We start from the raw sequence: 901,957 nt of genomic DNA on the forward strand, positions 1-901,957 counted from the left end.
ACGCGGCGCCGGCGGCGCGGCTCTGCCATCCGCCGCGTGCCGAGGAGCACCTGCTGCCGCTCATGGTGGTCGCCGGCGCGGCGGCCGACGGAAGCGGCCGGCGGGTGTTCTCCGACCGGGTGCTGGAAACCACCCTGTCCGCCTTCCGTTTCGACTAATCACAACACAAGGAGATTGCCCATGATCATCGACCTGTCCGGCAAGACTGCCCTCGTCACCGGCTCCACTGGCGGCATCGGCCTGGCCATCGCCCGCGGGCTGGCCGAGGCCGGCGCCACCGTCATCGTCAACGGCCGCGAGCAGTCCCGGGTCGACGCGGCGCTGGCGCAGCTGCGCGATACGAAGGGCGGCGCCTCGGCCCGCGGCGTGGCCTGCGACCTGGGCACGGCCGCCGGCTGCCAGGCGCTGATCGCCGCCGAGCCGGAAGCCGACATCCTGGTCAACAACCTCGGCATCTACAGTGCCCGTGACTTCTTCGAGATCGGCGACGAGGAGTGGGAGGAGATCTTCCAGGTCAACGTGATGAGCGGCATCCGCCTGTCGCGCCATTACGCCAGGGGCATGCAGGCCCGCGGCTGGGGGCGCATCCAGTTCATCTCCAGCGAGTCGGCGCTGAACATCCCCAGCGAGATGGTCCACTACGGGGTCAGCAAGGCGGCGCTGCAGGGCGTCTCGCGCGGCCTGGCCAAGGTGCTGGCCGGCAGCGGGGTGACCGTCAACAGCATCCTGCCGGGGCCGACGCGCACCGAGGGAGTGATCGCCTTCATCGGCGAGATGGCCCGCCAGGAGGGCGTCACCCCCGAGGAAATGGAGCGGCTGTTCATCCAGCGCCATCGTCCGTCGAGCCTGCTGCGGCGCTTCGCCGAGCCCGCGGAGGTCGCCCACCTCTGCGTCTACGCCGCCTCGCCGCAGGCCAGCGCCACCACCGGCGCGGCGCTGCGGGTGGAGGGCGGGATCGTCGAGAGCATCGCCTGAACAGGTTCCGAGCCAAGGCGCCGGAGGATTGCCACCAGGGGCGGGGAAGTGCCATGGTTCGCGGCTTTCCCATTCCCCGGACGACGGACCGCCATGCGCCTGCTGCACACTTCCGACTGGCATCTCGGCCAGCATTTCATGGGCAAGACCCGCCAGGCCGAGCACCAGGCCTTCTGCGCCTGGCTGATCGAACAGGTGCACGAGCACGCGGTCGACGCGCTGATCGTCGCCGGCGACGTGTTCGACAGCGGCGCGCCGCCCAGCTACGCCCGCGAGCAGTACAACCGCTTCATCGTCGCGCTGCGCGAGACCGGCGCGCGGCTGGTGGTGCTCGGCGGCAACCACGATTCGGTGGCCACGCTCGGCGAGTCGCGCGACCTGCTGGCCTGCCTGGACACCTGGGTGATCCCGGGGGTGGCGGCGGACCCGGCCGAGCAGCTCCTGCTGCTGCCGCGGCGCGACGGCACGCCGGGGGCGCTGCTCTGCGCCATCCCCTTCGTCCGCCCGCGCGACGTGCTGAAGAGCGAGGCCGGGCAGAGCGCCGAGGACAAGCAGCAGGCGCTGCAGGCGGCGATCCACGAACATTACCGGGCGCTGTTCGCCCTCGCCGAGGCGCGCCGTGCGGAGCTGGGCGGCAGGCTGCCGATCGTCGCCAGCGGGCACCTGACCACCGTCGGCGCCAGCGCCAGCGAGTCGGTGCGGGAGATCTACGTCGGCAGCCTCGAGGCCTTCCCCTCCGACGCCTTCCCGCCGGCGGCCTACATCGCCCTCGGCCACATCCACCGCCCGCAGAAGGTCGGCGGGCTGGAGCATATCCGCTACAGCGGCTCGCCGATCCCGCTGTCCTTCGACGAGGCGCGCCAGCAGAAGGAGGTGCTGCTGGTCGACCTGCACGAGGACGGCCTCGAGGCGGTGACGCCGCTGCCGGTGCCCTGTTTCCAGCCGCTGGTCACGCTGCGCGGCTCCCTCGCCGAGCTGGCCGGCGCCATCGCCGAAGCGGCCGCGCAGGGCAGCGCCGAGCGGCCGGTGTGGCTGGAGGTGCAGGTGAGCGCGGACGACTACCTGAGCGACCTGCAGAAGCGCGTCAGCGTCCTGTGCGAAGGGCTGCCGGTCGAGGTGCTGCGTGTCCGTCGAGAACGCGGCAGCGCCAGTGCCGGCCAGCTGGCCGAGGCACGCGAGACGCTGGACGAGCTTACCGCCGAGGAGGTGTTCGCCCGTCGCCTGCAGCAGGAGGCGCTGGAGCAGAGCGATGTGGAGCGCTTGCAGGCGCTGTATCGCGGTGTGCTGGAAAGCCTGCGGGCCGAGCAGGGCTGAATGGCAGGTCAGGATATGGCTAACACTACGCTTCGAGGGACGTGCCGCCAGTGGCACGCCCTCGGACTTTTCGACATCAGGCATCACACAGGGCACCACCGATGCTCTTGTACGTCCTCGATCTGCTAGGCGTTGCCGTCTTTGCCGCCAGCGGCGCCCTTGCCGGCCTGCTCGCCCGGCTCGACCTGTTCGGCGTGCTCGTCCTCGCCTCGATTACCGCCGTGGGGGGTGGCACGATCCGCGACGTCCTGCTCGGCCACTACCCGGTCTTCTGGATCAAGGACTCCGGTCCCCTTCTCACCATCCTGGCGGCAACGGCGTTCACCGTGGTTTGGGTTCAGTATCTTCCTGTCCCTCGGGATGCCCTGGTTGTTGCCGATGCGTTCGGCCTGGCCTTGTTCGCGATCTCGGGGGCCCAGGTCGCCGAGCGGGCGAGCTGCCATCCCCTGGTCACCATTCTCATGGGGACATTGACCGGCGCGGGTGGTGGCGTCGTTCGCGACGTGCTCAGCGCCAAGGTGCCGCTGATACTGCGTCAGGACATCTACGCAACTGCAGCGATAGCAGGCATCCTGCTCTACTTGGTGCTCCGGGCATTGAAAGTGCCGACCGCGGGCGCGTTTGTCGCCGGCGTCGTGACCGTCGCCGCAACACGCCTTGCCTCGATCGCCTACGACCTGCAGCTCCCGGTTGTAGGCGTCGGGTTCCGAGGGTGATGTCCAACCCAAGTGACGAAATGAAGCAGCGCTTCGTTTTCGGACATGAGTTCGTTGGGGCGCCCGACAATGCCAGAATGGCCGCCCCTCTGCGGCAACGCGGTTCACGCCAAAACGTCAACAGCCCCTAGCTCCCTCATGAAAATTCTCAGCCTGCGCCTGAAGAACCTCAACTCCCTCAAGGGCGAGTGGAAGATCGATTTCCGCGAGGCGCCGTTTTGCGACAACGGCCTGTTCGCCATCACCGGGCCGACCGGCGCCGGCAAGACCACCCTGCTCGACGCCATCTGCCTGGCCCTCTACCACCGCACGCCGCGCATGGACCGCCTGTCCAAGGAGTCCAACGAGCTGATGACCCGGCATACCGCCGAGTGCCTGGCCGAGGTGGAGTTCGAGGTCAAGGGGCAGGGCTACCGGGCCTTCTGGAGCCAGCGCCGCGCCCGCGACAAGGCCGACGGCGCGCTGCAGATGCCCCGGGTCGAGCTGGCCGCGGCGGACGGGACCATCCTTGCCGACAAGGTTGGCGACAAGCTCGCGCGGATCGAGGCGCTCACCGGCCTGGACTTCGCGCGCTTCACCCGCTCCATGCTGCTCGCCCAGGGCGGTTTCGCCGCCTTCCTCGAGGCCGACGCGAAAAGCCGCGCCGAGCTGCTCGAGCAGCTCACCGGCACCGAGATCTACGGGCAGATCTCCCGGCGGGTGTTCGAGCGCTGCCGCGGGGCGAAGAGCGCCCTCGAGCAGTTGCAGGCCAGGGCTTCCGGGGTCGAGCTCTTGAGTGACGAGCAGCGCCAGGCCCTGGAGGAGCAGGCCGCCGGCCTGGCCGCCGAGGAGGCGCCGCTGCTGGCGCAGCAAGGCGAGCTGCAGGCCCAGCGCCAGTGGCGCGAGGATCTGAGCAGGGCGGAGCAGCGCTGCCAGGGCGCGGCGCAGTCGCGCCAGCAGGCCGAACGGGCATTGGCCGAGGCCACGCCGCAACTGGCGCGGCTGGCGGCGAGCGAGCCGGCTGCCCGCCTGCTGCCGGCCCATCGGGCCTGGCTGCAGGCCCGGCTGCAGCAGGAGCAGGGCGAGCGGAGCCTGGCGCAGACCCGCATCGACCGGCAGCAGGCGGCCGACGCGGTCGGCCTGCGCCTGTGGCAGGCCAGCCAGCTCGCCCGGCAGGTCGCCGAAGCGGCGCAGGGGCATGCCCGGCAGTTGCAGCTGCAACATAGGCAACTGGTGCAGCAGCTGGCCGAACAGCCGCGGCATGCCGAGCTGGGCGAGCGCCTCGGCGCCTGGCGCGGGCAGTTCGAGCGTCGCCAGCAGTGGCAAGGCGAAATCGCTGCGCTCCAGCGCAGGCAGCAGGGCGAGCGGGCCGCGCTCGCCGGGCAGGCCGAGCAGCAACGGCAGGTGCAGACGCGCCTGCAGAGCCAGCAGGCCGAGCTGGCCGCTGCCCGCTCGGCCGAGCAGCAGGCCCAAGACGCCCTGGCCGCGCTGCTGCAGGGGCAGTCCGAAGGCGCGCTGCGCGAACACTGGCAGCAGCTGCATGCCCGGCAGAACCTGCTGCAGCAACTGGAGCAGAACGCCGAGCAGCGCAGCCGCAGCGCGGCGCGCCTGGCCGGGAGCGCCGCCGAGCTGGCTGATAAACAGCTGCGCCAGAGCGAGCAGCAGACCCAGCGGGAACTCCTGCGCCTGCGCTACAAGGACCTGCAGGCCCTGGTCGCGGCCAGGAGGAAACTGCTGGAGCAGGAGCAGCGCATCCTCAAGCTGGAGGCCTATCGCAGTCAGCTGCAACCTGGCGAAGCCTGCCCGCTGTGCGGCTCCCACGAGCATCCGGCCGTCGAGACCTATCAGGCGCTGGACGTTTCCGCCAGCGAGCGCGCCTTGCAGGCCGGCGAGGCGGAGCTGGAAGCGGTGCGCGGGCAGGGGGAGGCGGCGAGGGATGCACTGGCCGTCCTCGAGGCCGAACTCAAGGCCCTGCAGCAGCGCCGCGAACAGGACGAGGCCGAGCTGCTGCAGCAGCGCGAGCACTGGCGGCAGCTGTGCCGGGAGCTGGGCGCGGAGGTGGCCGACGAGGCGGCGCTGGCCATGCGCCGGAGCGAGCTGGGCGAGCAGCTGGAGGCCCTCGAACTGCGTCTGCGGCGACTCGAGCGGAGCAAGCAGGCCGTGGAGCAGGCCGGCAACCTCCGCCTGCAGGCGGAGCGCGGCTGCGAGCAGGGCAGCCAGCAGCTGCAACTGCTCGAAGAACGCCTGCGCAGCGGCCAGGGCCAGCTGCAGGAGCTGGACGATCAGTTGCAGCAGCGCCAAGCGCAGTTGCAGCAGTGCGAGCAGGCCCTGGCCGAAGATCTCGCCCCCTTCGGCCATCCGCTGCCGACTGATGGCGCGGCCTGGCTCGAACAGCGTCAGGCCGACTGGCAGGCCTGGCAGCAGGGGCAGAGCCGCCTGCAGCAACTGGAGCGCGAGCAGCTGGCGCACAACGCCGCCGTCGAGGCCGCGGAGCAGCAGGCCGCGCTCTGGCAGCAACGCTGGAGCGCCCTGGGCGAGCCCGGGCGGGCCGCCCTGGCGGAGAGCGCCGATGCCCACGTCGCCCTCGGCAACGCGGAAGCCGAGGCGGACGCCGCCCGGCGCCGGGTCAACGAACTGGACGGGCGTCTGCTTTCGCTGGAGGAGCAGCTGCAGCAGCAGCGCCGGCAACTCGAGGCCTGCACCGGCGACTGGCAGGCGCAGCTGGCGCAAAGCCCCTTCGCCGACGAGGCGGCGTTCCAGGCCGCGCTGCTCGACGATTCGCAGCGCACCGCTCTGCAGGACCTCAGGGCGCGTCTGGAGCAGGCGCGGACCGAGGCCCTGGCGCTGCTCGCCGCCACCGAGCAGCAGCTCGCCCAGCTACTGGCCGAACCCGGGACCACGGCCAGCGGCGAGGAGCTGGAGCAGCAGCTGCAGGCCCTGGCCGAGCAGCTCAGGGGCCTGGCCCAGCGCCAGGGTGAAATCCGCGCCACGCTGTCCGCCGACGAGCAGCGCCGGCAAAGCCAGCAGGCGCTGTTCGCCGAGATCGCTGCGCGTCAGGGCGAGTACGACCTCTGGCAGCACCTCAACGGACTGATCGGCGCGGCCGACGGCGCCAAGTACCGCAAGTTCGCCCAGGGCCTGACCCTCGATCACCTGATCTGGCTGGCCAACCGCCAGCTGGTGCGCCTGCACGGCCGCTACCAGCTGGCGCGGCGCTCCGGCGGCGAGCTGGAGCTGGAGATCGTGGACACCTGGCAGGGCGATGCGGCCCGCGACACCCGCACCCTGTCCGGCGGCGAGAGCTTCCTGGTCAGCCTGGCGCTGGCTTTGGCGCTGTCCGATCTGGTCAGCCACAAGACCAGCATCGACTCGCTGTTTCTCGACGAAGGCTTCGGCACCCTCGACGGCGAGACCCTGGAGGTCGCCCTGGATGCGCTGGACAGCCTCAACGCCAGCGGCAAGACCATCGGGGTGATCAGCCACGTCGAGGCGCTGAAGGAGCGCATTCCGGTGCAACTCAGGGTGAGCAAGGGCGTGGGCCTGGGCTACAGCAGCCTGGAAAGGCGCTTCGCCCTGTCCTGAGTCAGCTTCTGCAGAAATGGCGTGAAATATGCTTGAGGCCGGCCCGGCTCCGCGAATCCGCAGGGCCGGCCGGCTTTCCGCACCAGCAGCGGGCACTGGTCGCCCTGTCGCGGAACCGTAACCAATCTTCTGTAAATAGCTGCCATCGCCATGCGGAGCCCTGTGGTATGTCCACCCTGACCGAACTCGTCCAACAGATCGCCCAACTCTATCCCCTCGAGGACAAGCGGGTCGGCAAGCGCTATCGCGTGGTCGACGAGCTGGCGGGCATGACCGAGCTGGAGGAGGTCGGCGGCGCGCCGCGCTATATCCGCACCGCCGAGCTGAAGGACCGCCGGCTCTGGGCGCATGCCGCCGACAGCTGGCCCAGGCACCACCGGCGCGGCGGCCAGCGCTGATCGGTCAGGCCGGGCGCGGCGGCTGCAGCAGCATGCGGGTGATCCGCCGCTCCTTCACTTCGCTGACCTGCAGGCGCCAGCCGCGATAGGCCAGCTCGTCACCGGTCGCCGGCAGGCGGTCGAGCAGGCTCATGGCCAGCCCCGCCAGCGTCTGGTAGTCGTCGGTGGCCTGAGCCTGGAAGCCCAGGCGCTGGCCGAGCAGCGCCAGGCCGATGGCGCCGCTGACCTCGTAGACCCCCTCGCGCTCGATCACATCCGGCCCTTCCATCTCGCTGGCATCCGGCAGTTCGCCGGCGATCGCCTCGAGGATGTCGGTGAGGGTCAGCAGGCCCTCGAAATGACCGAATTCGTTGACCACGAAGGCCACGTGGGTGGAGGCCTGGCGCATCTGTTCGAGGGCGTTGAGCACCGAACAGCCGTCCGGCAGGTTGAGCGGCTGGCGCACCAGTTGCTCGATGTCCGGATGCTCGCCCTGCAGCAGCGCGCGCAGCAGTTCCTTCTTGTGCACGTAGCCGAGGGGCTCGTCGATGGCCGAGGTGCGCGCCACCACCAGACGCGAATGGGGCGAATCGAGCAGTTGCTGGCGGATCTGCGCCTCGTCGGCGTCGAGGGCGATGTGGTCCACCTGCATGCGGTCGGTCATGGCGCTGGCGATGGGCCGCTCGGCCAGATGCAGCACGCCGCTGATCATCACCCGTTCGCGGCGGCCGAACAGGGCGCTGCCGGCCTCGTTGCCCTTGAGCATGTCGGCGATCTCCTCGCCGACCTCCTCGGCCTCCATCTGGTGCCCGCCGAGCAGGCGCAGCACCGCGTGGGCGGTACGCTCGCGCCGCGTGTGGCGGCCCTGCAAGTGTTTCTTGCGGCGCCAGCGGGCCAGCTGGTTGAACACTTCGATGAGAATCGAGAAGCCGATCGCCGCGTACAGGTAGCCCTTGGGAATGTGGAAGCCAAAGCCCTCCGCGGTGAGGCTGAAGCCGATCATCATCAAAAAGCCCAGGCACAGCATGATCACCGTCGGGTGGGCGTTGACGAAGGCGGTCAGCGGCTTGCTGGCGACGATCATCAGGCCGATGGAGATCACCACGGCGAGCATCATGATCTCGAGCTGCTCGACCATGCCGACGGCGGTGATCACCGCGTCCAGGGAGAACACCGCGTCGAGCACGACGATCTGCGCCACCACCGGCCAGAAGCGGGCGTAGGCGCGGCTGCCGGACTGGGCGTGGCTGTGGCCTTCGAGGCGCTCGTGCAACTCCATGGTGGCCTTGAACAGCAGGAACACGCCGCCGAACAGCATGATCAGGTCGCGCCCGGAAAAGCTCTTGCCGAGGATCGAGAGCAGCGGCTCGGTCAGGGTCACCAGCCAGGAGATGCTGGCCAAAAGGCCCAGGCGCATGACCAGGGCCAGCGACAGGCCGATGATCCGCGCGCGGTCGCGCTGCTCGGGCGGCAGCTTGTCAGCGAGGATGGCGATGAATACCAGGTTGTCGATGCCGAGCACGATCTCCAGCACGATCAGGGTCAGCAGACCCAGCCAGGCCGTGGGGTCAGCCAGCCATTCCATGAGCGGTTACCTTTTTGGTTGTGATACGGAAAGAAGATGGGGCTGCGGTCTTCCGGCATGAAAAACGCGCGCGTGCGGGCCGCGACGGGGCGAAGAGCCGAGACAGGTCCGGCGGGAAAGTGTGCCGCCCGGCGAGGTGGCCGGGCGGCTGGCGACACGCGTGGTCCATGGGCGACCGAGGGAGGGGAAGAAGCGCGTCATGCTACGCCATCGGCGCGGCGGCGCTAAGCGCGCAAAGGTAACCGTTTTTTAGCGCGGCGCCTTCCAGCGCGCTTCCCGCCAGCGGTGCCGGGCGTCAAGGTCGAGGAAGGTCCAGGCGATGAAGCGGCTCTGCTTCTGCCCCTGGGCCATGGGCACGACGCGCACCTCGCAGGCGCCGGCCCTTTTCAGCGCGGCCTGGGCGGCGGGCAGGTTGGAGGCCCTGGAGATCAGGCTGCTGAACCAGTACACCTGCGCGGCGTACTGCACGCTTTCCGCGATCATCCGCCCGACGAAGGCGGCCTCGCCGCCGGGACAGTAGAGCTCGGCGCCCTGGCCGCCGAAGTTCAGCAGCGGCAGCGTGCGCTTGGGGTCGAGCTTGCCGAGGTTGCGCCACTTGCGCCGGCTGCCGCGCGTGGCGTCCTCTGCCGTGGCGTGGAAGGGCGGGTTGCAGAGCGTCAGGTCGAAGCGCTCGTCGGCCTGCAGCAGGCCCTGGAAGATGTGCGCGGGATCGGCCTGGCGGCGCAGCCGGATGGTTCCCTCCAGGGCATTGGCGCGGACGATCGTTTCCGCCGAGGCCAGGGCGGTCGGGTCGATGTCGGCGCCGAGGAAGCGCCAGCCGTACTCGCGCTGGCCGATCAGCGGGTAGATGCAGTTGGCGCCGACGCCGATGTCCAGCACCTGCAGGGCCGCGCCGCGCGGGATTACGCCGCTGTGGTCGGCAGCCAGCAGATCGGCCAGGCCGTGCAGGTAATCGGCGCGGCCGGGAATCGGCGGGCACAGGTAGCCGGGCGGGATGTCCCAGTGGCAGATGCCGTAGTGCTCGGCGAGCAGCGCGCGGTTGAGGGTCTTCACCGCGTCCGGATTGGCGAAGTCGATGCTCTTCTTGCCATAGGGGTTGAGGATGACGAAGGCGGCGAGCGCCGGGTGGCGGCGGATCAGCGCGGGAAAGTCGTAGCGGCCCTGGTGGCGGTTGCGCGGGTGCAGCGGGCTCGGGCGTTCCGGCGGCTGCGCGGGGGGCGACGGGGGGCGGGGCTTGCTCGGCATTGCGGGAGGCTGGCGGTGGGCTGGGCGGCGGATTGTCCCACAAGTCGGGCCGGCGCGCCGCCCGGCGCCGCTATTCGGCGGGCTGGCGCTCTTTCAGCCAGGCGGCCAGCTGTTCGGCGGACAGCGGTCGCGAGAGCAGGAAACCCTGTGCCACCTGATAGCCCCGGTGGGTGAGCAGGCGCCGCTGCTCCTCGTTCTCCACCCCCTCGGCGAACACCGCGATCCGCAGGCTGTCGCCGATGCGCATGGCCGCTTCGGTCAGGGCGCGGATGATCTCGTCGTGTTCCAGGTCGCGGACGAAGCTGCGGTCCAGCTTCAGGGCGCGGACCGGCAGGTGGCGCAGGTAGCCGAGGCAGGAGTAGCCGGTGCCGAAGTCGTCGACGGTCAGGCCGATGTCCATGGCCTGCACGGCATGCAGGGTTTTCAGGCTGTTCGGGTTGCCGCTGCGCAGCACGTCCTGGGTGATCTCCAGGTTGAGGTCGGCCGGCTGCAGGGCATGGCGCTGCAGGGTGTCGGTGATCTGCCGGGGCAGTTCGATGTTGTGGAAGCTGTTCGGCGACAGGTTCACCGAGACGGTCGCCACCTCGAGCCCGGCGCTGCGCCAGGCGGCGAGTTGCCGGCAGGCCTCGTCCAGCGCCCAGCGGTCCAGCTCGCCGGCCAGCCCGCATTCCGCCGCCAGCGGAATGAAGCGGCTCGGCGGGATGCTGCCGAGCTGCGGGTGGGCCCAGCGGGCCAGGGCCTCGACGCCGCACAGGCGGCCGCTCTTGAGGTCGACCTGCGGCTGGTAGTGGAGCTGCAGCAGCTGCTGCTGCAGCGCCTCGCGCAGGGCGACCTCGAGGGTCCGGCGTTCCTGGGCCTGGCGGTTCAGCTCCTCGCTGAAGAAGCTGAACTGGCCGCGTCCGTTGCCCTTGGCCTGGTACATGGCGAGATCGGCGTAGTGCAGCAGGGTTTCCATGTCCTCGCCGTTGTCCGGGAACTGGCTGATGCCGATGCTGGCCGAGGGCGTGAGGGTCGCCCCGGCGATCTGGCAGGGCGCCGACAGCTGCTTCTGGATGCGCTTGACGGTCTCGGTCGTCTGCCGGGGGTCGCAGTCGGTGAGGACCACGACGAACTCGTCACCGGACAGCCGGCCGACGATGTCGGTGGCGCGCAGCTCGCCGCGCAGGCGCTGGGCGACGATGCGCAGCAGGGCATCGCCGGCCGGATGGCCGAGGGTGTCGTTGACCTGCTTGAAGCGGTCCAGGTCGAAGAACAGGACGTTCAGCGCCGTGCGGCTGCGCCTGGCCCGGGCGATCGCCTGGCCGGCCTGGACCAGCAGCAGGCTGCGGTTGGGCAGGCCGGTGAGGGCGTCGTAGAAGGCCATCTGGCGAATCCGGTTGTGGCTTTCCTCGCGCTCCAGGGTCAGCAGGCGGCAGCGTTGTCGCTCGGCTTCCTCGCGTTCGGCCTGGGCGCTGACGTCGGTGGCGATCTGCACGATGCGCTTCAGCTGCCCGTCGGCGCCGAGAATGGGGAGATAGGTCGCTTCCAGCCAGAGGCGCCGGCCATCGGCGCGGGTGTAGGGGTAGCGGCCGTTTGCCGACTGGCCGCGCCCCAGCCCTGCCCAGAGACCATCGAAGTCGTGGCGGTTGGCCGGATCGGGTGCGCAGAGTTGCTGGTGCCGGCGTTTGACAATGGCTTCCGCGGTGTAGCCGAAGAGCTGCCGGTACTTGCCGTTGGCGCGCAGGGCGCGGCCGTCAGGGGTGAACTCGGCGATCGCCATGGCCTGCTCGAGGGCAGCAAGCAGTTCCATCCGCTCGGCGGACGCTTGGGAGGAGGGGGAGGACTGCTGCTTCATTCTTTTTCTGTGCGACTCCGGGCAGCCGTCGCTGATCGGTCGGAGGGGCCTCCTGGGCGATTCAAGCGTCGGGCAGGTCGGTGCGGTTTTCGGGAGCGACCGGAGGAATGATGCCATGGGGCAAGAGGCATGCGTCACACGGATTGATAGCGTATTGCCATCATTGGGCCGTGCTGCTTGAAGATGTGAACCATGCACGCTTTTCGATGCCCGAGCCGGGGCTCGGGAAACGGGCATGCAGGAAGGAGCCCAGCCGGGAACGTTGGCGGCGAGGCCGGATGGACGGAGGGCGGGAGTGGCGGGGTCGGAAGGGCAGACCTGCCAGCGGGAGGGGCCAGGCTCGGCGTTCCGCTGGAGGGAGGGCCGGCACACCTTGCGTGTGCCGGCCGGGGACTTCAGAGGTTGGCGATGCGCGCGCGCTGCTCGCCCAGCCTGGCCATGGCCTGTTCGGCTTCGGTCAGCTTGGCGCGCTCCTTGGCGATCACCTCGGCGGGGGCCTTGTCGACGAAGCTGGCGTTGCCCAGCTTGCCGCCGACGCGCTTGACCTCGCCCTCCAGACGCTGGATTTCCTTGTCCAGGCGGGCCAGTTCGGCGTCCTTGTCTATCAGCCCGGCCATCGGCACCAGTACCTGCATCTCGCCGACCAGCGCGGTGGCCGCCAGCGGCGCTTCCTCACCGGCTTCCAGAATGCGGATGGATTCCAGCTTGGCCAGCTTGGCCAGCAGCGGCTCGCTCGCGGTTAGGCTGCGGCGGTCGCTGTCCGAGGCGTTGTTGAGCACCACGTCGATGCGCCTGGCCATGGAGATGTTCATCTCGCCGCGGATCTGCCGCACGCCGAGCATCAGCGCCTTGACCCATTCGATGTATTCTTCGGCGGCTTCGTCGATGCGCGCCTCGTCGGCCACCGGCCAGGGTTGCAGCATCAGGGTCGGGCCGGACTTGCCGGCCAGCGGCGCCAGGCGCTGCCAGATTTCCTCGGTGATGAAGGGCATGAAGGGGTGCGCCAGTCGCAGCGCGGTTTCCAGCACCCGCACCAGGGTGCGGCGGGTGCCACGCTGGCGCTCGATGCTGGCGTTCTCGTCCCAGAGCACCGGCTTGACCAGCTCCAGGTACCAGGCGCAGTACTGGTCCCAGACGAACTCGTAGAGCGCCTGGGCGGCGAGGTCGAAGCGGAAGGCGTCGAGCTGGCGGGTCACCTCGAGTTCGGTGCGCTGCAGCTGGGAAACGATCCAGCGGTCCACCGGGGACAGCTCGACCGGCTCGCCGGCGGCGCCGCAGTCCTTGCCCTCGGTGTTCTCGAAGACGAAGTTGGCGGCGTTCCACAGCTTGTTGCAGAAGTTGCGGTAACCCTCGACGCGGCCCATGTCGAACTTGATGTCGCGGCCGGTGGAGGCCAGCGAGCAGAAGGTGAAGCGCAGCGCGTCGGTGCCGTAGCTGGCGATGCCCTCGGGGAATTCGGCGCGGGTCTGCTTGGCGATCTTCTCGGCCAGCTTGGGCTGCATCATGCCGCTGGTGCGCTTGGTCAGCAGGGTGTCGAGGTCGATGCCGTCGACGATGTCCAGCGGGTCGAGTACGTTGCCCTTGGACTTGGACATCTTCTGGCCCTGGGCGTCACGCACCAGGCCGTGGACGTAGACGGTCTTGAAGGGGATCTGCCCGGTCAGGTGCAGGGACATCATGATCATCCGGGCGACCCAGAAGAAGATGATGTCGAAGCCGGTGACCAGCACGTCGGTGGGGTGGAAGGTCTTGAGGAACTCGGTCTGCTGCGGCCAGCCGAGGGTGGAGAAGGTCCACAGGCCGGAGCTGAACCAGGTGTCCAGCACGTCCTCGTCCTGACGCAGCGGCTCGTCGTTGCGGATCGCGTACTTGTTGCGCACTTCCGCCTCGTCGCGGCCGACGTAGGCGTTGCCGGCCTCGTCGTACCACGCCGGGATGCGGTGGCCCCACCAGAGCTGACGGCTGATGCACCAGTCCTGGATGTCGCGCATCCAGGAGAAATACATGTTCTCGTACTGCCTGGGCACGAACTGGATGGAACCGTCCTCGACGGCGGCGATGGCCTTCTCGGCCAGCGGCTTGGTGGAGACGTACCACTGGTCGGTCAGCCAGGGCTCGATGATGGTGCCCGAGCGGTCGCCGCGCGGCACCTTCAGCGCGTGGTCGTCGATCTTCTCGAGCAGGCCCATGCCGTCGAAGTCGGCGACGATGGCCTTGCGCGCGTCGAAGCGGTCCATGCTGGCATAGCTGTCCGGCAGGCTGGGGTCGATGCGCGTGTTCGGCGTGCCGTCGATGTCGAACACCTGGGCCTGGGCCAGAACGCTGGCGTTCTTGTCGAAGATGTTGATCAGCGGCAGGTGGTGGCGCTTGCCGACCTCGTAGTCGTTGAAGTCGTGGGCCGGGGTGATCTTCACGCAGCCGGTGCCGAACTCGCGGTCGACGTACTCATCGGCGACGATCGGGATCAGGCGGTTGACCAGCGGCAGCAGCACGTGGCGGCCGATCAGGTCCTTGTAGCGCTCGTCCTCCGGATGCACGGCGACGGCGGCATCGCCCAGCATGGTTTCCGGACGGGTGGTGGCGACCACCAGGTAGGCCTTGCCCTCGGCGGTGCGGGCGTCGTCGGCCAGCGGGTAGCGCAGGTGCCAGAGGTGGCCCTTCTCGTCGTGGTTTTCCACTTCGAGGTCGGAGATCGCGGTGTGCAGCTTGGTGTCCCAGTTGACCAGGCGCTTGCCGCGGTAGATCAGGCCGTCCTCGTGGAGGCGCACGAAGGCTTCCTTGACCGCTTCGGAGAGGCCCTCGTCCATGGTGAATCGCTCCCGCGACCAGTCCACCGAACTGCCCAGGCGGCGGATCTGCCGGGTGATGGTGCCGCCGGACTCCTCCTTCCACTCCCAGACCTTGTCGAGGAACTTCTCGCGGCCGAGGTCGTGGCGGCTGACGCCCTGGGCGGCCAGCTGGCGCTCCACCACCATCTGGGTGGCGATGCCGGCATGGTCGGTGCCCGGCTGCCACAGGGTATTGCGGCCCTGCATGCGGCGGAAGCGGATCAGCGCGTCCATGATCGCGTTGTTGAAGCCGTGGCCCATGTGCAGGCTGCCGGTGACGTTCGGCGGCGGGATCATGATGGTGTAGGGCTCGCCGCTGCCCTGCGGGGCGAAGTAGTTCTTCGACTCCCATTCGGCGTACCAACGGGATTCAATGGCGTGCGGCTGGTAGGTCTTGTCCATGCGGAGGAAACCCTTATAAGACGGCTGATCTGGGAAGCCGGGGAGTATAAAGGCAAACCCGTACCCGTGGGCTGCATCCCTGCAAGTCTAGGCGGAATGTCTCGAGGGTCGGGCAGCGGAGCCGCAGGTGAGCGGTTAGGGCTTGTGCAGGGCGAGCAGCCGCTCTAGGCGGGCTTCGAGGCGGCGCTTCAGTTCGGCCTCGATCTGCGGCACGAAGTCGTCGACGACCTCCTGAAGGATCAGCTGGGCTTCGGTGTGCAGGCTCTGCTTCAGGCGCAGCGGCAGGGCGGCCGGGTACGGCCCGTCCTCCTCCTCATCCAGGGGGACGATCTCCGAGAGCAGCGGGATGTCGTCGGCGGAGAGGGTTTCGGTGAGCAGGGGCGGCAGCAGGTCTTCCTCCAGCAGGTCGCGGATCGACTGCAGGTCGTCCAGCAGGTGGGCGGTTTCCGGCTTGGGTTTCAGGCTGTCCATGGCGCGTCAGATGCGTGGCAGGCGGTGATCCTGCAAAGGATAGCCGCGCTCGCGGTAGAAGCGGTAGCTGGCGCGCGTGGCCTGACGGATGGCCGGCTCGCTCACCACCAGCTCGGCGATCCGCGCGAAGCGCTCGCAGAAGGGGGGGGCGGCCAGCGCCAGATTGATCAGCAGGTCGTGGTGATTGCCGGGAGCGTCGTCCAGGCCGAGGGCGATCGGCGTGTCGGCATCCTCCTCGATCAGGTCGTGGGGCAGGAAGGCCTCGCTTTTGTAGCTCCACAGCCGGGCGTCCAGCGCATCGCGCTGGGCCGCGTCCTGGCAGTACAGATAGATACGGTGCCCCAGGCGCCAGGCCTTTTCCGTCAGCTTGCAGGCGAAGTCCAGGCGTGCCGCCGGGTCGGCGGAGGGCAGGATGTAGAAGTCGACCTGGGGCATGGAGTCCTCGGCTGTGCGGGGGCGGAGCTCGCCCCCGCGTCCGCTCACGGGGCGCTGCGGTCCAGCAGGAACTGGGTCAGCAGCGGGACCGGGCGGCCGGTGGCGCCCTTTTCCTTGCCGCCGCTGATCCAGGCGGTGCCGGCGATGTCCAGGTGTGCCCAGTGGTAGTTCTTGGCGAAGCGCGAGAGGAAGCAGCCGGCGGTGATGCTGCCGGCCTTGGGGCCGCCGATGTTGGCCATGTCGGCGAACGGGCTGTCGAGCTGTTCCTGGTATTCCTCGAACAGCGGCAGCTGCCAGGCACGGTCGGCGGCATGTTCGCCGGCCTTGAGGATCTGGCGGATCAGGGCGTCGTGGTTGCCCATCAGGCCCGAAGCCTGGGTGCCCAGGGCGGTGATGCAGGCGCCGGTGAGGGTGGCGACGTCGATCACCGCCTGCGGCTTGAAGCGTTCGGCGTAGGTGAGGGTGTCGCACAGCACCAGGCGGCCTTCGGCGTCGGTGTTGAGGATCTCCACGGTCTGCCCGCTCATGCTGGTGACGATGTCGCCGGGGCGGGTGGCGCCGCCGCTGGGCATGTTCTCGGCGCAGGCCAGGAGACCCACGACGTTGATCGGCAGGGCCAGTTCGAGCAGGGCGCGGAAGGTGCCGAGCACGCTGGCGGCGCCGCACATGTCGTACTTCATCTCGTCCATGCTCGGGCCGGGCTTGAGGCTGATGCCGCCGGTGTCGAAGGTGATGCCCTTGCCGACCAGCACAAAGGGCTGCTCGTCCTTCTTGCCGCCCTGGTAGTTGAGCACGACCAGCCGCGGCGGCTGGTCGCTGCCCTGGGCGACGGCGAGGAAGGCGCCCATGCCGAGTTCCTTGAGCTTCTTCTCGTCGAGGACCTCGACCTTCAGCGCGTCGTGCGCCTTGGCCAGCGCCTTGGCCTCGTCGGCCAGGTGGCTCGGGTAGCAGAGGTTCGGCGGCAGGTTGCCGAGGTCGCGGGTCAGGGCCATGCCGCTGGCGATCGCCCGGGCATGGCCGGCGGCGCGCTCCACGTCAGCCTGACTGGCCTTGTCGCAGACCAGGACCAGCTTCTTCAGGGTCGGCGCGGTGGCTTTCTCGCTCTTGAAGTGGTCGAACACGTAGGTGGCGTCGAGCAGCGTCTCGGCCAGCAGGCGGGCCTTGCCGTAGGCGTCGCGCCCCTTGACGTGGAGTTCGCCCAGGGTCAGGGCGGCGTCGCTGCCGCCCAGACCTTTCAGCACGCTATGGGCTGCCGCGACGATCTTGCGGAACTGGCGGTCGCCCAGCTCGCTCTCCTTGCCGGTACCGACCAGCAGCACGCGCTCGGCCTTGAGATTCGGCAGATGGTGCAGCAGCAGGGTCTGTCCGACCTTGCCGGCGAGGTCGCCGCGCTTGAGGGCCGCCGACAGGGCGCCGTCGGTGGCCTGGTCGACGGCCTTGGCGGTGGCGCCCAGTTTGCGGCCTTCGCCGACGGCAACCACCAGCGTGGCGGTTTTCAGGGTTTGCGGGCTGGCACTTTTGACAACGAGTTGCATGGCGTGATGTCCCCAAGACAAAGGGTCTGGTTTGCAGGATAATGCCGGTCTTTTTTGTGGCGCGTTGCAGGCTGCTGAGAATGCTGCGTTCGGCTATCGGTGTGGGATCGGGTTCGGAGTCCTTTCACGTCAGGGACACTGCACAGCCTTGCCTGATCTTGCCCTGTCCGGCCTCGCTCGCGGCCTTTTCGACGGCCTGTGGGGCGGTGGGTCGGCAACAAGGCGGCTAGTTTGAGCACAGCGGCCTGAGCCTGACAACCCTGGAGTGTCTGGTTTGATCATCCCTCGCTATCTTTCCCGTGAGCTGCTGATGACGCTGAGCGCGGTCAGTGCCGTGCTGCTGGCGATCATCATGAGCGGCCGCTTCATCAAATATCTGGCGCAGGCCGCCCAGGGCCAGCTCGATCCGGGCGTGCTGCTGCAGATCATGCTCTACCGGATGCCCAGTTTCCTCGAGCTGATCCTGCCACTGGGGCTGTTCCTCGGCATCCTGCTCGCCTATGGCCGGCTGTACCTCGACAGCGAGATGACCGTGCTGGCGGCGACCGGGATGAGTCCGCGGCGCCTGGTCGTCTACACCCTAATTCCGGCCATCCCGGTCGCCGCGCTGGTCGCCTGGATGAGCCTGGGGCTGGCGCCCCAGGGAGTTCGGATGGTCGAGCAACTGCTCAACGAGCAGAAGGCCCTGACCGAGTTCGATACCTTGGTGCCGGGGCGTTTCCAGGCCATGAAGGACGGCTCGCGGGTGACCTATGTCGAGGATCTGACTGACGACCGCACCGAGCTTTCCAGCGTGTTCATCAGCGAGAAGCGGATGTCCCGCGATGGCGGAAAGGAGCGCGGCATCGCCGTGCTGGTGGCGGAGGGCGGCCGCCAGGAGGTGCAGGCGGACGGCAGTCGCTACCTGATCCTGCAGAACGGCTATCGCTATGACGGCAATCCCGGGCAGGCCGACTACCGGGTGATCCGCTACGACACCTATGGCGTTTTGCTGGGCAAGCCGGCGGTGAGCGGCGAGATCAACGAGCGCGAGGCGACTCCCACCCGCGAGCTGGTCGGCAGCGAGCAGCCGCGCCATCAGGCCGAACTGCAGTGGCGCCTTTCACTGCCCCTCCTGGTGTTCGTGGTCGCCGTGCTGGCGGTGCCGCTGGCCAAGGTCAATCCCCGCCAGGGACGCTTTCTCAAGCTGTTGCCGGCGATCCTTCTCTACATGGCCTATCTGGCCACGCTGATCGCCGTGCGCGGCGAGCTGGACAAGGGCAGGATTCCGATGCTGATCGGCCTCTGGTGGGTCCACGGGCTCTTCCTGCTGATCGGCCTGGGGCTGCTGTTCTGGGAGCCCCTGCGCCTGCACCTGGCGAGCCGTCGTGCCGCGCGGAGTCTGAAGCATGGGTAAGCTGGACAGATACATCGGCATCAGTGTGTTGCTCGCCATCCTGGCGGTGCTCGGGGTGATCGTCGGTCTAACCCTGCTGTTCGCCTTCGTCGACGAGCTGGGCGATGTCCGGGGCAATTACGATCTGGCCGCGGCGGCCTGGTATGTCTTTCTGACCGTGCCGCAGCGCACCTATGAAATGCTGCCGATGGCGGCGCTGATCGGCTGCCTGATCGGTCTCGGCACTCTGGCCAGCAGCTGCGAGTTGACGGTCATGCGGGCCGCCGGGGTATCGCTCGGGCGCATCGTCTGGGCAGTGATGAAGCCCATGCTGGTGCTGATGCTGCTCGGCGGGCTGCTCGGCGAGTACCTGGCGCCCTGGGCGGAAAACAAGGCCGAGGCCCATCGCTCCCTGGCCCAGGGTGGCGGCGAGGCGCAGACGGCCAAGCACGGCCTCTGGCATCGCCAGGGCGAGGAGTTCGTGCACATCAACGCGGTGCAGCCTGGGGGCGTGCTGTACGGGGTGACCCGCTACCGTTTCGATGATCAGCGCCATATGTTGTCCTCCAGCTTCGCCAGGAGGGCGCACTACCGGGACGGATACTGGCAGCTGGAGGAGGTGACGACCACCCGTTTCCTCGAGCGCCGCACCGAGATCGTCAATGCGCCCGGCGAGCGCTGGGATGTCCAGTTGACTCCCCAGTTGCTGGGGACCGTGGTGATGGATCCGGAAGCCCTGTCGATGACCGGGTTGTGGCGCTACATCCATTATCTGGCCGAGCAGGGGCTGAACAATACGCGCTACTGGCTGGCCTTCTGGAGCAAGGTGCTGCAGCCCATGGTGACCGCGGCACTGGTGCTGATGGCGATTTCCTTCATCTTCGGCCCGCTGCGCTCGGTCACCCTCGGCCAGCGGCTCTTCACGGGGGTGCTGGTCGGCTTCGTCTTCCGCATCTTCCAGGACCTGCTCGGTCCTTCGAGTCAGGTGTTCGGCTTCTCGCCCCTGCTGGCGGTGGCTCTGCCGGCAGGGCTTTGTGCGCTGCTGGGGCTGCACCTGTTGCGCCGGGCAGGGTAGGGCGGGAACGCCGCCCGCCTGCCGGTGGCGGGGAATGCTACTTCTTGTGGATGTTCTTCGGCAGCCGGATCACCCGGCTGTTGGAGTACAGGTCCTGCCAGGTGCGCCCTTGCTTGTCCCAGAGCATCCAGAGGTGGCCCAGGCCAAGGCACAGCCAGGAGACGATGGCGATCAGAAAGCGCAGCAGGGCCTGCCAGAGATCGATGGCGGTGCCGTCGCTGTTCTGGATGCGCAATCCCCAGACCTGCATGCCGAGGGTCTGGCCGTTATGCGTCCAGAATTTCGCGAAGAAGCCGAACAGGCAGAAGAGCAGCAGGGTGGAGAGCAGCGGGTCGCCATCCAGTGCGCCGGCGTCGGACAGTTGCCTGAGCCGCTCGCTGCCGACGATGGCCATCTGGATCAATTTGTAGAGAAAGGTGACGACGATCAGCAGGGCAGCGCAGAGCAGAAAGTCGTAGAACATCGCTGCCAGGCGGCGGGGCAGTCCTGCGGCAGGGAAATCCCCTTGGGGGATCAGGGCGGGTTTGGGCATGGCGGGCTCGCGGTAAGGCAAAGGCCGTCATTCTACGGAATATCGGGCACAAAAAAGCCCCTGATGGCGACATCAGGGGCTTTCCGCAAGCCTAGAATCAGCCCAGGATCTGAACTTTGTCAGCCTGCATGCCTTTCTGGCCTTGTACCGCTTCGAAGGTGACCTTCTGGCCTTCTTTCAGGCTCTTGAAGCCGGTGCCTTCGATTGCGCGAAAGTGGACGAACAGATCCGGACCGCTCTCGGGGGTGATGAAGCCAAAGCCCTTCTCGTCGTTGAACCACTTGACGGTGCCGGTTTGACGATTCGACATGTCTTATTTCCTTGAAACTGGAGTTGATGGCAGTCCCTGTGACAACAGAGAGCTGGAACTGGTTGCAGAGAGTAAGAGAAGTCGAGCGGGATGTAGCGGACCTGTAGGACCTACTGCCACCAAGTCAAGATTCAACAGCGACCCACGCAAACACAGTTTAGATACTGTACGCCAAGTCCGCGGAAAAAGCCAAGCCCCAGAGCGGAAGGTTTTTGCGAGTGGTTATATTGTGGGGAAATTGCAGATATTTTCTCTAAAAATGATAATTTTTGCAGGAAATTACCGCTCTTGTAGGGTGGGTGGTCGCCTCTTCCTCGGCTGGCAATGGAGGGAACGCCGTCGATGGGCCGGCACTGCTTCGGCGGCAGTTCGTCGCACCTGTGGGCAGGTCTTGCCGACAGGCAGGGGGACAGCCAGAGGCTTTTCCATGTCTGGGCCTGGTCGGGTTCATGGGTAATTTCCTTGCCTGACTGAGTGGTGGCTGGAATCTCTGCTGGCATGGCTTGTTGCAGTTTTGATGCTCTGGGTGTGTTGGGCTTATATTTTTATTTCATTTTATGGGGGCCACTCTTTTTAAGAGATGTTTGCTTCTAAATGGTTGCCTGGAAATATCCCTATCCAATAAGTGCCGCCTTGACCCTGGTGCCTGCAGGATCTTTTCTTGTAATGGGTTGCGGTAAATACAGGTTTTCTCGGGGCTGAAAATATGGCAGGGCATCTCGAATGCCAAGGCCGGATGTCGCATGAGCATGAGTATGGGATGTATCAGGCGGTCGTGTGCTTTCGCCTAAACCCGAGCGCCGGGCTGTCGAGGATGGCAAGGGCTCTAACAGGGAGACGTTATCCGGACCACCGCGGTTTCGCTGGTTGGGAGGACAGCCGGGCCGGTCACTTTGGCCAGCACTGCTTTTTATGACTGCCTGAGGGGTGCGAGCGAGTCAGTGCTCTGTGTCGCACGCTTCCTATTCTTCTCCTGTGGGAGGGATATTCCATGACAGTGTTCAGTATGAAACCCATAACGCTGATTTTCACCGTAGCGCTACTTTTGCCGGCGTCCTTGGCCTTGGCAGAGACTGATAGCCGACCTGCCGCAGGTCCGACAGAGCTGGAGGAGATGGTTGTTTATTCGCAGATGCCCCAGGTCCGGGACTATAGCTATGGCATGCGCCTGGATATTGCCGAAGTGGTGGCCATGGAGTATTTCCCCCCCGAGCCGGATTTTTGCGGGGTCATTCCGGCGCAGATGACCTACGAGGACTCCATGGGCGAGCTCAACACCATTCGCTATCTATATCCGGAAACCGCAGGCTGCCACGACAACTAGAAAAAACGGAAGGCAAAGCACGGGGCAAGCGTCACGGCGTAGGGTGAGGCAAGGCGGACGAGGATGCATTCGTCATGCCGGTGCTCTAACCGCGATCTTTCTCGTGCATTCGCCCTCGGTCGCGGTGTGGCAGTCCCTCCTTCGAGGCGGGGTGGGGCGTGTAAGCATGCTGGTTGAGCGAGGGCGCGCGGATTGCACTTTGCGGGCGTCGTGCTGTCACAACGGCACCTACCTAACCTTGTATGAGCTGCGACGCCAGGAAGGGCAACTAATGACCATCAATCCGATTCTTTCTCTTATGCTTGCATGCTGCGGTCTGTTCGCGAGCGGACTGTATCTGGGAAGCTGGCTGCGCTCCTCGCCGAAACCGGAAGCGGATCTGGAGGAGCCGGTGGACGATGCCGGTCTGTTCTGTGGCTGGGACGGGCTCTCGGCTGTTGAGCGCAAGAAGCGGCTGGCTCTGTATCAGCGGCGTGTGCGCGCACGAATCGCCGAGCAGGAGCGGGTCTGGCTCCAAGCTCGTCTGAGGGAGTGTGCAAAGGTGTAAGGCATGACTGGTGACACACAAAAAGGGAGGCCTCGGCCTAATGCCAGTCAGTTAAGGCCGTCGCCTTGACCTTTGGTGGGCTGAAAGCAAAATCCGATGCCTGTTTTAGGCATCGGATTTTTTATGCGTCTCTCGCGTGCACTGGCCATCACTCACGATATTGCTGCTACGTCCCATGCACTCGATGGGCTGGGCGAGTTGCTTGACGCGAGGTCACCCATCGAACCGCCATTGCCTCGGTCCCATGCACTCGATGGGCTGGGCGAGTTGCTTGACCCCGACCTGGTCAAATCTGCCTTCGAGACCGCTGGTGTAGCTACCCTGCGCAAGCGCCGCTTGCCTCTGGAGTCCATGATCTGGTGCGTGATCGGCATGGCGCTGTTTCGCCGAATGTCGGCCTGGGATGTCGTCAACCAGATGGACATCATGCTGCCCGGGCAGCGCCCCTTGGTGGCCCCCAGCGCTGTGGTTCAAGGGCGTCAGCGCTTGGGTAGCCAGGCTGTACGTGAAGTCTTCGCGCTGACGCAGCAGCGCTGGCATGCCTCGGCCAACCATCCGACCTGGATGGGGCTACGCCTGCTCAGTGTCGATGGGGTGGTCTGGCGCACGCCCGATACGCAGGAGAACCGTGAGCACTACGGCAGCTCCACCAACCAGCATGGCGATACCGGTTTTCCACAGGTACGCATGGTGTGCCAGATGGAGCTGACCAGTCACCTATTGGTCAGCAGCAGCTTCGCCGGTTACCACAGCAATGAGATGAAACTGGCCGAGCAACTGGTTGTCACTACGCCCGATCACTCGCTGACCCTGTTCGACCGTGGCTTCTACTCACTGGGCTTGTTGCACCATTGGCAGCAGGCCGGCACCCAGCGTCACTGGCTGATTCCGCTGCGCAAGGGGGCCCGCCATGAAGTCATTCACCGACTGGGGCGCCAGGATGCCATCGTCAGTCTGCCGACCTCGCCGCAAGCGCGAAAGCAATGGCCGGGCCTGCCGGAAACCCTGCAGGCGCGCCTCCTGAGCAAGACGGTCAAGGGCAAGGTGCGCCAGATCCTGACCTCGATGACCGATCCCCTGCGCTTCCCTTCAGATGAGATCGTCGATTTGTACAGTCAGCGCTGGGAAATCGAGCTGGGCTACCGGGAGATGAAGCAGAGCATGCTGGACAGCCGCTACACGCTGCGTAGCAAGACGCCGGAGATGATCGAGCAGGAGCTATGGGAGTACTGCTGGGCTACAACCTGCTGCGCTACCAGATGCTGGAGATGAGTCGCCACTGCCCGGGGATCTACCCCTGCGAGATGAGCTTCACCGCCTGTACCTGGGCGATCTTGGGGTTACTGAATGGCCTTTCCCTGCGGCATCCGGGCAATATCCCCAAATACTTGGCAGAGCTACATGCGTCAGCCATGCACTACGTACTGCCGCATCGGCGGAAAGATCGTTGCTACCCTCGCGCGGTCAGACCAAAGCCATCCAAGTATCAATCCAGAAATAAAAATGCCAGTCAGCTTAACTGACTGGCATTAGGCCTCGGCCTCCCTTTTTGGTTCGCTATCTGCCTTGACTTCAGTCGAGCAGGCGGAGGGGGTTCCACCAGGCGCGCTTGGGCTTGCGATCGGCGGCCTCGACGTTTTCCGGAGTTTCCTCGCCCTGTTTGAGGTCGAGGCGGATTTCCTGGCGAGCCTCTTCGTACATGCGGCGAACATCCTGGTTGGCGCGGGTTTCGCCCGGAGGCAGCGGAGGCTTGCTCTCGATCAGGCCGAGGGTGTACTTGCCCAGCCAGGAGCGGTTGTCGTCCTCCTCCTCCAGCGGCACGAACTGGCCGTTCTGCAGGCTCGGGTGATCCGGGTAGTTCAGCTTCAGGGTTTCCAGGCTGGTGGCGGCCAGTTCGTCCAGGGTCAGGCGCTGGTAGGACTCGACCATCACCGCCAGGCCATCGCCTACCGCGGGCGTTTCCTGAAGGTTCTCCACCACGTAGCGGCCGCGATTGGCGGCGGCTACGTAGGCCTCGCGCTTCAGATAGTAGTGGGCGACGTGGATCTCGTAGGCGGCCAGCAGGTTGCGCAGGTAGACCATGCGCGCCTTGGCGTCCGGCGCATAGCGGCTGTTCGGGAAGCGGCTGGTGAGCTGGGCGAACTCGTTGAAGGAGTCGCGGGCCGCGCCGGGGTCGCGCTTGGTCATGTCCAGCGGCAGGAAGCGTGACAGCAGGCCGCGATCCTGGTCGAAGGAGGCCAGCCCCTTGAGGTAGTAGGCGTAGTCGACGTTCGGGTGCTGCGGATGCAGGCGGATGAAGCGTTCGGCAGCCGAGCGCGAGGCTTCTGTCTCCTGACTCTTGTAATAGGCGTAGATCAGTTCGAGCTGCGCCTGTTCCGCGTAGCGACCGAACGGATAGCGCGACTCCAGGGCCTTCAGCTTGCTGGTCGCGGCGCTGTAGTTCTCGTTGTTGAGATCGGTCTGGGCCTGCTGGTACAGCTCGGTTTCGCTCAGGTTCTCGTCGACGACATCCTCCTTCTCCTTCTTCGATCCGCAGGCGGCGATGAGAACGAGCGTGGCGATCAGCAGCAGGTGTTTCAGGTGCATGGATGCTGTGCGTCCCTGTGACGGCGGCTGTCGGGGGGCGGGCCGTCCTGTTATGATGGGCGCCCCGCGTGAGCCGGGGCAGAGGGGTCGTATTTAACCACAAGCGCATGGCCGAAACCAAAGGCCGTGCCCCGCCGTTGCCGAGCATGTCAATACACAACGATCAGGCCATCCGACTTCGCGCCGAAGTCCCCTTCGAACTGGGCGGTCAGCGCCTCGACCAGGTCGCCGCACAGCTTTTCGCCGAACATTCGCGCTCGCGTCTGGCCGCCTGGATCAAGGACGGGCGCCTGACCGTGGACGGCGCCGTATTGCGCCCCCGCGACATCGTGCATGGCGGCGCCCTGCTCGAACTGGATGCCGAGCAGCAGGCGCAGGGCGAGTGGATCGCCCAAGCCATCGAGCTGGACATCGTCCATGAGGACGAGCAGATACTGGTGCTGAACAAGCCTGCCGGACTGGTTGTGCATCCGGCCGCGGGGCATGCCGATGGCACCCTGCTCAACGCGTTGCTGCACCATGTGCCGGGGCTGGTCAATGTGCCGCGCGCCGGCATCGTCCATCGCCTGGACAAGGACACCACTGGGCTGATGGTGGTGGCCAAGACCCTGCAGGCGCAGACTCGGTTGGTCGAGCAGTTGCAGATGCGCAGTGTCAGCCGCATCTACGAGGCCATCGTGGTCGGCGTGATCACCGCCGGTGGCAGCGTCGACGCGCCCATCGGTCGTCATGGCCAGCAGCGCCAGCGCATGGCGGTGGTCGAGGGCGGCAAGCCGGCGGTCAGCCACTATCGCGTGCTCGAGCGTTTCCGCGCGCATACCCATAGCCGCATCAAGCTGGAAACCGGGCGCACCCACCAGATCCGCGTGCACATGGCGCACATCGGCTACCCGCTGGTGGGTGACCCGGTCTATGGCGGGCGCTTTCGCATCCCGCCAGCGGCCAGTCCGACCCTGGTGCAGGCGCTCCGGGAGTTTCCGCGCCAGGCGCTGCACGCGCGTTTCCTCGAGCTGGACCACCCCGCCAGCGGCGAACGTCTCAAATGGGAGGCGCCGCTGCCGGACGATTTCGTCTGGTTGCTGACGCTGCTGCGCCAGGACAGCGAGGCGTTCGTCTGATGGATGTCTGGCTGGTGCCGGACTGGCCTGCACCAGCACGAGTGCGCGCCTGCGTGACGACTCGCGAGGGTGGCATCAGTGCTGCGCCCTTCGACGGTCTCAATCTCGGCGACCATGTCGGGGACGAGCCGGGGGCGGTGGCCGAGAATCGCCGGCGCCTGCAGGCCGGTCTCGGCTGCGAGCCGGCCTGGCTGCGTCAGGTGCATGGCGTGACGGTGGTGCCGGCCGATCCGGCGCTGATATCCGAGGCCGATGCCAGCTGGACGGGCCGCTCCGGTATCGCCTGCGCCATCCTTACCGCCGACTGCCTGCCGGTGCTGTTCTGCGACCGCGCCGGCACGCGGGTGGCGGCGGCCCATGCCGGCTGGCGCGGGCTGGCCGGCGGGGTGCTGGAGGCGACCCTGGATGCCTTGGCCGTGGCGCCGGAGGAGCTGCTGGTCTGGCTCGGCCCGGCCATCGGCCCGGCGGCCTTCGAGGTCGGCCCCGAGGTGCGCGAGGCCTTTCTCGAACGCCATCCGCGGGCGGCAGAGGCCTTCGTGGCGAGCCGCAATCCGGGTCGCTTCATGGCCGACCTCTATCAGCTGGCGCGCATCCGTCTGGCTGCTCGGGGTGTCGTGGCTGTCTATGGCGGTGGCTTCTGCACCTACAGCGACCCGCGCTTCTACTCCTACCGCCGCGCCCCGCACACCGGGCGCTTCGCCAGTCTGGTCTGGCTGGCGATCCCCTGATCGCCTTTTCTCGCCACGGGGCGCATTAAGCCCACGGTCTGCGCTCATCGGTCCGGCTGCTGACGTGGATCAATCCTGCGGCCTTGAATCCCCGCCGATCATCCTTATCTATGCTTCAACTCGGCAGGCCTCCAGCGCGCCAGCCCGCTCCTCATAGGAAGGATGACTCCATGCGAATCGACCGATTGACCAGCAAACTGCAACTTGCCCTGTCCGATGCCCAGTCCGTGGCGGTCGGTCTCGACCATGCCGCCATCGAGCCGCTGCACCTGATGCAGGCGCTGCTCGATCAGCAGGGGGGCTCGATCAAGCCGCTGCTGATGCAGGTCGGCTTCGACATCAATGGCCTGCGCCAGGCGCTGGCCAAGGAGCTCGAGCAGCTGCCCAAGCTGCAGAACCCCACCGGCGACATGAACCTGTCCCAGGACTTGGCGCGCCTGCTCAATCAGGCCGATCGCCTGGCCCAGCAGAAGGGTGATCAGTTCATCTCCAGCGAGCTGGTGCTGCTCGCCGCGCTGGATGGCGATACCCGTCTGGGCAAGGTCCTTTTGGGGCAGGGCGTATCGAAGAAGGCCATCGAAAACGCCGTCAACAACCTGCGCGGCGGCCAGACGGTGAACGACCCGAACGCCGAGGAGTCCCGTCAGGCCTTGGACAAGTACTGCGTCGACATGACCGCACGGGCCGAGGAGGGCAGGCTCGACCCGGTGATCGGGCGCGACGACGAGATCCGTCGCACCATCCAGGTACTGCAGCGGCGCACCAAGAACAATCCGGTGCTGATCGGCGAGCCGGGCGTCGGCAAGACTGCCATCGTCGAGGGGCTGGCCCAGCGCATCGTCAATGGCGAGGTGCCGGACGGCCTCAAGGACAAGCGCCTGCTGGCCCTCGACATGGGCTCGCTGATTGCCGGCGCCAAGTTCCGCGGCGAGTTCGAGGAGCGCCTGAAGGCGGTGCTCAACGAGCTGGGCAAGCAGGAGGGGCGGGTCATCCTGTTCATCGATGAATTGCATACCATGGTCGGTGCCGGCAAGGCCGAGGGTGCCATGGATGCCGGCAACATGCTGAAGCCCGCCCTGGCGCGCGGCGAGCTGCACTGCGTCGGTGCCACCACCCTCGACGAGTATCGCCAGTACGTCGAGAAGGACGCCGCCCTGGAGCGGCGCTTCCAGAAGGTGCTGGTGGACGAGCCGAGCGAGGAGGACACCATCGCCATCCTCCGTGGCCTCAAGGAGCGCTACGAGGTGCACCACGGGGTGACCATCACCGACGGCGCGATCATCGCCGCGGCCAAGCTGTCGCACCGCTACATCACCGACCGCCAGCTGCCGGACAAGGCCATCGACCTGATCGACGAGGCTGCCAGCCGCATCCGCATGGAGATCGACTCCAAGCCTGAGGCGCTGGACCGTCTGGATCGCCGTCTGATCCAGCTGAAGATCGAGCGCGAGGCGCTGAAGAAGGAAACCGACGAGGCGACCAAAAAGCGTCTGGTCAAGCTCGAGGAAGACATCGCCAAGCTGGAGCGCGAGTACGCCGACCTCGAGGAGATCTGGAAGTCGGAGAAGGCCGAGGTGCAGGGCTCGGCGCAGCTCCAGCAGCAGCTGGAGCAGGCCAAGCTGGACCTGGAGGCGGCACGGCGCAAGGGCGACCTGAACCGCATGGCCGAGCTGCAATACGGCTCGATTCCCGAGCTGGAGCGCAAGCTGGCCGCCGCCGACAGCGGCGAGCCACGGGAGAACCAGCTGCTGCGCAACCGTGTCACCGACGAGGAGATCGCCGAGGTGGTGTCCAAGTGGACCGGCATCCCGGTGGCCAAGATGCTCGAGGGGGAGCGCGAGAAGCTGCTGAAGATGGAGGAACTGCTGCACCAGCGGGTGATCGGTCAGCACGAGGCGGTGGTCGCCGTGGCCAACGCGGTGCGTCGCTCCCGCGCCGGCCTCGCCGACCCGAACCGGCCGAGCGGCTCCTTCCTGTTCCTCGGCCCGACCGGGGTGGGCAAGACCGAGCTGTGCAAGGCGCTGGCCGAGTTCCTCTTCGATACCGAGGAGGCGCTGGTGCGCATCGACATGTCCGAGTTCATGGAGAAGCACTCGGTGGCCCGGCTGATCGGCGCCCCTCCCGGCTATGTCGGCTACGAGGAGGGCGGTTATCTGACCGAGGCGGTGCGCCGCAAGCCCTACTCGGTGGTGCTGATGGACGAGGTGGAGAAGGCCCACCCCGACGTGTTCAACATCCTCCTGCAGGTGCTGGAAGATGGTCGTCTGACTGACAGCCACGGGCGCACTGTGGACTTCAAGAACACCGTGGTGGTGATGACCTCCAACCTCGGCTCGATGCAGATCCAGGAACTGGTCGGCGATCGCGAGGCCCAGCGGGCGGCGGTGATGGATGCGGTGAGCCATCACTTCCGGCCGGAGTTCATCAACCGTATCGACGAGGTGGTGGTATTCGACCCGCTGGCCCGCGAGCAGATTGCCGGCATCGCCGAAATCCAGCTCAAGCGCCTGCGTCGACGCCTGGCCGAACGCGAGCTGAGCCTCGAGCTCTCTGCCGAGGCCCTGGACAAGCTGATTGCCGTCGGCTACGACCCGGTCTACGGGGCGCGACCGCTGAAGCGGGCGATCCAGCGCTGGATCGAGAACCCACTGGCGCAGCTGATCCTCGCCGGCCAGTTCGCCCCCGGCACGAAGATCTCTGCTCGGGTGGAAGGCGACGAGATCGTCTTCGGCTGATGCCGCTCCTCGACCCTCTCTCCATGGGGGAGAGGGCGAAGAAAATAAGTGATTGCTACAAAAAGCATTTTCAAGGGTTGACAGGGGCGCCGGGAGCCGTAAAATGCGCGCCACTGCAACGGAGACGGTATTCCTTGATCTGTTGTAGGTAGAAGTGATGAAAGTTCCGCGATAGCTCAGTCGGTAGAGCAAATGACTGTTAATCATTGGGTCCCTGGTTCGAGTCCAGGTCGCGGAGCCAGCTTTCAGACGGGGTATAGCGCAGTCCGGTAGCGCGCCTGCTTTGGGAGCAGGATGTCGGGAGTTCGAATCTCTCTACCCCGACCATCTCTTCATGTGTTTGGGTCGTTAGCTCAGTCGGTAGAGCAGTTGGCTTTTAACCAATTGGTCGTAGGTTCGAATCCTACACGACCCACCATTTCTCTCCTTGCACGCCCGTGCATGTCAAAATCATTCTTTTCATAGTTCATTGCAGTAATTCTGCGCGCTCAATCTTTTCGCCAGTCGTCCGGGGTTTCCCTGTGGCGTGTTTCGGTGCGTCCGGACGTTGGGCTTGGCGCGTTTGCGCAACAAGGCGTAGCAGCGCTCTGCCGTGCGAGCGGCCGCAATGAGGCGGTGAGGGTGCCCCGGGCGAGCGGCTGGCGCTGCGCCGGGGCGGGGGGATCAGTGGAGCTTGAGGCGGGGTTCGGTACTGCTGCGGAAGCGGTCGCCCACCATCATCATCAGGGTGCGGAAGGTGCCGTACAGCGCCATCTGGTGCATCCGGTAGAGCGAGATGTAGAACTTGCGGGCCAGCCAGCCCTCCAGGGTTACAGTGCCGGTCAGGTTGCCCATCAGGTTGCCGATCGCCGAGAAGCTCGACAGCGAAATCAGCGAGCCGTGATCGCTGTAGCGGTACTCCAGCAGGGGCTTGTCTTCCTGAAGCTTGCGATAGAGCGACTTGGCCAGCAGGGTGGCCTGCTGGTGAGCGGCCTGGGCGCGCGGCGGCACGGTGCGGTCGGTGCCCGGCTGCGGGCAGGCGGCGCAGTCGCCGAAGGCGAAGATGTCGTCGTCGAGGCTGGTCTGCAGGGTTGGGCGCACCACCAGCTGGTTGATGCGGTTGGTTTCCAGGCCGTCCAACTCCTTGAGGAAGGCGGGGGCGCGAACGCCTGCCGCCCAGACCATGAGATCGGCGGAGATGAACTGACCATCCTTGGTGTTCAGGCCTTTGGCGGTGACTTCGCTGACGGCGGTGCTGGTGTGGACGCGAACGCCGAGGCTTTCCAGGGTGGCATGTGCCGAGCGGCTGATGCGTTCGGGCAGGGCGGCCAGTACGCGCGGGCTGGATTCGATCAGCGTGATGCTGAGGTTTTCCGGCGGAATGCGCTCCAGTCCGTAGGCGACCAGTTCTTCGGAAGCGTGGCGCAGCTCGGCGGCCAGTTCGACCCCGGTGGCGCCGGCGCCGACGATGGCGACATTCACCTGATGGCCGTCATCGTCGCTGGCATGGGCGCGCAGGTAATGGCTGAGCAGCAGGCGGCGGAAGCGTTCGGCTTGTTCGCGACTTTCCAGGAAGATGCAGTTCTCGGCGGCGCCCGGGGTGCCGAAGTCGTTGGTGGTGCTGCCGACGGAGAGGATCAGGGTGTCGTAGCTCAGTTCGCGTTCGGGCAGCGGGGCGCGGTCCTCCAGAGCCGGCTGGGCGGCCAGGCGGATGCGCTTGTTGGCCCGATCCAGCCCGCACATGCGGCCAAACTGGAATTCGAAGTTGTTCCACTTGGCCTGGGCCACGTAGTTCAGTTCGTCGCCGGTCGAGTTCAGCGAGCCGGCGGCGACTTCGTGGAGCAGCGGTTTCCACAGGTGGGTCATGTTAGCATCGACCAGGGTGATCTTCGCCTGGAAGTTCCTGCCCATGGTCTTGCCGAGGCGAGTGGCAAGTTCCAGGCCGCCGGCGCCGCCGCCTACAATTACGATGCGATGAGTCATAGCTAGAGCCTCACAAGGTTGAAATGAAAAGGTTGGAAAGGCAGAGCAGGGACGTCGGGGCGAGCGCAAGGCAGCTCATAGCACCAGGCGACCCAGAATACGGCTCAGCAGGCCCAGGCAGACGACCACGGTCAGCACGATCAGTGCGAGGCGCCAAGGGCGGAACGGCTGGCGTTCCACCTGATGCTGCGGGGCGCTCAGGTACTCGTCGACTCGTTGCTGATCCTCGGGTTTCAGGCGGCTTGCCATGCAGGACTCGCATTCTGCAAAAATCGTTCGCTGAGCAATCCGGCTACCCGGAAAGCCCATGCTTTGTTGATGTGAATCATAACTCCTTGTGCCTCTCGGCTGGCAAGATGTCTTTTGGCTAAAATTTTCAATGTGGCGAAAGTTCGCACTCTAAAAATGATGCCGAGCTCAAGGGAGGCCTCAAGACCAGCCTCTAGGAGGCGCATCCGGATGGGCCCGTTCGTCTGGCCGGACTGCTACCTGCCGCAAGCTGGCTTTCCGCTGGCTGGGCAGCATGCGGTGTAGAATTTGCCGCCCGCTCCCCGGAGTTCCCATGTCCGTTCGCCCCATCACTCCTGCCGATCATCCGGCCTTGCTGGCGTTGTGGCTGCGCACACCGGGTCTGCAGCTGCGCGCCGAAGATGATTTCGAGCCCTTCTGCACCTATCTGGCGCGCAATCCCGGGCTGAGCCTGCTGGTCGAACTCGATGGCCGGATCGTCGCATCGTTGTTGGTCGGCCATGATGGACGGCGCGGTTATCTGCAACATCTGGCGGTCGACGAACCCTGTCGCGGCCGCGGCTTCGCCCGGGCGCTGCTGAACGAGGCGTTGGCCAGGCTCGCGCAGCTGGGAGTCGACAAGTCCCATGTCTTCGTCCTGCGGGACGCTCCGCAGGCCCTGGCCTTCTGGGAAGCCCAGGCCGGCTGGGAGGGCCGCAGCGATATTCAGGTCTATTCCACGCGGAGGAGCAGCGAGTGAGATTCTTCGCTGGCATCGCGCTTGCCTTGGCGCCGTTCTGGGTGCAGGCGCTCGAGGTGGGCGAGCGGCTCGCGCCCTGGACCCTGCTGGACCAGCATGACCAGGCCTGCAGCCTGAGCGAGGAAACCCGCATCCTGTTGGTCGCACGCAGCATGGACGGCGCCCGGCTGGTCGAGAGCGCGCTCAAGACGCGACCGCAGGGCTACCTGGAGGCGCGCCGGGCCGTGTTCGTTGCCGACATCAGTCGCATGCCCTCGCTGATCGCCCGTCTGTTCGCCGTTCCGGCGATGCGCGACTATCCCTATCGCGTGCTGCTCGACCGCGATGCCCGGGTCGCTTCCCGTTATCCGGGCGATCCGGCCAAGGTGTTGTGGCTCGATCTGGAGCAGGGGCAGCTGCGCGCCCGGCGCGAGTTCGGTGATGCCGGTGCCTTGGCTGCGGCCCTCGAGCAGGTGACGCCATGATCGCCGCCGATCTGCTGGCGCCCGATACCCAGCTGATCGGCAGCGGCTTCTATCTGGGACTTCTGCTCTATGCCGCCTGGCGGGCGCCCTGGCTCGAGCTGTTCAGCGACAGCCGGCGCCAGCATCTGCTGTTCGGCACTGTCCTGGCGCTATTTCTGCTCTGGCTGGTGCGGCGCGATTTCGTTTCCGGGCTGTCCTTCCACTTCATCGGCATGACCGCGGTGACCCTGTTGCTCGACTGGCCGCTGGCCATGCTCGCCGGACTGGCCGCGCAGATCGGGCTGCTGCTTCTGGGGCGTCAGGACCTGGCGGCGCTGGGCGTCAATGGCCTGCTGTTGGTGGCCATTCCCGTGTCGATCACCGAAGGCTGTGCTCTCTTGGTCGAGCGCGCTCAGCCGCGCAACCTGTTCGTCTACATCTTCTGCTCGGGCTTCTTTCCGGCTGCGCTGAGCGCCCTGGCCTGCCTGCTGGCGGGGTTCGGTGTGCTGTGGATGGATGGTCGCTACGAAATGCCGCCGTGGCTGCTCGATTACCTCGGCTACCTGTGGCTGGTGATGTTCCCCGAGGCGTTCATCAACGGCGCGGTGGTCAGCGGGCTGGTGGTGTACTGCCCGGAATGGCTGGAAACCTTCAACCGCAGCCGCTACCTGGCGGCGCCCTGGAAGGACGACGAGCCGAGCTGATCTTTTTCCTTCCGTGCACTTCAATGCCCGCGTGGCGGCAGTTCTCCGGAAAACAGCTCATCCTCGAGATTTTCGCCGGGAATTGCATGTTCCTCGGCTGCCCAGGCGCCCAGGTCGATCAGCTTGCAGCGTTCGCTGCAGAACGGCCGGTGCGGGCTTTGCGGGCCCCACTCGACTGGTGCCCGGCAGGTAGGGCAGGTGACCGTCAACGGTTGTTTCATGGCTGGCCTCCACGCAGGGTCAGGTAGAACCGGTGCAGGCGCTCGACCTCGCCCTGCAGCCAGGACAGGTCACGGTCGTTCACCAGCACGTCGTCGGCATGGCGCAGGCGCTCCTCGCGACTGGCCTGGGCCTTGATGATCGCTTCGACCTGCTTGCGGTCGGCCTGGTCGCGCTGCATGGCCCGTTCGAGCTGCAGGGGTTCGGGCACATCGATGACCAGGATGCGCTGGGTCATCTTGTGCTGATCGGTTTCCACCAGCAGGGGGGAAACCAGAATGGCATAGGGCGAGCTGGCGCGCTCGAGATAGCTGCGGATTTCCTGGCGGATCAGCGGATGCAGCAGCCGCTCCAGCCAGCGACGCTCCTCGGCGTTCTCGAACACCCGGGCGCGCAGCGCGGCGCGGTCCAGGCGTCCGTCGGGCTGGAGGACTTCCACGCCGAAATGCGCGGCGATCTCCGCCAATGCCGGGCGGCCGGGCTCGACCACCCAGCGCGCCGCGTCGTCGGCGTCCACCAGGTGCACGCCGAGCGCTCTGAAATGCTGGGCAGCGGCGCTCTTGCCGCTGCCGATGCCGCCGGTCAGACCGAGAATCCAGGGTTTCATGACTGCCCTCAACGCCGAAGTGCCGTGTAGATACCGCTTTGCCGGCGGATATGCAATGGCTTGCGGACAATGGGGCTCCTTGCGCAGGGCGGGGGCAACCCGCCGCCGATGGCACGGGGCCGATCCGCAACGGCGGGCTGTGCCCGCCCTACAAACCGGCGAACTGCAGGTAGCTGCCGGTGATCCGCTCGCCCCAGAGCAGGGCGATCCAGCCGGCGAGGGCGAGGAAGGGGCCGAAGGGGATTGGCGTGCCGCTTTCGGCCTTGCGCAGGCGCAGGATGACGATTCCCAGCACGGCGCCGACCAGCGAGGAGAGCAGGATGGTCAGCGGCAGGATCTGCCAGCCGCCCCAGGCGCCGAGCATCGCCAGCAGCTTGAAGTCGCCGTAGCCCATGCCTTCCTTGCCGGTGAGCAGCTTGAACAGCCAGTACACCGACCACAGGCTGAGATAGCCGGCTACCGCGCCCCACAGGGCATCCTCCAGGGAAACGAACAGCCCGAAGTTGTTGAGGATCAGCCCTAGCCAGAGCAGCGGCAGCACCAGCGAGTCCGGCAGCAGCTGATGATCGTAGTCGATCAGGCTCATGGCCAAGAGGCCCCAGCCGAGCAGCAGCATGGCGCCGGCCTGCCAACCAAAGCCGTAATGCCAGGCGACATGAGCCGAGAGTAGTCCGCAAGCCAGCTCCACCAGCGGATAGCGTGCGCCGATCGGCGCCTTGCAGGCCGAGCAGCGGCCGCGCAGGGCCAGCCAGCCGAGCAGCGGGATGTTCTCCCAGGGGCGGATCTGGTATCCGCAGTGCGGGCAATGCGAGTGGGGCAGCAGCAGGTTGAAGGGCTCACCCGGTGCCTCGCCGGGCAGTTCCAGCACTTCCCGCGCCTGCGCCTGCCAGTCGCGCAGCATCATCTTCGGCAGGCGATGGATCACCACGTTGAGAAAGCTGCCGACCACCAAGCCCAGCAGCCCCGCCCAGAAAGCGAAGGCCGGCCCGGGACCGGCGAGAAGATCGTGAATGGACATGCTCAAACCACCGCGCCCAGCTGGAAGATCGGTAGGTACATGGCGATGATCAGACCGCCGACCAGCACACCGAGCACCGCCATGATCATCGGCTCCATCAGGCTGGTCAGGCCGTCCACCATGTTGTCCACTTCGGCCTCGTAGAAGCTCGCCACCTTGTCGAGCATCTCGTCGAGCGCGCCGGACTCCTCGCCGATGGCGGTCATCTGGATCGCCATGGTCGGAAAGGTGCCGGTGGTGCGCATGGAGAAGTTCAGCTGCATGCCGGTGGTGACATCGGCCTTGACCTTCTCGGTGGCGGTGCGGAACACCACGTTGCCGGTGGCGCCGGACACCGAGTCCAGCGCCTCGACCAGCGGCACGCCGGCGGCGAAGGTGGTGGCCAGGGTGCGGGCGAAACGGGCCACCGCCGACTTGTAGAGGATCTCGCCGACGATCGGCAGCTTGAGCAGGGTGCGGTCCGTCCAGTTGCGGAACTTCTCCGAGCGCTGGTGCGCCTGCTTGAGGGTGAAGGCTATGGCGAATAGCCCCAACAACCCGTAGAACCAGTATGCCTGCATGACCTCGGACATGCGGATGACCATGCGGGTGAAGGCCGGCAGCTCGGCGCCGAAATTGGCGAACACCGATTCGAACTGCGGCACCACCTTGATCAGCAGGATCGCCGAGACGATGATCGCCACCACGATCACCGCGATGGGGTAGTTCATCGCCTTCTTGATCTTGGCCTTCAGCGCCTCGGTCTTCTCCTTGTAGGTGGCGACCCGGTCCAGCAGGTTTTCCAGGGCGCCGGACTGCTCGCCGGAGTCCACTAGGTTGCAGTAGAGGTCGTCGAAGTACTGCGGCTTCTTGCGCAGGGCGCTGGCGAAGCTGTTGCCGGCCGCCACTCCCTGCTTCACTTCATCCACCAGCGTGCGCATGTTCGGGTTGTCGAAACCCTCGGAGATGATGTCGAAGGCCTGCAGCAGCGGCACGCCGGCTTTCATCATGGTGGCCATCTGCCGGGTGAACAGGGCGATGTCCAGCGGCTTGATCTTCTTGCCGGCGCCGAACAGCGAGGCGGCCTTCTTGCGCACCCTGGTCGGGTTGATGCCCTGCTTGCGCAGCTGCGCCTTGACCAGCGCCGGATTCTGCCCGCTCAGCTCGCCCTTGACCTTGGCGCCGCGCCGGTCGGTGCCCTCCCAGGTGAACAAACTGGTCTTTAACGCTTTTTCCGCCATGTTGGGGTCTGCCATCGAATTATCTGGATTTGCGAGCTGCTTCGCGTAGGGCGGGTGCAACCCGCCGATTTTGGCGTGGGGCCTTTGTCGTGCTTGGCGGGTTTCACCCGCCCTGCAAATCGGGCATTCCATGTACCGCCATGCTGGGCCTGCCATCGAATTATCTGGACTTGCGAACCGCTTCGCGTAGGGCGGGTGAAACCCGCCGTTTTTCGGCGTGGGGCCTTTGCCGTGTTTGGCGGGGTTCTCCCGCCCTACAAATCGGGCATTCCATGTACCGCCATGCTGGGCCTGCCATCGAATTATCTGGACTTGCGAACCGCTTCGCGTAGGGCGGGTGCAACCCGCCGATTTTCGGCGTGGGGCCTTTGCCGTGCTTGGCGGGGTTCTCCCGCCCTACAAATAGGGTATTCCATGTACTCCCTAGTCCTTGGTGACGCGGTTGACTTCTTCCAGGCTGGTGACACCCTGCATGGCTTTCAGCAGGGCGGATGTGCGCAGGTCGTTGAAGCCGTCGGCGCGCATCTGCCGGGCAATTTCGATGGAGTTGCCGTCTTCCATGATAATGCGCTGCAGGGCCGGGGTGATTTTAACCACTTCATAAATGCCGACCCGGCCCTTGTAGCCGCCGTTGCAGTTCTCGCAACCGACCGGGGTGTAGACCTTGAAGGTGCCGATGCGCGCCTCCGGAAAGCCCTCCTCGAGCAGCGCCTCGCGGGGAATGTCCACCGCCTTCTTGCAGGCGCACAGCTTGCGCGCCAGGCGCTGGGCGATGATCAGGTTCACCGAGGTGGCGATGTTGAACGAGGGCACGCCCATGTTGCGCAGGCGGGTCAGAGTTTCCGCGGCGCTGTTGGTGTGCAGGGTGGACATCACCATGTGCCCGGTCTGTGCGGCCTTGATGGCGATCTCGGCGGTTTCCAGGTCGCGGATCTCGCCGACCATGATGATGTCCGGGTCCTGGCGCAGGAAGGCGCGCAGCGCCTGGGAGAAGTCCATGCCCTGGCGCGGATTGACGTTGACCTGGTTGATGCCCTCCAGGTTGATCTCCACCGGGTCCTCCGCGGTGGAGATGTTCACCTCCGGGGTGTTGAGGATGTTCAGGCCGGTATACAGGGACACCGTCTTGCCCGAGCCGGTCGGGCCGGTCACCAGGATCATCCCCTGCGGCTGGCTCAGCGCTGCCAGGTAGAGCGCCTTCTGTTCCGCCTCGTAGCCCAGGGCGTCGATGCCCATCTGCGCGCTGGACGGGTCGAGAATCCGCATCACCGTCTTCTCGCCCCACAGGGTCGGCAGGGTGTTGACCCGGAAGTCGATGGCCTTGGTCTTCGACAGTTTCATCTTGATCCGGCCGTCCTGTGGCTTGCGCCGCTCGGAGATGTCCAGTCCGGCCATCACCTTCAGGCGCGCGGCGATCTTCGGCGCCAGCTGGATCGGCGGCCGGGCCGCCTCATGCAGGATGCCATCGGTGCGGAAGCGCACCCGGTAGCTCTTCTCGTAGGGCTCGAAGTGCAGGTCCGAGGAGCCGCGGCGGATCGCATCCAGCAGCATCTTGTTGATGAAACGCACCACCGGCGCATCCTCGGCATCGCCGGCCGGGTTGACTTCGTCGTCCTGCTGGCCGCTTGCCTCGACGTCGAGCCCTTCCAGATCGGCATCGGCGAGGTCGTCCAGGCCGGTGCCGGCGCCCTCGAAGTATTTCTCGATGGCCTCGCCCAGCCGGTCGTCCTCGACGAGGATGGCCTCGGTGTTCAAGCCGGTGCCGAAGCGGATTTCGCGGATCGCCTCGTGGTTGGTCGGGTCGGAAATCGCCACGAACAGCCGGTTGCCGCGCCGCCACAGCGGCAGGGCGCGGTGCTGGCGGATCAGCTTCTCGCTGAGCAGATCCCGGGGCTGGCTCTCCCGGTCCAGCGTCTTGAGGTCGAACAGGGCGATGCCGAACTGCTCGGCAGCCAGCTCTGCCAGCGCCCGGCTCTTGACCAGCTTGTTCTGCACCAGCCAGGTGACCAAGGGAGTCTGGTTGCGCTGTGCCTGCTGTTGGGCCTGCTGGGCGGTCTTCTCGTCGATCAGCCCGGCCAGCACCATCTGCCGTGCCAGGCCGGGGAGGGAAATATCGTTGGTCATCGGATGGGCAACTCTCTACGTAATGTAAGGGGCAGGGCGCTGGTAGTGCCTTTCACCAGCCTTCTCATTTCTCCTCAGGAGATGAGGTGGGGTTGAGGAGCTTTTGAGGGCGGAGAAGAAAGGAAAAGTTTTCAATCGATGCAGGCAATCTGCTATTTGCACAATGGTCCGCCTTATAACCCAGTTACCAGCCTCTGCCAAAGGCAGGAAAAGTGGGTGACAAAAAGTGTCAGGAACTGGCGGGTTTGCGGTTGGTGTTTTGGCGCAGAGCTGTCATTTGGAAAAGTGGATGGGCTAAAAGGCTCGGGCGCTTTGTCGCACGGCTCTATCGGATTCTGTGATGAACTCCTGATCTTGCGAAGTTGCTATGGCGTTGTCCGTACATGCGGCCGATGCGGGGTTAGCCCAGTAATGACGAGGCTTACAGCTGTTCTTTAAGGGTTGCCAAGTGCTCTGAAGGCAAACTTTCTCAGGCTCTTTCCATGAGAGGCTGGCATATCGCCTGCACTTGTTTTGGCAGGCACGAAATAAAGCCTGACCACTTCAAGGAGATGTTTGATGAAAGCTCAACTGCAGAAAGGTTTTACCCTGATTGAACTGATGATCGTCGTAGCGATCATCGGCATTCTGGCCGCCGTCGCCCTGCCGGCCTATCAGGACTACACCATCCGTGCCCGTGTGACCGAAGGCGTAGGTCTGGCCTCCAGTGCCAAGCAGATGATTGGTGAAAGCAATACTGCTGTCGAGCTGACTGCTACTGCTAATACCTGGAACGCCCAAGCTAACAACACTGGTGCCTCTAGTAAGTATGTGACTTCCGTGCAGATTGCTCCTGCTACCGGTGAAGTGACCGTGACCTTCAACCAGGCCAACGTCGGCAATATCCCGGCTGGTTCCACTCTGGTCTACACCCCCTATGTGCAAACCGGTACTGGCACTCCGGTCCAACTGGCCGCCAACTTCGGCAGCGGCAACACCGGCTCTGTTGACTGGGGTTGCGCCTCTGAACTCAACGCAGTGTCGGCCGCCCGTGGCCTGCCGGCTCTGGCAGTCGGTACCCTGCCGGCCGAGTTTGCACCGAGCGAGTGCCGTTAAGCAGAGTGCGGCGGCGCGGGATGTTCCAAGTAACCTGAGCGGTCACTTCTGAAACGAACGGAAAACCCCTTTGATGAAGGGGTTTTCTGCTTTTTGGGGTTCTGGTCTTTCAAATTCTCTGGAGTTGTCGGAATGCTGATGAGTATGCCGCTGAACCGCTGGAGTGCCGGCGCGCTACATCTTCTGGCCAGTCTGGCGATCCTTGCCATGCTGACGTCCATCGCCCTGTTCTGGCTCTTTCCCGGCGGGCTGTTCCAGGCCGCCGGCGGCTGGGAGGGGCTGAAAATCGTCGTTGCGGTCGATCTGGTGCTCGGCCCCTGCCTGACCCTGATCGTGTTCAACCTGCGCAAGCCCCGGTCGGAACTGGTCCGCGATCTGTCGTTGATCGCCCTCATGCAGGTGCTCGCACTGGGTGCAGGTGTCTGGCAAGTGCTCAAGGCTCGGCCACTGGCCTTGGTGCAGGTGTTCGATACCTTCTATGCGTTCAACCGCGAGGATTTCCGTCAGCTCAATGTCGCGGAGGATGAACTGGATCGACTGTCGGGTTGGGCGCCAAAGTATTTCTACGTCGAGGTTCCGGAGAACAGTGAGAAGTTTCTGGTCCAGCACACCAAGGCTTTGCTCAACGGCGAGAAACCACTCCAGCAGCGCATAGACCTGTACCGCGAGCTGACGACCGACCGACAGGCCCTGGAGAAGATCCTCCATGGCGCCGTTTGGGAGGCGGAGGGCGGTTGCTTCCGGGTGGATATCGAGTCTTCCTACCGGAGCGGTTCGATCTGCTTCGACCCGCAAACGCAGCGGATGTCGGATTTCGTGCCGGAGCATTCGTAGCAAGGCAGCCTTGTAGGGCGGGTGAAACCCGCGCTGCTCCGGCAATGCCATCGGCATAACGGCGGGTTTCTCCCGCCCTACGAACGCTCTGCCTTTGTGCGGGGCGTTTGCGTTTTGGTTTTCTCGTTGCGGATATCCTGGCGGGCCGACATTGGACGATGCCGCGTTTCACCCGCCGTTAATCCGCTGCCCGTATTGTCCGCACAACAAGGATGTTGTCATGTCGCGTTATCGCCGCGCCCGTGTTCCCGGTGGCACCTACTTCTTCACGGTGGTCACCGAGCGGCGGCAGCCGATCCTGATCCATACGGATGTTCGCCTGGCCTTGCACGAGGCCATCGTTCTCGTGCGGGAAACGCTGCCGTTTCGTATCGATGGCTGGGTGCTGCTGCCGGATCATCTGCACGCCATCTGGACCCTGCCCGAGGGCGATGCCGATTTCTCCGCACGCTGGCGGTTGATCAAGCGGCATGTCACCCGCACCTGCGGGTCTGCCCATGGCCGTTCCGACTATTTGACCGGGCGGCGTACCGCGAAGCAATGCGGCACGCTCTGGCAGCACCGTTTCTGGGAGCACCTGATTCGTGACGAGCACGACTTTCGCCGGCATCTCGACTACCTGCACGGCAATCCGCTGAAGCACGGCTTGGTCGAGCGGGTCGTAGACTGGCCTTGGTCCAGCTTTCATCGTTGGGCGAGGCAAGGAGCCTATCCTGCTGAGTGGGTCGGTGTTGGGAACGATGGGTTGGTTGTGGAGGGGGAGGGCGGGTGAAGCCCGCCGTTTCGGGGTGGGCCTTGGGCATTTTCGGCGGGTTTCACCCGCCCTACGGAGCGCTGGCAAGCTGTTGATCGCCAGCAAGCTGGCTCCTACGCGGTGGGGGAGGCGTTCTCCTTCACAACTGCAAGCGCATCGACAGGTCCACCGCCTTGATGTCCTTGGTCAGGGTGCCGAGGGAGATGTAGTCCACCCCCGTCTCGGCGATCCGGCGCAGGTTGTCGCCGTTGATGCCGCCGGAGGCTTCCAGCTTGGCGCGGCCGGCGGTGAGGCGCACGGCGGTGTACATGTCCTCGAGGCTGAGTTCGTCGAGCATGACGATGTCGGCGCCGGCGCTCAGGGCCTGGTCGAGCTCCTCCAGGTCCTCGACTTCGACTTCCACCGGCTTGCCGGGGGCGATGCGCCGGGCGGCGGCGACCGCCTCGGCGATGCCGCCGCAGGCGGCGATGTGGTTTTCCTTGATCAGGAAGGCGTCGAACAGGCCGATGCGATGGTTGTGGCAGCCGCCGCAGGTGACCGCGTATTTCTGCGCCAGGCGCAGGCCGGGGAGGGTCTTGCGGGTGTCCAGCAGGCGCACCGGCGTGCCCTCGACCAGGTCGGCGTAGTGGCGGCAGCGGGTGGCCACGGCGGAGAGGGTCTGGAGGAAGTTCAGGGCGCTGCGTTCGCCGCTGAGCAGGGCACGGGCCGGGCCTTCCAGGCTGAACAGCAGCTTGTCGGCGTCGACCCGCTCGCCGTCGGCGACCTCCCAGTGCACGGCGACGCGCGGGTCTATCTGGCGGAACACCTCGTCGACCCAGGCGCGGCCGGCGATCACCGCCGCCTCGCGGGTGATGACGCGGGCGCGGGCCAGGCGCTCTTCGGGAATCAGCTGCGCGGTGAGATCGCCGCTGCCGATGTCCTCGGCCAGGGCGCGGCGGACGTTCGCCGCGATTTCGGCGCTCAGGTCGGCAAGGATGAGGTCAGGCATGGGGGACTCCGGCAGGTGGGGTGCGCCGGATTATAGGACGCATGCCGCTTCCCGTGCAGTCGGGATCTTGCCCGCCGGCCATGGTGTGGCGGGCGTCACTTGGCCCGGCGGCCCGGCTGCTCTAGAGTGTCGGCTGTTTTCAGGAGAGACGCATGCGGTTCGACCCCTCCACCGGCTGGTGCCAAGGCATTCGCCATTGCCCGTCGCCGAATTTCAATGCCCGTCCGCAAGGTGAGATTTCCCTGTTGGTGATCCACAACATCAGCCTGCCGCCGGGCTGCTTCGGCACCGGCAAGGTGCAGCAGTTGTTCCGCAACTGCCTGCCGGCGGACGAACATCCCTATTTCGCCTCCATCGCCGCGCTGCAGGTGTCGGCGCATTTCTTCATCGAGCGCGACGGTGCGATCACCCAGTTCGTCTCCTGCCTGGATCGTGCCTGGCACGCCGGGCAGTCGTGCTTCGAGGGACGCGAGAACTGCAACGACTTTTCCCTGGGCATCGAACTGGAGGGCACCGACGCGCTGCCCTACAGCGACGCCCAGTACGCCAGCCTGACGTCTCTCACCCGGCTGCTGCAGCAGGCCTATCCGGCGCTCGACGTCCGGCGCATCTGCGGCCATGCCGATATCGCCCCCCAGCGCAAGACCGATCCGGGGCCGGCCTTCGACTGGGCGCGCTATCGCACGGCGCTGTCCGACTCTGGAGATATGCAATGACCTTTCTGGTGCTTCTGCTGGCGCTGCTGGTGGAACGGTTTTCCCGCTGGCGCCTGCGTCTCCAGCAGGACATCTTCTGGCTGCGCCTGCTGGATCGGGTCGAGCTGGACCCGGACCTGGCCGGCGATCCGCGGCGGGCGCTGTTCCGTCTGGTGCTGCTGCCGGTGCTGGTGGTGGGCGTGCTGCTGGCGCTGCTGTCGCTGCCGCTCTACGGCTGGCTGGCGTTGCCGCTGCATCTCTTCGTGCTGATCTACAGTCTGGGGCGCGGCGATGTGCTGACCGAGCTGCGGCCGTTCCGCGAGGCCTGGCGGCGCGGCGACAGCGAGGCCGCCTGCCTGGTGGCCGAGCGCGACCTGGCGGTGGAAGCCGAGGAAAGCCTGTCGCTGTTGCGCCGGGTGCAGGGCTACCTGCTGTGGCAGGCCTACCAGAGCTTCTTCGCGGTGATCTTCTGGTACGCCCTGCTCGGCCCCGTGGCGGCGCTGGCCTACCGCCTGCTGGCGCTGACCGGCGAGCACACGACCCTGCCGGTTCTGCGCGAGCGCTCGGTGCGCCTGCGCCACCTGTTCGACTGGCTGCCGGCGCGTGCCCTGGCCCTGAGCTTCGCCCTGGTCGGCAATTTCGCTGCGGTATTCCGCGTGCTGCTGAGCTACCTGTCGGATCGCGAGGTGCCGGCGGCGAAGCTGGTGATCGAGGCCGGGCGCGCGGCCAACGAGGGGCAGGAGGCGGAGGTGCTGGTCGGCGAGGCGGGGCTGATGACCCTGGACGAGCTGTGGCAGCTCTTGGTGCGTGCCGGGATGCTCTGGTATGTGGTGCTGGCGCTGGCGATCCTGTTCCTCTGACCGTCAGATCCATGATCTGCTGCGTTCGGCCATGCGGCGTTGAACTTTCGTAGGGCGGGTGAAACCCGCCGTTGTCCGAGGCAGCGATAATGTCGAAACGTGGCGGGTTGCACCCGTCCTACAGGTTTGAGATCGGCCTCAGTCGGCCCAGCCGAACAGTTCGCAGGCGTTGCGCGTGCTGGCTTCGGCCAGGGCTTCCGGCTCGATGCCCATGAGCGCGGCGATGGCCGCGCAGATTTCCGGCAGGTACTCGGGACTGTTGCGTCCGCCCGGATGCATCGCCGGCGCCATGTCCGGGGCGTCGGTCTCCAGCACCACGGCCTCCAGCGGCAGCCCGGCGACGACCTGGCGCAGGCGGTTGGCCTGGGGCCAGGTCGGCGCGCCGCCGAGGCCGAGGCGAAAACCCAGTTTCAGGTACTCCCGCGCTTCCTCGCGACTGCCGGCAAAGGCATGGACGATGCCGGCGCGGGGCAGGCGCAGGCGCAGGCGCTTGAGGGTGGCGATGGTCGCGGCATGGGCGCGGCGCACGTGCAGCAGCACCGGCAGCCCCAGCTCCGCCGCCAGCCGCAGCTGGGCCTCGAACAGTGTCTGCTGGCGCTCGCGGTCCAGCTCCGCCAGGTAGTAGTCGAGACCGAACTCGCCGACCGCGCAGAGCCGGTCGGCGCCGCGCAGGCGCTGCAGCCAGGCGCCGAGGTCGTCCAGATCGGCCGCGCGGTGCTGCTCCAGATAGACCGGGTGCAGGCCGAAGGCGGCGTACAGGCCGGGCTCGGCGCAGGCCAGATCCCACACCCGCTGCCAGTTCGCGCGGTACACCCCGGCCAGCACCTGGCGGTCGACGCCGAGCGCCCGGCAGCGGGCCAGCACGGCGGCGCGGTCGGCGTCGAAGTCGGGGAAGTCGAGATGATTGTGGGTGTCGATCAGGCGCACCGGCGGCGGACTCCTCGGGAAAAGCGGGCCTCTCCCAAGGATATCCCGTCGGCGCATCCGTGGCTCAGGCCGAGCGCTGCAGACTTTCCACCTGCGGGCTGCCCAGCGCCGGCAGGCACTCGCCGCGGCCGATGGCGAAGTAGCGGATGCCCTGGCGGGCCAGGCGCTCGGGGTCGAACAGGTTGCGCCCGTCGAAGATCAGCGGGGCGGCCAGCTTGCGGGCGATCAGCGCAAAGTCCGGGGCCTTGAACTGCTGCCATTCGGTGCAGATCAGCAAGGCGTCGGCACCGCCCAGCGCGGCCTCCGGGGTGCCCATCAGCTGCAGCCTGTCGTCGTCGCCGTAGAGGCGCTGGGCCTCGTGCATGGCCTCCGGGTCATAGGCGCGCACCCGCGCTCCGGCGGCCCACAGCGCTTCCAGCAGGTCGCGGCTGGGCGCCTCGCGCATGTCGTCGGTGTTCGGCTTGAAGGCCAGCCCCCAGAGGGCGAAGGTCCGTCCGCGCAGGTCGTCGCCGAAGTAGCGGCGCAGCAGCTCGAACAGCTTGCCCTTCTGTCGCGCGTTGACCGCCTCGACCGCCTGCAGCAGGTCACTGGCGCAGCCGGCCTCGCCGGCGCTGTGGATCAGCGCCCGCAGGTCCTTGGGAAAGCACGAGCCGCCGTAGCCGCAGCCGGGGTAGATGAAGTGGTAGCCGATGCGCGGGTCGGCGCCGATGCCCTGGCGCACCGCCTCGATGTCGGCGCCCAGGTGTTCGGCCAGCTCGGCCATCTGGTTGATGAAGCTGATCTTGGTGGCCAGCATGCCGTTGGCCGCGTACTTGGCCAGCTCGGCGCTGCGCAGGTCCATGAACAGCATGCGGTCGTGGTTGCGGTTGAACGGCTCGTAGAGCTCGCGCATGGTCTCGCGGGCCGCTGCCGAGGCGCTGCCGACGATGATCCGGTCCGGCCGCCGGCAGTCGGCCAGGGCCGAGCCTTCCTTGAGGAATTCCGGGTTGGAGACGATCTCGAACTCCAGTCGCCGCCCGGCATCCTTCGCGGCCTGGGCGATGCGCGCCCGCAGGCGGTCGCCAGTGCCGACCGGCACGGTGGACTTCTCGACGATCACCAGCGGCTCGCGGCGGTAGCGGGCGATGGCGTCGCTGACCGCCAGCACGCCGGCGAGGTTGGCCGAGCCGTCCGTCTGCGAGTCGGTGCCGACGGCGATGAACAGCACCCGGCCATGCTCGACGGCCGCCCGCTCGTCGGTGGTGAAGCGCAGCCGCCCGGCCTCCAGGTTCTCCCGCACCAGTTCGGCAAGGCCCGGCTCGTAGAGGCGCACCTGGCCGCGCTGCAACTGGGCGATCTTGACCGCGTCGATGTCCATGCAGAGCACGTCGTGGCCGACTTCCGCCATGACCGCGGCCTGCACCAGACCCACGTAACCGATGCCGAAGACGCTGATTTTCAAGATGGCTTCCCCCGAGTGCGCAAGCGATGAACCGATGCTGGGGGAGGGATGTGTCAGGGATTTTACGCTTGTGTGGCAGATGGGTTGATCCCGCTGTCGATAGTGGCCGAATGCCCACGCTGCACCGTCATGCTCCGGTCAACGGGATGGCTTAAACCCGTACTTCCTCAACGTCCGTATGGGAAGACGCGCATGAGCGATATCGATACCAACCGCCGCCGCCTGCTGCAGGGCATGGGGGCCGGTCTGCTGCTGCCGGGGATGGGCGTTGCCCCGGCGCTGATCGCCGCACCTGGCGCGCGGCCGCAACTCACCGACGGCGTGCAGTCCGGCGACCTGCAGGGCGATCGCGCGGTGATCTGGAGCCGCTGCGATCGGGCGGCGCGGATGATCGTCGAGTGGGACACCCGCAGCGTGTTCGGCGCGCCGCGGCGGCTGGTCGGGGAGGTGAGCGACGCCAGCCAGGACTTCACCGCGCGCCTCGACCTGAGCGGGCTGCCGGCGGACCAGTCGATCTTCTACCGGGTGCGCTTCGAGGATGCCCGCGACGGCACCCTCAGCGAGCCCTGGTTCGGCCACCTGCGCAGCGCCCCGGCGCAGGCGCGGGACATCCGTTCCGTGTGGGGCGGCGATGTCGCCGGACAGGGCTTCGGCATCAACCTGGAGATCGGCGGCATGCGCATCTACGAGGCCATGCGCCGGCGCCAGCCGGACTTCTTCCTGCACAGCGGCGATTGCGTGTACGCCGACGGGCCGATCAGCGCGCAGATCCAGACCGCCGACGGCCAGCTGTGGAAGAACCTGGTCACCGAGGCCAAGAGCAAGGTGGCCGAGAGCCTCGACGAGTTCCGCGGCAACTACCGCTACAACCTGCTCGACGACAACCTGCGCCGCTTCAACGCCGAGGTGCCACAGATCTGGCAGTGGGACGACCACGAGGTGACCAACAACTGGTCGCCGGGCAAGGAGCTGGACGACCGCTACCAGGTCCGCGACATCGGCCTGCTCGCCGCCCGCGGCCGCCAGGCTTTCCTCGAGTACTCGCCGATGCGCCTGTTGCGCCCCGACGGCGCCGGGCGCATCTACCGCAAGCTTGGCTACGGTCCGCAGCTGGACGTGTTCGTGCTGGACATGCGCAGCTACCGCGACGCCAACAGCGACAACCTGCAGCCGCGCCAGGGGCCGGGCACCGCCTTCCTCGGCCATCCCCAGCTGAACTGGCTGAAGCGCGAGCTGCGCGCCTCGAAGGCGCTGTGGAAGGTGATCGCCGCGGATATGCCGATCGGCCTGCTCATCCCCGACGGCCAGGACGCCCAGGGCCAGCGGCGCTGGGAGGCGATCGCCAACGGCAACGACGGCCCGGCCCTCGGCCGCGAACTGGAGATCGCCGAGCTGCTGGCCTTCATCCGCCAGCAGGAGATCCGCAACACCCTCTGGTTGACCGCCGACGTACACTACTGCGCGGCCCACCACTACAGCCCGGAGCGGGCGGTCTTCCAGGATTTCGAGCCGTTCTGGGAGTTCGTCGCCGGTCCGCTCAACGCCGGCAGCTTCGGCCCCAACCCACTGGACGGCACCTTCGGGCCCCAGGTGGTGTTCCAGAAGGCGCCGCCGGTGGCCAACAGCTCGCCGCTGGCCGGCTACCAGTTCTTCGGCGAGGTGGAGATCGAGGCGCAGAGCGGCCTGCTGCGGGTGTCGCTGCGCGATATCGACGGCCTGGCGGTGTACAGCCAGGAGCTGCAACCCGCCTGAGCCGCTGCCGCCGGGGGCAGGCCTACGGCTGCCCCCGGCGGACCTTCAGGGTGCGCGGGATGGCCTCGATGCCGGGCTGGTAGTCGCCCTCGATGGCGCGCAGGGTCCGGTCGAGCACCCGCTCGGCGATGCGGTCGTACTGCTGGGCGATGGTGTTGACCCTGAGCGGCACGAAGTCCAGCAGCTGGGCATCGCCGAAGGTGGCCAGGCGCAGTTCGGCGAAGGTTTCCGCGGGGTAGTCGCGCAGGGCCTCGAAGACGCCCTCCAGCAGCACGTAGGAGGTGGTCACCACGGCGTCCGGCCGCTCCGCGCTGTCCAGCAGGGCGCGCATCTGCTCGCAACCGCAGGCCCGGCTGAATTGCTCGGCGTGGTGCACGCTGATGATCCCGTCGAATCCCTCCAGTGCCTGGTGGAAGCCGCGCTCGCGCGCCTGGCTGATCGGCAGGGCGCTGTAGGCGTCGATCAGCGCGATGTGCCGCGGCGGCGGGTCGAGCAGGCTGGCGGTGAGCTGGGCGCCTGCCAGCTGATCATCGCTGACCACCGAGCGGATGTGCGCGGAGTCGAGGGCGCGGTCGACGGCGATCACCGGCAGCCCGCCCTCGACCAGGTTGCGGTACAGCGGGTCGTCCTGCGGCAGGCAGCTGGCGACGATCAGCGCGTCGCAGCGCCGCGAGCGGAACAGCTCGAGCAGCTGGCGCTCGCTGGCCGGATCGTCGTCGGAGCTGGCGATCAGCAATTGGTAGCCGGCGGCGCGGGCGCCCTCTTCGAGCAGCTTGGCCAGGCGTGCGTAGCTGGGGTTCTCCAGATCGGGAAGGATGAAACCCAGGCAGCGGCTCTGCCCGCGGCGCAGGCCGGCGGCCTGCTGGTCGGGGAGATAGCCATGCTGTTCGACCACCGCCAGCACGCGCTCCACGGTGGCCGGACTGATGCGCCGCTGGGCGGCCTGGCCGTTGATCACATAACTGGCGGTGGTGACGGAAACCTGGGCCAGGCGGGCGATGTCGCTGAGTTTCAAGGTCGGGTCCTGAATGGATGACGGCAGGGCTTCAAGGATCGCCCATTATGGGGTAACGTGCCAGTCCATGATGAAACGATTCAGCAGGCGATCCGGTGGACTATTCTTACAAGGATGACCGGACTCGCCCGCGCTCGACGGTGGCTCTTGCCAGAACAGAACAATTAGGAGATTTCCATGCTCGAGTTGAATGCCGCGCAGATTCGCATGGGCCGCAGCGCGCCGGACAAGCAGGCGGCGCTGGCGCTGCTCGCCGAGGGCCTGATCGACGACGGGCTGGTCGAGCCCGGCTACCTCGTCGGCATGCAGGCCCGCGAGGCCCAGGGCTCGACCTTCCTCGGCCAGGGCATCGCGATTCCCCACGGCACGCCGGAAACCCGCGACCAGGTGCGGCGCACCGGCGTGCGCCTGATCCAGTTTCCCGAGGGCGTGGACTGGGGCAACGGCCAGCAGGTCTACCTGGCGATCGCCATCGCCGCCCGCTCTGACGAGCACCTGCACCTGCTGCAGCTGCTGACCCGGGCGCTCGGCGAGGGCGATCTCAGCCAGGCGCTGCGCGAGGCCCGAGAGGCCGAGCAGCTCGTCGCGCTGCTGCAGGGCGCGCCGCGCGAGTTGGCCCTGGACAGCCAGCTGATCGGCCTGGGCGTGGCCGCCGAGGAGTTCGACGAACTGGTCTGGCACGGCGCGCGCCTCCTGAGGCGGGCCGGCTGCGTGGCCTCCGGCTTCGCCGGCAGCCTGCTGCAGGGCCAGCCGCTGCCGCTGGGCGAGGGGCTCTGGTGGCTGCACAGCGAGCAGGCGGTGGAGCAGCCCGGACTGGCCTTCGTCACCCCGGGGCAGCCGCTCAGCCTGCACGGCCAGCCGCTGGCCGGGCTGTTCTGCCTGGCCAGCCTGGGCGAGGCGCACAGCCAACTGCTCGAGCGGCTCTGCGACCTGCTGATCGAGGGGCGCGGCGCGACCTTCAGCCAGGCCACCTGCAGCCGCGCCGTGCTGGAGGCCCTGGGCGCCGAGCTGCCGGACGACTGGCCGAGCCTGCGTGTGGTCCTGGCCAATGCCCACGGCCTGCACGCGCGACCGGCCAAGGCGCTGGTCGAGGTCGCCCAGGCCTTCGACGGCGAGATCCGCATCCGCCTGGCCGGCGAAACCGGCCGCGGGGTGTCGGCCAAGAGCCTGAGCAAGCTGCTGGCCCTCGGCGCGCGGCGCGGCCAGGAGCTGGAGTTCAGCGCCGAGCCGACGATTGCCGCCGATGCCCTGACGGCCATCGAGGCGGCCGTGCTGGCCGGCCTCGGCGAGAGTATCGAGCCCCTGGCGGTGCACGGCGAGACGCCATCGCCCGAGGCGGCGCCGAGTAGCTCCACCTTCATCCGGCCGCAGGCGCCGGCGGCGGGAGCGCGCCTGCAGGCGGTCGCCGCGGCGCCGGGCATCGCCATCGGCCCGGCGCTGGTGCGCACGCCGCTGGAGCTCGACTATCCGCAACGCGGCCAGGGCATGCTGGTCGAGCTGCAGCGCCTGGACAGCGCCTTGGCGCAGGTCACCGCGGACATCCAGCGGCTGATCGACAACAGCACGGAAGCCAACATCCGCGACATCTTCATCACCCACCAGGCGATGCTGCGCGACCCGGCGCTGCGCGAGGACGTCAATGCGCGCCTGGCCGACGGCTTCAGCGCCGAGGCCGCCTGGAGCGTGGAAACCGAGGCGGCGGCGCAGCAGCAGGAGGCCCTGCACGATGCGCTGCTCGCCGAGCGCGCCGCCGACCTGCGCGACATCGGCCGGCGGGTGCTGGCGCACCTGTGTGGCGTCGAGGCGCCGCGCGAGCCGGACGAGCCCTACATCCTGGTGATGGACGAGGTGGCGCCCTCCGACGTGGCCAGCCTCAATCGCCAGCGGGTGGCCGGCATCCTCACCGCCCGCGGCGGCGCCACCGCACACAGCGCGATCATCGCCCGCGCCCTGGGGATTCCCGCCATCGTCGGCGCTGGCGAGGGGGTGCTGGCGCTGGCCCAGGGTACCCCGCTGCTGCTCGACGGCGACCACGGCGTGCTGCGCGTCGCGCCGGATGCGCAGACCCTGGAACAGGCCCGGCGCGAGCGTGAGGCCAACCGGCTGCGCCGCGAGCGCGCCCATGCCGAGCGCATGCTGCCGGCGGTGACCCGCGACGGCCACGGGGTGGAAGTGGCGGCGAACATCGGCGCCAGCGCCGAGAGCGCCGAGGCGGTCGAGCTGGGCGCCGAGGGCGTCGGCCTGCTGCGCACCGAGCTGGTGTTCATGGACCATGCCCAGGCGCCGGATCAGCACGCCCAGGAAGCCGAATACCGCCGCGTGCTCGACGGGCTGGCCGGCCGGCCGCTGGTGGTGCGCACCCTGGACGTCGGCGGCGACAAGCCGTTGCCCTACTGGCCGATGCCGGCGGAGGAGAACCCCTTCCTCGGCGTGCGCGGCATCCGCCTCAGCCTGCAGCGCCCGGACATCCTGGAAACCCAGCTGCGTGCGCTGCTGGCCTCGGCCGACGGCCGGCCGCTGCGGATCATGTTCCCGATGGTCGGCGGCGTCGAGGAGTGGCGCATCGCCCGCGACCTGACCCTGAGCCTGCGCGAGGAGATCCCGATCGCCGACCTGCAGCTCGGCATCATGGTCGAGGTGCCCTCGGCGGCGCTGCTGGCCCCGGTGCTGGCCCGCGAGGTGGATTTCTTCAGTATCGGCACCAACGACCTGACCCAGTACACCATGGCCATCGACCGCGGCCATCCGACCCTGTCGGCCCAGGCCGACGGCCTGCATCCCTCGGTGCTGCGGCTGATCGGCCTGACCGTCGAGGCGGCCCATGCCGAAGGCAAGTGGGTCGGCGTGTGCGGCGAGCTGGCCAGCGACATGCTCGCCGTGCCCCTGCTGGTCGGCCTCGGGGTGGACGAGCTGAGCGTCTCGGCGCGCGCCATCGCCCTGGTCAAGGCGCGGGTGCGCGAGCTGGACTTCGCCCACAGCCGGGCGCTGGCGCAACAGGCGCTGGCTCTGGAAAGCGCCGGCGCGGTGCGCGACCTGGTCGGGGAGACGCATTGATGGCGCGCGTCCTGACCCTGACCCTGAATCCGGCGCTGGATCTGACCCTGCGCCTCGACAGCCTGCAGCCGGGGGCGGTCAACCGCAGCCAGGCGCTGGTCAGCCATGCCGCCGGCAAGGGCCTGAACGTCGCCCAGGTGCTCGCCGACCTGGGCCACCGGGTGACCGTCGGCGGCTTTCTCGGCAGCGCCAATGCGGCGCCCTTCGAAGCGCTGTTCCACCGCCGCGGCTTCCTCGACGCCTTCGTCCGGGTGCCCGGGGAAACCCGCAGCAACATCAAGCTGAGCGAGCACAGTGGACGGATCACCGATATCAACGGGCCGGGGCCGCTGGTCGAGGCCGAGCATCGCGAGGCGCTGCTCGAGCGCCTCGAGCAGATCATCGCCGGGCACGATGCCGTGGTGGTCGCCGGCAGTCTGCCGCAGGGCGTCGAGCCGGAGTGGTTCGCCCTGCTGCTGCGCCGGCTCAAGGCCTGCGGCGTGCCGCTGGTGCTGGACAGCAGCGGCGCGGCCCTGCGTGCCGGCCTGGCGGTGGCGCCCTGGCTGGTCAAACCGAACGAGGAGGAACTGGCCGAGGCCCTCGGCGTTGCCTCGACCGAGCTGCTGACCGCGGCGCTGCACCTGCGCGCCCAGGGCGTCGAGCACGTGCTGCTGTCGCGCGGCGCCGCCGGGGTCAGCTGGTTCGGCCCGGACATCGCGCTGGAGGCGCGGCCGCCGCGGGTCGAGGTGGTCAGCACAGTGGGCGCCGGCGATTCGCTGCTCGCCGCAACCCTGCACGGCCTGCTCGAAGGCTGGCCGGCCGAGCGCACCCTGCGCCAGGCCACCGCCATCGCTGCCCAGGCGGTCACCCAGCTGGGCTTCGGCATTCACGACCGGGAACAGCTGGCGCGCCTGGAAGCGGGCGTCACGGTCACCTCGCTGGCTTGATACGACACAACAAGAAAAGAGGTCTCTTTTTCATGAATCTGCTGATCGTCACTGCCTGTCCGAACGGCATGGTCACCAGCGTGCTCTGCGCACGCCTGCTGGAGGCGGCCGCCCTGCGTCTGGGCTGGACCACCCGCGTCGAGGTGCATGATCCCAAGGCGATCGGCTCGCCGCTTTCCGAAGGCGACATCGCCGCTGCCGACCTGGTCGTCGTGGTCAAGACCGGCGAGCTGGCGCTCGAGCGCTTCGTCGGCAAGCGCCTGGTGCAGTCCACCCCGGCCGAGGCGCTGCAGGAGCCGCAACGCTTCCTCAGCGAGGCCGCCGAACATGCCGAGGTGCTCCAGGCCGGGGCGGCCGCGCCGGCTGCGGCGGCCTCGGCCCAGCCGCGGCTGGTGGCGGTGACTGCCTGCCCGACCGGGGTAGCCCACACCTTCATGGCCGCCGAGGCCCTGCAGCAGGCCGCCAAACAGCTCGGCTACGCGCTGCAGGTGGAAACCCGCGGCTCGGTGGGCGCGCGCAACCTGCTCGACGAGGCGGCCATCGCCGCCGCCGACGTAGTGCTGCTGGCCGCCGACATCGAGGTCGACACCAGCCGCTTCGCCGGCAAGAAGATCTACCGCTGCGGCACCGGCGTGGCCCTCAAGCAGCCGCAGCAGACCCTGCGCCGCGCCCTGGAGGAGGCGGTGCCGCAGGCTGGCGCAAGCGCAGCCGCGGCCGCCGCGCCGGGCAAGGCAGCGACCAAAAGCGGCCCCTACAAGCACCTGCTGACCGGGGTGTCCTACATGCTGCCGATGGTGGTGGCCGGCGGCCTGTTGATTGCCCTGTCGTTCGTCTTCGGCATCGAGGCGTTCAAGGAGGAGGGCAGCCTGGCCGCGGCGCTGATGCAGATCGGCGGCGACACCGCGTTCAAGCTGATGGTGCCGGTGCTGGCCGGCTACATTGCCTATTCCATTGCCGACCGCCCCGGCCTGGCGCCAGGGATGATCGGCGGCCTCTTGGCCGGCAGCCTGGGGGCGGGCTTCATCGGCGGCATCATCGCCGGCTTCCTCGCCGGCTATTGCGCCAGCGCGCTCAGCCGCTGGCTGCGCCTGCCGCAGAGCCTCGAGTCGCTCAAGCCGATCCTGCTCATCCCGCTGCTGGCCAGCCTGTTCACCGGTCTGGTGATGATCTACGTGGTCGGCACGCCGGTGGCCGGCATGCTCGCCGGGCTGACCGATTTCCTCAACGGCATGGGCAGCACCAACGCCGTGCTGCTCGGCCTGCTGCTCGGCGGGATGATGTGCGTCGACCTCGGCGGGCCGGTCAACAAGGCGGCCTATGCCTTTTCGGTGGGACTGCTGGCCTCGCAGACCTACGCGCCGATGGCGGCGACCATGGCTGCGGGCATGGTGCCGCCGCTCGGCATGGCCATCGCCACCGTGCTGGCCCGCTACAAGTTCGCCAAGGCCGAGCGCGAGGCCGGCAAGGCGGCTGGTGTGCTGGGACTGTGCTTCATCTCCGAGGGGGCGATTCCCTTCGCCGCCAAGGACCCGCTGCGGGTGATCCCGGCCAGCATCGCCGGCGGCGCCCTGACCGGCGCGCTGTCGATGTTCTTCGGCTGCAAGCTGATGGCGCCCCACGGCGGACTGTTCGTGCTGCTGATTCCCAACGCGATCAACCATGCGCTCGCCTACCTGCTGGCGATCGTCGCCGGCAGCCTGGTGACCGGGGTGCTGTATGCCGTGCTCAAGCGCGGGGAGGCGGTGGAGGCGATGCCGGTGCCGGCAGTGGAGCAGGGGTGAGGCCGATCGCCAGCTTGCTGGCGATCGGCCCGTAGGGCGGGTGCAACCCGCCGGACTTGGCGCGGGGCCGAGCCGGAATTGGCGGGTTTCACCCGCCCTACGGTTTTACCGGGTAATGCGAGGGCTCAGTGATGCTCGCGGGTGGCTCGGAATTTCACCTCCGGCCAGCGCTCTTCCATCACGCTGAGGTTGACCCGGGTCGGCGCCAGGTAGGTGAGGTGGCCGCCGCCGTCGATGGCGATGTTCTCGAAGGCCTTGATCTTGAAGTCCTCGAGCTTCTTCTTGTCATCGCACTCGATCCAGCGCGCCGACCAGACGTTGATCGCCTCGTAGGCGCACTCGACCTTGTATTCCTCCTTCAGCCGGCTGGCCACCACGTCGAACTGCAGCACGCCGACCGCGCCGAGGATGATGTCGTTGCTGCGCTCGGGGAAGAACACCTGGGTGGCGCCTTCCTCGGCCAGCTCCTGCAGGCCCTGGCGCAGCTGCTTGGACTTCAGCGGGTCCTTCAGGCGCACGCGGCGGAACAGCTCCGGGGCGAAGTGCGGGATGCCGGTGAAGCCGAGCACCTCACCCTCGCTGAAGGTGTCGCCGATCTGAATGGTGCCGTGGTTGTGCAGGCCGATGATGTCGCCGGCATACGCCTCTTCCAGCTGCTCGCGCTCGCTGGAGAAGAAGGTCAGCGCGTCGGCGATCTTCAGGTCCTTCTTGATCCGCACGTGGCGCATTTTCATGCCCTTCTCGTACTTGCCCGAGCAGATGCGCATGAAGGCGATGCGGTCGCGGTGTTTCGGGTCCATGTTCGCCTGGATCTTGAACACGAAGCCGCTGAACTTCTCCTCGGTCGGCTCCACCACCCGCTCGTGGGCGGCGCGCGACAGCGGCTGCGGCGCCCAGTCGACGATGCAGTCGAGCACCTGGTCGACGCCGAAGTTGCCCAGCGCGGTGCCGAAGAACACCGGAGTCATCTCGCCCTTGAGGAAGGCCACGCGGTCGAACGCGTGGCACGCGCCCTGGACCAGCTCCAGCTGCTCGACGAAGCCGTCGTAGAGGTCGCCCAAGTGGACGCGCGCCTCGTCGGAGTCCAGTTTCTCGATGACCTTGGTCTCGATGCGCTCGTGGCCGTGCCCCGGGGTGTAGACAAAAATCTTGTCTTCGGTGAGGTGATAGACGCCCTTGAAGTCGCGGTACGAACCGATCGGCCAGGTGATCGGCGCGGCCTTGATCTTCAGCACCGCCTCGATCTCGTCGAGCAGCTCGATCGGGTCGCGGATGTCGCGGTCGAGCTTGTTGATGAAGCTGACGATCGGCGTGTCGCGCAGCCGGCAGACGTCCATCAGGGCGATGGTCCGCGGCTCGACGCCCTTGCCGCCGTCGAGAACCATCAGCGCGCTGTCCACCGCGGTCAGGGTGCGGTAGGTGTCTTCCGAGAAGTCCTCGTGGCCGGGGGTGTCGAGCAGGTTGATCATGTGCTCGCGGTAGGGGAACTGCATCACCGAGGTGGTGATGGAGATGCCGCGCTGCTTCTCCATCTCCATCCAGTCGGAGGTGGCGTGGCGGTCGGACTTGCGCGACTTCACCGTGCCGGCCACGGCGATCGCCTGGCCCATCAGCAGCAGCTTCTCGGTGATGGTGGTCTTGCCCGCGTCGGGGTGGGAGATGATGGCGAAGGTACGGCGCTTCGCGACTTCGGCGGCCTGGGTGGTCATGAATTCGTGCCTGGGAGGATGCGGTGGCGGGCGGGAAGGGCCCGGAAAAGCGCGCAATTATACCTGAAACCGGACGCCGGCCAGCCCGCGCCGACGCCAGGCCGGCGGCTTGCCGGGCAGGAACATCGCGCTGTCATCTCGGTCTGTCAGAACGGGGGCGAGCGCGAGAGGGCGCTCGCTGCCGTGCGTTTCTCCGCTCGCCGGGCTGTTCGAGATTCTGAATGCTTTCGTTGCCGATACTGGACGTTCGCGGATTGGACCATCGAGGGGGCGCAAAGCGGCAATTTAGGGTTGATCTTGACCCCCCATGGTCCTAAAGTTCGCGCCCGAACGTCCATGCTGGAAACGATCCATCCGGCTCAAGTACTGACGACGAGACAGCAAGGTCAACCCGTGTCCCCGGTTGACCTTTTTTGCTTTCGGCGACATGCCTTGGGAAGTAGGCGAACCAAAGTGGGGAAACTGATCAGGCGTTCGCGTAACCCCTTTTTCCATCCTTTCCGCGTTTTGCCATTGGAGTCCGTGCATGTCGATCAAGATCGAAGACTACTACCCGCCCGCCACCTTCCAGCGCATGAAGGCCTTTGCCGACAAGCAGGAAACCCCCTTCGTCGTCATCGACACCGAGACCATCGCCAACGCCTATGACGAGCTGGGCGACTGCTTCCCCTTCGCCCGCATCTACTACGCGGTGAAGGCCAATCCGGCGGTGGAGATCATCCGCCTGCTGCGCGACAAGGGCTCGAACTTCGACATCGCCTCGATCTACGAACTGGACAAGGTGCTGAACGAGGGTGTCGGCGCCGAGCGCATCAGCTACGGCAACACCATCAAGAAGTCCCGCGACATCCGCTATTTCTACGAGAAGGGCGTGCGCCTGTTCGCCACCGACTCCGAGGCCGACCTGCGCAACATCGCCAAGGCCGCGCCGGGCTCGCGGATCTACGTGCGCATCCTCTCCGAGGGTTCCACCACCGCCGACTGGCCGCTGTCGCGCAAGTTCGGCTGCCAGCCGGACATGGCCCTGGACCTGCTGATCCTCGCCCGCGAACTGGGCCTGGTGCCCTATGGCGTGTCCTTCCACGTCGGCTCGCAGCAGCGCGACATCGACGTCTGGGACGCGGTGATCGCCAAGGTCAAGGTGATCTTCGAGCGCCTCAGGGAAGAGGACGGCATCGAGCTGAAGATGATCAACATGGGCGGCGGCTTCCCGGCCAACTACATCACCAAGACCAACAGCCTGGAGACCTATGCCGAGGAGATCATCCGCTTCCTCAAGGAAGACTTCGGCGACGAGCTGCCGGAGATTATCCTCGAGCCGGGCCGCTCGCTGATCGCCAACGCCGGCATCCTGGTCAGCGAAGTGGTGCTGGTCTCGCGCAAGTCGCGCACCGCCGTGGAGCGCTGGGTGTACACCGACGTGGGCAAGTTCTCCGGGCTGATCGAGACCATGGACGAGGCCATCAAGTACCCGATTTGGACCGAGAAGAAGGGCGAGATGGAGGAGGTGGTGATCGCCGGTCCGACCTGCGACAGCGCCGACATCATGTACGAGAACTACAAGTACGGCCTGCCGCTCAACCTGGCCAGCGGCGACCGCCTGTACTGGCTGTCCACCGGCGCCTACACCACCAGCTACAGCGCCGTGGAGTTCAACGGCTTCCCGCCGCTGAAGGCCTTCTACATATAAGATCCGCCTGCCAGCGAAACAACGCCGCGCCTGTCGCGGCGTTTTTCATTGCGAATCCCGATAGCCGAGGAGCAGACGCCATGCACAGCCCCCTGCCCACGCTGCAGCAGATCCCCGCGAGCATCGCCGCGGTCGCCGACTACGAGCCCTTCGCCCGCGAGCGGATGAGCGAGCAGGCCTGGGCCTACATGGCCGGCGGCGCGGCGGACGAGCTGACCCTGCGCGACAACTGCGCGGCGTTCCAGCGCCTGCGCCTGCGCAGCCGGGCGCTGCCGGACCTGAGCGGTGGGCACACCCGCCTGGAGCTGTTCGGCCAGCGCTTCGAGCAGCCGATCCTGCTGGCGCCGGTGGCCTACCAGAAGCTGGTCCACCCGGACGGCGAGCTGGCCACGGTGCTGGCGGCCTCGGCGGTGCGCGCCGGGATGGTGGTCAGCACCCAGGCCAGCCTGGCGCTGGAGGAGATCGCCCGCCAGGCGCAGACCCCCTTGTGGTTCCAGCTCTACGTGCAGCCCGACCGCGAGTTCACCCGCGAGCTGGTGCGGCGCGCCGAGGCGGCCGGCTACCAGGCGCTGGTGGTGACCGTGGATGCGCCGGTCAACGGCCTGCGCAACCGCGAGCAGCGCGCCGGCTTCGTGCTGCCCGCGGGCGTGGAGGCGGTCAACCTGCGCGGCATGCGCACGCTGCCGCCGGCCGCCAGCCGGATCGGCGACAGCCCGCTGTTCGGCGGCCCGCTGCTGGCCGCCGCGCCGACCTGGCGGGATCTCGCCTGGCTGCGCTCGCTGACCCGCCTGCCGCTGCTGGTCAAGGGCGTGATGCACCCTGAGGACGCTTGCCGCGCTCTGGCCGAGGGCATCGACGGGATCGTCGTCTCCAACCACGGCGGGCGCACCCTGGACACCCAGCCGGCGACCATCGAGGTCTTGGCGGAAATCGCCCGGGCCGTCGAGGGACGGGTTCCGCTGCTGCTGGATGGCGGCATCCGCCGCGGCACCGACGTGTTCAAGGCCCTGGCCCTGGGCGCCAGTGCGGTGCTGGTGGGGCGGCCCTACGTCTTCGGCCTGGCCGCGGCGGGCGCGCCGGGGGTCTGCCATGTGGTGCAGCTGCTGCGCGCCGAGCTGGAGGTGGCCATGGCCCTGACCGGCTGCCGGACCCTGGCCGATATAGGGCCGGGACTGGTGGACCGCTGAGCGCCTTTCAGCCGGCGAGAGCGCCGGCTTCCTGCTCGGCGCAGCGCCGCGCGTAGGCCTCGGCGATGTCGGCGACTTCCGCGATGGCGGCCCGCCGCAGTTCGGCGCAGGCCTTGCGCAGGAATTTCGGATGGCCGAGGGCGAGGGCTTCGCGCAGCCAGTGGCGAGCCTCGTCCCAGCGGCCGAGGCCCATCAGCACCGAGGCATAGCTGAACTGGCCGCGGAAGTCGCCGGCTTCGGCGGAGCGCCGGTAGCAGTCGAAGGCGGCCTGCGGGTCGGCGCGGACCACCCGGCCTTCCTCGTAGTAGCGGCCGACCAGGTTCATCGACTTGGCGTGCCCCAGCGCGGCGGCACGCTGGTACCAGGTGAAGGCCTGTTCCTCGTTGCGCGCCACCCCGCGGCCGGTGGCGAGCAGGTTGGCGTAGTTGTACATGCCCCAGTCGAGGCTGCGCTCGGCCGCCGTGCGGTAGTGCCGGGCGGCGGCCGCTTCGTCGACGGGGCCGCCCCAGCCCAGTTCGCAGCAGCGGCCCAGCATGTTGCTGGCCATGGCATGGCCGCGCTGGGCGGCGATCTCGAACCAGTCGCGGGCCAGCGCCGCATCGCGCTGGATGCCGAGGCCATCGAGCAGAAGCTGGCCGAGCAGGGCCTGGGCCTCCGCTTCGCCGGCGCTCGCCGCGGCGAGCGTCCAGCGTGCCGCCTGGCGCGGATCTTCGGCCAGGCTGCGGCCCAGTTGCGCGAGGTCGGGCGTTTCGCTGCGGTGCAGGATGAAGCTCATGGTCGTCCGCTCACACCTCGCCCCAGCGGCGCAGCAGGTTGTGGTAGTTGCCGGTCAGCTGGACCAGCGCCGGATGGTCCGGCACGTCGCGCGACAGGCTCTGGATCGCCTGGTCCATCTCGTACAGCAGGCTGCGCTGGGGGTCCTCGCGGACCAGGCTCTGGGTCCAGAAGAACGAGGCGTAGCGCGCCCCGCGGGTGACCGGCGTGACCTGGTGGATGCTGGTGGCCGGGTAGAGCACCAGGTCGCCGGCCGGCAGCTTGACCCGCTGCATGCCGTAGGTGTCCTGGATCACCAGCTCGCCGCCGTCGTACTCGTCCGGGTCGCTGAAGAACAGCGTGGAGGAGAGGTCGGTGCGCACCCGCTCGGCGGAGCCGCGCACCTGGCGCACGGCGTTGTCGATGTGGAAGCCGAAGGTGCCGCCGTCGGTGTAGCAGTTGAACAGCGGCGGATAGACCTTGTGCGGCAGCGCGGCGGACATGAACTGCGGGTTCTGCCAGAGGCGCTCGAGCATGGCGGTGGCGATCTCCTGGGCCAGCGGGTCGTCCTCGGCCAGTTGCAGGTTGTGCTTGGTGCGCGCCGACTGATAACCGGCGGTCACCTTGCCGTCGAGCCACTGCGCCTGCTCCAGTGCCTGGCGAATGCGCCGGACCTCGTCGCGGGAAAACACCCCGGGAATGTGTAGCAGCATGATGGCTGGCTCCTGTTAATCGAGAATATATCTCAAATGTTATTTCCTTTTATTTGTCGAGTAAATGGAGCGCCAAAGCAAAAAAATAATAATTCGTGTATGTAAATTTGTATCTGTTGATTACGAGAATCGTTCTTGATTAGAGTGCGCGCCATTCGTTTGTCAGGGGGAAACAATCATGTCGCGTATCAACGAGCGTCCTGCCACCAAGCCGTGCGTGCTGGCTTCCGCCTTGGGAGTCGTCACCGCAGTGACCGCGGTCGGTGGGTTGCGTGCCGAGGAGGCGGCACAGAAGGAAACCGCTCGCAAGGACGCGGAGAAGAAGGAGGTTCTGTCGCTGGAGGCGGATAGCGTCATCGGCCAGCGCGAGGACGACTACAAGGTCGAGTCGGCGTCGAAGAAGTTCACCGCGCCGCTGCGCGAGACGCCCAAGTCGGTCACCATCATTTCCCAGCAGGTCATCGAGGACACCGGCTCGCTGACCCTGGTCGACGCCCTGCGCACCACCTCCGGCATCACCTTCGGCGCCGGCGAGGGCGGCAATCCGGCGGGCGACCGGCCGATCATCCGCGGCTTCAACGCCGAGAGCGACACCTTCATCGACGGCCTGCGCGACGTCGCCTCGCAGACCCGCGAGATCTTCAACATCGAGCAGATCGAGGTGAGCAAGGGCCCCGGCTCGGCCTATACCGGCGCCGGCTCCACCGGCGGCAGCATCAACATGATCACCAAGACCGCCAAGCGCAACGATTTCCTCGACCTCAGCCAGACCTTCGGTTCGGACCAGACCCGTCGCTCGACCCTGGACTTCAACCGGATGCTGACCGACCAGGTCGGCTTCCGTCTGAACCTGATGAAGCACGACGCCAACGTCGCCGGCCGCGAGGGGGTGGACGTCAGCCGCTGGGGCGTGGCGCCGAGCATCACCTTCGGCTTCGACACCCCGACCCGCGCGACCTTCTCCTACTATCACCTGGAAGCCGACGACATGCCGGACTACGGCATTCCGCTGAGCCCGTCCGGTATCGGCGTGAAACGCCGTCCGGTGGGCGACAAGGACGCCTTCTACGGCCTGAGCGGCCGCGACTACCGGGAAAGCAGCACCGACTCCGGCACCTTCCGGATCGAGCACGACCTCAACGAGAACGTGACGATCTCCAACACCTTCCGCCAGGTGCGCACCACCCTCGACTACATCGCCACCAACCCGGACGACACCCGGGGCAACGTCAGCCGTGGCCTGGTCTGGCGCTCGCCGAAGAGCCGCAACTCCACCTCGGAGGGCTGGGTCAACCAGACCGACTTCCAGGCCAAGTTCAACACCGGCTCCATCGAGCACACCATGGTGGGCGGCATCGAGATCACCGACCAGGACGTGCACAACCGCCCCTATGCCTTCTACACCGCAAGCGGCGCCGCCATCTCCACCACATCCAGCTGCAACGCCGCCTCGCAGTCCTCGGGCAACTGCACCTCCCTGGGCAACCCCGGCTACAAGGACGACTGGACCGGCTCCTACAAGGACGGCCTGGCCTACACCGACACCGATACCCAGACCAAGTCCGCCTACCTGTTCGACACCCTCAAGTTCAACGACAAGTGGTCGCTGAACCTCGGCCTGCGCTACGACGACTTCGAAACCACGTCCTCGGGCTACAGCACCACCGCGGGCAATTTCAAGTACGAGAACAACAACAACTTCTGGAGCCATCAGCTGGGCGTGGTGTTCAACCCGCTGCCCAACGGCAGCATCTACGTGGCCTGGTCGACCTCGCGCAACCCGGTCGGCGAGACCTCCGGCGAAGGCGCCGACAGCATGACGACTGCCACCCAGGATCTCGAGCCGGAGCGCAACCGCAACATCGAGCTGGGCACCAAGTGGGAGTTCTTCGACGGCCGCCTGGCGCTGGACTCGGCGATCTTCAAGACCAAGAAGTCCAACGCGCGGGTCACCGACGAGGACGGCCGGACGCAGAACATGGGCGAGGTGGAAATCAAGGGCTTCGAGATCGGCGTCAACGGCCGGATCACCCCCGAATGGCAGGTCTTCGCCAACTACACCTACCTCGACAGCGAGATCGTCAACGGCGGCGTGGTGGACATCGACCCGAGTTCGGCCGTCGTGCGCGTCGACGGCGCCAACGACGGCAACGAGAACCCCAGCACCCCGGAGAACAGCTTCAGCTTCTGGAGCACCTACCAGCTGTTCCCCTTCCTGAGCGTCGGTGGTGGCGCCAACTACGTGGACTCGCGCTACGGCGATGCCGCCAACACGGCCCGGGTGTCCAGCTACTGGCGCTACGACGCCATGGCCAACCTGAAGGTGAGCAAGAACCTCGACCTGCAGCTGAACGTGCAGAACCTGACCGACAAGCGCTACTTCGACCAGATCTATCCGACCCACATGGCCCATGTGGCGCCGGGACGTACCGTGCTGCTGGCCACCAACTTCCACTTCTGATCCGGTTGTGAAGCCGTCGAAGGCCGTCTGCGGGCGGCCTTCGCGTGTCTGCCGGCCGACGGGTAAAAGTTGGGTAAAGCCGGTTTGTTGCAAAATATTCTCGAATAGAATCTCTGCGTACTGTCGCGATGACGGTGCGGCGTGGCGGGCGACCGCGTTTCGATTCCAAGTGTGCCGCCGAGAGCGGCACCGATCAGGTGACATCAGGTGCTGAAGAAGATCCTTTTCCAGCTGCACTGGCTGTTCGGCATCAGTGCCGGGCTGGTGCTGGCGGTGATGGGCGTGACCGGCGCGACCCTGTCCTACCAGGGCGAGCTGCTGCGCTTTCTCAATCCCGGGGTGATGACCGTCGAGGCGCCGCCGGGCGCCCGGGCGCTGAGTCCGGACGAACTGTTCGAGCGCCTGCGCGGCCAGGTGGGGCAGCGCCAGGTGCTGGGGCTGACCCTGTCGAGCGCACCGGAGGAGGCCGCCCAGGTGATCGTCAGCGGCGGCGGTCCGCGCGGCGAGACCCTCTACGCCGATCCCTACAGCGGCGACCTGCTTGGCGCGGCGCGGGGGCTGGGCTTCTTCCGCTTCATGATGCAGGTGCACCGCTGGCTGGCCATCGGCGACACCGGCAAGGCGATCACCGGCGCCTCGACCCTGATCCTGGTGTTCCTCTGCCTGTCCGGCCTCTACCTGCGCTGGCCGCGGCGGGCCGGCGACTGGCGCGCCTGGCTGAGCCTCGACTGGTCGCGCCGGGGACGGGCGTTCCTCTGGAGCCTGCATGCGGTGGCCGGCACCTGGGTGCTGCTGCTCTACCTGCTGGCCGCGCTGACCGGCCTGAGCTGGTCCTACGACTGGTACCGCCAGGGCCTCTTCGCCCTCGCCGGCGAAACCGCCCCGCAGCACGGCGGTCCCGGCGGGCGCCGCGGCCCGCCGCCGGGCGGCGAGCAGGTCCGTCCCGCGGCGCCGGCGATCGGCCTCGATCCGCTGTTCCAGGCCTTCCGCCGCGAGGTGGGGGATGCCTACCGGCAGGTCAACCTGACGCTGCCCGAGCGGCCCGGCCAGCCGCTGCAGGTCATGTATGTCGCGCCCGACGCCGACCATCCCCGGGCGATCAACCGCCTGAGCCTCGATGTCGCCAGCGGCGCACCGCTCAAGCACGAGCGCTATGCCGACAAGAGCCTGCCCCAGCGCCTGCTCGCCAGCCTCTATCCGCTGCATACCGGCGAATACTTCGGCCAGCCCGGCCGCGTGCTGATGCTGCTCGCCAGCCTGGGCATGCCGCTGTTCTTCATCACCGGCTGGCAGCTCTACCTCGAGCGTCGGCGCAGCCGCCGCGCCGCCCGCGAGGCGCAGCAGGCGCTGGCGGACTCGACCGGCGGCCAGCCGTGGCTGGTCGGTTTCGCCAGCCAGAACGGCTTCGCCGAGCGCCTGGCCTGGCAGGCCGCCGGCCAGCTGCAGGCGGGCGGCGCCGCGGTGCAGGTGCGCTCGCTGGCGCAGCTCGAGGCGAGCGACCTGCGCGGCACCGAACGCGCGCTGTTCGTGGTCAGCACCTTCGGCGACGGCGAGGCGCCGGACAGCGCCCGCGGCTTCGTGCGCCGGGTGCTCGGCGGCGACTGCGAACTGGACCATCTGCAGTACGCCCTGCTCGGGCTCGGCGACCGCCAGTACCAGCGCTTCTGCGCCTTCGCCCGGCAGCTCGACGAATGGCTGCAGGATCAGGGCGCCCGCAGGCTGTTCGCCCCGGTGGAGGTGGACAGCGGCGATGCCGCGGCCCTGCAAAGCTGGCGCGAGCAGCTCGGCCGGCTGTCCGGCAGCGAGCCGCCGGTCGCGCTGGAGGAGGAGGGCTTCACCGACTGGACGCTGCTGGCCCGCGAATGCCTCAACCCCGGCAGCCCGGCCGAGCCGGTCTGGCGCCTGGTCCTGCAGATCCCGGACGGACAGCGCTGGGAAGCCGGCGACCTGGTGGAGATCCGCCCGCCGCAGGCCGGCGCGCTGCCGCGCTGCTACTCGGTCGCCTCGCTGAAGGGAGATGGCGTGCTGGAGCTGCTGGTGCGCCGGCAGCGGCGCCCCGACGGCACGCCGGGATTGTGTTCCGGCTGGCTGTGCGAGCTGGCGCCGGGCGCCCGCGTGCCGCTGCGCCTGCGCGCCAACAGTGGCTTCCGCCTGCCGGCGGACGACCGGCCGCTGCTGCTGATCGGCAACGGCGCCGGCCTCGCCGGTTTGCGCGGCCTGCTGCGCGAGCGCATCCGCCGCGGGCAGAACCGCAACTGGCTGATCTTCGGCGAGCGCAGCGAGGCCCACGACTTTCTCTGCCGCGAGGAGCTGCTGGCCTGGCAGGCGGAGGGCCGGCTGGCCCGTCTCGACCTGGCCTTCTCCACCAACGAGGGGCGCAAGGTCTACGTGCAGGACCGCCTGCGCGAGTCCGCCGATGTCCTGCGTGGCTGGCTGGCCGAGGGCGCGGTCATCTACCTGTGCGGCAGCCGCGGCATGGCGTCCGGCGTCGAGGCGGTGCTCATCGAGCTGCTCGGCAGCGCCGAGGTCGAGCGCCTGCGCGACGCGCAGCGCCTGCGCCGCGATCTCTTCTGAGGCGGGCTTGCGGCCGCCCGGTGGAGGCCGCAAGCTAGTTCCATGAAGACCATCATCCTCCTCAACTGCGATATGGGCGAGAGCTTCGGCGCCTGGAAAATGGGCAACGACGCGCTCGCCATGCCGCTGATCGACCAGGCCAACCTGGCCTGCGGCTTCCACGCCGCCGACCCCCTGACCATGCAGCGCAGCGTGGCCCTGGCGGTGCGCCACGGGGCGAGCATCGGCGCCCATCCGGCCTACCCGGACCTGGTCGGGTTCGGTCGTCGCCATCTGGACTGCTCGCCCGACGAGGTGCGCGCCCAGGTGCTCTACCAGCTCGGCGCGCTGGACGCCTTCTGCCGCGCTGCCGGCACCGCCATCGACTACGTCAAGCCGCACGGCGCGCTGTACAACGACCTGGTGCGTGACGACGCGCTGCTCGCTGCCGTGCTGGAGGCCTGCGCGGCCTTCCGCCCGGGGCTGCCGCTGATGGTCCTGGCGCTGGCCGACAACACCCGCGAGGTGCGTCTGGCCGGGGCCGCCGGGGTGCCGCTGCTGTTCGAGGCCTTTGCCGACCGCGCCTACCTCTCCGACGGCCGCCTGGCGCCGCGCCGGCTGAGCGGGGCGGTGCACCAGGACCCCGAGCGCATCCTCGCCCAGGCGCTGGCCATCGCCCGCGGCGCGCCCTTCCCGGACCTCGACGGCAAACCGCTGCGCCTGCGCGCCGACAGCCTCTGCGTGCACGGCGACAACGCCGAGTCGCTGGCCGTGCTGCGCCGCCTGCGCGCGGCCCTCGACGCGCTCTGATGCGTCTCGAACCGGCCGGCGCCGAGGCCCTGCTGCTGGTCCTGGCCGAGCGCCCGGACGCCGGGCTGCCGCTGCGCATCGCCGCCCTGGCCGACCGGATCCATCTCGAGCTGGGGCCCTTGCTCATCGACCTGGTGCCGGGCTGGACTACCCTGTTGCTGCACTACGACCTGCTGCGCACCGATCACCTGCAGCTCGGCAAACGCCTGCTGCCGTTGCTCGAGGACTGGCATGCCGAGCCAGAGTCCCCGCGGCTCGGGCGCCTGCATGAGCTTCCTGTCTGGTACGCCGGCGAGGACCTGGCCGAGGTCGCCCGTGCCTGCGCCCTGAGCGAGGCCGAGGTGATCGCCCTGCACAGTGGTACCGAGTACCGGGTCGGCGCCATCGGCTTCGCGCCGGGTTTTGCCTATCTCGGCGAGCTGGACGCGCGCCTGGCCCTGCCGCGCCGGGCCAGTCCGCGCACCCGGGTGCCGGCCGGCAGCCTGGCCATCGCCGAGCGGCAGACGGCGATCTACCCGCAGGCTTCGCCGGGCGGCTGGCACCTGCTCGGGCGCTGCCCGCGGCGCCTGTTCGACGCCCGCGCCGAGCCGCCCTGTCCGCTGGCGGTGGGCGACCGGGTGCGCTTCTGCGCCATCGACGAGGCGGCCTTCCGCGCCGAAGGCGGCGTGCCGTGACGGGCCTTGCGGTGCTCCGCCCCGGCCCGCTCAGCCTGCTGCAGGATGCCGGCCGTTTCGGCTGGCAGCACCTCGGTGTGTCCCCCGCCGGCCCGCTGGATGTCCAGGCGGCGGCCTGGGCCAACCGTCTGCTGGACAATCCCTGGGGCACGCCGCTCGTCGAGATCGCCCTCGGCGGCGTCGAGCTGGAAAGCCGGCTCGACACCTGGGTGGCGCTCTGCGGTGCCGAGTTGGATATAACGCTGGACGGGGCGCCGCGGCCGAACTGGTCGCGCTTTCCCCTGCGCGCCGGCCAGTGCCTGTGCCTGGGCTTCGCCCGCAGCGGCCAGCGCAGCTACCTGGCGGTGGCGGGGGGCTTTCGCGCCGGGACGCTGCTCGGCAGCGTGGCGACCCAGACCCGCGAAGGCCTCGGCGGCCTGCACGGCGACGGCCAGCCCCTGCGCGCCGGGGACCTGCTGCCCTGCGCGCCGACCAGCCTGCCCGGCGCAGCCAGCGTGCCCTCGCGCTTCGTGGCGGACTACCGGGCCGAACCCTGCCTGCGGGTGATGCTCGGCGGCGATGCCGGGGACTTTTCCGTGGCCGAGCGCCGGCGCTTCTTCGCCCAGCCCTGGCGGTTGAGCCCCCAGTCCGACCGCATGGGCGCGCGCCTTCTGGGCGAGCCGTTGCGGGCGCCGGCGCGGCAGTGGTCGCTGGGGGTGACCACCGGGGCCATCCAGGTGCCGCCGGACGGCCAGCCGATCGTGCTGCTGGCCGACCGGCAGAGCATGGGCGGCTATCCCATCCTCGGCTGGGTGCATCCGCTGGACCTGGGGTTGCTGGCGCAGTGTCCGGCGCACCGGACGGTGCGCTTCGAGCGGGTGAAGGTGGAGGCGGTGCAGGGGGAGATGCGGGAGTTCTATCGGTTCTTCGGGCGCTGAGCGTTTCGCTGGTTTTCTTCGGCCCAACCTCCGTGCTTGCGCGCGACACTTTCCTCGGCTGGACCGACAGGTTTCGCCTTGCACGGCGACTCACTTTTTTCAGTCGCGAAAAAAGTAAGCAAAAACGCTTGCCCCTGTCATCCGGCCCCGCCTGCGGCGGGGTTCCCTCCCTCCGTCGTCGCTCCAGGGGCTCGCTACGAAGGGCCATCCATGGCCCTCGCAGCTCTCGCGGCATCCATGCCGCTCGACCCTTTGCGCAACGACTTCGCTCGGCCTCCTGAAAGGGGCGTTCGGCGCTGCCTGATGGCTTGGGCGTCAAAGCCGAGGCGGAGCCCTCCAGCTTTTCTCTCGACTGTCTGCCAACTCCCCGGTCCCGTACAGGAGGCCGAGTGCAGGCGCTGCGGAGGGGGATGCGAGGCAGGACGCCGAGCAAGACACGAAGGGACAGGGACGTCCCTTCGTGGCGTGCCCCCGGAGCAGTGCCGGAGCGAGGGAACCCGTAACGGAGCGCAGCGCAGTGAAGGGCCGGATGTCGGGTGCCCTTCTTCTTTGGTTCCTTTCTTCTTGGGCAAGCAAGAAGAAAGGAACTCGCCGTACAAGGCGAAACCTGTCGCTCGGGCCGAGGAAAGCGCGACGTCATGACCGCGGAGAAGGGGCCGGCACCCCCTGCACACCGGCGGGTTACGCTGCGCTAACCCGCCCTACACGAACCGCTCCGCATAATGACAAGCCACCTCCCGCCCATCCACCTCCCTGAGCACCGGCACTTCCCCCCGGCAGCGCTCCGTCGCATACGGACAGCGCGGATGGAACACGCAACCGGTCGGCGGCTCCAGCGGGTTGGGCGGCTCGCCGGCGAGGCGGATGCGCTGGCGGCCCGGCTCGGGATGCAGGCTCGGCGTGGCGGCCAGCAGCGCCTGGGTGTAGGGATGCAGCGGTTTGCGGTAGATCCGCTCGGCGGGGCCGAGTTCCATGGGCCGGCCGAGGTACATCACCAGCAGGCGGTCGGCGATGTGGCGGACCACCGCCAGGTTGTGGGAGATGAACAGATAGGCGGTGCCGAACGCTTCCTGCAGTTCGAGGAACAGGTTGAGCACCTGGGCCTGCACCGACACGTCGAGCGCCGAGGTCGGCTCGTCGGCGACCAGCACCTTGGGGTGCAGGATCATCGCCCGGGCGATGGCGATGCGCTGGCGCTGGCCGCCGGAGAACATGTGCGGATAGCGCGCATAGTGCTCGGCGCGCAGACCGACCCGTTCGAGCATCGCCAGCACCCGGGCGCGGCGTTCGGCGGCGGAGAGGGCGGTGTTGATGGCCAGCGGCTCGGCTAGCTGGTCGCCGATCCGCCGCCGCGGGTTGAGCGAGGCGTAGGGGTTCTGGAAGACCATCTGCACGTCACGGCGCAACTGCCGGTGATCGGCGCCGGCGGTGTCCTGCCCGGCGATCTGCAGCGAGCCGGCGGTCGGCGCCTCGATCAGGGTCAGGGCGCGGGCCAGGGTCGACTTGCCGCAGCCGGATTCGCCGACCACCGCCAGGGTCTCGCCGGCCTCAAGCTCGAAGGACAGGCCGTTCAGCGCCTGGACGCTGGCCGCTGAGCGGAACAGGCCGCGGGAGACGCGGTAGTGGCGGGTCAGGTCGCGGGCGATCAGCACCGGGCTCATGGGCTCTCCTGGTTGCGCGGGTGATAGCAGCGCGCCTGGCTCTGCCGCTTGGCCTCCAGCGGCGGACGGCGGGCGCGGCAGTCGTCCTGCACGTAGGCGCAGCGCGGCGCCAGCAGGCAGCCCACGGGACGGTCGTGGCGGCCGGGGACGCTGCCCGGCAGGCCGTGCAGCGGGCGGCGCGCGGTGCCGGCCTCGGGCAGCGCGGCGAGCAGCGCCTCGGTGTAGGGGTGGGCCGGGCCGTCGAACAGGCCGGGCAGGGTGCCGACTTCCACCACCTGGCCGGCGTACATCACGCAGACCCGGCTGGCGCATTCGGCGACCACGGCGAGGTCGTGGCTGATCAGCAGCAGGGCCATGCCGCGCTCGCGCTGCAGGTTCAGCAGCAGCTCGAGGATCTGCGCTTGGATGGTCACGTCGAGGGCGGTGGTCGGCTCGTCGGCGATCAGGAGAAGCGGTTCGGCGGCGATCGCCAGGGCGATGGCCACGCGCTGGGCCATGCCGCCGGAGAGCTGGTGCGGGTAGGCGTCCAGGCGGCTGGCGGCGGCCGGGATCTCCACCTGCTCGAGCAGCTCCAGGGCGCGCCGGCGGGCTTCGCGACCGCGCAGGCCGAGGTGCTGGCGCAGCACTTCCTCGAGCTGGAAGCCGACCCGGTAGCTGGGGTCGAGGGCGGCCAGCGGGTCCTGGAAGACCATCGCCAGCTCCCTGCCGAGCAGCCTGCGCCGCTGGCGCTCGCCGAGGGCGAGCAGGTCGTGGCCGGCGAACTGCAGGCGCCCGGCGGCGACCTGGCCGGGCGGGTCGATCAGGCCGAGCAGGGCTAGCATGGCCTGCGACTTGCCGGAGCCGGACTCGCCGACGATGGCCAGCACCTCGCCGGCCTCCAGGCGCAGGTCGAGGCCGTCGACCACCGGCGGGGCGTCGGCAGGCCCGTAGCGCACGCTGAGGTTGTCGATTTCCAGCAGGCTCATGGCGCGTTCCTCAGTCCGGGTTCTTCAGCTTCGGGTCCAGTGCGTCGCGCAGGCCGTCGCCCAGCAGGTTGATCGCCAGCACGCTCGTGAGGATGGCGAGGCCCGGCAGGGTCACCACCCACCAGGCGCGCTCGATGTAGTCGCGCGCCGAGGCCAGCATGGTGCCCCATTCGGGGGTCGGCGGCTGCACGCCGAGGCCGAGAAAACCCAGCGCGGCGGCATCCAGGATGGCTGCGGAAAAGCCCAGGGTGGCCTGGACGATCAGGGGCGCCAGGCAGTTCGGCAGCACCGCGACGAACATCAGGCGCAGCCGCCCGGCGCCGGCCAGCCGCGCGGCGGTGACGTAGTCGCGGTGGATCTCGCCGAGCACCGCGGCGCGGGTCAGGCGCACGTAGGCGGGCAGCGAGACGATGGCGATCGCCAGCACGGTGTTGAGCAGCCCCGGGCCGAGCACGGCGACCACCGCCACCGCCAGCAGCAGGGCGGGCAGTGCCAGCATGATGTCCATCAGGCGCATGATCGACGGACCCAGAAGGCGGGGGAAGAAACCGGCGCAGAGGCCGAGCAGCACGCCGGGCGCGAGCGACAGCGCCACCGAGGCCAGGCCGATCAGGAGCGACAGGCGCGCGCCGAAGATCAGCCGGGAGAGCAGGTCGCGGCCCAGTTCGTCGGTGCCGAGCAGGAACCGGGCTTGACCGCCTTCCAGCCAGGCCGGCGGGGTGAGCAGGAAGTCGCGGTGCTGGGCGGCGGGATCGAAGGGCGCGAGCCAGGAGGCCAGCAGCGCGCAGGCGACGAGTAGGGCGAGGAACAGCAGGGCGGCGAGGGCGCCGCGGTTGCGCGCGAAGGCCTGGCAGAACTCGCGCAAGGGCGAGGGCCAGGCCGGTTCGGCAGTGAAGGGGAGGGGGGTGTTCATCGGTATGTCCTCATTGCCGGTGACGGATGCGAGGATTGGCCAGGCCATAGAGGATGTCCACGACGAAGTTGACCAGGATGACCAGCGCGGCGATCAGCAGGATGCCGTTCTGCACCACCGGGTAGTCGCGGGCGCCGATCGCCTCGATCAGCCACTTGCCGATACCCGGCCAGGAGAACAGGGTCTCGGTGAGCACCGCGCCGGAGAGCAGCGAGCCGACCTGCAGGCCGAATACCGTGAGCACCGGGACCAGGGCGTTGCGCAGGGCGTGCACGAACACCAGCCGCGCCGGCGACAGGCCGCGGGCGCGGGCGGCGCGGATGTAGTCCTCGCGCAGCACCTCGAGCATCGCCGAGCGGGTCATGCGGGCGATCACTGCCAGCGGGATGGTGCCGAGCACGATGGCCGGCAGGATCAGGTGGCGCAGGGCGTCGAGGAAGGCGCCCTGTTCTTCGCTGAGCAGGGTGTCGATCAGCATGAGGCCGGTCACCGGCTCCACGTCGTAGAGCAGGTCGAGGCGCCCGGACACCGGGGTCCAGCCGAGTTCCACGGAGAAGAACATGATCAGGATCAGCGCCCACCAGAAGATCGGCATCGAGTAGCCGGTCAGCGCCAGGCCCATGGTGCCGTGATCGAGGAGCGAGCCGCGCTTCAGCGCCGCGAGGGTGCCGGCGAGCAGGCCGAGCACGCCGGCCAGCAGCAGGGCGGCGAAGGCCAGCTCGACGGTGGCCGGGAACAGGCTGGCGAACTCGCTCCAGACGCTCTCGCGGGTGCGCAGCGACTGGCCGAGATCACCCTGCGCCAGCTGGCCGAGGTAGCTCAGGTACTGCTCGTGCAGCGGCCGGTCGAGGCCGAGGCGCTGCATGGCTTCGGCATGCATCTGCGGGTCGAGGCGCCGCTCGCCCATCATCACCTCCACCGGGTCGCCCGGGATCAGGCGGATCAGCGCGAAGGTCAGCAGGGTCACGCCGAGGAAGGTGGGGATCAGCAGCCCGAGGCGGCGAGCGAGAAAGGACAACATGCGTGGGGCTCACTCCGGATCGCTGGCCGAAGTGCGGCGCACTCCGGCGAAGTTGTTGGTGCTCAGCGGGCTGATCACGAAGCCCTCGACGTCGCGGCGCACGGCGGCGAACTCGCGGGGATGGGCCAGGGGAATCCACGGCGCCTGTTCGTGGAAGATCGCCAGGGCCTGGCGGTAGAGCGCGGCGCGCTGCGTCTGGTCGGTGGCGCGGCGGGCCTCGCGCAGCAGGGCGTCGAAGCGCTCGTCGCACCAGCCGGCCTGGTTCTCTCCCGAGGTGGCGGCGGCGCAGGACAGGTTGGGGGTGAGGAAGTTGTCCGGGTCGCCGTTGTCGCCGGCCCAGCCCATGAACACCAGGTCGTGCTCGCCGTTCTTCGCCCGCTTGATCAGCTCGCCCCATTCCAGCACGCGGATTTCCGCCTGGATGCCGATGGCGGCCAGGTCGGCCTGCAGCAGCTGGGCGCCGATGCCCGGGTTGGGATTGGTCGGCCCGCCGCCGGGGCGGGTCCAGATGGCCAGCTTCAGGCCGCTGGCATGGCCGGCTTCGGCCAGCAGCGCCCGCGCCCGCGCCGGATCGTGGGGCCAGCCTTCGAGGCTCGGGTCCGAGCCCCACAGGCTCGGCGGGTAAGGCGCCACCGCCGGGCTGGCGCCGTCCTCGCCGTACTGGGTGCGCAGGTAGGCGGTCTTGTCGAAGGCAAGGTTGAGGGCCTGGCGCACCCGCACGTCGTCGAGCGGCGGGTGGCGGGTGTTGATGCCGATGTAGGCGGTCAAGAGCGGCTCGTCCTCCAGCACTTCGATGCGTGGGTCCCTGCGCAGTCCGGGCAGGTCCACCGGGCGCGGGTAGAGGGCGATCTGGCAGTCGCCGGCCTTGAGCTTCTGCACCCGCACGTTGGGCTCGGGGGTGATGGCGAAGATCAGCCGTTCGATGGCCGGCGCGCCGTCCCAGTAGTCCGGATTGCGCCGAAAGCGCACCTGGGCGTCCTTCTCGTAGCGCTCGAAGACGAAGGGGCCGCTGCCCACCGGCTGGCTGTTGAGGCGCTCCGGGGTGCCGGCCGCGAGCAGCCGGTCGGCGTATTCGGCCGGATAGATGGAGGCGAAGCCCATCGCCAGGTTGGCCAGGAAGGGCGCCTCCGGGTGGTGCAGGACGAAGCGCACGCGATGGTCGTCGAGCCGCTCGATGCGCCGGACCAGTTCGCCGACGGCCATCGACTCGGCATAGGGGAAGCCGCGCGGCGACAGCCTGTGCCAGGGGTGCCCGGGGTCGATCTGGCGCTGGAAGCTCCAGATCACGTCGTCGGCGTTGAATTCCCGGCTCGGGGTGAACCAGGGCGTGCGCTGGAAGCGCACGCCGCGGCGCAGCTGGAAGGTGTATTCGAGGCCGTCGGCGGACACCTCCCAGCGCTCGGCGAGGGCGGGGAGCAGCTCGGTGCCGCCGGGGGCGAAGCGCAGCAGGCGGTCGAACACCGTCTCCGCCGAGGCATCGGCGCTGACGGCGGCGGTGTACTGGACGATGTCGAAGCCTTCCGGGCTGCCTTCGGTGCACACCACCAGGCTGCTCGGCGCGGCCTGGACGGCGCCGGCGAGCAGGCCGGCGAGGAGGAGGGCTTTCGGGCGTCGGGGCATGGGGCGATCCGCTCGGCGGGCTCGGGACGTCACGCTGGACGGCACCTCAGGGCATCTGCACTTCGATCACGCCATCGGCGCGGATGCTCACCTGGCTGCTGCCGGCTTCGATCTCCTGGGCCGGCGCACCCGCCTCGCGATCCATGCTCTTCATCATCGCGACGCGCGGGAAGGGCGGCGGGACTATCCCGGCGCTGTTCAGGCTCAGGCTGACCAGCTTGTAGCCGCTGCCGCCGAGCGCCCGGGTAGCGAGCTGGGCGCGCTCGCCGAAGGCTTTCACGGCGTCCTGCAGCAGGGTGTCCTCGTTCTTCTTGCGGGTCGCGTCGGCGATGGCGAAGCGCATGTCGCCGATCTTCAGCTCGCCGAGCAGTTCGGCGCTCAGCTGGGAGAGGGCGGCGAAATCGGCGCTTTCCAGGCGCAGCTCGGCGCGCTCGCGCCAGGCGACGATCCGGCGTCCCTGGTCGTCGTAGACCGGATGGCTGTTGCGGTTGCCGAGGCTGACCTTCACCCCCGCCACCTGGCGCGCCCGCTCCACCGCGGCATTCAGGCTGCGGGTGATGTCGCCGGCCAACTGGGCCGGGTCCTTGTGCTGGGCTTCGCTGTAGAGGGTCACCAGCATCAGGTCGTGGGCGATCTCCCGGCTGGCCTCGGCCTGCAGGCTGATCTGGTTGTAGCGGGGCGCTTCCTCGGCCAGGGCCGGCAGGCTGGCCAGGGCGGCGAGGACGAGGGGCGTGGCGAGGCGGAAAAGGCGAGGCATGGGCGGTCCTTGTGTGAGGTGTGGGCATGTCCGTTGGATGATTGGAGCCAGACTCTAGCGGGGTAGTCCAGTTTTTGCAGCCCTGCCTGCGTCCGGTTGACGCATTCGGGCCGGTCGCTGGCAGGCTTTTGGGTATACTGGCGGGCGCATCCGAGGAATACCATGCTCGCACCCGTTCAAATGCTGTCGGCCAGCCGCCACAATCTCCGCCGGCTCATCCTGATCCGTGTCCTCGTGCTGGCCGCCCAGGCCGGTTCGGTCGGACTCGCCTATCTCACCGATCTGCTGCTGCTGCCCTGGCTGGCGCTCGCCTTCACCCTCAGCCTGTCGGCGATGCTCTGCCTCGGCGCCGCCCTGCGCCTGAACATGTCGTGGCCGGTGACCGACCTGGAGTACGCCGGCCACCTGGCCTGCGATCTGGTCATCCACAGCCTGCTGCTGTATTTCACCGGCGGTCCGACCAACCCCTTCGTCTCCTATTACCTGGTGCCGCTGACCATCGCCGCGGCGACCCTGCCCAGGCTGCACACGGTGATGCTCGCCGGCCTGGCGCTGGTGGCCTACACCCTGCTGGTGTTCTGGTACAACCCGACCACCCTGCCGCCAGAGCATCGCGTCACCCTGCTGGTCTACGGCATGTGGCTGAGCTTCGCCCTGGCGGCGGCGCTGATCACCTTCTTTGTCGGGCGCATGGCCGGCGAACTGCGCCGCCAGGAGGAATTCCAGGCCACGCGCCGCGAGGAGAGCATGCGCGATCAGCAACTGCTGGCGGTGGCCACCCAGGCGGCCGGCGCGGCCCACGAGCTGGGCACGCCGCTGGCGACCATGAGCGTGCTGATCACCGAACTGCGCCAGGAGCACGACGATCCGCTGCTGCAGGAGGATCTGGCGGTGCTGCAGGAGCAGGTGAGGCTGTGCAAGGACACCCTGCAGCAGCTGGTGCGTGCCGCTGAGGCCGACCGCATGCAGTCGGTGAAGGAGCAGAGCGCGGCGGCCTGGCTGGAGGCCACGCTCAATCGCTGGCACCTGATGCGCCCGGAGGCGAACTACCGCTACGAGATCCTCGGCACGGGCTCGATGCCGCGGCTGGCGCCGGCGCCGGACCTGACCCAGTCGCTGCTCAACCTGCTCAACAACGCCGCCGACGCCTGCCCGGAGGACCTGGACATCTGCCTCGACTGGGATGTCGAGGAGCTGTGCATCAGCATCCGCAACCATGGCGAAGGCGTGCCGCTGGCGATCGCCGAGCAACTGGGCAAGCCTTTCTTTACCACCAAGGGCAAGGGCTTCGGCCTCGGCCTGTTCCTGAGCCAGGCCAGCGTGACCCGCGCCGGCGGCTCGGTGAAACTCTACAACCACGAGGAGGGCGGCACGCTGACCGAGTTGCGTCTGCCGCGCCTGGGCCCAGGAGACTACTATGAGTGAGCATCCGATCGAGGGAGAAGAGCAGCAGCCGCACCTGCTGCTGGTGGACGACGACACGACCTTCACCCGGGTCATGATGCGGGCCATGACCCGCCGTGGCTTCCGGGTGAGCTGCGCCAGTTCGGCGGAGGAGGGGTTGGAGCTGGCGACCCAGGACGTGCCCGACTATGCCGTGCTCGACCTCAAGATGGAGGGCGACTCGGGGCTGGTGCTGCTGCCCAAGCTGCTCGAGCTGGACAGCGAGATGCGCGTGCTGATCCTCACCGGCTATTCGAGCATCGCCACCGCGGTGGAGGCGATCAAGCGCGGCGCCTGCAACTACCTGTGCAAGCCGGCCGATGCCGACGACGTGCTCACCGCGCTGCTCTCCGAGCACGTCGATCTGAACAGCCTGGTGCCGGACAACCCGATGTCGGTGGACCGCCTGCAGTGGGAGCACATCCAGCGCGTGCTCACCGAGAACGACGGCAACATCTCCGCCACCGCCCGCGCCCTGGGCATGCACCGGCGCACCCTGCAGCGCAAGCTGCAGAAGCGCCCGGTCCGCCGCTGAGGCGACACGCTCCGGCCTGTCCGCCGCAGGCCGTCACGACGGCGTCCCGGAGTACGGGATGCCGGCCGTGTCCGGGCAGGCCGTACCGCTTGTCTTCCGGCGGGAGAGATGCGCTTATGATAGGCGCCTATCGTTTTCCGGACCTTCCCCATGCTCGCGCTGTTCTCGCAAACCCTGGCCATTACCGCGCCGGTGTTCGCCATGCTGTTTCTCGGCGTCCTGCTGCGGCGCCTTGGCTGGATCGACGTCGCCTTCATCAATACGGCTTCGGCGCTGGTGTTCAAGGGCACCATGCCGACCATGCTGTTCCTCGCGATCCTCCATGCGGATCTGGAAACGGCGCTGCAGCCGGCGCTGCTCGGCTATTTCGCCCTGGCTTCCGTCGCCGGTTTCCTGCTCGCCTGGGCCTGGTCGCTGTGGCGCTGTCCGCGCGCCGATCGCGGCGTCTATGTCCAGGGAGCGTTCCGCGGCAACAACGGCATCGTCGGCCTGGCCCTGGCCACCAGCATGTACGGCGACTACGGGCTGTCCCTCGGCGGGGTGCTGGCCGGCGCGGTGATCCTGGTCTACAACACGCTCGCCTCGGTGGTGCTGGCGTTCTACAGCCCGCATGTGCGGACCGACCCCTGGAGCATCGCCAAGAGCATTCTCGGCAACCCGCTGATCATCGGCGTGCTGGTGGCGCTGCCGTTCGCCTACTGGCATGTCGGCCTGCCGGCCTGGCTGCTCACCTCCGGCGACTACTTCGCGCAGATGACCCTGCCACTGGCGCTGATCTGCATCGGCGCCACCATCTCCCTCGCCGCCCTGCGCGAAAGCGGCAGGCTGGCGCTCAGCGCCAGTCTGCTGAAGATGGTCTGGCTGCCGCTGCCGGCGACCCTGGGCGCCTGGCTGTGCGGTTTCCGCGGGGCCGATCTGGGCGTGCTGTTTCTCTATTTCGCCAGCCCGACCGCTGCGGCCAGCTTCGTCATGGCCAAGGCGGTGGGCGGCAATCACCAGCTGGCGGGCGGAATCGTGGTGATCACCACGCTGCTGGCGGCGGTGACCACCAATATCGGCATCTTCGTCCTGCAGTGGCTCGGCTGGATCTGAGGCGCGCCCTCAGCTTCGCCGTTGCCACTCGCGGGCGGCGATGACCAGCAGGGTCAGGGCGGTCAGCGGCAGGGCGTACCAGACCAACGCGGTGTGCAGCAGGGCGACGGCCGAGGCGCCGGTGGCGAACAGCACCTGGTAGGCGGCGTAGGCCAGGTAGTAGCCGAAGAACAGCAGGCCCTCCCAGCGGTTGATGCGGTAGCCGGTGAAGAAGATCGGCAGGCAGGCCACCGCCACCGCGACCATCACCGGGTAGTCGAAGGCCAGGGCATTGGGCGAGACACTGATCGGAGCGGGGGTGACCAGCGCGGCCAGGCCGAGGACGGCGAGCAGGTTGAAGAGGTTGCTGCCGACGATGTTGCCCACGGCGATGTCGCGCTCGCCCTTGAGGGCGGCCATCACCGAGGTGGCCAGCTCCGGCAGCGAGGTGCCGGCGGCGACGATGGTCAGGCCGATCACCAGCTCCGACAGGCCGAGGGCGCGGGCCAGGGTCACCGCGGCGTCGACCAGCAGGCTGGAGCCCCAGACCAGCAGGGCCAGGCCGAGGACGACGAACCCCAGGTGGCCGAGCAGGGCCAGGCGTCCCTCGGGCCTTCCGCCGTACTCCACCTCGAACTCGTTGCTTTCGCCGTTGGCCTTGGCGTTCAGACCGCTACGCACCTGGAAGGCGGTATAGGCGATGATGCCGGCGAACAGCAGAAGACCGTCGAGGCGGCCATAGTGCTGGTCGATGGCCAGCAGCCAGGCCAGCAGGCTGGCGCCGATCATGAGCGGTACGTCGAGGCGGATCAGCTGGCGCGATACCGTCAGGGGAATGACCAGCGCGGACAGGCCGAGGATCATCAGCACGTTGAAGATGTTGCTGCCGAGGACGTTGCCCACCGCGATGTCGCCCTGTCCATTGCTGGCCGACTGCACGCTGACCGCCATTTCCGGGGCGCTGGTGCCGAAGGCGACCACGGTCAGGCCGATGACCAGCGGCGGGATGCCGAAACGGGCGGCCAGGCGCGCAGCGCCGCGGACCAGAGCCTCGGCGCCGGCGACCAGCAGGGCCAGGCCGGCGATCAGGTAGACGAATGTCATCAGGGTCATCAATGCTCCTTATGGCGCCGCTTTCCGGCACCGATCCTTCAGTTATCGAGGAGTTCCAGACGCACCATGGCCACGCCGGCATTCAGCATTTCCAGCTGGCGGGCGGCCTTGTAGGACAGGTCGATGATCCGGCCGCGGGAGTGGGGGCCGCGGTCGTTGATGCGCACCACCACGCTGCGGCGCGTCTGCAGGCTGGTCACCCGCACCCGGCTACCGAGCGGCAGGCTGCGGTGAGCGGCGGTGAGGGCATTGCGGTCTACGCGCTCGCCGCTGGCGGTGCGTTTGCCGTGGTGCCGGGCGGCATAGTAGGAGGCCATGCCCTTGGTGGCGTAAGTGCCCGCCTCGAGCTGCGGCGAGGGATAGCCGGCGAGCAGGGCGAGGAGGAGGGCGAGGGATAGTGTTCGCAGCATGATCGAGGCTCCGGAAAGTGCAACGCCGGGCGGACCCGGCGTTGTCGCTGGCTCAGCCTTCGAGCTTCTTCTTCAGCAGTTCGTTCACCTGGCCGGGGTTGGCCTTGCCCTTGGAGGCCTTCATCGCCTGGCCGACGAAGAAGCCGAACATCTTGGCGCGCTTGGCCTCGTCGCTGGCGCGGTACTGTTCGACCTGCGCGGCGTTGGCGGTCAGCACTTCGTCGAGCACGGCCTCGATGGCGCCGCTGTCGGTGACCTGCTTGAGGCCCTTGGTCTCGATGATCGCGTCGGCGGAGGCGCCTTCGCCGGCGGCCAGGGCCTCGAAGACCATCTTGGCGATCTTGCCGGAGATAGTGTTGTCCTTGATGCGCAGGATCAGCCCGCCGAGCTGCGCGGCGGAGACCGGAGACTGCTCGATCTCGAGGTTGTCCTTGTTGAGCAGGCTGGACAGCTCGCCCATCACCCAGTTGGCCGCCAGCTTGGCGTCGCCGCAGACGGTCTGCACTTGCTCGAAGTAGTCGGCCAGCTCGCGGCTGGCGGACAGCACGCTGGCGTCGTAGGCGGACAGGCCGAACTGGCTCTCGAAGCGCGCGCGCTTCTCGCCGGGCAGCTCCGGCAGGCCGGCGCGCACCTCGTCGAGGAAGTCCGGCTCGATCACCACCGGCAGCAGGTCGGGGCAGGGGAAGTAGCGGTAGTCGTTGGCCTCCTCCTTGCTGCGCATGGAGCGGGTCTCGTCCTTGTTCGGGTCGTACAGGCGGGTCTCCTGGACGACCTTGCCGCCGTCCTCGATCAGCTCGATCTGCCGCTGCACCTCATGGTTGATCGCGCGTTCGATGAAGCGGAAGGAGTTGACGTTCTTGATCTCGGCGCGGGTGCCGAAGGCTTCCTGGCCCTTGGGCCGCACCGAGACGTTGCAGTCGCAGCGCAGCGAGCCTTCGGCCATGTTGCCGTCGCAGATGCCCAGGTAGCGGACCAGCGCGTGGATCGCCTTGACGTAGGCCACCGCCTCCTTGGCCGAGCGGATGTCTGGCTCGGAGACGATCTCCAGGAGCGGCGTGCCGGCGCGGTTGAGGTCGATGCCGGTCATGCCGTGGAAGTCCTCGTGCAGGCTCTTGCCGGCGTCCTCTTCCAGGTGCGCGCGGGTGATGCCGATGCGCTTGACCGTGCCGTCTTCCAGGGTGATGTCCAGATGGCCCTTGCCGACGATGGGCTTGTCCATCTGGCTGGTCTGGTAGCCCTTGGGCAGGTCGGGGTAGAAGTAGTTCTTGCGGGCGAAGACGTTGCTGCGGCCCAGTTCGGCATCGATCGCCAGGCCGAACTTCACCGCCATGCGCACGGCTTCCTGGTTGAGCACTGGCAGGGTGCCGGGCATGCCGAGGTCGATCAGGCTGGCCTGGGTGTTGGGCTCGGCGCCGAAGGTGGTGGCGCTGCCGGAGAAGATCTTCGAGCGGGTGGCGAGCTGCGCGTGGATTTCCAGCCCGATCACGGTTTCCCATTGCATGTGCGTATTCCTCAGAAGCCTTCCGGTGCCCGTTGATGCCAGTCGGTCGCCTGCTGGTACTGGTGGGCGACGTTGAGCAGGCGGCCTTCCTGGAAGTAGGGCGCGAGCAGTTGCACGCCCACCGGCAGGCCGTCGACGAAGCCGGCCGGCATGGACAGGCCGGGAATGCCGGCGAGGTTGGCGGTGATGGTGTAGATGTCCTCGAGATAGGCGGCGACCGGGTCGCTGCTCTTCTCGCCGAGCTTCCAGGCCGGGTTCGGCGTGGTCGGGCCGAGGATCAGGTCCACCTCCTGGAAGGCGGCGATGAAGTCGCTGCGGATCAGCCGGCGGATCTTCTGCGCCTTGAGGTAGTAGGCGTCGTAGTAGCCGGCGGAGAGGGCGTAGGTGCCGACCATGATGCGGCGCTTCACTTCCGCGCCGAAGCCCTCGCCGCGCGAGCGCTTGTACAGGTCCTCGAGGTTCTGCGGGGTCTCGCAACGGTAGCCGAAGCGCACGCCGTCGAAGCGCGACAGGTTGGAGGAGGCCTCGGCAGGCGCGATCACGTAGTAGGCGGGAATCGCATGCTGCATGTTGGGCAGGCCGATTTCCTTGATCGTGGCGCCGAGCTTCTTCAGCTCCTCGACGCAGGCCATCACCGCATCGGACAGGCGCGGGTCGAGGCCGGCGCCGAAGTATTCGCGCGGCAGGCCGATGCGCAGGCCGGCCAGCGGCCGGTTCAGCGCGGCCAGGTAGTCGTCCAGCGGCTGATCGACGCAGGTGGAGTCCTTCGGGTCGAAGCCGGCCATGGCGCCGAGCAGCAGGGCGCAGTCCTCGGCGCTGCGCGCCAGCGGGCCGCCCTGGTCGAGGCTGGAGGCGTAGGCGATCATGCCCCAGCGCGAGACGCGGCCGTAGGTGGGCTTGAGGCCGGTGAGGTTGGTCAGCGCCGCCGGCTGGCGGATCGAGCCGCCGGTGTCGCTGCCGGTGGCCGCCGGGATCAGCCGCGCCGCCACCGCCGCGGCCGAGCCGCCGCTGGAGCCGCCGGGCACGCATTCGGTGTTCCAGGGGTTCTTCACCGGGCCGTAGTGGCTGGATTCGTTGGCCGAGCCCATGGCGAACTCGTCCATGTTCAGCTTGCCGAGGCTCACGCAGCCGGCGGCGGCGAGCTTTTCCACCACGGTGGCGTCGTAGGGCGAGATGAAATTGTCGAGGATCTTCGAGGCGCAGCTGGTGCGCACGCCCTTGGTGCAGAATAGGTCCTTGTGGGCGATCGGCGCGCCGAGCAGGGCGCCGCTCTCGCCGGCGGCGCGGCGCGCGTCGGCGGCCTGGGCCTGGGCGCGGGCCTGCTCGGCGGTGACGGTGATAAAGCTGTTGAGCTGCGGGTCGAGCGCGCCGATGCGGGTCAGCAGGGCCTCGGTCAGCTCGACGGAGGAGAAGTCCTTGGCGGCCAGGCCGCGGGCGATTTGCGCCAGAGTCAGTCGATGCATCACTCGATCACCTTGGGAACCAGATACAGGCCGTTCTCCACGGCCGGGGCGATGGCCTGGTAGGCGTCGCGGTGGTCGCACTCGGTGACCTCGTCCGGGCGCAGGCGCTGGGTGGCCTCCAGGGGGTGGGCCAGGGGCTCGATGCCGTGGGTGTCGACCGCCTGCATCCGGTCGATCAGACCGAGGATGTCGTTCAAGGTCTGGGTGGTGCGTGGGATCTCGGCGTCATCCAGCCCCAGGCGGGCCAGGTGGGCGATCTTTTCCACGTCGGAGCGTTCAAGCGCCATCGGGATTCTCCAGGAAAAACGGGCAGCCGGCCGCTGGTCGAAAGCCGCGTTTGACGGCCTTGCGGGCTGCTGAAAACGGGGAATTTAGCACAGTGGGCGCCTTGCCCAAAATCCCTGCCATTGTTAGAGTCTGCGCTCTTTTTTACCCATGCTTCGCCTCAGGGTTCCTGTCAATGTTCAAGAAACTCCGTGGCATGTTTTCCAGCGATCTGTCGATCGATCTGGGGACTGCCAACACCCTCATCTATGTGCGCGAGCGCGGCATCGTTCTGAACGAGCCGTCCGTGGTCGCCATCCGCACGCACGGCAATCAGAAGAGCGTCGTGGCGGTTGGGACCGAAGCCAAGCGCATGTTGGGACGAACCCCGGGTAACATCACCGCGATCCGCCCGATGAAGGACGGTGTGATCGCCGACTTCAGCGTCTGCGAGAAGATGCTGCAGTACTTCATCAACAAGGTGCACGAAAGCAGCTTCCTGCAGCCCAGTCCGCGTGTGCTGATCTGCGTGCCCTGCAAGTCGACCCAGGTCGAGCGTCGCGCCATCCGCGAATCGGCCCTGGGCGCCGGCGCCCGCGAGGTGTTTCTGATCGAGGAACCGATGGCGGCGGCCATCGGCGCCGGCCTGCCGGTGGACGAGGCGCATGGCTCGATGGTGGTGGATATCGGCGGCGGCACCACCGAGATTGCCCTGATCTCCCTGAACGGCGTGGTCTACGCCGAGTCGGTGCGGGTCGGCGGCGACCGCTTCGACGAAGCCATCGTCACCTACGTGCGGCGCAACTACGGCAGCCTGATCGGCGAGGCCACCGCCGAGCGCATCAAGCAGGAAATCGGTATCGCCTGGCCGGGCAGCGAAGTGCGCGAGATCGATGTGCGCGGGCGCAACCTGGCCGAGGGCGTGCCGCGCAGCTTCACCCTCAACTCCAACGAGGTGCTGGATGCGATCCAGGAGTCGCTGGCGACCATCGTCCAGTCGGTGAAGAGCGCGCTGGAGCAGTCCCCGCCGGAGTTGGCCGCGGACATCGCCGAGCGCGGTCTGGTGCTGACCGGTGGTGGCGCCCTGCTGCGCGACCTGGACAAGCTGCTGGCCCAGGAAACCGGGCTGCCGGTGATCGTCGCCGAGGATCCGCTGACCTGCGTGGCGCGCGGCTGTGGCCGGGCACTGGAGATGATCGACAGCCACCGCATGGATCTGCTCTCCACCGAGTGAGCCACAGGGGCAGGCTTCGGGTTGTACGCCGAAAGCGACGCCTGGCGCCGTTTTCGGCGCGTGGCTGACGGTCGAGGCTTGTAGTAGTCGCGAGGAACCCGCTATCAAACTGCTCTTCAGCAAAGGGCCTTCGCTCGTGATGCGCCTGTTGGTGCTGGCGGTGCTTGCCGCCACGCTGATGGTGGTGGATGCCCGTTTCGATACCCTCAAGCCGGTGCGCAGCCAGCTGGGGCTGGTGCTGACCCCCTTCTACGGGCTGGCCGATCTGCCGGTGCGTATCTGGGATGGCATCAACCAGCAGTTCAGCAGCCGCAGCGAACTGCTCGCGGAGAACGAGAAGCTCAAGGCCGAGGCCCTGCTGATGCAGCGCCGCCTGCAGAAACTGGCGGCGCTGACCGAGCAGAACGTGCGCCTGCGCGAACTGCTCAATTCCGCGGCGCTGGTCGACGAGAAGGTGCTGGTCGGCGAGCTGATCGGCGTCGATCCCAATCCCTTCACCCATCGCATCCTGATCGACAAGGGAGAGCGCGACGGCGTGTTTCTCGGTCAGCCGGTGCTCGACGCCCGCGGCCTGATGGGCCAGGTGGTGGAGGTCATGCCCTACACGGCGCGGGTCCTCCTGCTCACCGACACCACCCACAGCATCCCGGTGCAGGTCAACCGCAACGGCCTGCGCGCCATCGCCGTCGGTACCGGCAATCCGGAGCGCCTGGAGCTGCGCCATGTCGCCGATACCGCCGACATCAAGGAGGGCGACCTGCTGGTCAGCTCCGGCATGGGCCAGCGCTTTCCCGCCGGCTATCCGGTGGCCGTGGTGAGCGAGGTGATCCACGACTCCGGGCAGCCGTTCGCCATCGTCCGCGCCGTGCCCACGGCGGCCCTCAACCGCACCCGCTACATGCTGATGGTGTTCAGCGATCCGCGTTCGCCGGAGCAGCGCGCCAGCGAGGCGGCCCAGGCCCAGGAGGCGCATGACCGCCAGCTCGCCGAGCAGGCCGGAAGCCAGGCGCCTGTGCCCGCCGCGCCAGCCGCGCCGGCGCCTGCAGCGGCCGCTCCCGCACCGGCCCCGCCGTCGCGGCCGGCCCCGGCGGGCACAGGCGGGGCGCGCTGATGGGCGAGCACAACGGTTGGCTGATCTGGGCCAGCTACCTGATGGGCCTGCTGCTCAGCGTGGCGCCCATGCCGGGCTTCATGGAGGTTGGCCGGCCGCTGTGGCTGGCGATGTTCATCACCTACTGGATTCTGGCCGTGCCGCAGCGGGTCAGCATGACGGTGACCTGGCTGCTGGGGCTGGCGATGGATGTGCTCTACGGCGTTCTGCTCGGGCAGCATGCGCTGACCCTGACGCTGATTGCCTTCCTGATGCTGACGCTGCAGCAGCGTGTCCGCATGTTTCCGTTGTGGCAACAGAGCCTGGTCCTGCTGGTAGTCTTCGGTCTGGCCCAGCTGGTGCAGCTCTGGCTCAATGCGCTGGCCGGCAACCGCCCGCCGACCCTCGCCTTCCTGCTGCCGGCCCTGGTCAGTGCCTTGCTCTGGCCCTGGGTGTTCACCGCCCTGCGTAGCCTACGACTGCGCTTCAATGTCAATTAACCCCCCGTCCCCGGCGAGACGGCGGGCGGGGCTTCGGACAGAGGGAAATCGCATGGCTGCCACGCTTTACCTGGCTTCCGGTTCGCCCCGCCGGCGCGAGCTGCTGACGCAGATCGGCGTGCCCTTCGTTCCGCTCAGCGTGGCCATCGACGAAACGCCCGCGCCGGACGAGACGCCGGCCGCCTATGTGGAGCGCCTGGCGCGCGGCAAGGCGGCGGCCGGTCTGGCCAGCCTCTCCGACCGGCAGGCGGTGGTGCTCGGCGCGGACACCACGGTGGTACTGGACGGGCGCATCCTCGGCAAGCCGGGCGAGCGTGCCGAGGCGCTGGCCATGCTGCAGGCGCTCGGCGGGCGCGAGCACGAGGTGCTGACCGCGGTGGTCCTGGCCGCGGTCGGGCGCAGCGCGGTGCGGGTGGTACGCAGCCGGGTGGCCTTCCGTCCGCTCACCAGCGCCGAGGCCGAGGCCTACTGGGCCACCGGCGAGCCGCTGGACAAGGCCGGCGGCTATGCCATCCAGGGCTTTGCCGCGGTGTTTGTCAGCGGCCTCGAGGGCAGCTATTCGGCGGTGGTCGGCCTGCCACTCTGTGAAACCGCGCAACTGCTGGCCGAGTTCGGCATTCCGTGCTGGCAACAACAATGACAAGGCGCCTGAGCAGACAAGCTGCGCCCAGCTTCGGGACTATGCAATGAGCGAAGAGATTCTGATCAATATCACGCCGATGGAGTCGCGCGTGGCGGTGGTGGAGAATGGTGTGCTGCAGGAGGTGCACGTCGAGCGCACCCAGCGCCGCGGCATCGTCGGCAACATCTACAAGGGCCGGGTGGTGCGGGTGCTGCCGGGCATGCAGGCGGCCTTCGTCGATATCGGCCTGGAGCGCGCCGCGTTCATCCATGCCGCGGAGATTTCCAGCCGCGAGGGCAGTGCGGTGGAGAACATCGCGGCCCTGGTGCACGAGGGGCAGGGCCTGGTGGTGCAGGTCACCAAGGATCCGATCGGCAGCAAGGGGGCCCGGCTGACCACCCATCTGTCGATTCCCTCGCGCTACCTGGTCTACATGCCGCGCACCCGCCATGTCGGCATCTCCCTGAAGATCGAGGATGAGGCCGAGCGCGAGCGCCTGAAGAAGGTGGTCGCCGACTGCGTGGCCAGCGAAGGGATCGAGCACGAGGGCGGCTTCATCCTGCGCACCGCTGCCGAAGGCGCCGGGGCCGACGAGATCCTCGCGGACATCCGCTACCTGCGGCGCCTGTGGGACCAGATCGCCGGGCAGATGCAGACCGCCAGCGCGCCGACGGTGATCTACGAGGATCTCAGCCTGGCCCTGCGCACCCTGCGCGATCTGGTCAGCCCGCGTATCGAGAAGATCCGCATCGACTCGCGGGAAACCTTCCAAAAGGTTTCGCATTTCGTCGCCGAACTGATGCCGGAGATCGCCGACCGTCTCGAGCACTATCCCGGCGAGCGGCCGATCTTCGACCTGTACGGGGTCGAGGACGAGGTCCAGCGGGCCCTGGAGCGCAAGGTGATGCTCAAGTCCGGTGGCTACCTGATCATCGATCCGGCCGAGGCGATGACCACCATCGACGTCAATACCGGCGCCTTCGTCGGCCATCGCACCCTGGAAGAGACCATCTTCAAGACCAACCTCGAGGCGGCCACCGCGATCGCCCGGCAGCTGCGCCTGCGCAACCTGGGCGGGATCATCATCATCGACTTCATCGACATGGAGGACGAGGAGCATCAGCGCCAGGTGCTGCGTACCCTGGAGAAGCAGCTGGAGCGCGACCACGCCAAGACCAACATCATCGGCATCACCGTGCTCGGGCTGGTGCAGATGACCCGCAAGCGTACCCGGGAAAGCCTCGAGCAGGTGCTCTGCGAGCCCTGCAACTGTTGCCAGGGACGCGGCAAGCTGAAGACGGCGGAAACCATCTGCTACGAGATCTTCCGCGAGATCCTCCGGGAGGCCCGCGCCTACCAGGCCGAGGGCTACCTGGTGCTGGCCAACCAGAAGGTGGTCGACCGGCTGCTCGACGAGGAGTCGGGCAACGTCGCCGATCTCGAGGCCTTCATCGGCCGGCCCATCAAGTTCCAGGTCGAGGGCACCTACTCCCAGGAGCAGTACGATGTTGTCCTGCTGTAAGCCCTGACCATGCCGCGATCCTCCCGTCTGCCCGCGGTTGTCCTGCGCATCCTGCTGGGGCTCGGCTTTCTCGGCCTGATGCTGCTGGCGCTGGGCGTCAGCCTGGGCCGCCAGCTGGCGCCGCTGGTCGCCGATACCCGTCTCGAGGTGCAGGCGCGGGTCCGCGACGTGCTGGGCATGCCGGTCGCCATCCGCGCTCTGGAGGGACGCTGGAGCGCCCTGGCACCACGGTTGCTGGCGCGCGACGTGACGATCGGCGAGGGCGAGGATGCGCTGCATCTGGAGCGGGTCCAGGTGCGCCTCGATCTGCTGCGCACCCTGCTGGCCCGCGAGTTGCGCGTCGCCGCGCTGGAGGTCGAGGGGGTGAGTTTCACCCTGGCGCAGGATGCCGAGGGGCGCTGGGCCCTGGAGGGGGCGCCGCAGCGCGGCCGGCAGCGGCCGTTCAATCCGGACGAGTCCCTGCGCGCGCTCGAGCGGATCGACCATCTGTCGCTGCTGGACAGCCAGATCACCTTCGCGCCGCACGGACAGGAGCCTTTCTCCTTCCAGAACGTCGACCTCACGCTGCGCAGCGACGGCTGGCAGCAGCGCCTCGATGGTCGCCTGAGCCTGCCCGACGGTCAGCCGCTGCAGTGGAGCCTGCACGGCCAACTGGCCGACGAGGGCTGGCGGCAGAGTCCTGCCGAGCTGTACGTCAGTCTGCCGCAGAGCGACTGGGCGGGCTGGGTGCCGCGCAGTCTGACCGGCGACTGGCGGATCGAGCGGCTGCGTGCCGGTGGGGAGTTCTGGCTGTCCTGGGCCGAGGGCCGCCTGCAGCGCGCGGCGACCCGCCTGCAGGCGCCCGAGTTGCGCGTCCACCGCGCCGGGCAGGTGCCAGCCGAAGTGCGCGATCTGGCGTTGAGCGGGCATTTCCTGCGCGATGGCGAGGATTTCCGTGCGCTGCTCGACTCCCTGGCGGTCGATTTTGGCACGTCCCGCTGGGACGGTGTGCAGGTCGCCCTCGAACACCGGGTGGCGGCCGATGCGCCAGACGCCTGGACGCTGACCGCCAATCAGCTCGACCTGACCCCGCTGATGCCGCTGGTGCAGTCGCTGGCGCCGCTGCCGCAGGCAGCCGAGACCGCCCTGGCGGCCTTGCGGCCGCGCGGCACTCTGCGCAATCTGCGGCTGGATTACCGGCCGCAGGCCGAGGGCGGCCAGCGACTCGCCTATGCGGCCAATCTCCAGGGGGTGGCCTTCGACGCCTGGCATGGCGCGCCGGCGGCGGGCAACGTCGGTGGCAGCGTCAGCGGCGATCTGGCTGGTGGCGAGCTGCGGCTCAACGGCAACGATGTCTCGCTGCATCTCGCGCGCCTGTTCCCCCGCCCCTGGCGTTACCGGCATGTCGCCGGGCGACTGTTCTGGCAGATCGACGAGCAGGGCGTGACCCTGCGCAGCCCCTATGTGCAGACGGACGGGGAGGAGGGTCGCGCCGCCGGCGATTTCCTGATCCGTCTGCGTAGCGATCCCGCCGAAGAGGACTACATGGACCTGCGTGTCGGCCTGCGCGACGGCGATGCCCGTTACGCCGAGAAATATCTGCCGACGCTGGCGCCCGGATTGTCGCCGCAGCTGGCCGAATGGCTGAAGACCTCGATCCATGCCGGTCGCGTGGAGGAGGGCTATTTCCTCTATCAGGGTTCGCTGAACAAGGGGGCCGAGGATGCGGCGCGCAGCCTCGGCCTGTTCTTCAAGGTGCGCGACGCCGAGCTGGCCTATCAGCCGGGCTGGCCTGAGCTGCGCGAGGCACAGGGCCAGGTGTTCGTCGAGGACAGCGGCGTGCGTGTGGTCCTGGATGAAGGGCGGGTGCTCGACACCCGGCTGACGTCGGCCACGGCCGAGATTCCCTCGGCCAGGGACGGCGTGCCGCGGCTGCTGCTCAAGGGCGAGCTGGAGGGCAGCGTCGGCGACGGCCTGCGCATTCTCCAGGAGGCGCCGCTGGAAACCCGGGAGATTTTCGCCGGCTGGACCGGCGAGGGGCCGTTGCAGGGCCAGCTCACGCTGGACATCCCGCTGCGCCGGGAGGCGGAGCGGCCGGCGCGCGTGGTGGCCGAGCTGCGCACCGAGGGCGCGCGGCTGCAGATGGCCCAGCCGAACCTGCAGCTGACCCGCCTGCAGGGCGCCTTCACCTACGACACGGCGAAGGGGCTCAGCGCGCCGGAGATCCGCGCCCAGGTGTTCGGCCGGCCGGTGCGCGGTCGGGCGCTCGCCGAGGGGCGCAACGGCAAGGCGCGGACCCGTATCCTGGCCGACGGGCAGGTGGCGGCGGCCTCCCTGCTCGGCTGGCTGCAGGTGTCCCAGCGCCTGCCGCTCTCCGGCGAACTGCCCTATCGCCTCGAGCTGCTGCTGGATGGCGCGAACAGCTGGCTGCAGGCCGACTCCAGCTTGCGCGGCCTGCGCATCGACCTGCCGGAGCCGTTCGGCAAGGTGGCCCAGGAATCCCGTGACACGCGCTGGCACATGACCCTGGACGGCGCCGAGCGCCGCTATCGGCTGGACTATGCCGACCTGGCCAGCCTGGCTCTGGCTGCGCCGCCGGAGCGTTTTCAGAAGGCCCGCGGCGAGCTGCTGCTCGGCTCCGGTCAGGCCCGGCTGCCTGCGACGCAGGGGTTGTGGGTGCGCGGCCGCGTCGCTCACCTGGACTGGGATGCCTGGCAGGCAGCCTTGGGCGCCATGGTCTCCCAGGGGGGGCAGGATCGCCTGCTGAGCGGCGCCGAGCTGGATATCGGCCGCTTCCAGGGCTTCGGCACTACCCTGAGTCCGCTCAGCGTCCGGATGACCCCCAGTCGGGCCGGCTGGAGCCTGCTGCTCGACGGTCCGCAGATCCGGGGACGCGTCGCTGTCCCGACGGCGGCCCAGGCGCCGATCGTCGTCGATCTGTCCCATCTGCAGCTGCCGGCCAGCACGCCGGGCACGGCCGGTGCGCCGACGACCGCGGCAGCCGCGGCGGATCCTCTGCGGGCGGTCGACCCGCGGAAGATTCCGGCGCTGGATGTGCGCATTGCCCGCCTGCAGCAGGGCGCCGAGCTGCTCGGGTCCTGGTCGCTGAAGGCGCGGCCGCGTTCCGATGGGGTGCAGTTCAGCGACCTGAATCTGGACCTCAAGGGCCTGCGGGTGCTTGGCAGCGCCGGCTGGCAGGGGCCGCCCGGCGCCACCCGCAGCTGGTTCCGCGGGCATCTGCAGGGCGGCGATCTCGCCGATGTGCTGCTGGCCTGGGGGTTTGCGCCGAGCGCGAGCAGCGAAGAGTTCCGCGTGGACATCGATGGCAACTGGCCGGGATCGCCGGCGGCCCTGGCCCTGCAGCGCTACACCGGCAGCTTCGACATCAGCCTGAGCCGGGGGCAGTTCCGCGAGGTGGAAGGAGCTGCTTCGGCCTTGCGGATGTTCGGCGTACTCAATTTCAACGCCATCGGCCGCCGGCTGCGCCTGGATTTTTCAGACCTATTCGGCAAGGGACTGAGCTACGACAAGGTCACGGGTCTGGTCGAGGGGCGCAACGGGATCTTCAGGACGGAAATCCCGCTGACCCTGAGCGGACCGTCGAGCAACCTCGAGCTGGATGGCATCCTCAACCTGCCCGGCGACAGCATCGATGCCAAGCTGCTGGTCACCCTGCCGATCAGCAACAACCTGCCGCTCGCCGCCCTGCTGGTCGGCGCGCCGGCGGTCGGCGGGGCGCTGTTCGTCGTCGACAAGCTGCTCGGCAATCACGTGGCGCGTTTCGCCAGCGTGCAGTACCGCGTCCAAGGTCCCTGGCGAGAGCCTAGAATTACCTTCGAGAAGCCCTTCGAGAAGCCGCGCTGACGGGAAAGAGGGTTGCAGTGGGCGGCGAAGTGCGAGAGCGTGGGCGGGCGAAACCGGGAAACAGCGGAGAAGGCCAATGAGCGTGGCGGTACTGCAGATGGTCAGCCAGGACGATGTGCCGGCCAACCTGGCGACTGCGCGCCGCCTGCTCGAACAGGCCGTCGCCGGCGGAGCGCGCCTTGCCGTCCTGCCGGAGAACTTCGCCGCCATGGGCCGGCGCGACGGCGCCGCCCTGGGCCGCGCCGAAGCCGAGGGCCGCGGTCCGGTGCTGCCCTGCTTGCGCCAGGCGGCCCGCGACTTCGGCCTGTGGATCGTCGCCGGCACCCTGCCGTTGCCGCCGGCCGGCCGGCCACAGGCCAAGGCCCACGCCTGTTCGCTGTTGTTCGACGATCATGGCGAAATAGTGGCTCGCTACGACAAGCTGCACCTGTTCGATGTGGACGTGGCGGACCAGCGCGGGCGCTACCGCGAGTCGGACGACTACGCCCACGGCGAGCGGCTGGTGGTGGCGAACACCCCGGTCGGCCGCCTCGGCCTGACGGTCTGCTACGACCTGCGCTTTCCCGAGCTCTACGGCGCCCTGCGCGACGCCGGAGCCGAGCTGATCAGCGCCCCCTCGGCCTTCACCGCGGTGACCGGCGCCGCCCACTGGCACGTGCTGGTGCGCGCACGGGCGCTGGAGACCCAGTGCTATGTGCTGGCGGCCGGCCAGGGCGGTCGGCATCCCGGCCCCCGGGAAACCTATGGCCATTCGGCCATCGTCGACCCCTGGGGACGGCTGCTGGCCGAACAGGCGCAGGGCGAGGGGGTGCTGCTGGCCAGCCGTGATGCCGAGGAGCAGGCGGCGATCCGTCAGCGTATGCCGATGCACCGCCATCGGCGATTTTCAGTGTCGGCCGTGCCGCGGCCGGTCGAAATGGAGTGAATATGAGCGAGTTGTTGTTACCCGTCAGTCAGCAGCTGCTGAGCCCCGGCGGCCTGGATCTCGATGCCTTGCCGGCCCTGCTCGGCGAGCTGGCCGGTCCCGGCATCGACGCGGCCGACCTGTACTTCCAGAGCCAGGTGTCCGAGTCCTGGGTGCTGGAGGACGGCATCGTCAAGGAGGGCAGCTTCCATCTCGACCAGGGTGTCGGCGTGCGCGCCCAGTCCGGCGAGAAGACCGGCTTCGCCTACAGCAATGCGATCACCGGCGAGGCGCTGCGCCAGGCGGCCCAGGCGGCCCGCTCGATCGCCCGTGCCGGGCAGCAGGGTCGCGTGCAGGCCTTCGCCGCGGCCCCGGTGACGCGTCTCTATGCGCCGGGCAATCCGCTGGAGGTGATCGACCGGGCGGAGAAGGTCGAGCTGCTCAAGCGCATCGATGTCGCCACCCGGGCATTGGATCCGCGCATCAAGCAGGTCACGGTGAGCCTGGCCGGAGTCTGGGAGCACATCCTGATCGCCGCCAGCGATGGCAGCCTGGGGGCCGACGTGCGGCCGCTGGTGCGCTTCAACGTCAGTGTCATCGTCGAGCAGAACGGCCGCCGCGAGCGCGGCGGGCAGGGCGGCGGCGGACGCACCGACTACCGCTTCTTCCTCGACGAGGATCGCGCCATGGAGTATGCCCGCGAGGCGGTGCGTCAGGCGCTGGTCAACCTCGAGACGATTCCGGCACCGGCTGGCACGCTGCCGGTGGTGCTCGGCCCGGGCTGGTCCGGCGTGCTCCTGCACGAGGCGGTCGGTCACGGTCTGGAGGGCGACTTCAACCGCAAGGGCAGCTCGGCCTACAGCGGGAGGGTCGGTGAGCGGGTGGCTTCCAGTCTGTGCACCATCGTCGACGACGGTACCCTGGCCGGCCGGCGCGGTTCGCTCAGCGTGGACGACGAGGGTACGCCGACCCAGTGCACCACGCTGATCGAGAACGGCATCCTGCGCGGCTACATGCAGGACAAGCTGAACGCCCGCCTGATGGGCGTGGCGCCGACCGGCAACGGCCGCCGCGAGTCATACTCGCACCTGCCGATGCCGCGGATGACCAACACCTACATGCTGGCCGGGCAGAGCGAGCCCGAGGAGATCATCGCCTCGGTGAAGAGGGGGATCTACTGTGCCAGCCTGGGCGGCGGTCAGGTGGACATCACCAGCGGCAAGTTCGTCTTCTCCACCAGCGAGGCCTATCTGATCGAGGATGGCCGGATCACCACGCCGGTCAAGGGCGCGACCCTGATCGGCAACGGTCCGGAGGTGATGACGCGGGTTTCCATGGTCGGCAACGACCTGGCGCTGGACAGCGGCGTCGGCACCTGCGGCAAGGATGGCCAGTCGGTGCCGGTTGGCGTCGGCCAGCCGACCCTGAAGATCGATGCGATCACCGTGGGCGGTACCGGTGCCTGAGGCGGGGCAGGATGGCCGGGCCGCCCTGTGCCGTCAGCGCAGCCCGCGTTTGCTTTCGTCGAGATCACGGATGTACTTGAAGATCTTGCGGCTGGCGGCCGGCGGCTTGTTCTGCTCCGTTTCGTGGCGGGCCTGGCGGATCAGGCCGCGCAGGTGCTGGCGGTCGGTGTCCGGGTAGTCGCCGACGAAGGCTTCGAGCGCGTCGTCGCCGCCTGCGAGCAGCCGGTCGCGCCAGCGTTCGAGGGCGTGGAAGCGTTCGTTGTACTGGCGGCTGGAGGCATCCAGCTGCTCGAAGAGGGCGAGAATGGCGTCGACGTCCTGGTCACGCATCAGCTTGCCGATGTACTGGAGGTGCCGCTTGCGGGCAATGTGCGCGGTGTGTTTCGAGGCATCCAGCAGGGCACGGTGCAGGGCGTCGGTCAGCGGCAGGCGATCGAGTTGCTCGGGCCTGAGGGTGGTCAGGCGCTCGCCGAGCTCCTGCAGGGCATGCAGTTCGCGCTTGACCTGGGATTTGCTCTTCTCCTCGGAGAAGTCTTGGTGAAATTCAGACATGGTGGTGGTCCAGAGATATACGCCGCCATGATAACAGCAGCTCCGGAGCGACTGGCCCGGACCTGACAGGAGTAGTTATGAATTCAGCAGAAATGGTCGGTCCGCAGGCGCTGCCGGAGTTGCAGGCCAAGGTCGAGCGGATACTCGCCGAGAGCGCGCGTCAGGGTGCCACGGCCTGCGAGGTGTCCGTATCCATCGAGCAGGGCCTGTCCACCACGGTGCGCCAGGGCGAGGTGGAAACCGTCGAGTTCAATCGCGACCAAGGGTTCGGCATCACCCTCTATCTCGGCCAGCGCAAGGGTTCGGCGAGCACCTCGGCGACCGGCGAGGCGGCGATCCGGGAAACCGTGGCGGCCGCGCTGGCGATCGCCCGGCATGCCTCCGAGGACGACTGCGCCGGCCTGCCGGACGCTGCGCTGATGCCCGGCGAACTCCCGGAGCTGGATCTCTTCCACCCTTGGGCGATCAGCCCCGAGCAGGCCATCGAGCGGGCACTGGAGTGCGAGGCGGCGGCCTTCGCCGCCGATCCGCGGATTCGCAATGCCGACGGCACCTCGCTCAACTCCCATCAGGGCTGCCGGGTCTACGGCAACAGCCACGGCTTCATCGGCGGCTATGCCAGCACCCGGCACAGCCTCAGCTGCGTGATGATCGCCGAAGGCGAAGGCCAGATGCAGCGCGACTACTGGTATGACGTCAACCGGCGCGGCGAGGCGCTGGCCGATCCGCAGGCGATCGGCCGGCGGGCGGCGGAGCGGGCGGCACGGCGTCTCGGCGCGCGGCCGGTGCCGACCTGCGAGGTGCCGGTGCTGTTCTCCGCCGAACTGGCCACCGGGCTGTTCGGCCATTTCATCGGCGCCATCACCGGCGGCAATCTCTATCGGCACGCCTCCTTCCTCGAGGGCGCCCTGGGGGAGCAGTTATTCCCCGAATGGCTGAACCTGGACGAGCGTCCGCACATTCCCAGGGCTCTAGGCAGTGCGGCCTTCGATGCCGACGGGCTGCCGACCCGCGCCAAGCATTTCGTCGAGCAGGGCCGTCTGGCCAGCTATGCCCTGGGCACCTATTCGGGACGCAAGCTGGGCATGCCGAGCACGGCCAATGCCGGCGGGGTGCACAACCTGTTCGTCAGCCATGGCGAGGAGGATCAGGCCGCACTGATCCGCCGGATGGGGCGCGGACTGCTGCTGACCGAACTGATGGGGCAGGGGCTCAATCTGGTGACCGGCGATTATTCCCGTGGTGCCGGCGGCTTCTGGGTGGAGAATGGCGAGATCCAGTACCCGGTGCAGGAGGTGACCATCGCCGGCAATCTGCGCGACATGTTCCGGCAGATCGTTGCAGTGGGTAACGATCTGGAACACCGCAGCAACATTTGCACCGGTTCGGTGCTTATCGAGCGAATGACCCTGGCAGGAAGCTGAGCGAAGTGATGCCGGCTGAGGCGTCTGCCGCCGGACGGCCCGGTGGCAGAGGCGTCGCGTATTTATTCGTCTTCGTCGAAGCGATTGTTGATCAGCTCGACCAGTGCCTCCAGCGCCTCGCAGTCCTGTTCGCCTTCGGTATGCAGGTGAATGGGCGTTCCCTTGCCGGCGGCCAGCATCATGACCGCCATGATGCTCTTGCCGTCGACCAGGCTCTCCGGCGCTCGGCCGATGCGCACCGCACAGGCGTAGCGCCCGGCGACCCCGACGAACTTGGCCGCTGCCCGGGCATGCAGCCCAAGCTTGTTGATGATGGTGATTTCGCAGGCGGGCATCGCGTTATCCATCCTTCAGCAGAGGTCGCGGTGGCGAACCTGAACGTTCTTGAGTGACTGTTTCAATGTTCGGCCCAGCCGCTCGGCCAGGTAGACCGAGCGGTGATGGCCACCGGTACAGCCGATCGCGATGGTGACATAGGCACGGTTGCTGGCAGCGAAGCGGGGCAGCCATTTATGCAGATAGGCCTGGATGTCCTGATACATCTCCTCGACGTCCGGCTGGGCGGCGAGATAGTCTGCGACCGGTCGATCCAGGCCGGAAAAGTTGCGCAGGTCCGGTTTCCAGTAGGGGTTGGGCAGGCAGCGCACATCGAACACCAGATCCGCATCCACCGGCATTCCCCGCTTGAAGCCGAAGGATTCGATCAGAAAAGCCGTGCCCGGTTCCGGCTTGTCCAGCAGGCGCAGCTTGAGCGTGTCGCGTAGCTGATGGAGGTTGAGGTGGCTGGTGTCGATCTTGAGGTCGGCCAGATCCTTGATCGGCGCGAGCAGCCGGCTCTCGTCGCGAATCGCTTCGGCCAGCGAGCGGTTCTCGTTGGTCAGCGGATGGCGTCGACGGGTTTCCGAGAAACGCTTGAGCAGGGTTTCGTCGTCGGCGTCCAGATAGAGCAGGTCGCAGAGGATGTAGCGGGTGCGCACCTCGGCCAGCAACTCGGGGAAGCGTTTCAGCTGGCTGGGCAGGTTGCGTGCATCGATGGATACCGCGACTTGGGGTTGGATAAGTTCGGTATGCAGCAGCGCCCGTTCGGCCAGCTCTGGAAGCAGGACGGCCGGCAGGTTGTCGATGCAGAAGAAACCGTTGTCTTCCAGTACGTCGAGGGCGGTGCTTTTGCCGGAGCCGGAGCGGCCGCTGACGATGATCACGCGCATGATGGGGGTTTTCCGTCGTCAGGAGTGGTTGCCGAAAGCTGGGCTGCCAATTGCTCGTTCACAGTCGACGAACCTCCGCACTCCCGGACGCGGAACCCTACTGGCCCTTCTGCGCGTCCGCCACGACCTGGTAAAGGGCTTCGCTGTTCTCGACCTGGCGCAGACGTTCGCGTATCTCGCCGCGATCGAGCATGCTGGCGATCTGACGAAGCAGTTGCAGATGTTCGTCGGTGGCGGCCTCCGGCACCAGTAGGACGAACAGCAGGTCGACCGGTGCGCCATCGATGGCATCGAAATCGATCGGAGCCTCCAGACGAAGCAGGACACTGATCGGGGCAGGACAGCCGGGCAGACGGCAATGGGGAATGGCAATGCCATTGCCAAAACCGGTCGAACCCAGTTTTTCACGGGCAATCAGGCTCTCGAAAATGGTCTGCTGATCCAGGTCGGGCATCTCGCGGGCGACCAGATTGGCGATGTATTCGAGAGCGCGCTTCTTGCTTCCCCCCGGCACGTTCACCAGGGAACGGCCGGGAGTCAGGATGTCTTCGAGTCTGATCATGGGACGGAGGAGTCAGCGGGCCGTAGCGCCCTGCTGGCGTTCGATCTGCTTTTCCTTGTACTTGATCAGTTGACGGTCGAGCTTGTCGACGAGGAGGTCGATGGCCGCATACATGTCCTCATGTTCGGCGTTGGCGACCACTTCGGCACCGGAGACATGCAGGGTCGCTTCGATCTTCTGCTTGAGCTTTTCGACGGACATGATCACCTGCACATTGGTGATGCGATCGAAATGGCGCTCGAGTCGGTTGATTTTCTCCTCAACATAGTCGCGTAGGGCGTCGGTCACATCCAGCTGATGTCCACTGATGTTGACTTGCATACCGCTTTCTCCTTGTTTCTGTTTTGACGCAGGCTGACGGGCCTGTCACCGGTATACGCTGCTTCGACTGCCGCTGATAAGGCTGCTGCCCTTTCAACGGCCGGCTCGATCCTGTTACATGAGTCGCTTGCGTTCGCTGGAAGGCGCAATACTGAGCGATTCCCGGTATTTGGCGACTGTGCGGCGAGCCACCTGTATGCCCTGTTCTTCCAGTAAACCAGCGATCTTGCTGTCGCTCAATGGCTTTTTCGGATTTTCCGCCGCAACCAGCTTCTTGATGATGGCGCGGATCGCCGTGGAGGAGCACTCGCCACCCTCGGCGGTGCTGACGTGGCTGGAGAAGAAATATTTCAGCTCGTAGATGCCGCGTGGGGTGTGCATGTACTTCTGGGTGGTGACCCGCGAAATGGTCGACTCGTGCATGCCGACAGCCTCGGCGATGTCATGCAGTACCAGAGGTTTCATGGCTTCCTCACCATAGTCGAGGAAGCCGCGCTGGTGCTCGACGATCTGCGTGGATACCTTCATCAGCGTCTCGTTGCGGCTCTGCAGGCTCTTGATGAACCAGCGCGCCTCCTGCAGCTGGTTGCGCATGAAGGTGTTGTCGGCGCTGGCATCGGCACGTCTGATGAAGCCGGCGTAGTGGGGGTTGATGCGCAGGCGCGGTACGGCCTCCTGGTTGAGCTCCACCAGCCAGCGATCGTTGTGCTTGCGCACGATGACGTCGGGCACCACGTACTCGGGTTCGCTGGCCTCGATCTGTGAGCCAGGGCGTGGGTTGAGGCTCTGGATCAATTCGATCACCGGACGCAGCTCTTCCTCCTTGAGCTTCATGCGCCTCATCAGCTGGGTGAAGTCGCGGTTGCCGAGCAGGTCGAGGTAATCCTTGGCCAGCCGTTGCGCCTCTTCCAGCCAGGGCGTATCGGTCGGTAGCTGGCGCAGCTGCAGCAGCAGCGATTCGCTGAGGTCGCGGGCGGCGACCCCTGCCGGCTCGAACTGCTGGATGCGGCGCAGCACCATTTCCAGTTCGTCGAGTTCGATACCCAGCTCCGGGTCCAGGGAGGCGAGGATTTCCTCCAGAGAGGCTTCCAGATAGCCGTCGCTGCTGATGCTGTCGATCAGGGTGACGGCGATCAGGCGGTCGGTATCAGACATCGGCGCCAGGTTGAGCTGCCAGAGCAGATGGCTCTGCAGGCTCTCGCCCGTGGAGGTGCGGGTGGTGAAGTCCCACTCGTCGTCGTCGCTGCTCGGCAGGCTGCTGGCGCTGGTCTGGTAGATGTCCTCCCAGGCAGTATCCACCGGCAGCTCGCTGGGAATGCGCTCATGCCAGTCACCATCCTCCAGACTGCCACCTTCTTCGTTGGCGGACGCACGGTCGTAGCTCTCCTGATAGGAGTCAGACGAGGCATTGGTCGCCGACTGGTCGCCATGTTCGGCCAGCGTATCCGGGCTGTCGTAGTCCTCAGCGTCTTCCTGACGTTCCAGCATGGGGTTGGAGTCGAGGGCCTCCTGGATTTCCTGCTGAAGATCCAGGGTCGACAGTTGAAGCAGACGGATGGCTTGTTGCAGCTGCGGGGTCATTGTCAGCTGCTGGCCCATCTTAAGGACTAGCGATGGTTTCATATTGTAGGAAGCACCATATTTGCCGAAGCATTCGCGTCAATCACTACGAGGCGACGATGCGCCTTCCTAAAGCAAATTACATGCCTGATTATAACGGAATTTGATTGGTCTATCCCATCGAATGGGGTGTCTCATAGTCGGAATTCATGGCCGAGATAGACCTCCTGCACCAGTTTGTTGGTGAGGACGGCCTCGGCATTGCCTTCGGCTATCAGTTGCCCATCGTTGACAATGTAGGCGGTTTCGCAGATATCCAGCGTCTCGCGCACGTTGTGGTCGGTGATCAGGACGCCGATGCCCTTGTTTTTCAGGTGATGGATGATCTGCTTGATGTCGTTGACCGAGATCGGGTCGACACCGGCAAAGGGCTCGTCGAGCAGGATGAACTTCGGTGTGGTGGCCAGGGCGCGGGCGATTTCGACCCGGCGCCGTTCGCCGCCCGAGAGGCTCATGCCGAGGCTGTCGCGGATATGGCTGATGTGGAACTCCTGCAGCAGGGCTTCCAGAGCCTGGCGGCGGCCTTCTCCGTCGAGATCCTTGCGGGTTTCGAGGATCGCCATGATGTTGTCGGCTACCGTGAGTTTGCGGAAGATCGAGGCCTCCTGGGGCAGGTAGCCGATGCCGACCCGGGCGCGGCCGTGCATGGGCAGATGGGTGACATCGTCCTGATCGATCAGGATGCGGCCCTGGTCGGCACGCACCAGGCCGACGATCATGTAGAAGCAGGTGGTTTTGCCGGCTCCGTTGGGGCCGAGCAGGCCGACGATCTGGCCGCTTTCGATGGAGAGGCTGACGTCGCGGACGACCTGGCGGCCCTTGTAGCTCTTGGCCAGATGCTGGGCTTTGAGGGTGGCCATTACTGTGTCTGCCCTGGCTGCTGTTTCTTTTTCGGCTGGATGACCATGTCGATCCGCGGTTTCGGGCTGGATATCTTGGTTCCCGTGGCGCGGCCGGCATTGACGATCTGTCGCTGGGTGTCGTAGACGATCTTCTCGCCCTCGAAGGTGTTGCCGTCCTGAATTACCCGGGCTTTATCGATCAGCACGATGCGTTCGTTTTCGGCGAAGTACTGGATGGTCTGGCCGTAGGCTTGGACGATGCTCTTGTCAGGCGCCGGCTTCTGCTCGTAATAGGCGGGATTGCCGACCGAAGTGAAGACCTTGATGTCACCATTGTCATCCTGGGTGATGGTGACCTTGTTGCCGGTGATCTTCAGCGTGCCCTGGGTGATGACCACGTCGCCATGGTAGACCGCAACCCCTTGCTTGTCGTCGAGTTCGGCGCTGTCGGCCTGGACGCGGATCGGCTGGTCGCGGTCGGAAGGGAGAGCCCAGGCACTCGCTGCGCCCAGTGCGGAGCACAGACTGAACAGGAGAGGGAGGGCCCGGTGGGAGAAACGGTTAGCGAACCTCATGCTGGCCTCTTACACTGGACAGCAGGTGCATCCTGCTGTCATCCAAATACGCTTTCATCCCGACAGCCGTGGTGACTCCGTTGGCTGCCTCGATTTTAACGGGTTGCTGGGTTTCGGCATATTCCCGTTCCGGGAACACGCTCAGGCGGCTGGTGGTGAGGACGGTAGGACGGCCTTGGGTATCGGTGCGCTCGACCCGTACCGCATCGATCAATTCAACCTGCTCGCCCTGGGGGCTGACCTCGCCGCGCTCGCTGCGTACATGCCAGGGAGTGGGGGTGCCGCGAAAAATCAGCAGGTCGGGCTGGGTGAGCAGGGTGATCTCGCTGCTCTTCAGGTGTTCCACCTTGTCGGCGGTCATCTCGTAGTGCAGCGCGCCTTCCGCCTGATATTGCAGTGTATGGGCATTGGTGACGTAGAAGTCGATGGCGCTGTCGTCTGGGGAGATGCCGGGTTTGTCCATGAAGCTCGCCGGGCGGATATTCCAATAGCCCACTGCCACCAGCACGGCGGCCAGGGCGGCCAGGGTCAGGGGGAAGCGGAGTTTGCGCAGCATGATCGCCTCTATAGATAAGCGGCCTGAGCGTTTTCGAGGTTGCCCTGGGCCTGCAGGATCAGTTCGCAGAATTCGCGGGCCGCGCCTTCGCCGCCGCGTGCCAGGGTGACGCCATGGGCATGCCGGCGAACGAAGCTGTCGGCGCTGGCCACAGCCATGCCCAGGCCGACGCGACGGATAACCGGCAGGTCGGGCAGGTCGTCGCCGAGGTAGGCGACCTGCTCGTAGTCGAGTCCCAGTTCGGCCAGCAGTTCGTCCAGTACGACCAGTTTGTCCTCGCGCCCCTGATAGAGGTGCTGGATGCCCAGATTCCGGGCGCGGCGCTCGACGACCGGTGTGGTGCGGCCGCTGATGATGGCGGTACGTACGCCGGAATTGATCAGCATCTTGATACCGTGACCGTCAAGGGTGTTGAAAGTCTTGAATTCACTGCCATCGGCCAGAAAATACAGGCGCCCGTCGGTAAGAACACCGTCGACATCGAAGATCGCCAGGCGGATGCCCCTGGCCCGCTGCAGCAGTTCGTCGTTCATTCTATAGAACTCCCGCCCGCAGCAGGTCGTGCATGTTCAGGGCGCCGATCGGCCGGTCGGCACCATCGACCACCACCAGAGCGTTGATCTTGTGGTCCTCCATGATCTTCAGGGCTTGGGCGGCGAGCATCTCGGCGCGGGCAGTCTTGCCGTGGGGTGTCATCACCTCGTCGATAGTTGCCTGGCGCACGTCGATATTGCGATCCAGGGTACGGCGCAGATCGCCGTCGGTGAAGATGCCGGCCAGGCGCCCATCGGTCTCGAGTACCACGGTCATGCCGAGGCCCTTGCGGGTCATTTCCAGCAGCGCGTCGCGCAGCGTGGTGCCGCGCTGCACGCAGGGCAGGCTGTCGCCGGCGTGCATGATGTGTTCCACCTTCAGCAGCAGGCGACGACCGAGTGCTCCTCCGGGGTGGGAGAAGGCGAAGTCCTCGGCGGTGAATCCGCGTGCCTCGAGCAGGGCGATGGCCAGTGCGTCGCCGAGCACGAGGGCGGTGGTGGTGGAGGAGGTGGGCGCCAGGTTGAGCGGGCAGGCTTCCTGGCTGACGCCGGCGTCGAGATTGACCGCGGCCGCTTCCGCCAGGGGTGAGTCAGGCTTGCCGGTCATGCTGATCAGGGTGATGCCGAGGCGCTGGATCAGGGGCAGTAGGGTGATGATTTCTGCCGTGGAGCCGGAGTTGGACAGGGCCAGTACCAAGTCGTCGCGGGTGATCATGCCCATGTCGCCGTGGCTGGCCTCGCCAGGATGAACGAAGAAGGCCGGCGTACCGGTGCTTGCCAAGGTGGCGGCGATCTTGCGCCCGATGTGCCCGGACTTGCCCATGCCGACGACCACTACCCGTCCCTTGCAGTCCAGGATCAGCTTGCAGGCTGTAGCAAAGTCATCGTCGATGCGCGCAAGAAGTGCCTCGATGGCCTCGATTTCCAGGCGTATGGTCCGTTGGGCTGACTGGATCGGGTTGCTCGAGTGAGGCATGGTGGCGGCTCGTCGCTTGAAAAAGGCGCCGATTATAGCGGTAAAGTCATATTCGCTCATGCTTTCGCGGCGCGATTGCGACCAAAGCGGTCTATGGCGCCTGTATGCTTGGGACGCCGGTGCTGGCAGTGTTATAGTGCCCGCCAGTTCGGTCAAGCGGTACGGCGCCCTCCTGTCCTGGGGGCAGCGGCGTTTAGCCGAGGGGGTATTCACAAGGAGTCTAGATGAGCGACTCAAACGACTACGCAGTCATGCTGAAGGGGGTCTCCTTCAAGCGAGGCTCGCGCAGCATCTTCAATAATGTAGACATCCGCATACCGCGCGGCAAAGTCACTGGCATCATGGGGCCCTCGGGGTGTGGCAAGACCACTCTGTTGCGTCTGATAGCCGCCCAGCTCAAGCCGGAAAGCGGCGAAGTCTGGGTCAATGGGCATAACCTTCCGCATCTGTCGCGCAGCGAGCTGTTCGATGTGCGCAAGGAGATGGGGGTGCTGTTCCAGAGCGGTGCGCTGTTCACTGATCTGGATGTGTTCGAGAACGTTGCCTTTCCACTGCGTGTCCATACCAAGCTGCCGAATGAAATGATCCGCGACATCGTGCTGATGAAGCTGCAGGCGGTCGGCTTGCGTGGTGCCATCGACCTGATGCCCGACGAGCTTTCCGGCGGCATGAAGCGTCGTGTGGCGCTGGCTCGGGCAATTGCTCTCGATCCGCAGATTCTCATGTATGACGAACCCTTCGTCGGTCAGGACCCGATCGCCATGGGCGTACTGGTGCGGCTGATTCGCCTACTCAATGATGCCTTGGGCATTACTAGTATAGTGGTTTCCCACGATTTGGCCGAAACGGCCAGCATCGCCGATTATCTCTATGTGGTGGGCGATGGTCAGGTGCTGGGAGAGGGGACTCCCCAGGACTTGATGAACTCCAAGAATCCGCGCGTCACCCAGTTCATGAAGGGTTTGCCGGATGGCCCGGTGCCTTTTCATTTTCCGGCGCCCGATTATCACAACGACCTTCTGGGGAGGCGCTGATGCACAGGAGATCCCTCCTCGAACAGATCGCTCTGCTGGGTCGCTCCGCCATCGACGTGGTCGAGGCAATGGGGCGTTCCGCTCTGTTCCTGCTGCATACCATGCTCGGTCGGGGTGGTGCTGGCAGCAGTTTCCAGTTGCTGATGAGGCAGATTCACTCGATTGGTGTGCTGTCGTTGCCGATCATCGTCGTTTCTGGCCTCTTCATTGGCATGGTGCTGGCGCTGCAAGGCTATAACATCCTGGTCAGCTATGGCTCGGAGCAGGCGGTCGGCCAGTTGGTCGCCCTGACCCTGTTGCGCGAACTGGGGCCGGTCGTCACCGGCCTGTTGTTCGCTGGGCGTGCCGGTTCGGCGCTCACTGCGGAAATCGGCAACATGAAGTCCACCGAGCAGCTTTCCAGTCTGGAAACGATCGGCGTCGATCCACTCAAGTACATCATTGCGCCGCGCCTGTGGGCCGGCTTCATTTCCATGCCGCTGCTGGCCGCGATCTTCAACGTGGTCGGCATCTGGGGCAGTGCCATGGTCGCGGTGGACTGGCTGGGGGTCTACGAGGGTTCGTTCTGGGCCAGCATGCAGAGCAGCGTGGATCTTTACGACGACGTGATCAATGGTGCGATCAAGGGCGTTGTCTTTGCCTTCGTGGTGACCTGGATCGCCGTGTTCCAGGGTTACGACTGCGAGCCGACTTCGGAAGGAATCGGCCGCGCTACTACAAGAACAGTGGTCTATGCCTCGCTGGCCGTGCTGGGACTGGACTTCATTCTGACAGCCTTGATGTTTGGAGATAACTGATGCAAACCCGCACCCTGGAAACCGGTGTCGGCCTGTTCATCCTGGCAGGTATGCTGGCCCTCCTGTTGCTGGCACTGCGTGTCAGCGGCCTGACGGTCAGCACCAATGGCGATACCTACAAGCTCTATGCGTATTTCGATAACATCGCCGGCCTGACGGTCCGGGCGAAAGTGACCATGGCGGGCGTCGCTATCGGCAAGGTCACGGCCATCGACCTGGATCGCAACAGCTATACCGGTCGCGTGACTATGGAGTTGGAGAGGCGCGTCGACAATCTGCCGAGCGACTCCACGGCTTCCATCCTGACTGCGGGCCTGCTGGGCGAGAAGTATGTCGGTATCAGTGTCGGGGGCGAGGAGGAGTTGCTGAAGGATGGTGACTCCATCCAAGATACTCAGTCGGCATTGGTGCTCGAGGATCTGATCGGCAAGTTCCTGATGAACTCCGTCAACAAGGACAAAGAAGAATAGGTCACAGAGGATATCCCTATGCTTACTGTTTTGCGTCGTGGTTTTCTGGTGCTGCTGGCTCTCATGCCGCTGTTTGCAGCTGCATCGACCACCCCTCATCAGGTGGTGCAGCAGACCACCGATAACCTGCTTGGCGATCTGAAAAAGAACAAGGCCGCCTACAAAAGCAACCCGCAGGCTTTTTACGATGCGCTGGACCGGATTCTCGGGCCTGTGGTGGATGCCGACGGAATTTCCCGTAGCATCATGACCGTCAAGTATTCGCGCAAGGCGACTCCGGAACAGATGACCCGCTTTCAGGAGAATTTCAAGCGCAGCCTGATGCAGTTCTATGGCAACGCTCTCCTGGAGTACAACAATCAGGATATTCGTGTTCTGCCTTCCTCCGTGCCGGTCGAAGGTGACCGAGCCAGTGTCGGCATGGAGGTTCGCGATACTCAGGGTACCGTCTATCCGGTCTCCTACACCATGGTGAATAAGCAGGGCCAGTGGATGCTGCGCAATGTCATCATCAATGGCATCAACATCGGCAAACTGTTCCGTGATCAGTTCGCCGAGAGCATGCAGCGCAATGGCCAGAATCTGGACAAGACCATCGATGGCTGGGCTGATGTGGTAGCCAAGGCCAAGGATAGTGAAGAAGGCAAGAAGGCTGCGGGGCAATGAGCGAGGCCTCGATTCGCCAGGACGAACCTGGCGTGCTCGCCCTTGTCGGCGTGCTCGACTACAGCACTGGCCCGGCCCTGCGTCAGCAGGGGCGGGTACTGATCGGTGCAGCCGAGGCCAAGGACCTGGTGCTCGACTGTGCGGGCGTGGAAAAGTCCAGCAGTGTCGGGCCCTCCCTGCTGCTGGCCTATCTGCGTGACGCCAAGGCCGCTGGCAAGCGCCTGCGGATACGTGCACTGCCTCAGGACATGCGCGAGATTGCCCAGGTCTGCGGCCTGCTCGAGTTGCTGCCGCTGGATGCTTGATGGCTCGCACAGGGCTCTCCGTCGGGGCCGCTATTTGCAGGGTTCGCAGTAGGCGGGCTTTTTTGTAAGATGGGCGGCTTTCCGGGCGTCCAGGAAGCCGTGATCTCTCGATTCCGTTTGCTTTGCGCCGACATCCACCGCAGGAGTAATTCATGACAGCTTCCGAGGTATGCATGCAGCCCACCGAAGTCAAAAGCTTTCTGGAGAGTAGGCTGGCCGGCACCCAGGTCGAGGTGCAGGGGCAGGGTTGCGATTTTCAGCTCAACCTGATCAGCGATGAACTGGCCGGCATGAGTCCGGTAAAGCGCCAGCAACTGGTCTATGCCCAGCTGAACGACTGGATCGTCGATGGCCGCATTCATGCCATTACCATGAAATTCTTCAGTCGCGCCGCTTGGGCCGAGCGTTCCTGAGCCTGCCTGCGCGAGAGAACATGGACAAACTGATCATTACCGGCGGCCAGCGCCTCGATGGCGAGATCCGTATTTCCGGAGCAAAGAACGCGGCGCTGCCGATTCTGGCTGCGACCCTGCTGGCCGATACGCCGGTCACCGTCTGCAATCTACCGCACCTACACGACATCACGACGATGATCGAACTGTTCGGGCGCATGGGTGTGCAGCCGGTGATTGACGAGAAGCTCAGCGTGGAAGTGGATGCCAACAGCATCAAGACGCTGGTAGCCCCCTACGAGCTGGTCAAGACCATGCGCGCCTCGATTCTGGTGCTCGGTCCGATGCTTGCCCGTTTCGGCGAGGCCGAGGTGGCTCTGCCGGGAGGTTGCGCCATCGGTTCGCGGCCGGTCGACCTGCACATCCGTGGTCTCGAGGCGCTGGGTGCACAGATCGAAATGGAAGGTGGCTATATCAAGGCCAAGGCTCCGGCCGGCGGTCTGCGTGGCGGACACTTCTTTTTCGATATCGTCAGCGTGACCGGCACCGAAAACATCATGATGGCCGCCGCGCTGGCCAATGGGCGTACCGTGCTGGAGAATGCGGCCCGCGAGCCGGAGGTAGTCGATCTGGCCAACTTCCTGAACGGCATGGGTGCGCAGATCAAGGGGGCCGGTACTGACACCATCGTCATTGAGGGCGTCAAGCGTCTGGGCGGCGGTCGTTACAGCGTGATGCCCGATCGCATCGAGACCGGTACCTATCTGGTGGCTGCGGCCGCTACCCGGGGGCGGGTCAAGCTCAAGGATACCGATCCCACTATCCTCGAGGCGGTACTGCTCAAGCTGGAAGAGGCGGGTGCGCAGATCGATACCGGCAACAACTGGATCTCGCTGGACATGAAGGGCAACCGACCCAAGGCGGTGAACGTACGCACTGCGCCGTACCCGGCGTTCCCCACCGACATGCAGGCCCAGTTCATTTCCCTGAATGCCATTGCCGAGGGCACGGGAACGGTCATCGAAACCGTGTTCGAAAACCGCTTCATGCATGTCTACGAGATGAATCGCATGGGCGCGCGCATTCTGGTGGAGGGCAATACCGCTATCGTCACCGGCGTGCCGTGTCTGAAGGGCGCTCCGGTCATGGCCACCGACCTGCGAGCCTCCGCCAGCCTGGTGATCGCCGGGCTGGTAGCCGAGGGGGATACCCTGATCGATCGCATCTACCATATCGATCGTGGCTACGAGTGCATCGAGGAAAAGCTGCAGCTGCTCGGCGCCAAGATCCGCCGCATCCCCGGTTAGGACCGGCGCCTGGCATGGCGCCGATCTCGGCCCGCGATGGGGTCAATATCTAAGGACATCTGTTTCATGCTTACCATTGCCCTGTCCAAAGGCCGGATTCTCGACGACACCCTGCCGTTGCTCGCCGAAGCCGGTATCGTGCCGATCGAGAATCCGGACAAGAGCCGCAAGCTCATCATTCCGACCAGCCAGGATGATGTACGCTTGCTGATCGTCCGCGCCACCGATGTACCGACCTATGTCGAGAACGGTGCTGCCGACCTGGGGGTGGCCGGCAAGGATGTGCTGATGGAGTATGGCGGTCAGGGGCTGTACGAGCCGCTCGACCTGAAGATTGCCAATTGCAAGCTGATGACCGCGGGCAAGGTCGGTGCCGGGGCGCCCAGCGGGCGTCTGCGGGTGGCCACCAAGTTCGTCAGCGTGGCCAAGCGCTACTATGCCGAGCAGGGGCGCCAGGTAGACATCATCAAGCTCTATGGTTCCATGGAGCTGGCGCCGCTGGTGGGCTTGGCCGACAAGATCATCGACGTGGTCGACACCGGCAACACCCTGCGTGCCAACGGTCTGGAACCCCAGGAGCTGATCGCCACCATCAGCTCGCGGTTGATCGTCAACAAGGCCTCGATGAAGATGCAGCATGCGCGCATCCAGGCTCTGATCGATACCCTGCGCGAAGCCGTCGAGAGTCGACACCCGGCCTGATCCCGACCCGCCAACGCCTATCCGTGTCATAGCGAAATTTCTCGGGTGCCCGCGCGGAAGGCTTGCTAGGCTAGCGGCGCCCGAGTTCCAGCCATTCAAGAGGCCCGTTATGACCGCACCCATCGCCCTTCGCCGACTCGATGCCGCCGATCCGGATTTCCCGCGCCATCTGGATCATCTGCTGAGCTGGGAAAGCGTTTCCGATGAGGCCGTCAACCAGCGTGTGCTGGACATCATCCAGGCCGTGCGCGAGCGTGGCGATGCTGCCGTGGTCGAGTTTACCCGGCGCTTCGATGGCGTCGAGGCCGGCTCCATGGCTGAGCTGATCCTGCCGCGCGAGCGCCTGGAGCTGGCTCTGACGCGTATCTCTCCGGAGCAGCGCGAGGCCCTGGAAAAGGCTGCCGAGCGTGTGCGGCTCTATCATGAAAGGCAGAAGCAGGACTCTTGGACCTATACCGAGGTTGACGGCACCGTACTCGGCCAGCAGGTCACGCCTCTGGATCGCGCCGGGCTGTATGTGCCGGGCGGCAAGGCGGCGTATCCATCCTCGGTGCTGATGAACGCCATTCCAGCCAAGGTGGCCGGTGTTGCCGAAGTGGTTATGGTAGTGCCGACCCCGCGTGGCGAGCTCAACGAACTGGTGCTGGCCGCTGCCTGCGTGGCCGGCGTTGATCGGGTGTTCACCATCGGTGGTGCCCAGGCCGTGGCCGCGCTGGCCTACGGTACCGAGAGCGTGCCGCAGGTGGACAAGATCGTCGGCCCGGGCAATATCTACGTGGCCACGGCCAAGCGTCATGTATTTGGCCAGGTCGGCATCGACATGATCGCAGGCCCTTCGGAAATCCTCGTGGTCTGCGACGGTCAGACCGAGCCGGACTGGATCGCCATGGACCTGTTCTCCCAGGCCGAGCATGACGAGGACGCCCAGTCGATCCTGGTCAGCCCGGACGCCACTTTCCTCGGGCGGGTGGCTGAGAGCATCGCCCGCCTGCTGCCGACCATGGAGCGCGCCGAGATCATCCGTACCTCGCTGGAGGGGCGCGGCGCGCTGATCCAGGTCGCCGACATGGAGCAGGCCATCGCCGTGGCCAACCGCATCGCTCCCGAGCACCTCGAGCTGTCGGTAGCCGAGCCGCAGCAGTGGCTGCCGAAGATCCGCCATGCCGGCGCCATCTTCATGGGCCGCTACACCGCCGAGGCGCTGGGCGACTACTGCGCCGGCCCCAACCACGTGCTGCCGACTTCCGGTACCGCACGCTTTTCTTCGCCGCTGGGCGTGTATGACTTCCAGAAGCGCTCATCGATCATCTTCTGCTCGGCGGACGGGGCTTCTGCGCTGGGCAGGACCGCCTCGGTGCTGGCCCGTGGCGAATCGCTGACCGCCCATGCGCGCAGCGCCGAGTACCGGATCAAGGGCTGAGGCCGCCCCCGAACTCGTAGGAGCCGGCTTGCTGGCGATTCATGTCCGAGAAGATCGCCAGAGAGCTGGCTCCTACGCAAAGCAGACCGAACCGCATTCGAGGAGAGAAGGGCGTGAGCAAATTCTGGAGCCCCTTCGTCAAGAACCTGGTGCCCTACGTACCGGGCGAGCAGCCGAAGCTGAGCAAGCTGGTCAAGCTCAATACCAACGAAAATCCCTACGGGCCGTCGCCTCGGGCGATTGCCGCCATGCAGGCCGAGCTGAACGACAGCCTGCGCCTGTACCCGGACCCCAATGGCGAGCGCCTGAAGCAGGCAATTGCCGACTACTATGGTGTGCAGGGCAGTCAGGTATTTGTCGGCAATGGCTCCGACGAAGTGCTGGCGCACATCTTCCATGGACTGTTTCAGCATGGCCGGCCGCTGCTGTTCCCCGACGTGACCTACAGCTTCTATCCGGTGTACTGCGGTTTGTACGGGATCCCCTTCGAAACCGTGGCGCTGGACGAGCAGTTTCGCATCCGCGTCGAGGACTATGCGCGGCCCAACGGCGGGATCATCTTCCCCAATCCCAATGCGCCGACCGGATGTCTGCTGTCGCTCGAGGCCATCGAGCGGCTGCTCGAGGCCAACCCGGACTCGGTGGTGGTGGTGGATGAGGCCTACGTGGATTTCGGCGGCGAGACGGCGATCGCGCTTGTCGACCGCCATGCCAACCTGCTGGTCACCCAGACCCTGTCCAAGTCGCGTTCCCTGGCCGGGCTACGGGTCGGTCTGGCGGTCGGCCACCCCGAGCTGATCGAGGCATTGGAGCGGATCAAGAACAGCTTCAACTCCTACCCGCTGGACCGCATGGCCATCGTTGGGGCGGCTGCGGCCTTCGAGGATCGCGCCTACTTCGAGCAGACCTGCCGCCAAGTGATCGCCAGCCGCGAACAGCTGGTTGGTGAGCTGCAGCGCTTGGGCTTCGAGGTGCTGCCGTCGGCAGCCAACTTCGTCTTCGCCCGACATCCCGGGCGCGATGCCGAGGGGTTGGCGGCAGGGCTGCGCGAGCAGGGGGTTATCGTCCGTCACTTCAAGCAGGAGCGGATTCGCCAGTTCCTGCGCATCACCATCGGTGCCCCCGAGCAGAATCAGGCGTTGATCGATGCGCTGGCAGGCCTCTGCTGAGTCGTAGGTGGCACTTCTCTTGTCCGTTTCCGGGCAGGGTGCTTTACGGCTGTACGGCGGTGGGCGGTGGGCGCAGGCCAATCTCGGCGGTCAGGGTCAGGGCTTGGCCGTTGCGCAGGATCTCGATCTCGATGGTCTCTCCCGGTCGAGTCTGGGCGACCTGATTCATTGCATGGCGCCCGTCGGCGGCTGGCTGGCCGTCGATGCTGACGATCAGATCGCCCGGTTGCAGACCGGCCCGCTGGGCAGGGCCGTCCCGGTAGATGCCGGCAATGACGATGCCCGGCCGGCCCTCGAGGCCGAAGGATTCGGCCAATTCCTTGGTCAGTGGCTGCACTTCGAGACCGAGCCAGCCACGAATCACCTGGCCATGCTTGATGATTTCCTCCATCACCTCCAGAGCCAGCTTCGCCGGAATTGCGAAGCCGATGCCCTGGGAACCGCCTGATTTGGAAAAGATGGCGGTATTGATGCCAATCAGGTTGCCATTAGCATCGATCAACGCGCCTCCCGAGTTGCCCGGATTGATCGCCGCATCGGTCTGGATGAAGTCCTCGTAAGTGTTAAGCCCCAGCTGGTTGCGCCCGGTGGCACTGATGATGCCCATGGTCACGGTCTGGCCGACGCCGAAGGGGTTGCCGATGGCCAGGGCGATATCGCCGATGCGGATACTGTCGGAGCGCCCCAGATGCATGACCGGCAATTCGTCCAGATCGATCTTGAGCACGGCCAGGTCAGTTTCCGGGTCGTTGCCGATCACCCGGGCAAGGACTTCCCGGCCGTCCCTCAGGGCGACGACGATCTGGTCGGCACCGGCGGTGACGTGGTTGTTGGTCAGCAGATAGCCCTCCTGGCTCATGATTACCGCGGAACCCAGACTGGACTCCAAGCGCCGCTGGCTGGGCAGAGAGTTGCCGAAGTACTGCTGCAGCAGTGGGTCATCGAACAGCGGCTGGCTCGGTTTCTTGACGACCTTGGTGGTATACAGGTTGGCTACCGCCGGCGCGGCGCTGCTGACGGCGTTGGCATAGGATGCGGGGCTTTGTGGGGAAAGGATGGGCAGGGGGGGCTGCTGTCCGTTGCCGTTGCGTTGCGGCAGGCCGACCCACTCCGGATAACGCTGGATGATCAGCAGGGCCAGCAGCACTCCGACCGCCAGGGGCCAGCCGAGAAAACGCAGGGCCTTTAGCATGGAGCGGGAGTCCTTGGGGTTGCGAGGGCTAAGGGGGGACCGTAAGGTGCGCCATTATACGAGTGAGCCGCCGACTGGCTAGCGGCTCGCAAACCTTTCATGGAGACATCGATGGCCATTGCCCTGTCCGAGCTGGTGAAGGAAACCGATCGCTATCTGGCGGCGTCCGGCATGACCGATTATTGCCCGAACGGCTTGCAAGTCGAGGGCCGGGCCTGGGTCGCCAGAATCGTCAGCGGCGTGACGGCCAGCCAGGCGCTGCTGGATGCCGCAGTCGAGGCAGAGGCGGATCTGGTGCTGGTGCATCATGGCTATTTCTGGCGCAACGAGAACCCCTGCGTCGTCGGCAGCAAGCGCCGCCGGCTGCAGACCCTGCTGAGCAACGACATCAGCCTGCTGGCCTATCATCTGCCACTGGACGTGCACCCCGAGGTGGGCAACAACGTGCAACTGGGCGAGCGCCTCGGGCTGCGCGTGGAGGGGCCGCTGGAGCCGGGCAATCCTCGCTCGGTCGGTCTGGTCGGCAATCTGCCCGAGCCACTCGCGCCACAGGAGTTCGCCCGCCGAGTGCGGCAGACGCTGGATCGCCAGCCCCTGCTGATCGAGGCCGACCGGCCGATCCGGCGCATTGCCTGGTGCACCGGGGCGGCGCAGGGGTATATCGAGCAGGCGATCGCCGCCGGCGTGGACGCCTACCTGACTGGCGAGGTTTCCGAAGCCACCGTGCACAGTGCGCGGGAGAGCGGCATCAGCTTCCTGGCGGCAGGGCACCATGCCACCGAGCGCTACGGCGTGCAGGCCCTCGGCGAATACCTGGCACGGACCTTCGGCATCGAACACCTGTTCGTCGATTGTCCCAACCCGGTCTGAGCGGTAGCTATATCTCTAGATCGTTTTGATCTAAGCGGTGAACCTATTAGAAGAATGGACTGTGCTAGAGTGCGCCAACGTCCCACGGCCCGCAGGCCGTAACCCATCCGCAATCCGTGAGTAGCCATGGTCGACAAACTGACGCATCTGAAACAGCTGGAGGCGGAAAGCATCCACATCATCCGTGAGGTGGCCGCCGAGTTCGACAACCCGGTGATGCTGTATTCCATCGGCAAGGATTCTGCCGTCATGCTGCATCTGGCGCGCAAGGCCTTTTTTCCGGGCAAGCTGCCATTCCCGGTGATGCATGTCGATACCCAGTGGAAGTTCCAGGAAATGTACAAGTTTCGCGACAAGATGGTCGCGGAGATGGGCCTGGAGCTGATTACCCATGTCAATCCCGAAGGGGTGGCGCAGGGTATCAACCCCTTTACCCACGGCAGTGCCAAGCACACCGATATCATGAAGACCGAAGGTCTCAAGCAGGCCCTCGACAAGTACGGCTTCGACGCTGCCTTTGGTGGTGCCCGGCGCGACGAGGAGAAGTCCCGCGCCAAGGAGCGCGTCTACTCCTTCCGCGACAGCAAGCACCGCTGGGACCCGAAGAACCAGCGCCCCGAGCTGTGGAACGTCTACAACGGCAAGGTGAAGAAGGGCGAGTCGATCCGCGTGTTCCCGCTGTCCAACTGGACCGAGCTGGACATCTGGCAGTATATCTACCTGGAACAGATTCCCATCGTGCCGCTGTACTTCGCCGCCGAGCGCGAGGTCATCGAGAAGAACGGCACCCTGATCATGATCGACGACGAGCGTATCCTCGAGCATCTCTCCGACGAGGAGAAGGCGCGCATCCAGAAGAAGATGGTGCGCTTCCGCACCCTCGGCTGCTACCCGCTGACCGGCGCCGTGGAGTCCACCGCCGCCACCCTGCCGGACATCATCCAGGAGATGCTCCTGACCCGCACCTCCGAACGCCAGGGCCGGGTCATCGACCATGATGGTGCCGGTTCGATGGAAGAAAAGAAACGTCAGGGCTACTTCTAAGGTCTTCGCCTCATGTCGCATCAATCCGAACTGATCAGCGAGGACATCCTCGCCTACCTGGCCCAGCACGAACGCAAGGAACTGCTGCGCTTCCTCACCTGCGGCAATGTCGACGACGGCAAGAGCACCCTGATCGGCCGCCTGCTGCACGACTCCAAGATGATCTACGAGGATCACCTGGAAGCCATCACCCGCGACTCCAAGAAGGTCGGCACCACCGGTGACGAGGTCGACCTGGCGCTGCTGGTCGACGGCTTGCAGGCCGAGCGCGAGCAGGGCATCACCATCGACGTGGCCTACCGTTATTTCTCGACCGCCAAGCGCAAGTTCATCATCGCCGACACGCCCGGACACGAGCAGTACACCCGCAACATGGCCACCGGGGCGTCCACCTGCGACCTGGCGATCATCCTGATCGACGCCCGCTACGGCGTGCAGACCCAGACCCGCCGGCACAGCTTCATCGCCTCGCTGCTGGGCATCCGGCACATCGTGGTCGCCATCAACAAGATGGACCTGATGGATTTCGATCAGGGCGTCTTCGAGCGCATCCAGGCCGACTACCTGCAGTTTGCCGAGCGTCTCGGCCTCAAGCCAAGCTCGCTGCACTTCGTGCCGATGTCCGCCCTCAAGGGCGACAATGTGGTCAACCGGAGCGAGCGCGCGCCTTGGTATCAGGGCCCGTCGCTAATGGAAATCCTCGAGACCGTCGAGATCGCCGCCGACCGCAACCTGGCCGACATGCGCTTTCCGGTGCAGTACGTCAACCGGCCGAACCTGAACTTCCGCGGCTTCGCCGGTACCCTGGCCAGCGGCATCGTGCACAAGGGCGACGAAGTCGCCGTGCTGCCCTCGGGCAAGACCAGCAAGGTGCGCTCCATCGTCACCTACGACGGCGAGTTGGAGCAGGCGATTCCCGGCCAGGCGATCACCCTGACCCTGGAGGACGAGATCGACGTGTCGCGCGGCGACATGCTGGTGCATGCCGATAACCGCCCGCAGGTCACCGACGGCTTCGAGGCCATGCTGGTGTGGATGGCCGAGGAGCCGATGCTGCCGGGCAAGAAGTACGATATCAAGCGCGCCACCAGCTATGTGCCGGGCAACATCGTCGGTATCGAGCACCGTATCGACGTCAACACCCTCGAGCACGCGCCGGCCAGCGAGCTGAAGCTCAACGAGATCGCCCGCGTGCGGATCAGTCTGGACGCGCCCATCGCCCTCGACGGCTATGAGTACAACCGCACCAGCGGCGCCTTCATCGTCATCGACCGCCTGACCAACGGCACCGTTGGCGCCGGCATGATCGTCGCCGAGCCGCTGTCCGGGCAGAACGCCGGGAATCACCACGGCCGGCTTGCCCATGTCAGCGCCGGGGAGCGCGCCGCCCGCTTCGGCCAGCAGCCGGCCACGGTGCTGTTCACCGGCCTGTCCGGTGCCGGCAAGAGCACCCTGGCCTATGCCTTGGAGCGCAAGCTGTTCGACATGGGCCGAGCGGTCTATGTGCTGGACGGGCAGAACCTGCGCCACGACCTGAACAAGGGCCTGCCGCTGGATCGCGTCGGGCGTGCCGAGAACTGGCGGCGCGCCGCTCAGGTGGCCCGGCAGTTCAACGAGGCTGGCCTCTTGACCTTGGCCGCCTTTGTCGCCCCGGATGCCGAGGGGCGCGCCCAGGCCCAGGCGCTGATCGGCGCCGAGCGGCTGATCACCGTCTATGTACAGGCCTCGCCGTTGGCCTGCCGCGAGCGCGATCCGCAAGGGCTGTATGCTTCCGGCAGCGACAACATTCCCGGCGAGTCCTTCCCCTACGACATACCGCTGGATGCCGATCTGGTGATCGATACCCAGCATCACTCGGTGGAGGAGGGGGTGAAGCAGGTGCTCGAACTGCTGCGCAGCCGCGGCGCCCTCTAAGACGACCTGCCGTCTCGACAAGGCCCTCGCAGCCCCCGGCTGCGAGGGTTTTGGGGGCTCAGATGCATCATCTTCTAGAAGAAGGCTGTCTTGGTGTTCAGGGGGTAGTCCGCTCCCTCTGGCAGGCTGGCGTGCATTCGGGCGCAGACACAAGCACTCCCCGGGCATGCACAGCCAGGTTCGTCAGCGCCGCTCGTCGGCCAGGCTTCAGTGCTTGCCTTTCAGGCCGAATTGCTCGTCCAGCATGCCGGGGGCGTTGGCGATCTTGGGGGCATAATCCTTGGGCGCTTCGGGTGCCGTTGCGCCGGACAGGCGCTCATGATCGCCGAGGCTCTCTTGGTTCTGCAGCGTGGCGAGCAGGCGCTGGCGGGTCAACTCGTCGAGCGCGAGACGGCTGGCACCCTCGGACAGGTGTTCCTGAATTTCCGCATAGCTCTGGGTGAGCTTCTTCACCAGGCTGGCGGTGGTGTTGAAGTGGGTGATCACCTCATTTTGATAGGTGTCGAAGCGCTCCTGCAACTCGTCCAGCTGGCGTTGTGTCCGGCCGGGTGCCGCATTGGGCAATAGACGAGCGGCAACGAAGCCGATGGTGATGCCGACAAGCAGGGTGAGGGCCGGTAGCAACCAGGCCATGAGCGTCTGTTCCACGATCCTTCCTCTATAGGCTTCTTTGTTTTACGTTAGCGGCTCCAGTCTGCCCTGTATAGCCGGTCTAGACGCATGCAGCGATTCGTGCCGTCATTGCGCAAGCCTAGTCATGGTCCGGCACGAATGCCGCTGCAGCACATCTTTGTGCTGGGCGGTCTTTCCGCGGGGGGCGTGGCGATCCAACCATCCAAGACGAGCCGGCCCCAGGCGGGCTCACGGAGATACAGTTTGTCGAATCGTGAAAGTTCCCTGTTCATCGATGGGCCCTGCGGTCCGCTCGAAGCGCTCTACCTCGAATTGCCGCAGGCCCGTGGCCTGGCTCTGCTCTGTCATCCCAATCCGGTGAAGGGTGGAACCATGCTGAACAAGGTCGTCTCCACCCTGCAGCGCACCGCCCGGGATGCCGGTTACAGCACGCTGCGCTTCAACTACCGTGGCGTCGGCGCCAGCGCAGGCAGTCACGACATGGGCAGCGGCGAGGTGGATGATGCCGAAGCCGTCGTTCAGTGGGTACGCGAGCAGTGGCCGCAGCTGCCCTTGAGTCTGTTCGGCTTTTCCTTCGGCGGCTACGTCGCGCTCAATCTCGCGGAGCGCCTGGCTGCACAGGGGCAGGTGCCGGAGCGGATATTCCTGGTCGCGCCGGCGGTGATGCGCTTGGAGAGCGAGACAATGGTGCCGCCACAGGGCAGCAGTCTGACGGTCATCCAGCCGGAGCAGGACGAGGTGGTCAGTCCGCAACTGGTCTACGACTGGTCGGCAGCCCTGCAGCGTCCCCACGAGTTGCTGAAAGTGGCAGAATGCGGGCATTTCTTCCATGGCAAGCTGGGCGAGTTGAAGGACTTGGTCAGTTCACGCCTTTGAGCATAGACAAGCGCACACCATGACCACTCGAATCCTCACCGGTATCACCACCACCGGCACTCCGCATCTCGGCAACTACGCTGGCGCCATCCGCCCGGCGATCGTTGCCAGTCGCGACCCCCATGCCGACTCGTTCTATTTCCTCGCCGACTACCATGCGTTGATCAAGTGCGACGACCCGGAGCGCATTCAGCGCTCGCGTCTGGAAATCGCCGCCACCTGGTTAGCCTGCGGGCTGGACGCGGAGAAGACGACCTTCTACCGCCAGTCGGACATTCCCGAGATAACCGAGCTGACCTGGCTGCTCACCTGCGTGACGGCCAAGGGTCTGCTCAACCGTGCGCATGCCTACAAGGCCTCGGTGGACAAGAATCTTGAGGTCGGCGAGGATCCCGATGCCGGGGTGACCATGGGGCTGTTCAGCTATCCGGTGCTGATGGCGGCAGATATCCTGATGTTCAACGCGAACAAGGTGCCGGTCGGTCGCGACCAGATCCAGCACGTGGAGATGGCGCGTGATATCGGGCAGCGCTTCAATCATCTGTTTGGCCGGGGTAGTGAGTTCTTCACCCTTCCGGAGGCGGTGGTCGAGGCGGAGGTTGCCACCCTGCCGGGGCTCGACGGCCGTAAGATGTCGAAGAGCTATGACAATACCATTCCTCTGTTCGGCTCGGCCCGTCAGTTGAAGGATGCCATCGCTCGCATCATCACCGATTCGCGAGAGCCGGGTGAGCCGAAGGATCCGGACAGCTCGCATCTGTTCACGCTCTACCAGGCGTTCGCCGCGCCCGAGCAACTCGCCGGATTCCGTGCCGATCTGCTTGCCGGTCTGGCCTGGGGGGAGGCCAAGCAGCGCCTGCTCCAGTTGCTGGAAAACGAATTGGGTGAAGCTCGCGAGCGCTACCAAACGCTGATTGCGAGACCACTTGACTTGGAGGACATTCTCCAGGCTGGTGCGGCCAAAGCGCGCAGGATCGCTACCCCCTTCCTCGGCGAGCTGCGCGAAGCGGTTGGATTGCGCTCGTTCCGTAGCGACGTGCGTAGTCAGGCTGCCAGCGGCAAGAAGAAAGCGGCAAAAGCCGCGCGTTTCGTCAGTTTCCGCGAATCCGATGGAAGGTTTCGTTTCCGTTTCCTGGCTGCCGATGGCGAGGAGTTGCTGTTGTCGCGGCCGTTTGACGATCCCAAGGCGGTGGGGCGGATCAGCCAGCGGTTGATTGCTCTGGGGCCGGATGCGCTCGAATTGCGTGCCGATGAGGGCGCCCAGTTCAGTCTCTGGCTGGACGGCGAATGCATGGCCGACAGTCCGGTGTATGCCGATCCGGATGCCTTGGAGGCAGCCATGCTGCGCCTGCGGGAAGCGATTGCAGGGCTTGCCGACTGATTGCCGTGCGACCCTGTGCCGGATTTTCAGCCTTCGGCTCGGATGGTCGCGAACCTTTGAACTCTTGATGAGGGTGGCCCGTTTTGAACGACTTGACGACATTCCCAACAGCCGAGGGCGCCGCCAAGGCGGCCTCCCCACGACTCGATGCCGATTCTGCCATGACTCCCCTTGAGCGCTATCAAGCCGACCTGAAACGCCCGGATTTCTTCCACGATGCCGCTCAGGAAAACGCTGTGCGTCACCTGCAGCGCCTCTACGACGAGTTGATCAGCGCCGGTCCGCAGGGGCCGGCTGCGGGCAGCAAGCTTGGATTGTTCGACAGGCTGCTCGGCAAGAAGCCGCAGAGTTTGCAAAAGGGCCCGGTCAAGGGCATCTACTTCTGGGGGGGCGTGGGGCGCGGCAAGACCTATCTAGTCGACACCTTCTACGATGCTCTGCCCTTCGAGCAGAAGATGCGCACCCATTTCCATCGCTTCATGAAGCGGGTGCACGAGGAAATGAAGACCCTCAAGGGTGAGAAGAACCCGCTGACCATCATTGCCCAGCGCTTTGCCAGTGAGGCTCGGGTCATTTGCTTCGACGAATTCTTCGTGTCCGATATCACTGATGCGATGATTCTCGCCACCCTCCTGGAGGAGCTGTTCAAGAACGGCGTGAGCCTGGTGGCCACCTCCAACATCGTGCCGGACGGCCTCTACAAGGACGGCCTGCAGCGTGCCCGTTTCCTGCCGGCGATCGCCTTGCTCAAGGAGCACACGGAGATCGTCAACGTCGACAGTGGCATCGATTACCGCCTGCGCGCCCTGGAGCAGGCCGAGTTGTACCACTGGCCGCTGGATGCCGAAGCGGAGAGGAGCCTGGAGCGCAGTTTCAACAGCCTGCTCACCGAGCACTGTGCGGTGAAGGACAACGATGTCCTGCTGATCGAGAGCCGCGAGATTCGCGCACGTAAAACCGCCAACGACGTGGCCTGGTTCGAGTTCCGCGAGTTGTGCGACGGTCCGCGCAGCCAGAACGACTACATCGAGCTGGGCAAGATCTTCGAGGCAGTATTGCTGTCGAATGTTGAACAGATGAATGTTTCCAAGGACGATATGGCGCGGCGTTTCATCAACTTGGTCGACGAGTTCTACGACCGCAATGTCAAGTTGATCATTTCTGCCGAGGTCGAGCTCAAGGATCTCTATGCTGGCGGTCGTCTGGAGTTCGAATTCCAGCGCACCCTTAGCCGCCTGCTGGAGATGCAGTCCCACGAGTTCCTCGCGCGGCCGCACAAGCCGTGATCGATAGGGCCGCCACTGGGGCGGCCCTTGCCGTTGTAAAGTGTCGTCTGGAGATTTCTGCTTGCCGGCCAAGCCGTGCTGGAGGGCATTGAAGACATGTCTGCACCCTTGGTTGTGCCCGACTCGCCTTTCGGTGATTGGGACGGTACGCCTGCCGGAGCCCGCCTTCTGCAGCAGGAGCTGGCCGAGCGGGTCGTGCTGCAGGACGATTTTCCAGCCCTGCGCCTGATTGCCGGTGTGGATGTCGGCTTCGAAGAAGGCGGGAGCATCACCCGGGCGGCGGCGGTATTGCTCGATGCTGATACCCTGGAGCTGCTTGCCGAGCGACTGGTGCGCATTCCGACCTCCATGCCCTACATCCCGGGTCTGCTGTCCTTTCGCGAGCTTCCGGCCGTCTTGTGTGCCCTGGCGGAGCTGCCTCGGGTTCCGGATCTGGTCTTCTGCGATGGACAGGGGATCGCCCATCCGCGCAGGTTGGGCATTGCGGCCCATCTGGGTGTGGCCAGCGGCCTGCCGACCATTGGCGTGGCCAAAAAGATTCTCGTCGGTACCCATGCCGAGCTGGGATCCAAGCGCGGCGACCAGGTCCCTTTGATGTATCGGGGCGATGTGCTGGGGACGGTGCTGCGGAGCAAGGACGGGGTGCGGCCGCTGATCGTTTCGCCAGGGCATCGGGTCAGTCTGGCCAGTGCGCCAGGGCTGGTCATGGCCTGCGTCACGCGCTATCGCTTGCCCGAGCCGACCCGGCTGGCCGATCGGCTCGCCTCGCGAAGGGCAGGATATTCACCGCCTGCCTGAGGTGGGGCCTGGTTGGCTGGGGTGGCTTTCGGTGCCCTCGGGGAGGGTGCTTCTTGTTAGGCGTGGCTTCTGTTCTCTGCCTTGGCAGATAGACGGTTGCTATTTTTCCTGCAGTCGGTATGATTTTAAGGATTTTCTGGTGAGGATGCCTAGCTCGCTGGAAATCAGGTAGGGGATGCCTAGCCTACCGACCCTGCCGTTGCGGACGCGCTGACCCGAGCCCCCGATAGCGTCTGTTTCCGGCCGCCTCGACCTTGTCAAGGCAAGCACTATTCAGTAAGATTTGCCGCCTTATTTTCAGGGTGGCCCCTGAGGCTATAACGAATGAAAACTTTTACTGCGAAACCGGAAACCGTTAAGCGCGACTGGTACGTCGTCGACGCTGCCGGCCAGACTCTGGGTCGTCTGGCTACTGAAATCGCCAGCCGTCTGCGTGGCAAGCACAAGCCCGAATATACTCCGCATGTCGATACCGGTGATTACATCGTTGTGATCAATGCCGAGCAGGTGCGGGTTACCGGTGCCAAGAGCAGCGACAAGATGTACTACTCCCACTCCGGCTTCCCGGGCGGTATCAAGTCCATCAGTTTCGAAAAGCTGATCGCCAGGGCTCCCGAGCGTGTGATCGAGACCGCGGTCAAGGGCATGCTGCCGAAGAACCCGCTGGGTCGTGACATGTACCGCAAGCTGAAGGTGTACAAGGGTGCCGTTCACCCGCACACCGCTCAGCAGCCTCAAGAACTGAAGATTTAAGGGGATAGCTCATCATGTCGGCGACTCAAAACTACGGCACCGGCCGTCGTAAGACTGCTACCGCTCGCGTCTTCCTGCGACCGGGTACTGGCAAGATTTCCATCAACAATCGCTCCCTCGAGCAGTTCTTCGGTCGTGAAACTGCTCGCATGGTTGTGCGTCAGCCGCTCGAGCTGACCGAAACCGTGGAGAAGTTCGACGTCTATGTCACCGTTATCGGTGGTGGCGTCAGTGGTCAGGCTGGTGCTATTCGTCATGGCATTACCCGTGCCTTGATCGAGTACGACGAGACTTTCCGTAGTTCGCTGCGCCGTGCTGGCTACGTGACTCGCGATGCTCGCGAAGTCGAGCGTAAGAAGGTTGGTCTGCGCAAGGCACGCAAGCGTCCGCAATACTCGAAGCGCTAATCTCGGCGTGTTCAAGGAACGCCCGGCATTCGCAAGAATGCCGGGCGTTTTTTTATGCTTGGAGATTATCTCTGCGACAGCTTGTCGCAAATTTAATGCCGTCCTTTCCGGGGGCTTCGGTATTATTGTATCCGGCTATTACCTTGTCAGGCTTAAGGGTTTTCTTTAACATTTTGCCGATTTTTTCGCGCGCCTCGTTTTTTTATTACAGGTCCGGATAACGGGCCGCAAAGTTGATGGGAGACAACTGAATGAGCAATGACGGCGTGAATGTCGGCCGGCGTCGCTTTCTGGTTGCAGCCACCTCAGTGGTGGGTGCGGCAGGAGCGGTGGGGGCTGCGGTCCCGTTCGTGGGATCCTGGTTCCCAAGTGCCAAGGCCAAGGCCGCAGGTGCACCGGTAAAGGTGAATGTCAGCAAAATCGGGCCGGGGCAACAAATAGTGGCTGAATGGCGTGGCCAGCCGGTGTTTATCGTCCGCCGTACCGAGGAGACGCTCGCCAACTTGAAGAAGGTCGAATCTGCAGTGGCGGACCCCGACTCGGCCGCCTCGGTTCAGCCAGCCTATGTTGACCGGAAGCTGCGCTCGATCAAGCCGGAAATCCTGGTTCTGGTCGGCCTCTGTACCCATCTGGGTTGTGCCCCTTCCTTCCGGCCAGAACTCGCTCCTGCGGATCTGGGAGCCGACTGGATGGGGGGCTACTTCTGTCCCTGCCATGGTTCCAAGTACGATTTGGCCGGTCGCGTCTACAAGGCACAACCTGCTCCCTTGAACCTGCCGGTACCTCCGCATACCTATGAATCGGATGATGTGATCATTGTCGGCGTGGACCAGGAGAAGGCCTGATGAGCAAGTTCATGGAGTGGATCGATGCCCGCTTCCCCGCCACCTCGATGTGGGAAGACCATCTGTCCAAATACTACGCACCGAAGAACTTCAACTTCTTCTACTTTTTCGGCTCTCTGGCGCTACTGGTGCTGGTCAACCAGATCCTCACCGGCATCTGGCTGACCATGAGCTTCACCCCGTCCGCCGAGGAGGCCTTCGCCTCCGTCGAATACATCATGCGTGATGTCGAATACGGCTGGATCATTCGCTATCTGCACTCCACCGGCGCTTCGGCATTCTTCGTCGTGGTCTATCTGCACATGTTCCGCGGCCTGCTTTATGGTTCCTACCAGAAGCCGCGCGAACTGGTGTGGATCTTCGGCATGCTGATCTATCTGTGCCTGATGGCTGAGGCCTTCATGGGCTATCTGCTGCCCTGGGGACAGATGTCCTACTGGGGTGCCCAGGTGATCATCTCCCTGTTCGGCGCTATCCCGGTAGTCGGCGAGGACCTGACCCAGTGGATCCGTGGTGACTACCTGATCTCCGGCATCACCCTGAACCGCTTCTTCGCCCTGCATGTCATTGCGCTGCCGATCGTCCTGCTTGGCCTGGTCGTGCTGCACATCCTGGCGCTGCACGAAGTTGGCTCGAACAACCCGGACGGCATCGAGATCAAGAAGAACAAGGACGCCAACGGCAAGCCGCTGGACGGCATCCCCTTCCATCCCTATTACACCGTAAAAGATATCGTTGGCGTGGTGGTGTTCCTCTTCGTCTTCTGTGCCGTGGTGTTCTTCTTCCCGGAAATGGGAGGTTATTTCCTCGAGAAGCCGAACTTCGAACAGGCCAATGCCTTCAAGACGCCCGCGCACATTGCGCCGGTGTGGTACTTCACGCCGTTCTACGCAATCCTGCGGGCTGTGCCGGACAAGCTGCTTGGTGTCATCGCCATGGGGGCAGCCATCGCCGTGCTGTTCGTTCTGCCCTGGCTGGATCGTAGCCCGGTCAAGTCGATGCGTTACAAGGGCTGGCTGAGCAAGCTGTGGCTGCTTGTATTCTGCATCGCCTTCCTGACCCTTGGTGTGCTCGGTGTGCTCTCGCCGACTCCCGCTCGCACGCTGTTGTCGCAGGTGTGCACGGCGCTGTACTTCGCGTTCTTCATCCTGATGCCGTTCTACACCAGGATGGAAAAGACCAAACCGGTTCCGGAAAGGGTGACTGGCTGATGAAAAAGCAATTTGCTGCAATGATTTTCGCGATTCTGCCGGCTTTTTCATTTGCCGCGGGAGTTGAGCCCGAACTGGACAAAGTCGACATCGATCTGACCGACAAGGCGGCCATGCAGGATGGTTTGCGGACCTTCACCAACTACTGCATGGGCTGCCATAGTGCCCAGTTCCAGCGCTACGAGCGGGTAGCCAAGGATCTTGGCATTCCGGAAGAGGTGATGCTGGAAAATGTCGTCTTCACTGGCGCCAAGATTGGCGATCACATGAAGATCGGCATGCGTCCCGAGGACGCCAAGGTCTGGTTCGGTGCGGCGCCGCCGGATCTGACGCTGGTCGCCCGGGTGCGTGGCAACGACTGGCTGTACAGCTATCTGCGCAGCTTCTATGAGGATCCGTCGCGCCCGTTGGGAGTGAACAACACCATATTCCCGAATGTGGGCATGCCCAACGTGCTGGCTGGCCTGCAGGGGCGTCAGGTCTTCGGTTGCAAGCAGGTACAGGTGGTTGAGGATGGCAAGAAGCAGTACGACCCGCTCACTGGGGCGGAGATCACTCATGAGGCTTGTGAGCAGCTGACCGTCCTGCCGAAGACCGGCACTCTGGCCGCGGATCAGTTTGACGAGAAAGTCAAGAATCTGGTGACCTTCCTGGCTTACTCGGCCAATCCGGTCAAGCTGGAAAGCCAGCGTATCGGTAGCTACGTGCTCCTGTTCCTGGCGGTCTTCTTCGTGTTCGCCTATCTGCTCAAGCGCGAATACTGGAAAGACGTGCACTGATCCATTGCACTTGTAGTTATAAACACACGCGCCCCTAAGGGCGCGTGTGTTTTTTTATTCTGGAAATATGACCTGCGAGCGAGGAGTTCGCTATGGGTATGGCCAATCGTTTGATCTGCTACTCCGATCCGGCTGACCACTATTCCCATCGTGTGAGGATGGTACTTGCCGAAAAGGGGATTGCTGTGCAGGTCTTCGACATCAATCCGGAGCAGGGCTCGGGCAAGCTTGCCGAGATCAATCCCTATGGTTCGCTACCCACCCTAATCGATCGTGATCTGCTTCTGTACGAGCCGGGGGTGATCATGGAATACCTTGAGGAGCGTTATCCGCATCCGCCGCTGCTGCCGGTGTATCCTGTGGCTCGCGCCAACAGCCGTCTGCTGATGCACCGCATCCAGAGCGACTGGTGTGTGCTGGCTGATCGGATCCTCGATCGGTGCAGTGGGGAAAGTGTTTGCAACCAGTTGCGTAGGGAGCTGCTGAAGAGCTTGCTTGATGTGTCGCCCTTGTTCGCCGAAAAGCCTTATTTCCTCAGTGAGGAGCCAAGTTTGGTGGACTGCTGCCTCTTGCCGCTGCTCTGGCGGTTGCCGTTGCTGGGTATAGAAATGCCACGCAGTGCGAAGCCGCTGCTCGAATACATGGAGCGCCAGTTCGCTCGCCAGGCCTTTCAGGCCAGCCTGTCCGCTGTCGAACGCGATATGCGGCCAATATGAAGGAGGTTGCTATGAACTCCAGTCGTCCCTATCTGCTCCGCGCGCTCTACGAGTGGATTGTCGACAATGACTGTACGCCCCATCTGCTGGTCAATGCCGAGATGCCGAACGTGCAGGTTCCGGCAGGTTATGTGAACGATGGGCAGATCGTTCTCAATGTTTCCCCCAGCGCTGTGCGGAATCTGCACATGGATAATCAGGGGGTGAGTTTCGAAGGCCGCTTCGGTGGTGTTGCCCATAGTCTGTACATACCTTCCGACGCTGTCATGGCCATCTATGCGCGGGAGAATGGTCAGGGCATGGTCTTCGAGATCGAGCCGCCGGCTGCGGAGGGCAGTGCCGGTCCGGATGACGATGGCCCTTCGGGTGGCGAGCCGCCGCGGCCGGCCGGGCGGCCCAGCCTGAAGGTGGTCAAATAGTGGTTCATAAAAAGGCGATCCAGGGATCGCCTTTTTATTCCGTTCATATCTTCAATCGGTGTACTGAAACAGCTTGACAATTTTCTGTACGCCGGAAACGCTCTGGACCAAATTGGCGGCCCGACCCGCTTCCTGGCGGGTGATCAGGCCCAGCAGGTAAACGATACCGTTCTCGGTGACCACCTTGATTTTCGAGCCAGGCACTGTGCTGTCGGCAAGCATCTGGGTTTTGATCTTGGTAGTCAGTAGTGAGTCGTTGCTGCGGACCACTAGTGAGGTGGGCAGGAGTATCTGCAATTCATTGTGTACTCTGGTCACGCCGGGGACCGAGCGGGCAGCTTGCTCGGCTAGTTGTTTGAGTTCGGCGCGGGGCGTCTGGCCGGCGAGCAGGGTGACGCCGTTGTAAGTAGTGACCACGATATGCGAGCTGTTGCTGCCCAGGTCGGCATGGGCTTGGCGGATTTTCTCGGCGACTTTGGGTTCGATGAATTGATCGTCGATCGAATGGCCGATGCTGCGATTGCTGCAGCCGCCCAAGGCAAGGCCTGCTGCCAGAGCGGCAGCCATCAGCAGTAGTGAGCGCTTCATTCTTCGCTTCCAAACAGTTGGTTGTCGATCAGGTCGCACAGGCAGTGGATTATCAGTAGATGCACTTCCTGGATGCGTGCTGTGACCTTGGCGGGCACCCGGATCTCGACGTCCTCGGGGAGCAGCAGTGCGGCCATGCCGCCGCCGTCACGGCCGGTCAGGGCAACTACCAGCATTTCCCTGTCATGAGCCGCCTGGATAGCTTGGATCACGTTGGCAGAGTTGCCGCTGGTGGAGATGGCCAGCAGAACGTCACCGGGCTGGCCAAGGGCGCGGATCTGCTTGGAAAAGACTTCGTTGTAGCTATAGTCGTTGGCAATCGAGGTAAGCGTGGAACTGTCGGTGGTCAGTGCCATGGCCGGTAGGCTGGGGCGCTCGCGCTCGAAGCGATTGAGCAGCTCCGAGGAAAAATGCTGCGCATCGCCGGCCGAGCCGCCATTTCCGCAGGAAAGGATCTTGCCCTCGTTGAGCAGCGCCTGGACCATGAGTTCGCTGGCCTGGGCGATGTGGGGGAGGACAACTTCCATGGCCTGCTGCTTGGTTTCGATGCTGGCCTGGAAGAGTTGGCTGATGCGGGAGAGCATGTCCATCGGCGATAACCTTCAAAGTCGGGTGTCCGCTGTGGCCAGGAGGTGTCCCTGGCTCAGGGGGAGGTGGGGCTACTGGGTGCCAGGGGCTCTTGCTGGCGCGAGACCGATGCGGTTGCAGGGTCAGGCATCAAAGGCGTTTCGAATCCAATTCAGCTGGCTGGATACGCCCTTGTCAGCGTTGATGGCAATGACGTCGAAGCGGCAGGGGTGCCTGGCCCAGCGTGGCTCTTTCTGCAGGAAGTAGTGAGCTGTACGGACGAGCTTCATGCGCTTGCGCGCATCGACGCTCTCCAGTGCGCCTCCCCAGGCAAGATGCTGCCGATAGCGTACTTCGACAAATACTACTGTATCGCCGTCGAGCATGACCAGATCGAGCTCGCCACATCGGCAGCGCCAGTTCTGCGCCAAGAGGCGCATCCCCTGCGCTGTGAGATGTCGGTGAGCGAGGGCCTCGGCATCGCGTCCGCTGCGTTGCCTGTCCATGTCAGTAGCTGGCCGGCAGGCGCTGTACCTGGCCGTCGCGGAACGCGGCCCAGGGCAGCTGGCGCTGGATGCGTTGATCGGGGCTCAGACTGAGGCTGCCGGAAAAGCCATCGATGCGGGTTTCGGGCATGGCCTTGAGTTGTGCCAGACGAGGAGCGAGTCGGTAGGCGTCGACTCCCATGGCGTAGAGGCGTCCCAAGCTGCTGCTGGCTTGTGGCCATTGGCTGCCAATCACTTGCGGGAGATTGTCGCTCGGGTTGGCATTGAGCAGCCAGGGGGTCTCGCAGAACTGGATGCCTTCGAGGTCGAGGTAATAGTTCTGCTCCTCCTTCGGGCTGTAGAGATGCGAGGTGGCATACACTGGTACATCGCCAGCGTACTGGAAGGCAAGGGTCGGCTTGATCTGTTGGGCCTGCTGCGGAGTGGCTGCGAGAAAAATGAAGTCAATGTCCCTGCGTCGTGAGGGTTGGGCCGCCACCTCGCCGCCAAGCACGCTCTGCAGGCGCTTGCCACGTGCCTCGCTCTGGCGCAGTTGGAACAGCTCGGCGATCTGCTGGGCCAGGCGAGCGGGCTGGTCGATGCGCACGACGGCGATCAAACCGCCGCCGGCGGCTTGCCAGTTCTGCTGGAAGGCTTGAAGTACGCGGTCACCCCATTCGCCGGAGGGCACCATGACGACGCCCCGGCGCATGCCGTCGGCCCAGGCGCGGCGGGCGGCTTCGCGAGCCTCGTCTTCAGCCGCCAGGCCGAACTGGAAGAGTTGCGGCGGGCTTTCCTGGCCGGCATTGCCATAGTTCAGTGCAAGGGTGGTGATCGGCAGTTGCTCGCGATCGCCGAGCTGCTTGACCAAGGGCTTTTCCAAGGGGCCGACGACCAGTTGCACGCCGGCGGCCTGGGCCTGGCGATAGAAGTCGTCGAGGGAGGTCAGTCGGCTGCTGTCGTAGACTTCGATGCTGGGCGGCCGCTGACCGCTTTGCTGTGCCTGGTAGTGGGCTGCCATGAAGCCGTTGCGCAGGGCGCGGGACACCGAGGCGAGCTGGCCTTCCTCCGGAAGCAGCAGGGCGATCTTGTTTAGGGGCTGGCTGGCCAGTTCCCGCAGCTTGCGCAACGGTGCCGGCAATTGCAGGGCTGCCGGATGTTGCGGGTTTGCCGTACGCCATTTATCGATGGCTGCCTGTTGCAGCTCCAGGGTACCAGCGCTTTTCGTCGCGCGTGCCAGGGCCAGCCAGCCGCCCAGTTCGGTGTTCTCCTCTCCGGGCACGTTCAGAGCGTCCTGCGGCAGAGCCTGGATCAGGCGCCAGATGCTTTCATGATTCTCGCTGGCCGTCGATTCGCTCAGCAGGGGAGCAATGAATACCCGCTCGCGGGCGGCGTTCAGGTGCTGGCCGTCCGCCTCCAAGGCGCGGGCGCGAGTCAGTTGGGTGCGGGTCTGCTGTTGGACGGGCAGTTCGCCCAGGTGCTGCATGCTGGGGTGGTTCAAGGCCTTGAGCGCCGCCTTGGCATTGTTGCGGGCCAAGGCAATCTCTGCGCTGAGGGTGCTGGCAAAGATCTGCTGGGCGGGTTTGAGGCTATCCAGAGGCGTCTGTTCGAGAATACGCACGGCCTGGGCTAGATCCTTCTGCCGGTAGGCCTGGTCGGCGGCTGTCAGGCGTAGGAGTGCGGCCTTTTCTGGCCTGCTTTCGCTGGCCTGTTGTAGCAGTTGCTGGACGCTGGTTTGTGTGGGGGTAGGCAGCTCGCCCAGCCTGGATGACGGCGAGCTGGCACAGGCCGCCAGAAGGCCGGCAAGGAAAAGGGCGGGAAGAGGGCGCAGGCAGGCGATCATTGAGGCGTTCCTGATGCTCAAGACAATTGGAGAATTGTACCCAAGCCTTGTCCCGGGTGCGATGTCGTGCTCGGGAAACCGGCTACAATGCGCGTTTCGACTGTTCTGGGTGAATTGCCGTGAGTACGTCCGCTGCTCTGAGTCCAATGCCGGGCATGCTTTATGTCGTTGCTACCCCGATTGGCAATCTTGACGACATCACTGCGCGAGCGCTGAGGGTGTTGCATGAGGTGGCCGTGATCGCGGCCGAAGATACGCGCCATTCGGCGCGTCTGTTGCAGCATTTTGGCATAACGACACCCTTGGTGGCTTGTCATGAGCACAATGAGCGTGATCAAGGTGGACGCTTTCTGGCACGCCTGCAGGGCGGTGAGGATGTAGCACTGATTTCCGATGCCGGTACCCCACTGATTTCCGATCCGGGCTTTCATCTGGTGCGCCAGGCGCGTGCTGCCGGCATAAGAGTGGTGCCGGTGCCTGGGCCCTGTGCTCTGATTGCCGCCTTGTCCGCTGCGGGTCTGCCTTCTGATCGTTTCGTCTTCGAAGGCTTTCTGCCGGCCAAGACGGCTGGGCGGCTGGCACGTCTGGAGCACTTGAAGGAAGAGCCTCGCACGCTGATCTTCTACGAGGCGCCGCATCGATTGCTGGACTGTCTGGCGGACCTCGAGCGGATCATGGGGGCTGATCGTTTGGCGGTTATGGCGCGGGAGCTGACCAAGGCGTTCGAGACTTTCCAGGGACTGCCGCTCGGCGAGTTGCGCGCCTGGGTTGCTGCCGATGGCAATCAGCAGCGCGGTGAGTGCGTGTTGCTGGTTGCAGGCTGGCAGGCGCCTGCCGAAAACTCGGTACCGGCGGCGGCGCTCCGTATCCTCGAGCTTCTGCTCAAGGAGATGCCCTTGAAGCGGGCCGCAGCACTGGCGGCCGAAATCACCGGAGTACGCAAGAATCTGCTCTATCAGGCGGCTTTGGAGCGCCAGGGGTGAGATTGGCCTGGCCACTGCGTCTGGGAGTGCTTGCGGATGGTCTCCGTGATCATTACTCTTGTCGACGGAGAGTCGATCGGACAGTCGCTGTTCCATATTGTTCCCCAATATGGAAGGGAGGAAAGTCCGGGCTCCATAGGGCAGAGTGCCAGGTAACGCCTGGGAGGCGTGAGCCTACGGAAAGTGCCACAGAAAACAACCGCCTAAGCGCGCAAGCGCCGGTAAGGGTGAAAAGGTGCGGTAAGAGCGCACCGCACGGCTGGCAACAGTCCGTGGCTAGGTAAACCCCACTCGGAGCAAGACCAAATAGGGATCCGTTGGCGTGGCCCGCGCTGGATCCGGGTAGGTTGCTAGAGGCGGCCAGCGATGGTCGTCGTAGAGGAATGACTGTCCTCGACAGAACCCGGCTTATAGATCGACTCTCCCCCTCTTTTTTCTTCTCCACCCTTTGCAAAGCCTTCCCAAGAGTGGCAAAAAGCCCCTTCATCTCATGGTCAGCTTTAAGTGCTGGCTTCAGCTTGTTGATTTTCTTGAACTTGTTCCTCATTAGTTGCGATTTCCCTCTCTCATATTCAGCTAAATCGCCGTCCCATAAGGATTTTTTCATTTTGCCCTGCCTTGACGGTGGGGTAGGGCATTCCTATAGTGTGCGTAGGGTGGTACGAAGTGGCATAAAGTGGGTTTTAGTGGGCAGGGAAGCTTGCAGTCAGGGGAAGCGCGACCGTGTTTCGCGGAGCAAATGCCGTCAGTCTCGACGCCAAGGGGCGGATCTCGATGCCTGCCCGGTATCGTGACGAGCTTGTTGCGCGCTCTGCAGGTCAGCTCATTGTCACCATCGATGCGATGGATCCCTGTCTATGCATATATCCCCTGCCAGAGTGGGAACTCATCGAGGCCAAATTGCGCGAGCTTCCCTCGTTACGTGAGGAAAGTCGCCGTTTGCAGCGTCTCCTGATTGGTAATGCCGTGGATCTTGAGCTGGATGGCAGTGGACGTTTTTTGATCCCGCCACGTCTGCGGGAGCATGCGAATCTGGACAAGCACGCAATGCTGGTCGGCCAACTGAACAAGTTTCAGCTGTGGAACGAGGCAGCCTGGATCGCGATTGCAGATGCAGATCTGGCGGCTATCAAACAACAACCCGGTGATCTGCCGGGAGAATTGCGCGACTTGATCCTGTGACTATGAATAGCGGCTTCAGCCATATCACCGTGCTGCTCGAAGAGGCGGTCGATGCCCTGTCCGTCCGCGCAGACGGCTGCTACTTGGATGGTACCTTCGGGCGGGGCGGGCATAGCCGGCTGATCCTCGGGCGTCTCGGGCCGGATGGCGTCTTGCTGGGGTTCGACAAGGATCCTCAGGCGATCGCCACCGGGCAGGCACTGGCTGCCGAGGATGGGCGATTTGTCGTTGTGCAGCGCAGTTTCGCCGAACTGGCGGACGAACTGGAAGTGCGCGGGCTGATCGGCAAGGTCGGTGGTGTGCTGTTCGATCTGGGGGTGTCATCGCCGCAGCTGGATGATCCTGAGCGTGGTTTCAGCTTTCTCAACGATGGTCCGCTGGACATGCGCATGGACCCGGGACGTGGCGTGAGCGCAGCCGAATGGCTGGCCAAGGCCTCTGTCGAGGAAATTGCCCGCGTGTTCAAGGATTATGGTGAAGAGCGCTTCGCCAGACGCATGGCGCAGGCCGTGGTGCAACGTCGCCAGGAAAGGCCGTTCGAGCGCACTGCCGACCTGGCGCAAGTGCTGGCAGTCGCCAACCCTGCCTGGGAGAAGGGCAAGAATCCGGCGACTCGCGCTTTCCAGGGCTTGCGTATCCACATCAACAATGAGCTTGGCGATCTTGAGCAGGGGCTCGAGGCAGCGCTGGAGGCGCTCGAGGTCGGCGGCCGTCTGGTGGTGATCAGCTTCCATTCGCTGGAGGACCGCATCGTCAAGCAGTTCATGCGTCGTCAAGCCAAGGGCGAGGCTGACAAGCTGCCGCGCGATCTGCCGATTCGTCCGGCTGCCTTCGAGCCGCGCTTCAAGCTGATCGGCAAGCCCCAATACGCTTCCGAGTCCGAAATCAAGGCCAATCCGCGTGCCCGCAGTGCGGTCATGCGTGTGGCGGAGAAGCTTCGATGACGCGCATATCGGACAAGGCCATGCCAGCCGGCAGTGTGCTGATGCTGGTGCTCTTCATTGCCGCCCTGTTCTCTGCCATCGCGGTGTCCTACAGCGCCTACTGGAACCGTCAACTGCTCAATGCCCTGTATGGCGAGTTGAGCGAGCGTGACAAGCTGCAAGCCGAGTGGGGGCGGCTGATTCTCGAGCAGAGCACCTGGACCGCGCACGGCCGGGTCGAGGCCCTGGCCAGCGAAACCTTGAAGATGCGTATTCCCGACCCGGCAGAAGTGCGGCTGGTGTCCCCATGATGAAGCTTGAGGGCGCACTCTATCCTTGGCGTTTCCGTCTGGTGCTGATTCTTCTGGCGCTGATGGTGGCTGCCATCGCCTGGCGCATCGTCGACCTGCACGTCTTCGACCATGATTTCCTCAAGGGGCAGGGCGATGCGCGCAGCATGCGGCACATCCCCATTCCTGCGCATCGCGGGCTGATCACCGATCGCAACGGCGAGCCGCTGGCAGTCAGTACTCCAGTCACCACCCTGTGGGGTAATCCGAAGGAGTTGATCGGTGCGCGCGATCAGTGGGCCGCTCTGGCCAAGGCTCTGGGCCAGGATGCGAAAGCGCTGATCGAGCGTCTGGAGCAACTGGCTGGGCGCGAGTTTACTTATCTGGCTCGGGGGCTGACCCCCGAGCAGGGGCAGGCCGTACTGGATCTGAAGATCCCGGGCGTCTATGCACTGGAAGAGTTCCGGCGATTCTACCCGGCGGGCGAGGTCACTGCCCATGTGCTTGGTTTTACCGATATCGACGATCGCGGTCGCGAGGGCATGGAGTTGGCCTTCGACGAGTGGCTGGCCGGCGTGCCTGGCAAGCGGCAGGTGCTCAAGGACCGTCGTGGCCGTCTGATCCGGGATGTGCAGGTGGTGCAGAATGCCAAGGCCGGCAAGACACTGGAACTGTCCATTGATTTGCGTCTGCAGTACCTGGCACATCGCGAGTTGCGCAACGCCATCACCGAGGTCGGCGCCAAGGCCGGTACTCTGGTGATGCTCGATGTGAAAACTGGCGAAGTGCTGGCGATGGTCAACCAGCCGACCTACAACCCGAACAACAAACGCAACCTCAACCCCGCGGCCATGCGCAATCGTGCCCTGGTCGATGTGTTCGAGCCCGGTTCGACGATGAAGCCGCTGTCCATGAGCGCCGCGCTGGAGACCGGACGCTGGAAGCCGGAAGATAGGGTGGAGGTGGCTCCGGGCAGGTTGCAGATCGGACGTTATACCATTCGCGATGTTTCACGCGCCGAGGGCGGTGTGCTGGACCTGACCGGCATCCTGATCAAGTCAAGCAATGTCGGCATGAGCAAGGTGGCCTTCGATATCGGTGGTGCATCCATCTACTCGCTTATGCAGCGCGTCGGCTTTGGCCAGGATACCGGCCTGGGCTTTCCCGGCGAGCGGGTGGGCAACCTGCCCAACCACCGCGAATGGCGTAAGGCGGAGACCGCCACCCTGTCCTACGGCTACGGTCTTTCGGTGACTGCCGTGCAGTTGGCCCATGCCTATGCCACCTTGGCCAACGATGGACGCTCGGTACCGTTGGCACTGGCTCGGCAGGAGCATCAGCCGGAGGGCGTCCAGGTCATTTCCCCGAGTGTCGCCAAGAGCATTCAGGGCATGCTGCAACAGGTCGTCGAGGCGCCGGGCGGTGCGTTCCGCGCCAAGGTGCCGGGTTATCACGTCGCAGGCAAGAGTGGTACCGCGCGCAAGACCAGCGTGGGCGCCAAGGGCTACAAGGAAAAGTCGTATCGCTCGCTATTCGCCGGCTTCGCTCCGACCAGCAACCCGCGCATCGCCATGGCCGTGGTGATCGACGAGCCGAGCAACGGCACCTATTTTGGTGGCCTTGTTTCGGCGCCGGTGTTCGGCAGGGTCATGGCCGGCGCGCTGCGTTTGATGAACGTAGCGCCGGACAACCTGCCGCCACCGGTCGAGACGAAGACGGCCGACAAGGAAGCACTTGGCCCAGGAGAGCGTATCTGATGCCCATGCCCCTCAATCAACTGCTGCCCCAGGCCGAGAGCGCGGTGCTGATCCGTGAGCTGACCCTGGACAGCCGCCAGGTGCGTCCGGGTGATCTGTTCCTCGCGGTTCCCGGCGGGCGGCAGGATGGCCGCAGCCATATCGGCGATGCGCTCGCCCGGGGCGCGGCTGCCGTGGCCTATGAGGCCGAGGGTGCAGCGGTGCCCGCCGGCAGTGGCGTGCCGCTGGTGCCGATCAGGGGGCTGGCGGGGCAGTTGTCAGCGATCGCCGGACGCTTCTATGGCGAGCCAAGCCGAGCCCTGTGCCTGATCGGTGTGACCGGCACCAACGGCAAGACCAGTGTCAGCCAGTTGCTGGCCCAGGCTCTGGACCTGCTCGGCGAGCGTTGTGGCATCATCGGTACTCTGGGAAATGGTTTTCACGGTGATCTGCAAAGTGGCCGGTATACCACCCCCGATCCGCTTGGCGTGCAAGCGACCCTGGCCAGGCTGAAGCAGGCCGGTGCCCGTGCTGTTTCCATGGAGGTGTCCTCCCACGGTCTCGAACAGGGGCGGGTGGCGGCGCTGGATTTCGATGTGGCGGTCTTCACCAACCTGTCGCGTGACCATCTGGACTACCACGGCACCATGGACGCCTATGGCGCGGCCAAGGCCCAGTTGTTCGCCTGGCCCGGCCTGCGTTGCCGGGTGCTCAACTTAGATGACGCCTTTGGTCGCCGGCTGGCGCAAGAGACGCAGTCCTCCCGTCTGATCGGCTACAGCCTGGAGGATCGCTCCGCCCAGCTGCACTGCCGTCGAGTGCATTTCGACGAGCGGGGCGTGCGAGCCGAGGTGGTGACTCCTCAGGGAGAAGGGTTGCTGCACAGCCCGCTGCTGGGCCGCTTCAACCTGAGCAACCTGCTGGCCATGGTCGGTGCGCTGCTGGGACTGGATTACGCGCTGGACGAGATTCTGCGCGTCATACCGCAGCTGCAGGCGCCGGTCGGGCGCATGCAGCGCCTGGGTGGCGGCGCCAGGCCGCTGGTGGTGGTGGACTATGCCCATACCCCGGATGCCCTTGAGAAGGTGCTGGAGGCGCTGCGCCCGCATGTCCGCGGGCGGCTGCTGTGCCTGTTCGGCTGCGGTGGCGATCGCGACCGCGGCAAGCGTTCGCTGATGGCGACGGTTGCCGTGCGCCTGGCCGACGCGGTGCTGGTTACCGACGACAATCCGCGCAGCGAATCTCCCGAACAGATTTTTGCCGATATCCGCAGCGGCATTGACGCACCGGAAAAGGTCGCCTACCTGCATGGGCGCGGCCAGGCCATCGCCCACCTGATCGCCAATGCCGAGGCGAGCGACGTGCTGTTGCTGGCCGGCAAGGGACACGAGGACTACCAGGAGATCAATGGCGTGCGCCAGCCTTTTTCCGACATCGAAGAGGCCGCCAAGGCTCTGAGCGCCTGGGAGGCGGCCCATGCTTAAGGCTCTGCATCTGAGCGAAGTCGCCGGTCTGTTGCAGGGGGGCCTGGCAGGGGGCGATGTGGCTTTCGATTCGGTCGGTACCGACAGCCGAGCGATTTGCCCGGGGCAATTGTTCGTCGCGCTGGTCGGGCCGCGTTTCGATGGTCATGCCTTTCTTGCCGAGGTTGCTGCCAGGGGGGCAGTGGCCGCTCTGGTTCAGCGCACGATGCCAGAAGCGGGACTGCCGCAGTTGCAGGTGGCCGATACCCGGCTTGCCCTCGGCCAGTTGGGAGGCTTCAACCGCCAGGCCTACAGCGGCCCGCTGGCCGCGGTGACCGGCTCCAGCGGCAAGACCACGGTCAAGGAAATGCTCGCCAGCATCCTGCGCACCCGTGGCCCGGTGCTGGCTACCCGCGGCAACCTGAACAACGACCTGGGTGTGCCGTTGACATTGCTGGAGCTGGCGCCCGAGCATGTCGGTGCGGTGATCGAGCTGGGCGCTTCGCGGGTCGGTGAGATCGCCTACACCGTCGGCCTGACCCGTCCGCAGGTGGCGATCATCACCAATGCTGGCACGGCCCACGTCGGTGAGTTCGGCGGACCGGTAAGGATCGTCGAAGCCAAGGGTGAGATCCTCGAAGGACTGCCGGCCGGCGGTATCGCCGTGCTCAACCGCGACGATCGGGCGTTCGCTACCTGGCAGCGGCGTGCTGGCGAGCGGCGCGTGCTGAGTTTTGCTCTGGACGATGGCGATGCCGATTTTCGGGCCAGGGATATCCAGCCCGACGCTCGTGGCTGCCCGGCTTTCACCTTGCAGGGGCCCGCCGGTGAGGCGCGTATCCAGCTCAATCTGCTCGGCCGGCACAATGTGGCCAATGCCTTGGCGGCCGCTGCTGCGGCTCATGCCCTGGGTATGCCGCTGGTCGGAATCCAGGCCGGGCTCGAGAGCCTGCAACCGGTCAAGGGGCGCGCCGTGGCGCAGCTTGCGCCGAACGGCATGCGGGTGATCGACGACAGCTACAATGCAAACCCCGCGTCAATGTGCGCGGCTATCGATATACTCGCCGGCTTTTCCGGACGCACCGTCCTGGCCTTGGGTGACATGGGCGAACTGGGCGCCTGGGCGGAGGAGGGCCACCGTCAGGTGGGCGCCTATGCCGCCGGCAAGGTCGATGCCCTGTATGCCGTCGGGCCGCTGATGGCCCATGCGGTCGCGGCGTTCGGAGACAACGGCCGGCATTTCGCCAGCCAGGCCAGCCTGCTCGAGGCCCTGCGCGGCGAGCAGCACCCCAATACCACCATTCTGATCAAGGGTTCGCGAAGTGCGGCGATGGACAAGATCGTCTCGGCTCTCTGCGGTTCCAGCGAGGAGATTCACTAAATGCTGCTGCTGCTGGCAGAGTATCTGCAACAGTTCCATACCGGTTTCGCGGTCGTCCAGTACCTGACACTGCGCGGGATTCTCGGGGTGCTGACCGCCCTGATCCTGGCTCTGTGCCTTGGCCCCTGGATGATCCGGACCCTGCAGATTCGCCAGATCGGTCAGGCGGTGCGCGACGACGGTCCACAATCGCACCTGTCGAAGAAGGGTACGCCGACCATGGGCGGCGCGCTGATCCTGTCCGCTATCGCTATCAGCACCCTGCTCTGGGCGGATTTGTCCAACCGCTACGTCTGGGTCGTGCTGGCTGTGACCCTGCTGTTCGGCGCCATCGGCTGGGTCGACGATTACCGCAAGGTGATTGAGAAAAACTCCCGCGGCCTGCCGAGCCGCTGGAAGTACTTCTGGCAGTCGGTTTTCGGCCTTGGCGCTGCGCTCTTCCTTTATATGACTGCACAAACCCCGGTCGAAACCACCCTGATCCTGCCGCTGATCAAGACCATCGAGATTCCCCTTGGGGCTGCGTTCATCGTGCTGACCTATTTTGTCATCGTCGGCTCGAGCAATGCGGTGAACCTGACCGACGGCCTCGATGGCTTGGCGATCATGCCCACGGTGATGGTCGGTGGCGCCCTGGGAATCTTCTGCTACCTGTCCGGCAATGTGAATTTTGCCGAATACCTGCTGATTCCCAGCGTGGCAGGGGCCGGTGAGCTGATCGTGTTCTGTGGTGCGCTGATTGGCGCCGGCCTCGGCTTTCTCTGGTTCAACACCTATCCGGCGCAGGTCTTCATGGGCGACGTCGGCGCGCTGGCCTTGGGAGCGGCGCTCGGCACCATCGCAGTGATCGTCCGCCAGGAAGTGGTGCTGTTCATCATGGGCGGGGTGTTCGTCATGGAAACCCTGTCGGTGATGATCCAGGTCGCCTCCTTCAAACTCACCGGCAAGCGCGTGTTCCGCATGGCGCCGATCCACCACCACTTTGAGCTGAAAGGCTGGCCGGAGCCGCGGGTGATCGTGCGTTTCTGGATCATCACCGTGGTACTGGTGCTGATCGGCTTGGCGACCCTGAAGCTGCGCTGAGGACCGGGACATGAGCCTGATCGCTTCCGACCAGTTTCGCATCGTCGTCGGTCTCGGCAAGAGCGGCATGTCCCTGGTGCGCTTCCTGGCCCGCCAGGGTGCACACTTTGCCGTGGTCGACACCCGCGCCAATCCCCCGGAGCTGGCTGCGCTGCGGCGCGACTACCCGCAGGTCGAGGTGCACTGCGGCCCGCTGGACGTGGACTTTCTCTGCCGAGCCAGCGAGCTCTACGTCAGTCCGGGGCTGGCACTGGCCACGCCGGCGCTGCAGACTGCGGCGGCGCATGGGGTGAAGTTGTCCGGCGACATTGAGCTGTTCGCCCGGCATGCCCGGGCGCCGATCGTCGCCATCACCGGCTCCAACGCGAAGAGTACTGTGACCACCCTGGTCGGCGAGATGGCCCGTGCGGCCGGCCGGCGCGTGGCGGTGGGCGGCAATCTGGGCACGCCGGCCCTCGACCTGCTGGACGACAGCGTCGAGCTGTACGTGCTGGAACTCTCCAGCTTCCAGCTGGAGACGACCGAGCGGTTGAATGCCGAGGTGGCCACCTGCCTCAACGTCAGCGAAGACCACATGGATCGCTATGCCGATCTGCAGGCCTATCACCTGGCCAAGCATCGCATCTTTCGTGGTGCCCACCAGGTGGTGGTGAACCGCGACGACGCGCTGTCCCGCCCGCTGGTCGCCGACCAACTGCCGTGCTGGACCTTCGGCCTCGGCAAGCCGGACTTCAAGGGCTTCGGCCTGCTCGAGGAAAGCGGCGAGAAGCACCTGGCCTTCCAGTTCGAGGCGCTGCTGCCGGTCCGCGAGCTGAAGATCCGCGGTGCCCACAACCAGGCCAATGCCTTGGCGGCACTGGCGCTGGGCCATGCGGCCGGCTTGCCGTTCGCGCCGATGCTGGACTCCCTGAAGGGCTTTGCCGGGTTGCCGCACCGCTGCCAGTGGCTGCGGGAATTGCGGGGGGTCGGCTATTACGACGACTCCAAGGCCACCAATGTCGGTGCCGCGCTGGCCGCAATCGAGGGGTTGGGCGCGGACATCGTCGGCAAGCTGGTGCTGATCGCCGGTGGCGACGGCAAGGGCGCGGATTTCTCCAGCCTGCGCCAGCCAGTCGCCGAACACTGCCGCGCGGTGATTCTGCTCGGCCGCGACGCCGAGCGTATTGCCGCAGTGCTGGAGGGTGTCGTGCCGCTGGTCCGGGTGAGGACGCTGGAGGAGGCGGTCGAGCGCGCGGCTGCCCTGGCCGAGGCCGGTGACGCCGTGCTGCTGTCGCCAGCCTGTGCCAGCCTGGACATGTTCCGAAACTTCGAAGAGCGCGGACAGCTGTTCGCCCGGGCGGTGGAGGCGCTCTCCTGATGCTTGCCTTGCTGCGTCCCTATCCGTCGCCGCTGTTCAACCGGCGCGGCTTCGATGTCGATTTCCCGATGCTGGCGGGCTGTCTGGCGCTGCTCGGTCTGGGGCTGGTGATGATCACCTCGGCATCTTCCGAAGTGGCGGCGGTGCAGGCCGGCAACACCTTCTACTACATGGTCCGTCACCTGGTGTATCTGCTGATTGGCATCATCGCCGGCGGCGTGGTGATGCTGGTACCGCTGGAAGCCTGGCAGAGCATGGGCGGCAAGCTGCTGTTGGCCGCCTTCGGTGTGCTGATCCTCGTGCTTGTTCCGGGCATCGGTCGCGAGGTGAACGGCTCGATGCGCTGGATCGGTTTCGGCGCCTTCAACGTCCAGCCCTCGGAGATCGCCAAGCTGTTCGTGGTGATCTACCTCGCCGGCTATCTGGTACGCCGCGAGGATGAGGTGCGCCGGCGCTGGATCGGCTTCATCAAGCCGATCATCGTGCTGATTCCGTTGGCTGGACTGTTGCTGCTGGAGCCGGACTTCGGCGCCACCGTGGTGATGCTGGGCTCTGCTGCGGCCATGCTGTTCCTCGGTGGGGTCGGCCTGTTCCGCTTCATCCTGCTGGCCGCCGCCGCCATCGCGGCGGTGTTCGTGCTGGTGCAGACCCAGGAATACCGCCTGCAACGACTGATCACCTTCACCGATCCCTGGGCCGACCAATTCGGCGCCGGCTACCAGCTGACCCAGGCGCTGATCGCCTTCGGGCGCGGGGAATGGCTGGGCGTCGGGCTCGGCAACAGTGTGCAGAAACAGTTCTACCTGCCGGAAGCGCATACCGACTTCGTCTTCTCCGTGCTGGCCGAGGAGCTGGGTATGTTCGGTGCGCTGGCCACCCTCGGCCTGTTCACCTTCGTCTGCGTGCGTGCTCTCTATCTCGGACTGTGGGCGGAGAAGGCCCGGCACTACTTCTCGGCCTATGTGGCCTATGGACTGGCTTTCCTGTGGATCGGCCAGTTCCTCATCAATATCGGGGTGAACGTCGGTCTTCTGCCGACCAAGGGCCTGACCTTGCCCTTCCTCAGCTATGGCGGCAGTTCGCTGGTGATCTGCTGCGTCAGCCTGGGCCTGCTGTTGCGTCTGGACTGGGAGCGTCGCACCCAGCTGGGCAACGAGAATGCGCGGTTCAGCGAGGAGGATTTCGCCGAGGACCACGAGGAGCAAGCCGATGGGCGCTAACGTATTGATCATGGCCGGCGGTACCGGGGGGCATGTGTTCCCGGCGCTGGCCTGTGCCCGCGAATTCCAGGCCCGTGGCTATGCCGTGCACTGGCTGGGCACACCGCGGGGAATCGAGAACGAGCTGGTGCCTTCGGCCGGGCTGCCGCTGCATCGGATCCAGATTGGCGGGCTGCGTGGCAAGGGGCTGGCAACTCTGCTCAAGGCCCCCTTCCAGCTGCTGAAGTCTCTGTTCCAGGCACGTCGGGTCATGCGTGAGCTGCGCCCGGTGTGCGTGCTGGGCATGGGGGGCTTCGTCACCGGCCCTGGCGGTGTGGCGGCGAAGCTGGCTGGCGTGCCTCTGATCATCCACGAGCAGAATGCCGTGGCCGGCACTTCCAACCGGGCACTGGCGCCACTCGCCAGCCGGGTCTGCGAAGCCTTCCCGGATACCTTCGGCGTCACCGACAAGCGGCGTACCACTGGCAATCCGGTGCGCCCCGAGCTGTTTCTGGAGTCGCCGCGCCAGCCTCTGGAGGGGCGCAGACTGCGTCTGCTGGTCCTGGGCGGCAGCCTGGGCGCCGAGCCCCTGAACAAATTGCTGCCCGCGGCATTGGCACTGATCCCTGCCGGGCAGCGGCCGGAGATCTTCCATCAGGCTGGCCGGCAGCACCACGAGATCACCGCCGAGCGTTACCGCGAGGCCGGACTCGAGGCCGAAGTCGTGCCCTTCGTCGAGGACATGGCCCGCGTCTATGCTTGGGCCGACCTGGTGGTCTGTCGTGCCGGCGCCTTGACCGTGAGCGAGCTGGCGGCCGCCGGACTGCCGGCGCTGCTGGTGCCGCTGCCCCATGCCATCGACGACCACCAGACCCGCAATGCCGATTATCTGGCGCGGGAAGGCGCGGCCTTCCTGCTGCCGCAAGCCTTTACGGCGGCTGCCGATCTGGCCGCGCGTCTGACCGAGGTATCGATGCACCCCGAACGACTCGAAAGCATGGCTACCAGTGCCCGCCGCCTGGCCAAACCCGATGCAACCCGCACGGTCGTGGATATCTGTCTGGAGGTGGCGCGTGGTTAAGTCCAAGGACGCGATTCAGGCCGAAATCCGCCGCATGCGCCGCATCGGGCGCATTCACTTCGTCGGTATCGGCGGGGTCGGCATGTGCGGCATTGCCGAGGTATTGCTGAACCTCGGTTACGAAGTCTCCGGCTCCGACCTCAAGGCTTCGCCAGTCACCGCGCGCTTGGAAAGCTTCGGCGCGCAGATTTACATCGGTCATCGCGCCGAGAATGCCGCCAGCGCCGACGTGCTGGTGGTTTCCAGTGCGGTGAACAGCTCCAACCCGGAAGTGGCGACTGCCCTGGAGCGGCGCATTCCGGTGGTGCCTCGGGCGGAAATGCTCGCCGAGCTGATGCGCTACCGGCATGGCATCGCCGTGGCCGGTACCCATGGCAAGACCACCACCACCAGCCTGATCGCCTCGGTGTTCGCTGCCGGCGGGCTGGACCCGACCTTCGTCATCGGTGGCCGGCTGAATGCCGCCGGCACCAATGCTCAGCTCGGCAGCAGCCGCTACCTGATTGCCGAGGCCGACGAGAGTGATGCCAGTTTCCTGCACCTGCAGCCCCTGGTGGCGGTAGTCACCAATATCGACGCCGACCACATGGATACCTATGAGGGTGACTTCAGCCGGCTGAAGAAGACCTTCGTGGATTTCCTGCACAACCTGCCGTTCTACGGTCTGGCGGTGCTCTGCGTGGACGACCCGGTGGTGCGCGAGACTCTGCCGCAGGTCGCGCGCCCGACGATCACCTACGGCCTCAGCGAGGATGCCGACGTGCGCGCCATCGACATCCGCCAGGAGGGGATGCGTACCTACTTCACCGTGCTGCGCCAGGGGCGCGCGCCGCTCGAGGTGTCGGTCAACATGCCTGGGGTGCACAACGTGCTGAATGCCCTGGCCACCATCGCCATCGCCTGCGACGAGGGTATCGAGGATACCGCCATCGTCCAGGGGCTGTCGGGCTTCCAGGGCGTCGGCCGGCGCTTTCAGGTGTATGGCGAACTGCAGGTCGACGGCGGCGACGTGATGCTGGTCGATGACTATGGTCATCATCCGCGCGAGGTCGCCGCGGTGATCAAGGCGGTCCGCGGCGGCTGGCCGGAGCGTCGCCTGGTGATGGTCTATCAGCCGCATCGCTTCACCCGGACGCGCGACCTCTACGAGGATTTCGTTCAGGTCCTGTCCGATGCCAACGTGCTGCTGCTGATGGAGGTCTACCCGGCTGGCGAGGAGCCGATACCCGGTGCCGACAGCCGCAACCTGTGCCGCAGCATCCGCCAGCGTGGCCAGCTGGACCCGATCTACGTCGAGCGTGGTGCGGATATCGCGCCGCTGCTCAAGCCACTGCTGCGCCCCGGTGACATCCTGCTCTGCCAGGGAGCCGGCGACATCGGCGGCCTGGCGCCGCAACTGCTCCAGAATCCGTTGTTCGGCGGCTCGCCCGAAGCGGTCGCCCAGAGGGACATGCCATGACTCACGCCCTGCAATCCACATTGGCCCCGCAAGCCTTCGGTCGTGTCGCCGTGCTGTTCGGTGGCAAGAGCGCCGAGCGCGCTGTTTCCCTGAAGTCCGGCCAGGCCGTGCTGGAAGCGCTGCAGAGCGCCGGGGTGGATGCCTTCGGCATCGACGTCGGCGATGATCTGCTCGAGCGGCTGAGCCGCGAGCGGATCGACCGCGCCTTCATCGTCCTGCATGGCCGCGGTGGCGAGGATGGCAGCATGCAGGGCCTGCTCGAGTGCGCCGGCATTCCCTACACCGGCAGTGGCGTCCTCGCCTCGGCCCTGGCGATGGACAAGCTGCGCACCAAGCAGGTCTGGCAGAGTCTGGGGCTGCCGACGCCGCGCCATGCGGTACTGGCCAGCGAGGCCGACTGCCGGGCGGCCGCGCAGGCTCTCGGCTTCCCGCTGATCGTCAAGCCGGCCCACGAGGGTTCCAGCATCGGCATGGCCAAGGTGAACGGCATCGATGAGCTGATCGCCGCCTGGCAGGCCGCCCGCGCCTACGATCCCCAGGTGTTGGTCGAGCAGTGGATCCAGGGGCCGGAATTCACCGTGGCCCTGCTGCGCGGCCAGGTGCTGCCCCCGATCGGTTTGGGCACGCCGCACAGCTTCTACGACTACGACGCCAAGTACATGGCTTCGGATACCCAGTACCGGATTCCCTGCGGACTTGATTCCGGCAAGGAAGAGGAGCTGAAGGGACTGTGCGCTCGCGCCTGCGAGGCTGTGGGCGTACAGGGCTGGGCCCGGGTCGATGTGATGCAGGACGCCGAAGGCCGCTTCTGGCTGCTCGAGGTCAATACGGTGCCGGGCATGACCGACCACAGTCTGGTGCCAATGGCGGCACGCGCTGCCGGACTGGATTTCCAGCAGCTGGTGCTGGCGGTCTTGGCCGACAGCGGCGCGGCAAGGGGGTAAGCCATGTACGGCACCATGCTTCGTCATCGGCAGCCGGGCTCGGGGCGCATGCCGGCGCGTCGGGGGGCTAGCCGCATGGTGGCCAAGCCGCCCGTGTCGGCACGTCTGTCGAAGCTGGGCATGAGCCTGTTGAAAAAGCTGGGTGGTTTGCTGTTGCTGGCAGCCCTCGGGGCCGGTAGCTATTTCCTGGGGCTGCGTCTGATGCCCTATGCGGACCAGCCGATCGCCGACGTCAAGCTCGAGGGGCATCTGAGTTATGTCAGCAGCCAGGCGGTCCTCGATCGCATCGCGCCCTTCCGCCAGGCCAGCTTCTTCAGTGTCGATCTGGCCGGCATCCGCAGCGAGCTCGAGAGCATGTCCTGGATCGCCAAGGCCGAAGTGCGGCGTGTATGGCCGGATCGGCTGGTGGTCCATTTGGAGGAGCAGCTGCCGATAGCGCGTTGGGGCGACGAGGCGTTGCTGAGCAACCAGGGCGAGGCCTTCGCTCCGAGCGAGGTGTCTCACTACGAGCACCTGCCGCAGCTGGCCGGTCCCCAGCATGCGCAGGAAAAGGTGATGCAGCAATACCATGTGCTCAACCAGATGCTCAGGCCGCTGGGGTTCTCCATCGCCCGTCTGGAGCTGCGCGAGCGTGGCAGCTGGTACGTCACCACCACCCAGGGCATCGAGCTGTTGCTCGGGCGTGATCATCTGCTCGCCAAGATGCGCCGCTTCAGCGCCATCTACGAGCGGGCCCTGAAAGAGCAGAACGCGAATATCGCACGTATCGATCTGCGCTATGCCAACGGCCTTGCCGTGGCGTGGCGAGAGCCGGTCGCGCCCACGGTGGGGGCCGAACCCGCCGCCGTGCACTGAGTTGAGGAGCAGATAGACAATATGGCAAGCGCGCAGAGTGGCAAGATGATCGTTGGTCTCGACATCGGTACCTCCAAGGTGGTGGCCTTGGTAGGCGAGGTGGCGGCCGATGGCCGGCTGGAAATCGTCGGAATCGGTTCCCATCCTTCGCGGGGCTTGAAGAAGGGTGTGGTGGTGAATATCGAATCCACCGTACAGTCCATCCAGCGGGCGGTGGAGGAGGCCCAGCTGATGGCTGGCTGCCAGATTCACTCGGCCTTCGTCGGCCTGGCGGGGAACCATATCCGCAGTCTGAACTCACACGGGATTGTCGCCATCCGTGATCGCGAGGTCAGTCAGGCCGACCTGGAGCGCGTCCTGGATGCGGCCCAGGCGGTGGCCATTCCCTCGGACCAGCGGGTGCTGCATACCCTGCCGCAGGACTACGTGATCGACAACCAGGAGGGCGTGCGCGAGCCCTTGGGCATGTCCGGCGTGCGCCTGGAGGCCAAGGTGCACGTGGTGACCTGCGCGGTGAACGCGGCGCAGAACGTCGAGAAGTGCGTGCGCCGCTGCGATCTGGAGGTGGACGACATCATCCTCGAGCAGCTGGCTTCGGCCCATGCGGTGCTCACCGAGGATGAGAAGGAGTTGGGCGTATGCCTGGTGGACATCGGTGGCGGTACCACCGATATCGCCATCTTTACCGAGGGGGCGATCCGCCATACCGCGGTGATTCCGATCGCTGGCGATCAGGTCACCAACGACATTGCTATGGCGTTGCGCACCCCGACCCAGTATGCCGAGGAAATCAAGATCCGCTACGCCTGCGCCCTGGCCAAGCTGGCTGGTGCCGGTGAAACCATCAATGTTCCCAGCGTTGGCGAGCGTCCCTCGCGGGAACTCTCCCGCCAGGCTCTGGCCGAGGTGGTCGAACCCCGTTACGACGAGCTTTTCAGCCTGATTCATGCCGAGCTGCGGCGTAGTGGCTACGAGGATCTGATCCCTGCCGGCGTCGTTCTCACCGGGGGCTCGGCGAAGATGGAGGGGGCCGTCGAGCTGGCCGAGGAGATTTTCCACATGCCGGTACGTCTGGGCGTGCCGCACAGCGTCAGGGGAATGGACGATGTGATCAGCAATCCGATCTATTCCACCGGGGTGGGGCTGCTGCTCTACGGACTGCAGAAACAGGCCGATGGCGTGCCTCTGTCCGGTTCCGGCAGTTACAGCGAAGACACCAAGCCATCTGTCCTGGAGCGACTCAAGCGCTGGTTCCAGGGCAACTTCTGACAACGGCAGTAGGCAGTAAAAAAGAAAAGGAAAGGAGAGGGAATATGTTCGAGCTCGTAGACAACGTTCCGCAAAGTGCAGTGATCAAGGTTATCGGTGTCGGTGGTGGTGGCGGCAACGCCGTGAATCACATGGCAGCCACCAACATCGAGGGCGTTGAGTTCATCTGCGCCAATACCGATGCCCAGGCACTGAAGAACATTACCGCACGAACTGTATTGCAGCTGGGTTCGGGAGTGACCAAGGGCTTGGGCGCCGGCGCCAATCCCGAGGTCGGCCGCGAAGCTGCCATGGAAGACCGCGAGCGTATCGCCGAGGTGCTGCAGGGCACCGACATGGTGTTCATCACCACCGGCATGGGCGGTGGTACCGGTACCGGCGCGGCACCGGTCATCGCCGAAGTGGCGAAGGGGCTGGGCATCCTGACCGTGGCCGTGGTGACCCGTCCGTTCCCGTTCGAAGGGCGCAAGCGCATGCAGGTTGCCGAGGAGGGCATCCGCCTGCTGGCCGAGCACGTCGATTCGCTGATCACCATTCCCAATGAGAAGCTGCTGACCATCCTCGGCAAGGATGCCAGTCTGCTGTCCGCCTTCGCCAAGGCCGATGACGTGCTGGCCGGCGCAGTCCGCGGCATCTCCGACATCATCAAGCGCCCCGGGATGATCAACGTCGACTTTGCCGACGTGAAGACCGTGATGAGCGAGATGGGCATGGCCATGATGGGGACCGGTTGTGCCAGCGGCCCGAACCGTGCCCGCGAAGCCACCGAGGCGGCGATCCGCAACCCGCTGCTGGAAGACGTCCACCTGCAGGGCGCTCGCGGCATTCTGGTGAACATCACCGCCGGCCCCGATTTGTCCTTGGGCGAGTACTCCGATGTGGGCAACATCATCGAGCAGTTCGCATCCGATCAGGCCATGGTGAAGGTGGGTACCGTGATCGATCCGGATATGCGCGACGAACTGCATGTGACCGTGGTCGCCACTGGTCTGGGGGCGCGTACCGAAAAGCCGATGAAGGTGGTCGACAACACCCTGCAGCCGGCCAGCGCTACCAGTGCCCCCGCCGTGCCGCGTGGAGATCAGACGGTGAATTACAAGGACTACGAGCGTCCCACCGTACAGCGCCAGAGCCATGCCGCCAGTGCCACGGCTGCCAAGCTCAACCCGCAGGACGATCTGGACTATCTGGACATTCCGGCCTTCCTGCGTCGCCAGGCTGATTGACTATATTTATCAGGGGTATTGCTTTGATTGGTGTCCAGCAAAGATCGGTTCTGCTATTATTTCTGCTGTTTATTGAAAAAGATTCGCAACTGCTAGCGGCCAAGCCATGATCAAACAACGCACCCTGAAGAACATTATCCGTGCCACGGGAGTGGGTTTGCACTCGGGGGAAAAGGTTTACCTGACCCTGAAGCCCGCCCCCGTCGACACAGGGATCGTGTTCCGGCGTATCGATCTCGATCCGGTGGTGGACATCCCCGCAAGGGCCGAAAACGTCGGTGAAACCACCATGTCCACTACGCTGGTCAAGGGTGAAGTCAAGGTAGATACAGTGGAGCATCTGCTGTCGGCCATGGCTGGTCTGGGGATCGATAATGCCTACGTCGAACTCTCAGCGTCCGAAGTGCCGATCATGGATGGCAGTGCCGGTCCCTTCGTCTTTCTGATCCAGTCGGCAGGTTTGCAGGAGCAGGAAGCCTGCAAGAGGTTCATTCGCATCAAGCGTGAGGTAGCGGTGGAGGAAGACGACAAACGTGCCGTCTTCCTGCCGTTCGACGGTTTCAAGGTGAGCTTCGAAATCGATTTCGATCACCCGGTGTTCCGCGGTCGCACCCAGACGGCGAGCGTCGACTTCTCCAGCACCTCGTTCGTCAAAGAAGTCAGTCGTGCACGAACCTTCGGTTTCATGCGCGACATCGAATACCTGCGTTCGCACAATCTGGCGCTCGGTGGCAGCGTGGATAACGCCATCGTGGTCGACGAGAATCGTGTGCTGAACGAAGATGGCCTGCGCTACGAGGACGAGTTCGTCAAGCACAAGATCCTCGACGCTATTGGCGATCTCTACCTGTTGGGCAACAGCCTGATCGGCGAATTTCGTGGCTACAAGTCGGGGCATGCCCTGAACAACCGTCTGCTGCGCACCCTGCTCGAACAGAAGGATGCCTGGGAGGTTGTCACCTTCGAAGACTCTTCGACTGCTCCCATCTCCTACATGCGTCCTGTGGCGGCTGTCTGAACCTGGCGTTTTTCCCTTTTTCCTTTTCCTTATCAAGGCCACCTGCCGGTGGCCTTTTTCTTTTTGGCTACTCGGGCTGGGCATGCCGGGCCAGCCGCTCCAGGGCGGCGCGAAGCCTGGGGTCGTCGATGCCTTCGGCGGCAGTCTGGATGCTTTCAGCAGCGGCCGGGGACAGCTTGATCGTGCGGCTGGATGAGGGCCCCGTCTGCATGGGCGGCTGCACCTTGAAGAGAATCCTGGTCAGCCCCCGGAACGCTTCCAGGGTCAGCAGCTGACGCTGCAGGCGGCGTTGCTGGTAGCGCAGCCGGGTGGCCCACTGGCTGTCGGTGACGATCAGCAGCAGGCAGCCTTCGCGCCACGAGGCCACATGGCAATGCCCGCGTGCGGCAGGTTGCAGCTGGCTGTCGAGCAGCCGCTGCAACTGGGCCAGCTGTTGTGCCTGACTGAATAGTGACTTGAGTGGCTTGGCCTCGCGCAACAGCGCGGCAGGGGCCTGGGCCGGCAAGGGGCGAAAGGTCATGGTGGTTGGCCTGAGGCTGCGGATGCCCATGGTAGCAGACCCCATACCTCCTCCGGTCCGGCTCCGGGAGTTGATGGTCACGCTTGCGCCCAGCATGCGGCCCTTGGCATTTTTGGCGCGTGGCCGATCCTATGCTGCATGATGCCGCTTTTCTTGCCGGGCGGGTTTACGAGTAGAATGGCCCTTTTCCCATTGCGGCCGTCTTCGGCTGCCGGGTCGGCCCCGTGCCCGCTCTCCATTCATATGTGAGGAAGAACCTGTCGATATGTTTGCGCCTTTGTTGAGAGTGCTCTTTGGAAGCAAGAACGATCGTGAAGTCAAACGCATGCGTCGAGCCGTGCGGGCGATCAATGCCCTCGAAGAGCAGATGGTGGCGCTGACGGACGAGCAGCTGCGCACCAGGACCGAGGAGTTCAGGGAGCGTCTCGGCAAGGGCGAAACCCTCGACCAGCTGTTGCCGGAGGCCTTCGCCGTCGCCCGCGAAGCGGGCAAGCGGGTGATGGGTATGCGCCACTTCGATGTGCAGCTGATCGGTGCCATGGTTCTGCACGAAGGCAAGATCGCCGAGATGCGCACCGGCGAAGGCAAGACCCTGGTGGCGACCCTGGCCGTCTATCTCAATGCTCTGGCCGGCAAGGGCGTGCACGTGGTGACGGTGAACGACTACCTGGCCCGCCGCGACGCCAACTGGATGCGCCCGCTGTACGAGTTTCTCGGTCTTTCCGTCGGCGTGGTCACGCCCTTCCAGCCGCCGGAGGAGAAGCGCGCCGCCTACGCTGCCGACATCACCTACGGCACCAACAACGAGTTCGGCTTCGACTACCTGCGCGACAACATGGCCTTCAGCCTGGAGGACAAGTTCCAGCGCGAACTCAACTATGCGGTGATCGACGAGGTCGACTCCATCCTGATCGACGAGGCGCGCACGCCGTTGATCATTTCCGGCCAGGCCGAGGACAGCTCCCAGCTGTACCTGCAGATCAACGCCCTGATTCCGCAGCTGAAGCGCCACATCGAGGAAGAGGAGGGTGTGGTCACCCAGGAGGGGCACTACAGCGTCGACGAGAAGACCCGGCAGATCGAGCTGAACGAGCAGGGCCACCAGTTCATCGAGGAGCTGCTGACCCGCGTCGGCCTGCTGCCCGAGGGCGACAACCTCTACTCCGCTCACAACCTGCCGCTGCTGACCCATGTCTATGCAGGCCTGCGCGCGCACGTCCTGTTCCATCGCAACGTCGAGTACATCGTGCAGGGCAACCAGGTGCTGCTGATCGACGAGCACACCGGCCGGACCATGCCCGGCCGCCGCCTCTCCGAGGGGCTGCACCAGGCCATTGAGGCCAAGGAGGGGTTGCCGATCCAGGCGGAAAGCCAGACTCTGGCCTCGACCACCTTCCAGAACTACTTCCGCCTCTACCACAAGCTCGCCGGCATGACCGGCACCGCCGACACCGAGGCCTTCGAGTTCCGCCAGATCTATGGTCTCGACGTGGTGGTGATCCCGACCCACCGGCCGATCGCGCGCAAGGACTTCAACGACCTGGTCTACCTGACCCAGGAAGAGAAGTACGCGGCGATTATCGCCGACATCAAGGAGTGCCAGGCCCAGGGGCGCCCGGTTCTGGTTGGGACCGCCTCGATCGAGAGTTCCGAATACGTTTCCCTGCTGCTGAAGAAGGAAGGTATCGCGCACCAGGTGCTCAACGCCAAGTATCACGAGAAGGAAGCCGAGATCATCGCCCAGGCCGGTCGTCCCGGTGCGGTGACCATCGCCACCAACATGGCCGGCCGGGGTACGGACATCCTCCTCGGCGGCAACTGGGAGGTCGAGGTCGCGTCGCTGGGCGAGCCGGGCGAAGAGCAGGTCGCGCAGATCAAGGCCGACTGGCAGAAGCGCCACCAGCAGGTGATCGAGTCCGGCGGACTGCATGTGATCGCCTCCGAGCGCCATGAGTCCCGGCGCATCGACAACCAGCTGCGCGGCCGGTCCGGCCGTCAGGGCGACCCGGGCTCCAGCCGCTTCTACCTGTCCCTGGAAGACAATCTGATGCGCATCTTCGCCTCCGACCGGGTGAAGAACTTCATGAAGGCGCTCGGCATGCAGTCCGGTGAGGCCATCGAGCACCGCATGGTGACCAATGCCATCGAGAAGGCCCAGCGCAAGGTCGAGGGCCGCAACTTCGACATGCGCAAGCAGCTGCTCGAATTCGACGACGTGGCCAACGAGCAGCGCAAGGTGATCTACCATATGCGCAACAACCTGCTGGTGGCCGAGGACATCGGCGAAACCATCGCCGAATTCCGCGAGGAGGTGCTGGGCGCCGCCATCGACCAGCACATTCCGCCGCAGTCGCTGCCCGAGCAGTGGGACATCGCCGGTCTGGAAGCCGCCCTGCAGGGTGATTTCGGCGTGCAGCTGCCGTTGCAGCAATGGCTCGACGAGGACGACAGGCTCCATGAGGAGGCGTTGCGCGAGCGCATCCTCGAGGCGCTGCTGGCGGCCTACCGGGAGAAGGAGGAGATCGCTGGCGCCGAAGCCTTGCGCACCTTCGAGAAGCAGATCCTGCTGCGCGTGCTGGACGACCTGTGGAAGGATCATCTGTCGACCATGGATCACCTGCGCCACGGCATCCACCTGCGCGGCTACGCGCAGAAGAATCCCAAGCAGGAATACAAGCGCGAGTCCTTCGAGCTGTTCCAGTCCCTGCTTGAATCGATCAAGCGCGATGCCATCCGCGTGCTCTCCCATGTGCAGGTCCGCCGCGAGGATCCGGCCGAGGAAGAGGAGCGTCTGCGCCGCGAGGCCGAGGCCCTGGCCCGGCGCATGCAGTTCCAGCATGCCACTGCTTCGGCCCTGGCCCCGCAGACGGAGGACGGCGACCTCGAGGTCGTCGAGGGGCCCCAGGCGGGAGCCGTGCCGGTGCGCCCCGAGCCGAAGATCGGGCGCAACGAGCCCTGTCCCTGCGGGTCCGGCAAGAAGTACAAGCACTGCCACGGGCAGCTCAACTAGAGTTGTCAGGCTGCGTTTCGGCGCAGCAGGTTCGGAATGCGCGAAGCCGCATCCGCAGCGCCGCGCCCGGTCGGACCGGGCGCGGCGTTTTTCCGCCCGTTCCCCGTACCCCCGGTACGCTCACTCAACAGAATCTATACGAAGGAGCCCTTCATGGCTGTCGGTCTTGGCCCTCTGCCCATCCTGCACCCGGTCCCCGGTTTCGAACTCGGCATCGCCTCCGCCGGCATCAAGCGCCCCGGGCGCAAGGATGTGGTGGTGATGCGCTGTGCCGAAGGCTCCACGGTTGCCGGGGTGTTCACCCTCAATGCCTTCTGCGCGGCGCCGGTGATCCTCGCCAAACAGCGCGTGCAGGGCACCGTGCGCTACCTGCTGACCAATACCGGCAACGCCAACGCCGGCACCGGCGAACCGGGCCTGCAGGCTGCCGCACATACCTGTGCCCGCCTGGCCGAGCTGGCCGGGGTCGATGGAGGGGCGGTGCTGCCGTTTTCCACCGGGGTGATTGGCGAGCCGCTGCCGGTGGAGAAGATCGAGGCCGCGCTACCGGCCGCTCTGGCCGATCTCAAGGTCGACAACTGGGCGGTCGCCGCCGAAGGCATCATGACCACCGACACCCTGCCCAAGGGCGCCAGCCGGCAGTTCGTGCATGACGGGGTGACCGTCACCGTCACCGGCATCTCCAAGGGCGCCGGGATGATCCGTCCGAACATGGCCACCATGCTCGGCTACATCGCCACCGACGCCAGGGTCGCCCAGCCGGTTCTGCAGGACCTGTTGCGCGATGCGGCGAACAAGTCCTTCAACCGCATCACCATCGACGGCGATACCTCTACCAACGACTGCTGCATGCTGGTCGCCACCGGCCAGGCGGCACTGCCGGAAATCCGCGAAGCGAAGGGCGAGCTGTTCGCCAAGCTGAAGCAGGCGGTGTTCGAGGTGAGCATGGAGGTGGCCCAGGCCATCGTCCGCGACGGCGAAGGCGCGACCAAGTTCGTCACCGTGCAGGTCAACGGCGGCGCCACCCATCAGGAGTGTCTGGACGTCGGCTACGCCGTGGCTCACTCGCCGCTGATCAAGACTGCGCTGTTCGCCTCCGACCCGAACTGGGGGCGCATCCTCGCCGCCGTCGGCCGCGCCGGCGTGCCGCAGCTCGACGTGAGCCGGATCGACGTCTTCCTCGGCGAGGTCTGCATCGCCAGGCAGGGCGGCCGTGCACCGACCTACACCGAGGAGCAGGGCGCCGCGGTGATGGCCGAGGCGGAGATCGGCATCCGCATCGAGCTGGGCCGGGGCGACTGCAGCGAAACCATCTGGACCACCGACCTGTCCCACGAGTACGTGAAAATCAACGCCGAGTACCGGACGTAAGCGCCGCCTCGCGCCACCGGCTGCGGGCTTCCGGCGGCATTCGCACCGCGAGCGGCCCGCAGCCAAGGAGACTGCCATGTCCCTGAGCCTGATCATCGGTAACAAGAACTACTCCTCCTGGTCGATGCGCGCCGCCCTGGTGCTGGAGCTGACCGAGGAGCCCTATGCGGAGGTGCGGATTCCCCTGTATCAGCAGGCGAGTCGTGCCCGCCTGCTGAGCCACTCGCCGACCGGCAAGGTGCCGGTGCTGCTGACCGAGGAGGGACCAATCTGGGACTCCCTGGCAATCGCCGAGTACCTGGCCGAAACCTACGGCGAGTGCCATCTCTGGCCACGCGGCGAATACGCGCGGGCAGTGGCGCGCTCGGTGTGTGCCGAGATGCACAGCGGCTTTGCCGCGCTGCGCAGCCACCTGCCGATGGACCTCAGGCGCCGCCCGAAACCGCTGGCACTGCCGCTGCCGGCTACCGTGCAGGAGGATATCGGCCGCATCTGCGCGCTCTGGGCCGATTGCCGGCAGCGCTTCGGTGCGGACGGAGCCTTCCTGTTCGGCCATGCCGGCATCGCCGACGCCTTCTATGCGCCGGTGGCGGCGCGGCTGCGCGGCTATGCGGTGGCCCTGCCGGAGCCGGCGGCGGCCTACGTGGAAACCCTCTACCAGTGGCCAGCCTTCCAGCGCTGGTACCAGGCGGCCCTGCAGGAAACGGAGACGATCGAATGAAGCGTGTGCATGTCGCGGCGGCAGTGATCCGCGGTGCCAACGGCCGGATCCTGCTCGCCAGGCGCCCCGAGGACAAGCATCAGGGCGGCCTCTGGGAGTTCCCCGGCGGCAAGGTCGAGGCGGGGGAGGCGGTCGAGACCGCCCTGGCCCGCGAGCTGGAGGAGGAGCTGGGCATCCGCGTGGCCGCTGCCAGGCCGCTGATCCAGATACGCCACGACTACCCCGACCAGCGCGTGCTGCTGGATGTCTGGGAGGTCGGCGCTTTCGCCGGCGAGCCCCACGGTGCCGAAGGCCAGGCGCTGGCCTGGGTCGCCCCGCGGCAGCTGCCGGAATATGAGTTTCCTGCCGCCAACTATCCGATCGTCGCCGCTGCCCGGCTGCCCGAGCGCTACCTGATCACGCCGGACAATCTTCCTTCGCAGGTGCTGCTGCAGGGCCTGCGAACCGCCCTCGAAGGAGGGGTCCGCCTGGTCCAGCTGCGCGCGCCGAACATGTACGATCCCGAATACCGCGATCTGGCGGTCGATGTGCAGGGGCTTTGCGCCGGACGGGCACAGCTGATGCTCAAGGGGCCGCTGGAGTGGCTCGGCGATTTCCCGGCCGCCGGCTGGCACCTGACCGCCCGCCAGCTGCGCGAATACGCCGCCAACGGCCGCCCCTTCCCGGCCGAGCGCTGGCTGGCGGCCTCCTGCCACGATGCCGAGGAGCTGGCCTTGGCCGCGCGGATGGGCGTGGACTTCGTCACCCTGTCGCCGGTCGAGGCCACCCGCAGCCATCCCGAAGCCCGGCCCCTGGGCTGGGAGCAGGCAGCCGAACTGCTGCAGGACTTCGACCGCCCGGCCTTTCTGCTCGGTGGACTCGACAGCCAGCATCTGATGCGTGCCTGGCAGGCCGGTGCCCAGGGCATCGCCGGCATCCGTGGGCTCTGGCCGGAATGATCAGGCGGGCGGATTGGCTGCCCGCCAGAGGATCTCCGCCCGGTCCTGGCGGCGTGCGAGCAGCCGCGCGGCGACGAACAGCAGGTCGGAGAGCCGGTTGAGATAGGCGAGGAGTTCCGGGCGCAGCGCCTCGACGGTATTCAGCTGCTGGCAGCGCCGCTCGGCGTTGCGGGCCTGGCTGCGGCAGACATGGGCCTGAGCGATCAACCGCGAGCCCCCGGGCAGGATGAAGTCCTGCAGGGGCCCCAGCTCGGCGTTCCAGCGGTCGATGGCGGCCTCCAGGCGAGCGATCTCGCGCGCCTCGAGCGCCTGGTAGGCGGGCATCGCCAGTTCGCCGCCGAGATCGAACAGGCGGTGCTGGCAGGGCGCCAGGATTTCGCTCAGCTCACCAAGGCCCGGCCAACGCCCCTGCTGCTCGTCCAGCTCGGCGAGCAGCAGGCCGAGCTGGCTGTTCAGGCTGTCGACCTCGCCCATGGCCTCTATCCGGGGATGATCCTTGGGTACCCGGCGGCCATCGGCCAGGCCGGTTTCACCGGCATCGCCGGTGCGCGTGTAGATCTTCGAGAGTCGGTTGCCCATGTCTGTCTCTGTCTGGCGGGCTCAGAGCTCGGCACCTTCCGGCGTTTCGGCCAGTTGCAGGCGCAGGGTGAAGCTGCTGCCCTGGCCGGGCCGCGACTGCACCTCCATCCGTCCCTTGTGGTTGTTGGTGATGATGAAATAGGACACCGACAGGCCGAGACCGGTGCCCTGGCCGACTTCCTTGGTGGTGAAGAACGGCTCGAATATGCGCTTGCGCACGGTTTCGGGGATACCGACGCCGTTGTCCTCGATGATGATCTCCGCCCAGGGCGAATTGAGTCGGGTGCGCAGGACGATGCGCCCGGGTGGGCCGCTCTGGCGCTGATGGATCGACTGGGCGGCGTTCTTCAGCAGGTTGAGCAGCACCTGTTCCAGTTCGTTGGCGATGACCAGCGCCGGACCGAGGTTCGGGTCGAAATCGCGCTGGATGCGGATGTTCTTGAAGTCGAAGCTCTCCGCCGGAGCGAAGTCGTTGCCGGCGATTTCCAGGACCTGGTCGATCAGCGGCGGGAGCAGGGTGGGGGTCAGTTGCCGGTCGCTGCGCCGGCTGAAGCTGAGCATGTGGCTGACGATCTTCGCCGCGCGGGTTCCGGCCTGCTGGATGCCGTCGAGCAACTGCGGCACCTCGCGCCGCTCCAGGTAGTCGTTCACTGCAGCCAGCGAAAGGCCGCATTCCTCGGCCTGTTCGAGGTTTTTCGGCAGCTCCGCTGACAGGCGCCGGCGGATGTTCTGCACATTGTGCAGGATGGCCCCCAGCGGATTGTTGATCTCATGGGCCATGCCGGCGGCGAGGCCGCCGACCGACAGCATCTTCTCCGACTGCACCATCAGCTCCTCCATGGACAGGCGCTGGGTGATGTCGTCGATGCGGATCACCACGCCGCGCCCGCCGCCGCCCATCAGCGGGTAGAAAGTCAGTGCGTAGTGGCGGGGCTCGTCGTTGCGCATCCAGGTGACGCGCTCGATCTTCTCCACGTGGTGCCGCTCGACAGTGTGGCGGAGCTGGTTGAGGAACGGCTGCAGCGGCGGGAAGGCGAGGAAGATCGGCTGGTTCAGGGCCTCGTGCAGGGGCGTTCCCGACAGGCTGCTGGCCTCCTGGTTCCACTGGGTGACGTAGAGCTGTTCGTCGAGGGCGATCAGCGCCGAGGGCATGGAGTCGATGATGCTGTTGAGGTAGTTCTGGAAGCCGGTGAGCTTTTTCTCGATCTTGCTGCGCACCTGGACTTCCAGCTCCAGCTTGCGGTTGAAGCGGCGGGTTTCCTCGGTCAGGCTCTGAGCCTGGTCGAAGGCGCTCTGCGCCTCGTCGCGGGCACGCTTGAGCTGATGCTCGCGAGCCTCGATGCGCGACAGCATGGTGTTGAAGGCGTCGGCCAGGCTGCCGATCTCGTCCTGGTTGCCGCGCTTGGCGCGCAGCGCATAGTTCTCCTCGAGGGTGACCCGACGCGATAGTTCCTCCAGCTTGCGGATCGGTCGGGTGACCAGTCGGCGAATCTGCCGGGCCACCAGCATCCACAGCAGCACGCTGAAGGCGAGGATCAGCAGGCTGGCGCTGAGAGTGCCGGTATAGAAGGCTCCCGGCAACTCGCTGGAGGCGACCAGCAGCAGATGGCCGGGGGGCTGTCCCGGTTGCGGCAGCTCGATCAGCTGGGTGACGCGGAATTCGAGCAGCCGCCAGGCCCGCACTTTGTCGACATGCTCCGGCAGCTGCAGCCTGTCGCCCCGCTGCAGCTGGGCGAGCAGCCGTCCGTCGTGGCCATACAGGGCGGCGCTGCGCAGCGGTGCATAGGACTCCAGGCGTTGCAGCACCTCCCGGGCCGCCTCCGGCGAGGCGAGGGCCTGGTGGGCAAGCGGCGGGCTGGCGATCAGTTGGCCGAGGCTGCCGAGTGCCTGGGGCGTCATGCTCTGCTGGGAGATCCAGTAGGCGGCGCTGATGAAGGCCAGGTTGGCCAGCAGCAGCACGGCGGCGAGCAGGACCACCAGAGCCGCCAGGAGCTTGCGGCCGACCGGCAGATTTTCGAGGCGCTGGCGCAGACCCATGGGCATCACGCGGCGGGGGAAGGAGTGGGCAGGGTAGCGCGGGCCTCAGTCGACCGGCAATCCGCGCTCGGCCAGATGCCGCTGCAGTCGCTCCTGCAGCGCCCGCAGGCGTGGCAGGTGCAGTTCCCGGCGTTCGGCCTCGCGGCAGGCATGGCCGAGCAGGTAGGTGATCTCGCTGCGCCGGCCGCGGGCCACGTCCTGATGCATCGACGAATAGTTCGCCGCTGTGGCCTGGATCACCCGCTCGACCTCTTCCTGCAGGTCCTCGGCGGCGGCCGGCTGGTCGCAATGGCGCAGCAGCTCGGCCAGCTCGGCACAGAGCGCGGCGACTTCCCCGGCATGCGCCTGCAGGCCGCCGTTACGGCAGTCGTGCAGGACGCTGAGCGGGTTGATCGCGCAGTTGAGGGCGAGCTTGCGCCACAGCCGGCCGTGGATCGCCTCGCTCCAGGTGTGGGGAATGCCGGCTGCGGCCAGTGCGTCCAGCCAGGCCGGCGGCCGACCTGTATCGCCGAGCCAGGTATGCCCCTGGCCGGCGAACACCACCCGGAAGTCGCCGTCGCGGAAGGCGCCCTCGGTGGTCGAGGCGGGCAGGCAGCGGCGCCCGGGCAGCCGGGCGGCAACCGCCTCCTGGCTACCGAGGCCGTTTTGCAGCAGGACCAGTTCGGCGCCCGGTCCCAGCCGGGGCGCCAGGCACTCGGCCGCCGCTGCCGCGTCATAGGCCTTGCAGGCCAGCAGCAGGCGGCGGATGGGCGTAGCGGCGCCGAGGCTTTCGGCCGGAATCGGATACAGCCGTTCCGTCCCGTCTTCCACCAGCCGCAGGCCGCCGGCGGCCCGGTAGGCGGCCAGCCGCTCTGGATTGCGCAGGATCAGCCGCACCGGCAGGCCGGCGCGGGACAGGCGCACGGCCCAGAGGCTGCCCAGGCTGCCGGCGCCGAGCACGTGCCAGGTCGTCTCGCTGGCAGGAAACTGGGATGCATCGAGCGGGGGCAGGGACATGGCTGGACTCGCTGGTGGGCTCTGGGGCGGGCAAGGGCGGCGGTCGTTGTGCAGTGCACCCTAGTCGAGCCGTTATAATGACTGGTCATTTCAACCGTCAAGCCAGGCGCCCGCTGCGATGCCGCCCGCGCCCCCAAATGGAGGAATCCCATGCCCTCGTTCGACGTGGTGTCCGAACTGGACAAGCACGAAGTCACCAATGCCATCGACAATGCGATCAAGGAGCTGGACCGGCGCTACGACCTGCGCGGCAAAGGCAGCTTCGAGTTCAAGGAGAAGACGGTCACCCTGACCGCCGAGGCCGACTTCCTGCTCGAGCAGATGATCGAGATCCTCAAGCTGGCCCTGATCAAGCGCAAGATCGATATCCAGTGCCTGGAATACAAGGACCCCTACGCCTCTGGCAAGGTGGTCAAGCAGGAGGTGGTCCTGCGCGAAGGCATCGACAAGGAGCTGGCGAAGAAGATCGTCGCGCTGATCAAGGACGCCAAGCTCAAGGTGCAGGCGGCAATCCAGGGCGAACAGGTGCGCGTCACCGGCAAGAAGCGCGACGACCTGCAGGAGGCCATCGCTCTGCTGCGCACCCAGGAGCTGGGCATGCCGCTGCAGTTCAACAACTTCCGCGACTGACCCGCTCCGCGCCTCGGGCCGCTGTGTCCGGTATGCAATCGCCCCGGTCAGGCCGGGGCGATTGCATTGTGGGGCGCGCCACGGGTCAGGTGCGTTCGGTCACCGCATCGCCGTCTTCCGAGGGCTCTGGGGCGAGAGGCTGCTGCCTCGACTGCCAGAGAATCAGCAGCAGGGTCGGCACGCCGAGCAGGGCGGTGAACAGGAAGAACTGGCCGTAACCGTGCTTTTCCACCAGCACGCCGGAATAGCCGCCGATCAGCCGCGGCAGCAGCAGCATGATCGAGCTGAGCAGGGCGTACTGGGTGGCGGAGAACTTCAGGCTGGTCAGGCTCGACAGGTAGGCGACGAAGGCCGAGGTCGCCAGGCCGGAGCTGAAGTTGTCGCAGGATATGGTCACTACCAGCATTTCCAGGTTGGCACCCATGCTGGTCAGCATCAGGAACAGCAGGTTGGTGGCGGCGGAGGCCACACCGCCGATGAAGAGGATCGGCAGGATGCCGAAGCGGACGATCAGCAGGCCGCCGAAGCCGGCGCCGAGCAGGGTCATGATCAGGCCGAACAGCTTGCTGACGCTGGCGATCTGCTCCTTGCTGAAGCCCTGGTCGATGTAGAACACGTTGGCCATCACGCCGAGCACCGTATCCGACAGGCGGTAGGTGGCGATCAGGCCGAGCAGCAGCAGAGCCTGCCAGCGGTAGCGCTGGATGAAGTCGCTGATCGGCGTCAGCACCGGCGCCAGGCTGCGCCGACCCATGGCCGACAGGCACAGGGTGGTGAGGATGAGGTAGAGCAGAAAGCGCAGGAAGGCGCGATCTTCGCCGATCAGCTCGACCACGCCCATGCGGCCCTGCAGCACCAGCAGGATGTCGCTGCTGTAGAGCTGGGTGAAGGTCGCCGGCACCGAGACCATCAGCACGATCAATACCAGGATCGAGAGCATCTGGTGGTTGAAGCTGAAGCGCGCCGCCTCCTGCTGGGTCTGCTGGGGGACCGCAGGTTCGCGCATCAGCAGGGTGGTGGTCAGGCCGGGCAGCATCAGCAGCGCGAACATCAGGTAGGTGGAACCCCAGGCGGAAGCCTTGTAGAGCCCGCTGGTGGAGCCGAACCAGTCGGCAAAGTACAGGGCCCCGGCGGTGGCCAGCAGGGCGGATACCCGGTAGCCGGCCATGTAGCTGGCCGCCAGGGCGGCCTGGCGGGTGCCTTCGGCAATCTCCAGACGATAGGCATCCACCGCGATGTCCTGGGTGGCCGAGGCGAAGGCGACCAGCACGGCTAGGGCAATCAGCCAGGGCAGGGAGTTCTGCGGATCGCACAGCGCCATCCCGGCCAGCCCCAGGGCGACCAGTACCTGCGACAGCAACAGCCAGGATCGCCGCCGGCCGAGGCGGCCGAGCAGCGGAAGGCGCCACTGGTCGAGCAGGGGGGCCCACATCCACTTGAAGGCGTAGGCCAGGCCGATCAGGCTGGCATATCCGATGGTCTCGCGGGCGACCCCGGCTTCGCGTAGCCACACCGACAGGGTGGAAAACACCAGCATGTACGGCAGACCGGCAGCAAAGCCAAGCAGCAGCAGGGCCAAGGTAGCAGGGCTGGCATAGGCGGCAAGGGCATCGCGCCAGGATTTATGGGACATGGGACTTCGTGGTGGCGGGCAAAGGGCGCACTCTAACCGCAGCGTCATCCGGATTCCAGCTATGTCGGCGAATATCCACGCGATTGCCGTGCACGGTCAGTCCCTCGGCGCGCAGGCGGGCGCGTTGCTCGTCGCCGGCGGGGCTGCCCGGCGCCAGGCTGAGCCGGCCGTCGGCGGCGACCACGCGGTGCCAGGGCAGGCGGGTGTCTTCCGGCAACTGTGCCAGGATACGACCGACCCAGCGGGCAGCCCGGCCGAGTCCGGCCAGTTCGGCGAGGCGTCCGTAGCTGATCACCTGCCCGGCCGGCACCCGGGCTAGGGTCTGGTACAGGGCCTGCCGACGGCTGGCGGCATTCTCCGCTGCGGGCTCGTGGGCTTGGTTGAGGTGGTTTGCGGGATGCATGGGAGAAACGGCTCCAGGCTTTTGCCCGGAGCCTGCCGTCCTTATAGACGCAGACCGCCATCCAGTTCGATGACGCGACCGGTGAAGTAGTCGTTTTCGAAGATGAAGGCGGCGGCATGGGCGATTTCCGCGGGCGTGCCCATGCGCTTGAGCGGGATGCCGGCGGTCATCTTTTCCAGCGCCTCGGGGCGCATGCTGGCGGTCATCTCGGTCTCGATGAAGCCGGGGGCGATGGCCGCCACGCGAATGCCGTAGCGCGCCAGCTCCTTGGCCCAGACCACGGTATCGGCCGCCACCCCGGCCTTGGCCGCCGAATAGTTGGCCTGGCCAATGTTGCCGGCCCGGGAAATGGAGGAGATGTTGACGATCGCGCCCTGGCTGCCCAATTCGACCATCTTCGCCGCCACCTCCCGTGTGCAGAGGAATACGCCGGTCAGGTTGACGTCGATCACCGCCTGCCATTGGGCCAGACTCAGGGTGGTCAGTTCGCCATCCTTGAGCTTGACGGTGAGTCCGTCGCGAAGGATGCCAGCGTTGTTCACCAGACCGTTGATCGCTCCGAAGTCCTTCGCCACCTGGTCGACCATCCGCATGACTTCTTCTTCCCGGGCGACATTGCACAGGTAGGCGCGGGCCTCGCCGCCGGCCGCCCGGCAGGCAGTGACGGCGGCGTCGAGCTTTTCCGCGTTGAGATCGACAAGCGCGAGCCTTGCGCCCCTGGCTGCCAGATATTCGGCCATGGCCCGCCCCAGCCCCTGACAACCCCCGGTGATGATGATGACCTTATCGTTCAGTTGCATCTGCTATCCCTCTTTGGGATGGATTCACTGTTGCCTTGCCGGTGCCGTTACTCGTTATGCTGGGCACTCGTCCGTTGCAACGGATCTTCGACGAGGAGTCATAAGGTGAGCGTGAAGGTGAAGGACCTAAAAGATGCCCGACAATTATTACTCAAAGAGTACCGCGGAGCGCTAGCAACCCTGTCCCAGAGCCTCCCTGGCTTTCCTTTCGGATCGGCGGTGCCCTACTGCCTGGATGCGGCGGGCCGCCCGCTGCTCCTGATCAGCCGGATCGCCCAGCACACCCGCAACCTTCAGGCCGACGGCAAGTGTTCGCTGCTGGTCGGTGAGCGCGGCGCGCTCGACGTGCAGGCCGCCGGACGCCTGACCCTCGTAGCCGAAGCCCGACAACTGCGGGACGAGATCCTGATCGAGACGGCCGCTGCGCGCTACTACCGCTATTTCCCGGCCGCGCGTAACTATCACCGCGCCCACGACTTCGATTTCTGGGTGCTGGAGCCGGTGCGCTGGCGCTTCATCGGCGGCTTCGGCTCGATCCACTGGCTGGAGGGCGTGGAACTGGCCAACCCCTTCGCCGGTGAGGTCGAAGCCGGTATGATCGAACACATGAATCGCGACCATGCCGAGGCCATTGCCCATTATGTCGAGCTGGCCGGGCTGCCGGCCGACGAGCCGGCGGAAATGGTCGGCATCGACAGTGAAGGCTTTCATCTGCGCATCGCTCAGGTGCTGTACTGGCTGCCCTTCCCAATACCCTGTAACAATCCCGCCATGGTGCGCCAGGCCTTGGTACAGCTGGCCCACGCCGCGGTCTGGCCGGCCGCCGGGCAGGAACAGGCTTGAATTGGCGGCGCAATGGGCCCATTTAGTAGTAGTCAGTCAACCGGAAGACATCTTCCGTCCGGGAAATCATTGATGCGTGCTTTTCTACTGCTGTTTCTGCTGTTCCCCCTGCTCGAACTGGCCGTGATGATCAAGGTCGGCTCCGCGATCGGTGTCCTGCCGACGCTGCTGCTGATCGTCCTCGGCGTGCTGGTGGGGGGACTGGTCCTGCGACTCGCCGGCGTGGCGACCGCCTGGCGGGCCCGCGAGCGGCTGGCCCGCGGCGAGTTGCCGGAGCTGGAAATGCTCGACGGGCTGCTGGTCGCCATCGGTGGCGGCCTGCTGCTGCTGCCAGGCTTCGTCAGCGATCTGCTTGCCATACCTTGCCTGCTGCCCTTCACCCGGCACCTCTTGCTGGAGCGGCTGCGCCGCCGCACCGAGGAGCAGGCCTTGCGCCAGCGGGCCTTCTTCGACGATCTAGCCGCCCGCTCCGGGCCGTCCCGCCCGGATGCCTCCCGGCCCAACGTCATCGAGGGCGAGTACGAGCGCCGGGACGACTAGCCGTTTCCCTTCCTTCTGATCCACAGGCTTTCACTTGGCCTCCGGATTTTGGGCCGCACTGTCGGTCCTTCGGTCGCGCTGAGCCTTTACTCGCCCTTGGCCGATCGGCGGACGGAAAATTTTTCTCCGCCACCCTTGAAATGCCCTTGAGCGCCCACATTTAGCGGACACCGCAAGGTTCCTGTCGGACGACAGGCTATCTTCCGCGGTCCCGCGTTGCGGGCCGCAACCGGCAGTGCCGGCTTTTACTAATGGGCCGATGAAGGCATCGGTTGCTGAAACGATAGAAAAACTAGGAGAGATCGACAATGAAGCTTCGTCCTCTGCATGACCGCGTCGTGATTCGCCGTAGCGAAGAAGAAACCAAGACCGCTGGTGGCATCGTGCTGCCGGGTTCCGCTGCCGAGAAGCCGAACCGTGGCGAAGTCGTCGCTGTCGGCACCGGTCGCGTGCTGGACAACGGCGAAGTCCGTCCGCTGGCCGTGAAGGTCGGTGACAAGGTGGTGTTTGGCCCCTATTCCGGCAACAACACCATTAAGGTCGATGGCGAAGATCTGCTGGTGATGGGCGAGAACGAAATCCTCGCCGTCGTCGAAGCCTGATTCCCGCGAGTCTCCGTAGAAAATCCAAGATTGAGGAACGATCAAAATGGCTGCAAAAGAAGTCAAGTTCGGTGATTCCGCCCGCAAGAAAATGCTGGTAGGCGTGAATGTCCTGGCTGATGCCGTCAAGGCCACCCTCGGCCCGAAAGGCCGCAACGTGGTCCTGGACAAGAGCTTCGGCGCACCGACCATCACCAAGGACGGCGTGTCCGTGGCCAAGGAAATCGAACTCAAGGACAAGTTCGAGAACATGGGCGCCCAACTGGTGAAAGACGTGGCTTCCAAGGCCAACGACGAAGCGGGCGACGGCACTACCACCGCCACCGTGCTGGCCCAGGCGATCGTCAACGAAGGTCTGAAGGCCGTTGCCGCCGGCATGAACCCGATGGACCTGAAGCGTGGCATCGACAAGGCCACCCATGCCATCGTCGCCGAGCTGAAGTCGCTGGCCAAGCCGTGCGCCGACGCCAAGGCAATCGCCCAGGTGGGCACCATTTCCGCCAACTCCGATGAGTCCATCGGCAACATCATTGCCGAGGCCATGAACAAGGTCGGCAAGGAAGGCGTGATCACCGTCGAGGAAGGTTCGGGTCTGGAGAACGAGCTGTCCGTCGTCGAAGGCATGCAGTTCGATCGCGGCTACCTGTCGCCGTACTTCATCAACAAGCCCGACACCATGGTCGCCGAGCTGGACAACCCGCTGCTGCTGCTGGTCGACAAGAAGATCTCCAACATCCGCGAACTGCTGCCGGTGCTGGAAGCCGTGGCCAAATCCGGCCGTCCGCTGCTGATCGTCGCCGAAGATGTCGAGGGCGAAGCCCTGGCCACCCTGGTGGTCAACAACATGCGCGGCATCGTCAAGGTCGCCGCCGTGAAGGCTCCGGGCTTCGGCGATCGCCGCAAGGCCATGCTGCAGGACATCGCCATCCTGACCGGCGCCACCGTAATTTCCGAGGAAGTCGGTCTGAGCCTGGAAGGCGCCACCCTGGAGCACCTGGGCAACGCCAAGCGCGTCGTGCTGAACAAGGAAAACACCACCATCATCGACGGTGCCGGTGCCCAGGCCGACATCGAAGCCCGCGTTGCGCAGATCCGCAAGCAGATCGAGGAAACCTCCTCCGACTACGATCGCGAGAAGCTGCAGGAGCGTCTGGCCAAGCTGGCCGGTGGTGTTGCCGTGATCAAGGTCGGCGCCGCCACCGAAGTCGAGATGAAGGAGAAGAAGGCCCGCGTCGAAGACGCCCTGCACGCGACCCGTGCGGCGGTGGAAGAGGGCGTGGTCCCCGGCGGCGGCGTGGCTCTGGTGCGTGCACTGCAGGCCATCGAAGGCCTGAAGGGCGACAACGAAGACCAGAACGTCGGTATCGCTCTGCTGCGTCGTGCCGTCGAAGCGCCGCTGCGCCAGATCGTCGCCAACGCCGGCGGTGAGCCGAGCGTGGTGGTCGACAAGGTCAAGCAAGGTTCCGGCAACTTCGGCTTCAACGCCGCGACCGATACCTATGGCGACATGATCGAGATGGGCATCCTCGACCCGGCCAAGGTCACCCGTTCCGCGCTGCAGGCCGCTTCCTCCATCGGCAGTCTGATGATCACCACCGAAGCCATGGTCGCCGACATCGTCGAAGACAAGCCGGCTCCGGCCATGCCGGATATGGGCGGCATGGGCGGCATGGGCGGCATGATGTAGTGCGACGAGAGTCGCTATAGGTAGGAGTACCTAGCGGGCTACATCTTAGGCGGTCACCACATGGTTGGTGGCCGCTTTTCCCGCAAAACAGCTCTAAAAACCCGAGATCCGGGCGACAAAAGCCCGGATTCAGGGTGCCGTCAAGGCGCTAAGGATTCGACAATTCGTTGCCTAAATATCCGGTCTTCCACTGTGGGGACCATAAAAACGGTATTCGTACTGAGTCTGTATTTCGCGTTTTGAGTACAGGGGAGGTATGGGAGATCGTGTCCAAAAGCTGGCTGCTCCTATCCGTAGGGCGCAAGCCATAGCTGTCATTGTCTCACCCGAAAACCGCGAGGTGGCCGGGACACGAGACCTTCTGTTCAGCCAGAAAGTAGCCTAGGGGCAGTGCGTCGCCGGTAACGGCGGGGTGCGAAGCGTCCTGACAATGTAGTCCCACAATGTCTGTGGTGTGTGGTCGCCGCGAGGCGCCATGCAGACCCTGCGAGCAACACGCGGGCGAGGCGCTAGGCTGGGTGGTACGGCCAACGTAAGTGAACTGCTGATAAACACCGTCAACCGCATGGAGCCAAAGTTGCTGACAGGCTTCGACCAAAAGGTGCGTGACTGGTTGTCCTTTTTACATCTGGGGACACGCTGACATCGAGTCACCGGTGAACAGGCAGGGCCTAACCCACTCTTGTGATGGTTATGGAACTCGGTAAGCCCGTATTTTCGCCACTGGCTGGTAGAGCAGGGGCAGGTCGACCGCAAGGAAGGCTGTTGAAAGTGCGGGTAAAGGAGGTCGGAAAAAGCGAATGCCACCCTGTAACGGGGCTGGATAGGGGCCGTTGCCCCGACCCGAAAGGGTGCCCACTTCCGACTGGTCTTTGATCGCGAAAAGGCTTGTAAAGCCATAAAAAGCTGGCGTCGTTCGGTCCGACCGGCGGCGTCTGAACAGAAATCCCTTGCGGGGTAGTGAACTCACTCCCCGCAAGGGCGACGTGCGTCCGCTGCTCCTCCGGGGAAATCTTCTTTGGAGGAAAGCAAGATGAGTGCGTCTGAAAAGGAAGTGCCTGCGTCCTCCCTCCCGGCCAGCAGTTGGCACACGATCGACTGGGCAACCAGTCATCGGCGGGTGAGAGGGCTACAGGTACGGATCGCGAAGGCAGCCAAGAACCGGCAATGGCGGCAGGTGAAAACCTTGCAGCGCATGCTGGTCCGCTCGTTCGCCGCCAAGGCATTGGCGGTCAAACGGGTCACTGAAAACCGGGGTCGCAGGACTCCGGGCGTCGACGGGGAAACCTGGAGCACGCCTGAAAGCAAATGGAAGGCTATTTTTCGGTTACAGCGCACGGGCTACCAGCCCAGGCCGTTGCGGCGGGTGTACATCCCCAAAGCCAACGGCCAGCGCCGACCGCTGGGAATACCGACGATGCTGGATCGGGCCATGCAGGCGTTATACCTGCTGGCGCTCGAACCGGTGTCCGAGACCACGGCGGACCGGAATTCCTATGGCTTTCGTCCCCACCGTTCCACGGCGGATGCAATCGAGCAATTGTTCGTCAACCTCGGTCGCAAGCACTCCGCGCAGTGGGTCATGGAAGGGGACATCAAAGGCTGTTTCGACAACATCAGTCACGACTGGCTGATCGCCAACGTCCCGATGGACAAGGCGGTCTTACGGAAATGGCTGAAGGCGGGATACCTGGAATCTGGCCAATTGAACCCCACCGGGGCGGGAACTCCGCAAGGAGGCATTATCTCGCCGGTGCTGGCCAATCTGGCGCTTGATGGTCTGGAAAAGGCGCTCGAATCGCGATTCGGGCAACGCAACACCAAAGCCAGCTACAAGACCAAGGTCAACTATGTGCGGTATGCGGACGATTTCGTCATCACCGGCATCTCGAAAGAGCTGCTGGAAAACGAGGTCAAACCTGTCGTCGAAGCCTTCATGGCGGAGCGCGGGTTGAGCCTCGCGGCGGAAAAGACGCTGTTCACGCATGTGTCGGAGGGGTTCGATTTCCTCGGCCAGAATGTCCGCAAGTACGGTGACAAGCTGCTGATCAAGCCAGCCCACCGGAACGTCAAGGCATTCCTGGCCAAGGTCAAGGCACTGATCGAAGGGAACAAGACGGCTCCGGCCAGCCTGTTGATAGACAAGCTCAATCCGGTCATCCGGGGCTGGGCCAACTATCATCGGCCGATAGTCGCCAAGCAGACCTTCAATTACGTGGATTACCGGATATGGAAGTTGTTGTGGCGGTGGTGCAGGCGGCGACATGGAAATCGCTGCAAACGCTGGATCAAGGAGAAATACTTCAAGCGCATCGGTACGCGCAGTTGGGTATTCTCCGGGCAGTATCCCAGCGGCAAACTGGCCACATTGCTGTACGCCGACGACACGACCATACAGCGGCACAAGAAAATCAGAGCGGAGGCCAATCCGTACGACCCGAAAGACGAGATGTACTTCGAGGAAAGGCTGGAATACGCCTGGCGGAGATCGGACGAGGGGAAACGGAGAACGCTGAGGCTGTGGCTTGGCCAGAACAAGCGCTGCCCGATGTGCAAGCAGTTGATCACGTTCGAGACGGGGTGGAACATCCACCACATCATCGAGCGGCACATGGGCGGAGGCGACGAGCTGGACAATCTGGTGCTGTTGCATCCCAACTGTCATCGACAGCTACACAGTGCGGCACCGGCTCTTTCGATTGAGAAAGGGCTTACAAAGGCTTGAGCTGTATGCGGGGAAACTCGCACGTACAGTTCTTAGGGGAGGGGTGGCCAGCAATGGTCGCCCCTTACCCGACAGGCGAGCCGTTCAGCTCCCGGCCTGAAGCTCTGCCTGGCAGGGTGAAAGGCTTCCCAGACGCCCCGACTTGTTCGGGGCGTTTGCTTTTCAGGTGGCCCCCGGCTTGGGCTGGACTCCGCTTGCCTGTCTTTTCCCATCCATCGTTTTTCCGCGGTCAGCCTTTCCCTTCAGATCAGCCGGATCTCCTCTGGCGTCAGTGGGCGGTACTGGCCGGGCATCAGCCCTGGTTCCAGCCGCAAGGGGCCCATGCTTTCCCGGTGTAGGCGCAGCACGCGGTTGCGAAAGTGCCCGAACATCCGCTTGACCTGATGGTAACGTCCCTCGAACAGGGTCAGCCGGGCGCTGCGGCTGTCGAGAATCTCCAGGTGGGCCGGCTGGGTGACAAGATCCTCGAAGGCGAAATAGAGGCCGCGGGCGAAGGTTTCGATGTACTCCTCGCCGATGGGGTCGGCGGTTTCCACGTAATACACCTTGGCCAGCTTGTGCTGCGGATGGGTGATGCGGCGTGACCATTGTCCATCGTTGGTGATCAGCAGCAGGCCGGTGGTGCCGAGGTCGAGACGTCCGGCCAGATGCAATTCCTGCCTGTCCGGCTCGTCCAGCAGGTCGAGCACGGTACGGTGCTGTTCATGGCAGGTGGCGCTGACTACCCCTGCAGGCTTGTGCAGCATGAAATAGCGCGCTGCCCTGCCGGCTTGCAGAACACTGTCGTCCAGTTCGATCCGGCTGAATTCGCGGATCTCGAAGCATCCGTCGCTAATCACCTGGCCGTCGACGCGCACCCGTCCGCCGGCCAGAAGCAGACGGGCGTCCCGGCGGTTGAGGTGAGGCTGATTGCCTAGAAAGCGGTCAAGGCGCATTGGGTGTCGTCTCGTCATGCAGTTGCTGCAGGCAGCGGGGGCACAGGCAGGCCTGGTTGCGGAGGTCCGCTGGCAGGCGCTTCAGCGCGTCGGGATTGGCCGGTCTGGAAAAGCACCAGCACGTGCCCTGGCTCGGCGGAGAGGTCGTCAAGCCGCAGGCGTTGTCGTTGCCGCACAGGGGGCAGCGCTGGGAATCTGCATTCAGGATCATGGCAAAAATTGCACTAATATGGTGCGATAAGAATGTGGCTCACCGAACCAGTGCGCAAGTCCGCCGAAGGGTAATGGCGAAGAGAAAGCGCCCATGCTTAGAATAACCACAGAAAGTTTGCGATTTTGCTCTCTGTTTGGCTGTAAATTATTGTTTTTTATTATTTTTAATGCATTGAGGAAATGCGAGGAGTATTCGATGCGTGGCTTTTCTGTGTGTCTTTTGGGTGCGGTTTTGCTGTTGAGTGGTTGCAGTATTAGTGCACCGGGTGTTCGCGCCGAACTCGGAGACGGCGTTCATCTCGATCTGGGCGGCGGTGGTCACGGAGGGCATGGCGGACATTTTTGCCCGCCGGGACAGGCCAAGAAGGGGAACTGTTGAACGAGCGTATCCATTCGATGACAAAAGGATGTCATCTAGCGGAGGTCAGCACATGCTGGCCTTCGTCGTGTTAGGAGAGCATCCATCATGCTGCGCCGATCTCTACTGGTTGCCCTGCTGGGCCTGTTTCTGCACGGATGCGCCGTCTACGACTATGACGACGACCATGATGGTCATCGCTATTACTCCCACCATGATGATGGCGAATACCGCCATCGGTCTTATGACAATACTTATTGGTATCGCCACCACGATGATCGCAGGCATGGGGATCGTCATTATCACGGGGACTGGCGTGCAGAGCGCAAGGCGGTTCCGCATTACAACGGGCGCTGGGAAGACCGGCATGAGCGTCGCTATGAGGGCCGCAAGGCGCCCGCCCACAAGGACGAGCGCCGCGGCGGTTATTCGCGCATAGTGGAGAGCAAGCGGAAGCAGCATCCGGAGCGTGACCGGCACTCCGATTGGGACCGACATCGTTCCTCGGATCATGATCGTTCCCGTGAGTGGCATGATCGCCGTGACCGGGACGACTGGAGCGACTGATTCCCAGGGGTTCCTGGATATATCGGAAGCGACATGCCGCGTGGGACAGTCGGCATCCCGGCGCTGCGTGCGGAGCCTTCGGGAGCTGCCCTACCGGTTGCGCCACTGTGGCGCGCGCTTCTCGAGAAAGGCGTTGACGCCCTCGTGGGTATCTTCGGCCTCGAAGAGGTCGACGAAGCGTTCGCGCTCCTCTGCCAGCCAGCCGTTGGGCCCGCGCTCACGTGCGCCCTGGATCAGTGGCTTGATCGTGCGAACCGCGACCGGGCTTTGCTGCGCCACCTTGGCCGCCAGCAGCAGGGCCTGCCCGCGGGACTCTCCGGGCTCGACGACCTCCTCGACGAGTCCGATGCGCCGGGCCGTTTCGGCATCCACCCGCTCACCGCAGAGAATCATGCGTTTGGCCCAGCCTTCGCCGACCAGCCAGGGCAGCAGCTGGGTACCGCCAGCGCAGGGCAGCAGGCCCACCGCGGCCTCCGGCAGGGCCAGCAGGGCCTGACGTTCGGCGATGCGGATGTCACAGGCCAGTGCGCACTCCAGGCCGCCGCCCATGGCATAGCCGTTGATCGCGGCGATGGAGACGCCGCGGAAGTCGCGCAATGCCTCGAAGGCCTCGCCGAAGCGTCGGGCCATCTCGCGGGAGCGGGCCTTGTCGCCGTCGGCAAACAGCTTGAGGTCGGCGCCGGCACTGAAGAATTTTTCGCCCTGACCGGTCACCACCAGGGCATAGATGTCGTCGTCGCGGTTGAGGTGTTCGAGCAGCAGGCGCAGGCCGATCAGCGAGTCGCGGTCCCAGGTATTGGCTGGTGGATGGTTGATGGTGATCAGCGCAGTATGCCCGTGCTTTTCCACTGTCAGTTTGTGGGTCAGATCGAGCAGGCCGGGATGATAGGTTTCTACGGCATGACTCATGGCGGTTTCCTTGGTTGGCAGGCCGATGACCGCGGGCGGACTACAGCAGCCGCTCCAGCGTGCCGCCTTTCTCCAGAAGGTGGCGGGCGATGATCACTCGCATGATTTGGTTGGTACCTTCGAGGATCTGGTGTGCGCGACTATGGTGTGCTCAGCGCTCCAGCGGATAGTCGTTCAGATAGCCGTAGCCGCCGTGAAGTTGCAGGGCCTCGTTGCAGGTCTCGAAGCACTGGTCGGTGGCGAAACGCTTGGCCATCGCACAGTAAAGGCTAGCCTGCGGATGGCTGCGGTCCAGTCAGTCGGCGGCCAGCAGCACCATCTGCCGGCTGGCGGTGAGCTGGGTGAGCATGTCGGCGAGCTTGAACTGCAGGGCCTGGAACTCGGCCAGCGGCTTGCCGAACTGCCGGCGCTCCCCCGACGTAGCCCTGCGACTGCTCCAGGGCTGCCCGTGCCGCACCGAGGGAGCAACTGGCGATTCCATCCAGGGCCCGCATCGCATAGACGAACCCCTGGCCCTCCGGGCCGACGCGATTGGTCGCGGGAGTGCATATCTCCTCGAAGGTGACGGTGCGGGTCGGCTGGGCGCGCCAGCCCATCTTCAGTTCGTTGCGTCCGTAGCGGATGCCTGCGGCATCGGCTGGTACCAGAAAGCAGGAGATGCCCTTGGCACCATCTTCTCCGGTGCGGGCCATGACGATCAGCACATCGGTGCTGCCGGCGCCGGAGATGAAGCATTTGCTACCCTGCAGTACATAGACGTCGCCATCGCGACGGGTCCGGGTGCACAGGTGGGCGGCGTCGGAGCCGGCATCCGGTTCGGTCAGGCAGTAGGAGGCAGGCAGCTCGCCCGCAATCATGCGCGGCAGCCAGGTCGTCTTCAGTGCGTCGTCGGCAAAGCGGGCGAGTATCCAGCAGGCCCTGTTGTGGATGGTCAGGTCGGCGGTGGTGGCGACGCAACCGGCGGCATGCGGTGCCCGTTCGCGGCTGGCGAAGGTCTGGGCACTGTCGACAGCAAGCGTTGTTCCTCGGTGAGTTCGAAATCCACCGGCACTACCCGCGCCTATCGTTGTTGTAGCACCGCTACCGAGAGGTTGGGCATCGGCGCTCTTGGCCGGCTGAACAGGTTTTCCAGTGGCTGAGATGGATGGGGCTCTTATGTTGTTATAGCGGCATTGGGGAGAGTTTTCATGGCAAGCCCATGCCCTTGACTTGGCGGCAGGGCTTCTCTAGCGTGCCGCAGTCATTTGCGAGAGGGAAAGGAATGGGCAGCGCCGAGGAGCGTATCAAGCTGGAGGCTTCCTGGAAGGAAGCGCTCCATGACGAGTTCGAAAAGCCCTATATGCAGGAGCTGGGCGATTTCCTGCGGCGGGAAAAGGCTGCCGGCAAGGAGATCTATCCACCGGGAGCACTGATCTTCAATGCGCTCGACTCGACGCCCCTGGACCGGGTCAAGGTGGTGATCATCGGCCAGGACCCCTACCATGGCCCTGGCCAGGCCCATGGCCTGTGCTTCTCGGTGCAGCCGGGCGTGCCGGTGCCGCCGTCGCTGCAGAACATCTTCAAGGAGCTCAAGCGCGATCTGAACATCGACATGCCGAAGCATGGTCATCTGCAGCGCTGGGCCGAGCAGGGCGTGCTGTTGCTCAACACCTCGCTGACGGTGGAGCGGGGCAATGCCGGGTCGCATGCCAGCATGGGCTGGCAGCGCTTCACCGATCGGGTGATCGAGGTGATCAGTCAGCGGCGGGAGCATGTGGTGTTCATGCTCTGGGGTGCCCATGCGCAGAGCAAGCGGCGTCTGATCGATCCGGGCAAGCACTTGATCCTCTGCTCGGCGCATCCCTCGCCGTTGTCGGCCCATCGCGGCTTCATCGGCAATGGCCATTTCAGCCATGCCAACCAGTTTCTCGAGCAGCATGGCCTGTCGCCGATCGACTGGCGCCTGCCGGAGGAGCCCTGAGCGCGGAGCCGCCCTAGCGTTGGGTTTCCAACTCGTGGTTCAGCTCGTAGGGAAGGTCAAGCAGGTGCAGGGCGGGACCCTCGGGGGCGCCCAAGGTGATGCGGCCATCCTCGACGGCATCTTCCTGCAGCACGGCGAGCAGTTCGACACCCTTTTCCGCCGGGACGGCCAGAACCACTTCGCCGACACTGGTGCGGTGCACCGGGGAGAACAGCTCGGTGGCGGGCGCCGGTGCTTCGTCGCCCTCCAGCGCCAACCGATAGAGACGGCGCTTGAGCTTGCCCAGGTACTGCATGCGCGCAACGATTTCCTGGCCACTGTAGCAGCCCTTCTTAAAGCTCACTCCGCCAACCGCCTGCAGGTTGATCATCTGCGGAATGAACAGCTCGCGGGTCGCACCGAAGACCTGGCCGACCCCGGCGCGGATCTGCGCCAGCAGCCAGTGCTCCAGCGGGGCTTCGGGCAAGTGGCTGGCCAGTCGGGCGCGCAGTGTCTCAGTCTGCTCTGCCGGCGCCCAGAGCTCGGCGCGCTCGCCCTCCAGGCGGATGGCGATGAGTTCCCCGTTGCGGACGACCCGGCCGGCCTCCCGGGGGAGATCCAGGCCCAGGCGGACGAGGGCGGCATCGCCGCCCATGAGACCGAAGCGGCTCCAGGCACCGCTTTCATCGCTCAGTTGGGACTTGGAGAAGGCCGCGAACTTCTTCAGCTCGGTCTGCTGTGGCTCGATCAGTTCGCTGGCCATGGCCAGGAGAAAGCCGTCCCGGTCGGGGAGGAGGCGAAAGCTCGACACCATGCGCCCCTTCGGTGTGCAGCGGGCGCCGAGACTGGAGCTGCCATCCTTCAGGTAATTGAGGTTGCAGGTCACCTGTCCCTGAAGAAATTTATCGGCATCCGGGCCGCGAACGGCAAGCACACCTTCGTGAGCCAGCGGACAGAAGAAAGCGGAATCAGCCATGATCGTCACTGCAGTTGATAAAGAATGGCTGTCATCATAGAGACCGGTCCATGCCTTGTCAGCGGTGTCGTCGCGTTGCGACGCCGCTATAATGCAGCCTTCTGTGCGACACGTATGTTCGTGTCGTGCTTGGTTGGGGTAGCTCCCTGTGGCACCTAGCTTCTTGATATTCAAGAAGTTGAAGCCCGAATAAGCCTAAAAAAACACCTGGCTTGCCCAGACTAAAAGACCCGCCTGCGGGGAGGCATGTCCCCCGTCTGACGGGAAAAATGCGTCTCAAGATTTGGTCGGAAACGATCAAAACTTGATCTAGGCGTCTGAAAAAGAACGATCCGAGTCGCTCGGATTGTTTCAAAATATTTCGAGAGCCCCCGAGGGTGAATTACGCCCTCCGGGGCAGAATTCACCTTCGGAGCGACTCGGCTGTTTTGGCCCTCGCCCCCGTCGTGAGACGCCGGAGGTGTTTTTATCCAAGCACGGAGCGACAGCTCCGGATCGCATTGCTCAGCTCTGCTGGTTCAGGGAGTACCGAGCCTGGCGTGTACCCGCCAGTTCACTAAATCGGCATGCGTCGGGGGCCAACCCCGGGGTGTGAAGCCCGATCGACAATGTCCCCTCTCGTCAGAGAAGCGCAATCCGGTAACGGAGCGTGCGATGTGTCCGAATTGCACGGGCACAGGGGGGCTAGTGACCCAACCCGCATGGCTAACGCATGTGAATCGTCGACTGAACCCTCGTAAGCATTGACGGGCCTACGGCAATTATTGGCCCCAGCCAAAACGGCAAAGCAGTTGGTTGTCACGGTAGAAGGTCGTGATGCGGTATCACTACGACTGCCGGGGGAAAGACGGAGCCTAAACGGGGAATCGATGCGTTCCGGGGAACGTGGCAATCCCGACCACCCGCCAACGGCCAGCAATGGCACGGGCAGGCGCCCCACAAGGGGCGCTGAGGGGTGTGGGGAATAGGACGGTGCAAGAAGCGAAGGGCGACCTGTAATGGGTCGTATACCGGTTGAAAAAGTATCGGCAGGGGATAACCCTGGCTGACGTGCACCTGGTCTACAGGCGCAACGGAAACCGCTGATTCCAGCATGAAAACGACCCGAGGGGCGGACTCCACCCCTTGGGGGCAGTCCGCCTCGAGAGTTCGCGACCTTGAGGAGGACTGTATGAAAACGCAGCCAGCAACACCGGCCAAGTCTGCGTCCTTCGACGGGGTGACGGGTTGGCACAGTCTCGACTGGGCCAAGATCCAGACCTCCGTTCGGAAGACGCAGTTGAAGATTGCGCAGGCAACAGGGGAAGGCAACTGGCGCAGAGTTAAACGATTGCAACGGATGCTGACCCACTCGTTTCACGGCCGCTGTCTGGCCGTGCGGCGAGTCACGGAGAATCGGGGTCGCAAGACTCCGGGCGTGGATGGAGAGAAATGGGCAACGCCCCGCTCGAAGTTCCAGGCCGTGATGCGTCTGTCAGAAAAGAGAGGGTATCGGCCGCAACCGCTTCGGCGGGTGTGGATACCGAAACCCGGCAAGCAGGAAAACGCCCGCTGGGTATCCCGACGATGTTGGATCGGGCCATGCAGGCGCTCTACCTGCTTGCCTTGGAGCCTGTCATAGAAAGCACCAGCGATCCGAAAAGTTATGGGTTCCGCCCAGACCGCTCGACCGCCGATGCGATGACTGAACTCTTCCACCTGCTGGCACCCGAAGTGGCGCCGGTATGGGTTCTGGAAGGGGATATCAAAGGTTTCTTTGACAACATCAACCACGACTGGCTATGCCGGAACGTCCCCATGGACCGGACGGTGCTGCGCAAGTGGTTGAGGGCCGGGGTGATCGACCGGCGACAAATCATGGCCACGGAAGCCGGGACGCCACAGGGAGGCATCATCTCTCCCTGTCTGGCGAACGCCACCCTGAATGGCCTGGAAACCCAGTTGAAGCGCCATCTGGCGAAGAAGCTGGGCGTCAAGAAAGCCGGGAGGACGAAAGTCCAGGTGGTGCGTTATGCGGATGATTTCGTGATTACGGCAGCCTCCAAGGAGCTGCTGGAAAATGAGGTCAGGCCCTGGGTCGAGCAATTCCTGTCGGTACGAGGGGTCGAGCTATCCCGGGAGAAAACGCAGATCACGCATATCCACCAGGGCTTCGATTTTCTGGGGTGGAACTTCAGGAAATACGTGCCGAAATCGCCCTACAGAAAGGACAAGTTGCTGATCAAACCCTCGAAGAAGAACATCTCGGCGTTCTATCGGAAGATGCGGGAGATCGTCAAAGGCAGCGGCACCCTGACGCAGGAAGCGTTGATCGGCCAACTGAACCCGGTGCTACGGGGATGGGCGCACTACCATGCCCCGGTCGTAGCAAAAGCAACCTTCAGTACGCTGGATCACCTGATCCACTGGCGACTCTGGAGGTGGGCGAAACGCAGGCATCCGAAGAAGTCCGCGGCATGGATTCGGAAGAAATACTTCCACTCCATAAACGGACGGAACTGGCTGTTCGCGTTCCCATACAGAAACAGCAAGACAGAGGTGAAGTACCGTCGGCTATATGCGCTGGCCGACACCACAATCGTGCGCCACAAGCGTCTTCCGGGAGACTACCAGCCCTACGACGCGGCGCAGGAGCTGAAGTGGGAGAAACTGAGAGTCCAACGGATGTAGCACAAGCTGCGTTATCGGGGACAGATTTTCGGGCTTTTCCGGCGGCAGCAGGGCAAGTGCGCCCTGTGTAGGCATGCGATCAGCAAGGAGACCGGTTGGCACGACCACCACGTCGTCAGACGGGTGGACGGCGGGCCGGATACCCTGAGCAATCGCGTGCTGCTTCACCCGAACTGCCATGCACTGGTCCACAGCCAGAGACAAGCGGTAGCACTGCTCCACAGCGGCTTATAGTGGTATAGTCGCCCGCAACACTCCGTGCGTTGTCGGCCAAGCTTTGGCTTCATGTAGGCTTGAGCCGTGTGCGGTGAAAGCCGCACGCACGGTTCTTAGGGGGGGATAGGCCAGTAATGGCCCATCCCTACCCGACTTCAAGGAACCCATCCCATGGCCGACGATATCGAACTCAACCGACTTTACTGGCACAGCCGGCGCGGCATGCTGGAGCTGGACGTGCTGCTGGTGCCTTTCGTGAGGGAGGCCTATTCCGCGCTGGATGCCGAGGATCAGGCCCGTTTCCGCAAGCTGCTGACCTGCGAGGATCAGGACATGTTCGGCTGGTTCATGCGCCGGGAAGAGCCGGGCGATCCCGATTTGCGCCGCATGGTGAACATGATCCTGGATCGTGTCCAACCCAAGTGATGTCTTCGAGTGCCACTGGCAGCCTTCGCGGCAGTTGCTGGCGGCCTATCTGATTGCCCAGGCACTTGCCCTGGGCTCCCTGGCGCTGGTTGATATACCTTCCTGGGAGGGCCTGCTCAGCGGCTCGTTGTGTCTGGCGCATGCGGCCTGGTGCCTGCCCAGGCAGATCCTGCTGTCCCATTCCACGGCCTTCCGTGGCGTGCGCCGCACTGCCGAAGGCTGGCAGCTGTGGAGTGTGCGCAAGGGCTGGCAGCCAGTGCAGTTGCGGCCAGACAGTCTAGCCCTGCCAATGGTGGTCGTTTTTCGTTTTCGTCTGCCCGGGGAGCGGCGGGTGAGGGGTGTGTGCATCCCGCGCGATGCACTGGCGCGGGATATCCATCGTCGATTGCGGGTACGGCTGAAGTTCAGCCGGCGTAGGTGGTCGGCACCAGAATAGTGTCGCAGGCTTCGGGCTGCATGTCCGGATAGTCGAGGGTGTAGTGCAGCCCGCGGCTTTCATGGCGCCGCATGGCCGAGCGAATCATTAGGTCGGCAACCAGGGCCAGGTTGCGCAGCTCGATCAGGTCGCGGCTGACCTTGTAGTTGCTGTAGAACTCGTCGATTTCGCCGAGCAGCAGCCTGACCCGATGCTGGGCGCGCTGCAGGCGTTTGCTGGTGCGCACGATGCCGACATAGTCCCACATGAAGCGTCGCAGTTCGTCCCAGTTGTGCGCGATGATCACGTCCTCATCGGAGTCGGTGACCTGGCTGGCATCCCAGCTTGGCAGATTGCTCGGCAGACTGGTGTCCGTCATTTGTTCTTGCATGTCGAGTGCTGCGGAGCGGGCATAGACGAAGCACTCGAGCAGGGAGTTGCTGGCCATGCGGTTGGCGCCATGCAGGCCGGTGAAGCTGGTTTCGCCGATGGCATAGAGGCCGGGGATGTCGGTCCGCCCATGATTGTCGACGACGACACCGCCACAAGTGTAATGGGCGGCGGGTACCACCGGGATTGGTTCGCGGGTAATGTCGATACCGAAATCCAGGCAGCGCTCATAGACGGTCGGGAAGTGGGACTGGATGAAATCCGCCGGTTTGTGGCTGATGTCCAGATACACACAGTCGATCCCGAGGCGTTTCATTTCATGGTCGATGGCGCGGGCCACGACATCCCGCGGGGCCAGTTCGGCGCGGGAGTCGAAGCGTGGCATGAAGCGTTCGCCATTGGGCAGCTTGAGCAGTCCGCCTTCGCCGCGCAGGGCTTCGGTGATCAGGAAGTTCTTGGCCTGCGGATGGTACAGGCAGGTGGGGTGGAACTGGTTGAATTCCAGGTTGCCCACCCGGCAGCCGGCTCGCCAGGCCATGGCAATGCCATCGCCACAGGCACTGTCGGGATTGCTGGTATAAAGGTAGACCTTGGCGGCTCCGCCGCAGGCGAGGGTGGTAAAGCATGCGCTGTAGGTATCGACTTCGCCGCTCTGGCGATTGAGCACGTAGGCTCCCAGGCAGCGCTTGCCCGGCAGGCCGAGTTTGCTTTCGGTAATCAGATCGATGGCAACGTGTTGTTCGAGCAGTTCGATGTTCGGCCGCTTCTGTACCTGGGCCAGCAGGGTTTTGAAGATGGCGGCGCCGGTGGCATCTGCGGCATGGATAATGCGCCGGTGGCTGTGGCCGCCTTCGCGGGTCAGGTGAAATGCAAAACCACCGTCATCGCGCATCGTGGGATCTTCGCGGGTGAAGGGGACGCCTTGTTCGATCAGCCACTGGATGGCTTCCCGGCTATGCTCCACTGTAAAGCGCACGGCTTCTTTTCTGCAGAGGCCGGCACCGGCAATCAAGGTGTCTTCGACATGGGATTCGACGGTATCGGTATCATCCAGCACGGCAGCAACGCCGCCTTGAGCCCAGAAGGTCGAGCCGTTGGACAATTCTCCCTTGCTCAGAATCGCGATGCGCAGGTGAGGTGGCAGATTGAGCGCCAGGGTCAGGCCGGCCGCACCGCTGCCAATGATCAGGACATCATGCTGAAAGTGTTGGCTCATGTCGAAAAAATCCGGGAAAACAAGGACTGGTAGAAGAAAGTCGGGCTTGGCACAATCGCCGACTTGGCTGCAGGGCTGTGAGGGGAACTTTGCACCCTTTCATGAGTCGAAAACCGGCTGCAACAGGATGGCACACCGGTTGGCGACAGTGAAAGCTCAGAGAAGAGCAAGGCTCGCCCAGTGAGTGACTATTCCCATGGCGGGTAGTTCAGGTTGCTTGATCCGTTCGGAGTTGTTCGCTTTCTACGGGAGGCCTCGTTTGAGGGGGGAACTTTTGCTTAATACCCGTGTCAATAGAGGCAAGGTGATCCGCAGCCTGATACTATGCCCCCTAGGGTTTAACGAGGTGTATTCATGTTAAACCAGGAGCAAGATCAGCAATTGGTCGAGCGGGTGCAGCGTGGTGATAGGCGGGCCTTCGATTTACTGGTGCTGAAATACCAGCACAAGATTCTCGGTTTGATCGTGCGTTTTGTGCATGATACCCATGAGGCTCAGGATGTTGCCCAGGAGGCTTTTATAAAAGCCTATCGTGCGCTTGGCAACTTTCGCGGTGACAGCGCCTTTTATACGTGGCTGTACCGGATTGCTATCAATACTGCGAAAAATCATCTGGTGGCCCGTGGGCGCCGCCCTCCAGATAGTGATGTGAGTGCAGGCGACGCCGAGTTTTATGAGGGCGACCATGCCCTCAAGGATATCGAGTCGCCGGAGCGCTCTCTGCTGCGAGATGAAATCGAGGCCACCGTGCATCGAACCATCCAGCAATTACCGGAAGATTTGCGTACGGCGCTGACGCTGCGCGAGTTCGATGGCCTGAGTTATGAAGATATTGCCAGCGTCATGCAATGTCCGGTTGGAACTGTGCGTTCACGCATCTTTCGAGCGCGTGAGGCGATTGATAAAGCGCTGCAGCCATTACTGCAGGAAACCTGAGACTGCGGCCGTCAGCCGAGAGAGGTATCGTCATGAGTCGTGAAGCCCTGTATGAATCGCTATCCGCGGTGATGGATGACGAGGCGGACGAGATGGAGTTGCATCGTGTGCTCGCTGCCGGTAAGGATGATGCCGAGTTTCGGGCTGCTTGGTCGCGCTATCAGTTGGCGCGCGCTGCCATGCACAAGGAGCTGTTGGAGCCGCGTCTGGATATTGCTGCATCGGTTTCGGCTGCCTTGTCTGCCGAAGCTGCTCCCAAAGCCAGATTCTTCTCCTGGGGAATCGTTGGGCGCGTGGCGGTGGCGGCTTCGGTGACCGTCGCAGTGCTGGCGGGCGTTCGCCTGTACAATCAAGGCGAGATGGCGGGTGCCGAAGTGGCCCAGCGGGTGCCTCAGTCGTCTCTTTCGGTACCGCAGGTGCAGGGAATGCCGGTTTTGGCTGGATACACCGAGGGTGCCGAGCAGTCACAGGAGTCTGTGGCCAAGGAAGCCGGGAAGGAGTCGGAGTGGCATGAAAAAAGACTTCCGATCTACCTTCGCCAACATGTGCAGCAGTCGGCTGTGAGTGGGGCAGAGAGTGCCTTACCTTATGCCCGAGCGGCCAGTCTGGAAAATCGCTGAGGAGGAGCATGCGTTTTTTTTCTCTGCTTTTGCTCGGCGGCAGCCTGGTGATGCCCGTACATGCTGCCGACGCGCAAAACTGGCTGAATCGCCTGCTGAAGGCGGAGAAACAGCAAAGTTTTCAAGGCACTTTTGTCTACGAGCGTAATGGCAGTTTTTCCACGCATGCCATCTGGCATCAGGCCGGCCAAGATGGGGAGTCGAGAGAGCGTCTCTTGAAATTGGATGGCGCACCCGTGGAAGTGGTGCGCGTTGGCGGGCGTCTGCAATGTGGCAGTAACGCTTTAGCCGATCAATTGTTCGAAGGTGAACCTTGGCCACCGCGACCGCTGGATCCGCAGAAACTGGCCGAATGGTATGAGGTTCGGATGGCTGGCGAATCCAGGGTCGCTGGCCGTGCTGCAGTGGTGCTGACTATTTTGCCGCGCGATCAGTATCGCTATGGTTTCGAACTGCATCTCGACCGCGAAACCGCCCTTCCACTCAAGTTCCTCCTTCTGAATGAGAAAGGCCAGTTGCTCGAGCGTTTCCAGTTCACTCGGCTGGATACGTCTGCAACGCTTGCCAAGGATGAGCTGGAGCCGGGACCATCCTGCCGCCCGGTCGAAATCCTGCAGGCCGCAGAGCCGGAGCCGGGAGCCTGGCGCTCCGAATGGCTGCCTCCGGGTTTCACTCTGCGCGGTATGCATGCTCAGCCCAGCCCCATCTCAGGTGAAACCATTACCTATTTGATGTACGGTGATGGCTTGGCGCGCTTTTCGGTGTTCATCGAACCCTTGCATGGTGCTCTTGTCGAGGATGCGCGCAGTCAATTGGGGCCGACCGTTGCGGTATCCAAGCGTATGTCGACGGCAGATGGCGATATGATGGTTACTGTGATTGGCGAGATCCCCTTGGGAACGGCCGAGCGCATAGCGCTATCGATGCGTGCAGGTGAGGCACAGGCTGATCGATGATCGAGGAGCAGGGCCGGGTGGTGGCGATCGAGCATGGGGCTGTATGGATTGAGGTCCTAGGCAAAACTGCCTGCTCCGGCTGTACCGCAAGCGTTGGCTGTGGTCAGGGGCTGCTCGAGGGGCTGGGGGCAGGAAGGCAGCGCAAGCGCATTCGCGCCTTGTCGGTCATGCCGCTGAAGGTTGGCGACTCCGTAGTGGTCGGCATCCGGGAAGATTTCCTGCTGCGCAGCACCCTTGCAGTCTACCTGTTACCCTTGCTGAGTCTGTTTATCTCCGCCATTGTCACCCAATGGTTTGGCTTCGGGGAGCCTCTGGTGATTTTTGCCGCCTTCCTGGGGTTTGCCTCTGTTTGGGCTGTGGTGCGCAGTGCAAGTCGACGCCAAATGAGGGATCCGGCATTGCAGCCAGTGGTGTTGCGTGCCTTGCCTGGCGTTCCGGATGCGTATGCCAGGCGTACGGCTTTTTGAGTGGAGGAGCAGTATGTCGAAATTTGGTTTTAAGTCCTTCGCCTCCGTCCTGGCAGGTGCCTTGTTGCTTGGACAGTCGTTGTGCGCGCAGGCGCAATTGCCGGAGTTCACCGAGCTGGTGGAGGCGACCTCTCCGGCGGTAGTCAATATCAGTACCCGGCAGAAGCTTCCTGAGCGTGCCCTGGTACAGGGCATGCCTGATCTCGAAGGTCTTCCACCGCTCTTCCGGGAGTTCCTGGAGCGCAATCTTCCGCAGGTCCCGCGCACGCCGAATAATGGCCAGCAGCGTGAAGCCCATTCCTTGGGGTCGGGTTTTATCATCTCCGCGGATGGTTATGTATTGACCAATAACCATGTGGTTGCCGATGCCGATGAAATCATCGTTCGACTGTCTGACCGCAGCGAGCTTGAGGCTGAGCTGGTCGGTGCCGATCCGCTTACCGATGTGGCCTTGTTGAAGGTCAAAGGCACAAATCTCCCCAGCGTCAAGCTGGGTCGCACCGATGAGTTGAAAGTGGGCGAGTGGGTTCTGGCCATCGGTTCGCCCTTCGGGTTCGACCATTCGGTGACGGCCGGCATCATCAGCGCCACAGGGCGGAGCTTGCCGAACGAGAGTTACGTGCCGTTCATTCAAACCGATGTGGCAATCAATCCCGGCAACTCTGGCGGACCGCTCTTTGACCTGGAAGGGCGGGTGATTGGTATCAATTCGCAGATCTTTACTCGGTCGGGTGGGTTCATGGGATTATCCTTCGCCATCCCCATCGAGGTTGCCATGGGCGTGGCCGACCAGCTGAAAGCGACTGGCAAGGTTGCCCGCGGCTGGCTGGGCGTGGTCATTCAGGAAGTCAACAAGGATCTGGCCGAGTCCTTCGGCCTGGACAAGCCAGCGGGAGCGCTGGTTGCCCAGGTGCTGGACGGCGGTCCGGCGGACAAGGGGGGCTTGCAGGTCGGCGATGTCATTCTCAGCCTGGATAGTCATCCGATCGTGATGTCGGCCGATCTGCCGCACCTGGTCGGCGGGCTGAAGCCTGGCACCAAAGCCAATCTGGAGGTTGTTCGTGATGGGGGGCGGAAAAGCATCGCCATCACGGTGGGTGCTTTACCCGAGGAGGGAAGCGGGGTTCAGCCGAGCATTGCTGGTGTGGAGCAGAGCAGCAATCGTCTGGGGGTGACTGTCACCGAGCTGACTCCCGAGCAGAAGAAATCCCTTGATCTCAAGGGGGGGGTGGTCATTCGCGAGGTGCTGAACGGTCCGGCTGCCCTGATCGGCCTGCGGCCTGGCGATGTGATCACTCACCTGAACAATCAGGCGATCGACTCGGCGAAGACCTTTGCCGAGGTGGCCGGTGCGCTGCCGGAAAGCCGCTCGGTGTCCATGCGGGTGCTACGTCAGGGACGGGCCAGTTTCATTACTTTCAAGCTTGCCGAATAAAGCCTCGCGGACATGAAAAAGGGCGGTTTCACCGCCCTTTTTCATGGTTGTCAAGAGAGGGTAATGCGTGACGTTGGTAATATTGATCAGTTAAACTCCCCGGCTATTTTCGACGGCTAGTCCGCCCGAGCCTTTTCGAGTGCTGAACTGTGAGTGACCTCAGTCATATCCGCAATTTTTCCATCATCGCCCATATCGATCACGGCAAGTCGACACTGGCGGACCGATTCATTCAAATCTGCGGTGGCCTTTCCGAGCGTGAAATGGAGGCTCAGGTTCTGGACTCCATGGACCTCGAGCGCGAGCGTGGGATCACCATCAAGGCGCACAGCGTGACCCTGCACTACAAGGCGCAGGACGGCAAGACCTACCAGCTGAACTTCATCGATACTCCCGGCCATGTCGATTTCACCTACGAAGTCAGCCGCTCCTTGGCTGCCTGTGAGGGCGCCTTGCTGGTGGTGGATGCCGGTCAGGGCGTGGAGGCACAATCGGTCGCCAACTGCTATACCGCCATCGAGCAGGGCCTGGAAGTGATGCCCGTGCTGAACAAGATGGATCTGCCCCAGGCGGAGCCGGAGCGGGTCAAGGACGAGATCGAGCACATCATCGGCATCGATGCCAGTGATGCCGTTCCGTGCAGCGCCAAGAGCGGGATGGGCGTCCTCGATGTGCTGGAGCGCTTGGTCCAGGTCATCCCGGCTCCCGAGGGCGAGATCGAGGCGCCGTTGCAAGCGTTGATCATCGACTCCTGGTTCGACAACTACCTGGGGGTGGTTTCGCTGGTGCGGGTCAAGCACGGCCGGGTGAGGAAGGGCGACAAGATTCTGGTGAAGTCCACCGGCAAGGTCCATCAGGTGGACAGCGTCGGCGTCTTCACTCCGAAGCACACCGAGATGCCCGATCTTAAAGCGGGCGAGGTGGGCTTCATCATCGCCGGTATCAAGGACATCCACGGCGCGCCGGTAGGCGATACCCTGACGCTTGCCAGCACTCCTGACGTCGACATGCTGCCGGGCTTCCAGCGGATCAAGCCGCAGGTATATGCCGGCTTGTTTCCGGTCAGCTCGGATGATTTCGAGGATTTCCGCGAGGCGCTGCAGAAACTGACGCTGAACGACGCCGCGCTGCAATACGAGCCGGAAAGCTCGGATGCACTCGGTTTCGGCTTCCGCATCGGCTTCCTCGGCATGCTGCACATGGAGATCATCCAAGAGCGCCTGGAGCGCGAATACGACCTGGATCTGATCACCACGGCACCGACGGTGGTCTTTGAGGTCCTGCTGAAGAACGGCGATACGGTGTATGTCGACAACCCGTCGAAGCTGCCGGACCTGGCCTCCATTGCCGAAATGCGCGAGCCGATCGTGCGCGCCAACATCCTGGTGCCGCAGGAGCATCTGGGCAATGTCATCAACCTGTGCATCGAGAAGCGTGGTGTCCAGCGCGACATGCAGTTCCTCAGCAGCCAGGTGCAGATCAGTTATGACCTGCCGATGAACGAGGTGGTACTGGACTTCTTCGACCGGCTGAAGTCGGTAAGCCGCGGCTATGCCTCGCTGGATTACAGTTTCGATCGCTTCCAGCCTGCCAATCTGGTCAAGCTGGATGTTCTGATCAATGGCGACAAGGTGGATGCCCTGGCGCTCATCGTGCATCGCGACAAGTCCCACCAGAAGGGGCGGGCACTCACTGAGAAGATGAAGGAGCTGATTCCCCGGCAGATGTTCGATGTGGCCATCCAGGCCGCCATCGGCGGGCAGGTCGTGGCGCGTACCACGGTGAAGGCGCTGAGAAAGAATGTGCTGGCAAAGTGTTATGGCGGTGATGTGACCCGCAAGCGCAAGTTGCTGGAAAAGCAGAAGGCCGGCAAGAAACGGATGAAGCAGGTTGGCAGTGTGGAGATTCCTCAGGAAGCTTTCCTCGCTGTGCTCAAGGTAGATAGTTAGCCCTATGTCAATCAATTTCCCCCTGTTGCTGGTGCTGGCGGTGCTGGTCAGCGGTGCATTGGCCCTGCTGGATCTGATCGTGCTGGCGCCGCGCCGGCGGGCGGCGGTTGCCTCCTACGAGGGCAGTGTCGGCCAACCCGACCAGAGCGTGCTGGATCGCCTGAACAAGGAGCCGCTGCTGGTCGAGTATGGCAAGTCGTTCTTCCCGGTCCTGGCGATAGTGCTGGTACTGCGCTCCTTTCTCGTGGAGCCCTTCCAGATTCCCTCGGGTTCGATGAAACCCACCCTGGAGGTGGGGGATTTCATTCTGGTGAACAAGTTCGCCTATGGCATCCGCCTGCCCGTGCTGGACACCAAGGTCATCGAGGTAGGTGAGCCGCAGCGTGGCGATGTCATGGTATTTCGCTACCCGAGTGATCCGAGCATCAACTACATCAAGCGGGTGGTCGGCCTGCCCGGTGACCATATCCGCTATGGCAGCGACAAGCGCCTGTTCGTCAATGGAGCACCGGTTGCCGAACAGTTGCTGGGCAAGGCGTCGGGGGTTCTGGGCAGTGCAGTGCTGTACAAGGAGCAGCTCGGCGATGTCGAGCATCTGATCCGCAAGGAAACGAGACGCCATGCCGAGCCCTCGCGCGAATGGGTCGTGCCGGAAGGCCACTATTTCATGATGGGCGACAACCGCGACAACTCCAACGACAGTCGCTACTGGAATGACCCCCAGCTTACTGACGAGATGCAGGGCATGGTTCCGGACGAGAACATCGTTGGCAAGGCCTTCGCCGTCTGGATGAGCTGGCCGGAACCCAAGCTGCAGAATCTGCCGAACTTCTCCCGTGTTGGCCTGATCCACTGAGCCTATCGACAAATGTGCGGTATTCGCCAACACGTTGGGGCACCCCCCTATAGGCTTTGTCCGCCGTCAATGGCTGGATGAAAGAGATCGAGCATGAAATTCCCGCATTCTCAGAAAGGCCTTTCGATACTGAGTTGGCTGGTGGTGTTGGCTGTAGTGGCATTTTTCGCCAGTACGGCATTCAAGGTGATGCCGCATTATTTCGACTATATGTCCATGGAGAAGATCATCACCTCCATCGAAACGGAGCGAGCAGCGGATATCCGTAGCATCGGAGACTTCTATGCCCATGTCAGCAAGGGCATGCAGGTCAACAACCTCAGGGACCTGAGTCTGCAAGAGGTGCTGAAAGTGACCTTGGAAAACAACGAGTTCCGTGCTCATCTAAAATACGAGAAGCGCGAGCCGCTGATCGAGAATCTCGATCTGGTGGTGAATTTTGACAAAGAATTCCGTGTGCCCATGCCGTGAGCTCATCCCAGAATCGCCTAGAGCGCAAGCTCGGTCATACCTTCAAGAACCAGGACCTGATGCTCCTGGCGTTGACCCATCGCAGTTTTGCCAGTCGCAACAACGAGCGGCTGGAGTTTCTCGGCGATGCCATTCTCAACTTCGTCGCCGGTGAGGCGCTGTTCGAGCGCTTTCCCCAGGCCCGGGAAGGCCAGCTGTCGCGCCTGCGGGCACGGCTGGTCAAGGGCGAGACGCTGGCCCTGCTGGCCCGTGGCTTCGAGTTGGGCGACCACCTGCGTCTCGGCTCCGGCGAGCTGAAGAGCGGCGGCTTCCGTCGCGAGTCCATCCTTGCCGATGCTCTCGAGGCGCTGATCGGCGCCATTTATCTCGATGCCGGCATGGAAACTGTGCGCGAGCGCGTCCTGGACTGGCTGGCCGGCGAGCTGGAAAGTCTGACCCTGGTCGACACCAACAAGGACCCCAAGACCCGTCTGCAGGAGTTCCTGCAGTCCCGGGCCTGTGAGCTGCCCCGCTACGAAGTGGTGGATATCCAGGGCGAACCCCACTGCCGGACGTTCTTCGTCGAGTGCCAGGTTGCCCTTCTGAACGACAAGACCTACGGCCAGGGTGCCAGTCGCCGGATTGCCGAGCAGGTGGCAGCGGCTGCGGCACTGGTGGCCCTCGGGGTGGAGAATGGCAATGACTGAAGCAAGCCCGCTGCGCTGCGGATATGTGGCCATCGTTGGCCGGCCCAACGTGGGCAAGTCCACGCTGCTCAACCACATTCTCGGTCAGAAGCTGGCGATCACCTCGCGCAAGCCGCAGACCACCCGGCACAACATGCTGGGGATCAAGACCGAGGACAACGTGCAGGCGATCTACGTCGATACCCCCGGCCTGCACAAGCAGAACGACAAGGCGCTCAACCGCTACATGAACAAGACTGCCTCGGCAGCGCTGAAGGATGTCGATGTGGTGGTCTTCGTGGTCGACCGCACGCGCTGGACCGAAGAGGACCAGCTGGTGCTCGAGCGTCTCCAGTACGTGCAGGGGCCGCTGCTGATCGCGGTGAACAAGGCCGACCGCCTCGAGGACAAGACCGAGCTGCTGCCGCATCTGGAATGGCTGGCGCAGCAGTTGCCCAACGCCGAGGTCGTGCCCATCTCCGCATTGCATGGACAGAACCTGGATACCCTGGAGCGGCTGGTCGCCGAGCGCCTGCCGGAGAGCGAGCATTTCTTCCCGGAAGACCAGATCACCGACCGCTCCAGTCGCTTCCTCGCCGCCGAACTGGTGCGGGAGAAGATCATGCGCCAGCTGGGCGCCGAACTGCCCTACCAGGTCACGGTGGAAATCGAGGATTTCACGCAGGAAGGACGGATTCTGCACATCCATGCATTGATTCTGGTCGAGCGCGAGGGGCAGAAGAAGATCATCATCGGCGAGAAGGGCGAGCGGATCAAACGCATCGGCCAGGAGGCGCGCCAGGACATGGAGGTGCTGTTCGACTCCAAGGTCATGCTCAACCTGTGGGTCAAGGTGAAGGGTGGCTGGTCCGACGACGAGCGGGCCCTGCATTCGCTCGGCTACCGGGAGAGCTGAGACGCGCAGGCGCGGACAGGATTCCCCCACGACTGGCCGCTGGCCACGTACATGCCATGACCAGCCAAGCTGCCTTCATCCTGCATAGTCGTCCCTACAAGGAAAGCAGCGCGCTGGTGGATTTCCTCACCCCCCAAGGCAGGCTGCGTGCCGTGCTACGGGCGGCGCGCGGCAAGACCGGCAGTCTGGCGCGTCCCTTCGTGCCGCTCGAGCTGGAGCTGCGCGGGCGCGGCGAGCTGAAGACCGTCGCCAGCCTGGAAAGCCGCGGCGTTTCCTACTGGCTGACCGGCGCGAGCCTGTTCGCCGCACTCTACCTGAACGAACTGCTGATCCGCCTGCTGCCGGCCGAGGATCCCCATCCGCAGCTGTTCGAGCATTACGCCCTGAGCCTCGATGCCCTGGCCTGCGGACGCCCGCTGGAGCCGCTGTTGCGTGCCTTCGAATGGCGCCTGCTGGCGGAGCTGGGCTATGGTTTTTCTCTGGATCGCGATCTGCACGGTCGGCCGGTGCTTGCCGACAGCCGCTACCGGCTGCTGCCCGACGCGGGCCTGGAGTCGGTGGAGCAGCTGCAGCCGGGCCTGTTCCGCGGACGCGAGCTGCTCGCCATGGCCGAAGCCGACTGGCAGGTCGCCGGTGCCCTGGCGGCGGCCAAGCGCCTGATGCGTCAGGCCCTGGCGCCCCATCTCGGCGGCCGGCCGCTGGTCAGCCGCGAACTCTTCATGAATCCCAAGGAGCCCCCCCGTGACTGAAGCCAACCGCATTCTGCTCGGCGTGAACATCGACCATGTGGCAACCCTGCGCCAGGTCCGCGGCACCCGCTACCCGGATCCGGTCAAGGCTGCGCTGGATGCCGAGGAGGCCGGTGCCGACGGCATCACCGTGCATTTGCGCGAGGACCGCCGGCACATCCAGGAGCGTGATGTGCAGGTGCTCAAGGAGGTGCTGCAGACGCGGATGAACTTCGAGATGGGGGTTACCGAGGAAATGCTCGCCTTTGCCGAGCAGATCCGCCCGGCGCACGCCTGCTTCGTCCCGGAAACCCGGCAGGAGCTGACCACCGAGGGGGGGCTGGACGTCGCCGGCCAGGAGGCGCGCATCCGCGCCGCAGTGGAGCGTCTGGCGCGGCTGGGTTGTGAGGTATCGCTGTTCATCGACGCCGAGCCGCAGCAGATCGAGGCCGCCGCGCGCATTGGCGCACCGGCCATCGAGCTGCACACCGGGCGCTACGCCGATGCCCATACGCCGGCGGAAGCGGCCCGCGAGCTGGCGCGCATCCGCGACGGCGTGGAGTACGGACTGAGTCACGGGCTGATCGTCAATGCCGGTCACGGTCTGCACTACCAAAATGTCGAGCCGGTGGCGGCGATTCCGGGGATGCATGAACTGAACATCGGCCACGCTATCGTCGCGCATGCCCTGTTCGTCGGCTTCAAGGAGGCGGTACGGGAGATGAAAGGGTTGATGATGGGTGCTGCAGCGCGCCGTTAACGGCGGAACAGGTTGAGCAGCAGGCTCGCCACCAGGCTGACCAGCAGCATCGAGGTGAAGGGGATGAAGAGCCTGCCGCGCGCCGTTTCGATGCGAATGTCGCCCGGCAGGCGGCCGAACCAGCCGAACAGCCAGGGCGCGTAGTGCAGGGCGATGCCGAGCAGCAGCAGGGCCGCGCCGAGGATCATCAACCCGCGGGCCATCCAGTCACCTTCTTCGGGCAAGGGGCGGGACGGGCTCAGGGCTTGCGGGCCAGCAGCGTTGCGCGGGTCGGCGCAGGCAGACCCTCGACCGTCCTGCCGTGGTCGGTTGGATCGAGAAAGTCTGGCAGAGACTGGAAGGTCATCCATTCGGTGGCGCGCTGCTCCTCGACGGACGTGACGGCTACATCCACGCAGCGCACCTCGACGAAGCCGGCACGGCGCAGCCACAGCTCCAGGGCCGCTACCGAGGGCAGGAACCAGACGTTGCGCATCTGCGCATAGCGGTCCTCCGGCACCAGCACAGTGCTGGCGTCGCCATCCACCACCAGGGTTTCCAGCAGCAGCTCGCCGCCCCGGCGCAGGCAGTCCTTGAGCGCCAGCAGGTGATCGATGGGCGAGCGGCGGTGATAGAGCACGCCCATGGAGAATACCGTGTCGAAGCCCTCCAGCTTCTCCGGCAGGTCCTCGAGGGCGAGGGGCAGGTGCCAGGCGGGCAGCTCCGGCAGGTAGCGCCGGAGCGCGAGGAACTGGCAGAAGAACAGCCAGTTGGGATCGATGCCGACCACGCAGTCGGCACCCGCGCCGAGCATGCGCCACATGTAGTAGCCGTTGCCGCAGCCGACATCGAGGATGCGCCGGCCACGCAGTTCCAGATGCGGGGCGACCCGCTGCCACTTCCAGTCCGAGCGCCACTCGGTATCGACATGCACGCCGAACAGATCGAAGGGCCCCTTGCGCCAGGGCGACAGGCCGAGCAGGGCCTGACGCAGGGCGGCGCGGTTGGTGTCGTCGCAGGCGCCGGCAAGCTGTAGCTGTTCGCCCAGCTCGATGTGCTCGGCGGTCAGCATGGGCAGGGCCTGCAGGGCCGCCTGCCAGCGCTGCAGGTCGCCATGGCTGCGGGTCAGCCGGTCATCCAGCTGCGCCGGGAGGCTGTCGGCCCAGGCGGCCAGGGGGGTGCCGGCGAGGCGGCGGACGAGCGGGGACAGGTCGATCATGGCAGGGCAATCAGCGAGACGAAGTTGAGACACTGGAACCAGGGCAGCACCTTGCGGAAGCCGGCGGCCTGCAGGCGCTGGCGGTGTTCATCGAGGCTGTCCGGCTTCATCACGTTCTCGATGGCGCTGCGCTTCTGGGCGATCTCCAGTTCGCTGTAGCCGTTGGCGCGCTTGAAGGCGACGTGCAGGTCGCCGAGCAGGGCCTGCTCCTCGGCATCTGCGAAGCGCAGCTTCTCCGAGAGGATCAGTGCCCCGCCCGGCAGCAGGACCTGACGGATGCGACCGAGCAGTTCCAGGCGCCGTTCGGGCGGAATGAATTGCAGGGTGAAGTTCATCGCCACCAGGGACGCCGGCTCGAGCTCCAGGGCGAGAATGTCCGCCTCGATGGTTTCCACCCGCAGCAGCTCCTGGAACATGGCGTCCTGGGCATGCAGGTATTCGCGGCAGCGTTCGAGCATGGCCGGCGAGTTGTCCACCGCGATCACCCGGCAACCCTCGGCCCGCACATGGCGGCGCAGCGCCTGGCTGACGGCGCCGAGGGAACAGCCGAGGTCGTAGAGGCGGGTACCGGGCTGGGCGAACTGCGCGGCGAGCACGCCGATGTTTTCGACGATGGTCGGGTAGCCCGGCACCGAGCGCTTGATCATGTCCGGGAACACCCGGGCCACGTCCTCGTTGAAGGTGAAGTCCGGCACTTCTGCGAGGGGCTGGGCGAAGAGGCGGTCGGGGGAGTGTTTCACGTGGCTTCCGCGGCGGAGGGCAGGGCGCGGCATTTTAGCCAAGACTGCCCCGCCCATACAGCGGCGCCGAGCGGCTCGCGCTAGACGGTCATTCGACGCTGATGGCGCAGTCGAAGACCTTCTCCGGCTCCTTGCCGACCTCCCAGGGCCGTTGGTAGACCAGCAGCAGGCTGTCCTGGCCGCTCTGCACGGCCTGGAAGCGCCAGGTCGACTGCCCGGCGCTGCCGACCACGCCGGACTCTTCCGCTTCGCTGTAGACTTCCGGGCCCAGGCTGCGCAGCACCCGCGAGGCGGATTCGCGCACCTGCCAGCGGTAGCCGGTGGAGGGGTTGCTGGGCAGCGTCAGCACCAGGTGCTGGCGGCTTTCCAGCTGCAGCGGGCAGTCGTCGTCCTCCTCGAGGGTGACGGTGGGGCTGCCGCCGTTGTGCGCGCAGCCCGCCAGCCAGAGGAGGCCGAGGGGCAGCAGGTATGGCGGGGAAAGGCGCATGCAGGGGCCTCCTGGCGAGGGTGATGGGGGGAGCATAGCCGGAACCTCGGCTGCCTGCCGGGCTGCCTGGTGCGGGAGCGGCGGGCGAGGTTGGTCGCCCGCCTGGATAATCAGAGCTTGTCGGGGAACAGCACCCTGGCCACGTCGGCGAAACGCTTGGCGAAGTGCACGGTCAGGCCTTCCTTGAGATAGTCCGGCAGTTCCTCGAAATCGCCGCGGTTAGCTTCCGGCAGGATCAGTTCGAAGAGCTTTTGCCGGCGGGCGGCGATCACCTTCTCGCGAACCCCGCCGATGGCCAGCACCTGGCCGGTGAGGGTCAGTTCGCCGGTCATCGCCACATCCTGCTTCGGCGCCTGGTTGCGCGCCAGCGACAGCAGGGCGCTGGCCATGCTGATGCCGGCGCTCGGGCCGTCCTTGGGCGTGGCGCCTTCCGGCACGTGCAGGTGGACGAAGGCCTGGTCGAAGAAGGTCGGATCGCCCTTGTACTGCTTGAGGTGCGAGCTGATGTAGCTGTAGGCGATCTCTGCCGACTCCTTCATCACCTCGCCGAGCTTGCCGGTCAGCTTGAAGCCGCGGTTGAGGGTATGGATGCGTGTCGCCTCGATCGGCAGGGTGGCGCCGCCCATGCTGGTCCAGGCCAGGCCGGTGATGATGCCGACGCCCTGCAGATGGCGCTCCTTGCGAAACGGCGGCATGCCCAGGTAGTCCTCGAGGTCCCTGGGCCCGACCTTCAGCGTGGCTTCGGGGGTCTCCAGCAGCCGGACCACCGCCTTGCGCACGATCTTGCCCAGCTGCTTCTCCAGCTGGCGCACGCCGGCTTCGCGGGCATAGCCGTCGATCACCGTCTTCAGCGCACTGTCGCTGATCGACAGGCGCTTCTTCGGCACCCCGGCCCTCTCCAGCTGGCGCGGCCACAGGTGGCGCTTGGCGATGGCGAACTTCTCCTCGGCGATGTAGCCGGACAGGCGGATCACCTCCATGCGGTCGAGCAACGCGCCGGGAATCGAGTCCAGGGTGTTCGCCGTGCAGACGAACAGCACCTTGGACAGGTCCAGGCGCAGGTCCAGGTAGTGGTCGAGGAAGGCCACGTTCTGCTCGGGATCGAGCGTCTCGAGCAGCGCCGAAGCCGGGTCGCCGTGATGGCTGGCGCCCAGCTTGTCGATCTCGTCGAGCATGATCACCGGGTTCATCACCTCGACGTCCTTCAGCGCCTGCACCAGTTTTCCCGGCAGGGCGCCGATGTAGGTGCGCCGGTGGCCCTTGATCTCCGCCTCGTCGCGCATGCCGCCGACGGAAAAGCGGTAGAACGGCCGGCCGAGGGATTCGGCGATCGACTTGCCGATGCTGGTCTTGCCGACGCCGGGCGGGCCGATCAGCAGGACGATGGAGCCGGCGATCTCGCCCTTGAAGGCGCCGACGGCAAGGAACTCGATGATCCGTGCCTTGATGTCGTCCATCCCGGCATGATGCTGGTCGAGCACCTTGCGGGCATGGCCCAGATCGAGCCGGTCCTTACCGTAGATACCCCACGGGATGCTGGTCGCCCAGTCCAGATAGTTGCGGGTGACCGCGTATTCCGGCGAGCCGGTCTCGAGGATCGACAGCTTGTTGAGCTCCTCGTCGATGCGCTTCTGCGCCGCCGGCGGCACTGTCTTGCCTTCCAGGCGGGCGCGGAACTCGTCGGCGTCGGCGCTCTTGTCGTCCTTGGTGATGCCCAGCTCGCGCTGGATGATCTTCAGCTGTTCCTTGAGGAAGAACTCGCGCTGGCGCTCGCCGATCTTGCGGTTGACCTCGGCGGACAGCTCGTTCTGCAGGCGCGCGACCTCCACCTCCTTGCGCAGCAGCGGCAGGACCTTCTCCATGCGCTTGAGCACCGGCACGGTGTCCAGCACCTCCTGCAGCTCATCGCCCGGCGCGGTGGTCAGCGCGGCGGCGAAGTCGGTCAGCGGCGAGGGATCGTTGGGGCTGAAGCGGTTCAGGTAGTTCTTCAGCTCCTCGCTGTACAGCGGGTTGAGCGGCAAGAGCTCCTTGATCGCGTTTATCAGCGCCATGCCGTAGGCCTTGACCTCGTCGCGCGGGTCCTGGGCGCTCTTCGGATAGTCCACCTCGACCAGATACGGTGGCTTGCGGCTCAGCCAGCCTCGGATGCGCACCCGCGCCAGGCCCTGGGCGACGAACTGCAGCTTGCCGCCCTCCTGGCTGGCGTGGTGGATGCGCACCAGGGTGCCGTGCGCGGGCAGCTTGTCCGGATCGAAATCCTCGGCGTCCTCCGGCGGCGGGTCCATGTAGAACAGCGCCAAGCTGCGGTGCGGCGTCTTGGCCACGCGCTTGAGGGTTTCCGCCCAGGGGTCGGGATTGACCACCACCGGCAGCACCTGGGCCGGGAAGAACGGGCGGTTGTGGATCGGAATGACGTACACCTGGTCGGGCAGGGTCTGTTCGGGCAGGGCGAGACTGTTGGTCGCGGTTTCTTCCTCGACGATCTCGGGCGCGATTTCCTGGTCGTTCATGACTCACCTGGTCTGGCAGCTTTGCCGACTAGATGGGGCGCAGGGGCGGTTTTTTCAATCCGCAGGGAGCCTCCGAAAGGGGCTTAATTGTTATGATATAACATGATAGATTCGCCGCCCCGACGCGGCCCGGCTCCTGCCCGGCCTTCCGCTATCTGCACTCTGGAGACAAGCATGAAGCGCCATCCCCTCGCCTGGACCCTCGGACTGAGCCTGGTCCCGGCCGTCTGGGCGAGCGAGCCGGTGGAACTGCAGTCCACCGTGGTCAGCGCCAGCGCCCTGGCCAAGAAGCCTCACGAAATGACCACTCCGGCCGAGGTGCTGGAGGGCGACGAGCTGATCCGGCGCCGCGAGGCGACCCTCGGCGAAACCCTGGAAGGCCTACCCGGCGTGCGTTCGGCGAGCTTCGGCGCGGGCGTCGGGCGGCCGCTGATCCGTGGCCAGCAGGGCGCGCGGGTGAAGATGCTGAACGACGGCGTGGACACGCTCGACGCCTCGAGCGTCAGCCCGGACCACGCGGTGACCAGCGAGCCGCTGCTGGCCGAGCGCATCGAGGTGCTCAAGGGGCCGGCGACCCTGCTCTACGGCGGCGGCGCGATCGGCGGGGTGGTCAACACGATCGACAAGAGGGTGCCCACCTATGTCCCGGAGAACGGCTACGAGGGCGAGCTGGAGCTGCGCGCCAACAGCGTGGCCAACGAGGGCTCGGGTGTCTTCGGCATCACTGCCGGCAGCGGCAATTTCGCGGTGCGCGTGGAGGGGGTCAAGCGCCAGGCCGACGACTACGAGATCCACGGCTCGCCGAGCAAGCAGGAAGGCTCCTACAACGACACCGACACCTTCAGCCTGGGCGCCAGCTTCGTCAGCGAGCGCGGTTATCTCGGCGTGGCCTACAGCGAGCAGGACAACCGCTACGGGCTGCTCGGTCACCAGCATGCCGACTGTCACCTCGACGGGGCGGCCTGGCATTGCGGCGACGAGCACGAGCACGAGGACGAGGACGAGGAGCACGCAGGTGAAGAGCACGAAGGCGAGGAACACGACGAGCATGAGGGAGAGGGCGTGCCCTACGTGGATCTGCGCCAGTACCGCTGGGACCTGCGTGGCGAGCTCGCCGACCCGCTGCCCGGCTTCGAGCTGGCGCGCCTGCGCGTCGCCCACAGCGACTACCGCCACGAGGAAATCGAGGGCGGCAAGGTCGACACCCGCTTCGACAACGACGCCAGCGATGCCCGTCTGGAGCTGACCCACCAGCCGCTGTTCGGCTGGCGCGGCGTGCTCGGCGGGCAGACCCTGCGCCGCGACTTCGAGGCCACCGGCGAGGAGGCCTACGTGCCGCCGACCATCACCCGCAACCACGCGCTGTTCCTGCTCGAGGAATACACCGCCGGCGCCTGGCGCTACGAGCTGGGCCTGCGCCACGAGTGGCAGGACATCGAGGCCGAGGGCCGGCCGGACAAGAGCCATCGCGGCACCTCGTTCTCCGCCGGCGCGGTGTGGACCTTCGCCCCCGAGTACTCGCTCGGCTTTTCGCTGAGCCGCTCGCAGCGTCTGCCGAGCGCCGAGGAGCTGTATGCCGATGGCCCGCACGCAGCGACCCGCACCGTCGAGCTGGGCGATCCCGGGCTGGACGAGGAAACCTCGCACAATGCCGAGCTGACCCTGCGCAAGTTCGCCGGGCGCACCACCTTCAGTCTGACCCTGTACCGCAACCAGGTGGACGACTACATCTACGCCGCCGACACCGGCCGCGACATCGGCTCCAGCTACCGGGAGATCGAGTACCGCCAGGAGGACGCGCTGTTCACCGGCGCCGAGGGCGAGGTGCGCTTCCAGGCCAGCGACGCCACGGCCGTGACCCTGTTCGGCGACCGGGTGCGCGGCAAGCTGCTGGATGGCGGCGGCGACCTGCCGCGGATTCCCGCCGGGCGTCTCGGCGTGCGTCTGGATCACGGCTTCACGCCCAGCCTCGACGGCCAGCTGGAGTTCTACCGGGTGAACCATCAGCAGCGGCTGGCCGATTTCGAGACCGAAACCTCCGGCTACAGCATGCTCGGCACCAGCCTTACCTACCACGGCGCGCTCCGGCATGCCGACTACCAGATCTACCTCAAGGGCGACAACCTGCTGGACCAGAAGATCCGCGACCACAGCTCCTTCATCAAGGATGATGTCGTGCAGCCGGGACGCAACCTGACCCTGGGAATGCGGATGACCTTCTGAGTCGGGGGCGACTGGCCTGCCTGCCACTTGCTATCGTCTAATCGGGTTTGGCGAAAGGAGGTGGGTGATGTTCAAAGCCAGTCGGGTCCTGCAGGACGATGTGCTCGACACCAGCGCCGGGGAGTTCTTCCCGGTCATCAGCGCCAACTATTGCGTCGACGAGGCAGCGTGGCTGAACGAGCTGCTGCCGCTGGCCGATCCCGGCGAGGCCGGCATCGCGGCGATCCGCGAGAGTGCCCGGGCATTGATCGAAGCGGTGCGCCGGCGCGGCAACGCGGAGGACACCCTGGATGCCCTGCTGCGCGAGTACAGCCTGGATACCCAGGAGGGGCTGATGCTCATGTGCCTGGCCGAAGCGCTGCTGCGGGTGCCCGACCCGGCCACCGCCGAGGCGCTGATCCGCGACAAGCTGAGCGCGGCCCAGTGGGCGCAGCACCTCGGCCACAGCGACAACCTGCTGGTCAACTTCGCCGCCTGGGGGCTGCTGATGACCGGCCGGCTGGTCAGTCCGGAAAGCCCCGACGGTCGGCCGAAGAAGGTGATCGGCCGGCTCCTGCAGCGCTCCGGCGAGCCGGTGATCCGCGCCGCGCTGAGCCAGGCGATGAAGCTGATGGGCAGCCAGTTCGTGCTCGGCCGCAACATCGCCGAGGCGCTGCGCAACGCGCGCCGGGCCCGCGAGCGCGGCTACAGCCACTCCTTCGACATGCTCGGCGAAGCCGCCCTGACCGAGGGAGCCGCCGACCGCTTCCTGACCGACTACCGCCTGGCCATCGAGGCCCTCGGCCGCGAGCCGCAGGTCGGCAGCGGGCCGCGGCCGTCGATCTCGATCAAGCTCTCGGCGCTGCATCCGCGCTACGAGGCGGCGCAGCGCCAGCGGGTGCTCGCCGAGCTGTTCGCCAGCGTGCGCGAACTGGCCGAGCTGGCCCGCTCGGTGAACGTCGGCATTACCATCGACGCCGAGGAGGCCGACCGCCTGGAGCTGTCCCTGGAGCTGTTCGAGAAACTGCTCTGCGACCCGGCGATCCGCGGCTGGGGCGAGTTCGGCCTGGTGGTGCAGGCCTACTCCAAGCGGGCGCTGCCGGTTCTGGTCTGGCTGACCCTGCTCGGCCGCGAGCTGGACACGCGCATCCCGGTGCGTCTGGTCAAGGGCGCCTACTGGGACAGCGAGATCAAGCAGTGCCAGGTGCAGGGGCTGGACGGCTATCCGGTGTTCACCCGCAAGGAGGGCACCGACACCTCGTACCTGGCCTGCGCCCGCTACCTGCTCGGCAAGCATACCCGCGGGGTGCTCTATCCGCAGTTCGCCACCCACAACGCGCATACCGTCGCCTGCATCCTGGCCATGGCCGGCGAAGCCCGCCCGCCGCGCGACTTCGAGTTCCAACGCCTGCACGGCATGGGCGATGCGCTGTACGACTGCATTCTCGCGCAGCATGGCGCCCGGGTGCGCATCTACGCGCCGGTGGGGGAGTACCGCGAGCTGCTGCCCTATCTGGTCCGCCGCCTGCTGGAGAACGGCGCCAACTCCTCGTTCGTGCACCGGCTGGTCGATCCGCGGATTCCGGTGGAGACCTTGATCGAGCATCCGCTGGAGCAGCTGCGCCGCTGCAGCAGCCTGGCCAACCCGCGCATCCCGCTGCCGGCGGATATCCACGGCGCGGAGCGGAAGAACTCGCGGGGCATCAACCTGAACGTGCGCAGCCAGTGGGAGCCGTTCGAGCGGGCCCTGCGGGTGCAGCTGGAGCACCGCTGGCAGGCGACGCCGCTGGTCGACGGGCAGGTCCTCGCCGGCGAGGTGCACGAGGTGTGCTCTCCCCAGGACCTCGACCGGGTGGTCGGTACCGTCTGGTTCGCCGGAGTGGAGCTGGTCGGCCAGGCCATGGAGCGGCTTGCCGCGGCCTGGCCGCGCTGGAACGCCACACCGGTGGAGCAGCGCGCCGCGATTCTCGAACGGCTCGCCGACCTGCTCGAGGAGCATCGCGCCGAACTGGTGGCGCTGTGCATCCTGGAGGCCGGCAAGACCATCCAGGATAGTCTTGACGAGGTGCGCGAGGCGGTGGATTTCTGCCGCTACTACGCCCGCCAGGCGCGCCTGAGCCTGGGGCGCACGGAGCTGCGGGGGCCGACCGGCGAGCGCAACGAGCTGTTTTATGAAGGGCGCGGGCTGTTCGTCTGCATCAGTCCGTGGAACTTTCCCCTGGCGATCTACCTGGGGCAGATCGCCGCCGCGCTGGTCGCCGGCAACTGCGTGCTGGCCAAGCCGGCCGAGCAGACCAGCCTGATCGCCGCCCGCGCCCTGGATCTGCTGTTCGCCGCCGGCCTGCCGAAGGAGGCGATCGCCTTCCTGCCCGGCGACGGCCCCGCGCTTGGCGCCGCCTGCTGTGCCGATCCGCACCTGGCCGGGGTCTGCTTCACCGGCTCCACCGACACCGCGCGGCTGATCAACCGCCGTCTGGCCTGGCGCGACGGGCCGCTGGTCACGTTGATCGCCGAGACCGGCGGGCAGAACGTGATGATCGTCGACTCCACCGCGTTGCCCGAGCAGGTGGTCAAGGATGCCCTGCATTCGGCCTTCACCAGTGCCGGGCAGCGCTGCTCGGCGCTGCGCGTGCTGTATCTGCAGAACGAGATCGCCGGGGCGGCGATCGGCCTGCTCCGCGGCGCGATGGCCGAGCTGCGGGTCGGTCTGCCGCAGCGCCGCGACAGCGATGTCGGGCCATTGATCGATGCACAGGCCCGCCAGGCGCTACTAGAGCATGTCGATACGCTCAAGGGCGAGGGGCGACTGCTCGCCGAGGCGAGCCTGCCGGCCGGCCTGAGCGGCCATTTCCTGGCCCCGGTAGCATTCGAGATCGGCGGCATCGGCGAGCTCAGGAAGGAGCATTTCGGTCCCATCCTGCATGTGGTGCGCTATGCCGCGGAGGAGCTCGAGCAGGTGGTCGCGGCGATCAATGCCAGCGGCTACGGCCTGACCCTCGGCGTGCACAGCCGCAACGAGGCGACCGCCCGGCGCATCGAGGCCCTGGCGCGGGTCGGCAATCTCTACATCAACCGCAACCAGATCGGCGCGGTGGTCGGTGTGCAGCCCTTCGGCGGCTGCGGCCTGTCCGGCACCGGGCCGAAGGCCGGCGGGCCGAACTATCTGCTGCGCTTCGTCCATGAGCGCTCCACCGCGATCAACACTGCTGCGGTGGGCGGCAATGCCTCGCTGCTGTCGCTGACCGAAGAGGAGTGAGCGCGCCGTTCCGCTGATCGCCTGCGCTCCCTGCCAGGGCAGGGGCGCGGCGAGTGGTTCTAGTTGCGCGCGGTCGCCGGCGCTGCCTGGCAGAGGCTGTTCGGCCCCTGCAGGTAGGGCTGGAGAATCGGCGCCATGCCCTTGAGGACCTGCACCGGTAGCGCCGAGGTGAACTGGAACTTCTCCGCGGCGCGGCCGGGAACGTAGGCGGTGAGGGTGCCGAAGTGGTTCGGCCCGAGGTAGAAGACGAAGGTGGCGGTGCGGTTTAGTGCCTGCGAGCTGACCACGTAGCCGCCGCGGGTAAAGCGCTGGATGCGGTTGTCGCCGGTGCCGGTCTTGCCGCCCACGGTCAGCACCGTGCCGTCAGCCTGGCGGAAGCTGCCATGCAGGCGCCGGGCGGTGCCGTTCTCCACCACCTGGGCGAGGGCGCCGCGCAGGGCCGCGGCGACCTCCGGGGCGAGCACCCGGTGGGCGCGGTCCGGCGCGAGGCCGAGACGGGTTTCGTAGGGTGTGTCGACGGCGAACTCCAGGCTGTCGATGCGCACCACCGGCAGGCGCACGCCATCGTTGAGGATGATGCCGATCAGCTCGGCGAGCGCCGCCGGGCGATCGCCCGAGCTGCCCAGGGCGGTGGCCAGCGAGGGCACCAGATGGGGGAAGGGATAGCCCAGCCGCTGCCAGCGCTGATGGATGTCGAGGAAGGCCTCCACTTCCACCATGGTGCGGATGCGGCTGTCCCGGGCGCTGCGGTGCCGGCTCTTGAACAGCCAGCCGTAGACCTCCTGGCGCTCGTCGCGGCTGGCCTCCACCACCTCCTCGTAGCCGGCTGCCGGGTGCTGGATCAGGTACCCCAGCAGCCACAGGTCAAGGGGATGGACGCGGGCGATGTAGCCCTGGTCGGGCAGGTTGAAGGCGCCGGGACCGTAGGTCCGGTAGAGGCTGTCGAGGCGCTTCTCGGTAAGGGTGCGGTCGTTCGGCAGCTGGGCGCGCAGGAAGGTGTCGAAGCTGGCGCGGTCGCTCTGCGGCAGCAGGTAGCGGTGCACCGCGGCGAGCCGCACCGGGGTGACGCGCAGGCCCTCGAGGAAGGTGGCGAGGCGCTCGTCGCTGCTCTTGCCGCGGTACTTGTTCCAGAAGCGGCGCAGGTACACCGTGCCCTCGCGGTCGGCGAAGCGGGTCAGGTACTCTAGGCGGCGCGGGTCCTGGTCGTCCTTGAGCAGGGCGACGCTGTTGTTCGGCGACTGGTAGATGGTGTAGCGGACGATGTCGCGCAACAGGCGCACGAAGGGCAGGTTGATCGACTCGCGCAGCGACTCGCGCATGGTCGGCCGGCGGCCGTTGTCCTCCTTGCGGAAGTTGGCGAAGGTGTGCAGGCCACCGCCGGTGAAGAAGCTCTCGCCCGGGCTCGCCGAGTAGCGACGCTCGAGGGCGGCGTCAAGCATGGCCGGCAGACTGCCGTCCGGATTCATCATCAGCCATTCGAGCGCCCAGCGGGTCAGGAAGTCCAGCGGCTCCGTCTGCGTCTCCGCTGCCTGCAGCGCAGCCCGGTCCTGTCCGGCGAAGCGCGCGTGCAGCTCGGCGACGATCTCCAGGTAGGTGGCCAGCACCCGCAGCTTGGCGGTCGAGCCCAGCTCCAGCTTGCTGCCCTCGTTGATGTCGAAGGGCTGCGCGGTGCTGTCGGTCTGCACCCGCACCAGGAAGCTGTCGCCGCTGCGTTCGAACAGCGTGAAGCTGTAGCGCACCTCGGCGGTCTTCTCCGGCGACAGCAGGCGTTCGCCGAACAGGCCGACGCGTTCGGCGAAGGCCGGGTCGGCCAGCTGGCCCAGATACTGGGTGACGGCGTCCTGCAGCTCGCCCTGCAGGGGCGTGCTGGCGGACAGGTCGAAGCGGTCGAGGTCGTACAGCGAACGCTGCAGCAGGGTAGCCAGACGGCTGCGGGCGACGCTGATGCCCTTGGTGGTTTCGATGGGCTGGACCGCCGGCTCCTGCATCCAGTCGCGGAACGTGACGCGCTGGGCCAGGGCGGCCTCGGCTAGGCCGGCATCGAGCAGCCCGCCGCTGCGCAGCAGGCGGATGTGGCTGTCGGTGAGGGCGGCCAGCTCGTCGCGGCCGGCGATCAGGTAGTGGGAGGGCCGGCGCTGGGCGATCAGCAGCGAAAGCACCTGGCGCAGCGCCAGGCCGCGTTCGGCGGGGCTGGCGTCCGCCGAGGCGAGCAGCTGGTTGACCCGGGCGAAGTCGGCGCCGTACCAGACCCGCAGGCCGTCGGCCAGGCCGTGCACCTCGCCGTAGCCCGGCGCGGCGGCGAGCGGCACACTGTTCAGGTAGTCGCGCACCACGTCCTGCCGCGCCTCCATGGTCTGCGGGCCGTCCTGGTAGGCGCGCACGCTGGCGGAGAACATCTGCCGCAGCTTTTCCATGGCCGAGTCGGTCAGGCCGTCCGGCGAGTGGCGGTATTTCTCGATCTGCGTGGCCAGGGTGCTGCCGCCGGCCGTCTGGCCGGCAAAGCCGAACAGCTCGCGGACCTGGGAGAGCGCGGCCTTGGCGAAGCGCGGCCAGTCCACCGCGGGGTTGGCCAGCGGCTGCGCCGGGTCGAGCAGATAGCGGTTTTCGATGAACAGCAGGCTGCTTACCACCAGCGGCGGGATGCCGGCGTAGTCGGGATAGAACTCCTTCGGCAGGCGGTAGCTGTAGAGCGGCAGGCCGCGGCAGTCGCTGATGGTCAGCCCGGCCTGGGGCTTTTCCGCATAGGGCGGAAACAGGCCGTGGCGGCTGTAGTCCAGCAACGGCTGGGAGAAGCGCGCCTGGCGAGTGATCTCGAAGCCCCGCTGTTCGAGCCGCGGCAGCCATTCGGGCAGCGCCGTGTAGCCGAGGCGGCGGTCGTAGGGGCCGTATTCGGGAAAATGGATCGCCGGGCTCGGGCCGTCACCCACCGAATAGCCGAGGGTGGCGGCGTAGCGGCTGATCTCCCGGGATTGCAGGCGCGAGGTCTGCATTTCGGAGTAGAGCAGCATGCCGAGCACGGTGGCAGCGGCCAGCACGAGCAGCCATAACAGCAGGCGCCAGCGCAGCCGGCGGGGCGGAGGAGGAGCGGTGGCCGGCAGATCGTGCTCGGGGAGCTCGGATTGCTGTTTATCGGTCTGCCAAATTGCACCCATATCAACCTGTACCTGGCGGTTTACGCCTGTCTGCCTGTCCTGTCGGACATTAGCTTAGCCGTTGCCTGCAGCCCCCGGGGAGCCTCTTTCAGCGCTCTTTTGCGCACTGTTTCGCTTGCCGGGCGAGTGGGGCGGCTCAGCGGCTTTTCTGCGCCGCGCTGACGCCTTCCAGAGTGGCGAAGGAGGTGTCCTTGGCAGTCAGCAGGAAGTCGCGCATGAAGGGCGCGTCCAGCATGTCGGCGCGGATCGCCGCGTGCAGGGTGGCGTATAGGCCTTTCTCGCCGAGCCGCCTCGCGGTGACGTAGCCGCGCGAGCTGTACTCGTGCAGCGCCCAGTTCGGCAGGCAGCAGACCCCGCGCCCGGAGGCCACCAGCTGCAGCATCATCACCGTCAGCTCGGCGGTGCGCACGCCGGCCGGTTCAACGTCGGCCGGATCGAGAAAGCGGGTGAAGATGTCCAGGCGATCGCGCTCCACCGGGTAGTGGATCAGCACCTCCCCGGCCAGGTCGGCGGGGCGGACGTAGGGTCTGGCGGCCAGCGGGTGCTGGTTGGCCACGGCGAGCAGCGCCTCGTAGGTGAACAGCGGCACGTAGGCGATGCCGGGCATCTCCAGCGGGTCGGAGGTCACCACCAGGTCGAGATCGCCGCGGGCCAGCGCCGGCAGGGGCGCGAAGGGGAAACCGGAGGCGAGATCCAGCTCGACCTCCGGCCAGGCGTCGCGGAACTGGTCGATGGTCGGCATCAGCCACTGGAAGCAGCTGTGGCACTCGATGGCCATGTGCAGGCGGCCGGCGGTGCCGCCGGCCAGGCGCGCCAGGTCGCGTTCGGCGCTGCGCAGCTGGGGCAGCAGGGCGTCGGCCAGCTGCAGCAGGCGCAGCCCGGCGCTGGTGAAGCGCAGCGGCTTGGTCTTGCGGATGAAGAGTTGCAGGCCGAGGCGATCTTCCAGTTCCTTGAACTGGTGGGACAGCGCCGACTGGGTCAGGTGCAGGCGCTCGGCGGCCTCCACCAGGCTGTCGGCCTCGCGCAGGGCGTGCAGGGTACGCAGGTGGCGCAGTTCGAGCATGGCGGCCTCTCATGAAAATTTATAAAGACAATCAAGAATAAGTTGAGTTTGTCTCATGTCATGGGCCTTGTCGACAATGCCGCCTTCACTGACATGGAGAACAGCGCATGGCCCTGGCCCACACCCTCGGATTCCCCCGCATCGGTCGCAATCGTGAATTGAAACAGGCCCTCGAAGCCTACTGGCAGGGCCGGCTGGACGAAGCCGGCCTGCGTGCGCTCGGCCGTTCGCTGCGCGCCGCCCACTGGCGGACGCAGCGGGATGCCGGCATCGAACTGCTGCCGGTCGGCGACTTCGCCTGGTACGACCAGGTCCTCGCCCATTCGCTGCTGGTCGGCGCGATTCCCCGGCGCTTTCGCCCGGCCGACGGGAAGGTCACCCTGGACACCCTGTTCGCCATGGCGCGCGGCACCGGCACCCGGGCGCTGGGGATGACCAAGTGGTTCGATACCAACTATCACTATCTAGTCCCCGAGTTCAGCGCCGACCAGCAGTTCCGCCTGAGCTGGGAGCAGCTGTTCGAGGAGGTAGCCGAGGCCCGGCAGCTGGGGTACAGGGTCAAGCCGGTGCTGCTCGGCCCGCTGACCTACCTCTGGCTGGGCAAGGCAAGAGGCGACGCGTTCGACCGGCTGGAACTGCTCGAACGGCTGCTGCCGGTCTATGGCGAGATCCTCGGCCGGCTCGCCGCGCTGGGCGTGGAGTGGGTGCAGATCGACGAGCCGATCCTGGTGCTGGATCTGCCCCAGGCTTGGAAAAGTGCCTTCGAGCAGGCCTATCACCTGCTGCAGCAGGCGCCGCTGAAGAAACTGCTGGCGACCTATTTCGGCGCGCTGGATGACAACCTCGGCCTGGCGGCGAACCTGCCGGTCGACGGCCTGCACATCGACCTGGTCCGCGCTCCGCAGCAGCTGGCCGGCGTGCTCGACCGCCTGCCGCCGTACAAGGTGCTGTCCCTCGGCGTGGTCAACGGCCGCAACGTCTGGCGCTGCGATCTGGAGCAGGCCCTGCAGCCGCTGCGGATGGCCGCCGAGCGCTTCGCCGAGCGGCTGTGGGTAGCGCCGTCCTGCTCGCTGCTGCACAGCCCGCTGGATCTGGCCCAGGAAGACGGGCTCGATGCGGAGTTGAAAGGGTGGCTGGCCTTCGCCGTGCAGAAATGCCGGGAGGTGGCGCTCCTGGCCCGCGCCGTCGAGGAGCCCGGGGCGCCCGAAGTGCGCGTGGCGCTGGCCGAGAGTCGGAGCGCCCAAGAGACGCGCCGGCAGTCCCCGCGCATCCACAAGCCAGCCGTGCAGGCCCGCCTGCAGGGCCTCGCTGCGAGCGACTGGCAACGACCGACGGCATTCAGCGAGCGCATCGGCCAGCAGCATGCGCAGCTCGAGCTGCCGGCATTCCCGACCACCACCATCGGCTCCTTTCCGCAGACCGCAGACATCCGCCAGGCGCGCCAGGCCTTCCGGCGCGGAGAGCTGGACGAGGCCGGCTATCGCGCGGCGATGCAGGCGCAGATCCGTCGGGCGGTCGAGGTGCAGGAGCGCCTCGGGCTGGATGTGCTGGTGCACGGCGAGGCCGAGCGCAACGACATGGTCGAGTACTTCGCCGAACAGCTGGACGGCTATGCCTTCACCCGCTTCGGCTGGGTGCAGAGTTACGGCTCGCGCTGCGTCAAGCCGGCGCTGATCGTCGGCGACATCCAGCGGCCGCGGCCGATGACGGTGGAGTGGATTCGCTATGCCCAGGGCCTTACCGGCAAGCCGATGAAGGGCATGCTTACGGGCCCGGTGACCATGCTGATGTGGTCCTTCCCGCGTGAGGACCTGCCGCGCGAGCAGCAGGCGCTGCAACTGGCCCTGGCGATCCGCGACGAGGTGCAGGACCTGGAGGCCGCCGGTATCCGCATCGTGCAGGTCGACGAGGCGGCTTTCCGCGAGGGGCTGCCGCTGCGCCAGGCCGAGCGCGGGCACTACCTGGACTGGGCGGTGCGGGCCTTCCGCCTGTGCAGCGCGGGGGTGCGTGACGAGACCCAGATCCATACCCATATGTGCTACAGCGAGTTCAACGACCTGATCGAGGCCATCGCGGCACTGGATGCCGACGTCCTCTCCATCGAGGCCTCGCGCTCGCAGATGGAGCTGCTCGAAGCCTTCGAGGCATTCGCCTATCCCGGCGAGATCGGCCCCGGCATCTACGACATCCACTCGCCGCGGGTGCCGGACCGGGAGGAAATGCTCGCGCTGCTGCACCAGGCCGCCGAGCGCATCCCGCCGGAGCGCCTGTGGGTGAACCCGGACTGCGGCCTGAAGACCCGCGGCTGGGCGGAAACCGAGGCGGCGCTGGCCAACATGGTGGCAGCGGCGCAGGCGCTGCGCGCGTCCCGGGCGCAGGCGGATGAGGGTAGCGCCTGAGCCGGCGGAAAGATCGATCCGGTGTCTACCGTTCGGCAGCCTTCATCAAACTGTCACTGTTATGTGGTAACGCGCTCGAACGAACATCCGCACAATCCTGTTTCAATGGAGTTCTGTTTTTCGGGTGTTTGCGATGCGTACTTTCGTCCTTCTAGCCGCCCTGCTGTGCGGCCTGCCAAGCCTGGCGGCCTCCCGCTGCGATCTCCAGGCGCCGACCGCGCAGGCCGACACGGGCGCAGTGCGGCTGACCTACCAGAGCATCGGGCGGGATTCCGATCCGGCGCTGCTGCTGATCATGGGGCTAGGCGGCCAGCTGATCGACTGGCCCGACGAGGTGTTGCTCGGACTGTGCCGGCAGGGCTTCCGGGTGATCCGCTTCGACAACCGTGACGTCGGCCTTTCCAGCTGGGACGAGGAGGTGCCGCAGGCCAGCCTGACCTACGGGGTGCTGCGCCATCGGCTCGGGCTGTCGGTGCCTGCCCCCTATGCCCTGCGTGACATGGCCCGGGATACGCTGGCGCTGATGGAAAGGCTGCAGGTGCCGCGCTTTCATGTGCTCGGTGTCAGCATGGGCGGGATGATCGCCCAGCACATGGCCGATCTGGCTCCGGAGCGGGTGCAGAGCCTGACCCTGGTGATGACCAGCTCCGGTGCCCTGGGTCTGCCGGGGCCCAGCGAGGCGCTGCTGAAGCTGCTGGCGCGGCGCGGGGCAGACAGTCGCGAGATGGCGATCGAGCGTCAGGTCGAGCTGCTCGCCGCACTCGGCAGTCCGCAGGTCGATGCCGACCGCGAGCAGCTCCGGCGGCAGGCGGCGGCGGCATACGACCGTGCCTTCAATCCGGAAGGCGTCAAGCGGCAGATCCTGGCCCTGCTCGCCGAGCCCAGTCGCGTCGAACTGCTCAGGCGTCTCCGCCTGCCGACCCTGGTGGTGCACGGGACTGCCGATCCCCTGCTGCCGGCGATGCACGGCGTGCATGTCGCCGCGCATGTGCAGGGCAGCGAACTGCGGCTGATCCCTGGCCTGGCCCACCGTTTCCAGGAGGCCTTCAAGGAGCCGCTGCTGGCGGCAGTGCTTCCGTATCTGCGCAGCCAGCGTCGGGAGAGAGCCCTGGCCCGGCTGTAGTCGTGCGCTGTCTGATGGCCGGCCGTTCGCTCAGATACTCGGCGAGCCGTCGCTGTGCGGCCGGCGGCAGCAGCAGGCCGAGCTTGGTGCGCCGCCAGAGGATGTCCTCGGCCTGCTCGGCCCATTCCTCGCGGCACAGGTAGTCCACTTCCCGGCCGTACAGCCCGCCGCCCAGGTGTTCGCCGAGATGGGCAGGCTGGCTGGCGCCTTCGAGCAGGCGATAGGAGCGGCTGCCGTAGGTATGGGCCCAGCGCTGGGCGAGTCCGTCGGGCAACCAGGTGAACTCCTGCAGCAGGTCGCCGGCCAGCACATCCGGATCGTCCAGCTCTTCGCCGCCGGGCAGTGCCGTGCCGGCGGTCCAGCTCGGCTTCATCGGTGGCAGGAAGGGCGCCAACTGCTCGAGTGCCGCTTCGGCGAGCCGGCGGTAGGTGGTCAGCTTGCCGCCGAACACCGACAGCAGCGCGGCCTGACCCTGCTCGGCGGAGAGGCTGAGGCTGTAGTCGCGGGTAATGGCGGCCGGGTCATGCGATTCATCGTCGAGCAGCGGACGCACGCCGGAGAAGCTGTGGCGGATATCGCTGCGCTGCAGCGGCCGCTTGAAGTGGGCGTTGACCGCCCGCAGCAGGTAGTCGATCTCCGTCTCGCCGATGGCCACCTGGGCCGGGTCGCCGGCGAACTCCCGGTCGGTGGTGCCGATCAGGCTGTAGCGCTGCAAATAGGGAATGACGAAGACGATGCGTCGATCCTCGTTCTGCAGGATGTAGGCCTCGTCGCCCTCATAAAGGCGTGGCGCGATCAGGTGGCTGCCCTGGACCAGGCGGATGTGATGGGGCGGGCGCTGGTGCAGGGCATCCTCGATGAAGCGGGTCACCCAGGGGCCGGTGGCATTCACCAGCGCCCGGGCGCGAACGCTGGAGCGCTGGCCATCGGCCCGCTGCAGCTCGATCTGCCAGAGGCCCTGCTGGCGTTGTGCGGACAGGCAGCGGGTGCGGGGGCAAATGGTCGCGCCCCTTTCCCGTGCGGCCATGGCGTTGAGCAGCACCAGGCGGGCATCGTCCACCTGGCAGTCGGCGTACTCGAAGCCGCGGCGGATTTCCGGCTTGAGCGGACTGTCCGCCGTGAAGCGCACGGCATGCGAGGCGGGCAGCTGCCCGCGAGCGCTCAGGCGGTCGTAGAGGAACAGGCCGGCACGGATCAGCCAGGCCGGTCGCAGCTGTGGGCGCAGGGGCAGGACGAAGCGCAGCGGTCGGACGATATGCGGTGCCTTGGCGAGCAATATCTCGCGTTCGGCCAGCGCCTCGCGTACCAGGCGGAACTCGCCCTGTTCGAGATAGCGCAGGCCGCCATGGATCAGCTTGCTGCTGGCCGAGGAGGTGTGTGCGGCCAGGTCGTGCTGTTCGCACAGCAGTACGCGCAGGCCGCGTCCGGCGGCATCGGCAGCAATGCCGACGCCGTTGATGCCGCCGCCGACCACGACCAGGTCGTAGAGCGGGGCATCGGAAGTTGCGGGAGAGGCTGGGGAGTTGTTGTCCATTTCGGCTAAGGTAACGGTTCTATGGTCCCATTTTCCACTTTCGAACATGACTCCCGCCATCGATCTGCTGAAAAAAGCCCGCGCCGAGTTCCGTGTGCACAGTTACACCCATGATCCCAAGTCCGCCTCCTATGGTTTGGAGGCGGCCGAGAAGCTGGGGTTGCCGCCGGAGCAAGTCTACAAGACGCTGCTGGCCTCGACCGAGAAGGGCGAGCTGCTGGTGGCGGTGGTGCCGGTCGCCGGCAGTCTGGACCTGAAGGCCCTGGCCAGCGCCGCCGGAGTCAAGAAGGTCGATATGGCCGACCTTGGCGTCGCCCAGCGCAGTACCGGCTATCTGGTGGGCGGCATCAGTCCGCTGGGACAGAAGAAGCGCCTGCGTACTTTCATCGACGAGTCGGCCCGCACCTTCCCGAGCATCTTCGTCAGCGCCGGCCGGCGCGGACTGGAGGTGGAGCTGGCGGCGCAGGTGCTGGCTGAGCACACCCGGGCGAGTTTCGCAGCCATCGGGCGCTGAGTCGCGCAGCCGCTGGCCGGCGGTTGCGATCAGCTCGCCTCGCTATAGCGGCGCACGCCGGAACTGGCCGGCTCGGGTTCGAGGGAACTGTTGTCCGCAGTGGGGAAGATCACCAGATGTTCGGCCGCCACGCTGATGCCGACTTGTTCCCCTGGCAGATGGTCGATGTGGCTGGGGAAGATGGCCTCCAGCGGACTGCCGGTGGGCAGTTGCAGGCGGTAGAAGGTGGAGGCGCCGAGGAAGGTCTTGCCGGTGATGGTGGCCTTCAATTCGCTGGCGGGTGTGTAGACGATGTCATCCGGACGCAGCAGGACCTCCACGGAACTGCCGGTGGGGCAGGTGTAGGCACGGTTGCCCTGGATCACGCCGAGCTCGGTCTGCACCGTCTCCGGGGTCAGCAGCTGGCCGCGGATGAAGTAGCCCTGGCCGACGAAGCTGGCGACGAAGGGGGTGAGCGGTTCGTGGTAGAGGTTGTAGGGGGTGTCCCACTGTTCCAGGTGGCCATTCCTGAAGACCCCGACGTGATCGCTGACCGCGAAGGCCTCTTCCTGGTCATGAGTCACCAGTACCGCGCTGGTACCGCGAGCCTTGAGGATGTCGCGCACCTCGTGGCTGAGCTTGCGGCGCAGCTCCACATCCAGGTTGGAGAAGGGCTCGTCGAGCAGCAGCAGTTGCGGTTCCGGTGCCAGGGCACGGGCGAGCGCCACCCGCTGCTGCTGGCCGCCGGAAAGCTCGTGGGGATAGCGCTGTGCCAGATGGGAGAGCTTGACCAGTTCCAGCAGTTCGGCGGTGATGCGTTCGCGCTGCGGGTGCTTGCGGATGCCGAAGGCGACGTTCTCCGCCACCGTGAGGTGCGGGAACAGCGCATAGTCCTGGAACACCATGCCGATGCGGCGCTTCTCGGGTGCCAGGGTGAAGCCGGCGCAGGAGATCACCTCGCCGGCCAACTGGATCTCGCCTTCCTGCACCGGCTCGAAACCGGCGATGGCGCGAAGGGTGGTGGTCTTGCCGCAGCCGGAGGGACCGAGCAGGCAACCGATATCGCCGGCATTCAGGTGTAGGCTGATCTGCTGGACGACCCTGTGACCCTGGTAGCCACAGACGAGATTGCGCAGGTTGAGCAGTAAGGAATGGGTCATGCGTGGTGGTAGGCCGGTTCGATGAGAAATTCCAGCAGCGCCTTCTGCGCATGCAGGCGGTTTTCCGCCTGGTCCCAGACCACCGAGCGTGGGTCGTCGAGCAGGTCGAGGCTGATCTCCTCGCCGCGATGAGCCGGCAGGCAATGCATGAACAGGACGTCGCCGGCTGCGAGGTCAAGCAGTTCGCCGGTCACCTGGTAGGGCTTGAAGAGCGCCAGCCGGTCTTCGGCTTCCGTTTCCTGGCCCATGGAGGTCCACACGTCGGTGCTGACCAGATGGGCACCGGCAACCGCTTCACGCGGATCGCGGACGATTTCTACGTGGTCGGGTGCGATGGCGACAAATTCTGGCTTGGGTTCGAAACCCTGCGGGCAGGCGATCCTGAGCTGGAAATCGAATTGCCGGGCAGCTTCGATATAGGTGTTGCACATATTGTTGCCATCGCCGACCCAGGCCACGGTCTTGCCTTGGACCGAACCCCTGTGCTCGAAAAAGGTCTGCATGTCGGCCAGCACCTGACAGGGATGCAGGTCATCGGACAGACCATTGATGATGGGGATCTGGGAGTTCTCGGCGAAAGTCATCAGGGTGTTGTGGGCGAAGGTGCGAATCATCACGGCGTCGAGCATGCGCGACATGACGATGGCCGTATCGCTGATGGGTTCGCCGCGATTTAGCTGGCTGTCCCGCGGCGAGAGGAAGATGGCCTGGCCACCGAGCTGGATCATCCCCGCTTCGAAGGACAGTCGGGTACGGGTCGAGGCCTTCTCGAAAATCATGCCCAGCACGCGATTCTTCAGCGGTTCGAACAGGGCACCGCGGTTGCGCAGATCCTTCAGCTCGATGCCGCGACGAATCAGGTTGGCCAGCTCCTGGGGCGTGCAGTCCATCAGTGAGAGAAAGTGCCTTGCGCTCATCATCGGTTCCTTTCTTATATCGGTACGAGTTGTCGGTCGGGCGAGGATCTCCACCCGAAATAACCGTACCTGCAGCAGCCACGCAAAGGGTGGCGAAAATGGGAAAGCGGCGATCTTATAGGGAAAAGGCAAAATCGCGCAAACTGCCCCTCCCAGCAGTGAAAGCAAAGTCCATGCCTGTATCCGGCAGGAAAGGCTTGCTTCTGAAGGGGCTGGTGAAGGCTGAGCGCGGAGCTTGGTTTTCCGTTACAATGCGGCCATCGTGCCGACTTCGTCGGAAAGCCCAGCCGAGGTAACTCCCATGGATATCATCGAAACCATCAAAGAGCAGATCGCCAGCAATACTGTGCTGCTATATATGAAAGGCTCGCCGAACGCCCCGCAGTGCGGCTTCTCCGCTCGTGCCGCGCAAGCCCTGATGGCCTGTGGCGAGCGTTTTGCCTATGTCGACATTCTGCAGAACCCGGACATTCGCGCCAGCCTCCCGAAGTACGCCAACTGGCCGACCTTTCCGCAACTGTGGGTCAATGGTGAGTTGATTGGCGGTAGCGACATTATTCTCGAGCTGTTTGAAAAGGGTGAGTTGCAGCAGGTCGTCAAGGGAGCAGCCGGTAAAGCCGACTCTTGATTGATATGCAAGGGCAATCGCAAAGGTTCTGGCCCGAATATAGCCTGTGAAAATCGGACAGCCTGAAAGAGTGGTCAGGGAAATGCCCATATATAATATATGGGCATTTTCGTTAGTGCATGCATTTGGGTTCAAGTCAGGCGAGGCGGTCTGTTTCCTTGCTTTTATTCCGGGTAGTCATCTGCCTGGATTGTTCCATGGCTGTGCGGCTTCGCTATTGTCCTGCCCTTTGACAGTGCGCATCTAAAAAGCAAACGCCCCGAGTGGTTCGGGGCGTGCTGTAGCTCCTATAGAGTGCCTTGCTTGCAGTCACTCGGACGAGGCTCTTTCCGTTCATTCATCCATTTGCGACTGCAGATAGTTCTCCAGGCCGATCTTGTTGATCAGGTCCAGTTGGGTTTCCAGCCAGTCGATGTGTTCTTCTTCGGACTCGAGAATATCTTCCAGCAGTTCACGGCTGGCATAGTCCCCAACGCTTTCACAGTAGGCAATGGCGGCCTTCAGATCTGGCAGCCCTGCTTGCTCGAGCTTCAGATCGCACTCAAGCATTTCCTTGGTGTGTTCACCGATGAGGAGCTTGCCAAGTTCCTGCAGGTTAGGCAGGCCTTCGAGAAACAGAATGCGCTTGATCAGCTTGTCGGCATGTTTCATCTCGTCAATGGACTCGTGATACTCATGTTTGCCGAGTTTCTCCAAGCCCCAGTCCTCGTACATGCGAGCATGCAGGAAATACTGATTGATTGCGATCAGCTCATTGCCGAGGATTTTGTTGAGGTGCTGGATGACTATCTTGTCGCCTTTCATATCCATTCCTTTTGAATCGGGATGTTGATAAGGCAGTTTGGTCTTTCGGGCTGGATATGTCAAAAGCTAAGTGATTGAGTCTAATAGAGAATAAGTCTCTAGTGCGACTGTTTGCGCGAGGAGTTCAGCGAGGCTGGAGAGGGTGGAGCGGAGGAAACCGGATTCTGTGGAGGCCGGTTTCCATCAAGCGTCAAGAGGCCGCCAGCACTGCTGGGCAGAAGGTTGCATCCTGGGTGTTTTGCGCCTCTTCGCCGAGAGTCTCTCGTGCGATCTGCTTGGCTACACATGCGCATTTGCCGCACTGCGTGCCAACGCCAAGGGCAATACGTACATCACGATAGGTACAGCAGCCGCCTTGGACTGCATTGCGGATTTGACCATCGGTGATACCTTGGCAAAGACATACGTACATAGGCGCCTCTGTTCGGCAGGTAATGACGTGATGAAGAGATCCTAATCTTAGTGAGAATGATTGTCAAAGCTTCAGCTGGCCGCTGGTCAGATCTGAAATCTTCAGGTCTGAAGACTTTGATGTGGCTTCTGGCGGTAAGAATCTCGGTGCTTCTTCCTGGGGCAGTCTCAAGTGGCGGGGCTTGAGCAGGAGGAGGGGACTTCCGTTGCCCACTGAGTTGGCTCGGGAGCGAGGCTGTCCTCGGAGTGCCCGCGCCTCGCTCGAGTGAGCCTTGGGAGTGTTCGTCAGCTTGGCTGGCGAGAAGAGAGGGAGCTTGTGATCGAGGGGGCAATCCGCTCGCTCAGGCGAAATCTACCCAGCCGCCCATCTCTTTCCAGCGGTTGACGATCCCGCAAAATAATTCTGCAGTTTTTTCCGTGTCGTAGCGTGCTGAATGAGCTTCGCGCCCGTCAAATTCTATACCGGCGCTCTGGCATGCCTTGGCGAGTACGGTCTGGCCGTAGGCAAGGCCGGCCAGGGTGGCCGTGTCGAAGCTGGAGAAGGGATGAAAGGGGTTGCGCTTAATGTCGCAACGGGTCACGGCGGCATTGAGGAAGGCTAGGTCGAAGCTGCTGTTATGGCCGACTAGAATGGCGCGCTTGCAGCCATTGGCTTTCACTGCCTTGCGTACGCCGCGAAAGATCTCGTGCAGAGCGTGTTCCTCGCTGACTGCCATGCGTAGAGGATGATCAAGTTTAATGCCGGTGAACTCCAAGGCTGCCGCTTCGATATTGGCGCCTTCAAAAGGCTCGACTCGAAAGAAGTGGCTATGTTCAGGGAACAGAAAGCCATGTTCATCCATGCCGATGGTGGTGGCTGCAATTTCCAGCAGGGCATCGGTCGCGCTATTGAATCCGCCGGTCTCAACATCCACAACGACTGGCAGGTAGCCTCGAAAGCGGTGTGCCAAGGGGTGGCGTGACGTGTTGGTGGCGCTAGGTGTTTCGAGGATGTCGTCGAAGCGTTCTTCGGTCACGTGTTTTCCTCCAGCAGACGCCAGCGCAATTTCTCTCCTGCACGCAATGGGACCAAGCTGTGCTCGCCGAGCGTCAGGCTGGCCGGCACCGTCCATTCTTCGCGGATCAACGTAATGTACTCAGTATTTCGCGGTAGGCCGTAGAAATCGGCGCCATGATGGCTGGCAAAGGCTTCTAGCCGGTCTAGGGCATTGCGCTGTTCGAAGGCTTCGGCATACAGCTCGATGGCCGCGTAGGCTGTGTAGCAACCAGCGCAGCCGCAGGCGGCCTCCTTGGCGTGGCGGGCATGCGGCGCCGAGTCGGTGCCGAGAAAGAACTTTGGGTTGCCGCTGGTGGCGGCGGCCAGTAGGGCTTCCTGGTGAGTGTGGCGCTTGAGGACCGGCAAGCAATAGAAGTGCGGGCGGATGCCGCCGACCAGCATATGGTTGCGGTTGTACAAAAGGTGGTGAGCGGTAATGGTGGCGCCAACATTACTGCCGCTGGCCTCTACAAACTGTACGGCATCATGGGTGGTAATGTGCTCAAACACTACCTTGAGAGTAGGAAAGCGCTCGACTATGCGGGTTAGGTTGTCATCTATAAAGCGCTTTTCGCGATCGAATACATCGATTTCGCTGTGAGTCACCTCGCCGTGTACTAGCACCGGTAGGTCTACTTCAGCCATCGTTTCCAGCACCGGGAAGATGTTGTCGATGCTGGTGACTCCGGCGTCAGAGTTAGTCGTGGCTCCTGCAGGATATAGCTTGGCTGCATGCACAACGCCATGAGCTTTGGCAGCCCGGATGTCCTCTGGGCTGGTTCGATCCGTAAGATAGAGAGTCATCAAAGGCTCGAAACGGCTGGTCGCGGGGCACGCGGCCAAGATGCGCTGCCGGTAGTCGATCGCTTCAACAGCATTGCGCACGGGGGGAACCAGATTGGGCATAACAATGACGCGGCCAAAAGCACGTGCTGCATCGGGCACTGTTCGGGCCAGGGCGGCGCCGTCGCGAAGATGAATGTGCCAGTCGTCGGGGCGTAGCAGAGTCAGGCGGTCGGACATTGAAGCTTCCAGAAAATTGAGGCTGCCGTGCATCCTACCGGAAAAGGTTCCAGGCAGCACCTTGCTGCTTGTGGTCAGAAGGAGGGTGGCGCCTCTGTAAAAGGTTGGGTGTCGTCGCTACAATCGGCGCCTTTTCGTAAAACCCGTGGAGCTGATGGCATGGCGGACGTGAAAAAGGTAGTTCTGGCCTATTCCGGTGGCCTGGACACCTCGGTGATCCTCAAGTGGCTGCAGGATACCTACAACTGCGAAGTGGTGACCTTCACCGCTGACCTGGGGCAGGGCGAGGAAGTGGAGCCTGCGCGTGCCAAGGCCCAGGCCCTGGGCGTCAAGGAAATCTTCATCGACGACCTGCGCGAAGAATTCGTGCGCGACTTCGTGTTCCCGATGTTCCGCGCCAACACTGTGTACGAAGGCGAGTACCTATTGGGTACCTCCATCGCCCGTCCGCTGATTGCCAAGCGCTTGATCGAGATCGCCAACGAAACCGGCGCCGACGCCATCTCCCACGGTGCCACCGGCAAGGGCAACGACCAGGTGCGTTTCGAACTGGGCGCCTATGCGCTGAAGCCGGGCGTCAAGGTGATCGCGCCTTGGCGCGAGTGGGACCTGCTGTCCCGCGAGAAGCTGATGGACTACGCAGCCAAGCACGAGATCCCGATCGAGCGTCACGGCAAGAAGAAGTCGCCGTATTCCATGGATGCCAACCTGCTGCACATCTCCTATGAAGGTGGCGTGCTGGAAGATACCTGGACCGAGCACGAAGAAGATATGTGGCGCTGGACCAAGTCCCCGGAGATGGCTCCGGACGTGCCGACCTACATCGAGCTGACCTACCGCAACGGTGACATCGTTGCCATCGACGGCGTCGAGATGACCCCGGCTCAGGTGCTGACCCAGTTGAACAAGGTCGGTGGCGAGAACGGCATCGGCCGTCTGGACATCGTCGAGAACCGCTACGTCGGCATGAAGTCGCGGGGCTGCTACGAGACCCCTGGCGGCACCATCATGCTCAAGGCCCATCGCGCCATCGAGTCGATCACCCTCGATCGCGAAGTGGCCCACCTGAAAGACGAGCTGATGCCGAAATACGCCAGCCTGATCTACAACGGCTACTGGTGGAGCCCGGAGCGTCTGATGCTGCAGCAGATGATCGACGCCTCCCAGGCCAATGTGAACGGCGTGGTGCGCCTGAAGCTATATAAGGGCAACGTCATCGTGGTCGGCCGCAAGTCCGACGACTCGCTGTTCGATGCCAACATCGCCACCTTCGAGGATGATGCTGGCGCCTACAACCAATCTGATGCCGCGGGCTTCATTAAACTCAATGCGCTGCGCATGCGTATTGCGGCCAACAAAGGGCGTAACACGTTGGTTTGAGTTAAGGGTTGCGGGGTGAGATTTCTCGCTTTTTTGGAGGGCTTGTCCCGCTTTCCTTTCTTTCCTTTCGTCGCCTGTTTCAGTTGGGCATGAGGTGGTGTGGCGTCCTTCTGCTATTTTGAAAAGGCATGGTCATAATGTTGAGTAAAAATGGCTTAAGGTTTTTGTTTTTTCTGCTTGACAGGTTCGAAGGCTGCTGTAGAATGCGCGGCCTCGGTTGAGACGAAAGGCTCAAACGAAACGCTCTTTAACAAGTTGAATCAAGCAATTCGTGTGGGTGCTTGTGGATAAGACTGGTGATCGAAAGATTGTCAGCAACACAGGTAACACTCGTGAATTCATGAGTTTATTTGCGATTGCTGAGCCGAAATATGGATCCTTGGATCCTGTGGATTTGAACTGAAGAGTTTGATCATGGCTCAGATTGAACGCTGGCGGCAGGCCTAACACATGCAAGTCGAGCGGATGAGGGGTGCTTGCATCCCGATTCAGCGGCGGACGGGTGAGTAATGCCTAGGAATCTGCCCGATAGTGGGGGACAACGTTTCGAAAGGAACGCTAATACCGCATACGTCCTACGGGAGAAAGTGGGGGCTCTTCGGACCTCACGCTATCGGATGAGCCTAGGTCGGATTAGCTAGTTGGTGGGGTAAAGGCTCACCAAGGCGACGATCCGTAACTGGTCTGAGAGGATGATCAGTCACACTGGAACTGAGACACGGTCCAGACTCCTACGGGAGGCAGCAGTGGGGAATATTGGACAATGGGCGAAAGCCTGATCCAGCCATGCCGCGTGTGTGAAGAAGGTCTTCGGATTGTAAAGCACTTTAAGTTGGGAGGAAGGGCTGTAAGCGAATACCTTGCAGTTTTGACGTTACCGACAGAATAAGCACCGGCTAACTTCGTGCCAGCAGCCGCGGTAATACGAAGGGTGCAAGCGTTAATCGGAATTACTGGGCGTAAAGCGCGCGTAGGTGGTTTGGTAAGTTGGATGTGAAAGCCCCGGGCTCAACCTGGGAACTGCATCCAAAACTGCCTGACTAGAGTACGGTAGAGGGTGGTGGAATTTCCTGTGTAGCGGTGAAATGCGTAGATATAGGAAGGAACACCGGTGGCGAAGGCGACCACCTGGACTGATACTGACACTGAGGTGCGAAAGCGTGGGGAGCAAACAGGATTAGATACCCTGGTAGTCCACGCCGTAAACGATGTCGACTAGCCGTTGGGCTCCTTGAGAGCTTAGTGGCGCAGCTAACGCATTAAGTCGACCGCCTGGGGAGTACGGCCGCAAGGTTAAAACTCAAATGAATTGACGGGGGCCCGCACAAGCGGTGGAGCATGTGGTTTAATTCGAAGCAACGCGAAGAACCTTACCTGGCCTTGACATGCTGAGAACTTTCCAGAGATGGATTGGTGCCTTCGGGAACTCAGACACAGGTGCTGCATGGCTGTCGTCAGCTCGTGTCGTGAGATGTTGGGTTAAGTCCCGTAACGAGCGCAACCCTTGTCCTTAGTTACCAGCACCTCGGGTGGGCACTCTAAGGAGACTGCCGGTGACAAACCGGAGGAAGGTGGGGATGACGTCAAGTCATCATGGCCCTTACGGCCAGGGCTACACACGTGCTACAATGGTCGGTACAGAGGGTTGCCAAGTCGCGAGGCGGAGCTAATCCCAGAAAACCGATCGTAGTCCGGATCGCAGTCTGCAACTCGACTGCGTGAAGTCGGAATCGCTAGTAATCGCGAATCAGAATGTCGCGGTGAATACGTTCCCGGGCCTTGTACACACCGCCCGTCACACCATGGGAGTGGGTTGCTCCAGAAGTAGCTAGTCTAACCTTCGGGAGGACGGTTACCACGGAGTGATTCATGACTGGGGTGAAGTCGTAACAAGGTAGCCGTAGGGGAACCTGCGGCTGGATCACCTCCTTAATCGAAGATCCCGGCTTTTCATAAGCTCCCACACGAATTGCTTGATTCACTAGCGAAAAGCGATTGGGTCTAGACCCGAGAGTGAGACGATTGGGTCTGTAGCTCAGTTGGTTAGAGCGCACCCCTGATAAGGGTGAGGTCGGCAGTTCGAATCTGCCCAGACCCACCAATTGTCAAGGGGCGTGGCCGGTCATGACCTCGAGAGAGGGTAGAGGGGCCATAGCTCAGCTGGGAGAGCGCCTGCTTTGCACGCAGGAGGTCAGGAGTTCGATCCTCCTTGGCTCCACCAACCACTCATCAATCGCTGAAAGCTCAGAAACGAGCATTTCCTGAAGGCAACGGCCCCAGTGAATGCTGATTTCTGGTCTTTGCGCCAGATTCGTTCTTTAAAAATTCGGGTATGTGATAGAAGTAGACTGATCGATTGTTTCACTGCAATCGATGAGGTCAAGGTAAATTTGCGAGTTCAAGCGCGAATTTTCGGCGAATGTCGTCTTCACCCCATCCAGGCAAGGCCGCGAGGCCGCAGATTGCTTGGGGTTATATGGTCAAGTGAAGAAGCGCATACGGTGGATGCCTTGGCAGTCAGAGGCGATGAAAGACGTGGTAGCCTGCGATAAGCTTCGGGGAGTCGGCAAACAGACTGTGATCCGGAGATCTCTGAATGGGGAAACCCACCCAGCACAAGCTGGGTATCTTGTACTGAATCCATAGGTGCAAGAGGCGAACCAGGGGAACTGAAACATCTAAGTACCCTGAGGAAAAGAAATCAACCGAGATTCCCTTAGTAGTGGCGAGCGAACGGGGACTAGCCCTTAAGCTTGCCTGATTCTAGTAGAAGGCTCTGGAAAGTGCCGCCGTAGTGGGTGATAGCCCCGTATACGAAAGGATCTGGCAAGTGAAATCGAGTAGGACGGCGCACGTGAAACGTTGTCTGAACATGGGGGGACCATCCTCCAAGGCTAAATACTCCTGACTGACCGATAGTGAACCAGTACCGTGAGGGAAAGGCGAAAAGAACCCCGGAGAGGGGAGTGAAATAGAACCTGAAACCGTATGCGTACAAGCAGTGGGAGCCCACTTTGTTGGGTGACTGCGTACCTTTTGTATAATGGGTCAGCGACTTATATTCAGTGGCAAGCTTAACCGAATAGGGGAGGCGTAGCGAAAGCGAGTCTTAATAGGGCGTTTAGTCGCTGGGTATAGACCCGAAACCGGGCGATCTATCCATGAGCAGGTTGAAGGTTAGGTAACACTGACTGGAGGACCGAACCGACTCCCGTTGAAAAGGTAGCGGATGACTTGTGGATCGGAGTGAAAGGCTAATCAAGCTCGGAGATAGCTGGTTCTCCTCGAAAGCTATTTAGGTAGCGCCTCGTGTATCACTGCTGGGGGTAGAGCACTGTTTCGGCTAGGGGGTCATCCCGACTTACCAAACCGATGCAAACTCCGAATACCGGCAAGTGTCAGCACGGGAGACACACGGCGGGTGCTAACGTCCGTCGTGAAAAGGGAAACAACCCAGACCGTCAGCTAAGGTCCCAAAGTCCTGGTTAAGTGGGAAACGATGTGGGAAGGCTTAGACAGCTAGGAGGTTGGCTTAGAAGCAGCCACCCTTTAAAGAAAGCGTAATAGCTCACTAGTCGAGTCGGCCTGCGCGGAAGATGTAACGGGGCTCAAACCAGGCACCGAAGCTACGGGTTCATCTTCGGATGAGCGGTAGAGGAGCGTTCTGTAAGCCTGTGAAGGTGAGTCGAGAGGCTTGCTGGAGGTATCAGAAGTGCGAATGCTGACATGAGTAACGACAATGGGTGTGAAAAACACCCACGCCGAAAGACCAAGGGTTCCTGCGCAACGTTAATCGACGCAGGGTGAGTCGGTCCCTAAGGCGAGGCTGAAGAGCGTAGTCGATGGGAAACGGGTTAATATTCCCGTACTTCTGGTTACTGCGATGGGGGGACGGAGAAGGCTAGGCCAGCTTGGCGTTGGTTGTCCAAGTTTAAGGTGGTAGGCCGAACACTTAGGCAAATCCGGGTGTTCAAGGCCGAGAGCTGATGACGAGCCTTCTTTTACGAAGGCGAAGTGGTTGATGCCCTGCTTCCAGGAAAAGCCTCTAAGCTTCAGGTAATCAGGAACCGTACCCCAAACCGACACAGGTGGTTGGGTAGAGAATACCAAGGCGCTTGAGAGAACTCGGGTGAAGGAACTAGGCAAAATGGCACCGTAACTTCGGGAGAAGGTGCGCCGGTGAGGGTGAAGGATTTACTCCATAAGCCCATGCCGGTCGAAGATACCAGGCCGCTGCGACTGTTTATTAAAAACACAGCACTCTGCAAACACGAAAGTGGACGTATAGGGTGTGACGCCTGCCCGGTGCCGGAAGGTTAATTGATGGGGTTAGCGCAAGCGAAGCTCTTGATCGAAGCCCCGGTAAACGGCGGCCGTAACTATAACGGTCCTAAGGTAGCGAAATTCCTTGTCGGGTAAGTTCCGACCTGCACGAATGGCGTAACGATGGCGGCGCTGTCTCCACCCGAGACTCAGTGAAATTGAAATCGCTGTGAAGATGCAGTGTATCCGCGGCTAGACGGAAAGACCCCGTGAACCTTTACTGTAGCTTTGCACTGGACTTTGAGCCTGCTTGTGTAGGATAGGTGGGAGGCTTTGAAGTGGGGACGCCAGTTCCCATGGAGCCATCCTTGAAATACCACCCTGGCATGCTTGAGGTTCTAACTCTGGTCCGTCATCCGGATCGAGGACAGTGTATGGTGGGCAGTTTGACTGGGGCGGTCTCCTCCCAAAGAGTAACGGAGGAGTACGAAGGTGCGCTCAGACCGGTCGGAAATCGGTCGCAGAGTATAAAGGCAAAAGCGCGCTTGACTGCGAGACAGACACGTCGAGCAGGTACGAAAGTAGGTCTTAGTGATCCGGTGGTTCTGTATGGAAGGGCCATCGCTCAACGGATAAAAGGTACTCCGGGGATAACAGGCTGATACCGCCCAAGAGTTCATATCGACGGCGGTGTTTGGCACCTCGATGTCGGCTCATCACATCCTGGGGCTGAAGCCGGTCCCAAGGGTATGGCTGTTCGCCATTTAAAGTGGTACGCGAGCTGGGTTTAGAACGTCGTGAGACAGTTCGGTCCCTATCTGCCGTGGACGTTTGAGATTTGAGAGGGGCTGACCTTAGTACGAGAGGACCGGGTTGGACGAACCTCTGGTGTTCCGGTTGTCACGCCAGTGGCACTGCCGGGTAGCTATGTTCGGAAAAGATAACCGCTGAAAGCATCTAAGCGGGAAACTTGCCTCAAGATGAGATCTCACTGGAGCCTCGAGCTCCCTGAAGGGCCGTCGAAGACTACGACGTTGATAGGTGGGGTGTGTAAGCGTTGTGAGGCGTTGAGCTAACCCATACTAATTGCCCGTGAGGCTTGACCATATAACACCCAAACAATCTGGCCGACCGGAAGGATCGGCACAGCGGGTGAGGTCGAAGCCGACTAAACCGAAAATCCGGCTGAACCGCAAAGCCACCGAGACACAGACATCACATGCCCGATTCGGGATGGCGCCGCAACGCGACATCCCAACCGAATTGCTTGACGACCATAGAGCGTTGGAACCACCTGATCCCATCCCGAACTCAGCAGTGAAACGACGCATCGCCGATGGTAGTGTGGGGTTTCTCCATGCGAGAGTAGGTCATCGTCAAGCGCCTATTGCAAACCCCCGAGCCAGCCATGGCTCGGGGGTTTTCTATTTGGCCCGCCTTCGGGCATCGCCTGACGTTTTTCATAGTGGCGCCGTCGGAGTGCAGTTCCACGGCAGCAGCCCTTCGTCGTCTTCGACGCTTTTCGCTGCCGGCAGGCGCTTGAGGACGTAACTGGACGAGCCCCCTAAAATACAGGATACCGATTCCCCTTTACTATAAGGGATAGGCAAACGACTGTGTTTATGACTACCAGCAAAGACAAATCCATCGAAATTCCCGGCCAGGAGCGGCGCCGCCGCTGGAGCGTCGAGGAGAAACTGGCCATGGTGTGCGAGTGCATGGAGCCGGGACAAAGCGTCTCGCTCGTAGCCCGGCGCAGCGGTATTCCTCTGGCGCAAGTTTTATCAGGACGGCCGCCTGTCGGCGGTCAGTGAAAGTCTCGGTGTAGCGCGCTCGCAGTTGACCGCTCGCATCAAACAATCGTCTGACGCAGCGAAGCCCCGTCGTGGCAGAGCGCTCAACGATGCCGCCCTGGTCGCCAGGATCCAGAAAGCCATCAGCGAACTACCCAGCTATGGCTGTCGCCGGGTATGGGGATTCGTGCGTCGACAGAGCGAGCAGCGGGCGCAACCTGTGGTCAACGCGAAACGCGTCTATCGGTCATGCGCGATCACGTCCTGCTGCTGGAGCGCCGGCACAAGCAGTCCGGCGTGGCGCGACGTCACGAAGGTCGGGTGGCCATGGCAATGAGCAATACCCGCTGGTGCTCGGATGGCTTCGAATTTCGCTGTAAGGATGGCGCCAGGCTGTGCGTGACCTTTGCTCTGGACTGCTGCGACCGCGAGGCCCTCAGTTGGGTGGCCAGTCCGAACGGCTATAGCGGTGATGATGTCCGCGACGTCATGCCTGGAGGCCGTGGAGAAGCGTTTCGAGCAGCAATCGCCCACGTCGCCTATCGCCCTCGACGGCAAGGCCCTGCGCGGCTTGTGCCCGAACGGCAGCGCCGTGCATCTGATGAGCGCCTTCGCGACGCAGGCCCGACGGATGCTGGTCCAGCAGGGAGTGCCCGACAAGGCCAACGAAATCACCAGCCCTGCTGGAGTTGATGAAGCAGGTGGACCCGCGTGGCGCGGTAGTCAGCATCGACGCCATCGGCTGCCAGAAGGGAAGGCCTTGGCCGCACAGATCGTCGCGGCCAAGGCACGACTACGTGTTGACCCTGAAGGACAACCATTCGACGCTGTACGAGGAGGTCGCGCTCTGGTTGGACGAGCAAGTCTGCGAGAGGGCGCTCTGCTGGCCCTGGAAACGATCGACAAGGACCATGGCGCCTTGAGGTGCGTTGTTACAGCCTAAGCCGCGATCCTGGGGACTGACTGGAGCCTGGAAGGGCTGACGGCTCAGGGGCGAGTGGAGTCGATTCGCCATCTGGGCGGCCAGAAACGCGTGAGTGCTGCTATTTCCTGAGTTCGATCGGCGATCTGGATCTGGAGTGGTTTGTCGACATGGTGCGCGACCAGTGAGCGATCGAGAACAGCCCGTACTCGGCCAGCAACCTGGGCGTGATACGCCGGGCAGCGTACAGCAGAGCAACAGTAGCCAGCTGGGCATCGGCAGGCAGGCGCATCCGGGCCTGCGCCACTGCGCAGTACCGAACTCAGCTGTTGTTTGGCCCGGAGGGCTCATCGCGATTACCCCTGGTACTGGCATCCGAGAAAGTCCAATGGGTCTGCCTTTCCCCGCGGCCCGGTGCGCAGTAGAGATAGATATTGCTGCCGATCAGTATTGTCAGATGCTGGTCGCCACCTTTTCAGTGCCCGAAATTTATTCAGGCAGCAATTCAAAATGCATAAAAATTTTTATCTAACCCCTTGTGCATAAAAAGTTTTTCTGTAGAATGCGCGCCATCTTCGGAGCGTAGCGCAGCTTGGTAGCGCGTCTCGTTCGGGACGAGAAGGTCGCTGGTTCGAATCCAGTCGCTCCGACCATACCCGAGAACCCCAGCCTTCGGCCGGGGTGTCTACAAGAAGCCCGCCTAGTGCGGGCTTTTTCGTCTCTGGCCTGACCCTGTACAGGTTTGCATGTCTAAATTCTTTTGAGTCGGATGCCGGGCTGTGTCAGATCATTTGTGGTGATCTACGTTGTTCTCCGCTTCGGCCAGCAATTGCGGTGTGTTCAGGTTGGCTAGCCGCGGATCTCCCGGTGGGCATTGCAGGACTGTGGCTGAGTGGCTCAGAAAGACTCGGCGCGGACTGCGCTCGCCGCCCTGCCAGGCCCGTTCAAGGGCTGGTTTCAGGCTCTTGGGTACCAGGCAGAACAGGGGCTCCCATTGTTGCCCTTGGCGTAACAGCAGAGGCTGTCCGGGATGGGGGCTGGCGTTTTGACGCATACTGTTCAGCAGTGCAGCGTCGAGCAGGGGAGCATCGCAGGGCAGTACCAGCAGCCATGCGTGGTGGGCAACTGCCAGTCCGGCGCGAATGCCGGCCAGGGGGCCAGGGAAGTCCGGACTGTCGTCATGCACCACACGGTCGGCATAGGCTGCATAACGTTCGGTATTGCGGTTGCAGGAGATGATCAGGTCATCGGTGAGTGGTCGGGTCAAGGCATGCAGGTGGGCGATCAACGGCTTGCCTCCCCATTCCAGCAGCCCCTTGTCGCGCCCTCCCATGCGTTGCCCGCGACCGCCAGCCAGCAGCAGTACAGAACAGGGGGGCAAGGGCGTACCGGGGAGGCTCATCGGATGGCTCCAGTGATGGCTTGTGGTATAACTCCGGCCCGACTTCTCCACAACCCTGGAAGGCAGCATGAGTCACAAGGTTGAAGCGGCCTTCGTGCCGTTGAACATCGCGGTCTTGACCGTCAGCGACACCCGCACTCTGGGTACCGACACCTCCGGCCAACTGCTTGTCGAACGCCTGAGCGCGGCCGGGCACAAGCTGGCGGCGCGCCTGCTGCTCAAGGATGACTTGTACCATATTCGTGCCGTGGTCGCCGCCTGGATCGCCGACAAGGACGTACAGGTCGTATTGATCACCGGTGGAACCGGCTTTACTGGCCGCGACAGCACGCCCGAAGCCGTAGCCTGTCTTTTGGACAAGCAGGTCGATGGTTTCGGTGAGCTGTTCCGGCATATTTCCATGAAAGAGATCGGCACTTCCACTGTACAGTCCCGCGCGCTGGCCGGTCTGGCCAATGGCACCCTGGTCTGTTGCCTGCCGGGGTCGACCGGGGCTTGCGCCACTGCCTGGGATGGCATCCTCGCCGAGCAACTGGATGCCCGTCATCGCCCCTGCAGTTTCGTGCCCCATCTGAAGCCGGTGGCGTCCTGCGAGACTCGCGGGTAAGGCAATGAAAAAAAACGCATTGATGTCCGTCGAGGCGGCTCTCGAATGCCTGTTGCAACTGGCCGAGAAAGAACCGGTCGGTGATTCCGAACAGGTGGCACTGGATGATGCCGAAGGGCGCGTGCTGGCCGAGCCCCTGATCGCTCCCCTGGATCTGCCGCCCTGGCCGAACAGCGCCATGGACGGTTATGCCCTGCGTCTGGCCGGCTGGACGGGCGAGCCGCTGACAGTCAGTCAGACGGTCTTCGCCGGGCAGGCCCCGGAGCCCCTGCAGTTGGGTACCTGCGCGCGCATCTTTACCGGAGCGCCGGTGCCGGAGGGGGCGGATTGCGTTGAGCTGCAGGAAAATGTCGAGTTGCTCGAGGACGGGCGAGTACGCTTCACTCAGGCTTTGCGCCCGCGACAGAACATCCGCGAGCAGGGCCAGGAAACTCGTCGCGGTGAGACCGTGCTGGCCGCTGGCACCCGCCTGGGGCCTGCGCAACTGGGCCTGGCCGCTTCCCTGGGGGCTGCCGGGCTGTTGGTGCGGCGACGCCTTCGGGTGGCAGTGCTTTCCACTGGGGATGAGCTGGTCGGGCCTGGACAGCCACTGGGGCCGGGGCAGATCTACAACAGCAACCGCACCCTGCTGCTCAGCTGGCTGAAGCGGCTGGGTTGCAGCGTACTGGATGCCGGCATCCTGCCCGATGATCCGCAGCTGACCCGCGTCCGACTTGGCGAGCTGGGAGCCGTCGATCTGATCCTTTCGACCGGTGGGGTATCGGTCGGTGAGGCGGACTGCCTCGGTCAGGTTCTGCGCGAGGAAGGCGAGCTGGCCCTGTGGAAACTGGCGATCAAGCCGGGCAAGCCACTGACCGTCGGCCGTTACTGTGGCATTCCCGTGGTCGGCCTGCCGGGCAATCCGGCATCCTCGCTGGTCACCTTCGCCCTGCTGGCCCGGCCTTATCTGTTGCGCCGTCTCGGGGTGCAGGCCGTGATGCCGCTGACTTTCCCGGTGCCGGCCGGCTTCGTCTGGAGCAAGCCCGGCAAACGCCGCGAGTATCTACGTGCGCGCTTGGAGGATGGGCGCGCGGTGCTCTATCCGAACCAGAGCCCTGGCGTACTGCTCAGCGCTGCCTGGGCCAACGGCCTGGTCGAGATACTCGAGGACACCACCCTGGCCGAAGGCGACCCGGTGCGCTTCATCCCGCTGAGCGAAGTGCTGGGCTGAGGGGAGTGCTGGAGGGCGTTGGCCATCCTCCTGTCGTCCATACTTGGCTGGAAAGTTTTCCGAGGTGAACGATGGGCGAGCACAAGGCATGGCTGGTGCTGCATGGTCGACAGGCCGCGAACGAGGAACTGCGTGCCGCTATCCTTGCCCAGCGCAAGGCTGGCTGGGACATTGCCGTGCGCCTGACCTGGGAGGCCGGCGATGCCCGCCGCTTGGTCGAGGAGGGGCTGGCGGCGGGTTATCCGACGCTCATCGCCGGTGGTGGCGACGGCACCTTGCGCGAAGTGGCGGAAGCCATGGTCCTGGCTGGCGGCGACGCCAGTCTGGCGATCCTGCCGCTGGGCACGGCCAACGACTTCGCGCGTGCGGCAGGCGTGCCCTTGCCGCCGGCAGAGGCCTTGGCCCTGCTGGATGTCGCACCCAGCCCGGTGGATCTTGGCGAGGTGGATGGCCAGCTGTTTCTCAACATGGCCACCGGCGGCTTCGGCTCGAAGGTCACTGCCAATACTCCCGAGGAGTTGAAGAAGGCGCTCGGCGGGGCAGCCTATCTTCTTACCGGACTGACCCGTTTCAATGAGCTGCATGCTTCCTTCGGACGTTTTCGCGGACCGGATTTCTGCTGGGAAGGCGAGTTTCTCGCGCTGGGCATCGGCAACGGACGTCAGGCCGGGGGCGGCAATCTGCTCTGTCCCGGAGCGCTGGTGGACGACGGTCTGCTCGACCTCTGCATCGTGCCGGCGCCGGAGAATGCGGAAAGCCCGCTCAGCACCTTGGGGACGCTGATTTCCCTGCGCATTCTCGGTGCGGAGACCATCTCCATCGGGGCGCGCCTACCGTGGATCGAGGTCGAGGCGCCAGGGGGACTGGACCTGAACCTGGACGGCGAGCCGGCAAACAGCCAGACCTTGCGCTTCACCACCCGCGCAGCGGCCCTGCGGATGCATCTGCCACCCGACTCGCCGCTGCTGAGCAGCAATTCCGGGCCGGCACTTGCCGCGGCCGATGCAACGCAGCCCGTGGCTTGACGTTTACTGATCGTCGAAATAGCGCTCGTGCCACTCCACCAGGGGTTGCGGAGCATTGAGCTTGTGCCCGTAGATCACCGAGTAGGACAGCACGTTCTGCACGTACTGGCGGGTTTCGTCGAAGGGGATGCTTTCCACCCAGACGTCGAAGGCCAGGTGGTCGGCGCCGCGCAGCCACTGGCGTACGCGCCCGGGACCGGCGTTGTAGGCGGCGGAGGCGAGCACCCGGTTGCCGCCGAACTGGGCATGCACCTGGCTGAGGTAGGCGGCGCCGAGCTGGATGTTGGTGTCAGGATCGTAGACCTGGCGCGGCGAGCTCAGCGGGATGCCGAACTTGCGCGCGGTTTCCTGGGCGGTGGCCGGCATCAGCTGCATCAGGCCGCCGGCGCCGGCGCCGGAGCGGGCATCGTTCATGAAGGCGCTTTCCTGGCGGGTGATGGCGAACACCCAGCTCGAGTGCAGGCCGCGATTCCTGGCGGCGCGGGTCAGGCTGCCCTGGTGGGCCATCGGGAAGCGGATGTCCAGATCATCCCAGTACTGGGCCTGGCTGATGGTGCGGATGGCCGGGAAATACCAGCCCATGTCATAGGCCAGCCTGGCCTGGGCGACCATTTCCTCGCGACTGAACAGGCGGCTGACGTGATACCACTCGCGGCGCGCGTCGACGACCTGTCCGCGGGCGTGGAATTCCAGGGCCCGGCGGATGCCGGCGGTGTTGCGCACCTTCTGCATCACTCGGGGATCGAGTGCCATCGGCTTGTGGTTCAGCTGGTAGGGAGCCTGGATGCGGTCGGCGGCGAGAAATCCGTAGAAATCCCGTTCGCGGGCGACCGGCTGGTAGAGCCCGGTCGCCTGCTGGCTCTGCGGCTGGGCCAGTTGCAGGCTGCGCGCCTGCCAGTAGCGCCAGCGGTTGCTGCTGGCGAGCTCCTGCGGCATTCGGCTGGTCAGGCGGTGGGCTTCGTCCCAGCGGCCGAGGCGCAGCAGCAGGCGGGTACGCCATTCGGCCACGGTCTTGTCGCGCAGTTCCGGATCGTATTCGGCCATCACCGCGAGGGCCCGGCTGTCGAAGCGCTTGGCCAGGGTCAGGCCGATCTCCCGGGCGATTGCCACCTTCTCCTCGCTGGAGAACCGCATGCGCCGGGCGTAGTCGTCGAGCAGGGCCAGGGCCTTGTCCGGCTCCTGGCGGGCCAGGCGGCGCAGGCCGAGCCCGACCACGTCGGCCATGCGCTCGCTGGCCGGGGCGAAGCGCGAACTCTGGCTCAGCAGCATCTGTGGCTTCTGCGCCACCTCCACCATCAGCAGGCCTTCGCGCTCGAGGCTGGGGGTGCTCTTCGCCAGATGGGTGGCCAGGCCATAGTTGCGTGCGTCGGCGGCCAGGCGCAGGCGCTGCCAGCGCTTCTGCTCGCTCAGCTGGCCGTCGGCGGCCCAGAGTCCGAACAGTGTGTCGCAGGCCTCGGGCTGCGACTTGCCGACCAGCCAGAGCTTCTCGGCGCTGACATGGCCTTCGGCCTTGCGTCCGTGGGTGAGCTGATACTGGCCGTACAGGCAGTCGAGTTCGGTGAAGTTCAGCGCCGGATCGTAGTAGTCGACGAAGGTCCGCCAGTCGCCGCGCTCGGCCAGCCAGCGCAGCCAGCGCAGCTTCATCCAGCCGATCTGCGGCAGGTCGCCATGTTCGGCGAGGAACTCCTCGATTTCCCTGTTGCTGGCGCTCTTCAGGCGGGCGGTCAGCTCGTCGTAGGCCAGGTGGGGCTCCAGCGGATAGTCGCGCAGGGCCTGGCGGTTGCGCAGGTAGGGGCCGGCATCGCCCTTGGCCAGCGCCCGCTTGGCCTGGTCGTAGAGGATGCGCTGCTCGCCGAGCGAAGCCGCCTCGGCGGGCGGAATGGCCAGGGGGATCAGGGACAGGCAGAAAAACAGGCTGAGGAATCGACTGCGCATGACTCTTCTCGGGGGAAGGAGTGGCGACGGAACTTCGAGGTAATGGAACTCCTGTCTAGTTTAGCTGTAGCTCCACCTGTATTGACAGCGTACTGAAAAGCCCGACGAGGAGGCGTGCGCGCATGGCCGGCGCCCGGGCCTGATAGAATGTGCGCCGATTTTCTTCGAGATTTTGCCCATGACGCTGCTCAAGTTCACCGATGTTTCCCTCGCCTATGGCGCCATGCCGTTGCTCGACAAGGTGTCCTGGCAGATTGCCCGCGGCGAGCGCGTCTGCATCATCGGCCGCAACGGCACCGGCAAGTCCAGCATGCTGCGCCTGGTCAAGGGCGAGCAGAACGCCGACGACGGCGAGATCTGGCGCGCGCCGGGGCTGAAGATCGGCGAACTGCCGCAGGAGCTGCCGCGCGCCGACGAGCGCACCGTGTTCGATGTGGTCGCCGAGGGCCTGACCGGGGTCGGCGAGCTGCTCGCCCAGTATCACCACCTGAGCCAGAACATTCACAGCGACGCCGATCTGGACAAGCTCATGCACGTCCAGCAGGAACTGGAGGCGAAGGATGGCTGGCGCCTGCAGCAGCTGGTCGACAGCACCCTGAGCCGCCTGCAGCTGCCGGCCGACAAGACCCTCGCCGAGCTGTCCGGCGGCTGGCGCCGGCGTGTGCTGCTGGCCCAGGCGCTGGTTTCCGAACCCGACCTGCTGCTGCTCGACGAGCCGACCAACCACCTCGACATCGGCGCCATCGCCTGGCTGGAAGAGGCCCTGAGCGGCTTCAACGGTGCCGTGCTGTTCATCACCCACGACCGTGCCTTCCTGCAGAACCTGGCCACCCGCATCCTCGAGCTGGACCGCGGCCACCTGATCGACTGGAACGGCGACTACGCCAGCTTCCTGGTGCACAAGGAGCAGCAGCTGGCGGCGGAGGAGACCGCCAACGCGCTGTTCGACAAGCGTCTGGCCCAGGAGGAGGTGTGGATTCGCCAGGGCATCAAGGCCCGCCGCACCCGCAACGAGGGCCGCGTGCGCGCGCTCAAGGCGATGCGCGCCGAGCGCTCCGAGCGCCGCGAGCGCCAGGGCAAGGCCAGTTTCCAGGTGGAGACGGCGGAGAAGTCCGGCAAGCAGGTGATCGTCGCCGAGCACGTTGGCTTCGCCCACCCCGGTGGCGAGTCGTTGATTCGCGACTTCTCCATGGTCCTGCAGCGTGGCGACCGCATCGGTCTGCTCGGCGCCAACGGTACCGGCAAGACCACCCTGCTCAAGCTGCTGCTCGGCGAACTGCAGCCCACCAGCGGCCGCATCGACGTCGGCACCAAGCTGGAGGTGGCCTATTTCGACCAGCTGCGCCACCAGCTGGAACCGGAAAGGACGGTGATCGACAACATCGCCGAAGGCCGCGAGTTCATCACCATCAACGGTCAGAACCGCCATGTACTGAGCTATCTCGGCGATTTCCTGTTCAGTCCGCAGCGCGCCCGCACCCCGGTCAAGGCACTGTCCGGCGGTGAGCGCGCGCGCCTGCTGCTGGCCAAGCTGTTCAGCAAGCCGGCCAACCTGCTAGTGCTCGACGAGCCGACCAACGACCTGGACGTGGAAACCCTGGAACTGCTGGAAGAGATCCTGCTGGACTTCCCCGGCACCGTGTTGATGGTCAGCCACGACCGGGCCTTCCTCGATAACGTGGTGACCAGCACCCTGGTGTTCGAGGGCGAAGGCCGGGTCCGCGAATACGTTGGCGGTTACCAGGACTGGCTGCGCCAGGGCGGCTCGCCGCGCCTCTTGGGCGTCGGCGAACGCCCGGGCCGGGACGAGGCGCCGAAAAGGGAGGCGCCGGCTGCCGCCGCGGCGGAAACTGCCAGCCCGTCGACCGTTCCCAGGAAAAAGCTGAGCTATAAACTGCAGCGCGAGCTGGAGGCGATTCCCGGCCAGATCGACGCCGTGGAGACGGAACTGGCCGAGCTGCAGGAGCGCATCGCCGATCCGGCCTTCTATCAGCAGCCGGCAGAACAGAGCAGCGCGGCCCTGGCCCGCCTGGAAGGCCTGCAACAGGAGCTCGACCGTCTGCTCGAGCGCTGGGCGGAGCTGGAAGAGAGCTGACCGGCTCGCCGCAGCGGGCGCACGGCGAGGTAGCCGGGCGCCACGGCTTTTTCTCAGCGACCGGCCGGAAGACACCTATGGCAATCGACTACCGCATCACCCTGGATGACTGGCACGCCTTCAGCTATCGCATCGAGCTGGAGCGAGGCTACGACCGCACGCACGCCGAGGCCGCGCCCGGCTGGACGCGCCTGGGCTACCAGCAGTGCAGCAACTGCCCGCTGAGTCCGGAACAGTACAGCCACTGTCCGGCGGCGCTGGACCTGCAGGGGGTGATCGAGGACTTCCAGGGGCTGCCGGCATTCCAGAAGGCGCAGGTCTGGGTGCGCACGCCGGAGCGGGAATACCGCAAGCAGGTCAGTCTGGAGGAGGGCGTGCGCTCGCTGCTCGGGGTGATCATGGCCACCAGCGCCTGTCCCCGCCTGGCCCGCCTGCGGCCGATGGCGCAGCAGCATCTGCCGTTCGCCAGCCAGCAGGAGTTCGCCCTGCGCGCAGTATCCCTCTATCTGGCACGGCAGTACTTCAACGCCCGGGAAAGGCGCCATGCCGACTGGGAGCTGAAGGGCCTGGTGCGTCTGTTCCAGCAATTGCAGCTGGTCAACCAGGCCTTCTGGCAGCGCATCCATGGCACCTGTGGCGGCGACTCGAACCTCAAGGCCTTCCTGACCTTTTTCTCCATGGCGTCCAGCATGAGCTATTCGCTGGAAACCCAGCTCGCGAAGATCCGTCCGCTGGTGATGAGCGACGGCGAGGACTGAGCCTGTCCCTTCACCCGCAGGGAGGAGGGACGCCGGGGTCATTCGGGCTTCTTCAGACGCACCGCCAGCACGTCGCAGGGCGCACCGTGCAACAGGTCGTTGGCGGTCGAGCCGAGCAGCAGGGCGAGGCCGTGGCGGCCATGGCTGCCGACCACGATCAGATCGCAGCCCTTCTCCAGTGCCAGCTGGTGGATCTCCTGGCGCGGCTGACCGAAGAGGATATGCCGCCGCTCGGGCAGCAGCTCGGGATACTGGCTGGCGAAGGCTTCGACCCGCTCGCGGGCCTGGTCGGTCTGCTGCTGCTGCAGCGTCGACAGGTCCATCGGCACGTCTCCGCCGAAGGCCATGGCCATCGGCTCGACGATGTGCACCAGCGACAGCTGGGCCTGGAAGCAGTTGGCCAGGGCAATGGCCTGGCGGATGACCGGATGGCATTCGTCGGTGAGATCGACGGCGGTCATGATGTGTTGGTAAGGCATGGTCGTGTCCTGTGCGGTGAACCTGCAACAAGTATGACCTGCCCGCGTGAACAGAAAAGCCTCCGGCAGGGCCTGATGCGCGATTCCTTGAGCCACGGCAAGGCTGCGCGGGGCGGCGGGCGGTGCTGCTGTTTTTATTGTTATGTTTTTTAACTATTAGCCTTCTGCTTCCTATAATTTCATGGTCGTTGACGGTGAAAAAAACCTTTGCTGAAATGCCAGCGCTTCATTATTAAGTTGATTAACTAATGAGGCTTCCGGATAACAATCGATAAGAAAGGAAACGAACATGATGAAGCTGGCTCCGCTCGCCTGGCGCCTCTCGTGCGCCGCACCCTTCTCCCCCTGCCTCGCCGGCATTGCCCGACCCCGGACAACGTCTCCCTCTTTCCCGACAGCCAGGCCATAACCCGGCGGATACGCCTCGCGATAGCGGCGGTCGATGCAGTAACCCCACGATGCGCCTGGCGCCGGCATGGGCCGGGGCGCGCGGCCGCCTGTCCGAATCCTGCAAAAGGTGGTTTTCGATGAATAGGGTAGGGAAAGAGTCTCGTCGTACTTACACGACCATCGGCCTGTGTTTTGTCGTTGCGCTCCTCGAAGGCATGGACCTGCAATCCGCCGGCATCGCCGCGCCGGGCATGGCCGCCCAGTTCGGCCTGAGTTCGACGATGATGGGCGCGGTGTTCAGCGCCAGCATCCTCGGCCTGCTGCCCGGCGCCCTGGGCGGCGGCTGGCTGGCCGACCGGATCGGTCGCAAGCGGGTACTGATCGGTGCGGTGGTGCTGTTCGGCCTGTTCTCCATCGCCACCGCGCTGGTCTGGGACCTGAACAGCCTGCTGGCAGCGCGCTTTCTGACCGGCGTCGGCCTGGGCGCCGCGCTGCCCAACCTGATCGCCCTGTCCTCGGAGGCGGCGGATGCGCGCTCCCGCGGCACTGCGGTCAGCCTGATGTACTGCGGCGTGCCGCTGGGCGGGGCGCTGGCGGCGCTGGTCGGCATGGCCGGCTTCGCCAGTGGCTGGAAGGCGGTGTTCTACGTCGGCGGGGTGGCGCCGCTCCTGGTCGCGCCGCTGCTGGTCCTGTGCCTGCCCGAGTCGGCGGCCTTCCGCGCGCAGCAGAACGCCCGGGGCGGGCCACGCGCCTCCCTCTGGCAGGGGCTGTTCCAGGAGGGCGCGGCCATGCCGACCCTGCTGCTGTGGATCAGCTACTTCTTCACCCTGATGGTCGTCTACATGCTGCTCAACTGGCTGCCGTCGCTGCTGGTCGGCCAGGGCTTCACGCGTCCCCAGGCCGGCATGGTGCAGATTCTCTTCAACCTCGGCGGGGCCACCGGCTCGCTGCTGCTCGGGCTGCTGCTGGATCGCTGGCGTCCGCTGGCGCTGGTGGCGCTGACCTACGCCGGCATCCTCGCTGCCCTCGCCGGACTGGGCCTGTCCACGGCGTTCGTCAGCATGCTGCTGGCCGGTTTCGCCGCCGGCTTCTTCGCCATCGGCGGGCAGTTGGTGCTCTACGCGCTGGCGCCGCTGTTCTATCCCACCGCGGTACGGGCCACCGGCGTCGGCGCCGCCGTGGCGGTCGGCCGCCTGGGCTCGATGAGCGGGCCGCTGGTGGCCGGGCAGATGCTGGCGATGGGCACCGGCGCGACCGGCCTGCTGCTGGCTTCCGCGCCCGGCGTCGTGGTGGCTGCGGCGGCGGTGTTCTACCTGCTCGGCCAGCGCCGCGCCGAGGGCGTGACCGCCTGAGCGGGACGGCGGGCCGCTCAGGCCCGCCAATCCCACTGCTTTTCAATGCCGCCGCTCCGGCCGAAGCGGCAAGGCCCGGTCGTGCAGCGGCAATAGATAACAAAAACAATAAAGGTAACCGACATGCTCGACACACGACGGGGCGCGGCCGGCGCAGCCCTGCTGCTGCTTGCCCAGGGAACGGCACAGGCAGGCGGCTTCATCGAGGACAGCCAGGGCAGCCTGACCCTGCGCAACTTCTACTTCGACCGCGACTACAAGGGCGAGTCCAACATCTCCGCGCGCCGCGAGTGGGCGCAGGGTTTCATCCTCAACATCAAGTCCGGCTTCACCGAGGGCCCGGTCGGCTTCGGCCTCGACCTGCAGGGCATGCTCGGCGTCCAGCTCGACTCCTCGCGCGACCGGGTCGGCACCGGCCTGCTGCCGGTCCAGCGCGGCAGCGGCGAAGCCGCAGAGGAGTATTCCGAGCTGGGCATCACCGGCAAGGTCCGCTACTCGAAGACCGAACTGCACGTCGGCACCGTGATGCCGCGCCTGCCGATCCTGATCAGCAGCCCGGCCCGGCTGCTCTGGCAGACCTTCAAGGGCGGCCACCTGCGCTCCCAGGACATCCAGGGCCTGAGCCTGCAGGGCGGCTACCTGAGCCGCATGAACCAGCGCGACTCCACCGACTACCAGAAGATCACCATCGCCGCGCCCAACGGCCGCTTCGACGGCACCGCCGAGTCCGACGAGTTCATCTTCCTCGGCGGCGACTACGCGCTGACCAAGGCGCTGACCCTGAGCTACTACCACGCCCGGCTCGACGAGATCTACCAGCAGAACTACCTGGGCGCGATCCACCAGTTCAGGCTCGGTCCGGGCGAGTTCAAGACCGATTTGCGCTGGTTTCTCAGCGACGAGGAGGGCGACGGCAAGGCCGGTTCGGTGGACAACCAATACGTCGGGGTGGCCTTCGGCTACAAGCTGGGCGGGCACCGCCTGACGGTGGGCGGCGCGCTGTCCAGCGGCGACTCGGCGATGCCCTACATCGCCGGTTCGGAGCCGCACCTGATCTCCGAGTATGCGCTCAGCTCGGAATTCCTCAACGCCGACGAGCACTACTGGAACGTCCGCTACGACTACGACTTCGCCGCGCTCGGCATCCCCGGGCTGACCGGCATGCTGCGCTTCATGCGGGGCACCAACGTCGAGCTGCCGGAGCGCCTCGGCGGCAGCGGGCAGAGCGAGAGCGAGCGGGATCTGGAGCTGTCCTACGTGGTCCAGTCCGGGCCTTTGAAGAACGTGGCGCTGCGCGTGCGCAACGCGCGCTACCAGAACAGCTTCGCGGCCAACGCGACGATGCGCGACGACAACGAGACGCGGGTCAACGTCGATTACACCTGGAAGCTCTGGTAGGTCCGGGGCCGAAAGCGCGAAAATAATTAATTGACATAACTAATTTTCAGGCGCTAGTTTAGACCACACACCAACAACAACTCGAAGGTGATCCGACATGAACAAGTACGAAGGCCGCTGGAAAACCGTGACCGTGGAGATCGAGGGCGGCATCGCCTGGGTCACCCTGAATCGTCCGGAAAAGCGCAACGCCATGAGCCCGACGCTCAACCGCGAGATGCGCGACGTGCTGGAAACCGTGGAGCAGGACGCCGAGGCCAGGGTGCTGGTGCTGACCGGCGCCGGTTCGGCCTGGACCGCCGGCATGGACCTCAAGGAGTACTTCCGCGAAGTCGACGCCGGTCCCGAGATCCTCCAGGAGAAGATCCGCCGCGAGGCTTCCGAGTGGCAGTGGAAGCTGCTGCGCATGTACAGCAAGCCGACCATCGCCATGGTCAACGGCTGGTGCTTCGGCGGCGGCTTCAGCCCGCTGGTGGCCTGCGACCTGGCGGTCTGCGCCGACGAAGCGACCTTTGGTCTCTCGGAGATCAACTGGGGCATCCCGCCCGGCAACCTGGTCAGCAAGGCCATGGCCGACACCGTCGGCCACCGCCAGTCGCTCTACTACATCATGACCGGCAAGACCTTCGACGGCCGCAAGGCGGCGGAAATGGGCCTGGTCAACCAGAGCGTGCCGCTGGCCCAGCTGCGCGAGACGGTGGTCACCCTCTGCCAGGACCTGCTGGACAAGAACCCGGTGGTGCTGCGCGCGGCGAAGAACGGCTTCAAGCGTTGCCGCGAGCTGACCTGGGAGCAGAACGAGGACTACCTGTACGCCAAGCTCGACCAGTCGCGCCTGCTCGACGAGGAGGGCGGCCGCGAGGAAGGCATGAAGCAGTTCCTCGACGAGAAGAGCATCAAGCCGGGCCTGCAGGCCTACAAGCGCTGACCGCGACAGGACGGGAAGGGCGCCTGCCGCCCGCCCGCCCGTTCGGGTCCTGTGAAGAACAATGACAAGACAAGGATTCCTCCATGCTTGACGTGCCCTTGCTGATCGACGGGCTGGCCAGGCCGGCCGGCGACGGACGCACCTTCGTGCGGCGCAACCCGCTGAATGGCGAGATCGTCTCGACCGCCGCCGCGGCTACCGCGGAAGACGCCGATGCCGCGGTCGCCGCGGCGCAGCGGGCCTTTCCGGGCTGGGCCGCGCTGGCGCCGAACGAGCGCCGGGCGCGCCTGGCGAAGGCCGCGGACCTGCTGGAAAGCCGCGCCGCCGAGTTCGTCGGCCTCGCCGCGGAAACTGGCGCGATGGCCAACTGGTACGGCTTCAACGTGAAGCTGGCCGCCGGCGTCCTGCGCGAAGCCGCGGCGATGACCACGCAGATCACCGGCGAGGTCATCCCTTCCGACATCCCCGGCAGCTTCGCCATGGCGCTGCGCCAGCCCTGCGGCGTGGTGCTCGGCATCGCGCCGTGGAACGCGCCGATCATCCTCGCCGCGCGTGCCGTGGCGATGCCGCTGGCCTGCGGCAACACCGTGGTGCTCAAGTCCTCCGAACAGAGTCCCGCCGTGCATCGCCTGCTCGGTCAGGTGTTGCAGGACGCCGGACTCGGTGACGGGGTGGTCAACGTGCTCGGCAACGCGCCGGAGGATGCCCCGGCCATCGTCGAGCGGCTGATCGCCAACCCGGCGGTGCGCCGGGTCAACTTCACCGGCTCGACCCACGTCGGGCGGATCGTCGGCGAACTGGCGGCGCGCCACCTCAAGCCGGCGGTGCTCGAGCTGGGCGGCAAGGCGCCGTTCCTGGTGCTGGACGACGCCGACCTGGACGCCGCGGTCGAGGCGGCGGCCTTCGGCGCCTTCTTCAACCAGGGGCAGATCTGCATGTCCACCGAGCGGCTGATCGTCGACGAGCGGGTGGCCGATGCTTTCGTCGAGAAGCTGGCGAACAAGGCCGCCTCGCTGCGGGTCGGCGATCCGGACGACCCGGCGTCGGTGCTCGGCTCGCTGATCGACGCCGGCGCCGCGCGGCGCATCCAGGCCCTGGTCAACGACGCCCTGGCCAAGGGCGCGACACTGCTGTGCGGCGGCCACAGCGACGGCAGCCTGATGCAGGCCACCCTGCTCGACGGCGTTACCGAGGACATGCGCCTGTACCGCGAGGAGTCCTTCGGCCCCGTGGCGGTGGTGCTGCGCGCCGCAGGCGACGAGGCGCTGCTGCGCCTGGCCAACGATTCCGAGTTCGGCCTGTCCGCGGCGATCTTCAGTCGCGACGTTTCCCGCGCCCTGGCGCTGGCGCAGCGCATCGACTCGGGGATCTGCCACATCAACGGGCCGACCGTGCAGGACGAGCCGCAGATGCCCTTCGGTGGCGTGAAGTCGAGCGGCTACGGCAGCTTCGGCGCGCGCGCCTCGATCGAGCAGTTCACCCAGCTGCGCTGGGTCACCCTGCAGAACGGGCCGCGCCACTACCCGATCTGAGCATCATCCCCGGCCGGCGTGCGCCGGGGCGAGCGATCTTCCGCAACAACAAGAACAACACAGGGCCGGCCGATGGCCGGTCCGCATAGGCAGGCGCCTCCGCGCCCCGCGCGTGCGGGGGCGTCCTGCGGGAGGAATGCAATGAACAGCAAGGCTTGCGAGTCCCCTTTCCCCGCGGCGCAGCCGCGCCTGCGTCCGGTGGCGATCGGCCAGCCGGGCGTCGCCTTCGAGGAGGCGAACGGCTGCCTCTACCTGCGTCCCCTGGAGCCCCTGGCGCCGCTGCCGACGCGGCTGCTCGACCGCCTGCGGCACTGGGCGCGGCTGACCCCGGAGCAGACCCTGGTCGCCCGCCGCGGTGACGACGGCCAATGGCAGCGCCTCAGCTACGCGCAGATGCTGGACAGCGCGCGGACCATCGGCCAGCATCTGCTGGAGTACGGCTTGAGCGCCGAGCGGCCGCTGCTGATCCTCTCCGGCAACGGCCTGGATCATCTGAAGCTGGCCACCGCCTGCCTCTACGTGGGCATTCCCTACTGCCCGGTGTCGCCGGCCTATTCCACCCTGTCCCAGGATCTCGCCAAGCTGCGCCACATCGTCGAACGCCTGCAGCCCGGCCTGGTCTTTGCCGCGGACAGCGCGACCTACGCCCGCGCCATCGACACCGTGATCCCGGCACAGGTGCCGCTGCTGTTCAGCGAGGGGGCGCTGCCCGGACGGCCCAGCCGCACCTTCGCCGCGCTGGAGCGGCCGACCGATAGCGCCGGGGCGGAGGCCGCCTTCGCGCGGGTCGGGCCGGACAGTATCGCCAAGTTCCTCTTCACCTCGGGCTCGACCAAGCTGCCCAAGGCGGTGCCGACCACCCAGCGCATGCTCTGCGCCAACCAGCAGATGCTGCTGCAGACCTTCCCGGTGTTCGCCGAGGAGCCGCCGGTGCTGGTCGACTGGCTGCCGTGGAACCACACCTTCGGCGGCAGCCACAACGTCGGCATCGCCCTCTACAACGGCGGCACCCTCTACATCGACGACGGCAAGCCGACCCCGCAGGGCTTCGCCGAGACCCTGCGCAACCTGCGCGAGATCTCGCCGACCGCCTACCTGACCGTGCCCAAGGGCTGGGAGGAGCTGGCCGGCGCCCTGGAACAGGACGCCGGGCTGCGCGAGCGCTTCTTCGCCCGGGTCCGGCTGTTCTTCTTCGCCGGCGCCGGCCTGTCGCATTCGGTGCGCGAGCGGCTGGACCGGGTGGCCGAGGCGCATTGCGGCGAGCGCATCCGCACGGTGGCCGGGCTCGGCATGACCGAGACGGCGCCGTCCTGCACCTTCAGCACCGGGCCGGTGGACCTGCCCGGCTACGTCGGCGTGCCGGCGCCGGGCTGCGAGCTCAAGCTGGTACCGGTGGACGGCAAGCTGGAGGCGCGCTTTCGCGGCCCGCACGTGATGGCCGGCTACTGGCGCGAGCCGGAGCTCAGCGCCGAGGCCTTCGACGCGGAGGGCTACTACCGCTCCGGCGACGCCCTCAAGCTGGTCGACCCGGAACGTCCCGAGCTGGGCCTGCTGTTCGACGGGCGCATCGCCGAGGACTTCAAGCTGTCCTCCGGGGTCTTCGTCAGCGTCGGCCCGCTGCGCGCCCGGATCATCCTGGCCGGCGCGCCCTATATCCAGGACGTGGTGGTGACCGGGCCGAACCGCCCTGAACTGGGCCTGCTGATCTTCCCGCGGCTGCCCGAGTGCCGGGCTCTGGCCGGCCTGCCCGAATCGGCATCGGTCGCCGAAGTGCTGGCGACGCCGGCGGTGCGTGGCTGGCTGCGGAATCTGCTGGACGAGCTGAACCGCACGGCGACCGGCAACGCCAGCCGGCTGGCCTGGGCCTGCCTGCTCGCCGAGCCGCCGTGCATCGACCGCGGCGAGGTGACCGACAAAGGCTCGATCAACCAGCGCGCGGTGCTGCAGTTCCGCGCGGCGCAGATCGACGCCCTGTACGCCGGCGAGGATGCCGGGCGGGTGCTGGCATGAGTCGCGCGGCCGGGCTGTACTCGGCCTTCGACGAAGTCTGCCTGGTGGATGCCCTGCGCACCCCCTGGGTCGACCTCGGTGGTGCGCTGGCGCAGGTCTCGCCCATCGACCTGGGCATCGCGGTGGCCCGCGGGCTGTTCGCGCGCAGCGGCATCGACGCGGCGGCGGTGGATTCGGTGATCGCCGGCTCGATGGCCCAGGCCAGCTTCGACGCCTATTTCCTGCCGCGCCACATCGGCCTCTACAGCGGCGTGGCGCAGGCGGTGCCGGCGCTGGCGGTGCAGCGCATCTGCGGCACCGGCTTCGAGATCCTCCGCCAGGCCGGCGAGCAGATCGAACATGGCCGCGCGGGGCTGGTGCTCTGCGCAGCCAGCGAGTCGATGTCGCGCAACCCGATCGCCGCCTACACGCATCGCGGCGGTTTCCGCTTCGGCGCCCCGGTGGAATTCAAGGACTTTCTCTGGGAAGCGCTGTTCGATCCGGCAGCCGGCGTCGACATGCTGCAGACCGCGGAAAGCCTCGCGCACATTTACGGACTCGACCGGGAGACGGTCGACCGCTTCGCTGCGCAGAGCTTCGTGCGGGCCCTGGCCGCGCAGGAGTCCGGCTGGTTCGCCGGCGAGATCCTGGCGCTCGAGCGCGCGCGCTTCGCCCTGGTGGGCGGCTGCGAGCGCAGCCTGGAACTGCCGCGCGGCATCGACACGGTCGAGCGCGACAGCCATGTGCGCGCCTCCTCGTTCGAGGCCCTGCAGCGTCTGCGGGCGGTGCATGCCGGCGGCGTGCAGACCGCCGGCAACAGCTGCGCGGTGGTGGACGGTGCCGCCGCCGCGCTGGTCGGCGCCTGCCGCGACTTCCCCGGCGCCCGCCCGCTGGCCTGGCTGCGTGCGGCCAGCGCCTGCGGGGTGGCCCCGGAGTTCATGGGCATCGGTCCGGTGCCGGCCATCCGCCTGTTGCTCGAGCGCAGCGCTCTGACCCTGGCGGACATCGGCCGCTTCGAGATCAACGAGGCGCAGGGCGCGCAGATCCTCGCCGTGCAGCGCGAGCTGGAGATCGATGCGGCGCGGCTGAACGTCCACGGCGGGGCCATCGCCCTCGGCCATCCGCTGGCCGCCACCGGCCTGCGCCTGAGCCTGACCCTGGCGCGCCAGCTGCGCGCCGCCAACCTGCGCTACGGCGTGGCCGCGGCCTGCATCGGCGGCGGCCAGGGCATGGCCGTGCTGATCGAGAACCCCGACTACCGGGGCTGAGAATTCACTGGAGGATTTCCCATGTGGCACTACCAGGCTCCGCTGCGCGACATGCGCTTCGTCATCGAGGAATGGTTGGCGGCGCCGGCCGACTGGCAACGGATGCCGGCCTTCGCCGCCCTGGACGTTGAGCTGGCCGCGCAGGTGGTCGAGGAGGCGGGACGCTTCGCCGGCGGCGTGCTGGCACCCTTGAACGCATCCGGCGACCGCCAGGGCTGCCGCTTCGACAACGGCCGGGTGACCACCCCGGACGGCTTCCCGGCCGCCTACCAGGCCTTCGTCGACGGCGGCTGGGCGGCGCTGGCCTGCGCCGAGGAGGACGGCGGCCAGGGCCTGCCGCAACTGCTCAACGCCGCGCTGCTGGAGATGATCTACTCGACCAACCATGCCTGGGCGATGTACCCCGGCATCGCCCACGGCGCCTACGAATGCCTGCGCGCCCACGGCACGCCCGAGCTGCGCGAGCGCTACCTGGCGGCCATCGTCAGTGGCGAGATCCTGCCGACCATGTGCCTGACCGAGCCGCAGGCCGGCAGCGACGTCGGCCTGCTGCGCACCCGCGCCGAGCCGGCTGCGGACGGCAGCTACCGGATCACGGGCGGCAAGATCTTCGCCTCCGGCGGTGAGCACGACCTGACCGAAAACATCCTTCACCTGGTGCTCGCCCGCCTGCCCGACGCGCCGCCCGGCAGCCGCGGCATCTCGCTGTTCCTGGTGCCCAAGCTGCTGCCCGACGGCCGCCACAACGCGGTGCGCTGCGACGGCATCGAGCACAAGCTGGGCATCTGCGGCAGCGCCACCTGCACCCTGAGCTTCGAGCAGGCCGAAGGCTGGCTGCTCGGCGAGCCGCACCGGGGCCTGGCGGCGATGTTCGTGATGATGAACTCGGCGCGCCTGCACGTCGGCCTGCAGGGTTTGGGGCATGCCGAGGCGGCCTGGCAGAGCGCCGCGGCCTATGCCGCCGAGCGCCGCCAGATGCGTGCCGTGCGCCGTCCCGAAGGCCGCGCCGAGGCGCCGGCCGACCCGATCCACTACCACCCGGCGATGCGCCGCACCCTGCTCGAACTGCGCACCCTCACCGAGGGCATGCGCGCCCTCGGCTACTGGACGGCGCACCTGCTCGATGAGGCCGAGCAGGGCGCCGATCCGGCGCTGCGCGCCCGGGCGGAAAGCCGGGCGCAGCTGCTCACCCCGCTGGTCAAGGCCTTCTTCACCGAGCAGGGCTTTCGCCTGGCCAGTTCGGCGCTGCAGGTGTTCGGCGGCTACGGCTACGTGCAGGACTACCCCATCGAGCAGACCCTGCGCGACAGCCGCATCGCGATGATCTACGAGGGCAGCAACGAGATTCAGGCCAACGACCTGCTGCTGCGCAAGGTGCTCGGCGACGGCGGTACCGCGCTGCGCGGCCTGCTGGAGACCTTCCGCGCGGAAGCGGAGGCCGCCTCGGCCCTGCCGGAGTGCAGCGCCTTCGCCACTGCTCTGGAGCACTACTGCGACCGCCTGGCGACCGCCGCCGAAGGGCTGGCCGCCGCCGCGGCTCAGGACCCGGAGCGGCCCTACCGGGCGGCGGGCGATTTCCTGCGCCTGCTCGGCCTGGTCGCCCTGGCCTTCGCCTGGGCGCGCAGTGCGCGCCTGTCCCAGGGGCGTGCGGCTGACCCGTTCCATGCCGGCAAGCTGGAGTCGGCGGCCTTCTTCTTCGCCTACCTGCTGCCGGAGGCGGACCAGCGCCTGGCGCTGATCGAGGCCAGCCGCCAGCCGCTGCCGTTCCTCCCCGAATGACCGAACAAGGAAAATCCCGATGAAGATCCTGACCGCCCTCAAGCGCGTGGTGGACTACAACGTCAAGGTCCGCGTCAAGGCCGATGGCTCCGGCGTCGACCTGGCCAACGTCAAGATGTCGATGAACCCCTTCTGCGAGATCGCCGTGGAAGAAGCGGTGCGCCTGAAGGAGCGCGGCATCGCCACGGAGATCGTCGCCGTGTCCGTCGGCCCGGCCCAGGCTCAGGAGCAGCTGCGCACCGCCCTGGCCCTCGGCGCCGACCGCGCCATCCTGATCGAGACCGACGAGGAGCTGGGCTCCCTGGCGGTGGCCAAGCTGCTCAAGGCGGTGGTCGACAAGGAGCAGCCGCAGCTGGTGATCACCGGCAAGCAGGCCATCGACAGCGACAACAACCAGACCGGGCAGATGCTCGCCGCGCTGACCGGCTACGCTCAGGGCACCTTCGCCTCGAAGGTCGAGTTCTCCGGCGACAGGCTCAAGGTCACCCGCGAGATCGACGGCGGCCTGCAGACGATCGAGCTGAAGCTGCCGGCCATCGTCACCACCGACCTGCGCCTCAACGAGCCGCGCTACGCCTCGCTGCCGAACATCATGAAGGCCAAGAAGAAGCCGCTGGAGACGGTCAAGCCGGCGGATCTGGGCGTATCCGTCGCTTCCACCCTGAAGACCCTCAAGGTCGAGGCCCCGGCCGAGCGCCAGGCCGGCATCAAGGTGGGCTCGGTGGCCGAGCTGGTGGAGAAGCTGAAGAACGAGGCGAAGGTGATCTGAGATGGCAATCCTGGTAATCGCTGAACACGACAACGCGGTACTGGCGGCCGCAACCCTGAACACCGTCACCGCGGCCCAGGCCATCGGCGGGGATATCCATGTGCTGGTGGCCGGCAGCGGCTGCGCCGCGGTGGCCGAGAGCGCCGCGAAGATCGCCGGGGTGGCCAAGGTGCTGGTCGCCGACGACGCGGCCTACGGCCACCTGCTGGCGGAGAACGTCGCGCCGCTGATCGCCGGCCTGGCGAAGAACTACAGCCATGTGCTGGCGCCGGCCTCGACCAACGGCAAGAACTACCTGCCGCGCGTGGCGGCGCTCTTGGATGTCGACCAGATCTCCGAGATCGTCGCGGTGGAAAGCGCCGACACCTTCAAGCGGCCGATCTACGCCGGCAACGCCATCGCCACCGTGCAGTCCAGCGCGCCGATCAAGGTGATCAGCGTGCGTGCCACCGCCTTCGACGCGGCGGCGGGCGAGGGCGGCTCGGCCTCGATCGAGGCGCTGGCCGGTGCGGGCGAGGCGGGTAAATCGAGCTTCGTCGGCGAGGAGCTGGCCAAGTCCGACCGTCCGGAGCTGACCTCGGCGCGGGTGGTGGTCTCCGGCGGGCGCGGCCTGCAGAGCGGCGAGAACTTCCAGCTGCTCTATGCCCTGGCGGACAAGCTGGGCGCGGCGGTGGGCGCCTCGCGCGCCGCGGTGGATGCGGGATTCGCGCCGAACGACATGCAGGTCGGGCAGACCGGCAAGATCGTCGCGCCGGACCTGTACATCGCGGTGGGGATTTCCGGTGCGATCCAGCACCTGGCGGGGATGAAGGACTCGAAGGTGATCGTGGCGATCAACAAGGACGCCGAGGCGCCGATCTTCCAGGTGGCTGACTACGGGCTGGTGGCGGATCTGTTCGAGGTGCTGCCGGAGCTGGAGCGGACTCTCTGAACCGGCTCCCGCGGGGTGGGTTGGGCTGCAGGCCGCAACCTACCGACCGGCCGCCAGGCCGGCAATGGGATACCTGTCGGTATCCTTGACGGGTTACGCCGCTGCGCGGCTAACCCGCCCTACGAAAAATCCCTCGTCGACAATGGCTTGCAAGCGGCAGGCTGGGAAGCGCACGCAGCAGTTGGCGGTGTGCTGAGGGTCTTCGCGCCATTCCCCGCCGATTGCAGGGGTAACCGGATAGGCCTTGTCGTTGACAATTTCGCCGCGATCCATCGAATGCTCTACGGTTAGTCTGTCGGGCCAAGGGAATGGGCGACAGGGACGATCGACGGATGGTTCTGATTGGGGAACACTAGCCCGCGTGGCTGACGGCTCCTTCCTCCTGATGGCGAACGATTCATGACGGCGATGATCCTGATGAATACGTGGCGCAGACGGATGCTCTGTTGCGTCCTGGCCGGCCTGCTCCCGGCATGCACATCGGTGGGGCCGGGGCCGGGCGAGCGTCAATCCGAGCGTCCGAAACAGGCCGCCTCCCTGGCGCCGTGGGAGGCCGAGATGCTTCCGGTGGTTTCCTGGAGCCTGTCGCCCGGTCCGGTCGAGAGCCGTGCGATCGATGCTCCAGGCCTGCGGCCGGTGTTCCTGGTCGGCGATGACAGCCTGTCCAAGAGCTGGCTGAGGCTGCGGCGGGACCGGTTGCGGCGTCTGAACGCGCTCGGTCTGGTGGTGAACGTCGCTTCGCCTGCGGGCCTTGCGGAATTGCGCCGGCTGGCGGAGGGACTGCGGCTGATCCCGGTGACCGGCGACGACCTGGCGGCTCTGCTGGGGTTTTCCCATTACCCGGTGCTGGTCACCTCCACCTACATCGAACAATGACCATGGTCTCCGATGCCCTGGCCGGCTGAACGGCGAATCGCCCCGCCCGGCAGGGGGCTTTCCCTGTCGAGCGGGGCGGCTTCTTCGATGTGCCGGACTCAGGCGACCTCTTCGTAGGGCAGGCCGACGTAGTTCTCTGCGATGGTCACGCGGCCCGCTTCGGAGTTGAGAAAGTACTCGCGGTCGGCCAGCTGCATGCGCCTGTCGAAGGCGTCGCTGCCGGCGAAGTCGTGCAGCAGGTTGGTCATGAACCAGCTGAAGCGCTCGCCCTTCCAGACCCGGCGCAGGGCCAGCTCGGAATACTTCTCCAGCAGGTCGGTGCGGCCTTCCCGGTAGACCTTGTCCAGGATGCGGAACAGGTAGCAGACGTCGCTGCCGGCCAGGTTCAGGCCCTTGGCGCCGGTCGGCGGGACGATGTGCGCCGCATCGCCGACCAGGAACAGCCGGCCGTACTGCATGGGCTCGACCACGTAGCTGCGCAGCGGCGCGATGCTCTTCTCCAGCGACGGCCCGGTGACCAGCCTGTTCGCCACGTCGCCCGGCAGGCGGCGCTTGAGTTCGTTCCAGAAGCGCTCGTCGGACCAGTCCTCGACCTTCTCGCTCAGCGGCACCTGCAGGTAGTAGCGGCTGCGCGTCGTCGAGCGCTGGCTGCAGAGCACGAAGCCCAGGTCGGTGTGCGCATAGATCAGCTCCTCGTGGACCGGCGGCGTGTCGGACAGCAGGCCGAGCCAGCCGAACGGATAGACGCGCTCGTAATGCGACAGCACCTCGGCCGGGATGGTCTTGCGCGACACGCCGTGGAAGCCGTCGCAGCCGGCGATGTAGTCGCAGTCGATGCGCTGGGTCTGGCCGTCCTTCTCATAGGTGACGTAGGGCGTTCCGTCCTTGAGGCCGTACAACTGCACGTTCTCCGCCTCGTAGACGATCGGCGCGCCGCTGGCCTGGCGTGCGTCCATCAGGTCGCGGGTGACTTCGGTCTGGCCGTAGACCATCACCGTCTTGCCGCCGGACAGCCCCTTGAGGTCCAGGCGGATGCGCCGGCCCGAGCAGACCAGCTCGATGCCTTCGTGGACCAGGCCTTCGCGGTCTATGCGCTCGGCCACGCCGGCCTCGCGCAGCAGGTCGACCACGCCCTGCTCGAGCACGCCGGCACGGATGCGGCCGAGTACGTAGTCGGGGGTGTGACGTTCGAGGATCACGTTGTCGATGCCGGCCTTGTGCAGCAGCTGGCCGAGGAGCAGGCCGGACGGACCGGCGCCGATGATTGCCACTTGAGTCTTCATTCTTATTGTCTCTCTGGTTGGGGCCGGCCAGCCTGTGCAGGGCCGGCTTCGCTGAAGGCCTCTGCATTTTTGTTCAATGGATTCGCGAAAATAAGGTGATTTAGGCAGTATTACCGGTACTTTTGGATTATCCGTTCGGTTATCGAGCGAGAGGAGTTCGCGCCCCATGAAGTCGATCGCGCCCGATATCCCGGTGTTCAAGCTGTACGGGGAAGCGCTGGCCTGGCCGACGCCGGACCTGCTGCACTGCGAGTCGATTGCGCAACGCAGCAGCCTGCATCACTGGGAGATCAAGCCGCACCGCCATGCCGACCTGTTCCAGCTGCTCTACGTCCAGGAGGGCGAGGCGCTGGCTGAGGTGGAGAACCAGCGCCTGCGCCTGGCCGAGGCGGCGATCCAGGTGGTGCCGCCGCTCTGCGTGCACGGCTTCCGCTTCTCCGAGGACATCCAGGGCTACGTGCTGACCCTGGCCGCTCCTCTGGTGGCGCATCTGGAGGAGCTGCTGGGGCACAGCCTCGGAGTTCAGGGTGGCTTCGCCTGCCATCCGGCTGGCACGGACCGCGCCTGGCTCGATCTGCTGTTCGAGACGCTCTTTCGCGAGTACCGGGGGCACGAGCCGGGGCGCGAGCTGCAGCTGCAGTCGCTGGTCAACCTGCTGATGGTCTGGCTCGGCCGCCGCGAGCGTCGCCGCGCCGCCCCGCTCGGCGCCAGCGAGCGCAGTCGCCAGTACCTGGCGCGCTTCATGCGGCTGGTCGAGCAGCACTACCGCGAGCACCTGCCGGTGGACGAGTTCGCGCACCGCGTCGGGCTCTCCGGCGTCCACCTCAACAGCCTGTGCCGCCAGCTGGTCGGGCAGAGCGCCCTGCAGGTGATCCACCAGCGCCTGCTCTTGGAGGCCAAGCGCAACCTGATCTACACCGCCATGACCGTCAACGAGCTTTCCGATGCGCTCGGCTTCAACGATCCGGCGTACTTCTCGCGGTTCTTTCGCCGCCTCGCCGGACAGTCGCCGAAGGCCTTCCGCCAGACGGCGGTTGCCGGCAGTACGTCGTTGCCGAATCAGGACGATGAAGGGTGAGGAGGGAGCAAGACGGCGCGGCGCTTCCAGGCTGCGCCGGGCGGATTCAGCGGTAGATCTTGTGCAGCAGCCCGATCAGTTGCTGGCGCTCCTCGGCGCTGAGCGCCGCGGTGGCGTCCAGGTCGCTCTGCGCGGCCACCTCGCGCAGCTGTTTGAGCAGCGTTTCGCCGGCCTTGCTGAGAAAGATGCCGTAGGAGCGCTTGTCCGGCTTGCAGCGCACCCGCACCGCCAGTCCGCGGCTTTCCAGCTTGTTCAACAGGACCACCGCCTGCGGTGGCTCGATGGCCAGCGCGCGGGCCAGGTCGGCCTGCATCAGGCCGGCGTTCTGCTGGATGATCGCCAGGGCGGTGAACTGCGCCGGACGCAGGTCGAAGGCGCCGAGGCGGCTGACCAGATGCTGGAAGACCTTGAGCTGGGCGCGGCGCAGGGCATAGCCGATCAGCTCGTCGAGGGAGGCGTCCAGCGGGCCGTCAGCGGGCTGGGCGGCGGCCTGCGGATCGGCGGCCGGGGTGGGGCTGGACTTGCGGGGCATGGGGATGTGCGGTTCCGATTAGTTAATCTGCATAAAAATTCTGCAATGCCCGGCGGAAACTATCCAGAGGCAATCTTTCCCGCGTGCCACCTCTTGCCCAAAGGGGCGCTCGGGTGCTGAATGCAGCCATGGCCCGCCGTCGACGGTTCGTTGTCGTAAGAATGTCCGATGGCCGGCTCCCGGGCCGCGCAACTATCCTGAAACCAGCGCCGGGCAACGCTGTCCGCAAGCGATCCGGCTGCGGCGGTTCGCGTGATGCGCGGCCGGCCGACGTGGCCAGTGCAGCTTCTATTGGGAGAATCAGTCGATGATCTATAAAGGGAAAGCCATCCGGGTCCAGGCCCTGGGGGATGGCATCGTCGAGATGCAGTTCGACCTCGAGGGCGACTCCGTCAACAAGTTCAACCGCCTCACCCTGAACGAGTTCCGCCAGGCGGTGGACGCGCTGCGGGCGGAGGCCTCGCTCAAGGGCGTGCTGGTCACCAGCGCCAAGAGCATGTTCATCGTCGGCGCCGACGTCACCGAATTCCTCGAGCTGTTCCGCGCGCCCGAGGAGGAGCTGCGCGGCTGGTGCCTGGAGATCAACCGGATCTTCTCGGACTTCGAGGACCTGCCGGTGCCGACCGTGGTCGCGATCAACGGCATGGCCCTCGGCGGCGGCTTCGAGATGTGTCTGGCCTGCGACTTCCGGGTGATGGCCGAGTCGGCCAGGGTGGGCCTGCCGGAGGTCAAGCTGGGAATCAACCCGGGCTTCGGCGGCACCGTTCGCCTGCCGCGGCTGATCGGCAGCGACAACGCCATCGAGTGGATCGCCGCCGGCAAGGAGAACGGCGCCGCCGAGGCACTGAAGGTCGGCGCGGTGGATGCCGTGGTCGCCGACGAGCGGCTGCGCGAGGCGGCCCTCGACCTGGTGCGCCGGGCCGCCGCCGGCGAGCTGGATTTCCAGAGCCGCCGCCAGCCGAAGCTGGAGCCGCTCAAGCTCGGCAACATCGAGCAGATGATGGCCTTCGAGAGCGCCAAGGCCTACGTGGCCGCCCAGGCCGGCCCGCACTACCCGGCGCCCCTGGCCGCGGTGAAGACCATCCAGAAGGCCGCCAACTCCGGCCGCGAGGCCGCCCTGGAGATCGAGGTCGGCGGCTTCGTCAAGCTGGCCGCCACCTCGGTGGCGCAGAGCCTGGTCGGGTTGTTCCTCAACGAGCAGGAGCTCAAGCGCAGGGCCAGGAAATACGACAAGAACGCCCGCGAGGTGAAGCTGGCGGCGGTGCTCGGTGCGGGCATCATGGGTGGCGGCATCGCCTACCAGTCGGCGCTCAAGGGCACGCCGATCCTGATGAAGGACATCCGCGAGGAGTCCATCCGCCTGGGCCTGGCCGAGGCCGACAAGCAGCTCGGCAAGCGGGTGGAGAAGGGACGGATGACGGTGCGGCAGATGGCCGAGGTGCTCAATGGCATCCGCCCGACCCTGTCCTACGGCGATTTCGGCCAGGTCGACCTGGTCATCGAGGCGGTGGTCGAGAAGCTCGAGGTCAAGCAGGCGGTGCTTGCCGAGGTGGAGGCCCAGGTGAGGGAGGATTCGGTGATCGCCTCCAACACCTCGACCATCTCCATCAGCCGGCTGGCCGGCTCGCTCGAGCATCCGGAGCGCTTCTGCGGCATGCACTTCTTCAACCCGGTGCCGCTGATGCCGCTGGTCGAGGTGATCCGCGGCGAGCGCACCAGCGAGCAGACCATCGCCACCACCGTCGCCTACGCGCGCAAGATGGGCAAGACCCCGATCGTGGTCAACGACTGCCCGGGCTTCCTGGTCAACCGCGTGCTCTTTCCCTACCTCTCCGGGTTCACCCGGCTGTTGGCCGCCGGCATCGACTTCCAGCGCATCGACCGGGTGATGGAGGCGTTCGGCTGGCCGATGGGGCCGGCCTACCTGCTCGACGTGGTCGGCATCGACACGGCGGTGCATGCGCGCAACGTGCTCGCCGAGGGCTATCCCGAGCGGATGAAGGAGGAGGGCGACACCGCCATCGACGTGCTGCTGCGCGCCGGGCGCCTGGGCCAGAAGAGCGGCGCCGGCTTCTACGCCTACGAGCGCGACGGCAGTCCCAAGCCGAAGAAGCTGGAGGACCCGCAGGTGGCCGAGCTGCTCCGCCCGCTGGTGCGCGAGACGCGCGAGCTGGACGACGAGGAGATCATCAACCGCCTGATGCTGCCGCTGTGCCTGGAGACGGTGCGCTGCCTGGAGGAGGGCGTCGTCGAGTCGGCCGCCGAGGCGGACATGGGCCTGATCTACGGCATCGGCTTCCCGCCCTTCCGCGGCGGTGCGCTGCGCTACCTCGACGCCCTGGGCGTCGCCCGTTTCGTCGAGCTGGCTGACCGCCACGCCGACCTGGGGCCGCTCTACCAACCGACCGAAAAACTGCGCGACATGGCCCGTCAGGGCCAGACGTTCTTTGCCTGAGGGGGAGCCGAGTCATGAGTCTGAATCCGAAAGACGCGGTCATCGTCGACTTCGCCCGTACCCCGATGGGTCGTTCCAAGGGCGGCATGCACCGCCACACCCGCGCCGAGAACCTTTCGGCGCATCTCATCACCCAACTGCTCGAGCGCAACCCGCAGATCGACCCGGCGGAAGTCGAGGATGTGATCTGGGGCTGCGTCAACCAGACCCTGGAGCAGGGCTGGAACATCGCGCGCATGGCCGCGCTGCTGACCCCGATTCCGCACAGCAGCGGCGCGCAGACCGTCAACCGCCTGTGCGGCTCTTCGATGAGCGCGCTGCACAGCGCGGTGCAGGCGATCCAGACCGGCAACGGCGAGGTGTTCGTGGTCGGTGGCGTCGAGCACATGGGGCACCTGCCGATGACCCACGGGGTCGATCCGAATCCGCGGCTGTCCTTGCAGGTGGCCAAGGCTGCCGGGATGATGGGCCTGACCGCCGAGATGCTGGCCATGATGCACGGCGTGAGCCGCGAGCAGCAGGACACCTTCGCCCTGCGCTCGCACCAGCGGGCGCATCGCGCCACGCTCGAGGGCCACTTCGCCGAGGAGATCGTGCCGACCGAGGGCCACGACGAGCACGGCCTGCTGCGGGTCTTCGAGCAGGACGAGACGATTCGCCCGGACACCACCCTGGAGGGGCTGGCCAAGCTCAAGCCGGTGTTCAACCCGAAGAGCGGCACCGTCACCGCGGGCAGCTCCTCGCAGATCACCGACGGCGCCTCCTGCATGATCGTCATGTCCGGCCAGCGCGCCCGCGACCTGGGCCTCCAGCCGCTGGCCGTGGTGCGCGCCATGGCAGTGGTCGGGGTCGATCCGTCGATCATGGGCTACGGTCCGGTGCCGGCCACCCAGAAGGCGCTGGCGCGGGCCGGGCTCTCCATGGCCGACATCGACTTCGTCGAGCTCAACGAAGCCTTCGCCGCCCAGGCCATTCCGGTGCTCAAGGACCTCAAGCTGCTCGATGCGCTGGACGACAAGGTCAACCTGCACGGCGGTGCGATCGCCCTGGGCCATCCCTTCGGCTGCTCCGGGGTGCGGATTTCCGGCACTCTGCTGAACATCATGCGCCAGAAGGGCGGCACCCTGGGGCTGGCGACCATGTGCATCGGTCTCGGCCAGGGCATCGCCACCGTCTTCGAGCGGGTCTGACGCCCTGCGTGGCACTTGCGGGGACGGGGCCTTGTGCCCCGCTCCCGCTGTCCCGCGTCTCTTCGGTGCATCCACCCTACCTGGAGAACGCCATGACCGTGCAACCTGGTCTCTACCGGCATTACAAGGGCGCCGAATACCGTGTGCTCGGCGTGGTCCGGCACTCCGAGACCGAGGAGGAGCTGGTGCTCTACCAGGCCCTGTACGGCGATTTCGGGCTGTGGGTCCGGCCGCTGGCGATGTTCGCCGACAACGTCGAAGTTGACGGTCGCCAGATGCCGCGCTTTGCTTTGATTCGAGCGGAAAGCGCGACTTTTCCGGCCATGTAGGCCACAAGTACGGCCGTGCCGCCCTTGACCGCACATCGGCGGCCACTATATATAGCGCCGAGCTAGAGCCTTGCGGTCGGTTGGTTGAATCACTTTCGGCATCCGAGGCCCTGATACTGCGTTGCCGCTCCTCGCCATAGCCTGGCTATGACCCGTCACAGCGCCTTGTCTCGGAATCTCCCTCGGCCGGACTTGCTCAAGCACCGGCTCGGCGGGCCGATAGACGCTCCCCGCTTTCATCTCTCGAATTAGGAATACTCCGATCCATGGGTAAATCGCTGGTCATCGTGGAATCCCCGGCCAAGGCCAAGACCATCAACAAGTACCTGGGCAGCCAGTACGTGGTGAAGTCGAGCATCGGCCATATCCGTGACCTGCCCACCAGCGGCTCGGCCAGTACCGCCAGGGAGCCGGCCAAGCGTGGCAAGAGCACGGCCGAGGCGCCGGCGCTGTCGCCCAAGGAGAAGGCCAAGCGACAGCTGTTCGCGCGCATGGGGGTCGATCCCGAACACGGCTGGAAGGCCCACTACGAGATCCTGCCGGGCAAGGAGAAGGTGGTCGACGAACTGCGCCGCCTGGCCCAGGAAGCCGACACCATCTATCTGGCCACCGACCTGGACCGCGAGGGGGAGGCCATCGCCTGGCACCTGCGCGAGTCCATCGGCGGCGACGACAGCCGCTACAAGCGCGTGGTGTTCAACGAGATCACCAAGAAGGCGATCCAGGAGGCCTTCGCCCAGCCGGGCGAGCTGGACATCAACCGGGTCAATGCGCAGCAGGCGCGGCGCTTCCTCGACCGGGTGGTCGGCTACATGGTTTCGCCGCTGCTCTGGCAGAAGATCGCCCGCGGGCTGTCCGCCGGCCGCGTGCAATCGGTGGCGGTGAAGCTGATCGCCGAGCGCGAGCGGGAGATCCGCGCCTTCATCCCCGAGGAGTTCTGGGAGATCCATGCCGACCTGGGCACCGCCAAGGGCGCCCAGGTGCGCTTCGAGATGGCCAGGGAGAACGGCGAGGGCTTCCGCCCGCTCAACGAGGCCCAGGCGCTGGCCGCGCTGGAGAAGCTCAAGGCCTCCAGCTACCGGGTGGCCAAGCGCGAGGACAAGCCGACCCGCAGCAAGCCCTCGGCGCCCTTCATCACCTCGACCCTGCAGCAGGCGGCGAGCAACCGTCTGGGCTTCTCGGTGAAGAAGACCATGATGATGGCCCAGCGCCTGTACGAGGCCGGCTACATCACCTACATGCGGACCGACTCGACCAACCTCTCGGCCGATGCCCTGGAGATGGCGCGCGGTTTCATCGAAGGCGAGTTCGGCGCGCAGTACCTGCCCGCACAGCCCAATCTCTACACCAGCAAGGAGGGCGCCCAGGAGGCCCACGAGGCGATCCGCCCCTCCGACGTCAACCTGCAGCCGACCCAGCTGTCCGGCATGGAGCGCGACGCCGAGCGGCTCTACGAGCTGATCTGGCGCCAGTTCGTCGCCTGCCAGATGCCGCCGGCCGAATATCTGTCGACCAGCGTCAGCGTCCAGGCCGGCGCCTTCGAGCTGCGCGCCAAGGGCCGCATCCTCAAGTTCGACGGCTACACCCGCGTGCTGCCGCAGCTGGCCAAGCCCGGTGAAGACGACGTACTGCCGGACATGGCCGAGGGCGAGGGCCTCGACCTGCTCAAGCTCGACCCCAGCCAGCACTTCACCAAGCCGCCGGCGCGCTACAGCGAGGCCAGCCTGGTCAAGGAGATGGAAAAGCGCGGGATCGGCCGGCCCTCCACCTACGCGGCGATCATCTCCACCATCCAGGAGCGCGGCTACGTGACCCTGCAGAACCGCCGCTTCCATTCCGAGAAGATGGGCGACATCGTCACCGAGCGCCTCGCCGAGAGTTTCGCCAACCTGATGGACTACGGCTTCACCGCCAGCATGGAGGAGCATCTGGACGACGTGGCTCAGGGCGAGCGCGACTGGAAGCACCTGCTCGACGAGTTCTACGGCGACTTCAGGAAGAAGCTGGACATCGCCGAGTCCAGCGAGGCGGGCATGCGCGCCAACCAGCCGACCCTGACCGACATTCCCTGCCGTGAATGCGGCCGGCCGATGATGATCCGCACTGCCTCGACCGGCGTGTTCCTCGGTTGCTCGGGCTACAGCCTGCCGCCCAAGGAGCGCTGCAAGTCGACCATCAACCTGATCCCGGGCGACGAGATCGCCGCGGACGACGAGGGCGAGTCCGAGTCGCTGCTGCTGCGCAACAAGCGCCGCTGTCCGAAGTGCGGCACGGCGATGGACGCCTATCTGCTCGACGAGCAGCACAAGCTGCACATCTGCGGCAACAATCCGGACTGCTCCGGGTACGAGATCGAGGAAGGCCAGTACCGGATCAAGGGCTACGAGGGCCCGAGCCTGGAGTGCGACAAGTGTGGCAGCCAGATGCAGCTCAAGACCGGCCGCTTCGGCAAGTTCTTCGGCTGTACCAACGCCGCCTGCAAGAACACCCGCAAGCTGCTGAAGAGCGGCGAGCCGGCGCCGCCGAAGATGGATGCGGTGAAGATGCCGGAGCTGCGCTGCGAGAAGGTCGACGACGTCTATGTGCTGCGCGACGGCGCCTCCGGCCTGTTCCTCGCCGCCAGCCAGTTCCCGAAGAACCGCGAGACCCGCGCGCCGCTGGTCCTGGAGCTGCTCCCGCACCGGGACGAGATCGACCCGAAGTACCACTTCCTGCTGGATGCTCCGGCCAAGGACCCGGAAGGCCGCCCGGCGGTGATCCGCTACAGCCGCAAGAGCAAGGAGCAGTACGTGCAGAGCGAGGTCGAGGGCAAGCCCAGCGGCTGGCGCGCCTTCTACCAGGACGGCCGCTGGGTGGTCGAGGACAAGCGCTGATCCACGCCGTTCGCCGCGTTTTCCCGCCTGCAGGGCACCCGCCGTCGGAGACGAAGGGTGCCGTCCGTGCGGCGGGTCCATACTTGCACCCCGGCCCGGTATAGTGGCTGTCTCGAACCGGAGGGCGCCGTCATGGCCCACGAGCTGTATACCCGTACCAACCAGAAGCTCTATTTCGCCGGCCTGGCGCTGACCTCCCTGCGCCAGGCGGAGGAAGGCCGGGCGCTGAATGCCCAGGCGCAGGCCATGGCGGAGCGCGAGGCGGCGCTCTTCCACCTGCATGGCGCCCTGCTGGGGCTGTGCCATGAGATCGCCGGTTTCTATCGCCTGCCCGAGGCCGGAGCGCCGCAGGTCGGGCGCTTCCTGAATGCCGAGCTGTTGAGCGCGGCGCCCAGTCCGGAATTGGCGGAGCTGGTGGAGCTGGCCGGCCAGCCGGAAACCTGGCTGGCGCAGCTGCTGGCCGAATACGCCCGGCTGTTCCAGCCGCCGCAGGCAGCGAAGAAGGTCAAGGTCGATCCTCGGCTGCCGCTGATCGAGGCGGTCAGCCTGGACGAGGAGGAAGAGGCGCCGGCCTTGAGCGCCGCGCAGCTGGAGCAGTGGCGGCAGTCGCTCAAGGAACTGGCGCTGCGCTTTCGCGAGTCCCTGACCGAGTGCTGACCCGGCAGGGGAGGGGCGAGGCGGCCCATCCAGGGGTGCCCGGGGCCGACTGTTACATTACAATGTCCGGCCTTCCCCAAGAGCAGAACCCCATGCCTACGTCCTTTCTCGAAATTGTCGAACTGCCCGACGGGCGCATCGCCTTGCGTCGCGCCGATGACGAAGAGGAGCTGGTCATCCTCGACTTTTCCGAAAGCGCGAAGAGCTTTCTGCAGGGCCATCACATCGAGGTGGCCAAGGCCATGCTGAATGTGGGGGTGCAGATGGCCGGACGCCTGGCCGAGGGCGACTTCGAGAGCGATGAGCTGCCGCGGGTTCTGCACTGAATCCGGCTTCATCCGGGGAAATGGGCGACCATCTGGCCGGGTCCCGGGCTTGTTGCTTCAGCCCAGGCGGATGTTCAGGCTCTGTGCCTGGCCGGTCCGGGCAGCCTGGAGCAGGCGCTGCCGGGTCGACCGGTTCACCGGGCTCAGCCAGCTGACCACCGTGTGGCTGCGTCCCAGGCGCAAGGCTTCGCAGACCAGCTCGCTGGCCTCCTGTTCCCGCGCGGGTTGCAGCAGGAGAATCCGCTCGCGGTTCAGGCCGGCCTCGCGCAGCCAGCCGTGGCTCAGATTGGCGGGGGGCGCCACCAGGGTCAGCCAGCGCCCGTCATTCCCCTGACTCAGCTCGCGCAGCATGGGCGCGAGCAGGAACAGGCACTGGTCGGCACCACCACGCAGGCTGACTTCGCTGAAGGGCTCCGCTTCCCGGGCCGGGGGCGATCCGGGCATGTCCTTCGTGCAGCGGAACGGTGGCCGGGCCGGGGCCGCCTCGAACAGCATCAGCTGCGAGGGTTTCAGCGGCTGCGGGAGCGGGAGCTGCATGGTTCCTCCTAGCGGCGTATCACGCCGACACTCAATCCTTCGATGATCAGGTCCTGCTCGTTCAGATCGATCTCGAGCGGGGCGAATTCAGGGTTTTCGGCGATCAGCCAGACCTTGTCTCCTTCGCGCTTGAAGCGCTTGACCGTGACCTCGTCGTTGAGGCGCGCTACCACGATCTGGCCGTTGCGCGCCTCGCGACAGGTATGCACGGCCAGCAGGTCGCCATCGTAGATGCCGACATCCTTCATGCTCATGCCGCGCACCCTCAGCAGGTAATCGGCGCGGGGATGGAAGAAGTCGGGATTGATCCGGCAGGTTTCCTCGATGTGCTGTTGGGCGAGGATCGGTGCGCCGGCCGCGACCCGGCCGACGACGGGCAGGCTGCCCGGTTCGCTGTCGGCTTCGCCGCCAGGGATGCGGATGCCGCGGGAGGCGCCCGGAGTCATTTCGATCGCCCCCTTGCGCGCCATCGCCTTGAGATGCTCTTCCGCCGCATTGGGCGACTTGAAGCCGAGCTCGCGGGCGATCTCCGCCCGGGTCGGTGGATAGCCGTTCTCCTCCAGACAACGCTTGATGAAGGCGAGGATTTCGACTTGGCGAGGCGTCAGTTTGGACATGGAGGCTGCTCTGTCTTTTTATCCAGGTCCTGGGATTATATACAGTGCCGTTTCACTGGCAACCTCTCGATACGGCAACGTCGGCAATCCCTGCTCAGTCCGGCGTTCGAATTGAAATACAATGGCGGCTAAAAATGACAGGGTTGTCAACCGCCGGAGGAAGCATGCCCCACTCGGAAACTGTCGAGCGCATCCTGGATGCTGCGGAGCAGCTGTTTGCGGAACGGGGGTTCGCGGAAACCTCGCTGCGGCTGATCACCAGCAAGGCCGATGTCAATCTGGCGGCGGTGAACTATCACTTTGGCTCGAAGAATGCGCTCATCGAGGCGGTCTTTTCCCGGGTCCTCGGCCCTTTCTGTGCCTGTCTGGAGCGCGAGCTGGACCGCCGTCAGGCCGCTCCGGAGCCCTGCCTGAGCCTCGAGGAGCTGCTGGAGATCACCATCACGCAGGTGCAGTCGGCGCGCCCGCGCAGCGGCAGCGACCTGGCCATCTTCATGCGTCTGCTCGGCCTAGCCCTGAGCCAGGGGCAGGGACACCTGCGGCGCTACCTCGAGGACACCTACGGCAAGCTCTTCCGGCGCTACCTGCTGCTGCTGCAGGTGGCGGTGCCGCGGATTCCGCCGCTGGAGCTGTTCTGGCGCACCCACTTCATGCTCGGCGCGGCGACCTTCAGCCTGTCCGGGATGGATACGCTGCGGGCCTTCGCCGAGGAGCGCTTCGGGGTGCAGACCTCCAGCGAGCAGGCATTGCGTCTGCTGGTGCCCTTTCTCGCCGCCGGCATGCGCGCGCAGAGCGTCCTGCATGATCCGCAGCTGGCCAGTGCCCAGCCCAGGCCGCGTGGCAAGGCGGCGCTGCCTGCCAGGAGTGTGGCCCGCCCCGCTCCGAGCGATGCGGACGACTAGGGCCTGTTAACGCCAGCCCTTTCAAGATGTTTGCGTAAACTCTCCCGAGGATCAAGCGGGAGGGTAAGACGATGTGGGATGCAGTTCTGGCGCGCTTCGAGAGGCAGGCACCGGCCAGCGTCATGGCACGTCTGGCGCTGGAACGGGCGATGCCGGCCGCCTGGATCGACGAAGTGTTCGAGACTCACCGGCAACGCCAGTATCCACGCGAGCTGCTGTTTTCCACGGTGGTCGAGCTGATGTCGCTGGTTTCCCTGGGATTGCGCCCTTCGCTGCATGCCGCCGCGCGCCAGATGGACCACCTGCCCGTATCGCTGGCGGCGCTGTACGACAAGGTCAGGCGTACCGAGCCGCCCTTGCTGCGGGCCCTGGTCCAGGGCAGCGCCCAGCGCCTGGAGCCGGTCGTCTCGGCCCTGGGCACAGCGCCCTGCCTGCCCGGCTGGCAGGTGCGCATCATCGACGGCAATCATCTGCCGGCCTCGGAGAAACGCCTGGCGCCGCTGCGCAACCAGCGCGCCGCCGCTCTGCCGGGGCATTCGCTGGTGGTCTACGACCCCGACCTAGACCTGGTGACCGATCTGGCGGTCTGCGAGGACGCCTATGAAAGCGAACGCACCGGCGTCCTGCCGCTACTGGGCAGTGCCCGGCCGGGACAGCTGTGGATGGCCGACCGGCATTTCTGCACCCGCACGATTCTCCAGTCGCTCCAGCAGGGCCGGGCCGATTTCATCGTGCGCCAGGATGCCAGGCATCCGCGCATCGTTCACGAGGGACCCTGGCACGACCGAGGCAGGGTGGAAACCGGGCAGGTGCTTGAGCAGGACATCCGGCTGGACGAGGGCCAGGGGCCCTGGCGGCGCATCGAGTTGCGCCTGGATCGGCCGACGGAGTCGGGCGAGTCCGTCCTTTGGCTGTGGAGCAACCTGCCCGCGACGATCGACGCCCGGCAGATTGCCGACCTGTACCGTCGGCGCTGGCGTATCGAGGGGATGTTCCAGCGCCTGGAGTCGGTCTTGCAGAGCGAGATCCGCAGCCTGGGCCATCCCCGGGCAGCGTTGCTGGGGTTTGCCGTGGCGGTGCTGGCCTGCAACCTCCTGGCCGTGCTCAAGCGCAGTGTCGAACAGGCCCATCGCGAACAGTTTCCCGAGGGCTGGGAGGCGTCCCCCTACCACCTGGCAGTCCAGGTCAGAAGCCGTTACGAGGGGATGCTCGTCGCACTGCCGGTGGAGCACTGGCCCACGTGGGCCGACGGTTCGGCCAGCACACTGGCGCAGCGCCTGCTGGAGTTGGCACGGCACATCAAGCCCGGCCAGGTGGCCACCAGCAAGCGTGGCCCCAAGGTGAAGAAGACCCGGGAGTGGGTCGATAGCGCCGCAGCCCGCGCTCATGTCTCTACGGCCCGTGTAATCGAGGCCTCGAAAGGTAAGAGACCTTGAAAGGGCTGGCCCTAACGGGGCGGTGGGCGGCACCGTTCCGATCGGCTAAGCTAGCCGCCCATGCAAACTCTCGATCTTCTCCATATCTCCCTGGCCGATCAGGCGCTGTACGGCTTTGCCGGCGGCCAACTGGTCCTGCGCCTGGCGGTTTCCACTGCCCTGAACGGTCCCGGCGAGCAGTCCGGTTCCGGCTGCACGCCGCGCGGGCTGCATCAGGTACGGGCGAGGATCGGCGAGGGGTTGCCGGCGGGCGCGGTGCTGCGCGGGCGGCGCTGGACCGGCGAGGTCTGGACGCCCGAGCTGCACGAGGCCTTTCCCGGCCGCGACTGGATCCTCACCCGGATCCTCTGGCTGAGCGGCTGCGAGGTCGGGCACAACCGGCTGGGGGCGGTCGACACCTTCCGCCGCTACATCTATCTCCATGGCATGCCGGACAGCGAGCCCATGGGGGTGCCGCGCTCCCACGGCTGCGTGCGCTTGCGCAACGCCGACCTGCTGGAGCTCTACCCGCGCGTGCCCCCGCACTGCCGCGTGCGGATCGAAGAAGCGCCGTGCCCCGTGTGGGCGGCGGCCGATCTCACTTAAGGATTTTCCATGCAAGGCTCTTTGATGCTGGACATCGCCGGCACCTGGCTGACCGCCGAGGATCGCCGCCTGCTGCGCCAGCCGGAAGTGGGCGGCCTGATCCTGTTCGCCCGCAATATCGAGCACCCCGCCCAGGTCCGCGAGCTCTGTGCGGCGATTCGCGCCGTGCGTCCCGACCTGCTGCTCGCCGTGGATCAGGAGGGCGGCCGCGTGCAGCGCCTGCGCCAGGGCTTCGTCCGCCTGCCGGCGATGGGCGCGCTGGCCGGCCACGACGAGGCCGAGCGGCTGGCCGAGGCGTGCGGCTGGCTGATGGCGACCGAGGTGCTGGCGGCGGGGCTGGACTTCAGTTTCGCTCCGGTGCTGGACCTCAACCACGGGCGCAGCGCGGTGATCGGCTCGCGCGGTTTCGCCGGCGATCCGCAGGCGGTCATCCGCCTGGCCGGGGCCTTCATCCGCGGCATGCATGCCGCCGGTATGGCCGCCACCGGCAAGCATTTTCCGGGACATGGCTGGGCGGAGGCCGACTCCCATGTGGCCATCCCCACCGACGAGCGCAGTCTCGAGGCGATCCGCACCCGGGACCTGCTGCCCTTCCAGCAGCTCCGCGGGCAGCTGGATGCCGTGATGCCGGCACACGTCATCTTTCCGCAGGTGGATGTGCAACCGGCCGGCTTCTCCCGCCGCTGGCTGCAGGACATCCTGCGCGGCGAGCTGGGCTTCGACGGGGTGGTGTTCAGCGACGACCTGTCGATGGCCGGTGCCCATGTGGCCGGCGACGCGGCGGCGCGGGTCGGGGCGGCACTCGCCGCAGGCTGCGACATGGGGCTGGTGTGCAACGACCGGGCGGCGGCCGAGCTGGCCCTGTCCGCCCTGCAGCGCCTTGGCGTGCAGCCGGCACCCCGCCTGGCACGCATGCGTCGGCGGGCCTTCCCGGGGATCGACTACAAGCAGAACCCACGCTGGCTGCGCGCGCTCGAGCGTCTGCGCGAGGCCCGGCTGATCGATTGAGGAGATGAAATGACGGTCCATGCGATCATCGGCGGCACCGGTCTGACCCAGCTGGAGGGATTGAGCATCCAGCAGGCCCTGTCGCTGGAAACGCCCTACGGCGCCCCCTCGGCGGACATCCTGCGCGGCGAGTACGCCGGCCGCGAAGTGCTGTTCCTGGCGCGCCACGGCCATCCGCATCGCATCCCGCCGCACCAGGTCAACTACCGGGCCAATCTCTGGGCGCTGCGCCAGGCCGGGGCCGAGGCGATCCTGGCGGTCAATGCGGTCGGCGGCATCCATGCGGCCATGGGCACCGGGCACTTCTGCGTGCCGCACCAGCTGGTCGACTACACCTACGGCCGCGCCCACACCTACTTCGAGGGCGAGCTGGAGGCGGTCACCCACGTGGACTTCAGCCATCCCTACGACGAGGGCCTGCGCCAGCGGCTGATCGCGGCGCTGCTGGCCGAGGGCTGTGCCTTCAGCGGGCACGGGGTCTACGCATGCACCCAGGGGCCGCGCCTGGAGACCGCCGCGGAAATCGTCCGTCTGGAGCGGGACGGTTGCGACATCGTCGGCATGACCGGCATGCCCGAGGCGGTGCTGGCCCGCGAGCTGGGGCTGCCCTACGCCTGTCTGGCGCTGGTGGTGAATCCGGCGGCGGGCAAGAGCAGCGCGCTGATCACCATGGCCGACATCGAGCGCGCCCTCGGCGAGGGCATGGGCAAGGCCAAGGCGGTGCTCGGGCGGGTGCTGGCAGCCTGACCCGCAGAGCCTGGAAACGAAAAGGACCGCTGCGCGCGGTCCTTTTCGTTTATGGCATGGGTCAGAGCGGCGTGACCAGGATCAGCAGACCCAGGTTGCCGTGGTCGAGGAAGGTGAGCTGGCCAGCGGACAGGCGGCTCTTCTGTTTCAGGCGCTCGCTGCCGGCGAGGAAGCCGGTGTTGTCGAAACGGTTGATCCAGAACTCCGCCGCGACGTCCAGGTAGCGGCCCTGAGTCAGGCTCAGCGTGCCCTGGATGGGGTAGTGGCCGTGGCTTCCCTTGCCGCTGCTCAGCGCCATCCGGCTCGGTGCGCCGCCCAGTTGCTGCTGCCAGGCCCGGTGCAGCAGCACCTTGTAGCCCTCGGCCTTGGCCAGCTTGGCCGCCTGCTCCTCCAGCGCCGGGGTCCGGCGGTTCGTGTCGTTGAGGGACTGCGCGCCGGCGGCCCAGTTTTCCGCCGGCGGCTGGCCGGCCGGCAGCGGATCGCCGGGTTGGCGGAACAGGATCAGTTCGATCTGGTACAGCCCCTCGGCGAGCGCGGCCGGGGCGAGCAGGGCGAACAGCAGGGGAAGCAGGCGTAGCGCACGCATGGGTCTGTCCTTAAGCGGATGGCGGAGTCAGGCGCTCGAGCAGCGCCTCGAGGGTGTTGAAGCGTTCTTCCGGGCGCTCCATGGGGATCTGGAACTTGAGCAGGGTGGCGCCTTCGAACTTGTAGCGGTTCGGCTGGCTCTGGATCAGCTTGATCAGCACCAGCGGGTCGACGCAGGTATGGGCAGCGAACTCGATGCGCCCGCCCTGGGGCCCGGCGTCGATCTTGGCGATGCCGAGCTTGTCCGCCTGCAGCTTCAGCCGGGTCAGGCGCACCAGGTGCTTGGCCGGCTCGGGCAGCAGGCCGAAGCGGTCGATCATCTCCACCTGCAGCTCCTTGAGCTCGTCCTCGTCGGCCGCCGAGGCGATGCGCTTGTAGAGGATCAGGCGGGCGTGCACGTCCGGCAGGTAGTCCTCGGGAATCAGCGCCGGCACCCGCAGGTTGATGTCCGGGCCGCCGCCCAGCGGCTGCTCGAGGTTCGGCTGCTCGCCCTTGCGGATGGCCTTGACCGCGCGCTCCAGCATTTCCATGTAGAGGCTGAAGCCGACCGCCTGGATCTGCCCGCTCTGGCCCTCGCCGAGCAGCTCGCCGGCGCCGCGGATCTCCAGGTCGTGGGTAGCCAGGACGAAGCCGGCGCCGAGGTCCTGGGCGCCGGCGATGGCTTCCAGGCGCTTCTGCGCGTCCTCGGTCATCTGCTTGCGCGGCGGGGTGAGCAGGTAGGCGTAGGCCTGGTGGTGGCTGCGTCCGACCCGTCCGCGCAACTGGTGCAGCTGGGCCAGGCCGAACTTGTCGGCGCGCTCGATGACGATGGTGTTGGCGCTGGGCACGTCGATGCCGGTCTCGATGATGGTCGAGGCCACCAGCACGTTGAAGCGCTTGTGGTAGAAGTCGCTCATCACCTGTTCCAGCTCGCGCTCGCGCATCTGTCCGTGGCCGATGGCGATGCGTGCTTCCGGCACCAGCTCGGCCAGCTCGCGGGCGCATTTGTCGATGGTCTTAACCTCGTTGTGCAGGTAGTAGACCTGGCCGCCGCGCAACAATTCGCGCAGCAGCGCCTCGCGGATCAGGGTGTTCTGCTGCTCCATGACGAAGGTGCGCACCGACAGCCGGCGCGCCGGCGGGGTGGCGATGATCGACAGGTCGCGCATGCCGGCGACGGCCATGTTCAGGGTGCGCGGGATCGGCGTGGCGGTCAGGGTGAGGATGTCCACCTCGCTGCGCAGGGCCTTGAACTGTTCCTTCTGGCGCACGCCGAAGCGGTGTTCCTCGTCAATGATCACCAGGCCCAGGTTCTTGAACTTGACGTCGTCCTGAAGGAGCTTGTGGGTGCCGATGACGATGTCGATCTTGCCCTCGGCCAGGGCGGCGATGGCGCCCTCGACGTCCTTGGCCGACTTGAAGCGACTCATCACCTCGACCCTCACCGGCCAGTCGGCGAAGCGGTCGCGGAAGCTGTTGTAGTGCTGCTGGGCGAGCAGGGTGGTGGGCACCAGTACGGCCACCTGGCGGCTGCTGTGCACGGCGATGAAGGCGGCACGCATGGCCACCTCGGTCTTGCCGAAGCCGACGTCGCCGCAGACCAGGCGGTCCATCGGCCTGGGCGCCAGCATGTCGGCGTGCACCGCGTCGATGGCGGCCTGCTGGTCCGGGGTTTCCTCGAAGGGAAAGCTGGCGCTGAAGGTCGCGTAGTCGGCGGCCGGATCCCTGAAGGCGAAGCCTGTGCGGGCGGCGCGCCGGGCATAGATGTCGAGCAGTTCGGCGGCGACGTCGCGAACCTGCTCGGCGGCCTTGCGCTTGGCCTTCTGCCATTGCTCCGAGCCCAGCCGGTGCAGCGGCGCCAGGGCGTCGTCGCTGCCGGTGTAGCGGGCGATCAGGTGCAGGTTGGCCACCGGCACGTAGAGCTTGGCTTCCTCGGCGTATTCCAGCATGAGGAACTCGGCGGCCTGGCCTTCGACCTCCAGGGTGAACAGACCGCGGTAGCGACCGACGCCATGGTCGATGTGCACCACCGGCGCGCCCTCGCGCAGCTCGGTGAGGTGCTTGATGACGTTGTCGCCGCCGTCGCGGGCCTTTTCCCGCCGGCGGCGCTGCATCACCCGCTGGCCGAACAGCTGGCTTTCGGGAACCAGCGCCAGGGCCGGCGCCTCGAGCAGCAGGCCCTCGTCCAGCGGGGCGATGGCAATGGCCAGGCGCTCCGTGGCAGCGAGAAAGCCTGGCCAGCCGTCGACGCTCTGCGGGCGCAGGTTCAGGCGCGCGAGCAGCTCCAGCAGGACCTCGCGGCGTCCGGCCGATTCGGCGGCAAACAGCACGCGGCCGGGGAACTCGCCGAGGAAATCGGCCAGGGCCGCCAGCGGCTGGCTGGCCTTGGCGTCGAGGGCCAGCGGCGGCAGATGGCGCGCGGGCAGGCGCTCGCGGCCGACGCCGGGCTCGAGCTCTTCGGTCGAGACGACCACCCGCGGCCAGTCCTTCAGGCGGGCGAAGCAGTCCTCCACCGGCAGGAACAGCTCGGCGGGCGGCAGCAGCGGACGCTCGGGGTCGAGGCGGCGCTCCTCGTAGCGGTTGCGCACGTCGCTCCAGAAGCTCTCGGCGGCCTGTTCGATGCCGGGCAGGGAGAATACCTGGGTGGCGGGCGGCAGGTAGTCGAGGAGGGTGGCGGTTTCCTCGAAGAACAGCGGCAGGTAGTACTCGATGCCGGCCGGGGTGATGCCGCTGGCGAGGTCCTGATAGATCGGGCAGCGGCGGAAGTCGACGTCGAAGCGCTCGCGGAAGCGGGCGCGGAAGGTGGCGACCGCTTCCTTCCGCAGCGGGAATTCGCGGGCCGGCAACAGGCGGATCGAGTCGACCTTGTCGATCGAGCGCTGGGTTTCCGGGTCGAAGGTGCGCAGGGTCTCGATCTCGTCGTCGAGCAGGTCGATGCGGTAGGGCCGCTCGCTGCCCATCGGAAAGAGATCGATCAGCGCGCCGCGCACGGCGAATTCGCCGTGTTCGTAGACGGTTTCCACGCAGCGGTAGCCGGCTGCCTCCAGGCGCTGGCGCATCTGCTCCACGTCGAGCCGCTGGCCGACGTCCAGCACCAGGCTGCTGCCCAGCAGGAAGGGCTTCGGCGCCAGGCGGTACAGGGCGGTGGTGATCGGCACCACCAGCACGCCATGGCTCAGTTCGGGCAGGCGGTAGAGACTGGCGATGCGCTGCGAGACGATGTCCTGGTGGGGCGAGAAGAGGTCGTAGGGCAGGGTTTCCCAGTCCGGAAACTGCAGCACCGGAAGTGTCGGGGCGAAGAAGCGCAGCTCCTGTTCCAGGCGTTCGGCGCTCAGGCTGTCGGCGGTGAGGAGCAGGGTGAAGCGCTTGGCGGCGCTGGCGGCCTCGGCGATCGCCAGGGAGAGCGCCGTGCCTGGCAGGTTGCCCCAGTGTTGTTTGCCGGCGGCGGCCGGCAGGCTCGGAAGACGCAGTACAGACACGGGGAGGCCTGGCTCCGGTGGGTAATTGATATCCGGTCGATTGTAACTATCCGCATGCTTTGCTGTCAGTGTTTCGTCCACTGCAGATTGCCGGCCTGTACTGGCGTGGTCATAATGTAGTCATTTTTATCAGCCCCTACATGTAAGAAGGTGTCGCCCGTGAATCAGAAGCCCGACCAGTGTCTTGGTGAATGGATTGACCGTGAAGCGCTCGCTGAAGCGATGATCCCGCTGATTGGCCAGCTCTACCGCAATAATAATGTGGTGACCTCGATCTTCGGCCGCAGCCTGATCAACCGCTCCGTCATCGCGATCCTCAAGGCCCATCGTTTCGCCCGCCATCGCCAGAGCGATGAAGCCGAGCTCTCGGTGCACGATACCTTCCCGATCCTCAAGGCCATGAGCGAGCTGAAGCTCGGTGCCGCCTCGGTCGACCTGGGCAAGATGGTCGGCAAGTACAAGGAGGCCGGCGCCGGTCGTTCCGTCGAGCAGTTCGTCCGCGACGAACTGGCCGAAGTTGCCGGCAAGCAGAACACCGTGCAGCACAAGGGCACCGACGTGGTGCTGTACGGCTTCGGCCGCATCGGTCGCCTGCTGGCGCGCATCCTGATCCAGAAGACCGGCGGCGGCGACGGCCTGCGCCTGCGTGCCATCGTCGTGCGCAAGGGGGCCGACAACGATCTGGCCAAGCGTGCCAGCCTGCTGCGTCGCGACTCGGTGCATGGCCCGTTCGATGGCACCATCACCGTGGACGAGGAAAACAACACCATCCTCGCCAACGGCAATCTGATCCAGGTGATCTACTCCAACGATCCGACCAGCGTCGACTACACCCAGTACGGCATCAAGGATGCCATCGTGGTGGACAACACCGGCAAGTGGCGCGATGCCGAGGGCCTCGGCCAGCACCTGAAGTGCCCGGGTGCCGCCCGCGTGGTGCTGACCGCTCCGGGCAAGGGGGCGCTGAAGAACATCGTGCACGGCATCAACCACCGCGACATCACCGACGAGGACAAGATCGTCTCCGCGGCCTCCTGCACCACCAACGCCATCGTGCCGGTGCTGAAGGCAGTGAACGACCGGTTCGGCATCGTCAACGGTCACGTGGAAACCGTGCACTCCTACACCAACGACCAGAACCTGATCGATAACTTCCACAAGGGCAGTCGTCGCGGTCGCAGCGCCCCGCTGAACATGGTGATCACCGAGACCGGTGCGGCCACCGCGGCGGCCAAGGCCCTGCCGGAGTTGAAGGACAAGCTGACCGGCAACGCGATCCGCGTGCCGACGCCGAACGTCTCCATGGCGATCCTCAATCTGAATCTGGAGAAGTCCACCAGCCGCGACGAGATCAACGAGTATCTGCGCCAGGTGGCGATGTTCTCCGACCTGCACAAGCAGATCGACTTCGTCAACTCGTCCGAGGTGGTATCCACCGACTTCGTCGGTTCCCGCCATGCAGGCGTGGTGGATGCCGAGGCCACCATCTGCACCGACAACCGTGTCGTGCTCTATGTCTGGTACGACAACGAGTTCGGCTACAGCTGCCAGGTGGTGCGCGTTCTGGAGGACATGGCCGGAGTCAATCCGCTGGCCTTCCCGCGCTGATCGCTGCGTCAGCTGCAAAAGCGGGAGCCCATGGCTCCCGCTTTGCTTATCTGCTTGCCATGCCGTCCTGCCGCCGCCTCGAGGGCTGAAGCAGAAAAATTTCCTTTCAAGAAACCATAAAAAACAAGCCCTTGGGTGGCCATTACCGCATGGGCATCTTTATAATCGGGCGGATTTTTTTCCTGGATTCTGAGATTGCAAAGTGCAGGAACAGTCGCGGCTTGCCGTTTACTGTCCCTTCTCTGTGCTTTTTTGAGTCTTGCAATGTTTTTTGAAATCAGTGGGTTAGGCCTAGAACCTATGATCAGAATCAAAAGAGGGCTCGACTTGCCCATAACGGGTGAGCCGACGCAGCGCATAGAAGCTGCGAGACCGGTTCGCAGCGTGGCCGTGGTAGGTTTCGACTACCACGGCATGAAGCCAACCATGAATGTGCAGGTTGGCGATCGGGTCAAGCTCGGTCAGGTCCTGTTCAGCGACAAGAAGACCCCGGGTGTCCAGTACACCGCGCCGGGGGCAGGTGTCGTCAGTGCCATCCATCGTGGCGCGCAGCGCGTCCTGCAGTCGGTGGTCATCGACCTGGACGGCGACGAAGAGGAAACCTTCGTCCAGTACGCGCCGGAGCAGCTGGAAAGCCTGAGCAGCGAGCAGGTGCGCGAGAACCTGCTGCGCTCCGGCCTTTGGACCGCGCTGCGTACCCGTCCGTTCAGTCGCGTGCCGGCCGTCGATGCGACGCCCAGCTCGATCTTTGTCAACGCGGTCGATACCCATCCGCTGGCGGCGGATCCTGTGGTGATCATCGCCGAGCAGGCAGCGGACTTCGAGAACGGCCTCAAGGTGCTCGGCAATCTGGCCAAGCTCTACCTGTGCAAGGCCGAGCGTGTCGCCCTGCCCGGCGAGCAGCTGGCCAAGGTGCAGGCCGAGTCCTTCGCCGGTCCGCATCCGGCCGGTCTGGCCGGCACCCACATCCATTTCCTCGATCCGGTCAGCGCCAGCAAGAGCGTCTGGACCATCAACTACCAGGACGTGATCGCTGTCGGCAAGCTGTTCACCAGCGGCCGGCTGTCGGTCGAGCGCGTCGTCGCCCTGGGCGGCCCGGTGGTCGAGCGTCCGCGCCTGCTGCGTACCCGCCTGGGCGCCAGTCTCGACGAGCTGACCGCCGGCGAGCTGCAGCCTGGCTACAACCGCGTGGTATCCGGCTCGCTGTTCGGCGGCCGCAGCGCTCATGGCGCCTTCGCCTACCTCGGTCGCTACCACCTGCAGGTGTCCTGCCTGAAGGAAGGCGACGAGCGGGAAATGCTGCACTACCTGCGTGCCGGCACGGAAAAGCATTCGCTGCTCAACGTCTTCGTCTCCAAGCTGGCGGAAGACAAGCGCTTCGCCCTCTCCACCACCACCAACGGCAGCCCGCGCGCCATGGTGCCGGTCGGCAACTACGAAGAGGTGATGCCGCTGGACATCCTGCCGACGCAGCTGCTGCGCAGCCTGATCGTCGGTGATACCGAGATGGCGCAGAAGCTCGGCGTGCTGGAGCTGGACGAAGAGGATCTGGCCCTGTGCAGCTATGTCTGTGCCGGCAAGTACGAGTACGGCCCGATTCTCCGGGACAACCTCACCCGTATCGAGAAGGAGGGTTGATTGATGGGAGTCCGAGCGTTTCTCGACAAGATCGAGCACAATTTCGAGAAGGGCGGCAAGCTCGAGAAGTGGTACGCCCTCTACGAGGCCGTCGACACCTTCCTCTACCGTCCGGCCAGCGTGACCAAGACCACCGCCCATGTGCGCGACGGCATCGACCTCAAGCGGATGATGATTCTGGTCTGGCTCTGCACCTTTCCGGCAATGTTCTTCGGCATGTGGAACACCGGCTACCAGGCCAACCTGATCTTCGCCAAGAGCCCCGAGCTGCTGGCGGCCCAGGACAGCTGGCGCTTCGCCCTGACCGGCGCCCTGGCCGGGTTCGACCCGAACAGCCTGTGGGACTGCTTCGTTCAGGGGGCAGCCTACTTCCTGCCGATCTACGCGGTGACCTTCATCGTCGGCGGCTTCTGGGAAGTGCTGTTCGCCTCGGTACGCAAGCATGAGGTCAACGAGGGCTTCTTCGTCACCTCGGTGCTGTTCTCCCTCATCCTGCCGCCGAGCATTCCCCTCTGGCAGGTGGCGCTGGGCATCAGCTTCGGCGTGGTGATCGGCAAGGAAGTGTTCGGTGGTACCGGCAAGAACTTCCTCAACCCGGCACTGGTCGGCCGTGCCTTCCTGTTTTTCGCCTACCCGGCACAGCTGTCCGGCGACGGCGTGTGGACCGCCGTCGACGGTTATGCCGGCGCTACCGCCCTGAGCCTGGCGGCTGCCGGCGGCATCGAGAGCGTGGTTGCTGCAGGCGCCAGCTGGATGGACGCCTTCCTCGGCACCGTGCATGGTTCCATCGGCGAGACCAGCACCCTGGCCATTTTCATCGGCGGGGCCGTACTGCTGATGACCAAGATCGCCGCCTGGCGCATCGTCGCCGGCGTAATGGTGGGCATGGTGGTCCTGAGCACCCTGTTCAACCTGATCGGCTCCGACACCAACCCCATGTTCGCCATGCCCTGGTACTGGCATCTGGTCGTCGGCGGCTTCGCCTTCGGCATGCTGTTCATGGCCACCGACCCGGTTTCGGCGTCCATGACCAATACCGGCAAGTGGGCGTTCGGCATCCTCATCGGGCTGATGGTCGTACTGATCCGGGTGGTCAACCCGGCCTTCCCCGAGGGCATGATGCTGGCGATCCTGTTCGGCAACCTGTGCGCACCGCTGATCGACCACTTCGTCGTTCAGGCCAACATCAAGCGGAGGCTGGCACGCAATGTCTAATCAGAAAGAGTCCACCGTCCGCACGCTGGCGGTGGCCATCGTGGTCTGCCTGGTGTGTTCGGTGTTCGTCGCCGGCGCCGCCGTGGCGCTGAAGTCGACCCAGGTCGAGAACAAGGAACTGGACAAGCAGCGCAGCATCCTGGCGATTGCCGGGCTGGGCGATGCGGACCTGTCCGGCAAGCAGGTCAAGGCGCTGTACAAGGAGCGCATCGTCGCCAAGGTGGTGGACCTGGAGTCCGGCACCTTCAGTGATGCGCAGGACGTAAATACCTTCGATCCGCTCAAGGCGGCCAAGGACCCCAAACTGTCCGACGCCCTGCCGGGCGAGCAGGACATCGCCTCGATCAAGCGTCGCGAGCGCTTCGCCACCGTCTATCTGGTGGAAAAGGATGGCCAGCTCGACACCCTGATCCTGCCGGTGCGCGGCTACGGTCTGTGGTCGACCCTGTACGGCTTCATGGCGCTCAAGGGCGACCTGAACACCGTGGTCGGCATGGGCTTCTACCAGCACGCCGAGACTCCCGGTCTGGGCGGCGAAGTGGACAACCCGAAATGGAAGGCCCTGTGGCCGGGCAAGGCCCTGTTCGACGAGGACGGCAAGCTGGCTGTGGATATCGTCAAGGGCAACGTCGATTCGCAAAGTCCGAAAGCAATCCATCAGGTCGATGGCCTGGCTGGCGCGACCCTGACCAGCAACGGCGTCGAGAACCTGCTGCGCTTCTGGCTCGGCCAGAAGGGCTTCGGTCCGTTTATCGCTAACCTGCGCAATGGGGGGGCCTGAGCATGGCGCAACCGACCATCAAGGAAGTCCTGTTAAATCCGGTCTTCAACAACAACCCTATCGGCCTGCAGATCCTCGGTATCTGTTCGGCGCTGGCAGTCACCTCGAACCTGAAGACCGCGCTGGTGATGTCCATCGGGCTGACCCTGGTGACGGCCTGTTCGAGCATGTTCATCTCGATGATCCGCAGCCAGATTCCCAGTTCGATCCGCATGATCGTGCAGATGGTGATCATCGCCTCGCTGGTGATCGTGGTCGACCAGTTGCTCAAGGCCTTCGCCTACGGGCTGTCCAAGCAGCTCTCGGTGTTCGTCGGTCTGATCATCACCAACTGCATCGTGATGGGTCGTGCCGAAGCCTTTGCCATGCAGAACCCGCCGGTCCTGTCGTTCTACGACGGCATCGGCAACGGTCTGGGCTACAGCGTCATGCTGATCGTGCTGGGCGTTTTTCGCGAGTTGTTCGGCGCCGGCAAGCTGTTCGGCTTCACCATCATTCCGGTGGTCAACGACGGCGGCTGGTATCTGCCCAACGGTCTGCTGCTGCTGCCGCCCTCGGCGTTCTTCCTCATCGGCCTGATCATCTGGGGCCTGCGCAGCTGGAAGAAAGACCAGGTCGAGAAGCCGGCCTACCGCCTGGCCCCGCAGGTCTCGAACAAGGAGGCTTACTAATGGAGCACTACATCAGCCTGTTCGTGAAGGCCGTGTTCGTGGAGAACATGGCACTGGCCTTCTTCCTCGGCATGTGCACCTTCATCGCCATCTCCAAGAAGGTGGAGACCGCCATCGGTCTCGGCATCGCGGTCGTGGTGGTCCAAGCCATCACCGTGCCGGCCAACAACCTGCTCTATACCTATCTGCTCAAGGAAGGGGCGCTGGCCTGGGCCGGCCTGCCCGATATCGATCTCAGCTTCCTCGGCTTTCTGAGCTACATCGGGGTGATCGCTGCCATCGTGCAGATCCTCGAGATGCTGCTGGACAAGTACGTACCCTCGCTCTACAACGCGCTGGGCGTGTACCTGCCGCTGATCACGGTGAACTGCGCCATCATGGCCGGCTCGCTGTTCATGGTCGAGCGCGACTACAACTTCCCGGAAAGCGTGGTCTACGGCGTCGGCTCGGGTTTCTCCTGGGCGCTGGCCATCGCCTTGCTCGCCGGTATCCGCGAGAAGCTGAAATACAGCGACGTGCCCGAAGGGCTGCAGGGGCTGGGGATCACCTTCATCACCATTGGCCTGATGTCCCTGGGCTTCATGTCTTTCTCCGGCGTACAGCTGTAAGGACGGGATGAGCAGATGAGTTACGAAATATTCCTCGCCATCGGCATGTTCACCGCCATCGTGCTGGCGCTGGTGGTGATGATTCTCGCCGCCCGCGCCAGGCTGGTATCCAGCGGCGACGTGAGCATCGAGATCAACGGCGAGCGCACCATTACCGTGCCGGCCGGCGGCAAGCTGCTGCAGACCCTGGCGTCCAACAACATCTTCCTGTCCTCCGCCTGCGGTGGCGGCGGCACCTGCGCGCAGTGCAAGTGCGTCGTCGAGTCCGGCGGCGGCGAGATGCTGCCCACCGAGGAGTCGCACTTCACCCGCCGCCAGGCCAAGGAAGGCTGGCGCCTGTCCTGCCAGACTCCGGTCAAGCAGGACATGAAGATCGAGGTGCCGGAAGAGGTCTTCGGCGTGAAGAAGTGGGAATGCACGGTGGAGTCCAACCCCAACGTCGCCACCTTCATCAAGGAGCTGACCCTGCGCCTGCCGGAAGGTGAGAGCGTGGACTTCCGCGCGGGCGGCTACGTCCAGCTGGAGTGCCCGCCGCACGTGGTCAACTACAAGGACTTCGACATCCAGGAGGAGTACCGCGGCGACTGGGACAAGTTCAACATGTGGCGCTTCGTGTCCAAGGTGGACGAGACGACGATCCGCGCCTACTCCATGGCGAACTACCCGGAAGAGAAGGGCCTCGTCAAGTTCAACATCCGCATCGCCTCGCCGCCGCCGAACCGCGACGATATCCCGCCGGGCAAGATGTCCTCCTTCGTGTTCAACCTCAAGCCGGGCGACAAGGTCACGGTGTACGGTCCCTTTGGCGAGTTCTTCGCAAAGGATACCGACAACGAGATGGTGTTCATCGGCGGTGGTGCCGGCATGGCGCCGATGCGCTCGCACATCTTCGACCAGCTCAAGCGTCTGAAGTCCACGCGCAAGATGAGCTTCTGGTACGGCGCGCGCTCCATGCGCGAGGCCTTCTACGTCGAGGAGTATGATCAGCTGCAGGCGGAGAACCCGAACTTCCAGTGGCACCTGGCGCTGTCCGATCCGCAGCCCGAGGACAACTGGACCGGACTGACCGGCTTCATCCACAACGTGCTGTACGAGAACTACCTGAAGGACCATCCGGCTCCCGAGGATTGCGAGTTCTACATGTGCGGCCCGCCGATGATGAACGCAGCGGTGATCAAGATGCTGCTTGAGCTGGGCGTCGAGCGGGAAAACATCCTGCTTGACGACTTCGGCGGCTAGTGTGGTCGCTGCAATGCTGAAGCCCGCTATCGTGGTCGCCTTGGCGGCCGCGATAGCGGGCTGCATGTTTTCTGATCAGGTGGAAAGTTTTGCCGGCCCGACCATGGGCAGCACCTATTCGGTGAAATACGTGCAGCGCCGGGGCACTCCTGCCAAGGAGGATCTGCAACGCGAGAGCGAGGCGATCCTGGCGGAGCTCGATCGGCAGCTTTCCACCTACCGTGCCGACTCCGATATCGAGCGCTTCAATGCCCTGCCGGCAGGTAGCTGTGCGCCGGTGCCCGCCACCGTGCGCGAGCTGGTGGCCGCTGGCGAGCGGCTTTCCGTGGAGAGCGGCGGGGCGCTGGATCTGACCGTCGGTCCCCTGCTCGATCTCTGGGGCTTCGGTTCGCACAGTCACGGCGAGCAGGTGCCGGACGCCGGAGCGATCGCCGCAGCACGCCAGCGCGTGGGGCACCAGCATCTGCGCATCGATGGCGAGCAGCTGTGCAAGGACGCTCCGGTGCAGGTGGATTTCAACAGCATCGCCGCCGGCCACGCAGTCGATCGGGTCGTCGCCCGTCTCGAGGCGCTGGGTGTGGACAGCTACCTGGTGGAAATCACCGGCGAGCTCAAGGCCAAGGGACGCAAGCCCGACGGTACGCCCTGGCGGGTCGCCATCGAGGCACCCCACGACAACGAGCGGGTCGCGCAGAGGATCATCGCCCTCGACGGCTATGGGGTCTCGACCTCGGGCGACTATCGCAATTTCTTCGAGCAGGACGGCAAACGCTATTCCCATACGGTGGATCCCCAGAGCGGTGCTCCGGTCGTGCATCGGCTGGCGGCGGTGACGGTCGTGGATCCTTCGGCGCTCAGGGCGGATGGTTTGTCCACCATACTGATGGTGCTCGGCGACGAGCGTGGCCTGGTCTTCGCGGAGCGGCAGGGGATCGCCGCCTTTCTGGTGATTCGCGAGGATCAGGGATTCATCACCAAGAGCACTGCGGCCTTCGATCGGCTGTTCGGTGCGGGAGACAAGCAATGACCTGGGTACTGGTTTTTCTCGTCATGTTGCTGGTGGTGCTGGGCATGTCCATCGGCGTGATCATGGGGCGCAAGCCCATCGCCGGCTCCTGTGGTGGCATCGCCAACCTGGGGATCGAAAAGGATGAGTGCCCCATCTGCGGCGGCGATCAGGACAAGTGCGAGGAAGCGAATGCCGGGGGTGACAAGGCGGCCAGGCCCAGTCTGGGTTACGACGCCAACAGGGATTAGCCGCTCCGTGATGGGGCGGAGATACCCAAAAGGTCTATAGCGGCAGGACTGGTGTTGAAGTATTCAGTCAGGTTCTGAGCGAATTCGTCAACCGCGCCGGGGGGCGCCCCGCCGCGTTTTCAGGAGTAAGTATGGCTGTATATAACTACGATGTGGTGGTAATCGGCACCGGCCCCGCTGGCGAAGGGGCGGCGATGAATGCCGTGAAGGCCGGGCGCAAGGTGGCGGTGGTGGATGACCGTCCCCAGGTCGGCGGCAACTGCACCCACCTCGGAACCATTCCCTCCAAGGCGCTGCGCCACTCGGTGCGGCAGATCATGCAGTACAACAACAACCCGCTGTTCCGCCAGATCGGCGAGCCGCGCTGGTTCTCCTTCGCCGATGTCCTGAAGAGCGCCGAGCAGGTTATCGCCAAGCAGGTTTCCTCGCGGACCGGCTACTATGCACGCAACCGCATCGATACCTTCTTCGGGACCGCGAGCTTCTGCGACGAGCACACCATCGAGGTCGTCCATCTCAACGGCATGGTCGAGAAGCTGGTGGCCAAGCAGTTCGTCATCGCCACCGGCTCGCGCCCCTACCGTCCGGCCGATGTCGATTTCAGCCATCCGCGCATCTACGACAGCGACACCATCCTCAGCCTCGGGCACACGCCGCGCCGGCTGATCATCTACGGGGCGGGGGTCATCGGCTGCGAGTACGCCTCCATCTTCAGCGGCCTCGGCGTGCTGGTCGACCTCATCGACAACCGCGACCAGCTGCTCAGCTTCCTGGATGACGAAATCTCCGACTCGCTCAGCTACCACCTGCGCAACAACAACGTGCTGATCCGCCACAACGAGGAGTACGAGCGCGTCGAAGGTCTGGACAACGGGGTGATTCTGCATCTCAAGTCCGGCAAGAAGATCAAGGCCGATGCCTTCCTGTGGAGCAACGGCCGTACCGGCAACACCGACAAGCTGGGTCTGGAGAACATCGGCCTCAAGGCCAACAGCCGCGGGCAGATCCAGGTCGACGAGCATTACCGCACCGACGTCGGCAACATCTATGCGGCTGGCGACGTGATCGGCTGGCCGAGTCTGGCCAGTGCCGCCTATGACCAGGGCCGCTCGGCCGCGGGCAGCATCACCGAGAACGACAGCTGGCGCTTCGTCGACGACGTGCCGACCGGTATCTACACCATCCCGGAGATCAGTTCGGTCGGCAAGACCGAGCGCGAGCTGACCCAGGCGAAGGTGCCCTACGAGGTCGGCAAGGCTTTCTTCAAGGGCATGGCCCGGGCGCAGATCGCCGTCGAGAAGGCCGGCATGCTGAAGATTCTCTTCCACCGCGAGACCCTGGAAATCCTCGGCGTGCACTGCTTCGGCTATCAGGCCTCGGAGATCGTCCACATCGGCCAGGCGATCATGAACCAGAAGGGCGAGGCGAATACCCTCAAGTACTTCATCAACACCACCTTCAACTACCCGACCATGGCCGAAGCCTATCGGGTGGCGGCGTACGACGGCCTCAACCGGCTTTTTTGAGAGGCTCCGACCGGTGGCCTGAGCCGGTCGGAGGAGGCGACTTCAGCCTTTCCCAAGGGTGGCAATGGCCAAACCGGGAAAGTCTGTGATCAGGCTGTCCACCTCGAAATCGGCGAGCCGGCGCATCAGCGCCGGTTCGTTCACCGTCCATACCGATACCTGCAACCCCGTCTGCCGGGCCTTTTTCAAGCGTTCCGGGGTGCACAGCGTCCAGTTCAGGGCGAGCAGCTCGCAGCCGTGGTTGCTGGCGACCTTCACCGGATCGAGCCAGGCGTATTCGGCGACCAGGCCGCGCGACAGACGAGGCGTCAGTCGCCGCAGGGCGCGCAGGACTTCCCGCGAGCTCGAGGTCACGGTGACCCGATCGAGCAGTTCGTAGCGCTCCACCAGATCCTGGATGGCCGTCACGGTGCGTGCCGCGCGGACCCGCGAGGCGCTTTTCACTTCCAGTTGCCAGTGCTCGAAGTTGCACTTCTCGAAGAGTTCGGCGAGGCGCGGAATGGGGCAGGGCTGTATCCAGCCCGGGCCGCCCAGGCGGGCGTCGATGCTCGCCAGTTCGGCGGCATCCTGTTCGCTGACCTTGCCGCGGCGCCCGGTGGTGCGCTTCAGGGTCGGATCATGGATGACCATCAGCTCGCCGTCGCGAGACAGGTGCAGATCGAGTTCGCAGCGTCGCACGCCATGTTCGAGGCAGCGCTGGAAGCTGACCAGGGTATTTTCCGGGGCTTCGCCCTTGGCGCCGCGATGGCCGTAGATGAGGGTCACGATTGTTCCTTCCGGAGCGATTCCGCTCTGCGTGGTTGAGGGGGCGAAAGCTTGTCGGGAGCACGCCCGCAGCTCGCTGCGCGATGCTCTGCCGGGGGGCGGAAAGGGCGCCTGCCGGCTCTGGCTCCTGGGGGCGGTCGGGCAATTTCCGGTGCCATCCGTCACTACGATACGGTAGTATGCGCGGCGATTTCCTGTCGACATGGCGTCTCCCATGGCCAACTGCCGGTCCTGAGTGTAACAGCTAGGGTCGGCCCTCAGCCCCGCCAGGGGGCGCTTCTCTTTCGCCGGCGATAATGACTCTCCGCTATGTTCAGACCGCTGTCCGTCTTCATCGGCATGCGTTACACGGGTGCCAAGCGTCGCAACCATTTCGTCTCCTTCATTTCGCTGACCTCGATGACCGGACTGGCGCTCGGCGTGCTGGTGATGATCCTGGTGCTCTCGGTGATGAATGGCTTCGATCACGAGATGCGCACCCGGGTGCTCGGCATGGTTCCCCACGCGACCATCGAAAGTCCGGTGCCGATCGATGACTGGCGCAGCCTGGCGGCGCGGGCGCAGGCCCATCCCCAGGTCGTCGCGGTGGCGCCCTTCAGCCAGATGCAGGGGCTCCTGACCCACAACGGGCAGGTGCAGAAGGTGCTGATCAACGCCATTGATCCGGCGCTTGAGCCGCGGGTGTCGATCATCGGCGACTTTTTTCGCCAGGGTAGCCTGGCGGCGCTGCGGCCGGGCGAGTTCGGCATCCTCATCGGCGACAAGGCGGCCGCCAAGCTGGGCGTCGGCCTCGGCGACCGGCTCACCTTCGTCGCCCCCGAGGTGACGGTCACCCCGGCCGGCATGTTCCCGCGGATGAAGCGCTTCACCGTGCAGGGGATCTTCCATGTCGGCGCCGGCGAGCTGGATGGCTACGTGGCCATGGCCCATCTCGACGACCTCGGCCGGCTGCAGCGCTGGAGGCCCGGCCAGGTCCAGGGGCTGCGGCTCAAGCTCGCCGACCTGTTCCAGGCCCCACGCACCGCTTGGGCGATTGCCGCGAATCTGGACGGCGAGGACTTCTACGCCCGCGACTGGACGCGCAGCCACGGCAACCTGTATCAGGCGATCCGCATGGAAAAGACCATGATCGGCCTGCTGCTGCTGCTGATCGTCGCGGTGGCGGCGTTCAACATCATTTCCACACTGGTCATGGTGGTCACCGACAAGAAGGGCGACATTGCTATCCTGCGCACGCTCGGTGCCACGCCGGGGCAGATCATGGCCACCTTCATGGTCCAGGGCACGGTGATCGGTGTGATCGGTACCCTGATCGGCGGCGTCCTGGGGATTCTCGCCGCACTCAATATCGGCAGCTGGATCGCCGCCCTCGAAAAGCTGCTGGGCCACAAGTTCCTCAGCGCGGACGTCTATTTCATCGATTACCTGCCTTCGCAGCTGATGGGCGAGGATGTGGTGCTGGTCTGCGGCGCGGCCCTGCTGCTGAGTTTCCTCGCCACCCTGTATCCGGCCTGGCGCGCCGCGCGCACCCAGCCTGCGGAGGCCTTGCGTTATGAGTGACCCTGCCATGAAAGATCGAGCCGTTCTCAGTTGCCGCAATTTGGGCAAGCGCTACGAGGAGGGCCCGCAGTCGGTGGTGGTGCTTTCCGGCCTGGAGCTGGAGTTGCACCCGGGCGAGCGGGTGGCCATCGTCGGTAGCTCGGGCTCCGGCAAGAGCACCCTGCTCAATCTGCTCGGTGGCCTGGACACGCCCAGCGAGGGCAGTGTTTGGCTGGCCGGCGAGGAGCTTTCGGCGCTCAACGAGAAGGCACGGGGCCTGCTGCGCAACCGCGCGCTGGGCTTCGTCTACCAGTTCCATCATCTGCTGCCGGAATTCACCGCCCTGGAGAACGTTTGCATGCCCCTGCTGATCGCCCGCGTGGCGATTCCCGAGGCGCGCCAGCGGGCCGCCGCGCTGCTCGAGCGGGTTGGCCTGGGGCGCCGCCTCAAGCACAAGCCGGCGGAGCTTTCCGGCGGCGAGCGCCAGCGCGTGGCGATCGCCCGCGCCTTGGCCAACCAGCCGGGCCTGGTGCTGCTCGACGAGCCGACCGGCAACCTCGACCAGCACACCGCCCAGAGCATTCAGGAGCTGATGCTGGAGCTCAGCACCTCCCTGCGCACGGCCTTCCTGGTGGTGACCCATGATCCCCAGCTGGCCCGGCAGATGGACCGGGTTCTGCGTCTCGAAGACGGTCGACTGGTCGCGGAGTGAGCATGTTTCGTCCCCTGGCGGTTTTCATCGGTGCCCGCTATACCCGGGCCAAGCGGCGCAACCACTACATCTCCTTCATTTCGCTGACCTCGATGATCGGCCTCGCCCTCGGCGTTCTGGCGATGATCGTGGTGCTGTCGGTGATGAACGGCTTCCAGAAGGAGATGAGCGCGCGGGTCCTCGGTATGGTGCCGCATGCCGCGATTGCCGGTGTGCAGCCGCTGGACGACTGGCGCAGCCTGGCCAGGACGGCACTGGACCATCCGCAGGTGCAGTCTGCGGCGCCGCTCACCGAGCTGGAGGGCATGCTGTCCTACAAGGGAGCGATGCAGCCGATCCAGGTTCAGGGCATCGATCCGCACGAGGAGCCGAAGGTCTCCATCGTCGCCGGACACATGGAGCAGGGTCGTCTGGCGGATCTGGTGCCCGGCGAGTTCGGCGTGGTCATCGGCGAGATCACCGCGCGGCGCTTCGGTCTGCAGGTCGGCGACAAGCTAACCCTGATCGTTCCCGAGCTGAGCGATACCACGGGTGGCATCACCCCGCGCATGCAGCGTCTCACCGTGGTCGGGCTGTTCAAGGTCGGCGCCGAGCTGGACGGCTCGCTGGGGCTGATCCATGTCGCCGATGCGGCGCAGCTGATGCGCTGGCAGCCCGGCCAGGTGCAGAGCGTGCGCCTGGCGCTGAAGGATCTGTATCAGGCGCCGCAGGTGGCGGCGGGGATCGTCGGCGAACTCGGCGCAGCCTATCGCGCCGTCGACTGGACGCAGACCCAGGGCAGCCTGTTCAGCGCCATGCAGATGGAAAAGACCATGATCGGCCTGCTGCTGCTGCTGATCGTCGCGGTGGCGGCGTTCAACATCGTCGCCACACTGATCATGGTGGTCGCCGACAAGGGCGCGGATATCGCCATCCTGCGCACCCTGGGCGCCACGCCGGGACAGATCATGGCGATCTTCATGGTTCAGGGCACGGTGATCGGCGCGCTGGGCACCCTGGCCGGGGGCGTGCTGGGGGTGGTCGCGGCCTTGAACGTCAGCGAACTGATCGCCTGGCTGGAGTCGGTCAGCGGCCGGCAGATTCTCAGTTCGGACATCTATTTCGTCAGCTATCTGCCGTCCGATCTGCAGATGCTGGATGTGCTGCTGGTCTGTACGGCGGCCTTCATCCTGAGCTTTCTCGCCACCCTCTATCCGTCTTGGCGTGCCGCCTGCATCCAGCCTGCCGAGGCCCTGCGCTACGAGTGAAGGGCCGGCGCCGCGCGGCCGTTTCAGCGTTGCGGATTGTGCCGTCTTTCCTGGCGTTTCCGCCAGTTGTGGCGGACCCACCCGCGCCAGAACAGCATGGTCGCGAAGTAGCCGGTGATGCCAAACACGATCCCGGTGATGAGCGAGCCGACCAGAATCGGCTCCCACAGGGTGGCTATCCGTTCGCTGATCCAGGCCATGCTCAGTTCGCTGGGCAGGGCCTGCGGCGGGGTGTCGAGGACCCAGCTGCCGACCTTGTAGGTGCAGTAGAACACCGGCGGCATGGTGATGGGGTTGGTCAGCCAGACCAGGCCGATGGAGATCGGCAGGTTGGCCCGCAGCGGGATGGCCAGGCCGGCGGCGAGGAGCATCTGCATCGGGATCGGGATGAAGGCGCTGAACAGACCGACGAGCATGGCTCGTGATACCGAGTGGCGGTTCAGGTGCCAGAGGTTGGCGTCATGGATCAAGGTGCCCAAAAAGCGCAGGGACTTGTGTTCCCTGATGCTATCCGGATGCGGCATGTAGCGCTTAAAGATGCGACGGGGCATGGCGACACTCGGCAGTTCGAAGCGCCAGTATTATGCACAGATTGATGACGGCCTGCTGCTGGTATTGTGACAGCCAATTCCGCCGATCATCCCGATGAAATGCACGAACTGCGGAGTCGTTTCGAATGTTGCGCACAGGGATGTTGGCGCTCGCGGCAGGCCTGCTCGTCCTGCGTTTTCTCCCGGCCCTGCCGCCCTGGTGGCTGTGGTCGCTGTTGCTGCTGGGCGGGTGCGGCTGCCTGGCGTTGCGTCGCTATCGGCCGGCGCTGTTTCTGCTCGGCCTGGGCTGGGCCTGCCTGTCGGCGCACTGGGCGCTGGAGGGGCGTCTGCCCGCCGAACTCGACAGCCGCACCCTGTGGCTGGAAGGGCAGGTGGTCGGCCTGCCGGAGCGGGTCGACGGCACGTTGCGCTTCCAGCTGGAGGGTGCGCTGTCCCGGCGTGCCGAACTGCCCCGGCGCCTGCGCCTGGCCTGGCATGCCGGGCCGGAGGTCCGCGCCGGCGAGCGCTGGCGCCTGGCGGTTGCCCTCAAGCGCCCGCGCGGCCTGGTCAATCCGCAGGGGTTCGATGCCGAGGCCTGGCTGCTGGCCCGGCGCATCGGTGCCACTGGTACGGTGAAGGCCGGGGAGCGTCTTGGATCACCAGGCACGGCCGACGGCTGGCGCGACGGCCTGCGCCAGCGCCTGCAGCAGGTCGATGCCCATGGCCGTGAAGGCGCTATCGCCGCACTGGTGATGGGCGATGCCTCGGGGCTGAGCGCGGCGGACTGGCACCTTCTGCAGGACACCGGCACCGTGCATCTGATGGTGATTTCCGGTCAGCATGTCGCCCTGCTCGCCGGCCTGGTCTACGGACTGGTCGCCCTGCTGGCGCGTCACGGCCTGTGGCCGCGGCGCCTGCCCTGGCTGCCCTGGGCGTGCGCGCTGGCCCTGGTCGCGGCCTTGGGCTACGGCTGGCTGGCCGGTTTCGGGGTGCCGGTGCAGCGGGCCTGCGTCATGGTCGCCGTGGTACTGCTCTGGCGCCTGCGCTTTCGCCACCTGGGGTTCTGGCTGCCCCTGCTGCTGGCGCTGGTCGGGGTGCTGCTGCTCGAGCCGCTGGCCAGCCTGCAGCCGGGGTTCTGGCTGTCGTTCGGCGCGGTGGCGATTCTCGCCCTGGCCTTTGGCGGTCGGCTGGGCGTCTGGTCGTGGCGACAGACCCTGTGGCGGGCCCAGTGGACCAGCGCGCTGGGGCTGTTGCCGCTGCTGCTGGTCCTGGGATTGCCGATCAGTCTCAGCGGCCCGCTGGCCAATCTGATTGCGGTGCCCTGGGTCGGTTTCGCGGTGGTCCCGCTGGCCTTGCTCGGAACCCTGTTGCTGCCCCTGCCGGTGCTGGGCGAGGGCCTGCTCTGGATGGCCGGCGCCTTGCTGGCGGCGCTGTTCTGGCTGCTCGGCGAGATCGCCGGCGCCGTGCCGGCCTGGCTGCCCCATGATGTGCCGTTCTGGGCCTGGCTGCTGGCGACGCTCGGGAGCGTGCTGATCCTGTTGCCGGCCGGGGTGCCGCTGCGCGCCCTGGGGCTGGCGCTGCTGCTGCCCCTGGCATTTCCACCCGGGGTGCGGATTCCGCCCGGCCGGGCCGATGTCTGGGTGCTGGATGTCGGTCAGGGGCTCGCCGTGCTCCTGCGCACCCGCGGGCATGCCCTGCTCTATGACGCGGGGCCGCGCTTCGGCGGTTTCGACCTGGGCGAGCGGGTAGTCCTGCCTTCGCTGCGCAGTCTTGGCGTGACCCGCCTGGACGGTCTGCTGCTCAGCCATGCCGACGGCGACCACGCCGGGGGTGCCCTGGCCGTGCAGCGCGGCCTGCCGCTGGGCGAGGTCATCGCCGGCGAGGCACGGGCGCTGCCGGCGGCGCTCGCCGCCCAGCCTTGCGCCGGCCGGGAATGGCAATGGGATGGCGTGCGTTTCTCCACCTGGCGCTGGGGCGCTGCGCAGGACGGCAATCAGGCGTCCTGCGTGCTGCTGGTGGAGGCCGGCGGCGAGCGTCTGCTGCTGACCGGCGATATCGATGCCGCGGCCGAGCGGGCGCTGCTCGACAGCCATCCGGAGTGGCGCGCCGACTGGCTGCTGGCGCCGCACCATGGCAGTCGCAGCTCGTCCTCGCGAGCGCTGCTCGAGGCCCTGGCGCCGCGCGCCGTGCTGATCTCCCGCAGCTGGAACAACGCCTTCGGCCACCCGCATCCGGAGGCCATCGCACGCTATCGAAACCTGCCGGCGGCGATCTACGATACCGCCCGTCAGGGCGCCCTGCAGTTCCGCCTGGGGGACTGGGGCAGGGCGCAGGGGCTGCGCGAAGAGCCCCGCTTCTGGCGGGAAAAATGAGAACGGCGGCCGTCGGCGAGCGGGTACGCCTGTGCTAGAGTTGCGGCACTTTTTTCAAGGGGATTTGCCACCGTGTGGGAGCTTGTCAAAGCGGGCGGCTGGATGATGCTGCCGATCGTGCTCTGTTCCGTCGTTGCCCTCGCCATCATTGCCGAGCGTCTTTGGACCTTGCGGCCGAGCCGGGTGACCCCGCCGCACCTGCTCGGGCAGGTCTGGCGCTGGATCCAGGACAAGCAGCTGAACAGCGACAAGCTCAAGGAGCTGCGTGCGGAGTCGCCGCTGGGACAGATTCTCGCGGCGGGCCTGGCCAATTCCAAGCATGGCCGGGAGGTCATGAAGGAATGCATCGAGGAGGCAGCTGCCCGGGTCATTCATGAGCTGGAGCGCTACCTCAACGCTCTTGGCACCATCGCCGGCATCGCGCCGCTGCTGGGCCTGCTCGGTACTGTACTGGGCATGATCGAGATCTTCAGCAGTTTCATGGGCTCCGGCATGGCCAATGCCTCGCAGCTCGCCGGCGGTATCTCCACGGCGCTGATCACCACCGCTGCCGGTCTGTTCGTGGCGATTCCCGCGCTGTTTTTCCATCGCTACCTGCAGCGGCGCATCGACGAGCTGGTGGTCGGCATGGAGCAGGAGGCGATCAAGCTGGTGGAGGTGCTGCAGGGGGATCGCGAAGTCGATCTCAACGGGGGCAAGGCGTGAAGTTCCGGCGCAAACCGCGGGAGAATGTCGAGATCAATCTGGCCTCGCTGATCGATGTCGTGTTCATCCTGCTGCTGTTCTTCGTGGTCACCACGACCTTCACCCGCGAGACCCAGCTCAAGGTCGACCTGCCCGAGGCAGTCAACGGCACGCCGCCCGAGACGGTCGAGCCGAAGCAGCTGGAGGTGCTGATCGATGCCGGCGGCAGCTACTCGCTGAACGGCCAGGCGCTGATCAGCAGCGACCTGGACAGCCTGATGCGGGCCCTGCAGAAGGAGTCGGGCGGCGACAACAGCCTGCCGCTGGTCATCAGTGCCGACGGCAAGACTCCCCATCAGGCAGTCATCACCGCCATGGATGCCGCCGGCAAGCTCGGCTTCGCCCGCCTGCGCATCACCACGGTCGAGGCCCAGGCAGCGCCCTGATGGCCGGCGCCGACCGTCTGCTCGAGGCCTGGTACCGTGGCCATCCCGCCCTGGTCCTGCTGCGCCCGCTGGAGGCGTTGTTCCGTTGCGTGGTGCGGCGTCGCCGCGAGCGCTTTCTGCGCGGCGAGGGCGACATCTACCGGGCGCCGGTGCCGGTCGTGGTGGTCGGCAACATCACCGTCGGCGGCACCGGCAAGACTCCGCTGATTCTCTGGCTGATCGAGGCCTGCCGACGCCGCGGCCTGCGGGTCGGGGTGGTCAGTCGCGGTTATGGCGCCAAACCGCCGCACCTGCCCTGGCGGGTCACCGCTGATCAGTCGGCCGAGCAGGCCGGTGATGAGCCATTGCTGATCGTCCAGCGCACGGGGGTGCCGCTGGCGATCGATCCGGATCGCCCGCGGGCCGTGCGGGCGCTGCTCGAGGCGCAGCCTCTCGACCTCATCCTCTGCGACGACGGCCTGCAGCACTACCGGCTGGCCCGCGATCTGGAGCTGGTCCTGATCGATGCCGCCCGCGGCCTCGGCAATGGCCGCTGCCTGCCGGCAGGGCCCCTGCGCGAGCCAGCCGAGCGGCTGGCCAGCGTGGATGCGCTGCTCCACAACGGTGCCGGCGAGGATCCGCCGGGCGGCTACGCCTTCCGTCTCCAGCCCAGCGCCCTGGTGCATCTGGGCACGGGCGAGCGCCGGCCGCTGGGCCACTTCCTGCCCGGAACGGTCGTGCATGCCCTGGCCGGCATCGGCAATCCCCGGCGTTTCTTCGCCACGCTCGAGGCGCTACACTGGCGTCCGATTCCGCACGCCTTCGCCGACCACGCCCGCTACCGCGCCGAACAGCTCCGTTTCTCTCCGGTGCTGCCGGTGGTGATGACGGAAAAGGATGCGGTGAAATGCCGGGCTTTCGCCCCGGCCGACTGCTGGTATCTGGCCGTCGATGCCGTGCCTTCGCCGGCCTTCGTCGACTGGTTCGACGCGGCCCTCGACCGTCTGCTGGCATCGCGCTGAGCGTTCGGCTCCTGCCGGGCGCGCGCCATCAGCTTTCCATTGCCCTCCCAGGATTTCACCATGGACCCGAAACTACTCGACATTCTCGCCTGCCCGATCTGCAAGGGGCCGCTGAAGCTGGCCGACGACAAGTCCGAGCTGATCTGCAAGGCCGATGCCTTGGCCTTCCCGGTGCGCGACGGCATCCCGGTGATGCTGGAAAGCGAGGCTCGTACCCTCAACGTCGACGAGCGCCTGGATAAATGAGCAGCGCCTTCACCGTGGTGATTCCTGCCCGCTACGCCTCCAGCCGTCTGCCGGGCAAGCCACTGCAGGACATCGCCGGCAAGCCGATGATCCGGCAGGTCTGGGAGCAGGCCCGGTGCAGCGGGGCAGAGCGGGTGGTGGTGGCCACCGACGATGCGCGCATCGAGGCAGCCTGCCAGGCCTTCGGCGCCGAGGTGCTGCTGACCCGCGTCGAGCACAACTCCGGGACCGACCGGCTGGCCGAGGTGGCCGACCGGCTCGGGCTGGCCGACGATGCCATCGTGGTCAACGTGCAGGGCGATGAGCCGCTGATTCCACCGGCAATCATCGATCAGGTGGCGGAAAACCTGGCGGCCCATCCAGAGGCAGCCATCGCCACCCTGGCCGAGCCGATCGACAGCACCGAGGCCCTGTTCAATCCCAACGTGGTGAAGGTCGCCAGCGACGTCCACGGCCTGGCCCTGACCTTCAGCCGCGCGCCGCTGCCCTGGGCACGGGACGCCTTCGCCGTCAGCCGCGAACAGCTGCCGGCCGGCGTGCCCTACCGCCGGCACATCGGCATCTATGCCTATCGTGCGGGTTTTCTCCGCGATTTCGTCGCCTGGGGCCCATGCTGGCTGGAAAACGTCGAAAGCCTGGAGCAGCTGCGTGCGCTCTGGCATGGCGTGCGCATCCATGTGGCCGACGCCCTGGAGGCGCCGCCGGCCGGCGTGGACACCCCGGAAGACCTGGAGCGCGTGCGGCGCCTGCTGGGGGCCTGATGCGCATCCTGTTCGTCTGTCTCGGCAATATCTGCCGCTCGCCCACTGCCGAGGGGGTGTTCCGCGACCGGGTGCGTGCAGCCGGGCTGGAAGAGCGTATTCGCATCGACTCGGCCGGTACCGGTGACTGGCATGTGGGCAAGGCGCCGGATATCCGTACCCGCCAGGCGGCCCGCCTGCGTGGCTACGATCTGGATGCCCTGCGCGCCCGCCAGGTCTGTCGGGAGGACTTCTCCCGCTTCGACCTGATCCTCGCCATGGACTGCGCTAACCTGCAGGATTTGCAGGCCATGCGCCCGGGAAATTCCCAGGCCGAGCTGGACCTTTACCTGCGCCGCTACGCGCTGGAGGAGGATGAGGTACCGGATCCCTATTACGGTGGCGAAGAGGGCTTCGAGCGGGTGCTCGATCTGCTCGAGCGCGCCAGTGACGAACTGCTCGCCGAGATCCGGAGGCGCCTGTGAGCCTGCAGGTACAGGAAAACCTTTCCCTCAAGCCATTCAACACCTTCGCTCTCGAGGCGCGGGCGCGCCTGTTCGCCGAGGCCCATGATGAAGCCGAGGTGCGTGAGGCGCTGGCATTGGCCGCCGCGCGCGGCCTGCCGCTGCTGGTGCTGGGCGGCGGCAGCAACCTGCTGCTGACCCGCGATGTCGAGGCGCTGGTGCTGCGCATGGCCAGCCGTGGCGTGCGAGTGCTGGCCGATGACGGCGAGCAGGTGCTGATCGAGGCAGAGGCGGGCGAGCCCTGGCATCCCTTCGTGCAGCATACGTTGGCGCTGGGGCTGGCAGGCTTGGAGAACCTCAGTCTGATCCCCGGTACCGTGGGCGCCGCGCCGATGCAGAACATCGGAGCCTACGGCGTGGAGATCAAGGATGTGTTTGCCAGTCTGGTCGCCCTCGACCGGCAGAGCGGTGAGCGGTGCGAGTTCAGTCGCGAGGAGTGTGCCTTCGGCTACCGCGATAGCCTGTTCAAGCGTCAGGCCGGGCGCTGGCTGATCCTGCGTGTGCGTTTCGCGTTGCAGCGCACGCCGCAGTTGCATCTGGACTACGGTCCGGTGCGCCAGTGGCTGGCAGAGCAGGGCGTGGTATCGCCGACGCCTCTGGACGTCAGCCGGGCGATCTGCTCCATCCGCCGGGAAAGGCTGCCCGACCCCGCCGTGCTGGGCAATGCCGGCAGCTTCTTCAAGAATCCGCTGGTCTCCGCCGAACAGGCCGAGCGCCTGCGCGTCGAATATCCGGATCTGATTGCCTATCCGCAGGGCAATGGCACGGTGAAGCTGGCAGCCGGCTGGCTGCTCGAGCGGGCCGGCTGGAAAGGGTATCGCGACGGCGATGCCGGCGTACATCGCTTGCAGGCGCTGGTGCTGGTCAACCATGGGCGGGCCACGGGCAAGCAGGTGCTGGCACTGGCCCGGCGTATTCGTGAAGACATCGAAAGGCGTTTTGGCGTCTCTCTGGAAGTCGAGCCCAGCGTGATCTGAGCGCGGGCTCGGGACAACACTGGCAGAAATGCAAAAGGGGATGCAGTTGCATCCCCTTTTGCATGCGGGGCCGGCAAGGAGGCCGGCCCCGGGTTTCCAGCTTCAGCCGGCCGTCTGGTCCTGCTTGTCGGCCAGTTTCGCCTCGGCGGTTTCATCCTTGCTCTCGGCTTCTTGGCGTTGCGGCTCGGCAGCCCCTGCGCTTTCCTCCGTGGATGCGCTCTTCTCTTCGCTGGAGATGTCTTCCGGTTGCTCTGCGACCGGCTGGAGATCGAGCGTCTGCTGCTCTTTCCGGATCTCGGACAATTCGTCCGCCGCCGGGGTCGGCTGCTCGGGCAATGGCTCGATCGGCTCCTCCGCCGCGGCGAAGGTCTGGATCTCCGGCTGGATCAGCTCGAACGGGGCCTCGACCGGCTCCGGGGCTGCGCTGGGCGCTTCAGGCTCGGGATGAATCGGCTCGCTCGGCGCCTCGACCGACTCTGCACTCACAAAGGGTGTCTCGCCTACAGCCTGAGGCTGCTCGAGCGGGAGTTCGACCTTTTCCTGCTCCGCTTCCTGCTCGGCGCTGATGGCAACGGGTTCAACCTCGGGTTGCTCCTCGGCTACTGGCGTCTCCTCGGCAGCGACGGCGACGGCTTCCGCAGCCTTCGCAGCCTCGGCGGCCTGCCTGGCCTGTGCTTCGGCAGCCTCGCGCTTGCGGCGCCGGACCTCGCGCGGATCGTTGGCGGCGCGGGCGGTGCTGCGTGGCGCTTCGGCTGACGCCGCAGCGACCGGTGCGGGCTCTTCGGCTGGCGGCGGGGACACTTGCGCTGCCTCGCTCACGCTGGCGGCCGGCTCCTCGACGCTGGCAGGTTGCGGCTGCTCGAGCCGGGTGGCGAGATCCGCTGTCTCTGCGATGCCGGGCTCGATGACCGGGGTGGCCGTGATGGCCTCGACGGGGGCCTGGATTTCCTCGGCAGCGGCCTGCTCGGCGAGCGGGGCACTGCTGGCGGACTCTTCCATTGCGGTCTCGTCCGCCTGAGGCTGCGCGGCGATCACGGCAGCAGCCGTGGCAACTGCCGCGGCAGTTGCGGCTTCGCCTTCTTCGCCGCCCTCGATCTCGTTGCCCTGGCTGTCGCGCTGGCGTTCGCGACGATTGCTGCGGCGCCGCTGGCCGCGGGAGCGCCGGCGGGGGCGCTCCTCGCCGCTGGCCTCAAGCTCTTCCTCCTGAGTTTCCTCGTGGGGCAGGGCTTCTTCCTCGGGCACCTTCAGCTCGCTCGCCGGGCGCTCTTCCTGCGGCCGACGCTCTTCCCGCACCAGGGGCTGCTCCTCGCGCGGCAGGCGCTCGCGGCGACTTTCCCGCGGTTCGCGCTGCTCTCGCGGCTCATGGGCTTCCACGGCTTCGGCGGGCTGGCGCTCTTCGCGCGGACTTTCCTGGGCATCGAGCGGCTCGCGCAGTTCGCGGCGGCGCTCTTCGCGCGGCGGGCGTTCGCGGCGGCTTTCCCGCGGTTCGCGCTGCTCTCGCGGCTCCCGGGCTTCCACGGTTTCGGCGGGCTGGCGCTCTTCGCGCGGAGCACGTTCTTCGCGAGGCGGGCGCTCGCGGCGGGGTTCCCGCTGTTCCCGTGGCTCGCGTGCCTCCACGAGTTCGACGGGCTGGCGCTCTTCGCGCGCAGGACGCTCCTCACGGGGCGGGCGCGGCGCGCGTTCTTCGCGGAGTTCGCGAACCTGACGCTCTTCGCGCGGCTTGCGCTCCTCGTCGCGACCGTGGCGGCCCTCGCGGCGACGGTTCTGCTGGCGGCTGCTGCGGCGCTCCTCGCTGCTGCGCGTCAGGCGTTCCTCGACCAGCCGCTCGGCGGCAACGGGCTTGGCGGTTTCCTTGCCTGCGAACAGGCTGACCAGCGATTTCACCAGGCCCTTGAACAGGTTGAGCTCGAGAGCGGGGTGCGGGGCTGCTGCCGGTGCCGTTGCTGCCGGCGGTTCGGCCGGGACCGGTACCAGGGCGTTGCGCGGCGGCGCGGTCTTGACCGCGGCTTCCTGACGTACCAGGGTGCGGGTGGAGCTGACCAGTTGGACTTCCTCCACTTCCGCCGGGGTCATTTCGTAGCTCGACTGGGCACTCTGCACTTCCGGACTGTCATCACGCAGGCGCTGCACTTCGAAGTGCGGCGTTTCCAGGTGATCGCTCGGCAGGATGACGATGCGCACGCGGGTACGCAGCTCGATCTTGGTGATGGAGTTGCGCTTCTCGTTGAGCAGGAAGGCGGCGACCGGAATCGGCACCTGGGCGCGCACCTCGGCGGTGCGGTCCTTCAGGGCCTCTTCCTCGATCAGGCGCAGGATCGCCAGGGACAGCGACTCGACGTCGCGGATGATGCCCTGGCCGTTGCAGCGCGGGCAGACGATGCCGCTGGTCTCGCCAAGGGACGGGCGCAGGCGCTGGCGGGACATTTCCAGCAGGCCGAAGCGCGAGATGCGGCCGATCTGCACGCGCGCGCGGTCGGCTTCCAGAGCTTCGCGCATCTTGTCTTCGACGGCACGCTGGTTCTTCGCCGGCGTCATGTCGATGAAGTCGATGACGATCAGACCGCCGATGTCGCGCAGACGCAGCTGGCGGGCAATCTCCTCGGCCGCCTCCAGGTTGGTCTGCAGTGCGGTTTCCTCGATGTCGCCGCCCTTGGTGGCGCGCGCCGAGTTGATGTCGATGGACACCAGGGCCTCGGTCGGGTCGATGACGATGGAGCCGCCGGACGGCAGCTTCACTTCGCGCTGGAAGGCGGTTTCGATCTGACTCTCGATCTGGAAGCGGTTGAACAGCGGCACGCTGTCTTCGTAGAGCTTGATCTTGCTCTGGTACTGCGGCATCACCTGGCGGATGAAGCTCAGGGCCTCTTCCTGGGCTTCCACGCTGTCGATCAGCACTTCACCGATGTCCTGGCGCAGATAGTCGCGGATCGCCCGGATGATGACATTGGATTCCTGGTAGATCAGGAAGGGGGGCGAGCGGTCCAGCGAAGCTTCCTTGATCGCGGTCCACAACTGGACCAGGTAGTCGAGGTCCCACTGCAGCTCTTCGCTGGAGCGACCGAGGCCGGCGGTGCGCACGATCAGTCCCATGTCGGTGGGGACGTCGAGGCCGTTCAGGGCTTCGCGCAATTCGTTGCGCTCTTCGCCCTCGATGCGCCGGGAGATGCCGCCGGCTCGCGGATTGTTCGGCATCAGCACCAGGTAGCGACCGGCGAGGCTGATGAAGGTGGTCAGGGCAGCACCCTTGTTGCCGCGCTCCTCCTTCTCGACCTGAACGATGATTTCCTGGCCTTCGGAGAGCACTTCCTTGATGTTGATGCGGCCTTCGGGAGCCCTCTTGAAGTACTCGCGGGAAATTTCCTTGAGGGGAAGAAATCCATGGCGCTCGGCGCCAAAGTCGACAAAAGCCGCCTCAAGGCTCGGCTCAACCCGTGTGATGCGGCCTTTGTAAATGTTGGCTTTCTTCTGCTCGCGGGCACCCGATTCGATGTCCAGGTCGTAGAGACGTTGGCCATCGACCAGGGCAACACGCAACTCCTCGGGCTGAGTTGCGTTAATCAGCATTCTTTTCATGTAGTACCGTTCGGTTTCCGGGCTGCCGGAAACGGCGTTCGGCACACACGACTCTCGCGGTCGGTGACAGGGGCGTTCAGGAAAGGTTGTCGTCCGTTCCCGTGTCAAGCAACATTTGGCTGGTGGCCAGAGTCGCGACTACGTCTCCTGCTTACTGTTGTGGCAGAAAGCAATCAATCAGGAGGAGGAATCAAGCATCGGCAGCGGACGCCATGTGCGTCTGGATGAAAGCTTGCAGCTACGCAATCCGATGGTTGTGCATCTCCACCCTGCACGTATCCTTTGAAAATCGGGTGCCGTCCGCAGAATCTGCAGCGAGTTGGCGATTATTGCGACCTCCTGTGGATGGAGGTCGCCATCATGTAGCTAAGGCATTTGTTTCCGAGGCTTCGCGATGTTCGGGTGAAGTCCCGTCGGACGGCCTTACGTCCTCGATGGGTAGCATGCGGATGGGTAACTGTTTGATTTTGCGCCCATCTGCTGGCTTGGCCGTAAAAGGCGGCACCTGTGACTATAGCAGCTATTAATAAGTGCTTCAATTCTCTAAAAATTGATATGATATCGCAATGATAAATCCTTCCCATGCGAATTCTGGCGTCCAGCTGCTTGAGATCGGGCCGGAAGCGGCCGGTCAGCGAATCGACAATTTTCTCCGTACCCGGCTCAAAGGGGTTCCCAAAACCTTGATCTATCGCATCCTGCGCAAGGGCGAAGTGCGAGTGAACAAGGGGCGGATCAAGCCCGAGTACAAGCTGCAGGCTGGCGATCTGGTGCGCGTACCGCCGCTGCGTCTGGCCGAGCGTGACGAACCGGCCCCGTTGGCGCAGGGGCTGCTCGAGCGGCTCGAGGCAGCCATCGTTCATGAAGACAAGGCATTGATACTGCTGAACAAGCCGGCCGGGATCGCCGTGCATGGCGGTAGCGGCCTCAGTCACGGTGTGATCGAGGCGTTGCGCCAGTTGCGCCCGGAAGCCAAGGATCTGGAGCTGGTCCACCGGCTCGACCGGGACACCTCGGGTCTGTTGATGATTGCCAAGAAGCGCAGCATGTTGCGCCATCTGCACGAGGCGTTGCGTGGCGACGGAGTGGACAAGCGTTATCTGGCGCTGGTACGCGGATTCTGGCCCGCCGCCCGGAAGCAGGTCAGTGCCCCGCTGCAGAAGAATACCCTGCGCTCCGGCGAGCGGATGGTGGAGGTGGACGAGGAGGGGCGGGAGGCGCTGACCCTCTTTCGCGTGCTGCGGCGTTTCGGCGACTTCGCCACGCTGGTGGAGGCCAAGCCGGTTACCGGGCGAACCCATCAGATCCGGGTACATGCCCGGCATGCCGGGCACCCGATCGCGGGTGATGCCAAATATGGGGACGAGGAGTTCACCCGCGAGATTAGGGCGCTCGGTGGCAAGCGTCTGTTTCTGCATGCGTACTCGCTGGTGGTGCCATTGCCGGAAGGGGGCGGACTGCGCCTGGAGGCGCCGGTGGATGAGATGTGGGCGCAGACTCTGGAGCGTTTGAGTGACTGATTATCGGCTGTTGATCTTCGATTGGGATGGCACGCTGGTTGATTCCATCGGACGCATCGTCGAGTCCATGCGCGTCGCGGCGGCGGCTTGTGATCTCGAGCCGCTCGGCGATGCGACAATAAAAGGCATCATCGGGCTGGGCTTGCCCGAGGCAATCCGTACGCTCTATCCGGATCAGCACGATGCCGGGCTGCAGGAGCGGTTCCGTCATCTCTACAGCGAGCATTACCTGGCTCTGGAGAGCGAGCCGTCGCCGCTGTACGCTGGAGTGGCCGAGGCGCTGGAAGCATTCCGGGGGGCGGGTTACCTCCTGGCGGTGGCTACCGGCAAGACACGTCAGGGGCTCGACCGGGTTCTGGCGGGGCATGGTTGGCAGGAGTATTTCGATGTCAGCCGCTGCGCAGACGAAACCGCCAGCAAGCCGGATCCGCGCATGCTGCACGAGATCCTCGCGCACTGTCGGGTATCGCCCGAGCAGGCGCTGATGGTGGGGGATTCCTTGTTCGATCTGCAGATGGCGCTACATGCCGGGATGGATGCGGTGGCGGTGAGCTATGGGGCGCAGTCCCCTGAAACGCTGCGTTTGCACGGGCCGCAATTGGTTATCGACGAATTTGGCGAATTGTGTACGTGGCTGGGTGTTCGGTCGACGCGGAATGTCGTTGTTGAGGGGTAAGCATGGCAGATGAATGGAAGGCGCCGCCGGAGGGCGGCGACGAGAAGAGCTGGAAGCTGCTGGAAAAGACCTTGCTGGCCACCGTGGAGGAGCGGCGACGGGCGCGTCGCTGGGGCATCTTCTTCAAGTTGCTGGGGTTTACCTATCTGCTGGTGCTCCTGGCAATGTTTTCTCCGGCGCTGAGCCTCAAGGAGGCGGCGCGTACCGGTGATCATACGGCGCTGGTCGAAGTGCGCGGCATGATCGCCGACGACGAGTCGGCCAGTGCCGACAACATCGTCGGCAGTTTGCGGGCGGCCTTCAAGGACAAGCACACCAAGGGTGTGGTGCTGCGCATCAACAGTCCGGGCGGCAGTCCTGTGCAGTCCGGCTATATCTACGATGAGATTCGCCGGCTGCGCGCCGCGCATCCCGACACCAAGCTCTATGCGGTCATTACCGATCTTGGGGCTTCAGGTGCCTACTATATCGCCAGTGCCGCCGATGCCATCTATGCGGACAAGGCCAGTCTGGTCGGCTCGATCGGGGTGACGGCGGCGAGCTTTGGTTTCGTCGAGGCAATGGAGCGGCTTGGTGTCGAGCGCAGGGTCTATACGGCTGGCGAGCACAAGGCTTTCCTCGATCCGTTCCAGCCGCAGAAGGAGGGCGAGGTGCGTTTCTGGCGGGAGGTGCTTGAGGTCACTCATCGGCAGTTCATCGACAGCGTCAAGCAGGGGCGCGGCGAGCGGCTGAGAGACAAGGATCATCCCGAGTTGTTCTCCGGCCTGGTCTGGTCCGGCGAGCAGGCCTTGCAGTTGGGGTTGGTCGATGCGCTGGGCAGCGCCAGTCACGTGGCTCGCGAAGTGGTGGGTGCGGAAAATCTGGTCGACTTCACGGTGCGGGAAACCCCCTTCGATCGTTTCGCCAAGAAGTTGGGAAGCGGCGTGGCGGAGCGTCTGGGCATGTGGATGGGCTTGCAGGCTCCGGTGTTGCGCTGAGGTGCCATGGTCCGGCCTGGCGCCGGACCTTTTTCGAGGGGGCTCAGGGAATCTGCACGCCTTCGGCCAGCAGCATGTCGACCAGGCGAATCAGTGGCAGGCCGATCAGGCTGGTGGCGTCTTCGCCTTCGGTGGAGCGGAACAGGCTCACGCCAAGCCCTTCGGACTTGAAGCTGCCGGCGCAGTCGAAGGGTTGCTCGGCTTCCAGGTAGCGTTCGATTCGGGCGATGTCCAGGAGGCGGAAGTGTACCGTGAAGGGAATGCAGTCGATCTGCAATGCTCCGCTGGATGTGTTGAGCAGGGCCAGTCCGGTCAGAAAGGTCACGCTATTGCCGCTGGCGCTTTGCAGTTGGAGGTGCGCGCGCGGAAGGTCGTGAGGCTTGCCGAGGATTTGCCCGTTCAGCACGGCGACCTGGTCCGAGCCGATGATCAGGTGGTGCGGGTGCTCTTTGGCGAGGGCGCCGGTCTTTTCGGCAGCCAGGCGTCTGACCAGGCTGTCGGCGCCCTCTCCGGGGTGGGGCGTTTCGTCGATGGATGGTGCGGCCCAGGTGAAGGGCAGTCGCAGGCGGCTCAGCAGTTCACGACGATAGAGGGAGCTTGAAGCGAGCACGAGCGGCAGCATGGCGTTCTCCTGGAGGGTGGCGCGATTCTAGCGGCGCTGCCGGTTGGCGGACAGGGCGGAATTCCCTTTGACAGCGCTTCGGCCCATCCCTAGAATGCCGCCCCTATGTTGAATGGGCCGATTCCACCTCACGTTGATCCGCGCAAGCTGGCTGATCGCAGCGCAACCCTCGAGGGTGAGCTGCCGCTGGCCAGTCTGCCGCGTCTTTGCGATCCACTTGCCGAAGATTCGGGAGTGGTGCATGCAAAACTCCATTTTGGCCGTGACGAGCGCAAGGCTGTGATCATCCACAGCGAGCTCGATGTCGAGGTCAAGATGGTTTGCCAGCGTTGTCTGGAGCTGGTCGCCCTGCCGATCCACAGCGAATGTCGCTATGCGGTGGTCAAGGAGGGGGCGAACACTCAGTCGTTGCCCAAGGACTATGACGTGCTGGAGGTTGGGGAGGATCCCTTGGATCTGCTGGCGCTGGTCGAGGACGAGCTGCTGCTTGCCTTGCCCATCGTTCCGCTCCATGACCCTGATGTTTGCCAGCCGCCGGCCGGACTTGAAGAGCCCGAGCCGAGCGAGGACGAGGTATCGCGGTCCAACCCGTTCAGCGTACTGGCGCAGTTAAAGCGCGACCCAAACGTTTAGGAGTTAATCAGTTATGGCTGTTCAGCAGAACAAAAAATCCCGTTCCGCTCGCGATATGCGTCGTTCCCATGATGCGCTTGAGGCGAATGCCCTGTCCGTCGAGAAGAGCACCGGTGAGGTACACCTGCGCCACCACGTCTCCCCGGACGGTTTCTACCGTGGCCGCAAAGTGATCGACAAGGGCTCCGACGAGTAACTCTTGTCCGCTTCGCTCATCGCTGTCGATGCAATGAGTGGGGACTCCGGTCCCCGCTGTATTGTTCCGGCCTGTCTTGCCTGCCTGGGTGAGACCTCCTCGCTGCATCTGGTCCTCGTCGGCCAGGCTCCCCTTCTCGAAGACTTGATTGCTCGCCACCCCCGGGTCGATCGTGCGCGCCTGAGCGTCGTGCATGCCGGGGACGTGATTGCCATGGACGAGCGTCCGGCCCATGCCTTGCGCAGCAAGGCCGATTCCTCCATGCGTGTGGCCCTGGATCTGCTGCGCGAAGGCAGGGTCCAGGCCTGCGTCAGTGCCGGCAATACGGGGGCCTTGATGGCGCTGTCCCGGCATGTCTTGAAGACGCTGCCGGGTATTGACCGGCCGGCGATGTTCGCGGCCCTTCCCACCGAGCAGGGGGTTTGCCATCTGCTCGATCTGGGGGCCAACATCGATTGCACTGCCGAGCATCTGTATCAGTTTGCCGCGATGGGCTCGATCGCTGCGGAAGCGCTCGGTGTGGAGCGCCCGCGGGTAGCGCTGTTGAATGTCGGTACCGAAGAGGTCAAGGGCAATCAGCAGGTCAAGCAGGCTGCCGTCCTGCTGCAGCAGGCCAGGGAAATCAATTATGTCGGATTCATCGAGGGCGATGGTCTCTACCGTGGAGAGGCTGACGTGGTGGTCTGCGACGGTTTCGTCGGCAATATCCTGCTGAAGGCCAGCGAAGGCCTCGCCGCGATGATCGCCGGAGAGGTCAAGGCGCAATTCAGGCGCAGTCTCGCTTCGCGGCTGGTCGGAGTTCTGGCCTTGCCCTTCCTGCGCCGGCTGCAGGCTCGCCTGGCGCCGGCGCGGTATAACGGAGCCAGTTTTCTGGGGTTGCAGGGGATTGTGGTGAAAAGCCATGGTGCGGCAGGCGCCGAAGGATTTCGCAGTGCGATACTCCGTGCCCAGGCGGAAATTCGCGAAAACCTGCCACAACATCTGCATGACCGGCTGCAAACCTTGATGGCGGGGCGCTGATGTGACTGCAGCCCATGGCCTGTCATCCAACTGATTAACATGCATCCGGCATGGCCGGATGCTCCCCGAAGAAAGATCATCAGGGATCTGTTCCTATGTCTGTTTCCCCCGCATTCGTCTTTCCCGGCCAGGGTTCGCAGTCGCTCGGCATGCTGGCCGAGCAGGGTGCCCGGCACCCGCTGATTGGCGCCACCTTTGCCGAGGCGTCCGAATCCCTCGGCTACGATCTCTGGGCGCTGGTCCAGCAGGGGCCGGAAGAGCTGCTCAATCAGACCGACAAGACCCAGCCGGCGATCCTGACCGCTTCGATTGCCCTGTGGCGGCTTTGGCTGGCCGAGGGCGGGGCGACCCCCGCTTTCGTTGCCGGTCACAGCCTTGGCGAGTATTCCGCGCTGGTGGCGGCTGGCAGTTTGCCTTTTGCCGAGGCGGTGAAGCTGGTCGAGTGTCGGGGGCAATTGATGCAGCAGGCCGTACCCGCCGGCCAGGGGGGCATGGCGGCGATTCTCGGTCTGGACGATGTCGATGTGCTGGCAGCCTGCGCCGAGGCCGAGCAGGGCGAGGTGGTCAGTGCCGTGAACTTCAATGCGCCGGGACAGGTGGTGATCGCCGGTTCCGCCGCCGCGGTCGGGCGGGCCATCGAGGCTTGCAAGGCGCGTGGTGCCAAGCGTGCGATGGCCTTGCCGGTCAGCGTGCCGTCGCACTGTGCCTTGATGCGTCCGGCGGCAGAGCGCTTCGCCGAGGCAGTGGAGGCGATCGCCTGGCAGGCGCCGGGTATTCCTCTGGTGCAGAATGTCAGCGCTGCCGTGGTGAGCGATCTGGATAGTCTCAAGCGTGATCTGCTGGCGCAGCTCTACAGCCCGGTGCGCTGGGTCGAGTCGATGGTCTGCCTGGCCGGTCGGGGTGTCACCGATCTGGTCGAATGTGGTCCGGGCAAGGTGCTTTCCGGATTGAACAAGCGCTGCGTCAAGGGCATCAATACCCACAACCTGGATACCCCCGAGGCCTTCGCCGCGGCTCGCGCTGCGCTGGCCTGAACAAGGAGATGACAATGAGTCTGCAAGGCAAAGTGGCACTGGTGACCGGCGCCAGCCGTGGCATCGGCCAGGCGATCGCGTTGGAGCTGGGCCGGCAGGGCGCCGTGGTGATCGGCACGGCCACTTCCTCGAACGGTGCCGAAAGCATCGCTGAAACCCTGAAAAGCAACGGCATCCAGGGTGCCGGTCTGGTGCTGGACGTATCCAGCGACGAGTCCGTCGCCACGACCCTGGAGCATATCCAGCAGCACCTCGGCCAGCCGGCGATCCTGGTCAACAACGCCGGCATCACCCGCGACAACCTGATGCTGCGGATGAAGGACGAGGAGTGGCATGACGTCATCAATACCAACCTCAACAGCCTCTATCGCCTGTCCAAGGCGGTCCTCCGCGGCATGACCAAGGCCCGCTGGGGACGGATCATCAATATCGGTTCGGTGGTGGGAGCCATGGGCAACGCCGGCCAGGTCAACTATGCCGCGGCCAAGGCTGGGCTGGAAGGGTTCAGTCGTGCCCTGGCCCGTGAGGTCGGCTCGCGGGGGATCACCGTCAATGCGGTTGCCCCCGGCTTCATCGACACAGACATGACCCGCGAACTGCCCGAGGCGCAGCGCAATGCGCTGCTGGCACAGATTCCGCTGGGGCGTCTCGGTCAGGCCGAGGAAATTGCCCAGGTTGTCGCCTTCCTCGCCTCCGATGGTGCATCCTATGTCACCGGAGCTACCATTCCGGTCAACGGTGGAATGTACATGAGTTGATGTGACGAGCGCCTCGGGACAGCAGTCAAAGAGCAATCCGAAATCTCATCGAGCTGCCAAACTGAAAAAGGCAGATCGTCGGGGGCGTCCGGAAGGGCAGGGCTTCAGCTTGAAATGCTGAAATCCCTTTCTATAAACTTACTCGCATTCCATCTGCCTGGTTTGTCCATAGGAGTGAAAATAAGGTATGAGCACCATCGAAGAACGCGTCAAGAAGATCGTTGCTGAGCAACTTGGCGTCAAAGAAGAGGAAGTAACCAATAGCGCTTCCTTTGTCGAAGACCTGGGCGCCGACTCTCTTGACACCGTTGAGCTGGTGATGGCTCTCGAAGAGGAATTCGAGACCGAAATTCCGGACGAACAGGCCGAGAAAATCACCACTGTTCAGGAAGCCATCGATTACATCAATGCCCACGCACAATAAGTAATCGTCGCTCCCGACTTGGAAGAGCCGCACTGCCCAAAAGGCGTGCGGTTTTTCTTTGACGGAAACAGCAAAAGTTTTACCGGATATTTGTCGGCCCTGCCGGTTCGGCAGGCTGACTGCGGGGTGTGTGTCCGCATGGGGGCGCAGCTCCCCTGCAGGCAGATTGCCTGCCCTGCCTTGTGCAGTCATGAAGAAAGAGGAAATTGCTTTGTCACGTAGACGCGTCGTGGTCACTGGACTGGGGATGTTGTCGCCGCTGGGTGCCGATGTGCCGAGCAGCTGGCAGGGGGTCCTGGCTGGTCGCAGTGGCATCGCTCCGCTCGAGCACATGGATCTTTCCGCCTATTCCACCCGTTTCGGCGGTGCGGTGAAAGGATTCGACGTCGAGCAATACCTGTCGCTCAAGGAGGCCCGCAAGCTCGACCTGTTCATCCAGTATGGTCTAGCGGCCAGCTTCCAGGCCGTGCGCGATTCCGGCCTGGAAATCACGGATGCCAATCGCGAACGCATCGGCGTGGCCATGGGTTCCGGCATCGGTGGTCTCACCAATATCGAGAACAACTGCAAGTCCCTCATCGAACAGGGGCCGCGGCGGATCTCGCCATTCTTCGTGCCGGGTTCGATCATCAACATGATTTCCGGCTTCCTGTCGATTCATCTGGGCATCCAGGGACCGAACTATGCCCTGGCAACGGCCTGCACCACCGGCACCCACTGCATCGGCATGGCCGCGCGTAACATCGCCTACGGCGAGGCCGATGCGATGGTCGCCGGCGGCGCCGAGATGGCGGCCTGCGGTCTGGGCATCGGCGGCTTCGGTGCGGCCCGGGCACTGTCCACCCGCAACGACGATCCGGCGCGTGCCAGCCGTCCCTGGGACAAGGGACGCGACGGCTTCGTGCTCTCCGACGGCGCCGGCGCGCTGGTGCTGGAAGAGCTGGAGCACGCCAAGGCGCGGGGCGCGACCATCTATGCCGAGCTGGTCGGCTTCGGCATGAGCGGCGATGCCTTCCACATGACGTCGCCGCCGGAAAATGGCGCCGGCGCGGCTCGCTGCATGCAGAACGCCCTGCGCGACGCCGGCCTGAACGTCGATCAGGTGCAGTACATCAATGCCCATGGCACCTCGACGCCGACTGGCGATCTGGCCGAGGTGGCCGCGCTCAAGTCGGTGTTCGGCGACAGCGCCTACCGCCTGTCGGTCAGCTCGACCAAATCCATGACCGGCCATCTGCTGGGCGCTGCCGGTGCGGTCGAGGCGATCTTCAGTGTGTTGGCGATCCGCGATCAGGTCGCCCCGCCGACCATCAACCTGGACGAGCCTGACGTGGGCTGCGACCTGGATTTCGTGGCCCACGAGGCCAGGAGTCTGCCGATCGACGTGGTGCTGTCCAATTCCTTCGGTTTCGGCGGCACCAACGGCTCGTTGGTGTTCCGCCGATTCGCTGGCTGATGCCCTGCTGGGTCGATGGCCAGCCCGGCGAGTCGCTGCCCGTGGTCGACCGTGGGCTGGCCTATGGCGACGGTCTGTTCGAGACCATTGCCGTGCGCCGTGGCCGACCGCTACTGCTGGAGCGGCATCTGGCGCGTCTGGCCGAAGGCTGCGTCCGGCTGGCCATCCCCGGCGACCTGGCGCTGATCCGCAGCGAGCTGCTGGCCTTCTCGGCCGAGCTGGGGGAGGGCGTGGCCAAGCTGCTGCTGACCCGCGGCGACGGCCAGCGCGGTTATGCCGTCTCCCAGCCGCTGCAGCCGCGGCGCATCCTCCTGGGCAGCCCACCACCGCAGTATCCGCCGGCCCATGCCGAGCAGGGCGTGCGTCTCCATCCTTGCCGCACCCGCCTGGCCGAGCAGCCACTGCTGGCCGGGCTCAAGCATCTCAATCGCCTGGAGCAGGTGCTCGCCCGCGCCGAGTGGCAGGATGCCGAGCATGCCGAGGGGCTGATGCGCGACCTGTCCGGCCGGGTGATCGAGGGGGTTTTCAGCAATCTGTTCCTGGTCAGGGATGGCCGCCTGCTGACTGCCGACCTGTGTCGCTGTGGCGTCGCCGGGGTGATGCGTGCGGAAATCCTCGACCTGGCGGAGCGTATGGGCATCCCTGTGCAGGTGCGTGACATCGCCCTTGCCGAGTTGCTGGCGGCGGACGAGGTTTTTCTCTGCAACAGCCTCTATGGCATCTGGCCTGTGCGCGGGTTCGAAGGGCACGGCTGGCCGGTCGGCACGCTCACCCGTAAACTGCAGGCCCCGATCCGCAAGCTACTGGATTCCTGATACGTGATGCGAAAATGGCTGCTGCTGCTGGAAAGCGGCCTGCTGGTGGGCGGACTGGCGCTGGCGTTCGCCGTCTGGCAGCAGAAGGCCGCGCTCGAACAGCCCCTGATACTCACCGAGGAGCGTCTGCTGGAGGTTCCGAGCGGCGCTACGCCCGGTGGCCTGCTCAACCGTCTGCAGGGCGACGGTCTGCTGCGCGGGAGCTTCTGGCTGCGCCTGTACTGGCGCTTCAATCTGTCCGAGCAGGGCCTGCGCAGCGGTGAGTATCGCCTGGCGCCGGGCATGACCGCCGTCGAGCTGCTCGACCTCTGGCAGCGCGGCGAGGTGGTGCAGTACAACCTCACGCTGGTCGAGGGCTGGAGTTTCCGCCAGGTGCGGGCCGCCCTGGCCCGGGCAGACAAGCTGGATCAGTCCCTGGCGGGGGTTTCCGACGCCGAGCTGATGACCCGGCTCGGCCTGTCGGACGCTCATCCCGAAGGACGCTTCTTTCCCGATACCTACCGTTATGTGCGCGGCATGAGCGATTTCGAGCTGCTCAAGCAGGCCCATGCGCGCCTGCAGCAGGTGCTCGCCGAGGAGTGGGCCGAACGCTCGCCGAACCTGCCCTATGCAACCCCCTACGAGGCGCTGATCATGGCCTCGATCATCGAGAAGGAAACCGGCGTGCCCCACGAGCGCCATCAGATCGCCGGGGTGTTCGTGCGTCGGCTGGAGCAGGGCATGCTGCTGCAGACCGATCCGACGGTCATCTATGGCCTGGGCGAGCGCTACAACGGCAAGCTCGGGCGTGCCGATCTGCTCGCGGCGACGCCCTACAACACCTACCTCCGGCCCGGGTTGCCGCCGACCCCGATCGCCCTGCCGGGGCGCGAGGCGATCCATGCGGCACTGCATCCGGCGGATGGCCGCGAGCTGTATTTCGTCGCCCGCGGCGACGGCAGCCACGTCTTTTCCGAAACCCTCGAGGCCCACAACCAGGCGGTTCGCGAATACCAGCTCAAGCGGCGCGCCGACTATCGCTCCAGCCCATCGCCCGAGGCGCTGGAGCGCTCCGTGCAACAGGACACTGAGGAGAACCCGTGAGCGGCCTGTTCATCACCCTCGAAGGCCCGGAAGGGGCCGGCAAGACCACCAATCGCGACTACCTCGCCGCGGGCCTGCGCGCGGCCGGCCGCGAGGTGGTGCTGACCCGCGAGCCGGGCGGAACGCCGCTGGCCGAGCGCATCCGCGAACTGCTGCTGGCGCCCAGCAGCGAGCCGATGGCGGTGGACACCGAGTTGCTGCTGGTCTTCGCCGCCCGCGCCCAGCATCTGGCCGAAGTGATCCGTCCGGCGCTGGCGCGCGGCGCCGTGGTGCTCTGCGACCGCTTCACCGATGCCTCCTACGCCTACCAGGGCGGCGGCCGCGGGGTGCCCGAGGCGCGCATCGCGACCCTGGAAAACTTCGTGCAGGGCGACCTGCGTCCCGATCTGACCCTGGTCTTCGACCTGCCGGTCGAGGTGGGGCTGGCCCGCGCCGCCGCCCGCGGACGCCTGGACCGTTTCGAGCTGGAGGGCCGTGCCTTCTTCGTGGCGGTGCGCCAGGCCTACCTGCGCCGGGCGGCAGGCGATCCGGCGCGCTACCGGGTGGTGGACGCCGGGCGGCCCCTGGCGGAGGTCCAGCGCAGCCTGGATGACCTGCTCCCGCAGCTGCTGGCGCCGCGCGGTGTCTGAGGCCTATCCCTGGCAGCAGGAGCTGTGGCAGCGGCTGGCCGGGCGCAGCCGGCACGCCCATGCCTATCTGCTGCAGGGGCCGGCCGGCATCGGCAAGCGGGCGCTGGCCGAGCGCCTGAGCGCCCGCCTGCTGTGCCAGAGCCCGGGCGGCCTGGAGGCCTGCGGCCACTGCAAGTCCTGTCGCCTGCTGCAGGCCGGCAGCCATCCGGACCATTTCCTGCTGGAGCCGGAAGAGGCGGACAAGGCGATCCGCGTCGACCAGGTGCGCGAGCTGGTGGAGTTCGTCGGGCAGACGGCGCAGCTCGGCGGACGCAAGGTCGTCCTGCTGGAGCCGGCCGAGGCGATGAACCCGAATGCCGCCAATGCCCTGCTGAAAAGCCTCGAGGAGCCGTCCGGGGAGAGCGTGCTGCTGCTGGTCAGCCACCAGCCAAGCCGGCTGCTGCCGACCATCAGGAGCCGCTGCGTGCAGCAGGCCTGTCCGCTGCCGGGTGCCGCCGACAGCCTGGCCTGGCTGCGTGGGGCCTTGCCGGAGCAGACCGACGAGGAACTGGGCGAACTGCTCGTCCTGGCCGGCGGCTCGCCGCTTTCCGCCCTGCGCCTGCACGGCGAGGGCGTGCGCGAGCAGCGCGCGCGGGTGGTCGAAGGGGTCAAGCAGCTGCTCAAGCAGCAGGCCGGCGCCAGCCAGCTGGCCGAGGCCTGGAACGGTGTGCCGCTGCTGCTGCTGTTCGACTGGTTCTGCGACTGGAGCCTCTTGATCCTGCGCTATCAGCTGACTGGCGACGAACGGGGGTTGGGCCTGGACGACATGGCCAGGGTCGTCCGCTACCTGGCGGAGAAGAGCACGCAGCCCCGGGTGCTGGCCATGCAGGGCTGGCTGCTGGCGCAGCGCCAGAAGGTGCTCGCCAAGGCCAATCTCAACCGTGCCCTGCTTCTCGAGGCGCTGCTCGTGCAGTGGGCAAGCCTGCCCGGGCCGGGCTAGAATCGGCGCCTGAGTCAGCCGCCGGGAAATCTGCATGAGCATGCCATCTGGTCTGGGGTCGCGTAATGGCATCCTGTCCCTGTCGATCAAGGACAAGTCAGTCCTCTACGCCTCCTACATGCCCTTCCTGAAGAACGGCGGCCTGTTCATCCCCACCAACAAGAGCTACAAGCTCGGCGACGAGATCTTCCTGCTGCTCAGCCTGATGGACGAGCCGGAAAAGCTCCCGGTGGCCGGCAAGGTCGTCTGGATCACCCCGCCCGGCGCCCAGGGCAACCGCGCTGCCGGTGTCGGCGTGCAGTTCGCCGACGGCGACAACGCGGCCCGCAACAAGATCGAAACCTATCTGGCCGGTGCCCTGAAGTCGGACCGCCCCACCCACACGATGTAACCCTCATGCTGGTCGATTCCCACTGCCATCTCGATCGTCTCGATCTTGCCGCCCACGGCGGTTCTCTGGAGGCCGCGCTGGACGCCGCCCGCGCCCGGGGCGTCGGGCATTTCCTGTGCATCGGCGTGAGTGCAGACAACGCGGCCGCGGTGCAGGCGCTGGCCGAGCATCATGCCGACGTGGACTGCTCGGTCGGGGTGCACCCGCTGGACGTCGAGCCCGATGCCGTGCCCGCCCTCGACTGGCTGCTCGGCGAGCTCGCCCATCCGCGGGTGGTTGCCATCGGCGAGACCGGGCTGGACTATCACTACCAGCCGGAAGCCGCCGCCCTGCAGCAGCAGGCCTTCCGCCTGCATCTGGAGGCGGCGCGCCTCACCGGCAAGCCGCTCGTCGTGCACACCCGCGCGGCGCGGGCCGATACCCTGGATCTGCTGCGCGAGGCGGCGCTGCCGCAGGCCGGCGTGCTGCACTGCTTCACCGAGGACTGGGAAATGGCCCGGGCGGCGCTGGATCTCGGCTTCTACATCTCGCTGTCCGGCATCGTCACCTTCCGCAATGCCGAGGCCCTGCGCGAGGTGGCCCGGCGGGTGCCGGCGGACCGTCTGCTGGTGGAAACCGACGCCCCCTGGCTGGCTCCCGTCCCCCATCGCGGCAAGCCCAACCTGCCGCAATACGTGCGCGAGGTGGCGGAGTTTCTCGCCGAGCTGCGCGGCGTTCCCTTCGAGACCCTGGCCGAGCAGACCACCGGCAACTTCCGCCGGCTGTTCCCGCTGGCCCGGGTCGGGCGCTGAGTTTTCTGCTGCGCAAAAAAAACCCGGAGTCTGGGGGAGGAAACCGGGTCAAAAGCATTTAGGAGTAAGCGAAGGCAGGCGTTCCACGGATGCCTTCGGCTGGCCTGGCATCGGGGGAAATGCCATGTCAGTAGGGGAAGTATCGCCCCGGATCGGCGTCAGTCCAGTACGGGCTGTTCATTTTTTAAACGCTTTTGGAATACCTGCGCCGCTGCTGAGTACCTAGCCAGCTGCCAGCTGGCGTAGGACCGCCAGGGTTTCGTCGAGCACCAGGGTCGGTGTATAGAAGTGCGGCGACAGGCGGATTCCGCCGCCGCGCTGGGCGCAGACGATCTGCTCGTGCTTGAGGCGCTCGAACAGCTGCTGGTTGTCCCAGGCATCCAGCGAGAAGGTCAGGATGCCGGCGCGCCGTGCGGGATCGCTCGGGCTGTGCAGGCGCAGGCCGGGAATCTGCCGGAGGCCCTCCTCGAGCCAGGCCATCCGCTCGTGCAGCCCCTGGGCGACGTTGAGCATGCCCACCTGCTCGAGCAGCGACAGGCTGCTCTCCAGCGCCACGGCGCCGAGCATGTTCGGACTGCCGCACTCGAAGCGCCGGGCGGTGCGTGCCGGCGCCCACTCCAGGCGGTCGTAGTCGCCGGCGTTCTCCAGCATGTGCCAGCCGTACTCGTGCAGCTTGAGCTGCTCGCGCAGGTCGCTGCGGCAGTAGAACACCCCGAGCCCCTCCGGGCCGAGCATCCACTTGTGCCCGTCGGCCATGGCGAAGGCGCAGTCGCAGGCGCGCACGTCGAAGGGCAGGGCGCCGAGCTGCTGGATGGCGTCGACGCAGAGCAGCACGCCGAGCTGCCGGCAGCCCTGGCCGAGGCGCTCCAGATCCAGGCGCAGGCCGCTGGCGTACTGCACGGCGCTGATCGACAGCAGGCGCGTGCGGGGACTGCAGGCGGCCAAGAGGTCGGCTTCCGGATCGGCACCTTTGAGGCTGACCGCCACCACCTCGACGCCCAGCGGCTTGAGCGCTTCCCAGACGATGCGGTTGGAGGGGAATTCCTCGTCGCTGATGACGATCTGCTCGCCGGCCTGCCAGTCCAGGCCGAAAGCGACGAAGGACAGCGCCTCCGAAGTGTTCTTGACCAGCGCGATGTCCGCCGTGCTCGGCGCGTTGAGCAGGCGCATCAGGCGCTCGCGCAGGCGCCGTTCGATGCCCAGCCACTGGGGATAGTCGCGCGCGCCGATGTGCACGTTCTGCTCGGCGAAGGCGCTCACTGCCTTGCCGGCGCGCTTCGGCCAGGGGGCGACGGCCGCGTGGTTGAGGTAGCGCAGCCCGGCCAGCTGCGGAAATTCGTCGTGGATGGCATGCATGGGCTTGCTCCTTGCGGTCTTGCAATCGTGGTGTCAGGCATCATATTCGACTTCGAGTCACTGTCCGCCCGTCCGAGGAGGGGTCATGAGCGATCCAGGCAAGGCCGACGACCTGTTGGCGCAGATTCCCGAAGGCGGTCGCAAGGGGCCGCCTCCCGTACACCTGTGGAACCCGCCGTTCTGCGGCGACATCGACATGCGCATCGCCCGCGACGGCAGCTGGTTCTACATGGGCACCCCGATCGGGCGCAAGGCTCTGGTGCGGCTGTTTTCCGGCATCCTGCGGCGCGACGGCGACCAGTACTTCCTGGTGACCCCGGTGGAGAAGGTCGGCATCCGGGTCGACGATGCGCCCTTCGTGGCGGTTTCCCTGCAGGTCGAGGGCCGCGGCGAGGCCCAGGTGCTGCGCTTCGTCACCCAGGTCGGCGACGAGGTCGAGGCCGGCGCCGAGCATCCGCTGCGGGTCGCGCTCGACCCTGATACCCAGGAGCCGGCGCCCTACCTGCATGTGCGCGCCAACCTGGAGGCGCTGGTCCACCGCAACGTATTCTACCAACTGGTCGAGCTGGCCGAGCCGCGGCGGATCGACGGCCGCGACTGGCTGGGCGTGTGGAGCCACGGCACCTTCTTCCCCCTCGGTCCGCAGGACTGAGTCGCGCCGGGGCTGCGCTGCGGCCCTGCTTCCGGCGGCCCGCCCGCTCCGGTGTCTTCCGATCGCCCCTCGGTGTTCTTCATCCCATCGCCTTCAGCGCTCGTTCGAAGGCCTCGGAGTGCTTCTCCGAGCCGCCAGAAATATAAAAAATCCTTTTAAAACAATTAGGTGCACATAGTGCACGGCAGGGCAGATAGCCTTTGGGGCTGTCGCTTGCCCGCTCCTAGAATGGCCAGGCCCGAAACGAACAAAAAACAGCCAAGAGGCGAACCCCACCTGGCAACCCGCTGAATGACGGCGCCCGAACGGGGCGATACCGGCGATTCGCTGCGGATTCCGGCCATGCGGCCGGCAGGAGGCTGTTCGCCCCAAGGCTCCAGGAGGCTTGATGACCATCAAACTGAAATGCCTGTCGCATACGCCCTTGCGCGGCCTGAACGATCCGGGGGCCGACGTCGTCGCCGAAGTCGATGCGGCTCTCGCCAAGGCGCGCGCCGAGGTCGAGGCCTTCGACCCCGAGCTGATCGTGATCTTCGCACCCGACCATTACAACGGCCTGTTCTACGACCTGATGCCGCCGTTCGTGATCGCCACCGCCGCCGAGTCGGTCGCCGACTACCAGACCCTGCCCGGTCCGCTGTCGATTCCCCGGGAGCTGGCGCTCGACATGGCGCGCTTCATCCTCGACAGCGACGTCGACATCGCTCTGTCGCATCGCCTGCAGGTCGATCACGGCTGCACCCAGACCCTCGAGGAGCTGACCGGCAGCCTGACCCGCTACCCGGTGATCCCGATCATCATCAACTCGGTGGCACCGCCCTTCGCGCCCTATCGGCGCATCCGCAAGCTGGGCGAGGCGGTCGGCCGCTTCGCCGCCACGCTGAACAAGCGCGTGCTGATCCTCGGCACCGGCGGCCTGTCCCACGAACCGCCGGTGCCGCTGCTGTCGGGCGCTCCCGAAGAAATCGCCAACTTCCTGATCGCCGGGCGCAATCCGACCCCGGAGGCGCGCGCCGCCCGCCAGGCGCGCACCATCGCCGCCGGCCAGATCTACGGCACTGCGGACTGCCCGCTGACGCCGCTGAACACCGACTGGGACCTGGCCTTCATCGACCTGCTGGTGCAGGGCCGCCTCGACGAGGTCGACGACTTCAGGGTCGAGGAGATTTCCAGGGCCGCCGGCCGTTCGACCCACGAGATCCGTACCTGGGTCGCCGCCTTCGCCGCGCTGGCGGCCACCGGCGCCTACCGTGCCCGGCAGGACTACTACCGGCCGATCAACGAATGGATCGCCGGCTATGGCGTGGTGAGCGCCGAGCAACGCTGAGCCCTTTTCCGGGCAGCAGCCCTCCACAACAACAATGCGTCACCCGCGGAGAGAACAATGAGCCATATCGATACCTCCATTCCCGGCGAAGCCGAAATCGTCGCGCGCGCCGAGGCCATGATCCCCTGGCTGCGCGAGAAGGCCGACGCCACCGAGAAGGCGCGCATGGTGTCGCGCGAGACCATCCAGGCCTTCCAGGAGGCCGGCTTCTTCAAGATCCTGCAGCCCAGGCGCTGGGGCGGCTACGAAATGAACCCCAACGTGCTGAACAAGGTGCTGATGGAGCTGGCCCGCGGCTGTCCGTCCAGCGCCTGGAACGTGATGGTGCTGGGCGTGCACCCCTTCGAGGTCGGCCTGCTCGACCCGCGCTGCGGCGACGAGCTGTGGGGCGAGGACAACAGCCGCCTGGTGTCTTCTTCCTATGCGCCGTTCGGCACCGTCAGCGCGGTCGACGGCGGCTACCTGCTCAACGGCGAATGGCTGACCTCCAGCGGTTGCGACCATGCCGCCGGCGGCGCCTTCCTTGGCGGCCGTGTCGCCGAGAACGGCGAAACGGTGTTCCGCTCCTTCTGGGTCCAGTCTAGTGACTTCGAGATCGTCGACGACTGGCATGTGGTCGGCCTGGCCGGCACCGGCAGCAAGAAGCTGATCGTCAGGGAGGTCTTCGTGCCGGCCTACCGCAGCCACGTGATCGGCGCCTACGACCAGGACTCCCACGGCCAGGTGAACGACCTGTACAAGATGCCGTTCTTCTACGTGTTCTACGCCGCCGTGTCCTCGGTGATCATCGGCATGGCGCGCGGCATGGTCGATCTCTACATCGAGCACATAGTGCCGCGGCAGAACCTCAACCAGGCCGTCGGCGCCGCGGTCAACGACCCCTTCATCAGGGGCAGGCTGGGCGAGGCGTCGGCCAAGATCCTGGCCTGCAGTGCCCGCGTGCTGCACAACACCGAGGAAGCCTGGGGTTACGCTTCGCAGGGCAGGCTGGTGCCGCTGGACGTGCGCGTGCGCCACTTCGCCACCAACCAGTTCACCGGCGGCGAGTGCTTCGAGGCGGCGCACATGATCTTCAAGAAGACCTCGACCCGCGGCGTCTGGCTGAACAACCCGATGCAGCGCCAGCTGCGCGACATCCTGGTCGGCGCCAACCACATCACCCAGAACCAGGACAACATCGGCGACCTGCTTGGCGCCCAGCTGCTCGGCAATCCCATGCCGGCCGCCAATCCCTTCGGCGTCAAGGCCTGAGTCGAACCGCCGGCGAGGCCCGGCGCGTCCGCCGGGCCTTTCCCCATCAGCCCGCTGTGCGAGAGCGAATGTCATGAACAAAGAGATCAACCAACTGCTCGACTGGACCCCGAACACCGAACTGGCCGGACTGCCGCTGGTCAGCGCCGACGACCACCGCTACGGCATGCGCAACCTGGCCGCCGCCGTCACCCTCATCACCACCCGCGACGGCGACGTCCGCCTCGGCCTCACCGCCACTGCGGTCTGCTCGGTGACCGCCGACCCGCCGCGCCTGGTGGTTTTCGTCAACAAGAAGGTCGCCGCCTGCGAGGCGATCCTCAACAGCGGCGCGCTGTGTATCAACGTGCTGTCCGGCGATCAGGAGCACGAGGCCAAGGTGTTCGCCGGCATGGTCGAGGGCGTGCATGGCGAGGCGCGCTTCGAGCATGGCCAGTGGCACGAGCTGATCACCGGCATGCCGGCCCTGGAGGGCGCGCTGGCCAACTTCGACTGCCGGGTGGTCAAGGTCTTCGACGAGAGCACCCACCACGCCTTCCTCTGCGAAGTGCTGGCCACCCGCGGCCAGCAGGGCGGCGAGCCGCTCCTGTACCTGAACGGCGCTTTCCGCCGTCTCGCCCCCTGAACCGAACCGAGGTAAACGCGACATGACGGCAACTACCCAGGCCCTGACCGAAGCCTCCACCAGCCAGTTCGTCCGCATTAGGGAAGGCGATCTCGACCTGCAACTGCACTACAACGACTGTGGCGCGGGCGCCGAGACCGTGGTGATGCTGCACGGCTCCGGCCCCGGCGCCAGCGGCTGGGCCAACTTCAACCGCAACGTCGAACCCTTGGTCGCCGCTGGTTACCGGGTGATCCTCATGGACTGCCCGGGCTGGAGCAAGAGCGATCCCATCGTCTGCAGCGGCTCGCGCTCGGACCTCAACGCCCGCGCGCTGAAGGGCCTGCTCGACGCCATCGGCATCGACCGCGCGCACCTTATCGGCAACTCCATGGGTGGGCACAGCGCAGTGGCCTTCGCCCTGGCCAACCCCGAGCGGGTCGGCAAGCTGGTGCTGATGGGCGGTGGCACCGGCGGCGCCAGCCCCTTCGCGCCGATGCCGACCGAGGGCATCAAGCTGCTGCAGGGGCTGTATCGCGAGCCGACCATCGACAACCTGAAGAAGATGATGAGCGTCTTCGTCTACGACACCAGCGAGCTGACCGAGGAGCTGTTCCAGACCCGCCTCGACAACATGCTGAGCCGCCGCGACCACTTGGAGAACTTCGTCGCGAGCCTGGCGGCCAACCCCAGGCAGTTCCCCGACTTCGCTCCGCGCCTTGCCGAGATCACCGCGCAGACCCTGATCGTCTGGGGCAGCAACGACCGCTTCGTGCCTATGGACACCGGCCTGCGCCTGCTCGCCGGCCTGCCCAACGCCGAACTGCACGTGTTCAACCGCTGCGGCCACTGGGCACAGTGGGAACACGCCGACAAGTTCAACCGCATGGTGCTGGACTTCCTGACCCACTGAGCGGGTGGCTCGACCCTCCGTAGGAGCCAGCAAGCTGGCTCCTACGGACTGTCCGTGCCGGCCGGCTCAGTTGCCGGCCAGCGCCGGTCCGGCCTGCTCGCGTTCGCGGATGCCCTGTTCGACGGTGGCCGCGAAGCGCTGCAAGGCCGGCAGGTAACGCTTCGCCGCCTGCTCGATGGTCATCGCCTTGGCCACGTAGACCAGATTGATGCAGCCGTAGACCCGCTGTTCCCCACAGATCGGCACAGCGATGGCGGCGATCCTTTCCTCGCTGTTCCAGCTGCCGTAGTTCTCGCCGTAGCCGCGATGGCGCGTGCGCCGCAGCAGGTTGTCCAGGCCGGGCCGGTCGCGCGCCAGGCGCCCCTGCTCGTCGTCGCGGCTGGCCAGGAGCTCGACGATGCGTTCGCGTTCGGCGTCCGGACAGAAGGCCAGATAGGCGAGGCCGGTGGCGGTGAGCAGCATCGGCAGGCGGCGGCCGACCATCGAGCGATGGAACGACAGCCGGCTGAAGCGGTGGGTGGTCTCGCGCACCACCATGGCGTCCACGTCCAGGGTGCACAGGTCGGTCGGCCAGACCACCTCCTGCAGCAGCTCGGCCAGGAGCGGCGCGGCCAGCGCGGAAATCCACTGCTCGTCGCGAAAGCCCTCGCTCAGTTCGCGCACCTTCAAGCCCAAGCGGAAGCTGTCGTCCGATTCGCTGCGCCGCACGTAGCCCTCGTCCTGCAGGGTCTCCAGCAGGCGCCGCACCGTGGTGCGGTGCAGCCCGGTCAGCTCGGCCAGCTTCGCCGGACTGGCGCCGCCGTCCACCCGGTTGAGGGCGTTGAGGATCTGCAGGCCGCGGGTCAGGCCGCGCACGGTCTTGTATTCGGTATCGCGCTCGCTGCTCATGTCTGCTTGAAAACCCTTTTAAAAACAATCGAGTGCACTTAGTGCACGCATGGCTGGTTTTTCATTGTAGGGGTTTTGGCGGCGTTCCTATACTCGCCCCCGATGGCGGAAAGCCCCCCTGCGGGAAACAACAATGAGCCCAAGCGTATACCCGCCAGCCTACGAAACGGCGTCGCCGGCTTCGGCTCGATCAGCCCGCACCCTGCGAGGTACTCCATGAGCGTGACCCAACAGACCCTGGAACAACTGGCCGCTGCCCTGCGCGGGGCCGAGGCGAGCGGGGTGGCCGTCGAGCCGCTGCGCGGACTGATCGGCGAGGACAACGGCGCGGCCGCCTACGCCATCCAGCGCCTCAACGTCGCCCAGGCCGTGGCCGCCGGCCGCCGCGTGGTCGGCCGCAAGATCGGTCTGACCAATCCCAAGGTGCAGGCCCAGCTCGGCGTCGACCAGCCGGACTTCGGCACCCTGTTCGCCGACATGGGCTACGGCGACAACGAGGTGGTGCCGTTCGGCCGCGTGCTGCAGCCGAAGATCGAGGCGGAGATCGCCCTGATCCTGGAAAAGGACCTGCCGCGCGCCGACACCACCTTCGCCGAACTGGTCGAGGCCACCGGCTGGGTGCTGCCGGCGCTGGAAATCGTCGGTAGCCGCGTGCAGGACTGGAACATCCGCTTCGTCGACACCGTGGCCGACAACGCCTCCAGCGGCTGCTTCGTGCTCGGCGGGCCGGCGCGCCGGCTGGCCGACGTCGACCTGCGCCAGGCGGCGATGCGCATGACCCGCAACGGCGAGGAAGTCTCCAGCGGCAGCGGCGCCGAATGCCTCGGCCATCCGCTGAACGCCGCGGTGTGGCTGGCGCGCACCATGGCCCGCCTGGGCGAACCGCTCAAGGCCGGCGACCTGATCCTCACCGGCGCCCTCGGGCCGATGGTGGGTGTCGCCGCCGGCGACCGTTTCGAGGCGGTGATCGACGGCCTTGGCCAGGTCGCCGTCAGCTTCGGCGCCGAATGAGTCCGTCCCCGTCCCGACTGCAGCAGAGAAAACAATCATGAAGAAACTCAAAGTCGCCATCGTCGGCTCCGGCAACATCGGCACCGACCTGATGATCAAGATCCTCCGTCATGGCCGGCACCTGGAAATGGGCGCCCTGGTCGGCATCGACCCCGCCTCCGATGGCCTGGCCCGCGCCGCACGCCTCGGCGTGGCCACCACCTTTGAGGGCGTCGAAGGCCTGACCCGCCTACCGGTGTTCGCCGACATCGATTTCGTCTTCGATGCCACCTCGGCCGGCGCCCACGTGAAGAACGACGTGTTCCTCCGTGGTTTGAAACCCGGCCTGCGCATGATCGACCTGACCCCGGCAGCCATCGGTCCCTACTGCGTGCCGGTGGTGAATCTGGAGCAGAACCTCCACGAGACCAACGTCAACATGGTCACCTGCGGCGGCCAGGCGACCATCCCGATGGTCGCCGCGGTGTCCCGCGTGGCCAGGGTCCACTACGCCGAGATCGTCGCCTCGATCGCCAGCAAGTCGGCCGGCCCGGGTACCCGCGCCAACATCGACGAGTTCACCGAGACCACCTCGAAGGCCATCGAGGTGATCGGCGGGGCGCAGAAGGGCAAGGCGATCATCGTCCTCAACCCGGCCGAGCCGCCCTTGATCATGCGCGACACCGTCTACGTGCTGTCGGATCTCGCCGACCAGGCGCAGGTGGAGGCGTCCATCGCGGAAATGGCCCAGGCGGTGCAGTCCTACGTGCCGGGCTATCGCCTGAAGCAGCGGGTGCAGTTCGACGTGATTCCCGACGCCGCGCCGCTGAACATTCCCGGCCTCGGGCATCTCTCCGGGCTGAAGACCTCGGTGTTCCTCGAGGTGGAGGGCGCCGCCCACTACCTGCCGGCCTACGCCGGCAACCTCGACATCATGACCTCCGCTGCGCTGGCTACCGCCGAGCGCATGGCGCAATCCATGTTGTCCCAGCCGATGCTGAACGCGTAAGGAGCGCCGCCATGACCTTCAACCCCGGCAAGAAGCTGTACATCTCCGACGTGACCCTGCGCGACGGCAGCCACGCGATCCGCCACCAGTATTCGATCGCCAGCGTGCAGGCCATCGCCCGCGCGCTGGACCAGGCGAAGGTCGACTCCATCGAGGTCGCCCACGGCGACGGCCTGCAGGGTTCGAGCTTCAACTACGGCTTCGGCGCCCACACCGACCTGGAATGGATCGAGGCGGTGGCCGAGGTGGTGACGCACGCGAAAATCGCCACCCTGCTGCTGCCCGGCATCGGCACCGTCCATGACCTCGACAACGCCTATAAAGCGGGCGCGCGCATCGTCCGGGTGGCCACCCACTGCACCGAGGCAGATGTCTCCAGGCAGCACATCGAGCACGCGCGAAAGCTCGGCATGGACACCGTGGGCTTCCTGATGATGAGCCACATGACCAGCCCGCAGAACCTCGCCGTCGAGGCCAGGAAGATGGAAAGCTACGGCGCCACCTGCATCTACGTGGTCGACTCCGGCGGCGCCATGGGCATGCAGGACATCCGCGAGCGCTTTCGCGCGGTCAAGGACCTGCTCGACCCTTCGACCCAGACCGGCATCCACGCCCACCACAACCTGAGCCTCGGGGTGGCCAACTCCATCGTCGCGGTGGAGGAGGGCTGCGACCGCATCGACGCCTCGCTGGCCGGCATGGGCGCCGGTGCGGGGAACGCGCCCTTGGAAGTGTTCATCGCCGCGGCCGAGCGCCTCGGCTGGAACCACGGCACCGACCTCTACACCCTGATGGACGCCGCCGACGAGATCGTCCGCCCGCTGCAGGACCGCCCGGTGCGGGTCGACCGCGAGACCCTGGCCCTCGGTTATGCCGGCGTCTACTCGAGCTTCCTGCGCCATGCCGAGGTGGCGGCGCAGAAATACGGCCTGAGCACCGTGGACATCCTCGTCGAGCTGGGCAAGCGGCGGATGGTCGGCGGCCAGGAGGACATGATCGTCGACGTGGCGCTGGATCTGCTCAAGCGCTGACCCCGAAAAGCCGAGATTGCGCCGGCGGCCTCCGGGCCGCCGGCCGGTTGCGTACGTCCCCCACAAACCATAGGTACAACAATAATGACGACCTACACCTCGCAACATCTGGCGTCCGCGGACGCGGAACAGGACGCCCGGCGAACCTGGCTGACCATCGCCCTGTGCTTTTCCGTCGCGGTGCTGGAGGGCATCGACTTCCAGGCGCCGGGCATCGCGGCGCCCGGCATGGCCGCCGCCTTCGGTCTGGACAGGCTGCACATGGGTTGGGTGTTCAGCGCCGGCATCCTCGGCCTGCTGCCCGGCGCCCTGGTCGGCGGCTGGCTGGCCGACCGCATCGGCCGCAAGTGGGTGCTGATCGGTTCGGTGGCGCTGTTCGGCCTGTTCTCCATCGCCACCGCCCATGCCTGGGAGCTCTACAGCCTGCTGGCGGCGCGCCTGCTGACCGGAGTCGGTCTCGGCGCGGCGCTGCCCAACCTGATCGCGCTGTGCTCGGAGGCGGCCGGCGAGCGCCTGCGCGGCACCGCGGTGAGCCTGATGTACTGCGGCGTGCCGCTGGGGGCGGCGCTGGCGGCCGCCATCGGCATCGCCGGCTTTTCCGCCGACTGGACGCTGGTGTACTACGTCGGCGGCGTGCTGCCGCTGCTGGTGCTGCCGCTGCTGGCCTTCTGGCTGCCCGAGTCGGCGGCCTTCCGCGCCCGCCAGCAGTCGGCAACCCGGGCCGCTCCTGTCCCGGTCGTCGAGGGCCTGTTCCGCAACGGCAGTGCGCTGCCGACCTTGCTGCTGTGGGGCGCCTACTTCTTCACCCTGATGGTCGTCTACATGCTGATCAGCTGGCTGCCGAGCCTGCTGGTGGGCCAGGGCTTCACCGGCAGAGAGGCCAGCTGGGTGATGTTCTCCCTGCAGATCGGCGCGGCGGTCGGCACCCTGATGCTCGGCGTGCTGATGGAGCGTCTGCGGCCGCTGGCGATGGCCGGGCTGATCTATCTCGGCCTGCTCGCCGCACTGGCGGCGCTCGGGCTGTCCGAGGCATTCGCCAGCATGCTGATGGCCGGCTTCGCCGCCGGCATGTTCGCCACCGGCGGGCAGGGCGTGCTCTATGCCCTGGCGCCGCTGTTCTACCGCACCGAGGTGCGCGCCACCGGCGTCGGCAGCGCCGTGGCGGTCGGCCGCCTGGGGGCCATGAGCGGCCCGCTGGTGGCCGGCAAGATGCTGGCGCTGGGCTTCGGCAGCGCCGGGGTGATGCTGGCCTCGGCACCGGGCCTGGTGCTGGCCGGCGTGGCGGTGTTCTACCTGCTTGGCCGGCGTCGCGAGCAGGGCGCGGGGGCCTGATCCGAACAGCGCGACCCGGCGGGAGGGCGCGCCTCATTCCATTGCGTTTTATCTCGCCACCGTCCCGCTGCGGGGCGGCGGCGGACAACAAGAACAAAAAAGGTATCCGACATGCTCGACACAAGACGGGGCGCGGCCGGCGCAGCCCTGCTGCTGCTCGCCCAGGGAACGGCACAGGCAGGCGGCTTCATCGAGGACAGCCAGGGCAGCCTGACCCTGCGCAACTTCTACTTCGACCGCGACTACAAGGGCGAAAGCAACATCTCCGCGCGCCGCGAGTGGGCGCAGGGCTTCATCCTCAACATCAAGTCCGGCTTCACCGAGGGCCCGGTCGGCTTCGGCCTCGACCTGCAGGGCATGCTCGGCGTCCAGCTCGACTCCTCGCGCGACCGGGTCGGCACCGGCCTGCTGCCGGTCCAGCGCGGCAGCGGCGAGGCCGCAGAGGAGTATTCCGAGCTGGGCATCACCGGCAAGATGCGCTACTCGAAGACCGAACTGCACGTCGGCACCGTGATGCCGCGTCTGCCGATCCTGATCAGCAGCCCGGCCCGGCTGCTCTGGCAGACCTTCCGCGGCGGCCACCTGCGCTCCCAGGACATCCAGGGCCTGAGCTTCCAGGGCGGCTACCTGAACCGGATGAACCAGCGCGACTCCACCGACTACCAGAAGATCACCATCGCCGCGCCCAACGGCCGCTTCGACGGCACCGCCGAGTCCGACGAGTTCATCTTCCTCGGCGGTGACTACGCGCTGACCAAGGAACTGAGCGTGAGCTACTACCACGCCCGTCTCGACGAGATCTACCAGCAGAACTACCTGGGCGCGATCCACCAGTTCAAGCTCGGGCCGGGGGAGTTCAAGACCGACTTCCGCTGGTTCCTCAGCGACGAGGAGGGCGACGGCAAGGCCGGCTCGGTCGACAACCAGTACGTCGGGGTGGCCTTCGGCTACAAGCTGGGCGGGCACCGGCTGACGGTGGGCGGCGCGCTGTCCAGCGGCGACTCGGCGATGCCCTACATCGCCGGCTCGGAGCCGCACCTGATTTCCGAATACGCGATCAGCTCGGAATTCCTCAATGCCGACGAGCACTTCTGGCACGTGCGCTACGAATACGACTTCGCCGCGGCGGGGCTGCCCGGGCTGATCGGGGTGGCGCGCTTCATGAAGGGCACCAACGCCGAGCTGCCGGAGCGCCTCGGCGGCCGGGACCGGGAAGAGACCGAGCGCTACCTGGAGCTGTCCTACGTGGTGCAGTCGGGGCCGATTAAGGGCGTGGCGCTGCGTGTGCGCAACTCGCGCTACCAGAACAGCTTCGCGCCCAACGCCTCGATGCGCGACGACAACGAGACGCGGGTCAACGTCGACTACACCTGGAAGCTCTGGTAGGGGAGAAACGTTCGAGGCTCCCGCAGGAGCCTCGATGGTTTCGCTTACATGTTGGGATAGTTCGGCCCGCCGGCGCCTTCCGGGGCCACCCAGGTGATGTTCTGGGCCGGGTCCTTGATGTCGCAGGTCTTGCAGTGCACGCAGTTCTGCGCGTTGATCTGGAAGCGCGGGCTGCCGTCGTCCTGCTTCACCACCTCGTAGACGCCGGCCGGGCAGTAGCGCTGCGCCGGCTCGTCGTACAGCGGCAGGTTGCGGGTGATCGGGATGCTCGGGTCGGTCAGCCGCAGGTGGCAGGGCTGGTCTTCCTCGTGGTTGGTGTTGGAGAGGAACACCGAGCTGAGCTTGTCGAAGCTGAGCTTGCCGTCCGGCTTGGGATACTCGATCCGCTTCGCCTCGGAGGCCAGCTTCAGGCAGCTGTGGTCCGGCTTGTCGTCGTGCAGGGTGAGCGGGATCTTGCCGCCGAACAGGTTCTGGTCGATGAAGTTGAAGGCCCCGCCGGCCAGCGCGCCGAACTTGTGGATGGCGGCGCCGAAGTTGCGGCTGCGGAACAGCTCCTCGTACAGCCAGCTGGACTTGAACGACGCGACGTAGCCGTTCAGCTCGTCGCCGCCCTGGCTGCCGCCGGCAAGGGCGGCGAGGACGGCGTCGGCGGCCAGCATGCCGGACTTCATCGCGGTGTGGCTGCCCTTGATCTTGGCGAAGTTCAGAGTGCCCAGGTCGCAGCCGATCAGCGCGCCGCCGGGGAAGACCATCTTCGGCAGCGAGTTCAGACCGCCCTTGCAGATGGCGCGGGCGCCGTAGGACACCCGCTTGCCGCCTTGCAGGTACTGGGCGATCACCGGGTGGTGCTTGTAGCGCTGGAACTCGTCGAAGGGCGACAGGAAGGGGTTGCTGTAGGACAGGTCGACGATCAGGCCGACCACCACCTGGCCGTTCTCCAGATGATAGAGGAAGGAGCCGCCCGGGTTCTCGTCGTCCAGCGGCCAGCCGGCGGTGTGCACCACCAGGCCCTGCTCGTGGCGGGTCGGTTCGACGTCCCAGATTTCCTTGATGCCGATGCCGTAGTGCTGGGCGTCGGCCTCTTCGTCCAGCTGGAAGCGGGCGATCAGCTGCTTGCCGATGTGGCCGCGGCAGCCCTCGGCGAACAGGGTGTACTTGCCGCGCAACTCCATGCCGGGGGTGTAGTAGCCGTCCTTCGGCTTGCCTTCGCGGTCGACGCCCAGGTCGCCGGTGACGATGCCGCGCACCACGCCCGCGTCGTCGATCAGCGCCTCCTGGGCGGCGAAGCCCGGGTAGATCTCGACGCCCATGGCTTCGGCCTGCTGCGCCAGCCAGCGGCACAGGTTGCCCAGGGAGATGATGTAGTTGCCCTCGTTGTGCATGGTCTTGGGCACTAGGGCGTTCGGCAGCCTGGTGGCCTTCTCGGCGCTCCTGAACAGGTAGATGTCGTCGCGTTTGACCGGGGTGTTCAGCGGGGCGCCCAGTTCCTTCCAGTTCGGGAAGAGTTCGTTCAGGGCGCGCGGCTCGAAGACGGCACCGGAGAGGATGTGGGCGCCGACTTCGGAACCCTTCTCGACCACGCACACGCTGATCTCCTGACCAGCCTCGGCGGCCTGCTGCTTCAGCCGACAGGCGGCGGACAGACCGGCCGGACCGGCGCCGACGATGACGACGTCGAATTCCATGTATTCGCGTTCCACAAATATCTCCTGCTCGGGGCTCTCTTCGCGTGTTCCCTGGTGAGGGTCGGCCATTATATATCCGAGCCCTCGGGGCGGACCAATGCAAAGACGGCGGCGAACTGCCCCGAAGGCGGCTGCCGGAGCCCCGGAAAGCCAGGCCGCTCTCGGTTGACCGGGCGGTGCCCTGCGGTCAAGATACGGCCCGTTTCATGCTCGCCGCAGGGGGCTGACGTCGGCTCCGGCCGTCAACCACAGGCCATTGCTTGCCTTGGCGACATTCCATCTACCGGAGAGAACGAGGAATCCATGAAGGTTCTTGTAGCTGTCAAACGAGTGGTCGACTACAACGTCAAGGTCCGCGTCAAGGCCGATGGCTCCGGCGTCGATCTGGCCAACGTCAAGATGTCGATGAACCCCTTCTGCGAGATCGCCGTGGAAGAAGCGGTGCGCCTGAAGGAGCGCGGCATCGCCACGGAGATCGTCGCCGTGTCCGTCGGCCCGGCCCAGGCTCAGGAGCAGCTGCGCACCGCCCTGGCCCTCGGCGCCGACCGCGCCATCCTGATCGAGACCGACGAGGAGCTGGGTTCCCTGGCGGTGGCCAAGCTGCTCAAGGCGGTGGTCGACAAGGAGCAGCCGCAGCTGGTGATCACCGGCAAGCAGGCCATCGACAGCGACAACAACCAGACCGGGCAGATGCTCGCCGCGCTGACCGGCTACGCCCAGGGCACCTTCGCCTCGAAGGTCGAGGTCGCAGGCGACAAGCTCAAGGTCACCCGCGAGATCGACGGCGGCCTGCAGACGATCGAGCTGAAGCTGCCGGCCATCGTCACCACCGACCTGCGCCTCAACGAGCCGCGCTACGCCTCGCTGCCGAACATCATGAAGGCCAAGAAGAAGCCGCTGGAGACGGTCAAGCCGGCGGAGCTGGGCGTATCGGTCGCTTCCACCCTGAAGACCCTCAAGGTCGAGGCCCCGGCCGAGCGCCAGGCGGGCATCAAGGTGGGCTCGGTGGCCGAGCTGGTGGAGAAGCTGAAGAACGAGGCGAAGGTGATCTGAGATGGCAATCCTGGTAATCGCTGAACACGACAACGCGGTACTGGCGGCCGCAACCCTGAACACCGTCACCGCGGCCCGGGCCATCGGCGGGGATATCCATGTGCTGGTGGCCGGCAGCGGCTGCGCCGCGGTGGCCGAGAGCGCCGCGAAGATCGCCGGGGTGGCCAAGGTGCTGGTCGCCGACGACGCGGCCTACGGCCACCTGCTGGCGGAGAACGTCGCGCCGCTGATCGCCGGTCTGGCGAAGAACTACAGCCATGTGCTGGCGCCGGCCTCGACCAACGGCAAGAACTACCTGCCGCGCGTGGCGGCGCTCTTGGATGTCGACCAGATCTCCGAGATCGTCGCGGTGGAAAGCGCCGACACCTTCAAGCGGCCGATCTACGCCGGCAACGCCATCGCCACCGTGCAGTCCAGCGCGCCGATCAAGGTGATCAGCGTGCGTGCCACCGCCTTCGACGCGGCGGCGGGCGAGGGCGGCTCGGCCTCGATCGAGGCGCTGGCCGGTGCGGGCGAGGCGGGTAAATCGAGCTTCGTCGGCGAGGAGCTGGCCAAGTCCGACCGTCCGGAGCTGACCTCGGCGCGGGTGGTGGTCTCCGGCGGGCGCGGCCTGCAGAGCGGCGAGAACTTCCAGCTGCTCTATGCCCTGGCGGACAAGCTGGGCGCGGCGGTGGGCGCCTCGCGCGCCGCGGTGGATGCGGGATTCGCGCCGAACGACATGCAGGTCGGGCAGACCGGCAAGATCGTCGCGCCGGACCTGTACATCGCGGTGGGGATTTCCGGTGCGATCCAGCACCTGGCGGGGATGAAGGACTCGAAGGTGATCGTGGCGATCAACAAGGACGCCGAGGCGCCGATCTTCCAGGTGGCCGACTACGGGCTGGTGGCGGATCTGTTCGAAGTCGTGCCGGAGCTGGAAAAGCAGCTCTGATCGCTCGCCGGCCGGATCCGAAGCCCGCTCACCGAGCGGGCTTCTTGCAACTGGGGCCGGCAACTCTCCAACCACGCCCCTGCGGAAATTCCATGCAGAACCGTTTCCTTGCCGCGCTGCTGGCGCTGGCCGGCCTGCTGTCGCCCATGGCGGTCACGGCCGGCACCTGCGAGCGGCTGGTCGCCACCGGCGACCCCGACCAGCCGCCCTATCTCTGGCGCGATCCGCAGAATCCCGGGCAACTGATCGGCGCCAGCGCCGACCTGCTCGAGCTGCTGGCCAAGGCGCTGGAGCTCAGGATCGACCTGATCCGCTCCCGTTCCCGGGAGCGTGCCGAGGCGAACGTGGCGAGCGGCCGCATCGACCTGCTGCTCGGCAGCTTCCCCAGCGCCGCCCGCCTGGAGTCGCTGGACTTCATCGAGCCGGCGCTCTTCGTGCAGTCCACGCTGGTCTGGGTGCACAGGGACCGGGTCTTCCCCTATGAAGGCTGGAGCGACCTGTACACTCACCAGGGCGCGGCCCTGGCCGATGGCCGCTTGGCCCGCGAGTTCGAGCCGCTGTCCGGCACCTCCCTGCCGCTCGAGGAGCTGCCGAGCCTGGCCGAAGCCCTGAAGAAGCTGCAGCGGGGCGAGGTCGCCTATTTGCTCGGGGAGCCGTATGCCGTTCGGGCCGCCGCCGAGGCGCTGGGTATGCAGGCGGAGATCCAGCCGCTGCTGCCGCCGCTGGTCAGCGAAGGGCTGTATCTGGCCGTGGGACGCGACTCCGCCTGCAACGAGCCGGCGCTGCGCGCCCGGCTGGCGGCCCGGCTGGCCGAGCTGAACGCCGCCGGGCTGGTGGAAAGCCTGTTGCAACGCAATGCCGCGCGCTGGAAGGCGCAGGGCTTGCCGTCTTCACCCGCTGCCAAGTAGGAATCCATTCGTGAATAGCGCAAGTTTTTCCGTTGCCCTGCTTTTCCTCGTCGTGGCCGGCTGCGCCAGTGATCCCGCGCCGCACGAGCAGCTGCGCCTGAGCGAGCAGGCGCTGGTGCAGGCCCGCGCCGTCGGCGCCGACGCGGAGCAGACCGAGCTGGCCCTGGCGCAGGGCAAGTTCGAGCAGGCCGGGGCCGCGCTGGCCGCCGGTCATCACAAGCAGGCGCGCATGCTGGCCGAACAGGCCGAGCTGGATGCGCGTCTGGCCGAGGCGCAGCTGCTGACCCGCAAGAGCAACAAGCAGGTGAGCGAAGTCGAGCAGCAGATCGGCGTGCTGCGCCAGCAGCTGGGGGAACTCTGATGAAGGGGCCGCATGCTTTCCCGTTCGGCCTACTGGCCCTGGCGCTGCTGGGCGGTTGCGCCACCACCTCGCCGGAGACGCGGCGAACCCTGGACGAGGCGCACGCCGAGCTGCTGGCTATCCGCACCGATCCGGCGGTGCGGCTCAGCGCCGAGAAGGACCTGGCGCGGGCCGAGGAGTCGCTGGAGCGGGCCGAGCGCTTCTCCAGCTACCTGGGCAGCGAGGAGGATGTCCTCCACTACGCCTATCTGAGCCGGCGCTACGGCCAGATCGCCCGCGAGCATGGCGCGCAGCGCCAGGCCGCCGAGCGCGTCGCCCAGCTGGAAAAGGAGCGCGATCGCCTGCAGCTGGCCCTGAGCGAGGCCCGCCTGCTGAATGCCGAACAACAGGGGCAATGGCTCGAGGAACAACTGCTCGGCCAGGCCACCACCGAAACCGAGCGCGGTCTGGTTATGACCCTGGGCGATGTGCTGTTCGATACCGGGCAGGTGGAGCTGCGCTCGGCGGCGACGCGCACCGTGCTGCAGGTGGCCAGGTTCCTGCGCCTCAACCAGCGCCGCGTGGTGCGCATCGAGGGCTATACCGACACCCAGGGCGACGACCGGCTCAACCTCGAACTGTCCCGCGGTCGCGCCCAGTCGGTCCACGACATGCTGGTGGATCTGGGCGTCGACGGCAAACGCATCCAGGTCGCCGGCTATGGCGAGGCCTACCCGGTCGCCGAGAACGCCTCCAACCAGGGCCGCGCGCGCAACCGCCGGGTGGAGATTGTGTTCTCCGATGAAGAGGGCAAGCTGGGCGCGGAGCGCTGATTGCCGTGCCCGCCGCCCGGCGGGCACGATCCGCTGCCTACCTTTCCTTTTCCCGCTGCTCCCTGGCATCCAGCTCGGCGTTGCGCTGGCGGATGCGCTCGAGCTGCTCCTTGGTCAGGGGCAGCTTCTTCGCCGCGTCGCGCAGCGCCAGCAGGCTGCCGATCACCGAGCCAAACACCAGTATCAGTATCAGCCAGACGTACCAGGGCATATCGTTTTCCCTCGCAGGGCCCCCGCGGGCTGCAGGGGGTATCAGGTGGCGTGACGGCGGCGGGACGTGCCGGGCGGAACGGGCGTGACAGCTGTCACATGATGGCAACTTGATACTGCTTGAATGGCGCCGCCCGTCAATACGGAGAGTTCCGATGTCCTCCAGTGCCCTTGCCCCTCTGCTCAGGCCCGTCGTGGCGCTGCCCGCCACCATGAGCATAAGCGATGTGGCAGACCGCCTGCTCACGGCCGAGCACAAGGCCTTTCTTTCCCTGCCGGTGGTCGACGACGCTGGCCGGCCGCTCGGGCTGGTCAGCCGTTACAGGCTGCAGGACATCTTCATGCAGCGTTTCGGCCGCGATCTCTGGGGACGCCGCCCGGTCGTCGACGTGATGAACCCGGAGCCCCTGATCGTCAGCCTGGAGACCAGCCTGGAGGAGGCCGCCCGGCAGATCACCGGCCAGCTGCAGTATCCGATCACCGAGGACTTCGTGCTGGTCGACGGGGCGGGCCGCTACCAGGGCCTGGGCACGGTGCTCGACCTGCTGAAGGCCATGGAGGTCCGCGTAGCCCAGCGCAACCGCGTGCTGCGCCGGGCGCTGACCGAGCTGCGCGAGTCGCAGACCCAGCTGGTGCAGGCGGAGAAGATGGCCTCGCTCGGCCAGATGGTCGCCGGCGTCGCCCACGAGCTGAACACCCCGCTGGGCTATGTGAAGAACAATGTGGAGCTGCTGCGCGAGCTGATCGCGCCGCTGTTCGAACTGGCCGAGGCGCAGGCCGCGCTGGGCGACTGCCTGAGCGCCGCCGACAGCGACGAGGAGGCCCTGGCCCGCGCCTTGGAGAACGCCAGCCGGGCCCGCGATCTGGCCGCTCCGGAGCTGCTCGCCGGCGACCTCGAGCAGCTCTTCGCCGACACCCGCTACGGCCTCGGGCAGATCGGCGAGCTGGTGGTCGGCCTGAAGGACTTCGCCCGCCTGGACCGCGCCATGAGCGAGGAGGTCGATCTCAACGACTGCGTGCGCAGCACCCTGGTCATCGCCCGCAACGGCATCAAGGACAAGGTCGAGGTGCTGACCCGGCTCGGCGAGCTGCCGCGCATCGCCTGCGCGCCCTCGCAGATCAACCAGGTGCTGCTCAACCTGTTCAACAACGCCGCCCAGGCGATGGAGCGCTTCGGCCGCATCCTGGTCAAGACCTGGGCCGAGCCGGATGCGCTGTGCCTGTCGGTGCAGGACGACGGCTGCGGCATGCCGCCGGAGGTCCTCAAGCGCATCTTCGATCCCTTCTACACCACCAAGCCGGTCGGCCAGGGCACCGGTCTCGGCCTGTCGATCAGCTTCAAGATCATCCAGGACCATGGCGGCAGCATCCAGGTCGCCTCCGAAGTCGGACGGGGCACGCGCTTCCTGATCCGCCTGCCCCTCACCCAAGCCGCCAGCCTGCAACGGAGCGCCTGACATGACGCCGCCCATCCGCATTCTCTTCATCGACGACGAGGAGCGCATCCTGCGCAGCCTCGCCATGCAGTTCCGCCGGCACTACGAGGTGCTCACCGAGAGCGACCCGCAGCGCGCCCTGCAGCGCCTGCAGGACGAGCCGGTGCACATCGTCGTCTGCGACCAGCGCATGCCGAAGATGAACGGCGCGGAACTGCTCACCCGGGCACGGGAGATCGCCCCGCAGACCCTGCGCATCCTGCTCACCGGCTATTCGGACCTGGACGCGGCGATCGAGGCGCTGAACGGCGGCGGCATCTTCCGCTACCTGACCAAGCCCTGGGACCCGCAGGAAATGGCCGCGACCCTGCGCCAGGCCGCGGAGATCGCCGCGCGCCAGGGCCAGCTCGCCAGCCGGCCGGCGCCGCCTTGCCCGGCCGCCGCGCTCAACGTGCTGCTGCTCGACGAGGCGGCCGATACCCTGGCCTGCGTCGAGGCGTTCTGCGCGGCCGGCGGCCACCGCCTGCTGCGCGCATACAGCCTCGACGAGGCGCTGGCGCAGTTGAACGCCGAGCCGGTCGACCTGCTGGTCAGCGATCTCAGGCTGGCCGGCGAGGACACCGCACCGCTGCTCAAGAGCCTGGCCCAGGCCCATCCGCGGCTGCTCAGCCTGGTGGTCACGCCGTTCTGCGACACCCAGGCGCTGCTCAGGCTGATCAACGAGGCGCAGATCTTCCGCTACCTGCCCAAGCCGGTCCGCCGCGGGCTGTTCGACAAGGGCCTGCAGGCCGCCGCCGAGCAGGTGGCCCAGTGGCGGGCGCAGCCTTCGGCCGCGCCGGCGCGCCTGGCCGAGGCGCCGAAGGAGGCCCGCGAGCGGGAGAAGGTCGGCAGCCTGCTGGGGCTGCTGGGTCGCCTGCGCCAGCGCCTGAGCGCCTGACGAGGGCGCTGGCGGCCCGCTGGGGGAAATGGGTAGCCTTGCCCCGCCAAGGGAGGGGAAGGCATGCCGGAATCGCTGATACTGCAGGCGGGACTCTGGGGCTGGCTGGCGGCGAGCACATTGTTGCTCGGCGCCTGGCTGGGCTTCGGGGCACGGCTGTCGGACAGGTTCGTCGCCGCGGTGATGGCCTTCGGCAGCGGCGTGCTGATCGCCGCCCTGTGCTTCGAGCAATTGCCCCAGGCCGAACGGCTCGGCGGACTCTGGCCGACCCTGGCCGGTCTGCTGGCCGGCGGCGTGGCCTTCGTCCTGGCCAACGAGGGACTCGACCGCCTGGAGGCGCAGCATCGCGCCAGGAACGCCGGCGAGGGTTCGCTGGTCGGCCTGCTGATCGCTGCCGGGGCCTTTCTCGACGGCATTCCCGAATCTCTGGCGCTGGGGCTCGGGCTGCTCGGCGACGGCCGGCCGAGCCTGGTGCTGCTGGTCGCCGTGCTGCTCGCCAACCTGCCGGAAGGGCTGGCCAGCGCGGCCAGCCTGCGCGCCGAGGGGCGCAGCGGGCGCCAGGTGTTCGCCCTGTGGGGCGCCATCGTCGCCCTGTCGGGCCTCGCCGCGATGCTCGCCCCGGCCCTGCTGGCGGGCCTCTCGCCGGGCTGGCTGGCCTTCGCCCTGGGCTTCTCCGCCGGCGCGGTGCTCTGCATGCTGGTGGACACCCTGATTCCCGAGGCCTTCAAGGCCACCCACGCGCTGACCGGGCTGATCACCCTGGCCGGCTTCATGCTGGCCTTCGCCCTGGAGCATTTGGCCTAGGGCGTCCGCTACAATGCCCGCCATAGCGATTTGCCTGGAGCCCGCACCATGTCCTGCCCGACCCCGATCATCGTCGCCCTCGACTTCCCCAGCCGCGAGGCCGCCCTGGACCTCGCCGCCCGGCTGGACCCCGCGCAGTGCCGGGTGAAGGTCGGCAAGGAGCTGTTCACCCGCTGCGGCCCGGAGATCGTCGAGACCCTCCAGGCGCAGGGTTTCGAGGTGTTCCTCGACCTGAAATTCCACGACATCCCGAACACCACGGCGATGGCGGTGAGGGCCGCTGCTGAGCTGGGCGTGTGGATGGTCAACGTGCACTGCTCCGGCGGCCTGCGCATGATGCGCGCCTGCCGCGAGACCTTGGACGGCATCGCTGGCCGCCGGCCGCTGCTGATCGGCGTGACCGTGCTGACCAGCATGGAGCGCGAGGACCTGGCCGGGATCGGCCTGGATGTCGAGCCGCAGCAGCAGGTCCTGCGCCTGGCCGCGCTGGCCGAGCAGGCCGGGCTGGACGGGCTGGTCTGCTCGGCCCAGGAGGCGCCGGCGCTGAAGGCCGCCCAGCCGCGGCTGAAACTGGTGACCCCGGGCATCCGCCCGGCCGGCAGCGCCCAGGACGACCAGCGGCGCATCCTCACCCCGCGCCAGGCGCTGGAGGCCGGCTCCGACTACCTGGTGATCGGCCGGCCGATCAGCCAGGCCGCCGACCCGGCCCAGGCGCTGGCGTCGCTGGTCGCCGAGCTGCGCTGACGGCGTTCAGGCCGGCCTGCGCCATTCGAGGATCGCCAGTGTCAGCACGCCGCCGAGCAGGCCCCAGAAGGCCGCGCCGATCGACAGCAGGGTCATCCCCGAGGCGCTGATCATGAAGGTGACCAGCGCCGCCTCGCGTTCGCGGGGCCCGGCCATGGCGCTGCTCAGGCCGCCGCCGATCGAGCCGAACAGCGCCAGGGCGGCGATCGACAGCACCAGCTCGCCCGGCAGGGCGGCGAACAGCGCGGCGAGGGTGGCGGCGAAGGTGCCGGCGACGGCGTAGAACAGTCCGCACCAGAGCGCCGCGGTGTAGCGCCGCTGCGGGTCCTCGTGGGCGGCGCGGCCGGTGCAGATCGCCGCGCTGATGGCGGCCAGATTGAGGCCGTGGGCGCCGAAGGGCGCCAGCAGCAGCGAGGCGAGGCCGGTCGTGGCGATCAGCGGCGAGGCCGGCACCTGGTAGCCGTCGGCGCGCAGCACCACGAGGCCGGGGATGTTCTGCGAGGCCATGGCCACCACGAACAGCGGAATGCCGATGCTCACCATGGCCTGCAGGGAGAAGCCCGGCGTGGTCCACAGCGGCAGCGCCGGCTCGATCGCGACGCCGCGAAAATCCAGCAGGCCGAGCAGGGCGGCGAGCAGGCTGCCGATCAGCAGCGCGGCGAGGACCGCATAGCGCGGGTTCAGGCGCTTGGCCAGCAGGTAGCCGAAGAACATCGCACCGACCAGCAGGGGCGCCGCTCGGCGGCGAGGAAGATCTCGCTGCCGATGTCGAACAGGATGCCGGCGAGCAGGGCGGCGGCGAGCGGGGCGGGCAGGCGGCGCATCAGGCGTTCGCAGCCGCCGCTCAGGCCGACCGCGGTGAGCAGCGCGGCGCACAGCAGGTAGGCGCCGATCGCCTCGGCGTAGCCGACGCCGGGCAGGCTGCCGACCAGCAGGGCCGCGCCGGGTGTCGACCAGGCGACCACGATGGGCGCACGATAGCGCAGCGACAGGCCGATGGTGCAGACCGCCATGCCGATCGACAGCGCCCAGATCCACGAGGCGATCTGCGCGCCGCTCAGGCCGGCGGCCTGGCCGGCCTGGAACATCAGCACCAGGGAACTGGTATAGGCGGTGAGCATGGCGACGAAACCGGCGACGATCGCCGAGGGGGACGAATCGGCCAGCGGGCGAAGGGCTGCCCTCGGGGCTGCGGTCACTATCGAGGCTCCTTGCAAGGCCGGGTTGTCGGTGGGGGGCGGGGATTGTGGATACCGCCTGGGCCGGGCATCCGCCCTGGCGGCGGAGGAGTCGGCCCGTGCGCGATGATCCGGCCGGCCTGCGCGACGATAACCCCTATGCGCCGCCCCGGGGAGCCCTGCTGGATGCGCCGGGGCGCCGCCGATGCCCGGCTGGTCGTCCGCCCAGCTGCGGGTGCTCGGCTGGCTCGCCCTGGCCACGGTGCTCGGCACCCTGGTGATCGTGCTGCTGTCCTTCAGCGGCCTCACCCGGGTGCGCGGGGTGGCTGCGTATGCCAACTGGCTCGGCCTGATCCTGGTGCTGCTCGGCAATTACCTGCTGCTGCGCCTGAAGAGCTTCGCCGAGGCGCGTTTCGCCGCCCGCGGCCTGGGCTGGCCGGTGTGGCTGAGTGTCGCACTGGGGTTGCTGCTGGAGGCCGCCGCACTGCTCTTCGAGCCCGCTCCGCTCGCGGCCTGGCAGGCCTGGCTGTATGCCGCCGCGCTGATCGGCTATGGCGGTCTGCTGGTCTGGCTCGGCGTGCGTCTGCTCGCCGCACCGGGGGCCTTCAAGGCCTTGCGCGGCATGGGCTGGCTGGCGATCGCCGGCGGACTCATGCTGGCCTCCCTGGTGCTCGCGGCGCAGGCCGTGCTGCCCCTGCTGGGTGCCCATCTGGCGCTGGCGCTGGTGTTCTTCAGGGGGGCTTCGGAGCTGTACGGACGCCCGTGATGCCCGCCGCGGCGGTTTGTCGGGGATTGATCTGGCTCAACGCCATCATGATTGCCTCCCTCTACCCTGCGCGCCATCGGCATCCATGCCGCTCGAGATGGGGAGTACCGAAGTGGCTTATCTGACCTGGCGCAACGATCTGAACACCGGCATCGAGGTGATCGACGCGCAGCACCGGCAAATCGTCGAGATGATCAACCAGCTGCACGAAACCCAGGGTCAGGACCGGGCGGCGGTCGGGGTGGTGATCGAGGCGCTGGTCGACTACACGGTGTCGCATTTCGCCTTCGAGGAGTCGCTGATGGAGGACGCCGGCTACCAGTTCAGCCGTGCCCACAAGCGCATCCATGACCTCTTCATCAAGCGGGTGTCCGACTACCGCGGGCGCTACGCGGCCGGCGAGGACGTCGCCGAGGAGTTGCAGGAACTGCTGTCGCGCTGGCTGTTCAGCCACATCAAGGAAGAGGACGCCAGCTATGTCGGTGCGGTCCGCGCACAGATGCAGAGCCTGGCCAGTGACCGCAGCTCCGGCGGCTGGCTGTCGCGCTCGATGAAACGCTTCTTCGGCAGGAGCGAGGCCGCCTGACGGCCTGGTTACGCCACTTCCCGCTCGCCCACTGCTGTTCCCCCTTCGCGCCGGCCGCCCCGGTGCGGCCCTCCGCTTGACCCATCCCCCTCGGCCCACTGGCATAATCCGTTCCCCCTTGTGTTCCGGAGAGAGGAGCGGACATGCAGGCCTCCTGGGAGATCTTCTGCAGCGTCGTCGACAACTACGGCGACGCCGGCGTGACCTGGCGTCTGGCCCGCCAGCTGGCGGCCGAGCACGGCCTGCGGGTCAGGCTGTGGATCGACGATCCGGCGGCGCTGGTGCGCCTCTGTCCCGAGGTGGACGCCAGTGCCTCCCGGCAGTGGCAGGCGGGGGTGGAGATATGCCGCTGGCCGGCGGACTGGCAGCCGGTCGAACCCGCCGACGTGGTCATCGAGGCCTTCGCCTGCCAGCTGCCCGAGGCGCACGTCGTGGCCATGGCGAACTGCGGGCGCCGGGTGCTGTGGCTGAACCTGGAATACCTCAGCGCCGAGGACTGGGTCTGCGGCTGCCACGGCCTGCCGTCCCTGCAACCGGAAGGCCTGCAGAAGTTCTTCTTCTTTCCCGGCTTTGCCGAAAATACCGGCGGGCTGCTCCGCGAGCATGACCTGATCGAGCGGCGCCGGGCCTTCCAGGCCGATGCCGCGGTGCGCGCGGCGTTTCTCCAGTCGCTCGGCGTGCAGGCACGCCCCGGCGAGCGGCTGGTCTCGCTGTTTGCCTATGAGAATGCGGCCTTGCCGGGCTGGCTGGACGCTCTGGCACAGCACACCAGCCCCACGCTGCTGCTGGTGCCGGAGGGGCGCATCCTCGGCGATCTGCAGCGCTGGCTGGAGGTGCCGGCGCTGGCCGCCGGCGACGGGCAGCGGCGCGGCGCGCTGCGCATCCAGGTGCTGCCCTTCGTCCGCCAGGACGATTACGACCGCCTGCTCTGGTGCTGCGACTTCAACGCGGTGCGCGGCGAGGACTCCTTCCTGCGCGCCCAGTGGGCCGGGCGGCCGCTGCTCTGGCAGATCTACCCGCAGGCGGAGGGGGCGCACTGGGACAAGCTGGAGGCCTTCCTCGCCCTGTACCTCGAGGGCTTGTCGCCGAGTGGCGCGGACGCCCTGCAGGCGCTGTGGCGAGCCTGGAACGCCGGCGAGGAGATGGGCGCGGCCTGGACGGCGCTGCAGGACGAGTGGCCGGAACTGTGCGGCCATGCCGAGCGCTGGTGCGCGCGGCAGGCCGCGAGGCCTGATCTGGCCGCGGCACTGGTGCAATTTTATACAGATTGGCTATGATACGCGGCCTGCTTTTCGTTATTCATCCAAACGGATACACCGCATGAAAACCGCTCAAGAATTCCGTGCTGGCCAGGTCGCCAACATCAACGGCTCGCCCTGGGTCATCCAGAAGGCCGAGTTCAACAAGTCCGGCCGCAACGCCGCCGTGGTCAAGATGAAGCTGAAGAACCTGCTCACCGGCGCCGGCACCGAAACCGTGTACCGCGCGGATGACAAGCTCGAGCCGATCATCCTGGATCGCAAGGAAGTGACCTACTCCTACTTCGCCGACCCGCTGTACGTGTTCATGGACGGCGAGTTCAACCAGTACGAGATCGAGAAGGCCGACCTGGAAGGCGTCATGGCCTTCATCGAAGACGGCATGACCGACGTCTGCGAAGCCGTGTTCTACGGCGAGAAGGTGATCTCCGTCGAACTGCCGACCACCATCGTGCGCCAGATCTCCTACACCGAGCCGGCCGTGCGCGGCGACACCTCGGGCAAGGTGATGAAGACCGCCCGTCTGAACAACGGTGCCGAGCTGCAGGTTTCCGCCTTCTGCGAAATCGGCGACTTCATCGAGATCGACACCCGCACCGGCGAGTACAAGTCCCGCGTCAAGGCCTGATCTCCCCGCTGCACCCCAAAAGCCCGGCCCTGCGCCGGGCTTTTTCGTTTCCGGCATCCGCCTGCCGCAGGCTCAGACGGCGACGTTCAGGCGCACCTCGATGTTGCCGCGGGTGGCGTTGGAGTAGGGGCAGACCTGGTGGGCGGCGGCGACCAGCTCCTCGGCCACGGCGCGCTCCAGGCCCGGCAGGTGGATGTCGAGTTCCACTTCCAGGCCGAAGCCGCCGGGGATCTGGCCGATGCCGACCTTGCCGGTGATCGAGGCGTCGGCGGGAATCTGCCGCTGGCTCTGGCTGGCGACGAACTTCAACGCGCCGATGAAGCAGGCCGAGTAGCCGGCCGCGAAGAGCTGCTCCGGGTTGGTGGCCTCGCCACCCTGGCCGCCCAGTTCCCGCGGGGTGGTCAGCTTCACGTCGAGGACGCCGTCCGAGGAGACGGCACGGCCGTCACGGCCGCCGGTAGCGGTTGCGGTGGCGGTGTAGAGGGCTTGGATGCGTTGCATGGCGGTATCTCCAGTCTATTTGCTCGATAAAATTTTGCGCACTAACTAAGTGCATGAGATGAAAGTTAGAGCGTATTTATCTTGTGCGCAAGTTAATTTTTGGAAAATTTCGAGATAACGATCAGGACGATCTGGAATAAGCCGGTCAGAGGGCCTTTTGCAGACTGTTGCGCAGGCTGACCAGTTCTTCCTTGAGAGCGGCGAGCGAGGCGGGTGTTTGCTCGCTGGCGGCGACGATGCAGGCGGGAATCTTCCTGGCCCTGTCGTGCAGGGCCCGGCCGCGTTCGCTGAGATGGAGTTCCACCACGCGCTCGTCCTTGCTGCTGCGGGTGCGGTTCAGCAGCCCTTCGGCCTCCAGGCGCTTGAGCAGGGGGGTGAGCGAGCCGGGATCGCTGAGCAGGCGCGCGCTGATCTCGCCGACGGTGATGCCGTCACGCTCCCAGAGCACCAGCATGGCCAGGTATTGCGGGTAGGTCAGGCCAAGCTCCTGCAGCAGCGGCTTGTAGACCTTGGTCATCAGCAGCGAGGTGGAGTAGAGGGCGAAGCACAGCTGGTTGTCGAGCAGCAGCTCCTGGCAGGTTTCGTCGGCGGACATGGCGATCTCCCGGTAATGGTCAACTAATTTAGCGCGCAAGCCTTTCGTGGGCAAAATGCAACCGGCCCAGCGGCTGGCGAATCAGGAGCGGCTCAGGCTGTTGAGCAGGGCCAGGTCCCAGGGCGGCACCGGACCGAAGCGGTTCTTCAGAAATTCCAGCAGCAGGCGCATGCGCGAGGCGCCGGCCGGGTGCTGGCGCAGGGCATAGACGCCGCTGGACTCGGGCGGCGGCAGGCCGTTCTCGCAGAACAGCGGCAGCAGTTCGCCGCGCAGCAGGTGTTCGCTGATCAGCCAGGTCGGCAGGTGGGCGATGCCGAGTCCGGCGAGGGCGCCGAACAACAGGGTTTCCGCGTTGTTGGCGGTCATCCGCCGGCGGCCGGGGCGGATGGTGCGGACCTGGCCGTCGATGGTGAAGCGCCAGGCATGCGGCGGAGCCAGGGCGTCCCAGTCGAGGCCGTCGTGCTCCGGCAGCTCGCGCGGATCGCCGGGGGTGCCGCGGCGCTGCAGGTAGTCAGGACTGGCGCAGGCGATGCGCCGCATCGGCGCCAGCGGCGTGGCGACCAGGCGGCTGTCGGTCAGCGGACCGATGCGCAGGACCAGGTCGACCTGACCCAGATGCTCGCCCTGCAGATCGACGAAGCTGTCGATCAGGCGCAACTGCACGTCCAGCCGCGGATAGGCGACGAGGAATTCGGCGATGACCGGGGCCAGCCGGCGACGGCCGAAGGGCGCCGGGGCGTCGACGCGGATCAGCCCCTCCGGGGCGCTGTCCAGGGAGACCACCTCGGCCCGCGCCAAGCGCAGCTCGTCGAGGATGCGCCGGGCGCGTTCGGCGAAGGCCAGGCCGGCGGGGGTGGCGCGCACCTCATGGGTGCTGCGCTGGAACAGCAGGCTGCCGAGCGCCTGCTCCAGACCGTCGATGCGCCGCGCCACCGCCGAGGGCGTCAGCTGCCGGCGCCGGGCCGCGGCGGAGAAGCTGCCGCACTCCAGCACCTCGAGAAACAGTTCCAGCTGGCCGCTGAGGGCATCGGGATTCATGGGTGCCTGCTGTGCGAATCATGCAAAGCCATTTTGCGCTGCTTTGCGTTTCCCGGCTAGCCATGTCTGTCTAGCATGTGCCTTTTCCCGGAGGTGCGATGAGTCTGCTGCAGTTTTTCCTCGATATCGGCCTGGGGCTCGTGCTGGGTTGCCTGGGGGGGCTGTTCGGCATCGGCGGCGGGCTGATCGCCATTCCGGTGCTCGGCCTGCTGTTCGGTCTCGACCAGCATCTGGCCCAGGGGTCGGCCCTGGTCATGGTGGTGCCCAACGTGCTGCTGGCGCTGCGCCGCTACCACCAGCACAACCGTATCGATCCGCGCCATGCGCTGGTGATGGCCGGCACCGGCTTCTGCGCCGCCTGGCTCGGCGCCCAGGCGGCGAACCTGCTGGACGCCGAGCACATGCGCCTGGCCTTCGGCGGCTTTCTCCTGGCGCTGGCGCTGTGGAGCGGCCTGCGTCTGTTCCTGCGCAGTGCGCCTGGCGGCGAGCTGCGCCGCTCCTGGCCCTGGCTGGTGCCGCTGGGCATAGGTTCGGGCACCCTGGGCGGGCTGTTCGGCGTGGGCGGAGCGCTGGTGGCGACGCCGCTGCTGATCACCCTGTTCGGTACCAGCCAGGTCGTCGCCCAGGGCCTCTCGCTGGCGCTGGCGGCGCCCAGCACGCTGGTCAGCCTGGTCACCTATGCCCTGCACGGGCGGGTCGACTGGCTGCTGGGCATTTCCCTGGCGATCGGCGGCCTGTTCGGTGTCGGCTGGGGCGTGCGGATGGCCCATGCGCTGCCGGAGCGGGCATTGGGTCTGCTGTTCTGCGGCCTCATGTCGTGCTGCGCGCTGCTTCTGTTGCTCAAATAGTGCAGCCGGTACGACGGCGTTTCCGTGATTCCTGCACCCCGCGTCCCTGTGGGGGCAGGGGCTGCGCATCAGGTCTTCAGGAGGCAGCCGGCGGACAGCTTGCGATAGGTGACGACCCTGGTTTCGCCGGCCGAGTCCAGGTAGGTCATCCTGGCGTCGATGATCTCGCAGACGTAGGGATCGTACGGAGCGTCGATGGAAATGACCTTGGCGATGTCCAGGGGCAGGCCATAGTGGTACTGCTGGACGGGCGGTTCGGCGGCCTGGGCGAGGGAGGCCGCGCAGCAGAAGGGCAACACCAGATACGAGAGTTTCATGTCGATCACCTCGGGAACGAGATTTTTCCAACCCCCCTCAGATATCAGGGCCGATGGTTCGGCATTGTTGTTGTTCGGACTGCTCCAGTTTCTGAAGGCTAGGCCACTTTCGATGGCCGGAGAGCCCATGCAAGTTCATTGCCGCCGATGAGCGGTCCCCGCCGTTCGCGGCCTGCCGCCGGGCAGGCCGCCCGCAGGGGCATCAGGGATGCCCCCGCTGCACCTCAGCGGCGCACCTGCTTCAGGGTCTCGGCGATGAGGAAGGCCAGCTCCAGCGACTGGTCGGCGTTCATCCGCGGGTCGCACTGGGTGTGGTAGCGATCGGAAAGGCTGTCGGCGGTGACCGCGCGGCTGCCGCCGATGCATTCGGTGACGTTCTGCCCGGTCATCTCGATATGGATGCCGCCGGCATGGCTGCCCTCGGCCTGGTGCACGGCGAAGAACTGCCGCACCTCGCGCAGGATGCTCTCGAACGCGCGGGTCTTGTAGCTGCCGGCCTTGATGGTGTTGCCGTGCATCGGGTCGGAACTCCAGAGTACCTGGCGGCCTTCGCGCTGCACCGCGCGGATCAGCGCCGGCAGATGCTCTTCCACCCTGTCCGCGCCCATCCGCGCGATCAGGTTGAGGCGGCCCGGATCGTTGTCCGGGTTGAGGAGGTCGATCAGCCGGAGCAGCCCCTCGGGGTCGGTGGTCGGCCCGACCTTGACCCCGATCGGGTTGCCGACCCCGCGCAGGAACTCCACATGGGCGCCATCCGGCTGGCGGGTGCGGTCGCCGATCCACAGCATGTGCGCCGAGCAGTCGTACCACTCGCCGGTCAGGCTGTCCTGGCGGGTCAGGGCCTGCTCGTAGTTCAACAGCAGCGCTTCGTGGGCGGTGAAGAAGCTGGTCTCGTGCAGCTGCGGCGCGTTCTCCAGGCCGCAGGCGCGGATGAAGGCGAGGGTCTCGTCAATGCGGTCGGCCAGCTGGCTGTACTTCTCCGACAGCGCCGCGTCGGCGATGAAGTCGAGGTTCCACTGGTGGACCTGGTGCAGGTCGGCGAAGCCGCCCTGGGCGAAGGCGCGCAGCAGGTTGAGGGTGGCGGTGGACTGGTGATAGGCCTGCAGCAGGCGCTGCGGGTCCGGCACCCGGCTTTTCGCGTCGAAGTCGATGCCGTTGACGATGTCGCCGCGGTAGGCAGGCAGGGTGACGCCGTCCACCGTCTCGCTGCCCGCCGAGCGCGGCTTGGCGAACTGGCCGGCCATGCGTCCGACCTTCACCACCGGGCAGCCGGCGGCGAAGGTCATGGCGATCGCCATCTGCAGCAGCACCTTGAAGGTGTCGCGGATCTTGGTCGCCGAGAACTCGGCGAAGCTCTCCGCGCAATCGCCGCCCTGCAGCAGGAAGGCGCGTCCCTGGCTGACCTCGCCGAACAGCCGGCGCAGCTCGCGCGCCTCGCCGGCGAAGACCAGCGGCGGATAGCCGGCCAGGGTTTCCTCGACCTGGGCGAGGTGGGCGGCATCGGGGTATTCGGGTTGCTGCTGGATGGGCTTGGCCCTCCAGCTGGCGGGACTCCAGTTCTGCTTCATCGGCTGCTCGGATCGGCTGGTTTTGGCATGACCGTGCATGTTAACCGATCGCCGCCCGCGCCGGCTGGTAACATAGCCGGCTCATCGCAGGGGGATGACAATGGAAAAAGAGGAGCGCCTGCTCGCCGAGGTGCGTGACGAATTCGGCCTGATCCGCGTGCTGGAGGTCGGCGACTACCGCTTTCTCGAATTCGGCGAGGCGGTGGAGCAGAGCTGCGTGTTCACCGCCGATCCGAGCTGGCTGGAATACGACTACACCCGCGCCATGCTGATCGGCGCGCTCTGCCACGCCGCGCCGGAGAGCGCGCTGTTTCTCGGCCTGGGCGGCGGCAACCTGACCCAGGCCTGCCTCGCCTTCCTGCCGCTGGAGGACGTCGAGGTCATCGAGCTGCGCCCGGAGGTGCCGCGCCTGGCCATGGAGTACCTGGGGCTGGCCGACGACCCGCGGCTGACCATCCGCATCGGCGACGCCCTGGAGCTGCTGTCCAGCGCGGAAAGCGCTGACCTGATCTTCGTCGACCTGTACACGGACACCGGGCCGAACGTGGCCCATCTGGCGTGGAACTTCCTGGGCGACTGCCAGAAGCGCCTCAACCCGGGCGGCTGGCTGGTCATCAACCAGTGGGCCAGCGACGACGGCAAGCCCCTCGGCGCCGCATTGCTGCGCGGGCTCTACCACCGCCACTACTGGGAGTGCCCGGTGAAGGAGGGCAACGTGATCCTGCTGGTGCCCGCCGACCTCGACCAGTCCCTCGACCGCGACGGCCTGCTGGCGCGCGCCGAGGCCCTGGCGCCGCAGCTGGGCTATTCGCTGCGGCCGCTGCTCGAGGTCCTGCGGCCGGCGAGCTGAGCCCGTCCCTTTCCCGGGCACGGGCCTGGGAGGGCACCCGTATGGCACAGTGACGGCCCGATGACTGTCGTACGGAGGACGCAAGTCCATGTGGAGTGTCGATCCGGTTTCATTGCGGCTGTTCGTGGCGGTCTGCGAGGAGGGCGCGATCGCCCGCGCCAGCGAGCGCGAGTTCATCGCGCCCTCGGCGCTGAGCAAGCGCATCGCCGACATCGAGGCGACCTTCAAGACCCCGCTGCTGGTGCGCAGCAAGCGCGGCGTGGTGCCGACCCCGGCCGGGCAGGCCCTGCTGCGTCATGCCCGGCAGCTGATGCGCGACATGGAACGCCTGCAGGGCGAGCTGAGCGAGTACGCGGAAGGGGCGCGCGGGCATGTGCGCATCCTCGCCAACGTGTCCTCGATCATGGAGTTCCTGCCCGAGGAGATCTCCGAGTTCCTGCTCGCCAACGAACATATCCAGGTGGACATCGAGGAGCGTTTCAGCCCGGACGTGGTGCGCGGCGTGGCCGAGGGCAATGCCGATCTCGGCATCTGCCGCAAATCCATGGCCAGCGGCGATCTGGAGTTCATTCCCTACCGCCAGGACCACCTGGCCGTGCTGGTCAACGACAAGCATCCGCTGGCCAGACGGACCAGCATCGCCTTCGCCGAGACGCTCGACTACGAGCACCTCGGCCTGTCTGCCTACGCCACGCTGAATGCCTTCATGCAGCGCTCGGATGATCACCCCGCCGCTGGGGATGAATCTGTTCACCATCAAGGGTGTCGTGCCCAATGCCTCGATGGGCGAGATCATCCGCGGCTCGCTGCCCTTCGTCGTGCTGATGACCCTGGGGATGCTCCTCGTCCTGCTGTTTCCGCAGATCGCCCTGGTATTGCCGGAGAGCATGATCAACGCTCAGTGAAAGCCCCCAGGGCCGGGGCGGTGTATCCCGGGCGCCTGGAGGGCACCCGGGAGCCTTTCCGGCGCGGGCAGGAATTGGCTGGACAAAGCCGGGAGGTTTGCCATGCGCTGCGCATATGTGTCCCGATACCTTCTTCGTCCCGCCAGGGACATCATCCTTTACGGGAGGCCGGCCATGGGCGGGCGGCCTGGAGTCGCAGCGTTGAGCCAGGCAGCGGCCGCCTCCATGCCCTTCGTCCCCCTCTGTCTCCTGATGGACGGAGGCTGGCCAGACGCTTCTCCGCTGCCTGGCAAACGCCGTCCGGTTGCCGCCGGGGCCGCTGGGGGCGATCTGCGCCCGTACTGGCTTCGCCTGTTCGGGAGAACGGGTCTCCGGTACTGGAGGCAGGTGTTCGTCGCCGCTCCGGGGCCGGGCCGATGACGCCTTGCCTCAGGGCGGCGCGGCGCTGTGCGGCGGCGCTTCGGGCAGATGGACATGGGTCTTGACGAGAACCCTTTCCGGAGCATCGAGGCCCTGCGCCAGGCGTTTTATCATCCAGTAGCTCTGCCGGCCGATCTCGCGGGTTTCCATGCTCAGATAGGCCTGGACCAGGCCCTCGTCGAGCAGGGCGCGCTGCGCGCCGTCGAGCTCGATGGTGGGGAGGATGATGACCGGGCGCGCGCCCCTGGCGTCCAGCCCGGCGAGCAGCGGGCCGAGCTGCCGGTGGAACTCGCCGGCCCGGTGTACCGGCCAGCTGCCGAGGCCGACGAGGGTGTCGGCCTGGCCGGAGTTCAGCAGGGTGGTGAGCTGGAACAGCGCGCTCTGCTGATCGCCGCTGCCGTACAGCGGGCAGCGTTTCAATTCGCTCCAGCCATTCTCTCCGTCCAGTCGTTCGGCTTCGGCGGGTTCCAGGCCGCGGAGTTGCTGGCGGATGCCCTGCAGGCGTTCCCGGAGGTTGGTGTCCTGCGGACTGGCGCTGAGGATGCACAGCCGGCCGAGCTGTCGACCGAAGGCCAGGTTGTCGAGCCCGACATAGCCGCGACGCAGGTGCCGTTCGCCGGGGCCCAGGTCCGAGTCGAAGGTGATCAGCGGTGTCTGGCCCAGCCGCTGCAGGGCGTGCCCGGCCAGCCACTGCGAATGGGTGACCGACAGGGCGATGCCATCGAAGCTCCGCTCGAGTGCCTGCTCGAGGGCTTCGTTCTGCCGACGGAAATGGCGCGACCCCGCGGGGCCGAGCAACAGGCAGGTATCGCCCTGGACCCGGGCGGCCTCGGCGCAGCCTTCGAGGGCCACGATGAAAAAGGGATGGTCGACTCGCTTGGCGAGCAGGGCGAACCGCAGGGGCTCGGCGGCGGCGAGAGGGGCGAGCGCCAGTCCGCAGAGCAGGGCTGCGACGGAAAGGCGGTGGGAAGAAAGCGGATGTTTCCCGGCCAACCCTGGGAGGGACCGGCCGCCGCCGGATTGGTTCGATCCGGCATGCTCGACGTTGCGCATGGCGTTGTGCTCTGGACGCTTCCTATTGTTCTTGTTCCGTGATGCTGTGCGGCAGCGCCTGGGGCAGATAGACATGGCTGTCGACGAGGACCTTCTCGGGGACGGCAATGCCCTGCGCCAGACGCTTCATCATCCAGTAGCTCTGGCGACCGATGTCGCGGCTTTCCATGCTCAGGTAGGCCTGTACCAGACCGTCCTCGAGCAGGGCGAGCTGCGCCGCGTCGGGCTCGGGGGTGGCGATGACGATGGACGGGCGCGCGCCCCTGGCGTCCAGCCCGGCGAGCAGTGGGGCGAGCTGGCGGCGGAACTCGTCGGGCTGGTGGATGGGCCAGCTGCCGAGGCTGACGATGATGTCGACCGGGCTGGTGTTCAGCAGGCTGGTGAGCTGGAGCAACACGCTCTGCTGGTTGTCGGCGTTGTACAGCGGGCAGCGCTTCAGTTCCTGCCAGCCATTCTCCCCTTCCAGGTGCCCGGCATCTTCCGCGTCGCCGCCCTCGCTGCCACGCAGCTGCTGGCGAAGGCCCCGGAGGCGCTCCTGGAGGTTGGTGTCCAGCGAAGTGGCGCTCAGGACGCACAGCCTGCCGCCGTGCGGCCGGAAATGCTGGGCGAGCTGGCCGAGCTGCCGGCCGAAGGCCAGGTTGTCGAGCCCGACATACCCTTGGCGCAGATGCCGGTCGCCGGGGCCCAGGTCCGAGTCGAAGGTGATCAGCGGGGTCTTGCCCAGTCGCTGCAGGGCGTGCTCGGCCAGCCACTGCGAATGGATGACCGACAGGGCGATGCCGTCCAGGTTCCGCTCGAGCGCCTGCTCCAGCTCCCGGTTCTGCAGGCGGAAATGGGCCGGCCCCGAGGAGCCGAGCAGCAGGCAGGTGTCGCCCTCGGCCCGCGCGGCCTCGGCGCAGCCTTCGCCGGCGAGGATGAAGAAGCGGTGGTCCACCCGCTTGGCGACCATGGCGAACTGCTGGGGTTCGGTATGGCCGAGAGGGGCAAGTAGCAGTCCGCAGAGCAGGACGGCTATGCAACGGATGCGGGAGGTATTCATGGCGCACTACTGCAGGCTCTGGCATTCCAGCCGGCATGATAGGTCCAAATATCCGTTGTGCGTGCGACGCCGCCTTCAGCTGAAGCCGTTGTACCGCGAGGACTTGAAATTGAAGATCATCAGGAAATTGACCAGGAAGGCGTCCAGCAGCGAGTAGAGCACCGCGCTCCAGGGGATCAGAAAACAGGCTGCCAGCAGAATGCCGGAGTCGATGGCCAGCTGCACCTTGCCGGCGCTGATGCCGTGTTTCTTCTGCAGGTAGAGGACCAGGATGTTGATGCCGCCCAGGCTGGAGCCATGCCGGAAGATGATGAAGCCGACGCCGATCAGGCAGTCGCCGAGGAAAGAGGCGAACAGCGGGTCCAGCCGGTTGAAGCCGGCCAGCCGGGGCGTCAGGTCGCTGAGCAGCGACAGGCAGGCGATGGCCGCGATCGTGCGGAGGATGAAGGCCAGCCCCAGCTGGCGATAGCCGAGGTAGTAGAACGGCAGGTTGATGACGAAGAAGCAGGTGCCCACCGACAGGCCGCTCAGGTAGTGGCCGATGAGCGCCAGGCCGGCGGCGCCGCCGGCCAGCAGCTGGCTGTGGGCGAACAGGTTGAGGGCGAAGGCGATCATCACCGTGCCGAAGAGGATGGCCTGGGCATCCTCCAGCAGGCTGTGGCGCTCTTGCTGGGCATCGGACATAGGTAGCTCTCCTGGTGAGCGATGCCCCTACGCTTTCACGCAGAGGCGATCGGCCCTCAGCGCTCGATGGCCAGCGCCACGCCCTGGCCGCCGCCGATGCACAGGGTGGCCAGGCCCTTTTTCGCATCGCGGCGGAGCATCTCGTGCAGCAGGCTGACCAGGATGCGGCAGCCGGAGGCGCCGATCGGGTGGCCGAGGGCGATGGCGCCGCCGTTGACGTTGACCTTGCCGGCATCCCAGCCCAGTTCCCGACCCACCGCCAGCGCCTGGGCGGCGAAGGCCTCGTTGGCCTCGATCAGGTCGAGCTGCTCCAGCGTCCAGCCGGCCTTCTCCAGGCAGCGGCGGCTGGCCGAGACCGGGCCGATGCCCATGATCGCCGGGTCGACGCTGGCGTTGGCCCAGGCGGCGATGCGCGCCAGCACCGGCAGGCCGAGGGCCTTGGCCTTCCCGGTGCTCATCAGCAGCACCGCGGCGGCGCCGTCGTTGAGGGTCGAGGCGTTGCCGGCGGTGACGCTGCCGTCCTTCCTGAACGCCGGCTTGAGCGTGCCCAGCGACTCGGCGCTGGTGCCGGCGCGCGGCTGCTCGTCGCTGGCGAAGCTCAGCGGCTCGCCCTTGCGCTGGGGAATCGAGACGGGGGTGATCTCGTCCTTGAAGCGGCCCGCTTCGAGGGCGGCGCAGGCCTTCTGCTGGGAGGCGGCGGCGAAGGCGTCCTGTTCCGCGCGGCTGATGGCGTACTTGTCCACCAGGTTCTCCGCGGTGATGCCCATGTGGTAGTCGTGGAAGGCATCCCACAGGCCGTCCTCGATCATGCTGTCGACCAGCTGCGCGTGGCCCATGCGCAGGCCGGTGCGCGCCTTGGGCAACACGTAGGGCGCCAGGCTCATGTTCTCCATGCCGCCGGCGATCACCACCTCGGCGTCGCCGCAGCGGATCGCCGTGCGGGGCATGGGTGGATAAGGCTGTGCCGCTATCCACCCGGCGGGCTGCACGGTGGCTGCGGGTTGAGGGCCGGTCTTGTTCATCGCTTCAGTCTCGGGGTGCAGGTCGTTCCGAGAGCGGACAGCCGGGCGCCGTGGCGCTCGCCGCCCGCGTCGAGGCCTATTTGCGCTGTGGATCGAAGGTCCTGGCCAGGCCCGACCAGCAGCCGTCGTAGTCGGTCTGCCGCTCCCGGCAGTCGAGGGCGAGGCGGCTCGGGCGCAGGACCTGGCCGGTTTCGAACATGAAGGCCAGGGTGTTCTCGATCTTCTGCGGCTTGAGGTCGGCGGCGATCGCCTGGCGGGTGGTCGCCGCGTCGGGGCCGTGGGCGCTCATGCGGTTGTGCAGCGAGGCGCCGCCGGGCAAAAAGCCCCCGGCCTTGGCGTCGTAGACGCCTTGGATCAGGCCCATGAATTCGTTCATCAGGTTGCGGTGGAACCACGGCGGGCGGAAGGTGTGCTCGGCGACCATCCAGCGCGGCGGGAAGATCACGAAGTCGACGTTGGCCTGGCCGGGCACGCCGCCGGGCGAGGTCAGCACGGTGAAGATCGACGGGTCCGGATGGTCGAAGCTGACCGTGCCGAGGGTGTTGAAGCGGCGCAGGTCGTAGCTGTAGGGCACGTGGTTGCCGTGCCAGGCGACCACGTCCAGCGGCGAGTGGTCCAGCTCGCAGGCCCACAGCTCGCCGAGGAACTTCTGCACCAGCCGCACCGGCCCGCCGCGATCCTCGTAGCGGGCGAGCGGGGCGAGGAAGTCGCGGGGGTTGGCCAGGCCGTTGCTGCCGATCGGTCCCAGTTCGGGCAGGCGCAGCGGGCAGCCGTGGTTCTCGCAGAGGTAGCCGCGCGCCGTGGCGTCGAGCAGCTCGACGCGAAAGCGCATCCCGCGCGGCACCACGGCGATCTGCAGCGGGCCGATCTCCAGCCGCCCCAGCTCGGTGTCGATGCCCAGGCGCCCGGACTCGGGGACGATCAGGAGTTCGCCGTCGCTGTCGAAGAACACCGATTCCATCGAGGCGTTGGCGCGGTAGACGTAGACGCTCACCCCGCTGGCCTGCTCCGCCGGGGCGGTGGCCGCCAGGCAGATCAGGCCGTCGAGAAAGTCGGTGTGTTCCGCCGGCACCTCGAAAGGCGACCAGCGCAGCCGGTTGGGAGTGACCGGCCCCTGCTCGATGCCGTTGATCTGCGCACCCAGGCGTCGGAATTCCGGATGGCTGGCCGAGGGGCGGATGCGGTACAGCCAGGTGCGCCGTACTTCGCTGCGCGGCACGGTGAAGGCGGTGCCGGAGAGCTGCTCGGCGTACAGGTCGTAGGGAAGGCGCTGCGGCGAGTTCTGCCCGATCGGCAGGGCGCCCGGCAGGGCCTCGCTGCTGAAGGTGTTGCCGAAGCCTGTCTGGTAGTTCAGGTCCGAGGGTGCGGGTGTGTGCATGGCGACTTTCCTCGCTCTTGTTGTCAGGCGGTGGTGTTCATCAGGCGAAGTCCGGCTGCCGCTCCCACTGGGCAGCGGCGAAGGCGGGCAGGGCCATGCATTCGTCGAAGATGCCCATCAGCAGCGGTACATGGTCGAGCCGGGCGTCGAAGCGCCGGGCGTTGAAGATCTGCGGCACCAGGCAGAGGTCGGCCAGGCCCGGCCGGTCGCCCTCGATGAAGCGGCCGTGGGCGCCGCCGGCGCGCACCTGCGCCTCGAGCTGGGCCAGGCCGTCGACCACCCAGTGACGGTACCAGGCGTTGCGGGCCGCCTCGTCGGCTGCCAGTTCGCGGCCGAGGTAGCCGAGCACGCGCAGGTTGTTGAGCGGGTGGATGTCGCAGGCGACGGCCAGGGCGGCGGCCCGCACCCGTGCCCGCGCCGCCGGCTCGCGGGGCAGCAGGGGCGGCTCGGGGCGGGTTTCCTCCAGGTACTCGAGGATGGCCAGCGACTGCACCAGGCGCTGGCCGTCGATCTCCAGCACCGGCACCAGGGCGGCCGGGTTGACGGCGCGGAAGGCCTCGCCTAGCTGCTCGCCGCCGCGCAGGTCGACCGCCACGTACTCGTAGTCCAGGCCCTTGAGGTTGAGCGCGATGCGCACGCGGAACGAGGCCGAGGAGCGGGCGGCGCTGTAGAGGCGGATCATGCGCGCACCTCGCGGGCCGGCAGCACGCTGCCGGCGCAGTCGCCGAAGCCGATGCGCCGGGCGCCCTCGCGCTCGCAGTGGCCGCGCAGGATCACCGTGTCGCCGTCCGCCAGGAAGGCGCGGGTCTCGCCGCCCGGCAAGGTGATCGGCTGCTTGCCGCCGAGGGTCAGCTCCAGCAGCGAACCGCCCTCGCCGGGCGCCGGTCCCGATTGCGTGCCGCTGCCGAGCAGGTCGCCCGGCTGCAGGTTGCAACCGCCCGCGGTGTGGTGGGCGAGCATCTGCGCCATGGTCCAGTAGGCGTCGCGGAAGTTGCTCTCCATGAGCTTGTGCGGCGCCTCGCCGCGTTCGCGCATGGCCGCGGTCTGCAGCAGCACCTCGAAGCGCAGGTCGAGGGCGCCGGAGTCGCGGTTGAAGGCGCTGTCGAGGTAGGGCAGCGGCTGCGGATCGCCGGCGGGGCGCAGGAAGGGCGCGCGGAAGGGCGCCAGGGCGTCCAGGGTCACCACCCAGGGGGAAATGGTGCTGGCGAAGTTCTTGGCCAGGAATGGGCCGAGCGGCTGATATTCCCAGGCCTGGATGTCGCGCGCCGACCAGTCGTTGAGCAGCACGGCGCCGAACAGGTGGTCCTCGGCCGCATCCATCGGCACCGGCTCGCCGAGGGCGTTGGCGCTGCCGACCAGCAGGCCCAGCTCCAGCTCGTAGTCGAGGCGGCGGCAGGGCACGAACTCGGGACGCTCGGCGTCGGGCGCCTTCACCTGGCCGCACGGGCGGCGAAAGCTCTGGCCGGAGACGCCGATCGACGAGCTGCGGCCGTGGTAGCCGATCGGTATCCACTTGTAGTTGGGCAGCAGCGGGTTGTCCGGGCGGAACAGGCTGCCGACCGTGGTCGCGTGATGGATGCCGGTGTAGAAGTCGGTGTAGTCGCCGATCCGGCAGGGCAGGTCGTATTCGGCAGCGGCCTGGGGCAGCAGGGCGCCGGCGAGGTCGGCCTGGCGCGGGCTGCCGGCGCTCAGCGCCGCCGACAGCGCGGCGCGCACACGGCGGCGCAGCGCGGGGCCTTGCGCCATGAAGGCGTTGAGGTCGCCCGCGGCTAGCGGCGCGAGCGCGGCCTGTACCTCGCCGCTCCAGCCGCCGGCAGCCGCCGCGCGGGCGAGGTCGAGAATCTGGTCGCCGATGGCTACGCCGATCCGCCAGGGCTCGTCGCTGCCGGCGCGGCGGAAGCGGCCGTAGGGCAGGTTCTGGATCGGGAAGTCGGTCGCGGCGTCATTGGCCGAGGCGACCCAGCTTTGCAGCGCCGGGTCGTGGGTGGCATCGAGCAGCGGAGCGTTGTTCATGTGGTCTTCCTGTTTTTCCTGTGGGCCCGGCCGGCGAGCGCCGCGCTCGGTGTCGGGGGACGCAAGGGCGCGCCGCTCGCGGAGCCTGGCCCTGGCAAAGGCCGGCGCTGGGAAGCCACCGGCATTCGACAAGTCAAGTGGTTGCGGCGCGGGCCTGCCAGTCAGTGTCCGGCGGAGAATTCCTTCTCGTGCAGGAAGGCGGCATGGCGGACGGTGCTGCGGGTGCGGCTCCATTCCTCGACCATCGGGCCGGCCAGTCCGTGCAGTTTCTCCAGCACGCCGGGTTCCACGGTATATCGGCCGCCAGCTCGATGCGGTGGCCGTTCGGGTCGACGAAGTAGATCGACTGGAACATTTCATGGTTGGTCGGCCCGAGCACCTCGATGCCCAGCGACTTCAGCCGCTCCCTGGTCGCCAGCAGGGTGTCCATGTCGGCCACCCGGAAGGCGATGTGCTGGACCCAGGCCGGGGTGTTCTCGTCGCGGCCCATCGGCGGCGAGTTGGGGATCTCGAAGAAGGCCAGCACGTTGCCGGCGCCTGCGTCGAGGAAGATGTGCATGTAGGGATCGGGCTCCTTGGTCGAGGGCACCCGGTCCTCGGAAATCGCCAGCATCAGATCCATGCCGAGCGCTTCACGGTAGAACTCGATGGTCTGCTTTGCGTCGCGGCAGCGATAGGCTGCGTGATGGATACCTTGCAACAGGCTCATGGAATGTCTCTTGGTCAACGGTTCAGATTACGCCGCGGCGTTCCTGGTCCTTCTCAATCGAGCGGAACAGGGCGCCGAAGTTGCCTTCGCCGAAGCTCAGGTTGTTCTCGCGCTGGATGATCTCGATGAAGATCGGGCCGATGATGTTCTTGGTGAAGATCTGCAGCAGGTAGCCGTCCTCGTCGCCGTCGACCAGCACCTGGTGGCCGCGGATGCGTGCCTTGTCCTCGCGCACGTTGGGCAGGCGCTGGAACACGTCGTCGTAGTAGTTCGCGTCGATGTCGAGCATCTCGATCGGGCCGCCCTTCATGGCGTCCAGCGAGGCGAGGATGTCGTTGGTGCTGAAGGCCAGGTGCTGCACGCCCGGACCGTTGTACTCGGTCAGGTACTCGGAGATCTGGTCCTTGTCGTCCTTCGGCTGGTTGATCGGGATGCAGAAGCTGCCATCCGGCGAGCGCAGCGCGTAGCTGGTCAAGCCGGTCTTCACGCCCTTGATGTCGAAGTAGCGCACTTCGGTGAAACCGAAGATTTCCTTGTAGAAGGCGCCCCACTTTTCCATCTGGCCCTGCGGCACGTTGTTGGTCAGGTGGTCGATCTCCAGGAAGCCCTTGTCCGGCTGGATTTTCGGCTGGTCGAGCGGGACGAAGTCGGTGTCGTAGATCGAGCCCTTGGTGCCGAAACGATCGATGAAATAGATCAGGCTGTCGCCGATGCCGTAGATGGCCGGGTAGGGCAGGTCGCAATCCTTCGGATCGGCTGCGCGTGCGCCGCGACGCACGGCTTCCTGCCGGGCGAACTCGGCGTCGTCGACGCGCCAGCCCATGGAACTGATCGACGGGCCGTGCAGCTTGGCGAAGTGGCCGGAGAAACCGTTGCGCTCGCCGTTCAGCAGGAAGTTGATGCCGTTCTGGTTGTAGCAGGTGATGTCGAGCGTCGGGTGGCGGTGCTTCTTCGAGAAGCCGAAGGCCCAGAACAGGGCGTCGAGCTGTTCGAGCGCCTCGCCGGTGAATTCGGTGAACTCGATGCCGCGCAGGCCGATGGGATTCTTGTCGTTCATGTCGCATCTCCTTGGATGTTGGACTACCGCCGAAAGGGAGTGGGCAGCGCACGATTGCGACTTTAGGTATTGATCTATATCTAAAAAAGCGGAAATATCCGTCTTTGTTGATCTGAAATATAGATGGTGTTGGCTGGGAGGGTTGCCCTGTGTCCATCGATCTCGAATCCCTGGTCGCGCTCGACGCGGTGGTGCGCCACGGCGGCTTCGGCCGCGCCGCCCAGCACCTGCACAAGGTGCAGTCGGCGGTCAGCTACCAGGTGCGCAAGCTGGAGGAGCAGCTCGGCCTGGCGTTGCTCGACCGCGAGGGCTACCGGGTGCGCCTGACCCCGGCCGGCGAGGCGCTGCTCGCCGAGGGCCGCCGCCTGCTCGGGCAGGCCGACCGCTTCGAGGCGCTGGCCCGCCAGTTCATCGACGGCTGGGAGCCGCGCCTGCTGCTGGTGGCCGACGGCATCCTGCCGCTCGATGCGGTGTTTCTGGCGCTCAAGACCCTCGCCGACGAGCACGTGCCGACCCGCGTGCAGGTGAAGATCGAGTTCATGTTCGGCGTGCAGTACCGCTTCGAGAAGGAGCGCGCCGACCTGATGATCGTCAAGGACTACGAACCCGACCGCCTGCTGCATGCCGAGCCGCTGCCGGAGATCGAATGCGTGCTCTGCACGGCGCCCGGGCATCCGCTGGCCGCCGCCGGCGAGGTGGATCTGGCCATGCTGCACGAGCATGTGGAGCTGACGGTGCAGGATTCCAGCGACCGCGGCGACGACCGCCACATGTTCGGCGGCGACCGGGTGTACTACCTCTCGGGCTTTTCCGCCAAGCAGCAGGCGCTGCACATGGGCCTGGGCTTCGGCTGGATGCCGCTGTACCTGGTGGCCGACGAGCTGGCGCGCGGCGAGCTGGTGGAGGTGCGCTACCGGGGCGGCTCGCGCTACCGCTTCACGCCGGTGCTGGTGCAGCGGCTGGACAAGCCGCTGGGGCGGGCGGGACAGCGCCTGGCGGAGCTGCTGCGGGCCGGTGCGCGGCAGGAGGAGGCGGGCGGCAGGCTCGGCTGAGGCCACCCCCCTCCGACCAATGGTGGTGTGACCTGTCCGGCAAAGAGCGCACACCGGTCGGCTTTTTGCTGTATAGTAGGCACCGGCCCAAGCGGCCGCGTTCAGGTAGCACCCTCCCCGAAGCTCCGCCTTCGGCTGCAGGCCAGTCCTGCGGACTATCCTTGACGATTCATCCCATCCATCACGCGTTCTCGCAAATTCCTGCCGACCGGGCTGCCAGGGTGACCTTCGGGTCTTTGCATGGCATGCGCGCAGCCTTGGGCCTTGGGTTTGCGGATGCACATGAGGCAGATCCCATGACCCAGGAGACCGGCGGCTTCGCCGCACTCGGCATTCATCCCGCTGTACTCGCCGCCATCACCGCGGTGGGCTACGAAGAGCCATCCCCCATCCAGGCCCAGGCGATCCCGGTGATCCTTGCCGGCCACGACATGATCGGCCAGGCCCAGACCGGCACCGGCAAGACCGCCGCCTTCGCCCTGCCGATGCTGTCGCGCATCGACCCGGCGCGCCGCGAGCCGCAGCTGCTGATCCTCGCGCCGACCCGCGAGCTGGCCCTGCAGGTGGCCACCGCCTTCGAGACCTATGCCAGCCAGCTGCCCGGTGTCGGCGTGGTGGCGGTCTACGGCGGCGCGCCGATGGGGCCGCAGCTGAAGGCGCTGCGCCAGGGCGCGCAGATCGTGGTAGCCACCCCCGGCCGCCTGTGCGACCACCTGCGTCGCGACGAGCAGCTGCTCTCCACCGTGAAGCACCTGGTGCTCGACGAGGCCGACGAGATGCTCAAGCTCGGCTTCATGGACGATCTCGAGGTGATCTTCGCCGCCCTGCCGGAAAGCCGCCAGACCGTGCTGTTCTCCGCGACCCTGCCGCACTCGATCCGCGAGATTGCCGAGAAGCACCTGCGCGAGCCGCAGCACGTCAAGATCGCCGCCAAGACCCAGACCGTGGCGCGCATCGACCAGGCCCACCTGATGGTCCACGCCGACCAGAAGACCGCCGCCGTGCTGCGCCTGCTGGAGGTCGAGGAGTTCGACGCGCTGATTGCCTTCGTGCGCACCAAGCAGGCCACTCTGGACCTGGCCAGCGCCCTCGAGGCCAAGGGCTACAAGGCCGCCGCGCTGAACGGCGACATCGCCCAGAACCAGCGCGAGCGGGTCATCGAATCGCTCAAGGACGGCCGTCTGGACATCGTCGTCGCCACCGACGTGGCCGCCCGCGGCATCGACGTGCCGCGCATCACCCACGTGTTCAACGTCGACATGCCCTACGACCCGGAGTCCTACGTGCACCGCATCGGCCGTACCGGCCGGGCCGGTCGCGACGGCCGTGCCCTGCTGCTGGTGACGCCGCGCGAGCGGCGCATGCTGCAGGTGATCGAGCGGGTCACCGGGCAGAAGGTCGCCGAGGTGCACCTGCCCAACGCCCAGCAGGTGCTGGACGCGCGCATCCGCAAGCTGACCGCCAGTCTGCAGCCGCTGCTGGCCGAGGCCGAAGCCAGCCACGGCGAGCTGCTCGACCGCCTGACCGCCGAGCTTGACTGCAGCCCGCGCGCCCTGGCGTCGGCCCTGCTGCGCAAGGCCACCAACGGCCAGGGGCTGACCCTGGCCGAGGTCGAGCGCGAGCAGCCGCTGGTGCCGGGCGTGGCGGTGCCGCGCGAGCGCCGTGAGCGCAGCGAGCGTGCCCCCGAGCGTGGCGAGCGCAGCAGCGTGCACCGCGAACGGCGCGCGCCGATGCCCCTGCCGGAAGGCCGGGTCCGCTGCCGTGCTGCGCTGGGCGCACGCGACGGGATCGCCGCGAAGAACCTGCTGGGTGCGATCCTCAACGAAGGCGGTCTGGCCCGCGACTCCATCGGCCGCATCCAGGTCCGTGACAGCTTCAGCCTGATCGAGCTGCCGGAAGATGGCCTCGAGCGCCTGCTCGGCAAGCTGCGCGACACTCGCGTCGCCGGCAAGCAGCTGAAGCTGCGCCGCTATCGCGAGGACTGAGTCCTCGTCGACCGGAAAAAGCCCTGCCAATGAGGCAGGGCTTTTTTGTTTCTGCAGCCTGGCCGGCTGTTTCGCGTGTAGAGTCTTCGGCGCAACATCGACTTTGCAGGAGAAACAGGTGCACGAGGACTTCTGGCAGGCGCGCTGGACGCGCAACGAGATCGGCTTCCAGCAGACGGAGGTCAACCCCTACCTGAGCCGCCACTGGCCGACGCTGGGGCTGGCGCCCGGGAGCCGGGTGCTGGTGCCGCTGTGCGGCAAGACCCTCGATCTGGCCTGGCTGGCCGGAGAGGGCTTTGCGGTGCTCGGCGTCGAACTGGCGGAGAAGGCGGTGCGCGACTTCTTCGCCGAGCACCAGCTGTCGCCGCAGATCGCCCGGCAGGGCGCTTTCACGGTCTATCGGGCCGGCCCGGTGGAGATCCGCTGCGGCGATTTCTTCGCCCTGACGGCCACCGATGTCGCCGATTGCCGGGGGCTCTACGACCGCGCGGCGCTGATCGCCCTGCCGCCGGAGATGCGCGAGCGCTATGTCGCCCACCTGTCGGCGATCCTGCCGCCGGGTTGCCGGGGACTGCTGGTCACCCTGGACTACGACCAGGCACGGATGGACGGCCCGCCCTTCGCCGTCCCCGACCATGAGGTGCAGCGCCTGCTGGCGGCGGACTGGCAACTGCACTTGCTGGAGGCGCCCGACGTGCTCAGGGAGAACTGGAAATTCCTCCAGCGTGGTCTCGACCGGCTGGAGGAGCGCGTCTACCGCCTGGAGCGTCGCTAGCTCAGTCGAGCGGCGCCTGCAGGCGGTGCACGAAGTTGTCGGCCTCGTCGATGGAGCGCTGCATGTCGCGCAGCAGCTGGTCGACGTTGCCCTGCAGGCTGCGGTACTCGCCCTGCAGCGCGCCGATGGCGCGGGCGTTGAGGTTGTGCTTGAGGAACAGCACCTGGTCGCGCAGCACGCTGAGCACCGGCTCGATGCGCTTCTCGGCGGCCTGCATGCGGGTCAGCAGGGTCTTGTACTGCTTGCGGGTGCGTTCCAGTTCCTTGGCGCTGGCCCGGCGCAGGGTGGCGTTGCTGTACTGGTCGAGTTCGCCTTCCCACTCCTCGAACAGCGCTCCGGCCACGTCCTCGACGGCGGCAATGCGCTGGCGCACCGCCTTGGCGCTGGCCTCGCTGGCCCGGTATTCACGCTCGAGGGCGACGTAGCGCGCTTCTAGGTCGCCGCCCTGGATCTGCACCACGCTGCGGTAGCGCTCGAGGGCGTCCTTGAACTGCTCCTTGGCTGCCTGCTGGCTGTCGCGTGCGGCCTCGACACGCTCGGCGAGGATGTCGCGCTTGTGGACGCCAGCCTTTTCCATCATCGAGTAGTAGGCGCTCTGGCAGCCGCCGAGGGCGAGCAGGGTGCAGTAGGCGAGAATCAATCGGCGCATGGGGTCTCCCGTTTCCGGCACAAACGAAAGGGGCGACCCGCGGTCGCCCCTTTTCCTGTCGCCATCTTAACAGGCCGCCGCCTCCGCGGCTGCCGTCAGCCGCGCCGGTACAGCGCCTCGATGCGCTCCTCCAGCGGCGGGTGGCTCATCAGCAGGCCCGCCAGGCCGTGCTTGAGGCCGCCGTTGATGCCGAAGGCGGTCAGGCTGTCCGGCATGTGCACGGGGACATCCTGCTCGGCCTGCAGGCGCTGCAGGGCGCCGATCATCGCGGGGGTGCCGGCCAGCTGGGCGCCGGCCTCGTCGGCGCGGAATTCGCGGCGACGGGAGAACCACATGACGATGATGCTGGCGAGGATGCCGAGCACTAGTTCGGCGGCGATGGTCGCGACGAAGTAGCCGATGCCCGGGCCTTCCTCGTTCTTCAACACCACCTTGTCGACGAAGTTGCCGAAGATCCGCGCGAAGAACATCACGAAGGTGTTCACCACGCCCTGGATCAGCGCCAGGGTGACCATGTCGCCGTTGGCCACGTGACCGATCTCGTGGGCCAGCACGGCACGCACCTCGTCCGGCGAGAAGCGCTCCAGCAGGCCCTGGCTGACGGCGACCAGCGCGTCGTTGCGGTTCCAGCCGGTGGCGAAGGCGTTGGCCTCGTAGGCGGGGAAGATGCCGACTTCCGGCATCTTGATGCCGGCTTCGCGAGACAGTTGCTCGACGGTCTGCAGCAGCCACTGCTCATGGCGGGTGCGCGGCTGGCTGATGATCTCGGTGCCGGTGCTCATCTTCGCCATCCATTTGGAGATGAACAGCGATACCAGCGAGCCGGCGAAGCCGAACACGGCGCAGTAGATCAGCAGATTACCGTAGTTCTGGCCGGTGAAGCGGTCGACCCCGAGCAGTTTCAGGGTGATGCTGGCGATGATCAGCACCGCCAGGTTGGTGGCCAGGAACAGCAGGATGCGCATCATGGAATCAGGTTCTCCTCACAGAGGCATGGGTTTCATGCCGGGCTATATAAGGTCGCGTCCACAGGGGCTTCAACCAGGCGACTATTTCAAACTGTGTCCCCCGGGTGGAGCGGCGTGGCCTCGAAGATCAGGCGACCGAGGTGCACCAGGCGTTCGCTGTCGCCCTCCACCAGCGCCTCGCGCAGCTGCCAGGCTAGGGTGGCCCGCACCCGCCGCACGCTGGCCGGCAGCGCAGGGTCCGCCGGCGCCGCGCCGGAGACCGCGCGGGACAGGCGCAGGAAGCCCTTTTCGCTGAGCACGGCCTGGTCCAGGGCCTCGTGGCGGATGGTCGAGTCGAAGCGCAGATAGCCTTCCTCGGCCAGCCAGAGCAGGGCGCTCAGGCAGCTCTGGTGGCGTGTGCTCGGCAGGCCGAACTCGTCCGGCTCCTCGCGACCGATCAGGTCTTCCACGTACAGCGCGATCTTGCGCGGGAAGGCCTGATGCAGCCGCAGCAGGCCGGCGGCGGCGTCCTTGTGGAAGTCGTCGATCTGCAGGTCCATCATCACTTCTTATTGACGGTAGGTCCTGAGGAAGTTGCCGATGCGGCCGATGGCCTGCTCGAGGTCGTCGACCCGCGGCAGGGTGACCACCCGGAAGTGGTCCGGCCACGGCCAGTTGAAGGCGGTGCCCTGGACGATCAAGAGCTTTTCCTGCAGCAGCAGGTCGAGGACGAACTTCTCGTCGTTGTGGATCGGGCAGACCTTGGGGTCGATCTTCGGGAAGGCGTAGAGCGCGCCCATCGGCTTGACGCAGCTGACGCCGGGGATGTCGTTGAGCAGCTCCCAGGTGCGGTTGCGCTGCTCCAGCAGGCGCCCGCTGGGCAGGATCAGGTCGTTGATGCTCTGGTAGCCGCCGAGGGCGGTCTGGATCGCGTGCTGGGCCGGCACGTTGGCGCACAGGCGCATGTTGGCGAGGATGTCGAGTCCCTCGATGTAGCTCTGCGCCTTGTGCTTGGGACCGGAAATGGCCACCCAGCCGGAGCGGAAGCCGGCCACCCGGTAGGCCTTGGACAGGCCGTTGAAGGTCAGGCAGAGCACGTCCGGCGCCAGCGAGGCGGTGGAGATGTGCTGGGCGTCGTCGTAGAGGATCTTGTCGTAGATCTCGTCGGAGAAGAGCACCAGGTTGTGCTGCCGGGCGACCTCGACGATCTCCTCCAGCACCTCCTTCGGATAGACCGCGCCGGTGGGGTTGTTCGGGTTGATCAGCAGCAGCGCCCTGGTGTTGCGGGTGATCTTGGCCTTGATGTCGGCGATGTCGGGATACCAGTTCGACTGCTCGTCGCACAGGTAGTGCACCGCCTTGCCGCCGGCCAGGCTGGTGGCCGCGGTCCACAGCGGGTAGTCGGGGGCCGGGATCAGCACCTCGTCGCCGTTGTTGAGCAGGGCCTGCAGGACCATGACGATCAGCTCGGAGACGCCGTTGCCGAGGTAGATGTCCTCGATGCCGACGCCTTCGACCTTCTTCTGCTGGTAGTACTGCATCACCGCCTTGCGCGCGCTGAACAGCCCCTTGGAGTCGCTGTAGCCCTGGGCGGTGGGCAGGTTGCGGATCACGTCCTGGAGGATTTCCTCGGGAGCCTCGAAACCGAACGGCGCCGGGTTGCCGATGTTCAGCTTGAGGATGCGGTGGCCTTCCTCCTCCAGGCGCTTGGCGTGCTTGAGCACCGGCCCGCGGATGTCGTAGCAGACGTTGGCGAGCTTGTTCGATTTACTAACCTGCATGTGTGTGATCCCGAAGAAGAAGCGCAGGGGCCGGAACCGGGGAGGGAAGGAGGACGCTGGTGCGGCCGGTAGGCCGGGCGCGGACGCCGGGGCAGCGAACGCAGCCATCCTTCGCCGCCGGACCGATTCGGGCCTTGCGGCCTTGGCTATGGATGACGCGGATGACAAACTGGTTGCGAATCATACGTCGCGGCCCGATTCGCTGGAAAGGTACCGGTCGGGCTTTTTTCCAATCGAACGAGGTACACGCATGGACAAGCTCGAAAAATCCCTTGATGCCTGGCGGGAACTCCTGTCCGAGGAGCGTTTCCGCGTCTGCCGCCTGGGCGGCACGGAGCGGGCCTTCAGCGGCGAGTACTACGCCACCAGCGTGCCGGGGGTCTATCACTGCGTCTGCTGCGATGCGCCGCTGTTCGATTCCGACGCCAAGTACGACGCCGGCTGTGGCTGGCCCAGCTACTTCCAGCCGGTGGCCGCCGGCGCGCTGTCCAGCCGCGACGACTACAGCCACGGCATGCACCGCATCGAGGTGCTCTGCGCCCGCTGCGACGCCCATCTGGGCCATGTGTTTCCCGACGGGCCACCGCCGACCGGGCTGCGCTACTGCATCAACTCCGCCTCGCTGCGCCTGCAGCCGCGCGGCGAGGGCTGAGCCGGCCGGCCTCATTCCTGCCGGGTTCCGGGCAGTGCCGGGACCCGGCCCGAGCCTTGCAGGAGGGCTTCGGCATGCACGATCCTCTGTTCGACATTCCCCTCGATGATCAGCCGCGGACGCTGGCCGATTTTCCCGGCCGCGCCTGGCTGGTGGTGAACACGGCCAGCCGCTGCGGTTTCACGCCCCAGTACGAAGGCCTGCAGATGCTCTGGCAGCGTTATCGGGAACGGGGCCTGGTGGTGCTCGGCTTCCCCTGCAATCAGTTCGGTCATCAGGAGCCAGGCGATGAACTCGAAATCGCCGAGTTCTGCCAGCTTAACTATGGTGTCGGTTTTCCGCTGTTTCAGAAGGTCGAGGTCAATGGGCCCCAGGCGCACCCCCTGTTCGCGGAGCTGAAGCAGCGTGCGCCAGGCCTGCTCGGCACCCAGAGCGTGAAGTGGAACTTCACCAAGTTCCTGATCGGCCGGGAGGGCCGGGTGGTCAGGCGTTTCGCTCCCGCGACCGACCCGGGTCAGCTCTGCGGCGAAATCGAAGCCTTGCTTGAATAGGACCTGGCCGACGGCCAGTATCAGGCAGGCCTCGCGCAGTGCTGTTTCCTCGTTTGCCGCAGGGTCGTCGAGCCTGTCGTCGGCTCCGCTCATGTAGCGCTTGCCCCACCCGGCAGCCAGGTGTGCAGCATGTTGGCCAGGTCCTCGCGGCGCAGGGGCTTGGCCAGGTAGTCGTTCATGCCGGCGGTGCGGCAGCGTTCACGTTCCTCCGGCAGAACGTTGGCGGTCAGGGCGATGATCGGCAGCTCCGACCAGCGGCCGTCCTGGCGAATCCGCCGGCTGGTCTCGTAGCCGTCCATCACCGGCATGTTGCAGTCCATCAGGATCAGATCGACCGGGCCCTGTTCCAGATAGGACAGCGCTTCGGCGCCATGCGGGGCGATGGCGACCTCGTAGCCGAGCTTGGCCAGCATGCCCTTGGCGACCATCTGGTTGACCGGGTTGTCCTCGACCAGCAGGACCTGGCGTTGCCGGGGCGCCGCCTGCACGGGCTCGACCTCCCCGGGCGGAGGCTCCTCGATGGCCTGCAGGGCGCGCGTCACCGCCAGGTACAGGGCAGCGCGGGAGAGTGGCCGGGCCAGTTGCTGGAGGGGCGCCAGGGCATGCGCCTCTTCCTTTGGCAGGAAGCTGCCGTAGGCGGCCACCACCAGGAACGGCGCAGTGACGGCCGGGCGCATGCCCAGCAGGCATTGCGGGCAGTCGGTGATCAGCAGGTCGGTCTCGATTCCAGCCAGGCCGCTGTCGACATCCAGCCGCCGATACTCCAGCCCCCAGCCCGGCAGGTGCATTTCCAGCAGTTCCGCCAGTCCGCTGCTGCCGGGCGTCATGCCGATGACGCAGCCGTGCAGGGCGCCGCGGGGCATGGCCGGGGTGTGGCAGGGCAGCGGCAGCTCGACGCTGAAGGTGCTGCCCAGGCCTTCCTTGGAGGTGAAGGCGAGACGGCCCTGCATGGCCTCGCAGAGCTTGCGGGTCAGGGCCAGGCCGAGGCCGGTTCCGCCGTACTGGCGGGTAATGGTGGCGGTGGCCTGGGCGAAGGGCTGGAAGATGCGCGCCTGGGCTTCGCGGGAGATGCCGATGCCGGTGTCGCGGATGACCAGCCGTATGCCGTCGCCGCTGGTCTGCAGGCAGACGTCGACCCGCCCGAAGCGGGTGAACTTGAGCGCGTTGGAGATCAGGTTGCTGGCGATCTGCCTGACCCGCGTCGGGTCGCCGATCACCTGAGTGGGCAGCCCGGGGTCGATCAGGCAGGTCAGTTCGACGCCGGGCGCCGCGCTCTGCGAGAGCAGGGCGGTGGCGTCCTCGATCAGCGCGCCGATATCGAAGGGAATCCGTTCTAGCTCCATCTGGCCGGACTCGAACTTGGACAGGTCGAGCACGTCGTTGAGCAGGCGGACCAGCACCTTGCCCGAGGCATGGGCGACGGAAAGCTGCTGACGCTGTTCGCTGCTGAGCGGGCCGTCGAGGGATAGGGACAGCATGCCGAGCAGGCCGTTCAGCGGCGTGCGGATCTCATGGCTCATGTTGGCGAGAAAGGCCGAGCGTGCCTGGGCCATCTCCAGGGCGGTGCTCCGGGCGGTTTCCAGGTCGCGGTTGCTCTGCGTCAGGCGGGCGTTGGCCGCCTCCAGTTCGGCGGTACGCGCCGAAACCATGTTCTCCAGTTCGCCGAGGTATTCGGTCAGGCGGTTCTCGGCCTCGCGACGCTGCTCGATCTCCTGGCTGGTCTTGCGCAGCAGCTGGTTGATGGCCTGGACCAGGATGCCGATTTCATCGCTCTCGTGGCGTGGCGTGGCGGGCAGGGCAGCGGGCGGTTCTCGTTGGGGTTGTGTTCGCTCAGTTGCTGGATGATGCCGACCAGCGGCCGGGTCAGCATCCGGTTGAACACCACTAGCAGGAGCAGGGCGAGCAGCAGGCTGCTGGCGAAGCCGGTCAGCAGGGTGAGTCCGGAGCGTTCGAGAAAGGTGCTGCCGAAGGCGTAGGTGTCGATCTCCAGGCGCAGGAAGCCTAGGGCTTCGTCGGGTGCGTGGGCGATGCTCAGCGGCGCCTCGAAGTAGCGCCGGGGCTTGAACAGCATGTCGCTGAACACCCGGTATTCGCTGTTCATCGCCGGGCGGCTGACCGCGGCCAGGGGGCGATGGTCGCTGCCGACGATTTCCGCGCTGATCACCGCCGGCGAGCGCAACAGGCCGAGCAGCAGCTCCTGGGCCAGTTCGGCATCGATGTTGTAGGCGATGCGCGCCGCCGGGTTGAGACTGATTTGCTGCAGGCTGGTGATTTCACGTTCGATGGACGCGCTCTGGCTGGCATAATCCAGGCTGATCTTCGCCAGACTGAGCAGGGTACCGAGCACGAACGCCGCCAGTACCGCCAGGGAGGCCTGCTTGTAGGAGAGGCGGTTGGTTGGCGCTATGTTCATGCAGTGGCTGGAGTCCAAATGCTAGCCGCGTAGGATAACCCAAGCCTGCCTCGGGCTGGCAGAACCCTTCATGCATTCTGACCATCGTATTAAGGAAGGATTGTGAACGGCCGATTGAACGAGTTTCTTGACCAGGCGCAGGTTTTGCTGGAGCGTCTCGAACCCCTGCTGCCGGCGGCCCAGCCCCCGCTGGACTGGACCTGCAGCCTGGCGGCGCGCTGGCAGCGCGTGGGGCGCGACGGGGTGCTGCTGCCGCTGCAGGTGAGCCTGGACATGCAGCTGGCCGACCTGATCGGGGTGGACAGCCAGCGCGACCAGCTGTCGCGCAACACCCGCCAGTTCGTCGCCGGCCTGCCCGCCAACCATGCCCTGCTGTGGGGCGCCCGCGGCACCGGCAAGTCCTCCCTGGTCCGCGCGCTGCTGGCCGAGCATGCCGCGGCCGGCCTGCGCCTGATCGAGATCGAGCGCAACCACCTGGCCGACCTGCCGCGGGTGGTCGAGCGGCTGGCCGGTCTGCCGCAGCGCTTCGTGCTGTTCTGCGACGACCTGTCCTTCGAGGCCGGCGACGACGGCTACCGGGTGCTGAAAAGCGTGCTGGACGGCTCCCTGGAGCGCGCCCCGGACAACGTGCTGCTCTACGCCACCTCCAATCGTCGCCATCTGGTGCCGGAGCGGCAGAGCGACAACGACAACTGGCAGCTGGTCGACGGCGAGGTGCATCCGAACGAGGCCGTGGAGGACAAGATCGCCCTGTCCGACCGGTTCGGCCTGTGGCTATCCTTCTATCCCTTCACCCAGGATCACTATCTGTCCGTGGTGCGCCACTGGATCGCGGTGCTGGCGGGGCAGTGCGAACTGGCCTGGGACTGGGACGAGGCCCTGGAGAGGACGGCGATCCGCTGGGCCCAGGGGCGCGGCAACCGCAATGGCCGCTGCGCCTATCAGTTCGCCCGCCACTGGGTCGGCCTGCGGCTTCTCGGCTAGCCGTGCAGTGTCGGGAAGTCGTTGATTTGAAAAATCTTTATTCGGGTGTTGACGATTTTCGAAAGGCTCCCTAGAATGCGCCCCACTTCCAGCGCCGAAGCAAAAGTCAGGCGTTGGAGGCCGGAAGAAAAGCTGTTGTAAGTTCCGGGCCGCGTCCCCTTCGTCTAGTGGCCTAGGACACCGCCCTTTCACGGCGGTAACAGGGGTTCGAGTCCCCTAGGGGACGCCAATGCGGGAATAGCTCAGTTGGTAGAGCACGACCTTGCCAAGGTCGGGGTCGCGAGTTCGAGTCTCGTTTCCCGCTCCAGTTTCTCGAAGGCGTCGACATTGCTTGGTCGTCATCTTCGGCGCAAGACCTCGGATGAGGTCGGTGTGCCGGGCCCGCGAGGCGGGCCGTTGGAAAGGTCCCTCGGGACAAGCACAATGCGGGAATAGCTCAGTTGGTAGAGCACGACCTTGCCAAGGTCGGGGTCGCGAGTTCGAGTCTCGTTTCCCGCTCCAAACTCACGAAAACGCCACTCATCGAGTGGCGTTTTCGTTTTTCCGCTTTCGAAGGAATTTCCCGGCCCGCCGCTCGGCGGGCCTTTCGCATTCAGTGCCGGCTGCTGTCGTCCGGCAGGGCGAGCAACTGCTTCTCCCGGTTCCACTCGAAGGGCTCGCCGCGGGCTTCGGCTTCGAAGCGACGCTCGTCGAGCTCCTGGTACAGGGCGATTTCCTCGTCCGGCATGAAGTGCAGGCAGTCCCCGCCGAAGAACCAGAGCAGATCGCGTGGCACCAGGTGGGCAATCTGCGGATAGCGCTGGAACACCTGGCAGATCAGCTCCTGGCCCAGGTGGCGCTCCTCCGGACTGTCCCTCAGGGCAGCCAGCAGCTCGTCGAAGCGCTCCATGAACAGCGCATGGCTTTCGTCCGAGACTTGTTCGGTCTCGCCGAGGGCGACGAGGATGCCGCGCAGGTGGGCGAGCAGGGCGAGATGATGATCGAGATAGGAAATGGCCATGGAATACCTGTCATGAAAAGGGCGCGGAGTATAGCAGGCCGGCACAGGAGGCTCCCTGTCCCTCAGCGGACCTGGCCTTCGGACAGCTGCAGCGCTTCCGGGGCGAAGTCGTCGACGTCGATGACCCGGCGTCGCGCTTCTTCCGCGGCCTGCAGGGCGGTGGCCTCGCTGTCGTCCAGCACGCCGGCTGCCAGCGCCGCTTCGATCGGGTCGCTGCCGGGCGCCGGGTGCAACTGGCCGTCGCGGAGTGCCGCGCGCAGTTTCCTGGCGCTGGTCTGGCTGGCGGTGAGTCGCTGGAAGGCCTGGCGGAGGGCGCCGAGCGGCTGGTCGGGGGATTGCGGGCGGTAACAGCCGTCGAGCAGGGACGCCAGGGCCGGGTCGTCCTCGGGGCGGCCGAGGATGTCGGCGACATCCGCATCCAGCCGGTCGGAGGGGCCCCGGTGGCGGCGGCCGAGGGGGAACACCAGGACACGCAGCAGCACGCCGAGGGGGCGGCTGGGGAAGTTGGCGAGAATGCCGGCCAGGGCTTCCTCGGCCCGCGCCAGGGACTCCTCCAGGGCCCAGGCGAGCAGCGCCTGCTGTTCCCGGGGATGGCCGAGGTCGTGATAGCGCTTGAGCGCGGCCGAGCCGAGATAGAGGTGGCTCAGCACGTCGGCCAGGCGTGCCGAGAGCCGCTCGCGGCGCTTCAGGTCGCCACCGAGCCGCAGCAGGCTGAAGTCGGCGAGCAGGGCGAAGGCCGCCGCCAGGCGATTGAGGGCGCGGAAATGGCGGCGGCTCGCGGCATCGCCCGGAACCCGGTCGAGCCAGCCGCCGCCGAGGCCGAGCAGCAAGGTGCTGGCGGCATTGCCGATGACGTGGCCCAGGTGCCCGCACAGCACGGCATCGAATTCGTCCAGCGTCCCGGCCTGGCCCGCGCGACCGGCGAGGGTCATTTCCTGCAGCAGATAGGGATGGCCACGGACGGCGCCCTGGCCGAAGATCATCAGGTTGCGGGTGAGGATGTTGGCGCCTTCCACGGTGATGAAGATCGGCGTGATCTGCCAGAGGCGCGCCAGGTAGTTGCGCGGGCCGAGGATGATGCCCTTGCCGCCGTGGATGTCCATGGCGTGGCTGATGCATTCGCGGGCGCGCTCGGTCAGCTGGTACTTGAGGATGGCCGAGAGCACCGCGGGCTTCTCGCCGAGATCCACCGCCTGGGCGGTGAGCAGGCGCGCGCTGTCCATCAGCCAGGCATTGCCGCCGATGCGCGCCAAGACCTCCTGGATGCCCTCGAAGCTGGCCAGCGGCACGCCGAACTGTTCACGGACGCGTGCATAGCGCCCGCTGACGTAGCTGCAGCTTTTGGCCACGCTGGCGCCGACCGCCGGCAGGGAGATCGAGCGGCCCACCGACAGGCACTCCATGAGCATCGACCAGCCCTTGCCGATCATCGCCTGGCCGCCGATGAGAAAGTCCAGCGGCACGAACACGTCCTTGCCGGCGTTCGGCCCGTTCATGAAGGCGGCGCCGAGCGGCAGGTGGCGACGGCCGATCTCGACGCCCGGCGTATCGGTGGGGATCAGTGCCAGGCTGATGCCCAGCTCTTTCCGGTCGCCGAGCAGGTGCTCGGGGTCGTAGGTCTTGAAGGCCAGGCCGAGCAGGGTCGCCACCGGGCCGAGGGTGATGTAGCGCTTCTCCCAGTTCAGGCGCAGGCCGAGCACCTCCTCGCCCTGCCACAGGCCGCGGCAGACCACGCCGCTGTCGGGCATGGCGCCGGCATCGGAGCCGGCGTATGGGCCGGTCAGGGCGAAGCAGGGAATCTCGCTGCCGTCGGCCAGGCGCGGCAGATAGTGGCGGCGTTGCGCCTCGCTGCCATAGCGCAGCAGCAGTTCCGCCGGGCCGAGGGAGTTGGGCACCATCACCGTCGAGGCCAGATCGCCGCTGCGGGTGGCCAGCTTCATCACGATCTGCGAATGGGCATGGGCGGAGAAACCCTTGCCGCCGTACTCCCTGGGGATGATCAGGGCGAAGAAGCCCTGCGCCTTGATGAACGCCCAGGCCTCGGGGGGCAGGTCGAGACGCTGGCCGATCTCCCAGTCGCTGACCATGGCGCACAGTTCCTCGACGGGGCCTTCGAGAAAGGCCTGCTCTTCCGCCGTGAGGCTGGGTTTCGGGTAACTCAGCAGTTTGTTCCAGTCCGGCCGGCCGCCGAACAGCTCGCCATCCCACCACACGCTGCCGGCCTCGATGGCTTCGCGCTCGGTGTCGGAGAGCGGCGGCAGGGCCTTGCCCAGCCAGGCGAGCGCTGGGGCGCTGAAGTAGCGCCGGCGCAGGCCTGGCAGGAGCGTCGGCACGGCGAGCGCCAGCCAGGGCAGCCAGAGCAGGATCAGCAGCCAGCCGGGCGCGTCGCCGGACAGGCCCATGGCGATCAGGTACAGGGCGAGCAGGGCCAGGACGGGCAGCGCCGGCGTGCGCAGGTGGGCCAGCACGACCAGGCCGACGGCTAGAAGCAGAAGCCAGGCGAGCAGCATGGGCATCCTTCCTGAGTGGGCGCAGGCCGGCGCCAGGGCCTGCCGGAAAGCGCGACTCCATGAGGATAGCCGAGTGCGGACGGGCGACATTGCAGCGGACCGGCGCGGGCCTTGCCGGGACGGCGGTTGCAATCGGGGCGCCATGCCCCAATATGCCGCTTTCCCGATCAGATCCGTGCGCCTATTCCCATGAGTTCCGCTCTGTCCATCCGGCAGCTGACCAAGACCTACGCCAACGGCTTCCAGGCCCTGAAGGGCATCGACCTGGAGGTGGCCGAGGGCGACTTCTTCGCCCTGCTCGGCCCCAGCGGGGCCGGCAAGTCCACCACCATCGGCATTCTCTCGACCCTGGTGAACAAGACCGGCGGCAGCGTGCAGGTGTTCGGCCACGACCTCGACCGCGACCCGGCCGGCCTCAAGCGCTGCCTCGGCGTGGTGCCCCAGGAGTTCAACTTCAACCAGTTCGAGAAGACCCTCGACATCGTCGTCACCCAGGCCGGCTACTACGGCATCCCGGCGCGCATCGCCAAAGCCCGCGCCGAGCAGTACCTGACCCAGCTGGGGCTGTGGGAGAAGCGCGACGTGCCGTCGCGGATGCTCTCCGGCGGCATGAAGCGGCGCCTGATGATCGCCCGGGCGCTGGTCCACCAGCCGCGCCTGCTGATCCTCGACGAGCCTACCGCCGGGGTGGACATCGAGCTGCGCCGCTCGATGTGGAGCTTTCTCACCGAGCTCAACCGCCAGGGCATCACCATCATCCTCACCACCCACTACCTGGAAGAGGCCGAGCAGCTCTGCCGCCACATCGGCATCATCGATCACGGACGGATCGTCGAGCACACCAGCATGCGCGAGCTGCTGAAGAAGCTGCACGTGGAGACCTTCCTGATCGACCTCAAGGAGCCGCAGCTGGTCGAGCCCCAGCTGTCGGGCTATCCGGCGCGGCTGGTGGACGACCATACCCTGGAGGTGCAGGTGGAGAAGAGCCGCGGCATGAACACGCTGTTCTCCCAACTGGAGCAGCAGGGCATCGAGGTGCTCAGCCTGCGCAACAAGACCAATCGCCTGGAGGAGCTGTTCGTGTCCCTGGTGGAAAGGAATCTCGACGGAGTGGCACCATGAGCCTGGATCTGCGTGCCAATCTGGTCGCCCTGCAGACCATCGTCGCCCGCGAGGTGAACCGCTTCCTGCGCATCTGGCCGCAGACCCTGCTGCCGCCGGCGATCACCATGGTGCTCTACTTCGTGATCTTCGGGAACCTGATCGGCGGGCGCATCGGCGAGATGGGCGGCTTTCCCTACATGGACTACATCGTCCCCGGGCTGATCATGATGGCGGTGATCACCAACTCCTATGGCAACGTGGTGTCGAGCTTCTTCGGCAGCAAGTTCCACCGCTCGGTGGAGGAGCTGATGGTGGCGCCGGTCTCGCCGCACATCATTCTCCTCGGCTACACCATGGGCGGCGTGCTGCGCGGCCTGGCGGTGGGGACGATCGTCACCCTGCTGTCGCTGTTCTTCGCCGACCTGCAGGTGCATCATCTGGGACTGATCGTGCTGGTGGTGCTGCTGACCTCCACCATCTTCTCCCTCGGCGGCTTCATCAATGCGGTGTTCGCGCGCAACTTCGACGACATCTCGATCATCCCGACCTTCGTCCTGACGCCTTTGACCTACCTCGGCGGGGTGTTCTACTCGATCGACCTGCTGCCGCCGTTCTGGCAGGCCGTATCGCTGGGCAATCCGATCCTGCATATGGTCAACGCCTTCCGCTACGGCATTCTCGGCGTCTCCGACATCCATATCGGCATCGCCATCGGCTTCATGCTGCTGGCCACCGCACTGCTGTACGCCTACTGCCTGCGTCTGCTGGTGAGCGGGCGCGGCATGCGCCAGTAGGGTCGGTTGGAGCGCAGCTGGTAACCCACCGCACGGCCTGCTTCAGGCATTACGCGGGAAACTCGAGGATGAAGCGCGTCCAGCCCGCGCTGGACTCGCAGTGGATCTCCCCGCCGTGGGCGCGGACGATCGAGCGGGTCAGCGCCAGGCCCAGGCCGGCATGTTCGCCGCTGCCCTCGCGGCGCGCCGGATCGGCCCGGTAGAAGCGGTCGAACAGCCGCGGCAGCTGTTCGGCGGGAATCGCCGGACCGCTGTTGCCGACCTCGAGGCGCAGGCGGCCTGCGGCGCTCGTCAGCTCCAGGCGGATCTCGCCACCGGCCGGGGTGAAGCGCAGGGCGTTGTCCAGCAGGTTGGACAGCGCCCGCCGCAGCATGCCGCGATCGGCCACCAGCCGGGCTTCGCCACGACGCTCCAGGCGCACTCCGGCGTCCTCGGCGAGCGCTGCGAAGTAGTCGAGCAGGGCGTCGATCTCCGCCTCGAGCTGCAGCGGCTCACGGTTCGGCAGCAGCAGGCCGTGGTCCGCCTTGGCCAGCAGCAGCATGTCGGCGACCATCTGCGCCAGCCGCTGCAACTCCTCCAGATTGGAATGCAGGGCCTCGCGGTAGTCCTCCAGGGCGCGCGGGCGGGAGAGGATCACCTGGGTCTGGGTCAGCAGGTTGGACAGCGGCGTGCGCAGCTCGTGGGCGATGTCCCCGGAAAACGCCGAAAGCCTCGCGAAGGCATCCTCCAGGCGGGCCAGCATGGCGTTGAAGGCCTGCGCCAGCTCGGCCAGCTCGGCAGGCTGGCGAGTCTCCTCCAGGCGGGTGGTCAGCGAGCTGGCCGAGATGCCCGCCGCCACCTCGCCCATCCGCTGCAGCGGGCGCAGGCTGCGGCGCGCCACCCAGGCGCCGAGCAGGGCGGTGGCCAGGGCGGATAGCCCGACGCCGAGCCAGATCAGCCGCTGCATGTCCTGGAGAAAATGCCGGTGGTGGGCGATGTTGAGATGCAGGGTCAGTCGTGTGCCACCGGCGTCCCGCGGCTCCAGGGGCGCCTCCAGGCTGCGGTAGGCCGCCGGGTCGTGGCGCCCGGGGAGGCTGTCGAACCAGATGAGCCCGTCGCTGCCGACGATGCGCAGGGCCAGCTCCGGATGCAGGGCCAGTTCTTCCCGCACGGCGGGCAGGCGTTCCGGCAGGTCCGCCTCCGTTTCGACCCCGGCAAGCAGGCCGCGCAGCACCGCCAGCTCGCCCTCCAGCTGCTGGTGGTCGAGTTCGACGAAATGCCCCTCGCTGGCCTGGTTGAAGAGGATGCCGGCGAGCAGCGAGACGGCCGCGCTGCAGGCGGCGAACAGCAGGCTCAGGCGGGTGCCGAGGGACAGCGGCCTCATGGCGCGGCAGGCACTTCGAGGACATAGCCCAGGCCGCGCACCGTATGGATCAGCGGCGGGGCGAAGCCGTCGTCGATCTTCGCGCGCAGGCGGCGGATGGCCACCTCGACGATGTTGGTTCCGCTGTCGAAGTGCATGTCCCAGACCTCGGCGGCGATCAGCGACTTGGGCAGCACCTCGCCCTGGCGGCGCAGCAGCAGTTCGAGCAGGGCGAACTCCTGGGGCGTCAGCTCGATGCGCTGCCCGCTGCGGCGGACCTGCCGGCGCAGCAGGTCGAGTTCCAGGTCGGCGGCCTGCAGGCGGGTCTCCGGGATCGCGCCCTGGCCGCGGCGCAGCAGGGTGCGCACCCGTGCCAGCAGTTCGGCGAAGGCGAAGGGCTTGACCAGGTAGTCGTCGGCGCCCAGCTCCAGGCCGCGCACCCGGTCCGCCACCGCATCGCGGGCGGTGAGGAACAGCACCGGCGTCTCCCGGCCCGCCCGGCGCAGCGCCTGCAAAATCTGCCAGCCATCGCGGCCGGGCAGCATCACGTCGAGGATCACCAGGTCGTGGTCGCCCTCCAGCGCCAGGCGCTCGCCGGTCGCGCCGTCGACGGCCAGGTCGACGGCGAAGCCGGCCTCGCCGAGGCCCTGCTGCAGGGCGCGGCCGGTCTTGGGTTCGTCTTCGACGATCAGCAGTTTCATCGCAGTGTCCGCCAGGCAGGGAAGCCCTTTATACCGGCTGCGGCCCCGCCCGTCCTGCGGCATGAAAGCCCGCCGGGAAGCCGGTACACTGGTCGCGCTCGATCACTCTCAGGTTCTTGTGCCATGTATCCCGCCGCCGAACACTCCCCGCTGGGCAAGTCCAGCGAATACCTCGACACCTACACGCCGTCCCTGCTGTTCCCGATTCCGCGCGCGCCCAAGTGGGCCGAGCTGGGGCTGACGGCGGCGAGCCTGCCGTACCGCGGGGTGGACGTGTGGAACTGCTACGAGCTGTCCTGGCTGCTGCCTTCCGGCAAGCCGGTGGTGGCCATCGGCGAGTTCGTGATCCCCGCCGACTCGCCGAACATCGTCGAGTCGAAATCCTTCAAGCTCTATCTCAACTCGCTCAACCAGACCGTCTTCGCCGACCGCGAGACGCTGCGCCAGACCCTCGCCGCGGATCTTTCCGGCGTGGCCGGAGTGCCGGTGGCGGTGCGCCTGCGCAGCCTGGCCGAGGTGCAGGAGGAGGGCGTCGCGGCGCTGCCGGGGCAGTGCATCGACGAGCTGGACGTGGGCATTTCCCGCTATGGGCTGCCGTCGGGCGAACTGCTGCGCTGCGATCGGGGGCGCCGGGTGGAGGAGGTACTGCACAGCCACCTGCTCAAGTCCAACTGCCCGGTGACCGGCCAGCCGGACTGGGGCAGCGTGGTGGTGGACTATCGCGGCCCGGCGCTGGCCCCCGCCAGCCTGCTGGCCTATCTGGTGAGCTTCCGCCAGCATGCGGACTTCCACGAGCAGTGCGTCGAGCGCATCTTCCTCGACCTGCAGCGCCTGCTCGAGCCGGAGCGGCTGAGCGTCTACGCCCGCTACGTGCGCCGCGGCGGGCTGGACATCAACCCCTTCCGCAGCACCGAGGCGCTGGTCCCGGACAACCGGCGGCTGGTGCGGCAGTGACGGAAGGCGGGCGGGCGCAACGCCCGCTCAGTGCTTCCAGAAGCTCGGAGTCAGCAGCACCAGCACGGTGATGATCTCCAGGCGGCCGAGCAGCATGCCGATCGACAACAGCCACTTGGCGGCATCCGGCAGGCTGGAGAAGTTGCCGGCCGGGCCGATGATCGGGCCGAGCCCGACGCCGACGTTGCACACCGCGGTGGCGGCGCCGCTCAGCGCGGTGATCATGTCGAGGCCGAGCAGGCTCAGGCCGAGGGCGATCGCGCCAATGGTGACGGTGAAGAAGAACGAGAAGGTGAGGATCGAGCGGACGATCTCCTCGTCGAGGTTGTGGCCGTTGTACTGCTGCTTGAGCACCGCGCGGGGATGGATCAGCTGGCGCATGCTGGCCTTGAGCAGCACGTAGGCGACCTGGAAGCGGAAGATCTTCAGCCCGCCGCTGGTGGAGCCCGAGCAGCCGCCGACGAAGGTCAGGTAGAAGAACACCATCACCGCGAAACCGCCCCACTGGCTGTAGTCGCCCAGCACGAGGCCGGTGGTGGTGACCACCGATACCACGTTCAGCGTGACGATGCGCAGGGCGTCGAGGAGGGCGTGATCGGAGTGCTGCCAGTACCAGAGGCCGAACAGCAGGCAGGTGAGGGTCAGCATCCCCATGAAGCCGCGCACCTGGTGGTCGCGAAGCAGGGCCTGGTGGTTGCCGCGCAGGGTGGACACGTAGAGGGTGAACGGCAGGCCGCCGAGCAGCATGAGAACGATGGCGGTCCAGTGCGTGGCCGGACCGAACTTGGCCATCGAGGCATCCGAGGTGGAGAAGCCGCCGGTGGAAATCGCCGACATGGAATGGTTGATGGCGTCGAACCAGCCCATCCCGGCCAGATGGAAGGCCAGGATGCCGAGCAGGGTGAAGCCGACGTAGATGGCGACGATGTACTTGGCCACCATGTGCGAGCGCGGCATCACCTTTTCCGACCAGTCCGAGGATTCGGTCTGGAACAGCCGCATGCCGCCGACGCGCAGCAGCGGCAGGATCGCCACCGCCATGCCGATGAAGCCGATGCCGCCCAGCCAGTGCAGCATGGAGCGCCACATCAAGAGGCCCGGCGAGGCGCTGTCCAGGCCGGACAGCACGGTCGAGCCGGTGGTGGTGATGCCGGACATGGCCTCGAAGAAGGCGTCGGTGTAGCTGATGTTCTGCAGCAGGTTCAGCGGCAGGGCGGCGAACAGGCAGACTACCAGCCAGCTGGCGGTGGTCAGCAGGTACATGTCGCGCGGGCGCAGCTGCACCTGTTCCGGGCGGCCGGGGAGGATCAGGGCAACCCCGGCGCTGAGGGTGATCATGCTCGCCCAGACGAAGGGCTCGATCTCATGGCTGTGTTCGTAGATCACCAGGGTCAGTATCGGCAGAACCATGCCAGCGGCGAGGGTGATCAAAAAAAGGCCGAGAATGAAGCCGATGGTGCGCAGGGTCGGCAAAGCCATGGAAAGATGCCTGGGCTGAAAGTTCAAGGCGGGCCATTCTACCTGCGCCGGTTGCTCTGTAAACCGCCGGGCTGACTCGCCGGGTGCGCGGCCCTCTTCACAAGTGCAGGGCGGCGAATAGAATAGCGCCGCTTGTCAGGGGCAGGCTGGCGAGGGTGTCTGCCGAACCTTCGTGCAGCCTGGGTGCCGGCCCGTGCCGGTTTCTTGTCAGTTTCCCATCATGTCCGATCAGAATCCTTGTTTGACGTGCGGCGCCTGCTGCGCGCATTTTCGTGTGTCCTTCTATTGGGGCGAATGTCGCTCCGCCGGCGGGCTCGTGCCGGATGATCTGGTGCTGCCGGTCGGCCCGCACCGGGCGGCGATGTGTGGTACCGAAAGCAAGCCGGTGCGCTGCATCGGCCTGCTCGGCGAGGTCGGCGGCGCGGTGCGCTGCACCCTCTACGAGCAGCGCTCCAGCACCTGCCGGGAGTTCGAGGCGGCCTGGAGCAACGGCCTGGCCAATCCCCACTGCGACAAGGCGCGTGCCGCCTATGGCCTGCCGCCGCTGACGCCGCCTCTGCAGCCGGATCTGGCGCCGGAGCGGGTCGCTTGAAGGGGGCGCCTGAACGGGGCGAAGCCCGACGGCGCGGCGTAGACTCTTCCCACCACAACCAAGGAGGTGCCCATGGAGGCTCTCGATGCCCTGCTCAACCGCGTTTCCGTCGCTCGCCTGCATGATCCGGCACCGAGCGCCGAGCAGCGCGAGCGTCTGTTTGCCGCTGCCCTGCGTGCGCCGGATCACGCCCAGCTGCGTCCCTGGCGCTTTCTGACCGTGGAGGGCGAGGGCCGGGAGCGCCTCGGCGAGCTGTTCGCCAGCGCCATCGCCGCCAGCCAGCCGGAGGCCCGCGAGGAAGTCCTGCAGAAGGCCCGCAGCGCGCCCCTGCGCGCGCCCCTGCTGGTGGTGGTGATCGCCAGCCTGAAGGAGCACCCGCGGGTGCCGGACGTGGAGCAGCTGCTCAGCGCCGGCTGTGCCGCCCATGCCCTGTTGCTGGCCGCCCATGCCCAGGGGCTCGGGGCGATGTGGCGCACCGGCGATGCCGCCTACGACCCGCGGGTGGCGGCCGGCCTGGGGCTGGCCGGCAACGAGCGGATCGTCGGCTTTCTCTATCTGGGGACGCCGGAGGGCGGGTTGCGGGTGCCGCAGCGGCTGGCGCCGGCCGATTTCGTCAGCGCCTGGCCGGGCTGAGCCGGCGGCTCAGCGGGGCGTGCTCAGCGGCAGGTCCAGGGTGGCGACGAAACCACCGTCCGGATGGTTGGCGAGGAGCAGCTGGCCGTTGTGGCGTTCCGCGGCGCGCCGGGCGATGGCCAGGCCCAGTCCGTGGCCGGCCGCGCTCTGGCCGGGCGCGCGGTAGAAGGGTTCGCCCAGGCGGGCCAGGTGCTCCGGTGCTACGCCCGGACCGTGATCGCGCACGCTGAGCAGCAGATGCTCGCCCTGGCGTTCGGCGCGGATTTCCACCGGCTGGTCCGCCGGACTGAAGCGCAGGGCATTGCGCAGCAGGTTGTCCAGCGCCCGTTCGAGCATGTCCGGCCAGCCCGACAGGTCGAGTCCGGGCGCCAGTTCGCTGCGGATTTCCCGTCCCTTGGCGCTGAGGGCATAGTCATTGCGCAGGCGTGCGAGCAGTTCGGCCAGGTCGAACGGGCGCGCCGTGCCGGAGTCGGCATCGAGGCGCGCCAGGGTGAGGATCTCGCCGATCAGCGCCTCCAGGCGGTCGCATTCCTGGATCAGGCGCGGCCACAGGCGGGCGCGCTCTTCGGCGTCGGCGCGCTCGGCCAGGGCCAGGGCGATGCGCAGCCGCGCCAGCGGCGAGCGCAGTTCGTGGGAGACGTCGCGCAGCAGCTGGCGCTGGCTGCCGATCAGGCTCTGCAGGCGCGCGCCCATGCGGTTGAAGTCGCGGGCCAGCACGCCCAGTTCGTCGCGCCGGTTGGCCAGGCGCGCCAGGCTGTTCTGCTGGTAGCTGGTCTGCCCGAGGTCATGTACGGCGCGGCGCAGGCGGTTCAGCGGACGGGTGATCGAGACGGTCAGCAGCAGGCTGAACAGGGTCAGCACCACCAGGGCGATGAGCAGGGCGCTGAGCGGCCAGAGCAGGCTGTCGTGGCGCCAGGCCTTCAGCTCCTCGTGGGGAATCCGGTAGATGAAGAAGTAGGTCTGCCCGCTCTCCGGGCTGGTGTATTCCTGGCTCAGCTGGCGCCAGGGAAAGCGCGGCAGGGGCGGGGGGCCGCCGAACTCGGGCGGTGGCGGCGGCCGACGGTGCCGGGCGAGGTCGCGGCTGGACAGGTGGCGGCCGGTCTCGTCCAGCACCTGGACGGAGACGCGGTACTGCTCGCGGTTCTCGTCCAGCAGGGGCTGTGCGGCCAGCGCCCCCTGAGCCTCGTAGCGCTCCGTCCAGCGCCTGGCGAGATCCTGCATGCCGGGATGGCGGGCGATGATCCAGGCATCGTTGTTCAGTGCCCGGCCGAGCAGCATGGACAGGCCGGCGACCAGCGCCAGGGCCAGCCAGAATGCCGCGAGGACTCGCCAGAAGAGTGAACGCATGGGAAACCCGGTGCTGCGGAGGGCGAAAGCCGAACCGCCTGGCCGGCGGTTCGGCGGGGAAAGGCTTACTGCGGCTTGCCTTCCTTCTCGGCCTTCCACTTGCGGAATTCTTCCCACTCGGCGCGGCGTTTTTCCTGCTCGGCCTTGCGCTCGTCGAAGGCCTTCAGCTGCTCCGGCGTCAGCTGGTCGCGGAAGGTCTTGTCGGCCTTGTCGCGGCTGGCCTGCAGTTCTTTCTGCATGGCCTCCTTGTCGGCCTCGGACAGCTTGTCCAGGTAGCGCTGGGTGATCTCGCGCTTCTCCTGGGCGGCTTCCTGGTAGGCCTTGTGCATGGTCTTGCGCTGTTCGGGGTTCAGGTTGAACCCGTGCATGCCGCCCATCTTCCCGGGCATTCCGGCCATGCCGTCCGCCCCTTTATGGTAATAGTCGGAGCCCATGTCGCAGGCCGGCCCCCGCTCGCCGTGTTCGGCGGCGATCGCGGCGGCGGGCAGGGCGGCGGCGAGCAGCAGCATGGAAAGAGTCTTGCGCATGGTGTGTCTCCTCAGTAGTGCGGGATCGGCTGTGTGCCGGACGATTTCAGTCTAGAGAGTGCAGGGTCAGGTGCGGTCAGGCGAGGGTAAAGGCTAGGTAAAGGCGCCTTCAGAGACTGTAGTAGTAGCCGCGGCTGCGCAGGGCGAGGATGCGCGGACTGCCGTCCGGGTGGGGGCCGAGCTTCTTGCGCAGGTTGCTGACATGCATGTCCAGGCTGCGGTCGTAGAGGGTCAGTTTGCGGCCGAGGGCCAGTTGCGCCAGGCTCTGCTTGTCCACCGGCTCGCCGGGCTGGCGCAGCAGGGCTTCGAGCAGGCGGCTCTCGGAGGCGGTGAGGGCGATCTCGTGGCCGCCGATGTCGACCACCCCGCGCGCCGTGCTGAAGCACAGGTCGCCCAGCTCCAGCTGGCTGGAAGCCGCCGGCGGCTGGCTGCGGCGCAGCACGGCGCGCAGGCGGGCGGTCAGTTCGCGCGGATCGCAGGGCTTGGCCAGGTAGTCGTCGGCGCCGAGCTCCAGGCCGAGGATGCGGTCCAGCGGCTCGCCGCGGGCGGAGAGCATCAGCACCGGCAGGTCCGGATAGTCGCCGCGCAGCTGCTTGAGCAGCTCGAGGCCGGAGCCGTCGGGCAGCATGACGTCCAGCACCACGGCATCTGGGGTCTTTTCGGCGAGGGCGATGCGGGCGTCGTGGCCGTCATGGCTGGCGCGCACCTGGAAGCCTTCCTGGCCCAGCCAACTGGCCAGCAGCTCGCACAGCTCGCGGTCGTCGTCAATCAGCAGCAGTTCGCTCATGGCGGCGCCGGGTCAGGGCAGGACCTTGTTGAAGGGCTTGACCTTGACGTCGGCATACACGCCGGCGGCGCAGTAGGGGTCAGCCTCGGCCCAGCTGCGGGCGGCCTCCAGGGAGTCGAACTCGGCGACCACCAGGCTGCCGCTGAAGCCGGCCGGGCCGGGGGCGGGGCTGTCCACCGCCGGGTGCGGGCCGGCCAGCACCAGGCGGCCTTCTTCCTTCAGTTGCTGCAGGCGGGCGAGGTGGGCGGGACGAGCGCCCCGGCGCTTGTCCAGGGAGTTTGCCGCGTCGGTGGCGATGATGGCGTAGAGCATGTCAGTCCTTGGATTTGGCGGCGGATTCGGTGTTGTGTTCATGCATGTGGCGGGCGAGGAAGATCCCCTGGCCGACCAGGAACAGGACGGTCATGCCCAGGCTGCCGAATACTTTGAAGTCGACCCAGAAGTCGTGGAAGGTGAAAGCGACGAACAGGTTGGCGCAGCCGCTGAACACGAAGAACGCCACCCAGGCGAGGTTCAGGCGCGTCCACAGCGGCGCCGGCAGGCTGACCGCGTGACCCATGATGCGCTGGATCAGCGGGCGGTCGCCGATGAAGTGGCTGGCGGCGAAGCCCAGGGCGAACAGCCAGTTGACCACCGGCGCCTTCCACTTGAGGAAGGTCTCGCTGTGGAAGGTCAGGGTCATGCCGCCGAACACCAGGCAGGCGAGCAGGGTGATCCACTGGCCCTTTTCCAGGCGGCGCTGGGCCAGGAACAGGGCGCCATAGACCAGCAGCGAGGCGAGGATCAGTACCGCGGTGGCGCTGAAGATGCCGCCGAGGGTGAAGGTGTGGCCGGCCAGTTCGACGGCGCGGGGCTCCAGCTTGTAGACGATGAAAAAGAGAATCAGCGGGATGAAATCGATGAATTGTTTCACTGTGGCAGCCAGACGCGGGATGTGGCGGCATAATAACAAACCTCGACAGACGCGAAAGCCAGCCCCATGAAGGTCGATCTGCACTGCCACAGTACCGCTTCCGACGGCGCCCTGAGCCCCGCCGAGGTGGTTCGCCGCGCCCACGGACGCGGCGTCCGGCTGCTGGCGCTGACCGACCACGACACCCTGGACGGCCTCCCCGAGGCGCAGGCCGCCAGCGCCGGGCTGGACATCGAGCTGATCAACGGCATCGAGTTGTCCGCCCTGTGGGGCGGGGCCACCGTGCACGTGCTCGGCTACGCCTTCGCCAGCGATGCACCGGCGTTGCGCCAGGCCCTCGCCGGGCTGCAGGAGGGCCGCTGGCAGCGGGCTTCGGAGATCGCCCGGCGGCTGGCCGGCAAGGGCATGGACGGGGCCCTGGAGGGCGCCCGGGCGGTGCAGCGCGAGCTGGGTGACAGCGACAACGCGCCGGCGCGCCCGCACTTCGCCGAGTTCCTGGTGCGTGCCGGGCATGCCCGGGACCGCGCGGAGGCCTTCCACAAGTGGCTGGGCGCGGGCAAGCTGGGCGACATCAAGCAGTATTGGCCGAGCCTCGAGCAGGCGGTCGACACCCTGCGCGCGGCCGGCGCCTGGATCAGCCTGGCGCATCCCTGGCACTACGACTTCACCCGCAGCAAGCGGCGCCGTCTGGTCGGCGACTTCATCCACGCCGGCGGCCATGCGCTGGAGGTCAGCAACGGTCTGCAGCCGGCCGAGCAGACCGGCAGTCTGGCCATCCTGGTTCGCGAATTCGGTCTGCTGGCCAGCGCCGGCAGTGATTTCCATGCCCCCGACACCTGGTCCGAGCTGGGGCTGTACCGCCCGCTGCCGGACGATCTGCCGCTTCTCTGGACGCGTTTCCCCCATGTCCATCGCTGCGCCGCCCTCTGAACAGGGAATCCATGTGAGTCAGTACTTCCAGATCCATCCGGAAAACCCCCAGCTGCGCCTGATTCGCCAGGCCGTGGAAATCGTCCGCGGCGGCGGGGTGATCGCCTATCCCACCGATGCCTCCTACGCGCTCGGCTGCCTGCTCGGCAACAAGGCCGGCCTGGAGCGCATCCGCCGCCTGCGCCAGCTGGACGACCGGCACAACTTCACCCTGGTGTGCAGCGACCTCTCGCAGCTGAGCCTGTTCGCCCGGGTCGACACCGGCGCCTTCCGCCTGCTCAAGACCTGGACCCCGGGACCCTACACCTTCATCCTCAGCGCCAGCCGCGAGGTGCCGCGGATCATGCTGCATCCCAAGCGGCGCACCGTCGGCCTGCGCATCCCGGCCAATCCGATCGCCCAGGCCCTGCTGGCGGAGCTCGGCGAACCGTTGATGAGCGCCAGCCTGATCCTGCCCGGCGAAACGCTTCCGCTGAGCGACCCGGCGGAGATGCGCCGGCGCCTCGAACACCACGTCGACCTGATCATCGACGGCGGCGCCGGCACGCTGGAAGCCTCCACCGTGGTCAGCCTGCTCGACAGCGAGCCCGAGGTGCTGCGCGTCGGCTGCGGCGACCCGGCGCCCTTCGCCGGCGAAGCCTGAGTCTTGCGCCGCCCAGTGCCGGCCGGCGAGTCCATGCCGGACGAAGCCAGCGCCGCCCCTGAAGCCGACGCAAGCGAGGAGCCGCCCTTCGCGTTGATCTACGGACAGGCGCTGACCGAGCTGCCGCAGGATCTGTACATCCCGCCGGATGCCCTGGAGGTGTTCCTCGAGGCCTTCGAGGGGCCGCTCGATCTGCTGCTCTACCTGATCCGTCGGCAGAACATCGACATCCTCGACATTCCGGTGGCCGAGATCACCCGCCAGTACATGGGCTACGTCGAGCTGATGAAGGTCGCGCGCCTGGAGCTGGCCGCCGAATACCTGGTGATGGCCGCCATGCTCGCCGAGATCAAGTCGCGCATGCTGCTGCCGCGCCCGGCGCAGGCCGAGGAGGACGAGGAGGACCCGCGCGCCGAGCTGATCCGCCGCCTGCAGGAGTACGAGCGCTTCAAGAGCGCCGCCGAGGAACTCGACGGCCTGCCGCGGGTCGGTCGTGAACTGCACCCGGCGCAGCTGGAGGCGCCGCAGGCGCGGGTGCGCCGCCTGCTGCCGACGGTCGGCCTGGACGAGCTGCTGCTGGCCATGGCCGAGGTGCTGCGTCGCGCCGACCTGTTCGAGAGTCACCAGATCACCCGCGAGGTGCTGTCCACCCGCGAGCGCATGAGCGAGGTGCTGGAACGTCTGCGCGATGGCCATTTCGTGCCCTTCGTGCAGCTGTTCCGCGCCGAGGAGGGGCGCCTGGGGGTGGTGGTGACCTTCATGGCGGTGCTCGAGCTGATCAAGGAGTCGCTGGTCGAGCTGGTGCAGACCGAACCCTTCGCGCCCATCCATGTGCGCCTGCGCGGCGACGAGCCTTCGGGAGAGACGGCATGAACCTGAACGATCCGGCCGAACTGGCCGTGCTGCTGGAAGCCTGGCTGCTCGCCGCCGGCCGGCCGTTGTCGCTGGAGCACCTCGGCGAGCTGTTCGAGGAGGCCGAGCGCCCCGAGCCGGCCCGCCTGCGCGACGCCCTGGCGATCCTCGCGGGCTCCTGCCGGGGCCGCGCCTTCGAGCTGAAGGAGGTGGCCTCCGGCTATCGCCTGCAGGTTCGCGAGCGCTTTGCGCCCTGGGTCGGGCGTCTCTGGGAGGAGCGGCCGCAGCGCTACTCGCGGGCCTTGCTGGAAACCCTGGCGCTGATCGCCTACCGCCAGCCGATCAGCCGCGGCGAGATCGAGGAGGTGCGCGGCGTGGCGGTGAGCAGCAGCATCATCAAGACCCTGCAGGAGCGCGAGTGGATACGGGTGGTCGGCTACCGCGAGGTGCCCGGCCGGCCGGCACTGTTCGCCACCACCCGCGCCTTCCTCGACCATTTCAACCTGAAGAGCCTCGACGAGCTGCCGCCGATGGCGGTCCTGCGCAGCCTGGAGCCCGGGCCGGACGCTACTGCGGTAGACGACGAGCCCTCGCCGGCCGGCCTGCCGGTGCGCGGTGACCCGGCCGGGCAGACCAGCTTCCGCAGCCTGCTGGCCGAGCTGGATGCCATGGAGCAGGGCCTCAAGAGCGACTTCGACGACCTGCCGGAGGCGGATGCCGCGGGCGATGCCGGTCTGGAGCGGACGGCGGACGACTCCTGAGCGGGGCGGCGGCGCAGCCGCCTGTGGCTTGTTCATTTTCCGGCCCTGGGCCTAAATGAATGGTGACCAGCCAGAGGGCGTCCGCTATGCATCCCCGAGTTCTCGAAGTCACCCGGCGGCTGACCGAGCGCAGCCGCGCCACCCGCGAGCGCTATCTCGAGCAGATGCGCCGTGCCGCCGCCGAGGGGCCGTCGCGCACCAAGCTGCCTTGCGCCAACTTCGCCCACGGCGTGGCCGCCTGCGGCGAGGACGACAAGCAGCGTCTGCGTCTGGCTGATCAGGTCGACGTGGCCATCGTCTCGGCCTACAACGACATGCTCTCGGCGCACCAGCCCTATCAGCATTTTCCGCCGATCATCAAGGCCGCCCTGCAGGAGATCGGCGCGGTCGGCCAGTTCGCCGGCGGGGTGCCGGCGATGTGCGACGGCGTCACCCAGGGCGAGGCGGGGATGGAGCTGAGCCTGGCCAGCCGCGACGTGATCGCCATGGCCACCGCGGTGGCATTGTCCCACAACCTGTTCGATGCGGCGCTGTGCCTGGGGATCTGCGACAAAATCGTCCCCGGCCTGGTGATCGGCGCGCTGCGCTTCGGCCATCTGCCGTTCCTCTTCGTGCCCGGCGGGCCGATGACCTCGGGCCTCTCCAACAAGGAGAAGGCCGAGACCCGCCAGCGCTACGCCGAGGGCAAGGCCAGCCGCGCCGAGCTGCTCGATTCGGAGATGAAGTCCTATCACGGCCCCGGAACCTGCACCTTCTACGGCACCGCCAACACCAACCAGGTGCTGATGGACGTGATCGGCCTGCACCTGCCGGGCGCCGCCTTCGTCAACCCGTATACGCCGCTGCGCGACGAGCTGACCCGCGAGGCGGCCCGCCAGGTGACGCGGCTGACCCGGCAGGCCGGCGACTACCTGCCGCTCTGCGAGGTCTTTGACGAGAAAGCGGTGGTCAACGCGGTGGTGGCGCTGCTCGCCACCGGCGGCTCGACCAACCACAGCCTGCACCTGCCGGCCATGGCCCAGGCTGCCGGCATCCGCCTGACCTGGCAGGACATGGCCGAGCTGTCCGAGGTAGTGCCGCTGATCGCCAGGGTCTATCCCAACGGCCAGGCCGACGTGAACCACTTCCATGCCGCCGGCGGCACGCCCTTCCTGATCCGCGAGCTGCTCGGCGCCGGGCTCTTGCACGAGGACGTCAACACCGTGCTGGGCCGCGGGCTTTCCCGCTACAGCCAGGAGCCGTTCCTCGAGGAGGGCCGGCTGGTCTGGCGCGAAGGCCCGCAGCAGAGCCTCGACGAAGACGTCCTGCGCCCGGCGGCCCGGCCGTTCTCCGTCGAAGGCGGCCTGCGCGTGCTGCAGGGCAATCTCGGCCGCGGGGTGATCAAGGTCTCCGCGGTGGCGCCGGAGCACCGGGTGGTCGAGGCGCCCGCGCGGGTATTCGCCGACCAGGCCGAGCTGGCCGCGGCCTTCCAGGCCGGCGAGCTGGAGCGCGATCTGGTGGCGGTGGTGCGCTTCCAGGGCCCGAAGGCCAACGGCATGCCCGAGCTGCACAAGCTCACCCCCTACCTCGGGGTGCTGCAGGACCGCGGCTACCGCGTCGCGCTGGTCACCGACGGGCGCATGTCCGGGGCCTCCGGCAAGATTCCGGCGGCCATCCACGTCTGTCCCGAGGCGCAGGAGGGCGGACCGCTGGCCCGGCTGCGCGACGGCGACCCGATTCGCCTGGACGGCGAGCGCGGCACGCTGGACGTGCTGCTGCCGGCGGAGGAATGGGCGGCGCGGGAGACGCTCGCGCCGCCGGAGGATGCCGGCGTGGGCTGCGGCCGCGAGCTGTTCGCCTTCATGCGCGCGGCCTTCAGTTCGGCCGAGGAGGGCGCCTGCGTGTTCACCGGGCGTCTCGGGACCCTCGAATGAGGCTGGCCCTGATCGCCGACATCGGTGGCACCCATGTGCGCTTCGCCCTCTGGCGGGATGGCCGGCCGCAGGCGCTGCGGGTGCTGGCCACGGGCGACTATCCCGGCCCGGAAGAGGCGATCCGCGCCTATCTCGCCGAACGGGGGCTGCCGCCGGATGCACTGGAGACGGCCTGCCTGGCCTGCGCCGGTCCGGTGCAGGGCGACCGGTTCCGCCTGACCAACAACCACTGGCAGTTCGGCCGCCTGGCGCTCACCCATGCGCTGGGCCTGCGCCAGCTGCTGGTGATCAACGACTTCGCCGCCATGGCCCTGGGCATGACCGCCCTGGCCGACCACGAGCGGCTGACCATCCGCCCCGGTCAGGCCGCGACCGGCTGCCCCCGGCTGGTGCTGGGGCCGGGCACCGGGCTCGGCGTCAGCGCCCTGCTGCCGGACGGCGCGGGCGGCTGGCGGGTGCTGCCGGGCGAGGGCGGGCATGTCGACCTGCCGCTCGGCAGCGCCCGCGAGGTGGCGCTGTGGCAGGTGATGCAGCGCGAACTCGGCCACGTTTCCGCGGAAAGCGTGCTCAGCGGCGGCGGCCTGCTGCGGCTGTACCGCGCCAGCTGCGTCCTCGATGGACGGGCGCCGCAGTTCGATTCGGCCGCCGCGGTGAGCGCCGCGGCACTGGCCGGGGAGGCCGGCGCGGCGGCGATGCTGGAGCAGTTCTGCTGCTGGCTGGGACGGGTCGCCGGCAACCACGCGCTGACCCTGGGCGCGCGCGGCGGGGTCTATCTGGCCGGCGGCATGCTGCCGCATTTCGCCGGCTTCCTGCAGGGCAGCGGCTTCGCCCGCTGCTTCGTCGACAAGGGGGTGATGAGCGACTACCTGGAGGACATCCCGGTCTGGCTGGCGACGGCCGAGCAGCCCGGCCTGCTGGGCGCCGGGCTGGCCCTGCAGGCGTGGCTGGAGCGCTCGCCTGCTTGACCCCCTGCGTCCTGGGCGGTCACTCCTCGGTCACTTCGTCGTCGGTCGGGTAGCGGGTCTGCGCCAGGCTTTCCTTGATCTTGCGCAGGTGCGTCTGGAAGTCGGTGCCGCGGCGCAGGGTCACGCCGGCGGCCAGCACGTCGAGCACGGTGAGCTGGATGATCCGCGAGGACATCGGCATGTAGATGTCGGTGTTTTCCTGGAGTGGAACGTCCAGGCTGTGGCTGCAGGCCCTGGCCAGCGGCGAGCCGGCAGCGGTCAGGCCGAGCACCGAGGCGCCGTTGCTGCGAGCCAGGTGCGCCACCTCGACCAGCTCTCGGGTGCGCCCGGTGTAGGAGATGACCACGAAGAGGTCGCCGGTATGGGCCACCGAGGCGAGCATGCGCTGCATCAGCACGTCGCTCTGCGCCGCTACGGCCAGATTGAAGCGGAAGAACTTGTACTGCGCGTCCAGGGCCACCGAGGCGGAGGCGCCGAGGCCGAAGAAGTGGATCTGCCGGGCCTGGATCAGCAGGTCGACGGCCCGGTCGACGCTCTGCGGGTCGAGTCCCTGGCAGGCGTTGTCGAGGGCAGCGATGGTGCTGCCGAAGATCTTGCGCGTGTAGGTGGCGGGACCGTCGTCCGCCGCCACCGCCTGGCTGACATAGGCGGCGCCGCTGGCCAGGCTCTGCGCCAACTGGATCTTCAGCGCCGGGTAGCCACTGGCGTCGAGGGAGCGGCAGAAGCGGTTGACGGTCGGTTCGCTGACGCCGGCCGCCTGGGCCAGGGCGGCGATGCTCAGACCCATGACCTGTTGCGGGTCCTGCAGAATGACCTCGGCGACCTTGCGCTCGGCCTTGTTCAGATCGTCGAGGCGCCCCTGGATCTGTTCGAGGAAATTTCTCATGACGTTTCCCTGTCCTTAATCTGGAGGGCTTTTCTGCGTTTTACAAGACTTGGTAGTTTTATTACAACAGAGGCCGGGGAAATTCCCGCTGAAGGGGGGATTTTCTTTTCTAAGCTGGTAAAAAGTACATTCAATGCAACGGGCACTCACCGAGAGGGCCGATACGGGGATTTTCTATGTCTATTCATGCAGTTGGGTTGCCCCCGGGAATAGCCACCCATGAGCTGGCCGATGCCGAAGGGTTGGCGGCGGCCATGGCCCGGCAGGTGGCGGACGCCCTGCGGGCGGCCATCGACACGCAGAGGCGGGCGACCCTGGTGGTGTCCGGCGGACGCAGCCCGGTCGCCTTCTTCGAGCGGCTGGCCGAGCAGGCGCTGGACTGGCAGCGGGTGACGATCGGTCTGGCCGACGAGCGCTGGGTGCCGCTCGGCCATCCGGATAACAATGCCGGTCTGGTGGAGCGCCATCTGCTGCGTGGCCAGGCGGCGCAGGCGCAGTTTGTCGGGCTCTACCGGCCGGCCGAGTCCCTGGAGGCGGCGGCGCAGCTGGCCGACGCGGCGCTGGCCGGGCTGCCCCAGCCGATCGACGTGCTGGTGCTGGGCATGGGCGAGGACGGCCACACCGCGTCGCTGTTCCCCGGCAGCCCGAACCTGGCCGCGGCGCTCGATCCCGGCTGTCCGCGCCGCTGCCTGCCGATGCTGGCGCCGAGCGTGCCGCACCAGCGCCTGACGCTGAGCCTGCCGCTGCTGGCCGCGGCCCGGCTGACCCTGCTGCAGATCCAGGGCGGGGCCAAGCTGGCCACCCTGCGCGCCGCGCTGGCCGGCGAGGATGTCCTGCAGATGCCGATCCGCGCCTTCCTGCATTCTCCCCTCGAGGTCTACTGGTGCCCCTGAGCGCCGAGGAGCGTCGCATGTCCGTCCCGATGGCCGAGAAGATCGCCCGCCTCGACACTCTCTGCGCCCAGGCGCGGATCCTGCCGGTGGTCACCGTGCGCCAGGCGGCGCACATCCTGCCGCTGGCCGATGCCCTGGCCGCCGGCGGCCTGCGCACCCTGGAGATCACCCTGCGCTCGGAGCACGGGTTGACGGCCATCCGTACCCTGCGCCGGGAGCGGCCGCAGCTATGCGTCGGCGTCGGCACCGTGCTCGATGCGCGGATGCTGGCCGAGGCCGAAGCCGCCGGGGCGCAGTTCGTGGTCAGCCCCGGCTGCACCGCGGAGCTGCTCCAGGCCGGCCTGGAAAGCCCGCTGCCGCTGTTGCCCGGGGCCAGCAGCGCCTCCGACCTGATGCTCGGCCACAGCCTGGGCTACCGGCGCTTCAAGCTGTTCCCGGCGGAGGTCTGCGGCGGCGTGGCGGCCTTGAAGGCCTTCTTCGCGCCCTTTCCCGGCATCCGTTTCTGCCCCACAGGCGGCATCCGTCCAGGCAACCTCCGGGAATACATGGCGCAGCCCAACGTGATCTGCGTGGGCGGCTCCTGGATGCTCGACGGCGAGGCCATGGCGCGCGGCGACTGGGCGAGCATCGAGCGTCTGGCCGCCGAGGCCGTGGCCCTGCTCGACTGAGCCCGGCGGGCGGATGCGCCCCGCCGGCGATGCGCGTATGATGCGCGCCCCCATTCAAGCGGAACCGATACACCGGGAGGTGCCCAGATGAGCGAACATAAAGAGAATTCCCTGCCTGCCGCCCAGGGCGAGAAGCTGCAGAAGGTGCTGGCGCGCATGGGACTCGGCTCCCGGCGCGAGGTCGAGACGCGGATCACCGAGGGCCGGGTGCTGGTCAACGGGGTGGTCGCCACGCTCGGCCAGCGCGTTGGCCGCAACGACGCCATCGCCCTCGACGGTCGTCTGCTCAGGCGCGAGGAAGCCGCCGAAGCGCTGCGCCGCGTGCTGATCTATAACAAGCCCGAGGGCGAGATCTGCACCCGCAACGACCCGGAAGGCCGGCCGACCGTGTTCGACCGCCTGCCGCGCCTGAAGGACGGCCGCTGGATCAACATCGGCCGGCTCGACATCAACACCACCGGCCTGCTGCTGTTCACCACCGACGGCGAGCTAGCCAACCGGCTGATGCATCCCTCCTACGAAATGGACCGCGAGTATGCGGTGCGCGTGCGCGGCGAGGTCACCGAGGAAATGCTCGAAACCCTCAAGCGCGGGGTGATGCTGGAGGACGGTCCGGCGCGCTTCACCGACATCAAGGAGGCGCCTGGCGGCGAGGGCCTCAACCGCTGGTTCCACTGCGTGGTGATGGAAGGCCGCAACCGCGAGGTGCGCCGCCTGTGGGAGTCGCAAGGGGTGGTGGTGAGCCGGCTGAAGCGGGTGCGTTTCGGTCCGGTGTTCATGACCGCCGACCTGTCCGTGGGTCGCTGGCGGGAGATGACCCAGGGCGAGGTGGACGTCCTCGGCAGCGAGGTGGGTCTGGAGCCGGTGGCGCTGCCGGAAATGAAGCCGAAGTTCCGCGAGAAGATCGAGCGCCTGCAGCGCAAGTCGGCCAAGCCGGTCGGCCGCAGCGGGTCGCGCGAGCGGGTGCTGCGTCCGGCCCATGAGGGCGCAGAGGCACAGGAGCGCCGCGCCCCGCGCCGGCCGAAGGAGGAGCAGGCACCGCGCGGCCGCGGCACGCCGGTCGCCGAGCGTCCGGCCGAATCGGCGCGCAAGCGGCCGGGGCGGCCGGCCGGAGAGCGCCCGTCCACCGAGCCCGCTCGCAAGCGTCCGGGCAAGCCGTCCGGCGAGCGGCCGCCCGTCGAGCTGGCCGAGCGGCCGGCGCGCAAGCCCAGGCCGGCACCGGCGCCGACCAAGCGCCGCAGTCCGCCGGCCGGCGAGGGCCAGCGTCCGGGCTTCGGCCGCAAGCGTCCCTGAGGGACGCCGCGCGACGGATCAGGGCATGTTCGACGTCTGCTGGGCGTCGAACGCCTGGCCGTTGACGCCCTTGCTGTCCGGTCCCATCAGGTACAGGTAGACCGGCATGATCTCTTCCGGCCCCGGCCGGCTCATCGGGTTTTCCCCGGGGTAGGCCTGGGCGCGCATGTCGGTGCGGGTGCCGCCGGGGTTGACGCTGTTGGCGCGCACCGCGCAGGTGCCTTCGACCTCGTCGGCAAGCACCTGCATCAGGCCCTCGGTGGCGAACTTCGACACCGCGTAGGCGCCCCAGTAGGCGCGTCCCTTGCGGCCGACGCTGCTGGACGTGAACAGCACCGAGGCGTCCTCGGAAAGCTTGAGCAGCGGCAGCAGGGTGCTGGTGAGCATGAACTCGGCGTTCACGTTGATCTGCATGACGCGCATGAAGTGGTCGCCGGAAAGCTGCTCCAGCGGCGTGCGCGGGCCGAGGATCGAGGCGTTGTGAAGCAGGCCGTCGAGGTGGCCGAATTCGCGCTCGATGGTCGCCGCCAGTTCGTCGTACTGGTGCGGCAGGGCGGTTTCCAGGTTGAGGGGAATCACCACCGGCTGCGGATATCCGGCGGCCTCGATCTCGTCGTAGACCCGGTTGAGGTGCTCTTCGGTCTTGCCCAGCAGCAGCACGGTGGCGCCGTGGGCGGCGAAGGTCCTGGCGGCAGCCGCGCCGATGCCGCGTCCGGCGCCGGTGACCAGGATGATGCGGTCCTTCAGCAGGTCGGGACGGGCGGTGTATTGGAACATGGGAATCTCCTATGGAGAACGGCAGATTCGTGGAGGACTGGCGAGGCGCAGCCTGCCGGGCGGTCCCTCGCGGTGCCGCGGGCGGGCTACCTCGCCGTGCGGTCGGCGCAGCCTGTGGACTGGCGGCTCAGCATGAACAGAGCGCGCGATCGAGGACTGTGCGCAGGTCGAGCGGATGGTCCACCACCACGTCGGCGCCCCAGTGGCCGGGGTTGTCGTCCGGATGGATGTAACCGTAGCGCACCGCGGCGGTGCGGGTGCCGGCGGCGCGGCCCGACTCGATGTCGCGCAGGTCGTCGCCGACGAACAGGACGCTGGCCGGCTCCAGGCCGAGCCGGCTGCAGGCGAGGATCATGGGCTCCGGGTCGGGCTTGCTGTTCTTCACGTGGTCCGGACAGATCAGCAGGGCCGAGCGTTCGGCCAGTCCCAGGCGCTGCATGATCGGCTCGGCGAAGCGCAGCGGCTTGTTGGTCACCACGCCCCACAGCAGCCGGGCCCGCTCGATGTCGGCCAGCAGCTCCTCCATGCCCGGATAGGGGCGGGTGAACACCGCGCAGTGCTCCTGATAGCGTTCGAGGAACTCCAGGCGCAGGGGCTCGAATTCGGCGGCGGACGGGTCCAGAGCGAAGGCCGCCATGATCATCGCCCGGGCGCCGCCGGAGACGACGTGGCGGATGGCGCGCTCGTCGGCCGGCGGCAGGCCGCGGTCGGCGCGCATGGCCTGGATGATGGCGATGAAGTCCGGCGCCGTGTCGAGCAGGGTGCCGTCCATGTCGAAGAGGACCGCTCGTAGAGTCATTGCAGGTTCATTCCTCGCGCAGGGTCTGGATCATGTAGTTGACGTCGACGTCCGTGCCCAGCTTGTAGTGGCGGGTCAGCGGGTTGTAGGTCAGGCCGACGATGTCCTCGACCGCCAGGCCGCTGGCGCGGCACCAGGCGCCCAGTTCGGAGGGGCGGATGAATTTCTTGAAGTCGTGGGTGCCGCGTGGCAGCAGCTTGAGCAGGTACTCGGCGCCGACGATCGCCAGCAGGTAGGCCTTGGGATTGCGGTTGATGGTCGAGAAGAACACCTGGCCGCCGGGCTTGACCAGGGTGTGGCAGGCATGGATCACCGAGGCCGGATCGGGCACGTGCTCGAGCATCTCCAGGCAGGTGACCACGTCGAACTGGCCGGGCATCTCCGCCGCCAGCGCCTCGACGGTGCTCTGCCGGTAATCCACCTCGACGCCGGACTCCAGCTGGTGCAGGCGGGCCACGGCGAGCGGTGCCTCGCCCATGTCGATGGCGGTCACCGTGGCGCCGCGCAGGGCCATGGCCTCGCTGAGGATGCCGCCGCCGCAACCGACGTCGAGCACCTTCTTGCCGGCCAGGCGGACGTGCTCCTCGATCCAGTTGACCCGCAGCGGATTGATCTCGTGCAGCGGCTTGAACTCGCTCTCGCGGTCCCACCAGCGGTGAGCCAGGGCTTCGAATTTGGCGATTTCGGCGTGGTCGACGTTGCTCATCAGTTATTCCGTGGTTGTCGGGCGGTAACACTGTGCCAGCTTTGCCGGAGACATGGAGTGCGTGCCCAGTGTCGGTTTGTCGCGGGCGGGGTCAGCGGGCGCTGTCCGCGGCGCTGATGCGCCGACCCCATTCGCGGGCCTTGTCCTTCAGTCGCTCCTCGTCCAGGCGGGTCAGGCGGCCATCCTCGAGCAGCTGCCGGCCGCCGACCCAGAGGTGCCGCACGCAGTCCCGGCCGCTGGCGTAGATCAGTTGCGACACCGGATCGTAGATCGGCTGCTGGGCCAGTCCGGAGAGGTCGAAGGCGACCAGGTCGGCAGACTTGCCGGGCTCCAGGGAGCCGGTCTCGGCGTCGAGGCCGAGGGCGCGGGCGCCGTTCAGGGTGGCCATGCGCAACGCGCGATGAGCGTCCAAGGCGGTGGCCGAGCCGGCGACCCCCTTGGCCAGCAGGGCGGCGGTGCGGATTTCGCCGAGCAGGTCGAGGTCGTTGTTGCTTGCCGCACCATCGGTGCCGATGGCCACGTTCACGCCGGCCAGCCAGAGGCGCTCCACCGGGCAGAAGCCGCTGGCCAGCTTGAGGTTGGACTCCGGGCAGTGGATCACGCTGCTGTTGCTCTCCACCAGCAGGGCCAGGTCCTCGTCGTCGAGCTGGGTCACATGCACCGCCTGGAAACGCGGGCCGAGCAGGCCGCGACGGGCCAGGCGGGTCAAGGGGCGCACGCCGTCGCGCTCGATGGCCCGGGCGATCTCGTGGGAGGTCTCGTGGACGTGCATGTGGATCGCCGCATCCAACTCCTCGGCGAGTATGCGCACGCTCTCCAGCGTTTCGTCGCTCACCGAATAGGGCGCGTGAGGACCGAAGGCGACGCGGATCCGCGGATGATGGCGGAGGTCGTCGAACAGCGCGACGCCCTTGCGCAGCGCCTCGCCGGCATCGCGGGCGCCGGGGGTCGGAAAGTCCAGCACCGGGATGCACAGCTGTGCGCGGATGCCGCTCTGATGGATGGGGTCGCTGGCGATTTCCGGGTGGAAGTACATGTCCGAGAAGCAGCCGATGCCGCCCTTGAGCTGTTCGGCGATGGCCAGTTCGGTGCCGTCGCGGACGAAGTCCTCGTTCACCCAGCGGGCCTCGGCCGGCCAGATATGCTTTTCCAGCCAGGTCATCAGCGGCAGGTCGTCGGCCAGGCCGCGGAACAGGGTCATCGCCGCATGGCCGTGGGCGTTCACCAGGCTGGGGGCGAGCAGCATGCCGGGCAGCTCGCGGACTTCCCGGGCGGCATGGCGCAGCGCGATGTCGCGGGGCGCGAGCAGGGCGATGCGCCCGTCGCGGATGCCCAGTGCGTGATCGTGCAGCACGACGCCGGCGGGCTCGACCGGCACCAGCCAGGTCGGCAGGAGCAGCAGGTCGAGCGGGGCTGTGGCGTCAGGCATGGCGGGGGTCCTTCAATCAGTTATTTCAATAGGATGCAGTATACCCGAGCGCTGTTTTGGGGCGCTCGTTATAATCCGCACCTTTTTCGTTTCCTGAACTGCGAGGTGTCCCATGCGCGAGCGATTGCTGGCTGCGGAGAAAATCAAGGCCATCGAATGGCGGGACGGCACTTTGCATCTGCTCGACCAGCGCCTGCTGCCGCTGGAGGAAACCTGGCGCACCTACGATTCCGCGGTCGGGGTGGCCGGGGCGATCCGCGACATGGTGGTGCGCGGCGCGCCGGCGATCGGCATCAGCGCCGCCTACGGCGTGGTGCTGGGCGCGCGCCAGCGGCTGGCGGCTGGCAGCGACTGGCGCGCGGCCTTGGAGGAGGATTTCCGGGTACTGGCCGAGTCGCGGCCGACCGCGGTCAACCTGTTCTGGGCGCTGGACCGCATGCGCGAGCGCCTGGCGCGGCTGAAGGAGGGCGAGGACGTGCTGGCGGCGCTGGAGGCCGAGGCGGTGGGCATCCATGAAAGCGATCGCGAGGCCAACCTGACCATGGCCCAGCTCGGCGTCGAACTGATCCGCAAGCACAGCGGCAAACCCCAGGCGCTCTTGACCCACTGCAATACCGGCGCGCTGGCCACCGGCGGCTTCGGCACCGCCCTCGGCGTGATCCGTGCGGCCCATCTGGATGGACTGGTCGAGCGGGTCTATGCCGACGAGACCCGGCCCTGGCTGCAGGGTTCGCGCCTGACCGCCTGGGAACTGGCCGAGGAGGGCGTGCCGGTGAGTCTGAACGTGGACGGCGCGGCGGCCCATCTGATGAAGACCAGGGGCATCACCTGGGTGATCGTCGGTGCCGACCGGATCACCGCCGAGGGCGATGTGGCCAACAAGATCGGCACCTACCAGCTGGCGGTGGTGGCCATGCACCACGGCGTGCGCTTCATGGTGGTGGCGCCCAGCTCGACCATCGACATGTCGCTGCAGGGTGGCGAGGAGATTCCCATCGAGGAGCGCGACGGGCGCGAGCTGCTGGAGGTCGGCGGCAAGCGCGTGGCCGCCGCGGTGGAGGCGGTCAATCCGGTGTTCGACGTTACCCCGGCCGATCTGATCGACGCCATCGTCACCGAGCGGGGCGTGGTCGAGCGGCCGAACGCGGCCAAGATGGCCGAGCTCATGAGCCGCAAGCGGCTGCACTGAGTGCCGGCGGCAGGCGGACGCCCGCTGCGGCGTTCCGGCTTCCGTCTGCCGCGCATGGCGTGCAGCCTGCGCCCCCTCCCCTGTGTTACCATTCCGCGCTTAAACGCAGGACATTGCTGACGTAAAAGGAACCCGGCTTCCATGGGCGAACTGGCCAAAGAAATCCTCCCGGTCAATATCGAAGACGAGCTGAAACAGTCTTACCTCGACTACGCGATGAGCGTGATCGTCGGGCGGGCCCTGCCGGATGCGCGCGACGGCCTGAAGCCTGTACACCGGCGCGTGCTGTTCGCGATGAGCGAGCTGGGCAACGACTGGAACAAGCCGTACAAGAAATCTGCCCGCGTGGTCGGCGATGTCATCGGTAAGTACCACCCGCATGGCGACACCGCGGTATACGACACCATCGTGCGCATGGCTCAGCCGTTCTCCCTGCGCTACATGCTGGTCGACGGCCAGGGCAACTTCGGCTCGGTGGACGGCGACAACGCCGCCGCCATGCGTTACACCGAAGTGCGCATGGCCAGGCTGGCCCACGAGCTGCTCGCCGACCTGGACAAGGAAACCGTCGACTGGGTGCCCAACTACGACGGCACCGAGCAGATTCCGGCGGTCATGCCGACCAGGATCCCCAACCTGCTGGTCAACGGCTCCAGCGGCATCGCCGTGGGCATGGCCACCAACATCCCGCCGCACAACCTTTCCGAGGTGATCGACGGCTGTCTGGCGCTGATCGACAACCCCGAGCTGACCGTCGACGAGCTGATGCAGTACATCCCCGGGCCGGACTTTCCCACCGCAGGGATCATCAACGGCCGTGCCGGGATCATCGAGGCCTACCGGACGGGTAGGGGGCGTATCTACATCCGCGCCCGCGCCGACATCGAGGATATCGACAAGGCCGGCGGCCGCCAGCAGATCGTCATCACCGAGCTGCCCTACCAGCTGAACAAGGCACGGCTGATCGAGAAGATCGCCGAGCTGGTGAAAGAGAAGAAGATCGAGGGCATCACCGAGCTGCGCGACGAGTCCGACAAGGACGGCATGCGCGTGGTCATCGAGCTGCGCCGCGGCGAGGTGCCCGAGGTGGTGCTCAACAACCTCTACGCCCAGACCCAGCTGCAGAGCGTGTTCGGCATCAACGTCGTGGCGCTGGTCGACGGCCAGCCGCGCACCCTGAACCTCAAGGACATGCTCGAGGTGTTCGTCCGCCACCGCCGCGAGGTGGTGACCCGGCGCACCGTCTACGAGCTGCGCAAGGCTCGCGAGCGCGGCCACATCCTCGAGGGCCAGGCGGTCGCGCTGTCCAACATCGACCCGGTGATCGAGCTGATCAAGCGCTCGCCGACCCCGGCCGAGGCCAAGGAGCGACTGGTCGCCACCGGCTGGGAGTCCAGCGCCGTGGAGGCGATGGTCGAGCGGGCCGGCGCCGACGCCTGCCGTCCGGCGGACCTCGATCCGCAGTACGGCCTGCGCGACGGCAAGTACTACCTGTCGCCGGAGCAGGCCCAGGCCATTCTGGATCTGCGCCTGCACCGCCTGACCGGCCTGGAGCACGAGAAGCTGCTCGCCGAGTACCAGGAGATCCTCGCCCAGATCGGCGAGCTGATCCGCATCCTGACCAGCCCCGAACGGCTGCTGGAGGTTATCCGCGAGGAGCTGGAGAAGGTCAGGGCCGAGTTCGGCGACGTGCGGCGCACCGAGATCGTCGCCTCCCAGGTCGACCTGACCATCGCCGACCTGATCACCGAGGAAGAGCGGGTGGTGACCATCTCCCACGGCGGCTATGCGAAGACCCAGCCGCTGGCCGCCTACCAGGCGCAGCGCCGTGGCGGCCGGGGCAAGGCGGCTTCTGGGGTGAAGGAGGAGGACTACATCGAGCACCTCCTGGTAGCCAACAGCCATACCACCCTCCTGCTGTTCTCCAGCAAGGGCAAGGTCTACTGGCTGCGCACCTTCGAGATTCCCGAGGCCTCGCGCACCGCGCGCGGCCGCCCGCTGGTCAACCTGCTGCCGCTGGGCGAGGGCGAGCGGATCACCGCCATGCTGCAGGTCGATCTGGAGGCGCTGCAGCAGAGCGCTGCCGACGAGGAGCTGGAAGACGGCGAGAGCCCGGTGATCGAGGGGGAAGTGGTCGAGGCCGAAGCCGGCGAGGAAGTCGAGGGCCAGACCGCCGAGCTGAACGACGAGCCGACCGGTGCCTACATCTTCATGGCCACCGCCTTCGGCACGGTGAAGAAGGTGCCGCTGGTGCAGTTCAGCCGCCCGCGCAAGGCCGGCCTGATCGCCCTGGATCTGGTCGAGGGCGACACCCTGATCGCCGCCGCCATCACCGACGGCGCCAAGGAGGTCATGCTGTTCTCCGACGCCGGCAAGGTGATCCGTTTCCGCGAGCGCGACGTGCGCACCATGGGCCGCAACGCCCGCGGCGTGCGCGGCATGAGGCTGGGCGAGGGCCAGCAGCTGATTTCCATGCTGATCCCCGAGCGCGGCGCGCAGATCCTCACCGCCTCCGAGCGTGGTTACGGCAAGCGCACTCCGCTGGCCGACTACCCGCGTCGTGGACGCGGTGGCCAGGGGGTGATCGCCATGGTCACCAACGAGCGCAACGGCAGGCTGGTCGGCGCCATCCAGGTGCAGGACGGCGAGGAGATCATGCTGATCTCCGACCAGGGCACCCTGGTGCGCACCCGGGTCGACGAGGTCTCCTCGCTGTCGCGCAACACCCAGGGCGTGACCCTGATCAAGCTGGCCAACGGCGAGCAGCTGGTGGGCCTGGAGCGTGTTCAGGAGCCCTCCGAGGAGGAGGGGCCGGAAGAGGGCGAGGCGTCGCCCGACGAGCAGGCGGCGGAGGTCGAGGCCGCGGCGGGCGACGGCGAGGATTGAGCCGGGGCGGCCTGCCCCGGCGACCGGAAGCTCCGAGGGCGGCGCTTCCGTACAGAGCGTGGGAACGATCAACAACCTGTAGTGCTTGAGAGAGAACGACGTGAGCAAACGCGCCTATAACTTCTGCGCCGGCCCGGCCGCGCTTCCCGAAGCTGTCCTGCTCCGCGCCCAGGCGGAACTCCTCGACTGGCACGGCAAGGGCCTGTCGGTGATGGAGATGAGCCATCGCAGCGACGAGTACGTGGCCATCGCCGAGAAGGCCGAGCAGGACCTGCGCGATCTGCTGGCGATCCCCTCGAACTACAAGGTGTTGTTCCTGCAGGGCGGTGCCAGCCAGCAGTTCGCCGAGATCCCGCTGAACCTGCTGCCCGAGGGCGGCGTCGCCGACTACGTCGACACCGGCATCTGGTCGCGCAAGGCCATGGAGGAGGCCCGCCGCTTCGGCACCGTCAACGTCGCCGCCAGCGCCGAGGCCTACGACTACTTCGCCATCCCCGGGCAGAACGAGTGGCGGCTGTCGAAGAACGCCGCCTACCTGCACTACGCCAGCAACGAGACCATCGGCGGCCTGCAGTTCGACTGGGTGCCGGAGCTCGGCGACGTGCCACTGGTGGTGGACATGTCCTCGGACATCCTCTCCCGGCCGATCGACGTGTCGCAGTTCGGGCTGATCTACGCCGGCGCGCAGAAGAACATCGGCCCCAGCGGCCTGGTGGTGGTGATCGTCCGCGAGGATCTGCTCGGCCGCGCCCGCAGCGCCTGTCCGACCATGCTCGACTACAAGGTCGCCGCCGACAACGGCTCCATGTACAACACCCCGGCGACCTTTTCCTGGTATCTGTCCGGGCTGGTCTTCGAGTGGCTGAAGGAGCAGGGTGGCGTCGAGGTCATGGCGCAGTGCAACCATGCCAAGAAGGAGCTGCTCTACGGCTTCATCGACGCCAGCGATTTCTACACCAACCCGATTTCCACCAACGCCCGCTCCTGGATGAACGTGCCGTTCCGCCTGGCCGACGAGAAGCTGGACAAGGCCTTCCTTGCCGGCGCCGAGGCGCGCGGCCTGCTCAACCTCAAGGGGCACCGCTCGGTCGGCGGCATGCGCGCCTCGATCTACAACGCGCTCGGCCTGGGCGCGGTCGAGGCCTTGGTGGCCTACATGGCCGAATTCGAGAAGGAGCACGGCTGATGGGCGATCAGGATCAGCTCAAGGCCCTGCGCGTGCGCATCGACAACCTCGACGAGAAGCTCCTCGAGCTGATCAGCGAGCGCGCGCGCTGCGCCGAAGAGGTGGCGCGGGTGAAGATGGCGGCGCTCAAGCCCGGCGAGGCGGCGGTGTTCTACCGGCCCGAGCGCGAGGCCTGGGTGCTCAGGCACATCATGGAGATCAACAAGGGGCCGCTGGGCAACGAGGAGGTCGCCCGGCTGTTCCGCGAGATCATGTCGTCCTGCCTGGCCCTCGAGCATCCGCTCAAGGTTGCCTACCTCGGCCCGGAAGGCACCTTCACCCAGGCTGCCGCACTCAAGCACTTCGGCCACGCGGTGATCAGCACGCCGATGGCGGCGATCGACGAGGTGTTCCGCGAGGTGGTCGCCGGGGCGGTCAACTTCGGCGTGGTGCCGGTGGAAAACTCCACCGAGGGCGCGGTCAACCACACCCTGGACAGCTTCCTCGAGCACGATCTGGTGATCTGCGGCGAGGTGGAGCTGCGCATCCATCACCATCTGCTGGTCGGCGAGAATACCCGGACCGACGGCATCACCCGCATCTACTCCCATGCCCAGTCGCTGGCCCAGTGCCGCAAGTGGCTGGATGCGCACTACCCGAACGTCGAGCGCGTGGCGGTGGCCAGCAATGCCGACGCCGCCCGGCGGGTGAAGAGCGAGTGGAATTCGGCGGCCATCGCCGGCGACATGGCGGCCCAGCTCTACGGCCTGAGCAGGCTCGCCGAGAAGATCGAGGACCGTCCGGACAACTCCACGCGCTTTCTCATCATCGGCAACCAGGAAGTGCCGCCGACCGGCGACGACAAGACCTCGATCATCGTCTCGATGAGCAACAAGCCCGGGGCCCTGCACGAACTCCTGGTGCCCTTCCACGAGAACGGCATCGACCTGACCCGCATCGAGACCCGTCCGTCGCGCAGCGGCAAATGGACCTACGTGTTCTTCATCGACTTCGTCGGCCACCGCCACGACCCGCTGGTCAAGAGCGTGCTGGAGCGGCTCAGCCAGGAGGCCGTGGCGCTCAAGGTGCTCGGCTCCTATCCCAAGGCAGTACTGTGATTGCGGCGGCTGCACGCGACCGGAGGCAAGCCGCCAGCGCAGCGCTGCCCGGCCTGCCCGGTGGCTTGCAGCTTCACGCTTGAGGCTTGATTCATGACCTGTGATTTCCTCGCCCTGGCCGTGCCGGGCGTGCAGAAGCTGTCTCCCTATGTGCCGGGCAAGCCGGTGGACGAGCTGGCGCGCGAGCTGAACCTCGACCCGGCCGGCATCGTCAAGCTGGCCAGCAACGAGAACCCGCTCGGGCCGAGCCCCAGGGTACTGGAGGCGATCCGTGGCGAGCTAGCGGAGCTGACCCGCTATCCCGACGGCAGCGGCTTCGAGCTCAAGGCCAGGCTGGTCGAGCGCTGCGGCGTGACGCCGGCACAGATCACCCTGGGCAACGGCTCCAACGACATTCTCGACCTGGTCGCCCGCGCCTGGCTGGCGCCGGGGCTCAATGCGGTGTTCAGCGAGCACGCCTTCGCCGTCTACCCGATCGCCACCCAGGCGGTGGGCGCCGAGGGGCGGGTGGTGCCGGCGAAGGACTACGGCCATGACCTGGAGGCGATGCTCGCCGCCATCGATGCCGACACCCGCGTGGTGTTCCTCGCCAACCCGAACAACCCGACCGGCACCTGGTTCGGTCCGGACGCCCTGGAGCGCTTCCTTGCCCGGGTGCCGGAGCGCGTGCTGGTGGTCCTCGACGAGGCCTACATCGAATACGCCTCGGGCGACGACTTGCCCGACGGGCTCCAATATCTGGCCCGTTACCCGAACCTGCTGGTTTCGCGCACCTTCTCCAAGGCTTACGGCCTGGCCGCCCTGCGTGTCGGCTATGCGCTGTCCACGCCGGAGGTGGCGGCCGTGCTGAACCGCGTGCGCCAGCCGTTCAACGTCAACAGCCTGGCCCTGGCCGCCGCCTGCGCCGCGCTGGAGGATGCCGAGTATCTGGCCGAAGGCCGGCGCATCAACGATGCGGGCATGGCCCAGCTGGAGACGGGGCTGGGCGAGCTCGGCCTGTCCTGGATTCCCAGCAGGGGCAACTTCGTCGCCGTCGACTTCGGCCGCGACGCTGCGCCGATCAACGCGGCGCTGCTGCGCGAGGGCGTCATCGTGCGCCCGGTGGCCGGCTACGGGATGCCGACCTTTCTGCGGGTGTCCATCGGGCTACCGGAAGAGAATGCCTGCTTCCTGGCAGCGCTGAAGAAGGTCCTCGCCAGTGTCTGAGCATGCATTCACGCCTGTCACCACGCTGCAACGGGGAGAGCCCAGGATTGGCCGTCTGGTCGTGGTGGGGCTGGGGCTGATCGGTGGCTCCTTCGCCAAGGGCGTCCGCGAGCGCGGCCTGTGCCGCGAGGTGGTCGGGGTGGATCTCGACCCGCAAGCCCGCCAGTTGGCCGTCGAGCAGGGCGTCGTCGACCGCTGCGAGGAGGACCTGGCGGCTGCCTGTCGCGATGCCCAGGTGATCCAACTGGCCGTCCCCATTCTGGCCATGGAGAAGCTGCTCGGCATGCTCGCCGGGCTCGACCTAGGCAGCGTCATCATTACCGACGTCGGCAGCGCCAAGGGGCATGTGTTGCGGGCGGCGCGGCGGGCCTTCGCCGGCCGGCCGCTGTGCTTCGTGCCCGGCCATCCGATCGCCGGCTCCGAGCGCAGCGGCGTGGAGGCGGCCGACAGCGAACTGTTCCGTCACCACAAGGTCATCCTGACACCGGTGCAGGAAAGCGATCCCGAGGCGCTGGCGCTGGTTGGCGGGCTCTGGCGGGAACTCGGTGCGGTGGTCGAACACATGGCCGTCGAGCGCCACGACGAGGTGCTCGCCGCCACCAGCCATCTGCCGCACCTGCTGGCCTTCGGCCTGGTGGACTCGCTGGCCAAGCGCAGCGAGAACCTGGAGATCTTTCGCTATGCCGCCGGCGGTTTCCGCGATTTCACGCGGATCGCCGGCAGCGATCCGGTGATGTGGCACGACATCTTCCTCGCCAACCGCGAGGCGGTGCTGCGCACCCTCGATGTCTTTCGCAGCGACCTCGACGCCCTGCGCGCCGCGGTCGATGCAGGGGACGGGCATCAACTGCTGGGCGTGTTCACCCGCGCCCGCGTCGCCCGTGAGCATTTCAGCAAGATACTGGCCCGCCGGGCCTATGTGGATGCCATGCACGATAACGACCTGATCTACCTGGCCCTGCCGGGCGGTCATGCCCGCGGACACATCCGTGTTCCCGGCGACAAATCCATCTCCCACCGCTCGATCATGCTCGGCTCGCTGGCCGAAGGCACGACCGAAGTGGAAGGTTTTCTCGAGGGCGAGGACGCCCTCGCCACCCTCCAGGCGTTCCGCGACATGGGCGTGGTTATCGAGGGACCGCACCATGGCCGGGTGACCATCCATGGGGTCGGCCTGCACGGTCTGAAGGCGCCGCCCGGACCGCTGTACCTGGGCAACTCGGGCACCTCCATGCGCCTGCTGTCGGGCCTGCTCGCCGCCCAGCCGTTCGACACCGTGCTGACCGGCGATACCTCGCTCTCCAAGCGGCCGATGAATCGTGTGGCCAAACCCCTGCGCGAGATGGGCGCGGAGATCGAGACCGGGCCGGAAGGCCGTCCGCCGATGACCATCAAGGGCGGCCGCAAGCTCACCGGCATGCATTACCAGATGCCCATGGCCAGCGCCCAGGTGAAGTCCTGCCTGCTGCTCGCCGGCCTCTATGCCGGCGGCGAAACCTCGGTCGGCGAGCCGGCACCGACCCGCGACCATACCGAGCGCATGCTGCGCGGCTTCGGTTATCCGGTAAAGGTCGAGGGCAGCAAGGTCACCGTCGAGTCCGGCCACAAGCTGAAGGCGACCCAGATCGAGGTACCGGCGGACATTTCCTCGGCGACCTTCTTCCTGGTGGCGGCGAGCATTGCCGAAGACTCCGAACTGCTGCTCGAGCACGTCGGCATCAACCCGACCCGCACCGGGGCGATCGAGATCCTCAAGCTGATGGGCGCCGACATCGTTCTGGAGAACCCGCGCGAGGTGGGCGGCGAGCCGGTCGCCGACATTCGCGTGCGTTCGGCCCGCCTCAAGGGCATCGAGATCCCCCTGGAACTGGTGCCGCTGGCGATCGACGAGTTCCCCGTGCTGTTCGTCGCCGCGGCCTGCGCCGAAGGGCGCACCGTGCTGCGCGGCGCCGAGGAGCTGCGGGTCAAGGAATCCGACCGCATCCAGGTGATGGCCGACGGCTTGCAGGCGCTCGGCGTCAAGGCCGAGCCGACTCCGGACGGCATCGCCATCGAGGGTGGCCCGATCGGCGGGGGAGAGGTCTACAGTCACGGCGACCATCGCATCGCCATGTCCTTCGGCATCGCCTCGCTGCGCGCCAGCGCGCCGATCCGCATCCACGACTGCGCCAATGTGGCCACCTCCTTCCCCAATTTCGTCGCCCTGGCCAAGCACGTCGGCATTCGCGTGGACGAGGAGGGTGAGTCATGAGCGCTCGCCCGGTCGTGATCACCATCGACGGTCCCAGCGGCTCCGGCAAGGGGACTGTGGCCGGCCTGCTGGCCAGGAAGCTCGGCTGGAACCTGCTCGACTCGGGAGCGCTCTACCGCCTGCTCGCCTTCGCTGCGCGCAACCATGGCGTGGACCTGACCAACGAGGAGGCGCTCAAGGTGCTGGCCGCCCACCTGGACGTGCAGTTCGTCACCTCCACCGAGCAGCGGCCGCAGCAGATCATTCTCGAGGGCGAAGACGTCACCGACGCCATCCGCAACGAGCAGGTCGGCGCCGGGGCTTCCCAGGTCGCCTCGCTGCCGGCCGTGCGCGAGGCCCTGCTGCAGCGCCAGCACGCCTTCCTCGAGCCGCCGGGCCTGGTGGCCGACGGTCGGGACATGGGCACCGTGGTCTTTCCGGGCGCGCCGCTGAAGGTCTTCCTCACCGCCAGGCCCGAGGAGCGGGCGCGTCGCCGCTACCAGCAGTTGAAGGACAGTGGTGTCGATGCTAATCTGTCTAGTCTACTGGGCGAGATCAGCAAGCGTGACGAGCGCGACAGCAAGCGTAGCGTTGCCCCGCTCAAGGCTGCGCCAGACGCGATCTGTCTGGACTCCACCGAACTCTCGATCGAGCAGGTGGTGGAACGCATCATGGGTGAAATCGCCGCGCGTGATCTCGCCGGATGATGATACAGAAGGACCGCAGAAAACCAGGCCTTGTACTGCGGCCTCTTTAAAAAAACGAACCCACATTGTCTGGAATGTGGAGATGGGCGGTTAACCGCCCCAATCGACAGGAATCAACATGAGCGAAAGCTTTGCAGAACTTTTTGAAGAAAGCCTGAAATCCCTCGACATGCAACCCGGTGCCATCATCACCGGCATCGTGGTCGACATCGACGGTGACTGGGTTACCGTGCATGCCGGCCTGAAGTCCGAGGGCGTCATCCCGGTCGAACAGTTCTACAACGAGCAGGGCGAGCTGACCATCAAGGTGGGTGACGAGGTCCACGTCGCGCTGGACGCAGTGGAAGACGGCTTCGGTGAAACCAAGCTGTCCCGCGAAAAAGCCAAGCGCGCCGAGTGCTGGATTGTTCTGGAAGCGGCTTTCGCGGCAGAAGAAGTTGTCAAAGGCGTCATCAACGGCAAGGTCAAGGGCGGCTTCACCGTCGACATCAACGGCATCCGTGCGTTCCTGCCGGGTTCCTTGGTCGACGTCCGTCCGGTGCGCGACACCACCCACCTGGAAGGCAAAGAGCTCGAGTTCAAGGTCATCAAGCTTGACCAGAAGCGCAACAACGTTGTCGTTTCCCGTCGCAGCGTGCTGGAAGCCGAGAACAGTGCCGAGCGCGAAGCCCTGCTGGAATCCCTGCAGGAAGGCCAGCAGGTCAAGGGTATCGTCAAGAACCTCACCGACTACGGCGCGTTCGTCGACCTGGGCGGGGTGGACGGCCTGTTGCACATCACCGACATGGCCTGGAAGCGCATCAAGCATCCGTCCGAGATCGTCAACGTCGGCGACGAGATCGAAGTCAAGGTGCTCAAGTTCGACCGCGAGCGCAACCGCGTCTCCCTGGGTCTGAAGCAACTGGGCGAGGACCCGTGGGTCGCCATCAAGGCCCGTTATCCGGAAAGCACCCGCGTCATGGCCCGCGTTACCAACCTCACCGACTACGGCTGCTTCGCCGAGCTGGAAGAGGGTGTGGAAGGCCTGGTGCACGTTTCCGAGATGGACTGGACCAACAAGAACATCCACCCGTCGAAGGTCGTTCAGGTCGGCGACGAAGTGGAAGTCATGGTGCTGGACATCGACGAGGAACGTCGCCGTATCTCCTTGGGCATCAAGCAGTGCAAGTCCAATCCCTGGGAAGATTTCTCCAGCCACTACAACAAGGGCGACCGCATCTCCGGCACCATCAAGTCGATCACCGATTTCGGTATCTTCATCGGTCTGGAAGGCGGCATCGACGGTCTGGTCCACCTGTCCGACATCTCCTGGAACGAGCAGGGCGAGGAAGCCGTGCGCCGCTTCAAGAAGGGCGACGAGCTGGAAACCGTCATCCTCTCCGTCGATCCGGAGCGCGAGCGCATCTCCCTGGGCATCAAGCAGCTGGCTGACGATCCGTTCTCCAACTATGCCTCCCTCAACGAGAAGGGCAGCATCGTGCGCGGCACCGTGAAGGAAGTCGACGCCAAGGGCGCGGTCATCGACCTGGGCAACGACATCGAAGCCGTGCTGAAGGCCTCCGAAGTCAGCCGCGATCGCGTCGAAGACGCCCGCAACGTGCTGAAGGAAGGCGACGAGGTCGAAGCCAAGATCATCAGCATCGACCGCAAGAGCCGTGTCATCAGCCTGTCGATCAAGGCCAAGGATGTGGACGACGAGAAGGACGCCATCAAGGAACTGCGCAAGCAGGAAACCGAGGCGCCCGGTCCGACCACCATTGGCGACCTGATCCGCGCTCAGATGGGCAACCAGAGCTGAGTTCGGTGACGCGTTGAACAAAAAAGGGCGACTTCGGTCGCCCTTTTTCGTTATGGGCCGCAGGCCTGCTGGGAAACGTCCCGGACTGTAGGAGCGAATTTATTCGCGATCGGAAATGCACAGAGTAGCGGCCAATCGCGGATAAATCCGCTCCTACAAGATTCACCAATTCCAGACGAGGCACCGGAATGCCAAACACCACAGCCCCTCACGCCACCAATCTGCGGCGCGGGCGCTTTTCCGAGTTTGGGCGTACCTACCTGATTACCACCGCCACCCATGGACGGAGGCCGATCTTCCGTAACTTCAGAGCCGGCCGCTTGCTGGTCAACGAAATGCGTTTAAGCGAGCAGAATAACCTGGTCGAATCGCTTGCCTGGGGGATCATGCCGGACCATCTGCACTGGCTGCTGGTGCTGCGCGATGGCTCGTTGGCCAACCTGCTGAAGCGGATCAAGGCTCGTAGTACCCAGGCTATCAACCGGGAACTCCATTGGCGCGGCCAGCTCTGGCAGCGTGGCTACCATGATCGTGCCATGCGCAGGAATGACGATCTGCAGGCCATGGCCCGCTACATCGTCGCCAACCCGCTGCGTGCCCGAATAAGCTCAAGACTGGTGGATTACCCCTTATGGGATGCCGTGTGGCTTTGACACGGCTCCTGTAAGAGCAGATATATCTGCGGCCATCGGCAAGTACCAGAGCATCGCGAATAAATTCGCTCCTACACGCCAACGGCAACCGCGCTGCCGTCCAGACTCCTTCCTTAATTTGCCGGCTCGCTGCCGCTTCAGGCTGTTCAAACTCTGTTCAGCATGCTAAAAACCAAGCAATCCATTTTGATCTAGCCGCTTGAAAACGAAGGGAAAACCATGACCAAGTCGGAGTTGATCGAGCGCATCGTCACCCAGCAGGGCCAGCTTTCTGCAAAGGATGTGGAGTTGGCCATCAAGACCATGCTGGAGCAGATGTCGCAGGCTCTGGCCACCGGGGATCGTATCGAAATTCGCGGTTTCGGCAGCTTCTCGCTGCACTACCGGGCGCCGCGTGTCGGGCGCAACCCGAAAACCGGGCAGACCGTTCGCCTCGATGGCAAGTTCGTGCCGCATTTCAAGCCCGGCAAGGAACTGCGCGATCGCGTCAATGAATGAAATGACTATGTCCTGCTCGAATGTCGGGACGGTACACTGAGCGCCTTCGGAGCTGGCTCGTCCGCACGGCGGACCTTTGTATTGCCCCTTGCAATGGCCCGTCCGGATAGAGCGAACGAAAGTGTAGTCATCACGAGAGAATTGCTTAATGCGCCACTTCAAACGAATCTTGCTGGGACTGATCCTGCTGCTGGTAGCCGCCGCCACGCTGGTGTTCGTACTGGAAAATCGCCAGGTCGCGACGCTGGTGCTCTTTGGCTGGACTACGCCGCAACTGCCGATGGCCGTCTTCGTTTCCGCCGCCCTGCTGCTGGGCCTGCTGGCCTCGCCGCTGCTGGGAATGATGTTCTACGGTCGCCTGAGGATGCAGCTGGCTTCTCGTCAGCGCCAACTGGTGGAGTGCCAGAAAGAGCTGGCTCGCTTGACCAAGCAGCCGGCGGCGGAATAGCCGAAATAACCTTTCCTTTCCGGCTACCTCGAGCGAGATGGCAGGGTTTGTGACGTACTTCCGGTATTTGAGTTCATGGCCTTCCGGTCGACTACCGTTACGCCCTGTCAAGGCTTGTAATCCTCTTTCCGCTCGGCACAATTCGCGCCCCTGACTTCTTTGTCCCGTGGGGATGGATGAGTCCCTATACTTCTTTCTTTTTCCGAACCACCGGTGGATCAGCTCAAATGGACGAGCCCCTTGTACGCCGCGCTCCGCAGAGTGATGAAATCGATCTGATCGAACTCTTCCGGGCGCTCTGGAGCCAGAAATGGCTCATTGTCTTGGTAACTGTCTTGGTGACTGCCTGTGCGGCTGCCTACGCTTTTCTGGCCAAGCCTGTCTATCAGGCAAGGGTGGCTGTGTTTCCGCCCTCGCTCAGCGATATTGCGCCGTTCAACTTTGTGCGCAATGCCGAGATCGGCCTCGAGCCCCTCACCACCGAGGGCGTTTATGCGGTCTTCACCCGCAACCTGCAATCCGACGAGGCCCGCCGCAGTTTCTTCTACGAGGTCTACCTGCCCTCCCTGCCTGAGGATGAGCGCAACGACTCCCAGGACGATCTTTATGAGCGTTTCTCCGAAGACCTGAGCATCAAGACGCCAGGCAAGGATCAACCCGACCGCTACGAGCTCTTCGTCGAGCGCAAGGATCCGGCGCAGGCCGCCGACTGGGCCAGGCTGTATCTCGAGCGGGTGGCTCGGGAATCGCTGCAGCAGATGCGGGAAAATGCCCGCAGCGAGATTCTCGTGAGGGGGCGGACCGTTCAACAGCAGATCGATACCCTGCGCGAAGCGGCCCGCAATCGCCGGGACGACCGCATCGTTCGGCTCAAGGAGGCCCTGGCCGTGGCCGATGCCTTGAAGCTGGAGGATCCGCCGGTCGTTACCGGTCAGGAGGCAGGGCAGCTTTCCTCCATCATGGACGGCAGCCTGATGTACATGCGCGGTGCCAAGGCGCTGCGGGCGGAAATTCAATCTTTGGAAACCCGCGAGTCGGACGATCCCTTCATCGGCGAGCTGCGCAACCTCCAGGAAAAATACAACCTCTACGCCGGCTTGAAGATCGATGCGGAGAGGGGCGCGGTATTCCGCCAGGATGGCAGCATCGTGACACCGGATGAACCGATCAAGCCCAAGAAGCTTCTGATTCTGGCTCTGGGTGTGGTGCTGGGTGGCATGCTGGGCCTCTTCATCGCCCTGGTTCGCGCCATGCTGAAGAAACGATCTGCCAACTGAGTCGGACCAGTCCTGTTGCGCCCGGACGCAGGCGGCCGGGAACCTAGAGCTGAAGAGTCGAGCGATGCCCTACCCGGAGATTCTCCATCACGGTGCCACCCACGGCGTCACCGGCTCCTGCCATCAGCTGCTCATGGATGCGCAGCACAGCCTGCTGATCGATTGCGGCCTGTTCCAGGGAGCGGAGACCTCCGCCGATGGACGAGGCGGGGCAGCCAGTCTTCCCATCGGTTTTCCGCTGGATACCGTCAAGGCATTGATTGCGACCCATGTGCACATCGACCATGTCGGGCGGATTCCCTATCTGCTGGCGGCCGGCTTCAAGGGGCCGATCCTCTGCAGCGAGCCTTCGGCCAGGCTGCTGCCCATCGTCCTGGAGGATGCCTTCAAACTGGGTGTGAGCGGCGACCAGCAGCAGGTGGAGCGCTATCTCAGGCTGATCGGGCAACGCCTGGTCGCCTTGCCCTACAGGCACTGGTTTACCCTGGCGGACACTCCGGCGCTGCTTTGCAAGGTTCGCCTGCAGCGAGCCGGGCACATTCTCGGCTCGGCCTATGTGGAGGTCGATCTCCATTACCGCCATACCGGCCAGAAGCGCCGTATCCTGTTCTCCGGCGATCTGGGCGCCCCCCATGCGCCGCTGCTGCCGGCGCCCCAGCCGCCTTACCGGGCCGATACCCTGGTTATCGAGAGCACCTACGGCGACCGTCTGCACGAAGATCGCCGCAGTCGCCGGCAGCGCCTCGAGGCGGTCATCGAACAGGCCCTGGCCGACCGGGGAAGCGTGCTGATTCCGGCCTTCAGCGTCGGCCGCACCCAGGAACTGCTCTACGAGCTGGAAGACATCATCCACCGCAAGACTCGGTCTCGTCCGGCGGGAAACAGTGGGGGATACCCCCTTCCCGGAAACGCCTCCGGGCAGACCGACTGGCCGCAGCTGCCCATCATCCTCGATTCTCCACTGGCCAGCCGTTTCACCCAGGCCTATCGCGAATTGCAGCCTTTCTGTGACCAGGAAGCCATCAAGCGGGTAAAGTCCGGGCGCTGGCCGCTGGGCTTCGAGCAACTGATCACCGTGGAGAGCCATGCCGACCACCTGCGCATGGTCGGGCATCTGGCAAGCACGGCACGCCCGGCCATCGTTGTCGCCGGCAGTGGCATGTGTACCAGTGGACGCATCGTCAACTACCTGAAGGCCATGCTGGGGGATCGTCGGCACAATGTGCTCTTCGTCGGCTACCAGGCCATGGGTACGCCCGGACATGCTATCCAGAAATATGGGCCGCGGGGCGGCTACGTCGATCTGGAGGGCGAGCGCTTCGAGATACGGGCCGGTATTGCCACCCTGGGCGGCTATTCGGCCCATGCCGATCGGCAGGGGCTGGTGAGTTTCATCACCCGCATGCGCGAATGGCCGGACGAGATACGTCTTGTCCATGGCGAGGCCGACGCCAAGCGTGTGCTGGCTGCCGAATTGCAGCGGAGATATGAGCAAAGACAGAAGAGGGTGAACATCATCACCCCGTGAAGGCGATGGTAAAGGATAGAGCGATCGACAAATCAATCGCAGGACGGACGTAGGAGCGAATTCATTCGCGATGGTCTTGGGCGGCGGCACTGCCCCGAAACCCGTCAGCAGATCCGCTTGGTATCGGAAGTGTTGCCAGACGTGCAAACGAAGTCCATTGGCGCGTAACCAGGGACGTTGAGTAAATCGGAAAAGCTTCCTGCGATGGCCGTGGCCAAGTCAGGAGCAAGGTGACACGGAAATGAACATCCGCACTGCGAACGACGCATCCGGCATGCGCAAGGGCAAGGCGTGGTATCTCGTGCAGTGCAAACCTCGCCAGGACGAACGGGCCGAAGAAAATCTGGACCGCCAAGGATACGAATACTTTCGTCCGCTGTGCCGGCGAGAGCGTCTGGTGCGTGGCACCCTGCAGGTCCAGAGCGAGTCGCTGTTTCCAGGCTATCTGTTCATTCGGCTGGCAGCCGATGCCAACTGGGCCCCGCTGCGCTCGACGCGCGGTGTCAGTCGTCTGGTCGGCTTTGGCGGCATGCCGTTGTCCATCGCCGACGAACTGATTGCCGAACTGCAGCGGCGTGTCCAGCCGGCACCGCAACCGGTTCTGCAACCCGGCGACAGGGTCTGTATCACCACGGGAAGCTTCGCGGAGCTGGATGCCATCTTCCTGGCGATGGATGGCGAAGAGCGCGTCGTCCTGCTGATGAGCCTGCTTCACCGCGAACACCGGCTGAGCCTGCCGCTGGAAAGCATACGCAAATACTGACAATCCTCACGCCCGGGCGCAGCGATGCTGTGCCCGGGCGTGTCTACATCATGGCTTTCGCGTTCTCAGGAAACCGACGGTAAATCCTGGGGCGGTAGCGTGTTTAAAGAAAAAGAGAAAAGACGGTGGAGGTTCCAGCGCTTCCGTTGAGGCATGATGCGGAGCCCAAGCCGTTTGAAGGGGAACTAGTGAAGAAGAAAATGGTGTGGGTTTTTGCAAGCAATTTTCTACCGCTTGCGATTGGGGTTTATTCGATACCGTTGATGGTAGATCAGTTCGGCAATGAGCTTTTTGGCTTTCTGACCATATTGTGGGTATTTGTTGGCTACTTTTCATTATTCGATTTCGGCATTGGCAGAGCTTTGACTCAAAGTATAGCTCATGCAAATTTTGCTGGGGATGAAGTTGCTCTGAATAAGCTGTATTCGACTGGTATGACTCTGGTCGTTATTGCGGGAGTTGTTGCCGGTGTTGTTGTATATTTTTCTGCCGGGTATCTGAGTTATGATGTTTTCAAGTTGGACAAGAGCCTTCAGGGCATAGCGGAATCATCACTTGAAGTCACTGGGGTGGCTGTTGTTTTTACGGTATGGGCTACGGGTCTGAGAGGAGTCCTGGAAGGGTTTGAGCGATTTAAGATTGTATCGGTAGGGAGAATTCCTCTTGGGGTCTGGATGTTTGTCGGGCCTTTGATTTTCTTTCATGTTTGGGGTGACTTCGTCTATGCGGTCGCCTCTCTCGCCTTGGCCAGATTGCTGCTCTGTCTTTATTATTTTTTGTATGCAGGCAGGATGGTTTCCTATTCGCTCGGAAGTTTTTGCAAGGCCACTATGTCCAGGTTGCTGAGGTTTGGAGGCTGGATGACCCTCTCCAACGCAATCAGTCCGGTAATGGTCTATTTCGACCGGTTTTTCATCGGTTCGCTCATTTCAGTAGGAGTTGTTTCTTTTTATACAACGCCATACGAAATGGCCACCAAACTGCTCCTGGTGCCGGCCTCCATCGGGACGGTGCTCTTTCCTAGAATCAGTGCATTGTTAGGCAAGTCTGATTTTTCAGAGGTTTCCAGGCTTCAAGGACTGTCTTATTTGCTTAATGCTGCGCTGATTGTTCCGGCGCTGCTCGTTATCTATTTCTTCGGCGAGGCCATTTTGGATGTTTGGCTAGGGGCGGAGTATGCTCGAAAAAGCTATGTTGTTTTCTGGGTCATTGTGCTGGGCGTGCTTGCCAATTCTTTGGCTAGTGTGCCTTACAATATTATACAAGCGGCGGGTGGGTCAAAGGTTACTGCAATATTGCATGTTGTAGAAGCTCCTTTCTATCTGGGGCTTATATTTTATGTAATGGAGCATGGTTTTGGTATTGAGGGAGTTGCTTGGGTTTGGGTGGCGAGGTGTGTCATGGATTGGTTGGCACTCGAAATTTTGCGAAGGAAGTTTGTGAGATACAGTAAATGAATAGTGTGCTTGCTCGGCCGTGGTTTGCTTTCTTCTTGGGATTCGTTTTTCCTTATCTTTTGACCAAAATTGATTTTGTTTCTACGGTTGGGGGTATGTCTGAGGAAACGGAGGCGTTAATACATCTCTCTATTTTTGCTTATTCTTTGGGGTTGCTGTTTTGTCTTGGTTTACGCTCTTGTTTGGCTGGCTTCGTGCTGCGTAAGTCCTTGGTGGTCAATGTTTATATTCGGCAATTGACCTTTCTTTATGTTTTTTTATTTGCATGGTTTGCTTTGGGGGTTTTGTGTCTTTTTTATGAGTTTTATTCAATGGGAGCGATACCGCTATTTTCAGGGGATGTAGAAGAGCTTCGGTTTAAGCTGCAGGTTAGTGGGGCTGTTCACCTTATTGCAATATCTTTGGGGATTGTTTCGACTTTGTTTCTGGTTTCTACCTCATTTCTGGTTGGTTGGCGGAAGCTGGTTTTTATATTTTTTGGTCTGATGGGTTTTGGTTTCTTGGCTCTAACGGGGAATCGATCGGACTCAATGCTGTGCATGGTTGTTACCTTTTTGTATTTTTTGTTTTCCAGAAAGAGTGTCTTTGGGGTTAAGTTTTTTGTTATTGCCTTCTTGATGTTGTCAGGATTTGTATTGGTAAAGTTTTACAGGGAGGTTTCTTATGGTGTCGATTATTTGGAAATGATAGAGGAGCAGTTAACTGGAGAGTCGTCCTTTTTAAAGTTTCTGCTGTATCCGCTATATATGACTTTGACCTATGGATATATGATTCTTGATCGGTTGGTTAATGCGGGGGTTGAGGCTGTCGAAGGAGGGCGTTATACGTTTTATGCTTTCTATTCATTGCTGCCTGGTGCTCAGGTTGATTTTGGGACATTTAAAAATGAGGTGCTTGGAATAGATTTCTATGCGGAGCTAACGTCTACGGTTGTGTCGAACTTTTATGTGGACTTTGGGTCTGCAGGTGTATTTGTTGGCGTCTTTCTTTTGGCTGTGCTTTTAGGGTGGGCTTATGGGAAGGCCAAGCAAGATAGAAGGTTTATATTGCTTTATGCGCTTTTGTATTTTCATACTTTGATTTATTTTTACATGTATATATATGTTTTGTTTATTGCCTTTATTCATGTGCTTGTCTACTTTTTTTATTGTAAGTTTTTTCTCGGAGTTGAGGTGCTGGGTGAGAGATTATCAAGTGATGTTTGTTGCTCTGCTGGGTTAGTGCAAGGTGAGTAAGTAATTGAATTGGTACTCATGCTGGGAATTGTTCAAAAAACATTAATGTCCGGAAAGGAAGGTGACTTGATCGAGGCGGGCCACGAGGTTTGGCTTTTGCGAAAATCTTAAAGTTACACTCCAAGATTCGTGTGAGTTGCAGGTTCTATACTAGGTTTTTGCGTTGATTTTCAGCGTGCGCTTGATTTTCAAGTCTTTTCTTGGTCAAGCCAATGGTGGTTGTGAGTGTTTTTTGTACAGGCTCTGGTATGGTTGGTTATTATTTTGTGAGGAAATATGAAGTTTCTTCTTTTGTATAAAGGAGATTACGGCTCGAGCCTGCGTGGACCGGAAATGCGGTACGCATCATTGGCAGTCGAATTGCTGTCTTTGGGGCATCAAGTCATTTTGTGCGGACGTACTGGTAATAAGCATGGGATTCCAGCGGGGGCTGAATTTGTTTCTGTTTCCAGGGGTTATGATTTATTACGGGCATTTTTCTCTGCAAATGTTGTCGTGCTGCATGGGGGCGGGCCATTAATACTTCTCTTTGCCATGTTGGTGAGTTTTTGGGGTAAGAGGTTGGTCCTTGATAGCTATGTTCCGCACTGGATCGAGTTGGACGAGGTCGTTGGAAAAAGCTCGAAGAAAGATATTCCCAAGTTGTTGATCAAGGCTTATTTCAATGTTGCAAGAAGCCTGCTGGGTGGACTGGTGTTCGACAAGGTCATTGTCGCCAATAAGCGCCAGCTGGATCTTTTTAGAGGTATAACAGCCCCCTTTTTGTTGACGCATGATTTTTCGCGAATCTCCGTGATCCCTTTTGGGTGCGAAAGGCATGGGGGGCATGACAAGGCAAACGGCCGGCTTCTTCTGGCAAGGCTCAGTGAGGGCCGGATCTGCGAAGAGGATTTCTTGATCGGATGGCTGGGAGGAACTTATGGCTGGTTCGATCTTGAATCGGTGCTGTCGGCAATTTCCAAAGCTATTTTGAAAAACAAAAATATAAAGCTCGTGTTTTTCGGGGCTGATGGAAGGCGGCAATCTGAGTTGCTGAGTTTTGTAGACGAGGCCGTCAAGGGCAATATCATATTTTTACCTTGGGTGGAGTTCGGGCGGCGTTTCGAATACTGGGCTGGATTCGATATTTCTCTCGTCTGGGGAGGGGAGGGATATGAAAATGACTATGCATCGAGGACGCGTAATTTTGATTGCCTGACATTGGGTTTGCCTGTCGTTCAGAACGAAGATGATGAGTGGGGCGAACGCCTGGAAAAAAGTGGCGCAGGCGTCGTGACGAATCTATCCTCTTTGCCTGATGTGGTTTACGAGCTGAGTGGGGCTCCGGGGCGAATAGCTGAAATGCATCACTCCATGCTCAATCTTGCGTCTGACTTTTACTGGTCTCGCTTTGCGACTGCTCTTGAAGCCATTTCCGTCGATTCGATGAGCCGGGGGCGGCGGTTGATAGGCATAGTCGGTTGTTTGCTTCTATTTCCGGCGTTGCTGTTCTTTTTGGTTTGCTCCGTATTTATAATGATTTTTCGGGGAAAATAGGTTTGTCGTGCTTAAATTAAATATTCTAGGTATCCGTGGTGTGCCTGCCCAGCATGGAGGGTTCGAGTCTTTTGCAGAAAAATTGGCTTTGTACCTTGTGGGCCAAGGCTGGCAGGTCACGGTTTACTGTCAGGAAAGTGGAATGGGGCCGATTTACGAAAGCACTTGGGAGGGCATTCGGCGCATTCATATACCCATCGGTCGTGATGGCGCATCTGGGACAGTGCTTTTTGACTGGAAGGCCATCTGTCACGCTCTCTCCCAAGAGGGGTTGTTTCTAACACTTGGCTACAATACAGCTATTTTTAATGTGCTCCAGCGAGTCAAGGGTCAAACCAATATCATTAATATGGATGGCATCGAGTGGCATCGTGATAAGTGGGGAGTTTTAGCCAAGGCTTGGTTCTGGTTGAATGAGCGTGTCGGATGCTGGGTGGGAAATCATCTGGTAGCAGACCATCCAAATATCAAGGAGCATTTGGCTACCCGCATCAATGACAGCAAAATAACCATGATTCCCTATGGTGGCGTTGAGGTCTTGAAGGCAAACGCCAGCTTGCTTGCCCCTTATAAGCTCAAGCCCGATGGCTTTTCTATAATCGTGGCACGCCCCGAGCCGGAAAACTCCATTTACGAGATGGTGCATGCCTTTAGCCGTAAGTCTCGTGCCCATAAACTGGTTGTGCTTGGTGATTTCAAGCCCAAAGCCAACCCCTATCATCTTCGTGTCATGGACGCTGCCAGCGACGAGGTGATCTTCCCTGGCGCTATCTACGAGGCTCCACTTGTCCAGGCCTTGCGTTTCTTCAGTCGTTTTTACCTGCATGGTCATCGTGTCGGCGGTACCAATCCATCGCTGGTTGAGGCTTTGGGCGCAGGCTGTGCCGTCATCGCTCAGGACAATCATTTCAACCGCTGGGTTGCTGGTTCCGGGGCAGCGTATTTCAAGGATGAACCGGCTTGCGCAGGATTGTTCGATCGGCTTCTGGGCGACGTCGCCGCTGTCGAGCACATGAAGGCAGCCAGTAGAGCCCGCTTCCAGGAGCGATTCACCTGGCCTCAGGTACTGCACGAGTACGAAGAGCTGCTAACCCGTTGGTATCCCTCCAAGTAATCAAGAGATTCCCATGATTTCTCGCATCCTCGTCACCGGCGGTGCCGGCTTCATTGGCTCTGCTGTGGTACGCCACCTGATCCAGAACACCCCCCACGAAGTTGCCAACCTCGACAAGCTGACCTATGCCGGCAACCTCGAATCACTGGCGTCGATTTCGGACTCGCCGCGCTATCGCTTTTATCGGGTCGACATCTGCGATGGAACTGCGTTGGATACAGTGTTCGCCGAGTTCAAACCAACGGCGGTGATGCATCTGGCCGCCGAGTCCCATGTGGACCGCTCCATCGACGGACCGGCCGAGTTCATCCAGACCAATGTCGTCGGCACCTATAGCCTGCTCGAGGCGGCCCGGCGCTACTGGAATGGCTTGCCGGCAGACGAGAAGAGCGCCTTTCGCTTTCACCATATATCCACCGACGAGGTGTATGGCGATCTGGAAGGTACGGATGACTTGTTCACCGAAACCACCCCCTATGCGCCCAGCTCGCCCTACTCGGCGTCGAAGGCCAGCTCCGATCATCTGGTTCGTGCCTGGCATCGCACCTACGGTCTGCCGGTACTGATCACCAATTGTTCGAACAACTATGGTCCCTATCACTTCCCCGAGAAGCTGATTCCTCACATGATCCTCAACGCCCTGGCCGGCAAGCCGCTGCCGGTGTATGGCGACGGCTCGCAGATCCGCGACTGGCTGTTCGTCGAGGACCACGCCCGGGCGTTGGTCGAGGTTGTCACCAGGGGAAAGGTAGGCGAGACCTACAACATCGGCGGGCATAACGAGAAGCGCAATCTCGAAGTGGTACAAGCTCTCTGCGACCTGCTGGAAGAGTTGGCGCCAACCAAGCCTGAGGGTGTCGAGCGCTATCGCGACCTGATCACTTTCGTCAAGGATCGTCCCGGCCACGACCTGCGTTATGCCATCGATGCGAGCAAGATCGAACGTGAGCTTGGATGGAAGCCCCAGGAAACCTTCGAGAGCGGTATCCGCAAGACCGTGCAGTGGTATCTGGACAATCGCCTGTGGTGGCAGCGGGTACTGAATGGTGATTATCGGTTGGGTAGGCTGGGAGAGGCAGATTGATTGCCTCGGCTATTCCGTAAAATTACCTTGTCGTTATATCAAGAGGACTCCGAATGGCATTCTTTCCCGTCTTTCTTTCAGTTGTGTTTGTTGTGCGTAACCAAGCTGAACATATCGAAAAAATCTTATCAGACGCTGCCGCCGACATTTCCTCGCTTGTGAGCGACTATGAACTCATCATCGTCGACAATGCGTCGGATGACGACAGTATTTCTACGTTAAAAGTACTGACGGAAGAGGATGGGCAACCTAATTTGCAGGTATTTGCACTGACCAAAGAGGTGGATGCCGATACCGCATCATGGGTTGGCCTGGAAAATGCTTTGGGTGACTTTGTCGCTGTGATCGACCCTCTGGTAGACGACATAGCCTTTCTGCCTGATATGCTCGACAAGGCTGTCAGCGGTGCTGACGTAGTTTTTGCCAACAATAGCCAGAAACCTAAGCAGAGCCTCGCCTATACAGGCGCTTATGCCATTTTTCATGGGGCCTACAAATGGTTCAATGGTATTCATCTGGCAACAGAGGCTCCGCAGTATCGAATTTTGAGCAAGAGGATTGTTAACTTCATCCTTCAACATCCGCAACCTGCGATCACCTATCGCCATCTTCCTGCGACCGGGGGATTTGCTCGCATTAATCTCAACTACAGTGCAATCCCAAAAATCTCGCACACCAAGCGGTTGGGCGAGAGTATAGACCGAGGTATGCGGTTGCTGGTTTCAACCACGCGCGCACCTATGCGTCTCGTCACCTCACTCTCTTTGTTTGGGGCTATTGCCAATCTCGTGTATTCGGTTTATGTCCTCGCTATCGGACTTCTGAAGACAGACATAGCGCCCGGCTGGGTTAGTCTGTCTTTACAGCAATCTGGTATGTTTTTCTTGATTTCTCTCGTTCTTCTTGTCCTTGGCGAATACATTCTGCATATGGCCAGTTTGTCGAACGAGGGGCCGCTTTATCATGTCGCCCAGGAATTTACCAGTGCCCGCATGACCCGTCATGAAAAATTGAACATTGAGACGGTAGCATCAAGGCCAACCTATATGCCTGACTCCGGTGCCGAGCGAGTTTCCTGATGTCAGCCACTGAGATGGATCAAGAGGCTGTCATTGTTGGAGGTGGTTTTTACGGCGCCGCAATTGCCATTTATCTCGCCAGGCAGCGTGGCTTCAAGCGTGTCGTTCTTGTAGAGCGAGAGCCGGCTCTTCTTATGCGAGCCTCCTATAGCAATCAGGCTCGTGTACACAACGGCTATCATTATCCACGCAGCTTTACGACGGCTTATCGAAGTCGAGTGAATCTACCCAGATTTGTACGTGACTGGCCGAATGCGGTGAAGCAAGATTTCACCAAACTATATGCCATTGCACGTCGTAATTCAAAAGTCACTGCCAAGCAGTTTGAGCGATTCTGTCGGGAGATTGGAGCCAAGATTCAACCTGCAGAGCCAGCTTTAAGAGCGTTATTTGAACCACGATTGATCGAAGACGTTTTTCTGGTCGAAGAGTATTCGTTCGACACGACAAAGCTAGCTAGCTGGGCTGAGCACGAGCTCAAAGAGGCTGGTGTGCGAGTCCGTTTTGACACACGCGTCATCGGTATGTCAAAGAGGGCTAATGGAGCACTAGCTGTTGCCATGCAGCACAGCGAGGGTAGCAAGGAGTTGATCTCCAGCCTCTACGTATTCAACTGTACCTATAGCGGGCTAAACCAGTTTGAGAGGGACTTTCCTGGCACACATACAGCTCTCAAGCATGAAATCACGGAAATGGCTCTTATGCAGATGCCGCCTGAACTCCAGGAACTAGGCATTACAGTGATGGATGGTCCATTTTTTTCCATAATGCCATTCCCAGCACGTGGGCTGCATACACTCTCCCACGTCCGCTACACCCCGCACCTGCACTGGAGTGATAGGCAAGGCATTGACCCTTACCAGAAACTCAAGCAATACGAATGCGTAACCCGTGTAGACCGTATGCTGAGGGACACTGGGCGGTATATCCCCTCAGTGCGTGGTGCCAGGCACATTGATTCCTTGTTCGAGGTAAAAACCGTTCTGATGAAGAATGAGGCCGATGATGGAAGGCCGATTCTATTTGAAAAGCATCCTGAATTGCCCGGATGTTATTCAGTGCTAGGCGGAAAAATTGACAATATTTATGATGTTCTTGAGAAACTGGATGCGGAGCCGTTTCAGGCTATAGCGAATCAAGGGCAGGGTGAATCTGGAGCGACACATGTCTAATGCTTTAATTGGGTTCTCGGGCTTTGTGGGAAGTACACTTCTCAAGCAGGGAAATTTTGAGTCGATTTATCGCTCAACCACTATCGATGGTATTGACGGCCAAACGTTCGATACCGTTGTCTGTGCTGGTGCTCCCGCTCAAAAGTGGATCGCCAACCAGGAGCCTGAGGCAGATCGGCAAAAAATAGATGGCCTGATTGCACATCTGAGAAGCATCCAGTGCAAAACCTTCATCCTTGTTAGTACGGTCGATGTATTCAAGAGCCCTGTAGACGTTGATGAAGAGGCACCTGTAGACGAGTCGGGACTGCATGCTTATGGCTTGCATCGCCGTCTGCTGGAGAAGTTCGTCGAAAGCCATTTTACCAACTATCTGATCGTTCGCCTTCCCGGCCTGGTTGGGCCGGGCTTACGAAAGAATGTGATTTTCGACTTCCTCAATGAAAACAATGTACATGTGATCGATAGTCGTGGTGTTTTTCAGTTTTATCCGATGGTCAATCTCTGGTATGACATTCAAACTTCACTCAATGCTGGCTTGAGGTTGGTACACTTGACGGCAGCGCCGATCAGTGTGAGGGAGATTTCCGAGCAAGGTTTTGGAAAGCCCTTTGATCATACCTTGGCCACCCTACCGGCTACATACAATATGCGTACCCGTCATGCCGGCATTTTCGGTGCCTCGGGGCATTACCAATACAGCAAGCGCGAAACCATCCAGGCCATCAGGGCCTATGCCCAATCTGAGCCAGTGACAATAAAGTCCGATTCGGGAGCGAAGGCATGAGGCTGGCCATTTCAAATATTGCCTGGGATACCAGCGAGGATGAAGCAATAGCGACGCTGCTTCAACGCTTTGGCATCGATGCGATTGATATCGCGCCTGGCAAGTATTTCTCCGAGCCTGCCAAGGCGGCAGACGAAGACATTCTCCGTGTCAAGAACTGGTGGGCCGAGCGTGGTATCGAAATTACCGGTATGCAGGCACTGTTGTTTGGCACAACTGGCTTGAACGTCTTTGGTTCACTCGAAGCCCAAGAGGCAATGCTGCAGCATCTCACCGCCGTGTGCCGTATCGGAGCCGGTTTGGGAGCGACGCGTCTGGTCTTCGGGTCGCCGAAGAATCGAGATTGCAGCGGGTTGAGCGATGAGGAAAGCATGGATATCGCTGTCGATTTTTTTCGACGGCTTGGAAATATCGCCCAATCGTACAACGTGCTTATTTGCCTCGAACCTAACCCATCCTGCTATGGCGCCAACTTCATGACCAGCAGTGCCGAGACTGCACGAGTGGTGAGGGAGGTCGCCCACCCATTCATCAGGATGCAGTTGGACACGGGCGCGCTCAGCATCAATGGAGAAGATCCAGAGGCCGTGTTGCGCGACTCTTCATCGCTTATTGGACACATTCATGCCAGTGAGCCTGACCTGCTCCCTTTAGGAGACGGAGGAGCCGAGCACAGCCGAATGTCCGCGGTGCTGAGGCCGCTTTTGCCTGATCATGTTGTTTCCATCGAGATGCTGGCAACCAAAAAAGAACCACACGAGGTATCGATTGAGCGAGCCCTTAAGGTAGCAATTCGGTATTACCGCGGTGATGGAACTGGAGCCCGCCTATGAAATGGTTCATCCTGATTCTTGGCATTGCCTCCAATGCTTCTGCGAGCGTTCTGGTCAAGATAGCCATGATGCCGCCGCGAAAGTTTCCATCCCTCAGTGACCCCATGGCCGCGTTGAACAACTGGCCGTTCTGGTTGGGGCTCGGGCTTTATGGCGCTGCTTTCCTACTCTATGCCGCCGCCTTGGCTCGACTTCCTCTCAATGTGGCGCATCCTGTTCTGACCGCCGGAGCCGTGGCGACTGTTGCCCTGTTTTCAGTGCTGATTTTCCGGGAGTCCTTCCACTGGACGATGGGGGCGGGGATCGTATTGGTGATCGCCGGCGTAGTACTAATTACGGCCCGAGTGGCCTGATGATAAGAATATACAATGATTACTTCTGATATTGCTCCTGACGTTCGTGACAGCTGGCAAGTACCCACCTTCGATACGCCTCTGTGGCTTGGACGGCTGCACCAATGGTGTGTCGTGATTCCAGTCATCAATGAAGGAGAACGAATCAAGAGCCTGCTAGCCAGAATGGCCACCCTGAAAATTGGGGACATTGCCGATATCATCATTATCGATGGCGGCAGCACAGATGATTCGCTGTCACTGGAGTCGCTGCAGCAGAATGCCGTCCGTGGACTGCTGGTCAAGACTGGGCCGGGTAAGTTGAGTGCGCAGCTCCGCTGTGCCTACGCTTTTGCGCTCGACCAAGGCTATGAAGGGATTGTCACTATTGATGGCAATGACAAGGACGATCCGGAAGCTATACCCCGTTTTATTGATGCCCTGAAGCAGGGAGTGGATTTCGTGCAGGCCTCCCGTTTCATTGCGGGAGGAGTGGCGGAGAACACGCCAAAGTCTCGAGACTTTGCCATTCGTTTCATTCATGCGCCCATGTTAAGCCTATTTTCCGGCTTCAAATGGACTGATACGACCCAGGGCTTTCGTGCCTATAGTCGGAAAATGTTGCTAGATCAAAGAGTTGCGCCGTTTCGTGATGTGTTCATGACCTACGAGTTGCTTGCCTATCTTTCCTGTCGTGTCCCTAAGCTTGACTATCGCTGCATCGAATTGCCGACTGTTCGGCGCTATCCGAAAGGAGAGGTTCCAACAAAAATCAGCAGTTTCAAAGGGAATCTATCTGTGTTGCTGGTGCTTTTTCGTGCTTGTTTCGGTAAATACGATTCGCCGATGGACGTCGAAAAATGTCGGTAGAAGAAAAGGTCTCGAAAAAAATAATCAGTTGCTGTCCGGCGATTGTTTTGTTTTTTATTGGGATGGTTTTGCTTTTTGTGCGTAATCCAGATCCAATCTTGAACCCCATTGTTTATGCGGAAGATGGAATGTGGACTGGGCTTGGGTTGTCGAGCGGCTGGGGCTATGCTCTCGTTCACGCTAGGGAAGATTATTTTGTATTTTTAAACATCCTGCTTTTGTTTATTTCTACTAAGCTCAGTTCATGGATTGCAGGAAATCCAATCGTCTTGTTGCCCGAGTTGATTACATTAGTGTCTTTTGGTTTTTTTTCTGCAGTCGCGACGGGTGCATTTTTAATAACCAGAGGATTTATGCCGGCAGCATTCAGGGGGGGGCTCTACTTGTTGCTGCTCCTTCTACCGCTTGGCATGTCCCAGAATGAAATAATTGGGCGCGTTCTGCAGGTCGGCTTCTATATTCCGCTGATCTCTGTGATGTTGTTGTTCTGGCGTGACCAAACAGCAACATATGTAAGGATAGTGATTGATGCTGTTTTATTTCTGTGTGCGGCTACCAATCCGGTTGTGTTTGCTATAGTTTTTCTATACTTGATTTTTGATTTTTTTAAGGATTTCGATCTTCAGGCCTCTCTCAAGAGAAATCTGACCCTTGTCATTCCTTTTGCGATTCTCCTGGCGTTTCTTTTGCCGCGGATGGGCGGCAAGGGAGGGATTCCTGGGGAGTTTGTAAGTGAAGGCTTTGTTGAGGCTTTTATTGGCAGGGCAATTATCTATCCTTTTGCATTCCCTTGGTATGAGACTTTGTCCGATAAGATTGTGTTTGGGCTTTTCGGATTGTGGGTCTTTCTTGTCGGGTTTTCATTTTGGATTGCAAAAAGCCAGGCGGCCAGAAAAATAATGTTTTTTTTGGCTGTCGCTTTGGCTCTTTATGATGTGGCAACTATTGCAATGCGCCCAGGTTTGACAGGCCTTTTGTCGAACTACCAGATTACGTTCCCAGATAGATATTTTATGGGAATAAATGTTTTGGTTGTATTTCTTACCATGGTTTCGCTGTCTCAGATTTCTATTTCTAGAAATTTGGGTGCTAGGCTCCTGGGGGTGGTGGCGCTATCCGCTATGGTATGGATATATGGCTGGAATTCGTCGTATTTTCTCGAAACAAACGGCACAAAAATGGCGATCAAAGGGCAGTTCGATTTTCGCGATCAGGTGTGTCTGAGCAAAAGCTCCATGGATAAATCTTCTTCATTTATACAGATTTATCCAGATATGCCGGGTTGGCAAATGACTGTTCCGAATGATGTTATTGATAAGTCTCGTTGCGGGTATAGTGGGCTGAAGCAAGCTCCGGTTGCCGACGGGACATATAGGATGAAGCCCAGTCAACAGCTTGGGGCGGATAGCCCAATTAAGCTTTTTATGGGCAGCTATCATCAGGATGCGGGTGTGGCTATCAAGCGGCTGTGGGTAATGTTCGGAACACATGTTCGAGAAAATCCAGGTGTTGCCGAGTTACATTTGCGACGGGATGACGGATCAGTGTTTGTTCAGCGATTTTCCTTGCCTGACCTGGCAGATAATAGATATCGCTATTTTGATCTCGACTCGCACCACTATGTGTTAGGCGAAATTGTGTCTGTTACAGGTGGTGGCGTAAGTACTTGGGAGAGCCATGATGAGCATGGTGATATCAAGACTTGCATCGTCTACGAGTACAGTGATGGAAAAAGGCAGTTCACGCCGGGTTGTCCTTTGTTGTGATGACAGTCGTTCCGATGAAATAAAAAAGATTTTATAAATAATATTCTTGAGGTATCCAATGAAGGGCATCATCCTCGCCGGCGGCTCCGGCACTCGTCTACACCCCATCACCCGCGGCGTCTCCAAGCAGCTGCTGCCGATCTACGACAAGCCGATGATCTATTACCCGCTGTCGGTGCTGATGCTGGCGGGTATTCGCGAGATCCTGGTGATTTCCACGCCGGACGATCTGCCCAACTTCCGCAAGCTGCTGGGCGACGGTTCCGACTTCGGTATCCAGTTGAGCTATGCCGAGCAGCCTTCCCCGGACGGCCTGGCCCAGGCTTTCCTGATTGGCGAGGAGTTCATCGGCGACAGCAGCGTGTGCCTGATCCTCGGCGACAACATCTTCTACGGCTATGGTTTCAGCGCCATGCTGCGCGAGGCAGCGAGCCGCGAGCAGGGTGCCACGGTATTCGGTTACCACGTCTCCGATCCCGAGCGTTTCGGTGTGGTGGAGTTCGATGCGTCGGGCAAGGCGGTTTCCATCGAGGAGAAGCCCAAAGCGCCGAAATCCAGCTACGCGGTGACCGGCCTGTATTTCTACGACAACGACGTGGTGGAGATCGCCAGGCAGGTGAAACCTTCCTCCCGTGGCGAGCTGGAGATCACCGATGTGAACAATGCCTACCTGCAGCGCGGCGATCTGCATGTGAGCCTGCTCGGCCGCGGCTTCGCCTGGCTGGATACCGGCACCCACGATTCGCTGATGGAGGCCAGCCATTTCGTGCAGACCATCGAGGCGCGCCAAGGACTGAAGGTTGCCTGCCTGGAAGAGATCGCCTTCAATCAGGGCTGGCTGTCCGCCGAGCAACTGCGCCGTCAAGCCGATGCGCTGAGCAAGACCGGCTATGGTCAATACCTCAAGCGCCTGCTGACTCAGGAGGCTGTGCAATGAAGGTCATCGAAACGGCACTGCCCGGCGTATTGATCATCGAGCCCAAGGTTTTCGGCGATCACCGTGGCTTCTTCCTGGAAACCTTCCAGGTCGAGCGTTACCGCGAGGCCGGTATCAACCTACCGTTCGTCCAGGACAACCATTCGCGCTCGCAGCGTGGCGTGCTGCGCGGGTTGCATTTCCAGCGCAGCCGGCCGCAGGGCAAGCTGGTCAGCGTCGGCCGCGGCGCTGTGTATGACGTGGCGGTGGATATAAATCCGCAGTCGCCGACCTGTGGCCGGTTCGTCGGCGTCGAGCTGAACGACGAGAACCACCGCCAGCTGTGGATTCCGCCGGGCTACGCCCATGGCTTCTGCGTGCTCAGCGAGGTGGCGGACTTCCAGTACAAGTGCACCGAGCTGTATTTTCCAGCGGATGAGGGCGGACTGATCTGGAACGATCCGGACGTGAACATTCCCTGGCCGCTGGAAGCGCCGCAGCTCTCGGCGAAGGATCAGGCCAATCCGACGTTGCGCGAGCTGCTGGGCAAGAGCTGAGGGGGGATTCACATGCGTGTATTGATTACCGGCGCCCGCGGCCAGGTCGGCCACGAACTGATGCGCCTGGCGCCCGAAGGCTTCGAAGCAGTAGGCATGGGCTCGGCGGAGCTGGACATCGCCAATGCCGACCGGATGGCGGCGATGGTGGAGCAGGTGCGGCCGCAACTGATCGTCAATGCCGCGGCCTATACCACAGTGGACAAGGCCGAGAGCGAGCCGGAGCGCGCCTTTGCGGTGAACCGCGACGGTGTGGCCAATCTCGCCGCGGCGGCGGAGCGACTGGGCATCCCGCTTCTGCACATCTCCACCGACTACGTGTTCGCCGGGGATGCCAGCGAGCCTTACCGGGAGCAGGACGCCACCGGGCCGACCGGGGTCTACGGGGCGAGCAAGCTGGCCGGGGAGCAGGCGCTGCTGGCAGGCTGCTCCCGTCCCATGATCCTGCGCACCAGCTGGGTGTTCGGCGCCCACGGCAATAATTTTGTGAAGACTATGCTGCGGCTCGGGCGCGAGCGCGAGGAGTTGTCGGTGGTGGCCGACCAGCGGGGCTGCCCGACCTCGGCGGCGAGCATCGCCCGGGCACTCTGGTCGCTGGCCCGGCAATACCGGGAGCAGGGTTCGTTGCACTGGGGGCTCTATCACTACAGCGGCACGCCGGCCTGCACCTGGCACGACTTTGCCCAGGAGATCTTCAGGCAGGCGCACGAGCTGGGATTGTTGCCGCGGCTGCCCGTAGTGCATGCCATCGCCACGGCGCAGTATCCCACTCCGGCCAGGCGGCCGGCCTGGTCGGTGCTGGATTGCAGCAAGCTGCGCGAAGCCCATGGCATTGCGCCGAGCGACTGGCGGGATGAGTTGCGGGCCGTGCTGATGGAGCTGGGGAAATAGTAGGGAGGGGGACGACTCACACTTTTATTATCAAGGGATTAGTATGCGCAGCGCGTCGTCCCGTCCCGTTGGAGTTTTCAGTAAGGATATGCCTTCCATCCCCCATTACCAGCCCACCTTTGCCGAGCGTTATCCGGTCGCCCTGTTCGTGGCACTGCTGGATCTGTCGATCATCGTCGGTGCGGGTTTTCTGGCCCACTATTTCCGTTTCGGCGATTTCGACATGCCGGGGCGCTACAACACGGCGACCTTTCTGAGCGGTATCGTCATCCTGTTCTGCCTGGGGCTGGGAGGCGTCTACGGGTCCCAGCGCGGCCAGCCGTTCCGCCGCCAGTGCGGTGTGCTGTCCGCCGCTTGGCTCGCAGGGGTCGGCATCCTGTTTTCGCTGTCCTTCCTGCTCAAGGTGTCCGAAGACTATTCGCGCATCTGGTTCGTCAGCATGCTGCTGGGCAGCTGGACCTTGTGCGTGTTGTTGCGCCTTTCCGTCTTCCTGTTACTGCGGCGCCTGCGGGGCTCCGGCAGGAATCTGAAAACCGTGCTACTCGTGGATGCGGGAGGCGGCTGTGCGAGGCAACTGAGCAATACCCTGGCGCTAGGGGAGTACGGTTACAAGGTGGCCTACAGCCTGCCGCTGGGTCATGACGAGGACTGGCTGGACACCCTGGCCTCCCAGGTGAAGTCGCTTGGGGTGCACGAAGTCTGGCTCTGCCTGCCGTTGAGCGAGGGAGGCGCGGTCCGTTCGGTTCTCTATGCGTTGCGCCACCACACGGTGGCCGTGCGCTTCATTCCCGAATGGGGCGACATCCGTCTGCTCAACCACAAGATCAGTCATATCGCCGGCCTCTATACTCTGGACCTGAGCTGCAGCCCCATGGACGGCCCGGCGCGGGTGATCAAGCGACTGGAGGACCTGCTGGTCGGCATCCCGATCATGGCGCTGATCCTGCCTCTTTGCGTGCTGATCGGCCTGGCCGTCAAGCTCACCTCGCGGGGGCCGATGCTGTTCAAGCAGTACCGCACCGGCATCAACGGCAAGCGCTTCAAGGTCTACAAGTTCCGCTCGATGGTGGTGCACCGGGAGGAGAGTGGTGAGGTGACCCAGGCCACGCGCCAGGATGCCCGTATCACGCGGCTGGGCGCCTTCCTGCGCCGTACCAGCCTCGACGAGCTGCCGCAGTTCTTCAACGTGCTGCAGGGGCGCATGTCCATCGTCGGCCCGCGCCCCCATGCGCTGGCGCACAACGAGTACTACAAGGACCTGGTCGAGTCCTACATGCAGCGTCACAAGGTCAAGCCGGGTATCACCGGCTGGGCGCAGGTCAGCGGCTATCGCGGCGAGACGGATACCCTGGAGAAGATGCAGAAGCGGGTGGAGTTCGACCTCTGGTACATCGACAACTGGTCGCTGTGGCTGGACCTGAAAATCATCTTCCTGACTGTGTTCAAGGGGTTCGTTAACAAGAATGCCTATTGATGATTGGATGTCAGCTAGGGAAACGACCGCCGCAGGAGGTACGTCTACAAGGCGAGGCAGATCCGAGCTGGGTACTTTGAGCTGATCAATGCGGCCTGGCCGCGTGATCTATAGTCGACGAAATTAGCTCTAGGGCTAAAGTATATTTAATATCTTGATTTCATAATTGGTTTTGCTGCGCTTTAAGCGCAGCAAAACCAATGCAGCAATAAAAAATGCCTATCTGTTTTTTGATAGGTCTTCTATCGAGGCGATGCTGCGTAATGATTTGTTTATTCCAAGCTTAACATTTTTGATTGATACGGATTGGCATGCTATAGGGTACCCAAGGTCAATTCGAATTTCTGTGATTGCATCAGAGTGAATCCATCCACGAATATCTGCGGTATTTACTGAGACATGACCTTGGCCTGCTGCGAAGTGGTAACTGTTGGCTTCGCTGAAGCCTGAAAATTCGTCTCTCCAGAATATTTGAATTGGAATATTATCAGGTGTATCTGGGCACGAAAGATCAAATGTCATTAGGTCTATGCTCTCTGGGCGTACAGGCTTGGTTAGATTGAATACAATGTAAGGGTCTCCATCCGATACACGGTAGTAATCAGTCTCTCCTATAAGGTTTAGATGATTAACTGCATATTGTGATCCGTTGGCAATAGGAGTAAACAAGTATTTGTTTTCTGAATGCAGTGATAGTCCGCAGTTTACCTTTAAAAGCTGGGTATTCATTGATGAGTAAGCAGTGTTATAAAGGCATCCATTCTCATTAAATGCGGTAAGCACATTATCAGCACTGTTCTTCAGCACCGGGACAAGGTTTTCAGTTGTCAACGATGGCTGATGAGAAACGATAAGGTAGAAATCTTTAATACCTTTGTCTGACATGCATTTTCTGAAGTCGGCATACTCTATGCATTCAAATCGGTGTTTTTTGATTCTTTCATCAATGTCAAGGTATGCCTCTGCTGAATACTTTGATACATGGTATACAGCAAATAACGAAGGGGGCATTCCGGCTATGTAACCATAAAGGCCGTTATTGTCTGTCTCCTCTACTTTTCTTTGCTTTAAAATTTCATAAGAAACGCCTGCGAATTCATAAATAATAAATGAAAAAATAAGCACTCCTGTCAGTTTTAAATGCCGCATGAGGCTTAGCGTATAGATGACTGTTAATGCATTTATTGTTGCACTGATAGGTGTCAGCCAAACTATATGACGAGCTGATGTAATAGGGTAGAAACCTAAAATCTTTCCTGCAAATACGGTTGATATTGTTGTCAAAAAGAAAATATTCAAATAAAACAGGAAGCTGTCTCTTTTTGCGAATAATGCAATAACATTGCAGCATGCTGAGATGATAAGTAGTCCAATGCCGTACACCTGCAGTAGCAGTATTTTAAAAATCTCAGCATCAGCAATGATGCCTTTGCTTTCGTACACGTCAGGGAATCCATTTATTTGCTGTGAAGATATTGCCTTCATGTTGGTAAATGAAATTAGAATTATGATTCCAGACAGCAGTGCAGTGATCGAGTTCTTTTTTGGTGACGCAAAAAACGATTTATCTGTGATTGCGCTTACGGCAATCATTGCCATTGTTATTGCGCAAGGTATTATTGTTGAAAAGCCAAGAAAGCTTGCGATGGCAATTATTGGTAATATGTATATATTTTTGTGGGATCGGTATGAGTGCATCAGGTATATTGTAAAAAATACTGCAGATATCTCAAATGCATAGTGCTTTATTTCGGTAAGGAAGTAGCCAACTTGAAAGAAAAAGCAAGATATAGATGCAAGGAATATTGTATTTCCAGCTCTGTATTTATCAAAAATAATTAATATTGGGGTGGCTATAAGTATTGAGAAAAACAAAATAGAAAAACGCATGAACTCAACTTCTTTTGAGAAAGAAGAAGATATCCACATTAGCACGGACACTATTCCAGGTTGAGCTTGGTTGTAATGGGGCAGAGGTCCAAAAAAATCTAAAATTGATTCAATGTGAAATATGTTTTTAATTAGAGCTGCTTCGTCAAGCCATACCGACCTTCCCAGTAAATATGAGAATCCATAAAAAAGAACGGTAAGAATCAGAGCTGTAACGCATTTATTTGCAAAATTCATATATGAATTCATCTGTTTGTTTCTACAGGTATATATGTTCCTTGGTGCGTTTATTGTAACAAGCAATAAATTTTTTTAGGAGGGTCTGAATTAGCCCCGACATTTCCTGCCTAAGCGCTCGATTGCTCAAAAAAACGGCAGCTTCGTGGGAGTTCAGGCCGATACCTCTTTGCAAATCCAGGTTTTACCCTTGAAGGGGCGCTTTGCCGGGGAGATTCCCCACATTACGGACGTACTTCCCCTGTAACCAGCAGATGTTTTCGTGCCATCCACAGGTACGACAGCGCAAACAATGTGACTGAGAATCTCAGGGTTTGTCCGCTGGCGAGCCGCTTGCGCTGGATGAGGTGAGAATCCTTCATCCTGTTCTCCATCCGCCGCACCGTTTCGGGCGATGTCCAGGACGCTCCGGCGGAGAAGCCGGGGGCCGACTCACGGCGTTCTGCCATCGTGGGATGCTCGAATCGTATGTGATAACGTGCGGCCTTTGTTTTGGCATCCCCCGGGCGACGCAGTATGCGCAATGTACGTGAGAACAGCCTGCAGGCTGCCCTCAAGCTCTGCAGAGGCAGCTTCCTTTCGGTCGGCTTCTTCAGTTTCTTCGTCAATGCGCTGATGCTGGTCCCTTCCTTTTACATGCTCCAGGTCTATGGCCGGGTCCTGACCAGCGGGAGCACAACCACGCTGCTGATGCTCACCCTGATCATGAGCGCTCTCATGCTGGCCATGGGGGGGCTGGAGTGGACACGCTCGCGCCTCATGGTCCGTATCAGCGGCAGGCTCGATGCGCTGCTGGGACCCGATGTCTATCGGGCGAGCTTCAAGCGGGCGCTCGACAGTGGCGGAATGGATGCCTCCGCACAGCCGCTCAGCGATCTGACCGGCCTGCGTCAATTTCTGACCGGAAGCGGCCTCTTCGCGTTTTTCGATGCCCCCTGGTTGCCGGTCTATATCGGGGTCATGTTCTTCTTCCATCCCTGGTACGGCTGGATCGCGATTGCCAGTGCGATCGTGCTGCTTTGCCTGGCGCTGTTGAACGAACGGCTCACCGGCAAGGCCCTGGCGGAGGCCAACCGGCAGAATATCGCCACCAGCCTTCATACCACCAAGAGCCTGCGCAACGCCGAAGTGATCCAGTCCATGGGTATGCTCCACAACCTCATGGCCCGTTGGAGCGTGCGCCAGAAAGAGGCTCTTCGCTTGCAGTCGGTCGCCAGCGACAAGGGCGGCCTCATCACCTCCCTCTCGAAAACCTTCCGAATGCTTGTCCAGTCGCTGATTCTCGGCGCGGGCGCCTATCTGGCCATTCAACAGGAAATCAATCCGGGGGCCATGATTGCCGGCTCTCTTCTCCTGGGGCGGGCGCTGGCGCCGATCGACATGATGATCGGCGGCTGGAAGGGTTTCGTCAGCGCCCGCTCGCAGTATGCCCGTCTCAACGAGATCCTCGATTGGCAGAAGTCCGAACAGGCGCGCATGTCGCTACCGGCGCCCGAGGGGCATGTCCAGGTGGAAAACCTGATCGTCAGTGCGCCCGGCTCGAAGACGCCGATTCTCAAGAACATCGGCTTTGTCGTGCCGGCCGGCGCGGTCGTCGGCATCATCGGCCCGAGCGCCTCGGGCAAGTCCACCCTGGCCAGGGCGCTGCTCGGTGTCTGGGCTCCCCAGCATGGCGTGGTGCGCCTGGACGGCGCCGACATCAACAACTGGGACAAGCGGGAGCTTGGGCCGCATATCGGCTATCTGCCCCAGGATATCGAGCTCTTCGAGGGCAGCATCAGCGAGAACATTGCCCGCTTCGGCGAAGTCGAGCCGGACAAGGTGATCCAGGCTGCCAGAGCGGCCGGCGTGCACGAGATGATCCTGCAGCTGCCGGAGGGCTACGACACCGTGATCGGCAGCGAGGGGGTCAATCTCTCCGGCGGTCAGCGCCAGCGCATCGGGCTCGCCCGCGCCCTCTACGGTCAGCCACGCCTGCTGGTCCTCGACGAGCCGAACTCCAATCTGGACGACGTGGGCGAGCGCGCCCTGGCCAATGCCCTCCGGCAGGTCAAGGCGAGCGGCGCGACCATTTTCGTCATTACCCACCGGACCAGCATTCTGGCCCAGCTGGACTCTCTGCTGGTGATGCATGAGGGTGCCGTCTCGCTGTACGGTCCGCGCGACAAGGTACTCGCCAAGCTCGCTGCCCAGCAGCAGGCCGATCCGGCCAGGCAGCCCGCCAAGTCGGTGCCCGATGCCGTCCAGGCCGGTCAGGCTTGAGCAGGGAGACGCACATGACCGATGCAAGTATTGGCCGCGAGGCTCCCGCACTGTCCGATCTGCCGACCTCCGACCATGCTGTACGGGCCGTGGGCTTTCTGATCGTTTTCGTCACCTTCGGCATCTTCGGCACCTGGGCCGCCGTCGCGCCTCTGGACAGTGCGGCCCTGGCCCCGGGGGTGGTGACCGTACAGACCTACCGCAAGACCGTGCAGCACCTCGAAGGCGGGATCGTCAAGGAACTGCGTGCGCGCGATGGCGATATGGTCAAGGTCGGCGATCCGCTGATCATTCTCGACGAAACCCAGATTCGCGCCGAAAGCGAGGTGACCCGCAGCCAGCTGATCGCGGCGCAGGCCATGGAGGCCCGGCTGCGTGCCGAACGCGACGATCGGGAAAGCATCGACTTCTCCAGCATGCTCGAAGTGGACAGTCCGCGCGCCCGCGAGGCTCGCAATGGCGAAACCCAGGTCTTCACGGCCCGCCGCAATTCCCGTCTGGGGGAGGTCGCGGTGCTGGAGAAACGCATCGGCCAGTTGCACGAGCAGATCAATGGCCTGAAGGGAATGATCCATACCAAAGGCCGGCTGGAAAACTCCTTCGCCAAGGAAATCGGCGAACTGAGGGAGCTGCTTGCCGAAGGCTTCGTCGACAAGCAGCGCCTGCTGGAGCAGGAGCGCAATCTCGACAAGATACGTGCCGAGGTGGCCGACCATCGCTCGGAAATCACCAGGATCCATCTGCAGATCAATGAAACCGAGCTGCAGATTCTGCAGCTCAACAAGGACTTCAACGCCGAAGTCGTCGGCCAGCTGGCCGAGGTGCAGACCAAGGTCTTCGACTTGCAGGAAAAGAAATCCGCCCTTGAGGATCGTCTGGGCCGCGTGGTGATCCGCGCCCCCGAGGACGGCATGATCCTGGGCATGACGGTGCATACCATCGGCGGTGTGATCAGTCCGGGCACGCCCTTGCTGGACATCGTGCCGTCCATTTCCGACCTGGTCATCGAGGCCCAGGTTTCGCCCAGCGATATCGACCGGGTCGAGGCCGGCAAGTCCGCCGATATTCGCTTCAGCGGTTTCAACAGCAGCACGACCCCGGTGGTCGAGGGCACGGTCCTCCAGGTTTCCGCCGACCGTTTCGTTGATGAAAAGACCGGCATGCCCTATTACCTGACCCGTATCGGCCTGACCGAAGAGGGCGCGCGGCGTCTGGGCGGTCTCAAGCTGCAGCCGGGCATGCCGGCCGAGGTCTACATCAACACTGGCAAGCGCACCATGCTGCAGTACCTGATCCAGCCGGCCACCGATGTGTTCGCCAGATCGCTGATCGAGGAGTGACCGTGCGCCGTGCGACTTGTGTGTTTCTGGCGCTGTTGAGCGTGTCGGTACAGGCCGAAACCCCACGGGCCGATTCGGCGTCGGCCCTGTCGCCTGCGCCACGCAAGCAGGGCATCCGGGCCTCGGAATACGCTACCGATCTGCTGCAGTTGTACCGGGAGGCGCGCCTCGAGGATCCGCGTGTGCTGGCCGCCCATGCACGTGCCCAGTCCGGCAGGGAACGGCAGCGCGAGGCGCTGGGCGAACTGTTGCCGCAAGTCTCGGCAAGCACGGTCTTCAGCCGCGCCACCCGTGACGACGATGCGGACCGCTCCTCCTACGATACGGAGCGCTACTCCCTCACCTTGAGCCAGCACCTCTACAACAAGGCCGCCTGGGAGAGCTATCAGAAATTCAAGAGCCTTGCCCGACAAGGCGACTCCGAAGCCGAGGAGGCCCAGGCGGAGGCGGCCATCGATCTTGCGCAGCGCTACTTCGTTGCCCTGGCCTCGGACGACGAACTCGAGCTGGTCATGGCCGAGCGTCGTGCGACCCAGAAGAATCTGGACCGTATCAATGCGCTGTATGAAAGGCAGATGGCAGTGGTCACCGACGTCCTCGACCTCAGGGCGCGTGTCGATTCGCTGGCTGCCGATGAGGTCGAGGCACGCAACCAGGTACGCCTCAGCCGCGAGGAGCTTGCCGAAGTCATCGGGCGCCCCGTGCAGGAAAGGCTCAGTCGCATCCGGGAAGACATCGAGCTCCAGGCGCCCCGGGAAACCCTGGAGGTCTGGATCGAGCGCGCCATTGCCGCCAACCCGGGGCTCAAGGCCAAGGAAGACGCTCTCGCGGCGGCCGATGCCGCGATCCGGGAAGGCAAGGGCGGGCATTATCCCTCCCTCAGCCTCAACCTGTCGGCACTGCGCAGCGATGCCGGCTACGACAACAGCCTGACATCGCGCTATGACAACTACACGGCCGGCATTGCCGTGCAGGTACCCATCTACAGCGGCGGCTCCACCTCCGCGCGGGTCAGGGCATTGCACAGTGACCGGACTTCGGCCGAGCAGGAGCTCGAGGCGATGCGCCGTCAGCTGCTCAAGGAAACCACCAGTGCCTACCTCACCACCCAGTCCAGCGTGGACAGGATACGTGCCACGCGCAATGCGCTCGAGTCGGCAAGAAAATCCACGGAGGCCGCCGAGAAGGGTTTCCGCTTCGGCGTCGTGAATGCAGTCGACGTATTGACCAACGTGCAGAACGAGTACAAAGCGCGGCGCGACCTGTTGAAGGCCCAGTACGACTTCATCACCAATCTCCTGGTCCTGAATCGCTGGGCCGGCAAGCTGTCCGGGCAAACCATCGAGAGCGTCAACGTCTGGCTTGCCCGGAGCAACGCGTCGGAGGATGCCAAGCGCAGCGCCGCGCGCTGAGCGCGGACCCCTGGCGTCCCTGCCAGAACCTCATACGCCTACGGCCCGCCGGCGAAATCTGCGACAATCGCGGCCTTTTCCCGCAATCGCCCACGGCTGTCCATGACCGACGCAACGCCCGCCTTCGACCAGCTGCTGCACAACCTCGATCACGCCCTGATCGCCGACCGCCACCGCCTGCGCCACCAAGTCCACGAGCTGCGCAAGAAGCCGGATGAGGCCAGGCAGGCGCAGTGGCTGGAGCGTTTCCAGGCCTCCTGCGCCAAGGTCGAGGCGCGGCGGGCCAGCGTGCCGGCGCTGCGCTACGACGACAGCCTGCCCATCGCCACCAAGCGCGAGGAGATCAAGGCGGCGCTGGAGAAGCACCAGGTGCTGGTGATCGCCGGCGAGACCGGCTCGGGCAAGACCACCCAGTTGCCGAAGATCTGCCTGGAGATCGGCCGCGGCGTGCACGGGCTGATCGGCCACACCCAGCCGCGGCGCCTGGCCGCGCGCAGCGTGGCCACCCGAGTGGCGGAGGAGATCGGTTCGCCCTTGGGCGAGCTGGTCGGCTACCAGGTGCGCTTCGAGGACCAGTCCAACGAGCGCAGCCTGATCAAGCTGATGACCGACGGCATCCTGCTCGCCGAGACCCAGCACGACCGCTATCTGGAGCGCTACGACACGATCATCGTCGACGAGGCCCACGAGCGCAGCCTGAACATCGACTTCCTGCTCGGCTACCTGAAGACCCTGCTGCCGCGTCGGCCCGACCTCAAGGTCATCATCACCTCGGCGACCATCGACCTGGAGCGCTTCTCGAAGCACTTCAATGACGCGCCGATCGTCGAAGTGTCCGGGCGCACCTACCCGGTGGACACCTGGTACCGCCCGCTGGCCGCCGAAGTGGACGAGGAGGGCAACCGGGTCGAGGACGACCTGACCGTCGACCAGGGCATCCTCGCTGCCCTCGACGAGATCGCCGCCCACGAGCGCAGTGTCGGCAAGCGCCCCGGCGACGTGCTGGTGTTCCTCCCCGGCGAGCGCGAGATCCGCGATGCCGCCGAGGTGCTGCGCAAGGCCAACCTGAAACACACCGAAGTCCTGCCGCTCTACGCCCGGCTGACCCCGGCCGAGCAGCAGAAGATCTTCCGCCCGGCGGCCGGGCGCAAGATCGTGCTGGCGACCAACGTCGCGGAAACCTCGCTCACCGTGCCGGGCATCCGCTATGTGATCGACAGCGGCACCGCACGGATCAGCCGCTACAGCTACCGCGCCAAGGTCCAGCGCCTGCCGATCGAGGCCGTCTCCCAGGCCAGCGCCAACCAGCGCAAGGGTCGCTGCGGGCGGGTCGAGCCGGGCATCTGCGTGCGTCTCTACAGCGAGGAGGACTTCCTCGCCCGCCCGGAATTCACCGACCCCGAGATCCTGCGCACCAACCTCGCCGCAGTGATCCTGCAGATGCTCCACCTGCGCCTGGGCAGCATCGAGGACTTTCCCTTCATCGAGCCGCCGGACGGCAAGGCGATCAGCGACGGCTTCAACCTGCTGCAGGAGCTCTCGGCGGTCAGCCGCGAGGGCCAGCTCACCCCGCTCGGTCGCCAGCTGGCGCGCCTGCCGGTGGACCCGCGCCTCGGCCGCATGCTGCTGGAGGCCACCCAGCAGGGCAGCCTGGAGGAGGTGCTGGTCGTCGCCAGCGCGCTGTCGGTACAGGACGTGCGCGAACGCCCGGTGGAGCGCCAGCAGGCCGCCGACCAGGCCCACGCCCAGTGGAAGGACCCGGACTCCGACTTCGCCGCGCTGATCAACCTCTGGCGCGGCTTCGAGGAACAGCGCCAGGCGCTGGGCGCCAACGCGCTGCGTTCCTGGTGCCGGAAGAATTTCCTGAACTACCTGCGCCTGCGCGAATGGCGCGACGCCCACCGCCAGCTCGCGCTGATCGTGCGTGAACTCAAGCTCGGCCTGGGCAAAGCGGTGGATGGCTCCGACCATCCACCCTACGCAAAATCCGACTCCCGTAGGGTGGAAAACGCCGAAGGCTTTTCCACCGGACAGATTGCCCCGACCAAGGACAACAAGGTCAACGCCATCGTCCGCCAGCAGGTCGAGGTCAGCGAAGCCGCTCAGAAGGCCAGGAACTATGCCGCCGTGCACAAGGCGATCCTCTCCGGCCTGCTCAGCCAGATCGGCCAGAAGACCGAGGAGGGCGACTACCTCGGCGCGCGCCAGCGGCGCTTCTGGATCCATCCTTCCAGCGTGATTGGCCGCAAGAAGCCGGTCTGGGTAATGGCCGCCGAGCTGGTCGAGACCACCAAGCTGTTCGCCCGCATGGTGGCGAAGATCGACCCGGAGTGGATCGAGCCGCTGGCCGGTCATCTGGTCAAGAAGAACCACCTGGAGCCGCACTGGGAGAAGAAGCGCGGCCAGGTCGTCGCCTTCGAGCAGGTCACCCTCTACGGGCTGATCGTGGTCGGCCGCCGCCCGGTGCACTACGGCCCCGTCGACCCGCTGGTTTCCCGCGAGCTGTTCATCCGCGAGGCTCTGGTGCGTGGCGAGATCGCCAGCCGCGCCAAATGCCTGACCGCCAACCGCGAGTTGCTCGAGCTGCTCGACGAGCTGGAGGCCAAGGCGCGCCGTCGCGACATCCTCGCCGACGAGGAAACCCTGTTCGCCTACTACGAGGCGCGCCTGCCGGCGGACATCTACCAGACCGCCAGCTTCGACAGCTGGTACAAGCGCGAGAGCGCCAGGGACCCGCAGCTGCTGATCATGCGCGAGGAGGACGTGCTGGCCCGCGAGGCCAGCGAGGTCACCGCCGCGCAGTACCCGGACAGCCTGCGCCTCGGCGAGCTGCAGCTGCCCTTGACCTATCACTTCGAGCCCGGCCATCCGCGCGACGGCGTGACCGTCCGCGTGCCGGCGCCGCTGTTGCCGCAACTGCCGGCCGAACGCCTCGACTGGCTGGTGCCGGGCCTGCTGGAGGCCAAGTGCGTGGCCCTGGTGCGCAACCTGCCCAAGGCGATCCGCAAGAACTTCGTGCCGGTGCCGGACTTCGTCCGGGCGGCGCTGGCCAAGCTGGCCTTCGCCGAAGGCGCATTGCCCGAGGCGCTGGGCCGCGAGCTTACGCGCATGACCGGCGCCCGCGTGCCCGAGGAGGCCTGGGTCGAGGCCGCCGCGCAGCTCGAAAGCCACCTGAAGATGAACCTCGAGGTGGTCGATGCGCGCGGCAGGTTCCTCGGCGAGGGCCGCGACCTGGCCGAGCTGACCGCCCGTTTCGCCGAAGCCAGCCAGGCGGCCCTGGCCATTCCGCAGCAGAAGGCCGCGGCCGCTCCGGTCGAGGCCAGGGCTTTCGCCCCGGTGGCGGAAAAGACCCAGCAGAAGATCGCCGGCCTGTCCATGACCGTGTTCCCGGCGCTGCTGGAGGAGGGCGGCACGGTGAAGGAGAACCGCTTCTCCACCCAGGTCGAGGCCGACTTCCAGCACCGTCGCGCCCTGCAGCGCCTGCTCCTGCAGCAGCTCGCCGAGCCGGCCAGGCAACTGCGCGGCAAGCTGCCCGGCCTCACCGAACTCAGCCTGCTGTATCGCGACATGGGCAAGCCGGATGCCCTGGTCGAGGAGATCCTGCTGGCCAGCCTCGATGCCTGCATCCTCGACGGCGAGCCGCAGCTGCCCCGCGACGGCGCCGCGCTGGCCGCGCTGGCCGAGCGCAAGCGCGGCGCCTGGGCCGAGCAGGCCGGGCGCCTGGCGAAGCTGGTGCTGGAAATCCTCAAGCTGCGCCACGACCTGCAGAAACGCTTCAAGGGCCGCATCGACCTGGCCCAGGCCGTCGCCCTCAACGACATCAAGGCCCAGCTCGCCCGGCTGATCCAGCCCGGCTTCGTCCGCGACACCCCGGCCGAGTGGCTGCGCGAATACCCGCGCTACCTCAAGGCCATCGAACAGCGCCTCGACAAGGTCGGCGGCCAGCTGCAGCGCGACCGCGTCTGGAGCGGCGAACTCGCCGGCCTCTGGGAGCAGTACCAGGCGCGTGCCGCCAAGCACGCCCAGGAAGGCAAGCGCGACCCCAACCTGACCCTGTATCGCTGGATGCTGGAGGAGTACCGGGTGTCGCTGTTCGCCCAGCAGCTGGGAACGAAGATGGCGGTGTCGGACAAGCGGCTTTCCAAGCAGTGGAGTCTGGTGGAAGCCTGATGCCATCCAGGGTGGGCAAGCGGAGCCTTGCCCACCCTGCGGAGCCGGCTGGTTTGGGTAGGGTGGAAAGCCCGCGCAGCGGTTTTCCACCGGGGCAGCGGATTGTTTCCCGCCTGCCGCCTGTCAACACTACGGTTGACGTTCTGCCTGCTACGGGTATATACCCTTATCCCATGCTTCCGACCCTCTGCCTCTGCACCAAACTCCGCCGGGCCACGCGCAGCGTGAACCGGCTGTACGACGACGCCCTTGCCGGCGTCGGGGTCAATGCCGCGCAGTATTCGCTGCTGCGCAACCTCGAGCGACTGGGGCGGCCGAGCATCACGGAGCTGGCCGAGGCGCTGGGGCTGGATCGCAGCACCCTCGGGCGCAATCTGCGGGTGCTGGAGGGCAAGGGGTTGCTGGCGCTGGAAGGCGGCGAGGATCAGCGCAACCGGCTGGTGTCCCTGACGGCGGCGGGCCGGGCCTGTCTCGACCAGGCGAAGGGGGCCTGGGCGCAGGTGCAGGAGCAACTGGGCCAGCGCCTCGGGCCGGAGAAGCGGGCGACCTTGATGGCGCTGCTGGATGAACTGGAAGGGCTCGACTGATTTTTCGCGGATAAGCGGGTATATACCCGTAAAAGGACGACTCATGACTTCGATATGGCGCACGAGTGGCTGGGTTCTATTGGGCGCTTCGCTGATTCTGGCGCTGTCGCTGGGCATCCGCCACGGCTTCGGCCTGTTTCTGGCGCCGATGAGCACCGAGTTCGGCTGGGGGCGGGAGGTGTTCGCCTTCGCCATCGCCCTGCAGAACCTGATCTGGGGGCTGGCGCAGCCTTTCACCGGAGCGCTGGCCGACCGCTACGGCGCGGCGCGGACGGTGGTCGTCGGCGGTGTGCTCTATGCCGTGGGCCTGGCGCTGATGGCCCTGGCCGACTCGCTCTGGACGCTGTCGCTGAGCGCGGGCCTGCTGATCGGCATCGGCCTGTCCGGCACCTCCTTCTCGGTGATTCTCGGCGTGGTCGGCCGCGCCGTACCGGCGGAGAAACGCAGCATGGCGATGGGCATCGCCGCGGCCGCCGGCTCCTTCGGCCAGTTCGCCATGCTGCCCGGCACCCTCGGGCTGATCGGCTGGCTCGGCTGGTCGTCGGCACTGCTGGCGCTGGGGCTCCTGGTCGCGCTGATCGTGCCGCTGGTGGGCCTGCTCAGGGACAGTCCGCAGCCGCCGCAGGCCGACGAGCAGAGCCTGGGCGAGGCGCTGCGCGAGGCGGCGGCGCACTCCGGTTTCTGGCTGCTGGCGCTGGGTTTCTTCGTCTGCGGCTTCCAGGTGGTGTTCATCGGCGTGCACCTGCCGGCCTATCTGGTCGACCAGCAGCTGCCGGTCCGGGTCGGCACCACGGTGCTGGCGCTGGTCGGGCTGTTCAACGTGTTCGGCACCTATATCGCCGGCTGGCTCGGCGGGCGCCACCCCAAGCCGCAACTGCTGACCGCGCTCTACCTGCTGCGCGCCGTGGTGATCGTCGCCTTCGTCTATCTGCCGCTCAGCCAGTGGAGCGCCTACGCCTTCGGCATGGCCATGGGCCTCTTGTGGCTGTCCACGGTGCCGCTGACCAACGGCACGGTGGCGACCCTGTTCGGCGTGCGCAACCTGTCGATGCTCGGCGGCATCGTGTTCCTCTTCCACCAGCTCGGCGCCTTTCTCGGCGGCTGGCTGGGCGGCTGGCTCTACGACCGCACGGGCAGCTACGAGCTGGTCTGGCAGCTTTCCATCGCCCTCAGCCTGATGGCCGCACTGCTCAACTGGCCGGTGCGTGAACGGCCGGTGGCGCGCCTGCAGGCAGCCGGGGCGGCATGAGCGGCGGGCTGGCCCGGCTGCTCGGCGCCGCGCTGCTCGGCCTGCTGCTGGCACTCGCCTGGTGGGGCTGGCGGCAGGGCGGGCTGGCCCTGCTGCAGCTGGGGATGGGCGTTTGCTGAGGGCGGCGTTCTTTCGCTGCGGCGGGCATGGCGGGCTGCGGGCCATGCTGGATTGTCGATATGTACGCATTTCTGTACATTTCGATATCCAAGGCATCGAGGAGAGCGCCATGCAGACCATCAACTACACCACGGCACGCCAGCACCTGGCGGAAACCATGGATCGGGTGAACAACGACCGCACGCCCATCCTGGTCACCCGGCAGAAGGGCGAGCCGGTGGTGATGATTTCCCTGGCCGACTACAACGCTCTCGAGGAGACGGCCTATCTGCTGCGCTCGCCGGCCAATGCGGAGCGTCTGATCCGCTCGATCGCCAGCCTGCGCGCCGGCAAGGCGGAGCCGCGGTCGCTCGTCGACGAAGACTGAGCCTTGAACATTCTCTTCACGCCCGAGGCCTGGGACGACTACCTGTGGTTCCAGCAAAACGACAAGGCCGGGCTCAAGCGGATCAACCTGCTGATCCAGGATGCGCAACGCGATCCGTTCGGCGGTCTTGGCAAGCCGGAGCCCTTGAAGCACAACCTCAGCGGTTTCTGGTCGCGCCGCATCGGCGAGGAACATCGGCTGGTCTACAGGGTGGACGGAGATGCTCTGCAGATCGTGATGTGCCGTTATCACTACTGAACCTTGAACCCCCTCCAGCCCAGCGCCACCCAGGCCAGTGCCGGATAGCAGGCGTAGTGCAGGCCGAACAGCAGCAGCCCGACCGGGCCGTGTTCGTACTGCTGTTCCATCATGCCGAGCAGGCCGAGGTAGAGCACGCCGAGGCCCAGTCCGTAGCGCAGGACGATGCCCCGGCGCTCTTCGGGCCAGGGCGCACGGTGCGTCCGCCAGGCGAAGACCAGCGCCAGGCCGGCGGCGACCAGGCCGGCGATCAGCAGGGTGGCGAGCAGGCCGCCGACCTTGACGAAGGTGCGCAGCAACAGGTTGAGCAGGATGCTCGCGAGAATGCCGCCGAGGGCATAGTGGCCGAGCCGGGGGGAGGGGATGGACATGCGCGGGAGGCTGCCTGCGGGGGAACGGAGTGGCTGCACCATATCCAGCGGCAAAGCCGCCGACAAGCGCCCGCCGCGGCCGTGGGGCGGCGCTGGCGGCTTGCGTGGCATGGGCTAGCCTGTTCGGGGATTCCCGGGAGGATGGCGATGGAAAACACGGTACGTATCGGATGGATTCCCGCCCTGATCATCGGCGTGGCCCTGGCCTTCGCCGGCTGGGCGGTGGGACGGGGCGTGGAGCGCTTTCGCATGGGCGACCGCGCGGTGACGGTGAAGGGGCTGGCCGAACTGGACGTGAAGAGTGATTTCGCGATCTGGACGCTGTCCTTCCGCCGTGCTGGCGACGAATTCGGCGGCGTGCAGCGGCTGTTGAGCGAGGACCGCGAGCGGATTCTGGCCTTCCTCGGCGAGCAGGGCTTCGAGGCCGGGGAGATCGAGATCCGTCCGCTGCAGGTCCAGGACCTGCTGGCCCGCGAATGGTCGCCGCGGGAGGTGGGGCTGCGCTTCAACGGCCAGGGACAGGTGCTGGTGAAGTCGCCGCGGGTCGATGCGCTGGCGCAGGCGGTCAACCGGGTCGATCCGTTGATCCAGGCCGGCGTCCAGCTCGAGTCCGAGCAGCAGGGCCAGCCCGGCCTGCGCTATCAGCTGCGCGGCTTCAACGAGGTCAAACCGAAGCTGCTGGAGGAGGCCACCCTCAATGCCCGGGCGCAGGCGGCGAAGTTCGCCGCGGATGCCGGGGCGACCCTCGGCCGGCTGAAGAATGCCAACCAGGGGGTGATCCGCGTGCTCGACAGCGACGGCGGCGAGGAGGACAGCGGCCGCACCATCGGCAAGCGCCTGCGGGTGGTCAGCACCTTCGAGTACGCGCTGGAGTAGGGCGGGAGCCGGCCGGCTCCCGCTCAGCCGCGGGGCTCAGCCCTCCGCCACGGCCTGCCCGGCCGGTGCCGCCGTTTGCGCAGGGCCGCTCTGCAGCTTCCAGGCCTGGAGGAAGATCAGCAGGCCGAGGACCGCGGTGATCGCGCCGACGTAGCCGGTGACGGTCCAGCCGAGGCCGGCGCTGATCGCCAGGCCGCCGAGCCACGGGCCGAGGGCATTGGCGATGTTGAAGGCGGCGTGGTTGGAGGCGGCGGCCAGGGTCTGCGCCTCGGCGGCCACGTCCATCAGGTGCGTCTGCAGCGGCGGCGCCAGCGCGACCATGGTGCCCACCGCGAAGACCGCCGGCAGGACGCTCCAGATCGAATGGACCGACAGCGGGAAGAGCAGCAGCACGGCGGTGCTCCACAGCAGCACCAGGGCGACGGACTTGAACTTCAGGCGGTCGAACAGCCAGCCGCCCGCCATGTTGCCGACGATGGTGCCGAGCCCGAAGGCGGCCAGGCCGAACGGAATCCAGGCCTCGTGCACCCGGGTCACTTGCAGCAGGGTCGGCGCCAGATAGCTGAACACGCAGAACATGCCGGCGAAGCCGATCGAGCTGATGGCCAGCGCCAGCCACACCTGGGGCTGGTTGAAGGCGCGGATCTCGCGCATCGGGTTGCTGGGCTCCTCCTGGCGGCTCGCCGGCAGGTGGATGAACACCAGGGCCATGGTCAGCAGGGCAATGGCGCCGACCAGGGCGAAGGCGGCGCGCCAGCTCAGCCACTGGCCGAGCCAGGTGGCCAGCGGGTTGCCGATCAGGATGGCGACGGTCAGGCCCAGCATCACCCGGCTGACCGCGTTGGCGCGCTTGTCCGGCGCCACCATGGAGGCGGCCACCAGCGAGGCGACGCCGAAGTAGGCGCCGTGGGGCAGGCCGGCGATGAAACGATTAAGCATCAGGGCGTGATAATCCGTCGCCAGGGCGCTGGCGAAGTTGCCGGCGGCGAAGAACAGCATCAGCAGCATCAGCAGGATGCGCCGCGGCAGGCGGGCGCCGAGAATCGCCAGCAGCGGCGCGCCGACCACCACGCCGAGGGCGTAGGCGCTGATCACATGCCCGACCTGGGGCTCGCTGACGTTCAGGTCCTGGGCCACGTTCGGCATCAGGCCCATGATGGCGAATTCGCCGGTGCCGATACCGAAACCGCCCATCGCCAGGGCCAGTTCGATCAATAAGACAGCGCGAGCGGAAAGCTGCGGCGCGCCCGCTGGAGCGTGCTCCGTCATGGTGAACCTCGAGTAGGTAATAGGTGGGAACGCAGGCAAGGGAGGGGGGAGAAGCGTCTTCATTATTCTCCTATCGGGAGCCCGAGAAAACCGCTGTAGCCGCTCAAGAACGCGGTTTCAGAGAAATGGCCGGTTTGTCGCGGAGCAGGCGCGCCCCGCTCTGCCGTCAGCGGGCCGGGAAGAGACTGCGCATCCCTCCGGGCTGAACTGGCGGACGCCAGCGGAGCCGGCGCCAGCCGTGCCCTGGGCGGCGTTCGGCCGGCATGCCAGGGCTGCCATGGGACCCCACTCGAAAACGCCGGGTGGCCGCGCAGGCCGTCTGCACAAGCGGCCGATTGCCGCCCTGAAGCCCTGAATCAGGTAGTCCCGGCGGTCGGGCGCTCCATGGCGATGGAGCAATATTTCTGTTCAATTTTGTTTTGGAATCAGTGGATTGGGTGAATTCCAGTGGCCGGATTCGCCGGGCCGGAGCGGGGGAGGAAAGGCCCGCGAAGGTCAATCGTCATGAAAAGTTACATTTTCCGCGCCGCATCCCGATAGGTCTTCGGCAGCTCGCCCGTCCACTGCTTGAACGCCCGGGTGAACGCCGAGGGTTCGGAAAAGCCCAGCTGGCGGGCGACCTGGCTAATCGGCAGGGAGGGCTGGGTCAGGTAGTGGATGGCCATGTCGCGGCGCATGCCGTCCTTGAGGGCCTGGAAACTGCTGCCCTCGGCGCACAGGCGGCGGCGCAGGGTGCGCTCGGTGAGGTGCAGGGCGGCGGCAGTGCTCTGGATGGTCGCGCCGGCCAGGTCGCCGGACCTTTCCAGATGGTCCAGCACCCGCCGGGTGTACACCGGGTAGTAGGCCGGCCGGGTGAACCAGTCGATCGGCGCCCGCCGCAGGTGGTTGGCCAGGGCCTCGGGGGTCTGCACCACCGGGGCTTCGAGCATCCGCGCCTCGAACACCAGGCAGTTGGTCGGCTGCTCGAACTTCGCCGGGCAGGGGAACATCAGCCGGTATTCGGCCAGATGCTCGGGCGCCGCATGATCGAAGGCGACGTACTTCAGCGGAATCCGCTGGCCGATCAGCCAGCTGGGAAAGCGGTGCCAGAGCAGCAGCAGGAACTCCCGCAGCAGGTAGTCCGGGTCCTGGGAAGGATCGCTCAGCGCCATCGAGAAGATGGCCTCCTCGCCTTCGACCTTCAGGTCCAGGCGCAGCGAGTCGTTCACCAGGTTGTAGAAGTGGCCGAGCTTGTAATAGACCGAGTGCAGGCTGCGCGAGCGGACCACCTGCTTGGCCATCAGCGCGAAGAGGCCCTGGCGGCAGCGCTGCGAGCCCATGCCGAGGAACTCGTCGTCGCCCAGGCGCCAGACCCCGCGCATCAGCCGGCTGAACTGATCGGGGGTGATGCGCAGGTGGGGGTTGTCGAGCAGCCGGCGGCTGATGCCGGCCTCGGCGAGCAGCACGTCCTCGTCGAGGCCTCGCCGGCGCGCGGCGTTCATCAGCACCCGCGGGAAATGCATGGAGATGGAGTAGCGCTCGATGCTCATGGCCTGTCCCGGAGAGGCGTATTCCTGCGACGGGAGTCTACCGGAACGGCCAGATCGTTGCTGTCCGTTAATGTCAATTTTGAGGCTGGTTTCGTTATTGCCGACTCCCCGCTCGCGGATGGAAGCTAACGGCCATTCGCGGACTCTCGTCCGATCTGCTCGGAAGGCTGTCCGCTCCCGGCACTCTCCAAGGAAAACCATCCATGCGTGTACAAGTACAAGAAGTGGTCATCGTCAGCGGAGTACGCACGGCCATCGGCGGTTACGGCGGCAGCCTGAAGAGTCACCGGCCCAGCGAGCTGGCCGGCCTGATGGTCGCCGAGGCGGTGCGCCGGGCGGGGATCGACGCGGCCAGCGTCGGCCAGTGCGTGTTCGGCAACGTCATCCACAGCGAGCCGCTGGACATGTACCTGAGCCGGGTGGCGGCGCTCAAGGGCGGGCTGTCCGAGCAGACCCCGGCGCTGACCGTCAACCGCCTGTGCGGCAGCGGCCTGCAGGCGGTGATCGGCGCGGCCCAGCAGATCCAGCTCGGTCTGTGCGACACGGCGGTGGCCGGCGGCGCCGAGTCGATGAGTCTTGCGCCCTACCACCTGCCCACGGCGCGCTTCGGCCAGCGGATGGGCGATGGCGTGACCGTCGATCCGATGGTCGGCGCCCTGACCTGTCCGATCAACCACTACCACATGGGCGTGACCGCGGAGAACGTTGCCGAGAAGTACGGCATCACCCGCGAGCAGCAGGATGTGCTGGCCGTCGAGAGCCACAACCGCGCCCAGCGCGCCGTCGAGCAGGGTTGCTTCAGGGAGCAGATCCTGCCCATCGAGCTGAAGAGCCGCAAGGGCACGACCCTGTTCGACACCGACGAGCACATCCGCCACGACTGCACCCTCGACGACCTCAAGGGGCTGAAGCCGGTGTTCAAGCAGGGCGGCACGGTCACCGCCGGCAACGCCTCCGGACTCAACGACGGCGCCGCCGCCCTGGTGCTGATGGAGCGCCGCAAGGCCGAGGCCGAAGGCCGGCCGGTCATGGCCAGATTGGTCGATTATGCGGTGGTCGGCGTCGACCCCAGCCTCATGGGCATCGGCCCGGCCCCGGCCATCCGCCAGCTGCTCGAGCGCAACGGCCTGGGCGTCGGCGACATCGACGTCTACGAGGTCAACGAGGCCTTCGCCGCCCAGGCGCTGGCCGTCGCCCAGGAGCTCGACCTGCCGCGCGAGCGCCTCAACCCCAATGGCAGCGGCATCTCCATGGGCCATCCGATCGGCGCCACCGGCGCCATCGTCACGGTGAAGGCGATCCACGAGCTGGCCCGCGTCCAGGGCCGCTACGCCATCGTCAGCCTGTGCATCGGCGGCGGCCAGGGCATCGCGGTGCTGCTGCAGCGCGACTGACCGGCAGCCAGCTCCCGGCGGTGGAAAACGCTGCGCGGTTTTCCACCCTGCGGCAAAACCTTTTTTCGATCCGGCCGTCGCCGCGGGCGACGGTGCGGAGGCGTGCGGCCCGAGAGGCCCCGAGCCAAGAACAACAAGGAGTTTCACGGCATGTACAACGGCAAGGCGATGCGCCTCAAGGCACTGGAAGCGGGACTGGTCGAGCTGACCCTCGACCTGCAGGATTCCTCCGTCAACAAGCTGGACAGCCTGACCCTGGGCGAGCTGGCCGAGGTCGTCCGGCTGCTCGAGCGCCACGGCCACGAGATCGAGGGCCTGCTGATCTCCAGCGCCAAGCCGGCATTCGTGGTCGGCGCCGACATCACCGAATTCACCGCGGCCTTCGCCCGCAGCGAAGGCGAGCTGGTGGAGTGGATTCGCCAGGGGCAGCTGCTGTTCGGCGCCCTGGAGGCCCTGCCGTTCCCGACCGTGGCCGCGGTGAACGGCCTGGCCCTGGGCGGCGGCTGCGAGCTGGCGCTGGCCGCCGATTTCCGGGTCCTGGCGGCGGACGCCCGGATCGGCCTGCCGGAAGTGACCCTGGGCCTCTGCCCGGGCTGGGGCGGCACCGTGCGCCTGAGCCGGCTGATCGGCGCCGAGGCGGCGCTCGACTGGATGCTCGCCGGCAAGCCCCAGGCCGCGGCCAGGGCGCTGGAGCTGGGCGCGGTCGACCGGGTGGTCGCTGCCGGGGAGCTGCGTGATTCCGCGCTGAACCTGCTGCGCCTGGCCGCCAGCGGCGAGCCGTCGCTCGCCGCCCACCGCGCCCACAAGCAACAGCCCCTCGCCGACACCCCGGAGACGCGCGAGCGGCTGGCCGAGCTGCAGCGCCAGCACGCCGGCAAGCTCGATCGCCACTATCCGGCGCCGGCGGCGATCCTCAATGCGCTCGTCCGGCATGCCACACTGCCGCTGGACGAGGCGCTGCAGATCGAGGCGTGCACCTTCGCGGTTCTGGCCAAATCCGACGTCGCCCGCGCCCTGATCGGCCTGTTCCTCGGCGACCAGCTGGTCAGGAAGAAGGCCCGGGCCTGGAGCGGCAAGGCCGCGCCGGTCCGCCGCAGCGCGGTGCTCGGCGCCGGCATCATGGGCGGCGGGGTGGCCTTCCAGTCGGCGTCCTCGGGCGTTCCCATCGTCATGAAGGACATCCGCGGCGAGGCGCTCGAACTGGGCCTGAAGACCGCCAGCCAACTGCTCGACCGGCAGATCGACAAGGGCCGGCTGGATGCGGCCGGCAAGCAGCGGGTGCTGGAGAACATCCAGCCGGCGCTGGACTACCAGGATTTCGCCGGGGTCGATCTGGTGGTCGAGGCCGTGGTCGAGAATCCCAGGATCAAGGCTGCCGTGCTGGCCGAGGTGGAGGACCAGGTGCCGGCGGACACGGTGCTGACCTCCAACACCTCGACCATCTCCATCGACCTGCTGGCGCAGGGCCTCAAGCGGCCGGAGTCCTTCTGCGGCATGCACTTCTTCAACCCGGTGCAACTGATGCAATTGGTGGAGGTGATCCGCGGCAGCCGCAGCAGCGAGGCGACCATCGCCCGCACCGTGGCCTACGCCAGCGCCATGGGCAAGACCCCCATCGTGGTCGGCGATTGCCCGGGCTTTCTGGTCAACCGCGTGCTCTTTCCCTATTTCAACGGCTTCAACCGCCTGCTCAGGGACGGCGTCGACTTCGAGCGGATCGACCGGGTCATGGAGGACTTCGGCTGGCCGATGGGGCCGGCCTACCTGGCCGACGTGATCGGCATCGACACCATGGTCCACGCCGACCATGTGCTGCAGGAGGGGTTCCCCGAGCGCATGGGCCACGACGGCGAGCCGATCATGGACGTGCTGCTGGCCAGTGGCGCGCTCGGCCAGAAGAACGGCAAGGGCTTCTACGAGTACGCCAAGGACGCTTCCGGCCGGCGCAGCCGGCAGCCGGCGGAAGCCGCCCGCGCGCTGATCGCCGGGCGGGTGCTGGAGCGGGTCGAGGTTTCCGACGAGGAGATCGTCGACCGTCTGATGATCCCCTTGTGCCTGGAGGCGGTGCGCTGCCTGGAGGACGGCATCGTCGAGACGGCCGAGGAGATCGACATGGGGCTGCTGCTCGGCATCGGCTTCCCGCGCTTTCGCGGCGGCGCCCTGCGCTACCTCGACACCCAGGGCCTGGCGGTCTTCGCCCGCAAGGCCGAGGCCCATGCCCGGCATGGCGGGCTCTATCAATTGACGGACGATTTCCGCGCCCGCCTGGCCGCCGGCCGGGGCTACTTCTGAGTCTTTGCGTCGATGGCGGCAGCTGTGCTGCCGTTGGTGGGTTACGGCCTGTGGCCTGACCCACCCTACGAAAGTGCCGGGTGCCGGCTCACCGAACAATAAAGAGGAAAGAATCAATGAGTGACTATGTCCATCCCTACCGCGACACGGAATTCGTGCTGGGCGAGCTGGTCGAGCTGGAGCGCTTCTGCGCCGAAGCCGGCCTGCACGACGTCAACGGCGAGCTGGTCTCCGCCATCCTGGCCGAGGCCGGCCGGCTCGGCTCCGAGGTGCTGGCGCCGCTGAATGCCGTTGGCGACACCCAGGGCGCTCGCCTGGGCGAGCGGGGCGTCGAGGAAACCCCCGGCTTCGCCGCCGCCTACCGGCAGTTCCAGGAAAGCGGCTGGCCGTCGCTGACCGCCGCCGAGACCTGGGGCGGGCAGAACCTGCCGAACGTGGTGGGCACCGCCGTCAACGAGATCTGGCACTCGGCGAACATGGCCTTCGCCCTCTGCCCAATGCTCACCCAGGGGGCCATCGAGGCCCTCGCCCACCACGGCTCGGCCGAGCTGCAGGCCGCCTACCTGCCCAAGCTGGTTAGCGGCGAGTGGACCGGCACCATGAACCTCACCGAGCCGGACGCCGGCTCGGACCTGGCGGCGATCAAGGCCAGGGCCGTGCCCAACGGCGACCACTACCTGATCAGCGGGCAGAAGATCTTCATCACCTGGGGCGACCACCAGATGACTGACAACGTCGTCCATCTGGTGCTGGCGCGGCTGCCGGATGCGCCCGCCGGGGTCAAGGGCATCTCGCTGTTCATCGTGCCCAAGTTCCTGCTCGACGCCCAGGGCAGGCCGGGCGCGCGCAACGACGCCCAGTGCGTCTCCCTGGAGCACAAGCTGGGCATCCACGGCAGCCCGACCTGCGTGATGAGCTTCGGCGACACCGAAGGCGCCGTCGGCTACCTGGTCGGCGAGCCGCACAAGGGCCTGGCCTGCATGTTCACCATGATGAACCACGCCCGCCAGAGCGTCGGCCTGCAGGGCCTGGCGATCTCCGAGCGCGCCTACCAGCAGGCCCGCCAGTACGCCAGGGAGCGCCTGCAGGGAACCCGCAAGGACGGCAGCCGCTTCCCGATCATCGAGTTCCCCGACGTGCGCCGCATGCTGCTGCAGATGAAGGCCTCCATCGAGGCGATGCGCGCCCTGGCGCTGGTCGCCGCCACCGAGGTCGACCGCGCCGCCCATGCGCCGGACCCGGCCGCTGCCGCGCATCACCAGGGCCGCGTGGACCTGCTGACGCCGATCGTCAAGGGCTGGCTGACCGAGCTGGCCCAGGAGGTGACCTCCCTCGGCGTGCAGATCCACGGCGGCATGGGCTTCATCGAGGAGACCGGCGCCGCCCGTCACTACCGCGATGCGCGCATCCTGACCATCTACGAGGGCACCACCGGCATCCAGGCGCTCGACCTGGTGGGGCGCAAGACCCTCTTGAACAAGGGCGAGCTGCTCGGCGGCCTGCTCGACGAGATCGGCGAAACCGTCGCCCGGCTGGAGAGCGCCGGTCCCTTCGCCGCCCAGGCCCGGGCGCTCGGCGAGGCTCTGGCCGCCGGCCGCGAGGCGCGCCGCCTGCTGCTGGAAGGCGCCGAGGCCGATGCGGCGCTGGCCGGCAGCGTCAGCGTGAACTTCCTGATGCTGTCCGGCTACCTGTGCGGCGGCTGGCTGATGGCCCGTTCGGCGCTGCGCGCCCAGGCACTGCTGGAGGCCGGCGACGGCGACCGCGCGTTCCTCGAGAGCAAGCTGGTCACCGCGCGCTTCTATTGCGAGCAACTGCTGCCGCGCACCCAGGCCCTGCTGGCGGCGATCCGCGCCGGCAGCGGCAGCATCATGGCGCTGGCCGACGAGCAGTTCTGATTCCGCGCCACGGGAACGGCGTCCCGCCGGGACGCCGCTGACAAGCACCACAACAAGAGCGGACGGCCCACGGAGGCCGCCCCAGCGGGGACTTGCGCAATGAAAATACTGGTAACCGTCAAACGGGTGATCGACTACAACGTCAAGGTGCGGGTGAAGGCCGACCAGAGCGACGTCGATCTGGCCAACGTCAAGATGGCCATGAACCCCTTCTGCGAGATCGCCGTGGAAGCGGCCGTGCGCCTCAAGGAAGCCGGCATCGCGACCGAGATCGTCGCCGTCTCGGTCGGCCCCACCGCCTGCCAGGAGCAGATCCGCACCGCCCTGGCCCTCGGCGCCGACCGCGGCATCCAGATCGACACCGCCGAGCCACCCGAATCCCTGGTGGTCGCCAAGCTGCTCGCCGCGGTGGTCGCGGCGGAGCAGCCCGAGCTGGTGATCCTCGGCAAGCAGTCCATCGACGCCGACAACAACCAGACCGGGCAGATGCTCGCCGCGCTGCTGGACTGGCCGCAGGCCACCTTCGCCTCGGCGCTCGCCCTGCAGGAGGGCCGCCTCGAGGTCACCCGCGAGATCGACGGCGGCCTGCAGACCCTGTCGCTGGCCCTGCCGGCCATCGTCACCACCGACCTGCGCCTCAACGAGCCGCGCTACGCCTCCTTGCCCAACATCATGAAGGCCAAGAAGAAGCCGCTGGAGGTCAAGACCCCCGCCGAACTCGGCGTGGCGCTGAAGGCCCACACCCGCCTGCTCAAGGTCGAGGCGCCGGCCGAGCGCCAGGGCGGGATCAAGGTCGGCAGCGTGAGCGAGCTGGTGGAAAAACTGAAGAGCGAAGCGAAGGTGATCTGATGGCCATTCTTGTCATTGCCGAACACGACAACCGCACCCTCAAGGGCGCCACCCTGAACACCCTGGGCGCCGCGGCGCTGCTGGGCGGCGAGGTGCATCTGCTGGTCGCCGGCCGCTCCTGCGGGGCCGTCGCCGCCCAGGCCGCCGCCATCCCCGGGGTGAGCAAGGTGCTGGTCGCCGATGCCGCTGTCTACGAGCACCAGCTGGCGGAAAACCTCGCCCGGCTGGTCGTCGGGCCCGGGAAAGCCTATTCGCACCTGCTCGCGCCGGCCGGCTCGGCCGGCAAGAACCTGATGCCGCGGGTCGCCGCGCTGCTCGACGTGGCCCAGCTCTCCGACATCGTCGGCGTCGTCTCGCCGAACACCTTCCGCCGGCCGATCTATGCCGGCAATGCCATCGCCACCGTGCAGTCGCTGGACCCGGTGGTCGTCGCCACGGTGCGCGCCAGCGCCTTTGACCCGGTGCCGGCCGAGGGCGGCAGCGCCGCCGTCGAGAGTCTCGATGCCGCGCACGATGCCGGCACCTCGCGCTTCGTCGGCGAGGAACTGGCCAAGTCCGACCGCCCGGAACTGGGCAGCGCGCGCATCGTGGTGTCGGGCGGCCGCGGGCTGGGCAGCGGCGAGAACTTCGCCCTGCTGGAGACGCTCGCCGACAAGCTGGGCGCGGCGGTCGGCGCCTCGCGGGCGGCGGTGGACGCCGGCTTCGTCGCCAACGACATGCAGGTCGGGCAGACCGGCAAGATCGTCGCGCCGGAGCTGTACATCGCGGTGGGCATCTCCGGCGCCATCCAGCATCTGGCGGGGATGAAGGATTCCAAGGTGATCGTGGCGATCAACAAGGACCCCGAGGCGCCGATCTTCCAGGTCGCCGACTACGGCCTGGTGGCGGATCTGTTCGAGGCGGTGCCCGAGCTGGAAAAGGCCCTCTGAACCCCGGAGTGGAGGTGTAGGGCGGGTGCAACCCGCCGACTCCGGTGCGGCTCCGCGCCATGTCCGGCGGGTTTCACCCGCCCTACCACGACAACAACAAGCCTTTTGGCCTTTGATGTGGAGGAACGCGCCATGCGCGAAGCCATGGAATTCGACGTGGTCATCGTCGGCGCCGGTCCGGCGGGACTGTCCGCCGCCTGCCGGCTGATGCAGCTGGCCGCCGAACGGAACCGGCCGCTGGAAGTCTGCGTGGTGGAGAAGGGCTCCGAAGTCGGAGCGCACATTCTCTCCGGCGCGGTGTTCGAGTCGCGCGCCCTCGACGAGCTGTTTCCCGACTGGAAGGCACTTGGCGCCCCGCTGCACACGCCGGTCAGCGCGGATGAAGTCTACCTGCTGAAGAACGCCGAGCAGGCCGTGAAGCTGCCCGACGCGCTGCTGCCGAAAAGCCTGCACAACGCCGGCAACCACATCGTCAGCCTCGGCAACCTGGTGCGCTGGCTGGGCGAGCAGGCCGAGGCGCTGGGCGTGCAGGTCTTCCCGGGCTTCGCCGCCGCGGAAGTGCTCTACGACGAGAACGGCCGGGTCAGGGGCGTGGCCACCGGCGACATGGGCGTGGCCGCCGACGGCTCGGCCAAGGACGGCTTCATGCCGGGCATGGAACTGCACGCCCGCTACACCCTGTTCGCCGAGGGCTGCCGGGGCCATCTGGGCAAGCAGCTCGCCGCGCGCTTCGACCTGGCCCGTAACGCCGACCCGCAGCACTACGGCCTCGGCATCAAGGAGCTGTGGGACATCGACCCGGCCCGCCACCGGCCCGGGCTGGTGATCCACGGCGCCGGCTGGCCGCTGGACAAAGACACCGGCGGCGGCTTCTTCCTCTACCACGCGGAGAACCACCAGGTCGTGGTCGGCCTGATCGTCGACCTGAACTACGCCAACCCCTGGCTCAGCCCCTTCGACGAGTTCCAGCGGCTCAAGCACCACCCGGTGCTGAAGCAGTACCTGGACGGCGGCAAGCGGGTGTCCTACGGCGCGCGGGCCATCGCCAAGGGCGGCTTCAATGCCCTGCCGGAGATGGCCTTCCCCGGCGGCCTGTTGCTCGGCTGCGACGCCGGCACCCTGAACGTATCCAAGATCAAGGGCAGCCACACGGCGATGAAGTCGGGGTTGCTGGCGGCGGAGACGGTATTCGCCGCGCTCGCCGAGGAACTGCCCGACAGCGCCTGGGCGCCGCGCTGGAAGGCGGCCTTCGAGGCCTCCTGGCTGCATGAGGAGCTGTACCGCTCGCGCAACTTCGGCCCGGCGCTGCACCGGCTCGGGCCGTTGGCCGGCGGCGCCTTCAACTTCGTCGAGCAGAATGTCTTCGCCGGCCGGCTGCCGATCACCCTGCACGACCGCGAGGCCGACCATGCCCGGCTGCGCCCCGCGGCGGACTGCTCGCCCATCGTCTATCCGAAGCCGGACGGTGTGCTGAGCTTCGACAAGCCTGCTTCGGTGTTCCTCTCCAACACCAATCACGAAGAGAACCAGCCCTGCCATCTGGTTCTCAAGGACGGCGCGCTGCCGCTGAGCGAGAACCTGCCGCGCTACGCCGAGCCGGCGCAGCGCTACTGCCCGGCCGGGGTGTACGAGGTGCTGGGCGCCGAGCAGGGCGAGCCACGTTTGCAGGTCAACGCGCAGAACTGCCTGCACTGCAAGACCTGCGACATCAAGGACCCGTCGCAGAACATCGTCTGGGTGGCGCCCGAGGGAGGCGGCGGACCCAATTACCCGAACATGTAGGGCGCCTCGCCGGCTTGCATGATCGTTTCCACAAGGCCGTCCGGGCCGGACCCGGTACGGCCAAGGCCCCCCTTCGAATAATTACAATCCTCCGAGGTTTCCCATGTATTCCGAGCGTATTCGTCTGGCTTCCCTGCATGACCGAATCATGAGTGCCGCGCAGGCGGCGGCCCTGATCGAGGACGGCATGACCGTCGGCATGAGCGGCTTCGGCGGGGCGGGCGACGCCAAGGCCATTCCCCTGGCGCTGGTCGAGCGGGCGGGAGGCGCGCCCCTCAGGATCAACCTGATCACCGGCGCCAGTCTCGGCAGGGGGCTGGACGGCCTGATGGCCGAGGCCGGACTGCTCGCCCGGCGCATGCCCTTCCAGGGCGATCCCCTCCTGCGCCGGGCCATCAATGCCGGCGACGTCATGTTCATCGACCAGCATCTTTCGGAGGTCGTCGAGCAGATACGTGACGGCCACATCCCGACACCGGATATCGCCGTGATCGAGGCGGTGGCCATTACCGAGCAGGGGCATATCGTGCCGACCTCCTCGGTGGGCAATTCGGCCAGCCTGGCCCTGATGGCCAGGCAGGTGATCGTCGAACTCAACCTCGGCTGCAACCCGCTGCTGGAAGGGCTGCACGATATCCACATTCCGGAAGATCGCCCGGATCGCCAGCCGATTCCCCTGGTCCGGGTCGACGAGCGCATCGGTACGCCGGCCATCGAGATCGATCCGGCGAAAATCGCCGCCATCGTCATCTGCGACACCCCCGAGACGGCCTACCCGATGCTGCCGCCGGACAACGAGACCCAGGCCATCGCCAACCACCTGATCGGCTTCTTCGAGCGGGAGGTGGCGAGCGGGCGGCTGGCCGGCAATCTGGCGCCGCTGCAGGTCGGTGTCGGCTCCATCGCCAACGCGGTGATGCATGGCCTGATCGAGTCGTCGTTCAGCGATCTGACGTTGTATTCCGAGGTACTGCAGGATTCGGCCTTCGCGCTGTTCGACGCCGGCCGGCTCGGGTTCGCCTCCGGCTGCTCGATCACCCTGTCGGAAGACTGCGGCCGGCGCGTCTTCGCCGATCTGGGCAAGTACCGCGACCGCCTGGTCCTGCGCCCGCAGGAAATCTCCAACCATCCTGAAGTGGCCCGCCGGCTCGGCATCATCGGCATCAACACCGCGCTGGAGTTCGACCTCTACGGCAACGTCAACTCCACCCACGTCGGCGGCACGCGGATGATGAACGGCATCGGCGGCTCCGGCGACTTCACCCGCAACGCGCGCCTGGCGATCTTCGTCACCAAGTCCGTCGCCAAGGACGGGGCCATCTCCAGCGTGGTGCCGATGGTCGGCCACGTCGACCACACCGAGCACGACGTCGACATCCTGGTCACCGAGCAGGGCCTGGCCGACCTGCGCGGCCTGGCGCCGCGCGAGCGGGCGCGGGCGATCATCGACAACTGCGTGCACCCGGACTACCGCGCGGCGCTGGAGGATTACTTCGCGCGCGCCTGCGAGCGCGGCGGGCAGACCCCGCACCTGCTGGGCGAGGCGCTGTCCTGGCACCTCAACCTGGAGGAGCGCGGCCACATGCTGAAGGCCGGCTGAGCCGAGCAAGACTTTCCTCGCAATACCGACCCGGCCGCAGCCCGTGGATCCCTCCAGGCTGCGCTCGACGTCGGTGCCTTGGCCGGATCGGGAGCCTTCCCGGTCCGGCCTTTTTTGTCGCCGCGCTTCGTTGCGCCGGTTTGCCGTGCAAGAGGCATGACAGTGCCGGCGTCTTTCGCGGCAGGCGGCGGTCGAGAAGGCGGGCAGGCCCGTTCCTGACTGGCCGGTGGCCCCTTCATGCTTTGGTCTAGTGGGGAGGGGGGGCGAAACTTTGTATAAGCCCCAGCGACGGTAAGTGCTTCACCCGCATTCCTCTTACTAATAACTACAATCTTCGAGGTTTCCCCGCATGTACTCCGAGCGTATCCGCTTGGCTTCCCTGCATGACAAGGTCATGAGCGCAGCCGAAGCCGCTTCCCTGATCAAGGATGGCATGACTGTCGGCATGAGCGGTTTCGCCTGCGCCGGCGACGCCAAGGCCGTGCCCTTCGCCCTGGTCGAGCGCACCAGCCACGAGCCCCTGAGCATCAGCCTGATCACCGGCGCCAGCATCGGCAACGGCCTCGACAAGCTGATGGCCGAGGCCGGCCTGCTGGCCCGGCGCATGCCGTTCCAGGCCGACCCGGCCCTGCGCAAGGCGATCAACGAGGGCAAGGTCATGTTCATCGACCAGCACCTCTCCGAAACCGTCGAGCAGATGCGCAGCAATCAGCTCAAGCGGCCGGACGTCACCGTGGTCGAGGCGGTGGCGATCACCGAGGACGGCCATATCGTGCCGACCGCCTCGGTGGGCAACTCGGCCAACCTGGCGCTGTTCGCCGACCAGGTGATCGTCGAGATCAGCCTGCGCTACGGCACCAACCTGGAAGGGCTGCACGACATCTACATCCCGCCGGAGCGTCCGGAGCGCTCGCCGATTCCGCTGGTCAGGCCGGACCAGCGTATCGGCGCCACGGCAATCCCGATCGATCCGGCGAAGATCGCCGCCATCGTCATCAGCGAGTACAGCGACTCGCCGTCCAACGTGCTGCCGCCGGACGGGGAGACCCAGGCGATCGCCGACCACCTGATCGGCTTCTTCGCCAACGAGGTGGAAGCAGGGCGCCTGCCGCGCAACCTGGGGCCGCTGCAGGTCGGTGTCGGCTCCATCGCCAACGCGGTGATGGCCGGCCTGGTCGATGCGCCCTTCGAGAACCTCAGCATGTACTCGGAGGTGCTGCAGGACTCCACCTTCGAGCTGTTCGACGCCGGCAAGCTGGACTTCGCCTCGGGCAGCTCGATCGTTCTCTCCGCGGCCCGCGGCACCCAGGTGTTCGGCGACTTCGAGCGCTACAAGGAGCGCCTGGTGCTGCGCCCGCAGGAGATCTCCAATCATCCGGAAGTGGCCCGCCGGCTCGGCATCATCGGCATCAACACCGCCTTGGAGTTCGACCTCTACGGCAACGTCAACTCCACCCACGTCGGCGGCACGCGGATGATGAACGGCATCGGCGGCTCCGGCGACTTCGCCCGCAACGCCCAGCTGGCGATCTTCGTCACCAAGTCGATCGCCAAGGACGGGGCCATCTCCAGCGTGGTGCCGATGGTCAGCCACGTCGACCACACCGAGCATGACGTGGACATCCTGGTCACCGAGCAGGGCCTGGCCGACCTGCGCGGCCTGGCACCGCGCGAGCGGGCGCGGGCGATCATCGACAACTGCGTGCACCCCGAGTACCGCGCGGCGCTGGAGGACTACTTCGCACGCGCCTGCGAGCGCGGCGGGCAGACCCCGCATGTGCTGGAGGAAGCCCTGTCCTGGCACATCAACCAGGAACGGCGCGGCCACATGCTGACGACCGCTTGAAGAGGCAGGTCCGCCGGCGACGGCGGGCCGGCTGCCGGCCCGCTCAGTTCCGGCGCACCGGCGAGGCGGGCGCGAGCGGGGCAACGCTCATCGAGCGGATGACGGCGAGCCCGTCGAACGCCTCGGCGGTGATGCCGTTCGCGTCGTTCGCGTCGTTCGCGCCGTACACGACCGCGCTCAGCGCGTGCTCGTCGCCGTTCACGAACATTTCGACCGAAGTGCGGTCGACGATGACGTCGAGATCGACGGCGCCATCCCGTGGCCGGACGCGGATCGTGCGCCCGTGCTGGTACACCTCGGTCAGCTGGTCGGCGATCGCATCGTGGTCGCGGACGATGAATGCCGTTTCAGTGGTGAAGTCGTAGCCAATGGTCGTGAAGTGCGTGCCGTCGGTCTTGAGCTTCAATCGCATCTCCCGGGCCGGCTGGAGCGGGTCCTGCGCAATCGAGGCGCGCAACCGGTACGCGGCACTCGTTGGCTGCGGCACCTCCCGGGTCTCGCCATGGCCGATCTGCAACTGCTCGATGCGGGCCTGTTCGCCCTCGAGCGTGCCGAGCGTGTCGATCGGGCGCGAGCTGAGCGCGAGCCGGCCGTCGATGTTCTTCAGGTGCAGCTCGCGCACGAGCGAAAGGTGGCTGCCGCCCCATTCGCCGGCGGGAAGCCGGCGGGCATAGTCCCAGTTGTTTGCCCAGCCGACGGCGTACCGGGTACGCAGTTGCTCTTCGGCGGTCTGCCGTGGGTCGGTCCAGGTGACGGCGGCGTAGAAGTCCGACCCGTTGTCGAGCCACTGGGGTTCGGCCTGATCGGGGTGGAAGTTCGTTCCGTCCCACTCGCCGGTCCAGTAGGCATACCCGGAATTCATGCCGTAGTTGAAGCCGTTCGCGCCGGTCGCCAGCACCCAGGTCGTGCGCGACGGGTCGCCTTCGACCGACATGCGAAACAGCTCCGGGCACTCCATGATGCCCAGGTCGTTGCGCTCGAACCCCGACAGGTAGGTCCATTCCTTCAGGTTCGCGGAGGTGTAGAAACCGATCTTGTGCGGCTCGGAGATGAGCATCAGCCAGCGCGAATGCTCCGCGTCCCAGGTGATTTTCGGGTCGCGAAAGTCCCCGCTGCCCGCCGGATTGCGCATGATGGGGTTGCCTTCATACTGCTCGAAGGTGTAGCCGCCGTCGGTGGAGTAGAACAGCGACTGGGTCTGCACGGCATCCAGTTGCTGTGTCGCGACGACAACGATCGCGCCGGCACCGAACCCGGCCGTATCGTTCACGTCGATGACAGCACTGCCGGACTGGATGTCGCCGTCGCCGCGCGTGTACTTGTGGATCGCCACGCCCTCGTCGGACCAGTGCACCAGGTCGGTCGAGGTGACGTGGTACCACTCGGTACCGTTCCCGTTCGGGTAATCCTCATTGTAGAGGTAGTACAGGTGCCAGCGACCATCGAGGAAAAAGGGCCGCTGCGGATCGTTCATCCAGCCGCTCGCTGACGTCAGATGCACCTCGGGGCGCAGTTCGCCGAGCCCCTCGGCGCTCACCCGTGAGGCGACGACGGAGTCGCTCTCTTCAGCGGCAACGAGTGGGGCGATGCCGGTGGTGAGCATGGTTGCGACGGCTGCCACGACGATGCGCAGCCATCCTCGGGGCACGGTAGGCCGGAATCGCTTGGAGATCATGGGGAGTGCTCCTTTCGCTCCTTCGTGTGTCGTTGTGCCCGTGCTCGTCATGTCGAACGGTGAGTGGGAACTGGAACGAACGTCTCTGGGGCGCCCGCATCGTACCGCGCATCGAAAAGGCCCGGCCACAATGGATGCAGGGTTGAGGCTTGTTTCGCATCGTGCGAGCGTGGGATGTCCGCCTGCGCAGCCGGGACCTTTGGCCGATTTGTGATACCGTTTCGCAGCCCGTCAAGCGGTCGAGCGAGAGAGGAAGCCATGGACAATCGGGCCGGCGAGATGCAGGTATTCGTCCGCGTGGTGGAGACCGGCAGCTTTTCCGAGGCCGCCCGCCAGCTGCTGGCCAGCCCCTCGACCATCAGCAAGCTGGTCCTGCGCATCGAGCAGCGCCTCGGCGTGCGTCTGTTCGAGCGTTCCACCCGCCGGCTGGCGCTGACCGACGAGGGACGCCTGTACTACGAGCGCAGCCAGGCGCTGCTCGCCGAACTCGACGACATTGAGCAGGCGCTCGCCAGGGGCGCGCGCCACGCCCGCGGCACGGTGCGGGTGAATGCCTCGGTGGGCTTCGGCACCTGGGGCATCGAGCCGCTGCTGCCGGTCTTCTGGGAGGCCCACCCGGACATCCTGGTGGACCTGTCGTTGTCCGACGATCTCGTCGATCTCTATCTGGAACGCACCGACATCGCCTTTCGCATCGGCGCGCTGGGGGATTCGAGCCTGCGCGCGCGCAGGATCGGCGTCGCCCGGCGGCGGATGGTTGCCGCCCCGGCCTATCTTGAGCGGCACGGCGTGCCTGAAAGCATCGAGGATCTCGACCGGCACAACTGCCTGGGTTTCAACTTCCGCCGTGCCAGCCCGGTCTGGCCGCTGCGCCAGGGCGGGCGCATCGTCGACCGCATGGTGCGCGGCAACCTCCTGGCCAACAATGGCGAGACGGTGCGCCGCCTGGCCATCGCCGGGGCCGGCATCGCCCGGCTGGCCGACTTCCACATCGACCGCGACATCGCCGCCGGCCTGCTGGTCGAGGTGCTCGCCGAGAGCGGCCACGACTGCGAAGAGGTCCATGCGCTCTACCCGGGCGGGCGGCATGTGCCCCAGCGGGTGCGGGTGTTCCTCGACTTCATGGTTCCGCGCCTGCAGGCGTTCATGAAGCGCCCGTGAGCAGTCAGCGCTCCTCGACCAGCGCCTTCAGCCGCTCCAGACCGGCGTGATAGAAGCCCTCGAAGTCCGCGGCGATCTCCACCGCGTCGACCCCATGGCTGCGGAAGCGGCTGGACCAGACCGCCTGCACGCCGCCGGCGCCATCGTCGCGGACCGCCACCTGGCCGACGTACTCGGACACCGGGAAGGGGCTTTCGAGCAGCGCGTAGCTGTATTGCCGCTCGCTGTCGCTGAATTCCAGCAGGCGCTCGACGATGACCTCGCCGTCGATCGTCTCCAGGCGGCGCACGCGACCGCCGTCCTCGAGCCGGCTGCTGGCGATCGGCCCGACCCAGCGCGGCAGGAAATCGAACCCGCCGAGGATCGACCAGACCTCGGCGGCCGGACGGGCGATGCTTACGGAGACGCTTATTTCGATCATGTCTTTCGATTCCTTCTTCATGGGGCGAGGATCATGCAGCGCTGGGCGGCATCCCTGCAGCCTGGCGGCGGTACGAATGGCCTGGCGTGCCGGTCCGTTGATCATAGCGGGCGGCACAGGCCGCCGACAGCCGAACGTGGGACGGTAGTATCTCCTGGAGGCTGGCCGGGAGCAGGGCGCTCGCCGGTTGCTGGCCGTCCGGCCGGCCACCTGGCCGCTGGCTATGCTGGGAGTCAGGCGTGGCCGCCACGCCCACGGCGTCGGGACGGGCGCAGGATGGCCTGGCCGTGTCGCCGCCGCCTTCACTCAGCGGAGCGGGAAGAGCCGATGACTTCTCTCGAGACCATGGTGCTTCTGATCGCCGCCGGCTTCCTGCTGCTCGGCGTCGGCTTCGCCAACCGTGCCGAGGGCTGGGGCGTCGCGCTGATCGCCCTCGGCTGGCTGTGCATGCTGTCGACCGTGGCCTACAAGATGTACATCACCTTCGGCTGAGCGGATTCAATCGGCATCGCGGATGCTCAGGATGGCGTCCTCGCTGACCCGCATCCGCCGGCCGTAGCGCTCGAACCGGTAGAAGCCGGTTTCCTCTTCGTATTCCGGGCTGTCCGTGGTCTTGAGTTCGCGGCCGTCCTTGAGGGTGACGATGGCGGGGCCGGAGCAGCCGATCAGCGGGATGGCGGACAACAGCAGGGCGGCGCCGAGGACGTTGCGTGTTTTCATGACGGTGCACCTTGGGCAGGGACGTATGAAAGGGGGGCGATGAACCCCCGGTGGGTTGCTGTCCTGCCTCCAGTCTATCCACGAATGTCGTCCCAGCCATGGGAAACTGTTGTTCGCTATTGCAGCGATTTGCGCAGGCGCGCCAGGGCGCCGACGAAGAAGATCCCGCCGATCGTCGCCAGCGCCAGCAGCGACGGCCAGACGATGGCCAGTTCCGCGCCGCGGAAGAAGACCGCCTGGGCCAGCTGGATGAAGTGGGTGGTGGGGGCGACCAGCATGATGTCCTGCACGAACTCGGGCATGCTCTCCCGCGGGGTCTTGCCGCCGGAGAGGATCTGCAGCGGCATCAGCGTGAGGATGATCAGCAGCCCCAGCTGTGGCATGGAGCGGGCCAGGGTGCCGAAGAAGATGCCCATCGAGGTGACGGCGAACAGGTGCAGCACGGTGCCGGCGAGGAACAGCGTCATCGAGCCCTGCAGCGGTACCTCCAGCCATCTCTCGACGACCAGGCGCAGCGACAGGATCGCGGCGGCCAGCACCACCACGCCCATCGACCAGACCTTGGCCAGCATGATCTCCAGCGGGGTGACCGGCATCGCCAGCAGGTGCTCGATGGTGCCGTGCTCGCGCTCGCGGATCAGCGCCGCGCCGGTGAGGATGATCGCCAGCATGGTGATCTGGTTGGCCACCTCGTTCAGCGCGCCGAACCAGGCGCTCACCAGATTGGGGTTGTATTCCATGCGCACCAGCGCATCCACCACCGGGATCTCGACGCTGCGGTAGCGGCGGACGAACTCGGCGACTTCCTCGGTGACGATCCGCTGGATGTGCCCGGCGCCGGTGAAGGCCTGGCTGACCTGGGTGGCGTCGACGTTGAGCTGGATGGTCGGCGTGCGTCCGGCCAGCAGGTCCTGCTGGAAGTTCGGCGGGATGTCCAGGGTGAAGGTGTAGAGCCCGGCGTCCATGCCGCTGTCCATGGCGGCGGTGTCGATGTACTGCGGCGGCAGGAAATAGGGCTCCTGGAAGGCGTCGACGATGCGCCGGGAGGCCTGCGAGCGGTCCTCGTCGACCACCGCCAGGGTGGCGCGGTAGGGGGTTTCCGGCAGGCTGGTGGCGCTGGCGTAGATGCCCAGGGTGAAGGAGTAGAGGATCAGCAGCAGCAGCGCCGGGTCGCGATACAGGCTGCGCAGCTCCTTGAGGCCGAGTTGCAGGATGTTGGAGAGCTTGCGGGCGAGCCTGCGCATCTCAGCGCTCCTGTTTGCGCAGTCCCGCGACGCTGGCCAGGGTCAGCAGCGGAACGGCCAGCAGCAGCGGGACGAAGTAGGGCCAGAGCTCGATCAGGCCCAGGGCCTTGTTGAACACGCCGCGGCAGATGGTGAGGAAATGGCTGGTCGGGTAGAGCTGGCCGACCAGTGCCCCCATCCCTTCCATGGCCGACACCGGCTGGAGCAGCCCGGAGAACTGGATGGCCGGCAGCAGGGTGGCGATGGCGGTGCCGAAGATGGCGGCGATCTGGCTCCTGAGCACCGAGGAGATCAGGAGGCCCAGGCCGGTCGAGCAGGCCACGTAGAGCAGCGCGCCGATGCTCAGGGCCGGCAGGCTGCCCTTGAGCGGCACGCCGAAGAACAGCACGGCGAGCGCCACCAGCATGGCGAAGTTGGCCATGCCGAGCCCGATGTAGGTCAGCTGCTTGCCGAGCAGGAACTCCAGGCGGGTCACCGGGGTGACGTAGAAGTTGACGATCGAGCCCATCTCCTTCTCGCGCACCACGCCGAGGGCGGTGAGCATCGCCGGAATCATCATCAGGAGGATCGGGATCATCGCCGGCACCATGGCCGGCAGGCTCTGCACGTCGGGGTTGTAGCGGTAGCGTACGGCGACCTGCGCCTGGGGGCTGGCGACGGCCTGGGACGACTCCCGGGCCAGGTGCTCCAGGAAGCTCTCGTGGATGCCCTGCACGTAGCCCTTGATGGTGTCGGCGCGGGTCGGCATGGCGCCGTCGATCCAGAAGGCCACCTGCGGCCGGGCGCCGCGCTTGAGGTCGCGGGCGAAGTTCGGCGGAATCTCGATCGCCAGGCTGATCTCGCCGCTGCGCATGCGCCGCTCGAGATCCTCGTGGCCGCCCAGCGGCGGCTTCTCGATGAAGTAGCGCGAGCCGGACACGTCCAGGCTGTAGCCCTGGCTGGTGGTGGTCTGGTCGTGGTCGAGCACGGCGAAGGTCAGCCGCTCCACGTCCATGTTGATCCCGTAGCCCATGATGAACATCAAGAGCGCCGTGCCGAGCAGGGCGAGGGTGGCGCGGATCGGGTCGCGGCGCAGCTCCATGGCCTCGCGGCGGCTGTAGCTGAGCAGGCGGCGCAGGCTGAAAGGGGGGTTGCCGGCGGCGCCGGCGCTCTCTGCCGGGGCCGCCGCGGGGCTGACTGGCGGCGCCGGCGCGGCGCTGTCGCCGGCGTCCTCGAGGTAGGCGATGAAGGTTTCCTCGAGGCTCGGTAGGCTGCGTTTCGCCATCAGTGCCTGCGGGGTGTCGCTGTCCAGCACCTTGCCGGCGTGCATCAGCGAGATGCGGTCGCAGCGCAGTGCCTCGTTCATGAAGTGGGTGGAGATGAAGATGGTCACCCCTTCCTCGCGCGACAACTGGATCAAGAGCTCCCAGATGCCGTCGCGGGCGATCGGGTCGACTCCCGAGGTGGGTTCGTCGAGGATCAGCAGCTCGGGCCGGTGGATCACCGCCACGGCCAGCGACAGGCGCTGGCGGATGCCCATCGGCAGATCGCCCGGCAGGCTGTCGAGCTCGCCGGCGAGGCCGAAGCGCTCGACCATCGCGGCGATCCGCGCCTGGCGCTCGGCGGCCGGGACGTGGAACAGGCGGGCGTGCAGGTCGAGGTTCTGCCGCACCGAGAGCTCGCCGTAGAGCGAGAAGGCCTGCGACATGTAGCCGACCCGCTGGCGCACCCGCAGATCCCTGGCGTCCACCGGCTGGCCGAACAGCAGCGCCTGGCCCTCGCTGGCCGGCAGCAGGCCGGTGAGCATCTTCATGGTGGTGGTCTTGCCGCAGCCGTTGGAGCCGAGGAAGCCGAAGATTTCCCCGCGCTCGATGCGGAAGTTCACGTGATCGACCGCGACGAAGTCGCCGAAGCGCATGGTCAGCCCGTGGGCCTCGATGGCCACGCCGTCGCTGCGGGTGTGCGGCGGAATGACCAGCGCACGGTGGCCGCGGCGCCGCTCTTCCGGCAGCAGGGCGATGAAGGCTTCCTCCAGGCTGGCGCTCCCGGTGCGCGCCAGCAGCTCCGCCGGTGCGCCGCAGGCCAGCACCCGGCCGCCGTCCATCGCGGCCAGCCAGTCGAAGCGCTGCGCCTCGTCCATGTAGGCGGTGGCGACCAGCACGCTCATCCCCGGGCGGTTGCGGCGGATGCGCTCGATCAGCTCCCAGAACTGGTTGCGCGACAGCGGATCGACGCCGGTGGTCGGCTCGTCGAGGATCAACAGGTCGGGGTCGTGGAGCAGCGCGCAGCACAGCCCGAGCTTCTGCTTCATGCCGCCGGAGAGCTTGCCCGCCGTCCGTTCGGCGAAGGGCGCAAGTCCGGTGCTGGCCAGCAGGTCGGCGATGCGCCCGTGGCGTTCGGCGGCTGCCTGGCCGAACAGGCGGCCGAAGAACTCCAGGTTCTCGAACACGGTCAGGGTGGGGTAGAGGTTCTTGCCCAGGCCCTGGGGCATGTAGGCGATGCGCGGGCAGACCGCGCGGCGGTGGGCCGGGTCGGCCATGTCGCCGCCCAGCACCTGCACGCTGCCGGTCTGGATCTGCCGGGCGCCGGCGAGCAGCGCCAGCAGGCTGGACTTGCCGACCCCGTCCGGGCCGATCAGCCCGGCCATGCAGCCGGCCGGGATGCTCAGGTCGAGGTCGTCCAGGGCGCGGGTCCGGCCATAGCGCAGGCCGACCCCGGCAAGCTGCGCGACACCGTTCATGGGCTCAGGTTGACCTGCAGGTGGGCGGGCCATTCGAGCACGGGGTCGAGCTTGACGTAGGCCCGGCCGGGCAGGCCGGTCTTCACCTGTTCGAGGTGTTTTTCCAGGAGTTTCGGGTCGATGCGCGCCTTGATGCGGAACATCAGCTTCTCCCGCTCGCTCTCGGTTTCCACGGTCTTCGGCGTGAACTGGGCGACGCTGGCCACATAGCTCACCTTGGCCGGGATCACGTAGCCCGGCGCGGCGTCCACCACCAGGTGGGCATCGCTGCCCAGGGCTACCCGGCCGGCCTCGCGGGTGGGCAGAAAGAAGGTCATGTAGACGTCGGTCAGGTCGACCAGGTTGAGCACCTTGCCGCCGGCGGCGAGCACCTCGCCCGGCTCGGCCACCCGGTACTGCACGCGGGCCAGGCGGTCGGTCTTCAGCTGGCTGTCGTCGATGTCCGCCTGCAGGCGCCTCACCGTCGCCCTGGTGGCCTCCAGGGAGGACTCGGCCTCGATCACCTCGGATTCGGCCGCCTTGATCGCGGCTTCGGCCGAGAGCACCTGGGCGCGCGCCGTGGCCAGCGCCGCCTGGGCGCTCAGCATGCCGGCGCGGTCGTCGTCGAGCTGCTGGCGCGACACGGCGTTGCGTCTGACCAGGGCATCGGTGCGCTGGAAGTGCTTCTCCGCCGCGACCAGTTCGGCCTGCCGCTGGCGCACCACGGACTCGGCGGCGGCCTGTTCGCTCTGGCGCTGGGCGACCCGCGCGCGGGCGGTCAGGATGGCGCTCTCGGCCTTGCTCACCTGGGCCAGGGCCTCGCCCAGCTGGGCCTCCAGCACTTGGGTGTCCATGCGGGCGAGGATCTGGCCCGGCTGGACGAACTCGCCTTCGTCGACGTTGATTTCGGCGATGCGGCCGGACAGTTTGGTCGCCACGTCGATTTCGGTCGCCTCGATGCGTCCGTTGCCGCTGGCGAACCCCTCGCCGAGGCCCGTCGGACGCAGCTCCAGCCAGGCCAGGCCGGCTGCGCCAGCCAGCAGAACGACGGCCAGCAGGCCGCGGACGAGACGTTTCTTGCCTTCCTGTTTCATGGGATGCATTCCTGACCGCATGGGAGGCGCCCGTGGGCCTGGCCGACCGGCGGGCGGGCGCGTGCCTGCCGCGAGTATAGCGACCGGTTGGTTCGCAGCCTATTGATCTGCGCCGGCGCCTGGGGCGCTCTGGGCTGCCGCCTTGCGCCTCCGCCGTCCGGGCCGGGTCACTTCGGCTGCGGGCCGCCGTAGGTCTCCAGCAGGTGCATGTAGTTGGCGCGCACGTAGTTGTCGTGCTTCTGCAGCCGCGTCCAGCTCATCTGTCCGCGGATCTGCTCCAGCGACCGGCTGCGATGGCTCAGCAGCCAGGCTTCCAGGCCGGAGAGCAGGGTGCGCACGTAGCCGGGGCCGTGGCGCAGGATGGCGGCGGTGGTCATCACCGTGTCGGCGCCGGCCAGCATGTACTTCACCAGCTGCTCGACGTCCTCCACGCCGCCGGAGGCGGCCAGCGAGCCTCTGATCCGCCCGGCCAGCAGGGCGATCCACAGGAGCGGCAGGCGCATTTCCCGGGCGTCGCTCAGTTCCAGGGTGCTGAACAGCTCCAGGCGCTGCAGGTCGATGTCCGGCTGCAGGTAGCGGTTGAAGATCACCAGACCGTCGGCGCCGCCCTCGACCAGACGGCTGGCCATGTTGCCGATGGAGCTGAAGTAGGGCGGCATCTTCACCGCCAGCGGGATCTTCACCGCCTGCCGCACGGCAGCCAGCACGTCGAGGTAGCGCTGCTCGACCGCCGCACCGGACTCCAGTGGGTCGACCGGCACGAAATACAGGTTGAGTTCCAGGGCATCGGCGCCGGCCTCCTCCAGCAGGGCGGCGTAACGGGTCCAGTGGCTGGCCGAGGCACCGTTGAGACTGGCGATGACCGGCACCGACAGTTCGGCCTTGGCGCGCATGATCAGCGCCAGATGGCTCTCCGGGATCAGGCCGTAGGGACCGCCGTCGACCGGCGCGAGGAATTCCGGCACGTCGGCGCAGGCGGCGCCGATGCTGGCGTAGTCGTTGGCGCCGGCTTCCAGCTGTTCCTGGAACACCGAGGGCAGCACGACCGCACCGATCCCGGCATCGTCGAGCCGGCGCAGGTGATCGAGCTCGGCGTTCTGCGGCGAGGCCGAGGCGATCAGCGGATTGCGCAGGGACAGGCCCAGATAGGGGGTGGTCAGGTTCAAGGCTCGGCTCCCGGGGTCAATGGCTCATCCTGTTCAGGCTCTCAGATATCCAGGCAGATCTTCCCGAAATGCCGCCCGCTTTCCTCGTGCCGAAAGGCTTCGACCATCTCCGCCAGGGAAAAGTGGCAATCGATGACCGGCCGCATGCCCGTCGCCTCGATGGCCCGGATCATGTCCTTCTGCTGGCGGCGGCTGCCGACGATCAGCCCCTGCAGGCGCAGCTGACGGGTCAGCGCGATGGCCAGCGGCAGGTGGGCGGAGAGTCCGGACAGGATGCCGATCACCGCGATGTGCCCGCCGATGCGCGCGGCGGTCATCGATTGTTCCAGCGTAGCCGGTCCGCCCACCTCGATGACATGGTCGACGCCGCGGCCGCCGGTCAGGCGGCGCACCCTGTCGCCCCACTGCGGGTCCTGGCGGTAGTTGATCAGATGGTCCGCGCCCAGGGCCTCCAGGCGGGCGAGCTTGTCGTCGCTGGAGGAGGTGGCGATGACCGTCGCCCCGGCCAGCTTGGCGAACTGCAGGGCGAACACCGAAACCCCGCCGCTGCCCTGCACCAGCACGGTCTCGCCGGGCTTGAGGTTGCCGTCGGCCATCAGCGCGCGCCAGGCGGTCAGCCCGGCGGTGGTCAGGGTCGCCGCCTCGGCGTGGCTCCAGCCGCGCGGCGCATGGGTGAAGGCGCTCGCCGGCATGGTCACCTGCTCGCGGGCGAAGCCGTCGATGCCGTCGCCCGGCACCGTGGCGAAGCCCTCGACCTCGGCTTCGCCGTCCAGCCAGGTGGGGAAGAAGGTGCTGACCACCCGGTCGCCCGGCTTGAACTCGTCGACGCCGCTGCCCACCGCGAGGACTTCGCCGGCGCCGTCCGAGAGGGGGATGCGCGGCTCGACCGGACCCCAGGCGCCGCTGACCACCAGGTAGTCGTGATAGTTGAGCGAACTGGCGCGGACGCGCACGACGATCTCGCCGGCCTGCGGCTCGAGCGGCTCGCTGGTTTCCAGGACGACGCGCTCGAAGCCGCCGCCGGGCTGTACACGGAGGGTGCGGATGCTCATCAGTCTTTCCTCTCAGGCTGGGTGGGGGAACGCTATACCGCCCTCGGCGGGGCCGTGTTGTCGGAGAGCAGTGTAAGGAAAGGTAGTGCAGGCCCCATCCAGCCGGGTAGGCGCGCGCGGGCGGATCTACGCTGCCGGCTGTTTTTGCGCGACCGCCTTGACCGCGGCGCGATGCCTCACCTTACTTGTCTGTGGGGTAGGGCAGGCCGATGGTCGTTCCTCTTTTGTCCAGTGCTTCGCAAGAAGGGCTGGAGAGGCCTTTGCAGCTCGGCAGGCCGCTGGCTGGGAAGCTGAAAGAAGAACGAGGACCTTGCGCATGCAGCATGTCAACGAGGGCGATTCCTGCCTTGAGACAAGGGAAGAGAAAGAGACGGATAAACGCAGCCGTTGGGAGGCGGTTTTCACCCGCTGTCTCGAGGTGGGGATGGTTCTGGCGTACGGCGCGGCTTTTCTGGGGCTGCTCTTCTGAGGTCCCGTCCCGGTCACCTGTTCGACCATGGCCGGATGGCCTGACTGCGCCGCGGGACGCTATATGAAAGCCCGGCTCCACCCGGGCTGGCCTGCAGCCTTGCGGCTGTTCGCCAGAGCCGTTCCATCACATCGCCACGGAGGGCGATCCTATGTCGATCGACAACATCTTTCTTCTCGCGCTGGCAGGTTGTGCGCTGTTCGCGGCCGGTCTCTATGTGGAGCGTCTGACGCGACCGCATGCCATCGAGGCCAAGGCAAAGCCCGGAGTGCGCCGGATGTCGGGCTGACGGCGTTCAGCGCCATGCGCTGCGCTGTGACGGCCGGCGCGCCGCTTTCCGACCGACGGCCTTTGCCATGCAGGACAGGCGGGACGTTCGTTTGCCGGATGGCCCGGCGCTGGCGTCCCTCGCATACTCCCCCGCTGGAAAGCGCTTCGATTGCGCTGCGCTGTGTAAGCCGTTGCCTACACGTCTTGTAGGTCGGGTGGCTGTCAGGCATGAAAGCAAAATGCCATCAATTGCGCAAATTATTGAAAAATAAGAATTTCCAACCGTGTTCCTGGCTCGGCCGCGCTGCAGGGGGCAGCACGTCGCCCTCTTGTCCAGCCCGGGCTGCGCGTTAACATCTCCCCGTGTCGACGGACTGACGCAGGCTGCCACGGAGGACGGCCAGGGACTTCGCAGGATGGCGAATCATCAGGACGATGAGCCAGGAAAAAAGGGAAAGGGAATGAAAGAGTAGGCGAGGCTATCCTCGCCTCTTTTTTTGCGCGCAGAAAAAGTAGACTACCTGTCTACGGCTCGTGCTCGGGTAGTCAGTCGATGTCGATACGAATATTCCTGATGGTCTGGACGCTTCTGCTGTCCTGGCCGGGCAAAGCCACGGAGCTGCGCTTCGTGACCGGTGAATTCCTGTCTTTCGACTTTTCCAGCAAGGAGTCCGACAGCGGGGCGAAGCCGCCGGTTGCCCGCGGTCCCTTCGTCGAGACGGTGCAGGCGGTCTGCGCCCGCATCCACTTCGATTGCCCGATCGGTCTGGTGCCCTGGCGCCGTTCCCTGGCGATGCTCGAGCAGGGGCAGACCGATGCCGTCTTCGCCGTCATTCCCACCCACGAGCGGGCGATCGATTTACGCTTCGGTCCGGTGCTGATCGACTCCAGCCTCAACCTCTATGCCCATCGCTCCAATTCTGCGCAGGGCTGGCGCCCGCAGCCCGGGGAGCGCCGCGACCTCTACACGCTGGGGCCCTCCGGCACGGCCAATGTGGTACGCCAGCATATCCAGGGGGTTCCCTCGGCCCATGTCTACCTGGAGAGCGACAACCTGCGGCTGATGCGCAAGCTCGATGCGGGGCGTTTCGGCAATGGCATGGTGGTCATGAATCCCAGCATCGCCCGCCGCCTGATCGAGCAGCACCAGCTGCGCAACGTCCGCGAGGTCGGCCTGTTCAAGGAGGTGGGTTACGCCATCGCCTTCTCCCGGGCGCGGGTTTCGCCGGAAAAGTTCGAGGCCTTCGAGCGGGGCCTGGACGAGCTGATCGCCGACGGCACGATCGGCGCCATCTTCCAGCGCTACCAGCTGGAGCTGTCCGCCTCCGCGCGCAAGCGGGCCGTCCGCAAGGAAAGCGCCGTGCCGCACGAGGCGTGCCCGCACCACGGCCACTCAGAGGAACACGGCGGCGATGTCCACCGAGGAACGCCGTCCCACTGCCCGGTAATGGCTTTCCAGCCAGGCGATGGCCTGTAAGCGGCCCTGGTCGCGGAGCATTTCCAGAAAGGGCTGGCTGGTGGTCATCTTCGACTCCGCGGCGAGCCGGCCCATCAGCGCGTCGTCGGCGATCATGTGCAGGTGGGTCTGGTTCAGGCGCCGCTCCAGGCGGCCCAGGGGTAGCAGCGTGCGGGCGGCGTGTTCGCGGGCCTGGGCGAGGCTGTGCATCTCGCGCAGGAAGGTGGACTTGAACGCCAGCTCCTGCGCGCGGCGGCGGATCTCCTCGACGCTCTGCGGCGTCCGGCCGTGGGCCATGGGCGTGAGCAGGACGAGCAGGATGTCGCTCGCGCTGCACTCGTAGACCAGCGGAAACACCGCCGGATTCGCCGAGAAGGCGCCGTCCCAGTACGGCTCGCCGTCGATCTCCACGGTGTGGTGGTAGGTCGGCAGGCAGGCCGAGGCCAGTACGCAGTCCTCGCTCAGCTCATGGCTGCGGAACAGCCGCAGGCGGCCGGTGTTGGCATTGGTCGCGGCGATGAACAGCTCGACCGGGCAGGCCGCGCGCAGGCGCTCGAAATCGACCAGCGAGACGAGGATGTCGCGCAGCGGATTGACGTTCATCGGATTGAGCTGGCGCGGCGAAAGTACCTGGGTCCAGTAGAGCATCATCTTCAGGCTGGTCGCCGGATAGCCGCTGCGGATGTTGGCGCCGGCGTTGAGCAGGGGCGCGCTGCTGGCCACCGCCTGCCAGAAGCTGGCCAGCGCCTCGCGCGCGCCGTCGCGCCCGCCCTGCAGCAGGCCGTGGGCCAGCACGGTCGCGTTCATCGCTCCGGCGCTGGTGCCGCTGACGCCCGCGAAGTCGAGTCTGCCGTCCTCCAGCAGCGCGTCCAGGACGCCCCAGGTGAAGGCGCCGTGGGCGCCGCCGCCCTGCAGGGCGAGGCCCACGGATGGGCGGTTGTTGCGCGAACGAAAGAACATGGTGCCTCCCTGCGCTTGAAAAAAGGTATCCGCTTCAGACAGGCAAAATCCGCTTCTTTCACCCGGCAGCAGACCAACAGCGTACCTTAAGGTCTGTTGACGCTTTGGCGTGAGCCGCGTTGCCGCGCAACCCGAAGGGACGGGACCCGTTTGGCGCAGCACGGCGTCGCTCGTCGTTCATTTGGAATGACCAAACTTCTCTCCTCGCTCCTTGTTCTGCGCCAAACGGGCCTCCGTCGCAGCCTACGCCAAAACGCCAACAGACCCTAGGCCGGCGGGGCGTCCAGCAGGGGGGCCAGCAGCACGCGCATGCTGCGCCAGTGCGAACCCTCCCAGTAAAGACGCTGGCAGGCATCGCAGGCGAAAAAGCGTGAGTAGAGGGCAGCGATCCGCGGCGGCAAACGCGGCCTGGCCTGTTCCGCGGCGATCTCGTGCAGCGGCAGGTTGCAGTGCAGGCACAGGCTGAACGGCCGTGCGCTGCGCGCGAGGTCCAGCCGCTCGAACAGCTCGCGCAGCTGCAGGGCCGGCTTCAGGGCGTGCACGTAGCAGCCGTGGTCGACGATGCGCCGCTTGAGCAGTTCGCGGTCGCGGCTCAGCACGATGCGCCGCTGCTCGGCGGCGAGGGTGGCGATCTGGCTGTCCTCGTAATGGTTGTCGTAGAGGGTGTCGAAGCCGCACATGCGCAGCAGGTTGGCCAGCCCGCCGAGGTGGGCGTCGGCGATGAAGCGCAGCTCCCGCAGCGGATGGGGTCGCACCTTGAGCAGGGGGGTGATGTCCAGCGCCTCGAAGCGGGGGTAGACCGCTACCCGGTCGCCGTCGCGCAGCTGCCGGGCGAAGTCCACCGACTCGCCGTTGACCAGCACCAGCTCCACCTCGGTGTGCGGCACGCCGAGCGCCTCGATCATGTGTTTGACCGTCGCCGCCCGCGCACAGCCGCAGGTGAACGCCTGCCGCCGCCGCTCGGACGGCAGGAAATCGTTGAGCTCCTCGTAGAAGCGGAAAGTGGCGCTGACCATGCCGACAGTATGGCAGCCGGGTGCAGATCCGCCGGCAAGCGTAGCGGATCGCCAAGAGGTAATATGACTGTGCGAGCGGCCCGTCCGGGGCCTTGTCGATGCCGGCTGCGCCGGTGTTTTCCACGAGAACGAAGAGGTTCAGGAATGAGCGACATTGTCTTCATCACGGGGGCGACCTCCGGCTTCGGCCGCGCCGCCGCCCGCCGTTTCGCCCAGGCCGGCTGGTCGCTGGTGCTGGCGGGCCGGCGCCTGGAGCGTCTGCAGGCCCTGCAGGAAGAGCTGAAGGAGCAGGTTCCGGTGCACATCGCCGCCCTCGACGTGCGCGATGCCGAGGCCGTCCGCCAGGTGGTCGCGGCGCTGCCCGAGGGCTTCCGCCAGGTCAAGGCGCTGCTCAACAACGCCGGCCTGGCCCTGGCCCCGGAGGCGGCGCAGAAGGTGGCGCTGGAAGACTGGCACACCATGATCGACACCAACATCACCGGCCTGGTGAACGTCACCCATGCGCTGCTGCCGACCCTGATCGCCACCGGCCAGGGCGCCAGCATCGTCAACATCGGCTCGGTCGCCGGCCACTGGCCCTATCCGGGCGGCCACGTCTACGGCGCGACCAAGGCCTTCGTCCAGCAGTTCTCCTACAACCTGCGCTGCGACCTGCTCGGCACCGGCGTGCGGGTCACCGACATCGCTCCGGGGCTGGCGGAAACCGAGTTCACCCTGGTGCGCACCAAGGGCGACCAGGCGGCCTCCGACCGGCTGTACCGCGGCACCACGCCGCTGGTCGCCGAGGACATCGCCGAGCAGATCTTCCACGTCGCCAGCCTGCCGGCGCACATCAACATCAACCGCCTGGAAATCATGCCGGTGCGCCAGGCCTGGTCGGCCTTCGCCGTCGACCGCGACCCGCAGTGAGCGGTCGCGCCGCGATGGCTCAGAAGCGCTCGCGCTCGCCCAGGTAGCGCCACTGTCCCGCCGGCAGCCTGGCCATCGCCAGGCGGCCGATGCGGATGCGCCTGAGGGCCAGCAGCTCGAGCCCGACGCTCCGGCACATGTGCGCGATCTGCCCGGCCTGCGGCGCCTTGAGGGCGAAGCGCAGGTGCCGTTCGCTCTGCCAGCTGACCTTGCACGGCGGCAGCGCCCGGCCCCGGTAGTCGAGGCCGTGGCTGAGCCGCTCCAGGCCGCCGGCGGCCAGCTCGCCGGCGACCTCGACGACGAACTCCTGCTCCAGCGTGTCGGCCTCCTCGCCCAGCTTGCGCAGCACGCCGCGCTGCTGGCTGAACACCTGCAGGCCGCTGGCGGCGGGTTCCAGCGGCAGCAGCGCGGTGATCTTGCGGAAGTGTCGGGAAAGTGGGCGCTGCGCGCCGTGATCGCTTTCCGCCCAGGTTGCCGGGCCGAGGCGCTGCAGCGCCTGCTCGAGCGTCTCGCCGGCCGGCTTGTGCAGCAGCAGGGTCACCGGTTCGACCGGCGCGGCCACGGCATCCGGATGCAGGACGACCGCCTCGTCGCCGACCTTGAACTGCGGCTCATCGACGACCCGCCCGTCGACGCTGACCCAGCCGCCCTCGATATACAGCTCGGCTTCCCGGCGCGAGCAGTGGGTCAGCTCGACCAGGCGTTTGGACAGGCGGATGGGATCGGTCATGGCGAAGGCACTCGGAATCGGGCAGGCATTGTACTCGCCTGCGTGGCCGCAGAGCCCGCCCCGTAGGCGCCAGCGTGCTGGCGATTCGTCGCCGCGAAAAGGCATCGCCCGCAAGCGGGCTCCTACAGTTGTAGTGGCTGCGCCCCTCTTTCACGAAAGGAACTCGACCATGCCTCGTCTTTGCCTCCTCGCCCTGCTCTGCACCGTCCTGCTGACCCCGGCCGTCCAGGCGGCCCAATATTCCAGCGAAAAGGGCCCGCTGCAGGTCGACCAGATGGCCGGCGGTCTGGAGCATCCCTGGGCGCTGGCCTTCCTGCCGGACGGGCAGGGGATGCTGATCACCGAGCGCCCCGGCCGCCTGCGGCTGTTCGCCGACGGCCAATTGTCCGGGCCGCTGGGCGGGCTGCCGAAGGTCTTTGCCCGCGGACAGGGCGGGCTGCTCGACGTGGCGCTGTCGCCGCAGTTCGCCGCGGACCGGCTGGTCTACCTCTCCTATGCCGAAGCGGGGGACGACGGTCAGGCCGGCACCGCCGTGGGCCGCGGCCGGCTGTCCGCGGACCTGCGCCGGCTGGAGGATTTCCGGGTGATCTTCCGCCAGCAGCCGAAGCTCTCCACCGGCATCCACTTCGGCTCGCGGCTGGTGTTCGACCGCGATGGCCACCTGTTCATCGCTCTCGGCGAGAACAACCAGCGGCCGACCGCGCAGGATCTCGACAAGCTGCAGGGCAAGCTGGTGCGCCTGTATCCGGACGGCCGCGTGCCCGAGGACAACCCCTTCGTCGGCCGCCAGGGCGCGCGGCCGGAAATCTGGTCCTACGGCCACCGCAACCAGCAGGGCGCCGCGCTCAATCCCTGGACCGGCCGGCTCTGGACCCACGAGCACGGCCCGCGCGGCGGCGACGAGATCAACATCCCCGAGCCCGGCAGGAACTACGGCTGGCCGCTGGCCACCCACGGCATCAACTACTCCTTCCTGCCGATCCCCGAAGCCCGCGGCAAGACCGTCGCGGGCACCGAGCCGCCGCACTACGTCTGGGAGAAGTCGCCGGCGATCAGCGGCATGGCCTTCTACGATGCCGGGCGCTTCCCGGCCTGGCAGCACAGCCTGTTCATCGGCGCCCTGGTCGACCGCTGCCTGATCCGCCTGGAGCTGGACGGCGACCGCATCGTCCACGAGGAACGCCTGCTGGAAGACCTCGACACCCGCATCCGCGACGTCCGCCAGGGCCCGGACGGCTACCTCTACCTGCTGACCGACGAGACGAGCGGCAAATTGTTGCGCCTCGGCCTGGCGCCTCGCGAGTAGAATGCCACCCCCGGCAAGCAAGGTATTCAAGATGGCACTCATTGGGCGGTTCAATTCCCTGCAGGTGGTCAAGCACACCGACTTCGGCCTCTATCTCGACGGCGGTGCGGACGGCGAGATCCTCCTGCCCCGGCGCTACGTGCCCAAGGATTCGCCGAGCGAGGTCGGCGACTGGCTGAACGTCTTCGTCTACCTGGACAGCGACGACCGGCTCATCGCCACCACGCTGCGGCCGAAGATCCAGGTCGGCGGCTTCGCCAGTCTCAAGGTGGTGCAGATCAACCGCGTCGGCCTGTTCCTCGACTGGGGCCTGCCCAAGGACCTGCTGCTGCCCCATTCCGAAGAGAAGCGCCCGCTGCAGGTCGGCGACTACTGCGTGGTCCACGCCTACCTCGACCCGCGCACCCGGCGCATCGTCGCCACCGCGCGGCTCGACCGCTACCTGGACAAGACCCCGGCCCACTACCTGCCCGGCCAGGCGGTGGACCTGCTGGTGGTCGAGCCCACCCCGCTGGGCTTCAAGGCGATCATCGACGGCCAGCACTGGGGGCTGATCCACAAGAACGAGGTATTCAAGTTCCTGCGCGGCGGCATGCGCGAGCAGGGCTACATCAAGGAAGTGCGCGACGACGGCAAGATCAGCCTGACCTTGCAACCGGTCGGCCAGGCCGCCCGCGACGAGCTGGCCGACAGCATCCTCGCCCGCCTGGACGAGGAGGGCGGCGTGCTGCCGCTCGGCGACAAGAGCCCGCCGGAACTCATCGCCCGGCTGTTCGGCGTCAGCAAGGGCAGCTTCAAGAAGGCCATCGGCGGCCTCTACAAGCAGGGCCTGATCGCCATCCACGACGAGCGCATCGAACGGCTCTGACGCCGCCGGATGCCGCAACTGCCTGAAACGCGGAAAAAATTTTACGGATTCGCCGCTGCGGGGCTTGAGCTCAAGCGGCCGAATTTGAATAATGTGCGCCGTCTTACGCCGGTGTAGCTCAGTCGGTAGAGCGGCTCATTCGTAATGAGAAGGTCGAGGGTTCGATTCCTTTCACCGGCACCAATCAGATCAAGGCTCGCAGCGATGCGGGCCTTTTTCGTTTTTGAGGCGGTCTATCGCTGGGTTGACACCAGAACCGAAATGCCCCCCCTCAATACAGCCCACTCGGCCAGGCGCTCGGTGGTTTCCGCGTCGGTAGCAACGAGCCGATCGTCCGGGTTCCGTGCGTACCAGCGATTGACCCCTGCAGCGCCGCAAGCCTGCGGCTCTGTTCGAGTACTCCCGGGTGCCATCTGTCTGGCATCATCCTCCCCACGACACAACCATCTCCGGATAGCCGGGGGACGATTTCAAGGGATAGAGCATGGCAGAGAGCAGTAACTTCGCTTTCCTCAAGGAGCACGACCCAGTCTTCTTCCAGCTCGCCAGCACGGCCGAGCGCGTGTTCGCCAGCGACCCCAACTCCACGCTGATCAAGCTGCGCCAGCTCGGCGAGGCGCTGGCTCAGGATCTGGCCGTGCGCGCCGGCATCGAGTTCGACGCCACCCTCAGTCAGGCTGATCTGCTGTACCGCCTGAGCCGCGAGATCCAGCTCGACGGCAACATCCGCAACCTGTTCCACACCCTGCGCATCGAGGGCAACAAGGCCACCCACGAATTCCGCACCCAGCACCGCGAGGCGCTGGATGGCCTCAAGGTCGCCCGTGCCCTGGCCATCTGGTATCACCAGTCGTTCGGCAAGGCCGGCAGCGCCTTCAAGCCCGGCCCCTTCGTCACCCCCACCGACCCCAGCGCCCCGCTGCGCGAGCTGCAGGAGCAGATCGAGCAATTGCGTGCCGAGCTGGGCGACAGCCGTCAGCAGTTGGAGAGCAACCAGCAACTGGCCGAGCTGCTGGCCCGCGAGAAGGACGAGTACTCCACCCTGGCCGGGCAGATGGACAAGGAGGCGCGCACCTACGAGCAGCTCGCCCTGGAGCACGAGGCCGCGCTGGCCAGGACCCGCGCCGAGTTCGAGGAGCGTCTGCAGGCGCTGCACAAGCAGCTGGAGAGCCAGCCGCAGGTCGCCCAGCAGGTCATGCACAAGACCCAGCAGGCCAGCAGCCAGTTCGACCTCAACGAAGACCTGACCCGCATCCTCATCGACCAACAGCTCACCGATGCCGGCTGGGAAGCCGACTCGCTCGACCTCACCTGGCGCAAGGGTGCCCGCCCGGAAAAGAGCAAGAACAAGGCCATCGCCGAATGGCCGACCAGCAAGCCGGGCGAAGCGGCCGACTACGTGCTGTTCGCCGGGCTCACCCCGGTGGCCATCGTCGAGGCCAAGCGCAAACGCATCAACATCGCCGACCGCATCCCGCAGGCCGAGCGCTACTCCCGCCAGTTCGTGCTCCAGGGCGAGCTGCAGCCGGCCTGGCAGCTGAGCGCCGAGAGTGCCGGCTGGGCGGACGGGCAGGGCGGTCAGTTCCGCGTGCCGTTCGCCTTCGCCTGCAACGGCCGCCCGTACATCAAGCAGCTCGCCGAACAGTCCGGCATCTGGTTCCGCGACCTGCGCAGCCCGGCCAATCTGCGCCGCCCGCTGCAGGACTTCCACACGCCCGAGGGCCTGCTCGACCTGCTCAAGCGCAGCCGCGTGGAGGCCGAGGCCAGGCTCCAGCAGGAAGGCTTCGCCTACCTCCGGCTGCGCGACTACCAGGAAAACGCCATCCGCGCCGTGGAACAGGCGCTGGCCGCCAACCGCCGCCAGTGCCTGCTGGCCATGGCTACCGGCACCGGCAAGACACGCACCATCATCGGCCTGATGTACCGCCTGCTGAAAGCCGAGCGCTTCCGCCGCATCCTGTTCCTGGTCGACCGCAGCGCCCTCGGCCAGCAGGCCCTCGACGCTTTCAACGAGGCGGCCCTCGAGCAGAACCACACCCTGGCGCAGATCTACGACATCAAGCAGCTCGGCGACATGGCCGCCGAGGCCGAAACGCGCATCCAGGTCGCCACTGTGCAGGCGATGGTGCGGCGCATCTTCCAGTCCGACCAGCCGCCGCCCATCGACGCCTTCGACTGCATCATCGTCGACGAGGCGCACCGCGGTTACACCCTCGACCAGGAGATGACCGAGGGCGAGCTGGCCGTGCGCGACCACAGCCAGTACCTGTCCCAGTACCGCCGCGTGCTGGAGTACTTCGACGCCTGCCGCATCGGCCTCACCGCCACCCCGGCCAAGCACACCAGCGAGATCTTCGGCGCCCCGGTGTTCACCTACAGCTACCGCGAGGCGGTGGCCGACGACTGGCTGATCGACCACGAACCGCCGATCCGCTACCAGACCCTGCTCAGCCAGAACGGCATCCACTTCGCCAGGGGCGAGAGCGTCAGCGTCATCAACACCGCCACCGGCGAGGTGGACGTCGCCGAGCTGGAAGACGAACTCGACTTCGAGATCGAATCCTTCAACCGCCGGGTCATCACCCCCGGCTTCGACCAGGTGATCTGCGAACAGCTGGCCCAGGAGCTCGACCCGCTGGGCGACGAGAAGGCGATGATCTTCTGCGTCAACCAGGCCCACGCCGAGCGAGTCAAGAACCTGCTCGACGACGCCTTCAAGGAAGTCCACGGCGAGCAGTACAACCAGGCCGCCGTGCAGATCATCACCGGGCAGAGCGACAAGGTCGAACAGCTGATCCGCCAGTACAAGAACGAGCGCTACCCGAGCATCGCCATCACCGTCGACCTGCTCACCACCGGCATCGACGTGCCGCGCATCTGCCATCTGGTGTTCATGCGCCGGGTGCGCTCGCGCATCCTCTACGAACAGATGAAGGGCCGCGCCACCCGCCGCTGCGACGAGATCGGCAAGACCGTGTTCCGCATCTACGATCCGGTCGACCTCTACGCCAGCCTCGAGCCGGTGGACACCATGAAGCCGCTGGTCAAGGACCCCGGCGTCACCCTCGAGCAACTGGTCAACGAGCTGAGCAACCCGGCCAGCCTCGACGCCCCCGGCAGCCAGCCGCAAACCAGCCATGCCCACGATGTGCTCGACCAGCTCAGCCAGCGGGTCATGCGCATCCTGCGCAAGGCCAGCCACAAGGCCGAGGACAAGCCGACCCTCAAGCACAAGCTCGCCGAACTGGAAGACGCCTGGGGCGTGGCGCCGGACAAGCTGCACCAGCACCTGCACCAGCTCGGTCCGCAGCAGGCCGCGCAGTTCGTCCGCCAGCACACCCGCCTGCTGGAACAGCTCGATGCGGTGAGGGCGCTGCTCGGCTCGGAAAACTACCCGGTCATTTCTACCCACAGCGACGAGCTGCGGGTCAGGGAGCAGAACTACGGTGCCAACCAGAAGCCGGCCGACTACCTGGAAAGCTTCAACGACTTCATCCGCAACCAGCTCAACCAGTCGGTGGCCCTCGGCGTGGTGGTCAACCGCCCGCAGGACCTGACCCGCGAACAGCTGCGCGAAGTACGCCTGCTGCTCGACCAGCACGGCTTCAGCGAAGCCAGCCTGCAGAGCGCCTGGCGCAACCAGACCAACCAGGAAATCGCCGCCAGCATCGTCGGCTTCATCCGCCGCGCCGCCCTCGGCGAAGCCCTGCTGCCGTTCGAGCAGCGGGTGGCCAACGCCATGCAGACGATCTACGCCCTGCAGCCGTGGACGCCGGTACAGCGCAAGTGGCTGGAGCGCCTCGCCAAGCAGCTGGTGCATGAGGTGGTGATCGACGACAAGCAGATCGGCGAAGCCTTCAAGAACGACGGCGGCAGCAAGCAGCTCGACAAGCGCCTTGGCGGCCACCTTGCCGTGGTGCTGGAGGAGCTCAACGACAACCTGTGGACGAAGGTGGGCTGACCGATGGAGCAGGGCACATGCCTGAACCATGGAGACGCTTGAAGAAGCTGGCACAAAAGAACAAAATCAACAAAATTTTGTTGAATCTGAAAAAATATGATCAAGTTGCTGCGGTTCTCCAATTTCTACAGCTTCGCCGAGGAAACGCAGGTCGACTTCTCTCTCGGCAAGAAACCCACCCCCTCCGGCTTCGATATCGAACTGGCGGACTGTCGCCTGAACAAGGTGATTGCCGTGGTGGGTGCCAATGGCTCGGGCAAGACCCAGCTCATCAAGCCGCTGGCCTTCCTCAAATGGTTCATCTGCGACTCCTTCCTGCAGGGCGACCCGGATACCGGCATCGCCTATTCCCCGCACATGCTTCACGCGGAGGAGGACACCTGCCTGGAAGTCGACTTCTTCCTGCAAGGGGTCGAACACCGCTATCAGTTGGTGATGAATGCCGGGCGAGTGGTGAGCGAGGTCCTGCTTGCCAGAACCAGCACCCAGTTCAGCTACCTGTTCCGCCGCGAGCGATCAGGGGACGGCTTCACCTTCAAGCAGAAAGGCTTTCCCTTCCCGAAATCCCAGGCCCAGGGGCTGCGCAGCAATGCGTCGTTGCTGGCTGCCGCGCACAGCTACGACATCAAGGAAGCCCGCCCCTTCATCGAGTATTTCCGTCGCGTGGTGAGCAACGTCGCCAGCACGGGCCGTCATCACTTCCAGCACGGGGCGCTGTTCAGTTCGGCCGAGAACTATGAAAGGTCTCCGACCATCAAGGCGCGCATGGTCGAGGCCATGCCCGGGTTGGACCTGGGGCTTTCCGGCGTCGACATCCGCCCGCTGGATATCACGACAGAGGATGGCAAGAGCGCCCGGGTATACATGCCTTTCGGCCAGCACCGGAGCAGCGATGGCCGGACGTTCGAGCTGAGTTTCTTCGAGGAATCCAGCGGCACCCAGTCGGCCTTTGTGCTGCTCGAGCGCCTGTTGACTGCGCTGGAGTACGGTGGTCTGGCGGTGATCGACGAGATCGACAACGACCTGCATCCCCACCTGATGCCCAGGATTCTCGACTGGTTCCGCTTCGAACACAGCAACCCCCATCAGGCCCAGTTGATCTTCACCTGTCATACCCCGGAAGTGCTCAACCGCCTGCAGAAGCATCAGGTCTACCTGTGCGAGAAGGAGGATCAGTGCTCGACGGCCTGGCGTCTGGATGAAGTGGTCGGCCTGCGTGCCGACGACAACCTCTACGCCAAGTACATGGCCGGCGCGCTGGGCGGTGTGCCCGAACTATGAGAAAGCTCCAGCGCAAGCCCCGGCATGCCGTCCTTACCACCCTGCTGGTGGTGGGCGAGGGCGCCGACGACAGGGCTTTCATCATTCACATGAAACAGCTGTTCTGCCCGCGCGGCAGCGGGCTGAAAGTCCAGATCGAAGCCGGTGACGGCGGCTCGGCCGGCAATATCATCAGCAACTCCATCCGCAGCTACAGGGGCGCCGCCTATGACCGTCGCATCCTGCTGCTGGATGCCGACCTTCCGCCAACCGAGGCGGAAAGGAAACGTGCCGAACAGGCCGGTTATGAAATCATCCTGTGGCAGCCGCAATGCCTCGAAGGTGTCCTGCTCGAGGCGCTGGACGAGCCCGTCCGGGCGCATGAAACCAGCCAGCAACTGAAGCAACGCCTGCACCCCCGGCTCGCCGGACGGCACACCGATCCTGCCGCCTATGCCGAACTGTTCACGGCTGATCTGCTGCAAAAAGCCAGCAATCCGGCCCTTTCACAACTGCGCCGCGCGCTGCTGAATCAGCCCGCCGAGTAACCCGACATGACCAACTCCGACATAGTCCAGAAACTCTGGAACCTTTGCGACGTCCTCCGCGACGACGGCATCAACTACAGCGACTACGTCACCGAACTGGTCCTGTTGCTGTTCATCAAGATGGAATACGAGCAGGTACAGAACAACGACGACTTCGGCCACAAGCTGCCCGCGGGCGCGCGCTGGCCGGATCTGGCCGGCAAGTCCGGGCTCAACCTGCTCAACCACTACCGGCAGATGCTCCTCGACCTCGGCCAGAACAGCGACCCGCTGATCGCCGCCATCTACGCCGACGCGCAGACCCGCCTCAAGGAGCCGCGCCACCTCGAACAACTGATCAAAAGCCTCGACGGCATCGACTGGTTCAGCGCCCGCGAGGACGGCCTCGGCGATCTCTACGAAGGCCTGCTGGAGAAGAACGCCAACGAGACCAAGTCCGGCGCCGGCCAGTACTTCACCCCGCGCCCGCTGATCGACAGCATCATCCGCTGCATCCGCCCGCAGCCGGGCGAGACCATCCAGGACCCGGCCGCCGGCACCGCGGGCTTCCTGATCGCCGCCGATGCCTACATCAAGCAGCACACCGACGACTTCTACGACCTCGACGACAAGGCCCGCCGCTTCCAGCGCACCCAGGCCTACGTCGGCATCGAGCTGGTGCCCGGCACGCGCCGGCTGGCGCTGATGAACTGCCTGCTGCACGGCATGGAAGGGGACGCCGAGGGCGTGGTGCACCTGGGCAACGCCCTCGGCCAGACCGGCGCTGGGCTGCCCAAGGTCGACGTGATCCTCTCCAATCCGCCCTTCGGCACCGCCAAGGGCGGCGGCGGGCCGACCCGCGACGACCTCACCTACCGCACCAGCAACAAGCAGCTCGCCTTCCTCCAGCACATCTACCGCGGCCTCAAGCCGGGCGGCCGCGCCGCCGTGGTGCTGCCGGACAACGTGCTGTTCGAGGCCGGCGTCGGCACCGAGGTGCGCCGCGACCTGATGGACAAGTGCAACCTGCACACCATCCTGCGCCTGCCCACCGGCATCTTCTACGCCCAGGGGGTGAAGACCAACGTGCTGTTCTTCCAGAAGGGCGCGGCGGACGATCCCCGGCAGGAAGAAGGCTGCACCAGGCGGGTGTGGATTTTCGACCTGCGCAGCAACATGCCCAGCTTCGGCAAGCGCACCCCCTTCGGTGACAAGCATCTCGAACCCTTCGAGAAGGCTTATGGCGAAGACCCCAACGGCAACAGCCCGCGCGCCGAGAACGTCGAGGGCATCGGCGAGCTGAGCCGCTTCCGCGTGTTCACCCGCGAGCAGATCCGCGAACGCGGCGATTCGCTGGACATCAGCTGGCTGAAGGACGAAGACAGCATCGACGCGGCTGACCTGCCCGCCCCGGAAGTGCTGGCCGGAGAGGCCATGGCCGAACTGACCGAAGCGCTGCGCGAGCTGGATGCGCTGATGCAGGCGCTGGGCGCGGGGGACGAGGCCGAGCAGCAGAAACGGATGCTGGCGGAGGTGATGGGGTTGGAAGTGGCGGAGGCCCGGGAATGAGTGGTGAACTGCCAGACAACTGGATAACAGCAAAGCTGGATGAGCTGGCTGCAGACATTAATTATGGCTACACAGCATCCTCAACGCAGGAGGAGGTTGGCCCGCGCCTGCTTCGCATAACCGATATTCAAGAAAATAAAGTTTCTTGGGAAACGGTGCCATATTGCGAGATTGGCGAAGCACAAAAAGAGAAATACTTGCTTAAAGATCGCGATCTTGTATTCGCCAGAACTGGAGCAACAGTTGGAAAGAGCTTTTTGATAAAAGGAGAGATTCCAGAATCTGTTTTTGCGTCCTACCTTATCAGGGTTCGTTGTCTGCAAAAGGAGATTTCTGATTACCTTGTTCATTTCTTTAAGTCGCCCGCTTACTGGGGCCAGATTACGGAGTTCAGTGCTGGGATTGGTCAGCCAAATGTGAATGGCTCAAAGCTTAAAGAGCTTAGTATTCCTTTGCCACCGCTTGCCGAGCAAACCCGCATCGCCGCCAAACTCGACGAACTGCTGGCCCAGGTCGATACCCTGAAAGCCCGCATCGACGGCATCCCCGCGCTGCTCAAACGCTTCCGCCAGTCCGTCCTCGCCGCCGCCGTTTCCGGGCGGTTGACGGAGGAGTGGCGTGAGAAAAACACCAGATGCTTGGATGTTGTAGTGAGCCCCAAGGCGAATAAGCTCAGCATGGAAGAGTTGGCTGCGGCTGAGGAAATCTTGGGAGAGCCACTTCCTGCTTTCTGGAAAAAATACGCTTTGGAACAGCTTGTTGAGCCGGGACGAGGGGTTCCGTACGGGATTGTTCAGACTGGTGCTGCTGTTGAAAAGGGTATCCCTACTGTTAGGTGTGGGGACGTAAAAAATCTATTTATCGATACCTCAAACCTGAAGACCGTGTCTGCTGAAGTCGAGCAGGAGTACAAAAGGACTCGGCTCAAAGGTGGCGAAGTATTGCTTGCGATTCGTGGCTCCGTGGGTAATGTTGGCGTTGCTCCCGAATCGTTGCGCGACTGCAATATTAGTCGTGAAGTTGCGATGATCCCGACGCTTCCAGCGGTTGTGCCCTTCTATCTTGCTTGTATTCTTCAGAGCCCTCTTGGGCAGCGTTTACTGGTCGGTAAGGTTCGTGGTGTGGCGCAAAAAGGCATCAATTTAGCCGATGTAAGGAGGCTGCCAGTCGCCTTGCCGACGTTTGAAGAGCAAACCGAAATCGTCCGCCGCGTCGAGCAACTGTTCGCCTTCGCCGACCAGCTGGAAGCCAAGGTCAACGAGGCAAAAACACGCATCGACCGCCTGACCCAGAGCATCCTCGCCAAGGCCTTCCGCGGCGAACTGGTGCCCCAGAACCCCGACGACGAAGCGGCCAGCGTACTGCTGGAGCGCATCCAGGCCCAGCGCGCCGCTGCGCCCAAGGCCAAACGCAAGCGCCGCGTAGGAGCGGATTGATCCGCGACCGACCCGCCAAGCGGGTCGCCGGCTGCCGGATTGCCGCGCCGTTGGCGCAGGTCGCGAATGAATTCGCTCCTACAGCCGCAGGCCTCAACGACGAACCGGTCAGTGACGTAGGGTGGAAAACTCGCGTAGCGATTTTCCACCACAACCCCTTCGTCGCTGCCACGGTGGAAAAGCCTGCGGCGTTTTCCACCCTACCAGGATGTTTCTTTTGCTCACCCGGCGCAGGTGCCGGGGCCGCTACCACAGGAAGTCATTTATGCCCATTCCGGATTTTCAGAGCGTGATGCGGCCGGTGCTGGCCGCCGTCGCCGATGGCGACCCGCTGGTGCTGAGCGAGCTGCGCGAACGTATCGCCAATGAGTTCCAGCTCAGCGAGGAGGAACGCAACGAGCGCTTGCCTTCCGGCAAGCAGACGGTGATCAACAACCGGGTCGGCTGGGCGCGCACCTACCTGAACAAGGCGGGGCTGCTGAGCATTCCAGCCAAGGGGCTGGTGCAGATCACCGAGCGTGGCCGCGAGGCACTGGACAACGGCCCGGTGCGCATCACCGTGAGCTGGCTCAAGCGCTACCCGGAGTTCGCCGACTTCCACACCGCACGCCCGGCCGATACTGCAGCCCCCGCCGTGCAGGCCGAGCCGGTCGAAGAGACCACCCCCGACGAGCAACTGGCCGACGCGCACCAGGCGCTGATGCAGTCGCTGGCCGACGAGCTGCTGGCGCAGGTGCGTGCTGCTTCGCCGACCTTCTTCGAGCAACTGGTGGTGGACCTGATGATCGCCATGGGCTACGGCGGCTCCCGCAAGGAAGCCGGCCGCGCCACCCAGGCGACCGGCGACGATGGCATCGACGGCATCATCAAGGAGGACAAGCTCGGCCTGGACGTGATCTACCTGCAGGCCAAGCGCTGGACCAACACCGTGCACCGCCCGGAGATCGACAAGTTCATCGGCGCCCTGACCCGCCAGCGCGCCCGCAAGGGCGTGTTCATCACCACCTCCGACTTCTCCACCGGCGCCCGCGAGGCGGCACTGGGCCTGGACATCAAGGTGGTGCTGATCGACGGCAGCGAACTGGCCCGGCTGATGGTGGAGAACAACCTCGGCTGCAGCGTGAAGCAGATCTACGAGGTCAAGCATCTCGATAGCGATTACTTCAGCGAAGACTGAAACTGCCCTGAACGCATCTGCAACGGAGTGCCTCGCAATGCCCCTGCAAAACCGCGTCGATCCCCGCAGTCAACTGCATGCCGTCTCCGCGCGCGGCACCTTCATGGGCAACCGCGGTCGCCTGCACAATGCCGAGCGGCAGATCGTCAGCCAGTGGAAGATCCGGCCGTGGATCACCTGCGCGCTGTCCTTCAAGGAGCGCAAGCGCGAGCTGATGACGCCGAACAGCTACACCGAGCTGTTCTTCCTCGACGAGCCGACCGCCTACGCCGCCGGCCACCGCCCCTGCGCCGAATGCCGCCGCCCGGACTACAAGCGGTTCAAGGCGGCCTGGGCCAGGGCCTTCCCGGAGCAGCAGGACCTGTCGGCCAAGGCCATCGACAACCTGCTGCACGCCGTCCGCCTCAATGATGACGGCAGCCAGCGTACCTGGACCGCGAAGCTCGCCGAGCTTCCGGACGGCAGCATGATCGAGCACGACGGCGAGTGCGTGCTGCTCTGGAAGGGCCACCAGTGGCGTTGGTCGTTCGCCGGCTATTCGCCGCTGCAGCCGATCATCCCGGCCGGGCAGGAGGTCGCGGTGCTGACTCCGGAGCCCATCGTCCGCCTGTTCGCCGCTGGGCTGGCCGGGGCGCTTGCCGTGCATCCGTCGCTCGACTCTTGCGACTGATCGACCGAGCCTCATCAGCACTCATTCAAGGACGAAGTGACCAGCCATGCTGTATCAGCAAGACCTGTTCGAGTCAGAGGCTGCCCGCTCACTGCTGGATCAACTTTCCGCAAAACTCGCACCGGCATTCGTCGGCTCGGCCGTATAGGGCAGATCCCGGATCCCCGGCCCGAGCAGCCTTGTCTATCAGTATTGCTGAATCGATTTACCAATCTCAGTTCCGTTGCTTGAATCTTCGGCGTAGAAGCTAATGGTGATCGCTCAGTAGCGTTGCTGGAGGTCTGCAATGGACGTGGAGCTTGAATTTTGGGCACTGTTGTCGGTGGTAGCCATTGCTGGTGTGATCTGGGAGGTCAGGGCGGGGTAATGTCGGTTTTAAGGGGCAGCCCTTTCAAGGCCTTCGGCTGAAGGCCAATCGGCTGCTTGCCAGCAGGGCTGTAGGAGCAGATTTATCTGCGATCATTGGCAAAACCAGAAGCATCGCGAATAAATTCACTCCTGCCGAAGCGCTATCGACCTCACTTCCCGGATTACCCCCAATGGGAAAGTGCAAGACCCTGAAAGGGCAGCTCCTCAAAACTGCACCGACAGCCGCACCGGCTGCGGGCCGTGCTGCTGTTCGATGAAGGCCACCACGCGCTGGCCCAGCCGCTGGAAGTTCAGGTCGACGCGCTGTTTGCCGACGTGCAGGTGGCGGACCTGCAGGCAGTCGATTTCGGTCGGCAGGCGCGGTTGTTCCACGAGGATGGTCAGGCGGCGGGCGTCGATGCGCAGGCCGAGGCAGGCCTGCAGCAGCATGAACACCGAGCCGGCGGCCCAGGCCTGGGGCAGGCAGGCGACCGGGTAGGCGATCGGCGCCTCGCCGGAGGCGCGCTCGAAGCCGCAGAACAGTTCCGGCAGGCGCATGCCGAACTGCGTGGCGGCCTCGAACAGGCCGCTCATCAGATGCACGATGCCCTCGCGCTCTCCGTAGCGCGCCATTCCGGCGGCGCACAGGACGACATCGTGCGGCCAGACCGAGCCGTTGTGATAGGACATGGGATTGAAGCGCACGGCCTCGGGCGGCAGGGTGCGGATACCCCAGCCGGAATTGAACGCGCTCGACAGCAGCTGGCGCACCAGCGCCTGCCCGCGCTCCGGACAGGGCAGGCCCACGTACAGCAGATGGCCGGCATTCGAGGCGCGCACGCGGCACGGCCGACCGGTCCCGTCCAGGGCGAGCGCGTAGAAGCGCAGGTCGTCCTGCCAGAAGTGCCGCTCGACCGCTGTGCGCAGTTCCTGCGCGCGCTGCCGCCAGTGCGAGGCCGCGTCGGCGGCGCCGCGCCATTCGGCGAGTTTGGCCATGCTCAGGTAGGCCCGGTAGGCATAGCCCTGGACCTCGATGAGCGCGATCGGCCCTTCCGGCGTGCTGCCGTTCTGGTGGAACACCGAGTCGTGGCTGTCTTTCCAGCCCTGGTTGGCCAGGCCGCTGGCTTCGCCGCGCGCATAGCTGAGGAAGCCGGAATCGTTGGCGGAGCTGTGCTCTATCCAGCGGACGGCGGCCTCCAGGGCCGGCCAGAAGGGATCGAGCGTCTGCACGTCGCCCATGCGGTCGGCGTAGGCCCCGGCCAGCACGATGAACAGGGGCGTGGTGTCGACGCCGCCGTAGTACTGGGCGAAGGGCAGCTCGTTGACCGCGGCCATCTCGCCCTTGCGCATCTCGTGCATGATCTTGCCCGGCTCGGAGTCGCGGAAGGTCGAAGTCTGCTCGGCCTGGTGCCGGGCCAGAAAAGCCAGCACGCCGTACGCCAGGGACGGATCGAGCCACAGGGTCTGCAGGGCGGTGACGATGGCGTCGCGGCCGAAGGGGGTCGAGAACCAGGGAATGCCGGCATAGGGATAGGGGCCGGTCGGCAGGTCGGTGGTCAGCAGCGCCAGGTCGGCCCGCGACTTGTCCAGCCACGTCTGGAACAGGCGCGCGGAGGACTGCAGCCGCGCGCCCCGGCGCTGGCGGGCGCGCATGCTGCGCCGCGCCGCGGCCGCCGCCGTCCGGTAGCGGATGCTGCCGGGCTCCGCCGCCACGTCGGTGCCGATTTCCACATGCAGCGTCCACGACGAGCGCTCCCGGATGTCGACCAGGAATTCGGCATGCTTTTCGTCCAGCTGCCCGGGGACTTCCGAGAACTCGATGCAGACGGTGCGCAGCAGCTGGTCCAGCCCGGTGTAGCTCAATTGCACGACTCGCTCGCTGACCTGCGACGGATGCTGCTGGCCGCGCTGCAGGCGCTTCTCGCCGCGCACCTCGAACATGTCGTGGAAATCGGCGGCGAACTGCAGCGTCAGCGGCGCCTGCAGTGGCTGATCGCCGTAGTTGAAGAGGCTGATGCGCTCGAAGATCCGGCCCGCCCAGAGAAAGCGCTTGCGCTCCAGGTGAATGACACCCTTGGGCGTGGCAGCGCTTTCCATCGGCGACAGCGGATGATTGGTCATGTGGGCGGTGAAGAACACATTGTCCTGGCTCACCATGCCCGACAGCAGCGACGGCTTCTGGCCACCGAAGCGCAAGCGGAACGTCGAGAGGATGCGGGTATCGTTGTGGAACAGTCCGTCGGCCTCGCCGGTCACGTCGCCGTAGGTGTCGGCCACCAGGAAGGTATCGCCCTCCTTGAGCACGAGCAGGCGCTGCGGGGTGCGCTCCAGTACTTCCTCGATATCGAGCTCGGCGAGTGCCGGTTCCCGGGTCATCCCCTGGGTCATGGGTTCGGGCCTCCTGGCGGGAGAGCGGCGGGCGCCGGGCCGCGGCTGCCGAAGGCGGGCAACCGCTGGTAGAGCTCGAGGTAGGTGCTCGCCATGATCTTCGAAGAAAAGCGCCGTTCGAAGGCGGCGCGCACGCGTCCTCTGTCGAGCGTCAGCGCTTCGTGGATCGCCGCCACGGCCTGCTCGTCGCTGTCGACGATGAGCCCGGTCACGCCCTGTTCGACCACTTCCGGCACGGACCCACAGCGCCAGGCGACGACCGGCGTGCCGCAGGCCATCGCCTCGATCATCACCAGCCCGAAGGGCTCCGGCCAGTCGATGGGGAACAGCAGCACGCTCGCATTGCCGAGGAATTCCGCCTTGTCGTCGTCCCCGATCTCGCCGAGGAACTCGATCAGCGGATGGTCGAGCAACGGGCGGATGCGCTGCTCGAAATACTCGCGGTCCGCCGCATCGACCTTGGCAGCGATCCTGAGCGGCATGCCGGCGCGGATCGCGATGGCGATGGCGCGGTCGGGCCGTTTTTCCGGCGAGATGCGTCCGAGAAAGGCCAGGTAGCCGTTGTCGGAGGCCTCGTGGTAGCGGAAGTGCTCGCCGTCGGTGCCGTGATGTACTGTCCCGTGCCAGTGGGCGAACGGCAGGGGGCGGCGCTGATCCTCGGAGATCGAGACGAGCGGGAAGGCGCTCCAGCGCCGGTAGGCCTCGGGCAGGTCCTTCATGTCGAGCCGTCCATGCACGGTGGTCAGCGTCCGCCCGGCCATGTCCTCGAAGAACGGGAAGTGCAGAAGGTCGGTGTGGAAGTGCAGGACATCGAACTCGTCGGCATGGCGCCGGACTTCATGCAGCAGGACGAGGTGGCTCGCCAGGTCCGATTTCAGCGGTGCGGGGTCCAGCCGCAGCGCCTGCTTGCGCATCGCCACCAGCCGGGCGCTGGTGCAGGAATCCGCCGAGGCGAACAGGGTCACCTCGTGACCCTGTTCGACCAGCGCCTGGGTCAGGTGCGCGACCACCCGTTCAGTGCCGCCGTACAGCCGTGGCGGTACGGATTCGTAGAGCGGAACGACCTGGGCAATCTTCAATCGCGGAAATCTCCTGGCCCCCTTGGATCCGGCCGCTCCCGGCCAGATGAAGAGAGTCGTGCTTTGGGAAGGACCCCGCGTTCCAGCGGAATGGGACAAGTATGGCCCTTCTGTGACGCCCGTCCTGTCTCCCGACGTGTGGAGCAGCGTGGCGGTCGGGTGTGTCGCTGGTGTGTTCTTGTGGCTATGTGCTACTGCAGGCTGCGGCCCAGCTCCCGTAGACTGCGCGCCAGTCATCCGATTGCGCGCCTTGCCAGAGTGCACAGCCGAAGGAACGCCCATGGCCGAAAGCGGTAATTTCGCCTTTCTCGAGGAACACGACCCGGTCTTTCTCCAGCTCGCCAGCAGCGCCGAACGGGCGTTCGCCGGCGATCTCAAACCTCAACGCTTGGCCGGGATGTCCGGCAACGATTGGGGCAAATAGGCACGACTTCCGACGAGAACCTTCTCGGAGACGGGCTCACCCTGCGCCAGGCGCCTGAGCGTCCGGTAAATCTGGCGACCGATCTCGCGGCTTTCCGTGCTCAGATAGGCCTGCACCAGGCCCTCGTCGAGCAGCGCGCGTCGTGCCGCATCGTCAGGCTCGGGGGTGATGATGATGATGGCCGGCTGCGCACCCTTTTTATCGAGTTCGGCAAGCAGCGGGCCGAGTTGCCGGCGATAGAGGTCGGCTCGATAAACCAGCCAGGGGCTGAGGCTGATGATGGTATCGACCTCGCTGCCGGAGCTCAGCAGGGTGGTGAGCTGGAACAGCGCTTTCTGTTGAGTGTCGGCGCCAAAGACTGGGCAGCGGTCCGGCTCGCTCCAGCCATTCCCCCCGCTCAGCCGATCCGCCCCCTCATGGCTTGGGACACCGCCGAGCTGCTGGCGGATGCCCTTGAGGTGCTCCTGGTAGCTGATGTCGTGTGGGCCGCCGGCACTCAGGATGCACAACCTTCCGCCCTGCGGCCTGAAGCGCTGGGCGAGCGTGCCCAGCCGCTGGCCGAAAGCCAGGCTGTCGAGCCCGACGAAGCCGCGGCGCAAATGCCGCTCGGCGGGTTCCAGGTCCGAATCGAAAGTGATCAGCGGCGTCTGGCCCAGCCGTTTCAGCGCGTGATCGGCCAGCCACTTCGAATGGGTTACGGACAGGGCGATACCGTCCAGGTTCCTGGCGAGGGCCTGCTCCAGGACAGCGTTCTGCAGACGAAAATGCGCCGGTCCCGGAGGGCCCAGCAACAGACAGGTGTCGCCCTGGGCCCGGGCCGCCTCGGCGCAGCCCTCACCAATCAGAATGAAGTAGCGATGGTCGACCCGCTTGGCGACCACCGCGAACTGCAGGGGCTCGGCACGGGCAAGAGAAGCGGACAGCAGTCCGAGAAACAGGCTGACAACGGCAAGAAAGCGGCACAGCGGCGATCTTTTCACAGCGAACACTTGCGAATCGCGGAATGCACGCAGAAATGATAGATCTTTGGCATCCGTTACACGCAGCCAGTCATGGACAATCTGCAATTGGCAGGAAGCCCCCTTCATGATCATGCCCACACCACCCGCGTGGATACGCAGTCCGGGGCGCCCAGCGCCGGGTTCCCGCGCAGGAGCGGGGAACCATCAGATAATCAAGCCAGCCACCGCCCCCGTCATCAGGGTTGCCAGTGTTCCGGCATAGAGGGCGCGCAGCCCGAGCGCCACGATTTCGCCGCGACGTTCCGGCGCCAGCGCGCCGAGGCCGCCGATCAGGATGCCGATGTTGGCAAATCCGCACAGGGAATAGGTCATGATCAGGCGGCTGCGTTCGCTCAGCGCGCCTTCCGGCAGGCCGGCGAGCTGCAGGTAGGCGATGAACTCGTTCAGTACCGTCTTGACGCCCATCAGCGCCCCGGCGGTCATGGCCTCGGCCCAGGGAATGCCGGTCAGCCAGACGATGGGGGCCATCGCCCAGCCCAGCAGGCGCTCCAGCGTCAGCGGCGCGCCATCGACCGCCGGCAGCCAGGCCAGTCCCAGATTGGCCAGATGCACCAGCGCGACCAGCACCAGCAGCATGGCGATGATGTTGAGCCAGAGCTGCAGGCCATCCAGGGTGCCCCGGGTCACGGCATCCATGGCGCTGTGGTAACGGAGCTGCTCCGGCGCTGGCAGGGGAGCGGCTTGCGGTTCTGCCGGGTCCTGCCCGGGAGGAATCATCACATGGGCGATCAACAGGGCCGCCGGCGCGCTGATCAGCGAGGCGATCAGCAGATGGCGGACCGGATCGGGAATGCTGCCTTCGAGAAAGGTGGCGTAAAGCGCCATCACGGTGCCGGCGATGGTGGCCATGCCGGTGACCATCACGGCGAACAGTTCGCTGCGCGACATGCCTGCCAGATAGGGGCGAATCAGCAGGGGCGCCTCGGTCATGCCGACGAAGACATTGGCGGCGCTGGCGAAGCCCACGGGGCCGCTGATGCCAAAGGCCTTCTGCAGCAGCCAGGAGAATGCCCTGACGACCAGCGGCAGGATCCGCCAGTGGAACAGCAGCGCCGACAGGGCGCTGATCACCAGCACCAGCGGCAGCGCCTGGAAGGCCAGCACGAAACCGTTGGACGGGCTGGTGACGGCATAGGGCGCCGCGCCGCCGCCGATGAAGCCGAAGACGAAGGCGCTGCCGGCGGCGCTGGCCTGTTGCAGAGCCTGCACCAGCGCGGTCAGGGGCTCGAACAGCCGGCTGGTGCCGGGAAACTTCAGCAACACGGCCGCCAGTCCGAACTGGCACAACAGCCCGGCGACGATCACCCGGGGCCGCACCCGCGTGCGCCGTTCACTGATCATCCAGGCCAGCAGAACCATCACGGCCAGCCCCAAAAGTCCCTGAAATAGGGTGAACATGCGCTCGCACTCCCGGTGATCGATTCCCGCTTGTCTGTGGGGGCGCCAGTGTACCTGTCGTGCGGGCCTTGCTGTTCGCCCGGCCTTGCGCTGCGCCTGGGACCGCGTGAACCGATTCCGGGGCTGCTCTGCCTTCGCCAAGTGCAGGACAATGCAGAACCAGGGCTTGCGCCCGTCACGACAACGGAGATACCCATGAAACAGAACGATCAGGCGGACGCGGTATGGATGCAGATGTGCCGGGCCGCCGGACTGGACCCGCAGCGGCGGCTGGCGGCGCGGCAGGCGATCCTGCAAGGCGAGGCGGCGCAGGACTGCACGGTCTACCGGCCGGACGAGCGCGACCCGGACGCCGAGGAGGAGGACCTGGGCGACGCCAGAGTCCTCTTCACCGGGCTGTTCCAGGCGCCTGAGGAATGGGACGAGCAGATGCGCGCCGACTATTTCGACGAGAACGATCCGGTGCTGTTCGTCACCGCCTTGATCGAGTGCGAGGCCGCGCCGGCGTCGCGCGGTTTCTTCATGGTTGAAGCCGGCGATTACGTCGCCGCCACGCTGGAAACGGGCGAGGTGGTGATGTTCTACGTGTACGACTGCAGCGAGGACGAGCAGGGCCGGCGCTGCGTGCTGATCCGCGACGACGAGGTGCTGCTCTGAGCGGCTGCCGTGCGCTGTCGATCCTTTCGGGAGAATCCATGCACGACCACGACCACGACCATGAAAAAACCTCCCGCGCCGACTACCACCGCTCCCACCGGGCGCGCGCCGTGGCCGAGGCCGAGCGGCTCCTGGCCGAGCGGCTCCTGGCCGAGCGCGAGCGACTCGGCGGGCGCTGGCTGGGCTGGGTAGCGGGGGAGCTGTATGCGCTGAGCCCGCCGCAGTACGCCAGCATGGTGCGGCGGGAGCTGCAGCGTCTGCAGGGGGGCGGTTAGAGCAGTTTCACCCTATTCAGATGATGGTGCCCACGCTCCCGCGTGGGCACCGCCGAGCCCGCCTCACTCCGCCAGTTCCACCACCTCGCCGCTGCTTTCGCTGAGGCCGAAGCGGCCCTTGGCGTCGCGGATCAGGCGGCCCATGGCGATCTTCGGATCATGGGTGAAGACCAGGCGGCCGCCGCGGGCCAGCAGGTCTTCGAGCAGGGCGGTCTTTTCCTCGATCAGGCCTTCGGGGAAGCGGTCGTAGCCCATGGTGATCGGCAGGTGCACCCAGGGCGCGCCGGGGACCAGATCGCCGGCGAACAGCACCGGGCCGCCGGGCATCGCCACCTCGGGCAGCAGCTGGCCGGGGGTGTGGCCGTCGCTGACGTGGAAGCGCCAGTCCGGGCCGAGGGTCTGCGAGGTCTGGCCGTCGTCGAGCAGTTCCAGGCGGCCGCTGGCTTCGAGCAGCTCCAGCAGCTCGGGAATGTAGGAGGCGCGGTCGCGGGCGTGCGGCTGGCAGGCGCGCAGCCACTGGCGGCGGCCGCTGACGAAGCGCGCGTTGGGGAACAGCAGGCGCGGCGGCTGGCCCTCCTCCCAGGCGGCGAGCAGGCCGCCAGCATGGTCGAAGTGCAGGTGGGTGAGCACCACCACGTCGATGTCGGCGTCGGACAGGCCCTGCGCGGCGAGGTTGTCGAGCAGCACGTGGCGGCTTTCCTGCACGCCGTAGCGCTCCTTCAGCTCGGGGCTGAAGAAGGCGCCGATGCCGGTTTCCACCAGGACGTTGCGGCCGTCCTCGCGCACCAGCAGGGCGCGGCAGCCGAGGTCGATGCGGTGCAGCGCGTCGGCCGGCATCCAGCGCTCCCACATGGCGCGCGGGGCGTTGCCGAACATGGCGCCGCCGTCGAGTTTCTGGCTGTTGCCGGGCAGGGTGGTCAGGGTACGCATGGGATGGATCCTTCCTTGTTGTTGTGATCGCCTGGTCAAGGCTAACCCCTGGGCCGTGTCGCTGCACAGGAGCGCCTGCCCGGAATAAAAAAGCGCGGCGCCCGAAGGCAGCCGCGCAAGAGGCATGGGGCATGGGTCGGGTCACCACACAGCCACACCTGAAGGGAACGGGACAGGCAGGCCGTCAGCGCCGGATCGGGCAGCCGGTGGCCTCCTGCAGTTGCTCGAAGCTCACCCCCTCGGCCAGCTCGACCAGCTTCAGGCCCGCGTCGGTGACGTCGAGCACCGCCAGGTCGGTGATGATCCGGTCGACCACGCCGACGCCGGTCAAGGGCAGGGCGCAGCGCGCGAGGATCTTGTGCGCGCCGCCCTTGGCGCAGTGCTCCATCAGCACCACCACGCGCTTGACCCCGGCGACCAGGTCCATGGCGCCGCCCATGCCCTTGACCATCTTGCCGGGGATCATCCAGTTGGCCAGGTCGCCGTGCTCGGAAACCTGCATGGCGCCGAGGATCGACAGGTTGATGTGCCCGCCGCGGATCATGGCGAAGGAGGCGGCGCTGTCGAAGAAGCTGCTGCCGGGCAGGGTGGTGACGGTCTGCTTGCCGGCGTTGATCAGGTCCGGGTCGACCTCGGCCTCGGTGGGGAAGGGGCCGATGCCGAGCAGGCCGTTCTCGCTCTGCAGCCAGACCTCCATGCCTTCGGGGATGTAGTTGGCGACCAGGGTCGGCAGGCCGATGCCGAGGTTGACGTAGAAGCCGTCCTGCAGCTCCCGGGCGGCGCGCTGCGCCATCTGTTCACGAGTCCAGGCCATGTCAGGCACTCCGCAGGGTACGTTGTTCGATGCGTTTTTCCGGGCTGGGGTTGAGCACCAGGCGCTGCACGTAGATGCCCGGCAGGTGGATCTGGTCGGGGTCCAGCTCGCCGGTTTCGACGATCTCCTCGACCTCGGCCACGCAGACCTTGCCGGCCATCGCCGCCAGCGGGTTGAAGTTGCGCGCGGTCTTGTTGAACAGCAGGTTGCCGGCCCTGTCGGCCTTCCAGGCCTTGACCAGCGCCACGTCGGCGGTCAGCGACTTCTCCAGCACGTACCACTCGCCGTCGAACTGGCGGGTTTCCTTGCCCTCGGCGACCAGGGTGCCGTAGCCGGTCTTCGTGTAGAAGGCGGGGATGCCGGCGCCGCCGGCGCGCAGCTTCTCGGCCAGGGTGCCCTGCGGGGTGAACTCCAGCTCGAGTTCGCCGGCCAGGTACTGGCGCTCGAACTCCTTGTTCTCGCCGACGTAGGAGGAAATCATCTTGCGGATCTGCCGGGTCTCCAGCAGCAGGCCGAGGCCGAAGCCGTCGACGCCGGCATTGTTGCTGATCGCGGTGAGGTGCTTCTTGCCGGACTCGCGCAGGGCGGCGATCAGCGCCTCGGGGATGCCGCACAGGCCGAAGCCGCCGACGGCGAGGGTCATGCCGTCCTCGACCAGCCCGTCGAGGGCGGCGTGGGCGCTGGGGTAGAGCTTGTTCATGGAATACCTCTCTGCTTGCGTCCGGGGGCCGGGCGCCGATCAGGTCAGGAAATAGAAGGCCGCGCAGATCACCGCTCCGGAATAGAGCAGCATGATCAAGCAATAGCCCATGATGTCGCGGGCGCCCAGGCCGACGATGCCGAGCAGCGGCAGGGCCCAGAACGGCTGGATCATGTTGGTCCAGGCGTCGCCCCAGGCGATGGCCATGGCGGTGACTTCCGGGGCGACGCCGAGGGCCTGGCCGGCCGGCAGCATGATCGGCCCCTGCACCGCCCACTGGCCGCCGCCGGAGGGCACGAAGATGTTGACCACCCCGGCGCTGAGGAAGGCCAGCAGCGGGAAGGTCTCGGCGCTGGACCAGGCGACGAAGGCCTCGCTGATCTGCCGGCCGAGGGACATGCCCTCGCCGTTGGCGCCCATCATCATGCCCATGATCCCGGCGTAGAACGGGAACAGCAGGACGATGCCGCCGATGCCGCGCACGCTCTCGTCCATGGCGCGCATGTAGCGTTCCGGGGTGCCGTGCAGCAGCAGGCCGGCGAATAGGAACAGGGCGATCACCACGTTCAGGCCGAGGGCGAAGCCCTGGCTGGCGAAGTGGCCGACGAGATACACCAGCGCCATGCCGACCAGGGCGAGGGCGAGCAGGCGGCTGTCGTCCAGGCGCTGCGCCGGGGTGTCGCGGCGCGGCGGCTCGGGACGTACCTGGGCGAGCAGGGAGGGATCGGCGATCCGGGCGCCGTCGTGCGGGTGCATGGCGCGGTTGAGCAGCGGCAGGCCGATCACCAGGCCGGCGACGATGGCGAGGTTGAGCGGGGTGAACAGGCTGCGCTGGATGCCGATGGCCTCGCTGAGCACGCCGCCGGAGACGCGCGCGAGGTCGGCGCCGCCGCTGGCCAGGGCCAGCGGGATGGAGCCGGACAGCCCGCCGTGCCAGACCAGGAAGCCCGAGTAGGCGGCCGCCACCAGCAGCGGATAGTCCACTCCCGCGACCCGGCGCGCCAGTGCCTGGGCGAACACCGCGCCGACCACCAGGCCGAAGCCCCAGTTGAGCCAGCAGCCGGCCAGCGCCACCAGGGTGACCAGCACCACCGCCTGGCCGGGAGTGTGCGCCAGGCCGGCCAGGCGGTCGAGCTGGCGGCTGACCGCCGGCGCGTTGGCCAGGGCGTGGCCGGTGACGAAGATCAGCGCCATCTGCATGGCGAAGGCCAGCAGGGTCCAGAAGCCGCCGTTCCAGTGCCCGACCATGGCCGGCAGGCTCTGCCCGGTGAAGAGCATGCCGGCGGCCAGCACCAGCAGGGTGAGCAGGGCGGAGAACACGAAGGGCGAGGGCAGGTAGCGTTGCACCAGCAGGACACAGAGGTGGGTGATCCTGGCGAACATCGCGTGCTTCCTTGTTGTTTTTATTGCCGTTGTCGTGGCCATTGTCGTTGCACCCTTGTGGTTGTGCCGGTCGTCATCGCTCGTCGGCAGGGAGGCGCGTCACTGCGCCGCCCAGCCGCCGTCCATGTTCCAGGCCGCGCCGCGCACCTGGCTGGCCGACTCGCTGCAGAGGAACAGCACCAGCGCGCCGAGCTGCTCGGGGGTGACGAATTCCAGCGACGGCTGCTTCTCGGCCAGGAGGTCGTGGCGGGCGCCGACGGGATCGCCGCTGGCCAGGGCGCGGGCGTCGATCTGCTGCTGCACCAGCGGGGTCAGCACCCAGCCGGGGCAGATCGCGTTGCAGGTGATGGGGGTCTGCGCGGTTTCCAGGGCGACCACCTTGGTCAGGCCGAGCAGGCCATGCTTGGCGGCGACGTAGGCGGACTTCTGCGCCGAGCCGACCAGACCGTGCACCGAGGCGATGTTGACGATCCGTCCCCAGTTGCGCCGGCGCATGCCCGGCAGCGCCAGGCGGATGGTGTGGAAGGCCGAGGACAGGTTGATGGCGAGGATGCTGTCCCAGCGCTCCGGCGGGAACTCCTCGACCGGCGCCACGTGCTGGATGCCGGCGTTGTTGACGAGGATGTCGACGCCGCCGAACTCGCCCTCGGCGAAGGCCATCAGCGCGGCGATTTCCTCCGGCTTGCTCATGTCCGCCGGGTGGTGGCGCACTTGGCCGCCGTGCTGGCGCACCGCCTCCAGTGCCTGCTGCGCGTCGCCAAAGCCGTTGAGCACCAGATTGGCGCCGGCGGCGGCCAGGCAGTGGGCGACGCCGAGGCCGATGCCGCTGGTGGAGCCGGTGACCAGGGCGGTCTTGCCGCTGAGGATCGTCATGGGATTGTCTCCGTTGTTGTCAGACCAGGCCGGTGGCGTAGAACACGCCGATCACCACGAACACGGCCAGGGTCTTGATCAGTGTGATGCCGAAGATGTCCTTGTAGGCTTCCCGGTGGGTCAGGCCGGTGACTGCCAGCAGGGTGATCACCGCGCCGTTGTGCGGCAGGGTGTCCATCCCGCCGCTGGCCATGGCGGCGACCCGGTGCAGCACCTCCAGGGGAATCTGTGCGGCATTGGCGGCGGCGATGAAGGTGTCGGACATGGCCGCCAGGGCGATGCTCATGCCGCCCGAGGCGGAGCCGGTGATGCCGGCCAGCAGGGTGACGGTGATCGCCTCGTTGATCAGTGGATTGGGGATGCTCTTCAGCGTGTCGGCCAGCACCAGGAAGCCCGGCAGCGCGGCGATTACCGCGCCGAAGCCGTATTCCGAGGCGGTGTTCATCGCCGCCAGCAGCGAGCCGCCGACGGCGGTCCGGGTGCCTTCGGCGAGCCGGCTGCGCACCACGCGGAAACTGCTGACCAGCACCAGCAGGATGCCCAGCAGCAGCGCTGCCTCCACCGCCCAGATGGCGGTGATCTTGCCCACCTCGGTCTGCACCGGCGCGGCCATGCCGGCCAGCTGCAGGCTGTGGGTCTTGCCGTACAGCCCGGGAATCCAGCGGGTGAACACCAGGTTGGCGGCGCCCACCAGCAACAGCGGGGAGAGCGCCAGCCAGGGATTGGGCAGAACGATGTCCTCGGCGGTTTCCGGTTCGTTGCGCAGGTTGCTGCCGTAGCCTTCGCCGGCGGCGTGGGCCCTGCGCCGCTGGCGCTGCAGGTAGAGCAGGCCGACGGTGATGACGAACAGTGCGCCGATCAGCCCCAGCCAGGGGGCGGCCCAGGCGTTGGTGCCGAAGAAGGCGCTGGGGATGATGTTCTGGATCTGCGGCGTACCGGGCAGCGCATCCATGGTGAAGCTGAAGGCGCCGAGGGCGATGGTCGCCGGGATCAGCCGCTTGGGGATGTCGCTCTGGCGGAACATCTCGGCGGCGAACGGATAGACCGCGAACACCACCACGAACAGCGACACCCCGCCGTAGGTGAGCAGGGCACAGACCAGCACGATCACCAGCATGGCCTGGCGGGTGCCGAGCAGGCTGATCGCCGCGCTGACGATGGAGCGCGAGAAGCCGGACAGCTCGATCAGCTTGCCGAACACCGCACCGAGCAGGAACACCGGGAAGTACAGCTTGATGAAGCCGACCATCTTTTCCATGAACACCCCGCTGAAGGCCGGGGCCACCGCGCCGGGGTCGGTCAGCAGTACCGCGCCGAGGGCGGCGAGGGGGGCGAAGAGGATCACGCTGTAGCCGCGATAGGCGGCCAGCATGAGCAGGGCCAGGGCCGCGAGGGCGACGATGACGCTCATCGAAAATCTCCTTGAGCCTGCCGGTGGCGAGCGGCAAGCCGTCAATGGCTTGCGCTGAGGATGGTCACGGCAGGGATATTGTTGTTATCGGCTGCGGCAGGCCGCGCAGTTCTTAGATGGCGAATTCCGTGCCATCTGCGTTGGTCATTGATTTGCAAGGATTTTTTCGTGGTGTTCGGGCGTGTTTTCCCAGATTTGGGAAGGATGGGCGCGCGGGGCGGGCTGAATGGCCGATTGGTAGCGAAGTTGGGCGATTCCCATTTATGGGATTTTTCCCGTTATCGGGACGAGATACCCAGTGCGGCCAGCCGGCGGTACAGGGTGGAGCGGCTCAGGCCCAGACGCCGCGCGGCCTCCAGGGCATTGCCGGCGCTCGCCAGGGCGTTCTCCAGCAGCTCGCGCTCGAAGCGCTGCATGGCCTGCCGGTAGCTTTCGCCGGCGGCGGACGGGGGCGGCGGGGCGGCCATGGCGAGGGGCGGCTGCGGCCCCAGGGCGGCGGCGAGCATGGCCGCGTCCAGCAGCGGGCCGTCGTTGAGCAGGGTGGCGCGCTCCAGCAGGTTGCGCAGCTCGCGGATGTTGCCCGGCCAGCCGTGGCGGGCAAGCAGGGCGAGGGCGTCGGGGGTCAGCCGGTAGCCGCCGCCGAGCTGCGCGAGTAGGGCCTCGCACAGCGCCGGCAGGTCGTCCGGGCGCTCGCGCAGCGGCGGCAGGCGGATCGGCAGCACGTTCAGGCGGTAGTAGAGGTCGGCGCGGAAGCTGCCCTGGCGCACCGCCGCCTCCAGGTCGCAGGAGGTGGCGGCGATCAGACGCACGTCGCTGAACAGGATCTGGTTGGAGCCGACCGGCTCGAACTCCTTCTCCTGCAGCACGCGCAGCAGCTTGCCCTGCAGGTGCAGGGGCATGTCGCCGATCTCGTCGAGGAACAGGGTGCCGCCCTGGGCGATCTGGAACTTGCCGGGCCGCGCCTTGCGGCTGGCTCCGGTGAAGGCGCCCGGCGCGGTGCCGAAGAATTCGGCCTCCAGCAGGCTTTCCGGGATGGCCGCCATGTTCAGGCTGACGAAGGGCTTGTGGGCGCGCGGCGAGGCGGCGTGGATGGCGTGGGCCAAGAGCTCCTTGCCGGTGCCGGTCTCGCCGAGCAGCAGGATCGGCGCCTCGCTGGCCGCGCCGCGGCGGGCGCGGTGCTTGACCTCCAGGGCCGGGGCGCTGGTGCCGATGAACTGCGCGAAGCCGTAGCGGGCCTGGCGTGCCTGCAGCAGCGAGCGGGTCGAGGCCAGCTCCTCCTGCATGCTCAGGTAGTGGCTGACCAGCGGCGAGAGGTTCTTCAGCTCGTCGAACAGGGCGAAGCCGATGGCGCCGATCAGCTGGCCGTGCTCGTCGCGGATCGGCAGGCGCATGACCACCAGCGGCTCCTTCGACGTGTCGAGCATGTCCAGCAGGATCGGCTGGCCGCTGTGCGCCACCTCGCGCAGCAGGCTGCCGGGGATGACGTTCTCCACCGGCTGGCCGAGGGCCTCGGCCGGATCGGCGAGGCCGAAGCGCCGGGCGTAGCGCTCGTTGATCCAGACGATGCGCGCCTCGCGGTCGACGATCACCGTGCCCTCGCTGGACTGCTCGACGATCTCGAACAGCGAGCGCATCGCCTGCAGACGGGTGACCTGGTAGTCCTTGAGGCGGTCGGCGGAATTCATGGGCGCTCCTGTACGTGCGGTGGTCCTGCTGCGGACGTTCGCTCAAGAGCGGCTCCGCGGCAAGCCGGACGGTCGCTGGGGGGCGACCATCGGCGGCTTGAGACCGGCGCGGGGCGGCTCGAAAATGGCGGATCGATCGGTTCGGTCAGGAGTGACTCATGAGTGGCAGCATCCCTTCCCTGGAGATTTCCGGCGCCCTGGCGACCCTGCGCCTGCAGCGGCCGGACAAGGCCAACCGCCTGGAGGAGGCGGACCTGACGGCGCTGCTGGAGTGCCTGGCGCGCATCGAGGCGGCGCCGCAGGTGCGGGTGGTGCTGCTGCGCGCCTCGGGCAGGCATTTCTGCGCCGGCTACAGCTTCGACGACCTGGCCGCGGCCGGCGACGGCGGGCGCTTCGAGGCGGTGGCCGACGCCCTGGAGAACCTGCGCCCCCTGACCATCGCCGAGGTGCAGGGCGGAGTCTTCGGCGGCGCCACCGACATCCTGCTGGCCTGCGACTTCCGCCTCGGCGGCCCGGCGGCGCAGATGCTCATGCCGGCGGCGCGCTTCGGCCTGCACCTCTACGCCGGGCTGTTCGAGCGCTACGTGTCGCGCCTCGGGCTGAACGCCGCCAAGCGGCTGATCCTCGCCTGCGAGAAGCTCGACGCACAGGGCATGCTGGAGACCGGCCTGCTCACCCACCTGTACGACAGCCCCGAACGCCTGGCCGAGGCGAGCGAGGCGCTGGCCGCGAACCTGGCGGAGCTGGCGCCGCTGGCGGTGGCCGGCATGAAGCGTCACCTGAACGCGGTCGCCCGCGGCGCGCTGGACCCTGTGGCGGTGGAGGAGGACGTGCGGCGCTGCTCGGCCTCGGCGGATTTCCAGGAAGGGTTGCGCGCGCTCGGGGAAAAGCGCCCGCCGCGTTTCGAGGGGCGCTGAGGGCGGTTGCCAGTGGGAAAGGCCTGCGGCCGTTCCTACTTGATGGCTCCCACGCTCCGGCGTGGGAGCCCGGGGCCGGGCGCTCCGGCGCCCTGGGGTGCCGAAGCGTCCACTGCAACGTGCCCACGCAGGAGCGTGGGCACGATCAAGAAACTCGCGTAGCGATTTTCCACGCAGATCCTGGAAGGAAAGGCCTGCGACTGCGTTCAGCCCTGGCGCGAATAGGCCGCGGCCTGGCCGACCTGCTCCGGCGTCGGGCGCCGGCCGGTGTAGAGCACGAACTGCTCGAGCGCCTGCAGGGTGGCCACTTCCGCCCCGCTGATGACCGTCTTGCCCAGCGCGCGGGCATGGCGGATCAGCGGCGTTTCCGCTGGCAGCGCCACCACGTCGAAGACCACTTCCGCCTGCGCGATGGCGTCCTCCGGGAAGGCCAGGTCCTGCGCCTCGGGGCCGCCGGCCATGCCGATCGGGGTCACGTTGATCAGCAGCTGCGGGCGCAGCGCGCCCAGCTCCGCTGCCCAGCCAAAGCCGATGGAGCGGGCCAGCGCCTGCCCGCTGGCCGGGTTGCGGGCGATGATGTGTCCCTGGCGGAAGCCGGCCTGGCGCAGGGCGAAGGCCACCGCCTTGGCCATTCCGCCGCTGCCGCGCAGGGCGAAGCTCAGTTCGGGCGAGATCCGGTGGCTGTCGAGCAACTGGGCGATGGCCAGGAAGTCGGTGTTGTAGCCGGTGAGCCAGCCCTGGTCGTTGACGATGGTGTTCACCGACTCGATGGTCGTCGCCGACGGATCGAGCGCGTCGAGCAGCGGGATGCAGGCTTCCTTGAACGGCATCGAGATGGCGCAGCCGCGGATGCCGAGGGCGCGGATGCCGCCGATGGCGGCGCGCAGGTCCTGGGTGATGAAGGCCTTGTAGGCGTAGTTCAGGCCGAGGGCCTCGTAGAGGTAGTTGTGGAAGCGCGTGCCGGTGTTGCCGGGGCGTCCGGCGAGGGACATGCAGATCTGGGTGTCCTTGTCGATGGCATGGGGCATCCGGAAGTCCTCCGAAAGTGGGCGCTGACAGCCGGCAGGCCCGATCCGATAGGGTGTCTTTCTACTATAAAATTTGTTTTTATAACAACATTTACTGTTGATGAATCGATTCAATGGTGGTTTTATTGCGCCTTCTTTTACAAAAAGAACAAGCGCCATGGCTACTACCAATACTATCGAGCCTTGCACCTTCGCCCTCTTCGGAGCCCTGGGTGACCTGGCCTTGCGCAAGCTGTTTCCCGCCCTCTACCAGCTGGACCGTGCCGGCCTGCTGTGTCCCGACACGCGGCTGCTGGCCCTGGCCCTCGACGCCGGCGAGCAGACCCGGGCCACCGTCGCCGAGCATCTGCGCCGCCACGTGCCGGGCGCGGAGCTGGAGGAGGACGTCCTGCAGCGCTTCCTGGCGCGGCTGGACTACCTGTCGATGGATTTCCTCAGCGCGGGCGACTACGCCGCGCTGGCCGACCGGGTCGGCGACGCCGAGCGGCTGATCGCCTACTTCGCCACCCCGGCGGCGCTCTACGAGCCGATCTGCGCCGGGCTGGCCGAGGTCGGCCTGGCCGAGCGCACCCGGGTGGTGCTGGAGAAGCCGATCGGCCATGACCTGGCGTCCTCGCGCAAGGTCAACGACGCGGTGGCGCGGCACTTCCCGGAAGACCGCACCTACCGGATCGACCACTACCTGGGCAAGGAGACGGTGCAGAACCTGATCGCCCTGCGCTTCGCCAACAGCCTGTTCGAGACCCAGTGGAACCAGAACCACATCTCCCACGTGGAAATCACCGTGGCCGAGCAGGTGGGCATCGAGGGCCGCTGGGGCTACTTCGACAAGGCCGGCCAGCTGCGCGACATGATCCAGAACCACCTGCTGCAGCTGCTCTGCCTGATCGCCATGGACCCGCCGAGCGACCTGTCGGCCGATAGCATCCGCGACGAGAAGGTCAAGGTGCTCAAGGCGCTGGCGCCGATCGACGCCGCCCAGCTGAGCCAGCAGGTGGTGCGCGGCCAGTACGTGGCTGGCAGCATCCTCGGCAAGCCGGTACCCGGCTACCTGGAAGAGGACAACGCCAACCCCAGCAGCGACACCGAGACCTTCGTCGCCCTGCGCGCGGAGATCCGCAACTGGCGCTGGGCGGGGGTGCCGTTCTACCTGCGCACCGGCAAGCGCATGCCGCAGAAGCTGTCGCAGATCGTCATCCACTTCAAGGAGGCGCCGCACTACATCTTCGCCGCGGAGCAGCGCCCGCTGATCGGCAACAAGCTGATCATCCGCCTGCAGCCGAACGAGAGCATCGCCCTGCAGGTGATGACCAAGGAGCAGGGGCTGGACAAGGGCATGCAGCTGCGCAGCGGTCCGCTGCAGCTGAATTTCTCCGACACCTACCGCAGCGCGCGGATCCCCGACGCCTACGAGCGGCTGCTGCTGGAAGTGATGAAGGGCAACCAGAACCTGTTCGTGCGCAAGGACGAGATCGAGCACGCCTGGCTGTGGTGCGACCGGCTGATCGCCGGCTGGCGCCTGCAGGGCGAGGCGCCCAGGCCCTACGCGGCGGGCAGCTGGGGGCCGCTGTCTTCGATTGCACTGATCACCCGTGACGGGAGGAGCTGGTATGGCGATTTCTGAACTCGATCTGCCCGCCGGGGTGCTGGCCCGGACCCTGGCCGACGGCACGGCCCTGGCCGAGGGACTGGCCGACCGCGTGGCCGAGGTGCTGCGCCAGGCCATCGAGGCCGACGGCCAGGCCAGCCTGCTGGTGTCGGGCGGGCGCAGCCCGATCCCCTTCTTCGAGGCGCTGTCCGCGCGTGAGCTGGACTGGCAGCGGGTGCAGGTCGGTCTGGTCGACGAGCGCTGGGTGGCGCCGGACCAGGACGGCAGCAACGAGGCGCTGGTGCGCCGCCATCTGCTGCAAGGCCCGGCCGCCGCGGCGACCTTCCTCGGCCTCTACCAGCCGGCGGCCAGCCTGGAAGAGGCCGCACGCCTGGCCGGCCGGGCGCTGGCGGCGCTCAAGCGGCCGATCGATGCGGTGGTGCTGGGCATGGGCGAGGACGGCCACACGGCTTCGCTGTTCCCCGGCAGCCCGAACCTCGCCCTGGCGCTGGCCGGCACCTGCGCCGAGCCGTGCATGGCGATGCTCGCGCCGGTCGCCCCGCACCCGCGGATCAGCCTGACCTGGCCGCTGCTGGCCCGGGCGCGCCTGCGCTGCCTGGCCATCCAGGGCCCGGCCAAGCTGGAGACCCTGCGCCAGGCCCTGCGTGCCGATCCGCTGCGCATGCCGATCCGCGCCTTCCTCGGCGACGGGCTGGAAATCCACTGGAGCCCCTGAAGGGGCTCGCGAGCAAGACAGACTGACACGAAGGAACGCCCCGCTCCGGACGCGGACTGCCAATCGGGATGGCCCAATTAGCCGCATTACAAGATCAAGACAGACTAAGGAGGCCGTAACTCCATGAGCTACTACCAGCAAGCGTTCGACGTCACCAGCCTGCCTGCCTGGAAGGCGCTGCAGGAGCATCGCCTGGCCATGCAGGACTTCCACATGCGCGAGGCATTCCTGGCCAATCCGGGACGTTTCGACGATTTCTCCACCGCCAGCTGCGGCCTCTTCCTCGACTACTCGAAGAACCTCGTCACCCAGGAAACCCGCGACCTGCTGGTCAACCTGGCCCGCGAGGCAGGCCTCGCCGAGGCCACCCGGGCGATGTTCGCCGGCGAGCGGATCAACGCCTCGGAGGGCCGCCCGGTCCTGCACACCGCGCTGCGCCGCCCGATGGGCGACAGTCTGGTCATCGACGGCCACAACATCATGCGCGACGTGCACGCCGCCCTGGCGCAGATGACCGACATCGTCGGGCGCATCCACAACAAGCTGTGGCGCGGCTACAACGACAAGGCCATCACCGACGTGGTGAACATCGGCATCGGCGGCTCCTACCTCGGCCCCGAGCTGGTCTCCGAGGCGCTTCTGCCCTACACCCAGCAGTCCGGCGTGCGCTGCCACTACCTGGCGAACATCGACGGCAGCGAGTTCCGCGAGCTGACCGCGCGGCTGAACGCCGAGACCACCCTGTTCATCATCTCCAGCAAGACCTTCGGCACCCTGGAAACCCTGAAGAACGCCCAGGCCGCGCGCACCTGGTACCTGGCCAAGGGGGGCACCGAGGAAAAGCTCTATCGCCACTTCATCGCGGTGAGCAGCAACAAGCAGGCGGCGATCGAGTTCGGCATCCGCGAGAAGAACATCTTCCCGATGTGGGACTGGGTCGGCGGGCGCTATTCGCTGTGGTCGGCGATCGGCCTGCCGATCGCCCTGGCCATCGGCATGGCCAACTTCAAGGATCTGCTCTCCGGCGCCTACGCCATGGACTGCCATTTCCGCAACGAGCCGTTCGAGAACAACATGCCGGTGCTGCTGGCCATGCTCGGCATCTGGTACCACAACTTCTGGGGCGCGCAGACCCACGCCTTCCTGCCCTACGACCACTACCTGCGCAACTTCGTCAAGCACCTGCAGCAGATGGACATGGAGTCCAATGGCAAGAGCGTGCGCCAAGACGGCAGCTCGGTGTCCTGCGGCACTGGCCCGGTGATCTGGGGCGGCGTCGGCTGCAACGGCCAGCACGCCTATCACCAGCTGCTGCACCAGGGCACCCCGCTGATCCCGGCGGACTTCATCGTGCCGGTGGTCAGCCACAACCCGGTGGCCGACCACCACCAGTGGCTGTATGCCAACTGCCTGTCGCAGAGCCAGGCGCTGATGTGCGGCAAGAGCCGCGAGGAGGCCGAGGCCGAACTGCGTGCCAAGGGCCTGCCGGAAGCGGAAGTGAAGCGCCTGGCGCCGCACAAGGTGATCCCCGGCAACCGGCCGAGCAACACCCTGGTGGTGGAAACCCTCAACCCCAGCCGCCTCGGCGCGCTGATCGCCCTGTACGAGCACAAGGTGTTCGTCCAGGGGGTGGTCTGGGGCATCAACTCCTTCGACCAGTGGGGCGTCGAGCTGGGCAAGGAGCTCGGCAAGAACGTCTACGGCCGCCTGACCAGCTACGAGGCACCGCCGGCCGAGGACTCCTCGACCCAGGGCCTGATCGACTACTTCCGCGGCCGTCACCGCGGCTGATCCCGACGGGGTGTTGCACCCGGCAGGCCTGCGCCGCAGGGCGCGGGCCTGTCCGTACCTGAACAATAACTCCAAGAGGAAAGGTTAGATGAACATCGAAGTCAGTCTGCAGGAGCGCTCGCAAGCCACGGCCGGAAAGACCGCTCCCATTTCCACGACCTTCGCCTTTGCCCTGGTGACGGCGCTGTTCTTCATGTGGGGGCTGTCCCATGGCCTGCTGGACGTCCTGAACCACCACTTCCAGGAAACCCTGAACATCTCCCGGGCCAAGTCCGGCCTGATCCAGACCGCCTACTTCGGCGCCTACTTCATCATGGCGCTGCCGGTCGGCCTGTTCATGGAGCGCTGCGGCTACAAGGCCGGCATCCTGCTCGGCCTGGCCCTGTTCGCGATCGGCGCGCTGCTGTTCGTGCCGGCGTCCATGGCCGCGACCTTCGGCGCCTTCCTGATCGCGCTGTTCGTGCTCGCCTGCGGCCTGGCCTGCCTGGAAGTGTCCGCCAACCTCTACGCCGCCGCGCTGGGCAATCCGGACAAGACCGTGCAGCGCCTGAACTTCGCCCAGTCCTTCAACGGCCTGGGGGTGTTCCTCGGGCCGATGATCGGCGGTGCGGTGCTCTACGCGCCGCCGTTCGAGCTCGCCGGCAGCACCATCGCGCCGACCTCGCTGATCTACGTGTCGCTCGCCGTGCTGGTGGTGGGGCTGATGGTGGTCTTCGCCCGCACCGCCTTCCCCGAGGTCGGCAGCGAGGTCGAGGGCGACGAGGCTGCCGAGGCGTCGGCCGGAGAGGGCGTCTCGCTGTGGCGCCAGAAGAACTTCACCTTCGCCCTGCTGGCGCAGTTCTGCAACATCGGCGCCTATGTCGGCGTCGGTGCCTATTTCATCAACTTCGCCCTGGAGCACTGGCAGGGCAGCACGCCCCAGTTCTGTTCCTTCCTGCTCTCGGTGGCGATGATCGGCTACATGATCGGCCGCTTCTCCGGCACCTGGCTGATGCGCCGCATCCCGGCGCGCAACCTGCTGGTGTTCAACGCCATCGCCTGCGCCTTCCTGAGCGTGGTCGCCATGCTGGCGGTGGAGAAGGTTTCGGTCATCGCGATGATCGCCATGTACTTCTTCATGTCGATCATGTACCCGACTATCTTCGGCATGGGCGTGCAGGGCCTGGGCCGGCAGACCAACCGGGGCGGCTCGATCCTGGTGATGGCCCTGGTCGGCGCCGCGATCCTGCCGCTGGTCATGGGCGCGATCGCCGATGCTTCGGGCATGGCGACGTCCTTCATCGTGCCGTTCGCCTGCTGTGTGGTGGTGGCGCTGTACGGGCTTTCCCAGAAGCCGGCCGAATCTTCCGCGTCCAGTCTGGCCGCCGAGGCCGAATAAGCCGGCAGGCGCCGGGAAAACGGGTTTTCCGGCGCCGTCGAAATCCGAGAACAAGAGGTGCGCAATGTTTCTAGTATGCGGCGAAGCGCTGTTCGACCTGTTCGTCGAGCCAGCGCACAGTGAATTGCCCCGCCAGGTAGGCTTCAAGGCGATTGCCGGCGGCTCCCCCTTCAACGTGGCGGTAGGGCTCAGCCGGCTGGGGGTGGACTCCGCCCTGCTGACCGGGATCTCCACCGATTTTCTCGGCCTGCAGTTGCGTCAGGTGCTGGAGGACGAGGGCGTGTCGACCCGCTACCTCGTCCCGCTCGATGCGGCCACCACGACCCTGAGTCTGGTCGCCGTGGATGCGCAGGGCGTGCCCCACTACAGCTTCTACGGGCATTCCGGGGCGGATCGCCAGCTGCGTCCGGAGCAGGTGCCGGCGCTGGACGGCGAGGTGCGCGGCATCCATGTCGGCTCCTACTCGCTGGTCGTGCAGCCGACCGCGGACACCCTCTACGGGGTGGTGGAGAAGGCTTCGCAGGAACTGCTGATCACCCTCGATCCGAATGTGCGCCTCAACGTCGAGCCCGACCTTGACGTCTGGCGCGAGCGGATCGGCGCCTTCGCCCGGCATGCCCACCTGGTCAAGGTCAGCGAGGAGGACCTGGAACTGCTCTATCCGGGCGAGGACCCGGCGGCGATGGCCGAGCGTTTCCTGCAGCACCAGTGCCGTCTGGTGTTCCTCACCCGCGGCGAGAACGGCGTGACCGTGTTCAGCCGCGCCCACGGCAGCTGGTCGCGCCCGGCCAACGCGATCACCATGGTGGATACCGTGGGCGCTGGCGACACCTTCCAGGCGGCCTTGATCACCTACCTGGCCGAGCAGGGCTTCGACCGCCCGGCCGCGCTCGACGGCCTGGATAAGTCCCACCTCGAGCAGATGCTCGCCTTCGCCCAGGCGGCGGCGGCGCTGACCTGCCAGCGCCGCGGTCCGGACCTGCCGCGCCGCCACGAGCTGGCGGCCTCGGCCGGCCAGCCGGAGCCGGTCGTCTAGAGTAACTTCAGGCGGCCCGCGTCTCCCTCTCCCCGCCGGGGAGAGGGTCGGGGTGAGCGACGGCGCCGGAGGCGCGCCGCCTTCACCCGTTCGCCGTCCGGCCGACAACCCGATCAAACGCAAGGGATTCATCATGAAGAAGCATTCCGGCCTCGCCGGCCCGGGCGCCATTGCCAGCGCCACGCCCGCGCCGGTCCATGAGTTTGTCCTGCTCGACAGCGACAAGGCCCCGCAGAACTGGAGCATCGACAGCCGGCAGCTGGGCATCGAGACCGACCGGCCGTTCTCGGTCAGCCTGCGCACCCTGCACGGCGGCCGCCAGGAAGGCGTCTGCCTGGTCGACATCGACACCGGCGCGATGACCATCACCGTGGTGCCGACCCGCGGCATGAACGTGCTGCGCGCGGTCGCCGGCGACGTCCGCCTGGGCTGGGACTCGCCGGTCGGCGAGGTGGTCAACCCGGCCTTCATCGAACTCGGCGGCCGTGGCGGCCTCGGCTGGCTGGAGGGTTTCAACGAGCTGGTCACCCGCTGCGGCTACGAGTGGGTCGGCCATCCCGGCGTGGACAATGGCGAGCTGCTCAGCCTGCACGGGCGGCTGTCGAACATCCCGGCGTCGCGGGTGGTGTTGAGCATCGACGCGAAGCCGCCGTACGGCATCCGTCTGCGCGGCGAGCTGAAGGAGCAGGCGTTCAAGAAGATCGACTTCGCCATCGTCAGCGAGCTGAGCACCGAGCCGGGCGCGCAGAGCTTCACCCTCGACGACAGCCTGACCAACCGCGGTGACTATCCCAGGGAATACCAGGCGCTCTACCACAACAACTTCGGCACGCCGCTGCTGGAGCAGGGCGCGCGCTTCGCCGCCCCGGTCAAGCAGGTGTCGCCGTTCAACGAGCGGGCCCGCGGCGAGCTCGACGAGTGGCAGAGCTACCGCGGTCCGACCGAGGGCTACGACGAGACCGTCTACAACCTGATTCCCTACGGCGACGCGCTGGGCGACAGCTTGGCCGTGCTGCACAACCGCGCCGGCGACCGCGGCGTGGCGGTCGGCTTCAATATCGGCCAGCTGCCGGTGTTCTCCCTGTGGAAGAACACCGATACCGAGCGCCAGGGCTACGTCACCGGCCTGGAACCTGGCACCAGCTTCTCCTACAACCGGCGCTACCAGCGCCCGCTGGGCCTGGTGCCGACCATAGGTCCCAGGGAGCAGCGCCACTTCCAGCTCAGCTTCACGCTGCTCGCCGGCAAGGCGGACGTGGAACAGGCCCTGCAGCGGATCGACGAGATCCAGGACGGGCGTCCGACCGAGGTGCGTGAAACGCCGCTGGTCGATCTGAGCGGGGCATGATTCCGCGGCGCATTTTCGTGCGATGTGACCGCCGGCTACTGGGCTCCGGGCCAGGGAGGGCCTGAGCCGGGTAGCCTGTCCGGAATCGGCAAGGGATGTATTTCACCTGACGGGAGGCGCCCTTTTCAGGCTGTGCCGAGTTTCGGGCGATGCTCCAGCGTCTATCTGAAAAAAATCGCTTTTAGCCTCGTAACTACGAAAGCGTGCTGTGCAAGTAGGCCCGGAAGGGGACGAGGGCTGGCATTTATCCACGGAGCGATAACTCCGTGGATAAATGCCACAGGTTGTTCAACCGGTGGGCTGTCGCTCCGTACTACGGTTCAGGCCGGTCTTTGCTGAATTTGCTCCATCTGTTCCTGAATCGCTTTCAGTGCCGGATGGTTCTGAAAGTGCTCCATCTCCTCCTGAATCGTTTTCAGCGCCGGATTGTTCTGAAGGTGCTCTATCTGGTCCTGGAACGTTTTCAGCGCCGGGTTGTTCTGAAAGTGCTCCATCTCCTCCTGGATCGCTTTCAGTGCCGCAGTATTCTGGAATTGCTCTATTTCCTCCTGGATCGCTTTCAGCGCCGGATTGTTCTGCAAGTGTTCCATCTCCTCCTGGAACGCTTTCATTACTGGATTGTTTTGAAGTTTCTCCATTTCTTCCTGGATCGTTTTCAGCTCCCTATTGTTCTGAAAGTACTCCATCTGCTCCTGATATCCCTTCAGCACCGGATTGTTTCGAAGTTGCTCCATCTGCTCCTGAAGCGCTTTCAGCTCCGGGTCGTTCTGAAATTGCTCCATCTGCTCCTGAAACTCCTTCAGCACCGGATTGTTCTGAAATTTTTCCATCTGCTCCTGAAATCCCTTCAGTGCCGGATTGTTCTGAAGGTGCTCTAGCTGATCCTGGAGCGTTTTTAGCATCGAATTTTTCTGCAGATGCTCCATCTGCTGCTGGATCGCCCTCAGTGCTCCATTCGTCTGAAAGTTCTCCATCTGCTCCTGGAGCGCTTTCAGCGCCGCATTGTTCTGAAGGTGCTCCAGCTGCTCCTGGAGTCCCTTCAGGCATTGGTTGATGTTTTCCATGATTGTCTCCTCAGTGCCATCTCGATAGTTGTGTGGAGCCCTCGCTAAACTACCCCTTGCTCTTCAACTGACATGCATTTGCTACCACGATATTTTTATCTGCACACATCAACGAAAGCACAAAGTGGCGCATGAGCAACGAAATTCTACGAACGGCCAAGTTATGGCCTGTTGACGTTTTGGCGTAGGCCGCGACGGAGGCGCCGTTTGGCGCAGAACAAAGAAAGAACGAGGAGAGAAGTCTGGTCATTCCAAATGAGCGACGAGAGACGCCGTGCTGCGCCAAACGGGCCCCGCCCCTGAGGGTTGCGCGGCAAATGCCGCCATGCTTCGACCCCCGAAGTACCGGCACGCAGCATCATCGAGCGGATATTCGGCTGGCTGAAGGAGAGCCGCAGGATTGGCACGCGCTACGACAGGCTGGCAAGAGGTTTTGCTGCGATGGTCTCGCTGGCTTGCGCGCTGCGATGTCTACGCTAGTACTTTTCGTGCAAAACCTAATCCGTACAGCCAGTCGTATCCGGATACAAATATTCAATGACCCCGATAGCACCGCTCGAGTCCTTGTAAGTCATCCTGGCCGGAATGACGCCGCAATGGGCGGGCGCGGAGCGGAGATATTCGACCTTTATCAGTTCGGCAATGTCCAGATTCATGGAGTATCTATAGGGTTTGACTTCGGAGGTTTCGGCGTTATTGGTTTCGGCCATGGCGGTAGCGGCGCTCGCGAATACAGTCATGGCAAGGATCAGCTTCATGGTTTTCATGTTCACGTTCATATCGAATGATTTTCGCAGGCAATAAGCGTCCGAAGATGCAGAGCTTTTGAACTCGGCATCGACCTCTGCAAGGTTGATGGAACCACTCCGGGCTGATCGGCGCCCTGTGTCAGATAGGGCTTATATGTTAGCGAGCCACGCCATGGACGGGCGCTTCCGATGGGCAGGGGCATTCGCCCCGCGCATATAAGTCTCGGCTTTTGCGCGCGGCACGCACTGTTCTGGAGTGCGGGTTGTTCATGTAGTCCTCCTGAGCAATCAAGCGTCTGGCAAGGGTTGATCTTCCAGTGGCTGTTTGCTCAATGCATGGTCAAGTGTGGTGTACGACTACAAGGTAATGAAGTTGAAATGTTGAGTCCATTGGGTAAATGAAACTGAATGCAACCGACGTGTTACTTCTTTCCAGTCAGTTGCTGCGGGCTATTTTCGATTGGATAAGTTTCGGCGCTCAAATATTTATTTACACTTGGCGCATTGCTCGAGAGGCCGAGTGTGCCGGTTGCCGGCAAAAGGGGTGGCAGGGCGGGAGGAGAAACGGGAGGGCGCATCCGTTTCAGGTGCCGACGTAGCCTTTCAGGCCGACAGGGAGGCCGGCAGCGAAGGATACGGCCAGGTGGGGCCAGGTATTCGTACCGGGGATCAGGGAGGGGTGCAGCGGGCGCCTGGAGCAGAGGTGGGGGGCCGCCTTCAGAGGAAGAGAGGAGAGGGCTGGCGCCCTCTCCCGCATGCTCAGGCGCCTGCGGCCGGGGCGGCCAGGGCCTTGTCGTAGACGCTCTTGAAGAACTCCCACTCGGCCGGCGACATCGCCGGGCAGTGGCGGTGCAGCTGGTCCAGGTCACGGCGCGAGGCGCTGGCGACGCGCAGGCGCTGGCGGCTCTTCTCCAGGTCGATCAGGGCGATCTCCACCTGCGGGCGGCCGGCGGTTTCCTCGACCTTGACGAAGATGTGCTTGGGATAGCAGCAACCGTGCTGCCAGTGGCCCTGGTGCAGGCGGCTGAGGGTCAGGGCCAGCTGTTCGAGCATCTGCCGCTGGACCGCTTCGCCCCAGCGCTGGCGCGCCTCACCGCGATACCAGTCGTCCAGGCTGACGAAGCCTTCCAGCGACTCGGTGACCAGCAGGGCCTGCCACTTGCCGTCGGTCTTGCGCGCCGAGCAGAAGACGATCTTCGGCACCCGCACGCCGAGGCGTTCGATGGCCTCGAGGGCATCCTGCTCGCGTAATACGGTGGGCCGGCCGAGGGGATAGCGCAGCGAGTGATAGAGGTGCCCGGTCTGGCGCTTGCTGTAGAGCGGCACGCTGGTCGCGCTCAGACGCTGCACGCCGCTTTCCCCGGCCCGGCGGACGTTGGGCTCCTCGACCCATTCCCCCTGGCGGTTCCACCAGCACTGGAAGGTTTCGGCGAAGGAGTCCAACGGCTGCAAGGCAATCGATTCGTTCACGCGGAGGTCCTCTTGTGCAACACGTAGATGCGACGCATGGCATAGCCGGGCAGGGCGTCGTGATGGCCGGCGATGTCGAAGCCGACTTCGCGGAATTCGGCCTCGATGGTGGCCCGCTCGATGACGAAGCGGTTGCGCTTCTCCTCGCGGCCTTCCTGCGCCGCGCGCAGCCGCGCCAGATAGCGGCGCCGCCAGGCCTTGAAGTTTCCGTCCACCCACAGGGAGACGATCAGACTGTCGCGGCTGACCCGGTGGAACTCGCGGAGCACGGCCAGGCGGCTTTCGCGGTCGGCGACGTGATGCAGCAGGCGCATGCAGAAGATGCTGTCGACCGCGTTGTCGGGCAGGTCGATGGCGACGGGAGAGGTCTGGAAGGTCCGCACCCGGGCCAGCACCTCGTCGGAGTGGTTGGCCTTGACCATCGACAGGATTTCTTCCGAGCTGTCGGCGGCGAGCACCACCCGGTTGGGCTGTTCGGTCAGCAGGGGCCAGAAGCGGCCGGCACCGCACGGCAGGTCCAGGACCAGGTTGGGATTGCCGGCCTGCTGCAGGGCTCGCCGAGCCAGCTGTCCGTCGCGCCAGTGGGAAAGCTGCCGGACAAGACGGTCGCAATGCCTGGCCAGGCATTGGGCGGCCTGGGATTGGCCAAATTGGCGCGGCAGTTCCAGTCCGCTGATGCGTGTTCTCGACATGGCAAGGATTTCGTTGGGGCTGGGAATGATGGCGATAGTATCGCGAAATGTAACGACTAGTTGTCAAAAACATGTTGATAAAAAGTCAAGGGTGCCGCCGGCGGCGTCCCGTTCGTCGGAACGGCACGCCACCACCGGTTACTTGAGGCGGACCCGGAAGCAGCTGCCGCCCGATTCCAGATTGCTCACCCGGACCTGCCAGCCCTGATGGGCGCAGATCCGCTTGACCAGCGAAAGTCCGAGGCCGAGGCCCTCGCCGCGAGCCTGCTCGCCGCGCACGAAGGGCTGGAAGATACGCTCGCGCTGGTCGGCGGGGATGCCCGCGCCGCTGTCCTCGACACGGAAGCCGCCGTTCTCCAGGATCAGCCGTACCGTGCCGTTCTCGGTGTAGTGCAGGGCGTTGCGCAGCAGGTTGGAGAGGACCGTGCGCAGGAAGGTGAGGTTGTAGGAGGCGCTGTCGGTGTCCTCCACGACCAGCTCGAAGTCCAGGCCCTTGGCGCGGATCGGCGCTCCCCAGCGCTGGCTCTGCTCCTCCGCCACGCTGGCCAGGCTGGCGCTGCCGCCGATGGCGGCTTCCTCCCGCCGGGCACGGGCGAGGATCAGGAAGGTCTGTACCAGCTCGTGCATCTCCTGGGCGGCCCGGCCGATCCGTGCCACCTGCCGGTGAGCCTGGGGCGGCAGGTCGGCTTCGTCGAGCAGCTCGCAGGCACCCTGGATGACCATCAGCGGGGTGCGCAGCTCGTGGCTGACGTCGCTGGTGAACAGGCGCTCGCGCTCCAGGCTCTGGCGCAGCTGGCCGAGGGTGCTGTCGAAGGCCGCCGCCAGGTGGCCGACCTCGTCGTCGGGGTATTCCGGCGCCAGCGGCGGCGCCAGCGGCAGCAGCTGGTCGCGGTGGCGGACCTGGCGGGCCAGGCGGGTCACCGGCGCGATCACCTTGCGCGCCAGCAGCAGGCCGAGCAGCCAGGCGCCCATCACGCTCAGCAGGAAGCAGAACAGGATCACGTTGAAGAGCAGCTGCTCGCGCTCCTCGAATTCGCTCTGGTCCTCCACCAGCATGTAGGTCTGGCCGTCGCTCCTGATCGCGTAGACGTAGTAGGCGCGGTCGTCCTCGCGCAGCTCGCTGAAGCCTTTCTCGACCTGCTGCAGCGACTCGGGAATGGCGTATTGCGGCAGGTCCGAGGCGAAGAAGCGGGTGGTGGCATCCAGCCGCGGGGCGAGGCCCTGGCGGATGTCCTTGTTCACCACGATGTCCAGCTCGCTCTTGAGCTCCTGGGAAACCAGGTGTTTCTCGACGAAGTGGACGATGGCGACGATGCTCAGGGAGAAGAACCCGCTGACCACCAGGGTCATCAGCGTGAAGGCAATGACGATGCGGCGGGCGAAGGGTTGCTTAAGCAGCATCCGGGTGCTCCGTCAGGCGGTAGCCGACGCCATGGATGGTGTGCAGGAGGGGTTTGTCGAAGGGTTTGTCGAGTGCCTGGCGCAGCTGGTGGATGTGGCTGCGCAGGCTGTCGCTCTCCGGCAGGTCGTCGCCCCACAGGGCGTTTTCCAGGAATTCGCGGCGCACCACGGCCGGGCTCTTCTGCATCAGGATGGCCAGCAGCTTGTAGCCGATCGGGTTCAGCCGCAGCGGCTTGCCGGCCCGGCTGACGCCCAGGGTATCGAGGTCGTAGATCAGGTCGCCGACCTGCAGCTGGCGCTTGCGGCTGCCCTGGGTGCGGCGCAGCACCGCCTCGATGCGCGCCACCAGCTCGGACAGGGCGAAGGGCTTGAGCAGGTAGTCGTCGGCGCCGCTGTTGAGGCCCTGCAGGCGGTCGTCCAGCGAGTCGCGGGCGGTCAGCATGATGATCGGCGTCTCGCTGCCGGCACCGCGGCGCAGGCGCTCGCAGACCTGGTAGCCGTCGATCCCCGGCAGCATGATGTCCAGCACGATCAGGTCGTACTGCCCGCTGGCCGCCAGGTGCAGCCCGCTCAGCCCGTCCTGGGCGCAGTCGACCGTGTAGCCCTTGAGCTCCAGGTAGTCGAGCACGTTGGCGAGGATGTCGCGGTTGTCTTCGATGACCAGAATGCGCATGGTCGGGGGCTCTCGGCGAAGGGGGGCCGATACTGTAGCAAGTCGTCGGGCGGGGGGCATGCGAGAGTGGGCGCTCCGCCGGCGCTGGTGCGCGCCCAGCGTGGCGGGTCCGGGGCTGGCGCTGTTACCGGGAAGCGCCGTCGCGCTGAAAGACGTAGAACAGATTCGGCTCGCTCACCACGTAGAGGTTGTCTTCGGCATCCATCGTCACGCCTTCGGGCTGCGGCGCGCTTTCCCCGAGATCCGAGATCGGGCCGCGCAGCGAGCGGAAACTCACGAAGTCGCCCTCGCCATCCAGTTCGACGAGCAATTTCGATTCGTCGCTGAGCAGCACCAGGTGGCCGGTTTGCGGGTCGTAGTGGACGTCGGACAGGTCGCGGGCCGACACGCTGCGCTCGAGCCAGGCGCTCAGGTCGCGCACGTGCAGCTGCAACCTGCCCTCGAGGGCGGCGCCTGCGCCGCGGATCTCGTAGAGCCGGAGCGGGTCGCGCTCCTTGACCACGAACAGGCGATCGCCGTCCGCAGCGTAGGCGATGCCCTCGAGCCCCTTGTTCTGCCGGCTCGGATCGATCTCCAGGGTCAGGGTCCGGGCCTGTGTGGCCTTGATGGTTTCCCCCGCGGCCGGCAGGTCGATGAAGCTCAGCCGCTGGTCGATTTCCTCGGCCAGCACCAGCCGCCCATTGCCCAGGTAGGCCAGGCCTTCGATGTCGACGAAACCTTCGAGCCGGTAGCGCTCGAGCACCTCGCCGTTCCTGTCGAGCGCCAGAATTTCCGCTGCCCCTCCGTTGCTGACGGTCAGCAGGCGATTGCGGTCGTGGTCGTAGGTGATTCCCGACAGATTTTCGATCCCGGCAATGGGCTTGGCATCGATCCGTACCCGGTAGTTCGGCAGCCAGAGGCTGTCGCCGGTCGCCGGTTTCCCGGACCAATGATCGAAGAGGTGCAGGTGGAGCAGTTCGTAGCCGGGGAGCCTGGCGCCGATCAGGCCCGCCAGGGCCAGCACGGCGATCGCCAGCAGCAGGTACAGGCGGTGATGGCGAGGCATGAGCCGCCGGGGAGAGGTCGTCTGGACAGGCATTCCGGTGTTTTCCTTGGGTGCGGGAAGGCAAGGGTTGGCGCCCACCGGCAGGGGGAGGCCAGGACGTCGCGCCCGCGATCTGCCCTGGCAGGATAGGGGTGTGGCGTTACCGCCGCGAGTCAGCGGACGTTTGGCCGGGGTAGGACTGGACGCGGCGGTGTCGGCCGGGCCTTCAGCGGGCCGCGTTGCTCCGGGCGCACTTGGGGTCGACGGTGAAGGTCCGGGAAACGTCCACCAGGCCGAGACGCCCCAGGGTCCGCCGGCCGATCAGCACGGGGTAGTTCATCTTGCTGCGGTTCTTCAGCGAGAACTCCTCGTCGTAGATCCGCTTGCCGATGCAGATCTGCATCATCACCACCGGCCGGCGTTCCGCGCCGCCGGCGCCGCGGAGCTTCACGTTGCGCACCACCCGGCGTTCGAACGGCGAGTCGACCAGCTTGCCGGTGTCACCGTCGGTCAGCTCGACCTTGAAGCGCACCCACTCGTCGCCGTCGCGCTCGAAGCGCTGCAGATCCTTGGCATCCAGGGAGGAGGTCAGGGCACCGGTATCCAGCTTCATCTTCACCGGAATGTTTTCCGGCTGGATCAGCCCCTTCTCGATCCAGCCGAAGACCGGTTCGGACGTCTCGGCAACGGCGGCGGGGAGGGCGGTAGCGCTCAGCAGCAGCGCCAGGGGGAGGGACTTGAGCAAATGCATCGGGGAACAGGCTCCTGGGAAAGATCGGTCAACCATAGTAGGCCGCCGTTGAAAAGAATATCGGCCGCTCTTCACGACGGGCCGGGCAAGCGCCCCTTGCTGGTCGGTCCGCGCAGGCGCCACGCCCGAGGAGGCGCCGCTCCGAAAGCTTGTTTTTACCGTACTTCATCGGAGGGCCTTGGCAAAGATTCTCCGGCCTGCCTTTTTGATTGGCCATGAGCCATGACAGTGCTGGGCATGTGCGTCCCCGGAGGGTGGCGTTTTGATATTGATCCCGCTCTTTCTGGTGGTTGTCGAAAGTGATTGGCTGAATGGAATAGTTCAATGACGTTTTTTCACTTCATGAATGGTTAATTTATTTTTAAATAAAGTCTTCACATGGTTGTCTTGCTATCGATTGGCATGCAATGTGCCTCTGTTGAATGGTCGATAATTTCCTGTAATATCTTGAAATACTTTTCAGGGGCTTTGGAATGCCCATTGGAAGACCCCGGAAGAAAACATTTTTTTCACAAATGAGGTGAAGGCAAGCTCGTTGGAAGTGCCATGCGCGCTCTTTGGCGTGCGCAGCGTTATTTCCCGGGCAGGCAGCAAGACGCATGTCATCAGCCTAGAGATTCTCCTTAACGGGATTCGCCGGTAACGGCATCAAAGTGGATCAGGTAGAGAAATGGCCTGTCTTGACCGGACACGTCATTCGGGGGGCTTTTGTTTTCGAATGACCGGCAAGGCGTGGCTTTGTTCCATCTTTCTACAGGCCATTTGAAGTATGCCGATGGCCTCTGGAGATAAATCGATGTCCGCTAGAGCAGAAAATCCAGTGCAGTCCGGTAGTTTTGATGAGACGGCCGTATTGCACGAGCTTGAACATTATCTTCCGAAACAAGCTCCCTTGAAGGATTTCGTTCACCACAATACCTTGCATGCATTTCAGGGTTCGAAGTTTCACGACGCGGCGCGCAATGCCTCGGGTATCTTCGGATACAGTGTGTCTTTGAAGTTGGATAAATACCGCCGTCTTTATCTCGAGGGAGAAATAAATCCGGACATCCTGGATGGAATAATTGCCGCGCGCAAAGGCGCTCAGTTCGAACTCTGGAAGAACAAGGTCATTGGGGAAAGCTTCGCTCCGCCGCCGCTACCCCGCATCGGTTCCGTGCGGGCGAACTGGAAGAAGAGCCAGCGGATCGACCTGGATTCGCTGGTGCATCCGCTGCTGTTCCGCATCCTCTGCAGCTATCTCGACCAGGGCATCTCGATCTGGACCTTCCCCTCCAGCGGCGAGGGTTTCCTGAGCGCCATCCGTGAGCTGGAGCGCCACAGCTTCACCAGTTTCTTCCGCCGCGAGCGGGCGCGCCGGCTGCTGCTCGAACAGGACTGCTCCATCGCCGACCTGCTGAAGATCCTGGTGCGCGACGAGGCGCTGTTCGCGCATTACCTGTTCGACCAGCAGTTCGCCCATCCGGGCTGGTCGGGCATGGTCACGGTGATCGAGGCGCAGCCCGGCACCCTGATCGACAGCCGCAGGATCACCCTGCGCGAGCTGATCGTCTTCGAGTTGCTCCTTGAGATCGACGCGCTCGACGAGCATTTCGACGAGGCCTGGAGTCCGCTGACGGCGGAGCTGGCCGGCGAGCCGGCGGCCATTCTCGCGGACGTGCCGAAGACCGAGCTGCACGAGGTTCTGGCGATCTGGCAGGAGGCGCTGGAGTGGAGCTTCTACGATCCCGTGTTGAGCGCCATCCAGCGCCAGCCCGCGGAAAGCCCGGCGCTGCCGGCGACGCAGAGTTTCCAGGGCCTGTTCTGCATCGACGACCGCATCTGCTCGTTCCGCCGGCACCTCGAAAGCCTCGATCCGCACTGCGAAACCTACGGGACGCCGGGCTTCTTCGGGGTGGAGTTCTATTTCAAGCCGGAGAACGCGAAATCCTATTCCAAGGTCTGTCCGGGACCGATCGAGCCAAAATATCTGATCAAGGAAACCGGCAGCCAGGACAGGCGCAAGGCCGAGCCGCATTTCAGCAAGCACTCGCACGATCTCTTCGGCGGCTGGGTGATTTCGCAGACCCTCGGCTTCTGGTCGGCCGTCAAGCTCTTCGACAGCATCTTCAAGCCCTCTGCGAGCCCCCTCGGCGCCTCGTCCTTCCGGCACATGGATCGTACGTCCAGCCTGAGCATCCTGAATCGCTCGGCGGACGACCGCGAGGATGGCCTGCAGATCGGCTTCACCCTCGAGGAGATGGCCCAGCGCGCGGAGAACCTGCTGGGCAGCATCGGTCTGACCCGCGATTTCGCGCCCATCGTCTACGTGGTCGGGCACGGGGCGAGCAACACCAACAACCCGCACTACGCCGCCTACGACTGTGGTGCCTGCTCGGGCCGGCCGGGGTCGGTGAACGCGCGGGTGATCTGCTTCATGCTCAACCATCCGGAGGTGCGGCGGATACTGGCCGGCAAGGGGATCGAGATTCCCGAAGGCACGCAGTTCGTCGGCGCGCTGCACGACACCACCCGCGACGAAATCGCCTTCTACGACGAGTCTTCGCTCAGCCCCGACAACCACGCCCGGCACCAGGCCAATACGGCGGTCTTCGACAAGGCCCTGGCGCTCAACGCCAAGGAGCGCTCGCGGCGCTTCGCGCTGACCGACAGCCAGCAGCCGCCGGAGCGGGTCCACGAGGCGGTCAAGGCGCGTTCTGTATCGCTGTTCGAGCCGCGTCCCGAGCTGAACCACGCGACCAACGCGCTGTGCATCGTCGGACGCCGGGCCTTGAGCCGCAAGCTGTTCCTCGACCGGCGCTCGTTCCTCAACTCCTACGACTACCGCATCGACCCGGACGGCAAGTTCCTGCTTGGCATCCTGCGCGCTGCGGCGCCGGTCTGCGGCGGCATCAACCTGGAGTACTTCTTCTCCCACGTGGACAACCAGAAGCTGGGGGCGGGCAGCAAGCTGCCGCACAACGTGATGGGCCTGATCGGGGTGGCCAACGGCAACGACGGCGACCTGCGCCCCGGCCTGCCGAGCCAGATGATCGAGGTGCACCACCCGGTGCGGATGATGATCGTCGTCGAGCAGTTCCCCGAGGTGGTCCTCAAGTCCATCCAGCAGCAGCCAGCCACCTACGAATGGTTCGCCAACGAATGGCTGAACCTCACGGTCGTCCATCCCGAGACCCATGAGCTGTTTCGCTTCAAGGACGGCGGCTTCGCGCCGTATCGCCCGCTGACCGAGCGGATCGAGGCTGCTACCGATCTCGAGAAGCTTTTCGAAACCCAGGCGGACAACCTGCCTGTCCTCGCGCTGAGCTAGGGGAGTCGCCATGGCCGCCATACTGCAGATCTTCATCTTTCTACCGCTGCTCGGGTTCCTGATCAGCCTGACCCATCCGGAACGGGACGAGACGCGGATTTCCCGCACCGCCCTCATCACGGTCGGCGCTCATCTGGCCGGCTTCAACCTGTTTTTGCTGTATTGGGCGTTCCGCGGCTTTCCCACCCTGGAGCTGAAGGATTTCGTCCTGTTCCAGACAGAAAGCTACGAGTTCTACATCGACTTCCTGTTCGACCGGATCACCGCGACCTACATGTTCGTCGGCGCCTTCCTGACCTTCATGGTGCTGCTCTACAGCCGTCACTACATGCACCGCGAGGCGGGCTACAAGCGCTTCTTCAGCACGGTGCTGTTCTTCTATGTCGGCTACAACATGGTGGTTTTCTCCGGAAACATGGAAACCATGTTCACCGGCTGGGAAGTGCTGGGGATCACCTCGTTCCTGCTGATCGCCTTCTACCGGGACCGCTACCTGCCGGTGAAGAACGCGGTCAAGGTGTTCTCCATCTACCGGATCGGCGATGTCGGCCTGCTGCTGGCCATGTGGATGATGCATAACCTCTTCCACGAGAACGTCAGCTTCCACATGCTCGAAGACCAGGCCTTCGTGCTCGAACATCTGCAGCCGCATGCCTTCGTTGGCGCCGCCATCGGGCTGATGATCCTGGTGGCCGCCGCCGCCAAGTCGGCGCAGCTGCCGTTCTCCAGCTGGTTGCCGCGGGCCATGGAGGGACCGACGCCATCGAGCGCGATCTTCTACGGCTCCCTGTCGGTGCACATCGGGGTCTTCCTGCTGCTGCGCACCGCGCCGCTCTGGCGTGACCAGCTGTTCGTCTGCCTGGTCATCGGCCTGCTGGGCTTTACCACCAGCGTCGTCGCGACGGTGATCGCCCGCTCGCAATCGGCGATCAAGAGCCAGATCGCCTATGCCTCCATCGCCCAGATCGGCCTGATCTTCATCGAGATCGCCGCCGGCTTCGACACCCTGGCCCTGGTGCACTTCGCCGGGAACGCCTTCCTGCGCACCTATCAGCTGCTGGTTTCGCCGTCGGTGGTGACCTACCTGATCCGCGAGCAGTTCTACAACTTCGTGCCGCGGGAACACCATGCCAGATGGGTGCTGCCCAAGAAGTTCGTGTATTCCCTCTACATGCTTTCGGTGCGGGAGTTCGATCTGGATGCCTTCATGTACCGCAAGTTGTGGAATCCCATGAAGAGCCTGGGGCGGCGTTTGAACTTTCTGACCTTCTGGCGGGCCGTCGGTATTTTCGTGCCGGTCTATCTGCTGGGTTTGTATGGGGTCTATAACCGCGAAGTATTGCCTGTCGCGGTCACGGAAGTGCTGCCGGTGATCTTCGCGTCGATGGCGGCGGTATTGGTGCTCAAGTCCTTTACCGAGCGCAAGCGCGCCCGCATGACCTGGCTGCTGGCGATCATGACGCACTTCTGGATCGCCCTGGCCACGTCTTTCAATGCCAACTTCGACTTCAGCGAAAGTTATATCTACCTGAGCGGCGTCGCCCTGGCGGGGATCGTCGGATTTCTGTGCCTGCGGCGACTCAAGCATCTCGAAGGCGATATCGATCTCGACCGCTTTCATGGCCATTCCCGCCAGCATCCGAAGATCGCCTTCGTGTTTCTGCTCTGTTGTCTGTGTGCCACCGGTTTTCCGATCAGCCCGACGTTCATCGGCGAGGATCTGATGTTCGCGCATATCAAGGAAGGGCAGGTCGGATTGGCCTTCCTGACCAGTTTGAGCTTCATCCTGGTCGGTTTGTCGATCATTCGTATCTACGCGCGGGTATTTCTCGGGCCGCATGCCAAGTCGGTCTATGAGGTGGCGTACAAGTCTTCCTGATTCGTTGAAAAGTTTGGCGAGAGATATCCATCACGAGCATTTGAAAGTGCATGTAAATATCCAAGGAGTCATTGCCTTATGAAAGCGTGTGCAATTCCAGAAGACGGCCTGAAAGGCCTCAAGCAAAATTGGCGCAGCGATGTGGTATCGGGATTCCTGGTATTCCTGCTGGCGCTTCCCTTGAGTCTCGGCATCGCCAAGGCCAGCGAATTCCCGCCGGCCATGGGCGTGTTGACCGCCATGATCGGCGGCCTGTTCGTCAGCCTGTTCGCCGGCTCGCGGCTCACCATCAAGGGACCGGCCGCCGGCCTGATCACCATCTGCGCCGGTGCCGTGGTCGAGTTCGGCGGTGGCGCCGAGGGCTGGCACCTGGCGCTCGGGGCGATCTTCGTGGCGGCCGTGCTGCAGATGCTGTTCGGCTTCCTGCGCTTCGGCGCCCTGAGCGACTTCTTCCCGCACTCGGTGGTGCACGGCATGCTGGCGGCGATCGGCCTGATCATCTTCGCCAAGCAGATCCACGTGCTGCTCGGCATCGATCCGGCCACCCTCAAGGGGCTCGAACTGGTCGAGTTGTTCGGGCGGATTCCTTCCTCGATCATGCACGCCGACTCCCACGTGGCCCTGGTGGGGGTCGTCAGCCTGGCGATCATCTTCGGCATGCCCTTGCTGAAGATTCCGGGTCTGAAGAAGGTCCCGGCGCCGATGCTGGTCCTGCTGGTGGCCGTGCCCATGGCCCTGATCATGGATTTCAGGCACACCGAGCCGGTGTTCGACATGGTGACCATCGGCAGCTTCTGGTCCAACGTCGGGCTGAACGTGGACTTTTCCCTGATCGGCACCGCGGTGTTCTGGAAGTACGTGCTGATGTTCCTCTTCATCGGCAGCCTGGAGTCCCTGCTGACGGTCAAGGCCGTCGATGGACTGGACCCCTGGAAGCGGGCGTCGAATTTCAACCGGGACCTGGTCGCAGTAGGCGCGGGTAACGCCCTGTCCGGGCTGCTGGGCGGCCTGCCGATGATTTCCGAGGTGGCGCGCAGCTCGGCTAACGTCAGCTTCGGCGCCCGCAGCCGCTGGAGCAATTTCTTCCACGGCCTGTGCCTGTTCATCGCCATGCTGCTGTTCATCCCGGTCATCGAGATGATCCCCAATGCGGCCCTGGCGGCGCTGCTGATCGCCGTGGGCTACCGGCTGGCCTCGCCCCATGAGTTCTTCAAGGTCTACCGCATCGGCGCCGAGCAGCTGGTCATCTTCGTCGTGACCGTGCTGGTGACGCTGTCCACCGACCTGCTGATCGGCGTCGGGGCCGGCATCGCCACGGAGCTGGCGTTCAACCTGGTGCACCGGGTGCCGTTCGGCAACTTCTTCAAGGCCCGCTACGCGCGCTCCCGGCAGGCCGGCGAACAGCGGATCAAGGTCCGCGGGGCGGCGATCTTCTCCAACCTGCTGGGCTTCAAGAAGCTGTTCAGCCAGATCGACCGCAGCACCAGGGTGACCCTGGATTTCTCCGAGGCCCATCTGGTGGACCACACCTTCATGGAGTTCCTGAGCCACCTCAGGGAGGAGTTCGAACATGCCGGCGGGGCGCTGATCGTCACCGGCTTCGAGCGCTTCAAGCCGTTCTCGGACCATCCGCTGGCGGCCCGCAAGCGCCTGCCCGGCAATGTCCAGCTGGCCTGAGCGGGCCTTTCTGCCGACGATGAAGGCGCTCTGCGCCTCGCCCGGCCACGACTGCTGATCCATCGGCCAGGGATGGCCTTTTCCCTATCTGTTGCTGCATACGGCAGCTTTCCCAACGCCTTCCGGTGCCGATGCGTGCACGCTCGAGGAAACTCCAGGGCGTTCCGCTCGGTCTACCCCGGTGTTCCCTGGTTCACGGCAGCGCCCGGGCAGGCCGTTCGTTCGGCTTGGCCGGAAAGCAATTTCCTGACGCTGAAACGGGCACAGACTATCTTTTTGCTACAGCACTGCGGTTTTCATGGCGGGACCGCTTGTGGGTGGGCGGGGCGTCCCGCCGCAGCCGCGGCGGTTCGCTCCGAAGGCCTTCGGACGGAGGAAGCTTGTGCACATTGCCGATATGACCATGTTCTATGCCCCCGCCAGCGGTGGCGTACGCACCTATCTGGAGGCCAAGCACCGTCGCCTGCGGCTGTACTCCGGGGTGCGTCACAGCGTGCTGGTGCCTGGTGCCGGCTACCGCGAGCAGGCCGGCGTCTACGAGGTGCCTTCGCCGCTGCTGCCGTTCGGCAAGGGCTATCGCTTTCCCCTGCGCCGCGCGCCCTGGCGCCATCAGTTGCAGCGCCTGCAGCCCGATCTGATCGAGGTCGGCGATCCCTACCTGACCGCCTGGGCGGCGCTGGATGCCGGCCGGCGTCTGGACATCCCGGTGATCGGCTTCTACCACTCGGACCTGCCGCGGCTGGCGACCAAGCGTGTCGGCGCCTGGTGCGGCGGCCGGGTGAACGATTACGTGGCGCACCTCTACGGCCAGTTCGACCGGGTGCTGGCGCCCAGCCGGATCATGGCGGAGAAACTCTTGCGCCTGGGCGTGCAGGACGTGTTCGTGCAGCCCCTGGGGGTCGATCTGGAGGTCTTCCAGCCGGCGCGGCGCGATCCGGGCCTCAAGCGCGAGCTGGGTCTTGCCGAGGAGACCCGGCTGCTGGTCTTCGCCGGTCGCGGGGCGCGCGAGAAGAACCTGCACATCCTGCTGGAGACCGTCCGGCGCCTCGGCCCGCCTTACCATCTGCTGCTGGTTGGCGCCGACATGCCGCGGCGGGTGCCGGACAACGTCACGGTGATCAACCAGTTCCAGCCGGCCGCCGCGGTGGCCCGGCTGATGGCCAGCAGCGACGTGCTGCTGCACGCCGGCGACCAGGAAACCTTCGGCCTGGTGGTGCTGGAGGCGATGGCCTGCGGCATTCCGGTGATCGCCGCGCGTGCCGGGGCATTGGCCGAGATCGTGCCGTTCAGTGCCGGCCGCCTGTGTCGGCCCAACGACGCGCGGGCCATGGCCGCGACCGTGCGCGAGCTGTTCGAGGGCGATGTCGCGCGGCTGGGACGTCAGGCGCGTCAGCACGTCGAGGCCCACCATGCCTGGGATGCCGTGGTCGCCGGCCTGCTTGCCCATTACCATGCCGTGCTGGGCACGGCCAAGCTGCCGGTCGCCGTGAATGTCTGAACGCCATCTGTTGCTGGTATTGCACGATGTCGCCCCGCAAACCTGGGCCGACTATCAGCGTTTCGTCGAGATGGTGGATGCCCTGGGCAATGTGCCCGTCACCTGGCTGGTGGTACCGGATTTTCATCGCCGCCAGCCGCTGACCGCCCACGCCGAGCTGTGCCGGCAGCTCGATGCACGGCTGGCGCGCGGCGACGAGCTGGCCCTGCACGGCTACCACCACGACGACGACGCACCGCCGCCGCACACGCCGCGGGACTGGCTGATGCGCCGCGTCTACACCCGCGAAGGCGAGTTCTACCGGCTCGACCAGGCGCAGGCGCGGCAGCGTCTGGAGCAGGGCATGGAGGTGTTCCGCCGCTGCGGCTGGCCGCTGCACGGCTTCGTTCCCCCCGCCTGGCTGATGAGCGAGGGCACCCGCCTGGCCCTGCGGGAAACCCCGCTGCGCTATACCAGCGACCTGCGCCATCTCTACCGGTTGCCGGATTTCCAGGCCATCGACGCCCCCGGCCTGACCTGGAGCGCCCGCAGCCGCTGGCGCCGCGGGCTGTCCCGGCTGGTCTGCGCGGGGCTCGCCGCCTGTCATCGGCGGGCACCGCTGCTGCGCCTGGGGCTGCATCCGGTGGACATGCGCCACGACTTCTCCCGCCGCTACTGGGTGGAGCTGCTCGTGCGCCTGCTGGAGGAGGGGCGCCAGCCGCTGACCAAGATCGGCTGGCTGGATCGCCAGTCGCCGCAGCTGCCGGGTGCTGGCGCATGAGCCGTGGACTGTGGCTGCTGCTGGGCGGTCTGCTGGCAGCCCTGCTGATCCCCCTGCTGCTCGGCGGCAGCGGGCTGTGGCGGCAGCTGCAGAGCTTTCCGGCCAACCTGCTGCTGGCCATGCTCGGCATCATCGTGATCTGCTGGAATCTCAACGCGCTACGCCTGCGTCTGCTGCTGCCCGGCTACCGGCTTCATCAGAAGGACGCTCTGGGCATCATCATGGCCACCGAGTTTGCCATCTGCGCGACGCCGGGCGGCGCCGGCGGTCCCCTGACCCTGATGGCGCTGCTGATGCGCCGCGGGGTGTCGGCGGCGCAGGGCACCGCCACCTATGCGGTGGAGCAGCTCACCGACTTGCTGGTGTTCGCCTGCGCGCTGCTCGGCATCCTGGTCTATGCCCTGTCCCATGCCCTGAGCCCGCACCTCGCCTGGCTGCTTGGCGCCAGTGCCAGCCTGTTGCTCGGGGTGTTCGTCCTGCTGTTCCTGCTCGGCCGCTTCCATCGCCAGATGTTCCGCCTCAACGGCCGGCTGCTGCAGCGCCTGGGGGTGAGTGTGCGCCGACGGCTGCAGTATGCCCGCAAGGTGATGCGCTTTCGCAATGCCCTGCGCCAGAGCCTGAGCCTGCCGCGCCCGGTGCTGCTCGGGGTGTTCCTGCTCAGCGTCGCGCACTGGGTGCTGCGCTACAGCGTGCTCTACCTGACCCTGCGCGGCCTGGGCAGCGAGCTGTCCTGGGCTTGGACCTTCCTGGTGCAGATGCTGGCGCTCAGCGCCGGACAGGCCAGCCTGCTGCCGGGCGGGGCCGGCGGGGCGGAGCTGGCCTCGGCGGCGTTGCTCGCCCCGCTGGTCGGCAAGTCGACCAGCGGAGCGGCGATCCTGATCTGGCGCGCCGTCACCTACTACTTCTACCTGGTCGCCGGTGCGCCGGTGTTCCTGCACCTCGCGGGGCGGCCGCTGCTGCGGCGGCTGGTGCGCTATCGGCAGTCCTGAGCGGGCGTGCCGACTATTGCTTCTTGCCAATCTTGATATGCCGGCTGGGCGGCATGGCGGTCTGGCCGCTGACGCCATTGGCGATCTGCCGAATCTCGCCGCCGCCCCGGAGAAAGGCGGAAACCAGGGCGTCTAGGGATTCATGGGTTTCCTGAGCCGGTTCCGGCTTGGCCTTCCGATTCGATCCTGCAACCCGCGTGATCATGCTGGTTTCTCCTCTGGCAGGGTGGATGCCCAAAATGAAAAAACCGGCCCGAAGGCCGGTTTCCTGGACAGCGCAGGCGATTAGACGACCTGTACTTCGTCCGCTTGCATGCCTTTCTGGCCTTTCACTGCCACGAAGGAGACCTGCTGGCCTTCCTGGAGGCTCTTGAAGCCGGTGCTCTGGATGGAGCGGTAGTGAACGAACAGGTCGGGGCCGCTTTCCGGAGTAATGAAGCCGAAGCCTTTTTCATCGTTGAACCATTTGACGGTGCCGGTTTGACGATTGGACATGAGTTGTCTCCTTGGACAAAGTTGAAAGCTGGGCCTTTGGGCCCGGGCGTTGACTGAGTGCAAAGAGCAGTCGAAAAAGGATCGGACAGCAGTTACGCAGATCGTTTCGCGGTGACGCATGCAACACAGTGAAGCCACTTTACTCCCTCGACGCTGGATCACCTAGTCTTTTCTCCACCACTCGATGGATGGGCGCCGCAGGCGTCGACGGTGCAGGGCAAAAGCTGCCCTGGATCAAGCGGTCGCCGATGGATTTTCCGCTATGGTTAGAAGAAGCGATACGCGCTTCCCACAAACGCAACAGAGGAGGAAGGAAAGATGGAAATGCCCATCCACAAACTGTCCACGCTGTTCGATCAGCTGGGGCTGAAGTCCGATCCGGCCAGCATCGATGCCTTCATCGGCAGCCACATGCTGCCCAACGGGATCAAGGTGTCGGAGGCGCCCTTCTGGTCGCCTTCCCAGGCGGCCTTGCTGAAGGAGGAGCTGCTCGACGACGCCGACTGGGCGCCGATCGTCGACGAACTCAACGAGCGCCTGCATCCCCGGCACTGAGCGGGATTCGCAGGTGCGCCAGGCCCCTCGGGGCCTTTCCGTCCACCAGGCACAATGAGTGTGCAGGCCATGAAGAAAGTACTTGTTCCGTTCGACGGTTCCGAAAGCGCCAAGCGCGCCTTGCTCTACCTCGTGGAGTTCGTGAAGCAGGTGCCGGACCTGGAGATCCATCTGCTGAACGTGCAGGGGCATCCAATCATGTACGGCGACTATGTCGCCGGTCCCATGCTGGAAACCCTGGTCAACGCGGCCCGCGAGCATGGACGCAAGATCAATGCGAAGGGGCTCGAACTCCTGCGGGCACATGGCCTCGAGGCCAGCGCCCACGAGGAACTGGGCGAGACGGTGGGAGAGATCGCCAAGGCGGTCAGCCTGTTCGGCTGCGACACCGTGGTCATGGGCACCCGGGGAATGAGCAACTTCTCCAACCTGGTCATGGGCTCGGTCGCCACCCGTGTGGTGCACGAGGTGACGGTGCCCGTGCTGCTCGTCAAGTAGGCCGGAGCGCGTCGGGCCGCTGGGGAGGGGATTTCCTTTCCCCGTTGCCCGGAGCCGTCAGAGCCTGTTCCTGAAGCGGTGCCATTTCTTCTCCCCGTTCATGATCCAGTGCGGCATGGCGGCGCCGGTTCCGGCGATTTCCAGTTTCGGGTGGTGGCTGACGACCTGCTCCAGCAGCGGCTCCTGGGCCGGCTCCACATCCACGAAGAACACATGCTTGCCCTGGCGCAGCTTGTCCTGCAGGGGGCGGAAGGCGCGGTTGCTCTTCTGGAAGCCGAAGAAGCCGCCCTCCCAGATGCTGAAGCCGAACAGCACCAGGGCCAGGAAGATGAAGGGTATCCAGCCGACGCGGGTCTGCGTCCAGCCGCCGAAGTAGGCGACGACCAGCACCAGGGCGGCCAGTGCCAGGCCGATGTACAGGCCGCGCGTGCCGGCGTCGACCACGTTGGTCTTCATCATCGAAGGTACGCTGTGCAGGCGATGCCGTTCGAGTTCGGCATCCTGCTCGCTCAGCACATGGATCTGCTCGGTATCGATGCCCTTGGCTTCGAGTTCCTGCTCGACCCGTTCCAGATCGTCCAGATCGTCGCTGACGTAGTAGTGCCGGTTCATGTTCACCTCCCGCTGCATTGCATAAAGGTTCCGGCGAATGGTCGATCGAGACCCGCGGCAGAGGCGCCGGGGCTGGGGGATGACCCCCCTTGGAGTCTAGCAGCAGGGCTTTGCCGGGTTGCCGGCGGGCGCCGGGCGTGCCCGGGCGGCGGACGAGAGGTCGGGACGGACGGCAACCGCCGCGGGCGCTGCGAGCAGGCGCGGCGGTTGCGGCGGCGGGGGTCAGTCCTGCTTGCCCTTGAGCAGGTCGCCGAGGTTGGCGAAGGCCTTGAAGGTGGTCTTCGGCCCCAGGTCGGCGCCGGGACGGGGGGCGGTCTGGTACTGGCTGTCGGTATAGCGCGAATGCTCGTTGTCGTGGCAGTACAGGCAGAGCAGTTCCCAGTTCGAGCCGTCCTCGGGATTGTTGTCGTGGTTGTGGTCCTTGTGGTGGACCGTCAGCTCGCTGAGGCGCTTGCCGGAAAACTCCCGGGCGCAACGGCCGCAGACCCAGGGGTACATCTTCAGGGCCTTTTCCCGGTAACCCTGTTCGCGCTGGGCATAGGGAATGTTGCTCTTGTTGTTCGTGCTCATGGTGGCTTGCCTGACTGCTGGTTCCGATCATGGGGTGGAGGAAAGATCTGTTCGCCGAGACTACGGGTATCCGGGCCTGCGCGGCAACCGTGCGGTTGTCCGCAGGAATGGCGGGTGCTTCACCATGCCGCTGTTGGCCTCTCGCCAGCTGAATGAGTTAGCTTGCTAAGATTCTGTCAGTCCTTTGCTTTGTCGCTTTCGGGGTGCCCATGTCCAGCTCAGCCGCCCGCTCGACCCTCGCCAGTCTGCCCGATGCCTACAAGGCGCTGCTTTACGTCCTGTTCCTGGCCACCCCGCGGAACAAGACCGCGCTGCTCGAGCAGCTCAAACGTCTCGGCGTGCGCGCCACCAACAGCCGCGCCATGGACGGCGTGCTGCTCGGCGAGATGCTGGAAACCCTGGAGCGCCTGAACTGGCTGGAGCGCGGCGACGAGCGCAGCTTCTTCAGGCTGAACCCGGTGGCCTGCAATCAGGTGCTGCTGCTGCTGCAGAGCGAGCCGCACTGGTGGCCGAAGCTGCGCGGCGGGCTGATCGAGCACGTCGCCGCCGCGCCGGGCAGCCTGCCGCTGAGCCTGTGGCGCGGCCTCTGGCTGGCCCTGCTGGCGGGCGAGGTGCCGGAGCTGACCCAGCTGCTGCTCGGCATGGAGCAGGAGCGGGGCGAGCTGCCGCATCCCTGCGGCCAGCTGTTGGCCGACGAAACCGGCCGGCAGCTGTTCGCCCGGCTCGTCCCGGGCGTTCGCGAGGTGTTGCTGGAGGACTACCTGACCCGCGCCAACAGCGGGCTGGTGGCCGCCGGGGAGGCCTACCGGCAGGGCCTGGCCCTGCTCGACGGCGGTCAGGCGAAGTCCGCCGAGCTGGTTTTCCAGCTGTTTCTGCAGGCGCTCTGGCGCGGTGACTGGCCGCGCTTCGAAGCCCTGGGCCGGGACGAACGGGCGGCGTTCGGCAGGGCTCTCCGGAGCCTGCTGCACGGAGAGTCTGCCGAGGCATTGGAGTTCATTCAGGAGTACATCCGCATCCAGCGCGGCAGCCGCAAGCGCCGGGTCGAGCTGCCGGCCACGCTCAACGCCTGCTACTGCCTGCTCCTGCTGATCGATGGCGACAGCCAGCAGCATGCGGCGCTGCGCCAGGCGCTCGGGCTGGGACTGAAGAAGGGCCTGGGCAGCGCCTACGACGTCTTCGAGAAGCTCTTCGAGCAGTTCCAGGGCAAGGGCGGGCGCTGCCCCGATCCGGCCTACCGGATGCAGCAGCTGCAGGGTTTCGACGGTTTGCTGACGGCGATCGCGCTGTACTGGATGGACGCCCCGGCGTCCTCCGCCTGGCAGCGGCGCCTGCAGCAGTTCCGCGCGGAGCTGGCCGGCGAGGGCTACGCCTGGCTGGTGGCCGAACTGGACGTGCTGCTCGAGCGGCAGTTCGGCACGCCCCCCGCGGAGGCAGACTGGCACCGGCGTCAGGGGCTGCAGCCGCTGGTCGAGCTGTACCGCCGCCAGGAGCTCTGGGAGCATGCCCTCGCCGCGCTGGCCGCGCTGCGTCCCGGCTCCCGCGCCAGCGTCCCGGCACAGCCGCAGAGCAGCCAGCGCCTGGCCTGGATGATCGGCAGCGCCACGGCGCAGGTGCCGAGCGTCGAGCCGCGCGAGCAGAAGCTCGGCGCCAAGGGCCAGTGGAGCCGGGGCAGGGTGGTGTCGCTCAAGCGCCTGCTCGAGGAGACCGACAGCTTCGACTACCTGCTGGAGCAGGACCGCCGGGCCATCCAGCAGATCCAGATGCACAGCGATTACTACGGCATCCGCTACCAGCTCGACGGCGAGCGCGCCCTGCCGCACCTGGTCGGCCATCCGGCGCTGTTCTGGAGCGACGCGCCGGAGGTGCGCATCGACCTGCTGGCCGGCAGCGTGGCCCTGGAGTTGCAGCAGCGCGGCACGCAGATCCACCTGGCGCTGATCCCCGAGGGGATCGCCGCGTGCGACGGGCTGTTCGTCGAGCGGGAAACCCCGACCCGCCTGGTGATCTATCCGCTCGGCCGCGAGGCCCGGCAGATCGCCGACATCGTCGGCGGCGGGCTGGGCGTGCCGCAGGCGGCCAAGGCGCAGCTGATGGAAACCATCGGCAGCATCGCGCCGCTGTTGCCGATCCACTCGGACCTGCCGGAGCTGGCGGTGAACATCGACAAGGTGGCCGCCGACGACAGGCTGTACGCCCACCTGCTGCCCCTGCAGGACGGCCTGCGCCTGCAGCTGCTGGTGCGGCCGCTGGCCGGCGGCAACTGGTTCCGCCCTGGCCAGGGCGCGGAGAGCGTGCTTGGCGAGCAGGAGGGCAGGCCGCTGCAGGCGGTCCGCGACCTGCCGGCCGAGCGCCAGCGGCTCGAGCAGGTGCTGCAGGCCTGTCCGGCGCTGGCCGAGGCCGACAGCGACGGCCACGAATGGCAGCTGGCCGAGCCGCAGGCCGCGCTGCAGGTGCTGAGCGAGCTGCAGGGACTGGACGCCGGCCTGCTCGAGTGCGTCTGGCCGGAGGGCGAGCGCATGCGCATCAAGGCCCGGCCCGGTCTGCGCCAGCTGCAGCTGCGCCTGCGCCAGAGCGGCGACTGGTTCGAGCTGGACGGCGAGGTGGTGGTCGACGACGGCCGCGTGCTGCATCTGCGCCAGCTGCTCGAGCTGTTGCAGAGCAGTCCCGGGCGCTTCGTCCGCCTCGGTGACCAGGACTGGCTGGCCCTCGGCAGCAACCTGCGCCGGCGCCTGGACGAACTGGGCCGGCTGGCCGAGCGCAATGGCGATGCCGGCCTGCGCCTCAATCCGCTGACCGCGCCCTTGCTCGCCGAGCTGGCCGAGGAGGTGGGCGGCTTCGAGGCCGATGCCGCCTGGCAGGAACACCTGGCCCGCCTGGAATCGCTGCGCGACTACCGGCCGCGGGTGCCGAGCACCCTGCAGGCCGAGCTGCGCGACTACCAGCTGGAGGGCTTCGACTGGATGGCGCGGCTGGCCAAGTGGGGCGTCGGCGCCTGCCTGGCCGACGACATGGGCCTGGGCAAGACCCTGCAGACGCTCACCCTGCTGCTGCACCGTTCCGCCGCCGGCCCGCAGCTGGTGGTGGCGCCGACCTCGGTGACGCCCAACTGGCTGGCCGAGACCACCCGCTTCGCGCCGACCCTGCGCCTGCACGCCTATCGCGAGAGCCGCAGCCTGGACGGGCTGGGCCCGCGCGACCTGGTGGTCGCCAGCTACGGCCTGCTGCAGCTGGATGCCGAGGCCTTCGCCGCCCGGCACTGGACCACCGTGGTGCTCGACGAGGCGCAGGCGATCAAGAACGCCGCCAGCAAGCGCTCCCAGGCGGCCATGGCGCTGCAGGCGGATTTCCGCCTGGTCGCCACCGGCACGCCGCTGGAGAACCACCTGGGCGAGCTGTGGAACCTGTTCCGCTTCATCAACCCCGGCCTGCTCGGCAGCCGCGAACACTTCGCCCAGCGCTTCGCCGGACCCATCGAGCGCGGCGACCAGGGCGCGCGCAAGGCGCTCAAGGCGCTGATCCAGCCGTTCATCCTGCGCCGCCTGAAGAGCCAGGTGCTCGACGAGCTGCCGGCGCGCACCGAGGTGGTCTACCGGGTGCCGCTCTCCGACGCCGAGCTGCACCTCTACGAGGCCATGCGCCAGCAGGCGCTGGATTCCCTCAGCCAGGGCGGCGAGGAGGGCAGCCAGTCGCCGCTGCGGGTGCTCACCGAAATCACCCGGCTGCGGCGCTTCTGCTGCCATCCGAGCCTGGTAGTGCCCGACAGCGACCTGCCCGGCAGCAAGCTGGCGGCCTTCGCCGAGATCGTCGAGGAACTGCTCGACAGCCGCCACAAGGCGCTGGTGTTCAGCCAGTTCGTCGATCACCTGAGCATCGTCCGCAAGTGGCTGGAGGAGCGCGGCATCCGCTACCAGTACCTCGACGGCTCGACCCCGGCCAGGGAGCGCATGGCGCGGGTGGAGGCCTTCCAGGGCGGCGACGGCGACATCTTCCTGATCAGCCTCAAGGCCGGCGGCACCGGCCTCAACCTGACCGCCGCCGACTACGTGATCCACCTCGACCCCTGGTGGAACCCGGCGGTGGAGGACCAGGCCAGCGACCGCGCGCACCGCATGGGCCAACAGCGCCCGGTGACCATCTACCGGCTGGTGGCGGAGAACACCATCGAGGAGCGCATCCTCGCCCTGCACGGGCAGAAGCGCGACCTCGCCGACAGCCTGCTGGAGGGCGGCGAGGTCAGCGCCAAGCTCGACGCCGAGGCGCTGCTGCGCCTGCTGCGCGGCGGGTAGGGCCTGTCGACGTTTGGGCGTAGGCCGCGACGGAGGCCCGTTTGGCGCAGAACAAGGAGCGAGGAGAGAAGTTTGGTCATTCCAAATGAACGACGAGCGACGCCGTGCTGCGCCAAACGGGCCCCGTCCCTTCGGGTTGCGCGGCAAATGCCGCCATGCGGCGTTGCGGGTCTTGGCAAGGGAATGACCATTGCCGGCGACCCGCGCCTTGCCTGGCGGCATTTGACGCGGCAACGCGGCTCACGCCCAAACGTCGACAGGCCCTAAGCCGTGGCGTTTCTCTCCGCCCGCCGGCGCATGCTGCTGGTCGTCCTGGCGATCCTCGCCGGGCTGCTGGCCAGCGTCTGGCTGGCCGGGCGCTACGCCGAGCGGCGCCACTGGAGCGAGACCGCCGTCGAGGCCCGCGGCCAGCTGGAGCTGTACGCCCAGTCGCTGCGCATCCTCGTCGAGCGCTTTCGCGCATTGCCGGCGATCCTTGCCCTGGACAGCGAGATCCAGTCGCTGCTGCGCGACGCCGCCGATCCGCTGGCGCGCGAGCGGCTCAGCCGGCGCCTGCAGCGTCTCAATCGGGAGGCGGGAGCCGGGGTGATCTTCGTGCTCGACCTGCAGGGCAAGGCCATCGCCGCCAGCAACTGGCAGGAGCCGGGCAACTTCGTCGGCGGCAACTATGCCTTCCGCCCGTATTTCCAGGGCGCCCTGCGCGAGGGCAGTGCCCGCTACTTCAGCGTCGGCGTGACCACCGGGGTGCCCGGCTATTTCCTCTCCCGGGCGGTGCGCGACGCCGATGGCCGCATCCTCGGCGTGCTGGCGCTCAAGCTGGTGATGGAGGACCTGCAGCGCGACTGGGCGCGGCAGACGGGCATCCTGCTGGTGACCGACCAGCACGAGGTGGCCATCCTCGCCAGCCGGCCGGCCTGGCGTTTCCGCACCCTGCAGGGGCTGTCGCCGGAGTTGCGCGCCCGTCTGGTCGATACCCGTCGCTATGGCGACCGGCAACTGCAGCCCCTGGCGGTGCGGCCGCTGCGTCAGCTCGACGGCGACGCCGAGCTGCTGGGCATCGACGGCCCGGATGGCCGGCGCGACTACCTGCGCCTGCGCCAGCCGCTGGCCGACGAGGGCTGGACCCTGCAGCTGCTGCGCGAGGCGCGCGTGCCGGGCGGCGCGGTGCGCGGCTACGGCCTGGCGGCGGCCGGCATCTGGCTGGCGCTGGCGTTCCTCTTCCTGTTCCTCGGCCAGCGGCAGAAAAACCGCCGCCTGCTGCTGCGCCGCCGGGCCGAGCTGGAACAGCTGGTCGAGGAGCGCACCGCGGCGCTGCGCCAGGCCCAGGACGAGCTGGTGCAGGCGGCGAAGATGGCTGCCCTGGGACAGATGTCGGCGGCCCTGGCCCACGAGATCAACCAGCCCCTGACCGCCATGCGCATGCAGCTCGGCAGCCTCGGCCTGCTGCTGGCGAAGAACGATCCGGCGGCGATGCGCACCTGTCTGGAGCGCATCGACGGCCTGCTCACCCGCATGGCGGCGCTCACCGGGCATCTCAAGACCTTCGCCCGCGACACCCCGGGCGGCCTGCGCGAGCGCCTGCAGCCGGATACCGTGGTCGATCATGCGCTGCTTCTGCTCGAGGCGCGCATCCGCCAGGACGCCGTGCAGGTGCTGCGCCGGCGCGCGCCGCAGGCCTGGGTCGAGGGCAATGCGATCCGCCTCGAGCAGGTGCTGGTCAACCTCTTGCACAACGCCCTGGACGCCATGGCCGGCAAGGCGCTGCGCGAGCTGCGCATCGAACTGTGCCGGGACGCCGGCGACTGGCTGCTGAGCGTCGCCGACAGCGGCGGCGGCATCGCCGCCGAGCATCTGTCGCGGGTCTTCGAGCCGTTCTTCACCACCAAGCCGGTGGGCGAGGGGCTCGGCCTGGGACTGGCCGTGTCCTATGGCATCGTCCGCGAGTCGGGCGGCCAGCTGGAGGTGCGCAACGCCGGCGACGGGGCGCAGTTCGTCATCCGGCTGCCGGCAGCCTTGCCGCCGGATACACTGCAGGCCGGTTCGCAGGAGCAGTGAGATGACGCAGCAAATTCTCTTCATCGACGACGAAGCGCCGATCCGCGAGGCGGTGCAGCAGTGGCTGGAGCTGTCCGGCCTTTCGGTGCGCACCTGCGCCCGCGCCGAGGAGGCGCTGGCGCTGCTCGACGCCGACTTCCCCGGGGTGGTGGTCAGCGATGTGCGGATGCCCGGGATGGACGGCCTGGCCCTGCTCGAACGCCTCAAGGCGCTGGACGCCGAGCTGCCGGTGATCATGGTCACCGGGCATGGCGACGTGCCCATGGCGGTGACGGCGATGCAGCAGGGCGCCTACGACTTCATCGAGAAACCCTTCACCCCCGAGCGTCTGCTCGGCAGCCTGCAGCGCGCCCTCGACAAGCGCCGGCTGGTCTGCGAGAACCGCGCGCTGCGCCGCCAGGTGACGCAGCAGGGGCGCATCGAGAGCCGCCTGCTCGGCGTGTCGCCGGCGATCCAGCAACTGCGCCGGCAGATCCTCGAACTGGCCGACACCTCGGTCAACGTGCTGATCCGCGGCGAAACCGGCAGCGGCAAGGAATGCGTGGCGCGCTGCCTGCACGCCTTCGGTCCGCGCGCCGACAAGGCCTTCGTCGCGCTCAACTGCGCGGCGATTCCCGAGCAGCTGTTCGAGAGCGAGCTGTTCGGCCACGAGAGCGGCGCCTTCACCGGCGCCCAGGGCAAGCGCATCGGCAAGATCGAGCATGCCGCCGGCGGCACTCTGTTTCTCGACGAGGTGGAGAGCCTGCCGCTGGCGCAACAGGCCAAGCTGTTGCGCGTGCTGCAGGAGAAGAGTCTGGAGCGCCTCGGCTCCAACCGCAGCATCGCCGTCGACCTGCGGGTGATCGGCGCGGTCAAGCCGGACCTCGCCGTCGAAGTGCGCGCCGGGCGCTTTCGCGAGGACCTGCTGTACCGCCTCAATGTCGCCGAGCTGCACATTCCGCCGCTGCGCGAGCGGCGCGAGGACATTCCCCTGCTGTTCGAGCACTTCGCCCACGCCGCGGCCGAGCGCCATGGCCGCGAGCCGCGCCCGCTCGGCTCCGCCGAACTGGCCCGGCTGCTGGCCCACGACTGGCCGGGCAACGTGCGCGAACTGGCCAACGCCGCCGAACGTCACGCCCTCGGTCTGGGCGGCGGCGCCGGTGCGGCGGCACCGCAGTCGCTGGCCGCGCAGCTGGAGACCTTCGAGGCGCAGTGTCTGCGCCAGGCCCTGCAGCAGTGTCGCGGCAACATCGCCGAGGTCATGGAGCTGCTGCAGCTGCCGCGGCGCACCCTCAACGAGAAGATGCAGCGCCACGGACTGACGCGCAGCGAGTTCCTGCCGGCCGACGATCAGGACTGAGCCGCCGTCGGCGGATTCTTGCCGATTTGCCCGCTGGCGTCGGCGGCAGTCTGCCGACCGCCGCCGGCCATTCTGTCGCAAAGCCGCAATCCAGAGCCTTCCCGTGTCTTGGCCTGGTTCATGCTAAAGCACCCTCCGTTGCCCTGGCACCCGGCGTGACGACTGTCCGCTCCGCTGTCCAGAGGCTCCTTGCCGGCTGCGCGGCGACTGCCGCGCAGCAAGGAACTCCCAGAAGAAACGGAGAAATACAATGACAATCCCCAGCAGTCCCGACCTGTGCGTCCCTGCAAACCTTGCCGCCGACCGCCCCGACGAAACCCCGCGCATGACCGCACGGGATACCGAGTACACGGCTGCCGAGCGTCGCCAGCGAATCTTCGCCATCGTCGGCGCGTCTTCCGGCAACCTGGTGGAATGGTTCGACTTCTACGTCTACGCCTTCTGTGCCATCTACTTCGCCCCGGCCTTTTTCCCCACAGCCAATCCCACCGTCCAGCTGCTCAACACCGCCGGGGTGTTCGCGGCGGGCTTTTTGATGCGCCCGATCGGCGGCTGGCTGTTCGGCCGGATCGCCGACAAGCACGGTCGCAAGACCTCGATGCTTATCTCGGTGCTGATGATGTGCGCCGGCTCGCTGGTGATCGCCTTCCTGCCGACCTACGAGAGCATCGGCGTGGCCGCGCCGGCCCTGCTGCTGCTCTGCCGCCTGTTCCAGGGCCTGTCGGTCGGTGGCGAATACGGCACCACCGCGACTTACATGAGCGAGGTGGCGCTCAAGGGCAAGCGCGGCTTCTACTCCTCGTTCCAGTACGTCACCCTGATCGGCGGCCAGTTGCTGGCGGTGCTGGTGGTGGTGATCCTGCAGCAGCTGCTCAGCACCGATGAGCTGAAGGCCTGGGGCTGGCGCATCCCGTTCGTGATCGGCGCCATCGCCGCGGTGATCGCCCTGTTGCTGCGCCGTTCCCTGGAGGAAACCACCACCGCGGAAAGCCGTGCCAACAAGGAAGCGGGCAGCATGGCCAGCCTCTTCAAGCACCACAAGGCCGCCTTCATCACCGTGCTCGGCTACACCGCCGGCGGCTCGCTGATGTTTTACACCTTCACCACCTACATGCAGAAGTATCTGGTCAACTCGGCGGGTATGGACGCCAAGACTGCCAGCGGCATCATGACCTTCGCACTGTTCTGCTACATGCTGATGCAGCCGCTGTTCGGCGCCCTGTCCGACCGCATTGGCCGGCGCGCCTCGATGCTCTGCTTCGCCTCCCTGGGGACGCTGTGCACCCTGCCGATCCTGATGACCCTCAAGACCGCCGGCAGCCCGGTGCTGGCCTGTCTGCTGATCATCCTGGGCATGGCCGTCATCAGCTTCTACACCTCGATCGGCGGCATCGTGAAGGCCGAGATGTTCCCGCCGGAGGTGCGTGCGCTGGGCGTCGGCCTGTCCTATGCCATCGCCAACGCCATGTTCGGCGGCACCGCCGAATACGTGGCGCTCGGCCTGAAGTCGATCGGCCATGAGGAAGTCTTCTACTGGTACGTGACGGGCATGCTGGCGATCGCCTTCTGCTTCAGCCTGCGCCTGCCGAAGCAGGCGGCCTACCTGCACCACGACCGCTGACCGTCGTCCCGCCCGCCGGCCCCGGCGGGCGTTCCCGCTGCTCTTCCAGTCCCGTCTTCCGGGACGGCCTTCCGCAGATCAGCGGATTTTTGCCGACGTATGCTCCTGCCTCGACAAAATCCGCTTACCATCCTCCGGCTTTCCGGCGCAAACCCGCATTCCAGAGCTATCGCATGCTGGTGGCACTATGGTTGCGGTATGCTGGTGAGGTTATGCCGGCCGAATCCAAGAACAGCGTTAGGGCGAGTTTCCATCCTCCGCATGCCCGTTGTTTCTCCGTCAGCCGTATAGCTCTACCTTTTGCCGCCTGCGGGCGGCGAACGCAGTATCCATGGAAGAAATCTGGAGAACAAAAATGAAACTGAGCAAGCGTTTTGGCCTGTTCGCTGCTGCCGCGGCCTTCACTGCCAGCACCGCGGTCCTGGCCGCGCCCACCTTCATCAACATCCTCACCGGGGGCACCAGCGGGGTCTACTACCCGGTCGGCGTCGCCCTGTCGCAGCTGTACGGCAAGAACATCGAGGGCGCCAAGACCTCGGTGCAGGCGACCAAGGCCTCGGTGGAGAACCTCAACCTGCTGCAGGCCGGCCGCGGCGAGCTGGCCTTCGCCCTCGGCGATTCGGTGGCCGACGCCTGGAACGGGGTGGAGGATGCCGGCTTCAAGGCGCCGCTGAAGAGCCTGCGGGCCATCGCCGGCACCTACCACAACTACATCCAGGTGGTCGCCAGCGCCGATTCCGGCATCAAGTCCCTGGCCGACCTCAAGGGCAAGCGCATCTCGGTCGGCGCGCCGAAGTCGGGCACCGAGCTGAACGCCCGGGCCATCTTCAAGGCCGCCGGGATGACCTACGAGGACCTGGGCAAGGTGGAGTTCCTACCCTATGCCGAATCGGTGGAGCTGATCAAGAACCGCCAGCTCGACGCCACCCTGCAGTCCTCGGGCCTGGGCATGGCGGCGATCCGCGACCTGGCGACCACCATGCCGGTGACCTTCGTCGCCATTCCTGCCGAGGTGGTGGCGAAGATCGGCAGTCCGGCCTACCAGGCCGGCGTGATTCCGGCCGGCACCTACGAGGGGCAGACCGCCGACGTACCCACCGTGGCCATCACCAACATCCTGGTCAGCCACGCCAAGGTGTCCGACGAGGTCGCCTACCAGATGACCAAACTGATGTTCGACAACCTGCCGGCCCTGGGCAACGCCCACTCCGCGGCCAAGGACATCAAGCTGGAAAACGCCACCAGCAACCTGCCGATCCCGCTGCACCCCGGTGCCGAGCGCTTCTACAAGGAAGCCGGCGTGCTGAAGTAAGCCGTCCGGTTTGCGGCGGCGGCGCTCCGGCGCGGCCCGCCGCACCTGCCGGTGGGGCCTGTGCGTGCAGGTTCTGCCGGTGGCTCTCGTCCTCTTCCCGATTTTCGTCCCGAGGTGTCCCATGAGCGAAAGCCAAGGCATGCACGCCAGTCCCAGCGAGTGGCCGAAGGCGCTGTTCGCCGTCGCCCTGCTGTTCTCCGTTTACCAGATCATCACCGCCGCCTTCCATCCGGTGAGTACCCAGATCCTGCGCGCCGGCCACGTCGGCTTCCTGCTGCTGCTGGTGTTCCTCTGCTACCCGACACGCGGTACCGACCGCCCGTTCCAGCCGCTGGCCTGGCTGCTCGGCCTTGCCGGCATGAGCACCTTCGCCTACCAGTGGGTGTTCGAGGCCGACCTGATCCAGCGCTCCGGCGAGCTGACCGACGCCGACATGGCCATCGGCATCGTCCTCATCGTGCTGGTGTTCGAGGCGGCGCGGCGGGTGATGGGCATTGCCCTGCCGCTGATCTGCGCGCTGTTCCTCGCCTACGGCCTGTTCGGCGAATATCTGCCGGGCGACCTGGCGCACCGCGGCTACGGTTTCGACCAGATCGTCAACCAGCTGGCCTTCGGCACCGAGGGCCTGTACGGCACGCCGACCTACGTCTCGGCCACCTACATCTTCCTGTTCATCCTGTTCGGCTCCTTCCTCGAGCAGGCCGGGATGATCAAGCTGTTCACCGACTTCTCCATGGGCCTGTTCGGCCACAAGCTGGGCGGTCCGGCCAAGGTGTCGGTGGTCTCCTCGGCGCTGATGGGCACCATCACCGGCTCCGGGGTCGCCAACGTGGTGACCACCGGCCAGTTCACCATCCCGCTGATGAAGCGCTTCGGCTACAAGGCGGCCTTCGCTGGCGCCGTGGAGGCCACCGCCAGCATGGGCAGTCAGATCATGCCGCCGGTGATGGGTGCGGTGGCCTTCATCATGGCCGAGACCATCAACGTGCCCTACGCCGAGGTGGCCAAGGCCGCCCTGCTGCCGGCGCTGCTGTATTTCGGCTCGACCTTCTGGATGGTCCATCTGGAGGCCAAGCGCGCCGGGCTCAAGGGCCTGCCCAAGGAGCAGTGCCCGGACGCCTGGGCGGCGGTGAAGCAAAACTGGTACCTGCTGATCCCGCTGGGCGTGCTGGTCTACCTGCTGTTCTCCGGGCGCACGCCGATGTTCTCCGGCACCGTGGGCCTGGCGCTGACCGCCATGGTCATCCTCGGCTCGGCGATCATCCTCAAGGTGTCGTCCAATGCCCTGCGCATCGCCTTCTGGATCGCCCTCGGCATCCTCTGCGCCGGCTTCTTCCAGCTTGGCATCGGCGTGGTGTTCGGCGTCATCGGCGTGCTGGTGGCGATCTGCTGGTTCGTCAAGGGCGGCCGCGACACCCTCACCGTGTGTCTGCACGCGCTGGTCGAGGGCGCGCGCCATGCGGTGCCGGTAGGCATCGCCTGCGCCCTGGTCGGGGTGATCATCGGCGTGGTGTCGCTGACCGGGGTGGCCTCGACCTTCGCCGGCTATATCCTCGCCATCGGCCAGGACAACCTGTTCCTCTCGCTGGTGCTGACCATGCTTACCTGCCTGGTGCTGGGCATGGGCATTCCGACCATCCCCAACTACATCATCACCAGCTCGATCGCCGCGCCCGCGCTGCTCGACCTCGGCGTGCCGCTGATCGTCTCGCACATGTTCGTCTTCTACTTCGGCATCATGGCCGACCTGACGCCGCCGGTGGCCCTGGCCGCCTTCGCCGCGGCGCCGATCGCCCGCGAGAGCGGACTGAAGATCGGCCTGTGGGCGGTGCGCATCGCCGTGGCCGGTTTCGTGGTGCCGTTCATGGCGGTCTACGATCCGGCGCTGATGCTGCAGAGCGACAGCTGGCTGGCGATCCTCTACGTGCTGTTCAAGGCGGCCTTCGCCATCGCTCTGTGGGGCGCGGGGTTCACCGGCCACCTGCAGCGCGACCTGAGCTGGTGGGAGCGCCTGCTGGCCTTCGCCGCCGGGGTGTCGATGGTCATGGCCATGCCGGTGACCGACGAGATCGGCTTCGCCCTCGGCGCGCTGTTCCTCGCCCAGCACTTCTGGCGTGCCCGCCGTGCCGAGGTGGCGACGGCGTGATCGGCCTGTGCCTGGGGCTGGCCGGCACGCTGTGGGCGCAACTGCCCGTGCCGGCTTTCACCCTGGCCTGGAGCCACACGATCGAGAAGGTCCGCTGGGAGGAGGACTACCGCGTCGCGCCGGAGGGCTTGCTGCTCGGCGAGGCGCGGGTCAGGGGCAGCGGCGCCGGCATGGAGATCCCGGACGGCGCCGTGCTGCGCGGCGGCAGCTGGCACTACCGCCGCCAGCTGCCGCCGCTGCAGCCCCTGCGCCTGGGGCGCACGCCCGAGGCGGGGGACTACCAATTGTGCCTCGATGGCGCCTGCCACGCCCTGGCCGAATGGCTCGGCCCGCCGCGGGCGGAGCGACCGGCGGTCGAGCTGTGGAGCTGCGTGCAGTGACCTGACCGTCGTCGGGGCAGGCGGTGGAAAATCGCTGCGCGAGTTTTCCACCCTACGGCTACGGCAAGCCTTCAGGTGTCGGCTTCCGCAGGGTGGGTAATGGCGCAGCCTTACCCACCGATGGAGACTGTGAAGGTTTCGCCCTCAATCCGAGGTTGCGCGGTTGCGCAGGTGATCGGCGAAGGCGTAGATCGGCGCCTTGATCAGCCCCTTGGCCGTCTCGCTGGCGCCGATGTCGTCCAGTGCCTTGTTCAGGCAGAGCATCCACTGGTCGCGCTCCTTCGGGCCGATGGCGAAGGGCTGGTGCGCCGGGCCCATGGCCACGGTGCCGTATTTCTCCAAGTACAGCTTCGGACCGCCGAGCCAGCCGGAGAGGTACTCGAAGAGCTTCTCGCGCACCGGACCGGTGTCCGCGCCGTGCATGCGGCGGATGGTCTTCGCCTCGGGCAGGCGCTCCATGTTGTCGTAGAAGGCGTTGCACAGCCGGCGCACACCTTCCGCGCCGCCGAGCAGTTGATAGGGGGTGAGGACGTTGATCATGCAGAACGCTCCGTGGATTTTCCGATTGCCGCCCTGCTGCTGGCCGGCAGCAGGGTGGCCTTGACCTGAATTACGGACGCCGTTCAGGCGTGCCCGCCCATGTCCATGCCGCGGAAGATGCTGCAGCGCTCGAACACCGCGAGGGTCGGCGCCACCGACTTGTGGTGGCAGTACTTGGCCACCAGCTTGGCCAGGCCCTTGATGTCGCGGCCGCTGGCGTCGGGGAAGAGGGCGGCCAAGCGCTCGCAGAGTTCCGGGGCGACGCTCAGGCCGAACTGCTCGGTCATCACCTGCCAGATCCGCCGGCGATCCTCCAGGCCGGGCGGGTGGTATTTGATCAGCGCGATGCAGCGCGACACCACCGCCTCGTCGATGTCGTCGACCCGGTTGGTGGTGAGGAACAGCAGCCCGTTGAAGTACTCCAGCACGCGCAGGAACACGCCGACCACCGCGTTGGCGGTGATGTTGTCGTCGCGCCGCTTGATGTATACGTCGGCCTCGTCGATCAGCATCACCGCGCCCCAGCGCTGGGCGCGGGTCAGGGTGGCCTTGAGGGTCTTCTCCATCTCCGCGACGTTCAGGCCGAGCTGGCCGGAGTGCACGCGGTACAGCGGGCGCTTGATGATCTCCGAGTAGACCTCGGCGGTGAGCGTCTTGCCCACCCCGGGCGGGCCGGCGCAGAGCACCGTGGTGCCGCCGGACTTGCCCTCGACGATGTCGTCCATCAGCACGTCCATCTCGGCGGTGAGGATGTCGATCAGGTCGGTCTGCTCCGGCGGCAGGATCAGCTTGTCCTTGAGTTCCGGCTGGTAGACGTAGGGCTGCATGTCGTCGACGTGCACCCACAGGTGGTGGTGCAGGTCGAGGTGGAACATCAGGATGTAGCCGTGCACCGGCAGCTCGGCGAACACCCCCTTGGGGATGTCGCTGCGCACCGCTTCGGTGGCCTTTTCCACGCGCTCGTCGTACTTCACGCTGCGCCCGGCCTTGCGCAGGTACTTGCCGAGCACGTCGCCGCTGGCGTCGAGCACCAGGGCGCGGTCCTTGAGGATCTCCTCGTCGTTGACCAGCCGCGCGCTGCCGCCGCTGGAGGAGAGCACCACCCGCTCCTTGCGGGTCCAGTCGGTGTTGCGGTGGGTGGCGGTCGGGTCCTCGGCGAAGATCCCGGTGCCGCTCGCCGCGAACTGCCGGCCGTAGTCGGCGCGGTGCTCGAAGAAGCGCGCCGTGGAGTGGTCGTAGGCGGCGATCAGCTCCGGGGTTTCGCGGAGGAAGCCCTTGGCGATGAGGATTTCCGCGATGGTCCGGCCGACGATGTCGCGCTCGAGGATAGTCAGGGTCTGCGAGGTGACCCGCGCCATGGAGTTGGCCTTCAGCTCGATCAGGATGCGCCCGCTTTCCTCCTCGCCCGGCGGGGTGAAGTCGATGCGCGACACCAGGTAGGCGAGCGGCTTGCCGGCCATGTTGATCTTGAACAGCCAGCCGCGGAGCGCGCCGCGGATCAGGAACTCGGCGACCGCCGGGACCATCCGCTCCAGGTCGCGCTCGCCGTAGCGCTCGCCGCCGTCGCTGACCGCCCGGCGCAGGGTGGCGATCTGCGCCGCGCGCAGCTCCATGCCCGGCCCGGCGGCGAGGTACAGCCGGTGCAGGTGGTCGAGCTGCGCCAGCGTCAGCTGCTCGAAGACCACCTCGGCCCGATTGCCGAATTTCAGTTGATGGGTCAGCGCCGACAGCTCGGGGAATGCGCTGACCAACGCCTCGACGTAGGGTCGATCGATGAGAAGTTTCATGCCGGACCAGCCTTGGTAACCACGGAACAAGCCTTCCAGCAAGCTCCATGCCACTAGCTAAGTCTTTGATTCTACAGGGACGTTTCCGGTTTTCTGTACGCTTCTCTACATAGCGAGAGGCGTCTGTTGTGGGGGAGGGGACAACGCGTCGGGACGGAATTTCGCTCCTCCGGCCGGGGAGCGCGTCTGCGCGGAGAGGGACGGGTGGAAAACGCCGAACGGTTTTCCACCCGGGGGACGGCGAGGGCGTCGGGGCTCAGCGGCCGCCGTAGACCTGGTCGAACACGCCGCCGTCGTTGAAATGGGTCTTCTGGATGGCCGGCCAGTCGCCGAAGGTCTTCACCACGTTGAGCAGCTCGACCCTGGGGAAGCGGTCGGCGAATTCGGCGAGGATCTTCGGGTTGCGCGGGCGCAGATAGTTGTTGGCGGCGATGCGCTGGGCCTCGTCGGACCACAGGTATTTCAGGTAGGCCTCGGCCTCCTTGCGGGTGCCCTTCCTGTCGACCACCTTGTCGACCACCGTCACCGGCGGCTCGGCTTCGGCGGAAACGCTGGGATAGACCACCTCGAAGCCGCCGCGGCCGAATTCGCGGGCGATCATTTCCGCCTCGTTCTCGAAGGTCACCAGCACGTCGCCGATCTGGTTCTGCATGAAGGTGGTGGTGGCGGCGCGGCCGCCGGTATCGAGCACCGGCGCCTGGCGGAACAGCTTGCCGACGAAGTCGCGGGCGGCCTGTTCGTCGCCGCCGTTCTTCAGCACGTAGCTCCAGGCCGAGAGGTAGGTGTAGCGGCCGTTGCCCGAGGTCTTGGGATTGGGCACCACCACCTGCACGCCGTCCTTGAGCAGGTCGGGCCAGTCCTTGAGCTGCTTCGGGTTGCCCTTGCGGACGATGAACACGGTCGCCGAGGTGAAGGGCGCGCTGTTGTCCGGCAGGCGTTCGGCCCAGTTCTCCGGAATCAGCTTGCCGTGTTCGTGCAGGGCGTTGATGTCGGTGGCCATGTTCATGGTGATGACGTCGGCCGGCAGGCCGTCGATCACCGCGCGGGCCTGCTTGCTGGAGCCGCCGTGGGACATCTGGATCTGCAGCGGCGGGTTGCCTTCGGCCTGCCAGTGCTTCTGGAAGGCCGGGTTGTATTCCTTGTAGAAGTCGCGCATCACGTCGTAGGAGACGTTGAGCAGGGGGGCCGCCTGGCTGGCGACGGAGGCCAGGGCCACGCCGGCCGCCAGCAGGGAAGAGGTCAGCAGTCGCTTCATGGAGACGATCCAAGGTTGTCGGACGTAAAGAGTGCAGAACTATAGAAGAATCTTTCTTATTCCATAAAAGAATATTTAGTTACTTGGATATTCTGCAACAGGAACTTTCTTCTTATTTTTTTTAGTTATTAATAAATCAATATTTATTCTTTTTGTTTTATTTTCGTCCTGCTCATAGTGGCCTCCTGTTCAGGACCACACTGCAGGAGCAGACCATGAGCATCCGTCTCGGCGACATCGCCCCCGACTTCGAACAGGATTCCAGCACCGGCCGCATTCGTTTCCATGAGTGGCTGGGCGACAGCTGGGGAATCCTGTTTTCCCACCCGGCCGACTTCACCCCGGTGTGCACCACCGAACTGGGCTTCACCGCCAAGCTCAAGGACGAGTTCGCCAGGCGCAACGTCAAGGCCATCGCCCTGTCGGTGGACCCGGTGGACTCCCACCTGAAGTGGATCGGCGACATCGAGGAAACCCAGGACGCCCAGGTCAACTTCCCGATCCTCGCCGATGCCGATCGCAAGGTCTCCGGGCTCTACGACCTGATCCATCCGAACGCCAGCGACACCCTGACCGTGCGTTCGCTGTTCATCATCGACCCGAACAGGAAGGTGCGGCTGATCATCACCTATCCGGCGAGCACCGGGCGCAACTTCCACGAGATCCTGCGGGTGATCGACTCGCTGCAGCTGACCGACCACTACAAGGTCGCCACCCCGGCCAACTGGCAGGACGGCGAGGAAGTGGTGATCGTGCCTTCGCTGCAGGACCCTGACGAGCTCAAGCAGCGCTTCCCGAAAGGTTTCCGTGCGGTGAAGCCCTATCTGCGCCTGACCCCGCAACCGAACCGCTAAGGAGACGAGCATGCACGTTGTCCTGTTGTCCGGCAGTCCCTCGCAACGCTCGCGTGGCGAGCTGCTGTTGGACTACGCCCGCGACTACCTGGAGCGCCGGGGGATCGCGGTATCGCTGATCCGGGTGCGCGACTTCGCCGCCGAGGAACTGCTCCACGCCCGCTTCGACAGCGCCGCGGTGCGCGACCTGCAGGCCGCGGTCGGCCTGGCCGACGGCCTGATCGTCGCGACCCCGGTGTACAAGGCATCCTTCTCCGGCGCGCTGAAGGTGCTGCTCGATCTGCTGCCCGAACGGGTGCTGAGCGACAAGGTGGTGCTGCCGGTGGTCAGCGGCGGCAGCCCGGCCCATCTGCTGGCGGTGGATTACGCCCTCAAGCCGGTGCTCTCGGCGCTCAAGGCCCAGGAGGTGCTGACCGGGGTGTTCGCCGTGGATGCGCAGATCGCCTATCCCGAGGGCGAGCAGCCGGCGCGCTTCGCCGACGAGCTGGTCGAGCGGCTCGACGAGTCCCTCGACGATCTGCTCGCCGCGCTGATCCGCCGCAGCGGGTCCCTGGAAGTTCGCCTGCCCCACGACCGGCCGGAACAAGTCCGCCGGAGTCTCTGATTTCCTCAGCCGCTGTCAGCAGCGGAAACCCCGCCTTACTGGCCCGTCAACGGGCGAGCAGGTCGCACACCCAGTCAATGCGAAGGAGCGGTCGCCCATGCGCGCCATCACTTTGCGTCGAAGTCTGGCTGCCCTGTTCGCGGCAGCCGTTTCCTTCGGCGCCATCACCCAGGCACAGGCCGAGACCCTGCGGATCGGTTATCAGAAATACGGCACCCTGGTGCTGCTCAAGGCCAAGGGCACGCTCGAGAAGCGCCTGGCGGCCCAGGGCATCGAGGTGCAGTGGACCGAGTTTCCCGGCGGCCCGCAGCTGCTGGAGGGCCTGAACGTCGGCTCCGTCGATTTCGGCGTGACCGGCGAAACCCCGCCGGTGTTCGCCCAGGCCGCCGGCGCCGACCTGCGCTATGTCGCCTTCGAGCCTCCGGCTCCGCTGGGCGAGGCGATCCTGGTGCCCCAGGATTCGCCGATCAGGAGCGTCGCCGAACTCAAGGGCAGGAAGGTCGCCCTGAACAAGGGCTCCAACGTCCACTACCTGCTGGTCCGCGCCCTGGAGGAGGCGGGCCTGGGCATCCGGGACATCACCCCGGTGTACCTGCCGCCGGCCGACGGCCGCGCCGCCTTCGAGAGCGGCCGGGTGGACGCCTGGGTGATCTGGGACCCCTTCCAGTCCGCCGCCGAGAAGCAGCTGGCGGCGCGCACCCTGCGCAACGGCGAGGGGATCGTCGACAACCACCAGTTCTATCTGGCCAGCGCCGCCTACGTCGGCAAGCACCCGCAGGTGATCGAGGCGCTGATCGAGGAAGTGCGCGGCGTCGGCGAGGACTCCAGGGCCGATCCGCAGAAGGTCACCGCGCAGGTCGCGCCGCTGATCGGCCTGTCCCCGGAAATCACCCACCAGGCGGTGGTGCGCCAGGGCTACGGCGCGCAGCCGCTCACTCCGGCGGTGGTCGCGGCGCAGCAGAAGATCGCCGACACCTTCGCCGAGCTGAAGTTGATTCCCAGGCGCCTGAGCATCAAGGACGTGGTGTGGACGCCGCCGGCCAAGGTGGCCCGGCAGTAATTCACCGGCGTTCGCCCACAGTCCCAAGCCCCCATCGAAAGGAGACCACTCCATGAGTTTGAATGTTTTCTGGTTCCTGCCCACCCACGGCGACGGCCACTACCTGGGCACCGCCGAGGGCGCCCGCGCCGTCGACCACGCCTACCTGCAGCAGATCGCCCAGGCCGCCGACCGCCTCGGCTTCGGCGGCGTGCTGATTCCCACCGGGCGTTCCTGCGAGGACTCCTGGCTGGTCGCCGCCTCGCTGATCCCGGTCACCCAGCGCCTGAAGTTTCTCGTCGCCCTGCGCCCGGGGATCATCTCGCCGACCGTGGCGGCACGCCAGGCGGCGACCCTCGACCGGCTGTCCGGTGGCCGCGCGCTGTTCAACCTGGTGACCGGCGGCGACCCGGAGGAATTGGCCGGCGAGGGCCTGCACCTGTCCCACGCCGAACGCTACGAGGCGGCCGCCGAATTCACCCGCATCTGGCGCGGCGTGCTGTCCGGCGAGACCGTCGACCTCGACGGCAAGCACCTCAAGGTGCAGGGCGCCAGGCTGCTCTTTCCGCCGCTCCAGCAACCCCATCCGCCGCTGTACTTCGGCGGCTCCTCGGCAGCCGCCCACGAGCTGGCCGCCGAGCAGGTCGACCTTTATCTGACCTGGGGCGAGCCGCCGGCCGCGGTGGCCGAGAAGATCGCCGACGTGCGCGCCCGCGCCGCCCGCCACGGGCGCACGGTGCGCTTCGGCATCCGCCTGCACGTGATCGTCCGCGAAACCGGCGAGGAGGCCTGGGCGGCCGCCGACCGCCTGATCAGTCACCTGGACGACGAGACCATCGCCAAGGCCCAGGCCTCGCTGGCGCGCTTCGACTCGGTCGGCCAGCAGCGCATGGCTGCCCTGCATGGCGGCAGCAAGGACCATCTGGAGGTGTCGCCGAACCTCTGGGCCGGCGTCGGCCTGGTGCGTGGCGGGGCCGGCACCGCGCTGGTCGGCGACGGCCCGACCGTGGCAGCGCGGATCAAGGAATACGCCGACCTCGGCATCGACACCTTCGTGCTCTCCGGCTACCCGCACCTGGAGGAGTCCTACCGGGTCGCCGAGCTGCTCTTCCCGCATCTGGAGCTGGCCCGGCCGGCCAGGCCGGAAGGGCGCAGCTACGTCAGCCCGTTCGGCGAGGTGGTGGCCAACGACATCCTGCCCAAGGCGGCTGCCAGCTGAGAAGCTGATCGTGCCCACGCTCCTGCGTGGGCACGCTGCCCCGACCACTGGACGCCGAGCGTCCACGTCGCGGGTTCCCACGCAGGAGCGTGGGAACCATCGTGAAAGCGCTGCGTGCACTTTCCAGCCTACAGACCGCAAGACTCAAGAGGTCGAAAATGACTACAACCCCTATCAACCGGCTGGCCGAACGCCTGTCGCCCTGGGCGCTGCCGCTGGCGCTGCTCGGGCTCTGGCAGGGTGCAGTGGCCAGCGGGCTGCTCTCCACCCGCATCCTGCCGGCACCGAGTGCGGTGCTGGAGGCCGGCTGGAACCTGCTCGCCAGCGGCGATCTCTGGCAACACCTGGCGATCAGCGGCTGGCGGGCGAGCATCGGCTTCGCCATCGGCGGCGGCCTCGGCCTGCTGCTCGGCTTCGTCACCGGCCTGTCGAAGTGGGGCGAGCGCCTGCTCGACAGCTCGGTGCAGATGGTGCGCAACGTACCGCACCTGGCGCTGATCCCGCTGGTGATCCTCTGGTTCGGCATCGACGAGGCGGCGAAGATCTTCCTGGTCGCCCTCGGCACCCTGTTTCCCATCTATCTGAATACCTACCACGGCATCCGCAACGTCGACGCCGGCCTGGTGGAGATGGCGCGCAGCTACGGCCTGTCCGGGTTCGCCCTGTTCCGCCAGGTGATCCTGCCCGGCGCGCTGCCGTCGATCCTGGTCGGCGTGCGCTTCGCCCTCGGCTTCATGTGGCTGACGCTGATCGTCGCGGAAACCATTTCCGCCAGCTCCGGCATCGGCTATCTGGCGATGAACGCCCGCGAATTCCTGCAGACCGACGTGGTGGTGCTGGCGATCCTGCTCTATGCCGTGCTCGGCAAGCTGGCCGACGTGGCGGCGCGCACCCTGGAGCGCCTGTGGCTGCGCTGGCATCCGGCCTATCAGGCCAAGGCAGGTGCCCGATGAGCGCCCTGCACACGCTGAAGAACGGTATTCCGCTGGCGCTCGAAGGCCTCCACAAGGCGTTCGGCGAGCGCCAGGTGCTGCAGGCGATCGACCTGCACATCCCGGCCGGGCAGTTCGTCGCGGTGGTTGGCCGCAGCGGTTGCGGCAAGAGCACCCTGCTGCGCCTGCTGGCCGGGCTGGATGCGCCCACTGGCGGCGCGCTGCTGGCCGGCCAGGTGCCGCTGGCACAGGTGCGCGAGGACACCCGGCTGATGTTCCAGGACGCGCGCCTGCTGCCCTGGAAACGGGTGATCGACAACGTCGGTCTCGGCCTGTCCGGCGACTGGCGTCCCCGCGCCGAGGAGGCTCTGGCTGCGGTGGGGCTGGCCGAGCGCGCCGGGGAGTGGCCGGCGGCGCTGTCCGGCGGGCAGAAGCAGCGCGTGGCCCTGGCGCGGGCGCTGATCCACCGCCCGCGCCTGCTGCTGCTCGATGAGCCGCTGGGCGCGCTGGACGCGCTGACCCGCATCGAGATGCAGCAGCTGATCGAGCGGCTCTGGCAGCAGCATGGCTTCACCGTGCTGCTGGTCACCCACGATGTCAGCGAAGCGGTCGCCGTCGCCGACCGGGTGATCCTGATCGAGGAGGGGCGCATCGGCCTGGATCTGCCGGTCGACTTGCCGCGCCCGCGCAACCGCGGTTCGGCACGTCTCGCCGCGCTGGAGGCGGAGGTTCTCGAGCGGGTGCTCGCACCGGCCGGGTCCCTGGCCGCTCGCGAGCCTCCGGCGGCCCGCGCCAGCCGGCAGGGTAGCGCGTCCTGAACCGCCGCGTCCGGTAAGTAGTTGTTCTACTGGCAAAAAAAATCGAAAAATCTGTTGACAGGGGTTTGGAGCGGTCCTAATATGCGCCCCGTCCTCGAGACGGGGCTATAGCTCAGCTGGGAGAGCGCTTGCATGGCATGCAAGAGGTCGACGGTTCGATCCCGTCTAGCTCCACCACTCTCGAGTCGAGAGTGGCCACGTCAGTCAGCTTGACTGATCGGTTTTGAAGGTTTCGTCCCCTTCGTCTAGTGGCCTAGGACACCGCCCTTTCACGGCGGTAACAGGGGTTCGAGTCCCCTAGGGGACGCCATTTCCAGCGGCAGCGCCTTGGTGCTGTCTACGTCGGGAGACGCTAAATCCGGGGCTATAGCTCAGCTGGGAGAGCGCTTGCATGGCATGCAAGAGGTCGACGGTTCGATCCCGTCTAGCTCCACCAATTCCACGCGAGGTCGGCGCGTATCGCCGGCTTTGTCATCGAAGGTTTCGTCCCCTTCGTCTAGTGGCCTAGGACACCGCCCTTTCACGGCGGTAACAGGGGTTCGAGTCCCCTAGGGGACGCCAGTTCTACCCTCCATTGGGTTCAAAGGGTCGCCTGTATAGGTGACCCTTTTTGTTTATCACGTTCTCCAACTCCGTTTCCGACCGGATCCCCTGCTGCTTGAATCGAGCCTGGCGGCAGGGGAGGGTTGCTTGGCGTCCGTGCGGATGCGCGATTCAGGCGATCACTTGATGACGCCGCAGGCCACCCGAGCTCCGCCACCGCCCAGCGGCGCGGGGCTGTCGGCATGGTTGTCGCCACCGGCATGCACCATCAGGGCGTGGCCCTTGAGTGCCGCCAGGTCCTTCAGGCGCGGTGCCAGCACCGGTTGCGTGGCCTTGCCGTCGGCGCCCACGTAGAGGGCCGGCAGGTCGCCCAGGTGGCCGTCTCCCCAGGGCTGGCCATGCTTTGCGGTATTCTGCGGATCCCAGTGGCCGCCGGCGGCGCCGGCAGCGATCTTCTGGCCGTCCTTTTCCGCGACGGCGCAGCTGCCCGAGGCGTGGACGTGGAAGCCATGAATGCCGGGTTGCAGTCCCTCGAGGTTGGGGGTGAAGACCAGGCCGTGTTCGTTCTGCTCGATGCTGACGGTGCCGAGCGCTGCGCCGATGCCGTCGCTGCTCACCGCGTCGAGCGTGACGCTGAGCGGCGCGGCCTGCAGGGGCAGTGCGCAGCTGGCGGCCAGTGCTGCAATCAGCCATTTCTTCATGGGTTTCTCCTTGTTGTGCATGCAAAAGGGCGTTCGTGCCCTGGATGCGGCCAGCCTGGCGTAGGCTTGCTGGCGGTGGTTATGCTGGACCCTGGTGGGTCGGGCGGTCAATGATGTGGGCGGGCGAGGCAGGCAGTGAGCGACATGGCAAGCATGGGTCCGGTGCAGGTCATTGCGGTGACCAGTGGCAAGGGCGGGGTGGGCAAGAGTGTGGCGGCGGTGAATCTGGCGCTGGCGCTGGCCGGGCTCGGGCGGCGGGTGATGCTGCTCGATGGCGATCTGGCGATGGGGAATGTCGACGTGCTGCTCGGTCTTGGCGCCGAGCGCACCCTGGCCGACGTCCTCGCTGGAGAGTGTGGGCTGGAGGATATAGTGCTGGCGGGGCCGGGCGGTATCCGTGTGGTGCCTGCGGCCTCCGGCATGCGCAGCATGGTGCGTCTCTCCGCCCGGCAGCAGGCCGGGCTGATCCATGACTTCGGGCGGCTCGCCGACCAGCTCGACGTGCTGGTGGTGGACACCGCTTCCGGCATCGACGATTCGACGGTCGGCTTCGTGCGGGCGGCGCGGGAAGTGTTCGTGGTGCTCTGCGACGAGCCGGCGTCGATCGCCGATGCCTACGCGTTGATCGGGCTGCTCAATCGCGACTGCGGGGTGGCTCGCTTCCGGATCCTCGCCAACATGGTGGCGGGACCGCGCGAGGGGCGCGAGTTGTTCGCCAAGCTGCTCCGCCTGACCGAACAGTTCCTCGCCGCAACCCTGCAGTACGTCGGTGCCGTGCCCTGGGACGACAGCCTGCGCCGGGCGGTGCAGCGGCAGGCGGCGGTCTGCGAGGCGTTTCCCCGCTCGAAGAGCGCGCTGGCCTTCCGGGCGATCGCCGAGAAGGTCGATGGCTGGCCGTTGCCGGCCAACCCGCGGGGGCATGTGGAGTTCTTCGTCGAGCATCTGATTCGCACGGCGCAGGCGAAGTCGGCGTAGGGCGCCTCCGGCGGGCGGCTTTCCCTGATGCTCCCGGCCGAGGCGCCGGCGCGGCGAAAATAGCCCCTTCGGCCAGTGGGTTCGGCATGTATAATGCGGGCCCGCCCGGATTGACGCATGCCGCGCTCAGACCGGTATTGCCGTGTTGAGGTCGATGGTAAGCCTATTGTGACCAGCCCCTTTCTCGAAGCCTTGGCGCTCGCCTGCGAGCGGGACTGGCGCATGCTGTTCGAGCGGCTCGACCTGGCGCTGGTTCCCGGCGACATGCTGCAGGTGGTCGGGCCCAACGGCAGCGGCAAGACCAGCCTGCTGCGCCTGCTGGCCGGCCTGATGCAACCCACGGCCGGAGAGGTGCGCCTGCAGGGGCGCAGTCTGCGCGGTCAGCGTGCCGAGCTGGCGCGCAACCTGCTCTGGATCGGCCATGCCGCTGGCATCAAGGGTCTGCTGACCGCCGAGGAGAACCTCGCCTGGCTCTGCGCCCTGCATCGTCCTGCCGGACGCGAGGCGATCTGGCAGGCGCTGGCGGAGGTCGGCCTGCACGGCTTCGAGGATGTGCCCTGCCATACCCTGTCGGCCGGCCAGCAGCGCCGCGTGGCGCTCGCCCGCCTGCATCTGGAGGCGGCGCCGCTGTGGATCCTCGACGAGCCCTTCACCGCCCTCGACCGCCAGGGCGTGGCCCAGCTGGAGCGGCATCTGCAGGAGCACTGCGAGCGTGGCGGGATGGTCGTGCTGACCACCCATCACCGCCTGGAGATCAGGCCGGCGACTTTCCGCGAGCTGGATCTGGAGCGGCACGCCGCATGAGCAGTGTGTTCGCCCTCCTGCTGGCCCGCGAGTCGCGGTTGCTGTTCCGCCGGCCGGCCGAACTGGTCAATCCGCTGGTGTTCTTCTCCATCGTCATCGCCCTGTTCCCGCTTGCCGTGGGGCCCGAGTCGCAGCTCTTGCAGACGCTCTCGCCCGGGCTGATCTGGGTGGCGGCGCTGCTCGCCGTGCTGCTCTCGCTCGATGGGCTGTTCCGCAGCGACTTCGAGGACGGCTCCCTGGAGCAATGGGTGGTGGCGCCGCAGCCGCTGCCGCTGCTGGTGCTCGCCAAGGTGCTGGCGCACTGGTTGTTTTCCGGGCTGGCGCTGGTCCTGCTGGCGCCGCTGCTGGCCCTGATGCTGGGGTTGCCGGCCCGCTGCCTGCCGGTGCTGCTGCTCTCGCTGCTGCTCGGCACCCCGATTCTGAGCCTGCTCGGAGCCGTCGGCGCGGCGCTGATCGTGGGCCTCAAGCGTGGCGGCCTGCTGCTGCCGCTGTTGATCCTGCCGCTGTACATCCCCGTGCTGATTCTCGGCAGCGGGGCGTTGCAGGCGGCACTGCAGGGACTGCCGGCGACCGGCCACCTGCTGTGGCTGGCCAGCCTGGCCATGCTGGCCGTGACCCTGCTGCCCTTTGCGATCGCCGCCGCTCTGAGCATCAGCGTCGGCGAGTGAGTGATCCGCCCGAAAGGCCGGATCGAGCGGTTACGGAACGACCGAAGCGGGCCGGGCGTATCCGGTCCCCTGAGAATGTGAGTGGTCTCGATGAATTGGACGTGGTTTCACAAGCTGGGTTCGCCCAAGTGGTTCTATGAAATCAGCGGCCGCTGGCTGCCCTGGTTCGCCGTGGCCGCCGCGCTGCTGCTCGGCGTCGGCCTGGTCTGGGGACTGGCCTTCGCGCCGCCGGACTACCAGCAGGGCAACAGCTTCCGCATCATCTACATCCATGTGCCGGTGGCCTTCCTCGCCCAGTCCTGCTATGTGCTGCTGGCGGTGGCCGGGCTGGTCGGGCTGGTCTGGCGCATGAAGCTGGCCGACATCGCCCTGCAGTGCGCGGCACCCATCGGCGCCTGGATGACCTTCATTGCCCTGGTCACCGGCGCCATCTGGGGCAAGCCGACCTGGGGCACCTGGTGGGTCTGGGATGCCCGGCTGACCTCGATGCTGATCCTGCTGTTCCTCTATTTCGGCATCATCGCCCTCGGCCAGGCGATCGCCAACCGCGACAGCGCCGCCAAGGCCTGCGCCGTGCTGGCGATCGTCGGGGTGGTCAACATCCCGATCATCAAGTACTCGGTCGAATGGTGGAACTCGCTGCACCAGCCGGCCACCTTCACCCTGACCGAGAAGCCGGCGATGCCCATGGAGATGTGGCTGCCGATGCTGGTCATGGTGCTTGGCATCTACTGCTTCTTCGCCGCCGTGCTGCTGCTGCGCATGCGCCTCGAGGTGCTCAGGCGCGAGGCGCGCAGCAGCTGGGCCAAATCCGAGATCAAGGCTCTCGTGGGGGCAGCATGAGTTTTTCCTCGTTCGCCGAGTTCGTCGCCATGGGCAACCATGGCCTCTATGTGTGGTCGGCCTATGGCATCAGCCTGGCGGTGCTGGTCATCAATGTCGCCGGGCCGCTGCTGGCACGCCGGCGCTATCTGCAAGAAGAGGCGCGTCGCCTGCGCCGGGAGGAGTCGAAGTGAACCCTGTGCGCAAGAAACGGCTGTTCATCATGCTGGCGATCCTCGCCGGCGTGGGCATCGCCGTGGCGCTGGCCCTATCCGCCCTGCAGCAGAACATCAACCTGTTCTACACCCCCAGCCAGATCGCCGCGGGCGAGGCGCCGCAGGGCGCGCGGATCCGTGCCGGCGGCCTGGTGGAGCAGGGCTCGGTGCAGCGCGATGCGGGCTCGCTGGCGGTGTCCTTCCGGGTCACCGACGGCGCCGAGACGGTGACCGTCCGCTACCAGGGCATCCTGCCGGACCTGTTCCGCGAGGGGCAGGGCATCGTTGCGCTGGGGCGGGTCGATGGCGACGGCGCGCTGCAGGCCGACGAGGTGCTGGCCAAGCACGACGAGAACTACATGCCGCCGGAAGTCAGCCAGGCGCTGGAGAAGAGCGGCATGCTCAAGCACTACGAGGGCGGCAAGCCGGGGGGCGCGCAATGATTCCCGAACTCGGCCACCTGGGGATGATCCTCGCCCTGTGCCTGGCGCTGGTGCAGGGCACTCTGCCGTTGATCGGCGCCTGGCGCGGCGACCGTCTGTGGATGAACCTGGCCGTGCCGGCCGCCTGGGGCCAGTTCGCCTTCCTGCTGTTCGCCTTCCTCTGCCTGACCCAGGCCTTCCTGGTCGACGACTTCTCGGTCGCCTACGTGGCGGGCAACTCCAACAGCGCCTTGCCCTGGTATTACAAGTTCAGCGCCGTGTGGGGCGCCCACGAGGGCTCGCTGCTGCTCTGGGCGCTGATCCTGTCTGCCTGGACCTTCGCCGTGTCGATCTTCTCCCGGCAGCTGCCGGAGGAGATGCTGGCCCGCGTGCTGGGCGTGATGGGGCTGATCAGCGTCGGCTTCCTGCTGTTCCTGATCGTCACCTCCAACCCCTTCGCGCGCCTCTTGCCGCAGTCGCCGGCGAATGGCCGCGATCTCAACCCGCTGCTCCAGGACTTCGGTCTGATCGTCCATCCGCCGATGCTCTACATGGGCTATGTCGGCTTCTCGGTGGCCTTCGCCTTCGCCATCGCCGCGCTGCTCGGCGGCCGCCTGGACGCCGCCTGGGCGCGCTGGTCGCGGCCCTGGACGCTGGTTGCCTGGGCCTTCCTCGGCATCGGCATCGTGCTCGGCTCCTGGTGGGCCTACTATGAGCTGGGCTGGGGCGGCTGGTGGTTCTGGGACCCGGTGGAGAACGCCTCCTTCATGCCCTGGCTGGTCGGCACCGCGCTGCTGCACTCGCTGGCGGTGACGGAGAAGCGCGGGGTGTTCAAGAGCTGGACGGTGCTGCTGGCCATCGCCGCCTTCTCGCTGAGCCTGCTCGGCACCTTCCTGGTGCGCTCCGGCGTGCTGACCTCGGTGCATGCCTTCGCCAACGACCCGGAGCGCGGGGTGTTCATCCTCGGCTTCCTGCTGCTGGTGGTTGGCAGCTCGCTGACCCTGTTCGCCCTCCGTGCGCCGGTGGTCAAGAGCCAGATCGGCTTTGCCCTCTGGTCGCGGGAGACCCTGTTCTTGGTGAACAACCTGCTGCTGGTGGTGGCGACCTCGACCATCCTCCTCGGCACCCTCTATCCGCTGCTGCTGGATGCGCTGTCCGGCGCCAAGCTGTCGGTCGGCCCGCCGTACTTCAACGCGCTGTTCCTGCCGCTGATGGGCCTCCTGATGCTGAGCCTCGCGGTGGGCGTGCTGGCGCGCTGGAAGGACACGCCGCTGAAATGGCTGGCCGGCATGCTCGCGCCGGTGCTGCTGGCCAGCGTGGCGCTGGCCCTGCTGGCCGCCTTCGCCCTCGGCGATTTCGCCTGGGCGGTGCTGGCGACTGCTTTCCTGGCCGCCTGGGTGGTCCTCGCCGGGGCGCGCGACCTGTTCGACAAGACCCGCCACAAGGGCCTGCTCAAGGGCCTGCGCAGCCTCTCGCCGAGCTACTGGGGCATGCAGCTGTCCCACGTGGGGATCGCCGTCTGCGCCCTGGGCATCGTCCTGAGCAGCCAGGAAAGCGCCGAGCGCGATCTGCGCATGGCGCCGGGCGATGCGGTGGAGCTGGGCGGCTACCGCTTCGTCTTCGAGGGCACCCGGCATCACGAGGGTCCCAACTTCGTCGCCGACCGGGCCAGCGTCCGCGTCTTCGACGGCGATGACGAGGTGGCCGTGCTGCACCCGGAGAAGCGTCTCTACACCGTGCAGCGGATGCCGATGACCGAGGCCGGCATCGACGCCGGCTTCACCCGCGATCTCTACGTCGCCCTCGGCGAGCCGCTGGAAAACGGCGCCTGGGCGGTCCGCCTGCATATCAAGCCGTTCGTCCGCTGGATCTGGCTGGGGGGGCTGATGATGGCCTTCGGCGCAGCGCTGGCGGCCTGCGACCGGCGTTATCGGGTCAAGGTCAAGACCCGTGTGCGCGAGGCCCTGGGCCTGGCCGGACAAGGAGCCTGAAGGTGAAACGAGCGATATTCCTGTTGCCGCTGGTGCTCTTCCTGGGCATCGCGGCCTTCCTCTACCGCGGCCTGTTCCTCGATCCCGCCGAGCTGCCCTCGGCGCTGATCGGCAAGCCGTTCCCGGCGTTCTCCCTGCCGGCCGTGGAAGAGCCGGGGCGCAAGCTCACGGTCGAAGACCTCAAGGGCAAGCCGTCGCTGGTCAACGTCTGGGCGACCTGGTGCGTGTCGTGCAAGGTCGAGCATCCGGTGCTCAACGAACTGGCCCGGCGCGGCGTGAACATCGTCGGCGTCAACTACAAGGACGACAACGCCAGCGCGCTGAAATGGCTGAAGGAGTTCCACAACCCCTACCAGCTGAACATCCGCGACGAGCAGGGTAGCCTCGGCCTGGACCTTGGCGTCTACGGCGCGCCGGAAACCTTCCTCATCGACAGGCACGGCATCATCCGCCACAAGTTCGTCGGGGTGATCGACGAGCGGGTCTGGCGCGAGCAGCTGGCCGCGCGCTACCAGGAGCTGCTGGACGAATGAGAGCCTTGATCCGCGCCGCACTGCTCGGCCTGGCGCTGAGCGCGACGGCCCATGCCGCCATCGACACCTACGAATTCAGGAGCGACGCCGAGCGCGAGCGCTACCGCGGCCTGATCGAGGAGCTGCGCTGTCCGAAGTGCCAGAACCAGAACATCGCCGACTCCGATGCGCCCATCGCCATGGATCTGCGCCGGGAGATCTACCGGATGCTCGGCGAAGGGCAGAGCGACGCGCAGATCGTCGACTATCTGGTGGCCCGCTACGGCGACTTCGTCCGCTACAAGCCGCCGCTCGACGCCCGGACGATGCTGCTCTGGTACGGCCCGGCGGGCCTCCTGGTCGTCGGTTTCGGCGTGCTCGCCCTGATTCTCGTCCGGCGCCGGCGCAGTGTCGCCACTTCCGCGTCGAACACCCTTTCCCCGGCCGAGCGCGAGCGCCTTGCCACCCTGCTGGACAAAAAAGACCCATGATCGACTTCTGGATCGCCGCCGGCCTGCTGCTGCTGCTGGCCCTGGCCTTTCTGCTGCTTCCCGTGGTGCGCGACCGCCGCGTCCAGGCCGAGGAGGACCGCACCGCGCTCAACGTGGCGCTCTATGAGGAGCGTCTGGCCGAGCTGGAGGCGCAGCGCGCGGCCGGCACCCTGGATGCCGGGCAACTGGAGGCCGGCCGCGCCGAGGCGGCCCGCGAGCTGCTGGCCGATACGGCGGACGGCGAGGGACAGCGTCGCGTCTCGCTGGGAAAGACCGTGCCGATGGTGGTGGCGCTGCTGGTGCCGCTGCTCGGCTATGGCCTGTACCTGCACTGGGGCGCCAGCGACAAGCTCGAGCTGGCCCGCCAGTTCGACGAACAGCCGAAGACCCTCGAGGAGATGACTGCCCGTCTGGAAGAGGCAGTCAAGGTCCAGCCGGATTCCGCCGAGGGCTGGTATTTCCTCGGTCGCACCTACATGGCCCAGGAGCGTCCGGTCGATGCCGTGCGGGCTTTCGAGCAGGCCGCCCGGCTGGCCCAGCGGCCGCCGGAGATCCTCGGTCAGTGGGCCCAGGCGCTGTATTTCGCCGAAGGCAAGCGCTGGAATCCGCAGATGCAGGCATTGACCGATGAGGCGCTGGCCGCTGACCCGGCCGAAGTCACCAGCCTCGGCCTGCTGGGCATCGCCGCCTTCGAGGAGCGCCGCTTCGCCGATGCCGCCGGCTACTGGGAGCGCCTGGTGGCGATCCTGCCCGAGGGCGATCCGTCGCGGGCGGCCATCGTCGGCGGCATCGCCCGGGCCCGCGAGCAGGCCGGCATGCCGGAAAGCGCGCCAGCGACGGCCAGTCAGGTCGAGCTGAAGGTCAGCGTCGCCCTGGCGCCGGAGCTGGCCGGCAAGGTGCAGCCGGACGACAGCGTATTCGTCTTCGCCCGTGCCGTTTCCGGTCCGCCGATGCCGCTGGCGGTCGAGCGCCTGCGTGTGGCCGACCTGCCGGCGCAGGTCGCCCTGAGCGACGCCGATGCGATGATGCCGCAGCTCAGGTTGTCGAACTTCGCCGAGGTGCAGCTGGTCGCCCGGGTCTCGCGGGCCGGCAATCCCACCGCGGGCGACTGGGTCGGCCAGCTCGATGCGGTGAGCGCCAAGGCATCGGGCGAATACGCCCTGACCATCGATCGAGCCGACGCGCCCTCAGGGCGCGCCCCCGGAGAGGACTGATGAAGATCCGTTCCCCGTTCCCGGCCAAGTCCGCCGGGCTGCCGCGCCGCCTGCGTCCGTTCGGCGTGCTCGGCCTGACCCTGCTGCTGGCTGCCTGCGCCCATCAGGATTACGAACATCCGCCCGAGCCGCGTCCGGCGCCGACCCAGCGTCCTCCCGTGCAGCGGCCGCCGGCGCAGGTTCCGAGGCAGCCGAGCCAGACGATCAAGGCCCTGCCTTCCTCCCCCAAGGCTGCCAGTCCGCAGCAGAGCCGGGGCGGCAACCATCCGCGCTACGCGCCGCCGCCGGATGTCGACGCCTACTGGGACAACAGCCTGGGGGTCTATGTGGTGAAGGGCCGGCCGCTGTACTACCGGGAGCGCCTGTACTACCGCTGGAACGACGGCTGGTACAGCTCCGGGCGGCCGAACGGACCCTGGGAGACGGTCGAGGGGCCGAGCGTGCCGCCGGGGCTGCGCAGCCGCCATCCGGCACGCTGAGCGGCCGGGCGTCAGCCGTGCAGCTCCTCCTCGCTGGCCTCCGGTACGGATTCCGGACGGTGGGGAAACAAGGCATTGCCACAACGGCTGCAATAGGCGGCATCGGACTCGTGGACGCCCTTCTCGCAGGTCGGGCAAGTCTGGTGCAGCCGCTCCGGCTGCATCGCGCTGGCCAGTTCGGCGGTGAAGATCCCGGTGGGCACGGCGATCACCGAGTAGCCGGTGATCATCACCAGGGTGGCCATGGCCTGGCCCAGCGGGGTCTTCGGCGTAATGTCGCCGTAGCCGACCGTGGTCATGGTCACCACCGCCCAGTAGATGCTGGCGGGAATGCTGGTGAAGCCATGCTCCGGTCCTTCGATCACATACATCAGGGTGCCGAAGACGATCACCAGGGTGGTCACGCTGAACAGGAAGACGATGATCTTCTGCCGGCTGCCGCGCAGCGCGACGAGCAGGAAGTTCGCCTGGCTCAGATAGGGCAAGAGCTTCAGCACGCGGAACACCCGCAGCATGCGCATGACCCGGATGATCAGCAGGTACTGCGCCTCGGGAAACAGCAGGGCGAGGACGGCCGGCAGCACGGCCAGCAGGTCGACCGCGCCGTAGAAGCTGAAGATGTAGCGTGACGGCCTGGGGTGGATGGCGATGCGCAGGAGGTATTCGGCGGCGAAGAGCATCGTGAAGCTCCATTCCAGGGCGTAGAACAGTTCGCCGTAGTGGTCGTAGCTCTGCACGCTGTCGAGCATCACCACCACCAGGCTGGCGAAGATGGCCAGCAGCAGCGCGATATCGAACTGCCGGCCGGCCGGCGTGTCGCTGAAGAAGACGATGATGTAGAGGCGCTCGCGCCAGCTGTTCTTGTCCATGTGCCACCTCGTTCGCTGCGCCTGTCCGCCGGACTGGCCGGTTGGCGCACATCCTGCTTTCATTGTGCAAAGGGTCAATGAGGCTGACATCGCCGGCCCCGATCATAACCGGCTCGAGGATGCGAGCGATCCGGCCTGGTCCCGCGGAGCGGTGCAATACAGGCCGGTGAGAGTGAACTACGCCATGTCCAATGCCGAACTGGTCGATCCCTTCGGACGCCGCATCACCTACCTGCGCCTGTCGGTGACCGACCGCTGCGACTTCCGCTGCACCTACTGCATGAGCGAGAACATGGTGTTCGCCCCGCGCGAGCAGATCCTCAGCCTGGAGGAGCTCTACGACGTGGCGGACGCCTTCATCGGCCTCGGCGTCAAGCGCATCCGCATCACCGGCGGCGAGCCGCTGGTGCGCAGGGGCCTGCTCGGCCTGCTGGAACGCCTGGGCGCGCGCCCGGAGCTGGAAGACCTGGCCATGACCACCAACGGCTCGCAGCTGCCGTTCATGGCCGGCGACCTGCGCGCGGCCGGGGTCCGGCGCCTCAACATCAGCCTCGACTCGCTGCGCCCCGAGCGCTTCGCCGCCTTCACCCGCCGCGACAAGCTCGACCAGGTCCTCGCCGGCATCGAGGCGGCCCGCGCCGCGGGCTTCGCGCGGCTCAAGCTGAACAGTGTGATACAGAAGGGCCGCAACGACGACGAGGTGCTCGAGCTGGTCGAGTTCGCCGTGGCGCGCGGCCTGGACATCAGCTTCATCGAGGAGATGCCGCTCGGCGGCATCTCCAGCCACAGGCGCAGCGAGACCCTCTGCTCCAGCGACGAGGTGCGCCGGCGCATCGAGGAACGCTTCACCCTGGTGCGCAGCAGCCACGTCAGCGGCGGCCCCTCGCGCTACTGGCAGGTGGTCGGCAGCCAGACTCAGGTCGGCTTCATCTCGCCGCACAGCCACAATTTCTGTGGCGCCTGCAACCGCGTGCGGGTCACCGCCGAGGGCAAGCTGGTGCTCTGTCTCGGCCACGAGGGTGCGCTCGACCTGAAGACCCTGATGCGCACCCATCCCGGCGACTCCGAACGGCTGCGCCAGGCCCTGGTCGACGCTCTGCAGCTCAAGCCCGAGCGCCATCACTTCGAGGCCGATGCCCAGGTGCAGGTGGTGCGCTTCATGAGTATGACCGGCGGTTGAGCGAAAGGGGTGCATGCCCGCTCTGTCTGCACCAGGATGGCGCTTCCTGCGACCTTGGTCGCGCGTTGTCGGCGCTGCCCCGACAGGCCCCTGTGCTAGACTTCGCGCCCTGCACGCACCCGACGAACGCCAACTCCAGCCATGATCCCGCCGGCTCCCGACCGCTTCCTCTTCACGCTCCCTGCCGGCCACGGCCTGCCCGAGACCTGCCATGCGCCTTAAGAGCATCAAGCTGGCCGGTTTCAAGTCCTTCGTCGACCCCACCACGGCAAGCTTCCCGAGCAACATGGCGGCGGTGGTGGGTCCCAACGGCTGCGGCAAGTCCAACATCATCGATGCCGTCCGCTGGGTGATGGGCGAGAGCTCGGCGAAGAACCTTCGCGGCGAGTCGATGACCGACGTCATCTTCAACGGCTCGAACAGCCGCAAGCCGGTGACCCAGGCTTCCATCGAGCTGATCTTCGACAACAGCGACGGCAGCCTCACCGGCGAATACGCCGGCTATGCGGAAATCTCCATTCGCCGCCGGGTGACCCGCGACGGGCAGAGCGCCTACTTCCTCAATGGGGTGAAGTGCCGCCGCCGCGACATCACCGACATCTTCCTCGGCACCGGCCTGGGGCCGCGCAGCTACTCGATCATCGAGCAGGGCATGATTTCCCGGCTGATCGAGGCCCGTCCCGAGGATCTGCGCAACTTCATCGAGGAAGCCGCCGGCATCTCCAAGTACAAGGAGCGCCGTCGCGAGACCGAGAACCGCATCCGCCGCACCGAGGAGAACCTGGCGCGCCTCTCCGACCTGCGCGAGGAGCTGGAGCGCCAGCTCGAGCGCCTGCAACGCCAGGCCCAGGCCGCCGAGAAGTACCAGGAATGCAAGGCCGAGGAGCGCCGCCTCAAGGCCCAGCTCGCCGCCCTGCGCTGGCGGGCGCTGAACGAGCAGGTCGGCCAGCGCGAGCAGGTCATCGGCGACCAGGAGGTCGCCCTCGAGGCGCTGATCGCCGAGCAGCGCAATGCCGACGCCGGCATCGAGCGCCTGCGCGACGAGCACCACGGACTCGCCGAGCGCTTCCAGCAGGTGCAGGGCCGCTTCTATTCGCTGGGTGCCGACATCGGCCGGGTCGAGCAGAGCATCCAGCACGGCCAGCAGCGTCTGCGCCAGTTGCAGAACGATCTGCAGGAGGCGGAGAAGAACCGTCAGGAAACCGCCGCCCACCTCGACCAGGACCGCCGCCTGCTGGCCGAACTCGACGAGGAGCTGGCCATGCTCGAGCCCGAGCGGGAAGTCGCCGCGGCTGCTGCCGAGGAGAGTGCCGCCCGCCTGGAAGAGGCGGAGTCCTCCATGCAGGCCTGGCAGGAGCAGTGGGACGGCTTCCACCAGCACTCCTCGGAAGCGCGGCGCAGCGCCGAGGTGCAGCAGGCGCACATCCAGCAGCTGGAGCAGAGCCTCGAGCGCCTGCTGGAGCGCGAGCGCCGCCTCGGTGACGAGCGCGCCCAGCTGGCGGACGACCCGCAGGAGGCCGGCATCGCCGAGCTGGCCGAGCAGCTGGCGCTCGGCGAGCTGACCCAGGAAGAGCTGGGCGCCGCCGAGGCGGCCCTGGGCGAAACCCTCGAGCGGCTGCGCGGCGAGCTGCAGCAGGTGACCCGGGAACAGCAGCAGGTCCAGGGCGAGCTGCAGCGCCTGAACGGACGGATCGCCTCCCTGGAGGCCCTGCAGCAGGCGGCGCTGGATCCTGGCCAGGGGGTCGCCGAATGGCTGCGCGGGCAGCGCCTGGAGGATCGTCCGCGGCTGGCCGAGGGGCTGCGGGTGGCGCCCGGCTGGGAGCTGGCGGTGGAAACCGTGCTCGGCGCCGATCTGCAGGCGCCGCTCGTGGAGGACTTCGCCGGTCTTGACCTGGACGCCTTCGCCCAGGGCGAGCTGCGCCTGCTCGCCCCGGCGCCGGGCGCCACCTGTCTGGCCGGCAGCCTGCTCGACAAGGTCGAGGGCGGCGCCGACCTGGCGCCCTGGCTGGGCCGGGTGATGACGGTGGAGCACCTCGCCGAGGCCCTGCGGCGGCGGCCCTCCCTGAGCGAGGGCGAAAGTCTGATCAGCCGCGACGGCTACTGGCTCGGCTGCCACTTCCTGCGCGTGCGCCGGGCCAGCGACGCCGAATCCGGGCTGCTCGCCCGTGGCCAGGAGCTGGAGCGCCTGCAGGCCGGGCGCGACGAACTCGAGGCGCGCCTGGCCGAACTGGAGGCGCGCCTGCTCGCCATGAACGAGGCGCGCCGCCAGCAGGAGGAGAGCCGCGAGGGGCTGCGCCGGCGTCTGCAGGAGGAGGCCCGCCAGCAGGGCGAGCTGAAGGCCCGGCTGTCGGCCCTGCAGGCGCGGGCCGAACAGCTGCTGCTGCGCCGTCGTCGCTTCGACGAGGAACTCGCCGAGCTGGGCGAGCAGCGCGCCCTGGAGATCGAGCAGCTGGGCGAGTGCCGCCTGAAGCTGCAGGATGCGCTGGATGCCATGGCCGCGGACAACGAGCGCCGCGAGCAGCTGCTGGCTGGCCGCGACACCCTGCGCGAGGGCCTCGAGCGCCTGCGCCAGGAGGCCCGCTCGCACAAGGACCAGGCGCACCAGCTGGCCGTGCGGCTCGGCTCGCTGCAGGCCCGCGGCGATTCCACCCGGCAGTCCCTGGAGCGTCTCGAGCGGCAGTTCGAGCGCGCCTGGGAGCGCCGCGAGCAGCTCGGCCTGGATCTGGAGGAGGGCGCGGCGCCGCTGGAGGAGCTGCGCATGAAGCTTGAGGAGCTGCTCGAGCGCCGGCTGGCCGTCGAGGAGGAGCTGCGCCAGGCCGGCCTGGCCCTGGAGGACGCCGAGCGCGGGCTGCGCGAGGTGGAGAAGCGCCGCGGCCAGGCCGAGCAGCAGGCCCAGCTGCTGCGCGGCCAGCTGGAGCAGCAGCGCCTCGAGTGGCAGGCCCTCAGCATGCGGCGCAAGGCCCTGCAGGAGCAGTTGCAGGAGGATGGCCAAGTCCTCCACGAGCTGCTCGGCACGCTCCCCGCCGAGGCCCGCGAGGCGGACTGCGAGGCGGAGCTGGAGCGCGTCGCGGCGCGCATCCAGCGCCTCGGCGCGATCAACCTGGCGGCCATCGACGAATACCGCCAGCAGTCCGAGCGCAAGCAGTATCTGGATGCGCAGAACGCCGACCTGGTGGAAGCCCTGGAAACCCTGGAAAACGTCATCCGCAAGATCGATCGGGAAACCCGCAACCGCTTCAAGGACACCTTCGAACAGATCAATACCGGCCTGCAGGCGCTGTTCCCGAAAGTTTTCGGCGGGGGCCACGCCTATCTGGAACTTACCGGCGAGGATCTACTCGATACCGGGGTAGCCATCATGGCGCGCCCGCCGGGCAAGAAGAACAGCACCATCCATCTGCTCTCCGGCGGCGAGAAGGCGCTGACCGCGCTGGCGCTGGTGTTCGCCATCTTCCAGCTCAACCCGGCGCCGTTCTGCATGCTCGACGAGGTGGACGCGCCGCTGGACGATGCCAACGTCGGGCGCTACGCCAGGCTGGTCAAGGAAATGTCGGAAAAGGTGCAGTTCATCTATATCACCCACAACAAGATCGCCATGGAGATGGCCGACCAGTTGATGGGCGTGACCATGCACGAGCCGGGCTGTTCGCGTCTGGTGGCGGTGGACGTGGAGGAGGCAGTGGCGCTGGCGGGCCTCTGAGGCGAATGTATTGCAGGATCTTCCCTCTCACGGGAATGCGGCGGCCGGCGGTACAATCCACGGATAGGGCATGCTAGCTTAATGGGCAATTTTCGGTACGCGTGGAAAACACTGCAGAACATGCAGTCGCCACGTTTGTGGAAGGGTGGGACGCCCTTTTTTGTACGGGATAGGAAGTCCTTTTTGTCAAATCAGTTCAGGGGTTGTGGATTTCATGGAAATCGGTCTGCGTGAGTGGCTGATCCTCATTGGCATCGTCGTCATCGGCGGCATCCTGTTCGATGGATGGCGGCGCATGCGTGGCAGCAAGGGCAAGCTCAAGTTCAAGCTCGAGCGCAATGTTGCCGATGCGCCCCAAGCGGTCAGCGAAAGCAGCGAACTGCTGGGGCCCGCGCGGTCGGTCGATTTTCCTCAAGGAGCGTCCTTCGATCCGGACGAGGAAAACCTGCCCTCGCTGAGTGCCCGCGGGCTGAACCGGCATCGCCTCGACGAGGCACTGGAGACGGACGACATCGGGCTGGAACTCGACGAGCCGGTCCGTCCGGCGGCCGAGCCCACGCCCAGGCCACGCAGGCCGGAGCCGAAGAGCGAGCCGCGCAGGGCCGAGCAGCCCGAGCGCAGCGAGCCACGGGAGCAGCTGCCGGTCGAGGAGTACCTGGTCATTATCGTGGTGTCGCGGGACGAGGCGGGTTTCAAGGGGCCGGCGCTGCTGCAGAGCATCCTCGAAAGCGGCCTGCGCTTCGGCGACAAGGACATCTTCCATCGCCACGAAAGCCTGGCCGGCAATGGCGAGGTGCTGTTCTCCATGGCCAACGCCCTCAAGCCCGGCACCTTCGATCTCGACGACATCGACCACTTCAGCACCCGGGCGGTCAGCTTCTTCCTCCTCCTGCCCGGCCCGCGCCATCCGAAACAGGCCTTCGACCTCATGGTGGCGGCCGCCCGCAAGCTGGCCCAGGAGCTGAACGGCGAGCTGCGGGACGACCAGCGCAGCGTGATGACCGCCCAGACCATCGAGCATTACCGCCAGCGCATCGTCGAGTTCGAGCGCCGGCAGCTGACCCACAAGCGCTGAGCCCGGATCTTTCGTCAGCCCTGGGAGGATCGGCTGCCAGGCGCAGCGATCTCCCGGCGGCCTTGAAGCCGTCTCCGGCAATCTCCAGCGCACCCCTTCGAGCAGCCACGGCTGCTCTTTTCGTTTTCCGGAAACCATCGCCATGACCGACGCCCAGACCGCCGCCGAACGCATCGCCCGGCTGCGCAGCGAGATCGACGAACACAACTACCGCTATTACGTGCTCGATGCGCCGAGCGTGCCGGATGCCGAGTACGACCGCCTGTTCAACGAACTCAGGGCCCTGGAGGCCGAGCATCCCGAGCTGGTCACTCCCGAGTCGCCGACCCAGCGCGTCGGCGGCGAGGCCCTGGCGGCCTTCGGCCAGGTGCGCCATGAGCTGCCCATGCTCAGCCTGGGCAACGCCTTCGCGGAAGCGGATCTGCTCGACTTCGACCGCAGCGTGCGCAAAAGCCTGGACCGGGGCATCGAGATGGTCGAGTACAGCTGCGAGCCCAAGCTGGACGGCCTGGCGGTCAGCCTGCTCTACGAGAACGGCCAGCTGGTGCGCGGCGCCACCCGTGGCGACGGCAGCACCGGCGAGGACATCACCGCCAACGTGCGCACCGTGCGCAACGTCCCGCTCCGTCTGCACGGCAAGGGCTGGCCGGCGCTGCTCGAGGTGCGCGGCGAGATCTACATGCCCCGCGCCGGCTTCGAGGCGCTCAACGCCCGCGCCGTCGAGAGCGGCGCCAAGCCCTTTGCCAACCCGCGCAACGCCGCCGCCGGCAGCCTGCGCCAGCTCGATCCGAAGATCACCGCCAGCCGGCCGCTGGAGTTCTGCTGCTATGGGGTCGGCCGGGTCGAGGGGAGTGGATTGCCGGAAACCCATGCCGGCGTTCTCGAGGCCCTGAAGCGCTGGGGTTTGCCGACCAGCCGCGAGCTGAAGCTGGCAGAGAGCATCCAGGGTTGCCTGGAGTATTACCGTGCCATTGGCGAGCGCCGCCAGAGCCTGGACTATGACATCGACGGCGTGGTGTTCAAGGTCAACCGCTTGGACTGGCAGCGCGAGCTGGGCTTCCGTGCCCGGACCCCGCACTGGGCCATCGCCTACAAGTTCCCGGCTCAGGAGGAAATCACCGAACTGCTTGGCGTCGAGTTCCAGGTCGGCCGCACCGGCGCCATCACTCCGGTGGCGCGCCTGAGGCCGGTGCAGGTGGGCGGCGTCACGGTATCCAACGCCACCCTGCACAACATGGACGAGGTGGCGCGTCTCGGTGTGAGTATCAGCGACTCGGTGATCCTCCGCCGCGCCGGTGACGTGATTCCGCAGGTCGTGCAGGTGGTGTTCGAGCGCCGCCCGGCCGACGCCCGTCCCATTGAGGTGCCGCAGCGGTGCCCGGTGTGCGGCTCGGCGGTGGAGCGCACCCAGTTGGTCCGGCGCGGCAAGGGCAAGGCCGCGCTCAGCGAGGGGGCGATCTACCGCTGCGTCGGCCGTCTGGCCTGCCAGGCCCAGCTCAAGCAGGCGATCGTCCACTTCGTCTCGCGGCGCGCCATGGACATCGACGGCCTCGGCGAGCGGATCGTCGAGCAGCTGGTGGACACCGGCCTGGTGAAGTCGCCGGCCGACCTCTACACCCTGACTTTCGAGCAGTTGGTGGTGCTGGACGGTTTCGCCGAGGTTTCCAGCAACAACCTGCTGGCCGCCATCGCCGCCAGCCGCAAGCCGGCCCTGGCGCGCTTCGTCTATGCGCTGGGCATTCCCGATGTCGGTGAGGAGACCGCCAAGCGGCTGGCCCGCGCCCTCGGGTCGCTCTCGCGTATCGAGAAGGCTCTGCCGGAGGTGCTCACCTGGCTGCCGGACGTCGGCCTGGAGGTCGCCCACGAGATCCACAGCTTCTTCGAGGACGAGCACAACCGCACGGTGATCGGGCAGCTGCTGGCGCGTGGCATCGAGCTGCAGGAGGAGGGCGGGCTGCACGCGGAGTTCGCCGCCTGCGCCAGCCTGGGCGAACTGCTCGACAAGCTGGGCATCCCGGGCATCGCCGCCACCGGGGCGAAGAAGCTCGCCGAGGCGGCCGGCAGCCTGGAGGCGGTGATCGAACTCAGCCAGGACTGGCTGAGCCTGAGCGTGACCAAGGGGCTGAGCGAGAAGGCCCGGCAGGCGCTGCGCGAGTTCTTCGCCGTTCCCGCCAATGCCGGGCGCGCCCGTGCCATCGAGGCACAGCTGCGCGAGTTCGGCATGCACTGGGAGAGCGAGCGCCGCTGCGCCGAGGGCTTGCCGCTGACCGGACAGACCTGGGTGCTGACCGGCACCCTGGAGTCGATGAGTCGCGAGCAGGGCAAGGCGAAGCTGGAAAGCCTCGGTGCCAAGGTGGCCGGCTCGGTCTCGGCGAAGACCGCCTGCGTGGTCGCCGGTCCCGGCGCCGGCTCGAAGCTGGCCAAGGCCGGCGAACTGGGGGTCAAGGTGCTTGACGAGGAGGCCTTCCTGGTCCTGTTGCGGCAGCTGGAGGGATGAGCGCTTTCTCGTGAAGACGTAGGGCGGGTACAACCCGCCGACTTCGGTGCGGTCCCGCGCCATGTTCGGCGGGTTTCACCCGTATATGGACTCTCCCCGGTTTGCCAGTGAAACGCTGTGTCGACGACCGTGGTACGACTGCTTCCGTATATCCGGCTTTCGATGGGGCTCTGTTTGCCCCGAGCCATGATGAATATCCGCTCATGTGCGCCTGATCGCCCTAGCGGCCTTGGTAACCAGAGGGCCTGGGGTGCAAGCAGGTTTCACACATGCCGGTTCGCCCGGTTCGTCATCGCTGCGTCACTGTGCAATCGTGCTGGATCTACCGCTCAACGTCTCCCCGGCTGTACAACCCGGGGCTCAGCCTGGCCGATAACCCTCGCCCCGGCTGAGGATCGCCCAGACGATCCGGGCATTCTTGTTCGCCAGGGCAACCGTGGCGATGTTCGGGTTGCGCCGGCAGACCCGTTGCCGAAGCCACTGACTGCGCCGGTCGGCCTTGTCCTGGCAGTGCCTGAGCACTGCCCGGGCGCCGTGAATCAGCAGGGTCCGCAAGTAGCTATCGCCCCGCGTGTTGATCGCCCCCAGGCGCTCCTTGCCACCGCTGGAGTGCTGGCGGGGAACCAGCCCCAGCCAGGCAGCGAACTGCCGGGCGCTGCTGAACTGGCGAGCATCGCCCACGGCCGACACCAGGGCGGTGGCCGTGATCGGACCGTGCAGCAGGCGCCCCACGCGTTCGTCCTCGCGAGCCTGGCGCTGGATCATGTCGTCGAGACGGGACAACCGCGCATCGTGCTCGTCCAGCTCGCCGCTCAACTCCGCCAGCAGCTCGCGCATCTGCCCGGGCAAGCCGTTCTGCGCATCCAGAGCCGTCTGCGTCAGTCGGCGGGTGGCTGCAACGCCGTGCCGGGCTTCGACCAGGCCAAACTCGCCCAGCAGCCCGCGAATCTCGTTGACCAGCGCCGTCCGTGCTCGGATCAGGCGGCTCCTGATCCGGTGCAGCGCCTGGCTGGCCTGCTGCCCGGCGCTCTTCACCTCGACATAGCGCATGCTCGGTCGACTGGCCACCTCACAGATCGCCTCGGCGTCATTGGCGTCGTTCTTGCCGCTCTTGACGTAGGGTTTGACGAACTGCGGCGCGATCAGACGCACTTCGTGCCCGAGGGTCCGCAGTTCTCGCGCCCAGTAATGGGCACTGCCACAGGCCTCCATCGCCACCGTGCAGGGCTCGCGTCGACGAAAGAAGTCCAGCATTTGCGAGCGCTTGAGCTGCTTGCGGCAGACCGCCTGCTCGTGGCTGTCGACGCCATGAAGCTGGAATACCTGCTTTGCCCAATCGACGCCTATCCGCTTGAGTTTCATGGGGACTCCCTCCTCGGGTGACTGCTGTTTCCAGCAACTTCAGCCTGGCGCGTTGACGCCGTAGGAGGGGGGAGTCCATTTCATTGCCCTACGCAGCTGAATGGGGTGGAAAGCCGCGCAGCGTTTTCCACCATGGGCACGCCAATGGCGGGCGCGGCCTCAGCCGGCCACCATCACGCGGATCGCCTCCAGGCGCAGGGCGGCCTTGTCGAGCATGGCCAGGCCGTCCTCGCGCTGCTGGCGCAAGGCTTCCAGTTCGCTGTCGCGCACGCTCGGGTTGACCGCCTGGAGCGCGCTCAGGCGGGCCAGTTCCTCGTCGAGGCTGGCCTTGAGGCGCTGCCGGGCCTCGGCGACGCGTTCGGCATGGCGCGGCGCGATCTTGGCCTCGGCGGCGTTGATCTGCCTGGCCAGCACGTCGCGCTGGGCCTGCACGAACTTGTTGGCGCTGCCGCGCGGCACGCTTTCCAGCTGGTCGTTGAGGGTGTCGAAGGCGACCTTCGGCGCCAGGTCGTTGCCGTTGGGGTCGAGCAGGCAGCGCAGTGCCAGCGGCGGCAGGAAGCGGCCGAGCTGCAGGGCGCGCGGCGCCACCACCTCGCTGACGTAGAGCAGTTCGAGCAGCACAGTGCCGGGCTTGAGCGCCTTGTTCTTGATCAGCGCCACCGCGGTGTTGCCCATCGAGCCGGCCAGCACCAGGTCCATGCCGCCCTGCACCATGGGATGTTCCCAGGTGAGGAACTGCATGTCCTCGCGGGCCAGCGCCTGGTTGCGGTCGTAGGTGACGGTCGCCGCCTCGTCGCTGCCCAGCGGGAAGCTGGCATCGAGCATCTTCTCGCTGGGACGCAGGATCAGCGCGTTCTCCGAATGGTCCTCGCTGTCGATGCCGAAGGCGTTGAACAGCTCTTCCATGTAGATCGGCAGGGCGTACTGGTCGTCCTGTTCCTCGATGGCCTCGACCAGCGCATCGCCCTCGCCGCCGCCGCGGGAGTTGAGTTCCAGCAGGCGGTCGCGGCCGGCATGCAGCTCGCTTTCCAGACGTTCGCGTTCGGCGCAAGCCGCATCCAGCAGGTCCTGCCACTCGCCGTCGTCGCCGCCTTCCAGCAGCGGCAGCAGGCGCGGGCCGAACTGGTGGTGCAGGGCGTTGCCGGTGGGGCAGGTGGCGAGGAAGGCATTCAGCGCCTGGTGGTACCACTGGAACAGCCGCTCCTGGGCGCTGTTCTCCAGATAGGGCACGTGCAGCTGGATGCTGTGCTTCTGGCCGATGCGATCAAGGCGGCCGATGCGCTGTTCGAGCAGGTCCGGGTGGGCCGGCAGGTCGAACATCACCAGATGGTGGGCGAACTGGAAGTTGCGCCCCTCGCTGCCGATTTCCGAGCAGATCAGCACCTGGGCGCCGAACTCCTCGTCGGCGAAGTAGGCCGCCGCGCGGTCGCGCTCGAGGATGCTCATGCCCTCGTGGAACACCGTGGCCGGGATGCCGGAGCGCACCCGCAGGGCGTCCTCCAGGTCCAGCGCGGTCTCGGCGTGGGCGCAGATCACCAGCACCTTGACCTTCTTGAACATCTTCAGGGTGTCGATCAGCCACTCGACCCGCGGGTCGAGGCGCCACCAGCGGTTCTCTTCGCCGCCATCTTCCTGCTGGGCCTGGAAGCTGACCTCCGGATACAGGTCGGCATGTTCGCCGACCGGCAGCTCCAGATACTCGTCCGGGCTCGGCAGCGGGTAGGGATGCAGCTGGCGCTCGGGGAAGCCCTGCACCGCGGCGCGGGTGTTGCGGAACAGCACGCGGCCGGTGCCGTGGCGGTCGAGCAGCTCGCGGGTCAGGCGCGCGCTGGCCTGGATGTCGCCGTCGCTGACCGCGGCGAGCAGCGCCTCGCCCTCGGCGCCGAGGAAGCCGTGGATGACCGCGTGGGCCCGCTCGGAGAGGCGGCCCTGGTCGAGCAGCTCCTGCACCGCCTCGGCCACCGGACGGTAGTTGGCGCTCTCGGCACGGAAGGCCTCGAGGTCGTGGAAGCGGTCGGGGTCGAGCAAGCGCAGGCGGGCGAAATGGCTCTCCTGGCCGAGCTGCTCGGGGGTGGCGGTGAGCAGCAGCACGCCGGGGATCATCTGGGCGAGCTGTTCGACCAGCGCGTATTCGGCGCTCGGCTGCTCCGGGTGCCAGACCAGGTGGTGCGCCTCGTCCACCACCAGAAGGTCCCAGCCGGCGGCGAAGGCGGCGTCTTGGGCGTGCTCGGCGGCGGTCAGCCATTCCAGGGAGGCCAGCGCCAGCTGGGTGTCCTCGAAGGGGTTGCTGGCGTCGCTCTCGGCGAAGCGCTCGGCGTCGTACAGCGCCACCTCCAGGTTGAAGCGCCGGCGCATCTCCACCAGCCACTGGTGCTGGAGGTTCTCCGGGACCAGGATCAGCACCCGGCTGGCGCGGCCGGAGAGCAGCTGGCGATGGATCGTCAGGCCGGCCTCGATGGTCTTGCCCAGGCCTACCTCGTCGGCCAGCAGCACGCGTGGGGCGATGCGGTCGGCGACTTCGCGGGCGATGTGCAACTGGTGGGCGATCGGCTGGGTGCGGGCGCCGGACAGGCCCCAGAGCGGGGATTGCAGCAGGCGGTTGCGGTGCTCCAGGGTGTGGTAGCGCAGGCCGAACCAGGACAGCGGATCGATCTGCCCGGCGAACAGGCGGTCGCTGGCCAGACGGAACTGGATGAAGTTGGACAGCTGGGTTTCCGGCAGGCTGCGGCCCTGATTCTGTTCATCGAGGCCGTGGTAGATGAGCAGGCCGTCGTGGTCCTCGACCTCGCGGACGGTCATCTTCCAGCCGTCGAAGTGGGTGATCTCGTCACCCGGGGCGAAGCGCACGCGGGTCAGGGGCGCATTGCGCTGGGCGTACTGGCGGGTTTCGCCGGTGGCCGGATAGAGCACTGTGAGCAGCCGGCCATCCGCGGTGAGAATGGTTCCGAGCCCGAGTTCCGCCTCGCTGTCGCTGATCCAGCGCTGCCCCGGTTGATATTGCTGCACCATGCCTGTCTCCGCTGTAAAAAGGCCGGTATGGTAACGGAATGCCCTGGGTAGATCGACGTCAACAGCCCCCTGGAGAAAGCGTAGTCCTCGCTGCTCGGCTTGCCTGTGCCGGTCGGTGTAGCATGGGCCTTCCCCGTTTGCCGCTCTCCGTGCCATGCCGCTGTTCGACGCCGTTCCCCTCGACCTGCCCGATGCCGGGCTGCATTACCTGCCCGATTGGCTGGACGGCGCCACCGCCGACCGCTGGCTGGCTTTCCTGCTGGCGGAGACGCCCTGGGAGCAGCCGCAGGTGCGGTTGTACGGGCGCCTTTATCCGGTGCCGCGCCAGGTCGCCTGGTATGGCGATGCCGCCTATCGTTACTCCGGGCTGACCCACCGGCCGCTGCCCTGGACACCGCTCCTGGCGGAGATCCGCGCGGCGGTCGAGGCGCTCGTCGGCCAGCCGCTGAACGGCGTGCTGCTCAACCATTACCGCGACGGTCGGGACTCCATGGGCTGGCACAGCGACGACGAGGCCGAGCTGGGGCGCGATCCGCTGATCGTCTCGCTCAGCCTGGGCGGTACGCGGCGCTTCGACCTGCGCCGGATCGGCCAGAGCCGCATCGCCCATTCGCTGCTGCTCGAGCACGGCTCCCTGCTGGTCATGGCCGGCGCGACACAGCATCATTGGCAGCATCGGGTGGCGAAGACGCGCAGGCCCTGCGCGCCACGCCTGAATCTGACCTTCCGCCAGGTGCATCCGCAGCCATGAGTTCCGACGACAAACTGATCGATTTCAGCAGCGAGCGCAGCAAGCGCATCCACGACCTGCACGAGAAACGCCTGAACGACATGCGCCAGGCCTTCGCCGAGGCCCTGCCGCTGCCGCAGGGGAAAAAGAAGAAGCCGGCCGGCAAGCCGAAGAAGAAACGCTGAGCTGCGCCGTGATCCTGCGTGTCGGGGCTTCATTCCCGGGCGAGGGGCCCGGCGGAGTGCCGGGCCTGCCGGGTGGGGCTTACGGCCTGGCGATGCCCAGCGTGTCCGGCGAGGTCGCCACCGCCTTGGCCTTGTACATCGACCAGGCCGTCACCGACTGCCAGCGCTGCAGGTACTGGCTGGCCTCGTCGCCGGAGAGATTCAGCGACTTGGCGCCGTAGTTCTTGAGGAAGGTCTGGAACTCGGGGCTGGCCACTGCCCTGGCATAGGCGGCGGTCAGCTTCTGCTTGATGTCCTCGGGGGTGTCCTTGTGCACCCAGACGCCCCAGAACGGCCCCCACGGCAGGTATTCGGCGATCGCCGGCAGCGCCTTGCTGATCGGCTCGACGCCCGGCAGCTCCGATATTTCCTCGGCGCTCACCACCGCCAGGGCCTTGAGCTTGCCGGTGCGGATCAGCTCCTTGGCGGCGGCCAGGCTCAGCGGCATGAAGTCGATGTGCTTGCCCATCAGCGCGGTGATGCCGGGGCCGTCGCCGCCGAAGGTCACTTCGCGCACCTTGAGTTCGCCGACCGCGTTGATCATCGCGTGTACCGTGCTCGGCAGGGCGCCGGCGCCGGCGCCGCCCATGCGCAGGGTGCCGGGGTTGGCCCTGGCCGCGGCCAGCAGGTCGGCCATGCTGTTGTACGGACTGTCGGCATGGGTGGCGATGACCGCCACGTTCTGGCCGATCAGGTTGATCGGATGGAGAGCGCCGTAGTCGAACTGGGCCAGGCCGAGCACCGGATACAGCTGGGGGTTCTCCGCGCCGAGCAGCAGGGTGTAGCCGTTGGGCTGCTGGCCGAGGACGTAGGTGGTGCCGATCACCGCGGTACCGCCCGGGCGGTTGCTGAGGATCAGCTTGCCGCCCAGCTCCTTCTCCACGTAGGGCGACAGGCTGCGCATCACGTTGTCGGTAGCGCCGCCGGCGCCCCAGGGAATCACCGCCTGGATGGGGCGTTCGGGATAGCCGGCATGGGCGGCCAGGCTGAAGCCGGCGGCGCTGGCGGCGAGGGTCAGTCCGACGAACAGTTTCTTGAGCATGAGGTACTCCGCTTGTTGTTGTTTTGCGATCAGTTGGTCAGGGTGTGGCGCTTTTTCAGCCAGCCCAGCGCGGGAGTCTTGCCGAGCAGGATCAGGGTGATGCCGAGGGTCAGGATCAGCGACACCGGGTTGCTGACCAGTTCGCCGAGCAGCTCGAGCGGGTTGTCGCCGACCGAGGCCATGGCCTGGCGCCAGGCGTTGTCCATCATCGGGCCGAGGATCACGCCGAGGATCACCGGGCCCATCTGGAAGCCGAAGGCCTTGAGGAAGTAGCCGAGCAGGCCGAAGCCGAGCATCCAGTACACCTCGGTCATGCTGCTGTTGATCGAGTAGGTGCCGACCACGCAGAGCACCAGGATCAGCGGGATCAGCATGGCCTTGGGCAGCTCGACCAGCTTGGCGAACAGCTTGATGCCCATCAGGCCGAAGACCAGCAGGAAGAGGTTGGCCAGCGCCAGGTTGCCCACGGTGAACCAGAAGATGTGCGGGCTTTCCACCATCAGCATCGGGCCGGGGTTGAGGCCGTGGATCACCAGTGCGCCGATGATCACCGCGGTCACCGCATCGCCCGGGATGCCGAGGGTCAGCATCGGCACGTAGGCGCCGCCGACCGCCGCGCTGTTGGCGGTTTCCGGCGCCACCAGGCCCTCGTAGGCGCCCTGGCCGAACGGCCGGCTGGGGTTCTTCACCGTGCGCTTGGCGTGGTCGTAGGCCATCAGCGCGGCGATGTCACCGCCGACGCCGGGCAGGGCGCCGACCAGCACGCCGATCACCGCAGTGCGCAGCGACAGTGGCAGGAACTTCAGCACCATCGCCAGCGACGGCAAGATCTTGCTGACCTGCTGGCGCACCGGCGCCACGTCGAGGTTGTGCAACTGGTAGAAGGCTTCGGCGACGCCGAACAGGCCGATCATCACCACCACGTAGTGGATGCCGCCCATCAGCTCGACCTGGTCGAGCGTGAAGCGGCCCTGGGCGGTCACCGGGTCCATGCCGACCATGCCGATCACCGTGCCCAGCGCGGCGGCGAACACGCCCTTGGCCAGCGAGCCTTCCGACAGGCTGCCGACCAGCAGCAGGCCGAGGGCGGCGATCAGGAAGTAGTCGCGCGGCGCGAACTGCAGCGCCAGGTCGCCGATCACCGGCGCGGCGCAGGCCAGCACCAGGGTGCCGGCCAGGCCGCCGATCACCGACATCACCGTGCTCAGGCCGATGGCGCGGCCGGCTTCGCCGACCTTGGCCAGCGGGTAGCCGTCGAAGGCGGTGGCCACCGAGGAGGGTGCGCCGGGAATGTTCAGCAGAATGGCGCTGCGCGAGCCGCCGTACACGCCGCCGATGAAGATGCCGACGATCAGCGCCAGGGCGCTGTTGAGCTCCCAGGAGAAGGTGAAGGACACCAGGATGGACACCGCCATGGTCACCGACAGGCCGGGGATGGCGCCGATGTAGATGCCGGCGAAGGTGCCCAGCGCGGTCAGCAGCAGCAGGTTCGGATCGCTCCAGGCCATCAGCAGGTAGGAGAGGGTTTCGCTCATGGTGATCTCCTCAGGGCAGGTAGACGCTGAAGGCGAGGCTGAACAGCAGGTAGATCAGGCCCACCGACAGGGCGCTGGTGAGCAGCGCGATCAGTGGCCGTCCGCCGCGCAGGTAGAGGACCGACAGCAGCAGGAAGACGAAGGTGCTGACGTAGAAGCTGGCCCACTGGATGCTGGCCAGATAGGCCACCGCCAGCGCGGTGAAGACTAGTGCAGTTTCAACCAACATCCTGTTCAAGTGGCGGGAGCTGTTCACAACCGTAATAGGTGCAGACTCGCTCCATCACCTCGGCGATCGTCAATGGGCGTTCGGGCTCATGGATCGCCCGCTTGCCATGCACCCAGCAGGGCTCGATCCGGTTCAGCCAGGGGCTCTTGCTCGGCAGGCGGCAGGTTACGATCCGTACGCCACCCTCGGCCCTGGCCCGGCGGTTGTGCGCCCCGATCCAGGCTCGCACCCGGTGGCTGACATGCCAGCTGGCGTTGTCCCAGATCATCAGCAGCGCCTTCTTCCCTTCGCTCGCCAGGCGCTCGCAGACCCACTCCAGGAAGTCCTCGGTCACCTGGCTGACCGGGCGGCCCTTGACGAAGCGCAGCAGCATCTGCCCCGTGTCGGCGCGCAGCAGGCCATAGCAGCTCAGCGCCTTGGGTTCGGCATCCTGCGGATCCACCGACAACTGCTGCAGGCGCAAAGCCGGACCCGCGCTCCAGGCCTTCAGGAACGGGCGCGCGAAACGACTCCACCAGACCTCGTCCTGAAAACCCAGCACCCAGTCCGGGTGCGTTGTGGCCAGTTCGATCAGCCAGTCGCGTCGCTTTTTTTGCGCGCATAGTGCGGATCCGGACTGGTGATCCAGGTCTTGGCCCGCTTCCAGCCCACGCCCAGGCGTATCAGCGTCTGGCGGATCGACTCATAGCTCAGTTGCCGTTCGGTCAGCCCCTGCTCGAAGGCCACTTCGGCGGCCAGGCTCAAGGTCCACAAGCGGGTGGGCTTGCCGAAATCGCGGGGGCTGCGATGCAGCAAGGCGCGCAAGCGCTCGGCCTGCGTGCCCGCAAGCAAGGGACGGACACGTTTGGGCCGATGCGACTTCTCCGTCAGGCAAGACAACCCCTCGGCGGCAAAGGCCCGCAGGGTGTTGCGTACGGTTTGCGTGGCGCAGCCGAACAGGGCGGCGATTTCCGTGGCGGTCTTGCCGTCGGCGCTGGCCAGCAGGATCTGGCAGCGCCGCAGCGTGAAGGCTTCCCGGGCACGCAGGCCAACCTGCAGGGCCTGCCGTTCCTCGGTAGTCAAAGGGCGAACGAATAGAGGTGCTTTCATGGGGCATAGCATCGCCTGATGCCATAATTTCCACAACTACACCTATGAAACTGCACTAGGATGCGCCGGGGGAAATGCTGCCGGCAGAACTGCCGAGTGGCGTCGAGCCAGTCGCAGGCGTCGGCCGATTGCTTGCGCAGGGCTCCGACGAGGATGCAGCCGGCCGACAGCAGCAGGATGGCGCTGATGCCCAGGGGAAAGGCCCCCGGCGAGCTGATGCCGCTGAAGCCGGCGATCCGGTAGGCCAGCATGGCCACGCCGCCGGCCAGGGCCAGCAGCAGCCAGGCGAAGCTGAGTTCGCCGACCAGCAGTTTCTCGGGATGTTTTTGCATGACGTGTCACTCTGCCGGGGGGTCGCGGACGAACGCCCGGGTGGCGAGTCGATGGGCGATGGGTGACGGTCCGCAGGTCAGGCGGTCGGATGTCGCCTGGGGTCCGCAGCAGCGGTTGTGGCGGAGTGGACGGGTAGGCGGAGCAGGGCGTGGCGCATGGGTGGTTTTCCTTTCTTTTTATATTTGTGATGGGAGGCCCTGCTGCCGGGGCAGGTCGCGTCTGGCGCAGATACTGGTGGCAAGTCCGATGGCAATCAATCTGCGCTGCTCGATAATCGAACAAAAACTAACTGGTTCGAACATAGTGGCAATAGCACCGGTGCCGCACCGGGAGATCGGTGCGTGGAGCAAGAGCATTTTCATGAAATACCGGATCACTGCTGCAGCTGTAGGTCGGGTTAGCCCGCAGGGCGTAACCCGACGCGACAGGCAATGCCGGGCAGGCTGTCGGGTTACGCTACGCTAACCCGACCTACGGAGCGGCCATCCACGCATGTCGTTATCCTGATCGCCCCCCAAAGGCGAATCTGAATAGGGTGAAACTGCTCAAGACGCGGTTTCCGTCGGCCAGCCGGCTCTTTTAGAATCCCGGCATTTTCCGCCTGGATGCTGAACATGGCTGGCAGTCAAATCGAACGCGCGTTGAGTCTTCTGGAAAGCCTGACCGCCGATCCCGGCGGTATCTCCCTGCAGAGCCTGGCCGACCAGTTGCACATCCCCAAGAGCGCCACCCACCGCATGCTCGCCGACCTGATCCGCCTGGGTTACGTGCGCCAGGACCCGCAGACCAGCCGCTACCAGCTGTCCACCAAGCTGGTGGCGCTGGGCTTCCGCTACCTGGCCAACAGCGGCGCGGACGTGGTCCAGCCGATCCTCGACCGCCTGGCCGAGGAAACCGGCGAACTGGTGCGTCTGGGGGTGATCGACGGCGAGCGCCTGACCTGGATCGCCAAGTCCCAGGGCGCCCGCGGCGGGCTTCGCTACGACCCGGACATGGGCCGCGACGCGCCGCTGTCCTCCACCGCCTCGGGGCATGCCTGGCTGGCCAGCATGAGCGATGCGGAGGCCCTGGCCCGGGTCGCCCGGCAGACGCCGGTCGATCCGGCCGAGCTGGGCCCCAGCGCGCCGCGCAGCGAGGCCGCGCTGCTCGAACGTCTGCGCCTGGCGCGCGAGCACGGCTACGCCTGGGTGGTGGAGAGTTCCTCTGTCGGCACCGCGGCCATGGCGACGATCGTTCGTCACCCGCGCAATCACCACGCCATCGGCGTGCTCAGCCTCGCCGGTCCCAGCGCGCGCCTCGGCGAGGCGCGCATGCACCAACTGGCGCCGCGCCTGCTCCAGGCCAGCGCGGAACTGTCCGAAGCCAGCCAGGCCTCCGAGCTGTTCTCCTGATCCGTCCCTGCTGAGTCCCGTCTGCCCCGGCCCGGCTTCGCTGTCGAGCCGGGCCGGCCTGTTTCTCCGTCGCCAACCGTGGCTGTGCGCTGAGCGCACGGCTTCGTGCAGCGCGTCTTGCGAAAAATTGGAACTTGATTCTAGATTGTCTGCATCATGGATTTCGGCCTCTGGTTCCCGTTCCAGGTAGCCGCTCTTCGCCCATAACAACAAGAGGACTTCAGCCTTGACCGAGCCACTTCGCATTGCCCTGATCGGCGCCGGTGTCATGGGACGCCAGCATTGTCAGCATCTCCAGGACCTGGCCGAGGCCCGGCTCTGCGCCGTGGCCGACCCGGGCCCGCAGGCCGCGGCCTTCGCCGCCGAATGCGCGGTGCCGCATTTTGCCGACCACCGGCAGATGCTCGCCGAGGCCCGCCCGCAGGCGGCCATCGTCGCCAACCCCAACACCCTGCATGTGAGCACCGCGCTGGACTGCATCGCCGCCGGTGTGCCGGTGCTGCTGGAGAAGCCGGTCGGCGTGCAGCTGGGCGAGGTGCGCGAACTGGTCGCCGCCTCCGCCCATGCCGGCGTGCCGGTGCTGGTCGGTCATCACCGCCGGCACAATCCCCTGATCGCCCGCGCCCGCGAGCTGGTCCGCAGCGGCAGCCTCGGTCGGCTGACCACGGTCACCGCGCTCTGGCAGCTGCAGAAGCCGGACAGCTATTTCGACATCCCCTGGCGCCGCGAGCCGGGTGCCGGGATGCTGCTGACCAACCTGATCCACGACCTCGACCTGCTGCGCCACCTGTGCGGCGAGGTCAGCGAGGTGCAGGCGATCACCAGCAACGGCGTGCGCGGCTTCGCCAACGAGGATAGCGCGGTGGTGCTGCTGCGTTTCGCCAACGGCGCCCTCGGCACCCTGACCGGCTCCGATGCGGTCGCCGCGCCCTGGAGCTGGGAGCTGGACTCCGGCGAGAACCCGGTCTATCCGCGCCAGGCCGACCAGCCCTGCTACCTGCTGGCCGGCACCCGCGGCGCGCTGAGCATTCCGCAGCTCAGGCGCTGGCACTACGCCGAGCCCGGCGCCGGCTGGCACCAGCCGCTGCTGCAGAGCCTGGAGAGTTTCCAGCCGGGCGAGGCCTTGCGCCTGCAGCTGCAGCACTTCGTCAAGGTCGCCCGCGGCGAGGTGGCGCCGCTGGTCGATGCCGTCGATGCCGGCAACACCCTGGCGCTGATCGAAGCCATCCGCGAGGCCGCCGAAACCGGTCGCGCCTGCTCGCCCCACGTCATTTCCGCACCCTGAAGAGATCCGCCATGAGCGAACGCATTCTTTCCCTGGCCGCCCTGACCGTGCTCGAACTGTCCCCGCCCGAGATGGTGGAGGTGGCCGCCCGCGCCGGCTACAGCCATGTCGGCCTGCGCTTGGTGCCGGCCACCGCCGAGGAGCAGCATTTCCCGCTAGTCGCCGATGCCGGGCTGCGCCGGCAGACCCTGGCCCGCCTGCGCGATACCGGTATCCGGGTGCTCGACGTGGAGATCCTGCGCCTGAGGCCGGAGACCCGGGTCGCCGACTTCGAGCCGATTCTCGCTGCCGGCGCCAAACTGGGCGCCAGCGAGCTGCTGGTGGCCGGCAACGATCCCGACGAGACGCGGCAGACCGACAACTTCGCCGCCCTGTGCGATCTCGCCGCCGGCTTCGGCCTCAACCCGCACCTGGAGTTCATGCCCTGGACCGACGCCCGCGACCTGAGACAGGCCATGCGCATCGTCGACAACGCCGGGCGCGCCAACGGCTGCGTGCTGGTCGACGCCTTCCATTTCGACCGCTCCGCCTCGCGCCTGGAAGAGCTGGCCCGGCTCGATCCGGCGCGCATCCGTTACGCCCAGCTGTGCGACGTGGCCGGGCCGCGCCCGGACGACATGGACGAGATCCTGCGCCAGGCGCGCAACGAGCGGCGCTTTCCCGGCGACGGCGACTGCGACCTGCTCGGTCTGCTGCGGACCCTGCCGGCAGATTTGCCGCTTAGCCTGGAAATCCCCACCCGCCAGTTGCTGGAGCAGGGCGTCGGCGCCCTCGAACGCGCCCGGACCGCCATCGACAAGACCCGCACCCTGCTGGCGCTGCTCTGAAAAGGTGCCCCTGTCGCAAGGGCAGGGGCATGGCCTTTCCATAATGGGTGGCATGGCATTGCGCTATATATTCACCATGTTTTCGGTGAGCCATTTCATTGTGCAATCAGTTCGCCCTGCAGTTCGCAGGTTAAAAGCAACGGCCAATCACGGCCGAAATTATCCACGGACTGCACCGCTGCCATGGCGGATGAACTTTTTATTGCTGCAAGCCCATCCCCATATTTCCTTGCGAGTTTTGCGTATTTTTTCGAGGCCCCCTGCAAGCGCCGAAACCCGCGCCATCCGCGACCGCCCGCCGCACCTCGATTGATCCATGTCAGTCCTTCGGCACGCCCTCACGAAGTCGTCGGCCAATATTGACCACGGTCAATTTTTCCGGCCGCTCGTCCAGTTACCTTGAATCCATCGAAGAGACAACCAGCGAAGAAGGAGCCAACCATGTTTATCGACGAAGTGGTACTGGCTGGAGTTGGGGTAGTGGGATTGATGTTCGTTTTCGCTGGTGGAATCGGTTATTTCATCTGGAAGGACTCCCAGAACCAGAAGTAGGAAAAAGTCCTTCGGATCCAGAGCACGCAAGGCACTTTCGGGCGACGTTGTCGCCCTTTTTTTTTGCCTGTTTTTTGGTTCTTCCCCATTACATCGCTTGCGGATGAGTTCTGCTCCAGGGCGTGTCTGACACTCAGGGCAATCGCATGAAGCGAAATGTCGGTATGCATACGCCCCTGTAGGAGCGGATTCATCCGCGACCGCCCCGCATGCGGGGCGTAGACGTTCAACGATTTTCCGCACCTATGGCGCGGGTCGCGAATGAATTCGCTCCTACACGTTCATGCGATTTGCCCTGGTCTGACACTGCAGGTCTGACACTCTCGCTTTCCGATTGGAATACCCGATCCCGGAAGTGCCATGCCGCGCGTCTGCGGCCTGTTGACCCATGGCGACCCCGCTTGTCCTCCCGATGTGACTCCCCTCCTTGTACTAGCTCAAGCCGGCCCTGCGCTGGCCTGGTGTAGGAGCCAGCTTGCTGGCGATGCTCTGTTGCGGCTGCTCCGCCGCCAGCAAACTGGCTCCTGCGGACGGTCCCGGCGCTCCAGCGCCTGCCCCATGCTTGCTGGCCTAATAATGGCAAAAAAATGCTAGCACTTCGCAAAAATCTCCTAACCTCAATTCAGGCCTTGTGACTAATCTGCCATCAAGGCGGTGCACGGAGCCCGCTCGATCCCGGAACGAAACTCGAAAGAGGTGAGCGAATCATGAATCTGCAAGCAATCAAGTCCTCGGTAATGAAGTTCATCAAGGACGAGGAAGGTTTGACGATGGTTGAGTATGCGGTTGCAGGAAGCCTGATTACTTTGGCTGCTGCAGCTGCATTTACCAACCTTGGTACTGCTATTACCGATGCAATTAACGACATGATTGCACGGATGGGATAACTTTTTATTTGCTCTGCGAGTTGGTGCTGGATGGCTATTGTTATAGTGTTGTCAGCATTCCTGCTCGGGTCGGTGATTTATGATTTTATAAGTCACCGACTGCCAAATTTTTACTTGCTGCTGGGGCTGCTTGTTGCGCTAATTTTGCAGGCTTGGCTAGGCGGGTGGGCGGGGATAATAAGCGGCGGTACAGGCTTTCTGGCCGCTTTCTTGTTATTTATTCCCTTCTATGCCTTGGGTGGCATGGCTGCTGGCGACGTCAAGTTGATGGCGGTTGTTGGTAGTTTTCTGGGGGCAAGTGGGGCATTAGAGGCGGGCGCTTGTACTCTGTTGGCTGGTGGAGTGTTTGGGATACTTTATCTGATCTGCAGAGGGCAGTTTGGCAGGTTTCTGAGTCGATACTGGGCCATGGCAAGTTTGCGCACCTATATTCCCGCGCAGGAAAATGATTCGGCACGACATCGTTTTCCCTATGCCATAGCGATTTTTACTGGAACCTTGATCAGTCTTTTCTGGCAACCCTTCGGCCCGTAGTCAGGGAGTGAGCCATCATGTTGTTGGCGAGTGGGAATAATAAAGCTGCTCAGGACGAGCGCGATCCTGTCCGCAATCTTGCTCCGCAACCGCGTACTGTCGCGGAAACCGGGCTGGCGGAAAATTTCCTGGCCGATCTGCTCTGCAAGCATCTGCACGATGCCGGCGTGCTGGATATGCCGCGTCTGGTGCAGCGTCTGGCGCTGACCGGGCCGGTGCTGGAGGAGTTGCTGGCCTTCCTACGCAAGGAGGGGCGGGTCGAGGTGCTGGGGCAGGGCGGTGGTCAGGGCCTGCGCTACGGCCTGACTGAGCGTGGTCGCGCCTCGGCCAAGGATGCCCTGCTGCGCAGCGGCTATATCGGCCCGGCGCCCTTCCCGGTGGAGCGCTATCGCGAGCTGCTCAAGGCGCAGTCGGTGCACGGCTGCCGGGTCAATGCGGACAACCTGCGCGAGGCCTTCACGGGCACCGTGATGCGCGACGGGCTGCTCGATCAGCTCGGCCCGGCGATGAATTCCGGGCGGGCGATCATGATCTACGGGCCGCCCGGCACCGGCAAGACCTACATCAGCCAGCGTCTGATCCGCCTGCTCCGCGAGGCGATCTGGATTCCCCATGCCATCGCCATCAACGAGGCGGTGGTGGAGATCTTCGATCCCCAGTTGCACCAGCCGCTTGCCCAAGGCGAGCCGCGCACCCTGCGCCTCGACGAGGGTGTCGACCGTCGGCTGGTGCAGTGCCGCCGGCCGATCGTCATCACCGGCGGCGAGCTGACCATGGACATGCTGGACATCCGCTTCGATCCGCACAGCCGCCAGTACCAGGCGCCGCTGCAGCTCAAGGCGAGCAATGGCATCTTCATCATCGACGACCTCGGCCGCCAGCGCATGGCCCCGGTGGAACTGTTCAACCGCTGGATCGTGCCCATGGAAGAGAAGAAGGATTTCCTCAATCTCGGTGGCGGTCGCCACTGCGAGGTGCCCTTCGATCTGGTGCTGGTGTTCTCTACCAACCTCAATCCGCTGGAACTTGCCGATGAGGCCTTCCTCCGGCGCATCGGCTACAAGCTGCATTTCGACTACCTGCAGCCTGACGAGTACCGGCAGATCTGGCGCCAGGAGTGCGACAAGCTCGGCACGCCCTACGACCCGGAACTGGTGGACTTCGTCGTCGAGCGCCTGCACAAGGCCGAAAGCCGCCCGCTGCTGCCCTGCCATCCCCGCGACCTGCTGAACATGGCGCTGGATTTCCAGCGCTACCAGGGCGCGGACGGCCGGCAGCCCCTCACCCCACCGATACTGACCTGGGCTTGGCGCAACTACTTCGTCAGCCTAGTCGCCCACTGAACGGGGAGACACCGCAATGACCTCGCGTACCCTGACCCTGATCGGACTGTCCCTGCTGCTCGGCCTGGGTGCCGCCTGGCTGGCCAACAGCTGGCTGAGCAGCCGCCTGGATGCCAAGCCGGACGACAACCTGCAGAGCGTGGTGGTGGCCAGCCTGGAAATTCCCTTCGGGCAGATGGTCGAGGCCCGGCACGTCACCCTGGTGCGCCTGCCCAAAGGCACGGTGCCGGAAGACTCCTTCGACGCCATTGAGAAGGTCGTCGGCAAGATCGCCACCTTCGACATGCTGCGCGGCGACATCCTGCGCGGTGCGCGCCTGGCCGAGCATCTGGGCGGCAGCACCCTGGCCTCGCTGATCGAGAAGGACAAGCGCGCCATCACCGTGCGGGTGGACGACGTGGTCGGGGTCGGCGGCTTCCTCCTGCCGGGCAACCGCGTCGACGTGCTGGCCACCAAGCGTGGCGGCGGTCGTGACGAGGCCCAGGCGAAAACCATCCTCGAGGACCTGCGCGTGCTGGCCGTGGACCAGACCGCCAGCACCGACAAGACCCAGCCGGTGGTGGTGCGCGCCGTGACCCTGGAGATGACCCCGGCCGAGGCGGAAACCCTGGTCAAGGCCAAGACCGAAGGCAGCCTGCAACTGGCCTTGCGCAACCCGCTGGACAACGAGAAGAAGCCGGAAGTCCCGCCCGTCGCGACTGCCGCGCCGCTGCCGCCGCCCGTTCCCCGGCCAGTGGTGCACCGCAGTGCCGGCAGTGCGCCCAACTGGGGCGCCGTCACCATCATTCGCGGCACCGCGATGGAACAGGCCAGGGTTCGCTGAGCCTGGCAGTCATTCGATAAGGAGTCGTACATGGATAGCATCCGCAGACTGTGCTCGGGCCTGCTGTCAGCCCTGGGTGCTGGCTTACTGCTGGTTTCCGCCGCCCCGGCCGCCGAGCCGCCCGCCGTCACCGCCATGCCGGCGGCGAATGTCGGCAGCATCCAGGTGCCCATCTACAAGTCGCGGGTGCTGGCTACCCGCGCCCCGGTGAAAAAGATTTCCATCGGCAATCCGGAGATCGCCGACATCCTGGTCACCAGTCCGAACCAGTTGTACCTGCTCGGCCGCTCCCTGGGCAGCACCAACGTGCTGCTCTGGGATGGCCGCAATCAACTGATCGACAGCCTCGATCTCGAGGTGGTGCACGATCTCGGCGGCCTGAAGGCCAAGCTGCACGAGCTGATGCCCAACGAGCAGATCTCCGTGTTCAGCTCCCAGGGCGGCCTGGTGCTGCGTGGCCAGGTCGGCAGCGCGGCGGCCATGGACACCGCAGTGAAGCTGGCCAAGACCTATGCCGCCCAGGCGGAAAGCATCGTCCAGGGCGAGGGGGAGGCGGCCAAGACCAGCCCCACCAAGAATCTGGAGGTCATCAACCTGCTCACCATCGGCGGCAGCCAGCAGGTGATGCTGGAGGTCAAGGTCGCGGAGGTGCAGCGCAGCCTGATGAAGAGCATCGACATGCGCTTCAACGCCCTCGACTTCGGCTCCTCCAGCCGCTGGAAGACCGGCGCCTACAACGGCGGTTCCAGCCTGGGCTTCGACGAGGACGGCCTGCTCAACCCGACCAGCCTGTTCGGCGACGGGCGGGGTATCTTCGGCCAGTTCCTGTCCGAGAACTTCCTCTTCAACGTGACCCTGGAGGCGGCCAAGGACAACGGTTCGGCCAAGGTGCTGGCCGAGCCGACCCTGACCACCCTGAGCGGACAGCAGGCGGAGTTCATTTCCGGCGGCGAATTCCCGGTGCCGGTCACCGAGGACGAGGGCATCACCATCGAGTACAAGGAGTTCGGCGTCGGGGTGAAATTCGTGCCGGTGGTGCTCGACTCGGGGCGTATCAACCTCAATCTCAATGTGCTGGTGAGCGAGCTTTCCAACACCAATGCGCTGGTGCTGGATACTGGTCTCAATAGCGTGCTTGGCAACAATGTAAGTCAGACTATTCCCTCGCTGACCAAGCGCAGCTCGCAGACCACGGTGGAGCTGGGCAACGGCCAGACCATCGCCATCGCCGGCCTGATCAGCGAGAACACCCGCGATTTCGTCAGCCGCTTCCCCGGCCTTGGCGACCTTCCGCTGCTTGGTCACCTGTTCCGCAGCCAGCAGTTCATCAACGGCGAAACCGAACTGGTGATCCTGGTGACCCCGCACCTGGCCAAGCCGGTGGATGCCCGCACGGTCAGCCTGCCCACCGACCGCTTCGTCGAGCCCAGCGACCAGGAGTTCTACCTGCTCGGCAAGACCAAGGGCAGCGACCTGGGCCGCCAGGTTCCGGTCAGCCTGGGCGTGACCGAGGGCCGCTTCGGCCACGATCTCGACTGACATCTTCGCTCTCTTCCTTTTGGAGAAAGGGCAAGGAGGAGGGTGCTGCAGCACGCCCTCTCCCCTTGGGGAGGAGGCCGGAGCGAGGGGGAGAGCTCTTCGCTCCAGCCCAGAACACCACAGGAGACAAACCACATGAAAGCCATGCTTCCCCTTTCCCTCCTGCTGCTGGCCACAGGCGGCTGCATGCACTTCGAGGAAGGCCGGGTCGGCCCGCTGGGCACCAGCGTCTACGAAGCCCACTACCAGCAGATCGCCGACAAGCGCCAGGCCGCCAACCCGGGCACCGAAGTTTCTCCGACCGGCATCGACGGCCCGCTGACCGAGACCGTGCTGGACAGCTTCCGCGGCGTCACCGGCAATGCCAAGCAGGTAGCCCAGCCGATCCAGATCAATATGGAAACTGGAGACAACTGACAATGAAGCTGCGTTCTCTGCATGCGTTCAAGGCCGCGCCTCGGCGTCAGCGGGGGGCCGTGCTCGTCCTTCTCACCGTCGCTATGGTCGCCCTGCTGGCCATGGCTGCTCTGGCCCTCGATGGAGGGCATTTGATGGTTAACAAGACCCGTCTGCAGAATGCTGTGGATGCGGCAGCGTTGAGCGGGGCCAAAACATTAAGCTTGGCATATGGCTCGACAGGAGCCGGCAGCACCTCGGCGGCGGCTGCTTGGAAAACCTTGCGCATGAATGCTAATGCTCCCGGTAATGAAGAGCTGGCTAAAGTCTTGCCTGCTGCTGGGAGTGAGTCGAACTTTGCTTCGGTGGAGTTTGCTAGCAGTGTTTATGGGCCGTTCTCTCCGACCCTGCCGACCGATGGCCGGTATGTTAGGGTCACGGTTCAAAATTATGGTTTGGCAGGCTTTTTTTGGGGAGTGCTGGAAATGTTTACAGACAGCCCGCCTGACAAGCGTGTGGCTGCTATTGCTGTTGCCGGGCCTAGCCCAACTGCGCCTTGTGACTTGGCCCCCCTGCTGGTATGCGGTGATCTGAGTAAACCCCCGACCTCGACTTCCACGGATTTTTGGGGTTACAAGTTTGGCCAGTTGGAGGTTTTGAAGAGTACTAACTGGAAGGATGGTGATGTTGGGCCGGGGAATTTTCAACTGCTCGATTTGGGTTCGGGTGGCAAGACTGTGAGTGAGGCTTTGGAGGGAGGAGTCAACCAGTGCTATTCGATAGGCGAGTCGGTTGATACAGAGCCTGGTAATAAAGTCGGACCTGTCCGGAGTGGCTTTAATACTCGTTTCGAAGGAGCTACTCGGGACTTGGTTCCATATTATGATGAGCCATTGCTGAAGTATGATGATGCTTTTGATCCGCCGATTGCCAAGTCAGGGCAGGCAGTCAAGTCTGATGATGATGGTGACGTCTATGTTGACGGCGGATCTGGTATTTATGATTACAACGACTGGCGTGCTGCAATGGCGGCATGTACCCCGACAAATAGCTGCCTTGGTGCTGTTGCCGAGCGCCGTATGCTGAAAATTGTGGTGGGTAACTGCGATGTACCTGAAGCCAGCGGAGAAGGAGTTGCGAATGCTGGGAAGGTTGGTATTCCAGTGCTTGGGTTTGGTTGTTTCTTTGTCCTGCAGCCTATAGCTGAAAATGGCGGTGGCGGTGGCGGTGGCGGTGGCGGTGGCAACGAATCCTATATTTTTGGGCAGTTTGTTGAGGCCTGTAATGGCGATAGCTACCCGGGGCCGAATCCATCGAGCGATGCTGGCCCCCAGATTATTCAGCTCTATAAAACCTACATAACCCCGGGCCAGCCAGGTTCCGACTCGTAGGAGGTGTTCATGAACCGCATGGTCTTGCCTGTCTGCAATCTAAGTGGCAGGCGCCATCAACGAGGCTTGGCCATGGTCGAATTCGCCATAGGTGTGCCGGTCTTGCTGTTACTCCTGTTGGCGGTGGGGGAAGTTGGGCGGATGCTTTCCCAATATAATGTATTGCTGCAGTCTAGCCGGGATGCCGTGCGTTATGCTGCGCATCATGCTTGGAATAGCACCACTGGGGCAATTGATAGAACCAAAGTTCAAGAGGTGGTCGAGAATCTTGCAGTTTATGGTTCTCCTGTAGTGCAGGCAGAGCCGTTGCTTGATGGCTTAGAGGCTGGTGATGTAGATCTCTCCGATGATGGTGTTGATCATATCCAAGTCACTATTCGCTATACCTTTGTTCCGGCAGTCGGCAATGTCCTGCCTGGGTTTTTTGGTAGAGATATTCCACTTGGGGTCGAGTTGGTTGCTACCACTGTAATGAGGGTGCTGTGATGAGCGGTCAGCACATGCGTGGTGTGTATGTGGTGGAGTTTGCCATCATTGGCGTATGGCTGTTCGTGCTGTTGTTCGGTGTGCTGGAAATGGGGCGGCTATATTTCACTATTAATACCATGGATGAGGTGGTGCGAAGAGGTGCGCGTCTGGCTGCCGTATGCAGTCCTACTACAAAGTCTGAGCAAGACAAGGTCTTGCGGCGAGCAATTTTCAATGCGGCTACGGACTTGGGGGCTAGTTCTCTGATTCCAAGTTTGCAGGCATCCAGCCTTGATCTGATCTATCTCAAGAGTGATGGATCAAATGTCGCCGACCCAAACTCGGTAATTACTACAGAAGAGTTTCGCAGCATTCGTTTCGTACAGCTGCGCATAGAGGATTTTCCTTTCAGGCTCCTCATTCCGATTCCGGGATTCGACGGGACCATTACTCTGCCGACATTTCAGTCGACCCTCCCTCGTGAAAGCCTTGGACGGCACGCGGAGGGTGATCGGCCATATGACGACCCACCGAAGTCGGGAATAACCCCATGCTGAACCCCAGGGAAACTGCCATGACCAGTCCTTCCAGAAAGCAGGCCCTGAGCCTCCTGATCAGCAGCCGCGACGCCGAGTCCCTGCAGCACCTGCAGGCGCTCTGCCAGGAGATGCCCGAGTTGCAGGTAACCACCCGGCTGGTGACCAACGGACATACCGATCCGCTCTACGGCCTGGAGCGGATGCCTGATCTGCTGCTGCTGCGGGTCAGCCACCTGTGGCGCGAGGAGCTGGCGGCCTTGCTGCAGCGTCCGGCCCACGAGCGTCCGCCGCTGCTGGTCTGCGGTCCGCTGGAGGAGCGCGAGGGGATGCGCCTAGCGATGCAGGCGGGCGCCCGCGATTTCCTGCCGGAGCCGGTCGAGCCCGGAGATCTGTTGCAGGCCCTGCAGCGCGTGATCGACGAGGCGCGTCCGGTCGGCTCCACAGGGGCTGGTCGGTTGGTGGCGGTGATCAACGCCAAGGGCGGTTCGGGCGCCACCATGCTCGCCTGCAACCTGGCCCAGCAGCTCAGCACCAGGGGTGGCAGCGTCCTGCTGCTGGACCTGGACCTGCAGTTCGGCAGCGTCGCCCACTACCTCGACGTGCTGGTGCAGCACAGCCATGTCGAGGTCCTGAAACAGGTCCAGGAGCTGGACAGCGTGGCCCTGCGCGGTTTCTGCACCCATTACAGTCCCAGCCTGCATGTGCTCGGCGGGCGTGCCGACGAGCTGTTCCTGCCCCAGGATGTCCAGGTTGAACAGCTGGAGGCCCTGCTCAGGCTGGCGCGCGAGACCTACGACTGGGTGGTGGTCGACCTGCCGCGGCAGATCGACCATCTCTCCGGCACTGTGCTAGAGCAGGCCGACCATGTTTACGTGCTGCTCCAGCAGAGCCTCAGCCATATCAAGGATGGCAGCCGGCTGGTTCGCATCCTGCGCGACGAGCTGGGCGTGCAGGGCAATCGCCTGCAGGTGGTGGTCAACCGCTACGACAAGAATGCGCCCATCACCCCGCGGGATATCGAAGAGGCATTGCGCTGCAGCGCGCCGCTGAAGCTGCCCAACGATTTCGCCGTGGTCAACGAAAGCCAGAATGCCGGCGTGCCGCTGGAGACTCACGCACCGCGTGCGCCCATCACCGCGGCGGTGCGCGAGCTGAGCCTGGAGCTGCTCGGGCATCGGGACGATGGTGAAAAGGGCCTGCTCAAGCGGGCTTTCGGGCGTTTCTTCAAGGGGGTGAGCCATGCTTAGCGATTTTCGCAACCGCCTGCGTCAGACCGCAGGCAAGCCGGCCGCCGCGGCCAGGACACCGGAGCCCGAAGCCGCAGCGCCCGGCGAGGAGAAGCTGGCCTGGGAGGAAAACGCTCCGGAGACGATCTACGAGACCAGGACCCAGCTCAATCCGGTGGAGACCGAATGGCGTGAGCGGATCTACCAGCAGATGCTCAAGGTCATGGACCTGTCGCTGCTGGACGCCCTCGACGCGGCCGAGGCGGCGCGGCAGATTCGCGACATCTGCCAGCACCTGCTGGACGACCATTCGGCGCCGGTGACCAGTTCCAGCCGCCAGCTGATCATCAAGCAGATCACTGACGAGGTGCTCGGCCTCGGTCCGCTGGAGCCGCTGCTGGCCGACCGCAGCGTGTCGGACATCCTGGTCAACGGCCATGCCTCGGTGTACGTCGAGCGTTTCGGCAAACTGCAGCGGACCGACGTGCGCTTTCGCGACGACCAGCATCTGCTGAACATCATCGACCGCATCGTCTCCAGTCTCGGCCGGCGCATCGACGAGTCCTCGCCGCTGGTGGACGCGCGCCTGAAGGACGGTTCGCGGGTCAACGCGATCATCCCGCCGCTGGCCATCGACGGTCCCAGCGTGTCGATCCGCCGCTTCAGCGTGGACCTGCTCAACAGCGACAGCCTGGTGCGGATGGGCGCCCTGACCCCGGCCATCGCGCTGGTGCTCAAGGCCATCGTCCGCGGTCGCCTCAACGTCCTGGTGTCCGGCGGCACCGGCACCGGCAAGACCACCATGCTCAACGTGCTGTCCAGCTTCATTCCGCACAACGAGCGCATCGTCACCATCGAGGACTCCGCCGAGCTGCAGCTGCAGCAGCCCCATGTGGTGCGCCTGGAAACCCGTCCGCCGAACATCGAGGGCCGCGGCGAGGTGAACCAGCGCGAGCTGGTGCGCAACAGCCTGCGGATGCGCCCGGACCGCATCGTCATCGGCGAGGTGCGCGGCGCCGAGGCGCTGGACATGCTGACGGCGATGAACACCGGCCACGACGGCTCGCTGACCACCATCCACGCCAACACCCCGCGCGATGCCCTGGGGCGGGTCGAGAACATGGTGTCGATGACCGGCGCGACCTTCCCGATCAAGGCCCTGCGCCAGCAGATCGCCTCGGCCATCGACGTGGTGGTCCAGCTGGAGCGCCAGGAGGACGGCAAGCGGAAGGTGGTCAGCGTGCAGGAGATCAACGGCATGGAGGGCGAGATCATCACCATGACCGAGATCTTCGCCTTCGAGCGGCGCGGCATCGGCGAGAACGGCGAGGTGCTCGGCGACTTCCGCCCGACCGGCATGGTACCGGCGTTCCGCGACGCGCTGGCCAAGCGCGGCATCGAGCTGCCGCTGAGCCTGTTCCGTCCCGACTGGATGGAGGGCGCGCAGCCATGAGCGAGATCCCCTCCGAATATATCCTGGCCTTCCTCGGCATGGTCTTTGCCGCCGTGTTCCTGCTCAGCCAGGGGCTGGTGGTGCCGGTGTTCGGCGAGGCGGGCAAGGTGCGCAAGCGCATCCGCAGCCGGCTCGACACGCTGGAGCAGGCCAGCGGCCTGCCGAACATGCAGACCGTGCTGCGCCAGAAGTACCTGAAGCGCCTCTCGCCGCTGGAGGCGGCACTGGAGCAGTTGCCCTTCATGGAGTCCCTGGCGCAGACGATCGAGCAGGCCGGGCACGAGTACCGCGCCTACCGCGTGCTGCTGCTCGGGCTTGTGCTGGCGGTGGGGGCGGCTGTGTTGCTGTGGATTTTCACCCAGCTCTGGTGGGCGGCGCTGATCGGGCTACTGGCGTTTTTCCTGCCGTTGCTGAAGATCTCCGGCGACCGCGCCAAGCGCTTCGCCGCCTTCGAGGAAGGACTACCGGACGCCTTGGATGCAATGTGCCGGGCGCTGCGCGCCGGCCATCCGTTCAACGAAACCCTGCGCCTGGTCGCCGAGGAGCACAAGGGGCCGGTGGCCCAGGAGTTCGGCCAGACCTTCGCCGACATCAACTATGGCAACGACGTGCGCCGGGCCATGCTCGGCCTGCTGGAGCGGGTGCCGAGCATGACGGTGATGATGCTGGTGACTACCATCCTCATCCACCGCGAAACCGGCGGCAACCTGACCGAGGTGCTGGAGCGCCTGAGCCGGCTGATCCGCGGGCGCTTCCGCTTCCAGCGCAAGGTCAAGACGCTGTCCGCCGAGGGGCGCATGTCGGCTTGGGTTCTGGTATCGATTCCCTTCGTGTTATGTATTGCGCTTTTGGTTACTACACCGGATTACCTGCCCATGCTGGTCAAGGATCCTGCTGGGCCAAAGCTGATCTTGGCGGCCTTCGTCGCCATGTTGTTAGGCACTTTCTGGATCAGCAGGATCATCCGCATCCAGGTCTGAGGGAGGAGACGTCATGGATTACCTGCTCAGCCTGATCAACGGCGTGGTGGGCGACGAGGAGCTGGCGCGCCTGTTGTTCGTCGGCGCCATCGGTCTCAGCGCGGTACTCGCCGCGGCCACGCTGATCCTGCTGGTGAACGGCCTTAGGGACCCGATGCAAAGGCGTCTGGTACAACTCAAGCGCGGCCAGGCAGGGCTTGCTCCCGGACAGCGGCCGCCCAGCGCCCTGCAGCTGATGCTGGAGCGGGTCGGCCAGCGTTTCGATACCGCCGAGGAGGCCAAGACTTCGGCGACCCGCACGCTGCTGACGCATGCCGGCTATCGCTCGCTGTCGGCCCTGCAGGTGTACTGGGCGGTGCGCCTGCTGCTGCCCCTGCTGCTGGTCAGTCTGGCCTTCCTGGTGTTGCCGCTGATTCCCAAGCTGTCCCTGGAAAAAAGCATCCTGCTGTTGTCGCTGGCGGGCGGCGTCGGTTGGCTGGTTCCGGCCATCTATGTCGATAAGCGCAAGGAAGCGCGGATGAAAACGCTGCGTGCGGCCTTTCCCGATGCGCTGGATCTGATGGTGGTCTGCGTCGAGTCGGGCCTGGCCCTGCCGCAGGCCATCGAGCGGGTCGCCGACGAGATGGCGGTCAGCCAGGCGGAGCTGGCCGAGGAACTGGCCCTGGTGAACGCCGAGATCCGCGCCGGCATTCCCAGCACCGAGGCGCTCAAGCATCTGGCCGACCGTACCGGGCTGGACGACGTGCAGGGACTGGTCAGCCTGCTGGCGCAAAGCATCCGCTTCGGTACCAGCGTGGCCGATACGCTGCGCATCTATGCCGACGAGTTCCGCGACCGGCGCACCCAGGCGGCCGAGGAGCAGGCGGCGAAGATTGGCACCAAGCTGATCTTCCCGTTGATTTTCTGCCTCTGGCCGAGCTTCTTCCTGGTGGCCATCGGTCCGGCGATTGTTGGTGTTCTCAGAACCTTCGGGAAACTTTGATATGCGAAAGGTCAGTCTGCTGTTGGCCATGACGGCCGTGATGTCGGGATGTCAGACCATGGAGCTGGACAAGAACGGGATCAGCCGCTCCAGCCTTTACGATGGCAATCGCTCGGTGCTCTACCAGGCGCGCAAGGCCGACACTTCAGCCGAGCAGGCCATGCTCGTCGCCGGCTCGGCCTATCGTGCCGGCGATCTGGACCGGGCGTTGTTCCAGTATCTGCGTGCCGTCGATCTGGACCCCAAGCTGTACGAGGCGCTGGTCTGGGTCGGGCGCATCCACCGCGAGCGCGGCAACGACGAACTGGCCGAACTGGCCTTCGCCGATGTGCTGGAAAAGGACCCGAACCATGTCGATGCCCTGACCGAGCTGGGTTTGCTGCACCTCTCCAAACGCAACCAGGAAAAAGCCCAGGCCAGCCTGCAACTGGCCTTGCGTCTCGACCAGCAGCGCCTCGGCGCCTCGGCGCAGGCCGCGCCGGAGGAGCTGAAGGTGGATGGTCGTTCGCCGTTGAAGCTGTACAACGGCCTCGGCGTGCTCGCCGATCTGCGCAACGATTTCGCTCTGGCGGAGAGCTACTATCGCCTGGCCCTGCAGATCGAGCCGCGCTCGGCGCTGGTGCAGAACAGCCAGGGCTATTCCTATTACCTGGCCGGACACTGGGAGGAAGCCGAGCGGGCTTACCGGCGCGGCATAAGCTATGACGACGGTTACAAGCCGCTGTGGCGCAACTACGGGTTGCTGCTGTCGCGCATGGGGCGCTATGAGGAAGCGATATCCGCGTTCGAGCATGTCGAGAAAAGAGCCGAGGCGAGCAACGATGTGGGCTATATCTGCATGATCGAAGGTCGCTTCGAGCTGGCCGAGCAATTCTTCCGCACCGCCATTGAGCAGTCGCCGGCTCATTACGATGCCGCTTGGCAGAACCTCGACCGCCTGCAGCAGCTGCGCCGGATGCGCGACTTCGGCATCGGCCAGGCCGGGAACGGCGGAGAGTTCATGCCGGGCGGCTCGCTGATGCAATGATGCCTGCCGTGCGGGGCTGGACCTGGCGGCCCGCCCCGATAGCCGCGTGGGACGCAGGAGCCAGCTTGCTGGCGATCATGTCCTTCGGGCCGCTCTTTCGTTGGCGGCAAGTGACTGTCGACAAAGGTTTTCTTCACACGTGCAGTTGTAAGTTGCGGGCAAGCCGGTACAATGGCGCGGCCCGCCAACTGGCGGGTGTCGTTATGGTGGTCCTGCCGGTCCCCCCGCAACGAGCAGCCGTGAACCCGGTCAGGCCCGGAAGGGAGCAGCCGTAGCGGTGACCTTGTGTGCCGGGGTGTGGCTGGTGGGATCACCTCCAGTTTTCAAATTCTTGTCTCTCAGGGATTTGTCCGCTCCAAAATCCAGCGCCAGCCATTATTTCTCTAATGGCCCTTGTATATGCCTTGCCATATCACGCCGGCCATGGATACCAGCAATATGATCGACCAGAACATCCATTGAATCCCCATGGCGTGTACCTCCAGAGCGGCAGCGCTGGCTAATCCCAAGCAAGTATCCTTCCAGTACCTTCCCTGTCTCGGGCTGTCCGCTCTGCGACGCTGGCTTCGCTGCAGGTCTGCGCCTGATGCGATGATCCTTTTAAGCGTGAGTGTTTCACTTTTGAAACACTGATGTTCCGAAATGGTTTGGTGTGCTCCATATTTGCAACGCATGGTCGGCCGGCAGCGTTCCCTGCATGTGCCTGCAGGGCGGATGCAATTTGCATCCTGCTCCGCTAGCATTGCCGCTCTCCGCTTTTTCTGCTGCGATGGTGTCGATGAGTTATCAGGTTCTTGCACGTAAATGGCGTCCTCGCTCGTTTCGCGAAATGGTCGGCCAGGCCCATGTGCTCAAGGCGCTGATCAACGCTCTTGACAGTCAGCGGTTGCACCATGCCTATCTGTTCACCGGCACCCGCGGGGTGGGAAAGACCACCATCGCGCGGATCATTGCCAAGTGTCTGAACTGTGAAACCGGCATCAGCTCGACGCCCTGCGGGCAGTGTTCGGTCTGTCGGGAAATCGACGAGGGGCGTTTCGTCGATCTTATCGAGGTCGATGCCGCCAGCCGCACCAAGGTGGAGGACACCCGCGAGCTGCTCGACAACGTGCAGTACGCGCCGACCCGCGGGCGCTTCAAGGTCTACCTGATCGACGAAGTGCACATGCTCTCCAGCCACTCCTTCAACGCCTTGCTGAAGACCCTCGAGGAGCCGCCGCCCCACGTCAAGTTTCTGCTGGCGACCACCGATCCGCAGAAACTGCCGGTGACCATCCTGTCGCGCTGCCTGCAGTTCGCCCTGAAGAGCATGCCGCCGGAGCGGGTGGTCGAACATCTGACCCATGTGCTCGGCGTGGAGGGCATTCCATTCGAAGCGGATGCCCTCTGGCTGCTCGGGCGCGCCGCCGACGGCTCGATGCGCGATGCCATGAGCCTGACCGACCAGGCCATCGCTTTCGGCGAGGGGCGGGTGTTCGCCGCCGATGTGCGTGCCATGCTCGGCACGCTCGATCACGGCCAGGTCTATGGCGTGTTGCAGGCCCTGTTGGAAGGTGATGCCCGGGCCATGCTCGAGGCCGTGCGCCAGCTGGCCGAGCAGGGTCCGGACTGGAGCGGCGTGCTGGCGGAGATGCTCAACGTGCTGCACCGGGTGGCCATCGCCCAGGCGCTGCCGGAGGCGGTGGACAATGGCCAGGGCGACCGCGAGCGGGTGCTGGCGCTCGCGCAGGCGCTGCCGGCCGAGGACGTGCAGTTCTATTACCAGATGGGCCTGATCGGCCGCCGCGACCTGCCGCTGGCTCCCGATCCGCGCGGCGGTTTCGAGATGGTGCTGCTGCGCATGCTGGCGTTTCGCCCGGCGGGTGTCGGCGGGGCGCCGGGTACGCCGCTAAAGGATCCGGGAATCCGCACGGCCACGGCTGATTCCTCATCCGCTTCCGTGGCACATGGTAGCCGCCCGCTGGCGCCTGCCGCCTCCGTCGCTGCGCTGGGCGAGAGTCAGGCCATGGCTCCGTCGCCGCCGCTTGCCGAATCGCCCGCGCCGTCGCAGGAGGCACCCTGCCTGCCGGCCGGGGCATCCGATCTGCCTTGGGAGGAGCTCCCGCAGGCGGCAGGCACTCCCATTTTGGAGTCTGCCGCGCTGCTGGTGGGCGGTATTGCCACGGCTCCGCTGGCGGACGAGGACGGGAAGGAGAGTCTTCCCGAAAGCGCTGCATCGGAGCGCCTGCGCCCGCCGCTCCGGTCTTTTCCGGAGCAGGAGGTGGCGGCGGCTCCGCTCGCTGATCGCTCGCCGGAAAGGGCCTCTGCGCCGGAGCCCCCCCTGGCGGACGATGACTATTATGAGGTAGATGCCGATGAGGTGGATGTCGAGGCCTATGCCTACCTTGATGCCTTTCCCGTCGAGGAGCCGGCGCCGCCGAAGTCCCAGCCCGAGGCCGAGCCTGCGGCGGCACCGGCCACCGGCCTTGCCGCCGAGTGGCTCGAACTCTTCCAGTGTTTGGGGCTGGCCGGCATGACCGCCAACATTGCCGCCAACTGTACCCTTGCGAAGGTCGAGGGTGACCATTGGCTGCTGCATCTGGACCCGGCGCAGGCAGCACTGTTCAACAGCACCCAGCAGCGGCGCCTGAACGAGGCTCTGAACCAGCACCATGGCCGTATGCTCAAGCTGGATATCGAATTGCGCAAGCCGGAGCAGGAGACTCCGGCCCAGGCGGCGGCGCGGCGGCGGGCCGAGCGCCAGCGCCAGGCCGAGGCGTCCATTCAGGACGATCCGCTGGTCCGGCAGATGATTCAACAGTTCGCCGCGGTGATCCGCGACGGCACCATCGAACCCCTGAATACCTGAGGTGATTCCCATGATGAAAGGTGGCATGGCCGGCCTGATGAAGCAGGCCCAGCTGATGCAGGAAAAGATGCAGAAGATGCAGGAAGAGCTGGCCAACGCCGAGGTGACCGGTCAGTCCGGTGCCGGCCTGGTGAGCGTGGTGATGACCGGTCGCCATGATGTCCGGCGCGTCACGCTGGACGAGAGCCTGATGCAGGAGGACAAGGAGGTTCTCGAGGACCTGATCGCGGCCGCCGTCAACGATGCGGTGCGCAAGATCGAGCAGAACAATCAGGAAAAGATGGCCGGGATGACCGCCGGCATGGGCCTGCCGCCCGGATTCAAGATGCCGTTCTGAGTACTCCTCCGGTTTTCCCTCATTCGGTCCTCTCCCTCCTGGGGAGAGGACCGGCTGGTCGCCTTTCCTGCAGGCGATCCGTTCTGTTGTCCTGTCCCCGGTTCCTTCGCCCATGAGCTTCAGTCCGCTGATCCGCCAACTCATCGACGCCCTGCGCATCCTTCCCGGTGTGGGGCAGAAAACCGCCCAGCGCATGGCGCTGCATCTGCTCGAGCGTGATCGCAGCGGCGGTTTGCGTCTGGCTCAGACGCTGACCCAGGCGCTCGAGCGCGTTGGTCACTGTCGGCAGTGCCGGACGCTGAGCGAGGACGAGCTCTGTCCGCAATGCGCCGATCCGCGTCGTGACGATGCCCTGCTGTGTGTGGTGCAGGGTCCGATGGACGTGTTCGCCATCGAGCAGACCGGCTATCGCGGCCGTTATTTCGTGCTCAAGGGGCATCTGTCTCCCCTGGATGGTCTCGGCCCGGAGGCCATCGGCATTCCCGAGCTGTTGATGCGGATCGAGCAGGGAGCCTTCGAAGAGGTGATCATCGCCACCAATCCGACGGTGGAGGGCGAGGCCACTGCCCACTATATCGCCCAGATGCTGGCGCCCAGGGGCGTCACGGTTTCCCGTATCGCCCATGGCGTGCCGCTGGGCGGCGAGCTGGAACTGGTGGACGGTGGCACCCTGAGTCACGCTCTGGCCGGACGCAAGCCGATCAGCCTGTGAGGCTGCCGAGCGGTGGTCGATCGCTCTGGAGGGGGTAAGCGGGCCGGGAGGAGTAAGGGGTGAAAAGCAGAAAGCCCCTTGCGGGGCCTTCTGGGGGGAGTTCAACCCAACTGCACCGTGTACAGAATCGCGTAACCCAATCCCATCAGCACCCAGCCACCCACAGGGTGGAACAGGATGCGCCAGACCAGGCCGCGCGGGTCGAAGCCGACGCCGTGAATGAAGCCGCTGGAGATTCCCAGCATCACCAGCATCAGCAGGCTGTGGCTGTAGCCGGCCTCAGGATCCACGATCAACGATGGATGAATCAGAAACACCAGCGTGATCGGCGTGGCCAGCAGCAGCGACAGGATGCGGAGCGGGCGTCGCTGCAGAAGCTGCTTTTCACTCGCCACCCGCCGGGCCCTCATCCATTTGCATGGTGGTTTCCAGCCACAGGGCGTTGATGACTCCGAAGCCGCAGGCCAGCAGGATGCCGAGAATCCAACTGAAGTACCACATGTTGCCTCCTAGGCCCGCCATGGGGCGGGCGATCTCGATGGGGAGTGGCGCGGACCTTGTCCGCGCCGGTTTCGGTCAGTACAGGCCGTGAGGGTTGGCCTCGATGGTCTGGTCGTTCAGCTTGCCCCACATGCGCCAGTAGCACCACAGGGTGTAGCCCAGGATGATCGGCACGAAGATGATCGCTGCAATCAGCATGATCCCCAGGGTTTTCTGGCTGGACACGGCATCCCACACGGTCAGGCTGGAGAGCGGGTCGATGGCCGACGGCATCACGAACGGGAACAGGGCGAAGCCTGCGGTGAGGATGGCGCCGACGATCGCCAGGCTGGTGCCCAGGAAGGCCATGCCGTTGCGCTTGGTCTGCGCGCCCATCAGGGCCAGCGCGCCGCCAATCAGGCCCAGCAGCGGAGCGAACTGGGTGAGGGGGTAGCGCACATAGTTGGCCTGCCAGCCGCTGTTGTCCAGGGTGACCTGCTTGGTCAGCGGGTTCAGGGCAGCATTGGGATCGAAGTTGTCGACCAGGTTCATGCCGTCGACGCCCAGCAGCAGCCAGATACCACAGAGGAAGAAGCCGCCCAGGAACACCATGGCGCACAGGCGGGTAGCCTTGCAGGAGCGCTCGTACAGTTCGCCTTCGGTACGCAGCATCAGCCAGGAACCGCCATGGGCGCTGAGCATGCTCAGGCTCACGACGCCGGCCAGCAGCGCGAAGGGGTGCAGCAGGCTGAAGAAGGAGCCTTCGAAGTGGGAGCGCATCGTCTCGTCAAAGCGGAACGGCAGACCGAGGAACAGGTTGCCGAACGCTACCCCGAACAGCAGGGCCGGCAGGGCGCCGCCAGCGAACAGTGCCCAGTCCCAGATGTCGCGCCACTTCTTGTTCTCCAGCTTGCTGCGGTAGTCGAAACCCACAGGGCGGCAGAACAGACCGAAGAGCACCAGCAGCAGGGCCCAGTACATGCCGGAGAAGGCCGTGGCGTAAACCAGCGGCCAGGCGGCGAACAGCGCGCCACCGGCGGTGATGAACCACACCTGGTTGCCGTCCCAGTGGGGGGCAATGGTGTTGATCGCGACACGGCGCTCGTTGTCGGTCTTGGCGACGAAGGGCATGATTGCCATGGCGCCCATGTCGAAGCCGTCGGTGAGGGCAAAGCCGATCAGCAGCACACCGATCAAGCCCCACCAGATCAATTTCAGTGTTTCGTAATCAAACATGGCGTTTTCCTTAGGCGCTGACTGGTTGTTGGGGGTCCGTCTGGCTCGCGCTGGCATGCTTGTCAGCCGAATGCTCGAGCTGTTCGAAGTGATAGCGACCGGTGTGCAGGCTGGATGGGCCGAGGCGGGCGAAGCGGATCATCAGATACATTTCGACTACCAGCAGCAGGGTATAGAACGCGATCAGAGCCAGCAGCGAGCCCCAGAGGTCGGCAGTGGTCAGGCTGGAAGCGGAGAGGTGGGTGGGCAGGACGCCACCGATGGTCCACGGCTGACGGCCATGCTCGGCCACGAACCAGCCGGTCTGGGTGGCGATCCAGGGCAGCGGCAGGCTGTACAGGGCGAACTTGAGCAGCCAGGGCTTGGACTCCTCGTTCTTGCGAGCCGAGGCCCAGAAGGCACAGGCAAACAGGACGAGCATCACGATGCCCGAAGCCACCATGGCGCGGAAGCTCCAGAACATGCTGGGCACGCTGGGAATGGTGTCCTTGGCAGCTTGCTTGATCTGCTCCTCGGAAGCGTCGACCACGTTGGTGGTGTACTTCTTCAGCAGCAGGCCGTAGCCGAGATCATCCTTGACTTCGTTGAAGGCAGCGATCTTTTCCGGGCTCTTGTCGCCAGCGCGGATCTCTTCCAGCAGGCCGTAGGCGACCATGCCGTTGCGAATGCGGGCTTCGCCTTCGATGATCAGATCCTTGATGCCGATGACCTGTTCATCCAGCGAGCGGGTGGCGATGATGCCCAGGGCAAAGGGGATTCGGACTGCAAAGTCGGTGCGCTGCTCTTCCTCGTTCGGGAAACCGAACAGGGTAAAGCTGGCTGGCGCCGGGTGGGTGTCCCATTCGGCCTCGATGGCAGCAAGCTTGGTCTTCTGTACCTCACCGACTTCGTAGCCAGATTCGTCACCGAGCACGAGAACCGAGAGGATGGATGCCATGCCGAAAGCCGAAGCGATGGCGAAGGAGCGGCGGGCAAAGCCCAGGTCACGCTTTTTCAGCAGGTAGTAGCTGGAGATGGCCAGTACGAACACGGCGCCGGTCACGTAGCCGGAAGCGACGGTATGGACGAACTTGACCTGGGCCACCGGGTTGAGGAGCAGAGCGCCAAAGTCCACCAGCTCCATCCGCATGGTTTCGAAGTTGAACTCTGCACCGACCGGGTGCTGCATCCAGCCGTTGGCCACCAGAATCCACAGGGCGGACAGGTTGGAGCCGAGCGCCACCAGCCAGGTCACTGCCAAGTGCTGCACCTTGGACAGGCGATCCCAGCCGAAGAAGAACAGGCCGATGAAGGTGGACTCCAGGAAGAAGGCCATCAGACCTTCGATGGCCAGCGGCGCACCGAAGATGTCACCCACGTAGTGGGAGTAATAGGCCCAGTTGGTGCCGAACTGGAATTCCATGGTCAGGCCGGTGGTGACGCCGAGAGCAAAGTTGATACCGAACAACTTGCCCCAGAACTTCACCATGTCCTTGTAGACCTGCTTGCCGGTCATTACATAGACCGACTCCATGATGGCAAGCAGGAAGGTCATCCCTAGAGTTAGTGGTACGAACAGGAAGTGGTACAGCGCCGTCATGGCGAACTGTAGACGCGATAGGTCTACGACGGATTCCGAGATCATCAGGGACTCTCCTCGGTCGGGGATTGGTCATTCACTGCCACACTGCCGAACAGTCGCTCGCTGACTTTCTCGGTACCGTTTTCAGGCACCGTTGGTTCCGTGAACCAGAGTGCCTTGATACCGATTATCACGCCCAGCTTGATCGCCAGGATGACAACGAGCTCCCGAACCAGAGGAATACGCCAAGGCGAAGATTTGGATGGTTGAGACATGTGGGCAGCTCCAAAAGGCTGGATGGACAACGGGTCGACGGGGGGTCGGCACGTTGATCCAGGTCAAATAAATCAAGATTCACTGCCGCTCGGTAGTGACCAATTGACGCAGGTCAATGAAACCTGCCCGCTTTTACTGCTTGGAGGGGGCTTTAAGAGAGGGGCTGATGGGCTGATCAGGCCTCATAAGTATATGATAATTAAGAAAAATGTCTTGTATTGACTTTTTTGTACTGGCGTGCATCTAGTCTTTGGTAGGGGGTGCCATAAAGGCGAAATAATGGCCTTCGTATGCCGCACATGCGCAGGCTGACCGGCTCGCAGAAGGCGCTCTGGAGAGCGGGGAGGGTGAGGTGGGAAATGCCTCGGCTGTCAGGCTGACAGCCCTGTCGTGCCGTTTGGGTGGGATGGCCAGGGCAGGAAAGGCAAAGACGGCGATGTGTGCCGGGAGGGCGCTTTGCGGAGAGGGTGCAGCCCCTGCATGCGTGTCGTGATTGCAAGGGCGAAGCAGGGCGCCGCCAGGCAGCGCCGGTGAGGGGTCAGGCTTCCATGTTCCCGCCCGCCAGGGAGCAGAGCTCGATGGGGTTGAGGATGGTCACTTCCTTGCCCTCGGCGGCAATCAGTTCGTTCTGTTGGAAGCGGCTGAACACCCGTGACACGGTCTCGACGGCCAAGCCCAGATAGTTGCCGATCTCGTTGCGCGACATCGCCAGGCGGAAGTGGTTGGCGGAGAAACCGCGTGCCCGGAAGCGCGAGGACAGGTTGATCAGGAAGGTGGCGATGCGCTCGTCCGCGGTTTTCTTCGATAGCAGCAGCATCATCTGCTGGTCGTCGCGGATTTCCCGGCTCATGACCCGCATCAGCTGGCGCCGCAGTTGGGGCAGTTGCAGGGCAAGCTCGTCCAGGCGCTCGAAGGGAATCTCGCAGACCGAGGTCGTTTCCAAGGCCTGTGCGGAAACCGGGCAGCTGTCGCTGTCCATGCCGGAAAGACCGACGAGCTCGCTGGGCAGGTGGAAGCCGGTGATCTGCTCCTCGCCGTTGTCGCTGACGCTGAAGGTTTTGAGCGAGCCCGAACGCACGGCGAACACCGAGCCGAAGGCGTCGCCCTGGCGAAAGAGGAATTCGCCCTTCTTGATCGGCTTGCCACGCTTGACGATCTCGTTGAGGGCGTCGATGTCCTCGAAGTTGAGCGAGATCGGTAGGCACAAGGCCGCCAGACTGCACTCCTGACAGCGGATATGATGCACGGGGCGTACCTTGGATTTATCCGACATGGGCAACTTTCTCTTACTTATGAGGCGCTCTGCCAAGGGATAATACCCCAGGCTTCAGTCAACTGACAAAAAGTCTTAACCCGAAGAAAACCTCATCTTCGAAACGCCGCATCGGGAGTGCAAGGCCTCTCCCGATGCGGAGCGATTCAGATGATACGGGAGAAGCGCTGGCGATTGTGTTCGACCAGATAATAGTCGAAAAGCATGCAGATCGAGCGAACCAGCAGGCGCCCGGCGGGCAGGACTTCGATGCCTTGCGGGGTCAGGGCGATCAGTCCGTCGCGGGTCATGCTCTGCAACTGGGGCCAGACGTCGGCGAAGTACTCCCGGAAGACGATGCCGAACTGCTGCTCCAGGCTGGCGAATTCCAGCTGGAAGTCGCAGATGAGCTTCTGGATCGCCGCACGGCGAATCCGGTCGTCGGCGTTGCATTGCAGACCGCGGGCAGTCGGCAGCTGGTCGTTGTCGAGGCGGCTCTGGTAGGCGTCGATGTCGCTCTCGTTCTGACTGTAGAGGTCGCCGATCTGGCTGATGGACGAGACCCCCAGGCCGATCAGGTCGCAATGGCCGTGCGTGGTGTAGCCCTGGAAGTTGCGTTGCAGCCTGCCGTCCTCCTGGGCGATGGATAGCTCATCGTCCGGAAGGGCGAAATGGTCCATGCCGATGTACTGGTAGCCGGCGGCGGTCAGCTGTTCGATGCTGTTGTGCAGCATGGCCAGCTTGTCGGCGGGCGCAGGCAGGTCGGTGGCGCTGATTCGCCGCTGCGGCTTGAAGCGCTCCGGCAGGTGGGCGTAGTTGAACACGGACAGTCGGTCGGGCTGCAGGGCGATGATCTCCTCGACGGTGCGGGCGAAGCTCTCCGGCGTCTGCCTGGGCAGACCGTAGATGAGGTCGACGTTGATCGAGCGGAAGCCCAGGGTCCGTGCGGCTTCAACGATGGAGCTGGTTTCCTCCAGGCTTTGCAGGCGGTTCACCGCGCGCTGGACTTCGGGGTCGAGGTCCTGCACGCCGAGGCTGATGCGGTTGAAGCCCAGCTCGCGGAGCAATCCCATGGTCGACCAGTCCGCTTCGCGAGGATCGATCTCGATGCTGAAGTCGCCCTTTTCGGCGAAGCTGAAACGCTGGCGCAGAAACTCCATCAAGCGCCGCAGTTCGCCGTGGCTGAGGAAGGTCGGTGTGCCGCCGCCCAGATGCAACTGCTCGACCTGCTGTTGCGGGGACAGGTGGCGGCTGATGATGTCGATTTCCTTTTCCAGGCGCTCGAGATAGGGCAGGGCGCGGCCGCGATCCTTGGTGATGACTTTGTTGCAGGCACAGTAGTAGCAAACGTGGGCGCAAAACGGGACGTGTACGTAGATCGACAGCGGGCGTTTGGCCTGGCGGCTTTCGCGCAGGGCGTTGAGCAGCTTGAAGGAGCCCACGCCAGGCTGGAATTGCACTGCCGTGGGGTATGAGGTGTAGCGCGGACCCGCCTGATCGTAGCGACGAATCAGGTTGGTATCCCATTTGATCGGAGCAGGCATAGGGGTATTCCGGTATGGGCAGGCTGTGGGGGGAAGTCTAAAAGAACGCTGCCGGAAAGCATCTTGATTTGTATCAAACGGGCTGGACAGTTGCCGTTAGCGGGCCGGAGGGCTGCGCTGGTGTCGGCCGGCCGGTTGAGCCATGACCGTGGTGACCGGTCAGCCATGTCTGATGAGGCCCCGGAAGGCTCCAGAAACCGAACAGGATCACCAGCAGGCCACCAGCGATGCGCACGTGCCGCTGGCGAAGCCAGGCGGTCAGGCGCTCGGCGGCCAATCCGGTGGCGAGCAGCACCGGCAAGGTGCCGAGACCGAAGGCGAGCATCAGCAGGGCGCTGTCCAGGGCACTGCCCTGGCTCGCAGCCCAAAGCAGGGTGCTGTAGACCAGTCCGCAGGGCAGCCAGCCCCAGACTGCGCCGAGCAGCAGGGCGCGGGGCAGGCTGTCGACCGGCAGCAGGCGGGAGGCGGCCGGCTGGAGGTGCCGCCAGAGACCTTGGCCAAGGGCTTCGAGACGGGTCAGTCCACTCCACCAGCCGGTCAGGTACAGGCCCATGGCGATCAGCAGCAGGGCTGCGACGATGCGTAGTGCGATGGCTGCCGGGCTGTTGGCCACAGCCCAGCCACCCAGGCCGATCAGCAGGCCGGCAGTGGCATAGCTGAGGACTCGTCCGAGGTTGTAGGCGAGCAGCAGCCATAGGCGACGGGTTCGTTGCTCGGGCGGGATCGCCAGCGTCAGGGCGCCCATCAGGCCGCCGCACATGCCCAGGCAATGCCCTCCACCGAGCAGGCCCAGGATCGTGGCCGAAACGAGCAGCGGAATCAGTTCAGGCACGCGGAGGCTCCTCGTCCTGTCTGGCCGGCTTGTCCGGATGCTCCGCTTCAGCCAGTCCGGCCTTGTGCGCGGGGTCTTCGTCGTCGAAAAGGATGTTGTGCGCCGGGCTGTCGAGATCGTCGTACTGACCGTTGTCGATGGCCCAGAAAAGCAGCCAGATGGCCAGGGCGACCACTATTATGGCGACCGGAATCATTACATAGAGCGCAGCCATGTCGTGCTCCTGTTGTGCTGGCGGCTCAGGAGCCGCGGGTCAGCCGCAAGGCATTCAGGACCACCAGGAGGGAGCTCAGCGACATTCCAATCGCGGCCCAGAGCGGGGTGACCCAGCCGAGTGCGGCGAAGGGCAGAATCAGGCCATTGTACAGGCCGGCCCAGGTCAGGTTCTCGATGATGATGCGGCGGGTGCGGCGGGCGAGGGCGAAGGCCTGTACCAGCGTTTCCAGCCGGTTGGACAGCAGGACGGCATCGGCGCTGGTCTTCGCCAGGTCGGTGGCCGAGCCCATGGCTATGCTGATGTCCGCGCCGGCCAGCACCGGAACGTCGTTCACCCCGTCGCCGAGCATCAGGACGCGGCGCCCCTCGGCGTGCAGCTGCCTGAGCACGCCGAGCTTGGCGTCCGGGGTCAGGCCGCCACGGGCATCGTCGATACCCAGTTGCCTGGCGACTTCGGCGACCATCGGCGAGCTGTCGCCCGAGAGCAGCAGGGTTCGCCAGCCACGTGCGCGACAGGCGTCGAGCAGGGCGGGGGCGTCTTCGCGCAGGCGGTCGTCGAGCACCAGCCAGGCCAGAGGTCCCTGCCGGTCACCCAGCAGCAGCCACTGGCCCTGCTCGCCGGGAATCGACGGCGCCGGCTGGCCGTTGAGCGCAGCGACGAAGGCGGGTTGGCCGATACGCAGGAGCCGGTCCTGGACGACACCCTCCAGGCCTTGCCCGGGAATGCCGTCGACCCGTTCGGCGGCCTGGGGGGCGCGGCCGAAGGCGCGGGCGATCGGATGTTCGGAGCGGTTCTCCAGGGCGGCGGCCAGTGCCAGGCAGGCATCGCCGTCCAGTTCGCGCAGAGGGTGCACCGCGCTCAGGGCCAGACGCCCCTCGGTGAGGGTACCGGTCTTGTCGAAGATCACCGTGTCGATGCCGTTCAATCCTTCCAGCACATGCCCGCGGGTCAGCAGCAGGCCGAACTTGTGCAGGCTGCCGGTGGCTGCGGTCAAGGCGGTGGGAGTGGCCAGCGACAGGGCGCAGGGGCAGGTGGCGACGAGCAGGGCGAGCACGACCCAGAAGGCCCGGTCCGGGTCGATCTGCCACCAGATCAGGCCGACCAGTGCGGCCACGCCCAGCACGGCGAGCAGGAACCACTGCGCCACCCGGTCGGCCAGCTCGGCGAGCCGGGGCTTGTCGGCCTGGGCGCGCTCGAGCAGGCGCACGATAGCCGAGAGGCGGGTGTCGTCGCCCAGGGCCTGGACCTCGATGGTCAGCGGGCCTTCCACGTTCAGTGTCCCGGCGGTCACTGCATCGCCCGGGGCGCGGGGTTGCGGCAGGTATTCGCCGGTCAGCAGCGACTCGTCGACGCTGGACTGCCCCGCGACGATGCGGCCATCGGCCGGCAGCAGGTTGCCCGGCGGCACCAGCACGCGGTCGCCCGGGCTGAGCTCCTTGAGCAGGATGCGTTCGCCGTGCCCTTGGTCGTCGAGACGCAGGCAGGAGGGAGGCAGCAGGTTGACCAGCTGGGCGGTGGCCGCGGCGGTGCGTTCGCGGGCGCGACGCTCGAGGAAGCGTCCGGCGAGGAGGAACAGGGCGAACATGCCGGCGGCATCGAAATAGAGTTCGCCCTGGCCGGTCAGTGTCGACCAGATGCCGGCCGCATAGGCGCCGCCGATCGCCAGGCTGACCGAGACGTCCATGGTCAGGTGTCGTGTGCGCAGGTCACGCCACGCACCCCTGAAGAAGTCGACGCTGCTGTAGAAGACGATCGGCGTGGTGAGGATCAGGCTGACCCAGCGGAGGATCTTGTCCATCCCCGCCGAGAGGTCGAGGTTGAATTCCGGCCAGGTAGCCATGGTGGCCATCATCACTTGGAACCACAGCAGGCCGGCGACGCCCAGTTGTCTCAGCGCGCGGCGATTCTCCCGGGCCAGTTGCTCGGCGGCTTGGTCCGGCTGGTAGGGATGGGCGGCATAGCCGATCCGGCGCAGCGCTTCGAGCAGGTGGCTCAGTGGCACCTGGCTGGCATTCCAGCGCATGTACAGGCGGTGGTTGGACAGATTGAGGCTGGCCTCGGCAACGCCGTTCAGGCCGCGCAAGTGTTTCTCGATCAGCCAGCCGCATGCGGCGCAGCTGACGCCCTCGATCAGCAGGCAGGTAGTGCTCAACTCTCCCTCGTGCTGGACGAAGGGCTGCTGTACATCGGCGCGGTCATAGAGCGCCAACTCCTCGCTCAGTGCCTGGGGCAGGGCTTCCGGGTTGGCGGCATTCTCGCTGCGGTGTTTGTAGTAGCTTTCCAGGCCGCCGGCGACGATCGCTTCGGCCACGGCTTGGCAGCCTGGGCAGCACATTGCGCGGGGTTCGCCCAGGACATGGGCCTGAAAGCGGCTGCCGGCGGGGACCGGCAGGCCACAGTGGTAGCAGGGGGTGAGGCTGGCCATGGGGGATGCCGAAATGCAGGGTGAGTGGTTGGCGTCTGGACGAGGCGACGGCAGAGACTGCCGCCGCCCCTTTGGTTAGTTGCCCAGCTCGAGGGCGACGCCGGGCTCGAGGCTTTCCTCCTCGAACAGGCGCCAGTCCTTGCCACCTTCCTGGCTAAGGATCTCGACGAATCGGCGTCCCTGCACCGCATCCTGCATCTGTCCCCGATAGAGGTCATCGGTCTGCGGTTGCAGCACGATGCGGCGGTCCTTTTCCACCTGGGTCGGCGAGATCAGGTTGAGCACCAGTTGCTGGGGGCGGCTGTCGCCGGTCAGCTGGATCTCGGCGATGCCGTCTTCCTCATGAAACACGAGCCGGGCCCGCATGCCCAGACGACGAGCGAGGTGCTCCCGCTCCAGCGAGGTGTTGATGCCCTTGCCGGCATCGTAGTAGTTGTCCACTACTAGGCTGTCCGCCTCGCGGATGGAAATCACCAGCAGGCTGGTGCCCAGCACCACCGAGCTGAGGAGGATCGCGATGACGAACCAGGCCCAGAACTGCTTGTACCAGCGACTGCTTTCATTGTTGGTTGGATGCATGCATTACCTTGGCTAGCGGACGCTGGGGCCGATGAAGCGGCTTTCAGAGTCTTGTTGAATGCTCGGGTCGTCGGCGGACTGTATCCTGAAAACGATGTCGTTGGTGCTCGAGGGCAGTTTCTCCGGATCGATGGACAGTTCCACCGGGACCGACAGGATTTCCCCGGCAGCGGCCCGCACCTCGCGCTGGCCTTCATAGATCAGGCCGTCCAAGCCCTTGGCTTCGATCATGAAGGTAAGGTCGCGCTGGGCCTTGTTCATGACCTTCAGGATATAGACGTTCTCGATGCGACCATTGTCATTTTCGCGATAGAGCACCCGGTCCTTCAATACGTCCAGTTCGACCAGGGAGCGGTTGGACACGGCGTATCCGAACAGGCTCGTCATGGCGATCAGTGCGACGGCATAGCCGATCAGGCGCGGGCGCAGCAGATGGGTCTTTTCGCCGGACAGCGTGTGTTCGGTGGTATAGCTGATCAAGCCCTTCGGATAGTTCATCTTCTCCATGATGGCGTCGCAGGCGTCGATGCAGGCGGCACAGCCGATGCACTCGAACTGCAGGCCATCGCGGATATCGATGCCGGTGGGGCACACCTGGACGCACATGGTGCAGTCGATGCAGTCGCCCAGGCCCTGGGCCTTGTAATTGATACCCTTCTTGCGCGGGCCGCGCTTTTCGCCACGGTTCGGATTGTAGGAAACGATCAACGTGTCCTTGTCGAACATCACGCTCTGGAAGCGGGCATAGGGGCACATGTAGACGCACACCTGTTCCCGGAGGAAGCCGGCGTTGCCATAGGTGGCCAGGGTGAAGAAAGCGATCCAGAACAGGGCCCAGCCTCCGACATCGAGGCTCAACAGATCGGGCACCAACTGGCGGATGGGGGTGAAGTAGCCGACGAAGGTAATTGCCGTGAGCAGGGCGACGCCCAGCCAGATGCCATGCTTGGCCATCCTGCGAAGGACTTTCTGGCCGCTCATCGGGGCCTTGTCCAGCTTCATGCGCTGGTTGCGGTCGCCTTCGGTGACCTTTTCCGCCCACATGTAGACCCAGGTGAAGACGCTCTGCGGACAGGTGTAGCCGCACCAGACGCGCCCGGCGAAGACGGTGACGAAGAAGAGGCCGAAGGCGCAGATGATCAGCAGCCAGGACAGGAGCATGAAGTCCTGCGGCCAGAAGGTAGCGCCGAAGATGTAGAACTTGCGCTCCGGCAGGTCCCACCAGACGGCCTGGCGGCCATCCCAGTTCAACCAGGCGGTGCCGAAAAAGAGAATGAAGAGTACCAGGCCACCGACGCGCCGCAGGTTGCGGTACAGGCCGGTAAAGGCGCGTGTGTAGATTTTTTCACGTTGGACATAGAGGTCGACGTTGTCGCTGTCTTTGTCCGCGGGGGTGACGTCTCGGACGGGAATTTGCTCGCTCATCAATGCTTACCACGGCGTTGGAGGGTGACCCGGCCGATATGGAATCGGCCGTAGTCAGTTTACCTTTTGGTAGATTGTAGACCTGGCGAGTCGAATGCAGGTGCGACCGCTGGTCGCGCCTGCAGGCGATCATTTCTCCGTGGCTTTGCTCGACAGGCTGTACACGTACGCGGCTACCAGGTGAGCCTTGTCGTTGCCGAGGAACTCCTTGTGGGCTGGCATGTTGCCATTGCGTCCATGGCGCAGGGTCTGCTGAACCTGGGCAAAGCTGGAGCCATAGAGCCATACGCGGTCGGTCAGGTTGGGAGCGCCCATGGCCTGGACGCCTGTGCCCTCGGGGCCATGGCAGACCACGCAGTTGGTCTGGAAGATCTTCTGGCCGGCGGCCAAGTCGACCTCGACGCCTTCCGGGGCTTTCAGGCCGGCGAGACTGCGCACATAGGCGGCAGTGTTCTTGATCCCTTCCTCGCCAATCACGTCCTTCCAGGCCGGCATGGCTGCCTTGCGGCCTTCCATGATGCTGGTCTTGATGGTCTCCGGCTCGCCGCCGTACAGCCAGTCGTTGTCCGTCAGGTTGGGGAAGCCATAGGCACCCTTGGCGTCGGAGCCGTGGCATACGGAGCAGTTGGAGGCAAAGATGCGACCGCCCATCTTCAGAGCCTGCTCTTGCTTGGCTGCTTCCTCGATCGGCATGGCGGCGTATTTCTGGAACAGCGGGCCGTATTGCTCGTCGGCCTTGGTCATTTCCTTCTGGTACTGGTTGACGCCGGTCCAGCCTTCTTCGTAGCCGGGCAACACGCCCTTCCAGTTGCCCAGTCCCGGGTAGAGGATCAGATAGCCGACCGCGAAGATCACGGTGCCGAGGAACAGCCAGAACCACCACTTGGGCAGCGGATTGTCATACTCCTCGATCCCGTCGAAGGAATGTCCCATGGTCTGGTCGGTGCTGCCCTTGCGCTCGCCTTTGCGAGTCGCGAAAAGCAGCCAGGTAACGGCGACGATGGTCCCGAGGGTCAGCAGGGTGATGTACGAACTCCAGAATGAAGTCAATGAAGTCATTCGTTCTTGCTCCTAGAAGCTTTGTCGTCACGCTTCCCGGACTCGGGCTCATCGTCGAAGGGCAGGTTGGCGGCTTCGTCAAAGCTCTTTTTGCGTTTGCTGCTGAAGACCCAGATCAGCATTCCCACGAAGGCGATCAGCACCAGAGCGGTGCCCAGTCCGCGAAGAGTCCCGATATCCATGATGCGTTACCGTTTGGTTTTGATGGAGGTGCCGAGAACCTGGAGATAGGCCACCAAGGCGTCCATTTCGGTCTTGCCCTTGACCGACTCCCGGGCACCGGCGATGTCTTCGTCGGTGTAGGGCACGCCGAGGGTGCGCATGGCTTCCATCTTGTCGGCAGTGTTCTCGCCAGTCAGCTTGTGTTCGACCAGCCAGGGGTAGGCGGGCATCTTCGATTCCGGCACCACGTTGCGCGGGTTGTACAGGTGCGCACGCTGCCAGTCGTCGGAGTAGCGACCGCCTACGCGGGCCAGGTCGGGACCGGTACGCTTGGAGCCCCAGAGAAACGGGTGGTCCCAGACGCTCTCACCGGCAACCGAGTAGTGACCATAGCGCTCGGTTTCGGCACGGAACGGGCGAACCATCTGCGAGTGGCAGCTGACGCAGCCTTCCTTGATGTAGATGTCGCGCCCCTCCAGTTGCAGGGCGGTATAAGGCTTCATGCCCTCCACCGGCTCGTTGACGACGTCCTGGAAGAACAGCGGAACGATCTGGGTCAGGCCGCCGATACTGACGGCGGCGACCATGAACAGGCCCAGCAGGCCAATGTTCTTTTCGAGTACTTCGTGCTTCATTAGTGGGCAACCTCAACGATTCGGGCAGCGGCTTCGTATTCAGTCGACTTGGCGACGCGCACGGTACGCCAGGTGTTGTAGGCCATTAGCAGCATGCCGACGACGAAGAAGGCGCCGCCGATCATCCGCACGATGAAGCCGGGGTGGCTGGCTTCCAGTGCCTCGACAAAGGAGTAGGTCAGGGTGCCGTCCTGGTTCACGGCGCGCCACATCAGGCCCTGGGTGATGCCGTTGACCCACATGGAGGCGATGTACAGCACGGTGCCGATGGTGGCCAGCCAGAAGTGCGCGTTGATCAGGTTGACGCTGTGCATCTGCTCGCGGCCGAAGACCTTCGGAATCAGGTGGTACAGCGAGCCGATGGACACCATGGCAACCCAGCCGAGGGCGCCGGCATGAACGTGGCCGATGGTCCAGTCGGTGTAGTGGGACAGGGCGTTGACGGTCTTGATCGCCATCATCGGGCCTTCGAAGGTGGACATGCCGTAGAAGGCCAGGGAGACCACCAGGAAGCGCAGGATCGGGTCGTTGCGCAGTTTGTGCCAGGCCCCCGACAGGGTCATCATGCCGTTGATCATGCCGCCCCAGCTCGGAGCCAGCAGGATGACCGACATCACCATGCCGAGCGACTGTGCCCAGTCCGGTAGTGCGGTGTAGTGCAGGTGGTGCGGGCCGGCCCAGATGTAGAGGGTGATCAGCGCCCAGAAGTGGACGATGGAGAGACGGTAGGAGTAGACCGGGCGTTCGGCCTGCTTGGGCACGAAGTAGTACATCATGCCGAGGAAGCCGGTGGTCAGGAAGAAGCCAACGGCATTGTGGCCGTACCACCACTGGACCATGGCATCGGTAGCGCCGGAATAGAGGGAGTAGGACTTGAACCAGGAAACCGGCAGCTCCATGTTGTTGACGATGTGCAACATGGCGGTTACTAGGATGAACGCTCCGTAGAACCAGTTGCCTACATAGATGTGCTTGGTCTTGCGCTTGATGACAGTGCCGAAGAAAACGATTGCGTAGGTGACCCAGACCACGGCGATCAGGATGTCGATCGGCCATTCCAGCTCGGCGTATTCCTTGCTGCTGGTAATGCCCAGCGGAAGGGTAATCACGGCCAGCACGATCACGGCCTGCCAGCCCCAGAAGGTGAAGGCGGCCAGTTTGTCGGAGATCAGACGCGTGTGACAGGTGCGCTGCACCACGTAGTACGAGGTGGCGAACAGGGCGCAGCCACCGAAGGCAAAGATCACCGCATTGGTATGCAGCGGTCGCAGGCGACCGAAACTGGTCCACGGCAGGTTGAGGTTCAGTTCCGGCCACACCAGCTGTGCGGCAATGAGGACCCCAAGTCCCATTCCGATGACCCCCCAGATCACCGTCATGATGGCGAACTGGCGGACCACCTTATAGTTATAAGCAGTCTGACTCGATGCTGTGCTCATGCTTAAGGTTTCCACGGTTAATGGAGGTTTTTGAAGGCAAAAAACGGCGGTGGCTATGCTCGATGGGGCGAGCCATGGCAACGCACGAGCCGTCGTGATCTGCGTTAAAGAGGCCCAGCAGCAAAAGACTCGACCCTGTTTGCGGGCAGGCCTGACCGATGGGGTCTCTTCAAAAAAGACGCCGGGTCAATATGCCATTGTCTCAAAATTATTTCGGAAAGTTTAGATACCGACGCTCCAATCAAGGGCGTGGGCGGTCCGTGGTGCGATATCGTATCGCGCGTTGAAGGGCGTCTGCGCCTCTTTGGCGGGCTATGTGTCATGTCCAGGCTTCATCGGGAAATATTAGGTGTTTTAAAACGGGGGAAGGATGGTGAATGGGCAAGTTGTCTGTATTGACGTAGATCAATGCCCGCAGGACGCCAATGGGATTGGAGTATGGCTGTGGAGCGGTCCGTCGCCTGCCGCGGCGGATGCCTGTCTGATCCTGGCTCACGGCGCTGGAACTCCGATGGACAGCGAGTTCATGACGGGCATGGCTGAACGCCTTGCTGTCCGCGGGGTCGCAGTGGTGCGCTTCGAGTTTCCCTATATGGCCGCACGGCGGCGAGGGGCGGGCAGACGTCCTCCCGATCCACAGGACCGCCTGCTGGATTGCTGGCGTGAGACTTATTCACTATTGCGCCAGCGGATCTCCACACCTCTGGCGATCGGCGGCAAGTCCATGGGGGGGCGCATGGCAAGTCTGCTGGCAGACGAATTGGGGGTCGATGCGCTTGTCTGCCTGGGTTATCCCTTTCATCCTGCAGGCAAAACGGACAAGCCGAGAACGGCTCACCTGGCAGGGATCAGAACACCTACCTTGATCGTTCAAGGGGAGCGTGACGCCATGGGCAAGCGGGATACAGTGATGGGGTATTCCTTGTCTGCGGCGATATGCCTGCACTGGCTGGCCTCGGCTGATCATGATCTGAAACCCCTCAGGGCTTCTGGGTTCACCCATGAACATCATCTTGATATGGCAGCAGATGCCGTTGCGAAGTTTTTACAGTCTTCTGCTCGGTGTAGCCTGATATCTTTCTGATGGTATTTGGCGTTGCCGTATTCAGCGATCATTGCCTCGTGATTATGGCAATTTACCATGAGTAATTATGGCTGTTTGCTATTGCCAGAGACTGGTTGGCCATTATTTTTAATTGGCTTATGGTTTCGCTTGGGGAACTTCATCGCTATGATTGGGTTTTTCTTGCACCCGAGCCGCTTTCAGTCGTACAGCTGTTGATTGTGGGTGAGCAAGTTGCTGGCATTTTGATTGCGTGCCGATTGGCCTCGGAGTTGATAAAGATCGAATTGCAGCACTGCCAGTGCTTAATGTCGTATTGCTATGGCGATCATCGGCTATCCTGAACGGACGGTCGGCCCTTGCAAGTGGAGGGGGCAGACTTGAAATTGCGGCGCTACCCTGAGTGCCTGTCATCTCCTGGGTCGTCGAGAGCGGACAGAGCCATGCATATACGGGCGTAACGCAAACTCATGCCTGTTGATAGGGCGGGCGTTGAGCCAGTCCAGATAGGGATATGAATTTGACTGTGTAATAGGGATATATATTCCTTTGGGGCAAGAGTGGCACAAGGCTCGGCAGCGTCTTGTTTCAGACTTGCGTACGACCACCGTTTTGGTTGCTAGTTGCAAAAAAGGTTCTTCGAGGGTGTGTCATTTCTTGTCCGCCACTGGCCTTTGGCTATTTCACTTGGGCAATCCACTGTTGTGGCGGGCGACTGCTCTTGTATGAGTTGGCTGGTGAGCACCTCTCGATACCGTAAGTGCAGGGCGCATCTTCCTCACTTCGGTAGCTGATAGTCTCTGCAGGGTGGTGACGCGCTGTCTTCTCACCCGCGGGGTCGTCGGTCGAACGGATTCACTGCTGTCTTGGTTCAGTTAGGCGGCATGCAAAACGACGCTTAGGAGGCGCTATGGATTGGCATTCAATTCCCAGGAAGAAGAGGGGGAATGGTGTAGTACTCGTTACGGGGCTGGCTTGCTGCTGGTTGCTGTTCAGTGCGGTGGCCGCAGAGGGGAAGCGCACGGTTGTGGCCGACACTCCTGTGAGGCAGCACGGGAGCCTCAAATATGTCAGTGTCGACCTACCCGGCGCTGCCGGAGGTCGGCAATGGGCATCCGACCCGCAATGGAGCGTGCCGGCTTTTACCGATATCGCTAGACAGCCGGTACAGAACCCCGAACAGGATGCTTTGGAGCCGGCACAGCAGCCGATCGCCCGTCTCAAGGACGCACCCGTCTGGCGTTTCTAGCAGCCTGTCGGGCTTTCCCATTGTTTTCTGCGATCATGGCTGCCGACCTTCCGCGAGCCCCAGCATGAGCCGTTTCCGCCCAGTTGATCGTCACACCAGCTACTTGCTACCGCCTTCCATCGAGGACTGGCTGCCGGAGAATCATCTGGCACGCTTCATCGTGGAGGTGGTGGAGGGGCTTGATGTCAGTGTCATGGCCAAGGCCTATGCCGGACGCGGCAGCGCCGCCTACCACCCGTCGATGCTGTTGGCGCTGCTGATCTATGGCTACGCCACCGGCGTGTTTTCCAGCCGCAAGATCGAGCGCGCCACCCACGACTCGGTGGCCTTTCGCTTCATCGCCGCCGGCGCCTACCCAGATCACGATACGCTGGCCAGCTTCCGCCGCCGCTTTCTTGACGAACTGGCCGGTCTGTTTGTGCAGGTGCTGCAGATGGCGCAGGAAATGCACCTGCTCAGCTTGGGTACGATCAGCCTGGACGGCACCAAGATCCACGCCAACGCCTCGCGGCACAGCGCGCTGTCCCATGGACATATCGAACAGCTCGAAAGCCAGCTCAAGGCCGAAGTGCGCTCGCTGCTCGATCTGGCCGAGCAGGCGGATCAGTCGGCGATGCCGGGCGGCATGAGCCTGCCGGAGGAAATCGCCCGCCGTGAAGCCCGCCTGGCGGCCATGGCCGAGGCGAAAGCCAAGATCGAAGCCCGTGCCAAGGTACGCTTCGCCAGGGAACACACCGAGTATCAAGCCAAGCTGGCGCAGCGGGAGGCCAAGGCTGCAGCCCGCGGCAAAAAACCGGGCGGCAAACCGCCCAAGCCGCCGGTCGCGGGGCCAACGGCCAAAGACCAGGTCAATCTGACCGATGCGGACTCGTGCATCATGCCCGTGTCGGGCGGCGGCTTCGAACAGGCCTACAACGCCCAAGCGGCGGTGGATACGACCAGCATGCGGGTGGTGGCGTCGGCCGTCACCCAGGCCTGCAACGACAAGGAACAAGTCGTGCCGATGCTGGCGCAACTGGCCGAATTGCCCAAAGCCCTGGGTAATCCCGAGCACTTGCTGACCGACAGCGGCTACTACAGTGCCGCCAATGCCAGCGCCTGCACCGCGAGTGGCATCGAGCCGCTGATGGCGGTCAAGCGGGAGGAGCATCACCCGTCGCCTTGCGCCCGCTTCACCGAACCGCCGGCCCTGGCCGCCGACGCGAGCCCGGCGCAGCGCATGACGCACAAGCTGCAAACACAAGCGGGCCGCGCGCTGTATGCGTTGCGCAAGCAAACGGTGGAACCGGTGTTCGGCATCATCAAAGCGGTGCTGGGCTTCCGGCAATTCTCGCTGCGCGGTCTGGACAAGGTCAGCGGTGAATGGGCTCTGGTGTGCCTGGCGTGGAACCTGAAGCGCATGGCCGTATTGCGCCTACAGATCGGGAATTAGGCAAAAAACAGACCTAAATCCGGGGAAGTCGGTCAAAACTGCCTGATTTCTGGCAAAGCCGATGCTCTATCTGCCTGCGGCGCTCAAGTCCGACAGGCTGCTAGGCGTGCGACTCGCCAATCAACTGCCGCAGCACATGCTGCAGGATGCCGCCGGCCTTGAAGTACTCGACTTCGTTGGCCGTGTCGATGCGGCATAGCACCGGAAAGCCGATTCGCGATCCATCCTGGCGCTCGACCTCCACTGTCAACGACTGGCGCGGTTTAAGTGGGCTCCCCGACAAGCCGCGAATGGACAATTTCTCCGTGCCGTTCAGGCCCAGGCTCTGGCGTGTCTGTCCCGCGTAGAACTGCAGCGCCAGTACGCCCATGCCGATCAGGTTGGAGCGGTGGATGCGCTCGAAACTTTCGGCGATCACCGCTTTCACGCCGAGCAGGCTGGTGCCCTTGGCCGCCCAGTCACGGCTGGAGCCGGTGCCGTATTCCTGGCCGGCGATCACCACCAGCGGCACGCCTTCGGCCTGATAGCGCATGGCCGCATCGTAGATCGACAGCTTTTCCCCGCCCGGTTGATGCAGGGTGTTGCCGCCTTCCTCGCCAGCCAGCATCTCGTTCTTGATGCGGATATTGGCGAAGGTGCCGCGCATCATCACTTCGTGATTGCCGCGCCGCGAGCCGTAGGAGTTGAAGTCGGCCGGCTGCACGCCGAGCTGCTGCAGGTAAAGGCCGGCCGGTGAGCTGGGTTTGATGCTGCCGGCCGGGGAAATATGATCGGTGGTGATGGAGTCGCCGAACAGCGCCAGAATGCGCGCGCTTTCGATGTCCTTGGGAGGCGCCGGAGGCTGGCCGATGTCTTCGAAGAAGGGTGGATTCCGCACATAGGTGGATTGGGCATCCCAGCGATAGGTATCGCCCTCGCCGAGCGGAATGGCCTGCCAGGCGGCATCGCCGCTGAACACGTCGGCGTAGCGCCGTCGGAACATCTCGTTGTCGAGCTGGCCGACTGCCGCGGCGATTTCCTTGCTGCTCGGCCAGAGGTCCCGCAGATAAACCGGTTGGCCCTGGGCGTCGAAGCCGAGCGGTTCGCGGGTCAAATCGATGCGTGTGGTGCCTGCGAGGGCGAAGGCCACCACCAGGGGCGGCGAGGCCAGCCAGTTGGCCTTCACCTGCGGATGCACCCGGCCCTCGAAGTTGCGGTTGCCGGACAGGACCGAGGAAACGATCAGGTCGTTGTCGGCGATCGTCTGGCCGATGGCTTCCGGCAGCGGGCCGGAGTTGCCGATGCAGGTGGTGCAGCCGTAGCCGACCAGGTTGAAGCCGAGCTGGTCGAGATAGGGCGTGAGGCCGGCCTTCGCCAGGTAGTCGGTGACCACCTTGGAGCCCGGCGCCAGCGAGCTCTTCACCCAGGGCTGGCGCTCGAGGCCACGCTCGACCGCCTTCTTCGCCAGCAGCCCGGCGGCCATCATCACGCTGGGGTTGGAGGTGTTGGTGCAGGAGGTGATGGCGGCGATCACCACGTCGCCGTGATGCAGGCTGCAGCTGCCGTCGCCGACCGGAAAGGCCTTGTCGAGCTCGGCCTTGCGTCCGCCGAGGTCCAGCAGCAGGTCGAGCTGGGCACCGATGTCCTCCAGGGCAACCCGATCCTGCGGGCGCTTGGGACCGGCCAGGGACGGGCGGACCGCGCCCAGGTCGAGCGCCAGGGTGGTGCTGAAGCAGGGTTCCGGTGCCCGAACGTCGTGCCACAGGCCCTGGGCCTTGCAGTAGGCTTCCACCAGGGCGATGCGCCGCTCGTCGCGGCCGCTCATGCGCAGGTAGTCGAGGGTCACCCGGTCGACCGGGAAGAAGCCGCAGGTGGCGCCGTATTCCGGAGCCATGTTGGCGATGGTGGCCCGGTCGGCCAGCGGCAGATTGTCCAGGCCGGGACCGTAGAACTCGACGAATCTGCCGACCACCCCGTGCTTGCGCAGTATCTGCGTGACGGTGAGCACCAAGTCGGTAGCGGTGACGCCTTCGTTCAACTGGCCATTGAGACGGAAGCCGACCACCTCGGGAATCAGCATCGACACCGGCTGGCCGAGCATCGCCGCCTCCGCCTCGATGCCGCCGACGCCCCAGCCGAGCACGCCGAGGCCGTTGATCATGGTGGTGTGCGAGTCGGTGCCGACCAAGGTGTCCGGATAGGCCCAGAGCGCGCCGTCCTCCTCGCGGCTCCAGACCACCTGGGCCAGGTATTCCAGGTTGACCTGATGACAGATGCCAGTGCCCGGCGGCACCACGCGGAAGTTGGCGAAGGCCTGCTGGCCCCAGCGCAGGAAGGCATAGCGCTCGCCATTGCGCTCCATCTCCAGGGCGACGTTGTCGGCGAAGGCGCTCGGATCGGCGAAGCGATCGACCATCACCGAGTGGTCGATCACCAGATCGACCGGGGAAAGCGGATTGATCCGCTGCGGATCGGCGCCGGCCCGGGCCACAGCGTCGCGCATGGCGGCCAGGTCGACCACCGCAGGCACGCCGGTGAAGTCCTGCATCAGCACCCGCGCCGGGCGGAAGGCGATCTCCCGCTCGGAACTGCGCGTTTCGAGCCAGCCGGCCAGTGCGGTGAGGTCGTCGGCGCGCACGCTGACGCCATCCTCCCAGCGCAACAGGTTCTCCAGCAGCACCTTGAGCGAAACCGGCAGACGGCTGATGTCGCCCAGGCTCTTCGCCGCCTCCGGCAGGCTGAAGTAATGGTAGGTCTGGCCGTCCACGTCCAGGCTGCGGCGGCAGTTCAGGCTATCCAGGGAAGGCATGGGGTTTCTCCGGGAGTGTTCGGCAGAGCAGGCTGCTTGATGGGGCACTGTTCCAAGCTAGTTCCGCCCGCCGCGACTCGCCAGTCGAATGGACTGCCGGGCAGGCCCGCTGCCGTCGAATTGGCTATCATGCGCGGCCCTGAAGGCGATGGGATTTCTCGAGGAAAAATGCCGACCATGAACAGCCTGTTGTTGCATTGCCGTCCCGGTTTCGAAGGCGAGGTCTGCGCCGAGATCGGCGAACACGCCGGGCGCCTGGGCGTGGCCGGCTATGCCAGGGCCAGGCCGAACAGCGCCCATGCCGAGTTTGTCTGCAGCGAACCGGGCGGCGCCGAGCGACTGATGCACGGGCTGCGCTTCGCCGGGCTGATCTTTCCCCGCCAGTGGGCGCGCGGCGGTTTCGTCGAGCTGCCGGAGAGCGAGCGCATCGGCGTCCTGCTCGAGCGCCTGGCCGACTACCCGATCTGCGGCAGCCTCTGGCTGGAGGTGCTGGACACCAACGAAGGCAAGGAGCTGTCGACCTTCTGCCGCAAGTTCGAGGTGCCGCTGCGCAAGGCGCTGCTCAAGGCTGGCCGGCTGCTGGACGATCCGCGCAAGCCGCGCCTGCTGCTGACCTTCAGGAGCGGCCGCGAGGTCTTCCTCGGCCTGGCCGAGGCGGACAACTCGGCCGCCTGGCCGATGGGCATTCCGCGCCTGAGGTTCCCCCGCGAGGCGCCCAGCCGTTCGACCCTCAAACTGGAGGAGGCCTGGCATCAGTTCATCCCGCGCGAGGCCTGGGACCTGCGCCTGGCACCGGGAATGACCGCCGTGGACCTCGGCGCCGCACCCGGCGGCTGGACCTGGCAGCTGGTCAACCGGCACATGAAGGTGACCGCGGTGGACAACGGGCCGATGGCGCCGAGCCTGATGGATTCCGGGCTGGTCGGACATGTCCGCGCCGATGGCTTCGTCTTCCGTCCGCGCCGGCCGGTCGACTGGATGGTCTGCGACATCGTCGAGAAGCCCGCCCGCACGGCCGCACTGATCGAGACCTGGCTCGGCGAGGGACTTTGTCGCGAGGCGGTGGTCAACCTCAAGCTGCCGATGAAGCAGCGTTACGCCGAAGTACGCCGCCTGCTCGAGCGCATCGGCGATGGCCTGGCCGCGCGTGGCGTGAAGGCGTCCATCGCCTGCCGGCAGCTCTACCACGACCGCGAGGAAGTGACCTGCCATCTGCGCCGGCTGTAGTCGCCGGGGTGACCCGGGCCGCTGCTTCGGCGACAATGCCCCACCGGTTTTCTGGAGTTAGCCATGTCCCAGCCCGATCCCGCCAGCCTGGCCGTCGACGCGATTCTCGATGCCACCGGCCTCAACTGTCCCGAGCCGGTGATGCTGTTGCACAACAAGGTCCGCGACCTGGCGGCCGGCGGTCTGCTCAAGGTGATCGCCACCGATCCCTCGACCCGTCGCGACATCCCCAAGTTCTGCATCTTCCTCGGCCATGAGTTGCTCGGGCAGCAGGAGGAGGGCGGAACCTACCTGTACTGGATTCGCAAGAAGGCGGAATAGATGGCGTGTCGGCCGTGCCGGACCGTCTGCAAAAGCCGGGCATGAGTTTGCCGGTTCTGTGAGCCCGTTTCGAGTTCTGGAGAAGGGCAAATTGATCTCCCGTGGGTGCCCGTTATCGTGGCGATGCGTGGTCATGGAACCCCGCGCTTAATGACACAAGGAGTGCCCCCATGCGCAAGAACCCGTTTTCCTCCCTCCTGTTTGCCCTGCTGGCCAGCGCCTCCGTCGCCGTCTCGGCAGCGGAAGCGCCCAAGACCGAAATCGCCAAGCCGGCCGTGACCCAGCCCGTACAGCCTGCCCAGGCTGTCCAGGCGACGGCTACGGTCAAGGTCGATCTCAACACTGCCGATGCGGCAACGCTCGAGCGCGATCTGGTGGGGATTGGCGCTACCAAGGCCCAGGCCATCATCGACTACCGGCAGGCCCATGGGCCGTTCGCCTCGGTGGACGAGCTGCTGGAGGTCAAGGGAATCGGCACTGCGACACTGGAAAAGAACCGCGCCCGCTTGAGCGTCAACTGATTCGGTGCTGCAGTGGAGGCCGGTCTTGCGACCGGCCTTTTGCGAAGGCAGGCGGTCGGGACGACTCGTCGCCGGGGATGTCATCGATCTCCAGGGGGGAGTTGACTTTCCTTTCACTATCAGTAGGATACGCACCGTTATTCCGCGATAGCTCAGTCGGTAGAGCAAGTGACTGTTAATCACTGGGTCCCTGGTTCGAGTCCAGGTCGCGGAGCCAGATCGAAAAAAGGCCTGATCGCAAGATCAGGCCTTTTTGCTTTTCCGGGCAGCGGTTTGTCCGGGCGACTCTCGGGGGAGAGCCGCCGGGGCAGGGGTCAGAGCACCTGGGCGATGGCTTGGGTGACGCTGGAGAGGTTGCGCTGGTTCAGGGCGGCGACGCAGATGCGGCCGGTGGCGACGGCATAGATGCCGAACTCGCTGCGCAGCCGCTCCACCTGCTCGGCGCTGAGGCCGGAGTAGGAGAACATGCCGCGCTGCTGGGCGACGAAGGCGAAGTCGCGCTTGGCGCCCTGGGCGGCCAGTTGCTCGACCATGGCCTGGCGCATGCTCTGGATGCGTCCGCGCATCTCGGCCAGTTCGGCTTCCCACAGGGCGCGCAGTTCCGGGCTGTTGAGCACGCTGGCAACTACGCTGGCACCGTGGGTCGGCGGGTTCGAGTAGTTGGTGCGGATCACCCGCTTGACCTGCGACAGCACGCGCGCGGCCTCGTCCTTCGAGGCGGTGACGATGGACAGGGCGCCGACGCGCTCGCCGTAGAGGGAGAAGGACTTGGAGAAGGAGCTGGAGACGAAGAACTGCAGGCCCGATTCGGCGAACAGGCGCACCGCTGCGGCGTCCTCCTCGATACCGTCGCCGAAGCCCTGGTAGGCGATGTCGAGGAAGGGCACGTGGCCGCCTTCGCGGATCGCTTCCAGCACCTGCTTCCAGTCGTCGCCGGAGAGGTCGACGCCGGTCGGGTTGTGGCAGCAGGCATGCAGCAGCACGATGGAGCGGGCCGGCAGGGCCTTGATGTCTTCCAGCATGCCGGCGCGGTTCAGGCCGTGGCTGGCGGCGTCGTAGTAGCGATAGCTCTGCACGCGGAAGCCGGCCGATTCGAACAGGGCGCGGTGGTTCTCCCAGCTCGGGTCGCTGATGGCGACCAGCGCATCCGGCAGCAGGCGCTTGAGGAAGTCGGCACCGACCTTCAGCGCGCCGGTGCCGCCCAGGGCCTGGGCGGTGACCACACGGCCGTCGGCAAGCAGCGCGGAGTCGTTGCCGAACAGCAGCTTCTGCACCGCCTGGTCGTAGGCGCCGATGCCTTCGATCGGCAGGTAGCCGCGCGGCGTATGGGCGGCGATGCGGGCCTTTTCGGCCTCCTCGACGGCGCGCAGCAGGGGAATTCGGCCTTCTTCGTTGTAGTAGACGCCGACGCCGAGGTTGACCTTGGTCGGACGGGTATCGGCATTGAATGCTTCGGTGAGGCCAAGGATCGGGTCACGCGGTGCCATTTCTACGGCAGAGAACAGGCTCATGGTCGAGGTGCTCGAAGAAGAAGAGGGTGAAGGGCAAGGCTACAACCCCCACGCAGGGGAAAGTGCCGTCGACCGGGGAGGGGCGGCGGTGCGCGCAGGGGAGTGCAGAATCGGGGCGCTAGTATAGCGGCCATGGCGGTCGCCTGCGATATGCTGTCAAGGGTTTTCTGTCAACCATTTGTCGAAGGCGGGGCCGCCGGCCGGGGCTCGCGCCGATCCTCCGGCGGCACTGTCCGCCCGCAACGCCGAGAGAGGTTTTCCATGTCCGAATTCCAGCTGGTGACCCGTTTCCAGCCCGCCGGCGATCAGCCCGAGGCGATCCGCCAGATGGTCGAGGGGCTGGAGGCCGGCCTGTCGCACCAGACCCTGCTGGGAGTGACCGGCTCCGGCAAGACCTTCAGCATCGCCAACGTGATCGCCCGGGTGCAACGCCCGGCTCTGGTGCTGGCGCCCAACAAGACCCTGGCGGCGCAGCTCTACGGCGAATTCAAGAGCTTTTTCCCGAACAACGCGGTGGAGTACTTCGTCTCCTACTATGACTACTACCAGCCGGAAGCCTACGTGCCGTCCTCCGACACCTACATCGAGAAGGACGCCTCGATCAACGACCACATCGAGCAGATGCGCCTGTCGGCGACCAAGGCGCTGCTGGAGCGGCCGGATGCGATCATCGTCGCCACCGTCTCGTCGATCTACGGCCTGGGCGATCCGGCCAGCTACCTGAAGATGGTGCTGCACATCGACCGCGGCGACAAACTCGACCAGCGCGCCCTGCTGCGTCGCCTGGCCGAGCTGCAGTACACCCGCAACGACATGGACTTCGCCCGCGCCACCTTCCGCGTGCGCGGCGACGTGATCGACATCTATCCGGCCGAATCCGAACTGGAGGCGATCCGCATCGAGCTGTTCGACGACGAGGTGGAGAGCCTGTCGGCCTTCGACCCCTTGACCGGCGAGGTGATCCGCAAGCTGCCGCGCTTCACCTTCTACCCCAAGAGCCACTACGTCACCCCGCGCGAAACGCTGTTGGAGGCGCTGGAGCAGATCAAGGCCGAGCTCAAGGATCGCCTGGAGTACCTGCGCGAGCACGGCAAGCTGGTGGAGGCGCAGCGCCTGGAGCAGCGCACCCGCTTCGACCTGGAGATGATCCTCGAGCTGGGCTACTGCAACGGCATCGAGAACTACTCCCGCTACCTCTCCGGCCGCGCCCCGGGCGAGGCGCCGCCGACCCTCTACGACTACCTGCCGGACAACGCGCTGATGGTGATCGACGAATCCCACGTCACGGTTCCGCAGGTCGGCGCCATGTACAAGGGCGACCGCTCGCGCAAGGAAACCCTGGTGGAATACGGCTTCCGCCTGCCCTCGGCGCTGGACAACCGGCCGATGCGTTTCGACGAGTGGGAGCGCATCAGCCCGCAGACCATCTTCGTCTCGGCGACCCCCGGTCCCTACGAGGCCGAACACGCCGGACGGATCATCGAGCAGGTGGTGCGCCCCACCGGCCTGGTCGACCCCCAGCTGGAGGTGCGTCCGGCGACTACCCAGGTCGACGACCTGCTCTCCGAGATCCGCAAGCGTGTCGCCGTCGAGGAGCGCGTGCTGGTCACCACCCTGACCAAGCGCATGGCCGAGGACCTCACCGACTACCTGGGCGACCATGACGTGCGGGTGCGCTACCTGCACTCGGACATCGACACCGTCGAGCGCGTGGAGATCATCCGCGACCTGCGCAGCGGCGCCTTCGACGTGCTGGTGGGCATCAACCTGCTGCGCGAGGGCCTGGACATGCCCGAGGTGTCGCTGGTGGCGATCCTCGACGCGGACAAGGAAGGCTTCCTGCGCAGCGAGCGCTCGCTGATCCAGACCATCGGCCGCGCCGCGCGCAACCTCAACGGCAAGGCGATCCTCTATGCCGACAGCATCACCGGCTCGATGCAGCGCGCCATCGACGAGACCGAGCGGCGCCGGGCCCGGCAGATCGCCTTCAACGAGACCCACGGCATCGTGCCCAAGGGCGTCAAGAAGGACATCCAGGACATCCTCGAAGGCGCCGTGGTGCCCGGCGCGCGCAGTCGCAGGCGGGTGGCCAGGGCGGCCGAGGAGAGCGGCCAGTACGCCGCCGAGCTGCGTTCGCCGAGCGAGATCAACAAGCGCATCCGCCAGTTGGAGGAGAAGATGTATGCCCTGGCCCGCGACCTGGAGTTCGAGGCCGCGGCGCAGCTGCGCGACGAGATCCAGGCGCTGCGCGAAAAGCTGCTGCAGGTCTGATGCAGAAAGGCTCCAGCGTTCGGCCGCGTGCCCGGCTGGAGCCTCCGGCTGCGCGCCTGCTAACATTCGCGCCTTTCATCCTTCCGTTCGTCCCTCTTTCCGGGAGTCTGCATGACCACCGTCCGCACCCGCATTGCGCCGTCGCCGACCGGCGATCCGCACGTCGGCACCGCCTACATCGCCCTGTTCAACCTATGCTTCGCCCGTCAGCACGGCGGCCAGTTCATCCTGCGTATCGAGGATACCGACCAGCTGCGCTCGACCCGCGAGTCGGAGCAGCAGATTTACGACGCCCTGCGCTGGCTGGGCATCGAATGGGACGAGGGTCCGGACGTCGGCGGCCCGCATGGCCCGTACCGGCAGAGCGAGCGCGGCGCGATCTACAAGAAGTACTCGGACGAGCTGGTCTCCAAGGGCCATGCCTTCCCCTGCTTCTGCAGCGCCGAGCGGCTCGACGAAGTGCGCGCGCGGCAGATGGCCAACAAGGAAACCCCGCGTTACGACGGCCACTGCATGCACCTGGCGCCTGAAGAGGCGCAGCAGCGCATCGCCGCCGGCGAGTCCCACGTGGTGCGCATGAAGGTGCCGAGCGAAGGCGTTTGCACGGTGCCGGACCTGCTGCGCGGCGACGTCGAGATCCCCTGGGACCGCATGGACATGCAGGTGCTGATGAAGGCCGACGGCCTGCCCACCTACTTCCTCGCCAACGTGGTCGACGACCACCTGATGGGCATCACCCACGTGCTGCGCGGCGAGGAATGGCTGCCCTCGGCGCCCAAGCTGATCAAGCTCTACGAGTATTTCGGCTGGGAGCAGCCCAAGCTGGTGTACATGCCGCTGTTACGCAATCCGGACAAGAGCAAGCTGTCCAAGCGCAAGAACCCCACCTCGATCACCTTCTACCAGCGCATGGGCTTTCTGCCCGAGGCGATGCTCAACTACCTGGGCCGCATGGGCTGGTCGATGCCCGACGAGCGCGAGAAGTTCACCCTGGACGAGATGATCGAGCACTTCGACATCCAGCGCGTGTCCCTCGGCGGGCCGATCTTCGACATGGAGAAGCTCTCCTGGCTGAACGGCCAGTGGCTGCGCGAGCTGTCGGTCGAGGCCTTCGCCGCCGAAGTGCACAAGTGGGCGTTCAACCCCGAATACCTGATGCAGATTGCTCCGCACGTGCAGGGCCGGGTGGAAACCTTCAGCCAGATCGCCCCGCTGGCCGGCTTCTTCTTCGCCGGCGGCGTGCCGCTGGACGCCAGGCTGTTCGAGCACAAGAAGCTTTCGCCCGACCAGGTCCGGCAGTTGCTGCAGTTGATCCTCTGGAAGCTGGAAGCGCTGCGCCAGTGGAACAAGGACAACATCACCGCGATCATCCAGAAGACCAGCGAGCACCTCGGCTACAAGCTGCGCGACGCCATGCCGCTGATCTTCCCGGCGATCACCGGCCACGCCAGCTCGGTGTCGGTGCTCGACGCCATGGAGATCCTCGGCGCCGACCTGACCCGCTTCCGCCTGCGCCAGGCCATCGAGCTGCTCGGCGGCGTGTCGAAGAAGGAGAACAAGGAGTGGGAGAAGCTGCTGGGCGAGATCGCCTAAAGCTAATGTCACCTCAACGCTCAATGGACGGATAAAGCCGGCGCAGCTTGATCCGGGCATCCGGGGTAGTGAACTGCCAGTTGACCCGGGTGCCGAGGTGGTTGCGATGGTGCTGCCAGGCAGCCACTTCGGCACGCACGGTTTCGATGCAGTCGATACGCCGTTTCAGACACTGGCCAATCAGCACCTGGAGTTCGATCTCGGCCATGTTCAGCCAACTGCCATGCCTGGGCGTGTAGACGAACTCGAAGCGTTCTTGCAGGGCCCGTGCCTCTTCAGGAGGGAATGACTCGTACAGGGAACCGGCGCTGTGGGTGTTGAGGTTGTCCATGACCAGAGTGATGCGCTCGGCGTCGGGGTAGGCGCCGGCGATAGCCCGGACGAAATACGCCCAGTCCGCGCGGGTCCTGCGTTCGGTCACCCGGACCATGCGCCACCCGGCCAGCGGCTCGCAGGCCATGAACACATTGCAGCTGCCCCGCCTCGCATACTCGTAGTCCTCCCGAGCCGGCCGCCCGGGTGCGGCCTCGATGGGAGAGCGTACCTGGCCGATCAACTGCCGTAGACATCGAGCACCTGCTCCATGGCCGCCACGAATTCCCCGCTGGCCTTCGGCGGGATCACCCAGCCAACCTCACGGCTTGAGTCCGTTTTTTAGCACCTGGCGCACCGTCTCATGGATCGCTTTCGGTTTGTCTATGCGCGGTGAATCTTTCAAAAAAATGCTGCCACTGACCATTAGTTTCGAACAGTGGCGGACGATTGTTTTGTATTTTTTAAAAACTGGTGTTGTTTACTGGAGCGTTTGAGTAGTCGGTATAGGCCCGGAGTTGCATTATGTCTTCATCGCTGAGGGTGCCTACCGATGCTTTCAGTTTCAGAGAAAAAATAATCGAATCATAAATTGTCTTGGCGCGCTCTCTGATGGATGAAGATAGCTGTTCTTGCGCGTTGAGAACGTCCACGGCGGTTCGTACGCCAACACCATAGCCAAGCTTGCTGGCCCGCAAGGACTCTTGACTGGATGTAACTGCCGAATAGAGAGTCTCGATTTTTTTTGCGCCAACCACGGTGTTTATGAAGCCTTCCCGTGCCTTTTCGATGGATTCTTTCCTGACATCATCCAGCTTCTGATGCGAGGCAGCCTGTGCATGCTTTGCTTCTCGTACCTTGGACTGGACATAGCCACCTTCGAATATGGGCACTGTCAGCATCAACCCAACATAAGAGTCGTTTGTACGCTGTCCCGGGCCTGTCTCCTCAAAGCTGGACATAGTGCCGGACTGGTCGTCCAAGTTGGCGCTGGCAGTGAACTCCAATCGTGGATAATGACCTGCTCTATTGTAGTCAAGCTCGGCCGAGGCGATCTCCGTCGAAAAATTCTGAATTTGCACCTCGAGGTTGGAGGTGGCGGCCTGGTCCAGCCAGGTTTTCAGGGTGGCTGGTTGTGGGGGTAGAAGCTTGATGGTGCTCCGTAGGGGTTGAATAAAATCCACCGGATCTCCAGTCAGGACCTCCAAGGCCTTGCGCTTCAGTTCAAGATCGATTTCAGCCTGCATGACTTTTACAGAAACCAGTTCATATCTGGACTCTGCGTCATAAACGTCATTGGCAGTGACTGTGCCGATTTCGAAGCTTTTCTTCGCCTGATCCATGAATTCGAAAGTGGCCTTTTTCTGCGCTTCATAAGCCCTCAGACTGTCCTGAGCATAGAGAGCCTCAAAAAAGGCCTCGACTACTCGCAGTCGTAGTTCTTGTCGTGCAAGTTCCAGCTCAATCTCCGCCTGCAGGGCTTCCCGTTTTCCCTTGCGGAAGAGCGCCATTTTTTCGGCGTCGAACAGAGGCTGTAGCAGTTTTACTTCATAATGCTCCTGATAATAGTCGGCAGAACTTTCCGAGGTCTGCGAGTCGACTTTCTTTTTTTGGTAAACTTTTTCATACGATCCTCTAAGCTCGACCCGGGGAAGCAGGCCTGCGAACCCCTGGTCTTTCGCTTCGCGTTTGGATAAATATGTTTGAATGGCTTCTTGATACTTGGATTCCTTTTCCAAGGACTTTTGATAAACGTCATAAACATCCATTGCCATCCCAAGCTCGGGCATCCATGTCAAGCCAACTGCGAGCAGTCCTAGTAGATACCTGGCCACACATCCTCGCTCAATCGAAATATCCACAGGCAATTTTATTTTTCTCAGGTAGGGGCTTTGCTAGAGAGCAAATCCTGCTCTTCAGTTGAGTTGCAGTCAGTTTGGGCTCTGCCTGCAGGATTTTTGCGGCGAGGGCTGAAATCTTGGGTGCGGCAAAGCTTGTGCCGTGCAGCATTTTGCTGTTCCACATGAAGTCTCGTCCGAGCACGGGGTCGGCTTTGGCTGCAACATCAACATTGGTCCCGTAGTTGCTCTTGGTGGAAACTTTGCCTGTTTCATTCACTGCTCCAACAATCAAAACATTGGGTAGCCTGAACGAGGCAGGGTAATGAGGTGTTGCATCAATATTTTTGCCTTCATTTCCGGCAGCTATTACGAATAGGATTTCTGGAGCGGTTTCGATCGCTCGGGATATTATCGTCCATGGCTCCTTGGCTCGGGGATCGCTGCTGCCTATGGACATATTGGCGATCTTGATGCCTTTGCTCTGCAAGTCCTGTATCAGTAGCTGGAATCTTCTAGGGTCAACTCCTGGGAAGCTATATGGCACAAGGCTTATCGTTTCCTTGCCATTTTCCAGCAAGACGCTTGCCACTGATGTGCCATGGCGCAAAGGATCAAACGGCCCTCTCTTGATTGGGTCCACATCATATGGACGATCATCCATTTCCCTGAAGTCATAGCCCAGGATATTGCCCTGAGCGTCTCTTGCTAGCGCTCGAGCAATCTCTGGAAGGAGATAGTTTACACCGGAGTCTACAAGGGCGACTTTGACGCCAAAATGGCTCGCGGAGTCGGGTACTGGTGGGTTTAGGTCTTCGCGATAGCCTGTCCTGTTGAGTCCTTTTCCTAACCAGTGGATTCTTTCGGCCTTGCCAAAAGTGTCATATTCGATCTCACGACCTTCCAGTGCCAGGCAGTTATTATCAAACTTGGCAGATACCGATGCTCTAACTCCCTTTTCCGTTTTTGTATAGAGTTCGTATAGACGGGCACCCGAGCGGATATCTCGTTCGTACATTCTGATTAGATCGCCATTTCCCTGCTGGAGATTTACATAGCCAATCGAGTGTCCTCCTCCCAGGCGAAGGACGCCTTTGGAAACTTCCTTTCCGGGCGGTTCCGATTGCATGCATTTGGCCGATACTGACCTTAGAAAATGTTCGTGCTCATTTTCTGCAGCCGCTGTCAGTGCTGTACTTAGGCAGGCAGCCATTAACAGGAGATTGGTACGGAACATAGCTTTTTGACCGATCATGGCTCTCGCATTCCCTCGTTCACGACACGCATGACCGGAAACAACAAGTATTCAACTAGTCGGCGCTGGCCAACCTTGATATCTGCCTCTACGCTCATTCCGGGCATCAGGCGAAATGCTTCAGGCAGGTTCTTCAGTGCATTGTCGGTAATTTCTATTCGGACAAGATAGAATTGCTCGGTCTCAGTCGATACGCTGGACACGTTGCTCTCGATATCCTTGTTGTTACCTTTGCTGGACTCTGAGTCCTTGTCAAACGAGTCATAAGTTATCGAATCAAGCCGACCATGCAGAAAGCCATGCTTCTGAAAAGGGGCGCTGTCCAGCTTTATATCGACCGGCATGCCGGATGAGATAAAGGAAATGTCTGTGGCTGCAACGCGCACATCCACAAGGCTGGGAGTTTTGGCAGGAATCAACTTCATTAGTACGTCAGTTGGGCTGACCATTGTGCCTACAGCCGTATCCGACATCTCCACAACTATGGCATCCTCCGGGGCAACAAGCACGACCGACGAATTTTCAAAGCTCGCCTTGGCTGCTTCTTGTCGGGCTTCGCGCAGGTTTCTTTCTGCCTGAATACGGCTATCCATTTTCTTGACACGCCATTCTTCTGCGTATCCTTCTCGCTCGGCTATAACCTTCTTCAGTTCATAGCGTGTTTTCATCAATTCTCCGCCGGTTTCGGAGTGCTGTGTTTGTGCCTTGATCCGGTCTTGAGTCGCCTTGTGCCAGTTGAGGCGGGAGCCGTAGTTCTCTTTATTGACCAGATCGTCCCACATTTTTTCTATGTCGGAGGCGATTTTCAGTTGCTCTTTGAGCATCGGTAGTCGAGAGGAGAGTTCTGCGGCTTTTTCACGCAGACCGGCTTCTTGCTCACGATATTTTTCTATCTTGAACTTGAATTCCCGCAGTTCTGCAGCAAGCATATCGGCGTGCGGACTGTTGCTTTCAGACACTTCCGTGGGTAAATTTTCACCCTTCAAGACAGCATCCAGGCGTCTAATCTCCTCCTGATAGCTATCGACTTTTTCCAGGAACTTATTGAGTTCCGATTCAGAAACGGTTGGATCTAAAGTTAGTACCGCAGCACCTTTTGTCACTCGATCGCCAACACTGACGTGAATCTGCTTTATCAGGGATTTTGTCGCAGGGCGAAGCACTATTCTCGGTTCTTGCAGGACTGTTTTCCCGCGTCCGGAAATGACCCGATCGACCTCGATCATTGAGACAAGTAGTATTCCGCCGAGAACAAGAGCGCCAAAGGTATAGAGCAGAAATGATCTTGGGTTTTTTTCAATCATGCTGATGCGGCTATCGATCGCCTGCTTGTCCATATTTAATGCCGCCCCCATAAAGCACGATAGGCAACATTGTCACTTGTTAGGCGTTCATGTTTTCCAGAGGCAATCACTCTGCCGTCATCGAGGAAGTAAACAATATCTGCCTGGTTTGCAACAAATTCTCGGTGGGTAAGAAAGATTGTGGTCCTTCCACGTCTGGTGTTGATGATGTTGGAAACGAGCATATGCTCCGTTGAAGGATCAAGGTCGCCAGTTACCTCATCAAGTATCAGGAGCGCAGGGTCGCGAACAAGCGCTCTCGCCAATGCTAAACGGCTTTTTTGGCCGGATGACAAGTTTGCGCCATCATCGCCGATAATCGTATCGTATCCTCGCGGAAGCGCTTGAATGGCATCATGAATACAGGCCATGCGAGCAGCATTCTGGATGCGGTCAAGCGTGATTTTTTTATCCCAGGATGCGATATTGGCTTGAACGCTTCCTCTGAATAGGCCTGTTTCGTGCGTTACGATTCCTATTTGCTGACGTATATGCTCAAGGTTCAGTTCGCGCAGGTCGCTCCCGTCCATGCAGATCAAGCCAACTTGTGGTGAGTTCAGGCCCAGCATGAGATTCGTCAGGGTTGTTTTTCCTGCTCCTGACTTTCCTACTACTGCAATAATCTCGCCTCTCGGAAATTTCGCGTCAATCATCAGTTGGAATCTGGAGTCGCGTCCATAGCGGAAAAATACCTTTTTGAACTCCAGTGCACCTGTGATTTTCTTTCTCAGCTTTTCCTGGTTGTTCATCGGAGCAACTGGAACATTGCGGGAAATATCTTGCCAACGTTTTTGTATGTTCTTGAGTTCCTGCAGATCACGCAGGAACATAGGGAGTTTGGCTAGAGGGCCAGTAAGGCGGCGCATCAGGATATTGCACGCAACCAAGGCTCCAACCGTCAGGCTCGACTGCATAACCATGGCTGCACCGACGGCGAGCATCAGGATGTTTCCCGATCGTTCGATGAAGGCGGTTCCTGAGCGAACGAATGCTTCACTGTCATCCTTTGCCTGGCGAGCGTTTTCTGCAGACGTAATGCTTTCACAGTACTCTGTGGTCCTGTTTCCCATGAGGCCAAGCATTTTTATGGCATGAAGATGCGTCAGGCTCTCGATGAGAAGGGACTCTTTTCTTTCTAGGTTGTCCTGGCTTTCTTTGCCTTTTTTATCGACTTTTTCGCCGCAATAAAAAGCGAACCCAATCTGGAACAGGCACGTTGCTATGGCAACACATGTCAAAATCCAGTTTATCCACAGTAATACTGCAAGAAATATAAAGGCGAATACATATTCAACCGAAGCGATGGATATATGGCGAAGTAGTCTTACTAATCTTTCGGATTGTCTGTTATCATGTATCCATGCTCCGATGGAGCGACTTTCATATATCTCGGAGGGAATCGCTGTGGTATGACTAAATGTCGCGGCAGATGCATCTCTGCCGACGGACTTCGTCATCCTGTTCATGAAAACTGTTCTGATATACTCAAAAGTGCCTTCAAAAGCGATCAGGAATATCGCGCCAACTACTAGTGCAGTCAAAGTGGACCAGGCGCGGTATGAGACCACCTTGTCAAGGATCAGCATGAAGAAGAATGGACTTGCCAGCGATAGCAGGCTGACCATAAAGCCGGAAAATAATACAGGACTCAGTAGGTGCTGATATTCCCGAAACGCCCTTGCGAGATCGCTGAACGTATGCGTGGAGTGTTTGGCATTATTATCTATCGATTGCGCTTCGTGTAGCAGAACCCCAAGACCTGTCCATTGTGACATGAATTGGTTTTTTGTTACATTTATACTCCCGTCTCTTGCCAGTGGGTCAAAAAGATCGATGTGGGCAATTTCTCCATTTTCATATTCGAAGCCAAGTGGAACTACCCAGTTGCCATTTGCCAGTTGGGCAAGAGCCTTTTCGCCTGAGCTGATGAGTTCGGAGAGTTTTTCGAACTCCATGTTGTCGAGGGATGCACTCAGTCCATCGACAGAGAATGATCGCGCACTATCCACTGCTATTACTGCAGAGGACAAATCATTAACCAACTGTTCATCAAAGCCTTTGGTAGGAAAAATAAAGGCCAAACAGTCTTGCAAAGATTTATTGTCTGTCAACCCTTGAGTTCCTGCGTAAAAAAAGGGGGCCCGGGCCCCCAGAAAATTTCAGGTCAATCAGTTGAAGTTTGGAGAACCCAGTTGCTTGGCATCCCGGGTTTTCAGGACTCCGTCCTTGAGCAATTTGTCAATCAGGCCCTGCAGGGAGGGCATGCTGTTTGCAAAGCCTTCAATCGGAATGTTCAGGGAAAGCGTTTGCGTCAGCTCTGGCTTGGCATCCTTCGAGGCCTTGCGTTGAACGCCAAATACAATCCTGACGACCCCTGCTCCGACTGAAACTTCACTTACAGCATCAACAAAAAGATGTTCCATCGATTTATCCTTCATGTCTGAAATAACCAGCGATTAAATACTCCAGCATGATCCGATCGGTCATGCTGGAGCATTTATTCAGTAGGCAGCCTCGATGGTCACTCATGGAGTTGCGTCCATGAGTGACCTGCTGCAATGTAGTAATTTTCTATTTATGCGTTGGAAACATCCGCCTCATAGTATCCATAACCAAAGTCGTCGAAGTCGGTATAGCTAGAGTTGTAGCCGTAGCCGTACTCGCTGCCCAGGCCGGACCAAGACTCGCCATAGACGCTGCTCAGGTACTGGCCGGACTCGCTGTCATAGTAGTTGTAGACGTTGACATACTCGTCATAGCTGGAATAGCCATATTCGGCATAACCGTCATAGACGGCGTCGATGTAGTAGTAGCCGTAGTTGCCGGTCTCGTTGTAGCTGTACCAGTACTGGCCGGCGTAGTAGGTGCCGGTGTCGTCGAAGCCGTAGCCCGAGTAGCTGTCGCCGTTGCCGTAGACGTAGGTGAAGTAGAACAGCTGGCTGCCGGCGGTGCTGGCCACATCGGCCTCGTAGTAGCCGTAGCCGAAGTAGTCGTAGCTGCTGTAGGTGGAGTCGTAGCCGTAGCCGTACTCGCTGCCCAGGCCGGACCAGGATTCGGCGTAGGTGCTGCTCAGGTACTGGCCGGACTCGCTGTCGTAGTAGCTGTAGACCGAGACGTACTCGTCGTAGTACGAGCTGCCGTAACCGTCGTAGACGGCGTCGATGTAGTAGTAGCCGTAGTTGCCGGTCTCGTTGTAGCTGTACCAGTACTGGCCGGCGTAGTAGGTACCGGTGTCGTCGTAGCCGTAGCCCGAGTAGCTGTCGCCGTTGCCGTAGACGTAGGTGAAGTAGAACAGCTGGCTGCCGGCGGTGCTGGCCACATCGGCCTCGTAGTAGCCGTAGCCGAAGTAGTCGTAGCTGCTGTAGGTGGAGTCGTAGCCGTAGCCGTACTCGCTGCCCAGGCCGGACCAGGATTCGGCGTAGGTGCTGCTCAGGTACTGGCCGGACTCGCTGTCGTAGTAGCTGTAGACCGAGACGTACTCGTCGTAGTACGAGCTGCCGTAACCGTCGTAGACGGCGTCGATGTAGTAGTAGCCGTAGTTGCCGGTCTCGTTGTAGCTGTACCAGTACTGGCCGGCGTAGTAGGTGCCGGTGTCGTCGTAGCCGTAGCCCGAGTAGCTGTCGCCGTTGCCGTAGACGTAGGTGAAGTAGAACAGCTGGCTGCCGGCGGTGCTGGCCACATCGGCCTCGTAGTAGCCGTAGCCGAAGTAGTCGTAGCTGCTGTAGGTGGAGTCGTAGCCGTAGCCGTACTCGCTGCCCAGGCCGGACCAGGATTCGGCGTAGGTGCTGCTCAGGTACTGGCCGGACTCGCTGTCGTAGTAGCTGTAGACCGAGACGTACTCGTCGTAGTACGAGCTGCCGTAACCGTCGTAGACGGCGTCGATGTAGTAGTAGCCGTAGTTGCCGGTCTCGTTGTAGCTGTACCAGTACTGGCCGGCGTAGTAGGTGCCGGTGTCGTCGTAGCCGTAGCCCGAGTAGCTGTCGCCGTTGCCGTAGACGTAGGTGAAGTAGAACAGCTGGCTGCCGGCGGTGCTGGCCACATCGGCCTCGTAGTAGCCGTAGCCGAAGTAGTCGTAGCTGCTGTAGGTGGAGTCGTAGCCGTAGCCGTACTCGCTGCCCAGGCCGGACCAGGATTCGGCGTAGGTGCTGCTCAGGTACTGGCCGGACTCGCTGTCGTAGTAGCTGTAGACCGAGACGTACTCGTCGTAGTACGAGCTGCCGTAACCGTCGTAGACGGCGTCGATGTAGTAGTAGCCGTAGTTGCCGGTCTCGTTGTAGCTGTACCAGTACTGGCCGGCGTAGTAGGTGCCGGTGTCGTCGTAGCCGTAGCCCGAGTAGCTGTCGCCGTTGCCGTAGACGTAGGTGAAGTAGAACAGCTGGCTGCCGGCGGTGCTGGCCACATCGGCCTCGTAGTAGCCGTAGCCGAAGTAGTCGTAGCTGCTGTAGGTGGAGTCGTAGCCGTAGCCGTACTCGCTGCCCAGGCCGGACCAGGATTCGGCGTAGGTGCTGCTCAGGTACTGGCCGGACTCGCTGTCGTAGTAGCTGTAGACCGAGACGTACTCGTCGTAGTACGAGCTGCCGTAACCGTCGTAGACGGCGTCGATGTAGTAGTAGCCGTAGTTGCCGGTCTCGTTGTAGCTGTACCAGTACTGGCCGGCGTAGTAGGTGCCGGTGTCGTCGTAGCCGTAGCCCGAGTAGCTGTCGCCGTTGCCGTAGACGTAGGTGAAGTAGAACAGCTGGCTGCCGGCGGTGCTGGCCACATCGGCCTCGTAGTAGCCGTAGCCGAAGTAGTCGTAGCTGCTGTAGGTGGAGTCGTAGCCGTAGCCGTACTCGCTGCCCAGGCCGGACCAGGATTCGGCGTAGGTGCTGCTCAGGTACTGGCCGGACTCGCTGTCGTAGTAGCTGTAGACCGAGACGTACTCGTCGTAGTACGAGCTGCCGTAACCGTCGTAGACGGCGTCGATGTAGTAGTAGCCGTAGTTGCCGGTCTCGTTGTAGCTGTACCAGTACTGGCCGGCGTAGTAGGTGCCGGTGTCGTCGTAGCCGTAGCCCGAGTAGCTGTCGCCGTTGCCGTAGACGTAGGTGAAGTAGAACAGCTGGCTGCCGGCGGTGCTGGCCACATCGGCCTCGTAGTAGCCGTAGCCGAAGTAGTCGTAGCTGCTGTAGGTGGAGTCGTAGCCGTAGCCGTACTCGCTGCCCAGGCCGGACCAGGATTCGGCGTAGGTGCTGCTCAGGTACTGGCCGGACTCGCTGTCGTAGTAGCTGTAGACCGAGACGTACTCGTCGTAGTACGAGCTGCCGTAACCGTCGTAGACGGCGTCGATGTAGTAGTAGCCGTAGTTGCCGGTCTCGTTGTAGCTGTACCAGTACTGGCCGGCGTAGTAGGTGCCGGTGTCGTCGTAGCCGTAGCCCGAGTAGCTGTCGCCGTTGCCGTAGACGTAGGTGAAGTAGAACAGCTGGCTGCCGGCGGTGCTGGCCACATCGGCCTCGTAGTAGCCGTAGCCGAAGTAGTCGTAGCTGCTGTAGGTGGAGTCGTAGCCGTAGCCGTACTCGCTGCCCAGGCCGGACCAGGATTCGGCGTAGGTGCTGCTCAGGTACTGGCCGGACTCGCTGTCGTAGTAGCTGTAGACCGAGACGTACTCGTCGTAGTACGAGCTGCCGTAACCGTCGTAGACGGCGTCGATGTAGTAGTAGCCGTAGTTGCCGGTCTCGTTGTAGCTGTACCAGTACTGGCCGGCGTAGTAGGTGCCGGTGTCGTCGTAGCCGTAGCCCGAGTAGCTGTCGCCGTTGCCGTAGACGTAGGTGAAGTAGAACAGCTGGCTGCCGGCGGTGCTGGCCACATCGGCCTCGTAGTAGCCGTAGCCGAAGTAGTCGTAGCTGCTGTAGGTGGAGTCGTAGCCGTAGCCGTACTCGCTGCCCAGGCCGGACCAGGATTCGGCGTAGGTGCTGCTCAGGTACTGGCCGGACTCGCTGTCGTAGTAGCTGTAGACCGAGACGTACTCGTCGTAGTACGAGCTGCCGTAACCGTCGTAGACGGCGTCGATGTAGTAGTAGCCGTAGTTGCCGGTCTCGTTGTAGCTGTACCAGTACTGGCCGGCGTAGTAGGTACCGGTGTCGTCGTAGCCGTAGCCCGAGTAGCTGTCGCCGTTGCCGTAGACGTAGGTGAAGTAGAACAGCTGGCTGCCGGCGGTGCTGGCCACATCGGCCTCGTAGTAGCCGTAGCCGAAGTAGTCGTAGCTGCTGTAGGTGGAGTCGTAGCCGTAGCCGTACTCGCTGCCCAGGCCGGACCAGGATTCGGCGTAGGTGCTGCTCAGGTACTGGCCGGACTCGCTGTCGTAGTAGCTGTAGACCGAGACGTACTCGTCGTAGTACGAGCTGCCGTAACCGTCGTAGACGGCGTCGATGTAGTAGTAGCCGTAGTTGCCGGTCTCGTTGTAGCTGTACCAGTACTGGCCGGCGTAGTAGGTGCCGGTGTCGTCGTAGCCGTAGCCCGAGTAGCTGTCGCCGTTGCCGTAGACGTAGGTGAAGTAGAACAGCTGGCTGCCGGCGGTGCTGGCCACATCGGCCTCGTAGTAGCCGTAGCCGAAGTAGTCGTAGCTGCTGTAGGTGGAGTCGTAGCCGTAGCCGTACTCGCTGCCCAGGCCGGACCAGGATTCGGCGTAGGTGCTGCTCAGGTACTGGCCGGACTCGCTGTCGTAGTAGCTGTAGACCGAGACGTACTCGTCGTAGTACGAGCTGCCGTAACCGTCGTAGACGGCGTCGATGTAGTAGTAGCCGTAGTTGCCGGTCTCGTTGTAGCTGTACCAGTACTGGCCGGCGTAGTAGGTGCCGGTGTCGTCGAAGCCGTAGCCCGAGTAGCTGTCGCCGTTGCCGTAGACGTAGGTGAAGTAGAACAGCTGGCTGCCGGCGGTGCTGGCCACATCGGCCTCGTAGTAGCCGTAGCCGAAGTAGTCGTAGCTGCTGTAGGTGGAGTCGTAGCCGTAGCCGTACTCGCTGCCCAGGCCGGACCAGGATTCGGCGTAGGTGCTGCTCAGGTACTGGCCGGACTCGCTGTCGTAGTAGCTGTAGACCGAGACGTACTCGTCGTAGTACGAGCTGCCGTAACCGTCGTAGACGGCGTCGATGTAGTAGTAGCCGTAGTTGCCGGTCTCGTTGTAGCTGTACCAGTACTGGCCGGCGTAGTAGGTACCGGTGTCGTCGTAGCCGTAGCCCGAGTAGCTGTCGCCGTTGCCGTAGACGTAGGTGAAGTAGAACAGCTGGCTGCCGGCGGTGCTGGCCACATCGGCCTCGTAGTAGCCGTAGCCGAAGTAGTCATATCCACCGGTCAAGCCATAGACATAACCGTTCTCGTACCCCAGTCCGTAATAGCTGTAGGCGTCGACTGCATAAGAGGTCTCGCCGGATTCACTGTCATAATAATTGTAAACGCGGACAAGGCCGGCCAAAGAGTCATCGAAGCCGGAGTAGACATTGGTTACGTAATAGTAGCCATAGTTGCCGGTTTCATTGTAGCTATACCAGTACTCGCCGTTGTAATATTCGTTGGTATTGGAAAAGCCGTATCCAGAATAGCTGTCACCGTTTTCGTAAAAATAGGTGAAATAATACAAGTCACTCATTGGTACTACCTTTTATGTTACTTACGTCAATGTAAACCGACTTAATATAGGGTCGGCGCCTACCTATCCTCTGGGGCGTAAACAAGCGAAAACCCTGAAGAGCCTTTCCTCCATCAAGGAAAAGTCCTGGAGGGGTCGAATGACTTTTCTCTCACCCACACAGGTGGGTGCAGCGAGCATGGCTGTTCAGGGTTTTAAGGCGTTTACGCATAAATTTTTAAATATGTTCATTATTTATCGAGTGATCTAGCGATGTCAATATGATGGCATTCCTGATGAGTGCCTATTGCATTGCGCCTTGGTTTCTGCATTCCGCTGAAATTAAAGGGGGGTGTGAGTTTCATCACGGTTTTCGGCTTTCGTCTGCAGTCTTTAGCAAGGAGTGGTGATGGTGGGTTTCACGCAATAGCTGACCGGCTTCTGCGGTGGTGAAGGGCTTCTGGCTGCAATTGGCTTTAAGCAAGATGGAATAAAGGGAATAAGCTTATTCTTTCAATTTTGTTACTTGGTGCTTGAAAGTGCCATGCTGCCAAAAACGGTATCCCCTGGGAGGGGGAGGGGGGAGAAGGAGCAGTAGTACCGAGGTCTTGGGGGCCAGCCCGTGACGCACCAAGGGCGTCACGGGACCGGCTAGGCGGAAGGTTATTCCTGGACGTTCATGAACTCGCGGGCCCAGACGCGATACTCGTCGAGGGTCGAGTACTTGGTGCAGAGCTCCTTGGCGTTCAGGTCCGAGGGGCCGACGCCGCGCTGCTCGCGCAGGCAGTCGTAGGTGGCCTTGATCGCGGCGAAGTAGGCGGCGTGCCCGTTCACCACGATGCGCACGCCGTTCTCGGCCAGGCGGGCCATGTCGCGCAGCTTCGGATTGCCGTAGGTGATCAGCATCAGCGGGGTATCCGGCAGGTGCCGGGTGATGGACTCCAGGTGCTCGAAGTCCTTGATGCCGATCATGCAGATGCCGTCCGCGCCGGCGGCCTGGTAGGCCTTGGCGCGCTCGATGGTCTCCTCGACGGTGAGCTGCTCGGCGTTGGTGCGGGCGATGATGCTCAGCTGCGGATCGATGCGCGCCTCCAGGGCGGCGCGGATCTTGCCGACGGCCTCGTCCAGCGGGATCAGGTCGGTGGTCTTGTGCCCGTACTTGGGCGGCAGCAGGGTGTCCTCCAGGGTCAGCGCGGCGACGCCGGCGCGCTCCAGTTCGGCCACGGTACGCATGGCGTTGATCGCGTTGCCGTAGCCATGGTCGGCGTCGGCGATGATCGGCAGGCTGGCCACGCGACCGATGCGGGTGGCCTGCTCGACGAACTCGCTGAGGGTGATCAGCGCGTAGTCGGGGGCGGCGAGCACCTGCAGGGCGGCGACCGAACCGCCGAGGATGCCGACCTCGAAGTGCAGGTCGCCGGCGATGCGCGCCGACATCGGATCGAACACCGAGGCGGCGTCGTAGCAGGCCCGGGATTCCAGCAGGGCGCGGAACTGTCGTCTCAAGTCGTGCTGAGAAGCGATGGTCATAGAAAAAAACTCCTGAAAGGCGGTATGGGGTAGTCGTTTTTTTTCTGAATGGCTCTGGTCTTCCCATGGCATGAGCCAGGGGCGCCGAGCCTTTTTGGTTTTAAATGTCGCAGCGGGTGCGCAAGAGACCATCCGGAATAACTGCTTCCGCTGGTCGGGGACATGCCGTGCCGTGGCCGGCGTGCCTAATTGTTGTTCTGCTGCCAGGCGGATTTGCTCCGCGCGGACAGGCCCGGCCCGGTCTCTTCATTACGTCGATGAAGAGACGGAAGGTTTGACTAAAGTACAGCTTGTTTTGCCTTAAGACGAGCTTTTTGGCTACTTTGGTGGCTTTTCGCCTGCAATGTTCCAGGCGGCGCGAGCGCCTCACTCCACCTTGCTGCGGCGCAGTCGGGTGGTCTCCAGCTCGCCGGCCTCGACGGGCGCAGCGGCCTGGCGCAGCTCCGCCGGGCGGACGAAGCGGGTCGCTGCCGAGCCGTCGGCATTGTGCTGGAAGATGGCGCGCGGCCGGCCTTGGGCATCGAGCAGCACCTGGCCGATGCCTGCGCCGTTCCACAGGCGCTCGCCGCGCCGGCCGCGGTGGGGAACGCGCGGCATCACCTCCATCCGGCGTCGCTTGGTCAGCCAATTGAGCGGCGACCAGGGCGCGTAGAGCCAGCGGTTGATGCGGTCGAAGTACTCCAGCAGGCCGGCGGGGAACTGGTTCTTGATGCCGCTGCTGGTGATCTGCCAGATCCACGGCCCTCCCGCATGGTGGCGGATCCGCACGTCGTAGGCGAAGGAGTAGTGCACGTCGCCGGAAAGGACCACGTAGTTACCGGGGGTGCGGGAGTGGCGGAAGATGTTGAGGATCACCTGCGCCGCGCCACGGTGGGCCATCCAGTTCTCCGCATCGACCAGCAGCGGATGACCGGCCAGGGTGAACAGGCGCTGGACGGCCTCGATCAGCTTGACGCCGAAGATCGGCGCCGGCGAGACGATCACCGCGGCCTGCTCGTCGAGCAGCTCCTGCTGCAGCTCGCTCAGGGCTTCCCAGTCCATCAGTCCCGAGGGCCGGCTCAGGTGGCTTTCGCTGCGCCAGCGGCGGGTGCGGGTGTCCAGCACGATCAGGGTGGGCGTGGTCGGCAGCTGGTAATGCCAGTTCTGGAACTTGAGCAGCTCGTCGATCAGCCGGTCCTGGGCACGGCAGTCGAGGCGCTCGCCGGTGCTTTCGGTCAGCGTCTCGATCTGGTGCAGCGTCTCGCCGAACACGTCCGGATTGTTGCCCCAGCCCTGGCACAGGGCATAGGCGATCAGCGCGTTGCCGATGATGCGCCGGGAGAAGGGGTGGCCGTAGGCGGTTTCCTCCCAGCGCGCGGACAGGTTCCAGTCGTCGGTGACGTCGTGGTCGTCGAAGATCATCAGGCACGGCAGATGGGCGAGGGCGCGGGCGGCCTGCGGCAGCTGGGCGCAGAAATCGTCGAGAACCTGCTGTTCGCCGGCGTAGCGCTCGGCGAGGCCGGCCTCCAGCGCCGGGCGTTCGGGGCGGATCAGCGTCCAGGGGACGGGCGACCAGACCAGCAGGTACATGGCCAGCACTTCGCCAAGGGTGACCAGGTGGTTGTGGGCGTTGGCGGTTGTGAAGACCGGCTTTTCCACGCCGCCGAAGAAGCGTTCGCGCAGCGCCTCGCTGGACTTGAAGGCGGGCAGCAGGTCCTCGCGCCGGTAGTAGGTCAGCGGGTGGGCGTAGAGCTCCTCGCTGTCGGCGACCAGCGCGCCTTCGAGCGCTTCGCCGTAGAGACCGAGGCGGCGGATCAATGCATGGATGGCCACCAGCATCGGCCCGGCCACGTCGTCCGCGTAGATCTGGTCGCCGCTCAGCATCAGCAGCGCCGGGCGCGCCTGCGGCCGGTCGCGCAGGCCGGCGAGCAGGGCGTCGACCTTGGCCAGGCCGTCCTCGCAGGGGAAATGCGGCTTGCGGCAGGAGCCGTGCAGCAGGTTGTCGAGACGCGACTTGAGCACAAAGTCCGGCCGCGTCGCCCCCTCGTGCAGCAGGTGCGGCGCCCAGTCGGCGATGCCGCGCTGCCGGCCGTCCTCCTCCAGCAGCAGGTCGTATTCGATCGGAATGTCCGTGGGCAGCGGTCTGTCCAGCGGCACGTCGAGCAGGTGCAGCCAGGCATGGGTGCCGATACGCAGGTGGTTGCAGTGCGGCCCGTCGAGCGCGATGAGGCGTTGCTGCGGACCCTGCGGTCCGCTCCAGGCCAGTTGCAGCGACAGCTCCAGGGGCCGCGAGCCGACCAGCCAGAGGATCAGGCGCTCCGGGCTCGACCGGCGCAGCAGCGGGCCGGCGAGGACCGGAGGCAGGGTGGAGGCTTCAGGCAGGAGCGGAAGGTCTGTCGGCATGGCTGAGGTGTGTCGATCCAGGCAGGCGGGGCGCTCCCTCGCTCCCGGGCGTGCGGTTCATGGTCGGTGCTGCGCCCTGGCGCAGGCGGCGAAGCCGGGCATTATGGCACCCATGGGCCCTTTGACGTCAGACCCCGGCTGGGGCCTAATGCGTTCCCGCCGCCGGAGTCCGTTCGTCATGCCCCATGCTGCTGCCGCCAGCCTTCGCCCCAGTGTCCTGCATCTGCCGCGCGGCGACTGGCGCACCGTGCTGGACTGCCTCTGCGCGCACTTTCCGGCGATCGGCCGCGACGTCTGGCTGGAGCGCATGGCCCGCGGCCGGGTGCTGGACGGCGAGGGGAACGCCCTGGGGCCCGAGCATCCCTATCGCGAGGCGCTGCGCGTGCATTATTTCCGCGAAGTGGCGGCGGAAACGCCGATCCCCTTCGCCGAAGGCGTGCTGCATGTGGACGAGCACCTGGTGGTGGCGGACAAGCCGCATTTCCTGCCGGTTGCCCCGGTCGGCGAGTACGTCGAGCAGACCCTGCTGGCGCGGCTGGTGCGCCGCCTCGGCAACCCCGACCTGGTGCCGCTGCACCGCATCGACCGGCTCACCGCCGGGCTGGTGCTGTTTTCCTGCAACCCGGCGAGCCGCGGGTGCTACCAGGCGCTGTTCCGCGAGCGGCAGATCCGCAAGATCTACGCGGCCATCGCCCCGGCGCTGCCCGAACGGCGCTTCCCGCTGCTGCGCCGGACCCGGCTGGTCAAGGGCGAGCCGTTCTTCCTGATGCGCGAAACCGAGGGCGAGCCGAACAGCGAGACCCGCGTCGAACTGGGCGAATGTTCGGGTGGCCTGTGGCGCTACGTGCTGCATCCGGTCACCGGCAAGACCCACCAGCTGCGCGTGCACATGGCCGCGCTGGGCGCGGGGATCTGCAACGATCCGCTCTATCCGCGCCTGCTCGAGCGTGCCCGGCGGGAGGTCGACGACTACCGCCGACCGTTGCAGCTGCTGGCGCAGCGCCTGAGCTTCGTCGATCCCCTGAGCGGGCAGGAGCGGTGTTTCGACAGCCGTCTCGCGCTGAATCCCGACGCCTGTCGCTGAGATTGCCCGGGCGGCTCAGCCGGCCTTGATCGGGATGGTCTTCTCGTCGGCCAGGGCTTCCGGCTTCTTCGGCAGGCTCAGGGTCAGTACGCCCTTGTCGAAGCGCGCCTCGATGCGCTCGGCATCGACGTCCACGGGCAGGGCGAAGCTGCGCTGGAAGGCGCCGTAGTAGCGTTCGGCGACGTAGGCGTCCTTCTTCCGGTCCTCGTGCTCCTCCTTCTTCTCGCCCTTGATGGTCAGGCAGCCGCTGGACAGCCTGACCTCGATGTCCTGCTCGTCCATGCCGGGCAGCTCGGCGGAAATCTCGTAGGCCGCGCCCTTGTCGTGGATGTCCACGGCCGGCATGCCCTGGCCGAACAGCTCCCGCGACCACTGCGGCTCGCGCTCCAGCAGATTGCGGCCGAAGGGGCTGTGCAGGGCCTTGCGGCCGAGGTCGGAGAACAGGTGATCGACCTGCCGGCGCAGGCGATCCAGCGGATGCCAGTGTTCCAGGAAGTGCCCGCTGTCCTGCGCGCGCTCCGGGTGCCCCTGTTTGTCGCTGCCGATCATTGCAATCCCTCCTCGGTGACGAGCGTCCGGAATGGACAGGCCAAAGCTTAGGCCAGTCTCCATGACGTGCTTTCGGGGCGCGGCGGGAATCACCTGTCGCGCCGCTACAGGTGCGGCTTCATGACGCCGATCAGCAGGCTGATGCTGAAGAAGGACATCAGCGTGGTGAACAGCAGGGCGGCGGCGCAGCGGCCCTCGACGCCGAAGCGCTGGCCGAAGATCGGGTAGATGCTCAGCATGGGCGAGCTGGCGAACATCACCCCGGCCACCATCAGCACCGGGTCCACGTCCGGCAGCAGCGAGAAGAGCAGGAAGACCGCCAGCGGGTGCAGGATCAGCTTGCCGATGGCGATCATCCGCAGCTCGGCGAACAGGCCGTTCAGCTTCAGGCCGTAGAGCGAGCCGCCGATCACGAACAGCGCCACCGGCGCCGAGGCCGAGGCGAGCATCTCCACCACCTTGCCCGGAATCGCCGGCAGGCGCGCCTCCAGCAGGGACAGCAGCAGGCCGGTCAGCATGGCGAGGATCAGCGGGGTCCTGGCCAGGCGCTTGGCCGTCTCGCCCAGTACCTTGGCGGTGGAGCCCTGCTGCCGGCCGGCCTCGGCGAGGATCAGGCTCAGGGGGATGATCAGCAGGTTCTCCACCAGCATGTTCAGTGCCAGGCCGATGGCCGCCGCCGGGCCGAGCAGCATGGCGACGATCGGGTAGCCGACGAAGCCGCTGTTGGAGACGGCCATGCCCAGGGCGGTGATGGCGCCGCTGGTCAGGGGCTCGCGGCGCGCCTTGAGGGCGAACAGCAGGCCGAGCAGGTAGACCGCCAGGGACCCCACCGTGTAGGCCAGCATGTATTGCCAGTTCATCACTTCCTGGAAGGAGTTGTTCGACAGGGCCTTGAGCACCAGCGCCGGCAGGGCGAAGGTGATGACGAAACTGCCCAGGCCGCGGATCTGCTCGCGGCTGATCACATTGAAGCGAGCGGCGAAGAAGCCGAGCCCGATCAGGATGAAGATGGGCGTGGTGATGGAGAGGATCTGCAGCACGACGGACTACCTTGGTGGGATGGGCGAGGAGGGAAAGCTCGGGAGGCGCTCGCAGATTGTACTGAGCGGTTCAAGCCGTTGCGTCAAAGGAAGCACCCTTGGTGTGCGTTTAGCGAACGCATATTGCGGGTCTGCCATATGCTCCATCGATATCCTGATGTTGACAGACATCGTATCTCATTGGAGGCTGCTTGTGGCCGGCACGAAGATGCCGGCTTTACAGCGCGGGCAAAGCGCCTCGCTTCCCTTATGACCCGGGCTGCCTCGCACCGTCGCGTATGGCGAAAGGGCAGCCTTTCTGGAGTGGTCATCCTATGCCTATCGTCCATGTGCACCTCATCGAAGGCCCCAGCCGCGAACAGAAGGAATCCATGATCCGCGAAGTCAGCCAGGCCATCTCCCGCTCGCTGGCCTCTCCCATGGAGCGGATCCGGGTGATCATCCACGAGATCCCCAGGACCGATTTCGGCATCGCCGGCGAACCGGCGAGCAAGCTGCACCGCTGATCCGCCGGACGGGAGCGCCGGCCGCCGCCGGCGACTCCCGCGCGGGGCTCAGAGAATCGGCCTGAGCAGGGCCTGGGCCTCGTACAGCGCGGGCAGGTAACGCTCGCGCATCTCCTCCGGGTACATCCGCGAAGCATGGGTGGTCAGCGTCAGGCTGGCCTTCAGCTGCCCCTCGCGGTCGCGCAGCGGCACGCCCAGCACGCGCATGCCCACCTCGTATTCCTGGTCCACCAGCGCATGGCCGAGTTCGCCGATCCGGGCCAGTTCGGCGCGGATTTCCGCTTCCGTGTGCAGGGTGTAGGGCGTCAGGGCGCGCAGCTCGACCCGCGCGAAGTAGGCGTCCAGCTCCGCAGTGTCCAGCGCGGCCAGCCACAGCCGGCCGCTCGCCGTGCAGTACATCGGCACCCGCGAACCCGGGCGGATCGACAGCGAGGCGACGTGGCTGTAGCGGCCGCGCACGATGTGCACGATGTCGTCGCCGTCGCGCACGCCCACCGAGACATGCTCCTGGGTGGTCCGCGCCACCTGCTCGACGATCGGCCGCAGCATGCGCGGCAGCTGCGCCGAATCCACGTAGGCCTGGCCGATGCGCAGGGCCTTGGCGGTCAGCCAGTAGTGGCGCCCGTCGGTCTCGGCGAAGCCGTCGTGGACCAGGGTCAGCAGGAAGCGCCGTGCGGCGCTCGGGGTCAGCCCGGAAAGACTGGCCGCCTGCGGCACGCTGAGGCGCGGATGGCGTTCGGAGAACAGCTGCATCAGGGCCAGGCCTTTCTGCAGGCCGGCGATCAGGTCGCGGGAGTGAATGACGGGTTGTTTCATGGGCGCGGGAAGTATTTTGCCAATTTGATGCGATTATCGCAGTGTGAGTGCGATTAACAAATAAAGCGGCAAACAGGAACCTTGTTCCGGAAGTTTTGCGGGCGCAGGATCGAGCCACAACAAATCCAATAGCAACAGCTGGAGGCCCGCATGATTCGTGGTTCCACCGCCCTGGTCGGCATCGTTGGTTCGCCGATCGCCCAGGTCAAATCCCCGGAAAACTTCAACACCTGGTTCGCCGGGCACGGCCAAAACCTGGCGATGCTGCCCATCGACCTGCAGGAGCAGTCGCTGGACGCCTTTCTCGCCACCCTGCGCGGCTGGCAGAACCTGCGCGGCTGCGTGGTCACCGTGCCCTACAAGCAGCTGCTCGCCACCCGTCTAGATGCCGTCAGCGAACGCTCGGCGGCCCTGCGCTCGGTCAACGTGATCCGCCGCGAGGCGGACGGCCGCCTGGTCGGCGACATCGTCGACGGCGAGGGCTTCCTCAACGCGGCGCGCCGGCATCGCTTCGAGCCCCGCGGCAAGCGCGCCCTGGTGGTCGGCTCCGGCGGCGTCGGCAGCGCCATCGCCTATTCGCTGTGCCAGGGCGGGGTGAGCCGGCTGGCCATCGCCGACCTCAGCGCCGAGCGCGTCGAGAGCCTCTGCGCGCTGCTGCGCCAGGCCTTCCCGGCCATCGAAATCGGCGGCGACTACGCGTCGCTCACCGACTTCGACCTGGTGGTCAACGCCTCCCCGGTGGGCATGGGCGACAGCGGCGAGCTGCCGTTGCCGGAAAGCCTGCTGGAAACCTTGTCGAAGCACTGCCTGGTCGCCGATGTGGTGACCTCGCCGGAGATCACGCCGCTGCTCGCCTTCGCCCGGCGCATGGGCTGCGCAGTGCAGACCGGCCCGGAAATGGCCCGCGCCCAGCTCGGCAACCTCGGCCATTTCATGGGCGTCACGCCCCTGGATATCTGACGATGAACACAGCTACGCACCTGTCCCGTACAGGCCCGACGGACGCCTGTGCGCAGACCTGCGACGTCATAGTACTCGGCAGCGGCGCCGCAGGTTTCGCCGCAGCGGTCAGCGCCGCCTGCCTGGGCCTCAAGGTCCTGCTGGTGGAGAAGGCCGCCACCTTCGGCGGCACCTCGGCGATCTCCGGCGGCGCCGTATGGATCCACGACAGCGACCAGGCGCGGGCGGCCGGCATCCAGGTCCCGGCCGAGCGGGCGCGCACCTATCTGAAGACGGTCATCGGCAGGGGCTACCGGCCCGAACTGGTCGACGCCTTCATCGCGCGCGGCCGCGAGGCGCTGGCCTTCCTCGAAAGCCACAGCGAGCTGAAGTACAGCCTGCGGCCGCTGTCGCCCGACTACTACCCGGATCTGCCCGGCGATACCGAAACCGGCCGTGCGCTGGAAGTCGCCGAGTACGACGGGCGCCGCCTCGGCGCGCGCTTCAAGGACCTGCGCAGGCCGCCGGACGGCATGCTGCTGTTCGGCGGGATGATGGTCAACCGTGTCGATATCCAGCATTTCCTCGGCATCAAGCGTTCGCCCAAATCGTTCTGGCACTGCCTCAAGCTGATGACGCGCTACGGCGTCGACCGCCTGAGCCAGCCGCGCGGCACCCGCCTGACGGTCGGCAGCGCGCTGATCGCCCGCCTGGCCAGCACCGCCTTCGCCAGGGGCGTCGAGCTCTGGCTGAATGCGCGCACCGAATCCCTGATCGTCGAGGACGGCAGGGTCGAGGGCGTGCTGATCGACTACGCCGGGCAACGCCGGCGCGTGCTGGCCCGCGGCGGGGTGGTGCTGGCCTGCGGCGGTTTCGCCGCCGGTCCGCAGGCCGCCGCCTACCGGCCGAAGACCGATGCCGAGCACTGGAGCATGTCGCCGGAAACCAACGTCGGCGACGGCCTGAGCCTGGCCGCCGCGGTGAATGCCGCCACCGGCGAGGGCATGGCCGCCAACTTCTTCTGGGCGCCGGTCTCGGTGCTGCGCAAGCCGGACGGCAGCCTGGAGCGCTTCCCGCATCTGGTCACCGACCGCGCCAAGCCGGGGGTGATCGCCGTCAACCGCGCCGGCCGGCGCTTCGTCAACGAGTCCGACTCCTACCACAGCTTCGTCGAGGCCATGTTCGCCGACGGCGGCGCCAACGCGCCGTGCTGGCTGATCTGCGATGCCGAGGCGATGAACAGGTACGGCATGGGCCTGGCCCGGCCCAGGCCGGTGGACAACGCGGTGCTGGTCGAGGCCGGCTACCTGCACCGCGCCGAGAGCATCCTCGAGCTGGCGCGCCGCATCGGCGTGGACGCCGCCGGCCTGCAGCAGACCCTGGAGCGCTACAACGCCGATGCCCGCGAGCATGTCGACCGGGAGTTCGGCAAGGGCGGCAACGCCTACAACCGCTACATGGGCGACCCGCTGCATACGCCCAACCCCTGCATCGCGCCGTTGAACAAGGCGCCGTACTACGCGATCAAGATCGGCACCGGCGATCTCGGCTCGGCGCGCGGCCTGCTGACCGACGCCCGGGCCAATGTGCTGGATCGCGCCGGCCAGCCCGTCGCCGGCCTCTACGCCGCCGGCAACGAAATGAACTCGATCATGGACGGCACCTATCCGGGCCCCGGCATCACCCTCGGTCCGGGCCTGACCTTCGGCTACCTCGCCGCCTGCGAGATCGCCGAACGCCTGCGCAACGGCAAATCGAACGCAACCCACCCTGGAGACGAGCATGTACTACGAGCTGCGCACCTACACCATTAAGCCGACCAAGCTGGCCGACTGGCTGGCCCTCTACAAGAGCGACGCGCTGCCGCTGCAGACGGAGGTTCTCGGCAATCTGGTCGGCTTCTTCGTCACCGAGTTCGGCGGCGCCAACCAGGTGGTGCACATCTGGGCCTACGAGAGCCTCGACGACCGCCAGGCGCGCCGCACGCGGATGGCCGCCGACCCGCGCTGGCTGGAGTTCAGCCGCAAGAACAAGGAGCTGGACGCGGTGATGAGCCTCGACTCGCGACTGATGCGGCCGACCGACTTCTCGCCGTTGCAGTGACGACTCGGCCCCGCCAGCGGGGCCGAAGACCCAGCAAAGATGCCGATGTCCGCCGCGCGCGGGCAGGGGGGCGGCGTGCCCCTCGATCACAACAACAAGACGGGAGATCGTCATGCACAGTGTCGACAGCCAGCCCTTGCCCGAAAGTTGCGACGTGCTCGTCGTCGGTTCCGGCGCCGCCGGCCTCGCCGCGGCGGTGACTGCCGCCGAGCACGGACTCGAGGTCGTGGTGGCGGAGAAGGAGCCGTTTTTGGGCGGCACCAGCGCCTGGTCGGGCGGCTGGCTGTGGATTCCGCGCAACCCGCTGGCCATCGCCGAAGGCATCGTCGAGGACGCCGAACAGCCGCGTACCTACCTGCGCAGCGAGCTGCACACCGATAGCCTGGACGCGCGGATGGAGGTCTTTCTGGAGCATGGGCCGCGGATGGTCGAGTTCTTCCAGCAGCGCACCGCCGTGCAGTTCTTTTCCGGCAGCAGGATGCCGGACTTCCACGACTCGCCCGGTTCCGTCCGCGGCGGCCGCTCGCTCTGCGCCCAGCCGTTCGACGGCCGCCAGCTCGGCCCCTGGATCGACAGGCTGCGCCCGCCGCTGGACCTGATCAGCCTGGCCGGTATGGGCATCGCCGGCGGCGCGGATCTGGCGCACTTCTTCAACGCCCGCCGCTCGCCGCGCTCGGCGTGTTACGTGGCCGGGCGCCTGCTGCGGCATTTCCGCGATCTGCTGCGCCATGGCCGCGGCATGCATCTGGTCAACGGCAACGCGCTGGTGGCGCGGCTGTTGAAAAGCGCCCTGGACCGCCGGGTGCGCCTGCTCACCGAGGCTCCGGTGCGCGGCCTGCTGCGCGACGGCGAGGCGGTGGTCGGTGCGCGGCTCGAACAGGGCGGGGCACTGGTCGAGATCCGCGCCCGCCGTGGCGTGGTGCTGGCCTGCGGCGGCTTCCCCCATGACCAGAAACGCATCGCCCAGCTGTTCGCCCATGCGCCGAGCGGCACCGAGCACCTCTCGGCGGCGCCCAAGGGCAACACCGGCGACGGCCTGCGCCTGGGCGAGAGCGCCGGCGGGCGGGTCGCCGAGGATCTGGGCAGCCCCGCGGCCTGGGCGCCGGTATCCCGGGTGCCGCGCGCCGACGGCGGCTTCAGCGGTTTCCCGCACCTGCTCGAGCGCGCCAAGCCCGGCTTCATCGCTGTGCGTCGCACTGGCCGGCGCTTCGTCAACGAGGCCGACTCCTATCACGACTTCATGAACGCCCTGTTCGCCGCCACGCCGGAAGGCGAGGTGGCGCAGGCCTGGCTGATTTGCGATCACAAGGCGCAGCGCCGCTACGGCCTCGGCTGGTCGCGGCCGTTTCCGTTCCCGACCCGGCCCTGGGTGCGCAAGGGCTATCTGCACCAGGCCGACAGCCTGGCCGAGCTGGCCCGCCAGTGCGGCATCGACGCCCGCCAGCTGGAGGCCACGGTGGCGGCCTTCAATGCCGGCGCGGAGCAGGGCGTCGACCCCGCGTTCAAACGCGGCGCCTCGGCCTACAACAAGGCCCAGGGCGAGGTGCTGCACGGCCCGAACCCGTCGCTGGGCGCGCTCGTCCAGGCCCCGTTCTACGCGGTGAAGCTGGTGCCCGGCAGCCTCGGCACCTCTTCGCCGGGCTGCGCACCGACGCCGGCGCCCGGGTGCTGGGGGAGGGCGGTGCGCCGATTCCCGGCTTGTACGCGGTGGGCAACGACATGGCCAGCGTGATGAACGGCCACTACCCGAGCGGCGGCATCACCCTGGGGCCGGGCATGACCTTCGGCTACATCGTCGGCCAGACCCTGGCGGCGGAGCCGGCGCGGCAGGCGCCGGCACAGGCGGCCGTGCGGCCGGTCGGGGCCTGAGCGACGAGGCCGGCGGGTGGAAATAGTCCGAGCGCCTGCGCAGAAAATACCTTCTGAGGGGCGCCCGCGGCTGCGAAAATGGCCATGCGCGATCTCCACCCACTGCCGACCCCGCCGCGACCACAACGGCGCAGCCCCGCCCACCCATTGCCTGCGGCCCGCCCCGGCTGCGGCCCGTTCGAGAGCTTTGCCGTGACCGCTTCGCTGCCTCCGCCCCTGCCGTTGTCCAGCCGACTGATGATTCCGCGTGCCTTTCTCGCCCTGGCGCTGGTCGGCGCCCTGCTCGGCAGCACCACGCCCTCGCCGCTGTACGGGTTCTACCAATCGCTCTGGGGTTTTCCCTCGGTCACCCTGAGTGCCCTCTATGCGGTCTACGCCTTTGGCGTGCTGCTGTCGCTCGCCGCCCTCGGCAGGCTCTCCGACCGCCTGCCGGACCGCCGGCTGATCCTCCTGCCGGCTCTCGCCGTGGTCGGCCTCGGCGCGTTGCTCTTCGGCTTCGCCGACGACCTGCAGGAGCTGTTCCTCGGCCGCCTGCTGGCCGGGCTCGGCACCGGCGCCCTGACCGGCAGCGCCAACGCCGCGCTGATGGACTTCGACAACCTCGACCGGCAGCGCCGCGCACCCAGCCTGGCGAGCATCGCCTTCACCGGCGGTGCGGCGCTGGGCCCGGTGCTCAGCTCGGCGGCGCTGTACCTGGATTTCTGGCCGCGCAGCTCGCCCTTCCTGCTGATCGCCGCGCTGGCGCAGCTCGCCGGCCTGGGGCTGGTTTTCGGCAACTGGCCGAAACCGGCGAAGACGCCGGCATCCGCCGACCGCCCGGCCGGCCGCCAGCCGCTGAGGCAGGCCATGGTCTCGCTGTGGCCGGCGTTCGCCATGGTCTGCGCGGTGCTGGTACTGGGCTGGATGGTGGGCTCGCTGTTCATCGCCCTGGGCACCACCATGCTGGCTTCCCTGCTGCCGGCCGGCGCCCTGGCCGCCGCCGGGCTGATCGTCGCCGCCTTCCAGATCGCCGCCGGCGCCACCCAGTTCCTCTGCCGGCGGATGCCCGCCGGACGGGCGATCCGCGTCGGCTGCGCTCTGCTGGCGGCCAGCTGGGCCGGCTGCACCGCCAGCCTGGCGTACGGCCAGGCCTGGGGTTTCTGCCTGTTCACCCTGTGCAGCGGCGTCGGCTACGGCGCGGCCTTCGTCGGCGCCATGGGTCGCCTGGCCATCATCGCCCCGGCGGACCACCGTGGCTCGCTGAGTTCGCTGTTCTACGTGGCCGGCTACCTCGGCAGCGCCCTGAGCATCCTCGGCATCGGCGCGCTGGTCGACGCCATCGGCCTGCTGCCGGCGATGCAGGGGCTGGTCGTGTGCGTCGGGCTGGCGGCTGTGGCGATTCTCTGCCGGGGGCGGTTCTAGTTCTGGAGCCGTCCATCCGTCAGTCGAGGTTCGTGCCTCTGGGGCGAGGCTTCTGCCGGTACGTCCGGTAAGGCTGCAGGCGCGGCCGGCAAGCCGGGAAGCTGCCCGAGCCGCCGGCGGTATTCGCTGGGCGTTTCGTGCATTTCATGGCGGAAGTGGCGGTTGAAGTTCGACAGGTTGCCGTAGCCGACCTGGAAGCAGATGTCCGCGATCGACTGCCGGCTTTGCAGCAGCAGGCGGCAGGCCCGCTGGATACGCAGCTTGCGGATCAGGTCGACGAAGGTGTGCCCGGTCGTGCGCTTGAAGAAGCGCGAAAAGGCCGGCTCGCTCATCTGCAGGCGCTGGGCGATGACCGACAGACGGATTTCGCCGGCCAGATCGGCCAGGATGTAGTCGAACACCTGATTGATCCGCCTGGTCGTCAGGCTGTCCAGCAGGGGCGAATAATGAGGGCTGGCCAGCGTGCGGCTCTCGTCGGCGTCGGCCCGGGCCAGGGTTTCCAGGAGCGACAGAAACAGCACCAGGCGCCTGAGACCGTCCGTCTGCCCGATGGTCTCGAGCAACCGGGCAGCACTACGGGCCGTCTCGCCCGTGAACTCGACGCCCTGCCGGGCCCGCTCGAACAGGGGCTGCAACCCGCCCAGTTCGGGCAGGCTTTCGCGCAGCTTCAGCAGACTTTCCCCGTCGAACTGCAGGACCACGTCGCGTCCCCGGATGCATTGCTCCGGCGCCAGATCGCTGATCCAGTCATGGGGCAGTCCGGGGCCCATCAGCGCCACGTGGCCGGGGCCGAAGTGGCCGATATGGTCCCCGGCGAGCAGCTTGCCGGTGCCTCGACGGATCAGGTGGATCTCGAACTCGGGGTGATGATTCCAGCGTGCCAATGGGAAGGGGTAATCGTGCTCGTACCAGCGGAAGCTGTGCTGCGGCTCGTTGAGGATCACCTCGAGATCCGAAGGTCTTCCACCGAAATCGCTACCCTTCATCATCACCCGGCGACGTCCTCTGGCTGTTCCTCCGAGGGTAGCCGCTGCAATCAGCCCTCGGCAAAGGTGATTTGCACCTTCACATCGCCCGGCTGGGCGCTGGCGGCCCGCTCGAAGGCCTCGACGCCCCGTTCGAAGGGGTAGGTCGCCGAGATCAGCGGCTTCAGGTCGACCTTGCCACTGGCGATCAGGTTCACGGCCCGCTCGTAGACATTAGCGTAGCGGAACACGGTCTCGATGCGGATCTCCTTGGCCTGGGCCGCCACCACGTCGAAGGGCACCGGCTCGACCGGCATCCCTACCAGGACCAGCGCGCCGCCGGGGCAGACGGTCGCCAGGGCGTCGTCGTAGGCGCGCGCACTGCCGCTGGCCTCGAACACCACGTCCGCACCCCAGCCGCCGGTGGCCTCGGCCACCTTGTCCTTCAGGGAGTGCGCCTTCACGTTGACGGCGGTGATGCCTTCGTAGCGCCCGGCGATGGCCAGTTTTTCCTCCATCAGGTCGGACACCAGCACCTGGCTCGCGCCGCCGGCCAGGGCGGCCAGGGCGGTCATCATGCCGATGGTGCCGGCGCCGATGACCACGGCGACATCGCCGGGCTTGATGCGCGCCTTGACGGCTGCCTGCATGCCGATCGCGAAGGGTTCCACCAGCGCCCCTTCGGCAAAGCTGACGTGATCGGGCAGCTTGTAGGCGAAGGCCGCCGGATGGACGACTTCCGGGGTCAGGCAGCCATGCACCGGCGGGGTGGCCCAGAACACCACCGACGGATCGACGTTATAGAGCCCCAGGCGCGAAGCTTTGGACTTGGGATCGGGAATGCCGGGCTCCATGCAGACGCGGTCGCCCGCGGCCAGGTGGGTGACGTTGCTACCGACTTCGATGACCGTACCGGCGGCCTCGTGCCCCAGCACCATTGGCTGATCGACAATGAAAGGGCCGATCCGGCCATGGGTGTAGTAGTGCACGTCGCTGCCGCACACGCCTACGGTATGGATGCGGATGCGCACATCATCCGGACCCAGGGGGGGAGTGGGCAGGTCGATGTCGCGGATCTTCAGGTCGTGTTGCTTTTCCAGGACCAGAGCTTTCATGGGTGGCTTCTCCTGTTCAGATGGCTTTGCTGGTGTTCGATTGGGGCGGAAGGCGAAGGTCGGGGCCGATCTGGTGTTCGAGTCCGGGCTGGTCGACATGGATGAAGTAGGTCAGCACCATCCCGACCAGGTAGAGCAGGGCATAGATCCAGACCACGCCCTCCACGCCCACCGCGGAAATGGTCAGGGTGGCGATGGCCGGGCCCATGAAGTTGGAAAGGCCGGCGGCCAGGTTGTGGGCCGAGATGGCCGCGCCCTTGTGCTCCGGGGCCATGGCCGGAAAGATCGCGCCCATCGGCACGAAGGCGGACACGCCGACGCCCAGGGCGACCGCGGCCAGGATGGCGGCCGGAAAGCTGGCACCGTAGGTGAGCGGCACGTAATAGAAGGCCAGGGTGGCGAGTGCGCATCCGGCGCAGCCGAACCAGCGCATCTGGAACACCCAGCCGATCCGGTCGCCGATCAGGCCCCACATCACGTTGGTGAAGATAGTGACGATGAACAGGGCGCCCCAGACGCGCAGCCATTGCTCCATGCTGAAGCCCACCTCGGGCGAGGTGAAGAACAGCGGCATGATCACGGGGAAGCCGAACAGCGTCAGGTTGCAGATGATCCGCACGATGGCGGCGATGAGGATGCTGCGATGCTGGAAAAGGATGGTGACGCCACGGCCCAGCTCACGAAAACGCCCGGCCAGATCCCGGTTGGCGCCGCTATCTTCCGCCTGCCGGTCCTTCACCAGGAACACGACCATGGCGCCCGCTATCGCCACCCAGGCGACGGCCATCCATAGCGTGCCCATGAAGCCGATATGGGGAATGCTGAAACTGGGCAGGTAAGTGCCGAGAAAACCGATGCCGATCGAATACATCGTCCAGTACCAGCCCATGGCCGAAGCCAGACGGGCGCGTGGCGCCACTTGGGCGACCCAGACGACGAAGGCATAAATGAACAGGGGATAGGCCAGACCCCGAATGCCGTAGAACAACACCATCAAGGCGTAGTTCTTTTCTTCCAGGCCGAAGAGCAGGAAAAGCACATGGAAGACGATCCAGGCGATCACGCCGATGCGCATGATCCGGCGCGGACCGAATATGTCGGCCAATACTCCGGAACTCCAGCTGGACAGGGCTGCCAGCAATCCATAAACGGTGAAGAGAAGGGATGCCTGTGTGGCCGAGAAGCCGAGATCGACGACGTAGCGCGACAGAAAGGCCAGTTCGATGCCGTCTCCTGTCATGAACAAGGCAATGGCGATATAGCCCCATATGAGCGACAAGGGCATGCCGAGCAGCAGCCCTCGCGACTCTTCGCGATGAGTCATGGTGTTTTCCTTTGTTGTAGTTGTAGGTGAGTGCGGCCGTCAGTTAACGGCCGGTGAATTAAAACTAACGAGGGGATGGGTTGACTGGCTAGCGCGCTTCTTTCCGCGGGGTGATACTTTTTTGCGGTGCCGTCCAAATGCGAAAGTCGGTAATGACAGAATGATGTAAAAGATCGGACGCTTATCTCTGCAGAAACTTCATGGTCTGCAGAGTGTGATCAAGAAAAATGGATCTGAACTTTCATGCAGTTATTCAAGATCTTTTTATTGCATCGATAACTTCCGAAGCCGATCGCCGGCCGGCCGCGAAAGTTGTACGCCCCCGTTGTTTGCAACGCGCCGATGGGAATGGCTGCCTAGCCGGTTCCCGGCGGCGGAATCGGCCTCGCCTAGCTGTGATCCTGCCGCGCCTGGCTGCGGAACTCGCTGGGCGCCAGGCGGGTGTGGCGGCGGAAGAAGCGGCTGAAATAGCCCTCGTCGGAGAAGCCCAGGTCGTGGGCGATCTCCTTGATGCTGCGGCTGGAGTAGGCCAGCTCGCGCTTGGCTTCGAGCAGCAGGCGGGCGTTGATCGCTGCCAGCGGGCTCATGCCCAGCTGTTCCTGGCAGAGCCGCCCCAGGGTCGCCAGGGTCATGCCGAGCAGGTCGGCGTAGTCGCTGACCGGACGATGGCTGCGAAAATGGATCTCCACCTGTTCGCGGAACTGGCGGAACTGGCGGACCTGCTGGCTGCGCCGGCCGCGCGGCTGTCCCGGCTCGGCCGCGGCCGACTCGCCCAGACGAGCGATGTGGACGACCAGCGCCAGGAGCAGGGCGGTGCTGCAGGCCGCATGCTCGCGGCCGCGGGCCAGGTATTCCTCCTCGAGGGCGGCGAACAGCGGCAGCAGCGGGTCTTCCGCCGCCGTCCAGCGCGGCAGGTCGATCAGCTGGCGGCTGCGCAGCAGCGGCAGCAGGTCGGGGGAGAGGACTTCAGCCGCCGATTCCAGCGGCTGCTGCAGGGCGGTGATCACCTTGCCCTCCACCGGACCCTGCCAGTCGAAGCCGTGCACGCTCTGCGCCGGGATATGGATGATGCAGGGCGCGCGGGCCGCCAGGCGGACGCTGTCGCAGAGCACCTGGCCGCCGCCCTGCTGCAGGTAGAGGATCTGCAGCTGGCTGTCGTGGCGATGCGGCTCGATCGACCAGTCGTAGGCGCCGGAGCGGTTGGAAATGGTCTCCACGTGGAGGGATTCGTGCCAGACCGGCTGGGCGGCCTCGCCATAGAGGGCGTAGCTGGGAATCTTGTGCATTGTTCTGGGCTCCTTGCCTTCCCTGATTAGCCCGCGGTGGCTGGGCCGGTCAATGCGACTCTTCCCGGATGCGCTTTTTTGTTCGAAATGTCGGAGTGGTTGCCGATTTCGTCCATTCTGGAGCGCCGCCACGCCCGCCTAACATCCCTCCCCACGTGCAGGGCCGGAAGGCCCGACGCGCCCACAACAATAAAACGCGGCGCCACGGCGCGCCGCCCTGCGTGAGTGCCGGAGATGGTCATGAACAACAACGACAACTGGCTGGGACTCGACTCGGCCGTCTGTGTGGTCACCGGAGCGGCCGGCGGCATCGGCCGCGAAATCGCCGCCGCGCTGGTCGGGCAGGGCGCCCGGGTGGTGCTGCTGGATCGCGACGCGGCCGGTTGCGCGCACCTTGCCGAGCAACTGTCCCCTCGTGCCGCCGAACCCGTCCAGGCTATCGCCTGCGACATCGCCGACCCGGCGAGTGTGCAGCAGGCGGCTGCGACGTGCTGATCAACAACGCCAGCGTGCTGCAGCCCGGCGGCATCGCGGAGATCAGTCTGGAGAAGTGGAACCAGGTGCTGTCGGTCAACCTGAACGGCTACCTGCTCTGTTCCCAGGCCTTCGGCCGTTCGATGCTGGCTCGCGGTTGTGGGCGCATCGTGCACATCGCCTCGATCGCCGCGCACTCGCCGCAGCCCTGGAGCGGCGCCTACAGCGCGGCCAAGGCCGGGGTGAGCATGCTCTCCCGGCAGATCGCCAGCGAATGGGGGCCGCGCGGCGTGCGCAGCAACGCCGTCTGCCCGGGGCTGATCCGCACGCCCCTGTCCGCCGCTTTCTATGCCGATCCGCAGATCGAGCGCCAACGCTGCGCCATGACCGCCAACGGGCGGATCGGCGAGCCCACCGACATCGCCAACGCCGTGCTGTTCCTCGCCAGCCCGCGCGCCGACTACGTCAACGGCGCCGAGCTGACCGTCGATGGCGGCCTGGAAAGCATGCTGATGGCGCTGATCCCGCGCCCCGGCTTCGAGTCGCCCGCCACCGCCCGCCAGGGCTGAACCCCCCATTCACCGGCGCGCGCCGCTTTTAGGCGCGGGCGCGCCCCTGCCTGTCCGGCAAGGAGACTGCTCATGACTGCGCAAACCCCGCTTCCCACGCTCAGCTGCGACGTACTGGTCGTCGGCTCCGGCGCGGGCGGCCTGTCGACCGCCATCACCGCAAAGAAGCACGGCCTGGATGTGCTGGTGGTGGAGAAGGAAGAGTATTTCGGCGGCACCACGGCCTTTTCCGGCGGTGTGCTGTGGATTCCCGGCAACCACCTGGCCAGGGCCTCCGGCGTGCAGGACAGCCGCGAGGCGGCGCGCACCTACCTGCGGAACGAGGCGGGGGCCTTCTTCGACGAGCGGGCGGTGGACGCCCTGCTCGAGCACGGCCCGGAAATGGTCGAGTTCTTCGAGCGCGAGACCGAGGTCAAGTTCGTCCCGACCCTCTATCCCGACTACCACCCGACGCTGCCCGGCGGCGTCGACATCGGCCGCTCGGTGCTGGCGGCGCCCTACGACATCCGCCGGCTCGGCAAGGACATGGCGCGCCTGCGTCCGCCGCTGGAGACCATCACCTTCATCGGCATGATGTTCAACTCGTCGAACGCCGACCTGAAACACTTCTTCAACGCCACCCGGTCGCTGACCTCGTTCGTCTACGTGACCAAACGGCTGACCACCCACCTCAAGGAGCTGCTCCTCTACCGCCGCGGCATCAACGTGACCAGCGGCAACGCCCTGGCCGCGCGCCTGGCCCAGTCGGCGCTGGATCTGGACATCCCGATCCACACCCGTACCCCCGCCAGCGAGCTGCTGCTGGAGAACGGCCGGGTGATCGGCGCTTTGGTCCGCGGGCCGCAGGGCGCGCAGCGGATCTAGGCGCGGCGCGGCGTGGTGCTGGCCAGCGGCGGCTTCTCCCATGACCTGGCGCGCATCCACCAGGCCTATCCGCACCTGCGCCGCGGCGGCGAGCACCTGTCGCCGGTGCCGGCCGGCAACACCGGCGACGGCGCCTACCTGGCCGAGTCCGTCGGCGGCAAGCTGGAGCTGCGCTTCCCCGAGGCCGCGGCCTGGATGCCGGTCTCCAGGGTGCCGCTGAGCAAGGGCCGCCACGGGGTCTTCCCGCACCTGCTCGACCGCTATAAGCCGGGCGTCATCGGCGTGCTGCGCGACGGCCGGCGCTTCACCAACGAGCCGGAGTCCTACCACGACGTTGGCGCCGCGCTGATCCGCGCCTGCGAAGGCCAGCGCGAAACCGCCATGTGGCTGGTCTGCGACCGCACCGCCATCGGCAAGTACGGCCTGGGCTACGCCAAGCCGGCGCCGATGCCGCTGCGTCCGCTGCTGCGCAGCGGCTATCTGCTCAAGGGCGCGACCCTCGCCGAGCTGGCGCAGCGGGCCGGCATCGACCCGCACGGGCTGGAGGAGACGGTGCGCCAGTACAACCTCGGCGCCGAGCGCGGGGTGGACAACGAATTCGGCCGCGGCACCACCGCGTTCAACCGCTACCTAGCCGACCCGGAGCACCGGCCCAACCCCTGCGTGGCGCCGATCGCCAGGGGGCCGTACTACGCGGTGAAGGTGGTCATGGGCGACCTCGGCACCTTCGACGGCCTGCGCACCAGCCTCGAGGGCGAGGTGCTGGGCGAGGGCGGCGCGGCCATCCCCGGCCTGTACGCGGTGGGCAACGACCGCGCCAGCGTCATGGGCGGCAACTATCCGGGCGCCGGCATCACCCTCGGCCCGATCATGACCTTCGGCTACCTCACCGGCCGCCATCTGGCCCGCGCTGAGGCGCTGCAACCCGCAACCCGCTACCGGGAGGCTGTGTGATGAACCACAAGCCGGTCGTCGACCACCGCATCTACACCATCAAGCCGCGCGGCATGGCCGAATTTCTCGAGGTCTTCGACCGCCTGGCGATGCCGGTGCTGCTGCGTCACCTGGGCAGGCCGCTGGCCTTCTACACCAGCTGCATCGGGCCGCTGAACCAGGTGGTGCACCTCTGGGGCTACGACAGCCTGGACGACTTCGAGAAACGCGCCCTGGCCCGCGACAGCGACCCGGAGTTTCGCGAGTACCTGCAGGCCTCGGCGCACCTGGTGATCGCCCAGGAGACGCGGATCATCCGCCCGGTGCAGTTTCAGAGCTTGCTGTAACGACTGCGCCGCCGGTTGCCTTGCCGGCGGCGCGCTTGCCCGCAAACCCACCGGTTGCGCACGTCCGGCAGTGCGCGCGCAGCCCTCATGCCCGGAGGAAATGCCGTTCGTGCGCTGCCATCCCCGATCGCCTTTCGACAATAAAAAAATGAGCCCGAGGCTCGAGGTGACTTCAAGTGAACGCGACAAGAACAATGGATGTGCGTGAACTGATCAACGACCGCCCCTTCGGCGGCTTCCAGAAACTGGTGGTGTTCTTCTGCTTCGTGATCATCGCCCTGGACGGCTTCGACGTGGCGGTGATGGGGCTGATCGCGCCCCAGCTGCGCGAGGACTGGGGGGTGACGCCGCAGGCGCTCGGGCCGGTGCAGAGCGCCGCGCTGGTCGGTCTGGCGGTCGGCGCGCTGGTCGCCGGGCCGCTGGCCGACCGCTACGGACGCAAGATCGTGCTGGTCACCAGCGTGCTGTTCTTCGGCTTCTGGACGCTGGTCACGGCCTTCTCCAGCGATGTCACCCAACTGGTGGTGTTCCGCTTCCCCACCGGCCTGGGCCTCGGCGCTGCCATGCCCAATGCCGCCACCCTGACCGCGGAGTTCGCCCCGGAGCGCAAGCGCGCCTTCCTGGTCACCGTGGCCTTCTGCGGCTTCTCCTTCGGGGCGGCCGGCGGCGGTTTCCTGTCCGCCTGGATGATCCCCAACCTCGGCTGGCAGAGCGTGCTGATCATGGGCGGGGTGTTGCCGCTTTTGGTGGTGCCGCTGCTGATCTGGAAGATGCCGGAGTCGCTGAGCTTTCTGGTCAGCCGCCGGGCACCGCGGGAGCGCATCCGGGGCATCGTCGAGCGGATCGCGCCGGGCGCCGCCGACAGCCGCACCGACTTCGTGATGCCGAGTGCCCCGCAGCAGCAGGGCGGTGCGCGGCTGGTGCTGTCCAGCCATTACCGCTTCGGCACCCTGATGCTGTGGGTGGGGTATTTCACCGCGCTGTTTCTCGTCTACCTGTTCAGCAGCTGGTTGCCGACCCTGGTCAAGTCGGGCGGTTACAGCGTTGCCGATGCGGCCATCGTCACCTCCATGTTCCAGATCGGCGGGCCGGTCGGCGCGCTCTGCGTCGGCTGGGCGATGGACCGTTTCCGGCCGCACGGGGTGCTGCTCGTGACCATGCTGGTGGCGGCGTTGGCCATCTGCGCGATCGGCCAGGCGACCCACGACCTGCTCCTGCTCGGCGCCATCGCCTGCGCGGTGGGCTTCTGCCTGAACGGCGGCAGCGTCGGCATGAACGCCATGGCCACCTGTTTCTATCCCACCGAGGCGCGCGCCACCGGAGCCTGCTGGATGAGTGGCATCGGCCGCTTCGGCGCCATCCTCAGCGCCTTCGCCGGCGGCCAGATGATCGCCATGGGGCTGCCGCTCGGCCAGGTGTTCGCCCTGCTGGCGATTCCCGCCGTGCTCTCCGGGCTGGCGCTCGCCGCCAAAGGGCTGGACCGGCGCAGCATGCCGCAGCTGCAGACCGCCTGACCCTCGAACCGCACCCGCGCTGCGGGTGCTGCTCCGTTCGCAGTCATGGGCGGCGGCGGGTCCATCGTCACCATGGCCTCGACCCTGGCGCATGTGGGAACAGGAGAACAGCACGGCCCATTCGGCGGCCAAGGCCGCGGTGGTCAACTTCACCCGCTCGGTCGCCCTGGCCAGCGACCGGGCCGCGATCGTGACCGGCACCTGTCTGCAGGTCGACGCTGGCTATACTGCGATCTGACGGAGCGGCGCGTGGAGTTGGGGGAGGTTCCGTCTAGAATGGCCGTCTTTCGCAACGAGACGGGCTGACAATCAAATGACTGGAGTTCTCTCCTATGTCCACCTCGACCCCGATACGTCGTGTGGCCGGCACCCTGGCTGCACTGCACCTGCTGCTGTTCACCCAGATTCCCATGGCCCAGGCGGCGATGATCGGCACGCCGGAAGTGATCGCCGCGGAGCAGCATCGGGTCGATCGCCAGCAGTTGCGGCAGATGCTCGAGGACCAGGAGGTCCGGAGGAAGCTGGAGGCCCTGGGGGTCGACCGGCAGCAGGTCGAGCAGCGGATCGGCAGCCTCACCAGCGCGGAACTGGCACAGTTCAACCGGCAACTGGCCGAGGCGCCGGCCGGGGGCAGCGTGGTGGGCATCATCGTGCTGTTCCTGGTGATCTTCATCGTTACCGACATGCTCTGCGCCACGGATGTCTACACCTTCATCCGTTGCGTCAGGTGACGGGCAGCCTGCGGGCGATCCTCCTGCTCGGGTTGTTCTCATTGCTTGCGGCGTGCGCGCGTGCTCCGCTGTTGCCGGCGGAGACCGCGCGCCTGCCCGAGCGGGTCGAGCTGCCCGGCGTGCCCTTCTATCCGCAGGACGACTACCAGTGCGGGCCGGCGGCGCTGGCGACCATGCTCAGCCAGCGTGGCCTGGATACCTCGCCGGGGCTGCTCAAGGACCAGGTGTACCTGCCCGGTCGCCAGGGCAGCCTGCAGGTGGAGATGGTGGCCGCCGCGCGCCGCCACGGGATGCTGGTCTATCCCCTGGCGCCGCGGCTGGAGAGCGTGCTGGCCGAGGTGGCCGCCGGCAACCCGGTGCTGGTGCTGCAGAACCTCGCGCTGGACTGGTGGCCGAGCTGGCATTTTGCAGTGGTGGTGGGCTACGACCGCCGCGAACAGCAGCTCATCCTGCGTTCGGGAACCACGCGCCGGCTGACGACCGATTTCGTCGCCTTTGACCGGACCTGGGCGAAGGGCGGGCGCTGGGCCGTGTTGACGCTGCCGGCGAACCGGCTGCCGGCGACGGCGCAGGCGCAGTCCTGGCTGCAGTCGGCCAGCGACCTGGAGGAGACCGGGCAGGCGGACGTGGCGCAGCGGGCCTATCGCGCCGCGGTGGAGCACTGGCCGGAGGCGTCCGTCGGCTGGTTCGCCCTGGCCAACAGTCGCCATGCCGAGGGCAATCCGCGCGGTGCCGAGGAGGCGCTGCGGGAAAGCCTGAAGCGCGATCCGCGACTCGCCGCCGGCTGGTTCAATCTGTCCGAGGTTCTTGCCGAGCGCGGCTGCCCGGCGGTCGCCAGCCAGGCCCGCAGTTGCGCCCGGCAACTGGCGCCGCAGGACTCGCGCTTCGCGGCGGAGCTGCCCGCGGCCTGGGCCGCCGACGCGAACTGCGCGCCGGTGCCGGTCTGTCCGTCGTCCTGAGTCAGACCCCCAGCCGGTCCCGCAGCGTGTAGTACCAGGCGCCGAGGGCGGTGAAGGGCACGCGCAAGAGGCGGCCGCCGGGGAAGGGGTAGTGCGGCAGCGCGGCGAAGGCGTCGAAGCGCTCGGCCTGGCCGCGCAGGGCCTCGGCGAGCAGCCGGCCGGCCAGGTGGGTGTAGGTGACACCGTGGCCGCTGCAGCCCTGGGAGTAGTAGAGGTTGTCGCCGATCCGCCCGACCTGCGGCAGGCGCGAGAGGGTGAGGAGGAAGTTGCCGGTCCAGGCGTAGTCGATCTTCACCTTCTGCAGTTGCGGGAAGGTCCTGAGCATCTTCGGCCGGATGATCGCCTCGATGTCTCGGGGATCGCGGGCGCCGTAGATCACGCCGCCGCCGTAGACGAGCCGCCGGTCGGCGGAGAGCCGGTAGTAGTCGAGCAGGTAGTTGCAGTCCTCGACGCAGTAGTCCTGCGGCAGCAGGCTGGCGGCCAGCTCCTCGCCGAGGGGCTCGGTGGCGATCATCTGGGTGCCGCAGGGCATCGACTTGGCCGCCAGCTCGGGGACCAGATCGCCCAGATAGGCATTGCCGGCCAGCACCACGAACTTCGCCCTGACCCGTCCCTGCGGGGTATGCACCAGCGGATTGGCGCCGCGCTCGATGCGTACGGCGGGCGACTGTTCGTGGATCACGCCACCCAGGGATTCCACCGCCGCAGCCTCGCCGAGGGCCAGGTTGAGCGGGTGGATGTGGCCGCCGGTCATGTCCAGCATGCCGCCCACATAGCGCTCGCTGGCCACCACCTCGCGGATGCGGCGGGCGTCCAGCAGTTCCAGCCGGGTATGCCCATAGCGCTCCCAGAGCTTCTTCTGCGCCTCCAGGTGGGCCATCTGCCTGGGCGTGAAGGCGGCGAACACGCCGCCGTCCTTCAGGTCGCACCGGATGCCGTGGCGGGCGACCAGTTCGCGCAGGATGCGCCCGCCCTCGAAGGCCATCTCGCCGATCCGGCGGGCCTGTTCGGCGGGCAGGCTGCGCTCGATCACGTCGATGTCGCGACTGTAGCTATTGACGATCTGCCCGCCGTTGCGCCCGGAGGCGCCGAAGCCGACCCTGGCCGCCTCCAGCACAATGACGCGAAAGCCGTTTTCCAGCAGGAACAAGGCGGCGGACAGCCCGGTGTAACCTGCACCGACGATGCACACGTCGGTTTCGGCTTCGCCGATGAGCTCCGGACGCTCCGGAGCGGGATGGGCCGAGGCAGCGTAGTAGGAGAGCGGGTAGTCGGTGTTCGCCATCGTGCGGCTTCCTGTTCCGAATATTCGACGTCGGATCGATGCTACCGGAGCGGATTTTCCCCGGCTAGCGCGCCGGAATCCGGCCCGGATGGGAAAAATCATTTTTTTCAGTCGGTTAGCGGAAAAAGGTATTGACAGGCCAGCGCAAGTCCGTAGAATGCGCGGCCATCGACAGGCACATAGCTCAGTTGGTTAGAGCACCACCTTGACATGGTGGGGGTCGTTGGTTCGAGTCCAATTGTGCCTACCAAACAAAACCCGCGCTGCGCGGGGCTTAGAAGGCGATCCGAAAGGGTCGCCTTTTTTGTTTTGGGAAAATATTGGGAATATTTTGGGAAAACGCCCACCGGCTCATAGCTTCAGGTCTGCCTGGACACGCTGGTAGACGATTCCCTTCTTCTCGTGACCGGCCTGGTAGTAGGCAGTCATTTCTTCCGTCGAATGGCCCATCAGGGCCTGCACGTATTCCTGCGAGAATCCCTGTTGCTGGTAGAGCCAGGCGCCAAGTGCGCGCAGCTCGTGCACGGTAGGGCGGGCCAGGGGATCCTTGATATGGTCGTAGGCGTGCGCCGCATCCCTGGCCTTCCGAAATTCCTTGGTTAGATAGTCATCCGTCACCGCCGACCAATGGAGCTTGGCGTCGATCTGCTCGCGCTTGCGGGCCCTGGGCCGGTAGCAGATCAGGTAGGGGCTGGCGATCGGCTCGGCCAGGCACTCCTGCACGACCGCGCGCAGATCGGCCCCCATCTCGATCTCTAGATGGATAGGGTTCTCGTAGTTCTGGGTCTTGCCGGTGCTGATGCGGATGGTGTTGGACGCCATGTCCACCGCTGCGCGCTCCCAGGTCACCAGATCCTCCCGGCGCTGCAGGCTCAGTAGCGCGAGTCGGATTGCGCGTTTGAGCCAGGGCGCCGTGGTGTCGGCCTCGAGAATCTTGGCCACGCCCTCAAGGGTATGGCGCTGGCGCTTTTTCTCTTCCTCCCGCTTCTTGAGCGTCATTTCGGCGTAGTTGCGCTCGGCCAGGCCCTTGGCTACGGCGAAGTCGAAAATCTGAATCATCAGCCCGCGGTGCTTGGTGTAGGCGTTGTTGTTGTACTGGTCCAGGTATTCTGCGACGGCGAGCACATCGAGCTGGCCTACAAGCTTCTTGCCCAGGTCCGTCCGGTACCGCTCGAGCTTGATAGCGATCTCCTTGCACGTACTGGCGGCCAGCTTGCGGTCTGGCAGGTATTCGGTTTCGAAGCGGTCGCAGAGGCGAGCGAAGGTCGGCGCCTCTTCTCCGGTGAGCAGTGAGAGCAGTTCACCGTCATCGACCATGAGCGGTGCAAGCTTGGCGTTAGCGGCTTTGGCCAGCTTGGCGGCCTCGGCCAGAGAGCGGTTGATGCTGATTTTCTTACCTGTGATGGGGTTGCGGTACTGCCAGTATTTGCCGTTCGGGTAGAGGTTTGGCGGCAGGTCGCGGTTTTTGCTGGTGCGCTTCCGGGGTGGTGCCATCAGCCGATCTCCAGCATCTTGGCCAGCAGCGGATCGTTCGAGCCGAGCAAGGCAGCCTGCAGGTCGACGAAATACAGACCGCCGCGCACCTCGCCAGCGAGTTCCCCCTCCTCGATCCACTTCTTCAGCTGCTGCAGGCTCGGTTTCCCGCCGGCATAGCGCAGCTTCCTGTATTCGCCGGCCTCCATCAGTCGCGGCATGTTCACGGTCAGCTGTGAAATGACCTTTGCCATGGCAATACTTCTCCGCACCGCCAAGGTTGGGCGGCGTGCTGGTGTTGGTGGATGGGTTACTTGCGCCGCTGGAACTGCGTGCAGCGGACGATGATGGTGCGGCCTTCTACTTCAAGGACGGGCATGGAGGCGAAGGGCAGGGAGGAGCAGTTGTGCTTGGCGTAGCGGCAGGCGACGCACATGCCGCCCTTGGGCTGGTAGTTCATCGGCTGGCCTCCAGCAGCTTGCGCAGGAGTTCCTTTTCTTCTTTGGCCTGTTTCAATCCATCGCCCGTATCGAAGGGGCCGCCGACCAGTGACCAGGCGCTGGCGAATACCTGTACCTGCTCCATGATCTGCTCGACCCATGCAGATTGCTGCTCTGCCTGCTCCGGCGCTGCGGTGTCGCCGGGGGCGGCTGGCAGAGGCAGCAGCTCGTAATTGCAGCAGTAGTCGTGCTCCTCGCCCCAAAAGCGGCCATCTTCGTCCATGCCTTCATCGTCGATCTGATCTTCCGGCGGGCGCTCGATCACGTTGACCTTGGTCGCTACGGCAGTCACCTCTCCGGCGACGACAAGCTCAACGTCTTCGTCCCAGCCGTCGTCTAGGTACTGCTGGATAACCGCATCCGACGCGGCATCACGCTCTTCAGGCGTGCGGTAGTACGTGAAGTCGCCGTTGCAGTGGTCGTAGATGAAGAAACGAAACTCTGCGCTCGGGAAATCGCTTGTCTTCTTTTGCTCAGACATTGCTCAACTCCTTCTTGTCGGCGCGGTCCAGGCGCTCGATCTCGGCCAGGATCAGGGCGCCGGCCTTAACCAGCTCACGGCGACGATCCCCCGTCTTTCCATCCCAGCCATCCGGCTTGATGGCTTCGCCAAGCGTTTCGGCATAGCCAGTGCTGGTTGCATCCCAGTCGCGAGCTGCCGGCGGCATGGCATAGAAGCAGGCAAAGGCGGCGATCTCGTCGCAGGAATGCGCGTCGTCATGCTCCGGTGTCCAGCCCTCTACCTCAATCTGCCGGCGGCGCTCGGCCAGCACGTCGGTGGCTGCCTGGCTCTGCTGCGCTGGCGGGGCTGCGTCTCGCTCTTTCCGTTCTGCATCGCCGATCTCCCAGAACTGATGCAGCCAGTGGCCCTCGGGGGGCGGCGTGGTGCCCTGCTTGCCGAATGCCAGGGCACCAATAACGCAATCCAGCAGGTCGCGCTTGTAGGCGTTATCTCCGTCGATGCTCAGATTGTTCTCGCGGCGCATGCGGTCGATTGCTTCGTTCATGCCGGCTTGGGTCGGCTGCGCCGGCGGGGTCGGCGCACTGACAATCCGTGCGAACTCGCTGATTGCCATCATGTGAGCCAGATCGCTGTCGTTTATGTAGACGCCAAGGCCGGACTTCTTCAGTGCATCGCCAAGTGTTCTATCCCATACGGTCACCGGGATTTCCCGTTGGCCTGCGGGCGGGGTCGGCGCGGCGGAGAGCATTGCCTTGTACTGATCGAAGACGCGGGCTCTACCGCTTCGATCTGGCTCCCCAAGCGATACCTCATACCCGGCTTCAACCATTTCGATGGTTGGCCTTTCAGGAACAGGCTTCCAGCCGTCCAGCACGGCAACCGGGGCTACGTCCTTCGCAGGAATGGCCGCATCGCAGTTCTCACACATGCCAGATCCATGGATGAAACCGGCGCCGTAGCTGCCGGCTGGGTACTCATCACCGCAGATGCACTGCACCATCTCATCCACCAGGCTCTGCACTGGCGCGGTCGTTTCTTGGCTCATTTGGTCTGCTCCATGTCGGTAGTTATTGCCTTGACGATTGGTGCCCCGATGACGCGCACGTCACGAAGATTCAGGGCGCGAAGCACGCGGGCTACGGCCGCCTCTGCAGCCTGGCGGTAGACCTGGGCCAGGTCGCAGCCGGGGCCCCAGCTGCCTACGTTGGATATTTTGATGGTCAACTGGACCTTGGCGCTTGTGGTCACGCGCGCGCTTGGTTTGCTCAATTCGGGAACTCCTTGGTGTCAGAATGCGAAAGCGAAGTTGGTGCCGACCGGCGGCAGTTCGGCGGTCTGGATAGGGGGCGGCAGTGATATTTCCAGCGCCGGGGCGGCATCCGCGTCGAAGGGAGTGCCAACCAACGGTGTTGTCGTTGGCCAGGGGATCAGGCCCTCGTCGCTCCTGCACGGGGCCCAGCGGGCTATCAGGTCCCACACAGCGTCGAAGAACCAGCCGTGCCCGACGCAGTAACCGCCGGTCAGGTAGTCCACGCGGATGAGTTGGTCGCGTGGCGGCGTTTCTGATGTCGGCCGCCAGTCGAGTTCGGTAGTGCGGGTGGGGCGAGGGATAGCTTTTTCCGGAGGGCAGTTGGGTGGTTCACCTGGATCACTCGGCTCCGGAGCATCCAGCGCCTCGAACTGCCTGCGAGCCGCTTCCCCGGACGCTACCGCCTGGCCGCCGATACGCAGGGCGTCGAAGTGGGCGCGCCCGCAGGCGGGACACTCCTGAAACTCGAGGACTGCGCGCTGTTTCGAGCGTTCGGCCCGGCCAGGCTTTGTGCTGGCGCCGCAGCTGCATTGCATAGATAGGGATTCTCCAGGCAACAGAAAGCCGTACCGCCGGCGGTGGCCGGCAGTTGGCTTATGGTTCGGTGGGTTAGATCAGGTCAGGCTTTGCGATGACGTACTGCTGTGGCGACTCAAAGTTGCGCTTGAGGCTTTCGATCGCGCGGTGCATTTGAGCCAGCTTGTTGCGATAGGTGCGAACTTCCCACCATGCGGCGGCTACGTTATAGCCGGCCTTGGTCAGCCTGGTCAGGATCAGCTCGCAAGGGGATTCGGCCGGATCGACCAGATCCAACGGGAAAACTTCCAAGAAATCGGTGTGCTCGTTGCGGTGGTACTGAGTCCCTGGCCGGCGACCGGACAGATAATCGACCGGGAAGTGGATGTCGAGGCGAGGTTCCGTTTTGGGCTCCGGCTTTTTTCTCAGCCATTCCCCCTCCAGCGCGTAGGCGGCGATGAAGTTCCGGGCGGCGTCGAGCTGGTCGGCCGGGATGTCGGCAGCGGAGCGGACACCGAAGGCGGCATGGGTCTGCGACCAGATTTTCGCCGTGGCGCGGCGCTGGACCGCCTGCGGCAGAGAAACCACCTTGCCCTTGATGATCGCGCCGAGCATATGGAAGCCGTCGGTGCCGATCGTCTGGCCGAGGAGGGTATCCATCTTGCCGCTGGTGTCCTCGTACCGGCCGTGCTTGCGGATCGTGGGTAGGACTTCATCGCACACCCAGGACTCGAACCGCAGCGCCTCGTCCTTCCGGCTCTTGATGATCAGGCGGTAGAGATTGCCCTCGCTGATGAACGTCACGCGCCGCTTCTGGCCTCCGGATCTGATGTCACTGGTAGTTACACCAGCCTCTCGGCAGTTGTCGACTACGGCCTTGCGGCTGTTGGCATAGCCGAGGACAGCGCAAACGTCTGCCGCGCAGAACCACGGCTGGTCGCCGATCAGCAGCGTGCGGACTTCGCGGGCTTCAAATTGGAAGGGGATTACTTGGGCGGTGCTGCTCATAGTGGGCGATCCGTTTCTAGTCGGAGATTGACCGCCACAGGAATATGGCGGCCGGGAGGCTAGAAACCCGTGCACCCACGGGCGGACTTCTTCCCCTTTCGGGTGTTGTATCCGTCGCCCTCCCGGCCATAAACCGCGAGCGCCCACAGTCCATGGCGGACTGCGGGCGAAAAAAATCCACGACTATCGGGCGTGGTGGCGTTCCGGGGTGCATTCGAGTTTCTAGGCTCTTGGCGCGAACCTTAGCCCCGGAATCTCTCAGCGTCAACGGTGCGCCGCTCGCTGCATCGGCGAAACCCCCTGTTTCGTCGGCTCCTTTGTCTTGTCGGTTTGGTCACCGGGTTGCAGCGGATGCAGTCTTTCCTCTCGCCAAGGAGGTGCAGGCCATCGCTTTGGCTTCGGCAGTAGGTGATGGATTAGCTTTCTTTGGGCATGGGGATACCTGTCACCATGGTGGCATTATGGAATAAAGCCGAATAAGCTTGGGCGGATAAGTCTCTGCTAAATAATGGCTAAGAGGTTCCGATGAAATCGGTATTTAGATACTCCAAAAAAAAGTATAATGACTCTTTATTAAAACTTGGTGGTATTCGGATCGGAACTTTGCACGATTTTCGAAAGGCAGAGCATAAGCAGGGGATATCTGATCCAAATGAGGGGAAAAGGATTATTAGACATCATATTCCTTATGTGAATAGCGACGATGAAGATAGCATTCATCTAAAAGCTATTCAGATGTTTGGGGTGATTAAGGTTGCTAATGGTCTTAACTGTACGTTCGAAAATGTCAATATGGCTATGGATTTTAATTTACCAGACTGCTTCGTATATTGCGTGTCGTCGTGTCTATCCAGAAATGTAATGGGGCAGTTCGAAGGTGCGGATTCATGTGTTGAAGTAGTTGATGTTATGAGGTTTTTTAATCGCTTAACTGATACTTTGCATAGGAATGTACCAATTCGTGATTTTGTATTGTCCGAGGTTAAGTATCAATCTCGCGATGAGGTTTGGAACAATAAAGATCTTGGCGTCCATCCGGCTTTTATAAAAGAAAGTGAGTTTTCTAGTCAGTTTGAAGTGCGGATGATATGGATCCCTAAATTCAAAGATGCTATCAGTCCAATCATTTTGAGTGATGTAGGATTAGTTAGGTTTTTAAAGGTAGTGAGTGTCTAGTTAATTATTCGCAAAGAGCTTATTCAATAGTCATGCTTGCCAATTTCGCCGATCTGCTGCCAGTGCCCGTCCATAGGCGTCAGGCCAGCAGACGCTGCTGAACCTGCAGCTCCTCGGCAAACAGGGCGGAAACCAAGGCCCGCATCGGCGGCGGGCTGACGCTGTTGCCGACGAAGCGCACCTGCACCTTCTTCGAGAAGGTCCGCCCGTCGTGCCCGCGGTCGAAGACATAGCCCTTCGGAAAGCCCTGGGCGGCGTAGAGCTCGGCCGGGGTGAGCATCCGCATGCCGATGTCGACGATGACGTAGGGCGTGCCGCGCACCGTGACGGTGACCAGGGCCAGCCGATCCTTGGTCGTGATGGTGTGCAGCGGGTCGCGCAGGTCCTGCCCGTCGCCCTGGCCGTAATACTTGGTCAGGAATGCGGCTACACGCAGGGCGCCGGCCTCGACCTCCGATGACAGCGTGCAGGCGACCAGCGCGTGGTGCTCAGCCCCGGCGGTGATCACCGGTACCGGCTCCGTCAGCTCGCGGCCCACGCAGTTCTTGCGCAGGGTCATCAGGCTGGCAGTCACCAGCTGCTGCTGGCTGCCAGTGTTGGTGATGGTGGTCATGGGCTTGGTCAGCGCATGGCCGGGCGTTTCGTTGAAGCCGCCGTTCTGCTGGGCCAGGTAGGCGACCGCCAGGGCGAAGTGCCCGCCTTTCACCTCGCTGCAGATAGTGCGCAGCGGCTCGCTGGCTGGCATGTTGCGCTGGCTGCTGCCGTTGGCGTGCTCGGTGATCAGCGGGGCAACCTCGCACTTCACCGCGGCGAAGCGGGCGGCGCCGGCCAGGACGGTCGGTAGCGGCTCGCGTGGGTCAATGCCGGTCACGTTCTGCGCCATCGCCGCAAGGCTGCCAACGGCACCGTCTGGAGCGATGAACGGGTCGGGGTTGTCGATGACGAATTTCTGGATGCCCTTGGCCAGACGCGCCAGGGTCTTCTCGGCCAGCGGCCGGCGAACCCCGAGAGCCTTGCCTTCCTGGGCGTCGAGAAAGATCGACGGGCACGGGATCGACCAGTCGATGTGCTCGGCGGCGGCGCTCAGCTTGCGCTGGCCGCGCTTCGGCTTGGCGGCATGGCTGGGTTCGGGCCAGCGGATCGGCACGTCATCGCGGCGAGCCGCCAGATAGAGCCGCTTGCGCAGAGTGGCAGCGCCATGCAGGCAGGCCGCGTAGGAGCGCCACTGGACGGCGTACCCCAGGCCTCGCAGCGCGCCGACGAAGTGCTGCCAGTTGCGACCGCGGCGCTTTGTGCAGGGGACCAGGTACTGCTCGGCGACCGGCACGTGCTCGCCAGGGCCGGCCACGCTGCCATCGACCTTCACAACACGGCCGGTGCTGGCGCAGCGCTTGGCCACCAGCGGGCCCCACTGCAGCATCTGCTCGACGTTCTCCAGGGTGATCACCCGCGGCGCCCTGCCGTGACGGGCCAGCGTGCCGGCCCACTTGATGACCACCCACGCCAGCGCGCGGATCTTCCGGCTGCGCGGCTGGCCGGCGCGGGCCTGCGAATGATGCGTGCAGTCCGGCGAAGCGTGCAGCAGGCCGACCGGGCGGCTGGCGGTGGCCTCCAGCGGGCAGACCTCGTAGACGTCGCTCAGGTAGTGGCGGGCATGCGGGTGGTTCAGGGTGTGCATGCTCACGGCGTCGGGATCGTGGTTGATGGCCACGTCCACCGGGCGGCCGAGGGCCTGCTCGATGCCGGTGCTGGCGCCGCCGCCGCCGGCGAACAGGTCGACGATGATCTCGCCGGTGAAGTTGAGGCCGAACTGGGTATGGAAGGCGGTCATGCTCTCTCCAGGCAGAAGGGGGCTGCACCGCCGGCGCGGGGGCTGCAGCGGCCAGCCTTGGGGTAGTGGGTCATGCCATCCTCGCGATTCGGTACCGGTCGTGCGGCCAGAATTTCTGTCCGGTCTCAACCACGCCGTCGTCTTCCATTCGCAAAACCAGGGCGGCCACATCGCTCGGGGGCATTCCGCAGGCGCGGAAGATCCGGTGCTTGCTGACCCACTCGCCGCCGGACTTGCGCAGCTGCTCAAGAATCGTCTGGCTAGCCAGGTCAGCATCGAAGGGGTAGTACGGATCGCCTAGCTGACGAGGCTTTCGCCTGTCCGGCGGCTGCGGCTTGCGCCGCTCGGCCCGCGGCGGCTCGACTTCTAAGCACAGTGCGAGTTGCATTTCGGAGGAGGCCTTGGCAGTCATGCCACGTCCTTCCATATGGTGGCTGGCGCCTTCTTCTTCGTGCGGCCTGCTGCCGGCACGTCAGCCTTCACCTTCGCGCGGATCTTGAGGTCGCGGTAGAGACCGGCTTTGCGCAGCAGTTCGATGTACTGCCGGGCGAATTGCGGGGCGTCGAACATGGGACTCAGCTGGACCACGCGCGCGCCGCTCATGGTCTTCTCGGCTCGCAGCTCGACCGCTTCGAGCCATTGCGCTTCGGTCAGTTGAACCTTCAAAACGACGGTCGGCGTATTCTTCCGGGCTTCCTCGCGAGCGTAGTGCTCGGTCATGCCGAAGACGGCAAAGGTGCTCATGGCTCTTTCTCCAGACAAACGGTGCCGTCCGAACTCAAACGGCTGAAATCAAAAGGGAATCCTGTGGTCCAACGAGCCCGGCCCAAATTTTCAGGGGAGAATCTTGTGAGCCGAGTAGTGAGAAACATCCGCAAAACTTTGGATTCAGTAGCCGCCAACAATGAGGCTGCTGCGATTGAGGTCATGCGAGCGATTGAACAGCTCGATAACGGATTACTTCGCCAGCGGCTGCTGAGGGTGGTCCATCATCTGAACCAGGATGCCGGCGAGTTACATGCTCTTCGGCATGCAGTGCCTGATCAGAAAAATACGGCGAGCGTAGCGGTGTGCGCGCCATATCGCCGTGACAGGTAGGCGTGACAGCTACGGCAGGCGGATCAGCTCGGCCAGTGCCTCATCGCTGAGGCGGTCGGCGCCATGGATGAGCCGGGTGATCAGATCCTGCGGTTCCTCGATGTCGGTGCGCTCCATCGAGCGCACCAGCTTGGCATCGGTGGCGTGAAACAGGTCGAGCTCAATGCGACGGGAGAGGAGGCGAGCGAGGCGTTCCTCTTCCTTGAGCTTCTTGCGCTCGCGCTCTTCGCGTTTGCGTTCTGCGGCGGTCTTGGCAGTCATGGCAGGCACCGCTCCAGCAATATCGCCCCACGCAGCTTACCGTCCCGCATGACGACGATCTGGCCGCTGGCTACCTGAACGACGATGTGTGGCTCGCCGCGGGCGATGGCGAGCTTCTGGGCCAGCTTGATCAGCTGGACGGCGTTGTTCATGCCGCCTGCCTCGCTTCCAGGCTTGCAATTGCTTTGATGTGCCGCCAGTAATCGGCGCGGCACATGGCTGTGGTAGCCCCAGTTGTGGCGATGCGGATGGAGCCGCCTGCTTTGCACCAGGCCAGCGCTGTGCGCGGGCAGCGGGTGGTCATGCCGCGGTGCTCAGTGGCGATTTCCATGCTGTTCTCCTGCCTGCATTTGCGCTGTGCCAGGTATGCGCTCGAAGATCCTCCATGCTTCGCCTGGATCGACGCGGGCGGGGCCAACGTGGCGCAGTTCAGTGCCATCGGGCAGTTCCAGGATGATGACGGGCTCGAGCAGCGTTTGGTCGCTGGTGTTGACGGCAGTGGCGACTGCCCAGGAGTCGTGGCTGGTGTCCAATATCTGGACGTTCCGCAGGGTTACGTCCGGCGCCGGAAGCTCGGCACCCTGGGCTTCGTGGGTGGCCAGGGTTCCGTCGGCCAGGACAAGCAGAGTCGCGGTCGCGGCGACGCCTGCCGATTGCTGCATGTCGATCAGTTTCATTGGGGTTCTCGTGGTTTCAGGGGTGGGTCGCGCACGCATGAGGAAGCCGCCTCGGGCGAGGTGGCTTTCTGATGAGGGCGAGGGATTGGGTGTGGCCGGTTACGCCGGCCAGGCGGGCACTCTGTCGCCGCTGGCGTGCCTGCCAGTAGGGTGGGAATGGAAACCCAGGCTTGCAGATTACTCAAACCGACAGCGCGCCTTGGTCGGGGCCGTGAGACCCGACATGGTCATTGCAGAGATGGCCAGCTAACGCATGCCGGCATGCCGATCTGCCGACGGAATTAATAGCGTAGGCCGAGGAGGTAGCGCACAGCCAAACGGCTAGCTGAATGAATAGCCCTTGCCGAGCTTTGCTCAGGTCAGCTTGAGAGAGGGGCACTAAGGAATAGGTGGGCCGGTTACGCCGGCCAGGCGGGCACTCTGTCGCCGCTGGCGTGCCTGCCAACTGGGTGAGGGCGTGGAGCCCCCGGCTTGCAGATTACTTGAACCGACTGCGCGCCTTGCGGAGCCCTGTAGTCCGGCGTGGCCACCATTGAGCAATGGCCGGCTAACGCTGACGGCATTCCGATCTGCCGACGGTTTTCCTAGCGTAGACCGAGGATGTAGCGCACAGCCAAACGAGTCAGCTGAATGAATAGTCCTTGCTGAACCCTGCGGTGAGGTCCTTCCCACAAGAGCGGGAGGTGTGGCCGGTTACGCCGGCCAGGCGGGCACTCTGTCGCCCTTGGCGTGCCTGCCAAGAGGAATGGAAGGTGCTGTCCTCCTTGGCTTGCAGATTACTCGAACCGACAGCGCGCCTTGCCGGGGGGGACTTTGAAACCCGGCGTGGCCATCTTTGGGGATGGCCAGCTAACGCTGACGGCATACCGATCCGCCGACGGTGTTCGTAAGGTAGGCCACGAGCCGTACACCTAGCCAAGCGGCTGGCTCTTTGTAAGACAGAAGGTATGTGAAGGGGATGGGAAAAGGCCGGTTACGCCAGCCAGTCGGTCACTCTTTCGACGTCTGCGTGACTACAGACCGCGTGGCGTTATCGCTGCCCTGTCTTGCGGATTACTCGAACAGGCTGCGCGCTTTGCCGGGAGCCGTGAGGCCCGGCGTGGCCATCGTAGGAGATGGCCGGCTGACGCCGCTTGCATACCGATCTGCCGACGGTCTCTGCATCATATACAAATGATAATTATTATCAATCTTGCAGAAGGGGGAAAAGGATGGCCGGTTACGCCGGCCAGACGGTCACTCTATCGACGTCTGCGTGACTACAGATTGATCCGGTGAAGACTTCCGTGTCTTGCAGATTACTCAAACCGACTGCGCGCCTTGCCGGGAACGAGATACCGGCGTGGCCACTTCGGAGGTGGCCGGCTGACGCTGACGACATACCGATCTGCCGACGGCTTGGACTGACATGAGCATCTCTTGCAACTTCTCCCCGGATTAGCTGGGGAGTGCTCAGTAAGCTAAGCCCTTGGATAGGGCCTCGCTATACCCTGCGGTGGGAAGGTCCTTCCCACAAAAGCGGGGTGGAGGGATGGCCGGTTACGCCGGCCAAGCGTCTGCTCTGTCGCTGAAGGCGCAGATACCTTCTATTTCGGCTTCGTCCATTCGGGCGGCGCCTTGGCTTCCGGTTTACTCGAACGAAGACGCGTTTTGGTCCGGCGCTTTCGGCACTGACCTGCAATGAAGTCTCGATTGCGCTAACGCCTCCGCATGCCGAACCGGCACGGACTTAAAAATCTGGTTACCCAAGGGTGGGTGCCTTGCCTGGAGCAGGGAAGGATGGCCGTCTTTCCGGCCTGTCATCTGCTCTGTCGCCAGCTGCGCAGATACAGCCAAAAGCAGGAGATGAGCACAAACGTGGCTTGCGAATTACTCGAACCTGCAGCGCGCTTTACTGATGGGGATGAGCCACCAGCATGACTGTAATAAGCAGTAGTCAACTAACGCTGCAGGCATGCCGATTCGCCAGCGGCTTGCAAATGATAGCGTGCTTTTTAATTTTGTGAAGTCAGTCACATTTGTTGACTTTGCAGCAACTCCATTCAATTTTCATTGCTGATTCGTTTCCGTATCGCTTTTCAATGTCCATCCTCTGGATGGGCATCAGGAAACGTTCGGCGTTGTTTTTCCCTGGCGGGCCCGCTGCTGATTGCAGGCATTCCGGCTGATTCAGGGTGGCCTCGGAGCTTCCTGTTCACCTGGCTCGATCAGCGTTGCCGGGTGGTCATCGGTACGAGTTGAAAGGCGCTTTCCCACAGCTCCTGTCTGGCCCGGTTGAGTGGGGCAGGTCTGCGCGAGTTGCCTGCCCGACTGCAGGCTGGGCTTGCTACTTCATTGGCTGGCTCTCCTGTGCTGAGCCTTGGGTGGTGTTTGCTGTTGCTGAGCGCTTCAGCTGCGCCGCGATTGCGGCTTTTGAGGCACTCGTTTTCAAATCTGGCCGGTGTTACTCGCCACCTCCGGCTGGGCGTTGCGTTTCGCAATCTCGGGAGCCCTGATGGCTCGACAGCCAGTCGCGGCTCTTCGCCCACTGGCTCTCCCTTGATCGAGGACCCTCTACGCTGCGGGTCACGGGGCGAGGCTCCCCCTGTACCGGACTTGAAGGCGCCGGCTCGCTGCCCATGGAAGCAATGGCGTTTTGCTTCGATGGCGTTAAATATAAGCAAGCTTATCTAAGTGGTCAATAAGTTTACTTATGTATTTGGCGGCAACAAAAAGCCCGCACAGTGGCGGGCTCGGTGATCAGTGCTCGGGGCGGCTCCATCGGAGGTGGACGCTGCCATCCCTCTGCTGGGTCATCGAGACGTTCTCGGACTCTTGGATCTCGTCCAGCAATCGCTCCCAGTCATCCGGCCGATCATCGGCGGCAGGGGACAAGAGTGCCTGTCGTCTGGCCTGCGCCATGGGTGACGTGATCGCCTGATTGACTCGACGTACGAGCCGCTCGTAGCTGGAAATCTGGGTTTGATGGGTAACAGTGCGAGCCCTTGAGCGCGACATGCGAATGCCTCCTTACTGCTTTGCTGTATAACCATACAGTATGTGGGTAAAAAGGCAGGATCAAGGAAAACAGTGGTGGCGCTCTGATGGCATGTAAACTTTTCGAGCAGGTTCGGCCTGCCACTCTGAGAGCTGCGTTGCTTGATCTATTGCGGTGGTTATAATAACCACTAATTAATGGTGAAGAGGGGAGGCCAGTGAATAGCCGTGAAGTAATAGGCCTCATTGAGGCGGACGGCTGGTATCTGGTGCGCGTGAATGGCAGTCATCACCACTTCAAGCACCCGACCAAGCCTGGGCTGGTCACCATCCCGCACCCAAAGAAGGATCTGCTGGCCAAGACAGTCGGCAGCATCTTGAAACAGGCCGGAATCAAGTAGTCCTGTGATCTCCAAAGGGAGTCGAGAGCATGCTTTATCCAATTGCAATCTCACCCGGCGACGAGCAGCACGCCTGGGGCGTCGAAGTGCCGGACATCCCCGGCTGTTTCTCTGCGGGCGATAACTTGGACGATGCGATGGCGATGGCTCGCGAGGCCATCGAGGGGCATCTGGAACTGTTAGCCGAAGAGGGCGCGCAGATCCCCGAGGCGAGCAGTGTGACCACGCATGCGAGCAATCCGGACTACGCCGGTTGCACCTGGGCGGTGGTAGACATCGATGTGACCCGGTACATGGGTAAGGCAGAGAAACTGAACATCACCCTGCCGGGGCACCTGCTGGCCCGGATCGATGCCTATGTGAAGGCCCATCCGGAGCAGAAGAGCCGCTCCGGCTTCCTGGCTGCCGCAGCATTGAAGGCGTTGCAGCACGGCTGAGGTGGGCTCGGTAGGAAGGGGGCGGGCTACTCGGCGGGCACGGTCCAGGTAAGCCGGACGCTATCGCTCCCGACGTGATCGACCTTGACGTTCTCAGCTTCGGCGACTTCCTCGAGGAAGCGTGCCCAATCGGTTTCAGGTTCCTCTGGCAAGCGATGTATCGTCACGTCCTTGGCCTGCTGCGCTTTCGGTGAGTTGATGAGCTTCTGAATGCGAGTGCCCATCAGCTCATAGCTGGACGGCTGGCGGACGGCGGTTTTCTTGACTGGCTTGGCCATGCGGCTTACTCATTGCTGTATTTGTATACAGTATAAGGGATGCTAAGGGGAGGGGTGGAGTAGCTGCGGACGGCCGAAGGACGTGAACCAAGTAGAACTTTGAGCGCGTCGCTATGCCGCAGCCCAGAGCAGCTGCTACCTTGGGTTGATCGATTCCGCCAAGGAGGGCGCCGATGATGATCAACTCAATCCTTTCTCTTGTGCTCGCTGGTGGCCTACTTGCTTTGGGGGGATACCTAGCAGCCAAGAGTTGGCATGAGCAGCAAGACGACCCCAGCCAAGATCTGGATACTGTCGACGACGATGGGCTGTTTGATGGCTGGGACGGGCTCGCCCCTCGTGAGCGGAAGAAGCGCCTGGCGGTATATCAGCGGCGCGTTCGGGCTCGGCTCGCCGAGCAGGAAAGTGAGTGGCTGCGGGCGAGGCTGAGGGAGTGCGCGAAGGGGTGAGGCGGAAAGATCAGATGGATTGGAGAATATGAAGTGGATATCAATATAACGGCTATCGAGAGATTAATCAGGCAGTTGTCTGTGCCTGTGGGAATGATCGCTTTAGGTGTCTTTCTTGCGGTCACTTTTGGCCAAGAGGAAACTCCTGCAGGCTCCCCAGTTTCTGCCATGCTGGAAGGGTTTTGGTATGTACTTCGCTGGCCTGCCATGGGGCTGGTTATATTCGGCGCCTCTTTCGGGCTGCGGCGTCTTTGGCAACTTTATCGTTGGGAGTCCGGCGAAATAGATGGAGGTTGCCTCAACTGTGGAGGCCCGATGAGCCATAAAAGTGGGCGCTATGGACCCTATAGTGTCTGCAGAATGTGCGGGTCAAAGCGCGAAGGGTGGTACTGAGGGCCAGAAACGAAAAGCCCCGCGCGGGGCGGGGCTTCAGGCTAGCTGCTAGCTAGCATCACTCTGGCGGATTGGCGCGCACAACACCCAAGATGGTCGCCTGCTTGATGTCATCATCGAGAACCCTGGCATTGATGCTGAGGTGGACAACGGTCCGCTCCCACTCAGCATATTGCAAAACCTCTTTCTTTTCCGCGTCGAGTGACATGTCTTCGACGACAGCTTCAAACTCCAGGATGCCCTTGTGCTTCCGCACCTTGACGCGGAATTCGTCTGGGTTGGATGAGTCGACTCTGAGAATGCGATAGTAGCCATCCAGACGCTTTTCGGCCGCTTTCCGGCGAGCATTTGTGATGAGCTCATGTGCTACATCGCCCGACACGGTGACGCCGTCCACAGTTGCTTCGTCCGCTGTAGCGAAACCCCTGAGCATTTCTGTTCTGGCGTCGTAGGTCTGCCTACTTACCTGTTCCAGCGCCGGCTGCCGGACAAGCAGCTTCGTCAGTGCCTCAAGTCTGGCGGTCTCCTGCTTGGACTGCTCCTGAATCGCTGTCAGCATGTCCCTCTGTTCTTCAGTTTTTGCTTCGGACAGGCGCACGTCCTTCCTATGGTTCAGGTAGGCGGTATAGGAGGTCTTGCCAACCCATAGCACACCAAGCCCAAGGATGGTGATGGCTGTCATTTCGGGGGTCATGTTTTCGCCTACTTTCTCGGCAAATTTGATCAGGACTTCTTGGAAGTCTACCTCGAAGATAGACGAGCCCTCCTCAACCTTTACCTCGATCTCAAGCTCATCCCGCTCTTCCTTGGACAACCTGCGAGTGTCTTCTGTACCGTATTGGGCCAGCGCATAGGACTTGTATACGAGGTTCTGGAGCTCAAGAAAGGACTTCATCACGCTCGGAGTGATGCTCGCCTCGAATTTGTCGCCAACGAGCCGGACGCGGAGTTTTGGCCAGCCCTCTAGATGGATATCCCCTTTGAGCGGCTGCCCTGCGAGAAAGGTTTTGATCGCCTCGAACGCATCTTCTTCGGTCTTGATTGCGAGCTTTTTTGTCACCTACATCCCCTTGCGGTGAGAATTTTTCTATTTCACAGAGCAGTGGTGCGCCCTGATGCGATCATTTAAAAAAGACTAACCGCGTCGGCCAGCTCATCCCGCAGCGCCAGCACCTCGCGCGGCGCTTCGATGTCGATGCTCACTCGCCCACAATCGATCCTCCCGAAATGCAGGGTGATGCCATCATGCAGCAGGTGCTGGAGCAGCTTTTCGTGGTCTACCCCCTGACCTTGCTCGGCGGGCAGGCTGCTATCAACACTGTGGCTATCTGCACAAGCTTTCGCACGGTACCCCGTCATTGTTCCGATCAAGCCGCCCATTCCCGCACTCGCTCAGGTGGAACTCGGCTTCGGCGCAGCTCGCCATCTGCCCACACGTTTTCTTTGTCGAGCAGCTGTAGGCCGAGCTGCTGCTGGTCACCTGAGCTGTTGTCTTGATCGGGGCAGCCTTCTGGCTCATCGCGCTTTGGCAGCGGGAAAAATCGACCGGTCCGACATAGGGATTGGCCCAGCCCATGGCGCAGGCGGTTTTCTGGTTGCGCCACTGCTCCCACTCGCTGACCGGGTACATCTTGTTCCAGGCCTCATAGGTGCGGCGATCCTGGCTGGAGAGGCGCAGCTTGTAGCGGTCAGCCATGTAGAGGTAGATCCGCGCTGCAGGGCCGCGTGCCTCAACCGGCGGCATGGCGGTCTTCTCCTTGAAGTTCACCACCATCTGGCATTGGCCGTACTGGGTCGGCTTGTCCGTGACCATGCCCAAGGCGAAGTTTGAGCGATCGCCATTTACCTCGCCGACGCTGGGCACCAGGTTGTGCAGATCCGCCTCGGCTGCTGCGAAGGCCGGGTCGTTGTCCGTACAGTTATCGCGCCCACCTTTCTGCCAGCATTGGCGCTGGTGGCCGATCACCCAGGCCGGAACGACATGCTCCCACTCGACGCGGCCGGCTCGGTTCGCGTCTTTCCGGACCGAGTAGCCGCAGCTCTTCAGGTCGATGCGGTTCCCTTCGTATTTGCAGCCACAGTAGAAGTCGACCGGACGCTCAGCGTAGATCTTCCAGGCGATCTCCTTGGCCTCGCGGAAGGTGCGGGGCGCTTCGGCAGGCTGGAGGGCCAGGGCGAGCGGGGAAACGAGGGCAAGCAGCAGGGCTGCGAACAGCGTGGAGCGCATTTGGCTTCCTTGCGAGGGTTGTGGTTGTGCGTGGGTTACATTCGGATCTTGCTCGGCGGGCAGACGGCGCCGACGTGGTGGATCTGCGCGACCTGCTCAATCGGAATCGTGCGCCGGTCGTAGGCGTCATTCACCGAGGCGAGGCTGACCTCCTCGTCGTTGACGTAGAGCAGCTCCTTCAGCATGCATTCCTCATCGACCAGGCGGACCATGACGTACTCGCCTGGGATCAGTTGGCCGTTTGGCTCGATCACGGCTACCCAGCCGTTCTTGATGGCCGGGGCCATCGAGTTGCCCCTGAGCCGCAGCGCGTAGGCGCCGGGATCCTTGGAGGGGAACTCAACATAGCCATCGGCCGTGTCCAGCTGATACCAGTAGCCTTCGGAGCCCATCTGGGCGGTGCCGACAATTCGGATGGAGCGCCAAGGGCTGATGATGGGCGGGCCGGGCTCAACGGTTGACTCCTTGATAGAGTCCCCTTGGAGCATTTCCCCCTCACCGCTGGCCAGCCAAATAGCACTGACGCCACACACCTTTGCCATTTGAGCGATGTGTGCGCTTTTGAGCGTCTTCCCTGTCTCAAGTTGAGAAATCAAGGGCTGCTCCACCTTTACCGCCTCAGCAAGCTGCCGCTGGGTAAGTCCTGCGTGCTTGCGGGCTGCCTTTATGCGCTGAGATAGGTTCATGCGCGCGAATGTATAAGCGCGCTTATGCGCTTGCAAATAAGGCTCCTTATTGCCCACGATATAAGCAGGCTTATCAGAGATTTCAGTATGAAAACCCATGTCGAGCGCTTGGTTGCTCATTTTGGAGACCAGGTGAAGACGGCGAAGAGCCTTGGCGTATCTCAGCCGGCCGTTTCGCAATGGCTGTCTGGCGCATGTCGTATGGGGCCCGTAACCGCCTTGAAGGCCGAATCCGTAACGCAGGGCAAGTTCAAGGCCGTCGACCTGTGCCCCGACCTGCTGAAGGTCGCTTCCTGACTCGATTCTTCGTTCGGCTTCAAGGGATTGCCTTCGGTGGTGATCCAGTAATTGCAGGTTGCCCTGAACCAGCTCAGGGCGCGACTGAAAGACCAGAGAGGTTTTACGGATGGACGAGTTTCTGAAGGCCCTGCACGACGCGGTGCTGGACGCAGGCGCCAAGGATCTGGCCCGGAAGATGGGCGTCAGCCATGTCTCACTGCTCCAGCGCGCCAACCCGAACAACGACGCGCACCGGCTCAATGTCGAGCAGCTCTTCCAGATTCTGCTGCATGCCGGTGACGTGCGGCCGCTTCAGGTGCTCGCCGCCGAGTTCGGGTTCGAGCTGGTCGCCAAGGAACAGGCTCAGCCGCAGACGCTGGCCGCGGCCCTGCTGCACATGACCAAGGAGGTGGCAGACGTGACCCGCGTGGTGCACGACGCGCTCGAGGACGGCCATGTGAGCCAGACCGAAGAGGCGTTGATCCGGCGCGAAATTGGCCATGCGCGCCAGAGCCTGGACGTGCTGGAGGCCTCGGTGAAGGCGGCGTAGAGCAGGGCCTCCCCAGCCAAGCCAACACAGGAAAGGGCCGCAACGTACGGCCCGGACAACATCTGCAGGAGCGCAGTCATGAATCGAAAAGGAAGCGACCGATGTATTCGAATCGTGCCCACGTAAAGAGAAATCGCGTGCCCGTCCGTCTGGACGATGACGCCCAGGAGCGCCTGGAGCAATTGGCGCTGCTCAGGCACATGCAGCCTGCAGCGCTGGCGAGAGAACTGCTGATGGAAAAGCTGGAAGAGGTGGAGCGGAGCTACCGCCAGAAGCTGGAAAACGGGGCCCTCAAAAGAGGGTGATCAGGGAACAAGGGGAGGGGTCATGCCCGGCGAAGTGTTGATGTGCGGGCTGCTGGATGCAGAGCTGCGGGAGCGGATGGAGCCGCATGCCAGAGAGCGCGGAGTAACGGTCGAGGAGCTGGCGCAGGAGTGGCTCAGCGAAAAGCTTCAGGGCGAGCAGGATGCGGATTGGACACCGCCCGATGAGGGCTCAAACCGAGCCTTTTGAGGCGCTCGAAACTGGCCATTGGCCAGGCACAAAAAAGCCGGTGGCTAGACCGGCTTCTTCAACGGCGCTGAGGCGCCAAATCAATGCGGGAGAGATTATGACCCAAGAAGTCCAGTTGTTCAATTTCGAGAGGGCCCAGGTTCGTGTCGTGACCATCGACGGCGAGCCGTGGTTCGTGGCGAAGGATGTTGCCGAGGTGCTCGGCTATGCCAAGCCGCGCAATGCGATTGCCAGTCACTGCAAGGGGGCCCTGATTCGGGGCGTCCTTACCGCCGGTGGCATGCAGGAGACGACGCTCATCCCCGAGCGCGACCTGTACCGCCTGGTGATGAAGTCCCAGCTCCCGGCCGCCGAGCGCTTCGAGGAGTGGGTGGTGGGCGAAGTGCTGCCGAGCATCCGCAAGACCGGCGGCTACTCCGTGACATGTCACGCTCCGCAGATTCCGCAATCCCTTCCCGAGGCGCTGCGCCTGGCCGCCGATCTCGCCGAGCAGAACAGCCACCTGCAACTGGTGGTCGCCGAGCAGGCGCCGAAGGTGCGCGCCCTTGAGGTGCTGACCGAGACCGCGGGGGCGATCTGCATCACCGACGCGGCCAAGCAGGTCGGCATGCAGCCCAAGGCGCTGTTCCACTGGCTGCAGGAGAACCGCTGGATCTACCGTCGGGCTGGCTCGAGCCGTTGGCTGGCCTATCAGCCGCGCCTGCAGCAGGGCGTGCTGGTGCACAAGCTGAAGGTGATCGGCATCGACGATGAGACCGGGCAGCAGAAGGTCGCCGAGCAGGTACTGGTGACGCGCAAGGGGTTGGTGCTGCTGGGCGAGAAGCTGGCGGGGAGGGTTGCCTGATGGCCAACCAGTGGTTCCGCATGTACGGCGAGTTCGCTACCGACCCCAAGGTCCAGATGCTCAGCGAAGCCAACCAGCGCCGCTACATCATGCTGTTGTGCCTGCGTTGCAGTAACGGCGATGTAACGTTACATGATGACGAAATCTCGTTTCAGCTTCGCATCAGCAACGAGGAGTGGGCAGCCACGAAGGCCATTCTGGTGGGCAAGAAGCTGATTTCAGAGGACGGCCGCCCGACCGCCTGGGACAAGCGCCAATACATCTCCGACTCAAGCGCGGCGCGGGTCGCAGCGCATCGTGCGAAGAAGAAGGCCGATAAGAAACAGGCATGTAACGTTACAGAAACGCCCCCAGATACAGAAACAGATACAGAGGTAAAACCCTCTCTCACTCCCGCGGGCGAGGACGCGGTGCCCGTCGAGCCGGAGCAGGAGCCTGCCCAGGCCGCACATGCCGAGCCGGCAGCGCCCGTCACCGGCCTGTTCCCGATGCACCTGGAGTGGGTGCCCGATCAGGTCCAGCTCAAGGCCCGCGCCGCGATGGCAGGTCTGGCGCTGGACCTGTTCGACCGCGAAGCCATCGCTGGCTTCGTGATCCACCACGAGGCCAAGGGGCTGGCGAAGACCGAACGCGAGTGGCTGGCCGCCCTGGTCAACTGGGTCAAGCGCGACGCAGCACAGGCGGCAGCCCGGCCGGCGGCCGTGGTGTCGTTCCCCGGCGGTCAGCGCCGCGCCAACGGGCCGGATTTCCACGACACGAGCTGGCGGACCATGACGGAGTACGACCTGTGATCCAGATCGGGAACGTGGTCGCCATGACCGGTACACGGCTCGCTGCGGGGCATGCGCTCCCGGCCGGGCAGGTTTCCGCCCAGCCGCTCGGCGAGGTCGACGAGCAGACCGCCGCGGTGGTGGACATGATTTTCATCCAGCTGCAGGCGATCTTCCCGGCCTGGCGTCAGGCGTGGCCGGACGCCAAGGCGCTGGCGCTGGCCAAGCGCAGTTGGACCAAGGGGCTGCAGGCCTCGGGGATTCGCACGATCGAGCAGGTGCGCTTCGGCATCGAGCAGTGCCGGCGCAGCGGTTCGGCGTTCGCGCCGAGCATCGGCCAGTTCGTGGCCTGGTGCTTGCCGACCGCCGGGATGCTGGGGCTGCCCGAGGAGGAGGCCGCCTGGCGCGAGGCTGTGCAGGCCTGTGCGAACCCGGAGGGCTGGCGCTGGAGCCATGAGGCTGTTCGCCTGGCCGCGGTGGCGGTGGGGTTTTGGGAGCTGCGCCAAGGCGCCGGCGGCGCCGATGCGCTGCGTCGGCGGTTCGGCAATGCCTACGCGCAACTGGTGGGCCGTCTGGCGCGCGGCGAGACGCTGGCCGAGCCCATGCAGGCGCTGGAGTGGGACGGGGCGCGCACGGCGGCCGAACGGGCGGAGAGGGCTGGCGAGCAGGCGCTGCAGGAGCGGCTGCGCGAGCAAGGGCTGGCAGAGGTCGGGCAGAGCGCCCGGGCGGCTCTGCTGGCGAAGTTGGGGATCAAGCGAGGAAACCACGATGCATGACACGGATTTCAAGTTTCACGCCCAGCGCCTGGGCTACACGAATTTCACCCGCGAGAACGGCCGCTACCGCCACCAGCCGCTGAACGAGCTGCGGGCCATGTACGACGCGGCGCGCCGGGATGGTCGGCTGGCTGGGCGGGCTGAGGTGGCGCTGAGCAAGGGAGGGGCGGCGGCGTTCGATGAGTGAGCAGGAACGGCAGGCCGTGCTGCGCGAGCTGGCGCGGGACACCTGGGAGCAGTTGCGGAAGTTGGGGGTGGTGGATTGAGCAGCATGACGCTGACGGTGGCGATGTCGGACGCGGAGATTCGGCGGCAGGCGGCACGGCCCGAGGTGGGCCGGCTGCGGGCGGCGCAGCATCCGGCGCTGCGTCTGCGCTTCCTCGAGGAGCGGTCACGGGGAAGCTGGGATGTGCGGGCCGCGGGCGAGTGGAAGCGGTTCGCCGGCTGGCCGGAGCTGAACACGAAGGCGGCGCTGGCAGTGCTGCCCGAGGTGCTGGCCCGCCTGGCGGCCAATCCGGAGGCGGTGGTGGGCCGAGGCGGCTGGTCGACGGTGGGCGAGTTGCTGGAGTGGTACCGGGAGCGGGTGATGCGCGACCGCAAGCTGTCGGCCAAGCGCAAGACGTCGGTGAAGTCGGCCATCGATTGCCACCTGCTGCCGCGGCTGTCGAGCCTGCCGCTGGCCACGCTGAACCGCTCCACGGTAGACCAGGCGCTGATGTGGCCGCTGCAGGAGACGCTGTCGCCGAGCTATGTGCGCCTGATCCTGCGGGTGCTGACGATGGCCTTCAAGCAGGCCCTGCGGCTGGAGCTGATCGCCGAGGATCCGCTGGCCTCGGTGAAGTTCACGGACTTCGTCCAGGCGCGGATCAAGCCGAAGGCGGCGCGGCTGCATGTGATGGATGCCGGTCAGCTGCTGGCCAGCCTGGCGGCTCGTTTCGAGCAGGTCCCGCTCGAGGGGATGCTGGCGGCGATGATGCTGGCCCATGGCACTCGGGTGGGGGAAACCCGGATGGCACGCTGGCGGCATATCAGCCTGAGCGAGCGGGTCTGGCTGATCCCGGCGGAGAACACCAAGACCAGGACCGAGCATGTGCTGCCGCTGACCGAGCAGGCCTGCGCGCTGCTGCGCCGGTACCGGGCGATCCAGGAGGCGAAGGGCGGCGATCCCGTGTGCCTGTTTCCCGGGCGGGACGGCAAGCCGATCGGCGACAAGACGGCCAGCGCGATCTTCTCCAGCCTGGGCGGCGGGCAGTGGTCGAGCCATGACCTGCGCAAGATGGCGCGCACCGGTTGGGCCGAGCTGGGCGTGGATTACCTGATCGGCGAGCTGCTGCTGAACCATGCGATGGGCTTCGCGGCGCAGACCTACATCAACACCAGTGCCGACGACCTGAAGCTGGATGCGTTGACGCGCTGGCATGCGTGGCTGGATGAGCGCGGTTTTGCGGCGATTCATGGCGGTACGGGGGCGGTTTCTTCCGTTTCGAGGTTCGACGCGCAGGCCGCGCCAGTCGTGGTGCACAGCGATTTTCGAGAACTCCAAAAAGAGAGGCTGTAAATGGTCGCGACGGCAGTGAAGAGGCGGGTAGCGCCGAGGCGTCGGCCCTCGGTGGACTACGAAGGGATGGAGCAGGCGGCGCTGTTCAACTGGCTGCGCTGGCGGCATCCGGAGGCCTGGGAGCTGGCCTATCACATCCCCAACGGTGGGCACCGGCTGAAGGCCGTGGCGGCGAAGCTGAAGGCCCAGGGGGTGAAGGCAGGGGTGAGCGACATCAAGCTGCCGATGGCCCGGGGCGGGTATTTCGGGCTGTACATCGAGTTCAAGGCCAGCCCGCCGCATGACGCCTCGGTGTCGGACTCGCAGCGGGCCTTCCTGCAGAAGGTGGAGCGGGAAGGGTACCTGGCGATGGTATGCCGGGGGCTGGACGAGGCCAGGCAGGCGATCGACGCCTACCTGGCATGGCCAAGGACGGTGGTGGTGCGTGGGAGCAGTGGCCAGTGACGGCGCGGGTGTGTTTTTCAGAATTCAACGTGGGGGAAGCAGCGTGACCATCTACCGTGACGTATTGAGCGCCGTTGTTCGCTGCCTGGCAGCCGAGTGCATCGACAACACGGCCAAGCAGGCCTGGCAGAAGCTGTACCAAGCTGGCGATCTGCCGGCGAAGGGGGGAAGCATGCTCGGCGCCCGGGAAATGCTGGACATGGATTGTCTGGTGCACGCACGGCTGCACAGCCAGCTTCCGCCGCGGCTGTGGCATGCGTTGGTGGCCAAGTACAGCACGCACCAAGCGCGCAAGGTCGATGCCATTGGCTGCCTAGTGCCGCTTGTGGCGTCGCCGGCTCCCCAGCTGTTCCGCTACAAGACGGCTACCGCTTGGGCGTTCCCACCGCTAAAGGGGGCGGATGGCAAGCGCTCGACCGACATGATCGTCCTGCCGGCCAGCTTCTACGACATGAACACTTGGGATCCAGAGGCGCGACCGGAGCAGACGCGCAGGCGGTGGCGTGCCGGTATCCGCAAGGCGTTGGAGGGAATGGTCGGTGAGGCACTGGTGGAGGCCCAGGAGATCCTGCAGGCCGAGGGTGTGCTGGTCGAGCGAGCTGCGTAACGGCAACTATCACGTCGTGATAGTTGAGGCGAAACGTCGATCCTTGCTACCTCTAGTCCCCGCTCTTGATCCGGTCGAGTTCGGCTCGCTCCTGTTCCAATTGGCGAAGCTTTTCGGCCAATTGTCCAGTTAGCTTGATTATTTCCAATGCGGCGGCCGCGGGTTGCTTTTCCTGAAAGCTTTCCTCTAGGCGAGCAACCAGCTCCGCCGTCACAGATCGGTGATTTTCCTTGGCTGCCTGCTCAAGCCTGGCTTTCAGCTCGGCAGGCATCCTGAAGTTGACTTGCAAATCGGTTCTGCTCATGGCGCGGATTGTGTAGCACGCTGCTATAGACGGCAATAAAGCAGGGTGCTTTAATTCGCACAAAGCAAAGTGCTATACGGATGGCGAAATGAGCAGAAAAGACCCACAGGTAAACATGAGGATTCCAGAGGAGCTGCTGGACATTCTTGATGAGAAGGCAAAAGCAAATTGCCGCAGCCGTACAGCAGAGGTGATCTTCAGGCTTAAGCAGTCGGTGGAGAGCGATGAGAAAGGCAAGCAGGCGGCAGCCTGAAATGAAGAAGCCCCAGGTGGTCGCAACACCCGGGGCTTCGGAAGACAACGTCAAACCCGAACAGGAAATGAACGTCATGAGCAAGAATAGCACAGCAGCAGTCCAGATCATCCCGTTCCGCCAAGCGAAGCTGCTTCTGGTGGATCACGGCGGGGAACCATTCGTTCCTATGCGGCCTGTTGTTCAGGGCATGGGGCTGGATTGGAAAAGCCAACACGTCAAGCTGAGCGCGGGCCGTTTCAGCACCTGCATGGTGGAAATCACCACGCAGCTCCCGGAGGATGACCAGCGTCGTGCAGTTGCCTGCCTTCCGCTCCGCAAGCTTCCCGGCTGGCTGATGTCGATCCACCCGAACAAGGTTCGCCCCGATCTGCGCGAAGGCATTATTGCTTACCAGAACGAATGCGATGACGTGCTGTGGTCTTACTGGAACGAAGGTCACGCAGTTCGCCGCGATGACCGTACCGTTGAGACTGTCCTAAGCTCGACCATCGGCACTGATGGCTTCCATATGCTCGGCGCGCTGATCAAGGGCAAGGTGTCCAATCTGCCCACGGCAGTCCAGCGCCGAGTCACGGCAAAGATCTGGGCGCAGACGCATGCGGCCTTCGGTGTCCGCTCTGCAGCCGATATCCCGGCCGTTCAACTCGATGCTGCCCGTAACTTCATCGCTGCCTATGCCATCGAGGGAGAGTTCCTGCCGAAGCAGGAGGCATCGGCAATATCTCCACGCCTTGATATCCACTACCCGGCCGAGTGCCTGGATGGCCGCCGGCCAGGTATGCGGTATCCGCTCAACGAGAACAGTGACTGCTTCGATGTGTCGCTTCTGGATCTCGATGAGCGGTACGCCTCGCCGTGCGAGGAGATCCTGAGCAAGTTGGGAAGGGCCGGCTACAACGTCGACGGCGCCTGGTGGGAATTCCGCACCTACCGCAACAAGGTTGCTCATCTGCTCGATCTGATTGAAAACCTTAAACGCGGCTTCGAGGCTCCACAGCAGTACGTCATCAAGCGGGAAGCTGCCATGCTGAAGTGACTCCCAAGCGAAGCGGCTTGACTCGAATGAGCGACTGAGCGATTCTTTGGCCATCATGTGGCTACTACGCGTGCATGGTGATGAATCCTTGAAGCCCCAGTGCAGAGTGATCTGGCCGGGGCTTTCCATTTCCGGCGCACCCAGGCGACGGCAGAAGTCACTGCCAGCGACAAGCGAAACAACAGCCGGGCTCGCCACCCTGCGCCAATCCATTACAGGCCCAGCCATAGCGCTGGTTTTTTCGTTGTTGGGGGCAGGAAAAGTCGACGGCGGTAGCGTTTGTCCTATTGGACGACCGGCAAGCCCCGCGGCCGAACGCCATGCCCATCCAGCCCATCTCACCTACAAGGCCCATCTGCGGGCCAGTAGAGAGGTGCGTATGAATATGCAGTCGCAAGACAACCCTCAGAAGCAGGAAGATCCGGGCAGCCCGATTCCAAAGAGGGAGCCGGAGCCAGGAAAGCCGCTCGAAGATCCAACAGAGCCCGAGACCCTGCCAACCGACCCGGACATCAATGATGGCGAGCCGCCTGCCTGATCTGAGTTGATTTAAAACACATCAAGAGCACCGACTTCGAGCGGGGCTTTTTCGTTCAGGCCGCCTCGACGGAAACAGACAGGCGCTTGCCGAGAGCATGCAGGGCTCGTTCGATCTGCTCGATCTTCGATACATGTTCGAAGTCGACCAGTCGGGTGGCTACGGGGTGAGAAACTCCAAGCAATCTGGCCAAGTCTGCCACCCGCAGCCCCTGTTCGCGCATCGTGTTCCATAGGTGCACTTTGGCCACCGTCTGCGCCGGGAGTGAAACAACGTATTGGCCTGCCTTGGCAGGAGAGGCGAGTGGAATGCTTCTTCCCTGGTCAACGTAGATGGTCAGCGCGAGGCGGATTCCATCGAAGGCATTGGCCAGCAGCATCCCAATGGTATCGCCTGCGCTGTGAGCTTCCGGAATGTCTGGGCAAGACGACCAATAATGGCCGGCTTCGCTGTGCACGGTGATTGGATAGTCGTACATGTTCACCTCGTCTTGATATTCGAGAGTTGATGCCTGTTCCGGGTGACTGGGCCTCAGTCGTTGAGGCCCAGTTGCTTGATGATGTCCTTCCTGAGTCCTTCGCCGATTTCCTTGGCTCCATGATTCGGGAAGATCGTCTGTTTGCCGTTCGGGGCTTTGATCTTGAAGTGGCTGCTACCGCCGCGTGACTTCGTGAACTCAACCCCTTGGGCCTCCAGCCATCGCCGGAACTCGCTGTATTTCATCAACTCTCCTCTGTTCTGTTGATGGCTCCATTATATATCATAAGTGATCAATGTAAACACTTATGATTGATTTGTTTTCATGCCGCCCAATCCGGTCACCCTCCCAGCGGTGAGGGCGGCTCCCTATTGCCCCGCGCGGGGATATCGAGACATGAAGATGCCTGAGAAGTCTCCCGAGTTCTGGGCCGGTTTCCTGCTTGCCCTGCGCGAGCACGGCCTGGCCATGACGTTGACCTTCATCCTGTCCTACATCCGCATCCAGCTTTATGGCGATCAGCCAAGCCTGCTGCGCACACTGCTCGAGGCGGCGGCCGGCGCGCTGCTGGTGATGATCGTCGGGCTGGCAGTGCAGGCTGCCGGCCTGAACATCGCTTGGACGCTGTTCACGGGCGGATTCGTCGGCATCCTCGGTATCGATCAGGTGCGAGCATTGAGCAAGCGCTGGGCCGAGCGGAAGGTGGAGGGGCGGTGATGGCCAAGCTCAAGACGCTCAAGCCGCGCGTGGAACTGGCGTCGGGCCGCAAGTTGGGCAGTGTTGCTGTCTCTGAGCGCCGAATCACTGGCCGCCGATTGCAAGAGCGCCGGCACCGGCTGTGGCTGGAGTCGCCGGTGTGCGCGGAGTGTGGGCGTGTCGTGCCATACCCTGCCGGCTTCGAGTTGGACCACATCGTGCCGCTCTATCTGGGTGGAGCAGACGAGGACGAGAACTGCCAGATCCTCTGTTCCGGTCCTGATGGTTGCCATGCGAAGAAGACCGCCGAGGACCTGCGCGGCCGGTAGGGCTGGGAGGGTGGGGCGGGTCAAAACTTCAGGATCTCTTGCGCTGGAAACCGCGCCCCCTCTCATTCGTAGATTTTTCTCCCTTTAACGAGGTTGTTAACTATGGCGTTAACCGAACAGAAGCGCCGGTATGCCGAAGCGCGGCTGTCCGGTATGACGAAAAAGGACGCAGCCATCAAGGCTGGATGTCCTGCCAAGACCGCGTCCCAGGCGGCCTCGCGGTATGAGAAGGACCCCGATGTGCAGGCGGCGATGAGCCGCACGGTTGCGGTCGAGGCCATGAAGAAGGCCGATCCGCCCCCTGTTAACTCTGACGTTAACCTCCTGCCAGCCGCGGACGATCCAAAGGCCTACCTGCTCAGCGTGATGAACAACCTTGGTGAAGATCCGAAGCTGCGTCTCGACGCGGCCAAGGTCCTGATGCCTTACGTCCACGGCAAGGTTGCCGAGCAAGGCAAGAAAGACGCCAAGTCCGACGCGGCAAAGGCGGCCGGGCGCGGCAAGTTCGCGGCCGCCGCGCCTCCGCTACGAGCAGTGAAGTGAAGGTGACGCATGGACTGGACCACCGCTTGCCCAGACTGGGAGGAGCGCATCACGTCCGGCGGCTCGCTGATCCCGTTCCCGCCGATCTTTCCGGATGAAGCCGCCGCCGGGCTGGCGGTCATGCACGAGCTGCGGATTGTGGACGCCCCGGGCAGCCCGCAGATCGGCAATGCCTGTGCGCCTTGGGTGTTCGACTTCGCCGGTTCCATCTTCGGCTCCTACGATGCCGAGACGGGCCGCCGGCTGATCTCCGAGTACTTCTTGATGATCCCCAAGAAAAACTCGAAGTCTTCCATCGCTGCGTCGATCATGCTCACGGCCTTGATCCGCAACTGGCGGCTGTCGGCCGAGTTCATCATCCTGGCCCCGACCAAGGAAGTTGCGGACAACGCCTTCAAACCGGCCGCCGACATGGTGAAGTACGACGAGGAGCTGAACGACCTGCTCCACGTCCAGGCCCACATCCGCACGATCACGCACCGGGAAACCGGGGCCACCCTCAAGGTGGTCGCCGCAGACGGCGACACGGTAGGCGGCAAGAAGGCAGTCGGCGTGCTGATCGAAGAGGCCTGGCTGTTCGGCAAGAACGCCAAGGCCGAGGACATCATCCGCGAGGCCACCGGGGGGCTGGCCTCGCGGCCTGAAGGCTTCGTGATCTGGCTGACCACGCAGTCCAATGAGCCCCCGGCTGGCGTGTTCCGGCAGAAGCTGATGTACGCCAGGGGGGTGCGGGACGGCCGGATCGAAGACAAGCACTTCCTGGCGGTGATCTATGAGTTCCCGCAGTCGATGATCGACAGCGGGGCGGCTCGCCGGCTGGAGAACTTCCACCTGGTGAACCCGAACATCGACTACTCGGTCGATCGGGCTTTTCTCGAGCGCGAATTCCGCAAGGCCCAAGAGGCCGGCGAGGAATCGCTGCGCGGCTTCCTGGCCAAGCACCTGAATATCGAGATCGGCCTGGCTCTGCTGTCCGACCGCTGGGCCGGCGCCGATTACTGGGAGGTGCAGGCCGACGCTAAGGTGACGCTCGACGAGATCCTCGCACGCTGCGAAGTGGTCACAGTCGGCATCGACGGCGGCGGCCTCGACGACCTGCTCGGCCTGGCTGTGGTCGGCCGCGATCCGGACCGCCGTCAATGGCTCGCCTGGTGCCGAGCCTGGGCCCACCCCTCGGTGCTGGAGCGCCGAAAAGCGGAAGCGCCCAGGCTGCGCGACTTCGCGCGCGATGGCGACCTTGTGTTGGTCAAGCGGATCGGCGACGACGTCGATCAGGTGGCCGAGATCGTGGCTCAGGTTGAGGACTCCGGCCTGCTGGACAAGGTGGGCGTCGACCCGGCCGGCATCGGCGCCATTCTGGATGCGCTGCTCGAGCGCGATATCGAGCAAGAGCAGGTGGTTGGCGTCAGCCAGGGCTGGCGACTCGGCGGCGCGATCAAGACGACAGAGCGCAAGCTGGCCGAGGGTGGCCTGATTCACGCGGCACAGCCGCTGATGAATTGGTGCTGCGGCAACGCCCGGGTGGAGCCGCGCGGAAACTCGATCCTGATCACGAAACAAGCCAGCGGCTCGGCCAAGATCGATCCGCTGATGGCGCTATTCAATGCCGTGTCCCTGATGGCTCTCAATCCCGAGGCTGCCGGCGGGTCGCGGGACTTCATGGCTGGCATCAGGGACCCCTTAATCGCATGAGCCCATTAATCGCTTTTCTGATCTGCGCCCTGGCCGGTTTCGCCTTGCTCTGCGCCGGCGTGTTCGTGCTGGCCGGCACCGGATGGGCGATGCTGGCCGGGGCCTTCTCGCTGTTCTGCGCCGCCACGTTCATCCGCCGGGGTATGACCAGTGGCTAACTCTCTATTCAATGCGCTGCTGCTGGCCGCGGTGAAGCCCTCGAAGGTGGCCGGTAACGGCGCCGGCGGCCTCTTCTCTGCGCTCAAGGGGGGCAGTTCGACCAGTGGCAACACGGTCACCACGAACAGCGCGCTGAAGGTGTCGACGGTCTGGTCCTGCGTCAGGCTGATCGCAGAGACAATCGCGACGCTCCCGCTGGGCATGTACCGCCGCCTGCCCGACGGCGGGCGGGAGGGGGCGACCGACCATGCCCTGCACGGCATTCTGGCCTTGTCGCCCAACGCTGAGATGACCTCGGTGGGATTCTGGGAGGCGATGGTCGCGAGCATGTTGCTCTGGGGTAACGCCTACGCCCAGATTCACCGCTCAGGCGGCCGGGTGATCGGCCTCACTCTGCTGCTGCCGGACAAAATGGCCACGTCCTACGTCAAGGAACGCGCCCAGCTCAAGTACGAGTACACCTTCCCGGAGGGCGGCAAGCGCGAGCTGGCGGCTGACGAGGTGCTGCACATCCCGGCGTTCAGTCTGGACGGCCTGCTTGGCCTGAGTCCGATCAGCTACGGCGCCAACGTGATCGGTGCGGCCCAGGCCGCGGACGACGCCGCCAGTGCCACGTTCAAGAATGGCCTGATGCCAACGGTCGCCTTCAAGGTCGACCGAGTGCTCAAGCCCACCCAGCGGGAGGACTTCCGGCAGTACGTCGCAACCATCTCCGGCGCGCTGAACGCCGGCCGGGCTCCGGTGCTCGAGCAGGGCGTGGCGCCCGAGGCGATCGGCATCAATCCGGCCGATGCCCAGCTGCTGGAAAGCCGGGGCTGGTCGGTGGAGGAGATCTGCCGCCTCTACCGTGTGCCGCCGTGGATGGTGGGTCATACCGAGAAATCGACGAGCTGGGGCACCGGTATCGAGCAGCAGATGATCGGTTTCCTGACCTTCACCCTGGGCCCCTGGCTGCGCCGCATCGAACGCGCCGTGGGCAAGAAGCTGCTGCCACCGCAGGAGCGGGGCACCTACTACGCCGAGTTCGCCCTGGAGGGGCTGCTACGAGCCGACAGTGCTGCCCGGGCGCAGTTCTACTCGACCATGACCCAGAACGGCATCTACACCCGCGACGAATGTCGGGTGCGCGAGAACCTGCCGCGGCGCGGCGGCAACGCCGACGCACTCACCGTGCAGACCAACCTGTCGCCCATCGACCTCCTGGGGCAAACGAGCGACGGCCAGGCCGCGCGAGCCGCCCTGCAGAACTGGCTGAACGAACCCTCGCTCTCCAAGGAGTAACCATGCAGCTGAACATCAAGGCTGGCAGCATCCGCTGCGAGCTGAGCCCGCGTGCGCTCGAAAAATGGAACCCGGCCATCAAGGCCGCCGTCGAGAACACCGAGAGCACCATCACCATCTACGGGATCATCGGCGAGGACTGGTATGGCGAGGGCGTCACCGTCAAGCGCGTCGATGCCGCGCTGCGCGCCATCGGCGACAAGCCGGTCACCGTCTACCTGAATACCCCGGGCGGCGACATGTTCGAGGGCATCGCCATCTACAACCGCCTGCGCGAGCACAGCCAGAAGGTCACCACCAAGGTGCTGGGACTGGCCGCCTCTGCCGGTTCCGTCGTGTTCCTGGCCGGAGAGGAACGCCAGGTGGCCAGCAGCGCTTTCCTGATGATCCACAACTGCTGGACCTGGCTCGCCGGGAATCGCCACGCCCTGCGCAAGGCCGCCGACGACATGGAGGAGTTCGACTCGGCCATGGCGGACCTTTACGCCGAGGCCAGCGGGCAGCCGGCGGAGGACATGGCCGACCTGATGGATGACGAGACCTTCATCCGCGGCAAGCGTGCGGTCGAGCTCGGCCTGGCCACTGGCCTGCTCACCGCCGACGAGGTGGTGGAGCGCGAGGACGAAACCGCCACTCAATCCAACGCCCTCAAGGCCATGGACAGGGCGCTGGCCAAGGCCGGCATGCCGCGCAGCGAGCGCCGCGAACTCTTCGCCCAGTTCAAGTCCAGCACGCCACGCGCTGCTGGCGGGGACATGCATCGCGCTGTCCCGCCCGATACGCCCCGCGCTGTCGCTCCTGACCTGTCTGCGTCCCTCGACGCAGCAAACAGCATTCTCTCGCAACTTGGAGGCAAAAATGCCCAGCGAAAACTTTGAAACCCAGGTCAAAGAGCTCAACGCTTCTCTGACCAAGATCGGCGACCAACTCAAGGCCTCGGCCGAGCAGGTCGAGAAGGACATCAAGCGCACCGGCGAAATGAATGCCGAAACCCGTGCCAAGGTCGACGAGATGCTGACCAAGCAGGGCGAGCTGCAGGCCCGCCTGCTGGAGGCCGAGCAGAAGCTGATCCACGCCGGCACCCCGCAAGCGCAAAAACCCCGCCTGACTGCCGGTCAGATGGTTGTGGCCAGCGCCGACATGGAAGGGGTCAATAGCAGCTTTCGCGGTGCGCGCCGTGTCGCCGTTCCGCGCGCGGCGATCACCTCGATCGGCTCCGATACCAACCGCATCACCCCGGCTGAGCGCCGGCCAGAAATCGTCGCCGGCGCCACCCGCCGCCTGACCATCCGCGACTTGATCGCCCCGGGCCAGACCGGCGCCGGTGCCGTCGAGTACGTCCGCGAAACCGGCTTCACCAACAACGCCGCGGCAGTAGCTGAAGGCGGACAGAAGCCGTACTCCGAAATCACCTTCGGCCTGGAAACAGCGAACGTGCGCACCATCGCGCACCTGTTCAAGGCATCGCGCCAGGTGCTTGACGACTTCGCCGCCCTGCAGAGCTACATCGACAGCCGCGCCCAGTACGGGTTGATGCTGGCCGAAGAAACCCAGCTGCTGTTCGGCAGCGGCATCGGCGCCAACCTAAAGGGGCTTGTGACCCTGGCCACCGCCTACGCGGCGCCGGCCGGCATCACCGTGACCGCCGCGCAGCACATCGACCGCCTGCGCCTGGCCCTGCTGCAGGCCGAGCTGGCCGAGTTCCCGTCCGACGGCATCGTGATCAACCCGATCGACTGGGCCGGCATCGAGATGATCAAGGATGCGAACAACAACTACATCATCGGCAAGCCGCAGGACGGCACGGCGGCACGGCTGTGGAACCGTCCGGTGGTGGCTACCCAGTCGATGACCCAGAACGACTTCCTGGTCGGAGCCTTCCAGCTCGGCGCTCAGATCTACGACCGCCAGGAGGCGGAAATCGTCATCTCCACCGAGAACGACAAGGACTTCGAGCTGAACCTGGTGTCGATCCGTGCCGAGGAGCGCCTGGCCTTCGCGATCTACCGCCCGGAAGCCTTCGTGACCGGCGAGCTGACCGTGACCCCGTAACCCTTGATTGGCCGACCTCAATTGCGAGGTCGGCCATGGAGGCTCTATGCAAATGACCGCACTGCGGCCCTTCCTGCATGGCCGCAAGGTACTGCGCGTTGGGGAACGCTTCTACGCCGATCCGCTGCACGGGCGGGAGCTGATGGCAAGAGGCTTGGCCAAAGAGGTGATCCATGACAGTCCTGACCCTGGAAGACGCGAAACTGCACCTGCGCCTGGAGACCGGCGACACCGCCGAGGACGCGCAGCTGCAGTACCTGATTGACGCCGCCGTCGATTACGCCAGCCAGTTCCTGAACCGCCCGATCCCCTGGACTGGCGATGACGGTACCGAAATTCCGCTGCCGGCCTCCGTGCGGGCGGCCATTCTGCTGATCCTGGGCGACCTCTACGAGAACAGGGAAGGGCAGATCGTCGGCACCATCCGCGCCGACAACCCGGCCGTCGAGCGGCTCCTGCACTTCTACCGCGTGGGGCTGGGCGTATGAGGGCAGGATCGCTTCGCCACCGCATCACCTTCCAACGCCGCCAGACCGGCACCGACGGCTTCGGCCAGCCGCTGGCGGGCTGGGAGGACATCGCCACCGTCTGGGCTTCCGTCGAGCCAATCAGCGGCCGCGAGCTGCTGGCCGCCCAGCAGGTCCAAGGCGAGACCACCCACCGCATCCGCTGCCGCTACCGCGACGGCCTGACCGCCGCCGATCGGGCGCTGTTCAAGGGGCGGGTATTCGACCTGCAGCCCGCCATCAACCCGGGCGAGCGCGGGATATCACTGGAGATCCTGGCAAAGGAGGGACTGACCGATGGCTGATGAAATCCAGATGCACGGCCTGCAGGAACTCAAGGCCACGCTGAAAGACCTGCCCGATCGCCTGGGCGCCAAGGTGGTGCGCGGTGCGCTGCGCGCTTCCGCCCAGGTCATCCGCAAGGACGCCCAGGCGCGGGTGCCGATCCTTGAGGAGCCGAACACGCGGCGCAAGCCGGGCACGGTGCGCAAGGCCGTGCAGGTGCGGCGCTCGAAAAAGGACAAGTACGGCGTGTTCGTCGGCGTCAAGCCGCTCGGCGGCAAGCAGCTGCGCGACTTTAAGGCCGCCGGCGGAAAGTCGCAGAACAACCCGGACGATCCCTGGTACTGGATTTTCCTGGAGTTCGGTACCGCCAAGATGCCGGCGGCGCCGTTCCTGCGGCCCGCCTTCGAGACCCAGCACCCGGCCGCACTGAGCCGCTTCGAGGAATACGCCAAGCAGCGGGTTGTCAAGGAGGCCGAGAAGCTGGCCCGCGAAAAGGGAATGCGATGATCGAAGCCGACCTGCGCACCGCGCTGCTGGCCTCTGCCGCCGTCACTGCCCTTGTGGAGCAGCGGGTAGCGGCCGGCGTGCTGCCCGAGGGCGCCGCGCGGCCCGCCATCACCTATAGCCTGGTCGCCGGGACGCGCCCGGGCTCGCTCAGCAGCGCGGGGGCCACTCGCCAGGCGCGCATGCAGATCACCTGCTGGTCGCCCAGTTACGGCCAGGCCAAGGCACTGGGCGAGGCGGCCCAGGACGCTATCGAGGCGTCGGCGCTGTTCGACGCCGCGTTCAACGGCGACCAGGACACCTATGACCCGACAGCCAAGCTGCACGGCGTCATCCTCGACTACTCGCTCTGGCAGTCGCCCGCGTAATTCCCCGCCCCGCCATCGCGGGGCTTTTCATTTGGAGATCCCACCATGGCCCGCAAAAGCCGCGCCGTGTCCTCGCAGGGCACACGATTTTTCATTCAGCAAGCTGCCGCTGCCGGTACGCCGGTCAACATCACCGGCATCAGCAAGGCCGCCAAGGCTGTGCTGACCTTCGCCAGCCATGACTTCGTGGTCGGCGATGTCCTGACCCTCGCCGGCGTCACCGGCATGACGGAAATCAACGGCCTGGACGGCGTCGTCGGCGCGGTGACGGCCACCGATGTGACCCTGGAGAACATCGACTCCAGCGCCTTCACCACCTACACCAGCGGCGGTACCGCCACGCCGGTGACCTTCATCGAGACCGACCAGCACAAGAGCTACTCGGGCTTCGATGGACAGGCCTCGGAGATCGATACCACCACCCTGGTATCCGAGGCGAAGGAGAAGGCCCTGGGCCTGCAGGACTTCGGCGGCATGTCGTGCGACATGCACTACGTCGAGGACGATCCCTTCCAGGTCGAAGCCAAGAAGGCCAAGGCCGATGGCGAGCCGCGCTGGTTCAGGCTGATCAAGAAGAATGGCTACAAGAAGCTCTGGCAGGGCTATGTGCGCAGCCTCTCCGACGCCGGCGCGATCGATGGTACCAACGCCGCCAGCCTGTCCGTGACCATTACCGGCGCCGTCCACGAGGTGAAATGATGCTGACCCGCGAACAAATCCTGTCCGCTAAGGACCGTCCGCAGAAGGTGATTCCCGTCCCAGAGTGGGGTGGGGAGATCACCCTGACCGGCCTGTCTGTGCGCGCCCGTGCGGAGTACATCGGCGATGTATCGGCTCTGTCCGCGCGGGAAGGGGGAGCCGTGCGCGGTATGGCCACTGTTCAAGTTCGGCTGGTGGCCATGTCGATCACCGACCAGGCCGGCGCGCCGCTGTTCAGCCTGGAGGACGTCGAGGCCCTGGCCGAGAAGTCGCCGGAGGTCATCGGGCGTCTCGCCGACGAGGCCACCCTGCTGAACAAGTTCGTGGTCAAGGCCGTCGAGGCCGACGCAAAAAACTGAGGTGCCAGCCGGAGCGGTTCACCCTGTTCCGGCTGGCTCGTGACCTCGGGATGACCGTTGCCGAGCTGGAGCGGCGCCTGTCCTCGGCGGAGTTCGTCGAGTGGCAGGCTTTCTACCAGGTCGAGTACGAGATCCAGACCGACACCCTGCCGCCTCTCGAAATCGATGACCCCGGCGCGCACTCGGCGGCCATCGACATGCTGTTTTAGGAGTCCCCATGGCACTCGGAACCCTGACGATCGACATCGCGGCGAATGTCGCGCGCCTGTCGTCCGACCTCGGCCGGGCCGCGCGGATCAGCGAGCAGCAGGCGGAAGACATGCGGCGGCGCTGGGAGAAGGCCAGCCAGCTGCTCGGCACGGCGGTGTCGGCCATCGGCGCCGGCGCCTTCGCCGCCTGGATCAAGTCGAGCGCGGAGGCTATCGGCCAGCTCGAGCAGTTCGCCCAGCTTTCCAATACCACGACCACGGAATTCCAGCGCTTCGCCGCCGGCGCCCGCACGGTCGGCATCGAGCACGAACAGCTCGCCAGCATCCTGAAGGACGTCAACGACAAGGTCGGCGACTTCCTGGTCACGGGCGGCGGCGAGATGGCCGACTTCTTCGAGAAGGTCGCGCCCAAGGTCGGCGTGACGGCCGAGCAGTTCAAGAACCTCTCCGGCCCGCAGGCGCTGCAGCTGTACGTCGACACCCTGGAGAAGGCCGGCGCCAATCAGCAGGAGCTGACCTTCTTCATGGAGTCGCTGGCCGACGATGCGACCGTGCTGCTGCCGCTGCTCCGCGAGGGCGGCAAGGGGCTCAAGGGCTTCGCCGACGAGGCCAGCAACCTCGGCCTGGTGCTCTCCGAGGACCAGATCAAGAACGCCGGCCAGTTCACTCAGGACCTGGATCTGCTCGGCCGGGTGGCCAGTTCGGTGGGGCAGCAGGTGGTCGGCGAGCTGCTGCCCGAGCTGTCCGCGCTGACCCAGGAGCTGCGCGATCCGGAGACGGCCAAGGCGGCCGCTTCCATGGCCAAGGCAGTGGTGAGTTCGTTCACCGCCATCACCGAAGGCGCCCGCGAGACTGTCCGTTTTATCCAGTGGGCGGCTGAGTCGGCGGCAGCCTTCATGAACGGCGCGGCCGCCGACGACATCGTGCGGCTCGAAGACCAGCTGGAGCGGCAGAAGCAGGCGCTGGCCGATTACCAGCAGATGCTTGAAAGCCCGTTGGCCCGCGAGGGTATGCAGGCAGAGTTGCTCTCCAGTGAATCGGAAGCGCAGCTCAAGGCCGATATCGCGGCGACTGAAGCCCAGATCGAGGCGTTCTACAAATCCCAGCGCGAAAAGCCGGCGGTGGTGATCCCGGTCGAACCGGCCGTGGAAGGCGGCAAGAGCGCCGGAAGCAAAGGCCTCGGCCTGCAATCGAAAGAAGCCGAGGAGGCCGCCAAGAAGGCCGAGACAGCGGCCAAGCGCACGGCCGAGGCGATCCGGTCGCAGATCGCCACGCTGCAGCAGCAGGCTGCCACAGTGGGCAAGACCACGGCGGAGGTCACGCTCTACAAGCTCGCCCAGGATGGGGCGACAGCGTCCCAGCTGGCCCAGGCCCAGGCCGCGCTCGATACCGTGGCGGCCTACGAAAAGCACCAACAGGCGCTGGAGAAGCGCGCCGAGCTGGCCCGGCAGGTCGCGCAGGTGGAGGAGGTCGGCTGGTCGGACACCTCGCGTGCCCTGCTGGCTTACCAGCAGCAGGTGGAGATCCTGCAGGCCGGGGTGCTGGCCGGGGTCATCAGCGAGGCGCAGCGCGACCGGGTTATCGCCGGCCTCGAGGAGCAGGCCGCCGCGGCGGAGCAATCGGCCGATCAGATGACCGTGTTCATGGACGAGGCCGCCCGCAACATTCAGGACGCCTTCGCCGACTTCCTGTTCGACCCCTTCGCCGAGGGGCTGGACGGCATGGCGGTCGGGTTTCTCCGGGTCGTGCAGCGCATGGCCGCCGAGGCAGCTGCCGCGCAGCTGGCCAATCAGCTGTTCGGCGCCGCAAACGCCAGCGGCCAGCGCGGCGGCGGCCTGGTCCAGGCCGGGGTGTCCTGGCTCGGCGATCTGTTCGCCAACGCCAAGGGCAACGCCTTCGCCGGCGGCGAAGTGATTCCCTTCGCCAAGGGCGGCGCCTTCACCAACAGCATCGTGGACACGCCGACCCTGTTCCCGTTCGCCAAGGGCACCGGACTGATGGGCGAGGCCGGGCCGGAGGCGATCATGCCGCTGGGCCGTTCCAGCGACGGCTCGCTCGGGGTGCGCATGATCGGCGGCGGCAGTGGAGGCGGGCAGGCCGTGGTGATCAGCGTGGAGGTCAACATCCAGTCGGACGGCTCGGTAACCGCCCAAGCCAACAGCCAGGCCGGCCAGCAGTTCGGCGCGGATGTCGGACGCTACATCGAGCAGCGCTACAAGCAACTGATCGCCAAGGACCTAGCCCCGGGCGGGCAGATCTGGCGCAGCGTGAACGGGAGGTAACGTGCCAATCGAGACATTCACCTGGGCGCCGGCGCTCGATGCCCAGGGCGACATCACCTACCGCACTCGAACGGCCCAGTTCGGCGATGGCTACGCCCAGGTGGTCGGCGACGGCCTTAACAACAAGCGGCAGTCCTGGCCGCTAACGTTCGTCCGAAGCGAATCCGGGGCCCAAGCGATCCGCGATTTCTTCGACCGCCATGCCGGCTACCGGGCCTTCCTATGGACGCCGCCGCTCGGCCAGCTTGGCCTCTGGCGCGTCGCCACGCACAGCCTGCGCCCCATGGGCGGCGGAATCTACACCATCACGGCCACTTTCGAGCAGGCTTTCCATCCTTGAGGTAATCCATGACACTTCAATTAGTCGACCTCGGTACTCCGCCAAGCGGTCAGGACGGCGACGCTGGGCGCACCGCGTTCGATAAGATCAACCAGAACTTCAGCGACGGGGCCAATGCCGCCTCCCGTCTCGTTGGGCAGGCTTACGGCCAGGTGCTCGTCGCGGGCGGCGCCGCAGGCCTTGCATCTACCGCCGAGACTATCGACGACTGGCACAACGTCAACAAGACCGGCTGGTTTATGGGGTCGAACCTCCCCAATGCACCCTATGCAGCCACCTGGTTCATCGGCCACTACGAGAAGCACAACGACTCCTACGGCACCCTGGTCGTCCAGGCCTTCACGGCGGTCTATCCGGAGACCTACACCAAGAACAAGGTGGCGGGCGTCTGGGGGCCTTGGCAGCGGACCCTGACGCCGGCCGGGCTGGTCGGGACCGTGGCCGTCGACGGCAACGGCAAGCCCTCCGGCGCGGTGATCGAAACCGGGAGCAATGCCAACGGCTGGTATGTCAGGTTTGCCGACGGTACCCAGCTCTGTGGCCTTGGCACCGTGGTCACCGCGAATACCGCCGCCTCCGGGGCGCTGTTCATTGACGAGGTGGCGGGCGGCTCCTTGTGGACCTTTCCGGCCGCCTTCATATCGCCGCCCGCCGTGCACGGGCACATGAATATCAGCGTTGCGTGGCTAGTGGGTCAGTATCCGGCGGTCATCAGTAACACCCAGGTGCGTTTCACGCTGCTGTCTGCATTGGCGCTGTCGAACATTTCGATTGGCGCATATTTCATGGCCGTTGGCCGCTGGAGGTAAGCATGATCCTGACTCTCTCTCCCGTGCGCTGCGACGATCCGCTTTCCGTCGCGCGTGCTGGCGACACGTTGACCGTCAACGGCGTCGCCTTCGACTTCTCTCAGCTGCCCGAGGGCGCCACCTTGCCGGCGGAGGCGATTGCTTCCAACTGGTTCGTCGGGCCGGTCGAGCGGATCGACGGCGAGCTGCACGTCACGCTGCGGTTGCCGCATGGGCCTGCGCCCAGCCCGGAGCAGGCCGCCCCGCAACCGATCTCCGTGACAGCGGACGGCCCGGTAGCATTGCCCCAGGCGCCCGAGCCCGGGCCGGCCCCGGTGCTCAATGGCCTCGGCGCTCCAGAACCACAGGAGCCTTCCGCATGATCGACTGGAACGAACTGCAGACCGCCGAGCAGAAGGCCGCGCAGGCCAGCAAGACCGCTCGCGAGGCCTGGAAGGCGCAACGTTCCGAGACTGTCGCGCGGATCGCCGTGACCACTACCGCCGGCAACACCTTCGATGGCGACGAGACCAGCCAGGGGCGCATGGCCCGGGCCATCCTCGGCCTGCAGGCCCTGGGCGAGGGGGCGACGATCCGCTGGGTGCTGGCTGACAACTCCGAGATCCAGGCGACCGCCGCCGAGCTGACCGAGGCCCTGCAGCTGGCCGGCCAGGCGCAGGCGGCGCTGTGGATCGAGGAGGGCGCCTGATGGCCACCAAGCTCGATCTCTACAAACCCGATCACCGGCCGAGGCCCTACGTCCTGGCCGCGCTGATCGCCCTGGACCAACTGGCCAACACCCTGCTGTGCGGCTATCCGGACGAGACGCTTTCCAGCCGCGCGCACCGCGAGGGCTGGGCAACGGCTGAGCGGCTGATCAACGCACTGTTCTGGCTGGATCGGCAGCAGATCGACGGCCACACGATTCGACACTGCGAACTGGCGTACCTCGGGGAGTTGGCCCGAGAGCATTTCCCCTTCCCCGAGCCCGCCTAGTGCGGGCTCTTCGTTTCTGGAGCATCGAAAATGCTGACTGCAGATGTTCAGCAGCTGGAGCCCGGCAGCGAGGTCCGGCTGTACGAACTTGACGCCACCGCCTTCGGCGGCGACCTCCGGCGCTTCCATGGCCACAGAATCCCGCACACGCCGGCGGAGCTTGAGGCTTTCACCGGCGAGCCGGAAGAACTGCCGGCCAAGTCGATCTGGTGGAACGGCGAGGAGTACGCCGCCTGGCCGGTCGAGGTCGATGGGCTGGAGGTCACCGGCGATGGCCGGGCGCCGACGCCGACACTGCGGGTCGGCAACATCGGCGGGAGCATCAGCGCTCTGTGCCTGCTGTTCGACGACCTGCTGCAGGCCAAGGTGATCATTCGCGAGACCTTCGCCCACTACCTGGACGCCGAGAATTTCCCGGACGGCAACCCGCAGGCCGATCCTACCCAAGAGAAGGTCGACACCTGGTACATCGACCAGAAGACCAGCGAGGATGGCGAGGTCGTCGAGTTCGCCCTGTCGTCGCCCGGCGATGTGCAGGGCCAGATGATCCCGGCCCGGCAGATCCACGGCTTGTGCAGTTGGGCACTTTGCGGCGAGTACCGCGGCGCCGACTGCGGCTACACCGGCGGCCCGGTTTCGACCGAGGACGGCACGCCGACCGACGATCCGGCGCTCGATGCCTGCGGCGGGCTGTTGAGCGACTGCAAGGCCCGCTTCGGGGCGGATAACCCGCTGCCCCACGGCGGGTTCCCCGCGTCCGCCCTGATCCGGAGTTGAGTATGGAGCAACACCTGATCGACGCCATCCGCGCCCATGCGGCAGCCGAGTATCCGGCTGAGAGCTGTGGCCTCCTGGTGCAGATCGACGGCCGGCCGCGGTACATCCCCTGCCGCAACCTCAGCGACCAGCCGGGCGATCGCTTCGAGCTGTCGCCGGAGGACTACGCCGCCGCCGAGGATCTGGGCGAGATCGTCGGCATCGTGCACTCGCACCCGGACGCCACCAGCCGGGCGTCGCCGGCCGATGTTGCGCTGTGCAATGCCGGCGACGTGCCCTGGCACATTCTCAGCTGGCCGGAGGGCGACCTGAACACCATTCGCCCGGCGCCGGTACCGCTGCTGGGCCGCGAGTTCGTGCACGGCGTGCAGGACTGCTGGCAGGTCTGCGCAGACTGGTACCGCCGTGAATGGGGGCTGGAGTTCCCGGAGTACGGGCGCGCCGACCGCTGGTGGGAGGACGCCCGGGGCGAGAGCCTCTACGAGGCGCGCTATGCGGCCGCTGGCTTCTACCGGGTAGACGAGCCGCGCCGCGGCGACATGTTCGTGATGCGGGTCGGTCGCACGGCCCACCCGAATCATGCGGGCATCTACCTCGGCGCCGATCCAAGCCTGCCAGGGGAGGCGGCCCAGGCATTCGGCCCTGGCCCGTTCCTGCTCCACCACCTGCACGGGCGATGCTCGGAGATCATCGTGTTCGGCGGCCAGTGGCTGGAGCGGACGGCGCTGATCCTGCGGTACAAAGAGGCGAGGGATGGCTGTGATGGCCGAGAGCAGGGACGCGAAATGACGACTCATAGAAGCGGCGGGGCCGCGGGAGGGAGTATGAAAAAGCAGGAACAACAATACATTGGCTCAATCCACGCATTCCCTATCGGATACGAAACCGGCCAATCCAATGACCAGCCGGAGTTGAGAGAGCAGGAATGTGGCCTCGCATGGATCACGTCTGAGGCATCGTCCAGATGCGACATCAGTCCACGTAAAGGCGATAAATGTGGTTCTTGAAATCCATGACAAGCCGACCCATCTTGATTACAAGAACACCAATTACCAAGTTCTGACCGGTAGATTCTGAGTCTGTCAGTGGGGCGGAGAAAATATCGGTTTCGAACTGACTTCCCGCCTCCGGGAAGAATATATGGGCAAGGTGATGCGTTGAGCCCATCCAACTATTCGCGCTACGGATTGAGCCTGAACCTATTTGAGGGCATCCAGCCTGTTGTATTAGCTCTGGAGTTGCATAGTTATTGTCTGCCCCTGTGTCAACGAGGGCATATACAGCTTTATATCCTGAAATTGTTCTTGGACCGCTTCCGTGCTCTGGGTCGTGCCTGAGAGCTGCCAGTACGACAGGCCTTCCCGGAGGGAGGTCATTAATCTCTCCGGCCCGGTTGGCGAATTTGATAGGAACGAACCTGGCTCCATCTGGTATGGAGTATTTACTCATCTCGACCTCCTCGGTCACTGCTGCGCCATCGGGCGCGACTCCCGGACCCTGGGTTGCGGCCAAGGATCTGGGTTTTCCTTTGGCTCAAAAAGAAGGCGGGACGCTACTACTGCGGGTGGATTGCCGGTACTGGGATTCCATCCAGACTGGCTGTTCGGTTTGACCGGGAGTCGCTCGTTCGGAGGCATAAAGATTTGAGGAAAAATGCATGACTCTGACCACCATCAAGCTTTCCGGCAGCCTGGCTGCGGCCTTCGGCCGCGAGCACCGCCGCCAACTGGATAGCGGCACCACCCATGAAGCCTTCCGGTCGCTGAAGCACACGCTGCCGGGTTTCGAGGCCTTCATCCGTTCGGCGGAAACGAAGGGCCTGCGCTACGCGATCTTCCGCAACCGCCGGAACGTCGGCGAGCAGGAGTTCGAACTGGGCGGCACCCATGAGATCCGCATCGTGCCGGTGATCGCCGGCAGCAAGTCAGGCGGCATCTTCCAGACCGTGCTCGGTGCCGTGCTGATCGCCGCAGGGACGTTTATCCCAGGCGTGGCGGGCACTCCCTGGGGCGTTGCCCTGCAGAGCGCCGGCGCGTCCATGGCCATCGGCGGCGTGATACAGATGCTCTCGCCGCAGCTCAAGGGCCTCAGTTCGCGGGAGGACCCTGACAACCAGCCCAGCTACGCCTTCGGCGGCCCGGTCAACACCGTCGCCCAAGGCAACCCGATCGGCGTGCTCTACGGCAAGCGCCGCATCGGCGGGGCGATCGTCTCTGCCGGCATCTACGCCGAAGACCAGCAGTAGCCCTCTCTCGCCAGATACCCAAGCCCGGCCCCGTGCTGGGCTTTTTTATGCCCGCAGGAAACCCCATGACCGCAGCAGCAGTCCCGATCCGTGGCCGCAAGGGCGGCTCCTCCAGCCCCCGCCAGCCGAAGGAGGCCCCGGACGATATCCAGTCCGTCGCCTATGCCAAGATCCTCCTGGCCCTGGGCGAGGGCGAGTTCGCCGGCGGCGTCACCGCCAAGGACATCTATCTGGACGGCACGCCGCTGGAGGCGGCCGACGGCACGGCCAACTTCTCCGGCGTCAGCTGGGAATTCCGCCCCGGGACCGTCGAGCAAGAGCACATCGCCGGCATGCCGAGCGTCGACAACGAGATCACCGTCGGCGTCGAGCTGCGCAGCGAAACGTCCTGGGTGCGCGCCGTCACCAATACCCAGCTGTCCGCCGTGCGCCTGCGTTTCGGCTGGCCTACCCTGCAGCAGCAGAAGGACAACGGCGATATCGTCGGCTACCAGATTGACTACGCCATCGACGTGGCCACCGATGGCGGCGCCTACGCGGAAGTGGCGACTTACACGGTCAGCGGCAAGACCACCAGCCTCTACGAGCGAAGTCACCGCGTCGACCTGCCGGCGGCCACCAGCGGCTGGCAGGTGCGCGTGCGCCGGCTGACCGCCAATCAGGACAACAACCGCATCGCTGACACCATGCGCGTGCAGGCGATCACCGAGGTCATCGACAGCAAGCTGCGCTATCCCAACACCGCGCTGCTGTTCGTGGAGTTCGACGCCTCCCAGTTCCAGAACATCCCACAGATCGCCGTGGAAACCCGCGGCCGGGTGATCCGGGTGCCGAGCAACTACGACCCGGCCGCCCGCAGCTATACCGGCGTCTGGGACGGTACCTTCCAGTGGGCTTGGTCCGACAATCCGGCGTGGGTCTGGTACGACCTGGTGCTCTCCGAGCGCTTCGGCCTGGGCCGGAGGATCAAGGCGGCGCAGGTCGACAAGTGGGAGCTGTACCAGATCGCCCAGTACTGCGACCAGTTGGTGTCGGACGGGCAGGGCGGCCAGGAGCCGCGCTTCACCTGTAATGTCTATTTCCAGTCCAGGACCGAAGCCTGGACGGTGCTGCGCGACCTTTCGGCGATCTTCCGCGGCATGAGTTACTGGGCGAACAGCCAGATGGTCGCCATGGCCGACATGCCGCGCGACATCGACTACACCTACGCCCGCGCCAATGTCATCGACGGCCGTTTCACCTACGCGAGTTCGCGCGAGCGCACCCGCTACAGCCAGGCGCTGGTCAGCTACGACAACCCGGACAACGGCTACCAGAGCGAGGTCGAGGCGGTCTCCGACAATGCCCTGGTGCGCCGCTACGGGGTCAACCAGCTGGAGCTGACCGCCATCGGCTGCACCCGGCGCAGCGAAGCCAGCCGCCGCGGGCGCTGGGCGCTGTTGACCAACTCCCGCGACCGCACGGTGACCTTCCGCGTCGGGCTCGACGGGCAGATCCCGTTGCCGGGCCGGATTATCGGCGTGGCCGACGAGCTGCTGGCCGGCCGGCCGCTGGGCGGGCGCATCAGTGCAGTGTCCGGGCAGGCGATTACCCTCGACCGCGACGCCCAGATGGCCGCCGGCGATCGCCTGGTGCTCAACTTGCCCAGCGGCGTGGCCGAGGGGCGCACCGTGGCCAGCGTTTCCGGGCGCGCCGTGACCGTCACGACGGCCTACAGCGAGACGCCGAGGGTTCAGGCCATCTGGGCAATCGACGCTGCAGACCTGGCCGTCCAGCAGTACCGGGTGATGGGCATCAGCCGGCCCGAGCCGGGCATCTACGAGATCACCGGTGTCCAGCACGACCCTGACAAGTTCTCCGCCGTGGATACCGGCGCCCGTCTCGATCCTCTGCCCATCTCGGTCATCCCGGCGGGCACGCAGTCGGCGCCGGCCAGCGTCACGATCGACAGCTACTCGGCCGTCGACCAGGGCATCGCCGTCACCACGATGCGGGTGTCCTGGCCGGCGGCCAGCGGGGCCATCGCCTACGTTGCCGAGTGGCGCAAGGACGATGGCGACTGGGTATCGGTCCCGAGGACGTCGGCGCTCGGCTTCGAGGTCACCGGCATCTATGCCGGCCGCTACGTCGCCCGGGTGCGCGCCGTGTCGGTGGTCGACGTGTATTCGGTCTGGGCGACCAGCGCCGAAACCGAGCTGACCGGCAAGACCGGCACACCGCCGGCGGTGTCCTACCTGACGGCCACGCCGCTGGTGTTCGGCATCCAGCTGGACTGGGGCTTCCCGGCCGAGGGCGCCGCGGATACCCAGCGCACCGAGATCCAGTACAACACCAGCGCGGTCGAGGCGGGTGCCCTGCACTTGGGCGACTATGCCTACCCGACCGACAGCCACACGCTGACCGGCCTGGCGGCGGGGGTGACGCGCTATTTCCGCGCCCGGCTGATCGACCGCTCCGGAAACATCGGCCCCTGGTCGGACTGGGTGATGGGCCAGTCGAGCACCGACGCGACCGAGATCCTCGGCTATATCGCCGGCCAGATCGGCGAGACTCAGCTGGCGGCCAGCCTGCTGGCGGAAATCGACCTGATCACAGCGCCGTCCAGCACATCGGGCTCGGTGGACGCCCGGATCTCCTCGGCACGCAGCGCGCTGGAGGCGCAGATCACCACGATCAACGCGCAGCTGGCCGATATCGTCGGCGCCGAGGCCTACGACAACGCGACGGCCTATGTGCTGGGCGACCTGGTGACCTACGAGGGCGGCCTGTATCGGGCGCTGCAAGCCACCACCGGCAACCTGCCGACCAACACCGTCTACTGGGAGAAGATCGGCGATTACGCCAGCCTGGGCGAGGCCGTCAGCGCGCTGGCAGTGGAGCTGGACGAACTGACCACCCGCGTGCAGGCCGACGAGGACGACCTCGCCGCCGAGGTGTCGCGGATCGACGGCATCTTCGCCCAGGTCAACCCGACGATGGCAGGCGACACCGGCTGGTATGCCGGCAGCGAGACGGTGCTGGCCGGCGTCTGGTCCGAGCAGTACGCCCGGGCGAGCGAGGACGGGGCGCTCTCGCAGCGAATCGACTCCGTGCTCGCCCAGGCGCAGGGCAACGCCGCGGCGATCACCACGGAATCCACTGCGCGTGCTGAGGCCGACGAGGCCATGGCGACCCGTATCGACACGCTGACGGCCACGGTCGAGGAGGACATCACCGCCGCGATCCAGTCGGAGGCGACTGCCCGGGCGACCGCCGACGGTGCCCTGTCGAGCCGGATCGACACCGTCGAGGCCACGGCCGGCAGCAACTCGGCGGCGATCCAGCAGACCAGCGAGGCCCTCGCCGGGCTCGACGGCGAGCTGTCGGCGATGTGGAGCGTCAAGCTGGCCGTGACCAGTGGCGGGCAGTACTACGGCGCCGGTATGGGCATCGGCATCGAGAACACGCCGGAGGGGATGCAGAGCCAGATTCTGTTCCAGGCCGACCGTTTCGCGGTGATCAACGTGGTCAACGGCCAGATCACCACGCCGTTCGTGATCCAGGACGGTCAGGTGTTCATCAACTCGGCGGTCATCGGCGACGGCACCATCGACATGGCCAAGATCGCCACGGCTCTACAGTCGACGAATTATGTGCCGGGCCAGGCCGGCTGGCGGCTGAGCCAGGACGGCAGCTTCGAGATCAACGGGACGCTGGCCGGAAGTGGACGGACGCTCATCAACAACAACGGGGTTTATGTGTATGACGCAAACGGAGTTCTCCGTGTTGAGCTGGGAGCACTGACCTGATGTTCGGGCTCAGAGTTCGCAATGAGCAGGGGACGGTCATTCTGGATTCCGGTGACTTCACATACGAGGTCATCTTCAACGAGGTCCTGGACTGGTCCGGCAATAACTCGACCATTGAAATCACATATACAATTACAGGTTTCGACCCAAACACGTGTGTGTTCTGCATGTTCCTGGAGTACCCCGGAGACTACAATGCATCATCAGGTTACGGTTATCCGGGGCTTCCGTATATCTACCCATTCACAGGCAACCAGATCACCTTGCGTAGCTCGACCCCGGGCAATGTGTCCAGCAGGTCTTTTGCCGATGGTGTTTATAGGCTGATCGCCTTCAGGATGTTGTGATGTTCGGGTTTCGCGCTAAAAACGATAACGGGACTATTCAGTTATCGGCCGAGCGCCCTTACATGAGCCTGCATGCTGAAGGCTTCTTGAATGTGGGTACGGCCTACCAAACCACGATAACCTTTGCGCAACCATGCACCACAACTCAGCCTCCCATGATTTTCATTCGCCCTGTCTGGGCCAGTCAGGGCGAAGATTTGGGTTTCAAGTGCGGGGTAATCGGGTCGCCTGGTAACTGGACCGGATTCAAACTGGTGAACTCCAATACCACGCAGATCAGCCAGCTGGATTGGTTTGCGGCAGTGTGGGCGCCGTTGACAGTATCCGGAAATTACGGAATGCGCATCCGGGATGCAAATGGAAATATCTGTTTCCATTCCTCGAGTCAGCTGATTAAATTCAGCCGATTCATTACCTATTGGACGCACAAGACATCCACTACGTTTTATAGTGAATTTGTCAGTAACGTAACATTGGCCAGCGACGAGTATGTACTAGTTAGCCAGTGCCACTCTTTTTCTGTGGCAGCCGTGATGTCTGCTAATAGGCACATTGGTGTTTCGCTATCTCCTGCCGGCTTGGTTGGACTAACGACAAACCCGGCTACAAGCACCAATGGTATTGGTTACTTCCCGGTGTTGCTGGCCAAGAAAAGTTAGAAACGCGATCAACACAATTACTAATCTTTTAAAAAGTAATGTCATGCTGCTGTATATCGGCAGTCCGGGTGGCGGAAAAACGATTTCACCAGCTCCGGCAACTTCTGGATTCTGCGCAGCGCGCCCAGGGCCAACTTCTTCATTTCCTCCCGGTTCTGCACAAGACGCCTGGACACACTGCGCTTGACGTGCCCCCAGACCTGCTCGTCCGGGTTCAGCTGTGGCGAGTACGGGGGCAGATAGAAGAGTTTCAGGCGCCCCGCCTGTTCTTCGACGAACGCCCTGACCAGCCGGGCCTTGTGCACCGGATGGCCATCGACGATCACGAAGACCGGCTGCTCGGCACCGATCAGCAGGCGCTTGAGAAACTCGCGGAACACGCTGGCCGTCACCGTCCCGTCGTGCAGCATGAAGCGGAACTCGCCGCGCGTCCCGACCGCCGACAGCATGTTCACCGAGAAGCGTCGGCCGGTCACCTCGACCAGCGGCGTTTCCCCCTGCGGTGCCCAGGTCGTGCCGGCATGGTAGTCGGAGCGCAGGCCCGACTCGTCCGCGAAGTAGATCCTTGCCCCCGCTGCACGGGCCTCGGCCCGAATCGCCGGGTAGGTCTCGTTTTCCCACTGGCGCACCAGCGCCGCATCCTGCTGCCAGGCGCGATACAAGGGTTTTTGCGCGGTGAAGCCGAGCAGCTTCATGACTCGGCTCACGGCGGACAGTGACAGCGTCTTGCCGAACTGGCGGCGGATCAGTTCGGCAATCAGCGAGAGGGTCCACAGGCCGAATTCGAAGCGGTATTGCAGCGGCGAGTGGTCCCGAACGGCCTGTGCCAGCCAGCGCATTTCCTCGGCAGTGATCCTGGGCGGACGTCCGGGAACCGGCTTGGCGAGCAGGGCGTTCTGTCCGCCATTGGCAAAGTCGGACAGCCAGCGAAAGACGCTGCGGATATTGACGCCGAAGGCGGCCGCCACGCTTTGGACGGTCTGCCCTTCGCGAACGGCCTTGATCGCCTGTTGACGCATGACCTGGAGGGAGTGGTGGTCGATTGCCCGACCATCGGAGTTTCGTTTGCATTTCATCGGGGTATTGTCTCTCAATATGACAATACTTTCGATAGACTTAGTAACAGCCCGCCCCGTGCGGGCTTTTTCGTTTCTGGAGATCCCCATGGCTCGAATATCTGCCGCCGTCGCAGGCGGTATCAATGTGTGCGCCTTTCTGGATCTGATCGCCTGGAGCGAGGGCACGGATAACGGCCGACAGCCGACCCGCGACCACGGCTACGACGTACTGGTGGGCGGCGGGTTGTTCGCCGGCTATGCCGATCACCCGCGCAAATTGATCAGCCTGCCGCTGCTCGGCATCAAGTCGACCGCGGCCGGCCGCTACCAGATCCTGTCGCGCTACTACGACCACTACAAGCAGGCGCTGGGCCTGCAGGATTTCGGCCCGATCAGCCAGGACAAAATCGCGCTGCAGCTGATCCGCGAATGCCGAGCGCTCGATGACATCAAGGCTGGCCGCATCGAGCAGGCGCTCCGCAGCTGCCGCTCGCGGTGGGCGAGCCTGCCAGGCGCCGGCTACGGCCAGCACGAGCATGCCACCGATGACCTGCTCGCCCAGTTCATCGCCGCCGGCGGGGTGCTGGCATGAGCCTGCTCGCTGCTGCCTCGGCGCTGCTGCCGACCGTCGCTGGCCTGCTCGACAGGCTGATCCCGGACCCCGAACAGAAGGCCGCGGCCCAGCTCGAGCTGCTCAGGCTCCAGCAGGAGGGGGCTTTCAGGGAGCTGGACGCGGCCCTGCAGGTCAACCTGGCCCAGGCGAAGATCAATGAAGTCGAGGCGGCGAGCCAGTCCGGGTTTCAGGCCGGCTGGCGGCCGCTGGCAGGCTACGTCTGCGTGGCCGGACTGGCCTACGAGTTCCTGGTCAGACCGCTGCTGCCGTGGCTGCTGACCGTGGCCGGCGCCGCCGATGTACCGCCGCTGCCCTCGCTTGACGATGTGCTGTTCGAGCTGGTGTTCGGGATGCTCGGCCTCGGCACCTTGCGGACGGCCGATCGCTGGAAGCGGGTGACTGCGATCACGTCCAATACTTGGCCGGGAAGATGAACTGCCAGAGGGAGAGGGGGATTCGGGGAGGAGGCCTTGGGGGGGAGGGAGGACGGGGAGTCTCGTCTTGTTTCGTGTCGGGGAGGGGCGTGGAAAGGATTTCCCGCTCTCGCTCGTCTTGCGGCAAGGCAGGCTGACGGTCGTTGGGGTTCTCTTCAGGTTTTGGGCTGGCCCGGCTCTGCAAGGTATGGGATATCAGCTTTATGAGCAGGAGCATCACCAGGGCGGACAGGAGCAGATAGACCAGAGCGACAATCGCGAGTATCAGAACTCCATTCATCGGGTATGCCTTCGAGCTGGTTTGGTGGGGGCATGACGAGTAAGAGGGGCGACTGATACTTCTCGTTGCGCTACCACGGACCAGCGAAGGTCTAGACACACTCAGGGCGGCCGCTCAAGCCGGTACCCTAGGGCAATGGAGCAGAGGAATGCTTGACCTGAGCCAACTTCAGACGCAGTGCGCGATGCAAGGTGACGGAAGGCACCGTGCTGAATAAGCCGTAGGGTGCTGGGCGGTAGGTGAGCGACCACTGGCCGGCTATGCCTTGGCCTGCGAGTTCCTAGTCAGGCCGCTGCTGCCGTGGGCGCTGACCATTGCCGGCACCGTCGATGTCCCGTTGCTGCCATCGCTCGATGACGTGCTGTTCGAGCTGGTGTTCGGGATGCTCGGCTTCGGCATGCTGCGGATGGCGGATTGATGGAAGCGGGTGAGCGCGCTGGCGCCGAAAAAATAGGGGAGGTGAGGTGCCCAGAACGGGCGAGGATGGGACTTTCCTGTAGGAAAATACAGCTCTAAGTTATTGATATTTCATGCAGTAATGGCCATATCTTATGGCAAGGAATTAGCTATATTTTCCCTGCTAATTCAATAGCTTAGGTATTGCTGGCTATCACCTTGACATGGTGGGGGTCGTTGGTTCGAGTCCAATTGTGCCTACCAAACAAAACCCGCGCTGCGCGGGGCTTAGAAGGCGATCCGAAAGGGTCGCCTTTTTTGTTTTGGGAATGATTCCGGGAAAATTCCCATCGGCTCGTGACTTCAGGTCTGCGCGGGCTTGCGGCCAGGCGATTCCCTTCTTCTCCGGCTGGCCGGTCTCTTGGTCATGGCGACGATCTGGGGTTCGCGTTACTTATTCGGTGATGGCGAGTGCGTCGAACTGGTCGTCCGGCTTCTTGTCCTGGTTCGTCCGGTGCTGATCGAGCTTGATGGTGGTTTCCTTGATGGGGCTGTCGGCCGGCGTTCCTGGTGCCATGTGCCGCTTGCAGGGCGGTGGCAAGGTCTTGCTGCGGTGGCTCGGTGCCTTTCATTGCTCTCCCGGTGTGACGTGCACATTGGGAGGCTGCCTCGGGAAGGCGTCTTTCGAGTGGGGTGGGGCGATGGGGTGTGGCCGGTTACGCCGGCCGGGCGGGCACTCTGTCGCCGCTGGCGTGCCTGCCAGCTGGGTAGGTGAATCAGCCTCGGCTTGCAGATTACTCGAACCAACTGCGCGCCTTGCTGGAGCCGAGAGCTCCGGCGTGGCCGCCATCTTGGGTGTGCCGGCTGACGCTGTCGGCATGCCGATCTGCCGACGGATGTTGCAAATCTTGCCCGATACCGGGCGCCCACCAAGCGCGGGAGTAATGGCCGTCTTTCCGGCCTGTCATCTGCTCTGTCGCCGGCTGCGCAGATACAGCCCGTATAGGGGATATGGAAGAACCCTAGGCTTGCGAATTACTCGAACCTGCAGCGCGCCTTGACAGCCCCTACTAAAGGTAAGTCAGCTAACGCTGCTGGCATGCCGATCCGCCGACGGCTGGACCATGATAACCTGCCAGTGCAGAAAAATGTTGTTTTAAATATATCATTTTTCGCTTTTTTTTCTTTTTTAAGAAAAAATTCCCTTAAATTTTTGTTTTGTTTCGCTTTTGTTGGGCAGGGCATTGGTGGGGGAGTGTTGGTTCAGGCTGTCGGAATGGCTCGCTCCGCTGTTGCTTGATGAGTGGCAGCTGCTATTTCCGTCGCTCCAGTTGCCGCCGGGGCAATGGCCGAAGTCATGATTGCAGTGGCTGTGGTCGGTGCTGTGGCTCGGATGAATGCTTAAACCCGTGTTCGCGGCTGTGGGCGGCATCACTCGGCCTGTAGGTCGTTGTGGTGCTTTCTGCTGGAAAGTGCCGCGTCAATTTATTGATGTTTCGTGCTAGAATGCGTGCGTCCCAGGGTAAGCAATTCGACCTGTTTTTCCTTTTGGCTCAATAGATTAGGAACGACCCGTCATCACCTTGAAAGGATGGGGTGTTGATTCGAGCCCTGTTATGTCTGTCAAGGATGCTTGTCAGTGGCGCAGCTTTCTGAAAGCATCCCGCATTTTTACCTCCAGTGACTCCGCTTCGTCCGGATCGGCCCTTTGGGCTCCTGCCACCGTGCGGCAGGCATATCCGGCGGACCGCTTTACTGGCTCATCCCAACCCATGTGGCCTTTGGTAGGGGTCACCACTAGGAGAGGAGGCGCCATGCCCATCATTACTCTTCCCGACGGCAGTCAGCGTACGTTCGATCATTCGGTATCGGTCGCCGAGGTCGCCCAGTCCATCGGTGCCGGCCTGGCCAAGGCCACCGTGGCCGGCAAGGTCGACGGCAGGCTGGTCGATGCCTGCGACCTGATCGAGCGCGACGCGACCCTGCAGATCATCACGCCGAAGGACGAGGAGGGGGTCGAGATCATTCGCCACTCCTGTGCGCACCTGGTCGGCCATGCGGTCAAGCAACTGTATCCGACGGCGAAGATGGTGATCGGTCCGGTCATCGAGGAAGGCTTTTACTACGACATCGCCTATGAGCGCCCCTTCACGCCGGAGGACATGGCGGCCATCGAACAGCGCATGCGCGAGCTGATCGACAAGGACTACGACGTCGTCAAGAGGATGACCCCGCGCGAGCAGGTGATCGAGGTGTTCAGGTCCCGTGGCGAGGACTACAAGCTGCGCCTGGTCGACGACATGCCCGACGAGCAGGCGATGGGCTTGTACTACCACGAGGAATATGTCGACATGTGCCGCGGTCCGCACGTGCCGAACACCCGCTTCCTCAAGGCCTTCAAGCTGACCAAGCTGTCCGGCGCCTACTGGCGCGGCGATGCCAGGAATGAGCAGCTGCAGCGCGTCTATGGCACCGCCTGGGCGGACAAGAAGCAGCTGGCCGCCTACATCCAGCGCATCGAGGAAGCGGAGAAGCGCGATCACCGCAAGCTCGGCAAGCGCCTCGACCTGTTCCACACCCAAGAAGAAGCGCCGGGCATGGTCTTCTGGCATCCCAATGGCTGGACCGTCTACCAAGTGCTCGAGCAGTACATGCGCGGCGTGCAGCGGGAGAACGGCTATCTGGAGATCAAGACGCCGCAGGTGGTCGATCGCGTGCTCTGGGAAAAGTCCGGGCACTGGGCGAACTATGCCGAGAACATGTTCACCACCGAATCGGAAAGCCGCGACTACGCGATCAAGCCGATGAACTGCCCGTGCCATGTGCAGGTGTACAACCAGGGGCTGAAGAGCTACCGCGAGCTGCCGCTGCGTCTGGCCGAGTTCGGCGCCTGTCACCGCAACGAGCCGTCCGGCGCGCTGCATGGCATCATGCGCGTGCGCGGCTTCACCCAGGACGATGCGCACATCTTCTGCACCGAAGAACAGATGCAGGCCGAGTCCGCCGCCTTCATCAAGCTGACCCAGCAGGTCTATGCCGACTTCGGCTTCCAGGATATCCAGCTGAAGCTGTCCACTCGTCCGGAAAAGCGCGTCGGCTCCGATGATCTGTGGGATCGTGCCGAGGGCGCGCTGGCCGCGGCCCTGGAGACTGCCGGTCTGCCCTATGATCTGCAGCCGGGCGAAGGCGCCTTCTACGGGCCGAAGATCGAGTTTTCCCTGAAGGACTGCCTGGGGCGTGTCTGGCAGTGCGGCACCCTGCAGCTGGACTTCAACCTGCCGGTCCGTCTCGGCGCCGAGTACGTCAGCGAGAACAACGACCGTCAGCATCCGGTGATGCTGCACCGGGCGATCCTGGGTTCCTTCGAGCGTTTCATCGGCATCCTGATCGAGCACTACGAAGGCGCTTTCCCGGCCTGGCTGGCGCCGACCCAGGCGGTGATCATGAATATCACCGACAAGCAGGGCGAGTTCGCGCTTGAAGTCGAGCGGATGCTCAATCAGAGCGGTTTCCGTGCCAAGTCCGACTTGAGAAACGAAAAAATCGGTTTTAAAATTCGCGAGCATACTTTGCTCAAGGTTCCCTATCTCTTGGTGATCGGAGATCGGGAGGTTGAGACGCGAGCCGTAGCTGTGCGCACCCGCGAAGGGGTCGATCTGGGCACGATGCCCGTCGAACAGTTCCGCGAGATGCTGGCGCAGGCGGTAGCCCGGCGTGGTCGCCAAGAATTGGAGTAATCATTATTAAGCGTGAAATGAGACAAGATAGAAAAGCTCAACCGAAAGCCCCGATCAACGAGAATATCTCGGCACGCGAGGTTCGGTTAATTGGAGTGGACGGCGAGCAGATTGGCATCGTCTCGATTGATGAAGCGCTTCGCGTAGCGGAAGAGGCCAAGCTGGATCTGGTCGAGATTTCCGCTGATGCGGTACCGCCCGTATGCCGGATCATGGACTACGGCAAGCACCTGTTCGAGAAGAAGAAGCAGGTCGCGGCGGCGAAAAAGAACCAGAAGCAGGTCCAGATCAAGGAAATCAAGTTCCGACCAGGGACGGAAGAAGGGGATTACCAGGTAAAACTACGCAACCTGGTACGTTTCCTTAGCGAGGGGGACAAGGCCAAGGTATCCCTGCGATTCCGCGGCCGCGAGATGGCTCACCAGGAGCTGGGCATGGAGCTGTTGAAGCGGGTCGAAACCGACCTCGTCGAATATGGCGCCGTTGAACAGCATCCGAAGATGGAAGGACGCCAGCTGATCATGGTCATCGCCCCCAAAAAGAAAAAATAACCCACCAGGGCACTGGCAGGCCTTGCGGTTATGCGTAATCACTCAATGCGGAGTATCCGAACATGCCAAAGATGAAAACCAAGAGCGGCGCCAAGAAGCGCTTCAAGCCGACTGCGAACGGCTTCAAGCACAAGCACGCTTTCAAGAGCCACATCCTGACCAAGATGACGACCAAGCGTAAGCGTCAGCTGCGCGGCACCTCGCTGATGCATCCGTCCGACGTCGCTAAAGTCGAGCGCATGCTGCGCGTTCGTTAATCCCGGTCAAGATTCCAGAAGGTAACTATTCATGGCTCGTGTTAAGCGTGGCGTCATCGCCCGTCGTCGTCACAAGAAAATCCTGAAACTCGCCAAGGGCTACTACGGCGCACGCTCGCGCGTGTTCCGCGTCGCCAAGCAGGCGGTGATCAAGGCTGGCCAGTACGCCTACCGTGACCGCCGTCAGCGCAAGCGTCAGTTCCGCGCCCTGTGGATCGCCCGTATCAACGCCGGTGCCCGTCAGAACGGTCTGTCCTACAGCCGCCTGATCGCCGGCCTGAAGAAGGCAGCCATCGAGATCGACCGCAAGGTTCTGTCCGATCTGGCAGTGAACGAGAAAGCGGCGTTCGCCGCGATTGTCGAGAAGGCCAAAGCCATTCTGGCTTGATCCCCCCGACAATCACCGGGTTCGCCCGGTGCCGAACGTCACCGATAGGGGAAGAGCCCAGTGCTCTTCCCCTATTTCGTATCTGAGAAGGGGTTTTTGCAAAACCGAGCGTTGCGTTCCTGGCAGACCTCCTGCCGAGTGCGACAAGGTCGAAGCAGGCGCCAGGACAGTTCTGCAAGATCCCCTGGAGGTTGTACATGGAAAACCTGGATGCACTGGTCTCGCAAGCGCTCGAGGCCGTGCAACATTGCGAAGACGTCAACGCCCTGGAACAGCTCCGGGTCCACTACCTCGGCAAGAAGGGCGAGCTGACCCAGCTGATGCAGACCCTGGGCAAGCTCTCGGCCGAAGAGCGGCCGAAGGCCGGTGCCCTGATCAATGCTGCCAAGAACAGCGTTCAGGAGGCCCTCAATGCGCGCAAGGCCGACCTCGAGTCCGCCGCGCTGGCCGCCAGGCTGGCCGCCGAGCGCATCGACGTGACCCTGCCGGGGCGTGGCCAGGCTTCCGGCGGCCTGCATCCAGTGACCCGTACCCTCGAGCGCGTCGAGCAGTTCTTCACCCATATCGGCTACAGCGTCGCCGAGGGCCCGGAAGTCGAGGACGACTACCACAACTTCGAGGCCCTCAACATCCCCGGCCACCATCCGGCGCGGGCGATGCACGATACCTTCTACTTCAATGCCAACATGCTGCTGCGTACCCACACCTCGCCGGTCCAGGTGCGCACCATGGAAAGCCGCCAGCCGCCGATCCGCATCGTCTGCCCGGGCCGCGTTTACCGCTGCGACTCGGATATCACCCACTCGCCGATGTTCCACCAGCTCGAAGGCCTGCTGATCGACGAAAACGTCAGCTTCGCCGACCTCAAGGGCACCATCGAGGAGTTTCTCCGGGTGTTCTTCGAGAAGCCGCTGGGCGTACGTTTCCGCCCCTCGTTCTTCCCCTTCACCGAACCCTCGGCCGAGGTCGACATGCAGTGCGTGATGTGCGGCGGCCACGGTTGCCGGGTGTGCAAGCACACCGGCTGGCTGGAGGTGATGGGCTGCGGCATGGTGCACCCCAACGTGCTGCGCATGTCCGGCATCGATCCGGAGAAGTACCAGGGCTTCGCCTTCGGCATGGGGATCGAGCGCCTGGCCATGTTGCGTTATGGCGTCAACGATCTGCGCCTGTTCTTCGACAACGATCTGCGCTTCCTCGCGCAATTCCGCTAGGGCCGCAACCGTAACCGAATTCTTTGGGAGAACAGGATGAAATTCAGCGAACAATGGCTGCGGGACTGGGTCAATCCGCAGGTGTCCCGCGACGAACTGGTGGCCCGCCTGTCCATGGCCGGTCTTGAGGTCGACAGCGTCACGCCGGTGGCCGGCGCTTTTTCCGGCGTGGTGGTGGGCGAGATCCTTGCCACCGAGCCGCACCCGGACGCCGACAAGCTGCGCGTCTGTCAGGTGAGCAACGGCAGCGAAACCTTCCAGGTGGTCTGTGGTGCGCCCAACGCCCGTCCGGGCATCAGGATCCCCTTTGCCATGCTCGGTGCCGTGCTCGGTGACGACTTCAAGATCAAGAAGGCCAAGCTGCGTGGCGTGGAGTCCTTCGGCATGCTCTGCTCGGCAGCCGAGCTCAAGGTCAGCGAGGAGAACGACGGCCTGCTGGAGCTGCCGGCCGATGCTTCGCTGGGGCAGGACATTCGCACCTGTCTCAACCTGGACGATGCCAGCATCGAGGTGGACCTGACCCCCAACCGTGGCGACTGCCTGTCCCTGGCCGGCCTGGCCCGCGAGGTAGGCGCCCTCTACGGCGCTCCGGTCACTCGTCCGTCGATCGCCAGCGTGCCGCCGCTACATGACGGAGTGCGCCCGGTCGAGGTGCTGGCGCCCCAGGCCTGCCCGCGCTATCTCGGCCGCGTGGTGCGCAACGTCGACCTGTCGCGGCCGACCCCGCAGTGGATGGTCGAACGCCTGCGCCGCTCCGATATCCGCGCCATCGACCCGGCGGTCGACGTCACCAACTACGTGATGCTCGAGCTGGGCCAGCCGATGCATGCCTTCGATCTCGCCGAGGTCCGTGGTGGCATCCGCGTGCGCATGGCCGAGGAGGGCGAGAAACTGGTCCTGCTCGACGGCCAGGAAGTCAGCCTGCGCGCCGATACCCTGGTGATCGCCGACCACGAGCGCGCCTTGGCCATCGCCGGCGTGATGGGTGGCGAACACAGCGGCGTTGCTGCCGGTACCCGCGATCTGTTCCTCGAAAGCGCCTTCTTCGACACTATTGCCATCGCTGGCAAGGCCCGCTCCTACGGTCTGCACACCGACGCCTCGCACCGCTTCGAACGTGGCGTCGACTGGCAGCTGGCCCGCGAAGCCATGGAGCGTGCCACCGCGCTGCTGCTGGAGATCGTCGGCGGAGAGCCCGGTCCCATCGTCGAGGTAACCGATCCGGCGAGCCTGCCGCAGGTGGCACCGATCACCCTGCGCGCCGAGCGCATCGAGCAGATGCTCGGCCTGTGCATGGAGGCTGCCGAAGTCGAGCGCCTGCTGGTCGCGCTGGGGCTGACGGTCAGCTCGGCTGCGGCCGGCCAGTGGCAGGTCGAGGTGCCCAGCCATCGTTTCGATATCAGCCTCGAAGTGGATCTGATCGAGGAGCTCGGCCGCCTGCATGGCTACAACAACCTGCCGGTCCGCTATCCGCAGGCACGCCTGGCCCCGCAGGCGCGTACCGAGGCCCGCGGCGAACTGCCGGTGCTGCGCCGTCTGCTGGTCGCGCGCGGCTACCAGGAGGCGATCACCTACAGCTTCATCGATCCCAAGCTGTTCGAGCTCTTCACTCCGGGCGTCGAGCCGCTGACCCTGGCCAATCCGATCTCCGCGGACATGGCGGCCATGCGGGCCTCGCTCTGGCCGGGACTGGCCAAGGCGTTGCAGTACAACCTGAACCGCCAGCAGTCCCGTGTGCGTCTGTTCGAGAGCGGTCTGCGTTTCGTCGGTCAGTTGGACAACCTCAAGCAGGAGCCCGTGCTGGCTGGCGCCATCACCGGTAGCCGCCTGCCGGAGAGCTGGAGCCATGCCCGGGATGCGGTGGACTTCTATGACGCCAAGGCGGATGTGGAGGCTCTGCTTGCCGCCGCCGGCGCTGCCGACGAATACCGCTTCGTCAGTGGCGAGCATCCCGCGCTACATCCGGGGCAGACAGCGCGGATCGAGCGCGAGGGGCGTCTGGTCGGCTTCCTGGGTGCCCTGCATCCCGAGCTGGGCAGAGCGCTGGGGCTGGATCAGCCGGTCTTCCTGTTCGAGCTGGTCCTGGCGGAAATCGCCGCCGGTCGTCTGCCGGCCTTTCGCGAACTTTCGCGTTTCCCGGAAGTGCGCCGCGATCTGGCCCTGATCGTCGATCGTGAAACACCGGCCGCAGCGGTGCTGCAGAGCATTCGCGAGGCGGCGGGGGAATACCTGGCCGACCTTCGGCTGTTTGACGTCTATCAGGGTAAAGGTATTGATCCGCAACGAAAAAGCCTGGCCGTCGGCTTGACCTGGCAACATCCATCGCGCACTCTTAACGATGATGAGGTGAACAGTACAACCCAGAACATCCTCACCTCGCTGGAAGAAAGGTTCAACGCGACGTTAAGGAAGTAGCGTATGGGGGCTCTGACGAAAGCTGAGATGGCTGAACGTCTCTACGAGGAGCTTGGCCTGAATAAACGAGAAGCCAAGGAGTTGGTGGAGCTGTTCTTCGAGGAAATCCGTCAGGCACTGGAGCACAACGAGCAGGTCAAATTGTCCGGCTTTGGCAATTTCGATCTGCGCGACAAGCGCCAGCGGCCTGGCCGCAATCCCAAGACGGGGGAGGAAATCCCGATCACGGCACGGCGCGTTGTCACCTTTCGTCCAGGGCAGAAGCTGAAAGCCAGGGTTGAAGCCTATGCTGGAACCAAGCCATAACGACGAATTGCCTCCCATACCGGGGAAGCGTTACTTCACCATCGGCGAGGTCAGCGAGCTTTGTGCGGTCAAACCGCATGTGTTGCGTTACTGGGAGCAGGAATTTCCCCAGATCAATCCGGTCAAGCGCCGGGGCAACCGACGCTACTATCAGCGTCAGGATGTCCTGATGATCCGGCATATCCGCGCCCTGCTGTACGAGCAGGGCTTCACCATCGGCGGGGCGCGCCTGCGCCTCTCCGGCGACGAAGCCAAGGAAGATACGACCCAATATCGGCAATTGATCCGGCAGACGATCGCCGAGCTGGAAGACGTCCTTCAGGTTTTGCGCAAATAGCCGAAGCCGCAAAAAAAACTTCCACTTTTCAGAAGCTTAATATATAGTTCGACCCGCTCCGGTAAGCCGGGGCAAGTAGTCGGGGCGTAGCGCAGCCTGGTAGCGCACTTGCATGGGGTGCAAGGGGTCGAGTGTTCGAATCACTCCGTCCCGACCAATAAATTCAATGACTTAGGCCGGTTGAGCAATCACCGGCCTTTTTCATGTCTGCGATTTGGGCTTTCTGGTTGCCAATTGGTTGCCAATTCAGAGTATGCGCAGAGGAGTCTTGCTGCACGGCGAGCAGCCGTTGCTGCAACGGAGCTCGGCGTTCACTATACAAGGTGATGCTCGCCCGGATTTCGCGGTGCCTTCCTCATTGAGCTCCAGCTGAGCTTGCCTCCTCCGATGGACTACAATCGCCGCATCTGCCCATAGGTTGCCTGCCATGTCTCGCAAGAGGTTGCCCATCGGTATCCAGACCTTCGTCCGTATCCGCGAGGACAACTGCTACTACGTCGACAAGACTGGCATCGCCCTGCAGCTGATCGAGGAGGGCAACTACTACTTTCTCTCCCGCCCGCGGCGCTTTGGTAAGAGCCTGTTCCTCGATACCCTGGCCGAGCTGTTCGAGGGCAACGAGCCGTTGTTTCGTGGGCTGGTTGCGCACGGGCAGTGGGACTGGAGCCGGCGTTATCCGGTAGTACGCATCAGCTTCGCCGATGGTGTGGTCAACAGTCGTCAGGCGCTGGATACCCGCATTAACGATCTGCTGCAGGTCAACGCCCAGCGTCTGGGGCTGTCTGCCTTTACGGCTGCCGACATTCCCGGGCGCTTCGCCGAGCTGCTCCGTGAAGCCGAGCGCATTCACGGCCAGCGGGTCGTGGTGCTGATCGATGAGTACGACAAGCCGATTCTCGACAATTTGGGCAACCCCGAGCTGGCCCGAGAGATGCGCGACGGGCTGCGCAACCTCTATTCGGTGGTCAAAGGGCAAGGGGCGCACATCCGCTTTGCCATGCTCACCGGCGTGTCGAAGTTCAGCAAGGCCAGCCTGTTCTCTGGGTTGAACAACCTCAACGACATCACCCTGGACGCGAAGTACTCGGCGATCTGCGGCTATACCGATGAGGATGTCGATACGGTGTTCGCGCCGGAGCTGGCCGACTTGGATCGGGACGAAATCCGCCAGTGGTACAACGGCTACAACTGGACAGGCACCTCGGTCTACAACCCCTTCGACCTGCTGCTGCTGTTCAGCAAGCGCGAATTCCGCAACTACTGGTTCGAAACGGGGACACCGACCTTCCTGCTCGATCTGCTCACCCGGCGTCAGGCCTGGCTGCCGGAGCTGGGGCAGCTGGAAACCGATGCCGAGCTGCTGTCGACCTTCGAGGTGGACAACATCGCTACCGAGGCGCTGATGTTCCAGGCCGGCTATCTGACCATCGACGAGGAGATCAACCTCGACGGCAACTGGTTCTACCGCCTGCGCTACCCCAACCGCGAGGTGCGTCAGAGCCTGCATGGCAGCCTGCTGAAGGCCTGGACGCCGGAGGGGCAACCGGTCACCCGTCAGCGCATGTCGCTCTACCGCCTGTTGCTGGCCAATGACTTCGGCGGCTTGCAGAAGCTGTTCAGCGCCTTCTTCGCCGGTATCCCGCACGACTGGTACCGCAACAATCCGATTGCCCAGTACGAGGGCTACTACGCCAGCGTGTTCTACAGCCACTTCGCTGCACTGGGGCTCGATGTGCGGGTCGAGGATGCCACCAGTCACGGCCGTATCGACATGGCCGTGCTGTTCAACAGCCAGGTCTATCTGTTCGAGTTCAAGGTGGTGGAGCTGGTACCTGAGGGCAAAGCGCTGCAGCAGATCCGCGAGCGCGGTTATGCCGAGAAGTACCGTACGCGCGGCGAAACGATCCACCTGATCGGCGTGGAGTTCAGTCGCGAGAGCCGCAGCGTGGTGGGCTTCGAGGTAGAGCGGGACGGCTGATTCGGCTGTATTGGTTATCGAAACAAAAAAAAGAACGCCCGGCATATAGCCAGCGTGAGCCTTTTCCTTGCAAATCAGTCATTTGGCAGCCTTCTGCGAAGTGTGCGGCTGGAGGCGCCGTCTTTCCTGCCGTCACTGGACCCCCTCCTTAAGCATAAGATGGCGATTGTTTTATTGATTCATGTCAATTGAAGCGGTAGTTTCTACCCCAAGGGAGACGAAACAACGGCGATAACAGCGCCACATCTCGTCTCGATTGAATCGACTGGTAACGACCGCTCGTCTCGTCCTGAGGGAACCGTCATGAAAAAGTTCGGAATTCTGGCTCTGACCATCGGCATGCTCACCGTCGGCACTGTTAACGCTGCCGAAATCGTCCGGGAAGTGACGAGCGAGACCTCCGGCCAGGCTACGGGCGGCATGAGCGGCATGATGGCCGGCTCCGTCGGCGGTCCGATCGGTGCGGTGATCGGCGCAGGCCTCGGCGCGCTGTTCGGCGGTTCCGGTCAGAAGGCCCTGGGTGCCAGCGAGCGCATCTACCTGGTACGCACCGACAGCGGCGAGCTGAAGGAATACCGCTCGCCGAACTACGTCTTCGCCGAAGGCGACAAGGTCGTGATCTACGGCAACCGCCCGCGTCCCTACGGCTGGACCCCCGAAACCGCCGAAGCCTTCGCCTATAACGGCGCCAACTGACGAGCAGGGTGGACAGCGATTGGGTTGTCCGCCGTCACCGATTCCCGCGACGGGCTGACACATCCCTGTTGCACATCTTCTCCCAGCGGCACCTGCGAACCTGGCTGTGCTGCTCCTTCCTTCGATGCCATTCGCCTCGCTCCCGACAGCCAGTCTCTATATGTGCGAGTAGGGGATGAGATCAGGCAGTTCTTGTAGCACCATGTTGCACCGATGCCATCTGCGCTGCAGGGCCAATGCTACATTTTTGCTGCACGGAATTTTCTCTTGTTTTAATCGATTGTTTTAAAAGGGATTTTTAGATCGATGCTGCCGATCCATAATCGGTGCCACGCAGAGGCGGCGAGCCCGTTCGAGCCGCATACTGGCTATGAAGAGGGCCGCTACCCGGTCAGAAGCATAAGCCCCGCAGAGCCTGCATCCGACCAGATAGCGCTGGCAGGCCTGATCCTCGAGCCTGTTTTCCCGCCGCCTGTCAGGCCTCGATCACCTGGCCCTGTTCCGGTGCCTTCTGCTGCTGCTTGGCGATGCTGGTGGCCTGAAGTGCAGTGAGGGCGATAGTGAAGACGATGTCGTCCACCAGCGCGCCGCGCGACAGGTCGTTCACCGGTTTGGCCAGCCCCTGCAGCATCGGGCCGACGCTGATGCAGTTGGCATTGCGTTGCACCGCCTTGTAGGTGGTGTTGCCGGTGTTCAGGTCGGGGAACACGAACACGGTGGCCTGGCCGGCGACCGGGCTGTTCGGTGCCTTCTGCTTGCCGACGCTGGCCACGGAAGCGGCGTCGTACTGCAGCGGGCCGTCGATCGGCAGGCCGGGGGCGCGCTCCTGGGCGATGCGGGTGGCTTCGCGGACCTTGTCCACCTCGGCGCCGCTGCCGGAGTCGCCGGTGGAGTAGCTGATCATCGCCACGCGCGGATGCACGCCGAGGGCTACGGCGGACTCGGCGCTCTGCAGGGCGATTTCGGCCAGCTCGCTGGCGCTCGGGTTGGGATTCACCGCGCAGTCGCCGTAGACCAGCACCTGATCCGGCAGCAGCATGAAGAACACCGAGGACACCAGGTTGTAGCCCGGGGCGGTCTTGATCAGCTGCAGGGCCGGGCGGATGGTGTTGGCGGTGGTATGCACGGCGCCGGAAACCAGGCCGTCCACTTCGTCCAGCGCCAGCATCATGGTGCCGAGCACCACGGTATCCCTGAGCTGCTCGTCGGCCATCTCGGGGGTGAGGCCCTTGCTTTTGCGCATCTGCACCATCGGGGCGATGTACTGCGCACGGATGCTGTCCGGATCGAGGATCTCCAGGCCAGCCGGCAGGATGATGTCCTGCTCGCGGGCCACGGCCTGGACTTCCTCCGGGCGGGCCAGCAGCACGCAGCGGGCGATACCGCGCTCCTGGCAGATGGCGGCGGCGCGGATGGTGCGCGGCTCGTTGCCTTCCGGCAGGACGATGCGCTTGTTGGCTTCCTGGGCGCGTTTGACCAGCTGGTAGCGGAACGCCGGTGGCGACAGTTGCTGCTCGCGCGGCACGCTGAGGCGGGAGTGCAGGTATTCCGGATGCAGGTGCCCGGCGATGAAGTCGGTGACGCGGTTGGCGCGCTCGATGTCGTCCGCCGGGGTTTCCTTGTTCAGGGCGAACAGGCTGGTGGCGGTGTCATAAGAGCCGGTGGTCACGCTCATCACCGGCAGGCCGCCGTCCAGGGCCGCCTTGCACAGTTCCATGATGCGCGGGTCCGGCGTGAAGTCGCTGCACAGCAGCAGGCCGGCCAGCTTCACGCCGTTGAGCGAGGCCAGGCTGGTGGCAAGGATGACATCGTCGCGATCGCCCGGGGTCACCACCAGCACGCCCGGCTGCAGCAGCGGCACGGTGCTGGGCACGGCGCGGGCGCACAGGACGATCTTGCTCACCCGGCGCTGGTCGGCTTCGCCGGCGCTGAGCACCTGGGCGCCGATCAGTTCGGCTACGTCGCGGGTGCGCAGGGCATTCAGCTCTTCGGCGAAGGGAATGGCGCCGAGCAGCTGGAAGCTGGCGCTGCCGAGCAGCGGCAGGTGTTCCTTGAGGCGCTCGATGAAAGCCGGGACGCCGTCCTCGCTGTCGATCTTGTTGATGATCGCGCCGAGTATTTTCGGGTTCCTGGCGCCGCCGAACAGCTGGGCCTGGATCTCGATGCGTTCGGCCAGCTGCTTGAGGCTGTCGCCGCCCTGGACGGCGATCAGGATCACTTCGGCGCCCAGGCTCTTGCTCAGCAGGGGGTTGAGGTGCGCGGAGTAGTCGCTGTCGCGGGTCGGCAGCATGCCCTCGACGATCACCACATCCTTGCCGGCGGCGGCCTGCTGGTAGCGGCTGACCACGTCCTCCAGCAGCAGGTCGATTTCGCCGTTGGCCAGCTGGCGCTCCACCTGATCCAGCAGTATCGGTTCGGGCGCACTCCGGCCCAGGGTGCGCTCGACCAGCAGGCAGGAGCGCTCGCGGCCCTGGTCGACGGGGAGGGGCTGGGCGATCGGTTTGAAGAAGCCGACCTTCAGGCCGGCCTGCTCGAGGGTCCGGATCAGGCCGAGGCTGATGGAATTGAGGCCGACGGCGTAACCGGTGGGGGCGAGAAACAGAGTGTGCATGGATTCTCTCAATGGAGCAGAGTGCTCAGACTGTAGAAGGCATGATGCCGGCAGGAAGTCAGGATGACGAAACCCGACGCCATGATGGTCGTCGGGTTTCGTTGCATCGCAGCTTCCCGTCTGCGCGGTTGTTCGATCAGGCGTCGAGCAGGGCGAGGGTGTCCAGGGCGATCTGGCGTTCCTCGTTGGTCGGCACCACCAGGATGCGCGGGCTGCCGGCCGCCTGGATCTCGCCACCGACGCCGCGGGTGCAGCGGGCGTTGGCTTCGGCGTCGAGCTGGAAGCCGAACAGCTTCATATGCTCCAGGGTGCGCTCGCGCACGGCGGCGGAGTTCTCGCCGATGCCGCCGGTGAAGATCAGGCCGTCCAGCTTGGGCAGGGCGCAGGCCATGCCGGCCAGCGACTTGGCCAGGCGGTAGCAGAACACCTCGAAGGCCAGGGTGGCGCCCGGGTGGCCGGCCATGTGTGCTTCATACAGGGTGCGCATGTCGTTGGACAGGCCGGACAAACCCTTCAGGCCGCTGTCGTGGTTGAGCGTGCGGTCGATCTGCTCGATGCTCCAGCCCAGGGTGCGCGCCAGGTGGCTGTGCAGGTTGGGGTCAACGTCACCGCTGCGGGTGCCCATCGCCAGGCCTTCCAGTGGGGTCAGGCCCATGCTGGTGTCGCGGCTCTCGCCGTTGACGATGGCGCAGGTGGAACAGCCGTTGCCCAGGTGGGCGCTCAGCCAGCTGCTGTTCTCGACCGGCACGCCGACCATTTCCGCGGCACGCTTGCTCACGTAGCGGTGGCTGGTGCCGTGGAAGCCGTAGCGGCGCACGCCATGCTCGGTGTAAAGGAATTCCGGCACGGCGTAGCGGTAGGCGTGGGGCGGCATGCTCTGGTGGAAGGCGGTGTCGAACACGCTGACCTGCGGCAGGCTGGGGAACAGCTCCATCGCGGCCTCGATGCCGACCAGGTGTGCCGGGTTGTGCAACGGTGCCAGGTGGGCGTTGGCGCGAATGCCTGCGAGCACGTCGGCGTCGACCAGATGGGACGCGGTGAAGTGCTCGCCGCCATGCACGACGCGGTGGCCGATGCCGTCGAGATGGCCTCCGGCCGCTTCCTGGGCCAGGGGCAGGATCTTCGACAGCACGGACTGATGGCTGGTGCCAGGCAGGCTCAGACTTTCCTTAGTATCGCCAAATTGCCAGTGGAGGACCGCTTCCGGGCTGCCGAGGCGTTCGGCCAAACCCTGCAGGGGGAAGGTTGTTTGTGCTTCGTTGACCAGAGCGAACTTGATCGACGAGCTACCACAGTTGATCACCAGAATATTGCGGGCGGACATTGAGACTCCTGAAACTTGTCGTGATATGGCCACTACGCTCAATGGCCACACAATTTTTGTAATTGGATTGGTATCCGGCGTTCTTGTGGAACATGGACGAATCAGGGTTTGGCTATCGTGCCACGCAAGGTGAGGGCCCGCCGTTCTGCTTTAGTCGAATCGGTACCTTGGGAACCCTGGGGCCGGCGGGTTGTATGCGCTTGCAGTGGCTTGTCCGACCGGTCGGTGCGCGGTTCGGTGCGAGGGCCGGAACGCGACGGCAGCCCTGCCGCGGGGTTTGACGCGGCCGGATTCATGAAACAAGCTGAAATTTGTCCGGATCCGCCAGATGCTTGCTCAGGAGGGCTGCGTCGTTGGCCAGGGCGCAATGCTTGAAGCCGATCTGGCTTGGGTTCCGCTGAAGTGCGGGAAACAGGAGGAGCGATCATGACAAGGGCTACTCATGTGAAGGCCAATGCGGCCCGGTTCCCGGTTCCGCAAAGCCGCGATGAAGTGAACGAGGCGATTGCCAGGATCGGTCTGCTCCAGCGCGAGCGTGAACGGATTCAGGCCGACATGAACGATGAGCTGGCGAAGGTAAGGCTGCGCTTCGAAGAGCTGGCCACGCCGCTCAACGAGCAGATCACGGGGTTGACCCAGGGGGTGCATACCTGGTGCGAGGCGCATCGCCTGGAGCTGACCAGGAGCGGCAAGACCAAGTTCTATGATTTCGCCGCGGGTGAAATCAAGTGGCGCCTGCGTCCGCCACGGGTGTCCCTGCAATCGGCCGAAAACGTCCTGGAAACCCTCAAGCGACTGGGGCTGACGCGTTTCATCCGCGTCAAGGAGCAGCTGAACAAGGAGGCCATGCTCGCGGAGCCGGAGGTGGTTTCCGGCGTGGCCGGGGTGAAGATCGAGCAGAGCGAGGACTTCGTCATCGTGCCCTTCGGGTCCAATCTCGAGGAGGTCGCCTGAGCGGGCCGCGCGGCTCCCGCAGCCGATGATGAGCCCATCCGCTGGGAGGGTTGTCGGCGCGCTCCGTCCGGGTTGCGGGCGGCTCAGCGCGCGGCTTCTGCCAACTGCATGTCGGCGCCTGCCCAGACCTTGCGGAAGCGCTCCAGCACGGCGTCGGCCTCCGCTGTGCGGTCCTGGGCCTGCAGAGCCAGGGCCAGCCCGTGCAGCGACCAGCCGTTCTCCGGGAAGCGCTTGAGGTCCTCGCGAAAGGCCTGTTCGGCTTCCTCGCTGCGTTCCGCCGCCAGCAGCACCAGACCGAGTTCCTCACGTACCGGCACCGTCCATTCCGGGGGCTCGCCGTAGACCAGCCGGTCCTCCAGATGAGCCGCTTCGCGCAAATGGCCGATCGCGCGCGGGAAATCCGCCTTCCTGGCGGCGATCTGGCCGGCCAGCACTTCCGTGGCGATTTTCAGTATGGCGCCCGAGGTGTTGAACTCCAGGCGCAGTGCGTCCATCCGCGGGTCCTGCGCGGTGGCGCGCAGCGGCGCCAGGTCCGCCTCGGCGCCCGGCAGATCGCCGCGTGCCGCCAGCGCCCGGCCGTGGGCGTAGTGCCAGAGGGCGCGGGCGTGGGGCAGATCCTGCGGCGGAGCCGGCGCCTTGAGGATCTCGTCCCAGCGGCCGAAGCGCACCAGCATCTGCAGCTGGCGGGTCTGGTGCTGCTGCAGGAAGGTCATCCCGGGCTCCCGCAGCATCGGTTGCGGAACCAGTTCGGCCATCTTCTGTGTGGCGGCCAGCGCCTGACCGCTGCGGCCGATCATGCTCGCGGCGAAGGCCAGGAAGTCGTAGTTGTGCGGGTAGTAGCCGGCGAGGTAGACGCCGAACGCCGGATTCTGGTCGCGGATGAAGGTTTCGTCGGCATGCACCGCGTGCTCGTTGGCCCTGATGGCGTCCTCGTAGCGTCCGACGCGGATGTAGATGTGCCCGGGCATGTGCACCAGATGGCCGGCGCCGGGCATCAGGCCGGCGAGCCGTTCCGCGCACGGAACCGCTCGCTCCGGCTGGGTCGCCTCGACGGCATGGATGAAGAAGTGGCACGCCCCCGGGTGATTGGGGTTCGCCGCGATCACCCGCTCCAGCTGGGCGAGCATCTCGGGAGTATCCGGCCGCGGCTGGCCGTCCTGGCTCCAGTACTGCCACGGGCTCAGATCCATGAGGGACTCCGCAAAGAGGGTTGCCGCCTCCTGATCCTCCGGGTACTCGCGGGCGACCTCGCGCATCGCACGGGCATAGGCCGCATCCAGGGCGCTTCGCTCGGCGGGCGGGGGGACTGCATAGCGCGTCGCGAGAGCCCGGATCAGCGCCTGCTCCTTCGTACTCGCCTTCCGTTCGAGCGCCTTCTGGATTGCGGCATGCGCGGCGGCCCCGGCACTGGCGTCCATCGGCGCGTTGATGTTGGGACCGTAGGCCAGGGCAATTCCCCAGTAGCACATGGCGCAGTCCGGATCGAGCCGGACGGCCTCCTCGAAGGCGCGGATCGCTTCCTGATGGTTGAACGCGTAGTAGAGCCGCAACCCCTGGTCGAAATAGCGCTGTGCCTGCGGCACGCTGGTGCTGATGGCGTAGTGATGAGCACCCAGGTTGTCGTACAGCGGGACCGCAGGGCGCTCGGCCTGCGCCTGGGCCGCGGAGCCGGCGCTCAAGGCCAGCGCCGCGCCCAGCGCAGCAAGGAGGCGCCGGCCCGGGGCACGAGGCGGCCGACAGCGGGAGAGGCGGGGCAGGGCAAGAAGCCGGGTGATCCAGGTGCTCACGGTATCGCTCCCTTCCAGGCCGGTTCGCAACGGCCTCGTGCGACAGGGCAGGCGCCGGCGATTCTCGGATTGCCTGGTTGATGGGTGGATTGTCGGAGGATTGTTTTTCGATATTCCGTTCGAGGCATCAGGAAGGAAAATATAGCGCATGGACAAGGGTATATTGGATTTCCGTTCAATCGAGATTCTCGGGATGGTACTTGTCTTGCACACTTGTATTTCTATCCCGACGGGCTCGGTTGAGTTCGTTGTCAGGCGAATGCTGGGCCTAGGCTGCTTGCCCCGATCAATCTTCATTGAGGATAAAGTTCGATGACGCTGATTGCCCGAAAGCAGCTGTCTGCCGGTTTCCAGTATCTCTGCCTTTCCATACCGAGCGCGGGACGGACAGGCTGTTGTGTTTGTCTTGTGGCTGCCTGTTCGGCTGAGTTGGCCGAGTTGTCGCCTGGCGGTAACCAGTCATGAGTTCTGGTCGGATTTATGCAATAGCGATATCCGCTGTGCTTAATTTCCGTGTCCAAGTCCGGTAGCGCCTCACGGACGTGTTGTCCGAGAGCACGATTGTTTGCTGCTGCAGGAAAGTTGTCGCTGGCAGGCGTTGTCCGATGCGCGGATTTCTTGCCCATGGCATCGCAGTGCGGATATCAGTTGCGCTGGCGAACTTGAGCGAAATTATCAGGGAATACTGCTGCAGGCGGCGCAGCATGAAAGCCGACGAAATCATGGCAATCCGAATCGGGCCTGCGATCCGGCGCTATTTCTGGCCGGCCGCAGAGGCCCGCGATGACTTGGGAGGCCGACGCGGAGCCGCTCCAACAGCGTTGTCGGCCCTGCTGAGCCTGGCTTGTCTGCGCGTCCCGGCTGTACCCCCTGGCATGCTGTATCACAGTAAATTACTTATCCAACTATAAATTGACCGCAATATAGCCTTGGCTTATTAAAACACGGCTATATGCCCGTTCGTCGGTGATGGGAAACTTTGATGGCTGCCCCCCTTTCAAAACTATCGATAGAGGCAAAACAAGTTATCCGCTCAATCGGTAGGCATGAGGAAAGGCTCCGAAGAAAGCGGAAATAGACACAGGCAGTCAGGCTTTGGCAATTGTGTCGACTGTCGGAGTGATTATTTCTTTGTCATTGAGGGCTGGGTGGAAATATGAATAAGCCCAGGATTGGTGTGAGTATTGGGAGAGCAGGCGGGAAGGATATGCATGGTCGCCTTTTTTGTGCTGAAAACTTGATAAAACAAAAAGGTGACTATACTGAAGTCGCGCAGTGTGCTTGAGACTTCATCAGGCACAGGGAAAATCAAGAAGCGCAGAAGGTTGGTAGGGGTTGCATATAGGTTGCATATATAGGCAACTGCGCAATGACCGTCGACGAGACATGCCGCAAGACAAAAGCGGTAAAGCCACGTAGCGGTTCACAACCACGATTTCCATAGAGGAAATCGAATACGAGGGCGGCGAGGCAGTACAAGGGCAGCCAACGTGTCAGGGAGATTATTTAGCAAAGGAAAAGGCAAAGCGAATCAACTCGAGCCCATGAGCCAGCGCCAAAACAATCGAACGATGTTATGTGAGGACTTCATCATGGCCACTGAAAAACAACCAGGTCAGCAAGGTCAGCAAGGTCAGCAAGGTCAGCAAGGCAAGCAAGGAGGAAGCCAGCCGCAACAGGGCCAGAATGCCGGCCAGCGTGCAGGCAGCCAAGGCGCCGGGCAGACCGGCCAGCAGGGCCAGCAGGACTGGAACCAGAGCCAAGGTGCACAGGGGATGAGTGGCCAACAAGGCCGTGAAGCTGGACAGCAGGGCAGCGGCCAGCAAGGCCGTCAAGGCGGTCAGGGTCAGCAGGGAGAGCAACGTGGGCAGCAGGGCCAGCAAGGCAGCAGCCAGCAAGGCCATCAAGGTGGTCAACAGGGCGGCCAGCAAAGCGGTCAACAAGGCCAGCAAGGCAGCCAGCAAGGCCATCAGGGTGGTCAACCAGGGCAACAGCGCAGCAACCTGAGCGAGGAAGAGCAGCGCAAAGCGGACCAGGCTCGGCGGGACCAGGAACAACAAGGCCGCAACCCGTCCAAGCCATGAGCCCAGGCCTGGACCACGAGACCTGCTGGATCGATCCGGTCAGCCAGTAATCTTCTGGCAAGCGACAGGATCAACGGATGGCCCCGGGAGCGACTTGGGGCCATCTCCCCCCGAAGGCATCAAAGCCCCGCATAGGGGATGAATCCCACCCCGCTCGCCGCAAGCGAACACAGCGCTGTCTGCGCTGGCTTCCTGCATTCCCCCTCGATTCTCTGCCTCTTTTCGCACCTGTCCGGCCAGGCGTCGGCCCGCTGCGTTCAGCGGATTGCCTGCAAGGCCGGCAGCGCTGAAAACGGCGTCCGAAATTCATACGCCCGCGGGCTACGCCATTCGGCTATCGGACGCCTCCAGACATCCCGATAGGCGCAGCTACGAAAATAATTTCTTTCATATCAAATGCTTACGATGTTGTTTCGGGCCTGGCCCAGGCTTTGCTTCGTTGCCTGGCGAGCCGCGATTGCAGCCCTTTTGGCTGGCAAGGATGCGCGGTCTCGAAAGGTTGTACCGCGACAATTCGAACAACAACGGAGAACCCCATGGACATGCAACGCTCGAAAGTCCAGGTGATGGGCATCGATGCCGGCGGCACGATGACCGACACCTTCTTCGTCCGCGAGGACGGCAACTTCGTGGTCGGCAAGGCGCAGAGCAATCCGGCCGACGAATCCCTGGCCATCTACAACTCCTCCCTCGACGCGCTGTCCGCCTGGCAACAGGGCGTCGACGACGTCTACCCGGAACTGGTGACCTGCGTGTATTCCGGCACCGCCATGCTCAACCGGGTGGTGCAGCGCAAGGGGCTGGACGTCGGCCTGATGGTCAACAAGGGTTTCGAACAGACCCACTCGATGGGCCGCGCCATCCAGAGCTACCTGGGTTACGCGCTGGAGGAGCGGCTGCACCTCAACACCCACCGTTACGATGCGCCGCTGGTGCCCTACTCGCGGACCCGCGGGGTCACCGAGCGCACCGACGTGCAGGGCCGGATCGTCATCCCGCTGCGCGAGGAGGAAGTGCGCCAGGCCACCCGCGAGCTGGTCGAAGCCGGCGCCCAGGCGATCGTCATCGTGCTGCTGCAGTCGCACAAGAACCCCGCCAGCGAGAAGCGCGCCCGTGACGTGTGCCGCGAGGAGCTCAAGCGGCTCGGCGCGGACCTGCCGGTGTTCGCCTCGGTCGACTACTACCCCTCGCGCAAGGAGAGCCACCGCACCAACACCACGATCCTCGAGGCCTACGCCGCCGAGCCGTCGCGCCAGACCCTGCAGAAGGTCAGCGAGCGGTTCAAGAAGCACGGCGCCAAGTTCGACCTGCGGGTGATGGCCACCCACGGCGGGACCATCTCCTGGAAGGCCAAGGAGCTGGCGCGGACCATCGTCTCCGGGCCGATCGGCGGGGTGATCGGCTCCAGGCTGCTCGGCGAGGCGCTGGGCTACGAGAACATCGCCTGCTCGGACATCGGCGGCACCTCCTTCGACATGGCGCTGATCACCAAGGGCAACTTCGCCATTGCCTCCGACCCGGACATGGCCCGCCTGGTGCTGTCCCTGCCGCTGGTGGCGATGGACTCGGTGGGCGCCGGCGCCGGCAGCTTCGTGCGCCTCGATCCTTACAGCGGCTCGCTCAAGCTGGGCCCGGACAGCGCCGGTTACCGGGTCGGCACCTGCTGGCCGGAGAGCGGTCTGGACACCGTGTCGGTGACCGACTGCCACGTGGTGCTCGGCTATCTCAACCCGGCCAACTTCCTCGGCGGCGCCATCAAGCTCGACGTGGGGCGCGCCCGCCAGCACATCCAGGCGCAGATCGCCGGGCCGCTCGGGCTGTCGGTCGAGGAGGCCGCCGCCGGGGTCATCGAGCTGCTCGACCTGTCGCTGCACGAATACCTGCGCGCCAACATCAGCGCCAAGGGCTACAACCCCACCGACTTCGTGTGCTTCTCCTACGGCGGAGCCGGTCCGGTACACACCTACGGCTACACCGAGGGCCTCGGCTTCAAGGACGTGGTGGTGCCGGCCTGGGCGGCGGGCTTCTCGGCCTTCGGCTGCGCCTGCGCCGACTTCGAGTACCGCTACGACAAGAGCGTCGACATCGCCCTGCCGCCGGACAGCGGCGAAGCCGCCTGCGCCGAGGCCTGCGCGGTGATCCAGGCGGCCTGGGACGAACTGGCCGCCAAGGTCATCGAGGAGTTCGTGATCAACGGCTTCAAGGCCGAGGATGTGACCCTGCTGCCCGGCTACCGCATGCAGTACATGGGCCAGCTCAACGACCTGGAGATCACCTCGCCGATCGCCTCGGCCGCCAGCGCAGCCGACTGGCAGCAGATCACCGAGGCCTTCGAGGACACCTATGCGCGGGTCTATGCCAGCTCGGCGCGCTCCCCGGAACTGGGCTTCTCGGTCACCGGGGCGATCATGCGCGGCCTGGTCGCCACCCAGAAGCCGGTGCTGCCCGAAGATCCCGAGGCCGGCCCGCAGCCGCAGCCGGCCGCGCACCTCGGCAAGCGGCCGTTCTACCGGCACAAGCGCTGGGTCGACGCCGACATCTGGCAGATGGAAGCCCTGCAGCCGGGCAACCACATCGTCGGGCCGGCGGTGATCGAGTCCGACTCCACCACCTTCGTGGTGCCCGACGGCTTCGAGACCTACCTGGACAAGCACCGCCTGTTCCACCTCAAGGAATGCGCCCGCGGCTGAACCCGGACCGGAACAACAACAAGAGAGACCTTCACCATGAATATGCTGGCCAAGAACGCCCCCGGCGCGCTGCTGGGCAACGGCAAGACCCTGCAGGCCTTTCGCAGCGAAGTGATCCAACGCACCAGGGAAACCGGCTTCTACAACGGGCTGAGCAGCCTGCCGTTCCGCGAGAGTGACCCGATCGGCTACGAGAAGCTGTTCTCGAAGATCCGCGGCGGCCTGGTGCACGCCCGCGAGACCGCCAAGAAGATCGCCGCCAGTCCCATCGTCGAGCAGGAGGGCGAACTCTGCTTCACCCTCTACAATGCGGTGGGCGACTGCATCCTCACCTCCACCGGGATCATCATCCACGTCGGCACCATGGGCGCGGCGATCAAGTACATGATCGAGAACGACTGGGAGAGCAATCCCGGCATCGCCCCCGGCGACATGTTCACCAACAACGACTGCTCGATCGGCAACGTGCACCCCTGCGACATCGCCACCATCGTGCCGATCTTCGCCCACGGCAAGCTGATCGGCTGGGTCGGCGGCGTCACCCACGTCATCGACACCGGCGCGGTGACCCCGGGCTCCATGTCCACCGGCCAGGTGCAGCGCTTCGGCGACGGCTACCAGATCACCTGCCGCAAGACCGGGGTCAACGACCAGCCGCTGCGCGACTGGCTGCACGAGTCGCAGCGCTCGGTGCGCACGCCCAAGTACTGGATCCTCGACGAGCGCACCCGCATCGCCGGCTGCCACATGATCCGCGGCATGGTCGAGGAGATCATCGCCGCCGAGGGCCTGGAGGCCTACGAGCGCTTCGCCTTCGAGGTGATCGAGGAGGGCCGCCGCGGGCTGCAGTCGCGGATCAAGGCGATGACCCTGCCGGGCACCTACCGCAAGGTGGCCTTCGTCGACGTGCCGTTCAAGCACGAGGACGTGCAGACCTCCTCGGCCTTCGCCAAGGTCGACACCATCATGCACTCGCCGGTGGAGATCACCATTCGCCCGGACGCCAGCTGGCGCCTCGACTTCGAGGGTTCCAGCCGCTGGGGCTGGCACACCTTCAACGCCCACCATGTGGCCTTCACCAGCGGCATCTGGGTGATGATGACCCAGACCCTGGTGCCTACCCAGCGGATCAACGACGGCGCCTGCTTCGGCACCGAGTTCCACCTGCCCAAGGGCGCCTGGTGCAACCCGGACGACCGCCGCACCGGCCACGCCTACGCCTGGCACTTCCTGGTCTCCGGCTGGAGCGCCCTGTGGCGCGGCCTCGGCCAGGCCTACTACAGCCGCGGCTACCTGGAGGAGGTCAACTCGGGCAACGCCAACACCTCCAACTGGCTGCAGGGCGGCGGCATCAACCAGGACGGCGAAGTGCACGCGGTGAACAGCTTCGAGGCCTCGTCCTGCGGCACCGGCGCCATGGCGTTCCGCGACGGCCTCAACCATGCCGCGGCGATTTGGAACCCGGAAGGCGACATGGGCGACATCGAGATCTGGGAGATGGCCGAGCCGCTGCTGTACCTGGGCCGCAACGTCAAGTGCAACTCCGGCGGCTACGGCAAGTATCGCGGCGGCTGCGGCTTCGAAACCCTGCGCATGGTGTGGAACGCCCAGGACTGGACCATGTTCTTCATGGGCAACGGCTACATGAACTCCGACTGGGGCCTGATGGGCGGCTACCCGGCCGCCACCGGCTACCGTTTCGAGGCGCATGGCACGGGCCTCAAGGAGCGTATCGAACAGGGCCTGCCGCTGCCCTTGGGCGGCGACCGCGATCCTTCCGCGCCGGCCTACGAGCAGCACATCGCGGCGAGTGCCAGGGTCAAGCGCGACAAGCAGTGCATGACCACCGAGGACTGCTACGAGAACCACGACCTCTACCTCAACTACCTGCGCGGCGGCCCGGGCTTCGGCGATCCGCTGGAGCGCGAGATCGGGGCCATCGAAGACGACCTGAACCAGAGCTTCGTCCTGCCGGCCTACGCCGAGAAGGTCTACGGCGCGGTTATTGCCCAGGACGCCAAGGGCCACTGGGCGGTGGATGCGGTGGCCACCGAGGATCGCCGCCGGCAGATCCGCGCCGAGCGCCTGCAGCGCTCGCAGCCGACCCGCGAGTGGATGCGTGAGGAGCGCGAGCGGATCGTCACCAAGCACGCCTCGGCGCCGGTGCAGCAGATGTTCGCCAGCAGTTTCTCCCTGTCGGAGAAGTTCCTCGCCGAATTCAAGGCGTTCTGGGGCCTGCCGGCCGACTGGAAGCTGACCGAGGACGAACTCGACCAGCCGACCTATGGCTCCAGGTACCGCATGGACCTGTCCCTGCTGCCGGACGTCCACACCGTGGTTCAAGTCGAAGAATGAGGAGCGCGAGATGAGCACCTATACCAAGGAACAAGTGAAGAACCTGGTGGACGGCCGCCTGGACTGGGACACCACCACCCGCATGCTGACCATGCCCAAGGACCGCGAACGCTTCGAGCTGTACCTGAGCGTGCTGCAGGAGCGCGTCGCCTGGCCGGACCGCATCGTCCTGCCGCTGGGCCCGGCGCTGTACATCGTGCAGTCGGCGACCAGCAAGCGCTGGATGACCAAGTGCCGCTGCGGCCACGAGTTCTGCGACTACCGGGAGAACTGGAAGCTCTTCGCCAACATCCACGTGCGCGACACCCCGGAGAGCATGCAGGAGGTCTATCCGGCGCTGCTCGCCCCGGATACCCAGTGGCAGGTCTACCGCGAGTACTACTGCCCGCACTGCGCCACCCAGCTCGACGTCGAGGCGCCGACCCCCTGGTATCCGGTGATCCACGACTTCGAGCCGGACATCGACACCTTCTACCGCGACTGGCTGGAGCTGCCGCTGCCCGAGCGCGCCGATTGATCGTGTGAAACCGCTGCCTCCCCGGCGTCTGCCGGGGAGCCCTCCGACAGGCTCCGTCCCGGGGCCTGCATCCCGCCGCTGGTCTTTATTCGCCAGCAACTGCCGCCTGTCCGCACGCTCTGGATTCCCGAGGCGATTGCTGGTTCGAGCGGATGGGTTCCTGTCTAGAATGCCTTGCAGTTTCTACGGCATTGCATATTCGTGTTCGCGTGCCCGCTGCATTCACGACGCTGTAGACGTTTCGCTCGCAGGGCCGAGCCAAGAACAATAACAATCAAGGGTGATGGCTGATGAGTTCGCTCATACCGAAAGGAGTCTTTTCCTGTCCCGAGGATGACCAACGGATCAGGGCTGCCTGGCAGCATTTTCTCAGGAGTGCGGATCTGCCCGGCGATGTGGCGGTGCGTCCTCCGGTCGACCAGTCCTGGCGGCGCTGCCTGGACAGCCGGGTCGACCCGGGCCTGCGCCAGGCGCCGGAGCCGCTCACCGAGGCTCAGCTTCAGGCCCTCCGCGATCGGCACCGGCGTCTGCTCGATGCCAGCGCGCCGGTCATGGCCATGGCCCATGAACTCATGGCGCAGACCGGCAACATCATGCTGCTGGCCGACAGCGAAGGCATGGTGATCGAGGCGGGCGGCGATTACGCGGCGCGCGACCGGGCCGAGCGCATCCACCTGATGCCCGGCAGTCCTTGGGACGAGAGGCTCTGCGGCACCAATGCCATCGGCACTGCGCTGTTGCTGGGCCAGCCGGTACAGATCCATGCGGCGGAGCATTTCTGCGAGGGCATCAAGCACTGGACCTGCTCCGCCACGGTCATCCGCGACCCGCGCGACGGGCATGTGCTGGGCGCGCTGGATGTCTCCGGCGAATCGCGCAGCTTCAGCCGGCACAGCCTGGCCCTGGCGGTGACCACCGCCCAGCGCATCGAGTCGGCGCTGGCCAGGCACGAAATGGCCAGCCGCTATCGCTTGCTGGAGCTCAGCGTCGAGCAACTGGCGGCCCATCGCGACGAAGGCCTGCTGCTCTTCGACCCCCACGGCTTTCTGGTCCGCAGCAACCTGCATGGACCGGCGGCCCTGGCGGCCCGCGGCATCGATCTCGAGCTGCGCGGCAACACCCGGCTGCCGGCTCTCGCCCTCGGACTGGACGGCCGCCCGAGCGGCCCCTTGCCGGGCTGGCTGCCCGTCGACTGGCTGCAGCCCGTCCAGAGCCGGGGCGAGGTGCTGGGCACGCTGCTGCGTATTCCCTTGCCGTCCCGTCCCGCGCGCTCTTTGGCCGCTCCCCATCCGCGCAAAAGTGTGCCGGACGAGCGGGAAGCCGGCTTCGCCCGCCTGGTGGGCAACAGCGCGGCGATGGCCGCGGCGCTGCGCAAGGCGCAGCAACTGGCCGGCTGCAATGTGCCGGTGCTCTTGCAGGGCGAAACGGGCGTGGGTAAGGAGGCGTTCGCCCAGGGCATCCACTACTCGGGGGTCGGCCGCGAGGGGCCCTTCGTGGCCATCAACTGCGGCAGCCTGTCCCGCGAGCTGCTGGCCAGCGAACTGTTCGGCTATGCCGAGGGCGCCTTCACCGGCGCCCGCCGCGGCGGCATGAAGGGCAAGATCGAAGCGGCCCACGGCGGCACGCTGTTTCTCGACGAAATCGGCGAGATGCCGCTGGATCTGCAGAGCCACCTGCTGCGGGCGCTGGAGGAGGGCGAGATCTACCGGCTGGGCGAGTGCGCGCCGCGCCGGGTCGAGTTCCGCCTGGTGGCGGCGACCCACCGCGATCTGCGCGAGGAAGTGGCGCAGCGGCGTTTTCGCCAGGACCTGTTCTACCGGGTGGCGGTCACCAGCATCCGCATCCCGCCGCTGCGCGAGCGGCGCGACGACATTCCCCTCTTGGCCGGGCATATCCTGCGGCGCCAGGCCGAGCGGCACGGGCGCGCGCTGCCGGAGCTGGACCCCGAGGCCCTGCAGGCGCTGATGGCCCATGACTGGCCCGGCAACGTGCGCGAGCTGCACAACGTCCTCGAAGGCATGCTGCTGCTGGGCGGATGCCGCCTGAGCCGCGACGATCTGCCGGACGAGCTGCGCCCGTCGGCGTGGGCGGAGACCGGGGTGGTCGAGGGGCAACTCGAGGAGGCCGAGCGCGAGGTCATCCGCCAGGCCGTCGAGCGCAGCCGCGGCAACCTGACCCAGGCCGCCAGGACGCTGGGCATCGCCAAGAGCACGCTGTACCTGCGCCTCAGGAAATACGGCATGTTCCGTACAGCGGAAGCTGGCGGGCGGCTGCGGCTCGACTGATCGCGCCGGACTGACCCGGCGGGGAGGAGGGCCAGCCTCGCCTGGCAGCCGCCAAACTGTGCGCCCCTTCACCTTCCCGGCGTCGTGCCCGGTCAGCGGCTTTCCGGGCGTCGACGGCAGAGTATGCTACTGGCGAATAGCCATTTACCCCGTCGGCTCCAGCCGCAGCGCCGCCACCGAGACCGTTCACCGCCATGTCGATCGCTCCGTCTTCCGATCCCGCCCTGGGATACGCGGCACTCACGGCCGCCGGCCGGGTGCGCACGCACAACGAAGACGCCGTGCTGTGCTGTCCGCAGCTGCGTCTGTGGGCGGTCGCCGACGGCATGGGCGGGCACAGGTGCGGCGAGGTGGCCAGCGCCCTGGCGCTGGAAACCCTGCGCCGGCAGATCGCCCGCGGCGAGGACCTGCGCAGCGCCGTCCTGACCGCCAATGCCGCTGTCCTCGCCGCCGCCGAGGCCGGGGAAGGGCGGCGCGGCATGGGCACCACCCTGGTCGCGGTACGCTTTTCCGGCGCGGATTTCCAGCTCGCCTGGGCCGGCGACAGCCGCGCCTACCGGATCGGCACCGGCTCCATCGAGCAGTTGACCCGCGATCACAGCTGGGTGCAGGCGATGATCGATGCCGGCCGGCTGAGTGCCGAGGAGGCCAGCCGCCATCCCCTGCGCAACGTGGTGACCCGCTGCCTCGGCCAGAGCGGCGAGGCGCTCGAGGTGGAGCTGCTGCAGGGCCGCCTCGGCCACGGCGAGCTGCTGCTGCTGTGCAGCGACGGCCTGACCCGCGAGCTGAACGACGCGCAGATCCAGCGCCTGTGCGCCCGCGCCGCCACCCTCGACGCCCTGGTCGGCAACCTGGTCGCGGCCGCCAACCGCATGGGCGGCAGCGACAACATCTCCTGCATCGCGCTCGGGCGGGTCTCGCCGCCGCCGGTGCAGGCCGCGGCGCAAAAGCCGCGCAGCTTCCTCGGCAAACTCTTGAAATCCGCAAAGAAATGATCGGCGCCCGACTCCATGAACGACAGCGTGCTTGATATTCCCGGTTACCGCCTGCATGGCCTGCTGGGCAAGGGCGGCATGGCCGCGGTCTACCTGGCCACCCAGCAGTCGCTGCAGCGCCAGGTGGCGATCAAGGTCCTGGGCAAGGCCGAGGACCAGAGCTTCATCCTGCGCTTCATCCGCGAGGGGCATCTGGTCGCCTCCCTGCACCACCCCTCGATCATCACCATCCACGACATCGACCAGTTGCCCGACGGCCGCCACTACCTGGCCATGGAATACCTGTCCGGCGGCGACCTGGCGCGCCACAAGGGCGAGCTGTTCGCCCCGGAGCGGGCCCGGGAGATCGTCCGGCAGATCGCCAGCGGCCTGGCGGTGGTGCACGCCAAGGGGCTGGTGCACCGCGACGTGAAGCCGGCCAACATCCTGTTTCGCGGCGACGGCACCGCGGTGCTCACCGACTTCGGCGTGGCCAAGGATCTCGACCTCGACAGCGAACTGACCCAGTTCGGCATCGCCGTCGGCAGCCCGGCCTACAGCAGCCCGGAGCAGGCGCAGTGCCTGCCGCTGGATGCGCGCAGCGACATCTACAGCCTGGGCGTGATCCTGCTGGAGATGCTCACCGGCGCCAACCCCTTCCGCGGCAGCAACTACACCCAGACGGTGATGAACCACGTGCAGCTGCCGCTGCCGAGCCTGCCGGGTTCGCTCGGGCCGTTCCGCAGCCTGCTCGAGCGCATGCTCGCCAAGGAGCCGGAGCAGCGCTTCGCCAGCTGCCAGGAGCTGCTGGCGGCGCTGGAGGCGCTCGAACTGGGCGATCCCGACGAAACCCGCCTCGGCCCCGGCCTGCAGCTGAGCGCCAGCCGCATCGAAGAAGACACCCCGGCGGCCCGGCCCGCGCCGCGCCAGCCGCGCCAGCCGCGCCGCGCGCGCTGGCCGGCGGTGCTCGGCGTGCTGCTGCTGGGCGGTGCGCTGGCCGGCGGCGGCTTCTACTGGCAGCACTGGCAGCAGCAGCGGCAGGTCGACGACTTGCTCGCCAGGGCCGAACGGCGCCTGGCCGAGGGGCAACTGCTGGCGCCGGCGCAGGACAGCGCCGAGCACTACTTCCGCGAGGCGCTGCGCCTGGATGCGCGCAGCCAGGCCGCCCAAACCGGACTCGCGCGGGTCCGGGCCGCGCACATAGCTGGCCTCTTGACCCTCGGCGACCAGCGCCTGAGCGAGGGGCGGCTGCAGGAGCCGGCGCAGGACAGCGCGGCGCATTACTTCCGCCAGGTCCTCGAACTGGACGCCGGCAACGCCGAGGCCCTCGATGGCCTGCGCCGCCTGCTCGAGGCGCGCATCGCCGGCCATCTGGCGCGCGCCGAGCAGAGCATCGCCGACAAGCGCCTGCTGACGCCCGAGGACGACAGCGCGGTCTACTACTACCGGCAGATCCTCGGCTGGGCGCCCAGCAACGAGCAGGCCCTGGCCGGCCTGCACCGCGTCGCCAGCCAGTACCGCGACCTGGCCAACGGCGCCTACCGGCGCCGGGACTTCCCCGCCGCCCTGGAGATGATCGGGCGCGGGCTGCAGGCCGAGCCGGAAAACGCCGAACTGCTGAGGATGCGCGACGAGCACCAGGAGCTGCTGGCTTCGGCGCGCGCGGCCAGGGCGGCCCAGTCCAGCCGGCCCGTACAGCGGACGTCGGCGCCGCCCAGCGAGCCGCCCGCCGAGAACGGCAACCCGATCAGGCGGGCCTGGAACAACCTATTCGGCAACTGACCGACAGTCGCCGCCCCCCACCGAGTCTGCGCCACGAGAACAGGGCTTATACCGCATATGCTCAAGCTGAACTTCAAAGACGGTCGCCAGGCACCCGTCTGGCTGGTCGAGGAACGCTTCACCATCGGCCGCGACCGGCGCAACCATCTGGTCCTCGACGATCCGGGAATCTGCGCCTTCCATGCGGAAATCCGCCAGCAGAACGGCCAGTACTACCTCCACGACTGCGACAGCGAGGGCAGCACCTTCGTCAACGGCACGCGCATCGCCAGCCACTACCAGCTGCGCGCCGACGACCTGCTGCGGCTCGGCGCCGTGGAGCTGCTGCTGCTCGACCCGAGCAAGGCCAGGCCGCGGGCGGAAGCCGCGCAGCGCTGGTTCCTGCAGGTGATCCAGGGCGAGCACGAGGGGCGCAAGTTTCTCGTCCAGGGCTCGATGACCTTCGGCCGCTCGACCCGCTGCGAGCTGTGCTTCGGCGATCCCGAACTGTCGCGCCGCCACGGCGAGTTCTTCCTCAAGGGCGACGTGCTGGAAATCAAGGACCTGGCCTCGGCCAACGGCGTCTACGTCAACCGCAAGCGGGTCGAGAGCGCCGTCCTGCAACCCGGCGACCAGGTGCGCATGGGCTCGGTGACCCTGCTGGTGATCGGCCCCAAGGTTGAAGTGCCGCAGACCGAGGACGAGGACGCCACGCTGTTCATGGAGGCGGTCGACCTGCCCAGACAGGAGAAATCCAGGGCGAGCGGCCGCACGCTCGTCGCCAATCCCCTGCACGCGGCCGCCCAGGCGGCGGCCGCGCCCCAGCCCGAGGCGAAGGCCGACTCCAGCCCGCTGCCGCTGGGACTGCTGATCGGCGGGGCGCTGCTGGCGCTGGCGGCGGGGCTGGTGGTGGTCTTTCGGTAGGGCTGCTGGCGCCCCGCAACCTGCCGCGCGGCTACTCCGGGCGGGCCGGTCGGTAGGCACCAGGCCGACGTTGATTGCCTGGCATCGTCTGCACGAGGGTATTTTTATTCCTAAAAGTTTTATAAATAAAATAACAAGTTATTTTTTGGAATATTAGGGTGGCATTAGAGTAGTCTCCAACGTGGTGCGGCGGATCGGCTGCCGGGCCTCGACCAGTCAACCGGAGGAGTCCCCAATGCCAGCCGCCGCCCCAGTCCCGCATGCCGCCGAAGACATCCGGCGTCCCGTCGATCTGTCCGCCGTTCTCGCTGCCAGTCCGGCGGAGCTGCTCGCCCGGGCCCGTTCCCGCGCCACTGCCGATGGCCTCGGCTATGCCGGCAGTCTCTATCCGCCGGAGGCCTGGGCACTGCTGCAGGCTGGCGCGGCGACCCTGGTGGATGTGCGCAGCGCCGAGGAGTTGAAGTTCGTCGGACGCGTGCCGGACAGCCTGCACGTGGCCTGGCAGACCGGCCCGACGCTGGTCAGGAATCCGCGCTTCCTCCGCGAGCTGGAAAGCCGGGCCGGCCGCGACGGCGTGCTGGTGCTGCTCTGCCGCAGCGGCAAGCGCTCCGCGGCGGCCGCGGCAGCGGCTACGGCTGCCGGCTTCGCCCAGGTGTTCAACGTGCTGGAGGGTTTCGAGGGCGACCTCGATGCCCATCGGCAGCGCGGCGAAAGCGGCGGCTGGCGGCTCTGGGGGCTGCCCTGGGTGCAGGACTGAGCCGCACCTTCCCGACACTTCCTTCCCCCGTCATCCCCGTTCAGGACCGGCCGTTTCCGCGGCCGGCAGGATTTCTTCATGTCCAACAAACCCAAGGCCGTCTTCGACGGTGTCTCGCACATGCCGGAGGCGCCCGCGCCCCGGCCGGTGAACTGGCAACTGGAGCAGATCGTCGAGGAGCTGCGCACCGCCCGCGACGACTGGCGCAAGCGCTGTGGCCGGGCGCGCGAGCTGGGTGGCCGCGAACTGCCCTCGCGGCAGACCGTGGCGGAGATTCTCGCCGCGCTGTGCGGCGCGCTCTTTCCGATGCGCCTGGGACCCAGCGAGCTGCGCGAGGAGAGCGAGGATTTCTATGTCGGGCACACCCTCGACAGCGCGCTGAACGCCCTGCTCGGCCAGGTGCGCCTGGAACTGCACTACGTCGCCCGCCAGTGCGGGCAGCGCGAGCCGGACCTGGAGGCGCGCGCGGTGCAGATCGTCCGCGAGTTCGGCGCCGCGTTGCCGGAGCTGCGCCGGCTGCTGGACAGCGACGTGATCGCCGCCTACCAGGGCGATCCGGCGGCGCGCAGCCTGGACGAGGTGCTGCTCTGCTATCCGGGCGTCCAGGCGGTGATCCACCACCGTCTGGCCCACCGTCTGTACCGCGCCGGGGTGCCGCTGCTGGCGCGGATCGCCGCGGAGATCGCCCATTCGGCCAGCGGCATCGACATCCATCCGGGGGCGCAGATCGGCCACAGCTTCTTCATCGACCACGGCAGCGGCGTGGTGATCGGCGAGACCGCGGTGATCGGCAACCGCGTGCGCATCTATCAGGCGGTGACCCTGGGCGCCAAGCGCTTCACCGTCGACGAGTCCGGCCAGCTGCTCAAGGGCCAGGCTCGCCACCCCATCGTCGAAGACGACGTGGTGATCTACGCCGGGGCCACCATCCTCGGGCGCATCACCATCGGCAAGGGCTCCACCATCGGTGGAAACGTCTGGCTGACCCGCAGCGTGCCTCCGGGCAGCAACGTCACCCAGGCGACCCTGCAACACCAGCCAGGCAACGAGGGGCAGTCATGACGACGAAGCTTCCGGCCCTGTGCATTCATCCGAATCTTTCTGGAGCGATTCATGAGTGACTTTCAGGACATCCGCCAGGCTCTGGGCGACAGCGCCGCCCGCCAGCTGGCGAACGCGACCAAGACCGTTCCGCAGCTTTCCACCATCAGCCCGCGCTGGCTGGTGCACCTGCTGCAGTGGACGCCGGTGGAGGCGGGCATCTTCCGCCTGAACCGGGTGAAGAACCCGCTGAACGTGCAGGTCGCCTGCTCGCAGCGCGACGAGGCGGTGCTGCCGCAGACCTTCGTCGATTACGAGGAGCAGCCGCGCGAGTACTTCCTCAACGCGGTGACCACCATCCTCGACGTGCACACCCGGGTTTCCGACCTCTACAGCAGCCCGCACGACCAGATCCGCGAGCAGTTGCGCCTGACCATCGAAACCATCAAGGAGCGCCAGGAAAACGAGCTGATCAACAACCCCGAATACGGCCTGCTGGCCAGCGTCGACCCCAGCCAGCGGATTCCCACGCTGGGCGGCGCACCGACCCCGGACGATCTCGACGAGCTGATCGCCAAGGTCTGGAAGGAGCCGGCGTTCTTCCTCGCCCATCCGCTGGCCATCGCCGCCTTCGGTCGCGAGTGCACCCGCCGCGGCGTGCCGCCGCCCACTGTCAGCCTGTTCGGAGCGCAGTTCCTGACCTGGCGCGGCCTGCCGCTGATCCCCTCGGACAAGGTGCCGTTCGACGACAACGGGCGGACCAAGATCCTCCTGCTGCGCGTCGGCGACAAGCGCCAGGGGGTGGTCGGCCTGTACCAGCCCGGCGTGGCCGGCGAGCAGAGCCCGGGGCTGTCGGTGCGCTTCATGGGCATCAACCGCAACGCCATCGCTTCCTACCTGATCTCGCTGTACTGCTCGCTGGCGGTGCTGACCGAGGATGCCCTGGCCGTGCTCGATGACGTGGAGGTCGACAAGTACCATGACTATCCGGCCACTTATAAGTAATCCACCGCAGCCGGTGGACGCCCCGGCGCCGGCCGGCCTGCCGGACGTGGCGGGGCTGGCGCAGCTGGCCAATGCCTTCTTCGCCAGCCTGCCGGGCGGCGCTCCGGTGCGTCCCGGCGCGCCGCCCGGCGAGCTCGCCCCGGCCGTCTCCACGGCGCAGGCCCGGGAGGCGCCGCCGGCGGGCATCGCCGACGGTCTGGACCTCGGTTCGCCCGAGGCCTACGCCGCGGCGCTGCCCTCGGTGTTCCCGAGTGCCGGCGGCCTGGCGCCGTCGGCCGGAGGCGCGCCGTCCTCGCCGTACTACTTCCTCGGCGAGGGCAGTGCCCATGCCGGCGAGCCGCAGCGCTTCGCGGAGGTTCCCGTCGAGCCGGACAGCCTCGCGGTGCCGGGAGGCGACGTGCTGGGCGAGATCCTCCGCTCGATCCTCGCCGAGCCGTCCGCCCCGGCGGCGCCGGCGGGGCAGGGGGCCGGGCAGTTCTACTTCCTCGACCGGGTCGCACCGGGCCTGGAGAAGGCGCCCGATCCTGCCGGCCAGCCGCAGGTCCGCAGCGGTTTCGACGTGCAGGCGATCCGCCGGGACTTCCCGATCCTCGCCGAACGGGTCAACGGCAGGCCGCTGGTATGGTTCGACAACGCCGCCACCACGCAGAAGCCGAAGGCGGTGATCGACCGCCTGAGCTACTTCTACGAGCACGAGAACTCCAACATCCACCGCGCCGCCCACGAGCTGGCGGCGCGGGCGACGGATGCCTACGAAGGCGCGCGCAACAAGGTGGCGCGCTTTCTCGGCGCGAAGTCGGCGGAGGAGATCGTCTTCGTGCGCGGAGCGACCGAGGGCATCAACCTGCTGGCCAACACCTTCGGCCGCCAGTTCATCGGCGAGGGGGACGAGATCATCGTCTCCCATCTGGAGCACCATGCCAACATCGTGCCCTGGCAGCTGCTGGCCAACGCGGTGGGCGCGAAGCTCAAGGTGATCCCGGTGGACGACTCGGGGCAGATCCGCCTCGACGAGTACGCCAGGCTGCTCGGCCCGCGCACCCGACTGGTGAGCATCACCCAGGTGTCCAACGCCCTCGGCACGGTCACACCGGTGGCCGAGGTGATCGCCTTGGCGCATGCCGCCGGTGCGCGGGTGCTGGTGGACGGTGCGCAGTCGGTGTCGCACCTGAAGGTCGACGTGCAGGCGCTGGATGCGGACTTCTTCGTGTTCTCCGGGCACAAGATCTTCGGTCCGACCGGCATCGGCGTGGTCTACGGGAAAAAGGCGCTGCTCGACGAGCTGCCGCCCTGGCAGGGCGGCGGCAACATGATCGCCGACGTGACCTTCGAGAAGACCCTCTACCAGGAGGCGCCGGCGCGTCTGGAGGCCGGTACCGGCAACATCGCCGACGCGGTGGGGCTGGGGGCGGCGCTGGACTACGTCGAGCGCATCGGCCTGGAGCGGATCGCCCGCTACGAGCACGAGCTGCTGGAGTACGCCACCCATGGGCTCGCGGGGATTCCCGGGCTGCGCCTGATTGGCACCGCGGCGGACAAGGCCAGCGTGCTGTCCTTCGTGCTGCAGGGCTATCGCACCGAGGAGGTCGGCGCCGCCCTCAACCGCGAGGGCATCGCCGTGCGCTCCGGCCACCACTGCGCGCAGCCGATCCTGCGCCGCTTCGGGGTGGAAACCACGGTGCGGCCGTCGCTGGCCTTCTACAACACCTTCGAGGAGATCGACCTGCTGGTGAGCACCGTGCGCCGCCTGGCGACCCGGCGCTGAAGCGAAGAAAGCCCCCGGCCGTACGGTCGGGGGCTTTTCTTTTTCCGCTCCGTTCAGGCCGGCTGGAAACGCTTCAGGCGCAGCGCGTTGCCGAGCACGAATACACTGGACAGGGCCATGGCGCCGGCGGCGAAGATCGGCGACAGCAGCATGCCGTTGACCGGGTAGAGCACGCCGGCGGCCAGCGGGATCAGCGCGGTGTTGTAGGCGAAGGCCCAGAACAGGTTCTGGCGGATGTTGCCAAGGGTCGCGCGGGACAGGGCGATGGCCGTGGGCACGCCGCGCAGGTCGCCGGACATCAGCACCACGTCGGCGGCCTCGATGGCGATGTCGGTGCCGCTGCCGATGGCCAGGCCGACGTCTGCCGCGGCCAGCGCCGGAGCGTCGTTGATGCCGTCGCCCACAAAGGCGAGGCGGCCGTGGGCGGCCTTGAGGCGCTCGACCGCCGCGACCTTGCCGTCCGGCAGCACCTCGGCGACCACCTCGTCGATGCCGAGCTGGCGGGCGATGGCCTCGGCGGTGCGGCGGTTGTCGCCGGTGATCATCGACACCTTGAGGCCCAAGTCATGCAATGCGCGGATCGCTGCCGGGGTGCCGTCCTTGAGCGGGTCGGCCACCGCCAGCATGGCCGCCAGGCGGCCGTCGACGGCGGCGTACAGCGGGGTCTTGGCCTCGTCGCCGAGGCGCTGCGCCTCGCCGGCGAAGATCGCCACATCGAGGCCGAGCTGCGCCATGAAGCGGTCGGCGCCGATCTCCACCCGCACGCCGTCCACCGTGGCGCGCACGCCGTAGCCGGTGACCGACTCGAAGTTCTCCAGCTGGCCGAGGGCGAGGTTTTCCGCCTCTGCCGCCGCGACGATGGCGCGGGCGATGGGGTGTTCGGACCTGTCCTCGACGGTGGCGACCCTGGCCAGCACCATGCCGCGCTCGAAGCCCTCGGCGAGGATCAGGTCGGTCAGCTCGGGCTTGCCGCGGGTCAGGGTGCCGGTCTTGTCCAGCGCCACCACCCGCGCATCCTTGAGCAGCTGCAGGGCCTCGCCCTGGCGGAACAGCACGCCCAGCTCGGCGGCGCGGCCGCTGCCGACCATGATCGAGGTGGGCGTGGCCAGGCCCATGGCGCAGGGGCAGGCGACGATCAGCACGGCCACCGCGTTGACCAGGGCGAAGGTCAGTGTCGGCGCAGGGCCGAAGACCATCCAGGCAATGAAGGTCAGCAGCGCAGCGAGCATCACCGCCGGGACGAACCACAGGGTGACGCGGTCGACCAGTGCCTGGATCGGCAGCTTGGCGCCCTGGGCCTGCTCGACCATGCGGATGATCTGCGCCAGCACGGTGTCGCCGCCGATGCGGGTGGCGCGCAGGGTCAGCGCGCCGTTCTGGTTGATGGTGCCGCCGACCACGCCGGCGCCGGGCGCCTTCTCCACCGGCACCGGCTCGCCGGTGATCATCGACTCGTCGACGAAGCTCGCGCCCTCGATCACCTCGCCGTCCACCGGGATGCGCTCGCCGGGACGCACCTCGAGCAGGTCGCCGCTGCGCACCGCCTCGATGGCCACCTCCTGCACCTGGCCGTCGCGGCGTACCCGGGCGGTCCTGGCCTGCAGGCCGATCAGGCGCTTGATCGCTTCCGAGGTGCGCCCCTTGGCACGCGCCTCGAGGAAGCGGCCGAGCAGGATCAGGGTGATGATCACCGTCGCCGCCTCGTAGTAGACGTGCACGGTGCCGGCTGGCAGCAGGCCGGGGGCGAAGGTGGCGACCAGCGAGAACAGCCAGGCGGCACTGGTGCCGACCGCGACCAGCGAATTCATGTCCGGCGCCCCGCGCAGCAGTGCCGGCACGCCGAGGCGGAAGAAGCGCAGGCCGGGACCGAACAGCACCGCGGTGGTGAGGACGAACTGCAGGACCCAGTTGGCCTGCTGGCCGAGGGTGGCGAGGATCAGGTGGTGCAGGGCGGGGATCAGGTGCGCGCCCATCTCCAGCAGGAATACCGGCAGGGTGAAGACGGCGGCAAGGGTCAGCGCACGTTTCAGCGCACCCTGTTCGGCGCTGCGTCGAGCTTCCTCGGCATCGAACAGGTCGCCGGCGGCGGCAACGGGTTTGGCTTCGTAGCCGGCGCGCTCGATGGCGGCGATCAGCGCGGTCGTCGGCACGCCGCGCAGAACGCGGACCCGGGCGCGCTCGCTGGCCAGGTTGACGCTGGCCTCCGTCACCCCCGGCACCTTGCGCAGCACGCGTTCGACACGGCCCACGCAGGAGGCGCAGGTCATGCCGGTCACGCTCAGTTCGACGCTATCTTCGGCGACCTGGTAGCCGGCCTTGTGCAGCGCGGCGATGGCGGCGGGCACGTCGGGCGTCCCGGCGAAGGCGACGGCAGCACGCTCGCTGGCCAGGTTGACGCTGGCGCCCGTCACGCCGGGCACCTTGGCCAGGGTCCGCTCGACGCGCCCGACGCAGGAGGCGCAGGTCATGCCCTCGACCGTCAGGTTCAGATGCGTACCTTCGCTCGGACGCTGGGCGTTGGTTGATGAATCCATGGTGGTCTCACTGGAAATCCCGGATGTCGGCCACCTTAGAGCTTCCGGTGGTGGCAAGGTCAAGCTCCGGGGCTGCCGCCCGCCCGGAGATTGTCCCAAGTCATCGGTCGGCGCAGCGCTGACTGGCAAAATGATTATAAGGACGACTCAGGGCATGAAGCTGCCCGGATTCCCGCTGCGGGCCAGGGAGGGAGTCGATCCATCGGATTTTCAATAGACATTGTTTTGCCATTGCTGTGCTCCGCCGCGCGGAAGCATCGCGGCCTCCCGTTATTCGCGCAGAGCGACAGTGGCAAAGATCAGCGAAACGTTCCTTGGAGGGAACCGCCATCATGAAAACGCCCGGCGCCCTAGCCCTGACCCTCAGCCTGTTGGCCATTGACGGCGTGCCGCTCGCCAAGGCTGGCGACGAGTCTGAAGAACAAGCCACCGGCAAGTCGCTGGGTGGCATGAACGGCATGATGATCGGCGCCATCGGCGGCCCGATCGGCATGCTGATCGGTGCCGGCGTCGGCATGCTGGTCGGCGACGGCGCGGAGGATGTGGCTGACAAGACCCTGTCCGCTACCAGCAAGTCGCAGACCGCCGAACCTGCCAGCAGCGAAGACACCACCGTCATCCGCTGAAAACCCGCCGGCCCGGCACCATTCTCCGGGCCTTTTCTTCGGCACAAACAAAACGGCGAGAGGATCGCTCTCGCCGTTTCATGTCATTCCCTTCGTCCCTGGGGCCATCATCCTGATGATGTCGCTATCCTGCGACTTTCCCTAGCTTCCATCCCTGGCAGCCTACATCGTTCCTTCGATGTCGCTGTGGGAGTAAATCTACCGGGACGGCCGCATCGAAGAAATTGGCAAGGTTCCCGAATTTTTGTAGGTCATGGCTTACACGGGGCAGCGAGCAGACTCCGGGGCTCTGTTCTGGACTTTGCTGTTGCTGCAGTGCGGACCCGCGAGCGGGCAGGCGGGATGATCTTCGGCGGGGCGCATGTGCAATCCTTCCGGCCCCCTTGAAAAGGAGGCCGGCGAGATTCAGGGCGCCGGAGGAGCGGTCAGGGGATGCTTGCTTACATCAGCGGAACCACCCGCTCCTCGCCGGGCTTGAAGTCGGCGAAGAAGGCCTGGACCTGCTCTGGCCTGACTTCGGCGAGGGTCGGCGGGTTCCAGCGCGGGGACTTGTCCTTGTCGACCAGCAGCGCCCGCACGCCTTCCATGATGTCGCCCTCGGCGAACCATTGGCGGTCCAGGTGCAGTTCCAGGGCGAAGCAGTCGTCGAGGGACAGGTGGCGGCCGCGCTGCAGCAGCTCCAGGGTCACGCAGAGGGCCAGCGGCGAGCGGCTGTCCAGCAGGCGGACGGTTTCCTCGGCCCAGGCGCGGTATTCCGGGCGGTGCTCGGCGAGCAGCGAGGCGCGGATGGTCGGGATGTCCGGCAGGGAGAAGTGGGTTTCGATGGCCGGATGCAGCTTCTTGAGTTCCGCGCCGGGCAAATGGCGCTTGCCGAAGGCGGCCAGCAGGTTGCCGAGCGCCTGGCGTGGGTGAATGTCCCAGCTCAGGTCATCGAGGCTGCGCTCCAGCTCGGCGAAGCCCTCGCTCGGCAGGTACCAGTCGGCCAGACCTGCGTAGAGCGCGTCGGCAGGCGAGAGATGCACGCCGGTGACACCCAGGTAGAGGCCCAGGGCGTCGGGCAGGCGGGAGAGGAAATAGCTGCTGCCGACGTCCGGGAAGTAGCCGATGCCGACTTCCGGCATGCCCACCCGGGTCCGTTCGCTGATCACCCGCAGCATGCTGCCCTGGACCAGGCCCAGACCGCCGCCGAGGACGAGGCCATCCATCAGGGCCAGCACCGGCTTGGGATAGCAGTGCAGATAGTAGTCGAGGGCGTATTCCCGCTCGAAGAAGGTCATGTGGCGGCCGTCCTCGGCGCGGAAGCTGTCGTACAGCGCACGGATGTCGCCGCCGGCGCAGAAGGCCTTGTCGCCGGCGCCGCGCAGCACCACGGCGAGGATCGTCGGGTCCGCCGCCCAGGCCTCGAGCTGGCGATGCAGGGCGCAGACCATGGGCAGGGTGAGGGTGTTGAGGCTGTCCGGGCGGTTCAGGGTCAGGTGGCCGATGCGGTTGCTCTCCGTAACCAGTACGGGGCAGTCGGAAAGGTGCGTCATGGGTGATTGTCCTTGTTGTAGAGGTGGATAATGGCGGAGAAGTCCAGGGCCTCATGGCCCTGGGCGACGAAAACCTGGTAGAGCTGCTGGGCGAGGGCGCCGAGGAACACCGGCTGGCCGACCTGGCGGGCGGCCTCGCTGGCCAGGCCGAGATCCTTGAGCATCAGGTCGCTGCGAAAGCCGCCGCGGTAGCCGCGCGCGGCAGGGGCGTCGTCCAGCACGCCGGGAAAGGGGTTGTAGGTGTCGGAACTCCAGCAGCGGCCGCTCGAGCTGTTGATCACCCCGGCCAGCACCCTGGCGTCCATGCCCAGCGCCACGCCCAGGCTCATGGCCTCCGCGGCGCCGATCATCGAGATGCCAAGCAGCAGGTTGTTGGCGACCTTGGCCACCTGGCCGTTGCCGGCGTCGCCGCAGTGGACGATGTTCTTGCCCATGGCGGCGAGGATCGGCCGGGCGCGTTCGAAATCCTCCGCGGCGCCGCCGACCATGAAGGTCAGGCTGCCGGCCGCGGCGCCTGCCGTGCCGCCGGAAACCGGCGCATCGAGCATGGGGTTGCCGTGCGCCCGGGCGGCGGCGGCGACTTCGCGGGCGCTCAGCGGGTCGATGGTGGAGCTGTCGATCAGCAGCAGGCCGGGGCGGACCTGGTCGAGCAGGCCGCCTTCGCCCAGGTAGACCGCCTTCACATGGGCGGCGGCGGGCAGCATGGTGATGATCAGCTCGGCTTCGCTGCGCGCCACGGCGGCGGGCGAGTCGCAGGCGCTCGCACCGGTTTCGGCCAGGGCGGCGACGGCCGCTGCGGAAAGATCGCAGACGCTCAGCCGGTGACCGGCCTTGAGCAGGTTGCGCGCCATCGGCGCCCCCATGTTGCCGAGTCCGATGAAACCGATGTGCATGACGATTTCCTCCGCGGCTCACTTGAGGGTGATGGTGGTGTTGACCGGGCCGCCGACTTCGCTCTCGTCGAACCAGCGCTGGGTGACGGTCTTGGTCTGGGTGTAGAACTGCACCACCTGCTTGCCGTAGGGGCCGAGGTCGCCGAGCTTGGAGGCCCGCGAGCCGCTGAAGGAGAAGATCGGCACCGGCACCGGGATCGGTACGTTGATGCCCACCTGGCCGACGTCGATCTCCTCCTGGAAGTGCCGGGCGGCGGCGCCGGAGCGGGTGAACAGGGCCGTGCCGTTGCCGTTCGGGTTGGCGTTGACGATGGCGATGGCCTCGTCGAGGGTCTCGGCCTGCATCACGCAGAGCACCGGGCCGAAGATCTCCTCGCGGTAGATGCTCATGTCTGCGCTGACGCCGGAGAAGATCGTCGGGCCGACGAAGTTGCCCTGCGCGTAGCCGGCCACGGTGGGGTTGCGGCCGTCCAGCTCCAGGCGGGCACCTTCCCGCACGCCGCGCTCGATCAGGCCGCCGACCCGCTCCAGGGCTGCGCGGGAGATCAGCGGGCCGAGGTCACTGCCGGGCTCGGTACCGGCGCTGACCTTAAGGGTCCGGGCCTTTTCCACCAGCTCCGGCAGCCAGGCCCGCGCCTCGCCGACCAGGATCGCCACCGACAGCGCCATGCAGCGCTGTCCCGCCGCGCCGAAGGCGGCGCCGGCCAGGTTGGCGAGGGTCTGCTCTTGGTGGGCGTCGGGCAGGACGACGGCATGGTTCTTCGCGCCCATCATGCACTGCACGCGCTTGCCGGCCTGGCTGGCACGCTGGTAGACGTGGGTGCCGACGCGGGTCGAGCCGACGAAGGAAATCGCCTTGATGTCCGGATGGTCGCAGAGCAGGTCGACCACCTCGGCGCCGCCGTGGATCACGTTGAGCACCCCCGGCGGCACGCCGGCCTCCAGGGCCAGTTCGGCCAGGCGCATGCTGACCATCGGGTCCTGCTCGGAGGGCTTGAGGACGAAGGTATTGCCGGTGGCGATGGCCATGGGGAACATCCACAGCGGGATCATCGCCGGGAAATTGAAGGGGGTGATGCCGGCGCAGACGCCGAGCGGCTGCAGCAGGGTGTAGGTGTCGACGCCGGCGGCCACGTTGTTGGCCAGCTCGCCGAGCTGCAGGTTGCCGATGCCGGCGGCGTGCTCGACCACTTCCAGACCGCGCAGCACATCGCCTTCGGCGTCGGCCAGGGTCTTGCCCTGCTCGGCGGTGAGGATCGCCGCCAGTTCCTTGAGGTGTTCGCGGATCAGCTGCTGGTATTTCAGGAAGATGCGGGCGCGGGCGCCGATCGGCGTCTTGCGCCAGCTCTTGAAGGCTTCGCGGGCGCTGGCCACCGCCGCATTCAGCTCCGCCTCGGTGGCGAAGGGGACGCGGGTCAGGATTTCCTGGGTGGCCGGGTTGACCACGTCGCGCCACTGCTCACTGGTAGAGTCGACGAAACAGCCATCGATCAGCAGCCTGACGCGGGTAATGGCGCCTTGCTTGCTCATGGGGAACCCCCGATCTTCTTGTTCTCGTCCGACGCCGGAACGGACTCTGTCTAGGAGGCTAGCAGTGGGGTGCCATTGGTGCCATTGGCGGTATTGCTAATTGCGTCGGCGTGAAAACCGGCCAGCCCCTGCGCGGATTGTGCGGTATCGCGGGGGCGGAGTACCGGCCAAGGTCAATGAGTGTGCGATGTCCGCCCGCTTCAGTCGATCCGCGCTCCGGCGGCGATCCAGGCGCCGATCAGCTCGCGTTCTTCCACCGTCATGCCGGTGAGGTTGCCGAGTGGCATGAGCTGGCTGGCCACCGTCTGGGCGTGGATCTTCGGCGCCAGGGCGCGGATCTGCTCGGGACTGTCGAGCATCACCCCGCCCGGCGCGCTGGCGAACAGCGGGCTGCTCGGCCGGGCGGAGTGGCAGGCCGTGCAGCGTTCCTCGATCACCGCGGCGACCCGGGCGAACTGGCCGGCCGGCGGCGTGCTGCCGGCGGCTGGTGCGGGCGTCTGCCGCGGCGCGCTGACGAAGGCCAGGCAGAGCAGCCCCAGGGCCGCGGCCGGCAGTGCCCAGGCGAAGCGCTGGCTGGCGTGGCGGGTGTTGAAGTAGTGGCGCACCAGCACCGAGAGCGCCGAGAGGGCGGCGAGGATCGCCCAGTTCCACGGACTGCCGTAGGTGCTGGGGAAGTGGTTGCTGATCATGATGAACAGCACCGGCAGGGTCAGGTAGTTGTTGTGCCGCGAACGCAAGAGGCCCTTGGCCGGCAGGCGCGGGTCCGGCGCGCGGCCTTCCTCGATGGCTTTCACCAGATCGCGCTGGGCCGGCATGATGATGCGGAACACGTTGCCGACCATCAGGGTGCCGATCAGCGCGCCGGTGTGGATGTAGGCGGCGCGGCCGCCGAACACCTGGCTGTAGCCCCAGGCGGCGAGGACGATCAGGGTGAACAGCACGCTGCCGAGCAGCGCCGGGCGCTTGCCCAGCGGCGAGTCGCACAGGCAGTCGTAGACGAACCAGCCGGCGATCAGCGAACCGAAGCCCAGAGCCACCGCCGCCGCCGGAGGCAGCGCGCTGCCGGGGGCGAGCAGGTAGAGGCTCGGGTTCAGGTAGTAGACCGCGCCGAGCAGGGCGACGCCGGACAGCCAGGTGCTGTAGGCCTCCCACTTGAACCAGTGGAGCTTCTCCGGCATGCGCGGCGGGGCCAGCTTGTACTTCTCCAGATGATAGATGCCGCCGCCGTGGATCGCCCAGAGATCGCCGGCGAGCCCTGCGCGGGGATCGCGCCGGTCGAGGTTGTTCTCCAGCCAGACGAAATAGAAGGAGGCGCCGATCCAGGCGATGCCGACGATCATGTGAATCCAGCGGATGGCGAGGTTCAGCCATTCGGTCAGGTGTGCTTCCACGCAAGATACCTCTGGCCCGCGGCGGCGGACCCTGTCTGTCACGGATGGCGCAGGAGCAGTTGCTCGTCTTCGCCGAAGAAATGCTCGTCGCAGTTGGCGCCGGCGCCGCTGCGGTCGATCACCAGGAATTCGTCGTCGTCCGCCAGCGCCAGCACCGGGTGGTGCCAGACGCCGCGCTGGTAGTTGATTCCCTGGCGGCCGTTGCCGAGGAAGGCGCGGACCTGTTCCGGGCGCGGGGCGTCGCCCGGCGGGGCGACCACGATCAGGAAGGGGTTGCCGCGCAGCGGCACGAACGCCTGGCTGCCCAGCGGGTGGCGCTCCAGCATGCGGATGGTCAGCGGCATCGGCAGCGTGCGGGCGACGAAGATGCTGACGATGGCCCGGTCCTCCGGCGCGCTGGTCTGCACCTGGGCGAGGGCGTGATAGCGGCGGGTCGAGCCGTTGTTGATCATGAAATAGTCACTGCCTTCGGTCTCGATCACCTCGCCGAAGGGGGCGAAGGCGGCCTTGCTCAGGGGTTCGATGCTCAGGGTGCGCATGGGCTGGGCTCTCAATGAAAAATGGCAGCTTCAAATCCGAGTCGTAGGAGCCGGCTTGCTGGCGATCGGAGGCCATGAAAGCATCGCCAGCAAGCTGGCTCCTACGGGCTACCTGGCCAGCTGGCCGAACAGCCGCAGGCGGCTGACGCCGCCGTCGGGGAAGACGTTCAGGCGCACATGGGTGATCGGCCCGAGCGGTCTGATCTGCTCGACGAACTCGTGCTCCTGGTGCATCGAGAGCTTCTGGCTGGGCAGCAGCTCGCGCCAGAACAGGCTCTGGGTCTCGATCTGGCTGTCGGTGCCGCCCTTGACGAAGGCCGCCTGGATCGAGCAGCTGTCCGGGTAGTTGCCCTTGAAGTGCAGGGTATCGACGACGATCCGCTCGATCTCGCCGGGATGGCCGAGGGCGACGATCACCCAGTCGTTGCCCGGCGTGCGGCGGCGCGCGGTTTCCCAGCCATCGCCCATGTTCACCCCGCGTCCCGGATTGAGCAGGTTGCCCATGCGCCCGAAATGCTCGTCGGAGCAGGCCAGGGCGCGCCCGCCGTTGAGCGCGGCGGCCAGGTCGAGCGACTCGTCGGCGCCGACCGTGCTCCAGTCGCGGTGCGGGATGCCGTAGACGCGCAGGCGCGCCACGCCGCCGTCCGGGTAGATGTTGAAGCGCAGGTGGGTCCAGGGACGCGGGTCGGCGACACTGTGGAAGTGGTGGCTGTTGCCCTTGAGTTCGACCGCCGGCAGCACCTCGACCCATTCGGTGTGTTCGTCGGGATCGCCTTCGGCGAGAAAGCAGGCCTCCAGCGAGGCGGACGGCGGGTAGTTGCCGGTGAAATGGCGGGTGTCGATGTCCACGCCCTTGATCGAGCCGGGCACGCCGAGGCGCAGCACCGCGTGGTCGTAGCCCTCGAAGCGCTTGCGCCGCGACTCCCAGCCGTCCATCCACTTGCCGTTGTCGTCGTAGACGCCCTCCTTCCACTCGGGCTCGGTGGGCTGGAGCATCCGCTCGACCGGCGCGAACCAGTCGTCGGTGACGTAGAGGGCGCGGGTGCCGAGGCGGGCGTCGGCGAGGTTCAGGTATTTCTCGAAGGGCGCGTCATACGTTCTTTTCATGGAAGGCTCACGCTTGTTGTAGACGGAACAGGGCAATCTTTCGGGACTTCACAAGATGCGCTCGGTGTATGGTGGATGCTCTCTTGGAAGGGGGCTTGGATAATCAGGTGTCTTGATTTTCATTAACTGACCGAACCGATGAATTGTGCCAGTTCCGGTGTGGCCGGATTAGCAAACAACGCCTGCGGATCTCCCATTTCATGCACCTTGCCTTGATGCATGAATACCAGTTTGTTGCCCACTTCACGGGCGAAACGCATTTCATGGGTGACCATGATCAGGGTCATGCCTTCGGCGGCGAGCTGGCGCACCACCGCCAGTACCTCGTTGACCAGTTCCGGGTCGAGTGCCGAGGTGATTTCGTCGCACAGCAGCACTTTCGGCTGCATCGCCAGTGCACGGGCGATGGCCACCCGCTGCTGCTGGCCGCCGGAGAGTTGGTCGGGGTAGCTGGCGAACTTGTCGGCGAGGCCGACCTTGAGCAGCATTTCCCTGGCAATGTCCTCGGCTTCCCGCTTCGCCAGCCCCTTCACCAGCGTGGGCGCCAGCATAACGTTCTCGCCGGCGCTCAGGTGGGGAAACAGGTTGAATTGCTGGAACACCATGCCGACCTTCTGGCGCAGCGCACGCAGGTCGCCCTGGCCGTCGTGCAGCGCAGTGCCGTCGACCAGCAATTCGCCCCGATCGGTGCTTTCCAGGCCGTTGATGGTGCGCAGCAGGGTGCTCTTGCCCGAGCCGCTGCGGCCGATCAGGGCCACCACGTCTCCCTGGGCGACCTCCAGATCGATGCCCTTCAGGACATGATTGGACCCGAAATGCTTGTGAAGGCCGACGATCTTAACGAGCGACATGGAATTTCCTCTCGAGACGTTTCGCATACAGCGACAGGGGGTAACACAGGGCGAAGTAGCCGACCGCCACCAGACCGAATACCAGCAGCGGCTGGAAGGTGGCGTTAGCCAGCATGGAGCCGGTCTTGGTCAGCTCGGCAAAGCCGATGATCGAAGCCACCGCGGTACCCTTGATCACCTGTACCGAAAAGCCCACGGTAGGGGCGATGGCGATGCGCAGTGCCTGCGGCAGAATGACGTGGCGCATCTGCTGGGTGTAGGACATGGCCAGACTGGCCGATGCCTCCCACTGGCCCTTCGGCAGCGACTCCACGCAACCACGCCAGATCTCGGCCAGATAGGCGCTGGTGAACAGGGTCAGACCGGCAGCAGCAGCGAGCCACGGCGAGACATCCAGCCCCAGCAGCGAGAGGCCGAAGAAGATGATGAACAGCTGCATCAGCAGCGGCGTGCCCTGGAACACCTCGATATAGCCTTTGGCGAGCGCCTGCAACAGGCGATTGCGTGCGAGGCGGGCGAACAGGACGAGCAGACCGACGGTGCCGCCGAGCAGAAAGGCGATCAACGACAGGGCCAGGGTCCACTTGCCACCCTCGAGCAGATTTCGAACGATATCCCAGATGGTGAACTGGACGAGCATCAGCGCGCCCTCCCGACGATCAGGCGCTGGCCGATCCAGCTCAGCAGCTGGCGGACCAGCAGAGCCATGACAAAGTACAGCGCGGCGGTGATGAAATAGGTTTCGAAGGCGCGGAAGTTGCGCGACTGGATGAAGTTCGCGGCGAAGGTCAGCTCCTCGGCAGCGATCTGCGAACACACCGCCGAACCCAGCATGACGATGATCACTTGACTGGTAAGTGCCGGCCATACCTTGGTCAGTGCCGGTCGCAGCACCACATGGCGGAACGTTTGCAGCCGAGTGAGGGCGAGCGATTGGGCGGCCTCGAGCTGGCCGCGCGGCGTCGCCTGGATGCCGGCGCGAATGATCTCGGTGGAGTAGGCGCCCAGGTTGATGACCATTGCCAGCACTGCCGCCTGCCACTCACCCAGCTTCACCCCCAGTGCGGGCAGGCCGAAGAAGATGAAGAAAAGCTGGACGAGGAAGGGCGTGTTCCGGATCACCTCGACATAGACGCCAAACAGACGATCGAAGGGGGAGATCCGCCAGGCGCGGCAGAGCGCACCGCAGATGCCGAGGGCGAGGCCGAACAGGGTGCCGACGGCAGTGAGCGTCAGCGTGAAGGCGGCTCCCGACAGCAGCAGGCCGCTCTGCTCGAATACCGGGGCGAAATCGAACCGGTAAGCCTGCGTGGACTGTTGGGCCGACGACGGGGCTGCGACCACTCGGAGCTCCTCCGGCAACGGTGCTTTCAGCCAGCGCTGGGCGATGGCGTCGAGCCTGCCGTCCTGCTTGGCCGCGGCAATGATCGCATTGACGCGAGCCTTCAGGTTTTCTTCACCCTTGGCGATACCGATATAGCACGGCGAGTTCTGGATCATGACCTTGACATCCAGCGGCCGTTCCTGAACCTGTTCGCTGACGCTGGCGGCGACCACGTTGCCGGTAGCGATGAACTCGACCTGGCCGCTGAGATAGGCCGCGAGGGTGGCGTTGTTGTCCTCGAAGCGCTTGATGATGGCCGTGGCCGGGGCGACCCGGCTCAACTCCAGATCCTCCACCGCGCCGCGGGTCACGCCTACGGTCCTGCCGGCCAGCTCTTCGAACGTCGACAACGGCGCGTCCTTCGGCCCGAATACGCCGTTGAAGAAGGGGCATAGGCCTCGGAGAAGTCGATCACCTTCTCGCGATCCGGGTTTCTGCCCAGGCTGGAAATCACCAGGTCGACTTTGGCGGTGGTCAGATAGGGGATGCGGTTGGTGCTGGTCACCGGAACCAGCTCGACCGGGACACCGAGTTCCTGGCCGATCAGGCGGGCCATGTCGATGTCGTATCCGCGTGGCTCGAGATCGGGGCCGACACTGCCGAACGGCGGGAAGTCCTGTGGCACGGCGACACGCAGGCTCCCGGTCTTCTGGATGTCGGCCAGCGTGTCCGCCTGTACCTGGACGACAGCGAGCATGGAGGCCAGCAGCGCACCGGCAACGAGGCCTGGCAGGCGGGAAAGAGAGAAGCGGCGGCAATTCATGACCGAGGCTCCGGTAAGGAATCGAAGAAAGGGGATGGCAAGCCGATGCGTCCGGCGGAGGCGGTGAGGTGGCCCCGCATGGCTCGGCTGGCTCCCGCCGGATCAGCGGCGAGGACGGCCTCGATGATCTGGCGGTGTTCGTCGGCCGGCTCCCAGATCCTGGCCGGGTTGGAGAATGGCAGGCGCAGGCTGTGGCCGATCTGCTCCCTGAACAGGCGGGCCGTGTCGATCAGGCCGGGGTTGCCGGAAAGTTCGGCCAGACAGAGATGGAACTGCAGGTCCCAGTCGGAGGCCATCACCAGATCGCATGCCTTGAGCGCATCCTCCATGCCCCGCTGGATGCTCTCCAGCCGCTTTCGGCCGGCCTGGTCGATGCGATGCGCGGCGAGCCCGCTCCAGGCTGGCTCGAGGGCTGCACGAAACTCCATCAGGGCGTGCGGAGTCATGGTCGCCGTACCACGCGGCGGATCGGCCGGGTCGGGCTGGCGGCCTGCGGTGACGAACACGCCCTTTCCTGGCTGGGAGCGAACGAGGCCGAGTGTTTCGAGAGTGGAAATGGCTTCGCGCAGCGAGGCACGACTGATCAGCAGCTGTTCCGCCAGTTCACGCTGGGAGGGCAGTGCGCTGCCGACGGGAAATTCCCCGTCGATGATGCGCCGCTGCAGGGCTTGGGCGGCAATGTTGACAATACTGGGCATGGGTTCTTCCTGGAAGTTGCAGTCCGACTGGTCAGGCCAGTCAGACCGAGCAGAATGTGTGCCAAGAAGAGCCTAGGAGGCTTTTTCTGTATCTGGAATGGGACTCAGGGAAACGCAACTCTGCCGAGCCAGTTCCGGTGCATTCGATTGATGCCCTGCGATGGGACATGGACTGGGCCGGTATGAGCCGGCAAGGGGCGCTCTGGAAGACGCTCGGTACAGGGCAGCTCGTCGAAGGCGCCCTGCTTCCGATTGGGCCGCCGGGCCGGACTATTCGCTCGACGGGCCCGAACCGCTCTTGCTTACCGGGAATGCGCGGAAAGCCCCGTACTTCTGGTGCGGGGATGAATAGCGCGGAGCGCGCAGCGCTCCCTCCGTGGCTTGCCTTCCAAGCATGTCTTGTATATATGAACAGTATGAAGCAGACCAAGACCCTGAAGGTTCGTGTTCGGGACAAGCACGCGCCGCTGCTGCGCCAGATGGCCCGCAGCGTGAACTTCGTCTGGAACTATCTGAACGAACTCAGCTGCCGAGCCCTTCGGGAGCGCGGTCTGTTTCTGTCTGCCTACGACATGGACCGCTACACCCAGGGCTCCGGCAACGCGCTGGGGCTCCATTCCCAGACGCTGCAAGAGGTGTCGCGGGAGTACGCCACGCGCCGCAGGCAGTTCAGGAAGGCTCGCCTCAACTGGCGCAAGTCAGGGGGTGTCCGTCGCTCGCTGGGCTGGATTCCCTTCAAGTCGGGCGCCGCTCAATGGAAGAGCGGGCAGGTCTGTCACAACGGCCACTGCTTCAAGGTCTGGGACAGCTACGGCCTGGGCCGGTACCGTTTTCGCTCGGGCCGCTTCAGCGAGGAGCGCGGGGCCGCTGGTACTTCAATGTCGTCGTCGAGGTCGATGTGCACCCGTCGCTCGGGCAGGGGGCGGTCGGCATCGACCTGGGGCTCAAGGACGTGGCCACCTGCAGCGATGGCACGAAACTGGAGAGCGGCCGCTTCTACCGCGATCTGGAGGCGAAGCTGGCAATTGCCCAGCGCGCCGGCAAGAAGGCCCGTACCCGGGCGATCCACGCCAGGATCGCCAACCGCCGCAAGGACGCCTTGCACCAATTCAGCCGGCAACTGGTGAACCGCTACGGCGAAATCCACGTGGGGGATGTATCGCCCACGAAACTTGTGAAGACCCCAATGGCCAAGTCGGTGCTCGATGCCGGCTGGGGCCAGTTGAAGACGCTGCTGGCCTACAAGTGCGCTCACGCAGGCATCGTCTTCAAGGAAGTCGGCGAGGCGTACACCACCCGCACCTGTTCGTCCTGCGGCTCGCTCAGCGGCCCACAGGGCGTCAACGGACTGCGAATAAGGGAATGGACCTGCTGTGAGTGCGGTGTCGCTCACGACCGCGATGTGAACGAGGCCAGGAACATTCTCGCGGTCGGGCATGGCCGTCCAGCAGTGGGAATCCCCGTCCTTTAGGGCGGGGAGGATGTCAAATCGCCTGCAGGCGGAACAGGGCGATCTTGTCGATTTCAGCCAGGGCGCGGGCGAATTCCTGCTCGGGCGTGTGGTTCAGGCGCTCCTCGAAGGCGGCGAGGATTCGCTGCCGGTCGCTGCCCTTCACCGCCATGATGAAGACGAAGCCGAAGCGCGCCTGGTAGGCGGCGTTGAGGCGCTCGAAGCGCTCGAACTCCTCGGGCGTGCAGTCCTTGATACCGGCGCCGGCCTGCTCGGCCGTGCTGGCCGCGCTCAGCTCGCCACGCACCGCGGCCTTGCCGGCCAGGTCCGGGTGGGCCTGGATCAGCGCCAGCTGCGCCGCGCGGGGCGCCGCGCGGACGACCTGCGCCAGGCGCGCGTGCAGGCGCTCGATGTCATCGTCTTCGCTAGCGATTCCCTGGTCGAAGATGGTTTCGGCGATCCACGGCGAGTGCTCGTAGACGCCGCCGAAGGTTTCGATGAACGCCTCGCGGGACAAGGCCGAGGGCTTTACGGTGGCGAAGGCGGTCATTGGCCGGCTCCCGGGAAGGGGTGGGTGGCGTGCCAGTGGCGGGCGATGTCGACGCGCCGGGCGAACCAGACCTTGTCATGGCCCTTCACGTAGTCGACGAAGCGCCGCAGCGCGGCGAAACGTGCCGGGCGGCCGAGCAGGCGGCAGTGCATGCCGATCGAGAGCATCTTCGGCGCGCCGGCCTCGCCCTCGGCGTAGAGCACGTCGAAGGCGTCCTTGAGGTAGGTGAAGAAGTCGTCGCCGCTGTTGAAGCCCTGCACCTGGGTGAAGCGCATGTCGTTGGTGTCCAGGGTGTAGGGGATCACCAGATGCGGCCTGTCCGCGCTGGACGCCGGGTCCCAGTAGGGCAGGTCGTCGTCGTAGGCGTCCGAGTCGTAGAGAAAGCCGCCTTCCTCGCGCACCAGCCGGCGGGTGTTGGGGCCGAGGCGCCCGGTGTACCAGCCGAGCGGGCGCTCGCCGGTGATGTCGCGGAGGATGGCGATGGCCCGGTCCAGGTGCGCCTTCTCCTCGGCCTCGTCCAGGTACTGGTAGTCGATCCAGCGATAGCCGTGGCTGCAGATCTCGTGGCCGTCGGCGACCATCGTCCTGATGACCTCGGGATGGCGCTCGGCAGCCATGGCCACGGCGAACACGGTCAGCGGAATGCCCTCCCGGCGGAACAGCTCGAGCAGGCGCCAGACCCCGGCGCGGCTGCCGTATTCGTAGAGCGACTCCATGCACAGGTTGCGCACGCCCGGCAGCGGCTGGGCGGCGACCATCTCGGAGAGGAAGGCCTCGGACTCTTGGTCGCCGTGGAGGATGCAGCGCTCGCCGCCTTCCTCGTAGTTGAGCACGAAGGACAGGGCGATGCGCGCCTCGCCCGGCCACTGCGGATGGGGCGGCTGGCCGGCGTAACCGATCAGGTCGCGGGGGTAGGGACTGGTCACGGGACTCTCCTGTCGGCGGGGTTCTGGGCTTGAAACTATCGGGACAAGGGTATTTCCTGCAAATCTACCGCTCATCCGGATGCAGGAGGAAGGGGCCGCCCGGCTCCGCAGTACCCATGGCCAGACTGACCACCCACGTGCTCGACACCACCCACGGCTGCCCCGGCGCGGGCATCGCCATCGACCTCTACCGCCTCGACGGCGAACGGCGGCAGTTGCTGGCGCAGGCCATGACCAACGCCGACGGGCGCTGCGACGCGCCGCTGCTGGAGGGCGAGGCGTTTCGCGCCGGCGTCTACGAGCTGCACTTCCACGCCGGCGACTACTACCGCCGCTGCGGGCTGGGCCTGGCCGAGCCGGCCTTTCTCGACGTGGTGGTGCTGCGCGTCGGGCTGGGCGGCGAGGGGCACTACCACGTGCCGCTGCTGGTGTCGCCCTACGGGTATTCCACCTACCGCGGCAGTTAGAGCAGCCTTGTCGTGGGGCACTCTCGACTGGAGTGCCGCTGCGCGTCACGCCAGGTGGCGTTGGGTGAGTAGCGGACGCTGGCGTCGGATTGAATCAACTCAGAACAATGATCTTGGAAACCAAGTCTGCGCTGTTCTTTGCTGTTAGCTTCTTCATCAGGCGCGCCCGATGTACCTCCACGGTCCGGTGGGAAATTCCCAGCTTGCGGCCGATCTCCTTGCAGGTAAGGCCGTTGACGATGTACGCGGAGATTTCCCGCTCGCGAGGCGTCAGGTTCACTGTCGCGCGGATGGAACGGTCGATGCGCTCGAAGTGCCAGACCATTAGCCGGAAGGGTTCCTCGGGCGTCAGCGTGTAGCCATCGGCGTGCGCCCAGAAGACTTTGCCGTCGCACTGCTGCATGAATCGTTCGTCGGAGTAGGAGCGACTCTTGCGCAGCCAGCTCAGGCAACGCTCGCCAATCGCCTGGTAGTCGGCGCGCGAGGGATAGAGCCGCAGGATCAGCTGGCCAAGCAGTTCCTGACGCTCATAGCCGAACAGGCGTTGGAACGCTTCGTTGAAGTCGAGTATCCGGCGATTTCCGGTGATCACCTGCGGCGCTGGCGAAACCCGGAACGCCAGGCTGGCCAGATCGCCAGGTTCGGACGTATGTGCTGCCATACCTTGTCCTTCATGCGATTTGCCTTCAAGTACAGCCTAAACGACCTGATCCGCCCGGCAACCAATACTCACGCCTGTACGTAGTTGCACGCATATCGGGCGTGCCCATCGTGCGCCATCGTAAGTCCAGCACACCGACAGCGCCGCTGTGTACCGGCCGGTGTCGCTACAAGACCTCATGGTTTTCGGTCCTCATAACAACAACGGGAGACCGTGGCGAAAGCCGCCTTCTCGGCCGAGCCGCCGTCAACCGGGCAACAACAGAGGCAATTCAAATGATCACGGATTCGGTATCCATCGTGGCTAGCGGCCATACTCGCTTCGGCAGGCTGGACGGCCAGACGCTCGAAGATCTGATCGTCGAGGCGACACGCGAGGCGCTGGAGGAGGCCGCCGTAGAAGCGGCCGAGATCGATGCGGTGTTCCTCGGCCATTTCAACTCGGGAATGGTGACGGATGGCTTCCCGGCCTCGCTGGTATTGCAGACGGACTCGGCACTGCGTTTCAAGCCGGCCAGCCGTTGCGAAAATGCCTGCGCCTCGGGGTCTGCGGCGATCCGGGCCGGGATCGAGGCGATCCGCTCGGGCGCTGCCGAACTGGTACTGGTGGTCGGTGCGGAAAAGATGACGTCCAACTCCACCAGCGTCGTCACCCGTGCCCTGGCTGGCGCCGGCTACCAGAATGATCCCCAGGAGGCCGCCTTGAGCTTCCCGCAGCAGTTCGGCATGGCCGCCCGGCAATATGGGGAGCGCTACCGGGACCCGCTGGGAGCGATGGCAGCCATAGCGGTGAAGAACCATGGCAATGCCATGAGCAACCCGCTGGCGCAGATGCACAGTGAGATGAGCCTCGAACACTGCAACACGGTGTCCGAGAGCAACCCGCTGATCGCGCCGCCACTGCGCCTGAGCGATTGTTCGCTGATCTCCGACGGCGCTGCGGCAATCGTGCTGGCCTCGGCGAAGCGGGCCAGGCAGTTCCGCCGCAGCGTGGCCATCCGCGCCATGGCTCAGGTCAACGACTTCCTGCCCCTCTCGAGGCGGGACTTCCTGGCCTTCGAAGGTCCGCAACGGGCGATCCGGTCCGCCCTGGAGCAGGCCGGTGTGACCCTTGCCGACCTGCACTTCGCCGAGGTGCATGACTGCTTCACCATCGCCGAGCTGATGATCTACGAAGCCATGGGGCTGGCACCGAAGGGCGAGGGATTCCGCGCGCTGGAGGATGGCACGGTACTGGCCGGCGGGCGTCTGCCGGTGAATCTCTCCGGAGGCCTCAAGGCCAAGGGCCATCCGGTGGGCGCGACCGGGGTGTCGATGCACGCCATGGCGTTCCGCCAGCTCACCGGCAATCCCATGGGCATCGCCCTGCAGCAGCCAGAATTCGGCCTGGTGTTCAACATGGGCGGCATGGCGGTGGCGAATTACGCCAGCGTGCTGCAAGCGGAGAGGGCCTGACCATGAACCTCGCCAACTGGCTGAACGATGCCGCGCGCCACTGGCCCGAGCGGCCGGCCCTGTACGAAGGCGAGCGGCTGGTCGCGAACTACCGGACGTTCGCGGCCAGTGCCGGCGCCCTGGCAACGGCGCTGCGCGATGACTACGACATCGTGCCGGGAGAGCACGTCGCGCTGTTCATGAGGAACTGCTGCGAGTACCTGGAGCTGCTCCACGCCATCTGGTGGGCCGGCGCGGTAGCGGTACCGATCAACTGCAAGCTGCATCGCAGCGAGGCTGCCTGGATCGCCGACGACGCTCAAGCCCGGCTGATCTTCACCGACGACGGAAGCCTGTTCGCCGAGGGCGAACTGCCCGCGCAATGCCGGGAGTTGGCCGGCCGCGGAAGCATGATCGAGCGACTGAAGCAGGCCGCCCCTCTATTGGCAGGTCCCATCCGGCGTAGCCCGGACGACCTCGCCTGGCTGTTCTATACCTCCGGCACTACGGGGCGCTCCAAGGGTGTGATGCTTTCCCACGGCAACCTGACTGCGATGTCCCTCTGCTATCCGGTCGATGTCGATCCGGTCAGCGCGGACGACGCTTGCGTCTATGCCGCGCCCATGTCCCATGGGGCGGGGTTGTACAACTTCATCCATGTTCGCTGCGGAGCCCGGCACGTGATTCCCGCCTCACGCGGCTTCGATGCCGCCGAGCTGTTCGGATTGGCCAGGAGGCTGGGGCAGCTGACCCTGTTCGCGGCACCGACCATGGTCAAGCGCATGGTCGAAGAGGCACGACGCCAGGGTTATGGCGGCGACGGCATCAAGTCCATCGTCTACGGCGGCGCACCCATGTATCTGGCCGATCTGCAGGAGGCGGTGGCGACCTTCGGCCCGCGGCTGATCCAGATCTACGGCCAGGGCGAAAGTCCGATGACGATCACGGCGCTCTCCCGCGAGCTGATCGCCGACCGAGCCCGGTCGGACTGGCAGCGGCTGGCGTTCTCGGTCGGCTATGCGCAGTCGTGCGTCGAGGTCTGCGTGGTGGATGGATCGCGTCATCCACTGCCACCAGGCCAGCCCGGCGAGGTTGTCGTGCGCGGTCCCAGCGTAATGCAGGGCTATTGGCGCAACGAGGCGGCAACCGGCGCGACGCTGGTGGACGGCTGGTTATATACCGGCGACATCGGTTACCTGGACCAGGATGGGTTGCTGACTCTCACCGACCGCTCCAAGGACGTGATCATCTCCGGGGGCAGCAATATCTATCCCCGCGAAGTGGAGGAGGTGCTGGCGCTGCATCCGGCGATCTCCGAAGTTTCGGTGGTCGGCGAGCCGGACCCGGAATGGGGAGAACGCGTGGTGGCCTTCGTCGTCCCCCGTCCGGGTGAGCAGGTGAGCGCGCAGGCTCTCAACGCCTGGTTCGTCGAGCGCATGGCATCGTTCAAGAAGCCCAAACGCTACCTGTTCAGCCAGGAGCTGCCGAAGAACAGCTACGGCAAGACTCTCAAGAGCGAACTGCGCCGCTGCCTATGACTCGCACCGGTGCACCGAGCGCCCGGCGGCGAAGGTTTCCTTAACTGCCCGGTCGTCGCCGAGGATCATCAGGGCGAAGAGTTTTTCCTCGAGGCTGCGCGCCTGTTCCAGACGGCGGGCGAGCAGCGGCGTGGCCTTGCAGTCCAGCACCACGAAGTCGGCGTCCTTGCCCGGCTGCAGGTTGCCGATCTGTTCGTCCAGGTAGAGCGCCCGGGCACCGCCGAGGGTGGCCAGGTACAGCGCCTTGAACGGATCGAGCTGCTGCCCCTGCAGCTGCAGCACCTTGTAGGCCTCGTTGAGGCTCTGCAGCTGGGAGAAGCTGGTGCCGCCGCCGACGTCGGTGCCCAGGCCGACGCGCACGCCGTGGCCTTCCAGCCTGGCCAGGTCGAACAGGCCGCTGCCGAGGAACAGGTTGGAGGTCGGGCAGAAGGCCACCGCCGAGCCGCTCTCGCCGAGCCGCCGGCACTCGTCGTCGCAGAGGTGGATGCCGTGGGCGAACACCGAGCGGGCGCCGAGCAGGCGGTGGTGGTCGTAGACGTCCAGGTAGTGCTTGCGCTCGGGGAACAGCTCCTTCACCCAGTCGATCTCCGCACGGTTCTCGGAGAGGTGGGTGTGCAGGTAGAGGCCGGGGTATTCGCGCAGCAGCCGGCCGGCCAGCTCCAGCTGCTCGGGCGTGCTGGTCGGCGCGAAGCGCGGGGTGATGGCATAGTGCAGGCGGCCCTTGCCGTGCCAGCGCTCGATCAGCGTCTTGCTCTCGTCGTAGCCGGAGGCGGCGTCGTCGCGCAGGTAGTCCGGGGCGTTGCGGTCCATCAGCACCTTGCCGGCGATCATCCGCAGATCGAGCCGGCTCGCCTCCTCGAAGAAGGCGTCCACCGACTGCGGGTGCACGGTGGCGAACACCAGCGCGGTGGTGGTGCCGTTGCGCAGGAGTTCTTCGAGGAAGAAGCGCGCCTGGACGCGGGCATGCTCCGGGTCGGCGAAGCGGCCTTCGGCGGGGAAGGTGTAGGTCTCCAGCCATTCCAGCAGTTGGGTGCCGTAGGAGGCGATCACGTCCATCTGCGGGTAGTGGATGTGGGTATCGACGAAGCCGGGGACGATCAGTGCGTCGCGGTGCTCGGTCACCTCGACCCCGGCGGGCAGGGTCGGCAGCAGGCTGGCGGCGTCGCCGATCTGCGCGACCTTGCCGTCCTCGACCAGCAGCAGGCCATCCTCGAAATACTGGCAGGAACGTTCGATGCCGACCACGCGGGGATCGGCGAGGCAGTGGAGCAGGGCGGCGCGGTGGGCGTGCATCGGACGGTCCTTCATGTGGTGAGTCGGTCCCGACAAGGTAGGAGCCAGCTTGCTGGCGATCAGTCTGTAGGGTGGACAACGCCGCAGGCTTGTCCACCATGGTGGATGGCTTCGGCCATCCACCCTACATACTTTCAGGCCGGGGTGCGCCGCGAGGCCGGCAGCAGTCTGGCGATGCTTTCGCCGCCCTGGCTTTCCTCGCCGAAACGGGCGTTGTAGGTGGCGATCACCTCGCCGGCGATGGAAATGGCGATCTCCAGCGGCAACTTGCCCTTCACCTCGGGCAGGCCCAGCGGGCAGCGCATGCGCTGCACCACCTCGGCGGCCAGGCCACGCTCGTGCAGGCGGTGCTCGAAGCGGGCGCGCTTGCTCTTCGAGCCGATCAGCCCGAAGTAGACGAAGTCGTTGCGTTTGAGGATGGCCTCGGCGAGCTGCAGGTCGAGCTGGTGATCGTGGGTCATGACGATGAAGTAGCTGCCGGCAGGCATCCGCCCGACTTCCTCGAGCACCTCGTCGTTGATCACCCGTTCCACCCCGGCGGGCACAGGGTCGGGAAATTCCTCCTCGCGCGCGTCGATCCAGCGCAGCTTGCACGGCAGGCCGGCGAGCAGCGGCGCCAGGGCGCGGCCGACGTGGCCGGCGCCGAACAGGGCGATGCGCGCCTGCGGCTGGCCCAGCGGCTCGAACAGCAGCACGGTGGCGCCGCCGCAGCACTGGCCGAGGCTGGCACCCAAGGCGAAGCGCTCCAGGCGTGCGGCCTGGCTGCGGCTTTCCAGCATCTCGCGGGCGATCTGCAGGGCCTTGAATTCCAGGTGGCCGCCGCCGATGGTGTCGTGCAGCCGCTCGCGCTCGACCACCATCTTCGCCCCGGCGTTGCGCGGCGTGGAGCCCTGCTCCTCGACGATGGTCACCAGCACGCAGGGCTCGCCGCGTTGCTTGAGGTCGGCGAGGGCGTCGATCCAGCTCATGTTGCTCATTCGCGGCTCCCCGACTCGTAGGGCGGGTGCAACCCGCCATTGGGAGTTGCGCCTTGACCCTGTCCGGCGGGTTGCACCCGCCCTACGTCCTGCTGCAGCCTTTTCATCTGCTCCACGCCCCAGAGCACCCGCTCCGGGGTCGCCGGGGCGTCGATGGCCGGCTGGAGGCGGTAGTCGGCGAGGCTGGCCACGGCGTCCTTGATCGCGCACCACACCGCGATGCCGAGCATGAACGGCGGCTCGCCGACGGCCTTGGAGTGGAACACCGTGTCCTCCGGGTTGCGGCGGTTCTCCACTAGCTTGACCCGCAGGTCGGCCGGCACGTCGGCGACCGTGGGGATCTTGTAGCTGGCCGGTCCCGTGGTGAGCAGCCGGCCCTTGTCGTCCCAGACCAGCTCCTCGCTGGTCAGCCAGCCCATGCCCTGGACGAAGCCACCCTCGACCTGGCCGATGTCGATGGCCGGGTTCAGCGAGGCGCCGACGTCGTGGAGGATGTCGGCGCGCAGCAGGCGGTACTCGCCGGTCAGGGTGTCGACCAGCACCTCGGCGCAGGCCATGCCGAAGGCGTAGTAGTAGAACGGCCGGCCGCGCGCCTGGGTGCGGTCGTAGTAGATCTTCGGCGTGCGGTAGAAGCCGGTGCTGGAGAGCGACACCTGGCCGACGTAGGCCGCCTGGATCAGCTCCTCGAAGCTCAGGTAGCGGTCGCGGATGCGCACCTGGCCGTTCCTGAACTGCACGTCCTCCTCGCCGACCTGCCAGTGCCGGGCGGCGAATTCGACCAGGCGCTGCTTGATGGTCTGCGCCGCCTCCTTGGCCGCCTTGCCGTTCAGGTCGGCGCCGCTGGAGGCGGCGGTGGGCGAGGTGTTGGGCACCTTGCCGGTGTTCGCCGGGCTGATCTGGATGCGCGCGATGTCCACCTGGAACACCTCGGCGACCACCTGGGCGACCTTGGTGTTGAGGCCCTGGCCCATCTCGGTGCCGCCGTGGTTGAGGTGGATGCTGCCGTCGGTGTAGACGTGCAGCAGCGCGCCGGCCTGGTTGAGAAAGCTCGACGTGAAGCTGATGCCGAACTTCACCGGGGTCAGCGCCAGGCCCTTCTTCAGCACCGGGCTCTGCGCGTTGAAGGCGCGGATTGCCTCGCGGCGCGCGGCGTAGCCGCAGCTTTCCTCCAGCTCGGCGGTCATCTCCTCGAGCAGGTTGTGCTCCACCGTCTGGTGGTAGTGGGTGACGTTGCGCTCGCTCTTGCCGTAGTAGTTGAGCTTGCGCACCGCCAGCGGGTCCTTGCCGAGGTGGCGGGCGATGGCGTCCATGATCTCCTCGATGGCGAGCATCCCCTGCGGGCCGCCGAAGCCGCGAAAGGCGGTGTTCGAGGCTAGGTTGGTCTTGCAGCGGTGGCCGTCGATCAGCGCCTCTCCCAGGTAGTAGGCGTTGTCGGCGTGGAACATGGCACGGTCGACGATGGCCCCGGAGAGGTCCGGCGAATAGCCGCAGTTGGCCGCCAGCTGGATGTGCACGCCGTGCAGGCGGCCGTCGTCGTCGAAGCCGGCCTCGTACTCCACCTGGAAGGGATGGCGCTTGCCGGTGATGCGCATGTCCTCGCTGCGCGGCAGGCGCATCTTGGTCGGCCGCCCGGTGAGGCGGGCGATCACCGCGCACAGGCAGGCCGGCGCTGCGGCCTGGGTCTCCTTGCCGCCGAAGCCGCCGCCCATGCGGCGCATGTCCACCTCCACCTTGTTCATCGGCACGCCGAGCACCTCGGCGACCAGCTTCTGCACCTCGGTGGGGTGCTGGGTCGAGCTGTGGACCAGCATGCCGCCGTCCTCGCTGGGCAGCACCGCGGCGATCTGCGTCTCCAGGTAGAAATGCTCCTGGCCGCCGATCCGCAGGCTGCCGGCGAGGCGATGGGGGGCGCTGGCCAGCGCCGCGGCGGCGTCGCCGCGCCGGTGGCTGTGGCTGTCGAGGACGAACTGCTGGCGGCGCAGGGCCTCGTCCACCGTCAGCACCGGCTCCAGATCCTCGTATTCGATCACTGCCGCCAGCGCTGCGCGGCGGGCGTTCTCCAGGCTGTCGGCGGCCACCGCCAGCACCGGCTGGCCGAGGTACTGCACGATGCCGTCGGCGAGCAGCGGGTCGCCGGGAAACACCGGGCCGATGTCCAGCTTGCCGGGCACGTCGGCGCTGGTGATGGCGATGGCCACGCCGGGGATGGCGTAGCAGGGCGCGGTGTCGATCCTCCGGATGCGCGCGTGGGCGCGTTCGGAGAGGCGTGCGTAGACGTGCAGCTGGTTGGGGAATTCCAGGCGGTCGTCGACGTAGAGCGCCTCGCCGGTCACGTGCTTGGCCGCGCTCTCGTGCCTGACGCTGCGACCGACACCGGTGACCAGCTCCGCGCGGAACAGCGCGGCGAGTTCTTCCTGACTGTGGGAGATGAGCTCAGACATGATCGGTCACCCGGGTCGGCAGTGCCGGCGTGTGCAGTTCGAGGAAGGCCTTGCGCAGCAGGTTCTGCGCGGCGAGCAGGCGGTATTCGCGGCTGGCGCGGAAATCGCTGAGCGGGTCGAAGTCACCGGCCAGCGCCGTACAGGCGCGCTCGATGGCGGCGGCGTCGAACGGTTGGCCGAGCAGCGCCTGCTCGCAGGCCGCGGCGCGCCTGGGGATCGCCGCCATGCCGCCGAGGGCAATGCGCGCCTCGCGCACCTGGCCGTCCTCGAGCTGCAGGTTGAAGGCGGCGCAGACCGCCGAGATGTCGTCGTCCAGGCGCTTGGACAGCTTGTAGGCGCGAAACGCCTGGCCGGGGCGGGCGCACGGCACGAGGATCTTCTCGATGAACTCGCCCGGCTGCAGGGCGGTGACCTTGTAGTCGAGGAAGAAGTCCTCCAGCGCCAGCGTGCGGGTGGCCTCGCCCTGGCGCAGCTGCAGGCGCGCGCCGAGGGCGATCAGCAGCGGCGGCGCGTCGCCGATCGGCGAGGCGTTGCCGATGTTGCCGCCCAGGGTGCCCTGGTTGCGGATCTGCAGGGAGGCGAAGCGCGCGAGCAGCGCGCCGAAGTCCGGGTATTCGGCGGCCAGCGCGGCGTAGCAGTCGGTGAGCGGCGTGGCGGCGCCGATCTCGATGGCCTCGCTGCCCACCGTCACCCGCTTCAGTTCCTCGATGCGGCCAAGGTGGATGGTGAGCGGCAGGGTGCGGTGCTGCTGGGTCACTTCTAGGGCGAGATCGGTGCCGCCGGCGAACAGCCGCGCCTCGGGATGGGCCGCGTAGAGCGCGGCCAGCTCGGCGACGCTGCTCGGCAGCAGGCAGCGTTTGTCGCCTGCGGCCAGTTCGGCGCTGTCCCGGGTGATGGCCTTGAGCGCCGCGACGATCTCGGCCTCGGCGGCGTCGAACTGGTCCGGCTCCGGAGCGCTGCAGGCCTGCTCGGCAGCGGCGAGGATCGGCCGGTAGCCGGTGCAGCGGCAGAGGTTGCCGGCCAGGGCCGCGCAGGCCTGTTCCCGGTCGGGGTTGTCGGCGTTCTTCTGCAGGGCGAACAGCGACATGACCACGCCGGGCGTGCAGAAGCCGCACTGCGAGGCGTGCTGGTCGACCATCGCCTGCTGCACGGCGTGCAGCTGCCCGTCGTGCCTGAGGTCTTCCACCGTGAGCAGCTGCTTGCCGTGCAGGGCGGCGACGAAGGTCAGGCAGGCGTTGAGGCTGCGGTAGCGCAGGCGCTCCCGGCCTTGCTCGCCGACCAGCTCGCCGATCACCACGGTGCAGGCGCCGCAGTCGCCGGAGGCGCAACCCTCCTTGGTGCCGGTCTTGTGCCGGTGCTCGCGCAGGTAGCGGAGCACCGTGAGGTTCGGGTCGAGGGTGCGCTCGCTGCGCAGTTCGCGGTTGAGGAGAAACTGGATCACTGCATCCTCCAGAGGTTCGGCGGAGCCTGGAAAGTATGGTGGTACGAAACGCGTAGGGCGGGTTAGCCGCAAGGCGGCGTAACCCGCCGAGGGTGCCGGCAGGCATCCCCATGGCCGGCCCGCCGGGCCGGTCGGTGGGTTACGGCCCTTGGCCTGACCCACCCTGCGAGGGCCACGGGCATTCCCGCTCAGACCAGACGGGCATCCAGGCTGTTCTGCGCCAGGCGTTCGGCCTGCTCGCAGGTCATGCCGAGGCTTTCCTGCAGGGCGGCGAAGTTCTCCGTGACGTAGCCGCCGAAGTAGGCCGGGTCGTCGGAGTTCACCGTCACCTTCACGCCCATTTCCAGCAGCCTGAGGATATTGTGCTCGGCCATGTCCTTGAACACGCGGAGCTTGACGTTGGACAGCGGGCAGACGGTCAGGGGGATCTGCTCGTCGATCAGCCGCTCCAGCAGCCTGGGGTCCTCCGCGGCGCGCACGCCGTGGTCGATGCGCTTGACCTTGAGCAGGTCGAGGGCTTCCCAGATGTATTCCGGCGGGCCTTCCTCGCCGGCATGGGCGACGGTGGCGAAGCCCTCGGCGCGGGCGCGGTCGAACACCTGGCGGAACTTGCGCGGCGGGTGGCCCTTTTCCGAGCTGTCCAGACCCACGGCGATGAAGGCGTGGCGGAAGGGCAGGGCTTGGTCGAGGGTCTTGTGCGCCTCCTCCTCGGAGAGGTGGCGCAGGAAGCTCAGGATCAGCCCGCTGCTGATGCCGAGCTGCTTGCGGCCGTCCTCCAGCGCCTGGCCGATGCCGCTCAGCACCGCCTCGAAGGGAATGCCGCGGTCGGTGTGGGTCTGCGGATCGAAGAAGGGTTCGGTGTGGATGACGTTCTGTTCCTTGCACTTCTGCAGGTAGGCCCAGGTCAGGTCGTAGAAGTCCTGTTCGGTGCGCAGCACGTCGGCGCCCCGGTAGTAGAGGTCGAGGAATTCCTGCAGGTTGTGGAAGGCGTAGGCCTTGCGCAGGCTCTCCACGTCGGGCCAGGGCAGGGCGACCTTGTTGCGTTCGGCGAGGGCGAACAGCAGCTCCGGCTCCAGCGAGCCTTCCAGATGCAGGTGCAGTTCGGCTTTGGGCAGGGCATTGAGCCAGGCGTACATGGGGGCGGCCTCTTGTCGTCGGGAGCAGGCGGGCAGGGTCCTTGGAATGGCCCTGCGCGTGATGACTAGCTTGCCTCTTGTCGCGGTGCCCCGCCACTGCCGCGAGGGCAGTGGGCGGGCACGGCAATCCGACGAAGGCGATCCTGCGGATTGTCGCACAGGCCGTTGGTGGGAAGATGTGCAGACGGCACCGGCGAGCGAGGGGCCGCGCGGTGCGTCCGAGGGAGCTGGCTCTCAGCCGGCCTTCTTCAGCGCCAGCTTGTCCTCTTCGCTGCGCGGGATGCGGCTTTCCGGGCCGGGCTTGATCGCCCGGCTGGTTTCGCCGCCGACCGATACCGGGATCTCGCCGAGCACCGTGGTGCGGCGCACGATGCGCCGGGCGCTGCCGTAGTCGTCGACGGCGATGTGCTGGGTCGCGCGGTTGTCCCACAGCGCCACGTCGCCCTCGCTCCAGCGCCAGCGCACGCTGTTCTCCAGCCTGACGGCGTGCGCCTGGAACAGGTCCAGCAGCGCCCGCGAATCGCGCGAGTTGAGACCGACGATGCGTTCCGCGAAGTGGCCGAGCACCAGCGCCTTCTCGCCGGTTTCCGGATGCACGCGCACCAGCGGGTGCTCGCTCTCGTAGACGGTGGAGGTGAACTGTTCGCGGAAGCGCTTGTTGGCAGCCACCTCGATCTGCTTGGGCGCGGCGTAGTCGTAGTCGTTGGTGTGGCGTACCCACAGGCTGTCGGCCAGCCGCTGCAGGGGCGCGGGCAGCTCCTGGTAGGCGGCGACGGTATTGGCGAACACGGTGTCGCCGCCCGCCTCGGGGATCACCTCGCCGCGCAGGATGGTGATCTTCGGGTAGTCGACGACGAAGGTGATGTCGCTGTGCCAGGAATTGGCCCGCGAGCGCTCGGAGTCCACATCGAGGATACCGGCGGTGTTTTCCGCGGTGTGCACGGTCGGATGCACCACCAGATCGCCGAAGCGGCGGCCGAAGGCTTCCTGCTCGGCGTCGGTCAGGTGCTGGTCGCGCAGGAACAATACCTTGTGCTCGAGCACGGCCTGCTGCAGCTCGGCGAATTGCGCGTCGTCCAGATCGGTCAGGCGCACGCCGCTGACGATGGCGCCGATGCGGCCGGTGACGGGGCGGATATCCAGGGACATGGGTTTCTCCTGTGGGGCTGCTGCGGCTCCTTGCCGCAGGCGAATGGTTGAGCCTGCGCGGCGCATCGGCCGGCGGCAGGGTGTGCGGCGGGCCGGGCCCGCGCCTTCCTCGACCAGGACGGAGCAGAAAGCGTGCCAGTGCCCGTCAGCCAGGAATTTCGCGGCTTTTGGCCGCTTCATGGCCGCAGAGCTGTTGGATTTCACGCAGCTTGCGCGGACCGCTGGCGGTTATCCGGCAGCGGTCGCGGTGTTCGGGCAGAGTGTCTCTTGGATAAAATGGAATATACAAATCAAATTTGATTATTTTTAAACATAAGCATGGGCCGCTAGAGTCCTGCCGCACCGAATATCCGTCCGCGAGGCCGTCCATGAACGCTCCCGTCCTGACCCTGGCTCCCCACGAAAACAGCCGCATGGAGATCCGCGCCAAGGCCCTGCTGTTCGCCGACGCGCGTTCGCAGCAGTTGCTGGCCCAGGCCGAGCTGGTCGCCGACAGCCCGGTGCCGGTGCTGATTCAGGGCGAGACCGGCACCGGCAAGGAACTGCTGGCCCGCCACCTGCACCAGCGCAGCGGGCGCACGGGGCCCTTCGTCGCGGTGAACGGCGCGGCGATCAGCGAGAGCCTGGCCGAGAGCGAGTTCTTCGGCCACGAGGCCGGCGCCTTCACCGGCGCCGCCGGCCGCCGCGAAGGCTGGTTCGAGGCCGCCAACGGCGGCACCCTGTTTCTCGACGAGATCGGCGATCTGCCGCTGGCGCTGCAGGTCAAGCTGCTGCGCGTGCTGCAGGAGCGCGAGGTGGTGCGGGTCGGCGGACGCAAGCCGATCCCCATCGACGTGCGGCTGGTCACCGCGACCCACGTCGACCTGCAGTCGGCGATCGCCGCCGGGTGCTTTCGCGAGGACCTGTTCTACCGCCTGAACATCGTCACCCTGGCCATCCCGCCGCTGCGCGACCGACCGGGCGACATCCTGCCGCTGGCCCGGCATTTCCTCGGCCAGTTCGCCCGCGAGCACGCCCGCGCGGAGCCGGCGCTGACGCCGGGCGCCGCCGAGCGCCTGCTCGGGCACAGCTGGCCGGGCAACATCCGCGAACTGGAGAACGTGCTGCTGTCCGCCGCGCTGATGGCCGGCGGCCAGTTGATCGAGGCCCGCCACCTGCAGCTGCGCCCGCGCAGCGCGCCGCCGGCGAGCGCCCGGCCGCTGACGGTGCCGGCCGAGGCCCCGGTCGATCCGCTCTGGCAGGGTATCCGCAAGCAGCTCGGCGAATTGCTCGAGCGCGGCGACGACGGCCTGCTGGCGCGCTGGGAGTCGCTGCTGCTGGAAACCACCCTGCAGCGCCATCGCTACAACCAGGTGCACAGCGCCGACCGCCTCGGCATCAGCCGCCATGCCCTGCGCACCCTGCTGAAACGCTACGACCTGCTGCCCGAGACGCGCGCGCCGCGGGTCTGAGGTGTTCTCGGGGCAGCAGTAGGGTGGATGGCTGAAGCCATCCACCATGGTGGACAAGCCTGCGGCGTTGTCCACCCTACGAAACTGGCGATCGGTTATCCGCCAGGAGCATCGCCAGCAAGCTGGCTCCTACAGAGGCTGTCTCAAGGCGCCGGGTTGGGCTGCTCGGTGTGGATGCGCTCGATGCCGGCCAGCAGCTCGTCGCTCAGCTTCAGGTCCAGGCTGGCGATGTTGCTGTCCAGCTGCTCCAAGCTGGTGGCGCCGATGATGTTGCTGGTGAGGAACGGCCGGCTGGTGACGTAGGCCAGGGCCAGCTGCGCCGGATCGACGCCGTGCTCGCGGGCCAGGGCGATGTAGGCGCTGGCGGCGCGGCGCGCCTGCGGGTTGTTGTAGCGCTGGAAGCGCTCGAACAGGGTCAGCCGCGCCTTGGGCGGCTGTGCGCCGTTTTCGTACTTGCCGGAGAGCAGGCCGAAGGCCAGCGGCGAGTAGGCGAGCAGGCCGACCTGTTCGCGGATGGCGATTTCCGCCAGGCCCACCTCGAAGCTGCGGTTGAGCAGGTTGTAGGGGTTCTGGATCGACACCGCCCGCGGCCAGCCGCGGGTTTCCGCCAGGTGCAGGAAACGGTGCACGCCCCAAGGCGTCTCGTTGGACAGGCCGATATGGCGGATCTTGCCGCTCTTCACCAGGCCGTCGAGTGCTTCCAGCGTCTCCTCGATCGGCGTGATGTGGGCGTCCGGATCGTGCCGGTAGCCGAGCTGGCCGAAGAAGTTGGTCTGCCGGTCCGGCCAGTGCAACTGGTAGAGGTCGATGTAGTCGGTCTGCAGGCGCTTCAGGCTGGCGTCCACCGCGGCGGTCAGGTTGGCGCGGTCGAAATGGTTGCGGCCGCCGCGGATGTGGGTGATGCCGTTGCCGGGCGGCGCCGCCTTGGTAGCGACGATCCAGTCGCCGCGTCCGCCGTGGCGCCTGAAGTAGTTGCCGATGATGGTCTCGGTGGCGCCGGCGGTTTCCGCATTGGGCGGCACCGGGTACATCTCGGCGGTGTCGATGAAGTTGATCCCGGCCGCCTGGGCGCGGCGGATCTGCTCGAAGCCTTCGGCTTCGCTGTTCTGTTCGCCCCAGGTCATGCTGCCGAGCGCCAGCGCGCTGACCTGGAGATCGGTCCTGCCGAGTGGGCGGTAGATCATTGCGGATTTCCTTTGCCGAGGTGGGTGGAAGGGCAGAGTACCCCATGTGGCGGCCCGCCGTGGATCGGCGGGCGCCGGACCTACAGCAGCCCTTCGGCGGCCAGAGCCTTCTGGACCGCCGGGCGGGCGCGGAAGGCCGCGCCGACGCGGGCGATCTGCGCGAGATCGGCGAAGCGCTCGCCGAGGCGTGGCAGCCAGCCGGCGAATACCCCGAGATAGGCGTCGGCGATGCTGTAGCGCTCGTCCACCAGCCACTGCCGCCCGTTCAGGTGACGTTCGATGTGCGCCAGCGCCTGGTGCAGCTGTTCGGCGGCCTGGGCGCGGATGCCCGGATGGGCGCCTTCGTCGGCCGAGTAGCGCTCCGGACGGTTCAGCGGGCGGAAGCCGCCGACATGCACCTCCGAGGTCAGGTAGCCGATCCAGCTCTGGATCTGCGCGCGCTCGACACTTCCGGCCGGGGCGAACAGCCCGGCTTCCGGCCTGAGGTCGGCCAGGTAGGGCAGCAGCGCGCTGTTCTCGGTGAGTACGCTGCCGTCGTCGAGCTGCAGTGCCGGCACCCGGCCCAGCGGGTTGACGGCGTGGATCGGCGAGTCGGGGGTGCGCAGGGCCACCGGCTCGATGCGGATCGGCAGGTCGAGCTCGTGGATCAGGCTGTGGGCGGCCAGGGAGCAGGCGCCGGGGGCGATGTACAGGACAGTCATGCGATACCTCGTGGACGGGGGCGACGGCGGGGTCGCGCCCCCGGTGGATGGAAAGAAGGATCAGGCGGCCGGATGGGCCAGCACCGGCTCGCCGGCGATGGCGCGGGAGGGACGGCCGTCCGGGCCGACGGGGATGTCGCCGACCAGGGTGATGCGATAGAGCTGGCGGGCGAGATCGGTGGCGTGGATATCCGTCGGCGGCTGGTGGGCGGTGACCCGGTTGTCCCAGAAGGCCAGCGAGCCGGGCCGCCACTTGAAGCGCACGCTGTATTCGGGGCGGATCGCCTGCTCGAAGAGCAGCTCCAGCAACTGCTCGCTCTCGCGCGGGCTGAGGCCGACGATGCGCTTGAGGAAGCTCGGGCTGACGAACAGCGCCTTCTCTCCGGTTTCCGGGTGCACCCGCACCAGCGGGTGTTCGCTGACCAGCGGCCGGGCCGCCAGCGGTTCGCTGAAGCCCGGCCGCGCCTCGGCGCCCTCCGGCGGGGTGAAGCGGTGCTCGCCGCGCAGGCCGTCGACGAAGGCCTGCAGGGTCGGCGACAGGCCGTTGTAGGCGGCCACCAGGTCGGTCCACTGGGTGTCGCCGCCATAGGGCGGAATGTCCACGCCGCGCAGGATCGCTGCCGCCGGCGGGTTGACCGCCGCGCTCACGTCGGTGTGCCAGCCGCTCCACGGGCGCACCAGGCGCTCGTCGGTGAAGCGCGTCTTGAAGCGGTCGCGGCCGACCGAATAGATCTCCGGGTGGCCCTCGACATGGCCGAACACCGGGTGGCCGACGGTCAGCTCGCCGAACTGCCGGCCGAGCGCCACCTGCTGGGCGTGGTCGAGGTGCTGGTCGTGGAAGAACAGCACCTTCCAGCGCAGCAGGGCGGCGCGGATGGCCTCGCGCTGGGCGGAGGGCAGCGGGCGCGACAGGTCGATCCCGTCGATCTGGGCGCCGATGTGCAGGGACAGCGGGGTGATGACGAGCGCCTCGGCTCGAGGCACGGCCTGCTGCAGGCGGGCGGGGGACGGCATGGCAACTCCTTGTGCGGATGAAACGCTGGGGCGGGCCGCAGCGGCCCGCCGGGACGGGGGTCAGCTCGCCGCGCGCCGGTCGCGCCCGGCGGCATGGCGGTTTTCCGGGCGGGCCAGGCCCAGGTGCTCGCGCAGCGTGGTGCCGCTGTATTCCTCGCGGAACAGCCCGCGGCGGCGCAGTTCCGGCACCACCAGTTCGATGAACTCCTCCAGGCCGCCGGGCAGCCAGGGCGCCAGCACGTTGAAGTCGTCGGCCGCGCCCTGCTCGAACCAGCTCTGGATCTGGTCGGCGATCTGCACCGGGGTGCCCACCACCGTCCAGTGGCCGCGGGCGCCGGCGATGCGCAGGTAGAGTTCGCGGATGGTCAGGTTCTCGCGGTGCGCCAGTTCGAGCAGCAGGGCCTGGCGGCTCTTGTTCTGGTTGGTGGCCGCCAGCTCGGGCAGCGGGCCGTCGACATCGAAGCCGGACAGGTCGCTGCCGATCAGCGCGCTGAGCAGGTTGACGCCGACCCGCGGGTCGATCAGCTCCTGCAGCTCGCGGTACTTGGCCTGCGCTTCCTCTTCAGTGCGGCCGACCACCGGGAAGATCCCCGGGAGGATCTTCAGCGCCTCGGGCGCGCGGCCGTACTTGGCCAGGCGCCCTTTCACGTCGGCGTAGAAGGCCTGGGCGCTTTCCAGGCTCTGGTGCGCGGTGAAGATCGCCTCGGCGCTGCGCGCGGCGATTTCCCGGCCCGGCTCGGAGGAGCCGGCCTGCACCAGCACCGGATAGCCCTGCGGCGAGCGCGCCACGTTCAGCGGACCGCGCACCCGGTAGTGCTCGCCCTCATGGTCCAGCACGTGCAGCCTGGCCGGATCGAAGAACTGGCCGCTGGCCTTGTCGCGGACGAAGGCGTCGTCCTCCCAGCTGTCCCACAGGCCCTGCGCCACGTCGAGGAACTCCTCGGCGCGCCGGTAGCGCTCGCCGTGGTCGGGCAGCTCGCTCTGGTTGAAGTTCAGCGCTTCGGCCGGCGCCGAGGAGGTCACCAGGTTCCAGCCGGCGCGTCCTCTGGAGATCCAGTCCAGCGAGGCGAACTTGCGCGCCAGGTGGTAGGGCTCGTTGTAGGTGGTGCTGACGGTGGCGATCAGGCCGATCCGCTCGGTCACCGCGGCCAGCGCCGCGAGCAGGGTGAAGGGTTCCAGGCGGGTGCCGCGGGCGGTCAGCGCCAGTTCCTCCAGGCCGCTGCCGCCATTGCCCGCGTTCACCGCCACCGAGTCGGAGACGAACAGCGCATCGAACTTGGCCGCCTCGGCCAGGCGGGCCACGCGGACGTACTCGCCGAAGTCGTGGTTGGCGTGCTCCGGCACGTCCGCGCGCCGCCAGGCGGCGATGTGATGGCCGGTCGGCACGATGAAGGCATTCAGCGCAAGCTGGCGTTTGCTCATGGCGCGTTTCCTTGGCAGGGAGTCGTGAAGAAGGCTTCCGGAGTGGCCGGAAGGTCGCGGGACTACCAAGGCAGAATGCATGCCAGCACTTCGCCCTGCCGCTGGAGGCCACGCCGGCTCGGGGCTGCAGGGGATCGCCAGGGTTTCCGGCGCCAAGCGGCGGGAGCGCGCTGGGAGATTTTCAACAGTTGGCCGCGGCGGCTGCGCCGTATGCAACAGTTGCCGCACTCGAGGCCGCCGCGAATCGGGACGTTTCGCCGGGCCATTCGGCCGGCGGCGCCGCGCCAGCGGCGGGAAGCGCTCCCCGCGCGGGCATGGCGCAGCCGGAGCTTCGTCCGCTTCGGCACAGCGCTTGCTCCGTGGCTATAGGGCGGTTGTCCTGCGCACCGCCAAGCCCCTCGAGCCGAATAAGGACATCCGCGATGAAGAAGACCAACCTACTGGCCTCCCTGCTGCCCGGACTGCTGAGTGCGGCCCTGCTGCTGGCGCCGCTTCCGCTCAGTGCCGCCGAGCCCGTGACCATCCGCTTCGGCGTCGCCCAGGTCGGCAAGGGCGGCGTGCCCTTTTCCAACGGCGGGGTGGCCGGCCTCGCCGACCAGCGCAAGGCCCTCCAGCAGGAACTGGAGGGCAGCGACGTGCGGGTCGAGTGGCACTACTTCAAGGGTGCGGGACCGGCGGTCAACGAGGCGCTGGCCAACAAGCAGCTGGATTTCGCCGTGCAGGGCGACCTGCCGGCAGTGGTCGCCAAGGCCGGCGGCCTGGACACCCGGCTGATCACCGCCGACAACCTGCTCACCTCCACCTACCTGGTGGTGCCGGCCGACTCCCCGGCCAGGAGCCTCGCCGACCTCAAGGGCAAGCGCGTGGCGCTCTTCAAGGGCACCAACCTGCACCTGGCGATCCTGCGCGCCCTGAAGCAGCAGGGCCTCGGCGAGCGCGATTTCCGCACCCTCAACATGGATTTCGCCACCATGGCCGCCGCGCTGACCTCGAAGGACATCGACGGCGCCTGGTTCGACGCGCGGGCCTTCGATCTGCAGGCTTCCGGCGTCGGCCGGATCCTCTACGATACCCGCGCCGTCGATCCGCGCCTGACCCGCCAGGGCCATGTGCTGGTGCGCGGCGAGTTCGAGCGCGAGCATCCCGAGCTGGTGCAGAAGGTGGTGACCGCCCTGGTCAGGACCGCGGCCTGGACCTCGGACCCGGCCAACCGGGAAACGGTGCTTTCGCTCTGGGCCAACTCCGGCACGCCGCTCGAGGCGCTGCGCGCCGAGCAGGAGGGGCAGTCGTTCCAGCGCCGCTATTCGCCGCTGCTGGATGCGTTCTTCGTCGAGCGCTACCGCACCACGGTGCGGGAATCCAAAGAGCTCGGCCTGATCCGCGGCGATGTCGACGTGGCCCGCTGGGTCGAGCCGAAGTACGTCCAGGCAGCCATCGAGCAGCTCGGCCTGCAGAAGCTGTGGCCGGTCTATGACGCCGACAACCGTCCGATCGTTCGCTGATCCCGCTCCGTCGCGGCCGCGTGGAGTAGTGTTGGCAGGCCCTAATGCAGCGCAATGACCATGGACCGCGCCGAATGCGCCTATGGTTAATGGGCGCGAGCGTTCTGTCTCCAGTGTTGGCAATGCGCTATGGCCGAGTCATATGCCTGCGGGGGAGAGATGCATGACTTTTATCGCGACGGTCAGCATGGGGGACTGCGTCATACTGGCCGCCGATCGCGCCACCTTCTATGTCGGTGCCGGAATTTCCATTCCGTCGCTGCATGTGCAACGGAAGATAGCCAGGAACAGGCATGGCTATATCACTGCCGCGGGCTTCGTCGAACTCATCCGGCCGGTAAAGGATCGTTTTGTGGCGGAGGGGCCCGAGAGCGTAGAGGCGGTCATGCAAATCATCGCAGACGAGCAGGAGCGCTTCAGGCGGCGGAATTACCTGAAGGCAGTCGTCGAGTCCCGGGTCAAAAGCTGCTCATGGATACTCACTCTTCCGGTAAGCCTCGAAGAAAAGTTCATCCTGGCGGCCGTATACGATTATGCGAGCGATGGATTGCTCGCCCTTGCCAAGGGGCATTCGATATTCAACTACCCGTCCGATGTGGCCGAGCATGAAAAACGGCACGTCGAATCCATGGCGGCCGAATTCAGCTTCGGATGGCGGGGTGAAGGCACATCTCTCCAGGATATTCGCCATAACATGTCCCTGATCCTGTCGATTGCCGGATACCTGAGAGGACGTGGCCGCTGTCTGACGTCCCAGATCGACTTTGCCGTACATGCCGTCGGCTGGCGGAAGGAAGTCGATTCCGGCCTGTTCCTGGAAAAAGGCCTGTCGTCGTGCTGAGCGGACGGCATCGAAGCCTTCATGTCCGGATAGCGAGGCTGTAAAGAACGACAGGCCTTGTAGAGAGTTCAGAACAGCGAGAGCGGGTACTGGACGATCAGCCGGTTGTCGTCGAACTTGTTGTTGGCGCCCCAGTCGCGGCGGATCGTCGAGTTCCGCCAGCGCAGGGTCAGGTTCTTCGCCGGGCCGCTCTGCACCACGTAGCTCAGCTGGGTCTCGCGGTTCCATTCCTCGCCGTCGTCGATGTTGCCGACGTGCACGTTGGTGCCCTTGAGGTAGCGGGTCATCAGCGTCAGCCCAGGGATGCCCAGGGTGGCGAAGTCGTAGTCGTAGCGCAGCTGCCAGGAGCGCTCGCGGGCGTTGTCGAAGCTGCCGTTGTAGGTGTCGTTGGCCGCCGTGCCGCCGCTGGTGCCGTTGACCCGCAGCCAGCGGTCGTCGCCGGTGACCCGTTGCAGGCCGAGGTAGAAGACATGGGCGCCGTGCTTGAGGGAGAACAGCCCGGAGAGCAGCTTGTTGTCGAGCTCGCCGGCCTGGGCGCTGCCGTCTTCCTCGCCGTCGAAGTAGCCGATATTGGCGCCGAGGCTCCAGTCCTTGCCGAGCGGCTGGGTGTGGGTGAGCTGGAAGTAGCGCTGCTTGTAGATGTCTTCCAGTTGGCCGAACCAGGCGCCGACGGTGGTGCGGTTGTCGTTGAAGGCGTACTCGGCGCCGGCGAAGCTGAAGCGGTCGGAGGTGACGCTGGAATTGCCGACCCAACTCATGTCATTCAGGCTGCTGTCGTCGCGCGGGCTGTTGCCGCGAAAGCGCCCGCCGTAGACCGTCAGGTTCCTGATCTCCTTCGAGGTGAGCATGCCGCCCTGGAAGGTCTGCGGCAGCGAGCGGCCGTCGTCGGAGCGCAGGATCGGCAGCGCCGGCGACCATTCGCCGGCCTTCACCTCTGTTTTCGAGAAACGCAGCTTGCCGGCCACCGCCAGGCGGCCGAACTGGTCGGCCGGCTCGCCGTCCTTGCCGACGGGGAGCAGTTGGGTGCCGCTGGTGCCCTTGCCGCCGTCGAGCTTGACCGACCAGAGGCCGAGCACGTCGATGCCGAAACCGATGGGGCCTTCGGTGTAGCCGGACTGCAGGTCGAGGATGAAGCTCTGGGTCCATTCCTCGGCCTTGCTGCGGGTGGCGCCGTCGTCGACGAAGTTGCGGTGGATGTAGAAGTTGCGCAGGGTCAGGATGCCCTTGGCGTCGTCGAGGAATTCGGCCTGGGCGCCGGGCAGGATTCCTGCCAGCAGCAGGGGTAGAGCAATGGTACGAGGGCGATTCAGCAGAGAGGGTTTATTGCTGTTTTTCATTATTGTTGTCCTGGCAACCGGATAAATATCCGGACGGCATCCAATGCCGCCGTTACAGGGTGAAATCGGGCGCTATCGGCAATTGCTGTGGCACGCCACAGGCGCTGGCCGGCCTGAGCGAACCGCTTGGGGGCTAGCGAGGGACTGACGGCTGACCGGCGTGGCGACCGTGTGGCGGGAGAGGCGATCCCGGCTCGGCGAGCGAGCCGGGATTGCCTCTCCGCTCGATCAAACCACCAGCGAGAGCAGCAGGATGAACAGCAGGCCGACCACGGAGAGCAGGGTCTCCATGGCGGTCCAGGTCTTGAAGGTTTCGCTGACGGTCATGTTGAAGTACTGCTTGACCATCCAGAAACCGGCGTCGTTGACGTGGGAGAGGATCAGCGAACCGGCGCCGGTGGCGAGCACCAGCAGCTCCCGGTTGACGCCGGGCATCATCTCGATCACCGGCACCACGATGCCGGCGCCGGTGATGGTGGCGACCGTGGCCGAACCGGTGGCGATGCGGATCACCGCGGCGACCAGCCAGGCCAGCAGGATCGGCGAGATCTGCGCGCTCACCGCCATCTGGCCGATCACGTTGCCCACCCCGCTGGCCACCAGCATCTGTTTGAAGCCGCCGCCGGCGCCGATGATCATGACGATGGCGGCGGTCGGCGCCAGGCTTTCCTCGAGCAGCCGGAAGACCCGCTTGGGCTCGAAGCCGCGGGCGTAGCCGAAGGTGTACAGCGACAGCAGCAGGGCCAGCAGCAGGGCGGTGATCGGGTGGCCGATCATGTCCATCCAGGCGCGGACCAGGTGCCCCTCGGGCAGGGCCACGTCGGCGAAGGTCTTCAGCAGCATCAGGAACACCGGCAGCAGCACGGTCACCAGGGTCACGGAAAAGCTCGGCAGGTTGCTGGCCTCGGACTCGTGGGCGAGCTGCTCCATCAGTTCGGGCGAGGGCGTGCCGGGAACGTAGCGGGCGATGAAGGAGGCGAACAGCGGGCCGGCGATGATGCCGGTCGGCAGGGCGACGATCAGGCCGTAGAGGATGGTCTTGCCGATGTCGGCGCCGAACACGCCGATAGCCAGCAGCGGGCCGGGATGCGGCGGCACCAGGCCGTGCACCACGGACAGGCCGGCGAGCAGCGGAATGCCGACCTTGATCAGCGAGACTCCGGTGCGCCGGGCGACGATGAACACCAGCGGGATCAGCAGGACGAAACCGATCTCGAAGAACAGCGGAATGCCGACCAGGAAGGCGGCGAACATCATCGACCACTGCACGCGCTCCTTGCCGAAGGCCTGGATCAGGGTGCGGGCGATCTGATCGGCGCCACCGGACTCGGCCATCATCTTGCCGAGCATGGTGCCCAGGGCGAGGATGATGCCGACGAAGCCGAGGACGCCGCCGAAGCCCTCCTGGAAGGACTTGATGACCTTGTCCACCGGCATGCCCGAGACCAGGCCGAGGAACAGGGCGGAAATGATCAGCGCGAGGAAGGGATGCAGCTTGAAGCGGGTGATCAGGACGATCAGGCCGACGATGGCGATCAGCGCATCGAGCAGCAGCAGGGTGTTGTGGGACAGGCCCAACATGGTGAGTCTCCTATTGTCGTTGTTCTTGAGCTGGAGCAGCGCTGAGACAGCGCTATCTTTTACGGCTAAATAAAAAAGTCGTCTCAGTCAGTCTGGTTCATGCTGGCGCCACCAGTGGTGGGCGGCGGTGGCCAGTTGCGGAATATTCTGGCGCGAAGCATCCAGAACCAGGGTCAGGGGCTCATCCACAGGCGGTTCGAGGGTGGCGAACTGGCTGTCGATCATGCTCGTCGGCATGAAATGGCCGGGGCGTTCGGCGACCCGGCGGGCGGCGACGGCGGGCGTCAGCTCGAGGTAGACGAAGCCGAGTCCGGGCACGGCGCTGCGCAGGCGCTCGCGGTAGCTGCGCTTGAGGGCCGAGCAGGAGAGCACCGGAGGCTGCCCGGCGTCGATGGAGCGGCGCAACTCGTCGCACAGGATGCCGAGCCAGCCGCTGCGATCCGCGTCGGTCAGCGGAATGCCGGCGCTCATCTTGCGAATGTTTTCCGGTGGATGGAAGGCGTCGCCCTCGATGGGCGTGGCGCCGTTGAGCGCGCAGATCGCCTGGCTGACGCTGGACTTGCCGCAACCGGCGACGCCCATGATGACCAGAGCGTTGATGGGGGGAAGCATAAGGCACCTCAGCATTGAGACAGCGCTATCTTTACATGATCAAGAAAATAAGAAGCTAATAACGTTACTGATTTGTTGTCGTTAACATGGATATGCCCCAATTATGGCTGTCTGTAGGTGATGGCGTGTAGTTTAACATCATACGATTACTGCACCATTCTCAAAGATAGCGCTATCTTATGAGCTGCCTTTTTGTTTGACAAGTAGCCAGCCACGCCCTGTAGCAAGGCGTTGGTTTTCAGGTAATACCCAGGCAAATTGGAGCGAATTTGAAAAATCTTGCCGGGTTTTATTGGCGAATATCCACAAAAGACCATGAGTAGGCTTTTAACTCGGAACTTCCCCGAAGGCGAAGGCAGCCCTGCCTTCGCCTTTTTTCATGTCCGCCGGCTGTGGCATTTCCCGCAGTGCGCGACACCTTCTGCCGGAATTCCCGCAGCGCCGGCTGGCGGAAGTATCCGGCGAATCGGTCTGGCCGGGCAGGCGAGGGCGCGGCAGGGCCTGCGCCAAGGCTCTTTATGCTCTTTTCGCATTTTTTTATGAAAAATAAGCAGTGGTTGGCATATCCCCTGCAACACCGGCCTTCACCCGCCAGGACTGCACGGGGCAGTCCGGCATCCGGGCACAGGAAGCCAACCCATGAAACGCACGCTGTTCCTTCCTCTCGTCGCCGCACTCGCCGGCACCTGGCTGGGCATCGCCCCGGCCGGCGCCGCAGACAATCCGCAGGTGATCCGCTTCGGCCTGGCCACCGTCGGCAAGGGCGGCATCCCCTTCGCCTCCTCCAGCATCACCAGCCTGGCCCACCAGTGCCAGGCCATCGAGAAGGAACTGGAGGCTGAGGGCATCAAGGTCGAGTGGACCTACTTCAAGGGCGCCGGTCCCGCAGTCAACGAGGCGCTGGCCAACAAGCAGCTGGACTTCGCCTGGCAGGGGGACCTGCCGGCGGTGATCGGCAAGGCCGGCGGCCTCAACACCAAGCTGATCGCCGCCGACGGCCTGCTCGCCTCCAACTACCTGGTGGTGCCGGTCGATTCGCCGGCCAAGACCCTGGATGATCTCAAAGGCAAGAAGGTGGCGCAGTTCAAGGGTACCAACCTGCAGCTGGCCACCGCGCGCACCCTCAAGCGCGCAGGCCTGCAGGACCGCGACTTCCGCACCATCAACATGGATTTCCCCACCGCCGCGGCGGCGCTGGCCTCCAGGGACATCGACGGCGCCTGGCTGTCGTCCACCGCCTTCGAACTGCAGAAGAGCGGGGTCGGCCGGATCATCTACGACACCCGCGCGGTGGACGCCCGCCTGACCCGCCAGACCCACGTGCTGGTGGACGGCGACTTCGAGCGGCAGCATCCGCAGATCGTGCAGAAGGTGGTCGACGGCCTGGTGAAGACCGCCGCCTGGGTATCGGCGCCGGAGAACGATAACGCGGCGTTCGAGCTGTGGGCCAAGTCCGGCACCCCGGTCGACTCGCTGCGTGCCGAGCAAGGCGAGCTGAGCCTGACGCGCCGCTACTCGCCGCGCCTCGACGAGTTCTTCGTCGACCGCTACCGCGCCACCGTTCGCGAGTCCCGCGAGCTGGGCCTGCTGCGCGGCGATGTCGACGTCGACGGCTGGGTCGAGCCGAAATACGTGAACGCCGCCATCGACCGGCTCGGCCTGCAGGCGCTGTGGCCGGCCTACGATGCCGACAACCGCCCGCAGGCCCGGTGAGGCGCGCATGACCCCGACCGCTCCCGGCCTGGCCGACACGCGCACCCTGGCGGCCTTCATCCTGCTGGCCAGCCTGTCCGGCATCGGCGTGGGCCTGGCCAAGGTGAACTTCGCGCTCTACGCCCTCAGCCTTGAGGCCTCGCCGCTGGAGCTGGGCCTGGTGGCCGGGGCGCAGACCGCCGGCCTGCTGCTCGCCAGCCTGCCCTGCGGGATGCTGGTCGAGCAGTTCGGTCCGCTGCGCCTGTACGTGTTCGGCAGCCTGCTGGCCGGCGGCCTGTTCCAGCTCCTGCCGCTGGTCGGCCAGCCGCTGCTCCTGCTGCTGCCGACCCTGCTGATCGGGCTGTGCATGCCGTGCCGGCTGGTTTCGCTCAACGCGGTGTTCATGCAGCAGCTGGCCCAGGTCGGCGAGGCGCGTGCCGGCTGGTTCCGCGGCTCGCAGATGATCGGCATGCTGCTGCTCGCACCGCCTCTGGCGGCGCTGTTCGCCGGCTGGCTGGGGGCGGGCGGCAGCTGGCTGCCGATCGGCCTGCTGTTCGCCATCCCGGCGCTGCTGGCGCCGCGGGTGCTGCACATCTACCCGACCCGCCGGCAGGGCGCCGAACCGCTGAGCCTGGCCGCGCTGGGCCGCCAGCTCGGGGTTCTGCGCGAGCAGCCGGCGCTGCGCGACAACTGCCTGCTGGAGTTCTGCGTGCAGGCGGCGGCGATGTTCTTCTCCTATTTCATCGTCGCCATCACCGTGCAGGACTACGGCTGGTCGGCCGGCGAGGCCGCCGCGCTGCTCAGCGCCCACGGGCTGGCCTACATCGTCGCGCTGTTCGGTCTCGGCCGGCTGCTCGGCGGCAGCGGCCAGGCCGGTTTCGTCGCCAGCCTGCTGCTCTGCGCCGTCGCCCTGGCGAGCCTCGGCCTGAGCGGCCGGGCGCCGCTGTTGTGGGGCGGGGCGCTGCTGCTCGGCCTGGGGCTGGGCATGTTGCAGGTGGTCACCCTGTCCGCCTATGCCCGGCACGGCGCGCAGCTCGGCCACGGGCGGATCGCCGGCCTGGCGGTGCTGGCCGGGCCGGGCGGCAGCCTCGCCGGCAGTGTGCTCGGCGGCGTGCTCGGCGAGTGGTTCGGCCTGCAGCCGCTGTTCCTGCTCTTCGTTCCGCTGTTTCTCGGTTTTCTCGTGCGGCCTTCGCCGCAGCATCCGCAACCCGCGCTCTGCGCAAGGAGGATTTCCCGATGAGCACGCTTCAGGCTTCGCAACTGTTCCATGCGTTCCCGACCCGCCCCTGGCCGGGGCTTGCCCGCGCCCTGCGCCGGGTCGGCGCCGGCGGCGCCGCGCTGCTGTTGCCGGCGCTGTTGCTGGTCGTCTGGCAGATCGCCGTCGAGTGGCACTGGGTGTCGGCGCAGATCCTGCCGCCGCCGTCGCGGGTGCTGGAGACCTTCGGCGAGCTGTGGGCGAGCGGCGATCTGTGGTTCCAGCTGTCGATCAGCCTGCAGCGGGTGCTGATCGGCTCGCTCATCGGCGGCGCCCTCGGCCTGCTGCTCGGCCTCGCCATGGGCCTGTCGCGCCAGGCCGAGGCCTATCTGCTGCCGCTGTTCCAGGCGATCAGCCAGGTGCCAGTGCTGGGCTGGATTCCGCTCTTGATGATGCTGGTCGGCATCGACGAGGCGCTGAAGTATTTGGTGATCGCCAAGGCGGTGCTGGTACCGCTGACCCTCAACACCTTCTCCGGCATCCGCAACATCCCGCCGAGCTACCTGGAGGTGGCCCGGGTGTACCGCTTCGGGCTGCTGCTGCGCCTGCGCCGGGTGATCCTGCCGGCGGCGCTGCCGAGCATCTTCACCGGGGTGCGCTTCGCCCTCACCAAGGGCTGGATCGCCCTGGTCACGGTGGAGCTGCTGGCCTCCAGCGAGGGCATCGGCTACCTGATGGTCGACGGCCGGCAGATGTTCCAGCTCGATCTGGTGATCGTCGCCATGCTGGTGGTCGGGCTGGTCGGCCTGCTGTTGGACCAGGGCCTGGCGCTGGTCGAAACCCGCCTGCAGCGCTGGCAGCGCCAGGCCTTCTGAGGGAGACGCCGCATGTCCGAAGCGACTCGCAAACGGCCCGATCTGCGCGGCTGGGTGGTGCCGGCGGCCCTGCTGCTGCTCTGGTGGCTGGCCACCGCGCTGGGCTGGGTGGACACTCGGCTGATTGCCAGTCCCGCAGCAGTGCTCGAAGCGGCTTGGCAGGCGGCGGCGAGCGGCGAGCTGTGGCAGGGCCTCGCCGCCAGCCTCGGCCGCAACCTGTCCGGCTTCGCCCTCGGCAGCCTGGCGGGACTGGCCTTCGGCGGCCTGCTCGGGCTGTCGCGGCTGGCCGAGCGGCTGGTCGGGCCGACCTTCCACGCCCTCAAGCAGATCGCCCTGTTCGCCTGGATTCCGCTGCTCTCGGCCTGGTTCGGCTTCGGCGAGCCGGCCAAGGTGGCGTTCATCGCCTTGGCGGTGTTCTACCCGGTGGCGCTGAACAGCTTCGAGGGCATCCGCGCCACCCGCCGCGAGCTGCTCGAGGTGGCCCGGGTGCTCGGCCTGACCCCGACGCAGCGGCTGTTCAAGCTGGTGCTGCCGTCCGCCGCGCCGGCGATCTTCACCGGCCTGCACCTGGGGCTGATCTACGCCTGGCTGGCCACGCTCGGCGCCGAGTACTTCTTTTCCGCCGGGCCGGGGATCGGCAACACCATGATCGACGGCCGCGAACATTTCGAGATGGACCAGGTGATCTATGGCCTCCTGGTGGTCGGTGCCGTCGGCCTGGCCCTCAACCGCCTGGCCGCCTGGATCGAGACGCGTGTGCTGGCCTGGCGCGGCGGCGGGCGCTGAGTGCCGCTGGTGGGAAAGGCCGATGGCCGTTTCCACCCTACGCAGCTGGATTCAAAGGTTTTGCACTTCAACTGATGGGAGTTTTCGATGAGAGGGACCGGTTTTCTGAGTTTGCACGGCGTGGACAAGCGCTTTCCCCTCAAGGAAGGCGAGCTGCACGTCCTCGACGACATTTCCCTGGACATCCGCCAGAGCGAGTTCGTCAGCATCGTCGGCGGCAGCGGCTGCGGCAAATCCACCCTGCTGCGCCTTTTGGTCGGCCTCGAGGAGGCCAGCGGCGGCAGCCTGCGCCTGGACGGCGCGCCGATCCGCGGCACCGACCCGGCGCGCGGCATCGTCTTCCAGGACCACCGCCTGTACCCCTGGCTGACGGTGGAGGACAACGTGCTGCTGGCGCTGGCCAACTCGCCGCTGGACAAGGCGGAGCGCCTGGCCCGGGTCCACGCGCACCTGGAACTGGTCGGCCTGAAACATTTCGCCAAGGCCTGGCCAGCGCAGCTTTCCGGCGGCATGAGCCAGCGCGTGGCAATCGCCCGCGGGTTGGTCAACCGGCCGAAGGTCCTGCTTCTCGACGAGCCCTTCGGCGCCCTCGACGCCCTGACCCGCGCCCAGTTGCAGGACGAACTGGCGCGCATCTGGCAGACCGAGGGCATCACCACCGTGCTGGTCACCCACGACGTCGACGAAGCAGTGCTGCTCGGCGACCGGGTGGTGGTGATGGAGCCGCGCCCAGGGCGGATCCGGCGCATCGTTCCGGTCGACCTGCCCCATCCGCGGCGGCGCGACCATCCGCGGCTCGCCGAGCTGCGCAGCGACATCCTGCAGGACTTCACCCGCCGCCAGGCCATCGCCTGACGCCGCGGGTTTCCTCCAAGCCGACACCTTCACGGGGGTCGGTCGCGACAGCCCATTCGACGACGAAACGTTTTCCCGGCCGACCCGACCATTGCACGCTTCCGGAGTCGAAGCATGAGAACGTCCATTCTTGCCATGGCCACGGTGGCGGGCGTCGTGGGTCTGCCATGCGCGTCCGCCGCAGGTTTCATCGATGACAGCAAGGCCAGCCTCGGCCTGCGCAATTTCTATTTCAACCAGGATTACCGCAGCAGCAAGACGGCGCCCTCGAAGGCCGAGGAGTGGGGGCAGGGCTTCATCCTCAATTTCCAGTCCGGCTACACCCAGGGGCCGGTCGGCTTCGGCCTCGACGCCCTCGGCCTGCTCGGCGTCAAGCTGGACTCCGGCGGGCGCACCGACAAGGCCGGGCGCAGCCGCAGCCCCGGCCAGTTGTTCCCCCTCGACCACGACAACAGCGCGGTCGACCACTTCGGGTCTCTCGGCCTGACCGGCAAGCTGCGCATCTCCAGGACCGAGGCGCGCATCGGCACCCTGCAGCCGCGCCTGCCGGTGGTGGTGTTCAACGACGGCCGCCTGCTGCCGCAGACCTACGAGGGCGGGCAGATCACCTCCGCCGAGTTCGCCAACCTGACGCTGATCGGCGGGATGCTGGAGCACGCCAAGGGCCGCGCCTCCACCGACCGCCAGGCGCTCAGCGTGCCCGGCAACCGGACCCGGCGCAGCAACAAGTTCTACTACGGCGGCGCCGACTACCGGATCGGCAAGCACCTGCTGCTGCAGTACTACTACGCGACCCTGGAGGACTTCTACGAGCAGCACTTCGTCGGCCTGACCCATACCTTGGCGCTGCCGGCCGGCAGCCTGACCAGCGACCTGCGCTACTTCCACTGCGAGCCGGACGGCGACAACGCCAGCGCCGCCGGCCGCGCCGACGGCTACACCATCGGCGACGCGCGACTGGCCAGCGATGCGGAGAAGGGCGAGGTGGACAGCCGGCTGTGGAGCGCGCTGTTCACCTACCGCCTCGGCGGTCATGCGTTCGGTCTGGGCTACCAGCAGAACGAGGGCGACAGCGAGCTGCCCTATCTCAACCAGAGCGACGGCGCCACCAGCTACACCATCGCCACCCGCCAGATCGGCGGCTTCAGCCGCGCCGGCGAGCGGGTGCTGGGGGCGACCTACGGCTACGACTTCGCCGCTCTCGGCATTCCCGGCCTGAGCGCCCGCGTGATCTACAACAAGGCCTGGCACATCGACGTCGCCGGCCGCTCGCGCACCGATCGGGAATGGGAGCGCGACCTGCGCCTCGACTACGTGGTGCAGAGCGGCCCGCTCAAGGGCCTGGGCATCGCCTGGGCCAACGCCTCGCTGCGCAGCGACGTGGCTAGCCAGCGTGACATCGACGAGAACCGGCTGATCCTGCTGTACAGCATTTCGCTGCGCTGAGGGGCAGGCCCGCGGGTTCCCGCGCTTCAGGGCGGGCCGCTGCGTTCGGGGTGGCGTGCCCAGGCCGGGCGTCTGGGCATGCCGGAGGCAGGGATCAGTCGTTCTCGCTCCACAGGTACTGATCGATTTCCTGCATCAGGAAGGCATTGCTTCGGATGTTGCGCGCCACCGATTCGGCTTCTTCCTGGGTATAGCCGTTCAGGGTGAAGCTGGTCCGGCCCACCGGCTCGGCTTCATAGAACAGGCGCACTTCCAGCAGCCAGGTGTCGGCGCGGTGCGGATCGGACAGCAGGCGCAGATAGGCCTTGAGCTTCCTCTCGAGCGGGACGATCAGATTGAACACTTCCGTCGCTGCAGGCGATGACTTCACCTCACCCATTGGTTTCCCCTTGTCACTGCAAGGCCGCCGCTCGTACGCCGGGCCTTGCGTTTCATGATGTGCTTCCATCCGTGCCCGGCGGGTCGCCCGGCTCGTCGTTGCCGTCCGGCGAGCGGTTTGGCAACATCCGGGCCCTCGCCGACGCGCATCGGCGGGATCGACTGGTGTGAGGCCGAGCCGCCGATCGGGCCGCATTAGAGCAGATCGTCATCCGCCGTGATACCGCCAGCGCAACGCTCGGTTTTTGCAACCGGTTTTGAAGAAGGCTGTTTCGAGAGCGGCGGGAGTGCGGAGCGAAAGCATGAATATCTGGGCGCTGGACAAACATCAGGACATCCGTCACGTGCTGTTGCTGCTGCAGGAGCAACTGGGGCCGGATGCCTTCGTCGTCGATGCGGTGACCTCGCTGGACCCGCGGGCGATCTACCTGCTGCACCGCGAGGAGCCCGGCGTGCGCGCCTGGCTCTACACGCTCGGCCAGAGCCCGGACCGCTACGGCGTGCACCTGGAATACCCGAACAGCACCGACACCCACGAGAACGTGCCGCTGGCGGAGCTGGTGGCGATGCTCGCCGTGCATTTCGACGTGGCGACGATCCGGCCGCTGCCCTGATGCCGGCGGATTATCTATCTACCGCGCTTTAGCGATTCGGCGACCGGAGGCCGGATTCCTGTTGTTTCCCCCATACAGGACGCTCGACTACAGTGGCGTACGCATGGCTGGTTGGTCTTGCGGTGAGTCATGTGGGAAAGGCCATGCCGATTGGCATGAGCCCCGTACTTACGCATCCGATATGTATGAGGGAAGCAGCATGAAGGTCAGCGCCCGCAACGTGCTCGAGGGCACCGTCAGCGCTCTGAAGGAAGGCGCCGTCAACGCCGAAGTGGATGTCAGTCTAGGAGGCGGCGACAAGCTGGCCGCCGTGGTCACCCTGGAAAGCGCCAGATCCCTGGGGCTGGTCGCCGGCACGAAGGTGGTGGCCGTGGTCAAGGCGCCCTGGGTCATGCTGGCGACCGATGGCAGCGGCTACCGCCTGTCCGCCCGCAACATCCTGGCCGGCACCGTCGAGTCGGTCGAGGCGGGCAAGGTCAACGTCGAAGTCACCCTGGCCCTGCCGGGCGGCACCAGGATCACCTCCGTGGTGACCAAGGAGGCCGCCACCGAGCTGGGCCTGAAGCCGGGCGTCAAGGCCTGTGCGGTGATCAAGGCCTCCAGCGTGATTCTCGGCGTTCCGGCCTGACGCCCGCCGGGAGGCGGCGGGACGCAACGCGCTACGCGCTCCCCAGCCGCTCGGCCAGCCAGGGCAGCACCTGCTCGCAGGGCCGTTCGATCTTCAGGTTCAGCAGCGCTTCCGCGCGCATCGCGCCCTGGTTGATGGCCGCCAGCGGCTTGCCCCGCTCGGCAATCGAGCGGCACAGACGGAAGCTCGAATAGGTCATCACCGTCGAGCCGACGACCAGCAGCGCCGGCGCCCGCTCGATGCTCGACGACGCCGCCTCGGTCTGCTCGGCCGGCACGCCCTCGCCGTAGAACACCACGTCCGGCTTGAGCAGGTCGCTGCCGCAGCAGGGACACCAGGGGAGGCGGAAGCCTTCCAGATAGGCCTCCGCCAGCCGCGCGTCGCCATCCGGGGCGAGGATGGCCTCGACGCCTTGCAGGTAGGCGTTCTCCGCCTCCAGCTCGGCCTGGATCTCGCTGCGCCACAGCCGTTTGCCGCAGTCCAGGCAGCGCACCCGGTGCAGGTTGCCGTGCAGCTCGATCACTTCCTCGCTGCCGGCCTGCTGATGCAGTCCGTCCACGTTCTGGGTGATCAGGCCGGCGATCCGCCGCCCGGCCGCGAGCCTGGCCAGGGCCTGGTGCGCCGCGTTCGGCCGTGCCTGATGCACCTTCGGCCAGCCGATCATGCTGCGCGCCCAGTAGCGCCGGCGCGCCGCGGCCGAGCCGATGAACTCCTGATAGGTCATCGGCGCCCGGCCGTGGCGGACGCCCTCCTTGTCGCGATAGGCCGGAATGCCGGAGGGCGTGCTGATGCCCGCGCCGGTCAGCACCAACAGCGGCTGGCGCACCATGAGCTCGCACAGTTCCAGCAGGGCGGCGGGGGGATCGAAGTCGTGCAGCATGGGCATCTCCACAGCTGTCGGCCCGGCAGAAGCGACCGGCCGGTCAAGCGCTGTCTCGGCTGCTGGGGCAGGGCGAGACGGAAAAGCCTGAGCATAAGGCAGAGTGGGTCCGGCCGTCGTACTGCTCCGCAGTCCCCGAGGTTATCCACATTTTTTTCTTCTGCCGGCGGTTGACAAGCAGGGGCTTGTAGTACCTTCAGACGCGCTGGTTATCGCCTGTCGGCCTACTGGAAATGGCTTGATATTTCAGTCTGTTATGTGCTGGCAGGAGGCTTTGTCAAGGCTGTGCTCAAAAAATGATCAGCAGCCCGCGAGCCAGATTCCATCGGCCTTGCGGCCGGTCATACCGATTTTATCCACATAACAATCCACGTCTTCTGTGGGTTACTCGAGGACAGGTGATGGAGGCGGGCGGCAGGATAGCGCAGGCGCCGGGAGCGGCCTAAGCTTGCCCGGCGAGCTGAGTAATTCGTCGATCAAGGAGAAACCATGAAGCTCTACTACACCCCCGGGGCCTGCTCCCTGGTTCCGCACATCGTTCTTTGCGAACTGGGCCTGCCCTACGAACTGGAGAAGGTGGATCTGAAAAGCCATACCATCGAGGGTGGTGGGGATTACTACAACGTCAATCCCAAGGGCTATGTACCGACCCTGCAGCTGAATGACGGCCAGCGGCTCACCGAGAGCGGGGCCATTGCCCTGTTCCTCGCCGAGAAGCTGCCCGAGGCCGGTCTGCTGCCGGGCAACGGCAGCCTGGAACGCTTCCGCGTCCAGGAGTGGCTGTTCTTCATCGGCAGCGAACTGCACAAGGAGATCGGCCAGCTGTTCAATCCGCAGATCACCTCCGAGTGGAAGAAGGCCGCGCTGGCCGCCGTCGAGCAGCGCCTGGCCTATGTCGACAAGGTGCTCACCGGACAGGACTACCTGAACGGCGCGCGCTTCTCCGTGGCGGATGCCTATCTGTTCACCGTGCTGAGCTGGACCAAGCCGCTGGACATCGACCTTTCCCCCTGGCCGGCCCTGCGCGCCTTCCACGACCGGGTGGCGGCGCGGCCCGCGGTGCAGAAGGCGATGCAGGCGGAAGGGCTGCTCTAGAGCAGTTTCAGCCTATTCAGATGCGCCTTTGGGGGGGCGATCAGGATAACGACATGCGTGGATGGCCGCTCCGTAGGTCGGGTTAGCGTAGCGTAACCCGACAGCCTGCCCGGCATTGCCTGTCGCGTCGGGTTATGCCCTACGGGCTAGCCCGACCTACAGTTGCAGCAAAGGCCGGCAGGCCATGGGAACTCTCCAGACATGGCGCTGCCGGCCCTCCGAGCAACCCTTTCCTTGCTCCGAAGGCGCGTGCGGGGTCCTACCAGCGATAGCTGAGCGTGCCGATGGCCGTGCGTTCGTCGCCGTAGCGGCAGGCGTTGGCGCAGTACAGGTAGCGCTTGTTGGTCAGGTTCTGCACCTTGGCGGTCATCTGCCAATGGGCGTCGAGGTCGTAGCTGAGCAGCGCATCGACCAGGGTATAGGCCGGAATGTTGCGGTCGCTGACGCTCGCCGAGGTGCGCGTGGTGCCGTTGTAGCGGGCGCCGGCGCCGATCTTCAGGTTCGGCAGGCCGAGCCTGGCCAGACGATAGTCCAGCCACAGGGACGCGCTGTGATAGGGGATGCCCTCGATGCGCGAGCCTTCGAGCACGGGATCGTTGTCGGCGATGATGTGGGCATCGGTATAGGCGTAGGAGGCGCTCAGGTTCAACTGCGGCGTCAGGCCGGCCTTGAGTTCCAGTTCGAGGCCCTTGCTGCGCTCCTTGCCGGTCTGCTCGTCGAAGTCGGAGCCGGGAATCGAGCTGACCACGTTCTCCTGGGTCAGCCGGTAGACGGCGGCGCTGAGCATCAGGTCGCGGCCGGGCGGCTGGTAGCGCAGCCCGATCTCGTATTGTTCGCCCTCGGTGGGTTCGAAGCTGCGGCCTTCGCTGTCGACGCCGTCGGTGGGCAGGAACGACTGGCTGTAGCTGATGTAGGGCGCCAGGCCGTTGTCGGCGAGGTAGACCATGCCGATGCGGCCTGACAGCTCCTGGTCGCTCTTGGTGCTGCGGCTCCGGTCGCGGTAGTTGTGGGTGTGGCTGCGGGCCCAGTCCTGGCGCAGGCCGAGCACGAAGACCCAGCGTTCGGCGAACTTGGCCTGTTCCTGCAGGTAGAAGCCGGCCTGCCGGCTGTGCAGGTCGGAGCCGCGGTCGATGCTGGTATTGACCGTGGGCAGGTTGCCGTACGTTGGGTTGGCCAGATCCAGCGAGGGCGCATTGCCGCTCCAGCGATGGCTGTCGTAGGTCTTGTAGTAGTAGTCGAGGCCGGCGAGCAGGGTGTGCTCCCAGCGGCCGCTGTCGAACGACCATTGCAGGCTGCTGTCGCTGGCCCAGCCGGTGGCGATGTCCTCGCGCGAGTTGTAGCTGCGGGTCAGCGTGGAGCGATCCGCGCCGGTGACCCGGCTGCCGTTCAGGCTGATGTAGTCGTAGTCGCTTTCGGAGTGGAAGTAGCGCAGGGCGTGGCGCAGTTCGAGGCCGTCGTCGAGCCGGTGCTCGAAGAGGTAGCCGAGGGTGCCCATGTCGCCCGAGTAGTCGTCGAAGCTCGGCTCGCCGGCGAACAGGTCGTAGGGAATCTTGCGGCCCGGCGTCGCGCTGTATTTGGTGACGTTGTAGTTCATCGCCGGGGTCAGGGTCGTGCGGGTTTCCTGATAGGTGGCGAGCAGGGTCAGGCGGGTATCGTCGTCGATGTGCCAGGTGAGGGCCGGGGCGAAGAAGCGCCTGTCGTCGTCGATCGAGGTGTACTGCGTTTCGCTGTCGCGCCACAGGGCGGTCAGCCGGTAGGTGAAGCGTCCCGACTCGTCGAGCGGACCGCCGTGGTCGGTGGAGATCTGGCGGCGCTGGTAGTTGCCGTATTCGACGTTGATTTCGTGCAGCGGATCGTCGCTGGGGCGTTTGCTCACGGTATTCACCAGGCCGCCGGGCGAGAGCTGGCCGTAGAGCACCGAGGAGGCGCCCTTGAGCACCTCGACCCGCTCCAGTCCGTAAGGCTCCTGGCCGCCCTCGAACTGGGAACTCTGCAGCTTCAGGCCATCGCGCAGCACGCCGCCGGTGCGCGGGCCGATGTCGAAGCCGCGCAGGCGATAGTCGTCCGCCACGCGGCTGTAGCCGTTCGGCTGGGTGACCACGCCGGAGGTGTACTGCAGCGTGTCGGCGAGGCTGTCGTGCCGGCGGGTCTGCATCTCCTCGCGGGTGATCACCGAGATGGCCTGGGGCGTTTCGCGCAGGGCCGTGTCCGTCTTGGTCGCCGTGGTGCTGCGGCTGGCCACCAGACCGTAGGCCGGACCCCGGGCGTCCTCCTGCCAGGAATCGCTCACCAGAAGGGACGATAGTTCCAGGGCGCTGCCGCTGCCGGGCAGCGCCTCGATGTTCAGGGCGCCGCTTTCGGTGACGCGCAACCGCAGGTTCCGCCCCTGCAGCAGCCGCTCGATGGCCTGCTCGACGGTGAAGTCCCCGTGCAGGGCCTCGGCCTGCTCCCCGCGCACCAGCGCCGGATCGAAGAGAATGCCGCGCGCGCTCTGCCGGGCGATGGCGGTCAGGCTGTTTTCCAGGGGGCCGGCCGGCACGTCGAAGGCCAGGGTCTGCTGCTGCGTGGCGGCTGGGTTCTCGGCCAGAACCGGCGGGGCGAGGCAGGCCAGCAGCAACGACAGGGATACCGGCGACAGGGGAAAGGACAAACGGCGAGACATGACGGCTCCGCTGAACAGGCAAGGAATACCGTTCATGTGCAACGATGCCCTGGAATTTTCAGGGGGCGTGCGAAAAAAAATCAGCTGTGCTCGATGGTCGTCCACCAGCCCAGGTAGCGATGGATGCGCAGGGGCAGGATTTCCTCGAGCGAAGCCAGCACGCGCTCGCTGTCGTCCAGCGGAAACAGACCCGAAATGCGCAGGGCGGCGGCGGCCGGGGAAAGGCGCAGGTGACCCGGGTGATAGGGGCGCAGGGCGGCGATCAGCACGTCCAGAGGACGGTCGTGGAGTTCCAGCCAGCCGTCCTGCCAGGCGAACTCGTTCCTGCGCTGCCCCTCCAGGCGCTGGCAGATGTCCCGGTCGAAACGGGCGCCTTCGTCGGTCGCCAATACCAGGCTGCTGCCGGCGCGGGTTTCCACACGGACCTGCGCTGCCTGCACCCAGACCGTGGTGTCCCGTTCGCCGAGCGCGACGCTGAAGCGCGTGCCCAGCGCCTGCACGCGACCGACGGGGGTTTCGACCACGAACGGCCGGCGGGCATCGGCCGTCACCTCGGCGAGCAGGGCGCCGCGCCGCAACTGCAGGCGCCGCCGGCCTCCGTCGAAATCGACGTCGACACGGCTTTCCGCGTTGAGCAGCACGCTGCTGCCGTCGTCCAGCACGAAGCGCCGGCGCTCGCCCGTGGCGGTGCTCAGGTCGGCGACCAGGCCGTCCAGCGGCATGCCGGGGCGCGTCAGCCCTAGGCCGCCGAGCCCGAGGCCGGCCAGCACGAGGGCGCCGCGCAGGGCCTGGCGCCGGCTGGTACCGGCGCTCAGCAGGGTTTTTCGGGCAAGCTCGGCGGGCTGTTCGGCGACGCCGGCGAAGGCGCTTTCCAGACGCCGCTGCAGGCGCTCCCAGGCGCTGCGGTGCCGTTCGCTTTCGGCGAGCCAGCGTTCGAAGCGCTGCCGCTCGGCAGTGCTCATCCGGCCGGAGCGTTGCTGGGCCAGCCATTCGATGGCGGCGATTTCCTCGGGCGACAGGCGGGCGGGACTCATGCCGGCTCCAGTGCCAGGTAGCAGGTGGTCAGCCCCTTGACCACGTACTGGTGCACGCGGGTGACGGACACCCCCAGGCGTGTGGCGATCTCGGCGTAGGTCAGGCCTTCCAGCTGACTGTAGAGAAAGGCTGCGCGGGCCTTCGGCGAAAGTCCGTCGAGCAGCTGGTCGATGGCCGTCAGGGCCTCCAGGACCAGGAAGGTTTCCTCGGCAGACGGCTGGACGGCCTCCGGCTGCTGCGCCAGGGCCTCCAGATAGGCGCGCTCCAGGTCGCGGCGGCGCCAGCTGGCGTAGACCAGGCGCTTGGCGATGGTGGTCAGCAGGGCGCGCGGCTCGCGGATGGCGCCGGGGTCCTCCAGGGCGACGACCTGGGTGAAGGTTTCCGAGGCGATGTCGGCGGCGTCGTGGGCGCAGCCGAGCCGGGCGCGCAAGCGCCCGAGCAGCCAGCCGTGATGCTCGCCGAACAGGCGATGGAGGACCTGAAGGCGCAGCGCGGAGGGCAGTGGCAGGGAGGCGGTCATCGGATCGGGTCGATAGTCTGCTAATGATAAACAATATCATTAACAAAAGGGCCGGGCCGGGCAAGCGCCGGATGCGGACGGATGCGCCATGGCCGGATGGACGGTCGACTGCGCAGGGAAAGGACGCCGAGTGCGGACTTGTCCGGCTGCTGCCGGCACGGATGCGATGGGGCGGGAAACGCCGGGAATGAAATGCGATCTGCTCGCATTTTGACAGTTTCGCACAATGCTGCCATAGCTTTTGATCGGCGCCAGGACAGGTCGGCCGGCCGCTCCATGGATTGACTCGGCATGCACGCCCGGCACTCGGGCGGCGAACGGTGGGGGAGTGCATCCCCGCCAGCCCATTCGAATTTCCTTGGAGGAGGTGTCCAGATGCCCGCCTTCGACGAACTGCGCGGCTACCTCGTGCACATCCGCATCGCCCACCACATCCACGGGCGCATCCGCCTCAAGCTGGTCGCCGGCTACGAGTCGCTCGCCGGACGCAGCCGGCAGGCCCGGCAATTCCAGTCTATTCTCGATCGCACGCCGGGCGTCCATTCGGTGCGGGTCAATGTGCTGGCCCGTTCGTGCTCCGTGGAATACGACCCGCAAGTGATTCCGGCCGAGGCCTGGAGCGACTTCCTGGCCGGGGTCGAGTCGCCTGCCGCTGCCACCCTCGAGCAGATTCTGCGTGAGATCTATCGGGAGATCATGCATGAGAAACTATGACGAGCCGATTCTGCGCAGTCAGAGGATCGATCCCGCCGCTCCCTTTCCCATCCTGCACCAGGCGGTGCGCATCGCGCTCTACGACGAATACGCCGCCCACGCCTTCTATGCCGGCGTCGTCGAGGCCTTCGGCCCGCGTCCGCCCTTCGCCAATATCCTGCGTTCGGAGGAACGGCACATCGCCGCGCTCTCGAACCTGTGCCAGCGCTTCGGCATTCCCCGTCCGCTGAATCCCTTTCCGCAGGAAACGTCGGTCGCGCCCAGCTGGCTGGTCAACTGCGAGCGGGCCGTCGCCGGCGAGATCGCCAATATCCGCCTGTACGACTACCTGCTCGGCCAGGTCGGCGAGCCGGAGGCGCGCCGGGTGTTCCTGAACCTGCAGGCGGCCTCGCGGGAGCGGCATCTGCCGGCCTTCCGCCAGGCGGTGGCGGATGCCATGGCCCAGGAGCGCTACCACGCGGCCCGGGGCATACCGCCGGAGGCGGCCTACGTGCGCCACGGGCCGTTCTCCGACTTCATGGAGCGGGCGCTCGCCCATGCCGGCCCGCTCGGCATTTTCAGCCCCCTCTTGCGTCACAGCCATCCCGCCATGCTGGCCGGCCTGGTGGCAGGCGGAGCAGGGATTTACCTGTTGAAGAACCGGCCAGGTCGAAATCGAAAGGAGGACTGAAATGTTCCATATCATTCCCTTTGCCGTCGGCATAGTGACGGGAGCCGTGATCCTCAAGCTGCTAAGGAGCGACAAGACCCAGGAGGGCCTGGAAAAGGCCCAGGGCGGTCTGCGCAGCGCCACCGTCTCCAGTCTGGAGGCGATCGAGAGCGCTTCGGCCAAGGCCCGCGCCCGCCTTGCCGAAAAACCGGCCGCGCCCGGGGCCCCCGCCAGCGAAGGCCCGCACCTCAGCGAGGCGGAGGCAGCCATGGCGCGGGCCGCCGCCGAGCCGGTGACGCCCGGCAAGCCCGCAGGCACGGAGGGACGGGCGTCATGAGATATCCGCTCCGCGGCTATGGCTATGGCCAGGCGGTTTTTCCGCCTTATCCGCCGCTCCCCCTGAGCAGCGAGTTCACCCGTGCTTTCGTCGCCACCGCCTGCCTCTCGGCATTCCAGGGCGAGCCCCGTGCGACCTCGCCGGCCCAGCTCCGGCGGGTGCTGCGCCAGGCCCTGCAGGGCGGCACGGCCTTCGCCGCCGGATCCCGTGCTGCGACGGCCGTCCATCAGGGCGACTACTCCAGCGCGCTGGTGGCCACCGTGGTCGGCGCCGGTGGCGTGCTGCTGATCGAGCAGCTGCTGCGCGATACGACTCGGCCCGACAAGGAGAAACGGCATGGCCAAGAAGAATAAGCAGCAGAAGAAGATGCAGCGCGGCTGCCCGGGGCCTGGCGGTATGGGCTACGGCTACCCGCCGCCGGACGCCGCCGCGCCGCCCTATGGCGGCGGGCCGGAATACGGCATGGGGCCGGACTACGGTGCCGGAATTCCCCCGCAGGGCGGCTATGGCGGCTACGGAGGCTATGGCGGCGGGCCGCATCCGCATGCGCACCAGCACGGCTACGGCTACGGTTACGACCCGGCGAGCGCCGCCTTCCATCATTCGCTGAAGCACCAGGGCTATGGCTATGGGTATGGCGGGGGCGCGCCGGGCGGCTTTCCCGGTGCCGGCCTGTTCGACGACGGCCTGCTGCAGGGCATGCCGGCCTTCCTGCGTTCGGGCAATGCCGAGCAGTTCCTGCTCGGTGCGGTGCTCGGCGCCAGCGCGGCCTGGGTGCTGGCCGACGAGGAACTGCGCGGCAAGCTGATCAAGGCCGGCATGAAGCTCTATGCCGGCATCGCCGGCGGCTTCGAGGAGATGAAGGAGCAGATGGCCGACATCAAGGCCGAGGTCGCCACCGAGCGTCACGGAGATACCTGATGGACGGCACCTGGTTCGTCCGGCTGCAGCCGCTGCACCGGACACCCGGTCGGGTGCGCTTCCGCTACCGCTGCCGGGTGGGCACGCCGCTCGATGCGCACAGCATCGAGCACGAGGTCAGGACCCTCAAGGGCGTGCTGCAGGCGCGCGCCAATCCGGCGGCGCGCTCGCTGGTGGTGGAGTTCGAGCCGGCGGTCACCGACGCCGACAGCCTCGCCGCCGCCATCCTCGCCCTCTCGCCGTCGGGCCTGCCGTTGCCGGCCGCCGACCACCGGCACAGCGAGGCCGCGCGCCTGGGCGCGGTAGCCCTGAGCGGTGCCACCCTGCTGGCCACCCGCAGCCTGCAGCCGACCCTGCAGGCGCCGGTCGCCTTCGGCGCCGCGGTGCCGCTGCTCGGCGAGGCGGTCGACGACTTTCTCGCGAAGGGCATCACCTCCCATGTGCTGGAAGCCCTCGCTGTGGGTATCTCCATCGGGCGCAACGATTTTCTCGCCGCCAACACCACCTCTTTCCTGCTGGCCCTCGGCGAGTACCTCGAGGAGTCCATCGAGCGCCGTTCCGACGAATTGCTCAAGCACCTGCTGCACCCGCCGGGCGGCGAGGTGTGGGTCGAGCGCAACGGCGTCGAGACGCTGATCGACGCCGCCGAGCTGCAGGTCGGCGACAGCGTGATCGCCGCCACCGGCACGGTGATCCCGGTGGACGGCACCGTGCTCGGCGGCGAGGCGCTGGTCAACGAGGCGACCATGACCGGCGAGGGCGTGCCGGTGGTGCGCCGGCGCGGCGACCGGGTGCTCTCGGCGACCCTGGTCGAGGAGGGCCGCCTGCGCATCTACGCCGAACGAGTCGGCCGCCAGGCCGCCGCCGCGCGGATCGCCGAATTCGTCGAGCAGTCGCTGTCGGTGAAGAGCGAGACCCAGCTAGAAGCGGCGCGCCTGGCCGACCGTCTGGTGCCCATGGTGCTCGGCCTGGCCGGCGCCACCTGGCTGTTGACCTCCGACGGGCAGCGGGTCGCGGCGGTGCTGCAGGCCGACTATTCCTGCGCCTTGAAGCTGGCCACCCCGGTGGCTTTCAAGGCAGCGATGTACCGCGCCGGCCAGTCGGCGATCCTGATCAAGAGCGCCAAGGCGCTGGAACGCCTGGCCCGGGCCGACACCTTTGTCTTCGACAAGACCGGCACTCTGACCACCGGGGTGCTCAAGGTGACCGACTCGATCGCCTTCAGCGCCGCCTATACCTCGGAAGACCTGACCAACCTGGCCGCCTCGGTCGAGGAGCACTACGTCCACCCGATCGCCGAGGCGGTGGTGGCGGCGGCCCACCGCCTCGACCATCCGCACCACTTCGACCACCAGGCCGTGCAGTTCGTCGTCGCCCATGGCGTGGCGAGCGTGATCGACGGTCAGCGCATCGTGGTCGGTTCGCGGCACTTCATAGAGGACGACGAGGGCATCTCCACCGCGGCCCATGCCGAGGTGATCGAGCGCCTGCACGGCGAAGGCAAGATCCTCCTCTACATCGGCTTCGGCAGAGAGCTGATCGGCGTCCTGGCGCTGACCGAGAGCGTGCGCGACAACGCCGCCGAAACTGTGGCGCGGCTGCGCGAACTCGGCATCCGGCGCATCCTGATGCTCACCGGCGACCAGCCGGAGCGCGCCGGCGCGCTGGCCGCGGAGCTGGGTCTCGACGAGTTCCGCGCCGGCCTGCTGCCGGAGCAGAAGGCCGAGGTGCTGCGGCAGCTCGCCGCCGAAGGCGCACGCATCGCCTTCGTCGGCGACGGGGTGAACGACGCGCCGGCGCTGACCGGCGCCCACGTCGGCATCGCCATGCACCACGGCGCCGACATCGCCCGCCTGGCCTCCGACATCACCCTGCTGGAAGACGACTTTTCCCGGGTCGCCGACGCCCTGGCCCTGGCCCTGGCCACCCGGCGACTGATCGACGGCAACTTCAAGCTCACCGCCGGCCTCAACACCAGCATCCTCGGCGCGGCGGCCTTCGGCCTGCTGACCCCGGTGGCCGCCTCGATGCTGCACAACGGCAGCACCATCGCCATCCTCCTGCGCGCGCTGGCCGGCGCCGGCCTGCCGCGCCAGTCAGGGGAGCGGGCGAAACGCCGCGGCGCAAAGCGTTCCGATGCCGGGCCCGCGACCGCCACAGGCCACTGACCGACATCCGAACAGGGAGGTTTTTCCATGCTGCTCAGGGATCTGCACGTCGGCGAGCGCGCCAGGGTCCTCGGCTTCGCCGAGGGCGGCGGCGCCTACCGCCGCAAGCTCCTGTCGATGGGCTTCACCCCGGGTGCGGAAATCAGCATCACTCGGGTGGCGCCGATGGGCGATCCGGTGGAGATCCGTGTGCGCGGCTTCGCCCTGTCGCTGCGCCGCGACGAGGCCGACGCACTCTCGGTGGAGCTGCTATGAAGGACCTTTACCGGATCGCCCTGGTAGGCAATCCCAACTGCGGCAAGACCACCCTGTTCAACGCCCTGACCGGCTCGCACCAGCGGGTCGGCAACTGGCCGGGAGTGACCGTCGAGCGCAAGAGCGGCGAGTACGGCTTTCGCGGGCTGCGCTTCGAGGTCGTGGACCTGCCGGGCACCTACTCGCTGGATGTGACCGACCAGGAGGTCTCCCTCGACGAGAAGCTCGCCCGTGACTATGTCCACGGCAGCGAGGCCGATCTGGTGATCAACATCGTCGATGCCGCCAACCTCGAACGCAATCTCTACCTGACCAGCCAGCTCGTCGAGATGCGCGTGCCGCTGCTGGTGGTGCTCAACATGGTCGACGTGGCCGAGTCCCGGGGCATGACGCTGGACGCCAGGGCGCTGGCCGAGCGCCTGGGCTGCCCGGTGGTGCCGGTGGTCGCCTCCGAGGGCGAGGGCATCGAAACGCTCAAGGCGGCCATCGCCGAGGCCGTCGCCGAACGCCGTGGCGCGACCGCCACGGTCGCCTACGCGGCGGCGCTGGAGGAGGCGATCGCTGCCCTGGCACCGCAGCTGGCGGCGACCGCCGCGCATGCCGGCACCTCGACGCGCTGGCTGGCGGTGCGCCTGCTGGAGGGCGACGATCTTGCCCGGCAGACCGCCGGCAGTGCGCTGAGCGGGCAGGCGCAGGCGCTCGCCGCGACGCTGGGCGAGGACCTCGACATCCAGGTGGCCGATGCCCGCTACGGGCTGGCCAACCGCCTGGCCGGCGAGGTGGTCGGCATCGGCGGCCGGGTCGGGCGCGACCTCACCGAGCGCATCGACCGCGTGGTGCTCAACCGCGCCCTCGGCATCCCGATCTTCCTGGCGATGATGTATCTGATGTTCATGCTCACCATCAACCTCGGCGGCGCCTTCATCGATTTCTTCGAGCAGTTCGTCGGGGTGCTGCTGGTCGACGGTCTGGGTGCGCTGCTGGCCAGTCTCGGCGCACCGGGCTGGCTGGAGCTGCTGCTGGCGCAGGGCGTCGGCGGCGGCCTGCGGGTGGTGGCCTCCTTCATTCCGATAATCGGCTTTCTGTTCCTGTCCCTGTCGCTGCTGGAGGATTCCGGCTACATGGCCCGGGCCGCCTTCGTGATGGACCGCTTCATGCGCTGGATCGGCCTGCCGGGCAAGTCCTTCGTGCCGCTCCTGGTCGGCTTCGGCTGCACGGTGCCGGCGATCATGGCGACCCGCACCCTGGAACACCGCCGCGACCGCCTGATGACCATCGCCATGGCGCACTTCATGTCCTGCGGTGCCCGCCTGCCGGTCTATGTGCTGCTGGCCGCGGCCTTCTTTCCCGAGGGTGCGCAGAACGTGGTGTTCGGCCTGTACCTGATCGGCATCGCGGTGGCGGTGCTGACCGGATTGGTGCTGAAGAACACCCTGCTGCAGGGCGAGGCCACGCCCTTCATCATGGAGTTGCCGCCCTACCATGTACCGACCGTGCGGGGTGTGCTGATCCATGCCTGGGAGCGCCTGAAACGCTTCATCTTTCGCGCCGGGCGGGTGATCGTGCCCATGGTGCTGGTGGTGAACGTGCTCAATGCGCTGGGCACCGACGGCAGCTACGGCAACCAGAACAGCGACCGCTCGGTGCTGGCCGCCGTGGGCCGCAGCGTCGCACCGGCCTTCGCGCCGTTGGGGCTGGACGAGGACAACTGGCCGGCGGTGGTCGGCATCTTCACCGGCGTGCTGGCCAAGGAGGCGATAGTGGGCACCCTGAACGCCGCCTATGCATCCCTGGCGGCAGGCTCGCAGGATGCTGGCGGGAGGGCACCCCTCGCCTTGGGGGCAGGCATCGTCGCCGCCTTCGCGACCATCCCCGCCAACCTCGCCGAGCTGTTCGACGGCTGGCTCAAGCTGCTGCCGGGCAGCACTTCCTGGCGCCGGGATGTCGCCGGCATCGAGGCGCAGAGCCGGAGCCTGCCGGACGCGGATCAGGCCCGGACCAGCGGCATCTTCGGCGCCATGGCGAGCCGCTTCGACGGGCGTGCCGGCGCCTTCGCCTACCTGCTGTTCATCCTGCTCTACATGCCCTGCACCTCGGCAACCGCGACGGTCTATCAGGAGTCCGGCCCCCGCTGGACCCTGTTCGTGGCGCTCTGGAGCACCGGGCTGGCCTATGGCGTGGCGACCCTGTTCTATCAGGCGGCGACCCTGACACGGCACCCGCTGTCCTCGCTGGTCTGGATCGGTGCGTTGCTGGCCGGCTTCGGCCTGGTGCTGTACACCATGCGCCGTTTCGCCGGGCGCGAAGCCGCTGCGGCGGCCGTTGCCCAGCGGGCCTGAGGGGGAAGCCATGATCCTCGCGGAGATCGGCCAGTACCTTCGCCAGCATGGCCGGGCCAGCCTGCGCGATCTGGCGACGGCCACCGGCAGCACGTCGGAGGCGGTCGAGGCCATGCTCGCCACCCTGGCGCGCAAGGGCCGCGTGCGTCGCCTGCCAGCCGGCACCACCTGCGGCACCGCCTGCTGCCAGTGCGATCCGGCCACGCTCGCGCTTTACGAGTGGATCGGCGACTGACACCGCCTGAGCGCCGCGGAGGCAACCGATGGATATCCCCCCCACGCTGCTGGTGATCGGCATCCACCGTGAGGAACTGGCCTTCGGCCAGGCCGTGGCCGGCGGCATGGACCCGGCGCAGGTGGCGGTGCTGGAGATCCCGGAGGGGTTGTCCGGCCAGCCGCCGCCCGCCGCGCGGCGCTTCCAGTACGAGGCCCTGCACCGGGCGCTGTACCTGCAGCTGCTGCCTCATGTGTTGAATCATCACCGGCTGCTCGTCGATCTGCACAGCGGCTCCGATCCGCAGCTCGGCGCCGACCTGATCTGCGCCGACCCGGCGCTGTGCGCCTGCCTGCGCACGGCCGTGGCCGGCGCCGAGCAGCTGGCCGGCGTGGAAGTCCGCGTGGTGCCCCTCGGCGACGAGGGCGCCGACCTCCACGCGCGGACCATCATCCCGCCGCAGGTATGGCACAACCCGGCCTTTCTCTATCTGGGCTTGGAAATCTACCTGCCGGAGCCGGCGGATGCCTGGCCGGGCGCCCGCGAGCTGGCCCGCGAACTGATCGCCATCGCCGCCGGCTGCGCCGGGCGGCTCGACGGGCCTTGAGCGAGGCCCGGCATGTCGCTGCTGTGCAGGCTGGTGCTGCTGTTCCTGCTCGCAGGCCTGCCTCTGGCGCTCGCCGAACCGCCAGCGGAGCAGGCCGGGGAGCAGACGGTCGAGGTGTTCGTGCGCGACGGCTGCCCGCATTGCAGCGCGGCCAAGGCCTTTCTCGCCGAGCTGGCCGCCGGGCGCCCCGAGCTGCGCATCGTCCTGCGCCCGGTAGACCGGGATGCCGCGGCGCGCGAGGATCTGCTGCGGATTTCCCGCCAGGCCGGCGTCTGGCCGCCCGGCGTGCCGACCTTCGTGATCGGCGAACGGGTGCTGGTCGGCTTCGACAGCGCCGGGCGCAGCGGTGCCGAGCTGGTCGCGCTGCTCGACCGCCAGGCGGCGCCCAGCGATGCGCTCGAGACCGGGCTGTTCGGCAGCCTCAGCGTGGAGCAGCCTGGGGCTGCCGCTGTTCACCCTGGCTCTCGGCCTGCTCGATGGCTTCAACCCCTGCGCGATGTGGCTGCTGCTGTTTCTTCTCTCGCTCCTGGTGCGCCTGCACGACCGCCGGCGCATGGCGCTGGTCGCCGGCACCTTCGTGCTGACCGGCGGCGCGGTCTACTACGCTTTCCTGGCCGCCTGGCTCAACCTGTTCCTGCTGCTCGGCGTCTCCACGACGCTGACCCGGCTGCTCGGCGGCCTGGCCCTGCTGATCGGCGCGCTCAACCTCCGGGACGGCCTGCGTCCGGGCGGCGATTTCGCGCTGTCGATACCGGCCGCAGCCAAGCCCGGACTCTATGCACGCCTGCGCGCCATCCTGCAGGCCGGGCGGCTGCTGCCCGCGCTCGCCGGCGTCGCCGTGCTGGCGGTGCTGGTGAACGTCGTCGAGCTGCTCTGCACCGCCGGCTTCCCGGCGCTCTACACGGCGATCCTCGCCCGCCAGGGATTGTCTCCCGCGCTCCACTACGCCTACCTGGGCCTGTATGTCCTGGGCTACCTGGCGGACGACCTGCTGATGGTGGCCGGCGCGCTGCTCGCCCTCGGCGGGCGCCGGCTGTCGGAGCGGGCGGGGCGCTGGCTCAAGCTGCTGAGCGGGGCGGTCATGCTGGCCCTGGGCGGGATCATGCTGCTGCGGCCCGGATGGCTGGGGTAGGGGGGCCTTCCCGCCGCTCCCGGCGACGCTTTCATGTTTCAGGACTACTCTTTTTCCGAAGGGGGAGGCCTTCCACCGGGTCCGGGAATCGAGGCGGCCCCAGACACCTCGTTTTTCTTGGATGGGAAAAGGAAGGAAAACCGGCATGACCGAGAAAAAGCTCACCACGGCGGCGGGCTGCCCCGTCGTCGACAACCAGAACGCCATGACCGCCGGCCCGCGCGGTCCGCAACTGCTGCAGGACGTCTGGTTCCTGGAGAAGCTGGCCCACTTCGACCGCGAGGTGATTCCCGAGCGGCGCATGCACGCCAAGGGGTCGGGCGCCTATGGCACCTTCACCGTCACCCAGGACATCAGCCGCTACACCCGGGCGAAGCTGTTTTCCGCAGTGGGCAAGCAGACCGAGCTGTTCGTGCGCTTCTCCACCGTGGCCGGCGAGCGCGGCGCGGCCGACGCCGAGCGCGACATCCGCGGCTTCGCGGTCAAGCTCTACACCGAGGAGGGCAACTGGGACCTGGTCGGCAACAACACCCCGGTGTTCTTCCTGCGCGATCCGCTCAAGTTTCCCGACCTCAACCACGCGGTGAAGCGCGACCCGCGCACCAACCTGCGCAGCGCGAAGAACAACTGGGATTTCTGGACCCTGCTGCCCGAGGCGCTGCACCAGATCACCATCGTCATGAGCGACCGCGGCATCCCGGCGAGCTACCGGCACATGCACGGTTTCGGCAGTCATACCTACAGCTTCATCAACGCCCAAAACGAGCGCTACTGGGTGAAGTTCCACCTCAAGTGCATGCAGGGCATCCGCAACCTGAGCGACGCCGAGGCGGAGGCGGCCATCGGCAAATGCCGGGAAACCCACCAGCGCGACCTCTACGAGGCCATCGAGGGCGGCGATTTCCCGAAATGGCAGTTCTGCGTGCAGGTCATGCCGGAGCAGGACGCCGCCAGGGTGCCGTACCATCCCTTCGACCTGACCAAGATCTGGCCGCACAAGGACTACCCGCTGCAGGAGGTCGGCATCCTCGAGCTGAACCGCAACCCGGACAACTACTTCGCCGAAGTGGAGCAGGCCGCCTTCAATCCGGCCAACGTCGTGCCGGGGATCGGTTTTTCGCCGGACAAGATGCTGCAGGGCCGGCTGTTCTCCTATGGCGACGCCCAGCGCTACCGGCTCGGCGTCAATCATGCCCATATCCCGGTCAACGCCCCGCGCTGCCCGGTGCACAGCTATCACCGCGACGGCGCCATGCGCGTCGAGGGCAATTTCGGCAGCACCCTCGGCTACGAGCCGAACGGCTATGGCGAATGGCGGGAACAGCCCGACTTCCGCGAGCCGCCGCTGGCGCTGGCGGGTTCGGCGGATCACTGGAACTTCCGCGAGGATGACGACGACTACTACTCGCAGCCCGGCGCGCTGTTCCGCCTGATGACGCCCCAGCAGCAACAGGTGCTGTTCGAGAACACCGCCCGCGCCCTGGGCGAGGCGCCGGAGGAGGTCAAGCGGCGCCATGTCGCCAACTGCGGCAAGGCCGACCCGGCCTACGGCGCTGGGGTGGCCAGGGCGCTGGGGTTCGACTGAGTGTCGGAAACATCGTTTCTTCGAGAGGAGGATTCCCATGGAAAACCGCAAAGGCAGGACTCCTGCCATCGATATAGGCATCGATGCCGCAGATCGCGAAAAGATCGCCGATGGCCTGTCGGCACTGCTCGCCGACAGCTACACGCTCTATCTGATGACCCACAACTTCCACTGGAACGTGACCGGCCCGCAGTTCAACACGCTGCACCAGATGTTCATGACCCAATACACCGAGCAATGGGCCGCCCTCGACCTGATCGCCGAGCGCATCCGCGCGCTGGGCTTTCCGGCGCCGGGCACCTACAGGGAATTCGCCAAGCTGGCCTCCATCGAGGAGGTGAAGGGGGTGCCAAAGGCCGGCGAGATGGTCCGTTACCTGGTTTCCGCCCAGGAGGCGACCGCCCGCACCGCCCGCAAGCTGTTCCCGGTGGTCGACAAGGCCGGCGACCAGCCGACGGCCGATCTGCTCACCCAGCGCCTGGAGGTGCACGAGAAGACCGCCTGGATGCTGCGCAGTCTTCTGGAGGAGTAGGGAGTCCGGCCACGGGGAAGGGCGTGGCCGGGAGAGTGCTCAGCGCACCAGCGAGCGCCGGTGCACGCCCAGGTGCACGCCCAGGCAGGCGACGAACAGGCCGCCGGTGATGGCGTGCGCGCCTTTCTTGCCGGCCGCGGCCAGCGCCAGCGAGGCGGCCAGGCTGCCCAGCATGCCGAGCTTGGCGCCGCGGTTGATCTGCATCTTCAGCGAGCGCCGGCGCGGCGCGTGGGGCCGGGCCAGTTCGGCGTCGATGATCGCGTCGACCTTCGCCTCCAGTACCTCGACCGCGATCCGCGCGGCATCGAAGTGCAGGACGAGGCTGCCGGCGCCGGCATTGGGCTGCAGGCTGGCAATGCCTTCGAGGGCGGACAGCGCTTCCTCGATCCGGGCCAGGCGCGCCCGGTCCCGCAGCGCTCTGTCACGGATACGGATGCGCCCGGGCAGCGCGGAAACGATACGACTCATGGGTGATTCATCCTGTACGACCGATGAGCGACGGCCCCGGCAGTCATGGCTCGGCATGGCTGTCGGCAAGACGCAGGGCGGGGAGTCGTCATCGACGGGGTGTGCGAAATTGGCAATTGATAATTATACGCATTTGGCTTCGAGAGCAAGCAAAACCGGATGCCCGGTCGGCGTGGCATGTTCCGCCTGCCATCCTTCCGGGACGACCGCCCGATGGCCTACGACCCGGCGTGCTCCACCCGGTTGCGCCCGTTGCGCTTGGCCTGGTACAGCGCTGCGTCCGCCTGGCTGAGCATGTGCTCGAGGTCCAGCGAGCCATCCGCGCAGACGGCGACGCCAAAGCTGGAGGTGCAGCGGATGCGGCTCGAACCGTGGGCGAGGCTGGTGGCGGCGATGGTGCCGCGCAGGCGTTCGGCGGCGACCAGCGCCTCGGGCAGGCTGGTCTGCGGCAGGATCAGCGCGAACTCCTCGCCGCCGAGGCGTCCGGCGATGTCCGCCTCGCGCACGTGCTCGCGCACGCTGTTGGCCACCGCGACCAGGACCTTGTCGCCGACGAAGTGGCCATGGACATCGTTGATCTGCTTGAAATGATCCAGGTCGAACATGATGACGGCGATGGGGCTGGCGGCGCGCGCGGCCTGCCGGAAGGCCTGCAGGCCCAGCTGGAAGAACGCCCGGCGATTGTTCAGGCCGGTGAGTTCGTCGATGTGGGCGAGGGCTTCGGCCTGCCGCTTGGCCTCGGCGAGTTCCTCCTCCATGCGCTTGCGCTCGGTGATGTCGGTGGCGATCTCGATGCGCACCAGGCGGCCGTCCGCCCAGTGCCGGGCCTGGTCATGGCATTCGTACCAGCGTCCGGTGCGGGTGTTGCGGAACTCCCAGACGTAGACCCCGGCCGGCTCGCCGTTGGCGTCGAGCAGGTGGGGGTTGCTGCAGAAGTCGCAGGGGCCGGTCTGTCCGGCCTGCAGCAGCTGCCAGCATTTCATCCCCGCGGGATCGCCATAGTGCTGGCGCCCGTAGCTGTTGAGAAACAGCAGCTCGTAGCTGTGCATGTCCGCCACGTAGACGATGGCGTCGAGGCTGTCGAGGATGATTTCGAAGCCTGTGGCGCGGCTGCAGTCGCTGGCCTTCCGTGGCCGGCGACTGCTCTTCTTTCGGTTGCTCCTGGGCGAATGCATGTCCGGTCTACTGCTGGGCCGGCACTCCGGCCGGCGGGAATAAACCCGTCTGCGCCGCAGGCTGCAGACGGAGCCATGGCGCAGGATAGATCAATCCGCCACTATCCGGGGGCCTGTGCGCCGGGCTGCCTGCCTTCTTTAGTCGATCCCGCCGAGCACCTCGCCCACGGCGTCGAACAGGCGGTCCAGCTCGGCGGCCGAGCTGGTGAAGGGCGGGCCGAACTGCAGGGTGTCGCCGCCGCAACGCACGTAGAAGCCCCGGCGCCAGAGCCGCATGGCCGCCTCGAAGGGGCGCACCAGGGCGTCGCCGTCGCGCGGGGCGAGCTGCAGGGCGCCGGCCAGGCCGCAGTTGCGGATGTCGAGGACATGCCGTGCGCCGCGCAGGCCGTGCAGGGCGTTCTCGAAGTGCGGGGCCAGCTCCGCGGCCCGCTGCACCAGGCTCTCGCGCTCCAGCAACTCCAGCGCGGCGAGGGCGGCGGCGCAGGCGACCGGGTGGGCGGAGTAGGTGTAGCCGTGGGCGAACTCCACCGCGTGCTCGGGCAGGTCCTGCTGCATGAAGGTGGCGTAGATCTCGCTGCTCGCCACCACCGCGCCCATGGGAATGGCGCCGTTGGTGAGCTGCTTGGCGAGGTTGAGGATGTCCGGCACCACGCCGAAGCGCTCGGCGCCGAACAGCGCGCCGCTGCGGCCGAAACCGGTGATCACCTCGTCGAAGATCAGCAGGATCTGGTGGCGGTCGCAGATCTCCCGCAGCCGCGCGAGGTAGCCCTCGGGCGGGACCAGGACGCCGGCCGAGCCGGCCATCGGCTCGACGATCACCGCGGCGATGTTCGAGGCGTCGTGCAGCTCGATCAGCCCGAGCAGCGCGTCGGCCAGGGCCGGGCCGCCGTGCGCGGGCAGGCCGCGGCTGAAGGCGTTTTCGGCGAGCTGGGTGTGCGGCAGGTGGTCGGCGTCCAGCAGCGGGCCGAAGGCCTTGCGGTTGCCGCCGATGCCGCCCAGGGCGGTGCCGCCGACGTTGACCCCGTGGTAGCCGCGGGCGCGGCCGATCAGTTTGCTCTTGCCGGGCTTGCCCTTCAGACGCCAGTAGGCGCGGGCCATCTTCAGCGCGGTGTCGGCGCATTCCGAGCCGGAGTCGGTGAAGAACACGTGGTCGAGGCCGGCCGGGGTCAGGCTGGCGAGCTTCTCGGCCAGGCGGAAGGACAGCGGGTGGCCGAACTGGAAGCCGGGCGAATAGTCGAGGGTGCCGAGCTGGCGCGCCACCGCCTCGGCGATCTCCCGGCGGCCGTGCCCGGCGCCGCAGCACCAGAGGCCGGAGAGGCTGTCGTAGACCTGCCGGCCTTCGGCATCGGTCAGGTAGTTGCCTTGCGCCGCGACCACCAGCCGCGGGTCGCGCTGGAAGTTGCGGTTGGCGGTGAAGGGCATCCAGTGAGCGCGCAGGTCGAGTCCGGCGACGGGGGAGGCGGGGATTTGCTGCGGTCGATTCATGGGGCCTCGCAGGCTGGGAAGGGGGCTGATCCCAGTCTAGGGTCTGTTGACGTTTTGGCGTAGGCCGCGACGGAGGCCCGTCTGGCGCAGAACAAGGAACGAGGAGAGAGGTTTGGTCATTCCAAATGAACGACGAGCGACGCCGTGCTGCGCCAGACGGGCCCCGTCCCTTCGGGTTGCGCGGCAAATGCCGCCATGCGGCGTTGCGGGACTTGGCAAGGGAATGACCATTGCCGGCGCCCCGCGCCTTGCCTGGCGGCATTTGACGCGGCAACGCGGCTCACGCCAAAACGTCAACAGACCCTAGCTGCCTGTGCCGTCGATGGGCGACCCGGCCCGGAGGGGCGAAGATGCCTGCCTAACGCCTGGCACCGAGGATCGTCAGGCCGATCAGGCGCGAGACCACCAGGGTGAAATACATGACCCCGGCGAACTCCTCGAGCATCACCAGGGCGCGGGAAAAGGGCTTGAGCGGCAGAATGTCGCCGACGCCGACCCCGGAGAGGGTGGTGAAGCTCAAGAACAGCAGGTCCATCCAGCTGCGCGTCGCGCCGGGATTCACCTGGCCGACGAAGCTGTCCGGGGCGACGAGCTGGCAGGTCATGAACAGGTAGGCGAAGGCCCAGGCCAGCAGGGTGAAGGTCGCGCCGGCGGCGAAGAGCTCGTCGGTGGTCGCCCGCTGGTCCTCCAGCATGTAGAAGATCAGGCTGCCTGCCGCATAGAAATAGAAGGCGCTCTCCAGCAGGGCCAGGCTCAGCTTGATCTCCCAGGCGGAGGCCAGGGTGTTGGCCAGCATCAGGACGAGGATGGCGGCGGCCAGCACCAGGGCGATCCAGGTCACCGCGGCGCTGCGGCGCACCATGCGCAGCGCCGCGCCCAGCACGACGATCCCGAAGGCCCCGAGCAGCGCCGGTCCGATCTGGGTGTCCTCCATCAGCGGATAGAGCAGCACGCCCAGCAACTGGATGAACAGCAGTCCGGCGGAAGGCAGGCGGATGAAGTACTGGAGGAGTGGCGGCATCGGCGGCAGAGGCGTCGGTACAGGACTGAGGGCAGTGTAAATAGGCGCGGCGGGGCTGTCATGGGGCGCAGCCATCGGATAGATTTTCGTCCTCCGAATCTCCGGCCTGCTCCATGCCCATGGACCTCCCGCATGACCACCGCCCGCTGATCGCCTGGATGCTGTTTTTCAGCATCCTGCTGGGCGCGTTGCATTGCAGCTTCGGCCATGGGCAGATGGTCGGCTTCATGCTGGCCGGGTCAGAGGGCTCCTGTGCGGGCGCGGAGCATTCCGGGTCGATGTCGCATGGCGATGACGAGGGTTCGGCGGAGATGCCGGCCTTCTTCAATTGCCCACTCTGCAGCTTCCTCGCCCTCGTCGATCTGGCCCTGCTGTTCGTCCTCGGCGCCTGGCTGCGCCCGCTGCATGTCTGGCGTCGCAGCCTGGCCCGGCGCGGCAAGGCACCCCCACGCCAGCACTGGCCTCCGGCCAATCCCCGCGCGCCCTGATTCCCGCCTGGCTTCGCCGTCGCTCCCATCCTCCGGGCCTGCCCGGGGCGAGCGTGCGCCGGCGAAGCCGGCCCTTCCTGCGACTTCGGCGTGGTCCCGGCCACGGCCGGGCCATGCCCGACACGGAACGAAGAAGAACTTCAGGAGAACGGGATGCGCCCTTCATCCATTCTGAGCCTGCTGGCGCTGAGCGCCGGCCTGGCAACCCCTGTCCTGGCCGAACAGATCGAGCTGGACAGCATGATCATCGACGGACGCCGTGCGTCGGACCCGACCGCGCCGAGCCTGACCGAGAAACGTGCCGAGTTCGCGCGAATTCCCGGCGGCGCCACGCTGGTCGACGGCGAAACCTGGAAGACCGGCCGCAGCAGCACCCTGCAGGACGCCCTGGGCATGGCCACCGGGGTGTTCGTCCAGCCGCGCTTCGGCGCCGAGGAGTCGCGCCTGTCGATCCGCGGCTCCGGCCTGCAGCGCACCTTCCACGGCCGCGGCCTGCTGCTGATGCAGGACGGCGCGCCGGTCAACCTGGCCGACGGCAGTTTCGACTTCCAGGTCATCGAGCCGCTGGCCACCGACCACATCGAGGTGCTGCGCGGCGCCAACGCCTGGCACTACGGCACGGCCACCCTCGGCGGGGCGGTCAACTTCGTCGCGCCGACCGGCAAGAGCGCGCCGCCGCTGGACCTGCGCTACGAAGGCGGCAGCTTCGACTATCAGCGGCTGTTCATGGCGGTCGCCCAGGACTTCGGCGACTGGGACGCCTACCTGAGCATGACCGACTCCTCCCAGGACGGCTTTCGCGACCACGCCCGGCAGGACAACCAGCGCTACTTCGCCAACCTCGGCGGGCGGCTCACGGAGCGGCTGTCCACCCGCTTCTACCTGACCCACGTGGAAACCGACTCCGAACTGCCGGGCAACCTGACCAGGGCGCAGATGCATGACGACGACGAGCAGGCCGCGCCGAACAATCTGCGCAACGACCAGCGCCGCGACTTCACCCTCGACCGCCTCGGCAACCGCACCGTCTGGCAGCTGGACGGCGGCCACAGTCTGGAGCTGGCGAGCTTCTACAGCGAGAAGGATCTCTGGCACCCGATCCATCAGGTGTACGACGTGGACAGCGAGGACTACGGCCTGCGCCTCACCCACAAGTGGCAGCGCCAGGGCTGGCGCTGGACCGGCGGCATCGAGGCCAGCCACGGGCGCAACCGCGACGTGCGCCACCAGAACGTCGGCGGCCACGCCGGGCGCAAGCTCAACGAGCTGCGCCAGACCGCGCGCAACCTGAATGCCTTCGCCGAGCTGGAAATCCCGCTGGCCGAGCGCTGGGCGCTGATCGGCGGACTGGCCTGGCTGCACCAGGAGCGCGAGGTCGACGACCGTTTCAAGTGCAGCACCGCGGTCGCCAGCCGGTGCGTGTTCCAGGACGAATCCTTCGAGTCGACCTACGTCGGCCGCGTCGCGCGCCTCGGCGTGCGCCACGATCTGGCCGAGGGCGTGCAGCTGTTCGCCAACTTCAGCCAGAGCTACGAGCCGCCGACCTTCAGCGAGCTGACCGGCGGCCAGATCGTCAGCAAGAACGACGCCCAGCGGGCGAGGACCTGGGAGGCCGGCCTGCGCTACAACCGCGGCGGCCTTGACCTCGACCTGGCGCTCTACCGCAGCGAGATCCGCGACGAGCTGCTGGCGCTCAACGACGCCAACGGCGACCCGCTGGGCACGATCAACGCCGACCGCACCCTGCACCAGGGCGTCAAGCTGGGCGGCGCCTGGTCGGTCGGCGCCTTCGTGCTGCGCGGGCAATACCTGTTCAACGACTTCCGCTTCGACGACGACGATGTCTACGGCGACAACCGCCTGGCCGGAGTGCCGCGCCAGTTCGTCAAGAGCGAACTGCTCTGGCAGCGGGCGGGCTGGTATGCCGGGCCGACCTTCGAGTGGGTGCCGAGCCACTATGCGGTCGACCACGCGGAGACCCTGTACACCGACCGCTACGCCCTCTGGGGGCTGAAGGCCGGCTACCGGGCGGCGCAGGGGCCGAGCTTCTTCATCGAGGGCCGCAACCTGTCCGACCGCCGCTACGCCGCCACCACCGGGGTGATCGCCGATGCTCGCGGGCAGGACAGCGCCCAGTTCCTGCCCGGCGACGGGCGCAGTCTGTATGCCGGGGTGGAATGGCGGTTGTGACGGTGGAGGCTCCGGGGTCCCATACCCCGGTTGCGCCGCGTGCATGGCCGGTTGGGGCGGATGGCCCCGACCGGCTGCAGCTTCGTCGTTAGCGGCGTCTGGCGGGCCACGACGCTACCTGCGCCGGACAGCCGCTGTTTTTCGATGGCTCGTCGAACCATCGCCAGGCCGGCGCCCTTCATGTTCCGACCGGACGGGCGCGACGGACAATCGACTGCTGCCGATCAATTGCAATACTCCGGATCGATATAGTTACCAAGCTCGTGCGTGGCGAAGATATCGCAATAATCGCCTTTCCCGGAGCTGGACCAGTTGCTGTGCTTGTCCAGGATCTCCATGACGCGATTGGCGAACTCGTACCTGTCCTGATAGGTGGAGCTGGATTGCAACTCGGCAGCCCAGTACACCAGTGTGTTGAAGTCCGTATCGGTGCTGGGATACCAGGTGTTGGTGATGACGTCGCCATCGACTTTCTTTCCATGGTAGAACTTCCACAGGGCCTGCCCGACCACGCGTCCTGCACTATAGGGATCGCCAGTGCTGGCGGCATTGACACAGGAAAAGTCCGTCAGCTTCGACAGGTCGCTGTCGTTCGTATGAACCCGGCCGATGCTGGAGCTTGAGAAATACGACTTCAAATATCCGATCGAAGTCATGACGGAAGTAATGGCGGAGCAGCATGAAGTGCCTGCTTCAATAATCCAGTAACCGTGTTGCACTCAGCTGCTGCAACCGCCCTTTCAAGGTTTTGACGGCATATTCTGGAATAGTCTCTTTCGGCGTCGTGGAAAAGCTGTCGATGTGGCCATTGAAAAATGAGAACGAAGCGTTCGGGTCCTGCGTGCGATATTCCTCCACCAGAGCTGAAAGTTTTTCGGATGGTTGAGTAGCCTGACTCCTCAGTTCGTTGTCGTTCGACTTTCCGGCATCTCCCGTACCCCCGGGCATTTCGTCGCCAGCCTGCGCACTACTTGCAGCCCAGCCTGCGCCCTAACCAGGATAAGCAACGACATTCTGCCCAAAAGGGATATTTTTTATGGCCGATCCTTTCCATCTCACTCTCCGCGCGATAGGGGCACAACAGGTTGGCGAGCAGTGGGATGTGTCGATCTTTGACATCGCATCCACTCGATAACCGCTGAGGGGAATCTAAAACAGTATTTGTGCAAAGAAGTTTCTTCGGCAATCCCTCTGCCAAAAGCCGGGCCTGGACGTGATGGTTGAATGAATGCAAATGCAACCGGTGGATGCACGCGAATTGCGGGCGCCAGTAGATGCGCTCCATCTTCAGCGCGATATCGGCGTATTTCGAGGCGGAGCCGGTGAGGAGCGGCTGGCCGGGCTGGAAACCGGGGCAATAGTCGAGGGGCCGGATCGATGCGCCCCTGGTGTCGGCGATTTTCCGGCAGCGGCGCCGCCTCCGGGAGTCGCCGATACTCGCGGCCGGGGCCCGTCGCCGAGCATCAATCGGTGCATCGAAACCCGCAGAATCGCCGGCGCAGGAGCTTTTATTCTGCGGGGTTGCTCTTCCTGGTCGTCGCTCCCGACCCGCAACGTCAACAGTCCTTGATTGCGATGCAATAGCGAATTAATGGCAATCGTATTGCCCTTGGATCCTGAAACCGCCATACTTACATACGGTTACAAGATTTTGCGTAACCACTTTGAAATATAAGACGTTGCGCGGCGGAAAACTCGAGAGTTTCCAAAGAACAAGTTGATTCGGACAGGGAGAGCCGGAAGCCTGGTCCCGGTGCTGTCAGCGTTGTTTGCTGTCGGTTTCCAGTCACTCCTTTGCGTCAAGGTTTCGACATGCATTCATGTCGGACGTCTCCTATTCGAACTTCTCTTAATAACTTTATATTTAAGAAAAACTGAAAATGTTCGATGTGTCGGAAGAGCGGGCTGCTGTTTGCGAGTCGCTATCGGAGTCATGCCCGCTGACCGGGTTGCAGCATGCCTATTGGGTTGGCGAGCAGAAGGTCTACAAGTTTCATACTGTCCCGTTCCTTTATTTCTGCTATTTCACCGAGGACCTCGACATTCCCCGGCTCGAAACGGCACTCCAGACAGTACTCGAGGCTTATCCAGAATTGTCCATGGAGTTCCTCTCCGATGGCACCCAGCGTCCGGCGCTGGAGCCGGTCGGGAAGGTTTCCCTCGAGTTGACCGACTGGCGCGGCCAGCCGCCGATCGGCACGGCCGAACTACAGGATCTGCGCAAGAAGGGCATGGAGGAGAAGCTGGCCCTGCTCGGCGCCAGGGTACAGGTCACGGCATTCCTGGACCGTGTCGCCGACGGTTATTACGTCAACTTCGCCTTCCGCCTGATCTCCTTCGATGCCTTCTCGGTGCGCCTGTTCTACAACGCCCTGGTGCGGGTCTATAACGGCATGGGCCTGCCCGAGGAGCCGCGTGCCTTCTTCGCCGAGTTCATGGCCAAGCGCCAGGCGCTCAAGCAGACCAGCGTCTTCCAGCGCTCCATGCAGTACTGGCAGGAGCGGATCGCCACGCTGCGCAATGCCCCGGAGCTGCCGGTGGTCGAGCACGAGCGCATGCCGGATGAGTCCCGTCTCCGGCGCATCCGCTTCGTGTTCGGCCCGGAACGGGTGGCCCGCCTCAACGAGCAGGCGCGCAAGCTGGGCATCAGTCCCAGCATGCTGTTCTGCACCGCCTATACCGATGTGCTGCGCCTCTGGTCGCGCAATCGCGACTTCACCATCAACATGCTGATGAGCCATCGCCCCTCGGGCGATCCGCGCTTCCAGCGCGCCTTCGGCAACTTCGGCAGCACATTGCTGCTGGAGTCCGTCGATGCCCCCGGGCTGTTCGTCGAGCGGGCCAGGGTCCTGCAACGGCAGCTGGCGCGGGATATACGCCACTCCCGTGTCGAGGGCGTCGACGTGATCCGCGCCATGGGCAGCACCGGCACCGGCCTGCCGGTCATGCCGGTGGTGTTCGCCAGTTCCCTCGGCCTCGACCTGCCGGAGGGCCTGCTGCTGCCCAACGAGTTCGGCCTGAAGAACATGGGTGGCGGTCTGCACACCCCGCAGGTCTGGCTGGACTGCCAGGTCTACATGTACCTCGATGAGCTGGTGCTGAACTGGGACTATGTGGAAGGCCTGTTCCTGCCCGGGGTCATCGAAAACATGTTCGCGGCCTTCGAGCAGCAGATCGAAGCCATCCTGCAGCACGACGCCCCCCAGGAAGCGCTGCTGCTGCCCAGGGTTCCGCCGCAGGCGCTGCTGGCGCGCCAGGCAGCCAACCAGACCGGGCGCGCGCTGCCGACCGGACGGCTGGAGCACTTCGTCGCCGAGGCCTGTGCCCGTTATCCCGAGCGGGCGGCGATCATCGCCGCCGACCGCGTCGTCGACTACCAGAGCCTGTGGGGCTGGAGCACCAGCCTCGCGGCCAGCCTGCGTCAGGCCGGCGTGGGGGCCGACGATCTGGTCGCCGTGGTGGCCAAGCGTGGCTGGCGCCAGGTGACGGCCCTGCTCGGGGTGGTCCAGTCCGGCGCGGCCTATCTGCCGATCACCAGCGACCAGCCGGCGGCACGCAAGGAATGGCTGATCGCCCGTCCGGGGGTCAAGGTCGTGCTGATCGAGCGCGAGCTGGCCACCGGCCTGAGCCTGCCGCCGGACGTCCGCGTGCTGCTGCTGGAGGATGCGCTGCCCGATGCACCGCCGCCGGCGGTGGCGCTGGAGCCGGCCCTGGGCGAGCGTGATCTGGCCTATGTGATCTTCACCTCCGGCTCGACCGGTCAGCCCAAGGGCGTGGCCATCGACCATCGCGGGGCGGTCAACACCATCCAGGACGTGATCGCCCGCTTCGGCCTGAGCTGCGAAGACCGGATGATCGGCCTGTCCAGCTTCAACTTCGACCTGTCGGTGCACGACATCTTCGGCAGCCTGGCCGTGGGCGCCGCGCTGGTGCTGCCGCCGCATAGCGAGACGCCGGCGCCGGACCAGTGGGCCGCCTGCGTGCGCGAGCATGGGGTGACGGTGTGGAACACCGTGCCGGCTTCGCTGGAAATGCTGATCGAGTTCCTCGGCCCGCAGGCCGCCGTCCATCTGCACAGCCTGCGGCTGGTGATGCTCAGTGGCGACTGGATCCCGATCACCCTGCCGGAGCGCCTGAAGAAGGTGGTGCCGGGCGTCACCCTGATCAGCCTCGGCGGCGCCACCGAAGCCTCCATCTGGTCCAACTACTTCCCGGTCGAGCGGGTCGCGCCGGGCTGGAAGAGCATTCCCTACGGCTGGCCGCTGTCCAACCAGAGCTTCCATGTGCTGACCCGGGAGCTCGAACCGGCTCCCGACTGGGTGCCGGGCGACCTGTACATCGGCGGCATCGGCCTGGCCCGGGAGTACTACGGCGACCCGGCGCGCACCGCGGAAAGCTTCATCATCCATCCGCAGACCGGCGAGCGCCTGTATCGCACCGGTGACGTCGGCCGCTACTTCGAGGACGGCTGCCTCGAGTTCCTCGGCCGCCTTGACGGCCAGGTGAAGATCCGCGGCTTCCGCATCGAGCTGGAAGAAATCGACGCCAACCTCGCGCGCTGCCCGGGCATCCGCGCCGTCACCACGGTGGCGGTGCGCAGCGGTGACGACAGCCGTCTGGTGGCTTTCTACCAGCCATCGGCCGAACCGCTGGAGGTCGAGGCGATCCGCGCCCATCTGGCGACCGCCCTGCCTCCCTACATGATCCCGTCGCAGTTCATGGCGTTGTACAGCCTGCCGGTCACGGCCAACGGCAAGGTCGACCGCAAGGCGCTGTCGGTCATGGCCGACGCGCTCGGCCCGGAGGAGCGGCCCCGGCGCAGTCCGGGCAGCGAAACCGAGCGGCGCCTGGCCGGTCTGTGGAGCCAGCTGCTCGGCATCGAGGAGCTGGGGGTGGACGACGAGTTCTTCGAGCTGGGCGGCACCTCGCTGCTGGCGGTGCGCCTGATCAACGCCATCACCAGCGAGTTCGGCCAGACCCTGCCGCTGGTGTCGCTGCTGCGCCACGGCACCATCGCCGCCCAGGCCGCCATGCTCGAGGCGGCCGAGCACGCCGGCCACCAGCGCACCCCGCTGGCGGTGCTGCGCGAGGGCGGGCAGGCCACCCTGGCCGTGGTCCACCCGGTCGGCGGCAACATCCTCTGCTACCGGGAGCTGATCGAGCTGCTGCCCGCCGGGGTGACCCTGCTCGGCCTGCAATCCCCCGGCGACGGCGCTCCGCGACGGCTGGACGAGCTGGCCGCCGGCTATGTGGATGCCCTCTGTAGCCAGGTTGCCGACCCGGCTTCGGTCCACCTGCTGGGCTGGTCCATGGGCGGGGTGATCGCCCAGGAAATGGCCCGGCAGATGGAGGCCCGCGGCATCGCGCCGAACGGGGTGACGATGATCGACAGCTGGATGGCTGCGCCACAGAACGAAGGCAGCCTGCGTCTGGAAGGGGAGGCCCTGTTGCTCAACTTCCTCCGCGACCTGCTGTCCGGCGAGCCGCTGCCGATCGACTTCGACAGCCTGTCGCGGCTGGAAGAAGCCGGACGGCCGGCGGCCATCGTGCAGGCGCTGAAGCAGGCCGGCGGCATCGGCTCCGACCTGTCCCGGGACGAGTTCCTTGCCCTCCTGGGCGAGTATCGGGCCAACTACGACGCGCTGGTCGCTCACGCCCCGCGCCCGACGGCCACGCCCACGCGCCTGTACCGGGCCAGCCGCAGCATGGACTTCCCGCTGCTGGCTCCCTTTGCTCTGGCAGAAGCCGCGCACCTCGATGTCATCGACTGGGAAGGCGATCACTTCTCGGTGGTCGAGCGGAATTCCCTGCGCGAGATCCTGGCGCACCTCTCGAACGCCGCCGAGGTCGCCCTCTGGTAGAGGCCGGACAACTGCGACCGCCCTGCTGCTGCGGCAGCAGGGCAGTCGCCATCTTCCCCAGTTACGGATAAAGAATTCAATGAGTGGACATTTCGATACCCTGATCGTCGGTGGCGGCCAGGGCGGACTCTCTACGAGCTATTACCTCACCCAGCAGAAACGCTCCCACCTGGTTCTGGAGCGTGGCGATGTGCCTGCGCCCGCCTGGCGCGACGACCGCTGGGACTCCTTCACCCTGGTCACGCCCAACTGGGACTTCCGCCTGCCCGGCGCCACCTACGCCGGTGACGATCCCGACGGTTTCATGCCCCGTGAGGAGATCGTTCGGACCTTTGCCGACTATGTGCAGCGCCACCAGCTGCCGGTGAAGTTCAATTGCGAGGTTACCAGAATCTGCGCCGATCCGGCCGGCTTCCGCGTTTCCACCCGCGACGGCGACTACACCGCGCGCAACGTGGTGGTCGCCACCGGGCTGTTCCAGTTCCCGCGCCGGCACGCGATGGCGGCCCAACTGGCCCCGTCGATCGTCCAGATGCACTCCGGCGCCTACCGCAACCCGGCGGCGCTGGCACCCGGCGCGGTGCTGGTGGTCGGCAGCTCGCAGTCCGGCTGCCAGATCGCCGACGAGCTGAACCGGGCCGGGCGCACTGTCTATCTGTGCGTCGGCCGGCACGACCGGGCGCCGCGCCGCTACCGCGGCAAGGACATCTTCGAGTGGATGCGCCTGTCCGGGCTGGCCGACCAGACCGTCGACAGCCTGCCTTCGCCGAAGCTCAGGTTCACCCCCAACCCGATCATGGCTGGCCGCCATGAAGGCGGCAGCCTCAACGTGCACCGGCTGGCCCGCAATGGCGTGCGGCTGCTCGGCACGCTGCAGGACATCGACGGGTCCTGCCTGAGCATCGCGCCCGACCTGCACGACAACCTGGCCGGCACCGACCAGCGCGAGGCCGAGCTGCTGGGCAAGATCGACATGCTGGTGAAGATGCGCAACCTGGATCTGCCGGAGGAACAGCCCGAGCGTCTCGAGGACGGCTACGCCGCGCCGCTGAGCGAGCGGCTCGACCTGGCCGAGGCCGGCGTCACCACCGTGATCTGGGCCACCGGCTACGGCTTCAGCTTCGATCTGGTCAGGTTCCCGGTGTTCGACGAGGACGGCTATCCGCTGCAGCAGCGCGGCGCCACGGCCCAGCCGGGGCTCTACTTCGTCGGTCTGCCCTGGCTGTACAACAAGCGCTCCGGCCTGTTGAGCGGCGTCGGCGAAGACGCCGAGCACATCGCCGGACATATCCAGGCACGGGACAACGGGAAGGGCTGAGGTCGTGAGTCAAGAAGCACCGGCGAACGCCGCCGCACAACCCGCAGGCCCGACACCGGGAAGCGCCCGCAAGGCCAAGGTGATCCTCGCGCTGATCGCCGTCGCCGGCCTCGTCGTCGTGGGGCGCATGTGGTGGCGCAGCACCTATTTCGAGGAAACCGACAACGCCTACGTGGAGGGCTACATCAGCGCCATCGCCCCGCGGGTCGACGGGGTGGTGACCAGGGTCCTGTTCGAGGACAACCAGAAGGTCCGCGCCGGCGACGTGCTGGTCGAGCTCGATCCGGCCGACTATGCCGTGCGGGTCGAGGAGATCAAGGCCCGGTTCCTGGAGGTCGATGCCGAACTGCTCAAGCTGGGTGCCGACATCGAGCAGGGCGAGGCCAGGGTCCGCGCGCTGACCGCGCGCTCGGCCCGGCGACTGGCTGAACTCAAGCGCCACAGGCAGGACGCCGAGCGCCAGCTGGCCCTGCGCAACCAGGACATCAAGGCCGTGACCGGGACGGAGCTGGACGCGGCCATCGCCGCCCGCGACGGCGCCCAGGCGGATTACACCGCCCAGCAGGAGGAAATCCGTGCGGCCCAGGCCGGCGTCGAGGCGACCCGCTCGTCCCGCGCCGTCCTGCTCGCCCGCAAGGAGGTGCTCGCCGCCAGGCTGCGCGATGCCGAGCTGCAGCTCGAGTACACCACCCTCAAGGCGCCGGTGGACGGCCGGATCGGCAACAAGTCGGTCGAGGTCGGCGATCACGTGGCGAAGGGCCAGCGCCTGGTGGCGATCATCCAGGATGGCGTCTGGGTGACGGCGAACTTCAAGGAAACCCAGCTGCGCGACCTGACGCCGGGACAGAAGGTCGACATCCGCCTCGACACCTTCCCCGGCGAGAGGATCGAGGGCCGGGTGGACAGCTTCGCGCCGGCCTCGGGTGCCAAGTTCGCCCTGCTGCCGCCGGAGAACGCCACCGGCAACTTCACCAAGATCGTCCAGCGCGTACCGGTGAAGATCACCTTCTCCCCGGAAACGCCGAAGGCCCTGATGGAGCGGGTGGTGCCGGGCATGTCGGCGCTGATCGAGGTCGATCTGCGCCAGGAACCGCCCAAGGTGGCCGCCCAATGAGCGGCCCGCCCGCGCCCGCCGCGGATCAGGTGACCTCGCGGACCTGGATCGCCATCGCCGCGGCGGTCCTCGGGGTGTTCATGGCGGTGCTCGACACCCAGATCACCAACGCCTCGCTGCCGGAGATCCTCGGCTCGCTGTCGGCCTCCATGGAAGAAGGCTCGTGGATGAGCACCACCTACCTCGCGGCGGAGGTGGTGGCCATTCCGCTGACCGGCGTCTTCCTGCGGGTGTTCGGCCCGCGCACCTTCATCCTGGGCAACACGGTGCTGTTCCTGGTGTTTTCGACCCTCTGCGGGATGGCCTGGAACCTGGAGTCGATGATCGTGTTCCGCACGCTGCAGGGCTTCTTCGGCGGCGCGCTGATCCCGACGGCGATGACCCTGATCATCGTCAGCCTGCCGCCGGGCAGGCGGCCGATGGCGCTCGCCTGGCTGATGCTGGCCAGTACCCTGGCGCCGACGCTGGGGCCGACGGTCGGCGGCATCCTCACCGAGTTCTACAGCTGGCCGTGGATCTTCTACATCAATTGGCTCCCCGGCGTCCTGATGCTGGCCGGCATCGCCATCGGCCTGGATGCGCAGCCGAAGAAGTTCGAGCTGTTGCTGAAGATGGACTGGCTGGGCATCGCCGGGATGATCGTCGGCCTGGGCGCGCTGATCGTCTTTCTCGAGGAGGGCAACCGCAAGGACTGGTTCGACTCGGAGTTCATCCGCACCACCAGCTTCGTCGCCTTCGCCGGCATCCTCCTGTGGATCGGCAGCCAGCTGCTGCGCCCCGATCCCTTCGTCAACGTCTGGCTGTTCGGCCGGCGCAACTTCTGGGTGTCGTCCGGGGTCGGCGCAGTGGCGGGCCTGGGGCTGTACGGCTCGACCTTCGTCCTGCCGCTGTTCCTCGCCCACATCGCCGGCTACAACTCGCGGCAGATCGGCGAGACCATCATGTGGATGGGCCTGCCGCAGATCATCATGACCCCGGTGGCGGCGGTGCTGGCCAAGAAGATCGACAACCGCGTCATCTGCTCGGCCGGCCTGCTGCTGTTCTCCGTCTCCTGCTTCATGAACGCCTACATGACAGCCGACACCGGCTACGACCAGTTGATCGCCTCGCAGATATTCCGCGCCCTCGGACAGCCGCTGATCCTCATCACCCTGTCCAACATGGCCATCCACCAGATCGAGCTGGCCAACCTGTCCTCGGCCTCCAGCCTGTACAACATGACCCGGGTGCTGGGCGGTGCGGTCGGCACGGCACTCCTGTCCACGGCCATCACCATGCGCGAGCACCTGCATTCCGAACACCTGGTCGAAGCGGTTTCCCTGTTCTCCTCAGCCACTCGCGAACGGATCGCAGCCATTACCACGATGCATATGAACAACAACGGCGACATCGCCCTTGCCACTCATCAGACCATGGCCACCCTGAACGGCGTGGTTCAGCGCGAGGCCTTCGTGATGGCCTACAGCGACAGTTTCTTCATTCTGGGCAGCATGCTGCTGGCGTCGGTCGGCCTGGTCTGGCTGGCGGATCGCATCGTGGCTCCCGGCGCCAAGGGGAAGGGCAACCGATGAACAACCGACTTCCCCTCCTGCTGGGACTGGCCGTCGCGCTGCAGGGCTGCAGCATCGAGCCTTTCGTGCTGGCGCCCGACCCGGAGTTGCCGTCGAGCTACCGCAAGGCTTCCCCGGACGAGCCGAACAACGTGGATGTCCGCTGGTGGCGGGTCTACCGGGACCCGGTGCTCGACTACCTGGTCGAGGGCGTCCTGGAGCGCAACCCCTACACCCAGTTCGGCAAGCTGCACGTGGCCGAAGGGCAGGCGGGCGTGCTGAGCACCCGGGCCGATCTCTTCCCCAACCTGAACTTCGGCGCCAGCCGGGACGAGAGCCACACCTCGACCAATACCCCGCTGGGCGAGCTGCTCCAGCAGGGGACCATCGCCGGCCAGAGCAACCGCATCACCACCAATACGGCCTGGCAGATCGACCTCTGGGGGCGGATCGCCCAGTCCGTCGAGCTGGCCAAGGCCAAGCTGGGCGTGGCCGAGGCCACCCGGCGCAGCGTGGCGCTGGTCCTCGCCCGCGAGGTGGCGGTCGCCTACTGGCAGTTCCGCGCCGCCGAGGCCGACTACGCCCTGCTGGAGCAGATCCGCGCCGAGCGGGCGGAGGCGGTCCGCTTGATCGGCATGCGCCTGGATACCGGCCTCAACACCGAGCAGGACCTGCTCGAGGCCAAGGTCAGGCTGGCCAGGGTGGAGGCCGAGATGCACGAGGCCGTGGTCAAGCGCGACATGAACGAGCAGGAACTGGCGATCCTGATGGTGGTGGATGTGAAGGACTTCCGCGTGCCGTCTCCGCCGGAGTACGCCCTGCCCGAGATTCCCGCGGTGGCCCCCGGCCTGCCGGCGACCATCCTGTCCCGTCGCCCGGACCTGATGGACTCTTCCGAACGCCTGCGCGCCCTGATCGCCCAGGAGCGGATCGCCGAGACCGCCTTCTATCCCAGCATCAGCCTGACCAGCCGCTACGGCTTCGCCTCCCAGGACCTGAGCGACCTCACCAAGCACGCTTCCCGGGAGTTCTCCTTCGTGCCGATCTCCCTGAACCTGCCGATCTTCGACGCCGGGCGCAATCGGGCCAACCTGGAGGCGGCGCGCCTGCGCTACCAGCAGCATGTGAACGTGCACAAGGTCAACATCCTCATCGCCCTGCGCCAGGTGGACGACGGCCTGACCCAGGTCCAGGCGGCCCGGGAGCGGCTGAGCATCCTCGACGAGGCGCTGGAGGCTTCCCAGCGGCGTGCGGATGTCGCCGCGGCCCGCTATGCGGTGGGGCAGAGCAACTACCTGGAGGTCACCCGGGCCCAGGACAATTCGCTGTCGCTGCAGCGCAGGCAGGTGCGGAGCCGCATCGATGGCCTGATGGCCTCGACCATGCTGATGGAAGCGCTGGGGGGCGGCTGGAACGAGTCCCTCGAGGGAGGGCAAACCGTCGCCGGGGCGGAATGAGGAGGGCGGTTCGGCAGCCGGTGCCCTACGGGATCGCCCGCATCTTCGCGACGTGCAATGCCCTTGGCGGTTGAAAGGGCTGGCGCTCAGCGCGGGCGGAAGCGGAAGCCCCGGTAGTTCAGCACCACGCCGTCGCTGGCGATCCGCTCCAGGACGATGCCGGGGCCGGCCTGGTCGCCCTGGTGCAGGATGCGTTCGTTGATCACCGCCATGCGCAGCTGCGGCTCCTCGGCGTAGGAGAAGCCGGAGAGGGAAAGCCTCGGCAGGCTCTGGCGCAGCTCGGCGGGCAGTTCGTGGAAGCCGAGCACCCGCTCGGGCGGCGCCGGCAGGGCAGGGGCGGGCCGGGCTGCCGGTTGCGTGGCGGCGAGCGCTGGAGCGGAGGGCGGGATCTCGGGCGCCGCCGGTGGGTCCAGGCGGATCAGCGGCGGTTCCGGGATGACGCTCGGGGACGACGGCGGCTGGCTGGCGACGGCGGGCCCGGGCCGTTCCGCCGCGGGCGCGGGGCTGGCGGCAACCCTTGCCGGGGCCGGGGCGACGGGTGCCGGAGGTGCGCTGCGCGGAGCGGGCGTTTCCGCTGGCGGCGCCTGAACGACCGCGCCGGCCGCCGCGTTCTGCCAGGGCCGCCACCAGGCGAGGCCGGCGCCGACCAGCGCCAGGCCGAGCGCCAGCAGCAGGTAGGCCGGCGGGCGCCGGCCGGCGGCTTCGCGGGGCGGGGCGAGCAGCGGCGGCAGGCTGTTGAGGGCCGGCGCCTTGCCCTGCTGGCGGGCGTGCTCGGATTGCTTCAGGGCTTCGAGTATGTAGGACATGTCAGTAGCTCAGTACGGCCATCTCGGTGGCGCCCAGGCCGGCCAGGCGTTCCAGGGTCTGCGCGCCGACCACGCCGTCGGCGAGCAGGCCGTTGGCCTGCTGGAACTGGCGCACGCGCTGCTCCAGTTCGCGGCCGAACAGCGGGTCGCCGGCGCGCGGGCGGCTCTGTCCTTCCCAGCGCGCCAGCTGCAGGTCCACCCAGGCCACGTCGGCGCCGCGGCTGCCCAGGGTCAGGCGCCGGCTGCGGGCCAGCGGCGCCTGCTGCAGCTGGACGTAGCGGCCGCTCCAGCGCCGTGCCAGCGCGGCGAGGCCGACCTCGCGGACTTCGCCGGCCACGACCAGCCGCGTCCGCCGCCCGTCGTGCGCCAGCAGCGTGGCGAGGAAGGGCGGCCCTCCGGCCGGGGCGAGTTCGACGATCAGGGGCGGCTGCAGGCTGGCCAGGGACTCCGCCGTGGTCTGCCGGCGCAGGCAGCGCAGGCTCATCTCCTCGACCTGCCGGCAGGCGCCGTCGAGATCGCTGGGCTGGCGGATGCCCGCCTGCCAGTGGCCGAACAGCGCGCGCACCGCCAGCGCCTCGTGCAGCCAGTGCTCCTCGCTCGCGGGGCCGACGAGCTCCTCCTCCGGCGGCGGTTCGGCGGGATCGGAACGTGGCGGCTCCAGGGGCGGCTCGCTTTCCTGGTCTGGAGATCCGGCCGGCGCGGCGGGGGGCGATGGCGTATCGCCGCTGCCGGGGACGATGCCGGGCGGCTCGGGCTCGGGCGCGGGACTGGGAGCCGGCGGTGCGGCGTCGGCAGGCGCGGACACGCCGGCAAGCAGGTTGTCCAGGCCGCTGCGGCCGGCGCCGAGCAGCGGCTGCGGCGCCAGCTGCCAGCCGGCCGTGGCCATGCCGGCGAGCAGGCTGACGCCGAGGGCGGCGGCGAGGGCGGCGGGGACTTTCGGCCGGCGCGGCAGGCCGAACACCTCGCGGGCGGCGCTGTCCAGGGTGGCCCGGTCCACCGCGGGCTTGCCCTGCACGTAGGCACCGAGCAGGGCGCGGTCGCAGAGCACGTTGATCAGCCGCGGCGTGCCGCCGCTGAGTCGGTAGAGGCGCTCCAGCAAGGGCGGCGCGAAGAGCTCGGCGCGGGTGCCGGCGACGGCCAGGCGGTGGCGGACGTAGGCGCCGACCTCCGGGCGCGACAGCGGCTCCAGGTGGTAGCGGGCGACGATGCGCTGGGCGAGCTGGCGCATGTCCTCGCGGGCGACGAGCTCGCGCAGCTCGGTCTGGCCGAGCAGGATGATCTGCAGCAGCTTGTGCCGCTCGGTTTCCAGGTTGGTCAGCAGGCGCAGCAGTTCCAGCACCCCGGCGGACAGGTTCTGCGCCTCGTCGACGATCAGCACCGTCTTGCGGCCGCGGGCGTTGCTTTCCAGCAGGTGGGCGTTGAGCCGGTCGAACAGCGCCTTGAGGCTGCAGACGCCCTCGGGCAGGGCGATGTGCAGTTCCTCGCAGAGGGTCTTGAGCAGCTCCAGGCGGCTCAGCTTGGGATTGAAGATGAAGGCGATGTCGCAGTGCTCCGGCACCTGCCCGAGCAGGCAGCGGCACAGGGTGGTCTTGCCGGTGCCGACCTCGCCGGTGAGCAGCACGAAGCCGCCGTCGATCTGCAGGCCGTAGAGCAGGTGGGCGAGCGCCTCGCGGTGCCGCTCGCTCATGAACAGGTAGCGCGGGTCGGGCGAGATGGAAAAGGGGGCCTCGGAAAAGCCGAAATACGGGTTGTACATGTGCCTGCGTTCCGTGGCTGGAAACTGTTTTCAGGGTAGACGCATCGGGCGACAGCTTGGTGGCAGGAGGCTGCATTCCGTCATGGCGGGCCTGCCGGTGGCAGGCCGGGGCCGCGGCGGACGCGGTCCCGGTTTCGGCCCGTCCCCCGGCGCGCGGGGGACGGGCCGGGTTTCACTGGACGGTCACGGTGATCTCCCTGCTGGTCAGGCTGCTGCTCAGGGTCACGGTCCTGTCGGCCGGCGGCGCCACGGTGCTGTTGCTGGCCTTGATCTGCCAGCGACCGTTCTGGCTCGGCGTGGCCGTTCCCAGGGTGACGCCATCGACCAGCACCCGGATGCTGTTGCCGGTTACCACGCTGGTGGTGCCGCGGATGTCCCAGCTCCAGCGGTTGGCGTTCTTCGCCTGCACGGTGGCCTTCTGCACCGCGAGGTTTTCCTGCACCGCCGCTGCCGTGACCGCGACCGTCACGCTGGCGACGTTGGAATCGGCGCCGAGGCTGTCGCGGACCTGGTAGCTGAAGCTGGTGCTGAAGTTGGCGGTGACGCCGCTCGGCGGGGTGTAGGTGATCTGGTTGCCGTCGATGGCGACCGTGCCCTGGCCGCTGGCCGGCTGGCTCAGGTTGACGATGCTCAGCGGCGTGTTGCCCTCCGGATCGCTGTCGTTGGCCAGCACGTCGATGCTCACCGCTGTGCCGTTGCCGATGGCGCTCGCCGTGTCGTTCGCCGCGACCGGAGCCTGATTGGGCGCCACGCTGACGGTGACGGTGGCCGGTGTCGACTGGCCACCGCGGGCGTCCTGGACCTGGTAGGTGAAGGTCGTGACCAGCTGGGTCGTGACCGTGGCCGGCGGTGTGTAGACCACCTGGGTGCTGCCGCTGAGGGCGGTGCTGCCTTGCCCGTCGGCCGGCTGGGTCAGGCCGACCACGCTGAGCGGCGTGTTGCCGTCCGGGTCGCTGTCGTTGGCCAGCACGGCGATGAGCACCGGCACGCCGGCGCTGGTCGTGGCGCTGTCGTTTTCCGCCACGGGGTCCTGGTTCGGCCCGACGACCGGGGCGCTGCCGACCACCGTCACCGGCTCGCTGTCCACGCCGCCGGCGGAGGACTTCACGGTGACGCTGGCCGGCGGCTGGGCCAGGTCGCTCACGGTCAGGGTCTGCAGGGTGCCGGTCTTGGCCAGCAGCCCGTAGCCCTGCGCGGCAAGGTCGGGAAGCGTGGTTTCGTCGCTGGAGCTGGCCTCGATGGTCAGGCTGCGGTCGGCCCAGGCGTAGCGGGCGGTCCTGATCTTCACCACGTCGCTGAGGCGCGCCGACAGCGCGGTCGGCCGGGTCGTTCCCGACGGATCGCTGGCGGTGAGCACCACGAAGGGTGGCAGGCCCTGGCTCGGCGGATTGCTGGCGAAGAAATGCCCATTGTTGTCGCCGGTCAGCTCTGTCCCCTCCAGACAGGGCGAGGGCGGAGTGCCGTCGACCAGCTCCAGGGTTTCGCGGTAGCAGAGTTCGGCGCCGTTGGCGGAGCTGGCGAACAGGTCGAGGCGGGTGCCCGCGGCCGTGCGCCCGTAGGTGGCGCGGCCGACGCTCAGTGCGGTCGCCGGGCGGGCGTCGCGCACCTTGCCGGACAGGGCGAACTGGCCGGTCTGGATGACTCTCCCGCCGGGGCCCTCGATGCGCACGAAATTGTTGCCGGACAGCCCGCCGGTCACGGCCGTCGGCACGTTGGGGTCGCCGATGAAGGTTTCCGTTTCACCGGTTTCCGGGTTGGTCGCCGTGACCTGGCCGATCGTGCTGGTCAGGAAGGGGCCGATGTCGCCCTGCAGGGCGCCGCTGAAGTCGCCCGGCGCGCCGATGCCGATGTCGCGGGTGATGTTGATCGCCCGCCGGCCGGCGGTTTCGACCTGGACCGTTTCCACGCCGTAGGGGTGGGTGATGGTGTAGGTGCCGGCCACCGGCACCGAGGCGCGGATGCGGATGCGCGCGAAGCTCTGCTGGTCGCCGTCCCTGGGCTGCTCCAGGGCGAAGGCCGCCTCGATGGCGGCGACGTAGACCTCCAGTTCGAGGCCGCTGCCGTTGTCGGGGATGCTGGTCTCGGCGAGGAACCAGAAGAGTTCCGGCGGCCAGTTGTCCGGAAAGACCATCGGCTGGGTGTCGTCGTAGACGCCCGGCTCGGGGAGCAGGGTGCAGAGATAGGCGCCCGGCGTTCCGGACGGGCTGAGCGCCTTCGACTGGCAGAGCTCCAGGCTCAGCCCGCTTTCGTCCTGGTACCACTGGGGAAAGCCGCCGGTCGCCGGGGTGTAGGGGCCGGGGTCGACGGCCGCGAGTTCGGCCCGGGCCGCGCCGGCCGCGACGGCCAGTCCGAGGGCGCCGAGCAGTAATCCTGTCCGCTTGTTCATGATGCCTCCTGGCAATGTAGGTGCGCTGCCGGTCACTGGACGATGAGCACTTCTTCGGTGTCGCTGCCGCCGTTGGCGGAGTTCACCGTGACCCGTGCCGGGGGGATGGGGCTGATGCCGGTGTCCAGGCGCTTGAGCGCGCCGTCGCCTTCGACGGGCTGGTCGAGCGGGCCGATCGGCGTGCCGCTGGCGGCGTCGCTGGCGGTCAGGACGGGCTGCGCGATCCGGTCGCTGGAGCCGGCTACGATCAGCAGCTGGCCGGAGCCGGGGTTGTACTCGGCCCGCTCGATGGTCACCTGGTCGACCAGGATGGTGGGCAGGGTGGTCGAGCTACTGCCCGGGATGGCCGCGCTGTTGTCGGCGCGGACCTCCAGTTCGGCCAGCGGCGTCGGCGCGGCAGTCGACTGGCCGTACCAATGGCCGGTGCCGTCGGCCTCGGTCATCTCGACGCCGGCGCCGGCGCTGTCCCTGAAGCTGGCCAGGCCGGGCGGCGGCGGGGCCTGGACGAACAGGTCCTGGCTCTGCAGCGTCGCGCCGCTTGCGTCGCTGTCGCGCGAATAGGTGCTGCGCTGGATGATCAGCGGAGTCGGCCGCGGCACCGTGGAGAGCTTGCCGGAGACGGCGAACAGCTCGGTGCGCAGGTCGAGGCCGTTGGGGCCCTGGATGCGCAGGTAGTTGGTGCCGAACGGGCTGCCGGTGACCTGTTCCTCGAGGTTGGGATCGCCGACGAAGCGTTCGAGCGTGCCGGTGTCCGGGTTGGTTTCCTCGTAGGGACCGTTGACGCTGCGCAGGAAGGGACCGACGTCGCCCTTGAGGGCGCCGCTGAAGTCGCCCGGTGCGCCGATGCCGATGTCGCGGGTCAGGTTGATCGCCCCCACGCCGTCGGTCCCGAGGTCCTCTGCCGTGACCTCGAACACCTCGACCCCGTAGGGGTGGGTGATGGTGTAGCTGCCGGCGCTGGTCAGGTCGACGCGCAGGCGGATGCGCGCGAAGCTGATCTGGTCGCCGTCGACCGGCTGTTTGGTATTGAAGGCGGCTTCCAGGGCCGCGCCGTAGCCGAGGTTGACGCCGCCCTGCTGGATGAAGGCATCGGCGGTGAACCAGAAGGCCTCGCTGGGGAAGTTGCCGGGGAACACGATGTCCTCGGTATCGTCGAAGATGCCCGGTTCGGGCAGCAGCGCGCACATGTAGCTGGGGGCATCGGGCGTGCCTGGCACCCGCGAGCTGAGCGCCTTGGACAGGCACAGGTCGAGCACCCGGCCGTGGCTGTCCTGGTACCAGGCGGCGAAGCCGGCGGTGTCGTTGCCGTAGGGTCCGCTGTCCACGGCGAACAGCGCCGCCTGGGCGGTGTTGCCTGCCGCGAGGCCGAGCAGGGCTGCGGTCGCGGCTGTCGAGAAGGTTCTGCGCATGAGTCTCTCCCTGATGATGAGCAGGGCCGCTCGTGGACTTCTGGACTGCCTGTACACACCACTGGCTGGCTGCCATCAGCCCCGGGCAACTTCCATACCAGGCCGCTCCGTTGATGCGAAACGGCGAAGCGGCAAGGCTTCGGCGGGCCTGGCGCCGCTGGAGGCCGGGGGCAGGGGCTTGCGGATATACCCGGAATTGGGGGTTTTTCGGGGGGGCGGATGGGGGAAGGCGGGCGTGCCCGGCGCCGGGCACGCCCGCAGGTTCAGCGGGTCGCCGCCTCCCGCTCGCCGCGGGCCGGGTGGCGCCGGCGGTAGAAGACCTTTTCCAGCTCCACCGCCAGGCACACGCCGACCGCGCCGAGCAGGCACCAGCCCCAGGCGTTGAGGCTGAGCGCGGCGGTGCCGAACAGCTGCTGCAGCGGCGCCCAGTAGGTGAAGGCCAGTTGCAGCAGCAGCAGCAGGAACACCATGGCCCAGACCATGGGGTTGTGGCGGACGCCGAAGTAGGCCGGCTCGCGCAGGCGGCGGCAGCTGAACAGGTAGCCGATCTCGCCGGCGACCAGCACGTTCACCGCCAGGGTGCGGCTTTCCTCCAGCGTCCAGCCCTGCTGCTGGGTGAGCAGGAACAGGCCGAGGCTGGTGACGGTCAGCAGCAGCGACACGCAGAACACCCGCCAGAGCAGCCAGCCGCCGAGCAGCGGGGCCTTCGGATCGCGCGGCGGCTGCTGCATGAGCCCGCGTTCGGACGGCTCGAAGGCGAGGGTCAGGGCCAGGGTCACGGCGGTGATCATGTTGACCCAGAGGATCTGCAGCGGGGTGATCGGCAGGGCCAGGCCGAGGGCGATGGCCACCAGCAGCACCATGGCCTGGCCGCCGTTGGTGGGCAGGATGAACAGGATCGACTTCTTCAGGTTGTCGTAGACGGTGCGGCCCTCGGCCACCGCCTCCACCAAGGTGGCGAAGTTGTCGTCGGCCAGCACCATCTGCGCCGCCTCCTTGGCCGCCTCGGTGCCCTTGATGCCCATGGCGATGCCGATGTCGGCGCGCTTGAGCGCCGGGGCGTCGTTGACCCCGTCGCCGGTCATCGCCACGCGGGCGCCGCCGGCCTGCAGGCGCTCGACCAGGCGCAGCTTGTGGGTCGGGCTGGTGCGGGCGAACACCGAGGTTGCGGCGAGGCGGGCATCCAGCTCGGCGTCGCCCAGGTTGTCCAGCTCGGCGCCGGTCAGCGCCCGGCCGCCTTCCAGGCCCAGGCGCTGGGCGATGGCGCCGGCAGTGGCGGCGTGGTCGCCGGTGATCATCTTCACCGCGATGCCGGCGCTGCGGCATTCGGCGATGGCGCGGATGGCCTCCTCGCGCGGCGGGTCGATCATGCCGACCAGGCCGAGGAGGATGAAGCCCTCGTTCAGGTCGTCCTCGTCGAGCTGCTGGCGGGCCTGCTCCAGCGGCCGGATGGCCAGGCCGATCATGCGCAGGCCCTGGCGGGCGCCCTCGTCCAGGCGCTGGTGCCAGTAGCGCCGCTCGAGCGGCTCGTCGCTGCCCGCCCGCCACTGGCGCTGGCAGACTTCCAGCAGGCGCTCCGGGGCGCCGAACTGGTAGATCAGGCCATGCCCGGCGTGGTCGTGGTGCAGGCTGGCCAGGCTGCGCCGTTCGGCGCTGAAGGGGATGGCGTCGACCCGCGGCAGGCGCTGGCTTTCCTGGGGCAGGTGCAGCCCGACCTTGCCGGCCAGGGTGAGCAGGGCGGCTTCGGTGGGGTCGCCGGCGATGCCCCAGCCGTCCGGCAGGTGATGCAGGCTGGCGCTGTTGGCGAGCAGGCCGGCGCGGGTCAGTTCGAGCAGGTCGTTGGCGGTCTCCAGCTCGCACAGCCGGCCGTCGTCGCAGTGGATGGTGCCGCGCGGCGCGTAGCCGACGCCGCCCACCTCGTAGCTGTGCTCGCGGGTGAAGACACGCTGCACGGTCATCTCGTTGCGGGTCAGGGTACCGGTCTTGTCCGAGCAGATCACCGTCACCGCGCCCAGGCTCTCCACCGCCGGCAGGCGGCGGATGATCGCCCGGTGGCGGGCCATGCGCTGCACGCCGAGGGCGAGGATGATGGTCAGCACTGCCGGCAGCCCTTCGGGGATGGCCGCCACGGCCAGGCCGACCGCGGCCATCAGCATGTCGCCGGCGGAATAGTCGCGCAGCAGCACACCGAAGGCGAAGGTCGCCGCGGACAGGACGACGATGATCAGGGTGAGCTGCCGGGCGAAGTGCGCCATGTCGGCCAGCAGCGGGGTCTGCAGGCGCTGCACGTCGCCAAGCAGGTGGCTGATGCGGCCCAGTTCGGTGTGGCCGGCGGTGGCGACCACCAGGCCGACGCCGCTGCCGGCGCTGACCAGGGTGCCGGAGTAGGCCATGCTGCTGCGGTCGCCCAGGCTGGCGGCGGCGCCGACCGGCTCGCGGCCCTTGTCGCTGGGCAGGGATTCGCCGGTCAGCGCGGCTTCCTCGATGCGCAGGTTGCGGGTGTCGAGCAGGCGCAGGTCGGCCGGCACGCGATCGCCGGCTTCGAGCAGGACCAGATCGCCCGGCACCAGGTGCTCGGCGTCGACCACGCTGACCTTGCCGTCGCGGCGCACCCGGCTTTCCTGGGTGAGCATCTTCTGGATGGCGCGCATCGCCTGCTCGGCCTTGCCTTCCTGGACGAAGCCGACCACCGCGTTGATCAGCACCACGCCGAAGATCACCGCGCTGTCCAGCCACTCGCCGAGGATCAGGGTGACCCCGCAGGAGGCCAGCAGCACGTAGATCAAGAGGTTGTGGAACTGCAGCAGGAAGCGCTTGAGCGGCCCATCGCCCTTGCGCTGCGGCAGGCGGTTGGGACCGTGCTGCTCGAGGCGGCGTTGGGCCTCGTCGGCACTGAGACCGTCCGGGCCGCTGTCCAGCGCGGCCAGGCTGTCCTCGGCCGCTCGGGTGTGCCAGTCGCTGTGGGGGTGTCCTTGCATCGCGTTCCTCGTCCTGTCTGTCTATCGTCGCGGGTGCGCCGGCGGCGGCCGGGCGCTTTCTTGCAGGGCCGTCGCGCACCCTTCCCGATGCGTTCTCCAGGCCCGTTTCCAGGGATGCGAGCCGCTTCGCGCGCATCGCCTGCAGCGCGCGCACTGCGATGGCGTCGTCCCTGGCGTGGTGGTGCCGGCAGTCGGACAACATAGCGCATTCGGCACGGCAAGCGCCGTTCATCGACTGTTTCCGGATTGTGCCGGAGTCCGGCCGGCCCTGCGCCTCGGCGAGTACGACATGAGCTGTCGCGCGCTGCTGGCATGCTGACTCCATTCACCGGCACCCCGCATGGAGTCTTTCACGATGCTCGCACTGGAACGGATTCAACCCTGGATGCTGCTGCGCGACAGTCGCTGCGGCACCTTGCTGCGCGTCCTCCGGGTCGGCCCGCTGCTGGCGGGAAGCATCGCCGTTGACGGCCAGGATCAGCTGGGAAACCCTGCGGAAATAACCCTTTCGCGCAGCGACGAGGCCCACCTGCAGGCGGTGGACGATGCCCCGCGCCTGAAGCGCGATCCCGCCGCCGTGCTCGGCTGTCTGCTCGGCGGGGCGGTGGGCGATGCCCTCGGTGCGCCGGTCGAGTTCCTCCACTGGGCCGGGATCGAACGGCAGTTCGGCACGCGCGGCATCGTCGACTTCGTCCCGGCCTACGGCCAGCTTGGCGCCATCACCGACGACACCCAGATGATGCTGTTCAGCGCCGAAGGCCTGCTGCGCGCCTGGGTGCGCGGCGTGTCCCGCGGCGTCTGCCATCCGCCGAGCGTCATCCACCATGCCCTGCTGCGTTGGCTGTTGACCCAGGGCGAGCGCGCGGCCACCGAGGTGGGCCGGGACGGCTGGCTGTTCGGCGAGCGGCGCCTGTGGTCGCGCCGCGCACCCGGCAACACCTGCCTCGCCGCCCTGCGCGCCAGCCGCCGCCTCGGCGAACCGGCCGGCAACGCCAGCAAGGGCTGCGGCGGGGTGATGCGGGTGGCGCCCTGCGCCTTCTTTCCCAACCCCTTCGCCAAGGCCGCCGACTCCGCGCGCCTGACCCACGGCCATCCCACCGGCTATCTGGCCGCCGGGTTGTTCGCCGACATCCTCGCGCGTCTCTGGAACGGGGGGGACTCGCTGGCCGCCGCCACCCGGGCCAGCCTCGCCGCGCATGGCGGGCGGCCCGGCATGGAAGAGACCCGCCGCCTGGTCGGGCACGTCCTCGCGCTGCACGCCGAAGACATGAAGCCGACGCCCCGGCGCATCGAACAGCTCGGCGGCGGCTGGGTCGCCGAGGAGGCCCTGGCCATCGGCCTCTGGTGCGCACTGTCGGCCGACAGCCTCGAGGAGGGCGTGATCCGCGCGGTCAACCACGGCGGCGACAGCGACAGCACCGGGCTGATCGCCGGCCACTTCCTCGGCCTGGCCCACGGCCCCGAGGCCATCCCCGCCCGCTGGCTGGACGGGCTGGAGTTGCGTGACGTGATCGAGCGCATCGCCCTGGACATCAGCCTGGTGCCCGGCGCTTACCGGAGTGACGGCAGCGAGGCGAGCCGGGCGATCTGGGAGCGGTATCCGGGGGGGTGAGTGGGGAGCCGGAGAGTCCCTGTAGCTGCACTGCAGCCCTTCTGGGCATGCTTTTTGAGGAACCGAGAGGGCTCGATTTCTGCATTAGCTGGTGACGGCGAACGGGATCATTCCCCGCTATGGCATCCGGGTGATGCCGGCGGGCGTTTGAGCGTGAGGTGTCTGTATGGCTGGCGTGCCCGTCGGAGCCATGCCTGACTTCGGAAAATCGGCGTCGGATAGGCTTCGGCTTTCTGAAGGGCTGGTGTTTTGAGGAGGCGCCAAGCGCTCCGTCGATCACTCCAGTCCATCGCCTGCTTCACATTTCCGCCCTGGCGCGTGGCCGCAGCCTTGCCCTCGCCCGGCAGGCCGGTAGCATCGGGCTTTCGCAATCTAAGGAGTCAGGCATGCGCGCGCGACTGGAAAGCTGTTTGCAGAGTATCGACCGGGTGTTGCTGGGCAAGGAGCTGCAGGTGCGTCTGGCCCTGACCTGTCTGCTGGCGCGTGGTCATCTGCTGCTCGAGGATCTGCCCGGCATGGGCAAGACGACCCTCAGCCATGCGTTGGCCAGGGTACTGGGCCTGGGTTTCCAGCGCATCCAGTTCACCGCCGACCTGCTGCCAGGAGACATTCTCGGCACCTCGGTGTTCGACAGGGAAAGCGCGCAGTTCGTCTTTCATCCGGGGCCGATTTTCTGTGAGCTGATCCTGGCCGACGAGATCAACCGGGCTACCCCGAAGAGCCAGAGCGCGCTGCTCGAGGCGATGGAAGAGGGGCAGGTGACCATCGAGGGCGCGACCCGGCCGCTGCCGTCGCCGTTCTTCGTGATCGCCACGCAGAACCCGGTCACCCAGGGCGGCACCTTCGCCCTGCCGGAGTCGCAGCTGGACCGCTTCCTCATGCGCCTGTCGCTGGGCTATCCGGCGCGGGCGGCGGAAAAGGCGCTGCTGCTGGTCGGCTCGGGACGCCAGCGGCTGCCGGAACTCGAGCCGGTCCTCGACCATGCCGCGCTGGCGGCCGTCCAGGCGGAGATCCCCCGGGTGCGGGTCAGCGATGCGCTGGTCGACTACGTGCTGCGGCTGGTCGAGGCCACCCGCAGCCAGCCGCAGTTCGCCTGGGGGCTGTCGCCGCGTGGCAGCCTGGCGCTGCTGGCGGCGGCCCGGGCCTGGGCCTATCTCGCCGGGCGCGATTACGTGATTCCGGAGGACGTGCAGGCGGTGCTGCCGGCGGTGGCCGGCCACCGCCTGCGCGAACGGGCCGACCCGGCGGGACAGGGTGGCGGCACGCTGGTGCAGTGGCTGCTGCGCGAGGTGGCGGCAGTCTGATGCTGGCCGAATCCCTGAAAGGCGTCCGTCCCCGCTGGCCGGGACGGATCGTCCGCGCCGCGGGCGGCGTGCGGCTCGACCGCAGCTGCATCTTCATCGTCCCCAGCCGCGTCGGCCTGGCCTTCGGGGTGGCCCTGCTGCTGATGCTGCTGGCGGCGATCAACTACCGCAACAACCTGGCCTATGTGCTGACCTTCCTGCTCGGCTCGGTGTTTATGGTCGGGGTGCTGCATACCTATCGCAACCTGGCCGGGCTGCGCCTGCAGGCCGGGGCGCCGGCGGCGCTGTTCACCGGCGGGCAGGCGCGCTTTCCGATCCGTCTGGACAGCGACGGCCGCGCCCGCCAGGCGCTGGCGCTGGGCTGGTCGAGCGGCGATCTGCAGCTGCACGACCTGCCCGCCGAGGGTTCCGCCAGCGTGGAGCTGAGCCTGCCCGCGCCGCGCCGCGGCTGGCTGCCGGCGCCGCGCCTGCGGGTCGAGAGCCGCTTCCCGCTGGGCCTGATGGTGGCCTGGAGCTGGATCGACCCGGGGCAGCGGGCATTGGTCTATCCGCAGCCGCTGGCCGGCGATCTGCCGCTGTCCGCCGGCGCGCAGGAGGCGGCCGAGGACGAGGGCCGGCAGGCGCACGGCGAGGGCGTGGACGACTACCAGGGACTGCGCGCCTATCGTCCCGGCGACTCGAAGCGGCGCCTGGACTGGAAGGCCTACTCCCGCGGCCGGGGCCTGTTGGTCAAGGATTTCGCCGCGCTGGAGGGCAGCGAGTTCTGCCTTGATTTCAGCGCGCTGGCGGGCGACGGCGAAAGCCGCCTGTCGCTGCTCTGCCACTGGGTGCTGGAACTGTCGGAACGGCAGCGGCCGTTCGTCCTGCAGCTGCCCGGCCAGCGGCTCGGCCCGGACAGCGGCGAGGCGCACCGCGAGGCCTGCCTGCGCGCCCTGGCGCTGTACGGGGAGGCGTCATGACGACGGCGAAGTCCGGCGCGGCGCTGCAGCCGATTCCGCGGGTCGGCCTGACCTGGCTGCTGGTCGCCCAACTGCTGGTGGTCCTGCCGCACCTGGGGCATCTGCCGCTGTGGATCGTCGGCCTCTGGCTCGGCTGCGCTGCCTGGCGGATCCAGATCTTCCGCATGCGCGCGCCCTATCCCAACGGCTGGATCAAGGCCGGGCTGATGCTCGGCACCGGCTTCGGCGTGTATCTCTCCCGCGGCGGGCTGATCGGTCTGGAGGCCGGGGTGGTGCTGCTGATCGCCGCCTTCATCCTCAAGCTGGTGGAGATGCGCAGCCGGCGCGACGCCCTAGTGGTGATCTTCCTCGGCTTCTTCGCCTTGGCCACTGCCGGCCTGTTCGAGGACGGCATCCTCGCCGCGCTCTACTACCTGTTGCCGCTCGCCGCCCTGCTGGCGGCGCTGATCGGCCTACAGCAGACGTCCCTGGCCGCCGATCCCTGGGCCACCCTGCGCCTGGCCGGCAGTCTGCTGCTACAGGCGGCGCCGCTGATGCTGCTGCTGTTTCTGTTCTTCCCGCGCATCGAGCCGCTGTGGAGCCTGCCGGGCCCCCGCGAGCGCGGCGTGACCGGGCTGTCCGAGAGCATGACGCCCGGCGACATCGCCGAGCTCGGCCAGTCCGGCGCGCTGGCCTTTCGCGCCAGTTTCGAGGGACCGCTGCCCGAGCGCAGCCGGCTCTACTGGCGGGCGCTGACCCTGGAGCATTTCGACGGGCGGCGCTGGTCGCAGGTCCCGGAGGCGGCGCAGGTCGAGCCGCCGCTCTGGGAGAAGCACGGCGAGCCGCTCGCCTACAGCATCGTCATGCAGCCGAGCAACCAGCCCTGGCTGTACGGCCTGGACGTCGCCGAAGGCGGGCCGGACGATGCCCGCCTGATGGCGGATTTCCGCCTGCAGCAGCGCCGCCCGGTGAGCCGGGCGCAGCTCTACCGGCTGATCTCCTGGCCGGATGCCCTGCGCGAGCCGGAGGGTTCCGTGCCGGCGCTGCAGCGTGCCCTGCAGCTGCCGGAGCGGGGCAATCCACAGAGCCGCGCCTGGGCCGCCGAGCTGCGCCGCCGCCATCCGGAGCCGGAAGCCCTGGTGCAGGCGCTGCTCGGGCATTTTGGCCGCGAAGCCTTCCACTACACCCTGAAGCCGCCACGGCTGGGGCGCGACAGCGTCGACGAATTCCTGTTCGCCACCCGCCGCGGCTTCTGCGAGCACTTCTCCAGCGCCATGACCTTCGTGCTGCGCGCCGCCGGGATTCCCGCGCGGGTGGTCACCGGCTATCAGGGCGGCGAGTTCAATCCGGCCGGCAACTATCTATTGGTGCATCAGTTCGATGCCCATGCCTGGGTCGAGTACTGGCAGCCGCCGCGTGGCTGGACCACCGTCGACCCCACCTTCCAGGTGGCGCCGGAGCGCATCGAGCGGGGGCTGCAGCAGGCGCTCGGCGAGGAGCAGGGCTTCCTCGAGGAGGCGCCGCTGTCCCTGGCGCGCTATCGCGGCATCGACTGGCTAAACCGATTGCGGCTGTCCTGGGACAACCTGAACTACGGCTGGCAACGCTGGGTGCTCGGCTATCAGGGCGAGCAGCAGATGCAGGTCCTGCGCAGCTGGTTCGGCAGGGCGGATCTGCGCCTGCTGGGGCTGACCGCCCTTGCCGCGGTCGCGGCGACGCTGCTGCTGGTCGCGCTCTGGCTGTTCAAGCCCTGGCGGCGCGAGGGCGATGCGCAGCAGCGGCTGTTCCGGCGCTTCGAGAAGCTGCTGGCGCGCCATGGCCTGCACCGAGCGCCCGGCGAGGGGCCGAGGACCTTCGCCGAGCGGGCGGTGCAGCGCTTGCCGGTCCAGGCCGGGGCGATCCGCGCCTTCGTCGAACTCTTCGAGGCGCAGCGCTATGGGGGGCGGCAGGGTACGCCTGGCGAGCTGGCACGGGCACTGCGGCAGCTGCGCCGGGCGCTGCCCTGGCGCTCCGGCGAGGAGTGACTTCGGTCTGGCCGCCGCTGGCCGTTCACTCGCCCTTGCGCTGGCAGGCCCGCCAGGCCCGCCGCCAGGCGCCGCTCAGGACGAACCACGGGAAGGTCAGGAACTGCTCGACCAGCAGGTGGGATACGGAGTTCTCCGGGTGCCGGGGGTCCGCGCCGGCCTCGAAGTGGTGGCCCTGGGCGATCAGGGCGAGGGCGGCGGACAGGCCGAGCCCGCCGAGGATCAGCGTCAGCAGATCCCGTTGCACCAGCGCGCTCGCCAGCACCAGGCAGGCCACGACGAACAGGGGCAGGGCGAGCATGTGCAGGGCCAGGTTGGTCCGGTTGTGGTGGCAGTCTTCGTAGTGTTGCCATTGACGGTGGAAATACTCCGCAGCGCGCTTGCCCATATCCGTATTCCTCAAGGCCGTGGATGAGGAAAGTCTAGTCCGGTTTCGGGCAGGCGCTTGTGGCTGGTCGTGTCCCGGCAAGTGAAGCAGTTTGCGACGGGCTCGCATCAGCGACGCAAGGCCCTGAGTGAGAGACGAGGTTATGCCGGCAGATCCCGCGCCGGACTGCCCGGATGCATCGTGGAAACTCGGGAGCGGACTCCGGCGGATTCGCCTGCTGCAGGCCGGTGCAGCTCAACAGCATTCCTGGCTCCAGTTCCAGGCGCTTTGGGCGACGGCGTCGTGGGCATGCAGGCTCTCGGCATGCACCACGCGGACATGAAAGGCCCGGATGCCATCGAAGCCGCTCAGGGCCCGGTGCAGGCGCCGCGCGGCATCCTCGCAGAACATCGGGTTCTGTCCGTTGGCCAGGGCGAAGGCCTGTTCGTCGCCGCGCTTGACGGCCGTTTGTACGGGGGTGGCGAGCGAGTCCTCGGCAGTGTCCAGCAGGGCGGGCAGCGGAAGCTCGCCTTGGTCGGCCGCCAGCCTGATGCGCAGCGAGGCGACGCTGCGCTGGCTGTGCGGGGTCGCGGCGATGCCCCGCTCGCTGCCCAGCCAGGCGAGGAGTTCGGCACGCTGCAACGGCCGGCCGGCGAAGTCTTCGGCGAAGCGTTGCTGGATCACCTGCCTGGCCAGCGCGGCCGAGCAGGGGCAGGTGGAGGAATAGTCGACATCCAGTTTCAGCTCGATCCGCAGTCCCTTCGCGTCGAGGCGTGCGCTCACCTCGAACGGATACGACTTCCAGCCCGACAGAGGGCTGACCAGGGCGGGACGTTTCAGCAGCAGCTCGCCACGAACGGCAAGAAACGCGCGTTTCGACAGGCCGGCATGCGTGGCCAGGAAGTGCCCGAGCACATGCTTCAGCAGTCCCGGGGTCAGCGGCCGATCCTCCAGACATTCCAGCGCCAGGTACAGCCTCGACATGTGAATGCCGCGGGTGGCGGGATCGTCGAGGCTGACGCCCGCGTCGGCGAAGGCGGCGATCCGCTGGTCGGCCAGCACGACGGGCAGCGCGATGTTCTGCATGCCGACCCATTCGAGCGCGATGTCCTGGGGCGCACGGGTCTGGCTGGCGACGTCGGGTAGGGCGAGGGAATTCATGAGCGCTGGTCCAGGGTAAAAATGTTATGTTATAACAATAATTATCGTGTTCCTCTCGCGCAAGGTGCGCAAGCGGAAGTCCCGTCGCGCAGCGGGAGAGGAATGTTGCGAGGTATCCCCTCCGGAATGCGCCTGTGGAGGTCCTGACCCTGGAGACTCCCATGACCGAAGCCGAACTGCTTGCCCAGCCCGAAGAGGCCTACATGAACGAGCAGCAGCAGGCCTTCTTCCGCGACCTGCTGCTGGCGCAGCGCGCCGAGCTGCAATTGCGCATCGACGAGCAGTTCGCCGCCTTGCGCGAGCAGTCACCGGGCGGCGACCCGGCGGATATCGGCAGCGCCGAGGAGCAGCGGCAATGGCAGCTGCGCGTGCTGGAGCGGGAGAAGAAGCTGCTGGACAAGATCGACGCGGCACTCGAGCGCCTGGCGCACGGCGCCTATGGCTGGTGCGTCGAGACGGGCGAGCCGATCGGCTTGCGGCGGCTGCTGCTGCGTCCCACCGCGACGCTCTGCATCGAGGCGAAGGAGCGTCAGGAGCAGCGCGAACGACACCTGCGTGACACCTGAGGAGAATCCTGTGGATCGACGACTGCCCGTGACCGTGCTGTCAGGCTTTCTGGGAGCCGGCAAGAGCACCCTGCTCAACCATGTCCTGAAGAACCGCGAAAACCTCCGGGTGGCGGTGATCGTCAACGACATGAGCGAAATCAACATCGACGGCAGCGAGGTGCAGCGCGACGTCAGTCTCAACCGTGGCGAGGAAAGGCTCGTCGAGATGAGCAACGGCTGCATCTGCTGCACCCTGCGCGAGGATCTGCTCGAAGAGGTCAGCCGGCTGGCGCGCGAGAGGCGCTTCGACTACCTGCTCATCGAGTCCACCGGCATCGCCGAGCCCCTGCCGGTGGCGGAAACCTTCACCTTCCGCGACCGGCAGGGGCGCAGCCTGTCCGACCTGGCCCGCCTGGACACGCTGGTGACGGTGGTCGACGGGGTCAACTTCCTGCGCGACTTCCACGAGGCCGAAAGCCTGGCCAGCCGCGGCGAGACGCTGGGAGAGGAAGACGAGCGCTCGATCACCGACCTGCTGATCGAGCAGGTCGAGTTCGCGGACGTCATCCTGATCAGCAAGATCGACCTGATTTCCCGGGCCGAGCGGGAAGAGCTGACGGCGATTCTCGGCCGGCTCAACACCCAGGCCGAGATTCTGCCGATGAGCATGGGCCGGGTGCCGCTGGACAGGATTCTCGACACGGGCCGCTTCGACTTCGAGCGCGCCGCCCAGGCGCCCGGCTGGCTCCGGGAAATGCGCGGCGAGCACGTGCCGGAAACCGAGGAATACGGCATCGCCTCGACTGCCTACCAGGCCCGCCGTCCCTTTCACCCGCAGCGTTTCTTCGATTTTCTAAGCCGCGAATGGGACAACGGGCGACTGCTGCGCTCCAAGGGCTGGTTCTGGCTGGCGAGCAAGCCGGAGGAGGCCGGCAGCTGGTCCCAGGCCGGCGGCCTGATGCGCCACGGCCATGCCGGGCGCTGGTGGCGCTTCGTGCCCAGGGAGCACTGGCCGCAGGACGAGGAGGGGCGGGCGGCGATCATGAAGCACTGGACGCCCGAGGTCGGTGATTGCCGCCAGGAGCTGGTATTCATCGGCCAGCACATCGACTTTTCCCGTCTCACTCGCGAGCTTGACGCCTGTCTGCTCGATGACGCGGAAATGGCCGGCGGTCCCGAAGCCTGGCGGGCCTTGTCGGACCCCTTCGGCTCCTGGACCGAGGAAGCTGTCTGAGTCGGTCGCCGCCTGCTGCGGCATCGGCGGCCGCCGGCTTCGCCAAGGGGAAGTCTCCGGGTGTCAGCGGGCAGGAATCTCGGGCAGGGTGAAGAAGCGCCGGGCGCAGGCGGTGCTGTGTTCGGCCAGCGCCTCTTCGGATTCGCCGCGATGGCGGGCCACTTCGCGCAGCACCTCGGGCAGGAAGGCCGGCTCGTTGTGCCCGCTCTTGGGCTTGGGGCGCAGGGTGCGCGGCAGCAGGTAGGGGGCGTCGCTTTCCAGCATCAATCGGCCGGCGGGAATGTCCCGCACCAGCGGGTGCAGGTGGCTGCCGCGGCGCTCGTCGCAGATCCAGCCGGTGATGCCGATGTGCAGGTCCAGATCGAGATAGGCGAACAGGGCCTGGCGGTCGCCGGTGAAGCAGTGCACCACGGCTGCCGTCAGACTGTCACGGTAGTGACGCAGAATCTCGGCCAGGCGCTGGCTGGCATCGCGTTCATGGAGGAACACCGGCTTGCCGAGCTCGACGGCCAGCGCCAGCTGCTCCTCCAGGGCCTTTTCCTGCTGGGCGCGTGGGGACAGGTCGCGGTTGAAGTCCAGGCCGCACTCGCCGACGGCGCGGATGCGTTCTTCCTGCAGCAGGTCGCGCAGCTGGCGGGCGCTGCCGGGTGTCCACTCGCGGGCATCGTGGGGATGGACGCCGGCGGTGGCGAACAGACGCTCGCCGGTTTCGTCCAGCTGGCTGCAGAGCGCCAGGGCCTGTTCGCTGTCCGCCACGCTGGTACCGGTCAGCACCAGTTGGCAGACCCCGGCCTGGTAGGCGCGGGCCAGCAGGGCTTCGCGCTCGTGGGCGAAGCTGGGATGGGTCAGATTGACGCCGATGTCGACAAGTTGCATGGCAATGCCCCGGAAAAGAACGCGGGAAGCATAGCAGAGCTTCCTCGGCTGAAATTAAAAGGCCCATCAAATCAGCACTTTAAGGGGGAGCTGACGAACCGTTCTGGCCTTGGCCGGTTCGCTGTGCCACGCTTGAAAGTTAATGCCCCGAGGAACTTGCACCGGTCACGGGGTTCTCGACGCATTGTTTTGCTCGTCAAACACTGCTTTCCGGAGACCGGATGACAATAAGAAAACTGCTGCTTCTGTCCTGCCTGCTGAGCCTGCTGCCGTTCCCGGCAGCAGCGCGTCTGGCCGGGCCGCCGGAAGCCTGGCAGCGGCCAGGAGAAGTCCGCGATCTGCCGCAGGTGCGCAGCAGCGGCGTACTGCGGGTGCTGGTGAACCAGAGCCGGAACAGCTCGGGCGAGGTGAATGGACAGCCCATCGGCGTCGAATACCGGCGCCTGCGGGCCTTCGAGCAATACCTCAACCGCACCGCCAAGGACGGTCGCAGCCTGCGCCTGGAGATCATTCCCAGGGCCAAGGACCAGCTGATCGCCGCCCTGCAGCGCGGCGAGGGCGATCTGGTCGCTCCCGGCGAGCTGGTCCATCTGCGTGGCCAGGGCGATGTCAGCCCCAGCGCGCCGATCATGAGCCAGGTTCCGCTGGTCCTGGTCGGTCGTCAGGGCGCGCGGCGCTACCGGCGGCTCGACCAGCTGGCCGGCAAGACCCTGGTGCTGCCGGCCGGCAGCGCCGTCGGTGCGGCGGTACACAAGGTCAACGACCAGCTGGCGGCGCGCAAGTTGCGGCCGATCGACATCGAGTGGCTCGATCCCAGCCTGGCGGTGGAAGACGTGCTGGAAATGGTGCAGGCCGGCATCTATCCGCTGACCGCGGTGGAGCTGCCGATCGCCCAGCGCTGGGCCAAGGTGCTGCCCAAGCTGCAGGTGCAGCCCGAAGTGGCCTTTTCCCGCGATGACAACCTGAGCTGGTTCATCCGTCGCGATGCCGGCATGCTGCGCGCCAGCGTCGATCAGTTCCTCAAGGACTATCGCAGCCCGGCCGATCAGGATGCCGCTTTCCAGCGCGTCTACCGCCGCCTCTACAAGGTGCACAATCCGCTGGGTGGGATCGAGCGCAGGCGTCTCGAGAAGGTGCGTCCGGTCCTGCAGCAATATGCCGAGCGCAACGATCTCGACTGGCTGAACCTGGCGGCGGTCGCCTTCAAGGAGTCGACCCTGAATCCGTCCGCGCGCGGGGCCGGCAATGCCACCGGGCTGATGCAGGTCACCCCGGCTGCGGCACGCAGCGTCGGCGTGGGCAACATCCACCGACTGGAGAACAATGTCCAGGCCAGCGCCCGCTACCTGGCTTCGCTGCGGCGGAAATTCTTCTCCAGTCCGCGCCTCAACGAGCGCGAACGCATGGCCTTCACCCTGGCGGCCTACAACATGGGGCCGCAGCGGGTGCAGCAGCTGCGGGCGGAGGCGAAGCGGCGCGGACTGAACCCCGACCAGTGGTTCTTCCAGGTCGAGCGTGTCGCTGCCGAGCAGGTGGGCATGGGCGTGGTCAGCTACGTGAACAGCGTGAACAAGTATTTCCTCGCCTTCCACCGCGAGCGCAATGCCCTGGAGTCGCAGCCGCGGGTCGCCAGTCGCGGCGACGAGTGACTGGCCGCCTGCTCAGGGCCGAGGCACGGCCAGCGGCCAATGGAACAGGGGGTGATAGACGGTGCCCTGTTCGTCGCTCGTCGAGTGGAACAGCACGAAGCGTTCGGCCGTCCAGGCGAAGTCCGGAGGGCTGCCGGGGGCCGGATGCTTCCGGCACTGCCGGGCCAGGGTGAGATGCGGCCAGAAGGTGCGCTCCTCGAGGGAATAGCCGGCGGCGCGCAGAGTGTCGTTCAGCTCGCCGGCCAGTTGTAGCAGCGCCTCCGGCGGCTGGCTGGTACCCAGGGAGACCAGGCCATGCCGGCTGACCTCCAGGCGATCGAGCCGCAATTCGAAGCCTTGTCCCCGTACCTGACCGGCCAGTCGCTGCAACTCTCCCAGGCGCTCGACCGGCTGGCTGCCGAGAAAGGCCAGGGTCAGGTGCAGGTTGTGTCGGGCGACGAGGCGACCGTCGAGCGCCAGCCCGTTGCGCCAGACGTCGATCGCCGCGGCCTGCCGGTGCGGCAGGGGCAGGCCGAAGAACAGGCGCAGGCTCTTGATGTGCATGACGTTCCCTTGTTGTTCTCGACTCAAGGGTAGTCGATCGCGATCAGGTACCAGGTCTTCTCCCCGGTGGGTGTCGGCACCCGGACCTCGGCATCCAGCGCCTTGCCGACCAGGGCGCGGGCGAGGGGCGCGTCGATGCTGATCAGGTTCTGCTTCAGGTCCAGCTCGTCCGGGCCGACGATGCGGTAGCGCGCCTGTTCGCCATCCTCGTCCTCCAGGGTGACCCAGGCGCCGAAGTAGACCCTGCCCGGGTCGGCGGGTCGCTCGCCGACCACCTTGAGCTTCTCCAGCCGCTTGGTGAGAAAGCGTACGCGGCTGTCGATTTCCCGCAGCATCTTCTTGCCGTAGGTGTATTCGGCATTCTCCGAGCGGTCGCCCTGGGCGGCGGCCTCGCTGACCGCCTGGGTCACCTGCGGGCGGCGCACGTGCCACAGTTCATGCAGCTCGGCGCGCAGGCGCGCTTCGCCTTCGGGCGTGATCAGGGGGGTTCCGGCGGGACGGGGTGGTCGATAACGGCTCATGGTCTTGGCGATGTCGAAAGAACGGGAAGATAGCAGAGCCCCGTCCCTTCGGGTTGCGCGGCAAATGCCGCCATGATGCGGCGTTGCGGGTCTTGGCAAGGGAATGACCATTGCCGGCGCCCCGCGCCTTGCCTGGCGGCATTTGCCGCGGCAACGCGGCTCACGCCAAAACGTCAACAGGCCCTAGCGCTGTACTCAGCCCTCCCGCAGTACCTGCAGCGGGCTGGCGTTCAGGGCGCGGCGGGTGCCCAGCAGGCCGGCGGCGCCCACCAGCAGCGCGCCGAGCGCCGGCAGCAGCAGGAGCCAGGGATGGGGATGCCACTGCAGGTCGAAGACGAAGCGATAGAGCAGGGCGCTGACCAGCTCGCAGCCCAGCGCAGCGAGCAGGCCGCTGAGCGCTCCCAGCAGGGCGAACTCCAGGCGCCTGGCCTGGACCAGCAGAGGCCGCCCGGCACCCAGGGCGCGCAGCAGGGCGCCCTGGCGAAGACGTTCGTCGAGGGTGGCCTGCAGCCCGGCGAACAGCACGCAGAGGCCGGCGGCGAGAACGAACAGCAGCACGTATTCCACCGCCAGGGTGACCTGGGCGAGGATGCCGCGCAACTGGGCCAGCAGGGCCTCGACCTGGAGCAGGGTCACCGTGGGGAAGCTGCGTGCCAGGCGGACCACCTCGGCATCCTGGCCAGGTGGCAGGTAGAAGCTGGTCAGGTAGGTGGCCGGCAGGTCCTGCAGGGTGCCGGGCTGGAAGATCATGTAGAAGTTCGGCTGGAAGCTGTCCCAGTGCACTTCGCGCAGGCTGCTGACCCGGGCATCGCGGACGATGCTGCCGACGCTGAAGGTTAGGCGGTCGCCGAGCTTGAGCTTGAGGCTCTCGGCCAGTTCAGTCTCGACCGATACTCCGGGCAGCTCGCTGCTGGCGAGCTGGTCCCACCACTGGCCGGCGCTCAGGCGGTTGTCGGTGGGCAGTTGTTCGGCCCAGGTCAGGCTGAGGTCGCGCTGGGTGGCGCGCTCGCCGCGGGACTCCTTGCTGACGATCTGCCTGACCGGCTCACCGTTGATGGCGGTCAGGCGCCCGGCCACCACCGGATAGAGGGGTGCGCTCTGCGGAGCGATGCGCGCCACCTCCGCCATGAAGCGCTCCTTCTCCGCCGGCAGGACATTCAGGGCGAAATGATTGGGCGCCTGCTCCGGCAGCTGGCTCTGCCAGGTGTCCAGAAGCTCGCTGCGTAGCAGGGCGACCAGGGCCATGGCCAGCAGGATCAGGCCGAAGGCCAGGGCCTGTCCGGCGGCGGCGAGGGGGTGGCGCAGCAGCTGACCAATTCCCAGTCGCCAGGCCAGCGGCGCCTCGGCGAGCAGGCGGCGCAGGCTGCGCAGGCTGAGCAACATTAGGGCGCCGAGGGCGAATGCGGCGATCAGGCAGCCGCCGAGCAGGGCCAGGGTGAGCTTCAGGTCCAGGCTCAGCCGCCACATGATCAGGCCGAGCGCCAGCAGGGCGGCGCCGTAGGTCAGCCAGGCGCCGGGCGGTATCGGCATGAGGTCGCGGCGCAGCACCCGCAGCGGCGGCACCCGGCCGAGGGCGGCGAGCGGCGGCAGGGCGAAGCCGGCCAGGGCGACCAGTCCGGTCGCGCTGCCGGCCAGCGCCGGCAGCAGGCCGGCGGCCGGGACCTGGGCCGGCAGCAGGCCCTGCAGCAGCCAGAACAGTCCCTGCTGCGCCAGCCAGCCCAGTCCGGCGCCCAGACTGCAGGCGAGCAGGCCGAGCAGGCCGAGCTGCAGTCCATAGAGGGTGAGGGTGGCGCGCCGCGACAGGCCGAGGCAGCGTAGCAGGGCGCTGGCGTCGAAGCGCCGGGCGGCAAAGCGCGCCGCCGACAGGGCCACGGCGATGCCGGCCAGCAGCACCGCAGCCAGGCTGGCGAGATTCAGGTAGCGTTCGCCGCGGGCTAGGGCACCACCGATCTGCCGATTGCCGTCGCGGGCGTCCTCCAGGCGCTGGCCGGCGACGAGCAGCGGCTTCACCTGCTGGCGATAGGCTTGGAGTGCCTCCGGGCTGCCACGCCACAGCTCGCGGTAGCGCACCCGGCTGCCGGGCTGCACCACGCCGGTGGCGGCCAGGTCGTCGAGGTGCATCAGTACCCGCGGCGTGAGACTGTAGAAATTGCCGGAGCGATCCGGCTCCTGGGTGAGGACGCGGGTCAGGCGCAGGCTCTTCTCGCCCACCTCGAAGCTGTCGCCGACCCTGAGGTTCAGGGCGGCCAGCAGGCGTGCCTCGGCCCAGGCCTCGCCGGGGGAAGGACCCGCTCCGGGAGTGTCCGCCTGGTAGGGGGCCGGGGAGCTCTTCAGCTCTCCGCGCAACGGGTAGGCGTCGTCGGCAGCCTTGACACTGGCCAGCTGGATGGCCGTGTCGGTGGTGATCACGCTGGAGAACTCGACGACCCTGGCATGTTCAAGCCCGAGCGCCGTGCCGGCCGCCAACTGCTCCGGAGCGGCCGGGGAACTGCCGCTCAGGCGCAGGTCGGCACCGAGGAACTCGGTGGCGCGCAGCAGCATGCCGGCGTTCAGACGAGCCCCGAAATAGCCGATGGCGGTGGTGGCCGTCACCGCCACCAGCAGGGCGAAGAACAGTACCCGCAACTCCCCGGCACGGGCGTCGCGCAGCAGCTGGCGGACGGCCAGGCTCAGCAGGCGGAGAAAGGGCAGATCCATTCAGGGCTCCGAAGCGACCAGGCGGCCGGCTTCCAGGCGAATCAAGCGCTGGCAGCGCCGGGCGAGCCGCTCGTCGTGGGTGACCAGTACCAGCGTGGTGCCGCGCTCCTGGTTGAGGGCGAAGAGAAGATCGCTAATCCGCTCGCCGGTCTGGCTGTCGAGGTTGCCGGTCGGCTCGTCGGCAAAGAGGATATCCGGCTCGGCGGCAAAGGCGCGGGCGATGGCGACGCGCTGCTGCTCGCCGCCGGAGAGCTGCTTCGGGTAGTGGGCGAGGCGCTGGCCGAGTCCCACCCGCTCGAGCAGTTCGCGGGCACGTTCGCGGGCGTCGGCGCGGCCCTCCAGTTCGAGGGGAAGCATGACGTTCGCCAGGGCATCGAGCGTGTCGAGCAGTTGGAACGACTGGAAGACGAAGCCGACATGCTCGGCACGAATTCGTGCCAAGCGATCCTCGTCCAGACCCGCGAGGCTGTGACCGGCCAGCGCGACCTCGCCGGCGCTGGGCAGGTCGAGTCCGGCCAGAAGACCGAGCAGGGTCGACTTGCCGGAGCCGGAGCTGCCGACGATGGCCAGGCTGTCGCCACGTGGGAGGTCGAGATCGAGCCCGTGGAGGATGGTCAGCTCGCCTTCCGCACTGGAAACCACTTTGCTAAGGTTCTGCGCAACGAGAATGCTCGGGTTCATGGAGATTCCAATGCATGGGTGGTTGCTGGGTGGTGCGCTGGCTTCGCTGCTTTTCTGGGCGCAAGGGGCGCTGGCGGGGACTGTGCTGGTTGTCGGCGATAGTATCAGCGCCGCTTTGGGAGTGGAAACCAGCCAGGGCTGGGTCGCCCTGCTGGAAAGGCGACTCGTCGACCAGGGTCTGACGCATCGTGTGGTGAATGCCTCGATCAGCGGCGACACCAGTGCCGGTGGCCTTGCGCGCCTTCCCACGCTGCTCGCCACCCACCGGCCGGAGCTGGTGATCATCGAGCTGGGCGGGAACGATGGCCTGCGTGGGCAGCCGCCCCAGCAATTGCAACAGAATCTTGCGGCGATGATCGACAGTTCACACTCCAGTGGGGCGCAGGTCGTGCTGCTCGGCATGCAGCTGCCGCCGAACTACGGGCCCCGCTACAATCAGGCCTTCAGCCGGGTCTATGCGACCCTGGCCGAAGAGAAGCAGGTGCCGCTGGTGCCATTCTTTCTTGATGGGGTGGGCGGCGTGCCCGGAATGATGCAGGCCGACGGTATCCACCCGACCGCGAAGGCGCAGCCGAAGATGCTGGACAATCTCTGGCCTACCCTGGAGCCGCTGCTCTAGCGGGGTAGCGAGTATTTCGTGCGGAGGGGCTTGTCGGGCTTTTCCGCGCAGGCCCTTTCGGCTAATGTTGCGCCCCCCTTTCTGGAGCCCCCCATGCCGCGTCCCGCCTGGTCCTTGCATGCCTATTACCTGATCGAGCCGGGCGAGCAGCTCGATCTGTTCGCCTGTCGCGAGGTGCGTCTGCATCTGGTCGGCCGTCAGCTGGAGCTCGGTGGCCAGATCGATCGGACCCTGTGTGGCAGCCTGCTGCCCGCGCAGCCGCGCTGGCGCGGGCTGACCAAGCCGCTGCTGCGCGATGACCGGCTGTGTCCAGCATGCCGGGCAGCACTGGAGGCGCAGCGCCGGGGCGACTGCGTGGGCTGGTCGATACCCTGGGTTCTTGGCTAAACCGGCTGATCATGCTGTACAATCAGGCATTCTCACTTGGGCTACCCATGCCAAGGACTGTCCCGATGTTTGCGCGTGTTGCTACTTCCCTGTCTTTCTCGGCGCTGCTGAGTGCTCCTCTGGCGGCTCTTGAGCTGCCGCTCCCACCGCCCGGCGAGGATGTAGTCGGGCAGGTACAGGTCATCAAGGCCAAGTACGAGGACACCTTCGCCGATATCGGCCAGGCCAACGACATCGGCTATCTGGAAATGGTCGCGGCCAATCCGGGCGTGGATCCCTGGCTGCCGGGGGGAGGGACCGAGGTACTCCTGCCGACGCGCTACATATTGCCGCCCGGTCCGAGAGAAGGGATCGTCATCAATCTGGCCGAGTACCGCATGTACTACTTCCCCAAGGATCAGAACGTGGTGCATACCTTCCCCTTGGGAATTGGGCGTGAAGGGTGGGGATCTCCGATCGCCGAAACCCGCATCACCGGTAAGGTCAAGGATCCGGCCTGGTATCCGCCGAAATCGATTCGCGAGGAGCATGCCGCCGACGGTGATCCGCTGCCGACTATCGTTCCTGCCGGCCCGGACAACCCCTTGGGGCCCTTCAAGTTCACTCTGGGCTTGTCCGGCTATCTGATCCATGGTTCGAACAAGAAATTCGGTATCGGCATGCGAGTCAGCCATGGCTGTTTCCGCATGCTGAACCACAATGTCCTGCAGCTGGCGAGCATGGTGCCGGTGGGTACTACGGTGCGCATCATCAATGAGCCCTACAAGTTCGGCATCTCGGCTGGCAAGGTTTACCTCGAGGCTCATGCCCCGCTGGAGGATGACGAGTCTGCGAAGTCTTCCGTGGTGGACAAGCATGCGGCGCTGGTTGATGAATTGCTCAAGCGCAATGACTTGTTGGGCCAGCGGCGGCTGGATTGGGAGATCGTGCGGGAAGTCGTGGCGGCGGAAGATGGTTTGCCGGTTGAAATATCCGGCACGGACTCAGGGTTGGCCAGCGCCAATACCGGGCCGGATCTCTGAGGGATATTCGTGGTTTTTGCAAGTTAGTGCCAAAACGCCGTATTCGTCTTTGCTGCGCCCAAATAAAAAGCCGATCCCATTTGTGGATCGGCTTTTCTTGTCTCTAAAGAAACAATTACTTGCGGCTGGCTTTTTCCAGCATGCGCAGGGCGCGCTCGTTGGCTTCGTCAGCGGTCTGCTGAGCGCGCTGAGCGGCTGCCAGAGCTTCGTCGGCCTTGCGGTAGGCTTCGTCGGCGCGAGCCTGGGCGCGAGCAGCCGCATCTTCGGTAGCGGTAATGCGAGCTTCGGTTTCTTTGGAGGCGCTGCTGCAACCTGCGGCCAACAGGGCGGCCAGGGTCAGAGCAGAAATTTTCAGAGCGTTGTTCATCGTGTTCCCCTTTTGAGGTGGCTTTCATCTTAAAAGCAATTTCCCATGCGAGGGAAATTCGCCGAGCAACATACTACCTATAACTTTTAGTAAGTAAACTGAGCATGCGCAAGACTGCTATGTTTTTTTCAGGCGAATCCAAAGAATTCACGAGTTTGTCTAAAATTTATCCAAGGCCGTGCACTTGAAGGTTCTATCAGGGTTTGCGAACGCTTGATAAATTGACGTTGGACGATTGTACTATTGACTCCTCTCTGCTTATGGCTGCGGAGGTGCAGGAAGGCCTTGCTGCTCATCTGGTAGGCGGGCGGCTTTCCCCGAAGCGCGCTACAGAAAGAGCGTAGGGCGCAAAGTGTACAAAAATAAGACAAGACTTGAGAGGCGACGGAATGAGCGAGGCATTATCCATTCACCATGATCGGGCCGGACATCAGTTCGAGGCTGTCGTAGATGGGCATCGCGCCTATCTGGCCTATATGGACCTGGGAAAGAATACTTTGGATATCTACCGTACCTATGTTCCCACTTCCTTGCGCGGTCGCGGTATCGCAGCTGCCTTGACGGCCGAGGCGCTCGACTATGCCAGGCGCATGGGCTATACGGTCATTCCGTCCTGCTCTTACGTCGAGCGCTACATCGAGCGTCATCAGCCTCAGCCTTGAAAGGGTTGATGCGAACAGTAAAACGCCGGGATTATCCCGGCGTTTTGTTTCTGGCACTCAAGGGCGTTTTCGTTTCGGCAGCACATCCTTGAGCTTGGCGTGCATGTCCCGCACCGCCGTGACCGTGGCATCCCAGTCGATGCAGGCGTCGGTGACGGAAACCCCATACTTGAGGTCGTCCAGGTTGGCGGGAATCGACTGGCTGCCCCAGCCCAGGTTGCTTTCCACCATCAGGCCGATGATGGATGAGTTCCCTTCGAGAATCTGGTTGGCGACGTTGGCCATGACCAGGGGCTGCAGGGCTGGATCCTTGTTCGAATTGGCATGGCTGCAGTCCACCATGATGTTCGGCAGGATGCCGGCCTTGCTCAGTTCCTGCTCGCAGATGGCGACGCTGACCGAGTCGTAGTTGGGCTTGCCGTTGCCGCCACGCAGCACGACATGTCCGTAGGTGTTGCCCTTGGTGGCAACGATGGAGACGCTGCCCTGCTGGTTGATGCCGAGGAAGCGATGGGGCCTGGATACCGACTGCAATGCGTTGATCGCGACGGTCAGGCTGCCGTCCGTGCCGTTCTTGAAGCCGACGGCAGATGACAGGCCGGAAGCCAGCTCCCGGTGTGTCTGGGATTCCGTGGTGCGGGCACCGATGGCCGACCAGCTGAACAGGTCCTGCAGGTACTGCGGGGAAATCGGATCCAGGGCCTCGCCGGCGGTCGGCAGTCCCATTTCTGCGACATCGAGCAGCAGTTGGCGTGCAATGTGCAGCCCCTCCTGGATCTTGAAGGTGTCATCCAGATAGGGGTCGTTGATCAGGCCTTTCCAGCCGACGGTGGTGCGGGGCTTCTCGAAGTAGACGCGCATCACCAGGAACAGGGTGTCGGAAACCTCTGCGGCGAGGGTCTTCAGCCGCTCCGCGTACTCATGTGCGGCCTTGACGTCATGGATGGAGCACGGACCGACTACCACGAACAGGCGATGGTCCTTGCCGTCGAGAATGTTGCGGATGACTTCGCGACCGCGGGAGACGGTGTCCATGGCGGTGGCGCTCAGGGGGATTTCGGTCTTGAGCTGCTCGGGGGTGATCAGAGGGTCGTTGGAGACAATATTAATGTCATTGATCGGTAAGTCGGCCATCGGGTTACTCGTCGGGTCACGGTGCCAGCCGCCAACATCCCCGCGCGGCGGGGCTCGGCATGTGAGGCAATGGGGGAAGGGGAAACCTTAACGCGTTATGCGCAGCGTCGACAATGGGCTTTCGGAGAATACCGAGAGAATGGTGCATGCACCGTTTTCCCGCCTGCCAGGGCTACCGCTGCAGCTGCCGGACTCCGGCTCAAGCGGGTAGGTCTTCCGTGTGCCTGGCAGTGTTCGCTCCGGCCTGGGAGTTTAATGGGATTGGGCTGACAAAGCGTCTGGCTTTATTCGATAAACTATCAATAATGGTTATAAGAATGCTGTCATTTTGCAGGCGTTCGTTATCTGGGTTTGAGGGACAGCCATGAAGCTTCAGCAACTGCGTTACATCTGGGAGGTTGCGCACCACGATCTCAACGTCTCAGCCACCGCCCAAAGCCTCTATACATCGCAGCCCGGAATCAGCAAGCAGATCCGCCTTCTGGAGGATGAGCTGGGGGTGGAAGTTTTTGCGCGTAGCGGCAAGCACCTGACGCGGGTGACGCCGGCTGGCGAGCGGATCATCACCACTGCCGGGGAAATCCTGCGCAAGGTGGAAAGCATCAAGCAGATCGCTCAGGAGTTTTCCAACGAGAAGAAGGGCACGCTGTCCATCGCAACGACCCACACGCAGGCACGCTATGCCTTGCCTCCGGTAATCAGTGCCTTCATCCAGCAGTATCCGGAGGTTTCCCTGCACATGCACCAGGGTACGCCGACGCAGATCGCCGAAATGGCGGCCGACGGAACCGTCGACTTCGCCATCGCTACCGAAGGGCTGGAGCTGTTCAGCGACCTGGTCATGATGCCGTGCTACCGCTGGAACCGTTGTGTGGTGGTGCCGCAGGGGCATCCGTTGACCAGGCTGCCCAGGCTGACGCTGGAGGCGGTGGCCGAGTATCCCATCGTGACCTACGTATTCGGCTTCACCGGGCGCTCCAAGCTGGACGAGGCCTTCCTCAATCGCGGCCTGACCCCCAGGGTGGTGTTCACTGCCGCCGATGCCGATGTCATCAAGACCTATGTGCGGCTCGGTCTCGGCGTGGGCATCGTGGCCCGGATGGCAGTGGACGAAAGGCTCGACAGCGATCTGGTTGCCCTCGATGCCAGCGAGCTCTTCGAGTCCAGCGTGACCAAGATTGCTTTCCGCCGTGGCACCTTCCTGCGCGGGTTCATGTGCGACTTCATCGAGAAGTTCGCCCCGCACCTCACCCGGCCTGTGCTGAGCAAAGCCATGCAGTGCCACAACAAGGCCGAGCTGGACGAGCTGTTCGAGGGGATCGAGCTACCAGTGTACTGACGAGGCGGATGCTGGCCGGATCAGCTCTTGCCGCTCAGGTTGCCGGCATGCAGTCCGCACTCCTTGTGGGTGGCTTCCTCCCACCACCAGCGCCCCTCGCGTTCGTGCTGGTTGGGCAGCACCGGGCGGGTGCAGGGTTCGCAGCCGATGCTGATGTAGCCCCGCTCATGCAGCGGGTTGTAGGGGATTTCCAGCATGCGGATATAGCCCCAGATCTCCTCGCTGCTCATCTGCGCCAGTGGATTGAACTTGTACAGCGGCCTGTCCGGGGAGGAGAAGGCGCCATCCACCTCGAACGCGGCCACCTGGCTGCGCGTGCCGGGACTCTGGTCGCGACGCTGACCGGTGGCCCAGGCGCTGACAGTGGCCAGTTTGCGTCTGAGTGGCTCGATCTTGCGGATGCCGCAGCATTCGCCGTGACCGTCCTTGTAGAAGCTGAACAGCCCCTTTTCCCTGACCAGGGGTTCGAGCAGGCGGGCATCGGGCGAGAGCACTTCGATGGCCATGCCATAGTGCTCGCGCACCTGTTCAATGAAACGGTAGGTCTCGGGGTGCAGGCGGCCGGTATCCAGGGTGAAGACCCTGACGTTCTTGTTGAGCTTCCAGGCCATGTCGACCAGCACGACGTCTTCGGCGCCGCTGAAGGAGATCCACAGCTCGTCGCCGAAATGATCGAAGGCGATCTGCAGGATTTCCTGGGGCGATTTGCCGGCGCAGGCGGCGGCCAGCTCGGCGGTATTCACGGCTTGCTTCATCAGGCGATTTCCTAGGTATCGTGAGCGGCTGGGGATTGTGCGTCGCGAATGCTAGCAAAGGAAGTTTCCTCCCCTAAATAATCGATCTCCAGCAGCGGTTGCGTTTTCGTTATGAATGGCTACAGCGCGCGCAGGGTTTCCAGCAGCGTTCGCACCTTGGTGATGGATTCCTGGTACTCCGCCTGCCAGTCCGAGTCGGCGACGATGCCGCCGCCACCCCAACAGCTGATGCGATCCTTCCGGGCCAGCAGGGTGCGGATGGCGATCGAGCTGTCCAGTTCGCCGCGCACATCCAGATAGAACAGCGAGCCGCAGTAGATCGAGCGGCGTCGGTCTTCCAGTTCCTCGATGATCTGCATGGCGCGGATCTTCGGCGCGCCGGTGATGGAGCCGCCCGGAAAGCTGCCGGCGAGCAGGTCCAGGGCATCCTTTCCGGGGGCCAGCTCGGCGCTGACGCAGCTGACCAGATGGTGCACGTTCGGATAGCTCTCCAGGACGAACAGCTCGGGAACGCGCACCGAGCCGGGGCGGCAGCTGCGGCTCAGGTCGTTGCGCAGCAGGTCGACGATCATCAGGTTCTCGGCACGGTCCTTGGTACTGTGGCGGAGCTCGTCGGCGAGCAGTCGATCTTCTTCGGCGTTGCGGCCGCGCGGGCGAGTGCCCTTGATCGGGCGGGTCTCCACCCGTCCATGCGCGACCCGCAGGAAGCGCTCCGGCGAGAGGCTGAGAATGGCGCTGCCGTCGGCCAGGGACTGGTATCCGGCGAAGGGGGTCGGGCAGGCGCGGCGCAGAGCCCGGTAGGCAGCCCAGGGGTCGCCCTGGAAGGAGGCCTGGAAGCGCTGGGCGAAGTTCACCTGATAACAGTCTCCGGCCTGGATGTAGGCGAGGATGCGCTCGATGGCCTGGCGGTAGTCCTCGGAGGTCAGATCTGGCGTGAAATCCGCCTCCAGGTGGAATTCCGCCGTCTGGACTTCGCTCGGCGAAGCAAGCAGCTGTCGCAGGCGCTCGCCTTCGGCGCTGTCCAGGCTGGGGTGGCAGACCAGGGTGGTGGTCCGCGACTGATGATCACTGATCAGTGCCCAGGCATACAGGCCGATCTGGGCGTCGGGGAGTTCCAGGTCGTCGAGGGTCGTATCGGGCAGACGCTCCAGACGGCGGGCGAAGTCGTAGGAGAGGTAGCCCATCAGGCCGCCGGCAAAGGGAAGCTCGCCTGCCTTTGCATGGCCCAGGCTCGCAACTGCCTGGCGCAGGCGTCGGAGGAAGTCGCTACCGGTTTCGCCGGGGGTAGGACTGAGGCGGGTCAGGGGCCAGGCGCTGAGCAGGTCGTAGCGACCCCGCTGCGAGGCCGGCTGGCCGCTGTCGAACAGCACGGCGCCGGGCGCCTGGCGGATCCTCTCGAAATAGACGGTCGGATCGGCGCTATAGGGGAGGGCGTGGGTACGGCAACTGGGCATGCGGGGGTGTCGGTTGTGGCGAGGACTGATTGTAGCGCCAGGTGCTCCAGACTGCTGCCCGCCAGGCGATCCGCCCCCGGAGGGGCGGAGGGCAATCAGACGGCGGCGGAAACGTGGCCGAACAGCTCCTGGGAAAAGCGCACGCGCTCTGCCGGTGTTTCCTGGATGCTACGCTCCTTCAATTCGGCCAGATGCGCCTCGATCGCGTGGGTTCGCAGGGCCAGGCCGCAGTCGTTGGCGATCTGGATGTTCAGTCCGGGCCGGGCGTTGAGCTCGAGGATCAATGGCCCCTTGGTTTCGTCCAGCACCATGTCCACGCCGATGTAGCCGAGGCCGCAAAGTTCATGGCAGCCGGCCGCCAGCTTCATGAAGCCGTCCCAGTCGGGCAGCTGCACGCCGTCGACCGGGTTGGTGGTGTCCGGGTGCTTGGCGATCTTGTTGTTCAGCCAGGTGCCGCGCAGGGTGATGCCGGTGGCCAGATCGACACCGACACCGATGGCGCCCTGGTGCAGGTTGGCCTTGCCGCTGGACTGGCGGGTCGGCAGGCGCAGCATGGCCATCACCGGGTAGCCCATCAGCACGATGATGCGGATGTCCGGCACGCCCTCGTAGCTGATGCTCTTGAAGATCGGATCGGGCTTGACCCGGTATTCGATCAGCGCCCGGTCGCGGTGCCCGCCGAGGGAATAGAGGCCGGTGAGGATGCTGGAGATGTGATGCTCGAGTTCGTCATGGGTGACGATCTTGCCGGACACCGTCTTGTAGCGACCCTCGAAACGGTCGGCGATGACCATGATGCCGTCGCCGCCGGCCCCCTGGGCCGGCTTGATCACGAAGTCGCTGTGCTCGCCGATGATCTGGTCGAGCTTCTCGATTTCCTTCTCAGTCTCGATGATCCCGTAGAGCTCCGGCACATGGATGCCGGCCTCGATGGCGCGATGCTTGGTGATGATCTTGTCATCGACGATGGGATACAGGCTGCGCTTGTTGTACTTCAGCACGTAGTCCGCATTGCGCCGGTTGATGCCCATGATGCCCCTGGCTTCCAGGGCCTTCCATCTCTTCCACAGGTTGATCATGACTCAGTCCTTCAGGAAGGCCTTGAAGCGGAACAGCTCCGTCAGGCGGTAGCCGCGGTAGCGGCCCATTGCCAGCATGAAGCCCACCAGGATCAGCAGCACCGTCGGGAAGGTGAAGATGAAGTAGGTCAGCTCTGGAATGTTCATCAGCAGATGGGCCAGCGAGGCGGCGATGATAGTGCCGAGAGCGACCTTGAAGGCATGGCCGCCGCCGCGTTCCTCCCAGGTGATCGACAGGCGCTCGATGGTCATGGTCAGGATCACCATCGGGAACAGCGATACCGACAGGCCGCGCTCGAGGCCGAGCTTGTGGCTGAGCAGGCTGATGACGGCGATCAGCACCACCACGAAGGTCAGCACCACCGACAAGCGCGGCAGCATCTGTAGCTTGAGGTGCTCGAGGTAGGAGCGCAGCGACAGGCCCAGAGCGGTGATCAGGGTGAACAGGATGATGCCGAAGCCCACCTGGGTCTCGCGAAAGGCCAGGGCGATCAGGACCGGCGTGAAGGTGCCGAGAGTCTGGATGCCGATCAGGTTGCGCAGAATCAGGATCACCAGCACGCCGATCGGGATCATGATCATGATCTGGTAGGTCTGCTGGGTTTCCAGCGGCAGGCCGTACAGGGTGTATTCCAGGAAGTCGACATCGGTGTTCTGGTCGGTCATCTTGGCCAGGCCGATGGCGTTGAGCTCGCTGTTGTTCAGGGTGAAGCTCACCTTGGCCTGCTTGCCGCCGTCCACGCTGATCAGCGGCTCGTCGCCGGTCCACCAGATCAGACGGTCGGCCGGCAGTCCCGGTTCACCGGTATCGGGATTGAAATACAGCCATTTCTCGCCGTTGAAGCTGCGAATCCAGAGCTCGGGGCTGATCGCCTGGTCGGCGATCAGGCGCAGGGTATGCACACGCTCCATCGGCACGTGGGCGAAGGACAGCAGAAGTTCGACGATGCGCACCCGGTTCGAGGTCGAGCTGTTGCCGGCAGTGAGCAGCTTGACATTGTCGTCGTTGAGATTGTTGACCCGCTTGATGGTCTCGCCGATGAAGGTTTCGACGTCGGCCGAGTGCTCGCGGATGGGGGCCAGCAGGGCTTCGGCAGCGATCTTTTCGGCGCCCTCCAGCGGGATGCTGTCGCGGAAGACCGGTCCCTTGGGCTTGGGCAGGTCACCGGTATAGCGCTTGGTGAGGGCCAGGCGATAGTAGAGGGTCTGTTTGCCGCTGGTACGCCGTGCCGACCAGGTCACCCGGCGGTTGTTACCGACCTGGTTGACGCTCACTCCATAGTTGTTAGAGATGAAGCTCTCGTTGAGGCTGACATAGTCTTGGTTGAGCGGCGGAGCGAACATCTGCACTTTCACCGGCTCGCGGGGATTGGCCTGAAATTCGACGCGCGCGTCGATGTTCCACAGGTCATCGGTCTCGTCCTCGGTCACCGGAATGCCCAGGACGAAAATCTGATACGCCGTGACCAGTACCCCGATCGACACCAGCAGGACGATCAGTATTTTCAGATGCAGGTTGAGAGCGCGCATGCGTATTACTCGGCGGAATTTGCGACGGTGGCGCAGCCGGGCTTGCCGGCTGCGTATTTAATGCTTGGATCGACCAGGGCCCCGAAGCGTGCGAGTGCCTCGGAGCCGATCAGCAGCGGGTATTGGAATGCGCTCCGATCGGTCAGGTTCACCTCGATGGTGCGCAGGGTCTCGCCCATGCAGAAGTCCAGTTCGACCACCGGGCGAGCCGTGTAGGTCTTGCTTTCTGCCGGGTCGTAGTCGCCAGAACGGCGCTTGATCTTGCTGATTCGCGCCAGCGGTCGCTCGATGGGATGCGCGTGGCTGTCATCGATGGCCAGGTAGAAGCGTACCCAGGTTTCACCGTTGCGCCTGAAGCGGGTGATGTCGCGGGCACTGAGCGACGCCGTCTCGGCCCCCGTATCCAGCTTGGCCGCCACTTCCAGCTTGAGCTCGGGCAGCGACACGTATTCGTTCAGGCCAAAGATGGTTTTCTCGGCCGCGGGGAGTAGGCCCGGGATGAGCAGCAGGCAAGACAGCAGGGCGAGGGGCTGGAATCTCATAGTCCTGTAGATGGAAGCGATCGACAGTTCAGGCAACGGCTTGGCGGACGATCCCACTGCCTGGGGCGGTATGCGGTCATGGACAAGGCCGCCAGCCGCGCGCGGCGCGCATTCTAGCACGGGTTTCCCGCATCGGCAGACTCGTGGTCCGGTTCTTGGAAAAGGTGCGGTGCAGCGCACGTCTTCGACTATTGTCGACAATCATAAGGATTTGTTTGACGTATTGGCTTTGATGGCCTATTTTTCGTGCATCAAAAATACTGATTGTCGACAATATGCTGGATGCCTCCTATTCATCCCAAGCTGTCCCAGGTGACTCCGAGACACTCTCCGAACATGTCTTCCGGCGCATCCAGGCGTCGATTGTCAAGGGCGAGATCGCTCCGGGCAGCAAGATCTCCGAGCCCGAGCTGGCGCGTACCTACGGCATCAGCCGTGGTCCCCTGCGCGAAGCCATCCATCGCCTGGAGGGGCAGAAGCTGCTGGTGCGGGTGCCCCATGTGGGGGCCAGAGTGGTTTCGCTCAGCCATCAGGAGCTGATCGAGCTTTACGAAATCCGCGAGTCCCTCGAAGGAATGGCCTGCCGGCTGGCGGCCGAGCGCATGACTCAGACGGGTATCGACGAACTACGCCGGGTGCTGGAGACCCACGAGCGGGATGCGGCCTTCCAGGCCGGAGTCGGCTATTACCAGCAGGAAGGCGATTTCGACTTCCACTACCGGATCATCCATGGCAGCGGCAACCAGACGCTGGTGCGCATGCTCTGCGGGGAGATGTACCAGCTGGTGCGCATGTACCGCATCCAGTTCTCCTCCACGCCCAACCGGCCGCGCCAAGCCTTCAACGAACACCACCGGATTCTCGATGCCATCGCCGATCACGACGGCGAGCTGGCCGAGCTGCTGATGCGCCGGCACATCGCCGCATCCCGACGCAACATGGAGCGTCACTATGAGGACGCTCAGGTCAATACAGCCAATAAAAGGGGTAAGTCATGACTCAGACGTCTGCCGGACAACGCTTCCGCGATGCCGTCGCCAGCGAACACCCGTTGCAGGTGGTTGGTGCCATCAATGCCAACCATGCGCTGCTGGCCAAGCGCGCCGGTTTCAAGGCCATCTATCTGTCGGGTGGCGGAGTGGCGGCCGGTTCCCTGGGCCTGCCGGACTTGGGCATCACCGGTCTGGACGACGTGCTGACCGATGTGCGCCGCATCACCGACGTGTGCGATCTGCCGCTGCTGGTGGACGTCGATACCGGCTTCGGCTCTTCGGCCTTCAACGTCGCCCGTACCGTCAAGTCGATGATCAAGTTCGGCGCGGCCGCCATCCATATCGAGGACCAGGTCGGCGCCAAGCGCTGCGGCCACCGGCCGAACAAGGAAATCGTCTCCCAGCAGGAAATGGTCGACCGGATCAAGGCCGCCGTCGACGCCCGTACCGATGACAGCTTCGTGATCATGGCGCGCACCGACGCGCTGGCGGTCGAGGGCCTGAACTCTGCCCTGGATCGCGCTGCTGCCTGCATCGAGGCCGGTGCCGACATGATCTTCCCCGAGGCGATCACCGAACTGGCGATGTACAAGACCTTCGCCGACCGGGTGAAGGCGCCGATCCTGGCCAACATCACCGAGTTCGGTGCCACCCCGCTGTACACCACCGAAGAGCTGGCCAGCGTCGACGTGTCCCTGGTGCTCTATCCGCTGTCGGCGTTCCGCGCCATGAACAAGGCGGCCGAGAACGTCTATACCGCGCTGCGCCGTGACGGCACCCAGAAGAACGTGATCGACACCATGCAGACCCGCATGGAGCTCTACGAGCGCATCAATTACCACGCGTTCGAGCAGCACCTCGACGCGCTGTTCGCAGCCAAGAAGTGACCCGGCACCCGGGCCGGCCTGTGCAGGTCGGCTCTGGGGAAAACAAGAGAAATATCCAACCGGATTAGGAGAAACGAGCGATGAGCGCTACCGCAGAAACTACCACTGTGGGCTTCAAGCCGAAGAAATCAGTGGCCCTGAGTGGCACCGCCGCCGGCAATACTGCCCTGTGTACCGTGGGTCGCACTGGCAATGACCTGCATTACCGCGGCTATGACATTCTCGACTTCGCCACCACCTGCGAGTTCGAGGAAATCGCCCACCTGCTGGTACATGGCAAGCTGCCCAACGTCGCCGAGCTGACTGGTTACAAGGCCAAGCTCAAGTCCTTGCGTGGCCTGCCGGCCGGCGTGAAGGCCGCCCTCGAGCAGCTGCCGCCCTCCGCCCACCCGATGGACGTGATGCGCACCGGCGTGTCCGTGCTGGGCTGCCTGTCGCCCGAGAAGGACGACCACAACCACCCGGGTGCCCGCGACATCGCCGACAAGCTGATGGCCTCCATGGGCTCCATGCTGCTGTACTGGTACCACTTCAGCCACAACGGCAAGCGCATCGAGGTGGAAACCGATGACGACACCATCGGCGGCCACTTCCTGCACCTGCTGCACGGCAAGAAGCCGAGCGACTCCTGGGTGAGCGCCATGCACACGTCGCTGATCCTCTACGCCGAGCATGAGTTCAACGCGTCCACCTTCACCTCCCGGGTAATCTCCGGCACCGGCTCCGACATGTTCTCCTGCATCACCGGCGCCATCGGTGCGCTGCGCGGACCGAAGCATGGCGGTGCCAACGAGGTGGCCTTCGAGATCCAGAAGCGCTACGACAACCCGGACGAGGCCGAAGCCGATATCCGTGCTCGTGTCGAGCGCAAGGAAGTCGTGATCGGCTTCGGTCACCCGGTCTACACCGTTGCCGACCCGCGCAACAAGGTGATCAAGGAAGTTGCCCGCGAGCTCAGTGTCGAGCAGAGCAACACCAAGATGTACGACATTGCCGAGCGCCTCGAGAGCGTGATGTGGGAAATCAAGAAGATGTTCCCCAACCTGGATTGGTTCAGCGCCGTCAGCTACCACATGATGGGCGTCCCCACCGCGATGTTCACCCCGGTGTTCGTGATCGCCCGTACCTCCGGGTGGGCCGCCCACGCCATCGAGCAGCGCATCGACGGCAAGATCATTCGTCCGAGCGCCAACTACGTCGGTCCGGAAGACTTGAAGTTCGTGCCGCTCAAGGAGCGCAAGTAAGATGAACACCCAATATCGCAAGAGCCTGCCCGGTACCCAGCTGGACTACTTCGACACCCGCGCGGCGGTCGAAGCCATCCAGCCGGGTGCCTATGACAAGCTGCCGTACACCTCCCGCGTGCTGGCGGAACAGCTGGTTCGCCGCTGCGATCCGGCCATGCTGACCGACTCGCTGAAGCAGATCATCGAGCGCAAGCGTGACCTGGACTTCCCGTGGTACCCGGCCCGTGTGGTCTGCCATGACATCCTCGGTCAGACCGCGCTGGTCGACCTGGCCGGCCTGCGCGATGCGATTGCCGAACAGGGCGGCGACCCGGCCAAGGTCAACCCGGTGGTGCCGACCCAGCTGATCGTCGATCACTCGCTGGCGGTTGAGTACGCGGGGTTCGATCCGGACGCCTTCGAGAAGAACCGCGCCGTTGAAGACCGTCGCAACGAAGACCGTTTCCACTTCATCGAGTGGACCAAGACTGCCTTCAAGAACGTCGACGTGATCCCGGCCGGCAACGGCATCATGCACCAGATCAACCTGGAGAAGATGTCTCCGGTGATCCAGGCCCGTGGCGGCGTGGCCTTCCCGGATACCTGCGTGGGTACCGACAGCCACACTCCGCACGTCGACGCCCTCGGCGTGATCGCCATCGGCGTCGGCGGTCTGGAAGCCGAAACCGTGATGCTCGGCCGCGCGTCGATGATGCGCCTGCCCGACATCGTCGGCGTCAAGCTGACCGGCAAGCATCAGCCCGGCATCACCTGCACCGACATCGTGCTGGCGCTGACCGAGTTCCTGCGCAAGGAGCGCGTGGTGGGTGCCTACGTCGAGTTCTTCGGCGACGGCGCTGCCAGCCTGAGCATCGGCGACCGAGCGACCATCTCCAACATGTGCCCGGAATACGGCGCCACCGCGGCGATGTTCTACATCGACCAGCAGACCATCGACTACCTCAAACTGACCGGCCGCGAGCCGGAGCAGGTTGCCCTAGTCGAAAACTACGCCAAGACCACCGGCCTGTGGGCCGATGCGCTGGTCGAGGCCGAATACGAGCGCGTGCTCGAGTTCGATCTGTCCACCGTCGTGCGCAACATGGCCGGCCCGTCCAACCCGCACCGTCGCCTGCCGACCTCCGCCCTGCACGAGCGCGGCATTGCCGACGAGGCCAAGCTGGAAGCTGCCCGGGCCGAAGAGGCCGAAGGCCTGCTGCCGGATGGCGCGGTGATCATCGCCGCCATCACCAGCTGCACCAACACCTCCAACCCGCGCAACGTGGTTGCTGCCGGCCTGCTGGCCAAGAAGGCCAACGAGCTGGGTCTGGTGCGCAAGCCGTGGGTGAAGAGCTCGTTCGCACCGGGCTCCAAGGTCGCCAGGCTGTATCTGGAAGAAGCCGGCCTGCTGCCGGAGCTGGAAAAGCTCGGCTTCGGCATCGTCGCCTACGCCTGCACCACCTGCAACGGCATGTCCGGTGCGCTGGACCCGCAGATCCAGCAGGAAATCATCGACCGCGACCTGTACGCCACTGCCGTACTGTCCGGCAACCGCAACTTCGACGGCCGTATCCACCCGTACGCCAAGCAGGCCTTCCTCGCCTCGCCGCCGCTGGTGGTCGCCTACGCCATCGCCGGCACCGTGCGCTTCGACATCGAGAAGGATGCACTGGGTACCGACAAGAACGGCAACCCGATCACCCTGAAGGATCTGTGGCCGAGCGACGAGGAGATCGATGCCATCGTCGCCTCCTGCGTCAAGCCGGAGCAGTTCAAGCAGGTCTACATCCCGATGTTCGACCTGGGCGCGGTGGAAGAAGCCAAGAGCCCGCTGTACGACTGGCGTCCGATGTCCACCTACATCCGCCGTCCACCGTACTGGGAAGGCGCGCTGGCCGGTGAACGTACCCTCAAGGGCATGCGTCCGCTGGCGGTGCTGCCGGACAACATCACCACCGATCACCTGTCGCCGTCCAACGCCATCCTGCTCGACAGCGCCGCTGGCGAGTACCTGGCCAGGATGGGCCTGCCGGAGGAGGACTTCAACTCCTACGCCACCCACCGTGGCGACCATCTGACCGCCCAGCGCGCCACCTTCGCCAACCCGCAGCTGGTCAACGAGATGGCCGTGGTCGATGGCCAGGTGAAGAAAGGTTCGCTGGCGCGCGTCGAGCCGGATGGCAAGGTCATGCGCATGTGGGAAGCCATCGAAACCTACATGGAGCGCAAGCAGCCGCTGATCATCATCGCCGGTGCCGACTACGGTCAGGGCTCCTCGCGTGACTGGGCGGCCAAGGGCGTGCGTCTGGCCGGTGTCGAGGCCATCGCCGCCGAAGGCTTCGAGCGCATCCACCGTACCAACCTGGTCGGCATGGGCGTGCTGCCGCTGGAGTTCAAGGCCGGCGTCAACCGCAAGACCCTGGGCATCGACGGCACCGAGACCTTCGACGTGAAAGGCGACATCTCGCCGCGCTGCGACCTGACCCTGGTCATCCAGCGCAAGAACGGCGAAACCGTCGAAGTGCCGGTCACCTGCCGGCTCGACACCGCCGAAGAGGTCTCGGTCTACGCGGCCGGTGGCGTGCTGCAGCGCTTCGCCAAGGACTTCCTCGGCCAGGCCTGACCGGCTTGCCGTCCGGTCCCCGCCTTGCTGCCATCGGCAGCGGGGTGGCTGGCCGGCTCTGGCAGGCCCACGCATTCCCATTCCTGTGCTGCCATCCGGCAGCACAGTCTCATGAGGATAAGATTTCCATGGCTCATGTACTCCAGATCCGTGTTCCGGCCACCTATATCCGTGGCGGCACCAGCAAGGGTGTGTTCTTCCGTCTGCAGGATCTGCCACAAGCCTGCCAGGTGCCGGGCGAGGCGCGTGACCAGCTGCTGCTGCGCGTGATCGGCAGCCCCGATCCGTACGGCCAGCAGATCGACGGCATGGGGGGCGCGACTTCCAGTACCTCCAAGACCGTGATCGTCGCCAGGAGCGAACAGCCGGATCACGATGTCGACTACCTGTTCGGTCAGGTGGCGATCAACAAGGCATTCGTCGACTGGTCGGGCAACTGCGGCAACCTGACCGCAGCGGTCGGTGCCTTCGCCATCGCCGGTGGTCTGGTCGATTCCTCGCGCATTCCGCAGAGCGGCATCTGCACCGTGCGCATCTGGCAGAAGAACATCGGCAAGACCATCATCGCCCATGTGCCGATCACCAACGGTGCAGTGCAGGAAACCGGCGATTTCGAGCTGGACGGCGTGACCTTCCCGGCCGCCGAGGTGGTCATCGAGTTCATGGATCCGGCCGACGGCGAAGGCTCGATGTTCCCCACCGGCAACGTGGTCGATGAGCTGGAAGTGCCGGGCATCGGTACCTTCAAGGCTACCATGATCAACTCCGGCATTCCGACCATCTTCCTCAATGCCGCCGATATCGGTTACACCGGTACCGAGCTGCAGAAGGACATCAACTCGGATGCCGAGGCTCTGGCGCGTTTCGAAACCATGCGTGCCTACGGCGCGGTGAAGATGGGCCTGATCGCGGACATCTCCGAAGCGGTCGCCCGTCAGCACACGCCGAAGATCGCCTTCGTCGCCCCGGCTACCGACTACGTGGCTTCCAGCGGCAAGCAGGTGGCGGCCAGCGAGATCGACGTCTGCGTGCGCGCCCTGTCGATGGGCAAGCTGCACCACGCCATGATGGGCACCGCCTCGGTCGCCATCGCCACCGCTGCGGCGGTGCCGGGCACCCTGGTCAACCTGGCGGCCGGTGGTGGCCTGCGCGAAGCGGTGACCTTCGGCCATCCGTCCGGCACCCTGCGCGTCGGCGCGGCGGCGGCAGAAGTCAACGGCGAGTGGACCGCCACCAAGGCGGTCATGAGCCGCAGCGCCCGTGTGTTGATGGAAGGCTGGGTGCGCGTGCCGGGTGATGCATTCTGAGGTGCCTTGCCGGCTGGAGAGGATGGCCGTCTGCGGTGTGGGAGTATCGACTGTGCCTCGGCGGCGCGTCCGCGATGGGCTGGCAAGCGACACGAAAAAACCGGGGCCGAAAGGCTCCGGCTTTTTCAGGTCTGCACATTTGCTGCCGAGAGGCGGTTGTTTATTTCAGTCGCCGTTCCACACCCTTTTCGACAAGGATCTTGGCCGAGATCTCTTCCACCGAGAAATGGGTGGAATTGATATAGGGAATGTTTTCGCGACGCAACATTTGCTCCACTTCGCGCACCTCGAACTCGCACTGGGCGAAGCTGGAATAGCGGCTGTTCGGCTTGCGCTCGTGGCGGATGGCGGCCAGGCGCTCGCTGTCGATGGTCAGGCCGAACAGCTTGTCCCGATAGGGTTTGAGAGCCGCCGGCAGCTGCAGGCGCTCCATGTCTTCTTCCGTGAGAGGGTAATTGGCGGCGCGGATGCCATACTGCATGGCCATGTAAAGGCAGGTCGGGGTCTTGCCGCTGCGGGAGACGCCCAGCAGGATCAGGTCGGCCTTGTCGTAGTAGTGGGTGCGGGCGCCGTCGTCGTTGTCGAGGGCGAAGTTCACCGCCTCGATGCGCTCCATGTAGTGGGCGTTGTGACTGATGGAGTGCGATTTGCCCACGGAGTAGGAAGAGTGGGAAGCCAGTTCGTGTTCCAGTGGTGAAAGAAAGGTCGAAAAGATATCAATCATGAATCCGTTGGATTTGGCCAGAATGTCACGGATCTCCTGATTGACTACGGTGTCGAAAATGATCGGCCGGGCACCATCCTTTTCCGCCGCAGAATTGATCTGCTGCACCATGCCGCGCGCTTTTTCCGCCGTGTCGATGTAGGGGCGCGTGAGTTTGGTGAAGGAAATGTTTTCGAATTGCGCCAGCAGGCTCTGGCCAAGGGTTTCCGCAGTGATACCCGTGCCGTCGGAGATGAAGAAAGCGGTTCGTTTCATTGCACCCTTGGCCTTAAGAACATGACGACAGTTAGGCTATGCTAAGTCCCGGCATTGCCGGGTATCCTTGCCCGGCATTGTCACTTATTTTCATGGGTCAAGCCAGAATCGCGCGGAGAAGGTCCCGCCTGAGCTTCCCATCCCTAGTGGAGAATTCATCTTGGTAGAGTACGTAGTTTCCCTTGACAAGCTCGGCGTCCACGATGTGGAGCGAGTAGGGGGCAAAAACGCATCCCTGGGCGAAATGATCAGCAACCTGTCCGGCGCCGGCGTATCCGTTCCCGGGGGCTTTGCCACTACCGCCCAGGCCTACCGTGACTTCCTCGAGCAAAGCGGTCTGAACGAGCGTATCCATGCAGCGCTCGACGCACTGGATGTGGATGACGTGAATGCGCTGGCGAAGACCGGTGCACAGATTCGCCAATGGGTGATGGAGGCCGAGCTGCCCGCGCAGCTTGATACCGATATTCGCAGGGCCTTTGCCGAAATGGCTGGCGGCAACGAGCATCTGGCCGTGGCCGTGCGCTCCTCCGCCACGGCAGAGGACCTGCCCGACGCCTCCTTCGCCGGCCAGCAGGAAACCTTCCTCAACATCCGCGGTGTGGACAATGTGATCCGCGCGGCGAAGGAGGTCTTCGCCTCCCTCTTCAACGACCGTGCCATTGCCTATCGGGTACACCAGGGCTTCGATCACAGGCTGGTTGCCCTGTCTGCCGGCGTGCAGCGCATGGTGCGTTCGGAAACCGGCACTGCCGGCGTGATGTTCACCCTGGACACCGAGTCCGGTTTCCGTGACGTGGTGTTCATCACCGGTGCCTATGGTCTCGGTGAGACGGTGGTGCAGGGTGCGGTGAACCCCGATGAATTCTATGTGCACAAGCCGACCCTCGAGGCCGGCCGCCCTGCCATCCTGCGCCGCAACCTGGGCAGCAAGGCGATCAAGATGGTCTACGGCGAGGAAGCCAAGGCCGGCAAGTCGGTGAAGACCGTCGAAGTGAGCGGTGAGGATCGTACCCGCTTCTGCATCAGCGACGCCGAGGTCACCGAGTTGGCCAAGCAGGCGCTGATCATCGAGAAGCACTACGGGCGGCCGATGGACATCGAATGGGCCAAGGACGGTGACGATGGCAAGCTCTATGTCGTCCAGGCACGTCCGGAAACCGTGAAAAGTCGCGCCAGCGCCACCGTGATGGAGCGCTACCTGCTGAAGGAAACGGGCACTATCCTGGTCGAGGGGCGTGCCATCGGTCAGCGGATCGGGGCCGGCCCGGTCAAGGTGATCCACGATATCTCCGAAATGGACAAGGTCCAACCGGGCGATGTACTGGTTTCGGACATGACCGACCCGGACTGGGAGCCGATCATGAAGCGCGCCAGCGCCATCGTCACCAACCGGGGCGGGCGTACCTGCCATGCGGCGATCATCGCCCGCGAGCTGGGCATCCCGGCGGTCGTAGGCTGCGGCAACGCCACCAGCGTACTGCAGGATGGCCAGGGTGTGACCGTCTCCTGTGCCGAAGGCGATACCGGTTACATCTTCGAGGGCGAACTGGGCTTCGATATCCGCAAGAACTCCATCGATGCCATGCCGCAGCTGCCGTTCAAGATCATGATGAACGTCGGCAACCCGGACCGGGCCTTCGATTTCGCCCAGTTGCCGAACGAGGGCGTAGGCCTGGCCCGCCTGGAGTTCATCATCAACCGCATGATCGGCGTGCACCCCAAGGCGCTGCTGAACTTCGCCAGCCTGCCGCCGGAAATCAAGGCCAGCGTCGAGAAGCGCATCGCCGGCTATGACGATCCGGTTGGCTTCTACGTCGAGAAGCTGGTCGAGGGCATCAGCACCCTGGCAGCCGCCTTCTGGCCGAAGAAGGTCATCGTGCGCATGTCCGACTTCAAGTCCAACGAGTATGCTAACCTGATCGGCGGCAAGCTCTACGAGCCGGAGGAAGAGAACCCGATGCTCGGCTTCCGCGGCGCCTCGCGCTATATCAGCGAATCCTTCCGCGACTGCTTCGAGCTGGAGTGCCGGGCGATCAAGAAGGTGCGCAACGAGATGGGGCTGAGCAACGTCGAGATCATGATCCCCTTCGTGCGCACGCCGGGTGAGGCCAGTCAGGTCATCGACCTGCTCGGCAGCCATGACCTCAAGCGTGGAGAGAATGGCCTGCGCGTGATCATGATGTGCGAGTTGCCTTCCAACGCACTGCTGGCCGAAGAGTTCCTCGAGTACTTCGATGGCTTTTCCATCGGCTCCAACGACCTGACCCAGCTGACCCTGGGCCTGGACCGCGACTCGGGTATCGTTGCCCACCTGTTCGATGAGCGGAACGCTGCCGTGAAGAAGTTGCTGTCCAGCGCCATTCAGGCCTGCAACAAGGCCGGCAAGTACATCGGCATCTGCGGCCAGGGTCCGTCGGATCATCCGGATCTGGCCAAGTGGCTGATGGAGCAGGGGATCGACAGCATTTCGCTGAATCCGGACTCGGTGCTCGATACCTGGTTCTTCCTGGCCGAGGGACAGCTGGCCCACTGATTCCAGGTTGTCCCGATGAGCGAAAGAAGGGTGGGCCGGTTCCCACCCTTTTTTTGCTTGCGAATTTGTATATTCGACGTAGGTCGCTCCCTATCTGCGCCTTTTTCCGTCCGATTCGGCATTTCACCCAGGCAGGTCCATCGCTAAGATGTGCGGGCTGATCCGGCGCGGACATCTCCTTGTCGCTGGAAGCGCCATGTTTGTCGCCCTCGAGCGGTTGCTGCATCTGCATAGGGATATCGGCGAACCTTTTACTGTTGATCGTCGACAATAATCCTGTGCTGCTGGAAAACCGATGCCCATATCAGGGGGCGGAACTGCAGGATGAAAACCAGAGCGGCTGAATGTTGCGTTGTCGTCGGCACGGCATCGAGTTCGATCTGTCCAGCGGTCGGGCGCTGAATGGAAACTGCCCGGGATTGACCTTGTTCAGGCTCTGCCATGATGGAGATCGCATCGGTATCGATCTCCGGGCTTTCCGGCAACGGCCAGGAGGCGCTCATCTATCCTGTTGTAATTTTCCAGAGGAGTTTTGCTATGCAATATGTCACCCCCGATCTGTGCGACGCCTATCCCGAACTGGTACAGGTGGTCGAGCCGATGTTCAACAACTTCGGTGGTCGTGATTCCTTCGGCGGCGAAATCGTCACCATCAAGTGCTTCGAGGACAACTCGCTGGTCAAGGACCAGGTCGATGCCGATGGCAAGGGCAAGGTGCTCGTGGTGGATGGTGGCGGTTCGCTGCGTCGCGCCCTGCTGGGCGACATGCTTGCTGAAAAGGCCGCTCGCAACGGCTGGGAAGGACTGGTCGTCTACGGTTGCATCCGCGATGTGGACGTGATTGCCCAGACCGACCTCGGCGTCCAGGCCCTGGCTACCCATCCCATGAAAACCGACAAGCGCGGCATCGGCGACCTGAACGTTCCGGTGACCTTCGGTGGCGTCACCTTCCGGCCGGGCGAGTACCTGTATGCCGACAACAACGGCATCATCATCTCCCCCGAGCCTCTGAAAATGCCCGAGTAATCGCTGTCCCGAGCCTGCCGCAACCCCTTGGCCGGATTAGGTCCAACCCTGCGCAAGGGGGCAGGCAGGCCGCTCGTTTTCCTCGCGGCTGATTGTCCATGAGCGGCTCGGCGATGTGGATCGTTCGACGTTTGGTTGGGCTCGAATGTGACCTGCTGGCAAGCGACCTCGTCTAGGCGTTACATCCAGAGAGGTGCGCATGCACGATCCATTCGAAGAGTCCTTACGCGACCTGCTCCAGTCTTCGGCGCTCACCCATGATGACAATGCAGCATTGGGGCGTGTCCTGAAAACGGCCAACCGCCAGGCAGGCGCGGGCGATCTGTTCGCCCTCCTGGGGCATTGGTTCGAGGCGCTGATGATCGGGCTGAACAACGGATCGCCTCATATCATGCCTGTCTCTCGTCGTGGCACTCTCGATTCTTCCGCAGACAAGGCTGACTGAAATGGAACTCGACCCCTGGACTCAAAGCCTGGTTGTTGTAATGAAAGCGCTTTGGACTAAGGTAGCCAGCTTCATTCCCAATCTGTTCGTTGCTCTGATCGTGGTGCTGCTCGGCTTCGTCGTGGCCAAGCTGCTCGATACGCTGCTGTCCAAGTTGCTGGCAAAGGTGGGGCTGGATCGTCTTATGTCGGGTACCGGACTGACCCGGCTGCTGGTCCGGATCGGCATTCAGGTGCCGGTTTCGACCCTGATCGGCAGAATCGTCTATTGGTTCGTGCTCCTCGTATTCATGGTTTCGGCTGCCGAATCCCTCGGTCTGGCGCGAGTTTCCGCGACCCTGGACGTGCTGGCGCTCTATCTGCCCAAGGTCTTCGGCGCGGCGCTGATTCTGCTGGCCGGACTGCTGCTGGCGCAGTTGGTCAATGGCCTGGTGCGTGGCGCAGCAGAAGGCGTCGGGCTCGACTATGCCAACGGGCTCGGGCGCGTCGTGCAGGGGCTGGTGATCATCATCAGCATTTCCGTGGCGATCGGTCAGCTGGAGATCAAGACCGATCTGCTCAATACAGTCGTGGCCATCGTGCTGATCTCCGTGGGCGTGGCGGTTGCCCTGGCATTGGGCCTGGGCAGCCGCGAAATTGCCGGTCAGATCATTGCCGGCATCTATGTCCGCGAGCTTTACCGGGTAGGGCAGGCGGTCCGGATCGGTGACCTCGAGGGGCAGATCGAGGAGATCGGCACGGTCAAGACGATACTGCTGACCACCCAGGGCGAACTGGTTTCGCTGGCCAACCGCTCTCTGCTGGATGAACGGGTTAGCAGTCGTTAGGGCGAAGATCTGCTAATCTATGTCGCCAATTTGAACCAGAGGTCTGGGCTTTGGCGGCCGCGACCCGACTGCCAGCCTTTCTTGTCTTGAACACAGACCACCCACTTTCTTCGCGATACGATCCCAGGGAGCTGTCCGACGAGGAGCTGGTTGAGCGTGCACATGCCGAGCTTTTCCACATTACCCGGGCCTACGCGGAGTTGATGCAGCGCTATCAGCGCACACTGTTCAATGTCTGTGCCAGATATTTGGGTAACGAGCGGGACGCTGATGATGTCTGTCAGGAGGTCATGCTCAAGGTTCTCTACGGTTTGAAGCATTTCGAAGGCAAGTCGAAATTCAAGACTTGGCTTTATAGCATCACCTACAACGAATGTATTACCCAATACCGGAAAGAGCGAAGAAAACGACGCCTGATGGATGCCCTGAGTCTCGATCCACTGGAAGAGGCTTCGGAAGAAAAGGCGCCGAAACTGGAAGAGCGGGGCGGCCTTGACCGCTGGTTGGTACACGTCAATCCTATTGACCGAGAGATCCTGGTGCTTCGTTTTGTCGCAGAGCTGGAGTTCCAGGAAATTGCCGACATCATGCATATGGGCCTGAGTGCCACTAAAATGCGTTACAAGCGGGCTCTAGACCGGTTGCGGGAAAAATTCTCGGGGCTTGCTGAACCTTAGCTTGACAGCTAGCCTCTTAGCGAATAGCGATCTCAGTCCTCTAATTGAAAGCAAATCGAGATTGTCTTTACCGTCAAACACCACGATGGGGAAATACGGATGAAACTGAAAAACACCTTGGGCGTCTTTATTGGCTCAGTGGTCGCCGCATCTTCGTTCAGCGTGCTGGCTCAGGGCCAGGGCGCGGTTGAGGTGGAGGCTTTTGCCAAGCATTATTTCAGCGATGAAAGTTCTCGCGACTTCGAAAACGATGAGGCCGAGCTGTATGGCGCATCGATTGGCTACTTTCTGACCGATGATGTGGAGTTGGCCCTGTCGCATGGCGTTTACAGGGACGTGACCACCGAGGAGACGATAGGCGATGGTGGCCACAAGGATATCAAGGGCGAGCTGACCTCCCTTGATGCCATCTACCACTTCGGCGAGCCGGCCGCTGGCCTGCGCCCCTATGTATCCGGTGGTTTCGCCCATCAGAGCATTGGTCAGGCCCGCGGTGGGCGTAACCAGAGCACCTACGCCAACCTCGGTGCCGGTGTGAAGTGGTATTTGACCGACATGCTTTATGCCCGTGCCGGTGTGGACGGTATGTACAACTTCGACGACGACCAGGCCGAATGGCAGGCCGGCGTGGGTATCGGCCTGAACTTCGGCGGCAGTGCAGGCAAGAAAGAGCCGGCTCCGGAACCGGTAGCCGAAGTCTGCGCCGACGTCGACAACGATGGCGTCTGCGATAACGTCGACCGCTGCCCGGACACCCCCGCCAACACCACCGTCGATGCCGAGGGTTGCACCGCTGTCGCCGAAGTGGTTCGCGTCGAGCTGGACGTCAAGTTCGACTTCGACAAGGCGAAAGTCAAGGAAGAAAGCTACGCCGATATCAAGAACCTGGCTGACTTCATGAACCAGTACCCGCAGACCAGCACCACCGTGGAAGGTCACACCGACTCCGTCGGTACGGACGCCTACAACCAGAAGCTGTCCGAACGTCGCGCCAACGCAGTGCGTGATGTGCTGGTCAACGAGTACGGTGTGGAAGGCAACCGCGTGGACTCCGTCGGTTACGGCGAGTCCCGCCCGGTGGCCGACAACGCTACCGAGTCCGGCCGTGCGATCAACCGTCGCGTGGAAGCGGAAGTGGAAGCCCAAGCCAAGTAATTCCGGCAGGCGCTTCAAGAAAAACCCGGCATTGCCGGGTTTTTCTTTTTCTACGAGATGAAGGGGCCTTGGGCTTCAGGTCTCAAGCGAGCCCCGGAACGGGGGCCGGCAGGCTTCGATCGGGGGACTTGAGGCGTTCAGGCTGTCCGGGCCATGAGTTGTGGCTGGGCGACGGCGGCGACCTCGCCGATCACCAGAATCGCCGGGCTCTTCAGGCGGAAGGCGGCAGCGTCCTGCTGCATGGCGCCGAGGCTGCTGCGGCATTCGCGCTGCTGCGGCAGCGAGGCGTTCTCGATCATCGCCACCGGCATGTCGGTACTCATGCCGCCGCCCAGCAGGCCGTCACGGATGTCGGCCAGTTTGGCCACGCCCATGTAGACCACCAGGGTGGTGCCGCTCTGCGCCAGCGCCGGCCAGTTGAGGCTGCTGTCGTCCTGGGTGTGGGCGGTGACCAGGGTCACGCCACGGGCCACGCCGCGCAGGGTCAGCGGGATGTCGCACTGGGTGGCGCCGGCCAGCCCGGCGGTGATGCCGTTGACGATCTCGGTGGCGATGCCGTGCCCGGCCAGCCAGTCGGCTTCCTCGCTGCCGCGGCCGAAGATGCAAGGGTCGCCGCCCTTCAGGCGCGCCACACACTTGCCCTGGCGGGCGTAGCGCAGCATCAGGCGGTGAATGAAGTCCTGGGGCGTGGAGCGGCAGCCGCCGCGCTTGCCGACGCTGATCACCCGGGCCTGCGGGCAGTGCTCGAGCACCGCCGGATTGACCAGATCGTCGATCAGCACCACCTCGGCCTCGCCCAGGGCTCGCACGGCCTTGAGGGTCAGCAGTTCCGGGTCGCCCGGGCCGGCACCGATCAGCCAGACTTTTGCGCTCATCTTCACCACCTCTCGTATCACCTGTGTAGGGTGGGTTAGCCGCTTGCGGCATAACCCGCCAACGATGCCGCCAGGCATCGCGATTGCCGGCCTTGCGGCCGGTCGGTGGGTTACGACCTGCGGTCTAACCCACCCTACGGTTTCATTGCGACTCAGGCCGGGGCCTTCACCGGCTGGGCCAGCAGCCGCTTGATTTCCGGTACGCAGGAGCCGCAGCTGGTGCCGCACTTGAGTTCCTGCTTGAGGCCGTCGAGGTCGAGGCCGCGGTCGATGCCTTCGCGGATCGCGGTATCGCTGACGTTCATGCAACTGCACACCGTCTTGCCCTTGCAGCCCCCGGCGTTGCCCGGCGGGGTGCTGAGCGGAGCGAGCAGCCAGCGGCGCAGGTCGGCGTCGGCCTTGCCTTCCTCCCACAGCGCCTTCAGCCAGTCGCGCGCGGCGGTTTCGCCGGCCAGGCGGATGGCGTGGATGCGCCCATCTTCGATGCGCACGCGCTTGCCGACGGTGCGCCGCGGATCGTCGTAGGCCAGCACCGGGCCCTCGTCGAGACCTAGCAGGGCGTCGATCTGCGCCAGCAGTGTGGCATCGGGGGCCGCGGCGCTGGCGGCCTTGACCAGCAGGGCCGGGCGCTCGCGGCCGGTGAGGGTCAGGCTGGCATAGGCGAATTCCTCCAGCAGCGGGCGCAGCTTGGCGAAGCGCTGCTGCACGTCGCCCTCGACCAGGGCGAACAGTTGCCAGGGCAGCTCGACCTTCTCCACCTCGACCCCGGCGTGCTTGAGTTCCGGCTGCTTGGACAGCGGGTCGAAAGCCGGCAGGGTCAGCACGTTGGTGCCCAGGCCCTTGAGGAAGCGGTCGCCCCAGTGCATCGGCAGGAAGGCCTGGCCGGGGCGCACGGCCTCGTCGGCCTGCACCGGCACGATCAGGCTGCCGCGGCGGCTGCGCAGCTTGACCAGATCGCCGCTGACCAGGCGCCGGCGGCGCAGTTCGTCCGGGTGCAGGCTGAGCGCGGCCTCCTCTACGTGGCCGAACAGCTGGGCGACGGTGCCGGTGCGGCTCATGCCGTGCCACTGATCGCGCAGGCGGCCGGTGTTGAGGGTCAGCGGATAGCGCGCTTCGCGTTTTTCCTGCGGCGCGCGGAACGGATCGGCCTGGAAGCGGGCGTTGCCGCTGGCGGTGGGGAATACCCCGTCGGCATACAGGCGCGGCGTGCCGCGGCTGGCACCGGCCGGGAATGGCCACTGCTGCGGGCCGAGGTCGTCGATCAGTGCATGGCTCAAGCCGCTCAGGTCCAGATCGCGGCCGGCGGTGAGCTGCTTGTATTCCTCGAACAGCGCGGCCGGGCTGGCGAAGTCGAACAGGCTTGGCTCCCCTGGGCGCAGGTGGCGTTCCAGGCGGCGGGCGAAGTCGCAGGTGATCGCCCAGTCGGCGCGCGCCTCGCCCGGCGCCGGCACGGCACGGCGCACATGGCTGACGCGCCGCTCGGAATTGGTGACGCTGCCTTCCTTCTCGCCCCAGCCGGCGGCGGGCAGCAGCAGGTCGGCGTAGCGACAGGTCTCGGTGGTGGCGTAGGCCTCCTGCACCACCACGAAGGGGCAGGTGGAGAGGGCTTCGTGGATCTTCTGCTGATCGGGCATCGACTGTGCCGGGTTGGTGCAGGCGATCCACAGCGCCTTGACCTTGCCGACCCTTACGGCCTCGAACAGCTCGATGGCGGTCAGGCCGGTAGTCTCCGGCAGGCTGTCGACGCCCCAGTAGCCGGCGACTTCGGCGCGGTGTTCGGCATTGCCGGCCTCGCGATGGCCGGGCAGCAGGTTGGCCAGGCTGCCGGTTTCGCGACCACCCATGGCGTTGGGCTGGCCGGTGAGGGAGAAGGGGCCGGCACCGGGCTTGCCGATCTGCCCAGTGGCCAGGTGCAGGTTGATCAGCGCGCTGTTCTTGGCGCTGCCGCTGCTGGACTGGTTGAGCCCCATGCACCACAGCGACAGGAAAGATGGCGCCTTGCCGATCAGCTCGGCGCAGACCTGCAGACTGTCGACGGAGATGCCGCAGATATCGGCCACCGTCGCCGGGCTGTAGTCGCGCACCAGCTTCTTCAGTTCATCGAAGCCTTCGGTGTGGGCGTCGATCCAGGCGCGGTCGATCCAGCCTTCCCAGAGCAGGAGGTGCAGGATGCCGTGGAACAGTGCCACGTCGGTGCCCGGCAGGATCGCCAGGTGCAGGTCGGCCAGCTCGCAGGTGTCGGTGCGCCGCGGATCGACCACGATGATCTTCATCTCCGGGCGGCTGGCCTTGGCCGCTTCCAGGCGGCGGAACAGCACCGGGTGGGCGTAGGCCATGTTGCTGCCGGCGATCAGCAGGCAGTCGCTCTGCTCGATGTCCTCGTAGGAGCAGGGCGGAGCGTCGGCGCCCAGGCTGCG

The 901,957-nt window shown here is 65.7% G+C and carries 818 protein-coding genes, 17 tRNA genes, 3 rRNA genes, 2 other RNA genes and 17 pseudogenes (2 of these 857 running past the window's edge); 543 read left to right on the plus strand and 314 right to left on the minus strand.

Annotated features, from left to right (window positions below; all coding sequences use genetic code 11):
• The 6 genes from ACG10_RS04750 to ACG10_RS04775 all read left to right on the plus strand — a co-directional run.
• A protein-coding gene (locus tag ACG10_RS04750) for a DODA-type extradiol aromatic ring-opening family dioxygenase (RefSeq protein ID WP_089167334.1) crosses the window boundary here: on the plus strand, positions 1-158 show its end. It extends 655 nt beyond the left edge of the window; only the last 158 of its 813 coding nucleotides appear in the window; the start codon falls outside the window, past its left edge; its stop codon occupies positions 156-158.
• A 22-nt stretch (positions 159-180) separates the two neighbouring features.
• Positions 181-975: an SDR family NAD(P)-dependent oxidoreductase gene (locus ACG10_RS04755; RefSeq protein WP_089167335.1), complete on the plus strand. Its 795-nt coding sequence runs from the start codon at positions 181-183 to the stop codon at positions 973-975.
• Positions 976-1,068: 93 nt separating this feature from the next.
• On the plus strand, positions 1,069-2,289 hold the full coding sequence (sbcD, locus tag ACG10_RS04760) for an exonuclease subunit SbcD (protein WP_089167336.1): 1,221 nt from the start codon (positions 1,069-1,071) through the stop codon (positions 2,287-2,289).
• 101 nt (positions 2,290-2,390) lie between these two features.
• Positions 2,391-3,005 carry a trimeric intracellular cation channel family protein gene (locus ACG10_RS04765; protein WP_089167337.1) on the plus strand — a complete coding sequence of 205 codons (615 nt, stop codon included), beginning with the start codon at positions 2,391-2,393 and terminating at the stop codon, positions 3,003-3,005.
• Positions 3,006-3,143: 138 nt separating this feature from the next.
• Positions 3,144-6,566, plus strand: coding sequence for an SbcC/MukB-like Walker B domain-containing protein (locus tag ACG10_RS04770; RefSeq protein ID WP_089167338.1), 3,423 nt, complete (start codon positions 3,144-3,146; stop codon positions 6,564-6,566).
• Between the two features lie 167 nt (positions 6,567-6,733).
• Positions 6,734-6,964 carry a hypothetical protein gene (locus ACG10_RS04775; protein WP_039805707.1) on the plus strand — a complete coding sequence of 77 codons (231 nt, stop codon included), beginning with the start codon at positions 6,734-6,736 and terminating at the stop codon, positions 6,962-6,964.
• A 4-nt stretch (positions 6,965-6,968) separates the two neighbouring features.
• Here ACG10_RS04775 and ACG10_RS04780 read toward each other — a convergent pair whose 3' ends face one another.
• The 7 genes from ACG10_RS04780 to ACG10_RS04810 form a co-directional block, all read right to left on the minus strand.
• Positions 6,969-8,528, minus strand: coding sequence for a TerC family protein (locus ACG10_RS04780; RefSeq protein ID WP_089167339.1), 1,560 nt, complete (start codon positions 8,526-8,528; stop codon positions 6,969-6,971).
• Positions 8,529-8,777: 249 nt separating this feature from the next.
• Positions 8,778-9,773, minus strand: a complete 996-nt coding sequence (gene rlmF, locus ACG10_RS04785; RefSeq protein ID WP_089167340.1) for a 23S rRNA (adenine(1618)-N(6))-methyltransferase RlmF — start codon at positions 9,771-9,773, stop codon at positions 8,778-8,780.
• A gap of 70 nt (positions 9,774-9,843) precedes the next feature.
• A complete protein-coding gene (locus ACG10_RS24715) occupies positions 9,844-11,607 on the minus strand; it encodes a putative bifunctional diguanylate cyclase/phosphodiesterase (protein ID WP_089167341.1) in 1,764 nt (587 codons plus the stop codon).
• 395 nt (positions 11,608-12,002) lie between these two features.
• Entirely contained in the window at positions 12,003-14,837 is a 2,835-nt protein-coding gene (locus tag ACG10_RS04795) for a valine--tRNA ligase (protein WP_089167342.1), read from the minus strand.
• 135 nt (positions 14,838-14,972) lie between these two features.
• Entirely contained in the window at positions 14,973-15,308 is a 336-nt protein-coding gene (locus tag ACG10_RS04800) for a DNA polymerase III subunit chi (protein WP_089167343.1), read from the minus strand.
• Between the two features lie 6 nt (positions 15,309-15,314).
• Positions 15,315-15,743, minus strand: a complete 429-nt coding sequence (locus ACG10_RS04805) for a DNA polymerase III subunit chi (RefSeq protein ID WP_089167344.1) — start codon at positions 15,741-15,743, stop codon at positions 15,315-15,317.
• Positions 15,744-15,787: 44 nt separating this feature from the next.
• Positions 15,788-17,278, minus strand: coding sequence for a leucyl aminopeptidase (locus ACG10_RS04810; RefSeq protein ID WP_089167345.1), 1,491 nt, complete (start codon positions 17,276-17,278; stop codon positions 15,788-15,790).
• 274 nt (positions 17,279-17,552) lie between these two features.
• Here ACG10_RS04810 and lptF point away from each other — a divergent pair, with 274 nt between their 5' ends.
• A complete protein-coding gene (lptF, locus tag ACG10_RS04820) occupies positions 17,553-18,674 on the plus strand; it encodes an LPS export ABC transporter permease LptF (protein WP_089167346.1) in 1,122 nt (373 codons plus the stop codon).
• Entirely contained in the window at positions 18,667-19,728 is a 1,062-nt protein-coding gene (lptG, locus tag ACG10_RS04825; RefSeq protein WP_089167347.1) for an LPS export ABC transporter permease LptG, read from the plus strand. Before lptF ends, lptG begins: the two co-directional genes overlap by 8 nt.
• Before the next feature lie 37 nt (positions 19,729-19,765).
• On the opposite strand, the gene ACG10_RS04830 is transcribed toward lptG, so the two are convergent.
• Together ACG10_RS04830 and ACG10_RS04835 are read right to left on the minus strand one after the other, a co-directional pair.
• Positions 19,766-20,260: an RDD family protein gene (locus ACG10_RS04830; RefSeq protein ID WP_089167348.1), complete on the minus strand. Its 495-nt coding sequence runs from the start codon at positions 20,258-20,260 to the stop codon at positions 19,766-19,768.
• A gap of 97 nt (positions 20,261-20,357) precedes the next feature.
• Complete coding sequence (locus ACG10_RS04835; RefSeq protein WP_039805696.1) at positions 20,358-20,570, minus strand: cold-shock protein; 213 nt, start codon at positions 20,568-20,570, stop codon at positions 20,358-20,360.
• A 991-nt stretch (positions 20,571-21,561) separates the two neighbouring features.
• Here ACG10_RS04835 and ACG10_RS04840 point away from each other — a divergent pair.
• The 3 genes and pseudogenes from ACG10_RS04840 to ACG10_RS04850 all read left to right on the plus strand — a co-directional run bounded on the left by ACG10_RS04840 (position 21,562) and on the right by ACG10_RS04850 (position 23,964).
• Positions 21,562-21,894, plus strand: coding sequence for a DUF2790 domain-containing protein (locus tag ACG10_RS04840; RefSeq protein ID WP_232487192.1), 333 nt, complete (start codon positions 21,562-21,564; stop codon positions 21,892-21,894).
• A gap of 271 nt (positions 21,895-22,165) precedes the next feature.
• Positions 22,166-22,441 carry a hypothetical protein gene (locus ACG10_RS04845; protein WP_089167349.1) on the plus strand — a complete coding sequence of 92 codons (276 nt, stop codon included), beginning with the start codon at positions 22,166-22,168 and terminating at the stop codon, positions 22,439-22,441.
• Positions 22,442-22,537: 96 nt separating this feature from the next.
• Positions 22,538-23,964: pseudogene (locus tag ACG10_RS04850) on the plus strand (IS4 family transposase).
• Between the two features lie 49 nt (positions 23,965-24,013).
• Here the strand turns inward: ACG10_RS04850 and ACG10_RS04855 are convergent.
• On the minus strand, positions 24,014-25,027 hold the full coding sequence (locus ACG10_RS04855; RefSeq protein ID WP_089167350.1) for an outer membrane protein assembly factor BamD: 1,014 nt from the start codon (positions 25,025-25,027) through the stop codon (positions 24,014-24,016).
• 146 nt (positions 25,028-25,173) lie between these two features.
• Between ACG10_RS04855 and rluD the strand changes: the two genes are divergently transcribed.
• From rluD to ACG10_RS04885, 6 genes are all read left to right on the plus strand, one after another.
• The gene (gene rluD / locus ACG10_RS04860) at positions 25,174-26,145 is read left to right on the plus strand and encodes a 23S rRNA pseudouridine(1911/1915/1917) synthase RluD (RefSeq protein ID WP_089169793.1); all 972 of its coding nucleotides are present in this window, start codon (positions 25,174-25,176) and stop codon (positions 26,143-26,145) included.
• The gene (gene pgeF, locus ACG10_RS04865; RefSeq protein ID WP_089167351.1) at positions 26,145-26,873 is read left to right on the plus strand and encodes a peptidoglycan editing factor PgeF; all 729 of its coding nucleotides are present in this window, start codon (positions 26,145-26,147) and stop codon (positions 26,871-26,873) included. Before rluD ends, pgeF begins: the two co-directional genes overlap by 1 nt.
• A gap of 170 nt (positions 26,874-27,043) precedes the next feature.
• Positions 27,044-29,608 (plus strand): ATP-dependent chaperone ClpB, encoded by a 2,565-nt coding sequence (gene clpB / locus ACG10_RS04870; protein WP_089167352.1) that lies wholly within the window; start codon positions 27,044-27,046, stop codon positions 29,606-29,608.
• A gap of 165 nt (positions 29,609-29,773) precedes the next feature.
• Positions 29,774-29,849 (plus strand) — tRNA-Asn (locus tag ACG10_RS04875).
• Positions 29,850-29,858: 9 nt separating this feature from the next.
• Positions 29,859-29,935, plus strand: a tRNA-Pro gene (locus tag ACG10_RS04880).
• Between the two features lie 15 nt (positions 29,936-29,950).
• Positions 29,951-30,026 (plus strand) — tRNA-Lys (locus tag ACG10_RS04885).
• Between the two features lie 245 nt (positions 30,027-30,271).
• Here the strand turns inward: ACG10_RS04885 and ACG10_RS04890 are convergent.
• Together ACG10_RS04890 and ACG10_RS04895 are read right to left on the minus strand one after the other, a co-directional pair.
• A complete protein-coding gene (locus ACG10_RS04890; RefSeq protein WP_089167353.1) occupies positions 30,272-31,570 on the minus strand; it encodes an NAD(P)/FAD-dependent oxidoreductase in 1,299 nt (432 codons plus the stop codon).
• A 75-nt stretch (positions 31,571-31,645) separates the two neighbouring features.
• Entirely contained in the window at positions 31,646-31,819 is a 174-nt protein-coding gene (locus tag ACG10_RS04895; protein WP_039805690.1) for a DUF3094 family protein, read from the minus strand.
• A 313-nt stretch (positions 31,820-32,132) separates the two neighbouring features.
• On the opposite strand from ACG10_RS04895, the gene ACG10_RS04900 reads away from it, so the two are divergent.
• The 3 genes from ACG10_RS04900 to ACG10_RS04910 are packed head-to-tail and all read left to right on the plus strand — an operon-like array spanning position 32,133 to position 33,705.
• Positions 32,133-32,558, plus strand: a complete 426-nt coding sequence (locus ACG10_RS04900) for a GNAT family N-acetyltransferase (protein ID WP_089167354.1) — start codon at positions 32,133-32,135, stop codon at positions 32,556-32,558.
• On the plus strand, positions 32,555-33,022 hold the full coding sequence (locus ACG10_RS04905; RefSeq protein WP_089167355.1) for an FAD/FMN-containing dehydrogenase: 468 nt from the start codon (positions 32,555-32,557) through the stop codon (positions 33,020-33,022). The genes ACG10_RS04900 and ACG10_RS04905 overlap by 4 nt, the downstream gene beginning before the upstream one ends.
• Positions 33,019-33,705, plus strand: coding sequence for an energy-coupling factor ABC transporter permease (locus ACG10_RS04910; RefSeq protein WP_089167356.1), 687 nt, complete (start codon positions 33,019-33,021; stop codon positions 33,703-33,705). Before ACG10_RS04905 ends, ACG10_RS04910 begins: the two co-directional genes overlap by 4 nt.
• A gap of 20 nt (positions 33,706-33,725) precedes the next feature.
• Here ACG10_RS04910 and yacG read toward each other — a convergent pair whose 3' ends face one another.
• The 5 genes from yacG to pilB all read right to left on the minus strand — a co-directional run bounded on the left by yacG (position 33,726) and on the right by pilB (position 38,893).
• Positions 33,726-33,926 (minus strand): DNA gyrase inhibitor YacG, encoded by a 201-nt coding sequence (gene yacG / locus ACG10_RS04915; RefSeq protein WP_089167357.1) that lies wholly within the window; start codon positions 33,924-33,926, stop codon positions 33,726-33,728.
• The gene (gene coaE, locus ACG10_RS04920) at positions 33,923-34,531 is read right to left on the minus strand and encodes a dephospho-CoA kinase (RefSeq protein WP_089167358.1); all 609 of its coding nucleotides are present in this window, start codon (positions 34,529-34,531) and stop codon (positions 33,923-33,925) included. The genes yacG and coaE overlap by 4 nt, the downstream gene beginning before the upstream one ends.
• A gap of 148 nt (positions 34,532-34,679) precedes the next feature.
• On the minus strand, positions 34,680-35,549 hold the full coding sequence (locus ACG10_RS04925) for a prepilin peptidase (protein WP_089167359.1): 870 nt from the start codon (positions 35,547-35,549) through the stop codon (positions 34,680-34,682).
• A gap of 2 nt (positions 35,550-35,551) precedes the next feature.
• A complete protein-coding gene (locus ACG10_RS04930; protein WP_089169794.1) occupies positions 35,552-36,769 on the minus strand; it encodes a type II secretion system F family protein in 1,218 nt (405 codons plus the stop codon).
• A 423-nt stretch (positions 36,770-37,192) separates the two neighbouring features.
• Complete coding sequence (pilB, locus tag ACG10_RS04935; protein ID WP_089167360.1) at positions 37,193-38,893, minus strand: type IV-A pilus assembly ATPase PilB; 1,701 nt, start codon at positions 38,891-38,893, stop codon at positions 37,193-37,195.
• 558 nt (positions 38,894-39,451) lie between these two features.
• On the opposite strand from pilB, the gene ACG10_RS04940 reads away from it, so the two are divergent.
• The 3 genes from ACG10_RS04940 to ACG10_RS04950 all read left to right on the plus strand — a co-directional run bounded on the left by ACG10_RS04940 (position 39,452) and on the right by ACG10_RS04950 (position 41,594).
• Positions 39,452-39,988, plus strand: coding sequence for a pilin (locus tag ACG10_RS04940; RefSeq protein WP_089167361.1), 537 nt, complete (start codon positions 39,452-39,454; stop codon positions 39,986-39,988).
• Positions 39,989-40,126: 138 nt separating this feature from the next.
• Positions 40,127-40,822: a hypothetical protein gene (locus ACG10_RS04945; protein ID WP_157731375.1), complete on the plus strand. Its 696-nt coding sequence runs from the start codon at positions 40,127-40,129 to the stop codon at positions 40,820-40,822.
• Positions 40,823-41,042: 220 nt separating this feature from the next.
• Complete coding sequence (locus tag ACG10_RS04950) at positions 41,043-41,594, plus strand: REP-associated tyrosine transposase (protein ID WP_089167363.1); 552 nt, start codon at positions 41,043-41,045, stop codon at positions 41,592-41,594.
• A 121-nt stretch (positions 41,595-41,715) separates the two neighbouring features.
• Here ACG10_RS04950 and nadC read toward each other — a convergent pair whose 3' ends face one another.
• Entirely contained in the window at positions 41,716-42,564 is an 849-nt protein-coding gene (nadC, locus tag ACG10_RS04955) for a carboxylating nicotinate-nucleotide diphosphorylase (protein WP_089167364.1), read from the minus strand.
• A gap of 152 nt (positions 42,565-42,716) precedes the next feature.
• Between nadC and ampD the strand changes: the two genes are divergently transcribed.
• Positions 42,717-43,280 (plus strand): 1,6-anhydro-N-acetylmuramyl-L-alanine amidase AmpD, encoded by a 564-nt coding sequence (gene ampD, locus ACG10_RS04960; protein WP_089167365.1) that lies wholly within the window; start codon positions 42,717-42,719, stop codon positions 43,278-43,280.
• Positions 43,277-44,119 (plus strand): regulatory signaling modulator protein AmpE, encoded by an 843-nt coding sequence (gene ampE, locus ACG10_RS04965; RefSeq protein WP_089167366.1) that lies wholly within the window; start codon positions 43,277-43,279, stop codon positions 44,117-44,119. The genes ampD and ampE overlap by 4 nt, the downstream gene beginning before the upstream one ends.
• Positions 44,120-44,257: 138 nt before the next feature.
• Here ampE and ACG10_RS04970 read toward each other — a convergent pair whose 3' ends face one another.
• Positions 44,258-45,046, minus strand: a complete 789-nt coding sequence (locus tag ACG10_RS04970) for a TatD family hydrolase (RefSeq protein WP_089167367.1) — start codon at positions 45,044-45,046, stop codon at positions 44,258-44,260.
• 64 nt (positions 45,047-45,110) lie between these two features.
• Complete coding sequence (locus ACG10_RS04975; protein ID WP_089167368.1) at positions 45,111-46,487, minus strand: UDP-glucose dehydrogenase family protein; 1,377 nt, start codon at positions 46,485-46,487, stop codon at positions 45,111-45,113.
• A 192-nt stretch (positions 46,488-46,679) separates the two neighbouring features.
• Between ACG10_RS04975 and ACG10_RS04980 the strand changes: the two genes are divergently transcribed.
• Positions 46,680-48,239, plus strand: a complete 1,560-nt coding sequence (locus ACG10_RS04980; RefSeq protein WP_089167369.1) for an alkaline phosphatase D family protein — start codon at positions 46,680-46,682, stop codon at positions 48,237-48,239.
• A 22-nt stretch (positions 48,240-48,261) separates the two neighbouring features.
• On the opposite strand, the gene cra is transcribed toward ACG10_RS04980, so the two are convergent.
• Positions 48,262-49,254, minus strand: a complete 993-nt coding sequence (gene cra, locus ACG10_RS04985) for a catabolite repressor/activator (protein ID WP_039805667.1) — start codon at positions 49,252-49,254, stop codon at positions 48,262-48,264.
• A gap of 177 nt (positions 49,255-49,431) precedes the next feature.
• Between cra and ptsP the strand changes: the two genes are divergently transcribed.
• From ptsP to ACG10_RS05000, 3 genes are read left to right on the plus strand one after another with little or no spacing between them, the layout of a single operon-like run.
• Positions 49,432-52,308, plus strand: a complete 2,877-nt coding sequence (gene ptsP / locus ACG10_RS04990) for a phosphoenolpyruvate--protein phosphotransferase (protein ID WP_089167370.1) — start codon at positions 49,432-49,434, stop codon at positions 52,306-52,308.
• Positions 52,308-53,234 (plus strand): 1-phosphofructokinase, encoded by a 927-nt coding sequence (gene pfkB, locus ACG10_RS04995; protein ID WP_039805665.1) that lies wholly within the window; start codon positions 52,308-52,310, stop codon positions 53,232-53,234. The genes ptsP and pfkB overlap by 1 nt, the downstream gene beginning before the upstream one ends.
• 32 nt (positions 53,235-53,266) lie before the next feature.
• Entirely contained in the window at positions 53,267-55,015 is a 1,749-nt protein-coding gene (locus tag ACG10_RS05000) for a PTS fructose-like transporter subunit IIB (protein WP_089167371.1), read from the plus strand.
• Between the two features lie 125 nt (positions 55,016-55,140).
• Here ACG10_RS05000 and ACG10_RS05005 read toward each other — a convergent pair whose 3' ends face one another.
• The gene (locus ACG10_RS05005; protein ID WP_089167372.1) at positions 55,141-56,724 is read right to left on the minus strand and encodes a peptide chain release factor 3; all 1,584 of its coding nucleotides are present in this window, start codon (positions 56,722-56,724) and stop codon (positions 55,141-55,143) included.
• A gap of 526 nt (positions 56,725-57,250) precedes the next feature.
• On the opposite strand from ACG10_RS05005, the gene ACG10_RS05010 reads away from it, so the two are divergent.
• Both ACG10_RS05010 and ACG10_RS05015 read left to right on the plus strand, forming a co-directional pair.
• A complete protein-coding gene (locus ACG10_RS05010) occupies positions 57,251-58,414 on the plus strand; it encodes a type III PLP-dependent enzyme (protein ID WP_089167373.1) in 1,164 nt (387 codons plus the stop codon).
• An 80-nt stretch (positions 58,415-58,494) separates the two neighbouring features.
• The gene (locus ACG10_RS05015; protein ID WP_089167374.1) at positions 58,495-59,601 is read left to right on the plus strand and encodes an alpha-hydroxy acid oxidase; all 1,107 of its coding nucleotides are present in this window, start codon (positions 58,495-58,497) and stop codon (positions 59,599-59,601) included.
• A gap of 7 nt (positions 59,602-59,608) precedes the next feature.
• On the opposite strand, the gene ACG10_RS05020 is transcribed toward ACG10_RS05015, so the two are convergent.
• Complete coding sequence (locus ACG10_RS05020) at positions 59,609-60,376, minus strand: tetratricopeptide repeat protein (protein ID WP_089167375.1); 768 nt, start codon at positions 60,374-60,376, stop codon at positions 59,609-59,611.
• A 10-nt stretch (positions 60,377-60,386) separates the two neighbouring features.
• The gene (locus ACG10_RS05025; RefSeq protein WP_089167376.1) at positions 60,387-61,067 is read right to left on the minus strand and encodes a Fe2+-dependent dioxygenase; all 681 of its coding nucleotides are present in this window, start codon (positions 61,065-61,067) and stop codon (positions 60,387-60,389) included.
• Between the two features lie 178 nt (positions 61,068-61,245).
• Between ACG10_RS05025 and ACG10_RS05030 the strand changes: the two genes are divergently transcribed.
• The 5 genes from ACG10_RS05030 (at position 61,246) to ACG10_RS05050 (ending at position 68,482) form a co-directional block, all read left to right on the plus strand.
• Positions 61,246-63,528, plus strand: coding sequence for a TonB-dependent receptor (locus ACG10_RS05030; RefSeq protein WP_089167377.1), 2,283 nt, complete (start codon positions 61,246-61,248; stop codon positions 63,526-63,528).
• A 207-nt stretch (positions 63,529-63,735) separates the two neighbouring features.
• Positions 63,736-66,102, plus strand: a complete 2,367-nt coding sequence (locus ACG10_RS05035) for a PepSY domain-containing protein (protein ID WP_089167378.1) — start codon at positions 63,736-63,738, stop codon at positions 66,100-66,102.
• Positions 66,103-66,144: 42 nt separating this feature from the next.
• On the plus strand, positions 66,145-66,891 hold the full coding sequence (locus ACG10_RS05040) for a 5-oxoprolinase subunit PxpA (protein ID WP_089167379.1): 747 nt from the start codon (positions 66,145-66,147) through the stop codon (positions 66,889-66,891).
• Positions 66,888-67,565 (plus strand): 5-oxoprolinase subunit PxpB, encoded by a 678-nt coding sequence (gene pxpB / locus ACG10_RS05045; protein ID WP_198319064.1) that lies wholly within the window; start codon positions 66,888-66,890, stop codon positions 67,563-67,565. Before ACG10_RS05040 ends, pxpB begins: the two co-directional genes overlap by 4 nt.
• Positions 67,562-68,482, plus strand: coding sequence for a 5-oxoprolinase subunit C family protein (locus tag ACG10_RS05050; RefSeq protein WP_198319016.1), 921 nt, complete (start codon positions 67,562-67,564; stop codon positions 68,480-68,482). The genes pxpB and ACG10_RS05050 overlap by 4 nt, the downstream gene beginning before the upstream one ends.
• 701 nt (positions 68,483-69,183) lie before the next feature.
• Here ACG10_RS05050 and ACG10_RS05055 read toward each other — a convergent pair.
• Genes ACG10_RS05055 through ACG10_RS05080 form a run of 6 tightly spaced genes read right to left on the minus strand, consistent with a single transcriptional unit; the run spans position 69,184 to position 75,419 of the window.
• A complete protein-coding gene (locus ACG10_RS05055; RefSeq protein ID WP_089167381.1) occupies positions 69,184-70,143 on the minus strand; it encodes a peptide ABC transporter ATP-binding protein in 960 nt (319 codons plus the stop codon).
• Positions 70,140-71,108: an ABC transporter ATP-binding protein gene (locus tag ACG10_RS05060; RefSeq protein ID WP_089167382.1), complete on the minus strand. Its 969-nt coding sequence runs from the start codon at positions 71,106-71,108 to the stop codon at positions 70,140-70,142. The genes ACG10_RS05055 and ACG10_RS05060 overlap by 4 nt, the downstream gene beginning before the upstream one ends.
• Before the next feature lie 10 nt (positions 71,109-71,118).
• Positions 71,119-72,021: an ABC transporter permease subunit gene (locus tag ACG10_RS05065; protein ID WP_089167383.1), complete on the minus strand. Its 903-nt coding sequence runs from the start codon at positions 72,019-72,021 to the stop codon at positions 71,119-71,121.
• 10 nt (positions 72,022-72,031) lie between these two features.
• Positions 72,032-73,042 (minus strand): ABC transporter permease subunit, encoded by a 1,011-nt coding sequence (locus ACG10_RS05070; protein WP_089167384.1) that lies wholly within the window; start codon positions 73,040-73,042, stop codon positions 72,032-72,034.
• 9 nt (positions 73,043-73,051) lie between these two features.
• A complete protein-coding gene (locus ACG10_RS05075) occupies positions 73,052-74,662 on the minus strand; it encodes an ABC transporter substrate-binding protein (RefSeq protein ID WP_089167385.1) in 1,611 nt (536 codons plus the stop codon).
• Between the two features lie 46 nt (positions 74,663-74,708).
• Entirely contained in the window at positions 74,709-75,419 is a 711-nt protein-coding gene (locus ACG10_RS05080) for an SIMPL domain-containing protein (RefSeq protein ID WP_089167386.1), read from the minus strand.
• A 162-nt stretch (positions 75,420-75,581) separates the two neighbouring features.
• Here ACG10_RS05080 and ACG10_RS05090 point away from each other — a divergent pair, with 162 nt between their 5' ends.
• The 3 genes from ACG10_RS05090 (at position 75,582) to ACG10_RS05100 (ending at position 78,489) form a co-directional block, all read left to right on the plus strand.
• Entirely contained in the window at positions 75,582-76,844 is a 1,263-nt protein-coding gene (locus tag ACG10_RS05090) for an ATP-binding protein (protein ID WP_089167387.1), read from the plus strand.
• Positions 76,837-77,397, plus strand: coding sequence for a response regulator transcription factor (locus tag ACG10_RS05095; RefSeq protein ID WP_039805648.1), 561 nt, complete (start codon positions 76,837-76,839; stop codon positions 77,395-77,397). The genes ACG10_RS05090 and ACG10_RS05095 overlap by 8 nt, the downstream gene beginning before the upstream one ends.
• 150 nt (positions 77,398-77,547) lie before the next feature.
• Positions 77,548-78,489 carry an AEC family transporter gene (locus tag ACG10_RS05100; protein ID WP_089167388.1) on the plus strand — a complete coding sequence of 314 codons (942 nt, stop codon included), beginning with the start codon at positions 77,548-77,550 and terminating at the stop codon, positions 78,487-78,489.
• Positions 78,490-78,498: 9 nt separating this feature from the next.
• Here the strand turns inward: ACG10_RS05100 and ACG10_RS05105 are convergent, their stop codons facing one another.
• The 5 genes from ACG10_RS05105 to gatC are packed head-to-tail and all read right to left on the minus strand — an operon-like array spanning position 78,499 to position 83,242.
• Positions 78,499-79,581: a calcium/sodium antiporter gene (locus tag ACG10_RS05105; RefSeq protein WP_089167389.1), complete on the minus strand. Its 1,083-nt coding sequence runs from the start codon at positions 79,579-79,581 to the stop codon at positions 78,499-78,501.
• A 38-nt stretch (positions 79,582-79,619) separates the two neighbouring features.
• Positions 79,620-79,991 carry a septal ring lytic transglycosylase RlpA family protein gene (locus ACG10_RS05110; protein WP_089167390.1) on the minus strand — a complete coding sequence of 124 codons (372 nt, stop codon included), beginning with the start codon at positions 79,989-79,991 and terminating at the stop codon, positions 79,620-79,622.
• A 52-nt stretch (positions 79,992-80,043) separates the two neighbouring features.
• Positions 80,044-81,492, minus strand: coding sequence for an Asp-tRNA(Asn)/Glu-tRNA(Gln) amidotransferase subunit GatB (gene gatB, locus ACG10_RS05115; protein ID WP_089167391.1), 1,449 nt, complete (start codon positions 81,490-81,492; stop codon positions 80,044-80,046).
• A gap of 11 nt (positions 81,493-81,503) precedes the next feature.
• The gene (gatA, locus tag ACG10_RS05120) at positions 81,504-82,955 is read right to left on the minus strand and encodes an Asp-tRNA(Asn)/Glu-tRNA(Gln) amidotransferase subunit GatA (protein ID WP_089167392.1); all 1,452 of its coding nucleotides are present in this window, start codon (positions 82,953-82,955) and stop codon (positions 81,504-81,506) included.
• Positions 82,955-83,242: an Asp-tRNA(Asn)/Glu-tRNA(Gln) amidotransferase subunit GatC gene (gene gatC / locus ACG10_RS05125; protein WP_039805642.1), complete on the minus strand. Its 288-nt coding sequence runs from the start codon at positions 83,240-83,242 to the stop codon at positions 82,955-82,957. Before gatC ends, gatA begins: the two co-directional genes overlap by 1 nt.
• Before the next feature lie 173 nt (positions 83,243-83,415).
• Between gatC and ACG10_RS05130 the strand changes: the two genes are divergently transcribed.
• The 8 genes from ACG10_RS05130 (at position 83,416) to tldD (ending at position 94,400) form a co-directional block, all read left to right on the plus strand.
• The gene (locus ACG10_RS05130) at positions 83,416-84,453 is read left to right on the plus strand and encodes a rod shape-determining protein (protein WP_039805641.1); all 1,038 of its coding nucleotides are present in this window, start codon (positions 83,416-83,418) and stop codon (positions 84,451-84,453) included.
• A gap of 151 nt (positions 84,454-84,604) precedes the next feature.
• The gene (mreC, locus tag ACG10_RS05135; RefSeq protein ID WP_232487253.1) at positions 84,605-85,564 is read left to right on the plus strand and encodes a rod shape-determining protein MreC; all 960 of its coding nucleotides are present in this window, start codon (positions 84,605-84,607) and stop codon (positions 85,562-85,564) included.
• The gene (mreD, locus tag ACG10_RS05140; RefSeq protein WP_089167394.1) at positions 85,564-86,043 is read left to right on the plus strand and encodes a rod shape-determining protein MreD; all 480 of its coding nucleotides are present in this window, start codon (positions 85,564-85,566) and stop codon (positions 86,041-86,043) included. Before mreC ends, mreD begins: the two co-directional genes overlap by 1 nt.
• 52 nt (positions 86,044-86,095) lie before the next feature.
• Positions 86,096-86,683 (plus strand): Maf family protein, encoded by a 588-nt coding sequence (locus ACG10_RS05145; RefSeq protein ID WP_089167395.1) that lies wholly within the window; start codon positions 86,096-86,098, stop codon positions 86,681-86,683.
• A gap of 46 nt (positions 86,684-86,729) precedes the next feature.
• Positions 86,730-88,187, plus strand: coding sequence for a ribonuclease G (gene rng / locus ACG10_RS05150; RefSeq protein WP_089167396.1), 1,458 nt, complete (start codon positions 86,730-86,732; stop codon positions 88,185-88,187).
• A 9-nt stretch (positions 88,188-88,196) separates the two neighbouring features.
• A complete protein-coding gene (locus ACG10_RS05155; protein WP_089167397.1) occupies positions 88,197-92,030 on the plus strand; it encodes a YhdP family protein in 3,834 nt (1,277 codons plus the stop codon).
• 76 nt (positions 92,031-92,106) lie between these two features.
• On the plus strand, positions 92,107-92,955 hold the full coding sequence (locus ACG10_RS05160; protein WP_089167398.1) for a carbon-nitrogen hydrolase family protein: 849 nt from the start codon (positions 92,107-92,109) through the stop codon (positions 92,953-92,955).
• A 2-nt stretch (positions 92,956-92,957) separates the two neighbouring features.
• The gene (tldD, locus tag ACG10_RS05165; protein ID WP_089167399.1) at positions 92,958-94,400 is read left to right on the plus strand and encodes a metalloprotease TldD; all 1,443 of its coding nucleotides are present in this window, start codon (positions 92,958-92,960) and stop codon (positions 94,398-94,400) included.
• 33 nt (positions 94,401-94,433) lie between these two features.
• Here the strand turns inward: tldD and yjgA are convergent, their stop codons facing one another.
• Positions 94,434-94,952 (minus strand): ribosome biogenesis factor YjgA, encoded by a 519-nt coding sequence (gene yjgA, locus ACG10_RS05170; RefSeq protein ID WP_089167400.1) that lies wholly within the window; start codon positions 94,950-94,952, stop codon positions 94,434-94,436.
• A 77-nt stretch (positions 94,953-95,029) separates the two neighbouring features.
• Between yjgA and pmbA the strand changes: the two genes are divergently transcribed.
• The gene (pmbA, locus tag ACG10_RS05175) at positions 95,030-96,376 is read left to right on the plus strand and encodes a metalloprotease PmbA (RefSeq protein WP_089167401.1); all 1,347 of its coding nucleotides are present in this window, start codon (positions 95,030-95,032) and stop codon (positions 96,374-96,376) included.
• Positions 96,377-96,438: 62 nt separating this feature from the next.
• Here the strand turns inward: pmbA and ACG10_RS05180 are convergent, their stop codons facing one another.
• The 10 genes from ACG10_RS05180 to ACG10_RS05225 form a co-directional block, all read right to left on the minus strand.
• Positions 96,439-96,711, minus strand: a complete 273-nt coding sequence (locus ACG10_RS05180) for an HPr family phosphocarrier protein (RefSeq protein WP_089167402.1) — start codon at positions 96,709-96,711, stop codon at positions 96,439-96,441.
• A 15-nt stretch (positions 96,712-96,726) separates the two neighbouring features.
• Positions 96,727-97,584 carry an RNase adapter RapZ gene (gene rapZ / locus ACG10_RS05185; RefSeq protein ID WP_089167403.1) on the minus strand — a complete coding sequence of 286 codons (858 nt, stop codon included), beginning with the start codon at positions 97,582-97,584 and terminating at the stop codon, positions 96,727-96,729.
• 97 nt (positions 97,585-97,681) lie between these two features.
• The gene (gene ptsN, locus ACG10_RS05190) at positions 97,682-98,146 is read right to left on the minus strand and encodes a PTS IIA-like nitrogen regulatory protein PtsN (protein WP_089167404.1); all 465 of its coding nucleotides are present in this window, start codon (positions 98,144-98,146) and stop codon (positions 97,682-97,684) included.
• 12 nt (positions 98,147-98,158) lie between these two features.
• On the minus strand, positions 98,159-98,467 hold the full coding sequence (gene hpf, locus ACG10_RS05195; protein ID WP_089167405.1) for a ribosome hibernation-promoting factor, HPF/YfiA family: 309 nt from the start codon (positions 98,465-98,467) through the stop codon (positions 98,159-98,161).
• 114 nt (positions 98,468-98,581) lie between these two features.
• The gene (locus tag ACG10_RS05200; protein WP_089167406.1) at positions 98,582-100,090 is read right to left on the minus strand and encodes an RNA polymerase factor sigma-54; all 1,509 of its coding nucleotides are present in this window, start codon (positions 100,088-100,090) and stop codon (positions 98,582-98,584) included.
• 131 nt (positions 100,091-100,221) lie between these two features.
• A complete protein-coding gene (gene lptB / locus ACG10_RS05205; protein ID WP_089167407.1) occupies positions 100,222-100,947 on the minus strand; it encodes an LPS export ABC transporter ATP-binding protein in 726 nt (241 codons plus the stop codon).
• Positions 100,947-101,504, minus strand: coding sequence for a lipopolysaccharide transport periplasmic protein LptA (gene lptA, locus ACG10_RS05210; protein WP_039805625.1), 558 nt, complete (start codon positions 101,502-101,504; stop codon positions 100,947-100,949). The genes lptB and lptA overlap by 1 nt, the downstream gene beginning before the upstream one ends.
• Positions 101,491-102,060 carry an LPS export ABC transporter periplasmic protein LptC gene (gene lptC, locus ACG10_RS05215; protein WP_198319017.1) on the minus strand — a complete coding sequence of 190 codons (570 nt, stop codon included), beginning with the start codon at positions 102,058-102,060 and terminating at the stop codon, positions 101,491-101,493. Before lptC ends, lptA begins: the two co-directional genes overlap by 14 nt.
• Positions 102,061-102,068: 8 nt before the next feature.
• Positions 102,069-102,593 (minus strand): KdsC family phosphatase, encoded by a 525-nt coding sequence (locus ACG10_RS05220; RefSeq protein ID WP_089167409.1) that lies wholly within the window; start codon positions 102,591-102,593, stop codon positions 102,069-102,071.
• A 1-nt stretch (position 102,594) separates the two neighbouring features.
• Complete coding sequence (locus ACG10_RS05225) at positions 102,595-103,569, minus strand: KpsF/GutQ family sugar-phosphate isomerase (RefSeq protein ID WP_089167410.1); 975 nt, start codon at positions 103,567-103,569, stop codon at positions 102,595-102,597.
• A 224-nt stretch (positions 103,570-103,793) separates the two neighbouring features.
• On the opposite strand from ACG10_RS05225, the gene ACG10_RS05230 reads away from it, so the two are divergent.
• From ACG10_RS05230 to hisC (ACG10_RS05275), 10 genes are all read left to right on the plus strand, one after another.
• Entirely contained in the window at positions 103,794-104,603 is an 810-nt protein-coding gene (locus tag ACG10_RS05230; RefSeq protein ID WP_089167411.1) for an ATP-binding cassette domain-containing protein, read from the plus strand.
• On the plus strand, positions 104,603-105,400 hold the full coding sequence (gene mlaE / locus ACG10_RS05235) for a lipid asymmetry maintenance ABC transporter permease subunit MlaE (RefSeq protein WP_039805620.1): 798 nt from the start codon (positions 104,603-104,605) through the stop codon (positions 105,398-105,400). The genes ACG10_RS05230 and mlaE overlap by 1 nt, the downstream gene beginning before the upstream one ends.
• Positions 105,400-105,870, plus strand: coding sequence for an outer membrane lipid asymmetry maintenance protein MlaD (gene mlaD / locus ACG10_RS05240; protein ID WP_039805619.1), 471 nt, complete (start codon positions 105,400-105,402; stop codon positions 105,868-105,870). Before mlaE ends, mlaD begins: the two co-directional genes overlap by 1 nt.
• Before the next feature lie 18 nt (positions 105,871-105,888).
• Complete coding sequence (locus tag ACG10_RS05245; RefSeq protein ID WP_089167412.1) at positions 105,889-106,536, plus strand: MlaC/ttg2D family ABC transporter substrate-binding protein; 648 nt, start codon at positions 105,889-105,891, stop codon at positions 106,534-106,536.
• Entirely contained in the window at positions 106,533-106,841 is a 309-nt protein-coding gene (locus ACG10_RS05250) for an STAS domain-containing protein (protein ID WP_089167413.1), read from the plus strand. Before ACG10_RS05245 ends, ACG10_RS05250 begins: the two co-directional genes overlap by 4 nt.
• A 173-nt stretch (positions 106,842-107,014) precedes the next feature.
• Positions 107,015-107,254: a BolA family protein gene (locus tag ACG10_RS05255; protein ID WP_089167414.1), complete on the plus strand. Its 240-nt coding sequence runs from the start codon at positions 107,015-107,017 to the stop codon at positions 107,252-107,254.
• 20 nt (positions 107,255-107,274) lie between these two features.
• Positions 107,275-108,540, plus strand: a complete 1,266-nt coding sequence (gene murA / locus ACG10_RS05260; protein WP_089167415.1) for a UDP-N-acetylglucosamine 1-carboxyvinyltransferase — start codon at positions 107,275-107,277, stop codon at positions 108,538-108,540.
• Positions 108,541-108,606: 66 nt separating this feature from the next.
• On the plus strand, positions 108,607-109,242 hold the full coding sequence (gene hisG, locus ACG10_RS05265) for an ATP phosphoribosyltransferase (protein WP_089167416.1): 636 nt from the start codon (positions 108,607-108,609) through the stop codon (positions 109,240-109,242).
• Positions 109,243-109,351: 109 nt separating this feature from the next.
• The gene (gene hisD / locus ACG10_RS05270; protein ID WP_089167417.1) at positions 109,352-110,662 is read left to right on the plus strand and encodes a histidinol dehydrogenase; all 1,311 of its coding nucleotides are present in this window, start codon (positions 109,352-109,354) and stop codon (positions 110,660-110,662) included.
• Positions 110,663-110,775: 113 nt separating this feature from the next.
• Positions 110,776-111,831, plus strand: coding sequence for a histidinol-phosphate transaminase (gene hisC / locus ACG10_RS05275; RefSeq protein WP_089167418.1), 1,056 nt, complete (start codon positions 110,776-110,778; stop codon positions 111,829-111,831).
• Positions 111,832-111,874: 43 nt separating this feature from the next.
• Here the strand turns inward: hisC (ACG10_RS05275) and algW are convergent, their stop codons facing one another.
• Entirely contained in the window at positions 111,875-113,023 is a 1,149-nt protein-coding gene (algW, locus tag ACG10_RS05280; protein WP_039805611.1) for a Do family serine endopeptidase AlgW, read from the minus strand.
• 111 nt (positions 113,024-113,134) lie between these two features.
• On the opposite strand from algW, the gene ACG10_RS05285 reads away from it, so the two are divergent.
• The 3 genes from ACG10_RS05285 (at position 113,135) to cysN (ending at position 116,851) form a co-directional block, all read left to right on the plus strand.
• Positions 113,135-113,893 (plus strand): Nif3-like dinuclear metal center hexameric protein, encoded by a 759-nt coding sequence (locus ACG10_RS05285; protein WP_039805610.1) that lies wholly within the window; start codon positions 113,135-113,137, stop codon positions 113,891-113,893.
• A gap of 126 nt (positions 113,894-114,019) precedes the next feature.
• Positions 114,020-114,937, plus strand: coding sequence for a sulfate adenylyltransferase subunit CysD (gene cysD, locus ACG10_RS05290; RefSeq protein WP_039805609.1), 918 nt, complete (start codon positions 114,020-114,022; stop codon positions 114,935-114,937).
• A gap of 12 nt (positions 114,938-114,949) precedes the next feature.
• Entirely contained in the window at positions 114,950-116,851 is a 1,902-nt protein-coding gene (gene cysN / locus ACG10_RS05295) for a sulfate adenylyltransferase subunit CysN (protein WP_089167419.1), read from the plus strand.
• A 207-nt stretch (positions 116,852-117,058) separates the two neighbouring features.
• Here the strand turns inward: cysN and ACG10_RS05300 are convergent, their stop codons facing one another.
• Positions 117,059-117,499: a YhcB family protein gene (locus ACG10_RS05300; RefSeq protein ID WP_089167420.1), complete on the minus strand. Its 441-nt coding sequence runs from the start codon at positions 117,497-117,499 to the stop codon at positions 117,059-117,061.
• Between the two features lie 228 nt (positions 117,500-117,727).
• Here ACG10_RS05300 and ACG10_RS05305 point away from each other — a divergent pair, with 228 nt between their 5' ends.
• The 11 genes from ACG10_RS05305 (at position 117,728) to ACG10_RS05355 (ending at position 126,955) form a co-directional block, all read left to right on the plus strand.
• Positions 117,728-118,360 (plus strand): alpha/beta hydrolase, encoded by a 633-nt coding sequence (locus tag ACG10_RS05305; RefSeq protein WP_039805606.1) that lies wholly within the window; start codon positions 117,728-117,730, stop codon positions 118,358-118,360.
• Between the two features lie 19 nt (positions 118,361-118,379).
• Positions 118,380-119,741 carry a tryptophan--tRNA ligase gene (locus tag ACG10_RS05310; RefSeq protein ID WP_039805605.1) on the plus strand — a complete coding sequence of 454 codons (1,362 nt, stop codon included), beginning with the start codon at positions 118,380-118,382 and terminating at the stop codon, positions 119,739-119,741.
• A 161-nt stretch (positions 119,742-119,902) separates the two neighbouring features.
• Positions 119,903-121,027 carry a cell division protein ZapE gene (gene zapE, locus ACG10_RS05315; RefSeq protein ID WP_039805604.1) on the plus strand — a complete coding sequence of 375 codons (1,125 nt, stop codon included), beginning with the start codon at positions 119,903-119,905 and terminating at the stop codon, positions 121,025-121,027.
• 114 nt (positions 121,028-121,141) lie between these two features.
• The gene (gene nfi, locus ACG10_RS05320) at positions 121,142-121,825 is read left to right on the plus strand and encodes a deoxyribonuclease V (RefSeq protein WP_089167421.1); all 684 of its coding nucleotides are present in this window, start codon (positions 121,142-121,144) and stop codon (positions 121,823-121,825) included.
• A 324-nt stretch (positions 121,826-122,149) separates the two neighbouring features.
• Positions 122,150-122,578 (plus strand): 50S ribosomal protein L13, encoded by a 429-nt coding sequence (gene rplM / locus ACG10_RS05325; RefSeq protein ID WP_039805602.1) that lies wholly within the window; start codon positions 122,150-122,152, stop codon positions 122,576-122,578.
• Positions 122,579-122,592: 14 nt separating this feature from the next.
• A complete protein-coding gene (gene rpsI, locus ACG10_RS05330; RefSeq protein WP_039805601.1) occupies positions 122,593-122,985 on the plus strand; it encodes a 30S ribosomal protein S9 in 393 nt (130 codons plus the stop codon).
• Positions 122,986-123,236: 251 nt separating this feature from the next.
• Entirely contained in the window at positions 123,237-123,830 is a 594-nt protein-coding gene (gene petA, locus ACG10_RS05335) for a ubiquinol-cytochrome c reductase iron-sulfur subunit (RefSeq protein ID WP_039805599.1), read from the plus strand.
• Complete coding sequence (locus ACG10_RS05340; RefSeq protein ID WP_089167422.1) at positions 123,830-125,041, plus strand: cytochrome b; 1,212 nt, start codon at positions 123,830-123,832, stop codon at positions 125,039-125,041. Before petA ends, ACG10_RS05340 begins: the two co-directional genes overlap by 1 nt.
• Positions 125,041-125,820 (plus strand): cytochrome c1, encoded by a 780-nt coding sequence (locus ACG10_RS05345; RefSeq protein ID WP_089167423.1) that lies wholly within the window; start codon positions 125,041-125,043, stop codon positions 125,818-125,820. Before ACG10_RS05340 ends, ACG10_RS05345 begins: the two co-directional genes overlap by 1 nt.
• Before the next feature lie 92 nt (positions 125,821-125,912).
• Entirely contained in the window at positions 125,913-126,536 is a 624-nt protein-coding gene (locus ACG10_RS05350) for a glutathione S-transferase N-terminal domain-containing protein (protein ID WP_039805596.1), read from the plus strand.
• 11 nt (positions 126,537-126,547) lie between these two features.
• Positions 126,548-126,955: a ClpXP protease specificity-enhancing factor gene (locus ACG10_RS05355; protein ID WP_039805595.1), complete on the plus strand. Its 408-nt coding sequence runs from the start codon at positions 126,548-126,550 to the stop codon at positions 126,953-126,955.
• A 51-nt stretch (positions 126,956-127,006) separates the two neighbouring features.
• On the opposite strand, the gene ACG10_RS05360 is transcribed toward ACG10_RS05355, so the two are convergent.
• The 4 genes from ACG10_RS05360 to ACG10_RS05375 form a co-directional block, all read right to left on the minus strand.
• Positions 127,007-127,543 carry a BON domain-containing protein gene (locus ACG10_RS05360; RefSeq protein WP_089167424.1) on the minus strand — a complete coding sequence of 179 codons (537 nt, stop codon included), beginning with the start codon at positions 127,541-127,543 and terminating at the stop codon, positions 127,007-127,009.
• Positions 127,540-128,133 carry a phosphoheptose isomerase gene (locus ACG10_RS05365; protein WP_039805594.1) on the minus strand — a complete coding sequence of 198 codons (594 nt, stop codon included), beginning with the start codon at positions 128,131-128,133 and terminating at the stop codon, positions 127,540-127,542. The genes ACG10_RS05360 and ACG10_RS05365 overlap by 4 nt, the downstream gene beginning before the upstream one ends.
• A gap of 120 nt (positions 128,134-128,253) precedes the next feature.
• Positions 128,254-128,616, minus strand: a complete 363-nt coding sequence (locus tag ACG10_RS05370; protein WP_039805593.1) for a YraN family protein — start codon at positions 128,614-128,616, stop codon at positions 128,254-128,256.
• 1 nt (position 128,617) lies between these two features.
• The gene (locus ACG10_RS05375) at positions 128,618-130,438 is read right to left on the minus strand and encodes a penicillin-binding protein activator (protein WP_089167425.1); all 1,821 of its coding nucleotides are present in this window, start codon (positions 130,436-130,438) and stop codon (positions 128,618-128,620) included.
• A 146-nt stretch (positions 130,439-130,584) separates the two neighbouring features.
• On the opposite strand from ACG10_RS05375, the gene rsmI reads away from it, so the two are divergent.
• The 18 genes from rsmI (at position 130,585) to lpxC (ending at position 149,887) form a co-directional block, all read left to right on the plus strand.
• A complete protein-coding gene (gene rsmI / locus ACG10_RS05380) occupies positions 130,585-131,421 on the plus strand; it encodes a 16S rRNA (cytidine(1402)-2'-O)-methyltransferase (RefSeq protein WP_198319018.1) in 837 nt (278 codons plus the stop codon).
• 68 nt (positions 131,422-131,489) lie between these two features.
• Positions 131,490-131,848: RNase P RNA component class A (gene rnpB / locus ACG10_RS05385), an RNA gene on the plus strand.
• A gap of 296 nt (positions 131,849-132,144) precedes the next feature.
• The gene (mraZ, locus tag ACG10_RS05390; protein ID WP_039805589.1) at positions 132,145-132,603 is read left to right on the plus strand and encodes a division/cell wall cluster transcriptional repressor MraZ; all 459 of its coding nucleotides are present in this window, start codon (positions 132,145-132,147) and stop codon (positions 132,601-132,603) included.
• 2 nt (positions 132,604-132,605) lie between these two features.
• Positions 132,606-133,547, plus strand: a complete 942-nt coding sequence (gene rsmH / locus ACG10_RS05395; protein WP_089167427.1) for a 16S rRNA (cytosine(1402)-N(4))-methyltransferase RsmH — start codon at positions 132,606-132,608, stop codon at positions 133,545-133,547.
• Entirely contained in the window at positions 133,544-133,837 is a 294-nt protein-coding gene (gene ftsL, locus ACG10_RS05400) for a cell division protein FtsL (RefSeq protein ID WP_089167428.1), read from the plus strand. The genes rsmH and ftsL overlap by 4 nt, the downstream gene beginning before the upstream one ends.
• Positions 133,834-135,573: a peptidoglycan D,D-transpeptidase FtsI family protein gene (locus tag ACG10_RS05405; protein ID WP_089167429.1), complete on the plus strand. Its 1,740-nt coding sequence runs from the start codon at positions 133,834-133,836 to the stop codon at positions 135,571-135,573. The genes ftsL and ACG10_RS05405 overlap by 4 nt, the downstream gene beginning before the upstream one ends.
• Positions 135,573-137,036, plus strand: coding sequence for a UDP-N-acetylmuramoyl-L-alanyl-D-glutamate--2,6-diaminopimelate ligase (locus ACG10_RS05410; RefSeq protein WP_089167430.1), 1,464 nt, complete (start codon positions 135,573-135,575; stop codon positions 137,034-137,036). Before ACG10_RS05405 ends, ACG10_RS05410 begins: the two co-directional genes overlap by 1 nt.
• Complete coding sequence (locus tag ACG10_RS05415) at positions 137,029-138,396, plus strand: UDP-N-acetylmuramoyl-tripeptide--D-alanyl-D-alanine ligase (RefSeq protein ID WP_089167431.1); 1,368 nt, start codon at positions 137,029-137,031, stop codon at positions 138,394-138,396. Before ACG10_RS05410 ends, ACG10_RS05415 begins: the two co-directional genes overlap by 8 nt.
• Complete coding sequence (mraY, locus tag ACG10_RS05420; protein ID WP_039805583.1) at positions 138,397-139,479, plus strand: phospho-N-acetylmuramoyl-pentapeptide-transferase; 1,083 nt, start codon at positions 138,397-138,399, stop codon at positions 139,477-139,479.
• A gap of 10 nt (positions 139,480-139,489) precedes the next feature.
• Positions 139,490-140,836 carry a UDP-N-acetylmuramoyl-L-alanine--D-glutamate ligase gene (gene murD / locus ACG10_RS05425; RefSeq protein WP_089167432.1) on the plus strand — a complete coding sequence of 449 codons (1,347 nt, stop codon included), beginning with the start codon at positions 139,490-139,492 and terminating at the stop codon, positions 140,834-140,836.
• The gene (gene ftsW / locus ACG10_RS05430; RefSeq protein WP_198319066.1) at positions 140,833-142,056 is read left to right on the plus strand and encodes a putative lipid II flippase FtsW; all 1,224 of its coding nucleotides are present in this window, start codon (positions 140,833-140,835) and stop codon (positions 142,054-142,056) included. The genes murD and ftsW overlap by 4 nt, the downstream gene beginning before the upstream one ends.
• On the plus strand, positions 142,046-143,116 hold the full coding sequence (murG, locus tag ACG10_RS05435; protein ID WP_089167434.1) for an undecaprenyldiphospho-muramoylpentapeptide beta-N-acetylglucosaminyltransferase: 1,071 nt from the start codon (positions 142,046-142,048) through the stop codon (positions 143,114-143,116). Before ftsW ends, murG begins: the two co-directional genes overlap by 11 nt.
• Complete coding sequence (murC, locus tag ACG10_RS05440; RefSeq protein WP_089167435.1) at positions 143,109-144,575, plus strand: UDP-N-acetylmuramate--L-alanine ligase; 1,467 nt, start codon at positions 143,109-143,111, stop codon at positions 144,573-144,575. Before murG ends, murC begins: the two co-directional genes overlap by 8 nt.
• Positions 144,572-145,519 carry a D-alanine--D-alanine ligase gene (locus ACG10_RS05445; protein ID WP_089167436.1) on the plus strand — a complete coding sequence of 316 codons (948 nt, stop codon included), beginning with the start codon at positions 144,572-144,574 and terminating at the stop codon, positions 145,517-145,519. The genes murC and ACG10_RS05445 overlap by 4 nt, the downstream gene beginning before the upstream one ends.
• A gap of 3 nt (positions 145,520-145,522) precedes the next feature.
• Complete coding sequence (locus tag ACG10_RS05450) at positions 145,523-146,374, plus strand: cell division protein FtsQ/DivIB (RefSeq protein ID WP_089167437.1); 852 nt, start codon at positions 145,523-145,525, stop codon at positions 146,372-146,374.
• A 21-nt stretch (positions 146,375-146,395) separates the two neighbouring features.
• Complete coding sequence (gene ftsA, locus ACG10_RS05455; protein WP_039805576.1) at positions 146,396-147,643, plus strand: cell division protein FtsA; 1,248 nt, start codon at positions 146,396-146,398, stop codon at positions 147,641-147,643.
• Between the two features lie 44 nt (positions 147,644-147,687).
• Entirely contained in the window at positions 147,688-148,869 is a 1,182-nt protein-coding gene (ftsZ, locus tag ACG10_RS05460) for a cell division protein FtsZ (RefSeq protein WP_039805575.1), read from the plus strand.
• Positions 148,870-148,975: 106 nt separating this feature from the next.
• Complete coding sequence (gene lpxC / locus ACG10_RS05465) at positions 148,976-149,887, plus strand: UDP-3-O-acyl-N-acetylglucosamine deacetylase (protein WP_089167438.1); 912 nt, start codon at positions 148,976-148,978, stop codon at positions 149,885-149,887.
• A 67-nt stretch (positions 149,888-149,954) separates the two neighbouring features.
• Here lpxC and ACG10_RS05470 read toward each other — a convergent pair whose 3' ends face one another.
• Positions 149,955-150,407: a DciA family protein gene (locus ACG10_RS05470; protein ID WP_089169796.1), complete on the minus strand. Its 453-nt coding sequence runs from the start codon at positions 150,405-150,407 to the stop codon at positions 149,955-149,957.
• A gap of 265 nt (positions 150,408-150,672) precedes the next feature.
• On the opposite strand from ACG10_RS05470, the gene secA reads away from it, so the two are divergent.
• The 4 genes from secA (at position 150,673) to ACG10_RS05490 (ending at position 156,447) form a co-directional block, all read left to right on the plus strand.
• Complete coding sequence (gene secA, locus ACG10_RS05475) at positions 150,673-153,417, plus strand: preprotein translocase subunit SecA (RefSeq protein WP_089167439.1); 2,745 nt, start codon at positions 150,673-150,675, stop codon at positions 153,415-153,417.
• Positions 153,418-153,570: 153 nt separating this feature from the next.
• Positions 153,571-154,788, plus strand: coding sequence for a bifunctional glutamate N-acetyltransferase/amino-acid acetyltransferase ArgJ (gene argJ, locus ACG10_RS05480; RefSeq protein WP_089167440.1), 1,218 nt, complete (start codon positions 153,571-153,573; stop codon positions 154,786-154,788).
• Positions 154,789-154,864: 76 nt separating this feature from the next.
• A complete protein-coding gene (locus ACG10_RS05485; protein WP_089167441.1) occupies positions 154,865-155,509 on the plus strand; it encodes a glutathione S-transferase family protein in 645 nt (214 codons plus the stop codon).
• Positions 155,506-156,447: a Nudix family hydrolase gene (locus ACG10_RS05490; protein WP_089167442.1), complete on the plus strand. Its 942-nt coding sequence runs from the start codon at positions 155,506-155,508 to the stop codon at positions 156,445-156,447. Before ACG10_RS05485 ends, ACG10_RS05490 begins: the two co-directional genes overlap by 4 nt.
• Here ACG10_RS05490 and ACG10_RS05495 read toward each other — a convergent pair whose 3' ends face one another.
• The 3 genes from ACG10_RS05495 to ACG10_RS05505 are packed head-to-tail and all read right to left on the minus strand — an operon-like array spanning position 156,448 to position 160,059.
• Positions 156,448-157,026 (minus strand): cob(I)yrinic acid a,c-diamide adenosyltransferase, encoded by a 579-nt coding sequence (locus ACG10_RS05495; RefSeq protein WP_089167443.1) that lies wholly within the window; start codon positions 157,024-157,026, stop codon positions 156,448-156,450.
• A gap of 21 nt (positions 157,027-157,047) precedes the next feature.
• On the minus strand, positions 157,048-159,063 hold the full coding sequence (locus ACG10_RS05500) for an ATP-binding protein (protein WP_089167444.1): 2,016 nt from the start codon (positions 159,061-159,063) through the stop codon (positions 157,048-157,050).
• A gap of 45 nt (positions 159,064-159,108) precedes the next feature.
• The gene (locus ACG10_RS05505; protein WP_052263964.1) at positions 159,109-160,059 is read right to left on the minus strand and encodes a putative 2-dehydropantoate 2-reductase; all 951 of its coding nucleotides are present in this window, start codon (positions 160,057-160,059) and stop codon (positions 159,109-159,111) included.
• Positions 160,060-160,209: 150 nt separating this feature from the next.
• Here ACG10_RS05505 and ACG10_RS05510 point away from each other — a divergent pair, with 150 nt between their 5' ends.
• Positions 160,210-160,689 (plus strand): YajQ family cyclic di-GMP-binding protein, encoded by a 480-nt coding sequence (locus tag ACG10_RS05510; protein WP_039805567.1) that lies wholly within the window; start codon positions 160,210-160,212, stop codon positions 160,687-160,689.
• A gap of 85 nt (positions 160,690-160,774) precedes the next feature.
• Here the strand turns inward: ACG10_RS05510 and ACG10_RS05515 are convergent, their stop codons facing one another.
• Genes ACG10_RS05515 through ACG10_RS05525 form a run of 3 tightly spaced genes read right to left on the minus strand, consistent with a single transcriptional unit; the run spans position 160,775 to position 163,525 of the window.
• Positions 160,775-162,322 (minus strand): AmpG family muropeptide MFS transporter, encoded by a 1,548-nt coding sequence (locus ACG10_RS05515; RefSeq protein ID WP_089167445.1) that lies wholly within the window; start codon positions 162,320-162,322, stop codon positions 160,775-160,777.
• Entirely contained in the window at positions 162,312-162,725 is a 414-nt protein-coding gene (locus ACG10_RS05520; protein WP_089167446.1) for an MGMT family protein, read from the minus strand. Before ACG10_RS05520 ends, ACG10_RS05515 begins: the two co-directional genes overlap by 11 nt.
• 41 nt (positions 162,726-162,766) lie before the next feature.
• Positions 162,767-163,525, minus strand: coding sequence for an SDR family oxidoreductase (locus ACG10_RS05525; RefSeq protein WP_089167447.1), 759 nt, complete (start codon positions 163,523-163,525; stop codon positions 162,767-162,769).
• 111 nt (positions 163,526-163,636) lie between these two features.
• Between ACG10_RS05525 and ACG10_RS05530 the strand changes: the two genes are divergently transcribed.
• The 5 genes from ACG10_RS05530 to ltrA (ACG10_RS05550) all read left to right on the plus strand — a co-directional run bounded on the left by ACG10_RS05530 (position 163,637) and on the right by ltrA (ACG10_RS05550) (position 169,922).
• Positions 163,637-164,368, plus strand: a complete 732-nt coding sequence (locus tag ACG10_RS05530; protein WP_232487254.1) for a HugZ family pyridoxamine 5'-phosphate oxidase — start codon at positions 163,637-163,639, stop codon at positions 164,366-164,368.
• 72 nt (positions 164,369-164,440) lie between these two features.
• Positions 164,441-164,908 (plus strand): FxsA family protein, encoded by a 468-nt coding sequence (locus tag ACG10_RS05535; protein ID WP_089167449.1) that lies wholly within the window; start codon positions 164,441-164,443, stop codon positions 164,906-164,908.
• Positions 164,909-165,216: 308 nt separating this feature from the next.
• Positions 165,217-165,510, plus strand: a complete 294-nt coding sequence (locus tag ACG10_RS05540; protein WP_089167450.1) for a co-chaperone GroES — start codon at positions 165,217-165,219, stop codon at positions 165,508-165,510.
• A gap of 46 nt (positions 165,511-165,556) precedes the next feature.
• Complete coding sequence (gene groL, locus ACG10_RS05545) at positions 165,557-167,197, plus strand: chaperonin GroEL (protein WP_089167451.1); 1,641 nt, start codon at positions 165,557-165,559, stop codon at positions 167,195-167,197.
• Positions 167,198-168,230: 1,033 nt separating this feature from the next.
• Complete coding sequence (gene ltrA, locus ACG10_RS05550) at positions 168,231-169,922, plus strand: group II intron reverse transcriptase/maturase (RefSeq protein ID WP_089167452.1); 1,692 nt, start codon at positions 168,231-168,233, stop codon at positions 169,920-169,922.
• A 242-nt stretch (positions 169,923-170,164) separates the two neighbouring features.
• Here ltrA (ACG10_RS05550) and ACG10_RS05555 read toward each other — a convergent pair whose 3' ends face one another.
• Positions 170,165-170,857 carry a pseudouridine synthase gene (locus tag ACG10_RS05555; RefSeq protein WP_089167453.1) on the minus strand — a complete coding sequence of 231 codons (693 nt, stop codon included), beginning with the start codon at positions 170,855-170,857 and terminating at the stop codon, positions 170,165-170,167.
• Complete coding sequence (locus ACG10_RS05560) at positions 170,847-171,068, minus strand: cysteine-rich CWC family protein (RefSeq protein ID WP_082045482.1); 222 nt, start codon at positions 171,066-171,068, stop codon at positions 170,847-170,849. Before ACG10_RS05560 ends, ACG10_RS05555 begins: the two co-directional genes overlap by 11 nt.
• Positions 171,069-171,161: 93 nt before the next feature.
• Between ACG10_RS05560 and ACG10_RS24290 the strand changes: the two genes are divergently transcribed.
• Entirely contained in the window at positions 171,162-171,449 is a 288-nt protein-coding gene (locus ACG10_RS24290; RefSeq protein ID WP_232487193.1) for a hypothetical protein, read from the plus strand.
• An 87-nt stretch (positions 171,450-171,536) separates the two neighbouring features.
• The gene (locus ACG10_RS23545) at positions 171,537-171,995 is read left to right on the plus strand and encodes a hypothetical protein (protein WP_157731377.1); all 459 of its coding nucleotides are present in this window, start codon (positions 171,537-171,539) and stop codon (positions 171,993-171,995) included.
• 90 nt (positions 171,996-172,085) lie between these two features.
• On the opposite strand, the gene ACG10_RS05575 is transcribed toward ACG10_RS23545, so the two are convergent.
• Positions 172,086-172,904, minus strand: a complete 819-nt coding sequence (locus ACG10_RS05575) for an enoyl-CoA hydratase (protein ID WP_089167456.1) — start codon at positions 172,902-172,904, stop codon at positions 172,086-172,088.
• A 40-nt stretch (positions 172,905-172,944) separates the two neighbouring features.
• A pseudogene (locus ACG10_RS05580) lies at positions 172,945-173,949 on the minus strand (acyl-CoA dehydrogenase family protein).
• 216 nt (positions 173,950-174,165) lie between these two features.
• On the opposite strand from ACG10_RS05580, the gene ung reads away from it, so the two are divergent.
• The gene (ung, locus tag ACG10_RS05585) at positions 174,166-174,864 is read left to right on the plus strand and encodes a uracil-DNA glycosylase (RefSeq protein WP_089167457.1); all 699 of its coding nucleotides are present in this window, start codon (positions 174,166-174,168) and stop codon (positions 174,862-174,864) included.
• Between the two features lie 13 nt (positions 174,865-174,877).
• On the opposite strand, the gene ygfZ is transcribed toward ung, so the two are convergent.
• Entirely contained in the window at positions 174,878-175,819 is a 942-nt protein-coding gene (gene ygfZ / locus ACG10_RS05590) for a CAF17-like 4Fe-4S cluster assembly/insertion protein YgfZ (RefSeq protein ID WP_089167458.1), read from the minus strand.
• A 1,171-nt stretch (positions 175,820-176,990) separates the two neighbouring features.
• On the opposite strand from ygfZ, the pseudogene ltrA (ACG10_RS05595) reads away from it, so the two are divergent.
• The 3 genes and pseudogenes from ltrA (ACG10_RS05595) to ACG10_RS05605 all read left to right on the plus strand — a co-directional run bounded on the left by ltrA (ACG10_RS05595) (position 176,991) and on the right by ACG10_RS05605 (position 179,567).
• Positions 176,991-178,723 (plus strand): annotated as a pseudogene (ltrA, locus tag ACG10_RS05595) (group II intron reverse transcriptase/maturase).
• 153 nt (positions 178,724-178,876) lie between these two features.
• A complete protein-coding gene (locus ACG10_RS05600; RefSeq protein WP_039805553.1) occupies positions 178,877-179,131 on the plus strand; it encodes an FAD assembly factor SdhE in 255 nt (84 codons plus the stop codon).
• Positions 179,115-179,567, plus strand: coding sequence for a protein YgfX (locus ACG10_RS05605; protein WP_089167459.1), 453 nt, complete (start codon positions 179,115-179,117; stop codon positions 179,565-179,567). The genes ACG10_RS05600 and ACG10_RS05605 overlap by 17 nt, the downstream gene beginning before the upstream one ends.
• Here the strand turns inward: ACG10_RS05605 and nadB are convergent.
• On the minus strand, positions 179,536-181,152 hold the full coding sequence (nadB, locus tag ACG10_RS05610) for an L-aspartate oxidase (protein WP_089167460.1): 1,617 nt from the start codon (positions 181,150-181,152) through the stop codon (positions 179,536-179,538). The genes ACG10_RS05605 and nadB overlap by 32 nt on opposite strands.
• 354 nt (positions 181,153-181,506) lie before the next feature.
• Between nadB and rpoE the strand changes: the two genes are divergently transcribed.
• The 12 genes from rpoE to pdxJ all read left to right on the plus strand — a co-directional run bounded on the left by rpoE (position 181,507) and on the right by pdxJ (position 191,911).
• Positions 181,507-182,088 carry an RNA polymerase sigma factor RpoE gene (rpoE, locus tag ACG10_RS05615; RefSeq protein ID WP_082045477.1) on the plus strand — a complete coding sequence of 194 codons (582 nt, stop codon included), beginning with the start codon at positions 181,507-181,509 and terminating at the stop codon, positions 182,086-182,088.
• 32 nt (positions 182,089-182,120) lie between these two features.
• Positions 182,121-182,708 carry an RseA family anti-sigma factor gene (locus tag ACG10_RS05620; protein WP_089167461.1) on the plus strand — a complete coding sequence of 196 codons (588 nt, stop codon included), beginning with the start codon at positions 182,121-182,123 and terminating at the stop codon, positions 182,706-182,708.
• An 8-nt stretch (positions 182,709-182,716) separates the two neighbouring features.
• Entirely contained in the window at positions 182,717-183,664 is a 948-nt protein-coding gene (locus ACG10_RS05625; RefSeq protein WP_089167462.1) for a MucB/RseB C-terminal domain-containing protein, read from the plus strand.
• Positions 183,661-184,131, plus strand: a complete 471-nt coding sequence (locus ACG10_RS05630; protein ID WP_089167463.1) for a SoxR reducing system RseC family protein — start codon at positions 183,661-183,663, stop codon at positions 184,129-184,131. The genes ACG10_RS05625 and ACG10_RS05630 overlap by 4 nt, the downstream gene beginning before the upstream one ends.
• Before the next feature lie 13 nt (positions 184,132-184,144).
• Positions 184,145-185,566, plus strand: coding sequence for a DegQ family serine endoprotease (locus tag ACG10_RS05635; protein WP_089167464.1), 1,422 nt, complete (start codon positions 184,145-184,147; stop codon positions 185,564-185,566).
• A 149-nt stretch (positions 185,567-185,715) separates the two neighbouring features.
• Positions 185,716-187,515: a translation elongation factor 4 gene (gene lepA, locus ACG10_RS05640; RefSeq protein WP_089167465.1), complete on the plus strand. Its 1,800-nt coding sequence runs from the start codon at positions 185,716-185,718 to the stop codon at positions 187,513-187,515.
• A 4-nt stretch (positions 187,516-187,519) separates the two neighbouring features.
• The gene (gene lepB / locus ACG10_RS05645) at positions 187,520-188,371 is read left to right on the plus strand and encodes a signal peptidase I (protein WP_089167466.1); all 852 of its coding nucleotides are present in this window, start codon (positions 187,520-187,522) and stop codon (positions 188,369-188,371) included.
• A 93-nt stretch (positions 188,372-188,464) separates the two neighbouring features.
• The gene (locus ACG10_RS05650) at positions 188,465-188,842 is read left to right on the plus strand and encodes a DUF4845 domain-containing protein (RefSeq protein ID WP_089167467.1); all 378 of its coding nucleotides are present in this window, start codon (positions 188,465-188,467) and stop codon (positions 188,840-188,842) included.
• Complete coding sequence (rnc, locus tag ACG10_RS05655) at positions 188,839-189,528, plus strand: ribonuclease III (protein WP_089167468.1); 690 nt, start codon at positions 188,839-188,841, stop codon at positions 189,526-189,528. Before ACG10_RS05650 ends, rnc begins: the two co-directional genes overlap by 4 nt.
• Positions 189,521-190,423 (plus strand): GTPase Era, encoded by a 903-nt coding sequence (gene era, locus ACG10_RS05660; RefSeq protein ID WP_039805543.1) that lies wholly within the window; start codon positions 189,521-189,523, stop codon positions 190,421-190,423. Before rnc ends, era begins: the two co-directional genes overlap by 8 nt.
• A 56-nt stretch (positions 190,424-190,479) precedes the next feature.
• Positions 190,480-191,172, plus strand: a complete 693-nt coding sequence (gene recO, locus ACG10_RS05665) for a DNA repair protein RecO (RefSeq protein WP_089167469.1) — start codon at positions 190,480-190,482, stop codon at positions 191,170-191,172.
• Positions 191,165-191,911: a pyridoxine 5'-phosphate synthase gene (pdxJ, locus tag ACG10_RS05670; RefSeq protein WP_039805541.1), complete on the plus strand. Its 747-nt coding sequence runs from the start codon at positions 191,165-191,167 to the stop codon at positions 191,909-191,911. Before recO ends, pdxJ begins: the two co-directional genes overlap by 8 nt.
• Here the strand turns inward: pdxJ and ACG10_RS05675 are convergent.
• From ACG10_RS05675 to lon, 5 genes are all read right to left on the minus strand, one after another.
• Positions 191,908-192,114 (minus strand): DUF2905 family protein, encoded by a 207-nt coding sequence (locus ACG10_RS05675; RefSeq protein WP_039805540.1) that lies wholly within the window; start codon positions 192,112-192,114, stop codon positions 191,908-191,910. The two genes, pdxJ and ACG10_RS05675, sit on opposite strands and share 4 nt — an antisense overlap.
• A gap of 35 nt (positions 192,115-192,149) precedes the next feature.
• Positions 192,150-193,109 carry a tRNA 5-methoxyuridine(34)/uridine 5-oxyacetic acid(34) synthase CmoB gene (gene cmoB, locus ACG10_RS05680; protein ID WP_089167470.1) on the minus strand — a complete coding sequence of 320 codons (960 nt, stop codon included), beginning with the start codon at positions 193,107-193,109 and terminating at the stop codon, positions 192,150-192,152.
• Positions 193,106-193,849: a carboxy-S-adenosyl-L-methionine synthase CmoA gene (gene cmoA, locus ACG10_RS05685; protein WP_039805538.1), complete on the minus strand. Its 744-nt coding sequence runs from the start codon at positions 193,847-193,849 to the stop codon at positions 193,106-193,108. The genes cmoB and cmoA overlap by 4 nt, the downstream gene beginning before the upstream one ends.
• An 88-nt stretch (positions 193,850-193,937) precedes the next feature.
• Positions 193,938-194,336 carry a protease inhibitor I42 family protein gene (locus ACG10_RS05690; RefSeq protein ID WP_039805537.1) on the minus strand — a complete coding sequence of 133 codons (399 nt, stop codon included), beginning with the start codon at positions 194,334-194,336 and terminating at the stop codon, positions 193,938-193,940.
• A gap of 110 nt (positions 194,337-194,446) precedes the next feature.
• Complete coding sequence (gene lon, locus ACG10_RS05695) at positions 194,447-196,846, minus strand: endopeptidase La (protein WP_089167471.1); 2,400 nt, start codon at positions 196,844-196,846, stop codon at positions 194,447-194,449.
• Positions 196,847-197,020: 174 nt separating this feature from the next.
• Here lon and ACG10_RS05700 point away from each other — a divergent pair, with 174 nt between their 5' ends.
• Both ACG10_RS05700 and putA read left to right on the plus strand, forming a co-directional pair.
• Complete coding sequence (locus ACG10_RS05700; protein WP_089167472.1) at positions 197,021-199,069, plus strand: TonB-dependent receptor; 2,049 nt, start codon at positions 197,021-197,023, stop codon at positions 199,067-199,069.
• 67 nt (positions 199,070-199,136) lie between these two features.
• Positions 199,137-202,304 (plus strand): bifunctional proline dehydrogenase/L-glutamate gamma-semialdehyde dehydrogenase PutA, encoded by a 3,168-nt coding sequence (putA, locus tag ACG10_RS05705; RefSeq protein WP_089167473.1) that lies wholly within the window; start codon positions 199,137-199,139, stop codon positions 202,302-202,304.
• Between the two features lie 59 nt (positions 202,305-202,363).
• Here putA and ACG10_RS05710 read toward each other — a convergent pair whose 3' ends face one another.
• Positions 202,364-205,456, minus strand: a complete 3,093-nt coding sequence (locus ACG10_RS05710; protein WP_089167474.1) for a transglycosylase domain-containing protein — start codon at positions 205,454-205,456, stop codon at positions 202,364-202,366.
• Positions 205,457-205,592: 136 nt separating this feature from the next.
• A complete protein-coding gene (gene metR / locus ACG10_RS05715) occupies positions 205,593-206,519 on the minus strand; it encodes a transcriptional regulator MetR (protein WP_039805532.1) in 927 nt (308 codons plus the stop codon).
• 107 nt (positions 206,520-206,626) lie between these two features.
• Here metR and metE point away from each other — a divergent pair, with 107 nt between their 5' ends.
• Positions 206,627-208,918 (plus strand): 5-methyltetrahydropteroyltriglutamate--homocysteine S-methyltransferase, encoded by a 2,292-nt coding sequence (metE, locus tag ACG10_RS05720; protein ID WP_089167475.1) that lies wholly within the window; start codon positions 206,627-206,629, stop codon positions 208,916-208,918.
• 133 nt (positions 208,919-209,051) lie between these two features.
• A complete protein-coding gene (locus ACG10_RS05725) occupies positions 209,052-210,041 on the plus strand; it encodes an alpha/beta hydrolase (protein ID WP_198319021.1) in 990 nt (329 codons plus the stop codon).
• Here the strand turns inward: ACG10_RS05725 and glpD are convergent.
• Entirely contained in the window at positions 209,965-211,575 is a 1,611-nt protein-coding gene (gene glpD / locus ACG10_RS05730; RefSeq protein WP_089167476.1) for a glycerol-3-phosphate dehydrogenase, read from the minus strand. The genes ACG10_RS05725 and glpD overlap by 77 nt on opposite strands.
• 46 nt (positions 211,576-211,621) lie before the next feature.
• On the opposite strand from glpD, the gene ybaK reads away from it, so the two are divergent.
• Complete coding sequence (gene ybaK / locus ACG10_RS05735) at positions 211,622-212,089, plus strand: Cys-tRNA(Pro) deacylase (RefSeq protein ID WP_039805530.1); 468 nt, start codon at positions 211,622-211,624, stop codon at positions 212,087-212,089.
• 29 nt (positions 212,090-212,118) lie between these two features.
• Here the strand turns inward: ybaK and ACG10_RS05740 are convergent, their stop codons facing one another.
• The gene (locus ACG10_RS05740) at positions 212,119-213,228 is read right to left on the minus strand and encodes an ABC transporter ATP-binding protein (RefSeq protein WP_089167477.1); all 1,110 of its coding nucleotides are present in this window, start codon (positions 213,226-213,228) and stop codon (positions 212,119-212,121) included.
• Positions 213,225-214,145 carry an ornithine carbamoyltransferase gene (gene argF / locus ACG10_RS05745; RefSeq protein ID WP_089167478.1) on the minus strand — a complete coding sequence of 307 codons (921 nt, stop codon included), beginning with the start codon at positions 214,143-214,145 and terminating at the stop codon, positions 213,225-213,227. The genes ACG10_RS05740 and argF overlap by 4 nt, the downstream gene beginning before the upstream one ends.
• A 301-nt stretch (positions 214,146-214,446) precedes the next feature.
• On the opposite strand from argF, the gene grxD reads away from it, so the two are divergent.
• On the plus strand, positions 214,447-214,773 hold the full coding sequence (grxD, locus tag ACG10_RS05750; RefSeq protein ID WP_089167479.1) for a Grx4 family monothiol glutaredoxin: 327 nt from the start codon (positions 214,447-214,449) through the stop codon (positions 214,771-214,773).
• A 333-nt stretch (positions 214,774-215,106) separates the two neighbouring features.
• Here the strand turns inward: grxD and bfr are convergent, their stop codons facing one another.
• From bfr to pyrC, 4 genes are all read right to left on the minus strand, one after another.
• Positions 215,107-215,577, minus strand: coding sequence for a bacterioferritin (gene bfr, locus ACG10_RS05755; RefSeq protein ID WP_089167480.1), 471 nt, complete (start codon positions 215,575-215,577; stop codon positions 215,107-215,109).
• 190 nt (positions 215,578-215,767) lie between these two features.
• Entirely contained in the window at positions 215,768-215,989 is a 222-nt protein-coding gene (locus ACG10_RS05760; RefSeq protein ID WP_082045475.1) for a bacterioferritin-associated ferredoxin, read from the minus strand.
• Positions 215,990-216,329: 340 nt separating this feature from the next.
• A complete protein-coding gene (gene rnt, locus ACG10_RS05765) occupies positions 216,330-217,004 on the minus strand; it encodes a ribonuclease T (protein WP_089167481.1) in 675 nt (224 codons plus the stop codon).
• Positions 217,001-218,047, minus strand: coding sequence for a dihydroorotase (pyrC, locus tag ACG10_RS05770; RefSeq protein ID WP_089167482.1), 1,047 nt, complete (start codon positions 218,045-218,047; stop codon positions 217,001-217,003). The genes rnt and pyrC overlap by 4 nt, the downstream gene beginning before the upstream one ends.
• 159 nt (positions 218,048-218,206) lie before the next feature.
• Between pyrC and ACG10_RS05775 the strand changes: the two genes are divergently transcribed.
• The 10 genes and pseudogenes from ACG10_RS05775 (at position 218,207) to ACG10_RS05820 (ending at position 227,058) form a co-directional block, all read left to right on the plus strand.
• On the plus strand, positions 218,207-219,427 hold the full coding sequence (locus tag ACG10_RS05775) for an argininosuccinate synthase (RefSeq protein ID WP_089167483.1): 1,221 nt from the start codon (positions 218,207-218,209) through the stop codon (positions 219,425-219,427).
• Positions 219,428-219,823: 396 nt separating this feature from the next.
• Positions 219,824-221,359 (plus strand): 16S ribosomal RNA (locus ACG10_RS05780).
• Positions 221,360-221,451: 92 nt separating this feature from the next.
• Positions 221,452-221,528: transfer RNA gene (locus ACG10_RS05785), tRNA-Ile, on the plus strand.
• A gap of 44 nt (positions 221,529-221,572) precedes the next feature.
• Positions 221,573-221,648: transfer RNA gene (locus ACG10_RS05790), tRNA-Ala, on the plus strand.
• 257 nt (positions 221,649-221,905) lie between these two features.
• Positions 221,906-224,797 (plus strand): 23S ribosomal RNA (locus ACG10_RS05795).
• Positions 224,798-224,956: 159 nt separating this feature from the next.
• Positions 224,957-225,072: ribosomal RNA gene (gene rrf / locus ACG10_RS05800) — 5S ribosomal RNA — on the plus strand.
• The 16S, 23S and 5S rRNA genes sit together here with 2 tRNA genes alongside, the layout of an rRNA operon.
• A gap of 240 nt (positions 225,073-225,312) precedes the next feature.
• Positions 225,313-226,000: pseudogene (locus ACG10_RS24295) on the plus strand (IS3 family transposase); the annotation flags it as partial.
• A complete protein-coding gene (locus tag ACG10_RS24865) occupies positions 225,986-226,426 on the plus strand; it encodes a hypothetical protein (RefSeq protein WP_157731379.1) in 441 nt (146 codons plus the stop codon). The pseudogene ACG10_RS24295 and the gene ACG10_RS24865, both read left to right, overlap by 15 nt.
• 163 nt (positions 226,427-226,589) lie before the next feature.
• Positions 226,590-226,937, plus strand: coding sequence for a hypothetical protein (locus ACG10_RS23555; protein ID WP_157731381.1), 348 nt, complete (start codon positions 226,590-226,592; stop codon positions 226,935-226,937).
• Between the two features lie 44 nt (positions 226,938-226,981).
• A tRNA-Pro gene (locus tag ACG10_RS05820) sits at positions 226,982-227,058 on the plus strand.
• Positions 227,059-227,192: 134 nt separating this feature from the next.
• On the opposite strand, the gene mobA is transcribed toward ACG10_RS05820, so the two are convergent.
• Complete coding sequence (gene mobA / locus ACG10_RS05825) at positions 227,193-227,807, minus strand: molybdenum cofactor guanylyltransferase MobA (protein WP_198319022.1); 615 nt, start codon at positions 227,805-227,807, stop codon at positions 227,193-227,195.
• 67 nt (positions 227,808-227,874) lie between these two features.
• On the opposite strand from mobA, the gene moaB reads away from it, so the two are divergent.
• From moaB to yegS, 3 genes are all read left to right on the plus strand, one after another.
• Entirely contained in the window at positions 227,875-228,414 is a 540-nt protein-coding gene (gene moaB / locus ACG10_RS05830) for a molybdenum cofactor biosynthesis protein B (protein WP_089167488.1), read from the plus strand.
• Positions 228,415-228,418: 4 nt separating this feature from the next.
• Positions 228,419-229,624: a molybdopterin molybdotransferase MoeA gene (locus tag ACG10_RS05835; RefSeq protein WP_089167489.1), complete on the plus strand. Its 1,206-nt coding sequence runs from the start codon at positions 228,419-228,421 to the stop codon at positions 229,622-229,624.
• A 71-nt stretch (positions 229,625-229,695) separates the two neighbouring features.
• On the plus strand, positions 229,696-230,649 hold the full coding sequence (gene yegS / locus ACG10_RS05840) for a lipid kinase YegS (protein ID WP_089167490.1): 954 nt from the start codon (positions 229,696-229,698) through the stop codon (positions 230,647-230,649).
• Between the two features lie 3 nt (positions 230,650-230,652).
• On the opposite strand, the gene ACG10_RS05845 is transcribed toward yegS, so the two are convergent.
• Positions 230,653-232,584 carry a transglycosylase SLT domain-containing protein gene (locus ACG10_RS05845; RefSeq protein ID WP_089167491.1) on the minus strand — a complete coding sequence of 644 codons (1,932 nt, stop codon included), beginning with the start codon at positions 232,582-232,584 and terminating at the stop codon, positions 230,653-230,655.
• A gap of 178 nt (positions 232,585-232,762) precedes the next feature.
• Here ACG10_RS05845 and ACG10_RS05850 point away from each other — a divergent pair, with 178 nt between their 5' ends.
• Both ACG10_RS05850 and ACG10_RS05855 read left to right on the plus strand, forming a co-directional pair.
• Positions 232,763-234,679, plus strand: coding sequence for an ATP-binding cassette domain-containing protein (locus ACG10_RS05850; protein ID WP_089167492.1), 1,917 nt, complete (start codon positions 232,763-232,765; stop codon positions 234,677-234,679).
• 77 nt (positions 234,680-234,756) lie between these two features.
• A complete protein-coding gene (locus ACG10_RS05855; RefSeq protein ID WP_089167493.1) occupies positions 234,757-235,437 on the plus strand; it encodes a DUF6901 family protein in 681 nt (226 codons plus the stop codon).
• Between the two features lie 38 nt (positions 235,438-235,475).
• On the opposite strand, the gene ACG10_RS05860 is transcribed toward ACG10_RS05855, so the two are convergent.
• The gene (locus ACG10_RS05860) at positions 235,476-235,916 is read right to left on the minus strand and encodes a universal stress protein (RefSeq protein WP_089167494.1); all 441 of its coding nucleotides are present in this window, start codon (positions 235,914-235,916) and stop codon (positions 235,476-235,478) included.
• A gap of 527 nt (positions 235,917-236,443) precedes the next feature.
• Here ACG10_RS05860 and mhpT (ACG10_RS05865) point away from each other — a divergent pair.
• From mhpT (ACG10_RS05865) to ACG10_RS05910, 10 genes are all read left to right on the plus strand, one after another.
• On the plus strand, positions 236,444-237,658 hold the full coding sequence (gene mhpT, locus ACG10_RS05865) for a 3-(3-hydroxy-phenyl)propionate transporter MhpT (protein ID WP_089167495.1): 1,215 nt from the start codon (positions 236,444-236,446) through the stop codon (positions 237,656-237,658).
• A 123-nt stretch (positions 237,659-237,781) separates the two neighbouring features.
• Complete coding sequence (locus ACG10_RS05870) at positions 237,782-239,056, plus strand: OprD family porin (RefSeq protein ID WP_089167496.1); 1,275 nt, start codon at positions 237,782-237,784, stop codon at positions 239,054-239,056.
• A 97-nt stretch (positions 239,057-239,153) separates the two neighbouring features.
• The gene (locus ACG10_RS05875) at positions 239,154-239,984 is read left to right on the plus strand and encodes a p-hydroxycinnamoyl CoA hydratase/lyase (protein ID WP_089167497.1); all 831 of its coding nucleotides are present in this window, start codon (positions 239,154-239,156) and stop codon (positions 239,982-239,984) included.
• Between the two features lie 83 nt (positions 239,985-240,067).
• Positions 240,068-241,516 (plus strand): aldehyde dehydrogenase, encoded by a 1,449-nt coding sequence (locus tag ACG10_RS05880; RefSeq protein ID WP_089167498.1) that lies wholly within the window; start codon positions 240,068-240,070, stop codon positions 241,514-241,516.
• A 141-nt stretch (positions 241,517-241,657) separates the two neighbouring features.
• Positions 241,658-243,526 (plus strand): feruloyl-CoA synthase, encoded by a 1,869-nt coding sequence (locus tag ACG10_RS05885; RefSeq protein ID WP_089167499.1) that lies wholly within the window; start codon positions 241,658-241,660, stop codon positions 243,524-243,526.
• A complete protein-coding gene (locus ACG10_RS05890) occupies positions 243,523-244,773 on the plus strand; it encodes a thiolase family protein (RefSeq protein ID WP_089167500.1) in 1,251 nt (416 codons plus the stop codon). The genes ACG10_RS05885 and ACG10_RS05890 overlap by 4 nt, the downstream gene beginning before the upstream one ends.
• 21 nt (positions 244,774-244,794) lie before the next feature.
• Positions 244,795-246,552: an acyl-CoA dehydrogenase family protein gene (locus ACG10_RS05895; protein ID WP_089167501.1), complete on the plus strand. Its 1,758-nt coding sequence runs from the start codon at positions 244,795-244,797 to the stop codon at positions 246,550-246,552.
• Positions 246,553-246,571: 19 nt separating this feature from the next.
• Positions 246,572-247,321 carry an electron transfer flavoprotein subunit beta/FixA family protein gene (locus tag ACG10_RS05900; protein ID WP_089167502.1) on the plus strand — a complete coding sequence of 250 codons (750 nt, stop codon included), beginning with the start codon at positions 246,572-246,574 and terminating at the stop codon, positions 247,319-247,321.
• Between the two features lies 1 nt (position 247,322).
• Entirely contained in the window at positions 247,323-248,252 is a 930-nt protein-coding gene (locus ACG10_RS05905; RefSeq protein WP_089167503.1) for an electron transfer flavoprotein subunit alpha/FixB family protein, read from the plus strand.
• A 399-nt stretch (positions 248,253-248,651) separates the two neighbouring features.
• The gene (locus ACG10_RS05910; RefSeq protein ID WP_089167504.1) at positions 248,652-249,128 is read left to right on the plus strand and encodes an integrating conjugative element protein; all 477 of its coding nucleotides are present in this window, start codon (positions 248,652-248,654) and stop codon (positions 249,126-249,128) included.
• Between the two features lie 98 nt (positions 249,129-249,226).
• Here the strand turns inward: ACG10_RS05910 and pobA are convergent, their stop codons facing one another.
• A complete protein-coding gene (gene pobA, locus ACG10_RS05915; RefSeq protein ID WP_089167505.1) occupies positions 249,227-250,411 on the minus strand; it encodes a 4-hydroxybenzoate 3-monooxygenase in 1,185 nt (394 codons plus the stop codon).
• A 166-nt stretch (positions 250,412-250,577) separates the two neighbouring features.
• On the opposite strand from pobA, the gene ACG10_RS05920 reads away from it, so the two are divergent.
• Positions 250,578-251,489, plus strand: a complete 912-nt coding sequence (locus ACG10_RS05920) for a helix-turn-helix domain-containing protein (RefSeq protein ID WP_089167506.1) — start codon at positions 250,578-250,580, stop codon at positions 251,487-251,489.
• Between the two features lie 46 nt (positions 251,490-251,535).
• Here ACG10_RS05920 and ACG10_RS05925 read toward each other — a convergent pair whose 3' ends face one another.
• Positions 251,536-252,021, minus strand: a complete 486-nt coding sequence (locus ACG10_RS05925; protein ID WP_089167507.1) for a MarR family winged helix-turn-helix transcriptional regulator — start codon at positions 252,019-252,021, stop codon at positions 251,536-251,538.
• 307 nt (positions 252,022-252,328) lie between these two features.
• Between ACG10_RS05925 and fadB (ACG10_RS05930) the strand changes: the two genes are divergently transcribed.
• The 6 genes from fadB (ACG10_RS05930) to ACG10_RS05955 all read left to right on the plus strand — a co-directional run bounded on the left by fadB (ACG10_RS05930) (position 252,329) and on the right by ACG10_RS05955 (position 259,851).
• Positions 252,329-254,476, plus strand: a complete 2,148-nt coding sequence (fadB, locus tag ACG10_RS05930; protein ID WP_089167508.1) for a fatty acid oxidation complex subunit alpha FadB — start codon at positions 252,329-252,331, stop codon at positions 254,474-254,476.
• 14 nt (positions 254,477-254,490) lie between these two features.
• The gene (gene fadA / locus ACG10_RS05935; RefSeq protein WP_039805491.1) at positions 254,491-255,666 is read left to right on the plus strand and encodes an acetyl-CoA C-acyltransferase FadA; all 1,176 of its coding nucleotides are present in this window, start codon (positions 254,491-254,493) and stop codon (positions 255,664-255,666) included.
• A gap of 92 nt (positions 255,667-255,758) precedes the next feature.
• Positions 255,759-255,995: a DUF1653 domain-containing protein gene (locus ACG10_RS05940; protein WP_039805489.1), complete on the plus strand. Its 237-nt coding sequence runs from the start codon at positions 255,759-255,761 to the stop codon at positions 255,993-255,995.
• 266 nt (positions 255,996-256,261) lie between these two features.
• Positions 256,262-258,868, plus strand: coding sequence for a type I DNA topoisomerase (gene topA, locus ACG10_RS05945; RefSeq protein WP_089167509.1), 2,607 nt, complete (start codon positions 256,262-256,264; stop codon positions 258,866-258,868).
• A 132-nt stretch (positions 258,869-259,000) separates the two neighbouring features.
• On the plus strand, positions 259,001-259,525 hold the full coding sequence (locus ACG10_RS05950) for a DUF6586 family protein (RefSeq protein WP_089167510.1): 525 nt from the start codon (positions 259,001-259,003) through the stop codon (positions 259,523-259,525).
• A 92-nt stretch (positions 259,526-259,617) separates the two neighbouring features.
• Positions 259,618-259,851, plus strand: a complete 234-nt coding sequence (locus ACG10_RS05955; RefSeq protein WP_012700084.1) for a hypothetical protein — start codon at positions 259,618-259,620, stop codon at positions 259,849-259,851.
• Between the two features lie 57 nt (positions 259,852-259,908).
• Here ACG10_RS05955 and sulA read toward each other — a convergent pair whose 3' ends face one another.
• Positions 259,909-260,388 (minus strand): SOS-induced cell division inhibitor SulA, encoded by a 480-nt coding sequence (gene sulA / locus ACG10_RS05960; protein WP_089167511.1) that lies wholly within the window; start codon positions 260,386-260,388, stop codon positions 259,909-259,911.
• A gap of 8 nt (positions 260,389-260,396) precedes the next feature.
• The gene (gene lexA, locus ACG10_RS05965; RefSeq protein WP_089167512.1) at positions 260,397-261,005 is read right to left on the minus strand and encodes a transcriptional repressor LexA; all 609 of its coding nucleotides are present in this window, start codon (positions 261,003-261,005) and stop codon (positions 260,397-260,399) included.
• 164 nt (positions 261,006-261,169) lie between these two features.
• On the opposite strand from lexA, the gene ACG10_RS05970 reads away from it, so the two are divergent.
• The 5 genes from ACG10_RS05970 to ACG10_RS05990 all read left to right on the plus strand — a co-directional run bounded on the left by ACG10_RS05970 (position 261,170) and on the right by ACG10_RS05990 (position 265,683).
• Entirely contained in the window at positions 261,170-261,907 is a 738-nt protein-coding gene (locus tag ACG10_RS05970; RefSeq protein ID WP_089167513.1) for a TetR/AcrR family transcriptional regulator, read from the plus strand.
• Between the two features lie 122 nt (positions 261,908-262,029).
• Positions 262,030-263,343 (plus strand): IS4 family transposase, encoded by a 1,314-nt coding sequence (locus tag ACG10_RS05975; RefSeq protein WP_089169798.1) that lies wholly within the window; start codon positions 262,030-262,032, stop codon positions 263,341-263,343.
• Between the two features lie 60 nt (positions 263,344-263,403).
• Positions 263,404-263,928 carry a L,D-transpeptidase gene (locus ACG10_RS05980; RefSeq protein ID WP_089167514.1) on the plus strand — a complete coding sequence of 175 codons (525 nt, stop codon included), beginning with the start codon at positions 263,404-263,406 and terminating at the stop codon, positions 263,926-263,928.
• Positions 263,929-263,937: 9 nt separating this feature from the next.
• Positions 263,938-264,936, plus strand: coding sequence for a beta-N-acetylhexosaminidase (gene nagZ, locus ACG10_RS05985; RefSeq protein ID WP_089167515.1), 999 nt, complete (start codon positions 263,938-263,940; stop codon positions 264,934-264,936).
• Positions 264,937-264,945: 9 nt separating this feature from the next.
• Positions 264,946-265,683, plus strand: coding sequence for an S-methyl-5'-thioinosine phosphorylase (locus ACG10_RS05990; protein ID WP_039805464.1), 738 nt, complete (start codon positions 264,946-264,948; stop codon positions 265,681-265,683).
• A 61-nt stretch (positions 265,684-265,744) separates the two neighbouring features.
• On the opposite strand, the gene ACG10_RS05995 is transcribed toward ACG10_RS05990, so the two are convergent.
• Positions 265,745-266,269: a CsiV family protein gene (locus tag ACG10_RS05995; protein ID WP_089167516.1), complete on the minus strand. Its 525-nt coding sequence runs from the start codon at positions 266,267-266,269 to the stop codon at positions 265,745-265,747.
• A 10-nt stretch (positions 266,270-266,279) separates the two neighbouring features.
• Positions 266,280-269,726 (minus strand): transcription-repair coupling factor, encoded by a 3,447-nt coding sequence (gene mfd / locus ACG10_RS06000; protein ID WP_089167517.1) that lies wholly within the window; start codon positions 269,724-269,726, stop codon positions 266,280-266,282.
• A 159-nt stretch (positions 269,727-269,885) separates the two neighbouring features.
• On the opposite strand from mfd, the gene ACG10_RS06005 reads away from it, so the two are divergent.
• Entirely contained in the window at positions 269,886-271,334 is a 1,449-nt protein-coding gene (locus ACG10_RS06005) for a glyceraldehyde-3-phosphate dehydrogenase (protein WP_089167518.1), read from the plus strand.
• A gap of 8 nt (positions 271,335-271,342) precedes the next feature.
• On the opposite strand, the gene ACG10_RS23560 is transcribed toward ACG10_RS06005, so the two are convergent.
• A complete protein-coding gene (locus tag ACG10_RS23560) occupies positions 271,343-271,648 on the minus strand; it encodes a hypothetical protein (RefSeq protein WP_144411559.1) in 306 nt (101 codons plus the stop codon).
• On the opposite strand from ACG10_RS23560, the gene ACG10_RS06010 reads away from it, so the two are divergent.
• The 9 genes from ACG10_RS06010 to sthA all read left to right on the plus strand — a co-directional run bounded on the left by ACG10_RS06010 (position 271,635) and on the right by sthA (position 280,269).
• Positions 271,635-272,972, plus strand: coding sequence for a Na(+)-translocating NADH-quinone reductase subunit A (locus ACG10_RS06010; protein WP_089167519.1), 1,338 nt, complete (start codon positions 271,635-271,637; stop codon positions 272,970-272,972). The two genes, ACG10_RS23560 and ACG10_RS06010, sit on opposite strands and share 14 nt — an antisense overlap.
• 3 nt (positions 272,973-272,975) lie before the next feature.
• A complete protein-coding gene (locus tag ACG10_RS06015; protein WP_089167520.1) occupies positions 272,976-274,187 on the plus strand; it encodes an NADH:ubiquinone reductase (Na(+)-transporting) subunit B in 1,212 nt (403 codons plus the stop codon).
• Positions 274,180-274,968, plus strand: a complete 789-nt coding sequence (locus tag ACG10_RS06020) for a Na(+)-translocating NADH-quinone reductase subunit C (RefSeq protein WP_089167521.1) — start codon at positions 274,180-274,182, stop codon at positions 274,966-274,968. Before ACG10_RS06015 ends, ACG10_RS06020 begins: the two co-directional genes overlap by 8 nt.
• Positions 274,965-275,639 carry an NADH:ubiquinone reductase (Na(+)-transporting) subunit D gene (locus ACG10_RS06025; protein WP_169531184.1) on the plus strand — a complete coding sequence of 225 codons (675 nt, stop codon included), beginning with the start codon at positions 274,965-274,967 and terminating at the stop codon, positions 275,637-275,639. The genes ACG10_RS06020 and ACG10_RS06025 overlap by 4 nt, the downstream gene beginning before the upstream one ends.
• Complete coding sequence (gene nqrE / locus ACG10_RS06030) at positions 275,639-276,247, plus strand: NADH:ubiquinone reductase (Na(+)-transporting) subunit E (protein ID WP_089167523.1); 609 nt, start codon at positions 275,639-275,641, stop codon at positions 276,245-276,247. The genes ACG10_RS06025 and nqrE overlap by 1 nt, the downstream gene beginning before the upstream one ends.
• A gap of 15 nt (positions 276,248-276,262) precedes the next feature.
• The gene (nqrF, locus tag ACG10_RS06035) at positions 276,263-277,486 is read left to right on the plus strand and encodes an NADH:ubiquinone reductase (Na(+)-transporting) subunit F (protein ID WP_089167524.1); all 1,224 of its coding nucleotides are present in this window, start codon (positions 276,263-276,265) and stop codon (positions 277,484-277,486) included.
• 13 nt (positions 277,487-277,499) lie between these two features.
• Positions 277,500-278,513: an FAD:protein FMN transferase gene (locus tag ACG10_RS06040; protein WP_089167525.1), complete on the plus strand. Its 1,014-nt coding sequence runs from the start codon at positions 277,500-277,502 to the stop codon at positions 278,511-278,513.
• The gene (gene nqrM / locus ACG10_RS06045) at positions 278,510-278,743 is read left to right on the plus strand and encodes a (Na+)-NQR maturation NqrM (RefSeq protein ID WP_039805441.1); all 234 of its coding nucleotides are present in this window, start codon (positions 278,510-278,512) and stop codon (positions 278,741-278,743) included. The genes ACG10_RS06040 and nqrM overlap by 4 nt, the downstream gene beginning before the upstream one ends.
• A gap of 131 nt (positions 278,744-278,874) precedes the next feature.
• Positions 278,875-280,269, plus strand: coding sequence for a Si-specific NAD(P)(+) transhydrogenase (gene sthA, locus ACG10_RS06050; protein ID WP_039805439.1), 1,395 nt, complete (start codon positions 278,875-278,877; stop codon positions 280,267-280,269).
• 42 nt (positions 280,270-280,311) lie between these two features.
• Here sthA and ACG10_RS06055 read toward each other — a convergent pair whose 3' ends face one another.
• On the minus strand, positions 280,312-281,034 hold the full coding sequence (locus ACG10_RS06055) for a glycerophosphodiester phosphodiesterase (protein WP_089167526.1): 723 nt from the start codon (positions 281,032-281,034) through the stop codon (positions 280,312-280,314).
• 309 nt (positions 281,035-281,343) lie between these two features.
• Here ACG10_RS06055 and ACG10_RS06060 point away from each other — a divergent pair, with 309 nt between their 5' ends.
• The 3 genes from ACG10_RS06060 to ACG10_RS06070 are packed head-to-tail and all read left to right on the plus strand — an operon-like array spanning position 281,344 to position 284,532.
• Positions 281,344-282,594 carry a lipoprotein-releasing ABC transporter permease subunit gene (locus ACG10_RS06060; RefSeq protein ID WP_089167527.1) on the plus strand — a complete coding sequence of 417 codons (1,251 nt, stop codon included), beginning with the start codon at positions 281,344-281,346 and terminating at the stop codon, positions 282,592-282,594.
• Positions 282,595-282,601: 7 nt separating this feature from the next.
• Positions 282,602-283,285 carry a lipoprotein-releasing ABC transporter ATP-binding protein LolD gene (gene lolD, locus ACG10_RS06065; protein ID WP_408608432.1) on the plus strand — a complete coding sequence of 228 codons (684 nt, stop codon included), beginning with the start codon at positions 282,602-282,604 and terminating at the stop codon, positions 283,283-283,285.
• Positions 283,286-283,287: 2 nt separating this feature from the next.
• Complete coding sequence (locus ACG10_RS06070) at positions 283,288-284,532, plus strand: lipoprotein-releasing ABC transporter permease subunit (RefSeq protein WP_089167529.1); 1,245 nt, start codon at positions 283,288-283,290, stop codon at positions 284,530-284,532.
• 23 nt (positions 284,533-284,555) lie between these two features.
• On the opposite strand, the gene ACG10_RS06075 is transcribed toward ACG10_RS06070, so the two are convergent.
• Positions 284,556-285,083, minus strand: coding sequence for a DUF2062 domain-containing protein (locus ACG10_RS06075; protein WP_089167530.1), 528 nt, complete (start codon positions 285,081-285,083; stop codon positions 284,556-284,558).
• A 140-nt stretch (positions 285,084-285,223) separates the two neighbouring features.
• On the opposite strand from ACG10_RS06075, the gene ACG10_RS06080 reads away from it, so the two are divergent.
• The 8 genes from ACG10_RS06080 to murB all read left to right on the plus strand — a co-directional run bounded on the left by ACG10_RS06080 (position 285,224) and on the right by murB (position 292,052).
• The gene (locus ACG10_RS06080) at positions 285,224-287,434 is read left to right on the plus strand and encodes a DNA internalization-related competence protein ComEC/Rec2 (protein WP_089167531.1); all 2,211 of its coding nucleotides are present in this window, start codon (positions 285,224-285,226) and stop codon (positions 287,432-287,434) included.
• A 72-nt stretch (positions 287,435-287,506) separates the two neighbouring features.
• Positions 287,507-288,139 carry a MotA/TolQ/ExbB proton channel family protein gene (locus tag ACG10_RS06085; RefSeq protein ID WP_089167532.1) on the plus strand — a complete coding sequence of 211 codons (633 nt, stop codon included), beginning with the start codon at positions 287,507-287,509 and terminating at the stop codon, positions 288,137-288,139.
• On the plus strand, positions 288,136-288,564 hold the full coding sequence (locus ACG10_RS06090) for an ExbD/TolR family protein (RefSeq protein WP_089167533.1): 429 nt from the start codon (positions 288,136-288,138) through the stop codon (positions 288,562-288,564). Before ACG10_RS06085 ends, ACG10_RS06090 begins: the two co-directional genes overlap by 4 nt.
• A complete protein-coding gene (gene lpxK, locus ACG10_RS06095) occupies positions 288,564-289,565 on the plus strand; it encodes a tetraacyldisaccharide 4'-kinase (protein WP_089167534.1) in 1,002 nt (333 codons plus the stop codon). Before ACG10_RS06090 ends, lpxK begins: the two co-directional genes overlap by 1 nt.
• Before the next feature lie 60 nt (positions 289,566-289,625).
• On the plus strand, positions 289,626-289,811 hold the full coding sequence (locus tag ACG10_RS06100; protein WP_089167535.1) for a Trm112 family protein: 186 nt from the start codon (positions 289,626-289,628) through the stop codon (positions 289,809-289,811).
• Positions 289,808-290,572, plus strand: a complete 765-nt coding sequence (kdsB, locus tag ACG10_RS06105; protein WP_089167536.1) for a 3-deoxy-manno-octulosonate cytidylyltransferase — start codon at positions 289,808-289,810, stop codon at positions 290,570-290,572. The genes ACG10_RS06100 and kdsB overlap by 4 nt, the downstream gene beginning before the upstream one ends.
• Complete coding sequence (locus tag ACG10_RS06110; RefSeq protein ID WP_089167537.1) at positions 290,572-291,036, plus strand: low molecular weight protein-tyrosine-phosphatase; 465 nt, start codon at positions 290,572-290,574, stop codon at positions 291,034-291,036. The genes kdsB and ACG10_RS06110 overlap by 1 nt, the downstream gene beginning before the upstream one ends.
• On the plus strand, positions 291,033-292,052 hold the full coding sequence (gene murB / locus ACG10_RS06115) for a UDP-N-acetylmuramate dehydrogenase (protein WP_089167538.1): 1,020 nt from the start codon (positions 291,033-291,035) through the stop codon (positions 292,050-292,052). Before ACG10_RS06110 ends, murB begins: the two co-directional genes overlap by 4 nt.
• Positions 292,053-292,154: 102 nt before the next feature.
• Here murB and rne read toward each other — a convergent pair whose 3' ends face one another.
• The gene (rne, locus tag ACG10_RS06120) at positions 292,155-295,625 is read right to left on the minus strand and encodes a ribonuclease E (RefSeq protein WP_089169799.1); all 3,471 of its coding nucleotides are present in this window, start codon (positions 295,623-295,625) and stop codon (positions 292,155-292,157) included.
• 566 nt (positions 295,626-296,191) lie between these two features.
• Here rne and rluC point away from each other — a divergent pair.
• Genes rluC through ACG10_RS06140 form a run of 3 tightly spaced genes read left to right on the plus strand, consistent with a single transcriptional unit; the run spans position 296,192 to position 298,798 of the window.
• Positions 296,192-297,145, plus strand: a complete 954-nt coding sequence (rluC, locus tag ACG10_RS06130; RefSeq protein ID WP_089167539.1) for a 23S rRNA pseudouridine(955/2504/2580) synthase RluC — start codon at positions 296,192-296,194, stop codon at positions 297,143-297,145.
• Positions 297,138-297,821: an HAD-IA family hydrolase gene (locus ACG10_RS06135; protein ID WP_198319023.1), complete on the plus strand. Its 684-nt coding sequence runs from the start codon at positions 297,138-297,140 to the stop codon at positions 297,819-297,821. The genes rluC and ACG10_RS06135 overlap by 8 nt, the downstream gene beginning before the upstream one ends.
• A gap of 2 nt (positions 297,822-297,823) precedes the next feature.
• On the plus strand, positions 297,824-298,798 hold the full coding sequence (locus tag ACG10_RS06140; RefSeq protein WP_089167540.1) for a S49 family peptidase: 975 nt from the start codon (positions 297,824-297,826) through the stop codon (positions 298,796-298,798).
• Positions 298,799-298,841: 43 nt separating this feature from the next.
• Here the strand turns inward: ACG10_RS06140 and ACG10_RS06145 are convergent, their stop codons facing one another.
• Complete coding sequence (locus ACG10_RS06145) at positions 298,842-299,420, minus strand: Maf family protein (protein WP_089167541.1); 579 nt, start codon at positions 299,418-299,420, stop codon at positions 298,842-298,844.
• A 105-nt stretch (positions 299,421-299,525) separates the two neighbouring features.
• Here ACG10_RS06145 and ACG10_RS06150 point away from each other — a divergent pair, with 105 nt between their 5' ends.
• The 13 genes from ACG10_RS06150 to ACG10_RS06210 all read left to right on the plus strand — a co-directional run bounded on the left by ACG10_RS06150 (position 299,526) and on the right by ACG10_RS06210 (position 309,629).
• Positions 299,526-300,053, plus strand: a complete 528-nt coding sequence (locus tag ACG10_RS06150) for a YceD family protein (protein WP_089167542.1) — start codon at positions 299,526-299,528, stop codon at positions 300,051-300,053.
• A gap of 13 nt (positions 300,054-300,066) precedes the next feature.
• Complete coding sequence (gene rpmF, locus ACG10_RS06155) at positions 300,067-300,249, plus strand: 50S ribosomal protein L32 (RefSeq protein ID WP_007160601.1); 183 nt, start codon at positions 300,067-300,069, stop codon at positions 300,247-300,249.
• Positions 300,250-300,252: 3 nt separating this feature from the next.
• Positions 300,253-301,269 (plus strand): phosphate acyltransferase PlsX, encoded by a 1,017-nt coding sequence (plsX, locus tag ACG10_RS06160; protein ID WP_089167543.1) that lies wholly within the window; start codon positions 300,253-300,255, stop codon positions 301,267-301,269.
• A gap of 95 nt (positions 301,270-301,364) precedes the next feature.
• Entirely contained in the window at positions 301,365-302,303 is a 939-nt protein-coding gene (gene fabD, locus ACG10_RS06165) for an ACP S-malonyltransferase (protein ID WP_089167544.1), read from the plus strand.
• A 14-nt stretch (positions 302,304-302,317) separates the two neighbouring features.
• Positions 302,318-303,061 carry a 3-oxoacyl-ACP reductase FabG gene (gene fabG / locus ACG10_RS06170; RefSeq protein WP_089167545.1) on the plus strand — a complete coding sequence of 248 codons (744 nt, stop codon included), beginning with the start codon at positions 302,318-302,320 and terminating at the stop codon, positions 303,059-303,061.
• A gap of 187 nt (positions 303,062-303,248) precedes the next feature.
• Positions 303,249-303,485, plus strand: a complete 237-nt coding sequence (gene acpP, locus ACG10_RS06175; protein WP_003283670.1) for an acyl carrier protein — start codon at positions 303,249-303,251, stop codon at positions 303,483-303,485.
• A gap of 211 nt (positions 303,486-303,696) precedes the next feature.
• On the plus strand, positions 303,697-304,941 hold the full coding sequence (fabF, locus tag ACG10_RS06180) for a beta-ketoacyl-ACP synthase II (RefSeq protein WP_089167546.1): 1,245 nt from the start codon (positions 303,697-303,699) through the stop codon (positions 304,939-304,941).
• Positions 304,941-305,756 carry an aminodeoxychorismate lyase gene (gene pabC, locus ACG10_RS06185; protein WP_089167547.1) on the plus strand — a complete coding sequence of 272 codons (816 nt, stop codon included), beginning with the start codon at positions 304,941-304,943 and terminating at the stop codon, positions 305,754-305,756. The genes fabF and pabC overlap by 1 nt, the downstream gene beginning before the upstream one ends.
• A gap of 6 nt (positions 305,757-305,762) precedes the next feature.
• Positions 305,763-306,839, plus strand: coding sequence for an endolytic transglycosylase MltG (gene mltG / locus ACG10_RS06190; protein ID WP_089167548.1), 1,077 nt, complete (start codon positions 305,763-305,765; stop codon positions 306,837-306,839).
• Entirely contained in the window at positions 306,836-307,468 is a 633-nt protein-coding gene (gene tmk / locus ACG10_RS06195; RefSeq protein ID WP_089167549.1) for a dTMP kinase, read from the plus strand. The genes mltG and tmk overlap by 4 nt, the downstream gene beginning before the upstream one ends.
• Positions 307,461-308,447: a DNA polymerase III subunit delta' gene (locus tag ACG10_RS06200; RefSeq protein WP_089169801.1), complete on the plus strand. Its 987-nt coding sequence runs from the start codon at positions 307,461-307,463 to the stop codon at positions 308,445-308,447. Before tmk ends, ACG10_RS06200 begins: the two co-directional genes overlap by 8 nt.
• Before the next feature lie 34 nt (positions 308,448-308,481).
• Entirely contained in the window at positions 308,482-308,838 is a 357-nt protein-coding gene (locus ACG10_RS06205) for a PilZ domain-containing protein (RefSeq protein ID WP_089167550.1), read from the plus strand.
• Between the two features lie 5 nt (positions 308,839-308,843).
• A complete protein-coding gene (locus ACG10_RS06210; protein WP_089167551.1) occupies positions 308,844-309,629 on the plus strand; it encodes a TatD family hydrolase in 786 nt (261 codons plus the stop codon).
• Positions 309,630-309,851: 222 nt separating this feature from the next.
• Here the strand turns inward: ACG10_RS06210 and ACG10_RS06215 are convergent, their stop codons facing one another.
• The gene (locus ACG10_RS06215; RefSeq protein ID WP_089167552.1) at positions 309,852-310,985 is read right to left on the minus strand and encodes an aminotransferase class V-fold PLP-dependent enzyme; all 1,134 of its coding nucleotides are present in this window, start codon (positions 310,983-310,985) and stop codon (positions 309,852-309,854) included.
• A gap of 85 nt (positions 310,986-311,070) precedes the next feature.
• Between ACG10_RS06215 and ACG10_RS06220 the strand changes: the two genes are divergently transcribed.
• The 5 genes from ACG10_RS06220 to ACG10_RS06240 all read left to right on the plus strand — a co-directional run bounded on the left by ACG10_RS06220 (position 311,071) and on the right by ACG10_RS06240 (position 315,732).
• Positions 311,071-311,637 carry a DUF1285 domain-containing protein gene (locus ACG10_RS06220; protein WP_039805352.1) on the plus strand — a complete coding sequence of 189 codons (567 nt, stop codon included), beginning with the start codon at positions 311,071-311,073 and terminating at the stop codon, positions 311,635-311,637.
• Between the two features lie 388 nt (positions 311,638-312,025).
• On the plus strand, positions 312,026-312,964 hold the full coding sequence (locus ACG10_RS06225; protein ID WP_089167553.1) for a 3-carboxyethylcatechol 2,3-dioxygenase: 939 nt from the start codon (positions 312,026-312,028) through the stop codon (positions 312,962-312,964).
• A 57-nt stretch (positions 312,965-313,021) separates the two neighbouring features.
• Entirely contained in the window at positions 313,022-314,215 is a 1,194-nt protein-coding gene (locus ACG10_RS06230; protein WP_089167554.1) for an acyl-CoA dehydrogenase family protein, read from the plus strand.
• Between the two features lie 73 nt (positions 314,216-314,288).
• Positions 314,289-314,840, plus strand: coding sequence for a flavin reductase family protein (locus ACG10_RS06235; RefSeq protein ID WP_089167555.1), 552 nt, complete (start codon positions 314,289-314,291; stop codon positions 314,838-314,840).
• 22 nt (positions 314,841-314,862) lie between these two features.
• Positions 314,863-315,732, plus strand: coding sequence for an alpha/beta fold hydrolase (locus tag ACG10_RS06240; protein ID WP_089167556.1), 870 nt, complete (start codon positions 314,863-314,865; stop codon positions 315,730-315,732).
• A gap of 66 nt (positions 315,733-315,798) precedes the next feature.
• Here the strand turns inward: ACG10_RS06240 and ACG10_RS06245 are convergent, their stop codons facing one another.
• A complete protein-coding gene (locus ACG10_RS06245) occupies positions 315,799-316,620 on the minus strand; it encodes a DNA-binding transcriptional regulator (protein ID WP_089167557.1) in 822 nt (273 codons plus the stop codon).
• Between the two features lie 216 nt (positions 316,621-316,836).
• On the opposite strand from ACG10_RS06245, the gene mhpD reads away from it, so the two are divergent.
• The 5 genes from mhpD to ACG10_RS06270 all read left to right on the plus strand — a co-directional run bounded on the left by mhpD (position 316,837) and on the right by ACG10_RS06270 (position 322,368).
• Complete coding sequence (gene mhpD, locus ACG10_RS06250) at positions 316,837-317,631, plus strand: 2-keto-4-pentenoate hydratase (protein WP_089167558.1); 795 nt, start codon at positions 316,837-316,839, stop codon at positions 317,629-317,631.
• Positions 317,632-317,668: 37 nt separating this feature from the next.
• A complete protein-coding gene (locus tag ACG10_RS06255; protein WP_089167559.1) occupies positions 317,669-318,619 on the plus strand; it encodes an acetaldehyde dehydrogenase (acetylating) in 951 nt (316 codons plus the stop codon).
• A gap of 11 nt (positions 318,620-318,630) precedes the next feature.
• Complete coding sequence (dmpG, locus tag ACG10_RS06260) at positions 318,631-319,650, plus strand: 4-hydroxy-2-oxovalerate aldolase (RefSeq protein ID WP_089167560.1); 1,020 nt, start codon at positions 318,631-318,633, stop codon at positions 319,648-319,650.
• An 84-nt stretch (positions 319,651-319,734) separates the two neighbouring features.
• Entirely contained in the window at positions 319,735-320,982 is a 1,248-nt protein-coding gene (gene mhpT, locus ACG10_RS06265) for a 3-(3-hydroxy-phenyl)propionate transporter MhpT (RefSeq protein WP_089167561.1), read from the plus strand.
• 111 nt (positions 320,983-321,093) lie between these two features.
• Entirely contained in the window at positions 321,094-322,368 is a 1,275-nt protein-coding gene (locus ACG10_RS06270; RefSeq protein WP_089167562.1) for an OprD family porin, read from the plus strand.
• A 44-nt stretch (positions 322,369-322,412) separates the two neighbouring features.
• Here ACG10_RS06270 and ACG10_RS06275 read toward each other — a convergent pair whose 3' ends face one another.
• The gene (locus tag ACG10_RS06275) at positions 322,413-324,068 is read right to left on the minus strand and encodes an electron transfer flavoprotein-ubiquinone oxidoreductase (protein WP_089167563.1); all 1,656 of its coding nucleotides are present in this window, start codon (positions 324,066-324,068) and stop codon (positions 322,413-322,415) included.
• 288 nt (positions 324,069-324,356) lie between these two features.
• Here ACG10_RS06275 and ACG10_RS06285 point away from each other — a divergent pair, with 288 nt between their 5' ends.
• The 5 genes from ACG10_RS06285 (at position 324,357) to ACG10_RS06305 (ending at position 328,118) form a co-directional block, all read left to right on the plus strand.
• Positions 324,357-325,106: an electron transfer flavoprotein subunit beta/FixA family protein gene (locus ACG10_RS06285; protein ID WP_089167564.1), complete on the plus strand. Its 750-nt coding sequence runs from the start codon at positions 324,357-324,359 to the stop codon at positions 325,104-325,106.
• A 1-nt stretch (position 325,107) separates the two neighbouring features.
• Complete coding sequence (locus ACG10_RS06290) at positions 325,108-326,037, plus strand: electron transfer flavoprotein subunit alpha/FixB family protein (protein ID WP_089167565.1); 930 nt, start codon at positions 325,108-325,110, stop codon at positions 326,035-326,037.
• 92 nt (positions 326,038-326,129) lie between these two features.
• Positions 326,130-326,945, plus strand: a complete 816-nt coding sequence (locus ACG10_RS06295) for a substrate-binding periplasmic protein (protein ID WP_089167566.1) — start codon at positions 326,130-326,132, stop codon at positions 326,943-326,945.
• A gap of 10 nt (positions 326,946-326,955) precedes the next feature.
• Positions 326,956-327,306, plus strand: a complete 351-nt coding sequence (locus ACG10_RS06300; RefSeq protein WP_089167567.1) for a DUF4398 domain-containing protein — start codon at positions 326,956-326,958, stop codon at positions 327,304-327,306.
• Positions 327,306-328,118: an OmpA family protein gene (locus tag ACG10_RS06305; protein WP_089167568.1), complete on the plus strand. Its 813-nt coding sequence runs from the start codon at positions 327,306-327,308 to the stop codon at positions 328,116-328,118. The genes ACG10_RS06300 and ACG10_RS06305 overlap by 1 nt, the downstream gene beginning before the upstream one ends.
• Positions 328,119-328,155: 37 nt before the next feature.
• Here ACG10_RS06305 and ACG10_RS06310 read toward each other — a convergent pair whose 3' ends face one another.
• On the minus strand, positions 328,156-328,329 hold the full coding sequence (locus tag ACG10_RS06310; RefSeq protein WP_082045468.1) for a DUF2897 family protein: 174 nt from the start codon (positions 328,327-328,329) through the stop codon (positions 328,156-328,158).
• A 154-nt stretch (positions 328,330-328,483) separates the two neighbouring features.
• Here ACG10_RS06310 and ACG10_RS06315 point away from each other — a divergent pair, with 154 nt between their 5' ends.
• From ACG10_RS06315 to pyrF, 4 genes are all read left to right on the plus strand, one after another.
• Positions 328,484-329,785, plus strand: coding sequence for a sensor histidine kinase (locus tag ACG10_RS06315; protein WP_089167569.1), 1,302 nt, complete (start codon positions 328,484-328,486; stop codon positions 329,783-329,785).
• 1 nt (position 329,786) lies between these two features.
• Positions 329,787-330,701 (plus strand): response regulator, encoded by a 915-nt coding sequence (locus ACG10_RS06320; protein WP_089167570.1) that lies wholly within the window; start codon positions 329,787-329,789, stop codon positions 330,699-330,701.
• A gap of 63 nt (positions 330,702-330,764) precedes the next feature.
• Positions 330,765-331,505, plus strand: a complete 741-nt coding sequence (locus tag ACG10_RS06325; protein WP_089167571.1) for a ZIP family metal transporter — start codon at positions 330,765-330,767, stop codon at positions 331,503-331,505.
• 48 nt (positions 331,506-331,553) lie between these two features.
• Positions 331,554-332,249, plus strand: coding sequence for an orotidine-5'-phosphate decarboxylase (gene pyrF, locus ACG10_RS06330; protein WP_089167572.1), 696 nt, complete (start codon positions 331,554-331,556; stop codon positions 332,247-332,249).
• Between the two features lie 6 nt (positions 332,250-332,255).
• On the opposite strand, the pseudogene ACG10_RS06335 reads toward pyrF, so the two are convergent.
• A pseudogene (locus tag ACG10_RS06335) lies at positions 332,256-333,448 on the minus strand (benzoate/H(+) symporter BenE family transporter).
• Between the two features lie 184 nt (positions 333,449-333,632).
• Here ACG10_RS06335 and ACG10_RS06340 point away from each other — a divergent pair.
• The 4 genes from ACG10_RS06340 to efp all read left to right on the plus strand — a co-directional run bounded on the left by ACG10_RS06340 (position 333,633) and on the right by efp (position 336,666).
• Positions 333,633-334,193 carry a hypothetical protein gene (locus ACG10_RS06340; protein ID WP_089167573.1) on the plus strand — a complete coding sequence of 187 codons (561 nt, stop codon included), beginning with the start codon at positions 333,633-333,635 and terminating at the stop codon, positions 334,191-334,193.
• A 112-nt stretch (positions 334,194-334,305) separates the two neighbouring features.
• Positions 334,306-334,779 carry a bacteriohemerythrin gene (locus ACG10_RS06345; RefSeq protein ID WP_039808003.1) on the plus strand — a complete coding sequence of 158 codons (474 nt, stop codon included), beginning with the start codon at positions 334,306-334,308 and terminating at the stop codon, positions 334,777-334,779.
• 143 nt (positions 334,780-334,922) lie between these two features.
• Positions 334,923-336,056, plus strand: a complete 1,134-nt coding sequence (earP, locus tag ACG10_RS06350; protein WP_089167574.1) for an elongation factor P maturation arginine rhamnosyltransferase EarP — start codon at positions 334,923-334,925, stop codon at positions 336,054-336,056.
• Between the two features lie 43 nt (positions 336,057-336,099).
• On the plus strand, positions 336,100-336,666 hold the full coding sequence (efp, locus tag ACG10_RS06355) for an elongation factor P (protein ID WP_039805301.1): 567 nt from the start codon (positions 336,100-336,102) through the stop codon (positions 336,664-336,666).
• 72 nt (positions 336,667-336,738) lie between these two features.
• On the opposite strand, the gene ACG10_RS06360 is transcribed toward efp, so the two are convergent.
• The 3 genes from ACG10_RS06360 to ACG10_RS06370 all read right to left on the minus strand — a co-directional run bounded on the left by ACG10_RS06360 (position 336,739) and on the right by ACG10_RS06370 (position 338,800).
• Positions 336,739-337,167 (minus strand): organic hydroperoxide resistance protein, encoded by a 429-nt coding sequence (locus ACG10_RS06360; protein WP_089167575.1) that lies wholly within the window; start codon positions 337,165-337,167, stop codon positions 336,739-336,741.
• Between the two features lie 145 nt (positions 337,168-337,312).
• On the minus strand, positions 337,313-337,762 hold the full coding sequence (locus tag ACG10_RS06365) for a MarR family winged helix-turn-helix transcriptional regulator (RefSeq protein ID WP_169531190.1): 450 nt from the start codon (positions 337,760-337,762) through the stop codon (positions 337,313-337,315).
• Between the two features lie 81 nt (positions 337,763-337,843).
• Entirely contained in the window at positions 337,844-338,800 is a 957-nt protein-coding gene (locus ACG10_RS06370) for a LysR family transcriptional regulator (protein ID WP_039805293.1), read from the minus strand.
• Positions 338,801-338,898: 98 nt separating this feature from the next.
• Between ACG10_RS06370 and ACG10_RS06375 the strand changes: the two genes are divergently transcribed.
• Entirely contained in the window at positions 338,899-339,648 is a 750-nt protein-coding gene (locus ACG10_RS06375; RefSeq protein WP_089167576.1) for a sulfite exporter TauE/SafE family protein, read from the plus strand.
• Positions 339,649-339,716: 68 nt separating this feature from the next.
• Here the strand turns inward: ACG10_RS06375 and ACG10_RS06380 are convergent, their stop codons facing one another.
• The gene (locus ACG10_RS06380) at positions 339,717-339,965 is read right to left on the minus strand and encodes a DUF2790 domain-containing protein (protein WP_232487194.1); all 249 of its coding nucleotides are present in this window, start codon (positions 339,963-339,965) and stop codon (positions 339,717-339,719) included.
• Between the two features lie 224 nt (positions 339,966-340,189).
• Positions 340,190-341,533 (minus strand): class II 3-deoxy-7-phosphoheptulonate synthase, encoded by a 1,344-nt coding sequence (locus tag ACG10_RS06385; protein ID WP_089167577.1) that lies wholly within the window; start codon positions 341,531-341,533, stop codon positions 340,190-340,192.
• A 94-nt stretch (positions 341,534-341,627) separates the two neighbouring features.
• Here ACG10_RS06385 and ACG10_RS06390 point away from each other — a divergent pair, with 94 nt between their 5' ends.
• Complete coding sequence (locus ACG10_RS06390; protein ID WP_089167578.1) at positions 341,628-342,383, plus strand: spermidine synthase; 756 nt, start codon at positions 341,628-341,630, stop codon at positions 342,381-342,383.
• An 88-nt stretch (positions 342,384-342,471) separates the two neighbouring features.
• Positions 342,472-343,101 (plus strand): annotated as a pseudogene (locus tag ACG10_RS24870) (LysR family transcriptional regulator); the annotation flags it as partial.
• A gap of 616 nt (positions 343,102-343,717) precedes the next feature.
• Here the strand turns inward: ACG10_RS24870 and ACG10_RS06400 are convergent.
• The 9 genes and pseudogenes from ACG10_RS06400 to hppD all read right to left on the minus strand — a co-directional run bounded on the left by ACG10_RS06400 (position 343,718) and on the right by hppD (position 352,663).
• Positions 343,718-344,761, minus strand: a complete 1,044-nt coding sequence (locus ACG10_RS06400; RefSeq protein WP_089167580.1) for a substrate-binding domain-containing protein — start codon at positions 344,759-344,761, stop codon at positions 343,718-343,720.
• A gap of 22 nt (positions 344,762-344,783) precedes the next feature.
• On the minus strand, positions 344,784-345,800 hold the full coding sequence (locus ACG10_RS06405; RefSeq protein ID WP_089167581.1) for a substrate-binding domain-containing protein: 1,017 nt from the start codon (positions 345,798-345,800) through the stop codon (positions 344,784-344,786).
• Between the two features lie 75 nt (positions 345,801-345,875).
• On the minus strand, positions 345,876-346,484 hold the full coding sequence (locus ACG10_RS06410) for a YitT family protein (RefSeq protein WP_089167582.1): 609 nt from the start codon (positions 346,482-346,484) through the stop codon (positions 345,876-345,878).
• Between the two features lie 56 nt (positions 346,485-346,540).
• Positions 346,541-347,419: pseudogene (locus ACG10_RS06415) on the minus strand (acetyl-CoA C-acyltransferase); the annotation flags it as partial.
• Positions 347,420-347,582: 163 nt separating this feature from the next.
• Complete coding sequence (hmgA, locus tag ACG10_RS06420; RefSeq protein WP_198319025.1) at positions 347,583-348,884, minus strand: homogentisate 1,2-dioxygenase; 1,302 nt, start codon at positions 348,882-348,884, stop codon at positions 347,583-347,585.
• Positions 348,885-348,924: 40 nt separating this feature from the next.
• A complete protein-coding gene (gene maiA / locus ACG10_RS06425; RefSeq protein ID WP_089167584.1) occupies positions 348,925-349,566 on the minus strand; it encodes a maleylacetoacetate isomerase in 642 nt (213 codons plus the stop codon).
• Positions 349,563-350,897 (minus strand): fumarylacetoacetase, encoded by a 1,335-nt coding sequence (fahA, locus tag ACG10_RS06430; protein WP_089167585.1) that lies wholly within the window; start codon positions 350,895-350,897, stop codon positions 349,563-349,565. The genes maiA and fahA overlap by 4 nt, the downstream gene beginning before the upstream one ends.
• Positions 350,898-351,030: 133 nt before the next feature.
• Positions 351,031-351,606 carry a VOC family protein gene (locus tag ACG10_RS06435; RefSeq protein WP_232487195.1) on the minus strand — a complete coding sequence of 192 codons (576 nt, stop codon included), beginning with the start codon at positions 351,604-351,606 and terminating at the stop codon, positions 351,031-351,033.
• 22 nt (positions 351,607-351,628) lie between these two features.
• Positions 351,629-352,663, minus strand: coding sequence for a 4-hydroxyphenylpyruvate dioxygenase (gene hppD, locus ACG10_RS06440; RefSeq protein ID WP_089167586.1), 1,035 nt, complete (start codon positions 352,661-352,663; stop codon positions 351,629-351,631).
• 149 nt (positions 352,664-352,812) lie between these two features.
• Here hppD and ACG10_RS06445 point away from each other — a divergent pair, with 149 nt between their 5' ends.
• The 3 genes from ACG10_RS06445 to ACG10_RS06455 all read left to right on the plus strand — a co-directional run bounded on the left by ACG10_RS06445 (position 352,813) and on the right by ACG10_RS06455 (position 356,475).
• Entirely contained in the window at positions 352,813-353,715 is a 903-nt protein-coding gene (locus tag ACG10_RS06445) for a LysR family transcriptional regulator (RefSeq protein ID WP_089167587.1), read from the plus strand.
• 296 nt (positions 353,716-354,011) lie between these two features.
• On the plus strand, positions 354,012-355,700 hold the full coding sequence (locus tag ACG10_RS06450; protein WP_039805280.1) for a DEAD/DEAH box helicase: 1,689 nt from the start codon (positions 354,012-354,014) through the stop codon (positions 355,698-355,700).
• Positions 355,701-355,818: 118 nt separating this feature from the next.
• Positions 355,819-356,475: a thiopurine S-methyltransferase gene (locus ACG10_RS06455; protein ID WP_089167588.1), complete on the plus strand. Its 657-nt coding sequence runs from the start codon at positions 355,819-355,821 to the stop codon at positions 356,473-356,475.
• A gap of 1 nt (position 356,476) precedes the next feature.
• Here the strand turns inward: ACG10_RS06455 and ACG10_RS06460 are convergent, their stop codons facing one another.
• From ACG10_RS06460 to ACG10_RS06475, 4 genes are all read right to left on the minus strand, one after another.
• Positions 356,477-357,124 (minus strand): DUF2959 domain-containing protein, encoded by a 648-nt coding sequence (locus ACG10_RS06460; RefSeq protein ID WP_089167589.1) that lies wholly within the window; start codon positions 357,122-357,124, stop codon positions 356,477-356,479.
• Positions 357,125-357,219: 95 nt separating this feature from the next.
• Positions 357,220-358,092 carry a protease HtpX gene (htpX, locus tag ACG10_RS06465; RefSeq protein WP_039805273.1) on the minus strand — a complete coding sequence of 291 codons (873 nt, stop codon included), beginning with the start codon at positions 358,090-358,092 and terminating at the stop codon, positions 357,220-357,222.
• 86 nt (positions 358,093-358,178) lie between these two features.
• Positions 358,179-358,631: a hypothetical protein gene (locus ACG10_RS06470; protein ID WP_089167590.1), complete on the minus strand. Its 453-nt coding sequence runs from the start codon at positions 358,629-358,631 to the stop codon at positions 358,179-358,181.
• Between the two features lie 9 nt (positions 358,632-358,640).
• Positions 358,641-359,852, minus strand: a complete 1,212-nt coding sequence (locus ACG10_RS06475) for a pyridoxal phosphate-dependent aminotransferase (protein WP_039805269.1) — start codon at positions 359,850-359,852, stop codon at positions 358,641-358,643.
• Between the two features lie 250 nt (positions 359,853-360,102).
• Here ACG10_RS06475 and msrB point away from each other — a divergent pair, with 250 nt between their 5' ends.
• Both msrB and ACG10_RS06485 read left to right on the plus strand, forming a co-directional pair.
• Entirely contained in the window at positions 360,103-360,504 is a 402-nt protein-coding gene (gene msrB / locus ACG10_RS06480) for a peptide-methionine (R)-S-oxide reductase MsrB (RefSeq protein ID WP_039805267.1), read from the plus strand.
• A gap of 74 nt (positions 360,505-360,578) precedes the next feature.
• The gene (locus ACG10_RS06485) at positions 360,579-361,055 is read left to right on the plus strand and encodes a glutathione peroxidase (RefSeq protein ID WP_089167591.1); all 477 of its coding nucleotides are present in this window, start codon (positions 360,579-360,581) and stop codon (positions 361,053-361,055) included.
• Between the two features lie 89 nt (positions 361,056-361,144).
• On the opposite strand, the pseudogene ACG10_RS06490 reads toward ACG10_RS06485, so the two are convergent.
• Positions 361,145-363,468: pseudogene (locus ACG10_RS06490) on the minus strand (response regulator).
• A gap of 102 nt (positions 363,469-363,570) precedes the next feature.
• Here ACG10_RS06490 and ACG10_RS06495 point away from each other — a divergent pair.
• The 4 genes from ACG10_RS06495 to ACG10_RS06510 all read left to right on the plus strand — a co-directional run bounded on the left by ACG10_RS06495 (position 363,571) and on the right by ACG10_RS06510 (position 364,953).
• Positions 363,571-364,452, plus strand: a complete 882-nt coding sequence (locus ACG10_RS06495; protein ID WP_089167592.1) for an ATP-binding protein — start codon at positions 363,571-363,573, stop codon at positions 364,450-364,452.
• Between the two features lie 153 nt (positions 364,453-364,605).
• Positions 364,606-364,681 (plus strand) — tRNA-Glu (locus tag ACG10_RS06500).
• Positions 364,682-364,683: 2 nt separating this feature from the next.
• Positions 364,684-364,759 (plus strand) — tRNA-Gly (locus ACG10_RS06505).
• 118 nt (positions 364,760-364,877) lie between these two features.
• Positions 364,878-364,953 (plus strand) — tRNA-Gly (locus ACG10_RS06510).
• 91 nt (positions 364,954-365,044) lie between these two features.
• Here the strand turns inward: ACG10_RS06510 and ACG10_RS06515 are convergent.
• Together ACG10_RS06515 and ACG10_RS06520 are read right to left on the minus strand one after the other, a co-directional pair.
• On the minus strand, positions 365,045-365,452 hold the full coding sequence (locus ACG10_RS06515) for a PA2817 family protein (protein WP_089167593.1): 408 nt from the start codon (positions 365,450-365,452) through the stop codon (positions 365,045-365,047).
• A gap of 62 nt (positions 365,453-365,514) precedes the next feature.
• Entirely contained in the window at positions 365,515-367,962 is a 2,448-nt protein-coding gene (locus ACG10_RS06520; RefSeq protein ID WP_089167594.1) for an acyl-CoA dehydrogenase, read from the minus strand.
• A 189-nt stretch (positions 367,963-368,151) separates the two neighbouring features.
• Between ACG10_RS06520 and ACG10_RS06525 the strand changes: the two genes are divergently transcribed.
• Entirely contained in the window at positions 368,152-369,084 is a 933-nt protein-coding gene (locus ACG10_RS06525) for an ABC transporter ATP-binding protein (RefSeq protein WP_089167595.1), read from the plus strand.
• Entirely contained in the window at positions 369,081-369,860 is a 780-nt protein-coding gene (locus ACG10_RS06530) for an ABC transporter permease (protein ID WP_039805250.1), read from the plus strand. The genes ACG10_RS06525 and ACG10_RS06530 overlap by 4 nt, the downstream gene beginning before the upstream one ends.
• A gap of 49 nt (positions 369,861-369,909) precedes the next feature.
• Here ACG10_RS06530 and ACG10_RS06535 read toward each other — a convergent pair whose 3' ends face one another.
• Both ACG10_RS06535 and ACG10_RS06540 read right to left on the minus strand, forming a co-directional pair.
• Complete coding sequence (locus ACG10_RS06535) at positions 369,910-371,223, minus strand: heavy metal sensor histidine kinase (protein WP_089167596.1); 1,314 nt, start codon at positions 371,221-371,223, stop codon at positions 369,910-369,912.
• Positions 371,220-371,903, minus strand: coding sequence for a heavy metal response regulator transcription factor (locus tag ACG10_RS06540; protein ID WP_089167597.1), 684 nt, complete (start codon positions 371,901-371,903; stop codon positions 371,220-371,222). The genes ACG10_RS06535 and ACG10_RS06540 overlap by 4 nt, the downstream gene beginning before the upstream one ends.
• A gap of 123 nt (positions 371,904-372,026) precedes the next feature.
• Here ACG10_RS06540 and queF point away from each other — a divergent pair, with 123 nt between their 5' ends.
• Entirely contained in the window at positions 372,027-372,857 is an 831-nt protein-coding gene (gene queF, locus ACG10_RS06545) for an NADPH-dependent 7-cyano-7-deazaguanine reductase QueF (protein ID WP_089167598.1), read from the plus strand.
• 27 nt (positions 372,858-372,884) lie between these two features.
• Here queF and ACG10_RS06550 read toward each other — a convergent pair whose 3' ends face one another.
• A complete protein-coding gene (locus ACG10_RS06550) occupies positions 372,885-374,336 on the minus strand; it encodes a TrkH family potassium uptake protein (protein ID WP_089167599.1) in 1,452 nt (483 codons plus the stop codon).
• Positions 374,337-374,556: 220 nt separating this feature from the next.
• Between ACG10_RS06550 and ACG10_RS06555 the strand changes: the two genes are divergently transcribed.
• Together ACG10_RS06555 and ACG10_RS06560 are read left to right on the plus strand one after the other, a co-directional pair.
• Complete coding sequence (locus ACG10_RS06555; protein WP_089167600.1) at positions 374,557-374,928, plus strand: YkgJ family cysteine cluster protein; 372 nt, start codon at positions 374,557-374,559, stop codon at positions 374,926-374,928.
• Positions 374,929-375,000: 72 nt separating this feature from the next.
• Complete coding sequence (locus ACG10_RS06560) at positions 375,001-375,561, plus strand: NAD(P)H nitroreductase (RefSeq protein ID WP_089167601.1); 561 nt, start codon at positions 375,001-375,003, stop codon at positions 375,559-375,561.
• A gap of 9 nt (positions 375,562-375,570) precedes the next feature.
• On the opposite strand, the gene ACG10_RS06565 is transcribed toward ACG10_RS06560, so the two are convergent.
• The 5 genes from ACG10_RS06565 to ACG10_RS06585 all read right to left on the minus strand — a co-directional run bounded on the left by ACG10_RS06565 (position 375,571) and on the right by ACG10_RS06585 (position 379,135).
• Positions 375,571-376,908: a sensor histidine kinase gene (locus tag ACG10_RS06565; RefSeq protein ID WP_089167602.1), complete on the minus strand. Its 1,338-nt coding sequence runs from the start codon at positions 376,906-376,908 to the stop codon at positions 375,571-375,573.
• Between the two features lie 65 nt (positions 376,909-376,973).
• Positions 376,974-377,435 carry a hypothetical protein gene (locus tag ACG10_RS06570; protein ID WP_089167603.1) on the minus strand — a complete coding sequence of 154 codons (462 nt, stop codon included), beginning with the start codon at positions 377,433-377,435 and terminating at the stop codon, positions 376,974-376,976.
• A gap of 109 nt (positions 377,436-377,544) precedes the next feature.
• Complete coding sequence (locus tag ACG10_RS06575; RefSeq protein WP_089167604.1) at positions 377,545-378,222, minus strand: response regulator transcription factor; 678 nt, start codon at positions 378,220-378,222, stop codon at positions 377,545-377,547.
• Between the two features lie 12 nt (positions 378,223-378,234).
• Positions 378,235-378,534 carry a YciI family protein gene (locus ACG10_RS06580; protein ID WP_089167605.1) on the minus strand — a complete coding sequence of 100 codons (300 nt, stop codon included), beginning with the start codon at positions 378,532-378,534 and terminating at the stop codon, positions 378,235-378,237.
• A 1-nt stretch (position 378,535) separates the two neighbouring features.
• On the minus strand, positions 378,536-379,135 hold the full coding sequence (locus tag ACG10_RS06585; protein ID WP_089167606.1) for a septation protein A: 600 nt from the start codon (positions 379,133-379,135) through the stop codon (positions 378,536-378,538).
• A gap of 66 nt (positions 379,136-379,201) precedes the next feature.
• Between ACG10_RS06585 and ACG10_RS06590 the strand changes: the two genes are divergently transcribed.
• The 6 genes from ACG10_RS06590 to ACG10_RS06615 all read left to right on the plus strand — a co-directional run bounded on the left by ACG10_RS06590 (position 379,202) and on the right by ACG10_RS06615 (position 385,199).
• Positions 379,202-380,065, plus strand: a complete 864-nt coding sequence (locus ACG10_RS06590) for a PHP domain-containing protein (RefSeq protein WP_089167607.1) — start codon at positions 379,202-379,204, stop codon at positions 380,063-380,065.
• Between the two features lie 13 nt (positions 380,066-380,078).
• Positions 380,079-380,708 (plus strand): L-threonylcarbamoyladenylate synthase, encoded by a 630-nt coding sequence (locus tag ACG10_RS06595; RefSeq protein ID WP_089167608.1) that lies wholly within the window; start codon positions 380,079-380,081, stop codon positions 380,706-380,708.
• Positions 380,709-380,741: 33 nt separating this feature from the next.
• Positions 380,742-381,581 (plus strand): segregation and condensation protein A, encoded by an 840-nt coding sequence (locus tag ACG10_RS06600; RefSeq protein ID WP_039807988.1) that lies wholly within the window; start codon positions 380,742-380,744, stop codon positions 381,579-381,581.
• Entirely contained in the window at positions 381,578-382,321 is a 744-nt protein-coding gene (gene scpB / locus ACG10_RS06605) for an SMC-Scp complex subunit ScpB (RefSeq protein WP_089167609.1), read from the plus strand. The genes ACG10_RS06600 and scpB overlap by 4 nt, the downstream gene beginning before the upstream one ends.
• Positions 382,322-382,407: 86 nt before the next feature.
• Positions 382,408-384,234 (plus strand): phosphogluconate dehydratase, encoded by a 1,827-nt coding sequence (gene edd, locus ACG10_RS06610; protein WP_089167610.1) that lies wholly within the window; start codon positions 382,408-382,410, stop codon positions 384,232-384,234.
• Complete coding sequence (locus ACG10_RS06615; protein ID WP_089167611.1) at positions 384,231-385,199, plus strand: glucokinase; 969 nt, start codon at positions 384,231-384,233, stop codon at positions 385,197-385,199. Before edd ends, ACG10_RS06615 begins: the two co-directional genes overlap by 4 nt.
• A 19-nt stretch (positions 385,200-385,218) precedes the next feature.
• On the opposite strand, the gene ACG10_RS06620 is transcribed toward ACG10_RS06615, so the two are convergent.
• On the minus strand, positions 385,219-386,085 hold the full coding sequence (locus ACG10_RS06620; protein WP_089167612.1) for a MurR/RpiR family transcriptional regulator: 867 nt from the start codon (positions 386,083-386,085) through the stop codon (positions 385,219-385,221).
• A 176-nt stretch (positions 386,086-386,261) separates the two neighbouring features.
• Between ACG10_RS06620 and pgl (ACG10_RS06625) the strand changes: the two genes are divergently transcribed.
• The 3 genes from pgl (ACG10_RS06625) (at position 386,262) to rluB (ending at position 388,939) form a co-directional block, all read left to right on the plus strand.
• Positions 386,262-386,978 carry a 6-phosphogluconolactonase gene (pgl, locus tag ACG10_RS06625; RefSeq protein ID WP_089167613.1) on the plus strand — a complete coding sequence of 239 codons (717 nt, stop codon included), beginning with the start codon at positions 386,262-386,264 and terminating at the stop codon, positions 386,976-386,978.
• Between the two features lie 29 nt (positions 386,979-387,007).
• Entirely contained in the window at positions 387,008-387,646 is a 639-nt protein-coding gene (locus ACG10_RS06630) for a bifunctional 4-hydroxy-2-oxoglutarate aldolase/2-dehydro-3-deoxy-phosphogluconate aldolase (RefSeq protein WP_089169803.1), read from the plus strand.
• 87 nt (positions 387,647-387,733) lie between these two features.
• Positions 387,734-388,939: a 23S rRNA pseudouridine(2605) synthase RluB gene (gene rluB / locus ACG10_RS06635; protein ID WP_089167614.1), complete on the plus strand. Its 1,206-nt coding sequence runs from the start codon at positions 387,734-387,736 to the stop codon at positions 388,937-388,939.
• Positions 388,940-388,957: 18 nt separating this feature from the next.
• Here the strand turns inward: rluB and ACG10_RS06640 are convergent, their stop codons facing one another.
• The 4 genes from ACG10_RS06640 to ACG10_RS06655 form a co-directional block, all read right to left on the minus strand.
• A complete protein-coding gene (locus tag ACG10_RS06640) occupies positions 388,958-389,716 on the minus strand; it encodes a YciK family oxidoreductase (protein WP_039805199.1) in 759 nt (252 codons plus the stop codon).
• A gap of 127 nt (positions 389,717-389,843) precedes the next feature.
• The gene (gene mupP, locus ACG10_RS06645; RefSeq protein WP_089167615.1) at positions 389,844-390,515 is read right to left on the minus strand and encodes an N-acetylmuramic acid 6-phosphate phosphatase MupP; all 672 of its coding nucleotides are present in this window, start codon (positions 390,513-390,515) and stop codon (positions 389,844-389,846) included.
• A 7-nt stretch (positions 390,516-390,522) separates the two neighbouring features.
• Positions 390,523-391,221, minus strand: coding sequence for a bifunctional 2-polyprenyl-6-hydroxyphenol methylase/3-demethylubiquinol 3-O-methyltransferase UbiG (gene ubiG, locus ACG10_RS06650; RefSeq protein WP_089167616.1), 699 nt, complete (start codon positions 391,219-391,221; stop codon positions 390,523-390,525).
• 91 nt (positions 391,222-391,312) lie between these two features.
• Positions 391,313-392,650, minus strand: coding sequence for a TRZ/ATZ family hydrolase (locus tag ACG10_RS06655; protein WP_089167617.1), 1,338 nt, complete (start codon positions 392,648-392,650; stop codon positions 391,313-391,315).
• Positions 392,651-392,762: 112 nt separating this feature from the next.
• Between ACG10_RS06655 and mtnA the strand changes: the two genes are divergently transcribed.
• From mtnA to ACG10_RS06805, 30 genes are all read left to right on the plus strand, one after another.
• Entirely contained in the window at positions 392,763-393,839 is a 1,077-nt protein-coding gene (gene mtnA, locus ACG10_RS06660; protein WP_089167618.1) for an S-methyl-5-thioribose-1-phosphate isomerase, read from the plus strand.
• 141 nt (positions 393,840-393,980) lie between these two features.
• Positions 393,981-396,725, plus strand: a complete 2,745-nt coding sequence (gyrA, locus tag ACG10_RS06665) for a DNA gyrase subunit A (RefSeq protein WP_089167619.1) — start codon at positions 393,981-393,983, stop codon at positions 396,723-396,725.
• A 100-nt stretch (positions 396,726-396,825) separates the two neighbouring features.
• Positions 396,826-397,911 carry a 3-phosphoserine/phosphohydroxythreonine transaminase gene (gene serC / locus ACG10_RS06670; RefSeq protein ID WP_039805185.1) on the plus strand — a complete coding sequence of 362 codons (1,086 nt, stop codon included), beginning with the start codon at positions 396,826-396,828 and terminating at the stop codon, positions 397,909-397,911.
• Positions 397,911-399,008, plus strand: a complete 1,098-nt coding sequence (pheA, locus tag ACG10_RS06675) for a prephenate dehydratase (RefSeq protein ID WP_039805182.1) — start codon at positions 397,911-397,913, stop codon at positions 399,006-399,008. Before serC ends, pheA begins: the two co-directional genes overlap by 1 nt.
• 93 nt (positions 399,009-399,101) lie before the next feature.
• Positions 399,102-400,214: a histidinol-phosphate transaminase gene (gene hisC, locus ACG10_RS06680; protein ID WP_089167620.1), complete on the plus strand. Its 1,113-nt coding sequence runs from the start codon at positions 399,102-399,104 to the stop codon at positions 400,212-400,214.
• Entirely contained in the window at positions 400,207-402,465 is a 2,259-nt protein-coding gene (locus tag ACG10_RS06685; RefSeq protein WP_089167621.1) for a bifunctional prephenate dehydrogenase/3-phosphoshikimate 1-carboxyvinyltransferase, read from the plus strand. The genes hisC (ACG10_RS06680) and ACG10_RS06685 overlap by 8 nt, the downstream gene beginning before the upstream one ends.
• The gene (cmk, locus tag ACG10_RS06690; protein WP_089167622.1) at positions 402,462-403,151 is read left to right on the plus strand and encodes a (d)CMP kinase; all 690 of its coding nucleotides are present in this window, start codon (positions 402,462-402,464) and stop codon (positions 403,149-403,151) included. The genes ACG10_RS06685 and cmk overlap by 4 nt, the downstream gene beginning before the upstream one ends.
• Before the next feature lie 118 nt (positions 403,152-403,269).
• On the plus strand, positions 403,270-404,949 hold the full coding sequence (rpsA, locus tag ACG10_RS06695) for a 30S ribosomal protein S1 (RefSeq protein WP_089167623.1): 1,680 nt from the start codon (positions 403,270-403,272) through the stop codon (positions 404,947-404,949).
• Between the two features lie 188 nt (positions 404,950-405,137).
• The gene (locus ACG10_RS06700; RefSeq protein WP_089167624.1) at positions 405,138-405,602 is read left to right on the plus strand and encodes an REP-associated tyrosine transposase; all 465 of its coding nucleotides are present in this window, start codon (positions 405,138-405,140) and stop codon (positions 405,600-405,602) included.
• Positions 405,603-405,821: 219 nt separating this feature from the next.
• A complete protein-coding gene (gene ihfB, locus ACG10_RS06705) occupies positions 405,822-406,100 on the plus strand; it encodes an integration host factor subunit beta (protein WP_012700218.1) in 279 nt (92 codons plus the stop codon).
• A 148-nt stretch (positions 406,101-406,248) separates the two neighbouring features.
• On the plus strand, positions 406,249-406,548 hold the full coding sequence (locus ACG10_RS06710) for a lipopolysaccharide assembly protein LapA domain-containing protein (protein ID WP_039805170.1): 300 nt from the start codon (positions 406,249-406,251) through the stop codon (positions 406,546-406,548).
• A 227-nt stretch (positions 406,549-406,775) separates the two neighbouring features.
• The gene (locus ACG10_RS06715) at positions 406,776-407,825 is read left to right on the plus strand and encodes an LPS O-antigen chain length determinant protein WzzB (RefSeq protein WP_089167625.1); all 1,050 of its coding nucleotides are present in this window, start codon (positions 406,776-406,778) and stop codon (positions 407,823-407,825) included.
• A gap of 64 nt (positions 407,826-407,889) precedes the next feature.
• Complete coding sequence (locus ACG10_RS06720; protein ID WP_089167626.1) at positions 407,890-409,353, plus strand: MBL fold metallo-hydrolase RNA specificity domain-containing protein; 1,464 nt, start codon at positions 407,890-407,892, stop codon at positions 409,351-409,353.
• Between the two features lie 241 nt (positions 409,354-409,594).
• The gene (rfaH, locus tag ACG10_RS06725; protein ID WP_232487196.1) at positions 409,595-410,116 is read left to right on the plus strand and encodes a transcription/translation regulatory transformer protein RfaH; all 522 of its coding nucleotides are present in this window, start codon (positions 409,595-409,597) and stop codon (positions 410,114-410,116) included.
• A 125-nt stretch (positions 410,117-410,241) separates the two neighbouring features.
• Positions 410,242-411,573, plus strand: a complete 1,332-nt coding sequence (locus ACG10_RS06730; protein WP_089167627.1) for a flippase — start codon at positions 410,242-410,244, stop codon at positions 411,571-411,573.
• Positions 411,570-412,808, plus strand: coding sequence for an O-antigen polymerase (locus ACG10_RS06735; RefSeq protein WP_089167628.1), 1,239 nt, complete (start codon positions 411,570-411,572; stop codon positions 412,806-412,808). The genes ACG10_RS06730 and ACG10_RS06735 overlap by 4 nt, the downstream gene beginning before the upstream one ends.
• Positions 412,809-413,084: 276 nt before the next feature.
• On the plus strand, positions 413,085-414,344 hold the full coding sequence (locus tag ACG10_RS06740) for a glycosyltransferase family protein (RefSeq protein WP_232487197.1): 1,260 nt from the start codon (positions 413,085-413,087) through the stop codon (positions 414,342-414,344).
• Positions 414,345-414,351: 7 nt separating this feature from the next.
• Entirely contained in the window at positions 414,352-415,458 is a 1,107-nt protein-coding gene (locus ACG10_RS06745; RefSeq protein ID WP_089167629.1) for a DUF1972 domain-containing protein, read from the plus strand.
• Between the two features lie 13 nt (positions 415,459-415,471).
• Positions 415,472-416,542 (plus strand): dTDP-glucose 4,6-dehydratase, encoded by a 1,071-nt coding sequence (gene rfbB / locus ACG10_RS06750; RefSeq protein ID WP_089167630.1) that lies wholly within the window; start codon positions 415,472-415,474, stop codon positions 416,540-416,542.
• A gap of 53 nt (positions 416,543-416,595) precedes the next feature.
• Positions 416,596-417,621 (plus strand): glycosyltransferase, encoded by a 1,026-nt coding sequence (locus ACG10_RS06755; protein WP_089167631.1) that lies wholly within the window; start codon positions 416,596-416,598, stop codon positions 417,619-417,621.
• Positions 417,621-418,793: an NAD(P)/FAD-dependent oxidoreductase gene (locus ACG10_RS06760; protein ID WP_089167632.1), complete on the plus strand. Its 1,173-nt coding sequence runs from the start codon at positions 417,621-417,623 to the stop codon at positions 418,791-418,793. Before ACG10_RS06755 ends, ACG10_RS06760 begins: the two co-directional genes overlap by 1 nt.
• Positions 418,786-419,580: an NAD-dependent epimerase/dehydratase family protein gene (locus tag ACG10_RS06765; protein ID WP_089167633.1), complete on the plus strand. Its 795-nt coding sequence runs from the start codon at positions 418,786-418,788 to the stop codon at positions 419,578-419,580. Before ACG10_RS06760 ends, ACG10_RS06765 begins: the two co-directional genes overlap by 8 nt.
• Positions 419,577-420,413, plus strand: a complete 837-nt coding sequence (locus tag ACG10_RS06770) for a sugar phosphate isomerase/epimerase family protein (protein ID WP_089167634.1) — start codon at positions 419,577-419,579, stop codon at positions 420,411-420,413. Before ACG10_RS06765 ends, ACG10_RS06770 begins: the two co-directional genes overlap by 4 nt.
• The gene (locus ACG10_RS06775; RefSeq protein ID WP_089167635.1) at positions 420,410-420,766 is read left to right on the plus strand and encodes an EamA family transporter; all 357 of its coding nucleotides are present in this window, start codon (positions 420,410-420,412) and stop codon (positions 420,764-420,766) included. The genes ACG10_RS06770 and ACG10_RS06775 overlap by 4 nt, the downstream gene beginning before the upstream one ends.
• Before the next feature lie 15 nt (positions 420,767-420,781).
• Entirely contained in the window at positions 420,782-421,615 is an 834-nt protein-coding gene (locus tag ACG10_RS06780; RefSeq protein ID WP_089167636.1) for a glycosyltransferase family 2 protein, read from the plus strand.
• Positions 421,606-423,381: a hypothetical protein gene (locus tag ACG10_RS06785; protein WP_157731383.1), complete on the plus strand. Its 1,776-nt coding sequence runs from the start codon at positions 421,606-421,608 to the stop codon at positions 423,379-423,381. Before ACG10_RS06780 ends, ACG10_RS06785 begins: the two co-directional genes overlap by 10 nt.
• A 58-nt stretch (positions 423,382-423,439) precedes the next feature.
• Positions 423,440-424,318: a glucose-1-phosphate thymidylyltransferase RfbA gene (rfbA, locus tag ACG10_RS06790; RefSeq protein ID WP_089167638.1), complete on the plus strand. Its 879-nt coding sequence runs from the start codon at positions 423,440-423,442 to the stop codon at positions 424,316-424,318.
• Positions 424,315-424,854 (plus strand): dTDP-4-dehydrorhamnose 3,5-epimerase, encoded by a 540-nt coding sequence (gene rfbC, locus ACG10_RS06795; protein ID WP_089167639.1) that lies wholly within the window; start codon positions 424,315-424,317, stop codon positions 424,852-424,854. Before rfbA ends, rfbC begins: the two co-directional genes overlap by 4 nt.
• 12 nt (positions 424,855-424,866) lie before the next feature.
• The gene (rfbD, locus tag ACG10_RS06800) at positions 424,867-425,745 is read left to right on the plus strand and encodes a dTDP-4-dehydrorhamnose reductase (RefSeq protein WP_089167640.1); all 879 of its coding nucleotides are present in this window, start codon (positions 424,867-424,869) and stop codon (positions 425,743-425,745) included.
• 88 nt (positions 425,746-425,833) lie between these two features.
• Positions 425,834-427,219: an undecaprenyl-phosphate glucose phosphotransferase gene (locus ACG10_RS06805; protein WP_089167641.1), complete on the plus strand. Its 1,386-nt coding sequence runs from the start codon at positions 425,834-425,836 to the stop codon at positions 427,217-427,219.
• A gap of 219 nt (positions 427,220-427,438) precedes the next feature.
• Here the strand turns inward: ACG10_RS06805 and ACG10_RS23565 are convergent, their stop codons facing one another.
• Positions 427,439-429,358 carry a hypothetical protein gene (locus tag ACG10_RS23565; RefSeq protein WP_157731385.1) on the minus strand — a complete coding sequence of 640 codons (1,920 nt, stop codon included), beginning with the start codon at positions 429,356-429,358 and terminating at the stop codon, positions 427,439-427,441.
• A gap of 504 nt (positions 429,359-429,862) precedes the next feature.
• Between ACG10_RS23565 and ACG10_RS06810 the strand changes: the two genes are divergently transcribed.
• From ACG10_RS06810 to ACG10_RS06845, 9 genes are all read left to right on the plus strand, one after another.
• Positions 429,863-431,608 carry a type I secretion system permease/ATPase gene (locus tag ACG10_RS06810; protein ID WP_089167642.1) on the plus strand — a complete coding sequence of 582 codons (1,746 nt, stop codon included), beginning with the start codon at positions 429,863-429,865 and terminating at the stop codon, positions 431,606-431,608.
• 14 nt (positions 431,609-431,622) lie between these two features.
• Positions 431,623-432,948 carry an HlyD family type I secretion periplasmic adaptor subunit gene (locus tag ACG10_RS06815; RefSeq protein WP_089167643.1) on the plus strand — a complete coding sequence of 442 codons (1,326 nt, stop codon included), beginning with the start codon at positions 431,623-431,625 and terminating at the stop codon, positions 432,946-432,948.
• Entirely contained in the window at positions 432,945-434,360 is a 1,416-nt protein-coding gene (locus ACG10_RS06820) for a TolC family outer membrane protein (protein WP_089167644.1), read from the plus strand. The genes ACG10_RS06815 and ACG10_RS06820 overlap by 4 nt, the downstream gene beginning before the upstream one ends.
• 102 nt (positions 434,361-434,462) lie before the next feature.
• Entirely contained in the window at positions 434,463-438,530 is a 4,068-nt protein-coding gene (gene hrpA / locus ACG10_RS06825) for an ATP-dependent RNA helicase HrpA (RefSeq protein WP_089167645.1), read from the plus strand.
• Positions 438,531-438,703: 173 nt separating this feature from the next.
• Complete coding sequence (locus ACG10_RS06830; RefSeq protein WP_198319026.1) at positions 438,704-439,117, plus strand: MarR family winged helix-turn-helix transcriptional regulator; 414 nt, start codon at positions 438,704-438,706, stop codon at positions 439,115-439,117.
• 43 nt (positions 439,118-439,160) lie between these two features.
• Complete coding sequence (locus tag ACG10_RS06835) at positions 439,161-440,366, plus strand: MFS transporter (RefSeq protein WP_408608433.1); 1,206 nt, start codon at positions 439,161-439,163, stop codon at positions 440,364-440,366.
• Entirely contained in the window at positions 440,363-440,485 is a 123-nt protein-coding gene (locus tag ACG10_RS24720) for a hypothetical protein (protein WP_264371131.1), read from the plus strand. The genes ACG10_RS06835 and ACG10_RS24720 overlap by 4 nt, the downstream gene beginning before the upstream one ends.
• Positions 440,486-440,595: 110 nt before the next feature.
• On the plus strand, positions 440,596-440,853 hold the full coding sequence (locus ACG10_RS06840; RefSeq protein ID WP_039805099.1) for a type II toxin-antitoxin system Phd/YefM family antitoxin: 258 nt from the start codon (positions 440,596-440,598) through the stop codon (positions 440,851-440,853).
• A gap of 3 nt (positions 440,854-440,856) precedes the next feature.
• Positions 440,857-441,111, plus strand: coding sequence for a Txe/YoeB family addiction module toxin (locus ACG10_RS06845; RefSeq protein WP_089167646.1), 255 nt, complete (start codon positions 440,857-440,859; stop codon positions 441,109-441,111).
• On the opposite strand, the gene ACG10_RS06850 is transcribed toward ACG10_RS06845, so the two are convergent.
• Complete coding sequence (locus ACG10_RS06850) at positions 441,105-441,482, minus strand: hypothetical protein (protein WP_089167647.1); 378 nt, start codon at positions 441,480-441,482, stop codon at positions 441,105-441,107. The genes ACG10_RS06845 and ACG10_RS06850 overlap by 7 nt on opposite strands.
• A gap of 147 nt (positions 441,483-441,629) precedes the next feature.
• Between ACG10_RS06850 and ACG10_RS06855 the strand changes: the two genes are divergently transcribed.
• Positions 441,630-442,358, plus strand: coding sequence for an SIMPL domain-containing protein (locus ACG10_RS06855; RefSeq protein ID WP_089167648.1), 729 nt, complete (start codon positions 441,630-441,632; stop codon positions 442,356-442,358).
• Positions 442,359-442,394: 36 nt separating this feature from the next.
• On the opposite strand, the gene ACG10_RS06860 is transcribed toward ACG10_RS06855, so the two are convergent.
• Positions 442,395-443,627, minus strand: a complete 1,233-nt coding sequence (locus tag ACG10_RS06860; protein WP_089167649.1) for an MFS transporter — start codon at positions 443,625-443,627, stop codon at positions 442,395-442,397.
• 512 nt (positions 443,628-444,139) lie between these two features.
• Positions 444,140-445,156 carry an AraC family transcriptional regulator gene (locus ACG10_RS06865; RefSeq protein ID WP_039805088.1) on the minus strand — a complete coding sequence of 339 codons (1,017 nt, stop codon included), beginning with the start codon at positions 445,154-445,156 and terminating at the stop codon, positions 444,140-444,142.
• 203 nt (positions 445,157-445,359) lie between these two features.
• Here ACG10_RS06865 and bktB point away from each other — a divergent pair, with 203 nt between their 5' ends.
• The 8 genes from bktB (at position 445,360) to ACG10_RS06905 (ending at position 457,743) form a co-directional block, all read left to right on the plus strand.
• The gene (gene bktB / locus ACG10_RS06870) at positions 445,360-446,550 is read left to right on the plus strand and encodes a beta-ketothiolase BktB (RefSeq protein ID WP_089167650.1); all 1,191 of its coding nucleotides are present in this window, start codon (positions 445,360-445,362) and stop codon (positions 446,548-446,550) included.
• A 150-nt stretch (positions 446,551-446,700) separates the two neighbouring features.
• Positions 446,701-448,842, plus strand: coding sequence for a fatty acid oxidation complex subunit alpha FadB (gene fadB / locus ACG10_RS06875; protein ID WP_089167651.1), 2,142 nt, complete (start codon positions 446,701-446,703; stop codon positions 448,840-448,842).
• A gap of 116 nt (positions 448,843-448,958) precedes the next feature.
• Complete coding sequence (locus ACG10_RS06880) at positions 448,959-450,737, plus strand: acyl-CoA dehydrogenase C-terminal domain-containing protein (protein ID WP_089167652.1); 1,779 nt, start codon at positions 448,959-448,961, stop codon at positions 450,735-450,737.
• Between the two features lie 99 nt (positions 450,738-450,836).
• Positions 450,837-451,586, plus strand: a complete 750-nt coding sequence (locus ACG10_RS06885; RefSeq protein WP_039805078.1) for an electron transfer flavoprotein subunit beta/FixA family protein — start codon at positions 450,837-450,839, stop codon at positions 451,584-451,586.
• Entirely contained in the window at positions 451,586-452,515 is a 930-nt protein-coding gene (locus tag ACG10_RS06890; protein WP_089167653.1) for an electron transfer flavoprotein subunit alpha/FixB family protein, read from the plus strand. The genes ACG10_RS06885 and ACG10_RS06890 overlap by 1 nt, the downstream gene beginning before the upstream one ends.
• 132 nt (positions 452,516-452,647) lie before the next feature.
• Positions 452,648-454,297 carry an electron transfer flavoprotein-ubiquinone oxidoreductase gene (locus ACG10_RS06895; RefSeq protein WP_089167654.1) on the plus strand — a complete coding sequence of 550 codons (1,650 nt, stop codon included), beginning with the start codon at positions 452,648-452,650 and terminating at the stop codon, positions 454,295-454,297.
• A gap of 103 nt (positions 454,298-454,400) precedes the next feature.
• Positions 454,401-455,897: an acetyl-CoA hydrolase/transferase family protein gene (locus tag ACG10_RS06900; RefSeq protein WP_089167655.1), complete on the plus strand. Its 1,497-nt coding sequence runs from the start codon at positions 454,401-454,403 to the stop codon at positions 455,895-455,897.
• A 349-nt stretch (positions 455,898-456,246) separates the two neighbouring features.
• Entirely contained in the window at positions 456,247-457,743 is a 1,497-nt protein-coding gene (locus ACG10_RS06905; RefSeq protein ID WP_089167656.1) for an acetyl-CoA hydrolase/transferase family protein, read from the plus strand.
• Positions 457,744-457,786: 43 nt separating this feature from the next.
• On the opposite strand, the gene ACG10_RS06910 is transcribed toward ACG10_RS06905, so the two are convergent.
• On the minus strand, positions 457,787-459,418 hold the full coding sequence (locus ACG10_RS06910; RefSeq protein WP_198319027.1) for a glycoside hydrolase family 32 protein: 1,632 nt from the start codon (positions 459,416-459,418) through the stop codon (positions 457,787-457,789).
• Positions 459,419-459,676: 258 nt separating this feature from the next.
• On the opposite strand from ACG10_RS06910, the gene ACG10_RS06915 reads away from it, so the two are divergent.
• On the plus strand, positions 459,677-460,579 hold the full coding sequence (locus ACG10_RS06915; RefSeq protein WP_089167657.1) for a LysR substrate-binding domain-containing protein: 903 nt from the start codon (positions 459,677-459,679) through the stop codon (positions 460,577-460,579).
• A gap of 4 nt (positions 460,580-460,583) precedes the next feature.
• Here ACG10_RS06915 and ACG10_RS06920 read toward each other — a convergent pair whose 3' ends face one another.
• Positions 460,584-461,000 carry an SRPBCC family protein gene (locus tag ACG10_RS06920; RefSeq protein ID WP_039805067.1) on the minus strand — a complete coding sequence of 139 codons (417 nt, stop codon included), beginning with the start codon at positions 460,998-461,000 and terminating at the stop codon, positions 460,584-460,586.
• A 327-nt stretch (positions 461,001-461,327) separates the two neighbouring features.
• Here ACG10_RS06920 and ACG10_RS24075 point away from each other — a divergent pair, with 327 nt between their 5' ends.
• Positions 461,328-461,492 (plus strand): hypothetical protein, encoded by a 165-nt coding sequence (locus tag ACG10_RS24075; protein WP_165493842.1) that lies wholly within the window; start codon positions 461,328-461,330, stop codon positions 461,490-461,492.
• A gap of 6 nt (positions 461,493-461,498) precedes the next feature.
• Here ACG10_RS24075 and ACG10_RS06925 read toward each other — a convergent pair whose 3' ends face one another.
• The 6 genes from ACG10_RS06925 to ACG10_RS06950 form a co-directional block, all read right to left on the minus strand.
• Positions 461,499-461,720, minus strand: coding sequence for a YgdI/YgdR family lipoprotein (locus ACG10_RS06925; RefSeq protein ID WP_039805065.1), 222 nt, complete (start codon positions 461,718-461,720; stop codon positions 461,499-461,501).
• 116 nt (positions 461,721-461,836) lie between these two features.
• On the minus strand, positions 461,837-462,964 hold the full coding sequence (locus ACG10_RS06930) for an ABC transporter permease (RefSeq protein ID WP_039805063.1): 1,128 nt from the start codon (positions 462,962-462,964) through the stop codon (positions 461,837-461,839).
• A gap of 1 nt (position 462,965) precedes the next feature.
• Complete coding sequence (rbbA, locus tag ACG10_RS06935; RefSeq protein ID WP_157731387.1) at positions 462,966-465,683, minus strand: ribosome-associated ATPase/putative transporter RbbA; 2,718 nt, start codon at positions 465,681-465,683, stop codon at positions 462,966-462,968.
• A complete protein-coding gene (locus tag ACG10_RS06940) occupies positions 465,680-466,756 on the minus strand; it encodes an HlyD family secretion protein (protein ID WP_039805058.1) in 1,077 nt (358 codons plus the stop codon). Before ACG10_RS06940 ends, rbbA begins: the two co-directional genes overlap by 4 nt.
• Before the next feature lie 167 nt (positions 466,757-466,923).
• Entirely contained in the window at positions 466,924-467,922 is a 999-nt protein-coding gene (locus ACG10_RS06945) for a dihydroorotate dehydrogenase-like protein (RefSeq protein ID WP_089167659.1), read from the minus strand.
• Between the two features lie 41 nt (positions 467,923-467,963).
• On the minus strand, positions 467,964-468,974 hold the full coding sequence (locus ACG10_RS06950) for a zinc-dependent alcohol dehydrogenase family protein (RefSeq protein WP_089167660.1): 1,011 nt from the start codon (positions 468,972-468,974) through the stop codon (positions 467,964-467,966).
• Positions 468,975-469,290: 316 nt separating this feature from the next.
• On the opposite strand from ACG10_RS06950, the gene ACG10_RS24080 reads away from it, so the two are divergent.
• From ACG10_RS24080 to ACG10_RS06955, 3 genes are all read left to right on the plus strand, one after another.
• Complete coding sequence (locus ACG10_RS24080) at positions 469,291-469,443, plus strand: hypothetical protein (RefSeq protein ID WP_165494348.1); 153 nt, start codon at positions 469,291-469,293, stop codon at positions 469,441-469,443.
• Between the two features lie 151 nt (positions 469,444-469,594).
• Entirely contained in the window at positions 469,595-469,732 is a 138-nt protein-coding gene (locus tag ACG10_RS23570) for a hypothetical protein (protein WP_157731389.1), read from the plus strand.
• A gap of 555 nt (positions 469,733-470,287) precedes the next feature.
• On the plus strand, positions 470,288-471,190 hold the full coding sequence (locus ACG10_RS06955) for a substrate-binding periplasmic protein (RefSeq protein WP_232487198.1): 903 nt from the start codon (positions 470,288-470,290) through the stop codon (positions 471,188-471,190).
• Here the strand turns inward: ACG10_RS06955 and ACG10_RS06960 are convergent.
• Both ACG10_RS06960 and ACG10_RS06970 read right to left on the minus strand, forming a co-directional pair.
• Complete coding sequence (locus ACG10_RS06960; RefSeq protein ID WP_039805048.1) at positions 471,107-472,129, minus strand: patatin-like phospholipase family protein; 1,023 nt, start codon at positions 472,127-472,129, stop codon at positions 471,107-471,109. The genes ACG10_RS06955 and ACG10_RS06960 overlap by 84 nt on opposite strands.
• A gap of 266 nt (positions 472,130-472,395) precedes the next feature.
• Positions 472,396-473,145, minus strand: coding sequence for a Mut7-C RNAse domain-containing protein (locus ACG10_RS06970; RefSeq protein WP_039805045.1), 750 nt, complete (start codon positions 473,143-473,145; stop codon positions 472,396-472,398).
• Positions 473,146-473,289: 144 nt separating this feature from the next.
• On the opposite strand from ACG10_RS06970, the gene ACG10_RS06975 reads away from it, so the two are divergent.
• Positions 473,290-474,054 (plus strand): SDR family NAD(P)-dependent oxidoreductase, encoded by a 765-nt coding sequence (locus ACG10_RS06975; RefSeq protein WP_089167662.1) that lies wholly within the window; start codon positions 473,290-473,292, stop codon positions 474,052-474,054.
• Between the two features lie 19 nt (positions 474,055-474,073).
• Here ACG10_RS06975 and ACG10_RS06980 read toward each other — a convergent pair whose 3' ends face one another.
• Positions 474,074-474,784: an rRNA pseudouridine synthase gene (locus tag ACG10_RS06980; protein WP_089169809.1), complete on the minus strand. Its 711-nt coding sequence runs from the start codon at positions 474,782-474,784 to the stop codon at positions 474,074-474,076.
• 169 nt (positions 474,785-474,953) lie between these two features.
• Here ACG10_RS06980 and ACG10_RS06985 point away from each other — a divergent pair, with 169 nt between their 5' ends.
• From ACG10_RS06985 to ACG10_RS07030, 10 genes are all read left to right on the plus strand, one after another.
• The gene (locus ACG10_RS06985; RefSeq protein WP_089167663.1) at positions 474,954-476,090 is read left to right on the plus strand and encodes a PQQ-dependent sugar dehydrogenase; all 1,137 of its coding nucleotides are present in this window, start codon (positions 474,954-474,956) and stop codon (positions 476,088-476,090) included.
• Between the two features lie 31 nt (positions 476,091-476,121).
• Entirely contained in the window at positions 476,122-476,958 is an 837-nt protein-coding gene (locus ACG10_RS06990) for a CvfB family protein (RefSeq protein ID WP_089167664.1), read from the plus strand.
• Positions 476,959-477,065: 107 nt separating this feature from the next.
• Positions 477,066-477,141: transfer RNA gene (locus tag ACG10_RS06995), tRNA-Thr, on the plus strand.
• A 301-nt stretch (positions 477,142-477,442) separates the two neighbouring features.
• Positions 477,443-480,919, plus strand: a complete 3,477-nt coding sequence (gene hsdR, locus ACG10_RS07000; protein ID WP_089167665.1) for a type I restriction-modification system endonuclease — start codon at positions 477,443-477,445, stop codon at positions 480,917-480,919.
• Positions 480,920-481,015: 96 nt separating this feature from the next.
• Positions 481,016-482,200 carry an AAA family ATPase gene (locus tag ACG10_RS07005; RefSeq protein ID WP_089167666.1) on the plus strand — a complete coding sequence of 395 codons (1,185 nt, stop codon included), beginning with the start codon at positions 481,016-481,018 and terminating at the stop codon, positions 482,198-482,200.
• On the plus strand, positions 482,197-482,727 hold the full coding sequence (locus ACG10_RS07010; RefSeq protein WP_089167667.1) for a hypothetical protein: 531 nt from the start codon (positions 482,197-482,199) through the stop codon (positions 482,725-482,727). Before ACG10_RS07005 ends, ACG10_RS07010 begins: the two co-directional genes overlap by 4 nt.
• 6 nt (positions 482,728-482,733) lie before the next feature.
• Entirely contained in the window at positions 482,734-484,275 is a 1,542-nt protein-coding gene (locus ACG10_RS07015) for a class I SAM-dependent DNA methyltransferase (RefSeq protein WP_089167668.1), read from the plus strand.
• Positions 484,272-485,711 (plus strand): restriction endonuclease subunit S, encoded by a 1,440-nt coding sequence (locus tag ACG10_RS07020; protein ID WP_089167669.1) that lies wholly within the window; start codon positions 484,272-484,274, stop codon positions 485,709-485,711. Before ACG10_RS07015 ends, ACG10_RS07020 begins: the two co-directional genes overlap by 4 nt.
• Positions 485,712-485,976: 265 nt before the next feature.
• Positions 485,977-486,888 (plus strand): restriction endonuclease, encoded by a 912-nt coding sequence (locus ACG10_RS07025; protein ID WP_089167670.1) that lies wholly within the window; start codon positions 485,977-485,979, stop codon positions 486,886-486,888.
• 37 nt (positions 486,889-486,925) lie between these two features.
• Entirely contained in the window at positions 486,926-487,558 is a 633-nt protein-coding gene (locus ACG10_RS07030; RefSeq protein WP_089167671.1) for a hypothetical protein, read from the plus strand.
• A 573-nt stretch (positions 487,559-488,131) separates the two neighbouring features.
• On the opposite strand, the gene ACG10_RS07035 is transcribed toward ACG10_RS07030, so the two are convergent.
• Together ACG10_RS07035 and ACG10_RS07040 are read right to left on the minus strand one after the other, a co-directional pair.
• A complete protein-coding gene (locus ACG10_RS07035; RefSeq protein WP_232487199.1) occupies positions 488,132-490,294 on the minus strand; it encodes an amylo-alpha-1,6-glucosidase in 2,163 nt (720 codons plus the stop codon).
• Entirely contained in the window at positions 490,291-491,373 is a 1,083-nt protein-coding gene (locus ACG10_RS07040; RefSeq protein ID WP_089167672.1) for a glycosyltransferase family 4 protein, read from the minus strand. The genes ACG10_RS07035 and ACG10_RS07040 overlap by 4 nt, the downstream gene beginning before the upstream one ends.
• Positions 491,374-491,653: 280 nt before the next feature.
• Between ACG10_RS07040 and ACG10_RS23575 the strand changes: the two genes are divergently transcribed.
• The gene (locus ACG10_RS23575; protein ID WP_157731391.1) at positions 491,654-491,797 is read left to right on the plus strand and encodes a hypothetical protein; all 144 of its coding nucleotides are present in this window, start codon (positions 491,654-491,656) and stop codon (positions 491,795-491,797) included.
• Here ACG10_RS23575 and ACG10_RS07045 read toward each other — a convergent pair.
• Together ACG10_RS07045 and ACG10_RS07050 are read right to left on the minus strand one after the other, a co-directional pair.
• Positions 491,755-492,891: a substrate-binding domain-containing protein gene (locus ACG10_RS07045; protein ID WP_232487200.1), complete on the minus strand. Its 1,137-nt coding sequence runs from the start codon at positions 492,889-492,891 to the stop codon at positions 491,755-491,757. The two genes, ACG10_RS23575 and ACG10_RS07045, sit on opposite strands and share 43 nt — an antisense overlap.
• Positions 492,892-492,963: 72 nt before the next feature.
• Positions 492,964-494,217 (minus strand): NupC/NupG family nucleoside CNT transporter, encoded by a 1,254-nt coding sequence (locus ACG10_RS07050; RefSeq protein WP_089167673.1) that lies wholly within the window; start codon positions 494,215-494,217, stop codon positions 492,964-492,966.
• Between the two features lie 234 nt (positions 494,218-494,451).
• Here ACG10_RS07050 and ACG10_RS07055 point away from each other — a divergent pair, with 234 nt between their 5' ends.
• Both ACG10_RS07055 and ACG10_RS07060 read left to right on the plus strand, forming a co-directional pair.
• Complete coding sequence (locus ACG10_RS07055) at positions 494,452-494,874, plus strand: hypothetical protein (protein ID WP_089169812.1); 423 nt, start codon at positions 494,452-494,454, stop codon at positions 494,872-494,874.
• A gap of 38 nt (positions 494,875-494,912) precedes the next feature.
• Entirely contained in the window at positions 494,913-495,149 is a 237-nt protein-coding gene (locus tag ACG10_RS07060) for a hypothetical protein (protein WP_089167674.1), read from the plus strand.
• Positions 495,150-495,212: 63 nt separating this feature from the next.
• Here the strand turns inward: ACG10_RS07060 and ACG10_RS07065 are convergent, their stop codons facing one another.
• The 7 genes from ACG10_RS07065 to ACG10_RS07095 form a co-directional block, all read right to left on the minus strand.
• Positions 495,213-496,079 (minus strand): MBL fold metallo-hydrolase, encoded by an 867-nt coding sequence (locus ACG10_RS07065; protein WP_089167675.1) that lies wholly within the window; start codon positions 496,077-496,079, stop codon positions 495,213-495,215.
• A gap of 184 nt (positions 496,080-496,263) precedes the next feature.
• Positions 496,264-496,893 (minus strand): CoA transferase subunit B, encoded by a 630-nt coding sequence (locus ACG10_RS07070; RefSeq protein ID WP_089167676.1) that lies wholly within the window; start codon positions 496,891-496,893, stop codon positions 496,264-496,266.
• A gap of 1 nt (position 496,894) precedes the next feature.
• The gene (locus ACG10_RS07075; protein WP_089167677.1) at positions 496,895-497,593 is read right to left on the minus strand and encodes a CoA transferase subunit A; all 699 of its coding nucleotides are present in this window, start codon (positions 497,591-497,593) and stop codon (positions 496,895-496,897) included.
• A gap of 39 nt (positions 497,594-497,632) precedes the next feature.
• Positions 497,633-498,976: a short-chain fatty acid transporter gene (locus tag ACG10_RS07080; protein WP_089167678.1), complete on the minus strand. Its 1,344-nt coding sequence runs from the start codon at positions 498,974-498,976 to the stop codon at positions 497,633-497,635.
• Positions 498,977-499,075: 99 nt separating this feature from the next.
• Positions 499,076-499,849 carry a 3-hydroxybutyrate dehydrogenase gene (locus ACG10_RS07085; protein WP_089167679.1) on the minus strand — a complete coding sequence of 258 codons (774 nt, stop codon included), beginning with the start codon at positions 499,847-499,849 and terminating at the stop codon, positions 499,076-499,078.
• A 19-nt stretch (positions 499,850-499,868) separates the two neighbouring features.
• Positions 499,869-501,260, minus strand: a complete 1,392-nt coding sequence (locus ACG10_RS07090; protein WP_089167680.1) for a GntP family permease — start codon at positions 501,258-501,260, stop codon at positions 499,869-499,871.
• A gap of 278 nt (positions 501,261-501,538) precedes the next feature.
• A complete protein-coding gene (locus tag ACG10_RS07095; protein ID WP_089167681.1) occupies positions 501,539-502,945 on the minus strand; it encodes a sigma-54 interaction domain-containing protein in 1,407 nt (468 codons plus the stop codon).
• Between the two features lie 158 nt (positions 502,946-503,103).
• Between ACG10_RS07095 and ACG10_RS07100 the strand changes: the two genes are divergently transcribed.
• The gene (locus ACG10_RS07100) at positions 503,104-503,862 is read left to right on the plus strand and encodes an enoyl-CoA hydratase/isomerase family protein (RefSeq protein WP_089167682.1); all 759 of its coding nucleotides are present in this window, start codon (positions 503,104-503,106) and stop codon (positions 503,860-503,862) included.
• A 206-nt stretch (positions 503,863-504,068) separates the two neighbouring features.
• On the opposite strand, the gene ACG10_RS07105 is transcribed toward ACG10_RS07100, so the two are convergent.
• Positions 504,069-504,890: a shikimate 5-dehydrogenase gene (locus tag ACG10_RS07105; RefSeq protein WP_089167683.1), complete on the minus strand. Its 822-nt coding sequence runs from the start codon at positions 504,888-504,890 to the stop codon at positions 504,069-504,071.
• A 157-nt stretch (positions 504,891-505,047) separates the two neighbouring features.
• On the opposite strand from ACG10_RS07105, the gene zwf reads away from it, so the two are divergent.
• The 6 genes from zwf (at position 505,048) to ACG10_RS07135 (ending at position 512,767) form a co-directional block, all read left to right on the plus strand.
• On the plus strand, positions 505,048-506,514 hold the full coding sequence (gene zwf, locus ACG10_RS07110) for a glucose-6-phosphate dehydrogenase (RefSeq protein ID WP_089167684.1): 1,467 nt from the start codon (positions 505,048-505,050) through the stop codon (positions 506,512-506,514).
• Positions 506,501-507,214 carry a 6-phosphogluconolactonase gene (gene pgl, locus ACG10_RS07115; RefSeq protein ID WP_089167685.1) on the plus strand — a complete coding sequence of 238 codons (714 nt, stop codon included), beginning with the start codon at positions 506,501-506,503 and terminating at the stop codon, positions 507,212-507,214. Before zwf ends, pgl (ACG10_RS07115) begins: the two co-directional genes overlap by 14 nt.
• 123 nt (positions 507,215-507,337) lie before the next feature.
• Positions 507,338-509,005, plus strand: coding sequence for a glucose-6-phosphate isomerase (pgi, locus tag ACG10_RS07120; RefSeq protein ID WP_089167686.1), 1,668 nt, complete (start codon positions 507,338-507,340; stop codon positions 509,003-509,005).
• An 88-nt stretch (positions 509,006-509,093) separates the two neighbouring features.
• Positions 509,094-510,383 (plus strand): sugar MFS transporter, encoded by a 1,290-nt coding sequence (locus ACG10_RS07125; protein ID WP_089167687.1) that lies wholly within the window; start codon positions 509,094-509,096, stop codon positions 510,381-510,383.
• Between the two features lie 64 nt (positions 510,384-510,447).
• A complete protein-coding gene (locus ACG10_RS07130; protein WP_039804996.1) occupies positions 510,448-511,419 on the plus strand; it encodes a carbohydrate kinase family protein in 972 nt (323 codons plus the stop codon).
• 133 nt (positions 511,420-511,552) lie between these two features.
• The gene (locus tag ACG10_RS07135) at positions 511,553-512,767 is read left to right on the plus strand and encodes an aldose 1-epimerase family protein (protein ID WP_039807929.1); all 1,215 of its coding nucleotides are present in this window, start codon (positions 511,553-511,555) and stop codon (positions 512,765-512,767) included.
• A gap of 320 nt (positions 512,768-513,087) precedes the next feature.
• Here the strand turns inward: ACG10_RS07135 and ACG10_RS07140 are convergent, their stop codons facing one another.
• The gene (locus ACG10_RS07140; RefSeq protein ID WP_089167688.1) at positions 513,088-513,831 is read right to left on the minus strand and encodes a hypothetical protein; all 744 of its coding nucleotides are present in this window, start codon (positions 513,829-513,831) and stop codon (positions 513,088-513,090) included.
• Positions 513,832-514,182: 351 nt separating this feature from the next.
• Between ACG10_RS07140 and ACG10_RS07145 the strand changes: the two are divergent.
• Positions 514,183-514,311 (plus strand): annotated as a pseudogene (locus ACG10_RS07145) (transposase); the annotation flags it as partial.
• A gap of 17 nt (positions 514,312-514,328) precedes the next feature.
• Here the strand turns inward: ACG10_RS07145 and ACG10_RS07150 are convergent.
• The 7 genes from ACG10_RS07150 to rloA3 all read right to left on the minus strand — a co-directional run bounded on the left by ACG10_RS07150 (position 514,329) and on the right by rloA3 (position 520,591).
• The gene (locus tag ACG10_RS07150) at positions 514,329-514,598 is read right to left on the minus strand and encodes a DUF2790 domain-containing protein (RefSeq protein ID WP_227028728.1); all 270 of its coding nucleotides are present in this window, start codon (positions 514,596-514,598) and stop codon (positions 514,329-514,331) included.
• A 741-nt stretch (positions 514,599-515,339) separates the two neighbouring features.
• Complete coding sequence (locus tag ACG10_RS07155; protein ID WP_089167689.1) at positions 515,340-516,050, minus strand: lipopolysaccharide kinase InaA family protein; 711 nt, start codon at positions 516,048-516,050, stop codon at positions 515,340-515,342.
• Positions 516,047-516,742: a class I SAM-dependent methyltransferase gene (locus tag ACG10_RS07160; protein WP_089167690.1), complete on the minus strand. Its 696-nt coding sequence runs from the start codon at positions 516,740-516,742 to the stop codon at positions 516,047-516,049. The genes ACG10_RS07155 and ACG10_RS07160 overlap by 4 nt, the downstream gene beginning before the upstream one ends.
• 138 nt (positions 516,743-516,880) lie before the next feature.
• Complete coding sequence (locus tag ACG10_RS07165; RefSeq protein ID WP_089167691.1) at positions 516,881-518,143, minus strand: sensor histidine kinase; 1,263 nt, start codon at positions 518,141-518,143, stop codon at positions 516,881-516,883.
• Positions 518,133-518,816, minus strand: coding sequence for a response regulator transcription factor (locus ACG10_RS07170; RefSeq protein ID WP_089167692.1), 684 nt, complete (start codon positions 518,814-518,816; stop codon positions 518,133-518,135). The genes ACG10_RS07165 and ACG10_RS07170 overlap by 11 nt, the downstream gene beginning before the upstream one ends.
• A 124-nt stretch (positions 518,817-518,940) precedes the next feature.
• A complete protein-coding gene (locus ACG10_RS07175) occupies positions 518,941-519,894 on the minus strand; it encodes an SdiA-regulated domain-containing protein (protein WP_089167693.1) in 954 nt (317 codons plus the stop codon).
• 172 nt (positions 519,895-520,066) lie between these two features.
• Entirely contained in the window at positions 520,067-520,591 is a 525-nt protein-coding gene (rloA3, locus tag ACG10_RS07180; protein WP_089167694.1) for a retropepsin-like aspartic peptidase RloA3, read from the minus strand.
• 769 nt (positions 520,592-521,360) lie between these two features.
• Here rloA3 and ACG10_RS07185 point away from each other — a divergent pair.
• The 6 genes from ACG10_RS07185 to ACG10_RS07210 all read left to right on the plus strand — a co-directional run bounded on the left by ACG10_RS07185 (position 521,361) and on the right by ACG10_RS07210 (position 530,704).
• On the plus strand, positions 521,361-523,901 hold the full coding sequence (locus ACG10_RS07185; protein ID WP_089167695.1) for a YbcC family protein: 2,541 nt from the start codon (positions 521,361-521,363) through the stop codon (positions 523,899-523,901).
• Positions 523,902-523,911: 10 nt separating this feature from the next.
• Positions 523,912-525,780, plus strand: a complete 1,869-nt coding sequence (locus tag ACG10_RS07190) for a proton-conducting transporter transmembrane domain-containing protein (RefSeq protein WP_089167696.1) — start codon at positions 523,912-523,914, stop codon at positions 525,778-525,780.
• Positions 525,781-525,858: 78 nt separating this feature from the next.
• On the plus strand, positions 525,859-527,457 hold the full coding sequence (locus tag ACG10_RS07195) for a SulP family inorganic anion transporter (RefSeq protein ID WP_089167697.1): 1,599 nt from the start codon (positions 525,859-525,861) through the stop codon (positions 527,455-527,457).
• A 382-nt stretch (positions 527,458-527,839) separates the two neighbouring features.
• Complete coding sequence (locus ACG10_RS07200; RefSeq protein WP_198319028.1) at positions 527,840-528,955, plus strand: glycosyltransferase family 4 protein; 1,116 nt, start codon at positions 527,840-527,842, stop codon at positions 528,953-528,955.
• Positions 528,948-529,715, plus strand: coding sequence for a DUF2334 domain-containing protein (locus tag ACG10_RS07205; protein WP_089167699.1), 768 nt, complete (start codon positions 528,948-528,950; stop codon positions 529,713-529,715). Before ACG10_RS07200 ends, ACG10_RS07205 begins: the two co-directional genes overlap by 8 nt.
• A complete protein-coding gene (locus tag ACG10_RS07210; RefSeq protein ID WP_089167700.1) occupies positions 529,712-530,704 on the plus strand; it encodes a lysylphosphatidylglycerol synthase transmembrane domain-containing protein in 993 nt (330 codons plus the stop codon). Before ACG10_RS07205 ends, ACG10_RS07210 begins: the two co-directional genes overlap by 4 nt.
• A gap of 13 nt (positions 530,705-530,717) precedes the next feature.
• On the opposite strand, the gene ACG10_RS07215 is transcribed toward ACG10_RS07210, so the two are convergent.
• Positions 530,718-530,909: a hypothetical protein gene (locus ACG10_RS07215; RefSeq protein ID WP_089167701.1), complete on the minus strand. Its 192-nt coding sequence runs from the start codon at positions 530,907-530,909 to the stop codon at positions 530,718-530,720.
• A gap of 80 nt (positions 530,910-530,989) precedes the next feature.
• Positions 530,990-531,199, minus strand: coding sequence for a cold-shock protein (locus ACG10_RS07220; RefSeq protein ID WP_039804958.1), 210 nt, complete (start codon positions 531,197-531,199; stop codon positions 530,990-530,992).
• 318 nt (positions 531,200-531,517) lie between these two features.
• On the opposite strand from ACG10_RS07220, the gene ACG10_RS07225 reads away from it, so the two are divergent.
• The gene (locus tag ACG10_RS07225) at positions 531,518-531,754 is read left to right on the plus strand and encodes a DUF2789 domain-containing protein (RefSeq protein ID WP_089167702.1); all 237 of its coding nucleotides are present in this window, start codon (positions 531,518-531,520) and stop codon (positions 531,752-531,754) included.
• A 69-nt stretch (positions 531,755-531,823) separates the two neighbouring features.
• Entirely contained in the window at positions 531,824-532,252 is a 429-nt protein-coding gene (locus tag ACG10_RS07230; RefSeq protein ID WP_039804954.1) for a universal stress protein, read from the plus strand.
• Between the two features lie 57 nt (positions 532,253-532,309).
• Here the strand turns inward: ACG10_RS07230 and ACG10_RS07235 are convergent, their stop codons facing one another.
• Positions 532,310-532,864: an O-antigen ligase family protein gene (locus ACG10_RS07235; protein ID WP_039807921.1), complete on the minus strand. Its 555-nt coding sequence runs from the start codon at positions 532,862-532,864 to the stop codon at positions 532,310-532,312.
• A 222-nt stretch (positions 532,865-533,086) separates the two neighbouring features.
• Positions 533,087-533,434, minus strand: coding sequence for a YajD family HNH nuclease (locus ACG10_RS07240; RefSeq protein WP_039804952.1), 348 nt, complete (start codon positions 533,432-533,434; stop codon positions 533,087-533,089).
• A 209-nt stretch (positions 533,435-533,643) separates the two neighbouring features.
• On the opposite strand from ACG10_RS07240, the gene ACG10_RS07245 reads away from it, so the two are divergent.
• From ACG10_RS07245 to ACG10_RS07275, 7 genes are all read left to right on the plus strand, one after another.
• Positions 533,644-537,720: a DEAD/DEAH box helicase gene (locus ACG10_RS07245; protein ID WP_089167703.1), complete on the plus strand. Its 4,077-nt coding sequence runs from the start codon at positions 533,644-533,646 to the stop codon at positions 537,718-537,720.
• A 297-nt stretch (positions 537,721-538,017) separates the two neighbouring features.
• Positions 538,018-539,775, plus strand: coding sequence for an ATP-binding protein (locus ACG10_RS07250; RefSeq protein WP_089167704.1), 1,758 nt, complete (start codon positions 538,018-538,020; stop codon positions 539,773-539,775).
• A 1-nt stretch (position 539,776) separates the two neighbouring features.
• Positions 539,777-541,114: a sigma-54-dependent transcriptional regulator gene (locus tag ACG10_RS07255; protein WP_089167705.1), complete on the plus strand. Its 1,338-nt coding sequence runs from the start codon at positions 539,777-539,779 to the stop codon at positions 541,112-541,114.
• Positions 541,115-541,439: 325 nt separating this feature from the next.
• On the plus strand, positions 541,440-542,735 hold the full coding sequence (locus ACG10_RS07260; protein WP_198319069.1) for an MFS family transporter: 1,296 nt from the start codon (positions 541,440-541,442) through the stop codon (positions 542,733-542,735).
• Positions 542,736-543,090: 355 nt separating this feature from the next.
• A complete protein-coding gene (locus ACG10_RS07265; protein ID WP_089167707.1) occupies positions 543,091-544,047 on the plus strand; it encodes a TAXI family TRAP transporter solute-binding subunit in 957 nt (318 codons plus the stop codon).
• A gap of 121 nt (positions 544,048-544,168) precedes the next feature.
• Complete coding sequence (locus ACG10_RS07270) at positions 544,169-546,193, plus strand: TRAP transporter permease (RefSeq protein ID WP_089167708.1); 2,025 nt, start codon at positions 544,169-544,171, stop codon at positions 546,191-546,193.
• Positions 546,190-546,573 carry a DUF1850 domain-containing protein gene (locus ACG10_RS07275; RefSeq protein WP_089167709.1) on the plus strand — a complete coding sequence of 128 codons (384 nt, stop codon included), beginning with the start codon at positions 546,190-546,192 and terminating at the stop codon, positions 546,571-546,573. The genes ACG10_RS07270 and ACG10_RS07275 overlap by 4 nt, the downstream gene beginning before the upstream one ends.
• A 144-nt stretch (positions 546,574-546,717) precedes the next feature.
• On the opposite strand, the gene ACG10_RS07280 is transcribed toward ACG10_RS07275, so the two are convergent.
• The 3 genes from ACG10_RS07280 to ACG10_RS07290 form a co-directional block, all read right to left on the minus strand.
• Entirely contained in the window at positions 546,718-547,113 is a 396-nt protein-coding gene (locus tag ACG10_RS07280) for a group II truncated hemoglobin (protein WP_089167710.1), read from the minus strand.
• 83 nt (positions 547,114-547,196) lie between these two features.
• Positions 547,197-548,900 carry an AAA family ATPase gene (locus ACG10_RS07285; protein WP_232487201.1) on the minus strand — a complete coding sequence of 568 codons (1,704 nt, stop codon included), beginning with the start codon at positions 548,898-548,900 and terminating at the stop codon, positions 547,197-547,199.
• A gap of 256 nt (positions 548,901-549,156) precedes the next feature.
• Positions 549,157-550,155: a sulfate ABC transporter substrate-binding protein gene (locus ACG10_RS07290; protein ID WP_089167712.1), complete on the minus strand. Its 999-nt coding sequence runs from the start codon at positions 550,153-550,155 to the stop codon at positions 549,157-549,159.
• Between the two features lie 215 nt (positions 550,156-550,370).
• On the opposite strand from ACG10_RS07290, the gene ACG10_RS07295 reads away from it, so the two are divergent.
• The 10 genes from ACG10_RS07295 (at position 550,371) to ACG10_RS07340 (ending at position 556,182) form a co-directional block, all read left to right on the plus strand.
• Positions 550,371-551,009: a peroxiredoxin gene (locus ACG10_RS07295; protein WP_089167713.1), complete on the plus strand. Its 639-nt coding sequence runs from the start codon at positions 550,371-550,373 to the stop codon at positions 551,007-551,009.
• A gap of 10 nt (positions 551,010-551,019) precedes the next feature.
• Positions 551,020-551,613 carry an NADPH-dependent FMN reductase gene (gene ssuE / locus ACG10_RS07300; protein ID WP_089167714.1) on the plus strand — a complete coding sequence of 198 codons (594 nt, stop codon included), beginning with the start codon at positions 551,020-551,022 and terminating at the stop codon, positions 551,611-551,613.
• 97 nt (positions 551,614-551,710) lie between these two features.
• Positions 551,711-552,673, plus strand: a complete 963-nt coding sequence (locus ACG10_RS07305) for a sulfonate ABC transporter substrate-binding protein (RefSeq protein WP_089167715.1) — start codon at positions 551,711-551,713, stop codon at positions 552,671-552,673.
• 52 nt (positions 552,674-552,725) lie between these two features.
• Entirely contained in the window at positions 552,726-553,871 is a 1,146-nt protein-coding gene (ssuD, locus tag ACG10_RS07310) for an FMNH2-dependent alkanesulfonate monooxygenase (protein ID WP_089167716.1), read from the plus strand.
• A gap of 158 nt (positions 553,872-554,029) precedes the next feature.
• Positions 554,030-554,824, plus strand: coding sequence for an aliphatic sulfonate ABC transporter permease SsuC (ssuC, locus tag ACG10_RS07315; RefSeq protein WP_089167717.1), 795 nt, complete (start codon positions 554,030-554,032; stop codon positions 554,822-554,824).
• On the plus strand, positions 554,821-555,621 hold the full coding sequence (gene ssuB / locus ACG10_RS07320) for an aliphatic sulfonates ABC transporter ATP-binding protein (protein ID WP_089167718.1): 801 nt from the start codon (positions 554,821-554,823) through the stop codon (positions 555,619-555,621). Before ssuC ends, ssuB begins: the two co-directional genes overlap by 4 nt.
• Positions 555,622-555,722: 101 nt before the next feature.
• Positions 555,723-555,798, plus strand: a tRNA-Ala gene (locus ACG10_RS07325).
• Positions 555,799-555,855: 57 nt separating this feature from the next.
• Positions 555,856-555,931, plus strand: a tRNA-Glu gene (locus ACG10_RS07330).
• A 50-nt stretch (positions 555,932-555,981) separates the two neighbouring features.
• Positions 555,982-556,057 (plus strand) — tRNA-Ala (locus ACG10_RS07335).
• 49 nt (positions 556,058-556,106) lie between these two features.
• Positions 556,107-556,182 (plus strand) — tRNA-Glu (locus ACG10_RS07340).
• A 161-nt stretch (positions 556,183-556,343) separates the two neighbouring features.
• Here the strand turns inward: ACG10_RS07340 and sodC are convergent.
• The gene (gene sodC, locus ACG10_RS07345; protein WP_198319029.1) at positions 556,344-556,865 is read right to left on the minus strand and encodes a superoxide dismutase family protein; all 522 of its coding nucleotides are present in this window, start codon (positions 556,863-556,865) and stop codon (positions 556,344-556,346) included.
• Positions 556,866-557,009: 144 nt separating this feature from the next.
• Between sodC and ACG10_RS07350 the strand changes: the two genes are divergently transcribed.
• The 11 genes from ACG10_RS07350 to ACG10_RS07400 all read left to right on the plus strand — a co-directional run bounded on the left by ACG10_RS07350 (position 557,010) and on the right by ACG10_RS07400 (position 565,458).
• On the plus strand, positions 557,010-557,840 hold the full coding sequence (locus ACG10_RS07350; RefSeq protein ID WP_089167720.1) for a MinD/ParA family protein: 831 nt from the start codon (positions 557,010-557,012) through the stop codon (positions 557,838-557,840).
• Positions 557,841-557,957: 117 nt separating this feature from the next.
• A complete protein-coding gene (gene ccmA / locus ACG10_RS07355) occupies positions 557,958-558,644 on the plus strand; it encodes a cytochrome c biogenesis heme-transporting ATPase CcmA (protein WP_089167721.1) in 687 nt (228 codons plus the stop codon).
• A complete protein-coding gene (ccmB, locus tag ACG10_RS07360) occupies positions 558,641-559,312 on the plus strand; it encodes a heme exporter protein CcmB (protein WP_089167722.1) in 672 nt (223 codons plus the stop codon). The genes ccmA and ccmB overlap by 4 nt, the downstream gene beginning before the upstream one ends.
• Positions 559,313-559,402: 90 nt before the next feature.
• Entirely contained in the window at positions 559,403-560,155 is a 753-nt protein-coding gene (locus tag ACG10_RS07365; RefSeq protein WP_039804901.1) for a heme ABC transporter permease, read from the plus strand.
• Positions 560,152-560,328, plus strand: coding sequence for a heme exporter protein CcmD (ccmD, locus tag ACG10_RS07370; protein WP_039804899.1), 177 nt, complete (start codon positions 560,152-560,154; stop codon positions 560,326-560,328). The genes ACG10_RS07365 and ccmD overlap by 4 nt, the downstream gene beginning before the upstream one ends.
• Positions 560,325-560,792, plus strand: coding sequence for a cytochrome c maturation protein CcmE (gene ccmE, locus ACG10_RS07375; RefSeq protein WP_089167723.1), 468 nt, complete (start codon positions 560,325-560,327; stop codon positions 560,790-560,792). Before ccmD ends, ccmE begins: the two co-directional genes overlap by 4 nt.
• Entirely contained in the window at positions 560,789-562,762 is a 1,974-nt protein-coding gene (locus ACG10_RS07380; RefSeq protein ID WP_039804895.1) for a heme lyase CcmF/NrfE family subunit, read from the plus strand. Before ccmE ends, ACG10_RS07380 begins: the two co-directional genes overlap by 4 nt.
• 2 nt (positions 562,763-562,764) lie before the next feature.
• Positions 562,765-563,295, plus strand: a complete 531-nt coding sequence (locus ACG10_RS07385; protein ID WP_089167724.1) for a DsbE family thiol:disulfide interchange protein — start codon at positions 562,765-562,767, stop codon at positions 563,293-563,295.
• The gene (locus ACG10_RS07390) at positions 563,292-563,765 is read left to right on the plus strand and encodes a cytochrome c-type biogenesis protein (RefSeq protein ID WP_089167725.1); all 474 of its coding nucleotides are present in this window, start codon (positions 563,292-563,294) and stop codon (positions 563,763-563,765) included. The genes ACG10_RS07385 and ACG10_RS07390 overlap by 4 nt, the downstream gene beginning before the upstream one ends.
• On the plus strand, positions 563,762-564,979 hold the full coding sequence (gene ccmI / locus ACG10_RS07395) for a c-type cytochrome biogenesis protein CcmI (RefSeq protein WP_089167726.1): 1,218 nt from the start codon (positions 563,762-563,764) through the stop codon (positions 564,977-564,979). The genes ACG10_RS07390 and ccmI overlap by 4 nt, the downstream gene beginning before the upstream one ends.
• Entirely contained in the window at positions 564,979-565,458 is a 480-nt protein-coding gene (locus ACG10_RS07400) for a hypothetical protein (protein WP_089167727.1), read from the plus strand. The genes ccmI and ACG10_RS07400 overlap by 1 nt, the downstream gene beginning before the upstream one ends.
• An 11-nt stretch (positions 565,459-565,469) precedes the next feature.
• On the opposite strand, the gene ACG10_RS07405 is transcribed toward ACG10_RS07400, so the two are convergent.
• Complete coding sequence (locus ACG10_RS07405) at positions 565,470-566,327, minus strand: ion transporter (RefSeq protein ID WP_089167728.1); 858 nt, start codon at positions 566,325-566,327, stop codon at positions 565,470-565,472.
• Positions 566,328-566,511: 184 nt separating this feature from the next.
• On the opposite strand from ACG10_RS07405, the gene moaA reads away from it, so the two are divergent.
• From moaA to ligA, 4 genes are all read left to right on the plus strand, one after another.
• Positions 566,512-567,507 carry a GTP 3',8-cyclase MoaA gene (gene moaA, locus ACG10_RS07410; protein WP_089167729.1) on the plus strand — a complete coding sequence of 332 codons (996 nt, stop codon included), beginning with the start codon at positions 566,512-566,514 and terminating at the stop codon, positions 567,505-567,507.
• Positions 567,508-567,718: 211 nt separating this feature from the next.
• Positions 567,719-571,207: a chromosome segregation protein SMC gene (gene smc / locus ACG10_RS07415; RefSeq protein ID WP_089167730.1), complete on the plus strand. Its 3,489-nt coding sequence runs from the start codon at positions 567,719-567,721 to the stop codon at positions 571,205-571,207.
• A 214-nt stretch (positions 571,208-571,421) separates the two neighbouring features.
• Complete coding sequence (zipA, locus tag ACG10_RS07425) at positions 571,422-572,282, plus strand: cell division protein ZipA (RefSeq protein WP_089167732.1); 861 nt, start codon at positions 571,422-571,424, stop codon at positions 572,280-572,282.
• A gap of 142 nt (positions 572,283-572,424) precedes the next feature.
• A complete protein-coding gene (gene ligA / locus ACG10_RS07430) occupies positions 572,425-574,779 on the plus strand; it encodes an NAD-dependent DNA ligase LigA (RefSeq protein ID WP_089167733.1) in 2,355 nt (784 codons plus the stop codon).
• A 360-nt stretch (positions 574,780-575,139) separates the two neighbouring features.
• Here ligA and ACG10_RS07435 read toward each other — a convergent pair whose 3' ends face one another.
• Together ACG10_RS07435 and rapA are read right to left on the minus strand one after the other, a co-directional pair.
• A complete protein-coding gene (locus ACG10_RS07435; protein ID WP_089167734.1) occupies positions 575,140-576,141 on the minus strand; it encodes an IS110 family RNA-guided transposase in 1,002 nt (333 codons plus the stop codon).
• 159 nt (positions 576,142-576,300) lie between these two features.
• Positions 576,301-579,150, minus strand: a complete 2,850-nt coding sequence (gene rapA / locus ACG10_RS07440) for an RNA polymerase-associated protein RapA (protein WP_089167735.1) — start codon at positions 579,148-579,150, stop codon at positions 576,301-576,303.
• A 154-nt stretch (positions 579,151-579,304) separates the two neighbouring features.
• Here rapA and ACG10_RS07445 point away from each other — a divergent pair, with 154 nt between their 5' ends.
• Both ACG10_RS07445 and ACG10_RS24085 read left to right on the plus strand, forming a co-directional pair.
• The gene (locus tag ACG10_RS07445; RefSeq protein ID WP_089167736.1) at positions 579,305-579,901 is read left to right on the plus strand and encodes an alpha-ketoglutarate-dependent dioxygenase AlkB family protein; all 597 of its coding nucleotides are present in this window, start codon (positions 579,305-579,307) and stop codon (positions 579,899-579,901) included.
• Positions 579,898-580,065: a hypothetical protein gene (locus ACG10_RS24085; RefSeq protein ID WP_089167737.1), complete on the plus strand. Its 168-nt coding sequence runs from the start codon at positions 579,898-579,900 to the stop codon at positions 580,063-580,065. The genes ACG10_RS07445 and ACG10_RS24085 overlap by 4 nt, the downstream gene beginning before the upstream one ends.
• Before the next feature lie 79 nt (positions 580,066-580,144).
• Here ACG10_RS24085 and ACG10_RS07455 read toward each other — a convergent pair whose 3' ends face one another.
• Genes ACG10_RS07455 through ACG10_RS07480 form a run of 6 tightly spaced genes read right to left on the minus strand, consistent with a single transcriptional unit; the run spans position 580,145 to position 584,331 of the window.
• Positions 580,145-581,146, minus strand: a complete 1,002-nt coding sequence (locus ACG10_RS07455; RefSeq protein ID WP_089167738.1) for a tripartite tricarboxylate transporter substrate binding protein — start codon at positions 581,144-581,146, stop codon at positions 580,145-580,147.
• A 29-nt stretch (positions 581,147-581,175) separates the two neighbouring features.
• Positions 581,176-582,681 carry a tripartite tricarboxylate transporter permease gene (locus tag ACG10_RS07460; protein WP_089167739.1) on the minus strand — a complete coding sequence of 502 codons (1,506 nt, stop codon included), beginning with the start codon at positions 582,679-582,681 and terminating at the stop codon, positions 581,176-581,178.
• A 10-nt stretch (positions 582,682-582,691) separates the two neighbouring features.
• Complete coding sequence (locus tag ACG10_RS07465; protein ID WP_089167740.1) at positions 582,692-582,910, minus strand: tripartite tricarboxylate transporter TctB family protein; 219 nt, start codon at positions 582,908-582,910, stop codon at positions 582,692-582,694.
• Positions 582,900-583,451, minus strand: a complete 552-nt coding sequence (locus tag ACG10_RS07470; RefSeq protein WP_089166666.1) for a transposase — start codon at positions 583,449-583,451, stop codon at positions 582,900-582,902. Before ACG10_RS07470 ends, ACG10_RS07465 begins: the two co-directional genes overlap by 11 nt.
• A 29-nt stretch (positions 583,452-583,480) precedes the next feature.
• Complete coding sequence (locus ACG10_RS07475) at positions 583,481-583,999, minus strand: helix-turn-helix domain-containing protein (protein ID WP_089167741.1); 519 nt, start codon at positions 583,997-583,999, stop codon at positions 583,481-583,483.
• Positions 583,996-584,331, minus strand: coding sequence for a tripartite tricarboxylate transporter TctB family protein (locus ACG10_RS07480; protein WP_089167742.1), 336 nt, complete (start codon positions 584,329-584,331; stop codon positions 583,996-583,998). Before ACG10_RS07480 ends, ACG10_RS07475 begins: the two co-directional genes overlap by 4 nt.
• A 615-nt stretch (positions 584,332-584,946) precedes the next feature.
• On the opposite strand from ACG10_RS07480, the gene ACG10_RS07485 reads away from it, so the two are divergent.
• The 22 genes from ACG10_RS07485 to recR all read left to right on the plus strand — a co-directional run bounded on the left by ACG10_RS07485 (position 584,947) and on the right by recR (position 605,872).
• Positions 584,947-585,723, plus strand: coding sequence for an IclR family transcriptional regulator (locus tag ACG10_RS07485; RefSeq protein ID WP_089167743.1), 777 nt, complete (start codon positions 584,947-584,949; stop codon positions 585,721-585,723).
• 226 nt (positions 585,724-585,949) lie between these two features.
• The gene (locus ACG10_RS07490; RefSeq protein ID WP_089167744.1) at positions 585,950-587,008 is read left to right on the plus strand and encodes a Gfo/Idh/MocA family protein; all 1,059 of its coding nucleotides are present in this window, start codon (positions 585,950-585,952) and stop codon (positions 587,006-587,008) included.
• 11 nt (positions 587,009-587,019) lie between these two features.
• Positions 587,020-587,835: a sugar phosphate isomerase/epimerase family protein gene (locus ACG10_RS07495; protein WP_089167745.1), complete on the plus strand. Its 816-nt coding sequence runs from the start codon at positions 587,020-587,022 to the stop codon at positions 587,833-587,835.
• A 441-nt stretch (positions 587,836-588,276) separates the two neighbouring features.
• Positions 588,277-588,387, plus strand: a complete 111-nt coding sequence (gene ccoM / locus ACG10_RS07500) for a cytochrome c oxidase subunit CcoM (protein ID WP_089167746.1) — start codon at positions 588,277-588,279, stop codon at positions 588,385-588,387.
• A gap of 707 nt (positions 588,388-589,094) precedes the next feature.
• Positions 589,095-589,274 carry a Flp family type IVb pilin gene (locus ACG10_RS07505; protein WP_089167747.1) on the plus strand — a complete coding sequence of 60 codons (180 nt, stop codon included), beginning with the start codon at positions 589,095-589,097 and terminating at the stop codon, positions 589,272-589,274.
• A 30-nt stretch (positions 589,275-589,304) separates the two neighbouring features.
• The gene (locus ACG10_RS07510) at positions 589,305-589,808 is read left to right on the plus strand and encodes an A24 family peptidase (RefSeq protein ID WP_089167748.1); all 504 of its coding nucleotides are present in this window, start codon (positions 589,305-589,307) and stop codon (positions 589,806-589,808) included.
• A gap of 17 nt (positions 589,809-589,825) precedes the next feature.
• A complete protein-coding gene (locus ACG10_RS07515) occupies positions 589,826-591,151 on the plus strand; it encodes an ATP-binding protein (protein WP_089167749.1) in 1,326 nt (441 codons plus the stop codon).
• 16 nt (positions 591,152-591,167) lie between these two features.
• Positions 591,168-591,974 carry a Flp pilus assembly protein CpaB gene (gene cpaB, locus ACG10_RS07520; RefSeq protein WP_089167750.1) on the plus strand — a complete coding sequence of 269 codons (807 nt, stop codon included), beginning with the start codon at positions 591,168-591,170 and terminating at the stop codon, positions 591,972-591,974.
• Positions 591,975-592,004: 30 nt separating this feature from the next.
• Positions 592,005-593,513: a type II and III secretion system protein family protein gene (locus tag ACG10_RS07525; RefSeq protein WP_089167751.1), complete on the plus strand. Its 1,509-nt coding sequence runs from the start codon at positions 592,005-592,007 to the stop codon at positions 593,511-593,513.
• Between the two features lie 135 nt (positions 593,514-593,648).
• Positions 593,649-593,930 carry a hypothetical protein gene (locus ACG10_RS07530; RefSeq protein WP_089167752.1) on the plus strand — a complete coding sequence of 94 codons (282 nt, stop codon included), beginning with the start codon at positions 593,649-593,651 and terminating at the stop codon, positions 593,928-593,930.
• Between the two features lie 2 nt (positions 593,931-593,932).
• The gene (locus ACG10_RS07535; RefSeq protein ID WP_089167753.1) at positions 593,933-595,300 is read left to right on the plus strand and encodes a Tad domain-containing protein; all 1,368 of its coding nucleotides are present in this window, start codon (positions 593,933-593,935) and stop codon (positions 595,298-595,300) included.
• A gap of 18 nt (positions 595,301-595,318) precedes the next feature.
• Positions 595,319-595,786 (plus strand): TadE/TadG family type IV pilus assembly protein, encoded by a 468-nt coding sequence (locus ACG10_RS07540; RefSeq protein ID WP_232487256.1) that lies wholly within the window; start codon positions 595,319-595,321, stop codon positions 595,784-595,786.
• On the plus strand, positions 595,786-596,325 hold the full coding sequence (locus ACG10_RS07545; RefSeq protein ID WP_089167755.1) for a TadE/TadG family type IV pilus assembly protein: 540 nt from the start codon (positions 595,786-595,788) through the stop codon (positions 596,323-596,325). The genes ACG10_RS07540 and ACG10_RS07545 overlap by 1 nt, the downstream gene beginning before the upstream one ends.
• Entirely contained in the window at positions 596,319-597,554 is a 1,236-nt protein-coding gene (locus ACG10_RS07550) for an AAA family ATPase (RefSeq protein ID WP_089167756.1), read from the plus strand. Before ACG10_RS07545 ends, ACG10_RS07550 begins: the two co-directional genes overlap by 7 nt.
• On the plus strand, positions 597,547-598,986 hold the full coding sequence (locus ACG10_RS07555) for a CpaF family protein (RefSeq protein ID WP_089167757.1): 1,440 nt from the start codon (positions 597,547-597,549) through the stop codon (positions 598,984-598,986). Before ACG10_RS07550 ends, ACG10_RS07555 begins: the two co-directional genes overlap by 8 nt.
• The gene (locus ACG10_RS07560) at positions 598,983-599,966 is read left to right on the plus strand and encodes a type II secretion system F family protein (protein ID WP_089167758.1); all 984 of its coding nucleotides are present in this window, start codon (positions 598,983-598,985) and stop codon (positions 599,964-599,966) included. The genes ACG10_RS07555 and ACG10_RS07560 overlap by 4 nt, the downstream gene beginning before the upstream one ends.
• A gap of 13 nt (positions 599,967-599,979) precedes the next feature.
• Positions 599,980-600,948: a type II secretion system F family protein gene (locus tag ACG10_RS07565; protein WP_089167759.1), complete on the plus strand. Its 969-nt coding sequence runs from the start codon at positions 599,980-599,982 to the stop codon at positions 600,946-600,948.
• A gap of 1 nt (position 600,949) precedes the next feature.
• Positions 600,950-601,975, plus strand: a complete 1,026-nt coding sequence (locus ACG10_RS07570) for a tetratricopeptide repeat protein (protein ID WP_089167760.1) — start codon at positions 600,950-600,952, stop codon at positions 601,973-601,975.
• A gap of 213 nt (positions 601,976-602,188) precedes the next feature.
• Positions 602,189-602,285, plus strand: an RNA gene (gene ffs, locus ACG10_RS07575) — signal recognition particle sRNA small type.
• Positions 602,286-602,753: 468 nt separating this feature from the next.
• Positions 602,754-604,823, plus strand: coding sequence for a DNA polymerase III subunit gamma/tau (dnaX, locus tag ACG10_RS07580; RefSeq protein ID WP_089167761.1), 2,070 nt, complete (start codon positions 602,754-602,756; stop codon positions 604,821-604,823).
• A gap of 10 nt (positions 604,824-604,833) precedes the next feature.
• Positions 604,834-605,160, plus strand: coding sequence for a YbaB/EbfC family nucleoid-associated protein (locus ACG10_RS07585; protein WP_089167762.1), 327 nt, complete (start codon positions 604,834-604,836; stop codon positions 605,158-605,160).
• Positions 605,161-605,272: 112 nt separating this feature from the next.
• Positions 605,273-605,872 carry a recombination mediator RecR gene (recR, locus tag ACG10_RS07590; protein WP_089167763.1) on the plus strand — a complete coding sequence of 200 codons (600 nt, stop codon included), beginning with the start codon at positions 605,273-605,275 and terminating at the stop codon, positions 605,870-605,872.
• Between the two features lie 101 nt (positions 605,873-605,973).
• On the opposite strand, the gene ACG10_RS07595 is transcribed toward recR, so the two are convergent.
• The 16 genes from ACG10_RS07595 to ccoN all read right to left on the minus strand — a co-directional run bounded on the left by ACG10_RS07595 (position 605,974) and on the right by ccoN (position 620,994).
• Positions 605,974-606,282 carry a cyd operon YbgE family protein gene (locus ACG10_RS07595; RefSeq protein ID WP_089167764.1) on the minus strand — a complete coding sequence of 103 codons (309 nt, stop codon included), beginning with the start codon at positions 606,280-606,282 and terminating at the stop codon, positions 605,974-605,976.
• Entirely contained in the window at positions 606,257-606,373 is a 117-nt protein-coding gene (cydX, locus tag ACG10_RS07600; RefSeq protein WP_039804847.1) for a cytochrome bd-I oxidase subunit CydX, read from the minus strand. Before cydX ends, ACG10_RS07595 begins: the two co-directional genes overlap by 26 nt.
• Before the next feature lie 75 nt (positions 606,374-606,448).
• Entirely contained in the window at positions 606,449-607,588 is a 1,140-nt protein-coding gene (gene cydB, locus ACG10_RS07605) for a cytochrome d ubiquinol oxidase subunit II (RefSeq protein ID WP_089167765.1), read from the minus strand.
• 10 nt (positions 607,589-607,598) lie between these two features.
• Positions 607,599-609,212, minus strand: a complete 1,614-nt coding sequence (locus ACG10_RS07610) for a cytochrome ubiquinol oxidase subunit I (protein ID WP_089167766.1) — start codon at positions 609,210-609,212, stop codon at positions 607,599-607,601.
• Positions 609,212-609,424 (minus strand): cytochrome oxidase putative small subunit CydP, encoded by a 213-nt coding sequence (gene cydP / locus ACG10_RS07615; protein ID WP_039804839.1) that lies wholly within the window; start codon positions 609,422-609,424, stop codon positions 609,212-609,214. The genes ACG10_RS07610 and cydP overlap by 1 nt, the downstream gene beginning before the upstream one ends.
• A gap of 539 nt (positions 609,425-609,963) precedes the next feature.
• Positions 609,964-610,698, minus strand: a complete 735-nt coding sequence (gene fnr, locus ACG10_RS07620) for a fumarate/nitrate reduction transcriptional regulator Fnr (protein WP_089167767.1) — start codon at positions 610,696-610,698, stop codon at positions 609,964-609,966.
• 146 nt (positions 610,699-610,844) lie between these two features.
• Complete coding sequence (hemN, locus tag ACG10_RS07625; protein ID WP_089167768.1) at positions 610,845-612,221, minus strand: oxygen-independent coproporphyrinogen III oxidase; 1,377 nt, start codon at positions 612,219-612,221, stop codon at positions 610,845-610,847.
• A 73-nt stretch (positions 612,222-612,294) separates the two neighbouring features.
• On the minus strand, positions 612,295-613,053 hold the full coding sequence (locus ACG10_RS07630; RefSeq protein ID WP_089167769.1) for a sulfite exporter TauE/SafE family protein: 759 nt from the start codon (positions 613,051-613,053) through the stop codon (positions 612,295-612,297).
• Complete coding sequence (gene ccoS / locus ACG10_RS07635; protein WP_039804832.1) at positions 613,046-613,267, minus strand: cbb3-type cytochrome oxidase assembly protein CcoS; 222 nt, start codon at positions 613,265-613,267, stop codon at positions 613,046-613,048. The genes ACG10_RS07630 and ccoS overlap by 8 nt, the downstream gene beginning before the upstream one ends.
• Positions 613,268-613,292: 25 nt before the next feature.
• Complete coding sequence (locus ACG10_RS07640) at positions 613,293-615,695, minus strand: heavy metal translocating P-type ATPase (protein ID WP_089167770.1); 2,403 nt, start codon at positions 615,693-615,695, stop codon at positions 613,293-613,295.
• Positions 615,696-615,770: 75 nt separating this feature from the next.
• Complete coding sequence (locus ACG10_RS07645; RefSeq protein ID WP_089167771.1) at positions 615,771-616,274, minus strand: FixH family protein; 504 nt, start codon at positions 616,272-616,274, stop codon at positions 615,771-615,773.
• A gap of 12 nt (positions 616,275-616,286) precedes the next feature.
• The gene (gene ccoG, locus ACG10_RS07650) at positions 616,287-617,699 is read right to left on the minus strand and encodes a cytochrome c oxidase accessory protein CcoG (RefSeq protein WP_089167772.1); all 1,413 of its coding nucleotides are present in this window, start codon (positions 617,697-617,699) and stop codon (positions 616,287-616,289) included.
• 129 nt (positions 617,700-617,828) lie between these two features.
• On the minus strand, positions 617,829-618,749 hold the full coding sequence (gene ccoP, locus ACG10_RS07655; RefSeq protein ID WP_089167773.1) for a cytochrome-c oxidase, cbb3-type subunit III: 921 nt from the start codon (positions 618,747-618,749) through the stop codon (positions 617,829-617,831).
• A 5-nt stretch (positions 618,750-618,754) separates the two neighbouring features.
• Positions 618,755-618,940 (minus strand): CcoQ/FixQ family Cbb3-type cytochrome c oxidase assembly chaperone, encoded by a 186-nt coding sequence (locus ACG10_RS07660; RefSeq protein ID WP_039804823.1) that lies wholly within the window; start codon positions 618,938-618,940, stop codon positions 618,755-618,757.
• A 6-nt stretch (positions 618,941-618,946) separates the two neighbouring features.
• Positions 618,947-619,555 (minus strand): cytochrome-c oxidase, cbb3-type subunit II, encoded by a 609-nt coding sequence (gene ccoO / locus ACG10_RS07665; RefSeq protein WP_089167774.1) that lies wholly within the window; start codon positions 619,553-619,555, stop codon positions 618,947-618,949.
• The gene (gene ccoN, locus ACG10_RS07670) at positions 619,555-620,994 is read right to left on the minus strand and encodes a cytochrome-c oxidase, cbb3-type subunit I (protein WP_039804820.1); all 1,440 of its coding nucleotides are present in this window, start codon (positions 620,992-620,994) and stop codon (positions 619,555-619,557) included. Before ccoN ends, ccoO begins: the two co-directional genes overlap by 1 nt.
• Positions 620,995-621,364: 370 nt before the next feature.
• Here ccoN and ACG10_RS07675 point away from each other — a divergent pair, with 370 nt between their 5' ends.
• Positions 621,365-622,078: an alpha/beta family hydrolase gene (locus tag ACG10_RS07675; protein WP_232487203.1), complete on the plus strand. Its 714-nt coding sequence runs from the start codon at positions 621,365-621,367 to the stop codon at positions 622,076-622,078.
• 1,292 nt (positions 622,079-623,370) lie between these two features.
• On the plus strand, positions 623,371-624,738 hold the full coding sequence (locus tag ACG10_RS07680; RefSeq protein WP_089167775.1) for an IS1182 family transposase: 1,368 nt from the start codon (positions 623,371-623,373) through the stop codon (positions 624,736-624,738).
• Between the two features lie 100 nt (positions 624,739-624,838).
• On the opposite strand, the gene acnA is transcribed toward ACG10_RS07680, so the two are convergent.
• Positions 624,839-627,526, minus strand: coding sequence for an aconitate hydratase AcnA (acnA, locus tag ACG10_RS07685; protein ID WP_089167776.1), 2,688 nt, complete (start codon positions 627,524-627,526; stop codon positions 624,839-624,841).
• Positions 627,527-627,703: 177 nt separating this feature from the next.
• On the opposite strand from acnA, the gene rlmM reads away from it, so the two are divergent.
• The 4 genes from rlmM to ACG10_RS07705 all read left to right on the plus strand — a co-directional run bounded on the left by rlmM (position 627,704) and on the right by ACG10_RS07705 (position 629,812).
• The gene (gene rlmM, locus ACG10_RS07690; RefSeq protein ID WP_039804813.1) at positions 627,704-628,753 is read left to right on the plus strand and encodes a 23S rRNA (cytidine(2498)-2'-O)-methyltransferase RlmM; all 1,050 of its coding nucleotides are present in this window, start codon (positions 627,704-627,706) and stop codon (positions 628,751-628,753) included.
• 63 nt (positions 628,754-628,816) lie between these two features.
• Positions 628,817-629,074 (plus strand): sulfurtransferase TusA, encoded by a 258-nt coding sequence (gene tusA / locus ACG10_RS07695; RefSeq protein WP_039804810.1) that lies wholly within the window; start codon positions 628,817-628,819, stop codon positions 629,072-629,074.
• Positions 629,075-629,244: 170 nt separating this feature from the next.
• Positions 629,245-629,595, plus strand: coding sequence for a ComEA family DNA-binding protein (locus ACG10_RS07700; RefSeq protein WP_039804808.1), 351 nt, complete (start codon positions 629,245-629,247; stop codon positions 629,593-629,595).
• 141 nt (positions 629,596-629,736) lie between these two features.
• Positions 629,737-629,812 (plus strand) — tRNA-Asn (locus ACG10_RS07705).
• 97 nt (positions 629,813-629,909) lie between these two features.
• Here the strand turns inward: ACG10_RS07705 and ACG10_RS07710 are convergent.
• Positions 629,910-631,106 carry an amino acid aminotransferase gene (locus ACG10_RS07710; protein ID WP_089167777.1) on the minus strand — a complete coding sequence of 399 codons (1,197 nt, stop codon included), beginning with the start codon at positions 631,104-631,106 and terminating at the stop codon, positions 629,910-629,912.
• Between the two features lie 261 nt (positions 631,107-631,367).
• On the opposite strand from ACG10_RS07710, the gene uvrB reads away from it, so the two are divergent.
• Both uvrB and gltX read left to right on the plus strand, forming a co-directional pair.
• The gene (gene uvrB / locus ACG10_RS07715) at positions 631,368-633,377 is read left to right on the plus strand and encodes an excinuclease ABC subunit UvrB (RefSeq protein ID WP_039804802.1); all 2,010 of its coding nucleotides are present in this window, start codon (positions 631,368-631,370) and stop codon (positions 633,375-633,377) included.
• Positions 633,378-633,488: 111 nt separating this feature from the next.
• Complete coding sequence (gltX, locus tag ACG10_RS07720) at positions 633,489-634,970, plus strand: glutamate--tRNA ligase (protein ID WP_089167778.1); 1,482 nt, start codon at positions 633,489-633,491, stop codon at positions 634,968-634,970.
• A 13-nt stretch (positions 634,971-634,983) separates the two neighbouring features.
• On the opposite strand, the pseudogene ACG10_RS07725 reads toward gltX, so the two are convergent.
• From ACG10_RS07725 to ACG10_RS07765, 9 genes and pseudogenes are all read right to left on the minus strand, one after another.
• Positions 634,984-635,649 (minus strand): annotated as a pseudogene (locus tag ACG10_RS07725) (IS630 family transposase); the annotation flags it as partial.
• Between the two features lie 97 nt (positions 635,650-635,746).
• On the minus strand, positions 635,747-637,057 hold the full coding sequence (locus ACG10_RS07730; protein ID WP_157731395.1) for a TolC family outer membrane protein: 1,311 nt from the start codon (positions 637,055-637,057) through the stop codon (positions 635,747-635,749).
• A 70-nt stretch (positions 637,058-637,127) separates the two neighbouring features.
• A complete protein-coding gene (locus ACG10_RS07735) occupies positions 637,128-638,375 on the minus strand; it encodes a S8 family peptidase (protein WP_089167781.1) in 1,248 nt (415 codons plus the stop codon).
• On the minus strand, positions 638,372-639,712 hold the full coding sequence (locus tag ACG10_RS07740) for an HlyD family type I secretion periplasmic adaptor subunit (RefSeq protein ID WP_157731397.1): 1,341 nt from the start codon (positions 639,710-639,712) through the stop codon (positions 638,372-638,374). Before ACG10_RS07740 ends, ACG10_RS07735 begins: the two co-directional genes overlap by 4 nt.
• 2 nt (positions 639,713-639,714) lie before the next feature.
• Positions 639,715-641,829 carry a peptidase domain-containing ABC transporter gene (locus ACG10_RS07745; RefSeq protein ID WP_157731399.1) on the minus strand — a complete coding sequence of 705 codons (2,115 nt, stop codon included), beginning with the start codon at positions 641,827-641,829 and terminating at the stop codon, positions 639,715-639,717.
• A gap of 57 nt (positions 641,830-641,886) precedes the next feature.
• Positions 641,887-642,141 (minus strand): hypothetical protein, encoded by a 255-nt coding sequence (locus ACG10_RS07750; protein ID WP_089167784.1) that lies wholly within the window; start codon positions 642,139-642,141, stop codon positions 641,887-641,889.
• 152 nt (positions 642,142-642,293) lie between these two features.
• Positions 642,294-647,336: an RHS repeat domain-containing protein gene (locus ACG10_RS07755; protein ID WP_157731401.1), complete on the minus strand. Its 5,043-nt coding sequence runs from the start codon at positions 647,334-647,336 to the stop codon at positions 642,294-642,296.
• A gap of 642 nt (positions 647,337-647,978) precedes the next feature.
• Positions 647,979-648,845, minus strand: coding sequence for an isocitrate lyase/PEP mutase family protein (locus tag ACG10_RS07760; protein ID WP_089167786.1), 867 nt, complete (start codon positions 648,843-648,845; stop codon positions 647,979-647,981).
• A 366-nt stretch (positions 648,846-649,211) separates the two neighbouring features.
• Positions 649,212-651,227, minus strand: coding sequence for an alkaline phosphatase D family protein (locus tag ACG10_RS07765; RefSeq protein ID WP_089167787.1), 2,016 nt, complete (start codon positions 651,225-651,227; stop codon positions 649,212-649,214).
• A 178-nt stretch (positions 651,228-651,405) separates the two neighbouring features.
• Between ACG10_RS07765 and ACG10_RS07770 the strand changes: the two genes are divergently transcribed.
• Positions 651,406-652,311 (plus strand): pseudouridine synthase, encoded by a 906-nt coding sequence (locus ACG10_RS07770; RefSeq protein WP_089167788.1) that lies wholly within the window; start codon positions 651,406-651,408, stop codon positions 652,309-652,311.
• Positions 652,312-652,326: 15 nt separating this feature from the next.
• Here ACG10_RS07770 and ACG10_RS07775 read toward each other — a convergent pair whose 3' ends face one another.
• Both ACG10_RS07775 and ACG10_RS07780 read right to left on the minus strand, forming a co-directional pair.
• A complete protein-coding gene (locus tag ACG10_RS07775) occupies positions 652,327-652,860 on the minus strand; it encodes an Hsp20/alpha crystallin family protein (protein WP_089167789.1) in 534 nt (177 codons plus the stop codon).
• A gap of 104 nt (positions 652,861-652,964) precedes the next feature.
• Positions 652,965-653,900: an AEC family transporter gene (locus ACG10_RS07780; RefSeq protein ID WP_198319030.1), complete on the minus strand. Its 936-nt coding sequence runs from the start codon at positions 653,898-653,900 to the stop codon at positions 652,965-652,967.
• A gap of 314 nt (positions 653,901-654,214) precedes the next feature.
• Between ACG10_RS07780 and ACG10_RS07785 the strand changes: the two genes are divergently transcribed.
• The gene (locus ACG10_RS07785) at positions 654,215-654,406 is read left to right on the plus strand and encodes a 2-hydroxymuconate tautomerase (protein WP_089167790.1); all 192 of its coding nucleotides are present in this window, start codon (positions 654,215-654,217) and stop codon (positions 654,404-654,406) included.
• A 48-nt stretch (positions 654,407-654,454) separates the two neighbouring features.
• Here ACG10_RS07785 and ACG10_RS07790 read toward each other — a convergent pair whose 3' ends face one another.
• Positions 654,455-655,222 carry an IclR family transcriptional regulator domain-containing protein gene (locus ACG10_RS07790; protein ID WP_089167791.1) on the minus strand — a complete coding sequence of 256 codons (768 nt, stop codon included), beginning with the start codon at positions 655,220-655,222 and terminating at the stop codon, positions 654,455-654,457.
• A gap of 150 nt (positions 655,223-655,372) precedes the next feature.
• Between ACG10_RS07790 and ACG10_RS07795 the strand changes: the two genes are divergently transcribed.
• The 6 genes and pseudogenes from ACG10_RS07795 (at position 655,373) to ACG10_RS07815 (ending at position 661,534) form a co-directional block, all read left to right on the plus strand.
• Positions 655,373-656,182, plus strand: coding sequence for a shikimate dehydrogenase family protein (locus tag ACG10_RS07795; RefSeq protein WP_198319031.1), 810 nt, complete (start codon positions 655,373-655,375; stop codon positions 656,180-656,182).
• 2 nt (positions 656,183-656,184) lie between these two features.
• A complete protein-coding gene (locus tag ACG10_RS07800; RefSeq protein ID WP_089167793.1) occupies positions 656,185-657,975 on the plus strand; it encodes an FAD-dependent oxidoreductase in 1,791 nt (596 codons plus the stop codon).
• Complete coding sequence (locus ACG10_RS07805) at positions 657,944-658,264, plus strand: NIPSNAP family protein (protein ID WP_039804781.1); 321 nt, start codon at positions 657,944-657,946, stop codon at positions 658,262-658,264. Before ACG10_RS07800 ends, ACG10_RS07805 begins: the two co-directional genes overlap by 32 nt.
• A gap of 112 nt (positions 658,265-658,376) precedes the next feature.
• Positions 658,377-659,971 (plus strand): annotated as a pseudogene (locus ACG10_RS07810) (FAD-dependent oxidoreductase); the annotation flags it as partial.
• Between the two features lie 12 nt (positions 659,972-659,983).
• A complete protein-coding gene (locus ACG10_RS24880) occupies positions 659,984-660,133 on the plus strand; it encodes a hypothetical protein (RefSeq protein WP_232487287.1) in 150 nt (49 codons plus the stop codon).
• Positions 660,134-660,325: 192 nt separating this feature from the next.
• Positions 660,326-661,534 carry an MFS transporter gene (locus tag ACG10_RS07815; RefSeq protein WP_089167794.1) on the plus strand — a complete coding sequence of 403 codons (1,209 nt, stop codon included), beginning with the start codon at positions 660,326-660,328 and terminating at the stop codon, positions 661,532-661,534.
• Here the strand turns inward: ACG10_RS07815 and ACG10_RS07820 are convergent.
• The 4 genes from ACG10_RS07820 to ACG10_RS07835 all read right to left on the minus strand — a co-directional run bounded on the left by ACG10_RS07820 (position 661,531) and on the right by ACG10_RS07835 (position 666,224).
• Positions 661,531-662,520, minus strand: coding sequence for a helix-turn-helix domain-containing protein (locus ACG10_RS07820; protein WP_232487257.1), 990 nt, complete (start codon positions 662,518-662,520; stop codon positions 661,531-661,533). The genes ACG10_RS07815 and ACG10_RS07820 overlap by 4 nt on opposite strands.
• Positions 662,521-662,570: 50 nt before the next feature.
• Positions 662,571-663,614 carry an NAD(P)-dependent alcohol dehydrogenase gene (locus ACG10_RS07825; protein WP_089167795.1) on the minus strand — a complete coding sequence of 348 codons (1,044 nt, stop codon included), beginning with the start codon at positions 663,612-663,614 and terminating at the stop codon, positions 662,571-662,573.
• Positions 663,615-663,630: 16 nt separating this feature from the next.
• On the minus strand, positions 663,631-664,938 hold the full coding sequence (locus ACG10_RS07830) for an MFS transporter (protein WP_089167796.1): 1,308 nt from the start codon (positions 664,936-664,938) through the stop codon (positions 663,631-663,633).
• 389 nt (positions 664,939-665,327) lie between these two features.
• Positions 665,328-666,224: a helix-turn-helix domain-containing protein gene (locus ACG10_RS07835; RefSeq protein WP_089167797.1), complete on the minus strand. Its 897-nt coding sequence runs from the start codon at positions 666,222-666,224 to the stop codon at positions 665,328-665,330.
• A gap of 240 nt (positions 666,225-666,464) precedes the next feature.
• Between ACG10_RS07835 and ACG10_RS07840 the strand changes: the two are divergent.
• From ACG10_RS07840 to ACG10_RS07865, 7 genes and pseudogenes are all read left to right on the plus strand, one after another.
• Positions 666,465-667,267 (plus strand): annotated as a pseudogene (locus ACG10_RS07840) (SDR family NAD(P)-dependent oxidoreductase).
• 72 nt (positions 667,268-667,339) lie between these two features.
• A pseudogene (locus tag ACG10_RS07845) lies at positions 667,340-669,085 on the plus strand (FAD-dependent oxidoreductase).
• Entirely contained in the window at positions 669,085-669,411 is a 327-nt protein-coding gene (locus ACG10_RS07850; protein ID WP_089167798.1) for an NIPSNAP family protein, read from the plus strand. Before ACG10_RS07845 ends, ACG10_RS07850 begins: the two are co-directional and overlap by 1 nt.
• A 176-nt stretch (positions 669,412-669,587) precedes the next feature.
• Complete coding sequence (locus ACG10_RS07855) at positions 669,588-670,925, plus strand: MFS transporter (protein ID WP_089167799.1); 1,338 nt, start codon at positions 669,588-669,590, stop codon at positions 670,923-670,925.
• A 91-nt stretch (positions 670,926-671,016) separates the two neighbouring features.
• Entirely contained in the window at positions 671,017-671,163 is a 147-nt protein-coding gene (locus ACG10_RS23580) for a hypothetical protein (RefSeq protein WP_198319032.1), read from the plus strand.
• Positions 671,164-671,257: 94 nt separating this feature from the next.
• Positions 671,258-671,656, plus strand: a complete 399-nt coding sequence (locus ACG10_RS07860; RefSeq protein ID WP_089167800.1) for a PA2779 family protein — start codon at positions 671,258-671,260, stop codon at positions 671,654-671,656.
• A gap of 41 nt (positions 671,657-671,697) precedes the next feature.
• Positions 671,698-672,615 (plus strand): PA2778 family cysteine peptidase, encoded by a 918-nt coding sequence (locus ACG10_RS07865; RefSeq protein WP_089169814.1) that lies wholly within the window; start codon positions 671,698-671,700, stop codon positions 672,613-672,615.
• 1 nt (position 672,616) lies between these two features.
• Here ACG10_RS07865 and ACG10_RS07870 read toward each other — a convergent pair whose 3' ends face one another.
• Complete coding sequence (locus ACG10_RS07870) at positions 672,617-673,900, minus strand: NAD(P)/FAD-dependent oxidoreductase (protein ID WP_089167801.1); 1,284 nt, start codon at positions 673,898-673,900, stop codon at positions 672,617-672,619.
• A 173-nt stretch (positions 673,901-674,073) separates the two neighbouring features.
• On the opposite strand from ACG10_RS07870, the gene ACG10_RS07875 reads away from it, so the two are divergent.
• Positions 674,074-674,150: transfer RNA gene (locus ACG10_RS07875), tRNA-Val, on the plus strand.
• A gap of 101 nt (positions 674,151-674,251) precedes the next feature.
• Here the strand turns inward: ACG10_RS07875 and ACG10_RS07880 are convergent.
• The 8 genes from ACG10_RS07880 to ACG10_RS07910 all read right to left on the minus strand — a co-directional run bounded on the left by ACG10_RS07880 (position 674,252) and on the right by ACG10_RS07910 (position 679,169).
• Positions 674,252-675,394, minus strand: coding sequence for a tyrosine-type recombinase/integrase (locus tag ACG10_RS07880; RefSeq protein ID WP_089167802.1), 1,143 nt, complete (start codon positions 675,392-675,394; stop codon positions 674,252-674,254).
• Positions 675,394-675,627: a hypothetical protein gene (locus ACG10_RS07885; protein ID WP_089167803.1), complete on the minus strand. Its 234-nt coding sequence runs from the start codon at positions 675,625-675,627 to the stop codon at positions 675,394-675,396. Before ACG10_RS07885 ends, ACG10_RS07880 begins: the two co-directional genes overlap by 1 nt.
• A gap of 56 nt (positions 675,628-675,683) precedes the next feature.
• Positions 675,684-675,833, minus strand: coding sequence for a hypothetical protein (locus ACG10_RS23585; protein WP_157731403.1), 150 nt, complete (start codon positions 675,831-675,833; stop codon positions 675,684-675,686).
• The gene (locus ACG10_RS24090) at positions 675,830-676,354 is read right to left on the minus strand and encodes a hypothetical protein (protein WP_198319033.1); all 525 of its coding nucleotides are present in this window, start codon (positions 676,352-676,354) and stop codon (positions 675,830-675,832) included. Before ACG10_RS24090 ends, ACG10_RS23585 begins: the two co-directional genes overlap by 4 nt.
• On the minus strand, positions 676,347-677,381 hold the full coding sequence (locus tag ACG10_RS07895; protein WP_089167804.1) for a hypothetical protein: 1,035 nt from the start codon (positions 677,379-677,381) through the stop codon (positions 676,347-676,349). The genes ACG10_RS24090 and ACG10_RS07895 overlap by 8 nt, the downstream gene beginning before the upstream one ends.
• Complete coding sequence (locus tag ACG10_RS07900; protein ID WP_089167805.1) at positions 677,378-677,605, minus strand: hypothetical protein; 228 nt, start codon at positions 677,603-677,605, stop codon at positions 677,378-677,380. Before ACG10_RS07900 ends, ACG10_RS07895 begins: the two co-directional genes overlap by 4 nt.
• A gap of 18 nt (positions 677,606-677,623) precedes the next feature.
• The gene (locus ACG10_RS23590; RefSeq protein ID WP_157731405.1) at positions 677,624-677,869 is read right to left on the minus strand and encodes a hypothetical protein; all 246 of its coding nucleotides are present in this window, start codon (positions 677,867-677,869) and stop codon (positions 677,624-677,626) included.
• Positions 677,870-678,254: 385 nt separating this feature from the next.
• Positions 678,255-679,169 (minus strand): BRO-N domain-containing protein, encoded by a 915-nt coding sequence (locus ACG10_RS07910; protein ID WP_089167807.1) that lies wholly within the window; start codon positions 679,167-679,169, stop codon positions 678,255-678,257.
• A 525-nt stretch (positions 679,170-679,694) separates the two neighbouring features.
• On the opposite strand from ACG10_RS07910, the gene ACG10_RS23595 reads away from it, so the two are divergent.
• On the plus strand, positions 679,695-680,345 hold the full coding sequence (locus ACG10_RS23595) for a hypothetical protein (RefSeq protein WP_157731407.1): 651 nt from the start codon (positions 679,695-679,697) through the stop codon (positions 680,343-680,345).
• Positions 680,346-680,424: 79 nt separating this feature from the next.
• Here ACG10_RS23595 and ACG10_RS07915 read toward each other — a convergent pair whose 3' ends face one another.
• The 8 genes from ACG10_RS07915 to ACG10_RS24800 form a co-directional block, all read right to left on the minus strand.
• Positions 680,425-682,176, minus strand: a complete 1,752-nt coding sequence (locus ACG10_RS07915; RefSeq protein ID WP_089167808.1) for a DNA cytosine methyltransferase — start codon at positions 682,174-682,176, stop codon at positions 680,425-680,427.
• Between the two features lie 70 nt (positions 682,177-682,246).
• Positions 682,247-682,588 carry a hypothetical protein gene (locus ACG10_RS07920; protein WP_089167809.1) on the minus strand — a complete coding sequence of 114 codons (342 nt, stop codon included), beginning with the start codon at positions 682,586-682,588 and terminating at the stop codon, positions 682,247-682,249.
• Positions 682,585-682,920: a hypothetical protein gene (locus ACG10_RS07925; protein ID WP_089167810.1), complete on the minus strand. Its 336-nt coding sequence runs from the start codon at positions 682,918-682,920 to the stop codon at positions 682,585-682,587. Before ACG10_RS07925 ends, ACG10_RS07920 begins: the two co-directional genes overlap by 4 nt.
• Before the next feature lie 363 nt (positions 682,921-683,283).
• On the minus strand, positions 683,284-683,535 hold the full coding sequence (locus ACG10_RS07935; RefSeq protein WP_089167812.1) for a hypothetical protein: 252 nt from the start codon (positions 683,533-683,535) through the stop codon (positions 683,284-683,286).
• Positions 683,532-683,687 (minus strand): hypothetical protein, encoded by a 156-nt coding sequence (locus ACG10_RS23600; protein WP_157731409.1) that lies wholly within the window; start codon positions 683,685-683,687, stop codon positions 683,532-683,534. Before ACG10_RS23600 ends, ACG10_RS07935 begins: the two co-directional genes overlap by 4 nt.
• Positions 683,684-683,866: a hypothetical protein gene (locus ACG10_RS07940; protein ID WP_039804029.1), complete on the minus strand. Its 183-nt coding sequence runs from the start codon at positions 683,864-683,866 to the stop codon at positions 683,684-683,686. The genes ACG10_RS23600 and ACG10_RS07940 overlap by 4 nt, the downstream gene beginning before the upstream one ends.
• Positions 683,850-684,212: a hypothetical protein gene (locus tag ACG10_RS07945; RefSeq protein WP_089167813.1), complete on the minus strand. Its 363-nt coding sequence runs from the start codon at positions 684,210-684,212 to the stop codon at positions 683,850-683,852. The genes ACG10_RS07940 and ACG10_RS07945 overlap by 17 nt, the downstream gene beginning before the upstream one ends.
• Positions 684,213-686,951: 2,739 nt before the next feature.
• On the minus strand, positions 686,952-687,209 hold the full coding sequence (locus ACG10_RS24800) for a DUF1654 domain-containing protein (RefSeq protein ID WP_089167814.1): 258 nt from the start codon (positions 687,207-687,209) through the stop codon (positions 686,952-686,954).
• Positions 687,210-687,406: 197 nt separating this feature from the next.
• Between ACG10_RS24800 and ACG10_RS07955 the strand changes: the two genes are divergently transcribed.
• On the plus strand, positions 687,407-687,589 hold the full coding sequence (locus ACG10_RS07955) for a type II toxin-antitoxin system HicA family toxin (RefSeq protein WP_089167815.1): 183 nt from the start codon (positions 687,407-687,409) through the stop codon (positions 687,587-687,589).
• Positions 687,590-687,618: 29 nt separating this feature from the next.
• A complete protein-coding gene (locus ACG10_RS07960; RefSeq protein ID WP_089167816.1) occupies positions 687,619-688,026 on the plus strand; it encodes a type II toxin-antitoxin system HicB family antitoxin in 408 nt (135 codons plus the stop codon).
• Positions 688,027-688,052: 26 nt separating this feature from the next.
• Here the strand turns inward: ACG10_RS07960 and ACG10_RS07965 are convergent, their stop codons facing one another.
• Complete coding sequence (locus tag ACG10_RS07965) at positions 688,053-688,304, minus strand: DUF1654 domain-containing protein (protein WP_089167817.1); 252 nt, start codon at positions 688,302-688,304, stop codon at positions 688,053-688,055.
• Between the two features lie 173 nt (positions 688,305-688,477).
• Between ACG10_RS07965 and ACG10_RS07970 the strand changes: the two genes are divergently transcribed.
• Positions 688,478-688,753 (plus strand): hypothetical protein, encoded by a 276-nt coding sequence (locus tag ACG10_RS07970; protein ID WP_089167818.1) that lies wholly within the window; start codon positions 688,478-688,480, stop codon positions 688,751-688,753.
• A 451-nt stretch (positions 688,754-689,204) separates the two neighbouring features.
• Here the strand turns inward: ACG10_RS07970 and ACG10_RS07975 are convergent, their stop codons facing one another.
• The 5 genes and pseudogenes from ACG10_RS07975 to ACG10_RS07990 all read right to left on the minus strand — a co-directional run bounded on the left by ACG10_RS07975 (position 689,205) and on the right by ACG10_RS07990 (position 692,179).
• The gene (locus ACG10_RS07975; RefSeq protein WP_089167819.1) at positions 689,205-690,206 is read right to left on the minus strand and encodes a hypothetical protein; all 1,002 of its coding nucleotides are present in this window, start codon (positions 690,204-690,206) and stop codon (positions 689,205-689,207) included.
• Positions 690,207-690,271: 65 nt separating this feature from the next.
• Positions 690,272-690,526: a carbon storage regulator gene (locus ACG10_RS07980; protein ID WP_157731411.1), complete on the minus strand. Its 255-nt coding sequence runs from the start codon at positions 690,524-690,526 to the stop codon at positions 690,272-690,274.
• Entirely contained in the window at positions 690,471-690,665 is a 195-nt protein-coding gene (locus tag ACG10_RS24805; RefSeq protein WP_332460699.1) for an excalibur calcium-binding domain-containing protein, read from the minus strand. Before ACG10_RS24805 ends, ACG10_RS07980 begins: the two co-directional genes overlap by 56 nt.
• A pseudogene (locus ACG10_RS07985) lies at positions 690,651-691,373 on the minus strand (endonuclease); the annotation flags it as partial. The gene ACG10_RS24805 and the pseudogene ACG10_RS07985, both read right to left, overlap by 15 nt.
• Before the next feature lie 35 nt (positions 691,374-691,408).
• On the minus strand, positions 691,409-692,179 hold the full coding sequence (locus ACG10_RS07990; RefSeq protein ID WP_232487205.1) for an XRE family transcriptional regulator: 771 nt from the start codon (positions 692,177-692,179) through the stop codon (positions 691,409-691,411).
• Here ACG10_RS07990 and ACG10_RS07995 point away from each other — a divergent pair.
• The 11 genes from ACG10_RS07995 (at position 692,147) to ACG10_RS08045 (ending at position 698,400) form a co-directional block, all read left to right on the plus strand.
• A complete protein-coding gene (locus ACG10_RS07995) occupies positions 692,147-692,356 on the plus strand; it encodes a transcriptional regulator (protein WP_089169816.1) in 210 nt (69 codons plus the stop codon). The genes ACG10_RS07990 and ACG10_RS07995 overlap by 33 nt on opposite strands.
• A gap of 109 nt (positions 692,357-692,465) precedes the next feature.
• The gene (locus tag ACG10_RS08000) at positions 692,466-692,888 is read left to right on the plus strand and encodes a phage regulatory CII family protein (RefSeq protein ID WP_089167822.1); all 423 of its coding nucleotides are present in this window, start codon (positions 692,466-692,468) and stop codon (positions 692,886-692,888) included.
• Between the two features lie 137 nt (positions 692,889-693,025).
• Positions 693,026-693,193 (plus strand): hypothetical protein, encoded by a 168-nt coding sequence (locus ACG10_RS08005; protein ID WP_157731413.1) that lies wholly within the window; start codon positions 693,026-693,028, stop codon positions 693,191-693,193.
• A 22-nt stretch (positions 693,194-693,215) separates the two neighbouring features.
• Positions 693,216-693,401: a hypothetical protein gene (locus tag ACG10_RS08010; protein WP_089167824.1), complete on the plus strand. Its 186-nt coding sequence runs from the start codon at positions 693,216-693,218 to the stop codon at positions 693,399-693,401.
• Between the two features lie 97 nt (positions 693,402-693,498).
• Positions 693,499-694,245, plus strand: coding sequence for a phage antirepressor (locus ACG10_RS23605; protein WP_198319034.1), 747 nt, complete (start codon positions 693,499-693,501; stop codon positions 694,243-694,245).
• Positions 694,245-695,036 (plus strand): DnaT-like ssDNA-binding domain-containing protein, encoded by a 792-nt coding sequence (locus ACG10_RS24095; RefSeq protein ID WP_232487206.1) that lies wholly within the window; start codon positions 694,245-694,247, stop codon positions 695,034-695,036. The genes ACG10_RS23605 and ACG10_RS24095 overlap by 1 nt, the downstream gene beginning before the upstream one ends.
• A complete protein-coding gene (locus ACG10_RS08025) occupies positions 695,033-695,791 on the plus strand; it encodes a replication protein P (RefSeq protein ID WP_232487207.1) in 759 nt (252 codons plus the stop codon). Before ACG10_RS24095 ends, ACG10_RS08025 begins: the two co-directional genes overlap by 4 nt.
• Positions 695,784-695,978, plus strand: coding sequence for a hypothetical protein (locus ACG10_RS08030; protein WP_089167825.1), 195 nt, complete (start codon positions 695,784-695,786; stop codon positions 695,976-695,978). Before ACG10_RS08025 ends, ACG10_RS08030 begins: the two co-directional genes overlap by 8 nt.
• Before the next feature lie 84 nt (positions 695,979-696,062).
• On the plus strand, positions 696,063-697,349 hold the full coding sequence (locus tag ACG10_RS24725; protein WP_269768814.1) for a tyrosine-type recombinase/integrase: 1,287 nt from the start codon (positions 696,063-696,065) through the stop codon (positions 697,347-697,349).
• Positions 697,350-697,793 carry a VRR-NUC domain-containing protein gene (locus tag ACG10_RS08040; RefSeq protein WP_089167826.1) on the plus strand — a complete coding sequence of 148 codons (444 nt, stop codon included), beginning with the start codon at positions 697,350-697,352 and terminating at the stop codon, positions 697,791-697,793. It abuts the gene before it with no gap.
• 43 nt (positions 697,794-697,836) lie between these two features.
• The gene (locus tag ACG10_RS08045) at positions 697,837-698,400 is read left to right on the plus strand and encodes a hypothetical protein (protein ID WP_089169819.1); all 564 of its coding nucleotides are present in this window, start codon (positions 697,837-697,839) and stop codon (positions 698,398-698,400) included.
• Between the two features lie 52 nt (positions 698,401-698,452).
• Here ACG10_RS08045 and ACG10_RS08050 read toward each other — a convergent pair whose 3' ends face one another.
• Positions 698,453-698,704: an Arc family DNA-binding protein gene (locus ACG10_RS08050; protein ID WP_089167827.1), complete on the minus strand. Its 252-nt coding sequence runs from the start codon at positions 698,702-698,704 to the stop codon at positions 698,453-698,455.
• Between the two features lie 88 nt (positions 698,705-698,792).
• Here ACG10_RS08050 and ACG10_RS08055 point away from each other — a divergent pair, with 88 nt between their 5' ends.
• The 3 genes from ACG10_RS08055 to ACG10_RS23610 all read left to right on the plus strand — a co-directional run bounded on the left by ACG10_RS08055 (position 698,793) and on the right by ACG10_RS23610 (position 700,534).
• The gene (locus ACG10_RS08055; protein ID WP_089167828.1) at positions 698,793-698,957 is read left to right on the plus strand and encodes an Arc family DNA-binding protein; all 165 of its coding nucleotides are present in this window, start codon (positions 698,793-698,795) and stop codon (positions 698,955-698,957) included.
• Position 698,958: 1 nt separating this feature from the next.
• Positions 698,959-699,996, plus strand: coding sequence for a phage antirepressor N-terminal domain-containing protein (locus ACG10_RS08060; RefSeq protein WP_089167829.1), 1,038 nt, complete (start codon positions 698,959-698,961; stop codon positions 699,994-699,996).
• A gap of 379 nt (positions 699,997-700,375) precedes the next feature.
• Complete coding sequence (locus ACG10_RS23610; RefSeq protein ID WP_157731415.1) at positions 700,376-700,534, plus strand: hypothetical protein; 159 nt, start codon at positions 700,376-700,378, stop codon at positions 700,532-700,534.
• Between the two features lie 55 nt (positions 700,535-700,589).
• Here the strand turns inward: ACG10_RS23610 and ACG10_RS08065 are convergent, their stop codons facing one another.
• Positions 700,590-701,012 (minus strand): type II toxin-antitoxin system HicB family antitoxin, encoded by a 423-nt coding sequence (locus ACG10_RS08065; RefSeq protein WP_089167830.1) that lies wholly within the window; start codon positions 701,010-701,012, stop codon positions 700,590-700,592.
• Between the two features lie 53 nt (positions 701,013-701,065).
• Positions 701,066-701,257: a type II toxin-antitoxin system HicA family toxin gene (locus ACG10_RS08070; protein WP_089167831.1), complete on the minus strand. Its 192-nt coding sequence runs from the start codon at positions 701,255-701,257 to the stop codon at positions 701,066-701,068.
• A 151-nt stretch (positions 701,258-701,408) separates the two neighbouring features.
• Here ACG10_RS08070 and ACG10_RS08075 point away from each other — a divergent pair, with 151 nt between their 5' ends.
• The 23 genes and pseudogenes from ACG10_RS08075 to ACG10_RS08180 all read left to right on the plus strand — a co-directional run.
• Positions 701,409-701,729, plus strand: coding sequence for a phage holin, lambda family (locus ACG10_RS08075; protein ID WP_089167832.1), 321 nt, complete (start codon positions 701,409-701,411; stop codon positions 701,727-701,729).
• The gene (locus tag ACG10_RS08080; protein WP_089167833.1) at positions 701,729-702,037 is read left to right on the plus strand and encodes an HNH endonuclease; all 309 of its coding nucleotides are present in this window, start codon (positions 701,729-701,731) and stop codon (positions 702,035-702,037) included. The genes ACG10_RS08075 and ACG10_RS08080 overlap by 1 nt, the downstream gene beginning before the upstream one ends.
• 102 nt (positions 702,038-702,139) lie before the next feature.
• Positions 702,140-702,580, plus strand: coding sequence for a terminase small subunit (locus ACG10_RS08085; protein WP_089167834.1), 441 nt, complete (start codon positions 702,140-702,142; stop codon positions 702,578-702,580).
• 9 nt (positions 702,581-702,589) lie between these two features.
• Complete coding sequence (locus ACG10_RS08090; RefSeq protein ID WP_089167835.1) at positions 702,590-704,272, plus strand: terminase large subunit; 1,683 nt, start codon at positions 702,590-702,592, stop codon at positions 704,270-704,272.
• Positions 704,269-704,430, plus strand: coding sequence for a hypothetical protein (locus ACG10_RS24100; RefSeq protein ID WP_089167836.1), 162 nt, complete (start codon positions 704,269-704,271; stop codon positions 704,428-704,430). The genes ACG10_RS08090 and ACG10_RS24100 overlap by 4 nt, the downstream gene beginning before the upstream one ends.
• On the plus strand, positions 704,423-705,712 hold the full coding sequence (locus ACG10_RS08100; protein WP_089167837.1) for a phage portal protein: 1,290 nt from the start codon (positions 704,423-704,425) through the stop codon (positions 705,710-705,712). The genes ACG10_RS24100 and ACG10_RS08100 overlap by 8 nt, the downstream gene beginning before the upstream one ends.
• A gap of 2 nt (positions 705,713-705,714) precedes the next feature.
• Entirely contained in the window at positions 705,715-706,590 is an 876-nt protein-coding gene (locus ACG10_RS08105) for a head maturation protease, ClpP-related (RefSeq protein WP_089167838.1), read from the plus strand.
• The gene (locus tag ACG10_RS08110) at positions 706,571-707,764 is read left to right on the plus strand and encodes a phage major capsid protein (RefSeq protein WP_089167839.1); all 1,194 of its coding nucleotides are present in this window, start codon (positions 706,571-706,573) and stop codon (positions 707,762-707,764) included. Before ACG10_RS08105 ends, ACG10_RS08110 begins: the two co-directional genes overlap by 20 nt.
• Positions 707,765-707,937: 173 nt before the next feature.
• Positions 707,938-708,252 carry a head-tail connector protein gene (locus tag ACG10_RS08115; protein ID WP_089167840.1) on the plus strand — a complete coding sequence of 105 codons (315 nt, stop codon included), beginning with the start codon at positions 707,938-707,940 and terminating at the stop codon, positions 708,250-708,252.
• Positions 708,249-708,575, plus strand: coding sequence for a phage head closure protein (locus tag ACG10_RS08120; protein WP_089167841.1), 327 nt, complete (start codon positions 708,249-708,251; stop codon positions 708,573-708,575). The genes ACG10_RS08115 and ACG10_RS08120 overlap by 4 nt, the downstream gene beginning before the upstream one ends.
• Positions 708,568-709,062, plus strand: coding sequence for an HK97-gp10 family putative phage morphogenesis protein (locus ACG10_RS08125; RefSeq protein WP_089167842.1), 495 nt, complete (start codon positions 708,568-708,570; stop codon positions 709,060-709,062). Before ACG10_RS08120 ends, ACG10_RS08125 begins: the two co-directional genes overlap by 8 nt.
• On the plus strand, positions 709,059-709,427 hold the full coding sequence (locus ACG10_RS08130) for a DUF3168 domain-containing protein (RefSeq protein ID WP_089167843.1): 369 nt from the start codon (positions 709,059-709,061) through the stop codon (positions 709,425-709,427). Before ACG10_RS08125 ends, ACG10_RS08130 begins: the two co-directional genes overlap by 4 nt.
• Positions 709,428-709,472: 45 nt before the next feature.
• Complete coding sequence (locus ACG10_RS08135; RefSeq protein ID WP_198319035.1) at positions 709,473-710,126, plus strand: phage tail tube protein; 654 nt, start codon at positions 709,473-709,475, stop codon at positions 710,124-710,126.
• A complete protein-coding gene (locus ACG10_RS08140) occupies positions 710,123-710,485 on the plus strand; it encodes a hypothetical protein (RefSeq protein WP_157731416.1) in 363 nt (120 codons plus the stop codon). The genes ACG10_RS08135 and ACG10_RS08140 overlap by 4 nt, the downstream gene beginning before the upstream one ends.
• A 50-nt stretch (positions 710,486-710,535) precedes the next feature.
• On the plus strand, positions 710,536-710,694 hold the full coding sequence (locus ACG10_RS23615) for a hypothetical protein (protein WP_157731417.1): 159 nt from the start codon (positions 710,536-710,538) through the stop codon (positions 710,692-710,694).
• 8 nt (positions 710,695-710,702) lie between these two features.
• A complete protein-coding gene (locus tag ACG10_RS08145; RefSeq protein WP_089167845.1) occupies positions 710,703-712,976 on the plus strand; it encodes a phage tail tape measure protein in 2,274 nt (757 codons plus the stop codon).
• 1 nt (position 712,977) lies between these two features.
• Positions 712,978-713,316, plus strand: coding sequence for a phage tail protein (locus tag ACG10_RS08150; protein WP_089167846.1), 339 nt, complete (start codon positions 712,978-712,980; stop codon positions 713,314-713,316).
• Positions 713,317-713,324: 8 nt separating this feature from the next.
• Positions 713,325-714,125 (plus strand): hypothetical protein, encoded by an 801-nt coding sequence (locus ACG10_RS08155; RefSeq protein ID WP_089167847.1) that lies wholly within the window; start codon positions 713,325-713,327, stop codon positions 714,123-714,125.
• Between the two features lie 2 nt (positions 714,126-714,127).
• The gene (locus tag ACG10_RS08160) at positions 714,128-714,487 is read left to right on the plus strand and encodes a hypothetical protein (RefSeq protein ID WP_089167848.1); all 360 of its coding nucleotides are present in this window, start codon (positions 714,128-714,130) and stop codon (positions 714,485-714,487) included.
• Complete coding sequence (locus ACG10_RS08165; RefSeq protein ID WP_089167849.1) at positions 714,484-714,813, plus strand: DUF4376 domain-containing protein; 330 nt, start codon at positions 714,484-714,486, stop codon at positions 714,811-714,813. Before ACG10_RS08160 ends, ACG10_RS08165 begins: the two co-directional genes overlap by 4 nt.
• Positions 714,813-715,100, plus strand: a complete 288-nt coding sequence (locus tag ACG10_RS08170) for a hypothetical protein (RefSeq protein ID WP_089167850.1) — start codon at positions 714,813-714,815, stop codon at positions 715,098-715,100. The genes ACG10_RS08165 and ACG10_RS08170 overlap by 1 nt, the downstream gene beginning before the upstream one ends.
• Positions 715,101-715,130: 30 nt before the next feature.
• On the plus strand, positions 715,131-715,877 hold the full coding sequence (locus ACG10_RS08175; RefSeq protein WP_089167851.1) for a phage minor tail protein L: 747 nt from the start codon (positions 715,131-715,133) through the stop codon (positions 715,875-715,877).
• A gap of 2 nt (positions 715,878-715,879) precedes the next feature.
• Positions 715,880-716,629 (plus strand): annotated as a pseudogene (locus tag ACG10_RS08180) (C40 family peptidase); the annotation flags it as partial.
• 220 nt (positions 716,630-716,849) lie between these two features.
• On the opposite strand, the gene ACG10_RS23620 reads toward ACG10_RS08180, so the two are convergent.
• The gene (locus ACG10_RS23620; protein WP_157731418.1) at positions 716,850-717,326 is read right to left on the minus strand and encodes a hypothetical protein; all 477 of its coding nucleotides are present in this window, start codon (positions 717,324-717,326) and stop codon (positions 716,850-716,852) included.
• Between the two features lie 208 nt (positions 717,327-717,534).
• Here ACG10_RS23620 and ACG10_RS08185 point away from each other — a divergent pair, with 208 nt between their 5' ends.
• The 4 genes from ACG10_RS08185 (at position 717,535) to ACG10_RS23625 (ending at position 722,916) form a co-directional block, all read left to right on the plus strand.
• Positions 717,535-718,122 carry a tail assembly protein gene (locus ACG10_RS08185; protein ID WP_089167853.1) on the plus strand — a complete coding sequence of 196 codons (588 nt, stop codon included), beginning with the start codon at positions 717,535-717,537 and terminating at the stop codon, positions 718,120-718,122.
• Positions 718,123-718,187: 65 nt separating this feature from the next.
• Positions 718,188-721,910 carry a phage tail protein gene (locus ACG10_RS08190; protein ID WP_089167854.1) on the plus strand — a complete coding sequence of 1,241 codons (3,723 nt, stop codon included), beginning with the start codon at positions 718,188-718,190 and terminating at the stop codon, positions 721,908-721,910.
• Positions 721,910-722,257, plus strand: coding sequence for a hypothetical protein (locus ACG10_RS08195; RefSeq protein WP_089167855.1), 348 nt, complete (start codon positions 721,910-721,912; stop codon positions 722,255-722,257). Before ACG10_RS08190 ends, ACG10_RS08195 begins: the two co-directional genes overlap by 1 nt.
• Positions 722,257-722,916 (plus strand): hypothetical protein, encoded by a 660-nt coding sequence (locus ACG10_RS23625; protein ID WP_157731419.1) that lies wholly within the window; start codon positions 722,257-722,259, stop codon positions 722,914-722,916. The genes ACG10_RS08195 and ACG10_RS23625 overlap by 1 nt, the downstream gene beginning before the upstream one ends.
• Positions 722,917-722,957: 41 nt before the next feature.
• Here the strand turns inward: ACG10_RS23625 and ACG10_RS08200 are convergent, their stop codons facing one another.
• Entirely contained in the window at positions 722,958-723,992 is a 1,035-nt protein-coding gene (locus ACG10_RS08200) for an IS630 family transposase (protein WP_089167856.1), read from the minus strand.
• Positions 723,993-724,080: 88 nt separating this feature from the next.
• On the opposite strand from ACG10_RS08200, the gene ACG10_RS08205 reads away from it, so the two are divergent.
• The 3 genes from ACG10_RS08205 to ACG10_RS23630 all read left to right on the plus strand — a co-directional run bounded on the left by ACG10_RS08205 (position 724,081) and on the right by ACG10_RS23630 (position 725,719).
• Positions 724,081-724,566 carry a glycoside hydrolase family 24 protein gene (locus tag ACG10_RS08205; RefSeq protein ID WP_089167857.1) on the plus strand — a complete coding sequence of 162 codons (486 nt, stop codon included), beginning with the start codon at positions 724,081-724,083 and terminating at the stop codon, positions 724,564-724,566.
• On the plus strand, positions 724,563-725,021 hold the full coding sequence (locus ACG10_RS08210) for a holin family protein (RefSeq protein WP_089167858.1): 459 nt from the start codon (positions 724,563-724,565) through the stop codon (positions 725,019-725,021). Before ACG10_RS08205 ends, ACG10_RS08210 begins: the two co-directional genes overlap by 4 nt.
• 545 nt (positions 725,022-725,566) lie before the next feature.
• On the plus strand, positions 725,567-725,719 hold the full coding sequence (locus ACG10_RS23630; RefSeq protein WP_157731420.1) for a hypothetical protein: 153 nt from the start codon (positions 725,567-725,569) through the stop codon (positions 725,717-725,719).
• Positions 725,720-726,151: 432 nt separating this feature from the next.
• Here ACG10_RS23630 and ACG10_RS24730 read toward each other — a convergent pair whose 3' ends face one another.
• A complete protein-coding gene (locus ACG10_RS24730) occupies positions 726,152-726,274 on the minus strand; it encodes a hypothetical protein (RefSeq protein ID WP_269768817.1) in 123 nt (40 codons plus the stop codon).
• A 480-nt stretch (positions 726,275-726,754) separates the two neighbouring features.
• Here ACG10_RS24730 and ACG10_RS23635 point away from each other — a divergent pair, with 480 nt between their 5' ends.
• The 12 genes from ACG10_RS23635 (at position 726,755) to ACG10_RS08270 (ending at position 737,576) form a co-directional block, all read left to right on the plus strand.
• Complete coding sequence (locus ACG10_RS23635) at positions 726,755-726,997, plus strand: hypothetical protein (RefSeq protein ID WP_157731421.1); 243 nt, start codon at positions 726,755-726,757, stop codon at positions 726,995-726,997.
• Positions 726,998-727,511: 514 nt separating this feature from the next.
• The gene (gene thrS, locus ACG10_RS08220) at positions 727,512-729,434 is read left to right on the plus strand and encodes a threonine--tRNA ligase (RefSeq protein WP_089167860.1); all 1,923 of its coding nucleotides are present in this window, start codon (positions 727,512-727,514) and stop codon (positions 729,432-729,434) included.
• Positions 729,434-729,985 (plus strand): translation initiation factor IF-3, encoded by a 552-nt coding sequence (gene infC, locus ACG10_RS08225; RefSeq protein WP_169531319.1) that lies wholly within the window; start codon positions 729,434-729,436, stop codon positions 729,983-729,985. The genes thrS and infC overlap by 1 nt, the downstream gene beginning before the upstream one ends.
• 62 nt (positions 729,986-730,047) lie before the next feature.
• Positions 730,048-730,242 (plus strand): 50S ribosomal protein L35, encoded by a 195-nt coding sequence (gene rpmI, locus ACG10_RS08230; protein ID WP_039804765.1) that lies wholly within the window; start codon positions 730,048-730,050, stop codon positions 730,240-730,242.
• A 31-nt stretch (positions 730,243-730,273) separates the two neighbouring features.
• Complete coding sequence (gene rplT, locus ACG10_RS08235; RefSeq protein WP_089167862.1) at positions 730,274-730,630, plus strand: 50S ribosomal protein L20; 357 nt, start codon at positions 730,274-730,276, stop codon at positions 730,628-730,630.
• A gap of 197 nt (positions 730,631-730,827) precedes the next feature.
• Positions 730,828-731,844, plus strand: a complete 1,017-nt coding sequence (pheS, locus tag ACG10_RS08240; RefSeq protein WP_089167863.1) for a phenylalanine--tRNA ligase subunit alpha — start codon at positions 730,828-730,830, stop codon at positions 731,842-731,844.
• A gap of 36 nt (positions 731,845-731,880) precedes the next feature.
• Positions 731,881-734,259, plus strand: coding sequence for a phenylalanine--tRNA ligase subunit beta (pheT, locus tag ACG10_RS08245; protein WP_089167864.1), 2,379 nt, complete (start codon positions 731,881-731,883; stop codon positions 734,257-734,259).
• Between the two features lie 3 nt (positions 734,260-734,262).
• Positions 734,263-734,565 (plus strand): integration host factor subunit alpha, encoded by a 303-nt coding sequence (ihfA, locus tag ACG10_RS08250; RefSeq protein WP_011913482.1) that lies wholly within the window; start codon positions 734,263-734,265, stop codon positions 734,563-734,565.
• On the plus strand, positions 734,546-734,902 hold the full coding sequence (locus ACG10_RS08255; RefSeq protein ID WP_039804752.1) for a MerR family transcriptional regulator: 357 nt from the start codon (positions 734,546-734,548) through the stop codon (positions 734,900-734,902). Before ihfA ends, ACG10_RS08255 begins: the two co-directional genes overlap by 20 nt.
• Before the next feature lie 80 nt (positions 734,903-734,982).
• A tRNA-Pro gene (locus ACG10_RS08260) sits at positions 734,983-735,059 on the plus strand.
• A gap of 270 nt (positions 735,060-735,329) precedes the next feature.
• Entirely contained in the window at positions 735,330-736,880 is a 1,551-nt protein-coding gene (locus ACG10_RS08265; RefSeq protein ID WP_089167865.1) for an ATP-binding protein, read from the plus strand.
• A 303-nt stretch (positions 736,881-737,183) separates the two neighbouring features.
• Complete coding sequence (locus tag ACG10_RS08270) at positions 737,184-737,576, plus strand: hypothetical protein (RefSeq protein WP_169531315.1); 393 nt, start codon at positions 737,184-737,186, stop codon at positions 737,574-737,576.
• 475 nt (positions 737,577-738,051) lie between these two features.
• Here ACG10_RS08270 and pta read toward each other — a convergent pair whose 3' ends face one another.
• Entirely contained in the window at positions 738,052-740,187 is a 2,136-nt protein-coding gene (pta, locus tag ACG10_RS08275) for a phosphate acetyltransferase (RefSeq protein ID WP_089167866.1), read from the minus strand.
• Between the two features lie 136 nt (positions 740,188-740,323).
• The gene (locus tag ACG10_RS08280) at positions 740,324-741,511 is read right to left on the minus strand and encodes an acetate kinase (RefSeq protein ID WP_039804742.1); all 1,188 of its coding nucleotides are present in this window, start codon (positions 741,509-741,511) and stop codon (positions 740,324-740,326) included.
• 426 nt (positions 741,512-741,937) lie between these two features.
• Here ACG10_RS08280 and ACG10_RS08285 point away from each other — a divergent pair, with 426 nt between their 5' ends.
• Entirely contained in the window at positions 741,938-742,465 is a 528-nt protein-coding gene (locus tag ACG10_RS08285; protein WP_232487208.1) for a host-nuclease inhibitor Gam family protein, read from the plus strand.
• Positions 742,466-742,548: 83 nt separating this feature from the next.
• On the opposite strand, the gene ACG10_RS08290 is transcribed toward ACG10_RS08285, so the two are convergent.
• Entirely contained in the window at positions 742,549-744,252 is a 1,704-nt protein-coding gene (locus ACG10_RS08290; RefSeq protein ID WP_232487209.1) for a tetratricopeptide repeat protein, read from the minus strand.
• Between the two features lie 1,574 nt (positions 744,253-745,826).
• Positions 745,827-746,312 carry a hypothetical protein gene (locus ACG10_RS08295; RefSeq protein WP_089167867.1) on the minus strand — a complete coding sequence of 162 codons (486 nt, stop codon included), beginning with the start codon at positions 746,310-746,312 and terminating at the stop codon, positions 745,827-745,829.
• A 560-nt stretch (positions 746,313-746,872) separates the two neighbouring features.
• Between ACG10_RS08295 and ACG10_RS08300 the strand changes: the two genes are divergently transcribed.
• The 11 genes from ACG10_RS08300 (at position 746,873) to ACG10_RS08350 (ending at position 762,410) form a co-directional block, all read left to right on the plus strand.
• Entirely contained in the window at positions 746,873-749,026 is a 2,154-nt protein-coding gene (locus tag ACG10_RS08300) for a hydantoinase/oxoprolinase family protein (protein WP_089167868.1), read from the plus strand.
• A 36-nt stretch (positions 749,027-749,062) separates the two neighbouring features.
• Positions 749,063-751,381, plus strand: a complete 2,319-nt coding sequence (locus ACG10_RS08305) for a hydantoinase B/oxoprolinase family protein (RefSeq protein ID WP_089167869.1) — start codon at positions 749,063-749,065, stop codon at positions 751,379-751,381.
• 10 nt (positions 751,382-751,391) lie between these two features.
• Complete coding sequence (locus tag ACG10_RS08310; protein ID WP_089167870.1) at positions 751,392-751,898, plus strand: acetone carboxylase subunit gamma; 507 nt, start codon at positions 751,392-751,394, stop codon at positions 751,896-751,898.
• A gap of 290 nt (positions 751,899-752,188) precedes the next feature.
• Positions 752,189-754,183: a sigma-54-dependent Fis family transcriptional regulator gene (locus ACG10_RS08315; protein WP_089167871.1), complete on the plus strand. Its 1,995-nt coding sequence runs from the start codon at positions 752,189-752,191 to the stop codon at positions 754,181-754,183.
• 194 nt (positions 754,184-754,377) lie between these two features.
• The gene (locus tag ACG10_RS08320) at positions 754,378-755,178 is read left to right on the plus strand and encodes a PP2C family protein-serine/threonine phosphatase (protein WP_089167872.1); all 801 of its coding nucleotides are present in this window, start codon (positions 754,378-754,380) and stop codon (positions 755,176-755,178) included.
• A gap of 15 nt (positions 755,179-755,193) precedes the next feature.
• Positions 755,194-756,939: a serine/threonine-protein kinase gene (locus tag ACG10_RS08325; protein WP_089167873.1), complete on the plus strand. Its 1,746-nt coding sequence runs from the start codon at positions 755,194-755,196 to the stop codon at positions 756,937-756,939.
• Positions 756,940-756,996: 57 nt separating this feature from the next.
• Positions 756,997-757,842, plus strand: a complete 846-nt coding sequence (locus ACG10_RS08330; protein WP_089167874.1) for an FHA domain-containing protein — start codon at positions 756,997-756,999, stop codon at positions 757,840-757,842.
• A 235-nt stretch (positions 757,843-758,077) separates the two neighbouring features.
• The gene (locus ACG10_RS08335; protein WP_089167875.1) at positions 758,078-758,599 is read left to right on the plus strand and encodes a rhodanese-like domain-containing protein; all 522 of its coding nucleotides are present in this window, start codon (positions 758,078-758,080) and stop codon (positions 758,597-758,599) included.
• A 120-nt stretch (positions 758,600-758,719) separates the two neighbouring features.
• A complete protein-coding gene (gene epsC / locus ACG10_RS08340) occupies positions 758,720-759,661 on the plus strand; it encodes a serine O-acetyltransferase EpsC (RefSeq protein ID WP_089169823.1) in 942 nt (313 codons plus the stop codon).
• 51 nt (positions 759,662-759,712) lie between these two features.
• Positions 759,713-760,645, plus strand: coding sequence for a family 2A encapsulin nanocompartment shell protein (locus ACG10_RS08345; RefSeq protein ID WP_089167876.1), 933 nt, complete (start codon positions 759,713-759,715; stop codon positions 760,643-760,645).
• Positions 760,620-762,410 carry a family 2A encapsulin nanocompartment cargo protein cysteine desulfurase gene (locus ACG10_RS08350; protein ID WP_198319036.1) on the plus strand — a complete coding sequence of 597 codons (1,791 nt, stop codon included), beginning with the start codon at positions 760,620-760,622 and terminating at the stop codon, positions 762,408-762,410. Before ACG10_RS08345 ends, ACG10_RS08350 begins: the two co-directional genes overlap by 26 nt.
• A 53-nt stretch (positions 762,411-762,463) precedes the next feature.
• Here ACG10_RS08350 and ACG10_RS08355 read toward each other — a convergent pair whose 3' ends face one another.
• Entirely contained in the window at positions 762,464-764,944 is a 2,481-nt protein-coding gene (locus ACG10_RS08355) for a heavy metal translocating P-type ATPase (protein WP_089167877.1), read from the minus strand.
• Between the two features lie 332 nt (positions 764,945-765,276).
• Between ACG10_RS08355 and ACG10_RS08360 the strand changes: the two genes are divergently transcribed.
• Entirely contained in the window at positions 765,277-765,570 is a 294-nt protein-coding gene (locus tag ACG10_RS08360) for a hypothetical protein (protein WP_227028723.1), read from the plus strand.
• A gap of 440 nt (positions 765,571-766,010) precedes the next feature.
• Here the strand turns inward: ACG10_RS08360 and ACG10_RS08365 are convergent, their stop codons facing one another.
• The 11 genes and pseudogenes from ACG10_RS08365 to ACG10_RS08415 form a co-directional block, all read right to left on the minus strand.
• A complete protein-coding gene (locus ACG10_RS08365) occupies positions 766,011-767,102 on the minus strand; it encodes an enoyl-CoA hydratase/isomerase family protein (RefSeq protein ID WP_039804711.1) in 1,092 nt (363 codons plus the stop codon).
• Positions 767,099-767,995 (minus strand): 3-hydroxyisobutyrate dehydrogenase, encoded by an 897-nt coding sequence (mmsB, locus tag ACG10_RS08370; protein WP_089167878.1) that lies wholly within the window; start codon positions 767,993-767,995, stop codon positions 767,099-767,101. Before mmsB ends, ACG10_RS08365 begins: the two co-directional genes overlap by 4 nt.
• Positions 767,996-768,013: 18 nt before the next feature.
• Positions 768,014-769,525 carry a CoA-acylating methylmalonate-semialdehyde dehydrogenase gene (locus ACG10_RS08375; protein ID WP_089167879.1) on the minus strand — a complete coding sequence of 504 codons (1,512 nt, stop codon included), beginning with the start codon at positions 769,523-769,525 and terminating at the stop codon, positions 768,014-768,016.
• A gap of 200 nt (positions 769,526-769,725) precedes the next feature.
• The gene (locus ACG10_RS08380) at positions 769,726-770,916 is read right to left on the minus strand and encodes a urate hydroxylase PuuD (RefSeq protein WP_089167880.1); all 1,191 of its coding nucleotides are present in this window, start codon (positions 770,914-770,916) and stop codon (positions 769,726-769,728) included.
• Between the two features lie 38 nt (positions 770,917-770,954).
• Positions 770,955-771,455, minus strand: a complete 501-nt coding sequence (locus ACG10_RS08385) for an ureidoglycolate lyase (RefSeq protein WP_089167881.1) — start codon at positions 771,453-771,455, stop codon at positions 770,955-770,957.
• A gap of 108 nt (positions 771,456-771,563) precedes the next feature.
• Positions 771,564-772,562: an allantoicase gene (gene alc / locus ACG10_RS08390; protein WP_089167882.1), complete on the minus strand. Its 999-nt coding sequence runs from the start codon at positions 772,560-772,562 to the stop codon at positions 771,564-771,566.
• Positions 772,563-772,684: 122 nt separating this feature from the next.
• Positions 772,685-773,413 carry an amino acid ABC transporter ATP-binding protein gene (locus ACG10_RS08395; protein ID WP_089167883.1) on the minus strand — a complete coding sequence of 243 codons (729 nt, stop codon included), beginning with the start codon at positions 773,411-773,413 and terminating at the stop codon, positions 772,685-772,687.
• Positions 773,400-774,053 (minus strand): amino acid ABC transporter permease, encoded by a 654-nt coding sequence (locus tag ACG10_RS08400; RefSeq protein WP_089167884.1) that lies wholly within the window; start codon positions 774,051-774,053, stop codon positions 773,400-773,402. The genes ACG10_RS08395 and ACG10_RS08400 overlap by 14 nt, the downstream gene beginning before the upstream one ends.
• Positions 774,053-774,757, minus strand: a complete 705-nt coding sequence (locus ACG10_RS08405) for an amino acid ABC transporter permease (protein WP_052264017.1) — start codon at positions 774,755-774,757, stop codon at positions 774,053-774,055. Before ACG10_RS08405 ends, ACG10_RS08400 begins: the two co-directional genes overlap by 1 nt.
• A gap of 3 nt (positions 774,758-774,760) precedes the next feature.
• Positions 774,761-775,560: pseudogene (locus tag ACG10_RS08410) on the minus strand (transporter substrate-binding domain-containing protein); the annotation flags it as partial.
• Complete coding sequence (locus ACG10_RS08415) at positions 775,557-776,258, minus strand: FadR/GntR family transcriptional regulator (protein WP_039804692.1); 702 nt, start codon at positions 776,256-776,258, stop codon at positions 775,557-775,559. The gene ACG10_RS08415 and the pseudogene ACG10_RS08410, both read right to left, overlap by 4 nt.
• Before the next feature lie 898 nt (positions 776,259-777,156).
• Here ACG10_RS08415 and ACG10_RS24330 point away from each other — a divergent pair.
• Positions 777,157-777,729: an RNA-guided endonuclease InsQ/TnpB family protein gene (locus tag ACG10_RS24330; RefSeq protein ID WP_232487210.1), complete on the plus strand. Its 573-nt coding sequence runs from the start codon at positions 777,157-777,159 to the stop codon at positions 777,727-777,729.
• 13 nt (positions 777,730-777,742) lie between these two features.
• On the opposite strand, the gene uraD is transcribed toward ACG10_RS24330, so the two are convergent.
• On the minus strand, positions 777,743-778,258 hold the full coding sequence (uraD, locus tag ACG10_RS08425) for a 2-oxo-4-hydroxy-4-carboxy-5-ureidoimidazoline decarboxylase (RefSeq protein ID WP_089167885.1): 516 nt from the start codon (positions 778,256-778,258) through the stop codon (positions 777,743-777,745).
• Positions 778,255-779,184, minus strand: a complete 930-nt coding sequence (puuE, locus tag ACG10_RS08430) for an allantoinase PuuE (RefSeq protein ID WP_039804688.1) — start codon at positions 779,182-779,184, stop codon at positions 778,255-778,257. Before puuE ends, uraD begins: the two co-directional genes overlap by 4 nt.
• 116 nt (positions 779,185-779,300) lie before the next feature.
• Between puuE and uraH the strand changes: the two genes are divergently transcribed.
• Positions 779,301-779,651 carry a hydroxyisourate hydrolase gene (gene uraH, locus ACG10_RS08435; protein ID WP_089167886.1) on the plus strand — a complete coding sequence of 117 codons (351 nt, stop codon included), beginning with the start codon at positions 779,301-779,303 and terminating at the stop codon, positions 779,649-779,651.
• A gap of 94 nt (positions 779,652-779,745) precedes the next feature.
• Here uraH and ACG10_RS08440 read toward each other — a convergent pair whose 3' ends face one another.
• Positions 779,746-780,312, minus strand: coding sequence for a LuxR C-terminal-related transcriptional regulator (locus tag ACG10_RS08440; protein ID WP_089167887.1), 567 nt, complete (start codon positions 780,310-780,312; stop codon positions 779,746-779,748).
• Positions 780,313-780,587: 275 nt separating this feature from the next.
• Here ACG10_RS08440 and ACG10_RS08450 point away from each other — a divergent pair, with 275 nt between their 5' ends.
• Both ACG10_RS08450 and ACG10_RS08455 read left to right on the plus strand, forming a co-directional pair.
• A complete protein-coding gene (locus ACG10_RS08450) occupies positions 780,588-781,766 on the plus strand; it encodes an acetyl-CoA acetyltransferase (protein WP_089167888.1) in 1,179 nt (392 codons plus the stop codon).
• Between the two features lie 2 nt (positions 781,767-781,768).
• Entirely contained in the window at positions 781,769-783,283 is a 1,515-nt protein-coding gene (locus tag ACG10_RS08455) for a class I adenylate-forming enzyme family protein (protein WP_089167889.1), read from the plus strand.
• On the opposite strand, the gene guaD is transcribed toward ACG10_RS08455, so the two are convergent.
• From guaD to ACG10_RS23640, 7 genes are all read right to left on the minus strand, one after another.
• Positions 783,278-784,576 (minus strand): guanine deaminase, encoded by a 1,299-nt coding sequence (gene guaD / locus ACG10_RS08460; protein ID WP_089167890.1) that lies wholly within the window; start codon positions 784,574-784,576, stop codon positions 783,278-783,280. The genes ACG10_RS08455 and guaD overlap by 6 nt on opposite strands.
• 134 nt (positions 784,577-784,710) lie before the next feature.
• Positions 784,711-785,553 (minus strand): xanthine dehydrogenase accessory protein XdhC, encoded by an 843-nt coding sequence (gene xdhC / locus ACG10_RS08465; protein WP_089167891.1) that lies wholly within the window; start codon positions 785,551-785,553, stop codon positions 784,711-784,713.
• On the minus strand, positions 785,550-787,994 hold the full coding sequence (gene xdhB / locus ACG10_RS08470; protein WP_232487211.1) for a xanthine dehydrogenase molybdopterin binding subunit: 2,445 nt from the start codon (positions 787,992-787,994) through the stop codon (positions 785,550-785,552). The genes xdhC and xdhB overlap by 4 nt, the downstream gene beginning before the upstream one ends.
• Positions 787,987-789,435: a xanthine dehydrogenase small subunit gene (gene xdhA / locus ACG10_RS08475; protein ID WP_089167892.1), complete on the minus strand. Its 1,449-nt coding sequence runs from the start codon at positions 789,433-789,435 to the stop codon at positions 787,987-787,989. Before xdhA ends, xdhB begins: the two co-directional genes overlap by 8 nt.
• Before the next feature lie 188 nt (positions 789,436-789,623).
• Positions 789,624-790,571, minus strand: coding sequence for an adenosine deaminase (locus ACG10_RS08480; protein ID WP_089167893.1), 948 nt, complete (start codon positions 790,569-790,571; stop codon positions 789,624-789,626).
• Positions 790,572-790,805: 234 nt separating this feature from the next.
• Positions 790,806-791,720, minus strand: coding sequence for a TauD/TfdA dioxygenase family protein (locus ACG10_RS08485; RefSeq protein ID WP_089167894.1), 915 nt, complete (start codon positions 791,718-791,720; stop codon positions 790,806-790,808).
• A gap of 145 nt (positions 791,721-791,865) precedes the next feature.
• Positions 791,866-792,090, minus strand: coding sequence for a hypothetical protein (locus ACG10_RS23640; protein ID WP_157731422.1), 225 nt, complete (start codon positions 792,088-792,090; stop codon positions 791,866-791,868).
• Between the two features lie 43 nt (positions 792,091-792,133).
• On the opposite strand from ACG10_RS23640, the gene ACG10_RS08490 reads away from it, so the two are divergent.
• Positions 792,134-793,171, plus strand: a complete 1,038-nt coding sequence (locus ACG10_RS08490; protein WP_089169825.1) for a sigma-54 interaction domain-containing protein — start codon at positions 792,134-792,136, stop codon at positions 793,169-793,171.
• Positions 793,172-793,314: 143 nt separating this feature from the next.
• Here ACG10_RS08490 and ACG10_RS08495 read toward each other — a convergent pair whose 3' ends face one another.
• The 4 genes from ACG10_RS08495 to ACG10_RS08510 form a co-directional block, all read right to left on the minus strand.
• Positions 793,315-794,355, minus strand: coding sequence for an NADP(H)-dependent aldo-keto reductase (locus tag ACG10_RS08495; RefSeq protein ID WP_089167895.1), 1,041 nt, complete (start codon positions 794,353-794,355; stop codon positions 793,315-793,317).
• Between the two features lie 80 nt (positions 794,356-794,435).
• Positions 794,436-795,056: a glutathione S-transferase N-terminal domain-containing protein gene (locus ACG10_RS08500; protein WP_089167896.1), complete on the minus strand. Its 621-nt coding sequence runs from the start codon at positions 795,054-795,056 to the stop codon at positions 794,436-794,438.
• A gap of 60 nt (positions 795,057-795,116) precedes the next feature.
• Entirely contained in the window at positions 795,117-796,070 is a 954-nt protein-coding gene (locus ACG10_RS08505) for a TauD/TfdA dioxygenase family protein (protein ID WP_089167897.1), read from the minus strand.
• A 60-nt stretch (positions 796,071-796,130) separates the two neighbouring features.
• A complete protein-coding gene (locus ACG10_RS08510) occupies positions 796,131-797,492 on the minus strand; it encodes an LLM class flavin-dependent oxidoreductase (RefSeq protein WP_089167898.1) in 1,362 nt (453 codons plus the stop codon).
• 422 nt (positions 797,493-797,914) lie between these two features.
• On the opposite strand from ACG10_RS08510, the gene ACG10_RS08515 reads away from it, so the two are divergent.
• Entirely contained in the window at positions 797,915-798,994 is a 1,080-nt protein-coding gene (locus ACG10_RS08515; protein WP_089167899.1) for an ABC transporter substrate-binding protein, read from the plus strand.
• Positions 798,995-799,157: 163 nt separating this feature from the next.
• Entirely contained in the window at positions 799,158-799,835 is a 678-nt protein-coding gene (locus ACG10_RS08520) for a hypothetical protein (RefSeq protein ID WP_232487213.1), read from the plus strand.
• A 68-nt stretch (positions 799,836-799,903) separates the two neighbouring features.
• Here the strand turns inward: ACG10_RS08520 and ACG10_RS08525 are convergent, their stop codons facing one another.
• The 3 genes from ACG10_RS08525 to ACG10_RS08535 form a co-directional block, all read right to left on the minus strand.
• Positions 799,904-801,172 (minus strand): OprD family porin, encoded by a 1,269-nt coding sequence (locus ACG10_RS08525; RefSeq protein ID WP_089167900.1) that lies wholly within the window; start codon positions 801,170-801,172, stop codon positions 799,904-799,906.
• 228 nt (positions 801,173-801,400) lie between these two features.
• Positions 801,401-802,753 carry a GntP family permease gene (locus tag ACG10_RS08530; protein WP_089167901.1) on the minus strand — a complete coding sequence of 451 codons (1,353 nt, stop codon included), beginning with the start codon at positions 802,751-802,753 and terminating at the stop codon, positions 801,401-801,403.
• A gap of 87 nt (positions 802,754-802,840) precedes the next feature.
• Complete coding sequence (locus tag ACG10_RS08535; RefSeq protein ID WP_089167902.1) at positions 802,841-803,365, minus strand: gluconokinase; 525 nt, start codon at positions 803,363-803,365, stop codon at positions 802,841-802,843.
• A gap of 639 nt (positions 803,366-804,004) precedes the next feature.
• On the opposite strand from ACG10_RS08535, the gene ACG10_RS08540 reads away from it, so the two are divergent.
• The 6 genes from ACG10_RS08540 to ACG10_RS08565 all read left to right on the plus strand — a co-directional run bounded on the left by ACG10_RS08540 (position 804,005) and on the right by ACG10_RS08565 (position 810,214).
• Positions 804,005-805,078, plus strand: coding sequence for an ABC transporter substrate-binding protein (locus ACG10_RS08540; RefSeq protein WP_089167903.1), 1,074 nt, complete (start codon positions 804,005-804,007; stop codon positions 805,076-805,078).
• A gap of 7 nt (positions 805,079-805,085) precedes the next feature.
• Complete coding sequence (locus ACG10_RS08545; protein ID WP_089167904.1) at positions 805,086-806,297, plus strand: MFS transporter; 1,212 nt, start codon at positions 805,086-805,088, stop codon at positions 806,295-806,297.
• Entirely contained in the window at positions 806,294-807,127 is an 834-nt protein-coding gene (locus tag ACG10_RS08550; protein ID WP_089167905.1) for an ABC transporter permease, read from the plus strand. The genes ACG10_RS08545 and ACG10_RS08550 overlap by 4 nt, the downstream gene beginning before the upstream one ends.
• 12 nt (positions 807,128-807,139) lie before the next feature.
• A complete protein-coding gene (locus ACG10_RS08555; protein WP_089167906.1) occupies positions 807,140-807,913 on the plus strand; it encodes an ABC transporter permease in 774 nt (257 codons plus the stop codon).
• Between the two features lie 87 nt (positions 807,914-808,000).
• On the plus strand, positions 808,001-808,768 hold the full coding sequence (locus tag ACG10_RS08560) for an ABC transporter ATP-binding protein (RefSeq protein ID WP_089167907.1): 768 nt from the start codon (positions 808,001-808,003) through the stop codon (positions 808,766-808,768).
• Positions 808,769-808,882: 114 nt separating this feature from the next.
• Entirely contained in the window at positions 808,883-810,214 is a 1,332-nt protein-coding gene (locus ACG10_RS08565; RefSeq protein ID WP_089167908.1) for an OprD family porin, read from the plus strand.
• Positions 810,215-810,308: 94 nt separating this feature from the next.
• On the opposite strand, the gene ACG10_RS08570 is transcribed toward ACG10_RS08565, so the two are convergent.
• Positions 810,309-810,557 (minus strand): hypothetical protein, encoded by a 249-nt coding sequence (locus tag ACG10_RS08570; protein WP_232487214.1) that lies wholly within the window; start codon positions 810,555-810,557, stop codon positions 810,309-810,311.
• 337 nt (positions 810,558-810,894) lie between these two features.
• Here ACG10_RS08570 and ACG10_RS08575 point away from each other — a divergent pair, with 337 nt between their 5' ends.
• Together ACG10_RS08575 and ACG10_RS08580 are read left to right on the plus strand one after the other, a co-directional pair.
• On the plus strand, positions 810,895-811,206 hold the full coding sequence (locus ACG10_RS08575) for a hypothetical protein (protein WP_089167910.1): 312 nt from the start codon (positions 810,895-810,897) through the stop codon (positions 811,204-811,206).
• A gap of 199 nt (positions 811,207-811,405) precedes the next feature.
• Positions 811,406-811,834 (plus strand): TOBE domain-containing protein, encoded by a 429-nt coding sequence (locus tag ACG10_RS08580; protein ID WP_039804652.1) that lies wholly within the window; start codon positions 811,406-811,408, stop codon positions 811,832-811,834.
• Between the two features lie 31 nt (positions 811,835-811,865).
• On the opposite strand, the gene ACG10_RS08585 is transcribed toward ACG10_RS08580, so the two are convergent.
• A complete protein-coding gene (locus ACG10_RS08585) occupies positions 811,866-812,714 on the minus strand; it encodes an NAD-dependent protein deacetylase (protein ID WP_089167911.1) in 849 nt (282 codons plus the stop codon).
• Positions 812,715-813,203: 489 nt separating this feature from the next.
• Between ACG10_RS08585 and gstA the strand changes: the two genes are divergently transcribed.
• Entirely contained in the window at positions 813,204-813,809 is a 606-nt protein-coding gene (gene gstA, locus ACG10_RS08590) for a glutathione transferase GstA (RefSeq protein WP_039804647.1), read from the plus strand.
• Positions 813,810-814,068: 259 nt separating this feature from the next.
• On the opposite strand, the gene ACG10_RS08595 is transcribed toward gstA, so the two are convergent.
• From ACG10_RS08595 to ACG10_RS08605, 3 genes are all read right to left on the minus strand, one after another.
• Positions 814,069-816,471, minus strand: coding sequence for a TonB-dependent siderophore receptor (locus ACG10_RS08595; RefSeq protein WP_089167912.1), 2,403 nt, complete (start codon positions 816,469-816,471; stop codon positions 814,069-814,071).
• Between the two features lie 80 nt (positions 816,472-816,551).
• Complete coding sequence (locus tag ACG10_RS08600) at positions 816,552-817,505, minus strand: FecR domain-containing protein (protein WP_089167913.1); 954 nt, start codon at positions 817,503-817,505, stop codon at positions 816,552-816,554.
• Positions 817,502-818,026 (minus strand): sigma-70 family RNA polymerase sigma factor, encoded by a 525-nt coding sequence (locus ACG10_RS08605; RefSeq protein WP_089167914.1) that lies wholly within the window; start codon positions 818,024-818,026, stop codon positions 817,502-817,504. Before ACG10_RS08605 ends, ACG10_RS08600 begins: the two co-directional genes overlap by 4 nt.
• Positions 818,027-818,401: 375 nt before the next feature.
• Between ACG10_RS08605 and ACG10_RS08610 the strand changes: the two genes are divergently transcribed.
• The 14 genes and pseudogenes from ACG10_RS08610 to ACG10_RS08670 all read left to right on the plus strand — a co-directional run bounded on the left by ACG10_RS08610 (position 818,402) and on the right by ACG10_RS08670 (position 829,479).
• Complete coding sequence (locus ACG10_RS08610) at positions 818,402-818,740, plus strand: HMA2 domain-containing protein (RefSeq protein ID WP_039804638.1); 339 nt, start codon at positions 818,402-818,404, stop codon at positions 818,738-818,740.
• Entirely contained in the window at positions 818,727-819,410 is a 684-nt protein-coding gene (locus tag ACG10_RS08615) for a ferritin-like domain-containing protein (RefSeq protein ID WP_039804636.1), read from the plus strand. Before ACG10_RS08610 ends, ACG10_RS08615 begins: the two co-directional genes overlap by 14 nt.
• A 1-nt stretch (position 819,411) precedes the next feature.
• Positions 819,412-819,726, plus strand: a complete 315-nt coding sequence (locus ACG10_RS08620) for a hypothetical protein (RefSeq protein WP_232487215.1) — start codon at positions 819,412-819,414, stop codon at positions 819,724-819,726.
• Entirely contained in the window at positions 819,723-820,079 is a 357-nt protein-coding gene (locus ACG10_RS08625) for a hypothetical protein (RefSeq protein ID WP_039804635.1), read from the plus strand. Before ACG10_RS08620 ends, ACG10_RS08625 begins: the two co-directional genes overlap by 4 nt.
• Positions 820,063-820,647, plus strand: a complete 585-nt coding sequence (locus ACG10_RS24335; RefSeq protein WP_232487288.1) for a YtxH domain-containing protein — start codon at positions 820,063-820,065, stop codon at positions 820,645-820,647. Before ACG10_RS08625 ends, ACG10_RS24335 begins: the two co-directional genes overlap by 17 nt.
• The gene (locus ACG10_RS08635) at positions 820,647-822,815 is read left to right on the plus strand and encodes a heavy metal translocating P-type ATPase (protein ID WP_089167915.1); all 2,169 of its coding nucleotides are present in this window, start codon (positions 820,647-820,649) and stop codon (positions 822,813-822,815) included. Before ACG10_RS24335 ends, ACG10_RS08635 begins: the two co-directional genes overlap by 1 nt.
• Positions 822,816-822,842: 27 nt before the next feature.
• A complete protein-coding gene (locus ACG10_RS08640; RefSeq protein WP_089167916.1) occupies positions 822,843-823,070 on the plus strand; it encodes a FeoA family protein in 228 nt (75 codons plus the stop codon).
• Positions 823,067-825,409: a Fe(2+) transporter permease subunit FeoB gene (gene feoB / locus ACG10_RS08645; RefSeq protein ID WP_089167917.1), complete on the plus strand. Its 2,343-nt coding sequence runs from the start codon at positions 823,067-823,069 to the stop codon at positions 825,407-825,409. The genes ACG10_RS08640 and feoB overlap by 4 nt, the downstream gene beginning before the upstream one ends.
• A gap of 10 nt (positions 825,410-825,419) precedes the next feature.
• Positions 825,420-825,644: a FeoC-like transcriptional regulator gene (locus ACG10_RS08650; protein ID WP_089167918.1), complete on the plus strand. Its 225-nt coding sequence runs from the start codon at positions 825,420-825,422 to the stop codon at positions 825,642-825,644.
• Positions 825,645-825,672: 28 nt separating this feature from the next.
• Positions 825,673-826,230 (plus strand): hypothetical protein, encoded by a 558-nt coding sequence (locus ACG10_RS08655; protein ID WP_089167919.1) that lies wholly within the window; start codon positions 825,673-825,675, stop codon positions 826,228-826,230.
• 12 nt (positions 826,231-826,242) lie between these two features.
• Positions 826,243-826,482, plus strand: a pseudogene (locus ACG10_RS24340) (glutaredoxin family protein); the annotation flags it as partial.
• 139 nt (positions 826,483-826,621) lie between these two features.
• On the plus strand, positions 826,622-827,362 hold the full coding sequence (locus ACG10_RS08660; RefSeq protein WP_232487216.1) for a hypothetical protein: 741 nt from the start codon (positions 826,622-826,624) through the stop codon (positions 827,360-827,362).
• 145 nt (positions 827,363-827,507) lie between these two features.
• Positions 827,508-828,947, plus strand: coding sequence for a catalase (locus ACG10_RS08665; RefSeq protein WP_089167920.1), 1,440 nt, complete (start codon positions 827,508-827,510; stop codon positions 828,945-828,947).
• 37 nt (positions 828,948-828,984) lie between these two features.
• Positions 828,985-829,479, plus strand: coding sequence for a Dps family protein (locus ACG10_RS08670; RefSeq protein ID WP_039804617.1), 495 nt, complete (start codon positions 828,985-828,987; stop codon positions 829,477-829,479).
• Between the two features lie 39 nt (positions 829,480-829,518).
• On the opposite strand, the gene ACG10_RS08675 is transcribed toward ACG10_RS08670, so the two are convergent.
• The 4 genes from ACG10_RS08675 to ACG10_RS08690 all read right to left on the minus strand — a co-directional run bounded on the left by ACG10_RS08675 (position 829,519) and on the right by ACG10_RS08690 (position 833,628).
• Positions 829,519-829,947, minus strand: coding sequence for a heavy-metal-associated domain-containing protein (locus ACG10_RS08675; RefSeq protein WP_039804615.1), 429 nt, complete (start codon positions 829,945-829,947; stop codon positions 829,519-829,521).
• A 218-nt stretch (positions 829,948-830,165) separates the two neighbouring features.
• Positions 830,166-831,122 carry a sensor domain-containing diguanylate cyclase gene (locus ACG10_RS08680; protein ID WP_089167921.1) on the minus strand — a complete coding sequence of 319 codons (957 nt, stop codon included), beginning with the start codon at positions 831,120-831,122 and terminating at the stop codon, positions 830,166-830,168.
• 138 nt (positions 831,123-831,260) lie between these two features.
• Positions 831,261-832,607 carry an aspartate aminotransferase family protein gene (locus ACG10_RS08685; RefSeq protein WP_198319037.1) on the minus strand — a complete coding sequence of 449 codons (1,347 nt, stop codon included), beginning with the start codon at positions 832,605-832,607 and terminating at the stop codon, positions 831,261-831,263.
• A 358-nt stretch (positions 832,608-832,965) separates the two neighbouring features.
• Positions 832,966-833,628, minus strand: coding sequence for an ion channel (locus ACG10_RS08690; RefSeq protein ID WP_089167922.1), 663 nt, complete (start codon positions 833,626-833,628; stop codon positions 832,966-832,968).
• A 113-nt stretch (positions 833,629-833,741) separates the two neighbouring features.
• Between ACG10_RS08690 and ACG10_RS08695 the strand changes: the two genes are divergently transcribed.
• On the plus strand, positions 833,742-834,116 hold the full coding sequence (locus tag ACG10_RS08695) for a DUF2946 family protein (RefSeq protein ID WP_232487217.1): 375 nt from the start codon (positions 833,742-833,744) through the stop codon (positions 834,114-834,116).
• A gap of 153 nt (positions 834,117-834,269) precedes the next feature.
• Complete coding sequence (locus ACG10_RS08700; RefSeq protein ID WP_089167923.1) at positions 834,270-836,306, plus strand: TonB-dependent receptor family protein; 2,037 nt, start codon at positions 834,270-834,272, stop codon at positions 836,304-836,306.
• A gap of 224 nt (positions 836,307-836,530) precedes the next feature.
• Here ACG10_RS08700 and ACG10_RS08705 read toward each other — a convergent pair whose 3' ends face one another.
• Both ACG10_RS08705 and ACG10_RS23645 read right to left on the minus strand, forming a co-directional pair.
• Positions 836,531-837,025: a hypothetical protein gene (locus ACG10_RS08705; protein WP_198319038.1), complete on the minus strand. Its 495-nt coding sequence runs from the start codon at positions 837,023-837,025 to the stop codon at positions 836,531-836,533.
• Positions 837,000-837,254 (minus strand): hypothetical protein, encoded by a 255-nt coding sequence (locus tag ACG10_RS23645; protein ID WP_157731424.1) that lies wholly within the window; start codon positions 837,252-837,254, stop codon positions 837,000-837,002. Before ACG10_RS23645 ends, ACG10_RS08705 begins: the two co-directional genes overlap by 26 nt.
• 932 nt (positions 837,255-838,186) lie before the next feature.
• Here ACG10_RS23645 and ACG10_RS08710 point away from each other — a divergent pair.
• From ACG10_RS08710 to ACG10_RS08730, 5 genes are all read left to right on the plus strand, one after another.
• Complete coding sequence (locus tag ACG10_RS08710) at positions 838,187-842,167, plus strand: non-ribosomal peptide synthetase (protein ID WP_089167925.1); 3,981 nt, start codon at positions 838,187-838,189, stop codon at positions 842,165-842,167.
• A gap of 79 nt (positions 842,168-842,246) precedes the next feature.
• Positions 842,247-843,485 (plus strand): NAD(P)-binding domain-containing protein, encoded by a 1,239-nt coding sequence (locus ACG10_RS08715; RefSeq protein WP_089167926.1) that lies wholly within the window; start codon positions 842,247-842,249, stop codon positions 843,483-843,485.
• Between the two features lie 4 nt (positions 843,486-843,489).
• Positions 843,490-844,599, plus strand: a complete 1,110-nt coding sequence (locus ACG10_RS08720; RefSeq protein WP_089167927.1) for an HlyD family secretion protein — start codon at positions 843,490-843,492, stop codon at positions 844,597-844,599.
• Positions 844,596-846,170 carry a DHA2 family efflux MFS transporter permease subunit gene (locus ACG10_RS08725; protein WP_089167928.1) on the plus strand — a complete coding sequence of 525 codons (1,575 nt, stop codon included), beginning with the start codon at positions 844,596-844,598 and terminating at the stop codon, positions 846,168-846,170. The genes ACG10_RS08720 and ACG10_RS08725 overlap by 4 nt, the downstream gene beginning before the upstream one ends.
• Positions 846,167-847,606 carry an efflux transporter outer membrane subunit gene (locus ACG10_RS08730; protein ID WP_089167929.1) on the plus strand — a complete coding sequence of 480 codons (1,440 nt, stop codon included), beginning with the start codon at positions 846,167-846,169 and terminating at the stop codon, positions 847,604-847,606. The genes ACG10_RS08725 and ACG10_RS08730 overlap by 4 nt, the downstream gene beginning before the upstream one ends.
• 86 nt (positions 847,607-847,692) lie before the next feature.
• On the opposite strand, the gene ACG10_RS08735 is transcribed toward ACG10_RS08730, so the two are convergent.
• The 5 genes from ACG10_RS08735 to ACG10_RS08755 form a co-directional block, all read right to left on the minus strand.
• Positions 847,693-848,412 carry a general secretion pathway protein GspB gene (locus ACG10_RS08735; RefSeq protein ID WP_089167930.1) on the minus strand — a complete coding sequence of 240 codons (720 nt, stop codon included), beginning with the start codon at positions 848,410-848,412 and terminating at the stop codon, positions 847,693-847,695.
• A gap of 1 nt (position 848,413) precedes the next feature.
• Positions 848,414-850,168, minus strand: a complete 1,755-nt coding sequence (locus ACG10_RS08740) for an AAA family ATPase (protein WP_089167931.1) — start codon at positions 850,166-850,168, stop codon at positions 848,414-848,416.
• 172 nt (positions 850,169-850,340) lie between these two features.
• Positions 850,341-852,554 carry an Ig-like domain-containing protein gene (locus ACG10_RS08745; protein WP_089167932.1) on the minus strand — a complete coding sequence of 738 codons (2,214 nt, stop codon included), beginning with the start codon at positions 852,552-852,554 and terminating at the stop codon, positions 850,341-850,343.
• Between the two features lie 32 nt (positions 852,555-852,586).
• Entirely contained in the window at positions 852,587-853,963 is a 1,377-nt protein-coding gene (locus ACG10_RS08750) for a hypothetical protein (protein WP_089167933.1), read from the minus strand.
• Positions 853,964-854,226: 263 nt separating this feature from the next.
• On the minus strand, positions 854,227-856,941 hold the full coding sequence (locus tag ACG10_RS08755) for a cation-transporting P-type ATPase (protein ID WP_089167934.1): 2,715 nt from the start codon (positions 856,939-856,941) through the stop codon (positions 854,227-854,229).
• Positions 856,942-857,296: 355 nt separating this feature from the next.
• Between ACG10_RS08755 and ACG10_RS08760 the strand changes: the two genes are divergently transcribed.
• The 4 genes from ACG10_RS08760 to ACG10_RS08775 all read left to right on the plus strand — a co-directional run bounded on the left by ACG10_RS08760 (position 857,297) and on the right by ACG10_RS08775 (position 862,819).
• Positions 857,297-858,553, plus strand: coding sequence for an ADP-ribosylglycohydrolase family protein (locus tag ACG10_RS08760; RefSeq protein WP_232487218.1), 1,257 nt, complete (start codon positions 857,297-857,299; stop codon positions 858,551-858,553).
• Positions 858,554-858,939: 386 nt separating this feature from the next.
• Positions 858,940-859,857 (plus strand): AAA family ATPase, encoded by a 918-nt coding sequence (locus ACG10_RS08765; RefSeq protein ID WP_089167935.1) that lies wholly within the window; start codon positions 858,940-858,942, stop codon positions 859,855-859,857.
• Positions 859,857-860,816 (plus strand): DUF58 domain-containing protein, encoded by a 960-nt coding sequence (locus ACG10_RS08770; protein ID WP_089167936.1) that lies wholly within the window; start codon positions 859,857-859,859, stop codon positions 860,814-860,816. Before ACG10_RS08765 ends, ACG10_RS08770 begins: the two co-directional genes overlap by 1 nt.
• Positions 860,813-862,819, plus strand: a complete 2,007-nt coding sequence (locus ACG10_RS08775; protein WP_089167937.1) for a transglutaminase TgpA family protein — start codon at positions 860,813-860,815, stop codon at positions 862,817-862,819. Before ACG10_RS08770 ends, ACG10_RS08775 begins: the two co-directional genes overlap by 4 nt.
• Positions 862,820-862,844: 25 nt before the next feature.
• On the opposite strand, the gene ACG10_RS08780 is transcribed toward ACG10_RS08775, so the two are convergent.
• Both ACG10_RS08780 and folE2 read right to left on the minus strand, forming a co-directional pair.
• On the minus strand, positions 862,845-863,207 hold the full coding sequence (locus tag ACG10_RS08780) for an Mpo1-like protein (protein ID WP_089167938.1): 363 nt from the start codon (positions 863,205-863,207) through the stop codon (positions 862,845-862,847).
• Between the two features lie 234 nt (positions 863,208-863,441).
• Positions 863,442-864,347: a GTP cyclohydrolase FolE2 gene (gene folE2 / locus ACG10_RS08785; protein WP_089167939.1), complete on the minus strand. Its 906-nt coding sequence runs from the start codon at positions 864,345-864,347 to the stop codon at positions 863,442-863,444.
• Between the two features lie 161 nt (positions 864,348-864,508).
• Between folE2 and dksA the strand changes: the two genes are divergently transcribed.
• On the plus strand, positions 864,509-864,913 hold the full coding sequence (dksA, locus tag ACG10_RS08790) for an RNA polymerase-binding protein DksA (RefSeq protein WP_089169831.1): 405 nt from the start codon (positions 864,509-864,511) through the stop codon (positions 864,911-864,913).
• 10 nt (positions 864,914-864,923) lie between these two features.
• Positions 864,924-866,129: a zinc metallochaperone GTPase ZigA gene (gene zigA / locus ACG10_RS08795; protein WP_089167940.1), complete on the plus strand. Its 1,206-nt coding sequence runs from the start codon at positions 864,924-864,926 to the stop codon at positions 866,127-866,129.
• A 63-nt stretch (positions 866,130-866,192) separates the two neighbouring features.
• On the opposite strand, the gene ACG10_RS08800 is transcribed toward zigA, so the two are convergent.
• Positions 866,193-867,005, minus strand: coding sequence for a TatD family hydrolase (locus tag ACG10_RS08800; RefSeq protein WP_089167941.1), 813 nt, complete (start codon positions 867,003-867,005; stop codon positions 866,193-866,195).
• Between the two features lie 221 nt (positions 867,006-867,226).
• On the opposite strand from ACG10_RS08800, the gene ACG10_RS08805 reads away from it, so the two are divergent.
• On the plus strand, positions 867,227-868,654 hold the full coding sequence (locus ACG10_RS08805; RefSeq protein ID WP_089167942.1) for an MltF family protein: 1,428 nt from the start codon (positions 867,227-867,229) through the stop codon (positions 868,652-868,654).
• Between the two features lie 12 nt (positions 868,655-868,666).
• Here the strand turns inward: ACG10_RS08805 and thpR are convergent, their stop codons facing one another.
• The 4 genes from thpR to ACG10_RS08825 all read right to left on the minus strand — a co-directional run bounded on the left by thpR (position 868,667) and on the right by ACG10_RS08825 (position 873,096).
• The gene (thpR, locus tag ACG10_RS08810) at positions 868,667-869,197 is read right to left on the minus strand and encodes an RNA 2',3'-cyclic phosphodiesterase (RefSeq protein ID WP_089167943.1); all 531 of its coding nucleotides are present in this window, start codon (positions 869,195-869,197) and stop codon (positions 868,667-868,669) included.
• Between the two features lie 23 nt (positions 869,198-869,220).
• Positions 869,221-869,718 carry a transcription elongation factor GreB gene (gene greB / locus ACG10_RS08815; protein ID WP_089167944.1) on the minus strand — a complete coding sequence of 166 codons (498 nt, stop codon included), beginning with the start codon at positions 869,716-869,718 and terminating at the stop codon, positions 869,221-869,223.
• A gap of 195 nt (positions 869,719-869,913) precedes the next feature.
• Positions 869,914-872,415 (minus strand): ABC transporter permease, encoded by a 2,502-nt coding sequence (locus ACG10_RS08820; protein WP_089167945.1) that lies wholly within the window; start codon positions 872,413-872,415, stop codon positions 869,914-869,916.
• Positions 872,416-873,096, minus strand: a complete 681-nt coding sequence (locus tag ACG10_RS08825; protein ID WP_089167946.1) for an ABC transporter ATP-binding protein — start codon at positions 873,094-873,096, stop codon at positions 872,416-872,418. It lies immediately after the preceding gene.
• 10 nt (positions 873,097-873,106) lie between these two features.
• On the opposite strand from ACG10_RS08825, the gene ACG10_RS08830 reads away from it, so the two are divergent.
• The 3 genes from ACG10_RS08830 to ACG10_RS08840 all read left to right on the plus strand — a co-directional run bounded on the left by ACG10_RS08830 (position 873,107) and on the right by ACG10_RS08840 (position 875,124).
• Positions 873,107-873,715: an arylesterase gene (locus ACG10_RS08830; RefSeq protein ID WP_198319073.1), complete on the plus strand. Its 609-nt coding sequence runs from the start codon at positions 873,107-873,109 to the stop codon at positions 873,713-873,715.
• Positions 873,716-873,808: 93 nt separating this feature from the next.
• On the plus strand, positions 873,809-874,102 hold the full coding sequence (locus tag ACG10_RS08835) for a hypothetical protein (protein WP_039804553.1): 294 nt from the start codon (positions 873,809-873,811) through the stop codon (positions 874,100-874,102).
• A gap of 65 nt (positions 874,103-874,167) precedes the next feature.
• Positions 874,168-875,124, plus strand: a complete 957-nt coding sequence (locus ACG10_RS08840) for a L,D-transpeptidase family protein (RefSeq protein WP_089167947.1) — start codon at positions 874,168-874,170, stop codon at positions 875,122-875,124.
• A 115-nt stretch (positions 875,125-875,239) separates the two neighbouring features.
• Here ACG10_RS08840 and ACG10_RS08845 read toward each other — a convergent pair whose 3' ends face one another.
• Positions 875,240-875,491: an Lpp/OprI family alanine-zipper lipoprotein gene (locus ACG10_RS08845; protein ID WP_039804550.1), complete on the minus strand. Its 252-nt coding sequence runs from the start codon at positions 875,489-875,491 to the stop codon at positions 875,240-875,242.
• Between the two features lie 389 nt (positions 875,492-875,880).
• Between ACG10_RS08845 and ACG10_RS08850 the strand changes: the two genes are divergently transcribed.
• Positions 875,881-876,153 carry a GNAT family N-acetyltransferase gene (locus tag ACG10_RS08850; RefSeq protein ID WP_039804547.1) on the plus strand — a complete coding sequence of 91 codons (273 nt, stop codon included), beginning with the start codon at positions 875,881-875,883 and terminating at the stop codon, positions 876,151-876,153.
• A 57-nt stretch (positions 876,154-876,210) separates the two neighbouring features.
• Here ACG10_RS08850 and ACG10_RS08855 read toward each other — a convergent pair whose 3' ends face one another.
• Complete coding sequence (locus tag ACG10_RS08855; protein ID WP_039804545.1) at positions 876,211-877,287, minus strand: 3-deoxy-7-phosphoheptulonate synthase; 1,077 nt, start codon at positions 877,285-877,287, stop codon at positions 876,211-876,213.
• A 364-nt stretch (positions 877,288-877,651) separates the two neighbouring features.
• Here ACG10_RS08855 and cysB point away from each other — a divergent pair, with 364 nt between their 5' ends.
• Positions 877,652-878,626: an HTH-type transcriptional regulator CysB gene (gene cysB / locus ACG10_RS08860; protein WP_039804540.1), complete on the plus strand. Its 975-nt coding sequence runs from the start codon at positions 877,652-877,654 to the stop codon at positions 878,624-878,626.
• A 20-nt stretch (positions 878,627-878,646) separates the two neighbouring features.
• On the opposite strand, the gene ACG10_RS08865 is transcribed toward cysB, so the two are convergent.
• The 5 genes from ACG10_RS08865 to rloA form a co-directional block, all read right to left on the minus strand.
• Positions 878,647-879,381 (minus strand): phosphoadenylyl-sulfate reductase, encoded by a 735-nt coding sequence (locus ACG10_RS08865; protein WP_089167948.1) that lies wholly within the window; start codon positions 879,379-879,381, stop codon positions 878,647-878,649.
• Positions 879,382-879,500: 119 nt separating this feature from the next.
• Complete coding sequence (gene pabB, locus ACG10_RS08870) at positions 879,501-880,835, minus strand: aminodeoxychorismate synthase component I (protein ID WP_089167949.1); 1,335 nt, start codon at positions 880,833-880,835, stop codon at positions 879,501-879,503.
• Between the two features lie 95 nt (positions 880,836-880,930).
• The gene (locus ACG10_RS08875) at positions 880,931-881,914 is read right to left on the minus strand and encodes an alpha-L-glutamate ligase-like protein (protein WP_039804534.1); all 984 of its coding nucleotides are present in this window, start codon (positions 881,912-881,914) and stop codon (positions 880,931-880,933) included.
• Between the two features lie 3 nt (positions 881,915-881,917).
• Positions 881,918-883,444, minus strand: a complete 1,527-nt coding sequence (gene rloB, locus ACG10_RS08880; protein ID WP_039804532.1) for an osmotic stress tolerance membrane protein RloB — start codon at positions 883,442-883,444, stop codon at positions 881,918-881,920.
• Positions 883,445-883,449: 5 nt separating this feature from the next.
• Positions 883,450-883,986, minus strand: coding sequence for a retropepsin-like aspartic peptidase RloA (gene rloA / locus ACG10_RS08885; protein ID WP_039804530.1), 537 nt, complete (start codon positions 883,984-883,986; stop codon positions 883,450-883,452).
• A 275-nt stretch (positions 883,987-884,261) separates the two neighbouring features.
• Here rloA and ACG10_RS08890 point away from each other — a divergent pair, with 275 nt between their 5' ends.
• From ACG10_RS08890 to prpF, 5 genes are all read left to right on the plus strand, one after another.
• Positions 884,262-884,984, plus strand: a complete 723-nt coding sequence (locus ACG10_RS08890) for a GntR family transcriptional regulator (protein WP_039804528.1) — start codon at positions 884,262-884,264, stop codon at positions 884,982-884,984.
• Positions 884,981-885,865, plus strand: a complete 885-nt coding sequence (gene prpB / locus ACG10_RS08895; protein ID WP_039804526.1) for a methylisocitrate lyase — start codon at positions 884,981-884,983, stop codon at positions 885,863-885,865. The genes ACG10_RS08890 and prpB overlap by 4 nt, the downstream gene beginning before the upstream one ends.
• 80 nt (positions 885,866-885,945) lie before the next feature.
• A complete protein-coding gene (prpC, locus tag ACG10_RS08900; RefSeq protein WP_089167950.1) occupies positions 885,946-887,109 on the plus strand; it encodes a bifunctional 2-methylcitrate synthase/citrate synthase in 1,164 nt (387 codons plus the stop codon).
• A gap of 1 nt (position 887,110) precedes the next feature.
• Positions 887,111-889,714: a Fe/S-dependent 2-methylisocitrate dehydratase AcnD gene (gene acnD, locus ACG10_RS08905; protein WP_039804522.1), complete on the plus strand. Its 2,604-nt coding sequence runs from the start codon at positions 887,111-887,113 to the stop codon at positions 889,712-889,714.
• A 128-nt stretch (positions 889,715-889,842) separates the two neighbouring features.
• Complete coding sequence (prpF, locus tag ACG10_RS08910) at positions 889,843-891,021, plus strand: 2-methylaconitate cis-trans isomerase PrpF (protein ID WP_089167951.1); 1,179 nt, start codon at positions 889,843-889,845, stop codon at positions 891,019-891,021.
• 160 nt (positions 891,022-891,181) lie between these two features.
• Here prpF and ppsR read toward each other — a convergent pair whose 3' ends face one another.
• Positions 891,182-892,000 (minus strand): posphoenolpyruvate synthetase regulatory kinase/phosphorylase PpsR, encoded by an 819-nt coding sequence (gene ppsR / locus ACG10_RS08915; RefSeq protein ID WP_039804518.1) that lies wholly within the window; start codon positions 891,998-892,000, stop codon positions 891,182-891,184.
• 160 nt (positions 892,001-892,160) lie between these two features.
• On the opposite strand from ppsR, the gene ppsA reads away from it, so the two are divergent.
• A complete protein-coding gene (gene ppsA / locus ACG10_RS08920; protein ID WP_039804516.1) occupies positions 892,161-894,536 on the plus strand; it encodes a phosphoenolpyruvate synthase in 2,376 nt (791 codons plus the stop codon).
• Positions 894,537-894,787: 251 nt separating this feature from the next.
• Here the strand turns inward: ppsA and ACG10_RS23650 are convergent, their stop codons facing one another.
• On the minus strand, positions 894,788-895,039 hold the full coding sequence (locus ACG10_RS23650) for a hypothetical protein (RefSeq protein ID WP_039804514.1): 252 nt from the start codon (positions 895,037-895,039) through the stop codon (positions 894,788-894,790).
• A gap of 34 nt (positions 895,040-895,073) precedes the next feature.
• Between ACG10_RS23650 and rraA the strand changes: the two genes are divergently transcribed.
• From rraA to ACG10_RS08950, 5 genes are all read left to right on the plus strand, one after another.
• On the plus strand, positions 895,074-895,562 hold the full coding sequence (rraA, locus tag ACG10_RS08930; protein WP_039804513.1) for a ribonuclease E activity regulator RraA: 489 nt from the start codon (positions 895,074-895,076) through the stop codon (positions 895,560-895,562).
• 199 nt (positions 895,563-895,761) lie between these two features.
• The gene (locus ACG10_RS08935; RefSeq protein ID WP_039804510.1) at positions 895,762-896,007 is read left to right on the plus strand and encodes a hypothetical protein; all 246 of its coding nucleotides are present in this window, start codon (positions 895,762-895,764) and stop codon (positions 896,005-896,007) included.
• A gap of 1 nt (position 896,008) precedes the next feature.
• Entirely contained in the window at positions 896,009-896,833 is an 825-nt protein-coding gene (locus tag ACG10_RS08940; RefSeq protein ID WP_089167952.1) for a mechanosensitive ion channel family protein, read from the plus strand.
• 86 nt (positions 896,834-896,919) lie between these two features.
• Positions 896,920-897,510: an RNA polymerase sigma factor SigX gene (gene sigX / locus ACG10_RS08945; RefSeq protein ID WP_039807849.1), complete on the plus strand. Its 591-nt coding sequence runs from the start codon at positions 896,920-896,922 to the stop codon at positions 897,508-897,510.
• A 99-nt stretch (positions 897,511-897,609) separates the two neighbouring features.
• Positions 897,610-898,665 (plus strand): OmpA family protein, encoded by a 1,056-nt coding sequence (locus ACG10_RS08950; RefSeq protein WP_039804506.1) that lies wholly within the window; start codon positions 897,610-897,612, stop codon positions 898,663-898,665.
• Positions 898,666-898,802: 137 nt separating this feature from the next.
• Here ACG10_RS08950 and cobA read toward each other — a convergent pair whose 3' ends face one another.
• The gene (gene cobA / locus ACG10_RS08955) at positions 898,803-899,540 is read right to left on the minus strand and encodes a uroporphyrinogen-III C-methyltransferase (protein WP_089167953.1); all 738 of its coding nucleotides are present in this window, start codon (positions 899,538-899,540) and stop codon (positions 898,803-898,805) included.
• Positions 899,541-899,692: 152 nt separating this feature from the next.
• Positions 899,693-901,957, minus strand: partial view of a nitrate reductase gene (locus ACG10_RS08960; protein WP_089167954.1) — the 3' portion only. It continues 447 nt past the right edge of the window; the window shows 2,265 of its 2,712 coding nt (coding positions 448-2,712); the start codon falls outside the window, past its right edge; it ends in the stop codon at positions 899,693-899,695.

The sequence above is a fragment of the Azotobacter chroococcum genome (assembly GCF_002220155.1).
Classification (GTDB): Bacteria; Pseudomonadota; Gammaproteobacteria; order Pseudomonadales; family Pseudomonadaceae; genus Azotobacter; species Azotobacter chroococcum.

Excerpts from the sequence above, each read along its gene's own strand:
- mhpT (WP_089167561.1), top strand. The coding sequence starts at position 319,735 with ATGACGACCTACACCTCGCAACATCTGGCGTCCGCGGACGCGGAACAG.
- lptC (WP_198319017.1), bottom strand. The coding sequence starts at position 102,060 with ATGCTGCGCAAACTCCGCTTCCCCCTGACCCTGGCCGCCCTGGCCGCC.
- ACG10_RS06630 (WP_089169803.1), top strand. The coding sequence starts at position 387,008 with ATGGCCGAGAAGATCGCCCGCCTCGACACTCTCTGCGCCCAGGCGCGG.
- ACG10_RS06955 (WP_232487198.1), top strand. The coding sequence starts at position 470,288 with ATGGTCTGGACGCTTCTGCTGTCCTGGCCGGGCAAAGCCACGGAGCTG.
- ACG10_RS07210 (WP_089167700.1), top strand. The coding sequence starts at position 529,712 with ATGAGCCGTGGACTGTGGCTGCTGCTGGGCGGTCTGCTGGCAGCCCTG.
- ACG10_RS06890 (WP_089167653.1), top strand. The coding sequence starts at position 451,586 with ATGGCCATTCTTGTCATTGCCGAACACGACAACCGCACCCTCAAGGGC.
- ACG10_RS06525 (WP_089167595.1), top strand. The coding sequence starts at position 368,152 with ATGAGTTCCGCTCTGTCCATCCGGCAGCTGACCAAGACCTACGCCAAC.
- lon (WP_089167471.1), bottom strand. The coding sequence starts at position 196,846 with ATGAACGACCAGGAAATCGCGCCCGAGATCGTCGAGGAAGAAACCGCG.
- ACG10_RS08365 (WP_039804711.1), bottom strand. The coding sequence starts at position 767,102 with ATGACGCACCTTTCCGACTGCCCCGTACTGGTTACGGAGAGCAACCGC.
- ACG10_RS07860 (WP_089167800.1), top strand. The coding sequence starts at position 671,258 with ATGTCCACCTCGACCCCGATACGTCGTGTGGCCGGCACCCTGGCTGCA.
- ACG10_RS05970 (WP_089167513.1), top strand. The coding sequence starts at position 261,170 with ATGCCCCACTCGGAAACTGTCGAGCGCATCCTGGATGCTGCGGAGCAG.
- ACG10_RS06140 (WP_089167540.1), top strand. The coding sequence starts at position 297,824 with ATGGCAGATGAATGGAAGGCGCCGCCGGAGGGCGGCGACGAGAAGAGC.
- ACG10_RS05345 (WP_089167423.1), top strand. The coding sequence starts at position 125,041 with ATGAAAAAGCAATTTGCTGCAATGATTTTCGCGATTCTGCCGGCTTTT.
- ACG10_RS08660 (WP_232487216.1), top strand. The coding sequence starts at position 826,622 with ATGCGCTCGAGACCGGGCTGTTCGGCAGCCTCAGCGTGGAGCAGCCTG.
- ACG10_RS05080 (WP_089167386.1), bottom strand. The coding sequence starts at position 75,419 with ATGCCTCGCCTTTTCCGCCTCGCCACGCCCCTCGTCCTCGCCGCCCTG.
- fahA (WP_089167585.1), bottom strand. The coding sequence starts at position 350,897 with ATGAACAACGCTCCGCTGCTCGATGCCACCCACGACCCGGCGCTGCAA.
- dnaX (WP_089167761.1), top strand. The coding sequence starts at position 602,754 with ATGAGTTATCAGGTTCTTGCACGTAAATGGCGTCCTCGCTCGTTTCGC.
- ACG10_RS08280 (WP_039804742.1), bottom strand. The coding sequence starts at position 741,511 with ATGTCCGCCCGCAATATTCTGGTGATCAACTGTGGTAGCTCGTCGATC.
- ACG10_RS06215 (WP_089167552.1), bottom strand. The coding sequence starts at position 310,985 with ATGCATGCCATCCACGACGAATTTCCGCAGCTGGCCGGGCTGCGCTAC.
- rplM (WP_039805602.1), top strand. The coding sequence starts at position 122,150 with ATGAAAACTTTTACTGCGAAACCGGAAACCGTTAAGCGCGACTGGTAC.
- ACG10_RS07020 (WP_089167669.1), top strand. The coding sequence starts at position 484,272 with ATGAGTGGTGAACTGCCAGACAACTGGATAACAGCAAAGCTGGATGAG.
- ACG10_RS06885 (WP_039805078.1), top strand. The coding sequence starts at position 450,837 with ATGAAAATACTGGTAACCGTCAAACGGGTGATCGACTACAACGTCAAG.
- ACG10_RS07380 (WP_039804895.1), top strand. The coding sequence starts at position 560,789 with ATGATTCCCGAACTCGGCCACCTGGGGATGATCCTCGCCCTGTGCCTG.
- ACG10_RS08535 (WP_089167902.1), bottom strand. The coding sequence starts at position 803,365 with ATGCTTCCCCCCATCAACGCTCTGGTCATCATGGGCGTCGCCGGTTGC.
- ACG10_RS07820 (WP_232487257.1), bottom strand. The coding sequence starts at position 662,520 with ATGAAGGGTAGCGATTTCGGTGGAAGACCTTCGGATCTCGAGGTGATC.
- ACG10_RS23595 (WP_157731407.1), top strand. The coding sequence starts at position 679,695 with ATGAAATCGGTATTTAGATACTCCAAAAAAAAGTATAATGACTCTTTA.
- ACG10_RS06715 (WP_089167625.1), top strand. The coding sequence starts at position 406,776 with ATGGACGAGCCCCTTGTACGCCGCGCTCCGCAGAGTGATGAAATCGAT.
- gatC (WP_039805642.1), bottom strand. The coding sequence starts at position 83,242 with ATGGCGCTTGAACGCTCCGACGTGGAAAAGATCGCCCACCTGGCCCGC.
- ACG10_RS05410 (WP_089167430.1), top strand. The coding sequence starts at position 135,573 with ATGCCCATGCCCCTCAATCAACTGCTGCCCCAGGCCGAGAGCGCGGTG.
- ACG10_RS06830 (WP_198319026.1), top strand. The coding sequence starts at position 438,704 with ATGCTTCCGACCCTCTGCCTCTGCACCAAACTCCGCCGGGCCACGCGC.
- ACG10_RS07350 (WP_089167720.1), top strand. The coding sequence starts at position 557,010 with ATGGCAAGCATGGGTCCGGTGCAGGTCATTGCGGTGACCAGTGGCAAG.
- ssuB (WP_089167718.1), top strand. The coding sequence starts at position 554,821 with ATGAGCGCCCTGCACACGCTGAAGAACGGTATTCCGCTGGCGCTCGAA.
- ACG10_RS08485 (WP_089167894.1), bottom strand. The coding sequence starts at position 791,720 with ATGTCCCTGGATATCCGCCCCGTCACCGGCCGCATCGGCGCCATCGTC.
- ACG10_RS05310 (WP_039805605.1), top strand. The coding sequence starts at position 118,380 with ATGACCACTCGAATCCTCACCGGTATCACCACCACCGGCACTCCGCAT.
- mobA (WP_198319022.1), bottom strand. The coding sequence starts at position 227,807 with ATGAGCCTCCCCGGTACGCCCTTGCCCCCCTGTTCTGTACTGCTGCTG.
- rpoE (WP_082045477.1), top strand. The coding sequence starts at position 181,507 with ATGTTAAACCAGGAGCAAGATCAGCAATTGGTCGAGCGGGTGCAGCGT.
- ACG10_RS08850 (WP_039804547.1), top strand. The coding sequence starts at position 875,881 with ATGAGCGAGGCATTATCCATTCACCATGATCGGGCCGGACATCAGTTC.
- ACG10_RS07190 (WP_089167696.1), top strand. The coding sequence starts at position 523,912 with ATGGCCGCCATACTGCAGATCTTCATCTTTCTACCGCTGCTCGGGTTC.
- ACG10_RS08385 (WP_089167881.1), bottom strand. The coding sequence starts at position 771,455 with ATGCGCACCCTGAGCATCGAACCCCTGAGCAAGGCCGCCTTCGCCCCC.
- ACG10_RS07995 (WP_089169816.1), top strand. The coding sequence starts at position 692,147 with ATGAAAACCCATGTCGAGCGCTTGGTTGCTCATTTTGGAGACCAGGTG.
- efp (WP_039805301.1), top strand. The coding sequence starts at position 336,100 with ATGAAAACCGCTCAAGAATTCCGTGCTGGCCAGGTCGCCAACATCAAC.
- yacG (WP_089167357.1), bottom strand. The coding sequence starts at position 33,926 with ATGAAACAACCGTTGACGGTCACCTGCCCTACCTGCCGGGCACCAGTC.
- ACG10_RS06410 (WP_089167582.1), bottom strand. The coding sequence starts at position 346,484 with ATGTCCGATGCCCAGCAAGAGCGCCACAGCCTGCTGGAGGATGCCCAG.
- ACG10_RS06615 (WP_089167611.1), top strand. The coding sequence starts at position 384,231 with ATGAGGCTGGCCCTGATCGCCGACATCGGTGGCACCCATGTGCGCTTC.
- argJ (WP_089167440.1), top strand. The coding sequence starts at position 153,571 with ATGGCTGTCGGTCTTGGCCCTCTGCCCATCCTGCACCCGGTCCCCGGT.
- ACG10_RS08820 (WP_089167945.1), bottom strand. The coding sequence starts at position 872,415 with ATGGATCTGCCCTTTCTCCGCCTGCTGAGCCTGGCCGTCCGCCAGCTG.
- ACG10_RS04795 (WP_089167342.1), bottom strand. The coding sequence starts at position 14,837 with ATGGACAAGACCTACCAGCCGCACGCCATTGAATCCCGTTGGTACGCC.
- ACG10_RS05055 (WP_089167381.1), bottom strand. The coding sequence starts at position 70,143 with ATGAGCCCGGTGCTGATCGCCCGCGACCTGACCCGCCACTACCGCGTC.
- ACG10_RS06640 (WP_039805199.1), bottom strand. The coding sequence starts at position 389,716 with ATGTTCCAATACACCGCCCGTCCCGACCTGCTGAAGGACCGCATCATC.
- ACG10_RS06340 (WP_089167573.1), top strand. The coding sequence starts at position 333,633 with ATGCCCGGCTGGTCGTCCGCCCAGCTGCGGGTGCTCGGCTGGCTCGCC.
- ftsZ (WP_039805575.1), top strand. The coding sequence starts at position 147,688 with ATGTTCGAGCTCGTAGACAACGTTCCGCAAAGTGCAGTGATCAAGGTT.
- ACG10_RS08040 (WP_089167826.1), top strand. The coding sequence starts at position 697,350 with ATGGTCGCGACGGCAGTGAAGAGGCGGGTAGCGCCGAGGCGTCGGCCC.
- ACG10_RS23640 (WP_157731422.1), bottom strand. The coding sequence starts at position 792,090 with ATGGACGGCCTCGCGGACGGATATTCGGTGCGGCAGGACTCTAGCGGC.
- ygfZ (WP_089167458.1), bottom strand. The coding sequence starts at position 175,819 with ATGGCTGATTCCGCTTTCTTCTGTCCGCTGGCTCACGAAGGTGTGCTT.
- htpX (WP_039805273.1), bottom strand. The coding sequence starts at position 358,092 with ATGATGCGCATCCTGCTGTTCCTGGCCACCAACCTGGCGGTGCTGATC.
- rluB (WP_089167614.1), top strand. The coding sequence starts at position 387,734 with ATGAGCGAACATAAAGAGAATTCCCTGCCTGCCGCCCAGGGCGAGAAG.
- ACG10_RS08640 (WP_089167916.1), top strand. The coding sequence starts at position 822,843 with ATGCTGCTCAGGGATCTGCACGTCGGCGAGCGCGCCAGGGTCCTCGGC.
- ACG10_RS08680 (WP_089167921.1), bottom strand. The coding sequence starts at position 831,122 with ATGCATTCGCCCAGGAGCAACCGAAAGAAGAGCAGTCGCCGGCCACGG.
- ACG10_RS07885 (WP_089167803.1), bottom strand. The coding sequence starts at position 675,627 with ATGGCAAAGGTCATTTCACAGCTGACCGTGAACATGCCGCGACTGATG.
- fabG (WP_089167545.1), top strand. The coding sequence starts at position 302,318 with ATGAGTCTGCAAGGCAAAGTGGCACTGGTGACCGGCGCCAGCCGTGGC.
- ACG10_RS08575 (WP_089167910.1), top strand. The coding sequence starts at position 810,895 with ATGAATATCTGGGCGCTGGACAAACATCAGGACATCCGTCACGTGCTG.
- ACG10_RS08170 (WP_089167850.1), top strand. The coding sequence starts at position 714,813 with ATGGCCACCAAGCTCGATCTCTACAAACCCGATCACCGGCCGAGGCCC.
- dksA (WP_089169831.1), top strand. The coding sequence starts at position 864,509 with ATGACCGAAGCCGAACTGCTTGCCCAGCCCGAAGAGGCCTACATGAAC.
- ACG10_RS05885 (WP_089167499.1), top strand. The coding sequence starts at position 241,658 with ATGAACAGCAAGGCTTGCGAGTCCCCTTTCCCCGCGGCGCAGCCGCGC.
- ptsN (WP_089167404.1), bottom strand. The coding sequence starts at position 98,146 with ATGATCAGACTCGAAGACATCCTGACTCCCGGCCGTTCCCTGGTGAAC.
- earP (WP_089167574.1), top strand. The coding sequence starts at position 334,923 with ATGCAGGCCTCCTGGGAGATCTTCTGCAGCGTCGTCGACAACTACGGC.
- ACG10_RS05090 (WP_089167387.1), top strand. The coding sequence starts at position 75,582 with ATGCTCGCACCCGTTCAAATGCTGTCGGCCAGCCGCCACAATCTCCGC.
- ACG10_RS06785 (WP_157731383.1), top strand. The coding sequence starts at position 421,606 with ATGTCGGTAGAAGAAAAGGTCTCGAAAAAAATAATCAGTTGCTGTCCG.
- ACG10_RS06555 (WP_089167600.1), top strand. The coding sequence starts at position 374,557 with ATGTCCGATCAGAATCCTTGTTTGACGTGCGGCGCCTGCTGCGCGCAT.
- ACG10_RS06470 (WP_089167590.1), bottom strand. The coding sequence starts at position 358,631 with ATGGACCTGCAGATCGACGACTTCCACAAGGACGCCGCCGCCGGCCTG.
- ppsR (WP_039804518.1), bottom strand. The coding sequence starts at position 892,000 with ATGAAACGAACCGCTTTCTTCATCTCCGACGGCACGGGTATCACTGCG.
- nadB (WP_089167460.1), bottom strand. The coding sequence starts at position 181,152 with ATGAGCCAACACTTTCAGCATGATGTCCTGATCATTGGCAGCGGTGCG.
- topA (WP_089167509.1), top strand. The coding sequence starts at position 256,262 with ATGGGTAAATCGCTGGTCATCGTGGAATCCCCGGCCAAGGCCAAGACC.
- era (WP_039805543.1), top strand. The coding sequence starts at position 189,521 with ATGACTGAAGCAAGCCCGCTGCGCTGCGGATATGTGGCCATCGTTGGC.
- cmoB (WP_089167470.1), bottom strand. The coding sequence starts at position 193,109 with ATGATCGACCTGTCCCCGCTCGTCCGCCGCCTCGCCGGCACCCCCCTG.
- ACG10_RS08190 (WP_089167854.1), top strand. The coding sequence starts at position 718,188 with ATGACCGCAGCAGCAGTCCCGATCCGTGGCCGCAAGGGCGGCTCCTCC.
- ACG10_RS08140 (WP_157731416.1), top strand. The coding sequence starts at position 710,123 with ATGATGCTGACCCGCGAACAAATCCTGTCCGCTAAGGACCGTCCGCAG.
- ACG10_RS05895 (WP_089167501.1), top strand. The coding sequence starts at position 244,795 with ATGTGGCACTACCAGGCTCCGCTGCGCGACATGCGCTTCGTCATCGAG.
- ACG10_RS07290 (WP_089167712.1), bottom strand. The coding sequence starts at position 550,155 with ATGAAGCGACTGCTGACCTCTTCCCTGCTGGCGGCCGGCGTGGCCCTG.
- ACG10_RS05130 (WP_039805641.1), top strand. The coding sequence starts at position 83,416 with ATGTTCAAGAAACTCCGTGGCATGTTTTCCAGCGATCTGTCGATCGAT.
- ACG10_RS06840 (WP_039805099.1), top strand. The coding sequence starts at position 440,596 with ATGCAGACCATCAACTACACCACGGCACGCCAGCACCTGGCGGAAACC.
- secA (WP_089167439.1), top strand. The coding sequence starts at position 150,673 with ATGTTTGCGCCTTTGTTGAGAGTGCTCTTTGGAAGCAAGAACGATCGT.
- nadC (WP_089167364.1), bottom strand. The coding sequence starts at position 42,564 with ATGCCTGACCTCATCCTTGCCGACCTGAGCGCCGAAATCGCGGCGAAC.
- pobA (WP_089167505.1), bottom strand. The coding sequence starts at position 250,411 with ATGAAGACTCAAGTGGCAATCATCGGCGCCGGTCCGTCCGGCCTGCTC.
- ACG10_RS05690 (WP_039805537.1), bottom strand. The coding sequence starts at position 194,336 with ATGCGCCTTTCCCCGCCATACCTGCTGCCCCTCGGCCTCCTCTGGCTG.
- rne (WP_089169799.1), bottom strand. The coding sequence starts at position 295,625 with ATGAAAAGAATGCTGATTAACGCAACTCAGCCCGAGGAGTTGCGTGTT.
- ACG10_RS08545 (WP_089167904.1), top strand. The coding sequence starts at position 805,086 with ATGACCCCGACCGCTCCCGGCCTGGCCGACACGCGCACCCTGGCGGCC.
- ACG10_RS08320 (WP_089167872.1), top strand. The coding sequence starts at position 754,378 with ATGTCGATCGCTCCGTCTTCCGATCCCGCCCTGGGATACGCGGCACTC.
- glpD (WP_089167476.1), bottom strand. The coding sequence starts at position 211,575 with ATGGACAACAACTCCCCAGCCTCTCCCGCAACTTCCGATGCCCCGCTC.
- nqrE (WP_089167523.1), top strand. The coding sequence starts at position 275,639 with ATGGAGCACTACATCAGCCTGTTCGTGAAGGCCGTGTTCGTGGAGAAC.
- ACG10_RS05445 (WP_089167436.1), top strand. The coding sequence starts at position 144,572 with ATGACTCACGCCCTGCAATCCACATTGGCCCCGCAAGCCTTCGGTCGT.
- ACG10_RS07125 (WP_089167687.1), top strand. The coding sequence starts at position 509,094 with ATGAACATCGAAGTCAGTCTGCAGGAGCGCTCGCAAGCCACGGCCGGA.
- pta (WP_089167866.1), bottom strand. The coding sequence starts at position 740,187 with ATGCACACTCTGTTTCTCGCCCCCACCGGTTACGCCGTCGGCCTCAAT.
- ACG10_RS08135 (WP_198319035.1), top strand. The coding sequence starts at position 709,473 with ATGGCCCGCAAAAGCCGCGCCGTGTCCTCGCAGGGCACACGATTTTTC.
- ybaK (WP_039805530.1), top strand. The coding sequence starts at position 211,622 with ATGACTCCCGCCATCGATCTGCTGAAAAAAGCCCGCGCCGAGTTCCGT.
- ccoS (WP_039804832.1), bottom strand. The coding sequence starts at position 613,267 with ATGGCTGCGCTCTATGTAATGATTCCGGTCGCCATAATAGTGGTCGCC.
- ACG10_RS08330 (WP_089167874.1), top strand. The coding sequence starts at position 756,997 with ATGCTCAAGCTGAACTTCAAAGACGGTCGCCAGGCACCCGTCTGGCTG.
- ccmI (WP_089167726.1), top strand. The coding sequence starts at position 563,762 with ATGATCGACTTCTGGATCGCCGCCGGCCTGCTGCTGCTGCTGGCCCTG.
- ACG10_RS07740 (WP_157731397.1), bottom strand. The coding sequence starts at position 639,712 with ATGGACAAGCAGGCGATCGATAGCCGCATCAGCATGATTGAAAAAAAC.
- murG (WP_089167434.1), top strand. The coding sequence starts at position 142,046 with ATGGGCGCTAACGTATTGATCATGGCCGGCGGTACCGGGGGGCATGTG.
- guaD (WP_089167890.1), bottom strand. The coding sequence starts at position 784,576 with ATGCACGCCCACCGCGCCGCCCTGCTCCACTGCCTCGCCGATCCCCGC.
- ACG10_RS08700 (WP_089167923.1), top strand. The coding sequence starts at position 834,270 with ATGCGCCCTTCATCCATTCTGAGCCTGCTGGCGCTGAGCGCCGGCCTG.
- ACG10_RS05575 (WP_089167456.1), bottom strand. The coding sequence starts at position 172,904 with ATGAGTCATGCCGTAGAAACCTATCATCCCGGCCTGCTCGATCTGACC.
- ACG10_RS05495 (WP_089167443.1), bottom strand. The coding sequence starts at position 157,026 with ATGGGCAACCGACTCTCGAAGATCTACACGCGCACCGGCGATGCCGGT.
- ACG10_RS06710 (WP_039805170.1), top strand. The coding sequence starts at position 406,249 with ATGCGCCACTTCAAACGAATCTTGCTGGGACTGATCCTGCTGCTGGTA.
- ACG10_RS04910 (WP_089167356.1), top strand. The coding sequence starts at position 33,019 with ATGATCGCCGCCGATCTGCTGGCGCCCGATACCCAGCTGATCGGCAGC.
- ACG10_RS24715 (WP_089167341.1), bottom strand. The coding sequence starts at position 11,607 with ATGAAGCAGCAGTCCTCCCCCTCCTCCCAAGCGTCCGCCGAGCGGATG.
- folE2 (WP_089167939.1), bottom strand. The coding sequence starts at position 864,347 with ATGAATTCCCTCGCCCTACCCGACGTCGCCAGCCAGACCCGTGCGCCC.
- ACG10_RS08605 (WP_089167914.1), bottom strand. The coding sequence starts at position 818,026 with ATGACCGCCTCCCTGCCACTGCCCTCCGCGCTGCGCCTTCAGGTCCTC.
- ACG10_RS08725 (WP_089167928.1), top strand. The coding sequence starts at position 844,596 with ATGAGCGGCCCGCCCGCGCCCGCCGCGGATCAGGTGACCTCGCGGACC.
- ACG10_RS07945 (WP_089167813.1), bottom strand. The coding sequence starts at position 684,212 with ATGAAACTGATCGACATGCAGCAATCGGCAGGCGTCGCCGCGACCGCG.
- ACG10_RS08650 (WP_089167918.1), top strand. The coding sequence starts at position 825,420 with ATGATCCTCGCGGAGATCGGCCAGTACCTTCGCCAGCATGGCCGGGCC.
- ACG10_RS06835 (WP_408608433.1), top strand. The coding sequence starts at position 439,161 with ATGACTTCGATATGGCGCACGAGTGGCTGGGTTCTATTGGGCGCTTCG.
- gyrA (WP_089167619.1), top strand. The coding sequence starts at position 393,981 with ATGGGCGAACTGGCCAAAGAAATCCTCCCGGTCAATATCGAAGACGAG.
- ACG10_RS08300 (WP_089167868.1), top strand. The coding sequence starts at position 746,873 with ATGGACATGCAACGCTCGAAAGTCCAGGTGATGGGCATCGATGCCGGC.
- ACG10_RS06765 (WP_089167633.1), top strand. The coding sequence starts at position 418,786 with ATGTCTAATGCTTTAATTGGGTTCTCGGGCTTTGTGGGAAGTACACTT.
- gstA (WP_039804647.1), top strand. The coding sequence starts at position 813,204 with ATGAAGCTCTACTACACCCCCGGGGCCTGCTCCCTGGTTCCGCACATC.
- maiA (WP_089167584.1), bottom strand. The coding sequence starts at position 349,566 with ATGATCCGCCTCTACAGCGCCGCCCGCTCCTCGGCCTCGTTCCGCGTG.
- ACG10_RS05200 (WP_089167406.1), bottom strand. The coding sequence starts at position 100,090 with ATGAAACCATCGCTAGTCCTTAAGATGGGCCAGCAGCTGACAATGACC.
- ACG10_RS06735 (WP_089167628.1), top strand. The coding sequence starts at position 411,570 with ATGAATAGTGTGCTTGCTCGGCCGTGGTTTGCTTTCTTCTTGGGATTC.
- ACG10_RS08160 (WP_089167848.1), top strand. The coding sequence starts at position 714,128 with ATGATCCTGACTCTCTCTCCCGTGCGCTGCGACGATCCGCTTTCCGTC.
- ACG10_RS07895 (WP_089167804.1), bottom strand. The coding sequence starts at position 677,381 with ATGAGCCAAGAAACGACCGCGCCAGTGCAGAGCCTGGTGGATGAGATG.
- ACG10_RS06910 (WP_198319027.1), bottom strand. The coding sequence starts at position 459,418 with ATGATCTCCAAGCGATTCCGGCCTACCGTGCCCCGAGGATGGCTGCGC.
- ung (WP_089167457.1), top strand. The coding sequence starts at position 174,166 with ATGGGCAGCGCCGAGGAGCGTATCAAGCTGGAGGCTTCCTGGAAGGAA.
- ACG10_RS06145 (WP_089167541.1), bottom strand. The coding sequence starts at position 299,420 with ATGCTGCCGCTCGTGCTCGCTTCAAGCTCCCTCTATCGTCGTGAACTG.
- fadB (WP_089167508.1), top strand. The coding sequence starts at position 252,329 with ATGATCTATAAAGGGAAAGCCATCCGGGTCCAGGCCCTGGGGGATGGC.
- ACG10_RS07970 (WP_089167818.1), top strand. The coding sequence starts at position 688,478 with ATGATGATCAACTCAATCCTTTCTCTTGTGCTCGCTGGTGGCCTACTT.
- ACG10_RS07920 (WP_089167809.1), bottom strand. The coding sequence starts at position 682,588 with ATGACTGCCAAGGCCTCCTCCGAAATGCAACTCGCACTGTGCTTAGAA.
- ACG10_RS06205 (WP_089167550.1), top strand. The coding sequence starts at position 308,482 with ATGAGCATGCCATCTGGTCTGGGGTCGCGTAATGGCATCCTGTCCCTG.
- ACG10_RS07400 (WP_089167727.1), top strand. The coding sequence starts at position 564,979 with ATGAAGATCCGTTCCCCGTTCCCGGCCAAGTCCGCCGGGCTGCCGCGC.
- ACG10_RS05015 (WP_089167374.1), top strand. The coding sequence starts at position 58,495 with ATGCACAGCCCCCTGCCCACGCTGCAGCAGATCCCCGCGAGCATCGCC.
- mmsB (WP_089167878.1), bottom strand. The coding sequence starts at position 767,995 with ATGCACATCGGTTTCATCGGACTCGGCAACATGGGGGCGCCGATGGCG.
- ACG10_RS07055 (WP_089169812.1), top strand. The coding sequence starts at position 494,452 with ATGTGCCGGGCCGCCGGACTGGACCCGCAGCGGCGGCTGGCGGCGCGG.
- epsC (WP_089169823.1), top strand. The coding sequence starts at position 758,720 with ATGCCGGAGGCGCCCGCGCCCCGGCCGGTGAACTGGCAACTGGAGCAG.
- ACG10_RS08455 (WP_089167889.1), top strand. The coding sequence starts at position 781,769 with ATGAACCTCGCCAACTGGCTGAACGATGCCGCGCGCCACTGGCCCGAG.
- ACG10_RS06380 (WP_232487194.1), bottom strand. The coding sequence starts at position 339,965 with ATGAAACTCTCGTATCTGGTGTTGCCCTTCTGCTGCGCGGCCTCCCTC.
- ACG10_RS06720 (WP_089167626.1), top strand. The coding sequence starts at position 407,890 with ATGCCCTACCCGGAGATTCTCCATCACGGTGCCACCCACGGCGTCACC.
- ACG10_RS08105 (WP_089167838.1), top strand. The coding sequence starts at position 705,715 with ATGCAGCTGAACATCAAGGCTGGCAGCATCCGCTGCGAGCTGAGCCCG.
- ACG10_RS07135 (WP_039807929.1), top strand. The coding sequence starts at position 511,553 with ATGAAGAAGCATTCCGGCCTCGCCGGCCCGGGCGCCATTGCCAGCGCC.
- prpF (WP_089167951.1), top strand. The coding sequence starts at position 889,843 with ATGGCTCATGTACTCCAGATCCGTGTTCCGGCCACCTATATCCGTGGC.
- lptG (WP_089167347.1), top strand. The coding sequence starts at position 18,667 with ATGGGTAAGCTGGACAGATACATCGGCATCAGTGTGTTGCTCGCCATC.
- ACG10_RS08335 (WP_089167875.1), top strand. The coding sequence starts at position 758,078 with ATGCCAGCCGCCGCCCCAGTCCCGCATGCCGCCGAAGACATCCGGCGT.
- ACG10_RS07805 (WP_039804781.1), top strand. The coding sequence starts at position 657,944 with ATGTACTACGAGCTGCGCACCTACACCATTAAGCCGACCAAGCTGGCC.
- ACG10_RS07765 (WP_089167787.1), bottom strand. The coding sequence starts at position 651,227 with ATGCCGACAGACCTTCCGCTCCTGCCTGAAGCCTCCACCCTGCCTCCG.
- ACG10_RS07990 (WP_232487205.1), bottom strand. The coding sequence starts at position 692,179 with ATGAGCAACCAAGCGCTCGACATGGGTTTTCATACTGAAATCTCTGAT.
- ACG10_RS06400 (WP_089167580.1), bottom strand. The coding sequence starts at position 344,761 with ATGCGCAACGTCGAGCATGCCGGATCGAACCAATCCGGCGGCGGCCGG.
- ACG10_RS07610 (WP_089167766.1), bottom strand. The coding sequence starts at position 609,212 with ATGATCTCGGAATCCGTCGTAGACCTATCGCGTCTACAGTTCGCCATG.
- ACG10_RS06230 (WP_089167554.1), top strand. The coding sequence starts at position 313,022 with ATGAGCCATATCGATACCTCCATTCCCGGCGAAGCCGAAATCGTCGCG.
- ACG10_RS08115 (WP_089167840.1), top strand. The coding sequence starts at position 707,938 with ATGACAGTCCTGACCCTGGAAGACGCGAAACTGCACCTGCGCCTGGAG.
- mltG (WP_089167548.1), top strand. The coding sequence starts at position 305,763 with ATGCGAAAATGGCTGCTGCTGCTGGAAAGCGGCCTGCTGGTGGGCGGA.
- ACG10_RS08090 (WP_089167835.1), top strand. The coding sequence starts at position 702,590 with ATGGACTGGACCACCGCTTGCCCAGACTGGGAGGAGCGCATCACGTCC.
- rpsI (WP_039805601.1), top strand. The coding sequence starts at position 122,593 with ATGTCGGCGACTCAAAACTACGGCACCGGCCGTCGTAAGACTGCTACC.
- ACG10_RS05065 (WP_089167383.1), bottom strand. The coding sequence starts at position 72,021 with ATGAACACCCCCCTCCCCTTCACTGCCGAACCGGCCTGGCCCTCGCCC.
- ACG10_RS05030 (WP_089167377.1), top strand. The coding sequence starts at position 61,246 with ATGTCGCGTATCAACGAGCGTCCTGCCACCAAGCCGTGCGTGCTGGCT.
- fnr (WP_089167767.1), bottom strand. The coding sequence starts at position 610,698 with ATGTCGGATAAATCCAAGGTACGCCCCGTGCATCATATCCGCTGTCAG.
- ACG10_RS06080 (WP_089167531.1), top strand. The coding sequence starts at position 285,224 with ATGTTGGCGCTCGCGGCAGGCCTGCTCGTCCTGCGTTTTCTCCCGGCC.
- ACG10_RS05220 (WP_089167409.1), bottom strand. The coding sequence starts at position 102,593 with ATGAACGACGAACTGCTGCAGCGGGCCAGGGGCATCCGCCTGGCGATC.
- ACG10_RS24080 (WP_165494348.1), top strand. The coding sequence starts at position 469,291 with ATGCAGCATGTCAACGAGGGCGATTCCTGCCTTGAGACAAGGGAAGAG.
- ccoM (WP_089167746.1), top strand. The coding sequence starts at position 588,277 with ATGTTTATCGACGAAGTGGTACTGGCTGGAGTTGGGGTAGTGGGATTG.
- ACG10_RS06575 (WP_089167604.1), bottom strand. The coding sequence starts at position 378,222 with ATGAGCGAACTGCTGCTGATTGACGACGACCGCGAGCTGTGCGAGCTG.
- mreD (WP_089167394.1), top strand. The coding sequence starts at position 85,564 with ATGGGCGAGCACAACGGTTGGCTGATCTGGGCCAGCTACCTGATGGGC.
- ACG10_RS07755 (WP_157731401.1), bottom strand. The coding sequence starts at position 647,336 with ATGAGTGACTTGTATTATTTCACCTATTTTTACGAAAACGGTGACAGC.
- ACG10_RS08070 (WP_089167831.1), bottom strand. The coding sequence starts at position 701,257 with ATGAAATACAGCGAGTTCCGGCGATGGCTGGAGGCCCAAGGGGTTGAG.
- ACG10_RS04855 (WP_089167350.1), bottom strand. The coding sequence starts at position 25,027 with ATGCACCTGAAACACCTGCTGCTGATCGCCACGCTCGTTCTCATCGCC.
- ACG10_RS07795 (WP_198319031.1), top strand. The coding sequence starts at position 655,373 with ATGATTCGTGGTTCCACCGCCCTGGTCGGCATCGTTGGTTCGCCGATC.
- ACG10_RS06040 (WP_089167525.1), top strand. The coding sequence starts at position 277,500 with ATGCTGAAGCCCGCTATCGTGGTCGCCTTGGCGGCCGCGATAGCGGGC.
- ssuE (WP_089167714.1), top strand. The coding sequence starts at position 551,020 with ATGCACGTTGTCCTGTTGTCCGGCAGTCCCTCGCAACGCTCGCGTGGC.
- pheT (WP_089167864.1), top strand. The coding sequence starts at position 731,881 with ATGAAATTCAGCGAACAATGGCTGCGGGACTGGGTCAATCCGCAGGTG.
- ACG10_RS08010 (WP_089167824.1), top strand. The coding sequence starts at position 693,216 with ATGCCCGGCGAAGTGTTGATGTGCGGGCTGCTGGATGCAGAGCTGCGG.
- nqrM (WP_039805441.1), top strand. The coding sequence starts at position 278,510 with ATGACCTGGGTACTGGTTTTTCTCGTCATGTTGCTGGTGGTGCTGGGC.
- metE (WP_089167475.1), top strand. The coding sequence starts at position 206,627 with ATGGCCCTGGCCCACACCCTCGGATTCCCCCGCATCGGTCGCAATCGT.
- ACG10_RS23545 (WP_157731377.1), top strand. The coding sequence starts at position 171,537 with ATGCTGCGCCGATCTCTACTGGTTGCCCTGCTGGGCCTGTTTCTGCAC.
- acnA (WP_089167776.1), bottom strand. The coding sequence starts at position 627,526 with ATGCCTTCCCTGGATAGCCTGAACTGCCGCCGCAGCCTGGACGTGGAC.
- ACG10_RS07455 (WP_089167738.1), bottom strand. The coding sequence starts at position 581,146 with ATGCTCAAGAAACTGTTCGTCGGACTGACCCTCGCCGCCAGCGCCGCC.
- ACG10_RS05485 (WP_089167441.1), top strand. The coding sequence starts at position 154,865 with ATGTCCCTGAGCCTGATCATCGGTAACAAGAACTACTCCTCCTGGTCG.
- ACG10_RS06535 (WP_089167596.1), bottom strand. The coding sequence starts at position 371,223 with ATGAGGCCGCTGTCCCTCGGCACCCGCCTGAGCCTGCTGTTCGCCGCC.
- ACG10_RS08480 (WP_089167893.1), bottom strand. The coding sequence starts at position 790,571 with ATGTACGCCTGGCTCAATGCCCTGCCCAAAGCCGAACTGCACCTGCAT.
- ACG10_RS08600 (WP_089167913.1), bottom strand. The coding sequence starts at position 817,505 with ATGAGTCCCGCCCGCCTGTCGCCCGAGGAAATCGCCGCCATCGAATGG.
- ACG10_RS05340 (WP_089167422.1), top strand. The coding sequence starts at position 123,830 with ATGAGCAAGTTCATGGAGTGGATCGATGCCCGCTTCCCCGCCACCTCG.
- yjgA (WP_089167400.1), bottom strand. The coding sequence starts at position 94,952 with ATGTCTGAATTTCACCAAGACTTCTCCGAGGAGAAGAGCAAATCCCAG.
- hisC (WP_089167620.1), top strand. The coding sequence starts at position 399,102 with ATGACCTGTGATTTCCTCGCCCTGGCCGTGCCGGGCGTGCAGAAGCTG.
- ACG10_RS05000 (WP_089167371.1), top strand. The coding sequence starts at position 53,267 with ATGAATCTGCTGATCGTCACTGCCTGTCCGAACGGCATGGTCACCAGC.
- ubiG (WP_089167616.1), bottom strand. The coding sequence starts at position 391,221 with ATGAGCAACGTCGACCACGCCGAAATCGCCAAATTCGAAGCCCTGGCT.
- ACG10_RS05540 (WP_089167450.1), top strand. The coding sequence starts at position 165,217 with ATGAAGCTTCGTCCTCTGCATGACCGCGTCGTGATTCGCCGTAGCGAA.
- ccmA (WP_089167721.1), top strand. The coding sequence starts at position 557,958 with ATGCCGCGCTCAGACCGGTATTGCCGTGTTGAGGTCGATGGTAAGCCT.
- ACG10_RS06460 (WP_089167589.1), bottom strand. The coding sequence starts at position 357,124 with ATGCGCCGATTGATTCTCGCCTACTGCACCCTGCTCGCCCTCGGCGGC.
- ACG10_RS04830 (WP_089167348.1), bottom strand. The coding sequence starts at position 20,260 with ATGCCCAAACCCGCCCTGATCCCCCAAGGGGATTTCCCTGCCGCAGGA.
- ACG10_RS05525 (WP_089167447.1), bottom strand. The coding sequence starts at position 163,525 with ATGCAACTGAACGATAAGGTCATCATCATCACCGGGGGTTGTCAGGGG.
- ACG10_RS05230 (WP_089167411.1), top strand. The coding sequence starts at position 103,794 with ATGAGCGACTCAAACGACTACGCAGTCATGCTGAAGGGGGTCTCCTTC.
- ACG10_RS04780 (WP_089167339.1), bottom strand. The coding sequence starts at position 8,528 with ATGGAATGGCTGGCTGACCCCACGGCCTGGCTGGGTCTGCTGACCCTG.
- rraA (WP_039804513.1), top strand. The coding sequence starts at position 895,074 with ATGCAATATGTCACCCCCGATCTGTGCGACGCCTATCCCGAACTGGTA.
- ACG10_RS06375 (WP_089167576.1), top strand. The coding sequence starts at position 338,899 with ATGAGTCTGCTGCAGTTTTTCCTCGATATCGGCCTGGGGCTCGTGCTG.
- ACG10_RS06810 (WP_089167642.1), top strand. The coding sequence starts at position 429,863 with ATGCGCAATGTACGTGAGAACAGCCTGCAGGCTGCCCTCAAGCTCTGC.
- ACG10_RS08305 (WP_089167869.1), top strand. The coding sequence starts at position 749,063 with ATGAATATGCTGGCCAAGAACGCCCCCGGCGCGCTGCTGGGCAACGGC.
- ACG10_RS05950 (WP_089167510.1), top strand. The coding sequence starts at position 259,001 with ATGGCCCACGAGCTGTATACCCGTACCAACCAGAAGCTCTATTTCGCC.
- ACG10_RS07465 (WP_089167740.1), bottom strand. The coding sequence starts at position 582,910 with ATGTTGGTTGAAACTGCACTAGTCTTCACCGCGCTGGCGGTGGCCTAT.
- ACG10_RS08285 (WP_232487208.1), top strand. The coding sequence starts at position 741,938 with ATGACAAGGGCTACTCATGTGAAGGCCAATGCGGCCCGGTTCCCGGTT.
- nagZ (WP_089167515.1), top strand. The coding sequence starts at position 263,938 with ATGCAAGGCTCTTTGATGCTGGACATCGCCGGCACCTGGCTGACCGCC.
- ACG10_RS05990 (WP_039805464.1), top strand. The coding sequence starts at position 264,946 with ATGACGGTCCATGCGATCATCGGCGGCACCGGTCTGACCCAGCTGGAG.
- ACG10_RS07435 (WP_089167734.1), bottom strand. The coding sequence starts at position 576,141 with ATGAAACTCAAGCGGATAGGCGTCGATTGGGCAAAGCAGGTATTCCAG.
- ACG10_RS05500 (WP_089167444.1), bottom strand. The coding sequence starts at position 159,063 with ATGGGTCTGCGCCAGCGCCTCGAAAATCTGCCGGTCGGCCGCAAGCTC.
- ACG10_RS05520 (WP_089167446.1), bottom strand. The coding sequence starts at position 162,725 with ATGCATCCCGCAAACCACCTCAACCAAGCCCACGAGCCCGCAGCGGAG.
- gltX (WP_089167778.1), top strand. The coding sequence starts at position 633,489 with ATGACCACCGTCCGCACCCGCATTGCGCCGTCGCCGACCGGCGATCCG.
- ACG10_RS07525 (WP_089167751.1), top strand. The coding sequence starts at position 592,005 with ATGGATAGCATCCGCAGACTGTGCTCGGGCCTGCTGTCAGCCCTGGGT.
- cobA (WP_089167953.1), bottom strand. The coding sequence starts at position 899,540 with ATGAGCGCAAAAGTCTGGCTGATCGGTGCCGGCCCGGGCGACCCGGAA.
- ACG10_RS08520 (WP_232487213.1), top strand. The coding sequence starts at position 799,158 with ATGACTTTTATCGCGACGGTCAGCATGGGGGACTGCGTCATACTGGCC.
- ACG10_RS06895 (WP_089167654.1), top strand. The coding sequence starts at position 452,648 with ATGCGCGAAGCCATGGAATTCGACGTGGTCATCGTCGGCGCCGGTCCG.
- ACG10_RS06240 (WP_089167556.1), top strand. The coding sequence starts at position 314,863 with ATGACGGCAACTACCCAGGCCCTGACCGAAGCCTCCACCAGCCAGTTC.
- ACG10_RS06235 (WP_089167555.1), top strand. The coding sequence starts at position 314,289 with ATGAACAAAGAGATCAACCAACTGCTCGACTGGACCCCGAACACCGAA.
- ACG10_RS05535 (WP_089167449.1), top strand. The coding sequence starts at position 164,441 with ATGCGTGCTTTTCTACTGCTGTTTCTGCTGTTCCCCCTGCTCGAACTG.
- ACG10_RS08395 (WP_089167883.1), bottom strand. The coding sequence starts at position 773,413 with ATGTCGCTCGTTAAGATCGTCGGCCTTCACAAGCATTTCGGGTCCAAT.
- ACG10_RS05850 (WP_089167492.1), top strand. The coding sequence starts at position 232,763 with ATGACGCTGCTCAAGTTCACCGATGTTTCCCTCGCCTATGGCGCCATG.
- ccmB (WP_089167722.1), top strand. The coding sequence starts at position 558,641 with ATGAGCAGTGTGTTCGCCCTCCTGCTGGCCCGCGAGTCGCGGTTGCTG.
- ACG10_RS08610 (WP_039804638.1), top strand. The coding sequence starts at position 818,402 with ATGCCCGCCTTCGACGAACTGCGCGGCTACCTCGTGCACATCCGCATC.
- ACG10_RS06255 (WP_089167559.1), top strand. The coding sequence starts at position 317,669 with ATGAAGAAACTCAAAGTCGCCATCGTCGGCTCCGGCAACATCGGCACC.
- ACG10_RS05110 (WP_089167390.1), bottom strand. The coding sequence starts at position 79,991 with ATGCTGCGAACACTATCCCTCGCCCTCCTCCTCGCCCTGCTCGCCGGC.
- ACG10_RS06855 (WP_089167648.1), top strand. The coding sequence starts at position 441,630 with ATGGAAAACACGGTACGTATCGGATGGATTCCCGCCCTGATCATCGGC.
- ACG10_RS08675 (WP_039804615.1), bottom strand. The coding sequence starts at position 829,947 with ATGAGTCGTATCGTTTCCGCGCTGCCCGGGCGCATCCGTATCCGTGAC.
- ACG10_RS23605 (WP_198319034.1), top strand. The coding sequence starts at position 693,499 with ATGACCCAAGAAGTCCAGTTGTTCAATTTCGAGAGGGCCCAGGTTCGT.
- ACG10_RS07405 (WP_089167728.1), bottom strand. The coding sequence starts at position 566,327 with ATGGACAAGAACAGCTGGCGCGAGCGCCTCTACATCATCGTCTTCTTC.
- ACG10_RS08505 (WP_089167897.1), bottom strand. The coding sequence starts at position 796,070 with ATGCCGTCCCCCGCCCGCCTGCAGCAGGCCGTGCCTCGAGCCGAGGCG.
- ACG10_RS07250 (WP_089167704.1), top strand. The coding sequence starts at position 538,018 with ATGCTGCTGGTCGTCCTGGCGATCCTCGCCGGGCTGCTGGCCAGCGTC.
- ACG10_RS06850 (WP_089167647.1), bottom strand. The coding sequence starts at position 441,482 with ATGTCCATCCCCTCCCCCCGGCTCGGCCACTATGCCCTCGGCGGCATT.
- gatB (WP_089167391.1), bottom strand. The coding sequence starts at position 81,492 with ATGCAATGGGAAACCGTGATCGGGCTGGAAATCCACGCGCAGCTCGCC.
- clpB (WP_089167352.1), top strand. The coding sequence starts at position 27,044 with ATGCGAATCGACCGATTGACCAGCAAACTGCAACTTGCCCTGTCCGAT.
- ACG10_RS24335 (WP_232487288.1), top strand. The coding sequence starts at position 820,063 with ATGGCCAAGAAGAATAAGCAGCAGAAGAAGATGCAGCGCGGCTGCCCG.
- ACG10_RS07285 (WP_232487201.1), bottom strand. The coding sequence starts at position 548,900 with ATGAAACTTCTCATCGATCGACCCTACGTCGAGGCGTTGGTCAGCGCA.
- ACG10_RS07100 (WP_089167682.1), top strand. The coding sequence starts at position 503,104 with ATGAGTGGCAGCATCCCTTCCCTGGAGATTTCCGGCGCCCTGGCGACC.
- recO (WP_089167469.1), top strand. The coding sequence starts at position 190,480 with ATGACCAGCCAAGCTGCCTTCATCCTGCATAGTCGTCCCTACAAGGAA.
- ACG10_RS08185 (WP_089167853.1), top strand. The coding sequence starts at position 717,535 with ATGACTCTGACCACCATCAAGCTTTCCGGCAGCCTGGCTGCGGCCTTC.
- ACG10_RS05635 (WP_089167464.1), top strand. The coding sequence starts at position 184,145 with ATGTCGAAATTTGGTTTTAAGTCCTTCGCCTCCGTCCTGGCAGGTGCC.
- ACG10_RS06325 (WP_089167571.1), top strand. The coding sequence starts at position 330,765 with ATGCCGGAATCGCTGATACTGCAGGCGGGACTCTGGGGCTGGCTGGCG.
- thpR (WP_089167943.1), bottom strand. The coding sequence starts at position 869,197 with ATGCACATCAAGAGCCTGCGCCTGTTCTTCGGCCTGCCCCTGCCGCAC.
- ACG10_RS08255 (WP_039804752.1), top strand. The coding sequence starts at position 734,546 with ATGCTGGAACCAAGCCATAACGACGAATTGCCTCCCATACCGGGGAAG.
- ACG10_RS05650 (WP_089167467.1), top strand. The coding sequence starts at position 188,465 with ATGAAATTCCCGCATTCTCAGAAAGGCCTTTCGATACTGAGTTGGCTG.
- ACG10_RS07910 (WP_089167807.1), bottom strand. The coding sequence starts at position 679,169 with ATGAGCAGCACCGCCCAAGTAATCCCCTTCCAATTTGAAGCCCGCGAA.
- pgi (WP_089167686.1), top strand. The coding sequence starts at position 507,338 with ATGAGCTACTACCAGCAAGCGTTCGACGTCACCAGCCTGCCTGCCTGG.
- ACG10_RS08110 (WP_089167839.1), top strand. The coding sequence starts at position 706,571 with ATGCCCAGCGAAAACTTTGAAACCCAGGTCAAAGAGCTCAACGCTTCT.
- cysN (WP_089167419.1), top strand. The coding sequence starts at position 114,950 with ATGTCGCATCAATCCGAACTGATCAGCGAGGACATCCTCGCCTACCTG.
- murA (WP_089167415.1), top strand. The coding sequence starts at position 107,275 with ATGGACAAACTGATCATTACCGGCGGCCAGCGCCTCGATGGCGAGATC.
- nqrF (WP_089167524.1), top strand. The coding sequence starts at position 276,263 with ATGAGTTACGAAATATTCCTCGCCATCGGCATGTTCACCGCCATCGTG.
- ACG10_RS06700 (WP_089167624.1), top strand. The coding sequence starts at position 405,138 with ATGCCAAACACCACAGCCCCTCACGCCACCAATCTGCGGCGCGGGCGC.
- mlaD (WP_039805619.1), top strand. The coding sequence starts at position 105,400 with ATGCAAACCCGCACCCTGGAAACCGGTGTCGGCCTGTTCATCCTGGCA.
- ACG10_RS07195 (WP_089167697.1), top strand. The coding sequence starts at position 525,859 with ATGAAAGCGTGTGCAATTCCAGAAGACGGCCTGAAAGGCCTCAAGCAA.
- ACG10_RS06150 (WP_089167542.1), top strand. The coding sequence starts at position 299,526 with ATGTTGAATGGGCCGATTCCACCTCACGTTGATCCGCGCAAGCTGGCT.
- rsmH (WP_089167427.1), top strand. The coding sequence starts at position 132,606 with ATGAATAGCGGCTTCAGCCATATCACCGTGCTGCTCGAAGAGGCGGTC.
- ACG10_RS07175 (WP_089167693.1), bottom strand. The coding sequence starts at position 519,894 with ATGCCTGTCCAGACGACCTCTCCCCGGCGGCTCATGCCTCGCCATCAC.
- ACG10_RS06740 (WP_232487197.1), top strand. The coding sequence starts at position 413,085 with ATGAAGTTTCTTCTTTTGTATAAAGGAGATTACGGCTCGAGCCTGCGT.
- ACG10_RS05515 (WP_089167445.1), bottom strand. The coding sequence starts at position 162,322 with ATGTCCCATAAATCCTGGCGCGATGCCCTTGCCGCCTATGCCAGCCCT.
- ACG10_RS07750 (WP_089167784.1), bottom strand. The coding sequence starts at position 642,141 with ATGGAACATCTTTTTGTTGATGCTGTAAGTGAAGTTTCAGTCGGAGCA.
- ampD (WP_089167365.1), top strand. The coding sequence starts at position 42,717 with ATGCGGTTCGACCCCTCCACCGGCTGGTGCCAAGGCATTCGCCATTGC.
- ACG10_RS08805 (WP_089167942.1), top strand. The coding sequence starts at position 867,227 with ATGACAATAAGAAAACTGCTGCTTCTGTCCTGCCTGCTGAGCCTGCTG.
- ACG10_RS08085 (WP_089167834.1), top strand. The coding sequence starts at position 702,140 with ATGGCGTTAACCGAACAGAAGCGCCGGTATGCCGAAGCGCGGCTGTCC.
- ACG10_RS07800 (WP_089167793.1), top strand. The coding sequence starts at position 656,185 with ATGAACACAGCTACGCACCTGTCCCGTACAGGCCCGACGGACGCCTGT.
- ACG10_RS06075 (WP_089167530.1), bottom strand. The coding sequence starts at position 285,083 with ATGCCCCGTCGCATCTTTAAGCGCTACATGCCGCATCCGGATAGCATC.
- ACG10_RS08735 (WP_089167930.1), bottom strand. The coding sequence starts at position 848,412 with ATGTCCTACATACTCGAAGCCCTGAAGCAATCCGAGCACGCCCGCCAG.
- ACG10_RS08745 (WP_089167932.1), bottom strand. The coding sequence starts at position 852,554 with ATGAACAAGCGGACAGGATTACTGCTCGGCGCCCTCGGACTGGCCGTC.
- ACG10_RS08780 (WP_089167938.1), bottom strand. The coding sequence starts at position 863,207 with ATGGGCAAGCGCGCTGCGGAGTATTTCCACCGTCAATGGCAACACTAC.
- ACG10_RS07710 (WP_089167777.1), bottom strand. The coding sequence starts at position 631,106 with ATGAGCCTGTTCTCTGCCGTAGAAATGGCACCGCGTGACCCGATCCTT.
- ACG10_RS24805 (WP_332460699.1), bottom strand. The coding sequence starts at position 690,665 with ATGAGCCAGAAGGCTGCCCCGATCAAGACAACAGCTCAGGTGACCAGC.
- ihfB (WP_012700218.1), top strand. The coding sequence starts at position 405,822 with ATGACCAAGTCGGAGTTGATCGAGCGCATCGTCACCCAGCAGGGCCAG.
- ACG10_RS05905 (WP_089167503.1), top strand. The coding sequence starts at position 247,323 with ATGGCAATCCTGGTAATCGCTGAACACGACAACGCGGTACTGGCGGCC.
- moaB (WP_089167488.1), top strand. The coding sequence starts at position 227,875 with ATGAGTCACAAGGTTGAAGCGGCCTTCGTGCCGTTGAACATCGCGGTC.
- ACG10_RS06475 (WP_039805269.1), bottom strand. The coding sequence starts at position 359,852 with ATGCAGGTTAGTAAATCGAACAAGCTCGCCAACGTCTGCTACGACATC.
- pfkB (WP_039805665.1), top strand. The coding sequence starts at position 52,308 with ATGGCGCGCGTCCTGACCCTGACCCTGAATCCGGCGCTGGATCTGACC.
- lepB (WP_089167466.1), top strand. The coding sequence starts at position 187,520 with ATGTCAATCAATTTCCCCCTGTTGCTGGTGCTGGCGGTGCTGGTCAGC.
- ACG10_RS07255 (WP_089167705.1), top strand. The coding sequence starts at position 539,777 with ATGACGCAGCAAATTCTCTTCATCGACGACGAAGCGCCGATCCGCGAG.
- hisD (WP_089167417.1), top strand. The coding sequence starts at position 109,352 with ATGACCGCACCCATCGCCCTTCGCCGACTCGATGCCGCCGATCCGGAT.
- ACG10_RS07660 (WP_039804823.1), bottom strand. The coding sequence starts at position 618,940 with ATGGATATCGGGACTCTTCGCGGACTGGGCACCGCTCTGGTGCTGATC.
- ACG10_RS06780 (WP_089167636.1), top strand. The coding sequence starts at position 420,782 with ATGATTACTTCTGATATTGCTCCTGACGTTCGTGACAGCTGGCAAGTA.
- ACG10_RS07830 (WP_089167796.1), bottom strand. The coding sequence starts at position 664,938 with ATGACTCATCGCGAAGAGTCGCGAGGGCTGCTGCTCGGCATGCCCTTG.
- ACG10_RS06865 (WP_039805088.1), bottom strand. The coding sequence starts at position 445,156 with ATGAGCATCGAGCGCTACTCCATCTCCATGCATTTCCCGCGGGTGCTG.
- ACG10_RS06225 (WP_089167553.1), top strand. The coding sequence starts at position 312,026 with ATGACCATCAAACTGAAATGCCTGTCGCATACGCCCTTGCGCGGCCTG.
- zwf (WP_089167684.1), top strand. The coding sequence starts at position 505,048 with ATGGCTACTACCAATACTATCGAGCCTTGCACCTTCGCCCTCTTCGGA.
- ACG10_RS07065 (WP_089167675.1), bottom strand. The coding sequence starts at position 496,079 with ATGCGTACCCTGACCACCCTGCCCGGCAACAGCCAGAAACTCGACGGC.
- ACG10_RS07965 (WP_089167817.1), bottom strand. The coding sequence starts at position 688,304 with ATGGCCAAGCCAGTCAAGAAAACCGCCGTCCGCCAGCCGTCCAGCTAT.
- ACG10_RS04980 (WP_089167369.1), top strand. The coding sequence starts at position 46,680 with ATGAGCGATATCGATACCAACCGCCGCCGCCTGCTGCAGGGCATGGGG.
- ACG10_RS05490 (WP_089167442.1), top strand. The coding sequence starts at position 155,506 with ATGAAGCGTGTGCATGTCGCGGCGGCAGTGATCCGCGGTGCCAACGGC.
- ACG10_RS07165 (WP_089167691.1), bottom strand. The coding sequence starts at position 518,143 with ATGCTGCTTAAGCAACCCTTCGCCCGCCGCATCGTCATTGCCTTCACG.
- ACG10_RS08865 (WP_089167948.1), bottom strand. The coding sequence starts at position 879,381 with ATGAAGCAAGCCGTGAATACCGCCGAGCTGGCCGCCGCCTGCGCCGGC.
- queF (WP_089167598.1), top strand. The coding sequence starts at position 372,027 with ATGTATCCCGCCGCCGAACACTCCCCGCTGGGCAAGTCCAGCGAATAC.
- ACG10_RS23625 (WP_157731419.1), top strand. The coding sequence starts at position 722,257 with ATGTTCGGGTTTCGCGCTAAAAACGATAACGGGACTATTCAGTTATCG.
- ACG10_RS06450 (WP_039805280.1), top strand. The coding sequence starts at position 354,012 with ATGACCCAGGAGACCGGCGGCTTCGCCGCACTCGGCATTCATCCCGCT.
- ACG10_RS07270 (WP_089167708.1), top strand. The coding sequence starts at position 544,169 with ATGAGCGAAAGCCAAGGCATGCACGCCAGTCCCAGCGAGTGGCCGAAG.
- ACG10_RS06015 (WP_089167520.1), top strand. The coding sequence starts at position 272,976 with ATGGGAGTCCGAGCGTTTCTCGACAAGATCGAGCACAATTTCGAGAAG.
- ACG10_RS05155 (WP_089167397.1), top strand. The coding sequence starts at position 88,197 with ATGCCGCGATCCTCCCGTCTGCCCGCGGTTGTCCTGCGCATCCTGCTG.
- rloB (WP_039804532.1), bottom strand. The coding sequence starts at position 883,444 with ATGCGCGCTCTCAACCTGCATCTGAAAATACTGATCGTCCTGCTGGTG.
- ACG10_RS07960 (WP_089167816.1), top strand. The coding sequence starts at position 687,619 with ATGCTTTATCCAATTGCAATCTCACCCGGCGACGAGCAGCACGCCTGG.
- rlmF (WP_089167340.1), bottom strand. The coding sequence starts at position 9,773 with ATGCCGAGCAAGCCCCGCCCCCCGTCGCCCCCCGCGCAGCCGCCGGAA.
- ACG10_RS07045 (WP_232487200.1), bottom strand. The coding sequence starts at position 492,891 with ATGATCATGAAGGGGGCTTCCTGCCAATTGCAGATTGTCCATGACTGG.
- rloA3 (WP_089167694.1), bottom strand. The coding sequence starts at position 520,591 with ATGCATTTGCTCAAGTCCCTCCCCCTGGCGCTGCTGCTGAGCGCTACC.
- ACG10_RS05070 (WP_089167384.1), bottom strand. The coding sequence starts at position 73,042 with ATGTTGTCCTTTCTCGCTCGCCGCCTCGGGCTGCTGATCCCCACCTTC.
- ACG10_RS07215 (WP_089167701.1), bottom strand. The coding sequence starts at position 530,909 with ATGATCACGCGGGTTGCAGGATCGAATCGGAAGGCCAAGCCGGAACCG.
- hisG (WP_089167416.1), top strand. The coding sequence starts at position 108,607 with ATGCTTACCATTGCCCTGTCCAAAGGCCGGATTCTCGACGACACCCTG.
- ACG10_RS06920 (WP_039805067.1), bottom strand. The coding sequence starts at position 461,000 with ATGATCGAAATAAGCGTCTCCGTAAGCATCGCCCGTCCGGCCGCCGAG.
- ACG10_RS24090 (WP_198319033.1), bottom strand. The coding sequence starts at position 676,354 with ATGTCTGAGCAAAAGAAGACAAGCGATTTCCCGAGCGCAGAGTTTCGT.
- ACG10_RS05075 (WP_089167385.1), bottom strand. The coding sequence starts at position 74,662 with ATGCCCCGACGCCCGAAAGCCCTCCTCCTCGCCGGCCTGCTCGCCGGC.
- ACG10_RS08935 (WP_039804510.1), top strand. The coding sequence starts at position 895,762 with ATGCACGATCCATTCGAAGAGTCCTTACGCGACCTGCTCCAGTCTTCG.
- ACG10_RS08830 (WP_198319073.1), top strand. The coding sequence starts at position 873,107 with ATGCATGGGTGGTTGCTGGGTGGTGCGCTGGCTTCGCTGCTTTTCTGG.
- ACG10_RS07235 (WP_039807921.1), bottom strand. The coding sequence starts at position 532,864 with ATGAACCGGCACTACTACGTCAGCGACGATCTGGACGATCTGGAACGG.
- pabC (WP_089167547.1), top strand. The coding sequence starts at position 304,941 with ATGCCCTGCTGGGTCGATGGCCAGCCCGGCGAGTCGCTGCCCGTGGTC.
- ACG10_RS08030 (WP_089167825.1), top strand. The coding sequence starts at position 695,784 with ATGCATGACACGGATTTCAAGTTTCACGCCCAGCGCCTGGGCTACACG.
- ACG10_RS07105 (WP_089167683.1), bottom strand. The coding sequence starts at position 504,890 with ATGCCCCATGCCATCGACAAGGACACCCAGATCTGCATGTCCCTCGCC.
- cmk (WP_089167622.1), top strand. The coding sequence starts at position 402,462 with ATGAGCGCTCGCCCGGTCGTGATCACCATCGACGGTCCCAGCGGCTCC.
- ACG10_RS04925 (WP_089167359.1), bottom strand. The coding sequence starts at position 35,549 with ATGTCCATTCACGATCTTCTCGCCGGTCCCGGGCCGGCCTTCGCTTTC.
- greB (WP_089167944.1), bottom strand. The coding sequence starts at position 869,718 with ATGAGCCGTTATCGACCACCCCGTCCCGCCGGAACCCCCCTGATCACG.
- ACG10_RS05920 (WP_089167506.1), top strand. The coding sequence starts at position 250,578 with ATGAAGTCGATCGCGCCCGATATCCCGGTGTTCAAGCTGTACGGGGAA.
- ACG10_RS07530 (WP_089167752.1), top strand. The coding sequence starts at position 593,649 with ATGAAAGCCATGCTTCCCCTTTCCCTCCTGCTGCTGGCCACAGGCGGC.
- ACG10_RS08495 (WP_089167895.1), bottom strand. The coding sequence starts at position 794,355 with ATGATCTACCGCCCACTCGGCAGGACCGATCTCCAGGTCAGCGCGCTG.
- ACG10_RS06560 (WP_089167601.1), top strand. The coding sequence starts at position 375,001 with ATGGAGGCTCTCGATGCCCTGCTCAACCGCGTTTCCGTCGCTCGCCTG.
- ACG10_RS08940 (WP_089167952.1), top strand. The coding sequence starts at position 896,009 with ATGGAACTCGACCCCTGGACTCAAAGCCTGGTTGTTGTAATGAAAGCG.
- ACG10_RS07550 (WP_089167756.1), top strand. The coding sequence starts at position 596,319 with ATGCTGAACCCCAGGGAAACTGCCATGACCAGTCCTTCCAGAAAGCAG.
- lptB (WP_089167407.1), bottom strand. The coding sequence starts at position 100,947 with ATGGCCACCCTCAAAGCCCAGCATCTGGCCAAGAGCTACAAGGGCCGC.
- ACG10_RS08145 (WP_089167845.1), top strand. The coding sequence starts at position 710,703 with ATGGCACTCGGAACCCTGACGATCGACATCGCGGCGAATGTCGCGCGC.
- sbcD (WP_089167336.1), top strand. The coding sequence starts at position 1,069 with ATGCGCCTGCTGCACACTTCCGACTGGCATCTCGGCCAGCATTTCATG.
- ACG10_RS05505 (WP_052263964.1), bottom strand. The coding sequence starts at position 160,059 with ATGTCCCTGCCCCCGCTCGATGCATCCCAGTTTCCTGCCAGCGAGACG.
- ACG10_RS07075 (WP_089167677.1), bottom strand. The coding sequence starts at position 497,593 with ATGAACAAGCTCTACCCCAGCGCCCACGCCGCCCTCGACGGGCTGGTC.
- ACG10_RS08490 (WP_089169825.1), top strand. The coding sequence starts at position 792,134 with ATGGAGATCCGCGCCAAGGCCCTGCTGTTCGCCGACGCGCGTTCGCAG.
- ACG10_RS07475 (WP_089167741.1), bottom strand. The coding sequence starts at position 583,999 with ATGAAAGCACCTCTATTCGTTCGCCCTTTGACTACCGAGGAACGGCAG.
- hpf (WP_089167405.1), bottom strand. The coding sequence starts at position 98,467 with ATGCAAGTCAACATCAGTGGACATCAGCTGGATGTGACCGACGCCCTA.
- ACG10_RS08515 (WP_089167899.1), top strand. The coding sequence starts at position 797,915 with ATGAAGAAGACCAACCTACTGGCCTCCCTGCTGCCCGGACTGCTGAGT.
- ACG10_RS06320 (WP_089167570.1), top strand. The coding sequence starts at position 329,787 with ATGACGCCGCCCATCCGCATTCTCTTCATCGACGACGAGGAGCGCATC.
- ACG10_RS07090 (WP_089167680.1), bottom strand. The coding sequence starts at position 501,260 with ATGAGCGTCATCGTCGCCCTCGCGGCCCTGGCCCTGCTCATGCTGGCC.
- grxD (WP_089167479.1), top strand. The coding sequence starts at position 214,447 with ATGGATATCATCGAAACCATCAAAGAGCAGATCGCCAGCAATACTGTG.
- ACG10_RS07515 (WP_089167749.1), top strand. The coding sequence starts at position 589,826 with ATGTTGTTGGCGAGTGGGAATAATAAAGCTGCTCAGGACGAGCGCGAT.
- ACG10_RS07595 (WP_089167764.1), bottom strand. The coding sequence starts at position 606,282 with ATGAGGGCCCGGCGGGTGGCGAGTGAAAAGCAGCTTCTGCAGCGACGC.
- rapA (WP_089167735.1), bottom strand. The coding sequence starts at position 579,150 with ATGGTGCAGCAATATCAACCGGGGCAGCGCTGGATCAGCGACAGCGAG.
- prpC (WP_089167950.1), top strand. The coding sequence starts at position 885,946 with ATGAGCGCTACCGCAGAAACTACCACTGTGGGCTTCAAGCCGAAGAAA.
- ACG10_RS06110 (WP_089167537.1), top strand. The coding sequence starts at position 290,572 with ATGCGCATCCTGTTCGTCTGTCTCGGCAATATCTGCCGCTCGCCCACT.
- ACG10_RS06485 (WP_089167591.1), top strand. The coding sequence starts at position 360,579 with ATGCACGATCCTCTGTTCGACATTCCCCTCGATGATCAGCCGCGGACG.
- ACG10_RS06290 (WP_089167565.1), top strand. The coding sequence starts at position 325,108 with ATGGCAATCCTGGTAATCGCTGAACACGACAACGCGGTACTGGCGGCC.
- ftsL (WP_089167428.1), top strand. The coding sequence starts at position 133,544 with ATGACGCGCATATCGGACAAGGCCATGCCAGCCGGCAGTGTGCTGATG.
- ACG10_RS06270 (WP_089167562.1), top strand. The coding sequence starts at position 321,094 with ATGCTCGACACAAGACGGGGCGCGGCCGGCGCAGCCCTGCTGCTGCTC.
- ACG10_RS05105 (WP_089167389.1), bottom strand. The coding sequence starts at position 79,581 with ATGACCCTGATGACATTCGTCTACCTGATCGCCGGCCTGGCCCTGCTG.
- rfbB (WP_089167630.1), top strand. The coding sequence starts at position 415,472 with ATGATTTCTCGCATCCTCGTCACCGGCGGTGCCGGCTTCATTGGCTCT.
- ACG10_RS06100 (WP_089167535.1), top strand. The coding sequence starts at position 289,626 with ATGGACCCGAAACTACTCGACATTCTCGCCTGCCCGATCTGCAAGGGG.
- ACG10_RS06310 (WP_082045468.1), bottom strand. The coding sequence starts at position 328,329 with ATGCCCTGGTACGTCTGGCTGATACTGATACTGGTGTTTGGCTCGGTG.
- kdsB (WP_089167536.1), top strand. The coding sequence starts at position 289,808 with ATGAGCAGCGCCTTCACCGTGGTGATTCCTGCCCGCTACGCCTCCAGC.
- ACG10_RS24100 (WP_089167836.1), top strand. The coding sequence starts at position 704,269 with ATGAGCCCATTAATCGCTTTTCTGATCTGCGCCCTGGCCGGTTTCGCC.
- rfbD (WP_089167640.1), top strand. The coding sequence starts at position 424,867 with ATGCGTGTATTGATTACCGGCGCCCGCGGCCAGGTCGGCCACGAACTG.
- ACG10_RS05900 (WP_089167502.1), top strand. The coding sequence starts at position 246,572 with ATGAAGATCCTGACCGCCCTCAAGCGCGTGGTGGACTACAACGTCAAG.
- ACG10_RS08695 (WP_232487217.1), top strand. The coding sequence starts at position 833,742 with ATGCCCATGGACCTCCCGCATGACCACCGCCCGCTGATCGCCTGGATG.
- sulA (WP_089167511.1), bottom strand. The coding sequence starts at position 260,388 with ATGCAGCTCCCGCTCCCGCAGCCGCTGAAACCCTCGCAGCTGATGCTG.
- ACG10_RS05700 (WP_089167472.1), top strand. The coding sequence starts at position 197,021 with ATGAAGCGCCATCCCCTCGCCTGGACCCTCGGACTGAGCCTGGTCCCG.
- coaE (WP_089167358.1), bottom strand. The coding sequence starts at position 34,531 with ATGAAACCCTGGATTCTCGGTCTGACCGGCGGCATCGGCAGCGGCAAG.
- ftsA (WP_039805576.1), top strand. The coding sequence starts at position 146,396 with ATGGCAAGCGCGCAGAGTGGCAAGATGATCGTTGGTCTCGACATCGGT.
- cpaB (WP_089167750.1), top strand. The coding sequence starts at position 591,168 with ATGACCTCGCGTACCCTGACCCTGATCGGACTGTCCCTGCTGCTCGGC.
- ACG10_RS08195 (WP_089167855.1), top strand. The coding sequence starts at position 721,910 with ATGTTCGGGCTCAGAGTTCGCAATGAGCAGGGGACGGTCATTCTGGAT.
- recR (WP_089167763.1), top strand. The coding sequence starts at position 605,273 with ATGAGCTTCAGTCCGCTGATCCGCCAACTCATCGACGCCCTGCGCATC.
- ACG10_RS24095 (WP_232487206.1), top strand. The coding sequence starts at position 694,245 with ATGGCCAACCAGTGGTTCCGCATGTACGGCGAGTTCGCTACCGACCCC.
- ACG10_RS06905 (WP_089167656.1), top strand. The coding sequence starts at position 456,247 with ATGTACTCCGAGCGTATCCGCTTGGCTTCCCTGCATGACAAGGTCATG.
- ACG10_RS08625 (WP_039804635.1), top strand. The coding sequence starts at position 819,723 with ATGAGATATCCGCTCCGCGGCTATGGCTATGGCCAGGCGGTTTTTCCG.
- yegS (WP_089167490.1), top strand. The coding sequence starts at position 229,696 with ATGGGCGAGCACAAGGCATGGCTGGTGCTGCATGGTCGACAGGCCGCG.
- ACG10_RS06580 (WP_089167605.1), bottom strand. The coding sequence starts at position 378,534 with ATGCTCTACGCCATCATCGCCACCGACGCGGCAAACTCCCTGGACAAG.
- ACG10_RS04840 (WP_232487192.1), top strand. The coding sequence starts at position 21,562 with ATGACAGTGTTCAGTATGAAACCCATAACGCTGATTTTCACCGTAGCG.
- ssuC (WP_089167717.1), top strand. The coding sequence starts at position 554,030 with ATGACTACAACCCCTATCAACCGGCTGGCCGAACGCCTGTCGCCCTGG.
- ACG10_RS05415 (WP_089167431.1), top strand. The coding sequence starts at position 137,029 with ATGCTTAAGGCTCTGCATCTGAGCGAAGTCGCCGGTCTGTTGCAGGGG.
- ACG10_RS06600 (WP_039807988.1), top strand. The coding sequence starts at position 380,742 with ATGCCGGACGAAGCCAGCGCCGCCCCTGAAGCCGACGCAAGCGAGGAG.
- ACG10_RS07980 (WP_157731411.1), bottom strand. The coding sequence starts at position 690,526 with ATGGGCGGCTTGATCGGAACAATGACGGGGTACCGTGCGAAAGCTTGT.
- ACG10_RS08175 (WP_089167851.1), top strand. The coding sequence starts at position 715,131 with ATGCTGACTGCAGATGTTCAGCAGCTGGAGCCCGGCAGCGAGGTCCGG.
- ACG10_RS23650 (WP_039804514.1), bottom strand. The coding sequence starts at position 895,039 with ATGAGCGCCTCCTGGCCGTTGCCGGAAAGCCCGGAGATCGATACCGAT.
- ACG10_RS05350 (WP_039805596.1), top strand. The coding sequence starts at position 125,913 with ATGGGTATGGCCAATCGTTTGATCTGCTACTCCGATCCGGCTGACCAC.
- ACG10_RS08315 (WP_089167871.1), top strand. The coding sequence starts at position 752,189 with ATGAGTTCGCTCATACCGAAAGGAGTCTTTTCCTGTCCCGAGGATGAC.
- ampE (WP_089167366.1), top strand. The coding sequence starts at position 43,277 with ATGACCTTTCTGGTGCTTCTGCTGGCGCTGCTGGTGGAACGGTTTTCC.
- pgeF (WP_089167351.1), top strand. The coding sequence starts at position 26,145 with ATGGATGTCTGGCTGGTGCCGGACTGGCCTGCACCAGCACGAGTGCGC.
- ACG10_RS06060 (WP_089167527.1), top strand. The coding sequence starts at position 281,344 with ATGTTCAGACCGCTGTCCGTCTTCATCGGCATGCGTTACACGGGTGCC.
- ACG10_RS06020 (WP_089167521.1), top strand. The coding sequence starts at position 274,180 with ATGTCTAATCAGAAAGAGTCCACCGTCCGCACGCTGGCGGTGGCCATC.
- petA (WP_039805599.1), top strand. The coding sequence starts at position 123,237 with ATGAGCAATGACGGCGTGAATGTCGGCCGGCGTCGCTTTCTGGTTGCA.
- ACG10_RS04800 (WP_089167343.1), bottom strand. The coding sequence starts at position 15,308 with ATGGACAGCCTGAAACCCAAGCCGGAAACCGCCCACCTGCTGGACGAC.
- ACG10_RS24730 (WP_269768817.1), bottom strand. The coding sequence starts at position 726,274 with ATGGCACCAGGAACGCCGGCCGACAGCCCCATCAAGGAAACCACCATC.
- ACG10_RS07140 (WP_089167688.1), bottom strand. The coding sequence starts at position 513,831 with ATGGAAAACATCAACCAATGCCTGAAGGGACTCCAGGAGCAGCTGGAG.
- ACG10_RS06900 (WP_089167655.1), top strand. The coding sequence starts at position 454,401 with ATGTATTCCGAGCGTATTCGTCTGGCTTCCCTGCATGACCGAATCATG.
- ACG10_RS07305 (WP_089167715.1), top strand. The coding sequence starts at position 551,711 with ATGCGCGCCATCACTTTGCGTCGAAGTCTGGCTGCCCTGTTCGCGGCA.
- lolD (WP_408608432.1), top strand. The coding sequence starts at position 282,602 with ATGAAAGATCGAGCCGTTCTCAGTTGCCGCAATTTGGGCAAGCGCTAC.
- ACG10_RS08065 (WP_089167830.1), bottom strand. The coding sequence starts at position 701,012 with ATGTACGACTATCCAATCACCGTGCACAGCGAAGCCGGCCATTATTGG.
- fadA (WP_039805491.1), top strand. The coding sequence starts at position 254,491 with ATGAGTCTGAATCCGAAAGACGCGGTCATCGTCGACTTCGCCCGTACC.
- rpmF (WP_007160601.1), top strand. The coding sequence starts at position 300,067 with ATGGCTGTTCAGCAGAACAAAAAATCCCGTTCCGCTCGCGATATGCGT.
- ACG10_RS05160 (WP_089167398.1), top strand. The coding sequence starts at position 92,107 with ATGAGCGTGGCGGTACTGCAGATGGTCAGCCAGGACGATGTGCCGGCC.
- ACG10_RS05510 (WP_039805567.1), top strand. The coding sequence starts at position 160,210 with ATGCCCTCGTTCGACGTGGTGTCCGAACTGGACAAGCACGAAGTCACC.
- ptsP (WP_089167370.1), top strand. The coding sequence starts at position 49,432 with ATGCTCGAGTTGAATGCCGCGCAGATTCGCATGGGCCGCAGCGCGCCG.
- ACG10_RS06245 (WP_089167557.1), bottom strand. The coding sequence starts at position 316,620 with ATGAGCAGCGAGCGCGATACCGAATACAAGACCGTGCGCGGCCTGACC.
- ACG10_RS07940 (WP_039804029.1), bottom strand. The coding sequence starts at position 683,866 with ATGGAAATCGCCACTGAGCACCGCGGCATGACCACCCGCTGCCCGCGC.
- ACG10_RS05835 (WP_089167489.1), top strand. The coding sequence starts at position 228,419 with ATGAAAAAAAACGCATTGATGTCCGTCGAGGCGGCTCTCGAATGCCTG.
- ACG10_RS05855 (WP_089167493.1), top strand. The coding sequence starts at position 234,757 with ATGGCAATCGACTACCGCATCACCCTGGATGACTGGCACGCCTTCAGC.
- ACG10_RS05600 (WP_039805553.1), top strand. The coding sequence starts at position 178,877 with ATGGCCGACGATATCGAACTCAACCGACTTTACTGGCACAGCCGGCGC.
- ACG10_RS07390 (WP_089167725.1), top strand. The coding sequence starts at position 563,292 with ATGAGAGCCTTGATCCGCGCCGCACTGCTCGGCCTGGCGCTGAGCGCG.
- metR (WP_039805532.1), bottom strand. The coding sequence starts at position 206,519 with ATGCTCGAACTGCGCCACCTGCGTACCCTGCACGCCCTGCGCGAGGCC.
- ACG10_RS05760 (WP_082045475.1), bottom strand. The coding sequence starts at position 215,989 with ATGTACGTATGTCTTTGCCAAGGTATCACCGATGGTCAAATCCGCAAT.
- fabD (WP_089167544.1), top strand. The coding sequence starts at position 301,365 with ATGTCTGTTTCCCCCGCATTCGTCTTTCCCGGCCAGGGTTCGCAGTCG.
- ACG10_RS08530 (WP_089167901.1), bottom strand. The coding sequence starts at position 802,753 with ATGTTGGGCCTGTCCCACAACACCCTGCTGCTGCTCGATGCGCTGATC.
- pheA (WP_039805182.1), top strand. The coding sequence starts at position 397,911 with ATGGGCGATCAGGATCAGCTCAAGGCCCTGCGCGTGCGCATCGACAAC.
- ACG10_RS07295 (WP_089167713.1), top strand. The coding sequence starts at position 550,371 with ATGAGCATCCGTCTCGGCGACATCGCCCCCGACTTCGAACAGGATTCC.
- ACG10_RS04845 (WP_089167349.1), top strand. The coding sequence starts at position 22,166 with ATGACCATCAATCCGATTCTTTCTCTTATGCTTGCATGCTGCGGTCTG.
- ACG10_RS05560 (WP_082045482.1), bottom strand. The coding sequence starts at position 171,068 with ATGATCCTGAATGCAGATTCCCAGCGCTGCCCCCTGTGCGGCAACGAC.
- ACG10_RS08615 (WP_039804636.1), top strand. The coding sequence starts at position 818,727 with ATGAGAAACTATGACGAGCCGATTCTGCGCAGTCAGAGGATCGATCCC.
- ACG10_RS05740 (WP_089167477.1), bottom strand. The coding sequence starts at position 213,228 with ATGACCCATTCCTTACTGCTCAACCTGCGCAATCTCGTCTGTGGCTAC.
- ACG10_RS06540 (WP_089167597.1), bottom strand. The coding sequence starts at position 371,903 with ATGAAACTGCTGATCGTCGAAGACGAACCCAAGACCGGCCGCGCCCTG.
- ACG10_RS05725 (WP_198319021.1), top strand. The coding sequence starts at position 209,052 with ATGCGTACTTTCGTCCTTCTAGCCGCCCTGCTGTGCGGCCTGCCAAGC.
- ACG10_RS06755 (WP_089167631.1), top strand. The coding sequence starts at position 416,596 with ATGGCATTCTTTCCCGTCTTTCTTTCAGTTGTGTTTGTTGTGCGTAAC.
- ACG10_RS04810 (WP_089167345.1), bottom strand. The coding sequence starts at position 17,278 with ATGCAACTCGTTGTCAAAAGTGCCAGCCCGCAAACCCTGAAAACCGCC.
- ACG10_RS06980 (WP_089169809.1), bottom strand. The coding sequence starts at position 474,784 with ATGACCGATCCCATCCGCCTGTCCAAACGCCTGGTCGAGCTGACCCAC.
- feoB (WP_089167917.1), top strand. The coding sequence starts at position 823,067 with ATGAAGGACCTTTACCGGATCGCCCTGGTAGGCAATCCCAACTGCGGC.
- ACG10_RS23580 (WP_198319032.1), top strand. The coding sequence starts at position 671,017 with ATGTGGGAACAGGAGAACAGCACGGCCCATTCGGCGGCCAAGGCCGCG.
- rplT (WP_089167862.1), top strand. The coding sequence starts at position 730,274 with ATGGCTCGTGTTAAGCGTGGCGTCATCGCCCGTCGTCGTCACAAGAAA.
- rloA (WP_039804530.1), bottom strand. The coding sequence starts at position 883,986 with ATGAGATTCCAGCCCCTCGCCCTGCTGTCTTGCCTGCTGCTCATCCCG.
- ACG10_RS07205 (WP_089167699.1), top strand. The coding sequence starts at position 528,948 with ATGTCTGAACGCCATCTGTTGCTGGTATTGCACGATGTCGCCCCGCAA.
- ACG10_RS07025 (WP_089167670.1), top strand. The coding sequence starts at position 485,977 with ATGCCCATTCCGGATTTTCAGAGCGTGATGCGGCCGGTGCTGGCCGCC.
- ACG10_RS05095 (WP_039805648.1), top strand. The coding sequence starts at position 76,837 with ATGAGTGAGCATCCGATCGAGGGAGAAGAGCAGCAGCCGCACCTGCTG.
- ACG10_RS08360 (WP_227028723.1), top strand. The coding sequence starts at position 765,277 with ATGAAAACGCCCGGCGCCCTAGCCCTGACCCTCAGCCTGTTGGCCATT.
- ACG10_RS07240 (WP_039804952.1), bottom strand. The coding sequence starts at position 533,434 with ATGAGCACGAACAACAAGAGCAACATTCCCTATGCCCAGCGCGAACAG.
- ACG10_RS05910 (WP_089167504.1), top strand. The coding sequence starts at position 248,652 with ATGACGGCGATGATCCTGATGAATACGTGGCGCAGACGGATGCTCTGT.
- ACG10_RS05875 (WP_089167497.1), top strand. The coding sequence starts at position 239,154 with ATGAACAAGTACGAAGGCCGCTGGAAAACCGTGACCGTGGAGATCGAG.
- uraD (WP_089167885.1), bottom strand. The coding sequence starts at position 778,258 with ATGACCGCCTTCGCCACCGTAAAGCCCTCGGCCTTGTCCCGCGAGGCG.
- sthA (WP_039805439.1), top strand. The coding sequence starts at position 278,875 with ATGGCTGTATATAACTACGATGTGGTGGTAATCGGCACCGGCCCCGCT.
- cysD (WP_039805609.1), top strand. The coding sequence starts at position 114,020 with ATGGTCGACAAACTGACGCATCTGAAACAGCTGGAGGCGGAAAGCATC.
- rapZ (WP_089167403.1), bottom strand. The coding sequence starts at position 97,584 with ATGCGCGTGATCATCGTCAGCGGCCGCTCCGGCTCCGGCAAAAGCACC.
- ACG10_RS06770 (WP_089167634.1), top strand. The coding sequence starts at position 419,577 with ATGAGGCTGGCCATTTCAAATATTGCCTGGGATACCAGCGAGGATGAA.
- ACG10_RS06940 (WP_039805058.1), bottom strand. The coding sequence starts at position 466,756 with ATGAAACAGGAAGGCAAGAAACGTCTCGTCCGCGGCCTGCTGGCCGTC.
- ACG10_RS08555 (WP_089167906.1), top strand. The coding sequence starts at position 807,140 with ATGTCCGAAGCGACTCGCAAACGGCCCGATCTGCGCGGCTGGGTGGTG.
- pabB (WP_089167949.1), bottom strand. The coding sequence starts at position 880,835 with ATGCCCAGTTGCCGTACCCACGCCCTCCCCTATAGCGCCGATCCGACC.
- ACG10_RS06620 (WP_089167612.1), bottom strand. The coding sequence starts at position 386,085 with ATGAGAAATTTCCTCGAACAGATCCAGGGGCGCCTCGACGATCTGAAC.
- ACG10_RS08840 (WP_089167947.1), top strand. The coding sequence starts at position 874,168 with ATGTTTGCGCGTGTTGCTACTTCCCTGTCTTTCTCGGCGCTGCTGAGT.
- ACG10_RS08075 (WP_089167832.1), top strand. The coding sequence starts at position 701,409 with ATGAAGATGCCTGAGAAGTCTCCCGAGTTCTGGGCCGGTTTCCTGCTT.
- ACG10_RS07050 (WP_089167673.1), bottom strand. The coding sequence starts at position 494,217 with ATGTTCACCCTATTTCAGGGACTTTTGGGGCTGGCCGTGATGGTTCTG.
- ACG10_RS07495 (WP_089167745.1), top strand. The coding sequence starts at position 587,020 with ATGAGCGAACGCATTCTTTCCCTGGCCGCCCTGACCGTGCTCGAACTG.
- ACG10_RS04775 (WP_039805707.1), top strand. The coding sequence starts at position 6,734 with ATGTCCACCCTGACCGAACTCGTCCAACAGATCGCCCAACTCTATCCC.
- ACG10_RS06390 (WP_089167578.1), top strand. The coding sequence starts at position 341,628 with ATGACAATGGAAAAAGAGGAGCGCCTGCTCGCCGAGGTGCGTGACGAA.
- ACG10_RS05880 (WP_089167498.1), top strand. The coding sequence starts at position 240,068 with ATGCTTGACGTGCCCTTGCTGATCGACGGGCTGGCCAGGCCGGCCGGC.
- ACG10_RS08210 (WP_089167858.1), top strand. The coding sequence starts at position 724,563 with ATGAGCCTGCTCGCTGCTGCCTCGGCGCTGCTGCCGACCGTCGCTGGC.
- ACG10_RS06315 (WP_089167569.1), top strand. The coding sequence starts at position 328,484 with ATGTCCTCCAGTGCCCTTGCCCCTCTGCTCAGGCCCGTCGTGGCGCTG.
- ihfA (WP_011913482.1), top strand. The coding sequence starts at position 734,263 with ATGGGGGCTCTGACGAAAGCTGAGATGGCTGAACGTCTCTACGAGGAG.
- ACG10_RS06365 (WP_169531190.1), bottom strand. The coding sequence starts at position 337,762 with ATGTCCGCCGACGAAACCTGCCAGGAGCTGCTGCTCGACAACCAGCTG.
- ACG10_RS08265 (WP_089167865.1), top strand. The coding sequence starts at position 735,330 with ATGTCTCGCAAGAGGTTGCCCATCGGTATCCAGACCTTCGTCCGTATC.
- ACG10_RS08800 (WP_089167941.1), bottom strand. The coding sequence starts at position 867,005 with ATGCAACTTGTCGACATCGGCGTCAATCTGACCCATCCCAGCTTCGCC.
- ACG10_RS07570 (WP_089167760.1), top strand. The coding sequence starts at position 600,950 with ATGCGAAAGGTCAGTCTGCTGTTGGCCATGACGGCCGTGATGTCGGGA.
- ACG10_RS23610 (WP_157731415.1), top strand. The coding sequence starts at position 700,376 with ATGAATATGCAGTCGCAAGACAACCCTCAGAAGCAGGAAGATCCGGGC.
- ACG10_RS07160 (WP_089167690.1), bottom strand. The coding sequence starts at position 516,742 with ATGTCGAGAACACGCATCAGCGGACTGGAACTGCCGCGCCAATTTGGC.
- ACG10_RS08765 (WP_089167935.1), top strand. The coding sequence starts at position 858,940 with ATGCGCGCGCGACTGGAAAGCTGTTTGCAGAGTATCGACCGGGTGTTG.
- ACG10_RS07030 (WP_089167671.1), top strand. The coding sequence starts at position 486,926 with ATGCCCCTGCAAAACCGCGTCGATCCCCGCAGTCAACTGCATGCCGTC.
- pmbA (WP_089167401.1), top strand. The coding sequence starts at position 95,030 with ATGAATTCAGCAGAAATGGTCGGTCCGCAGGCGCTGCCGGAGTTGCAG.
- sodC (WP_198319029.1), bottom strand. The coding sequence starts at position 556,865 with ATGAAGAAATGGCTGATTGCAGCACTGGCCGCCAGCTGCGCACTGCCC.
- ACG10_RS05370 (WP_039805593.1), bottom strand. The coding sequence starts at position 128,616 with ATGGACAGGCAACGCAGCGGACGCGATGCCGAGGCCCTCGCTCACCGA.
- ACG10_RS07060 (WP_089167674.1), top strand. The coding sequence starts at position 494,913 with ATGCACGACCACGACCACGACCATGAAAAAACCTCCCGCGCCGACTAC.
- ACG10_RS07915 (WP_089167808.1), bottom strand. The coding sequence starts at position 682,176 with ATGACCGCCTTCCATACCCAGTTCGGCCTCAACTTCACCGGCGAGATC.
- ACG10_RS08310 (WP_089167870.1), top strand. The coding sequence starts at position 751,392 with ATGAGCACCTATACCAAGGAACAAGTGAAGAACCTGGTGGACGGCCGC.
- mupP (WP_089167615.1), bottom strand. The coding sequence starts at position 390,515 with ATGACTCTACGAGCGGTCCTCTTCGACATGGACGGCACCCTGCTCGAC.
- ACG10_RS07480 (WP_089167742.1), bottom strand. The coding sequence starts at position 584,331 with ATGCAAAAACATCCCGAGAAACTGCTGGTCGGCGAACTCAGCTTCGCC.
- ACG10_RS08580 (WP_039804652.1), top strand. The coding sequence starts at position 811,406 with ATGAAGGTCAGCGCCCGCAACGTGCTCGAGGGCACCGTCAGCGCTCTG.
- gatA (WP_089167392.1), bottom strand. The coding sequence starts at position 82,955 with ATGCATCGACTGACTCTGGCGCAAATCGCCCGCGGCCTGGCCGCCAAG.
- ACG10_RS06515 (WP_089167593.1), bottom strand. The coding sequence starts at position 365,452 with ATGGCCATTTCCTATCTCGATCATCATCTCGCCCTGCTCGCCCACCTG.
- ACG10_RS08550 (WP_089167905.1), top strand. The coding sequence starts at position 806,294 with ATGAGCACGCTTCAGGCTTCGCAACTGTTCCATGCGTTCCCGACCCGC.
- ACG10_RS06435 (WP_232487195.1), bottom strand. The coding sequence starts at position 351,606 with ATGAGCCTGTTGCAAGGTATCCATCACGCAGCCTATCGCTGCCGCGAC.
- ACG10_RS07070 (WP_089167676.1), bottom strand. The coding sequence starts at position 496,893 with ATGGCCTGGACTCGTGAACAGATGGCGCAGCGCGCCGCCCGGGAGCTG.
- ACG10_RS07880 (WP_089167802.1), bottom strand. The coding sequence starts at position 675,394 with ATGGCACCACCCCGGAAGCGCACCAGCAAAAACCGCGACCTGCCGCCA.
- ACG10_RS05995 (WP_089167516.1), bottom strand. The coding sequence starts at position 266,269 with ATGCGTGCGCTACGCCTGCTTCCCCTGCTGTTCGCCCTGCTCGCCCCG.
- ACG10_RS05365 (WP_039805594.1), bottom strand. The coding sequence starts at position 128,133 with ATGGACATGCTCTCCCGCATCAGCCAACTCTTCCAGGCCAGCATCGAA.
- ACG10_RS07835 (WP_089167797.1), bottom strand. The coding sequence starts at position 666,224 with ATGCACAAGATTCCCAGCTACGCCCTCTATGGCGAGGCCGCCCAGCCG.
- ACG10_RS08355 (WP_089167877.1), bottom strand. The coding sequence starts at position 764,944 with ATGGATTCATCAACCAACGCCCAGCGTCCGAGCGAAGGTACGCATCTG.
- ACG10_RS08775 (WP_089167937.1), top strand. The coding sequence starts at position 860,813 with ATGACGACGGCGAAGTCCGGCGCGGCGCTGCAGCCGATTCCGCGGGTC.
- ACG10_RS05630 (WP_089167463.1), top strand. The coding sequence starts at position 183,661 with ATGATCGAGGAGCAGGGCCGGGTGGTGGCGATCGAGCATGGGGCTGTA.
- ACG10_RS06405 (WP_089167581.1), bottom strand. The coding sequence starts at position 345,800 with ATGAATACCTCCCGCATCCGTTGCATAGCCGTCCTGCTCTGCGGACTG.
- ACG10_RS05405 (WP_089167429.1), top strand. The coding sequence starts at position 133,834 with ATGATGAAGCTTGAGGGCGCACTCTATCCTTGGCGTTTCCGTCTGGTG.
- ACG10_RS05180 (WP_089167402.1), bottom strand. The coding sequence starts at position 96,711 with ATGCCCGCCTGCGAAATCACCATCATCAACAAGCTTGGGCTGCATGCC.
- ACG10_RS05010 (WP_089167373.1), top strand. The coding sequence starts at position 57,251 with ATGTCGATCAAGATCGAAGACTACTACCCGCCCGCCACCTTCCAGCGC.
- ACG10_RS06070 (WP_089167529.1), top strand. The coding sequence starts at position 283,288 with ATGTTTCGTCCCCTGGCGGTTTTCATCGGTGCCCGCTATACCCGGGCC.
- ACG10_RS08685 (WP_198319037.1), bottom strand. The coding sequence starts at position 832,607 with ATGAATCGACCGCAGCAAATCCCCGCCTCCCCCGTCGCCGGACTCGAC.
- ACG10_RS06930 (WP_039805063.1), bottom strand. The coding sequence starts at position 462,964 with ATGCGCAGGCTCGCCCGCAAGCTCTCCAACATCCTGCAACTCGGCCTC.
- hrpA (WP_089167645.1), top strand. The coding sequence starts at position 434,463 with ATGACCGACGCAACGCCCGCCTTCGACCAGCTGCTGCACAACCTCGAT.
- scpB (WP_089167609.1), top strand. The coding sequence starts at position 381,578 with ATGAACCTGAACGATCCGGCCGAACTGGCCGTGCTGCTGGAAGCCTGG.
- ACG10_RS08440 (WP_089167887.1), bottom strand. The coding sequence starts at position 780,312 with ATGGCAGCACATACGTCCGAACCTGGCGATCTGGCCAGCCTGGCGTTC.
- ACG10_RS05450 (WP_089167437.1), top strand. The coding sequence starts at position 145,523 with ATGTACGGCACCATGCTTCGTCATCGGCAGCCGGGCTCGGGGCGCATG.
- ACG10_RS06990 (WP_089167664.1), top strand. The coding sequence starts at position 476,122 with ATGGCACTCATTGGGCGGTTCAATTCCCTGCAGGTGGTCAAGCACACC.
- ACG10_RS06815 (WP_089167643.1), top strand. The coding sequence starts at position 431,623 with ATGACCGATGCAAGTATTGGCCGCGAGGCTCCCGCACTGTCCGATCTG.
- ACG10_RS05775 (WP_089167483.1), top strand. The coding sequence starts at position 218,207 with ATGGCGGACGTGAAAAAGGTAGTTCTGGCCTATTCCGGTGGCCTGGAC.
- ACG10_RS05975 (WP_089169798.1), top strand. The coding sequence starts at position 262,030 with ATGGCACGTCTGGCGCTGGAACGGGCGATGCCGGCCGCCTGGATCGAC.
- ACG10_RS04765 (WP_089167337.1), top strand. The coding sequence starts at position 2,391 with ATGCTCTTGTACGTCCTCGATCTGCTAGGCGTTGCCGTCTTTGCCGCC.
- ACG10_RS07485 (WP_089167743.1), top strand. The coding sequence starts at position 584,947 with ATGGCTGGCAGTCAAATCGAACGCGCGTTGAGTCTTCTGGAAAGCCTG.
- ACG10_RS08740 (WP_089167931.1), bottom strand. The coding sequence starts at position 850,168 with ATGTACAACCCGTATTTCGGCTTTTCCGAGGCCCCCTTTTCCATCTCG.
- ccoN (WP_039804820.1), bottom strand. The coding sequence starts at position 620,994 with ATGAGCACAGCATCGAGTCAGACTGCTTATAACTATAAGGTGGTCCGC.
- ACG10_RS24720 (WP_264371131.1), top strand. The coding sequence starts at position 440,363 with ATGAGCGGCGGGCTGGCCCGGCTGCTCGGCGCCGCGCTGCTCGGCCTG.
- ACG10_RS07555 (WP_089167757.1), top strand. The coding sequence starts at position 597,547 with ATGCTTAGCGATTTTCGCAACCGCCTGCGTCAGACCGCAGGCAAGCCG.
- ACG10_RS08635 (WP_089167915.1), top strand. The coding sequence starts at position 820,647 with ATGGACGGCACCTGGTTCGTCCGGCTGCAGCCGCTGCACCGGACACCC.
- ACG10_RS23585 (WP_157731403.1), bottom strand. The coding sequence starts at position 675,833 with ATGAACTACCAGCCCAAGGGCGGCATGTGCGTCGCCTGCCGCTACGCC.
- ACG10_RS07565 (WP_089167759.1), top strand. The coding sequence starts at position 599,980 with ATGGATTACCTGCTCAGCCTGATCAACGGCGTGGTGGGCGACGAGGAG.
- xdhB (WP_232487211.1), bottom strand. The coding sequence starts at position 787,994 with ATGTCTGAGCTCATCTCCCACAGTCAGGAAGAACTCGCCGCGCTGTTC.
- ACG10_RS04950 (WP_089167363.1), top strand. The coding sequence starts at position 41,043 with ATGTCGCGTTATCGCCGCGCCCGTGTTCCCGGTGGCACCTACTTCTTC.
- ACG10_RS04940 (WP_089167361.1), top strand. The coding sequence starts at position 39,452 with ATGAAAGCTCAACTGCAGAAAGGTTTTACCCTGATTGAACTGATGATC.
- ACG10_RS05675 (WP_039805540.1), bottom strand. The coding sequence starts at position 192,114 with ATGGCCCGCGGGTTGATGATCCTCGGCGCGGCCCTGCTGCTGCTCGGC.
- lpxC (WP_089167438.1), top strand. The coding sequence starts at position 148,976 with ATGATCAAACAACGCACCCTGAAGAACATTATCCGTGCCACGGGAGTG.
- ACG10_RS08325 (WP_089167873.1), top strand. The coding sequence starts at position 755,194 with ATGAACGACAGCGTGCTTGATATTCCCGGTTACCGCCTGCATGGCCTG.
- ACG10_RS23615 (WP_157731417.1), top strand. The coding sequence starts at position 710,536 with ATGACCGTTGCCGAGCTGGAGCGGCGCCTGTCCTCGGCGGAGTTCGTC.
- ACG10_RS08710 (WP_089167925.1), top strand. The coding sequence starts at position 838,187 with ATGTTCGATGTGTCGGAAGAGCGGGCTGCTGTTTGCGAGTCGCTATCG.
- ACG10_RS07085 (WP_089167679.1), bottom strand. The coding sequence starts at position 499,849 with ATGACGATCCTCAGCGGCAAGACCGCCCTGGTCACCGGCTCCACCAGC.
- ACG10_RS05285 (WP_039805610.1), top strand. The coding sequence starts at position 113,135 with ATGGCCATTGCCCTGTCCGAGCTGGTGAAGGAAACCGATCGCTATCTG.
- hppD (WP_089167586.1), bottom strand. The coding sequence starts at position 352,663 with ATGAACGACAAGAATCCCATCGGCCTGCGCGGCATCGAGTTCACCGAA.
- ACG10_RS08655 (WP_089167919.1), top strand. The coding sequence starts at position 825,673 with ATGGATATCCCCCCCACGCTGCTGGTGATCGGCATCCACCGTGAGGAA.
- ACG10_RS05940 (WP_039805489.1), top strand. The coding sequence starts at position 255,759 with ATGACCGTGCAACCTGGTCTCTACCGGCATTACAAGGGCGCCGAATAC.
- ACG10_RS08055 (WP_089167828.1), top strand. The coding sequence starts at position 698,793 with ATGAGCAGAAAAGACCCACAGGTAAACATGAGGATTCCAGAGGAGCTG.
- ACG10_RS08165 (WP_089167849.1), top strand. The coding sequence starts at position 714,484 with ATGATCGACTGGAACGAACTGCAGACCGCCGAGCAGAAGGCCGCGCAG.
- ACG10_RS04770 (WP_089167338.1), top strand. The coding sequence starts at position 3,144 with ATGAAAATTCTCAGCCTGCGCCTGAAGAACCTCAACTCCCTCAAGGGC.
- ltrA (WP_089167452.1), top strand. The coding sequence starts at position 168,231 with ATGAGTGCGTCTGAAAAGGAAGTGCCTGCGTCCTCCCTCCCGGCCAGC.
- ACG10_RS08875 (WP_039804534.1), bottom strand. The coding sequence starts at position 881,914 with ATGATCAACCTGTGGAAGAGATGGAAGGCCCTGGAAGCCAGGGGCATC.
- ACG10_RS05060 (WP_089167382.1), bottom strand. The coding sequence starts at position 71,108 with ATGAGCCTGCTGGAAATCGACAACCTCAGCGTGCGCTACGGGCCTGCC.
- tldD (WP_089167399.1), top strand. The coding sequence starts at position 92,958 with ATGAGCGAGTTGTTGTTACCCGTCAGTCAGCAGCTGCTGAGCCCCGGC.
- ACG10_RS08620 (WP_232487215.1), top strand. The coding sequence starts at position 819,412 with ATGTTCCATATCATTCCCTTTGCCGTCGGCATAGTGACGGGAGCCGTG.
- ACG10_RS05375 (WP_089167425.1), bottom strand. The coding sequence starts at position 130,438 with ATGATCGCCTGCCTGCGCCCTCTTCCCGCCCTTTTCCTTGCCGGCCTT.
- ACG10_RS23575 (WP_157731391.1), top strand. The coding sequence starts at position 491,654 with ATGGCCGAAAGCGGTAATTTCGCCTTTCTCGAGGAACACGACCCGGTC.
- ACG10_RS06760 (WP_089167632.1), top strand. The coding sequence starts at position 417,621 with ATGTCAGCCACTGAGATGGATCAAGAGGCTGTCATTGTTGGAGGTGGT.
- ACG10_RS23620 (WP_157731418.1), bottom strand. The coding sequence starts at position 717,326 with ATGAGTAAATACTCCATACCAGATGGAGCCAGGTTCGTTCCTATCAAA.
- acnD (WP_039804522.1), top strand. The coding sequence starts at position 887,111 with ATGAACACCCAATATCGCAAGAGCCTGCCCGGTACCCAGCTGGACTAC.
- hmgA (WP_198319025.1), bottom strand. The coding sequence starts at position 348,884 with ATGCACACACCCGCACCCTCGGACCTGAACTACCAGACAGGCTTCGGC.
- ACG10_RS04755 (WP_089167335.1), top strand. The coding sequence starts at position 181 with ATGATCATCGACCTGTCCGGCAAGACTGCCCTCGTCACCGGCTCCACT.
- ACG10_RS07230 (WP_039804954.1), top strand. The coding sequence starts at position 531,824 with ATGAAGAAAGTACTTGTTCCGTTCGACGGTTCCGAAAGCGCCAAGCGC.
- cydB (WP_089167765.1), bottom strand. The coding sequence starts at position 607,588 with ATGTTTGATTACGAAACACTGAAATTGATCTGGTGGGGCTTGATCGGT.
- pilB (WP_089167360.1), bottom strand. The coding sequence starts at position 38,893 with ATGACCAACGATATTTCCCTCCCCGGCCTGGCACGGCAGATGGTGCTG.
- ACG10_RS07925 (WP_089167810.1), bottom strand. The coding sequence starts at position 682,920 with ATGAGCACCTTTGCCGTCTTCGGCATGACCGAGCACTACGCTCGCGAG.
- ACG10_RS06925 (WP_039805065.1), bottom strand. The coding sequence starts at position 461,720 with ATGAAAACACGCAACGTCCTCGGCGCCGCCCTGCTGTTGTCCGCCATC.
- ACG10_RS05020 (WP_089167375.1), bottom strand. The coding sequence starts at position 60,376 with ATGAGCTTCATCCTGCACCGCAGCGAAACGCCCGACCTCGCGCAACTG.
- ACG10_RS05245 (WP_089167412.1), top strand. The coding sequence starts at position 105,889 with ATGCTTACTGTTTTGCGTCGTGGTTTTCTGGTGCTGCTGGCTCTCATG.
- hemN (WP_089167768.1), bottom strand. The coding sequence starts at position 612,221 with ATGCCTGCTCCGATCAAATGGGATACCAACCTGATTCGTCGCTACGAT.
- ACG10_RS05860 (WP_089167494.1), bottom strand. The coding sequence starts at position 235,916 with ATGCCTTACCAACACATCATGACCGCCGTCGATCTCACCGACGAATGC.
- ACG10_RS08500 (WP_089167896.1), bottom strand. The coding sequence starts at position 795,056 with ATGACTGTCCTGTACATCGCCCCCGGCGCCTGCTCCCTGGCCGCCCAC.
- acpP (WP_003283670.1), top strand. The coding sequence starts at position 303,249 with ATGAGCACCATCGAAGAACGCGTCAAGAAGATCGTTGCTGAGCAACTT.
- ACG10_RS07770 (WP_089167788.1), top strand. The coding sequence starts at position 651,406 with ATGCCCCATGCTGCTGCCGCCAGCCTTCGCCCCAGTGTCCTGCATCTG.
- ACG10_RS08525 (WP_089167900.1), bottom strand. The coding sequence starts at position 801,172 with ATGAAAAACAGCAATAAACCCTCTCTGCTGAATCGCCCTCGTACCATT.
- ACG10_RS05225 (WP_089167410.1), bottom strand. The coding sequence starts at position 103,569 with ATGCCTCACTCGAGCAACCCGATCCAGTCAGCCCAACGGACCATACGC.
- ACG10_RS05555 (WP_089167453.1), bottom strand. The coding sequence starts at position 170,857 with ATGCGCCTTGACCGCTTTCTAGGCAATCAGCCTCACCTCAACCGCCGG.
- ACG10_RS06385 (WP_089167577.1), bottom strand. The coding sequence starts at position 341,533 with ATGAAGCAGAACTGGAGTCCCGCCAGCTGGAGGGCCAAGCCCATCCAG.
- ACG10_RS07220 (WP_039804958.1), bottom strand. The coding sequence starts at position 531,199 with ATGTCCAATCGTCAAACCGGCACCGTCAAATGGTTCAACGATGAAAAA.
- ACG10_RS08200 (WP_089167856.1), bottom strand. The coding sequence starts at position 723,992 with ATGAAATGCAAACGAAACTCCGATGGTCGGGCAATCGACCACCACTCC.
- ACG10_RS08155 (WP_089167847.1), top strand. The coding sequence starts at position 713,325 with ATGACACTTCAATTAGTCGACCTCGGTACTCCGCCAAGCGGTCAGGAC.
- zapE (WP_039805604.1), top strand. The coding sequence starts at position 119,903 with ATGACTCCCCTTGAGCGCTATCAAGCCGACCTGAAACGCCCGGATTTC.
- ACG10_RS08450 (WP_089167888.1), top strand. The coding sequence starts at position 780,588 with ATGATCACGGATTCGGTATCCATCGTGGCTAGCGGCCATACTCGCTTC.
- ACG10_RS07540 (WP_232487256.1), top strand. The coding sequence starts at position 595,319 with ATGGTCTTGCCTGTCTGCAATCTAAGTGGCAGGCGCCATCAACGAGGC.
- ACG10_RS08715 (WP_089167926.1), top strand. The coding sequence starts at position 842,247 with ATGAGTGGACATTTCGATACCCTGATCGTCGGTGGCGGCCAGGGCGGA.
- ACG10_RS07935 (WP_089167812.1), bottom strand. The coding sequence starts at position 683,535 with ATGACTGCCAAGACCGCCGCAGAACGCAAACGCGAAGAGCGCGAGCGC.
- ACG10_RS06970 (WP_039805045.1), bottom strand. The coding sequence starts at position 473,145 with ATGGTCAGCGCCACTTTCCGCTTCTACGAGGAGCTCAACGATTTCCTG.
- ACG10_RS08050 (WP_089167827.1), bottom strand. The coding sequence starts at position 698,704 with ATGAGCAGAACCGATTTGCAAGTCAACTTCAGGATGCCTGCCGAGCTG.
- ACG10_RS06010 (WP_089167519.1), top strand. The coding sequence starts at position 271,635 with ATGATCAGAATCAAAAGAGGGCTCGACTTGCCCATAACGGGTGAGCCG.
- ACG10_RS07005 (WP_089167666.1), top strand. The coding sequence starts at position 481,016 with ATGATCAAGTTGCTGCGGTTCTCCAATTTCTACAGCTTCGCCGAGGAA.
- msrB (WP_039805267.1), top strand. The coding sequence starts at position 360,103 with ATGGACAAGCTCGAAAAATCCCTTGATGCCTGGCGGGAACTCCTGTCC.
- ACG10_RS07700 (WP_039804808.1), top strand. The coding sequence starts at position 629,245 with ATGCGCAAGAACCCGTTTTCCTCCCTCCTGTTTGCCCTGCTGGCCAGC.
- ACG10_RS07445 (WP_089167736.1), top strand. The coding sequence starts at position 579,305 with ATGCCGCTGTTCGACGCCGTTCCCCTCGACCTGCCCGATGCCGGGCTG.
- ACG10_RS08690 (WP_089167922.1), bottom strand. The coding sequence starts at position 833,628 with ATGCCGCCACTCCTCCAGTACTTCATCCGCCTGCCTTCCGCCGGACTG.
- ACG10_RS05100 (WP_089167388.1), top strand. The coding sequence starts at position 77,548 with ATGCTCGCGCTGTTCTCGCAAACCCTGGCCATTACCGCGCCGGTGTTC.
- pgl (WP_089167685.1), top strand. The coding sequence starts at position 506,501 with ATGGCGATTTCTGAACTCGATCTGCCCGCCGGGGTGCTGGCCCGGACC.
- mhpT (WP_089167495.1), top strand. The coding sequence starts at position 236,444 with ATGAATAGGGTAGGGAAAGAGTCTCGTCGTACTTACACGACCATCGGC.
- ACG10_RS07505 (WP_089167747.1), top strand. The coding sequence starts at position 589,095 with ATGAATCTGCAAGCAATCAAGTCCTCGGTAATGAAGTTCATCAAGGAC.
- rfaH (WP_232487196.1), top strand. The coding sequence starts at position 409,595 with ATGAACATCCGCACTGCGAACGACGCATCCGGCATGCGCAAGGGCAAG.
- rsmI (WP_198319018.1), top strand. The coding sequence starts at position 130,585 with ATGCCGGGCATGCTTTATGTCGTTGCTACCCCGATTGGCAATCTTGAC.
- pheS (WP_089167863.1), top strand. The coding sequence starts at position 730,828 with ATGGAAAACCTGGATGCACTGGTCTCGCAAGCGCTCGAGGCCGTGCAA.
- ACG10_RS04890 (WP_089167353.1), bottom strand. The coding sequence starts at position 31,570 with ATGACTCATCGCATCGTAATTGTAGGCGGCGGCGCCGGCGGCCTGGAA.
- ACG10_RS06975 (WP_089167662.1), top strand. The coding sequence starts at position 473,290 with ATGAGCGACATTGTCTTCATCACGGGGGCGACCTCCGGCTTCGGCCGC.
- ACG10_RS08565 (WP_089167908.1), top strand. The coding sequence starts at position 808,883 with ATGAGAACGTCCATTCTTGCCATGGCCACGGTGGCGGGCGTCGTGGGT.
- ACG10_RS06860 (WP_089167649.1), bottom strand. The coding sequence starts at position 443,627 with ATGACGGAGCACGCTCCAGCGGGCGCGCCGCAGCTTTCCGCTCGCGCT.
- ACG10_RS06565 (WP_089167602.1), bottom strand. The coding sequence starts at position 376,908 with ATGCGTTCACTCTTCTGGCGAGTCCTCGCGGCATTCTGGCTGGCCCTG.
- cydX (WP_039804847.1), bottom strand. The coding sequence starts at position 606,373 with ATGTGGTACTTCAGTTGGATTCTCGGCATCCTGCTGGCCTGCGGCTTC.
- ACG10_RS08270 (WP_169531315.1), top strand. The coding sequence starts at position 737,184 with ATGAAAAAGTTCGGAATTCTGGCTCTGACCATCGGCATGCTCACCGTC.
- ACG10_RS06570 (WP_089167603.1), bottom strand. The coding sequence starts at position 377,435 with ATGCGCAAGACTCTTTCCATGCTGCTGCTCGCCGCCGCCCTGCCCGCC.
- ACG10_RS05890 (WP_089167500.1), top strand. The coding sequence starts at position 243,523 with ATGAGTCGCGCGGCCGGGCTGTACTCGGCCTTCGACGAAGTCTGCCTG.
- ACG10_RS06370 (WP_039805293.1), bottom strand. The coding sequence starts at position 338,800 with ATGAATCCCGATGCCCTCAGCGGCCAGCTGGAACTGTTTCTCGAGGTG.
- ACG10_RS07790 (WP_089167791.1), bottom strand. The coding sequence starts at position 655,222 with ATGAAACAACCCGTCATTCACTCCCGCGACCTGATCGCCGGCCTGCAG.
- ACG10_RS08825 (WP_089167946.1), bottom strand. The coding sequence starts at position 873,096 with ATGAACCCGAGCATTCTCGTTGCGCAGAACCTTAGCAAAGTGGTTTCC.
- bktB (WP_089167650.1), top strand. The coding sequence starts at position 445,360 with ATGCGTGTACAAGTACAAGAAGTGGTCATCGTCAGCGGAGTACGCACG.
- ACG10_RS08130 (WP_089167843.1), top strand. The coding sequence starts at position 709,059 with ATGATCGAAGCCGACCTGCGCACCGCGCTGCTGGCCTCTGCCGCCGTC.
- ccoG (WP_089167772.1), bottom strand. The coding sequence starts at position 617,699 with ATGAGCGAGCAAATTCCCGTCCGAGACGTCACCCCCGCGGACAAAGAC.
- cysB (WP_039804540.1), top strand. The coding sequence starts at position 877,652 with ATGAAGCTTCAGCAACTGCGTTACATCTGGGAGGTTGCGCACCACGAT.
- ACG10_RS05620 (WP_089167461.1), top strand. The coding sequence starts at position 182,121 with ATGAGTCGTGAAGCCCTGTATGAATCGCTATCCGCGGTGATGGATGAC.
- ACG10_RS05145 (WP_089167395.1), top strand. The coding sequence starts at position 86,096 with ATGGCTGCCACGCTTTACCTGGCTTCCGGTTCGCCCCGCCGGCGCGAG.
- mlaE (WP_039805620.1), top strand. The coding sequence starts at position 104,603 with ATGCACAGGAGATCCCTCCTCGAACAGATCGCTCTGCTGGGTCGCTCC.
- ACG10_RS06520 (WP_089167594.1), bottom strand. The coding sequence starts at position 367,962 with ATGCTGCTCGCCTGGCTTCTGCTTCTAGCCGTCGGCCTGGTCGTGCTG.
- ACG10_RS07675 (WP_232487203.1), top strand. The coding sequence starts at position 621,365 with ATGGTGAATGGGCAAGTTGTCTGTATTGACGTAGATCAATGCCCGCAG.
- ACG10_RS06210 (WP_089167551.1), top strand. The coding sequence starts at position 308,844 with ATGCTGGTCGATTCCCACTGCCATCTCGATCGTCTCGATCTTGCCGCC.
- ACG10_RS07225 (WP_089167702.1), top strand. The coding sequence starts at position 531,518 with ATGGAAATGCCCATCCACAAACTGTCCACGCTGTTCGATCAGCTGGGG.
- rfbA (WP_089167638.1), top strand. The coding sequence starts at position 423,440 with ATGAAGGGCATCATCCTCGCCGGCGGCTCCGGCACTCGTCTACACCCC.
- ACG10_RS07535 (WP_089167753.1), top strand. The coding sequence starts at position 593,933 with ATGAAGCTGCGTTCTCTGCATGCGTTCAAGGCCGCGCCTCGGCGTCAG.
- ACG10_RS08125 (WP_089167842.1), top strand. The coding sequence starts at position 708,568 with ATGGCTGATGAAATCCAGATGCACGGCCTGCAGGAACTCAAGGCCACG.
- ACG10_RS08770 (WP_089167936.1), top strand. The coding sequence starts at position 859,857 with ATGCTGGCCGAATCCCTGAAAGGCGTCCGTCCCCGCTGGCCGGGACGG.
- ACG10_RS06950 (WP_089167660.1), bottom strand. The coding sequence starts at position 468,974 with ATGAGCATCCGCACCCTCCGTGTACAGCCCGGCGGCGGCTTCGAGCGC.
- ACG10_RS07735 (WP_089167781.1), bottom strand. The coding sequence starts at position 638,375 with ATGATCGGTCAAAAAGCTATGTTCCGTACCAATCTCCTGTTAATGGCT.
- ACG10_RS04895 (WP_039805690.1), bottom strand. The coding sequence starts at position 31,819 with ATGGCAAGCCGCCTGAAACCCGAGGATCAGCAACGAGTCGACGAGTAC.
- cydP (WP_039804839.1), bottom strand. The coding sequence starts at position 609,424 with ATGTCTCAACCATCCAAATCTTCGCCTTGGCGTATTCCTCTGGTTCGG.
- xdhC (WP_089167891.1), bottom strand. The coding sequence starts at position 785,553 with ATGAGCAACATGAGCTGGATCGACGCCCTCGCCGACCTCAAGCAACGC.
- ACG10_RS06295 (WP_089167566.1), top strand. The coding sequence starts at position 326,130 with ATGCAGAACCGTTTCCTTGCCGCGCTGCTGGCGCTGGCCGGCCTGCTG.
- ACG10_RS08835 (WP_039804553.1), top strand. The coding sequence starts at position 873,809 with ATGCCGCGTCCCGCCTGGTCCTTGCATGCCTATTACCTGATCGAGCCG.
- ACG10_RS05980 (WP_089167514.1), top strand. The coding sequence starts at position 263,404 with ATGCAAACTCTCGATCTTCTCCATATCTCCCTGGCCGATCAGGCGCTG.
- ACG10_RS06590 (WP_089167607.1), top strand. The coding sequence starts at position 379,202 with ATGAAGGTCGATCTGCACTGCCACAGTACCGCTTCCGACGGCGCCCTG.
- ACG10_RS06220 (WP_039805352.1), top strand. The coding sequence starts at position 311,071 with ATGAGCGATCCAGGCAAGGCCGACGACCTGTTGGCGCAGATTCCCGAA.
- ACG10_RS05005 (WP_089167372.1), bottom strand. The coding sequence starts at position 56,724 with ATGACCACCCAGGCCGCCGAAGTCGCGAAGCGCCGTACCTTCGCCATC.
- ACG10_RS08670 (WP_039804617.1), top strand. The coding sequence starts at position 828,985 with ATGGAAAACCGCAAAGGCAGGACTCCTGCCATCGATATAGGCATCGAT.
- ACG10_RS23600 (WP_157731409.1), bottom strand. The coding sequence starts at position 683,687 with ATGAACAACGCCGTCCAGCTGATCAAGCTGGCCCAGAAGCTCGCCATC.
- ACG10_RS24290 (WP_232487193.1), top strand. The coding sequence starts at position 171,162 with ATGCTTAGAATAACCACAGAAAGTTTGCGATTTTGCTCTCTGTTTGGC.
- ACG10_RS07640 (WP_089167770.1), bottom strand. The coding sequence starts at position 615,695 with ATGGCCAGCCTCACCCCCTGCTACCACTGTGGCCTGCCGGTCCCCGCC.
- ACG10_RS08730 (WP_089167929.1), top strand. The coding sequence starts at position 846,167 with ATGAACAACCGACTTCCCCTCCTGCTGGGACTGGCCGTCGCGCTGCAG.
- ACG10_RS08415 (WP_039804692.1), bottom strand. The coding sequence starts at position 776,258 with ATGCCCAGTATTGTCAACATTGCCGCCCAAGCCCTGCAGCGGCGCATC.
- ACG10_RS07785 (WP_089167790.1), top strand. The coding sequence starts at position 654,215 with ATGCCTATCGTCCATGTGCACCTCATCGAAGGCCCCAGCCGCGAACAG.
- ACG10_RS08000 (WP_089167822.1), top strand. The coding sequence starts at position 692,466 with ATGGACGAGTTTCTGAAGGCCCTGCACGACGCGGTGCTGGACGCAGGC.
- ACG10_RS05250 (WP_089167413.1), top strand. The coding sequence starts at position 106,533 with ATGAGCGAGGCCTCGATTCGCCAGGACGAACCTGGCGTGCTCGCCCTT.
- ACG10_RS05925 (WP_089167507.1), bottom strand. The coding sequence starts at position 252,021 with ATGCCCCGCAAGTCCAGCCCCACCCCGGCCGCCGATCCGCAGGCCGCC.
- lpxK (WP_089167534.1), top strand. The coding sequence starts at position 288,564 with ATGGCCGGCGCCGACCGTCTGCTCGAGGCCTGGTACCGTGGCCATCCC.
- ACG10_RS08560 (WP_089167907.1), top strand. The coding sequence starts at position 808,001 with ATGAGAGGGACCGGTTTTCTGAGTTTGCACGGCGTGGACAAGCGCTTT.
- zipA (WP_089167732.1), top strand. The coding sequence starts at position 571,422 with ATGGAAATCGGTCTGCGTGAGTGGCTGATCCTCATTGGCATCGTCGTC.
- ACG10_RS07760 (WP_089167786.1), bottom strand. The coding sequence starts at position 648,845 with ATGACCATCGCTTCTCAGCACGACTTGAGACGACAGTTCCGCGCCCTG.
- ACG10_RS06985 (WP_089167663.1), top strand. The coding sequence starts at position 474,954 with ATGCCTCGTCTTTGCCTCCTCGCCCTGCTCTGCACCGTCCTGCTGACC.
- ACG10_RS07170 (WP_089167692.1), bottom strand. The coding sequence starts at position 518,816 with ATGCGCATTCTGGTCATCGAAGACAACCGCGACATCCTCGCCAACGTG.
- ACG10_RS04930 (WP_089169794.1), bottom strand. The coding sequence starts at position 36,769 with ATGGCGGAAAAAGCGTTAAAGACCAGTTTGTTCACCTGGGAGGGCACC.
- ACG10_RS04900 (WP_089167354.1), top strand. The coding sequence starts at position 32,133 with ATGTCCGTTCGCCCCATCACTCCTGCCGATCATCCGGCCTTGCTGGCG.
- ACG10_RS05710 (WP_089167474.1), bottom strand. The coding sequence starts at position 205,456 with ATGGGTGCAATTTGGCAGACCGATAAACAGCAATCCGAGCTCCCCGAG.
- ACG10_RS07245 (WP_089167703.1), top strand. The coding sequence starts at position 533,644 with ATGTCCAGCTCAGCCGCCCGCTCGACCCTCGCCAGTCTGCCCGATGCC.
- ACG10_RS06285 (WP_089167564.1), top strand. The coding sequence starts at position 324,357 with ATGAAGGTTCTTGTAGCTGTCAAACGAGTGGTCGACTACAACGTCAAG.
- ACG10_RS08540 (WP_089167903.1), top strand. The coding sequence starts at position 804,005 with ATGAAACGCACGCTGTTCCTTCCTCTCGTCGCCGCACTCGCCGGCACC.
- rpsA (WP_089167623.1), top strand. The coding sequence starts at position 403,270 with ATGAGCGAAAGCTTTGCAGAACTTTTTGAAGAAAGCCTGAAATCCCTC.
- ACG10_RS06655 (WP_089167617.1), bottom strand. The coding sequence starts at position 392,650 with ATGCCTGACGCCACAGCCCCGCTCGACCTGCTGCTCCTGCCGACCTGG.
- ACG10_RS07015 (WP_089167668.1), top strand. The coding sequence starts at position 482,734 with ATGACCAACTCCGACATAGTCCAGAAACTCTGGAACCTTTGCGACGTC.
- bfr (WP_089167480.1), bottom strand. The coding sequence starts at position 215,577 with ATGAAAGGCGACAAGATAGTCATCCAGCACCTCAACAAAATCCTCGGC.
- ACG10_RS07510 (WP_089167748.1), top strand. The coding sequence starts at position 589,305 with ATGGCTATTGTTATAGTGTTGTCAGCATTCCTGCTCGGGTCGGTGATT.
- ACG10_RS07680 (WP_089167775.1), top strand. The coding sequence starts at position 623,371 with ATGAGCCGTTTCCGCCCAGTTGATCGTCACACCAGCTACTTGCTACCG.
- dmpG (WP_089167560.1), top strand. The coding sequence starts at position 318,631 with ATGACCTTCAACCCCGGCAAGAAGCTGTACATCTCCGACGTGACCCTG.
- moaA (WP_089167729.1), top strand. The coding sequence starts at position 566,512 with ATGTCCAATGCCGAACTGGTCGATCCCTTCGGACGCCGCATCACCTAC.
- alc (WP_089167882.1), bottom strand. The coding sequence starts at position 772,562 with ATGAAAAGAACGTATGACGCGCCCTTCGAGAAATACCTGAACCTCGCC.
- ACG10_RS08350 (WP_198319036.1), top strand. The coding sequence starts at position 760,620 with ATGACTATCCGGCCACTTATAAGTAATCCACCGCAGCCGGTGGACGCC.
- ccoO (WP_089167774.1), bottom strand. The coding sequence starts at position 619,555 with ATGAAGCACGAAGTACTCGAAAAGAACATTGGCCTGCTGGGCCTGTTC.
- ACG10_RS06775 (WP_089167635.1), top strand. The coding sequence starts at position 420,410 with ATGAAATGGTTCATCCTGATTCTTGGCATTGCCTCCAATGCTTCTGCG.
- ACG10_RS05025 (WP_089167376.1), bottom strand. The coding sequence starts at position 61,067 with ATGCTGCTACACATTCCCGGGGTGTTTTCCCGCGACGAGGTCCGGCGC.
- ACG10_RS07260 (WP_198319069.1), top strand. The coding sequence starts at position 541,440 with ATGACCGCACGGGATACCGAGTACACGGCTGCCGAGCGTCGCCAGCGA.
- ACG10_RS08375 (WP_089167879.1), bottom strand. The coding sequence starts at position 769,525 with ATGAGCAAGCAAGGCGCCATTACCCGCGTCAGGCTGCTGATCGATGGC.
- ACG10_RS06805 (WP_089167641.1), top strand. The coding sequence starts at position 425,834 with ATGCCTTCCATCCCCCATTACCAGCCCACCTTTGCCGAGCGTTATCCG.
- ACG10_RS08595 (WP_089167912.1), bottom strand. The coding sequence starts at position 816,471 with ATGTCTCGCCGTTTGTCCTTTCCCCTGTCGCCGGTATCCCTGTCGTTG.
- ACG10_RS08665 (WP_089167920.1), top strand. The coding sequence starts at position 827,508 with ATGACCGAGAAAAAGCTCACCACGGCGGCGGGCTGCCCCGTCGTCGAC.
- ACG10_RS05470 (WP_089169796.1), bottom strand. The coding sequence starts at position 150,407 with ATGACCTTTCGCCCCTTGCCGGCCCAGGCCCCTGCCGCGCTGTTGCGC.
- ACG10_RS08950 (WP_039804506.1), top strand. The coding sequence starts at position 897,610 with ATGAAACTGAAAAACACCTTGGGCGTCTTTATTGGCTCAGTGGTCGCC.
- ACG10_RS24075 (WP_165493842.1), top strand. The coding sequence starts at position 461,328 with ATGACTTCTCTCGAGACCATGGTGCTTCTGATCGCCGCCGGCTTCCTG.
- ACG10_RS08585 (WP_089167911.1), bottom strand. The coding sequence starts at position 812,714 with ATGCTGCACGACTTCGATCCCCCCGCCGCCCTGCTGGAACTGTGCGAG.
- ACG10_RS08345 (WP_089167876.1), top strand. The coding sequence starts at position 759,713 with ATGAGTGACTTTCAGGACATCCGCCAGGCTCTGGGCGACAGCGCCGCC.
- rng (WP_089167396.1), top strand. The coding sequence starts at position 86,730 with ATGAGCGAAGAGATTCTGATCAATATCACGCCGATGGAGTCGCGCGTG.
- ACG10_RS08205 (WP_089167857.1), top strand. The coding sequence starts at position 724,081 with ATGGCTCGAATATCTGCCGCCGTCGCAGGCGGTATCAATGTGTGCGCC.
- pgl (WP_089167613.1), top strand. The coding sequence starts at position 386,262 with ATGTCTATTCATGCAGTTGGGTTGCCCCCGGGAATAGCCACCCATGAG.
- ACG10_RS05955 (WP_012700084.1), top strand. The coding sequence starts at position 259,618 with ATGCCTACGTCCTTTCTCGAAATTGTCGAACTGCCCGACGGGCGCATC.
- edd (WP_089167610.1), top strand. The coding sequence starts at position 382,408 with ATGCATCCCCGAGTTCTCGAAGTCACCCGGCGGCTGACCGAGCGCAGC.
- ACG10_RS07870 (WP_089167801.1), bottom strand. The coding sequence starts at position 673,900 with ATGGCGAACACCGACTACCCGCTCTCCTACTACGCTGCCTCGGCCCAT.
- ACG10_RS08845 (WP_039804550.1), bottom strand. The coding sequence starts at position 875,491 with ATGAACAACGCTCTGAAAATTTCTGCTCTGACCCTGGCCGCCCTGTTG.
- ACG10_RS06550 (WP_089167599.1), bottom strand. The coding sequence starts at position 374,336 with ATGGCTTTGCCGACCCTGCGCACCATCGGCTTCATTCTCGGCCTTTTT.
- groL (WP_089167451.1), top strand. The coding sequence starts at position 165,557 with ATGGCTGCAAAAGAAGTCAAGTTCGGTGATTCCGCCCGCAAGAAAATG.
- argF (WP_089167478.1), bottom strand. The coding sequence starts at position 214,145 with ATGAGCGCAAGGCACTTTCTCTCACTGATGGACTGCACGCCCCAGGAG.
- ACG10_RS05845 (WP_089167491.1), bottom strand. The coding sequence starts at position 232,584 with ATGCGCAGTCGATTCCTCAGCCTGTTTTTCTGCCTGTCCCTGATCCCC.
- ACG10_RS06305 (WP_089167568.1), top strand. The coding sequence starts at position 327,306 with ATGAAGGGGCCGCATGCTTTCCCGTTCGGCCTACTGGCCCTGGCGCTG.
- ACG10_RS07185 (WP_089167695.1), top strand. The coding sequence starts at position 521,361 with ATGCCGATGGCCTCTGGAGATAAATCGATGTCCGCTAGAGCAGAAAAT.
- rpmI (WP_039804765.1), top strand. The coding sequence starts at position 730,048 with ATGCCAAAGATGAAAACCAAGAGCGGCGCCAAGAAGCGCTTCAAGCCG.
- rbbA (WP_157731387.1), bottom strand. The coding sequence starts at position 465,683 with ATGAACGGTGTCGCGCAGCTTGCCGGGGTCGGCCTGCGCTATGGCCGG.
- algW (WP_039805611.1), bottom strand. The coding sequence starts at position 113,023 with ATGCTAAAGGCCCTGCGTTTTCTCGGCTGGCCCCTGGCGGTCGGAGTG.
- ACG10_RS05040 (WP_089167379.1), top strand. The coding sequence starts at position 66,145 with ATGAAGACCATCATCCTCCTCAACTGCGATATGGGCGAGAGCTTCGGC.
- ACG10_RS07365 (WP_039804901.1), top strand. The coding sequence starts at position 559,403 with ATGAATTGGACGTGGTTTCACAAGCTGGGTTCGCCCAAGTGGTTCTAT.
- ACG10_RS06960 (WP_039805048.1), bottom strand. The coding sequence starts at position 472,129 with ATGTTCTTTCGTTCGCGCAACAACCGCCCATCCGTGGGCCTCGCCCTG.
- ACG10_RS08760 (WP_232487218.1), top strand. The coding sequence starts at position 857,297 with ATGCTCGCACTGGAACGGATTCAACCCTGGATGCTGCTGCGCGACAGT.
- ACG10_RS07010 (WP_089167667.1), top strand. The coding sequence starts at position 482,197 with ATGAGAAAGCTCCAGCGCAAGCCCCGGCATGCCGTCCTTACCACCCTG.
- ACG10_RS08510 (WP_089167898.1), bottom strand. The coding sequence starts at position 797,492 with ATGAGCAAACGCCAGCTTGCGCTGAATGCCTTCATCGTGCCGACCGGC.
- ACG10_RS24085 (WP_089167737.1), top strand. The coding sequence starts at position 579,898 with ATGAGTTCCGACGACAAACTGATCGATTTCAGCAGCGAGCGCAGCAAG.
- ACG10_RS05255 (WP_089167414.1), top strand. The coding sequence starts at position 107,015 with ATGCAGCCCACCGAAGTCAAAAGCTTTCTGGAGAGTAGGCTGGCCGGC.
- ACG10_RS07645 (WP_089167771.1), bottom strand. The coding sequence starts at position 616,274 with ATGCATCCAACCAACAATGAAAGCAGTCGCTGGTACAAGCAGTTCTGG.
- pyrC (WP_089167482.1), bottom strand. The coding sequence starts at position 218,047 with ATGTCCGACCGCCTGACTCTGCTACGCCCCGACGACTGGCACATTCAT.
- ACG10_RS07850 (WP_089167798.1), top strand. The coding sequence starts at position 669,085 with ATGAACCACAAGCCGGTCGTCGACCACCGCATCTACACCATCAAGCCG.
- ACG10_RS23565 (WP_157731385.1), bottom strand. The coding sequence starts at position 429,358 with ATGAATTCATATATGAATTTTGCAAATAAATGCGTTACAGCTCTGATT.
- ACG10_RS05355 (WP_039805595.1), top strand. The coding sequence starts at position 126,548 with ATGAACTCCAGTCGTCCCTATCTGCTCCGCGCGCTCTACGAGTGGATT.
- ACG10_RS24880 (WP_232487287.1), top strand. The coding sequence starts at position 659,984 with ATGGCCAGCGTGATGAACGGCCACTACCCGAGCGGCGGCATCACCCTG.
- putA (WP_089167473.1), top strand. The coding sequence starts at position 199,137 with ATGTTCAAAGCCAGTCGGGTCCTGCAGGACGATGTGCTCGACACCAGC.
- ACG10_RS06880 (WP_089167652.1), top strand. The coding sequence starts at position 448,959 with ATGAGTGACTATGTCCATCCCTACCGCGACACGGAATTCGTGCTGGGC.
- mtnA (WP_089167618.1), top strand. The coding sequence starts at position 392,763 with ATGCGCGAGCGATTGCTGGCTGCGGAGAAAATCAAGGCCATCGAATGG.
- ACG10_RS08890 (WP_039804528.1), top strand. The coding sequence starts at position 884,262 with ATGCTGGATGCCTCCTATTCATCCCAAGCTGTCCCAGGTGACTCCGAG.
- ACG10_RS05870 (WP_089167496.1), top strand. The coding sequence starts at position 237,782 with ATGCTCGACACACGACGGGGCGCGGCCGGCGCAGCCCTGCTGCTGCTT.
- ACG10_RS07265 (WP_089167707.1), top strand. The coding sequence starts at position 543,091 with ATGAAACTGAGCAAGCGTTTTGGCCTGTTCGCTGCTGCCGCGGCCTTC.
- tusA (WP_039804810.1), top strand. The coding sequence starts at position 628,817 with ATGTCCCAGCCCGATCCCGCCAGCCTGGCCGTCGACGCGATTCTCGAT.
- ACG10_RS07080 (WP_089167678.1), bottom strand. The coding sequence starts at position 498,976 with ATGTTCGCCAGGATCACCCACCTCTGTGTCCTGCTGGTGCAACGCTAC.
- ACG10_RS08120 (WP_089167841.1), top strand. The coding sequence starts at position 708,249 with ATGAGGGCAGGATCGCTTCGCCACCGCATCACCTTCCAACGCCGCCAG.
- ACG10_RS24725 (WP_269768814.1), top strand. The coding sequence starts at position 696,063 with ATGACGCTGACGGTGGCGATGTCGGACGCGGAGATTCGGCGGCAGGCG.
- ACG10_RS08080 (WP_089167833.1), top strand. The coding sequence starts at position 701,729 with ATGGCCAAGCTCAAGACGCTCAAGCCGCGCGTGGAACTGGCGTCGGGC.
- ACG10_RS04805 (WP_089167344.1), bottom strand. The coding sequence starts at position 15,743 with ATGCCCCAGGTCGACTTCTACATCCTGCCCTCCGCCGACCCGGCGGCA.
- ACG10_RS06360 (WP_089167575.1), bottom strand. The coding sequence starts at position 337,167 with ATGCAACGCATCCAAGCCCTCTACACCGCCACCGCAACCGCTACCGGC.
- ACG10_RS24800 (WP_089167814.1), bottom strand. The coding sequence starts at position 687,209 with ATGTCGCGCTCAAGGGCTCGCACTGTTACCCATCAAACCCAGATTTCC.
- ACG10_RS08060 (WP_089167829.1), top strand. The coding sequence starts at position 698,959 with ATGAAGAAGCCCCAGGTGGTCGCAACACCCGGGGCTTCGGAAGACAAC.
- pyrF (WP_089167572.1), top strand. The coding sequence starts at position 331,554 with ATGTCCTGCCCGACCCCGATCATCGTCGCCCTCGACTTCCCCAGCCGC.
- ACG10_RS07585 (WP_089167762.1), top strand. The coding sequence starts at position 604,834 with ATGATGAAAGGTGGCATGGCCGGCCTGATGAAGCAGGCCCAGCTGATG.
- uraH (WP_089167886.1), top strand. The coding sequence starts at position 779,301 with ATGGCCAGACTGACCACCCACGTGCTCGACACCACCCACGGCTGCCCC.
- hsdR (WP_089167665.1), top strand. The coding sequence starts at position 477,443 with ATGGCAGAGAGCAGTAACTTCGCTTTCCTCAAGGAGCACGACCCAGTC.
- ligA (WP_089167733.1), top strand. The coding sequence starts at position 572,425 with ATGACCGACGCCCAGACCGCCGCCGAACGCATCGCCCGGCTGCGCAGC.
- ACG10_RS07560 (WP_089167758.1), top strand. The coding sequence starts at position 598,983 with ATGAGCGAGATCCCCTCCGAATATATCCTGGCCTTCCTCGGCATGGTC.
- ACG10_RS07035 (WP_232487199.1), bottom strand. The coding sequence starts at position 490,294 with ATGACCCAGGGGATGACCCGGGAACCGGCACTCGCCGAGCTCGATATC.
- lexA (WP_089167512.1), bottom strand. The coding sequence starts at position 261,005 with ATGTCCAAACTGACGCCTCGCCAAGTCGAAATCCTCGCCTTCATCAAG.
- ssuD (WP_089167716.1), top strand. The coding sequence starts at position 552,726 with ATGAGTTTGAATGTTTTCTGGTTCCTGCCCACCCACGGCGACGGCCAC.
- prpB (WP_039804526.1), top strand. The coding sequence starts at position 884,981 with ATGACTCAGACGTCTGCCGGACAACGCTTCCGCGATGCCGTCGCCAGC.
- ACG10_RS05625 (WP_089167462.1), top strand. The coding sequence starts at position 182,717 with ATGCGTTTTTTTTCTCTGCTTTTGCTCGGCGGCAGCCTGGTGATGCCC.
- ACG10_RS08855 (WP_039804545.1), bottom strand. The coding sequence starts at position 877,287 with ATGGCCGACTTACCGATCAATGACATTAATATTGTCTCCAACGACCCT.
- ACG10_RS07280 (WP_089167710.1), bottom strand. The coding sequence starts at position 547,113 with ATGATCAACGTCCTCACCCCCTATCAACTGCTCGGCGGCGCGGAAGGT.
- ACG10_RS07095 (WP_089167681.1), bottom strand. The coding sequence starts at position 502,945 with ATGAATTCCGCCGACCGCCTCAAGGACTACCAGGTCACCCGTCTGCAG.
- ACG10_RS23645 (WP_157731424.1), bottom strand. The coding sequence starts at position 837,254 with ATGCCCGGGGGTACGGGAGATGCCGGAAAGTCGAACGACAACGAACTG.
- ACG10_RS07730 (WP_157731395.1), bottom strand. The coding sequence starts at position 637,057 with ATGGCAATGGATGTTTATGACGTTTATCAAAAGTCCTTGGAAAAGGAA.
- ACG10_RS07150 (WP_227028728.1), bottom strand. The coding sequence starts at position 514,598 with ATGAAAACCATGAAGCTGATCCTTGCCATGACTGTATTCGCGAGCGCC.
- rlmM (WP_039804813.1), top strand. The coding sequence starts at position 627,704 with ATGAACAGCCTGTTGTTGCATTGCCGTCCCGGTTTCGAAGGCGAGGTC.
- ACG10_RS04835 (WP_039805696.1), bottom strand. The coding sequence starts at position 20,570 with ATGTCGAATCGTCAAACCGGCACCGTCAAGTGGTTCAACGACGAGAAG.
- ACG10_RS08400 (WP_089167884.1), bottom strand. The coding sequence starts at position 774,053 with ATGCTCGTCCAGTTCACCATCTGGGATATCGTTCGAAATCTGCTCGAG.
- rfbC (WP_089167639.1), top strand. The coding sequence starts at position 424,315 with ATGAAGGTCATCGAAACGGCACTGCCCGGCGTATTGATCATCGAGCCC.
- ACG10_RS07460 (WP_089167739.1), bottom strand. The coding sequence starts at position 582,681 with ATGAGCGAAACCCTCTCCTACCTGCTGATGGCCTGGAGCGATCCGAAC.
- mhpD (WP_089167558.1), top strand. The coding sequence starts at position 316,837 with ATGAGCGTGACCCAACAGACCCTGGAACAACTGGCCGCTGCCCTGCGC.
- rluC (WP_089167539.1), top strand. The coding sequence starts at position 296,192 with ATGATAAATCCTTCCCATGCGAATTCTGGCGTCCAGCTGCTTGAGATC.
- ACG10_RS23570 (WP_157731389.1), top strand. The coding sequence starts at position 469,595 with ATGTCGATCGACAACATCTTTCTTCTCGCGCTGGCAGGTTGTGCGCTG.
- ACG10_RS06915 (WP_089167657.1), top strand. The coding sequence starts at position 459,677 with ATGGACAATCGGGCCGGCGAGATGCAGGTATTCGTCCGCGTGGTGGAG.
- ACG10_RS05360 (WP_089167424.1), bottom strand. The coding sequence starts at position 127,543 with ATGAAGCGCTCACTACTGCTGATGGCTGCCGCTCTGGCAGCAGGCCTT.
- murD (WP_089167432.1), top strand. The coding sequence starts at position 139,490 with ATGAGCCTGATCGCTTCCGACCAGTTTCGCATCGTCGTCGGTCTCGGC.
- ACG10_RS07825 (WP_089167795.1), bottom strand. The coding sequence starts at position 663,614 with ATGAAAGCTCTGGTCCTGGAAAAGCAACACGACCTGAAGATCCGCGAC.
- uvrB (WP_039804802.1), top strand. The coding sequence starts at position 631,368 with ATGTCCGAATTCCAGCTGGTGACCCGTTTCCAGCCCGCCGGCGATCAG.
- fadB (WP_089167651.1), top strand. The coding sequence starts at position 446,701 with ATGTACAACGGCAAGGCGATGCGCCTCAAGGCACTGGAAGCGGGACTG.
- smc (WP_089167730.1), top strand. The coding sequence starts at position 567,719 with ATGCGCCTTAAGAGCATCAAGCTGGCCGGTTTCAAGTCCTTCGTCGAC.
- ACG10_RS08755 (WP_089167934.1), bottom strand. The coding sequence starts at position 856,941 with ATGCAAGGACACCCCCACAGCGACTGGCACACCCGAGCGGCCGAGGAC.
- ACG10_RS07130 (WP_039804996.1), top strand. The coding sequence starts at position 510,448 with ATGTTTCTAGTATGCGGCGAAGCGCTGTTCGACCTGTTCGTCGAGCCA.
- lptA (WP_039805625.1), bottom strand. The coding sequence starts at position 101,504 with ATGAGGTTCGCTAACCGTTTCTCCCACCGGGCCCTCCCTCTCCTGTTC.
- mraY (WP_039805583.1), top strand. The coding sequence starts at position 138,397 with ATGCTGCTGCTGCTGGCAGAGTATCTGCAACAGTTCCATACCGGTTTC.
- ACG10_RS08750 (WP_089167933.1), bottom strand. The coding sequence starts at position 853,963 with ATGCGCAGAACCTTCTCGACAGCCGCGACCGCAGCCCTGCTCGGCCTC.
- ACG10_RS04945 (WP_157731375.1), top strand. The coding sequence starts at position 40,127 with ATGAGTATGCCGCTGAACCGCTGGAGTGCCGGCGCGCTACATCTTCTG.
- ACG10_RS06530 (WP_039805250.1), top strand. The coding sequence starts at position 369,081 with ATGAGCCTGGATCTGCGTGCCAATCTGGTCGCCCTGCAGACCATCGTC.
- ccmD (WP_039804899.1), top strand. The coding sequence starts at position 560,152 with ATGAGTTTTTCCTCGTTCGCCGAGTTCGTCGCCATGGGCAACCATGGC.
- ACG10_RS07775 (WP_089167789.1), bottom strand. The coding sequence starts at position 652,860 with ATGATCGGCAGCGACAAACAGGGGCACCCGGAGCGCGCGCAGGACAGC.
- rluD (WP_089169793.1), top strand. The coding sequence starts at position 25,174 with ATGTCAATACACAACGATCAGGCCATCCGACTTCGCGCCGAAGTCCCC.
- thrS (WP_089167860.1), top strand. The coding sequence starts at position 727,512 with ATGCCCATCATTACTCTTCCCGACGGCAGTCAGCGTACGTTCGATCAT.
- ACG10_RS07545 (WP_089167755.1), top strand. The coding sequence starts at position 595,786 with ATGAGCGGTCAGCACATGCGTGGTGTGTATGTGGTGGAGTTTGCCATC.